This window comes from Paenibacillus sp. G34, assembly GCF_056856875.1.
This window is the reverse complement of record NZ_CM166469.1, coordinates 2,998,912-3,921,657: the sequence shown is the minus strand read 5'-3', so window position 1 is coordinate 3,921,657 and position 922,746 is coordinate 2,998,912. Positions and strand designations below refer to the sequence as shown.

General features: G+C 44.4%; 805 protein-coding genes, 8 pseudogenes, 3 riboswitches and 1 other annotated feature (2 of these 817 cut by a window edge). Of the genes and pseudogenes, 424 read left to right on the top strand and 389 right to left on the bottom strand.

The genetic code is table 11. The annotated features are described in order from the left end of the window. The 30 genes from AC1VYS_RS17700 to AC1VYS_RS17555 all read left to right on the top strand — a co-directional run. Window positions 1-116: the end of a demethylmenaquinone methyltransferase gene (locus tag AC1VYS_RS17700; protein WP_090917226.1), read on the top strand. 613 nt of this gene lie to the left of the window's left edge; the window shows 116 of its 729 coding nt (coding positions 614-729); its start codon lies off the left edge, out of view; the stop codon is at window positions 114-116. Then, complete coding sequence (locus AC1VYS_RS17695) at window positions 109-975, top strand: UbiA-like polyprenyltransferase (RefSeq protein ID WP_482910801.1); 867 nt, start codon at window positions 109-111, stop codon at window positions 973-975. The genes AC1VYS_RS17700 and AC1VYS_RS17695 overlap by 8 nt, the downstream gene beginning before the upstream one ends. Further along, complete coding sequence (locus AC1VYS_RS17690) at window positions 975-1,595, top strand: UbiX family flavin prenyltransferase (protein WP_482910800.1); 621 nt, start codon at window positions 975-977, stop codon at window positions 1,593-1,595. The genes AC1VYS_RS17695 and AC1VYS_RS17690 overlap by 1 nt, the downstream gene beginning before the upstream one ends. Before the next feature lie 43 nt (window positions 1,596-1,638). Next, a complete protein-coding gene (locus AC1VYS_RS17685) occupies window positions 1,639-1,884 on the top strand; it encodes a hypothetical protein (protein WP_482910799.1) in 246 nt (81 codons plus the stop codon). A 70-nt stretch (window positions 1,885-1,954) separates the two neighbouring features. Next, complete coding sequence (locus AC1VYS_RS17680) at window positions 1,955-2,929, top strand: polyprenyl synthetase family protein (protein ID WP_482915041.1); 975 nt, start codon at window positions 1,955-1,957, stop codon at window positions 2,927-2,929. A gap of 132 nt (window positions 2,930-3,061) precedes the next feature. Next, window positions 3,062-3,505 (top strand): nucleoside-diphosphate kinase, encoded by a 444-nt coding sequence (gene ndk / locus AC1VYS_RS17675; protein WP_482910798.1) that lies wholly within the window; start codon window positions 3,062-3,064, stop codon window positions 3,503-3,505. 24 nt (window positions 3,506-3,529) lie between these two features. After that, on the top strand, window positions 3,530-4,321 hold the full coding sequence (locus tag AC1VYS_RS17670) for a CheR family methyltransferase (protein ID WP_482910797.1): 792 nt from the start codon (window positions 3,530-3,532) through the stop codon (window positions 4,319-4,321). Window positions 4,322-4,489: 168 nt separating this feature from the next. Further along, window positions 4,490-5,659: a chorismate synthase gene (gene aroC / locus AC1VYS_RS17665; protein ID WP_251505725.1), complete on the top strand. Its 1,170-nt coding sequence runs from the start codon at window positions 4,490-4,492 to the stop codon at window positions 5,657-5,659. 1 nt (window position 5,660) lies between these two features. Further along, window positions 5,661-6,755 carry a 3-dehydroquinate synthase gene (gene aroB, locus AC1VYS_RS17660; protein ID WP_482910796.1) on the top strand — a complete coding sequence of 365 codons (1,095 nt, stop codon included), beginning with the start codon at window positions 5,661-5,663 and terminating at the stop codon, window positions 6,753-6,755. A 4-nt stretch (window positions 6,756-6,759) separates the two neighbouring features. Then, window positions 6,760-7,128, top strand: coding sequence for a chorismate mutase (aroH, locus tag AC1VYS_RS17655; RefSeq protein ID WP_482910795.1), 369 nt, complete (start codon window positions 6,760-6,762; stop codon window positions 7,126-7,128). A gap of 518 nt (window positions 7,129-7,646) precedes the next feature. Next, window positions 7,647-9,215 (top strand): anthranilate synthase component I, encoded by a 1,569-nt coding sequence (gene trpE, locus AC1VYS_RS17650; RefSeq protein WP_482910794.1) that lies wholly within the window; start codon window positions 7,647-7,649, stop codon window positions 9,213-9,215. Window positions 9,216-9,283: 68 nt separating this feature from the next. Beyond that, window positions 9,284-10,324, top strand: a complete 1,041-nt coding sequence (trpD, locus tag AC1VYS_RS17645) for an anthranilate phosphoribosyltransferase (protein ID WP_482915040.1) — start codon at window positions 9,284-9,286, stop codon at window positions 10,322-10,324. After that, entirely contained in the window at window positions 10,314-11,102 is a 789-nt protein-coding gene (gene trpC, locus AC1VYS_RS17640) for an indole-3-glycerol phosphate synthase TrpC (RefSeq protein WP_482910793.1), read from the top strand. Before trpD ends, trpC begins: the two co-directional genes overlap by 11 nt. A gap of 53 nt (window positions 11,103-11,155) precedes the next feature. Further along, window positions 11,156-11,839, top strand: a complete 684-nt coding sequence (locus tag AC1VYS_RS17635) for a phosphoribosylanthranilate isomerase (RefSeq protein ID WP_482915039.1) — start codon at window positions 11,156-11,158, stop codon at window positions 11,837-11,839. Further along, complete coding sequence (trpB, locus tag AC1VYS_RS17630; protein ID WP_145331732.1) at window positions 11,836-13,032, top strand: tryptophan synthase subunit beta; 1,197 nt, start codon at window positions 11,836-11,838, stop codon at window positions 13,030-13,032. The genes AC1VYS_RS17635 and trpB overlap by 4 nt, the downstream gene beginning before the upstream one ends. Next, window positions 13,032-13,838, top strand: coding sequence for a tryptophan synthase subunit alpha (gene trpA, locus AC1VYS_RS17625; protein WP_482910792.1), 807 nt, complete (start codon window positions 13,032-13,034; stop codon window positions 13,836-13,838). The genes trpB and trpA overlap by 1 nt, the downstream gene beginning before the upstream one ends. A gap of 63 nt (window positions 13,839-13,901) precedes the next feature. Continuing rightward, window positions 13,902-15,002, top strand: a complete 1,101-nt coding sequence (gene hisC / locus AC1VYS_RS17620; RefSeq protein WP_482910791.1) for a histidinol-phosphate transaminase — start codon at window positions 13,902-13,904, stop codon at window positions 15,000-15,002. A gap of 26 nt (window positions 15,003-15,028) precedes the next feature. Continuing rightward, window positions 15,029-16,123 (top strand): prephenate dehydrogenase, encoded by a 1,095-nt coding sequence (locus AC1VYS_RS17615; RefSeq protein ID WP_482910790.1) that lies wholly within the window; start codon window positions 15,029-15,031, stop codon window positions 16,121-16,123. 681 nt (window positions 16,124-16,804) lie between these two features. Continuing rightward, window positions 16,805-17,398 (top strand): RNA polymerase sigma factor, encoded by a 594-nt coding sequence (locus AC1VYS_RS17610; protein WP_482910789.1) that lies wholly within the window; start codon window positions 16,805-16,807, stop codon window positions 17,396-17,398. Continuing rightward, window positions 17,395-18,030, top strand: coding sequence for an anti-sigma factor family protein (locus AC1VYS_RS17605; RefSeq protein WP_482910788.1), 636 nt, complete (start codon window positions 17,395-17,397; stop codon window positions 18,028-18,030). The genes AC1VYS_RS17610 and AC1VYS_RS17605 overlap by 4 nt, the downstream gene beginning before the upstream one ends. Window positions 18,031-18,074: 44 nt before the next feature. Then, window positions 18,075-18,674 carry a histidine phosphatase family protein gene (locus tag AC1VYS_RS17600; RefSeq protein WP_482915038.1) on the top strand — a complete coding sequence of 200 codons (600 nt, stop codon included), beginning with the start codon at window positions 18,075-18,077 and terminating at the stop codon, window positions 18,672-18,674. Between the two features lie 236 nt (window positions 18,675-18,910). Next, window positions 18,911-20,029: a hypothetical protein gene (locus AC1VYS_RS17595; RefSeq protein ID WP_482910787.1), complete on the top strand. Its 1,119-nt coding sequence runs from the start codon at window positions 18,911-18,913 to the stop codon at window positions 20,027-20,029. Window positions 20,030-20,073: 44 nt separating this feature from the next. After that, window positions 20,074-20,580 carry a gamma carbonic anhydrase family protein gene (locus AC1VYS_RS17590; RefSeq protein ID WP_441922448.1) on the top strand — a complete coding sequence of 169 codons (507 nt, stop codon included), beginning with the start codon at window positions 20,074-20,076 and terminating at the stop codon, window positions 20,578-20,580. A gap of 23 nt (window positions 20,581-20,603) precedes the next feature. Then, window positions 20,604-20,783 (top strand): IDEAL domain-containing protein, encoded by a 180-nt coding sequence (locus tag AC1VYS_RS17585; RefSeq protein WP_090917186.1) that lies wholly within the window; start codon window positions 20,604-20,606, stop codon window positions 20,781-20,783. Between the two features lie 191 nt (window positions 20,784-20,974). After that, a complete protein-coding gene (locus AC1VYS_RS17580) occupies window positions 20,975-21,382 on the top strand; it encodes a DUF2487 family protein (RefSeq protein ID WP_482910786.1) in 408 nt (135 codons plus the stop codon). A 193-nt stretch (window positions 21,383-21,575) separates the two neighbouring features. Next, window positions 21,576-22,118: a QcrA and Rieske domain-containing protein gene (locus AC1VYS_RS17575; RefSeq protein ID WP_441922452.1), complete on the top strand. Its 543-nt coding sequence runs from the start codon at window positions 21,576-21,578 to the stop codon at window positions 22,116-22,118. A 15-nt stretch (window positions 22,119-22,133) separates the two neighbouring features. Next, window positions 22,134-22,805, top strand: a complete 672-nt coding sequence (gene qcrB, locus AC1VYS_RS17570; RefSeq protein WP_017687726.1) for a menaquinol-cytochrome c reductase cytochrome b subunit — start codon at window positions 22,134-22,136, stop codon at window positions 22,803-22,805. Between the two features lie 22 nt (window positions 22,806-22,827). Beyond that, a complete protein-coding gene (locus tag AC1VYS_RS17565; protein ID WP_482910785.1) occupies window positions 22,828-23,715 on the top strand; it encodes a c-type cytochrome in 888 nt (295 codons plus the stop codon). A 79-nt stretch (window positions 23,716-23,794) separates the two neighbouring features. Continuing rightward, window positions 23,795-24,421, top strand: coding sequence for a DUF1405 domain-containing protein (locus AC1VYS_RS17560; protein WP_482910784.1), 627 nt, complete (start codon window positions 23,795-23,797; stop codon window positions 24,419-24,421). Window positions 24,422-24,487: 66 nt separating this feature from the next. After that, window positions 24,488-25,357, top strand: a complete 870-nt coding sequence (locus AC1VYS_RS17555) for a sporulation protein YpjB (RefSeq protein ID WP_482910783.1) — start codon at window positions 24,488-24,490, stop codon at window positions 25,355-25,357. 135 nt (window positions 25,358-25,492) lie between these two features. On the opposite strand, the gene AC1VYS_RS17550 is transcribed toward AC1VYS_RS17555, so the two are convergent. Next, a complete protein-coding gene (locus tag AC1VYS_RS17550) occupies window positions 25,493-26,362 on the bottom strand; it encodes a YitT family protein (protein ID WP_482910782.1) in 870 nt (289 codons plus the stop codon). Window positions 26,363-26,559: 197 nt separating this feature from the next. Between AC1VYS_RS17550 and AC1VYS_RS17545 the strand changes: the two genes are divergently transcribed. The 25 genes from AC1VYS_RS17545 (at window position 26,560) to AC1VYS_RS17425 (ending at window position 51,439) form a co-directional block, all read left to right on the top strand. Next, the gene (locus tag AC1VYS_RS17545; protein WP_482910781.1) at window positions 26,560-26,889 is read left to right on the top strand and encodes a nucleotide pyrophosphohydrolase; all 330 of its coding nucleotides are present in this window, start codon (window positions 26,560-26,562) and stop codon (window positions 26,887-26,889) included. Between the two features lie 50 nt (window positions 26,890-26,939). Then, a complete protein-coding gene (locus AC1VYS_RS17540) occupies window positions 26,940-27,464 on the top strand; it encodes a tetratricopeptide repeat protein (RefSeq protein ID WP_482910780.1) in 525 nt (174 codons plus the stop codon). Between the two features lie 97 nt (window positions 27,465-27,561). After that, complete coding sequence (gene dapB / locus AC1VYS_RS17535; RefSeq protein WP_090917170.1) at window positions 27,562-28,365, top strand: 4-hydroxy-tetrahydrodipicolinate reductase; 804 nt, start codon at window positions 27,562-27,564, stop codon at window positions 28,363-28,365. Between the two features lie 17 nt (window positions 28,366-28,382). After that, window positions 28,383-28,823, top strand: a complete 441-nt coding sequence (mgsA, locus tag AC1VYS_RS17530) for a methylglyoxal synthase (protein WP_090917168.1) — start codon at window positions 28,383-28,385, stop codon at window positions 28,821-28,823. Then, window positions 28,820-29,509: a bacillithiol biosynthesis deacetylase BshB1 gene (bshB1, locus tag AC1VYS_RS17525; protein WP_482910779.1), complete on the top strand. Its 690-nt coding sequence runs from the start codon at window positions 28,820-28,822 to the stop codon at window positions 29,507-29,509. The genes mgsA and bshB1 overlap by 4 nt, the downstream gene beginning before the upstream one ends. Before the next feature lie 124 nt (window positions 29,510-29,633). Next, on the top strand, window positions 29,634-30,794 hold the full coding sequence (bshA, locus tag AC1VYS_RS17520; RefSeq protein ID WP_482910778.1) for an N-acetyl-alpha-D-glucosaminyl L-malate synthase BshA: 1,161 nt from the start codon (window positions 29,634-29,636) through the stop codon (window positions 30,792-30,794). A 44-nt stretch (window positions 30,795-30,838) separates the two neighbouring features. Beyond that, window positions 30,839-32,137 carry a CCA tRNA nucleotidyltransferase gene (locus AC1VYS_RS17515; protein WP_482910777.1) on the top strand — a complete coding sequence of 433 codons (1,299 nt, stop codon included), beginning with the start codon at window positions 30,839-30,841 and terminating at the stop codon, window positions 32,135-32,137. Further along, window positions 32,124-33,101, top strand: a complete 978-nt coding sequence (locus AC1VYS_RS17510; RefSeq protein ID WP_482910776.1) for a biotin--[acetyl-CoA-carboxylase] ligase — start codon at window positions 32,124-32,126, stop codon at window positions 33,099-33,101. The genes AC1VYS_RS17515 and AC1VYS_RS17510 overlap by 14 nt, the downstream gene beginning before the upstream one ends. 354 nt (window positions 33,102-33,455) lie before the next feature. Further along, complete coding sequence (gene panB, locus AC1VYS_RS17505; RefSeq protein WP_482910775.1) at window positions 33,456-34,328, top strand: 3-methyl-2-oxobutanoate hydroxymethyltransferase; 873 nt, start codon at window positions 33,456-33,458, stop codon at window positions 34,326-34,328. A 47-nt stretch (window positions 34,329-34,375) separates the two neighbouring features. Further along, window positions 34,376-35,230, top strand: a complete 855-nt coding sequence (gene panC, locus AC1VYS_RS17500) for a pantoate--beta-alanine ligase (protein ID WP_482915037.1) — start codon at window positions 34,376-34,378, stop codon at window positions 35,228-35,230. Then, on the top strand, window positions 35,223-35,606 hold the full coding sequence (panD, locus tag AC1VYS_RS17495) for an aspartate 1-decarboxylase (RefSeq protein ID WP_482910774.1): 384 nt from the start codon (window positions 35,223-35,225) through the stop codon (window positions 35,604-35,606). Before panC ends, panD begins: the two co-directional genes overlap by 8 nt. Window positions 35,607-35,647: 41 nt before the next feature. Next, window positions 35,648-36,343: a tetratricopeptide repeat protein gene (locus tag AC1VYS_RS17490; RefSeq protein WP_482910773.1), complete on the top strand. Its 696-nt coding sequence runs from the start codon at window positions 35,648-35,650 to the stop codon at window positions 36,341-36,343. Between the two features lie 200 nt (window positions 36,344-36,543). Continuing rightward, complete coding sequence (dinG, locus tag AC1VYS_RS17485) at window positions 36,544-39,405, top strand: ATP-dependent DNA helicase DinG (RefSeq protein WP_482910772.1); 2,862 nt, start codon at window positions 36,544-36,546, stop codon at window positions 39,403-39,405. 208 nt (window positions 39,406-39,613) lie between these two features. Beyond that, complete coding sequence (locus AC1VYS_RS17480; protein ID WP_482910771.1) at window positions 39,614-40,270, top strand: redox-sensing transcriptional repressor Rex; 657 nt, start codon at window positions 39,614-39,616, stop codon at window positions 40,268-40,270. Further along, the gene (locus AC1VYS_RS17475) at window positions 40,254-41,561 is read left to right on the top strand and encodes an amidohydrolase (RefSeq protein ID WP_482910770.1); all 1,308 of its coding nucleotides are present in this window, start codon (window positions 40,254-40,256) and stop codon (window positions 41,559-41,561) included. The genes AC1VYS_RS17480 and AC1VYS_RS17475 overlap by 17 nt, the downstream gene beginning before the upstream one ends. Window positions 41,562-41,606: 45 nt before the next feature. Continuing rightward, window positions 41,607-42,137: a DUF5590 domain-containing protein gene (locus AC1VYS_RS17470; RefSeq protein ID WP_482910769.1), complete on the top strand. Its 531-nt coding sequence runs from the start codon at window positions 41,607-41,609 to the stop codon at window positions 42,135-42,137. Window positions 42,138-42,462: 325 nt separating this feature from the next. After that, window positions 42,463-42,990 carry a hypothetical protein gene (locus AC1VYS_RS17465; protein WP_482910768.1) on the top strand — a complete coding sequence of 176 codons (528 nt, stop codon included), beginning with the start codon at window positions 42,463-42,465 and terminating at the stop codon, window positions 42,988-42,990. Next, complete coding sequence (locus AC1VYS_RS17460; RefSeq protein ID WP_482910767.1) at window positions 42,983-44,485, top strand: AAA family ATPase; 1,503 nt, start codon at window positions 42,983-42,985, stop codon at window positions 44,483-44,485. Before AC1VYS_RS17465 ends, AC1VYS_RS17460 begins: the two co-directional genes overlap by 8 nt. 133 nt (window positions 44,486-44,618) lie before the next feature. Then, entirely contained in the window at window positions 44,619-45,491 is an 873-nt protein-coding gene (locus tag AC1VYS_RS17455) for a 3-hydroxyacyl-CoA dehydrogenase family protein (protein WP_482910766.1), read from the top strand. Next, window positions 45,488-46,693 (top strand): acetate/propionate family kinase, encoded by a 1,206-nt coding sequence (locus AC1VYS_RS17450; RefSeq protein ID WP_482910765.1) that lies wholly within the window; start codon window positions 45,488-45,490, stop codon window positions 46,691-46,693. Before AC1VYS_RS17455 ends, AC1VYS_RS17450 begins: the two co-directional genes overlap by 4 nt. Window positions 46,694-46,795: 102 nt before the next feature. Then, entirely contained in the window at window positions 46,796-48,091 is a 1,296-nt protein-coding gene (asnS, locus tag AC1VYS_RS17445) for an asparagine--tRNA ligase (RefSeq protein ID WP_482910764.1), read from the top strand. Between the two features lie 20 nt (window positions 48,092-48,111). Further along, entirely contained in the window at window positions 48,112-48,816 is a 705-nt protein-coding gene (locus AC1VYS_RS17440) for a DnaD domain protein (RefSeq protein ID WP_482934390.1), read from the top strand. Window positions 48,817-49,130: 314 nt separating this feature from the next. Continuing rightward, the gene (locus AC1VYS_RS17435) at window positions 49,131-49,631 is read left to right on the top strand and encodes an RNA polymerase sigma factor (RefSeq protein WP_482910762.1); all 501 of its coding nucleotides are present in this window, start codon (window positions 49,131-49,133) and stop codon (window positions 49,629-49,631) included. Continuing rightward, complete coding sequence (locus AC1VYS_RS17430) at window positions 49,624-50,076, top strand: hypothetical protein (protein ID WP_482910761.1); 453 nt, start codon at window positions 49,624-49,626, stop codon at window positions 50,074-50,076. Before AC1VYS_RS17435 ends, AC1VYS_RS17430 begins: the two co-directional genes overlap by 8 nt. Window positions 50,077-50,104: 28 nt before the next feature. Further along, window positions 50,105-51,439 (top strand): multi-tm2 domain protein, encoded by a 1,335-nt coding sequence (locus AC1VYS_RS17425; protein ID WP_482910760.1) that lies wholly within the window; start codon window positions 50,105-50,107, stop codon window positions 51,437-51,439. Window positions 51,440-51,516: 77 nt separating this feature from the next. Here the strand turns inward: AC1VYS_RS17425 and AC1VYS_RS17420 are convergent, their stop codons facing one another. The 7 genes from AC1VYS_RS17420 to AC1VYS_RS17390 form a co-directional block, all read right to left on the bottom strand. Then, on the bottom strand, window positions 51,517-52,170 hold the full coding sequence (locus tag AC1VYS_RS17420) for a methylthioribulose 1-phosphate dehydratase (RefSeq protein ID WP_482910759.1): 654 nt from the start codon (window positions 52,168-52,170) through the stop codon (window positions 51,517-51,519). A gap of 2 nt (window positions 52,171-52,172) precedes the next feature. Further along, on the bottom strand, window positions 52,173-52,850 hold the full coding sequence (locus tag AC1VYS_RS17415; protein ID WP_482910758.1) for a 2-hydroxy-3-keto-5-methylthiopentenyl-1-phosphate phosphatase: 678 nt from the start codon (window positions 52,848-52,850) through the stop codon (window positions 52,173-52,175). Further along, window positions 52,847-54,070, bottom strand: a complete 1,224-nt coding sequence (locus AC1VYS_RS17410; protein ID WP_482910757.1) for a 2,3-diketo-5-methylthiopentyl-1-phosphate enolase — start codon at window positions 54,068-54,070, stop codon at window positions 52,847-52,849. Before AC1VYS_RS17410 ends, AC1VYS_RS17415 begins: the two co-directional genes overlap by 4 nt. Continuing rightward, entirely contained in the window at window positions 54,063-54,929 is an 867-nt protein-coding gene (gene proC, locus AC1VYS_RS17405) for a pyrroline-5-carboxylate reductase (protein ID WP_482910756.1), read from the bottom strand. Before proC ends, AC1VYS_RS17410 begins: the two co-directional genes overlap by 8 nt. A 37-nt stretch (window positions 54,930-54,966) precedes the next feature. Further along, complete coding sequence (locus AC1VYS_RS17400; protein ID WP_482910755.1) at window positions 54,967-56,214, bottom strand: glutamate-5-semialdehyde dehydrogenase; 1,248 nt, start codon at window positions 56,212-56,214, stop codon at window positions 54,967-54,969. Window positions 56,215-56,240: 26 nt separating this feature from the next. Then, window positions 56,241-57,344: a glutamate 5-kinase gene (gene proB, locus AC1VYS_RS17395; RefSeq protein ID WP_482910754.1), complete on the bottom strand. Its 1,104-nt coding sequence runs from the start codon at window positions 57,342-57,344 to the stop codon at window positions 56,241-56,243. A 371-nt stretch (window positions 57,345-57,715) separates the two neighbouring features. After that, the gene (locus tag AC1VYS_RS17390) at window positions 57,716-58,924 is read right to left on the bottom strand and encodes an aminotransferase class I/II-fold pyridoxal phosphate-dependent enzyme (RefSeq protein ID WP_482910753.1); all 1,209 of its coding nucleotides are present in this window, start codon (window positions 58,922-58,924) and stop codon (window positions 57,716-57,718) included. A 268-nt stretch (window positions 58,925-59,192) separates the two neighbouring features. Between AC1VYS_RS17390 and AC1VYS_RS17385 the strand changes: the two genes are divergently transcribed. The 3 genes from AC1VYS_RS17385 to AC1VYS_RS17375 all read left to right on the top strand — a co-directional run bounded on the left by AC1VYS_RS17385 (window position 59,193) and on the right by AC1VYS_RS17375 (window position 61,413). Beyond that, window positions 59,193-60,224 carry an ABC transporter substrate-binding protein gene (locus AC1VYS_RS17385; protein WP_482910752.1) on the top strand — a complete coding sequence of 344 codons (1,032 nt, stop codon included), beginning with the start codon at window positions 59,193-59,195 and terminating at the stop codon, window positions 60,222-60,224. A gap of 68 nt (window positions 60,225-60,292) precedes the next feature. Further along, window positions 60,293-61,108, top strand: coding sequence for a carbon-nitrogen family hydrolase (locus AC1VYS_RS17380; protein WP_482910751.1), 816 nt, complete (start codon window positions 60,293-60,295; stop codon window positions 61,106-61,108). A 122-nt stretch (window positions 61,109-61,230) separates the two neighbouring features. Continuing rightward, a complete protein-coding gene (locus tag AC1VYS_RS17375; protein WP_482910750.1) occupies window positions 61,231-61,413 on the top strand; it encodes a hypothetical protein in 183 nt (60 codons plus the stop codon). 375 nt (window positions 61,414-61,788) lie between these two features. On the opposite strand, the gene AC1VYS_RS17370 is transcribed toward AC1VYS_RS17375, so the two are convergent. Then, window positions 61,789-62,709, bottom strand: coding sequence for a LysR family transcriptional regulator (locus tag AC1VYS_RS17370; protein WP_482910749.1), 921 nt, complete (start codon window positions 62,707-62,709; stop codon window positions 61,789-61,791). Window positions 62,710-63,080: 371 nt separating this feature from the next. Here AC1VYS_RS17370 and leuC point away from each other — a divergent pair, with 371 nt between their 5' ends. From leuC to AC1VYS_RS17235, 27 genes are all read left to right on the top strand, one after another. Then, window positions 63,081-64,502, top strand: a complete 1,422-nt coding sequence (gene leuC, locus AC1VYS_RS17365) for a 3-isopropylmalate dehydratase large subunit (RefSeq protein WP_482910748.1) — start codon at window positions 63,081-63,083, stop codon at window positions 64,500-64,502. 31 nt (window positions 64,503-64,533) lie between these two features. Then, complete coding sequence (leuD, locus tag AC1VYS_RS17360) at window positions 64,534-65,136, top strand: 3-isopropylmalate dehydratase small subunit (protein ID WP_482910747.1); 603 nt, start codon at window positions 64,534-64,536, stop codon at window positions 65,134-65,136. A 274-nt stretch (window positions 65,137-65,410) separates the two neighbouring features. Further along, on the top strand, window positions 65,411-66,817 hold the full coding sequence (locus tag AC1VYS_RS17355) for an N-acetylmuramoyl-L-alanine amidase family protein (protein WP_482910746.1): 1,407 nt from the start codon (window positions 65,411-65,413) through the stop codon (window positions 66,815-66,817). A 259-nt stretch (window positions 66,818-67,076) separates the two neighbouring features. Then, on the top strand, window positions 67,077-68,486 hold the full coding sequence (locus AC1VYS_RS17350) for an N-acetylmuramoyl-L-alanine amidase family protein (RefSeq protein WP_482910745.1): 1,410 nt from the start codon (window positions 67,077-67,079) through the stop codon (window positions 68,484-68,486). A 34-nt stretch (window positions 68,487-68,520) separates the two neighbouring features. Then, complete coding sequence (locus AC1VYS_RS17345) at window positions 68,521-69,201, top strand: GerMN domain-containing protein (RefSeq protein ID WP_482910744.1); 681 nt, start codon at window positions 68,521-68,523, stop codon at window positions 69,199-69,201. Window positions 69,202-69,271: 70 nt separating this feature from the next. Continuing rightward, a complete protein-coding gene (locus AC1VYS_RS17340) occupies window positions 69,272-72,007 on the top strand; it encodes an S-layer homology domain-containing protein (RefSeq protein ID WP_482910743.1) in 2,736 nt (911 codons plus the stop codon). A 161-nt stretch (window positions 72,008-72,168) separates the two neighbouring features. After that, window positions 72,169-72,867 carry an endonuclease III gene (nth, locus tag AC1VYS_RS17335; protein ID WP_482910742.1) on the top strand — a complete coding sequence of 233 codons (699 nt, stop codon included), beginning with the start codon at window positions 72,169-72,171 and terminating at the stop codon, window positions 72,865-72,867. A 20-nt stretch (window positions 72,868-72,887) separates the two neighbouring features. Beyond that, window positions 72,888-73,160: an NAD/NADP transhydrogenase alpha subunit gene (locus AC1VYS_RS17330; protein WP_441922849.1), complete on the top strand. Its 273-nt coding sequence runs from the start codon at window positions 72,888-72,890 to the stop codon at window positions 73,158-73,160. Window positions 73,161-73,602: 442 nt separating this feature from the next. Next, window positions 73,603-77,271: a dynamin family protein gene (locus tag AC1VYS_RS17325; RefSeq protein WP_482910741.1), complete on the top strand. Its 3,669-nt coding sequence runs from the start codon at window positions 73,603-73,605 to the stop codon at window positions 77,269-77,271. Between the two features lie 398 nt (window positions 77,272-77,669). Continuing rightward, the gene (locus AC1VYS_RS17320; RefSeq protein ID WP_482910739.1) at window positions 77,670-79,442 is read left to right on the top strand and encodes an ABC transporter ATP-binding protein; all 1,773 of its coding nucleotides are present in this window, start codon (window positions 77,670-77,672) and stop codon (window positions 79,440-79,442) included. Next, on the top strand, window positions 79,439-81,289 hold the full coding sequence (locus AC1VYS_RS17315) for an ABC transporter ATP-binding protein (RefSeq protein ID WP_482910738.1): 1,851 nt from the start codon (window positions 79,439-79,441) through the stop codon (window positions 81,287-81,289). Before AC1VYS_RS17320 ends, AC1VYS_RS17315 begins: the two co-directional genes overlap by 4 nt. Window positions 81,290-81,540: 251 nt before the next feature. Continuing rightward, window positions 81,541-83,199 (top strand): AraC family transcriptional regulator, encoded by a 1,659-nt coding sequence (locus AC1VYS_RS17310; protein ID WP_482910737.1) that lies wholly within the window; start codon window positions 81,541-81,543, stop codon window positions 83,197-83,199. A 129-nt stretch (window positions 83,200-83,328) separates the two neighbouring features. Continuing rightward, the gene (locus tag AC1VYS_RS17305; protein WP_482910736.1) at window positions 83,329-84,342 is read left to right on the top strand and encodes an ABC transporter substrate-binding protein; all 1,014 of its coding nucleotides are present in this window, start codon (window positions 83,329-83,331) and stop codon (window positions 84,340-84,342) included. 70 nt (window positions 84,343-84,412) lie between these two features. Beyond that, window positions 84,413-85,450: an NAD(P)/FAD-dependent oxidoreductase gene (locus tag AC1VYS_RS17300; RefSeq protein ID WP_482910735.1), complete on the top strand. Its 1,038-nt coding sequence runs from the start codon at window positions 84,413-84,415 to the stop codon at window positions 85,448-85,450. Window positions 85,451-85,687: 237 nt separating this feature from the next. Continuing rightward, complete coding sequence (purT, locus tag AC1VYS_RS17295) at window positions 85,688-86,875, top strand: formate-dependent phosphoribosylglycinamide formyltransferase (RefSeq protein WP_482910734.1); 1,188 nt, start codon at window positions 85,688-85,690, stop codon at window positions 86,873-86,875. Further along, complete coding sequence (locus tag AC1VYS_RS17290) at window positions 86,865-87,323, top strand: GNAT family N-acetyltransferase (protein ID WP_482910733.1); 459 nt, start codon at window positions 86,865-86,867, stop codon at window positions 87,321-87,323. The genes purT and AC1VYS_RS17290 overlap by 11 nt, the downstream gene beginning before the upstream one ends. Before the next feature lie 295 nt (window positions 87,324-87,618). Then, window positions 87,619-88,347, top strand: a complete 729-nt coding sequence (locus tag AC1VYS_RS17285; protein ID WP_482910732.1) for a CAP domain-containing protein — start codon at window positions 87,619-87,621, stop codon at window positions 88,345-88,347. A 239-nt stretch (window positions 88,348-88,586) separates the two neighbouring features. Continuing rightward, window positions 88,587-89,462 (top strand): GDSL-type esterase/lipase family protein, encoded by an 876-nt coding sequence (locus AC1VYS_RS17280; protein ID WP_482910731.1) that lies wholly within the window; start codon window positions 88,587-88,589, stop codon window positions 89,460-89,462. After that, window positions 89,463-90,434, top strand: a complete 972-nt coding sequence (locus AC1VYS_RS17275) for an ABC transporter ATP-binding protein (RefSeq protein ID WP_482910730.1) — start codon at window positions 89,463-89,465, stop codon at window positions 90,432-90,434. Beyond that, window positions 90,427-91,416, top strand: a complete 990-nt coding sequence (locus tag AC1VYS_RS17270; RefSeq protein WP_482910729.1) for an ABC transporter permease — start codon at window positions 90,427-90,429, stop codon at window positions 91,414-91,416. The genes AC1VYS_RS17275 and AC1VYS_RS17270 overlap by 8 nt, the downstream gene beginning before the upstream one ends. A 76-nt stretch (window positions 91,417-91,492) precedes the next feature. Further along, window positions 91,493-93,472, top strand: a complete 1,980-nt coding sequence (gene parE, locus AC1VYS_RS17265; protein WP_482910728.1) for a DNA topoisomerase IV subunit B — start codon at window positions 91,493-91,495, stop codon at window positions 93,470-93,472. A gap of 12 nt (window positions 93,473-93,484) precedes the next feature. Further along, window positions 93,485-95,947, top strand: a complete 2,463-nt coding sequence (gene gyrA / locus AC1VYS_RS17260) for a DNA gyrase subunit A (protein WP_482910727.1) — start codon at window positions 93,485-93,487, stop codon at window positions 95,945-95,947. Between the two features lie 229 nt (window positions 95,948-96,176). Beyond that, the gene (locus AC1VYS_RS17255; protein WP_482910726.1) at window positions 96,177-96,623 is read left to right on the top strand and encodes a MarR family winged helix-turn-helix transcriptional regulator; all 447 of its coding nucleotides are present in this window, start codon (window positions 96,177-96,179) and stop codon (window positions 96,621-96,623) included. Window positions 96,624-96,912: 289 nt separating this feature from the next. After that, window positions 96,913-97,230 (top strand): ArsR/SmtB family transcription factor, encoded by a 318-nt coding sequence (locus tag AC1VYS_RS17250; RefSeq protein ID WP_441922571.1) that lies wholly within the window; start codon window positions 96,913-96,915, stop codon window positions 97,228-97,230. Continuing rightward, a complete protein-coding gene (locus AC1VYS_RS17245) occupies window positions 97,223-99,757 on the top strand; it encodes an FAD-dependent oxidoreductase (RefSeq protein WP_482910725.1) in 2,535 nt (844 codons plus the stop codon). The genes AC1VYS_RS17250 and AC1VYS_RS17245 overlap by 8 nt, the downstream gene beginning before the upstream one ends. Before the next feature lie 372 nt (window positions 99,758-100,129). Further along, window positions 100,130-100,576 (top strand): MarR family transcriptional regulator, encoded by a 447-nt coding sequence (locus AC1VYS_RS17240; protein ID WP_154983639.1) that lies wholly within the window; start codon window positions 100,130-100,132, stop codon window positions 100,574-100,576. Next, a complete protein-coding gene (locus tag AC1VYS_RS17235) occupies window positions 100,573-102,090 on the top strand; it encodes a DHA2 family efflux MFS transporter permease subunit (protein ID WP_482910724.1) in 1,518 nt (505 codons plus the stop codon). The genes AC1VYS_RS17240 and AC1VYS_RS17235 overlap by 4 nt, the downstream gene beginning before the upstream one ends. Window positions 102,091-102,235: 145 nt before the next feature. Here the strand turns inward: AC1VYS_RS17235 and AC1VYS_RS17230 are convergent, their stop codons facing one another. The 3 genes from AC1VYS_RS17230 to AC1VYS_RS17220 all read right to left on the bottom strand — a co-directional run bounded on the left by AC1VYS_RS17230 (window position 102,236) and on the right by AC1VYS_RS17220 (window position 104,356). Further along, on the bottom strand, window positions 102,236-102,592 hold the full coding sequence (locus AC1VYS_RS17230; protein ID WP_482910723.1) for an MGMT family protein: 357 nt from the start codon (window positions 102,590-102,592) through the stop codon (window positions 102,236-102,238). Window positions 102,593-102,758: 166 nt separating this feature from the next. Beyond that, window positions 102,759-103,490 carry an RluA family pseudouridine synthase gene (locus tag AC1VYS_RS17225; protein WP_482910722.1) on the bottom strand — a complete coding sequence of 244 codons (732 nt, stop codon included), beginning with the start codon at window positions 103,488-103,490 and terminating at the stop codon, window positions 102,759-102,761. Between the two features lie 2 nt (window positions 103,491-103,492). Next, window positions 103,493-104,356, bottom strand: a complete 864-nt coding sequence (locus tag AC1VYS_RS17220; protein WP_441922583.1) for a class I SAM-dependent methyltransferase — start codon at window positions 104,354-104,356, stop codon at window positions 103,493-103,495. Between the two features lie 257 nt (window positions 104,357-104,613). Here AC1VYS_RS17220 and AC1VYS_RS17215 point away from each other — a divergent pair, with 257 nt between their 5' ends. Genes AC1VYS_RS17215 through AC1VYS_RS17205 form a run of 3 tightly spaced genes read left to right on the top strand, consistent with a single transcriptional unit; the run spans window position 104,614 to window position 106,492 of the window. After that, entirely contained in the window at window positions 104,614-105,066 is a 453-nt protein-coding gene (locus AC1VYS_RS17215) for a flavodoxin (protein ID WP_482910721.1), read from the top strand. Further along, window positions 105,015-105,878: a hypothetical protein gene (locus tag AC1VYS_RS17210; RefSeq protein ID WP_482910720.1), complete on the top strand. Its 864-nt coding sequence runs from the start codon at window positions 105,015-105,017 to the stop codon at window positions 105,876-105,878. Before AC1VYS_RS17215 ends, AC1VYS_RS17210 begins: the two co-directional genes overlap by 52 nt. Before the next feature lie 47 nt (window positions 105,879-105,925). After that, window positions 105,926-106,492 (top strand): nitroreductase family protein, encoded by a 567-nt coding sequence (locus AC1VYS_RS17205; protein ID WP_482934389.1) that lies wholly within the window; start codon window positions 105,926-105,928, stop codon window positions 106,490-106,492. A gap of 60 nt (window positions 106,493-106,552) precedes the next feature. Here AC1VYS_RS17205 and AC1VYS_RS17200 read toward each other — a convergent pair whose 3' ends face one another. After that, complete coding sequence (locus AC1VYS_RS17200; protein ID WP_482910718.1) at window positions 106,553-108,010, bottom strand: 4-hydroxyphenylacetate 3-hydroxylase family protein; 1,458 nt, start codon at window positions 108,008-108,010, stop codon at window positions 106,553-106,555. Window positions 108,011-108,204: 194 nt separating this feature from the next. Next, complete coding sequence (locus AC1VYS_RS17195) at window positions 108,205-108,357, bottom strand: DUF1540 domain-containing protein (protein ID WP_482910717.1); 153 nt, start codon at window positions 108,355-108,357, stop codon at window positions 108,205-108,207. 365 nt (window positions 108,358-108,722) lie between these two features. Here AC1VYS_RS17195 and AC1VYS_RS17190 point away from each other — a divergent pair, with 365 nt between their 5' ends. Beyond that, complete coding sequence (locus AC1VYS_RS17190; protein WP_482910716.1) at window positions 108,723-109,535, top strand: AAA family ATPase; 813 nt, start codon at window positions 108,723-108,725, stop codon at window positions 109,533-109,535. A 179-nt stretch (window positions 109,536-109,714) separates the two neighbouring features. On the opposite strand, the gene AC1VYS_RS17185 is transcribed toward AC1VYS_RS17190, so the two are convergent. Both AC1VYS_RS17185 and AC1VYS_RS17180 read right to left on the bottom strand, forming a co-directional pair. Continuing rightward, window positions 109,715-111,193 (bottom strand): HAMP domain-containing sensor histidine kinase, encoded by a 1,479-nt coding sequence (locus AC1VYS_RS17185; RefSeq protein WP_482910715.1) that lies wholly within the window; start codon window positions 111,191-111,193, stop codon window positions 109,715-109,717. Next, window positions 111,178-111,864: a response regulator transcription factor gene (locus tag AC1VYS_RS17180; protein ID WP_482910714.1), complete on the bottom strand. Its 687-nt coding sequence runs from the start codon at window positions 111,862-111,864 to the stop codon at window positions 111,178-111,180. Before AC1VYS_RS17180 ends, AC1VYS_RS17185 begins: the two co-directional genes overlap by 16 nt. 193 nt (window positions 111,865-112,057) lie before the next feature. Between AC1VYS_RS17180 and AC1VYS_RS17175 the strand changes: the two genes are divergently transcribed. The 5 genes from AC1VYS_RS17175 to AC1VYS_RS17155 all read left to right on the top strand — a co-directional run bounded on the left by AC1VYS_RS17175 (window position 112,058) and on the right by AC1VYS_RS17155 (window position 120,505). Continuing rightward, a complete protein-coding gene (locus tag AC1VYS_RS17175) occupies window positions 112,058-112,777 on the top strand; it encodes a YceI family protein (RefSeq protein ID WP_482910713.1) in 720 nt (239 codons plus the stop codon). Window positions 112,778-113,117: 340 nt separating this feature from the next. Beyond that, entirely contained in the window at window positions 113,118-117,494 is a 4,377-nt protein-coding gene (locus AC1VYS_RS17170; RefSeq protein ID WP_482910712.1) for a glycosyl hydrolase 53 family protein, read from the top strand. 177 nt (window positions 117,495-117,671) lie between these two features. Further along, entirely contained in the window at window positions 117,672-118,715 is a 1,044-nt protein-coding gene (locus tag AC1VYS_RS17165; RefSeq protein WP_482910711.1) for an SPFH domain-containing protein, read from the top strand. A 250-nt stretch (window positions 118,716-118,965) separates the two neighbouring features. Continuing rightward, window positions 118,966-119,964, top strand: coding sequence for a diacylglycerol kinase catalytic domain-containing protein (locus tag AC1VYS_RS17160; protein WP_482934388.1), 999 nt, complete (start codon window positions 118,966-118,968; stop codon window positions 119,962-119,964). Between the two features lie 199 nt (window positions 119,965-120,163). Then, window positions 120,164-120,505 (top strand): cupin domain-containing protein, encoded by a 342-nt coding sequence (locus AC1VYS_RS17155; RefSeq protein ID WP_482910709.1) that lies wholly within the window; start codon window positions 120,164-120,166, stop codon window positions 120,503-120,505. 227 nt (window positions 120,506-120,732) lie between these two features. Here AC1VYS_RS17155 and AC1VYS_RS17150 read toward each other — a convergent pair whose 3' ends face one another. The 5 genes from AC1VYS_RS17150 to AC1VYS_RS17130 are packed head-to-tail and all read right to left on the bottom strand — an operon-like array spanning window position 120,733 to window position 123,578. Then, the gene (locus AC1VYS_RS17150) at window positions 120,733-121,032 is read right to left on the bottom strand and encodes a metal-sulfur cluster assembly factor (RefSeq protein ID WP_145413227.1); all 300 of its coding nucleotides are present in this window, start codon (window positions 121,030-121,032) and stop codon (window positions 120,733-120,735) included. A gap of 25 nt (window positions 121,033-121,057) precedes the next feature. Then, a complete protein-coding gene (locus AC1VYS_RS17145) occupies window positions 121,058-122,290 on the bottom strand; it encodes a hypothetical protein (RefSeq protein WP_482910708.1) in 1,233 nt (410 codons plus the stop codon). Between the two features lie 13 nt (window positions 122,291-122,303). After that, window positions 122,304-122,957, bottom strand: coding sequence for a DUF2249 domain-containing protein (locus AC1VYS_RS17140; protein ID WP_482910707.1), 654 nt, complete (start codon window positions 122,955-122,957; stop codon window positions 122,304-122,306). Further along, complete coding sequence (locus AC1VYS_RS17135) at window positions 122,950-123,327, bottom strand: hypothetical protein (RefSeq protein ID WP_482910706.1); 378 nt, start codon at window positions 123,325-123,327, stop codon at window positions 122,950-122,952. The genes AC1VYS_RS17140 and AC1VYS_RS17135 overlap by 8 nt, the downstream gene beginning before the upstream one ends. A gap of 17 nt (window positions 123,328-123,344) precedes the next feature. Further along, the gene (locus AC1VYS_RS17130; RefSeq protein ID WP_482910705.1) at window positions 123,345-123,578 is read right to left on the bottom strand and encodes a DUF2249 domain-containing protein; all 234 of its coding nucleotides are present in this window, start codon (window positions 123,576-123,578) and stop codon (window positions 123,345-123,347) included. Between the two features lie 320 nt (window positions 123,579-123,898). On the opposite strand from AC1VYS_RS17130, the gene moaA reads away from it, so the two are divergent. From moaA to AC1VYS_RS17100, 6 genes are read left to right on the top strand one after another with little or no spacing between them, the layout of a single operon-like run. Then, on the top strand, window positions 123,899-124,900 hold the full coding sequence (moaA, locus tag AC1VYS_RS17125; RefSeq protein ID WP_482910704.1) for a GTP 3',8-cyclase MoaA: 1,002 nt from the start codon (window positions 123,899-123,901) through the stop codon (window positions 124,898-124,900). Between the two features lie 41 nt (window positions 124,901-124,941). Further along, entirely contained in the window at window positions 124,942-128,658 is a 3,717-nt protein-coding gene (locus AC1VYS_RS17120; RefSeq protein WP_482910703.1) for a nitrate reductase subunit alpha, read from the top strand. Further along, entirely contained in the window at window positions 128,648-130,120 is a 1,473-nt protein-coding gene (narH, locus tag AC1VYS_RS17115) for a nitrate reductase subunit beta (protein WP_090917004.1), read from the top strand. The genes AC1VYS_RS17120 and narH overlap by 11 nt, the downstream gene beginning before the upstream one ends. Window positions 130,121-130,137: 17 nt before the next feature. Further along, window positions 130,138-130,794, top strand: a complete 657-nt coding sequence (gene narJ / locus AC1VYS_RS17110) for a nitrate reductase molybdenum cofactor assembly chaperone (protein WP_482910702.1) — start codon at window positions 130,138-130,140, stop codon at window positions 130,792-130,794. A gap of 14 nt (window positions 130,795-130,808) precedes the next feature. Next, window positions 130,809-131,522, top strand: coding sequence for a respiratory nitrate reductase subunit gamma (gene narI, locus AC1VYS_RS17105; RefSeq protein WP_482915036.1), 714 nt, complete (start codon window positions 130,809-130,811; stop codon window positions 131,520-131,522). Continuing rightward, on the top strand, window positions 131,523-133,034 hold the full coding sequence (locus AC1VYS_RS17100; RefSeq protein ID WP_308723367.1) for a nitrate/nitrite transporter: 1,512 nt from the start codon (window positions 131,523-131,525) through the stop codon (window positions 133,032-133,034). It begins immediately after the preceding gene. Between the two features lie 208 nt (window positions 133,035-133,242). On the opposite strand, the gene AC1VYS_RS17095 is transcribed toward AC1VYS_RS17100, so the two are convergent. Further along, the gene (locus tag AC1VYS_RS17095; protein WP_090916998.1) at window positions 133,243-133,944 is read right to left on the bottom strand and encodes a Crp/Fnr family transcriptional regulator; all 702 of its coding nucleotides are present in this window, start codon (window positions 133,942-133,944) and stop codon (window positions 133,243-133,245) included. Between the two features lie 135 nt (window positions 133,945-134,079). Between AC1VYS_RS17095 and AC1VYS_RS17090 the strand changes: the two genes are divergently transcribed. Both AC1VYS_RS17090 and AC1VYS_RS17085 read left to right on the top strand, forming a co-directional pair. Continuing rightward, window positions 134,080-134,829, top strand: coding sequence for a YwiC-like family protein (locus AC1VYS_RS17090; RefSeq protein ID WP_482910701.1), 750 nt, complete (start codon window positions 134,080-134,082; stop codon window positions 134,827-134,829). Window positions 134,830-135,050: 221 nt separating this feature from the next. Then, window positions 135,051-135,776, top strand: a complete 726-nt coding sequence (locus tag AC1VYS_RS17085; protein ID WP_441922636.1) for a ZIP family metal transporter — start codon at window positions 135,051-135,053, stop codon at window positions 135,774-135,776. Window positions 135,777-135,864: 88 nt separating this feature from the next. Here AC1VYS_RS17085 and AC1VYS_RS17080 read toward each other — a convergent pair whose 3' ends face one another. The 3 genes from AC1VYS_RS17080 to AC1VYS_RS17070 form a co-directional block, all read right to left on the bottom strand. Further along, window positions 135,865-136,290 carry a YlbF/YmcA family competence regulator gene (locus tag AC1VYS_RS17080; protein ID WP_441922638.1) on the bottom strand — a complete coding sequence of 142 codons (426 nt, stop codon included), beginning with the start codon at window positions 136,288-136,290 and terminating at the stop codon, window positions 135,865-135,867. Window positions 136,291-136,413: 123 nt separating this feature from the next. Next, window positions 136,414-137,097 (bottom strand): Crp/Fnr family transcriptional regulator, encoded by a 684-nt coding sequence (locus AC1VYS_RS17075; protein ID WP_482910700.1) that lies wholly within the window; start codon window positions 137,095-137,097, stop codon window positions 136,414-136,416. Between the two features lie 22 nt (window positions 137,098-137,119). Further along, window positions 137,120-138,112: a multicopper oxidase domain-containing protein gene (locus tag AC1VYS_RS17070; RefSeq protein ID WP_482910699.1), complete on the bottom strand. Its 993-nt coding sequence runs from the start codon at window positions 138,110-138,112 to the stop codon at window positions 137,120-137,122. Between the two features lie 282 nt (window positions 138,113-138,394). On the opposite strand from AC1VYS_RS17070, the gene AC1VYS_RS17065 reads away from it, so the two are divergent. The 7 genes from AC1VYS_RS17065 to AC1VYS_RS17035 all read left to right on the top strand — a co-directional run bounded on the left by AC1VYS_RS17065 (window position 138,395) and on the right by AC1VYS_RS17035 (window position 143,544). Continuing rightward, on the top strand, window positions 138,395-139,003 hold the full coding sequence (locus tag AC1VYS_RS17065) for an FmdB family zinc ribbon protein (RefSeq protein ID WP_482910698.1): 609 nt from the start codon (window positions 138,395-138,397) through the stop codon (window positions 139,001-139,003). A 30-nt stretch (window positions 139,004-139,033) separates the two neighbouring features. Beyond that, the gene (locus AC1VYS_RS17060) at window positions 139,034-139,684 is read left to right on the top strand and encodes a hypothetical protein (RefSeq protein ID WP_482910697.1); all 651 of its coding nucleotides are present in this window, start codon (window positions 139,034-139,036) and stop codon (window positions 139,682-139,684) included. Next, a complete protein-coding gene (locus tag AC1VYS_RS17055; RefSeq protein WP_482910696.1) occupies window positions 139,684-140,241 on the top strand; it encodes a hypothetical protein in 558 nt (185 codons plus the stop codon). Before AC1VYS_RS17060 ends, AC1VYS_RS17055 begins: the two co-directional genes overlap by 1 nt. 116 nt (window positions 140,242-140,357) lie before the next feature. Beyond that, complete coding sequence (locus AC1VYS_RS17050) at window positions 140,358-141,107, top strand: SMI1/KNR4 family protein (RefSeq protein ID WP_482910695.1); 750 nt, start codon at window positions 140,358-140,360, stop codon at window positions 141,105-141,107. Between the two features lie 25 nt (window positions 141,108-141,132). Beyond that, window positions 141,133-142,434 carry a hypothetical protein gene (locus AC1VYS_RS17045; RefSeq protein WP_482910694.1) on the top strand — a complete coding sequence of 434 codons (1,302 nt, stop codon included), beginning with the start codon at window positions 141,133-141,135 and terminating at the stop codon, window positions 142,432-142,434. 28 nt (window positions 142,435-142,462) lie between these two features. Further along, window positions 142,463-142,936, top strand: a complete 474-nt coding sequence (locus tag AC1VYS_RS17040) for a hypothetical protein (protein WP_482910693.1) — start codon at window positions 142,463-142,465, stop codon at window positions 142,934-142,936. Beyond that, the gene (locus tag AC1VYS_RS17035) at window positions 142,933-143,544 is read left to right on the top strand and encodes an SMI1/KNR4 family protein (protein ID WP_482910692.1); all 612 of its coding nucleotides are present in this window, start codon (window positions 142,933-142,935) and stop codon (window positions 143,542-143,544) included. Before AC1VYS_RS17040 ends, AC1VYS_RS17035 begins: the two co-directional genes overlap by 4 nt. A gap of 113 nt (window positions 143,545-143,657) precedes the next feature. Here AC1VYS_RS17035 and AC1VYS_RS17030 read toward each other — a convergent pair whose 3' ends face one another. Beyond that, window positions 143,658-143,975: a hypothetical protein gene (locus AC1VYS_RS17030; protein WP_482910691.1), complete on the bottom strand. Its 318-nt coding sequence runs from the start codon at window positions 143,973-143,975 to the stop codon at window positions 143,658-143,660. Window positions 143,976-144,142: 167 nt separating this feature from the next. Between AC1VYS_RS17030 and AC1VYS_RS17025 the strand changes: the two genes are divergently transcribed. The 5 genes from AC1VYS_RS17025 to AC1VYS_RS17005 all read left to right on the top strand — a co-directional run bounded on the left by AC1VYS_RS17025 (window position 144,143) and on the right by AC1VYS_RS17005 (window position 148,805). Further along, on the top strand, window positions 144,143-145,033 hold the full coding sequence (locus AC1VYS_RS17025) for a cupin domain-containing protein (RefSeq protein WP_482910690.1): 891 nt from the start codon (window positions 144,143-144,145) through the stop codon (window positions 145,031-145,033). 250 nt (window positions 145,034-145,283) lie between these two features. After that, window positions 145,284-145,730, top strand: a complete 447-nt coding sequence (locus tag AC1VYS_RS17020) for a carboxymuconolactone decarboxylase family protein (RefSeq protein ID WP_482910689.1) — start codon at window positions 145,284-145,286, stop codon at window positions 145,728-145,730. 56 nt (window positions 145,731-145,786) lie between these two features. After that, a complete protein-coding gene (locus AC1VYS_RS17015) occupies window positions 145,787-146,737 on the top strand; it encodes a sigma-70 family RNA polymerase sigma factor (protein WP_482910688.1) in 951 nt (316 codons plus the stop codon). A 314-nt stretch (window positions 146,738-147,051) separates the two neighbouring features. Next, window positions 147,052-147,768: a DUF1361 domain-containing protein gene (locus tag AC1VYS_RS17010; protein WP_482910687.1), complete on the top strand. Its 717-nt coding sequence runs from the start codon at window positions 147,052-147,054 to the stop codon at window positions 147,766-147,768. A 14-nt stretch (window positions 147,769-147,782) separates the two neighbouring features. After that, the gene (locus tag AC1VYS_RS17005) at window positions 147,783-148,805 is read left to right on the top strand and encodes a serine hydrolase domain-containing protein (RefSeq protein WP_482934387.1); all 1,023 of its coding nucleotides are present in this window, start codon (window positions 147,783-147,785) and stop codon (window positions 148,803-148,805) included. Window positions 148,806-148,977: 172 nt separating this feature from the next. On the opposite strand, the gene AC1VYS_RS17000 is transcribed toward AC1VYS_RS17005, so the two are convergent. Further along, entirely contained in the window at window positions 148,978-149,970 is a 993-nt protein-coding gene (locus AC1VYS_RS17000) for a serine hydrolase domain-containing protein (RefSeq protein ID WP_482910685.1), read from the bottom strand. 161 nt (window positions 149,971-150,131) lie between these two features. On the opposite strand from AC1VYS_RS17000, the gene AC1VYS_RS16995 reads away from it, so the two are divergent. Together AC1VYS_RS16995 and AC1VYS_RS16990 are read left to right on the top strand one after the other, a co-directional pair. Further along, on the top strand, window positions 150,132-150,914 hold the full coding sequence (locus tag AC1VYS_RS16995) for a hypothetical protein (protein WP_482910684.1): 783 nt from the start codon (window positions 150,132-150,134) through the stop codon (window positions 150,912-150,914). Window positions 150,915-150,942: 28 nt separating this feature from the next. Next, window positions 150,943-152,010, top strand: a complete 1,068-nt coding sequence (locus AC1VYS_RS16990) for an ankyrin repeat domain-containing protein (RefSeq protein ID WP_482910683.1) — start codon at window positions 150,943-150,945, stop codon at window positions 152,008-152,010. Here AC1VYS_RS16990 and AC1VYS_RS16985 read toward each other — a convergent pair. Further along, complete coding sequence (locus AC1VYS_RS16985; protein ID WP_482910682.1) at window positions 152,007-152,348, bottom strand: hypothetical protein; 342 nt, start codon at window positions 152,346-152,348, stop codon at window positions 152,007-152,009. The two genes, AC1VYS_RS16990 and AC1VYS_RS16985, sit on opposite strands and share 4 nt — an antisense overlap. A 282-nt stretch (window positions 152,349-152,630) precedes the next feature. Here AC1VYS_RS16985 and AC1VYS_RS16980 point away from each other — a divergent pair, with 282 nt between their 5' ends. The 5 genes from AC1VYS_RS16980 (at window position 152,631) to AC1VYS_RS16960 (ending at window position 158,668) form a co-directional block, all read left to right on the top strand. Beyond that, window positions 152,631-153,227, top strand: coding sequence for a cupin domain-containing protein (locus tag AC1VYS_RS16980; RefSeq protein WP_482910681.1), 597 nt, complete (start codon window positions 152,631-152,633; stop codon window positions 153,225-153,227). 148 nt (window positions 153,228-153,375) lie between these two features. Beyond that, on the top strand, window positions 153,376-154,059 hold the full coding sequence (locus AC1VYS_RS16975) for a hypothetical protein (protein WP_482910680.1): 684 nt from the start codon (window positions 153,376-153,378) through the stop codon (window positions 154,057-154,059). A gap of 548 nt (window positions 154,060-154,607) precedes the next feature. Then, window positions 154,608-156,197 (top strand): methyl-accepting chemotaxis protein, encoded by a 1,590-nt coding sequence (locus tag AC1VYS_RS16970; protein ID WP_482910679.1) that lies wholly within the window; start codon window positions 154,608-154,610, stop codon window positions 156,195-156,197. A 24-nt stretch (window positions 156,198-156,221) separates the two neighbouring features. Beyond that, the gene (locus AC1VYS_RS16965; RefSeq protein WP_482910678.1) at window positions 156,222-156,647 is read left to right on the top strand and encodes a chemotaxis protein CheW; all 426 of its coding nucleotides are present in this window, start codon (window positions 156,222-156,224) and stop codon (window positions 156,645-156,647) included. A 14-nt stretch (window positions 156,648-156,661) separates the two neighbouring features. Further along, the gene (locus AC1VYS_RS16960) at window positions 156,662-158,668 is read left to right on the top strand and encodes a chemotaxis protein CheW (protein WP_482910677.1); all 2,007 of its coding nucleotides are present in this window, start codon (window positions 156,662-156,664) and stop codon (window positions 158,666-158,668) included. 117 nt (window positions 158,669-158,785) lie between these two features. On the opposite strand, the gene AC1VYS_RS16955 is transcribed toward AC1VYS_RS16960, so the two are convergent. Beyond that, a complete protein-coding gene (locus AC1VYS_RS16955) occupies window positions 158,786-159,688 on the bottom strand; it encodes a LysR family transcriptional regulator (RefSeq protein WP_482910676.1) in 903 nt (300 codons plus the stop codon). Window positions 159,689-159,800: 112 nt separating this feature from the next. On the opposite strand from AC1VYS_RS16955, the gene zwf reads away from it, so the two are divergent. The 4 genes from zwf (at window position 159,801) to AC1VYS_RS16935 (ending at window position 164,878) form a co-directional block, all read left to right on the top strand. After that, entirely contained in the window at window positions 159,801-161,324 is a 1,524-nt protein-coding gene (gene zwf, locus AC1VYS_RS16950; RefSeq protein WP_482910675.1) for a glucose-6-phosphate dehydrogenase, read from the top strand. 45 nt (window positions 161,325-161,369) lie between these two features. After that, complete coding sequence (fsa, locus tag AC1VYS_RS16945) at window positions 161,370-162,035, top strand: fructose-6-phosphate aldolase (protein WP_154890520.1); 666 nt, start codon at window positions 161,370-161,372, stop codon at window positions 162,033-162,035. Between the two features lie 66 nt (window positions 162,036-162,101). Next, complete coding sequence (gene gndA / locus AC1VYS_RS16940; protein ID WP_154983600.1) at window positions 162,102-163,520, top strand: NADP-dependent phosphogluconate dehydrogenase; 1,419 nt, start codon at window positions 162,102-162,104, stop codon at window positions 163,518-163,520. A 254-nt stretch (window positions 163,521-163,774) separates the two neighbouring features. Further along, on the top strand, window positions 163,775-164,878 hold the full coding sequence (locus AC1VYS_RS16935) for a metallophosphoesterase (protein ID WP_482910674.1): 1,104 nt from the start codon (window positions 163,775-163,777) through the stop codon (window positions 164,876-164,878). A 58-nt stretch (window positions 164,879-164,936) separates the two neighbouring features. On the opposite strand, the gene AC1VYS_RS16930 is transcribed toward AC1VYS_RS16935, so the two are convergent. Next, window positions 164,937-165,953: a hypothetical protein gene (locus AC1VYS_RS16930; RefSeq protein WP_482910673.1), complete on the bottom strand. Its 1,017-nt coding sequence runs from the start codon at window positions 165,951-165,953 to the stop codon at window positions 164,937-164,939. A 268-nt stretch (window positions 165,954-166,221) separates the two neighbouring features. On the opposite strand from AC1VYS_RS16930, the gene licT (AC1VYS_RS16925) reads away from it, so the two are divergent. The 9 genes from licT (AC1VYS_RS16925) to AC1VYS_RS16885 all read left to right on the top strand — a co-directional run bounded on the left by licT (AC1VYS_RS16925) (window position 166,222) and on the right by AC1VYS_RS16885 (window position 177,942). Then, a complete protein-coding gene (gene licT / locus AC1VYS_RS16925) occupies window positions 166,222-167,064 on the top strand; it encodes a BglG family transcription antiterminator LicT (RefSeq protein WP_090916914.1) in 843 nt (280 codons plus the stop codon). Window positions 167,065-167,188: 124 nt separating this feature from the next. Next, on the top strand, window positions 167,189-169,114 hold the full coding sequence (locus tag AC1VYS_RS16920) for a beta-glucoside-specific PTS transporter subunit IIABC (protein WP_482910672.1): 1,926 nt from the start codon (window positions 167,189-167,191) through the stop codon (window positions 169,112-169,114). A gap of 16 nt (window positions 169,115-169,130) precedes the next feature. Continuing rightward, window positions 169,131-170,594, top strand: a complete 1,464-nt coding sequence (locus tag AC1VYS_RS16915; RefSeq protein WP_482910671.1) for a glycoside hydrolase family 1 protein — start codon at window positions 169,131-169,133, stop codon at window positions 170,592-170,594. A gap of 137 nt (window positions 170,595-170,731) precedes the next feature. Then, the gene (locus AC1VYS_RS16910) at window positions 170,732-171,313 is read left to right on the top strand and encodes a 5' nucleotidase, NT5C type (protein ID WP_482910670.1); all 582 of its coding nucleotides are present in this window, start codon (window positions 170,732-170,734) and stop codon (window positions 171,311-171,313) included. A gap of 93 nt (window positions 171,314-171,406) precedes the next feature. Further along, window positions 171,407-172,495 (top strand): acyltransferase, encoded by a 1,089-nt coding sequence (locus AC1VYS_RS16905; RefSeq protein WP_482910669.1) that lies wholly within the window; start codon window positions 171,407-171,409, stop codon window positions 172,493-172,495. A 300-nt stretch (window positions 172,496-172,795) separates the two neighbouring features. Beyond that, entirely contained in the window at window positions 172,796-173,101 is a 306-nt protein-coding gene (locus AC1VYS_RS16900; RefSeq protein WP_482910668.1) for a hypothetical protein, read from the top strand. A gap of 237 nt (window positions 173,102-173,338) precedes the next feature. After that, on the top strand, window positions 173,339-174,178 hold the full coding sequence (gene licT, locus AC1VYS_RS16895) for a BglG family transcription antiterminator LicT (protein ID WP_482910667.1): 840 nt from the start codon (window positions 173,339-173,341) through the stop codon (window positions 174,176-174,178). A gap of 344 nt (window positions 174,179-174,522) precedes the next feature. Beyond that, entirely contained in the window at window positions 174,523-176,436 is a 1,914-nt protein-coding gene (locus AC1VYS_RS16890) for a beta-glucoside-specific PTS transporter subunit IIABC (protein ID WP_482910666.1), read from the top strand. A 63-nt stretch (window positions 176,437-176,499) separates the two neighbouring features. Then, entirely contained in the window at window positions 176,500-177,942 is a 1,443-nt protein-coding gene (locus AC1VYS_RS16885) for a 6-phospho-beta-glucosidase (RefSeq protein ID WP_482910665.1), read from the top strand. 63 nt (window positions 177,943-178,005) lie between these two features. Here the strand turns inward: AC1VYS_RS16885 and AC1VYS_RS16880 are convergent, their stop codons facing one another. Continuing rightward, entirely contained in the window at window positions 178,006-179,166 is a 1,161-nt protein-coding gene (locus tag AC1VYS_RS16880; RefSeq protein WP_482910664.1) for a S8 family peptidase, read from the bottom strand. 225 nt (window positions 179,167-179,391) lie between these two features. Between AC1VYS_RS16880 and AC1VYS_RS16875 the strand changes: the two genes are divergently transcribed. The 5 genes from AC1VYS_RS16875 to AC1VYS_RS16855 all read left to right on the top strand — a co-directional run bounded on the left by AC1VYS_RS16875 (window position 179,392) and on the right by AC1VYS_RS16855 (window position 182,159). Then, window positions 179,392-179,922: a GNAT family N-acetyltransferase gene (locus AC1VYS_RS16875; protein ID WP_482910663.1), complete on the top strand. Its 531-nt coding sequence runs from the start codon at window positions 179,392-179,394 to the stop codon at window positions 179,920-179,922. A 127-nt stretch (window positions 179,923-180,049) separates the two neighbouring features. Then, window positions 180,050-180,910 (top strand): Cof-type HAD-IIB family hydrolase, encoded by an 861-nt coding sequence (locus AC1VYS_RS16870; protein ID WP_482910662.1) that lies wholly within the window; start codon window positions 180,050-180,052, stop codon window positions 180,908-180,910. Between the two features lie 37 nt (window positions 180,911-180,947). Then, window positions 180,948-181,208, top strand: a complete 261-nt coding sequence (locus tag AC1VYS_RS16865; RefSeq protein WP_482910661.1) for a hypothetical protein — start codon at window positions 180,948-180,950, stop codon at window positions 181,206-181,208. A 133-nt stretch (window positions 181,209-181,341) separates the two neighbouring features. Then, window positions 181,342-181,869 carry a hypothetical protein gene (locus AC1VYS_RS16860; protein WP_482910660.1) on the top strand — a complete coding sequence of 176 codons (528 nt, stop codon included), beginning with the start codon at window positions 181,342-181,344 and terminating at the stop codon, window positions 181,867-181,869. Between the two features lie 107 nt (window positions 181,870-181,976). Beyond that, a complete protein-coding gene (locus AC1VYS_RS16855; protein WP_482910659.1) occupies window positions 181,977-182,159 on the top strand; it encodes a YjfB family protein in 183 nt (60 codons plus the stop codon). Window positions 182,160-182,325: 166 nt separating this feature from the next. On the opposite strand, the gene AC1VYS_RS16850 is transcribed toward AC1VYS_RS16855, so the two are convergent. The 4 genes from AC1VYS_RS16850 to AC1VYS_RS16835 form a co-directional block, all read right to left on the bottom strand. After that, window positions 182,326-183,048, bottom strand: a complete 723-nt coding sequence (locus AC1VYS_RS16850; protein ID WP_482915035.1) for an HAD family hydrolase — start codon at window positions 183,046-183,048, stop codon at window positions 182,326-182,328. Between the two features lie 127 nt (window positions 183,049-183,175). Further along, window positions 183,176-184,213, bottom strand: a complete 1,038-nt coding sequence (locus tag AC1VYS_RS16845) for a zinc-dependent alcohol dehydrogenase (protein ID WP_482910658.1) — start codon at window positions 184,211-184,213, stop codon at window positions 183,176-183,178. Between the two features lie 73 nt (window positions 184,214-184,286). Continuing rightward, window positions 184,287-185,525, bottom strand: a complete 1,239-nt coding sequence (locus AC1VYS_RS16840; RefSeq protein ID WP_482910657.1) for an aspartate aminotransferase family protein — start codon at window positions 185,523-185,525, stop codon at window positions 184,287-184,289. Window positions 185,526-185,633: 108 nt separating this feature from the next. Continuing rightward, complete coding sequence (locus tag AC1VYS_RS16835; protein WP_482910656.1) at window positions 185,634-186,842, bottom strand: MFS transporter; 1,209 nt, start codon at window positions 186,840-186,842, stop codon at window positions 185,634-185,636. Between the two features lie 289 nt (window positions 186,843-187,131). Here AC1VYS_RS16835 and AC1VYS_RS16830 point away from each other — a divergent pair, with 289 nt between their 5' ends. The 5 genes from AC1VYS_RS16830 (at window position 187,132) to tyrS (ending at window position 192,433) form a co-directional block, all read left to right on the top strand. Then, window positions 187,132-187,848, top strand: a complete 717-nt coding sequence (locus AC1VYS_RS16830) for a pseudouridine synthase (RefSeq protein WP_482910655.1) — start codon at window positions 187,132-187,134, stop codon at window positions 187,846-187,848. Window positions 187,849-188,170: 322 nt separating this feature from the next. Beyond that, window positions 188,171-188,479, top strand: coding sequence for a Dabb family protein (locus tag AC1VYS_RS16825; protein WP_482910654.1), 309 nt, complete (start codon window positions 188,171-188,173; stop codon window positions 188,477-188,479). A gap of 149 nt (window positions 188,480-188,628) precedes the next feature. Further along, entirely contained in the window at window positions 188,629-190,098 is a 1,470-nt protein-coding gene (locus tag AC1VYS_RS16820) for a protein adenylyltransferase SelO (protein ID WP_482910653.1), read from the top strand. Between the two features lie 73 nt (window positions 190,099-190,171). Beyond that, entirely contained in the window at window positions 190,172-190,639 is a 468-nt protein-coding gene (locus AC1VYS_RS16815) for a hypothetical protein (RefSeq protein WP_482910652.1), read from the top strand. A 169-nt stretch (window positions 190,640-190,808) separates the two neighbouring features. After that, window positions 190,809-191,056: a binding site (T-box leader), on the top strand. Window positions 191,057-191,170: 114 nt separating this feature from the next. Further along, window positions 191,171-192,433 carry a tyrosine--tRNA ligase gene (gene tyrS / locus AC1VYS_RS16810; RefSeq protein ID WP_482910651.1) on the top strand — a complete coding sequence of 421 codons (1,263 nt, stop codon included), beginning with the start codon at window positions 191,171-191,173 and terminating at the stop codon, window positions 192,431-192,433. A 165-nt stretch (window positions 192,434-192,598) separates the two neighbouring features. On the opposite strand, the gene AC1VYS_RS16805 is transcribed toward tyrS, so the two are convergent. The 4 genes from AC1VYS_RS16805 to AC1VYS_RS16790 all read right to left on the bottom strand — a co-directional run bounded on the left by AC1VYS_RS16805 (window position 192,599) and on the right by AC1VYS_RS16790 (window position 194,801). Continuing rightward, a complete protein-coding gene (locus AC1VYS_RS16805; RefSeq protein WP_090916857.1) occupies window positions 192,599-192,880 on the bottom strand; it encodes a YxcD family protein in 282 nt (93 codons plus the stop codon). Between the two features lie 5 nt (window positions 192,881-192,885). Further along, window positions 192,886-193,386 carry a hypothetical protein gene (locus AC1VYS_RS16800; RefSeq protein WP_482910650.1) on the bottom strand — a complete coding sequence of 167 codons (501 nt, stop codon included), beginning with the start codon at window positions 193,384-193,386 and terminating at the stop codon, window positions 192,886-192,888. A 99-nt stretch (window positions 193,387-193,485) separates the two neighbouring features. Continuing rightward, on the bottom strand, window positions 193,486-194,052 hold the full coding sequence (locus AC1VYS_RS16795; protein ID WP_441922758.1) for a PadR family transcriptional regulator: 567 nt from the start codon (window positions 194,050-194,052) through the stop codon (window positions 193,486-193,488). Window positions 194,053-194,225: 173 nt separating this feature from the next. Next, window positions 194,226-194,801: a beta-class carbonic anhydrase gene (locus AC1VYS_RS16790; protein ID WP_482910649.1), complete on the bottom strand. Its 576-nt coding sequence runs from the start codon at window positions 194,799-194,801 to the stop codon at window positions 194,226-194,228. Between the two features lie 224 nt (window positions 194,802-195,025). On the opposite strand from AC1VYS_RS16790, the gene AC1VYS_RS16785 reads away from it, so the two are divergent. The 19 genes from AC1VYS_RS16785 to glnA all read left to right on the top strand — a co-directional run bounded on the left by AC1VYS_RS16785 (window position 195,026) and on the right by glnA (window position 220,251). After that, a complete protein-coding gene (locus AC1VYS_RS16785; RefSeq protein ID WP_482910648.1) occupies window positions 195,026-196,540 on the top strand; it encodes a carboxypeptidase M32 in 1,515 nt (504 codons plus the stop codon). 133 nt (window positions 196,541-196,673) lie between these two features. Further along, a complete protein-coding gene (locus AC1VYS_RS16780) occupies window positions 196,674-197,681 on the top strand; it encodes an ABC transporter substrate-binding protein (RefSeq protein WP_482910647.1) in 1,008 nt (335 codons plus the stop codon). 6 nt (window positions 197,682-197,687) lie between these two features. Continuing rightward, window positions 197,688-198,482, top strand: coding sequence for an ABC transporter ATP-binding protein (locus tag AC1VYS_RS16775; protein WP_482910646.1), 795 nt, complete (start codon window positions 197,688-197,690; stop codon window positions 198,480-198,482). Window positions 198,483-198,562: 80 nt separating this feature from the next. After that, on the top strand, window positions 198,563-199,321 hold the full coding sequence (locus AC1VYS_RS16770; protein ID WP_482915034.1) for an ABC transporter permease: 759 nt from the start codon (window positions 198,563-198,565) through the stop codon (window positions 199,319-199,321). 357 nt (window positions 199,322-199,678) lie between these two features. Then, window positions 199,679-200,659: an aromatic acid exporter family protein gene (locus AC1VYS_RS16765; protein ID WP_482910645.1), complete on the top strand. Its 981-nt coding sequence runs from the start codon at window positions 199,679-199,681 to the stop codon at window positions 200,657-200,659. A gap of 72 nt (window positions 200,660-200,731) precedes the next feature. Next, window positions 200,732-201,292, top strand: a complete 561-nt coding sequence (locus tag AC1VYS_RS16760; RefSeq protein WP_123065763.1) for an outer spore coat protein CotE — start codon at window positions 200,732-200,734, stop codon at window positions 201,290-201,292. A 218-nt stretch (window positions 201,293-201,510) separates the two neighbouring features. Then, window positions 201,511-202,761, top strand: coding sequence for a putative amidoligase domain-containing protein (locus AC1VYS_RS16755; RefSeq protein WP_482910644.1), 1,251 nt, complete (start codon window positions 201,511-201,513; stop codon window positions 202,759-202,761). Window positions 202,762-202,961: 200 nt separating this feature from the next. Beyond that, entirely contained in the window at window positions 202,962-205,766 is a 2,805-nt protein-coding gene (gene mutS / locus AC1VYS_RS16750; RefSeq protein ID WP_482910643.1) for a DNA mismatch repair protein MutS, read from the top strand. A 22-nt stretch (window positions 205,767-205,788) separates the two neighbouring features. Next, window positions 205,789-208,227, top strand: a complete 2,439-nt coding sequence (gene mutL / locus AC1VYS_RS16745; protein ID WP_482910642.1) for a DNA mismatch repair endonuclease MutL — start codon at window positions 205,789-205,791, stop codon at window positions 208,225-208,227. Window positions 208,228-208,244: 17 nt separating this feature from the next. Further along, the gene (locus AC1VYS_RS16740; RefSeq protein ID WP_482910641.1) at window positions 208,245-209,030 is read left to right on the top strand and encodes a class I SAM-dependent methyltransferase; all 786 of its coding nucleotides are present in this window, start codon (window positions 208,245-208,247) and stop codon (window positions 209,028-209,030) included. Further along, window positions 209,011-209,967: a tRNA (adenosine(37)-N6)-dimethylallyltransferase MiaA gene (miaA, locus tag AC1VYS_RS16735; protein WP_482910640.1), complete on the top strand. Its 957-nt coding sequence runs from the start codon at window positions 209,011-209,013 to the stop codon at window positions 209,965-209,967. The genes AC1VYS_RS16740 and miaA overlap by 20 nt, the downstream gene beginning before the upstream one ends. A 552-nt stretch (window positions 209,968-210,519) precedes the next feature. Continuing rightward, window positions 210,520-210,762 (top strand): RNA chaperone Hfq, encoded by a 243-nt coding sequence (gene hfq / locus AC1VYS_RS16730; protein ID WP_090916826.1) that lies wholly within the window; start codon window positions 210,520-210,522, stop codon window positions 210,760-210,762. 168 nt (window positions 210,763-210,930) lie between these two features. After that, window positions 210,931-213,612, top strand: coding sequence for a transglycosylase domain-containing protein (locus tag AC1VYS_RS16725; RefSeq protein WP_482910639.1), 2,682 nt, complete (start codon window positions 210,931-210,933; stop codon window positions 213,610-213,612). 294 nt (window positions 213,613-213,906) lie between these two features. Then, window positions 213,907-214,470, top strand: a complete 564-nt coding sequence (locus tag AC1VYS_RS16720; protein ID WP_441922783.1) for a ribonuclease FAU-1 family protein — start codon at window positions 213,907-213,909, stop codon at window positions 214,468-214,470. A gap of 113 nt (window positions 214,471-214,583) precedes the next feature. Further along, window positions 214,584-215,555, top strand: a complete 972-nt coding sequence (locus tag AC1VYS_RS16715; RefSeq protein ID WP_441922785.1) for an AAA family ATPase — start codon at window positions 214,584-214,586, stop codon at window positions 215,553-215,555. 113 nt (window positions 215,556-215,668) lie between these two features. Then, window positions 215,669-216,955: a GTPase HflX gene (gene hflX, locus AC1VYS_RS16710; protein ID WP_482910638.1), complete on the top strand. Its 1,287-nt coding sequence runs from the start codon at window positions 215,669-215,671 to the stop codon at window positions 216,953-216,955. Between the two features lie 87 nt (window positions 216,956-217,042). Then, window positions 217,043-218,296, top strand: coding sequence for a methionine gamma-lyase family protein (locus tag AC1VYS_RS16705; RefSeq protein WP_482910637.1), 1,254 nt, complete (start codon window positions 217,043-217,045; stop codon window positions 218,294-218,296). Window positions 218,297-218,378: 82 nt separating this feature from the next. After that, complete coding sequence (locus AC1VYS_RS16700; RefSeq protein WP_441922791.1) at window positions 218,379-218,792, top strand: MerR family transcriptional regulator; 414 nt, start codon at window positions 218,379-218,381, stop codon at window positions 218,790-218,792. A gap of 130 nt (window positions 218,793-218,922) precedes the next feature. After that, on the top strand, window positions 218,923-220,251 hold the full coding sequence (gene glnA / locus AC1VYS_RS16695; RefSeq protein ID WP_090916813.1) for a type I glutamate--ammonia ligase: 1,329 nt from the start codon (window positions 218,923-218,925) through the stop codon (window positions 220,249-220,251). 69 nt (window positions 220,252-220,320) lie between these two features. On the opposite strand, the pseudogene AC1VYS_RS16690 reads toward glnA, so the two are convergent. The 4 genes and pseudogenes from AC1VYS_RS16690 to AC1VYS_RS16675 form a co-directional block, all read right to left on the bottom strand. Next, window positions 220,321-220,626, bottom strand: a pseudogene (locus AC1VYS_RS16690) (tyrosine-type recombinase/integrase); the annotation flags it as partial. A gap of 298 nt (window positions 220,627-220,924) precedes the next feature. Next, window positions 220,925-221,281 carry a transposase family protein gene (locus AC1VYS_RS16685; RefSeq protein ID WP_482910636.1) on the bottom strand — a complete coding sequence of 119 codons (357 nt, stop codon included), beginning with the start codon at window positions 221,279-221,281 and terminating at the stop codon, window positions 220,925-220,927. Between the two features lie 128 nt (window positions 221,282-221,409). Continuing rightward, window positions 221,410-222,069: pseudogene (locus tag AC1VYS_RS16680) on the bottom strand (SOS response-associated peptidase); the annotation flags it as partial. 215 nt (window positions 222,070-222,284) lie between these two features. After that, window positions 222,285-222,755: a hypothetical protein gene (locus AC1VYS_RS16675; protein WP_482910635.1), complete on the bottom strand. Its 471-nt coding sequence runs from the start codon at window positions 222,753-222,755 to the stop codon at window positions 222,285-222,287. 222 nt (window positions 222,756-222,977) lie between these two features. Between AC1VYS_RS16675 and AC1VYS_RS16670 the strand changes: the two genes are divergently transcribed. Together AC1VYS_RS16670 and AC1VYS_RS16665 are read left to right on the top strand one after the other, a co-directional pair. Next, a complete protein-coding gene (locus AC1VYS_RS16670) occupies window positions 222,978-223,934 on the top strand; it encodes an IS30 family transposase (protein WP_482910634.1) in 957 nt (318 codons plus the stop codon). 1,296 nt (window positions 223,935-225,230) lie between these two features. Continuing rightward, window positions 225,231-226,535 (top strand): aldehyde dehydrogenase, encoded by a 1,305-nt coding sequence (locus tag AC1VYS_RS16665; RefSeq protein WP_482910633.1) that lies wholly within the window; start codon window positions 225,231-225,233, stop codon window positions 226,533-226,535. A gap of 162 nt (window positions 226,536-226,697) precedes the next feature. On the opposite strand, the gene lexA is transcribed toward AC1VYS_RS16665, so the two are convergent. After that, the gene (gene lexA / locus AC1VYS_RS16660) at window positions 226,698-227,324 is read right to left on the bottom strand and encodes a transcriptional repressor LexA (protein WP_123065751.1); all 627 of its coding nucleotides are present in this window, start codon (window positions 227,322-227,324) and stop codon (window positions 226,698-226,700) included. 292 nt (window positions 227,325-227,616) lie between these two features. On the opposite strand from lexA, the gene AC1VYS_RS16655 reads away from it, so the two are divergent. The 8 genes from AC1VYS_RS16655 (at window position 227,617) to AC1VYS_RS16620 (ending at window position 234,689) form a co-directional block, all read left to right on the top strand. Then, window positions 227,617-227,994, top strand: a complete 378-nt coding sequence (locus AC1VYS_RS16655; RefSeq protein WP_482910632.1) for a LysM peptidoglycan-binding domain-containing protein — start codon at window positions 227,617-227,619, stop codon at window positions 227,992-227,994. A gap of 95 nt (window positions 227,995-228,089) precedes the next feature. Further along, window positions 228,090-228,299 (top strand): DUF896 domain-containing protein, encoded by a 210-nt coding sequence (locus tag AC1VYS_RS16650; protein ID WP_441927544.1) that lies wholly within the window; start codon window positions 228,090-228,092, stop codon window positions 228,297-228,299. A 132-nt stretch (window positions 228,300-228,431) separates the two neighbouring features. Beyond that, window positions 228,432-228,944 carry a hypothetical protein gene (locus AC1VYS_RS16645; RefSeq protein WP_482910631.1) on the top strand — a complete coding sequence of 171 codons (513 nt, stop codon included), beginning with the start codon at window positions 228,432-228,434 and terminating at the stop codon, window positions 228,942-228,944. A gap of 28 nt (window positions 228,945-228,972) precedes the next feature. After that, window positions 228,973-229,764: an HAD family hydrolase gene (locus tag AC1VYS_RS16640; protein ID WP_482910630.1), complete on the top strand. Its 792-nt coding sequence runs from the start codon at window positions 228,973-228,975 to the stop codon at window positions 229,762-229,764. A 648-nt stretch (window positions 229,765-230,412) separates the two neighbouring features. Next, complete coding sequence (locus AC1VYS_RS16635; protein ID WP_482915033.1) at window positions 230,413-231,342, top strand: ABC transporter permease; 930 nt, start codon at window positions 230,413-230,415, stop codon at window positions 231,340-231,342. A 12-nt stretch (window positions 231,343-231,354) separates the two neighbouring features. Continuing rightward, window positions 231,355-232,227: a carbohydrate ABC transporter permease gene (locus AC1VYS_RS16630; RefSeq protein WP_482910629.1), complete on the top strand. Its 873-nt coding sequence runs from the start codon at window positions 231,355-231,357 to the stop codon at window positions 232,225-232,227. Between the two features lie 47 nt (window positions 232,228-232,274). Then, window positions 232,275-233,909 (top strand): ABC transporter substrate-binding protein, encoded by a 1,635-nt coding sequence (locus AC1VYS_RS16625; protein WP_482910628.1) that lies wholly within the window; start codon window positions 232,275-232,277, stop codon window positions 233,907-233,909. A gap of 105 nt (window positions 233,910-234,014) precedes the next feature. Next, entirely contained in the window at window positions 234,015-234,689 is a 675-nt protein-coding gene (locus AC1VYS_RS16620; RefSeq protein WP_090916761.1) for a GntR family transcriptional regulator, read from the top strand. Window positions 234,690-234,824: 135 nt separating this feature from the next. On the opposite strand, the gene AC1VYS_RS16615 is transcribed toward AC1VYS_RS16620, so the two are convergent. Further along, window positions 234,825-235,370 carry a cupin domain-containing protein gene (locus AC1VYS_RS16615; protein WP_482910627.1) on the bottom strand — a complete coding sequence of 182 codons (546 nt, stop codon included), beginning with the start codon at window positions 235,368-235,370 and terminating at the stop codon, window positions 234,825-234,827. A 178-nt stretch (window positions 235,371-235,548) separates the two neighbouring features. On the opposite strand from AC1VYS_RS16615, the gene metH reads away from it, so the two are divergent. The 26 genes from metH (at window position 235,549) to AC1VYS_RS16485 (ending at window position 263,026) form a co-directional block, all read left to right on the top strand. Further along, window positions 235,549-238,989 carry a methionine synthase gene (gene metH / locus AC1VYS_RS16610; RefSeq protein WP_482910626.1) on the top strand — a complete coding sequence of 1,147 codons (3,441 nt, stop codon included), beginning with the start codon at window positions 235,549-235,551 and terminating at the stop codon, window positions 238,987-238,989. Between the two features lie 75 nt (window positions 238,990-239,064). After that, entirely contained in the window at window positions 239,065-240,003 is a 939-nt protein-coding gene (gene rnz / locus AC1VYS_RS16605) for a ribonuclease Z (RefSeq protein ID WP_482910625.1), read from the top strand. A 361-nt stretch (window positions 240,004-240,364) separates the two neighbouring features. Then, window positions 240,365-241,174 (top strand): TIGR01457 family HAD-type hydrolase, encoded by an 810-nt coding sequence (locus AC1VYS_RS16600; protein WP_482910624.1) that lies wholly within the window; start codon window positions 240,365-240,367, stop codon window positions 241,172-241,174. Window positions 241,175-241,181: 7 nt separating this feature from the next. Continuing rightward, a complete protein-coding gene (locus AC1VYS_RS16595; RefSeq protein ID WP_482910623.1) occupies window positions 241,182-242,003 on the top strand; it encodes an Fpg/Nei family DNA glycosylase in 822 nt (273 codons plus the stop codon). Beyond that, on the top strand, window positions 241,993-242,841 hold the full coding sequence (locus tag AC1VYS_RS16590) for a deoxyribonuclease IV (protein ID WP_482910622.1): 849 nt from the start codon (window positions 241,993-241,995) through the stop codon (window positions 242,839-242,841). The genes AC1VYS_RS16595 and AC1VYS_RS16590 overlap by 11 nt, the downstream gene beginning before the upstream one ends. An 18-nt stretch (window positions 242,842-242,859) precedes the next feature. Continuing rightward, entirely contained in the window at window positions 242,860-243,201 is a 342-nt protein-coding gene (locus AC1VYS_RS16585) for a cyclic-phosphate processing receiver domain-containing protein (protein WP_482910621.1), read from the top strand. Next, complete coding sequence (locus tag AC1VYS_RS16580) at window positions 243,198-243,515, top strand: thioredoxin family protein (RefSeq protein ID WP_482910620.1); 318 nt, start codon at window positions 243,198-243,200, stop codon at window positions 243,513-243,515. Before AC1VYS_RS16585 ends, AC1VYS_RS16580 begins: the two co-directional genes overlap by 4 nt. Continuing rightward, on the top strand, window positions 243,512-244,291 hold the full coding sequence (locus AC1VYS_RS16575) for an ABC transporter ATP-binding protein (protein WP_482910619.1): 780 nt from the start codon (window positions 243,512-243,514) through the stop codon (window positions 244,289-244,291). Before AC1VYS_RS16580 ends, AC1VYS_RS16575 begins: the two co-directional genes overlap by 4 nt. A 6-nt stretch (window positions 244,292-244,297) precedes the next feature. After that, window positions 244,298-245,347 (top strand): SAM-dependent methyltransferase, encoded by a 1,050-nt coding sequence (locus AC1VYS_RS16570; RefSeq protein ID WP_482910618.1) that lies wholly within the window; start codon window positions 244,298-244,300, stop codon window positions 245,345-245,347. 186 nt (window positions 245,348-245,533) lie between these two features. Then, entirely contained in the window at window positions 245,534-247,012 is a 1,479-nt protein-coding gene (locus AC1VYS_RS16565; protein ID WP_482910617.1) for a serine/threonine protein kinase, read from the top strand. Window positions 247,013-247,038: 26 nt separating this feature from the next. Further along, window positions 247,039-248,061, top strand: coding sequence for an SAF domain-containing protein (locus AC1VYS_RS16560; RefSeq protein WP_482910616.1), 1,023 nt, complete (start codon window positions 247,039-247,041; stop codon window positions 248,059-248,061). A gap of 59 nt (window positions 248,062-248,120) precedes the next feature. Next, complete coding sequence (locus AC1VYS_RS16555) at window positions 248,121-248,834, top strand: hypothetical protein (RefSeq protein WP_482910615.1); 714 nt, start codon at window positions 248,121-248,123, stop codon at window positions 248,832-248,834. After that, window positions 248,831-249,661, top strand: a complete 831-nt coding sequence (locus AC1VYS_RS16550; protein WP_482910614.1) for a CpaE/TadZ family protein — start codon at window positions 248,831-248,833, stop codon at window positions 249,659-249,661. Before AC1VYS_RS16555 ends, AC1VYS_RS16550 begins: the two co-directional genes overlap by 4 nt. A 7-nt stretch (window positions 249,662-249,668) precedes the next feature. Continuing rightward, window positions 249,669-251,495: a pilus assembly protein CpaF gene (locus AC1VYS_RS16545; RefSeq protein ID WP_482910613.1), complete on the top strand. Its 1,827-nt coding sequence runs from the start codon at window positions 249,669-249,671 to the stop codon at window positions 251,493-251,495. Further along, the gene (locus AC1VYS_RS16540; protein ID WP_482910612.1) at window positions 251,485-253,551 is read left to right on the top strand and encodes a hypothetical protein; all 2,067 of its coding nucleotides are present in this window, start codon (window positions 251,485-251,487) and stop codon (window positions 253,549-253,551) included. Before AC1VYS_RS16545 ends, AC1VYS_RS16540 begins: the two co-directional genes overlap by 11 nt. Window positions 253,552-253,614: 63 nt before the next feature. Next, on the top strand, window positions 253,615-254,100 hold the full coding sequence (locus AC1VYS_RS16535) for an ABC transporter permease (RefSeq protein WP_090916729.1): 486 nt from the start codon (window positions 253,615-253,617) through the stop codon (window positions 254,098-254,100). A 16-nt stretch (window positions 254,101-254,116) separates the two neighbouring features. Further along, complete coding sequence (locus AC1VYS_RS16530; protein ID WP_482910611.1) at window positions 254,117-254,515, top strand: hypothetical protein; 399 nt, start codon at window positions 254,117-254,119, stop codon at window positions 254,513-254,515. Then, window positions 254,512-255,063 carry a hypothetical protein gene (locus tag AC1VYS_RS16525; RefSeq protein ID WP_482910610.1) on the top strand — a complete coding sequence of 184 codons (552 nt, stop codon included), beginning with the start codon at window positions 254,512-254,514 and terminating at the stop codon, window positions 255,061-255,063. The genes AC1VYS_RS16530 and AC1VYS_RS16525 overlap by 4 nt, the downstream gene beginning before the upstream one ends. Further along, the gene (locus AC1VYS_RS16520; RefSeq protein ID WP_482910609.1) at window positions 255,050-256,072 is read left to right on the top strand and encodes a hypothetical protein; all 1,023 of its coding nucleotides are present in this window, start codon (window positions 255,050-255,052) and stop codon (window positions 256,070-256,072) included. The genes AC1VYS_RS16525 and AC1VYS_RS16520 overlap by 14 nt, the downstream gene beginning before the upstream one ends. 54 nt (window positions 256,073-256,126) lie before the next feature. Further along, window positions 256,127-257,680: an ABC-F family ATP-binding cassette domain-containing protein gene (locus tag AC1VYS_RS16515; protein ID WP_482910608.1), complete on the top strand. Its 1,554-nt coding sequence runs from the start codon at window positions 256,127-256,129 to the stop codon at window positions 257,678-257,680. A gap of 39 nt (window positions 257,681-257,719) precedes the next feature. Then, window positions 257,720-257,829, top strand: a riboswitch (TPP riboswitch). 249 nt (window positions 257,830-258,078) lie between these two features. Then, window positions 258,079-258,753, top strand: coding sequence for a thiamine phosphate synthase (locus AC1VYS_RS16510; RefSeq protein ID WP_482915032.1), 675 nt, complete (start codon window positions 258,079-258,081; stop codon window positions 258,751-258,753). Window positions 258,754-258,837: 84 nt separating this feature from the next. Continuing rightward, window positions 258,838-260,082 carry a glycine oxidase ThiO gene (gene thiO, locus AC1VYS_RS16505; RefSeq protein ID WP_482910607.1) on the top strand — a complete coding sequence of 415 codons (1,245 nt, stop codon included), beginning with the start codon at window positions 258,838-258,840 and terminating at the stop codon, window positions 260,080-260,082. Next, complete coding sequence (thiS, locus tag AC1VYS_RS16500; RefSeq protein WP_482910606.1) at window positions 260,079-260,282, top strand: sulfur carrier protein ThiS; 204 nt, start codon at window positions 260,079-260,081, stop codon at window positions 260,280-260,282. Before thiO ends, thiS begins: the two co-directional genes overlap by 4 nt. 83 nt (window positions 260,283-260,365) lie before the next feature. After that, window positions 260,366-261,133, top strand: a complete 768-nt coding sequence (locus AC1VYS_RS16495; protein WP_482910605.1) for a thiazole synthase — start codon at window positions 260,366-260,368, stop codon at window positions 261,131-261,133. Beyond that, window positions 261,130-262,179 (top strand): ThiF family adenylyltransferase, encoded by a 1,050-nt coding sequence (locus AC1VYS_RS16490; RefSeq protein ID WP_482910604.1) that lies wholly within the window; start codon window positions 261,130-261,132, stop codon window positions 262,177-262,179. The genes AC1VYS_RS16495 and AC1VYS_RS16490 overlap by 4 nt, the downstream gene beginning before the upstream one ends. A 145-nt stretch (window positions 262,180-262,324) precedes the next feature. Further along, a complete protein-coding gene (locus AC1VYS_RS16485; RefSeq protein WP_482910603.1) occupies window positions 262,325-263,026 on the top strand; it encodes a winged helix-turn-helix domain-containing protein in 702 nt (233 codons plus the stop codon). 133 nt (window positions 263,027-263,159) lie between these two features. On the opposite strand, the gene AC1VYS_RS16480 is transcribed toward AC1VYS_RS16485, so the two are convergent. Together AC1VYS_RS16480 and AC1VYS_RS16475 are read right to left on the bottom strand one after the other, a co-directional pair. Next, window positions 263,160-263,660, bottom strand: a complete 501-nt coding sequence (locus AC1VYS_RS16480) for a C40 family peptidase (RefSeq protein ID WP_482910602.1) — start codon at window positions 263,658-263,660, stop codon at window positions 263,160-263,162. 339 nt (window positions 263,661-263,999) lie between these two features. Beyond that, window positions 264,000-264,641 carry a thiamine diphosphokinase gene (locus AC1VYS_RS16475; protein ID WP_482910601.1) on the bottom strand — a complete coding sequence of 214 codons (642 nt, stop codon included), beginning with the start codon at window positions 264,639-264,641 and terminating at the stop codon, window positions 264,000-264,002. Between the two features lie 187 nt (window positions 264,642-264,828). On the opposite strand from AC1VYS_RS16475, the gene AC1VYS_RS16470 reads away from it, so the two are divergent. Together AC1VYS_RS16470 and AC1VYS_RS16465 are read left to right on the top strand one after the other, a co-directional pair. Then, window positions 264,829-265,524: a trimeric intracellular cation channel family protein gene (locus AC1VYS_RS16470; RefSeq protein ID WP_482910600.1), complete on the top strand. Its 696-nt coding sequence runs from the start codon at window positions 264,829-264,831 to the stop codon at window positions 265,522-265,524. Between the two features lie 6 nt (window positions 265,525-265,530). Beyond that, window positions 265,531-265,998 carry a low molecular weight protein-tyrosine-phosphatase gene (locus tag AC1VYS_RS16465; protein ID WP_482910599.1) on the top strand — a complete coding sequence of 156 codons (468 nt, stop codon included), beginning with the start codon at window positions 265,531-265,533 and terminating at the stop codon, window positions 265,996-265,998. Window positions 265,999-266,202: 204 nt separating this feature from the next. On the opposite strand, the gene AC1VYS_RS16460 is transcribed toward AC1VYS_RS16465, so the two are convergent. After that, entirely contained in the window at window positions 266,203-266,937 is a 735-nt protein-coding gene (locus tag AC1VYS_RS16460; RefSeq protein ID WP_482910598.1) for an alpha/beta hydrolase, read from the bottom strand. A gap of 255 nt (window positions 266,938-267,192) precedes the next feature. Here AC1VYS_RS16460 and pdhA point away from each other — a divergent pair, with 255 nt between their 5' ends. The 9 genes from pdhA to AC1VYS_RS16415 all read left to right on the top strand — a co-directional run bounded on the left by pdhA (window position 267,193) and on the right by AC1VYS_RS16415 (window position 279,247). Then, window positions 267,193-268,260 carry a pyruvate dehydrogenase (acetyl-transferring) E1 component subunit alpha gene (gene pdhA, locus AC1VYS_RS16455; protein WP_090916691.1) on the top strand — a complete coding sequence of 356 codons (1,068 nt, stop codon included), beginning with the start codon at window positions 267,193-267,195 and terminating at the stop codon, window positions 268,258-268,260. Window positions 268,261-268,365: 105 nt separating this feature from the next. Next, the gene (locus AC1VYS_RS16450; protein WP_090916689.1) at window positions 268,366-269,343 is read left to right on the top strand and encodes an alpha-ketoacid dehydrogenase subunit beta; all 978 of its coding nucleotides are present in this window, start codon (window positions 268,366-268,368) and stop codon (window positions 269,341-269,343) included. A 176-nt stretch (window positions 269,344-269,519) separates the two neighbouring features. Further along, window positions 269,520-270,845, top strand: a complete 1,326-nt coding sequence (locus AC1VYS_RS16445; RefSeq protein ID WP_482910597.1) for a dihydrolipoamide acetyltransferase family protein — start codon at window positions 269,520-269,522, stop codon at window positions 270,843-270,845. A 3-nt stretch (window positions 270,846-270,848) separates the two neighbouring features. Further along, complete coding sequence (gene lpdA / locus AC1VYS_RS16440) at window positions 270,849-272,264, top strand: dihydrolipoyl dehydrogenase (RefSeq protein ID WP_123065714.1); 1,416 nt, start codon at window positions 270,849-270,851, stop codon at window positions 272,262-272,264. Window positions 272,265-272,550: 286 nt separating this feature from the next. Further along, on the top strand, window positions 272,551-273,345 hold the full coding sequence (thyA, locus tag AC1VYS_RS16435; RefSeq protein ID WP_482910596.1) for a thymidylate synthase: 795 nt from the start codon (window positions 272,551-272,553) through the stop codon (window positions 273,343-273,345). A 37-nt stretch (window positions 273,346-273,382) separates the two neighbouring features. Next, entirely contained in the window at window positions 273,383-273,871 is a 489-nt protein-coding gene (locus tag AC1VYS_RS16430; protein WP_482910595.1) for a dihydrofolate reductase, read from the top strand. Window positions 273,872-274,461: 590 nt separating this feature from the next. Beyond that, on the top strand, window positions 274,462-275,949 hold the full coding sequence (locus AC1VYS_RS16425) for a glutamate synthase subunit beta (RefSeq protein ID WP_482910594.1): 1,488 nt from the start codon (window positions 274,462-274,464) through the stop codon (window positions 275,947-275,949). 394 nt (window positions 275,950-276,343) lie between these two features. Next, complete coding sequence (gene fur, locus AC1VYS_RS16420) at window positions 276,344-276,811, top strand: ferric iron uptake transcriptional regulator (RefSeq protein WP_441927590.1); 468 nt, start codon at window positions 276,344-276,346, stop codon at window positions 276,809-276,811. Window positions 276,812-276,937: 126 nt separating this feature from the next. Further along, on the top strand, window positions 276,938-279,247 hold the full coding sequence (locus tag AC1VYS_RS16415; RefSeq protein WP_482910593.1) for a type IA DNA topoisomerase: 2,310 nt from the start codon (window positions 276,938-276,940) through the stop codon (window positions 279,245-279,247). A gap of 33 nt (window positions 279,248-279,280) precedes the next feature. Here the strand turns inward: AC1VYS_RS16415 and AC1VYS_RS16410 are convergent, their stop codons facing one another. Then, complete coding sequence (locus AC1VYS_RS16410; RefSeq protein ID WP_482910592.1) at window positions 279,281-280,045, bottom strand: HAD family hydrolase; 765 nt, start codon at window positions 280,043-280,045, stop codon at window positions 279,281-279,283. A 58-nt stretch (window positions 280,046-280,103) separates the two neighbouring features. Then, a complete protein-coding gene (locus tag AC1VYS_RS16405) occupies window positions 280,104-281,024 on the bottom strand; it encodes an ArsR/SmtB family transcription factor (protein ID WP_482910591.1) in 921 nt (306 codons plus the stop codon). Between the two features lie 220 nt (window positions 281,025-281,244). Here AC1VYS_RS16405 and AC1VYS_RS16400 point away from each other — a divergent pair, with 220 nt between their 5' ends. From AC1VYS_RS16400 to AC1VYS_RS16380, 5 genes are all read left to right on the top strand, one after another. Next, the gene (locus AC1VYS_RS16400) at window positions 281,245-282,426 is read left to right on the top strand and encodes an MFS transporter (RefSeq protein ID WP_482915031.1); all 1,182 of its coding nucleotides are present in this window, start codon (window positions 281,245-281,247) and stop codon (window positions 282,424-282,426) included. A gap of 83 nt (window positions 282,427-282,509) precedes the next feature. Next, on the top strand, window positions 282,510-283,235 hold the full coding sequence (locus AC1VYS_RS16395; protein ID WP_154890435.1) for a phosphonate ABC transporter ATP-binding protein: 726 nt from the start codon (window positions 282,510-282,512) through the stop codon (window positions 283,233-283,235). 23 nt (window positions 283,236-283,258) lie between these two features. Continuing rightward, on the top strand, window positions 283,259-284,563 hold the full coding sequence (locus AC1VYS_RS16390) for a hypothetical protein (RefSeq protein WP_482934386.1): 1,305 nt from the start codon (window positions 283,259-283,261) through the stop codon (window positions 284,561-284,563). A gap of 14 nt (window positions 284,564-284,577) precedes the next feature. Next, window positions 284,578-285,276 (top strand): response regulator transcription factor, encoded by a 699-nt coding sequence (locus AC1VYS_RS16385; protein ID WP_090916668.1) that lies wholly within the window; start codon window positions 284,578-284,580, stop codon window positions 285,274-285,276. Further along, window positions 285,273-286,826 carry a sensor histidine kinase gene (locus AC1VYS_RS16380; protein WP_482910589.1) on the top strand — a complete coding sequence of 518 codons (1,554 nt, stop codon included), beginning with the start codon at window positions 285,273-285,275 and terminating at the stop codon, window positions 286,824-286,826. The genes AC1VYS_RS16385 and AC1VYS_RS16380 overlap by 4 nt, the downstream gene beginning before the upstream one ends. An 86-nt stretch (window positions 286,827-286,912) precedes the next feature. Here AC1VYS_RS16380 and AC1VYS_RS16375 read toward each other — a convergent pair whose 3' ends face one another. After that, a complete protein-coding gene (locus AC1VYS_RS16375; protein ID WP_482910588.1) occupies window positions 286,913-288,139 on the bottom strand; it encodes a glucose-1-phosphate adenylyltransferase in 1,227 nt (408 codons plus the stop codon). Between the two features lie 226 nt (window positions 288,140-288,365). Here AC1VYS_RS16375 and glgB point away from each other — a divergent pair, with 226 nt between their 5' ends. Both glgB and glgA read left to right on the top strand, forming a co-directional pair. Beyond that, window positions 288,366-290,357 (top strand): 1,4-alpha-glucan branching protein GlgB, encoded by a 1,992-nt coding sequence (gene glgB, locus AC1VYS_RS16370; protein ID WP_482915030.1) that lies wholly within the window; start codon window positions 288,366-288,368, stop codon window positions 290,355-290,357. After that, window positions 290,354-291,784 (top strand): glycogen synthase GlgA, encoded by a 1,431-nt coding sequence (gene glgA / locus AC1VYS_RS16365; RefSeq protein ID WP_482910587.1) that lies wholly within the window; start codon window positions 290,354-290,356, stop codon window positions 291,782-291,784. The genes glgB and glgA overlap by 4 nt, the downstream gene beginning before the upstream one ends. A 209-nt stretch (window positions 291,785-291,993) precedes the next feature. Here the strand turns inward: glgA and AC1VYS_RS16360 are convergent, their stop codons facing one another. Then, the gene (locus tag AC1VYS_RS16360) at window positions 291,994-293,169 is read right to left on the bottom strand and encodes a M20 family metallopeptidase (RefSeq protein ID WP_482910586.1); all 1,176 of its coding nucleotides are present in this window, start codon (window positions 293,167-293,169) and stop codon (window positions 291,994-291,996) included. A gap of 224 nt (window positions 293,170-293,393) precedes the next feature. On the opposite strand from AC1VYS_RS16360, the gene AC1VYS_RS16355 reads away from it, so the two are divergent. The 3 genes from AC1VYS_RS16355 (at window position 293,394) to AC1VYS_RS16345 (ending at window position 296,595) form a co-directional block, all read left to right on the top strand. Then, a complete protein-coding gene (locus AC1VYS_RS16355; protein ID WP_482915029.1) occupies window positions 293,394-294,833 on the top strand; it encodes an ABC transporter substrate-binding protein/permease in 1,440 nt (479 codons plus the stop codon). Next, window positions 294,820-295,542, top strand: coding sequence for an amino acid ABC transporter ATP-binding protein (locus AC1VYS_RS16350; protein WP_482910585.1), 723 nt, complete (start codon window positions 294,820-294,822; stop codon window positions 295,540-295,542). The genes AC1VYS_RS16355 and AC1VYS_RS16350 overlap by 14 nt, the downstream gene beginning before the upstream one ends. Before the next feature lie 182 nt (window positions 295,543-295,724). Next, window positions 295,725-295,921: riboswitch (cyclic di-AMP (ydaO/yuaA leader) on the top strand. Window positions 295,922-295,923: 2 nt separating this feature from the next. Continuing rightward, window positions 295,924-296,595: a 3D domain-containing protein gene (locus tag AC1VYS_RS16345; protein ID WP_482910584.1), complete on the top strand. Its 672-nt coding sequence runs from the start codon at window positions 295,924-295,926 to the stop codon at window positions 296,593-296,595. Window positions 296,596-296,723: 128 nt separating this feature from the next. Here the strand turns inward: AC1VYS_RS16345 and AC1VYS_RS16340 are convergent, their stop codons facing one another. After that, window positions 296,724-297,542: a polysaccharide deacetylase family protein gene (locus tag AC1VYS_RS16340; RefSeq protein ID WP_482910583.1), complete on the bottom strand. Its 819-nt coding sequence runs from the start codon at window positions 297,540-297,542 to the stop codon at window positions 296,724-296,726. 155 nt (window positions 297,543-297,697) lie between these two features. Here AC1VYS_RS16340 and lpdD point away from each other — a divergent pair, with 155 nt between their 5' ends. The 5 genes from lpdD (at window position 297,698) to AC1VYS_RS16315 (ending at window position 300,686) form a co-directional block, all read left to right on the top strand. Continuing rightward, a complete protein-coding gene (gene lpdD, locus AC1VYS_RS16335; protein WP_482910582.1) occupies window positions 297,698-298,033 on the top strand; it encodes a prenylated flavin chaperone LpdD in 336 nt (111 codons plus the stop codon). 185 nt (window positions 298,034-298,218) lie between these two features. Beyond that, the gene (locus AC1VYS_RS16330; RefSeq protein WP_441927433.1) at window positions 298,219-298,890 is read left to right on the top strand and encodes a PspA/IM30 family protein; all 672 of its coding nucleotides are present in this window, start codon (window positions 298,219-298,221) and stop codon (window positions 298,888-298,890) included. A gap of 95 nt (window positions 298,891-298,985) precedes the next feature. After that, the gene (locus AC1VYS_RS16325) at window positions 298,986-299,387 is read left to right on the top strand and encodes a DUF350 domain-containing protein (RefSeq protein WP_441927431.1); all 402 of its coding nucleotides are present in this window, start codon (window positions 298,986-298,988) and stop codon (window positions 299,385-299,387) included. 31 nt (window positions 299,388-299,418) lie between these two features. Next, entirely contained in the window at window positions 299,419-299,925 is a 507-nt protein-coding gene (locus AC1VYS_RS16320) for a DUF4178 domain-containing protein (RefSeq protein ID WP_145331492.1), read from the top strand. 11 nt (window positions 299,926-299,936) lie between these two features. After that, on the top strand, window positions 299,937-300,686 hold the full coding sequence (locus tag AC1VYS_RS16315; protein WP_482910581.1) for a DUF4247 domain-containing protein: 750 nt from the start codon (window positions 299,937-299,939) through the stop codon (window positions 300,684-300,686). A 135-nt stretch (window positions 300,687-300,821) separates the two neighbouring features. On the opposite strand, the gene AC1VYS_RS16310 is transcribed toward AC1VYS_RS16315, so the two are convergent. After that, window positions 300,822-301,112 carry an HNH endonuclease gene (locus AC1VYS_RS16310; protein ID WP_482910580.1) on the bottom strand — a complete coding sequence of 97 codons (291 nt, stop codon included), beginning with the start codon at window positions 301,110-301,112 and terminating at the stop codon, window positions 300,822-300,824. Between the two features lie 287 nt (window positions 301,113-301,399). Between AC1VYS_RS16310 and AC1VYS_RS16305 the strand changes: the two genes are divergently transcribed. After that, window positions 301,400-302,668, top strand: coding sequence for a molybdopterin molybdotransferase MoeA (locus tag AC1VYS_RS16305; RefSeq protein ID WP_482915028.1), 1,269 nt, complete (start codon window positions 301,400-301,402; stop codon window positions 302,666-302,668). 6 nt (window positions 302,669-302,674) lie between these two features. Further along, window positions 302,675-303,403 (top strand): molybdopterin-guanine dinucleotide biosynthesis protein B, encoded by a 729-nt coding sequence (gene mobB / locus AC1VYS_RS16300; RefSeq protein ID WP_482910579.1) that lies wholly within the window; start codon window positions 302,675-302,677, stop codon window positions 303,401-303,403. A gap of 1,078 nt (window positions 303,404-304,481) precedes the next feature. Here mobB and xerS read toward each other — a convergent pair. Next, a complete protein-coding gene (xerS, locus tag AC1VYS_RS16295) occupies window positions 304,482-305,573 on the bottom strand; it encodes a tyrosine recombinase XerS (RefSeq protein WP_441927421.1) in 1,092 nt (363 codons plus the stop codon). A gap of 198 nt (window positions 305,574-305,771) precedes the next feature. On the opposite strand from xerS, the gene AC1VYS_RS16290 reads away from it, so the two are divergent. From AC1VYS_RS16290 to AC1VYS_RS16280, 3 genes are all read left to right on the top strand, one after another. Next, window positions 305,772-306,260, top strand: a complete 489-nt coding sequence (locus AC1VYS_RS16290; RefSeq protein ID WP_482910578.1) for a GNAT family N-acetyltransferase — start codon at window positions 305,772-305,774, stop codon at window positions 306,258-306,260. A gap of 56 nt (window positions 306,261-306,316) precedes the next feature. Continuing rightward, the gene (locus AC1VYS_RS16285) at window positions 306,317-307,090 is read left to right on the top strand and encodes an SDR family NAD(P)-dependent oxidoreductase (RefSeq protein WP_482910577.1); all 774 of its coding nucleotides are present in this window, start codon (window positions 306,317-306,319) and stop codon (window positions 307,088-307,090) included. Window positions 307,091-307,318: 228 nt separating this feature from the next. Beyond that, the gene (locus AC1VYS_RS16280; RefSeq protein ID WP_482910576.1) at window positions 307,319-308,209 is read left to right on the top strand and encodes an aldo/keto reductase; all 891 of its coding nucleotides are present in this window, start codon (window positions 307,319-307,321) and stop codon (window positions 308,207-308,209) included. Window positions 308,210-308,592: 383 nt separating this feature from the next. On the opposite strand, the gene AC1VYS_RS16275 is transcribed toward AC1VYS_RS16280, so the two are convergent. Beyond that, window positions 308,593-309,822 carry a DUF418 domain-containing protein gene (locus AC1VYS_RS16275; RefSeq protein ID WP_482910575.1) on the bottom strand — a complete coding sequence of 410 codons (1,230 nt, stop codon included), beginning with the start codon at window positions 309,820-309,822 and terminating at the stop codon, window positions 308,593-308,595. 273 nt (window positions 309,823-310,095) lie between these two features. On the opposite strand from AC1VYS_RS16275, the gene AC1VYS_RS16270 reads away from it, so the two are divergent. The 5 genes from AC1VYS_RS16270 to AC1VYS_RS16250 all read left to right on the top strand — a co-directional run bounded on the left by AC1VYS_RS16270 (window position 310,096) and on the right by AC1VYS_RS16250 (window position 313,469). Further along, entirely contained in the window at window positions 310,096-310,791 is a 696-nt protein-coding gene (locus AC1VYS_RS16270) for a response regulator transcription factor (RefSeq protein WP_482910574.1), read from the top strand. Then, window positions 310,778-312,085, top strand: a complete 1,308-nt coding sequence (locus AC1VYS_RS16265) for a HAMP domain-containing sensor histidine kinase (protein ID WP_482910573.1) — start codon at window positions 310,778-310,780, stop codon at window positions 312,083-312,085. The genes AC1VYS_RS16270 and AC1VYS_RS16265 overlap by 14 nt, the downstream gene beginning before the upstream one ends. Window positions 312,086-312,161: 76 nt before the next feature. After that, on the top strand, window positions 312,162-312,749 hold the full coding sequence (locus tag AC1VYS_RS16260) for an RNA polymerase sigma factor (protein ID WP_482910572.1): 588 nt from the start codon (window positions 312,162-312,164) through the stop codon (window positions 312,747-312,749). Window positions 312,750-312,766: 17 nt separating this feature from the next. Further along, window positions 312,767-313,210, top strand: coding sequence for a phosphate-starvation-inducible protein PsiE (gene psiE / locus AC1VYS_RS16255; RefSeq protein ID WP_482910571.1), 444 nt, complete (start codon window positions 312,767-312,769; stop codon window positions 313,208-313,210). Next, entirely contained in the window at window positions 313,185-313,469 is a 285-nt protein-coding gene (locus AC1VYS_RS16250; RefSeq protein WP_482910570.1) for a barstar family protein, read from the top strand. The genes psiE and AC1VYS_RS16250 overlap by 26 nt, the downstream gene beginning before the upstream one ends. Before the next feature lie 254 nt (window positions 313,470-313,723). Here the strand turns inward: AC1VYS_RS16250 and AC1VYS_RS16245 are convergent, their stop codons facing one another. Both AC1VYS_RS16245 and AC1VYS_RS16240 read right to left on the bottom strand, forming a co-directional pair. Next, entirely contained in the window at window positions 313,724-314,365 is a 642-nt protein-coding gene (locus AC1VYS_RS16245) for a LysE family transporter (protein ID WP_482915027.1), read from the bottom strand. A 189-nt stretch (window positions 314,366-314,554) separates the two neighbouring features. Next, complete coding sequence (locus tag AC1VYS_RS16240; protein ID WP_482910569.1) at window positions 314,555-315,304, bottom strand: YqcI/YcgG family protein; 750 nt, start codon at window positions 315,302-315,304, stop codon at window positions 314,555-314,557. Between the two features lie 223 nt (window positions 315,305-315,527). On the opposite strand from AC1VYS_RS16240, the gene AC1VYS_RS16235 reads away from it, so the two are divergent. Then, entirely contained in the window at window positions 315,528-316,382 is an 855-nt protein-coding gene (locus AC1VYS_RS16235) for a manganese catalase family protein (RefSeq protein WP_482910568.1), read from the top strand. 174 nt (window positions 316,383-316,556) lie between these two features. Here AC1VYS_RS16235 and AC1VYS_RS16230 read toward each other — a convergent pair whose 3' ends face one another. Next, window positions 316,557-316,913, bottom strand: coding sequence for an AMP-dependent synthetase and ligase (locus tag AC1VYS_RS16230; protein ID WP_482910567.1), 357 nt, complete (start codon window positions 316,911-316,913; stop codon window positions 316,557-316,559). Window positions 316,914-317,050: 137 nt separating this feature from the next. Here AC1VYS_RS16230 and AC1VYS_RS16225 point away from each other — a divergent pair, with 137 nt between their 5' ends. Then, the gene (locus tag AC1VYS_RS16225) at window positions 317,051-318,493 is read left to right on the top strand and encodes an amino acid permease (protein WP_482910566.1); all 1,443 of its coding nucleotides are present in this window, start codon (window positions 317,051-317,053) and stop codon (window positions 318,491-318,493) included. Here AC1VYS_RS16225 and AC1VYS_RS16220 read toward each other — a convergent pair. Next, complete coding sequence (locus tag AC1VYS_RS16220) at window positions 318,486-319,118, bottom strand: LysE family transporter (RefSeq protein WP_482915026.1); 633 nt, start codon at window positions 319,116-319,118, stop codon at window positions 318,486-318,488. The two genes, AC1VYS_RS16225 and AC1VYS_RS16220, sit on opposite strands and share 8 nt — an antisense overlap. 252 nt (window positions 319,119-319,370) lie before the next feature. On the opposite strand from AC1VYS_RS16220, the gene AC1VYS_RS16215 reads away from it, so the two are divergent. Then, on the top strand, window positions 319,371-320,942 hold the full coding sequence (locus AC1VYS_RS16215; RefSeq protein ID WP_482910565.1) for a glycoside hydrolase family 43 protein: 1,572 nt from the start codon (window positions 319,371-319,373) through the stop codon (window positions 320,940-320,942). Window positions 320,943-321,067: 125 nt separating this feature from the next. On the opposite strand, the gene AC1VYS_RS16210 is transcribed toward AC1VYS_RS16215, so the two are convergent. The 4 genes from AC1VYS_RS16210 to AC1VYS_RS16195 form a co-directional block, all read right to left on the bottom strand. Next, window positions 321,068-321,580 carry a DUF3231 family protein gene (locus AC1VYS_RS16210; protein WP_154983504.1) on the bottom strand — a complete coding sequence of 171 codons (513 nt, stop codon included), beginning with the start codon at window positions 321,578-321,580 and terminating at the stop codon, window positions 321,068-321,070. Between the two features lie 300 nt (window positions 321,581-321,880). Next, window positions 321,881-323,389 (bottom strand): amidase, encoded by a 1,509-nt coding sequence (locus tag AC1VYS_RS16205; protein ID WP_482910564.1) that lies wholly within the window; start codon window positions 323,387-323,389, stop codon window positions 321,881-321,883. A 194-nt stretch (window positions 323,390-323,583) separates the two neighbouring features. Next, the gene (locus AC1VYS_RS16200) at window positions 323,584-324,564 is read right to left on the bottom strand and encodes a DMT family transporter (protein WP_482910563.1); all 981 of its coding nucleotides are present in this window, start codon (window positions 324,562-324,564) and stop codon (window positions 323,584-323,586) included. Window positions 324,565-324,710: 146 nt separating this feature from the next. Beyond that, window positions 324,711-324,864: riboswitch (FMN riboswitch) on the bottom strand. Window positions 324,865-324,947: 83 nt separating this feature from the next. Next, the gene (locus AC1VYS_RS16195) at window positions 324,948-325,451 is read right to left on the bottom strand and encodes a DinB family protein (RefSeq protein WP_482910562.1); all 504 of its coding nucleotides are present in this window, start codon (window positions 325,449-325,451) and stop codon (window positions 324,948-324,950) included. Between the two features lie 162 nt (window positions 325,452-325,613). Here AC1VYS_RS16195 and AC1VYS_RS16190 point away from each other — a divergent pair, with 162 nt between their 5' ends. From AC1VYS_RS16190 to AC1VYS_RS16150, 9 genes and pseudogenes are all read left to right on the top strand, one after another. Then, window positions 325,614-326,186, top strand: a complete 573-nt coding sequence (locus AC1VYS_RS16190) for a CGNR zinc finger domain-containing protein (RefSeq protein ID WP_482910561.1) — start codon at window positions 325,614-325,616, stop codon at window positions 326,184-326,186. Window positions 326,187-326,390: 204 nt separating this feature from the next. Beyond that, window positions 326,391-327,767 (top strand): amidohydrolase family protein, encoded by a 1,377-nt coding sequence (locus tag AC1VYS_RS16185; RefSeq protein WP_482910560.1) that lies wholly within the window; start codon window positions 326,391-326,393, stop codon window positions 327,765-327,767. A 319-nt stretch (window positions 327,768-328,086) separates the two neighbouring features. Then, window positions 328,087-328,926: a BglG family transcription antiterminator LicT gene (gene licT / locus AC1VYS_RS16180; RefSeq protein ID WP_482910559.1), complete on the top strand. Its 840-nt coding sequence runs from the start codon at window positions 328,087-328,089 to the stop codon at window positions 328,924-328,926. A 149-nt stretch (window positions 328,927-329,075) separates the two neighbouring features. Continuing rightward, window positions 329,076-330,941, top strand: coding sequence for a beta-glucoside-specific PTS transporter subunit IIABC (locus AC1VYS_RS16175; RefSeq protein ID WP_482910558.1), 1,866 nt, complete (start codon window positions 329,076-329,078; stop codon window positions 330,939-330,941). Between the two features lie 24 nt (window positions 330,942-330,965). After that, complete coding sequence (locus AC1VYS_RS16170) at window positions 330,966-332,420, top strand: glycoside hydrolase family 1 protein (protein WP_482910557.1); 1,455 nt, start codon at window positions 330,966-330,968, stop codon at window positions 332,418-332,420. Between the two features lie 570 nt (window positions 332,421-332,990). After that, a complete protein-coding gene (gene bcaP, locus AC1VYS_RS16165) occupies window positions 332,991-334,400 on the top strand; it encodes a branched-chain amino acid transporter BcaP (RefSeq protein WP_482910556.1) in 1,410 nt (469 codons plus the stop codon). Window positions 334,401-334,591: 191 nt separating this feature from the next. After that, window positions 334,592-335,680 carry a hypothetical protein gene (locus AC1VYS_RS16160; RefSeq protein WP_482910555.1) on the top strand — a complete coding sequence of 363 codons (1,089 nt, stop codon included), beginning with the start codon at window positions 334,592-334,594 and terminating at the stop codon, window positions 335,678-335,680. Window positions 335,681-335,772: 92 nt separating this feature from the next. Next, window positions 335,773-336,708: a tyrosine-type recombinase/integrase gene (locus AC1VYS_RS16155; RefSeq protein ID WP_482910554.1), complete on the top strand. Its 936-nt coding sequence runs from the start codon at window positions 335,773-335,775 to the stop codon at window positions 336,706-336,708. Between the two features lie 181 nt (window positions 336,709-336,889). Continuing rightward, window positions 336,890-337,300: pseudogene (locus AC1VYS_RS16150) on the top strand (chromate transporter); the annotation flags it as partial. A gap of 127 nt (window positions 337,301-337,427) precedes the next feature. Here AC1VYS_RS16150 and AC1VYS_RS16145 read toward each other — a convergent pair. After that, complete coding sequence (locus tag AC1VYS_RS16145; RefSeq protein ID WP_482910553.1) at window positions 337,428-338,357, bottom strand: L-lactate dehydrogenase; 930 nt, start codon at window positions 338,355-338,357, stop codon at window positions 337,428-337,430. Window positions 338,358-338,704: 347 nt separating this feature from the next. On the opposite strand from AC1VYS_RS16145, the gene AC1VYS_RS16140 reads away from it, so the two are divergent. The 22 genes from AC1VYS_RS16140 (at window position 338,705) to AC1VYS_RS16035 (ending at window position 360,548) form a co-directional block, all read left to right on the top strand. After that, window positions 338,705-339,982: a WD40/YVTN/BNR-like repeat-containing protein gene (locus AC1VYS_RS16140; RefSeq protein WP_482910552.1), complete on the top strand. Its 1,278-nt coding sequence runs from the start codon at window positions 338,705-338,707 to the stop codon at window positions 339,980-339,982. 231 nt (window positions 339,983-340,213) lie between these two features. Further along, window positions 340,214-340,423, top strand: a complete 210-nt coding sequence (locus AC1VYS_RS16135) for a hypothetical protein (RefSeq protein ID WP_482910551.1) — start codon at window positions 340,214-340,216, stop codon at window positions 340,421-340,423. Window positions 340,424-340,728: 305 nt separating this feature from the next. Then, a complete protein-coding gene (locus AC1VYS_RS16130; RefSeq protein ID WP_482910550.1) occupies window positions 340,729-342,369 on the top strand; it encodes a peptidase G2 autoproteolytic cleavage domain-containing protein in 1,641 nt (546 codons plus the stop codon). A gap of 476 nt (window positions 342,370-342,845) precedes the next feature. Beyond that, window positions 342,846-343,175 carry a hypothetical protein gene (locus AC1VYS_RS16125; protein WP_482910549.1) on the top strand — a complete coding sequence of 110 codons (330 nt, stop codon included), beginning with the start codon at window positions 342,846-342,848 and terminating at the stop codon, window positions 343,173-343,175. A 255-nt stretch (window positions 343,176-343,430) separates the two neighbouring features. Continuing rightward, window positions 343,431-344,003 carry a histidine phosphatase family protein gene (locus tag AC1VYS_RS16120; protein WP_482910548.1) on the top strand — a complete coding sequence of 191 codons (573 nt, stop codon included), beginning with the start codon at window positions 343,431-343,433 and terminating at the stop codon, window positions 344,001-344,003. Between the two features lie 38 nt (window positions 344,004-344,041). Beyond that, entirely contained in the window at window positions 344,042-344,821 is a 780-nt protein-coding gene (locus AC1VYS_RS16115; protein WP_482910547.1) for a phosphotransferase, read from the top strand. A 32-nt stretch (window positions 344,822-344,853) separates the two neighbouring features. After that, entirely contained in the window at window positions 344,854-345,642 is a 789-nt protein-coding gene (locus tag AC1VYS_RS16110) for an HAD family hydrolase (RefSeq protein WP_482910546.1), read from the top strand. Between the two features lie 24 nt (window positions 345,643-345,666). After that, entirely contained in the window at window positions 345,667-346,143 is a 477-nt protein-coding gene (locus AC1VYS_RS16105; protein ID WP_482910545.1) for a GNAT family N-acetyltransferase, read from the top strand. A gap of 124 nt (window positions 346,144-346,267) precedes the next feature. Next, window positions 346,268-347,311, top strand: coding sequence for a CHAP domain-containing protein (locus AC1VYS_RS16100; protein ID WP_482910544.1), 1,044 nt, complete (start codon window positions 346,268-346,270; stop codon window positions 347,309-347,311). 63 nt (window positions 347,312-347,374) lie between these two features. Continuing rightward, window positions 347,375-347,941 (top strand): GNAT family N-acetyltransferase, encoded by a 567-nt coding sequence (locus tag AC1VYS_RS16095; RefSeq protein WP_482910543.1) that lies wholly within the window; start codon window positions 347,375-347,377, stop codon window positions 347,939-347,941. A 32-nt stretch (window positions 347,942-347,973) separates the two neighbouring features. Then, complete coding sequence (locus AC1VYS_RS16090; RefSeq protein WP_482910542.1) at window positions 347,974-348,459, top strand: AAA family ATPase; 486 nt, start codon at window positions 347,974-347,976, stop codon at window positions 348,457-348,459. Between the two features lie 67 nt (window positions 348,460-348,526). Further along, window positions 348,527-349,081 carry a GNAT family N-acetyltransferase gene (locus AC1VYS_RS16085; RefSeq protein ID WP_482910541.1) on the top strand — a complete coding sequence of 185 codons (555 nt, stop codon included), beginning with the start codon at window positions 348,527-348,529 and terminating at the stop codon, window positions 349,079-349,081. After that, window positions 349,078-349,689, top strand: coding sequence for a C39 family peptidase (locus tag AC1VYS_RS16080; RefSeq protein ID WP_482910540.1), 612 nt, complete (start codon window positions 349,078-349,080; stop codon window positions 349,687-349,689). Before AC1VYS_RS16085 ends, AC1VYS_RS16080 begins: the two co-directional genes overlap by 4 nt. 236 nt (window positions 349,690-349,925) lie before the next feature. Next, window positions 349,926-350,324, top strand: coding sequence for a DUF2500 domain-containing protein (locus AC1VYS_RS16075; protein ID WP_482910539.1), 399 nt, complete (start codon window positions 349,926-349,928; stop codon window positions 350,322-350,324). Between the two features lie 201 nt (window positions 350,325-350,525). Next, window positions 350,526-351,275 carry an SDR family NAD(P)-dependent oxidoreductase gene (locus AC1VYS_RS16070; RefSeq protein ID WP_482910538.1) on the top strand — a complete coding sequence of 250 codons (750 nt, stop codon included), beginning with the start codon at window positions 350,526-350,528 and terminating at the stop codon, window positions 351,273-351,275. 146 nt (window positions 351,276-351,421) lie between these two features. Continuing rightward, window positions 351,422-353,182, top strand: a complete 1,761-nt coding sequence (locus AC1VYS_RS16065; RefSeq protein ID WP_482910537.1) for a hypothetical protein — start codon at window positions 351,422-351,424, stop codon at window positions 353,180-353,182. A gap of 176 nt (window positions 353,183-353,358) precedes the next feature. Next, on the top strand, window positions 353,359-353,781 hold the full coding sequence (locus AC1VYS_RS16060; protein WP_251503986.1) for a cell wall hydrolase: 423 nt from the start codon (window positions 353,359-353,361) through the stop codon (window positions 353,779-353,781). A gap of 114 nt (window positions 353,782-353,895) precedes the next feature. After that, window positions 353,896-354,372: a spore coat protein GerQ gene (gerQ, locus tag AC1VYS_RS16055; protein ID WP_482915025.1), complete on the top strand. Its 477-nt coding sequence runs from the start codon at window positions 353,896-353,898 to the stop codon at window positions 354,370-354,372. 232 nt (window positions 354,373-354,604) lie between these two features. Continuing rightward, entirely contained in the window at window positions 354,605-356,176 is a 1,572-nt protein-coding gene (locus AC1VYS_RS16050; protein WP_482910536.1) for a sigma-70 family RNA polymerase sigma factor, read from the top strand. Window positions 356,177-356,482: 306 nt separating this feature from the next. Continuing rightward, window positions 356,483-357,775, top strand: coding sequence for a hemolysin family protein (locus AC1VYS_RS16045; protein WP_482910535.1), 1,293 nt, complete (start codon window positions 356,483-356,485; stop codon window positions 357,773-357,775). Between the two features lie 547 nt (window positions 357,776-358,322). Continuing rightward, window positions 358,323-359,786 carry a ribosomal protection-like ABC-F family protein gene (abc-f, locus tag AC1VYS_RS16040; RefSeq protein WP_482910534.1) on the top strand — a complete coding sequence of 488 codons (1,464 nt, stop codon included), beginning with the start codon at window positions 358,323-358,325 and terminating at the stop codon, window positions 359,784-359,786. A gap of 234 nt (window positions 359,787-360,020) precedes the next feature. Next, window positions 360,021-360,548 (top strand): hypothetical protein, encoded by a 528-nt coding sequence (locus tag AC1VYS_RS16035; RefSeq protein WP_482910533.1) that lies wholly within the window; start codon window positions 360,021-360,023, stop codon window positions 360,546-360,548. 1 nt (window position 360,549) lies between these two features. On the opposite strand, the gene AC1VYS_RS16030 is transcribed toward AC1VYS_RS16035, so the two are convergent. From AC1VYS_RS16030 to AC1VYS_RS16015, 4 genes are all read right to left on the bottom strand, one after another. After that, a complete protein-coding gene (locus AC1VYS_RS16030) occupies window positions 360,550-361,491 on the bottom strand; it encodes a hypothetical protein (protein WP_482910532.1) in 942 nt (313 codons plus the stop codon). Continuing rightward, on the bottom strand, window positions 361,469-362,059 hold the full coding sequence (locus tag AC1VYS_RS16025) for an RNA polymerase sigma factor (protein WP_482910531.1): 591 nt from the start codon (window positions 362,057-362,059) through the stop codon (window positions 361,469-361,471). The genes AC1VYS_RS16030 and AC1VYS_RS16025 overlap by 23 nt, the downstream gene beginning before the upstream one ends. A gap of 264 nt (window positions 362,060-362,323) precedes the next feature. After that, window positions 362,324-363,556, bottom strand: a complete 1,233-nt coding sequence (locus tag AC1VYS_RS16020; protein WP_482910530.1) for an aminopeptidase — start codon at window positions 363,554-363,556, stop codon at window positions 362,324-362,326. A gap of 87 nt (window positions 363,557-363,643) precedes the next feature. Continuing rightward, window positions 363,644-364,876, bottom strand: a complete 1,233-nt coding sequence (locus AC1VYS_RS16015; protein WP_482910529.1) for an aminopeptidase — start codon at window positions 364,874-364,876, stop codon at window positions 363,644-363,646. Window positions 364,877-365,142: 266 nt separating this feature from the next. On the opposite strand from AC1VYS_RS16015, the gene AC1VYS_RS16010 reads away from it, so the two are divergent. The 21 genes from AC1VYS_RS16010 to AC1VYS_RS15910 all read left to right on the top strand — a co-directional run bounded on the left by AC1VYS_RS16010 (window position 365,143) and on the right by AC1VYS_RS15910 (window position 391,881). Then, complete coding sequence (locus AC1VYS_RS16010) at window positions 365,143-365,409, top strand: hypothetical protein (RefSeq protein ID WP_253494269.1); 267 nt, start codon at window positions 365,143-365,145, stop codon at window positions 365,407-365,409. A gap of 184 nt (window positions 365,410-365,593) precedes the next feature. Further along, a complete protein-coding gene (locus tag AC1VYS_RS16005; RefSeq protein ID WP_482910528.1) occupies window positions 365,594-366,403 on the top strand; it encodes an MBL fold metallo-hydrolase in 810 nt (269 codons plus the stop codon). Between the two features lie 224 nt (window positions 366,404-366,627). After that, the gene (locus AC1VYS_RS16000; RefSeq protein WP_482910527.1) at window positions 366,628-367,638 is read left to right on the top strand and encodes an aldose epimerase family protein; all 1,011 of its coding nucleotides are present in this window, start codon (window positions 366,628-366,630) and stop codon (window positions 367,636-367,638) included. Between the two features lie 157 nt (window positions 367,639-367,795). Continuing rightward, entirely contained in the window at window positions 367,796-369,184 is a 1,389-nt protein-coding gene (gene fumC / locus AC1VYS_RS15995) for a class II fumarate hydratase (protein WP_482915024.1), read from the top strand. 198 nt (window positions 369,185-369,382) lie between these two features. Further along, a complete protein-coding gene (locus tag AC1VYS_RS15990; RefSeq protein WP_482910526.1) occupies window positions 369,383-372,145 on the top strand; it encodes a CHASE3 domain-containing protein in 2,763 nt (920 codons plus the stop codon). A gap of 274 nt (window positions 372,146-372,419) precedes the next feature. Continuing rightward, window positions 372,420-374,045 (top strand): PucR family transcriptional regulator, encoded by a 1,626-nt coding sequence (locus tag AC1VYS_RS15985; protein WP_482910525.1) that lies wholly within the window; start codon window positions 372,420-372,422, stop codon window positions 374,043-374,045. A 270-nt stretch (window positions 374,046-374,315) separates the two neighbouring features. Next, window positions 374,316-374,852, top strand: coding sequence for a 2-oxo-4-hydroxy-4-carboxy-5-ureidoimidazoline decarboxylase (gene uraD / locus AC1VYS_RS15980; RefSeq protein WP_482910524.1), 537 nt, complete (start codon window positions 374,316-374,318; stop codon window positions 374,850-374,852). A 16-nt stretch (window positions 374,853-374,868) separates the two neighbouring features. Then, window positions 374,869-375,249 (top strand): hydroxyisourate hydrolase, encoded by a 381-nt coding sequence (gene uraH, locus AC1VYS_RS15975; RefSeq protein ID WP_482910523.1) that lies wholly within the window; start codon window positions 374,869-374,871, stop codon window positions 375,247-375,249. Window positions 375,250-375,281: 32 nt separating this feature from the next. After that, complete coding sequence (locus AC1VYS_RS15970) at window positions 375,282-376,607, top strand: 5'-deoxyadenosine deaminase (protein ID WP_482910522.1); 1,326 nt, start codon at window positions 375,282-375,284, stop codon at window positions 376,605-376,607. 89 nt (window positions 376,608-376,696) lie between these two features. Continuing rightward, on the top strand, window positions 376,697-377,782 hold the full coding sequence (locus tag AC1VYS_RS15965) for an XdhC family protein (protein WP_482910521.1): 1,086 nt from the start codon (window positions 376,697-376,699) through the stop codon (window positions 377,780-377,782). Continuing rightward, entirely contained in the window at window positions 377,748-378,398 is a 651-nt protein-coding gene (locus AC1VYS_RS15960; RefSeq protein WP_482910520.1) for a nucleotidyltransferase family protein, read from the top strand. The genes AC1VYS_RS15965 and AC1VYS_RS15960 overlap by 35 nt, the downstream gene beginning before the upstream one ends. 76 nt (window positions 378,399-378,474) lie before the next feature. Beyond that, window positions 378,475-379,434 (top strand): FAD binding domain-containing protein, encoded by a 960-nt coding sequence (locus AC1VYS_RS15955; protein ID WP_482910519.1) that lies wholly within the window; start codon window positions 378,475-378,477, stop codon window positions 379,432-379,434. A 104-nt stretch (window positions 379,435-379,538) separates the two neighbouring features. Further along, a complete protein-coding gene (pucD, locus tag AC1VYS_RS15950) occupies window positions 379,539-381,851 on the top strand; it encodes a xanthine dehydrogenase subunit D (protein ID WP_482910518.1) in 2,313 nt (770 codons plus the stop codon). Next, window positions 381,848-382,420 (top strand): (2Fe-2S)-binding protein, encoded by a 573-nt coding sequence (locus AC1VYS_RS15945; RefSeq protein WP_482910517.1) that lies wholly within the window; start codon window positions 381,848-381,850, stop codon window positions 382,418-382,420. Before pucD ends, AC1VYS_RS15945 begins: the two co-directional genes overlap by 4 nt. Window positions 382,421-382,552: 132 nt before the next feature. Further along, entirely contained in the window at window positions 382,553-382,945 is a 393-nt protein-coding gene (locus AC1VYS_RS15940) for a hypothetical protein (RefSeq protein ID WP_482910516.1), read from the top strand. A 305-nt stretch (window positions 382,946-383,250) separates the two neighbouring features. Continuing rightward, window positions 383,251-385,575, top strand: coding sequence for a glycosyl hydrolase (locus AC1VYS_RS15935; RefSeq protein WP_482910515.1), 2,325 nt, complete (start codon window positions 383,251-383,253; stop codon window positions 385,573-385,575). Window positions 385,576-386,263: 688 nt separating this feature from the next. Then, complete coding sequence (glpX, locus tag AC1VYS_RS15930) at window positions 386,264-387,346, top strand: class II fructose-bisphosphatase (protein WP_482910514.1); 1,083 nt, start codon at window positions 386,264-386,266, stop codon at window positions 387,344-387,346. A gap of 210 nt (window positions 387,347-387,556) precedes the next feature. Continuing rightward, window positions 387,557-388,618: a LacI family DNA-binding transcriptional regulator gene (locus AC1VYS_RS15925; RefSeq protein WP_482910513.1), complete on the top strand. Its 1,062-nt coding sequence runs from the start codon at window positions 387,557-387,559 to the stop codon at window positions 388,616-388,618. Between the two features lie 52 nt (window positions 388,619-388,670). Further along, on the top strand, window positions 388,671-389,843 hold the full coding sequence (locus AC1VYS_RS15920; protein WP_482910512.1) for a Gfo/Idh/MocA family protein: 1,173 nt from the start codon (window positions 388,671-388,673) through the stop codon (window positions 389,841-389,843). A gap of 83 nt (window positions 389,844-389,926) precedes the next feature. Next, complete coding sequence (locus AC1VYS_RS15915; protein ID WP_482910511.1) at window positions 389,927-390,652, top strand: ThuA domain-containing protein; 726 nt, start codon at window positions 389,927-389,929, stop codon at window positions 390,650-390,652. 122 nt (window positions 390,653-390,774) lie between these two features. After that, window positions 390,775-391,881 carry a Gfo/Idh/MocA family protein gene (locus AC1VYS_RS15910; RefSeq protein WP_482910510.1) on the top strand — a complete coding sequence of 369 codons (1,107 nt, stop codon included), beginning with the start codon at window positions 390,775-390,777 and terminating at the stop codon, window positions 391,879-391,881. 92 nt (window positions 391,882-391,973) lie between these two features. Here the strand turns inward: AC1VYS_RS15910 and AC1VYS_RS15905 are convergent, their stop codons facing one another. The 4 genes from AC1VYS_RS15905 to AC1VYS_RS15890 all read right to left on the bottom strand — a co-directional run bounded on the left by AC1VYS_RS15905 (window position 391,974) and on the right by AC1VYS_RS15890 (window position 394,138). Beyond that, a complete protein-coding gene (locus AC1VYS_RS15905; protein WP_482910509.1) occupies window positions 391,974-392,792 on the bottom strand; it encodes an SPL family radical SAM protein in 819 nt (272 codons plus the stop codon). Beyond that, window positions 392,789-393,373: a bifunctional transcriptional activator/DNA repair enzyme AdaA gene (locus tag AC1VYS_RS15900; RefSeq protein ID WP_482910508.1), complete on the bottom strand. Its 585-nt coding sequence runs from the start codon at window positions 393,371-393,373 to the stop codon at window positions 392,789-392,791. The genes AC1VYS_RS15905 and AC1VYS_RS15900 overlap by 4 nt, the downstream gene beginning before the upstream one ends. A gap of 142 nt (window positions 393,374-393,515) precedes the next feature. Next, window positions 393,516-393,875: a DUF3221 domain-containing protein gene (locus tag AC1VYS_RS15895; protein ID WP_482910507.1), complete on the bottom strand. Its 360-nt coding sequence runs from the start codon at window positions 393,873-393,875 to the stop codon at window positions 393,516-393,518. Between the two features lie 56 nt (window positions 393,876-393,931). Beyond that, entirely contained in the window at window positions 393,932-394,138 is a 207-nt protein-coding gene (locus AC1VYS_RS15890) for a DUF5316 family protein (RefSeq protein ID WP_482910506.1), read from the bottom strand. Between the two features lie 411 nt (window positions 394,139-394,549). Between AC1VYS_RS15890 and AC1VYS_RS15885 the strand changes: the two genes are divergently transcribed. The 3 genes from AC1VYS_RS15885 to AC1VYS_RS15875 all read left to right on the top strand — a co-directional run bounded on the left by AC1VYS_RS15885 (window position 394,550) and on the right by AC1VYS_RS15875 (window position 397,285). Continuing rightward, complete coding sequence (locus AC1VYS_RS15885; RefSeq protein WP_482910505.1) at window positions 394,550-395,530, top strand: Gfo/Idh/MocA family protein; 981 nt, start codon at window positions 394,550-394,552, stop codon at window positions 395,528-395,530. 111 nt (window positions 395,531-395,641) lie between these two features. Continuing rightward, entirely contained in the window at window positions 395,642-396,373 is a 732-nt protein-coding gene (locus tag AC1VYS_RS15880; protein ID WP_482915023.1) for a class I SAM-dependent methyltransferase, read from the top strand. A gap of 18 nt (window positions 396,374-396,391) precedes the next feature. Continuing rightward, entirely contained in the window at window positions 396,392-397,285 is an 894-nt protein-coding gene (locus AC1VYS_RS15875; protein ID WP_482910504.1) for an NAD-dependent epimerase/dehydratase family protein, read from the top strand. 80 nt (window positions 397,286-397,365) lie between these two features. Here the strand turns inward: AC1VYS_RS15875 and AC1VYS_RS15870 are convergent, their stop codons facing one another. After that, window positions 397,366-398,379, bottom strand: a complete 1,014-nt coding sequence (locus AC1VYS_RS15870) for a LacI family DNA-binding transcriptional regulator (protein WP_482910503.1) — start codon at window positions 398,377-398,379, stop codon at window positions 397,366-397,368. Window positions 398,380-398,859: 480 nt separating this feature from the next. Here AC1VYS_RS15870 and AC1VYS_RS15865 point away from each other — a divergent pair, with 480 nt between their 5' ends. From AC1VYS_RS15865 to AC1VYS_RS15850, 4 genes are all read left to right on the top strand, one after another. Next, a complete protein-coding gene (locus AC1VYS_RS15865) occupies window positions 398,860-400,650 on the top strand; it encodes an L-fucose isomerase (RefSeq protein ID WP_482910502.1) in 1,791 nt (596 codons plus the stop codon). Beyond that, window positions 400,592-402,196 carry a rhamnulokinase gene (locus tag AC1VYS_RS15860; protein WP_482915022.1) on the top strand — a complete coding sequence of 535 codons (1,605 nt, stop codon included), beginning with the start codon at window positions 400,592-400,594 and terminating at the stop codon, window positions 402,194-402,196. Before AC1VYS_RS15865 ends, AC1VYS_RS15860 begins: the two co-directional genes overlap by 59 nt. A 16-nt stretch (window positions 402,197-402,212) precedes the next feature. Then, window positions 402,213-402,875, top strand: coding sequence for a class II aldolase/adducin family protein (locus tag AC1VYS_RS15855; protein ID WP_482910501.1), 663 nt, complete (start codon window positions 402,213-402,215; stop codon window positions 402,873-402,875). 183 nt (window positions 402,876-403,058) lie between these two features. Continuing rightward, window positions 403,059-403,415, top strand: coding sequence for a hypothetical protein (locus tag AC1VYS_RS15850; protein WP_482910500.1), 357 nt, complete (start codon window positions 403,059-403,061; stop codon window positions 403,413-403,415). Window positions 403,416-403,585: 170 nt separating this feature from the next. On the opposite strand, the gene AC1VYS_RS15845 is transcribed toward AC1VYS_RS15850, so the two are convergent. Continuing rightward, complete coding sequence (locus AC1VYS_RS15845) at window positions 403,586-404,212, bottom strand: FMN-dependent NADH-azoreductase (protein WP_482910499.1); 627 nt, start codon at window positions 404,210-404,212, stop codon at window positions 403,586-403,588. 345 nt (window positions 404,213-404,557) lie between these two features. Between AC1VYS_RS15845 and AC1VYS_RS15840 the strand changes: the two genes are divergently transcribed. The 9 genes from AC1VYS_RS15840 to AC1VYS_RS15800 all read left to right on the top strand — a co-directional run bounded on the left by AC1VYS_RS15840 (window position 404,558) and on the right by AC1VYS_RS15800 (window position 412,385). Beyond that, window positions 404,558-405,496 (top strand): sugar-binding transcriptional regulator, encoded by a 939-nt coding sequence (locus tag AC1VYS_RS15840; RefSeq protein WP_090924853.1) that lies wholly within the window; start codon window positions 404,558-404,560, stop codon window positions 405,494-405,496. A 308-nt stretch (window positions 405,497-405,804) separates the two neighbouring features. Then, window positions 405,805-406,452 (top strand): deoxyribose-phosphate aldolase, encoded by a 648-nt coding sequence (deoC, locus tag AC1VYS_RS15835; protein WP_482915021.1) that lies wholly within the window; start codon window positions 405,805-405,807, stop codon window positions 406,450-406,452. A 212-nt stretch (window positions 406,453-406,664) separates the two neighbouring features. Further along, entirely contained in the window at window positions 406,665-407,855 is a 1,191-nt protein-coding gene (locus AC1VYS_RS15830; RefSeq protein WP_482910498.1) for a NupC/NupG family nucleoside CNT transporter, read from the top strand. Window positions 407,856-407,891: 36 nt separating this feature from the next. Next, window positions 407,892-409,070, top strand: a complete 1,179-nt coding sequence (deoB, locus tag AC1VYS_RS15825; protein WP_482910497.1) for a phosphopentomutase — start codon at window positions 407,892-407,894, stop codon at window positions 409,068-409,070. Window positions 409,071-409,362: 292 nt separating this feature from the next. Beyond that, window positions 409,363-410,070, top strand: coding sequence for a purine-nucleoside phosphorylase (gene deoD / locus AC1VYS_RS15820; protein WP_482910496.1), 708 nt, complete (start codon window positions 409,363-409,365; stop codon window positions 410,068-410,070). 92 nt (window positions 410,071-410,162) lie between these two features. Beyond that, the gene (locus AC1VYS_RS15815; protein WP_482934385.1) at window positions 410,163-410,489 is read left to right on the top strand and encodes a hypothetical protein; all 327 of its coding nucleotides are present in this window, start codon (window positions 410,163-410,165) and stop codon (window positions 410,487-410,489) included. A gap of 77 nt (window positions 410,490-410,566) precedes the next feature. Further along, window positions 410,567-410,887 (top strand): hypothetical protein, encoded by a 321-nt coding sequence (locus AC1VYS_RS15810; protein ID WP_482910494.1) that lies wholly within the window; start codon window positions 410,567-410,569, stop codon window positions 410,885-410,887. A gap of 77 nt (window positions 410,888-410,964) precedes the next feature. Beyond that, complete coding sequence (locus AC1VYS_RS15805; protein ID WP_482910493.1) at window positions 410,965-411,087, top strand: hypothetical protein; 123 nt, start codon at window positions 410,965-410,967, stop codon at window positions 411,085-411,087. After that, window positions 411,084-412,385: a pyrimidine-nucleoside phosphorylase gene (locus AC1VYS_RS15800; RefSeq protein ID WP_482910492.1), complete on the top strand. Its 1,302-nt coding sequence runs from the start codon at window positions 411,084-411,086 to the stop codon at window positions 412,383-412,385. Before AC1VYS_RS15805 ends, AC1VYS_RS15800 begins: the two co-directional genes overlap by 4 nt. A gap of 878 nt (window positions 412,386-413,263) precedes the next feature. Here the strand turns inward: AC1VYS_RS15800 and AC1VYS_RS15795 are convergent. Then, a complete protein-coding gene (locus AC1VYS_RS15795; protein WP_482934384.1) occupies window positions 413,264-414,247 on the bottom strand; it encodes a TIGR03943 family putative permease subunit in 984 nt (327 codons plus the stop codon). Window positions 414,248-414,506: 259 nt separating this feature from the next. Next, the gene (locus tag AC1VYS_RS15790) at window positions 414,507-415,592 is read right to left on the bottom strand and encodes a permease (protein ID WP_482910490.1); all 1,086 of its coding nucleotides are present in this window, start codon (window positions 415,590-415,592) and stop codon (window positions 414,507-414,509) included. Between the two features lie 307 nt (window positions 415,593-415,899). Between AC1VYS_RS15790 and AC1VYS_RS15785 the strand changes: the two genes are divergently transcribed. From AC1VYS_RS15785 to AC1VYS_RS15755, 7 genes are all read left to right on the top strand, one after another. Then, complete coding sequence (locus AC1VYS_RS15785; RefSeq protein ID WP_482910489.1) at window positions 415,900-417,111, top strand: GTP-binding protein; 1,212 nt, start codon at window positions 415,900-415,902, stop codon at window positions 417,109-417,111. 82 nt (window positions 417,112-417,193) lie between these two features. After that, window positions 417,194-417,343, top strand: coding sequence for a 50S ribosomal protein L33 (gene rpmG / locus AC1VYS_RS15780; protein WP_036613813.1), 150 nt, complete (start codon window positions 417,194-417,196; stop codon window positions 417,341-417,343). 55 nt (window positions 417,344-417,398) lie between these two features. After that, window positions 417,399-418,106 (top strand): metal ABC transporter ATP-binding protein, encoded by a 708-nt coding sequence (locus AC1VYS_RS15775; protein ID WP_482910488.1) that lies wholly within the window; start codon window positions 417,399-417,401, stop codon window positions 418,104-418,106. Further along, window positions 418,052-418,930: a metal ABC transporter permease gene (locus AC1VYS_RS15770; RefSeq protein ID WP_482910487.1), complete on the top strand. Its 879-nt coding sequence runs from the start codon at window positions 418,052-418,054 to the stop codon at window positions 418,928-418,930. Before AC1VYS_RS15775 ends, AC1VYS_RS15770 begins: the two co-directional genes overlap by 55 nt. A gap of 23 nt (window positions 418,931-418,953) precedes the next feature. After that, a complete protein-coding gene (locus AC1VYS_RS15765) occupies window positions 418,954-420,033 on the top strand; it encodes a metal ABC transporter substrate-binding protein (RefSeq protein ID WP_482910486.1) in 1,080 nt (359 codons plus the stop codon). 163 nt (window positions 420,034-420,196) lie between these two features. Continuing rightward, a complete protein-coding gene (locus AC1VYS_RS15760) occupies window positions 420,197-420,688 on the top strand; it encodes a hypothetical protein (RefSeq protein WP_482910485.1) in 492 nt (163 codons plus the stop codon). 41 nt (window positions 420,689-420,729) lie between these two features. Further along, window positions 420,730-421,437 (top strand): M50 family metallopeptidase, encoded by a 708-nt coding sequence (locus tag AC1VYS_RS15755; RefSeq protein WP_482910484.1) that lies wholly within the window; start codon window positions 420,730-420,732, stop codon window positions 421,435-421,437. Window positions 421,438-421,577: 140 nt separating this feature from the next. On the opposite strand, the gene AC1VYS_RS15750 is transcribed toward AC1VYS_RS15755, so the two are convergent. From AC1VYS_RS15750 to AC1VYS_RS15730, 5 genes are all read right to left on the bottom strand, one after another. Beyond that, complete coding sequence (locus tag AC1VYS_RS15750) at window positions 421,578-421,949, bottom strand: DUF4363 family protein (RefSeq protein ID WP_482910483.1); 372 nt, start codon at window positions 421,947-421,949, stop codon at window positions 421,578-421,580. 102 nt (window positions 421,950-422,051) lie between these two features. After that, window positions 422,052-422,786 carry a DUF421 domain-containing protein gene (locus AC1VYS_RS15745; protein ID WP_482934383.1) on the bottom strand — a complete coding sequence of 245 codons (735 nt, stop codon included), beginning with the start codon at window positions 422,784-422,786 and terminating at the stop codon, window positions 422,052-422,054. Between the two features lie 168 nt (window positions 422,787-422,954). Then, window positions 422,955-423,830, bottom strand: a complete 876-nt coding sequence (locus AC1VYS_RS15740) for an SDR family oxidoreductase (RefSeq protein WP_482910481.1) — start codon at window positions 423,828-423,830, stop codon at window positions 422,955-422,957. Further along, a complete protein-coding gene (uxuA, locus tag AC1VYS_RS15735; RefSeq protein ID WP_482910480.1) occupies window positions 423,827-424,894 on the bottom strand; it encodes a mannonate dehydratase in 1,068 nt (355 codons plus the stop codon). The genes AC1VYS_RS15740 and uxuA overlap by 4 nt, the downstream gene beginning before the upstream one ends. A gap of 69 nt (window positions 424,895-424,963) precedes the next feature. After that, window positions 424,964-425,638 carry a GntR family transcriptional regulator gene (locus AC1VYS_RS15730; RefSeq protein WP_482915020.1) on the bottom strand — a complete coding sequence of 225 codons (675 nt, stop codon included), beginning with the start codon at window positions 425,636-425,638 and terminating at the stop codon, window positions 424,964-424,966. A 282-nt stretch (window positions 425,639-425,920) separates the two neighbouring features. On the opposite strand from AC1VYS_RS15730, the gene AC1VYS_RS15725 reads away from it, so the two are divergent. Both AC1VYS_RS15725 and AC1VYS_RS15720 read left to right on the top strand, forming a co-directional pair. After that, the gene (locus AC1VYS_RS15725; RefSeq protein ID WP_482915019.1) at window positions 425,921-426,223 is read left to right on the top strand and encodes an ArsR/SmtB family transcription factor; all 303 of its coding nucleotides are present in this window, start codon (window positions 425,921-425,923) and stop codon (window positions 426,221-426,223) included. 241 nt (window positions 426,224-426,464) lie between these two features. Further along, window positions 426,465-427,865, top strand: coding sequence for an aldehyde dehydrogenase (locus tag AC1VYS_RS15720; RefSeq protein ID WP_482910479.1), 1,401 nt, complete (start codon window positions 426,465-426,467; stop codon window positions 427,863-427,865). A 131-nt stretch (window positions 427,866-427,996) separates the two neighbouring features. Here AC1VYS_RS15720 and AC1VYS_RS15715 read toward each other — a convergent pair whose 3' ends face one another. Beyond that, the gene (locus AC1VYS_RS15715; protein WP_482910478.1) at window positions 427,997-428,908 is read right to left on the bottom strand and encodes a helix-turn-helix domain-containing protein; all 912 of its coding nucleotides are present in this window, start codon (window positions 428,906-428,908) and stop codon (window positions 427,997-427,999) included. Window positions 428,909-429,121: 213 nt separating this feature from the next. On the opposite strand from AC1VYS_RS15715, the gene AC1VYS_RS15710 reads away from it, so the two are divergent. The 9 genes from AC1VYS_RS15710 (at window position 429,122) to AC1VYS_RS15670 (ending at window position 439,815) form a co-directional block, all read left to right on the top strand. Then, complete coding sequence (locus tag AC1VYS_RS15710) at window positions 429,122-431,302, top strand: glycoside hydrolase family 52 protein (RefSeq protein WP_482910477.1); 2,181 nt, start codon at window positions 429,122-429,124, stop codon at window positions 431,300-431,302. Continuing rightward, window positions 431,299-433,443, top strand: coding sequence for an alpha-glucuronidase family glycosyl hydrolase (locus AC1VYS_RS15705; RefSeq protein ID WP_482910476.1), 2,145 nt, complete (start codon window positions 431,299-431,301; stop codon window positions 433,441-433,443). Before AC1VYS_RS15710 ends, AC1VYS_RS15705 begins: the two co-directional genes overlap by 4 nt. Window positions 433,444-433,499: 56 nt before the next feature. Beyond that, window positions 433,500-434,573, top strand: a complete 1,074-nt coding sequence (locus tag AC1VYS_RS15700) for an NAD(P)-dependent alcohol dehydrogenase (protein WP_482910475.1) — start codon at window positions 433,500-433,502, stop codon at window positions 434,571-434,573. 194 nt (window positions 434,574-434,767) lie between these two features. Then, window positions 434,768-435,034: an HPr family phosphocarrier protein gene (locus AC1VYS_RS15695; protein WP_441927222.1), complete on the top strand. Its 267-nt coding sequence runs from the start codon at window positions 434,768-434,770 to the stop codon at window positions 435,032-435,034. Between the two features lie 143 nt (window positions 435,035-435,177). Then, a complete protein-coding gene (locus AC1VYS_RS15690) occupies window positions 435,178-435,429 on the top strand; it encodes a type B 50S ribosomal protein L31 (protein WP_434750955.1) in 252 nt (83 codons plus the stop codon). A 162-nt stretch (window positions 435,430-435,591) separates the two neighbouring features. Continuing rightward, on the top strand, window positions 435,592-435,897 hold the full coding sequence (locus AC1VYS_RS15685) for a Dabb family protein (protein ID WP_482910474.1): 306 nt from the start codon (window positions 435,592-435,594) through the stop codon (window positions 435,895-435,897). A 123-nt stretch (window positions 435,898-436,020) separates the two neighbouring features. After that, complete coding sequence (locus tag AC1VYS_RS15680; RefSeq protein WP_482910473.1) at window positions 436,021-436,782, top strand: SDR family NAD(P)-dependent oxidoreductase; 762 nt, start codon at window positions 436,021-436,023, stop codon at window positions 436,780-436,782. 281 nt (window positions 436,783-437,063) lie between these two features. After that, complete coding sequence (poxB, locus tag AC1VYS_RS15675) at window positions 437,064-438,791, top strand: ubiquinone-dependent pyruvate dehydrogenase (RefSeq protein WP_482910472.1); 1,728 nt, start codon at window positions 437,064-437,066, stop codon at window positions 438,789-438,791. A 268-nt stretch (window positions 438,792-439,059) separates the two neighbouring features. Then, on the top strand, window positions 439,060-439,815 hold the full coding sequence (locus tag AC1VYS_RS15670; protein ID WP_482910471.1) for an SDR family NAD(P)-dependent oxidoreductase: 756 nt from the start codon (window positions 439,060-439,062) through the stop codon (window positions 439,813-439,815). 174 nt (window positions 439,816-439,989) lie between these two features. Here AC1VYS_RS15670 and AC1VYS_RS15665 read toward each other — a convergent pair whose 3' ends face one another. Both AC1VYS_RS15665 and AC1VYS_RS15660 read right to left on the bottom strand, forming a co-directional pair. Beyond that, on the bottom strand, window positions 439,990-440,352 hold the full coding sequence (locus AC1VYS_RS15665) for a ribosomal protein L7/L12 (RefSeq protein WP_482910470.1): 363 nt from the start codon (window positions 440,350-440,352) through the stop codon (window positions 439,990-439,992). Continuing rightward, window positions 440,349-441,533, bottom strand: a complete 1,185-nt coding sequence (locus AC1VYS_RS15660) for a cytochrome P450 family protein (protein ID WP_482915018.1) — start codon at window positions 441,531-441,533, stop codon at window positions 440,349-440,351. Before AC1VYS_RS15660 ends, AC1VYS_RS15665 begins: the two co-directional genes overlap by 4 nt. 216 nt (window positions 441,534-441,749) lie before the next feature. On the opposite strand from AC1VYS_RS15660, the gene AC1VYS_RS15655 reads away from it, so the two are divergent. The 7 genes from AC1VYS_RS15655 to AC1VYS_RS15625 all read left to right on the top strand — a co-directional run bounded on the left by AC1VYS_RS15655 (window position 441,750) and on the right by AC1VYS_RS15625 (window position 453,498). Next, window positions 441,750-442,727: an aldo/keto reductase gene (locus AC1VYS_RS15655; RefSeq protein WP_482910469.1), complete on the top strand. Its 978-nt coding sequence runs from the start codon at window positions 441,750-441,752 to the stop codon at window positions 442,725-442,727. 343 nt (window positions 442,728-443,070) lie between these two features. Beyond that, window positions 443,071-444,171, top strand: a complete 1,101-nt coding sequence (locus AC1VYS_RS15650) for an ATP-binding protein (protein WP_482915017.1) — start codon at window positions 443,071-443,073, stop codon at window positions 444,169-444,171. Then, window positions 444,159-446,600 (top strand): DUF5682 family protein, encoded by a 2,442-nt coding sequence (locus AC1VYS_RS15645; protein WP_482910468.1) that lies wholly within the window; start codon window positions 444,159-444,161, stop codon window positions 446,598-446,600. Before AC1VYS_RS15650 ends, AC1VYS_RS15645 begins: the two co-directional genes overlap by 13 nt. A gap of 26 nt (window positions 446,601-446,626) precedes the next feature. Next, a complete protein-coding gene (locus tag AC1VYS_RS15640; protein ID WP_482915016.1) occupies window positions 446,627-447,787 on the top strand; it encodes a VWA domain-containing protein in 1,161 nt (386 codons plus the stop codon). Window positions 447,788-447,811: 24 nt separating this feature from the next. Beyond that, window positions 447,812-451,372 carry a DUF4132 domain-containing protein gene (locus AC1VYS_RS15635; protein WP_482910467.1) on the top strand — a complete coding sequence of 1,187 codons (3,561 nt, stop codon included), beginning with the start codon at window positions 447,812-447,814 and terminating at the stop codon, window positions 451,370-451,372. 10 nt (window positions 451,373-451,382) lie between these two features. Continuing rightward, the gene (locus AC1VYS_RS15630; RefSeq protein ID WP_482910466.1) at window positions 451,383-453,221 is read left to right on the top strand and encodes a hypothetical protein; all 1,839 of its coding nucleotides are present in this window, start codon (window positions 451,383-451,385) and stop codon (window positions 453,219-453,221) included. Beyond that, complete coding sequence (locus tag AC1VYS_RS15625) at window positions 453,208-453,498, top strand: hypothetical protein (RefSeq protein ID WP_482910465.1); 291 nt, start codon at window positions 453,208-453,210, stop codon at window positions 453,496-453,498. Before AC1VYS_RS15630 ends, AC1VYS_RS15625 begins: the two co-directional genes overlap by 14 nt. Before the next feature lie 252 nt (window positions 453,499-453,750). On the opposite strand, the gene AC1VYS_RS15620 is transcribed toward AC1VYS_RS15625, so the two are convergent. Then, window positions 453,751-454,122: a hypothetical protein gene (locus AC1VYS_RS15620; RefSeq protein WP_482910464.1), complete on the bottom strand. Its 372-nt coding sequence runs from the start codon at window positions 454,120-454,122 to the stop codon at window positions 453,751-453,753. 443 nt (window positions 454,123-454,565) lie between these two features. Here AC1VYS_RS15620 and AC1VYS_RS15615 point away from each other — a divergent pair, with 443 nt between their 5' ends. Then, window positions 454,566-457,070: a WG repeat-containing protein gene (locus AC1VYS_RS15615; RefSeq protein ID WP_482910463.1), complete on the top strand. Its 2,505-nt coding sequence runs from the start codon at window positions 454,566-454,568 to the stop codon at window positions 457,068-457,070. A 256-nt stretch (window positions 457,071-457,326) separates the two neighbouring features. Beyond that, the gene (locus tag AC1VYS_RS15610; RefSeq protein ID WP_482915015.1) at window positions 457,327-457,731 is read left to right on the top strand and encodes an RDD family protein; all 405 of its coding nucleotides are present in this window, start codon (window positions 457,327-457,329) and stop codon (window positions 457,729-457,731) included. Between the two features lie 216 nt (window positions 457,732-457,947). On the opposite strand, the gene AC1VYS_RS15605 is transcribed toward AC1VYS_RS15610, so the two are convergent. The 7 genes from AC1VYS_RS15605 to AC1VYS_RS15575 all read right to left on the bottom strand — a co-directional run bounded on the left by AC1VYS_RS15605 (window position 457,948) and on the right by AC1VYS_RS15575 (window position 463,875). Beyond that, on the bottom strand, window positions 457,948-458,385 hold the full coding sequence (locus AC1VYS_RS15605; RefSeq protein ID WP_482910462.1) for a protein-tyrosine phosphatase family protein: 438 nt from the start codon (window positions 458,383-458,385) through the stop codon (window positions 457,948-457,950). A gap of 1 nt (window position 458,386) precedes the next feature. Next, entirely contained in the window at window positions 458,387-458,812 is a 426-nt protein-coding gene (arsC, locus tag AC1VYS_RS15600; RefSeq protein ID WP_174812091.1) for an arsenate reductase (thioredoxin), read from the bottom strand. A gap of 2 nt (window positions 458,813-458,814) precedes the next feature. Then, window positions 458,815-460,251 (bottom strand): arsenic transporter, encoded by a 1,437-nt coding sequence (locus AC1VYS_RS15595; protein ID WP_482910461.1) that lies wholly within the window; start codon window positions 460,249-460,251, stop codon window positions 458,815-458,817. After that, complete coding sequence (locus AC1VYS_RS15590; protein WP_482910460.1) at window positions 460,248-460,577, bottom strand: ArsR/SmtB family transcription factor; 330 nt, start codon at window positions 460,575-460,577, stop codon at window positions 460,248-460,250. The genes AC1VYS_RS15595 and AC1VYS_RS15590 overlap by 4 nt, the downstream gene beginning before the upstream one ends. 289 nt (window positions 460,578-460,866) lie before the next feature. Next, complete coding sequence (locus tag AC1VYS_RS15585; RefSeq protein ID WP_482915014.1) at window positions 460,867-461,895, bottom strand: flavin-containing monooxygenase; 1,029 nt, start codon at window positions 461,893-461,895, stop codon at window positions 460,867-460,869. A 75-nt stretch (window positions 461,896-461,970) separates the two neighbouring features. Then, window positions 461,971-463,383, bottom strand: a complete 1,413-nt coding sequence (locus AC1VYS_RS15580; RefSeq protein WP_482910459.1) for an NAD(P)-binding domain-containing protein — start codon at window positions 463,381-463,383, stop codon at window positions 461,971-461,973. A gap of 63 nt (window positions 463,384-463,446) precedes the next feature. After that, window positions 463,447-463,875 (bottom strand): MarR family winged helix-turn-helix transcriptional regulator, encoded by a 429-nt coding sequence (locus AC1VYS_RS15575; RefSeq protein WP_482915013.1) that lies wholly within the window; start codon window positions 463,873-463,875, stop codon window positions 463,447-463,449. Window positions 463,876-464,037: 162 nt separating this feature from the next. Between AC1VYS_RS15575 and AC1VYS_RS15570 the strand changes: the two genes are divergently transcribed. After that, complete coding sequence (locus tag AC1VYS_RS15570; protein ID WP_244213816.1) at window positions 464,038-464,523, top strand: arsinothricin resistance N-acetyltransferase ArsN1 family A; 486 nt, start codon at window positions 464,038-464,040, stop codon at window positions 464,521-464,523. A 150-nt stretch (window positions 464,524-464,673) separates the two neighbouring features. Here AC1VYS_RS15570 and AC1VYS_RS15565 read toward each other — a convergent pair whose 3' ends face one another. From AC1VYS_RS15565 to arsL, 8 genes are all read right to left on the bottom strand, one after another. Beyond that, complete coding sequence (locus AC1VYS_RS15565; protein ID WP_482910458.1) at window positions 464,674-465,168, bottom strand: GNAT family N-acetyltransferase; 495 nt, start codon at window positions 465,166-465,168, stop codon at window positions 464,674-464,676. An 86-nt stretch (window positions 465,169-465,254) separates the two neighbouring features. Next, window positions 465,255-465,896, bottom strand: coding sequence for an aquaporin (locus AC1VYS_RS15560; RefSeq protein WP_482910457.1), 642 nt, complete (start codon window positions 465,894-465,896; stop codon window positions 465,255-465,257). Window positions 465,897-465,928: 32 nt separating this feature from the next. Then, entirely contained in the window at window positions 465,929-468,193 is a 2,265-nt protein-coding gene (locus AC1VYS_RS15555) for a hypothetical protein (protein ID WP_482910456.1), read from the bottom strand. Between the two features lie 35 nt (window positions 468,194-468,228). Continuing rightward, window positions 468,229-469,440: an ATP-grasp domain-containing protein gene (locus AC1VYS_RS15550; RefSeq protein ID WP_482910455.1), complete on the bottom strand. Its 1,212-nt coding sequence runs from the start codon at window positions 469,438-469,440 to the stop codon at window positions 468,229-468,231. Window positions 469,441-469,545: 105 nt separating this feature from the next. Then, complete coding sequence (arsM, locus tag AC1VYS_RS15545) at window positions 469,546-470,367, bottom strand: putative arsinothricin biosynthesis methyltransferase ArsM (RefSeq protein WP_482910454.1); 822 nt, start codon at window positions 470,365-470,367, stop codon at window positions 469,546-469,548. A 72-nt stretch (window positions 470,368-470,439) separates the two neighbouring features. Further along, window positions 470,440-471,501: a class I SAM-dependent methyltransferase gene (locus AC1VYS_RS15540; protein WP_482910453.1), complete on the bottom strand. Its 1,062-nt coding sequence runs from the start codon at window positions 471,499-471,501 to the stop codon at window positions 470,440-470,442. A gap of 30 nt (window positions 471,502-471,531) precedes the next feature. Beyond that, a complete protein-coding gene (locus AC1VYS_RS15535; RefSeq protein WP_482910452.1) occupies window positions 471,532-471,840 on the bottom strand; it encodes a carboxymuconolactone decarboxylase family protein in 309 nt (102 codons plus the stop codon). 25 nt (window positions 471,841-471,865) lie between these two features. Beyond that, the gene (gene arsL, locus AC1VYS_RS15530; protein WP_482915012.1) at window positions 471,866-473,140 is read right to left on the bottom strand and encodes an arsinothricin biosynthesis radical SAM protein ArsL; all 1,275 of its coding nucleotides are present in this window, start codon (window positions 473,138-473,140) and stop codon (window positions 471,866-471,868) included. A 293-nt stretch (window positions 473,141-473,433) separates the two neighbouring features. Here arsL and AC1VYS_RS15525 point away from each other — a divergent pair, with 293 nt between their 5' ends. The 3 genes from AC1VYS_RS15525 to AC1VYS_RS15515 are packed head-to-tail and all read left to right on the top strand — an operon-like array spanning window position 473,434 to window position 476,305. Further along, window positions 473,434-473,760 (top strand): ArsR/SmtB family transcription factor, encoded by a 327-nt coding sequence (locus AC1VYS_RS15525; protein WP_482910451.1) that lies wholly within the window; start codon window positions 473,434-473,436, stop codon window positions 473,758-473,760. Between the two features lie 41 nt (window positions 473,761-473,801). Next, window positions 473,802-475,028 (top strand): ATP-binding protein, encoded by a 1,227-nt coding sequence (locus AC1VYS_RS15520; RefSeq protein ID WP_482910450.1) that lies wholly within the window; start codon window positions 473,802-473,804, stop codon window positions 475,026-475,028. After that, window positions 475,022-476,305: an MFS transporter gene (locus AC1VYS_RS15515; protein ID WP_482910449.1), complete on the top strand. Its 1,284-nt coding sequence runs from the start codon at window positions 475,022-475,024 to the stop codon at window positions 476,303-476,305. The genes AC1VYS_RS15520 and AC1VYS_RS15515 overlap by 7 nt, the downstream gene beginning before the upstream one ends. A 668-nt stretch (window positions 476,306-476,973) precedes the next feature. On the opposite strand, the gene AC1VYS_RS15510 is transcribed toward AC1VYS_RS15515, so the two are convergent. The 8 genes and pseudogenes from AC1VYS_RS15510 to AC1VYS_RS15475 form a co-directional block, all read right to left on the bottom strand. Next, window positions 476,974-480,003 carry a DEAD/DEAH box helicase gene (locus AC1VYS_RS15510; protein ID WP_482910448.1) on the bottom strand — a complete coding sequence of 1,010 codons (3,030 nt, stop codon included), beginning with the start codon at window positions 480,001-480,003 and terminating at the stop codon, window positions 476,974-476,976. A gap of 622 nt (window positions 480,004-480,625) precedes the next feature. Next, complete coding sequence (locus AC1VYS_RS15505; protein ID WP_482934382.1) at window positions 480,626-480,940, bottom strand: group II intron maturase-specific domain-containing protein; 315 nt, start codon at window positions 480,938-480,940, stop codon at window positions 480,626-480,628. Between the two features lie 85 nt (window positions 480,941-481,025). After that, entirely contained in the window at window positions 481,026-481,940 is a 915-nt protein-coding gene (locus AC1VYS_RS15500) for an HNH endonuclease family protein (protein WP_482934381.1), read from the bottom strand. 48 nt (window positions 481,941-481,988) lie between these two features. Next, window positions 481,989-484,073, bottom strand: coding sequence for a retron system putative HNH endonuclease (locus AC1VYS_RS15495; protein WP_482910445.1), 2,085 nt, complete (start codon window positions 484,071-484,073; stop codon window positions 481,989-481,991). Window positions 484,074-484,735: 662 nt separating this feature from the next. Beyond that, window positions 484,736-485,065: a hypothetical protein gene (locus AC1VYS_RS15490; RefSeq protein WP_482910444.1), complete on the bottom strand. Its 330-nt coding sequence runs from the start codon at window positions 485,063-485,065 to the stop codon at window positions 484,736-484,738. Between the two features lie 15 nt (window positions 485,066-485,080). Next, window positions 485,081-485,314: a hypothetical protein gene (locus AC1VYS_RS15485; protein WP_482934380.1), complete on the bottom strand. Its 234-nt coding sequence runs from the start codon at window positions 485,312-485,314 to the stop codon at window positions 485,081-485,083. A 333-nt stretch (window positions 485,315-485,647) separates the two neighbouring features. Next, window positions 485,648-486,595, bottom strand: a pseudogene (locus tag AC1VYS_RS15480) (IS30 family transposase). Between the two features lie 216 nt (window positions 486,596-486,811). Then, a complete protein-coding gene (locus tag AC1VYS_RS15475) occupies window positions 486,812-488,986 on the bottom strand; it encodes a hypothetical protein (protein WP_482910443.1) in 2,175 nt (724 codons plus the stop codon). Window positions 488,987-489,446: 460 nt separating this feature from the next. On the opposite strand from AC1VYS_RS15475, the pseudogene AC1VYS_RS15470 reads away from it, so the two are divergent. After that, window positions 489,447-489,875: pseudogene (locus AC1VYS_RS15470) on the top strand (GNAT family N-acetyltransferase). Next, a pseudogene (locus AC1VYS_RS15465) lies at window positions 489,872-490,471 on the top strand (YczE/YyaS/YitT family protein). The pseudogenes AC1VYS_RS15470 and AC1VYS_RS15465 overlap by 4 nt, the downstream one beginning before the upstream one ends. A 580-nt stretch (window positions 490,472-491,051) precedes the next feature. Here the strand turns inward: AC1VYS_RS15465 and AC1VYS_RS15460 are convergent. The 11 genes from AC1VYS_RS15460 to paiA all read right to left on the bottom strand — a co-directional run bounded on the left by AC1VYS_RS15460 (window position 491,052) and on the right by paiA (window position 504,131). Next, window positions 491,052-491,351 carry a hypothetical protein gene (locus AC1VYS_RS15460; protein WP_482910442.1) on the bottom strand — a complete coding sequence of 100 codons (300 nt, stop codon included), beginning with the start codon at window positions 491,349-491,351 and terminating at the stop codon, window positions 491,052-491,054. Further along, complete coding sequence (locus tag AC1VYS_RS15455) at window positions 491,351-491,902, bottom strand: hypothetical protein (protein ID WP_482910441.1); 552 nt, start codon at window positions 491,900-491,902, stop codon at window positions 491,351-491,353. Before AC1VYS_RS15455 ends, AC1VYS_RS15460 begins: the two co-directional genes overlap by 1 nt. After that, window positions 491,899-495,051, bottom strand: coding sequence for an ATP-binding protein (locus AC1VYS_RS15450; protein ID WP_482910440.1), 3,153 nt, complete (start codon window positions 495,049-495,051; stop codon window positions 491,899-491,901). Before AC1VYS_RS15450 ends, AC1VYS_RS15455 begins: the two co-directional genes overlap by 4 nt. A gap of 178 nt (window positions 495,052-495,229) precedes the next feature. Then, window positions 495,230-495,709, bottom strand: a complete 480-nt coding sequence (locus AC1VYS_RS15445) for a hypothetical protein (protein WP_482910439.1) — start codon at window positions 495,707-495,709, stop codon at window positions 495,230-495,232. 16 nt (window positions 495,710-495,725) lie between these two features. Continuing rightward, the gene (locus AC1VYS_RS15440) at window positions 495,726-497,966 is read right to left on the bottom strand and encodes a dynamin family protein (protein WP_482910438.1); all 2,241 of its coding nucleotides are present in this window, start codon (window positions 497,964-497,966) and stop codon (window positions 495,726-495,728) included. Then, window positions 497,963-499,258: a dynamin family protein gene (locus tag AC1VYS_RS15435; RefSeq protein WP_482910437.1), complete on the bottom strand. Its 1,296-nt coding sequence runs from the start codon at window positions 499,256-499,258 to the stop codon at window positions 497,963-497,965. Before AC1VYS_RS15435 ends, AC1VYS_RS15440 begins: the two co-directional genes overlap by 4 nt. Window positions 499,259-499,301: 43 nt before the next feature. After that, entirely contained in the window at window positions 499,302-500,306 is a 1,005-nt protein-coding gene (locus AC1VYS_RS15430) for a helix-turn-helix transcriptional regulator (RefSeq protein WP_482910436.1), read from the bottom strand. Between the two features lie 977 nt (window positions 500,307-501,283). Further along, window positions 501,284-501,691 (bottom strand): SDR family NAD(P)-dependent oxidoreductase, encoded by a 408-nt coding sequence (locus AC1VYS_RS15425; protein ID WP_482910435.1) that lies wholly within the window; start codon window positions 501,689-501,691, stop codon window positions 501,284-501,286. A gap of 4 nt (window positions 501,692-501,695) precedes the next feature. Next, the gene (locus AC1VYS_RS15420; RefSeq protein WP_482910434.1) at window positions 501,696-502,028 is read right to left on the bottom strand and encodes a hypothetical protein; all 333 of its coding nucleotides are present in this window, start codon (window positions 502,026-502,028) and stop codon (window positions 501,696-501,698) included. 460 nt (window positions 502,029-502,488) lie between these two features. Then, window positions 502,489-503,361 carry a hypothetical protein gene (locus tag AC1VYS_RS15415; RefSeq protein WP_482910433.1) on the bottom strand — a complete coding sequence of 291 codons (873 nt, stop codon included), beginning with the start codon at window positions 503,359-503,361 and terminating at the stop codon, window positions 502,489-502,491. Between the two features lie 251 nt (window positions 503,362-503,612). Next, on the bottom strand, window positions 503,613-504,131 hold the full coding sequence (paiA, locus tag AC1VYS_RS15410) for a spermidine/spermine N(1)-acetyltransferase (protein ID WP_482910432.1): 519 nt from the start codon (window positions 504,129-504,131) through the stop codon (window positions 503,613-503,615). Window positions 504,132-504,201: 70 nt separating this feature from the next. Here paiA and AC1VYS_RS15405 point away from each other — a divergent pair, with 70 nt between their 5' ends. Then, window positions 504,202-504,480 carry a DUF6198 family protein gene (locus AC1VYS_RS15405; protein ID WP_482915011.1) on the top strand — a complete coding sequence of 93 codons (279 nt, stop codon included), beginning with the start codon at window positions 504,202-504,204 and terminating at the stop codon, window positions 504,478-504,480. A gap of 136 nt (window positions 504,481-504,616) precedes the next feature. On the opposite strand, the gene AC1VYS_RS15400 is transcribed toward AC1VYS_RS15405, so the two are convergent. Then, the gene (locus AC1VYS_RS15400) at window positions 504,617-505,504 is read right to left on the bottom strand and encodes a LysR family transcriptional regulator (RefSeq protein ID WP_482910431.1); all 888 of its coding nucleotides are present in this window, start codon (window positions 505,502-505,504) and stop codon (window positions 504,617-504,619) included. Between the two features lie 146 nt (window positions 505,505-505,650). Between AC1VYS_RS15400 and AC1VYS_RS15395 the strand changes: the two genes are divergently transcribed. Next, window positions 505,651-507,015, top strand: coding sequence for an MFS transporter (locus AC1VYS_RS15395; RefSeq protein ID WP_482915010.1), 1,365 nt, complete (start codon window positions 505,651-505,653; stop codon window positions 507,013-507,015). Window positions 507,016-507,505: 490 nt separating this feature from the next. Here the strand turns inward: AC1VYS_RS15395 and AC1VYS_RS15390 are convergent, their stop codons facing one another. The 8 genes from AC1VYS_RS15390 to AC1VYS_RS15355 all read right to left on the bottom strand — a co-directional run bounded on the left by AC1VYS_RS15390 (window position 507,506) and on the right by AC1VYS_RS15355 (window position 516,766). Further along, window positions 507,506-507,655: a hypothetical protein gene (locus AC1VYS_RS15390; protein ID WP_482934379.1), complete on the bottom strand. Its 150-nt coding sequence runs from the start codon at window positions 507,653-507,655 to the stop codon at window positions 507,506-507,508. Between the two features lie 107 nt (window positions 507,656-507,762). Then, complete coding sequence (locus AC1VYS_RS15385) at window positions 507,763-507,906, bottom strand: hypothetical protein (protein ID WP_482934378.1); 144 nt, start codon at window positions 507,904-507,906, stop codon at window positions 507,763-507,765. 53 nt (window positions 507,907-507,959) lie between these two features. Beyond that, on the bottom strand, window positions 507,960-508,763 hold the full coding sequence (locus AC1VYS_RS15380) for a carbohydrate ABC transporter permease (protein ID WP_482915009.1): 804 nt from the start codon (window positions 508,761-508,763) through the stop codon (window positions 507,960-507,962). Between the two features lie 46 nt (window positions 508,764-508,809). After that, window positions 508,810-509,706, bottom strand: coding sequence for a carbohydrate ABC transporter permease (locus AC1VYS_RS15375; RefSeq protein WP_482910429.1), 897 nt, complete (start codon window positions 509,704-509,706; stop codon window positions 508,810-508,812). An 84-nt stretch (window positions 509,707-509,790) separates the two neighbouring features. After that, complete coding sequence (locus AC1VYS_RS15370; protein ID WP_482910428.1) at window positions 509,791-511,128, bottom strand: ABC transporter substrate-binding protein; 1,338 nt, start codon at window positions 511,126-511,128, stop codon at window positions 509,791-509,793. A gap of 526 nt (window positions 511,129-511,654) precedes the next feature. Then, entirely contained in the window at window positions 511,655-512,020 is a 366-nt protein-coding gene (locus AC1VYS_RS15365) for a nitrite reductase (NAD(P)H) small subunit (RefSeq protein WP_482915008.1), read from the bottom strand. Window positions 512,021-512,040: 20 nt separating this feature from the next. Beyond that, entirely contained in the window at window positions 512,041-514,482 is a 2,442-nt protein-coding gene (nirB, locus tag AC1VYS_RS15360; protein WP_482910427.1) for a nitrite reductase large subunit NirB, read from the bottom strand. 307 nt (window positions 514,483-514,789) lie between these two features. Next, window positions 514,790-516,766: a sigma-70 family RNA polymerase sigma factor gene (locus AC1VYS_RS15355; RefSeq protein WP_482910426.1), complete on the bottom strand. Its 1,977-nt coding sequence runs from the start codon at window positions 516,764-516,766 to the stop codon at window positions 514,790-514,792. 481 nt (window positions 516,767-517,247) lie between these two features. On the opposite strand from AC1VYS_RS15355, the gene AC1VYS_RS15350 reads away from it, so the two are divergent. Beyond that, window positions 517,248-517,877, top strand: coding sequence for a hypothetical protein (locus AC1VYS_RS15350; RefSeq protein ID WP_482910425.1), 630 nt, complete (start codon window positions 517,248-517,250; stop codon window positions 517,875-517,877). Between the two features lie 567 nt (window positions 517,878-518,444). Here the strand turns inward: AC1VYS_RS15350 and AC1VYS_RS15345 are convergent. The 7 genes from AC1VYS_RS15345 to AC1VYS_RS15315 all read right to left on the bottom strand — a co-directional run bounded on the left by AC1VYS_RS15345 (window position 518,445) and on the right by AC1VYS_RS15315 (window position 524,534). Further along, complete coding sequence (locus tag AC1VYS_RS15345) at window positions 518,445-519,272, bottom strand: class I SAM-dependent methyltransferase (RefSeq protein WP_482910424.1); 828 nt, start codon at window positions 519,270-519,272, stop codon at window positions 518,445-518,447. Window positions 519,273-519,569: 297 nt separating this feature from the next. Next, the gene (locus tag AC1VYS_RS15340; RefSeq protein WP_482910423.1) at window positions 519,570-519,704 is read right to left on the bottom strand and encodes a paeninodin family lasso peptide; all 135 of its coding nucleotides are present in this window, start codon (window positions 519,702-519,704) and stop codon (window positions 519,570-519,572) included. 373 nt (window positions 519,705-520,077) lie between these two features. Continuing rightward, the gene (locus AC1VYS_RS15335) at window positions 520,078-520,734 is read right to left on the bottom strand and encodes a YkyA family protein (RefSeq protein WP_482910422.1); all 657 of its coding nucleotides are present in this window, start codon (window positions 520,732-520,734) and stop codon (window positions 520,078-520,080) included. A gap of 39 nt (window positions 520,735-520,773) precedes the next feature. Continuing rightward, the gene (locus tag AC1VYS_RS15330) at window positions 520,774-521,667 is read right to left on the bottom strand and encodes a polysaccharide deacetylase family protein (protein WP_482934377.1); all 894 of its coding nucleotides are present in this window, start codon (window positions 521,665-521,667) and stop codon (window positions 520,774-520,776) included. A 306-nt stretch (window positions 521,668-521,973) separates the two neighbouring features. Continuing rightward, window positions 521,974-523,092: a stalk domain-containing protein gene (locus AC1VYS_RS15325; RefSeq protein WP_482910419.1), complete on the bottom strand. Its 1,119-nt coding sequence runs from the start codon at window positions 523,090-523,092 to the stop codon at window positions 521,974-521,976. A gap of 45 nt (window positions 523,093-523,137) precedes the next feature. After that, window positions 523,138-524,022 carry an anti-sigma-V factor RsiV gene (gene rsiV, locus AC1VYS_RS15320; RefSeq protein ID WP_482910418.1) on the bottom strand — a complete coding sequence of 295 codons (885 nt, stop codon included), beginning with the start codon at window positions 524,020-524,022 and terminating at the stop codon, window positions 523,138-523,140. Next, window positions 524,022-524,534 carry an RNA polymerase sigma factor gene (locus tag AC1VYS_RS15315; protein ID WP_482910417.1) on the bottom strand — a complete coding sequence of 171 codons (513 nt, stop codon included), beginning with the start codon at window positions 524,532-524,534 and terminating at the stop codon, window positions 524,022-524,024. The genes rsiV and AC1VYS_RS15315 overlap by 1 nt, the downstream gene beginning before the upstream one ends. A 640-nt stretch (window positions 524,535-525,174) precedes the next feature. Between AC1VYS_RS15315 and AC1VYS_RS15310 the strand changes: the two genes are divergently transcribed. Both AC1VYS_RS15310 and AC1VYS_RS15305 read left to right on the top strand, forming a co-directional pair. Then, window positions 525,175-525,615, top strand: a complete 441-nt coding sequence (locus AC1VYS_RS15310; protein WP_482910416.1) for a GNAT family N-acetyltransferase — start codon at window positions 525,175-525,177, stop codon at window positions 525,613-525,615. Beyond that, window positions 525,612-526,271: a YczE/YyaS/YitT family protein gene (locus tag AC1VYS_RS15305; RefSeq protein WP_482910415.1), complete on the top strand. Its 660-nt coding sequence runs from the start codon at window positions 525,612-525,614 to the stop codon at window positions 526,269-526,271. The genes AC1VYS_RS15310 and AC1VYS_RS15305 overlap by 4 nt, the downstream gene beginning before the upstream one ends. Window positions 526,272-526,353: 82 nt before the next feature. Here the strand turns inward: AC1VYS_RS15305 and AC1VYS_RS15300 are convergent, their stop codons facing one another. Next, complete coding sequence (locus AC1VYS_RS15300; protein ID WP_482910414.1) at window positions 526,354-527,346, bottom strand: glycoside hydrolase family 43 protein; 993 nt, start codon at window positions 527,344-527,346, stop codon at window positions 526,354-526,356. Window positions 527,347-527,782: 436 nt separating this feature from the next. Between AC1VYS_RS15300 and AC1VYS_RS15295 the strand changes: the two genes are divergently transcribed. Continuing rightward, the gene (locus AC1VYS_RS15295; protein WP_482910413.1) at window positions 527,783-529,087 is read left to right on the top strand and encodes a hypothetical protein; all 1,305 of its coding nucleotides are present in this window, start codon (window positions 527,783-527,785) and stop codon (window positions 529,085-529,087) included. Between the two features lie 1,039 nt (window positions 529,088-530,126). On the opposite strand, the gene AC1VYS_RS15290 is transcribed toward AC1VYS_RS15295, so the two are convergent. The 3 genes from AC1VYS_RS15290 to AC1VYS_RS15280 all read right to left on the bottom strand — a co-directional run bounded on the left by AC1VYS_RS15290 (window position 530,127) and on the right by AC1VYS_RS15280 (window position 533,198). Next, on the bottom strand, window positions 530,127-530,312 hold the full coding sequence (locus AC1VYS_RS15290) for a hypothetical protein (protein WP_482910412.1): 186 nt from the start codon (window positions 530,310-530,312) through the stop codon (window positions 530,127-530,129). Window positions 530,313-530,823: 511 nt separating this feature from the next. Continuing rightward, complete coding sequence (gene ilvD, locus AC1VYS_RS15285; protein WP_482910411.1) at window positions 530,824-532,515, bottom strand: dihydroxy-acid dehydratase; 1,692 nt, start codon at window positions 532,513-532,515, stop codon at window positions 530,824-530,826. Between the two features lie 17 nt (window positions 532,516-532,532). Then, the gene (locus tag AC1VYS_RS15280) at window positions 532,533-533,198 is read right to left on the bottom strand and encodes a GntR family transcriptional regulator (RefSeq protein ID WP_482910410.1); all 666 of its coding nucleotides are present in this window, start codon (window positions 533,196-533,198) and stop codon (window positions 532,533-532,535) included. A 145-nt stretch (window positions 533,199-533,343) separates the two neighbouring features. Between AC1VYS_RS15280 and AC1VYS_RS15275 the strand changes: the two genes are divergently transcribed. From AC1VYS_RS15275 to AC1VYS_RS15265, 3 genes are read left to right on the top strand one after another with little or no spacing between them, the layout of a single operon-like run. Next, entirely contained in the window at window positions 533,344-533,805 is a 462-nt protein-coding gene (locus AC1VYS_RS15275) for a nuclear transport factor 2 family protein (protein ID WP_482915007.1), read from the top strand. Next, window positions 533,802-534,383 carry a TetR/AcrR family transcriptional regulator gene (locus tag AC1VYS_RS15270; protein WP_482910409.1) on the top strand — a complete coding sequence of 194 codons (582 nt, stop codon included), beginning with the start codon at window positions 533,802-533,804 and terminating at the stop codon, window positions 534,381-534,383. The genes AC1VYS_RS15275 and AC1VYS_RS15270 overlap by 4 nt, the downstream gene beginning before the upstream one ends. Before the next feature lie 60 nt (window positions 534,384-534,443). Next, complete coding sequence (locus tag AC1VYS_RS15265; RefSeq protein WP_482910408.1) at window positions 534,444-534,914, top strand: DinB family protein; 471 nt, start codon at window positions 534,444-534,446, stop codon at window positions 534,912-534,914. A gap of 153 nt (window positions 534,915-535,067) precedes the next feature. Here AC1VYS_RS15265 and AC1VYS_RS15260 read toward each other — a convergent pair whose 3' ends face one another. From AC1VYS_RS15260 to AC1VYS_RS15240, 5 genes are all read right to left on the bottom strand, one after another. Next, on the bottom strand, window positions 535,068-536,027 hold the full coding sequence (locus tag AC1VYS_RS15260) for an L-threonine 3-dehydrogenase (RefSeq protein ID WP_482910407.1): 960 nt from the start codon (window positions 536,025-536,027) through the stop codon (window positions 535,068-535,070). Window positions 536,028-536,064: 37 nt separating this feature from the next. Next, window positions 536,065-537,255: a glycine C-acetyltransferase gene (locus tag AC1VYS_RS15255; RefSeq protein WP_482910406.1), complete on the bottom strand. Its 1,191-nt coding sequence runs from the start codon at window positions 537,253-537,255 to the stop codon at window positions 536,065-536,067. A 236-nt stretch (window positions 537,256-537,491) separates the two neighbouring features. Then, window positions 537,492-537,818 (bottom strand): hypothetical protein, encoded by a 327-nt coding sequence (locus AC1VYS_RS15250; protein WP_482910405.1) that lies wholly within the window; start codon window positions 537,816-537,818, stop codon window positions 537,492-537,494. Between the two features lie 75 nt (window positions 537,819-537,893). Further along, window positions 537,894-538,379: a hypothetical protein gene (locus AC1VYS_RS15245; RefSeq protein WP_482910404.1), complete on the bottom strand. Its 486-nt coding sequence runs from the start codon at window positions 538,377-538,379 to the stop codon at window positions 537,894-537,896. A 236-nt stretch (window positions 538,380-538,615) separates the two neighbouring features. Beyond that, window positions 538,616-539,587 carry an aldo/keto reductase family protein gene (locus tag AC1VYS_RS15240; protein WP_482910403.1) on the bottom strand — a complete coding sequence of 324 codons (972 nt, stop codon included), beginning with the start codon at window positions 539,585-539,587 and terminating at the stop codon, window positions 538,616-538,618. Window positions 539,588-539,718: 131 nt separating this feature from the next. Here AC1VYS_RS15240 and AC1VYS_RS15235 point away from each other — a divergent pair, with 131 nt between their 5' ends. Then, entirely contained in the window at window positions 539,719-540,096 is a 378-nt protein-coding gene (locus AC1VYS_RS15235; RefSeq protein WP_482910402.1) for a MerR family transcriptional regulator, read from the top strand. 74 nt (window positions 540,097-540,170) lie between these two features. Beyond that, window positions 540,171-540,743, top strand: coding sequence for a flavin reductase family protein (locus AC1VYS_RS15230; RefSeq protein ID WP_482910401.1), 573 nt, complete (start codon window positions 540,171-540,173; stop codon window positions 540,741-540,743). A 122-nt stretch (window positions 540,744-540,865) separates the two neighbouring features. Here the strand turns inward: AC1VYS_RS15230 and AC1VYS_RS15225 are convergent, their stop codons facing one another. Then, complete coding sequence (locus tag AC1VYS_RS15225) at window positions 540,866-541,393, bottom strand: DinB family protein (RefSeq protein ID WP_482915006.1); 528 nt, start codon at window positions 541,391-541,393, stop codon at window positions 540,866-540,868. Window positions 541,394-541,660: 267 nt separating this feature from the next. Here AC1VYS_RS15225 and AC1VYS_RS15220 point away from each other — a divergent pair, with 267 nt between their 5' ends. Continuing rightward, window positions 541,661-543,010 carry a DJ-1/PfpI family protein gene (locus AC1VYS_RS15220; RefSeq protein ID WP_482910400.1) on the top strand — a complete coding sequence of 450 codons (1,350 nt, stop codon included), beginning with the start codon at window positions 541,661-541,663 and terminating at the stop codon, window positions 543,008-543,010. A gap of 169 nt (window positions 543,011-543,179) precedes the next feature. Here AC1VYS_RS15220 and AC1VYS_RS15215 read toward each other — a convergent pair whose 3' ends face one another. From AC1VYS_RS15215 to AC1VYS_RS15195, 5 genes are all read right to left on the bottom strand, one after another. Continuing rightward, complete coding sequence (locus AC1VYS_RS15215; RefSeq protein ID WP_482910399.1) at window positions 543,180-544,169, bottom strand: ABC transporter substrate-binding protein; 990 nt, start codon at window positions 544,167-544,169, stop codon at window positions 543,180-543,182. 277 nt (window positions 544,170-544,446) lie between these two features. Continuing rightward, window positions 544,447-544,878 carry a universal stress protein gene (locus AC1VYS_RS15210; RefSeq protein WP_482910398.1) on the bottom strand — a complete coding sequence of 144 codons (432 nt, stop codon included), beginning with the start codon at window positions 544,876-544,878 and terminating at the stop codon, window positions 544,447-544,449. Between the two features lie 5 nt (window positions 544,879-544,883). Further along, window positions 544,884-546,113: a CynX/NimT family MFS transporter gene (locus AC1VYS_RS15205; protein WP_482910397.1), complete on the bottom strand. Its 1,230-nt coding sequence runs from the start codon at window positions 546,111-546,113 to the stop codon at window positions 544,884-544,886. A gap of 217 nt (window positions 546,114-546,330) precedes the next feature. Further along, entirely contained in the window at window positions 546,331-546,891 is a 561-nt protein-coding gene (locus tag AC1VYS_RS15200) for a helix-turn-helix domain-containing protein (RefSeq protein WP_482910396.1), read from the bottom strand. A gap of 100 nt (window positions 546,892-546,991) precedes the next feature. Further along, window positions 546,992-549,289, bottom strand: coding sequence for a PAS domain S-box protein (locus AC1VYS_RS15195; protein ID WP_482910395.1), 2,298 nt, complete (start codon window positions 549,287-549,289; stop codon window positions 546,992-546,994). Between the two features lie 251 nt (window positions 549,290-549,540). Between AC1VYS_RS15195 and AC1VYS_RS15190 the strand changes: the two genes are divergently transcribed. After that, window positions 549,541-551,307, top strand: a complete 1,767-nt coding sequence (locus tag AC1VYS_RS15190) for a methyl-accepting chemotaxis protein (protein ID WP_482910394.1) — start codon at window positions 549,541-549,543, stop codon at window positions 551,305-551,307. A 166-nt stretch (window positions 551,308-551,473) separates the two neighbouring features. Here the strand turns inward: AC1VYS_RS15190 and AC1VYS_RS15185 are convergent, their stop codons facing one another. Both AC1VYS_RS15185 and AC1VYS_RS15180 read right to left on the bottom strand, forming a co-directional pair. After that, window positions 551,474-552,559 carry an L-dopachrome tautomerase-related protein gene (locus AC1VYS_RS15185; RefSeq protein WP_482910393.1) on the bottom strand — a complete coding sequence of 362 codons (1,086 nt, stop codon included), beginning with the start codon at window positions 552,557-552,559 and terminating at the stop codon, window positions 551,474-551,476. A 301-nt stretch (window positions 552,560-552,860) separates the two neighbouring features. Then, window positions 552,861-553,139: a hypothetical protein gene (locus AC1VYS_RS15180; protein ID WP_482910392.1), complete on the bottom strand. Its 279-nt coding sequence runs from the start codon at window positions 553,137-553,139 to the stop codon at window positions 552,861-552,863. 175 nt (window positions 553,140-553,314) lie between these two features. Between AC1VYS_RS15180 and AC1VYS_RS15175 the strand changes: the two genes are divergently transcribed. From AC1VYS_RS15175 to AC1VYS_RS15155, 5 genes are read left to right on the top strand one after another with little or no spacing between them, the layout of a single operon-like run. Then, entirely contained in the window at window positions 553,315-553,557 is a 243-nt protein-coding gene (locus AC1VYS_RS15175) for a spore gernimation protein GerQ (protein WP_221804462.1), read from the top strand. A gap of 11 nt (window positions 553,558-553,568) precedes the next feature. Next, on the top strand, window positions 553,569-553,955 hold the full coding sequence (locus tag AC1VYS_RS15170; RefSeq protein ID WP_095357838.1) for a spore coat protein: 387 nt from the start codon (window positions 553,569-553,571) through the stop codon (window positions 553,953-553,955). Next, window positions 553,952-555,088, top strand: a complete 1,137-nt coding sequence (locus tag AC1VYS_RS15165; RefSeq protein WP_482910391.1) for a zinc-dependent alcohol dehydrogenase — start codon at window positions 553,952-553,954, stop codon at window positions 555,086-555,088. Before AC1VYS_RS15170 ends, AC1VYS_RS15165 begins: the two co-directional genes overlap by 4 nt. 31 nt (window positions 555,089-555,119) lie before the next feature. Beyond that, entirely contained in the window at window positions 555,120-555,320 is a 201-nt protein-coding gene (locus AC1VYS_RS15160; RefSeq protein WP_482910390.1) for a hypothetical protein, read from the top strand. Window positions 555,321-555,331: 11 nt separating this feature from the next. Then, on the top strand, window positions 555,332-555,628 hold the full coding sequence (locus tag AC1VYS_RS15155) for a spore coat protein (protein WP_482910389.1): 297 nt from the start codon (window positions 555,332-555,334) through the stop codon (window positions 555,626-555,628). Between the two features lie 138 nt (window positions 555,629-555,766). Here AC1VYS_RS15155 and AC1VYS_RS15150 read toward each other — a convergent pair whose 3' ends face one another. Further along, window positions 555,767-556,279, bottom strand: a complete 513-nt coding sequence (locus tag AC1VYS_RS15150) for a GNAT family N-acetyltransferase (protein ID WP_482910388.1) — start codon at window positions 556,277-556,279, stop codon at window positions 555,767-555,769. 209 nt (window positions 556,280-556,488) lie between these two features. Here AC1VYS_RS15150 and AC1VYS_RS15145 point away from each other — a divergent pair, with 209 nt between their 5' ends. Further along, the gene (locus AC1VYS_RS15145; RefSeq protein ID WP_482910387.1) at window positions 556,489-558,030 is read left to right on the top strand and encodes a glycine betaine uptake BCCT transporter; all 1,542 of its coding nucleotides are present in this window, start codon (window positions 556,489-556,491) and stop codon (window positions 558,028-558,030) included. 148 nt (window positions 558,031-558,178) lie between these two features. Here AC1VYS_RS15145 and AC1VYS_RS15140 read toward each other — a convergent pair whose 3' ends face one another. The 3 genes from AC1VYS_RS15140 to AC1VYS_RS15130 all read right to left on the bottom strand — a co-directional run bounded on the left by AC1VYS_RS15140 (window position 558,179) and on the right by AC1VYS_RS15130 (window position 562,329). Beyond that, complete coding sequence (locus AC1VYS_RS15140) at window positions 558,179-559,066, bottom strand: RCC1 domain-containing protein (protein WP_482910386.1); 888 nt, start codon at window positions 559,064-559,066, stop codon at window positions 558,179-558,181. A gap of 197 nt (window positions 559,067-559,263) precedes the next feature. After that, on the bottom strand, window positions 559,264-559,425 hold the full coding sequence (locus tag AC1VYS_RS15135) for a hypothetical protein (protein WP_482910385.1): 162 nt from the start codon (window positions 559,423-559,425) through the stop codon (window positions 559,264-559,266). 195 nt (window positions 559,426-559,620) lie between these two features. Beyond that, window positions 559,621-562,329 (bottom strand): glycosyl hydrolase family 95 catalytic domain-containing protein, encoded by a 2,709-nt coding sequence (locus AC1VYS_RS15130; RefSeq protein ID WP_482910384.1) that lies wholly within the window; start codon window positions 562,327-562,329, stop codon window positions 559,621-559,623. A gap of 136 nt (window positions 562,330-562,465) precedes the next feature. Here AC1VYS_RS15130 and AC1VYS_RS15125 point away from each other — a divergent pair, with 136 nt between their 5' ends. Then, entirely contained in the window at window positions 562,466-563,374 is a 909-nt protein-coding gene (locus AC1VYS_RS15125) for a helix-turn-helix transcriptional regulator (RefSeq protein ID WP_482910383.1), read from the top strand. 28 nt (window positions 563,375-563,402) lie between these two features. On the opposite strand, the gene AC1VYS_RS15120 is transcribed toward AC1VYS_RS15125, so the two are convergent. Together AC1VYS_RS15120 and AC1VYS_RS15115 are read right to left on the bottom strand one after the other, a co-directional pair. Continuing rightward, a complete protein-coding gene (locus AC1VYS_RS15120) occupies window positions 563,403-563,966 on the bottom strand; it encodes a GNAT family N-acetyltransferase (protein WP_482910382.1) in 564 nt (187 codons plus the stop codon). A gap of 54 nt (window positions 563,967-564,020) precedes the next feature. Continuing rightward, window positions 564,021-565,529, bottom strand: a complete 1,509-nt coding sequence (locus AC1VYS_RS15115; RefSeq protein ID WP_482910381.1) for an MFS transporter — start codon at window positions 565,527-565,529, stop codon at window positions 564,021-564,023. Between the two features lie 131 nt (window positions 565,530-565,660). Here AC1VYS_RS15115 and AC1VYS_RS15110 point away from each other — a divergent pair, with 131 nt between their 5' ends. Beyond that, window positions 565,661-566,482, top strand: coding sequence for a MerR family transcriptional regulator (locus AC1VYS_RS15110; protein WP_482910380.1), 822 nt, complete (start codon window positions 565,661-565,663; stop codon window positions 566,480-566,482). A gap of 123 nt (window positions 566,483-566,605) precedes the next feature. Here AC1VYS_RS15110 and AC1VYS_RS15105 read toward each other — a convergent pair whose 3' ends face one another. From AC1VYS_RS15105 to AC1VYS_RS15085, 5 genes are all read right to left on the bottom strand, one after another. Continuing rightward, window positions 566,606-568,240, bottom strand: coding sequence for a hypothetical protein (locus tag AC1VYS_RS15105; RefSeq protein WP_482910379.1), 1,635 nt, complete (start codon window positions 568,238-568,240; stop codon window positions 566,606-566,608). Next, window positions 568,224-568,970 carry an ABC transporter ATP-binding protein gene (locus tag AC1VYS_RS15100; RefSeq protein ID WP_482910378.1) on the bottom strand — a complete coding sequence of 249 codons (747 nt, stop codon included), beginning with the start codon at window positions 568,968-568,970 and terminating at the stop codon, window positions 568,224-568,226. The genes AC1VYS_RS15105 and AC1VYS_RS15100 overlap by 17 nt, the downstream gene beginning before the upstream one ends. Window positions 568,971-569,299: 329 nt before the next feature. Beyond that, a complete protein-coding gene (locus AC1VYS_RS15095; RefSeq protein WP_482910377.1) occupies window positions 569,300-570,091 on the bottom strand; it encodes an SDR family NAD(P)-dependent oxidoreductase in 792 nt (263 codons plus the stop codon). After that, complete coding sequence (locus tag AC1VYS_RS15090; RefSeq protein ID WP_482910376.1) at window positions 570,072-571,130, bottom strand: AraC family transcriptional regulator; 1,059 nt, start codon at window positions 571,128-571,130, stop codon at window positions 570,072-570,074. The genes AC1VYS_RS15095 and AC1VYS_RS15090 overlap by 20 nt, the downstream gene beginning before the upstream one ends. 270 nt (window positions 571,131-571,400) lie before the next feature. Next, on the bottom strand, window positions 571,401-572,282 hold the full coding sequence (locus AC1VYS_RS15085; RefSeq protein WP_482910375.1) for a nucleoside hydrolase: 882 nt from the start codon (window positions 572,280-572,282) through the stop codon (window positions 571,401-571,403). 241 nt (window positions 572,283-572,523) lie between these two features. Between AC1VYS_RS15085 and AC1VYS_RS15080 the strand changes: the two genes are divergently transcribed. From AC1VYS_RS15080 to AC1VYS_RS15070, 3 genes are read left to right on the top strand one after another with little or no spacing between them, the layout of a single operon-like run. After that, window positions 572,524-574,254, top strand: coding sequence for a sensor histidine kinase (locus AC1VYS_RS15080; protein ID WP_482910374.1), 1,731 nt, complete (start codon window positions 572,524-572,526; stop codon window positions 574,252-574,254). Beyond that, the gene (locus AC1VYS_RS15075) at window positions 574,232-575,533 is read left to right on the top strand and encodes a response regulator (protein ID WP_482910373.1); all 1,302 of its coding nucleotides are present in this window, start codon (window positions 574,232-574,234) and stop codon (window positions 575,531-575,533) included. The genes AC1VYS_RS15080 and AC1VYS_RS15075 overlap by 23 nt, the downstream gene beginning before the upstream one ends. After that, a complete protein-coding gene (locus tag AC1VYS_RS15070; RefSeq protein ID WP_482910372.1) occupies window positions 575,512-575,871 on the top strand; it encodes a helix-turn-helix transcriptional regulator in 360 nt (119 codons plus the stop codon). Before AC1VYS_RS15075 ends, AC1VYS_RS15070 begins: the two co-directional genes overlap by 22 nt. Before the next feature lie 105 nt (window positions 575,872-575,976). Here the strand turns inward: AC1VYS_RS15070 and AC1VYS_RS15065 are convergent, their stop codons facing one another. The 9 genes from AC1VYS_RS15065 to AC1VYS_RS15025 form a co-directional block, all read right to left on the bottom strand. After that, window positions 575,977-577,662 (bottom strand): extracellular solute-binding protein, encoded by a 1,686-nt coding sequence (locus tag AC1VYS_RS15065; protein WP_482910371.1) that lies wholly within the window; start codon window positions 577,660-577,662, stop codon window positions 575,977-575,979. 46 nt (window positions 577,663-577,708) lie between these two features. Continuing rightward, window positions 577,709-578,587, bottom strand: a complete 879-nt coding sequence (locus tag AC1VYS_RS15060; protein WP_482910370.1) for a carbohydrate ABC transporter permease — start codon at window positions 578,585-578,587, stop codon at window positions 577,709-577,711. Window positions 578,588-578,604: 17 nt separating this feature from the next. Further along, window positions 578,605-579,462, bottom strand: a complete 858-nt coding sequence (locus AC1VYS_RS15055; RefSeq protein WP_244159223.1) for an ABC transporter permease — start codon at window positions 579,460-579,462, stop codon at window positions 578,605-578,607. Between the two features lie 745 nt (window positions 579,463-580,207). After that, window positions 580,208-581,170, bottom strand: a complete 963-nt coding sequence (locus AC1VYS_RS15050; protein WP_482910369.1) for a threonine ammonia-lyase — start codon at window positions 581,168-581,170, stop codon at window positions 580,208-580,210. A gap of 13 nt (window positions 581,171-581,183) precedes the next feature. After that, window positions 581,184-582,188 carry an ornithine cyclodeaminase family protein gene (locus tag AC1VYS_RS15045; RefSeq protein WP_482910368.1) on the bottom strand — a complete coding sequence of 335 codons (1,005 nt, stop codon included), beginning with the start codon at window positions 582,186-582,188 and terminating at the stop codon, window positions 581,184-581,186. A gap of 364 nt (window positions 582,189-582,552) precedes the next feature. Beyond that, window positions 582,553-583,446, bottom strand: coding sequence for an alpha/beta fold hydrolase (locus tag AC1VYS_RS15040; RefSeq protein ID WP_482910367.1), 894 nt, complete (start codon window positions 583,444-583,446; stop codon window positions 582,553-582,555). 14 nt (window positions 583,447-583,460) lie between these two features. Then, entirely contained in the window at window positions 583,461-584,066 is a 606-nt protein-coding gene (locus tag AC1VYS_RS15035) for a DUF2239 family protein (RefSeq protein ID WP_482910366.1), read from the bottom strand. A gap of 169 nt (window positions 584,067-584,235) precedes the next feature. Beyond that, entirely contained in the window at window positions 584,236-584,364 is a 129-nt protein-coding gene (locus tag AC1VYS_RS15030) for a DUF6254 family protein (protein WP_445645242.1), read from the bottom strand. Window positions 584,365-584,586: 222 nt separating this feature from the next. After that, on the bottom strand, window positions 584,587-585,552 hold the full coding sequence (locus AC1VYS_RS15025) for a D-2-hydroxyacid dehydrogenase family protein (RefSeq protein WP_482910365.1): 966 nt from the start codon (window positions 585,550-585,552) through the stop codon (window positions 584,587-584,589). Window positions 585,553-585,912: 360 nt separating this feature from the next. Here AC1VYS_RS15025 and AC1VYS_RS15020 point away from each other — a divergent pair, with 360 nt between their 5' ends. After that, entirely contained in the window at window positions 585,913-586,626 is a 714-nt protein-coding gene (locus AC1VYS_RS15020) for a DUF421 domain-containing protein (protein WP_482910364.1), read from the top strand. Between the two features lie 81 nt (window positions 586,627-586,707). On the opposite strand, the gene AC1VYS_RS15015 is transcribed toward AC1VYS_RS15020, so the two are convergent. Further along, window positions 586,708-587,622, bottom strand: a complete 915-nt coding sequence (locus tag AC1VYS_RS15015; protein ID WP_482910363.1) for a LysR family transcriptional regulator — start codon at window positions 587,620-587,622, stop codon at window positions 586,708-586,710. A 177-nt stretch (window positions 587,623-587,799) separates the two neighbouring features. On the opposite strand from AC1VYS_RS15015, the gene AC1VYS_RS15010 reads away from it, so the two are divergent. Then, window positions 587,800-588,606 (top strand): alpha/beta hydrolase, encoded by an 807-nt coding sequence (locus AC1VYS_RS15010; RefSeq protein WP_482934376.1) that lies wholly within the window; start codon window positions 587,800-587,802, stop codon window positions 588,604-588,606. Window positions 588,607-588,808: 202 nt separating this feature from the next. Here AC1VYS_RS15010 and AC1VYS_RS15005 read toward each other — a convergent pair whose 3' ends face one another. The 6 genes from AC1VYS_RS15005 to AC1VYS_RS14980 form a co-directional block, all read right to left on the bottom strand. Then, window positions 588,809-590,191 (bottom strand): erythromycin esterase family protein, encoded by a 1,383-nt coding sequence (locus AC1VYS_RS15005; RefSeq protein ID WP_482910361.1) that lies wholly within the window; start codon window positions 590,189-590,191, stop codon window positions 588,809-588,811. Window positions 590,192-590,436: 245 nt separating this feature from the next. Further along, window positions 590,437-590,934, bottom strand: coding sequence for an SMI1/KNR4 family protein (locus tag AC1VYS_RS15000; protein ID WP_482910360.1), 498 nt, complete (start codon window positions 590,932-590,934; stop codon window positions 590,437-590,439). Between the two features lie 143 nt (window positions 590,935-591,077). Further along, on the bottom strand, window positions 591,078-592,670 hold the full coding sequence (locus AC1VYS_RS14995) for a xylulokinase (protein ID WP_482910359.1): 1,593 nt from the start codon (window positions 592,668-592,670) through the stop codon (window positions 591,078-591,080). 248 nt (window positions 592,671-592,918) lie between these two features. Further along, window positions 592,919-593,290 (bottom strand): DUF4180 domain-containing protein, encoded by a 372-nt coding sequence (locus tag AC1VYS_RS14990; RefSeq protein ID WP_482910358.1) that lies wholly within the window; start codon window positions 593,288-593,290, stop codon window positions 592,919-592,921. Between the two features lie 61 nt (window positions 593,291-593,351). Next, window positions 593,352-593,771: a GNAT family N-acetyltransferase gene (locus AC1VYS_RS14985; protein ID WP_482910357.1), complete on the bottom strand. Its 420-nt coding sequence runs from the start codon at window positions 593,769-593,771 to the stop codon at window positions 593,352-593,354. Between the two features lie 28 nt (window positions 593,772-593,799). Continuing rightward, on the bottom strand, window positions 593,800-594,966 hold the full coding sequence (locus AC1VYS_RS14980; protein ID WP_482910356.1) for an MFS transporter: 1,167 nt from the start codon (window positions 594,964-594,966) through the stop codon (window positions 593,800-593,802). Between the two features lie 123 nt (window positions 594,967-595,089). On the opposite strand from AC1VYS_RS14980, the gene AC1VYS_RS14975 reads away from it, so the two are divergent. Together AC1VYS_RS14975 and AC1VYS_RS14970 are read left to right on the top strand one after the other, a co-directional pair. Then, the gene (locus AC1VYS_RS14975) at window positions 595,090-595,980 is read left to right on the top strand and encodes a LysR family transcriptional regulator (RefSeq protein WP_482910355.1); all 891 of its coding nucleotides are present in this window, start codon (window positions 595,090-595,092) and stop codon (window positions 595,978-595,980) included. Window positions 595,981-596,021: 41 nt separating this feature from the next. After that, window positions 596,022-596,585 (top strand): GNAT family N-acetyltransferase, encoded by a 564-nt coding sequence (locus AC1VYS_RS14970; protein WP_482910354.1) that lies wholly within the window; start codon window positions 596,022-596,024, stop codon window positions 596,583-596,585. A gap of 48 nt (window positions 596,586-596,633) precedes the next feature. Here AC1VYS_RS14970 and AC1VYS_RS14965 read toward each other — a convergent pair whose 3' ends face one another. Then, window positions 596,634-596,987 (bottom strand): SH3 domain-containing protein, encoded by a 354-nt coding sequence (locus AC1VYS_RS14965; protein ID WP_154959165.1) that lies wholly within the window; start codon window positions 596,985-596,987, stop codon window positions 596,634-596,636. Between the two features lie 46 nt (window positions 596,988-597,033). Continuing rightward, window positions 597,034-597,693 carry a TetR/AcrR family transcriptional regulator gene (locus AC1VYS_RS14960; RefSeq protein WP_482910353.1) on the bottom strand — a complete coding sequence of 220 codons (660 nt, stop codon included), beginning with the start codon at window positions 597,691-597,693 and terminating at the stop codon, window positions 597,034-597,036. A gap of 121 nt (window positions 597,694-597,814) precedes the next feature. Between AC1VYS_RS14960 and AC1VYS_RS14955 the strand changes: the two genes are divergently transcribed. Then, window positions 597,815-599,383, top strand: a complete 1,569-nt coding sequence (locus tag AC1VYS_RS14955; protein WP_482910352.1) for an FAD-dependent monooxygenase — start codon at window positions 597,815-597,817, stop codon at window positions 599,381-599,383. Window positions 599,384-599,457: 74 nt separating this feature from the next. On the opposite strand, the gene AC1VYS_RS14950 is transcribed toward AC1VYS_RS14955, so the two are convergent. The 4 genes from AC1VYS_RS14950 to AC1VYS_RS14935 all read right to left on the bottom strand — a co-directional run bounded on the left by AC1VYS_RS14950 (window position 599,458) and on the right by AC1VYS_RS14935 (window position 605,595). Continuing rightward, on the bottom strand, window positions 599,458-601,050 hold the full coding sequence (locus AC1VYS_RS14950) for a glycoside hydrolase family 43 protein (RefSeq protein WP_482910351.1): 1,593 nt from the start codon (window positions 601,048-601,050) through the stop codon (window positions 599,458-599,460). Between the two features lie 78 nt (window positions 601,051-601,128). After that, window positions 601,129-603,189 (bottom strand): YjhG/YagF family D-xylonate dehydratase, encoded by a 2,061-nt coding sequence (locus AC1VYS_RS14945; RefSeq protein ID WP_482910350.1) that lies wholly within the window; start codon window positions 603,187-603,189, stop codon window positions 601,129-601,131. A 17-nt stretch (window positions 603,190-603,206) separates the two neighbouring features. Continuing rightward, window positions 603,207-604,673, bottom strand: coding sequence for an alpha-ketoglutaric semialdehyde dehydrogenase GucD (gene gucD / locus AC1VYS_RS14940; protein WP_482910349.1), 1,467 nt, complete (start codon window positions 604,671-604,673; stop codon window positions 603,207-603,209). Between the two features lie 46 nt (window positions 604,674-604,719). After that, entirely contained in the window at window positions 604,720-605,595 is an 876-nt protein-coding gene (locus AC1VYS_RS14935) for a fumarylacetoacetate hydrolase family protein (protein ID WP_482910348.1), read from the bottom strand. A 399-nt stretch (window positions 605,596-605,994) separates the two neighbouring features. Between AC1VYS_RS14935 and AC1VYS_RS14930 the strand changes: the two genes are divergently transcribed. Continuing rightward, window positions 605,995-606,909 carry an AraC family transcriptional regulator gene (locus AC1VYS_RS14930; protein WP_482910347.1) on the top strand — a complete coding sequence of 305 codons (915 nt, stop codon included), beginning with the start codon at window positions 605,995-605,997 and terminating at the stop codon, window positions 606,907-606,909. 194 nt (window positions 606,910-607,103) lie between these two features. Here the strand turns inward: AC1VYS_RS14930 and AC1VYS_RS14925 are convergent, their stop codons facing one another. After that, the gene (locus tag AC1VYS_RS14925) at window positions 607,104-608,525 is read right to left on the bottom strand and encodes a family 43 glycosylhydrolase (protein ID WP_482910346.1); all 1,422 of its coding nucleotides are present in this window, start codon (window positions 608,523-608,525) and stop codon (window positions 607,104-607,106) included. Between the two features lie 54 nt (window positions 608,526-608,579). Here AC1VYS_RS14925 and AC1VYS_RS14920 point away from each other — a divergent pair, with 54 nt between their 5' ends. The 3 genes from AC1VYS_RS14920 to AC1VYS_RS14910 all read left to right on the top strand — a co-directional run bounded on the left by AC1VYS_RS14920 (window position 608,580) and on the right by AC1VYS_RS14910 (window position 611,348). Continuing rightward, window positions 608,580-609,341: a helix-turn-helix transcriptional regulator gene (locus tag AC1VYS_RS14920; protein WP_482910345.1), complete on the top strand. Its 762-nt coding sequence runs from the start codon at window positions 608,580-608,582 to the stop codon at window positions 609,339-609,341. Between the two features lie 703 nt (window positions 609,342-610,044). Then, on the top strand, window positions 610,045-610,566 hold the full coding sequence (locus AC1VYS_RS14915) for a DinB family protein (protein ID WP_482910344.1): 522 nt from the start codon (window positions 610,045-610,047) through the stop codon (window positions 610,564-610,566). An 8-nt stretch (window positions 610,567-610,574) separates the two neighbouring features. Beyond that, a complete protein-coding gene (locus tag AC1VYS_RS14910; RefSeq protein ID WP_482910343.1) occupies window positions 610,575-611,348 on the top strand; it encodes an AAA family ATPase in 774 nt (257 codons plus the stop codon). Between the two features lie 194 nt (window positions 611,349-611,542). Here the strand turns inward: AC1VYS_RS14910 and uidA are convergent, their stop codons facing one another. After that, window positions 611,543-613,330 carry a beta-glucuronidase gene (uidA, locus tag AC1VYS_RS14905; protein WP_482910342.1) on the bottom strand — a complete coding sequence of 596 codons (1,788 nt, stop codon included), beginning with the start codon at window positions 613,328-613,330 and terminating at the stop codon, window positions 611,543-611,545. An 81-nt stretch (window positions 613,331-613,411) separates the two neighbouring features. Further along, the gene (locus AC1VYS_RS14900) at window positions 613,412-614,764 is read right to left on the bottom strand and encodes an MFS transporter (protein ID WP_482910341.1); all 1,353 of its coding nucleotides are present in this window, start codon (window positions 614,762-614,764) and stop codon (window positions 613,412-613,414) included. Window positions 614,765-615,074: 310 nt separating this feature from the next. Here AC1VYS_RS14900 and AC1VYS_RS14895 point away from each other — a divergent pair, with 310 nt between their 5' ends. Continuing rightward, a complete protein-coding gene (locus AC1VYS_RS14895) occupies window positions 615,075-616,277 on the top strand; it encodes an AraC family transcriptional regulator (protein ID WP_482910340.1) in 1,203 nt (400 codons plus the stop codon). A gap of 66 nt (window positions 616,278-616,343) precedes the next feature. On the opposite strand, the gene AC1VYS_RS14890 is transcribed toward AC1VYS_RS14895, so the two are convergent. From AC1VYS_RS14890 to AC1VYS_RS14880, 3 genes are all read right to left on the bottom strand, one after another. Continuing rightward, window positions 616,344-617,324: an ROK family protein gene (locus tag AC1VYS_RS14890; protein ID WP_482910339.1), complete on the bottom strand. Its 981-nt coding sequence runs from the start codon at window positions 617,322-617,324 to the stop codon at window positions 616,344-616,346. Between the two features lie 88 nt (window positions 617,325-617,412). Beyond that, on the bottom strand, window positions 617,413-618,501 hold the full coding sequence (locus AC1VYS_RS14885; protein WP_482910338.1) for a DUF418 domain-containing protein: 1,089 nt from the start codon (window positions 618,499-618,501) through the stop codon (window positions 617,413-617,415). 303 nt (window positions 618,502-618,804) lie between these two features. Continuing rightward, window positions 618,805-619,689, bottom strand: a complete 885-nt coding sequence (locus AC1VYS_RS14880; RefSeq protein ID WP_482910337.1) for an AraC family transcriptional regulator — start codon at window positions 619,687-619,689, stop codon at window positions 618,805-618,807. Between the two features lie 311 nt (window positions 619,690-620,000). Here AC1VYS_RS14880 and ureA point away from each other — a divergent pair, with 311 nt between their 5' ends. Further along, entirely contained in the window at window positions 620,001-620,627 is a 627-nt protein-coding gene (ureA, locus tag AC1VYS_RS14875; protein ID WP_482910336.1) for an urease subunit gamma, read from the top strand. Continuing rightward, complete coding sequence (ureC, locus tag AC1VYS_RS14870; protein WP_482910335.1) at window positions 620,624-622,336, top strand: urease subunit alpha; 1,713 nt, start codon at window positions 620,624-620,626, stop codon at window positions 622,334-622,336. The genes ureA and ureC overlap by 4 nt, the downstream gene beginning before the upstream one ends. A 115-nt stretch (window positions 622,337-622,451) precedes the next feature. On the opposite strand, the gene AC1VYS_RS14865 is transcribed toward ureC, so the two are convergent. Continuing rightward, window positions 622,452-623,207, bottom strand: coding sequence for an SDR family oxidoreductase (locus AC1VYS_RS14865; protein WP_482910334.1), 756 nt, complete (start codon window positions 623,205-623,207; stop codon window positions 622,452-622,454). A 77-nt stretch (window positions 623,208-623,284) separates the two neighbouring features. Next, window positions 623,285-623,647 (bottom strand): hypothetical protein, encoded by a 363-nt coding sequence (locus AC1VYS_RS14860; protein WP_482910333.1) that lies wholly within the window; start codon window positions 623,645-623,647, stop codon window positions 623,285-623,287. 212 nt (window positions 623,648-623,859) lie between these two features. Between AC1VYS_RS14860 and AC1VYS_RS14855 the strand changes: the two genes are divergently transcribed. Continuing rightward, window positions 623,860-624,621 (top strand): helix-turn-helix domain-containing protein, encoded by a 762-nt coding sequence (locus AC1VYS_RS14855; protein ID WP_482915005.1) that lies wholly within the window; start codon window positions 623,860-623,862, stop codon window positions 624,619-624,621. A gap of 29 nt (window positions 624,622-624,650) precedes the next feature. Then, a complete protein-coding gene (locus AC1VYS_RS14850; protein WP_482910332.1) occupies window positions 624,651-625,358 on the top strand; it encodes a transglutaminase-like domain-containing protein in 708 nt (235 codons plus the stop codon). An 87-nt stretch (window positions 625,359-625,445) separates the two neighbouring features. Here the strand turns inward: AC1VYS_RS14850 and AC1VYS_RS14845 are convergent, their stop codons facing one another. The 3 genes from AC1VYS_RS14845 to AC1VYS_RS14835 all read right to left on the bottom strand — a co-directional run bounded on the left by AC1VYS_RS14845 (window position 625,446) and on the right by AC1VYS_RS14835 (window position 630,182). Continuing rightward, window positions 625,446-626,465, bottom strand: a complete 1,020-nt coding sequence (locus tag AC1VYS_RS14845) for a phosphotransferase enzyme family protein (RefSeq protein WP_482910331.1) — start codon at window positions 626,463-626,465, stop codon at window positions 625,446-625,448. Window positions 626,466-626,655: 190 nt separating this feature from the next. After that, window positions 626,656-628,008 (bottom strand): glucoamylase family protein, encoded by a 1,353-nt coding sequence (locus tag AC1VYS_RS14840; RefSeq protein WP_482910330.1) that lies wholly within the window; start codon window positions 628,006-628,008, stop codon window positions 626,656-626,658. Window positions 628,009-628,367: 359 nt separating this feature from the next. Continuing rightward, on the bottom strand, window positions 628,368-630,182 hold the full coding sequence (locus AC1VYS_RS14835) for a glycoside hydrolase family 43 protein (RefSeq protein WP_482910329.1): 1,815 nt from the start codon (window positions 630,180-630,182) through the stop codon (window positions 628,368-628,370). A 190-nt stretch (window positions 630,183-630,372) separates the two neighbouring features. On the opposite strand from AC1VYS_RS14835, the gene AC1VYS_RS14830 reads away from it, so the two are divergent. Next, on the top strand, window positions 630,373-630,795 hold the full coding sequence (locus tag AC1VYS_RS14830; RefSeq protein WP_482910328.1) for a VOC family protein: 423 nt from the start codon (window positions 630,373-630,375) through the stop codon (window positions 630,793-630,795). Window positions 630,796-630,820: 25 nt separating this feature from the next. Here AC1VYS_RS14830 and AC1VYS_RS14825 read toward each other — a convergent pair whose 3' ends face one another. Both AC1VYS_RS14825 and AC1VYS_RS14820 read right to left on the bottom strand, forming a co-directional pair. After that, window positions 630,821-631,441 carry an NAD(P)-dependent oxidoreductase gene (locus AC1VYS_RS14825; protein ID WP_482910327.1) on the bottom strand — a complete coding sequence of 207 codons (621 nt, stop codon included), beginning with the start codon at window positions 631,439-631,441 and terminating at the stop codon, window positions 630,821-630,823. A gap of 120 nt (window positions 631,442-631,561) precedes the next feature. After that, window positions 631,562-632,563, bottom strand: coding sequence for an alpha/beta fold hydrolase (locus tag AC1VYS_RS14820; RefSeq protein WP_482915004.1), 1,002 nt, complete (start codon window positions 632,561-632,563; stop codon window positions 631,562-631,564). Window positions 632,564-632,930: 367 nt separating this feature from the next. Here AC1VYS_RS14820 and AC1VYS_RS14815 point away from each other — a divergent pair, with 367 nt between their 5' ends. From AC1VYS_RS14815 to AC1VYS_RS14805, 3 genes are all read left to right on the top strand, one after another. Continuing rightward, window positions 632,931-634,526 carry a type 2 periplasmic-binding domain-containing protein gene (locus tag AC1VYS_RS14815; RefSeq protein WP_482910326.1) on the top strand — a complete coding sequence of 532 codons (1,596 nt, stop codon included), beginning with the start codon at window positions 632,931-632,933 and terminating at the stop codon, window positions 634,524-634,526. A 77-nt stretch (window positions 634,527-634,603) separates the two neighbouring features. Continuing rightward, window positions 634,604-635,494 carry an ABC transporter permease gene (locus tag AC1VYS_RS14810; RefSeq protein ID WP_482910325.1) on the top strand — a complete coding sequence of 297 codons (891 nt, stop codon included), beginning with the start codon at window positions 634,604-634,606 and terminating at the stop codon, window positions 635,492-635,494. 14 nt (window positions 635,495-635,508) lie between these two features. Then, the gene (locus AC1VYS_RS14805; RefSeq protein ID WP_482910324.1) at window positions 635,509-636,399 is read left to right on the top strand and encodes a carbohydrate ABC transporter permease; all 891 of its coding nucleotides are present in this window, start codon (window positions 635,509-635,511) and stop codon (window positions 636,397-636,399) included. 161 nt (window positions 636,400-636,560) lie between these two features. Here the strand turns inward: AC1VYS_RS14805 and AC1VYS_RS14800 are convergent, their stop codons facing one another. The 10 genes from AC1VYS_RS14800 to AC1VYS_RS14755 form a co-directional block, all read right to left on the bottom strand. After that, window positions 636,561-638,315 (bottom strand): cache domain-containing sensor histidine kinase, encoded by a 1,755-nt coding sequence (locus tag AC1VYS_RS14800; RefSeq protein WP_482910323.1) that lies wholly within the window; start codon window positions 638,313-638,315, stop codon window positions 636,561-636,563. Window positions 638,316-638,326: 11 nt separating this feature from the next. After that, window positions 638,327-639,955, bottom strand: coding sequence for a response regulator (locus tag AC1VYS_RS14795; RefSeq protein WP_482910322.1), 1,629 nt, complete (start codon window positions 639,953-639,955; stop codon window positions 638,327-638,329). A gap of 293 nt (window positions 639,956-640,248) precedes the next feature. Then, window positions 640,249-641,607: a glycoside hydrolase family 30 protein gene (locus AC1VYS_RS14790; RefSeq protein WP_482910320.1), complete on the bottom strand. Its 1,359-nt coding sequence runs from the start codon at window positions 641,605-641,607 to the stop codon at window positions 640,249-640,251. A 14-nt stretch (window positions 641,608-641,621) separates the two neighbouring features. Beyond that, window positions 641,622-643,265, bottom strand: a complete 1,644-nt coding sequence (locus AC1VYS_RS14785) for a type 2 periplasmic-binding domain-containing protein (protein WP_482910319.1) — start codon at window positions 643,263-643,265, stop codon at window positions 641,622-641,624. Window positions 643,266-643,316: 51 nt separating this feature from the next. After that, window positions 643,317-644,204 carry a carbohydrate ABC transporter permease gene (locus AC1VYS_RS14780; RefSeq protein ID WP_090916131.1) on the bottom strand — a complete coding sequence of 296 codons (888 nt, stop codon included), beginning with the start codon at window positions 644,202-644,204 and terminating at the stop codon, window positions 643,317-643,319. A 14-nt stretch (window positions 644,205-644,218) separates the two neighbouring features. Then, the gene (locus tag AC1VYS_RS14775; protein WP_482910318.1) at window positions 644,219-645,208 is read right to left on the bottom strand and encodes an ABC transporter permease; all 990 of its coding nucleotides are present in this window, start codon (window positions 645,206-645,208) and stop codon (window positions 644,219-644,221) included. 133 nt (window positions 645,209-645,341) lie between these two features. Beyond that, window positions 645,342-646,367: a LacI family DNA-binding transcriptional regulator gene (locus tag AC1VYS_RS14770; protein WP_482910317.1), complete on the bottom strand. Its 1,026-nt coding sequence runs from the start codon at window positions 646,365-646,367 to the stop codon at window positions 645,342-645,344. 218 nt (window positions 646,368-646,585) lie between these two features. Next, on the bottom strand, window positions 646,586-648,964 hold the full coding sequence (locus AC1VYS_RS14765; protein ID WP_482910316.1) for a glycoside hydrolase family 95 protein: 2,379 nt from the start codon (window positions 648,962-648,964) through the stop codon (window positions 646,586-646,588). Between the two features lie 329 nt (window positions 648,965-649,293). Then, entirely contained in the window at window positions 649,294-650,277 is a 984-nt protein-coding gene (locus AC1VYS_RS14760) for an alpha/beta hydrolase (RefSeq protein ID WP_482910315.1), read from the bottom strand. A 377-nt stretch (window positions 650,278-650,654) separates the two neighbouring features. Beyond that, on the bottom strand, window positions 650,655-651,953 hold the full coding sequence (locus AC1VYS_RS14755; protein ID WP_482910314.1) for an NCS2 family permease: 1,299 nt from the start codon (window positions 651,951-651,953) through the stop codon (window positions 650,655-650,657). 433 nt (window positions 651,954-652,386) lie between these two features. Between AC1VYS_RS14755 and AC1VYS_RS14750 the strand changes: the two genes are divergently transcribed. Further along, window positions 652,387-653,748, top strand: coding sequence for an alkaline phosphatase (locus AC1VYS_RS14750; protein ID WP_482915003.1), 1,362 nt, complete (start codon window positions 652,387-652,389; stop codon window positions 653,746-653,748). A gap of 153 nt (window positions 653,749-653,901) precedes the next feature. On the opposite strand, the gene AC1VYS_RS14745 is transcribed toward AC1VYS_RS14750, so the two are convergent. Both AC1VYS_RS14745 and AC1VYS_RS14740 read right to left on the bottom strand, forming a co-directional pair. Continuing rightward, on the bottom strand, window positions 653,902-655,104 hold the full coding sequence (locus tag AC1VYS_RS14745; RefSeq protein WP_482910313.1) for a macrolide family glycosyltransferase: 1,203 nt from the start codon (window positions 655,102-655,104) through the stop codon (window positions 653,902-653,904). Window positions 655,105-655,167: 63 nt separating this feature from the next. Then, the gene (locus tag AC1VYS_RS14740) at window positions 655,168-656,532 is read right to left on the bottom strand and encodes an MFS transporter (protein WP_482915002.1); all 1,365 of its coding nucleotides are present in this window, start codon (window positions 656,530-656,532) and stop codon (window positions 655,168-655,170) included. Window positions 656,533-656,858: 326 nt separating this feature from the next. Between AC1VYS_RS14740 and AC1VYS_RS14735 the strand changes: the two genes are divergently transcribed. Then, complete coding sequence (locus AC1VYS_RS14735) at window positions 656,859-658,085, top strand: NAD(P)/FAD-dependent oxidoreductase (protein WP_482910312.1); 1,227 nt, start codon at window positions 656,859-656,861, stop codon at window positions 658,083-658,085. Window positions 658,086-658,254: 169 nt separating this feature from the next. Here AC1VYS_RS14735 and map read toward each other — a convergent pair whose 3' ends face one another. From map to AC1VYS_RS14710, 5 genes are all read right to left on the bottom strand, one after another. Further along, window positions 658,255-658,995, bottom strand: a complete 741-nt coding sequence (gene map / locus AC1VYS_RS14730; RefSeq protein WP_154959123.1) for a type I methionyl aminopeptidase — start codon at window positions 658,993-658,995, stop codon at window positions 658,255-658,257. Between the two features lie 302 nt (window positions 658,996-659,297). Continuing rightward, window positions 659,298-661,301 carry a glycoside hydrolase family 16 protein gene (locus AC1VYS_RS14725; protein WP_482915001.1) on the bottom strand — a complete coding sequence of 668 codons (2,004 nt, stop codon included), beginning with the start codon at window positions 661,299-661,301 and terminating at the stop codon, window positions 659,298-659,300. Between the two features lie 273 nt (window positions 661,302-661,574). Further along, complete coding sequence (locus AC1VYS_RS14720) at window positions 661,575-663,023, bottom strand: glycoside hydrolase family 1 protein (protein ID WP_482910311.1); 1,449 nt, start codon at window positions 663,021-663,023, stop codon at window positions 661,575-661,577. Window positions 663,024-663,038: 15 nt separating this feature from the next. After that, window positions 663,039-663,878, bottom strand: coding sequence for a BglG family transcription antiterminator LicT (gene licT / locus AC1VYS_RS14715; RefSeq protein ID WP_482910310.1), 840 nt, complete (start codon window positions 663,876-663,878; stop codon window positions 663,039-663,041). Window positions 663,879-663,922: 44 nt separating this feature from the next. Then, window positions 663,923-665,830 carry a beta-glucoside-specific PTS transporter subunit IIABC gene (locus AC1VYS_RS14710; protein WP_482910309.1) on the bottom strand — a complete coding sequence of 636 codons (1,908 nt, stop codon included), beginning with the start codon at window positions 665,828-665,830 and terminating at the stop codon, window positions 663,923-663,925. A gap of 292 nt (window positions 665,831-666,122) precedes the next feature. Here AC1VYS_RS14710 and AC1VYS_RS14705 point away from each other — a divergent pair, with 292 nt between their 5' ends. The 3 genes from AC1VYS_RS14705 to AC1VYS_RS14695 all read left to right on the top strand — a co-directional run bounded on the left by AC1VYS_RS14705 (window position 666,123) and on the right by AC1VYS_RS14695 (window position 667,441). Next, entirely contained in the window at window positions 666,123-666,308 is a 186-nt protein-coding gene (locus AC1VYS_RS14705) for a hypothetical protein (RefSeq protein ID WP_482910308.1), read from the top strand. A gap of 80 nt (window positions 666,309-666,388) precedes the next feature. After that, complete coding sequence (locus AC1VYS_RS14700) at window positions 666,389-666,859, top strand: hypothetical protein (protein WP_482910307.1); 471 nt, start codon at window positions 666,389-666,391, stop codon at window positions 666,857-666,859. Between the two features lie 105 nt (window positions 666,860-666,964). Further along, window positions 666,965-667,441, top strand: coding sequence for a ferritin family protein (locus AC1VYS_RS14695; protein ID WP_482910306.1), 477 nt, complete (start codon window positions 666,965-666,967; stop codon window positions 667,439-667,441). A gap of 151 nt (window positions 667,442-667,592) precedes the next feature. On the opposite strand, the gene AC1VYS_RS14690 is transcribed toward AC1VYS_RS14695, so the two are convergent. The 4 genes from AC1VYS_RS14690 to AC1VYS_RS14675 all read right to left on the bottom strand — a co-directional run bounded on the left by AC1VYS_RS14690 (window position 667,593) and on the right by AC1VYS_RS14675 (window position 671,765). Beyond that, complete coding sequence (locus tag AC1VYS_RS14690; RefSeq protein WP_482910305.1) at window positions 667,593-668,492, bottom strand: cation diffusion facilitator family transporter; 900 nt, start codon at window positions 668,490-668,492, stop codon at window positions 667,593-667,595. Window positions 668,493-668,787: 295 nt separating this feature from the next. Then, entirely contained in the window at window positions 668,788-669,504 is a 717-nt protein-coding gene (locus AC1VYS_RS14685) for a hypothetical protein (RefSeq protein ID WP_482910304.1), read from the bottom strand. A 129-nt stretch (window positions 669,505-669,633) separates the two neighbouring features. Next, window positions 669,634-671,028, bottom strand: coding sequence for a sensor histidine kinase (locus AC1VYS_RS14680; RefSeq protein ID WP_482910303.1), 1,395 nt, complete (start codon window positions 671,026-671,028; stop codon window positions 669,634-669,636). 29 nt (window positions 671,029-671,057) lie between these two features. Next, complete coding sequence (locus AC1VYS_RS14675) at window positions 671,058-671,765, bottom strand: response regulator transcription factor (RefSeq protein WP_154888955.1); 708 nt, start codon at window positions 671,763-671,765, stop codon at window positions 671,058-671,060. Window positions 671,766-671,922: 157 nt separating this feature from the next. On the opposite strand from AC1VYS_RS14675, the gene AC1VYS_RS14670 reads away from it, so the two are divergent. Next, window positions 671,923-672,180 carry a GlsB/YeaQ/YmgE family stress response membrane protein gene (locus AC1VYS_RS14670; protein ID WP_090916093.1) on the top strand — a complete coding sequence of 86 codons (258 nt, stop codon included), beginning with the start codon at window positions 671,923-671,925 and terminating at the stop codon, window positions 672,178-672,180. Window positions 672,181-672,316: 136 nt separating this feature from the next. On the opposite strand, the gene AC1VYS_RS14665 is transcribed toward AC1VYS_RS14670, so the two are convergent. Further along, a complete protein-coding gene (locus AC1VYS_RS14665) occupies window positions 672,317-673,093 on the bottom strand; it encodes an alpha/beta hydrolase (RefSeq protein ID WP_482910302.1) in 777 nt (258 codons plus the stop codon). A 136-nt stretch (window positions 673,094-673,229) separates the two neighbouring features. On the opposite strand from AC1VYS_RS14665, the gene AC1VYS_RS14660 reads away from it, so the two are divergent. Then, on the top strand, window positions 673,230-673,847 hold the full coding sequence (locus AC1VYS_RS14660) for a TetR/AcrR family transcriptional regulator (RefSeq protein ID WP_482910301.1): 618 nt from the start codon (window positions 673,230-673,232) through the stop codon (window positions 673,845-673,847). 126 nt (window positions 673,848-673,973) lie between these two features. On the opposite strand, the gene AC1VYS_RS14655 is transcribed toward AC1VYS_RS14660, so the two are convergent. The 6 genes from AC1VYS_RS14655 to AC1VYS_RS14630 all read right to left on the bottom strand — a co-directional run bounded on the left by AC1VYS_RS14655 (window position 673,974) and on the right by AC1VYS_RS14630 (window position 680,619). Further along, complete coding sequence (locus AC1VYS_RS14655) at window positions 673,974-676,625, bottom strand: ABC transporter permease (RefSeq protein WP_482910300.1); 2,652 nt, start codon at window positions 676,623-676,625, stop codon at window positions 673,974-673,976. Further along, entirely contained in the window at window positions 676,618-677,310 is a 693-nt protein-coding gene (locus AC1VYS_RS14650) for an ABC transporter ATP-binding protein (protein ID WP_482910299.1), read from the bottom strand. The genes AC1VYS_RS14655 and AC1VYS_RS14650 overlap by 8 nt, the downstream gene beginning before the upstream one ends. Window positions 677,311-677,422: 112 nt before the next feature. Further along, on the bottom strand, window positions 677,423-678,667 hold the full coding sequence (locus tag AC1VYS_RS14645; RefSeq protein ID WP_482910298.1) for a HAMP domain-containing sensor histidine kinase: 1,245 nt from the start codon (window positions 678,665-678,667) through the stop codon (window positions 677,423-677,425). Beyond that, the gene (locus AC1VYS_RS14640) at window positions 678,667-679,368 is read right to left on the bottom strand and encodes a response regulator transcription factor (RefSeq protein ID WP_482910297.1); all 702 of its coding nucleotides are present in this window, start codon (window positions 679,366-679,368) and stop codon (window positions 678,667-678,669) included. The genes AC1VYS_RS14645 and AC1VYS_RS14640 overlap by 1 nt, the downstream gene beginning before the upstream one ends. A 249-nt stretch (window positions 679,369-679,617) precedes the next feature. Beyond that, complete coding sequence (locus tag AC1VYS_RS14635; RefSeq protein WP_154985372.1) at window positions 679,618-679,806, bottom strand: hypothetical protein; 189 nt, start codon at window positions 679,804-679,806, stop codon at window positions 679,618-679,620. Between the two features lie 72 nt (window positions 679,807-679,878). Next, entirely contained in the window at window positions 679,879-680,619 is a 741-nt protein-coding gene (locus AC1VYS_RS14630; protein WP_482910296.1) for a class I SAM-dependent methyltransferase, read from the bottom strand. Window positions 680,620-680,757: 138 nt separating this feature from the next. On the opposite strand from AC1VYS_RS14630, the gene AC1VYS_RS14625 reads away from it, so the two are divergent. Then, window positions 680,758-681,960 (top strand): MFS transporter, encoded by a 1,203-nt coding sequence (locus tag AC1VYS_RS14625; protein ID WP_482910295.1) that lies wholly within the window; start codon window positions 680,758-680,760, stop codon window positions 681,958-681,960. Beyond that, the gene (locus tag AC1VYS_RS14620) at window positions 681,947-682,594 is read left to right on the top strand and encodes a TetR/AcrR family transcriptional regulator (protein ID WP_482910294.1); all 648 of its coding nucleotides are present in this window, start codon (window positions 681,947-681,949) and stop codon (window positions 682,592-682,594) included. Before AC1VYS_RS14625 ends, AC1VYS_RS14620 begins: the two co-directional genes overlap by 14 nt. 185 nt (window positions 682,595-682,779) lie before the next feature. Here AC1VYS_RS14620 and AC1VYS_RS14615 read toward each other — a convergent pair whose 3' ends face one another. Both AC1VYS_RS14615 and AC1VYS_RS14610 read right to left on the bottom strand, forming a co-directional pair. Beyond that, window positions 682,780-683,817: a ketopantoate reductase family protein gene (locus AC1VYS_RS14615; protein ID WP_482910293.1), complete on the bottom strand. Its 1,038-nt coding sequence runs from the start codon at window positions 683,815-683,817 to the stop codon at window positions 682,780-682,782. A gap of 13 nt (window positions 683,818-683,830) precedes the next feature. Continuing rightward, window positions 683,831-684,577 (bottom strand): acetoacetate decarboxylase, encoded by a 747-nt coding sequence (locus tag AC1VYS_RS14610; protein ID WP_482910292.1) that lies wholly within the window; start codon window positions 684,575-684,577, stop codon window positions 683,831-683,833. Between the two features lie 165 nt (window positions 684,578-684,742). Here AC1VYS_RS14610 and AC1VYS_RS14605 point away from each other — a divergent pair, with 165 nt between their 5' ends. After that, window positions 684,743-685,627 (top strand): LysR family transcriptional regulator, encoded by an 885-nt coding sequence (locus tag AC1VYS_RS14605; protein WP_482910291.1) that lies wholly within the window; start codon window positions 684,743-684,745, stop codon window positions 685,625-685,627. 251 nt (window positions 685,628-685,878) lie between these two features. Further along, complete coding sequence (gene arr, locus AC1VYS_RS14600) at window positions 685,879-686,295, top strand: NAD(+)--rifampin ADP-ribosyltransferase (protein WP_482910290.1); 417 nt, start codon at window positions 685,879-685,881, stop codon at window positions 686,293-686,295. 144 nt (window positions 686,296-686,439) lie between these two features. On the opposite strand, the gene AC1VYS_RS14595 is transcribed toward arr, so the two are convergent. The 4 genes from AC1VYS_RS14595 to AC1VYS_RS14580 form a co-directional block, all read right to left on the bottom strand. Beyond that, a complete protein-coding gene (locus AC1VYS_RS14595) occupies window positions 686,440-687,906 on the bottom strand; it encodes a glycoside hydrolase family 1 protein (RefSeq protein WP_482914870.1) in 1,467 nt (488 codons plus the stop codon). A 240-nt stretch (window positions 687,907-688,146) separates the two neighbouring features. After that, the gene (locus tag AC1VYS_RS14590; protein WP_482914869.1) at window positions 688,147-690,144 is read right to left on the bottom strand and encodes a beta-glucoside-specific PTS transporter subunit IIABC; all 1,998 of its coding nucleotides are present in this window, start codon (window positions 690,142-690,144) and stop codon (window positions 688,147-688,149) included. A 156-nt stretch (window positions 690,145-690,300) separates the two neighbouring features. Continuing rightward, on the bottom strand, window positions 690,301-691,149 hold the full coding sequence (gene licT / locus AC1VYS_RS14585; RefSeq protein WP_482914868.1) for a BglG family transcription antiterminator LicT: 849 nt from the start codon (window positions 691,147-691,149) through the stop codon (window positions 690,301-690,303). A 236-nt stretch (window positions 691,150-691,385) separates the two neighbouring features. Next, entirely contained in the window at window positions 691,386-692,327 is a 942-nt protein-coding gene (locus AC1VYS_RS14580; protein ID WP_482914867.1) for an ArsR/SmtB family transcription factor, read from the bottom strand. A 332-nt stretch (window positions 692,328-692,659) separates the two neighbouring features. Here AC1VYS_RS14580 and arfA point away from each other — a divergent pair, with 332 nt between their 5' ends. Beyond that, window positions 692,660-694,168, top strand: coding sequence for an arabinosylfuranosidase ArfA (gene arfA, locus AC1VYS_RS14575; RefSeq protein ID WP_482914866.1), 1,509 nt, complete (start codon window positions 692,660-692,662; stop codon window positions 694,166-694,168). Window positions 694,169-695,379: 1,211 nt separating this feature from the next. Here arfA and AC1VYS_RS14570 read toward each other — a convergent pair. The 13 genes from AC1VYS_RS14570 to AC1VYS_RS14510 all read right to left on the bottom strand — a co-directional run bounded on the left by AC1VYS_RS14570 (window position 695,380) and on the right by AC1VYS_RS14510 (window position 708,926). After that, window positions 695,380-695,964 carry a hypothetical protein gene (locus AC1VYS_RS14570; RefSeq protein ID WP_482914865.1) on the bottom strand — a complete coding sequence of 195 codons (585 nt, stop codon included), beginning with the start codon at window positions 695,962-695,964 and terminating at the stop codon, window positions 695,380-695,382. A 132-nt stretch (window positions 695,965-696,096) separates the two neighbouring features. Then, window positions 696,097-696,834 (bottom strand): GAP family protein, encoded by a 738-nt coding sequence (locus AC1VYS_RS14565; protein ID WP_482914864.1) that lies wholly within the window; start codon window positions 696,832-696,834, stop codon window positions 696,097-696,099. An 86-nt stretch (window positions 696,835-696,920) separates the two neighbouring features. Beyond that, the gene (locus AC1VYS_RS14560; RefSeq protein WP_482914863.1) at window positions 696,921-697,328 is read right to left on the bottom strand and encodes a hypothetical protein; all 408 of its coding nucleotides are present in this window, start codon (window positions 697,326-697,328) and stop codon (window positions 696,921-696,923) included. Between the two features lie 58 nt (window positions 697,329-697,386). Next, window positions 697,387-698,178 carry a MerR family transcriptional regulator gene (locus tag AC1VYS_RS14555; RefSeq protein WP_482914862.1) on the bottom strand — a complete coding sequence of 264 codons (792 nt, stop codon included), beginning with the start codon at window positions 698,176-698,178 and terminating at the stop codon, window positions 697,387-697,389. Between the two features lie 166 nt (window positions 698,179-698,344). Beyond that, window positions 698,345-698,989, bottom strand: coding sequence for a hypothetical protein (locus tag AC1VYS_RS14550; protein ID WP_482914861.1), 645 nt, complete (start codon window positions 698,987-698,989; stop codon window positions 698,345-698,347). Window positions 698,990-699,199: 210 nt separating this feature from the next. Continuing rightward, the gene (locus AC1VYS_RS14545; protein ID WP_482915000.1) at window positions 699,200-700,225 is read right to left on the bottom strand and encodes an alpha/beta hydrolase family protein; all 1,026 of its coding nucleotides are present in this window, start codon (window positions 700,223-700,225) and stop codon (window positions 699,200-699,202) included. After that, the gene (locus tag AC1VYS_RS14540; RefSeq protein ID WP_482914860.1) at window positions 700,218-700,898 is read right to left on the bottom strand and encodes a GNAT family N-acetyltransferase; all 681 of its coding nucleotides are present in this window, start codon (window positions 700,896-700,898) and stop codon (window positions 700,218-700,220) included. The genes AC1VYS_RS14545 and AC1VYS_RS14540 overlap by 8 nt, the downstream gene beginning before the upstream one ends. A 28-nt stretch (window positions 700,899-700,926) precedes the next feature. Further along, complete coding sequence (locus tag AC1VYS_RS14535) at window positions 700,927-701,733, bottom strand: MerR family transcriptional regulator (RefSeq protein WP_482914859.1); 807 nt, start codon at window positions 701,731-701,733, stop codon at window positions 700,927-700,929. 199 nt (window positions 701,734-701,932) lie between these two features. Beyond that, window positions 701,933-702,739, bottom strand: a complete 807-nt coding sequence (locus AC1VYS_RS14530) for a CPBP family intramembrane glutamic endopeptidase (RefSeq protein WP_482914858.1) — start codon at window positions 702,737-702,739, stop codon at window positions 701,933-701,935. A 193-nt stretch (window positions 702,740-702,932) separates the two neighbouring features. Next, window positions 702,933-704,684, bottom strand: coding sequence for a thiol reductant ABC exporter subunit CydC (cydC, locus tag AC1VYS_RS14525; RefSeq protein WP_482914857.1), 1,752 nt, complete (start codon window positions 704,682-704,684; stop codon window positions 702,933-702,935). Then, window positions 704,681-706,441: a thiol reductant ABC exporter subunit CydD gene (gene cydD / locus AC1VYS_RS14520; RefSeq protein ID WP_482914999.1), complete on the bottom strand. Its 1,761-nt coding sequence runs from the start codon at window positions 706,439-706,441 to the stop codon at window positions 704,681-704,683. The genes cydC and cydD overlap by 4 nt, the downstream gene beginning before the upstream one ends. Window positions 706,442-706,539: 98 nt before the next feature. After that, on the bottom strand, window positions 706,540-707,553 hold the full coding sequence (locus AC1VYS_RS14515; protein ID WP_482914856.1) for a cytochrome d ubiquinol oxidase subunit II: 1,014 nt from the start codon (window positions 707,551-707,553) through the stop codon (window positions 706,540-706,542). Continuing rightward, a complete protein-coding gene (locus tag AC1VYS_RS14510; RefSeq protein ID WP_482914855.1) occupies window positions 707,553-708,926 on the bottom strand; it encodes a cytochrome ubiquinol oxidase subunit I in 1,374 nt (457 codons plus the stop codon). Before AC1VYS_RS14510 ends, AC1VYS_RS14515 begins: the two co-directional genes overlap by 1 nt. A 734-nt stretch (window positions 708,927-709,660) precedes the next feature. On the opposite strand from AC1VYS_RS14510, the gene AC1VYS_RS14505 reads away from it, so the two are divergent. Further along, complete coding sequence (locus AC1VYS_RS14505; protein WP_482914998.1) at window positions 709,661-710,221, top strand: GNAT family N-acetyltransferase; 561 nt, start codon at window positions 709,661-709,663, stop codon at window positions 710,219-710,221. A gap of 282 nt (window positions 710,222-710,503) precedes the next feature. Here AC1VYS_RS14505 and AC1VYS_RS14500 read toward each other — a convergent pair whose 3' ends face one another. Beyond that, window positions 710,504-711,418, bottom strand: coding sequence for a DsbA family oxidoreductase (locus tag AC1VYS_RS14500; RefSeq protein ID WP_482914854.1), 915 nt, complete (start codon window positions 711,416-711,418; stop codon window positions 710,504-710,506). Window positions 711,419-711,576: 158 nt separating this feature from the next. On the opposite strand from AC1VYS_RS14500, the gene AC1VYS_RS14495 reads away from it, so the two are divergent. Next, window positions 711,577-711,927 carry a winged helix-turn-helix transcriptional regulator gene (locus tag AC1VYS_RS14495; protein ID WP_482914853.1) on the top strand — a complete coding sequence of 117 codons (351 nt, stop codon included), beginning with the start codon at window positions 711,577-711,579 and terminating at the stop codon, window positions 711,925-711,927. Between the two features lie 68 nt (window positions 711,928-711,995). Here AC1VYS_RS14495 and AC1VYS_RS14490 read toward each other — a convergent pair whose 3' ends face one another. The 6 genes from AC1VYS_RS14490 to codB form a co-directional block, all read right to left on the bottom strand. Further along, window positions 711,996-712,493: a ClbS/DfsB family four-helix bundle protein gene (locus AC1VYS_RS14490; protein ID WP_482914852.1), complete on the bottom strand. Its 498-nt coding sequence runs from the start codon at window positions 712,491-712,493 to the stop codon at window positions 711,996-711,998. Window positions 712,494-712,642: 149 nt separating this feature from the next. Then, window positions 712,643-713,668 carry a hypothetical protein gene (locus AC1VYS_RS14485; RefSeq protein WP_482914851.1) on the bottom strand — a complete coding sequence of 342 codons (1,026 nt, stop codon included), beginning with the start codon at window positions 713,666-713,668 and terminating at the stop codon, window positions 712,643-712,645. Next, window positions 713,665-714,159, bottom strand: a complete 495-nt coding sequence (locus tag AC1VYS_RS14480; protein ID WP_482914850.1) for an RNA polymerase sigma factor — start codon at window positions 714,157-714,159, stop codon at window positions 713,665-713,667. The genes AC1VYS_RS14485 and AC1VYS_RS14480 overlap by 4 nt, the downstream gene beginning before the upstream one ends. 209 nt (window positions 714,160-714,368) lie before the next feature. Next, a complete protein-coding gene (locus AC1VYS_RS14475; RefSeq protein WP_482914849.1) occupies window positions 714,369-715,433 on the bottom strand; it encodes a polysaccharide deacetylase family protein in 1,065 nt (354 codons plus the stop codon). Between the two features lie 462 nt (window positions 715,434-715,895). Further along, complete coding sequence (locus tag AC1VYS_RS14470) at window positions 715,896-717,167, bottom strand: cytosine deaminase (RefSeq protein ID WP_482914848.1); 1,272 nt, start codon at window positions 717,165-717,167, stop codon at window positions 715,896-715,898. Continuing rightward, window positions 717,136-718,413, bottom strand: a complete 1,278-nt coding sequence (codB, locus tag AC1VYS_RS14465; RefSeq protein ID WP_482914847.1) for a cytosine permease — start codon at window positions 718,411-718,413, stop codon at window positions 717,136-717,138. The genes AC1VYS_RS14470 and codB overlap by 32 nt, the downstream gene beginning before the upstream one ends. Window positions 718,414-718,871: 458 nt before the next feature. On the opposite strand from codB, the gene AC1VYS_RS14460 reads away from it, so the two are divergent. After that, window positions 718,872-720,299 (top strand): N-acetylmuramoyl-L-alanine amidase family protein, encoded by a 1,428-nt coding sequence (locus tag AC1VYS_RS14460; RefSeq protein ID WP_482914846.1) that lies wholly within the window; start codon window positions 718,872-718,874, stop codon window positions 720,297-720,299. A 50-nt stretch (window positions 720,300-720,349) separates the two neighbouring features. Next, the gene (locus AC1VYS_RS14455) at window positions 720,350-720,919 is read left to right on the top strand and encodes a GerMN domain-containing protein (protein WP_482914845.1); all 570 of its coding nucleotides are present in this window, start codon (window positions 720,350-720,352) and stop codon (window positions 720,917-720,919) included. A 168-nt stretch (window positions 720,920-721,087) separates the two neighbouring features. Here AC1VYS_RS14455 and nagZ read toward each other — a convergent pair whose 3' ends face one another. Next, on the bottom strand, window positions 721,088-723,361 hold the full coding sequence (gene nagZ, locus AC1VYS_RS14450; RefSeq protein ID WP_482934533.1) for a beta-N-acetylhexosaminidase: 2,274 nt from the start codon (window positions 723,359-723,361) through the stop codon (window positions 721,088-721,090). A 196-nt stretch (window positions 723,362-723,557) separates the two neighbouring features. Here nagZ and AC1VYS_RS14445 point away from each other — a divergent pair, with 196 nt between their 5' ends. Then, on the top strand, window positions 723,558-724,325 hold the full coding sequence (locus tag AC1VYS_RS14445) for a sulfite exporter TauE/SafE family protein (protein ID WP_482914843.1): 768 nt from the start codon (window positions 723,558-723,560) through the stop codon (window positions 724,323-724,325). 183 nt (window positions 724,326-724,508) lie between these two features. Here the strand turns inward: AC1VYS_RS14445 and AC1VYS_RS14440 are convergent, their stop codons facing one another. The 19 genes from AC1VYS_RS14440 to AC1VYS_RS14350 form a co-directional block, all read right to left on the bottom strand. Further along, the gene (locus tag AC1VYS_RS14440; RefSeq protein WP_482914842.1) at window positions 724,509-724,856 is read right to left on the bottom strand and encodes a DUF4260 domain-containing protein; all 348 of its coding nucleotides are present in this window, start codon (window positions 724,854-724,856) and stop codon (window positions 724,509-724,511) included. Window positions 724,857-724,901: 45 nt separating this feature from the next. Then, window positions 724,902-725,507, bottom strand: coding sequence for a TetR/AcrR family transcriptional regulator (locus AC1VYS_RS14435; RefSeq protein WP_482914841.1), 606 nt, complete (start codon window positions 725,505-725,507; stop codon window positions 724,902-724,904). Window positions 725,508-725,903: 396 nt separating this feature from the next. Next, window positions 725,904-726,335: a DUF3237 family protein gene (locus AC1VYS_RS14430; RefSeq protein WP_482914840.1), complete on the bottom strand. Its 432-nt coding sequence runs from the start codon at window positions 726,333-726,335 to the stop codon at window positions 725,904-725,906. Between the two features lie 211 nt (window positions 726,336-726,546). Then, window positions 726,547-727,521 (bottom strand): PAS domain-containing protein, encoded by a 975-nt coding sequence (locus AC1VYS_RS14425; RefSeq protein WP_482914839.1) that lies wholly within the window; start codon window positions 727,519-727,521, stop codon window positions 726,547-726,549. 2 nt (window positions 727,522-727,523) lie between these two features. After that, on the bottom strand, window positions 727,524-728,150 hold the full coding sequence (locus tag AC1VYS_RS14420; protein ID WP_482914838.1) for a chemotaxis protein CheC: 627 nt from the start codon (window positions 728,148-728,150) through the stop codon (window positions 727,524-727,526). Further along, window positions 728,140-728,514: a response regulator transcription factor gene (locus AC1VYS_RS14415; RefSeq protein ID WP_482914837.1), complete on the bottom strand. Its 375-nt coding sequence runs from the start codon at window positions 728,512-728,514 to the stop codon at window positions 728,140-728,142. Before AC1VYS_RS14415 ends, AC1VYS_RS14420 begins: the two co-directional genes overlap by 11 nt. A gap of 463 nt (window positions 728,515-728,977) precedes the next feature. After that, window positions 728,978-730,771, bottom strand: a complete 1,794-nt coding sequence (locus AC1VYS_RS14410) for an L-fucose isomerase (protein ID WP_482914836.1) — start codon at window positions 730,769-730,771, stop codon at window positions 728,978-728,980. A gap of 23 nt (window positions 730,772-730,794) precedes the next feature. After that, window positions 730,795-733,515, bottom strand: coding sequence for a family 78 glycoside hydrolase catalytic domain (locus AC1VYS_RS14405; protein ID WP_482914835.1), 2,721 nt, complete (start codon window positions 733,513-733,515; stop codon window positions 730,795-730,797). Window positions 733,516-733,549: 34 nt separating this feature from the next. Beyond that, window positions 733,550-736,591: a glycoside hydrolase family 2 protein gene (locus tag AC1VYS_RS14400; protein WP_482914834.1), complete on the bottom strand. Its 3,042-nt coding sequence runs from the start codon at window positions 736,589-736,591 to the stop codon at window positions 733,550-733,552. A gap of 64 nt (window positions 736,592-736,655) precedes the next feature. Next, window positions 736,656-739,664 carry a family 78 glycoside hydrolase catalytic domain gene (locus AC1VYS_RS14395; RefSeq protein ID WP_482914833.1) on the bottom strand — a complete coding sequence of 1,003 codons (3,009 nt, stop codon included), beginning with the start codon at window positions 739,662-739,664 and terminating at the stop codon, window positions 736,656-736,658. 147 nt (window positions 739,665-739,811) lie between these two features. Then, entirely contained in the window at window positions 739,812-741,554 is a 1,743-nt protein-coding gene (locus tag AC1VYS_RS14390; protein WP_482914832.1) for an extracellular solute-binding protein, read from the bottom strand. Window positions 741,555-741,642: 88 nt separating this feature from the next. After that, window positions 741,643-742,563 carry a carbohydrate ABC transporter permease gene (locus AC1VYS_RS14385; RefSeq protein WP_482914831.1) on the bottom strand — a complete coding sequence of 307 codons (921 nt, stop codon included), beginning with the start codon at window positions 742,561-742,563 and terminating at the stop codon, window positions 741,643-741,645. A gap of 26 nt (window positions 742,564-742,589) precedes the next feature. Next, complete coding sequence (locus AC1VYS_RS14380) at window positions 742,590-743,531, bottom strand: ABC transporter permease (protein WP_482914830.1); 942 nt, start codon at window positions 743,529-743,531, stop codon at window positions 742,590-742,592. A 283-nt stretch (window positions 743,532-743,814) separates the two neighbouring features. Then, window positions 743,815-745,635, bottom strand: a complete 1,821-nt coding sequence (locus AC1VYS_RS14375; RefSeq protein WP_482914829.1) for a cache domain-containing sensor histidine kinase — start codon at window positions 745,633-745,635, stop codon at window positions 743,815-743,817. A gap of 1 nt (window position 745,636) precedes the next feature. Continuing rightward, window positions 745,637-747,250 carry a response regulator gene (locus tag AC1VYS_RS14370; RefSeq protein ID WP_482914828.1) on the bottom strand — a complete coding sequence of 538 codons (1,614 nt, stop codon included), beginning with the start codon at window positions 747,248-747,250 and terminating at the stop codon, window positions 745,637-745,639. Window positions 747,251-747,253: 3 nt separating this feature from the next. Next, the gene (locus AC1VYS_RS14365; RefSeq protein WP_482934532.1) at window positions 747,254-748,663 is read right to left on the bottom strand and encodes a glycoside hydrolase family 140 protein; all 1,410 of its coding nucleotides are present in this window, start codon (window positions 748,661-748,663) and stop codon (window positions 747,254-747,256) included. Window positions 748,664-749,092: 429 nt separating this feature from the next. Then, window positions 749,093-753,568: a carbohydrate binding domain-containing protein gene (locus tag AC1VYS_RS14360; RefSeq protein WP_482914826.1), complete on the bottom strand. Its 4,476-nt coding sequence runs from the start codon at window positions 753,566-753,568 to the stop codon at window positions 749,093-749,095. 42 nt (window positions 753,569-753,610) lie between these two features. Next, window positions 753,611-754,489 carry a carbohydrate ABC transporter permease gene (locus tag AC1VYS_RS14355; protein ID WP_123063459.1) on the bottom strand — a complete coding sequence of 293 codons (879 nt, stop codon included), beginning with the start codon at window positions 754,487-754,489 and terminating at the stop codon, window positions 753,611-753,613. Window positions 754,490-754,507: 18 nt separating this feature from the next. Beyond that, entirely contained in the window at window positions 754,508-755,458 is a 951-nt protein-coding gene (locus AC1VYS_RS14350) for an ABC transporter permease (RefSeq protein ID WP_373323151.1), read from the bottom strand. Between the two features lie 145 nt (window positions 755,459-755,603). On the opposite strand from AC1VYS_RS14350, the gene AC1VYS_RS14345 reads away from it, so the two are divergent. Both AC1VYS_RS14345 and AC1VYS_RS14340 read left to right on the top strand, forming a co-directional pair. After that, a complete protein-coding gene (locus tag AC1VYS_RS14345; RefSeq protein WP_482914825.1) occupies window positions 755,604-757,313 on the top strand; it encodes a sensor histidine kinase in 1,710 nt (569 codons plus the stop codon). Window positions 757,314-757,322: 9 nt separating this feature from the next. Continuing rightward, complete coding sequence (locus AC1VYS_RS14340) at window positions 757,323-758,963, top strand: response regulator (protein ID WP_482914824.1); 1,641 nt, start codon at window positions 757,323-757,325, stop codon at window positions 758,961-758,963. Between the two features lie 118 nt (window positions 758,964-759,081). Here the strand turns inward: AC1VYS_RS14340 and AC1VYS_RS14335 are convergent, their stop codons facing one another. From AC1VYS_RS14335 to AC1VYS_RS14305, 7 genes are all read right to left on the bottom strand, one after another. After that, entirely contained in the window at window positions 759,082-760,767 is a 1,686-nt protein-coding gene (locus tag AC1VYS_RS14335; protein ID WP_482914823.1) for an extracellular solute-binding protein, read from the bottom strand. Between the two features lie 171 nt (window positions 760,768-760,938). Beyond that, window positions 760,939-761,511, bottom strand: coding sequence for a hypothetical protein (locus AC1VYS_RS14330; protein WP_482914822.1), 573 nt, complete (start codon window positions 761,509-761,511; stop codon window positions 760,939-760,941). A gap of 180 nt (window positions 761,512-761,691) precedes the next feature. Further along, window positions 761,692-762,405, bottom strand: coding sequence for a beta-glucanase (bglS, locus tag AC1VYS_RS14325; RefSeq protein ID WP_482914821.1), 714 nt, complete (start codon window positions 762,403-762,405; stop codon window positions 761,692-761,694). Window positions 762,406-762,657: 252 nt separating this feature from the next. Continuing rightward, the gene (locus AC1VYS_RS14320; RefSeq protein WP_482914820.1) at window positions 762,658-763,500 is read right to left on the bottom strand and encodes a formylglycine-generating enzyme family protein; all 843 of its coding nucleotides are present in this window, start codon (window positions 763,498-763,500) and stop codon (window positions 762,658-762,660) included. Between the two features lie 94 nt (window positions 763,501-763,594). Beyond that, window positions 763,595-764,227, bottom strand: a complete 633-nt coding sequence (locus AC1VYS_RS14315) for a glycoside hydrolase family 11 protein (RefSeq protein WP_090915975.1) — start codon at window positions 764,225-764,227, stop codon at window positions 763,595-763,597. Window positions 764,228-764,265: 38 nt separating this feature from the next. Continuing rightward, window positions 764,266-765,033 carry an alpha/beta hydrolase gene (locus AC1VYS_RS14310; RefSeq protein ID WP_482914819.1) on the bottom strand — a complete coding sequence of 256 codons (768 nt, stop codon included), beginning with the start codon at window positions 765,031-765,033 and terminating at the stop codon, window positions 764,266-764,268. A gap of 56 nt (window positions 765,034-765,089) precedes the next feature. After that, window positions 765,090-766,373 carry an SGNH/GDSL hydrolase family protein gene (locus tag AC1VYS_RS14305; protein WP_482914818.1) on the bottom strand — a complete coding sequence of 428 codons (1,284 nt, stop codon included), beginning with the start codon at window positions 766,371-766,373 and terminating at the stop codon, window positions 765,090-765,092. A 289-nt stretch (window positions 766,374-766,662) separates the two neighbouring features. On the opposite strand from AC1VYS_RS14305, the gene AC1VYS_RS14300 reads away from it, so the two are divergent. After that, the gene (locus tag AC1VYS_RS14300; RefSeq protein ID WP_482914817.1) at window positions 766,663-767,805 is read left to right on the top strand and encodes a family 8 glycosyl hydrolase; all 1,143 of its coding nucleotides are present in this window, start codon (window positions 766,663-766,665) and stop codon (window positions 767,803-767,805) included. Between the two features lie 117 nt (window positions 767,806-767,922). Here the strand turns inward: AC1VYS_RS14300 and AC1VYS_RS14295 are convergent, their stop codons facing one another. The 15 genes from AC1VYS_RS14295 to AC1VYS_RS14225 all read right to left on the bottom strand — a co-directional run bounded on the left by AC1VYS_RS14295 (window position 767,923) and on the right by AC1VYS_RS14225 (window position 789,126). Next, window positions 767,923-769,563, bottom strand: a complete 1,641-nt coding sequence (locus AC1VYS_RS14295) for an ABC transporter substrate-binding protein (protein ID WP_482914816.1) — start codon at window positions 769,561-769,563, stop codon at window positions 767,923-767,925. Window positions 769,564-769,598: 35 nt separating this feature from the next. Continuing rightward, a complete protein-coding gene (locus tag AC1VYS_RS14290; RefSeq protein WP_090915965.1) occupies window positions 769,599-770,525 on the bottom strand; it encodes a carbohydrate ABC transporter permease in 927 nt (308 codons plus the stop codon). Window positions 770,526-770,552: 27 nt separating this feature from the next. After that, window positions 770,553-771,407: an ABC transporter permease gene (locus AC1VYS_RS14285; RefSeq protein WP_482914997.1), complete on the bottom strand. Its 855-nt coding sequence runs from the start codon at window positions 771,405-771,407 to the stop codon at window positions 770,553-770,555. A gap of 279 nt (window positions 771,408-771,686) precedes the next feature. Beyond that, a complete protein-coding gene (locus AC1VYS_RS14280) occupies window positions 771,687-774,011 on the bottom strand; it encodes a helix-turn-helix domain-containing protein (protein ID WP_482914815.1) in 2,325 nt (774 codons plus the stop codon). A 320-nt stretch (window positions 774,012-774,331) separates the two neighbouring features. After that, window positions 774,332-776,044 (bottom strand): RICIN domain-containing protein, encoded by a 1,713-nt coding sequence (locus tag AC1VYS_RS14275; RefSeq protein WP_482914814.1) that lies wholly within the window; start codon window positions 776,042-776,044, stop codon window positions 774,332-774,334. 89 nt (window positions 776,045-776,133) lie between these two features. Then, on the bottom strand, window positions 776,134-776,283 hold the full coding sequence (locus AC1VYS_RS14270; RefSeq protein WP_482914813.1) for a hypothetical protein: 150 nt from the start codon (window positions 776,281-776,283) through the stop codon (window positions 776,134-776,136). Between the two features lie 68 nt (window positions 776,284-776,351). Continuing rightward, window positions 776,352-777,299, bottom strand: a complete 948-nt coding sequence (locus AC1VYS_RS14265; RefSeq protein WP_482914812.1) for a carbohydrate ABC transporter permease — start codon at window positions 777,297-777,299, stop codon at window positions 776,352-776,354. A 17-nt stretch (window positions 777,300-777,316) separates the two neighbouring features. Beyond that, complete coding sequence (locus AC1VYS_RS14260) at window positions 777,317-778,162, bottom strand: carbohydrate ABC transporter permease (RefSeq protein WP_482914811.1); 846 nt, start codon at window positions 778,160-778,162, stop codon at window positions 777,317-777,319. Between the two features lie 53 nt (window positions 778,163-778,215). Further along, window positions 778,216-780,786 (bottom strand): DUF5696 domain-containing protein, encoded by a 2,571-nt coding sequence (locus AC1VYS_RS14255; protein WP_482914810.1) that lies wholly within the window; start codon window positions 780,784-780,786, stop codon window positions 778,216-778,218. Window positions 780,787-780,802: 16 nt separating this feature from the next. Then, window positions 780,803-781,438: a YIP1 family protein gene (locus AC1VYS_RS14250; protein ID WP_482914809.1), complete on the bottom strand. Its 636-nt coding sequence runs from the start codon at window positions 781,436-781,438 to the stop codon at window positions 780,803-780,805. Continuing rightward, window positions 781,422-782,846 carry a hypothetical protein gene (locus AC1VYS_RS14245; protein ID WP_482914996.1) on the bottom strand — a complete coding sequence of 475 codons (1,425 nt, stop codon included), beginning with the start codon at window positions 782,844-782,846 and terminating at the stop codon, window positions 781,422-781,424. Before AC1VYS_RS14245 ends, AC1VYS_RS14250 begins: the two co-directional genes overlap by 17 nt. A gap of 66 nt (window positions 782,847-782,912) precedes the next feature. Beyond that, the gene (locus AC1VYS_RS14240) at window positions 782,913-783,788 is read right to left on the bottom strand and encodes a carbohydrate ABC transporter permease (protein WP_090915952.1); all 876 of its coding nucleotides are present in this window, start codon (window positions 783,786-783,788) and stop codon (window positions 782,913-782,915) included. A 2-nt stretch (window positions 783,789-783,790) separates the two neighbouring features. Then, window positions 783,791-784,708, bottom strand: coding sequence for a carbohydrate ABC transporter permease (locus AC1VYS_RS14235; protein ID WP_373323182.1), 918 nt, complete (start codon window positions 784,706-784,708; stop codon window positions 783,791-783,793). A gap of 58 nt (window positions 784,709-784,766) precedes the next feature. Then, window positions 784,767-787,664, bottom strand: a complete 2,898-nt coding sequence (locus tag AC1VYS_RS14230) for an extracellular solute-binding protein (protein WP_482914808.1) — start codon at window positions 787,662-787,664, stop codon at window positions 784,767-784,769. A 106-nt stretch (window positions 787,665-787,770) separates the two neighbouring features. Further along, window positions 787,771-789,126 carry an extracellular solute-binding protein gene (locus AC1VYS_RS14225; protein WP_482914807.1) on the bottom strand — a complete coding sequence of 452 codons (1,356 nt, stop codon included), beginning with the start codon at window positions 789,124-789,126 and terminating at the stop codon, window positions 787,771-787,773. A 274-nt stretch (window positions 789,127-789,400) separates the two neighbouring features. Between AC1VYS_RS14225 and AC1VYS_RS14220 the strand changes: the two genes are divergently transcribed. Beyond that, a complete protein-coding gene (locus AC1VYS_RS14220) occupies window positions 789,401-790,165 on the top strand; it encodes a helix-turn-helix transcriptional regulator (RefSeq protein ID WP_482914806.1) in 765 nt (254 codons plus the stop codon). Window positions 790,166-790,318: 153 nt separating this feature from the next. Here the strand turns inward: AC1VYS_RS14220 and AC1VYS_RS14215 are convergent, their stop codons facing one another. The 5 genes from AC1VYS_RS14215 to AC1VYS_RS14195 all read right to left on the bottom strand — a co-directional run bounded on the left by AC1VYS_RS14215 (window position 790,319) and on the right by AC1VYS_RS14195 (window position 798,724). Then, complete coding sequence (locus AC1VYS_RS14215; RefSeq protein ID WP_482914805.1) at window positions 790,319-791,956, bottom strand: response regulator; 1,638 nt, start codon at window positions 791,954-791,956, stop codon at window positions 790,319-790,321. Beyond that, a complete protein-coding gene (locus tag AC1VYS_RS14210; RefSeq protein ID WP_482914804.1) occupies window positions 791,941-793,698 on the bottom strand; it encodes a sensor histidine kinase in 1,758 nt (585 codons plus the stop codon). Before AC1VYS_RS14210 ends, AC1VYS_RS14215 begins: the two co-directional genes overlap by 16 nt. Window positions 793,699-793,736: 38 nt before the next feature. Beyond that, window positions 793,737-795,428 (bottom strand): extracellular solute-binding protein, encoded by a 1,692-nt coding sequence (locus tag AC1VYS_RS14205; protein WP_482914803.1) that lies wholly within the window; start codon window positions 795,426-795,428, stop codon window positions 793,737-793,739. A gap of 140 nt (window positions 795,429-795,568) precedes the next feature. Continuing rightward, window positions 795,569-797,104, bottom strand: coding sequence for a glycoside hydrolase family 43 protein (locus AC1VYS_RS14200; protein WP_482914802.1), 1,536 nt, complete (start codon window positions 797,102-797,104; stop codon window positions 795,569-795,571). Between the two features lie 90 nt (window positions 797,105-797,194). Beyond that, on the bottom strand, window positions 797,195-798,724 hold the full coding sequence (locus tag AC1VYS_RS14195; protein ID WP_482914801.1) for a glycoside hydrolase family 43 protein: 1,530 nt from the start codon (window positions 798,722-798,724) through the stop codon (window positions 797,195-797,197). A gap of 207 nt (window positions 798,725-798,931) precedes the next feature. On the opposite strand from AC1VYS_RS14195, the gene AC1VYS_RS14190 reads away from it, so the two are divergent. The 3 genes from AC1VYS_RS14190 to AC1VYS_RS14180 are packed head-to-tail and all read left to right on the top strand — an operon-like array spanning window position 798,932 to window position 800,573. After that, window positions 798,932-799,813 (top strand): AraC family transcriptional regulator, encoded by an 882-nt coding sequence (locus tag AC1VYS_RS14190; RefSeq protein WP_482914800.1) that lies wholly within the window; start codon window positions 798,932-798,934, stop codon window positions 799,811-799,813. A gap of 32 nt (window positions 799,814-799,845) precedes the next feature. Further along, complete coding sequence (locus AC1VYS_RS14185; RefSeq protein ID WP_482914799.1) at window positions 799,846-800,286, top strand: ribonuclease domain-containing protein; 441 nt, start codon at window positions 799,846-799,848, stop codon at window positions 800,284-800,286. A gap of 11 nt (window positions 800,287-800,297) precedes the next feature. Next, window positions 800,298-800,573 carry a barstar family protein gene (locus AC1VYS_RS14180; RefSeq protein ID WP_482914798.1) on the top strand — a complete coding sequence of 92 codons (276 nt, stop codon included), beginning with the start codon at window positions 800,298-800,300 and terminating at the stop codon, window positions 800,571-800,573. A gap of 197 nt (window positions 800,574-800,770) precedes the next feature. Here AC1VYS_RS14180 and AC1VYS_RS14175 read toward each other — a convergent pair whose 3' ends face one another. The 9 genes and pseudogenes from AC1VYS_RS14175 to AC1VYS_RS14135 form a co-directional block, all read right to left on the bottom strand. Then, window positions 800,771-802,081: a carbohydrate-binding protein gene (locus AC1VYS_RS14175; protein WP_482914995.1), complete on the bottom strand. Its 1,311-nt coding sequence runs from the start codon at window positions 802,079-802,081 to the stop codon at window positions 800,771-800,773. Further along, window positions 802,073-802,411 (bottom strand): annotated as a pseudogene (locus AC1VYS_RS14170) (hypothetical protein); the annotation flags it as partial. The gene AC1VYS_RS14175 and the pseudogene AC1VYS_RS14170, both read right to left, overlap by 9 nt. A 94-nt stretch (window positions 802,412-802,505) precedes the next feature. Next, a complete protein-coding gene (locus AC1VYS_RS14165) occupies window positions 802,506-803,426 on the bottom strand; it encodes a carbohydrate ABC transporter permease (RefSeq protein ID WP_482914797.1) in 921 nt (306 codons plus the stop codon). Between the two features lie 15 nt (window positions 803,427-803,441). Further along, a complete protein-coding gene (locus AC1VYS_RS14160) occupies window positions 803,442-804,413 on the bottom strand; it encodes an ABC transporter permease (RefSeq protein ID WP_482914796.1) in 972 nt (323 codons plus the stop codon). Between the two features lie 116 nt (window positions 804,414-804,529). Continuing rightward, window positions 804,530-806,209 carry an ABC transporter substrate-binding protein gene (locus tag AC1VYS_RS14155; protein ID WP_482914795.1) on the bottom strand — a complete coding sequence of 560 codons (1,680 nt, stop codon included), beginning with the start codon at window positions 806,207-806,209 and terminating at the stop codon, window positions 804,530-804,532. 131 nt (window positions 806,210-806,340) lie between these two features. Further along, entirely contained in the window at window positions 806,341-808,068 is a 1,728-nt protein-coding gene (locus AC1VYS_RS14150) for a sensor histidine kinase (RefSeq protein WP_482934531.1), read from the bottom strand. Next, window positions 808,065-809,633, bottom strand: coding sequence for a response regulator (locus AC1VYS_RS14145; protein ID WP_482914793.1), 1,569 nt, complete (start codon window positions 809,631-809,633; stop codon window positions 808,065-808,067). Before AC1VYS_RS14145 ends, AC1VYS_RS14150 begins: the two co-directional genes overlap by 4 nt. 370 nt (window positions 809,634-810,003) lie before the next feature. Then, window positions 810,004-812,325, bottom strand: coding sequence for a glycoside hydrolase family 95 protein (locus AC1VYS_RS14140; RefSeq protein ID WP_482914792.1), 2,322 nt, complete (start codon window positions 812,323-812,325; stop codon window positions 810,004-810,006). Between the two features lie 186 nt (window positions 812,326-812,511). Continuing rightward, a complete protein-coding gene (locus AC1VYS_RS14135; RefSeq protein ID WP_482914791.1) occupies window positions 812,512-814,500 on the bottom strand; it encodes a hypothetical protein in 1,989 nt (662 codons plus the stop codon). 157 nt (window positions 814,501-814,657) lie between these two features. On the opposite strand from AC1VYS_RS14135, the gene AC1VYS_RS14130 reads away from it, so the two are divergent. The 3 genes from AC1VYS_RS14130 to AC1VYS_RS14120 all read left to right on the top strand — a co-directional run bounded on the left by AC1VYS_RS14130 (window position 814,658) and on the right by AC1VYS_RS14120 (window position 817,854). Further along, complete coding sequence (locus AC1VYS_RS14130) at window positions 814,658-815,515, top strand: helix-turn-helix domain-containing protein (RefSeq protein ID WP_482914790.1); 858 nt, start codon at window positions 814,658-814,660, stop codon at window positions 815,513-815,515. 51 nt (window positions 815,516-815,566) lie between these two features. Beyond that, window positions 815,567-816,448 (top strand): helix-turn-helix domain-containing protein, encoded by an 882-nt coding sequence (locus AC1VYS_RS14125; protein WP_482914789.1) that lies wholly within the window; start codon window positions 815,567-815,569, stop codon window positions 816,446-816,448. Between the two features lie 116 nt (window positions 816,449-816,564). Continuing rightward, window positions 816,565-817,854: a glycoside hydrolase family 27 protein gene (locus AC1VYS_RS14120; protein WP_482914788.1), complete on the top strand. Its 1,290-nt coding sequence runs from the start codon at window positions 816,565-816,567 to the stop codon at window positions 817,852-817,854. A gap of 102 nt (window positions 817,855-817,956) precedes the next feature. Here the strand turns inward: AC1VYS_RS14120 and AC1VYS_RS14115 are convergent, their stop codons facing one another. From AC1VYS_RS14115 to AC1VYS_RS14090, 6 genes are all read right to left on the bottom strand, one after another. Further along, complete coding sequence (locus tag AC1VYS_RS14115; protein ID WP_482914787.1) at window positions 817,957-819,369, bottom strand: MFS transporter; 1,413 nt, start codon at window positions 819,367-819,369, stop codon at window positions 817,957-817,959. Window positions 819,370-819,444: 75 nt separating this feature from the next. Further along, window positions 819,445-820,035, bottom strand: a complete 591-nt coding sequence (locus AC1VYS_RS14110) for a TetR/AcrR family transcriptional regulator (RefSeq protein WP_482914786.1) — start codon at window positions 820,033-820,035, stop codon at window positions 819,445-819,447. A gap of 72 nt (window positions 820,036-820,107) precedes the next feature. Further along, entirely contained in the window at window positions 820,108-820,485 is a 378-nt protein-coding gene (locus tag AC1VYS_RS14105) for a hypothetical protein (protein WP_482914785.1), read from the bottom strand. 164 nt (window positions 820,486-820,649) lie between these two features. Continuing rightward, window positions 820,650-821,378, bottom strand: coding sequence for an amino acid ABC transporter ATP-binding protein (locus AC1VYS_RS14100; protein ID WP_482914784.1), 729 nt, complete (start codon window positions 821,376-821,378; stop codon window positions 820,650-820,652). Then, window positions 821,371-822,819, bottom strand: a complete 1,449-nt coding sequence (locus AC1VYS_RS14095; RefSeq protein ID WP_482914783.1) for an amino acid ABC transporter substrate-binding protein/permease — start codon at window positions 822,817-822,819, stop codon at window positions 821,371-821,373. The genes AC1VYS_RS14100 and AC1VYS_RS14095 overlap by 8 nt, the downstream gene beginning before the upstream one ends. Window positions 822,820-823,165: 346 nt before the next feature. Next, the gene (locus tag AC1VYS_RS14090; RefSeq protein ID WP_482914782.1) at window positions 823,166-825,247 is read right to left on the bottom strand and encodes a serine hydrolase domain-containing protein; all 2,082 of its coding nucleotides are present in this window, start codon (window positions 825,245-825,247) and stop codon (window positions 823,166-823,168) included. A 270-nt stretch (window positions 825,248-825,517) separates the two neighbouring features. Between AC1VYS_RS14090 and pdxR the strand changes: the two genes are divergently transcribed. Next, window positions 825,518-826,948, top strand: coding sequence for a MocR-like pyridoxine biosynthesis transcription factor PdxR (gene pdxR, locus AC1VYS_RS14085; RefSeq protein ID WP_482914781.1), 1,431 nt, complete (start codon window positions 825,518-825,520; stop codon window positions 826,946-826,948). Window positions 826,949-827,016: 68 nt separating this feature from the next. On the opposite strand, the gene AC1VYS_RS14080 is transcribed toward pdxR, so the two are convergent. From AC1VYS_RS14080 to AC1VYS_RS14035, 10 genes and pseudogenes are all read right to left on the bottom strand, one after another. After that, on the bottom strand, window positions 827,017-828,276 hold the full coding sequence (locus AC1VYS_RS14080; protein WP_482914780.1) for a serine hydroxymethyltransferase: 1,260 nt from the start codon (window positions 828,274-828,276) through the stop codon (window positions 827,017-827,019). 26 nt (window positions 828,277-828,302) lie between these two features. Beyond that, window positions 828,303-829,508: a benzoate/H(+) symporter BenE family transporter gene (locus AC1VYS_RS14075; RefSeq protein ID WP_482914779.1), complete on the bottom strand. Its 1,206-nt coding sequence runs from the start codon at window positions 829,506-829,508 to the stop codon at window positions 828,303-828,305. A 20-nt stretch (window positions 829,509-829,528) separates the two neighbouring features. After that, entirely contained in the window at window positions 829,529-830,272 is a 744-nt protein-coding gene (locus AC1VYS_RS14070; protein WP_482914778.1) for a YggS family pyridoxal phosphate-dependent enzyme, read from the bottom strand. Window positions 830,273-830,577: 305 nt separating this feature from the next. After that, window positions 830,578-831,050 (bottom strand): annotated as a pseudogene (gene tnpA, locus AC1VYS_RS14065) (IS200/IS605 family transposase). A gap of 210 nt (window positions 831,051-831,260) precedes the next feature. After that, on the bottom strand, window positions 831,261-832,193 hold the full coding sequence (gene rbsB, locus AC1VYS_RS14060; RefSeq protein ID WP_482914777.1) for a ribose ABC transporter substrate-binding protein RbsB: 933 nt from the start codon (window positions 832,191-832,193) through the stop codon (window positions 831,261-831,263). Between the two features lie 15 nt (window positions 832,194-832,208). Further along, entirely contained in the window at window positions 832,209-833,180 is a 972-nt protein-coding gene (locus tag AC1VYS_RS14055; protein WP_090915883.1) for an ABC transporter permease subunit, read from the bottom strand. A gap of 1 nt (window position 833,181) precedes the next feature. Next, window positions 833,182-834,663: a sugar ABC transporter ATP-binding protein gene (locus tag AC1VYS_RS14050; RefSeq protein ID WP_482914776.1), complete on the bottom strand. Its 1,482-nt coding sequence runs from the start codon at window positions 834,661-834,663 to the stop codon at window positions 833,182-833,184. 15 nt (window positions 834,664-834,678) lie between these two features. Continuing rightward, window positions 834,679-835,080: a D-ribose pyranase gene (gene rbsD / locus AC1VYS_RS14045; RefSeq protein ID WP_482914775.1), complete on the bottom strand. Its 402-nt coding sequence runs from the start codon at window positions 835,078-835,080 to the stop codon at window positions 834,679-834,681. 209 nt (window positions 835,081-835,289) lie between these two features. After that, entirely contained in the window at window positions 835,290-836,168 is an 879-nt protein-coding gene (rbsK, locus tag AC1VYS_RS14040) for a ribokinase (RefSeq protein ID WP_482914774.1), read from the bottom strand. Continuing rightward, window positions 836,161-837,150 carry a LacI family DNA-binding transcriptional regulator gene (locus AC1VYS_RS14035; protein ID WP_482914773.1) on the bottom strand — a complete coding sequence of 330 codons (990 nt, stop codon included), beginning with the start codon at window positions 837,148-837,150 and terminating at the stop codon, window positions 836,161-836,163. Before AC1VYS_RS14035 ends, rbsK begins: the two co-directional genes overlap by 8 nt. A gap of 274 nt (window positions 837,151-837,424) precedes the next feature. On the opposite strand from AC1VYS_RS14035, the gene AC1VYS_RS14030 reads away from it, so the two are divergent. Then, entirely contained in the window at window positions 837,425-838,459 is a 1,035-nt protein-coding gene (locus AC1VYS_RS14030) for a DMT family transporter (protein WP_482914772.1), read from the top strand. Window positions 838,460-838,568: 109 nt separating this feature from the next. On the opposite strand, the gene AC1VYS_RS14025 is transcribed toward AC1VYS_RS14030, so the two are convergent. From AC1VYS_RS14025 to AC1VYS_RS14015, 3 genes are all read right to left on the bottom strand, one after another. Continuing rightward, window positions 838,569-839,711 carry a DUF4309 domain-containing protein gene (locus tag AC1VYS_RS14025; protein ID WP_482914771.1) on the bottom strand — a complete coding sequence of 381 codons (1,143 nt, stop codon included), beginning with the start codon at window positions 839,709-839,711 and terminating at the stop codon, window positions 838,569-838,571. 348 nt (window positions 839,712-840,059) lie between these two features. Continuing rightward, window positions 840,060-841,193: a serine hydrolase domain-containing protein gene (locus AC1VYS_RS14020; RefSeq protein ID WP_482914770.1), complete on the bottom strand. Its 1,134-nt coding sequence runs from the start codon at window positions 841,191-841,193 to the stop codon at window positions 840,060-840,062. A gap of 220 nt (window positions 841,194-841,413) precedes the next feature. Beyond that, window positions 841,414-841,611, bottom strand: a complete 198-nt coding sequence (locus AC1VYS_RS14015; protein ID WP_145330658.1) for a hypothetical protein — start codon at window positions 841,609-841,611, stop codon at window positions 841,414-841,416. 175 nt (window positions 841,612-841,786) lie between these two features. Between AC1VYS_RS14015 and AC1VYS_RS14010 the strand changes: the two genes are divergently transcribed. Next, window positions 841,787-842,458: a cyclase family protein gene (locus AC1VYS_RS14010; RefSeq protein ID WP_482914769.1), complete on the top strand. Its 672-nt coding sequence runs from the start codon at window positions 841,787-841,789 to the stop codon at window positions 842,456-842,458. A gap of 86 nt (window positions 842,459-842,544) precedes the next feature. Here AC1VYS_RS14010 and AC1VYS_RS14005 read toward each other — a convergent pair whose 3' ends face one another. Next, window positions 842,545-843,417 (bottom strand): YitT family protein, encoded by an 873-nt coding sequence (locus tag AC1VYS_RS14005; protein ID WP_090915864.1) that lies wholly within the window; start codon window positions 843,415-843,417, stop codon window positions 842,545-842,547. Between the two features lie 143 nt (window positions 843,418-843,560). Further along, complete coding sequence (locus tag AC1VYS_RS14000) at window positions 843,561-843,917, bottom strand: MerR family transcriptional regulator (RefSeq protein ID WP_482914768.1); 357 nt, start codon at window positions 843,915-843,917, stop codon at window positions 843,561-843,563. Between the two features lie 116 nt (window positions 843,918-844,033). Between AC1VYS_RS14000 and AC1VYS_RS13995 the strand changes: the two genes are divergently transcribed. Beyond that, window positions 844,034-844,816, top strand: a complete 783-nt coding sequence (locus AC1VYS_RS13995; protein ID WP_482914767.1) for an SDR family NAD(P)-dependent oxidoreductase — start codon at window positions 844,034-844,036, stop codon at window positions 844,814-844,816. Between the two features lie 131 nt (window positions 844,817-844,947). On the opposite strand, the gene nspC is transcribed toward AC1VYS_RS13995, so the two are convergent. Both nspC and AC1VYS_RS13985 read right to left on the bottom strand, forming a co-directional pair. Beyond that, window positions 844,948-846,075, bottom strand: coding sequence for a carboxynorspermidine decarboxylase (gene nspC, locus AC1VYS_RS13990; protein ID WP_482914994.1), 1,128 nt, complete (start codon window positions 846,073-846,075; stop codon window positions 844,948-844,950). A gap of 1 nt (window position 846,076) precedes the next feature. After that, a complete protein-coding gene (locus AC1VYS_RS13985) occupies window positions 846,077-847,321 on the bottom strand; it encodes a saccharopine dehydrogenase family protein (protein ID WP_342555967.1) in 1,245 nt (414 codons plus the stop codon). A gap of 1,121 nt (window positions 847,322-848,442) precedes the next feature. Here AC1VYS_RS13985 and AC1VYS_RS13980 point away from each other — a divergent pair. Continuing rightward, the gene (locus AC1VYS_RS13980; RefSeq protein WP_482914766.1) at window positions 848,443-849,060 is read left to right on the top strand and encodes a TetR/AcrR family transcriptional regulator; all 618 of its coding nucleotides are present in this window, start codon (window positions 848,443-848,445) and stop codon (window positions 849,058-849,060) included. An 81-nt stretch (window positions 849,061-849,141) separates the two neighbouring features. Then, complete coding sequence (locus tag AC1VYS_RS13975) at window positions 849,142-851,466, top strand: MMPL family transporter (RefSeq protein ID WP_482914765.1); 2,325 nt, start codon at window positions 849,142-849,144, stop codon at window positions 851,464-851,466. 197 nt (window positions 851,467-851,663) lie between these two features. Here AC1VYS_RS13975 and AC1VYS_RS13970 read toward each other — a convergent pair whose 3' ends face one another. From AC1VYS_RS13970 to AC1VYS_RS13950, 5 genes are all read right to left on the bottom strand, one after another. Continuing rightward, on the bottom strand, window positions 851,664-852,089 hold the full coding sequence (locus tag AC1VYS_RS13970; RefSeq protein WP_482914764.1) for a MarR family winged helix-turn-helix transcriptional regulator: 426 nt from the start codon (window positions 852,087-852,089) through the stop codon (window positions 851,664-851,666). Window positions 852,090-852,200: 111 nt separating this feature from the next. After that, entirely contained in the window at window positions 852,201-852,551 is a 351-nt protein-coding gene (locus AC1VYS_RS13965; RefSeq protein ID WP_482914993.1) for a DoxX family protein, read from the bottom strand. Window positions 852,552-852,847: 296 nt separating this feature from the next. Beyond that, a complete protein-coding gene (locus AC1VYS_RS13960) occupies window positions 852,848-853,597 on the bottom strand; it encodes a gamma-glutamyl-gamma-aminobutyrate hydrolase family protein (protein ID WP_482914763.1) in 750 nt (249 codons plus the stop codon). Window positions 853,598-853,935: 338 nt separating this feature from the next. After that, a complete protein-coding gene (gene helD, locus AC1VYS_RS13955; protein WP_482914762.1) occupies window positions 853,936-856,356 on the bottom strand; it encodes an RNA polymerase recycling motor HelD in 2,421 nt (806 codons plus the stop codon). 473 nt (window positions 856,357-856,829) lie between these two features. After that, entirely contained in the window at window positions 856,830-857,870 is a 1,041-nt protein-coding gene (locus AC1VYS_RS13950; protein ID WP_482914761.1) for an NAD(P)-dependent alcohol dehydrogenase, read from the bottom strand. 211 nt (window positions 857,871-858,081) lie between these two features. On the opposite strand from AC1VYS_RS13950, the gene AC1VYS_RS13945 reads away from it, so the two are divergent. Next, window positions 858,082-858,504: a MerR family transcriptional regulator gene (locus AC1VYS_RS13945; protein ID WP_482914760.1), complete on the top strand. Its 423-nt coding sequence runs from the start codon at window positions 858,082-858,084 to the stop codon at window positions 858,502-858,504. 133 nt (window positions 858,505-858,637) lie between these two features. Here the strand turns inward: AC1VYS_RS13945 and AC1VYS_RS13940 are convergent, their stop codons facing one another. Next, window positions 858,638-859,678 (bottom strand): iron-hydroxamate ABC transporter substrate-binding protein, encoded by a 1,041-nt coding sequence (locus AC1VYS_RS13940; RefSeq protein ID WP_482914759.1) that lies wholly within the window; start codon window positions 859,676-859,678, stop codon window positions 858,638-858,640. A gap of 336 nt (window positions 859,679-860,014) precedes the next feature. Between AC1VYS_RS13940 and AC1VYS_RS13935 the strand changes: the two genes are divergently transcribed. After that, window positions 860,015-860,827, top strand: a complete 813-nt coding sequence (locus AC1VYS_RS13935) for an undecaprenyl-diphosphate phosphatase (RefSeq protein WP_482914758.1) — start codon at window positions 860,015-860,017, stop codon at window positions 860,825-860,827. A 144-nt stretch (window positions 860,828-860,971) separates the two neighbouring features. Here AC1VYS_RS13935 and AC1VYS_RS13930 read toward each other — a convergent pair whose 3' ends face one another. Then, entirely contained in the window at window positions 860,972-861,661 is a 690-nt protein-coding gene (locus AC1VYS_RS13930; RefSeq protein ID WP_482914757.1) for a hypothetical protein, read from the bottom strand. 281 nt (window positions 861,662-861,942) lie between these two features. On the opposite strand from AC1VYS_RS13930, the gene metE reads away from it, so the two are divergent. From metE to AC1VYS_RS13915, 3 genes are all read left to right on the top strand, one after another. Beyond that, window positions 861,943-864,240: a 5-methyltetrahydropteroyltriglutamate--homocysteine S-methyltransferase gene (metE, locus tag AC1VYS_RS13925; RefSeq protein ID WP_482914756.1), complete on the top strand. Its 2,298-nt coding sequence runs from the start codon at window positions 861,943-861,945 to the stop codon at window positions 864,238-864,240. A gap of 317 nt (window positions 864,241-864,557) precedes the next feature. Further along, a complete protein-coding gene (locus tag AC1VYS_RS13920) occupies window positions 864,558-864,809 on the top strand; it encodes a (4Fe-4S)-binding protein (RefSeq protein WP_482934530.1) in 252 nt (83 codons plus the stop codon). Beyond that, the gene (locus tag AC1VYS_RS13915) at window positions 864,802-865,083 is read left to right on the top strand and encodes a GNAT family N-acetyltransferase (RefSeq protein WP_482914754.1); all 282 of its coding nucleotides are present in this window, start codon (window positions 864,802-864,804) and stop codon (window positions 865,081-865,083) included. Before AC1VYS_RS13920 ends, AC1VYS_RS13915 begins: the two co-directional genes overlap by 8 nt. A 252-nt stretch (window positions 865,084-865,335) precedes the next feature. Here the strand turns inward: AC1VYS_RS13915 and AC1VYS_RS13910 are convergent, their stop codons facing one another. The 8 genes from AC1VYS_RS13910 to AC1VYS_RS13875 form a co-directional block, all read right to left on the bottom strand. Continuing rightward, on the bottom strand, window positions 865,336-867,267 hold the full coding sequence (locus tag AC1VYS_RS13910) for a fructose-1,6-bisphosphatase (RefSeq protein ID WP_482914753.1): 1,932 nt from the start codon (window positions 867,265-867,267) through the stop codon (window positions 865,336-865,338). Window positions 867,268-867,579: 312 nt separating this feature from the next. Beyond that, complete coding sequence (locus AC1VYS_RS13905) at window positions 867,580-868,149, bottom strand: redoxin domain-containing protein (RefSeq protein ID WP_482934529.1); 570 nt, start codon at window positions 868,147-868,149, stop codon at window positions 867,580-867,582. A gap of 31 nt (window positions 868,150-868,180) precedes the next feature. Continuing rightward, window positions 868,181-868,894, bottom strand: a complete 714-nt coding sequence (locus AC1VYS_RS13900) for an ABC transporter ATP-binding protein (protein ID WP_482914751.1) — start codon at window positions 868,892-868,894, stop codon at window positions 868,181-868,183. Continuing rightward, on the bottom strand, window positions 868,887-869,708 hold the full coding sequence (locus tag AC1VYS_RS13895; protein ID WP_482914750.1) for an ABC transporter permease: 822 nt from the start codon (window positions 869,706-869,708) through the stop codon (window positions 868,887-868,889). Before AC1VYS_RS13895 ends, AC1VYS_RS13900 begins: the two co-directional genes overlap by 8 nt. A 24-nt stretch (window positions 869,709-869,732) precedes the next feature. Beyond that, window positions 869,733-870,335: a nitrous oxide reductase accessory protein NosL gene (locus tag AC1VYS_RS13890; protein WP_482914749.1), complete on the bottom strand. Its 603-nt coding sequence runs from the start codon at window positions 870,333-870,335 to the stop codon at window positions 869,733-869,735. Further along, the gene (locus AC1VYS_RS13885; protein WP_482914748.1) at window positions 870,332-871,741 is read right to left on the bottom strand and encodes a right-handed parallel beta-helix repeat-containing protein; all 1,410 of its coding nucleotides are present in this window, start codon (window positions 871,739-871,741) and stop codon (window positions 870,332-870,334) included. The genes AC1VYS_RS13890 and AC1VYS_RS13885 overlap by 4 nt, the downstream gene beginning before the upstream one ends. Window positions 871,742-872,039: 298 nt before the next feature. Next, a complete protein-coding gene (bshB2, locus tag AC1VYS_RS13880) occupies window positions 872,040-872,717 on the bottom strand; it encodes a bacillithiol biosynthesis deacetylase BshB2 (RefSeq protein ID WP_482914747.1) in 678 nt (225 codons plus the stop codon). A 20-nt stretch (window positions 872,718-872,737) separates the two neighbouring features. Beyond that, complete coding sequence (locus AC1VYS_RS13875; protein WP_482914746.1) at window positions 872,738-873,082, bottom strand: YojF family protein; 345 nt, start codon at window positions 873,080-873,082, stop codon at window positions 872,738-872,740. A 237-nt stretch (window positions 873,083-873,319) separates the two neighbouring features. On the opposite strand from AC1VYS_RS13875, the gene AC1VYS_RS13870 reads away from it, so the two are divergent. Beyond that, on the top strand, window positions 873,320-874,090 hold the full coding sequence (locus AC1VYS_RS13870; protein ID WP_482914745.1) for a DUF817 domain-containing protein: 771 nt from the start codon (window positions 873,320-873,322) through the stop codon (window positions 874,088-874,090). 22 nt (window positions 874,091-874,112) lie between these two features. On the opposite strand, the gene AC1VYS_RS13865 is transcribed toward AC1VYS_RS13870, so the two are convergent. From AC1VYS_RS13865 to AC1VYS_RS13830, 8 genes are all read right to left on the bottom strand, one after another. Then, the gene (locus AC1VYS_RS13865) at window positions 874,113-874,832 is read right to left on the bottom strand and encodes a hypothetical protein (protein ID WP_482914744.1); all 720 of its coding nucleotides are present in this window, start codon (window positions 874,830-874,832) and stop codon (window positions 874,113-874,115) included. 225 nt (window positions 874,833-875,057) lie between these two features. Then, complete coding sequence (gene murB, locus AC1VYS_RS13860; RefSeq protein ID WP_482914743.1) at window positions 875,058-875,951, bottom strand: UDP-N-acetylmuramate dehydrogenase; 894 nt, start codon at window positions 875,949-875,951, stop codon at window positions 875,058-875,060. A gap of 531 nt (window positions 875,952-876,482) precedes the next feature. Next, complete coding sequence (locus AC1VYS_RS13855) at window positions 876,483-877,472, bottom strand: SDR family NAD(P)-dependent oxidoreductase (protein ID WP_482914742.1); 990 nt, start codon at window positions 877,470-877,472, stop codon at window positions 876,483-876,485. Window positions 877,473-877,715: 243 nt separating this feature from the next. Then, window positions 877,716-879,767 (bottom strand): serine hydrolase domain-containing protein, encoded by a 2,052-nt coding sequence (locus tag AC1VYS_RS13850; protein ID WP_482914741.1) that lies wholly within the window; start codon window positions 879,765-879,767, stop codon window positions 877,716-877,718. 111 nt (window positions 879,768-879,878) lie between these two features. Further along, the gene (locus tag AC1VYS_RS13845) at window positions 879,879-881,177 is read right to left on the bottom strand and encodes a GHKL domain-containing protein (RefSeq protein WP_482914740.1); all 1,299 of its coding nucleotides are present in this window, start codon (window positions 881,175-881,177) and stop codon (window positions 879,879-879,881) included. Between the two features lies 1 nt (window position 881,178). Beyond that, the gene (locus tag AC1VYS_RS13840) at window positions 881,179-881,919 is read right to left on the bottom strand and encodes a LytR/AlgR family response regulator transcription factor (protein ID WP_482914739.1); all 741 of its coding nucleotides are present in this window, start codon (window positions 881,917-881,919) and stop codon (window positions 881,179-881,181) included. 304 nt (window positions 881,920-882,223) lie between these two features. Further along, window positions 882,224-882,796 carry an esterase/lipase family protein gene (locus AC1VYS_RS13835; protein ID WP_482914992.1) on the bottom strand — a complete coding sequence of 191 codons (573 nt, stop codon included), beginning with the start codon at window positions 882,794-882,796 and terminating at the stop codon, window positions 882,224-882,226. Window positions 882,797-883,010: 214 nt separating this feature from the next. After that, on the bottom strand, window positions 883,011-883,319 hold the full coding sequence (locus AC1VYS_RS13830; protein ID WP_482914738.1) for a hypothetical protein: 309 nt from the start codon (window positions 883,317-883,319) through the stop codon (window positions 883,011-883,013). A gap of 217 nt (window positions 883,320-883,536) precedes the next feature. On the opposite strand from AC1VYS_RS13830, the gene AC1VYS_RS13825 reads away from it, so the two are divergent. Further along, the gene (locus AC1VYS_RS13825; protein ID WP_482914737.1) at window positions 883,537-883,962 is read left to right on the top strand and encodes a hypothetical protein; all 426 of its coding nucleotides are present in this window, start codon (window positions 883,537-883,539) and stop codon (window positions 883,960-883,962) included. A 98-nt stretch (window positions 883,963-884,060) separates the two neighbouring features. Here AC1VYS_RS13825 and AC1VYS_RS13820 read toward each other — a convergent pair whose 3' ends face one another. Beyond that, window positions 884,061-885,293, bottom strand: a complete 1,233-nt coding sequence (locus AC1VYS_RS13820) for a sialidase family protein (protein ID WP_482914736.1) — start codon at window positions 885,291-885,293, stop codon at window positions 884,061-884,063. A gap of 19 nt (window positions 885,294-885,312) precedes the next feature. Next, the gene (locus AC1VYS_RS13815) at window positions 885,313-885,681 is read right to left on the bottom strand and encodes a hypothetical protein (RefSeq protein ID WP_336122652.1); all 369 of its coding nucleotides are present in this window, start codon (window positions 885,679-885,681) and stop codon (window positions 885,313-885,315) included. A gap of 176 nt (window positions 885,682-885,857) precedes the next feature. Here AC1VYS_RS13815 and AC1VYS_RS13810 point away from each other — a divergent pair, with 176 nt between their 5' ends. Next, complete coding sequence (locus AC1VYS_RS13810; RefSeq protein WP_482914735.1) at window positions 885,858-887,138, top strand: stalk domain-containing protein; 1,281 nt, start codon at window positions 885,858-885,860, stop codon at window positions 887,136-887,138. A gap of 125 nt (window positions 887,139-887,263) precedes the next feature. On the opposite strand, the gene AC1VYS_RS13805 is transcribed toward AC1VYS_RS13810, so the two are convergent. The 8 genes from AC1VYS_RS13805 to AC1VYS_RS13770 form a co-directional block, all read right to left on the bottom strand. Then, window positions 887,264-887,482 (bottom strand): hypothetical protein, encoded by a 219-nt coding sequence (locus AC1VYS_RS13805; RefSeq protein ID WP_482914734.1) that lies wholly within the window; start codon window positions 887,480-887,482, stop codon window positions 887,264-887,266. A 69-nt stretch (window positions 887,483-887,551) separates the two neighbouring features. Continuing rightward, window positions 887,552-888,754 carry a Ger(x)C family spore germination protein gene (locus AC1VYS_RS13800; protein ID WP_482934528.1) on the bottom strand — a complete coding sequence of 401 codons (1,203 nt, stop codon included), beginning with the start codon at window positions 888,752-888,754 and terminating at the stop codon, window positions 887,552-887,554. After that, complete coding sequence (locus AC1VYS_RS13795) at window positions 888,747-889,862, bottom strand: GerAB/ArcD/ProY family transporter (RefSeq protein ID WP_482914732.1); 1,116 nt, start codon at window positions 889,860-889,862, stop codon at window positions 888,747-888,749. The genes AC1VYS_RS13800 and AC1VYS_RS13795 overlap by 8 nt, the downstream gene beginning before the upstream one ends. 44 nt (window positions 889,863-889,906) lie before the next feature. Continuing rightward, complete coding sequence (locus tag AC1VYS_RS13790) at window positions 889,907-891,607, bottom strand: spore germination protein (protein ID WP_482914731.1); 1,701 nt, start codon at window positions 891,605-891,607, stop codon at window positions 889,907-889,909. A 164-nt stretch (window positions 891,608-891,771) separates the two neighbouring features. Further along, window positions 891,772-892,653: a carbohydrate ABC transporter permease gene (locus tag AC1VYS_RS13785; protein ID WP_482914730.1), complete on the bottom strand. Its 882-nt coding sequence runs from the start codon at window positions 892,651-892,653 to the stop codon at window positions 891,772-891,774. A gap of 15 nt (window positions 892,654-892,668) precedes the next feature. After that, the gene (locus AC1VYS_RS13780) at window positions 892,669-893,559 is read right to left on the bottom strand and encodes a carbohydrate ABC transporter permease (RefSeq protein WP_445645457.1); all 891 of its coding nucleotides are present in this window, start codon (window positions 893,557-893,559) and stop codon (window positions 892,669-892,671) included. A gap of 242 nt (window positions 893,560-893,801) precedes the next feature. Then, window positions 893,802-895,079 carry an ABC transporter substrate-binding protein gene (locus AC1VYS_RS13775; protein ID WP_482914729.1) on the bottom strand — a complete coding sequence of 426 codons (1,278 nt, stop codon included), beginning with the start codon at window positions 895,077-895,079 and terminating at the stop codon, window positions 893,802-893,804. Between the two features lie 85 nt (window positions 895,080-895,164). Continuing rightward, window positions 895,165-896,040 (bottom strand): AraC family transcriptional regulator, encoded by an 876-nt coding sequence (locus AC1VYS_RS13770; RefSeq protein WP_482914728.1) that lies wholly within the window; start codon window positions 896,038-896,040, stop codon window positions 895,165-895,167. A gap of 205 nt (window positions 896,041-896,245) precedes the next feature. Here AC1VYS_RS13770 and AC1VYS_RS13765 point away from each other — a divergent pair, with 205 nt between their 5' ends. Beyond that, window positions 896,246-896,671: a MaoC family dehydratase gene (locus AC1VYS_RS13765; protein WP_482914727.1), complete on the top strand. Its 426-nt coding sequence runs from the start codon at window positions 896,246-896,248 to the stop codon at window positions 896,669-896,671. A gap of 166 nt (window positions 896,672-896,837) precedes the next feature. On the opposite strand, the gene AC1VYS_RS13760 is transcribed toward AC1VYS_RS13765, so the two are convergent. The 19 genes from AC1VYS_RS13760 to AC1VYS_RS13670 all read right to left on the bottom strand — a co-directional run bounded on the left by AC1VYS_RS13760 (window position 896,838) and on the right by AC1VYS_RS13670 (window position 918,624). Further along, window positions 896,838-898,028 (bottom strand): aminotransferase-like domain-containing protein, encoded by a 1,191-nt coding sequence (locus tag AC1VYS_RS13760; RefSeq protein WP_482914726.1) that lies wholly within the window; start codon window positions 898,026-898,028, stop codon window positions 896,838-896,840. Window positions 898,029-898,217: 189 nt separating this feature from the next. Beyond that, the gene (locus tag AC1VYS_RS13755; protein ID WP_482914725.1) at window positions 898,218-899,357 is read right to left on the bottom strand and encodes an NAD(P)/FAD-dependent oxidoreductase; all 1,140 of its coding nucleotides are present in this window, start codon (window positions 899,355-899,357) and stop codon (window positions 898,218-898,220) included. Then, window positions 899,354-900,082 carry a methyltransferase domain-containing protein gene (locus AC1VYS_RS13750; RefSeq protein WP_482914724.1) on the bottom strand — a complete coding sequence of 243 codons (729 nt, stop codon included), beginning with the start codon at window positions 900,080-900,082 and terminating at the stop codon, window positions 899,354-899,356. Before AC1VYS_RS13750 ends, AC1VYS_RS13755 begins: the two co-directional genes overlap by 4 nt. After that, window positions 900,069-901,223, bottom strand: coding sequence for a type III polyketide synthase (locus AC1VYS_RS13745; RefSeq protein ID WP_482914723.1), 1,155 nt, complete (start codon window positions 901,221-901,223; stop codon window positions 900,069-900,071). Before AC1VYS_RS13745 ends, AC1VYS_RS13750 begins: the two co-directional genes overlap by 14 nt. 374 nt (window positions 901,224-901,597) lie before the next feature. Continuing rightward, window positions 901,598-902,500: an alpha/beta hydrolase gene (locus tag AC1VYS_RS13740; protein WP_482914722.1), complete on the bottom strand. Its 903-nt coding sequence runs from the start codon at window positions 902,498-902,500 to the stop codon at window positions 901,598-901,600. 69 nt (window positions 902,501-902,569) lie between these two features. Continuing rightward, the gene (locus AC1VYS_RS13735; protein ID WP_482914721.1) at window positions 902,570-902,923 is read right to left on the bottom strand and encodes an MmcQ/YjbR family DNA-binding protein; all 354 of its coding nucleotides are present in this window, start codon (window positions 902,921-902,923) and stop codon (window positions 902,570-902,572) included. Between the two features lie 222 nt (window positions 902,924-903,145). Further along, a complete protein-coding gene (locus tag AC1VYS_RS13730) occupies window positions 903,146-904,642 on the bottom strand; it encodes a DEAD/DEAH box helicase (protein ID WP_482914720.1) in 1,497 nt (498 codons plus the stop codon). 105 nt (window positions 904,643-904,747) lie between these two features. Further along, on the bottom strand, window positions 904,748-905,377 hold the full coding sequence (locus tag AC1VYS_RS13725) for a pentapeptide repeat-containing protein (protein WP_482914719.1): 630 nt from the start codon (window positions 905,375-905,377) through the stop codon (window positions 904,748-904,750). 55 nt (window positions 905,378-905,432) lie between these two features. Next, a complete protein-coding gene (locus AC1VYS_RS13720; RefSeq protein WP_482914991.1) occupies window positions 905,433-906,155 on the bottom strand; it encodes a class I SAM-dependent methyltransferase in 723 nt (240 codons plus the stop codon). A 1,174-nt stretch (window positions 906,156-907,329) separates the two neighbouring features. Continuing rightward, the gene (locus tag AC1VYS_RS13715; RefSeq protein ID WP_482914718.1) at window positions 907,330-908,451 is read right to left on the bottom strand and encodes a threonine aldolase family protein; all 1,122 of its coding nucleotides are present in this window, start codon (window positions 908,449-908,451) and stop codon (window positions 907,330-907,332) included. Continuing rightward, a complete protein-coding gene (locus AC1VYS_RS13710) occupies window positions 908,448-908,909 on the bottom strand; it encodes a MarR family winged helix-turn-helix transcriptional regulator (protein ID WP_482914717.1) in 462 nt (153 codons plus the stop codon). Before AC1VYS_RS13710 ends, AC1VYS_RS13715 begins: the two co-directional genes overlap by 4 nt. Before the next feature lie 178 nt (window positions 908,910-909,087). After that, window positions 909,088-910,806: an ABC transporter ATP-binding protein gene (locus AC1VYS_RS13705; RefSeq protein WP_482914716.1), complete on the bottom strand. Its 1,719-nt coding sequence runs from the start codon at window positions 910,804-910,806 to the stop codon at window positions 909,088-909,090. Window positions 910,807-911,015: 209 nt separating this feature from the next. Next, entirely contained in the window at window positions 911,016-913,112 is a 2,097-nt protein-coding gene (locus tag AC1VYS_RS13700) for a serine hydrolase domain-containing protein (RefSeq protein WP_482914990.1), read from the bottom strand. 281 nt (window positions 913,113-913,393) lie between these two features. Beyond that, complete coding sequence (locus AC1VYS_RS13695) at window positions 913,394-914,764, bottom strand: sensor histidine kinase (protein WP_482914715.1); 1,371 nt, start codon at window positions 914,762-914,764, stop codon at window positions 913,394-913,396. Beyond that, entirely contained in the window at window positions 914,757-915,434 is a 678-nt protein-coding gene (locus AC1VYS_RS13690) for a response regulator transcription factor (RefSeq protein WP_482914714.1), read from the bottom strand. The genes AC1VYS_RS13695 and AC1VYS_RS13690 overlap by 8 nt, the downstream gene beginning before the upstream one ends. A 96-nt stretch (window positions 915,435-915,530) precedes the next feature. After that, window positions 915,531-916,073 (bottom strand): GNAT family N-acetyltransferase, encoded by a 543-nt coding sequence (locus tag AC1VYS_RS13685; RefSeq protein WP_482914713.1) that lies wholly within the window; start codon window positions 916,071-916,073, stop codon window positions 915,531-915,533. 97 nt (window positions 916,074-916,170) lie between these two features. Beyond that, complete coding sequence (locus tag AC1VYS_RS13680; RefSeq protein WP_482914712.1) at window positions 916,171-916,461, bottom strand: hypothetical protein; 291 nt, start codon at window positions 916,459-916,461, stop codon at window positions 916,171-916,173. A gap of 24 nt (window positions 916,462-916,485) precedes the next feature. Next, on the bottom strand, window positions 916,486-917,619 hold the full coding sequence (locus AC1VYS_RS13675; protein WP_482914711.1) for an NAD(P)/FAD-dependent oxidoreductase: 1,134 nt from the start codon (window positions 917,617-917,619) through the stop codon (window positions 916,486-916,488). A 90-nt stretch (window positions 917,620-917,709) separates the two neighbouring features. After that, window positions 917,710-918,624: a LysR family transcriptional regulator gene (locus tag AC1VYS_RS13670; protein WP_482914710.1), complete on the bottom strand. Its 915-nt coding sequence runs from the start codon at window positions 918,622-918,624 to the stop codon at window positions 917,710-917,712. Between the two features lie 122 nt (window positions 918,625-918,746). Here AC1VYS_RS13670 and dapA point away from each other — a divergent pair, with 122 nt between their 5' ends. Beyond that, on the top strand, window positions 918,747-919,616 hold the full coding sequence (gene dapA, locus AC1VYS_RS13665) for a 4-hydroxy-tetrahydrodipicolinate synthase (protein WP_482914709.1): 870 nt from the start codon (window positions 918,747-918,749) through the stop codon (window positions 919,614-919,616). A 149-nt stretch (window positions 919,617-919,765) separates the two neighbouring features. Here the strand turns inward: dapA and AC1VYS_RS13660 are convergent, their stop codons facing one another. The 5 genes from AC1VYS_RS13660 to AC1VYS_RS13640 form a co-directional block, all read right to left on the bottom strand. Beyond that, on the bottom strand, window positions 919,766-920,332 hold the full coding sequence (locus tag AC1VYS_RS13660) for a TetR/AcrR family transcriptional regulator (RefSeq protein ID WP_482914708.1): 567 nt from the start codon (window positions 920,330-920,332) through the stop codon (window positions 919,766-919,768). A gap of 64 nt (window positions 920,333-920,396) precedes the next feature. Continuing rightward, window positions 920,397-921,002: a pentapeptide repeat-containing protein gene (locus AC1VYS_RS13655; RefSeq protein WP_482914707.1), complete on the bottom strand. Its 606-nt coding sequence runs from the start codon at window positions 921,000-921,002 to the stop codon at window positions 920,397-920,399. 103 nt (window positions 921,003-921,105) lie between these two features. Continuing rightward, the gene (locus tag AC1VYS_RS13650) at window positions 921,106-921,714 is read right to left on the bottom strand and encodes a GNAT family N-acetyltransferase (RefSeq protein ID WP_482914706.1); all 609 of its coding nucleotides are present in this window, start codon (window positions 921,712-921,714) and stop codon (window positions 921,106-921,108) included. A 75-nt stretch (window positions 921,715-921,789) separates the two neighbouring features. Beyond that, window positions 921,790-922,149 (bottom strand): Asp23/Gls24 family envelope stress response protein, encoded by a 360-nt coding sequence (locus AC1VYS_RS13645; protein WP_482914705.1) that lies wholly within the window; start codon window positions 922,147-922,149, stop codon window positions 921,790-921,792. 206 nt (window positions 922,150-922,355) lie between these two features. Further along, window positions 922,356-922,746 carry the end of a prolyl oligopeptidase family serine peptidase gene (locus tag AC1VYS_RS13640; protein WP_482914704.1) on the bottom strand. 1,748 nt of this gene lie beyond the right edge of the window, so 391 of the gene's 2,139 nt are visible here — the last part of the coding sequence; its start codon lies off the right edge, out of view — the gene reads right to left on this strand; it ends in the stop codon at window positions 922,356-922,358.

Genomic DNA, 922,746 nt, shown 5'->3' with positions numbered 1-922,746 from the left:
GAAAGGAACTGGCAGACATTTTTGTTGAAACCGGATTGCAGCAGGTGCAGGCCTATCCTCTGACCGGAGGCATCGCGGCACTGCATATTGGAACCAAGGAGAATCAGAATGTTTAGGAAAATTCGCATCTTTTTAGAAATGATCAAGATTGAACATACGCTTTTTGCTTTACCTTTTGCGTTTATGGGCGCTATCCTGGGATCGATGGTTGTTAACAACACATTCCCGAGTTGGATGCAAATTATGTGGGTGTTACTAGCTATGGTTGGTGCACGGAGTGCCGCATTTGGTCTGAACCGAATTATTGACCAGGCGATTGACGCTAAAAATCCACGTACCGCGATGAGAGCTATTCCAGCAGGTTTGCTGAAGAATGGCGAAGTTATTATTTTCATTATCGTTTCGTTTATCTTATTATTCTGGGCATCATCCAATCTTAATATATTATCCATGCAATTGTTGCCGATTGCGGTCTTCATGCTAGTACTATATTCATACACCAAACGTTTCACATGGCTGTGTCACGTCGTACTGGGGATGACGATTGGCCTTGCTCCTCTCGGAGGATGGGTGGCAGTAACGGGCACGATGGATTGGACAGCGATTGTCCTGTACGTTACGATTGTATTCTGGACTGCAGGTTTTGATATTATCTATGCCTGTCAGGATCTGGAGTTTGACCAGGGAGAAGGGTTGCATTCGATTCCTTCCCGCTTCGGACTTGTTAAATCATTGCAAATTGCAAAATTCTTTCATGTCCTTACGGCGATTGGTTTTCTTGCGTTATTGTTAATGACTGATCTGAGCTGGTGGTATGGTGCAGGGATGCTGATTACGTATGGCATTCTGCTATATGAGCACTATATTGTATCCCCTAATGATATGAGTCGTGTACAGACGGCATTTTTCACTATGAATAGTGTGCTGAGTCTGGTTGTATTTACGTTTACATTCATTGATCTGGCGGTGAAGTAATGATGCATCAACCGGAGAATAAACGACTTGTTGTCGGAATTACCGGAGCGAGTGGCAGCATATATGGCATCCGATTGATTGAAACGCTGCTGGATTTGGAGTATACCGTTCATTTGGTTATTTCTAATGCAGGCTGGCGTGTTTTGAAAGAAGAAATGGATTGGGATGTGACCAACCGGGAGAACTTGCTTCAAGAAAAGTTTGGCGCTCGCGGCGGTTCGCTAATCTACCATCCCGTAAGTGATATAGGTGCCTCGATTGCAAGTGGATCTTATTTGGCTGAAGGCATGATTATCATGCCTTGCTCCATGGGCACTCTCTCATCCATTGCAAACGGATCTTCAGACAATCTGATGTCACGTGCAGCGGATGTGATGATGAAAGAGGGTAGAACGTTAATTCTTGTACCGCGTGAGACGCCTCTGCATGCGATTCATCTGGAAAACATGCTGAAGCTTTCACGTCTTGGTGTACGAATGATCCCAGCTATGCCTGCTTTTTACTACAAACCTCAAAGTATGGAAGATTTGATTCTATTTTTGGTAGGTAAAGTGCTGGATAGTTTGCGTATCCACCATCAACTGTTTACAAGATGGGGAGAACCGGATAAACGGGGATAATGGAGCATGGCAGCACTATTTCTGGATAACAGAATTCAGAAACGTGCAGCTTGTGAGACATGATCCCCTGACTCCCGGGGTATCGGTGAGTGCTGATGGCAAGGTAACCTTGCCCACAGTCTTGACCCATGCTCCGGCAGCTTCTGTATTTTTGGTTGATTCAGAATTCGTCGCAGCGTTTAAATCCCGAATGTCGGTGCAGGCATTCGAAGAGGAACATCAAGATGGACGCTGTAGAAGAATACAAGCAGGGACGGCAGGTCTGGGGCGAACGTTTTTTGGCCTGTAGGCTTGGGTTTGCTGGAAGGGAAGGTAAGCATGGGTTTTTGGATTGACAATACGCTGACATGGGTGAACGAATGAAACTATTGGACATTTTCGGATTGTTAAAAAAGGACATGGATTACGTTGAAAAAGAGTTGTATCGCAGCGTAAAAGGCGAACAAAAGTTACTGAGTGAAACTTCGCTTCACCTGCTTAAGGCAGGTGGAAAACGACTGCGTCCTGTTTTTGTGCTTTTAGGTGGCAAATTTGGTACATACGATATCGAGCGTTTGAAGCTCGTAGCCGTTCCACTGGAACTTATTCATTCTGCTTCCCTCGTTCATGATGATGTCATCGATAATGCGGAGACTCGCCGGGGTAAACCCACCGTCAAGTCTAAGTGGGACAATCGCATTGCGATGTATACTGGAGACTATATTTATGGCAAAGCATTGGAGATGACGGCAGGGTTATCTGATCCAGCTATTCATCGTATCCTTGCCAAAGCTATGGTACAGATGTCTATTGGCGAGATGGAACAGATTCGGGACTTTTTTAATACAGGCCAGAGTGTGCGTAACTATCTGCTACGTATTCGTCGCAAAACTGCGCTTTTGATTGCAGTGAGCTGCCAGCTCGGAGCACTCGCTACTCGTGCACCTGATCACATTTCATCTTTGTTGTATACCTATGGATACAATGTGGGTATGGCATTTCAGATTCAGGATGATGTTCTGGATTTGGTAGGTACGGAGAAACAACTGGGCAAGCCTCCAGGAAGTGATATGAAACAAGGTAACATCACGCTCCCTGTGCTGTATGCTCTTGAAGAAGAACAATTACGTGAGCCGTTGCTCAAGGAAATTTCGCGTGTGCATCAAGAAGACGGACGAGCAAGTGCATCGGATGCAATTGGAATGATTCGCCAAAGTCAAGGAATTGCTAAAGCAGAAGCCCTTGCTGACCGATATATGAAGAAAGCGCTCGATGCTCTCGATCAACTGCCTAACATCAAGACAACCAAAAATTTACGAGACATTGCTCATTTTGTCGTTAAACGCACACATTAATCGTGTGTGATTTAGTGCTCAACACGGATGTGAGAATCCTCATTGGGAGGATTTGGACTTGTATGTTACAATCAAAGGGATTGCGTTTACATAGTGATTAACTTTGAACCGTGAGTGAGGAGTGAACTGGTAATGGATCGTACCTTTTTGATGGTGAAACCGGATGGTGTGCAGCGTGGTTTGATCGGCCGTATTATCAGCCGTCTAGAAGACAAGGGGTTTAAACTGGTGGCAGGGAAGTTGGTTCAGATGTCGGAAGAACAGGCTAAGCGCCATTATGCAGAACATGAAGGCAAGCCTTTCTTTGATGATCTGGTTCGTTTTATTACATCTGGCCCGGTATTTGCCATGGTGTGGGAAGGCGACGATATTGTGACACTTGCACGTATTGTCATTGGTAAAACGAATGTAAAGGAGGCGGCTCCAGGGACAATCCGTGGAGATTTCGCTAGCCATACACCACATAATCTCATTCACGGGGCAGATTCACCGGAAAGTGCTACTCGTGAAGCAGCCAATTTCTTTAGTCCTGACGAGCTGGTAACCTATGAGAAGAGCATCGCAGCCTGGTTGTAATTATTAGCCAAAGGGTGATGTACGATGCTGGAGCAAGAACAACTAGACCCGGATTATGCCGGATTCATTCGTAAAATTAAAGAGAGCACAGGCATTGATCTTGCTCAGTACAAGGAAGGCCAGATGAAAAGAAGGCTGACCACACTACGTAACAAAAACGGGTTTAATACATTTTCTATCTTTTTTGATGCGATGCAGAAGGAAAAGTCTTTATTTTACGAGTTTCTGGATCGCATGACCATTAACGTATCGGAATTTTGGCGCAACCCGAATCGCTGGGAAGTGTTGCGTGATGAGATTCTGCCTGAGCTCGTCGGTTCCAAACGAAAGGTCAAGGTATGGAGCGCTGCCTGTTCCACAGGTGAGGAACCTTACACGATCGCAATGATTCTTGATACTATGGGCATTCTGAAAGAAAGTTCCATTACGGCAAGTGACTTGGATGAAGGTGCACTGGCCAAGGCGAAAGAAGGCCGATATATGGAACGTTCTTTGAAAGACGTGCCTCCGGAAACGGCGAGCCGATATTTCAAGCAAGATGGCATGATGTATCGTATTGATGAGAAATTGAAAAGCTCGATCACCTTCAAGAAGCAGAACTTGCTGGTTGACCGTTTTGATGACGGATATGATCTGATCGTATGCCGGAATGTCATGATTTATTTTACAGAGGAAGCGAAAAATCTGTTGTATCACAAATTCGCAGCCAGTCTGCGTCCAGGTGGCATGTTGTTCGTAGGTAGTACAGAGCAGATTTTCTCCCCTGGGCAATACGGGCTGGAGACAGCAGAGACGTTTTTCTATCGAAAAAAATAAATCAGTATAAAGATCAACCGCCTGAGACGCATGAAGATGTGCTCAGGCGGTTGTTTTCATAAGAAAAAGCGGCTTTCTTGTCAAAGCCGGTCAGCTATACTATAATAAGCAAAGAAATTATGGGATTTTAGCAATGTGAAGTTTAACAGTTTAAAGGGGGAACGTATTATGAGTTTACGTTATTTAACCGCAGGGGAAACGCACGGACCCCAATTGACCGCAATTATTGAAGGACTGCCAAGTAATTTGAATATTGATTTCGAAGAATTGAACTTCCAGCTTCATCGCCGCCAGAAAGGGTATGGCCGCGGACGCCGGATGCAGATTGAGAAAGACCAAGCTAATTTTGTTGGCGGAATTCGTCATGGATATACGACTGGTGCTCCAGTAGCGCTCGTTGTTCAAAATAATGACTGGAAGCACTGGCAGAATATTATGAACATTGAGCCGATTGAAGGCAGTGATGAAGAGAAACGTCGTGTTCATCGTCCACGCCCTGGACATGCCGATCTGAACGGTGGTCTGAAGTACAATCTCAAAGACTTGCGTAACGTCCTGGAACGCTCCAGTGCGCGAGAGACAACCGTACGTGTAGCATGTGGTGCGATTGCACGTCAGTTCTTGGCTGAATTCGGTATTAAAGTGGCGGGACGGGTTATTCGCATCGGGGAGATCGAAGCGCCGTACAAGGATCTTCCGATTGATGAGCTGATTGCCGTGACGGAAGCATCTTCAGTTCGTGTGACTGATGCGGAGACAGAGAAGAAAATGGAAGCCTACATTGATCAGATCAAGCAAGAAGGTGACTCCATCGGCGGAATTGTTGAATGCATTGTTGAGGGTGTTCCTGTTGGTCTGGGAAGCCACGTACAGTATGATCGCAAGTTGGATGCTCGTATCGCTCAAGGTGTCATGTCGATCAATGCGTTCAAAGGTGTGGAGATCGGTATCGGATTCGAAGCGGGTACGATTCGCGGTTCACAGGTACATGATGAAATTCTGTATACGGAAGAACGTGGTTACCACCGTGCAACCAACCGTCTGGGCGGGTTTGAAGGCGGTATGACCAACGGTATGCCGGTTGTGGTACGTGGAGTAATGAAACCTATCCCAACGTTGTACAAGCCGTTGCAAAGCGTAGATATCGATACGAAAGAAGCTTTTTCGGCTCAGGTTGAACGTTCCGATGCTTGTGCGGTTCCGGCAGCTAGCGTTGTTATGGAACATGTCGTTGCTTGGGAAGTTGCCAAGGCATTCCTGGAGAAATTCGGCGGGGATTCCATGGAGGAGATTCGGGCAAACGTTGCCAGCTACCAAGCACAATTGGAGAATTACTAATATGCGTCAGTTGACAGTACAGCTTGAGGAACGCTCTTATCCTATATTGATTGGCAGCGGCCTGCTGGCTCAAGCTCCGCAATATTTTGAACAATACGGTTTAACTAAAAAAAGTCCGCTTCTGATCATTACAGATGATCATGTGGCTCCGAGATATTTGGATGGATTAGAGCAAACGTTGCGTGCGGCGGGTTATTCCGTCGTATCCGCAGTCGTGCCATCTGGTGAGACTTCGAAATCACTTGCGATCTATCAGGATATGATGACGGTAGCGATAGAAGGCAAACTGGACCGCAGTTCGGCAATCCTCGCTTTAGGGGGAGGCGTCGTGGGTGATCTGGCTGGTTTTGTCGCAGCTACATATATGCGCGGGGTGAAATTTGTACAGATCCCAACAACGATTCTGGCTCATGACAGTAGCGTTGGCGGTAAGGTGGCGGTCAATCATCCTCTTGCGAAAAATATGATTGGTGCTTTCCATCAGCCGGAGCTTGTACTGTATGATGTTGACACATTACAATCGTTGCCGCCAAGAGATGTATCGGCCGGTTTATCTGAGATGCTGAAGCACGGACTGATCCGTGATGAAGCTTTTGCCCATTGGTGCGAAGAAAACGCCGAAGCGCTGCTTGCGCTTGACCCGGATACACTCGGATATGGTCTGGAACGTGGATGCAGCATCAAAGCCGAGATTGTTTCCAATGATGAACGTGAGAATGGAGAACGTGCACTCCTGAATCTAGGTCATACGATTGGACATGCGATTGAAGCGATTGCTGGATACGGTGAATTTCTGCACGGAGAAGCCATTTCTATCGGTATGGCTGGATCGGCACTACTGGGTGAGAAACTCGGAGCGCCAGCAGGGCTTTATGAGGATACTATTCGTATGTTGCGTTCTCTTCGTCTTCCCGTGACACTACCTGCACATCTAAGTACGGATGCTTTGATGGAAGCGATGATGCATGATAAGAAATTCCGCGAGGGCCATATGGTCTTTATCGTTCCTGATCGAATTGGATCTGCCAGAATCGTGAAGGATGTACCGGTTACGGTTGTTCGTGAAGTCATTGAACTGCTTAGGAAGGGAGAATAACAGCATGATTACACGGGGAATTCGCGGGGCGACTACGGTCACCCAGAACAGTGAAGAAGAGATTTTGAAAGAAACAGCAGTGTTGCTTCAGGAAATTGTTGACCGAAACAAGATTGTACCGGAAGATATTTGTAGCGTATGGATTACGATGACCGGAGATCTGGATGTGGCTTTTCCAGCAAAAGTGATTCGTCAGTTAGATGGATGGGAGCTTGTGCCTTTGATGTGTGCGCTAGAGGTGCCTGTAAAAGGCGCTTTGGCAAAGTGTATTCGTTTTATGGTACATGTGAACACAACCAAAGCACAAAATGAAATTCATCACGTGTACTTGAACGGTGCACAAGCGTTACGTCCCGATCTGGCAGGTCGTTAAGTTTCCTCCATGGTCATGGTTGTCAAACCGGTGAATATGATGTATAGTGAGAAACAGTTGAGTAGAGTTTAGATTGAGCTGAGAGTAGCTGAGTTGAGCCTAGTATATAGCAGAGTCCAGTGTTTGGTAGCCGATGCAATCGAAATCGGTCAACGCATACACGGTACGTCTTGCTAAGGGAGAAGTACAGGAAGAGAGTAGGCGTGTCAGAGGACATCGTTTATTCCCATATATCTAACGAACATTTCACATTATCTATCATCGAGGAATTGAATTGATTTCTCAAGAGATGAAGATGATGCAAACGAAATGTTACGAAGTATATGTTATCTTATAATATCTGAAACATGGATGAACATGGATCAGTTGCCTGTCACTCGCCCTTCGCAAAAGTATAGGGACTTGTTATTTATGGAGCAACATGCTTGAATACAGCTTATAACCAAACCTCTACCTGATGGTAGAGGTTTTTTGTCGTCATAACTTTCTTCTACCTAAATCTGAAAGGACGTGATCTGATGATAACGCCAAACGTTAATCAAGTATTGAAAATGTCAAATGAATATAATCTGATTCCGGTTGTTAAACGGATTTTGGCTGATATGGAGACGCCGATTCGTATCTTCCGCCGTTATGCGGACAATGACCGTGCGTTTTTGCTTGAAAGTGTAGAGGGTGGCATTCAATGGGCTAGATATTCCTTCATCGGTACGGATCCGTTTCTGATGATTTCGGGGAAGAAAGGCCGAATTGTGGTTGAAGAGGCAGGAAAGACTCGTGAACTTCCGGGCAAACCGATCGAAGAACTGAAAGCTTTGCTACGCAAATATCGGAGTCCGAAGATGGATGATCTTCCTCCTTTTACTGGTGGAGCCATTGGATTTTTTGGATATGACCTGTTGCAATATTATGAGAAGCTTCCAGCTCATGCGCTGGATGATCTGAATATGGATGACATACGTTTTATGTTTTGTGATCAAATTGTTGTGTTTGACCATGTGAAGCAGCACATGTTGCTCGTTGGCAATGTACATGTCAAAGATGGGGCAACCGATGAAGAGATTCGTCAGGCGTATGCAGCCACTTCCGAGAAGCTTGAACAAGCGGCAGAGCGTTTGCAGCAGCAAGGACCAGGTGAAAACCTGAACCCGCGTTCGATTCCGGGAGATGTGGAGCTTGGGGACATCCGTTCCAATCTGACAAAAGAACAATTTATCGGCAATGTGGAGCAAGCCAAAGAGTATATCCGTGCCGGAGACATTTTCCAAGTGGTGCTGTCCCAACGTTTTCACATTGATACGGAAATTTCGCCCTTACATGTATATCGCGTACTGCGGACGTTGAACCCGTCACCTTATATGTATTATCTGAAAATGGATGATGAGATCATCGTAGGCACCTCACCTGAGGCGCTGGTCAAAGTTGACGGCAATCGTGTAGAGACGCGTCCCATCGCAGGTACACGTCCAAGGGGAGCGACAGAAGCAGAGGATCGCGCTCTGGCAGCAGACCTGCTACAGGATGAGAAGGAACGTGCGGAGCATCTGATGTTGGTGGATCTCGGAAGAAATGATTTGGGCCGGGTATCTACTTTTGGCAGCGTGAAGTGTGACATGTTTATGGAGATCGAGCGTTACTCTCACGTAATGCATATGGTATCGAACGTTAAAGGCGAGCTAAGAGAAGACAAAGATTTCTTCGATGCTTTCCTCTCCTGCCTGCCGGCTGGAACCGTATCTGGCGCGCCGAAGCTGCGTGCGATGGAGATTATTGCGGAGCTGGAAAAGGAGGCACGGGGTGCCTACGCAGGAGCGATCGGATACCTTGGATTCTCCGGAAATATGGATGCATGTATCACAATCCGCACGATTATTTTCAAAAAGGGAAAAGCCTATGTGCAGGCCGGAGCCGGAATCGTATGGGACTCGGTGCCTGAGAAGGAATATGAAGAGACCGTAAACAAAGCCAAAGCATTGTTAAAGGCGATTCGGACGGCTGAAGCGATGTTCCCGGTAAAAGCTGCAGATCCAAAATTAAGTCTGGCTAACGCTGATTATTTTGTTACACCAACTTCGGCAACGAACTGAGAGAGGAGAGACTGGAAATGAACTTGAATCCAATCATGAATGACAGCCCGGTACTGCATGAAGCAGCAATTTCCCGGGAAGAAGGAATGAAGCAAGGACTCGCCAAAATTCTCGAAGGGCATCACCTTGAACAGGACGAGGCACGTGAACTGATGTATTCCATCATGAGAGGTGAAGCCACTTCGGCTCAAATCGGAGGGTTGCTGATGGCTCTGCGCATGAAGGGAGAAACGGTGGATGAGATCACCGGTTTTGCTCAAGCTATGCGCGGGCAAGGTGGACGCATACTGACAGATAGCAGAGGGCTGCTGGATACGTGCGGCACAGGGGGATCGGGTATTCATAAATTCAATATCTCTACAGCATCGGCCATTATTGCTTCTGCGGTTTCGGTTCGGGTAGCCAAACATGGCAATCGTTCAGCTTCCGGTAAAGCGGGCAGTGCGGATGTGTTGGAAGCGCTCGGCGTTAATATTCATCTGAATGGTGAGCAGGCCAGACAGTGTCTGGATGAGATTGGAATCTGTTTCTGTTTTGCTCAGGTGTACCATCCATCCATGCGTCATGCGGCGGCTCCACGAAAAGAGCTGGGTGTGCGCACGATTTTCAATATGCTTGGACCATTAACCAATCCAGCCGGTGCAGATCGTCAATTGCTCGGATTGTATGATCGTTCCCGGACGCCGATGATTGCAGAAGTGCTTAACCGACTTGGTTTGAAAAGAGCGCTCGTTGTTGCCAGCCATGACGGTCTGGACGAAATTAGTATCTCTGCACCTACACAGGTATCGGAGTTGCGAAACGGAGTAGTGCACACGTATGACATCGATCCACGCGATATGGGGCTGTCTTTGCATCCGCTCGAAGCGGTGCTTGGAGGAGATGCGGCACAGAACGCCGAAATTATACATCGGATCTTCCAGGGTGAGCGCAGTGCTTACCGGGATGTTGTGCTATTGAATGCTGGGGCTTGTATTTACGTATCCGGCTTTGCTGACAGCATTGCAGATGGTGTTAAAATCGCTGCGGAGGCAGTGGATTCAGGTAAGGCGGCAAGTAAGCTGGAACAGTTAATTCAGACAACGGAGGCGTACAATCATGTATCTTGATCGAATTGTTGCAACGAAACATAAAGAAGTGCAGGTTCTTGCACAGACTTTTAATATGGATGAGGCTATGCAAAAGATTGAACAATTACCGGTTGCACGCGGATTTGAACAGGCGCTGTCAAACAGACGCAATCGTAAGCTGGGGCTTATTGCCGAAGTGAAAAAGGCCTCGCCTTCAAAAGGTTTGATTCGTCCGGATTTTCATCCGGTAGATATTGCTTCCGCGTATGAACGCGCCGGTGCTGACTGTATCTCTGTGCTGACGGATGTTTCTTATTTTCAGGGCAGTAACGAATATTTACAGGCTATTCATCAGGCGGTGAACATTCCGCTGCTGCGCAAGGACTTTATTATTGACGAGAAGCAGATTGCTGAAGCGAGGCTTCTCGGTGCAGATGCTATTCTGTTGATTGCGAGTATCCTCTCACCGGTGCAGATTCGTCAATTTCTAACGTTTGCGAAAAGTCTAGGATTGGACGCTTTGATTGAAGTTCATGACCGGGCAGAACTGGAAACAGTACTGGAAATTCCTGAGGCGACACTTGTTGGCATCAACAACCGGAATCTGAAAACGTTCGAAACCAGTCTGAACACGACACTAGATCTGATGGAGTTGATTCCATCCGGTGTGACGCTGATCAGCGAAAGCGGGATTGACGGTGCGGAATCAACAAAACCCTTGATTGAAGCTGGTGTGCATGGCATTCTGGTTGGGGAACATCTCATGCGCAAAGACGATGTGGAAGCAGCGGTTTACGATCTGATGGGACCCAAATAATGAATAACTCGATATATGACGATACAGGTGCAGGTTCCCGTATACAAGGGAACTTGTTGCCGGCGGCCGTAAAAATATGTGGACTTCAGGACGTTGAAGTGCTAAAATCGATGATAAACTTGCCTGTGGACTATATCGGTGTCGTATTTGCCAAGTCCAGACGGCAAATTACTCCTGAGAAGGCAGCGGAGTTAAGATCGGTTTTGTTTGAATGGCCTTTACATGAACGGCCGAAACTTGCTGGTGTTTTTGTGAATCCGACGATGCAAGAACTGAAACATGTGATGGAAACAGTGTCTTTGGATGTCATCCAGTTGCATGGGCAGGAAAGTGCAGAATTCTGTCTACAAGTGAAAGAGCTCTGGCATGCAGATGTGTTCAAGGTCGTTTCTTTTCCAAAAGACGAAACAGAACAGGATGCGGATCATGCCGCTTTGCAACGGTTAAATGATTACGTGGGATCCGTTGACGCGATCTTGCTGGACACCTTTGATCCTTTGTATGGTGGCGGTTCTGGCAAAACATTTGCATGGGAACGTATACCTGTATACGCAGAATGGGCTGCTGAACGCGGTATTGCTCTGTTTGTTGCAGGCGGACTTCAGACGGACAATGTACAACATTTAATTCAAACGTACAGACCTTATGGCGTAGACGTATCAAGTGGCGTGGAGACGGAAGGTCTGAAAGATATATCCAAAATTACAGCATTTGTTGAAAGGGTGAAGCAGGCATGACACACCAATTGCCGGATGAACATGGGCGTTTCGGTCTTTTCGGAGGCCGTTTTGTACCCGAGACACTAATGAACGCACTGATTGAACTAGAGGAAGCGTACAGCCGCTTCTCTGAAGATGAAGAGTTTAACAAAGAACTGAATTATTTACTGAGTGAATACTCTGGGCGGGAGACACCGCTTTATCACGCAGAACAATTATCTCGCCACTTGGGCGGACCGAAAATTTATCTCAAACGTGAAGATTTGAATCATACAGGTGCACATAAAATTAATAATGCGATTGGACAAGGTCTTCTTGCCAAACGGATGGGTAAAAAGAAAGTCATTGCGGAAACCGGCGCAGGCCAGCACGGCGTTGCAACGGCAACCGTTGCGGCATTGCTCGGACTGGAGTGCAAAGTATTCATGGGTGAGGAAGATACCCAGCGTCAACAGCTAAATGTATTCCGCATGAAATTGCTCGGAGCAGAAGTCATTCCGGTAACGTCCGGCACACGTACATTGAAAGATGCTGGTAACGAAGCGCTTCGTTATTGGGTCAGTAATGTAGAAGATACTTTCTATGTGCTGGGATCTGTTGTCGGACCTCACCCGTATCCAATGATGGTGCGTAACTTCCAGCGCGTGATCGGAGACGAGACACGTCGTCAGATTCAGGAGATTGAAGGACGCCTTCCGGATGTTATTGTAGCGGCTGTTGGCGGCGGAAGTAACGCCATCGGTATGTTCTACCCTTTTATCGGAGATCAGGATGTAAAATTGGTCGGTGTTGAAGCAGCAGGAAAAGGTGTGGATACCGAGTATCATGCGGCAACGATGAGCAAAGGTACACATGGTGTATTCCAGGGCTCGATGAGTTATCTGTTACAAGATGAATATGGACAGGTGCAACCTGCGCACTCCATCTCAGCAGGTCTGGATTATCCAGGGGTTGGACCAGAACACTCCTATCTTAAAGATATTGAACGGGCTAAATATGTTCCGATTACGGATCAGGAAGCCTTGGATGCTTTGCAATTGTTAAGTCGTACGGAAGGTATTATTCCTGCGCTGGAGTCGGCCCATGCGGTTGCTCAGGTCGTGAAGCTGGCACCAGAACTGACAGCGGATGATATCATTGTAATCTGTCTGTCTGGACGCGGGGATAAAGACGTAGAATCCATTATGAAGTATACGGGAGGTAACTTGTAATGAACCTGATGGACCAAACCTTCCAGCAATTAAAAGAACAAAATCGCACAGCACTTATTCCGTTTCTTACCGTTGGTGATCCAGATGTGAACACTACCATTGATATTATCAAGGAACTTGAACAAGCAGGAGCAGACATCTTGGAGCTGGGTGTACCGTATTCTGATCCACTCGCCGACGGACCAGTCATTCAACGCGCTTCCGAGCGTGCCTTGAAAAGCCAAATTACGATTCGTACGGTGATGGAGACAGCGGCCAAAGCTCGTGAAGCAGGTGTGAAATTACCCTTTGTTCTGTTTACGTATTACAACCCTGTGCTGCAAACGGGTCTGGATATTTTCTTTGACGAGTTGGTCAAACATGATATCAGCGGCATGATTATTCCGGATTTACCGATCGAAGAGGCTGAGGATATGCGTCGCCGTGCCGATCAGGCCGGTGTTCATCTGGTTCCGCTTGTTGCGCCTACATCTAATGCCCGTATTGAGCGGATTGTGACTGGTGCGCGCGGATTTATCTATTGTGTATCATCTCTTGGTGTAACCGGAGAGCGTGCATCCTTTTTTAACGGTGTAGAAAGTTTCATTGAAACGGTAAAAGGGCTGACAGACCTTCCTGTAGCAGTAGGCTTCGGTATCTCCAGTCATGAGCAGGTCGCTCATTTCTCCCGCATCTGTGACGGTGTGGTCGTCGGAAGTGCCATCGTACGACAGGTAGAAGAGGCGATCCCGCTACTTGAAAATGCAGATACTCGTGAGGCAGGATTGTTGCAAATTCGCAACTTTGTGGCACAATTAAAAGGATAGTTTTATAATTCGAACTATTCTTTTAATCTTAACTCTAATTATGGTCAACAGGAGGCGGTCAAGTTGAAACCGAAATCCCAGATTGTCAATCTGCCTGTGTATAAGCCGGGCAAACCGATTGAAGAAGTAAAACGTGAGCTGGGGCTGGAGCACGTCATCAAACTGGCCTCCAATGAGAACCCGTACGGTAGCTCTCCCGCTGTGCTAGAGGCGATTACGAAAGAAATGGCTAACGTAAGCATTTATCCTGACGGCAGCTCTGCTGAACTTACAGCGGTGCTTGCCAAGCATTTGGGAGTAGAGCGAGACAATTTGATTTTTGGCTGTGGGTCGGATGAGATTATTGCTTTGATCACCCGGGCGTTTTTTCTCCCTGGAGACGAAACGATTATGGCGGATCAAACCTTCTCCGTATATAAAAGCAATGCAGATATCGAAGGTGCTGTGACGATTGAGGTGCCTTTAAAAAACGGAACTCACGACTTGCCGGCTATGCTGGCACATATCAACGACAAAACCAAAGCAGTCTGGGTGTGCAATCCGAATAACCCCACTGGCACGATTATTTCTGAACAAGAGCTTATTAACTTTATGGATCAGGTACCGTCAAATGTAATGGTTGTGCTGGATGAGGCTTATTACGAATTCGTAACTGACGGTGCTTATCCGCAGAGTATTACACTGATTGATCGTTACCCGAACTTGGTTGTTCTGCGAACCTTCTCCAAAATCTATGGTCTGGCATCACTCCGTATAGGATACGGGATTGCACGTCCGGAGATTATCGATCTGATTAATCGTGTACGTGAACCGTTCAATACTTCCCGTTTTGGGCAGGTTGCTGCAATGGCTGGACTTCAGGATCAGGCTTTTGTTCAGGAGTGTTCCAAACGGAATGCAGAAGATCGGGAATGGTTGCAAAATGAATTTTCACGACTTGGTTTACCTTATTTCCCATCGCAAGGGAATTTTATTTTAGTTGATGTGAATATGCCTTCCACCACAGCGTTTCAATCTTTGTTGAAGCAGGGCATTATTGTTCGTTCGGGCTTTCACGTCTATCCAACGTACATTCGTGTGTCTGTGGGAACAGCGGAGCAGAATCGTGCTTTTGTAGCGGCGCTGGAGAACACACTGGCGGAGAATGTCGCAGCACGCCCTTAATACTGGCGATGAAAGAGTGAGGACCCATGACCATAAAAATTGCAATGATTGGTGTCGGACTCATCGGCGGTTCTCTTGCGCTTTGCTTTAAAGGCAAGCCGGGGATTACCGTCATGGGATACGCACATTTGAAAGAGTTAAAAGACAAGTACATAGCGAGCGGAGTAGTGGATGCTGCAACGCTCTCTCTGGAAGAAGCGGTGCAGGATGCCGACTTCATTTTTTTGTGTGTGCCTGTTGGTTTGCTTGAATCGTATTTTGAACAACTGTCCAGACTGCCGCTGAAAAAAGGTTGCATCATTACAGATGTAGGCAGTACGAAAGCTTCAATTGCAGCCTGTGCGGAACAGATCCGGTTAAAAGAGGCTTACTTTATCGGAGGGCATCCGATGGCAGGATCGGAACGTGCGGGTGTAGACGCAGCGTCGGCTGTATTATTTGAGAACGCCTATTATGTTCTGACTCCGTCCGTTCATGTGCCTGAGGAGGCTTATGGCCGCTTGTCCGAGCTGTTAGCCTACACTCGTGCCCAGATTGTGCGGGTAGAACCGCTGCTGCATGACGATATTGTTGGTGCCATCAGTCATTTGCCGCATGTTATTGCTGTTGCTCTCGTAAATCAGGTACGTGAATATAACGAATCCAACCCACTGTATAAAATGCTGGCAGCGGGTGGTTTTCGGGATATCACGCGGATTGCGTCCAGCGATGCTATTGTCTGGAGGGATATTCTGCTGAGTAACCGAGAGGTATTGCTGGAGCTACTTAAGGACTGGAACAGTCAAATGTCTTCTTTTACAACGATGTTAGAACAGAAGAACGGGGAAGGCATTGAAGATGCGTTTCGTCAGGCCCGGGAGTTCCGCAGTGTGCTGCCTGAGCGACGCAAGGGCATGATATCTCCTTTATTTGATCTGTATACCGATGTGCAGGATGCTCCGGGTATGATCGGTAAAATAGCAACAGAGCTCGGGGCAAATGATATCAACTTGAGTAACTTGGAGATTATCGAGAATCGGGTCGATGTGCCAGGCATTATGCGTTTGTCTTTCCGTCAGGAAGAGGATATGGAACGAGCGAAGGCTTTGCTGGATTCCTTGGGATACCAGGTGTGGGTGTAAGGTGAAAAGAAGAGGGCGAAAGCTCTCTTTTTTTTGTGATTTGAGGAGAACTGCGTTTTTAGACAAAAAAAAGACCGCTTACATAAGCGGCCATTGCTCACGTGGAGCAATACAGTTATTGGATAGGAGTGGAGAGAAACCATACTGTACTTTTATTATATGTATACGTTTTCATTTTGTCAACACTTTAGACAAATTTATTTGTATAAACTTAGATTTAGAGGAGAAACGGAGCAATTAAGGTTTTAAATCTCATTAAAATCGTTCGCGAAGTAAATGAATGAATGATGAAGATCAACCTACGAAAAACAATTTCAAAAAAAATATCTCATTTTTGTAACCTTTCTAGATGTTATTACGTCTATAGTATGCAAGGCTTTCCAAGAGGCTGTATGAGGAAGTCATGACAACGAAATGGATGGCATATAAATGCTAAGTCGGACAAAAGTGGATAGCAATGGATTTGCCAGGATGATGCAGACCGTTGTACAATGTTACTGTTATGTAGAAACGTTGGGGAAATTGCCATTACATAGGGGAATTTGGCGGAAGGGCCTGGAAAGGCGCTGGACGCTTTTTTTATGCGGTTGAAACCGCAACTTTTTTACGCCTGTTCGGTAATACATGGATAGAGTCGAACGGGGAGAAGCACATGGATGGGCGAGGAGGGGTCGCACTCAAATGACGGATTCCCAGTTGATTCGAGAGATCAAGGAAGGTAACGTTGAGTTATATTCCGAGCTGATGAGTCGTTATCAGCGTAAAATACTGGCTTTCGTATATCATATGTTGAAAAGTTCCAATATGGAGCTGCTTGCGGAAGATCTCTGTTCTGAGACATTCTACAAGGCGTTCCGCAGTTTACACTCTTTCCGTGAGGTGGATGCTTCATTCTCCACTTGGCTGTACACCATTGCTAGAAATACGGTATTGAGTGAGCTTCGCAAACAGCGTAGTGGAAATGTACCGCTTGAAGAGAGCGGCGTAGTTCCTGTTGCTCCTATGGAGAATGCTCCTGAGCATGCTGTACTGCGTAGCGAGCGGGTTATGCTGGTTAGAGATGCGATTAACAATCTACCAGAGAAGCAACGTTCTGCGATTATACTCCGTGAGTATGATCAGCTCGACTATCAGGAAATTGCAGGTATTTTGGGGCAGAGCGTCAGTTCTGTTAAATCGCTTTTGTTCAGGGCAAGATCAAGCGTAAAATCACAGTTGGAGCCTTATTTCTTCGAGCCGATGTACGAGCCATATGAAGGGATGAAGAACCGATGAATTGCAATGAAGCCCAGGAACTGTTTGCATTGGTCTGGGACTTGCCGGAATCTCATCCACAGCGAATTGCGTTTCAAGCACATCTCGCTGGATGTGATGAGTGTTCGGAGCAGTTTGAAGTCTGGGAGGAAGCCCAGATGCTGCTGCACAGCATCCCGGTACCAGTGACAGAGCAACAAGCAGAGAGGGTCAACCGAAACGTAATGGACCGGATTTACGCGGAGTCTCCATGGCTGCTGCCAGAAGAGGCAAAGGTTAATCGTTTCTCTGCGGCAATCCGTAAACATATGTCTTTGTGGATTGCAGCATTCCTGGCTATTTTTTTATGCAGCTTTCTGTACATGGCCATGTTCAAGCCAGAAGTATCAGAAGCTGAGAAGTCCAATGTTATTACTACAGGTATACTGGAGACTGGGGTTGCCGGAAGTGCTTCCTCATCCTCGGGATTATACAAGTACGACATTCCACAAGCCGATAAAGGGAGTATCATCGAACCTTTTGTTGTGAGTATGGGGCCAGCTTATCCGCAATATTGGATGGCTTTGTCGCTACTTGCTATAGGGATGGCTTTGTTTTCACTTGGACGCATGCATCGATCAACAACTAAACGTAAACAAGGTGTGGGTGCGTAGGTTTTCAACCTGGCGTTCGCCGTGTGGAGAAATGAGGGATGAACGTGCGGATCGGACTTGTTCGTCATGGTCTCACAGATTGGAATGCGGCTGGCCGCATACAGGGGCAGACCGATATTCCATTGAATGAGGAAGGACGCAAGCAAGCAGAACGTCTTGGTAGACGTCTTCAGTCTGAAGAATACCACTGGGATCATATTGTGACGAGTGGTTTATCAAGGGCACAGGAGACGGGAGAGATCCTTTCACAGATGCTGCATGTACCTATGCTTGAACCAGACGTACGATTGAAGGAACGAGGTTTTGGTCTGGTTGAAGGCCTTACTTCAGATGAACGGATTGCCCGGTGGGGTGAATCCTGGGATACACTTGATCTGGGACAAGAGCATATCGTCGATATTCAATTACGTGCGATGGCTTTTCTGGATGATTTATGGTCTTCGCACGCGAATGAAAATGTACTCATTGTGACGCATGGCGCTTTTCTCGCCAACCTGTTAACAGCATTATATCAAGACAAATTTACAGAACGTATTGGTAATCTGTCGCTGACCATTTTGGAAAAAGATCGTGACGACTGGATTCCACTCCTATACAATTGCACGCAACATCTGACTATGGATACCGCAGAACAATCTGAGTGATAAGCTCGGGTTGTTTTTTTTATGCCATTTACTTTTGAGAGATTGTACGGAACCGTATATGAACTCTATTGTTTCTCTTCTGATTGATCGTCCTGGGGCATAAGATGAGGTAAAACAAAAAAAATTACAAAAAGAGGTTTAGATTGTGGAGAATCCGTCAACCATGTTTACAAAACCACACTGTTACAGGGCTGATCAGCAACCTAAAGCAGTGAAACGGGTGAGGCGATGGATCCATGAATCTAGCAGATATGCTGACTTTTGCTGATATTGGCCAGCTTAATCGAATAGCAGACTACTATCAATGTGAATGCAAGCCAAATTCCAAACATGAACTCATCCAGAGCATCCTCACGACATTGGGTAGTAAACCTTTCTTTGAGCAACAGGTACGTCAATTGAACCAGGCGGATCAACGTTTTTTGAACAACCTGTTATTTGATCCCCGCCAATTTTATGGTATGGAGGAGCTCATCGCCATAGCCCGTCAATCGATGGACAAAAAGGAGAGTGAGGCAGGTTCAAGTCCGCGTGATCTCATTATTCGATTTACCAAAAGCGGCTGGCTTTTCAATGGGACTTCACAACAGACAAGATATCTCTACCAAGTGCCTCAAGATTTGAAACTAAGGTTCAGAGACGTATTATCTACACATTTACGAGCAGGTATCGTTAAAACGACAGAACCCTCAATGTACCGCGAAGAATATCATCTGATGGTAGATGATCTAAAGTTGTTCCTTCAATTTGTGCAACAGCATGAGATCGCTGTGAATGCCGAAGGCATGATGTATCGTCGCTCACAGCAGCAGCTTATGGAGCATTTGCATATCCCTGAGGAGCTGGTAGGCAGAGCCGGTTGGCGCTTCGGATATGGTCGTTCGTTCAAGGACTACCCTGATCGCTTTGCATTGGTGTATGATTATGCGTTTCATCATCGATTGATTCGGGAAGAACAGGGATGTCTTCGGCTGACAACCGTTGGTGAAGAGAAGTTGGGGGCGGAGAAGGCAGCGGAAATGATACAGCTGTTTCGGTTTTGGTTAAGACTTTATAAAGGTGCTGTTCCAAACCTGACCTCGATGGTTTACTGGATCGGCGACTGTGCCGGCGAATGGTCCACCATGGAGTCGCTCTTTGAGCAAATTGGGCCATTTATCCAGCCGTTTTACTACGATACTGCAGAAGATATTTATGACAAGCGGATCATTAAAATGATGCTGCATCTGGGCATGATTCGTGTAGGGGAACATGAGCTGGGAAAAACGGTGCAAATGACAGCTTGGGGGTCAAAGCTTGCAGCTTCCTGCCGCTCCATCTCTGCTGAAGTTACACCCATTGCGTTTGACAAGTGAAGGACAAGTTGCTACAATCACTCCCAAATTAAGGAGTGATACGAATGATAATTCCATACCAAGGTATAAAGCCACAGTTACACCCTTCCATATACATGGCTGAAGGCTCTAAATTGATAGGTGATCTGCAAATGGATGAGGAATCTTCCGTTTGGTTCAATGCAGTCCTGCGGGCTGATTTGGCACCCATCATCATTGGAAAGCGCTGTAATATTCAAGATAATGCTGTAGGACATGTGAACACCGATCAACCTCTAATTCTGGGAGATGATGTCTCCGTAGGACATGCTGCAATCATTCATGGTTGTACCATCGGAACGGGGGCATTGATCGGCATGGGAGCCATCGTGCTTAATGGTGCCGAAATCGGCGAGTATACGCTGATTGGGGCCGGTTCTGTGGTAACTGAAAACAGTAAAATTCCGCCCTATACTCTCGCTTTGGGAACACCGGCCAAAGTGATTCGTGAATTGACTGAAGCTGATCTGCAGCGGATGTCGAGAACTTCACTGGGTTATGTGATCAAAGGAAGAGAATATAGGAGCTCTTAAATCCGTTTTGGAGGTGCATCCTATTGGATAAAATGAAAGTTACGTATGAAGTCATGTTGGGGCTGGCAGCTGAGATGGTTTGGGACGAGGCGCTTCGCAAACAGAAAAGTGAAAAGCTTTATTTGGAAATCGATAAAGCGTTAGCTACCGGAGACGAAGTAGCTTTCCGAAGTCTGACGGATGAGCTGAGGACGATCAATTAACGGATCTATAATGAACCATTTAAATAGAAAGTCGGATAATAAGGGAATGCGCAGTCGCGCATTCCTTTTTTTAATATTTTTTTATATTAACTTAAAAATTGAATGAATATCTGGCTTTATAACATATGCTCATATATAATATGGGAATAATATGGATAGGAAGGGGATATAGGGAATTGAAATTCAGTGAGATGAATCAAGACAGCTGGGCTGAACTGCAACTCTATCTGGATACATGCCTTGTTCCGTTCACGGCTATGAGCGGCAAACAGTCACCGGTTGAAGCGACGGAAGCGCTGGAACGGCTGAGAGATTTTCTGGATATGGTCGAGATTCCTTTTAAAGGTAGGATTATGACATACCCGGCCTTTCATTACTCAAGTTCGGAAATGTCAATGACATTAAATACCTTGTCGACTGAACTCAAAGATTCTGGATTCAAGTATGTGGTGATTATGTCAGCAGATGGATCGTTCGCAAAGATGGATATTCCGGCTGCGGATTTACTTTTGAGTCAACAGGATCTGGCTCAAAAACTTGAAGAAGGAGCAATAGCCCGATATGTCGGGGAATGCATCCGAGAGTTGTGGAGAAAGTGACATCTTGATGACAAATGTGACAAATTTCCAACAGTTTTTTAACAACGCTTACAATTGAAGCTTAAAAATGTGTGACAAATTCTTGACGGTGTTCTAGGCCTACTATATGATTATGTATGTTCTAGTAAGTCGTGGAATTTATGATAATGAAAACGATTGAGAGAGTTGGCTTAAAAAGGGGGTTGGAGACAGTATGAGCAGTGAGCATGACCAGCACGAAGCCTCGATGAAACCGCCAAGCAGAATGGAGATGTCGCGCAGGCAGTTTTTGACCTACACGCTTGGTGGAGCTACAGCCTACATGGCCGCCGGTGCAATTCTTCCTATGGTCCGTTTTGCGGTGGACCCTATTCTGCAACACAAGGGAGAAGGAACCTCTGTCAAAGTAGCTGAAATCAGCAAAATTACAAATGAACCTCAAGAATTTACGTTTGAACTGAAACAACAGGATGGATGGTATTTGAGTAATGCTTCGTTGGTGGCTTGGATTCGCAAGGACGAACAAGGAAAAATTTATGCGCTTTCACCAATCTGTAAACATCTAGGATGTACAGTGGGCTGGAACAGCGACAAAAATTATCCGAATGAGTACCATTGCCCTTGCCACGGCGCGCACTATGACAAGGAAGGGAAGAATCTTGCCGTAGCCCCGAAACCGCTGGATGAATATGTGGTTAAGGAGGAACAAGGCTGGGTTTATCTGGGCGAGATTGTTCCGAACACCCGAGTGAAATAGGAGGCGTGAACGCAGATGTTTAAAAATGTCTATGACTGGATTGACGAGCGTCTTGACATCACGCCAATATGGCGGGACGTTGCGGATCATGAAGTGCCAGAGCACGTTAACCCGGCTCATCACTTTTCCGCATTCGTATACTGTTTTGGCGGATTGACGTTCTTTATTACAGTTATTCAGATTCTGTCAGGTATGTTCCTGACGATGTACTACGTACCAGATATTATTAACGCGTATGCTAGTGTTGAGTATTTGCAGACGAAAGTAGCTTTTGGTCAGATCGTACGCGGTATGCACCACTGGGGAGCCAGTCTGGTTATCGTCATGATGTTCCTACATACGATGCGTGTATTCTTTACAGGCTCATACAAGGCTCCGCGTGAGATGAACTGGGTTGTCGGCATGCTGATTTTCTTCGTCATGCTCGGTCTCGGTCTGACAGGTTATTTGCTGCCTTGGGACAACAAAGCGTATTTTGCAACAAAAGTAACGCTTGAAATTGCTAATACCGTTCCTTGGCTTGGACCGATTATCAAAGAATTCCTGCAAGGGGGAACCATCGTTGGTGCACAGACACTGACAAGATTCTTCGCATTGCACGTTTTCTTCCTCCCTGCGGTGCTTCTGGTGCTTCTGGTCGGACACTTTATCATGATCCGCAGACAGGGCATTTCGGGACCACTATAAACCAAAGAAGGGAGGAAACGTAATGGCTCACGGGCACAAGAGCAATGATGAGGAAAAGGTTATCTTTGTTGGTGATTCACGCGTCCGCAAAGGGTCGGGATTTATTACTCCACCTGATTACACGGCGTATCCCGGCAAATCGGAAGCATTTATTCCTAACTTCTTGCTTAAAGAGTGGATGGTCGGGGTTGTTGTTCTGGTCGGCATTCTCGTGTTGACCATCTCTGAACCTGCACCTCTCGGTTATCCGGCGAATCCAAGTGCATCGGTTATCCCGATGCCGGACTGGTACTTTCTTTTCCTGTATCAGTATTTGAAATATCCTTATGCTTCAGGAGATTATGTCTTGCTGGGAGTACTGGGCGTCAGCGGTGTCGCATTCGGAGCTCTGCTGCTGGCTCCCTTCCTGGATACGGGGAAAGAACGTCGTTTCTACAAACGTCCTATTGCTTCGGCCTTGATGATACTATCCGTTATCTCGGTATTCTATCTGACAAACGTAGCGTGGACGCACTACAAGCACGAGCTTGAAGCGTCAGGACAGAAGCCGGAGCATATTCAGCGGGAGGAAGAAGCTCTGGAGAAACATGAACAGGGGCTGCCTACTTCTAATGCACCTGGTCAGCAGCAGGAGGAAGTCGCGATTGTGGACAAAGATGACCCTGCGATGGAAACTTACAAAAAAGCTGGTTGTATTGGCTGTCATGCAGCTGATATGAAAGGCCAAGGCAACGCGCCTTCTCTTCGAGGCGTCGGCGACAAGCATAGTCAAGAAGAGATTGTGACGATTATTAAAGAGGGTTACAATGGAATGCCACAGATGTACGACCAGGCTATAGCCCAAGGTGTTACCGATGACGAAATCACTCATCTAGCCGAATGGCTTGCGAAACAGAAGGCAGAACAGTAAAATCGAATTAATGAAAAAACCTGATCGTTATGCGGTCAGGTTTTTTTGAAGTCTTTTTAAGAAAGCAGGTGCAATGGTCGTGGCTTTATCGTTTTTTTGGAGCAGGGAATTTCTGACCAATCGGTATTTCCTGTGGCTTTTGTTCTGGTGTAATGCGCTAGGCACGGTTTACGGCTATATCTGGTATGGCGAGCAAATGAAAATGACGCTTGCTGAGCAACCGGTATGGCAAATTGTATTTGTGCCGGATAGCCCAACCGCAAGTTTGTTTTTCACATTAGCTCTGTTATGGGTACTGTATCCTGTGAAGTCTAAAGTGTTGCAGCGGATTGGACATGTCATTCAGGCTCTGGCTGTGGTCACATCTGTAAAATATGGCGTTTGGGCAGTGTCTATCATTTTTGCTGGATGGGCTCAAGGAGGAACACAACACTGGCAAGACTGGATGCTGATCGCTTCCCACAGTGCAATGGCGATTGAAGCACTAATTTATGTGCGTTTCTTCGGCTTCCGCCTTTTGTCATTGATCTTGGCAGGTTTTTGGACACTACTGAACGATACGATGGATTATACATACGACATTTACCCGTGGCTACCTGCAACCTTGTACCAACATGTACAGGCTGTTCGCAATTTTACGTTTACGTTGACCATCGTGAGCATTTTCGCAGGCTGGCTTGCATTAAAGCAGGCCAAAAGGGCTTGATTATACAAACCTAGCTTGTTCTAACCGGACATCTCTCGCCATACATTGATGATGGGAGGGATGTCCATGAAGATAACATTCAGGAATATAGCGGGATGGCTAGTGGTAACACTCATGGCTCTGCTGCTTTGGGAAAATGGTTCGTACCGGGTATCTGCACAAAATGATCAATCCATACAAAATGTGAATAAGGAAGTGTCTTCGAATTATACGGTTGCACAATTGAACGAAGAAGCTGCTATATTATATCGCCGAGCGCTCGAAAATAATATGGAGGAGGTACGCGCCAGCATTACGCGTATCAGTAATAGTCTTGGGCATATCTCGTTCGAGGGTCGAACCTCTGTTGAGGGCATTCATGCGCTGTCTGAAACCGTAGTAGAGGTCAAGGAGGCAGCAGCTAAGTTCAAAGGGGATAAGCACTTACTTCAACAGGCATCAGCCAAACTAAGGCTTGCTGCGGACAGTCTCGCCAATCCGGCCAAACCGCTCTGGCTTCAATATTATAAAATTGTGAAGAATGATCTGGATGCGTTATCTTTAGCAGCTAATCAGAACCAGAGTGCAGCAATCGTGGCGAATCGCTTTACTGTTCTTGAAGAGCACTACGAAACGATCCGTCCAGCCGCAATCATTCATCTTGAGCCATATCAGATCGCGCAGATGGATGCGTGGTTATCTTACCTCAAAGGACTGACTCACGCTAAGCAATCTGATGCATCACAGCTTCGGAGCATGACATCTAACGGAGAAGAACTGGTAAATCAACTGTTTGGACGTGAAAAAGATGAAAGTGCCTTTGTGCCTTTTGTGCAAGGTCCAGACCGCAGGGCAGCAGGGTTGGTTATTAGCTCAGTCATCGTTGCTGCCCTTAGTTATGCGGGTTATCGCAAGTATCGTGCCTTGCAGCAAGATATTTTTACATATCGTCGTTAAGTCGTCCCATCATCTTTATACTTTTATGGATCATCAAATTTCAAAAAAAGACCTCCTGCCACAAACAGCCAATGAGAAGGCTATATAATGTGGGAAGAGGTTTTTTTCTTGTGTGTTCTGTATTCTTGTGCGGTGTCAGCTTTCTTTGAAACCTTCCCCATGAACATCATGCACATCGCTGATAATGACAAATGCTCGGGGGTCAATGGAACGGACAATGGTCTGCAACCTCCGAAATTCCTGTCTCGAAATGACACAGTAAGCCATATGTTTCGCTTGCTTCGAGTAAGCACCGATGGCTGGAATAAGCGTAACGCCGCGATCCATATCCTTTGTAATTTGATCAGCAATCTGGGGAGCATGGTCGCTGATGATCATAAATGCGCGAGCTGAGTATGCGCCTTCCTGAATGAAATCGATCACTTTGGATGCGATAAATACAGCGACCAGCGTATACAGTATTTTTTCCTTGGGGATGTAAATGAGAGAAAGGCCAATGATTACAAAATCGATGCCTAAAAGTACACGTCCCATACTCCATCCATATTTTCGATTGAGAATACGTGCGATAATGTCGGAACCACCTGTCGTTCCACCCCAGCGGAAAACGATACCAAGGCCGGCTCCCAAAGTTACACCGGCATATAGAGCAGCTAATAGAAGGTCGTTTTCGGTATGTAACGGCTCGATCCAGCCTTGATGGATCATCTTCTCGAACAGCCATAGAAATACGGTTAGCGCCGCGATTCCAATGCCGGTATAGATCATTTGCCTGCTACCGAGTACTTTAAGACCAATGAGAAATAGCGGAACATTCAAAATAAGGGTGGTAAGGGATGGCGATACCCCGAAGGCGTAGTTAATCAGCACGGTAACTCCGGTAAGTCCACCCTCCATTAGCTGATTGGGGATAATGAAATAAAGAAGCCCGAAGGCATACAAGGCTGTCCCCAGCAATATGGGCAGCACGAGTTTAAGTTGAACCCACGTTTTGGCATTGCTCATAAGATCCCTCTTTTGTACTTGGATTAGAATGAGGAAGCTATCATTCCCATCTTAGTATACCTGTTTCTATAATCTTTAAAAATGATTAGTGCCGGATATTAAAACGATTTGTGCTGTAAGATGGGTGGAAGTCAACCTCAATAACTGATATTATTAGGAACAAACACGACATCAGAATAGAAGGAGAACCTGCTCTCATGGAGAAAAGTATGGCGGAAATGCAGCGTGAGGTTGACCTTTATATTTCTCAGTTTAAAGAGGGGTATTTCAGTCCTCTGGCCATGCTGGCCCGGATGTCTGAAGAGGTTGGAGAGCTTGCCCGTGAAGTGAATCACGAATTCGGAGAAAAACCGAAAAAGGCTTCCGAAGCTGCCAATTCCATTGAACTTGAGCTTGGTGATATTATGTTTATTACCATATGTTTTGCAAACTCGCTTGGTATTGATTTGGCTGAGGCACATGACAAAGTCATGCATAAATTTAATACCCGCGACGCAAATCGGTGGACTCCAAAAAACACCGATTAGGCATAGATTACATATGCTGTACCATCACCCGCACGGGGAGGGTCAGCTTGATGATGAAACCGGAAGATTATATGCAGCAGGCTTATCGCTGTATATTGCAAAATGATTTTGAGCAGGCCATTCGCTGGTTCGAAGAGGCCATCCATGCTCACCCGGAACATGCCGAGTTGTATTATCGCTGTTCCATTACACACGCCCGCAGCAAACATTTGCTTCCTGCGCTAGAATATGCCCGCAAGGCGGTAGAACTATCCGGGGGCGCCGAAGAATATGTGCTGCATCTGCAGACTCTTGAGGCGAAGCAATTGACACTTAGGGCGAAACTGCTGCTTGAACAGGCTGCGCCAGAAACATCCAAGCCGTATGTGGAAGCTTCTCGGCTTCTGATAGAGGCGACCAGACTGGACCCACTATCTGTGGAAGCACATGTCATGCTGGCTCTGGCTTACAGTGATCTGAATGAATATGAAAGTGCCCTTCAGGCGCTGCAGGAAGCGATTTTGCTTGATCCGCAGAACGGGCAGTTGTATCAGATGTTACAACAAACGCAGCAACGGTTGAAATCGATGCAATAAGTGCTCATCACAATTAAGTCAGACAGTTATAGACTAGATGAGATGCATGGGTTAAAACGATTAGATGAACTAACATAGCGAAGGAGATGCAGCGAAGATGAGTGAAGTGATAAGAGTTGCCGTGATCGGAGCGGCTGGACGGATGGGCCGTGAAGTTGTAAAACTGGTACTGCAAGACCCGGATTTGGAGCTTGCAGCCGCTGTCAACCGCTCCGGAGCAGGCACAGACGCAGGAACGCTGGTAGGACTGCCGGAGTGTGGCGTATTGGTAACCGATGATATCGAGATGGCTTTTGCTGAAACCAAACCACAGGTCATGGTTGATTTTACAGTGCCTCAATTTGCTTTTGCTCATACAGAGATTGCAATCCGCCATGGCGTAAGACCTGTCATGGGTGTTACCGGCTTCACGCCGGAACAGATTGAACAACTGGACAAGCAATGCCAGGAGAAAGGTATTGGTGGACTAATTGCACCTAACTTCTCCATTGGAGCGATCCTGATGATGCGTTTTGCAGCACAGGCAGCCAAACACATGCCTAACGTGGAGATTATCGAATATCACGGTGATCAGAAGCTGGATGCTCCTTCAGGAACAGCAATCAAAACAGCTGAATTGATTGCAGCGAATCGTGAAGAAATCCGTCAAGGCAATCCAAACGAAGAAGAAACGATTGAAGGTGCGCGCGGTGGATATTATAACGGATTCCGCATTCACAGCGTGCGTTTGCCAGGTGTGTTTGCACAGCAAGAAGTCGTATTTGGGGATTACGGACAGTCGCTGAAGATTCGTCATGATTCATATGAACGTGCTGGTTACATGCCAGGAGTCAAGATTGGCGTACAAAAGGTGATGGAATACACAGGACTCGTTTACGGCTTTGACCACTTTATCGACTAAAGGAGATTAAGATTGTCATGTTGAAAATCGCATTTATTGCCCATGATCGCAAAAAAGAAGAAATGGTAAACTTCGTTACTGCTTATGAACCTGTGTTTACAGACCATCAATTATATTCTACAGGTACGACAGGTCTTCGAATTATGGAAGGCACATCGCTGCAGATTCATCGGTTTGAATCCGGGCCACTTGGTGGCGACCAGCAGATCGGCGCTTTGGTTGCACAAAATGAAATGGACCTGATTATATTCCTGCGTGACCCGTTGATGGCACAGCCACACGAGCCGGACATCAATGCACTGCTTCGCCTGTGCGATGTACAAGGAATTCCACTGGCTACTAATATTGCAACAGCCGAAATCCTTGTAAAAGCACTCGATCGTGGTGATTTTGCTTGGAGGGAGTTAGTACATAAGTACAAGCCAGACGCGGGATTGAATACGGGTGACTCACAATGAGTCTCGATATTCTCATCTTCGGTGCACATGCGGACGACGCAGAGATTGGCATGGCTGGAACGATTGCGAAGCATACAGCTGCCGGGTTAAAGGTTGGGGTATGTGACCTGACCCGTGCGGAAATGTCCTCCAATGGCACCGTGGAGCGCAGAACCGAGGAAGCGGAGCAAGCCTCACGCGTCCTCGGTCTTTCGTGTCGAACAAATCTCGGACTAGCTGACCGTGGGCTTTATGTTACACCGGAACATGTACAAGCGGTCACTGCTGAGATTCGCAGACATGCTCCGCGCATCGTTTTCGCACCGTATTGGGAGGACCGTCATCCGGATCACATTATGTGCAGTAAACTGGTGCAAGAAGCGGTATTTAATGCGAAGCTTCGAAATTATATGCCGGACATGCCAGCCGTGCAAGTGAAGGAAACTTATTTTTACTTTATTAACGATATCGGTCCTACGGATTTGATTGTAGATATTACGGAACACTATGAACAAAAGGAAGCCTCACTTCACTGTTATCGTTCTCAGTTCGAGCAGGGCGCAGGCATTGTATCTACACCGCTGAATCAAGGTTATATTGAACGGGTAAGGGCACGTGATTCCTTACTTGGACAACGAAGCTTCATCCCGTTTGCAGAAGGATTTGCAACGACAACACCTTATGTAGTGAAACAGTTTGGCGTCTAAACGGCGCTACCTGTGTATATAGATAGAACCATATATTTACACTTGAACGGAGATGGCATCAATCAATTTCCGTTGCATGATATCAACCTGCAATATGCGGGAGATCAAAGGAGCGTCCAACCGGATGGATCAAAAGTTAAAAATCGGAATCACCTGTTATCCGTCCCTCGGAGGATCCGGGGTTGTCGCAACGGAACTCGGCAAATTGCTGGCCGAACAAGGGCATCAGGTACATTTTATTGCGAACAGCATTCCGTTCAGATTAGGTAAGTTTCAGAAAAACATTTTTTATCACGAAGTAGAGGTTAACGATTATTACGTGTTTCGGTATCCTCCGTATGACCTGTCTTTAGCAACCAAAATGGCTCAGGTGGCAAAGGCTCAACAGCTAGACTTGTTACACGTTCATTATGCAGTACCGCATGCGGTATGCGCTTTTCTCGCCAAACAGATGGTCGGGGACAACCTCAAAGTGGTTACAACCCTGCACGGAACGGATATCACGGTACTGGCTCAGGATGAATCGTTGAAAGATCTGATTCGTCTTGCAATCAATGAAAGTGATGCGGTAACAGCTGTTTCTCAGGATTTGATTCGCGAAACGGTTGAACTGCTGGATATTCAGCGTCCAATTGATCTGACCTATAATTTTATAGATAAACGTGTCTATTACCCAAGAGATGCAGCGAGTCTGCGCCGTGATTTTGCTGCCCCTCATGAAAAAATTTTGATGCATATCTCGAACTTCCGTCCAGTCAAGCGAACACAAGACGTAGTGGAAGTATTCCGGCAAGTTCAGGAGCAAGTTCCAGCGAAATTGTTGTTTGTGGGTGAAGGCCCGGACTTGCCCAAAATTCAATGTAAAATTAAAGAACTCGGCTTGAGTGAAAAGGTTCATTTTCTTGGAAGACAGGATGATGTTGCTCAGGTGATATCGATGGCCGACATTTTAATGCTTCCATCCGAGAAAGAGAGCTTTGGTCTGGTAGCACTTGAAGCGATGGCATGTGGTGTGCCTACGATCGGTTCAGAGGCTGGCGGTATTCCGGAACTTGTTGTGCATGGGAAAACAGGATTCCTCTCTCCGATCGGGGATACGAAGTCCATGGCTGAGAATGCGATCCGTCTTCTGACGAATGAGCGTTTGGCTGCGGATATCCGTGAGGCATGCCTTCATCGTGCACATCATGATTTCTGCAATGATTCCATCCGGCAGGAATATGAACAGATCTATTATCGTGTGCTTGGAAGAGAGATCCCGAGTCTGAATCCTGTTTCCGGATGATTTAGGGAACGAACCACAGCAGGTAAGAAAAGAGGTGATATGTGGTGGTTCAGTGGACACAAGCCGATGGTGAAATGGCAAAACAGAGTGAGAACGTACTCGCTAGATTAAATGATCATGGTTTCGAAGCCTATTGGGTTGGCGGTTGTGTTCGTGATGAAATGCTGGGGCGCGCTGTGGATGACATGGACATTACGACCTCTGCTTCCCCAGAGCAAGTTATGGCGTTATTTGATGACTGTATACCGACAGGATTACAGCACGGGACAGTGACCGTTCGCTCGGGCGGTTTTTACTTTGAAGTGACGACCTTTCGAACCGAGTCGGAGTATGAGGATAATCGCAGACCAGCAGCAGTACAGTTTGTTCAGGACATCAAGGAAGATTTAGAGCGCCGGGATTTCACCATGAATGCTCTTGCAATGGATGTGAAGGGAGCTATGGTTGATCCTTTTGGCGGACAAGTTGATATTAAGCAAGAGCTTGTCCGCTGTGTGGGGCTGGCGGTTGAGCGATTTGGTGAGGATGCGCTGCGTATGCTGCGGTGTGTAAGGTTCGCTTCCGTCTTTGATTTCAAGATTGCGTACAACACATGGAAAGGACTCGTCGAACAACGCGAACTGCTTCGGCATATTGCTATGGAACGAGTCCGTACCGAGATGGTAAAAATGATGGCGGGTCCTCATCCGCTCAAAGGATTGGAATTGTTATTCCGGAGCCGGGCACTAGAGTATGTCAAAGCTCCAGTGGATTCCTCCAGATTCAATAAAGAATTGCTTGCTGGCATGCAGCATTTGTCAGGAGAGCATGTATTATTGCGATGGTCCTGTGTATTGCTAGCCGGTCATTATGACAGGGAAGAAGCAGATAAGTTATTGCGACAATGGACCTTTTCAAATGAGCAACGTGTTCGTATTACAGGGGTGCTTCAGGTGGAGCAGCAAGTGACCGCTTTTGTAGAGCAGTGCGAGAATGAACAGAAGCTGCGGGAACGCTGGATTGTTACGGTGCTAACTTGTGGTGCACAGGCCGCCAACGACTGGATGTTGCTGCAAAAGCAATTACCCAGACATTGGCGTGACAGTTCGAACAACGCACATGAACGGATGGTGAAGGTTCAGTCTCACGCTGCAAGCTGGAGTCAATCCATGCCAGTTCACGAAATAAAAGAACTCGAAATCACTGGTGAGCAGGTGTTGCAATCAGTGAACCGCAAAGGCGGACCTTGGCTCGGACAACTTATGAAACATCTGCTCAGGGAAACGGCGATTGGAAATATAAAGAATCAGCATGAGGCGTTATGTGCTGAAGTGAAACGGGTGGCTGCGAATGACCAAGCATGAGGACTTATTACATATGTTGCTTCATGCTGAAGGACAATTTGTATCAGGCGAGGAAATTAGCAGGCATCTGTCCATCAGCCGAACTGCGGTATGGAAACATGTCAATAAACTGCGGGATATGGGGTATGAGTTTGAAGCTGTTTCCCGTAAAGGATATCGTCTGATCACCAAGCCGGAAAGTATCGACGGGACAGCTCTCCAACTGGCACTGAAGACCGCGACATTTGGTCGCAAAGCGATCATGCTGTCCTCAACCTCATCTACACAGGCTGATGTTCTCAAGCTGGCTGAAGAGGGTGAGGGGGAAGGTGTGGTGGTCTTCGCAGAAGAACAGACGGGAGGCAGGGGGCGATTTGGACGCAAGTGGTTCTCTCCTCCTGGAAAAGGGATATGGATGAGCGTGCTGTTGCGCCCTGAATTACCGTTGCACCATACACCCCAGCTTACTCTTATGACGGGTGTGGCTGTATGTCGAGCGATTAAAACATTCACAGGCGCAGAGGCTGGCATTAAATGGCCGAATGACTTGTTGATTAATGACCGTAAGATATGTGGTATTTTACTTGAATCTGCGGTGGAGGATCATCAGGTTCGATATTGCATTGCGGGCATTGGCGTAGATGTGAACTTTGATCTTCAAGATTATCCAGAAGATTTGAAGCAAATCGCCACGTCGATCCAGATTGAAACAGGACGGACAATTGATCGAACCGGACTTGCGGCTGCTATTTTGACCGAGATGGAACATCTGTATTTCTTATATCAAAAAGAGGGATTTGGAGTCATCTCGTCACTATGGGAAGCACTGTCCGTCTCGCTGAATCGAAAGGTTACGGTTACGAATCCTCATGGCATCATTGAGGGAACCGCTGTAGGACTGGACTCTTCAGGAGCTCTGGTTGTGCAGACGCTAGAAGGGGTACGCCAACTGATCATATCTGGCGAAGTAACTTGGAAAAGCTGACATTTTGTCGACTTTTCTTGGATCATCTCGAACATAAGACGTGAACTTTGAGCAGAACTTTGGTATACTGTTTTCGTGAGGCGGTATCGGGCTATTATGACCGAGCTGCACTCCGATGAGCAGTAACCTTTGTTCTGCTTGATGCGTTTTACGCAGACAAGTAGGACAGCAATAGCAAGGAAACAAAGGAATAAGAACTAATGTGTTGTTGGATTCTGCTCTGAGCCGAAGAGGACCGAGACAGAAGGGACGATCGCAAGTGACTCTTTTTTGACTTTTCGGGACTTTTTAGTGGAAAACTAAAAGGTTTTTTTTGTTGCGTTTAATTGAAAAGATGAGAGGGGCACAAGACCAATGGCTAACAAACAAGCATTAAACATTGTGAAGATGAAAAAATATAAGCAGGATGGCATCCCGCTTAGCATGATTACAGCGTATGACTATCCGACTGCTCTGATCGCTGAAGAAGCAGGCATTGACATGATTTTGGTAGGAGATTCACTGGGCAATGTCGTATTGGGTTACAACTCGACCTTACCAGTCACGATTGATGATATGGTCTATCACACGCGCTCCGTTGTGCGTGGTGCGGAACATACGTTTATCGTTGCAGATATGCCTTTTATGACGTACCACGGAAGTATCGATGAAACATTGAAGGGTGTACGTCGGTTGATGCAGGAAGGGCATGCTCATGCGGTCAAAATGGAAGGCGGCGTTGAAATCGCGGAGACGGTCAAAGCTGTTGTGCAAGCAGGTGTGCCTGTGCTTGGACATATCGGACTGACACCGCAATCGGTAAATCAGATCGGTGGTTATCGAATTCAAGGCAAGGATGCTGCAGATGCCAAACGTCTGATGGATGAAGCCAAAGCCCTTGAAGCAGCAGGTGCATTTGGCATCGTTCTTGAACTCGTGACGGAAGAAGTGGCCGAGGCAATCTCGAAGGAATTGTCGATCCCAACCATTGGCATTGGAGCAGGGCGTGGGTGTGACGGTCAAGTGTTAGTTTTCCACGATGTGGTTCAATATGCTTCGCCTTACACACCGAAACGTTTTGTTAAAACTTATGGCGATGTAGGAAGTCTGATTCGCAGTAGTATCGAAACATATGTAAAAGAAGTGAAGAATCGCTCTTTTCCGGCTGAAGAACATGTCTTCAGTGCAGCGGATGGTGTGCTCGATGGATTGTATGGACAACGCAAAGAAAAGGTGGAAATTCGCTGATGAAAGTCATACGTACGATCGCAGAGTTAAGACAGGAACTAAGCTTGATGCGTAAAAATCAAACCGTTCATTCCGAAGATACCGTGGTCGGCCTGGTGCCAACTATGGGATACCTGCATCAAGGCCATGCCAGCTTAATGCGGGTAGCGAGACAGCAGAGTCATATTGTTGTCCTAAGTATCTTTGTTAATCCGATTCAGTTTGGCCCAAATGAAGACTTTGAGAGTTACCCGCGGGATGAGAAACGGGATGTCGAAACGGCTCGTGCTGAAGGAGTGGATATCGTATTTATTCCCTCCGTGGAGGAGATGTATCCCCAGCCGACGCAAACCACGATTACGGTATCCGGGATTACCGATCGCTTATGTGGGGCATCTCGGCCAGGGCACTTTAACGGGGTAACTACCGTGGTTTCCAAGCTGTTTAATATGGTGCAGCCACAAAAAGCCTTTTTTGGCATGAAAGATGCGCAGCAGGTGGCAGTGATCGAGCAAATGGTAAATGATCTGAATATGCCAGTTGACATTGTGCCTTGTCCCATTGTTCGGGAGCAGGACGGTTTGGCGCTCAGCTCACGTAACGTCTATTTGAGTCCAGAACTGCGTCAGGAGGCCCTAGTTTTGTCTCAGGCACTGCGCGCGGCACAAGAAGCAGCCGAAGCAGGGACAGCCTTAACAGCGGATGATATTCGACGCTTGTTGCGCGAACATATTGGCAACTCAGCACATGCGATTATTGATTATGCAGAGATTCAGGCTTTTCCAAGTCTGGAGCCACTTGCAGACGAAGACGAATTGAAGGCATATGATGATCTGCTGATTGCACTGGCTGTGAAGTTTGGGAAAACAAGACTGATTGATAATATACGTATTCAGAAAATGGAGGTGCTGTCCCATGTTTAGAACATTAATGAAATCCAAAATCCACCGTGCTACTGTTACGGAAGCTAACTTAAACTATGTGGGTAGCATTACCATTGACGAAGATCTGATGGAAACCTCAGATCTGATGGAAAATGAAAAAGTGCAAATTGTGAACAATAACAATGGTGCTCGGCTCGAAACCTATGTAATCCCAGGTCCACGTGGCAGCGGGGTTATCTGTTTGAACGGTGCAGCGGCTCGCCTTGTACAACCTGGAGATACGGTAATTATCATTTCCTACGCCATGATGTCTCAGGAAGAAGCAAATACACATCAACCAACGGTAGTGTTCGTGGATGGTCAGAACAAACCGGTTCAGATGATGAAAAAGGAAGTTCACGCCACGATTTTGTAATCGACTGGGAGCACGAATGAAATCGGCCCATCCAGCAAAAAATGAGTACAGGTCACTGCACTAATCCATTTTCCAAGGGTGGGGATGCATCGATGTTCCAGCATGTTTTCGCCGAAATGAACGACATGTTAGATGAAATAATCAAGAGCTATCCTTCCGCTGAAGGTCTGAACAAACAGGAGCTGCAACAGAAATGGAGTTTGCTCAAACGTATGAGTGACGGGATGTTGGATGAATGGCTGATGTTTGAAGAAAAGATGAGTCAGATCCGGGAACGGGAATTCGAAAAACCGGGTTCCCTTGAACCGGAGCAAGAAGCGGTAACAGCTCTGCCTGAACTTCATCTGGAATATTTTAGCCGCGGGCAAGGATACTTCAAACTTCAGATGTATGCACAAGCCATTGATCAATTCTCACGGGTGGTACACGACTACCCGGATAGTGCTTTAGCCCGCTTTTATTTGGCACTCGCTCACTTAAGTCTGGAGCAGATATACGAGTCTGAAACGCATTTACAGCAGATTATGCTGCTTAAGGGATCAGCAAGACTCAAAGGCCTTGTATGTAACGCACTGGGCTGTATTCAAGCGAAGCTTTCCAATCCGGAAGCAGCATGTTCCTTGTTTGCACAGGCCCTTCAGTTTGACCCGACGTTGACCGAACCTCTGTACAATATGGAAGCTTGCAGGTTGAACAAAGGTAAATTGCAATATGCAAACCAGCTAGGGTGTGTCTGAAAATCTGCACATGCACTTCAGTCTGTTTCAAGACATGTCCAAATTGCCCTGAATTGAAAAGCACATTTGGCAACAAAAGAACGGTGTTTCCTCCTTTGGCATAGCGGCGGAAACACCGCTTTTTTGTCAGTTAATTTTCAAATGCCCTTTTTTTTGCTATGCTGTAACATAGACTGGAATGGAAGGGATCGTATATTGCAATGAAATTTGCCGTTTTGGATTTCGAAACAACCGGCACGCAGTCCGACGGTGAGATTATTCAGGCCGGACTTGCCATCATAGACCATGATTACAGCATAACTCAAATATATAGTTCTTATGTAAATCCGGGTGTGCCGATTCCGCCATTTATTACGGGATTGACTGGAATTACAGAAGAAGATGTCGCAGATGCTCCGTCTCTTGAAGAGATGATGATGGAGATGGTACCACTACTTGACGATGTGGTTTTGGTGGGCCATAACGTTGCATTTGATTTTCATTTTTTGCAGAATGCGCTCGACCGTTGCGGGTATTTACCGTTTACAGGCCGCATTCTGGATACCATTGACTTCTTGAAAATTACGTTTCCGTCGCTGGGTTCATACCAGCTCGGTTATGTTTCGTCTGAATTCGGATTTGAGCACGATCGTCCCCATCAGGCAGACAGTGATGCACTGGCAACAGCTCATGTGTTACTTAAATGTCTGGATGAACTGAGAGACCTACCGCTAATTACAATTCAGCGTCTTAGCGATCTGTTTGCACCAGAGGACAGTGATTTGGGCTGGTTTTTTGACGGGCTACGTGCGGAGAAGGAAGCTGAACCGATTCAAGACCTTGATGGCCATACGTATTACCGCCAGCTCGCACTGAATGTCAGCGATTGGACAGAAATTGGAGCACCCCGTGATGAGAGAGAAGCGAACCCGCTGGACGGTGTGAGCTTTGATCAGTTCATGGATCAAGTGCGAACCAATCTCAAAGAAACGCTCGATCATTATGAAGAGCGTGAAGCACAAACACAGATGTTTGGCAGCGTGCGGCAGGCGCTGGATGAGGAGAAACATCTTTTGCTGGAGGCCGGAACGGGAACAGGGAAATCTCTGGGATACTTGTTACCTGCTATTTATGAAAGTGTAAAACAAGAACAGAAGGTGATGGTAAGCACTCACACCATTAACTTGCAGGAACAATTGCGTGAACGGGATATTCCGATGCTGACGCAGGTGGTTCCTTTTCCGTTCAAAGCTTCCGTGTTCAAGGGGAGAGGGCACTATCTCTGTCTCCGTAAATTCGAACACAAAATCAACAAACGTGAATTTGCTACGCCGAAAGAGGACTACTTCACGGCAGCACAGATGATCGTATGGCTGACACAAACGGAAACAGGTGATGATGAAGAACTGAACCTTAGCGCACGCGGAGGAGACTTCTGGGAAACGGTACAGAGCGAGTCTGAGTCCTGTCTGGGCAGATCTTGTCCGTGGTTCCGCAAGTGCTTCTATCATCGAGCTAAACATGAGGCAGGGCTATCTGACATCGTCATTACCAACCACTCCAAGCTGTTTACCGATGTGAAGGCTGCCCATCAGCTATTGCCGGCATATGAAAGTTTGGTTATTGATGAGGCTCATCATCTGGAGGATGTTGCGGGTAAACATTTGGGTCTTCATATGAAGTACTTTACTCTCGTACACACACTGACACGCTTGTTTAAAGATAGTCGTAATGGTCAGCTTCCGATGCTTCGCTCTCAATTGTCAGGGCACGAGAACGGTGTACAGTGGGGTTCAATGGTGGATCAGATGTTTCCTCTCGCCGTGGAAGTGAAGGAAATGTGGGATCGTCTGAGCGATGCTCTGTTTGGTCTTTTGCCTGAACGGACTGATGCTTCTCCAGGGGAGACCGGACAGTTCTCGCTACGCCTTAAAGCATCTCAAAAGCCCGCGAAGTGGCAGGAGTTGCAGGATTTGGAGAACCAGATTTTTGTGACTTTGGGTGATTTGGTTCGTAAAGGGGACAAGTTGCTGCTCGAAGTGAAAGAGGATCAGGATGATTATCAGTCCGACAGTCTGATCACGGACATCACTGGACTCTTGAAAGATCTGACGACGATGAAGGAGAATTTAAGGTTCTTCATGCGTATGGATGATGCCAAGACGGTGTACTGGATGGAGGCGAGCGGTCAATTCCGCAGCAAGTCACTTCAGCTGTATGCTGTTCCGGTAGATGTAAGTGCACAACTGAAAGAGATGTTTTTTGATAAAAAGAAAAGCGTTGTACTTACTTCGGCTACGCTATCGGTCGATAAGTCATTCCAGTTCATGATTGAGCAGCTTGGCTTACAGGAAGCTTCCGACAATAACCGGCTTCTGACTTCAATGCTTCCTTCTCCGTTCAATTATCGGGAACAGGCATTGTTAGTGATACCGCGTGATTTTCCAAGTCTGAAAGGCAGTGTAGGAGATGCACATTTTGTACAGATGCTGGTGCATTCTCTTGCAGAGACCGCCATTGCAACACAAGGGCGCATGATGGTGCTGTTTACCTCCTATAAAATGCTGCGTCAAGTGTATGAACCCCTGAAAGAGGCTTTGTCCGGTAATGATATCTCGCTACTCGGCCAGGGTGTGGACAGCGGCAATCGCTCCAAGCTGACCCGTCGATTCCAGGATGCCAAAGCTGCCGTTCTGCTGGGGACGAGCAGTTTCTGGGAAGGTGTGGATATTCCGGGAGAAGCGCTGACCTGTCTTGCCATCGTAAGACTGCCGTTCCAGCCTCCCAACCATCCTCTCCTTGAAGCGAAGAGTGAATTGTTGCAAGAGCAGAAGAAAAATCCATTTATGAAGCTATCTGTGCCTCAGGCTGTCATCCGGTTCAAGCAAGGATTTGGCCGACTTGTTCGTACGGGGAAGGATCGCGGTATCGTCATTGTATATGATACAAGAGTGATTGAGGCTTACTACGGCAAGTACTTCCTGTATTCACTGCCGGGACCCAAAATGGAGCATATGCTCACGGAACAGATGGTTCCACGCATCGCTGAATGGCTTGATCGTGCAGCTGAGAAGCAAAATTAATGAATTGTAGGCTATAATATTGCATTGCACATCTACATGGCGTTAAACTCGAGGAAGACTTCGAAAGGGCAACGCATATTTGAACTTATAATCCCAATAATACGGGCATTCTGTATGAGGAATATGCATGGATTTTGCATGTATACAGAATGCTCATCTTTTCAATATTTATTACATTTTATCGTGGCAATGGTAAGGGGGAGCAAGAATGAAATCGGATAAAATATCAGAAGCGGTAGTAAGGCGTTTGCCTGTATATTTGCGTTATTTGAACGAGTTGGTTCAGCGTGAGGTGACAACGGTTTCCTCGCAGGAGCTCGGCCAGCGATTGGATCTAAACCCGGCTCAGATCCGCAAAGATTTGGCTTATTTCGGAGATTTTGGTCGCAAAGGAATCGGTTACGACGTCTCTTACCTGATTGAGAAGATTCGTCACATTTTAAAAATCGACCAGCAAATTAATGTGGCTCTGGTCGGAGCCGGTAATCTCGGACACGCACTGTCCAATTACAATGCATATCTGAAGGACAATATGAAAATTGTAGCTATTTTTGATGCCTTTGGGCCGAAGATTGGCAGCAAAATCAACAGCCTGACGGTGCAACCGATGGAAGAGCTTACGGAAGCGGTACAGAAAGATAACATCCGTATCGGCATTATTACCGTACCGGATATAGAAGCTCAGAACGTTGCCGACCAACTGATTGAATCGGGAATTGAGGCGATCTTGAATTTTGCACCAACGATTCTAAAAACGCCTCCACATGTTCGCATTCATCATGCTGATTTTACAACGGATTTGCTTAGCTTGGCTTATTATTTGGAAAATGGGAAGGAAGAAGAGCAGAATGACAACAATGAATAAATGGGTAATCCACAATGGTAAATTCGCAGTTAATGAAGGCGCGAACTGGACTGTAGTTCAAGGGTATATGGTCATTGAAAATGACAAGATTGTGCATATTGGTGAGACGCTGCCGGATGGAGACGAAAACTTGTCCAAAGTCGATGGAAAAGGACTACTCTTCCTGCCGGGTCTGATCAATACGCATGGTCATGCGGCGATGTCTCTTCTTCGTGGGCATGGTGATGATCTGGCACTACAAGTGTGGTTGCAAGAAAAAATGTGGCCAATGGAAGCGAAAATGACGTCAGAGGACGTGTATTGGGGAGCATCCCTTTCGGTACTTGAGATGTTAAAAGGCGGAACAACGGCTTTCCTGGACATGTATGATCACATGGATCAGGTGGCTAAAGTGGTTGAACAGTCAGGGGCTAGAGCTGCACTGGCTCGTGGCGTAATTGGACTTTGCTCCGAAGAAGAGCAGATGCGGAAACTCGAAGAGTCCGCTGCATTTGCGCGTGAATGGAATGGACAGGCTAATGGACGCATCACAACCGTGATCTCCCCGCATGCACCGTATACATGCCCTCCAGATTACATAGAGAAGCTTGTACAGGTTGCACATGATTTAAACCTGCCACTTCATACCCACATGTCTGAGACATTACGTGAAGTGGAGCAGAATGTGACCGATTACGGCCTGCGTCCTGTGGCGCATTTGGAGAAGCATGGCTTCTTCTCACGTCCTTCACTCGTAGCTCATGCTGTGCATCTGAACGACGAAGAGATCGAGATCTTGGCACGTCATGATGTAGCTGTCTCTCATAATCCAGGAAGTAATTTGAAGCTTGCATCGGGTGTTGCCCGTGTCCCTGCTCTGTTAAAAGCAGGTGTTACCGTGTCTCTGGGAACAGACGGACCGGCAAGCAATAACAATCTGGATATGTTTGAGGAAATGAGACTGGCAGCTTTAATTCATAAAGGAGTATCGGGTGACCCAACCGCCGTGCCTGCTGGTGAAGCATTGCTTCTGGGAACAGGTTACGGTGCGAAGTCCATCTTCTTGAAAGATACTGGAGCTCTGCAAGTTGGCAAAAAGGCCGATTTTATCGCACTGAACATTGAACAAGCTCATTTTTATCCGCATACGGACTTAATCTCCCATTCCGTTTATTCCGCTTCAGCTAAAGATGTGGAACATGTATGGGTAGACGGAAAACAGGTCGTCAAGCATGGTGAATGTTTGACATTGGATGAAGAGCGCATTTTGCGGGAATCCCAGTTGGCTTTTGATCAACTGCTTGCTCGTTAAGAAGCACCTGAAATCCGCAGTTTTTAGGGAAAGGAAGTTCAACTCTTGAAGAAAAAAAAGAAGTGGATTTGGATATCGCTGCTCATTCTCGTTCTGATCCTGTTTGGACTTCAGCAATATTACATCTACGTCACGCAGGATCAGCGTCAGGAAGAGGCATTGGCGATTCAAGCGGCCCAAAGCCAGTTGGGAGTTACATCACCCGATGAGCTGCGAAAGTACGTGTGGGGCGAAAAGAGTGATGCTGACAACATCTACTGGACGATGACAGCCAAAAACAAAGATAATCAAGATATCATGGTCTGGGTCAAGTTTGATAATAACAATCAGCCTGTAGAAGGCACTGCAGGAGTACACAGTGAGTTACTGCAGAACGGTATGTCGGAAACGCAGATTCGTAACCGATTCAGCTCTGACGTGCCGGGTGGTGAGATCAAACGGATCATGCCAGGTGTCGTGAATAATATTTACGTATGGCAAGTGTACTATAACGATGATACGCATAATTATTATCGTTTTTATCGGTTTAGCAATGGAGAGCAAGTAGATTTGGTATATACGTTACCGAATAGCTAACCTCGTCAGTACTCTGGTCTGATCAAAAGAACTTCAATTCAAATTCGTTTCTCATAACAATAAGCAAAAAACCGGCAGACGGGATACCGACTGAACCGGTTTTTTCGCATTCCAATCATCGGATGAGATTTAAATAGTTAAAATTAATAATTTATTCATATTTTCACCTTCGATATTGTATATACGATATGATATACTCATTTATGTACTGAAATTAATGACAAACGCAAATAAATCTGCAATTAACGTTGCAGACAAACATGTACAGCTAAATATATAAGCCTGTAGAACGAGGATAGGCTCATTTTTGGGAGGGGTAATTCATTTGAAGCTGAAAGTATTGCCTATTGTTCTTACTGCCGTTGTTTCTGCCGTCCTGTTATTTGGAGGTTGGTTCTTATATCGTCAAGTAGCAGTACAAAGTCCGATTGAAAAGATGGTGACTCAGTACGAAGGTGTGAACAGTGTTCAGTTAACTATTAACCGTAATGATGTGCAAATGAAACTTGATTTGAAGCCAAATGTAGATTTGGGTAGATTGGTTCAATATATTCATAGAGAAGGCCAGAACCTGATCGGCTCGCGTGCGTTAAAACTAGACGTCGTGGACCACTCCAATGAAGCACTGGAAAACTGGTGGGGGGATGCCATGTTTACGGTAGCTCAAGCGATGGAGAACAAACAATATGCCGAAATTACACCGACGTTGTCGAAGATGGCAACGGGGGGAATCAAAGTTAATACAGCGATGGATGACAACAATGTTTATGTGAGTCTGCGAGACGGAGAAGCCAGCAAGTTCATTATACTGCCGCGTGTACCCGGTCAGATAGGAGTGTGGCCTAATGCCTAAATGGACAAAAGAAGCAGCCATAGGATTTGTTCCAGTTGTAATCATTTTTCTTGCTTTTATCGGTGTGAATATGGTTCCGATTTTGATTGCTGCATTGCTGGTTGGTGGTTTGTTATTCATGATGCAGATGCGCGGCGGAATTACGGTAGGAGCTGGACAAGAGCGTAAACGGAAGAAAAAAGGACCTTCCAAATTAACATTTGAAGAAATTGGTGGTCAGGATAGTGCCAAGCAAGAGTTAAGAGAGGCGCTTGACTTTCTAATCCGTCATGAAGAAATCCAAAAGTTCGGGATAAGACCAATGAAAGGCATTTTGCTGACGGGCCCTCCGGGAACAGGGAAAACATTGATGGCTAAAGCAGCGGCTCACTACACGGATTCGGTTTTCGTCGCTGCATCAGGCAGTGAGTTTGTCGAAATGTATGTAGGTGTAGGTGCCAGCAGAATTCGAGACTTGTTTAAGGATGCCCGAACACGGGCTGCGAAGGAAAACAAGGAGAATGCTATCATTTTTATCGATGAGATTGATGTGATCGGCGGTAAACGTGAAGGGGGCCAGCAGCGCGAGTATGATCAGACCTTAAATCAGTTGCTGACCGAAATGGACGGAATCTATACTTCCGATACGCCTAGAATATTGCTGATTGCGGCTACTAACCGCAAAGAGATGCTGGATAGTGCGTTAACTCGCCCAGGGCGTTTTGACCGTCATATTCAGGTGGATTTACCTGACAAAAAGGGCAGAAAACACATTCTGGAGTTGCATGCCGTCAACAAACCGCTGACACAGGAAGTGAATCTGGAAAAAACGGCGGAAGAGTCTTACGGATTCTCAGGTGCACAGCTCGAAAGTGTCATGAATGAAGCAGCGATCTATGCGATGCGTGAGGGTTTGCTTACCATCGAACAGCGTCATTTATCTCTTGCGATTGATAAAGTGATGATGGGTGAGAAAACCGATCGTGAGTCAAGTGTCGAGGAAAAGAAAAGAGTAGCCATTCATGAACTGGGACATGCCATTATGGCAGAGCTTGTGCGCCCTGGAAGTGTAAGTCAGGTAGCACTTAGTCCACGTGGACAGGCTCTAGGTTATGTGCGTCATAACCCGCAGCAGGAGCAGTTTCTATATACGAAACGTTTCCTAGAGGAGCAAATCATGATTGCACTGGGTGGTGCAGCAGCGGAAGAGATGTACTACGGCGGGCGTTCCACTGGTTCGCGCAATGACTTTGAACAGGCGACGAATGTGGTACAGACGATGATGGCATCGGGTTTGACGTCACTTGGAATTGTGAATATGGATATGGTAACTACCGAAGAGCTAATGCGTGAAAATAAAGTCATTCTCCAGGAACTGATGGAGCAGACGAAACGCCGGCTTGAAGAGCAACGGTCAATTTTCGACAATTCTCTCGATATTCTGATGCGGGAGGAAGTTTTGTCAGGAGAACAATTTCGTTGTCAATTTCGTGACAGTGCACGTTTACCAGCATAATTTCTTTATGCTGGTTATTTTTTTTTACATTTCAGTCGTGCTAAGATATTATTAGTTGTTGGGTCGAAATTTGTAATTTTCGGCGAACAGGGTACAATAGAGAAATAGAGAACCGAAAGGATGGAGCAGAACCATGTTTTTCAAAAAAATAGGAGTTGTCGGCGGCGGTACGATGGGGCAAGGAATTTCCCAGATGCTCGCAGCCAAAGGACTTGATGTGCTTCTGGTGGAACACACGACGAAGAAGCTTGATCATGCATATGACATGATTGAAACAAATTTGGATAAACAGCTTGAGAAATGGGCGATTACCAAAGCGGAGAAGAAATTGATTCTCTCCCGCATTACGAAAGTAGCACACTTGGCTGAACTGGGCTCTTGCGATATGGTTATTGAAACGATCTCGGAAGATCTGGAAGCTAAAAAAGCAGTCTTTAATCAATTGGATCAAGTATGTCCAAGCAATGTGATTTTGGCAAGTAATACGTCCACGCTGAGTTTGACCGAGCTTGCAAGCTCGACCAAGTACCCAGAGCGTGTTATTGGTATGCACTTTATTCACCCGGTATCCCGGGTTGATCTTGTAGAGATTATTCGTGGACTGAAAACGTCGGATACTACATTTGAAGAAACTCGCCGTTTTGTTGAAGAAGTTGTAGATAAAAAAGGCGTTATGATTTATGAATCCCCTGGGTTTGTAACTTCCCGTCTGATCTGCCTGCTGATCAACGAAGCGCTGCACGTTCTGCAAGAAGGTGTAGCTTCTGCTGAAGACATCGATGATGCAATGCGTATCGGTTATAACTTCCAGCATGGACCACTCGAAATGGCTGACCGTTTCGGACTTGATTCCGTTGAAGCAGCTCTTGAAAGAATGTTCCGTGAATTCGGAGAACTGAAATATCGTCCTTCGATTGTCCTGAAGAAAATGGTGCGTGCAGGTCATCTGGGCGTGAAAGCAGGAGAAGGATTCTTCAAGTACGACAAGGATGGTGACCGGCTGTGAATATACTCGTAATTAATGCGGGGAGTTCCTCGCTCAAATATCAATTGTATAATATGGAAGATGAGTCTGTGCTTGCAAAAGGATTGGTAGAGCGGATCGGAATGGATTCTTCCATTCTGACGCATAAGCCGACTGGGCGTGAAGAAGTTACGGAAGTTAGTGAAATTTTGGAACATACAACTGCAATCCGTAAAGTCATTGATCTTTTGACAGATAAAGAACACGGTGTAGTTGCTTCCGTTAGCGAAATCCAGGCCGTAGGTCACCGTGTAGTACACGGCGGTGAAGCGTTTAAAGAATCCTCACTGGTAGACGACGCTGCAAAAACCGAAATCCGTCGTTTGTTTGACCTTGCTCCACTGCATAACCCAGCTGCAATGATGGGTATTCGTGCGGCTGAGGCGAATATGCCAGGTGTGCCTCAAGTTATGGTATTTGATACAGCATTCCACCAAACGATGCCTGAGCACGCGTATCTGTATGCTATTCCTCGCGTACTTTACAAAAAATATAAAGTACGTCGTTACGGTGCACACGGAACATCGCATGATTATGTAAGCAAAGCGGCAGCCGAGTATCTTGGCCGTCCACTAGAAGATTTGAAAATTATCACTTGTCACGTAGGTAACGGTGGTAGTGTGACTGCTGTTAAAGGCGGCGTATCTGTGGATACATCGATGGGTATGACTCCGCTTGAAGGTTTGATGATGGGAACACGCAGTGGTGACCTTGATCCAGCGATTGTACCTTATGTTATGAACAAGGAAGAACTTAGCGTAAGCGAAGTTAGCTCCATGTTGAACAAACACAGTGGACTTCTGGCGATTTCCGGAATCAGCAGTGATATGCGTGAAATTACAGAAGGCATGGAGAAAGGTGAGCCGAACTCAACGCTTGCTTTTGAAATGTACGAATACCGCTTGCGTAAATACATTGGTTCGTATGCTGCGGCAATGAACGGTGTAGACGTGATTGTGTTTACTGCAGGTGTCGGGGAAAACTCCGTTGTTCTTCGCCAAAAAGTGTGTGAGCAACTGACTTACCTTGGTGTTGAACTCGACGATGCATTGAATGCAATTCGTTCGGGTGAACCGCGCCGTATCACAACAGAGAATTCAAAAGTAGATGTTCTTGTAGTGCCTACGAATGAAGAATTGGTTATTGCACGTGATACCCACCGAATCGTATTGAATTCTAAGTAATCTAACTGTAAAGTAAATACAGGATGACAAGGAAGTGCAGAGGGCAGGGTTACACCTGTCCGCTGCATTTTCAAATTTATGGAACCAAGGGGAGATGTGGACATGGATACGAATTGTGTAATTCGTAATGTGAATGAGCATGTGGGTGAGACGGTAACCATCGGCGCCTGGATTAATAACAAACGCTCCAGCGGTAAAATTCAGTTTTTGCAACTGCGTGATGGAACGGGATATATTCAAGGTGTTGTAGTGAAGAGTGAAGTTAGCGAAGACATTTGGAATGATGCAAAAAGTTTGACGCAAGAGAGTTCTGTCTATGTTACAGGTATTATCCGTGAAGAGCCGCGTAGTACATCTGGATACGAGATGACCGTTACTGGGGTTCAAATCATCCATCTAACTGAAAACTATCCGATTACACCGAAAGAGCACGGTGTTGATTTCTTGATGGATCATCGTCATCTGTGGCTTCGTTCGACCAAGCAACGTGCCGTAATGGTGATTCGTGCAGAGATTATTCGCGCCGTCCAGCAGTTTTTTGATGGTAACGGATTCACGCAGGTAGACCCGCCGATTTTGACACCTTCATCTGCTGAAGGAACAACGAACCTATTCCATATCAAGTATTTTGATGAGGATGCATATCTGACGCAAAGTGGACAACTGTATATGGAAGCCGCGGCTATGGCACTGGGCAAAGTGTATTCCTTCGGTCCAACGTTCCGTGCTGAGAAATCCAAAACACGTCGTCACTTGATTGAGTTCTGGATGATTGAGCCGGAGATGGCATTTGTCGATCACGAGGAAAGCTTGCGCGTGCAAGAGAAATTCATCGCACATGTCGTTCAATCTGTGGTGAAAAATTGCCGTGCAGAGCTGGAGTCCATCGGACGTGACGTTTCTAAACTGGAAGGCATTACAGCTCCGTTCCCTCGTATTACGTATGACGAAGCGATTGAGTTCTTGAATGGACAAGGTTTTGACATTCCTTGGGGCGAAGATTTCGGTGCACCTCATGAAACAGCGATTGCGGAAAAATACAACACTCCTGTATTTATTACGCACTACCCGGCTGGAATCAAAGCGTTTTACATGAAACCAGATCCTACTCGCCCTGAAGTTGTTCTCTGTGCGGACATGATTGCACCGGAAGGATATGGTGAGATCATTGGTGGATCGCAGCGTATCGATGATCCAGAACTGATGCAACAGCGTTTTGAGGAGCACAACCTTTCGGATGAAGCGTACCAGTGGTACCTGGATCTGCGTAAATATGGATCGGTTCCTCACTCCGGTTTCGGTCTGGGATTGGAGCGGACGGTAGCTTGGATCTGTGGACTTGACCATGTTCGTGAGACTATTGCATTCCCTCGTATGCTCTATCGTCTGTACCCTTAATGTTGAACGGAAAAGAATATATGGAAGACATGTCCTCCAAAGCTTGGGTAAGTGGAGCTGCCTATGGTATGGCCGCAGGTACAGCTCAATTGCCGTATGCCTTATTGCGTTTTTATCATCAACTGGGTTTATCCGATTCAGAGGTACTGCTTCTGATTCAGTTGCTGGGTTTCCGTCAGGCAGAATTCAATGAATTCCCAACTCTCGAAGAGCTTGCATCTCGGATGGGACTGGCTCCCGAAGGCATTGCCAGAATGCTGCAGCGTCTGATGAGGGATGGTTATATTACCATCGATGAGCATCGGGACGAAGAGCGGGATATTCAGTATGAACGTTATGACTTGCACGGCTTGTATGCCAAGCTTGCCATGTGTACTGCGGAAGAAGCATCACAAGCCCGATCTGAACAACAAAAAAGCAACGCTTCACGTCTAGATTCGAACAGTGTTCAAAAAGAAGAGGAAGAGCGAAATATGTTCTCTATTTTTGAAAAGGAATTTGGTCGACCTCTATCGCCAATGGAGTGTGAGACGATATCCAGCTGGCTGGATCAGGATCGCTATCAGGAAGAACTGATTCTGATGGCTTTGAAGGAAGCTGTGTTTGCAGGGAAAGTGCATTTCAGGTACATTGACCGAATTTTGCTGGAGTGGAGCAGGAATCGTGTCAAAAATGTGCAGGATGCCAAAGCGTATACGCAACGTTTCCGCAATGGCGGACGTTAATTTAATAAACAGGCCAGAAGTCATTCTGTGCCTGTTTTTTTGATATTATTTGGTTCCATAATACATTGGATTGCCAATATATTTTATTTTCTAGTCTATATCACGTTTCTATTGAGGAAATTTAATTGCTTAATTAGGCTTCTGTAGGATCAAAGAATATAACTAGAATATGGCATTGGGAGACTATTTATAAAAAGTTAATAAAAATTGCAGGGGTCAGTTGACCAGTCGTCGTCTATAGAAGTGGAGAGGAGGGGAGAGTTATTGACGAAGCGCTAATAATTGAACAAATCCGTCAAGGGGATGCATCCCTAATGAGAATTCTGATCGACAAATACAGCCAACATGTCTATCATGTTGCGTATTCTGTCTTACGTAACGATCAGGATGCACAGGATGCGGCTCAGGAGGCGTTCATTCAGATTTATAAATCTCTCCCCGATTACCGATCCGAAGGGTTCAAGACGTGGATATCACGTATTGCTTTTCACAAGGCTATTGATGCCAAACGCAAACTGGGCAGGAGAATTGCTGAAGATCTGGGCGGAGATGAAATGGTAGTAAATCTGCCAGGACGGGATGAAGACGTTCTAACCCGTATCATTCGTGAAGAACAACAGGAGAAACTTCGTGAACGAATTAATCGGCTACCGGCCCAGCACCGTGACATTATTACCGCGTATTATTTGAGCGAGAAAAACTATGAGCAAATTGCCCATGAGGCTCAGGTGGCTGTAAAAACGGTAGAATCAAGGTTATACCGAGCCAGACAGTGGATTCGAAATCATTGGAAGGAGGAGGAATGGCGTGAGTAAAAAAGAGATGTATACCGTACAGCAGTGGACGGACTATATTGAAGGCCGAATTAGCGGCAATCAAGCAGTCCGGATGGAGCAGTTGCTGTTGAGCGAACCAGATGAGATGGCAAGATATCTTGTAGCTTTGGAGTCGAAGCAAGATTACCCTGCATTACCGAATTCAGATGATTTTACAAATTCCGTGATGAATCGAATTGAGAGCTTGGCTTCTAATGGCAAAGCGCGTAATTCTCGAGGCGGACGGAACCGCAGATGGTTTGAACATCGAGCATTTCATTACGCCGTGGCAGCCTGTTTGACATTGATTTTTCTCTCTTCCGGACTGTTCGACAGGGTGGCTCCTTATCATAAATTCCAAGAAGGTGACACTGCAGGTTCATTTACTCAGAAATGGACGGAGGCAGCTACCTCATGGCTCGATAACTTTAAACCCAAACCTTGATTAGTCTTAAATGGCCTGAATAGAAAGGATGACGACTGTGCATTCAGATCGTAATAAACTACTTGCATTTTTATTAAACCTGTTTCCCGGGCTTGGGTTCCTCTATTGGCGACGAACGGTTCGGGCTGTAGTTTACCCGTTGTTATTCTTCGGAACAGGAATAGGTTTTTTTATGCTGGCCTATTTGGTCGGTGACAAGGATTTATTAATCGTTGGACTGTTGGGGTTGCTCTTTGTCTGGTGTCTTAGTATGCTCGACATGATCATTGTGCTACTCTCTGCACCTCCAATTAGAGAAACGTATTACAACGGACAAGGCATGTACTATGGCAATCCTCCCGCACATCCTCAAGGTTCTGCTTATCCCGAGGGTTATGTTAGACAGCAAGAATCAATGGGACCGAGAAGTGAGGATGACATTCATCATCAGGATGCTGAGAGTCAGCATGAATATGCTGGATATGCCGGTGGAACAGCTCATGCTGGGCCCCACCCCATGTACCGAAAGGGCAGTGAAGGGGAACGTTTTTTCACGATTCTGCTCTCGTTTGTTCCTGGTCTTGGGCATCTGCATCTTGGATTGCTTCACCGCGGATTGTCCTTCCTGATCGCATTTTTTGGTTCATTTGCCATGATGGTTTTTGTATCAGCCATCACCAACGAATCTATATTTTTGATGTTTCTACTCATTCTACCTGTGATCTGGGTATATTGTATGTTCGATGCAGTTCAGCATGTACATCGCAAACAGGCTGGTGAAGTGCTGCAGGATCGAACGTTATTTGAAGAGCTCGAGACAGGCCGAATTATGGGGAAACGCAGCAAAGTGCTGGCTACACTGCTTTCCGCTTTTCCGGGAGCAGGACATATGTATCTCGGATTGCAAAAAAGAGGCCTGCAGTTGATGTTCCTATTCCTTGGCAGCATCTACATTCTGGATTTGCTCCGCCTGTCCGTATTTTTGTTTATGATTCCACTGATTTGGTTCTATAGTTTCTTCGACGGACTTCAGTGCTCCAGTCGGTATGGACGTGAACAGCTTAGCGATCAGCCGATCTTCAAAGACTGGGTACGGTATCAACGATTCATTGGATTCGGGATCGCGGCACTCGGTTTGTATTATTTAACGATCCGCCTGATTATCCCGCAACTAAACGAGATGTTCCCGAATGTGTTCCTGTCATATGAGATTCGTTCCTATTTAAATACGGTTATTGTTTCATTTTTGCTCATCTTTGGTGGGGTAAAGTTGTTATTTGGAAAACAGCGTGAATCTACTGCTGTAGCAGGGATTTCTAGTACGGATCGTACGAAGGATGAGGAGTTGGAAAGTCTCTTTTTGTTCAAGGATCGGGATAAATGATGAACATTATACAAGAAACGGTATTAAAGCAAAACACACCAAGGCGATCTAAAGCCATTGGTGTGTTTTTTGATATTCTATTTTTGTACGCCTTTTAGCAAAAGCTGACGGTACATCACTTCAAACAAAAATTCAAAGGCTTCCAAATGACGCTTCGCTTCAAAGGCATCTTTACCCCACGCATAGATTCCGTGGTTACGCAGCAGGATTCCAGGAACGCTCGCATCTAGTACACCCGGGACCAACTCAGCGATGGAAGGTATATGTGCGAAGTTAGGCAGAACAGGAACACGAATGGCTGCATTTTCTTCCCAAATGTTAAAGGCTTTGATCAATTCAATGCCCTGAATCGGTACATGACCCTCGTCACCAAAAAATTCACTGATCAAGTTGTTAAACACGGTATGCACGTGGAACACTGCGCCGCAACCCGTCAAACGATAAATTTCACAGTGAATCAACGTTTCGGCGCTTGGCTTCAACGTAGTTGCTTCGATCGCTTTGCCTTCCTTATCAACAAAAAGAAAATCTTCCGGCGTACGCAAAGACTTATCTTTACCTGAGGCGGTCACTGCAAAATAAAATTGTTCCGGGTCAAAGTCACCTACCCGCATGGACAGGTTGCCGCTTGTGCCGGGAAACCAGTTCCGGCTTGCGAATAAAGCTTTGACATCCGCCAGTTCTTCGAGAACCTGACGTTTACGTTCCAGTGTAATCTTTTCAAAACCCATGTCTAAAGCACTCCTTGTAATTTCTTCTGCTTCATATCTTCGATGATGTCATAAAAGGTCGTAAACGGCACATGATCTACACCAAGTTCTACACATTTATCCGTTAGAATGGAGCGGGAGTAGACCAGGTCCGCAATTTTAGCTCCTTCGAAGTCCGTCAGGCTGTCTCCGATCAGAATCCGGTTGTACTGTTCTTCCGGGAACGTGCGGATTACGGTCGTTTTACACATCCCGCAGCCGTTATTGCAAGGAGGCTGACAAGGATGCGGCCATTCAATACGAATATATTCACCAGAGAAATCTGCACCGTTGCAGTAGACATGATCCTGCGGAATGTCGAATGGAGCAAGTAAAGGTTCGATGAAAAAGTCCATGCCACCGCTGGTCACATTGAATTCGATGCCTTCGCTGCGAACATAATCCAGGAATGCTTGGAATCCTTCTCGGATGCCTGCTTGTCCGAGGACAAATTCGACAATTTCGTTTTTTTGCGAAGAGGGCAGGAGAGCAAACATTGCTCCAACCCCTTCGCGCAGAGATACTTTTTGTTCAATGGTATCTTTCATGATGGCATCAATGCCTTCTGGTTTGAAGTGTTTCATAATGGCTACAATGTTGTCTGAGAGTGTAATCGTTCCATCAAAATCACAGAAAATCGCTGTTTTCTTATCTGATCTCATCGTTCTCCACCCCACAGATCAAGTGCGCTTTTCAGCTCGGGGTGCTCGGAAGCATACTCGGCCAGTGGAATGGAGCGCCCAGCGGCTTCAATGGCTTGCAGGAACGCACGTCCACCTGCTTCGGTTCCCATGGGATGTCCGTGAATTCCGCCCCCGGCATTGACAATCACATCCTTGCCGAAGTCTCTCAGAATCATCGGAACAAGTCCTGGATGGATTCCTGCTGAAGGCACGGGCATACTTGTTCTTACAGGTAGATCGGATGTGAGCAATTGCTCAGTGATCGCCATATTTTCTTCCTTCGGCATCGTAACCGAGCCGTAAGGTGAAGGGAAGAGCACGAGATCAGCACCGGCGAGACGCATTAACTGTCCCAATACGACGGACGCGGAAATACCGTAATGCGGTGATGGATACAAGGCACCGGCAAGTGCAGGGTGAGCCATGATGGGCACATTGATGTCAGGATCACTGCTTAGTTCGTGCAGCACATCATAACCATAGGACAGCACATTGAAGAGCAACGCATTGGCTCCTGCGCCGATGGCACGTTCAGCCTGTTGTTTCAAACGGGAGGTAGGTCCCGTCAAATTAGTGGCGTATAGAAGTTTTTTGCCTGTTTCTTGGCGAGCCTGTTCGGCCGCCTTCATGCAGACTTCCACTCTTTTTTCAATCGGTGTAAGTTTATTCTCAAACAAGATTTCGTCATCTTTGATCAGATCAACGCCGCCAAGAGCTTGACGGATAAACTGTTCCCGTAGTTCTTCCGCATTCAGTCCAATAACGGATTTGAAGATACTCATCAGTAAAGGACGATCATGAACCCCGAGCAGATCCCGCACACCGTTCAGGCCAAATTTGGGTCCCGGGAAAGCGCGCAGGAATCCATCTGAAAATCCGAGATGGTTCAGTTTGATGCGCCCATCCATCGAAATTTTACCGAAGACGGTGACAAGCAAAGCAGGGATATCTTGACTAAAGTTGATATCTGGATATCCAATGGTGATATCTGCATAGCGCTCTCCGGCTGTTAATCCTTCCGCTTCATGAACCTCGACCTTGATCACTTCACCCAGATGTTTTTGCATTGCCTCACGCCGCGCCTGAGGCAACTCGGTCCAGCTGCCGACGGTCATTCCGATGGCAATGGATTGGGCCTTTTTGTGAAAATCAGCATGATCATCATGCAGACGATATGTGGCGGTACACATATTATTCATGTTTTAAATCTCCTTCCAGCGCAGCTCCCATCTCACGTGAACGCTCTGCACAGCGACCTACCGCTGCAATGACATTTTCAAAGAAGTCTCCTTCATCCAGCGTTTTCAGGGCTGCTTGCGTTGCACCTCCAGGTGAGGTGACATCACTGCGCAGCTTCATTGGTTCCATGCCTGTCTGTTGTACCATCCGTGCTGCGCCCAGCACAGTCTGAACAGTAAGGTCACGGGACTGCTGACTAGACAAGCCGCCTCGGATTCCCGCAGCAATCATAGCCTCCATAAGATAGTAGACGTAAGCAGGTCCACTGCCCGAAATTCCAGTGAGAACTTCGAGTTTATCTTCTGGCACGATGGTTACGATCCCTACGGCTTCGAAGAGGGTCATCACTGTACTACGCTGTTCATCGGTAATCTCCGCAGAGAAAGCAAGTCCGGTGGCACCAAGTCCGATCGTGCTGGAGGTATTGGGCATCGTTCTTGCAATCGGCTGTTTTCGGCCAAGCAGGCTCTGCATCGTACGAATCGATAGTCCAGCTATAACGGATACGATTAGCTGGTTTGGGGACAAGAGGGGGCCCAGTTGACGCAGCGCAGCCGCGGCATCTTTCGGCTTCATACACAGCACGATAACCGGTGAGGAGGCAAGAAGATCAAGCGATTCTGAGGCTGTTCCTGTATGCACGGCATAACGAGTACTCAGTTCTTCCTGACGTTTCAAGTTGCTTCGATTCAGCATCGTAATATCCTGAGGACGAACGACAAGACGGGAAATGAGCCCACGTACAATGGCCTCAGCCATCGCACCTGCTCCGTGGAAAGTAATCTTTTGTTGTAATAGTGTCTGTTGCTCTTGGCTCATGTATATCGTTCCTCCTATATAACTGGTTACTCAAAAATTATTGACGAATCTGACCATTGCCTGTAATCCGGTATTTGCTGGACGTCAGTGCAGGCAGCCCCATTGGACCCCGTGCATGCAGCTTCTGTGTACTGATTCCAATCTCGGCACCGTATCCGAATTCGAATCCGTCGGTGAAACGAGTGGAAGCATTGTGATAGACAGCCGCCGCATCGACTTCTTGCATGAAGCGTTCCGCATGGGCAATATCGCGAGTTACGATACATTCGGAGTGTTTGGTTCCATAGTGTGCAATATGCTGCAGTGCTTCATCCAAATTTTCGACTACGCGGATGTTCAAAATATAATCGTTATATTCTGTTGCGTAATCCTCCTCTGTGGCTTCAAGCGCTGTCGGAACAAGACGACGAACTGTCTCACAGCCTTTCAGAACGACACTCGCTTCGCGGAAACGCTCTGCCAGAGCAGGTAAATGTTCTTCTGCGTAATTTGCATGCAGCAGCAGGGTTTCCATGGAGTTACATACCGATGGGCGCTGTGCTTTGGCATTGATAGCAATATCGGTCGCCATGGCTTCGTCTGCTGATTCATCCACATAGGTATGACAGATGCCAGCACCTGTCTCAATGACCGGTACGGTTGCATTCGCAACAACAGTACGGATGAGTGAAGCCCCACCGCGTGGGATGATGACATCCAGCAAACCGTTCAACTTGAGCATCTCGTCAACGGAAGCACGGTCCGCGTCCTCTACAAGTTGCAATGCATCGGCAGGCATGGCCGTTGTTGCCAGCGCTTGATGTAATACTTCAACTATTTTTCGATTGGAGGAGAGAGCAGAAGAGCCGCCGCGCAGAAGTACAGCATTGCCTGTTTTGAGACAAAGACCGGCAGCGTCAACCGTCACGTTAGGACGAGCTTCATAAATAATGCCAATCAGGCCGATCGGAACTCTAGATTTTTCGATGTGAAGGCCATTCGGACGTGTAAAAGTTTCCAGCACTTCGCCCACAGGATCGGGTAATTCCGCGATCTGACGTAAGCCTTCAGCGATGCCTGTGATGCGCTCTTTATTCAGTGCCAGACGATCCAGCATGGATTCAGGAGTGCCTTGTTCTCTGCCGCGATCCAGATCTTCCACATTTGCAGTAATGATGGCATCCGCCGAAGCAATCAAGGCGTCAGCCATAGTGCGCAGTGCGGCGTTCTTCTGTTCCGTACTCAGCCGATTTAATTGGGTGACGACAGCTTTGGCTTTATTTGCTTTTTCTCGAACTTCACTCATCTTAAATTCCTCCTCTAATTCAGCTATTATTTTAGCGTAATCCATTCATCTCGATGAATCACTTCAAGTCTATGGATGCTGTTCAGCTGTTTCATGACCTCGCCGCTTGGCAGTCCCGCGATCTGACGAAGCTGATCATCATCGTAATTGACGATGCCACGTCCGAGTAGCGACTCATCGGGGCCAAGCACTTCGACCACATCGCCCGCATGGAATGTTCCCAGAACTCGCTTCACGCCTACGGGAAGCAGACTGTGCCCACCGTGAACGAGCGCTTCCTCAGCACCATGATCAACAACAACTGTCCCAAGCGGCGTGGACATGAAGCCAAGCCACTGTTTTTTGCGAGAGAGTGAAGCCAGCTTGGTCTCAAAATAAGTCCCTTTGCCTGTTCCATCGACAGCCATTTGCATATCTCCAGGCTCTTTCACACTGCCTACAAAAACAGGAACACCTCCACGTGTGGCGACTTTGGCCGCATCCACCTTGGAGCGCATACCGCCTGTGCCTACAGCTGATCCCGAACCGCCGGCATATGCATATATCTCGGCTGTGATTTCAGGTATACGGTCGTATCGCTTCGCGGTAGGATCTTTACGTGGATCAGCGGTGTACAACCCATTCGTATCTGTGACGATGATCAGATGCTGTGCCTTGACCAGATTGGCAACCAGCGCAGATAACAGATCGTTATCACCGAATTTCAATTCGTCGACAGATACGGTATCATTTTCGTTAAAAATCGGAATGACCCCTTGCTTGAGCAGTTCCTCTACGGTCATACCCGCATTTCCCATGCGTTTACGGCTGTGGAAGTCGGTACGCGTCAGTAAGATTTGCGCTGTAGTAACGCGGTGCGCCGCAAAAGCCTGTTGATATGCCTGCATCAGCAAAGCCTGCCCGACAGCGGCAGCTGCTTGTTTCTCATGTAATTGTTTGGGACGCTGAGGGTAACCGATCTCTCGAAATCCGGCAGCAACTGCACCAGAGGTAACGAGCAAAACTTCGTGGCCCTGCGCCGCAAGCGAGGCAATTTCATCTGCGAAAAAGGAGATTGCCTGACGATCCAGACCGCCTTCTTCGGTGGTTAATGAGCTGCTTCCGATTTTTACGACAATACGTGAAGTCATGATTTCACTTCCTTAAACATAATTAATCAGTGATTGCGAAGCAGCCTGCTATAGGTACAAAAAAAACTCCCGTCCTTTGGTTAAAAAGGACGAAAGTTCGTTACTTCCGCGGTACCACCTTTATTGATGATCAGATCATCCGGCTTCATGCCCTGTAACAGAAGGCACTGTCCTGTACGCAACAGGCCGCTCAGGGGTAGGTTTCGGAGAGAAGCCGCGGTAAATTCTTGCAGCCAGATGGAATTTACTCTCTGTGCGCAGCTGGTTCTCTCTTACTGGTCCCGTCATCACGTTTCGTTTACTATTTCTTATAACATACCATGGAAAGTTGGCATATGCAAAGGGATTGTAACCATGTGTCCAGCTTTCACTTATTTGAAAAGATGAAGCTTGCCAATACGTTCTGCCGCTTCACGCAGTCGTTGCTCATCACTCAGAAGACCTATGCGTACATAACCTTCCCCATAGGAGCCAAAACCAACACCTGGCGCGACAGCAACCTTCGCTTCTCTCAGCAGAATGTCCGTCAAAGCGGAAGAGGTATACCCCTCCGGCACAGGCAGCCAGCCAAAAAATGAACCTTCCGGTTTGGACGCTTCCCAACCGATCGCGGAAAGTGCCTCGTAAAATGCATTACGTCGTGATTCATAGCGTGCAACCAGCGAAGTGACACAGTCCTGCGGACCTGTGAGAGCTTCCGCTGCGGCAGCTTGAATGCCCCCGAACAGGCTGACATAAATATGATCCTGAAGCAGATTGATTTGGGAGATGATCTCCGCATTGCCCAGCGCGAATCCGACGCGCCATCCCGCCATATTATACGTTTTGGAGAGAGTATAGAACTCAATGCCTACCTCTTTGGCTCCTGGAGCTTGCAAGAAGCTGACAGGACGACGACCGTCATATCCAATCGCGCCATAAGCAAAATCACTAGCAACGACAATCTGATTCTGCATCGCGAATTCAACAGTGTCCTCATAAAAGGATAGCGGAGCCGTTGCCGAAGTTGGATTATTAGGATAATTCAGGAACATGAGCTTGGCTTTTTGTCGATCATCAGCAGAAATCGCTTCGTAATCAGGTAGAAATGCATTTGATTTCAATAGAGGCATGAAGCTCATACGCGCCTGCGCGAGAGCAACGCCCGACCAATAATCAGGATAACCTGGATCGGGAACCAGACATACATCTCCGGGATTCAATAGGACTTGAGGTAATTGAACCAGTCCGGTTTTGCCACCAAATAGAATAGCGACCTCGGTCTCGGGATCAAGATCAACGTTGTAATCTTCTTTGTAACGTTTGGCAACGGCTTCCTTCAGGAAGGCATACCCGCGGAACGGAGAATATTTATGATAAAGCGGATTTTCAGCCGATTGCTGTAAAGATTGAACAATATGCGGTGGAGTAGGGGTGTCAGGATTACCTTGCCCCAGATTAATGACATCATGACCACTTGCAATCTCGCGGTTCACATTTTGAACAAGGGTTGCAAAAAATTGCGTTGGCAGTTGTGACATGACATTTGCAGACGGGATTGGAAAGGCTGAAAGAGAAGATCTATGTTCTGAATTCGTCATCGTATATATCACTCCATGATGTTCATTTATGGCAAAACGTTCTCATTAATTTATCACGTCAATCCCGAGCTGTATAGAGGGAGATAGAAGTGAGGAAGATCTTTTTGTACAAAAGGGAAATGCAGAATTCAAGTTTATCCATTGAGATCAGAAAATCTTGAGAGCATATTAAAACACGGATACAAATTCGGAGTCCAGGTTAACCCGGACTATTCAGTATATTGATGAGTGTTACAGAGATGAAATCACGGTCCATAAGCTTGCGAATATGGCTGGTGTTCGTCCTAAACTATACACGACAATGTTCAAGCAACGTACTGGTCAGAAACCACTTGATTACATTAATCATGTTCGAATTCAGCATGCCAAAGATTGGTTACGCAAGACAGATGAGCCTTTACGTGATATCGCGAGCCGTGTCGGATTCAAAGATGAATATTATTTTAGCAGACGTTTTCGCCAGATTACCGGACTATCTCCTCGCCAGTATGACAGATCTATTCAACAGCAGACCTTGGTTCAGGATTGGTTAGGACACGATGTGCGTATTCCCGCTAATCCAGAGCGAGTGATCTATTATGGAGATACTGCAGGGGATTTGCGAGTATTAGGTATCCATTTAATTGAGGATGAGGAGTATAATGCAGGTACTCCGATCAATGTTGAAAAGACGATTCGTTTGAAGCCGGATCTGATCATTATAGATAGTGAAGATGAGCATCAGTATGAGCATTTAACGCGCATTGCGCCTACGCTGGCTTACAATTCGCATGCGCCTCTTCATGAACGTTTGACGAGAGTAGGGAACTGGTTTGGCAGGCAGAAACAAGCCAAGCGATGGCAGAGTTCGTATGAAGAACGTACATTGCAGATGTGGGAGAAGATTAGCGAAATAATTCATCTGGGAGAAACAGCCTCAGTACTCACATACCATCGGGGAGCTCGCTTGTTTGTGATGGGAAATATCGGACTTGCGCCATTATTATATCACCCATTCGGTTTCAGGCCTGTTCATAAGGTACAGGAAGCTCTTGCAGCAGGCAGAGCATACAAAGAGATTTCGGCTGATGCGGTTCAAGAATATGCTGGAGATCATCTGTTCCTCATGCTACCTCAGGAGCCAGATGCAAGGCAGGCGACAGAGAAACTGATACAGAGTCCAGCGTGGAGAGCTCTTACGGCTGTAAAACAAGGCCGTGTGTATCCTTTGGAGGAACTGGCCTGGAATTCAGGTGATGCACAGGTATGTGACCAGTTGCTGGAGAGGTTACCTGAACTGTTAGGTAGTCATCCGAGTTAATACGGTTGCGAATTTTCTAGGGATCAAGCTATGATATCAAGTATTACGGTTCGGAGGAGTGTTGGGTCATGACTGAACAAGGGGAAATGCGGGTTGTTTTGATTCAAGGGGATATTAAACTGGGAGATCCGGAAGCTAACCATCAACATATGCAGAGGTTGCTTGAACGCGCAGTGGAGCAATATCCGGATGCAAAGCTGGCCGTGCTTCCCGAAATGTGGAACACCGGATATGCTTTGCCGCAAATTCATGAGCTTGCTGATCCGGACGGGCAAACGTCAAGGGAATGGCTGTCTGCTTTTGCGAAAAAACATCAAATCTCCATCGTGGGCGGTTCGATTGCCGAGAAGCGTGACGGACAGATCTACAATACGATGTATGCCTACAATGAGGAAGGAACAGAAGTATCACGTTATGATAAACTTCATTTGTTTCGGCTAATGGATGAAGAGAAATATTTGGAGCCCGGTGCGCAGCCTGAATTGTTTGAACTCGGCAACGGTCTGACGGCCGGGGCATCGATCTGTTACGATATTCGGTTTCCAGAATTAGCTCGAACTCTCGCTCTGAATGGAGCACGTGCGTTAATTGTGCCTGCCGAATGGCCTAATCCGCGTCTGCATCACTGGCGCACATTACTGACCGCTCGGGCTATCGAGAACCAGATGTATGTTATTGCCTGTAACCGTGTCGGCAAAGGGGGAGACACTGAATTTTTTGGACACTCCTTGATCATCGATCCCTGGGGAGAGATTGTAGCCGAAGGCGGTGAAGGCGAGGAAATTGTGTCTGGAGTCATCCGTCCTGGTTTGGTAGACGAAGTTCGCGGACGTATTCCGGTGTTTGAGGATCGCAGACCAAGCATTTATTTTAGCGGAAAGTAATTAGAAATCCTAAAATCTACTCTGTCAGTAAGGTTTTGATACCGAAACTTTGAATAAGCTGTTTATCGCTTCTGGAGGCGGGTAATAATAACTATCCCGTCACCAAGGAGGATGATCAATCAATGGACAACCATGTGAAAGATACGCTCAGGAGACTGGAACAAGGCAACAGAAGGGTAGATCACTTAAGAGCATTCTTAGAGAATGGGACAGGAGGCCTGTCACCCCCTGAGACTTCGCAGGAGGAAGGCCGTGCCATGGATCAACAGAACAGGCTGACAAGTGATCGTAATCTGCGAAGGTAAGGTTTAGAACTATGTTCGCGAGAGCAACTGAGATGAACCTTATGAAAGTTATGATGTGAGATACGCTTAATAAAGATTATGATTTTATAAGGTAAAACAAATATTTGAAGCAGCATGACAGTAAAATGATGGTTTATTTGCGAATAGCGAGTGTTAACTTGCCATAATTCAATGAATAACAAGCAACATTGTACTGTAACAAAAGATGCTGTATTGCATACAGGTCAGCCTTGGCGGCTGGCCTGTAAATAATGAAAGCTGTCCTGTAGTCGTGAGACTGCGTGGACAGCTTTTTTGATATGAGATCATGAGTCTTTCTCGAAGCGGATGCTTGTACGTGGCAACAGAAGTCAACGAACGTGCTGCGATAACTGTTTAATCGGTTTGGGAAAGCTCTGCAACGGTTTGTTGAAACGTCTGTATGAAAGCTTCGGCTGCCTGGGATAGCACCCTTCCTTGACGGTAAGCAACAACAAGCGTACGGCTTGGCGTTGGATCGGCAAGTGGAACGTACACAGGCACGAACTCACTACGGGGCGCACGGGCGATAAAACGGGGAACCAAGGTGATACCCATGCCTGTTGCTACCAGCGATTGCAGGGTTTCAATGTTGGTGCTCTCAAAAACGACCTGCGGGTCAAAACCGGCCTGTTCGCAGAGATCAAATGTCAGCTTGCGGAACCCTTGTCCTTTTTTTAATACAACAAAAGGTTCTTCCCGAAGCTCATCGATTCGAACAGGCTGCAGATTGCCGGGAGTTCCCCGATGAGCCAAGGGGTGGTTTGGCGGTACGGCCAGATCGATGCGTTCCTCGCCAATCGTAACATAAGACAAGCTGGACTCCTGCAAAGGCAGAGAGAGCAGGCTAAGGTCAGCTTTGCCGCTGGCTGTTAATTTTTCGAGTGCAACCCCGGAGTCTTCCAGCAATGTGACTTCAATATCGGGGTAGGCTTGTTGAAAGGCCGGGAGCACATGTGGCAGGAGGTGAGAACCGGTAATTGGCATACTGCCCACCACAACCTTGCCTTTGCGAAGCTGTGAGATGTCCGACATTTCCTGACGCAACAGTTCAACGGCATCCACAATCTTTTGGGCCTGCTCAACAAAAGTAACCCCCGCGTGTGTCAGCTCAACGGTGCTGGTATTCCGCTGAAAAAGCAATACGCCAAGTTCCTTCTCCAGCTTGGACAGTTGCTGACTGAGTGAAGGCTGGGCAATATGTAATTTTTCTGCGGCTCTTGAGAAGTTCCGTTCAGCAGCAATCTTTAGTGTATATTGAAGTTGTCTGAATTCCATAATGATACGTCATTCCTTTCATCGATGTCGTTATTATATCACTAAAACAGAAAGATTCGTTATTCACCATAGGGAAGGATGGCCAGGAATCGGCTTCAACAAGTAAAAATTAAAACATTGACAGGGACAAGACATGCAAGTAGTATTAGCTGTATATGATAATGATAATTGTTATCAATTAAAACCTCTGTATTATAGCAGTGGTTTATTGTCATTTGTCCTGCTATAGGTTAAACCTATTACATCTATAGATATTATATCTTGGAACAATGAAGGACGAGGTGATATATTTAGGTCATTCAAGAGCTTCACTTTTAAACGAACATACACGAGGCTCTTCCAAGGACCGAACTTATGATGAGGTGAAAATGATGAGTAAAAAAACGATGTTTGAGAAAATTTGGGAAAACCACGTAATTCATCAGGAAGAAGGAAAACCAAGCATCCTTTATATCGACTTGCACCTGGTGCATGAAGTCACATCTCCACAAGCATTTGAAGGACTTCGTCTGAGCGGTCGTAAAGTTCGCCGTCCAGAACTGACATTTGCAACGATGGATCACAACGTACCAACGAAGGATCGTTTCAACATTACAGATCCGATCTCCAAACAACAAATTGATACATTGTCCCAGAACTGCCGTGATTTCGGCGTGAAGTTATATGATCTGGACACAGTTGACCAAGGTGTAGTACACGTTATGGGGCCTGAGCTGGGCTTGACTCATCCAGGTAAAACGATTGTATGCGGCGATAGCCACACATCCACTCATGGTGCATTTGGTGCACTTGCATTTGGTATCGGAACAAGTGAAGTGGAACACGTTATGGCAACACAATGTTTGCAACAAGCCAAAGCAAAAACGATGGAAGTTCGTTTTGTCGGCAAGCGTAACCCGGGTGTTACGGCTAAAGACATGATCCTTGCGGTCATTGCCAAGTACGGCACAGACTTTGCAACAGGTTATGTTATCGAGTATACAGGCGAATCTATCCGTGAACTGAGCATGGAAGAGCGTATGACTGTATGTAACATGTCTATCGAAGGTGGAGCAAGAGCAGGACTGATCGCTCCGGATGAAACAACGTTTGAATATCTGCGTGGACGCGAGTATGTTCCTGCAGGTGCGAAGTTTGACGAAGCTGTTGCAGCTTGGAAACAACTTGTGACCGATGAAGGTGCCCAGTTTGACCATGTGGTTGAAATCGATGTGGAAACATTGATTCCGCAAGTAACTTGGGGCACTAGCCCAGGCATGGGTACAGACATTTCTTCGAAAGTTCCTGTACCGGCGGAACTGCCTACTGAAAATGAACGCAAAGCAGCTGAAAAAGCACTTGAATATATGGGTCTGACGCCAGGAACACCAATCTCTGAGATTCCGATTGATTATGTATTTATCGGTTCATGCACCAACGGTCGGATTGAGGACCTGCGTGCAGCGGCAAAAGTTGCTAAAGGACACAGCGTTTCTAGCAATGTAACTGCTATCGTAGTACCAGGCTCGGGTCGTGTTAAAATCCAGGCGGAAAAAGAAGGTTTGGATAAAATCTTCACTGAAGCTGGTTTTGAATGGCGTGACGCAGGATGCAGTATGTGTCTCGCGATGAATCCGGACGTATTGCAGCCAGGACAACGCTGTGCATCGACTTCTAACCGTAACTTTGAAGGACGTCAAGGTCGCGGCGGACGTACGCATCTGGTTTCACCAGCAATGGCGGCAGCGGCAGCGGTGAAAGGTCATTTCGTAGACGTGCGTGACTGGAATTTCAAAACAGAAGCAGCAATCTAATCGATAATCGCCAGAAGGGAGAACGGAACATATGGAAGCATTTCAAACACTGCAAGGCATCGTGGCACCGGTAGACCGGGTCAATGTAGATACAGACGCAATTATCCCGAAACAATTTTTGAAACGGATTGAACGCACCGGATTTGGACAGTTTTTGTTCTATGAATGGCGTTTTGATGAAGAGGGGAACAACAATCCTGCCTTCGAAATGAACAAACCCCGTTATGAAGGGGCATCCATTCTGATTTCCCGTGCTAACTTTGGCTGTGGATCTTCACGTGAGCATGCACCATGGGCGATCATGGACTACGGATTCCGTTGTGTCATCGCACCGTCTTTTGCGGATATCTTCTATAATAACTGTTTCAAAAACGGTATTTTACCGATTAAACTGTCCGAAGAACAAGTAGAAGATTTGTTCCAACGTACAGCAAATCATGAGAATTATGAGATGAATGTGAATCTGGAAAACAAAACGATTACAGACGCATACGGATTGCATATCGATTTTGATCTGGATGAACACCGTCGTCAGTTCTTGTTGCAAGGACTGGATGATATCGGTTTGACTCTTCAGCACGATGATGAGATCTCCGCTTATGAAGAGCGTCATGCGGCTAAACTTTTTGGCTAAAAAGTGATTCAACGCAAAGCCTCCAATTAGACAAGGAATGTTTACGTTCCTTCTCCAAATGGAGGCTTTTTTTTATCCTTATTTTCCGACTAAATATGACAACGTTGTAACCGGATCGCTAGACAATATCTGATAGACTGGATAGTAGATTATGGAAGGGTACATAACGTAATACAGGTGTCGAATCAGGACACAAATCTATATAAGTTGAACGATTGATTGACGTCGTCCCAATTATATAGATTTATAACTTACTAAGAATGGTGGATGACGTATGAAGAAATGGTCGGCAGCAGTCATTTTTTTTCTGTTCCTTTGTCTTTTTCCCATGATGGCTCATGCAGACCGTGCGCCTTCGATCGTGCTTGATGGAGTCACCATTGATCAGAAGGCAGGAGCGCCGTCGGAGAGCATTGGCAAAACGGTCATGGTTCCGATCCGGATTGTATCCGAAAACCTGGGTTACGACGTGAAATGGGAACAGGCAACACAAACTGTGCACGTTCAGCGGGGCAATAGCTCCATTGAGATGACGGCTGGAAAGGATGCAGCTACGATTAATGGCCATATTGTCGATCTGGATGCACCTCCCCTGATTAAACAGGGCACGACACTTGTCCCTTTGCGTTTCGTAGGTGAGGGCATGGGCCTACAGGTTGGCTGGGACAATAGTACTAAAACGGTCAGCCTTCTCAGCATTCCACCTGTTGTGGATACGGAGCCTGATAGCGATCCTGTGGTTACTCCTGCCCCGGTTGGCCAGACGGAATTGCAGAGCATCAGTTACAGTGGGGACCGTTTGATCATCGCAACCAATGGAAGCATTAGTCCTAAAGTATCCAGCATCAGCGGACCTGAGCGAATTATAGTGGATTTGCCGGATACGTCCTTCTCCCAAACATTTGTGCAGGGACAGGCATCAACCCCCGATGGAAGCGGGCAACTGGCCGTCACGGACTCAACTCTCGTTTCGAAAGTCCGATTCGCCATGTTCAGCCAGTCGCCTTCGACAGTAAGAGTGGTGTTAGATCTGACTCAAAGTGCAACAGCAAATTGGTCACTTGGAGATAATAACGTGTTGCTCGTTGACCTCTCGGCTGCGAATGGAACTTCAGGCAGTCAACCAGCATTACCGGATAATGATGGTAAAACTGTGATTGTTATTGATCCTGGGCATGGCGGGCGTCAGTCTGGTGCGGTCAGTGTAACCGGAGCCTACGAAAAAGATTTTAATCTAGCTGTAGGACTTAAAGTGAAAGCACTTCTAGAACAACATGCCACTATCCAGACTGTGATTACACGTCAGGATGATACGGAGCTTTCCTTGCAGCAACGGGTGGATATAGCCAAGCTGAACCAAGCGGATCTATTTGTGTCCATTCATGGAAACAAATTTACGACTCCGGTTCCAAGCGGGATTGAAACGTTATATACACGGAATGAGAGCAAGAGTTTAGCAGAGACTCTTCACAAGCATGTGCTGCCTGTAACAGGACTTAAGGATCGTGGAGTAAAAGTAGCGAGTCTTCATGTGACCCGGGAAACAACGATGCCGGCTGTGCTGCTCGAATTAGGATTTTTGAGTAATCCAGCAGATGAAGCTCTAATGCTTACAGCGTCGTATCAGGATCAGTGTGCTCAGGCGATTGTCGACGGTATTTTAGAATATTTGAGCTTGTAGAGCAGTGTTTTTCGTAAATGTGCAGATTAGGGTAGCCCGTTGTTTCAAGATGCAAATTTGATAAATTAGGAAAAGATGAGACATAAAAATGTAAAAAAAGCTTGATTTGACAACGTTTTTTTTCTGTTATGTTGGAATATATTCGCAACTTTTGTGATTGGGAGGCGTCTAATAGGTGTCTGGTAATGCCCAAGTGTGAAGTGAAAGTTGCAAGACTGCAACATGCGGCGAAAAAATATGAGATTGGTAGGGGTGAAGGATGAAGAAGTTCGGTTTTTTGGTACTGTTATTTGTCTTTGGGTTCGTTTTCCCGGGCTATAGTCATGCAGCAGCAGACACGAAAATTATCCTAGACGGGAACGAGATTGTACAACCTTCGGATACGAAAACGGAAAACATCAATGGCAAGGTGATGGTGCCGATTCGTGTGGTTTCCGAAAGTCTGGGATATTCCGTCGATTGGAAGCAGCAGTCGCAAACGGTGACGATTAGCAAAGACAACACTGCCATGCAGATGATTGTTGGACAGAAGACGGCAACAGTGAACGGCAGTAACGTAGACCTGGATGCCCCGCCCCTCGTAAAAAATGGTACAACTTTAGTACCACTCCGTTTCATCGGAGAGCAAATGGGTCTTAAGGTGGGTTGGAACAATACCACGAAGACGGTAACATTAGTTACCCAGAATGAAGGTTCCGGAAACGGGACAACTACTCCTCCGAACTCAGGAAACGATGGTGGAGGATCGAGTCAGGAAGGTCTCGTGCAAGTGAACGGTATCAGCTTCAGCGACAACCGTTTCATGATTGCTACAAGTGGAAGCACAGAGCCAAATATCTTTACGATGAATGGTCCGGATCGAATTGTAATTGATCTACCAAATACTGCTTTTGCTGATTCGTTTAGTCAAGGTCAGGCTCTGGACAGCAATCAGAACGGTCAGCTCGTTGTTAGCGGTTATCCGGATGTGTCTCAAATTCGTTATTCCTTATACAGCAATAGTCCTTCGACCATTCGGTTTGTTATTGATCTGACAGGTGCCAAGGGGTACAGTGTACAGAACGATTCAGGACTGCTCATTATTGATCTGAACAATCAAAGTGGCACACCTGCTCCGCCCGTTGGCGGAAATGGCAAGAAGGTTGTAGTCATTGATGCGGGTCATGGAGATCAGGACCCCGGAGCAATTGGTGTTACGGGCAAAAGAGAAAAAGATTTCAATCTTGCCATGGCATTGAAAGTAGAGGCACTTCTGAAAAAAGAACCTAAAATCGATGTTGTATTAACTCGCAGCAACGATACATTTCTTGCACTTAAAGAACGTGTGAAAGTTGCACAAAAAATAAATGCAGATATCTTTATCTCCATTCATGCGAATAGCGGCCCTGTTGCTGCAACGGGAGTAGAAACCTTTTATTCTCGCTCGGCAAGCAAGGAACTTGCTAATGTTATGCACAAGTATCTCTTGAAGTCTTCGGGACTAAAAGACCGTGGCGTGAAAATGGCTAGTCTGCATGTCACTCGTGAAACAACGATGCCTGCAGTGCTGTTAGAGGGAGGATTCCTCAGCAATAAGAGTGATGAGGCTGTTCTGTTTACAGAAAATTTCCAGAACAATGTAGCCAAAGGTATTGTTGCTGGGATCAAGGAGTATCTGGGAATTCAATAAGGGACAACCCTTATGCTGAGGAGGCGGAGTTAGAATGAACAAAAAGATATGGATCGCAGCTTTGCTTGTAACGGTAATGGCCGTAGCTGCTGGATGTGGAAGTAAACCAACAGCTGCTCCGAGTCAGTCGCAAGGTGCGGGATCAGAGACACAAACAGGGAGCGGCGTTACAGAGGTGAAGGGTGAGGTAATTACCGATCCTGCAACTGCTGGTTCCGAAGATAATACAACACCATCTAACTCGGCGAACGGAGGGTCAGAGGGAACAACATCTTCCGGTGGAACGTCTACGGATAAACCTTCAACATCCGATAGCAAGGAGAAGAAGTCCATTGAAGTGTTCTTTACTGATCCGGAGGAGCTAGAACTGCACAAAGCATCGGCTGAGATTACGTTTGCATCGGAAGATGACAAATATAAAGAGACGTTTGCTTCTCTGCAGCAGAGCACAGACGATAAGCTCGTTCCGCTTTGGTCCAAAGAGATTGAGCTGAAATCAGTTCAGTTCAAGGATGGAGCACTGACACTGGATATTCATATGCCAGATACGGCACGTCTTGGTGCTGGCGGTGAGTCGTTTGCCATCGATGCGTTGAAACAAACATTTTTCCAGTATGAAGAAGTGAAGTCACTTGATCTGCTGGTAGATAGTAAGTCCACTGAAAGTTTGATGGGACATGTGGATCTTGAACATCCAATGACAAGATCCAATTAAGCTATGCTTCAAGTGTGTTACCGTGGAATCACGGACTAAGGTCGTTTTACATGAGAGAGGGGAATCATAGGTGACTTTTAAATATAACTATCCATCACACTCTAAAAAAGTAGTATCAGCCGTGCTTGCAGGCATGATGGCCCTGAGCGTAGGTGGAGGTGCCATGGCGGCAGGTGAAACAGAAGCGGGATCGAGCCAGAACGCGGCAGTAAACAGTCCAGTTGCACCAGCGGGCTTATTCAGTGATATCAAAACTGGATATTGGGCTGAGAAGCATGTGTACAAGCTGGCGTATCAAGGTATTCTTCTCGGTGATAAAGGGCTGTTCCGTCCAGGGGATGCGGTAACACAAGAAGAAGCAGTAACGATGGCGATCCGTTTTATGAATATGGGCTCCCAGGTGAGTAACACTGCTGCGGCATTACCGACAAATATGGAAGTAGGAGACTATTTCAAGCCATATGTCGCGCTTGCACTACAACTGGGACTTGTGGATAAAACGGAAGAAGCATCAGCTGATGTGTCCAAAACGACATGGGGCAAGAAGCCAGCAACTCGCGAATGGATCACCAAACTGTTAATCCGCTCGCTGAACAAAGATGCTGAAGCGAAGGCTCAGAATAACCAGTCTACAGGTTTTGCAGATAATGCAAATATTTCGGACAGTGCAAAAGGGTATGTAAACCTTGCTGTTAGTTTGGATCTGGCCAAAGGTCTGGAAAATAACAAATTCGATCCAACAGGTTCTGTAACCCGTGCGCAGCTTGCTACATTTTATAGCCGCGGTGAATCGTTGACGGATACCAAATATCCAAACACGGCGACGGGTTACGTTACCGGATTGAAAGACGGGCAGATCACGCTGGTTGTTGACGGCAAAGCTGTTAACTATGCAGTGAACAGCAGTACTCCTTACTTTACTAAAGATAGCGAAACACGTGCATCTGCATCGGATGTAAAGCTGTACACTAAAGTTCTTATTGTAGGTTCGGCGGGATCTGCCTCATATGTTGAGGTTGTTGATGCCAAACCTCAAGTGGAGAGCATTGAAGGTACGTTTGCACGTTCGCTTTCAGGCAATAAAATCGGACTGTTCGTGGGCGAAAATTATGAAACATATTCTTATGATGAGAATACGGCTTTTATAGATCAAAATGGCAAAGCGATCAAACTGTCAGACATTACAGCGGACAGCACCATCGAAGTACAGCGCGAGACATTCTCGGCTGACAAAAAAACAGTTCTGGTGCATGTGAAATCTGGAATTGTTAATAAAAGCGACAGCGGCGTTATTTCGGAAGTGGCTGCTTCCAGCAAAACCATCAAGCTGGTCAATGCTGCCGGTGCAGCAGAGCAGTATACGTACAATGATAACCTGATTATTCGTTATCAGAACCGTATTCTGTCGGCTGGTGATCTGAAGGCAGGCAGTTCCGTAAAATATACCGTAAAAGATAATGTGCTGCAGACGATTGAGCTTGCGCAGGGAGTTGAACAATCTGTTCGCGGAACGCTGGTTGAGATTGGTGGCAATCAGTCCACAGTGATGTTTAAACGTGATGGAGGTTCCCTTGAAGCAAAAATGCTGATTGAGAAGCCGGAAGTTATCATTAGCGGTATCCAGGAAGCATCGCTAAACGATCTGATTACAGATACGAATAATGGCGACAAGGTTGAGCTTACGTTAAACAGTGATGATCAGGTAACACGGATTCAAGTCATCGGACGGCAGATGGAGCCGCTGAACGGAGCCACGGTCGTATCTTACAACAGCAAAACAAAATTACTGACCGTATTGGATACGAATAAAAAGCCATATGTATTTACACTGGATGACAAGACGAAAATGGACTATAATGCCTCGAAACCGACATTGGCAGGGCTGGAGTCCTTGTTAAATGACGGACGCAAACTGGATCTGACTTATGTCGGAACTCGTGCATTAACGGTGAAGGTTATCTACAAATATGAAGGAACAATCAGCAGTATTGATACTTCAAACCGAAAAATCAGCTTGTTATCTGGAAGCCAGACCATTACTGTTCCTTACACAACGGCGCCTGCGGTTGAAATGTACAACAAATCTAACGGGGGCCTGTCTGATTTGAAGATTGGCGATAATGTGACCATTACCCTCGGATCCAATCAGGATGTGGTGCAGAAAATTGCGCTGAAAACGGCAGCTCAGTTTGAAATTGTTGGTGTAGAAACGAATGGCCGGGTCCGGGTGAAATCGGATCTGCTTTCAAGCCAGTTCTACTTTGATCAGGCGGTGCTGACAAATGAAAGTGGACAAACGATTACGACATCCCAGCTGATCGCAGGTCAATTGATTAACGTGACATTCGAAGGAATAACGCCAAAAGCGGTACAGGTGGTAAAACGCACCTTTGCGGAAGTTACTGCAGTTGATGGTACTTCGGTTACACTTAAACAGTTTAACGGTTCGACAGAAAAAATGTCTGTGAGCGGCCCTGTAAAAGTGGTGAAAGCCAGCTCGACATTAACTTCTTTGACTAACTTGACGGTTGGCGACCGCGTGGAAATGACCAAAGATACAGATAATTCTACGCGTTTCAGAGTACTTACTGTCATGAGCAAACAGTTCTGGTCGTATGATGGAGTGGGCAACCAAATTTTGGTTAAACGCGAATCCACAACAGACATGAACTATCGTTTTGCTCTGGGTTCCAACGTATTTGTTCACCAGGGTGACAACACTTTAAGCGTGCAATCTCTCAGAGATAATGATAATATTGTATTGTATCTCCTGAACAATGTCGTTATGGAGATTCAAAAACAGTAATCGTTTCTTTTCGAGGATCAAAAGAATGACCGTCTTGATACGGGATCTTTCCCGCATCAGGACGTTTTTTTTGCAAGCTTTCGGATCCCCGCCTAGCTACTTGGTTGAAGCTTGAAGTAAGGCTCCGCAGTGCGGGGCAGATTTGTGGGAGGTAGCTCTTCATGAATGCAGCGACGGTAAGACATATACTCGAAACAATGGAAGCCATGTTTCCTGATGCACATTGCGAATTAAATCACAGTAATGCATTTGAACTAACGGTAGCTGTCCTTTTATCTGCCCAGTGTACAGATGAAACGGTGAACAAGGTCACTGCAGATTTGTTTCAAAAGTACAAAAGCCCGGCAGATTATCTGGGAGTTCCACTTGAAGAGCTGGAGCAGGATATCAGGCGAATCGGATTGTACCGAAACAAGGCCAAGCATATCCAGAACATGTGCCGAATTTTAATAGAGCAGTATGGCGGAGATGTACCGCAGGAGCATGATCAGCTTGTCACCCTGCCAGGTGTCGGGCGAAAAACCGCGAATGTTGTCGTTTCAAATGCGTTTGGCGTTCCGGCTATCGCTGTAGATACTCATGTTGAACGTGTGTCAAAAAGACTGGGCCTCGCGGGCTGGGATGACTCCGTACTTGAAGTTGAGAAGAAACTGATGAAGCGCGTACCTCGGGATGAGTGGACTCTAACTCATCACCGGTTTATATTTTTTGGACGCTACCATTGCAAGGCTCAGACGCCCCAGTGTCATATCTGTCCGTTACTGGACATATGCCGGGAAGGGAAAAAACGTATGAAAACGTCCCAGATCAGGAAAGATAAGGAACGTATTACCACCCGAAAACGAAAATTAAATTCATAAGCAGAAAAGGATGAATAACGATGAAATGCATTTCCGTGTACACTGACAATTTTGAAGCCTTCTCCGATATTTTTGAGCAAATCGTTGAGCAGGAAATGGCTGAGAATGAAGAAAAAGAAGTTGAAGGCATTACGGTAAGCCACTCTGGCGACGTGCCTGAGCATTACCTGGAGCGTATGTCTACAAAACCTGAGGTTGTTGTGATGAGAGACAAAGGCCGTGACATTACCATTTTGCAGCATGGTCAAGTTTTCGAAATCTTGTTGCCTACAATGGAAAACGCTGTTTCTTAAATTTTGATTAATCTATGATCAAGGACCTGGCTGCGTTGACGTTGCGGAAAAGCGATGGTTGTGTAGGCTGCCAGGCATGTCATGCAGCCAGTTACTTGATGATAAACATTCCTGGTTAGTGCGGGAATTATTAAAAGCGTGACCTGAATAAAACCGACATGTTCGGTTTTATTTTTTTATAGATACATAATGGGTTGTTGTAACAAACAATGAGCACGGAAACGTGGAGATCAGAATGATGAGTTGATCCAAATGAAGTTTTGACATGATCACGAGTCAAATGATCTCGATTTGAACTTATATTGATCTGGAATCCATCTACATGCAGATTCGAGTGAAATCGTTCAAATTCAAACATGATGATGTTAAACTATATGGAGATAAATCAGAGATTGACGTCGAAACGGATGTCAAATTAGAGGAGCCAGGAGGAAGGCCAGTCATGTCCAGAACAGATTACCCAGCAGAAATGGCCACACCTTTGTTACCGCTACGTGAAGAAATGAAGCAGTCAGGGGACCATACCGCTGTAGAGGCACTAACGGATTTAATCAACAAGGCTGAAACGAAACATCTGACGATTGCGTTCTGTGGACATTTCTCGGCAGGCAAGTCGAGTTTGATCAACAGCTTGTGTGGGAAGCGAGTACTGCCATCCAGTCCAGTACCAACAAGTGCGAATGTGGTCGCGATACGCAACGGCAAGCCGAGAGCGCTTATTTATACGGCACCAAACGTAAGCGCTGACAACAAAGCAGGCACATTGGAGGTTTCGCCAGAGGAGCTGGAGGCGTATTGTAAAAATGGCGGGGCATACAGTTCCATTGATGTATGGGATAATATCCCGTTGCTGCAAGACGAAGCCGTATTGTTAGATACGCCAGGTGTGGACTCTACGGATCGCGGGCATAGTCTGGCTACACACTCTGCTCTGCATTTGGCAGATGTCGTGTTCTATGTGATGGACTACAATCACGTTCAGTCGGAGACTAATCTTTCTTTTGCCAAAAGTTTGTCTGACTGGGGCAAGCCATTATTTTTGATTGTGAATCAGATCGATAAACATCGGGAGCGGGAGCTTTCGTTTGATCAATATGTGCAAGGGGTAGAAGCGATCTTTGCTGCATGGGAAGTACGTTATGATGGCTTGTTATTCACGTCTTTGCGTGATCAACAGCATCGATATAATCAGTGGAGTCAGTTGCCAGAGCTGATTACACAGCTCATGCATAAAAAGGAAGAACTGATCTCACATAGCTTGATAAGTTCGGCCAGTCATATCACCGAGCAGCACTTGATGCGGGAGGCTGCAAAGAGAGAAGACGAGGAAACGGCACTACTTGAAGAAATTGGCGGGCAAGAAGGCATTGAACGATTGGAGCGTGAACTTGCCCTTCTGGATGAGCAGGCAGCAGAACTTCAGAACAGACCGTCGCAAGTTCGTGAGAAATTCAGAGCAGAAGTGGATTCACTGCTGGCTAACGCAAATCTTACCCCGGCGGATATACGTACTTCAGCTGCTAATTATTTGGAAAGTCGCAAGCCTGGATTTCGGGTAGGTCTGCTCTTTTCAGGGGGTAAAACGGAACAGGAGAAACAGCGTCGTGCTTCGGAACTGGTGAGACTGCTTCAGGACCAAACCTCCAGTCAAGTGGAGGTTCATATCCGAACGATGCTCAGACAATTGGGTGAAACCTATCAAGTGTGGGATGCCACTTGGGAGCAGGCGCTTAATATAGAGCTGCCTGCAATCAATGAAGAATTGCTTGAAATGAAACGAAGTGTGAGTGCAGAGTTGTCACCTGAGTATGTGCTGCAATTCAGCAAAGATGTCCGGGGCGAGATTGAGGCCCGGTACCGCAAGTCGGCGATGATGCTGGCCGACCGCATCCTGGAGGCGCTGGCTGCGCAGGGCGAAGCCGCGCTCCAGGCGCTGGACGCCAGCCGCGCGGCGCTGCTGGCGCAATCCGCGGCGGCGGCGCGCTACACGGCGCTCCAGCGCGCCGCCGCCGCAGAGGCAGCAGGGCTGCGCAGCCTGCTGCCTCCTGCGGGCCCACTCCCCTCCGGGCTATTGCCGGAGGTGAAGGGCCCGCACGTGCCCGCGCCTGAACCTGGCGAAGCTCCCGGTTCGCAGGCGGGCACGTCCGCGTCTGTGGCGGCGCAGCCACAGACGGAGGCCCCTGCGCCGCCGCGCGCAGCAGCGGCGCAGGGCGCACCGGCGGCTGGCGCGGAACGCCGCCGGCGCCTGGACGCAGCAGCGGCACGGCTGGAAGCCGCTGCTGCGCTGGTAGAGCCGTACCCCGCCATGGGGTCGGCGGTACGGGATTTGCGTGCACGCGCGGCTTCGCTTGCGGGCGGCACGTTCACCCTCGCGCTGTTCGGTGCGTTCAGCGCGGGCAAATCCTCCTTCGCCAACGCACTGCTTGGCGAAGCGATCCTCCCGGTATCGCCGCATCCAACGACAGCGGCGATCAACCGCATTATGGCTCCGGCCGGCGGCGCGGAGCATGGTACTGCCCGGGTTCGCATGAAGACCCCGGATGCCTTCCAGGAAGATCTGGCGTATTCCTTCCGCCTGCTTGGGCTTGGAGAGCCGGACAACGAATGGCAGAAGCGGGTAAAATCGCTCACGCCCAAAGATGTGCATCCGGCAGGACGTCCGCATTACAGCTTTTTGCAGGCAGCTGCGGCTGGTTGGGAAGAGACGGCAAATCAGCTCGGGCAGGATGTGCTGGTGGATTTAAACGGCTACCGTAATTTTGTAGCCAATGAGAAAAAATCTTGTTTTGTCGATTCCATTGACCTGTATTACAGCTGTGAAGTGACCGAACAGGGCATTGTGCTCGTGGATACACCGGGAGCAGATTCGGTTAATGCACGGCATACAGGAGTAACGTTCAATTATATGAAGAATGCCGATGCGCTTATTTTTGTAACTTACTATAATCACGCCTTCTCTCAGGGAGATCGACAATTCCTGAATCAATTGGGGCGGGTTAAAGACAGTTCCGCGATGGATCAAATGTTCTTTGTGGTGAACGCAAGTGACTTATCATCTTCGGACGAAGAATTAGAGCAGGTGCTTGATCATGTAGGCACAGAGCTGCGGAAAAACGGTATCCGTTCACCACGTCTTTTCCCGGTATCCAGCATGCTTGCGATGGAAGGTAAAATGGATGGAAACGAAGATCGATTGCAACAATCTGGTTTTGTCCGTTTCGAAGAAGAGTTTAATCAATTCGCAGGCAAAGAACTGGCTGATCTGGCAGTTGGCGGAGCTTCCGAAGAATTGTTACGTGTCATTCAGCGATTAAAGCAGCGTGCGGATGATGCGGCACAAGGAGAAGAAGCGCTGCGCCAGCGGCGTGATGAACTGGAAACGATCTCTGGACAGTCCCGTCAGCGGATCGAGCGAATGGCAGAGCGGTCAATGAAGGAAGAGCTGTCACAGGAAACGAACGAATTGCTTTTCCATGTCAGACAGCGTCTTGCATTCAGGCTCGGTCAGTTCATGGCAGAAGCATTTCATCCATCGGTGTTGCGAGAGGATCAGGGCAATCTGAAAACGGCATTCGCAGCCTGTGGTCGGGAGCTGCTGCGCATGATCGGTATTGAGCTGGAGCAGGAATTGCTTGCTACAACGCTTCGATTGGAGCAGACAGGGCATGCTTGGGTTGCCAAGCAAGTGAAGGAATGCATCGATGAGGTGAAACAACTGACAAGCGGCATTGACTTGTCCTTAACACTTGATGAAAAGTGGAGTACACCTTTGCTGGAGGAGATCCGGCTTGAAGAACCGTCGGGCTGGAAAAACTATTGGAGTTACTTCCGTAATCCGAAGCAGTTTTTTGAAGGGGATGGACGGCAGCGCCTTCAAGAAGCACTTGATCCTGTCCTTAAGCAGATGATCATTGAAGTGCTTCCGGCATCGGAACAGAAGCTAGTGGAATTTTATGATACGCAGGTTTCTCAATCGGTGCAGCATCACTCCCGTCAGCTAACCGACAGGCTGGAAGAAGCTGTCACAGGCATACAAGATACCCTCACAAGTGGCATTCCAGCGGAGCAATGGGCAGCGCTGTCTACTCAGTTGACAGAAATGCAAGAGTAGAAGGTCGCGGTCGCGGAGTTTACATTACGATGTGTACCTCCAAGCAACGGATGGGACGCTGCATTACGAGCAGAAAGATCAGCCGTATATGCAAATATTTTGGAAACGTTTGTAAAATAATTCATAACTTCCGCAATCCAATGAAAATGTTGCAAAAAAACATCAGAAAAGGCTCCCGCCGCAAAGGCATATGGGGAGCCTTTTTTTGGTATGAACAACCTGAAATAAAGAGAATATTCAAACATTTGATTGAAAGTCGGGTATTGGTCTTCATGAATGCGATAATAAGCTGAAAGTAGCCTGAATATGGTCTATTATTCGCTTTGCCGCGAATGAGGGACGGTGATAAACTTCATAAATGTTCATATCATTGTAAGCAACATTAGAGGAGGAGAAACATGGATGTTCTTAGGCAACTGCAAACCTATTTTTGGGAGAAGCGAACGTATTTACTGGTATCGATCTTGTTCCTCGCCTTAGCGACCGCACTTGGGCTCGTTTATCCGAACCTGCTGCGAATCCTGATCGACGATGTCATTGTGCCACGAAATTTTGAAGACGTTCCCATGCTTGCCTTAACTGTGTTAGGTGTCGTTATTTTGAAAGCGGGCATGCAATTTTTACACGGTTTCTTTGGCGGACGTTTAGGTAATTATTTGGCATACCGATTACGTAATGCATGTTATGAAAAGCTTCAATTTTTGTCCTTCCGTTATTATGATACGGCCAAAACAGGTGATCTGATGTCCCGCCTCACGGGAGATTTGGAGGCCATCCGTAATTTTATCGGATTTGGTTTCGCTCAGATTCTCAATATGGTTCTTATGGTCGTGTTCGGCGCAATTATGATGATGACGATGAGCTGGAAATTAACGTTGCTAACACTCGTCTGCATTCCTCTGCTTGCCTTCGTTGCGCTTCGATTCGAATCCAGAATTCATCCTGCATTTCAGGAAATGCGGCTGGCACTAAGCTCGCTGACAACAGCAGTGCAAGAAAATATTACAGGTGTTCGAACGGTTAAATCGTTCGCGCGTGAGCCTTATGAAGTAGAGAAGTTCTCTACACGGAATGAACGATACAAAACGAATCAAATCCATGCTGCCACATTATGGAGTCGCTATTTTCCGATTATGGAGATATTAGCTTCGGTGAGTGTTGTACTTCTGCTTGTGATTGGTGGAAGAATGGTTATCGAGCAAACGCTCAGCCTGGGTGAACTTGTTGCCTTCTTCAGTTTGATCTGGTACATAATCGGTCCAATGTGGGGACTCGGGTTTCATATCAATAACTATACGCAGTCCAAAGCATCTGGCGAAAGAGTACTTGAGTTGCTGAACACCCCTGTAGACGTGCAAGAGACCGAAGACCCGTTTATTGTGGAAACGGATCAGGTGAAAGGTCATGTGACCTTCGAATCGGTAACGTTTGCTTATGGAAACAAAATGCCTGCTGTAACCGATATTAATTTTGATGCTGCACCTGGTTCTGTAATCGGTTTCCTGGGAGGAACAGGTTCAGGGAAATCAACGATTATACAACTTCTGATGCGAGCGTATAACATCAACTCCGGATCGATCAAGCTTGATGGCAGAAACATCAAAGATATGGGGATACGCAGCTTGCGAAGTCAGATTGCGTCTGTGTTCCAGGAAACGTTCCTATTCTCTTCCAGCATACGCAACAACATCTCCTATGGGCTAAAAAATGTGACGACGGACGAGATTATCCGAGCTGCCAAACTAGCCAAGGCACATGACTTTATCATGGAGTTTCCCGAAGGATACGATACGGTCGTAGGTGAACGCGGTATGGGACTTTCCGGAGGACAGAAACAGCGTATTGCTATTGCGCGGGCGCTGCTCAAAAATCCGAAAATTCTTGTGCTCGATGATGCTACGAGTGCTGTTGACATGGAAACCGAACATGAAATTCAGTCTGGCTTCCAGGAGGTTATGCGCGGCAGAACGACATTTATCATTGCCCACCGGATCTCTTCTCTGCGGCATGCAGATGAAATATTAGTACTGGACGAAGGTCGTGTGGTACAACGTGGCAAACATACGGAGCTTATTCAAGTACCTGGACCGTACCAGGATGTGTATAACATTCAATATGCAGACTACATTGCCCGCGGCAAGCGGGAGGTTGGGGAGCAGGTGAACTCATGAGTGCCGAAACGATAACAGACAGGCGCGAGGTCAAAGGGACCTCGGATAAAAAACTGAATGAACGATTTGTCTATCAGGACGATGAGGTCATTGAAAAACCGTTTAACTGGAAAGAATTCGGTCGATTGTTTGCTTATATGAAACCGTATGCGAGGCAGCTCTTGCCGCTCGTTATTCTGATGATGATTCTCGGAACGATTACAAAATTGTCCGTACCCTTCTTAATCAGTCTTGCCATCGATAGAGCCATCGCGCCGCAGACTGGAGCACCTAGCATGACACTGCTGTATCTGATTGCAGGTTCGATCTTGCTTTTGTACCTGATTCAGTGGGCGGCCAACACGTATCGAATTAAACTGACGAACATTATCGGGCAGCGAGTCATTTACGATCTGCGCTCGGATTTGTTCAAACATATTCAGAAGCTGTCTTTTAACTTTTTTGACAAAAGACCGGCAGGTTCGGTGCTGGTACGTGTGACGAATGATATCAACTCCTTGCAGGATTTGTTTACGAACGGTGCAGTCAATGTCATGATCGACTGTGTGCAACTGCTCGGTATCATTGTCATTCTCCTGTTAATCAACTGGAAACTGGGGCTGGCCGTTATTATTACGGTGCCGATTATGTTCATTATTTCCACCAAACTGCGGGTGCTGATTCGCCGCGCTTGGCAAGATGTGCGCATGAAGAACTCTCGGATCAACTCTCACTTGAATGAATCCATCCAGGGAATCCGGGTAACGCAGGCGTATACACAGGAAAAAGAAAACATGAAATACTTCGACAATATGAACCTGTCCAGCAAAAAGTCCTGGGACAAAGCATCTGCGATGAACCAAGGATTTGGTCCGTTGATTGAAATCACAGGTGGATTTGGTACGTTGATTCTGTTCTGGTATGGTGCAACTCTCATTCAGAATGAAGTGTTAACGGTAGGTCTGCTGGTTGCCTTCGCCAACTATGTGGGGAACTTCTGGGACCCGATTAACCGTCTGGGGCAGATGTATAATCAGTTACTGGTTGCGATGGCATCATCTGAACGTATTTTTGAGTTTATGGATGAGAAGCCGCACATCGCCGATAAAGAAGGAGCCAAACCGCTTCCTTCTATTAAAGGGGATATCGTATTTGATAACGTCGTGTTTGAGTACGAAAAAGGAAGACAGGCGCTGAAAGGCATCAGCTTCTCGGCGGCAGCGGGGCAATCCATTGCCCTTGTCGGTCATACAGGCTCCGGTAAAAGTACAATTATCAATCTGATCAGCCGTTTTTATGACATTACGGGTGGACGTTTAACCATCGACGGACATGACGTGCGTGATGTAACTGTGGAAAGCCTGCGCAGTCAGATCAGTATCGTGTTGCAAGATACGTTTATTTTCTCCGGCACAATTCGGGATAATATCCGTTTTGGTCGATTGGATGCCACCAATGAAGAAGTGGAAGAAGCCGCCAAAGCCGTAAATGCTCATGAGTTTATTATGAAACTGCCGGGCGGATACGACACGGAAGTGGAAGAGCGCGGTAACGTGCTGTCTATGGGACAGCGACAGTTGTTATCTTTTGCCCGGGCACTGCTTGCTGATCCGCGTATCTTGATTCTGGATGAAGCTACAGCCAGCATCGATACAGAAACCGAGCTGAAGATTCAGGAAGCACTGAAGGTGTTGCTCAAAGGACGTACGTCCTTTATGGTAGCGCATCGTCTCTCCACCATTCGCAATGCTGATCACATTATTGTGCTCGATCACGGAGAGATCAAGGAAGAGGGCAATCATGAACAACTTATCCAGAAACAAGGGGTATACAATGGTCTGATTGAAGCGCAGTATCGGTTTTTATAAAAAATTATAATGAATAATGCATGTTTACAGACACTTCAGCTCATGTTGCTTTTTGTGACTTTCATCAGGCTATCCTGATCGAAAACACAGGAGCAAAGGTGCTGAAGTGTTTTTTTGAATGTTAAGCGCTGGACGTGTCCCCATGATCTGCTCTCAATGTGTTTCTTACATCGGGATCTGAAACCATTCCCGAAAATTATGTTATATTTTAAATATAAATAGAGCACTGAAGAGATGTCTGGAGGAAAAGCATGCAGATCAAAGCCACAGAACAGGCTAGACTATACCCATCTTTTGATATGCTGGATCAGCTACATTTCAAGCTAATTGAATTAGAGTCGGCTGAATCAGAATATCCAGAATCGATCTGGCGGCTGGGAAAACATTTTCTCGATACTTATATGATGCTGTTCATTGCAGAAGGTGAGGGATGGATCACCGTGGACGGTCAATTTATTGAACTCAGAAGCGGAGCGATCTATATCGGTTTGCCTGGACAACTGGTCGAAGCAGAGGTTCATGCGAGAGGTGAACGAGGATTGTACCAGATCAAATTCAGCGTTTTATACGATGGAGAGACGAGTGAAGCGTCCACTCAGGCGATGATGAAGCAGATGTGCATGCGCATGAACGACGGTGCAATCAGGTGCAGCTCACCAGTGGCGGTAAATTTGTTATGTCAGGAGATCGGTCAGCTGATTCGCGAGGGGAACGGGTTACGGCGTTATTATGGTCAGGTACGTTTTCAGGAGCTGCTTTACACGATATTCAATGATATGCTTCATGTACTGCAATCACCCACCCCCATTTTGCCTATTGAACAGGTCAAATCTTATATAGAACAACATTATATGGAGAAAATCACGATACAGAACATGGCTGAGGTTGCCCGGATGAGTTCTCGTCATTTCATGCGTTTATTTAAAAAAATGTATGGGTGCAGCGCCATGGACTATTTGACCATATATCGGATCAAGCAGGCTCAGATAATGATGAGGAATGATTACAGTCCTCGCCTAAAGGAAATAGCGGCTTGTGTCGGGTTTCAGGACGAAATGTATTTTCGCCGGAAATTCAAACAAATCTCAGGTCTTCCGCCAGCAGCTTTTATACGCAATAGCAAACAGCGTATTGCTACGATTCATTCACTTGGCATTGGAACGTTGCTGGCTCTTCAGATTGTACCCTGCGCTGCCTCCGAGAATCACCCATGGACAGCCTATTACAGGCGAAAGTACGAAACGGATAAAGTAGTGCCTCTCCTCGAGGATGAGGACAGCTGCCTGGAACAATTGAAGGCAATTCGTCCCGATTATATTGTAGCAGTTCGTGAAGAATTGTCAGAGAGCATGAGCCGGCGATTAAATTCACTGGCACCTGTTTGTTTGCTTTCGAAGTCGGATGGAGATTGGCGGGATCATCTCCGAACTGCAGCTCGGTTCATGAATCGGCTTGCGGCTGCTGAAGTCTGGCTGGAAAGATACGAACAAAAAGCTGCGGTGGTGCGATCCCAGTTATCGGAGCAAATTCGCCAAGACCGGCTTATTGTGCTGAGTGTGCAGGGGAACGTCATACAGGCTATGAATCCGAAGACGATTGCTTCGGTGTTTTATTTGGATCTGCAGCTCTTGGCGCCAGAGGGAATAGAGCGTATTTGGCACAAGGACCATTTGAATCTTCATGATTTGGCGGGGTTGTCGATCGATAGAGCACTGGTTATTGTAAGCGAAGATGAAGAATCGAGACAAACGTGGGCAGAAATGCAGCAGTCCGAGATGTGGATGGTTACAAAAGCAGCGCAAAACGAGTGTATTGACATGCTAATTCCAGGTGTTTTACTGGACTATACGGCCTTTACACATGAACTGATGCTGGATGAAGTGTTAAAGCTGTGGCAACATCGTCCATAATATAAAGTCGGAATCGTCAATATCCTGCAGGGCAGTTATTTAATATACTACTCCTATATCTAATTGATAATGATAATTATTATTGATTATTCTTTATCATATTTATCACATATAGGAGGTACATAAGAAATGAAGTCAAAATTGTGGGTAATAACAGGGGTTATTCTGATGTTATTGTTACTGAGCGCATGTGGACAGGCTGCTGGGCCAGAAACATCTGGTTCCGGGGAGGGCACAAAAACATCATCTGGTGCGGCAGCAAAACCAAAGGATACTGGGCAACAACAGGAAGGCGAAGACAGAATCGTTCAGACGGAGATGGGCGAAATAACGATCCCTAAATCTCCACAGCGTGTAGTTGGATTATCCGTCGTATACCCAGAACTGTTATATGCACTTGGCATCGTTCCCGTAGCCGTACAAAATTATCATGATGATTTTCCCAAATATCTGCAGGAGCCGTTTAAAAATACAATGAAGATGGGCATTGGGAAAACGCCTAATTTTGAAGCGATCCTTGAGGCTAATCCCGACTTGATTATTGCGCCTTCATGGTGGTCGAAGAAAGATTATGATCAGCTTTCGCAAATTGCACCAACCGTGCTTCTGCCAGAGCGTGAAGAATGGCCTGAAGAACTACATGATATCGCCGCGGTTTTTGGCAAGGAAACAGAGGCCAAGCATGTTTTGGAAGATCTCAAGCAACATGAAAAAGAAGGAGCAGACAAGCTGCACGGCCTCATCGGTGATGAAACGGTGTTATATGTTCGAGTGATGGAGAAAGAGATTGTTTTGAATGGTCCCAATCTTTCTCGGGGTGCTTTTGTCCACAAACGGTTGGGTTTAAAACCAGTGAGCAATTTTCCAAAAGATGAAACTGGATTGTCTATTTCAATGGAAGTATTGCCAGAGTATGACGCAGATCATCTGATTATCCAGCTTGATGATGAGGAAAATCCGGAAATTCAGAAGAAGTATAAAGACATGATGAGTACATCCATCTGGAAAAACCTGAAGGCCGTAAAAAACAACCATGTATATCTTGTAGGCGGCAAAGAGTGGTTCAATCTTGGAATGGCACCGATGTCAGATAATTATGCAATCGATGATCTTGTTGCTGCTTTTGAAGAGAAAAACAAATAAACATCTGGAAATGGCTTTGATGCCTCATGATTCATATGTGCGGTAAACATAAGATAGGATGTGTTAAGTCATGCATGATCAGGATATTTTTGATGTAACGATTATCGGCGGTGGTCCGGCAGGAATTTATGCGGCTTTTTATGCAGGTATGCGCGAAATGAAAGTGAAGCTGATTGAAGGAAAGGATCAGTTAGGCGGTTTTTTACAGACCTATTCCGATAAAACGATATGGGATGTGGGCGGACTTCCGCCTATGAAATGTGCCAAGCTGATTGACTGGTTAGTCCAGCAAGCGGAGACATTTGAACCGACGGTTGTGTTCAACCAAAGTGTGGATGCAATATCCAGGCTGGACGACGGAGTGATTGTACTGCAGACCGTTACGGGTGAAGTGCATTATACGAGAAGTGTTATTGTTGCCATCGGTCGAGGGATTGCCGAGGTGCAGAAGCTGGAACTGGACACTGCGCATGAGTATGAACGTAGTAATCTGCATTATACAGTGCAGAATCTGAATTATTTTGCAGGAAAGAAAGTATTGATTTCAGGCGGTGGCAACAGTGCTGTGGATTGGGCTCTTGAACTGGCAGAACTGGCTGAGACGGTAACCGTTGTTCACAGACAGGAAGCTTTTCGTGCGATGGAACATCATGTGAAGCAAATGAGAAGCAGGGTAAAGGTGCATACCCCCTTCCAGATTGAACGCTTGTATGGTAATGGGGAGCGTATACATCAAGTCGCTATATCCAATCCAGCTATAGATGAGAGCATACGTCTTGAAGTTGATGAAGTCATTATAAGTCATGGTTATACGAGTCAGGCAAGCAATCTTGCTCGCTGCGGTTTGGTGATGAATGAAGGGTTGGTTGCTATGAACCAACTGGGTGAAACGAACATGCCAGGCATTTTTACAGCAGGAGACTGCGCGGAAAGAGAAGGGAAAGTACGATTGATTGCGGGGGCTTTTAATGATGCGATTGTTGCGGTCAACAGTGCTAAAACATACGTAGAACCGACTGCGGCCGGAATGGCCTATGTTTCCTCACACAATGAACTGTTTCGGGAGAAAAATCGTGATTTGGAGAAAAGTGACTCATTAAAACGTTAAATTAAATAACAGGAAAAATGAGGTTGTAAGCTTCTTTGATTTTATTTCCTTAAAATTGGGAGGAATGGAAAGAGTATCGAATCCGGAAATGCAATTTGTAAAAATTGATCGAAAAAACACAAAAAATCTTGTAAAATTCACAAGAAAAATAGGGAGTACTCTTGCAATCTTTAACCAAAACCCCGAAAATAGAGAGACAGATATAGAAGATTTCTCTTTGGGAGGATTGGAAAGAACATGTGGGGTGCTCCTTTTTCGGCTCAAGCCAAAAAAATGCTGCTGCTAGGCAGCGGAGAATTGGGTAAAGAGGTCGTCATTGAGGCCGCACGTCTCGGTGTGGAAACGATCGCTGTTGATCGTTACCAGAATGCACCGGCCATGCAGGTCGCACATCGATCTTACTGCATCGACATGTTAGATGGCGAGGCATTGAAACAATTGATCCGACAGGAACAACCGCATTACATCGTACCTGAGATTGAAGCCATTGCAACTGAGGCGCTGCTAGAACTTGAGGAAGAAGGCTTTTGTGTCGTACCAACGGCCCGTGCTGCCCGTTTGACTATGGATCGCGAAGGCATACGTCGTCTGGCCGCAGAACAATTGAACCTTCCTACAGCAGCTTATCTCTTTGCGGATAGTTTGGAACAGCTGCAAGAGGCTGTTCGTGAGCTGGGTACACCTTGTGTGATCAAACCACTGATGAGTTCGTCTGGTAAAGGTCAGAGTGTATGCCGAGTACCAGAAGACGCAGCGGATTGCTGGGACATTGCACTTTCGGGAGCAAGAGGCAAATCCGTGCGTGTTATCGTGGAAAGCTTTGTGAAATTTGAAAGTGAAATTACGTTACTTACCGTCAGATCGGTATCAGGTACTGTGTTTTGTCCACCGATCGGCCACATTCAGAAAGATGGGGATTATGTCGAATCGTGGCAACCTCACGTGATGACTTCTCAGCAATGGGAGCAGGCATGTCACATCGCGAAGACGGTTACGGATGAGCTTGGCGGATATGGGCTTTTTGGTGTTGAACTGTTTTTGACTTCTGATGGTGTGGTGTTTAGTGAGATATCACCGCGTCCGCACGATACAGGTATGGTCACGATGGTTACACAGGATAGTTCAGAATTCGCACTTCATGTACGTGCCATTCTTGGTTTTCCCGTCACAGAAGTACATTTGCTAACACCGGGAGCTTCAGCGACGCTGAAGGCCGATGTTGAAACATCGGATTTCACGATAGGTGGAATTGAAGATGCGCTGGCTTTACCTCGTACTCAGGTTCGTGTGTTTGGCAAACCTGAGACGAAACAAGGACGCCGGATGGCGGTTGCTCTTAGCGCTGGAACAGATGTGGAAGAAGCTCGTAAAACAGCGGTTCAAGCCGCAAATATGCTGAAAGTGGAGGTAAATCATGTCCAATAATGTGGAGGCCCCTGTACTGATGATCCGAGAGTGTGAACTGCGAGATGCTGAAGCAGTAACAGGATTGATGCGAGAGGTCAGCTATCCAACAACAACCAATGTTATGAAAGAACGCATTGAGGGTATGGAGAGCAATCCTAACGCGTGCATGCTTGTTGCCGAAGTGGATGAACAGATTATTGGTGTGATTGGCTTGCAATGTGTTCAAAGTCATGCCTATCCCGAACCTGCTGCCCAAATTACATCTTTGATTGTTGCTCAGGAACATCGCGGCAGTGGTATTGGCCGTCGTCTAATGGCCCGTGCTGAAGATTGGGGCAAAAAGCAAGGTGGTAAGCAATTGTTTGTCACCGGTGCCAACCGTGAAGTGACTTCAACAACGTATTCCTTTTATGAGCATATTGGTTTCCAGAAAAAAGGCTATCGTTTCAGTAAAGTTCTTTTATAATAGATGAAACGGCATTCAGCAAGTGTGAACTTGACTGAGTGCCTTTTTTTTATATGTAATATCGCGCAAAGGTCTCAAAAGCAGGCGTGAAAAGGACATATAGACTTTTCAAAGGATTGTGCAATTACGATACAGGATGCATATATAAACGTTTTAAGGTAGCTTGAAACAATCAATGATGACAAAAAAGTCATTTTTCCAGTATTTACGGGTTCACAATCTCCTGATGAATTGATATACTGCTAGAGTAAACATTACAAAGTTGTAATAATTAATTCTAAGGAGATGAATGAATTTGAAGAAGAACTGGATGAAAAAAGTTGTGACAGGCAGTCTGACAGCTGCACTCGCCGTAGGGATTATGCTTCCTGCCTCCGCGTCTGCTGCAGATTCAACATATAAAGCAACGACGGTTACAACGTATAAAGTGGTCGATGCAAATAGCTTGAAAGCTTATATTGAGCAATGGCTGAAGCAAAACGGTTACAAAGCTTCTGAAGGTCAAGCAGTTGAGCAACCAACTACACAGCCTGTGTCTAAGCCTGAGCAACCAAGCACACCTGCTAAGCCCGTACAAGAAGAGAAACCGGCAACGACAACACCAGCTAAAGATCCTTCAAGCACAGGTAATAACGGTGGTACACAAAGCACACAATCCGATTTTGCTACACAAGTGGTAAAACTCGTGAATGCTGAACGTGCCAAAGCAGGTCTCGGTGCGCTGGCATCCGACGCACTTCTGGACAAAGTTGCTATGGCAAAAGTTAAAGATATGAGCAACAATAACTATTTTGATCACCAGTCCCCGACGTACGGTTCTCCGTTTGATATGATGAAACAATTTGGGGTAACTTACAGCTATGCTGGGGAAAATATCGCTAAAGGTCAAAAAACACCTCAGGAAGTGGTAACAGCTTGGATGAACAGTGCGGGTCACCGTGCAAACATCCTCAGTAAAAACTTCACGCATATCGGTGTAGGCTTCTATAACGGTTACTGGGCTCAAGAGTTTATCGGTAAATAAGAACTGGAAATGAATAATCTATAAATTACTTTATAATAAAAAAGTCATATGTGCACATGGCCGAAAAGCTGTGTGTACTATGGCTTTTTTCCATTTTTTGAGCTGTGTAAACGTCTGTTTGCTGAATACAGCCGCAAAGTTTGCAAATTAACGACAGAAGATTTATGTTATTTAGAATAAGCAATATCTTGATGTAAAAGCCATTATAAATTATAAGCACCTGACTGGAGATGTGATGGATGAAAAAGAACAAAAATCTTGATTCAGCCCCTTGGATCTGGAGAAGTGTTAGTACCCTATCGATTCTAGCAACATTGTTGCTTATATTCGGATTCGGCTACGCCATAAAAGATGTTATTTTTCCACAAGGAGATTCAACCTTAAATGATGGCCAAAAGGCAGCCACGCCAGCTCAAGAATCGCAAAATGGCAGTAATAAAGCGATTGTAGAAGATGGTAAGATTCGAATGGCTGTAATTGGCGATTCCCTTGCCAGAGGCACAGGGGATGATGAAGGACTGGGCTTTGTAAGACGCGCAGCTAATCTGCTCAAAGATGAGGGGCATGATGTACAAGTGCTCAACAACCTGGGAGTAAACGGACTCCGAACGGATGCGTTGTTAAAAAAGCTGGATGAACAAGGGGTTAAATACGTGTTGCAACAATCGAACTTTATTTTACTCTCCATCGGTGCCAATGATCTGTTCCAGGGTGGACAGGTTCTTCAGGGTGAAGACCCACCAACGGCTGAGAAACTGGCTGCTGCATTGCCTGAGACTTCGAAAAGGTTGCAGGAAATTTTGAAGAAAGTGAAAGAAATCAATCCGAATGCCCAGATTGCTTATATTGGATTGTACAATCCGTTTGGCAATGTGAAAGAGCTGGAGAAGCCAGGAAATGCGGTCGTTGCTGCTTGGAACGATGCAGCAATGTCGATTTTGAACAATGAAGATAACATGACGCTTGTGCCAACCTTTGACCTGTTTGAAAATCATCTGGACGAGTATCTCTCATCTGACCATTTCCATCCCAATGGACAAGGGTACCAGCAGATGGCTGTTCGCATTGCACAGGAATATCGGGGACCTAAATCGGCAGAGGGGAGCTCGAAATAAATGGCAGAAAAAGAAAAGCAGTATGATTCCGTCTTGTCCGTACAGAATTTGAAGAAAAAAATCGGACGGAAATGGATTATTAAAGATGTCACGTTTGACGTCAAACCTGGTGAGATTTTCGGTTTTTTGGGACCCAATGGAGCGGGGAAAACCACAACAATTCGTATGCTGGTTGATCTGATCAAACCTACAGAAGGAAAAATTGCGGTCTGTGGTTACGATGTGAACCGTGATCCCGAACGAGCGCTGAAATATGTCGGTTCCATTGTGGAAAATCCCGAGGTCTATACATATTTGACGGGTTGGGAGAACCTGGAGCATTTTGCCCGGATGCAGCCAGGTGTCGATCATGATCGTATTCAGGAAGTGGTCAACATCGTTCGATTGGATCAACGTATTCATGATAAAGTCAGAACGTATTCGCTCGGTATGCGACAGCGGCTCGGCATAGCCCAAGCATTACTCGGAAGACCACGTTTGCTGATTCTGGATGAACCGACGAATGGACTTGATCCCAAAGGGATCAAGGAGTTAAGGGAGTTTATTAAACAGCTTGCCAGTGAGGGAATGGCTGTATTTGTCAGCAGTCACTTGTTAAGTGAAATTCAGCTTCTATGTGACAGGGTTGCAATTATCAGTGCGGGTCGTGTACTCGCGGTCGGTGGGGTAAACGAACTGATTGAGGATCATTCCAAAGTGGCAATATGGCATCTTACACCATTTGATGCAGGCCGTCAGATATTACTTGACCAGGGGATTACGCTGGTTAGTCGCCCAGGAGATGTCATGGATGACACGATTGTTGCAGGGCTGGGTGCCAATGCGGTCGTTGCGGAGATGCATGAAGAACGGATTCCGGAGCTGGTACAGCAGATGGTTCAGGCAGGTATACAGGTTGAAGGCGTGCAACGGATTCAGCCTACACTTGAACAACTATTCCTAAAAATGACAGAAGGTGAATCCATTGAATAATATTATGCCGCTCATCCGTAACGAGACCATCAAGATGGTCAAGAAGAAACGTCTTTATATTATTTTCATCGTTCTGGCCATCCTTGTACCGATGTTCACGTATGCACAGATGAAATCAGCTCAAAATAATCAGGATAAGTTTGGTGGTGACTGGAGACTCGAATTACAGCAAGCCATCACGGATAATCAGAACTCGCTAGGCAGTGATCGGGTTCCGGAAGAGTACAAAAAGTACAGAACCGTATATATCCAGCAGATGCAATACTATCTGGAAAATAACATTAATCCCAAAGAGCCAGGCGGAGTAACGTTTACGAGAGAGTTTATGAACAATGCCGTTGGATTATTTATCCCTCTTTTGATTATGGCGATTGCTTCAGACTTGGTATCCGGCGAACGGACGACAGGTACGATAAAAATGCTACTGACTCGCCCCGTCAGACGTTGGAAAGTACTTCTTAGCAAACTGGTTACATTGATCATGTTTGTCTCGATCATCGTCGTTTCTGCTTATGTGATCTGTTACGGGATATCCGGAGCTGTTTTTGGTTACAAAGGTTTCGGCATGCCTGTGTTCACTGGATTTAAAGTTGTTGGCACGGAAGTTGATATGTCCGCTGTTCATGCGGTAAGTCAGTGGCAGTACATGTTGATGCAAGCGGGTTTGATCTGGTTTGTGAGTATCATCGTGGCGATGCTAGCCTTTATGGTATCGGTTCTTGTTCGCAGTACAGCGGCAAGTATCGTCATTATGATGGCAGCGCTGATCGCTGGAACGATTCTAACCAATATGGCAGCTTCATGGGAAACGGCGAAATATTTGTTCATGGTTAACCTGGAACTGCCTGATTATTTGTCTGGCGGATTACCGCCAATTGAAGGCATGAACCTTGGATTTTCCCTTGTTGTGCTTAGCGTTTGGGGCGTTGCATCACTCATTGTATCATTCCTTGTCTTTACGAAACGGGATATCTTGAATTAAAATGGACAAGGATAAGAAAACATCTGTTTGCATTTCAGGCATTTTTGTAGTTTCAAGTTAAGAAGGGGGAGCATGAATGGTCGAGCAAATCGATATGTCGGCAGGTTCGACAGGCGGAGGACAAGGCGCCTCGGGCTACGACGCGGACGACATTCAAGTACTTGAAGGACTGGTAGCAGTTCGGAAACGGCCGGGGATGTATATCGGCAGCACCAGTACTTCAGGTCTACATCATTTGGTATGGGAGATCGTAGACAACGCTGTCGATGAGCACCTTGCCAAATTCTGCTCCAAAATCGATATCACGCTGCATAAGGACGGTTCTATTACGGTTCAGGATAACGGAAGGGGAATTCCAACAGGCATACATAAAACAGGGATTCCCACTCCCCAGGTCGTGTTTACGATTTTGCACGCAGGAGGTAAGTTCGGTGGATCAGGATACAAAAAGTCAGGTGGTCTTCATGGCGTAGGGGCTTCGGTTACCAACGCATTGTCGGAGTGGCTTGAGGTCGAAATCTTCCGGGATGGCAAGATTCATCGTCAACGTTTTGAATATTGGCAAGACAAAAAAGGCGTCGAACATGTAGGAGAACCCGTAACCGGTCTTGACGTATTGGGCAATACCAATCGAACAGGCACCAAAGTTACGTTTAAACCGGATATTCGCGTTTTTCAGAATGGAATTCAGTTGAATTATGATACACTGGCAGAGCGTCTTCAGGAGATTGCGTTCCTGAACTCGGGCTTGAAAATCGTGCTGAAGGACGAACGTTCAGGCAATCAGGATGAGTATATGTACGAGGGCGGTGCGAGCCAGTTTGTTGAATATTTGAACGAAAACAAAGATGTGCTTCATGATGTCATTCACTTCTACGCGGAGAAAGATGACATTGAGGTAGAGATTGCGATTCAATACAACGCAGGTTATACCGAGACAATCGCATCGTTCGTCAACTCCATTCCAACACGTGGCGGTGGTACGCATGAGACCGGATTCAGGGCAGCCTACACACGTGTGATGAATGACTATGCACGTCGTACCAGTATGATTAAGGAAAAGGATAAGAACCTCGAAGGCAATGATCTGCGTGAAGGCATGATGGCCGTAATCAGTGTCAAAATGTCAGAGGTGGAATTTGTCGGACAGACGAAAGATCAGCTCGGAAGTGCGACTGCCCGAAGTGCAGTAGATTCAGTGGTATCTGACAATATCCAGCGATTTCTGGAAGAGAACCCACAGGTGGCACAGACTTTGATTCGCAAAGCTGTGCAAGCTTCCAAAGCGAGAGAAGCTGCCCGCAAAGCCCGTGACGAGATGCGTACAGGGAAAAAGCGGAGTGAAAGTTCCAACCTGAATGGCAAGTTGACGCCAGCGCAGTCGAAAGATTTTACACGCAATGAGTTGTTTATTGTTGAAGGTGACTCTGCTGGTGGTTCAGCCAAGCAAGGCCGAGATTCCAAAATACAGGCCATTTTGCCGTTAAAGGGAAAACCGCTAAACCCGGAAAAATCCAAGCTGGCGGATATTCTGAAAAACGAAGAGTATCGTGCAATTACAGCAGCAATAGGCGCAGGAATCGGAACAGAGTTTGCCGTAGAGGACAGCAATTATTCCAAAATCATCATCATGACGGATGCAGATACAGATGGCGCACATATTCAGGTGCTGTTACTTACGTTCTTTTACCGTTACATGAAACCGTTAATTGATGCAGGGAAAGTATATATTGCGCAGCCGCCTTTATATAAACTCACTCGCAAATCCGGCAAGATGGCAACGGTAAGATATGCATGGACAGATGAAGAACTTGCGAATTATATGAAAGAGTTCGGAAATAATGTCGAATTACAGCGTTATAAAGGACTCGGTGAGATGAATCCGGATCAACTGTGGGAAACAACGATGAACCCGGAGACACGCGCAATGCTAAAAGTGGAGATTGTGGATGCAGCCAAAGCGGAGCGTCGTGTATCCACACTTATGGGTGACAAAGTAGACCCGCGCAAACGCTGGATTGTAGAGAATGTCGACTTTACAGAGTACGAAGAATAGAAGGTGCTTGGAATGAGTCTATCAGAACAATTTATGCCGGCCTTTCTGGAAGAGGTCGTTGGTGACCGTTTTGGTCGCTACTCCAAATATATTATTCAGGATCGAGCCATTCCCGATGTGCGGGATGGATTAAAGCCAGTACAGCGGCGTATTCTTTACGCCATGTATGACTCGGGTAATACACCGGAAAAGCCATATCGTAAATCTGCCAAAACGGTAGGAGATGTGATGGGTAATTATCACCCTCATGGTGACTCCTCGATCTATGAAGGTATGGTGCGGATGGCACAGCCATGGAAAATGGGTCATATGCTTGTAGACGGGCACGGCAACTGGGGCTCACAAGATGATGATCCCGCTGCGGCGATGCGGTATACAGAGGCTCGTTTATCTTCCATTGCAATGGAAATGCTCCGTGATATTGAGAAACGTACCGTGCTGTTCAAAGATAACTTTGACAATACTGCCAAGGAACCGGTTGTGTTGCCTTCCCGTTATCCCAACCTGTTAGTTAATGGGGTAAGCGGAATTTCATCCGGTTTTGCAACCGAAATTCCACCACATAATTTGCGTGAAACAATTGATGCCTGCATCGCTGTAATGGAGAAACCATCCATTGAACTGGACGAAATCATGATGTTCATTAAGGGACCTGATTTTCCAACAGGCGGCTTGATTATGGGCGGCGACGGTATTCTGGATGCATATCGAACAGGTAAAGGACGGATCTACATCCGTTCCAAAACCGAAATCGAAAATATGCGTGGCGGCAAGCAGCAGATTGTCATTACGGAGATCCCTTATCAGGTAGTTAAATCCCGTCTTGTTACGGCGATGGAGAACATCCGTCTGGAGAAAAAAGTTGAAGGCATCGCAGAAGTTCGTGATGAAAGTGGGCGCGAAGGACTACGGATCGTTGTTGAGCTGAAAAAAGAAGCGGATGCACAAGGTATTTTGGCTTATTTGCTGAAAAAAACCGATCTTCAAGTCACATACAACTTCAATATGGTTGCGATTGTGAATAAAGCACCGCAGCAGCTTGGCCTAAAAGCCATTTTGGAAGCTTATATCGCTCACCAACGCGAAGTGGTAACCTTCCGGACGAAGTATGAGCTCGAGAAAGCGGAAGACCGTGCTCACGTCCTGGAGGGGCTCGTGAAAGCACTTAACATTTTGGATGAAGTGATTGCAGCGATTAAAGCTTCGAAAAACCGTCAGGATGCCCAAAATAATCTGATCTGGATGTTTGGGTTCACGGAACGCCAAGCGGATTCTATTCTCACCTTGCAATTGTATCGTTTGACGAATCTCGAGATTAATTCGCTCCAAAAAGAGCTGGATGATCTCATGAAGAAAATTTCACAGCTACGCTCGATTCTCGATAGTGATCGCAAGCTGATCGGGGTCATTCGCAAGGAACTGCTGGAGATCAAAGAGAAGTACGGAATTGATCGTCGCTCCGCTATTCAGGGTGAAGTGGAGGAACTTAAAGTAAATCTCGAAGTGTTGGTCAATGCTGAAGATGTATTTGTGACATTGTCCAAAGAGGGATATGTCAAACGTTCCAGCATGCAGTCCTTCACACGTTCCGGCGGTGAACGAAGCGCTAGCGGTGTAAAAGAAGGAGATTATATCTCTCAGGTGTTGGAAGTGAACACACTGGAGAATCTGCTTGTGTTTACACAGAAAGGCCAATACTTCCTTCTGCCTGTACATCAAGTTCCAGAGTTCAAATGGAAAGATCCAGGCACAGCCATTGTTAATGTGATTCCACTGGCGAAGGATGATCGAATCACCAGTGTCCTGGCAATCAAATCATTCGAAGAGCCAGATCACAGTCTTGTATTTGTGACTCGCAAGGGGCAGGTTAAACGAACCGAACTGAAGGAGTACATTACGAAGCGGTCTGGAGCCGTAGCGGCATGTAAAGTCGGTAAAGATGACGAAGTTCTGTCCGTACATTTGAGTACGGGTGGGAAAGACATCATGCTGATTACCAAAGAAGCGATGGCGATTCGTTTCCGCGAGGATGAAGTGAATCCGATGGGACGGGTCTCAGGTGGTGTTCGTGGTATCCAGTTAAAAGATACAGATGAGGTTGTTTCTGCATTATGGGTAGCAGGAGACGAGGGTGAAGTTGCTGTAGTATCTGACATAGGTTACGGTAAACGTTCACTTCTTCTGGATTACGCACTTCAGAGCCGTGGCGGTAAAGGGGTGGTTACCTTCGAATTTAAGGAAGGTAAGCGTGTCAAGCCTAACGGAAGTCGTATTGCGGGTGCATTCTACTGTAGAGAGCAACGTCAGTTAACGGTAATGACCAAGGATGGACATACGTATACGTTATCATCCGAAAGCGTACCGATCACGGAGCGCAAGCATATCGGTAAATTACTTGTTCCTGTGGACAAGCAGGATGAAATCACCGAGTTGATTCAGGATTTTAATGAGAATCAAACAGGGACAACCTCTTAAAAAAGCATAAGAAAGACTCTTTGCTGGCAGTGCTGATTCTGTCGGGTGAAGAGTCTTTTTTTGTAGTTCCTGGGCAGTAGTGAAGCGCGTCATCAAGCGAAGTTTAACAACCTTCGTCGATTATAGTCGATCGCTAGGAAATTGAAAAAATGCAGCAGGAATGCGGCTTTGAAGCGCGAAAACTTAAGCAAATGAAATGATTATCCGTTGCCGGGAGGAGTGATTTTATATGTATAATTCCGATTTCGCTAAATGCTGGTCCAGATTAACCAAGGATTACAAATTGCATATGGATCAGGAATTGGCCCCTTCGTTAACAGAGGCTCAGCTTGCCGTGCTCGAGGTGCTTGAGGATCACGAGAAGATGAAACCGTCTGATTTGATTCCATTTTTAGCAACAACACCAGCTGCTGTAACGATGCTCTTGGATCGAATGGAGAAAAACGGTCTCATATACAGAGATCGCGATGATCAGGACAGACGGATTGTGTGGGTTTCACTATCAGACAAGGGCAGAATGGAAACCAAGCGCGGTATAACCATCCGCAATGAATTTATGAATTCCGTCTTAAGCAATATTTCGATGCACAATCAGCAATTGCTCGTCTATTTGCTCGGGAAAATGACGGCACCCAAAACAAACGTGCAACAACCAGTCTTAACAAGTTCGGGATAAACGAAAATAATATGTCTAATGTGATCTAAGGTAGGTAATGATTATATCCTAGGTAATGGTTATATCCGATGAAAAAGATAATAGAACAAAATGTTTTACTAGCTTACTCCCGGCTATTAGGCCGGGAGTTTGTTTTATGCAGGAACACTTTTCATTCATTGGTTTATTCGCCAGGGGAGCTTAATGTAATTCATGTTGGTGTAGTCTTGTGTTGTAATCGGGAATAAAAATTGACAACTAAATCGTTATATCGTAATATTGCAATATAGCGATTCAAGGAGGGGTTATTTTGGATATACCTGCGTTTGATGGGAATCAATTAAAACAGTTTGACGAACCGGCGGAGTTTCTCAAAGCACTTTCTCATCCGGTGCGTTTATGTATCGTTCGTGGTTTGATGCGCAAAAAGAAATGTAATGTTTCATATATGCAGGAATGCTTGGATCTGCCGCAATCAACGGTGTCTCAGCACTTACAGAAGCTTCGCAGTGCAGGCATTGTTGCTACGGAGCGAAATGGTCTTGAAGTTAATTACGTGCTCGCTGATCCCCGTGTGGAGCAGTTGATCATGATTTTATTTGAAAAGGATGAATGCGAAGATGAATAGACGTAAAAAGGTGTTAATCGTCGGAGGTGTTGCAGGCGGTGCATCTGCTGCTGCGCGCCTCCGTCGCCTGGACGAGCAGGCCGAGATTATTATGTTTGAAAAAGGGCCATATATCTCTTTTGCCAACTGCGGCTTGCCTTATTATATTGGAGGAACAATCGAAGAGCGTGAAAGGCTGCTTGTACAGACACCGCAAGGCATGAAGGATCGATTCAACATCGATGTCCGTACACAGAGCGAGGTTATCGCTGTTGACTCTAGTAAACGCACCGTTCAGGTGCGCCGTGCGGAAGGGGGTCAATATGAGGAAAGCTACGATGAACTAATTTTGTCACCTGGTGCTCGCCCGCTTGTGCCTGATCTTCCAGGTAAAGACAATCCATTGATCTATACCGTGCGGAACATTCCGGATATCGATCGAATCAAAGGACAATTAAATTCTCCTAACAACAGAAGTTCGATTGTTATTGGCGGTGGATTTATCGGTGTAGAGATGGCTGAGAATTTGAGAGAAGCTGGACTGGATGTAACTTTGATTGAAGGTAATGATCAGGTGTTAACTCCTTTTGATCCTGAACTGGCAGCTGCGATGGCTCAAGAGATGGAGCAGAATGGTGTGAAGCTTTTATTTTCACAACGCGTTCAAGGCTTCCGTACGTTGGAACAAGGCATTGGTGTCGAGTTGTCAGACGGACTTGTGTTATCTGCTGATTTGGTGATTCTCGCTATTGGTGTTATACCGGATACCTCCTTTTTGCACAGCAGCGGAGTAGCTCTCGGTCCGCGCGGGCACATTCTGGTCAATGAGAAGATGGAGAGCAGTGTTCCACATATATATGCCGTCGGCGATGCCATTGAAGTGAAAGATTACATCCATGGCACGCAGACTGCCATCCCCCTTGCAGGTCCTGCGAACAAACAAGGACGTATCGTAGCTGATCAAATTGCTGGTCTTCAAACTACCTACAAAGGGACTCAGGGTACGTCCATCATTAAAGTGTTTGGTCTGACGGGAGCATCCACTGGCAGTAATGAAAAGACGCTCAAACGAATGAAGAAAGACTATCGCAGTGTTATCGTACACCCAGCATCCCATGCTTCCTATTATCCCGGTTCTAGTTCAGTTACGTTGAAATTGCTCTTTGCTCCAGATGGGAAGATTCTAGGTGCACAAGGTGTTGGTTACGAAGGTGTGGACAAACGAATCGATGACATTGCAGTGGCAATTCACTTCGGAGGGAATGTGCAAGATCTAACGGAACTGGAACTCAGTTACGCACCGCCTTACTCTTCTGCAAAAGACCCGGTTAATATGGCTGGCTATGCTGCCGAAAATATCTTGGATGAACGTGTACATTCTTACACGTATGATCAACTGGCGGAACGTGACCCTGCCCAGTCTATATTAGTGGATGTCCGTAGTGATCTGGAGCACCGTAACGGTAACATTCCGGGTTCGCTCTCTATTCCGGTCGACGAGCTTCGTCAGCGGATGGGGGAGCTGGATGCTTCCAAAGAAATATGGGTTTACTGCCAAGTCGGCCTCCGTGGTTACACCGCTACTCAAATTCTGCGTCAACATGGCTATCAGGCGAAAAACTTGAGCGGCGGTTATAAAACCTATCGTCAGGCACAATTCAAACCAGCAACCTTATCGACTATAAGCGGGAATGGTGACACCGGTCGTAGTGAACATAATGGCAGCCACAATAGCAAAGAACATCAAGGCCAAGGGAGAACTTTAATGGATGCTAAGGAAAAGAACAAAATGTATACAGCACCTTCTGATGAGCTACGAATTGATAACGAACTGAATGTATGTGGTTTGAGTTGTCCTGGTCCTTTGATTGAGGTGAAACAAAAAATGGATCAGTTGGCAGATGGACAGACACTGCGAGTGAGAGCTTCCGATCCGGGATTCTATGAGGATGTCAAAGCTTGGGCGACTATGTCAGGTTCTGACGTTTTGAAGCTGGAGCGGGACAAGGGCGGGGTGATTGAAGCCGTCTTAACGAAGAATACTCCACCTGTCACTAGCGGTTCACAGCAGTTCGAAAAAGCAAGTACAATGGTCGTATTCAGTGGTGAACTCGATAAGGCCATCGCCTCCTTTATTATTGCTAATGGAGCTGCAGCCAGCGGACGTAAAGTGACAATGTTTTTCACCTTTTGGGGTTTAAATATCATTCGAAAACAAGAGATGCAGCAGGCACCTGTCAAAACAGGTATGGCCCGCATGTTTGATCTGATGTTGCCGAGTAACAGTCTGAAGCTAGGACTCTCCAAGATGAATATGTTTGGTGCAGGACCGAAGATGATTCGGGGGCTAATGAAAAAAAACAATGTGGCCTCCCTGGAACAACTTATGAAATCCGCTATAGATCAAGGGGTAGAGATCGTGGCTTGCCAGATGTCGATGGATCTGATGGGCATACAACGTGAGGAATTAATCGATCAGGCTGTTATTGGCGGTGTGGGATACTATCTCGGACAAGCAGATCAGGCAAATCATAATTTGTTTATCTAGAAAGTCTATTGATTAAAGACGTAGCCCGATCTTATTCTCCAACTTTTCAAAGAATCGACCTAATATTCAACCTCTATTTCACCTCAAGTGAAATAGAGGTTTTTATAGTTTTCATAATGACAAAACAATATTAAAGATCAAGATTATAACTGCATAATCTCCTCATTCAGGGAAAAGCTACACAACCAAACTGATTAGCTGTTATTGGACTTGCTTATATAATTTATATATCAAATATAATATGTCTTAATATTATTTTTTAAAATCATATGTAAAGAGTTGACTATGTAAATATTTTTGTTATAATAAGTAATTGTTCCCCTGATATTTCGTGTACGAAATATTATATTCCATAAGTAAAAGGGTGAAACAATGACGGATACGTACGAAGTATTTTACATTATCAATTCATTTCGACAAGTGAATCAGATGCTTTTCCGGGCATTCTGGAATGAAAACAAGGAGATCGAGCTGACTTCGATCCAGTTTATGGTGTTATCTGTCCTTAAGGAGCGGCCAGCTCTTGGTATTAATGAGATTGCTGATCTGTGTCATATGGGTAGCAGTTCAATGAGTGCTGTTATAGAACGTCTTGTGAAGGGCGAGTACATCGTGCGGACACGTTCTGATGCAGATCGCCGCTCTGTGGTGCTGCAGATTACTGCCAAAGGGGAAAAGGCACAGCAGGAGACGCAGCAGCTCTGGATGGAGCGTGTATCACCTATATTGGAAATTTCGAAGGAAGATCTGGAGCACCTGCTTCGCATTCATAGTCTGATGATTGAAAAGTTACAAGGAAGAGAGATGAACAACTTATGAGCGCAACCACTGCTACAGCTCCATCTTCTGCGATGGACAACATCAAGAAAGGCCCCATTGTAGCGGCCTTGTTAATTGGTGCCTTTGTGGCATTTTTGAACCAGACCCTGATGAACGTGGCTCTTCCTAAAATTATGGATGACCTCGGCATCGGTCCAAACAAAGCCCAGTGGCTTACTACGGGTTACATGCTTGTCAACGGGGTATTAATCCCGGTTACGGCATATTTGATTGCCAAATTTTCGACACGACAGATTTTCATAACCGCAATGACCTTGTTTACCATTGGTACGCTGGTTTGTGGAATTAGCCCGAACTTTTCCATTCTCATGGTCGGTCGTGTTATTCAAGCCGCAGGTGCCGGTATTTTGATGCCGCTGATGACGGTTGTATTTCTGACGATCTTCCCGATCGAGAAGCGTGGCCAAGCAATGGGAACGATGGGGATTGCCATGATTCTCGCACCAGCGATTGGTCCTACATTGTCGGGTTATATCGTTGAGAACTATTCTTGGAGATTGTTGTTCTACATCATTTTGCCATTCTCCGTGATCGCAACAGCGATTGGTATTGCTTTTGTCAAAAACGTAACACGTCAATCCAAGCCGAAACTGGACTCTGTTGGTGTCATTCTATCCACGCTCGGATTCGGTAGCTTGCTGTATGGTTTTAGTGATGCGGGTACAGACGGATGGGGAAGTGCTGTTGTCATCAGCTGCCTCGTCGTTGGTGTCATTTCCCTGATTCTGTTCGTTATTCGTCAGTTGACGACGGATCATCCGCTTTTGGAGTTCCGTATTTTCAAATACAACATGTATACCTTAACCACGATCATTAACATGCTTGTTACGATGGCGATGTTTGCAGGCATGATCTTGCTTCCAATCTTTCTGCAAAATATTCGTCAATTCTCGCCGATCGACTCCGGTTTACTTATGATGCCAGGTGCCATTCTAATGGGCATTATGTCCCCAATTACGGGTCGCATCTTTGATAAAGTTGGGGCACGCTGGCTCTCGGTTACAGGTCTGGCTATTACAGCGGTTACCACATGGGGGCTTAGCCGTTTGTCAATCGATACGACGTATGGATATATGATGTTCATCTACACTGCTCGTATGTTCGGGATGTCAATGCTGATGATGCCAATCCAGACCGCAGGTCTGAATCAATTGCCTCAACGTCTTAATGCACATGGTACAGCGATGTCGAACACATTGCGTACCGTGGCAGGTGCGATTGGTACAGCAATTCTTGTAACGATCATGAGTAGCAAGCTCAAGTCGCATCTGGCAGAAACGATGGCTACGGGTACAATTGACCCGAACAACAAAACAGCGATGATGGCAGCTACCGCAGATGCAACGATCTATGGTGTTAACTATGCTTTTACGGTGGCAACCTATATGACGATTGCAGCCCTGATTATGGCGTTCTTTATTCAGAAAACGAAGCCGGCTTCCGAGCCGATAAACGCAGAGAAAGAAAAAGCTAAAAAAGTAGCAACTGCTTAAGATTAAATTTGTAATCTGTAACGAATAAATAAGAAAAAGAGAACTCTCGAAAGCCAGTAGGGCAAATCTTCTACGGCATCGAGAATTCTCTTTTTTTGTTTGTTTTACTGATGACATATCACTAAGCAAACGAAAGAATATACTGTCACTCATTTTCATCTTTGATTGAATTCAAATCATGCAGTAGCAAGTCTGGATGAGGTTCATGTCCGAAACGTTGGAGATCAATGCTCCCACCAAGCTGGAATTCCACGCCTTCGCTGACAAGCTCGGTTTCCTGCATCATGCGTGATTCTTCATCAGGTATGGAGATTTGTCCTTTTGCATTGACAACCCGGTGCCAAGGTAGGCGTTCCTTGCGACTCAGAGAATGCAGAATACGAACGACCTGTCTTGCCGCCCTTGGGCTTCCAGCGCAGGCTGCAATCTGTCCATACGTCATTACCTTTCCTTCAGGGATCGCAGCAATAATGGCGACAACCTGCTGTGTGAACGGGGTCATGAATATCGGCTCCTGTCTTAGAAGATTAGAATATTGAACGCAGATAGAAAGAGTTGTTATATGATTTTTCGATTAAAAAAGTGTCGCCCGGATGTAGCATCCGAACGACACGTTACAGGTGCAGAAAGCCACTGCTTCTAGTTGATCCAATCTGCTTATATGCAGTTTATATCTTCAATTTGAAAGATTTTTCGTAGATATCCAAAGGCCATTCAGCCCAAGGGAATTCTCGTGCAGGCAGGGATTGCAGCACAACTTCCTCTTTGGTGACAGGATGCGGAAACGCGGCGGTGACAGACCAGAGCGCGATCTGCTGCCCCGGTTTATTCATTTTGGCGCCATACTTCTGATCACCGAATAGCGGACAGCCCGCTTCTTTCATCTGCACACGTATCTGATGGGATCGGCCCGTATGCAGCTCGATATGAACCAGGCTGTACCGATCGGTTTCCCCAATCACTTCGTAATCCAGAACAGCATCTTTACCGCCAGATGTACCTTTGGGAACAGCGGTTACGGTGTTTGTTTTGCTATCTTTCAGCAGGGTGTGCTTAAGCGTACCCTTACGTGCTGGCAACTTGCCATGAACGACGGCAGCATAGATTTTACGGAAGTGACGTCCACGCACCGTTTCGGACAAACGTGAAGCCGCTTTGGAAGTTTTGGCAAAGATCATGGCTCCCCCGACGGGGCGATCCAGACGGTGTACCAAGCCCAGATACACATTGCCGGGTTTGTTATAACGTTCTTTCAGATCCTGTTTAAGTAAAGAGAGCAGATCCGGATCACCAGATGCGTCTTCCTGAGTAGGGACATTCACAGGCTTCGTAATGCCCAGCAGATGGTTATCCTCAAACAGAATTTCGATGTCTCCGCCTTTTGGCACATCAATGGACATCATCAGGACTCCCAGCGGCCCAAAATACCGCAAGGCAGATCCATACCGCTGCGAGTAATCGGCAAACCGATTTCTCCCGCTGTAATCTCTCCACCATATTTGGCAGACATCGTCATTGTCAGCATATTGCGCAATACCGTGGAAGAGATACCTGTCGTATACGAATTCACCAGCATAAACAACGGGTTGTCCGAAAGAATCGTCATACAGGATTTCAGGAAAGGATAGAGGTTTTCTTCCAGTTTCCATGTCTCGCCGTTCGGGCCACGTCCATAGGAAGGAGGGTCCATAATAATCGCATCGTATTTGTTGCCACGACGTTGCTCGCGCTGTACAAATTTGAACACATCATCGGTGATGAAACGAACCGGGCGATCAGCAAGTCCGGATAGTTGCACATTTTCTTTCGCCCATTGAACCATACCTTTGGCTGCATCACAGTGTACAACAGAAGCACCAGCATATGCCGCCGCTACAGTTGCTCCGCCTGTGTAGGCGAACAGGTTGAGGACCGAGATGGGGCGTCCTGCATTCGAAATTTTATCCATCATCCAGCTCCAGTTGGCAGCTTGTTCAGGAAACAGTCCTGTATGTTTAAAGCTGGTCGGTTTGATGTGAAATTTCAGGTTTTCGTATCCAATCGTCCAGCGTTCAGGAATCGGTTTTTTCATATCCCAGCTTCCGCCGCCGGAAGAGCTGCGATGGTAGTGACCGTGAGCTTCACGCCATTCATGGGTTTCTTTTTCAAGCGGCCAGATAATCTGTGGATCGGGTCTGCGCAAGATAACATCTCCCCAACGCTCCAGCTTCTCGCCGCCTCCAGTATCGATCACTTCATAGTCTTTCCAGTTCTTAGCTACGTACATAGTGGTTTATCCATCCTTCAAAATTCATTTGGATACTATTGTACAACAAAAAAGGGGCTCTACGCCAGTTGGTCTCCCGGTAAACGAACCGTATACAGACGAATTTCGACATAAAATAAAAAGACAAATCATTAAAAATAAATTTGACAATGATAATCATTATCACTTATGATTTTGATATTGTAATATTTAATCAATCCGGAGAAGTTTTCAGGCAACTCCGATGAACATAACGAAACCAAAGTGAGGGACAATAGATGACTAAATGGTTGGTGGCTTACGCCAGTATGACAGGGAATACGGAGGAGATAGCAGAACTTATTGTGGAAGGTATTACACAAAGCGGGCATGAGGTTGATCTGAAGTCCGTTACTGACTTCAATGCCGCGGATGTTTTAAATTATGAAGGATTCATGATTGGTGTCTATACGTGGGGAGATGGCGAATTGCCGGATGAATTCCTGGACTTTTATGAAGAACTGGATGAGCTTGACCTGAGCGGAAAGAGAACTGCGGTCTTCGGTAGCGGTGATACATCCTATGAACAATTTTGCGGAGCCGTTGATCTTACAGCGGAGAAGTTGCAGGAGCGCGGGGCGGAAGTATCACCAGAGATGTTGAAAATTGAATACAGTCCGCTGGAGCAGGAGAAAGAAACGTGCCGCGATTTCGGCAGACGTTTTGTGACTGCGGATGCACAGGTATCCTGATCGAAATGTTGCAGCGTGAAATCTGTAGTGCAACGACTCAGGGGAGCAATCAGCTTCCTGAACGGTTGCTTGAAGACTATAAGCTGGAAGAGATGCTGCGCAGCCCGAACCGGTTCATCCGCCCTGAACCTTCTGCTGAGCAGCGCCCGGTACTGCAATGGAGACATCGTGTACAATATGCTGTGAGTCATGCCATTAATCATTTTTACAGTGTAGACCCTGATGTACGTAAAGAAATCTCGATTCAGTACGTACTTGAAAAATGGTGGCCCAGAAAGACCGATGGTTTTGATTCGGTTCTTCATTATTGGGATGTAAAACACAAAATGATCGATGAACTGTCACTAGCTATTGCCGCAAATGATGATTTGAAGCACCCTGCCATATTGTTTGAACAATGGAAAACAGAAGTACCTTCATTACAGATGTCCTTGTCAATCATCTTTCAGGCAGCTTGGCAACCAGAAGGCTGGGACAACTTACTGATTCAGAAATATATGGTAGTCCATGATGCCAATGTTGTAGAAGCTTTTCAACATATGGTCAGCGTGTTCTGCTGGGAAGCATTTGGCAAGTTGCCTGGTATGATTGAAATTTACTGCCTTCTGGAAGGACGAAAGATCAGGTACATTCCAGGCCGCCAATCTTTGCAGCGTTCCATGGATTATATCCATCTGGTTCGGGACAGCATGCCCAAAAGGGAAAAGCAAGTATCAGAGCGCTTTACATCAAGAGACAAAATTCGTGTGCATGAAGAAGTAGATCGCTGGAGAGCAGAAGGGACAAAGTCTCAAAAATCGTGGTTGATGTAACATTTCAAGGAAGTGCAAGAACACCTATTTCGGAGGAGGGAATGCAGGTGACGACTGGATTCAGGCAAGATACTATCCATGGAAAAAGAAGAGCCGGAACGTATGAATTTAGCTCCATGCCCGTACCTCAATCTGTCATAAGAAAGTTGCTGGATGAAGCTGATCCATCATTATATGTTCTGAGCCCAGCACCATGGCGTTTTATGTTGTTCTCCGGTGAGGGGCGGCAACTTTATATGGAAGCTGTCAGACAGAGCTACCCGCCCCATCTTGCGGATTCCCACGGAACCTGGGCAGCGTATCAATATACAGAAGCAATTCCGGCTCATCTGGTCGTGGTTGCTCCCACCAATACTCCAGAGGATCATGTCTTGCCTGCGAAGGCATGGAGCAAACGGTTTTCCATTTTGGCTGCTGAACAAGGGTTGCATGCCGTCTGGAAGATGAATGATTATCAGCAGCATCCGGTATTTATGAACTTGATGGGACTTACTTCGAGTGAGAGGGTGCTAGGCGTTTTTCATATCGGTTACGGAGATCAGTGTGGCTTACCGAGTATGGCGGAAGGTAGACCGGCATCTGAACTCATGACGGTGTATGACCATTTGGTGTGAAGGGCAACGAGTATGACAGTGTCGTTGCCCGATGTGCTCACTGCTTTGTTTGTAAACATGCTACCGTGCAGAATGCCCGAGAAACTGACGAACGCGTTCCCTCTGCGAGTCATCCCCTAGGCAGGCTGAGTATAAGCGATTTGATACAGTGATGGTATTACCAAAGAAAAATCGTTCGAACTGCGTCTGTCTGCCCCCGAAAGATCCCGCTCCAAGCTCCCAGATCAAACGGAACAATGCATTACGTTGTCTGGATTCCATGTCTGAGCCCTTGAGGTAAACGTTTAATGATTCAGTTGAACCGGAGTGAAAGTCCTCTTCCTGAGGAACCATGATCATGCCGCTGGAACTGAGCAATTGCAAAATCTCAATCATCTCGGGATAAAGCTTCGGATAAATAAGATTGGCTGCCATCAGCGGTTTAGGGGCTGGAAGAATATATCCCCTACCGTCTGGTACAGCTCCTGCTTCCGCAGCAAGGGCGAGCGCTTTTAACGATTCGAGACCTGCGAGCGCGCGTGCTGTCTTCTCCACAACATGGGTTTCATTTTTCAGGTCCAGTGTATCGGTTAATAGTTGAATCGTTCCGAGCATAAATTCAGTTTTGGCAATATAACGAGATAACACCTGATGCCCCGCATGGATATGGAAGTTGCTGCCGCTGAAAAGAGTCGAAGACATCTGCTCGTTACCCGCAAAAAAAATACGGTCATGTGGAACAAGCACATGGTCAAAGATGACGATGTTGTCCATCTCCTCATATCTGGAGCTTAGAGGGTAATTGTAGTTGGATTCAGCTGCATACGTATCTCGGCAGATCAAAGTGATACCAGTTAGATCATTGGGAACGGCAAACGAAAAAGCAAATGGGTTTTCATCATCGAAAGGTGCAGGGGAAGGGGATGGATAGACGAAAATTTCATCTGAAGTAGCGGCTTGTGTTGCCATCATAAAAGCGCCGTTGATGATGAGTCCTTCATCAGTCCGATCGACAACCTTGGCAGCAATGGCATCTTCAGTAGCATCCATTTGTCCTGAAATTTTACTCGCGTGTGGCTGAATAAAGGCGTGTGATAACGTAATGTCATGATCTCGGCAATAGGCATAGTAATTTCTCAGATTCTCAGCATATTGAGGGGACAGATCGTTTAACAAGTCGGCAGCGGTAAAAAACGCCATAATGGCAGTGTTCATGTAATCGGGTGAGCGTCCCAGAAAACCATGATGAGCCTGAGCCCACAGGGACATCGCTTCACGGCGTTTACGGAGATCGTTGATACTGGTTGGAGGCAGGAAGGACATGCCTACAGGTTTTCCATCAGTAGGAGAGGGATACGTCATAAGTTCTGTAAACTGTGGATCATACTGCAGATCATACATATTCATTTGAGTTTTCATCAAACCCGAGAAGGCGATGTGCTCCGAGCGTTTAACGGTAAGCAGTTCTCCTTTATACCAACAGGGTACGGTTTGAGCATTAATTCGTTCACAATACTGCATGCCGGTTTTAGCGGGCATAGTTCTTCACCTCTTGGTCATGGTTCATGAGCACATTTATTTCTATCCTATACTACGTGAAGTTGTTGTCTGATGTGCTACGGACCATGGAGTGAAAAATTTGCAACAAGGGCTTGATAATAATTATCATTCTTGCTACAATATACAAAGAAAAAAGGAACCCGAATGGGCTCCCTTGAATGCAGTAAATCGATTTATTTAACTTCAAACGTTTTGCAGTCTGTTTCAGCAGACTTGCTTGCTTCTTTGGAAGCGTGGCTCACGATGTAGATGGAAGATGCATTACATTTGTTTTCTTGAGCCCAGTGACGACAGGAGTTTACTTCACACAATACGTCTTTTGCCATGATTGTTAACCTCGCTTTTAGTTGGATTTACATTCGTTGGTACAAAAGATCCGGATACGCAAGTTGCCGCTTGCTAATCTGGAACATTTTTCACGCTCTCATGAATTTGGAGAGTTTTTTTGTGTTGTATGCAACGATGCACTTTCAGAATAGCAAATTTTGTTTCCCCATGCAAACAACGTCAACTCATGAGACAACTATTTGATAAGGACTACAAGTTGCCGCTTTGCAAAGAGGCATGATTATGATATTATTTAATAGTAAACTTTACGATTAAAACCCCTATTATGAGTTAACAAAGATAAATAAACAAATAAAAATGTGGATATAGATATATCACTTTCTTGAAGGAGCTACACATACACATGAGCAAAATGAATAATTCAACTCGCATTCCTCGTGCAAAGGGAATCGATATGGCAGCATTTTATACCCCGAAAGAATGTAGACGAAAAGCACAGCATATTGTCTTCTCAGCTGAAAATGAACGCATTGTTGAGGAGTTCATTACCATTCTGGGCATGAAGGAAAAGTTCAGGGAACATGATGTATCCATCCCTAATAAAATGGTCATGTTTGGCCCGCCCGGCACAGGGAAAACGTTAACCGCGTCATATCTGGCTCAGAGATTGGAACTGCCCCTTGTACTGGTCAGGTTGGATGCACTTATTCACAGCCACTTGGGAGAAACGGGAAGTAATGTACGCAAGTTGTTTGAATATGCTCGCCTTAATCCTTGCGTCTTGTTTCTGGATGAATTTGATGCAATCGGCCGGACACGGGAAAGTAACGATGAGGTAAAAGAAATGGCAAGGGTAGTAAATACCCTGCTGCAATGTTTGGATGAATTCGAAGGAGATAGTATTCTGGTTGCTGCCACGAATCTGGAAACACAGCTCGATCATGCGATCTGGCGCCGCTTTGATACCAAGATGACCTACGCGATGCCCGATGAAGGTAGCCGCAGGCTGTACATTAGCAAACTTGTGGGCTCGTTTGAGCAGGAGAGCAGACTGGAGGATTATATCTGTGAACGTCTTGCTGGCTGCAGCTATGCGGATGTGGAGCAAATTGTGTTAAAAGCCAAGCGTAAAGCCATTATTGGAAGTAGTGCTTTGCACAAGCAACTGATCTCTGATGCATACGAGGAATACAGACCACGAGTGCTACAAGGATAGAAGAAGAAAGGACTAGATATAAGTTACGACAAGAGAAAGCGGAATGATAAAGGGGAGACAAGCCGGGAGTATTTCTGAGAATCCCGTGTAACCTCTTATAACCTTATAACTCCACCGTTTACCTCGACAAATAACGAAAGCCCGACTTCCTTGTTGTGAGGAATGCCGGGCTTTTTTAGTTACAGTGCTGACTTCGCTTTGACTGGTGAACGGTAGGTCTTCTCGGGAATAATCACTTCCTGCTGAGATATCCAGCGTGGCAGACTCAATCTAAACGTGCTTCCTTCGGGACTGCTGGATACGAGAGTTAACGAACCACCTTGCTCCTGTGCAAGAAGACGGCTGTATGTTAAACCAAGACCCAGGCCGCGATTACGGCGTTTTTTCAACTCTCCCCGATAGAATCGTTCGAATATGTTACGCTGATCCTCGATAGAAATCCCCGTACCGTTGTCCTGCACATCGACATGTAACATCTCTTCCTCTACACGTAAATGCATATGGAATATGGCTTGTTGGCCAGGCGTTGTAGCATGCAATCCATTGTTAAGCAAGTTTACAATAATCTGCTGGATCCGGAGCGCATCACCCATCACGTATAGTGCGTCTGAAGGCGCATGAAGCTGAACTTCTGGCATATGTTCCTCATAGGCAATTTTCCATTGGTAAATGATCTCGCCTACAAGCAACTTCAGGTCGGTACGTTCCTTCCGAACAGCAACACTTCCAGCGGTCATGGCATTATAATCCAGCAGATCAGCAATCATACGCTCCATCCGTTCTGATTCTTTCAGGGCAATATCCAGAAACTCCTTGCCTTCTTGAGGACTAACTACATCGTCACGCACAGCCATGACCAGTCCTTTGATCGATGTGACAGGTGTTTTGAGTTCATGACTTACTCCCGCAAGAGAAAGTGCACGCCATTCTTCGAGTTGACGCAGACGGGTTGCCATATCCCCAAAGGAACCTACAAGTTCGTTCATTTCCCTTTCACGTGTTTTAATATCCAGGTTTACATCATAATTCCCACCGCGAATTTGTTCTGCTGCATAAGCCACCTGCCGAATCGGTCTCGATAGTTTGCTGGACAGGAGATAAATCGTGAACCAGCCGCAGAGAATAAGGCCTCCAAAAATCAATGCGACAAGCCAGATCGTTTCTGGACCGAAGGTAATAGATTGTTTGGACTGCATGACCCATACTTTGCCAATCGTTTGACTCCCGTCAGCAATATCTACCGTCACACCAGCATATTTGCTGTTACGTGGTTCAAGAAAATCGTCGGAGAGTCGGTAATAAACATCCTCTTGTTGCATTTTTGGCTGAGAAAAAACCAGTTTGTTGTTATTGTCGAGCACCATGACGCAAAAATAGTTATCGGTATTAAACAGCTTCTCCCGGCTGCTTACAATGGTATTCAAATCAGGTGGGACCTGAAGCTTATGATCCTTCACAGTTACTCGATCAGCAATCTCCCAACCGAGTAACTCAGCCGTTTTCAAACTTTTCTCAATCGATGTCGTTCGTATCCAGTACAGCGCACCCGCGGCAATAACGGAGAAGCCGATACACAAAATCAGAAAGTAACGTAGTGTCCAGTGCGACAAAATAGATGTCGTTCGCTTTGGTTTAATTGATGTCAGTTGGCGATCCAAAATTGGTACCCCATTCCTCGTAGCGTCCGAATTTCTCCTGTGTCTGTTGTCCAGTTGGAGAGTGCCTGACGCAGTCGTTTGATGGATAGATCTACAGCGCGATCACTGCCCTCGTAATCGATTCCCCATACTTGTTCAATCAGATGATCTCTGGTGAATGTCCGGTTGGGATATTCCGACAGGAAAATAAGCAGAGACAGGTCACGTGGTGTAAGTGCGACCTCCGCACCGTTCAGTAGCACTTGCTTGGCAGCAAGGTCAATGACCAGATTACCAAAAGAACGTTTGTCCTGTCCCCCGGAAGTCCAGTGTGGATTACGCCGCAGTACAGCATTCACACGTGCAACCACTTCTTCAGGTACAAACGGTTTGCTCATATAATCATCTGCACCCGCATTCAGACCGTTAAGTCGATCGGTGATATCGTCCAGTGCAGTTAACATAATGACGGGACAAGCACTCTTTTCCCGAATAATTCGCAGCAGGCCCCACCCGTCCATTCCGGGCAACATCACGTCCAATAATACGATGGAAGGATTTACGGAATCGAAAAGGGCTAAAGCAGCCTGGCCATCCGCTGCATGATGAACTTCAAATTCAGCTTTTCTCAGATAAGCAGCCAAAACACGTGCGATTGCTTGCTCATCCTCTACGATGAGTACAGATTTCAAACGGGGTGTTCTCCTTTCACAGACAAGCTTGTGTACTGATTTTACATGAGGCACGGCATAAAGCCAATCCTGTTTTCACGTTTTGAAAAAAAATGAAAAAGAATTTCATCTTGACTTCTTCCTGACACATTGGGCTGTTAAGATCCAAATCAAGAGCAACAATAAACCATACTGTACTGGAGGAATTATAGAGATGAGTAAAAAGGCTAAAACGTGGATTATTACAGGGGTAGCAGCAGTAGCCATCATTGGTGGGGGCGGTTATTACTTTGCAAATAGTTACTTGGGTAACAATGTTGAGATTGAACAGGTACTTCCGGCAAACGCAGCTGCATCCACTACAGCTGCAGATAACGGCACGGCCAAAGCAGTGGAAAATAAAAAGGTTGGAGCAGACCAACTGAACGGGGACTGGAATATCAGCCAGGGTTCGAAAGTATATTTCTCAGTTACCACGTCACAGGAAACTGTGAATTTCGTGGACGAGCAGGTTAGCGGGAAATGGACGATTAATGTGGATGACCCGGCTCAGTCGAAAGCAGAAGGAACAATCGAGGTAAACGGCATCGATTCTGGTAATGGCCAGCGGGACGAGCATGTGAAAAGCGCAGACTTCTTCGATATGGCTAAACATCCACAAGCAACATTCAAAGCCACTTCATTTGAAGGTATGCCATCCGAATGGACAGAAGGACAGACGGCTGATTTGAAAATGAAAGGTACACTTACTGTAAGAGGTATTGAAAAAGAAATTACGTTTGACGCCAAAGCGGCTTATCAAAACAATGAAGTACTGCTGTCAGGCACAACGATGGTGACATTTGAAGATTTCGGTATGAAAAACCCACATTCGCTGGTACTATCCACGGAAAATGATATCCAGGTTCGTCTTGAACTGAAGCTGGCGAAATAATAGCTGGATCTAAAATATTCTATTGAACTATTCTAATAAACGATTTTAATATAGTAAGCCACTAAATCTGTTGTGTTTCGCCTCCGGGCGGGCAAACAGATTTTTTGCATTTTTGGTATGCTTTTGCCGGAAAAAGAATACAGCTGTTCATCTCCCTGAGGCTGGAAAATAAGGATTACGCTAGGCTGGATGATGTTTATAAAAGTCGACATTGTTAAAATAACTGCTGTTTCCTTTGCATAATGCCGTGTTGCTAAGGATCATGAAGCGCTTACAATGGGGAGGATTCAAACCATTCATTGATCCAAGCACAAACAAACACAAGAAGGGGAGATCAAGGGTGAATAAGAGGTACATAAGCGGCTGTCTTGTTTTATTGTTGTTATTCTGTGATATGGGTCTAATCGCCAGACCAGCAGAGGCGGCAAAAAATAATGTGGCGCTGAACAAGACGGTAACGGTGAGTTCGGATGAAAAAAGATGGGGAGGCGATAAAACGCACCTGGTGGATGGTAATGCGGACACCCATTGGAGTACAGAAGTTGGAGTGACCCCGGAGAAACCGGAGTGGGTCATGATTGATCTGGGAGATACGTACAATCTGTCGGGAGCAGAAATCATGTGGAGAGACCATACGGTTGTAAAGTATTCGCTTGAAACGTCTACGGATCAGCAGGAGTGGTCTACTGTTGCCGATCAACAGGATAACGCGGATACAAAACAGATTTCAGATATGACATTCCAAAACAATGATGTACGATACATTAAGCTCAACATAACTTTTTATAAAGAGGACGGAGCGTGGCCACAAATATTGGAGTTCAAAGTGTGGGGGGAATCGGAGGGTATGGAGCCAGCCAACATTATCAGTTATGATCCTGTTCAAGTGAGCACATTACCGAGAAGTGCGCCGATTCTGCCGGCGGAAGTCAAAGCCAATTTTACGAATGGAAAGTCAGGCCTCGTTCCTGTCACATGGGACAGCATTGACTTATTGCAGTATGAAAAATCAGGTTCATTCTCTGTAACGGGCGCCGTATATGGGACTGACAAAAAGCCAGAAGCCACGGTGGTTGTACAAGGGTATCGTTCCGATTATGTCAGAGGCGTTGATATTTCGACTCTTACGGCGATTGAAGCTAAGGGTGGGAAGTATCTGGATAGCAATGGCACCGAGCGTGATTTGCTTGATATCCTCAAGGATCGCGGTGTCAATTATGTACGTCTGCGTTTGTGGAATGATCCACAAAAATCAGGCGGCTACAATGATAAAGCGGATGTCATCAATATGGCTGTACGTGCGAAACAAAAAGGCATGAAGGTACTGCTTGACTTCCATTACTCGGACGAGTGGGCTCACCCCGGTCAGCAGTTGAGACCGAAAGCGTGGGAGAATTTGGATTTTGAAGGACTTAAGACAGCGGTATACAAATATACCGTTGAAGTCGTTAAGGAAATGAGCAAGGCAGGCGCCATGCCGGATATGGTACAGATCGGCAACGAGATTAACACGGGGCTTCTAAACGGCGAGAATCTTAGCGTTAATTTTGCCGATAATGCAGCATTGTTGAAAAGTGGAATTGACGCTGTACGTGCAGTGGAAGCGGAAAACGGTAATGTTGGCGAACCGGTGAAAATTATGATTCATTTGGCCGAAGGCGGCAAGACGAAAGATATCAAATGGTACTTTGGGGAGCTGAAAAAAGCAGAACCAGAACTGAAGTATGATATTATCGGACTGTCCTATTATCCGTTCTGGCATGGAACATTTGAAGATGTGCAACGAACGATGAATGAAGTATCTGTAGCATTTGGCAAAGATGTGATCATCGCTGAAACATCCTATCCGTTCACTTATAAAAACGGAGACAAGCACGGAAATATTATCGGATCAGACCAAGCGCTCCATGTTGGAGGGGCAACCTTCCCCGCATCGGTTCAAGGTCAACACGATGCGATAGCAGGCATTATGGATCTGATTGCTAGCGTGCCGAATAATCGCGGGGCAGGTTTCTTTTATTGGGAGCCAGCATGGATTCCGGCAGGTGTAGGCTGGATTGATACCGAGGGTGATGCGTGGGAAAACCAGGGCATGTTTGATTATGATGAGTTTCCGGCGAATGGAGGGTATTCCAAAGAGGGAAGAGCACTGTGGTCTCTCGACGTATTCAAAAGAGGACTCGCAGATATGCCGACTGATCGTCAACAACTGGCAGCGGCATTGAAACGGGCAAACTCGCTTGTAGAAAGTGATTTTACACCAGAGACCTGGGGTAATCTGAAACCAGCGATCATTTCTGCTGAAGGGATCTACGCCAAAGCATATACGTCAGGTGGTGTAAGTCAAGAGGAAACCAATGCAGCGACAGCATCTTTGGAAAATGTGATGTTACAGCTCGGCGTTAAAACGCCGGACCGTAAACCGCTTGAAGAAAAGATTGCAGAAGCTGAGACAATTAAACAGAACAATTGGTCGGCTGCAACATGGGCTGTATTCAGCAAAGCGCTAAAACATGCAAAATCCGTTGTGACTGACTCAAGAGTAACCCAAACAGATGTAAATCAAGCAAAAGAGCGTCTTCAAGGAGCCATCGAAGGCCTATCCGACGTCGACAAAAATGCATTGCATCAATACATTCAGCTCATGCAGCTGGAGAATGAATCATCCTACACACATCGTAGCTGGTCTGTTCTGCAGCAAGCTTTGCAGGAAGCTGTTCAGGTGAGAGATGATACCAATGCTAAGCAATCTGAGGTAAATGCCGCTTTGGACACGCTGGAACAAGCTTTCACGAATCTGGGCAAACTTGAGGCTTTGACGAAAGGTAAAACAGCTACAGCCTCAAGCAGTGCAGGTAATGGTGGTGGTAAGGACAACTCGCCGGCAGGTGCGATTGACGATGATCCAACCACGTCCTGGGGGACGGAACGGGAAGCAAATGAAAATCCCTGGTGGATGGTCGATCTTAAACACGTTGCGAATCTCCGTAAAATTGAAATGTCGATGTGGAGTGGTGGAATTAAATACAGAATTGATGTATCCAACGATAATGAGCATTTCAAGACGGTTGTTGATACAACCAGTGATGTAGTTGTGTCTACATCCCCAAGTCACGTTCTGCCCGAGGGAACGGAAGGACGCTACGTTCGTGTGACCATTACCTCAGGTTCCAACTGGGTTGGATTCATGGAATTTGAAGCTTATGGTACCTTCCTCGCTGACAAAACCGCTTTGAAATCAACCGTTACTTCGGCGGAATCATTGAAACAAGCGGATTACACGGCTTTGAGCTGGAGTGTATTCAGTAAAGCGTTGGAGCAAGCTCGGCAGTTTGTTCTGGATATTGAAGCTTCAGAACAAGAGCTAATTCATGTGGATCAACTTCTGAAGGAGGCCATTGCGCAACTGGCACGTCAGACGACAAACCCGGGCACGGGACAGCCATCTCAGCCAAGTAATCCGTCCGGGTCATCGGCACCTTCAATAATTACGAACAATCCGGTAGTTACACCTCAGCGAGCACCTGGGAGAGAAACTGCGAGCGGTTCCATTACTGTAAAAGGAACGGCAACAGGAGATGGTGCGTATGCGGTGCGCCCAAGTGTGGCTGAGCTTACTCAGGCTTTGAAATCAATGGACGCAAGCAAACGTACATTGAAGCTGGTGGCTGATGTACCTGACGGTTCCAAAGTGGTGACGTTCCAGCTTCCATCGAGTCAGCTGACTTCTTGGGTTAAATCGGCGGAAGTACAGTCCATTGACGTAGTCGTGGGCAAAGCGACAGTTCGTATCCCGCTTCGCTCCCTGCCACTCACCATTGCAGAGAACACAGGTACGTTTGACGTTGTCGTGGCAGAAGGCTCAGTTGCGAAAGTGAACGATACCCAGCGATCTAATATGGGCGATCATCCTGTGGTTGATGTGCAGATGCTGCTCAATAACAAGTCAATTCAGTGGGCTGACAAGACGGTTGAAGTGCTTTTGTCCGACGTGCAGCCTGTCAAAGCAGATCATACGGTCATGGTGGTTAACTTGATCTCAACCAACGGTGGACTAGAACCTGTGATCAATAGTAAGTATGAGCAGACTACAGCCACGATGGCATTCAAGCCGTCCAAGCCTGGCAGTTACTTGATTACCAACGTTGAAGTGCCTTTCACCGACTTGCAGCAACATGCCTGGGCAGTTCAGGAAGTTCAACATCTCTACAGTAAAGGCATCATTGCAGGTATGAGTGATACACGTTTTGAACCGCAGGGTGAACTCACCCGTGCCCAATTTTTACAGATGCTCGTTAAAGGGATTGGCAAAACAAATCACACTGATTCTTCGGCTACCCAACTACCGACAGACGTCAAGTCAGATCAATGGTATGCGGATGCGGTTCGTGCAGGTCTTGCGCTGAACATTGTTCAGGGCAGAGCTGACGGAACATTCGGTGCGAATGATCTCATCTCCCGGGAGGATATGGCTGTTATGCTGTATCGAGCGATGGAAGCAGCAGAACGTAGTAACAACTCTACTAATGTGAACACGGGTCAGATGAAGTTCAGAGATCAAGCAGATATTGCCGAGTATGCCAAAGATGCCGTGGCATTCATGTCGCAACTCGGTGTATTAAACGGCTTGCCTTATAGCACATTTGCTCCCAAACAAACCGCTAATCGTGCGCAAGGCGCCGTTGCAGTAGCGAGATTGATGGAACAGCTGTATTAGAAACGGTAACTTGATTTAATGGAAAGTAAATGACATGTAGACAAGAAAGAGGTCGAATCCATGATTCGGTCTCTTTTTTCGTGCGGAATTTGTTAATGTCGTATTGACAATATCAAAATCGTTTGTTATCATTTCGATAATATCAAAACGACATTAATAAGAAATGAGGAATGAGCCATGTTTGGATTCCGATTTGTAAAGTTTCAGCCGAGTGAATATGTAATGAAAGTGAAGAACGGCAAGGTACAGCGCCAAGGCGTGGGCTTATCTTTTTATTATTATGAGCCAACGACTTCGGTTGTTGTATTGCCTGTTTCTTCGGTGGATGTGCCGTTTATGTTTGAAGAAATTACAGCGGATTATCAGACGGTTACCGTACAGGGACAGCTTAGCTATCGCATTATGGATTACAGCAAAATTACACAGAGTCTGAATTACACGTACAATTTGCGCAAAAATCAATATATGTCTGACGATCCTCACAAGCTGGATCAGCGGGTGATTACCATTGCAAAAGTACTCACGAAGAAATATTTGGAGCAGTTGCCGTTAAAAGAAGCGATTCAATCCAGCGAACGGCTCGCCAGCAGCATGAAACGAGAGGTCGCACAACATGAAGAGTTGGAAAAGCTGGGCGTAGAGCTGATGAATCTGTCCATTCTCGCTATTTTGCCTAATAAGGAAACGATGCGTGCGCTGGAAGCACAGGCGAGGGAAGAAATTCTGAAACAGGCGGACGAAGCTTTATATGTGCGGCGCAATGCTTCCATTGAGCAGGAACGCCGCGTGAAAGAAAATGAACTGAATACCGAGATTGCGGTGGAGACGAAGAAACAACAGATTCGGGAAACCCAATTACAGGCCGAACGCTCGGTGAAACAGAAGCAGAACGAGATGGAACAGGAGCAGCTCCAGTTTAATACCGCGATGGAAGAGCGCAAGCAACAGTTAATCGAGCTCACCATTGCGAATCAGAATGCCGAAGCAGATGCCAAAGCGTATGAGATTGCAGCAGTCATGAATTCGCTTCAGCATGTACAGCCGAACGTATTACAGGCCATGGCCAATATGGGCATGAACTCGGATAAACTGATTGCACTTGCGTTCCAGGAACTGGCCGAGAATGCTGGGAAAATCGGGCAGTTGAATATCTCACCAGATCTGCTACAGGGTCTGATGGCACCAGCAGAAGGAAGAGGTAAGGGAGGGGCAACACGATGATTGTTGGATGGGGGAAACAAACCAATCTATCCGCTTCCAGAACACGGTTTATACGATCCAGTCGAGTTAGTCAAAACGTGTCAGATAATCAAGTCAATCTGGTGAGTCGGGCAAGTCAGACAATTGAGACAAATGAAACAAGTGAGACAAGTCGAAAAATTCAAAAAAACCAAAAAAATCAATAATGGTTTTCCTCAAGTCAAAGGGAAAGCGGGAGGTGGAATCACAGATGGTTAAGATAAATGAACCCATGAGTGAGCATAAATTAATTTTGGTTAAGCGCAGAACCCGACTGGAGGAATTGATTGTACGTTACAACACTGTACAGCAGGCTCAGTTTTACATTGAACGTCTTGGTGCTGACTTTAGCGATTACGTCGAGGAAGATCGCCGTTACAAGCAATCGATACAGCTTGCTCAACAGCAATTGAGTCAACTTGGACGTGTTCAGATGATTGACCGAGAGCATGTGCCAAACTTTATTTTTGGAGAGCAAGATATTGTGGTAGTGGTCGGACAGGATGGTCTGGTTGCCAATACGTTGAAATATGTTACCGAGCAGCCGCTTATCGGTGTGAATCCAGATCCGATGCGGTGGGACGGGGTGCTGTTACCTTTTACAGTGGAGGATCTAAGCTTCATTGTTCCAGACGTGATACGTAGACAGCGCTCGCTTAAGGAAGTCACCCTTGCCAAAGTTGAGCTGAATGACGGACAGGTGCTGTACGGTGTCAATGATCTCTTTATTGGTCGGAAGACACATGTATCTGCCCGTTATGAAGTGCGTTTGGGAGCCTCCACTGAAAATCAATCATCCAGCGGTATTATCGTGTCAACAGGTATGGGATCAACCGGATGGTTTAAGAGTGTGCTGGCTGGTGCTTCAGGTATTGTCCGTTCAGCGGCTTGGCAACATGTGAGCAGGGGGGAGCACCAGCAATTGACTAGTGATGAAAGATCAGTTGATTTAAGAGGAACGGCTTCTGAGGGAGGATTGAACAAGAACGAGTTTTCGTGGGATTCCCCTTATTTATATTTTACGGTACGTGAACCGTTCCCGAGTCGAACCACGGCGGCAAATCTCGTGTTTGGACAGATTCATGCGAAGCAACCCCTTCACATCGTTTCACAAATGCCGGAGGATGGAGTTATTTTCAGTGACGGGGTAGAGCAGGATTTTCTGGAATTTAACTCGGGGGTGCACGCAACGATTGGTCTGGCGGAGAAGAGAGGTCGGTTGGTAATATGAACGAGTTTCTTCTATCATAATATGGATATATATTATATTGGTATTTGTTCTTGTATTTACTGATATATAAAACAAGTGATATTTTAGCAATGTAAGTCCTAAATCCACAGCCTGCGTTTTCTTGATTTGAATCAAGGAGGTGCAGGTTTTTTCGCGTTAAAATGAATACATAACCAGAACAAATAGGAGGATGATGATCATGAGTATCACGTCATTACAAGAAGTTAAAGCATACAGTACAGACCGTTTCACGAAACGGGTGTTGTTTCAACAAGGAGGCGGTGTAACCTTTGTACTTCATTTTCTGCCAGGACAACAGCTTCCCGTTCACAAACATCCCGGTGCTGACCTCACGTTGCTCGTCGTTGAAGGCAAAGGAACACTGATTCTGGACGGAACAGAGCATGTGATTCAGGCAGAAGACGTGGTATCCTGCGGAGGAGAGACGGAATTCGCTTTCCATAACACAAGTGATGCGGAAGTTCGTTTGTTCGTGGTATTGAATAAAGTGCCAGAAGCTTCTTACGCCAAAGATATCTAATATTCTATAGAGCCGAATGAATAATAGGGAATGGGGACTCCGCGAGGAGTTCTTTTTCTTTGCTGCAGTGCATCTCTTTTTACGTGCGAAAAGGAATACATACAAAAACGTACCCTTGGCCTGATTGGATCAGAGCTTGAGTACGCTTTTTGGGGTATTGGTTGTTCATTAGACTGAGTTGTTTGGACACATATCCTTCTGCCGACTTCCTTATTATAAGCACCTGCTTAAAAGTATCCGAGCATTTCTTTGGCTTCTCTGGACATCAGCTGCGGAGACCATTGCGGTTCCCATACCACCTGCACGTCAATATCGGTTTTGTCGGTATTTTCTTGTAAAACCCATTTCACCGCACCAACGATGGTGTCATGTAGTGGACAGCCTGGTGTAGTGAGCGTCATTCGCACCTGGATGCGTTCCGGCTCTTCCTTTACTTCATACACAAGGCCGAGGTCAACGATGTTGACACCAAGCTCCGGGTCGTAGACTTCTTTTAAATACTCGAGTAAATGTGAGGTTTGTTCCATCTTTTCCACGCTCCAATCCATCTTGTTAACGTCTAAATACCAAGGCGATATTTGAAATATATACGATAGAGATCATAGACAGTAATGTTCCGCCAACCATCATCACTTCCGCCAAATTAATCAGAATACCGCTGACTAAGAGCAGACTGGCTGCGACCATCGCAAGTATTCCATGATTGATCCTTTTTTCACTTAACATGCCAGCCATGAGTGGAGTACCAGGACGTCCGGCAAGCTTGCCGTATTTGTGGGTCCACCAAAGAAAAGGCACAATTTTGGAAGCATACCCGAGGATCGTCAGAGATACCCAGCCTCCAAGGTATACCCAGCCAGTCAGAAGCACAACGCGTGAATCAAGGAGTAGCTCTACATCTTGCGAACTATAGATTAACAGAGCCATGGAATATACGAGCAAGGCACGGCTTACATAGACCGTCCAGCGGATTCCGGGGCCAGAGTTGCTTTTATGCCGTTTCTCCTGAATTTGCTCCAGATGGTATACGTAACAGATCAGTGCTCCTGTCAAAAGCAAAAGCGCAAACCAGAGCAAGCCAACTTGGATACCTGTCAGGAATGCGATCACTCCTGTAATAACAGCAGCATTCCACAGGACCAGAACCATCTTTTGCAATCGGATAGAGAAATCATGGGACAAATAAAACATCGGCAGCATTTTGTAACTGAATCCGGTGATTAACATGCCAAACCATCCAAGGGTTCCCATCCAGATATGTGCGCCAAACAATCGTTGATGCAGACCATTCCAGTCGCCAAAAGCAAAATTCAGTCCCATCAGCATGCCGGATAATCCGGTAAGTACAAGATACAGACAGGCACATGCTGCACTGATCGTTACGGGATTCCAAATGGAAGCCCGGAAGAGGGTGACAGCCATGTTCAAGCCAAATAACAAAATGCCGGATAGTGCAAGCGTTGCTGAACCTGCAATCCAGATTACATCTGTGCGAATAAAACCAATCAACATGCCTGTAGCACCGACAGTGAACAAGAAATAGTGACAGTAACCGAGCACTGTACTATAAATATTCGTTTGTAAAATGACATGTATCAACTGATAAACGGCACCCATCGCCAGCATGGTGGCCCATCCGAGTACGAACAAATGCGCATGAAACCAGCCTTCGGGTCCCCTTAATTCATCACCTAGCCAGCCTGTCAATGAGAGCAAGGAGAAGGCGTGATACATTACAAATCCAACGATGCCCGTGATGATAAAAAGAAACGGCAACCTGGACATGGCTTTCGCCCCCTTACCCTTTTTCAATTCTGACTTTGGCTGTGCCATCCGCCTGGTCCTCAACGGTGTAGAGACAACCGAGCTGATTCAATTCCTCGATCAAAAAAACGGGCACGCGGTCATTATGAATAAGTACAACTTCTCCCGGTTTGCAACGTTCAAGTGCAGCTAATGTGCGCATCATTGGCTGGGGTGGCTCCAGTCCGCGATTGTCCAGTACAATGGTTGGCTCTTTCAGTTCCTGTGTTATGGGCTCATCTGACAAAACCTCGGATGTTGAAGTTTCAGCTATTGCTGGAGGTTGCCCTTCACAGGAAGTTATGGCATTCTCTGAACCTGAATCCTCAATCGACGATGAAGTTAATTCAGTTCGAGCCAACGTATTGATTTGAACCGCCGCGGAAATCTTCTCTGCAGCGGTTTTATTTTTTTTATGCACAAATGTGGTCACCCAATGATTGGATTCAAGACGCTCCGATGTACTGGAGTATCCTTTCATTTTCAGAATGCCAAGCAATGGAGTCGGCTTGAACGGCGCATGCAGGACCAATACGTCTTCGCGTTTCAGTTCTTTAACGGTATCCATAATGAGCTGAAAAGGCTCCAGTTTTTTGCTCAGATGAGGGCGTACGTCGAGTTCAACAATATTAATATCGGTTTCAGACATGAACATTCACATCCGTTTCGGTGCTGACTGCCGTAGCTGCTTGCGTCTGCTGAACCAGCTTGATCGAAGATTCATATAAAGCGGCCATGCCTCCGTACAGGGCATAGAAGAATGAATCAGGTGCATCCAGGGAGAAGGAGAGATAGGTTTTGGGGTCCATCTCAAGCACACGCTCAAACAGTCTCGCACTGTCATAGGCATAGAAGCAGAAATGAGTGAATTCGAACACGGGCATTTTCTCGTAAATCGTAATGATCTCCTGTGCATAGGTTGCCTGCTCACGCTGAGCGATCTGAATCATGTATACAGCATCTTCGAGTCCCAGCGTCAGACGCAGTGTAGTCTCGTTAATGATTTCAACATGCGCCATTCCCGTTCAACTCCAATCTATCGTTTAGTGATTCTGACCTGAAACGTTATAGGACCTTGTTCGATATATTCCCAGTCAAAGCCGTCAGGATGTGTCGATTGAAACTGGAAGCGGAGCGGTTTTGGATCGTGATCGTTAACGAGTAACATCGCTTCCTCAGGCTGAAGAGCTTCAAACGTTTCAAAGATAATTTTATGTTTCAAATGAGGTGGATACTCTGTGGCATTAATGGTTGCAGCGTATGTGTTCATGGGTCATTCCTCCAAATTGGGATTAGTGTGGTGTTGCAACTTGATTATAGAAAAGCAGACAGCGGGGCTGTGTGAGCCTGCTCACACCTTTATTTTTGTCATAATCTCGCCTTATTTGGACTGAAATCCTGTTCAGAAAAGGCTTGCGGAGCTTTCATAAATGTGCAACTGTGCGTTATGTTTCAGTTCTTGTGATATTTTGCACAGTTAGCAAAGCCAGACATCATTATGCTTAGCCCATGATTGACAATACATGTGAGGAAGCGAGTGTTCTCCTTTAGCGATGTCATGACAGCACCCAAGAGAAAGGAGGTACGTGTATGGAATCAAAACTAATAGACCCTTTTGGACGTGTGCATGATTACTTGCGTATATCCGTTACGGATCGTTGCAATCTGCGGTGTGTGTACTGCATGCCGGAAGAAGGAATGCAGTTTGAACCGACAGAACGCATTTTGTCCTATGAAGAAATTACATCGATTGTCCAGGCACTTGCTCCGCTAGGCATACGGAAACTGCGATTGACTGGCGGAGAACCTCTCGTTCGCAAGGGGCTGGATCAACTGGTTGCGATGTTATCCGCTATTCCAGGGATTGAAGACATTGCATTGACAACCAATGGCATATTTTTGGCAGCTCATGCCGAGATGCTGAAAGCTGCAGGTCTGACACGCGTGAACATTAGTCTGGATTCGCTCAAGCCGGAGCGATTTGCGCGTATTACACGGGGCGGTAAGGTACATCGCGTGCTGGAGGGCATCAAAGCCAGTCAAAAGGCTGGATTCAAGCCCATCAAGCTAAACGTTGTACTGATGAAGGGTGTAAATGACGATGAGGTGGAGGATTTTCTACGCATGACGCTGGAAGCTCCAATTGATATTCGTTTTATTGAATACATGCCCATCGGAGACAGTGGAACCGGTTGGAAGTCGAGTTATTTGCCGCTTGAACATGTACTGAACACTTGCGGAACCAAGTGGAACTACGAAAGTTGCGGTGATGTGTATGGCAATGGCCCAGCAGATAGTTACCGGATCGTTGGAGCCGCTGGAACATTCGGACTGATTCATCCGGTCAGCAGTCATTTCTGCGGTAGCTGTAACAGGCTCCGATTAACGGCCGACGGTAACATTAAGCCTTGTCTGTACTGGTCAGATGAGTACAATGTTCGCCCGCTCGTTGGTGACGACAAAGCGGTGCAGGATTTATTTTACAAGGCGCTCGGCTCCAAACCCGAAACTCATGACATGGTAAAAGCCTTAAAAGGGCAAGAGATTAACGGAACACCTACGCTGCGGCATATGTCGCAGATTGGAGGATAGGAAGACCAGCATCAACAGGTCACAATTGTGGGAGGACAACAATGAGCAGCAAAAGCATGCCCTGGATGGGTAAACTGAAGTATTTTGCCAAACGTGAAAAAAACGCGGAAGGCTGGAGTGAGATGTCCCCGGTAAACCGGGACTGGGAAGATGTATATCGCCGTCGTTGGCAACATGATAAAGTGGTGCGTTCCACACACGGCGTGAACTGCACGGGTTCGTGCAGCTGGCAGATTTATGTGAAAGATGGCATCGTGACATGGGAAACACAGGCGACGGACTATCCATCAACCGGACCGGATATGCCTGATTTTGAACCGCGTGGATGTCCGCGTGGAGCAAGCTTCTCATGGTATCTATATAGTCCATTACGTGTGAAACATCCTTACGTGCGTGGTGCGCTCCTTGAAATGTGGCGTGAGGCTCTGAAGACTCATGGCGATCCAGTAAAAGCATGGCAAAGTATCGCGAATGATCCGGTCAAAGTGAAGAGATACAAATCGGTACGCGGTAAAGGTGGACTGGTTCGTGCATCATGGGGCGAAGTAACACAGATTATTGCTGCTTCCATGATTCATACGATCAAAGATTACGGCCCTGACCGCATCATTGGGTTCTCCCCGATTCCAGCGATGTCGATGGTCAGTTATGCTGCAGGATCCCGTTTCTTGTCTCTGGTAGGTTCACCACTACTCAGTTTCTATGACTGGTATGCGGATCTGCCACCGGCATCCCCGCAAATCTGGGGAGATCAGACAGACGTGCCGGAGAGTAGTGACTGGTACAACTCAGGATACATTTTGGTCTGGGGTTCCAACCTGCCAATGACCCGTACACCGGATGCCCACTTCCTCGCTGAAGCCCGTTACAAAGGGACAAAAGTAGTATCCATCAGTCCGGATTATGCCGAATATGTGAAGTTTGCAGACACATGGATGTCCGTAAAACAAGGTACAGATGGAGCTCTTGCCATGGCAATGGGGCACATCATCCTGAAAGAATTTTATCTGGATCATCCTACGGAATACTTCATGTCCTATGCGAAGCAATATACGGACTTCCCGAATCTGTTGATTGTGGAAGAGAAGGATGGCGCAAACATTGCAGGCCGTTTCTTGCTAGGGGAAGACCTGGGCATCCAGGGCAACAACATGGCATGGAAGACCCTTGTATATGACGAAAATACGGCATCCTATGCGATTCCAAAAGGTAGTATGGGCTTCCGCTGGGGTGAAGAAGGTACATGGAATCTCAAAATGGAGCAGGTGGATACCGGCGAGCCGATTGATCCAAGACTTTCCATGCTCGGTGTGCACCATGATCTCGTAACCGTGCAACTGCCTTACTTCGATGACGAAGGAAGTCACGTAATGGAACGTCAAATCCCGGTTCGTCGCATCTGGGTTGATGATCGCTGGATTACGGTTACTTCGGTTTACGATCTCGTGCTGGCGAAGTATGGGGTTGATCGTGAAATGACGCGTTCAGCAGACTCTACTGAAATCGTTGCAGGAGTCGTTATGGAAGCGGAAGAGGATAAACCATTTACACCTGCTTGGCAGGAAAAAATCACCCGGGTTGACCGGGATACCGTCGTTCAGATCGCACGTGAGTTTGCACAAAATGCCGTGGATACACAAGGTCGCTCTATGATTATTATGGGTGCCGGCATCAACCACTGGTACAACTCTGACGTAATCTATCGTGCCATTATCAACCTGCTACTGATGACAGGCTGTCAGGGGGTTAACGGTGGTGGTTGGGCTCACTATGTAGGTCAGGAGAAACTACGTCCGGCGGAAGGCTGGCAGACGATTGCGTTTGCGCGTGACTGGAGTGGACCTGCGCGTCTGCAAAATGGTACCTCCTTCTTCTATTTTGCAACAGATCAATGGAGATATGAGGAGACTAAGGTCGGAGAGCTGACCTCGGCACTTGAGGGTGATCCGCGCTTCGAGCACGTGGCTGACTATAATGTTATGGCTGCACGCATGGGCTGGCTTCCGTCTTATCCGCAATTTAACCGGAACTCTATTGATTTGCATCAGGATGCACTGGATGCGGGAGCAAAAACGAATGAAGAGATCGGAGCTTACGTGGCATCCGAACTGCAAAATAAAAATCTGAAATTCTCCATTGAACAGCCTGATGACCCGGCGAACTTCCCGCGTGTGCTGTTTGTCTGGAGAGCAAACCTGATCTCAAGCTCAGGTAAGGGACATGAGTATTTCCTCAAGCATTTGCTCGGTGCCACGAACGGATTGCTGAATGATGATGATCTGGGACTTCGTCCAGAGCATGTGGAGTGGGTGGAACATGCTCCGGAAGGCAAGCTGGATCTTATGGTCAATATGGACTTCCGGATGGCGGGTACAGCAATGTATTCCGATATCGTACTTCCAGCAGCCACATGGTATGAAAAAAGCGACCTGAGCAGTACGGATATGCACCCGTTCGTGCATCCATTCAACCCGGCAGTAGCCACACAGTGGGAATCCCGTTCCGACTGGGATACGTTCAAGGAGATTGCACGTGTGTTCTCCGACATGGCTGCACAGCAGTTCGACGGACCGCAGAAGGAGATTTTGACTACACCACTGCTGCATGATTCACCGGATGAACTCGCGCAGCCGTATGGTGAGATCAAAGACTGGAGTGCTGGAGAATGTGAAGCTATTCCGGGCAAAACGATGCCGCATATTCAGGTCGTAGAACGTGACTATGCTGCGGTTTACAACAAAATGATCAGTCTCGGACCTAATGTGAAGGATAAACCGATTGGTACGAAGGGGATCTCATGGTCTGCAACCGAGGAGTATGAGAAGTTGAAAGGCATTCTTGGTGTTAACCGAAAAGATGGTATTGGACAAGGATGTCCAGATCTGAGTACAGATCGCAACGTTGCAGAAGCAATTCTGACGCTCTCTACCACCACAAATGGCAAGATGGCTGTACGTGCGTGGGAGTCACTTGAGAAGAAGACGGCACTGCACTTGAAGGATCTGGCAGAAGAGCGCTCGGAGGAGTGTTTCACATTTGACGAGATTACGTCAAAACCGAAAACAGTCATTACATCACCTGCATTCAGCGGATCGGAAAAAGGCGGACGGCGGTATTCACCGTTTACAACCAACGTAGAGCGTCTGATTCCATGGCGGACATTGACGGGTAGACAACAGTTTTATATCGACCATGCGATGCTGCGTGAGTTCGGTGAGACACTGGCGACCTTCAAACCGATTCTGAAACATACACCGTTCCATCCAAACAGCAAACGTCCGATTGAGGGCGGCAAAGAAATCGTACTGAACTACATGACACCGCATAACAAGTGGTCCATTCACAGTATGTACTATGATGCACAGCCGATGTTGACATTGTTCCGTGGTGGCCCAACGATCTGGATGAATCATGAAGATGCTGAGGACGCCGGCCTGGTGGATAATGACTGGATCGAATGTTTCAACCGTAACGGGGTCGTTGTGGCAAGAGCAGTTGTTACGCACCGGATTCCACGCGGAGTAGCCTTTATGTATCACGCTCAGGACCGTCACATTAACGTTCCGGGTACGAAAATATCACAGACACGCGGTGGTACGCATAACAGTCCGACTCGTATTCACGTGAAACCAACGCATATGATCGGTGGTTATGCCCAGTTAAGTTATGGTTTCAACTATTATGGCCCGACAGGCAACCAGCGTGACCTGAACGTCATCATTAGAAAACTGCAGGAGGTGGATTGGCTTGAAGATTAAAGCACAAGTCAGTATGGTCATGAACCTGGACAAATGTATCGGATGCCATACATGCAGCGTTACATGCAAAAACACCTGGACGAATCGTCCAGGTGCAGAGTACATGTATTTTAACAATGTCGAAACGAAACCGGGTGTCGGTTATCCGAAACAATGGGAGGATCAGGAGCGTTATCGCGGCGGCTGGGAGATGAAAAACGGCAAGCTGGAGCTGAAATCCGGTACACGTGCCAGACGTTTGCTTAACATTTTTCACAACCCGGATCAACCAACAATTGACGACTACTACGAGCCTTGGACTTATGATTACGAAAAATTGACCAACAGTCCGGAGAAAAAACACCAGCCGGTCGCAAGACCGAAATCCCAAATCACGGGAGAGTACATGAACCTCGAATGGGGTCCAAACTGGGAAGATGACCTCGCCGGTGCTCATATAACGGGGATGGAAGACCCGAACATGAAAGGTGTCGAGGAATCGATCAAAATGGATTTTGAACAGGTATTTATGATGTACCTGCCGCGAATCTGTGAACACTGTCTGAACCCGTCTTGTGTGTCCTCTTGTCCATCAGGTGCCATGTACAAACGGGAAGAGGACGGTATCGTACTGGTTGACCAGAATGCTTGTCGTGCATGGAGATTCTGTGTATCCAGTTGTCCTTACAAAAAAGTATATTTCAACTGGCAGACGAACAAAGCCGAAAAATGTACACTATGCTTCCCGCGGATTGAAGCGGGTCTGCCAACGATCTGCTCCGAAACTTGCGTTGGGCGTATCCGTTATATCGGTCTGATGCTCTATGATGCAGACCGCATTGAAGCGGCAGCATCGGTTGAGAATGAAAAGGATCTGTATGAGTCACAAATGGATGTTTTCCTTGATCCGAATGATCCTGAAGTCATCCGTGAAGCACGGGCAGCAGGCATTCCAGAGGACTGGATTATTGCAGCGCAGCAGTCCCCGATCTACAAAATGGTGATTGACTGGAAGATCGCACTTCCACTGCACCCTGAATACCGCACGATGCCAATGGTATGGTACATTCCGCCGTTAAGCCCGATCACGAACCGGGTAGAAGGCCAAGGAAGCTCGCTCGAAGCAAACGATATTTTCCCGGCGATTGATAACATGCGTATTCCGGTTGAATATCTGGCGAACCTGCTTACGGCTGGAGATACAGGACGTATTCGTGAAGTACTGCGCAAAATGGCTGTCATGCGTATTCATATGCGTAACCAGCAAACCGGCAAAACAAGTGAGTCCGACCTGCTGGATATGGTAGGCATGAGTGCGCAGGAAGTTGAAGATATGTATCGTCTGCTCGCTATCGCGAAATACGATGATCGTTTTGTGATCCCACCAGCTCACCGTGAGGAAGTGGCGGATCTCTTCAGTGAACAAGGCAGCTGCGGTCTTGACTTTGCAGGCGGCCCGGGTTCTTGCGGCGTATTCTCATAGGAGAGGAGACAACAACGATGACAATTGATATCGATCCAGAACCAATCGTAAAGCCGATGTACGACATGGAAACAAGACGAATGGTCTGCAAACTGATCTCCTATCTGCTGCAATATCCGGATACCGAGTGGAGAGAGGGATTACAAGGCGTACAGGAAGCTGTCCTTTCGATCTCTGATGAAGAAGTGAAGCAGACCGTGTTAACCTTCATCAGTAGTGCTCAGGCTTTAGATGCCATACGGTGGCAGGACGCTTATGTTCGTTCGTTTGACTTTGATAAAAAATCGAATCTTTATCTCACCTATGCTTTGCATGGCGATGAGAGGGATCGCGGGCCAGCACTGATTGATTTGAAGCGCAGATATGAAGCGGCTGGTTTCTATATGGAAGCTACCGAACTCCCGGATTACTTGCCCATGGTGCTCGAATTCATTGCCGAGGCTCCTGAGCAGGATGCCATTGGAGTTCTGGATAGTTGCCATAAAGCGCTGGTATCGATGACCGAAAGCATTGCAGGACAAAACAGTCCATACGGGCCGCTCCTTACGCTGATGTTACAGGTGATGCCCGAGCCGTCTGTTTCGGACGTACCTGAACCAAGCAAAGAAGAACAGAAACAACCGCTTGGCGGTCTGAACGAGATCGTTGAGCTGATGAGGAGGGGCAGTCGGTGAGTACACTGGAATTAATGTTATGGGGTGCTCTCCCGTATATGGTCATCGTGTTTTGTATCACAGCGACCATCTGGAGATATGTAACCAATCCGTTTAGTTGGACATCCAAATCAAGTGAGATGCTGGAAAAACGGTTGCTGCGATGGGGAAGTTTACTCTTCCACATCGGCATTTTCGCCGTCATCTGCGGACATATTGCCGGTTTGCTTGTACCGATCGAATTTTACCACTGGATCGGTCTGAGTGACGAAGCCTATCATATGGGCGCTGTGTTCGGCGGATTACCGGCAGGAATTATTGCATTTGCCGGTTTGGTTATTCTTTTGATACGCCGCTATACGGCTCGTAGAGTGCGCGCAACAAGCAGCGTTGGGGATTGGCTGGCCCTTGCCATGCTGATCATTGTTATCGTGACGGGTATTTTGGCAACTTCAGCCAATGCGGTAAATCATAGTGGGTTTGATTATCGTACAACGATTAATCCATGGCTGCGAGGACTTCTGGTCTTCCAACCTGATCCGGCTCTGATGCAAACTGTGCCCATGAACTTCAAAGTTCATATTTTACTTACATTTGTGCTGTACTGTGTGTTCCCATTCACTCGTCTCGTTCACATGCTAAGTATGCCTCTCGGATATCTCAGACGTAGCTATGTGCTGTATCGCAGAAGAGACGGAGCCGTGTATCCGAATCAGAATCAAGAACAACATAAGGAAAGGGCGATGTAAATGCAGCAAAAAGGTAAAGTTCAACTGCCCTTGCAAACCGCAAGTCTGATTCTCGGTTTCATGGTATGGGTGATTCTGTCATCACTCATGCCTTTCATTAAAGAAGACATCGTACTTACGTCATCACAGCTGGCTTGGGCAACGGCCATTCCGGTATTGATCGGTTCGATTGCTCGTATTCCGATTGGGTATTGGACGAACCGCTACGGGGCACGTAACATTTTCATGATCAGCTTTGTATTGTTACTCGCTCCCGTATGGTGGGTAAGCCGCGCAACATCGTTCAGTGATCTGGTCATTGGGGGATTTTTCCTCGGGATCGGTGGAGCTGTGTTCTCTGTTGGAGTAACCTCATTACCGAAGTATTATCCCAAAGAGCGTCACGGTTTTGTTAACGGGATCTATGGTATTGGTAACCTGGGTACGGCGCTTTCGGCGTTTGGAGCTCCTTTGGTTGCTGCTCAGGTGGGTTGGTCCAAAACCGTATTATTTTACAGTATTCTTTTAATTGGTATGGCGGCACTCAACTTTGCTTTGGGAGACAAAAAAGAAACACGTGTCACCCTTCCTCTGATGCAGCAGCTAAAAGACGTATCACGCAATAATAAACTGTGGCTCTTGTGTCTTTTTTATTTCCTAACGTTTGGTTCATTCGTGGCGTTCACCGTCTACTTGCCGAACTTCCTCGTAACCAATTTCCAGATGGATAAGGTTGATGCCGGACTTCGCACCGCGGGATTCATCCTGGTCGCAACAATTATGCGTCCGGTTGGCGGATGGCTGGGTGATAAATTTAATCCGTTCAAAATATTAATGTTTGTATTTGGCGGATTGACGGTAGCAGCGATTGTGTTATCCTTCGCGCCATCCTTCTATATCTATACAGTAGGCTGTCTGACAGTTGCGCTTTGCGCGGGGACAGGTAACGGTACGATTTTCAAATTGGTGCCAATGTATTTCGTCAAACAGGCAGGAATCGCGAATGGTATGATCTCAGCTATGGGTGGTTTGGGTGGTTTCTTCCCTCCATTGATGCTGACACTGTTGTACAGTATGACAGGGCATTATGCGATTGGATTCATGGCGTTATCCCAGATTGCACTGGTAAGTCTCGTGCTTGTCATCTGGATGTTCTATCAGGAGAAACTTCAACTGTCTGCCAGCATTTTGGAGAATACAATTGAAGCGATTCTGGTGACAGATACGAACAGTGTTATTCGTTCTGTGAATCCAGCCTTCACGGCAGTTACAGGTTATACAGCTGAAGAAGCGGTAGGACAGAAGCCAAGCATGCTGAAATCAGGCAAGCAGGATAAAAAGTTCTATGATCAGTTGTGGCAGGAACTGCGTGACAAAGGATACTGGCAGGGAGAGATCTGGAACCGGAAGAAAAACGGTGAGGTCTATCAGGAATGGCTTAGTATTACAGCGATTCGTAATGAAGCTGGAGAAGTCAAATATTACGCCGGTATGTTCAGTGACATGAGTAAACCCGATCTTACGATTGCCTGAGCAAATCACATAAACGGAACAGGTTTTGAAAAAGTGATCCAACATACAGCAAGAGACCTTAACTTGATTTACAGTAGTTAAGGTCTCTTTTTTCACAGGCGGTGGTCGCCACATTCGGTATAGAAGAAAGAAGAAAGAAGAAACAAGAAGCAAGAAACAAGAAAGAAGATAGAAGAAGCAAAATGCATGCGGCGTTTTATCATTATGCTCAGGCGTCTCGTTGTTCCTTTAAAGCCTGCAGGTTATGAATGATGATGCGACTACGATCAACCTCAAGCAATTCATCTTTCGCAAGCTGGTTCAGCAGTCGATTGGCTGTCTCCCTTGTCGTTCCTATGGAATTGGCAAATTCCTGGTGGGTCATGGGCAGATTGATGACAATTTTATCTGCTTGTTGCTGACCATGTTGCTCTGCCAGCATGAGAAGAAAGGAGAGTACACGATTACGCACATCCTGACCGGAAAGCACTTGTAACTTATCTTGTAATTCGCGTATTTTATCGCCAAGTACACGCATGATTTTGATGGCAATGGAAGGTGTGCTGAGCATGAGCCGTTCAAAATGACGGACAGGGATCGCCAGCAGACTTGTCGGTGTAATCGCAACAGCGGTAGCGGGATATGGATGCGCATTGAAAAATCCGGTATGTGGGAACATATCTCCTGTTTTGAGAAAGGAGACAATCTGTTCATGTCCGTTCTCGTCTGTTTTGTACGCTTTGACAATGCCGGTACGGATGAAAAAGACCGCTTCTTTTTCACTACCTTCACTAAAAATCACAGTTTTTTTGCTGATGCTGCGGGATATGGCGATTTCTTCAACTTGTTTCAACTCTTCAGGGCTAAGATCCTGAAAAATAGGGAATTGCTGCAGAAATTCTGCTGCGTTTTCTTTATTTACCCGGGTCATACGAGTTCATCCTCTCTATACGCATAAACGTTAATTTTGATGTTTTTATTTGTTCTTCATATCTTCATATCTTCATATCTTCGTGTCTTCAGCAACGAAAGCTTCATTTTGTAATGTTAAATCGAATCGGAGGTTGTGATTGAATTGAAAAGCAATGCAAGTACGAACCTAAAACCAATCGTTATCCCTCATGAGCACGGAGGGTGGGCGATGGTCAGTGTACCTTTTCTCGTCGGTGTGGCGGCAAGCAGCCCTCAGTGGCTTCATGTGCCTCTGTTCATAGCCTGGCTTGGCCTATATCTGACCGCATATCCTTTGCTGCAATCACTTAAACGGAACGCGAATCGTCAACGATTATATACATGGGCTGCCATATACGGTTCAATTGCTTTAGTCTGTCTCATACCGGCGGTTATCGGGCAATCTTCGCTGTTATGGTTTGGCCCTATGTTGGCTGGCCTGCTTCTGGTGAACATCTGGCATGTGAGACATAAGGCCGAAAGATCCCTCACCAATGATCTCTGCGCGATGCTGGTGTTCTCCCTTGGCGGAGCGGCCGCTTATCTGATTGGCAGTGGTGAATGGGATTACGGAATGGCCATCGTTGTATTATTTTCCTTTTTACATTTTACAGGAAGTACGTTCTTTGTGAAATCCGTCTTTCGGGAACGCAACAATCCACGCTGGATCAGGTTGTCACGCCTTGTCCATGTTGTACTCTTATTCATTCCGGCTATCGTTGGGTACCCATGGATGGGGCTAGCCTTCGTCTATTCTGCTGCAAGAGCGTTTCGATATGCAGGTCAAACCCTACGTCCTATGAAGGTGGGCATCATTGAAATCATTGGAGCGGTGCAATTCCTGCTCTGGTTCATCCTTCTGTAAATGACATCATTTTATCATAACGTGATTTAAGTCCACATCAGGTGACATAGGTCACACCGTCATCGGATTGACATGGAATGATGAATTGAAAGGGGAAGTCAGGCTTGTTTAACTGATTATTTTGTGAAAATAAAGTCCGTTGAATCAGGCGATTGTTTTTAATCTGTCACCCCGGGTTAATGGGAGATAAAACAATTTGGAAGAGAGAGGGGCCTTCCCTGATGTGGACTGCATTCATGTGGGGCGGCATCTCCGCCTCAGCGGTAGTGATTGGTGCGCTTGCAGCCTTGTTTATGAAGATTCCGAAGAGGGTTATCGGTTGGATTATGGCTTTCGGGACAGGTACGCTGATTGGTGCAGCTACGTTCGAGCTTCTTGGGGATGCACTGAACGATGGCGGCATGTTACCAACAGCGATCGGTTTTACCGCTGGAGCCGTCGTATATACAATATTTGATTGGCTCATCTCAGCTAAAGGTGGTTCGGATCGGAAACGTTCCAATAAGAAAGACTCAAGCCAGCAAAGCGGGCTCGGCATATTCGCAGGCACCGTGATGGATGCCATTCCCGAGTCGATCATGCTGGGTGCCAGTTTGCTGGCGGGGAACGGTGTCAGTGTGGTGCTGGTGGTATCGATTTTTGTCAGCAATGTTCCTGAAGGCTTATCTAGTACCGCAGGACTGAAGAATAGCAAGTATAGCAAAGGCAATATTCTGTTGATGTGGCTCGGTGTGTTGTTGATCTCTGCTCTTGCCGCAATGGGCGGGTATCTGTTTCTGGAACAGCTACCCAAAGAGATGGGAGCAGCGATTGGTGCTTTTGCCGGAGGAGGCATTATAGCTATGCTTTGCTCAACTATGATGCCTGAGGCTTTTGAAGAAGGAGGCCCTGTCGTAGGGTTGATTGCATCGATGGGATTACTGGTTTCTTTACTGCTGGATATCTAATCGAAAAAAAAGAGTATCCCCTCAGAGCCATTCTGAGTTAAGGATACTCTTTCTTGTAGCTTGATCTCGCTTAGAAGTTAAGTAGAAATTAGTGTCCGGAGCAGTTTCCGCCGCAACCACAGGCTTCTTTACCCAACTCTTTGGCTTCGGGCAGACGATTTAATTCAACGGATTTTGTAAAATAGTTGCTAATCTGTTGGTGCAATTGGCTGAATTCACGTTGTGCATAGATAAATCTGCGAATCAGCGGATGATCGTAAAGCGCGCGTTCCTCTTCTTCGTAGATTTTAATCTCGGATTCGAGCAACTCCATATTTTGACGCTCTTTCTCTTCGAGAGCCTGATGTTTCTCCATAAAGCGTTCATATTGCTCGGTCGCTTGTTCGTCTGCAGCAAATTGGTCGATCATCTCACGCATCTCTTTGTAGCCTTCATCCTGTAACAATAGGGAGCATAGCTCCTGCATTTTATGCATAATGAGTTGTTTGTCCAATTTAACAACGGTAGTCGTCATAAGGTTAGCCTCCTGAAAATTCTATTCTTGTTATTCACTTTATACTGTTAATCAGACGTTCACTGTGACGATACTCACAACCTGGGTTAAATAGTTTACATATGCAAGCAGGCGATGAATTGATCAGGAGATCATATCTTTCAACTCCTGTAGCTGCAGAATACGAATCTCATTACCTTTTACCTGAAGCAGCCTCTGATGTTGCATGAGATTTAATTTACGGCTCAACGTCTCCGGTGTAATTCCTAAGAGCAAAGCCATATCCTTTTTGAAAACAGGCAGTCGGATCTCAGGGTTAGCATGATTCCGGGTATGGAAATCGAGCAGCAACTTCGCAATTTTTTGCTCCGTCGTCATTGCGCTGAGGGAACTGTTCCACTCGTCGGTCTCATTGAGCAGACGGGTGATGGCAAGCAAGAAATGATAAGCAAGTTTGGGATCATGTTCAAGTAGCTGGTCAAAGTCCTGTTTGCGGATGGAACAGATCGACGAGGTCTCAAGAACCTCCGCATTGGATTGATGGGGTGTCTGATGTAGTAATGAATGCTGTCCGAAAAAATCACCGGAGAACAGAAACCGGATAATATGTTCTTTGCCGTTCTCGTTATATTTGGATAGTTTCACACTACCCTGATGTATTACAAAAAGGCTGTCTGAAAGTTCGCCTTCTTGCACAATATATTCGCCTTTTAGAAATTTGCGGGTATGGAGGAGCGAGGTCAGCAATGCAGCGTCCGCAGGGTCCAGATGCTGAAAAAGCGAAACTTTGGTGAAACAGGCATCGTTTTTTCCATGGGTACAAATCATTTCTTAGTCACCTCTTTATATATTAATGAGCCATAGTCTCACCACCGTGATTTTTACCATCTTTCGTTACACGGATTACGGCAGATGCACCTTTGTCTACATGCTTGAATTGATGGGTTACGATGGGATAGTCACCTTCTTCGGTGACGGTAAACTCAACGACCGCGCCTCCGCTGGCGGGAAGCATAACGGTCTGAATCCCATACTCGATGTTTCTTGGATTACCGTCCTTGTATACCCGATCCATAATCGTACCTACAACATGGAAGGAAGAGACTTCGTTTGGACCGGCATTACTGACATAGATGCGCACGATATCTCCTACTTTGGCCAGCAGTGGATGTTCTTTCAGGGTATAGGTATTGCCATTAAAAACGACATACTCCGGTTCCCCGTTAACAAATGAATTGTAATCATGTTCCTTATACCATTCACTCTGCACCAGAGTATACGAACGGTCAACGAGATGATCCGAAGGGTATCCTGCTTTGGGTTCAACGATAATCATGCCGTACATGCCGTTGGAAATGTGGGCGAGAGTTGGTTTGCTTCCGCAGTGGTACATAAATACGCCTGGATTGGAGGCAGGATAGGTGAAAGTGCCTTCTTTCCCCGGCATGACATCGATGAATTTACTGCTCGGAGAAGCATGAACGGCATGCATGTCCATTGAGTGGTTCATGCGGGTATCTTTATTTTTTAACGTAAAAACGATCGTATCTCCCTCTTTGACACGCAGGACGGGGCCGGGAGAAGTCCCATTAAACGTCCAGGCGTTATAGATGACACCTTTCGAAATTTCGATATCGGTCACTTGGGAGGTCATTTCAATATAGACGGTTTCGCCTTCTCTGCGAATGACCGGATCAACGGGTGGCTGACTTGGAGCAGAGCTGGAGAAGGCCTCTTCATTTTGATTGTGCTGCACGGGACTTGTGGCATTGCAATGAGAGAGTGCGGCAGTAAAGATGGTCAGAAGCAGCGTGTACTTGAAAATGTTGGGAAACGAGAGCATAGAGTCACTACCTTTCAATTAACAAGTGATGATTTTCACAAAAACGTATTTGGGAGATGGTAATGATGAGAGACTCTTAAGTCTAGATTACGATATCGATGGGATCATCGGTGTGACGAAGCACACATTTGTGTAGGACTAAGGACGTTATTTTGAGACAGCGAGCCTGGATTTGTTGTGCTTGGGTAAAGAGTTTCATATAATTTTATTAACGGCTCATTTGGAACAATGTGGGATGAATGACTGATTCAGCGTAAGGTTCAATGAAAGGAGAGGTTGAATGTGAAACGTTTCGAAGACGAAGGGGCATACAAATACAGCTTTTATTCTGTGCTTTACCGGGGAGAGCGAGTTGATGTCAAATGTCCAGAATGCGGCGGGTACGCTTATATCGAGCGCATTAATGGAAAAGTGCAGTGGAAATGTAGTCAGTGCTACGCTCATGCAGTCAAAGAAGCCGACTACGAGTATGCAGCTAAGGGATATTGTACTGTATGTGAGCGGTGGTTTACGGTGTTGGTAACCGATGAGAAGATGACACCCCATCCGCTAGCCCATATTACATGTCCACACTGCGGGGCAAAAAATCGAGCTAAACTGCATAAAAGGCAGGTCAGTCGAGGTTATTACAACGAAATTCAAAAGGGCAGGGACCCGCTTTTTGGTCTGGAACTCTATTTTCTGGACTATATTCGAGGCAAACAGATCTGGGCTGTCAATCGGCAACATCTGAATTATCTTTTGCAGTATGTATCGGCTGATTTACGTGTGAAATATGGGGGCAGATCTCTGAAAACTGCATCACACAGTGTTCCTGTCTACATCAAGGAGGCCAAAAATAGGGAAGCCGTAACTCGCGTGTTAACCAAGATGCAGCATAACTTCAGATAAATGATTACCATCAGGAACAGGGGAAAAAAGATGAATAAGCGAATTAAATTTAGTGTTTTTCTGTTTGTGTTTGCCATGATGTGCATACCTGCTTATTTTATTATGCAGACATATGGTGTATTTCAAAAAGAAAAGGTGTTATCGGGCTACGCCCTTGCTGTGGACGTCGAAGGTAAACCTTATCAGACATGGCCGCTGATCAACGGATATACAGCAATGGACAAACGCGGAGATGATCGTCAACTGTATTACCGTATTGACACGAGTGGTCTGCAGTATTTGTTTCAATTGGCTTATAAGGAGTACGAGGTTCAACCGGGGGGAAACAACCCGTATTTAGCAGGTCAAATTGATTACTCGCAGAGCGATCATGTGTATGTGCGAAGTGAAAACCAATACACCAATGCCAATGACTTTGTTACAGTAATGACGCTGCTGGACCGTGAGGGGAAGGTAATCTATACCTATGAACAAACGGGTAAAGGGGACGATAAGCTGGTGAAGTCTATCATCCATCAAGGTATGAGCCGGTCTAGCAATCGGGGAACGGAAGCCGCTCGTGATCCTTACCTGAATGTTACGGCGTTGTTTCGTGAAAAGCTGGGTATCAATGTAAAACTGACAGTGGATGAAGAGCATAAAATCGTTACAATACGAATGAACAAAATGGAGGCAAAATGATGAATATGTACGGTGTAGAGCATGGCCCTGTATATCTGCAAGGGCTGACAAAGAGCGTAGCGGCAGAAAAAAAACATGATGTAGAATGGCAAGGAAAACTGCAAACTCCTGATGGGCATGATCAGTTTCATATTTTTTATTATGGTGGCCTGGATGATGATGATCTGATTATGTGGAACAATATGACTCCTTTTTTGATTTATGCAGAACACTCGGTTACTGGGGAGCGTTATCTTCTCATTGACGGGGCGAAACATGGTTACGATGCGATGCTGTGTGAGACGTATCCCGAGGAAGAAGTGAACAACAGGCCGCTTCGTCCTTATCTCGACATTGAGGGCGAGGATACATTTGAAGTATTTCTGACGGCATATTACAACGTGCCATGGGATGAAGAGTTTGGCGAGGATGTTGAGCCGGATGGGACGTATGAGTTGATTACAGGTGAGCGAGTGCCTTTTAACGAGGTTAAACGAAATGGTTATGATGCTTTTGCTATTCACATTCGCAATCGTAAAGGCGTAACAACTGAAATCGTACATGAAGAGCTGGCCTAATGTGTACTGTCGATTGATCTCATGAATCTCATAAATCTAATGAATCTTATGGAACCGGTTGGATTTTCCCCCATACGCGTTTCCTGTTAAGAATTACAGTTAGGAGCCGATGCTGAATGTATATCGTGTCTCGTATGTTAAAGGCTGTCTCGCATGAGGCATTGCAACAAGTGCAGCAGGAACATTCCGTTCGTCTACCGTCAGCTTATCAACGCTGGATGCAGCAATACGGTGAGGGAACTTATTCAGGCTGGATGAACATTCAACGGCCGGATTGCGAGGTGTTGAAGCCATTTGCAGACTATGATCTATGGGAGCATACGGATGAAACGGTCGTTAGCCAGCGCCAATTGCAAGAATGTATCAGCATCGGGAGTTCAGTAGATGGCGATTTTCTGGCTGTTCATGCAGATGTGGAAGGTTTGATCTGGCTTCCTCGCCATGATGAACAGATTACGGTGTGGCCGTCAAACGATGCATCGTTTGCTGACATGCTTGACCGTATCTACTGCGGTTACTACCGTAGAGATGAGCCTTTCAGCCCTGCGTATTTCGAACCGTGGAACGAAGAACGGCAGCATATATTTTATCATTTTACAGGGAAAGAGAACGGAATATCAATGAAAGAAGTAACAGATCTATGCCAGTTGCATTTTTCATGGGATCTGGTCATTGATAATGAATACACATGCAAGCTGTTCAGCACTATGATTGGCGGGTATGTTCGTTTTAATATGGCGAGTGAGCGCGAAATTGTTTTATTTTTTGAAGAACTTAATCACAAGGCGGAGGCACAAGAAGCGCAGAGTCAAGTACAGGAGATACAACAATTTTTGCAGGCACATCATTGCACTGCATTGAAGTAGAGAATAGTAGAGGGCGAGGGGTTTTATGGGTTGGCTGGATACAGAAACTGCGGAACAGTGGCGAAAGGAAGGCAAGCGGTATGCCAGCGATGTCAATGCATTTGTACATAAAATGCTTCAGGGAGAACATCCGGATGAAGCTGAGCTAGCAGATGATACCCGTCATTCGCTCAGTTCTAAAGTGATGAAAATGGTGAAACAGGCTAATCTCCAGGGTGAGGTCGAGCGGCTTCGAGAAGAATTACCTGCCGCAACATGGCCGCTGAGCAATCATTTTCAGGACTCTATGCAGGCGGTGCAGGTTGTAGGTTATTTGAATGAGCATACGGTGCTCTGTAATACAGGCATGTTGTCCAATAACGGGCAGGTATACACAATGGATCAGCAGGGATGGTGGTGTAGTCCGGACTACACAATGGCAGGCTGTTCAGGGGGCGGCGGTTACGTTGCTCTGGCGAGTCATGAAGGTATTCACGTCATTCGTGAACCAGACCGCAAGCTGGAAGGAGAGCAAGTCGCATACTACCCTTGGGACAAGATCAAGGATCTGATCAAAGCGCAATTGCCTGAAATTGAATCCCTGGCAGATACGATACATCCCGAGAACACGATTGAAAAGCTGATCCCCATGGATCAAGGGAAGGCGCTGTTGCTTCATTCGCGGTACGGTATCTATCTGGTAGAGCAGGAGCGGGTGACCCTTCTTCATCCTGATGTGGCCGAGATTCAGGAGTATGAATATGAAGACACTCAGCTTTCTATGGGACATGCTGCAGTATCCTATGATGAGCGCTGGATTGCCTGGGGCAGCCAGATGAGCAACCATACGGTATTGGATCGGGAGAACGACAAGAAGTATGAGGTACAGCCAGAGTCTAGTTATCCGCATTGTGCGGCATTCAGTCGTGACAATCAAGTTGTCTGGTTTAATGCCTGTCATTTCTACAATGGACTTACGATTCAAGTTCCACTAGACAGCATTGCTGATCGTAAACCGGATGAAGAGTGGCCAATCATGGACGAGAATGCACGTGTGTATACGATGATTGAGCTTGAAGGTGGTATGGTGCTAGGTGATGCGTACGGTTATATATATTGCATCAACCGCGAGGGACAAGAGCTGTGGCGTCATTTTGTAGGTTCAACAATCTATTCTCTGGCTGTGTCACCAGAGCAGTCCCAGCTTGCCGTGGGAACATATGGCGGTATGCTGCACTTCCTTGATCTGCGTTCGGAACGGATGGATGAATACGGGATTGGTACAGGTACTTTGCGTGAAAGGGAGCGCTACGTATTGTGGCGTGAACAGGAGCCGCTTCGCTGGTAATACGGGGTGGTCACGTGTGAATACCTGAATGAATGATTCTCTAAAGGGTGATGAAATGGAACGTCAAGAGGCTGTACTGTTGTTAAAATATCACGCCTTTGCTCATGATGATGTAAACCATCCGAAGATGGAACATGGCTTTCTTGGAAGCTTACGTCCGTTTCGCGGTCAATTCATTGAAGCGAATTTCCATGAATTAATGCTCATTCTACGCGTGCTCGCTCCGGAACTTTCAAATCCTGCATTGGATCGGGAAGTAATCGCTTGTCTATGGAGCATTCCTCATCTGGCGAGGGCTTGGGCGATTGAACCCGAGGGCATGCTTCGCAGTAATCATCTCATCTCGGATGAGCAGGTTGCCATGATGGAGGAATGGCTTAATCTGTTCTCGTATGCAGTCATGATCCTGATTGAAGGCGGCGATGAACAAGAGGCGTTCTGGGGATATGAACAATATATGCTGGACCGAAGTGCGGAGAAGGGTGAAGGTGACGGGATATGAAGTCTGGAGTGGATATTGTGATCAACGATCTACGGATAGAATTGAACCATCTATTAGATCGGAAAATACAAGATGAAGAGATTCGGTCGCTCTATGACACGTATCTTCAATTGGCAGGGGCATCCGAGTCTGAGCTGGATCAGTTCGAGAAGCAGTTTGGAGTCCGCCTGCCCGCCGATTTCCGCTCTTTTTACAGCCATACCGATGGTAGTGGTTACGGTCTACATATGTTGTACCCGGGGGATATGGAGCAAGGTTCATGTGTTCCCTTCTATCTGATGTCGCTAAATGAGATTATGGAGACCAAACAATACTTCTGTGACGTGGATGAGAGGCTGGAGGAGTATTACGGAGAAGAAGAGATTCGACAGTTGGATGCTGAAATCAAACCGTATTTGTTCCATAAGTCATGGATTCCATTTGCTACAATGGCTGGAGGTTCGCTTTATTTGATGCTTGATTTTGACCCAACAGAGGCAGGAACATATGGGCAAGTCATTATGTATGTGCATGATCCGGACTTTGTTTATTATGTTACATCATCGTTTACAGAGCTTCTCCGGATGTCTAACCGCAATTTGAATCTAATGGATGAGATTGAATACTAGGGCCCTAGACATTCGTTGTAAATCACGATGGATATAACAAGATGAAATAACCAAAAGGCAGGAGCTGTTGAAACAGCTCCTGCCTTTTAGTTAAAACGTAAAGCTTTCAGGTTCTACCACTGGAAAAAACGGTGACCATGAAATCCGCCGGGACCTCCAGGCCCGCCGGGTCCGCCATGGCCCCCGTGACCTCCTGGACCGCCGCCGTGCGGGCCTCCCGGATATCCCGGATAATGTCCTGGATAACCACCATGCCACCATGGTCCTGGCCCAAGCCCACCTATGGGAAAAGGAAGAGGAAAAGGCACCACGGGTGGGTAAGGATAGGGGTATGGATAAGGGTACGGTGGTGGTGGGGGAGGTGGCGGATAATAAGGATAAGGATAGCCTACAGGCTGCTGGGTTGATGTGGAACCCGGAACATATGACATATTACAAGCCTCCAATATCTGGATTGATGATATCAGCCTATGCGGATTCGTCACTCGCTGACACAAGGATTTAGCCCAGTCGAAATGGGCTCACCGATCTGGGCGCTGGGCATACGCTGAGGTATAGGGTCTCACCTAAACCGAGAGCGAAGGGCAGGCGTTTAATTTTGGCAACCTCGTACATGGATTTCACTTTACCGACTACACAGTTTACGTATGATTTAAGCAACAATCCGCTTTTCAAGAAAGATGAGTACAATTACATCAATGCACTTTCGGTAAATCAGCTCAACACGTTGGGCAACACCGCTTTATTGGATATTTATCTGAGTACAGGCAATGTTGTTGAACCTCACATTCATCAAAATGCAACTGAACTTGTTTATTGTATCAGCGGCGCGGCGGTTGTTTCCCTCATTAATCCGTTCACCAATGAACTGCTTCACTTCCCGATCACACCGGGGCAAACCGCTAATGTACCGCAAGGATGGTGGCACTATGAAGTAGCGACAACGGATCACACACATCTGCTTGCGATCTTTGATGCACCTGTGCCTGAAGCGATATTTGGCTCTGATATTCTGCGATTGACTCCTGCGAAAGTGCTTGCTCACACGTATTGTCTGGATGAACATAAAGTGCAGGAAGCCTTCGCTCCCATTCAAAAAACGGTGATTATCGGCCCGCCAAAAGAGTGTAAGAAGCAGATTGCTCCTGTATCCAACCCTATGCCTAATGTGGGACCAAATCTCCAACCCAACATCCAACCACTTCATATGCAACCCAACATCGAACCAAACGTCCAACCGAACTTACAGCCTAACATAGAGCCAACCATTCAATCGAACCTCCAACCCAATGTTCAACCCAACATCCAGCCTAATGTACAGCCTAATATGGCACCCAACATGCAACCCAACATGCAGCCCAATATGCCTCCTTATGTAAATCGTGTTCCACATTGGGGGACTTGGGTAGACCCGCGTATTATCCACGAGCCGGGGTGTCCGTACTATACTGAAATCCCGGTGAAACTAAGCTCGGATGATAAGGTGTAAATTGAATAATATTCCTCTATTTACTCTTGCTTGTACGAATCTATTTCCTATTTTGTTCTCATTACTGTGAGCTGTATGATAAACAGATCTGGCATGATTACGATAATCCTTATTATGAAGCATCATAACGATAAGGGCGTTCAACTCAGAACGCCTTTTTTGTTTTCTAATCATTTTTTCATAACGATGTCACAAACAGCATGTGCGGTTTGTCTTCAGTATGTAGACTAAATGATGGAGGCGAACGAATATGAATTTACGTATGAACTACAGAACGGCAAACCCAGGTGCTTTCAAAGCTATGATGGCGATGGAGCAACATGTTTCCGCGCAATTTGAGGATAAGGTGTTATATGAGCTGCTGAAAATCCGAGTCTCTCAAATGAATGGCTGTGCCTTTTGCTTGGATATGCATGCTAAAGATTTGATGAAGCTGGGCGATTATGGAGATCATGTACTTTTGTTAAGTGTGTGGCATGAAGTGCCTTTATTTACGGAGAAACAACGTGTTATGCTTGAACTGGCTGAGGCTGTAACTCGGATATCTGAGAATGGAGTTCCGATGGAGCTATACAGTAAAGTCCGTGAACACTTCAGTGAAACTGAAATGGTTAACCTCATTATGGCAATCAACGCGATCAATAGCTGGAACCGCATCGCCATTACGACAGGCATGTATCCGGGTTGTTTTAACTAAAACGATAAAAAAGAAAAATAAACGATAATCGAACCAACTCCAGAGGAGGCGAATTCATGCATTCCAATCTCAATCCTGATTTAAATCAACCTATGTTAACACCAGAACCGTCTTCTCTGGATATTGGTACATTGTATATACAATATAAAAATTACGCCTTTTCCATCGCTTACCGTATGCTGGGCAGTGTGACGGAGGCAGAAGATATCATTCAGGATTGTTTCACAAGTCTTCAAAAAAAGCCCAAGCAGAATATCCATCAACCCAAGTCCTACATCGCAAAACTAGTCGTGAACCGCTGTTTAAATCTTTTGAACTCCGCTCGTAACCAAAGGGAGTGTTATGTCGGGGAATGGCTTCCCGAGCCACTGGGTATTCATGAGTTGGTCAATACGCCAGAGGAAGCGGTACAGCAAAAAGAAATGATTTCTTACGCCTATCTGGTGATGTTGGAACGTTTATCCCCCATGGAACGTGCTGTTTTTGTGCTGCGTGAAGCTTTTGAGCATGACTATTCGGAGATTGCGGGATGGCTGGGCAAAACAGAGAGTAACTGTCGACAAATCTACAGTCGTGCCAGACGAAACTTGTCTGAACAACTTCCAGCGGTGGAGCAGGCCAATGCCGATTGGAAAACCAAAGAAGAGGTACTTGGCCGGTTCACCTCAGCCTTTCTCCGTCATGACGTTTCAGCCATGTTGGAACTGTTGACAGATCAACCTGTATTCACAGCGGACGGCGGCGGTGTAGTACGAACTATTATGAAAACGATGCGTGTCCATAAAGGTGTGCTTGCCATCCTGACCTCGCCTAGAGTACTTCTTTCATTAAGAGAAAGGGAATGGAAGTCTGTGTTTATTAACGGTGAGCCACAGCTTGTCTTGTTGAAAGACAGGCAGGTATCTGAAGTGATCTGTTTGGAAATGGATGCTTCAGGGGAACGAATCAGTGGTGTGTATTTAATAGTCAATCCTTACAAACTGGCGACCGTTCAGCCTTTGAAATAAGATGATGTTTAATGGAGATTAAATTTGTGATGACTAAACAAAAGGGTAGACATACAAACCAGTCAGAAAAGAGAATTTCAAAGGTAATAGATATAATTGAAGCGACATGTTCCTGTAAATAGGGCTGTCGCTTTTTAGTATAAAGAAATTGGGACTAACAGCGCGTGAGAGATGAACCCCTTTTATTTAACTAATCTATTAGAAATTTGATTCTGCTTTTATACATGGTATGATTTAATAGATTTTAAAAATTAGCAAATTTATGTAATGTTTGAGGTGAAATTTGGAATTTAGAATAAGTGAGGTTGTACGCTTTGAAAAAACTGAACTATTTGCACATGTTTATTTTTCTTAGTGCAATGACTGTGGTTACACTGGGTTTGTACTACGCAGCGGCCGATTGGCTGAATCAGCGGTATTTTCGCTTCCTCATCTGGAATTTATTTTTGGGTTGGATTCCATTTCTCTTCTCAACCATAACCTATGGCTTGAATCGTTTGAAGTGGAAAGGAGTGATGTGGCTTGCCGTGCCAAGTGCGATGATGTGGTTGTTGTTTTTCCCAAACTCTTCGTATATCGTTACGGATTTGCTTCACCTGACGTCTCGGAGTTCAAGGTATTTCTCTGGAAGCCTGGCCGAGTTTCACTATTGGTATGATCTGATGGTTGTGCTAATGTTTGTGTGGACAGGGCTACTGATTGGCTTCCTATCAATGTATCAGATTCAGGAAGTCGTGTATGATCGGTTAGGGCGTGTGGCGTCATGGATATTTGTGGTAGGTGGAACCGCACTTGCAAGTTATGGTGTTCTGCTTGGACGGGTCTATAGGTTAAACAGTTGGGATGCTTTGACCAACCGGGATCTGCTACTCCGACTGATGCATGAAAGTGTAACACGGCCCTCTTTGGCATTCTGTATGTTTTTTGGAACGTTCCTTCTTACCATCTATCTCACGTTATATTATCTCATGAATGCAAGAGGGGCTGGCTCAATTGAACGAAGTAGACAAACCAACGACAAGAAAGTGTAGGTGAACGCTTCGCTATGATGGACAGAGTTAGTTTAATGGAAAAAGTCAGAGAGGTTATGGAGAAAAAGGATTTTTCGGGTGTTGTGATATGCAAACACAATAGTCAGACACTTTTTCAGTTGGTGCGAGGATATGCGAACCGCAGTGATGAGCTATTCAATGATATAAATACACGTTTTGGTATCGCTTCGGGTTGTAAACTTTTCACGGCAGTAAGCATATGTCAATTGGTAGAACAAGGGAAATTTACGTTGGACTCCAAATTAAAAGATGTCTTAAACCTGACCTTTCCTGCGTGGAATCCGGACGTCACGGTGCATCAATTGCTGACGCACACTTCCGGTGTGCCGGATTATTTCGATGAGGACGTTATGGATGATTTTTCAGCCTTGTGGAAAGATAGACCGGTTTACATGATGCGGAATCTTAGTGATTTTCTGCCCATGTTTCAGCATTTGCCGATGAAGTCTGCTCCCGGGGAGTTATTTCACTACAATAACGCAGCGTTTATCGTGCTGGGACTCCTTGTTGAACAATACACGGGCGTTGCATTCACAACATACGTGGAAGAACATATTTTTAAACGATGTGGCATGCAGCATTCGGGATATTTTCTGACAGATCAGCTTCCTCGTAACACAGCTATTGGGTATATCGATGCTGATGATGGGACATGGACAAGCAATGTTTTTTCGATTCCCGTTCAAGGTGGAGCAGATGGTGGAGCATATGTTACCGCACCGGATATGATTCGCTTTTGGGATGCTTTGCTTGACCACACGTTACTGGGTGAAGAGATGACTCGTAACTTGTTGACACCACACGCGCATGATGAGGACGGAGAATACTATGGATTAGGGATATGGTTGGAGTTAAGGGAAGAAGAGGTATTTAAAACCCATGTGATGGGTTTTGATCCGGGTGTTTCGTTTATGTCTGGAGTCTATCCGAAGCATGGGGTTCAGCTTGTGGTTATATCGAATCAGGAGTCGGGTCCTTATCCCATAACGTTAGCCGTTGAGGAAGCACTCGGATAAGATAAACGGTGCAGCTAATGGTCAAGGCCCAAGACTAAATTTCAACCTAGAATGCTAAAGTTCAATTGCCCCTAGTGAAGCCCTTGCCTTCCCGCTTAAATGCAGTACGAGTTAAGGCAAGGGTTGTTTATGTTGCGAATATTTTGCTAAAGTCCGTGCAATTGCAAATAGACTAGCGGGCAAGTTTCCATAACTGAGGAACGATTAGCCTAGGGAATACATCAATAGGTGGTTTTTCCTTTTTGCGCTTATCATTGGTCAGCACGGTCACAAGCTCCAGTTCGGGAACGACATAGACATACTGACCTCCGAAACCTCTGGCGTAGTAATAGTTTAGTGGCTTATGATTCTCATGGTCGGTATGTGGAGATGCTGGGTTTTTGTCCAGATTTTGACCTGTATATTGATCGACCCACCAGTGCCAGCCGTAACTGCCATGGTTTGGCGGAGGGACGGTGATGAAGGGCTGCGTTGAACGTTTAATACGTTTGCTCGAAATGAGTTGCTCACCTTCCCATTGTCCTTCCTGAAGGTAGAGCTGTCCAAATTTAAGTAGATCGGTCGGTAGTAGTCTTAGGCCAAATCCACCCGTGTGTACACCTTGCGGATCTTGCTCCCATTCGTAATCGTGAATGCCGAGCGGGCCGAATAGATTATGCTCAGCATAAGCTGCCACACTCATACTTGCATGTTGCATCAGTATGGAGGACAGAATCTGAGAGACTCCCGAATTGTATTCCATATGTGTGCCAGGATCATGTCGCAACCGCTGTTCTAAAGCGAAGTTGACCCAATGATCCGTACGTGTCATCCGTGGAAACGAATTTTGTCCGCCAAATTCATCCCAGTTAAACCCGGCAGTCATCGTAAGCAGTTGCTCAAGCGTAATCGCTGGTTTACGGGGATCAGAATCAGAAGTGAGCTGCGGAAAAAAGGTGGAAATAGGCGTATCTGCCTCGGGCAGTAGCCCATGATCCATGGCAATACAGATGAGCGCAGAAATAAAGCTTTTGGTACATGAATTGATTTTGGCGATATGTGTCTCGGCCTGTGTGTTCCGATAATGCTTGTAAACGATCTCCCCACGTACACTGACCAGACAGCTTCGCAGATCCAGCGGTGGAATGATATGTTGCAATGTATGATGAAGGGTTGAATGGTTCATAAGGTCCTTTCTGTGTTCAGTTGTGTATGTAGATTTGACCACTATGTTAGCATAATCATTCCGGCAGCTCAACAAACATGGGGTTATTGATTTCGCACTAAGAATTATGCTCCTTCAACCTTTTTAAAGTTCTTAAATTAAAAATAAGGGTGAGTACAAAGATGTTACAGAAACTACTTACATATTTTCAAGCAAATCCTGTATTATCTATTATTTCAACGGTCGTATGTACAGCACTAATTTGGCTTTATAAAGAATTTAAGATTATGCTTGAGAAAGATAACCAAAATAAAATTAATCGAATTCAAAGAAAAATCGATTCATATGTAAAAGTGGAGGCCGCAATAGCGCATGTTCAGGCTCAGTCTTCCAACATTGCAAACTTGGATAAATTGTATGAAAAGTTTGGAGAATGTGGCTCTTATTTTTCTGAAGATATCAGACAACTTGTACGAGGTTTTTACACTAGCAAGGATATTGAAAGTTTAGGAACCGTCATGATTTTTATCCAGCAGGAGATTACTAGGCTAGAAAAACAAAAGAATAAATTAGAGTTTCACGAAGTTGCAGGTGATGCATTTGATTTGATGAATCAATTGTATAAACCTTTAAAGCCAATTGTGATTATTTTTCTAATCATTTTTATGGTCATATGGTTTCTTTTACTCGCAATTACGGAAAATAACATTTGGAATAGAGTCTACTTAGGAACTACATTTGTAACATCTTCACTTAGTGTCATGTTTATAACTGCAATTCTTGTTGTTTGGATGGAGGGTGAACTGATTATCAGAGAGAAGCGAGATACATATCTTAAATTGAGTATGATTTTAGCGCCTCTTTTTATTTTTCTGGACTGGAGATTATCAGTTTTGTCATTACTTATCCAGATCACAGCAGGTATAATTATAGGGAAGAGCATGAAATACAGGATCGTTGTTTAATGGAAGATATAGCAAGGAGGTCAACTTTATGTACAAAATCGGTAATCAAGGCACGTTCAAAACGCTGCCTGATCCAGCCCTCGCAATCTATCAAGGGGATGTTGCCAAAGTTGAAACGTACATAGAGCAAGGCATGGGCTTGGAAGAATCAATAGCATTGAGTTCAAACATTACGCTTCGTCCGCTTGACCTGGCGTTGATCTGCAATCAGTCTAAGGTTGTCAGACTTCTTGTGGAGCAAGGTGCCGAGATCAATGCCAAAGATCATCCAGCGATTTTGTATGCGGCGCGCTACGGTGGAGCAGATGTGATCCGTTATTTGGTTGAGCAGGGAGCAAACTTGAAAGGAATAAGCCGGTTAAAATCGAGTGCATATGACGAGGCATACTACGGGAACAAAAAGAATATATCGGTGCTAAACGAGCTTGGGCTGGACATACGCAAGTATGGTGGTAAAACGTTACGGAAAGCTGTATCAGATCATGATATGAAGACCGTTCAATATCTGTTGAATGAAGGTGTGGATATCAACTACAATGAGCCGGATATGGTGTATCCTTACAAGGCGTCACCGCTCACCGTAGCTGCACGTCAGAACAGTATGCGAATGGTCAAGTATTTGGTGGAACAAGGTGCAGATGTGACGCTACAGGAGAAGGATGGTGAGCGGGCTTATACGATTGCGGCTAGTCAGAAAAATAGTGAAATGGCTGAATACTTGAAATCACACGAGCCCGAGGAGTTCCATAATCTGAGCAATAAACTGCATGCACTCAAATCATACAAGCTTCCGGAAACATTAATCCGTTTTCTGACCGAAGGCTCGCGCCGAATCGATCTGCCGAGCTGTCCCGCTGGCGTTGGTTATATTGAATTCTTTTCGTTGACAGATACGGTGGAGATGAAGATGGGCAGGCAGAAGCTACTTCGTTTATCCTCTGATCTGGATCAGTACTCTCATATGCTCATCGTCTGGAATCCAAGCAAAAAAATGATAGGTTATGCCGATATTGAACATCAGGAGCAGGACACATTATGCACATTTGAACAATTTCTGGACGAGCCTGAGGTTTACATCGAACGTCTTCTGAATTAGCTGAAAGGTGTTCTGATCGATGTAGTCCGCTGTCTGAACACAAATGGGACTGAAGTCTGTTTCTTTAATAGAACAGAGTTCAGTCCCTTTGTTATCTTTTTTGAACAAACAATAACATAAAATAAATTCTCTTCTTTTTTTGAAAATCCAACGTTTGAACATTCAGCTTCACGAATCCGCTTCAGAGATTGTTTATACAACTGCGCGGCTTTTTTGGCATGTACTGCCCTAATCTGTTCCCTGACGTCCCAGTCCCGAAACGGATTGTCCAGATTTTCTGCGAGCCATTCCGGTTTACGAGGCTGAGTGATGTCCAGATCGATTCGAGTTTCAGCCACTTTTTTATATGGGTTTTGATTGACTTGGCTGCTTCTGCCGGTAGACTGCTCATCCAGAGCGTATGTAGTTCAGTGAGTTGCTCGGGACTTGGAAATTGATCTCCATCAAGCCAAATAGGTCATTCGTGCTGAACGTTTGTAAGGATGTCAGGTGCTGAATGGAATGAATACCAGATATCGTACCGGGTTTACCCCACAAGCGCATGGATGCAGTATTATCTCATGAGTTTTCAGCATACAGTACAACAACGAGATGTTTGCCCAAGGAGGAGAATAAAACTGATGATCAATCCGATTTTGAAATCCCCGAATGTTCCGCTGGCTGCAGATTCTAACGCTGTCGTGAATTACCGGAGAGATTCAAACAACTACGTAACTCAGCTATTTGGCGAGCAACTGCCAACAATTGAGAATGGATTTTTTAACGTTTACCTGAGCAAAGGCATTATTGTACAGCCTCATTGGCACCCTAATGTCACGGAGATGGTTGTGGTGATCAACGGTGAAATTACAGCATCCGTGTTCAATCCATTCACACGTGAACGGATCACGTATCGTTTGAAGCCCGGGCAAGTGGTTGTTTTTCCAAAGGGCTGGTTTCACTGGTTTGTGGCGGAGACAGATGATGTATATGTACTCACGATATTTGATCAACCGACACCTGATATTGTATTTGGGGCAGATTTTCTTGTCGCTACACCGCCGGAGGTGGCACACCGCGCGTATTGTCTGGATGAAGAAGCTTATGCCAAAGCGGTTGCCTCCATTCAAAATGATACCATTCTGGGTCCGAATATCGGGTGTGGAACAGCTGTTTCTGATGTCTCAGTTCAAGCTTCTAAAGCGTCTAAGGCACCAAACCATAAACCACAATCCTGAAGTTTTTTAACTGCATCTTAATTTTAAAAATGTTAGAACCTGCAGCCGAGCATACTGGGTTGCAGGTTTTTAAGTTGCAGGCGTTGACGTCATTGATGCTCTCTCTGTTAATATAGAAGTACAACAATGAAAATGGAGGATATCATCGATGGCTTTAACAGAAAACGAATGGCTTGAAACAGCGATGAGTTATGCACCAGTAATCATGTTTGATCAGAATGAACCTTTCTATCCGGATTTCGTTGGCGTGACTGTGTTCGAACGTTCTGGACCTTCTCCATCCTTTCGAAGAGAGATTCAATTTCCTTCTGAAGCGGTTCAGTATGTCATTGAATATGCAATTTGGTGGGATTACGAGATTGGGCATCTCTATGAGATGGAGCATGTATGGGTGTATGTAGGACATGATGGAGAGGTCGTGGACTGTGAGGCTAGTTTTCATGGAAGAGTATTAAGAGGTCTTCTAAAAGATAGAGTTAACCTAGTTGGCCAGCATGTGTGCCTATACTCTCAACCGGGAAAACATGCCTTTTCACCTTTACCAGTCGTATTTGAATTGTTGCCAAATCTATATAGCGCAGCAGGCGTTGATGCGGGTTCTGATGGCTTGCTTGTGAATGAAATGTTCGAACCTTTTTTTCAAACGAGTGAACAGATCGATGAGCGTGTTAAAAAATATCTGCAAACTAAAGCGTTTATTCCATCTATGCAGTTTGAAGAGTATCTGTTGAAACCGGAGATGTTTATGACATGGGACAAGCTGTTTACGCTCATTCCGCAGCGAATTAAAAACCGTATTGCGGAGCTGGATCAGCTGGAAGGAAATGCTTAAACCAAGCTTGATCCGATCCAAATAGCTAAAAATCGCATATGGATTAAAAGAACAATCAAACTCATTTCTAATGAATTTGATTGTTCTTTTTTGAGTCAATTGAATCATATTTAATAAAAATTTATTAGACTTAAGTCGCATTATTAAATATTTCGGTGATGGGAATGAGACCTTTACTTCGTAGTTTAAGTAACAAAGTAGTCGAAAGAACTATGATCTAACATATAGGTCTGATTATAAAAAAATAACATGTACCTCACATTTAAATGTGAAGAAATATGTATAGAAATATATATACAAATTTCGTTAAAACGAAAGTTTTATAATTTAAATTAGTTAACTAGTATGTAAATATAAAAAAACAAGTTACTTTTTATTTATAATAAAATTACATGAAAATGAAAGTTTGCAAAAATAAAAATTTATCTATTCAGTTTTATAATATTTATGTCGAAATACATCGTATGCTGTCTGGAGAGCGATCCATAGAATGGATTAGCTAACTTTAATTACATAACTAGACACGAAGAAACTTAGGGGGAGTTAAAATGAAGTGGTTTGGCAACTTGAAAACAGCAACAAAGATTATCTCATCGTTCTTAGTTGTATCTCTGATTCTTGCGATTCTTGGAGTGTACTCAATTACTACACTAAGAAGCACGAATGCAAACATGAAAGAAATGTACAACAGCAATCTGATCTCGGTTAAAGAACTAGGTGGAGCTCAGGCGAGTTACCAGAGAATGCGTGTTATTATCCGTGATCTTAATTATGAAAAGAATGCTGCAGAGCAAAATCGTATTGTTGATAATCTTAACAACATTAAAGCTAGCATTGATAGTCAAATTCAAGGATATCGTCCTCTAGCAACTACCCCCGAAGAAACTGAGCTCCTTAGCAAATTTGATACACAGTACTCAAATTACATGCGAATTTTTGAGCAAGGTGTAGAGATGGCAAAAAGTGATGACGATCAAGGATTTTTGGTTTTTCTGAAAGAAACACTCAAACCGCCTGGTGATGAAGTTTTGGCAACGTTAGGCAGTTTGGTAGATCTGAATGTAAAACTGGCGGAACAGAACAATACGAAGTCTGAAGCAGCGTACACAAGTGCATTCTCTGTTACCGTTGCTTTAGTCGTTGGATCTATTGTTTTCAGTATAATCATCGGATTTGTCATCTCACGTTCAATCTCCAGACCTCTTATGGCCATGCTTGGTCTGGCTACAGAAGTTGCTAACGGAAATCTGACCTTGAAGTCCGATATTTCTTCTAAAGACGAAGTTGGACAACTGGCTTTTGCACTTAATCGCATGGTAGATAATCTGCGAGAATTAATTAATAACATTGTCATGAATTCACAGAGTGTTGCAGCATCGTCTGAACAAATCTCCGCAAGTACACAGGAAATTGCAAGTACGAGCACAAGTCAGTCCAGTGAAGCAGCAAACATCTCCGAATTGTTTAAGGAATTGTCTCTGGCTATTAACTCTGTAGCTGCAAGTGCTGAAGAAGCTGCTGAGTTGTCCAATGATACGGTGAAAACGGCACGTGAAGGTGGTCATGTGGTACAGACTTCCCTGGAAGGTATGCAAGCTGTTAATGCCAAAATGGCGAAGCTGGAAGAAGATTCGCGCAAAATTGGCGACATCATCGAAGTCATCGACGATATCGCTGAGCAGACGAACCTGCTTGCATTGAATGCAGCAATTGAAGCAGCACGTGCAGGTGAACAGGGAAGAGGATTTGCGGTTGTGGCTGACGAAGTCCGCAAACTTGCTGAACGTAGCGGTGAAGCCACCAAAGAAATCACAACCATTATTAAACTGATGCAAGAGAATACGAAACAAAGCGTACAAGCCGTTTCGGATAGTGTTCAGCAATCATCCAAAACAGGACAGGCCTTTGATCAGATCATCGAGATGGTGAACAATTCTTCCCAAAAAGTCAATGAGATTGCAGCAGCATGTGAGGAAGAGGCTGCACAAGCTGCGGAGGTGATGAGCTCTGTAGAATCGATCTCTGCATCCAGTGAGGAGTCTGCGGCTGCATCGGAAGAAACGGCGGCTACTTGTCAATCACTGGCACATCTTGCAGAAGAATTGTCTGTATCTGCGTCTGCTTTCAAAACCCAGTAATAATAACGAATTGAGGGTGAAACGATGTCTTCACTTCAGAAAGAACAATATATCGAACTGTCTGTTGGCGCGGAGACCTGTGCCATTCGAATTGAAGAAATTCATGAAATTATAAAAATGCAAAGTATTACCGACATTCCGTTTAGCAGGCCCGAAATCAAAGGGGTTATGAATCTGCGTGGTAAAGTTGTCTGCGTTATGAGCCTCCGTAACTTGCTGGGCATGGCGGATGAAACGGATACTCGAGCGACACGAATCATTGTGGTACGTTATCAGGATGAGTATATCGGTTTGATTGTAGACCGGGTCAGTAAAGTCACAACCTATTCGGAAATACACCCGCCTACTGGAGGCCATGGACGACACATCGAAACCTTCTTTCAGGGCGTGGGCCAACAGGGAGACAATCTGGTTGGTATTTTGAAGCTGGATGAAATATTGGGCGGTTAGGAGGGAATGCACCAATGATGGATTTGTCCGCCTATCGCGACATATTTATCGAAGAACTGAATGATCAATTGGAACGGATGGATCAGTCATTGCTTGCACTTGAACTTTCACCTTCTGTGGAACTCGTGCAGACATTATTTCGGGCTGCTCATACGATTAAGGGCTCGGCTTCGACTATGGATTTTCGTGAATTAAGTGATCTGACACATGAAGTAGAGTATGCCTTGGAATGGGTACGATCCAAAAAACCTGAAATTACCGCACAACTCATAGACACCCTTTTTCGTTCGTTAGATGCGATGAGAATGCTTAGGGATCAATATGTGCAAGGCGAAAATTATACTGATTTCCGAGCTGTGGTAAAAGAAATACAGGACATGATTCATCAACCGTCCTCGGTTCAGCAGACCAAGTCACCTGTGCTACAGCCTATGGAGTCTAATCTATTTAATGAGGTGCTTGAACCCGGCCAGCAGATTTTTTCCATCCGCATTTTATTGAGTTCGGATTGTTTAATGAAAGCAGCAAGATATCATATCTTATGCAAACGGGTAGAAGACGTATGTGGCACTGTATTGGCTACATCTATTGAAAAACAGGGTGTTGACGAGGAACTGGGAGAGGCCCATTATAACGAGTTTGTGATTATCACCGCTTCTTCTCTGGAACAAGCTCAGATTGAGAGTGCGCTATCCGGAGATTCGGATATTCGGAGCGTGGATGTTGGTCCGTATATTTTGGCGGCAGAAGAGGTTGCAGTAACAACTGAATCGATTGAGACTGAAGTGACAGTTGAAATAGAGAAGGCAGACTCCTCAGTATCTCCTCAAGAAGATAAGATGAAGTCAACCCAGCCTACCGTTCGCGTAAGTGTAGAACGACTGGATCATTTGATGAATCTTGTTGGCGAGCTGCTTATTGATCAAACGTCTCTTGCTGATTTGAGCCGTTCTGGTGCCCGCAAGGAGCCCTCCCCCGTGATTCAAAGTATTGGCGGGGTGTCCGATCATATGGGCAGAGTCATCAAGGAACTTCAGGATGGCGTTATGAAAACGCGAATGCTGCCTATCGAGCAATTATTAAACAGGTTCCCGAGGCTGGTTAGGGACTTGTCACAGAAGCTTGGCAAAGATATTGAACTGATTATTAAAGGCGGAGAGACTGAGCTTGACCGTATGATTATTGAAGAACTCAGCGATCCGCTGATCCATCTAATTCGAAACAGTGCGGATCATGGCATTGAAAGTGCCGAGGTTCGAGCCAAACAGAACAAACCTGCCAAAGGTAGAATCAAACTGAACTCGTATCATGAAGAAAATCATGTGGTCATACGTTTTTCGGATGATGGTAAGGGGATTGATGGAGAGCAGATTAAAGCTTCTGCACTGAAAAAGGGCATTATCACAGAAGAACAAGCAGCTCGTTTGAATGCCCAAGAAGCCGTTCATCTGATCTTTGAGCCGGGATTTTCTACGGCTTCATCCGTTAGTGATGTATCCGGCCGAGGTGTCGGTATGGATATCGTAAGAAGCCAGATTGGAAGGCTGAATGGCATTATCGATATTGATACAGAGATTAATGTCGGCACGACGTTTACGATTCGGTTACCGCTAACCTTAGCAATTATCAAAGGACTTCTCGTGAATGTGTCTGGTCGGGTATTAATTCTGCCGATGTATAACGTAGCCGAAATTGTGCGTATTAAACCGGAAGAGATCCAGATGATTCAGGGACAGCAATCCATTCTAAATCATGGACGCATTGTGCCGTTTTACCGACTTTGTGATAAGTTGCAATATCCGCGTGCAGATCGGCGATCCAAGACGATTCCGCTTGTCATTGTGCGTTCGGTCGATAAAATTGCAGCATATGCAGTAGACGAAATAATCGGTAATCAGGAAGTGGTAATTAAGTCGCTTGGAACATACCTCGGAGCAATGAATCACCTATCTGGAGCAACCATTCTGGGGAACGGTAAAGTGGCTCTCATTCTGGATGCTTCTTATCTAGTGAGCCATTAAGAGCCCAAGAACTCACTGCATCCAGTAATCGCTACATTGGTTAAAAAGAAGAAGACAAAGAGCCTCAAGATCCTGCTTGTACAGGGCCTTGAGGCTCTTTATCTTGTTCTCAACGGATCATGTTCTCGGGTTGTCTGCCCCTTTGAAAATCAAGTCCATAAAGTGATTCGCAGCCGAAGAGATCGGCATATTCCGTTTGGTCATGATCCCTACATGAGAAGGAGGAAGAGGGACGTCAAGCTGAATCTCGAAGAGAGAGCCTTCTTCCAGCTCTTTGGAGATAAATTCTCGTGTGACATAGGAAATCCCCAAGCCGCGGCGAGCGAATTCAATCAGGAGGTCAACGCTGCCGACCTCGATTTCTGGTTTTAACGTGTAATTATAATGATTAAAGAGTTCTGTGATGGCCATCCGAACCCGGCTGTTCCGGGAAAACAGAATAAGCTCATGTTCAAGCAACTGTTCAAGGGTTAACATTTTTCCCTTCAACTGGGCATATCGTTCACCGGCCACAAAACAATCCTTAAGTTGAATGCTCTCCCGCACTTCCAGCTGTGGGTCAACGATCGGCATGCGGACAACGCCAAGATCGATTTTGCCTTCTTTCAGAAACGTAATGACCTCCGGCGTCGTTCCGTGGCTTAGATGCAGCTTGATGTTAGGGTACTGAATGTGAAACTCTTCCAGATACGATAACATGTAATGTTTGAAGAGGGAGTCGCTGCCGCCAATCCGAAGTTCCCCGTTATCCAAATTTTTGAGTGCGGCCATTTTTTCTTCGGCTAGTGAGATTAGGATCTGCGATTGTTCGATATAGGAGTAGAGGCTAGCACCCTCTTGAGTTAATGCGACGCCTTTAGAGTTTCGATAGAAAAGAGTGAGTCCGAAGCTGTCTTCCAACTGTTTGATCGCGTGACTGACGCTGGGTTGTGTGATGTAAAGGGCTTTGGCGGCTTGGGTCAGACTGCCCGTTTTGGCAGCCCAGTAAAAGACTTTATATAGTTCATAATTTGTTGTCATAGATATCGTCTATAGCTCCTGTGAAATATATTAATTACTTGTATAGCTATAAAACGTATTATAGTGTAACTACAACAAAGAAACCAGAGTTACTTGGAAGGAGCACGGTAAGATGGAACCAACAACAATTGTTTTATTTGGTGCTACTGGAGATTTAGCCAAAAGAAAAATATATCCTGCCCTATATAATCTGTACCTTGAGAAAAAGCTTCCTGAAACCTTCTCCCTGATCGGCATGGGCCGCAGAGAATGGTCGGATGAATTTTTCCAAGCTCAAGTGGAAAAATCTTTGCATGAGTTCTCCAGACGTCAAGGGGATCATGAATCCGTAAAATCATTTGTAAAAGCTTTTCGCTACAGTGTATTGAATATCACACATAAGGAAGATTATATAAAGTTGCTTCAATTGGTTGAGCAAAGAGAGGCTGAACTGGGCATCCCATCCAATCGCTTGTTTTATCTCTCGGTTGGTCCGGAATTCTTCGAACCGATCGCTGAAAATATTCAGGCAAGCGGGCTTGGTTCCACACAAGGGTGGAAACGCCTCGTCATTGAGAAGCCATTTGGTCATGATTTGCAGTCGGCACGTGACCTTAACCGCAAGCTGAGTGAATCATTCACAGAGGAAGAGATTTATCGGATTGACCACTACCTGGGTAAACCGATGGTTCAGAAGCTGGAGACGCTTCATCAGAGTAACCCGATTATGAAGGCTCTCTGGAATAACCGTTACATCTCTAACGTACAAATTACGGCAAATGAGACTGTAGGTGTTGAAGAACGTGCATCCTATTATGATCATGTAGGTGCTGTGCGTGACATGTTCCAGAATCATATGTTGCAATTGCTTATGATGATGGCGATTCAACTTCCATATAACAGCACTTCCGAAAATGTGGGACAGAAGAAAAAACACATTATGGAATCCATTCAGCCACTGCAGAAGCAAACAGTGGGTGCAAGCATCATTCGTGGACAGTACGCTGCAGGAAGCATTCAAGGAAAACCGGTACATGCTTATGCAGATGAACCAGGTGTTGCCGAGAACACGATGAATGACACATTCATTGCCGCGAAGCTGCAAATTGATGATTTCTTCTGGAGAGGTGTTCCGTTTTACATCCGTACGGGTAAAAGAATGAAGGAGAAATCAACACGAATCGTGATTGAGTTCAAAGAACCTTCAGGCCAAGGTCACCTGATCAAGAACAACGGTTCGAAACCTAACCTGCTTGTGATTGAGATGAGCCCGGATCAAAGCATGACACTACAATTGAACGCAAGTGATCCTGAAAATAAAGGGGAGTTCAAACCCGTTCATATTGATCTCGCTCCTAATCAGGGAGATTTGGCAGAAGCTTATGAGAACTTGATTCGCGATGCGCTGCATGGTGATCCGACATTCTTTGCACATTGGGATGAAGTTGAGTTATCCTGGGCTTGGGTGCAACCGATTCTGGATGCATTCAATGAAAATCTGCTACCACTTCACTTATATCCGGCAGGAAGCTATGGACCAGCGGAGTCGGATGCCATGCTTGAGGCGGAAGGTCATCATTGGTGGTTTGATGAACCAAGTGAACTGATTTCTGATCAAAATAGCGATGTACCGATGGCAGTTAACGGTAACATCTAATTCAAAACAACTTAAAAAATCAAACTAATCGGAGGTTATTCAATCATGAAATTTTTTATCGATACAGCTAACGTGGAAGACATTCAAAAAGCATACAAAATCGGTGTATTGTCTGGTGTAACAACGAACCCATCCTTGGTAGCCAAAGAAGGCGTGAAATTCGAAGACCGCATTGAGGAAATTCTGAAGCTTGTTCCTGAAGTGGAGTCCGTTTCCGCTGAAGTAACGCCAGATGCGCTGACTGCTGAAGAAATGATTGCCCAAGCGAATGAATTGATCAAAATCAACAACAACGACAAAAACATTACGATTAAATTGCCAATGACGCTTGCAGGTCTGGAAGCTTGCCGTTACTTGACTAAAAAAGGTGTAAAAACTAACGTGACTTTGATCTTCACTGTGAATCAGGCATTGCTTGCTGCTCGTGCAGGTGCAACTTACGTATCTCCGTTCTTGGGACGTCTGGACGACATCTCCGAAGACGGCGTACAACTGGTAGCCAAAGTAGCTGAGCTGTTCCGCACACATAATCTGGATGCACAGATTATTGCCGCATCCGTTAGACATCCGGATCACGTTACACGCGTAGCGATGGCTGGCGCACATATTGCAACAGTTCCGTTTTCAGTCATTGAACAAATTTCCAAACACCCGCTGACAGATCAAGGGATGGAGAAGTTTGCCGCAGACTGGAAAAAAACAGTACAATAATAGCGTTACGTGTGGAAAAGATTTATCAAAAAATATATATAAATCATGGAGTCTCGGGAGGACATAATGAGTAAACAACAGATTGGTGTCATTGGACTTGCAGTAATGGGGAAAAACCTGGCTTTTAATATTGAAAGTAAAGGTTTCTCGGTATCGGTATTTAACCGTTCACCGGAGAAAACACATGATCTTCTGAAAGAAGCAGACGGTAAAAACCTGATCGGAACGTTTTCCATTGAAGAGTTTGTAGCTTCTTTGGAATCCCCACGCAAAATTTTGATCATGGTACAAGCGGGTAAAGCAACGGATGCGACGATTGAGCAATTGCTTCCTTATTTGGATCAAGGAGATATCATTATCGATGGCGGTAATGCGTACTTCCCTGATACACAGCGTCGTAGCAAAGAGCTGGAAGCCAAAGGTTTCCGCTTCATCGGTGCAGGTGTATCCGGTGGTGAGGAAGGCGCTTTGAAAGGTCCTGCAATTATGCCAGGCGGTCAGGAAAGTGCATATGAGCTTGTAGAACCGATCCTGACGGCAATCTCTGCCAAAGTTGGCGATGATGCGTGCAGTACGTATATCGGACCTGACGGTGCGGGACATTACGTTAAAATGGTGCATAACGGCATCGAGTATGGTGACATGCAGTTGATTGGTGAAGCCTACCACTTGCTGAAATCCGTACTGAACGTTTCCGTAGAAGAATTACATGAAATCTTCACAGAGTGGAACCAAGGTGAACTTGACAGCTATCTGATCGAGATCACAGCGGATATCTTCTCCAAATACGATCCAGAAACAGGCAAACCAATGGTTGATGTTATTCTGGATGCTGCTGGACAAAAAGGAACAGGCAAATGGACAAGCCAAAGCGCGCTGGATCTCGGCGTACCACTGTCCATGATTACGGAATCCGTGTTCTCCCGTTTCTTGTCGGCGATGAAAGACGAGCGTATCGCTGCGAGCAAAATCCTGAACGGACCTAAGGCAGAAGCATTCTCAGGAGACAAAAAAGCATTCATCGAGAACGTGCGCAAAGCACTGTTCGCAAGTAAAATCGTATCCTACGCTCAAGGTTTCGCACAGATGCGTGCCGCATCCGACGAATATGGCTGGGATCTGAAATACGGCAACATCGCGATGATCTTCCGCGGCGGTTGCATTATCCGTTCACAGTTCCTGCAAAACATCAAAGAAGCATACGACAAAGATGCAGCCTTGAAAAACTTGCTCCTTGATCCATACTTCCAAAACATCGTGGAATCCTATCAGGATGCATGGCGTGAAGTGGTAGCCGCTGCGGTGAAACAAGGTATTCCGGTACCGGGCTTCTCCAGCGCGTTGTCTTACTACGACAGCTACCGTACAGAGCGTTTGCCAGCAAACTTGCTGCAAGCACAACGTGACTACTTCGGCGCACACACATTCCAACGTGTGGACAAAGAAGGTTCATTCCACTTCCAATGGATGGATACTAACGAGTAATTTTTAAATATAAGCCACCTCTGCAACAATCCTTTTGAGTTTACTCAGGGGAGAGTTGCAGAGGTGTTTTTTTGTTTTAGAGCGGGGATAAAGTTTGTTCAAAATTTAATATCACCAAATTGTAATAAAATGTACCTATCTGGAGTCTGTAAAAGATGCTGAGATACCTCTATTTACGTTATACTAGTTCAGACGGAACTGTATCCGTTAAAATTGCAGTATATATCTTTTTGAAGGTGGGGGTCAGGCCAGGCATGTTTGTACTCATAGGTATCTTGTTTTTGCTCGTATATGGATTATTAGTCTTCTACATAGGCTGGAGCGGGTGGAGTTGGATGAAACCCGTAGTGGCAGCTAGGTTTCGCTGGTTGTATATTGTTGCACTTGTATTTCTGGCCGCTTCCTTTATTCTGGCTAGGATGTTTGGCAGCATATCATTTCTCGGTGTCATCGGTTCCTATTGGCTGGCGGTTTTCTCGCTGTTATTGCTGATACTACCTGTTGTGCACCTGACATTGTGGCTTCTGCGCTTGACGCGAATTCCTAGACATCACGCTCACAAATGGGCGGGGGTAGTTACGCTGGTTTTACTTATCTCTACAATGGGATACGGAATTTTCAACGCGTATAGCCCGGTCGTCAGACAATATAACATTCAGATTGATAAGAAGGTGGAAGGCATCGACAAGCTGAATATTGTCATGGCTGCGGATATGCATTTTGGACTGTTATCCGGTCCTGCTCATGCGAAACGGATGGTGGAGGAGATCAATGCCCTCAAGCCAGACCTCGTTTTATATCCTGGTGACCTGATCGATGACAATCTGGAGATGTATGAGAATAGTGGGATCGCAGATATTATTAGTGAAATCACCGCTCCATATGGCGTGTACGCTTCACTCGGGAATCATGACAAGTCTGACGGGCCTGTTCAGAATCTGATTGCAGCACTGGAGAAAAGTAATATGCAGGTGCTATATGATGATAAAATTGTTTTGGACAACAAAATCACATTGATTGGACGGAAAGACCGAACGGAAGAAGATCGGGCTGACGTAGCAACGCTTATGCAAAATACAGATCTGAATCAGCCCGTAATCATGCTGGATCATCAGCCGTACGATCTGGGTATTGCTGAGCAGAACAAGGTCGATTTGCTTGTATCGGGTCATACCCACCGGGGACAGATTGCACCTGCTCAATGGATAACACAAGCGATCTATGAGAATGATTGGGGTTATCTGCAAAAGGGCTCCATGCACTCGATTGTCACCTCGGGATACGGTTTCTGGGGACCGCCAATCCGGACAAGCAGCCGTTCCGAAATTGTGCAGATCAACGTGACCTTCAGGCAATAAACAAAGCAGCCCCTTCGTGATAAAAGGGGCTGTTTTTGTTAGTTCTACAAACGGACAGTTAGTTCCGTACTCCATTTACGGGAATCGCTTCAAACGAATAAAAAGCACCTTTTTTGTTGATTTTACCGATGAGCGTGGTGGCTCCTTTTTTCGTAAAAGTGTATTGGTTATCTTGGATACGAACGCTGTATCCTTTTAAATTCAGGCCAAAGATCGATTTTACTTTTGGCGCTGCGGTGGAGAGGGCTTTCTTTTTACTCAGCTTAGGTTTAGCAAATGACTTTTTAAAATCCGCATCATTGTTCCAGTCCGTGCCGAATTCGTTGATTACCTTCCACACTTTGCCTGTGCTACTTCCAATGTGTACAGAGTTTAAACTACTGTCATCCTTATATACCCAGAGTGTATCTTTGTTTTCTTTGGTAAGCAATGAATAATCAAATGCCTTAACGGATGTGATGCCAAGCATTTTGAGTGAGTTTCGGGCTTTGTTCGTAAGTGTAGCTCGTGCATCCTTAAGATCATACAGAATACTTGCTGACAATTGGTTGTTATGATCCACATCGACGTATAAACTTTGGTCATGTCCCCAGATGACCCAGTAGTTTTTGAGTCCGCTGTCGTTCACATCTTGTTTAACTCGCCAGAAGGCATCCGCTTTAAATTTGTTGTCTTTATCAAAAGACTTCAGGAACGATTGTATTTTGTTGTATAAAGCTTGATCCAATACTTTGTTAAGATCATCCGCTTTATAATTGATTAGGGTAGAAGTAACTTTTGCCTTTTTGGTATTATAATTTTGAGTGACATCAGCCTCGGCTAGGCCAGTTAACGTGCTATTTACAACCCAATCATCAAATGCAGTGTCTGCAGATGTAAATTGAATCGTTTGTTTTCCAGCTAGTGCTGTGATGGCATCGGTTAATTGCTTAGTCACTTTTTGATCGAGATTCAGCGTACTTGAAACATCCTGAACCACGGAAGTAGGACTTGATTCTGCCCAAGCGGCGGGAGCTATGGATAATAATAGTGACATAGAAGTGATAGCTGCGGTGATCGAGATCAATTTTTTCAAGGCATTATTCCTCCTGTTAAGTAAATGTAATTGTAATTGCATTAGATATTTGTAGTTGGATATACTATTAACGTGGATGAAAAGGAAAATGTTGCATACTCTATAATTTTACCTTAGGCCTTTAGTTGACACCGTTTTCAGCATATGCTAGACTACTTACGAGGCTTGTTACCGGTAAAGCGGGCAAAACCACAATGGGAATGATTTTATTATTTCTATTTTGGTTTTGCCCTTTTTTATGTCTCAAAATAAACCAGGTGGGTCCATTATGATTATTAAACAGATATTTAATAACAATATCGTCAGCACAGTGGATGATAAAAATCAGGAATTGCTGATCCTCGGCCGGGGTATCGGATTTAAGTTCAAAGCTGGCGATGAGATTGACGAAGAGCGAATCGAAAAGGTGTTTCGTCTTCAGGATACATCGATTTATGAGAAATTCAAATCCATCGTAGCTGAAGTGCCAATTGAGATTCTGCAGGCAACCGATGACATCGTAACGCTGGCACGAACTCAGCTCAGTAAAACGATCAGTGACGGGATTTATGTCTCCTTGTCTGACCACATTCACTTTGCTGTTCAGCGGTTGGAGAAGGGAATGATTACGCGCAATCCGCTCTCGTGGGAAGTGCAACATTTCTATAAGGCAGAATACGATGTGGCCAAAGAAGCGTTGACCTTGCTAAAGGAAAGACTGGATATCGAATTCCCTAAAGATGAAATATGTAACATTGCACTGCATTTCATCAATGCGGAAGTCAACGACTCCATGAATGATGTTACACATTTGATGCAGTTGCTGCAGGAGATTATGAACATTATCAAATATCACTTTAATGTCGAACTGGATGAGGATAGCGTGAACTATTTCCGTTTTATCACACATCTGAAATACTTCTGTCAGCGAGTCATTACACATTCGACTCATGATGATGCGGAGGAGTATCTGTATGAGGTGGTTCGGAAAAACTATCCGGAGACCTTCAAATGTATCGGCAAGATTGAGACATTTATCCATAAAAACTATCAATACGATATGACTCACTCGGAGCAGCTGTACCTTACCCTGCATCTGGAGCGTCTCATGAAAACAAAACGGGAAACGTAACCTTTTCCTAAACGCTATGGGCTTGTTACTGTTTAATCAGGCAATACCCGAATGAAAGTATGCAGTTACATCTGCGTATTTTTGTTCGGGTATTTTTTATGGGGAAAATAAGGAGGAAATGAAGATGAAACATCAAGACACGGCACAGCAGATCATCAAAGCCGTTGGTGGAAAAGACAATATTAATTCGGTGTATCACTGTGTTACTCGGCTGCGCTTTGATCTGAAGAGCAATGAGAAAGTCGACAACGGTGCACTCAAACAGCTGGATAAAGTGATGGGTACCAACATTTCAGGGGATCAATTCCAGGTCATCATCGGTAACGATGTGTCCAAAGTATTTGATGCGATGGTGAAGGAAGAACCGTCCATTCAGCAAAACGCAGACAACAAGCAGGCTAAGCCGGAGAAAAGTAAAAATGTGATCTTGAACATCTTCGAAACGATTGCTGGTGTATTTGCTCCCATGCTGCCGGCCATAACAGCCGCAGGTATGCTAAAGGGGTTACTGGCCCTGTTTGTTTCGCTGGAGTGGATGTCCACAGGAACGGATACGTATCGCATTCTGTCCGCGATTGGTGACGGTGTGTTCCATTACTTGCCGCTGCTGATTGCAGTCAGCGCTGCCCGTAAGTTTGGCAGTAATCCATTCGTAGCGATTGCGCTAGGTACAGCCTTGATGTATCCCGACATGGGGGCCTTGCTCTCCAGCGGAGAAGCGGTGGCGTTTCTAGGTATTCCGGTCACAGCGGTAAGCTATGCTTCATCCGTTATTCCGATTTTGCTGGCGGTATGGTTGATGTCTTATGTTGAAAAATGGGTGGATCGAATCATCCCTGCAGCGCTCAAGCTCTTGCTTGTGCCACTGATTACGCTCCTGGTGATGGTTCCAGTCACACTGATTGCGATTGGTCCATTGGGTACATTTGTTGGTAATGGCTTGTCCGGTGGTATTAACTGGCTGCTGAATGAAGGTGGTTTGATCGCGGGTATCGTACTTGGTGGTGCCATGGCACTGATTATCATGACCGGTATGCACTACGCTCTAGTGCCGATTATTCTCAGCAATATTGCTACACTTGGTTTTGACAAATTCCTACCTCTGACGTTTATTTCCAATATGGGTCAGGCTGGTGCAACACTCGGTGTATTCTTCCGTGCTAAAGATAAAAAACTTAAAACCGTTGCTCTGTCCACCAGTTTCACGGCTCTGATGGGTGTAACCGAACCGGCGATGTACGGGGTTAACATGAAATATAAAAAGCCATTTGCCGCTGCGATGATCGGTAGTGCAGTAGGTGGCGGTTTCGCTTTGGCTTTTGGCGCTAAAGCCTATGTACTCGCGGGGAATGGCGGACTTCCGGGGTTACCGTCCCTTGTTGGACAGACCTTCCTGTATTCATTCGGAGGCATGATTATTGCGTTTGTTGTAGGTACGATTGTATCCGTTCTGTTCGGGATTAAGGAAGAAGAGGGTGATGCAGAGGCGCTGGCCCAATTCACTCCAGGTGCTTCTAACCCTATCTTATCAACAGATAAAGCTAATAGGGTTGACGCATCTGTCAACATAGAGGATCTTGGTGTCCCTGCACCCACGGGTGATGCTATCGCTTATGCTCCGATGACAGGCAGATCCATCCCATTGCAAGAAGTGAATGATCCGACCTTCGGTGATGAATTGATGGGCAAAGGTGTGGCGTTTGTTCCTACTTTGGGTGAACTGGTGTCCCCGGTTACAGGCACGGTGATGAACGTATTCAAAACCAAACATGCGATTGTTGTCCGTAGTGATGAGGGTATGGAGCTTCTTATTCATGTTGGGATCAACACGGTGAAGCTGCGTGGACAATACTTTGAAGCTCATGTAGCAACGGGGACTCGCGTACAAGCTGGCGATTTATTGTTAACGTTTGAACTGGAAGAGATTGCGAAGGAATATGACATAACCACCGCTATGGTTGTAACCAATACAGCCGATTATAAAGAGATAACGCCTATACAACTTGGAAATATGCAAATGGGTGAGAAGGTATTGAAAGCAAATCTGTGAACAAGGAGAGATCGATATGAACAATCGACAAGGGTTTAGAGAAGATTTCTTGTGGGGCGGAGCGATCGCTGCCAACCAAGCCGAAGGGGCGTTTGATGTCGGCGGGAAAGGCTGGTCTACGGCAGATATGGTTCCTTATTTTGAAAAGAAGGATTACACGAATCTGCGGGAATTGATGCATGTCACCACTGCCAAGGTGGAGAAGGCAATGGCACATCACAGTTCGGAAGGTTATCCGAAACGCTATGGTATTGATTTTTATCACCGTTTCAGAGAAGATATTGCCCTGTTTGCCGAGCTTGGCTTCAAGACATTCCGTCTATCCATTAACTGGCCGCGTATTTTCCCGAATGGTTATGATGAACAGCCAAACGAAGAAGGACTTCGTTTTTATGACGAGGTGTTTGATGAGCTTCGGAAATATAATATTGAGCCATTGGTAACCCTCTCTCATTACGAGATGCCAATGTCGCTTGTACTGAAATATAACGGTTGGGCAGGTCGTGAAGTTATTGAGCATTTTGTGAGATATGCAGAAACGGTCATGACAAGGTACAAGGATAAGGTGAAATATTGGCTGACGTTTAACGAAATAAATACCACGATAATTGAGCCGTTTACAGGTGGTGGCATCATCGAGGATCGGGTAGATAACGTTATGCAGGCGTCCTATCAGGCGCTTCATCATCAGTTTGTAGCCAGCAGTTTGGTCACCGAGAGAGCACGTCAGATTAACCCAGAGTTCCAGATTGGGTGTATGCTGGCCCGTATGATCCATTACCCGGCGACGTCCAATCCGGAAGATGTGCTGCAAGCTCAAATCGACAATCAACTCAACCTATTGCATACGGATGTACAAGTTCGAGGCAGTTATCCGACGTTTATGAATCGGTACTGGTCAGATCATGGAATTAACGTGGTCATGGAGCCAGAGGACGAGCAAATACTACGTGAGCATACGGTAGATTTTATCTCATTTAGTTATTATACTTCCCTGGTGTCTGCAGTGAATCCTGAGGATTACGGTGTTACGGGCGGGAACCTGTACAGTACGATCAAAAATCCGAATCTGGAGCGCACGGAATGGGGCTGGCAGCTTGATCCGGTCGGGCTGCGTATTGCACTGAAAGAGCTGTACGACCGTTATCAGCTACCTTTGTTTGTAGTGGAAAATGGACTCGGTGCGAAAGATAAAGTCGAGGAAGATGGCTCCATTCAGGATGATTACCGGATTGACTACCTTCGTAAACACATTACACAAATGAAGGAAGCGGTTATGGACGGTGTGGATCTAATGGGATACACAAACTGGGGAGCTATTGATATTATCAGTGCTTCCACCTCGGAAATGTCCAAAAGGTACGGTGTAATCTATGTGGATCAGGATGATAACGGACAAGGGACATTGAACCGGTTTAAGAAAAAAAGCTTCAATTGGTATCAGAAAGTAATTGCTTCAAACGGCGAGGATCTGGATTGATCCTAGAACGAACGTAACAGGCTTTGCTTCGCGGTTGTTTACCCCGGAGCAAAGTCTTTTTATTTACTTACAAGTAAAAAGAATGACTGTCTCCCGGGTGAGATGATATACTGTGTTCGTATCAGGGAGGAATGAAAATGAGAAAACCAATTATTGCCGTTGATATGGACGACACGATTTGTCATCTAGTTAAGCGGGCCATTTACCATAATAACAAGAGTTTCCCCACCCACCTGCTTCAATATGAAGATATGGTGGATTGGGATACCACTCACTTGCGTCACCCGGATAGTACCCATGAGGTGTTTTACGGGCGTCCGGGTCTGTTTGAAGAGCTAGAATTATATGACGAGTATGTGGTAGAAGAGATGCAGAAGTTAAATGAGGTATACGATCTCATTGTCGTTACAGCAGCGGTACCGAGAACGGTCCATGAGAAGTGGAACTGGCTGCAGATGCATATGCCGTTTATTAAACTGGAGCAATTCATAACGTGCAAACGCAAAAACTTGCTCACATTTGATCTTTTAATCGATGATGGACCGCATAATCTGATTCCGGCGGTGGAAAGTGGACGGAAAGTGATCTGTATCCCGCATCCGTGGAATAGACAACAACGTGAGCAGTACGCTTTTCCGCAGATGTCTTCATGGAAAGATGCAAAAATATTCATAGATAAAATTGTACATAAACAATTTGTCGAAAACGATATAAGTTAGGATTGTAATCTTTTGGATTGGTGATTAAAATAAGATTTGGAATCTGAATTGCCGGAGACTATTTTCTATTAAGACACAAGTGAGGTTATACGTATGAGTCCACCGGTTAATCGCCCACGGCGTATAGAGTATCTCGATCTCTATCGTGCAATCGCGATTATGGCAGTTGTAGCCATCCATGCAACATCAACAGCAGTCAGCCATTATCCTAGAAACACATTTGATCATGATATGTTTTATTTTTGGAACACCTTTCTACAATTTGCAGTACCGGCTTTTTTGTTTTTATCTTCACTTGTATTGTTTTATAACTATAGTGCGAAGCTGAGTGAGAAGGGTTGGATTGTTTCTTTTTACAAGAAGCGAATGTTTTATATATTTGTACCGTATGTAGCGTGGTCCTTAATCTATTTTATGATCAAAAAGTGGCTTGCAGGCAAGGAACCACTTGAGAGCAGCTTGCAGTTTGTGGAGCAACTGATGCTAGGAACGGCTCATACACATTTGTACTTTTTTCTAATTATTCTTCAATTTTATATCGTGTTTCCTTGGATTCTTTCCTTAACAAAACGCCAATGGTTTAGAAGGTATATGCCTTTATATTTTATAGCCGGCCAAGCGTTATTCTACGCCTTACATTTGAAGTTTCACTTCGAAAGAACAGGTAGCTTGCTCCCGAGTTATTTGATTGTGATTGGTTTTGGTGCTTGGATTGGATTGAACTTTGGGTGGATGATCAAAAAAATGGTTCATTACCGTTACTTGTTGCTGGCAACAGTTTTAGGTGCAGGTTTGGTCTCCATTTATTTTACAGCGGATATCAAAAAAGTATTAATTGAATGGCCGATCTTGACCTTTACTCTGGTGTTTCTGACTCGAAATCTATTTACACTATCTGCTTGTTTGATGCTTCTGGTTTTAAGTGAGCGGGTTGGTACAAGAGAGCAGCGCAAGGAATACAAAGTAGCTCGCTTAATGGACTCTTTGGGGACCGTAGCATTTGGCGTCTTTCTAATTCATCCCCTGGTTTTACTGTTCTGGAGACGTGAATTTACAGATGATCTTGCGCGTCACTTCAGTCTTGGTGTTGTATTATCCTACATTGTCGCGCTTTTACTTTCGTGGCTTTGTGCAGTGGGACTGCGTCGATTAAAGTGGGGATGGGTTCTTATCGGACGGTAATTATACTCTTTATTTTTTACAAACATATGTGAATAAATGCGAAGAGATTTTAAACTTTTCTTAGGGGAAAGCTTTGAAATCTCTTTTTTATTTACTTCAAAATAGGTATGATAAAGAAATATGCACGAAGCGAATTTTATGAATAAAGAGATGCAATGAATGCGTGGCAGAGCTTTAACAGCACAATTGATACGGTGGCATTTTGATTTGTAGTTTTATACGTGACCATTATACTTAAGATTCTCATTCTCATTCTCATACTGCAACTGCGATATAAAAATTCTGCTCAGGAGGAAATCGATGTATTTTTTAATGCTTTTGTTAGTTGGTGTTGTTTTGTGTTTTTTGTTCCCTTACGGACCAATTCTTGTCGGAGGTATCATCTTTGCCGTTGTCATTGATCAATATCGACAGACCATGTATATGCGTGAAGATATACAGGCGATCAAGAAACATTTGAATTTAATGAGTAAAGAAGAGTTGGATACGTATGAAACGGATCAGAGTTACAAAGACATAGATCGGATCTCATCCGAGAGAATGGATGTTATCAATCGCAAGATCGAGGCGGAATTGGAACGAGACAACAAAAATAAAAAAACATAACGTATTCATAATGATTAGACCAACTTTGAATATACTAATGACAATCACAAATTTACTTTGTTGGTGCACTTCATAATTCAGCATTTTTATAAAAATCTATAGGTGTTCTTGTTGCATAAACCAGTGAAATGTAATACCATGAACGCACATATAGTTCACATTGAAGAGATAAGGGCATGTCCAGTAACCTCAAGACGCAGGTATGGTTTGCCTTTTTCTGTATATTGGAGTGATGAAGTGAAAATCGAGAAGGTGTTAAACAATAATGCGGTAGTGGCCATCAAAGATGAACAGGAAGTTATTGTTATTGGCCGGGGTATCGCTTTTCAAAAAAAGGCGGGTGATCTGATCTCTGACCAGCATGTTGACAAGATCTTTACTTTACAGAATGAAGATATGCAGGAAAACTTCAAGGCGTTAATTGCGAGCATCCCACTTGAGTACATGAAAGTGTCCGAAGAAATTATTGCTTACGCCAAGCTGAAACTTGGTAAGAAGTTAAACGAGAGTATCTATTTGCATCTAACGGATCATATTCATTTTGCCATCGAACGGTTTCGTAAAAATCTACCGATCCGGAACGGGTTGTTATGGGAGACAAAGCAACTGTACAAGGACGAATATGAAGTTGGGCTTGAGGCGTTAAATATGATCTGTGATCAATTCGGGGTGCTATTGCCGGAGGATGAGGCCGGATTTATGGCACTGCATTTTGTGAATGCAGCACTTAACGAAGAGATGCCTAATATACGTAGCATGACGCAGGTGATGCAGGAGATTCTGACGATTATCAAATATCACTTCAAGATGGATTTTGATGAGAATGGCTTAAACTACACCCGTTTTGTTACACACCTGAAGTATTTCGCTCAGCGAATGGTTAAAGGGAAGCACTACAAGAGCAACAATGATGACGAACTGTTCCAGATGATTCAGAAAAAGTACCCGGATGCACACAAGTGCTCTGAGAAAATCAAAAAATTTATTGAAAATAACTACACCTATCAACTTACTGACGAAGAAATGATGTATTTAACCATTCATATTGAGCGAGTAGTCCATGCAACTTCAGAATAATTAAGCGGTCCGACAAATAAATAAAAAAGTGCTTGCAAACATAGTTCAAATATACTATGATGATTCCAAGAAGTAAGCGCATACATTTTCCTGAACGGATTGTTACTGTTAAATCAGGCAATTCCGGGCCGTAAGGTTTAGGAATGAACCGATGTGCTTGCCAAGCAATAATAATCAAATATCAATGTGTACAGCCTTACAGGGTTGCAACCGTTAAGGGCAAAACCTGAATTGCTGAATAACATGACTGATTTCCGGATTTCCGGTACGTTGTGATTGTTCAGTAGTTCAGGTTTTCTTTGTTTCACAAGCATGGGGAGTCTACTTAGAGAGGAAGAATGACAATGAGCAACTACGATCAATTGGCAAAAGACATTCTGTCACGTGTAGGTGGTCGCGAGAATGTGAACAGTGTATTCCATTGCGTGACCAGATTACGCTTCAAACTGAAAAATGAAAGCGTTGCTAAAACGGAAGAACTGAAAAATCTGCCAGGTGTAATTACCGTTATGCAGAGCGGAGGACAATATCAGGTTGTTATCGGCAATGAAGTGCCGGATGTATATAAAGCAGTGGTAAAGGCAGGTAATTTCCCGACGGAAGGGCAGGTTGAAGCGGATGATGACGATTCAGCCAAGAAGGGGAGCTTGTTCAGTCGTTTCATAGATATGATCTCAGGAGTGTTCACCCCCGTACTTGGAATACTTGCAGCGACAGGGATGATCAAAGGTTTCACGGCCATGTTCGTTTCTTTCGGGTGGATCGTTGACACATCAGGTACCTACCACATATTAAATGCATTAGGAGATTCGCTATTTTACTTCTTCCCGATTTTCCTGGGATACACCGCAATTAAAAAGTTCGGAGGAACACCGTTTCTGGGGATGGCGATCGGGGGCTCACTTGTATATCCAACACTAAGTGGCCTCAGTGCAGGTGAGCCATTGTACACATTGTTCACAGGAACATTGATTGAATCACCTGTTCATATCACTTTCCTGGGCATCCCAGTAATTCTGATGACATACTCCTCATCGGTAATCCCAATTGTTGTAGCTACATTTTTTGCAGTCAAAATCGAGCGGTTTTTCAAAAATGTAATTCCTAAAGTTGTGAGTATGTTCCTGGTTCCATTTTTCACGTTGCTTGTTATCGTACCTATAACATTTATCGTTATTGGTCCAATCTCAACGTGGGCTGGTAATTTGATTGGTGCAGGTGCAACGGGCATTTATAACTTGAGTCCGATGATTACAGGATTGCTTATCGGTGGCTTCTGGCAAGTATTTGTATTGTTTGGTCTTCACTGGGGTCTGGTTCCAGTTGCCCTAGTAAATATGAGCACACTTGGTGCTGATCCTGTATTGGCCATGTCATTTGCAGCTTCGTTTGCACAAATCGGTGCAGTCTTGGCCGTTATTATAAAAACCAAAAATCAAAAACTAAAATCTTTGGGTGCACCGGCGTTTATCTCAGGTATATTTGGAGTAACTGAACCAGCTATTTACGGTGTAACACTTCCGTTAAAAAAACCGTTTATCATGAGCTGTATTGCCGCAGCAATTGGTGGTGGAATTCTCGGATATGCCGGAGTTAAAACGTATATTCTTGGCGGACTTGGTATTTTTGGATTCCCGAGCCTGATCAATAAGGCAACAGGTATTGATTCCACTTTGTATATGGCCATTTTAGCAACTGTAGTTGCATTTGTTCTAGGTTTCATTCTGACCTATGTTTTCGGATTCAAAGAAAAAGTAGAAGCGACGCCAGCACCAGCACCAGTTCTGGATCCTAACCCGAACAACCGTTATGAAATTGTAAGCCCGATGGCTGGTGAAGTGGTTGAACTGAAAGAAATTAACGATGTTACGTTTGCAGGAGAACATATGGGTAAAGGGATTGCCATTCGTCCAACCAGTGGTAGAGTAGTATCCCCAATTACAGGTGTTGTGCAAACGGTGTATCGTACCAAACACGCAATTGGTCTTGTTACAGATGATGGTGTAGAGATGCTGATTCACATTGGTCAAGATACGGTGCAATTGAAAGGCCAACACTTTACTGCACATGTCAAAGATGGTGACCGTGTCAACGCAGGTGATCTGATCATGGAGTTTGATCTGCAAGCGATTAAAGATGCGGGTTACGAGATCGTGACTCCAGTAATCATCACCAATACTTCCAGTTATCTCGACGTTGTGCCTACGAAAAGCAAGACTGTGAACGAGCAGGAAAAACTGCTGACAGTACTCAACTAATACGTGTTCGCACTGATCGAGTCAGATCATCAATGCCTATGATGAATAGGAGGAATTATTCAAATGGTTGATAAAATGAAGGCCTTCCCAGATGATTTTCTCTGGGGAGGAGCAACGGCAGCGAATCAGCTGGAAGGTGCTTATCTTGAAGGAGGGAAAGGCTTAACAACGGTTGATCTGATCCCGATTGGAGCCAATCGTTTTCCGATTGCGCTGGGTAACCTGGATTCGTTTGAACCAAAAGCAGGAGAGTTTTATCCTTCACATGAAGCAATTGATTTTTATCACAGGTACAATGAAGATATCGCGTTATTCGCGGAAATGGGATTCAAGTGCCTCAGGCTTTCGGTAGCCTGGGCACGGATTTTCCCGAATGGTGATGATGCTGAGCCGAATGAAGCAGGACTTCAATTCTATGACGATGTGTTTGATGAACTGTTGAAGTACAATATTGAACCTGTCGTGACCATCTGTCACTTTGATGTGCCTGTGAATCTGGTGAAAAACTATGGCGGCTGGAAAAACCGCAAGATGGTCGACTTTTTTGAAACTTATGCCAAAACATTATTTAATCGATACAAAGATAAAGTGAAATACTGGATGACGTTTAACGAGATCAACATGCTGCTTCATCTGCCTTATATCGGTGCTGGGATTGTACTTCAGGAAGGCGAGGACAAACAGCAGGTGTTGTATCAGTCGGCTCACCATGAGCTCGTTGCAAGTGCGTTGGCAGTTAAAGCTTGTCATGAGATCATTCCGAGTGCACAGATTGGATGTATGCTGGCTGCGGGTACGGTATACCCTTACAGTTCACATCCGGAAGATGTATGGAAAGCGATGGATAAAGATCGGGAGTCATTCTTCTTCATTGATGTACAGTCAAAGGGTGAGTATCCGGGTTATACCAAACGTTTTTTCAGAGAAAATAATATCCGTATTGAGATGCAGCCGGAAGATGCCGAAATATTGAAGCAGCATACGGTTGATTACATTGGTTTTAGCTATTATGCAAGCCGTTGTACAAGTGCTGATCCTGAAGTGTTGAAGGACTCAACCGAAGGCAATGTGTTTGGATCGGTGAAGAATCCGTATCTTCAAGCGTCCGAATGGGGCTGGACCATTGATCCCAAAGGGCTTCGTATTACGTGTAACCAGCTTCATGATCGCTACGGCAAACCGTTGTTTATTGTCGAAAATGGACTCGGTGCGACCGATGTGTTGCTGGATAATGACACGGTTGAAGATGACTATCGCATTGAGTATCTGAATAGCCACTTCGCTGAGATGGCCGAAGCGATTCAGGATGGTGTAGAACTGATTGGGTACACCAGTTGGGGTCCCATTGATCTGGTTAGCGCAGGTACGGGTGAGATGAAGAAGCGGTATGGCTACATTTATGTAGACAGAAATAACGATGGAAGCGGAACGCTTCGTCGGGTAAGAAAGAAAAGCTTCTATTGGTACAAAGAGGTTATCGCAAGTAATGGCGCAAAATATTTCTAGACCAAGAACAGTCCCGTTCGCACGGGATTGTTTTTGGTTTTGATAAGGATGTAGCATTAACCATTAAGGGACTTGCACACTTTGATAAGCATTCAGCCGACCGTACGTCCAATAGATGCCTGAACCCGAGACGGGGTCTGAAGCGAAACAGAGGGCATCCCGGATTTGTGCGTTCGTTTTACCTTGAGCAGCGAGTAAAGCAGCCACGCCAGCAACTTGCGGAGCGGCCATTGATGTTCCGCTGAGATAGGCATAAGAACTGCCAAGATATGTGGACAGGATGCTATCACCCGGTGCAGCCATATCGACCCAAGGGCCGTAGTTCGAGAAGTTCGATTTCAGGTCGTATGAATTGGTGGATGCCACAGCAATGACATTGGAGTATGAAGCAGGCACGATCGGGAATGAGGTATTGTCATTGCCAGCGGATGCAATAATGACAGCTCCCCGATCCCATGCATATTGAACAGCGGCTTGAAGGAACGCATCTCCGGTAGGACCACCCAGACTAAGATTGATCACTTGAACGCCGTTATTGGCAGCAAAAACAAGCCCGTTACCGACATTACCAATCGTTCCTTGGCCGTTATTATCCAGTACACGAAGCGGAACGATAGAAGCTAGAGGTGCTGTACCCGCAATGCCAACGCTATTATTCGTAATGGAAGCGGCGATGCCTGCAACATGGGTGCCATGTCCATTTCCGTCCTCCGGAATGTTGTCGTAATCGACGTAATCGTAACCGGGCAAGAGCTTGGATGCAAGTTCAGGATGATTCAATTGTACCCCAGTATCAATGATGGCAATTTTGATCGAGCTGTTACTTTGGCTGATATCCCATGCAGCGGGCGCATTGATTTTGGAGAGATTATACTGGTAAGGGAAGAAGGGATCATTGGGTATAAAGGAAGCTTCAACCAGATAGTTGGGATGTGCATGTTCAATGAGATCATGATCCTTGTACTGCTTGAGCATCCGGTGCATTTTTTTGCGAGATTCGATTCGGTACCACCCGAGGTGTTCATAGGTTTCGGCGACTTTGCAATTGGTTTTCCGATAGAGTGTGTGCATCTGATCAGGGGTTGTACCTTCCTTGAACTTGAGTAACAGTTGATGGGGAGCGTGGGGATCAAATTTACTTGCATCCCGTTGGTCTGCATAACGAAGGGTGAACCAGATGGATATCAAAATGAGAATGGCCACGATGCTAAACCATAACCACATTGGCTTAACCCCTTTCCACATTGGATTTTCACACGCCATATCCTATGCGGACTCTATGAAAATGCGCGGGCTTTCTTCCAAAATGGGTCGGGAGTACTGATAGATTCATAGGTTAATCTGAAGTCAGTCAATGATTCATTGGATTGAGTTTAGTCGATTGATAGGTCCGCTAGAATTCGTTAAGATGAAGAGAGACACCTCATAAATAATCGAACATAAGGGAATGTGATATGGTTGACAGAACGTCAGATGAAACCGGAAGTAAGACCTGTTCAATCCCATGAGATACAGGAAGCGATTCATTTTGCTATGGGTGTGCGTAGCGAAGTATTTCCCATGATGGATCATACCGTACTTCCCAAGGATTTTGAGCAGTTCAGCGAACAGTATATGAATCGAAAGGATACTGTTTTTGTGATTGCGCGATTGGGTGAAGCGGGCATTATCGGCTCGATCGGTATTGTTCCTTACGATGGGCGAATTCAGGTTATTGATGGTCGATACCCCGAACACACTGCAGCTGAGATTGTAAAATGTTACGTTGATCCTGCCTACCGCAGGTACGGCATTGGTTCGCTCTTGGTGAGGGAACTGGAGCAGTTCGTAAGCAAGATGCAGTATACAACGTTATATCTACACACCCATCGTTTTCTCCCGGGAGCGGTAGATTTCTGGGAACGTCAGGGATTCACATTTGTTGCAGAAGAGCAGAATGAATGGCAGATCGTGCATATGGACAAACCCATCAACAATTAGATTGGAGAGATGTATGAATGTACACAAGTCTGTTCTGGAAAAGTTGATTGATCAACGAACACCTCGGAACGCGTAGTACGGTAAGTCATAAGGTTTCAGACAGAGAATACAACTGGGGGAATAACAGATGAGCAACATAAAACCAAAAATCGTATTTATTGATATTGATGGCACGTTGGTAGACGATGACGGTAACATCCCATTGTCTGCACAAGAGGCTTGTAAACAAGCGCGTAAGAATGGACATTTACTGTATCTTTGCACAGGCCGTTCTAAGGCTGAGATCTACGATTCGATCTGGGATGTAGGCTTTGACGGATTGATTGGCGCTGGCGGAGGGTACGTTGAATACGGATCTGATGTGTTATACCACAAAAAAGTAACGGCAGAAGATGTTCGTCATATGGTCGATTTTTTCAATGAACACGGCATTGATTTCTATCTCGAATCCAACTCTGCATTGTATGCAAGCAGTAATCTTCAGACTCATCTGGAACGCCGCATCTATGGAGATATTGAGAATGATCCAGTTGCTCTGGAGAAAAAGGAAACAAAACCTCATCCGTTTATTGCTGGGTTAACCTATGGTGAAGCTGATCTGTATAAGGATGATGTCAACAAGGTCTGTTTCTTGGAAAGCCCGGTCGTTCCTTTTGAACGAATCAAACAAGAGTTTGAAGGCAAGTTCGAGGTGATTCAGTGTACTGTGCCTGTTTTCGGAGAGGGCAGCGGGGAATTGATGATTCCGGGCATCCACAAAGCAATTGCAATTGCTGATCTGCTGCAACATTTAGGGATGTCGCAGGAAGATACGCTTGCCATTGGAGATGGGATGAATGATGCGGAGATGCTGGAATTCTGTGCTGTAGGTATTGCTATGGGGAATGCGAAGCCTGGTCTGAAAGCAATTGCCGATGATATCACGGGTTCCGTACAAGAAGACGGATTGTACGATAGTTTTGTGAAATATGGATTAATAGAGGCGTAACGTTACTTATATGGAACCAGAGAGGAGAGGTGAGTACATGCCTGAGAGCATAAAAGTGGAATTTGAACTTAGTGCTTGGGGACAGGGAAACACTCAAGATGGGGGAGGCTCTTTTCAAAAACATGAGCTGTTGAAAATACGTACTGTATCTAAAGACACCACGCTGGAGCAGCTTGAAGCAATGGTAAAAGAGATGATCGCAGATATCAAAACGGTATATCCCCAGCCAGAGCAGTTGGGCGTTAAAGTTACATTAAGAGCCAAAGAAACAGATGGCGTATTCACATATCTTGGCTAATGATTAACGAACTTAACAGCATTTGTTGAACAGAGGAGTAGTTACTAACTGCTCCTTTTTTTATTGTTTAAGCAACTCAAATGAACGTTTTTCCGTCCATAGATATGATGGGAATAGAGTTGGGAGGTGCTTCATGAAACGTATAGCTGTGCTGTTCATTGGAATCATGTGCCTGATTACTGGTTGTGCGGCAGAAACGAAACCGGTGGCTGAGGCTCATGTTCAAGTTATGCCTAGAGAAATGCCCGCGGATTTTAATTTTAAGGTTCGTTACGGGTATGGGGAGGCCAATAAAAACGAAATCAATACTTACAATAATCAGGTTTATAAGGATCTGGTTCAAAATGGAACCGGGGTGGCCGCAATCAGGCTAACCACGGAAGAAATGCGTAGGATCTATACGAAAATGTATGAAATGAATGTGATGGAGATGAGAGATGTCGGATCGAAATCTTCAAATTGTACTCAAATCCCGTATATGACGGAAAGCTGGAACATTACGGTGGATGGGAAAACGAAGACTTGGTTATGGTCGGACGAATCCTGTGAGATCACAAGTGACGCAAAGCAACTATTAGATTTACGGGAATATATTCATGAAATCGTTGAAGCCAAAGATGTTTACAAAGCTTTGCCTGAAGCATTAGGAGGATATGACTGATGAATAACTTTGTTATGTTATTGAATCTCGTATAACATTTGATATTCTTTGACCGATATATTAAGAGGTATGCGCAGTGATAAGACAGAGCGAAAGGAGTGTATATGATGGATATCGCAGCATTATCCATGGCAATGAGTCAGGCTTCAGTAGCTCAGGCAGCAAGTTTACAAGTCATGTCCATAACCAAAGATATGGCGGAGCAGCAAGGTCAGCAGATGGCCGAGTTGTTGAAATCAGCGCCCGCTCCCCATCCCAATTTGGGCGGAAGTCTTGATATTTCGGTATAAGCCAGTTTAGACCTAAGTGGAAGATGGTTGTGTCTTTCAAAAACTTGCAGCAAGCAAAAAAGTGGAGCAGCTTCGATTCTTGTAATTGAAGCTGCTCCACTTTGTTTAGCGTTATATAAATTCACTAAGCCCGAATTGATTTGCAGTTTCTATAATATGATCGATATTAGACGGATCTCGATAAGTCTGATGTAGCGTTCTCAAAAGACAACGAATCCTTCAACCCCCATAGCTCATCATAACTTGAAATTTGCACGTCGGCTTTGGAGAGATCCTGATTCCCCGACCCAGGGTTAAGATAGCCGATGCAGCACATACCTGCACTTTTGGCGGCTTGAACACCGTTGCGTGAATCCTCTATAACCAGACAATTCGCCGGAGATACCCCGATTCGTTCAGCTGCCGCCAGGAAAATATCCGGGGCCGGTTTGCCATGTTCAACCTCTTCGCCTGTCATGCGTACTTCAAAGTAAGGCCCTAATCCCGTTTTCTCCATGATTAGATCAATAAGTGCCCGAGGAGATGAGGAAGCAACGGCAATCGGGATGCGCTGCTCATGCAGCCATTTAACCCACCGTTCCACGCCAGGCATGGCAGTTAGTTCAGGATGAGTAAGCATCCTTTCCATCACATGTTGCTGATGATACGCAAGAATCTCTTCCAAAGGTACCTTCACCTGATACTTGTCGATGACTTGCTGCCACATGGATTCCAGCGTTACTCCGACAGAAGAATGATGTTCTTCTTGGGTAACGGCTGCACCGAAATGATCAAATGAACTGCGCTCAATCTCAAAATAGATCGGTTCACTGTCAATCAGTACGCCATCCATATCAAAAATGACCGCTTGTATGGACGGATCGCCTTTAGCCTCCTCATTTTTCTTCATACAGAGATCAGGACGTTCAGCTTTCTCTTTTGCTGTCATGGTGTGTTCCTCCTATTAAGTAAGTGATGTTAGATACTTTCAAGTCTAACTTCTTTTTATCCAGTGTTCCAGCTTGAGAAAAGCTGAATCAACTGGATTGCAATACAACCTTAATAGCATGAGATGAAGCTTGTAGGGTACGTCCAGGGATATCACATCCCAGTGTGCGGAACGCTTCTTCATAATCTTCCAGGGGGAAGGAATGGGTTATGATTTTTTTGGCAGGTATAATCTGTTGTTCAATCATATAATGTGCGGTGGCAAATGTTCCAAGTGAGTCGATAGAGCCAATGATCTTCAGACTGCGATCCACAACTTCCTTCGGATTGAAGGACGTATTGCCATCACGTAAACCAACCAGCATTAAATATCCGCCGCTGGCGAGCTGTGACAGAACTTGAGTGCCTACTACACCAGTGGTATCCACAATCATATCGACTTGTCCGGCTGTCGGAGCGATGTCTGCAATCGCCTGTTCAAAGGAAGAATGAACTTGCCAGCGATCGGGTGCGATGGAGCCTGCAATGGCTAAACGTTCATCCGAGATGTCGACAAGACTACCGGTAACACCTTTGGAAGCAAGCGCATAGCTGTAAAGGATGCCAATAGGCCCGGCTCCAAGAATAATCGTTCTGAAATTCGGCAACAAATGAATCTGGTTAATGCCTGTCAGCATGCAGCTTAGCGGCTCGGTTAACGTTGCTTCTTCATAGCTTACATGATCTTTTAATTGATACAGGAAGCGATCTTCGGTCACGTAATAATCGGTGAATGTGCCATCCGCACTTACTCCCGTTTCCGTAACGGATTTATGGACGCAGTGATTTTGTCTGCCTGTTCTGCACATGTCACATTGACCGCAGTAGTACGTAGGATCAATGACAACGCGATCTCCAGGCTGCAGCGTTGAGACGGCGGAACCGACAGCAATCACTTCACCTGCGGATTCATGTCCAAGAATGACGGAAGGAATCGCATGATATTTTCCACTGACAATGCCCAAATCCGTTCCACAGACCCCGGTTGCCCGTATACGCACAAGCACCTGATTATCTCTGGTAATTTCGGGAACAGGTCGTTCCTCGAGTGCGACATCCCATGCAGATTTATATACCAATGCAAGCATGATGGAACCTCCTTTTTTGGTAGGAACTACATTTTTTCAAACTACATTTCGATGCTAAAATAACTTCCAATAATTAATGAACGCTGGCCAGCACGGAATCCAAACGATCAACAATCTCAACCAGTTCGTCTTCGGTTGTTGTCAGAGAAGGGCGAACTTTAACGACGTTTCCGAAGCCGTATCGCGAACTGCGCAGGATCAGATGTTGCTCTTCAAAAGCACGGTCAATGATCGCATTGGTTTTCGGAGTATCTGGCTCATTGTCATCACCCACGATTTCGAGTCCCCACATGAGTCCTACTCCGCGGGCTTCACCGATGCTAGGATATTTCAAAGCGAGTTCCTGTAGCAGTCCGCCAAGCAAAATTCCTTTTCGCTTGACCGCATCCAGAAATCCCGGTTCTGAGACCACTTCCAATGTGGACTTGGCAGCGGTGACCGAAATAAGATTACTGCCTGAGGTGAATGAATGCTCATGTTTTTCCAGCACATTCAATCGAGACTGCATAAGAACGGCAGCTACAGGTACACCGATCCCGCCAAGGCCTTTGGCAAGGGTAATCAGGTCGGGCTGGATATCAAACAATTCACTAGCAAACATCGTACCCGTTCGTCCAACACCCGTTTGGACTTCATCGGCAATGAGAAGCATGTTGTTCTCATCACATAATTTACGAAGACGTTGAAAATATCCTAGCGGTGGGACAATATTGCCGCCATTTCCGAGAATGGGCTCAATGATCATACAAGCAACCGAGCCTGAGCTGGCATACTCTATCGCATCGGATATTGCTTCAACGCATTGATATCCGCACTCTCTACTTTCGCTATAGAACGGACAACGATAACAATAGGGTGCGGGTACATGAACCGCATTAGGAGCTGACGAATTAGGAAAACGCTTGCGTCTAAAGGAATTACCTGAGATGCCTGTTGCGAATTGGGTCTGTCCATGATGAGAAAGGTACAAACTGATAATGTCCGTTGATCCTGTATACTTCTGGGCAATTTTAGTTGCACACTCATTGGCCGTAGATCCGGTAATATCCCGCATCCATCCGGCATCGATATTGTTCGGAGCATACTCAATCAAGTGTTCCAATACTTCATTGACGTAAGGTTCGGTGAAGGAGGAAGACATATGCGTAAGATTGCCGACTTGTTCCTGTATTTTATTGACTACATGTGGATGATTATATCCCAAGGACAGATTAAACGTGCCTGAGACACCATCTAAATATTCCACACCTGAATCGTCAATCAACTTAATCCCTTTTCCGACTGTAAAGCGGTTATTGGTTAAAGTTTGCATGCAGATTCCTCCAATAGTTTAATGTACAAGCTGGATGAACGATACGATACATACCGGATGGTTTGGGCATCCCCCCTTTCAAGTTTGGAAGTATGTGAGCCTTACAATTTAGATTTCTTTGGTTGGTTGTGGGAATGTAGAGCTCAATGATTCATTACGATTGTTCCAAAGGTGAGAGAGGATCAGTGTCAGCAACAAAAGTAGACAGAATCCGGCTAAAATCATGATGGTGCCGACGATCGGCCATGCGCTCATACTCCATCCCGTGAGGTACTGTAACGTTGCACCCCCAATACCGCCAGAGGCAATCAATATACTGGTTGTTCTTTCCGTCATGCCAGGAATTAGCACATTCGCATAAACGAGTGCGATACAGAACAGCCCGGACATAAATAACCCTGTTCCAAAAATGAGCATATACGTTACCCATTGACCAGACACAAATACCATGGAAACCGTGAACAATAGTGTGCCGATGGTGCTCCAGATCAGGAAAGGCATATAGTTAACAGCTTCTGCAATTCTGCCCGAGAAGAGGCGTCCGATAATCATGGCAATCCACAGAATAGAGACACTTAGCGAAGCGATAGATTCTTTCAGTTCTAGACGTTCCACGAGAATGGAAGGCAAGAAATTCATCAATCCAAGTTCCAGTCCCATGTAGACAAAGAAAAAGACAACGAAGATCGAGAGGAGTCCCAGATGTTTTTTGGAATAGCTAACTTTGTCTGTTCCCTGGGCGGTCGTATTTTCTCCGGCCTGTTCCAGGTATTGTGCTGCAGAACGAGGCATGGTGACCCAAGTAATCATGAGAAGTAGTGCAGAGGCAGCAACCGTAAAAAACGTCAGGTGCCACTGGTCCAGCCAGATGAATAAAGCGGCAACCGCTGGAATGAGAAGTGCACCAAGTGCGAAAAACACATCCAGTTTGGACATGGCGATCGCTTTCTGATTTTCCGTGAATTCAATGGTGAAGGCTCCAACGGAAGGTTCAATGATACCTGAGCCGAACCCTACGATGATGGTCAACAGAACCAGAACGTTCCACGAAGGTAACTCTCCGAGCAGCATATAAGCTGCAATAATACAGATCAACGCCAACGTGAGCATCCCTTTTCGACCGATTCTGGCTGTCAGGGATGGTGACACGAGTACGCCAACAAGAAATCCGATAAACTGTAAAAATAGCAAAAATCCCCCGTCACTGTAACCACGTTCATAATGAGGCAGTAGAACAGGCAGAAGGGCACCAAGCACAACGCTGGTAAAGCCGATCAACAGATAGAAACCGCAACTTAAAACGAATATTCTTCTCATGTGTTCCCTCCGCAAATGGATAACATTTTTATAAAATGAAATAAATGTTTATTTTATATATAACTTATACCATAATTTTGAAATTGTACAAGCATTTTATTGTAAAATTTTGTTAAGTTTTAGCGAAGTCATCATTCTTTTGATTCATCCTGTCTAATCATAAAATGGATGTCGAAAATGACTCTGTTGCGTCACTATTCAATTCATGAGAAGATGAGGTTTGGTGGTTTACTGTAGAGTAGAGTAGAGTGAAAGGTTGTACGTTAATATGCTGAGAAGTGGTGAAGGGATGTTAATCAACAAATACATAAGTGAGACGGGACATTTTTCCCGCAGAGAAACAACACGGCGCATTGCAGCCGGAAGAATTACGATTAATGGCAGGGTATGTGTAAAAGGAGATATGGTGGAACCAGGTGATATGGTGCTGATGGATGGGGAGAAGATCCCGGAACGGAATTCGGAGTCTGTGTATATTGTCCTGAATAAACCTGTGGGTATAACTTGTACTGCAGCCGAGCACGTTGAAGGCAATATCATTCAGTATGTGAATTATCCTTCACGCATTTTTGCAGTCGGCCGACTGGACAAAGCGTCAGAGGGGTTAATTTTACTGACGAATAATGGAGACATCGTGAACAAAATGATGCGTTCGGAGCACCATCATGAGAAAGAGTATGTTGTTACGGTGGACAAACCGATTACTGATGCATTTATACAATCCATGTCACAAGGTGTGGAGATTCTTGACGTAGTCACCAAACCGTGTGAGGTGTATAGGCAGAGCGATAATGTCTTTCGAATCATTTTGACACAAGGGTTAAATCTGCAAATACGCCGAATGTGCAAAGCGCTGGGGTACAGAGTATTCAAGCTGGAGCGCATTCGGATTATGAATATTAGTTTGGATGAACGGTTGAAAAGGGGAGAGTGGAGACATTTGGAGAAACAGGAGTTGGAGTTACTTATGTCTCAATTGAATCATGACGAAACAGAGCATGAGTGAGAACACGCTTGCCAAGCTCTAAAGCTTGAGAAAGTTCTTTGAGAAAAACATAGGAAACACGCCCCCTTTTGGCGGAGGTTGTTTTTTTTATAGTGAACACGTTTTTACGTAACTTTTCAAGATAAGACATGTATGTGTTACGACGTAATTTGCCAAAAGAATTTCTTGTTTTTCTTCCTTTTATTGCTGCAGTAGATTGAGAACATCTATTTGAGTTCAGTTTAGGTTTAATTTAAAATAAGGGTGGTGGTGATAAGAAATATTTTCCGCCACTTAATTGAAAGATTCCTTCCAATGGATATGGATAAGGAGATGTGATGATATGTTCGAACACTTGGTTATTTTCAAATTTAACGATAAAATCACACCTGCCAAACAGCAGGAGTTTGTAGCCCAGTTGCTTGCCTTACAGGATCAAATCCCTGGAATTATTGACCTGACAGCTGGAGTGAATGTGACGGAGGAAACGGATCGCATTCAAGGATTTAGCCTTGGTTTAAGAGTGACATTCGAAGATCAGGAAGCGCTTCGTGCATATGGCCCACATCCCGCACATCAGGCTTTCGTAGCCTCTCTGAATGGCTGGGTTGAAAACGTGATTGTATCCGATTATCCAATCCCCGCCAAATAGGAATTACGCAATTCAGATTTCGATCCTGTTAGAGAAGAACTGTTTTCACCTTGGAATTTCCATGTGACCACATAAATGAGCATGGGTTCACAAAAGCTACATGAAGATAAAACAAAGAATTTTCTTTGTTAGGAGAAGGAGTGTGACCCATGGTAAAGAGTAATATAAATGTAGGCTGGAAGCTTGAAAATAGCTATGCAGAACTGCCTCAAACGTTTTATACCAGCCAACATGCAGTGCCTGTGCAGTCGCCAGAGTTTATCATTTTTAATAAAACATTGGCGGCCAGCCTTGGGTTAGACGCAGATGTGCTGCAAAGTGCCGAAGGCGCAGCTTTTTTTGCCGGAAATCAAATGCCGGATGGAGCCAAGCCCCTTGCACAAGCCTATGCAGGTCATCAATTTGGTAATTTTAATATGCTTGGCGATGGACGTGCATTGTTAGTCGGCGAACAAATTACTCCGCAAGGAGACCGAGTGGATATTCAGTTGAAAGGTTCAGGGCGGACACCTTACTCTCGCGGAGGAGATGGGCGTGCTGCCGTTGGACCCATGCTTCGAGAATATATTATTAGTGAAGCGATGGTTGGTCTCGGGATTCCGACAACACGAAGCTTGGCTGTTGTGTCCACAGGGGAGAACATTTATCGTGAAACAGAACGTCCTGGAGCTATTCTCACACGGGTTGCGGCCAGTCATATACGTGTAGCCACTTTCCAGTATGCAGCGCAATTTGGTTCGGTAGAGGATGTACGTGCGCTCGCAGATTACACATTGCAGCGTCATTTTCCACAGGTAGAGCCGAACGAACAGCGTTATTTGAGCCTACTGCAGGAAGTGATCAAACTTCAGGCAGAGCTTGTTGCAAAATGGCAGCGCGTTGGCTTCATTCACGGTGTAATGAACACGGACAATATGGCGATCAGCGGGGAAACCATTGATTATGGGCCTTGTGCCTTTATGGATGTGTACAATCCAGCAACGGTGTTCAGTTCAATTGACAGACAAGGCCGTTATGCGTATGGAAACCAACCTTACATTGCAGGCTGGAATCTGGCTCGTTTTGCCGAGACGCTACTGCCTCTGCTTCATTCTGATGAAGAACAGGCAGTGCAAATCGCTCAGGAAGCCATTGCACAGTTCTCGGAGCAATATCATCATCACTGGTTAACGGGTATGCGAGCCAAACTTGGTCTGTTTACAGAAGAGGACGAAGACGAGACCTTAATTAAGGATCTGCTTGAACTAATGGAAAAGCATACGGAAGACTACACGAACACATTTGTGGCGCTGACCTTGAACAAACTGGAAACGTCTAATCTGAATGATAAGTCAGATTTTCAGGAGTGGTATTCACGCTGGGCAGACAGATTAGGCAGACAGCCCGAATCCAGAGATCAAGTGATGCAGCAGATGAAACGAAATAATCCTGCGGTTATTCCACGGAATGACAAGGTAGAGGAAGTACTTGAACGAGCAGAGAAGGACGGAGATTATAGCTTCATCCAGCCTTTGCTGGATATTCTCCAGCACCCTTATGCGTATACGCCGGAACAGAAAGCATTCGGGGCGCTGCCTGTGTCTTGTGATCCTTCATATAAGACATTTTGCGGAACTTAATTTTGCAAGCCTGACTCGAAAAGATCAGAGAGAGCTGCCTGAGTGGCAGCTTTTTCATTAGGGGGTAGCTTTCATGTCTACTATATTAAGTATGCAAGAATTGACCGAACAACTTCTAGAACTGTTATCAAGAACGGTTTATCCTAGAGAACAGATGGAGAGTTATGTGAACCGATTGGATGAGTCATTCAAATGGGAAGGCGCACCTTATGTAGAAATCGGTGTAAAACATTACATCGTAACGATCTATGAACGAGGTGTACCGTCTTTGATTAAAAAGCTGGAGCGGACTGAAGAGGTGCTCTATTGGTTATTGGAAGATATGATTTTTACGGCTGCCCACGTAACATTGCTTAAAAAATATGGTGTGGATAACGTGAACACCCATCTGGATTACACCAATGAAGTGTGGCAGGAGATAGAAGATAACGTATTAAACGCTTTTCAAACAATCGGTGAACCTTATTTTAGCTGGCACCAAGAGGGGAAACGCCGTGAACTGGAAACGGTTCAACCCAAGAAGGGGAAATCTTCGATGTGAGTGAACAGGATACAGGATAGATAATTAACTTGGCATAGTGAATTTTGCCAACAAGGATACAATGTTTTTGTGGATTAGAACTTTCAATTTTTATTATACTTGGCATGATTGGAAGACTTGCGCTTGCAATGCCTATAACGTTCCGCTATACTGGCTATAATTAAATACATGAATTACGTTGATAGAGCGCAGTAGCGGCTTTGTCCCTGTTACAGAAAGTCAGGGGTTGATGGAACCTGATACATACAAGGGCTGCGAATTACACTCTGGAGTACTTGGGTAATGCCAAGCGGATGGGCAAACGATAACTTGCTGAAAGTGGTATGAATTACTGGATTTGAGCGTATGCGTATAAACGTTCAGTGAAGGAATTCATGCAAACTGGGTGGTACCACGGTTATTCTAATCGTCCCTGTGTCTATGAAGACAAGGCGACGATTTTTTTGTGTCCAAAAATGAAAGTAGCCGTGTGAATTCGTAGCAGAACGTAAATCATGACTGAATTTTGATCAAAGAAAAGGGGTTATCGAAATGAACATTATTGACGAACTACAGTGGCGCGACGCCATTAATCAACAAACAGACGCGGAAGGGCTACGTGAACTGACGGAAACAAAAGCAATTTCCCTGTACTGCGGTGTAGACCCAACAGGCGATAGCATGCATATCGGCCACTTGATTCCGTTTATGATGCTGAAACGTTTCCAATTGGCAGGACACCGTCCAGTAATTCTGATTGGTGGCGCAACGGGAACGATTGGTGACCCAAGTGGGCGTCAGTCTGAACGTTCCTTGCAAACGCTGGAGCAAGTGCAAGAGAATGTAGATGCGTTAACGGCGCAGATGAAAAAGTTGTTTGTGACTGACGGCGACAATCAGGTTCGCATGGTCAACAATTATGACTGGACACATAAGATTAACGTCATTGAATTTCTGCGTGACTACGGGAAAAATTTCAATCTGAACACCATGCTTGCAAAAGATGTCGTAGCAAGCCGTCTGGAAGGCGGAATTTCATTCACGGAATTCTCCTACCAGATACTGCAATCTCTAGATTACCTTCATCTGTTCCAAACGGAGGACGTACAGCTACAGATCGGTGGATCTGATCAATGGGGTAACATTACGAGTGGTTTGGATCTGATTCGCAAAAAAGAAGGCTCAGAAGCGAAAGCTTATGGGTTGACCATCCCGCTGATGCTGAAATCGGATGGTACGAAGTTTGGTAAAACAGCTGGCGGTTCGATCTGGCTTGATCCGAACAAAACGACACCGTTTGAGTTCTACCAGTTCTGGGCAAATACAGATGACCGGGATGTCATTAAATACTTGAAATACTTCACATTCCTGAGCAAAGAAGAGATTGAAGCCTTGGCTGTGAAGGTGGAGACAGAGCCGCATAAACGTGAAGCACAGAAGACTCTGGCTGAGGAAATGACCAAGTTTGTTCACAGCGAAGAGATGCTGGAGCAGGCGAAGCGCATTACCGCAGCATTGTTCAGTGGTGATATTCGTTCCCTGACAGCAGATGAGATTGAACAGGGGTTCAAGGAAATGCCAACGTACGAAACAGATGGCGAAGCTAAAAATATTGTAGACTGGCTTGTGGATCTGGGCTTGGAGCCATCCAAACGTCAGGCTCGTGAGGACGTGACCAAAGGAGCCATCTCCATGAACGGTGAAAAGATCACCGAGCTTGAATTCACGGTATCTGCAGAGCACGCAATTGGCGGCAAATTTATCATTATCCGCAAAGGTAAAAAGAATTATAGCCTGGTTAAGCTTCAGTCCTAGGAACTGAGAGTGAGAGCGTAACATAGGCTTGAAAAAAGTGATATCACAGGTGAGTACTCACCGTTATACAATCACAAATCGTGGAAACTAAAAGACCGTCTCGTTTCTGTCAAATGACAGAAACGAGACAGTCTTTTGTATAACAAGCTAGTAGCTAGCTATATTCTAATGTTGATTAACAATCGCTGTGATCTCTTCATCCAGATCCAAGGTAACATCTTCACGGTACGCACGAATGTTATACTCGCTGTGCAAGTAACGAAGAATCGCTTCAATCATGTTGGATTCCACCAGGAACTGGCTACGACCCTGAATCCAGACTTCTGCGGAATACCCTGTATCTTCTTCCCAGCTCAGCTCTACATTAACGTCCGTAGGGCGTACACCTTTACGCTCTGCCATGTGAATGCAAATGGCATTCACAATCTCATCCATGCTCAGAACCATAGATCTTAGTACCGTCCGTTTCTGTTACGATCATCATCACGGTCGTCACGACGGTCATAACGGCCATCTGCTGCAGGCTTGCGACGATTGGTAATCGCTCTGAACAATGCCATAGCAAGCATAACAATCAGCATAATTGCAGCTACGTTAACGAGCAATCCGAGAATGTTACCCAGTGCTCCCATACCGCCAAACAGTCCGCCGAACAACATACCTGCGAGACCGCCCAGCATCATACCCTTCATGAAGCCGCCGCCACCGCCAAAGAATCCACCACGGTTATTCGCTGCTGCTCCAGTATTGGAATTGTTACGGGAATTGGACTGACTTACGTTGCTGTCGGATTTCTTAGGGGTATTGCTATAACTTTTCGTGCCGGATTTGAATCCACCGCCGCCTCGTCTTGCATCAGCACTGTCCGGATTCGTAACACCAACCGTTGCGAACAGTAGTGTAAATGCCATGAAAACCATCATTAGATGTTTAATTCCGAATTTTTTCTTCATTGTATAGATCGTAACCCCCTGATTAAATTTGTTTAATTCCCCAAAATGGGCCTTACTCTAGTAATACGGGCCAACCTGCTGAACGTTTCAAAATTTAATTTAAATTTCTGAAACACTTGGGCTTGGGTCTTGAATCGCAGCTTGACCATCGAGAAGTTGGGTCACCCAATGACACCATTCCAAACCCGTCTGGGCATGCATTAACCCTTTTTGTACCAAAATGTAGCTTCCAAAATCCCGGTTGCCTACTCGAAGATTATCCTGTGGTATCCGTGATTTCAAATCCTCGAAATACCGTATGCGCTCCATGAACCAGCTTTTACGCTCGTTCAGAATGCGTCTCATGCTGCCATCTTCGGCAATACCTACACAGAGAATGCGAAGATTGAATTCATCACGCGTAACGGGCGCCGTAACCGGAGTAATCATCCACTCCAGTAACTTCTGAATGCCTTTTTCCGTAACTGCATACATTTTTTTGTCCGGTTTGTCAGACTGTTGTACCCAGCGGGAGGCGAGTAACTCATCGTTTTCCATCTTGGACAGGAGCGGGTAGATCTGGCTGTGTTTGGCCTGCCAATGCGGCTGAATCTTCAGCATTAGATCATAACCGGAAGACTCCTCGCGGGTAAGCAGCCCGAGCAATCCGTAGGAAAGTATGTTCATGCACATGTCTCCTTAATATTAGGGCTGGGCCAACGAAAGCAAACGTTTTGCATTCGTTGACCGCTTTCATAAAAGTGTACACTGAAACTGTATGGTTTGACAACCTGACAGGATAACTGCCTCAATTTAGACAAAAAAAAGTGCGAACCATGAAGGTCCGCACTCCAAACCATTTAGAGAGATGCCTGCTGTTCATACCCGTCAGCGACAAGATCAAGCTCGCCTGTAGCCGAGTCAATGACCATACCGTGAACAGGTACATTGGGAGGAAGTAATGGATGCTTCTTGATCACGTCCACAGTTCCTTTTACCCCTTCTTCAACACTATCAAACCCGCGCAGCCACTTTTGCAGACGAATGCCGGAATTTTCAAGCGTAGACATGACCTCTTCGGAAATTCCACGTTCTGTCATGTGACCAATCATCGTTTCAGCATGCAGTGAAGCCATACCACACTCGGTATGACCTACCACCAGAACCTCGTCTGCGCCGAGCTCATAGATGGCAACGAGCACGGAACGCATAACACTACCAAAAGGTTGGGAGATAATTGCGCCTGCGTTTTTGATGATTTTTACATCGCCATTCTTCAGATTCATTGCTTTCGGCAGCATCTCGACAAGACGGGTATCCATACATGTGATGATGACCATCTTTTTGGTTGGAAACTTGCTAGCCGTATACTTCTCGTATTCTTTAGTCTCGACAAATGATTTGTTGTAAGCCAAAATCTCTTGAATGTTGTTCATGTCCATTGCCTCCTGTTATCCAATACGACGAGCACGGCCATTTGCATGAGATGCAGCCTGTCCTACACGCCTTTGATTAGTTGAATGCTGCGATCAGCAGACCACGTCATTCTTTTTTTTAGTAGAATAATGCAAGATGGTTCTGTCAAAAGTTGATTATACGCAATGCAAAAAGTATCATCAATAGGGTGTACAAATTTTTTTGAAGAGGTGAGCGGTGAAAAATGGATAAACAAACACAGCAGCAATTACAATCATTCCTTATTCTGGCCCGTAAAATAAAAAGTTATCATGAAGCCATCGGTTTGCTTCACTGGGATTTGCGCACAGGAGCACCGAAAAAAGGAGTTCCGACTCGCTCGGAAACGCTGGGAATGCTTTCTACCGAAGCATTCAAACTGCAAACTTCCGCTGAGATGAAATCTTATCTGGATACATTGACTGAGCCGAACGTGATGGAACAACTCGAGGATACCGACCGTCGTCTGGTAGACGAATGCAAGAAGGAGTATGATCGCAGTCAGTCGGTACCGCCGGAAAAGGTTCAGGCATATACCGTACTTACAGCTAAATCAGAGACGGCTTGGGAAGATGCCAAACATAACAGTGATTATGCTGGGTTCTCGCCATACCTCACCGAGATCGTGAAACTCAAACAGGAGTTTATCGACTATTGGGGTGTTAAGGATACAAGGTATGATACATTGCTGGACATGTACGAACCTGGATTGACTGTAGAAAAGGTAGATGCTGTATTCGCCCGGCTCAAGGCGCGTCTCGTTCCACTTCAGGAGAAAATCAATGCGGCTGAGAATAAGCCTAACACCGATTTCCTGAAACAGATTTTCGATACCGATCAGCAGGAGAAATTCAGCCTGTTCATCCTGGAACAGATGGGATATGACTTTGAGGCAGGACGTCTGGACGAAAGTGTGCATCCATTTGCAACAGGCCTTAATCCAGGTGACGTCCGAATTACGACCAACTACCTCCAGGACGATGTAACAAGTGCCATCTTTAGCTCCCTGCACGAAGGTGGACACGCTCTATATGAACAAAACATCGATGAAAGTCTGGCAGGTACATTGCTGGCTGAGGGTACATCGATGGGCATCCACGAGTCACAATCTCGTCTTTGGGAAAATATGATTGGGCGCAGCTTGCCTTTCTGGACACGTTATTACAAAGATCTGCAGCAGCATTTCCCGCAATTGAGTGAAGTAAAGCTGGAAGATTTCTACCGTGCAATTAACCGGGTAGAGAGCTCCCTGATCCGTATTGAAGCGGACGAGCTGACTTACAATTTGCATATTATCATTCGTTATGAGATTGAGAAAATGCTGTTCAATGAGGGATTGGAAGTCAAGGATCTGCCAGAAACATGGAACACTAAATACAAGGAATACCTCGGAATTATGCCGACCAACGATGGTGAAGGCGTGCTTCAGGATGTACACTGGTCCGGTGGAGATTTCGGTTATTTTGCTTCCTACTCCTTGGGCAATATGTATGCTGCACAGATTATGCATACATTACGTCAGGAGATGCCGGAGTTCGATCGTCTGATTGCCGAAGGTAATCTGATTCCAATTAAAGAGTGGCTTACAGACAAGATTTATCGCTATGGTAAAAGCCGTACACCATCTGAGTTAATTGTTGCAGTGACAGGTGAAGAGCTGAATCCGGATTATTTGGCAGATTATTTGGAAGCCAAGTACGCTGAGATTTATAAATTATAAATGCGTCTGAATGAAGGTCGGCCAGAAATTTCTGGTTGGCCTTTTTTTGTGTGCAAGTTCTTAACCTTTTACTGGGCCTCGGCATATTCATAGTAAAGAGAAGCTGCTGAACCCAGTAAAGGAGGGAAATTGGATGAAATATACGCCATGGTTTGTACGGGGCATTGTGATTCTGTTGATTCTCATTGTGGCGCTGACGAGCTGCAACAAAGAAGAGAACGAAGCCAAGATTACGATTGGTGAAGTGACTCGTTCTGTATTTTATGCACCGGAATATGTAGCCGCTGCTCAAGGTTTTTTTGCAGAAGAAGGACTTGAGGTCGATATACAAACAACGGCTGGTGGCGACAAAACGATGGCAGCATTGCTTGCGGGTTCGGTTGATATTGCGCTGGTGGGTGCAGAAACGTCCATCTATGTCTATCAACAAGGGGCAGAAGACCCGGTCATTAACTTTGCGCAGCTCACCCAGACGGACGGAACGTTTTTGTTCGCACGAAATGCCGAGGACAGCTTTGATTGGGAACAATTAAGGCAGAGTATTTTTCTCGGACAGAGAAAAGGCGGCATGCCGCAAATGGCTGGGGAGTTTGTTTTGAACAAACATGGTATTAACCCGTCCAGTGATCTGCAACTGATTCAGAATGTAGATTTTGCGAATATTGCTTCAGCCTTTGCTTCAGGCACAGGTAATTATGTTCAGCTATTTGAACCACAGGCATCGATCTTTGAACAGGAAGGCCGAGGAAAAGTGGTGGCATCGTTCGGAACGGAAAGCGGGAATCTACCTTATACCGTGTTTATGACCAAACAAAGTTATCTGAATGAAAACCAAGAACTTGTACAAAAATTCACGAATGCTTTGCACAAAGCTCAACTATGGGTGGATTCCCATACTGCGGAAGAGATTGCACAAGTGATTACTCCGTTTTTCAAAGACATTGATCCAGCGATTCTAACCAGCAGTGTAAGCCGTTATAAGGAACAAGGCACGTATGCAACAGATCCGATCATTGATGGTGATGAGTGGAACAACCTGCTGAATGTGATGAGCGCAGCGGGAGAATTAAAAGAACGGGTTGAACTGAACACCATTGTCGATCCGTCCTTTGCAGAACAGGCGCTCCAGGGAAGGAAGTGAGCATTAATGGCTGATTCCGGGAACGTGATCAGACTGGAGAATATCTCTCAGGTGTATGTCAGTGAACGCGAAGCCTCGCTCGTGATTGAGGATTTGAGTCTGGAGATCAACCAAGGAGAATTTGTGAGTCTGGTAGGACCGAGCGGGTGTGGCAAAACAACGTTATTGTCGATTATGGCCGGACTGCTGAAGCCCACCCGAGGACAGGTTGAAGTCGAAGGCAAGCTAGTTCAAGGCCCCTCTGCCCGGATGGGTTACATGTTACAGCAGGACTACCTGTTCCCCTGGCGTACGATTCTGGATAATGCACTGATTGGCTTAGAGTTGACAGGCAATCTGGACACGCAGAGCAGAGAACGTACTCGTGAGCTACTTGTCAGCATGGGGCTTGGCGGGACAGAGGAGCAGTATCCGTCAGAATTATCGGGAGGCATGAGGCAGCGGGTAGCCCTTGTCCGAACACTTGCGACAGACCCTGCAATTCTCCTGCTCGATGAACCTTTCTCGGCACTGGATTATCAAACCAAGCTGCAGCTTGAAGATCTCGTCTCGGATACGCTAAAAGAGTATGGCAAAACCTCCGTGCTGGTCACGCATGATTTGTCAGAAGCCATTGCGGTCAGCGACCGGGTCATTGTCTTGGATCGTAATCCAGGACGCATCCGGCGAGATTTCAATATTCCCGAACATATTCGGCAGGCACAGCCCTTCCATGCAAGGGAACAAGAAGGCTTCAATGAGTTGTTTCAGTCGCTGTGGAACGAACTCGTTCAGTCTGGAGGAGGTGAGAAAGATACGTGAGTCAAAACCATTCAGAACAAGGCAAGCGGGAAGCACGTGAATTATGGCTGGAAGAGCTTCATCGTGACCACAATCGTAAGATGGGTAGGTGGCGGCATCATATTCTTACGGTTCAGCTATCCATCTTAGTCTGCATGTTTTTACTTTGGGAGCTGGCGGGCAGACTGCGGTGGATTGATGTGCTTCTCTTCAGTTATCCGAGTAAAATCTTTGGACAGATTGGCAAGGATGTTGCCAGCGGTGAAATATGGGCACACGTCGGGGTAACCGTAGGTGAAACAGTCGTCGGTTTTTTACTGGGGACACTTGTCGGAACGTTGCTTGCTGTTCTGATCTGGTGGTCTCCTTTTTTGTCCAAAGTGCTCGACCCCTATATGGTTGTGTTTAACAGCATGCCCAAGGTCGCGCTCGGGCCGATCTTTATCGTGATGTTCGGGGCCGGATTTACAGCCATTGTAATGACGACTCTCTCCATTACGGTGATTATTACAACACTCGTTGTATACAACAGTTTCAATGAAGTTGATCCCAATTATGTAAAGGTTATTCGTACCTTTGGAGGAGATCGATCTGAAATTTTTGCCAAGGTTGTGTTCCCTGCTTCGTTTCCCACAATTGTATCTACGTTAAAAGTAAATGTGGGCATGGCTTGGGTAGGGGTCATCGTGGGTGAATTTTTGGTAGCCAAACAGGGGCTAGGTTATTTAATCATCTACGGATTCCAGGTATTCAACTTCACGCTTGTTCTATCAAGTTTGCTGATCATTGCAGCCGTAGCTACGGCGATGTATCAGTTCGTCGTGTATGCGGAACGCAAGCTGTTAGCGGGTCGCAGATAAATAGCTGAAATAAAGAATGAAAGAGAGAGGGTTTTACAATCGTTCACCATATGTATACAATTTCACAAGAGGTGTCACGTTGCCCCACATTGTAAAATCAAGTAGGATATTTGTATGGAAAAAAAGTACTTCGTGCCGGGCAGAAACACATGGGATAAATAGAAATTTCGTATGCGAGTTCTAATTTGGTTGCCGCATTGGCAAAGGCAGTGTTTCTTCTTCGTGGCATGTTTCTGTGACCGGCATGTTTTGTGCATGCCGGTTGATGTCGTCTAGTTTGTAACTGGTTGAGTTATACTAAATGGACGACCTATGGATCACGAACTTTTGTACAGCTTAGAGGAGATGGAATGTTAAATGGGTTTTAGAGTCATTAAAACGGCAATCGCAGCGCTGATGGCTGTACTAATAGCGGACTGGTGTCGCTTGCCAGGACCAACGTCAGCAGGCTTGCTTGCGATTCTGGGTGTGGATGTAACCAGAAAAAGGAGTATCCGAACGATATCGGCACGTTTCTTTGCATCCGTGGTTGGTCTTTTGTTTGCAAGTGTACTTTTTCACTTTCTCGGCTTCCATTATTGGGTGCTGGCAGTATACATACTCATGGCTTTTCCGGTCATTGTTCGAGTGGGTTTTAAGGAAGGTATTGTTACAGGGTCAGTCGTGGTGTTTCGGGTATTCAGCGGTGGAGAGATGGATGTGCATGTCATTCTCGTACAGATTGCGCTGCTCTTGATTGGTCTTGGTTCAGCGATGATTGTGAATTTGGCTTATATGCCAGCAGCTGATCCACAGATGTTCCGGATCCGTAAACGGATTGATGAGTTGTTCTCGAAAATTTTCCGAGAGTTCGCGACAACCCTGCGTAACCCCAATGAAGCATGGGCAGGCAAAGAATTAATTGAAGCGGATAAAGCCGTACTCGGCGGAATTGAAGCGGCCAAACGTTCACTCGAGAACCAGGTCATTCATCCGAATGAGGGCTGGAGCGTATACTTTTATATGCGCAAAACCCAACTGGATTCCATACAGCATATGATGCATCTTGTATCCCAGGTCTATCAGAAAATGCCGCATGCCGAGATGGTGGCGGAGCTGTTCGACCAGCTTAGTCAAGACGTGTTGACCGAATCTTATACCGGGCGAACGGAAAAACTGCTGGCGGATGTACAGGAAGAATTCAGACAAATGGAGTTACCAGATACAAGGGAAGAATTCGAGATGCGTTCCGCTATTCTCCAGCTGTGCCGCGAGCTCTCTATGTATCTGAAAATCGCCAAGAAGGACAAAGCGCCTTCTCCAATCTCAGATCGCTCCCAATCTGTAAACGAATCATAGAAAATAGTTGTCACCCTAGACGGATGTCCTGCATACACTTGTAGTGAATGATTGTATGGAGGAGGTTTAAAGATGTCATTGAGTCATAAACATCAATGTAGAGAGATTATCACGAAGGCGATCTGCGGCAAAGGTCGTAAGTTCTCTACCGTAACACATACCGTGACTCCGCCAAATGGTCCGACCAGTATTTTGGGGGCTTGGATTATCAACCACCAGTATGAAGCCGTATCAGCGGGGGACGGGATTGAAGTTATTGGTACTTACGATATCAACATTTGGTATTCCTACGACAAAAATTCGCAGACAGATGTAGCTAAAGAAACGGTATCATATGTAGAACATGTACCTTTGTCCTATCTGGATCCGAAACACCGGACTTCCACAGTAGAGGTATCTGCGGATGCAACGCAGGAACCTAGCTGTGTGGAAGCCACAGTGTCCGCGGGTGGCGGCAGCGTAATTATCCGAGTTGAGCGGGAATTCGCTGTGGAGCTCGTGGCCGAAACAAAAGTCTGTGTGAAGGTATGCACGGATGGCTGCGGTGATTACGAAGACAAGGACTATGACTATGGTAGCGCGGATGGAGACTATGATGATCTCGATCCAGACTTGCTGGATGATGAGTTGTAAATCGCTCATCCGAAAAGCGAAAGTGAATGTTCATAACCTAAGGTATCATATGCACCATAAGGTGCGGTGAAGAGGGCGTAAGCCCTCTTTCTTTCATAAAGATTAAAAAATGGGTTGTGACGAGCCTGATCATGTGCCTGAACAGTGTTAACGGGAAGGCTCCGCAGCTGCGGAGTCTTTTTTTGATAAGCAGGGAGCATAACGAGAGGGGGGATGGAATGAACGTCATGGAAGAAGCAGAGGAAGCTGTCCGGTTATATACACGCCTGAGCTCTGGTGATCGAATAGCACGCTTAAAACAGGCGGGAATCGAAGTGCTAACCACAAGGGATCAGCGAAAGCGGGAACCGGGGCTGCGTGTGCGGTACGATGTCGATGTCAGTTGCCTTCGGGCGATTCGAATCAGACGCAAAGACACGAGCGGAATGGGAGCCAAACAGGAGGGAGAATTGGATCGTGAAGCAGCTTCATCCGTGTATAAACGTGTAGAGCGCCTTGCAATCAAGACCTTATATACTTTAGGACTGGATCATGGGGCTGTACGTTTGGAAGCTTCGGGGAATGGCGGGTGTGCAGTTATTTCCGTCAATCCTGACCTGTGGAAAGGGGTGACAGACCTGGCCATGCTGTATAAGGAAAACTGGCAGCAACATCAAACGTTATTGAACCAGGAGCGGCAGGAGAAACGATTTCCTGTTCTCGGTATGGACCCGGAATTTCTACTGGTACAGATGCCTGAATCCAAAATCGTGCCGGCTTCCCGTTTTCTCGAACGTACGGGTATCGCAGGCTGTGATTCAGTAACAATAGGTGGCAGACGGGTGTACCCTGTTGCCGAGCTGCGCCCGGCTCCGAGTGCGGAGCCGCGTGAGTTGTTGTCGCATCTGTTGCGAGCCTTCACGGCTGCTTCACGCAGCATCAGCGACTCGTCACTGATCTGGCAGGCAGGCGGCATGCCGCAACGAGGGTTGCCACTGGGTGGTCACATTCATTTTAGCGGTGTACAACTGAATGGTGGGTTACTCCGAGCACTGGATAATTATTTAGCGCTACCACTTGCAGTGCTGCAAGACCCGCGTGGATCGGGGAGACGGCCGAGGTATGGGACGCTGGGTGACTTTCGCCTGAAATCCTATGGTGGATTCGAATATCGGACGCTGCCGAGTTTTCTCGTTTCTCCGGTTGTGGCCAAAGGGGTCGTTGCTCTAGCGGGACTAATTGCGTGTAGCTACGATCAATTAAAGCAGCGTCCTCTATTGAAGGCGGAGGTTCATTCCGCGTTTTATGAAGGACAGAGGGATGTCATGATGGCTCATATCCCTTCTTTGATGGAAGATCTGAAACAGCTGAACGTATACGCCAGGTATGAACGATATGCGGCTCCCCTGATGCGGCAATTCAAACGAGGGCATACCTGGGATGAGAGTCGGGATATCCGTAAACTTTGGAATATTCGGGCAGGTTCATGAAGAAGCAGCATTTTTTTGTTATAATGAAATATAGGACTTTTTAAAACGATAAATACGGAAGATATGAAACGGATGCTATCGAAGGAACAGGCGAACAGACCGAACATAAGGCGGAGGTGCGATCTTAGTGCCTGACCGCCTTATTGCCTTCGTGGGACATTTCTTCCTGACATCATAGGAACGGATGGTGGATCGATATCATGGCTCAGTACACGCCAATGATTCAACAATATTTGCAAGTGAAGGCCGAGGCACAGGATGCATTTCTTTTTTTCAGATTAGGTGACTTTTACGAAATGTTCTTCGATGACGCAATCAATGCTGCAAGAGAACTGGAGATCACGTTAACAGCACGCAACGGGGGAACAGATGACAAAATTCCGATGTGCGGCGTGCCCTATCATTCGGCTGAAAATTACATACAGCGTCTGATTGAGAAAGGGTATAAAGTAGCGATCTGCGAGCAGATGGAAGATCCGACAGTTACCAAAGGCATGGTAAGACGCGAAATTGTTCGTGTAGTCACACCCGGAACGGTAATGGAAGGCAAGACGCTGGGGGATAAGTCCAACAACTACATGGTGTGTCTGACCGGTAACCAAAACACGCTCGCTCTTGCTGCCTGCGATCTCTCTACAGGGGAACTGTACGTGACTTCGGTACCTTATTCCAAGGAATGGCTTAAGGACGAAATTGGCATCTACGAGCCGTCTGAACTTGTTGGAGATGCAGCCCTGCTGGAGCTCGTAGAATCCGAATCATCTCCGATCGGGCGTCCGGTAGTCTATACCGCATGGACTAAAAGCAAGGAGGACCTCGTACGTCAGCAGTTTGGCGAGTCGGTATGGGCAAGGCTGGAGCCGGAACGGCAGGCGTGTGTAGCCCGCCTATTTTCTTATCTGAGTGAAACGCAGAAGCGCTCACTTGGACAATTGACACAGATATCTGCGTATGAGCCGGATCATTATATGATTCTTGACCCGTTTACACGCCGTAATCTGGAGCTTGTAGAGACGGTCCGAGAACGTTCCAAGAAGGGCTCTCTGCTGTGGCTGCTTGATCGCACGGAGACGTCTATGGGTGCCCGGATGATGCGGCGCTGGGTGGATAAACCTCTTTTGCAAAAAGGGAAGATCAATGAACGACTGGAAGCAGTGGATACGCTCTATAACCAGTTTATTCTGCGTGAGGATCTGAGAGCTGAGCTGAAGGACATTTATGACCTGGAACGTCTGGTGGGACGAATTGCTTTTGGTAATGCAAATGGTCGTGATCTGAATGCTCTCAAATCGTCACTGGACAAAATTCCGAGTCTGCGCCAACACTGTGCAGCTTCTTCGTCTACAACACTTAGGCACATTGCTGAAATGATGGATGACTGCGCTGATCTGCGTGATGCCATAGGACAGGCTATCGTGGATGAACCGCCGGTGTCGGTTAAAGATGGGGGCTTGATCCGCGAAGGATACCATGCCCGTCTAGATGAGCTACGGGAGGCTTCGGTGAACGGTAAGCAGTGGATTGCCGAGCTTGAAGCAAGAGAACGTGAAGCCACGGGCATTCGCTCGCTGAAAATAGGATACAACAAAGTGTTCGGATATTACATCGAAATTACCAAATCGAATCTTGCTTCACTTCCTGAAGGACGTTATGAGCGCAAACAAACACTTGCGAACGCTGAACGATATATTACGCCTGAACTGAAAGAGAAGGAGACATTGATCCTGGAAGCTCAGGATAAAATGGTGGATATTGAGTACAGCTTGTTCGCTGAGTTGCGTGATCGTCTGAATCAGGAGATTGCTCGCTTGCAGAAGCTGGCTGAGCAGGTCGCTGAGATTGATGTGTATCAATCGTTTGCAGTGATTAGTGCAGAACGTAATTTTGTGCGTCCCGTACTGACGGATGGATATAATCTCGTCGTCGAGCAAGGACGGCATCCGGTCGTAGAGGCCGTCATGCGTGATGGGGCGTTTATTGCCAACCACACTGCGATGACGAAGGAAGAGGCGCGTATTCTATTGATTACCGGGCCGAATATGGCGGGTAAAAGTACGTATATGAGACAAGTGGCGCTCATCTCGATTTTGGCGCAGATCGGATGTTTTGTGCCTGCGGGTCAAGCGGAAGTACCTATTATGGATCGGATTTTCACACGGATTGGTGCTGCGGATGATCTGATCGGCGGACAGAGTACGTTTATGGTGGAGATGGCAGATATTCAGGTCATGACCGAAAAGGCAACCCCGCGTAGTCTGATCATCATTGATGAATTGGGTCGCGGGACTTCTACCAGCGAAGGCATGGCGATTGCACAATCGGTCATTGAATATGTGCATGACGTGATTGGGTGTAAAGCACTGGTATCGACACACTTCCATGAGCTGGCTCATCTGGAGGAAAGCCTGGACAGGCTGGCCAACTATTCGATGGCAGTTCAGGAAAGCGGCGATAAGGTGAACTTCTTGCGCAAGCTGATTGCAGGAGCGGCAAGTAGCAGTTACGGCATCTATTGTGCACGGCTTGCGGGTCTCCCTGATAGCATCATTGAGCGTGCTAATGGACTACTGCATGGTTTCGAACAAGCGGCCTCACAGGTAGCGGTAGGCAGTGAGTTTGTGAGTGAGAACAGACCACCAACGAGACAGCGGTCAGAGGATCAGAAGCAGTCGGGGCCTCAGTCGGCAAGTCGTTTGGAATCTTCTGTTACCGGGGAACAATCGTTTATTCGGGAACGAAACACGAGCGAACTTGTTGCGCCAGCAGAAGCGGTAACAGCGGAAGATGTAGTAGTTTCTCAGGAACAGCATGAGGTTGTACAGTTGTCGATCTTCGACGACGAGGAGCCGCCAGCAATGCAGCCTTCACGAACAGTAGTGGTGGAGGACAAACCTGCACGCGAACTGATTCGCCATATGAAAGAAATTGATGTTATGAACATGACGCCTTTGCAGGCGATGCAAATCTTAAATGAACTTAAATTAAAGGCACAGCAATTATCCTGAGTAACCGGGAGGAGGAGAACCTGTGGCGAAAATTCATGTGCTTGATGAACATATTGCCAACCAGATTGCGGCAGGCGAGGTGGTTGAACGGCCTGCATCTGTCGTGAAGGAACTGCTGGAAAATGCGGTGGATGCGGGGGCCTCCAAGATTGAAGTTGCGGTGGAGGAAGGCGGGCTGCTTCGCATCCGGGTGAAGGATAACGGCTCAGGCATTGAGCCGGACGATCTGGAAACAGCTTTCTATCGTCACGCGACCAGCAAAATAACCCATGGACGTGATCTGTTTCAGATCACAAGTCTTGGGTTCCGCGGAGAGGCGCTGCCAAGTATTGCAGCCGTCTCCAAGGTGGAAGTGCTGACGGCTAGCGGAGACGACGGCCGGGGGCGGCGTATCGTGATTGAAGGCGGTAAGCTCTGCGAGCACGAAGATGCCGCATCACCACAAGGAACGGAGTTCGTGGTGAAGGAGTTATTTTACAATACACCTGCCAGACTAAAGTATATGAAAACCATTCAAACCGAGCTGGGTCACATCTCAGATGTGTTATATCGCATGGCGATGTCGCATCCACATATTTCGTTCACCCTTCGGCACAATGAGAATACGTTACTGCAAACGCTGGGTAATGGTGATCTGTTACAAGTGGTCGCAGCAATCTATGGTACAAGTGCGGCTAAAGCGATGTTACCTATTGAGGGCGAAAACCTGGATTATAAAATCAGCGGTCTAATCAGTCTGCCAGAATGGACCCGTGCGAACCGTGCGGGTATGTCAACGATTGTAAATGGACGTTATATTCGCAACTATGGGTTAAACCAAGCGATTCTCAAAGCCTATCATACATTGTTGCCTATTAATCGTTTTCCGCTGGTAGTACTGCAACTAGAGATGCACCCTTCACTTGTGGACGTGAACGTTCATCCGGCTAAGCTGGAGGTTCGTTTCAGCAAAGAGGCGGAGCTTTACGAGTTTGTGGAAACCACACTGCGTGGTATTTTGCGGCAAGAGGTTTTGATTCCGCAAGTACGGAAACAGCAGATCAGGCGTGGAGATGACAGTTCGTTTATTCAAGAGCAATTTCTTTTCCCGCGCGGCTCAGTGAAAGAGCAGGATGTTAGCGAAGGGTATGGTCAACAAGGTCCGCTTGGCAAGGATATTCAAAACAGTAGAGATGGTAAAGATGTGAAAGAAACGAAAGACACGAAAGACACGAAAGAAACACATCTTTCCAAAAGTTTGTCTTCTTCTGTGTCCATACCTGGAGGTTTAGAAGACGATCATTCCGATCTGGATGCACCAGCGGAACTTGAAACAGCGACAGGAACAAACAATGATAATGGGTTAGTACCAGCAGTAGATCAGATCGCATCCACTTTGACGCAAACACCTCCTTTACCTGAAGCGCCGCCAGAATCAGCACCCGTATATGAGCCACAAGATTCTTGGAGTAGTGCCCAGATTGAGCAAGAAAAGGGTTATAGGAACTCTGATTTGCCTAACGGTAATCCAGGTGAACCACATAGTAGTCCCGATGGAGGAGCGAATGGTGACCATCAAAGTGCAGCAACGCGCTTAGATTCAGGCAGGAATGTGACTGAGGGTGGGCGTGTACATTCCGATGAACGTTCAAGCGAGAAGGCGAGCGAAAGTGCAGAGGTTAATAACGGCGAAGGGACTGTTGCGAGTACAACTGGAACCCGAGATGCTGTGCAGAGTCAAACAGGAGCATATTACTCAGCATCCAACAGCACTCCTGTAAGGGAGAGCCGTTCACCATATGATTCAGCAGGTTCAAAAGGAGAACGAAGCTGGAAAAAGACGTCTATGCCTGATCCAGCCAAGCTTTCAGCCGCAATGCACTCAGATCCTTCCATGCCTGCGTTCCCTGAACTTAGTTTGATCGGTCAGCATCATGGAACGTATTTAATTGCACAAAACGATGAAGGTTTATACTTGATCGACCAGCATGCCGCTCACGAACGGGTGAACTACGAGTACTATTATGAGAAGTTTGGTAATCCGGCTCAGGCTTCGCAGGAGTTGCTACTGCCGATTACACTTGAATTCACACCTTCGGAGACGGAAAAGCTAAAAGCTAGACTTGCCTGGTTTGAACAGGCAGGGGTATATCTGGAACATTTCGGCGGACAAACTTTCCGCGTACGTTCTCACCCCTATTGGTTCCCCAAAGGGGACGAAAAAGACATCATTGAAGAAATGTCCGAATGGGTTCTCAGCGAACGTAGCATTGATGTGGCCAAGATGCGGGAAGCAGCTTCGATTATGTGCTCCTGTAAAGCTTCGATAAAAGCAAATCAGAAGCTCACGGATCGGGAGGCTGAGGTATTGATACAGCGTCTGGGTTCATGCCGGCAGCCCTATACCTGTCCACATGGACGGCCGATTGTGATTTCATTTTCAACATATGATCTGGAGAAATTATTTAAACGAGTGATGTAGTTTTATAGGGGGATATTATGTATATAACGACGGGTGACAAGGAGGCGGCCATTCTGGTTGAACGTGCGCAAGCACTGGCTGCTTCAACTGGAGGCACCTACGTAGCACGCAACAGAACATCTCTGCCCAAATTGCTTGAGCAGTATGGGGTACAGGAGATTCTGGTGGTGTTAAAAGGTAGAGCACGCTTGTTCCGAAAGGATGCGTCGGAGCTGGAATTCCACCCGAGTATGGGGTTTGTACGTGCCAAACGTGTTCTACGTGGAGAGTCTGATCCGATGCTGGAAGCAGGTGCTGTACTCAAAGGAGATACCGTTGTGGACTGCACGGCAGGACTCGGTTCGGATGCACTCGTATTTGCGGTTGCGACAGGTGTTCAAGGTTGTGTAATGGCCTGTGAAAGCTCCGAGCCACTCTATACACTTCTACTTGATGGCATGTCCCATTATGAGAGCAACGAGCCTTCCATAGACGAGGCGTTCCGGCGCATCGAACTGCGAAATCAGAATCATCTGGAACTGCTTCGTTCTTTGCCTGACCGTAGCTGTGATACAGTGTATTTTGATCCGATGTTTCGAGAGCCGATGATGGATTCGAGTGCAATCCAGCCTTTACGGGACTATGCGAATGCCCGTGCATTAGCGGAAGAGAGCATTAGCGAGGCGAAAAGAGTTGCCCGCAAGCGAGTGGTCATGAAAGAAAAACGCGGCAGCGCAGAGTTTGAAAGGCTTGGATTCCAGGTGCTGGATCGGGCCAATGCAAAAACCTTGTACGGAGTGATTAATGTTGAAATCGGAAGTTAAAACAAAACCTAAGCTGCTGGTGCTCGTTGGACCAACAGCTGTAGGCAAGACAAGATTAAGCATTGAGCTGGCACGGAATTTTAATTGCGAAGTCATTTCGGGAGATTCCATGCAGGTTTATCGAGAGATGGATATTGGAACCGCGAAAATAACGCCGGAAGAAATGAAGGGAATCACCCATCATCTAATTGACATTCATGAACCGGAATATCCTTATTCCGTCGCCGAGTTCCAAGAGAGTTGCACACGTTTGATTCCTGAGATTCATGAACGGGGTAACTTGCCTTTTATCGTGGGTGGCACGGGGCTGTACGTAGAATCGGTTTGTTATGGTTTTCAATTTTCGGATAGCGGTTCGGATGAAGCATTCAGAGAAGAGCAGTTCAGTTATGCGCAGCAACATGGGGCACAGGCACTTCATGATCGGCTCAGGGAGGTTGATCCAGCGAGTGCGGATCGTCTTCATCCGAACGACCAACGACGCATTGTACGTGCGCTTGAAATTTTCCATCTAACAGGAGAGAAATGGTCGGAGCAGCTGGCTGTTCAGAAAAAGGAGTCTCCGTACGATCTGCTCATCATCGGATTGACGATGGATCGCCAGAAGTTATATGCACGCGTCGAAGAACGAATCGATCTGATGATTGAGCAAGGACTGGTGAATGAGGTAAAAGCGTTGCTGGAACGCGGAGTCGCGCGAGGTCATATTTCCATGCAGGGCTTGGGATACAAGGAAATTGCCGCATATTTGCAAGGAGAAGTCAGCTGGGAGGCTGCGGTGGAGTGGCTCAAGAGGGATACGCGCCGTTTTGCCAAACGCCAGTTGTCCTGGTTCCGCCATATGAAAGATATTCAGTGGGTGGATATGACAGACACTGAAAATTTCGAAGACCATTACAACCAAGTAAGTGAATTAATTACACGTACATTTAAGTAACTTTAGTCAAACGGAACCTCTACTTTTCAATGAAAAGCCGGAGGTTTTTTATTATGTTTTAAGTTTGCTGCATGTATGCGTGTATATGAACAAAGGAGTTGCCCAATATGATTCAAATTCCTGATTTAAGGATAAAATTTAATTAACCAATCTTCGGAAATTTGAGTTTTTGAGATCGAAGATTAAAGAATCTGATCTGCTAATCTGTCTTAGAGTAACGCTCGCATAGAGCGAATTATCGTTCTGGTATGGAACTATTTACTAGTAGAGTGATGTTATATAACTCGGTATAACGCTGTAGAATTTGTATCAACAGACCTCGTTATACGGTTATTAGGTGAAATTTGTCCCTCTTTTGCAAATCTGTAAGGCAGTGTATAATGGATAAGTCTTCTAATTCTAAAACCTTTCTAAAAGGAGCAGCGAAAAAGGAGACAAGGGGTTTTTGTGGATTATATGAAACTGTTCATGATATAATAGCACGAAAGCTACTCAGCGATATTGAATAATACTTACACTACGAATTCAAATGAACCAATGGGGGTACGGCTAATGAACAAGTCCATCAACATCCAAGATACGTTCTTGAACCAACTGCGGAAAGAAAATATTCCGGCTACGGTCTATCTGACCAACGGCTTCCAAATCCGCGGGACGATCAAGGCATTTGACAATTTTACGATCGTCATTGACAGCGACGGACGCCAGCAAATGGTCTACAAGCATGCCATCTCCACGTTCACGCCGCAACGCAGCGTATCGCTGATGCAGCAAGACAACGGCGGCGAAGCTTAAAAAATTCCGAAACCTTTTCACAAACCATTTCGTCTACAAGTATAGGTATTGAAACAGAGCAACCTAATAAGGGTTGTTCTTTTCATTCCGGGCAAAATAGGTTTAATATAAGCTTGTGCTCGTCAGAGAAATAGAAAACATGCAACTGAAAGGGAGTCAGGAGGTAACATGCCAAACGATCCGTTATCGAGGTCTAACAATCGCAACACCAATAACAAGTCAAACCAAAAAGCGAAACCTAAAACCTCTAAAAAGAAAAAAATTACGGGGAAACGCGTAGGGTGGACTTTGTTTTTCACAATGGCAGTTGCCATTTTCTGTGCGTTAGGCGGATATCTGTTTATTTTAATTAGTGGTGAACGCCTTCTTACAGCCAACATGGATAAAACAACGATTAATGAAACGTCAAAGGTATATGACCGCAACCGCAACATTATCGGTGAACTTTCTATTAAAAAGCTGGACCCCGTGGAATCCGATGATATTCCGAAACTGGTTAAGGAAGCTTTTGTAGCAACAGAGGATAAACGTTTCTATGAACACCAGGGTGTAGATCTCTGGTCAATTGGCCGTGCGGCAGTCAAAGATATTATGGCACGTTCCATGGTGGAGGGGGGCAGTACGCTGACCCAACAACTAGCCAAAAATATGTTCCTGTCACGAGACAAAACGTTCTTCCGGAAAGCTACAGAGGTTTCGATTGCGATGGCTTTGGAACGTAAGTTTTCCAAAGACGAAATATTAACGATGTACCTGAACCGGATTTTCTTTGGTCATCAGCGATACGGGATCAAGGCAGCATCGGAGTTTTATTTTGGGAAAAGTAACCTGAAGGACCTTGAATTGTGGCAGATTGCTACTCTGGCTGCTATGCCTAAAGGGCCATCTGCATACAATCCGCTAAGTAATCCAAATGATTCAAAGACACGCCGTGGTGTTGTTCTGCAGTTAATGTATGAGCAAGGTTACATCAGTGAAGCGGAGATGAACAAAGCCAAGGCTGTGGATTATAAATATACGCCGCCAGAGAAAGATCGAAAGTATCAAGCCTTTATTGACTATGTGCTCCGAGAAGCGGAACGTGTAACTGGCATGACGGAAGATGATCTCAACATTGGCGGGTTCAAAATTTTCACAACGATGGATGCACAGGCTCAAACTGCTATGGAAAATGCTTTCTCAGAAGATAGTTTGTTCGAGGCAAGCAAGGATGATCAACAAGTACAAGGTTCGATGGTCATTATGAACCATGAAAATGGCAGTCTGGTTGCCTTGTTAGGCGGACGTGACTATCAAACCAAAGGGTATAGCCGCGTAACACAAAGCCGGAGACAGCCAGGGTCTGCGTTTAAACCAATCGTTTCCTACGCTCCTGCGCTTGAGTCAGGGCAGTACAATGCGAACTCGCCGCTGAGTAATGCGAAGCAATGTTTTGGCAACTATTGCCCAGGCAACCTTCACGGGTACTCTTCCACGATCAGTATGACGGATGCCATAACGAAATCGGAAAATATTCCTGCTGTTTGGCTGCTGGATAAGATCGGGGTAAATACAGGAGTTAATTTTGCGAAAAGTGTAGGCATTCAGCTGACTGATCAGGATAAAAACCTGGCAATTGCTCTCGGTGGTCTTAGCAAAGGGACCAATACGCTGGAGATGGCTCAAGCCTACAGCGCATTTGCGAACCTTGGTGAGTATCAGCAAGCATACTCGATTAAAAGTATTGAGGACAGCAGCAATAAAACCATTTACAAACGTGATAAATCAGAGACCAAACGTGTCATGAGTGAGCAAAATGCGTATCAACTTACTCAGATGCTGCAAAATGTAGTAAATGACGGTACAGGACGCTCGGCTCGTCTGGATCGGCCAGTAGCAGGTAAAACGGGAACGGTGCAAAGTGGCATCGCTGGCAACAGCTCTAACCGCGACGTATGGTTTGTTGGATATACGCCAGAGTGGACCGCTGCCGTCTGGATGGGTTATGACAATCCGGATGCAAAACATATGCTGAAGAACAGCAGTAAGCTGTCAGCAGCGTTTTTCGCCAAAGTTATGGGCGACGCATTAAAAGGAGTTCCGGTGAAAGATTTCAAAACGCCAGCCGGCGGTCAGGCGCCTCCACCTGTGGAGGAACAACAGAAACCCGAATTATCAGTCGGCGGATTGAATGCATCTTATGACCCTTCTACACAAACCGTTTCCCTCAATTGGACGGGAACAGGTGATGCGAGTACACAGTATCGTATCTATCGGAAGGAAACCTCGGAAGCTCAATTCACGCATCTGATCGACTCTATTGGTTCAACGAGTGCCCAGGATTTAAGTGCGCTGCCAGGTCTGACCTATGAGTATTATGTAACGGCATTTGATCTGTCAACCAGACAGGAAACGAGTCCAACGAATACCGTTTCACTTATGATTGAAGCACAAGAGGTCGAACCGCAACAGCCAGACCCAGGCACAGACTCTGGAACTGGTACTGATCCTGAGGGACCAGGAACGGATAATCCGGATAATGGCGGAGGCGATAACGGTAATCCAGATGGCAACAATGGGAATGGCAACGACGGTGACAATGGCAATAATGGAAATGGGAATAACGGTAACAATGGAAATAACGGAAACGGGAATAACGGTAATAATGGCAATAATGGTGGCCCAGGCAATGGTCAGCCGGATGGTGGCGGTACTCCGCCAGGTCAGGGAACCACAGATCCTGGGAGCGACGGCTCGACGGATGGTGGAGTGAGTGTGCCGGGTCAAGTTGTTACACCAGATAGTGGAACAGGTGGAGAAGGCGGAGGAGCGGAAGCCCCTTCCACGCCTCAATCTGGTTCAGGGGGATAAACATCATAACCCCAAGGTAAAATAGTTGTTCTCAAAACTGCTTCCCGGTTCGCCGATGAAGCAGTTTTTTTATTACAAAAGACAGGTTGCATTACAATATGCAAGATCATGTGATATATGAATATCGACAGAAGAAGCTTGTTTTGAGTGTATCCTCTAAATATGGTAAGCTGTAGCTATTCGTAATGCGTTGTAAAGAGCAGAGCTTTAGGTGCTAGCTCTCTGGTCAGCGTATAATTGTTCACCAATCTAAAATGCAGATCGCGGATCTGCAGTCGGCAAAGAGGGGTTCGTATGAAACGGAAATTCGGGGATCGCGCAAACTGGCGCCGGATTACGAACCGACAATTTACATGCCGGTTCGTTCAGTCCAAAATTTTTACAGGTTACATTACGCTGTATACCATACAGGATTTGAAAGAACCTTTGTGGAAAACGTATGGAGGTACTACCTTTTGTATTGCTGACAAGGGTTATTCTTGGCTTCAGTATTATCCGAAGGGAGAACACTTTGTCGTTACAGCGATGTTTGATGATCAACAGCGGATTGTAGAGTGGTACATCGATACTTGCCGCAGCCAGGGAATTACGGATCAGGGCGTTCCATGGTTTGATGATCTTTATTTGGATGTTGTTGTGCTTAAGGATGGAGAGATCTTTTTGCTGGATGAAGATGAGCTAGAAGATGCTTTGTCACGGAAACATATTACAACGGGTGATTATGATCTCGCAAACAAGACAGCGAAGGATCTGCTGCACGCGATTGATGCTCACGTATTTCCATACTTTCAATTATCGTTGAAGCACAGACAGACGTTATTTGAGAACGGTGAATTTCGGAAAAACATCCAGATCTGAAACGAATTTTTCTGATCCGAACTTTTCTTGTACATCCTTCTAATATCTGGACACCTGATAGAATACATTAATAATCAGGAGAGAACAGCCCGATAAAATAGAGGTGATGGCGAATGAACGGACGGGTCATGGCTGCAGGAGGGCAACCGGGAGGCAGACCATCCAGACAAATTAATGTGGTATTACGTAACCAGGAACCTCAAATACTTGCTAAAGATGAAGCACTCTCGGTACAAGCGGCCAAAAGTATAACAAAGCATGCGCATTTTCAGGAGATTCAGGGTGAATTGGAGCAACTGGTTGGACTCGAAAATATCAAAGAATTAGTGTTTGAGATTTATGCATTTCTTCAGATTGCGCAGATGCGCTCCGAGGCAGGCCTGATTAGCGGTGCACACGTATACCATATGGTTTTCAAAGGTAACCCCGGAACGGGAAAAACAACAGTAGCCAGAATCGTTGCCAAAATGTTTCAGAAGATGGGTGTGCTCAGTAAGGGGCATCTTATTGAGGTAGAACGCGCTGACCTTGTCGGTGAATATATTGGTCACACGGCACAGAAGACCAGAGACTTGGTTAAGAAAGCTCTGGGCGGTATTTTGTTTATTGATGAGGCGTACAGTTTGGCTCGCGGCGGCGAGAAGGATTTTGGCAAGGAAGCGATTGATACACTTGTAAAATCCATGGAGGATCATAAAAATCAGTTTATTCTGATTTTGGCGGGATACTCGGAGGAAATTGATTTTTTTCTGCAGACGAATCCGGGCTTACCGTCCCGCTTTCCGATTCAGGTTGAATTTCCGGACTATACGATTGACCAACTAATTCAAATCTCTGAAATTATGGCTAAAGAGCGTGATTACATTTTGATGCCACAGACCATACTCAAGTTAAAGCAGCATCTTCTTCAGGAAAAGAATGATTCGTTGCATGCGTTCAGTAACGCCAGGTATGTAAGAAATGCGATTGAGAGATCGATCAGGCATCAGGCTGTTCGTCTGCTGGAGCAATACGAGGATGGAAGTCCAGGCAAGCTGGAGCTAATGACAATCCGTACAGAGGATTTGAAGTTTGAACGAAAGTAAGCGATAATAACCTTTTAACAGAGCCGGCCGGGTTAACCGGTTCGGCTTTAACCATACCACGAGATGATTTGCTTTTGCGGCAATGCATACGTAACAGAGGAGTGAACTGATATATGACAAATGGCACGCATGATACAGATACTACTAAAAAAGACCGTGCAATACTGGTCAGCCTGGTCACCGATGAAGTGAAGCGTTCTGGCATTAATCATGAATATTCATTACAGGAGCTTGTGAAGCTGGCTGAAACCGCTGGAGTTGAGGTTCTCAGTGTGCTAACCCAGAACCGAGAAACACGGGATACCAAATGGTTTATTGGTAAAGGTAAAGTGGAAGAGCTTCGTTTGGTTGCGGACGAGCTTGGAGCAACAACAGCTATTTTTGATCAGGAGTTGTCTGGCGCTCAGGTTCGAAATCTGGAAGAGGCTTTGGATCTGAAAATTATTGACCGTACACAGCTTATTTTGGATATCTTTGCACAGCGTGCGAGTACACGAGAAGGGATTATTCAGGTGGAGCTGGCGCAGCATAGTTACTTGTTACCACGTTTGTCGGGACACGGTAAAAATCTGTCACGACTTGGTGGCGGGATCGGTACAAGAGGCCCAGGTGAGAGTAAACTGGAGACAGACCGTCGTCACATCCGGGGACGGATTGATGATTTGAAACGTCATCTGGAAGAGGTCACACGTCATCGTAAACTGCACAGAGAGCGTCGGAAAAAAACAGGCATTATTCAAGTGGCTCTAGTCGGTTACACAAATGCTGGTAAATCCACATTGTTGAAGCAGTTAACTGCTGCAGATGTGTATATTCAGGATCAGTTATTTGCTACACTCGATCCAACATCACGTACGATGGAGCTGCCAAGTGGCAAGGAGATCGTACTGACAGATACGGTTGGATTTATACAGAACCTTCCTCATGATCTGGTTGCGGCATTCCGCGCTACACTGGAAGAAGTGAATGAAGCTGACCTGATTTTACATGTTGTTGACGCTTCATCCGAGATGCGCGAGGATCAGATGAGCACCGTTCATGCCATTTTGCAGCAACTTGGTGCAGGGGACAAGCCTCAGCTTGTACTGTATAACAAAAAGGATGCCTGCACACCGGAGCAACTTGAAATGCTCCCTTTGGATAATAAACATATCAAAATAAGTGCCTTGGACGAATCAGACTTAAACAAGGTTCGTGAATTAATTCAGGCTGAACTGACGGGAGATACTAGACGTTTTCGTATTCCAGCGGAGCGTGGGGATCTGACATCTGTCCTCTACAAAATTGGTGACGTGGTTGGAACGGAATATGAGGAGAATGATGTCATTTATCAAGTTGAGCTGCAAAAAGGGGAATATGAGAAATTCAGTTATTTACTCGAAGATTTCATTGAACTGTAATATTCATGACATATTAATGTGATAAGTTGACACGGAAATGGTTCGAGAATACGTCCGTTTCGTGCTATAAAAGGGGAATGAAGCAAGATGGCAAGGTTTGATTCAAACATTGTAGAACTTCAACATCAGGTGGAACATCAAATTGAAGGTCGGCTGCATCAGGTTGATCGCATTGTAGATCACAATCAATGGAAGGTTATTGATGCGTTTCAGCGCAGAAAAGTAAGTGATTTTCATTTTACTGGCTCCACAGGTTACGCCTATAATGATCGTGGTCGTGAGGTGTTAGACGAGGTGTATGCGGATGTGTTTGGTGCGGAAACGGCACTGGTACGTCCTCATTTTGCCTCGGGAACACATACGATAAGTACAGCGCTATTCGGCGTATTGCGTCCAGGAGACGAACTATTGTACATCACAGGTAAGCCTTATGACACGTTACATAAAGTCATTGGCAAGCCTGGTGACGGAACGGGCTCTCTCCGTGATTTTGGGATCGGTTATGCGGAAACCGCACTGACTGACGCAGGGCGAGTGGATTGGGACGCGGTGGAACAGTCCATTACGTCAGCAACGAAGGTTATAGGTATACAGCGTTCCCGTGGATACGATTGGCGTTCTTCTTTTACAATTGCCGAAATCGCGGATATGGTGGCGCGTGTTAAAGCGTTGAAGTCTGATGTTATCGTATTCGTGGATAATTGCTACGGCGAATTTACGGAGGAACGTGAGCCTACTGAAGTCGGTGTAGATCTGATGGCGGGTTCATTGATCAAAAATCCTGGTGGTGGACTGGCAGAAACCGGAGGATACATATGTGGTAAAGAAAAGTATGTACAACTGGCGGCTTACCGTTTGACTGCACCCGGCATTGGGGGCGAGGTAGGAGCTATGCTTGGAACAACACGAGGCATCTACCAAGGACTTTACATGGCTCCGACTATTGTTGGTCAAGCAATTAAAGGAAGCATTTTCGCTGCCGCGATGTTTGCTGCGTCTGGATTTGTGACTAAGCCGGCATGGGACGAACCGCGTACTGACCTGATTCAGGCTGTACAATTCAGCTCAGCTGAGCATCTGATCGCCTTTGTGCAAGGTATTCAGCAGGCGGCTGCTGTGGATAGCCACGTTGTGCCAGAGCCTTGGGATATGCCCGGATATGAGCATCCTGTCATCATGGCGGCAGGTACGTTTATTCAGGGTGGAAGCCTGGAGTTGTCAGCGGATGCACCGATTCGAGAGCCTTTTATCGGCTATATGCAGGGTGGATTAACTTACTCTCATGTTAAATATGGCGTTTTGATGGCATTACAAGCGATGAAAGATCGTAAATTATTGTGAGTTTATCTAACACGTCATTGACACTTTGTAACAACTAAATGTACAATAGGGTCAAGAATAGATGACTGGAAGGTTGATGAACATGGGCGACGAAATTCGCAGAAATATGGCCTTATTCCCGATCGGTATCGTAATGAAGCTTACCGACTTGTCCGCGAGACAGATCCGTTATTATGAGCAACACAGTCTGATTGTTCCTGCAAGAACTTCGGGCAATCAGCGTTTATTTTCTTTTAACGATGTTGAGAGATTACTAGAGATTAAAGCTTTGATCGAAAAAGGAGTTAACATTGCTGGTATCAAGCAGGTCATGAATCCTGTTACGAAAGAGTCTGAAGAAGCTACCGTAATTACGCCGGATACGGAAGTTAAACGCAGAGAACTTTCTGATACACAACTGCACCGTTTGTTGAAGCAACAGCTTGTCTCAGGCAAAAGACCTGGCCAAGTATCTCTCATTCAAGGTGAACTTTCTCGTTTTTTTAATAAAAAATAATTGTTTCGCCTAACGAGGCGGGTAAGGCAAATTTCAAACTTCTCATGTCAGACTCCTTGACCCGTGGCACATTCTAATGTACAAATATAACATGCAAGCCAAATACGCAGATAAGAAAGGGAGAGGAATCATGAGTTATACAAAAGAAGACATTCTCCGCATCTCCAAAGAAGAAAACGTACGATTCGTTCGATTGCAATTCACCGACTTGCTTGGAGCGATCAAAAACGTTGAGATTCCAGTAAGCCAGCTAACGAAGGCTTTGGATAACAAAATGATGTTTGATGGTTCTTCCATTGAAGGTTATGTTCGTATCGAAGAATCCGACATGTACCTCTATCCGGATCTTGACTCTTGGCTTATTTTCCCATGGGTATCCGACAATCGTGTCGCTCGTCTGATCTGTGACGTATATCTTCCAGACGGAAACCCATTCCCTGGTGATCCACGTGGCATCTTGAAACGAAACCTGAAGGAAGCCGAAGAAATGGGATTCACCTCCTTCAACGTTGGTCCTGAACCAGAATTCTTCTTGTTCAAGACGGATGAAAAAGGAAATCCAACGAATGAATTGAATGACCAAGGTGGATATTTCGACCTCGCGCCAACAGATCTTGGCGAAAACTGTCGTCGTGATATCGTTATTACACTTGAAGAAATGGGCTTTGAAATCGAAGCTTCTCACCATGAGGTAGCTCCTGGTCAGCATGAGATCGATTTCAAATATGCAGATGCTTTGAAAGCAGCAGACCAGATCCAAACGTTCAAACTCGTTGTTAAAACGATTGCGCGTCAGCATGGATTACATGCTACATTTATGCCAAAACCATTGTTTGGTATGAACGGTTCCGGTATGCACTGTAACCAATCCTTGTTCCGTGGCAATGAGAACGCATTTGTAGATGAGTCAGACGAGCTGGGCCTGAGCAAAACTGCACGTCACTTCATGGCTGGTACTCTGAAGCATGCACGTGCGTTTGCAGCAATCACTAACCCGACTGTGAACTCATACAAACGTCTTGTACCTGGTTACGAAGCACCATGTTACGTAGCATGGTCTGCAAGTAACCGTAGCCCGATGATCCGTATCCCGGCTTCACGTGGTCTGAGTACACGTGTTGAGGTTCGTAACCCGGATCCGGCTGCTAACCCGTACTTGGCTTTGGCTGTTTTATTGAAAGCAGGTCTGGACGGAATCAAACGTGAGCTTTCCTTACCAGCTCCGATTGACCGCAACATCTACATCATGTCAGAAGAAGAGCGTGTGGAAGAAGGCATTCCTAGCTTGCCAGCTGACCTGAAAGAAGCATTGAACGAATTGATCCGCAGCGAAGTGATCTGTGACGCTCTCGGCGACCACGCCCTGGCTCACTTCTACGAGCTGAAAGAAATTGAGTGGGATATGTATCGTACACAAGTCCACCAATGGGAACGCGATCAATATATCACGTTGTACTAATCGAAAAAACCTTGTAACTACGGGGTTTTGAAGAGATGAACCGGGGGACGTTTTGAGGGAATTGCACTTCTACTGAGGTTGCGTCCCCCAAACGTCCCCCGGTTTTTGATTTTCTGATCCAAAAATACGGGAAGTGTACTCTTCATATTTATCAATGTTACGCTTTTCTAGCTTTTTAGAAATATGAGCATACACATCGGATGTAATTTGCACACTTCCATGCCCAAGTTGTTCTTGTACAAATTTTATATCAGCCCCAGCTTCAAGCATGATCACGGCATAGGTGTGTCTCAAGGAATGAATCGTTAATTCCTCACTCAAACCAGCCTTTCTCAAAATCCTCTTTGAACCATTAAAGAGACTGGATTTCGGCAATAATTAACAACATAAATAGTCTATCAGACCTAAGTAAATTCTTCTAAAAATTGTATGGATGGGGATTATGAATACATATCGAGCCTTAAGAAGCAATACGGATTTCTTTGCGGAAGCTTTGTGCCAAGCGCGAGTGTGTGTCTGGCATGTACTGGAGAATCAGGAGCACTTAATTGACTACGGCCGATCGGTGGAGGCTTATAGTGAGGTGTCTGTCAAATTGGAAGGGAATGGATTTTACAGGAACACATTTGAGTTTAGGGTACAAAAATAGGAGCCTTTTCAGGCTCCACAATTTCTATTTACTAGTGAATAAAAGGTATAATTCTTGTGCAGGTTCAAACATAACTATAATAAGAAACACAGCCAAAGCACCACTCAACACGCCCAGTACAAGCATAGCAAACATTGATTCAGCGATTGAGGATGTGTTGTCTCTTCCAAAGCTTTCTCCACAACTGGGACAAATAATGGCTGTTTTTGATACTTTATGTCCGCATACATTACACGGTACAAGTTTGGAACTCAAACCATGAATTTTTTCCCTAATATTCATGAATAAAGCGTAAAAGCATGCGTGAGCGAAATATAAAAGTGACGATATCCCGCATAATCCAACTATAAGAGCAAAAATAAGTTCAGCCTTATCACTCATGTTATTCCTCCATCTATGTATTCAATCCAAACTAGTCTATCAGAACTATATTCCCCTTTCCACAATTTTGGAATATAAAGATAAAAAAAAGAGCGTCTCATTAGGACGACACTCAAATAATTAATTTTCTTTAATAATTCAACATTGTTATTCCTCATACTTCGAACTTCTTTCGACACCTCGTAAACTCGCATTTTAGCCGCTTCATACGGCTTTAGTAACCCCAGTAATGGGTTAACATCATCGTCATCTCTTCCAAGCCACTCAGCCTCATTATCGAGATGCAAAATAACGGGCATTCGAATGTGGATGTCTTCCATAAGGCTATTCGGTTCAGTAGTAATGATGGTACAAGTGCTAAGTTTCTTGCCGTCCGGATCTGCCCAGGTGTCATATAGGCCAGCCAACGAAAAAATACTTTCAACTTTCATGAGTATTCGCATCGGCTGCTTGTCTTTCCCTTCTTTCTTCCACTCATAGAATCCGCTACATGGTATTATACAACGCTTGGAACTGATTAAACGTTTGAATGATGTCTTTTCGCTCAAGGTCTCAGCCCGGGCATTAATCATCTTGTTCCCGATCTTATCATCCTTTGCCCATGAAGGGACGAGACCCCATCTGAGAGAACCCAATTTATTGCCGTCCTTACCTGCTATGATTGTAGGGATGTACTGCATAGGTGCTGCGTTGTAATTTGGTTTGTATTCGAATCCATCAGCTATAGAAGCCTTGTACTGTTCCATAATCTCATCCAAAGGATCAGTAATTGTGAATCTACCGCACATACTAATACACCTCCTGTAAATCTATAATCAGTTTGTTATATTACTCATACACAGAGGGATGTTCTTAATTAATTATGAACTAATAAACATAAAACACCTCAATCGAATTATAGCTATTTGCCATAAAAGATTGAGGCGGTAAGTTGTGGAACTGCTATATTAATGTTGCAATGATTTAAAAACTTATATCTTCTAAAAGAATATAGACAATGAACTTATTTATATTTGGAAACCTCTATTTTACCTTTCGCTTTTCCTTCAGCTCTGACTCTATATCTTTCATTTTTGTCTAAACCACTCCATGTCCAAGATTTAGATAGTCCTGCTCCAGGTCCTGATGATTCTATTGTTGTAGATTCGATAGAATACCATGCATCACTAAATGCACTATACTTATCTAAATGAATCTTGTAATCGAATCCTTTTTTTCCGTCAGTAACAAGAAAACGATATCTCGTTTCTCCAGTTACGTATCCAAGGGTGATAAATCGATTAATATCATAGCTAGCGGACCAATAAGCGCTCCAATAAGGTGACTCATAGTTAGTGGAACTTATCTCATTAGTATTGGTTTGAAGATTATCAATCGATTCATTTTGATTGATAGTTTCGGCACTTACAATGGAGCTAGACAAACTTAGCGATAGAACAATAGACCCAATAATAATTTTAAATTTCCCCTTCATTACTAAAAAACCTCCCAATTATTTACTTTATTGTATGTCATACACAATAAATGATATCATAATTTGTAATTTTGTAAATATGATACATAAATTATTTTTATTTGTGTGACGGATTGTAATATGAAGTGCGACACCCGCTGGAAATAAATAAAAAATGGCCCATGGCCGGATTCGTGTAGAATGAAAGTTCTCACACAACCATTCACACAAGGAGAATCCACCATGAGCTACACACATCTTAGCATAGTCGAACGTAGCAAGCTAGAAATCCTCCACAAGCAGGGGAAAAGTACCCGAGCAATTGCCAAAGAACTCGGCAGACATCATGCCACGATTGGCCGGGAACTCCGCCGAAAAGCAGCAGAATACCCCTACGTCGCGGAAAACGCTCAAGAGGGCTATGTCCAGCGTCGCAAGGCCTCTGTTTCCGCAGGGAAGTGGAATCCAGAACTCGCGAGTCGCATCGAAGAAAAGCTTCAGGCGACTTGGTCTCCGGAACAGATCGTAGAGCGTTTGCGTCAGGAAGGTCAAGCGATGGTAGGTTTTAAAACGGTCTATCGTTGGCTTTATACAGGCCGCTTGGTGAAAGGCGTGCTTGCCGTCCTCAGACACAAAGGGAAACGTCAAAAGCCGGCAGAAACACGCGGACGGTTTGCTGTGGGCAAGCCCATCTCGCAACGTCCGAAAGAGGTCCGTAACCGGGAAACCTTCGGCCATTGGGAACTGGATACGGTGGTCTCGGGCCGTGGGAAAAGCAAGGGCTGTGTGACGACGTTCATCGAACGGAAAACCCGCTTGTACACAGCGATTCGTATGCCTGATCGTACCGCACTATCCATGGAGATTGCCTTTAAGGTAGCGGCTTCGCAGTACCCTGTCCGTGCATTTCAAACCGCTACCGCAGACCGTGGCAAGGAATTTGCCTGTTACACCAGCCTGGAAGAGGTTCATGGCGTGCAGGTGTATTTTGCAGATCCCTATTCCTCTTGGCAACGCGGCTCGAATGAAAATGCCAATGGCCTCCTGCGAGAATTTTTCCCCAAAGGAACGGATTTCGCCCAAATCACGGATGAAGCTCTGGAAAACGCTCTGGACTTGATCAATAACAGACCGCGTAAATGCCTGAGTTGGAGAACCGCTCACGAATCCTTTTCAGAGGAACTGTCGCACTTGGCTTGACAATCCGTCCTATAAAGTTAGACGCAGACGTTTTCCTACAATCCATGAATTAACCGTGAAGACAGGTAAAAGTACGACGGAAGTGTCGGCTGCTCTGGAGGTTTTATTTAAGGAACAGTACATTCATTGGGAAGATAGATCAAACACATCTAATATCGTTATATTGGAAGGAAGACTGGGAGCGAGAGTTTGAGAAACCTAAACTTCCCAATGCAATGCCACCAGCGCAGCCAAACGATTTAAGCTATTGGACCCAATACTGAGGAGGAATGAACTATGACGAGTAAATTGTCAGGTAACGGTATTTATAAAGGATCTCTCATAATCCTTCCGGAACATCGTGAAACGTATCTAAACGAATTGAATAAGCAGTAGATAGGAAAGGTCGGTAGTGTACGGACAAAAAATACAACTTATTGAGGAAACTCTGAATTATACTAGGAGTGTAAATAAGTCACGTTGACCATATTCAATCCATTCGACGATGAAGTTATCAGTGGGGTTGTCACATCGCTTGATAAGCCTAACAGGAGAATCAAGTTGTTACGTGGAGATGAGGATTACAGTCGGATTAAGATAGAAGAGATCTGGGATTATTAGACGCATATCAAGTGAATATTAATGACGGAATTAGGTAGGGGACTATGCATAGATTACTGGAGCCTAATTGCTTCCCATATGTCGTTTAGCGATATGCCGTTGTTCAAAGAAAATACAGTTCTAAGACATAAAACCCGTGAGATTCACGGAATAATAAATAAGACTGTAATCGCTTTCTTGGAATGGTGTTTGGTCAAACAGACTAATTCGTTCAGCACAGTTATGGATAATGGAGACGAGAATATAAGTGTTATCAATGGTCATGGTGAGAATATATAATGCTACCTATTATCAGATCATCAGAGGTAAGAGAGGTTATTATATTTTTGATTGCCTAATGTAGATGGAGCTTTATAAGCAATTAATTTGCATTAGAAAAAATATAAATATGTTGGTTAATATAGGTTATGTCTGAGAACACTCAAGGAAGCCAATTTTGCAGAATTTTCGTTCCAATCCAGCTCTAGATATTGTCTTAATAATTTCAATACATGAAAAATGCTCAATTGAAGTGCATATCAGAATATTCTTTGAAAGACATAGTTAGAAACTGCTTGAACAGTATTTCAAGTTCCATTTTGTTGTTTAGAAACATTAACCTGTTTCAAGCGTATGTTGATAGTTTCATATATAAGAGATATAATTAATTTGATTTTGAACAATATAATTCTAAACAATTAATTGGAGATGGTATTTTTGAAACGACAAGCGAAGCAACTTGTGACTAAACAACGTACGTTTTTTAATACAGGACACACTAAATCAGTGGAGTATCGGATTCAGGCTTTGCAAAATTTGAGGAAGGGGATTGAGAAGTACCAACAACGCATTCTGGATGCGCTTCGTGCTGATCTTAACAAATCAGAGGCTGAAGGATTTAGCTCTGAAATTCGTATCGTGTTGGGTGAACTGGATTATACGCTGGAACATCTGCGTGATTGGGCTGCACCGCGTACTGTGCCAACAAGCTCGGCTATGCCAGATGCGGTTAGCACGATCTACCCTGAACCCTACGGAGTTGCCCTTATCATTGCACCATGGAATTACCCGTTCCAATTGGCTTTTGGACCCCTAATTGGTGCGATAGCTGCAGGGAACTGTGCAGTGATTAAACCTTCTGAGCTTACACCGGCGACATCTCGTTTGATCTTCGATCTTATTGAGGACATATATCCTGAGGAATACATCGCCGTAATGGAAGGTGAGGTTGAAACGAGCACAGCTCTACTTAATGAGAAATTCGATTACATTTTCTTCACAGGTAGTACAGGGGTCGGGCGTATTGTCATGAAAGCTGCTGCAGAACACTTAACTCCGGTGACATTAGAACTGGGTGGAAAAAGTCCGGCAATTGTTCATAAGGATGCTGATTTACAATTGGCAGCACAACGCATTGTACGTGGTAAATTCCTTAATGCAGGACAAACCTGTGTCGCACCAGACTATTTATTAGTAAATGAGCAGGCACATGATCAATTGATCGAACAAATCAGAGCTGAGGTAAGCAAGGTATATGGGGATGATGTAATGCAAAATAAAGATTTCCCACATATCGTTAACGCGCGTAACTTTGATCGCTTGTCTGCTTTCCTTACAAATGGCAAGACTTTAATGGGAGGACGCTCGAATCGAGATCAACTTATGATTGAACCAACTGTTCTGGGCGATATTGCTTGGGATTCTCCAGTAATGCAGGAAGAAATATTTGGGCCTATCTTGCCTGTAATAAAATACAGAGAGCTTGATCCGATCCTAGAGGAGATTGTCCGCCGGGCCAAGCCGCTGGCTTTGTACCTGTTTACTGAGAATGAAGCCTTGCAGGAACAGGTATTGAATCAGATTTCCTTTGGTGGAGGATGTATTAATGACACACTGTTCCACATGACCTCGCATTACTTGCCTTTTGGCGGTGTAGGAGAGAGCGGGATGGGTTCATATCATGGACAACAAAGCTTTGAAGTATTCTCGCATCACAAAAGTATTCTTAAACGCACCAAGTGATTTTGTAACTAGCGCAATTTATTAATCCAATACTTGTTAGTAGATTCCACTTCAACCGTTGAGGTAAAAGAAAGAGAGAAAGAGGTTGTCCTGTTGATCAGGACAACCTCTTTCGTATTCTATCAGGTATAACATAGTAGCAGTATTAATGAATCAAGTGCATTAATGAATATCTCGGAAAAGACCGATAACCTTGCCTAAGATGCTAACATGTTTCAACCGCAATGGTTCAAATGTTGAGTTCTCCGGTTGAAGGCGAATATGATCCTTTTCCTTATAAAACGTCTTAACTGTTGCTTCATCATCCTCAGTCATGGCAACGACAATATCACCATTGTCAGCCGTTTGCTGCTGACGAACGATTACATAGTCTCCATTCACAATTCCCGCTTCGATCATACTATCACCAACAACGGAAAGCATAAACACTTTCTGTTCACCTACATAATGAGTAGGAAGAGGGAAGTAATCTTCAATGTTTTCTGTTGCTGTAATCGGGACACCGGCTGTTACTTTACCCACAACTGGAATACGTGCAACGCTATGGGCAAACTGATGAGAATGCTCGGACTCTTCCTGGCTCAATAGCTCAATCGCTCTTGGCTTGGTCGGGTCACGTCTGATCAACCCTTTCTTCTCCAAGCGATCTAAATGTCCGTGCACTGTGGAACTGGAAGCCAGTCCAACGGCTTCGCCAATTTCTCGTACGGAAGGAGGATACCCCTTCAACCGGACTTCGTTTCGTATAAACTCCAGAATAGCCTGTTGCCTGCTGGATATCTTCGACATACCGTATCAACCCCATTTTAGTAACGTTTGGGAAAATTATAACATAGAACCTCCGTTCGTACAAACATAAGTTCTAAAGAAATCGTATTAATTCAATAATTTTTTGATTTTAACTCATTTTTTGCTGAAATGGGGGTTTAACTGTAAACCATATACATAATTATTTCAAATAAAGTCGTTTTAACGCCGAAAAAACAGCGAACAATTGTTCTAAAAAGGTCTTGAACAAAACAAGTGTTCGTGTTATATTGTTTTCAAGTGATAGGAACAAACGTTTGGAGGCGGGGTAGAAATGAGATATTCTACGTATCAGAGCATTTATAAACCAGTCAATACAGAAGCTGTGGAATCTAATATAGGTCAATTCAGAATGTTTATAACGCGGTTTAAATTTTCTCAAGGGTTAATTAAACTTGTTATTGCTTCATTAATTATATTTATTGGGTGCAGTACTGTTCTAACTGTCTTTGCTGGTAATGAGAATGATTTGCTTCCTGGAGGAAAGATCGCTGTATCTCAGGGGGAAACGTTATGGAGTATTTCTTTGGAGCATAAACCAACGGCGATGGATACCCGTATATATATAGAAGCAATCAAAAAAGTAAATCAACTTGAAACAGCCACAATTCAGACAGGCCAAGTGCTAATACTACCTCAGTTTGTTAAATAACCTCTTGATCTATGTGGGTTGGCGCGTACCAACTTGACAAGCTGTCTTTATCATGTCAAAGTTAATATGACTTTGTATTTTTGGAGGGGACAAGCTTGGATATAGATAGTCTGGTAGCACGCATTAACGAATTGGCTCGCAAGCAGAAATCCACTGGACTGTCAGAGGAAGAACTTGTTGAACGTGCCAAGTTGAGAGAGATTTATTTAGGTAACATTCGCAACAATTTCAGACAGCAACTCGATTCGATTGAGGTTGTTGACGATGACAAAGGCCAAGGCCACCAAGGCAAACTCAAACATTAATTTATGAAACCTAAACATATCGTCATGATATTTAGGTTTCTTCATGTTAGTTGGGGATGCTTACTATAAGGGGGGATATCGGTTTGCAAAATAGTTATGTAAGCCGATACAAGACACATAAGGGGGATTCACATGTCGCGGCGTTCGTTCGAGAGAACGGTTCGGAAAAATTCGAAGCAATTGAACCAGCAACGTAAAAAAAGCGGTCAACCAATCACAGGAAATCCAGGTGAGGATAAATACAAAGGTAGAAGCCTGTTATTTCCGATTTTTTTAATTGGTTTAGCGTTTTTGTATCTGTTCATGAGTACCTTTTTAGTCCAGAAACCGATGACAACATGGGATTGGGTCACGATGCTGCTCTATGTATTTCTGGCAGTCATTTTTATGCTTCGCCGTCCTTACATTAAAATCAGCAGCAATCGTATTATTACAACAAAGGGAAATCGTGAGCGCTCTATTGGGGTAGACGATATTATCAAGTTCAGATTTGAACCAGGCACTGTTGTAATTGAGCATAACAGTCGCGGAAAAAGATGGGTCTTCACGAAGTTATTAAACCGTTATGATACAGATGCAATAACCGAGCGCTTGCAGAAATTTGCAAAAGCACACCAGATCACTGTGGAAACCATTGATAAGTAATTAATGTATAAAGGGGAAGATGATCGGAATGGCATTGAAAGCGATTATGTTTGACCTGGATGATACTTTATTGTGGGATGAACGCAGTGTTCGAGAAGCATTCCATGAAACTTGTCTGATTGCAGCAAATGAAACAGGTGTCAATGTTGAAGTACTCGAAGAGGCAGTTCGTCACGAAGCACGTGAACTGTATGAATCCTACGAAACGTTTCCTTTTACCAAAATGATCGGAATTAATCCATTTGAAGGACTTTGGGCGAATTTCACGGGAGGAGAACAACCGGAATTTCGCCAGCTAGAACAACTGGCTCCTATCTATCGGAAGGAGTCATGGCGCCGTGGCTTACTCAAGCTGGGTGTGGATCAGGAAGAGCTTGCAGAACGCTTGGCTTCGCAGTTTGGGGCAGAACGTAGATCTAGACCACATGTTTACGAAGAGACAATGGATACGTTGCGTCACTTACAAGGAAAGTATAAACTGTTGCTTTTGACTAACGGATGTCCTGCTTTGCAGCAAGAGAAACTTGATGGTGTTCCAGAGTTATCCCCTTTCTTTGATGAGATTATTATCTCCGGCAACTTTGGTAAGGGAAAGCCGGATCCATCCATTTTTGAGCATGCTCTTAGTAGACTCGGTGTTCAACCGGAAGAAAGCATGATGGTTGGCGATAAGTTAACGACAGATATTCGTGGGGCATTGTCTTCGGGTATTCGTGCTGTATGGATTAACCGTGAGAACAAAGAGAACCATGAAACCTATTCACCGAATCATGAAATTAAACATTTGTCTGAATTAGAGGGTCTAATCGCTAATTTTTAAAAGTTTGATAGAGCTAACTCTTCGCCCATCTCGTTTTAAAATCAAACATTGGTTATGGCTTGAATGATTATTTGTTCAAGAGTCATAACCAATGTTTTTTTGTCTGCGTACATCTAACAAGGTGTGTTAATAACCAATTGTTAGGAGAGATTATCACTATTTTTAATAAAAAGATGTTGAAATTCAAAAATTCCTGCTTTAAAATACAACTAACATACTAGTTAGACTAGTTTTTTGGAGCGGTTATGCATCTTATCCAATCGAATTCATAGGCTCCACTAATTCGCGTTTGAAAATATGTTAAAACATATAAAACGATCAGGATACGAGGCCTTAGGAAGTAAAGATAATTTTATTTGTTCATTTTGTAAGCGCTTCATATTAAAGCTGTAAAGTTCATCGGCACTCGAGCAATGCAATCTTGTTTAAATCTTGTAATTTTGCATGTGTTTGATTGTACATAAAAACAGAATTGATAACGTTTACATTTTATTTTGTAGTGGGGGTGAAATGAACACCATAGGCATAATTTTCCTTTAGATTAAGAGGAATCAGGCCAGACAACAGAAATATGCAGCATTTCTTAATCAAGTTATGGATCGGAGTGAATGACACATGGAGTCTGAAACATCTAAGGCAACGATACCGATGATATCTTCACGTAAAGAAAGCAGGCTGCGAATAGCCGCCTCATTGATTCGTAAAGATTGGCAATTGTACTCGCTGTTAGTTCTTCCCATCATTTATCTGATAATTTTCAAATACGGTCCGATGTTAGGTAATATTATCGCCTTTAGACGATTTGTCCCGGGTGGCAGTATTTTTGGAGAAACCTGGGTTGGGCTAAGGTACTTCAAAATGTTTATTGAGGACCCAACGTTCTGGCGAGTTTTCAGTAACACACTTATGCTCGGTGGGCTTGCGCTGTTATTTACGTTTCCGGTGCCCATTATTTTTGCTCTCATGCTTAACGAGGTGAAGAGTAAACGATTCAAAAAGTTTGTACAGACAGCCTCATACTTGCCTCATTTTCTATCCATAGTTATCGTAGCTGGGATGATTCTGCAATTAACGGCAGTGAACGGATCAATTAACGGTCTTGTTGCTTTTTTTACAGGGGATAACATTCCATTCATGCAGAGAGCAGAGTGGTTCAGAACCATTTATATCTCTTCTGAGATCTGGCAGGGGATGGGTTGGGGAGCCATTCTATATCTGGCAGCGCTAACTACGATTGATGAATCTTTGTATGAAGCAGCACGAATCGATGGAGCGAATCGCTGGAAGCAAACCATTCACGTAACGATTCCAGGCATCTTGCCAACGATTGTCACGTTACTAATTTTGAACATGGGTAACTTCCTGGCTGTAGGTTTCGAAAAAATCTTGCTTTTGTACAATCCGCTTATTTATGAGACTTCAGATGTAATATCGACTTATTTATATCGTGTAGGTCTTGAATCCAGCAACTTCAGTTATGCCACAGCAATTGGTTTGTTTGAATCGATTATTGGGCTGACTCTGGTTTTCTCTGTAAACGCAATCTCACGCAAACTGACACAACGAAGTTTATGGTAAAGGAGGAGCACCATGCAGGAATCAAGATCATACAAGGTATTTAAAGTGTTCAATGTAACTTTCTTGCTGTTTATCGTTTTTATAACACTTTATCCCTTTCTTAACGTTGTTGCCCAATCCTTCAGTAGTGAAGCGTACATCAATTCAGGCAAGGTAAGTTTGTTCCCGAGAGGGTTCAATGTGGATACGTATAAAACCATTTCAAAGGACAACATGTTCTGGTTGAACTATAAAAATACGATCATTTACACGGTAGTGGGTACGTTAATTTCCATGTTTATGACGACCATTTTCGCCTACGCCTTGTCTAAAAAAAGATTGATGGGACGCAAATTTCTAACCATGTTTGCCGTGTTTACGATGTTTTTCAGCGGTGGTCTGATTCCTAACTACGTTCTGATCAATTCCCTTGGTTTCAATAACACCATGTGGGCACTGGTTGTCCCAGGTGCAATAAGCATATATAACATGCTCATCATGAAATCCTTTTTTGAAAACATGCCGGAAGAGTTAGAGGAAGCTGCAGCAATTGACGGATTGAACACATACGGTATTTTGCTGCGTATCATTTTGCCTCTTAGTAAAGCAGTGATGGCTACGATGGTGCTGTTCTACGCTGTTGGACATTGGAACTCCTGGTTCCCAGCCTTCTTGTATCTGGACAAAAAAGAGTTGTTTCCAGTTACGATCTATTTGCGTAACATGATCGCCGGAGCAACAAGCGGTGCTACTGCAGGAGCAACTTCAGCGGATAATCTGACTCAGATTGCTGCCAACATCAAATCGGTAACGATGGTATTAACGATCCTGCCTATTTTAACCATCTATCCATTTGTACAGCGATACTTTGTAACCGGTATCATGTTGGGTTCTGTTAAGCAGTAACCTTTGCACACATAGGTTTAGAAACTAAACAAAAGGGGATGATTGGTTTGAAAAGAAAGCCTCGCAAAATGATTGGTAAGATGATTCTGGCAATGACAATGTCGGCTGTACTTGCTGCTTGCAGCAGTGGTGCTGGAACAGGACCAGATGTTTCGGAAGTGGGCACGAAATCAGCCATGGAGAGTTATAAAGTGGGTGAAACATTCAAAGCGACGGAACCATTTAATCTTTCTATTTTGTATAGTGATCATCCGACATATCCTTATAAAAAAGACTGGCTGTTATTCAAAAAATTATCGGAGATGACAGGAGTTACGTTGGAGCCAACCATCGTGCCGATGAGTGACTATCCACAGAAGCGATCGCTGTTAATCAGTTCTGGCGATGCTCCGCTCGTTATTCCAAAGACTTATCCGGGTGAAGAGTCTGCCTTTGTATCTTCTGGAGCTGTTCTGCCAATCAGTGATTACATCGATTTGATGCCGAACTTTAAGGACAAAATTGAAAAATGGAAACTCGAGCCTGAACTTGAAGGACTGCGTCAGGAGGACGGCAAGTATTACGTTTTACCGGGATTGCATGAGGAAGTATGGCCTGATTATACACTGATCGTAAGAACAGATATTTTAAAAGAAAATAATATAGCCATTCCAACAACCTGGGATGAAGTCTATACCGCAGCGAAAAAATTAAAAGAAATCTATCCAGACTCCATTCCATTTTCAGACCGTTTCAAATTCAACAGTACACTTGGCATTGCAGCTACGGGGTTTGGGACTAAGGCTGGATGGGGATTTGGAAATGGCTTGACCTACAAAGCCGACAAGGATGAATTTGTGTCTACGGCAACGACGCCAGAGTACAAGGAATTGCTTGCTTTTTTTAACAAAATGGTCGCAGAAGGGCTCCTGGATAAGGAAAGCTTCACTCAAGACGATGATCAAGCTACTCAAAAATTCGTTTCGGGCAAGTCCTTTATGATTAATGGTAACTCACAAACACTTGTGCTTCATCGAAATGATATGAATAAAACGTTGGGTGAAGGGAAGTTCTCGATTGCTAAGATTACGGTTCCGGGCGGGCCGAAAGGCCAGTTGATGTCGGGTTCCAGACTCGAAAACGGTGTGATGATTTCTGGGAAAATTAAAGATAGTGAACATTTCAAAGCCATTCTACAATTTATCGATTGGTTGTATTACAGTGATGAAGGCCAGGAATTTGCGAAGTGGGGTGTAGAGAACGAGACCTATACCAAAGAAGGTGGTAAACGCAAGTTGGTGGATGATATTAATTACAATGGTTTGAACCCTAAGGGGACGAAAGACCTTCGCGTTGACTTCGGATTCTCTGGTGGTGTATTTGCTTACGGCGGGACAACAGACCTGCTTCAATCGATGTTTAGCGAAGAAGAACTTGAGTTCCAGAAAAATATGAAAGAGACAAAAGAAGTAATTCCGGCTGAACCGCCTATCCCGTATTCTTCCGAAGATCGTGAACGTGTAACACTGATGAGCACGCCGCTCAAAGACTACACAGACCAGAACACGTTGAAGTTCATAATTGGTGAACGGAAGTTATCTGAGTATGATACATTCCTAAAAGAACTGGAGAGTCAGGGCTTATCCAATTATGTGAAGATGGCTAATGACACGTATAAGACGTATAAGGAAAACAAAAAGTAAGTTGCATGATTTGAAGCCGAGCTACCGTTTCACTAAAGTTATTTAAGTGGAGCGGTAGTTTGTGCTAATATGGAAGGAATATGGCTGAGAGAAAGAGGTCAAGGCATGGCATTTAATCAGAAAACAAGAGGCTCTACCAGAGCTTATTCTTATAACTTGCTCAAAGAACGAATTCTTCATCTTGAGCTTGAACCGGGTACCAAAATTTCCGAGAAAGAGATCGCAGATGAATTACAGGTGAGCCGCACACCGGTAAGAGAAGCTTTTATGAAGCTTGCTGAAGAAGAACTGCTGGATATCATTCCACAGAGTGGCACTATTGTTTCGCATATTAACCTGGAGCATGTGGAAGAAGGCAGGTTTATGCGCGAGAAGATGGAGAAGGAAATTGTCATGTTAGCATGTACTTCGTTTCCTGAAGAGTACATGTTCAAATTAGAAACCAACATTGCCATGCAGGAAGTGTGTATTGGGAAAAAGAACTTTTATCGATTGTTTGAATTGGATGAGGAATTTCACCAGATTTTATTTCAGGGCACTGGAAAGCTGCGGACGTGGAAAATGTTGCAACAGTTGAACATGCCGTTTAATCGATTACGATTACTCCGGTTAGCAGAAGACTCGAATCTCGAAGTGATCATCTCTCAACATAAAGAGATTCTAAGGCTGGTTACAGAGCGTCAAACGGAGGAAGCGGCTCAGGTTATGGAAGCACATCTCAGGCTTGTAGTATACGAGCAGGAGATTTTAAAGGACAAGTATCCTCATTATTTCATCTAGGGCTGAATGGAAAGAGGCACTCCAGTGCAAATAACTGATTACAACTTAAATAGCGAATAAAGTGTATCATCACACTAACCCCCGACTCTTATGAGCAGGGGGTTAGTTAAGCATGTTAACTTGTTAATAATAAAGTTAGGCGTTTTTGATAAACGTTGGATCAGGATACGGATCGGCGATCCAGCCATCTTTTTCGATGAACAGACGTGCCGCGATAATTTGTTTGTTCTCCATTAAAGTGAAGAAATGCGGTGTGTTTTCAGGTACCGATATGACATCTCCAGGAGACAATTCTACATTAAAATAACCTGTATCATCCGTTGATTTAATGACGAAGATGCCTTTCCCCGCAACAATCGCGCGGATTTCGTCTTCAGCATGTGTATGAATCTCTTCGAACTTGGCCAGTTTTTCTTCGATGTCTGGTGTTTGCTCGGAAAGAGTGATGACATCCCAGATTTGATAACCGCGGCGTGCCGCCAAGTCTTTGATCTCATAATCGAAGGTTTCCAATACCTCTTGCTTCTGATCATCGGTCAGTCCAAAATTGTTTTGCAATTCAGTGTTTAATTTGGAAGCGTCCCATTTCTCATATAATACGTCATATTTGTTCAAGAAATTTCGAACGTTCTCGTCTCCAGTGATTCGTTCGTTCGTATTTCGGATAACAATTTCAGCCATGCGCTTTCCCTCTTTTCCACTTGGATTAATTGATATTATATCGGATTACTCAAATTTTGTCGATTCACAATTCTGCTTCATTCCTGCAAATTCGCGACCTTTCGGGAGCAAAACCGATCTTTCACATTAAGTAAGTTTCTGTTAAACTAAGATTTAACGTTTTGCGGGGGTGAAGATATTGGATAAGCTTAGTCTACACGATGCATTAAAACAACGAATATTAATCCTCGACGGCGCAATGGGGACAATGATTCAACAAGTGGATCTGACCAGCGAAGATTTCGGCGGCGAAGATCTGGATGGATGCAATGAAATGTTGGTGTTGACACGTCCAGAATTAATCCAGCGTATTCATGAGGAATACTTGGAAGCCGGTGCCGATTTAATTGAGACCAATACATTTGGTGCGACTTCGGTTGTGCTTGCTGAGTACGATATCCAAGATCGTGCACGTGAAATAAATCTGGAAGCAGCCAGAATTGCGAAAGCAGCTGTTGACCGCTTCTCCACACCAGAGTCACCAAGATATGTTGTCGGTGCGATGGGTCCAACTACGAAAACGCTGTCCGTGACTGGCGGGGTGACATTCCAGGAACTGATTGACAGTTATTTCGAGCAGGCCCTTGCTTTAATAGAGGGAGGCGTTGATGCGCTACTGCTTGAAACTTCACAGGATACCCTCAATGTCAAAGCGGGTAGCATCGGCATTCAGCAAGCATTTGATCAAAGTGGTGTTAAGCTGCCTCTTATGATCTCAGGAACGATTGAACCGATGGGTACGACCTTGGCCGGTCAGAACATTGAATCTTTTTATATATCCTTAGAACACCTTAACCCGATTTCGGTGGGACTAAACTGTGCGACAGGTCCGGAGTTCATGCGTGACCATATTCGTTCTCTGTCAGGCATGGCTTCTGTAGCTGTAAGTTGTTATCCAAATGCGGGTCTGCCTGATGAGAATGGTAACTATCACGAATCTCCAGACTCGCTTGCTCAGAAAATTGGGGCTTTCGCAGAACAAGGATGGTTGAACATTGCTGGAGGATGCTGCGGAACAACGCCAGCACACATCCGAGCCATGCGTGATACACTTGCCAAGTACCCCCCAAGAGAAATGAACGGAACACACCCGCCTGCATTGTCTGGTATCGAGCCGGTATATGTCGAGCAGGATAATCGTCCTTATATGGTTGGTGAGCGCACCAACGTACTCGGTTCACGGAAATTCAAACGCTTAATTGTCGAAGGCAAGTATGAAGAAGCTTCCGAAATTGCACGGGCACAAGTGAAAAATGGAGCTCATATCGTTGACGTCTGCGTACAGGACCCTGACCGTGAGGAAACGGAAGATATGATCAAGTTCCTTGAACTTGTGGTTAAAAAGGTCAAGGTTCCGCTGATGATTGATACGACAGACGCTGCGGTTATCGATACAGCACTCCAATATTCACAAGGGAAGGCGATAATTAACTCCATTAACCTTGAGGATGGCGAAGAGAAATTTGAACTGGTAACACCGTTGTTGCATAAATATGGCGGAGCCGTAGTTGTCGGAACGATTGACGAGCGCGGTCAGGCGATCACTCGCGAGGACAAGCTTGAGGTAGCCAAACGTTCCTATGATTTGCTGGTGAACAAATACGGTTTGAAACCAGAAGATCTTATTTTTGATACACTGGTCTTTCCGGTAGGTACGGGTGATGAGCAGTACATCGGATCTGCAAAAGAAACGATTGAAGGTATACGTATCATTAAAGAAGCGTTACCAGAGTGTCACACGATTCTGGGTATTAGTAACATCTCCTTTGGTTTGCCTGAAGCAGGTCGTGAGGTGCTGAACTCCGTGTTCCTGTATGAATGTACCAAAGCAGGGCTGGATTATGCCATCGTGAATACCGAGAAGCTGGAGCGCTACGCGTCCATTCCGGAAGAAGAACGCAGACTCTCGGAAGAGCTTTTATATAATACAAACGATGATACGCTCGCTGCCTTCGTAGCTGCATTCCGTAACAAAAAGGTAGAGAAGAAAGAAAAAATCTCGAACCTCTCATTAGAAGAACGTCTCGCTTCTTATGTCGTTGAAGGAAGCAAAGAGGGTTTGTTGCCCGATCTGGAGCAGGCTCTCACCAAATATTCAGCGCTTGAAGTCATCAACGGTCCGTTGATGAGGGGCATGGAAGAAGTCGGACGTCTCTTTAACAACAATGAGTTAATAGTAGCAGAAGTGCTTCAGAGTGCAGAAGTGATGAAAGCTTCTGTAGCATATTTGGAGCAGTTCATGGAGAAGAATGAAACAGCTGTCAAAGGAAAAATTATTCTCGCTACTGTAAAAGGGGATGTACATGACATCGGTAAAAACCTGGTGGAGATCATCTTGTCCAACAACGGTTACCGGATCATTAATTTGGGTATAAAAGTACCACCAGAGCGTATTATCGAGGCCTACAGGGAAGAAAAGGTAGATGCTATTGGCCTTTCAGGACTGCTCGTAAAATCTGCGCAGCAGATGATCCTCACCGCTCAGGATTTACGTACAGCCGGAATTGATGTGCCAATTATGGTAGGTGGAGCAGCGTTAACGCGTAAATTTACCAAAAATCGGATTCGTCCTGAATATAATGGTATGGTTGTTTATGCGAAGGATGCGATGGACGGTCTGGATCTGGCGAATAAGCTAATGAATCCTGTGACACGGGAAACCATGCAAGCGGAGATGGATGCGGAAAAAGAAGCTGATGCGTCGAATGCGGGAGAGGTTCAAGCACTTCCTGAACTTACACGAGTAGAGCGCTCAGCCATTTCAGCTGATCATCCTGTGCTTATACCTCCTGATCTGGAGCGCCACACGTTACGGAATTATCCGTTATCCCACATCTTGCCTTATGTGAATATGCAGATGCTGCTTGGACACCATTTGGGACTACGTGGTTCGGTTGAACAATTGCTTGCAGCTGGCGATCCCAAAGCAACGGATCTGAAAGCGGTCGTAGACGGCATTATGCAGGAAGCGGTTCGTGACGGAATCATTCAGGCTCATGCGATGTATCGCTTCTTCCCGGCACAATCGAGCGGCAATAGCGTCATTATTTATGATCCGCAAGATACCAGCAACATCCTGCACACGTTTACGTTCCCACGTCAAAAGGTAGAGCCATTCCTGTGTCTATCCGACTTCCTGAAGCCGGTTGAATCCGGTGAAATGGATTATGTGGGTTTCCTCGTTGTCACTGCGGGACATGGTGTACGTGAACTGTCCACAGCGTGGAAGGATCAAGGGGATTATCTACGTTCACACGCACTGCAGTCGGTAGCACTGGAAGTGGCAGAAGGGTTGGCAGAACGTGTGCATCATATGATGAGAGATATCTGGGGCTTCCCGGATTCGGCTGAAATGACGATGAAACAGCGTCATGGTGCACGCTATCAGGGAATTCGAGTATCCTTTGGATATCCGGCTTGTCCGGATCTGGAGGATCAGGGCCCGTTATTCAAGCTGATGCAGCCTGAAGATATCGGAGTAGAGTTGACGGAAGGTTTCATGATGGAACCGGAAGCATCGGTGTCTGCGATGGTGTTCAGCCATCCGCAGGCCAAATATTTTAACGTCGAAAAAGCATAAATTTACAAGTTGTCAGGCAAGCCCTCCGCATGGTCGGAGGTTTTTTGCTGGCAACAGAAAGAGGTGCGATCCAGAATGGAACTATATTTCCTGGGAACTAATGCTGGTGTACCTACGCTGCAACGGAATGTAACGTCCATTGGACTACGCATGTTGGATGAGCGCAGAGCGCTGTGGTTGTTTGACTGCGGGGAAGGAACACAGCATCAGATTTTAAGTTCTCCGCTTAAACTAAGCAAATTGGAGAAAATATTTATAACCCATCTGCATGGAGACCATGTATTTGGATTACCGGGCTTGCTGTCCAGTAGGGCATATCAGGGCGGAACGACTCCGCTAACGGTGTATGGACCGCCAGGTACGGAACGTATGATTGCAACAACGATGGAGCTTAGTCAATCCCGTCTGAATTATGATTTGAATATTGTGGAGCATACTGGCGGTGTACTGTTTGAGGATGATAGTTTTATCGTTGAGTCGGCCTTGCTTGAACACCGGATTGACAGTTATGGCTATCGGATTACGGAGAAAGATCGTCCTGGCAGTCTGGATTCGGCTAAATTAGCAGCATACGGACTGAAACCAGGCCCTCTGTTCGGACGGTTAAAACGCGGAGAGACGATTACACTGGATAGTGGAGAAACGGTACGGCCTGAGGATGTTTTGGGAGCTCCTAAACGTGGAGTGGTAATTACGATCCTGGGTGATACGCGCCCTTGCGATAACGTCCAGACTCTGGCTCAAGAAGCAGACGTTCTTGTTCATGAAGCAACCTTTATGCATGAACTGGCCGACACAGCTCATGAATACTATCATAGTACGTCCCGACAAGCGGCGGAAGCGGCCCGAGCGGCGAATGCAGGACAGCTGATCATGACTCATTTCAGCTCGCGTTATAAGGATGAGGAACAGCTTCAGCCTCTATTGGATGAAGCGAAGTCCATCTTCCCGAACACAAGACTTGCTAACGAGCACCAGCTGATTCCTGTTGTGCATCGTAAGCATGATTCATAGTAATAAAGCTTATGTCCTGAGGGGTGGAGCAGGCTATAATAAACAACCGGCGAATGAGACGGGACTGAGGGAGAATTGTTCCCGAAGTCCCTTTTGCAATCTGTTCAGAAAGCGTGTAGGATGGGCAATATGAGCAGGGAAATACTCCGAATTATTTTCCGGGAAAGCGCAGGAAATGACAAGCTTGTACAGAAGGCGCGTGTGTTAAATCGTCTGTGTTCGATCCGGTTCGACTTGTGTTGCGTGCTTGTGTAAGTAAGAGCCACCCTCATGCTTGAATACATAAAATAAAGGTTTGTTTTCAACGTTAACCCTTATTAAAGTATGAAATGTTAATGGAATGAAGAAAGGAGTGCTGTATATGATTAAGGCCTATCTCATCGATCTGGATGGTACGCTGTATCATGGCAGACATCGTATCGATGGAGCCGATCAGCTCATCCGGACGCTGCAGGAGCAGGGATTGCCTTATTTGTTCGTAACCAATAACTCATCCCGCACACCTCAAGGTGTGTCCGATCATCTTAACGGGATGGGGATAGCAGCTGATGCATCTGAGGTATGTACCTCTGCGGTGGCCGCTGCCGAGTACGTTGCTGCTGAATCTCCCGGGGCGAAGGTGGCGTGCATTGGTGAAAATGGCCTGCTACAGGCCATTGAAGAAGCTGGTTTAATTCTGACAGAGGATGAGCCGGAGATTGTCATTCAAGGTATTGATCGTGAATTTACCTATCAAAAATTAACAAAGGCACTCCGCTGGATCAATGGCGGAGCTAAGTTTATTATGACTAACCCGGATCTTCAGCTGCCGGCTGATGATGGATTAACGCCTGGTGCGGGTACGATTGGGGCTGCCATTGAAGCAGCGACGGGCGTTCAGCCAACGGTGATCGGTAAACCTTCAAGCATTATTATGAGATCAGCCATTCGCCGGTTGAACTTGAAAGCTGAAGAAGTGGCTGTTATCGGGGATAATATGCGTACGGACATTGCTGCAGGTGTCGCAGCGGGCTGCGAAACATTGCTTGTTCTGACAGGTGTCACTACACATGAAAATATGGATGGACATATTCAGGCCGTGAAGGCACGTCCAGATCATGTTTTTGAAGATTTGCATACACTGATTGCATGGTTAGTCGAAAAGGCTGAACATGCTTCCAAGAAGGAGTAGATAAAGCATGCCAGAGTTACCGGAAATGGAAAATTACCGGACGTTATTGTCCGAGCATATACTTGATTTACCGATTACGGGGGTAGTTGTTAACCGTGAAAAGACGATTAATACGACTTCTGATGTCTTTATAAGTGAACTAAAAGGCAATCGCATTATATTTGTAGAGCGGAGAGCAAAACATCTGATCTTTCACCTTGCTAACGGAAAACGCCTTGTGCTTCACTTGATGCTAGGTGGCATGTTGTTCTGGGGCACGGAGGACGAGCGTCCTGACCGCACAACACAGGTAGAGATTCAATTTGGAGAACATATTCTATTTTTCATTGGTTTACGTCTCGGTTATCTGCATCTGATGACTTCCAAGGAAACAGAAGAAGCAATGTCCGATCTTGGACCGGAGCCTCTGGATCGAAGAATGAATAAGGAACGTTTTGCTGGGCTGCTTAAAGGTCGGCGGGGAACACTCAAAACAACGTTGGTAAATCAACATATTATTGCAGGCATCGGTAATTGTTATTCAGATGAAATCGCCTTTGCGGCAGGATTAAGACCAAGCTCAAAAACGCAGAACATTGCAAACTCAACAGAACTGACTGAGCGATTGTATCACTCTATGCAGTCCGTGTTGCGAGAAGCTGCATCGGAGGGTGGTTATATGGAAATGCCGCTGATGCATGGCGATGACAAAACAGGAAAATTTGACGAGCAGTGTAGGGTCTATGACCGGGAAGGCGAAGCTTGTCCACGCTGCGGGGGAACCATTGAGAAAGTTGAAATTACGGGCAAGAAGGCATTTTTCTGTCCGAATTGTCAGCATGAGGCCTAAAACCGGCATCGGCGCACATGTTAGCACCAGAGGTGGATTTTTGCAGGCAGCCAAGAGAGCATATGAGATGGGAGCGACGGCTTTTCAGTATTTCCCGAAAAACCCGCGCAGTCTCAGTCTGAAACGTCTGAACCCGAAGGATGCTGCAGAGTGCAGGGAATGGTGCAGAGAGCATGGACTAGCTTCCATTGCACACTCGCCTTATCCCACGAATCCGGCACTTGGCATGACCCGTGGAGAGGCGGGTTTTCATGCTATTGTTTCATCGATTCGCAATGATCTTGAAATTTCGGACGCTTGCGGCTCTGTGGGCACGGTCGTGCATTTTGGTCATGTTCAGACCAAAGACCCGCTGGATGGATACCGAAATGTATTACAATGCTTGGATACCGCACTGGAAGGCTGGCAAGGCGAATCTAAAATTTTGCTTGAAAATCAGGCAGGGGATCATGGCTCCATGGGAACAACGATGGAAGAGATGATTCAGATTCGCAAGCTGAGCCGATATTCGGAACATATTGCTTTTTGCTTCGACACATGTCATGCTTTTGCTTCAGGGATGTGGAAAGACGGAGATGAGGCAGCTTTGTTAGAGAAGGGCAGACAACTAGGATATTGGGATGTCCTGGCAGCTGTTCATTTTAATGATTCCAAGTATGCATCCGGTTTGAACAAAGACAGACATGCGAGAATTGGTCAGGGTCATATCGGCTATAAATCAATGCAGACACTGCTGCAATCGCCAGATTTTCAACAATCGGTTGTTGTACTGGAGACGGAAACGGGAGATGATGGAACGCACCGACAAGATATAAATCTGATGCGTTCCTGGTTATAAGTGGGGAGGTGCGAGACGATGCATGTTTTTCTCGATGACTATCGTTCTTGTCCAAAAGGGTTTGTACTGGCTACTAATGCAGAGGATTGCCTTTTGTTATTGAGAGAAGGCGAAGTAGATATTTTGTCACTGGACTATGAGCTTGGACCGGATTCGATGAACGGCGGTGAGGTTGCTGCTGCGATTGTAAGGGAAGGGCTGTATCCGCGTGAAATCTATTTACATACGTCGAGTATGTATGGAAAACGGCAGATGTACGAGATGTTATATAGCAATAAACCTGACTCGGTTGTAATTCACAATGGCCCGATGACAGGTGAAGTCATGCTTCGTCTGGCTGCGGAGGCTGAGGAGTCATGAAGCCGATCACATCTAAAATGGTAATGCGCGGTGTATGGGAAGGTGTGCCTCAGGCTGTATTTATTTATACCCCGTTGTGTGGAACGTGTGCAGCGGCACGTCGTATGCTGGAAGTCGCTGAGCATATGTTGCCAGAAGGTGTTTTATATGAAATGAACATTCATGATATTCCTGAGCTTGTTCAGCAATTTCAGATTTCGAGTGTACCGGCGTTAATGTTATTTGATGGTGAGCAAGATGTGCCGAGGATGGTTTACCGGATGAACTCCGTTGAGCATCTACTGAATGAAATTCGGAAGGCGGTGTTGAAATGAGTATTGTAACGATGGAGCAAATTTCTCTTCGCCGTGAAGAAAATCAGATTCTGGATGACGTTCATCTACGTATTGGACCAGGAGAACATTGGGTTATTCTTGGACGTAACGGATCAGGTAAAACCACCTTGCTGGAAATGATAAATGGATATATGTTTCCAAGTTCGGGACGCATTGAAGTTCTGGGTAATGTATACGGACAATGCGACGTCCGAGAAGTTCGCAAAGAAATCGGTTATATCAGCCAAACCCTGATTGAAAAACTGACCTTACGTGATCCGGTGTGGGAGGTTGTCGCTACAGGAGCCTATGCTTTTTTGCGTTTTTATCAGACGATTCCGGATGAAGTGAAATCAAAAGCGATGCAGCTTCTGGATGAGATGGGCTTCGCAAAGCTGGCAAACCAACCACTGGGAACGTTATCCCAAGGAGAGCGCAAAAAAGTTATGCTGGCACGTTCGTTGATGGCGGAACCGAAGCTGCTTATTATGGACGAGCCGTGTGCTGGCCTTGATCTGTATGAGCGTGAGAAGATGCTGATTGAGATTGACCGTTTGCGCCAGCGGAATATGACGGTGGTGTACGTCACCCATCATGTGGAAGAGATCGTGCCGTTGTTTACTCATGTTGCATTGATACGTGATGGACGAATTGCCGCGGCGGGGCCAAAACATGAGATATTAACAGAAGATACAATTAAGCATACGTATGATATTCCGGTGGAAGTTCAGTGGCATGAGGATCGTCCATGGATACGCGTACGTTCTGGAGGGTAACACAAGTTGAGTACACAATCGTTTTCGGGAGAAACAGGCTTCTCTCGTTTTATATGCACTGCCAATCACGGCTTTGCGCCTTATGCGCAGGAGGAGTTACGCCGTACTTTTGGAGCAGTTAAGAGCACGGTGCTGGTTCCAGGTGAGATTTTACTAGCCGGTTTGCCGGTTGCAGAGGAAGAAGTCTCGATTAGACTTTTGCAAGAGTCTCCAACGTTTTTACGTCACATTCAGCCTGTTCAATTTCAAGAGAATACGGAAGACGCAGAGCAGTCTATGGAGAAGTTGATTGCTTTTATTTTGAACCACGAAGAATTGTCGGGTGCTAAAGTTGTCATACAAACTCGCAAAACAGAAGGTTCTTTTTGGCGTGAAAATGCAGCTGCGTTGAAACAAACGCTGACAGAAAAGCTGGATGATCTGGGAAGTGATTGGGTCATTCGGGATGCGGAGTATGTCATTTCGGTATTTGCTGCTGATGATGTGTTGTATGCAGGTGTGTCCAAACCCGAACAGAATCTGTCCGATTGGAGCGGCGGAGCGATCCGTTTTCAGAAGGAAGAAGGGCAAATCTCGCGAGCCAAGTTTAAGTTGCTTGAAGCGGAGCAAACGTTCGGTATTGATTTTACTTCGTTTCATAAAGGACTTGATATTGGCGCAGCACCTGGGGGCTGGACATCGTTCTTGCTTGAGCGCGGCCTTGAGGTAACGGCGGTAGACCCTGCGAAAATGGATGCAACCTTGCTCGCTTCACCTAAGCTGACCTTTTTGAAAAAAAATGCGGGTGATGTTCGCTTCCGCGAAGGTGAATTCGATCTGCTTGTATGTGATATGAGCTGGAGTCCGAAACTGATGAGCAGGTTGGTATCTGATCTTCTATACAGTCTTCAGTCTGGTGGAACGGCGATTGTTACCGTAAAACTGCTCCACAAGAAACCGCTCGCGCTCATTAAAGACGTTATTGATACGTTTGAGCGTTCACGGATGCAGATTCAGCGTTCGAAGCAGCTGTTTCATAATCGTGAAGAGATCACACTTTATATGATTAAATATTAAGTCATTTAACTTATAAAATATTCTGCTTTACAACGGTTGATTATGTGTACTATAATGATACCAATATTAACCATAACGACAATAATTTTGAGGGAAAGCATCCCGAAGTGAACATCACTGGAACTCCAGTGTGCTCATTTTCGGTGAAGCTTTCCCTTTTTATGTTGTTTCGAAGGAGGGAGACCTATGAGACATCCGGCGAGGCTAGAACGCGGAAGCCTGCTGGGAGGAAGATATCGTATTCTATCGATTCTTGGTTCAGGAGGAATGAGCCATGTGTATGAGGCAGAGGATCTGAAGCTGCCAGGGAAGATCTGGGCTGTGAAGGAAAGCGTCACGAAGATGCCCTATGAAGGCAGTATGGAGAGAGAAGCGGCTCTGTTGACATCATTGCGCCATCCGAGACTTCCGCAGATTGTTGATTTTTTTGCTCCTGACGATGACGGTTATACGTACCTTGTCATGGAATGTATTGAAGGGTTAACGATGAGTGACTACTTCAAACAGTGCCGGGGTAAAATTCCGGTGGAGCAGTTGATGGAATTTGTACTCCAGTTGCTTGATGTTTTGAGTTATCTGCATAACCTGAATCCTGCTATCATTTATAGGGATCTAAAGCCGTCCAACATTATGATTACACCGGAGTATGAAGTACGCTTGATTGACTTTGGCATTGCTCGCAGTTATAAGGCTCAACATGCTGAAGACACGGTTAAGCTTGGGACTGCAGGATTTGCGGCACCTGAACAGTATGGTTTCGGGCAAACGGATGCCCGTTCAGACCTGTATGGCCTTGGAGCTTTAATGTTGTACCTCATGACGAGTGGAGCTTATACCGAATGGGTCCAAGGCGTGGAAAGTTCTATACGGAGTGATGTCCCGCGAACTTACATTCCTGTTGCTAGGCGATTGTTGCGATATGATGCAAATGAAAGGTTTCAAACGGCCGATGAGGTGAGAAAAGAACTTCTTCGAATACCTGGAGTATCATCATCCCATTTAGATTACCAGATGACGCTTGATGGGGGGACCAGAGTAATTGCACTTACGGGGGTCTCCGCTGGAGCAGGTGTTACTCATACCGCGATTGCGATCAGTCATTATCTGGAGAGGCAGGACTTCAAGGTTGCTGTTATTGAAATGTCACCTCGCTCTCAATCGTTTGCGAGAATTCAGCAAATTGCGCTGGGCGGTAAACCTGTGGCATCAAGCAGACAGTTTGCGGTGGACGGCGTGCATTATTGGAAACAGTCGGGCCGAGCCGATATTTTATCCCTGCTGGGCGGAAGTTATCAGTTCATTGTGATGGATCTTGGCAGTGGTCAGGATCAAAACCGGCTTGAGGAGTTTCTGCGTGCGGATCTGCCGATCGTGATTGGTTCCGGGGCGGAATGGAAACAAGCAGAGATCAGTACTTTTGTACGCTCGCATTATCGTTATCCTAGGGAGAAATGGATCTACTGTCTTCCCCTTGCCGCAGCAGATGCTGTGGAACGTGTGCGCAGAGCACTGAATACTGCAAGTGTATACACAATGCCGCTGCAGCTTGACCCATTTGACAAGGATGCACATATGGATAAGGTATTCGCACAAATTTTAGGGCATTTAATCGTGAAGAAGCCCCCAAAACGTTCATTGTTTTCACGCAGAAAAGTATATGAATAGAGGAGATTGTGAAAGGAGAGCCTCTTTTGTCCAAATTAAGAAAACAAAGTCGTCAACTGATTTATGCTGGACTGATTGGAGCAGGAGCTGTAGGTGTGATCTTTGGAGGATACGTGGTATACCAACTCAAGACAACAGAGGATGTCAGGTCAGCTATGGAGGCCCGTTATCTGTCAGCTTATGAGGAGAAAGAAACGGAGTTGTTACAGCAATGGAATTCTGGTGCGCAAGGGTGGGTTACCGTCAGGGATATTGAAGCAGGAGAAACGATCACCCCTAAGGATCTAAAATTGATCGCGATACCGGATGCCCAGGCTCCGCGCAATCTGTGGTCCAGTTCGCAAAAGCTGGACGGGCAGTCAGCCAAAATTGAGCTTAAAAAAGGAACAGCCATTACAACGGAAATGGTCTATGAGGAGACACCGGCATCACCTGATTTAAGAAATCGCGAGTTGCAAGTGGTATTGCTGCCATCTTCACTTGCCAAAGGAGACATGATCGATGTTCGTATTCAGTTTCCCACAGGTCAAGACTATATTCTCTTGTCCAAGAAAAAAGTGGAACGGTTAAATACAGCGACATTATGGATAACGATGACAGAAGAAGAGATTTTATCGTTGTCCAGTGCAATCGTGGATGCCTATTTACATAAAGCTTCAATATACGCTTTAACCTATGTAGAACCACAATTTCAGACAGCTGCTATTCCGACGTATCCAGCCAATTCCGAAGTGTTAAAGCTACTGGAGAGTGATCCCAACATCGTGCGTCATGCCGAGCAGGAATTATCGAGACAAGTTCGAAGTTCACTCGAAAGTTCGCTTGCTGCCTCCATGTCAGCCCCATCTAATGGTGTCGAACAAGATGTGGCACAATCCTCGGTTACGTATAACAAAAGGCCGATAGCACAAGATCCATCTGGGTCAAACGCAACGATCTGGAATGACGGTACAGGCAATACGAAAGTGGGTCAAACTGGAGAGGTATCGGACGACATCCAATCTTCAACATTGAATGAACAACAGCAATTGCTGACGGGAAGTGAGTGATTAATTCAAATGGATTATTCTTATAACAACATTAAATCGATATTGCGGGGCGTTGATCAGTGAATATATGGATTTTTGCAGGTTTATGTGAGAAAAATGACCTGATGTTATATCTATGTAAAATACTTGCCTCAACAGGTAAACGAGTTCTACTGGTGGATGGCACGTTGCAACAAAAATATGGATACAGGGTTGGGGATCATCAGCAATGTTTACGGGTTGTGGAATTTGAGGGTTTTGATATTGCTTGTCATTTCGTAACTGGGGCGGCGGTGGAACATCATTTGCAGATGTACGGTGAGCGTCTGGAAAGTTATGATTATGTGTTATATGACATAGAAACTTTGCAATTTGCTTCTCGAAATGTATGGCTAACAGCAGAAGTTCGCGTCTGGGTGAGTGATTATGAGCGATACAATCTGGAGCGGGGGAAAGGATGGCTGGAGCGACTACTCACCGAGCAGGAACTTCCTGAAGAGTTGACCTTCCAGCGAATGTTGATCAATGGTGTGGATTGCAGACTTGAAGTCCATTATCTGTGGGCATTTCTTGACGGAAGTCCCTTTCAATGGACAGGTGACTCTTTAATCCTTCCATGGGATGAACTGAGCGCCGCAGTCCAACTAGAAAATGAACATTATCACCGTGTACAGCTTGGCCCATTGTCCAGAAACTACAAAAAATCGTTATGTCGTGTTGTAGAACAACTTACTGGTTGGGAGAGCGTTCGCAGCCGCCAAGCAATCAAGGAAGCAGGGAGGCTGAGGGCATGAGTACGATCGCATTTTGGAGTCCTTTTGCCGAAATGGGCTGTTCATCATGTACATTAATGAGTGCTTATGCGACAGCATTCCAGTATAGAACAAGAGTGTTACTGGTCAATACAGGTCAGGCAAACTGCGGCATAGAAGCAGGTATATTTCACGATGAGAAGCTTCCCGCTGATATATTATATTCTTTTGAAGAAAGTGGTTGGGATGCTGTTGAACGACTGTTTATCAGTGGTAGTCTTAACAAACATAACTTAAGGGATTACACGAAGCCGCTGTTGAAAGACCGACTTGATCTGCTAACCGGAAGCATGAACAACAGTGAGCGATCTGCGAAAGAAAAAGGGGAAGTATTAAAAAAGCTGCTGGACACTGCTAATCAATGTTATGATCTCGTGCTTTTGGATGCAGAGAGCTCTAATATTAATCCACAGCTTATAATGCAGCAAGCCGATTATGTAGTCGTTGTTCTGAATCAAAATATGAGGAACCTTGAACAATTTTTTGAAGAAATCTTGCCTGAACAATTGAGTGAACAAAAGCTGCATGTACTTATTAATAAGTATGATACACATTCTCGAGCTACGCTCTCCAATATTAAGCGTGGTTTCAGGTACAAGGGGAGTCTTTCCGCAATCCCGTATACAACCGGATATTTGGATGCGATGAATCGGAGAGATGTTGCCAGATATCTTCAGCTTGAGAATCTGAGTGAAAAACAGGATGTTCGTAAGGGGAGTTTGACCGCTGGCATAGGGGAACTCACTCGCCTGATTATGGATGGTGCGGGGATGCGCACTGTGCTGAAGAGGCTAGAAAGGGGAGCCTGAATCTCCAATGGTTTGGAATGGGATTATTATAACGATTATTCTGATTGCAGGTATATATTATGTCTGGTTCAAGTATAGAGCTTATATTCGGGAGAAAAGTGGGCATGTACCTGAGCAGGAGTCTTTTACAATCGAGACATTAATTGAACAAGTTAAAAATTTATTGCATGAAGTAAGTCATAGCCAGCTTGCCGATGCAGGTTTACATGAGGAAGAGTATCGCCGCAGAATCAATCAGCGTGCTGAGATGAGAAAAGCGCTCAAAGGCTGTGTGTCTGGAAGCATCAGTGACAAGACATATGTCAAAAATCTGATTGGTGACTTGTTGACAAGAAGTATTGGTCTAAATAAATCCAATGTGGATGAAGTGATGATGTTCGCTGAACCCGAACGGTTAACCACGCAAGATCGCTTCGAGATCGTGTTTTATTTATACCGTCAACAATTTGGGACAGATGCACTCTCCAGAATGATCGACACGTATGATTTAGGTAAACTAAGGCTGGAAGAAGGTTCACAAGATGGCGGCAGTTATTATATTTCCGAGCGAGATATCCAGTATGTCTTTGATTGCGAATACCGGGAACTGGGTTTCAGAGAAAAGGTAGAAATTATCGTGCAGCGCATCTACCAGCACTATAAAGGATTCTCAGTCGTGGATGAGATCAGGGATCAACGGATCGATGGTGTAAGTGGCGGGGTAAGCGGGATTCTTGATACGCTCCCCCATATGGGGAATCACACACCTGCTTCCTGGAATGATCTTTTGGAACATGCTTTTGAGGATGAACATGACGAAGAACCGCTTAGCGGGATGGAGAGTGTTTGGATTTTTTATAAGGGTAAGTCCATACACCTGTCTTTTTTGAGCTTTGGCAGCATTCGTGAGTTGAAAAGAGTGTGTCAGAACATATACAAATACAATTATCCTGGTCAATTGTCAGAAGCAAGTGGTTATAAAGTGAATGAAATGAAAGACGGCTCACGTGTCGTCGTCGTGCGTCCTCCTTTTGCTGAATCATGGGCATTCTTTGTTCGCAAGTTTGATATTCCCAATGCTTCTCTTGAACAATTGATTACGGGTAACAACGCACAGATACCAATCGGGTTATTGCAATACTTGATGAAAGGCAGCCGGATTACAGCAGTGACAGGTGCTCAGGGTTCAGGTAAAACAACATTGTTGATGGCCATGGTGAAACATATCTATGCTTCCTATACTTTGCGAGTACAGGAGATGGCATTCGAGCTGCAATTAAGACGGATATATAGTCGCCGTAACATTCTGAGTTTTCGGGAAACAGAACATATATCGGGTCAGCAGGGACTGGATCTACAGAAAAAAACAGATGGGACAGTAAACATTCTCGGTGAGGTTGCGAGTGATGAGGTGGCTGCTTGGATGATACAGATGGCACAAGTGGCGAGCCTGTTCACTCTGTTTACGCATCACGCCAAGACATTTCGTGATCTGGTGTTTTCACTCCGGAATTCATTGCTCAAAACAGGCATGTTCCAGCATGAGCATATCGCCGAAGAACAGGTTGTCAGTGTCATTAACTTTGATGTCCATATGAAAAAAGATGCAGAGGGTCGCAGATATATTGAGCGAATCACCGAATGTATTCCCCATTCCCGCGAAGCTGTGGACGTTGAAGAGAGGGCGGGGTTCACATTTAGAAATGTAGTGGAGTATCAGCAAGGGAAATATGTGGCTACTGCTCCAATCTCCGCCGCGAGCATTTCGGATATGCAGGAACAAATGACGCTACCGGATGCCGAGAAATTCAGGCAGTTTGTCGGACAACACTGGGGTGAAAGCTATGAGCATTAAATGGATTTTGTTATTTGTAGTCGGTATTTGTGCCATTGGTTTAGCCACGACGTTAATTATTCTTCACATAATGCGGCGAAGAGAATCTGTCTCATCATACGCTGCCACGAATGTCGCCCGCATTCAAAGTAATAAGTACAGAAATTGGGGATCGTTTTTGTTGCAAGCGTATCAAGTTGGTATAAAGGTGCCCTTGCTTTCGGTATATATTTTACAGGTGCAAAAAAGAATATCCTACCGCTATGCCAAGGACGAACCAGCGCTTCGCAAAGTCACGATGACCGTTGTTCTGATTATTATGGGCGGGTATGGAAGTACCAGTGTTGCGCTGTTTTGGTTGCAGCCTGGCCTCACTTTTATCATTCTGGCCATCCTTTGTGCTGTCGTACTTAATAGTCTTGTACTGGATATGTGCTTGAGTCGTATGGAGAAAAAACTTCTGATGCAAATGCTTGATCTTTTCGCAGATGTAAGACATCGGTATCACCAACATGGAATGGTTGAGGAAGCACTGTATGAAGCGTCTGAGGCTGGGGCAGGAGAAGCCGCAGAGCAAGTGAGGTTGATCTATGAAGCGCTAACTTCCCCCGATCCCAATGAAGCACTTGAACGATATTATGAAGTGGCACCAAACCGTTTTCTCAAAGGTTTTGCGGGTGTTTCTTATATGGTAATGGAGTTTGGAGATAAGGACAAGCAGCAGGGTTCCATTTATCTTCAAGGATTAGGTAATCTGACTCAGGAGATACATCTGGAGATTTTGAGACGTGATCGGCTTGATTATCTGCTACAGGGATTAAATGTGATTGCTCTTGCGCCTGTTCTGTTTACAGGGCCAATTGAACGTTGGGCTCGAGTCAATTTCCCGACAATGGATGAATTTTATCACAGCAAGCTTGGTTTCATCACTAAAATATCCATCTACGTGATCATCATTGTTGCGTATTTGCTGTTACAACGTCTTCAGCAATATGATGAAACGCGCTATCGCTCTGGGCAGAAGGAACCCGGACTGGATCGGTTTCTGTACAAACAGTTCTTTATACGGAAAATGGCTATGCTTTTTGCTCCCAGACCCGGGACTGCCTCGTACGATCAGACGATCAGATTAATGAGAGAGAGCAATGCCGAGTTAAAATACGAATGGCTCGCGATTCGCAGATTAATGCTGTTCGCAAGTTGTCTGGTCCTGAGTGTAGGAATGACTCTTGCGTTGCATCAAGTCGAGCGTAATCACATCATGTATGATCCAATTAGGGATGACCGTATGTTTGGTGCAATGTCGGAGGCGGATATGAAAGTGGCCAGAGAGAAGACGGCGCTTGACGGAACGATTATGGCATATGTTGAAATGCAGCGTGGAGCCACATACGAGGATATCTCCAATGCTCTGTTACAACTTGCGCCAGTTCAACCTGACCATGATACACAGACTGCAACAATTCAGCGGATCATGTCAAAGATAGAGGCATATAACAACCAGTATTTGCGATGGTGGGAAGTTGTTTTGTCACTGTTCATAGGTATAGGCGGCTACTATCTGCCGATCTGGCTCATGTTGTTCCAACGTAAGATGCGAAGCTTGGATATGCGGCATGAAATCTATCAATTCCAGACGGTGATTTCCATTTTGCGTGAGATGGATCGTATGTCTGTGGAGGAGATTGTGGAATGGCTTAATCGATTCGCTGTTATTTTCAAAAGGCCACTGCAAAAGTGTCTACTTCACTTCGAACATGGTCCTGAACAAGCTCTTGAACAATTAAAAGAGGAAGTGGGCTTACCTGAATTTCAACGTTTAATTGATAAACTTCAACTCGCTTTAGGTAAAATATCCATTCGAGAAGCTTTTGATGATTTGGAAAGCATGATGGCCTTTTATTTTGAACAGCGGAAACAAGAATATAGCAAAATGATTGATGTCAAGGCAGGTTGGGGAAGAACGATCGGATTCACACCTATGTACGCTCTAATCTTCCTTTACCTCGTAATTCCGCTGGTTGGCATGAGTTTTATGCAAATGAACATGTATTATGAACAAATTCAGAAACTGTAGTGCTTGGCTTTTAGAAACATACGAACATTAAATCAAACATTTCACTCTAGGAGGGTATTTCATATGAATAATGCATCAAGTGCTTTAAAGGTGGCTGCAGGAATATTTTTGACCATTGCGTTGATTACGATTGTGGTGTTGTTATTTATTTCGGCTCAGGAGGCAACGAAAACAGCCCAGAATAACTTTGCAGATATTCAAACAGAATTGTCTCAGGCAGCATTTACCGTGTATGACGGAACAACCATCAGTGGTTCACAAGTGACCAATGCTTTACGGAAATACGCGGACAAGGACCAGTTTGGTATTCAGGTTATTACAGGTAAAAACAAAGGCGGACAGTGGTACGGCAATCAGCTCAACATCTCTCAGGACGTTAATAATGCGGACTATGGTTCTGTCATTGCCCCTGATGACAAGGTGGGTAGCATCAATCAGACGATGAGTGAAAAAGACAATCAATACGTTAATCCTAGCGGTAAATTCAAGGCCATTATCGTTAAAGACAGATCCAATGTGGTTAGAGGTCTGATCTTCCAGCAATCCTGACTGGAGCTGGTTAAACATGTCACGGAACACACAGCATCTGATGCTGTTCTGTACAGCGGTTGTCCTTTTTGTGACAGCCTGCCTGTACGGGCAGTGGAACATCCGTATTTTAAACGAGGCCTTGAACGACAGGGTGAAAACAAATGCAGCCATGGAAGGCAGAATACATACGACACTTCAGACGAGCGGAATGGTCAGTTATACAGGAGCTGAGGTTTTGCATACTGTGCGGCAAATGACAGGTACAGGGGTTCAAGTGGAGGTGGACGGTCATGCCTATATGATTGATCCACTTGTAGATCCATCAGCGATGATACCGCTTGAACTAAAGGGGAACTATCGACCTGATTATAACCGAAGTGCACTCGGAGAATTGTTAAAGCTTTCTTTTTGGAAGGAGGTAGAGAGACCGTGATCAATGCAGCATCCAAGTTGTTTGCGGTATTGCTTGCCGTTCTTCTGCTCTATGTGTATCCTGCGGCAGAGGCCGCCGAACGTCAGGATGATATTGCGCGCTTGACTGCGACTCAGAGTGTCACCCGATTTGTGGATGCTGTCCGCACTAAGGGATATATCTCACCTCGAATGCTGATGGAATTCCAAGAACAGCTGGCACAAACCGGAAACAATTATGATATTTCCATGGAACATTTACATAAAAAATATGTTCCTCACTATACAGATCCGATAATTCAAAGCAGCTTCATGGGTACATATGAGGTGGTTTACGATGCGTACTACTTGTCCCAGATTCAGGAGCGTTTATATCCATTGCCTAGTACACTGTCTGTTGGTGATCCGGGGCGCAGATATACACTAAACATGGGTGATTTCTTCACTGTCAGTCTTAAAAGCACCAATCGTACACCTTCTATGATGATACGGGAATGGTTACAAGGCACAGCCCAGGCTTCTGCGGTTTTTGCTTCGTATGGAGGCATGGTATTGAATGAAGATTACTGAGCTTTCCATTGTTTTTGTACTCATTTTCTTTCCTCTCTTTTACATGCTAACGTTTCATACACATGATGCGCAAAAGGCCAGTGAACTGTCATATCGCTACCAAGCAGCACTTCAAACCGCGGTGATGGATGCTGGTGCAGTCATGCACCAGAATGAAAAACAAGATGCTGAAGCAGGTTATGATTCTACCAAGTTCGTGAAGGCGGATAAGGAGCTGGCTTTGTCCACCTTTACCCAAACGATGGCATTAAACATGGGAATACAGGATGACAAGGTGGCTATCCAACATATGTTTGACTATATCCCGGCGATCGTGATTCTGGATTACGATGGTTATTATATTTTTGCTAAGGAAACCGAGATGACAGGAACGATGGAAGCATCTTTCAGACAGGTGTGGAGCCCGAAAAAGCCTTATACCTATTCAGATTCGGAAGGGAACAGCATTAACTTCACACTTGATGGTTATGTACATGCTTATGATGTTAGAGCAGGGAAATGGATCGAAGGCTTTCAGTATGAATTGGCTACGAGTTCGACAATTACACTGCTTCAGGATTCAACGCTTTTTGAACAGGTACGGCGCAGCCACATCGTGACTCGTGTTCAGGACGATCTTGCGGGTGTAATCAATCGCCATAATGAGTTCGCAAGAAAAAATGGAGTGTCTTATTTGTTTACGATGCCCTTAATCTCACAAGAAGATTGGTACAATTCGATCAATGATACAGGTATCATGGCTTTTATACAGGGCATTGCCAAAGGGAATGAGAAGATTAACAATTATGCGATTGGCGGAGGTAGACTGGTCAAAAAAACAGCAGTTGTTGGCGGAGTTGATACCTCAACAGGGATTAAGTATCATTATCCTGCCACCTGTAACCCCGGTTTTCGTGCTGAAGAGGTATTTACGACTGCAAAGCAGGCAGCGGCCAGGGGTTACTTTGAATATGATTGCTCTGCCCATTTTTCATTACTTTCAGAAAAGACTGAACCTGTGCTAGAATAGGGGTTTGAAACGATAACTAAAAGTAATGTAAATAGATAGGAGCAGTCTCATCTTATGAGTTTATTGTCAGTAGAGAACGTCAGTCACAATTTTGGAGACCGTACGTTGTTTAAAAATGTTTCTTTTCGTCTACTTGCCGGAGAACGAGTTGGTCTGGTTGGAGCTAACGGTGCCGGAAAATCAACCCTCATGAATATCCTGACGGGAAAATTGCTTAAGGATAGCGGTAAAGTGGAATGGACACCTAAGGTCCGTTACGGTTATCTTGATCAACACACGAAGTTAACACCAGGCAAAACGATTCGTGATGTACTCAAAGATGCTTTTCTCCCATTGCTGGAACTGGAAAAAGAAATGATGGCGATTACGGATCAGATGGCTGATGCCGATCCAGAGAAGCTGGAACAATTGCTCGAAGATATGGGCGAGATTCAGGAACAGCTGGACCAGGGCGATTTTTATCTGATCGATGTGAAAGTGGAAGAAATGGCAAATGGTTTGGGATTAAATGCCATTGGTCTTGATCGGGATGTTGCGGCTCTTAGTGGTGGACAACGCACGAAGGTACTTCTCGCGAAGTTATTATTGGAGAAACCTACTGCCCTTCTATTGGATGAGCCGACCAACTATCTGGATGTAGAGCATATTGAGTGGCTAACACGTTATTTGAAAGACTATCCCTATGCTTTTCTGCTGATCTCTCATGATACGGAGTTCATGAATGAAGTTGTTAATGTTATCTATCATTTGGAGTTTGCCAAATTGACTCGGTACGCTGCAAACTATGATAAATTCCTGGAGATGGCAGATATGCAGAAAGCACAGCATATTGATGCCTACGAGAAGCAACAGGAATACATCAAAAAGCAGGAAGATTTCATTCAACGCAACAAAGCTCGAGCTTCGACCTCAGGTCGAGCGAAAAGCCGGGAAAAACAACTTGGAAAGGTCGAGCGAATTGATCGACCAGACGAAGCCGCGAAACCAACATTTAAGTTCAAGGATGCGCGCGCGAGTAGTAAAACTGTTTTTGAAGGTATCGACTTTGAAATTGGTTATACGTATCCTCTATTACCCAAGATGACGATGACGATTGAACGTGGAGAAAAGATTGCCATTGTGGGATGTAACGGGGTAGGTAAATCAACACTCCTCAAAACAATTTTGGGCAAAATTGCGCCGATCAGCGGTAAAACATTCCTTGGAGATTATCTGGAGACAGCTTACTTCGAGCAGGAAGTGCGAGCGGGAAATATTACACCGATCGATGATGTATGGAACGAGTTTTCACATTTGACACAGAATGAAGTGCGAGGTCACCTTGCACGCTGTGGTCTGAAAAATGAGCATATCACTCGTCCTCTTAACATGCTAAGTGGAGGAGAGCAGGCTAAAGTCCGATTGTGTAAGCTGTTGATGCGTGAAAGCAACTGGGTTCTGTTTGACGAACCGACGAACCATCTGGATGTAACGGCGAAGGCTGAACTGCAGCGTGCGTTGCAGGAATACAAGGGAACTGTTTTGCTTGTATCTCACGAACCGGATTTTTATGAAGGCTGGGTCACCAAAACATGGAATGTAGAAGAGTGGTCTGAAAAAGCACAATGACAAAAAAAACCGGTTGTGGTAATATAGGCTACAACTTCATATGAACACTAGGGGGGCCGCACGATGCGGCTGAGATGGAAGAATGCGATTCCGGACCCTTTGCACCTGATCTGGATCATACCAGCGTAGGGAAGTGGCGCGTTTCAGCAAAAACGATAGTAAATGATTCTTCAATGTTAAGATGGGATCTTTACTACATCGTGATACAGGCATCTCAATACATGAGCAGACAGTTATAGGGTTACGGATTAGACTGTTTACCAGGTATTCGTCGAATGTTTGTTATTGAACTGAACCTTTTTTATACGCAGCCACTCCCTACGGGAGTGGCTTTTTTTGATTTTATTTTCGTTAGGACGTTCTCAAATCTGAAAGGAGGGAAAACGAGATTGCATCCAATGGTGACTGAGCATGAAGAGAACGAATTAAATGAACGGTCCCCAAGCCATCCTTTTTTTGAGTTACATGTGATATCTACGAATCAAGGTGAACGGGTAGCTATGCTAAAAGCAGCCAAAGAGATATGGCCTTATGTGCAATGCATTCACATCCGCGAAAAGCAGCTTTCGCAGCAGGAATGCTTCAACTGGGCGAAGTTGATGGTAGAGTCGGGTGTCCCAGCCTCCCGCATTGTGATCAACGGTGCGAACCTGTTTTCATCAGGCGATTTTTATCAAGGGACACATTGGAGCCAAGATATGCTGCAAAAAGCGAAAGTAACGATAACGCAGAAAAACAAACATAACCTGCGGCTTCGGTTAGGAATATCCGTGCATTCCTTGCACGAAGCAAAAATTGCAGAAGAGTATGGCGCAGATTATCTTTTTTTCGGGCATGTATACCCAAGTGCAAGCAAACCGGATATAACACCAAGGGGATTAGAAGCGTTAACCGAAGTATGCTCTAGTGTGAAAGTACCTGTTATAGCAATCGGTGGGATTGAGACGAATAACATTCAGGCCGTTATATCTGCGGGAGCCAGGGGGGCCGCTGTCATCTCAGGTGTATTACAACAAAAAAATCCGGCCCATGCTGCCGCTCTTTTAAAACAGGCTATGGAAGCGGTAAAGTGAATGATTCTCCATCAAAATAACGTGAATGATCTCAATTAAGCATTATCTGAATGTTGCTTAAAATGCAATCAAGGAGATGAGAAAATGAATCAGAGCGGAATGAGTCCACTCGAGGGAACTGTCGCCCCATCGAATGATGAACATAAGGTTACAACAATGTCTATATCCTCAACTTCAACAGAATCACAGGGAGCTTTGCATTCAGAAACGATCATTGTGGGCGGAGGGGTTATAGGCTGTGCGATTGCTTTTGAGCTGGCATCGAGAGGCCAGGAAGTACTTCTTGTTGAGCAATCCCAGATTGCCGGTGGAGCCTCCAGCGCAGCTGCCGGCATGCTTGCAGCAGATAGTGAAGCTTTTGCACACCCAGTCATGGCAAAAGCCGCGTATGATAGCAGAGAATTGTTGCATAAGCACAAAGAGCATTTATCCGCTCTGAGTGGTATAGATTTTGGATTGAGGCGCAGCGGGTTTATCACACCGTTTCGATCATATAGTGATTTAAATCGATACAAGGACAAACAGAAAGCTTCTTCGGGCGCAGAGCAATTTTGGTGGGACCGTCCCACGGTGCAACGAGAAGCAGAATGGCTGAACAGGGAAACCTATGGCGCTTATTACAGACCGCTGGAGAGTGAAGCGTTGCCTGTGTCGTTGACTAGAGCTTATGCGAGGTCAGCCCAAATGATGGGTGCGCGGATATGGGAAGGAGTACAGGATGTGCGTCTGGTCGTGAACAACGATGGAGTGCAAGGGGTTGCCACTGCCAAGGGTGATATATCTTGTAAACATGTTATCGTGGCAGCTGGTTTGCATGGAGGGGAACTAATGCATCAGGTAGGAGAGAACTTGCCTTCTAGACCTGTGAAAGGTGAAATTATGGCCATCCGTTTTCCACAAGATCAAGCGCTATACAAACCTGATCGCACGGTATATGCAGAAGATGTTTACATCGTTCCAAAAGCAAATGGCGAGGTGTGGATTGGAGCAACCAGTTTGCCAGGAAGAAAAGATCACAGCGTATCTGCAAATAGTGTGCAACGATTACTTGGTGCGGCAAGTTATTGGGTTCCGGGAATCAAGGGGGCAGACTTTGTACGGGCATGGGCGGGAGTAAGACCAGCCACCCCGGATGGGCTGCCGTATATAGGAAAATGTGAAAACATTGCTGGCTTGTACACAGCGTATGGCCATTTTCGCAATGGAATATTACTTAGTGCGATAACTAGTCAATGGATTGCTGACATGCTGGAGGGTAAAAGTGCGCAAGAAATCGGAATTGAAGCATTCTCGCCAGATCGCTTGAAGAGAAAGGGTGTTATGTTGTGAACATTATTGTGAATGGCCAAAAGATGCAGGTTGACGACGGGGTGAATCGTGTCGATAAATTACTGCAATCATTCAACCTGCAAGTGAAAACGGTAGTGGTTGAATTGAACCGCAATATTTTGACCAAAGATCACCATGAAACAACTACTTTAAGAGAAGGCGATCGGATTGAGATCGTTCATTTTGTCGGAGGTGGCTAAACAAAGTAATACTCGGGCGATGGTTGAAAACGATGGATCAGCAGTTAATGGTAAAAAATGTAAAATACTTAGGGGGTCATAGGGTGTTAACTATTGGAAAATACTCGTTTGAATCAAGGTTGTTGCTTGGAACAGGCAAATTCAGTGATTTGGAAGTCCAGAGCCAAGCTGTGGAAGCCTCAGGAACGGAAGTATTAACCTTTGCAGTACGTCGTCTGAATCTGGAGGAGACGGGCAAACAGCACTTTCTGGATACATTGGATTTAAGCAAATATACGCTACTGCCCAACACAGCAGGTGCCTCAACTGCTGAGGAAGCTGTAAGAATTGCAGAGCTTGCGCGGGCTTCGGGGCTTTGTGATATGATAAAAGTCGAAGTCATCGGGGACGGAGTCACGTTACTCCCTGATCCGATTGAAACGTACAACGCTTGCAGCATTTTGCTTGAAAAAGGATTCACTGTACTACCCTATATCTCGGACGACGTCATTTTAGCTAAACGGCTCCAGTTGCTGGGCGTACATGCAGTCATGCCAGGAGCTTCTCCGATCGGTGCAGGCAGAGGGATTATCAATCCGTATAATCTGGAAATCATCATCGAACAGGCTGTAGTGCCTGTTATTGTAGATGCAGGTTTGCGGTCACCCAAAGATGCCGCTTATGCCATGGAACTTGGGGCGGATGGCGTTCTGCTTAACACGGCTGTATCTGGATCGAGTAATCCGGTTAACATGGCAAAAGCAATGCGACTTGGAGTTGAAGCCGGTAGGCTGGCTTACGAATCAGGCATGATTCCAATGAAGCGTTATGCTACAGCAAGCAGTCCGGTGGAAGGAATGGTTCATACATGACAGATCAGTTACATCACGCGGAGCAGGCGGATCGCTATTCCAGACAGGAACGATATGCGCCATTCGGTAGAGAAGGTCAAGCAAGATTAAAGGATAGCAAGGTTCTCATTATTGGAGCTGGGGCACTCGGAACGGGGATTGCAGAAACGCTGGTTCGTTCTGGTGTTGGACAAATTACCATCGTAGACCGAGACTATGTGGAATGGAGCAACCTGCAGCGGCAACAGCTGTATGTGGAACAGGATGCCATAGATCGTATGCCGAAAGCTATGGCGGCGGTCAAACGCCTAACAGCCATTAATTCAACAGTCCGTATCGATGCGAAAGTGATGGATGTGCGAGTGGACGAGTTGGAAGAGCTTGTTGGGCAAACCGATCTAATCATGGATGCAACCGATAATTTTGATACAAGACTGCTTATTAATGATATGGCACAGAAACATCAAATTCCTTGGATTTATGGCGGGTGTGTGGGCAGTTACGGTATAACGTACACGTTTTTACCTGGCGATACACCTTGCTTGAACTGCCTTTTGGGTGAAGTTCCGCTTGGTGGGGATACTTGTGATACGTCTGGTATCATTCCTCAAGCGGTGCAGATGGTGACGGCCAATCAGACAGCAGAAGCGATGAAGCTGTTAAGCGGTAACTCAGCTGCTCTGCGCCGTAAATTGTTGTCATTTGATGTATGGCGAAACGAGTACATATCCATTAATGTGGACGGGGCAAAAAAGCAAGACTGTGCTTCATGCAGCAAAGCAGCCACTTATCCGTTCCTGTCCGCATCCAATCTGGAGAAAACCGATGTGTTGTGTGGCAGGGACACTGTTCAGATTCGTCCTGCGCGCCGTATGCAACTGGATCTTCCGCAGACAGCAGATCGATTGGAACGGCTTGGTGAAGGTAAGGTGGAAATGAATCCTTTTCTGGTGTCATTCACAACGGGTCAACATCGGTTGGTTATTTTTCAGGATGGTCGTGTGCTTGTTCACGGAACAAAAGATACGGCGGAAGCACGTACATTGGTTCATCGCTATTTTGGCTGAGTCACATTAAACATTTGCCTTAAATATCCTTCATCTACTAACAAAGTCTGTTCCCTTGGGAATGGACTTTTTCTTTTTATGGCATCCTAACTGTACAATCCATGCCAAGTAGCGGCGACGGAATACAGACGGGCCGGGTGAAAAAATGAAGACAACCATCATCCTAGTGGGTACTGGTGAGTTAGTGCACCGGATCGAGCATGTTATGCAAGACGAGGGCTATGAAATAAAGCATATTGAATGGCCTGAATTGAACGACAAGATAGATATAAAATCAACTCGATCACATCTAATCATCTTAGTGGATCGAGAGCCAGGACATGTGAATCAGAGTGAACAGGATAAAATAGCTTTAAAAAAATGGATGAATCAAGGCTTATCCATACCTTTAATGGTTATTATTCCTGAAAATTCTCCCCAGCGAGTTATCGATTGGCTTGATTTTGGAGCGAATGATGTAATGGAAGAGCCTCTACATTGGAAAGTTATGCTTGCCAGAATTCGCAGCCTGCTCCGGTTGTTCGCAAGTGCAACACATGAAGGCGAGGAGATGATTGTGGTTCAAGATCTCAGGCTTAATCTTCGCTCGCGAAGAGTGAGTCGTGGAGGACAATATCTGAACTTAACGCCTAAAGAATATGAACTATTAGAATTTTTGGCGATGCACGTGAACGAAGCTTGTACAAGAGGCGATATTTTGCGTGAGGTGTGGGGCTATGAGTTCGTGATGGATACCAACGTTGTTGACGTGTACATTAAACATCTGCGGGTAAAAGTGGATAAAGGAAGAGATGTGAAGCTGATCCAGACAGTTCGAGGAGTCGGGTATATGTTGGAGGGTGGCTGATTTCAATAGAAAACCCACCATTCTCCAGTTTGAAAGAAGGCTTGAACTGGGTATTTATAAGGACAGGATGATATGAAAAAACCGGATCAATTGATCCGGTCATCAGCTAGATTATATTAAGAGAGAAGTTGGTCTAGAGGACGCGGCGAGCCGTAATGTACGTTCTTTTCCACGTACCAGAGTTCAGATCTGACAAGGTCACGCCCGGTGAGCCGTAAGTGTGAAGAATTTTGCCGTTTCCTGCGTACACACCAACATGTGTAACATTAGAACCGGTGGAGCGGCTGCCGCTTGAGAAGAAGACCAGATCACCAACACGAAGATTGGCTTTGGACACAAACTTACCTTCTTTGGATTGCTTTGCGGAAGTGCGCGGAAGATCTACACCATACTTTTTGAAAATGTACTTCATAAAAGAAGAGCAGTCAAAGTTTCTGGTTGTCGTTGTTGAAGCACCAAATTTATATGGAGTTCCAGTGAATTTTTTACCATAGTTAACAATTTGTTGTCCTGTTGATACCGATGAAGTTGCGGCTTGTGCAACAGGTGCATTTGTCATTAATACAGCTCCAAAACCTAGTGTAGCGCACAACCCGACGGTTACGGCCTTTTGGATGAAGAAGTTTGTTTTCATGTAGTTAGTACCTCCAAAATTCGTTTTCGTTAAGTTGCTAGAGCGAGTATAACAGCTTTGTAACACCCTAGAAATTGGATACATAAGCAAAAAGCCTGATAGGCCAGTCGTTTGCACGTATTTATTAAAATACGATTAAAAATGTCAAAAAATTAATCATTGACGAATGGGAAACAAGATTAAAAACAAAAACCCCCTTGAAAATCAAGGGGGTATCTTCATATAAGTCTATTTTATCTGCAAGATTCAGGTTACAAAAACGTAATAATTAAATGCTAAACTACGAGCGATAAACATTATAATTGTTCTAAAGTATCGCAGTCGGAGCGATTCTAATCATCAATCCTTGCTCTGAATAATAAGCAACATGCCGCTATCAATTGATACTGTGCCCGATTCGTCGAGTAATTTGTTACTAATGCCCAAGGATTGTCCCATACGTATGGTGGCTTGCTCGAGGGGATACATGAATCCTTCCAGATTTATTCCTGTGACCTCATGCGTTAAAGGGAGTAGAGACACATAGGTATACCCTCGCTGCTCTACGATCGCACTGGAGGTGGTCAATGTCATATAATTGTGCTCGTCCTGAAGCGCACAGGAGATATGATGCTGCATAGCCCGAACCATAATATGAACATTGGCAAGTGTATGATCCATTCGAGTGCCTGTTGCACCAAAGATGAGAATATGAGTAGGTTCATGATCAAGGGCCGTCTCAAACGCCATTTCGGTATCTGTAAGGTCTTTATGAATCGGGTCACAAGCAATAAACTCTACGCTGTTGCTGCTTACGATCTCTCGTTCATCATCTGTAATGGAATCGAAGTCGCCCACTGCGATGTGTGGTTTGATACCGTGCTCGATTAAATACAGCGCACCGCGGTCTGCTGCAATAATGACGTCATCGGGTTTAATCTCCTGAAGGAATTGCTTGGCGAGTTGTCCTCCTGTGAAAATGACAATACGTTTATGATGCATTCTATTTCATCCTTCCTTATTTATAGAGGGAATACATTTCAGGGTTATTAAATAATTCTGTACCAAAGCTCTAAACTATACACCAATCCAGTATAATCGACAAAATGTGGTTGCACAATTTCCGTACTCGCGGATACAATGGGAAGAGCGACATGGAGATGACTTGAAAAGTGAGGTTTGAACAGCGTTGGACTTACACATTTTTGAAGTATTCAGCATTATTGGTACGATCGCATTTGCAATGTCCGGTGCATTTGTAGCCATGGAAGAGGAATATGATATTTTGGGCGTACTTGTGCTTGGGCTAGTCACAGCATTCGGAGGCGGAGTGATCCGGAATGTGCTCATTGGTGTGCCTGTAACGACATTATGGAGCCAGGGCTCGTTAATTATGCTTGCACTGATTTCGGTAGCCGTTGCTTTTGTATTACCTTTGAAGTGGATTGGTCACTGGAAACGCACAGAAGCCTTATTTGATGCGATTGGACTAGCTGCGTTTGCGATACAAGGCGGATTGTATGCGGCCAACATGGGCCATCCAATTAGTGCCGTGATTGTTGCAGCTGTATTGACGGGAATTGGCGGAGGTATCATTCGGGATCTTCTTGCCGGACGTAAACCGCTTGTTCTACGTGATGAGATCTATGCAGTGTGGGCAATGGCAGCGGGATTTGCCATCGGAATGGGTTGGTTTACAACAAACATTGGATTGCTGATTTGTTTTGTAACAGTTGTCTTTTTCCGGATGTGTTCTGTACATTATAAATGGAAGCTGCCACGTCGTTCGTTGACTCCAAGCGAAAACGTCAATCTGAAGCCGGAGAATCTGCTTCCGCAGCATGCACCGTCTGTGATTCAAGGGACTTTGAGCAAAGGAGAGTAACATAAAATGATTAACGTTGTATTTGTATGTCTAGGGAACATTTGCAGATCACCTATGGCAGAAGCGGTTATGCGCCATAAGGTTCTGGAGAAAGGGCTTGGAGAACAGATTCGTATTGATTCGGCTGGTACAGGCAACTGGCACGTGGGAAAACCTCCGCATGAGGGGACACGTAAGTTGTTGGATGGATATCAAATCTCCTATGCCAATATGACCGCAAGACAATTTGTGAGTGGAGACTTCACTGAATTTGATTACATTATATGCATGGATAATTCCAACGCAGAGAATGTGCGAATCCTGCCGGGCGGGGAAGAGGCAGAGATTATCAAGTTCATGAACTTGCTGCCAAACGAAAAGCTCAGAGAAGTACCGGATCCATATTACACAGGTAACTTTGAAGAAGTGTACGAGCTGGTTAACGCAGGTTGCGATGTATTGTTGAACAAAATTAGAGAAGAGCAATCCTTATAAAAGCATTGGTGAAATGGCAAAGAAGCAGGAACGAACCGAATCTTGCTTCTTTTTCAGGGCATGAATGTAAGCGGTAACAAATAGTTGGCGAAAAGATAAAAAAAGAAAAGCGGCTATGGTGCGGCCGCCTGTTCAACAAAATGTGAGATTGTTCATGAGACTGTTTGATAGGTTCCTGAAGGATAATTGTGTGATGTGCTTCTATTAACCTTCTTGCAAAAAGTAAAGCAAAGCATCCGGCAGTTCTTTTTGCCAGAAGCCCCACTGGTGATTCCCGTCTTTCTCCTGATAGGAGACGAGAGCACCACGTTTCTCCAGCAGATCCCGAGTATCCCGGTTCAGTTGAACAAAATCGTACGTTCCGGTGTCGGCTTCAAACGCCGTCTCCTGCAAACCGACAATCATCCAGATCGACAACCAGGACAAGTCTTCGGCAGCCGCATAGATTTCCTGGGAAGCAGAGTAGAACGCACCAGACATGCTGATGACACGGGTAAAGAGGTCCGGATACATCAGTGCCAGATGTAATGAAACACTGCCTCCAAGCGAATCACCGGCAAGAACTCGTTCCTGCGAAGAGCTTCTTACAGGATATTTCTCTTCTACATAGGGAATAATCTCTTCTGCAAAGCACTTTGTATAGGCTTCGAATCGGCTGCCAAAGGGAGCGTACTCCTGAGTCCTCACAGAGACGTCCACCTGAACTCCTACAATAATGAAAGGTTCGGCGCCTTCATCCAGAATGATCCGATTTGCCGTCGTAGCAATTCGGCCAAAGTTGAAAAACTCTTCGCCATCCTGACAATAAACGACAGGGTAGCTGAGCAGTTCGTTGTAGCCTGGGGGAAGATAGATGCGCAAGGTGCGTTTCTCACCGAGATAACGGCTTTCAATCTCTTCCTTAACAATTGTGCGTTTCAAATAGCGGGAATCCGTCATAAAACGTCACCTTTCCGGGTTATTTTTTGCATTCGACCTTGCAATACGGTAAGATTAACCTGGTGCGGGGATAGGTCGAACACGCAATCATGTATTATGCTGTTATACCAATATTAAACCTCTGTTATACATACAATCCGAAAGGAAACATAAAAATATTACGGATTTCTTTGACGTATGCAGTGAAACAGGTGTATAATAATAATATAACAGCGGAACTTGATATTCAAATTTTTTGTTGAGGTGAAGAAAAAAATGAGCAAGGTTCCTTATGAAGTGTATACAGAGGATGTAGAAGCTCTGTCCGTGCTGTCTCCTGACGGCGAAATTGTTAACAAAGACATGATGCCTAAACTGTCCGATGATCAATTAAAAGAAATTATGTACCGCATGGTATTTACCCGTACTTGGGATGACCGTGCAGTAAACCTGGGCCGTCAAGGTCGTCTTGGTTTCTATGCTCCAGTATCTGGTCAAGAAGCTACAATGGTTGGTAGTGAATTTGCAATTGAAAAAGAAGACTTTGTATGTCCTGGCTATCGTGACATTCCGCAACTCGTATGGCATGGACTTCCTCTTTATCAAGCATTCTTGTACTCCCGTGGACACCAACATGGTGGACAAATCCCGGATGGCGTTAACGTGTTGATGCCGCAAATCATCATTGGTGCTCAAATTCTGCACGCAATGGGTATTGCTATGGGTTACAAATTGAAGAAACAAAAACAAGTAGTTATCACATACACAGGTGATGGCGGTTCTTCCGAAGGTGACTTCTATGAAGGTCTGAACTACGCTGGTGTATACAAACTGCCTGTAATCTTCTTCGTGCAAAACAATGGTTATGCCATCACAACTCCTTTTGCTAAACAAACAGCAGCTCTGTCCATCGCTCACAAAGCGGTAGCAGCAGGGATCAAAGGTGTTAAAGTTGACGGTATGGACATCTTCGCTGTTATCAAAGCGGTGCAGGAAGCTGCTGAACGCGGACGTAACGGAGAAGGCGCTACTTTGATCGAAGCGGTAACGTATCGTTTCCGTCCACACTCCCTTTCTGATGATGCTTCCAAGTATCGTACAAAAGAAGAAGAGGCTGAGTGGAGCGAAAAAGATCCAATCGCACGTTTCGCTAAGTATCTGGAGAAAAAAGGTCTGTGGACTGAAGAAGATACAGCACGTGTGAAAGAAGAAGCAAAAGCAAAAGTGAACGAAGAGATTAAAAAAGCGGAAAAAACCGAGAAAATGACGATTTCAGGCTTGATCGACAGCATGTTCGAACAAACGCCTAAGCACTTGGAAGAGCAAAAAGCTGATTTCCAATAAGTTTTTTCCGATAAAGCATAAACATCCGGCGCCAGCACTGGTGTCTCGGTATACATGTATGAATTCAAATGTGAACTGTCAATGTTTAAGGAGGAAATGAAGCAAATGGCACAATTGAACATGAAAGAAGCGATTCGTGATGCGCTTCGCGTAGAGTTGAAACGTGATCCTAACGTGTTGCTCTTCGGTGAAGACGTAGGTAATGTAGGCGGCGTTTTCCGTGTAACGGAAGGTTTGCAAAAAGAGTTTGGCGAAGAGCGTGTATTTGATACACCACTGGCTGAGTCCGCAATCGGCGGTTTGGCTGTAGGTTTGGGTATTCAAGGCTTCCGTCCGGTAGCTGAGATCCAATTCGTAGGTTTTATCTTCGAAGCCCTTGACCAAATGGTAGTTCAAGCTGCTCGTATGCGTTTCCGCTCTGGCGGTAAATACAATTCTCCGATCGTATTCCGTACGCCATTTGGTGGCGGCGTAAAAGCGGCAGAATTGCACACAGACTCTCTGGAAGGTTTGCTCACGCAAACTCCGGGTATTAAAGTGGTAGTTCCTTCTAACCCTTACGATGCGAAAGGTCTGATGATCGCTTCCATCCGTGACAACGATCCGGTATTCTTCATGGAGCACTTGAATCTGTACCACGCTTTCCGTGCAGAAGTACCTGAAGAAGACTATGTTGTTGAACTGGGTAAAGCGAACGTTGTTCGTGAAGGTTCCGATGTTACCATCGTTACTTACGGTATGATGGTTCATACTTCTGTGAAAGCTGCAGAAGAACTTGAAAAACAAGGCATCAAAGTTGAAGTTATCGACCTTCGTACGATCAGCCCGATCGATATCGATACGGTTGTTGCTTCCGTTAAGAAAACAAACCGTGCAATTGTTGTACAAGAAGCTCAAAAGAGCGCAGGTGTTGCAGCTGAAGTCATTGCACAAATCAATGAAAAAGCAATCCTGCACTTGGAAGCACCGGTTCTGCGTGTAGCTGGTCCGGATACGGTATATCCTTTTGCACAAATCGAAGATACATGGTTGCCTAACCCGGCACGTATCGTTGCTGCGGTTAACAAAGTCATGAACTTCTAATTCAATCATCTGACATGCCGCAAGGCGCAGTATGGTGATTCACATCGCAGCGTAGGCTGCACTGTAAACAGCCATTAGCCCCTTGATTGACAGTTATTTGCACTCGCAGTAACAGTTAGTTTGTGGAGCTAAGGGTTGTTTTCAGGATGGAGCAAATAATCAAGGAGGTTTTTCAGTTGGCTAAATTTGAATATAAATTCCCTGAACTAGGCGAAGGCCTTCACGAAGGCGAAATCATCAAGATGCACATCAAAGTCGGGGACAAAGTAACTGACGACGATATCATCATGGAAGTACAGAACGACAAAGCGGTTGTTGAAGTTCCTTGTCCGGTAAACGGAACAGTAACTGAAGTTTTCGCTAAAGACGGTCAAGTCTGCCACGTTGGTGAAGTTGTAGCGGTTATCGATGCAGAAGGCGAACTGCCTGAGCAAGACGACGCTCCTGCTGAAGACCAAGGTGCGCAAGAGAAAGACGCAGCACAAGGCGGAGCGGATACTAGCGGTTCTTCTGCAGCAACTTCCAGCTCTAATGCAGCTCAAGAAGGCGGCAACAACAGCGTTCCTGCAGTTCCTGCAAAAGACGTTTTGGCTACGCCAAGCGTTCGTAAATTTGCTCGTGAGCAAGGTGTAGACATCGCTCAGGTTAACGGTACTGGCAACAACGGTAAAGTAACCAAAGAAGATGTAGAATCCTTCAAAAATGGTGGCGGATCTTCCGCAGCGGCAACTTCTTCCGACGCTCCGGCTCAAGAAGAGAAAAAATCCGCAGCACCTGCAGCTGCAGCAGCTGATCAACGCCTTGAAGAAGAGCGCGTACCTTTCAAAGGTATCCGTAAAGCGATCTCCAATGCAATGGTTAAATCGGCTTATACTGCACCTCACGTTACAATCATGGACGAAGTGGACGTAACTGAACTGGTTGCATTCCGTACACGCATGAAACCAATTGCAGAGAAAAAAGGCACAAAAGTGACTTACTTGCCATTCATCGTTAAAGCATTGGTTGCAGCTTCCCGTCAATTCCCAGCGTTGAACGCAATGATTGATGAAGAAGCAAATGAAATTGTGTACAAAAAATACTACAACATCGGTATCGCTACAGATACAGACAACGGCCTGATCGTTCCTGTAATCAAAGATGCTGATCGTAAATCCATCTGGATGATCGCTGATTCCATTCGTGATCTGGCAGCTCGTGGACGCGATGGCAAACTGAGTGCGAACGAAATGAGAGGAAGCACAATCTCCATCAGTAACATCGGTTCTGCTGGCGGTATGTTCTTCACTCCAATCATCAACTTCCCAGAAGTTGCTATCTTGGGTACAGGACGCATCAGCGAAAAAGCGGTTATCAAAAACGGCGAAGTTGTTGCAGCACCTGTAATGGCATTGTCCTTGAGCTTCGACCACCGTATCATCGATGGCGCAACAGCACAAAACTTTATGAATTACATTAAACAGCTGCTCGCTAACCCTGAGCTGCTTGTTATGGAGGTGTAAGATATGGTAGTAGGCGACGCTTCTCTCAATATCGACACATTAGTAATTGGTGCGGGACCTGGCGGCTATGTAGCTGCCATCCGTGCTGCACAACTGGGCCAAAGCGTATTGATCGTAGACAAATCCGAGCTGGGCGGCGTATGTTTGAACCGCGGATGTATCCCATCCAAAGCTCTGATCTCTGCTGCACATCAATATGAGTCTGCTCTTCACGGCGAAGCATTTGGTATCTCCGCTGAGAATGTAAAAGTGGACTTTGCTAAAACGCAAGAATTCAAAAACGGCGTTGTTAAGAAAATGACTGGCGGCGTAGCTGGTTTGCTCAAAGGCAACAAAGTTGAAGTTTTCAACGGTGAGTGCATGTTCATCAACGAAAACGAAGCTCGTGTATTCAACGATCACGAGTCACCACGTTACAAGTTCAAAAATGCAATCATTGCAACAGGTTCCCGTCCAATCGAACTGAAACCTTTCCCGTTTGGCGGACGCATCCTGTCTTCGACAGAAGCATTGAACTTGCCTGAAGTACCAAAAAGCATGATCGTTATCGGCGGCGGCTACATCGGTGCTGAGCTTGGTCAAATGTACTCCAAATTCGGTGCTAAAGTAACAATCATCGAAGGTTTGGATACTGTACTGCCAGGTTTCGATAAAGACATGACTAGCCTTGTGGCTAAAAACATGAAGAAAACAGGCATCGAAATCGTAACGGGTGCAAAAGCGGAAAGTGCTGAGCAAACGGATAAAGATGTAACTGTTAAATATTCTGTAAATGGTGAGTCCAAAGAAGTAACTGCAGATTACCTGCTCGTTACTGTAGGACGTCGTCCTAATACAGACGGAGAACTGGGTCTTGATATGATCGGTGTTGACGTTGACGAGCGCGGATTCGTTAAAGTTGACCACCAAGGTCGCACTAGCATCCCGCACATCTTCGCAATTGGTGATATCGTATCTGGTCTGGCTCTGGCACACAAAGCTTCTTATGAAGGTAAGGTGGCTGCAGAAGCAATCGCTGGACAACCATCTGTAGTTGATTACAAATGTATGCCAGCTGTTGTGTTCACAGATCCTGAGTGCTCCAGCGTAGGTTACACGGAGAAAGAAGCAAAAGAAAAAGGTTACAAAGTAAAAGCAGGTAAATTCCCTTATGCGGGTAATGGCCGTGCGGTATCTTTGAACCATGCTGAAGGCTTCGTGAAAATCGTTGCTGACGAAGAAAGTGGCCTTGTATTGGGTTGCCAAATCGTTGGTCTGGAAGCTTCCAACTTGATTGCTGAGCTTGGTCTTGCAATCGAGATGGGTGCAACATTGGAAGATCTGGCGCTGACTATCCATGCTCACCCAACTTTGGGCGAAATCGTGATGGAAGCAGCGGAATTGGTAATGGGTCACCCGATCCACATCATCTCCCGCTAAGATCATCGAAGTATCGGATTCGTCCGGTCAGGTATTATATGTAAATTCTAAAGAGGCGAATAGCGCTAACGCGTTGTTCGTCTCTTTTTTGAGTTGCAATTGGGAAGACAGGATGTAGGTGTCCATAGGAGGGTGGAAGAATGCACTCCTCAACTTGTTTAGCGAATTCATTTCTTCCTAGTACTCAATTGTGGTACACTTTAGTAATGATCAGACTTGATTAGTCTGCACCCAAATGGGTATGAGTGAGAGTGCAACATATATAGAGATGCGAGGAGATACCAACATGAAAAACTATCTCGATTTATTACAAGATATATTGGATAACGGCGTTCACAAAGGGGATCGTACTGGAACAGGAACACAATCTGTATTTGGCAGACAGCTTCGATACGACTTGTCCGAAGGTTTCCCACTTGTAACAACCAAGCGAATTCACCTGAAATCAGTGATTCATGAGCTGCTGTGGTTTTTGAGCGGGGATACGAATATTGCTTATCTGAAAGAAAATGGTGTGAAGATCTGGGATGACTGGGCAGACGAGAACGGTGATCTTGGACCGGTGTATGGTTCACAGTGGCGCACATGGGAAGCACCAAATGGGGAGAAAATAGACCAGATTGCAGCGGTTGTAGATTCGATCAAAAATAATCCGGATTCCCGCCGACATTTGGTGAGTGCGTGGAATGTGGCCGAGATTAACAACATGAAACTGCCACCTTGTCATTTCGCGTTTCAATTTTATGTGGCTGAGGGTAAATTATCCTGTATGCTGACAATGCGTTCCGTGGATACCTTCCTCGGGTTGCCGTTTAACATTGCGAGTTATGCACTTCTGACACATATGATTGCACAGCAATGTGACCTGGAAGTGGGCGATTTCATCTGGTCTGGTGGAGACGTGCATATCTATTCCAATCATGTGGAGCAGGTGAAAACGCAGCTGGAGCGGGAGCCTTTTGTTTTGCCTAAGCTTGTGATCAAGCGCAAGCCTGATTCGATTTTTGATTACAAGTTTGAGGATTTTGAATTTGAAAATTATGAGCATCATCCGGGGATTAAAGCACCGATTGCAGTATAAACACAATAACATATTCAACGAAAGGGATGTGCGGCCTTTGAGTATTGAATTGGTATGGGCAATGGGAGAGAATGGTGTGATTGGACGTAATAATTCTCTTCCTTGGCGATTGCCAAAAGATATGGCTTTTTTCAAGCAACAAACGATAAACAAAACAATTATTATGGGACGTAATACGTGGGAGTCATTTGGCGGTAAACCTCTTCCACAGCGTCGTAATATTGTTGTCACCCGGGACTTGAACTACAGAGCTGATCAGGCTGAGATCGTACATACGATTGAAGAAGGAGTGAAGGTAGCTCAGGGTGAAGAACTTTGCGTGATCGGGGGTTCTCAGGTATATCGGGAGTTTTTACCGTTTGCAGATCGGCTCATTGTGACCAGAATTCATGAACAGTTTGAGGGAGATACGTTTTTTCCTGAAGTAGACTGGTCAGAGTGGGAGTTAACGAAACAGATCGATGGAGAGCAAGACGAAAAAAATATTTATCCTTTTACATTCGAGTTTTACGAGCGTAAAAAATAGAAGATATCAATGACACTGGGCCCACGAATTTTTCGTGAACAGTGTCTTTTTTATGTGAATGTAAGGGATCGTGACCGATTCAAATATCTTCACACCAATATAACATAGTAGCTGGTTGATTTTGCATAATATACATAGAGTGAACTTGAGAAAATGACTAAATAGTCTAAAAACTGTAGGATTTCAACGTTGTAAAGCTTTAAATCAAACTTGTTTTTTCGTATATGAGTATAATTTCATTAAAAAGCTTGATTTTAATGACAATTTATCTTACATTTATATAACGTTATTTCGATTTTTCTTTTCAACTTTCGGTTTTAATAAAGTAACATGCTGTGTTTTATGACCAAATTTAAGCTATTGACCATACGTTCATATGAACGCTATGATGTATAAAATACAAATAATTATGCGGATAATCCATTTAATATTCACTGTCGTAAATGCTACTATAATTGAAATATCTTTGAGTAGATTTTGTGATACAATAGACAAAAACTCAGGTAAAAGAGTAATCCATTTCATATAGAGCCATGCGCATGAAGGGATCATGAAGGGATTAAGACAAGAACGGATGGGGGAAACGTAAGATGTCTACACCTACTGGATTTATGGAATACAAACGGCAGCTCCCTGCCGATCGAGAGCCAGCGGAGCGTATCAAGGATTGGGAAGAGTTTCATAAACATATGGCTGAAGAAGAGCTCAGAACACAAGGTGCAAGATGCATGGATTGTGGTACCCCTTATTGCCATACAGGTATAGATATGACTGGCGGTACGTCAGGCTGCCCGGTTCATAACTTGATTCCAGAGTGGAATAATCTCGTCTACCGCGGGTTGTGGAAGGAAGCGCTGGAACGCCTTCACAAAACGAACAATTTCCCGGAGTTTACAGGACGTATCTGTCCAGCTCCTTGCGAAGGATCATGTACAGTGGGCCTCATCGGTCAGCCTGTAACGATCAAAACGATTGAAGAAGCCATTATTGAAAAAGGCTTCGAAGAAGGTTGGGTTGTGCCACAACCACCGGAGAAACGCACAGGTAAGCGTGTAGCTGTAGTTGGTTCAGGTCCAGCGGGACTTGCAACAGCGGCTCAATTAAACAAGGCTGGACATACGGTAACCGTATATGAACGTTCAGACCGTGTCGGCGGATTGTTGATGTACGGAATCCCTACGATGAAGCTGGATAAAAAAGTGGTACAACGTCGTGTGGATTTGCTGGCAGCTGAAGGAATTGAGTTTATTACGAATACAGAGATCGGAAAAGATATTCCGGCTGAGCAACTTGTTAACGATTATGATGCTGTTGTTCTGTGCGGCGGTGCAACCAAACCTCGTGAGTTCAACATTGAAGGTGCTGACCTTAAAGGTGTTCATTATGCAATGGATTTCCTGAATAGCAGCATCAAAAGCTTCTTGGACTCTAACCTGGAGGATGGCAACTACATCTCTGCAAAGGATAAAGATGTTATTGTAATCGGGGGCGGAGATACAGGCTCTGACTGTGTAGCTACTTCGCTGCGTCACGGATGTCGCACGATCACACAATTCGGTACGCATACTCAGGCGCCGATGGAGCGTGATCCAATCAACAATCCTTGGCCTCAATTTCCGAACGTATACACACTGGACTATGCGCAAGAAGAAGCCAAAGCCTTGTTTGGTCAAGACCCACGTGAATTCTCCATCATGACCACCAAATTTGTGGGTGATGAAGAGGGTAATCTCAAAGAATTGCATACGATTCAAATTGAACGTATCGTTGATGAGACAGGTCGCAAAATTTATCAGCCTGTTCCAGGTACAGAGCGGGTATTCCCTGCACAAATGGCGATGATTGCTATTGGCTTCGACGGACCGGAACAAACGCTGGTTGAACAACTGGGACTTGAAACGGATCGTCGTACAAATGTCAAAGCACGTTATGGCAAATACAACACGAATGTGGATAAAGTATTTGCAGCTGGTGATATGCGTCGCGGTCAAAGTCTGGTAGTTTGGGCTATTAATGAAGGCCGTGAAGCAGCTCGTGAAGTGGATAAATATTTGATGGGCGCAACCGTGTTGGTTTAAGCTTGTTTTTGAAGATCATTTTGTTGTTATTATTTTGATATTATATAATATGATCAGAATCCATATTGCAATAAATAACCCTCGCATGTGCGGGGGTTATTTGCTGTGTATGTTTACAAACATCACCTCGATTTTCTTCCATTTCTTATGAAAGTGTGATTGAAAGCATTGCATTTTATAAGATAAAGACTTATTATTAGATTATAATTATTATAAATAAGAGACAACAACAAATTTATTGATGATGTAAGCTGGATTTAAAATCTAACTATATAATGAGTTTATTTACAGAGGACAATATCGTGAGTATGTGAATGAAGAATGGTTTAAGTAAGAGAAAGTAACCAATTAATAACGGAGGTGCACCCGTATGGCTAACAATCGGGACAAGTCCATTTCAGAGCAAATTCACCAAATCAAAAATCAATTAGTTGATAAAGGATATAAGTTAACCCAACAACGTGAAGTGACGGTACGTGTACTGTTGGAACATGAGAAGGATCATTTTAGTGCGGAAGAAGTATTTCTTCTGGTGAAAGAAAAGTTTCCAGAGATCGGGCTCGCAACTGTTTATCGCACGCTGGAGTTACTTAGTGACCTGCAGGTTGTAGAGAAGATTAACTTTGGCGATGGGGCGGCTCGTTTTGATCTGCGCAGCACAGACGGCTCTCATCATCACCACCACTTGATCTGTACGGAATGTGGCAGTGTGGAAGAAATTATGGAAGACGGACTGCTTCGTTTGGAGCAGCAGGTTCTACGTCAGTACGGTTTTGCTGTCACAGATCATCGGCTTGATTTTCAAGGAGTGTGCAAAGAGTGCAGACAAAAACATGAGCTTAATGAGCCAGCAGCGGGTTAATTCAGCCCGGATAGGTGCTCTTGAATCCAAAATCTGATATAATGAGTTTCAGAAGCAAGGGGCTTCCGTCGGCGGAAGGCCCCTTTTTGCCGTCATACTGGGCGGTATAGGAGGAGAGATGGACGGATGAAGACACTGGTTATAGCGGAGAAACCCGATATGGGGAGAACCATTGCCGCCGTCATAGAACCAAAAGCCAAAAATAATCGCACCTATCTGGAGGGTGAGCATTACATTATCACCTGGGCGATTGGGCATTTGCTTGGACTGGCTGAACCGGATGCCTATGATTCAAAATACAAACGCTGGAATATCGCGGATTTGCCGATCATCCCGGAGCAATTCAAAATTGTTCCGAATCCGCGTACAAAGGATCAGCTCAAAATCATCGGAGAACTTGCAAAGCGTGCTTCAGCGATCGTTAACGCTTGTGATGCCGGGCGGGAAGGGCAGTATATTTTTGCGCTGATTCAGCAGCAATTAAAGTTGCGTCAGCCTGTAAAACGTTTGTGGATATCGGATTTGACAGCTGAAAGTATTCGGCGAGGATTTGATGGACTGAAAGATGCCGCAGAATTCGAAAATCTGACCCATGCTGCCCGTGCACGAAGTGAAGCGGACTGGCTGATTGGCATGAATGCCTCGCGGGCGTTTACAACAAGACATAATGCACTTTTGTCTGTGGGACGTGTTCAGACACCCGTATTAGCGTTAATTTATGATCGTGAGATCGAGATTGAGGCGTTCCAGTCACAGACCTTCTATGAAGTGGCGGCCTGGTTTCGTCAGGAAGGTGTTGAATACCGCGGCGTGCGTCAGGGTGATAAACTTACGGATGCCGAAGAAGCCGAGTCCATTGCGACAAGTGTAAAGGGTAAAACGGGCCAGATTATTAAATATGAAGCCAAACAAACGAAGGACTATCCCTATCGGTTATATGACCTTACCCTTTTGCAACGTGAAGCGAATGCGAAATATGGTTATGGTGCTAAAAAGACGTTAGATATTGCACAGGCTCTGTATGAAAAACATAAAGTAATCTCTTACCCGCGTACGAATTCCAACTATGTGACCGAGCAGAACATTGAAGGCATGCACAAAACGCTGAATTTACTTAAAAACGGAACGTACAGCGAGCTGGCTATGGGGGCAAAGCCTGAATTGGTGCATAAAAATAACAAAGGGGTCTGCAATCCAAGCCGGGTAGAGGATCATCATGCCATTTTGCCCACATTGAAACGACCGGGGACACTGTCTAAGGATGAGCAAAATATTTATGATTTGATTGTAAGACGTTTTCTGTCTCATTTCTATCCGCCAGCGGAGTATAAGCAACATACTGTACTTACGGAAGTAGAAAAATATCAGTTCAAAACGTCTGTAAAAGAACTGTTGTCCATCGGTTGGAAGGTGGTACTAGGTTCAGGTGACCCGGAGCAAGGGGCTTCGGGTAAGAAAAAAGCGAAGAAAAACAGCAGTGAAGAAGAGGAAGCAGAGGAATGGACGGACAAAGCCTTCGCTGTACAGCCTTACTTACCTGTTCATTGTACAAAGAGTGAGTTCAAAGAGAAAGCGACCCAGCCGCCCAAAAGTTATACCGAGGGTACGCTGCTCAAGGCGATGGAGAGTGCAGGCAAACAGATTGAGAATGAAGAGTTGCGTGATGCGATGAAGGATAGCGGTCTGGGAACCCCAGCTACACGAGCGGCTACGATCGAACGTCTCAAAAACGTAGGTTACATTACGATGCAGGGAAAGAAGATGCAATTGACCCTTAAGGGACGAACAGCGATTGAATTGATTCGCCGTGCAGGTGTAGATCTGTTGACCTCGCCTGAGATGACCGGACAATGGGAGCGCCGATTATATCAAATCTCTAAAGGTGAAGCAGGACAGGACAAGTTCATGGAAAACGTCAAAAAGTTCACGTTGTCTATTATTGAAAAAGTTCGTGTCCAGGCTCCAGCAGCTGCTGATGCCTTTGGTGAAGATGCGCGAGGTAAAAAAGGCAACGGAAAAAGCAGAGGCGTTGCGAGCAAAGCGGCGAATAAGTCTTCCGGTAGTGCCAGAGCTCAGAAGGCATCGGTTGCAAACACGGCATCAAGCACTCGCACAGCCTCTCAAAAGAATACAGCTTCTTCTGGCGCAAGGGAAGTGCTTGCTTCATGTCCATCACCGGACTGCAATGGGTATATTATCGAGGGCAAGAAGGGATATGGCTGTTCCCGTTTCAAAGAAGGATGTACATTTGTAGTCTGGAAAGAATACGCTGGCAAAAAAATAACAAGTGCGATGCTGAAGTCCTTGGTAGAGAAGGGCAGCACGCAAGTTCTTTCGTTCAAACGCAAGGATGGAAGCACAGTGAAGGCGCGTATTATTCTGAAGGATGTAGTCACAGGTCAGTTATCCGGAGAGAAGCTGGAAACCTCATCGTAAAGTTTGATAGGCGCAAAAGGAAAAAGAACCCTTTTATCCAAGGGTTCTTTTTTGTTGTTGCTGTTTTATATCTTCATGAATGACTTTTGGGACCTCTTCCAGTGCGGTGATGGTATACATGGAAGTTTGCGGATTCGGCTGCAGCTCAACAATGTTATATTGCCATTCATTGGGCTGTTTGATATAGATGCTGTGAATTCCGGCATTCACGGCAGGCATAATGTCTGTGCGAAGCGAGTTGCCAATCATCCAGGTTGAGCGCCGATCAAATGGGCCTTTGGACAGGATGCCTTCCAGTGCTTCAATATTTTTGTGCTGACGAATATAGATTCGATCATCGAAATAGATGGATAGTTTCATCTGATCAATCTTACGTTGTTGGATGACTGTCTCTCCGCCAGTATACAAATAAAGAGAATGCCCGGCAGATTTAAGCTCTTCCAACGTTTCTACCATATGTGGGTAAGGCTCAACTTCCTGAGTGTAAACACTCATGCCCAGTTTGCTCAAATACGTTTCTTCTCTGGTTGACGTTGGTCGAGTATATTTCTGAGAAAAATATCGATACGTATCAATCAGTGACTGTGGAAAATGGTGACTTGCAAACCCGACTTTATTCACTCCGGTTACATCGATTTCGAGCTGCTTCTCCCGAATCTGCTGTGTTGTCAGGGCATGACCGTCAAACCATTGCTGCATATTTTCAAAGAATTCTCCCAGAACAAGATTGAAATATTTGTTGCAATACACGAGTGTATCATCCAGGTCAAACAATATATGTTGTTTTAGTAAACTCAATGCTAGCTCACTCCTTGCCTGCGCTTGTTGCGGACAACTCTAAATTCGTTTACATCACTCAGATGCGAATGTAGGATTCCAGAAACATATTCAATTCAGATACACCATCTGGACGAATGCTGTATTTTTCTTTACGGTTGCTTCCCAGCAAATGTGTACGCAGCAAACCTGCAATACGAAGAGCCATAACCTGATCTTTCACAGGGTCTTCGTCTTTGCCCAATTCCTCACACATCTCCGAGAGTGACTTTGGTTCATCCGATACATATCTTAACAGGCGAAGTCTTTCAGGATCTGCCAAAGCATGCGTGAATCTTAGCAAACACGTTGGCGGTTCATCTTCATTCTCCTCAGGAGTATCTACCGGATATTGCATAATCATCATGCCTTCATAGAAGCAATACATGTTAATTGGACGGTTATGCACAGTTGGAAACAGAATCACTTCGTTTAAACCAGGCATCGGTTCAACAATGACACCCGCAGTGGCATATTCAATTAACAGTTCAGGCCCCATCTTTTCAAGCAGAATCCGCTTTTCTTCAGCGTCTTCTTCAAGCCATACGCGGTGATCTTCGCTTATATTCTGACAGTAGTGCTGATCCCACAGTCGCAATAATGGGACATAACTGTTCCGAATTCGCGTTGATTCTTCTATTGTAATTTCAGGCATTAATGGAGATATGCGTGTAAACAACTCATCAGCTGAAAGTCCTGCGAGCATGTCCAGAAATTCCTGATTCTCTGAAGTTGTGTTCTGATATGCTGCCCAGGCAAACAGGACATCGAAATCGTCAAAGGGCCACGTGGCAGCAGGTGCAAGGGCAGCCCGCACATTGGAACTTAGCTTGCCTTCAACGTCCAGAATCCATTCAGGACCAATGTCCAGATGCTGAATCCACTTTTTCGTGACATATACCAAAAAGCTATTTAGCATCTCATATATCGGTGAGACATCAATTTTAACGTGGTAAGTCATAATGATGCAGAATCCTCCCGTCACATCTAGATATACACAGCGACTTATGTACTATTATGGCTTGTTTTACTGGGCGTTGTCCACTATAATGTTCAAGTCCGGGGCTCAGTCCCCAACTCTGAAGAAAGTATACACCTATATAAATAACAGACTAAAGATCGTCAGCGATGGCGGTTTTTCTTTGTTTGCGCTTGCAGGAGGAATGAAATTCGTGGCATCAATGTTCAAATCTAAAATATCACCCTCAACTTTAAATTACTTGATCCTGATTACTGTAATTGTGGTAGCTGGGATTAGTCAGGGACTATTACTGCCTGTATTATCGATTTTTCTGGAACAGCAGGGGGTTTCTCCAGGGGTAAACGGGCTGAATGCGGCTGCGCTTTATATTGGTTCATTCGCCATGACACTGGCAGCTGAACGTTTACTGGGAGCTCTGGGGTTCAAAAAACTGATTGTAGGCGGTTTGATTCTGGTTATGTTTCCTTTGATCCTGTTTCCTTATTTCCCCGACATAAAAATATGGTTTGTGCTACGCCTTATTGTTGGCATCGGAGACAGCGCCCTACATTATGCTGCCCAGTTATGGGTGCTGCTAGTTACTGCGCCGGAGAAGCGAGGACGTTATATTTCACTTTATGGCATGTCTTACGGCCTTGGATTCAGTATTGGACCACTAGGTATCAAGCTGCTCGGCTTTGGTGATGCTGTTCCATTCCTGGTGTTATTTGTGGGTATAGCGGCCGTACTCATTCTGGTACTCATGAAGCTGCCGAACACCAAGCCAGAAAAATTAGAGCATGCTCATTTGCCGGAACGACGCTTTCGCCGAAGTTTCGCTTGGGCATGGTATGCCCTGTTGCCCGCTCTTCTATACGGTTATATGGAAGCTGGCATGAACAGCAATTTCCCGGTTTACGGACTTCGGATCGGATATGACACCAATCAGATCGCCTCTTTGCTTCCTTTTATAGGGATCGGCGGATTGTTTCTTCAGCTTCCGCTCGGGATATTAAGTGACCGTTATGGCCGAAAAAGAATTCTCATGATGGCTGGAATTGGCGGCGGCCTTGCATTTATACTGGTTCCATTTTCGGGTACGCATTTTTGGATGACACTTGTGTTGTTACTTATTGCCGGAGGACTTGTTGGTTCATTTTTCTCGTTGGGACTTGCTTATGCCGCAGATATTTTACCTAAAGGGTTACTACCTGCAGCCAATGTGGTAGCGTCATTCCATTTCACGATTGGAAGTATCGTCGGACCGAATCTGGGAGGTCAACTGATTAACTGGGTTTCACCTGGCAGTATGTTTATGATGCTTGGTTGTATGTATTTGATTTTTGGTGTAACGGGACTATTATTTCGACGTAAACGTGAAGCGGAATTTATGTTAAAATAGAAGCTGGTGTTCGCATGGAAATTGATGTCCATTTCCGAGTACACTAGTAGTAGGGAAAAACATGGACAAGAGGAGACATCGCGATGATCAGAGTGGAGAACTTGAGTAAATCCGTTGGAGCGGATCGTATTCCGATTTTGCGTGATATTCGTTTTGATATGCAACAAGGAGAAATGATTGCGGTGGTCGGCTCCAGCGGGAGCGGCAAAAGCATGTTGCTGAAATGTTTGGCGATGAAGGAAACATGGGATTCAGGACGTTTTACCGTTGACGGCATGGATATTTTGAAAGAAGGCTGGAGCGGTAAACAAAAAATAAGGCGGGAATGGGCATACTTGGAGCAGAACCCGCAACTGTATCCCAGAAAAACAGCGCTGAAAAACGTACTTATCGGTCGCTTTGGACAGACGCCTTTATGGCGGATGGCAACGGGCATGGTCCGATCAGACGACTACATGGGAGCGATGGATCACCTCGAAGGTCTGGGATTACTCGATAAAGCACACCAGCTTGCTGAAAAAATGAGTGGCGGTGAAAAACAGCGTGTTGCCATTGCAAGAGCGCTTGCTCACGGTGCAAAGGTGGTCCTGGCAGATGAACCGGTCATCGGACTTGATCCTCATACGGCTGATGCAGTATTGGAAACGCTACGTAAATTGTGTGAAGAAGAACGAGCTACGGTCATTGCCGTGTTGCCAATTGAACTGGCAGAGAAGCACGCTTCCCGAATCTGGGGAATCGCGGAAGGCAGGATCGCTTTTGATATACGAGGACGGAGATTGACACAGCAGGAGAAAAATCAGATTTAAAATGAGTGCATATGAAAAGAGTGATGAGATTGTTAAATTCGCGATGGGGACGCTGTATGACGGCAGGTGCGATGGCTGTTCTGCTCGGAACGGTGCTGAGTGGCTGTACGGTAATCAGTGACCCCAAGCTTCTAATGAAGCCGCCGATGATGTCTACGGACAAGGAGAAATTGTATAACATTGTGCAGAAGGAAACACCGCCTGAAAGTAAATTGATTCGGCCCAAAGATATGAGCAACACCAGCATGATTCGTGTAGAAGATCTGAATGGTGACGGCATTCGCGAGGCGAGTGTTTTTTATGAGACACCCAATGAAAATGTGCGTATCCACGGTATGATTTTAGAGGAACAAGGGGGGGCGTGGGTTAAAAAACTCACGTTTGATGTACCAGGCAATGAGCTGGAATCATTCAAAGTCATGGATATTACAAATGATGGAAACCCGGACATTATAGTTGGTGTAAGCTTGCAGGATCAAAAAGCGTTAACGGCATATTCCTATAAAGGCGGAGTCTTGGAACAAGTGCTCGGTGGCGTACCGTATAATCAGGTGATTATTGATGACATGCAAGGCAATGCGCTTGATTTAAGCGGAGATGGCAAGAGTGATTTTGTTGTCGTCTCGCTGAACGCCAGCGGATTCGCCAGCATTGCACTGTATCAGTATCAGGATGACAGTTTCAAGGAAATCGATCGTGTCGTAACGGATTATACGGTCAAAGAAGTGTATAATGCCCTTGGCGGTGAGATTGCCGAAGGAAAAATGGGGATTGTGCTCGATGCGGACCTCGATGATCGAAGTTCGTTTACACAAATTATGTATGTTAAAGACAATAAACTCGTCAGCGCTTTTAAATCTCCCGACCAAACGTACAGAGATGACAAAATTTTAAGCGGTGATGTGAATAATGATGGTATTATTGAGTTTGGATTGAAAGAAACACCAAAAGGCTGGGAGCACTACGTATTTGATTCACGAATGTGGTTTTATACATTCTACCAGTGGGATGGAAAAGAGGGAAAGAAGTTTGTGTCATTCCAGTTCCGGGATGATGCCGATTTATTCCATCTGAACTTAAAGCCTGAATGGTATGGCAAGATCACGATTGATACCAAATCGGAGAAGGAAAAATATATTCGGTTCAAAATGATCAAAACGGATGAAACCGTAGCCGAGATCAAATATTTTACGTTTTCTCAGTGGGATCTTGAAAAGGGGAAAAGCTGGAAGGAAATTACTCGAACGAAAGATCGGGTCATTGCATCGCGTGTTGCACAATCTGAGGCGGGCAAGGATGCATTAAGCAAAAACTTCTCAGCTGAATAGAAAGGAAGAACTTGATGAGTAAAGTACTTATTCTTGAGGATGAAGAATCCATCCGCAGTTTTATTGTCATTAACTTGAAAAGAAACGGGTTTGAAGTGCTGGAAGCGGGTGATGGTCATGAAGCCTTGCGTATCTTGCAATCCGTTCCGGATATTGATCTGGCATTACTGGACGTTATGGTTCCCGGCATTGATGGATTTGAAGTATGTAGACGGATTCGTGAAACGAACGAAAGGCTCGGTATTATTTTTCTGACAGCCAAAGTACAGGAGCAGGATAAAGTATATGCCCTTTCCGTTGGAGCAGACGATCACGTAAGCAAACCGTTCAGCCCGACTGAACTGATTGCACGGATTCAATCGTTGCTGCGTCGTGTGAATGTACATCGTGAAACCGCGGCTAAAGTAACGTTCCAATCGGGGCCGTTTTCACTGGATCTGATCTCCAAACAGTTTAAAAAGAATAATGAAGCTATTGAATTGACACCTACCGAGTTCTCGTTAATCCAGTTCTTCCTGGAAAAAGAAAATACACCGCTGAGTCGTGACCTGCTGCTGGATCACGTATGGGGCAAAGAGTATATGGGTGATCCTAAAATTGTTGATGTTAACATCCGTCGTTTACGGCAAAAAATTGAGAACAATCCTTCCGAGCCTGAATACCTGCAAACTGTATGGGGTCACGGGTACAAATGGAAAGGCCGGGATCAATGATTAAAAAGGGGATCACGCGGCAGATCGTACTACACTACTTTATTGTCGTTTTCCTCGCTCTGGTGCTTGTAGAGTTTGTGTTTATGCTGGCTGTGCAGCGGTATTATTATGAGAGCATTTACAATACCATCAGTACTCACATTACCAATAACAGGGACTTCCTTGAGCCCATTGCCAGAGCCAGTAATGGGGAAGATGGCAATAATAACTTGTCCAGGCTTCTGGTTCGTCTTGCATTAGACAATACCGAACTTGAGATTTTGGATCTGAATGGACGTGTGCTGGCGAGTTCGACGGCATTTGAATCAGATCGAGCGGTGCTACAAACGAGTGACATTATGCAGGCGTTAAACGGAGATATGGGACGATGGATAGGCAGACAGCCCAATACCGGCGAATCGGTGATGGCGGTTGCCAACAAATTTGACCTGGGTGGTGAAAATACGTACATTGTGCGTTATCTGACATCACTCGAATCAGTAAATTCTAAATTACTCGTCATGGGGTTGCTGGCAATTGCCGTAGGGGTCGGTGTACTGGCTATCGTGTTAATAATTAGTATTGGCATGGCCAATTCCATTGTACGTCCCATTAACAGTATTACAGCGGTATCTGCTCAGATGGCAAAAGGGCGACTGGATGTGAGGGTTAAAGGGAATTACAAGCATGAACTTGGTGAACTTGCATCAACACTTAACTTCATGGCTCATGAAATTGTGCGCAGTAACCAGATCAAGGACGATTTCATTTCGTCCATATCCCATGAATTGCGTACACCGCTGACCAGTATCAAAGGCTGGAGTGAAACACTCGATTCAGGCGGATACGACCCGGATGAAACACGCATTGGCATGGGCATCATCGCCAAGGAAACAGAGCGTTTGATTGGACTTGTGGAAGAGATGCTCGATTTCTCCAAACTGCAGCAAAATCAGATGAAGCTTGTGAAAGGCACGGTTAATATTCGTGAGGTTGTGCAGGAAACCATGCTGAACGTATGGGCGAAAGCCGAACAAAAGCAGGTACATCTAAAGTTGGAAACAGACGAGACACGCGCTTATAATGTATACGGTGATGGAAACCGATTGAAGCAGGTGTTCTTAAACATTGTGGACAACGCAATCAAATTCTCACATGAGAATTCATGGATCTTCCTGACAGTGAAAGAAGAAAATGATCAGATCGTTGCGGTTGTGCAGGATACAGGCATTGGGATCAGCGAGGAGCATCTGATCAAAGTAAGAGATCGTTTCTTCCAGGTGAATCATCAAAATGGAGGTACAGGGCTTGGTCTTGCCATCACTCAAGAGCTTGTGGAGCTGCATGAAGGTACCATCACGATGCAAAGTGAACTGGGATCAGGAACAACCGTTACGGTTACCTTACCTATGCTTAAGCAGGAGACAGCTCTAGCTGCACAAGAGTTACCAAGTAGGGAAGCAATGATCGAAGCAGATACATTGAAAGAACCGACAAGTACACCTGTGGAACTTGACCAAGATGAGGAGAGCCATTCTCATGATCCATCAACTGAGGGTGAGAAGCGCTGATTTGTCGTGATAACATGCATGAATATTGTTATACAGAGAAACGAAGAAGGCGAGCCATAATGGCTCGCCTTTTTATATCTATATTGTTATGAGGATAATTCACCAGCACGGAGGCGGCCGCTTTTCTCATACACTTCTTTGAGCATACGTACAGGTTGCGTGCGTACGGCTGGTTTAGGTGCGATAATCTCATTCGGGCCAACGACAACAATTTCATCGGCTGTACCTTTAACAATAGCACCATCTTTGATAATGGCTCCTTCGCCGATAATTGCACGTTCGATATGAACTCCGCGTCCTACGCGTGCATTAGGCATAATGACGCTGTCCAGTATCTCAGATCCTTTACCCACTTCAGCTCCGCAGAAGATGACAGAGCGTTCAGCACGGCCTTCGATAGCGCAAGAGTCGTGAACCATAGAAGCTAAATGCTCCATCTGTGTCTGTCTTGTTTTAAGAGCGCTAGGTTTGGAACGCCATTCGCGAGTAAACATAGGCCAGTCTTCTCTCTGAAGGCTCCAGTTCTCTTCGTTATATAACAGATCCATGTGTGCATCCCAAAGGCTTTTTACCGTACCAACATCTTTCCAATAGCCATTGAAGTTATATACATAAAGCGAATTGGTTTCATTTAACATCTGTGGAATGACATCTTTCCCGAAGTCATGACTGGAATTCGGATTCGCGGCATCCGCAAGCAAATGACGTTTCAAATATTTCCAATTGAACATGTAGATGCCCATCGAAGCCAAATTACTTTTAGGTTCAGCCGGTTTTTCGGCGAATTCGGTCACGCGCATATTTTCATCTGCCGCCATAATTCCGAATCGGTGTGCTTCGTCCCAAGGCACTTCCATGACAGAAATCGTAGCGAGGGCATTGTTAGCCTTGTGTTCCTCGAGCATCTCGCGATAATTCATATGATAAATATGGTCACCCGACAAAATTAGAACATTTTCGGGGTTTTGCTGGTCAATATAGTCCATATTTTTATATATGGCATCCGCAGTTCCCAAGTATTCGTCATTTCCTGTATGATAAGATGGAAGCAAGGAGATTCCGGTCTCATTTGAATCACCATGTGTCCATGGTTCTCCTTGACCAATATGTTCGTGCAGTGATTCCGCTTGGTACTGCGTCAGAACACCTACAGTGTCGATTCCTGAGTTAACGCAGTTACTGAGAGGAAAATCGATAATCCGGTAATGCCCGCCAAACGGTACAGCGGGTTTTGCAATCCTCGAGGTTAAAGGGGCTAATCGCTTTCCTTCTCCTCCCGCCAACAGCATAGCGATGCAATCTTTATTAAACATGATCGTTTCCCTCCCAAAATATTTGTGCAGTGTAGTACATTAGTAAACGAAAGTGAAGCCTCTGAAACGATAGCTATTGTAAAAATTCTGAAAAAATACATCATTTTTTAAAACAACGCATTTTTCTTTTCAAGTTGGCTAGAATGGGGTAATGGTTAACGTTATATCTATTTTCTGGAGAAAAGAAGGTGATCCCTTGGCTATTGAACCGCTGGCACAACCTGATATGTTATCTGAGCATATTTATTTATTTCATGAAGGTAATCTTCATCACAGTTATCGAATGTTGGGCGCGCATCCTGAGACTCGCGATCACCGTCAAGGGTTCCGCTTTACCGTATGGGCACCCAATGCCGTAGAAGTTGGACTGGCTATGGACCGTAATGGATGGAAAGGTGAAAAGGACCCTTTATATAAGATACCCGATTCGGGATTTTGGAGTCGCTTCTTTCCGGGAATTGACGAAGGTACTTTATACAAATTCCGTATTTTAACGGAAGATGGAACCGAATGCCTCAAAGCAGACCCTTATGCATTTCAGGCTGAAATACGTCCTCAAACGGCATCTGTCACAAGTTCCATTGAGGGATACAAGTGGAATGATGGCGCGTGGAGACGAAAACAACGCACGATGTATAACAAACCTTTACATATTTATGAAATGCATCTGGGGACGTGGAGACGCAAGGATGATGGCAGTCTGTATAGTTATCGTGAGATAGCGGACTTGCTTGTTCCTTATTTACTTGAAATGAAGTATACCCATGTTGAAATGATGCCCCTTAGCGAGCATCCGTATGACCTGTCATGGGGATACCAAAATACGGGTTTCTATGCACCCACAAGCCGTTATGGGCAGCCAAAAGATCTGATGTATCTGGTGGATACACTACATCAGGCTGGAATTGGTGTATTGCTGGATTGGGTGCCTGCTCATTTTGCTAAGGATGCGCATGGACTGCGTCTGTTTGATGGTACCCCTTTGTTCGAATACGCAGATCCGATGTTAGCCGAGAAGCCGGGATGGGGTACACTCAGTTTTGATTATTCCAAACCGGAGGTGCGTTCCTTCCTGATTTCCAACGCATTGTACTGGATGGAAATGTACCATTTTGACGGGCTCCGTGTTGATGCAGTAACAAGCATGCTTCGTCTTGATTTTGAAAAGGTGCCAGGTCAATATCGAACCAACGACGAAGGTGGCCTGGAGAATAAAGAAGCTGTTGCTTTTTTGCAAGAATTGAACAAGACTGTTTTTGAATATTATCCTTATGCTTTGATGATGGCCGAAGAATCCAGTGCGTGGCCAATGGTCACCATGCCAGTAGACAAGGGTGGTCTGGGTTTTAACTACAAATGGAATATGGGTTGGATGAATGATACGCTCGACTATATGGAATCTGATTTTCATGAACGTCCTTCCAAACATCATTTGCTGACTTTCCCGGTTGTATACTCCTTTTCTGAAAATTACGTGCTTCCTCTGTCTCATGACGAGGTGGTACATGGTAAAAAGTCTCTTTTGAACAAAATGCCAGGAAGTTATGAGCAGAAATTCGCAGGCATGCGCGCGTTCCTCGGTTATTTCATGACATTCCCGGGCAAAAAACTGTTATTCATGGGTGGAGAGTTTGGCCAGTTCATCGAATGGAAAGATGAGGATCAACTGGACTGGTTTTTGCTGGATTATGATAGTCATCGAAGCCTGCACAAGTTTGAACGTGAGCTTTCCGAGCTGTACGTCCGTGAAAAAGCTTTATGGGAGCTTGATCATTCCTTTGACGGTTATGAATGGATCACTCCGGATGATCAAGGCCAAAGTGTCATTTCATATGTTCGCAAAGGAAAAAAACCTGCGGATACACTCCTTGTGCTCATTAACTTTCAGCCAGTCAAAAGGGAGCGTTACCGGATTGGCGTCATGCGTCCCGGTATGTATACCGAAATATTGAACAGTGATCATTCGGATTACGGTGGTTCAGGGATAATTAATGATATGCAGATCCCCTCAGAAAAAATTCCATTTCACGGGCATGCACACAGCCTCGAAGTGGATTTACCACCGCTAAGTGTCGTTATTCTAAAAAAGAATACACGCCGGAAAACGGAGCCCATCGCTGAAGGTAGCGCTTCCGTGAAATCGAAAAAAAAGACAGAAAAAATTACAGAAAAAAAAGAGAGTAGAACGTTAAAACCGGATAGGGGGACAAAGGCATGAATATTTTATTTGCAGCGGCTGAAGCGCATCCTTTTATTAAAACGGGAGGACTAGCAGATGTGATTGGTGCACTTCCACAGGCTTTGAAGAAAAACGGGGCAGATGTGCGAGTGATTTTGCCGAAATATAAAGGGATCTCCGAAGAACACAAAGAGGCGATGAAACCTGTCCTTGTTACGGATGTGCCTTTGGGATGGCGCAGAGCGTACTGTGGCATTGAAATGCTGGAGTTTGACGGGATACCCGTTTATTTTGTAGACAATGAGTATTATTTTGGACGGGACGGAGTCTACGGGTACATGGATGATGGAGAGCGATTTGCCTTTTTCAACCGAGCTGTGCTTGAGGTGCTTCCGCAGATTGATTTCAAGCCGGACGTTCTGCACACACATGACTGGCATGCGGGTATGATACCCTTGCTTCTTAAGGCTCATTATGGGCATGATGCGTTCTATAGTGGGATTCGAACGGTGTTCACTATACATAACTTGTTGTATCAAGGTGTATTCCCACACGAGTTATTCAGCGAAATTCTGGAACTTGATGATCGGTATTTCACGATGGAAGGTGCAGAATACTATGGGAATGTCAATTTTTTGAAAACAGGAATTGTGTACTCCGATCATGTGACTACGGTAAGTCCTACTTATGCTAGGGAAATACAGACTTCATATTACGGTTATGGGCTGGATGGACTACTCAGTTCACTCGGTGATCGCTTTAGCGGCATCGTAAACGGCATTGATACCAAAAGTTATAACCCGGCAACGGACAATAAAATTGCGGTTAAATATAGAACAAGCCTGTCTAAAAAAATTGAAAATAAAATTGAACTGCAGAAGGAATTGGGGCTGCCGGTTCGCCCAGACGCACCATTGATGGTTATGGTGACCAGGCTCGTTGATTCGAAAGGACTGGATTTAGTATGCCGCGTTTTGGACGAGCTGCTCTATTACGATGATATTCAATTTGCCGTACTGGGTACCGGAGATTCCGCATATGAGCACTGGTTCCGCGAAGCAGCTAATCGTTATCCCTTGAAAATGTCAGCTCAGATCACATTCAATGATGGGTTGTCTCGCCGTTTCTACGCAGGGAGTGACATTTTCCTGATGCCATCCAAATTTGAGCCATGCGGAATCAGCCAATTGCTAGCCTTACGCTATGGAAGTGTACCGCTTGTAAGAGAAACAGGTGGTTTAAATGATACGGTACAAGCTTACAACGAGTTTACAGGAGAAGGTAATGGTTTCTCGTTTACAAGCTTCAATGCACATGACATGATGAATACGATTCGCCGTGCAGAAGAGTTTTATCGTCAGCCGAACGAGTGGAAGAAAATTGTGAAAAATGCAATGAGCGGAGAGTACAGTTGGGATGTATCGGCAGAGGAATATATGGATATTTATCGTCGAATTCAAGTGTGATCTAAGAAGTAGCTTTTATTTTCGTTTGGAGTGCCGCAGTTTATTAACTGCGGCTTTTGTAGTTGCAAAAAAAGGGCAGGTTTGGATACCGGACTTGAATTAAATAATTCAAAACGGTTCAAACTTACCCTAGAATCAACCCGGAATCATAAGTATTGCTTCTTTTTTGAAAGATGTCTTGGTGTAACTGTAATCCAATACAAGCAGTTTTAGCGACTGATTTGCTCAAACTCCTTACGGATCGCTTGTAGCAGTTCAGGCTTGCTCAACACATCATAAGCTGTAGCAGCGAGCGCTTTGGCTCCCAAAATCATGCCGTCCAAAGCACGTTCTTGCAACGCCAAATCACGGAATTCAATGGAGTGCAGCGTATGGACTTCATCAACGACACGGATATAAGGATGAATTGCTGGGCATCTCAGGGAAACATTACCGATATCCATCGAGCCATGGTCGTTTCCACTAACGATCTCTTCCTGCGATATGCCGAGTTCCATTAAATTCTGACTGAACGTGTCAGAGAAGGTCTCATTTGTAACCATCTCATCATAGGATGTTTCGTAGTTGAATGTCACGAGTTTACACCCTGTCTGAAGTGCAGCACCTTGTGCAATCTGAATGACCCTTTCGGTCAGCACATTCAATTCTTTACGTGTGGCTGCACGTACATAAAACTGAGCAGAAGCATAGTCCGGAATAATGTTGGCAGCCTGTCCGCCACTGTTAATGATTCCATGAATGCGAACACTGCTCTTCACTTGCTGCCGGAAAGCGTTAATTCCAGTAAACGTTTGGATGACCGCATCGAGTGCATTGATTCCTTCATGTGGACTGGCTGCCGCATGTGAGGATTTGCCATGAAACTCAAATTGCACAGCATCAATGGCGAGGGAACTGCCTGATTTTTCGTAGGCATAGAACGGATGAGCCATAAGTGCAACATCACAATTATCAAATAACCCCGCTTCCGCCATCGGAACTTTAGCCCCGCGCGTCTCCTCTGCAGGCGTACCAAAGACTTTGATGGTTCCGCCGATTTCGTCCACAATGGCTTTCAGGCCAACGCCTGCCCCGAGGCTCATCATACAGATTAGGTGGTGTCCGCAAGCATGACCAATTTCCGGCAAAGCATCATATTCACATAACAGTGCAATCGTCGGGCCCGGCTTGCTTGAAGTGTAAGTTCCGATGAAAGCCGTATCTAATCCAAGAATCGGAGCTTCAACTTCAAACCCATGATAGGAAAGTTCTTCCTTTAAACGAGCGGAGGCCAAATATTCTTCATTTCCAAGTTCAGGATGGGCTCCGATATATGATGAAATGTCTTTGAAACGGGAAGCATATTGATCAATAACGGTAAAGATCTGATTTTTATTGGTTGTCATAGATTAACTCCTTAGGCAAAATGAAAATAATTTAATGATTATAACATGTTTGCAGTATTTTTTCAGAAACAAGTCAAGATTCGATCTTGAAAATGCATTGCATAATCATGCATTGTACTTTATAATGACTCAGTCATCAACATGACTGACGAATCAGTATGTAATCGTAATTATAGCATTGTAAGGGGAGAACAAGGTTGAAATTAATAAGTCGTTACACCGTAATGCTGTTAACGTTCCTTCTTTTTCTGACGGCGGCTGCACCTGCGGCGCTGGCGAATGAAACAACAGTCAACAGCTCAGGCGGTAAAAAATTGGTGCTCGGGACAAGTGCCGATTTTGCACCGTATGAATTCCACAAAGTCATCAATGGCAAAGACGAAATCGTTGGATTTGATATTGCGATTGCCAAAGAAATCGCAGCGGATCTCGGAGCCGAGCTCGTTATTGAGGATATGGGTTTTGACGGACTACTGCCCGCGCTTCAAAGTGGCCGTGTAGACTTAGTCGTGTCGGGCATGACACCGACGGATGAGCGTAAGCAGAGCATTGATTTCTCAGATACGTATTATAAATCCAAACAAGTCATTATGGTTCGTAATGTCGATAAGGACAATTATCCAGACATGAAATCACTGGAAAATGTCAAAATTGGCGTACAAAAGGGATCCATTCAAGAAACGATCGGACAGAAAATTCCAGGAGCAAAGCTGACTTCACTGGATAAAATATCCGACATCGTTCTTCAACTGCAAACAAAACGTGTAGACGCAGCCATTGTCGAAGATACTGTAGCTGCTGGTTACCTGGATGACATTATCGGTCTTGCTGCAGCTGTTCCGGACGAAGAGCAGGCTGAGGCAGCTGTCGGCATTCGCAAGGGCAATACGGAGCTGTTAGCCTCTGTAAACAAAACCTTGGATCGCTTGAAAAGCGAAGATAAAATCAACCAGATGGTTACGGAAGCAAGTCTCCTGATGGCTGATAAAGTAAACAAGTCTCAAAACATTTTTCAACTGTTCTGGCAGTACAAAGGATTATATGCGACAGGTATTGGTTACACACTTCTGCTGTCGGCGCTGGGTGTATTATTCGGAGTTATAATCGGTCTGATTATCTGCCTGTTCCGTCTTCACAATATGGCGATTCTACGCTGGATTGGTACAACGTATGTTGAGGTGATCCGGGGTACGCCAATGCTGGTACAACTCATGATTATCTATTACGGGGTGTCCTTAACCTTTGGTATTAACTTCTCAGCACTTCAGGCAGGGATTATGACGCTTTCCATTAACAGCGGTGCGTATCTCGCCGAGATTTTCCGCGCCGGTATTCAAGGCGTTGACCGTGGTCAATTGGAAGCAGCTCGTTCACTTGGGATGGGCAGAGGCGCGGCGATGCGTTATATCATTTTGCCACAGGCCTTCAAGGCCGTTTTGCCAGCGATCGGTAACGAGTTCGTAACGATCATTAAAGAATCATCGATTATCTCGGTTATCGGTATGGTGGATATTATGTATCAGGCAAGTGTCGTTAAAAATCTCACATTCCAGGGTCTTAACCCGTTCATTATTGCAGCAGCGATATACTTTGTCATGACATTTATTCTGTCCAAGCTGCTCGGACGATTGGAAAGGAAGTTGGGTGCAAGTGATAGACGTTAGACAATTACACAAATCATATGGTAAAAACGATGTTCTGAAAGGCATTGACGTAACGATTGGCAAAGGTGAGGTTGTTGTGGTCATTGGCCCTTCGGGTTCGGGGAAAAGTACATTTCTGCGCTGTCTGAACCTGCTTGAGCAGCCAACTTCGGGACAGATCGATTTTGAAGGTGTGTCGATTACCGATCCCAAGCATAACATTAATGCTACACGTGAGAAAATGGGCATGGTATTCCAACACTTTAACCTGTTCCCGCATAAAACGGTTCAGCAAAACATTACGATTGCCCCAATCAAGGTGAAAAAGCAATCTACAGATGAAGCAAACAAAATTGCCGAGGATCTTTTAAAAACAGTTGGTTTGGCTGACAAAAAAGATGTTTTTCCCAATCAGCTGTCTGGTGGACAAAAGCAACGGATTGCGATTGCAAGGGCACTCGCGATGCAGCCACATGTTATGCTGTTTGACGAGCCTACATCAGCTCTTGACCCTGAGATGGTCGGTGAAGTATTGGAAGTTATGAAACGGCTTGCCGAAGGCGGAATGACGATGGTTATTGTAACGCATGAGATGGGCTTCGCGCGTGAAGTGGGTGACCGGATCCTGTTTATGGATGGCGGGGTTATTGTCGAAGAAGGCACACCTGATGAGGTGTTCGGAGCTCCAAAACATTCGCGTACACGAGACTTTCTTGCAAAAGTACTGTAATTCATGCCACTCTGTATATAGAGTAAAATGAATAACAGCGTTATCGGATCATGAATCCGGTAACGCTTTTTTGTTTTAATAAGAAAGATGAGGTAGGAAAGTAACGTTTCTGTTACCTGATTATCATATCAAAACGCCAATTGGAAACATTTACTACAGCTTAAGGTTACAAAATTGTGATATATTCAAGTCTGCCGAAACTTCCGAAGTGGAAGTGCGGGGGACGTAACAATGCAGACATATGGAGACATATCAGAAATATGCTGCTTGGGGTGAATTAGGAATACATAATGTTTCAGCATTTCACGTACAGCCTATAGGGTGGGCTCCTCCATCCGAATCCGACAACTAACTTCGCAGGCATCATGAGGGAGGAAGACCATGTATAACAAGAAACGTATAGCCAAAACTGCCATCGCACTAATGACATCGATTCTATTCATTCAAGCCGTTCCAGCTCACGCGGATTCCGTTCATGTGGCCAAAGAAGGGGACACCTTCTTCACCTTATCCAAGCAATATGGCATTGATATGAACACCTTAATCAAAACGAATAAAGATATTTCACCTTATAACATCTATGGTGGTCTGAAAATTACAATTCCAGGTAACGAAAACAAAGCCGTAGCAGCACCGGTTCAAGCGAAGTCACAGGAAACGACGGTTACAACTGCGAGCCTTGACGTGAATCCGGATAACAAAGTGGTACAAGCTTGGGGTAAGACACTTGACTACAGCAAAACACTGAATGTTAAAGCAACAGCATATTCAGCGGATGCTTCCGAAAATGGTGGATGGGGCGCTGTTGATTATTTTGGCAATCCGCTCGAACTCGGCACGATCGCCGTGGATCCAAAGGTGATTCCATTTGGAACAAAGGTATTGGTGACTGGCCATACACATCCAGGGTTGCCTAAACAGGCTTTCATAGCAACTGCTCTGGACGCAGGCAGCGCCATTAAGGGAAATCGCATCGATATCTTCATCCCTGGAAGCAAACAGTTTGTAAGTTCGTTTGGTTTTCAGGATATTGAGTTGTACATTTTAAAATAAGACTTAAACCCTTCCCTTAATGGATTTGGGTCACAAGTTGAATAGAGTATTAACTTAAACAGAGTGTTCTTGCGTAATCATGATAGGTATGATTCATGATGACGTAGAAGAACACCCTGTTCTTTCACTTATTGTTTCTCTTTTGGCAGTTTAAGCATTTCGTCCAATGTAACTAATTCATACCCTCGGTTTCGCAATTCCTCAATAACTTCAGGCAAAGCCTCTACTGTACCTTTCAGGTTCGAACCTGTACCGCCGCCAGCGTGCTGTAATACGATGGAACCAGGTTTCACGGCGGTGAGAATATTATGTTTTACCTTTTCCTTGTCTAGTCCTTTCCAATCGAGAGAATCCACATTCCAATTCACGATGCTGTAATGCTGTTTTGCAGCCCATCGCAACTGCTCTTCATTAATGTCCCCATACGGAGGACGAATCATTTTGGGCGTATATCCTGTCAGACGGTGAATAATATCGCCGGTATGTAATATTTGTTTGCGAAAGGCAGTCATCGATAATTTGCTGAATTCAGGATGATTGTAGCTGTGATTGCCGACGATATGTCCTTCTTTCACCATACGTTTCACCAAGTCCGGGTGTTTCTCCGCACGACTGCCAACAACAAAAAAGGTAGCTCGAACCTTATATTTTTTTAATACATCAAGTACCTGTGGCGTAAATCTTGGATCAGGCACATCATCAAAAGTCAGTGCAACTTGTTTGGTGGAAGGACCATTGGTTTTGAACGTATCCGCGTATTTCTGCCGAAGCTCGCCTAGAGTCAACTGTTCTTCTCTAACATCTGAGCTAGATGCCGGTGTATCACTCGGACTTGAAGAGAGTTCGTCCGATGAAGCAGCAGACACCCGAGCACCGGCTAAAGGAGCTGTATGAACTCCAGAACATATAATGGTAACGAGTGCGAGCATGATGAGGCGTATTCGCATGTTAACGGCCTCCTTTTTTCCAAAATTGCGTTCTCTATGGTATGCCCTTTGAATTCTGTCTTTATGCGTGTGTGAGAAGTTTCATTGCATCATCAGGTCATGAAAGCCATAATTCCACCATATATAACATATAGAGAAGGATAGGTGGAGAGACGATGAGTACATATGATTTGAAGTCCATTCGTTTAGAGGTTTTTGAGGCGGGGCAGGACAAGGTATTTCTGGTTACCGGTGGTAAAGCGCATATTGGGGCAGTAGCTACCTTCTATGTCGACCATGAGCGGGTTAGTGGAACGACGGTACATATCCCGGGGCATAAGGAACAAGAGCTCTGTGAGCGGCTCGCCCGCAAAGCGGCTCTTCAATTGAAAGTGACGGTAACTGTTATTATGGGAATCCATTTTGACAGCATTACACGCATGCAGATCGACGAAATCGTGCAGACTGCAGAGAAACTTATGGATGAACATTTGAATAAAAAGAATAATTGAGTATCTTCTGCGTAACAAGCCAAAAGTTAGATGTCTGGATAAGTGAAATCTGAAGTGGTAATCCTCCTTATATTAGAGGTTGTCATCAAGTTTTAATTTTTTTTTTGCAAAATTGAAACGAGTTGCAGTTTGCTGCGTATGTATCTTTATATACAACGCACTATCCACTGGGAGGAATAAACCAAATGTCCATTTTTAAAAGATTACGCGACCTTACAATGTCCAACATTAATGCGATTATCGACAAAGCTGAAGATCCAATTAAGATGACGGATCAATATATCCGTGACATGCAAGAAGACCTGGAAGATGCAGAGAAAGCAGTAGCTTCACAAATCGCGATCGAGAAGAAGTTTAAGCAATTGTTCGAGGAACAGGAAGCACTTGTGAAGAAACGTGAAGAGCAGGCTCACACGGCAGCTCGTGCACAGAACATGGACCTTGCTCGCCGCGCTCTGGAAGAGAAAAAAGCAGCAGAAGAGAAAATGGTGGAATACAAAGCCAGCTACGATCAAAACAAAGCGTCTGCAGACAATCTTCGTGGTAAGCTTGATGAGATGCGCAAACAATTGACTCAAATGAAAAATAAACGTGAAACGCTCGTTGCTCGTTATAATGCAGCTAAAGCACAAACGGAAATCAATAAAGCACTGAATGGATTTAGCGCGGACACCGCTAGCGCAGGCATGAAACGTATGGAAGAGAAGATGATGCAGATGGAAGCACAGGCGGAAGCAAGCAACGAAATGTCTTCCAAAGGCAAGTCGCTTGACGAAGAGTTCGAGAAGCTGGGTAAAGATGCGGCTGTTGAGGACGAACTTGCTGCTCTTATGAAACAGTACGAGAATAAAAACTAACACCTTGGCAGTCAGCAGGGTTAATCAGCGGAGGAGAACAATGTTTCTCCTTCGCTTTTAAATGCGAATCATGTTGATAAGTGGAGGCTGTGTAAATGGATTTGAACATTTTGGCGATGCTGGTCTGGACAGTTTCAGGTTCGGTTTTGCTGTTTGTGCTGATGTACGTGGATTCACTCTTTACGAAATACAAGGACTTTGCTGAAGTCAAGGCTGGTAATATGGCGGTAACCACCCGGATGGTGATGAAGTTGTTTGCGCAAGGTTACGTGCTGGCAACATCCATCTCAACGGCAGGACATCTTGGAGAAGCGTTGCTCGTTTCTGTCGTATCTTTCATCATTTTATTGATTCTGGAAAGTGTGGTTCACTTTATGATTCGCAGATGGGCCACATTGGATCTGGATACGGGAATACAGCAAGGTAAGACAGGGTATGGATTGTTCTCCGGTGCTTTGCATATCGTAGGCGCCTTGATCATTGCAGCTTGCCTGTAAGCCGATAAGATAAGGAACAGGAGTAATTGGCATGAGTGTATGGAAACGTATAAAAGGAATACTAACAAAGCCAGAGCCGCCCAAAGCGGAAAAAACGATGCTTCAGCTTGCTCCTGGTGATATCTGCGAAGTGTCTCTGGTCACTTATGAAGTGGTCGGCAGGGTGCAAAATCGGGCTCGTAATGCGGTTGTATTAACGTTGCAGGATGGTAGTTCATTCCGATACCTACATGTGGAAGAACGTGAGATCACACGTTACGCCCTGTATACACCTATTGACGGAAGACTTGATGCCCCAGACGAGGTGCCTACCATTCTTGAACTGGATGATCATGTGTATCATTTGGAGGAAGAGTATGGAGGTATGGTCCAGACCGTCGGCAGAACACCTTATGGTCAGGCTGGTGAGCAGCTTGTGTGGCAGTATCAATCGGATGATAACAAACTTCTTCGTGTGGAATGGCAAGACAGAAGATTTAACCTCTATGAAGGTGAGTCCATTCTTCCTGCGGATATCAAAGTGATTCGTTCGAACTAGGAGAGGTTCCAATGAAAAAACGCTTGGCACATGGATTAAAATTAATGCTGGTCCTCAGCCTTGTGATGTCTCTGTTGTCTGCGTGCGGTGCTGCTCCTTCCGTACAGGATACATATCCTCTTGAATCGGTAAGTGGCAGCGGTCAATCCACGTCTTATGTGTACCGGGCTGCAGATCGCACGGTTCCTGAAGTGGCAAAGGAACTGTCCGATCAACGAAAACCGGATCAGATTTCGGCAGAAAGTACAGAACGCATGTTTCTGGTGTATCAGGATCAATATTATCATCTGCAACAAGATCCCAAGAAGCCAGAAGATACGCTCGTTGAAGTGGATTCCAAGGAATATGTGCGTCAGAACTATAGCTCTTCCTTCTTACAAGGCTATCTGACGGCAACTTTAATTGGGAATTTATTTGACACTTTTGGTGGACGCGGCTCTGGAAATTATCGTGGATACACAGATAGGGATACGTACAAACCGAGTGCTGGCTCTTACCGTGCCCCAACGAGTAATGATAAAAAACTGGCTCCACCTCTTACCGTTGAGCGGAAAGGCTCCATTACTCGGCGCGGTAGTGACAAGGACACAAGTGTTGGTTCTGGAGGCGGGTTGTTTGACCGTAAAAAGGATCAAAGCAGAGGAAGCATTGATCGCAACAAAAGTAGTGGTGGCTTGGGTGGATTGTTTGATTCACCGAAAAAATCCTATAAAAAGCCAAAGACCAGGGTCGGTGGCGGCAGAATTATGAGGCGAAGATAACATCTCGCGAGCCTGGTAATTTTGATGTAAGGAATGATTGTGATTTAAAGGATGATCATTATATACAGGACAAAATAACAGTAACAGGGTGAGACTGACGAATGTGGCAGTGAGCATCTTGTTACTGTTATTTTTTTAAGATTTACGAACGTGATGGGACTTACGAACGCGAGGGATCGTAGAAGCAGGTTGTTTACGTATCCAGCGCAGGTAAGGAATGATCCGTTCATCTGTCCGTAGAGATTGCAGGTCCGTCAGTCCCAGCGTAACGAGATCCCGATTCGTAAATAAGGAATGAATTTGTTTGTGGCAAGGAATGCATAGAGTAGCTGTGGGCATGAAGCTACCGCCCATTTCCTTTGGTGTTAGATGATGAACTGTTGTTTCAACAGGTTCTCTCCCGCATAACTCACAATGATGATTCATCGCGATCACCTCCTGTTTTCGAATGCTATTATGTGCATATACACATTATTTCATGTCGCTAGTTGTGAGCATAAACACATTGGTAGAGACGTAGCTATGGATTCTTCCGGTAAAGCTCATTGGTTAACCCATTTAGAATGTGTCTGTTCAGGTACATATGCAGTTTTTCTGTTCTGATTCAGTGAGCAATCGACTTGTCATCAGCGTATATTCGGGCTACACTTTCTTAAATGAGAAAAGATTTCAGGAGGAATGCTACTGTGAAACAAAGTTCACATTCATATGATATGAGCACTGCCAAATTCCATCGTACGGCTTTACAAGTGAGCGAAGGGCAGGCCAGAATTGCTGCCCGGGTATTCACAGGACGGATTGAACATGTACCTCTTGGTGACTCACACGGCCGGACACTTGCAGAGTCGATTGAGGCGCCGCATGCGTATCCTTTTTTCCGTAGATCAGGTATGGATGGTTTCGCGATTCAAAGTGCAGACACGGCTGAGGCGACAAGTGAACATCAGGTTTGGTTTCGTGTTATTGATGAAATCCCGTGCGGATATACACCAGAACAACATATTACACCTGGGACGGCAGCTAGAATCATGACCGGTGCTCAAGTACCGGATGGTGCGGATGCTGTAGTAATGATGGAGATGACGGAAAGCAAGCAGGAACAAGGTGAGCAATGGATCGCACTGAAACGTCAGATTCAAGCTGGAGCTAATATTACTCCAATTGGGCTCGAAGTGCAGGAGGGACAGATGTTGATCGAAGCCGGTACAGTGATTGGAGCTGGTGAACAGTCTGTGCTGGCAACATTTGGTGTGGCTGAAGTTCCGGTTTTTGAACGGCCAAGGGTGGCTATTTTTGCTACAGGAACGGAGTTGCTTGACATTCATGAGCCTTTGCAGCCTGGCCGGATTCGCAACAGCAACAGTTATATGCTGCGTTCTCTGGTTATTGAAGCGGGGGGAGAGCCGATCATGTACGGAGCCATCGCAGACGATGTGAATACAGCAAGAGCCAAGCTGGAGGAAGCGATCAGGGACAATGATATCGTTGTGACGACAGGCGGCGTGTCGGTTGGTGACTACGATATTATGGGCGAACTCGTGCTCGAAGAACAAATGCAGCTTCTCTTCAACAAAGTTACGATGCGTCCAGGTAGTGTAACTACAGCTGCTGTATATAGGGACAAGCTGTTATTTGCATTATCAGGTAATCCGGGAGCCTGTTTTGTTGGATTTAATCTGTTTGTGCGTCCAACACTTCGTGCGATGCAGGCGGATGCCCATCCTTACCTGGAAGAGTGGAGTGCAATCTTAGAGGACGGTTACGCCAAAGTGAACAATTTCACGCGTTTTGTACGCGGGCGTACCATGATTCGGAATGGGAGAGTATATGCAGCTCCAGCAGCCTCCCGTGTGGATGAGTCGAGTGTCATGATCACAATCAAAGACAGTGATTGCCTGATTGTGATTCCGCCTGAGAAAAAAGGTATTGCCGCAGGAGAACAGGTCACGATTCTCAAACTTCCTGCCGGGCATATAAGGTAACAGGACATGGATAGAACAAATGCAGTACGACCACAAATTATCCAAGTGGTTGGATATAAAAATACAGGCAAAACAACAATGACAGCTGCGTTGATCGCTGGGTTTGCTGCCAAAGGTTTGAAAGTGGCTGCCATTAAACATGATGGGCATGATCATTTTGAGATGGATCAGGAAGGTACGGACTCGTATCAATTTGGCAAGGCCGGTGCTGCGGCAGTTGTAGTAATGTCTAAGAACAGAACGGCGATCATGAAGCAGCATAACACTCCGCTTGAGGAGATGCTGAACCAGTTGTCAGACTATGACTGGATCGTCATTGAAGGGTTCAAGGATGCCTCGTATCCTAAATTGGTGATGGTGCGTGAAGCTCTTGATCTGACGCTGGTGCGCAAGCTTCAACAGGTCGTCGGCATTGTTTTTTGGTCGCCAAAGCTTATGGAGGAAGCAGCATCGGAGGCAGAAGAAGAAAGAGATACAGATTCAGATGCAAATACAAATACAAATAAAGAGTTAGATACAGGGCAGGGTTCAGTAGGGGCAAAGGGCGAAATAAATTCTGACAATGAAGCAGAAGCAGAAGCAGAAGCAGAAGAAATAGAGACAGAAACAGGAACAAAGACAGAAACAGAAACAGAGGCAGAGTCACGCAGAGAAAAAAAATTGCCAAGGTACCTGTTTCATGAACCGGACGTCATTGTAAATGCTGTGCTTCGGCTAAGTAAAACAAATATGTGAAAGCAAGTAGAGTGAGGGGCAATCGTGCTAAGGTAGCAAGTTGTGTGAAGGAAAGTGTTGTGGAAGTAAATAGTGTGAAATAACCTATGAAATAAACCTATGAAATAAAACGATGATATAAGTTTAGGATAATTAAATAGTGGAAGGCAAATGCCATAAAAGTAATTAATTTGATCAATCCGGCATCAAATGTGGGAGCAGGAATGTGCCGTTCCTCTAACGATCACCACAGACGCTATTTCGTCGAATTATAACGATTTTATTTTCTAACGATCACAGGAGAGCTTATTTCAATGAATGCATATGAAAATAGGTGTTTGATCTAAATTTTTGGCCAAATAAGGACTCTAGTGATCGTTAGAATTACAGCTAACCCTATATGGGCCAAATAAGCTCATCTAAGATCGTTAGAATAATGAAGAGCTGTTGAGTACTCAATTTATAACGTAACTATAATTATGTAAACCATTTTCCTGAATACAAATATGCATCGCGTGCACATCCAGATGCGAACATAGATACACATGCACACAGAGATACACAGATACAAAGATACACATACACACACAGATACAAAGATACACATACACACATAGATACACAGATACACATACACACACAGATACACAGATACACAGAGATAAACACGTAAAAAGTAGCGCTTCTAACTGTCTCAGATATAACAAAGATTGCACTTCATACCCATGATTTTATATGTATATTGTTACAAGTGCAAATTTGATCTATGACTCTAAAAAATATGAAGTACGATTGTTACAACTATAAATTAAATCTAAAAAAATATGAAGTATAAATGAGACAGCAGGCCATCAATCGAATGGTTAACCTCCATTTTAACCTCTATCAAGCTTCAAGGTGCTTTGTAATTGATTCCTGTGTTAACCCTGTTTCTTCGATTGGCCTGCAATTTCCTCTGTGATTATTTCGCAACACGTGTAGCATACAGTACTCCGCTTCATGACAAGGATGCAACCATAAAATGCAAGTGTCTGCGACTCTTGTAATGACACATTAATCGAGCTATATCTTTAGTTGGGCTTTTAACATCATTCTAGCATTAAGCATTATCTTCGACACGGCGTTCAATAGCCTCTGACATCGTTTTGTCAGTCAGATGAGCATAAATTTCGGTCGTTTCGGTGGAAGCGTGGCCGAGCTGTTCTTTTGTTTTATAGATATCATTTTGCAAATAATAGTCGGTGGCAAAAGAATGGCGTAATTTATGCACGGTCAGATACGGTTTGCCAAAACATTTAGCGTATTTCATGATCATCGCCTGAATTGCACGTTTGGTCATTCGGCTACCCTCGGATTCCCCGTTACGGAGTGCGATGAAGAGCGCTTTTTCTCGTTTGGGTGTACGATAACGTGATTGGCGCAGGCTTGTATAGGCTGCTAGTTCGTCTTTGGCCTGTTCTCTGAAATATACGGGCGTTTTGTACGTTTCATCATTATTACCTTTGCGATAAACATAAAGCAATTTATTGCCCAGATCGAGGTCATCCACATTCAGGTTAACGACTTCGGATACACGCAGACCTGAGTTGAGGATAAGGCTCGCAATACATGCATCTCGTTCTTTGTTCAGCTCATGGGAATAGAGGGCCTGTTTGTTCTTCTGCATATCAATGGCGTAGCCTTCAAGAATGTAACCGATGAATTCGAGCAACTCATTTTCTTCTAATATTTTTCCTTTCAGTTTTGCGGCAGTGTCTTTTGGTTTATGCGTGCGCTTGATCTCAATCTTTGCCATGATATTACGTTTGAGTAGTGGATAGAAGTCTTCATCTTCAGCAATTTGACTTAAATAATGAAATAACGAGCGCAGGGAAGAAAGCTTGCGTGAAACCGTAATTCTCGAATTGGTCCCCTCACGTCTGGTAGTCAGGAAAAGTCGGTAGGCAGTCACCGAATCCATACGGAGTACTTCCAGTTCGGTCAAAGTTATCCCTTGGTTTGATTCTGCTTGAGACAACCCTTCTGCACGTAGCCAGCTGAAAAATGTATCATAATCCCTCAAGTACTCCAGCAGTGTAGAGGGGGATAGATCAGGCAATTTATAGTCAATGAATTGCTGAACAAACCAGGGCATTGATGGTAGTTTTTCATCCAGCTTACGTCGGTCAATCTCTTTTTGCACGTTGGTCAAGTTCGGCACCTCCATGTGAATGATTATTTTTCTACAAGTATATTAAGTGTACCATAATTTACATGCAATCATCCTGTTGATTATACTGATAGTACGGTAGGCATCGGGCTGCACAGGTTACACTTTGTCACATTGTTGCCCTTCATCTTATAAAAGTTTAGAGTATGTTATACATGCAGGTCAGAGGAGGCGAACCACATGAATATGCAGATTGAACTGGTTCCCCGCGAACGCAGTCAGGTGATTCGACATCTCATGCAATTTTATCTTTATGATTTTACCAAATATCTGAATATTGATGTCGATCACAATGGTATTTTTCCGGAGTACCCGGGTCTGGAGGCTTTCTGGAAGGAGAAAGGACGCAAATTCCCCTTTTTGATTACGAGTGATGGGGTTCCGGCGGGATTTGCACTTGTGGAGAAATTAGATCCCGGGAGCAAGGATAATGACTACTATTTGACAGAATTTTTTGTTATGCAAAAATACAGACGTAGTGGTGTTGGAACTAATGCTGCATACGAATTGTTTAAACGTTTCCCCGGACGGTGGAAAGTGACACAGGTTCGAAATAATGTGATTGCGCAGGCGTTCTGGCGTAAAATCATTGGGGATTATACCGGAGGACGTTTCCGAGAAAAATTCCATCCGGAATTGGGCAATCCTAGTCAATATTTTGTGACCTGATATAGTAAAACATGTCTGTAAATTGGAACACCATAATACAACAAAGGAGGTCTAATATGACCGCATCAGCATTTCATCTTGATGGACAAACCGCACTGGTCACAGGTGCAGGCAGAGGTATTGGTAAAGCGCTTGCCATCGGTCTGGCGGAATCGGGAAGCAATGTTGTGCTTGTATCCCGCACCTTGAAGGAGATCGAAGAGACAGCAGCAACAATAAGTGAACAGACAGGGCGCAAAGCTCTCGCGCTCAGTGCCGACGTAACTTCTAAAGAGCAGTTGGAAGAGACTTTTCAGCAGGCGATTTCCGAGATGGGCCGTATTCATACTCTTGTGAACAATGCGGGTATGAACATTCGGACGCCAGCGCTGGAAGTGACGGAGGAACAGTGGGAAACGATCATGCAAACGAATCTTAAATCGGCATTTTTTGCTTCACAATTGGCTGGTCAGCATATGAAGCAGTATGGCGACGGGAAAATTATTAACATCTCATCGGTAGGCGGACATACAGCATTGCGAACAGGTGTCGTTTACGGCTCTACGAAAGCGGCTTTAATCCATATGACGAAGGTGCTTGCGCTGGAGTGGGGGAAATATGGTATTCGTGTGAACTCGGTCGGGCCATGGTATTTCCGCACGCCATTAACGGAGAAACTGCTTGATGATCCGCAGTATTTGCAAGAAATTATTAATCGCACACCGCTTGGGCGTGTTGGGGAATTACAGGAGGTTGTTGGGCCTGTTGTTTTTCTTGCTTCGGAGGCATCCGGATATATCACAGGTCAGACTATATTGGTGGATGGCGGAATGTCCATTTATGGTTTTTAGAAGTGTTTACGTTGTACTGTATCAATGGTAAGAGAGAAAATTAAAAAAAATGTGCCGTCTTATGCGTAAACGGGTAATAACATATGAACTTGAACTAAAACATGAAATACGAAAACGTGTACACAGGTGAACGTGCAACTGCGAAAAAAAATCATTCGAAAACGACGGAAGTCTCCTGAATTGTATTTATTGTGTTTAAGCCTTACCCTAATTTGGAGGAGGATTACAATGGAACTTCGCAATTACGGAAATACCGGGATGAAAGTCAGTACACTTGGTTTTGGAGGCTCTGAGATTCGGGATGCATCCAAGGCAGACGTAGAATTGTTACTTAACCGTGCTCTGGATGCCGGGTTAAATATGATTGATACAGCGGAATGTTACGGTGACAGTGAGGAAAAAATCGGTGACGTGTTGGGACACCGCAGGCAAGAATATTTTCTGTTTACCAAATGTGGACATGCAGCAGGTGTGAACGGGCCTGACTGGGATGCCAAAGTGCTTGAGCAAACCATTGATCGTAGTCTGAAACGCTTAAAAACGGATTATGTGGATGTAGTGCACCTACATAGTTGTTCGGAAGAAGTGCTTCGGCAAGGTGATGTGATTGAAGTGTTACAGCGAGCGAAAGAGGCAGGCAAAACTCGTTTTATCGGATACAGCGGAGATACAACAGATGCACTATACGCTATTCGGACAGGTGTATTTGACAGTCTGGAGACGTCGTTGAATATTGCCGATCAGGAAGCGATTGAACTAACTTTACCTGAAGCTCGTAAAAGAAATATGGGCATCATCGCAAAAAGACCGATTGCTAATGTGGCTTGGATGTATGATAAAGTGACCGAAGAAGATTATGCGTATCATTATTGGAAACGGTTAAATGAGCTGAAATATGATTTTTTGACCGAGGAAGCACAACGAGTGGTAGAAATCGCATTGCGCTTTACGCTGAGCACCGAAGGTGTGCATACCGCCATTGTAGGAACCGTCAAACCAGATCGTTGGCAGCAAAATGCTGAACTTGTAACGAAGGGTCAACTCGAGCAGGAGCAATATGATGCCATTCGTGCACGTTGGAAGGAAGTAGCGCGTGCCGATTGGAAAGGGCGTATCTAATCTGAGTTGAAATTAAAAATCTCCATTAATATGTGGTTGAGAATGGTTCACGTTTGCTGAAAAACTGCCTTAATTGGCAGTTTTTTTGTGTTCAAAGGAAGGAAGGAGAAGGTGTAGGAGAAGAAAGCATAAATTACTGTTAATATCTTAATATTATGTTATTTCAACATATGAAAAATTCACAATAAACAAACCTCAAAAGAAAACACCATGTATTAACCGCGTACCAACCCCGTACTTAATGTGCACCAGAAGTGCCAGATGGTTCATTTGTTTAAACTTCTTTTATTGAAAAAATAAACAGTACACAAAAAAGCCCCTTCTTAGGGGCTTTTTGTGTAAATTATATCGTATCCGCTAAACGTTTAGAGCTTAATTGCTGCTTATTGACGCATTTCATTATTCAATGATTGCACAAGTTTTACGGGCACTGTTCTGGAAGCAGAGCTGAGCTCACCATACGTAAGCTTGCGCCAGATCGATTCCATTGGCCCGATCTTGAAGCGTCGTAGCCACAAGGAGGCGAATATGATGAGTACAACATACACAGCGATACTAAGCATAAGTGTACCAATAGGTTTAATTGAACTAGCCAATCCAAATCCATATGGAAGCAGAAGCATGGTTCCAATGATCGAATGAAGGAGGTAACAGGTCAGCGACATACGTCCAACTTTGGTAAATACCATCAACGCTTTTCGGAGCGCAGGAACATACAAAAACAGCATCGCGAGACTGCTCATATAAAACATGCTACCGGTTAAGTTCCCCTGTTGAGCCAGAGTCATAAAAAGCTCCATCAAAAATGTGTTTTCACTTGAAATAAGTGTATTCAGCATGGTGCTTAATTGAGTGAGTATAAATGCACCCAAGCTAATGAACCAGATTCGCTTCCAAATTGAATGCTTTGATTCCATGTTTGTGAAGAAATCCATCTTTACAAAATACATACCGATCAGGAACATCAGGAACATGGAATAAACTGTAGAAAATGAACTTGCGGCCATAACACCCATGTCTGCCCATCTTGCTATCAAGGAGTCCCAGTAGGTTAGGCTGGTATGACTGTTTAATGTGAAATCGAAATATGTTGGCATGTCCGAAGATGCCGTTCTCATCGCATTATAGATCATCATAAATACGGAAGCTAGAAATTGCATCGATATAAGAGCAATAATCCAGCGCAATATTGTTTTAGGAGTCCGAGCATAGAACGCAAGGAGTAGAAATCCGGCTACAGCGTAAAAAGTCAATATGTCGCCAACCCATATAAAGGTGATGTGCAATAATCCAATACAGAATAGGATGATTAACCTGCGGGCAAAAAGCTTTCGAGGATGTTCCACTCGTTGTGCAGCCCGGTCCATAAAAATCATAAATCCAACACCAAACAGAAAAGAAAATAACGTGATGAATTTTCCTTCGGCGAATGTGGAAACTAGGTTGTGGACTAGATCGCTTGAATTCATATCAAATCCCTTCACCGAGTCTACGATCAAAAAATAATTCACAATAATAATGCCGAGCATAGCAAATCCTCGAACGATATCCAGAAAATGGACACGTTCCTTCAGACTAAGCGGTTGTGCAAGGTTCTCTTTTTTTTCATTCATAACATATCTCCTTTTTATCGTTATGTTTAACATCAAGTGAATCATGTTGTATATAGATGTTGCTCTGCTCTTACCTTGAATAACAATAAAGAATGATTCTTAACAGTTTCTGAAAGGTGCTTTATTTTCCGGAAATTGTGACAATTAAGTGACTTATGCTTACTTTCATAAATGGTTAAGATTTGTGATTTAATTTATAACGTAAGTGTTTCTTATGGACGATATATAGTGAGGACACATAAATAACATCAGGAATCATGAGGTGAGAAGGGCATGACCCATCGGATATTAGTCGTAGAGGATGATCATGATATTGGTGATCTATTAGAAGAGTCCCTTACACGGGCGGGCTATGAGGTATTAAAAGCCAGAGATGGGCAGCGTGCGTTGCAACTCGTAGATGACGAGCTGGATTTGGTGATTTTGGATATCATGATGCCAGGTCTATCAGGGATCGAAACATGTGAGCAGATTAGAACCTATTCCAACGTTCCCATTCTGTTTCTAACGGCTAAATCGAGCACGTTGGACAAAACGGAGGGGCTTTTGGCGGGCGGGGATGACTATATGACAAAGCCATTTTCAGAAGAAGAGCTTCATGCCCGGGTCATCGCTCAACTACGCAGATACAAGATTTATAAGGAAAAAAAGGAGAGTGGGGATACATTTCTTATTGGAGGGAAGTTAAAAGTCAATGAACATTTTAATGAGGTCTCGAAAGAAGGACAGCAGCTCAAGCTATCTGATCTGGAGTATCGCATCCTGAAGCTCTTGATGAGCAAACGAAGCAAAATATTTTCTGCGCAAAATATTTACGAGAGTGTATGGGAACAGCCGTATTTTTACTGTTCGAACAATACGGTCATGGTGCACATTCGCAAATTGCGTGCAAAGATCGAGGATGATCCGGCACACCCGGTTTATATCCTAACAGAATGGGGGAGAGGATATCGTTTTGGCACACCGTAAATTTACGTTGACCAAAAAATTAGCTTTAATCATCTTGCTGGCTGCTACGGTAAGTGGCCTGATCTTTATTACGATGCAGAAAGTCAGTAACGGGCTGATTGATAGATACCTTAACTCGGATGAGTACTATAAGAGTGAGTCTACCCGATCGATTGCGAAGTTTAGCAAGTATGTTGAGACGAATAATTTATCTTCAACCGATCGCAAGGCATTTGGGGAATGGGTTAAAAAAGAAAACTACATTATGCTCACTATCTACAAAGATCAGGTGTTGCAATATGATTCCAATTACTCGGCGGAAGATGAGTCTGGGTACGGGGTGGAGCGGGAAACGCTATATGTTCAAAAACATTCATTTCCGGTCATGTTTAGTGACGGTGAAGGGAGAGTGACGGTTGACGGGTTTTTCTCATCCCGATATTACGATATCGCTTTTACGCTGGAACTACTCAGCGCCACGATAATTTTTCTGTTGATTGTACTGCTTGGCATTCGCCAAAGTCTCTCCTATCTAAGAACGATTCATGAGGAGATTCATATTCTTGAAGGCGGAGAACTGGAGTATGAGATGACGATCCGGGGTCATGACGAATTAGCGATGATTGCTGAAAGTATTGAGGAGCTGCGTAAAGCCTTTCTGGATAAGCTGAATGCGATTGAAACCTTACAAACAGAGAGTCGTGGTCTTGTCACGGAAATGTCTCATGATATGCGTACCCCGCTGACCTCATTAATCATGTATTTGGAGTTTGCCAAGAAAGAACACGGTGAATTCGTTTCAGACAAGGACCGTTACATCATGAATGCATACGGGAAAGCCATCCAACTCAAGAAGCTGTCCGATGATTTATTTGATTATTTCCTTTTGGATAAAGAACAGGAGGCAGACCTTGAGAGCATTGCTGTGCAGGAGGCTATTTATGATCTCATATCCGATCAGATTGCCATTCTGCGGCAGGAGCAATTTAAAGTCCGCATTATAGGTGAACTGCCGCAAGTTTATATCACGGTGAATTTGGAGGAACTAGGAAGGGTCTTTGATAACATTCTTTCGAATCTGTTGAAGTACGCAGAACCCAAGGAGGAAATCTGTATTACATTCAACTCGAATGATGAGATATTTGAAATTCAACTGACTAACACCATTAAGATAGCAGAGATTTCTCCCGAAAGTACAGGTTTGGGGGAGAAGATCATAAGCCGGATGATGAACCGCATGCAAGGGGACTTTTTGAGTAAAAAAGAAGGAACAAGTTACAGTGTTGTGTTGAAGTTCAGAAAATCCAAGGTCTAAAACTTGCAGTTGAAGTGCTTAAGAAATTTTCAGATAAAAACACAAGGGGTTTAATTACATCTGTGGAGGAATCAGAATGAACCCGATAGAGAAACCTATGAGAGGTACCTTATTTGCAACCCAATCCACTTTTACGTCACTTATGGCCACTTATCAATCGATGGTATGGAGATTAGCTTCACGCTATTTCCGAGACCCACAGGATCGAGATGATATCGTGCAGGAGACATTCCTGCGGGTATATACGCATATTGAACAAATGAACACCCAAAAGAATGTCGTAAACTGGATTTATACCATCGGGAGAAATGTTTGCCTGGACGTTCTGCGCAAGAAAAAGAGACATAGTCTAGCGACAACTTCCTTATATGCGGAGGATAGCAAGACGTCTCCAGATGCGACAATTGATCTGGTGTCCCGCGAACTTGGCCCTGAAGAAAGGCTGATCCAGAACGAGACTTCTTCCGAGCACAAACGTCGGATCAATGATGCATTTTATCAGATTCCAGGGAAGTGGAGGCAATATGTCTATCAACGGTACTACTTGGAAATGACCGTCAAAGATATCAGCGTGTTGAATGATATACCTGAAAATACGGCCAAGACGTATCTTTTTCGAGGAAGAAAACATATGAAACAACAATTAATTGACATCACGTATTGAACTAGGAGACATGACAAATGAAAGATTTAATGACTAAATTCCAAAAAACACCACACATTCTACAAGCGCTTCTGAACATATGCCTGTTCTTTCTGGCCTTGGCTTTAAGCGCACTTCTAATTAGTGAGACATGGTATATCGTACAAATTGTATACCAGTCTTTTGTAACTCGTCAGGATAGCTATTATGAGATGTTGTCCGAATTGCTCGTTTTCTTTTTGTACTTTGAATTTATCGCTTTAATTGTAAAGTACTTCAAGTCTAATTTTCATTTTCCTCTTCGTTACTTTATTTATATCGGAATCACAGCGGTGATTCGCTTAATTATCATAGATCATGATAACGCAATGTCCACGTTCTGGTGGTCGTTGGCTATTTTGATCATGGTAGGTGCTCTGTTTATATCAAATCGACGGAATCCAGGAGCTCAGAAACATGAAAAAAGTGAAAGTGATCATTGATGGGAAAACGATACGAAGCGTAGAGGATCTGCAGCGCATACTTCAGACCGAATTTTCGTTGCAGCCAGCTCATTTCGAAAGTATGGACACACTCTGGGAAGCGTTAGTATGGCATGTGCCAGTCCCGGTTACGCTGGAATGGATTCATTTTAATGACAGCAGAGCCGCGATTGGACCTTATGCAGATCAACTGATGAACTTACTGTATGAGGTCGATGAGCAGCTAGAGGAATTGTTTAGATTTGTATTGAAATTATAAAAATTCACCATATGAAAAATTCACAATAGAAAATCATTTGTGCACCATTGTTACATCGATATTAGATAAACAATCGTACTCCAATCAACTCCCAGTAACGTATTAACGAACTTCTACATTCTAAAGTAAACGTCAATAGAAAAAGCTGCTCCTTTCTACATGAAAGGGCAGCTTTTTTTCAATCTTGCTGTAAGCTAATTGTGTAGCCATTCGGATGATAGGCAAAAAGAAGGAATGTTACAGGAGTTTTATTCTTAAAACACAACTTGCCATAGTGCGATGACAAATTTGTACAAAAAGTAAAACGCGAAGCCAATCAGAAGAACTCCGGCCAGGCTGGAGACGAGTTGTACCATCTTGGGACTCATCATTTTGCGTGTGATGGAAACGATCGTAAGTAGGCCAAGATCATGTAGTAGAATGCCGCATAATATCCCGATTGCTGCAAAGATAAAACTGAGCTTGCCAGCCGATTGATAGGAGTCTGATAACACAACACCAAAGACAGAAACCCAAAACATCAGATTTCCTGGGGAGATCGCAACCAATAAACCATTACGATATGTTCGCCAAAAGGAGGGGGCTTGTACTGTCTTCCCATCCGTTGCGGACAGGTTTACATCTGAGTTACGTATGGAGTCATATCCCAAGTAAGCCAAAAATCCCGCACCAGCCAGCCATAACGGAATCTGAACGAAAGGAATGGACAGCAGAGCAGCAAATCCAAAATACATCGCAATAATCAAAGCCGTATCTAGTGTCATACCGCCCAGACCGACCGCCCAGCCATGAAGGAATCCATTTCGCAGTCCCTGCTTGGTCATCTCTACCGTGATGGCTCCTACAGGCATCGCTATAGCAAGACCAATCAGGATAAACTTAACATAAATCTCCATAATCATATCCTTTCTGACAAGTTGGATTAAAAGAAACTCACAGCTTGTCCATTTCTATTTCGAAAAGCTTCTTTAGACTGGTCTATGTACCTCTTTATAACAAGTGGAAAATGAAAAAATTCCGCTCTCCTCACACTCCAGGCTGGTATAAAGCTTATTCGGAGGAGAGCTTGTTTAGAATGTGAAATTTTATTCTCTCGCTTTTTCTTGCTGCAATGAGCGTAGAAAAGGACACTTGGATGGAGCCGTGTCATCATCTCGCAGAAAATACTGTTTGTATTCCAGATTACCTTCTGCCCCGTACTGCTTTAATTCAGGATGCGCGGGAATAGTGTCGTAGGCAGCAAGCCTGGAGCGAATTCTTGGGCCGATTGCTGCAGCCCGATGGGGCTGCTCATTCCACAGATCAAGTACCCAGCGAGGTGTCATTGCAAGCATAAAATAAGGAAAATGGCGACTTTGCCTTGAACTATGGGCTGGTGTACCGCAATAAACGAAATACCGTTCATCGTTATAACAGTACTCCCACAGGGGATTCTCCGGGTCTTCCGGGATATCTGCTGGCCATGATTGGGTATCGAGAGTTCGCATCTCACTTAACAGGTTCCAGAATGATTGTTCGTAAGCGAGCACATCTTTCGGTTCTTTTTCTTGTTCAAAAAAAATGACTAGTGATGAATAATCTCCGAAGGAACGTGAAGAAGCTCCATATTCCGTTACAATTTTTGAACATTGCTCCGCAAGAGAAAGACGATCGGACTGAAATACAAATCCATACCGAAGATGACCCAGTGCGTATGCTTGGGTTGCAGGAATGCATGGGAATCTGGCCTCCCGGTCACTCATCTTAGCGGAGAACAACCGATAAGCATCCCTTTGCCACAGATCCAGCGGGAGCTGACCATTTTCCATATCAGTAGAAGAGAACAATAGCGACATCAGTAAGCCTCCTTTTACTTATAGGATATCGCCTGCAAGCAAAATGGTGACTGTCCATTTATGAAAGTAAACATTGTTGGAGAGGGGCAAAAGAAGAGGAGGCAGATCTATTGCTCTGGCGTCCTTTTGTCGTTCCCTAAAGATTACTAATTATAAAAGTACATATAATTAAAAAAATTAAAGGAAACTAGAGACGCAAGCAACTATAGAATGGAGGATTACCATGTTTTTCTATCGTGAAGACCTGATTAATCTGATTGTACCGGACAAGCCCGATCCGGCGGCAGCCAAGGTACTACAGGAAACGCTCGGTGGTCAGTTCGGTGAAATGCGTACCATGATGCAGTTTTTTTTCCAAAGCAGCAATTTCCGCGGAAAAGCAACACAATATAGAGATTTGATCCGCGGCGTGTTTCTGGAGGAGTTAAGCCATATCGAGCTTGTACAGCAAACCATCAACCAGTTGTTAACCGGAGCTGGAGCAGATGGGGTTGGAAATGCCGGTGTAGACGGTGCACCACTGGATGAAGCAATCAAACATGCCAATCCGCATCATTACATTATGGGAGCGCAAAGTTCCTTACCTGTAGATGCCGCGGGTAATCCGTGGCTGGGCAATTATGTATACGACCATGGAAATCTCGTTAGTAATCTGTTAGATAACATTGTACTTGAGTCCACTGGTGTTCTACAAAAATCGAGAATATATGAGATGAGCACCAATAAAGCGTTCCGTGAAACGCTCGCCTTTCTGATCGTTCGGGATAATGCCCATCAAAATGCATTCGCGAAGGCACTGGAAACACTCGGCGTGGACTGGGGTGGAATATTCCCAATTCCGAATTATGACATTAACAAGTATCCCGAGTGCCGTAAATATGTTGATATGGGTTTCCACAATGCTCAATTTAATTTCCGTTTGGACAATACTCGTATAGCTGAAATTTTCAGCGGTCAAACACCAAGCCGCAACGGGGGAGAACTTAGAGTTGTTGACCCACCTCAGGGCCATCCGCTTCCTTTTATGCCAGAACTGCCGAATGAGCATAGCCCGGGTACACATGACTTAAATGCTTAAGTACAAGAGGAATAATTGAACAGCACAGACTCTGATAAGAGAAACATAATTCAAAAAGAACAGAAGAAAGACCTTTTGGGGTCTTTCTTCTTCGTAGCAATAGTTTTAGCTGAAACGCCAATAAGGAGCTCAGTATTGAGCTCCTTGTTTCTTGCAATTGACTGATTCTCTAGCCTATTGGCGATGTTGATTGGAGAAATTGCCAAATGACTGACCCTGGCCTTGGATTGTTGTGTTAGGCGTATTATACGGTTGATCCATATAGGATACATGCTGTGAAGAGGTATTCGCAAGCTGTTGAGCAAGGTTAGAAATCTGTTGCAATTGTTGAATTGCTGTCTGATGTCCTTGCAGGGCCGTTTGAATAATATGTGCAGCTTGCTGCTCGCGCGCAGCCAATTGCTCCAGTTGTTGAGCATTACTTTGTTCTTGTCTTAGCAATTGTTGATATTGCATGGATGCTTGTTGTGTTTGTTGTGTCAGCTGTTGAGCGAGTTGCGTAATCTGTTGAGATTGTGAAAATTGGTTCATAATGGTGCCTCCTAAGTGTTTGAATTTACCTGTGTATTATGCTGAGAGGTTTGCAGAAATATTCAAGGAGAAGTTTTGCTCTAATTGGGGAAGGCTACCTGTTGCGAGGATTATCAAGAGTAGAAAGGATTGACGAAATGAGTCAGGCTTCAAAAAAATCATCGGATGAAAAGAAATTGAAATGGTGGCAACTCAGTTTGCTCGGTGTTGCGGGGACTATTGGAACGGGTTACTTTCTTGGCTCAAGTCTAGCCATTACAATTGGGGGACCCGCTGTAGTAATTGCTTACGCACTTGCTGCGTTAGGTACATATGTTGTTTTCGATGCTTTGGCACGCATGACTTCGGACCATCCGGAGCAAGGATCGTTTCGTTCTTATGCGAAGAAGGCGTTTGGCGCATGGGCAGGTTTTGCGAGTGGATGGGTCTATTGGTTTTCGGAGCTTCTCATTATGGGGAGCCAGTTGACTGCACTTTCTATCTTTTCGCGCTTCTGGTTTCCCGGCGTGCCACTCTGGATCTTTGCAGCGGGGTATGGAATCGTCGGTTTATGTATTGTGTTTTTCGGAAACAAGGGATTCGACAGGGTTGAAAATGTACTCGCAGTCATTAAAATAGCGGCTATAATCATGTTTCTGGTTCTGGCGATTGCTTTGCTTGCCGGATGGATTGGGGGCACCAAATATGCACATAAAGTACCGATGGACATGGCTTCCATTTTCCCGAAAGGGGCTGTAGGATTATGGTCTGCATTCCTGTTTGCGTTCTATGCGTATGGAGGGATTGAAGTACTCGGCATTATGTCGTATCGATTGGAAAAACCGGAGGATGCACCGAAGGCGGGTAAAGTCATGCTTATTTCGCTGTCTTTGGTCTACGTTGTATCCATTGGACTGGCGTTAACGATGGTGCCACTGTCTGCTTTTAATCCGAAGGAGAGTCCATTTGTACTTGCTCTCAGCAGTGATCACCTTGCTTTTGTACCACATTTGTTCAACGGTGTTCTGATTGTGGCCGGTTTCTCGACGATGACCGCATCGCTCTATGCAGTGACCTCTATGATGATTACGCTGGCACAGGAGGGGGATGCTCCAAAGTTATTCTCACAGAAATGGAAGAAGAAGTATCCTCTATTTGCCTTGTGTCTAATTGGATGTGGTTTAATTGGTACGATTATCATGTCGCTGTTGCTGCCGGGAAAAGTCTATGAATATGTAACGACAGCTGCAGGTTTAATGTTGATGTATAACTGGCTGTTTATTTTGCTTTCCTCAGGGAAGTTGCTAAAATCCCGTACATTGGATGTTGTAAAACGGTGGATTGGACTGGTGCTGATCAGCACGGCGATAACAGGAACTCTTTTTCACGGGTTAAGCCGGCCCGGTTTCTTCATTAGTTTACTGCTGGTTTCTCTGATTGCCCTAAGTGATATCATCGTTCAACGTAAACGCAAAAAAACATCATCTGCTGCAGATAAAGAGCAACGTGAACAGACGGAGCAAGCTGACGAGAGTAGCTCGTTGAAGGGAGCCGGCTTTCATATTACAGGAATTCGTAAACAAAGGAACAAAATCAAGTGAAGAACAGAAACAGGAACGCCTTGTACGCAAAATAACATCCAAAGGCAATCAAGGATAAACCAGAGATGATCGAGATTCCTTTAAGTACAACTGGTGTCAGGTACCCTCTGAAAAAACTGACGGCTGCTGCCATAAACAAGTCCCATAGAAGTACACCGAAAATAATGGCCCCACTGTAGATGAGCAATTGATCCATGGAGGAATGGTTCACCGTTTTAGCAAGAACCGATCCATAGATCCCAAGCCAAAACATAATGGAGAGCGGGTTAAACAACGACATCAGGAAACCTTGAAAGAAGGATTTTGACAGTTGAGACGTCCCACCGCGCAAAGGCGAGGAGACTAGGGTACCTACTTTGGCCATACCTTCTATACCGGTGTAGATCAGGACAAAACTGCCAAACAACCATAAGAACACCTGAACATAGGGAAGCTCCAGCAGATGCACAACACCAAGATAGACGATCAGCATGTAGATAATATCTGCTGCAATAGCACCTAGTCCAACAAACCAGGCTGGCATAAATCCTCCCCGAACACCTTTCTCCAATTGAGCAGCATTGATGGATCCGATTGGGGCAGAAAGTGTCAGCCCTAGAACAATATATCCAAGTAAATTAGAAATGAAAAGATCCTCCTTTCGCTTTATTGGGTCATTCGCATAACTCTACCAGCATATTCGGGAAGCCTAACTTATAGGACAAGAAGTTACGGTGATCCTATTAAAACACGATGTCTGCAAACATAGAGATCGTGTTTGACCTGTCTATTAAATTGAAATTCAAGTAGTATAATGATTACGAGATTCGTAGTGTAATGTTTCAGAGCCTCAAATAGATAGGTTAACGGCATCCCAGAAAAGCGATGGAGGAGAACGATGATGAACAAAGATTACGTTTTGCTTTCCCATGAAGGAAAATGGGGCGATCAAGGAGACGGTACTTATGTCAATCCAGTCTTGCCTGGAGATTACTGCGATCCAGATGTCATAAACGTTGGGGAAGACTACTATGCGATCTCTTCCACATTACATTGCTCACCAGGTATGGCTGTTCTGCACTCTAAAGATCTGGTCAATTGGAATGTAATTAGTCATGTCGTAGAGGATTTGACAGTTATCGGGCCAGAATATCGGCATGATCGAATGAATCGTTATGCAAGAGGAGTCTGGGCGGGAGCGATCCGTTTTCATGACCATCAATTTTGGGTGTATTTTTTCACACCGGATGAGGGTTTGTTCGTAAGCACAGCTACAGATCCTGCTGGCCCATGGGAGCCTCTTTATCATAGTTGGGAGACTTCTGGTTGGGATGATTGTTGTCCTTTTTGGGATGCTGACGGTCAAGGATATCTGGTGGCTACGAATTTTGCCGACAATTATAATATTTACCTGTTTAAACTTAGCGACGATGGAAAACAAATTTTGCAAGACAGTGGTGTTGTGATCCATCAATATAAAGGTAGCGAAGCGAGTAAGCTTTACAAAATAAACGGACTTTATTACATTTTTCACAGTGAAGTTCGACCGAGAAATGGTGAGGAGGTAAGGGTTGTTATGATGCTCCGTTCAGAGCATTTATACGGTCCTTACGAAGAAAAAGAGTTAATTCATACGCATGATGTGGAAGTGGACCGCGAACCGAATCAAGGCGGACTTGTGCAAACACCGTCTGGGGAGTGGTATTTCATTAGTCACCAGGGAGCCGGTGGTTACTTTGAAGGCAGAACTCTTCACCTGCTTCCCGTTACGTGGGTTGACGGTTGGCCAATCATTGGTGAGGATACAGACGGAGATGGTGTTGGAGAGATGGTATGGGGAGGCACAAAACCAATTCATGGCTATTCAAAAACGATCTTAACCGTGAATGATGATTTCAATAGCCGGGTACTGCAGTCTCATTGGGGGTGGAACCACCAGCCCAAAGCGGATATGTGGTCTTTAACAGAGAGACCAGGATATTTGCGTTTGCATGCAAGTGTACCTTTGGAGAAGAATGATTTCTTTAAAATCTCAAACACTCTTTCCCAACGGGCGTATCGTGTTCCTCATAACGTAGTGACTGCCAAGTATGATCTAAGTGGAATGGTGGATGACCAGGAAGCGGGTCTATGCCATTTTGGACAAAGCTATTGTATGATTGGTATTCATCAGCAGCAAGGATCTCGGGCATTGAAGTTCAATCAATCAGGTACAATCAAATGGGGACCATCTATTGATGCTGATGCGACTACCCTATGGTTGAGATCCATTTGGAACTTGCGTGGTGAAAACAGGTATGAATATAGCCTCGATGGCGAGAAATTTATTCCCTTTGGGGATGTCTATCCACTGGGATGGGGACATTATCGTGGAAATCGCGTTGGAGTATATAACTTGAATCATGAAAGAGAACAAGGGTATGTGGATGTAGAATACTTCAATTACGAGTCGGGAGATAAGAAAGTCTAGTTCATTTCTGAACACAAAAGAGGCCAAGAAGAGGAATATGTTATTATCCTCATCTCGGCTTCTTTAATGTTGTGTGTTTAAATCATTATTAAATGTCTTTATTTAATTCGTTTGATATCACAGGACTATTCGCCATCCGGCCTTTTCACTTGTAGCGGCGGGGGAATAAGCCATCCTTTTTCTTTACTCAAACGGAGAATTCGCACACCCAGTGCCGTTTTGGTAACGTGATACTTCGCAAACAGTGCACCAATATCCTCACGGATGGATTGGCCAATAGTCTGACTCGCGGCGACTAATCCAAGAGCAGTATCAGCTGCAATTTTGGCACCGATCTCTGGATCAGTAAACCTTGCACCAGGAGGAATGTCCTCTAATGCCACAACGGGTCTCTCTGGAAGAGTCGGAGCGGGCGTGATACCGTTCTCGGTTAGTAAGGCGTCACATTCTTTAATTTCCAGTCTGGCCTGATCCAGCAAGTCTTCTAAAATTTTTTTCAAATCTTTGTCTCCGGCGTGATTCATATAAGCCTGATAACAAGAGACAGCTCCTTTGGCTACCATTGAGCACTCCCATACACTATAGATTTCTCCATAATGCATGGGCTCGTTTTTAGGATTTCCACTTAAAATTCCCATCGCTGATCCCTCCTACTAAGTTATTTTTTTCACTACAGTAGGGTTTACATGGCGAGCAAATTTTATTCCGGTGGAGAAGTAGTCCGAAATTTAAGTTTACAACATCATTATTATGTTAACTAAAATCTATTGTCAGAAAGATGGTTACATGGACAATTGTAATTATCATCCAAGATAGTCACATGGACTAAAGAATTAATCAAAAACGATTCAGGTTCACTGCCTGATGCGATTTCTGTTCCACTAAAAAAAAGCCAAACAGTTATGTTCTGCTGGCTTCTTTCCACTTTTATAACTATTTTAAGCTTTTGTCGAGGTTGGAAACATCGGATTGTTCTGCATGCCAACCCACAGTTCTGTATTTTCAAGTTGTCCCGCCAGATGTAATAACCAATCTTCACGGCCTTTGGTTGCCATAACCTGAACACCCATTGGCAATCCTTCTGCAGTCAAATGTATAGGAAGACTAATGGCGGGTTGGCCTGTCAGATTTGCAAGCTGCGTGAACGGGGTGTACGTAAGGCTCGGCTTGAACATCTCATAGATCAGCTCTTGTTGCGCCGTTTTATCGAAATCACTGACGGACATTAGATGTTGAATCTGTTCCGCATGTGGCGTCAGTTCGCCAACCCGTGGTGCTGGAAAAGCATTGACAGGTGTGATGTAAAAATCATACCGTTCAAACAAGGTAGACATCTGCGCAGCCGCCACGTCCCATTCGGCCAAACTATGAACAAATTCAGCAGCAGATACTTTTTTGCCCGCTTCAGCCAGTACCCAAGACTCAATCTCCATATCATCTGCGGTGAGTGAGCGACCCAAGCTACGTTCCATGGAGGAGATCATCGCAGCCATCTCACCGCTGTTCATCATATAATAGTTCTCCATCAGGCGTACGCCATTGACTGGACTTAACTTTTCCTCCACATGATGCCCCTGAGTTCCCAGGAAACGGACCAGTTTCATCACCGCCTCCTTGGCGTCTTCACTGACAGGCGTGCCAACAGGTGAATCCGTCGTATATGCGATACGCCACTTGCGTTGATGCGGATAGTTCATATCAGCAAGGTAACTTCCCGGGAATAATGGTGCATGAAATGCGGCTTCCGGTTGGATAATCTGGAGCGTATCCAGCAGTGCAGCACTGTCTCTGACAGAGCGAGATACTGCAAAATCTATCGAGGCTCCTTGCCACTGGCGTCCAACGCCCGGACCAACGGGAGTGCGTCCGCGGGTTGGTTTTAGCCCAAACAAACCGCTGAAGGAAGCGGGAATTCGAATGGAACCACCGCCATCACTTGCGCCGGCAAGCGGCACGATGCCTGATGCTACAGCGGCAGCGGCACCGCCGCTTGAGCCGCCTGGGGAATGATTCACATTCCACGGATTGCGTGTTGGCCCGTGTAGACGTGGCTCGGTTATATTTTTCAACCCAAATTCCGGTGTATTCGTATGTCCGATCACAATAAAACCTGCTTCGAGCAAACGAGTTACGAAATTGGAGCTGCGAAGAGCACGATGTTCGCTGAACAGACGTGATCCAGAGGTAAGAAATTCTCCTTCCAAAGATTGAGAAATATCTTTGAGGAGCAACGGCACACCTGCAAATGGCTGTTCCCCAGGCTTAACCATGCTGGCTTCCTGCCGAGCACGTGTTTCATATGTACGAATGACTGCATTGAGCTGTGGATTGACTTCTTCCAGACGTGCATAGGCAGCTTCGAGCATTTCAACCGGGGTTACTTCCCGGGAGCGAATAAGTTCGGCGAGCCCTATAGCGTCATAGGAGGTATATGAGAATGAAGACATTAGTAATCGTTCCTCTCTGAAAATAGTTCCTTAATGATTTCATGTTCCAAGTTCCATAAGCCATCGTACCACCTAGACAGACAAAAGACAAAACATCAAGCCATCACAATAGAAGAAAAAACGGCAGAAGAAAAGCACTGCTCACCTCGGAAGGTGAAACAGTGCTTATATTATTTGTACCAGATGAAAATGTATTACTCTGTGCGAAGTTTGGGTGCGGCCTCGGCAATCGGTGTAGAGCGTTCCTGCTGTTTGGAGATCAGGAATAGTGCGATCCAGATCAGGATAAAGCCAAGCAATTGCTCCCAGGTTATCAGCGTACGGAAGGCAATCCAGTTCACGAGTACACCAGCCATCGGGAAGCTGAGTTCCGCCAGGGTTGCTACAGAAGCTTTGGTTGAAGACAATCCTTTATAGTAAAGAAGCAGACTGAGCAAGCCAGGCAATAGTGCCTGCCCCAAAATATTCAGAATGACAGCAGCCTGTGCGCCTGTACCTGCGGGAAGTGTCCAAGGTGCACCTTCATTCCAGGTCATGAAGATCAGGAGCGGAAGTGCAACGACAAAGCGAAGGGAGGTGACCGTCTCATAACGAGCTTGCCCAAGCATTAATCGCCCCATAACGGTAGATCCACCCCACAAAGCTGCGGCACCAAGAGACAGCAGGCTACCTGCATGAATCCAGTTATTCCAGTTGCCGAGCGGTAGGGAGAAGCCAAACGTTAGCAGATATGTTCCTGCCAGCGCAATGATGAACAGTCCGCCGAAGTGACGTGGCAATGTTTCTTTTAATATTAATTTCGCAAGTACAATCGCGAAGAGTGGCTGCATTTTTTGCAATAACAATACCGTGTTGGGATCATTATGGGTAAGCGCCAAAGTGAATAATACCGTTGCCAGGGCTGAGCCGCCCCAAGAGATAAAGATAACAGCAATCCAGTGACGCGCACGCAGTTTCTTCAGATCATCCCGGAACTTCCATAATACCGGTAGCGCAACAAGGCTGACGATGATGTGTTCGATTAGAACAATCTGTGTAGAAGTCATCGTTTTTAGCAAAAGGATGCGGAATAACGGGTCTACACCCCAGAGGGCTGCGCCCAGCACAACCAGCCAAAATCCGGTGTTGCTTCGTTCCTTGCGATAAATCGTTGATGCTGTTGATGTGTTTTCCATATTCAGGACTCCTTCGTCAGAACACGGAATCTTCAGTTGGCAAAATCGACAAAATCCCCCGTCCTTGGCGTATGCCAAATAAACGGGGGACCATTCAAAGACAAGGCGTCAGGGAAAAAGACTTCCCAAATACGGCTTGCCGTTGTGTTGATCTTCTCTCATCCGGACTATACCGTCGGCCTTGGAATCGCACCAAGTCAGTCGCTACTACCAGGTCGGAACCTTAAACAGCGAGTCGCGGGCTGGTTCTATAAGAACATCACCGCCGGTTGGGAATTGCACCCTACCCCGAAGATCCTATTCAATTAATTAGTGTATTGAACAAGTTGTAACCTTATGAAGTTCATCTTATTCCTGTAAACGCTATCAGTTCAAGTGTTTTTTTAGAAAACAATACTCCAGCATCCCTGTTGCCTCCGTAACTGCACAATCTGACCTGCATGATAAGCATCGTGCAGAACCCAGCGGGCAAGCGTCTGAGCCCAGTTGTCTTCGGAATCCATATAAGCTTCTTCAAGTTTCGCTTCCTCTAATGTAGAAAGGGTATCGCGCAACTGCTCAGCCAGTTTCGTGGTTTGTTCCATAAGTTTGTTCCAGCCAGCTTCGTTTGATGGATCGCCGGATATCCCAAACGTAGCTACGTTGGAATCTGCAACGGGTACAGACGGTTCTTTTCCCTGAAGACGTTCCAAAATCCGTTGATTGTAATAAAACATATGATTGGCTAGCTGCCATATGCTCTGTCCACCTGAAGGAGGAACCCAGGCAGCCTGTTCGGCGTTCAGCCCCTCCAGAGCCTTGGACAATGGGACAATCCAGTTACATTGATCCCAAGTATCTTCATTCTGAATAACCAATACATCTAATGCTGTGGTGACCGTTTTCATTTTTAAATTTCATTCCTCTCATGTCAGACTCATCTCGTTCTTGCATCTTCATGCTGGTAACTAGCTAATATGGGTTGAAATGGTTACAATTAATATAACACAATTTGCATGACTGTAACCATCTTTATCTAAATTAGATAGTTACATCAATCGGAGGACCCAATGGATAGATTATGGACAGATTTTGTGAACAGTGATTATCATGATTGGCGTGGCGGGGATCGATCAGAAGACAGACTGGGAAAGGTTAGCTGGCAGCAAGATTTCTTGAATCGTTGGAATTTGGGAGCGCCAGTACCGGCGTCGAATGAAGAGGAATCCGCAATGAGAAGTTTTAGAGATAATTTGCAGTCTCTGGCTATTCGTTTGTCTAACGGAAAGCTCTTTACTGAGAAGGATCAGGCCTGGTTGAATGATTTTATGATGGCTGGAGAAGTGATTAGACGAATAATTACACAAGATCAAGGACTGGGTGTTGCGCTGGTTCCCATTCATAGACATTGGGCTCAGGTGATGGCAGAGGTTGCTGCTGATTTTGCCGTGACACTCGTGGAGGGCGAAGGGAAGAGAATTCGATCCTGTGACAATCCGGACTGCCGATGGATATTTTATGATGATACTCGCAGCAGAACGCAGAAATATTGTGATGATAAGATGTGCGGCAATCTCATGAAGGTTAGACGTTTTCGAGCTAAACGTAAGATGCGTTCTAATGAGGAAAAGAATGAATTGTAACAATACGGTTTAACAATTAAGTTCAATCATCTTACGTACCCGCGAATCTCTATACAGAGCGAAGTTGGAACTTCCAGAATTTGAAAAATATTATCGATTGATATATAATATATATAAACTAGTGAAATTATAGTCATGAGTAAAAAGAAATAAGCAATGGAGATCAAATCATTTTACAAACCATTATGATGGGAGAGGTGTCTCATGGGGACAAGTTATCTTTTGAAGAACGGTTGTGTATTATCGATGGATGCTCGTATTGGTCAGTATAACAGGGCAGATGTACTTATTCAGGATTCTTTAATTGCGGCCATTCAACCGAATATCGGGTTGTCAGATACTCCAGATATTGAGGTCATCGACGCTTCAGATATGATTATTATGCCTGGACTGGTGGATACACACCGGCATATGTGGGAATCGCTCGTCAAAACAGCCGGTACCAACTGGTCCCTACCCGTGTACTTGCAAAATTTGTACTATGGCGCTATGGGAAGCAAGCTTCGCCCACAGGACAGCTATATTGCCAATCTGCTGGGATCGCTGGAAGCGCTTAATGCAGGCGTCACCACGGTACTGGACTGGAGCATGCCATACTCAGCTGAACATACGGATGAGCTGATTCGAGGACTGCAGGATGCAGGAATTCGTGCAGTTTTTGCCCATGGTGTGCCAGGAGAAACGATGTATTGGAATCGTGAGAGCAAGTTGTCGTATCCCGAAAATGTTAGAGGGGTTAAAGAGCGATATTTCTCTTCGAATGATCAACTACTCACCTATGGACTTGCTATTCGAGGACCAGAGTTTAGCCACTGGGATACAACGGTACAGGACATTCGGCTTGCAGAAGAACTGGACGCGATTTGTTCGATGCATGTCGGTTTCGGCAGTTGGGGATCAGCGGATCGTTCGATTAGCCGCATGTATGAGGCAGGGCTGCTTAGCCCACGGATCAATGTTGTACACGGAAATACGATGGGCATGGATGAATTCAAAATGCTCGCAGACAGCGGAGCCTCTTTGTCGGTTACACCTGAAGTTGAGATGATGATGGGACATGGCTATCCAGCTACAGGGCATTTTATGGAGCACGGGGGTACGCCAACGCTTGGGGTAGATGTCGTGACTTCGACGGGCGGAGACATGTTTTCACAGATGAAATTCGCGTTGCAAGCTGAGCGTTCCAGAACGAATGAGTACCTTTTGCAACAGGGCGAAATGCCGGGTGAACTCGGTTTGCAGGCAAGCCAGGTGTTGCGATTTGCAACCTCTGCGGGTGCACGGGCTTTAGGACTGGAGCAAAAAACAGGATCGCTTGCGCCGGGAAAAGAAGCAGATGTGATCATGATTCGTACGACGGACCTGAATTTGTTCCCTGTGCATGATCCTATTGGTGCTGTTGTGCAATTTGCCAATCCATCCAATGTGGATACGGTTTTTGTTGCGGGAAAACCTGTGAAGCGAGAGGGCAGGCTGTTGCACGTCGATCTGGATGAAATTCGGCGCAAAGCCACGCAGAGTACGGAATATTTGTTGACGCAATATCGGATGTCCGATGCGGACCGGGTTGTTTTTTCATAATAGAGCTGACATAAAATAAAACAAAAGGGCCGTTATCTCAAAATACGGCTCTTTCTCATCTTATCATTCTTTTCTGATCAATTATCCATTGTTTTCACATGAAATTGGGGTTGGAGTAAGGTATGTTGACAAATAGAACGCTTTCTACTAAGATAGCGGTATAAGTTAATAATGAATATAATCAGGATTGTTACTGATCAGCAGGCAAGACCGATTGATAATGCAAACATGCAGAATTGTATTTTTTCATGTGTGCATAATTAATGGTCTTTTTTTGTTGTTAAATTCTGTTAACGTTTCATTTTAAAAGGAGATTCCGATGAAGATCACACGAATTATTAACAATAATGTCGTCTGTGCAGTCAATGAACGGCGCCAGGAGATGATGCTTTTAGGCAGTGGCATTGGTTTTCAGAAGAAAAAGGGAGACGATGTGGACACAGACAAAATTGAGAAAGAATTTTTTCTGAAATCCAAAAATGTAACAGGCAAATTATATGCCCTGCTGGCACAAATCCCGATGGAATATATTCGTGTATCCGACAGTATCATTCAGTACGCCAAGCAGTCTCTAAACAAGGAACTCAATGAAAATATATATCTGACGTTAACGGATCATATTAATTTTGCAGTGGCGCGTTATAAGCAAGGTATGAATTTTAATAATGCTTTGTTGTCAGAGATTAAAGCGTTTTATTCCAATGAATTTCGTGTGGCTATGAAAGCCCGGGATATGATTAATGAGGAGTTTAACATTTCACTGCCTGAAGATGAGGCTGGGTTCATCGCGCTTCATATTGTCAATGCAGAACTGGGATCCGAAATGGAAGAAACCATGAAGATTACGCAGTTCATTCATAAAGTCTTGAATATTATTCGATATCAGTTTAATATTCATTTCAATGAAAGCTCGCTTCATTATTCCAGACTAGTCACACATTTGAAATTTTTCGCCTATCGCTTGTTTAATCATACGGTTATGAAAAGCGGTGACAGTGATTTTCTCCATATTATTAAAGAAAAGTATGCGAATGAATATCAATGCAGTCTCCGGATTGCACAGCTGATTCGGGTCGATTATGGTAAAGAATTAACAGAAGATGAATTGGTATATTTAACGGTTCATATCAAAAGGGTTATTGATGAAGAGAAGGATTGATCCTTCATCAGCCACTATAATGAGTATACTAGGATTGTTACTGGTGAGGCAGGCAAGACCTAGAGTTCCATCGTGTATAGAGCTTATCTATATTCGATAGAATTCTAGGTCTTTTTTTATACCAAAAAAAGTTAGAGGGGGAGCAGTACATGAAACATGAAAGCACAGCCGCCGAGATTTTAAAACTGGTCGGTGGAGAAAAAAACGTAGATAGTGTAACACACTGTGCTACAAGGTTGAGATTTAATCTGAAAGACGAGAAGGTCGCGAATGATGAAGCTTTAAAAAATGTCCAAGGGGTTGTAGGTGTTGCCAGCAGTGGCGGGCAATATCAGGTCATTATAGGTAACGAGGTAAACAATGTGTACAAAGCTTTGACGAAGCTGGGGAACTTTGCAACCAATGACGATGCTCCTACTGTGAAAAAGGGAAAACTGACTACGCTTCTGGACACGATCTCCGGAATCTTTACACCGATCCTGCCAGCCATGATTGGTTGTGCGATGATCAAAGCCGTTCTTCTTATTTTGAAAACATTTGATCTCGTTGATCTGGATGGACAATTCAATACGATTATGACCTTTATCGGTGATGCGGCGTATTACTTCTTGCCAATGCTGCTTGCCTGGAGTGCGGCTGTTAAGCTTAAAGCTAACGTGGGCTTTGCATTAACGATTGCTGGTGTTCTGCTGCATCCTGCCTTGGGGGCGTTGATGAGTGCCGGTAAGCCTGTTGCGTTTTTGGGACTACCTGTCACACCAGCGACGTACACTTCGTCGGTCATTCCGATTATTTTAGCGGTATGGATCTTGTCGTATGTGGAACGGTTTGCCGAGAAGTATTCCCCATCGGTTATTAAATCCATTCTGAAGCCATTGATCGTGATTCTTATCATGGCTCCACTAACACTGATTGTACTAGGTCCAATCGGTGCCATTGCAGGTAACTACCTTGCGTCAGCCGTTTCTTTTGTGAATACACATGCAGGATGGTTAGTATCTGGTATTATCGGCGGGGCATTCCCGTTCTTGATTATGACAGGTATGCATTACAGTTTGGGACCTGTTGTGCTCACTGCTTACGCACAGACGAAGACGGATAGCATTGTTGGTCCGGGTATGCTTGTACACAATATTTCTCAAGGTGCCGCTGCGCTTGCCGTTGCTATGAGAACTAGAAATAAAGCATTTAAACAAGTGGCTTATTCTACCAGTATTACGGCCCTGCTCGGAATTACCGAGCCAGCCTTGTTTGGTGTAAACCTACGTTTGAAAAAACCACTAATTGCTGTAATCATTGGTGGCGTTGTGGCTGGTGTTTATGTCGGATTGTTCGGTGTAGCTCGATCGGCTCTGGGTATTGCAGGGATAGCTACGCTACCGGCTTTTATCACGGATCATCCATGGAATCTGGTTCATGCCGCAATTGGTTGTGTGATTGCATTTGTAGTTACATTCATCATGACTCTGATCTTAGGATTTGAAGATGTACCCGAGGATGGAAAGAATCAAGTAACTCAAGAAAAAACGTCTACAAACGATCGTGTAGCTGTTGCCGGTGTTTCTGAACATATTCTCGTTGCACCATTGACTGGTAAAGTTCTGGAGTTATCCACGATTAAGGACGAAGCTTTTGCAACGGGTGCTATGGGAAAAGGAATCGCTATTGAACCTGCGGTTGGAAAACTCGTAGCACCAGCAGATGGTGTGGTATCCGCGGTTTTCCCTACGTCCCATGCCATCGGTATTAGTTCCAATGATGGTGCGGAGCTTCTCATTCACATTGGAATGAATACGGTGAAGTTGAAAGGCGAGCATTTCAAGGTCCACGTTCAAGAAGGCGATACAGTAAAAGCTGGAGATTTGCTTATTGAGTTTGACACGGATGCCATAGCGGCGAAAGGCTTTGACTTGACTACCCCCATTATCGTTACGAACTCACATGATTTTGTGGATGTCATCAACACGGACAAGACATCGATTACGATTGGTGAAAAATTGATCAAAATTATTTAAAGGTAATTTTAGGAGGAATGATTCATGTATAGCAAAAATACTTTCCCTGAATCTTTTATGTGGGGCGGTGCAACAGCGGCGAATCAATACGAAGGTGCCTGGAATCTTGATGGCAAAAAAGCGAGTACAGCCGATATGATGACGGGCGGAACCCATACGGTTCCCCGTCGGATAACGATAACGACTGAAGAGGGGGTTCATTACCCTTCACATGAAGCGGTAGATTTTTACCATCATTACAAGGAAGATATTCGTCTATTTGCAGAGATGGGTTTCCGTTGTTACAGAATGTCCATTGCATGGTCCAGGATTTTCCCTAACGGAGACGATGCAGAGCCGAATGAAGCAGGGCTTCAATTTTACGACAAAGTGTTCAATGAATTGAAAAAGTATAATATCGAACCGATCGTTACGATCTCGCATTATGAAGCACCGTTTGCTCTAACTGAGAAATTTAATGCTTGGGCTTCCAGAGAAATGATCGATTGTTACGTAAAGTATTGCAACGCAATCTTTAATCGTTACAAAGACGTGGTGAAGTATTGGATTACTTTTAACGAAATTAATAGCCTGATTGTTCCAGCAGGTGCATACCTGGCAGGAGCTCTGCTGGTTGATAAAAAAGGCGGCGTATTTAACAATACATCCGTAGACAGCACGCAGATGAGATTTCAAGCGCTGCACCATCAATTCGTGGCGAGTGCCAAAGCGGTCAAGCTTGCACATGTGATCAATCCAGATTTCAAACTCGGCTGTATGATCAATTATAGTCATGGCTACGGAAGTACATGTAAACCGGAAGATATGTTACAAGCGCTAAGAATGGATCAGATCAACAATATGATGAGCAGTGACGTGCAAGTTAGAGGCGAATATCCTGACTTTGCGAAAAGGTATTTTGAAGAAAAAAATATCCACATTCAAATGGCTGAAGATGATAAAGAAGTTCTTAAACAAGGTTGTGTGGATTTCTATAGCTTTAGCTACTACAAATCTCATGTGGTAGGTACCCGACCAGAAGGGGATGAAACCCAAGGTAACGTTTTTGGTGGATACAAAAATCCGTATCTGAAAGCGACGGACTGGGGCTGGCAGATTGATCCGGTTGGACTCCGGTACGTGCTGAACCATGTCTATGATCGCTATCGCATCCCGATGATGATTGTGGAAAATGGCCTGGGTGCAGTGGATGTCGTTGAAGAGGATGGCACCATTAACGATACGTACCGAATTGAGTTTTTGCGCGCTCACATTGAACAGATGAGAGAAGCTGTCCGTGACGGCGTTAACTTAATCGGTTATACGGCTTGGGGTTGCATCGATATTGTGAGTGCTTCCACCGGTGAAATGGCCAAGCGCTATGGTTTCATTTATGTAGATAAGGATAACGAGGGCAAAGGCACGCTGAAAAGAAGTAAAAAGAACAGTTTCTACTGGTATAAAAAAGTGATTGAATCCAATGGAGAAGATCTTCATTAGGATTAGCGGTAGAGATAAGTATCGTTGCACCATAATCGTCAGCCGATAGATATGAATATGGCACAACAATAAGTTAGATTGAAAGATTGCAAGGAGCCGCTGAATTTAGCGGCTTTTTTTATTTAATAACACACATATCCATCCAAAATAAATATCAGCCTGTGGAAGGAGCGCTCGTCTGACGAATTAAGAGAGGATATGACAGCAGAAAAAGCCGAAAATGTCTTTCATGTGCATAAATGCATATAACAACTATATATAGCGCAATCGAGTTCGTAAAAATATCTTAAAAAACTGCGCATAATATAAATTATACGCAGTTTTCGTTTAAATCCATTTTCATACTTCACCATGGGTAACAGAACATGATATTTTTCGCGGGAAAAGGTCAAAATAAGCCATCTTCAAAAATAAATTTAATCATTCAACGCGATAACGTGTAGAATTCGATAGGTTTTTATAGGTGATGGATAAGATAGAACAAATGAGTTTTTCGTAGAACAGATGAGACAACCTTCGTCGTTATTACGTAGCAACACATTCAAGGTTTATCATGAAAGGAACATGCGTATGAGCAGAAATGAAAAAATGAGTGTGTTATTCCGTAAAAAACCGATTGCCAGCCAAACCAATGAGAGCGGTGCTTTGAAGAGGGCGCTTGGAGCCTTTGATCTAACGACGCTAGGCGTTGGGGCGATTATTGGTACAGGTATTTTTGTACTTACAGGTGTTGCAGCTGCCAAGTATGCAGGCCCTGGTCTGGTGTTATCCTTTTTACTGGCGGGTATCATCTGTGCTTTTGCCGCTCTATGTTACGCTGAATTTGCTTCCACCATCCCGGCATCGGGAAGTGCTTACACGTATAGCTACACCGCATTTGGTGAAGTGATTGCGTGGATTCTGGGTTGGGATCTCATTCTTGAATATGGCTTTGCGAGTGCGGCGGTAGCTAGTGGTTGGTCAGGGTACTTCCAGACTTTATTGTCTGGGTTCGGGATAGAGTTACCTCATGCGTTAACGAGTGCTTTTAATCCGGAAAAAGGCACGTATTTTGACATTACAGCAGCTGTAATTACGTTAATCATTACGTTCCTGTTAACCCGTGGGGTAAAGGAAGCGGCACGAGCGAATGGAATCATGGTAGGCATTAAAATTATCGTGGTGCTAATCTTCATCGGTGTGGGTGTGTTTTATGTTCAACCAGCGAACTGGCATCCTTTCTTGCCGTTTGGCTTCTCAGGTGTAACGGCGGGTGCCGCAACGGTGTTTTTTGCTTATATCGGATTTGATGCTGTATCCACTGCAGCCGAAGAGGTGAAACGTCCGCAAAGGGACTTGCCAATTGGTATTATCTCATCGCTTGCAGTTTGTACCATCCTTTATATTGTGGTATCTCTGATTCTGACAGGGATCGTGCCGTACAACATGTTAAATGTCAGTGATCCGGTCGCTTTTGCATTTGAATTCGTTCAATTAAATGGTTTATCGTGGATCGTATCCCTCGGGGCAATTACGGGAATCACAACGGTGTTGCTGGTCATGATGTATGGACAGACGCGTCTTCTTTACTCCATGTCACGTGATGGTTTGTTGTCTCCGGTTTTCTCCAAAGTAAGCGGTAAAAGTCAGACACCGGCAGTTGGAAGCTGGCTCGCAGGTATAATTATTGCTTTGTTTTCCGGATTTATCTCTCTCGGCCATCTGGCAGAGTTAACGAATATCGGAACGTTGTTTGCTTTTGCTGTAGTGAGTATCGGGATTATCGTATTGCGAAAAAATAACCCTGATCTTAAACGGGGATTCCGCGTTCCGCTGGTACCGTTAATTCCGATCTTGAGTGCTCTCGGCTGTTTCTATTTAATGACTCGCCTCGCAGCTTTAACATGGATTACTTTTTTTGGCTGGCTCATCATCGGATTAATCATCTATTTTGCCTATGGTCGCCATCATAGTCATCTGAATCCGCTTCGGCGGAAGTGAATCCAAACTAAACTATAAGTGAATCCCAACCCTTCGATAAACGAAGGATTGGGATTTTTTGTACGTCCAAATGGGTAAGGATTAAAGGAAACCAACTGGATTCATCATCAGGTCGGGGTTGCGGCTCAAGCAAATATGAAATATATTTGGGGGTGTGATCTGCAACCAGAACCGAAGAGAGGGGTTAATTTATGAAAGAACCATTACATAACAATTTCAATGAACACTCGTCGCATTTTGGGTTTGCACTTGCGGATTCAACCGTTCTAGCCGAGGCGAAGCTGATTATCTCACAAGAGGATGGTGCAGATGATGTACAGTTCGACATCGATCCGCAGCGACATCTGGACGATAGCCGCAAAGTTTCCGTGATTGCCCAGCAAATGCAGACACCTATCCACCGAGAAGATGCTGGTATTCTCTATGGATCTGAAATATCGTATGTACAATATGCGATTCATTTGACCGAGAATAGTCGGATTTCAATAGCTTCGATTCAAGGCATAAGTGATTCGATTGAACTTGATCTCGCACCCTATAAAGAGGGAGAATATGAAGTACGCATTGCTTTGCATCGAAAAACACCCCGAATCGCAGAAGGGCCGCTAGAACCGGAACAGCTTGCGATGGTGAAATACGCACAAGTGAACACAGTACATATCACTCTGTTCCCGGCAGAAGCCCCGATGCTCGATTTACCATCTGCAGAATGGACTCGGAATCATCATGTGTTTGACTCCTATGGCCGAAGAGGATTCATTCTTGCAGATCTAGATCGTCTCGCGAAGCGAGTAGAGGAACTGCTTGGGCCAGGTAATCATAATATAATTGAACATTTCACGGAAGGCCGACTGGATGTATTGATCGAGGAGGGACTGATGGTGGTTGTATGGGGCATGACTCCATGGTGTTATTCCCTTTATTCTCCTCCAAGCGAGCAGGCGGTTGATGCGCTACCTTGGGACAAGCTAGGGGATGAACCCTTGCGTCAAGCGATTTATCCTATTGATGCCAAAGTGCAGCAGTTAAGCATTGTTCCAGCGAATGAGCTGGCTTTTTGGGCGGATTGCATTCGCAAAGATTGGCCGGTTATTGATATTCCAGGCGAAGGAGAGACACTTCTTCTGGATCTGTATGTGCAAATTGCGGAATCGGTAAATGAGATTCATGAAAATCCAATTCCAGCGTTTGTGCTCACACGTAGCACGGGTAAACCGGATACGATTTTGCTAATGGCTGATGTCGTTATTGTGGAAGAAGTTGATTTTCCATTGACTTGAGCGTCCATGCTCCGTCAGCGAAATGTGGATGATAAGATCGTTTCATGCAGGGAAGTCAGTACAGCAGAAATCAGAGGAGGTGACAAGAGCAGGTGATCAATGAAGAGATTCAAGAGCAGTACGCCGATGAATTGGAAGCTTTCCATATTTGGATGAAGGATGCCGGCTACACAGGACATACGGTCAAATCCTACACGGGGGATGTGGTGGAATTCCTCATTACTATTCAAGGGAAATCGCTGGAGCAAGTAAAGAAGCTGCATGTGCTCTCTTATCTGTCTCGTGCGCGGGAACGTGGCGTCAGTGATGCTACACGGAATCGTAAACACGCGGCGATCAACTGTTTTTACAAATCCCTCATCGAACTTGAAGTACTGACAAATAATCCGGCTTCGGGTATTAAAAAATCCAAAACAGAGAAAAACCGTGCCCCCGTCTTTCTGGACGAAGGTGGTTTGACCCGCTTTCTGGCATCCGTGGAAGGCAAGTATCGCACCCGTAATTTGGCGGTGTTCCTGCTTATGGGTTACATGGGGCTACGGGTGGGGGAAGTTCATGCCCTCAATTGTAAGGACTACAATCCCGAGCGGCGCACACTCGATGTGTTCGGTAAGGGCCGGAAATGGCGCTCCATCCCGGTTCCCGAAACGGTTGCAGAGGTGTTATCTCAGGCACTTGCAGAGCGGTTGAACCCTTGGCGCGGAGAGAAAGAAGAAGCCTTGTTTATTTCGCAAAAAGGAAAGCGTCTATCCATTCGCAGTATTCAGCTCATCTCTACGGAAACCTTCGAACGCTTTCAGCAGGAAGCTCCTGCGCATCAACGCCAAAATTATTCAAGCCATAAGTTGCGTCACTCATTCGCTACCATGATGTTGCGGCGGGGAGCTGATCTGCGCACGGTACAAGAGCTGCTTGGACATGCCTCCATTCAGACGACCACAGTGTATACCCATGTTACAAGCCGGGAAAAAGAAGAGGCGATGGCTTTACTAGAGGTTAAACTTCCAGCCAGTGAAGCGACGAACTAGAATATAAGAACACGTTTTCTCACGTTCAAAATGAGGACTGACTTTAATTAACAGGAACAGCAGCATATAATACCTGCTAGGAGAGATGGGCGAGCATGAATATAGGTGATCCAGCTTCCAATCATCAAGATCAGGATATTCCAGCAAACCGATGGCTGGCACTGTGGGAAGTCCTGAGCGTGGGTTAGTGAACAAAGATGATTTTCTGGCTGGTTACGGTGCTACGCAAGCGGTTCCTGGCCCGCTGTTTACCTTTGCTGCGTATCTTGGGGCCATCTCTATGGGAGGGGCAGGGGCGTTTATTGCTACGATTGCTATATTTTTACCGTCATTTTTGCTCATCATTGGTGCATTGCCCTTCTGGAGTGTGCTTCGCAGTAACCCGCATATGCAAGGGACGCTGGCTGGGATCAACGCAGGAGTCGTAGGGCTTCTGCTTGCTGCACTCTATCACCCGCTGTGGACAACCGCCGTATACACACCTGCCGATTTTGCATTGGTATGTATTTTGTTTGTGTTGCTGAATTTCTGGAAGTGTCCACCATGGGTTATTGTTTTGTCAGGCATCGCGGGAGGTATGGTTATCCATTAAGTGTTAGTTTCCGTCATTATTATTATGTAAACTATTTAGTGAGATAGTCTGCGGAGAACAAAAAAAGACCATTCAGCACTCTATTTGGAGTCTTTGAATGGTCTCTTTTTAATGTATGATTTATGTGTTATTCAAGTCCGGTTATCTGTTCTTTTAATTTGTTCGCAGATGCCTGGAAGGCTAATTTCTCGGTTTCATTCAACGGAAGCGGCAGAATCTCACGCACGCCATGACGATCTACGACACAAGGCACACCCAGATAGACGTCAGAGACGCCGTTGTAATCTTCTAGCAATGTGGATACGTTCAGAACGGAGCCTTCGTTGCCCAGAATGGCAGCGACAATACGATCTAGCGCCAAAGCGATTGCGTAGGAAGTGGCTCCTTTGGCATTGATGATCTCATAAGCTGCATTTTTAGTGCTGTTGAAAATGTCCTGTTGTGTCTCTTCGTCCAGTTCAAGATCAGTACCCGCAACGTTAGCCAGACTCCAGACAGGCACTTCTGAATCGCCATGTTCACCGATGATGTGAGCATGAATGCTGCGAGGGTCGATGCCTTTATTTTTACCAATCAGATAACGGAATCGTGCACTGTCCAGCAATGTACCTGAGCCGATGACCCGGGAAGCAGGCCAGCCGCTTTGTTTCCAGGAAGTATAGGATAAGATATCGACAGGATTAGTCGCAATTAACAAAATACCGTGTGAGTTGACTTCGGTGATCCGATCAATGATTTCTTTGAAAATGCTTGCATTTTTTTTCAGCAGATCAATCCGTGTCTCGCCCGGCTTTTGAGAAGCACCCGCAGTAATAATGATAATATCGGCATCTTTGCAGTCGGAATAGTCACCCGCCCATACTTTCACGCCACCTGTAAATGGCAGACCGTGGTTCATATCCAGCATTTCACCGGTGGCTTTGTCATGATTCACATCCACAAATACCAACTCGGACGAACGCTGTCTAAGCATAAGCGTGTAACCCGTTGTTGTTCCTACTGCACCCATGCCGATAATAACGACACGACTGGGCTTCAATGCTGAACTTGTTGTCATATTCTTAACCTCTCCTTTTTGGGTATACTACCATCCATATTAAGGGATATGTGGGGATAAAGCGAGTTTTGTCTATAACTTTTTTCACAGCACGAACGAATTTCAGGGAAAATCTTCAGAAAAGGGTTGATAAATGGACTTCAAGCGACCAAAACTGACATACATATTTTTATTCGCGGACAATAATCAGCATTAACATTCAACATTCGGCAGGTTCCAGAGGTGGTGTGAGCCTTTAGGTCGAAGTTTGTGGTAGAATAGGAGCAGTGGATTCTGATGAATTGTAAATATAACTTCGTCATAGAGACTTGCGCGTCTGTCTGATGGATGAGAGAGGTGGAACCCACTTGCGTTCGCAATGGAAAAAAATCGCGCAGACAGCGTTGCTGTCTATAGGAATCATCATTTTGCTCGCTGCATGTACCAAAACAGAAGCACCGCCAGCTGCAGAACTTCCGGAACAGGATGACGGCGGTAACGTGGGTCAGACCCTTACTGTAGTACCTCCGACAAACAATAATGCAGAAGCGGCGGAGATGGCTAAATATCAAATTCAGACTCGTTTGACCGATTTTCAGCTCATTAATGATAACGGCGGGTTGGCCTGGGGAGTTACGCGCAATGCGCTCCGGCTCTATTACACTCAGGATCAAGGGAAAACGTGGACCAACATTTCGCCGTCAGAGAATGTGCAATTCCCGGCTAATCCGAAATATGGAGAAAGTATTTATTTTGTAGATCGTATGCATGGCTGGATTGTTCGAGAGGGGATGGGGGGCACAGATACGATTGTGCTTCGTACCAATAACGGAGGCGTGAGCTGGAGTTTGTCTTCATTGTCCAAGACGGACAAGGTAACAGCGATCTCCTTTGTCTCTCCAGAGAAGGGTTGGGTTCTGACGACACTCGATACGGGAATCGGCAAACAGGACAAGAACCTGTATCGTACTCAGGATGGAGGCACAACTTGGGAACGAATGACTTCCAGTGATGAGAAGGATAAACAAAAAACAGGTGAAATTTCAAGACGTGGCTACACCACGGGATTGACATTTTCGGATTCAAAGCACGGTTTCCTAAGTGCCATAGAGTTTGGTACACCGAAGCTGTATGTGACATCAGATGGTGGGGAGGATTGGCGTACAGTTTCCACATTTTTTGACCGGGATAAGTACAGTGCATGTGGTAATTTTACGATTAGTGCTCCTCAATTTTTTGGCCGTGAAGCCAAGTCAGCCTGGATGTCCATGTCTTGTGCCAGTGGAGATAGCATGACTTTCAGCGGATTCTTCACAGCAGATGGGGGCGTAAGTTGGAAGCCATATGCGTTTAATCTGAACAAACAAACGGGTATCAATCGCAACCTGGCCCCAGTATTCCTCAGTTCATCCGAAGGTTGGGCGATGCAGAAGGGCATCATGTATTACACGAAGGATACAGGGAAAACATGGAAGGCGTATCCTGAGAGCAGCGTTTTAGAAAAGATATTTAAAGACTATCCTGAAATTGTGAAAATGCAGATGGTATCGCCGAAGCTTGGCTGGATTCTGGTGGAGAATACAGATGCCAAACGATCGCTACTGTTGCAGACTGTAGACGGCGGGGAGCATTGGCAAGTGTTGTAATTATGGATTGTGGTATACCATAATGGATCGTTTGAAGTGTAGAGATGTCTATCGAAGTAAGAGTATATAACTGTGGATCTGTAGTAGAACAGTAAATAAAGGGGCATCTCAGATGAGAGTGCCCCTTTATTTATTATTTTAATTTAATTTTTCAGTAGATTGTGAAATAAATCACAAATAAAACATGAAGATGATGTTATATTTAACTCAAGAAGAAAAGGAGTGATGAAGATGAGAACCAACGGTCAAACTCAATTCACGCAGGCGGATGAATTAACAAGATACATGCTCCATTTATGCTACACATGTGACGATGCTAATCGTTGTACCACTGAAGAAGCCGTGAGAGCTTGTATGGCGGCACATGCAGAGACAGATCAACCTGAACCAGCAGAAGGCGTAGATGTAACTCGCGGATTTATGGACATGATGTACGCCTAGCGAAAGAAAGAGGAGATGAACATGCAGTTGTATCAAGGAATTACCCCCGAAAGGGGGTTTTCTTTTTGCGAAAAACCACAGAAAAATCACATATCCTGCAACACACTCACACTCATATTCAGTACTTCAGCAAATCAGACAATTAAGCCGAATAACGCAGATTACTGGACACAATATTGAGTAGGAATGAACCGTCTACTATATTTCCACTTGTCCTAAAAGGGGCATTTGAGTAAGGGATAATGCCGTGTCCAATTCTTCTAAATTTAATAGAGTATATTAAATCTAAATTAGGAGGAATGGTAATGGCAGATTCAGAATGTAATCAAAATGCCTCAGGCCTTTGCTCTCAGACCGAAGGAAATACGACGACTGCAAGCGGGTTTGCTTCTCACGCGGAAGGCTATCAGACGACAGCTAGTGCCGCAGCCTCCCATGCGGAGGGACATCAAAGCAATGCCAGTATGGATTCAGCGCACGCAGAAGGAAGCTTCACAAGTGCTTCTGGAGCCGCTTCTCACGCAGAAGGTTATATGACGCTGGCTACGATCGATGCGGCCCATGCCGAGGGCTCTTATACTACAGCATCCGGCTACGAAGCTCACGCCGAAGGGTACCTTACCGTCTCCTCAGGCCAGGCTGCCCATGCCGAAGGCTCCCGAAGCATAGCATCTGGCTATGGAGCACATGCCGAGGGTGCCGATTCTAATGCTAGTGGGGATGCTTCCCACGCAGAGGGCGTAGGTGCTGCCTCCGTTGGAGAAGCCTCCCATGCGGAAGGGAGAAATACTACAGCCTCCGGATCGGTATCCCATGCGGAAGGTTATGTAACTAAAGCAAATGGGGATTATTCCCACGCCGAAGGCTACTTAACTTCTGCAAACGGATCATATTCTCATGCGGAAGGTTTTGAGACGAGTGTAATTGGTTCAGCATCCCATGCGGAAGGTTACTTAACTAAAGCAAACGGGAATTATTCCCATGCGGAAGGGAGATTCACTTTTGCGAATGGGGATTTTTCACATGCGGAAGGGTTCAACACTCGCGCTAGTGGTATCTATACCCATGCGGAAGGTGATACTACTCAAGCTAATGGAAGCCGTTCCCATGCCGAAGGTTTTGCAACTAAAGCAAATGGGGAGAATTCCCACGCCGAAGGGAGTGGCACATCTGCAAATGGTGGTGTATCCCATGCGGAAGGAGTCGGAACTAATGCAAGTGGCATTTTTTCCCATGCGGAAGGTTACGGCACAACAGTTCAAATAGATCATAATGGCTCTCACATTATGGGGACTGTTGGTGAGACTCTATATCCGGGTTCATGGCATTTGGCGAACGGTAGTATTGTTCCTCGCGTCTCAAGCTTGGCCGCTGTCCTCCAAGGATCTACCGGAAACCTGTATATTGACGGTACTGTGATGTCCCCGGCGGCTGACTATGCTGAGATGTTTGAGACGGTAGATGGACAGTCGATTGAACCGGGATATTTCGTAACAACAGTTGGTGAAAAAGTTAGGAAAGCAACAAATACTGATGGCTATGTTGCAGGTATTGTCAGTGCGAGGCCATCATTTATAGGGGGAGCCAGCCACCTAAATTGGATGGGAAAATATGAAACAGACGAATGGGGCAAGATCCAATACGAAGACAGAGTGGTTCCGGAGCAAAAGGATGACCGAGGAGAGGTTATAGTCCCAGCATATACAATTAACAGTGCAGTCATTAGCACTTCTTATGATTCTTCACGCGAGTACATCTCCCGAATAGATCGAATGGAATGGGTAGCCATAGGAATGATGGGTAAGCTCCTTGTGAGGGATGATGGAACCTGTCAAGTGGATGGTTACTGCCAACCGAATGATGAGGGAATTGCAACTGCTGCTACTGCTGGATTCCGAGTATTAGCAAGAACAGGAGCCAATCAAATTAAAGTCCTTGTCAAATAAACGGAGCTAGAATTGTTCGAGATACAAGTCCAATCTTTCAAAAGTAGGGGCTTTTTTTGTATTCAGGAGGTGTCACGCTGAAAGTGTTTAATCCTTAGATAATAAAGAAATAAAGGGAGTCATCACATCGGTTGACAAACCAAACAGACGAGTCAAAATTGAACGCGGTGATGAAGAGTTGGCCAAGAATAGAAGAGATCATAAAAGCCAGCATATAAATAGGAAGAGGCCAGTCAATTGATCGGTCTCTTTTCTTATTATTTCTGCAGGGGGATAAGTATATACACGAAGAAAGTCTGGCTGCTGTCCGTTAGAGATTGTAATATACCTATTCATGAGATCTTCACCGATTATCGAATAGCTATATTGGAATTAAATTGAAACTATTTATGATATTGCATATAATACTACATATCATACTACATATCATACGGTGGTCACAGATGGATAATTCTTTAAACATAAGGAGTAATATGATGAGGAAAAATAATCTCACTTCGATTTTGATTGCAGTTGTAATGGGGACTGTAGCAATTACAGGAACATCTATGATTCAAGCTTCTGAGCGTATTGATGTGGACTCACACGAAATTCCAACCGATAGTCTTCCAGCTAGTATACAATACGATATTAAGCATCCTGATGAGATCTACATAAAGGATTGCGGCGTATTCGTAAAGGCGGACTCAAATTCAGTTGATTTACATGGAAAAGATGTCGTTTATGACGCGCAAGAAGTTACAGATACAACTGAAGTGATTATAGACTATGATGCAACCTATGTGAAAACAAGGGACTGGGAATAAAACAATGTAATGGGTATCATTTGTTTGGTTATCGGATATAAAGATCGTGTCAACAAATGGATATTGTACCCTATATCACTTCTATGCATATGTGGAACAATCGTTTTCACATTATATAAAACAATAAATCTCAATCCATAAAAGAGATCAATAGATCCCAAGGCAACCATTGACGAATAGCAGATTCTTGTGGTAGCTTCGTTTTACATGGAAGATGCAGGAATGCATGAGTGTATTTAGAAAAGAGGAATACATATGGCTACGATTGGCGTTATCCGCCACGGTGTAACGGACTGGAATGATGAATACCGGACGCAAGGACATACCGATATCCCGCTCAACGCGGAGGGGAGAAGGCAGGCACGCTTGCTTGCTAACCGGATTAAATCCGAGCCATGGCATGTTATTTATTCCAGTGATTTGTCGAGAGCATTGGAAACGGCTAGCATTATTGGTGAAGCCGATTCAATTGAGATACGTGTAGATTCCCGGCTACGTGAGATGGATTGTGGACAGATTGAAGGTACAACGGAGCAGGAACGAGTAGACCGGTGGGGGTATGGCTGGTCCAAACTGGATTTGGGCATTGAGTCACATGAATCGATTGTAAAAAGGGGCAGGGCATGTCTTTCTGAGCTGGCTGACCGACATGCAGATCAGAACATATTGGTGGTAAGCCATGGGGCTTTTCTAAGTCTCACTATGAAAAGGTTACTTGCTCATATGGATATCAGGGAAAATCTATCAAACACATCGGTAACACACTTGCACAGCGGGCATCCCCAATGGAATTGTTCGTTATATAACTGTACTAAACATCTAACTTAGGCTGTTTTTGACTCAATCGGAATAATGGAGGACTTTCTTTGCAAATTGCAGATATTCCATCGGAGATATTAGAGCAAATCGGAAGCGTGAAGCAAATAACTTTCCCTCGGCAAGGACATACATCTACCGTAGCTATTTTGGATACAGCGGATCAGAAATATATCATCAAAAAAACAGAGCACGAACTCTACAATGCATGGTTGTCTGATGAGTATGCCGCTTTGCAGCTTCTTCAAGGAACAGGACTTCCTGTTCCGAAAACGCATTCATTTTACATGGAGAATCACTCCAGATGGCTGTTGATAGAGTATATGGATGGAATATCGTTGAGGCAATTTCTCGCCAGTCATCCGCCTCAGAAAGATAAAGAAAAGGCAATTGTCAGCTTCGGACGCTGTTTGAAACAACTGCATGGATGTCCATGTCCGATCGAATGGCAACAGGTGGAGCACGCTTGGCTTGAACATATATTAACGAAAGCGGAGTATAATCTAGTTCATTATTCAGTAGACGGAACCGAAGAACTACTTGCTCATTTAAAAATAAATCGACCATGCGATGTGGCGCCCACCTTAATACATGGAGACTTCACTATCGATAATGTGCTCGTCCGTGATGGTGAGGTAGTGGGAGTGATCGACTGGGCGGGAGCTGCCTATGGTGATCCCAGGTATGATGTGGCTTTAGCAATCCGGCCTAAACTGAATGCATTTGAGAATGAGCGGGACAAGGAGATCTTTTATGATGCGTATGGCACACGGAGATTAACGGAAGAAGAATATCGATATTTCGAAGATGGAATATATAACTTTTTTTGAAAAGTGTACAGAAGTGGGATAGGAGAGAGCCTATGAAATTTCCAGTAATCGTTGTAGATTTGGATGGAACCCTATTGAAGGCAAACAAAGAAGTTTCCGAGCGAAACGTAAAGGCGATTCTGGAATGTGCCCATCATGGGATGAAATTCATATTTGCTACGGCGCGTCCACCGAGGGCAGTGAAAGCTTTTTTGCCGGAAGAATTGCTGGAGCTTGGTTCATTTGTGTATTATAACGGCGCTTATGTTGAATGCAGACACACGGGGAGCAACGACCATATTGGGATTACACCTGAGATAACTGCTGAAGTTCTGGATTATTGTTTAGCCTTTAATCCCGATCTAGACATTAGTTTAGAAGTGAGAGACGAATGGATGAGCATGAGGCCCTATGATGCAGAGACAATAATGAAAGTAAAAGGCCAGCCGATTGTCAAATCATTGATGGAACTTAAACAGCAAGAAGCTTCCAAGATTCTTTTTACAGGGGATATAGACAAAGCTGCTTTTCAGCGTAAATTCGAAGGGCGGTTAAACATATTGATCACGGATCAAGGGGAACTAACGCAGGTCTCGGCGCCAAAGGCTTCCAAGGAACATGCGGTTTCAGTCATCTGCGATACCATGGGAGTTGCACTTCAGGATGTGATGGTTTTTGGGGATGATGCGAATGATATCCGCCTGTTTGAACAATGCGGCTGGCCCGTGGCGATGGGAAATGCGATTGAAGAACTGAAAAGCAGAGCCAAAGAGGTTACAGCAACGAATGAATGTGACGGTGTGGCGGTTATTTTGGAGAGACTGTATCTGGAATGCCGTTAAAGAAAGGTACGGAGGTCCAGAGCTATGAGATTTAACGTAAGATCAGCTGTTGCTGGGGACATCAATGGACTATGTTCTGTTCGGAATAACGAAAAATTATTCGCGCTATATATGGGACAGCAGGAGAATAATGAAGTCATTTTAACGGTTGCAGAATCCGATGACGCAGATCGCATCATTCTGGGGTTTGGTGTTCTTAAATTGCAGGGGCAGCTGTTTCCTAAATTAAGTGATTTATACGTTAAGGAAATATATCGTGGTCAAGGTGCTGGGTCAGCATTGATTCGGTATAGAGAAGAGCGTGCGATAGAATTGGGTCATAGCGAAATGTTTGTGAGCGTTGATCCTGTCGAAAATCCCAAAATGATCAAGTTGATCTCAAAGCACGGCTACCTTGCCATCTCGGAGCCGTACACGAAGCAGGCTGTTTACTACAATGAAGATGGTTCAAGTTACGAGAAAACGTACATACGGATGGATTTGAAAAAGCAGCTGCTGTAGAGTTGGTTTGCTTGGCTCACGAAGTTGTTAATTTGCTTTTGCGAGTCGCCGGATGACACGCAAGGTATTGAAAGGCTGAACTCAGATGAATACAGATAGTACAATAGGAACCCAAAATAATAGAATGGACCAAGTTTATCGTGTCACTCGAGCAATGTCTTACGAAGGATTCTCGGGTCAAGAGGAGGTATGGATTCAACTTGTGGCTGTTTCCAGTTTCGCGTCCTTGCTTGCGGCTCGAAGAGGAGTAAACCAGGAACTGGCTGCGATTATAGGTTTACTTCACGGCTGTTATCTTTATAGAACCGGGGTCCGTGTTTTTCGGGGCCCTAATAGCGCAGATACTGCAAGGCAGGTTCTTCGGGGGTTACAGTTATTCAGTGAGGAAGAGTTGAGTATCATACTGAAAGCTATTTTTTATCAAGAGGAATGTAAGCAGGTTCAGGGTCCATACGAAGAGATTCTAAAAGATGCTATCCAGTTGCAAATGATATTCTCCCCTGCAAGCCAGAGTTTAACGAAGATAGAGAAGGTCAGATTAAATCATGTATTGCATGAGCTTGGAATGACGGTTGAAGTAGATGGAATGGACTCCACAGGCTCAACGGTAGAAGCACTGGGTTACTCTGAACAAAGACGCTCAGCCCTTGCGAATTATGCAGAGAAGTTGGCCAAACATAAGATTATCGGAATTCCAGAGGATGAACTCTTTCGGGAAATTTGCCAGTATTGGCCGGACCTCGATATCCACACGATACTAAAGTCTAATTGGTGCGCGGCTTTTGTGTATCATTGCTGTATGCAAGTTGGCATTAAATTACCTATTCGTTATCCAAACCGCACGTACCGTTTAGCTGGAGTCGGAGCTTGGCTGGACTGGTCCAGGTTACCTGAAACAGGATTCTTTTATGTTGATCAGGAGGACGGTTTCAGGCCAGAGCGTGGTGACTTGGTCGTGTATGAAAAACTTCTGTCTGACGACTCGCATGATCACATTGGTATCGTTTTGTCTTGTGAGGGCGATTATTTACTCGTCGCAGAAGGAAACGTGGATAATCACAACTACTCGGGCATCGTGAACAGACCCAGAGGAGATTGTATTCTTGGATACATTCGGATCAGCGACGACTACCAATTTCATTTTCAAGGGGAATATAGACCGATCTAAGATTTGGAGCTGGCTGGCAGCAGATCAAGGAGGCTTTAGAATAAACGTCTGGGAGGGTTCAACATGTTTAAGCACACCTTAGATGGTACGGATACAGCGTACCTTTCGCTGTTTACATCCAATGACGCAGCAGCGTTATTTCAGTTGATTGATCGTAACCGGGAACATCTCGGAGCCTGGCTCAGGATTCCTGACATGACTTTGACTGAAGAGGATTCAGCAGGTTTCATTGAACGAACTCGTCTGCGTTACGCGCGAGAGGAGGGATACTGGTTAGGGATCTGGTTTCGAGGTGAACTGGCGGGTTCGATTGGATATTGTGACATTGACCTTGAAAACAGGAAGGCTGAGATTGGTTATTGGCTGGGTCAGGAGTATGAGGGAAATGGTCTCATCACGAAAGCAGTCAGCGTACTTATGGAGCACGCATTTGAGCAGCTTGGCTTGAATAAAGTGGAGATTGGTGCAGCAACCGACAATCGGAGAAGTCGTGCCATACCTGAGAAGCTTGGTTTTCAACGTGAAGGTGAGCTGCGAGATTATGAGTTTTTGAATGGGAGATTTCTACATCGAGTAATGTACGGCCTAAGGGCCGAGGAGTTGAAATCTAGCGATTCACAGCGAGACTAGAGCGTATAAAACACAACAGGAGGAACATTTTAATGAGTAAACTACCTTTATTTGTAATCACAGGTGCGAGCGGTACGGGCAAAACAACGGTTGCATCACATGTGCGCGAGCTTTTGCCTGAATTTGACGTCTTTGATATGGATATCATCGACAACGTCGATTGGCAGATTGCCAAAGAGAATTGGCTGCGAGTTGCGTATAGTATCTCATTAAGCGGAAGAGGTACCGTTCTATGCGGAACGATGGTACCCGAAAATATTGCATCCTCCCAATATATCGAACAATTTGATCGTATTCATTATGTGAATCTGCATTGTGATGATGCGACGCGTGAGATGCGGTTACAAGCACGTGGCTGGGACCAGAATGCGATTGAAGATCATCGCAATTTTGCGAGCTGGTTGTTACAGAACGCGGATAAAGCCTTTGACCCGGCGATGCCAACGGTGGATACAACGGATCTGTCTTCCGAGGAAGCTGCAAAACAGATTGCAGAGTGGATAAGGAAGAATTGGTAGATAAGTTTAGAATGTGTATGACGAAAACGTTCAGAACGTATCATATATGGATGATCGGAGGGGTCGCATGCTCCCTTTTCAAGTCAATGATTCTATTCAGTTAAAACTAATACAATCGCAAGATCGAGATAAACTATACTCCTTAATTGATGAGAACCGAGTGATTCTAAGAGAGTGGCTGTTGTGGGTTGACAAACGACAATCTCCTGACGATTTGGGCCCTGTAATTGAAATGTGGACACGTAACTTCGAAGAAAGAAATGGTTTCGATGCAGGAGTATGGTTTAACGAAGAGTTGGTGGGTATGATCGGTTTGCATTATATCGATTGGAAAAACAAAGCGACGAGCATTGGATATTTCTTATCGAAATCGGCTCAAGGGAAAGGCATTATCACAACATCGATTCAAGAATTGAGTACATATCTATTCAATGAACTGAAGTTAAACCGAATTATTATTCAATGTGCAGAGAACAACATCAAGAGCAGAGCCATTCCTGAGAAGATGGGATTTATAAACGAAGGCACATCCAGACAGGCTCAGTGGCTATATGATCATTATGAGAACATTGTGACGTACAGTTTGTTGTCTAGCGATGGGCAGAAGGAAGTTTTGAAATGATATTCAATATTATTTTGTGGCTAGCAATCATTTGGTTGATTTTTCGCTATTACAGCCTACCGAAGAAGGATGATATGTACAATGTCAAAGTGCCCTCTACATATTTCATTCAGGCTCCGAATAAGACAGAAGTACAGAAGAACGTCGAATGTGCTGCTTTTTCCAGTGCATATGTGCTAAGGCATTTTGGCATCGAATCCGAAGGAAATGAGCTGTATCGAACATATCCGCGCAAACTATTGGATGGCACATTTTATCCAAAAGCTATTATTGTTTTTTTCAAAAAACTGGGGTATCCAGCCATGTATTTGCGTGGCAATATGAATACGTTAAGGAAGCAGATTAGTCGCGGCGTGCCTGTCATCCTGTTTATCAGGGTTCATGCAGACCGGAGATTTCTACACTTTGTGCCTGTGGTCGGGTATGACGAAACCCACTTTTATTTGGCAGAATCACTCGATTTCAAGCGGAATTGTGATGAAGCACAGTACAACAGGAAGATTAGTATAGATGAACTGGAGTCGTTATGGAACACATGGCTGCCTTTCAGTCACCACTCCTATATTGTGATAGAGCCGCAGCCTGATTCACTGGATAAATCTGCGTAAATAAACCGCTCTATTGAATGGAAAAGTATTGTTGATCGTGTGGGAGGGTATTGTTGATCGTGTGGAAAGGCATTGTTGATCGTGGAATATTTTCTAAACAACCTCAGTGTTCTGCCTGAGATATACGATGTAAATATTTCATCAGGTTAACAAGTTCTCTGTTCGTCCGCATATACATTTACAGAAGACGGGTCAAGACTCCGGCTGTCCGAAGTGTATGAACGGAGGGGAGAGACATGGGCATTGAATCATCCTGGATGTTTGATTTGTTTGGAACCGTCTTTCCGGTGGCATTTGTCCTAATTCTGGGTATTGTGCTGTTATCAATGGGCAAGGAAGTATGGAGGTGGGGGCGTAATAATGCAGAGCCTCTGCTGACTGTACACTCTCGCATCACCAGCAGACGGGTAAAGATGAGCCAGCCGCCTACCGAATCCGGCAGCACGACTGCCGCACGAACATTGTATTATGTCACCTTTGAAGTGGAAAGCGGTGATCGCTTGGAATTCAAAGTAAATGGCGAAGAGTATGGCATGTGTGCGGAGGGGGACGAAGGGCGACTCTCGTTCAAGGGAACGCGGTATATTGGATTTGAACGAACGAACCGCCTGTATACCGAGCGTTTGCGAGGTTAAAAGAGGTTAAATATGGAGCAAGCTTGCGCCTAAGTGGCGTAAGCTTTTTTTGGCGGACTGGAGGACAAGCGTTTCTTAATGGGGTGAACCTGTTTGTATATAGGTATAGGGTGAATCAAAAGCGATAAGTCATAAACCGTGAAACCATCATTTTAAACAAAAATGAAAGAACAGATATCATACCAAAGGAGGAATATTGTCATGTCATTTACGGATCAGGTTGTCGTTGTCACGGGAGCTGCCCAAGGGATTGGGCGAAGCGTTGCCGAAGCTTACGCGGTTGCCGGGGCTAAAGTCGTACTTGCCGATTCTCAGGAAGCCGAGGGAGCAGCTGCGGCAGCTTCGATACGCAATGAGGGCGGCGAAGCTATCTTTGTACATTGTGATGTACGGAAAGAGCAAGATATTCAGCAGCTATTTGATACCACTGTGAAAGAGTTCAAACAAGTTGATGTACTGGTGAATAATGCTGGTGTGTCCCGGTGGAAATCGCCCTACGAGCTAACAGTTGACGAATGGGACGATGTGCTCAATACGAATGTGAGAAGCTGCTTTCTGGCAAGTCGGGAGGCGGCTCGGCATATGAAAAAAAATGAACATGGCGGCGCCATCGTAAATATGGCATCGACTCGTGCGATGATGTCTGAGCCGAATAGCGAGGCATATGCCGCATCAAAAGGTGCAATTACTGCATTAACACATGCGATGGCAGTCTCACTTGGTAAAGACCAAATTCGGGTCAATTGTATCAGTCCTGGCTGGATTGAGACTGGAGACGTGTCCAAACTTAAAGCAGTGGACCACGAGCAGCATCCATCTGGCCGTGTTGGTGTGCCATCGGATATTTCAAGGGCCTGTCTGTATTTGTCCGACCCTGCTAATACCTTTGTCACAGGGACTAATCTCGTAGTTGATGGCGGTATGACTCGAAAAATGATATATGAGGACTAGAACCGGGACGTCGACCGGTAGCCGGTATTTTAAAGCTCCTCGAAGTTGAAATAAGCCCAAGTTAAGCACTTGGGCTTATTTGTTTTTGATAAGTCGGTTGCTATAATGAATGTGATTTTACAACAGAACAGGAATGGAGGGAGTGTATGTTCGGGAAAACATCCCGGAAAGTATTTTGGCTGTTATTACTGATCGGAGGAATGATAATGATCGGGATCAAGTCACCTGCTACAGCAGAAGAGGTGGATATACGGGCAGCCTGGGTTTGGCAGGCACAGTCTGTTAGAAGTGCAGGAGATGAGCTGCTGGAGAATGCGGCTAAACATAAGATTAACCGACTGTATGTAAACGTGGACATGACCATATCCAAAGAGGTGTACCGGGCATTTATTGCCAAAGCGGATCGTAAAGGCATCGCCATTGAGGCACTGGGCGGCGATCCCTCCTGGGGTGTTCAAGGACGTGAGGGTCCGATGCTTCGATTAACTTCATGGGTACAGGATTACAATCAGGCTGTGCAAGCTAGCGAACGTTTTGATGCAATCCATCTGGATGTTAAACCATACGTGCTACCTGCGTGGAAGGAAGACGCCAATCCTTTAGTACAGTCCTGGATCAGCAATATGAAAATGGTGCTGGAGCAGGCTAAACAGGATGGTGGAATAGCCGTGAATGTTGATTTGCCTTTCTGGCTCGATTCATACACGGTCAAGGGCAATCGTGTTGCTGAAGATGCAGATAACGAAGCGCTGTCACACTGGTTTATTCAAAATGTAGACCATGTGACGCTACTTGCTTACCGTGATAATGCACAAGGAAGTAACGGAATTATTCGTTTGACTGAACAGGAAATGCAGTGGGCGGACGCGAGCGGCACCAAAATTACTGTAGGCGTAAATACGAAGCCGATGCCTGGTGAAGAGTTTACCAGTTTTGCTGGCAAAGGCGCCTCGCAGCTGGAATCTGCTCTTCAAGAGGTCGCAACTGCATTCCGAGAGCATAAGTCCTATGCCGGTTCGGCTGTACATGATTTAACGTATTGGGGGGAGCTGGAGCCTGATGATCAATCGTTGCCCGAAAAACCTGTGAACCCGCCCGCAAGTGCACCGGAGATTCGCGGCACCTATATTTGGGAGGCTTCACAAGTGACGGATGATGGAGGCGAACACATCCTGGCTTTTGCCAAGCAGCAAAAGATCAACTGGTTATACGTAAGGCTTGACCTGGATCAACGTTACTCCAGTTACCGCAGTTTTGTAAAAAGAGCGAAAGCCCAAGGAATCGAAGTTCATGCCATGGGGGGACACCCGATCTGGGGCAAAAAGGAAAATCGTCCTCGAATCAAACGGCTGATTGATTATGTGAAAAATTACAATGCCGAAGTAGAACCTGATGAGCGGTTCAAGGGCATTCATCTGGATATTGAGCCGTATACGCTGCCCGAATGGGAGGCTAATCGGGATACACTACTAACCGAGTGGTCATCGAATATCGCCTATTTCCAAGAAGAAACGAAGAAGGACAGCAACCTTGAAACCAGTGCGGATCTCGCAGTGTGGCTTGATACTTTTCCGTTGCCAGGCAAGGGGATTTCCGTGACCGAGTTCATGATTGATACGCTTGACCATGTATCACTGATGGCATTTCGTAACACAGCAGAAGGTTCCAATGGGATCGCTGCAGTTGTGAGTCAGGAAATGGAGATTGCAGATCGACTAGGTAAACGACTGCTCATTTCCGTCGAAATGAAAGAAAATTTTGAAGGTACACATATTTCATTTCACGAAAAAGGAGCAGCGGAGATGGAAAGCCAGCTCAGTAAACTACCCGACCTGCTTTCTGAATATAAGGCGTATAAAGGTAATCTGGTACATGCCTATGATTACTGGATCGAAGCCAAACCGTAATGGCGTTTATAGGTTTGGAAAAGCATACGACGTGTTAGAAATAAGCTTTGGGACTTCACCTTGCGTGAGGTTCCGGGCTTTTTTTATGGAAAAAATCTGGAATAGTGTCACCGAATAGGCTCCTGCACAATACGATGTACGGTGATGAACAGCTGCTACAAGGGAGGGAACAGACGATGGCAGTAATTAAGACCAACTCGGAAGACGTCAAGCTCCTGGCTAGACTAATGCGAGCAGAAGCCGAGGGTGACGGGGAACAAGGCATGTTGCTGGTAGGCAATGTTGGCGTGAATCGTGTGCTGGCGGACTGTCTCGATTTTGGCAACATCCGTGATATGAACCGCATGGTCTTTCAGAATCCGGGGGGCTTTGAGTCGACGCAGAAGGGATACTTCTATCAGCGGGCAAGACAATCCGAGATTCGGCTCGCACAACGGGTCATTAACGGGGAGCGTTTCTGGCCGGCAAGTAACTCGTTATGGTTTTTCCGGCCCGTTGGAGATTGCCCAGCGACGTGGTATAACCAACCCAACACGGGACGTTTCAAGGCGCATTGTTTCTTTAGTCCAACAGGAGAAGACTGTCCGGACGTCTATTAATCCATTACCAATTTTCATATTCAGGGAGGAATTAACGTGATTAACACACCTTATCAACCAACTCAAACTATGGGGCAGCAAGCCAATTCCGTATTGGGCGCACAAGCAAATTCGATGCTAGGAGCACAAGCGAATTCTCAAGTTCAGGGAACATCTTACAAAGTCGGTAATGGCATGCCGTCGATGGCACCAACACCTGGTATGGTATCACCTGGTATGGTATCTCCAAGCTCGACCAGTGTACCGCCTCTGGTATCCAGTGGAAGCCCAATGACACCGTCAGGAACTGTCGTTTCCACTACAGCTCCACAGTTTGAGCAATCATACATCGAAAATATTTTACGTTTAAACCTGGGTAAATTCGGTACATTCTACATGACATACGAAGGAAACAAAGAATGGAATGCTCGTATTTTCCAAGGGATTATCGAAGCAGCTGGACGTGACCACATCATCATCAGTGATCCTAAAACAGGCAGAAGAATCATGTTGCTGATGGTTAACTTCGACTATGCAACGTTTGATGAGCCATTGCTGTATCAATATCCGGGCGTTGTTGGCAACTATCCGCAAGCGCCGAGCAGACGTTAATCAAATCTCATCCCGCTTAATCCTAAGTTAAGCTTAGATATAACACATACGGGAATATGGGCTGTCCTGAATGCAGTGCACATCTGCAGACAGGACGGCTTTTGCATTTGTAGTCGAAAATAAAGTAACCTAATCAAGAGTTCAAGGCACTTACATATGAGAACACAAAAGTGAAGCAATAGAAATACAAGCTCAGACAGCAATGAACGACAGATGAAGGGAGTCCGCAGTATTGAAATCATGGGTTGAAGGAGCAATACAGGGAGAAACGGAAGCTTATGAGCAACTGGTGACGCATTTTCGAGGAATGGCACTTGCCGTGGCCTATCAGCAGTTACAGGATGCATATGGCGCAGAAGATGTGGTACAGGAGGCGTTTACCGAAGCCTTTGCCAATCTGTTCAAATTGGAGAAGCCGGAAGCTTTTCCGGGATGGTTCAAAATCATTGTTGAAAGGCAATGTTATCGCTGGCTCAGACGCAAGCGGCATTCGGTGGTTCCTATACAAGAAGTAGAGACTGTATTCCTTGAAGAAGATCAGACCTGTGATCCAGAAGCTCAGGCGATCCAGAAGGAACTGCAGGAGACGCTGCGTCGTTCAATTGCCCAGTTGCCATCATCGATGCAAGTTGTGGTTGAACTGTTTTATTTTCAAGGCTACACGCTTAAAGAAATATCGGACTTTCTTGATGTGAATGTATCTGCATTAAAGAAAAGGCTGTTTGATGCCCGAACGAAACTCAAGCGTTCACTGCCTATACGAAATCTGGCATCCGTGTTCAATGAACTTCATGAAGGAGGAAAAGGCATGTTGCATATTATGAATGGGGATCATGCGGCCAATCGCTTACGGGAAAGCGGTATACAAGGAGACATTCTCGTTTGGAGGGAATTGTACACGTATGGTCCTGTAACTACAGCTATGGCGGACAGGAGCGCACGTGAGCATCGTGCTGTTGCTTTAGAAAAGGAACTGGGCATACCGCAGAAGATGTATTTGCAAATTGAGTCATTAGAAGAGAAGCTTCGTTCGTTACAGCAGTATAAAGAGATTGTGTTATGGTTCGAGTATGACCTCTATGATCAAACGATGTTATCCTATTTGCTACATTATTTTAGCGGACAAGATCTACAGAATATACGTCTGAATCTCCTTTGCATCGATTCGTATCCCGAGGTAGAGCATTTCAGGGGACTTGGACAGCTCACTCCCAAGCAGATCGGAAGTTTGTCGGGCAACTGGCATGTCATTGAAAAACAGGAACTCGAGGCAGGTAGACAGTTCTGGGAAGCGTACAGTTCATCTGACATTCGTTTGCATCAAGAATACTTAAAATCCGGAATGAATGAACTCCCATTTGCAAAAGCAGCATTCGAGGCGCATCTGTCCAGGTTGCCATCCGTAACCAATGGCTTGGGTAGTATTGAACAGACCACATTGGAAACCATCAGAGCAGGTATTCATCGTCCGCATGACCTGTTTCGTAAGGTAGGAGACAAGTTGCATGTGCTCGGCATGGGTGATCTGGAATACTGGGCACATTTGAAAAGGATGTCTGAAGGTCCACATGCACTCATTCGAATGACAGGAGCGGCAAGTTTTCCGAAGTATAACCAGTATGATCAAGCATTTCGTGATGCTGTGATGTCGTTGACGGAACTGGGTGTTCAGGCGTTGAATGGTGAAATGGATTGGAGTATCTTGAGTGAGAAGGAATATTGGGTTGGCGGATTGCTTATTGGAAAAAATCATCAATCCAGTTGGCGTTGGAACCCGGCTGAAAAGACGTTATGTGAGATTTAAAGGATTGCACGAATTCGTAAAATGTGAATAAAACAGCGAAATCACTACTTTTGTAAACGAATTGTGTCGATTTGGGCTTTAAGTGTCATAGGACACGGATTGACTGTGTAGTGTAGAATTATATAATAAAAGAAGCATATCCTTGTTATTCAGGCACAAACAGCAGGAGGTGGAAGCATTGGGAAGTTGAAATTGCATATGAGCGGCAGAATGGCTAATATCCTACATTTTCGAAGGAGGTGGACCTATTTGCCGAACGATAACGGCGAATAGGAAGAACATTTGAGTGACCCCTTACCGAGTATTATGAGTTTAATTTTAATTGGTTTACTGGTATTGATGAATGGTTTCTTTGTCTCGGCAGAATTTGCGATGGTGAAGGTGCGGAGCAGCCGAATTGAGGCTTTGGTCGAAGCGGGTAATAAAAATGCCAAGTATGCGTCAAATATTATACGCAATATGGACGCGTATTTGTCAGCTTGTCAGCTCGGCATTACGTTAGCTTCACTTGGACTCGGATGGCTGGGAGAGCCCGTCATTGCGAAACTGCTGGAGCCTATGTTTACTGCATTTGGACTGGGTCCGGTATATGTGCATGGCATATCGATTGTCATTGCCTTTGTTATTATTACGATTTTGCATATTGTCCTTGGCGAACTCGCTCCCAAAACGATGGCGATTCGCAAGTCAGAGGCCATTACGCTGTGGTCTGCGGTGCTGCTGACGTTCTTTTACAAGTTGATGTTCCCCTTCATCTGGGCGTTGAACGGCATGGCTAACGGATTGCTTAGACTGTTTCGAATGGCACCTGCGTCAGAACTGGACGAAGCGCATAGTGAAGATGAAATACGTATTCTCATGAAAGAAAGCAATAAGAGCGGTTTAATTGATAACACTGAATTAGCACTTGTTGATAATATATTTGATTTTACGGATACAACCGCCCGTGAAATCATGATTCCGCGGACGGAAATGATCTGTCTCAACGCCAATCAGTCCATGCTCGAAAATATGGAGATTGCGAGCGAAAGCATGCGTACCCGGTATCCGGTATATAACGGAGACAAGGACCATATTATCGGCTTTATTCACATTAAGGATCTGATGCGATCACAGTTAACAGACACCATATCCGTCATTCGTCCGATTTTGGCCGTACCTGACACCACGTTGATTAGCGATCTACTTAAGCGTATGCAGCGTAGCAAAACACAAATTGCTGTTCTGATCGATGAATACGGGGGGACCTCCGGCATGGTCACGCTTGAGGATATCATGGAAGAGATCGTTGGTGAGATTCAGGATGAATTCGATCAGGAGCGTCCGACTATTGAACAAGTGAATGAGTTGGAATACTCGATTGACGGATTAATGCTGATCGAAGAAGTCAGTGAACGATTCGGCATCGAGATGGATCGAACGGATTACGACACGATTGGCGGCTGGTTATATTCCAGAGTGGATGCAATTCCCCCTGAAATTGGCCAATCCGTTGAGTATGATGGATATCTGTTTATTATTGAGGAGACGGAACACAAGCGAATCTCGCGTGTACATGTGATGAAGCTTGAAATGCTGGTTGAAGATGCAGGGGCATAGCCTCTCGGTGAGCACGAAGTTCATGATTTAGAGTATAGCGATGTTTCTTTAAAACTTTTAAAAAGGTTCTTTACATGTAAGCCGCTAATGATTAGCGGCTTTTTTGATCGCTTCCTTACAAGTGTTTGTTCCGGGTTGACGCATGAAGAGTCTCATGGTAAAATTCAATTCAATTTAAAGAAGAGGAGGCTCGTTCCTATGACTCATTCCATGCGTCTTTGATAAGCAGGTCAAAAAAAGCGGATTTTTCCACAATCGTGGGCTTTTTTGATTTGCTTATTTTACGTATGGAAAGACATAGGTTTCGATTGGGGTAGCTTATTTGTGCTATGCTGATTCGAAGTGTCTTCACACGTGAGTAATGCAGATTTAAGTCCACAGTGGGCTTGGATCTGCATTTTTTTATTATCCCCCCAAATGGGTAGCCAAAAAGGAGAGGAGGCTTATGAACCGTATGCATTGGTATTTCTTTATATAAAATCCCTTTCTTAAATCGCAGGTCATCCTGCGAGCGTGTAAACTGCGATTTTTGAAGGAGGAACTTATAATGAGTTTGTTAATTAAAGCAGAAGAGATTGTTGTGGAATATTCGGGCCGTGAAGTATTGGATATTGAACATTTGGAGCTTTATGAATACGACCGGATCGGCCTGGTTGGAGCCAATGGAGCAGGTAAAAGTACGTTGTTAAGAGTATTGCTAGGTGAAATGCCCGAAGCGTATGGGAAAGTGGTGAGAAACGGCAGTTTTGCTTATATCCCGCAGATGGAGCAGGGCGGAGATCAGGGAGAAGTGGATTATGCATTAGCGGGTAAGCTAGGAATAAACCGCATAGATGCTGATCAGATGAGTGGCGGACAGGAAACAAGACTGAAAATTGCTCAGGCTTTGTCCAATTCAGTGCACGGCATGTTTGCAGATGAGCCTACGAGCCATCTCGATTCAGAGGCAATCCATTTCCTGATCCATCAGCTCTCTTTTTATACGGGAGCGTTGCTGGTTATCAGTCATGATCGGTATTTTTTGGATCAGGTGGTTGATAAAATTTGGGAACTTAAGGATGGGAAGATTACCGAGTATTGGGGTGGATATTCCGATTACTTGGCACAAAAGAACGAAAAACAGAAAAAACAAGAACTCCAGTATCAGCAATATGTAAACGAACGAGAACGGCTGGAAAAAGCGATGATTGAAAAAAGGAATCAGGCGCGGAAAATCGATAAGAAAGAGAAAGGGGCTGCAAGAAAAAATAGCTCTGATCAGGGCGGACGACTTGCCCATCAGAAATCTGTCGGGAGTAAACAGAAGAAACTTCATCAAGCCGCCAAAAATATGGAACAACGGATTGAAGCGTTAGGTGATGTCCAAGCACCGGAGTTGAATCGAACGATTCACTTTCGTCAGAGTCATGCATTAGGACTTCACAATCCATTTCCGATAATAGGAAGAGGGATGAACAAAGCATTTGGTGATACTGTCGTTTTGGAAAACGCTTCTTTTCAATTCCCGCTGGGGGGAAAGATCGCGCTGACCGGTGCCAACGGTGCAGGGAAAACAACGTTTCTTAACATGATTTTGAATCGTGAACAAGGCATCACCCTATCGCCTAGGGCAGAGATCGGTTATCTTGCGCAACATGCATACACACTTGATCGCCATCAGGTTGTCATGGAATTCATACAGGAGAACTGTGACTATCAGGTGCCGGAGATTCGAGCCGTACTTGCATCTCTCGGATTTTCTAAGGATGATGTGCGCAAGCGGTTGGAAGTATTAAGCGGCGGCGAGGTCATGAAGTTGCAGCTGGCAAAGGTACTGCTTGGCCGATACAACATTTTGCTTATGGATGAACCGAGCAATTTTCTTGATCTTCCTGCAATGGAAGCGTTGGAGCACTTGTTGAAAAGCTATGAAGGCACGATTGTTTTCATCTCACATGATGCACGTTTAATCGAGAACGTGGCTGATCAGGTATATGCAATAGAGCATAACCAAATTGTTCGAATCAGATAATCAGAAGATGATGTTGTTTGCATAAAGTAGATTTAGATTCCGCGGAATTAAGCCTATTCTTCATCATACGAGATGGATTAATTTAGGTTTCACCGTTTTGATTAATCTGGAAAATGATGAAAGGACGCTGCCGATTGAATAATCGGGCGTCCTTATTTTTTTGAAACCAGTTATCCATTCCGTCCGTTTAATAGATTACACCAAAAATCAAAACAGAGCTGAGGAGGAATGAAGATGCATAATATCCTTAAACGAGGTAGACAAATATGTCGAACGCCAATCTTGAAAGTAGGCCTGGTTCTGGCTTTGGCTGCGCCAATAATTCTTATACTGTCTGCCGATCCGTCTGCAGTTGCAAGTCCGATCATCAACGTGACATCGGGAGCTCGAACCGCTCCGCCGCCACTCGAATCTCAGGAGTATTTCCTCCAGTCAAGGGCTGCCAAACCCGTACATATCTATCAGGCGACTTGTACATTAACACGCGGAGACGGACTTCATGCCATCGTAAAAACAACGACTAGAACATTCAAAGACATGAAAACCTTGTCTGTGAATTATCGATTGGAGCGCTGGACAGGAACAGCTTGGGTAATGTTCGCAGGCAGCTCCTCGACACAGACCCAAATGAATCTTCTTCGATCCAATTCGGATTGGGAGGTCACATCCGGTTATTATTATCGTGTCACTAGTGTTCATACTGCTGATGATGGGATGACATCGGATGAGTCTACACATACATCACCTAGTGTATTGTTTTGATTTATTTTGATTTGGCAGGAGAATTTTGCTCCAGAAAATCGTTGGCGATTGCAAGCATCTCCTCTTCAGTCACGGTTCCAAACAGACTCATACTTAGAGAACCCGTCATCCACTGAATAGAATTGAAGGGTGGTCCCACATACATGAGTGCTTCACTATCATCTGCAAGCTTCACAACAGTGCTTTTCTGCAGTGATGTTTTCTCAAGAGACTGCCCTGGCTTAACGTATTCATAATCGAACTGGATAAGCTCGTCTGTATCACTTTTACCCTGGATGGAGTATTTCACCCTCATCATATCGGACTCGTAATAGTTGTCAGGATTGACGGGATTCTCTGTATCCAATACGAGTTCATATTTTATCTTGTTAAAACGGGCAGGAATAGCTTTGGATACAATAAATTCACCGATAAATCCCTCACGAGCGATTTTTTCCGTAACCGCAACGGGACGAGAAACATGTTTGTTGAGTTCAAAGGCAGGAATGTCTTCCGCTTCATCATGGATAATTGTGCTCGATTCAAGGTCGGGTGGTGGCGGTGTTTTGGCGGTTGAGGGATCGGGACTCAGATTTACAGACTTATCCTCAACCATGATCGATTTCATGCCATTACTCCAATCCTTGATTGATTGAACAATAGGAGATACGGCTTGTGTTCCCGAGGGCAGACTGAAAATAACGGCTCCAATGGTCACAGAAGCTGCCACGATGCCCGATAGCTTGAAGGTGCGTATTCTACGTTTACGTAGCCCGATTCTTTCGATCTCTTTCTGTACTTTTTGCCAGGAATGCTGCATGGATTCTGTGCGGGAGGTGGAAGGGGCGGAGGCCGCTTGCTGGAAAGCTTCATCAAATGCCTGCTCAAACGCTGCATCAAAATATTCATCTTCAAGTCCTGAATCGAATTGATGTTCCAGCTTATCTAGCTTGCCTTTGCTCAATGCTTCCACCCCATTCCTTATGTAATTTCTTCTTGATACTGCCACGTGCCCGGAATAAACGCTGTTTAACAATGTCTTCTGTGGTGCTCAACAATTCAGCAATTTCCCGATAAGAAAAGCCTTCTTTCCACCGTAACTCAACGAGTACGCGATATTCCGGTTTGAGCTGAGAGAGATAACGCTCGATGGATTCTTGCATCATCTGAGTCTCAACTATGCTTTCAACCGAAACAGCGGTTTGATTCATCGTCTCTATATCTATAAAAACACTGTCCGTGTCCAGTTGGTTACGGTTATTTTTATTTTTTCTCAAATAATTTATTGCGGTATTGCGGGTGACTACTTTGAGCCAGGCTTTAAGTTTAACCTCGTCTTCGAAGAGGGGTTTGTTTTTGATGATTTTAATAAATGCTTCCTGAATAATATCTTCTGCCGCTGCACGTTCCTTGATGATATATACGATTAATCCATACACCATATTATAGTATTCGTAATAGACTTCTTCTTGAAGTACAGGTCCTAATTGATGAAAATCGGATGCGAGTAAAAGCTGGAGCCGATTGGCCATGGTGTTCTCCTTTCTGGTCAACAGTCCACAAACATTGGTATCATTACATTTTACAACAGATTATGGAAACGTTACAATGTCCGATAGACCTGTTTACAGTCCTGAAAAGAGGGAGTTCCGGCCCTGTTTGATGTTTGCCGAAAAAGAAAAAACAGACGATCTTGCAAACCATGGAATCCATGGCAACAAAATCGCCTGTTCAATATAAAGTGTTTAACGTAACGCAGGTTATAAATATGAAATCGTGGTTACACACCAAGTTTTTTAAAACGCCCAATTTCCTTTCAGGAAAATCGGTTCACGGTCTCCACTCGCTGTAATGCCATAGATGTCTGTCTCAGGAGAACCCATCATGAAATCAACGTGGGTGATGCTCGCATTCATGCCGCGTTCTGCAAGTTCTTCAGGAGACATCGTTTTGCCACCTTCGATATTGGAAGCATAAGAGCTGCCGATTGCCAGATGACAGGAAGCGTTCTCATCGTACAGCGTTGTATAATACAGAATGCCGCTTTCCGAGATTGGAGAGTGGAACGGTACAAGAGCAACTTCACCGAGGTAATGAGAACCTTCATCCATGGAGATGAGGCGCTCTAACGTTTCCTGACCTTCCTCTGCATGAAAGTCCACAATCCGTCCCTTCTCAAATGTGAGGGTAAACCGATCGATAATGCTACCGCCGTAACTTAGCGGTTTCGTACTCGTCACGGTGCCATTCACACCGTATTTCGCTGGAGCAGTGTACACTTCTTCCGTTGGAATATTGGCTACAAAAGGGGTACCTTGTGCGTTTACGCTACCAGCCTGCGCCCATATATGTCCTTCAGGGAGCTCTATCGTAAGATCTGTACCTGGGGAGGTGTAATGCAGTGCATGGTACTTCTTGTTGTTGAGGGCTACGGCTCGTGACTCCAGTCGTCCGATATGTTGTGCCCACGCAGCGATCGGATCTTCAACGTCCGCGCGTACTGCGGCAAATATCGCATCCCAGAGCTGATTCATCTGTTCTGCTTGTGGGAGATCAGGGAATACCTTAGCCGCCCAATCCGGTGAAGGGCAGGCAATGCCAGTCCAGCTCATCTTATCAGCTTGGAGGTACTGACGATACTTAGCCATCGCCTGACCAAAGGAGCGCTGGTTCGCCGAGATTCTAGCCGGATCAATACCTTTCATCAGATCCGGGCTGGAAGATAAAATCGTCAGAAAAACGGCATTATGCTCCGCGAGTTCCTCCATCTCTGCCGCATGCCACTTGGGAAGTTCATCGAAGGACTCCTCAGGAGCCATTTCAAAGCGAAGACGGTTGACCGTTTCATCGGAGTATTTCACGATAACTTGTTTGGCCCCGGCTTCGTATCCTTTGCGTACCAGTAGTTGCACAAGTGGTGCTGCATCAATCATGGCATTGATGACAAAAATCTGCCCCGGTTGCACGTTTGCCCCAACTTTGACAGCGAGTGCAGCGTATCGATCCAGCTTTTGTTCAAAACTTAACATCAAATGTCCCTCCATCATCCTTAAATATTAGTTCGATTCAGACACAGGAAAAGAGAGGAGAAATCTCCTCTCTATGCATGGAGCATATTAGAATGCCCAATTTCCATTTACGAAGATCGGTTCTTCGGCACCTTCCGAAGTGACACCATTAATGTTCATCTCACCGGAACCAATCATGAAATCAACGTGCGTCAGACTGGAGTTCATGCCATGTTCGATAAGCTCTTCCTTGGACATCGTTTTGCCGCCTTCCAAACAGAAGGCATACGCATTTCCGATGGCCAAGTGATTGGATGCATTCTCATCAAACAATGTATTGTAGAACAGAATGTTCGTGTCCGAAATTGGAGATTGATGTGGGACGAGGGCAACTTCGCCTAGATAATGTGCACCTTCATCCATTTCAACCAGGTTTTTCAGAGCGTCCAGTCCTTGTTCCGCTGTGTAATCAACAATGCGACCATTCTCAAATGTGAGGGAGAAGCCGTCAATCAGATTACCACCGTGACTGAGTGGTTTCGTACTGCGGACGGTACCATTCACACCGGTTTTCAGCGGTGCAGTAAATACTTCCTCTGTAGGCATATTGGCAATAAACACATGTCCTTGCTCGTTTACGCTGCCCCCGGATACCCAGATGTGACCTTCGGGAAGTTCAATGGTCAAGTCCGTACCTGGAGCGGTATAGTGAAGTTTTTTATATTTTTTGCTGTTCAGCAGATCCGCGCGGGAGTCAAGGTTTTGCAGGTGAGTTTTCCATTCAGCGACAGCGTCTTTTTCACCAATCCGTACCGTTTTGAAAATAACATCCCACAGGCGGTCCACTTGCTGCGCTTCAGGCAGATCCGGGAATACTTTAGCAGCCCATTCAGGAGAAGGGACAGCGACGATGGACCAGCTGAATTTATCAGCCATCTGATAAGCACGATATTTCTCCAGCGCTTTGCCGCGAACTTTCTGACTGGTTACGATGCGCTCCTGTGCAACTCCATTCAGCAGATCCGGATTTTCCGCGATAACATGCAGGATTGCCGCACCTTCCTCAACAAGCTCTGTCATTTCACCTGCAAACCATTTCGGTTCAATAGAGAACGCTTCATCTGGAGCAAGGTCATAGTGAAGACGAGTAACTGTCTCATCACTCCAGTTGACTTTAACCAGTTTTGCACCTGTATTGTATGCAGCCTTAACGATCAAACGTACAAAATGAGCTGCCGTGATTGGCGCATTTACAACTAATGTTTGTCCAGGGTGGACATTGACACCTACTTTGACAGCCAGTTCAGCATATTGTTGCAGATTTGATTCAAAATTGTTCATGCTATTTTTTCCTCCAATGTGTTATGAATATCGTAGCTGGCGGTCTATTATAGTCCTCGTTGAAGTTTATGAGGAGTCACTATAGGGCCTTCACTGAATAATGTATACGTTGCTACGATATATATTGTACAATTAACCAATAATAATTACCAAACAGCTTTGCCAGAAAGTTGGAGAAAAGCACCAAAAGAGAGTTTTTTGGGACGCTTGAATCGAAGATTTATTGAAGTGAGGCTTTAAACGAGAGATTAAAGGAGAGTATAAAAGTGAGTATTGAAATTATTCGCGCAGAAATGCGTCGTGAGGATGAAAAAAGTTTCGTAGGTAGCACGGTGTTCAAAACAGATGGTGATAAATCCGTATATGAAATTACGTTTATGAGCAAGAACGGCAAGGATTGGGACTACAGCCTGCACTTCACGGAACAATCGGGTGACGAAGAAGAGTTGCTGAAAATGGACGAGTTGCTTGAAAATGATGATGATTTGTACAATCAATTGCTGGATGCAGCGTTAGATGCTTACCCGGCTTAATGTAAAGTAAATGTTCTTGTTCTATTGTCAGGGTTGCCTGACTATACTAGACGGTGTGTGCCCTGGGAAGGGTGTCCGCCGTCTATTTTTATTTCCGAGATTCCGAATAGATGTTCCAGAAAAGGGAAGTCTACGATATGAACTAAACCAGAGAGACAATTCGCCTGATGGGAGGTAACCGTGAATGGCATTTGACAATCTGATTACATCAGGAATGACCAGCGTAGAGGAGGTTGCTCCTGATATTTTGAGCTTGCGTACCCTTTTTGTGAATGTCGTGTTCATTGGAAAACCAGGAAGCAGGAGCTGGGTCCTCGTGGACACAGGAATGTCAAAATTCACGAATCACATTGTCGAGGTAGCAACCGAGCGTTTTCAAGGCCCGCCGTCTGCCATTATTTTAACGCATGGTCATTTTGATCATGTGGGAACGGTAATTGAACTGGAGCAATTCTGGGGAGTGCCGGTGTACGCGCATCCACTTGAAATTCCCTATCTCACAGGTTTGAAAAATTATCCTCCGGCAGATCCTTCCGTGGGTGGAGGTCTGATGGCGCAGTTGTCATTTACGTATCCGAACGAAGCGATTAATTTGGATGATCGGGTGTTCAGCCTACCGCAAAATCATACAGTGCCCGGCATGAAGGATTGGTACTGGATTCATACGCCAGGCCATACACCGGGGCATATATCCTTGTTCCGCGAAGCAGATCGATTACTGATTGCGGGTGATGCAATCGTCTCGGTCAAACAGGAGTCGCTCTGGAGTGTTCTGCTTCAGGACAAACAGTTACACGGCCCTCCGGCGTATTTTACAACGGATTGGGAAGAAGCACATGAATCGGTTCAGCGTATCAGGAAACTGGAGCCGAGAACGGTTGTGACAGGGCATGGACATGTGTTAAGCGGAGAAATGTTACATGAATCACTCCGGCATCTCGACATGAATTTTGAAGAAGATACGGTACCCAAGCAGGGCAAGTATGTAGAATGAGACAACATAGACCTTCACTCGAGAGTGACTTGAAAAACGATGAAGATCAACAAACACCAACAAAGACCAACAAAGAGTGATCAAGGCAGCTGATTGAGAAGCTGTCTTTTGTTTTGCGTGCGAATGTTTAATTTGTTCTCGATCTCAGATTGTTCTTTTAAGCGCAATCATGATATAGTCGAGCCGTATAATATAACCTTAGTATGCAGGAGGTACATATAACGATGACACAACAGAATACAGCGTTTGAAGAACAATTTGGCGGCATTCCTGCGGTATGGCTACGCTTTGCTTCATTGGAAGCAGCGGTGATTCCTAGCGTTGGCGCGAACCTGGTTGCTTTTCGGGATACGGAAAAAGGATATAGCTACCTGCGTGAGCCGGATCAGGATCAGATGGATGAATTCATGGCGGCTCCTGCCGTATACGGTATTCCGATTCTATCCCCGCCAAACCGATATGAAGATGGTCGTTTCCCTTGGAATGGCAAAGTTTATCAACTGCCGATCAACGAACCTGCGACAGGCAACCATTTGCACGGATTTTTGCATGATGTGGAGTGGACGGTTGAGGGATACGGCTCTAATGATCTGGAGAGTTATGTTACGCTCAGCCAAAGCATTGGAGAAGGCCATGCCTTTTACAAATATTTGCCGTTTACCTTCAATGTAACGCTTCGTTATTCTTTGAGCAGCCATGGTCTGCAACAACAGTTAATCGTGAACAATACGGGCACGGAATATATGCCGAACCTGTTTGCTTTCCATACGGCGATCAAAGTTCCTTTTGCACCGGACAGCCAGTCCTCGGATTATACAGCGAAAGTGACTATTGGCCAGCGCCGTGAATTAAACGAGCGTTCGCTGCCGACTGGACAATTTCAACCGCTTACACCGGAAGAAGAGCAGCTTAAACAGGGCGGAGTTAGTCCGTTTTTTGCAGCGATGGATAACCATTATACCGCTGAGCCGCAAAATGGCCGCAATTACATCGAACTGACGGATCATCGCACAGGAGACAAACTGGTGTACGATGTAGGCACGTCCTATAAACATTGGATGATCTGGAACAACAATGCCTGCAATGAATTCTTCTGTCCGGAACCACAGATGAATCTGGTTAATGCTCCGAATGTGGAAGGGATTTCCGCAGAAGAGAGTGGTCTCGTTGGATTACAACCAGGTGAACTGTATGAACAAACCAGCCGTTTGTATCCTATTGCTGCTCAAAAATAAAACGGGATAGATTGAACTTGCTTCTGACCTATTCGTTTTGCGCTACGCTTACAATTTTGTCGAAAAGGTGAAAACCTGTTCGTAAATCATGTATAATATGACGAGATACACAAGCTTTGTAGAGACCCAGACCAACATTTTGGAGGAGGACAAGCAAGTGGAATACCGCATTGAGAGAGATACGTTAGGCGAAATGAAAGTACCAGCCGACAGGCTGTGGGGCGCTCAGACGCAGCGCAGTAAGGAGAATTTCCCGATTGGACGCGAGCATATGCCGATGGAATTGGTGCGTGCTCTTGCCATTTTGAAGAAAAGTGCTGCGGCTAGCAATCATAAATTAGGCAAATTATCAGCGGCAAAGGCAGATGCAATTGCATATGCGGCAGACGAGATCATAGCAGGACGTATCGACGATCACTTCCCATTAGTAGTGTGGCAAACGGGAAGTGGTACACAATCCAACATGAACGTGAACGAAGTCATTGCTAACCTGGGTAACCAGTTGCTCGAGCAAAAGGGCAAGGAAGATCGTCTGCATCCAAATGATGATGTTAATATGTCACAAAGCTCCAACGATACGTTCCCGACGGCACTGCACGTCGCAGGTGTTCTTGCTGTGGAAGATCAGTTGTTGCCGGCAATTGCGGTCTTGAAAGCGACTTTTGCTGAAAAAGTGGAAGCGTTTAAAGATATCATCAAAATTGGACGTACTCACCTTCAGGATGCGACACCGATTACGCTGGGGCAGGAGATCAGCGGATGGGAAGCGATGCTGGGCAAGAGTGAGCGTATGATCCGCGAGAGCGTAGAGTACATGAAGGAGCTTGCGATTGGGGGTACGGCTGTAGGAACGGGAATCAACGCACACCCTGACTTTGGTGATCTTACTGCCAAGGAGATCGGTAAACATACAGGCAAAGATTTCGTATCTGCGCCGAACAAATTCCATGCCCTGACAAGCCATGATGAAGTGGTGTATGCTCACGGTGCAGTTAAAGCGCTTGCCGCAGATATGATGAAAATTGCCAATGACGTACGCTGGCTCGCAAGCGGTCCACGCAGCGGACTCGGAGAGATTCGTATCCCTGAGAACGAGCCGGGCAGCTCAATCATGCCTGGTAAAGTGAACCCGACACAGAGCGAAGCGATCACGATGGTTGTGACGCAAGTGATGGGGAACGATGCGGCGATTGGATTCGCGGCGAGCCAGGGTAATTTTGAACTGAACGTATTCAAGCCAGTTATCATCTATAACTTCCTGCAATCCGTGCAATTGCTTGCTGACTCCATCATTGCATTTAACGACAAGTGTGCAGTAGGCATTGAGCCAAACCTGGATCAAATCAAACATAATCTGGATAACTCGCTTATGCTGGTTACGGCGCTGAATCCTCACATCGGATATGAAAATGCGGCCAAGATCGCAAAGCTGGCGCATAAGGAAGGATTGTCTTTGAAGGAAGCTACGTTACAAACAGGACTTCTTACAGAAGAACAGTTCGATCAATATGTAGACCCGGCCAAAATGATTGCACCAAAGGCGTAATAAGCAAACTTAATACTGGATTTTTTCATTAATAAGTTGAATGTGAATAAAGTCCCGGGAAAGCGGCCTGCAAAGCAGGTCGTTTTTCTTATATTTGCGCATATTTTGCTTGTCAGAAGATATCTATACATATAAAATACTTATGCAACAGATTTCATAACTTAATTCAGTATTCATCAATATTTGGAGGGTCCTGCGTTGTTTAAAACGAAAAGATTTACGATACGCTCCAAAATTGTATTGGGCTATCTTGTGGTTGTGCTCTTATTTGGTGTAGTTCTACTGGTACTTTCGGCCCAAATTGATGTGTTGCAGAAGGAAAATGATTTTATTAGCCATCATGATCTGGACGTACATAATCTGACCAACGCGATTGAGAAAAATGTATTGGATATGGAAACGGGACAGCGAGGATTTATGCTTACCGGAAAAGAAAGTTATCTTCAGCCTTACGATCAAGGTCTTTCCGAGTGGAACTCCAATTATGATCAATTAAATTCCTTGATCAGCGATAACCCGGCACAACAACAAAGTTTGCAAAATATTAAGTCCCATATTACCCGCTGGATTGAGATTGCCGGTGAACGTTCTGTACAGCTGAAGAAAGAAGGGGATCAAGATAAGGTTCTCGCTTTTTTTGAAACAGATCCGGGTAAAACGGAAATTGATCTGCTTCGATCCCAGCTCGCCACCTTCCGTAATACAGAGATTATGCTGACAGAAGCGAGAGTGACGGATCTGGCAGATCGTAGCTCGACTTTGCTGACCATTATGTACTCGCTGTGGGGTCTGATTGCAGCGTTGTCTATTGCCGCAGCATTCATCGTTTCTGGCAACATTGTTAGAACGCTTCAAGAGGTTAAGCAAACGATTAGTGATATTTCCAAAGGCGGCAATCTGAAGCAGCGGATTCGTGTACGAACAAGGGATGAAGTGGGTGATCTCGGGTTTGAAGCAAATAAATTACTGGATGAAGTACAGGAGCAAAACCGGGCAAAAGATCAGCTTACAGGTGTTGCTACACTTTTGCAAAATCCTACATCATTGGAAGGGTTATCACGCTTGTTCCTGAGTGAGCTTGCAACGATGCTTGAAATTCCGTACAGCGTGTTGTATCACTGGAAGGACAATCGATTGGTGCGTGTGGCTGCCTATGCAGCGGATGGCGAGAAGGAACGTTCTCTTGGGAAAATATCACTTGCCCCTGGTGAAGGGCTGGTCGGTCAAAGTGCGGTTGAGCAGCGGGTGTTAAGAATAAATGATTTGCCCCAGAATTACATTCGCATCTCTTCAGGCCTCGGCGATACCTGGGCAAGTTCGCTTACCGTTGTACCTGTTCTGTTTGAAGGAAAGACTTTAGCTGTCGTGGAACTTGCTTCAATGAAGCCTCTATCCGAGAAGGCCATGGAATTAGTCAAAGAATTAACGGTGATCTTCGGTGTTTCGCTTCATTCAACCGTCACACGGATGGAACTCCAGCATCTTTACGATGAATCGCAGGTATTGAACGAAGAGTTACAGGCGCAATCGGAGAAGTTGCAGCTTCAAACAGAAGAAATGCAGTCTCAGACGGAAGAATTGCAAATGCAGACGGAAGAGCTTTATATGCTGAATGAACGTTTGGAGACTCAGAAGGGTGCTGCCGAGAATACAGCCCAAGAGCTTGCAGTAGTTGCTAATCAGCTGCGGACAAGCTCGGGTTACAAATCTGAATTTCTGGCGAATATGTCACATGAGCTACGTACACCTCTCAACAGCATGCTGATTCTGTCCGAGATTTTGGCCGAGAACAAACATCATCATTTAAGCAGTGAAGAACAGAACTATGCTGCCGTCATTCACAGATCGGGTAAAGATTTGCTTAATCTGATTAACGATATTCTGGATCTGTCGAAGGTTGAGGCTGGGCAGATGGAAGTGGAGTTTGATGATGTCTATCTCGATACGTTACCCGAAGTGATGAATCAGTATTTCTTGAAAACGGCTGAACAGAAAAAAATAGATTTTCGTATTCAGCTGCAAAGTCCGCTTCCAGCTACGATTGAAACAGACGAGATGCGGATGCATCAGATTCTCAGAAATCTGCTCTCGAATGCGTTCAAGTTCACCAGCGAAGGCGAAGTGGCGCTAACTATCTCTCAGATGCGCCTGGCTGACTCCGATCAAAAGCAGGAAAACGAAGTCATTGCTTTTTCCGTTAGTGATACAGGGATCGGTATTGCCGAGGATAAACTGCTCCAGATCTTTGAAGCATTCAAACAGGCTGATGGGGCTACGGCACGTAAATATGGTGGAACGGGACTGGGACTGTCCATCTCTCAATCACTCGCTTCATTGCTCGGCGGTTCAATCTCGGCGGCAAGCCGCGTTGGACAAGGTAGCGTGTTTACTCTGTTTCTTCCTCTGAGTAGAAAAGACAAAAACATGCAGGAGGAGCAAAGCGCCAGACTTTTCATACATGAAGTAGCGGGAACTGCGTTGCAGGAAGGCAATCACCCTTCATCTCCTCAGTTACAGATGGATATGAAAAATATGGAAATCTTACTTACTCCGCTGGAGGAATCTTTATTCAACGGCCGTCACATTCTTGTTGTGGACGATGACATCCGTAACGTTTACGCGCTCGCGAATGCATTGGAACAGTATGGCATGCATGTGATCTCTGCTCAAAACGGAACGGAATGTCTGGACTTGCTGGAGCATGGAAGTGTTAAACCGGATATCATCCTGATGGATATTATGATGCCGGAACTGGATGGGTACGAAACAACTCGCCATATCCGGGAGCGTCTCGGTCTGACCGAAATTCCCATCATTGCGCTCACAGCAAAAGCGATGAAAGAAGATCGAGAAAAATGTATCGCGGCTGGAGCTAACGACTATCTCAGCAAACCGCTGAATATTAAAGATGTATTATCCCGTATGAAATTATGGATGAATCACGTAAAGCTGGAGATTTGATATGATCAGCCTGTTCATCTTTATGTTTAAAAATAGGATGCATGTGTAAAACTTGTCGAACCTATGCCCGTGGCAGCATGATGATGCTGTTATCAGGGCATAGGTTTATTTTTTTCTCATGTAAGCTTCTTTTCGAGAATTGATGTTATAATACTTAACAAATAATTGGATTATTCTACTGTTCTGATTATAAGTCTAGATGTTTGAGGATGAATATGCCGTTTATAGACTTTTTTTCTTACATGAAGAGTTATTGATATGGGAGGTCATGTCCATGCAACTTACCGTTAAAGAAGCTTTGCAGGTATACCCGTTGTCTGAAGCCAAACTGATTGCGGGCCGGGATGGGACGTCGCGGATGATGAAGTCTGTCAACGTCATGGACGCTCCTGATATTGCAGATTGGATTAAATCTGGAGATATGCTGTTTACGACCGCTTTTATGATAAAAGACAGTGAAACAGATGCGCTTCGATTAATGCGACGTTTAAATGAGCGTGGATGTGCAGGACTTGGCATCAAGCTTGGACGATTCTGGGAATCGATTCCCGAAGGTATAGTAGAAGAGGCAGATCGACTTCAACTACCACTTTTGGAGCTTCCATTCCAATTCACTTTCTCTGACCAGATGAACGCCTTGTTCAAAGTAGAACATGAACGCAGTCATCGGCTACTTCATGAAGTCGTGCAAAAACAAAAAAAGCTGATGCAGTTTGCCTTACAGCAGCAGCAACATCGCAATGTATTTGCCGAAATGTCCACAACCCTCAACTATTCGATTGCTGTTATCGGTTCGCGCGGACATGTACTCTATGCGAATGATGATGTAATGTCGGACCAGGGAGTTATGCAGGGGTGGCCCTGGAAATCAGTCATGCAACGGGTGAAGTGGAACCAAGGGAGCTGTTACCGTGTTCCAATCAAACAAAAGGATGAGGAGTACGGTTTCTTGCTGGTATATACGGATTCAGCTTTGTCTCTGCGAGCAGAGGAGGAATTGTTTCAGCAGGCTGCAGATGTACTCGCCTTCTACATGGATATGACTTACCGTGAGCATATCAACCCAACAGTTCAGGATGAAATGCGAACACTGCTTACCCAGTACATGGATCAGAAATTGACGATGCAAGAACTCTTGACTCTGAGCGAAAATAAAGGAGTACACCTGTTACAAGGGACGTATCAGTGTGTGCTAACTACGCTGGAGCCCAGTGTCTTCGCTGAGGGGAAACTACTCAAACAGATTCATCGTGAATTGCAGTACAATCCGTTAATGCAATTTGCCACTTCCCAGCATTTTCAGATGAATGAGGGGATCCTGTCCATTTACAGTTGTCCGACGGGGCGTGATTACGGGGAAGAGTTATCCGCATTTCTCATCCATCGATTTGGCGATGTATTTACAGCCCAAGAAGCCAAGGGAGCACCTGGGCCTCGTTTCTGGATTAGTAAAATGAAACATGAGCCGATATCACTGCGTGAAGCATATCATGAGTGCCTGGATACTCGTCAGTTGGCTCTCAGGTTCGGCATGAAGGATCGAGCATTGCAATTTGAGATGTTGGAGTTTGCGTATGTATTTCAACATGTGCCGGAACAAATTATGGAGAATTACTGCAATAAAGTGCTCGAACCTTTACTTGCCAGAGATGGTGACCCCAATCAGGTACTTATGAGTACCCTGGAGTCTTTTATTGAGAATGACGGATTAATTAATGAAGCAGCCAAAGAGCTTTATGTGCATCGTAACACGGTTACCTACCGTATGGAAAAGATCAGCAGTCTGCTGCAAATGGACTTCAAGAAGTCAAATGATCTGCTCAAATTAAAGCTGGTCTTCACATTTCGTAAATTCGTGAGGGATGATAAAGATAGAGCATCTGTTAGACAACGGATGTAAGGACTTTTCCTCATGATGCTCCTAATGTAAGTGATACGCTCGATGATAGTTTATATAGCTTTATATTTTGTCAACAAACCGTACTTCCCCTATCGGAAGTACGGTTTGTTGACGTCAGGGACAAGTAGATGAGAAAGATTCCGTGCACGAATAACAATTCACTCGCCATGTGTTATGTTATCTAACAAATTTACGTGAATATTATTGTCACAATAGAGGTTGATGAATAGAATGAGGAACAATAATCAATCAGAGACCGGAGGTTTTAACATGGGAGATCTTATACATCACGTTAACAGCTGGTCTGATACACAGTTTGTGCAGACATTCGGCTCTTTGTTCGAAGAATCAGCTTGGATTGCAGAGCGTTCTGCTGTGTTACGGCCTTTTGATTCATTGGAAGAGATGATGCAGGTTATGACACAACAAGTTCTTGCTTCGAAGTATGAAGAGAAGCTACATCTGCTGCGCAAGCACCCGGACTTGGGCGCACGAATCAGCATGAGTAGTAGCTCGGTTCAGGAGCAGGCTGGAGCCGGTCTGGATTCACTCTTACCGGAACAATATAAGGATCTCAAGCAGTTAAACAGAGAATATATAACTCGATTTGGCTTTCCATTCATCTTGGCGGTTAAGGGTCATACAGCCGAATCCATTCTGGAATCCATACGACATCGACGTGGGAGAAGTCCTCAGGAGGAATTCGAGACGGCGCTAAATGAAGTGTTCCAGATAGCCTCCATACGATTGCGACAATGGTATGCGCTGCAAGGGACGGATTTTAAGAATGATGACGAGAGAAGGTAGAAGGTGATGGTGTCCGATGCAACTGAATGCTGGCCGAATTACTACCCATGTTCTGGATATATCCAAAGGTGTACCTGCCGCAGGGGTACGAATTGAACTATATGCAGTAAAAAAATTAGGAGACGATGAGGAACGCAGAAGCAAAGTGAAGGAATCACTGACGAATCCGGATGGACGTCTGGACGCACCGCTGCTTTCGCAAATGGAGCTGGAAGAAGGCGAATATGAACTGCGATTCCATGTAGATCAATATTTTGCACAAGATGCTCAAGCGGAGACGACACATGTTTTATGGACAGTAGTACCTATTCGTTTTGCCGTAAAAGATACCGGTAGTCATTATCATATCCCTTTATTGATTGCACCAGGGGGATACAGCACATACCGGGGGAGCTGAATACAAGACAGAACGGGATAGGGGAGATTGAGATGGGAACGATTCTTCTCAAAGGCGCAAAGCTCGTCACAATGAATGCAGAAGAGGATGTATTTACGGGAGATCTGCTCATTGAAGATAACAAGATCAAAGAAATTGCAGTGCACGTTGATGAAACGTTGGCAGACCAAGTCATTGATGCGCGAGGAAAAGTGCTGTTGCCTGGCTTTATTCAGACTCATATTCATCTGTGCCAGACGTTGTTTCGCGGACGTGCGGATGACATGGAACTGATGGATTGGCTGCGTAAACGCATCTGGCCTCTGGAGGCGGCACATGATGAAGAATCCGTATATTATTCCGCGATGCTTGGATTAGGGGAATTGATCTCCAGCGGTACAACAACGATTCTGGATATGGAGACCGTGCATCATACGGAATCCGCTTTTCAAGCGATGGCACAGAGTGGCATGAGGGTGATTTCAGGCAAAGTGATGATGGATCATGGGGATGAGGTTCCTGAACCTCTGCGCGAAAATACGGTGGAGTCGCTACAACAAAGTGTTGATTTGCTGGAAAAATGGAACGGTTTTGGCGGGGGGCGCATTCAATATGCTTTCTGTCCACGGTTTGTTGTTTCCTGTACGGAGCAATTGCTGGTGGAAGTGCGCGATCTCTCGAATAAATATCATGTCAAGGTGCATACCCATGCTTCCGAGAATCGTGGAGAGATTGAACTGGTCGAACATGAACGGGGCATGCGCAACATCGTCTACCTTGATCACATCGGCCTGGCTACCCCCAGATTGGTTCTTGCGCATTGTGTGTGGCTGAGTGAAGAGGAGAAGGAGATCATTCGCAAACGTGGTGTCAAAGTAACTCATTGTCCCGGTTCTAATATGAAACTCTCCTCCGGGATCGCGGACATCCCCGACCTGTTGAACCGACAGATCGCTGTGGGGATCGGGGCAGATGGCGCGCCTTGTAATAATAATCTGGATATGTTCCAGGAAATGCGTATGACTGCTCTGATTCAGAAGGTGCCACATGGGCCTACGGTGATGGATGCCAGAACCGTGCTTCATATGGCAACGATGGGAGGTGCGGAAGTGCTGGGCATGTCGAGGGAAATCGGCAGTCTTGAAGTTGGCAAAAAGGCAGATATGATCCTGCTGGATCTCGATGATTTCCACACTTACCCATCCTATGAGACCGATATTTACTCCCGTGTCGTTTATTCCGCAACCCGAAGCTGTGTTGATACGGTTATTATCGATGGCAGCATTGTATTGAGTAATCGCAAGATCCAGACCATTGACCGTAGTATCGTACTGAGGGAGTCAGACAAAAGCATTGCTAGACTAATGAAACGCATGTAACGGATTGCAGCAGTACACCGACTCTACTGCCCATTAATTTATCAATTTTGGAGACGTTCAAAGGTTGAAGGTTGAAAGGTGGGGCTCAGATGGAAATGCATGATCTGTGTGCTATTGCGGTTCGAGAATCTCGGAGCGTGCTTGCTACCGCGATCAAAGTGGAGGGTCATGCTTACCGTAAACAAGGCGTCTCCATGCTGATTACTGAGGATGGCAGGATGTACGGCAGTATCAGCCCGGGCTGTCTGGAGAGTGATCTGCAAGCTCGGGTGAGCCGGGTGCTGGAGACGCAGCATCTGGATCTGGCCACCTACGATATGCGGCCTGAAGATGACTTCTCTTGGGGAGAAACGATCGGTTGTGGTGGCCTGGTTATTGTGTTGCTGGAGCCTGTCTGCGGGGAGTTGCGGTACATTATGCATCAGATGAAGCAGTGTTTCGATGCGGGTTCATCAAATGCCCTTATCCGATCATTTGATGAAGATTACAGTGACGTTACGTATGAATGGTTTGGACTAGAGGCAGGGAAAGAGCCCTTTTCGATACTCAAGGAACAACCTGAATTTTTGGAAAATGAGTTGTTAAATCTTCAGGTTCCCAAAGATGGGACGAAGCCGCGGGATCTCCCTCCACATATCACATCGCTTTATATGCCCAAACCACGTTTGATTATCGTTGGGGCCGGAAATGATGCCTTGCCTGTTGCCAGATTGTCTACGTCTGCTGGATTCCATGTGGTCGTCACTGACTGGCGAGATACTTTCTGTGCACCCGAACGATTTCCTGAAACAGAACTGGTACAGGGGTTTCCCCAGGAGGTCTTTTCGAAGCTAAACATCAAGGAGCAGGATTATCTTATCCTGATGAGCCATCAATTCCCGCGGGAACGTGAAATGTTAGAACTGCTCGTGGGCAGCAAATACGCGTATCTCGGCATTATGGGTTCACGTACCCGAACGGCTCGTTTACTCGACGGATTGCCGCCACTAGATCATGTGCATAGTCCAGTTGGTTTGTCCATTGATGCAGAGGGGCCGGAAGAGATCGCGATCAGCATTGTTGCTGAACTGATTGCATGCAGACGGCAGGTGAAAACGACTGGGAATTCCACATTGATGGTCGAAAAAGGGAGCGGAGTTTATGCAAACAACCGGTATCGTTCTGGCGGCGGGTAAGAGCAGCAGGCTCGGACGAGATAAACTCTCGGTCATCATGCCGGATGGAAGAGCGCTGGCAGCGTGGACAATGGAAGCCGCCCTGAACTCTTGTTTGGATCAGGTTGTCTGTGTAGTCAGACCAGAGGACGGCCTTGAATGGTTACCCTTAGAACGACTTCAGGCATCTGCTTACACGTATAATCCCGAAGCCCGATTACGTATTGCATTATGCAGAGATTATGCTGGCGGAATGGCGAACTCACTTCATTGCGGTATATTAACAGCCATGGAGTACAGGCCGAAAGGCGTTCTGATCCTGATGGCTGATCAACCTCTTATAACAACAGATGAGATCAATCATTTTCCTGCGGTATTGGGTCTTAACCCAATGTGTGATTATGCTGCGGGTACGGACGATGAAGGAGGTAAACCGCCGGTTGCTTTTCGCTCCCATATGTTCGGTCCGTTGTTGTCCCTGCATGGAGACGAAGGAGCACGTAAATTGCTTCGTAACCCTAAATATCAAGGTGTACATGTGCCTTTACCCCAAGAGAGCTTCTGGGATGCTGACACAGAGCCGCAATTGCAACGGATTTTGGATTATGCAGAAGAGCGGATGTGGAGGGAAGCTTGAGATTAACGCCATGGGTCGGTTTGGGAGAGAGCCCAGGACCCTTGAGGAAAAGCGCAAGAATAAAGGAGGGGGAGCCATGGTTAAGCCGGGGTACGGCTCTGGTGCACAGCCCTCTGTGTGGCAACCAGATAGTCTGCAAGAACTGCATATCATTCGAGAACAACTTGAAGGAACGTGGTGTTACGCTGCAGGAGGAACGTTGTTGCGCACCCAGTGGGAATCAGAATTGAATGTTCCGCCTGAACATCTGGTTAGTTTGTCCCGTATTCCCGAGATGAGTGGAATATCTGTTTATGGAGATGAGATTGTGATCGGAGCCATGACTCGTTTAAAGGAATGTGTAACAGATCCTTTGCTTCAGCGACTTCCTATTTTGCATGAGGCAGTATCGACCATTGCAGCTCCTTCTGTACGAAACCTGGCGACCATTGGGGGAAATGTCGCATCAGGTGTCGGGGATTCATTACCGGCTCTGCTGGTGTATGATGCGGAGCTACACTGGCTGACCTGCAATGGCATGGAGACTCAAAATGTGAGGTCATGGCTATTAGATGGACGGGATAGAAGGCTGAATGCAGAAGATGTATTGGTCTCCATTCATATTCCGTGCAGCCATGAGAAAGGAGACCTGACGTCTTGTGATTCGGAGCAAGGCATTTACGAGTCCGATCAACCAATCACTAAACGGAGCCAGCAAATATTCTTTTACCGTAAATTAGGCCGCAGAGAGGCGTTTACTGCCTCGCTTGTTACCGTAGCTTTACTCGGGGAGGTTAGCCCGAATGAGGGGCAATGGACACGAATAACCATTGCTGCGGGTGGTGGCTCCGGTATAGCGGTGAGGCTGACTGAGACGGAGCAATGGCTTCGATCAGCAAAAGCAGATGCTGCTCAAGCTGCCGGGCTTGCAGCCCATGTTACTGCCGAATTTGCATCCTATACGGATGCTTTTGCAACTGAAACTTACAGGCGACAGGCAGCAGGAAATCTACTTGGAGCCGGTCTATGGCAGGCTTTTCAATCCGTGGGTAACTAAGGTGCCTTAACAAAAGCAGTTTCTATGTCGTTATGTCATCCAGGCATCTACGGAATTAAAGATTTGAGGCTCGAAAAAAGAAGCAATGGAAGGGGAGAGACATCATGCTGATTAATCGGGAACAGAGCGGAAAACGCTGGCACCTGCGGCCGGATGGCCCTCCTAAGGTAACGGGGCAACTGCAGTATCTGACCGATATGGCCTTGCCTGACATGATCTACGGAAAAGTGTTACGAAGTGCTTACCCCCATGCACGGCTACTGTCCGTTGATACAGCGGAAGCGGAGGCGATGGAGGGGGTATATGCGGTGTTAACGGCTAAGGATGTCCCTGGACTTAACCGATTTGGGATTGCGACACCCGATCAACCTGTGTTCTGTGAGGATGTTGTTCGCTATGTTGGTGATGCAATTGCTGCTGTTGCGGCCGATTCACCCGAACGTGCCTTACTTGCCTTGGGAGCCATCAAGGTGTATTACGAGGAGCTTGAACCGTTGGATAGCACGGATGCTGCACTGGCTCCGGGGGCACCGGAGCTTCATCCGCATGGACCAGGTAATGTGTTGCATCGTACGGAGATCAAACGTGGAGATGCAGAGCAAGCTTTTGAGACATGTGATTATATTGTAACGGAGACCTACTATACCCCGAGACAAATGCATGCATACATGGAGACAGAAGGTGGCCTATTTGTGCCGGATGAGGAGGGGCGTCTTCATGTTTATGCCGCAACGCAGCATGGATATAAGGATCGTATGCAACTCGCGCGTATTATGGGTTGTCCGGAAGAACATATTCGAGTAGTCTCTTCACCCATTGGTGGGTCATTTGGCGGAAAGGATGAACTGAACGTACAACCTTACGGTGCGCTGCTTGCGTTGAAATGCGGCCGTCCTGTCAAGATGCACAACTCGCGTAAAGAGTCGGTACGGGCAGGATTGAAACGCCATCCGATGAAGATCGAGATGAAAACTGGCATCAGCCGTGAGGGCATTTTGCAGGCGCATTGGGTTCGTATTACGGCAGATACCGGTGCTTATGCTACTCTTGGGGCACCCGTATTAAACTTCTGTACTGAGCATTGTATGGGGCCGTATGTAATTCCGCATGTGGATGTAGAAGGGGTATCTGTATATACGAATAATGGATTATCAGGCGAGTTTCGCGGTTTTGGCGGGAATCAGGCGATCTTTGCGGTGGAGGGTCAGATGGATCGTCTGGCAAGGCTGATGGATCTGGACCCTTGGGAGTTACGCAGGCGTAATTTGCGGCAGAAATATGATCCAGGCCCTTTGAACCAGCGCATTCTGCCCACGGATGGACTATCTCAAGTATGGGAGGCGCTGGAGCGATCTGAATTATGGCAAAAGCATCTTCATCCCAAGGCTGACCCAGAACGTCCTCCGTGGATTAAACACGGAGTTGGTGCGGCCATCGCAATGCATGGCGCCGGGCTTGGTTACGGCATTCCGGATCCGGCAGGTGGACGATTGTCTCTAAATGCCGAGGGTAAGATTGAAGTGGCTTTCAGTTATGAGGAATTTGGGCAAGGTCTTGTGGCCACGCTGGAGATTATGCTCTGCGATCTGTTCCAATGTCAGCCACCCGATCTAAGTATTGTTATTGGGGATACAGATCGCGTGCCTCATAGCGGCTCAAGTACGGCGTCTCGTTCCACTACGATGGCCTGGATGGCTTTACAGCGCCTGCAGCATGGTTTCCGTTCCAAGCTACTTGGTGTTGCTTCAAACATTACAGGTATCTCGGCAGCGAAGTTGATGACGGGGCCAGAGGGAGTATGGATAAAGACAGAGAAATCCTCAATAGCCTCTTCTAGTCTAGTGGTTACTTATGCTGAACTTGTGAAGCAGGGTGACGAGCAGGAGTGGATTTTTGAAACCAGTTTTCATTATCCCACCACACCAGACGATGTTATGGGTGGTCATTACCTCTATACCTATGCCGCCGTGGTTGCAGAGGTAGAGGTCAATACACTGACCGGCGAAATCAAACTGCTGGATACACGGCATATTGTGGCTGCAGGGCCGGTAATCAATCCGATGGGGTACGTAGGACAAATTGAGGGCGGCAGTGTGATGGCGCTTGGATTTACGTTAACCGAGGATGCCGTCATGCAGCATAGTCGTTATGTTACAGCCAATTTGGACACCTATTTGATTCCGACGATTAAGGATATCCACTCGCAGCTGGAGGTGGAGGCGATTGAAGATTTACCTGAAGGAGATGCATTCGGGCCGAGAGGCATTGGCGAGATTGGTTCCGTTGCGCTTGCACCAGCTATTACAGCTGCGATTCATCAGGCGACAGGTGTATGGGTTAACCGGCTTCCCGTGCAACGTGAGCAGCTCAGCACGGCTTTGAATTTTCTTTTGCCAGAAGGAGTGAAGCCATCATGATCAATCAACCCCTCGGACGGGAGTGGAGTGCCGTGGTGAATGGAGAATCAAAAAAACTTCTCGTTTCCCCTGGAACCCGACTTGTCGATATCCTGCGGAATCAATTACAGCTTACCGGAACCAAAGTGTCCTGTGAGGTTGGACGCTGCGGTGCATGTATGATCCTTATGAATGGAGAGTCGATTAATGCTTGTCTTGTTATGGCTTATCAATGTGAGGGCAGTGAGATCACGACGATTGAAGGGCTTCATGGTGAGAGAAAGGAAGAGCTTCACCCGATTCAACAAGCCTTCGTGGAGGAAGGCGGATTTCAGTGTGGATACTGCACCCCAGGCATGATCATTTCCACCAAGGCATTGCTGGACGAATATGCAAATCCTTCGCAGGAACAGATTGAATCGGGGTTATGCGGCAATCTCTGTCGTTGTACAGGATACGGCGGGATTATACGTGCGGTAAACAGGGCAAGTGAGCGTTGCGGAGCCAAAGTTATGAATGAAATCCCGGTGAAAGAACAAGTTAGCAGACCAGCAGTCAACATTTTAAAAAAAGATATCGCGGAAACCTGAATGTCCGAAGTTGAAACAAAGCTTAGATTTTGTACTAAATGATGGTAATATTAAAAATAATAGAGAATTCTCTGCGAGTGGAGATGAAGCTTTGCCCGTAGAAAGTTCTTATTTTTTTGTGGGGTGATTATTATGAAGAAAAAACATCTGTTTCTCGGTACAGTGTTAAGTCTGCTTGTGATCATGCTGCTTGTTAGTTACATAGAGAATAATGAGGCTGTCTTAAATACAAGCCAGGTTGTTGAAAGTTATGGGGATGATCACGGAATGTACCAAGCAACCGTAACCTTTGAACTGATCAAGGCAAAAAAAGCAAGCAACGTAAGGGTTATGGTGGTATACCCGAACAATACGATCGAATATCATGATGTTTCTTCATCTGATGCACATTACCGTTTGAATATAACGAAAAACGCAGATGAGCTCGCTTTGGACAAAAGCAATGAGACATCACCGGAATTCATGATCACTTGGATGTCAGGAAATAAGAAAAAAATTCAGTATGTCTATTCAAGTGTCAGATGAATGAAAAGGTTAGATATAAGATATTACATATATTTAGATATGTAAGGATGCATAAAGTATGAAGAAACAAATTAATCTCCAAAATTAAGCGTTTTCGGAATGTTTGTTGGTAAATTTCACTTGAGATAGAGTGGCTATAATCTCTTGATAAACATAGATATTCTTATTGTAAATAACCATATATTTACAACTTTATCTTCTCATGATATGTTTACATATGAAAGCGTCATCATGATTGGAAATATGCACATTTCGCTCTCACATTTCATATGGAAAGGGAGATGGAAATGAAGTTCGGAATGAAGATGGGAACGAAGAATGGATGGAGGAACAGTGCTCAAAAGATACTCGCCGTGATGTTAGCATGTGTGCTGTTGATTGGCATGCTGACTGTTCCCGCACCTGCGCAAGCAAATGCTCCGCTGTTGACCATTGAGGGCGAAGATGCTGAGCTCACGTCGGACTTGCAAGTGGTTACCCAAATTTACGGACAACCTAAACCCGGCTATTCGGGCAGCGGATTTGTCTGGATGCAGGGCTCTGGTACGATCACCTTAAACGTGACTGTTCCCGAGACAGGAATGTACAGCATTTCTACTCGCTATATGCAGGAGCTTAGCATGGATGGCAGGCTTCAATACTTGGCGGTAAACGGGGTAACCAAAGGTTCTTACATGCTTCCGTACACAACAACGTGGTCGGACTATGATTTTGGTTATCACAAATTAAACAAGGGTAACAATAGTGTTCAACTGAAGGCTGGCTGGGGATATGCTTATTTTGATACTTTTACAATCGATTATGCCGATCTTGATCCGCTGAATGTGCAGCCTGTACTCACGGACTCTCAAGCTACACCGGAAACACAACGATTAATGAACTATTTAACGGAGGTATATGGACATAACATTATTTCGGGTCAACAGGAGATCTATGGGGGAGGGAATGACGGGGATTCAGAGCTGGAGTTTGAATGGATTCATGACTTGACGGGTAAATATCCGGCTATCCGTGGTTTTGATTTTATGAACTACAACCCGCTGTATGGCTGGGAAGATGGTACTACCAATCGCATGATCGACTGGGTGAATAACCGTGGAGGTATTGCAACCGCCTCCTGGCATATCAATGTGCCGCGTAACTTTAATACCTATCAGCTTGGCGATTTTGTGGATTGGAAAGAGGCGACCTACAAACCGACCGAAACGAATTTTGATACAGCCAAGGCTGTAATCCCAGGTACGAAGGAATATCAGTATGTCATGATGACGATTGAAGATCTGGCGGAACAGTTGCAGATTTTGCAGGAAAACGATGTGCCGGTCATTTTCCGTCCGTACCATGAAGCCGAAGGGAACGGAGGATTGAACGGAGAGGGAGCTTGGTTCTGGTGGGCTTCTGCTGGAGCGGATGTGTATAAAAAGCTATGGGATATGATCTACACCGAACTGACCGAAACATATGACCTGCATAATCTGATCTGGACGTACAACAGCTATGTATATAGTACTTCTCCAGCTTGGTATCCTGGGGATGATCAGGTAGATCTGGTGGGCTACGATAAATACAACACGATTTACAACCGTTATGATGGATTGTCGGGTGTGCCAAATGAGGATGCGATTAGCTCTATTTTCTATCAGCTGGTGAATCTGACCAATGGCAAGAAGATGGTAGCGATGACAGAGAACGATACGGTTCCAAGTGTGAAGAATCTTACCGAAGAAAAGGCGGGATGGCTTTACTTCTGTCCGTGGTATGGTGAACATCTGATGAGTGATGCATTCAATTATCCGGCCACATTGAAAGAACTCTATCAGAGCGATTACGTCATCACTCTGGATGAGTTACCGGATCTGAAGGGGAATCAGCCGAATCCAAGTGCGGTCATCTCACCCGGAAGTGCCACTTTTGATAAAGAAGCAAGTCATGCACAGAATATCACGATTTCTCTCACCTTGAACGGGCATCAGCTTACAAACATTTCGAAAGGAGCGGTAAATCTCGTATCCGGGCAGCATTATACGGTATCGGGATCAACGGTGGTGTTAAACCAGTCTTATCTAACAACGTTACCTATAGGTCAGACGAGTCTGACGTTCCATTTTGACGGAGGTAAAGATGCCGTTTTTAAGTTAAATGTCGTGGATAGTTCGGTGGTTGTTGTGCCACCGGACAGTAACTTGACGATCCAGGCCTATAATGGCAATACAAGCGCTTCGACCAACGGGATTGCTCCCAAATTCAAACTTATCAATTCCGGTGAGACCGCCATTAACCTGAGTGATGTAAAGGTTCGGTATTATTACACGGTTGACGGGGAGGAAGCTCAGACCTTTTGGACGGATTGGGCAAGCATTGGAAGTGCTAACGTCACCAGTACGTTCGTCAAGTTGGCGAACCCTGTGGCGGGAGCTGACTATTATGTTGAGCTGGGGTTCACCAGCAGTGCAGGCACGTTGAATCCGGGCGGAAGTGCAGAGATCCAGGCGCGCTTTTCGAAAAACACCTGGACTAATTACAATCAGACGGATGACTATTCCTTCATGGCAGAGGGAAATCAATATGTGAATCATAGCAAGGTTACCGGATACGTAAGCAATCAGTTGGTATGGGGAATGGAACCTTAAACTATAAAATCAAACAAGACTGGATCCGTTGGTTGATCGACAGGTTCGGTCTTGTTTTATTCTGTTCGAAGAAAAAAATGGAATGAATTAGGATGTGACGCGATTTATAATTTCATAATAAATATTATGTAAACTTATATTTTTCGATGTCTTTTATAGACTGTGTCTATGGCATTAAGAAAAGATAAAGTCCTGATTAATAATGAAATCGACCCTATGGTTAGCTCGACTCAAGCATGGATGAATGATCTGAATTGCCATGCGCAAATTCCATTTTATTAAGGCGGTTTGAACCGGGGACAGTTTCCCGAAAATCGTTTTCGATTCTGCCGGAAAATGTGCAGCTTCTGCTTCTAACTTTTGCTCAACACGGCACTCTTACTCAGGTTACAGCACTCCACAAGCAAAGCAAGATGACATAATCTCTTGAACAAGTGACAGGAAGGAAAACTACGTTGAAAATTGGAAAAAATATTAATAATAGGACAAGACAAAATGGAGCTGTTTTTACTCTAAGCGTGTCTAAAAAAAACTAAAAATCAACTAATTAATAAATGGGAAAATTAGCAAATAAATCGATAAGAGGTTGCTACTACGCCGTTTGTAGATTGATTTGATATGGATTTGCGATAGATTTTCAGATGACCTTCACGGTATGCTGTGGGAAATCAGAAAGGAAGTGGCAACCATGGAACGCGAACTGGCGTTGGAAATTGTGCGAGTAACAGAATTGGCGGCTTTAGCTTCTGCCCCTTGGATGGGAAGAGGCGACAAGAATAGTGCAGATGAAGCGGCTACTTTAGCCATGCGTGCCATGTTCGATTCCGTGTCCATTCGTGGCACGGTCGTGATTGGGGAAGGTGAGATGGATGAAGCCCCAATGTTGTACATCGGTGAGGAAGTAGGAAATGCAGAAGGACCGGAAGTTGACGTCGCTGTTGATCCTTTGGAAGGCACAGAGATCGTAGCCAAAGGCTTGAACAACGCGCTGTCGGTCATTGCGGTAGCGGGAAAAGGAAATCTGCTCCACGCTCCGGACATGTATATGGAGAAGCTGGCTGTTGGTCCTGCACTGGTAGGAAAGGTCAGCATTGAAGATCCGGTTGAAGTGACCTTGGAGAAAGCTGCGGCTGCGCTGAACAAAAATATCTCCGATCTCACCGTGATGATTCTGGATCGTGTGCGGCATGAGAGTACAATCAAGACGCTGCGCAAAGTTGGCGTGCGGATCAAGTTTCTTAGTGACGGCGATGTTGCCGGGGCAATGGCTCCAGCCTTTCCGGAAGCAGGAATTGACCTGTATGTTGGTTCAGGCGGAGCGCCTGAAGGTGTACTGGCTGCAGCAGCCTTATCTTGCCTGGGAGGCGAGATCCAAGGCCGCTTGATGCCTGCCAATGCAGACGAATTCCAACGCTGCTTGCAGATGGGAATTGATAACCCTTACAAGGTGTTAACGATGGAAGACATGATCGGTACCGAGGATGTTATTTTTGCCGCAACGGGAGTAACGCCGGGAGAGATTCTTGGCGGAGTACGTTATCTTGCAGATGATCGCGCCGAGACGGATTCGATTGTCATGCGTGCCAAAACCAAAACGATTCGTTTTATTCGTTCCCAGCATTTCCTGCCTAATAAGGAAGTACTGCATAAGGTTCGTAAACTTCAGGCATCCTCTGAGCCATCAAATCGGTTTCGAAAACTGACTAAAGCGATGGAACAGGCCGAATTCAGCCAGTCGACTAAGGAACCAATCGTAACAACGAATGGATAAGATTCTTTCTTCTTAAATGAATAGAAATCAACTGTGCGCTAAGTTATTGATAAAAAAAGAATGAGGAAAAGGTTAATCCTGAATTCCTCATTCTTTTTGTTGTTTTAGCATTGACAACGGTTACATGGCATGAGAAAATGTACGCGCGTACATAAATGGATATTGAAATGGTTTCTGACTTGCACATTGTATCTTAAGGAGGTGAAAGACATGGCTTCTCGTAGAGAAGTCGCTGAGCTCGCCGGAGTTTCCGAAGCGACGGTATCCAGGGTTTTAAATGGCGTTGGACCGATCAGGGAAGAGACTCGCCGCAGAGTGCTTGAAGCATCCGAGAGATTAGGCTATGTACCCAGTGCACTTGCACGTAGCTTTGCCAGAAGCAAGAGCGGTAATTTGGGTGTCGTATTGCCTTATGTACCGAAGGCACATCTGTTCTCGGCCTATTTTTTCTCGGAAATGTTAAGTGGTATCGGAAGCAAAGCGAGAGACAACGGCCTTGATCTGCTGGTCATGTTCCAAACCCCAGGTGAAGCCATGAATTACACGGATCTTTTTCGCAGACAGAAGATTGATGCCTGTATCATTCTTGGTGCAAGACATGATCAGGATGAGCTGGCAGCGATGCAACAACTGGATCGGGAAGGCCATCCGTTCTGTGTTATGAACCAGCATTTTGCAGGCGAATCGTTTACGGAAGTCGATGCCGATCATGTCGAGGGAAGCAGGCTTGCTATAAGCCATCTTGCAGATCAGGGCTATCGCAGAATCGCCTTTTTGAATGGGCCAGACAGCTATTCGAACAGTCAGGATCGGCTGGAGGGCGTGCGATTGGGTCTGCACGAGGCGGGCATGGAGCTGGATCCAAGCTTGCTGTTTGAAGGGAATTACAGCAGGCGGAGTGGAATTGAGGCGGCTGCCATTGTAGCTGAGCGCTTGCATGAGATTGATGCAGTGTTTGCAGCGAATGACCGGATGGCAATTGGCGTGATGCATGGCTTGCGGGAACGAGGAGTTCGGACTCAGGATTTCCCTGCATTCGTCGGGTATGATGACTCCGATGCGGCCGAGATGGCGGTTCCGGCGCTGAGCAGCGTCCGGGTTCCCTTTTTCGAGATGGGGGAGCTTGCTGTGTCTAAGTTGGTGCACGGTTCTAATGGAGCAACGGATGCACTGGGAGTAAAGGGCTATCATTCTAATGTTACCTATGACTCTCCAAGAACGCTTTTGCCCACTGAATTGATTATTCGTACTTCTTCTATTCGACATATTTGAGCTTAGCTATTCTATAAAAAGTTTCTACATTCTATCCAAGGAGGAATTGAACATGTCAAAACGTCTTCGCGTAGGAATGGTTGGATACAAATTTATGGGGAAGGCTCACAGCAATGCATATCGCAGTCTGCCGATGTTTTTCCCTTCTGCTCCGTTGCAGCCCGAAATGTCGGTAATTTGCGGTCGGAACCAGGAGGGAGTTCAGGCGGCAGCAGACCAGTTTGGATGGTCGGAGAGCGTCACGGATTGGCGTGAACTGGTCAAGCGGGATGACATCGACCTCATTGATATTAATGCTCCAAGTGATGCTCATAAAGAAATTGCACTGGAAGCAGCTCGTCAAGGCAAGCATCTGTTCTGTGAGAAACCACTCGCGCTCTCGCTGGCTGACTCCCGTGAGATGCTACAAGCAGCAGAAGAGGCTGGTATAACCCACATGGTCGGGTTTAACTATCGTTTCTCCCCAGCCGTACAGCTGGCAAAAGATTTGATCGAAAGCGGACGTTTGGGCAAAATCTATCATTTCCGTGCATTTTTCCTTCAGGACTGGATTCTGGACCCGAACTTCCCGCTCGTATGGCGTCTGCAAAAAGAAGTCGCAGGTTCCGGTTCACACGGTGATCTCGGTGCTCACTTAATTGACCTCGCTCGTTTCCTCGTTGGTGAATTCCAGGAGGTTATTGGCATGAGTGAAACGTTCATCAAAGAACGTCCGCTCGCTTCCGAGATGACAGGTCTTAGTGCCAAAGGCAGTTCAAGTGCAGATGCACCTAAAGGTGAGGTAACCGTGGATGACGCCACATTGTTCCTGGCGAGATTCGCAGGCGGGGCGCTTGGCAGTTTTGAGGCGACACGCTTTGCAGCCGGGCATCGAAGCACGAATTCTTTTGAGATTAACGGCAGCTTGGGCAGTGTGCGTTTTGATTTTGAACGGATGAACGAACTGGAAGTTTATTTTACGAAAGATGACGAGGATGTACAGGGCTTCCGCCGCGTACTCGCTACCGATCCTGCGCATAAATATGCCGAAGCATGGTGGCCTGCGGGACATACGATTGGTTTTGAACACACGTTCACACATGAAATGTTGGAGCTTGTAACCGCTATTTCGGAAGGCCGTCAGCCGTCGCCAAACTTCCATGATGGAGTTGCCTGTCAAGCAGTACTTGAAGCCGTAGAACGTTCGGTAACGGAGCGTCGCTGGGTAACTCTTGAAGAGATGTAATGATGTAATAACGGGATGCGGAAGAGATAAGGTCTGAAGACAGAACAGAAAATATCGAATGAATTGAAAGCGAGGATCTAGCGATGAAAAAAGCATTGATTGTATGGGGCGGCTGGGATGGACATGAGCCGGAGCAAGTAGCCGCGATTTTTGAGCGCATTTTAAAAGAAGAGCAGTTCGAAGTTGAAGTTTCCGATACATTGGAATCATATGCAGACGCTGATAAGCTTCTTGGTTTGGATCTGATTGTACCCCTATGGACGATGGGACAGATTGAACAGGAGCTGGTGAATAACGTTTCAGCGGCTGTGCAGAGCGGTGTAGGCCTTGCAGGTCTGCATGGCGGCATGTGTGACGCGTTCCGTAACAACGTAGACTGGCAGTTTATGACGGGGGGACAATGGGTGGCTCACCCAGGCAACGATGGTGTGGAATATATGGTGAACATGAAGCGTGGCTCCAGTCCGCTTTTTGAACATATTGAAGATTTTCAGGTGAAAAGCGAGCAGTACTACTTGCACGTTGACCCGGCTGTGGAAGTGCTGGCAACTACCCGTTTCCCGATTGTATCCGGTCCTCACGCTGCGAATGGGCCTGTCGATATGCCTGTAGCGTGGACGAAGCGCTGGGATGCAGGACGTGTGTTTTACAATTCACTCGGACACCATGCAGATATCGTTGATATGAAACCCGTAACCGAAATGATGCGCAGTGGTTTTCTCTGGACAGCAGCGGGCAAGGAACTGGCGAAGAGCCGGATATCGGGTGCAACCGAGGTGTACACAGGGATGGCAGACAACCAGACTTAATGTCCTTCAGTTACAGTTAATTAACCTAGTCAATCTGTACGTTTGTAATTTCGCTTTCACACGACATCCATAAGAGAACTTTAAACAACACATATCAGATCCACGGCGAAGGGAGCAAGGGCATGAAAACAATGAAAGTAGGTATTATCGGCTGTGGTAAAATCAGCGGCATCTATATGGAGAACTGTCACCGTTTCGAGGTGCTTGAGCTGGTTGCGGTCGCCGACCTGGATCGGAGTCGGGCAGAGGAGCAGGCAGCTGCCTACAACGTTCCTAACGTATACACGGTGGACGAAATGTTCGCGAGTCCCGAGATTGAACTGATCATCAATCTGACGATTCCCGCCGTTCATGCAGAAGTCTGTATACGTGCGCTGGAATCAGGCAAACACGTCTATGTCGAGAAACCGCTCGCGGTTACCCGTGAAGAAGGGCGGGCTGTACTTGAAACAGCAAAACGTCAAGGTCTGCTGGTGGGCTGCGCACCTGAAACCTTCTTTGGTTCAGGCATTCAGACGGCACTGCAACTCGTGGAAGATGGGATTATCGGCAAGCCGGTAGCGGCAACTGCCTTCATGATGAGCCGGGGACATGAGTTCTGGCATCCCGATCCGGAGTTCTATTATGCAAGCGGTGGGGGACCGATGTTTGATATGGGGCCTTATTATCTGACTGCACTTGTTCAGTTACTGGGACCGATTAAGTCCATTGCAGGAATGACCGGCAAGGCGATGACTGAACGAACGATTACGAGTGAGAAAAAGAGAGGCCAGATCATTCCCGTTGACATTCCAACACATGTCACCGGTCTGCTTCAATTTGAACAGGGGGCCATCGGCACGCTCATTACAAGCTTTGATGTATTTGGCGGGAGTTCGTTGCCACCGATTGAGATATACGGGACTCATGGTACACTGCAAGTTCCTGATCCGAACACCTTTGGCGGCCCGGTTCGCTATCGCTTGATGGGCGAACACGAATGGACGGAAGCACCGCTGCTTCCAGGCTATCAGGAAAATACGCGTGGCATCGGCGTGGCGGATATGGCTTATGCGGCACACGGTGGGCGCGCACACCGTGCCAGCGGCGAGCTGGCTTATCATGTGCTCGAAGCGATGTGGGCATTCCATGACTCATCGGATGAACAGACCTTTTATAAAATGCAGAGTACGTGTCAGCGTCCAGCGGCACTGCCAGTGAATCTGCCACTTTATACGTTGGATCAGTAAATGAACACACGTTCGTAGCCCATTCAACAGAATGAAATAACCTCTGTCCAAGTCATAGGTACAGAGGTTATTTTGTAGGCCAAGTCTTCCAATCAAGGCTCGAATCCGGACTGACTAATATAGATCTCATGTTCCGCAAAACAGGCCTGCATACGTTCTACAACTGTTTTGTACGCATCTGGCTGATACCAGTGTTGCATACCGATTTCTTGATAAAGATTCTCCATCCCAAGTCTTCGTGTTCGTTTGCCTTCGCTACCGTCACCCATAAAATAATCATCAATGCATACTCGCTGAACGAGCGGCCTAAGGGCAGAGGCAAACTGTTCACTGCTCGGCAGTACGGGGGCAATGGCAACCTGAGTAGAAATTCCAGCATCTCTCAGTTGCTTAAGTGCATGCAGGCGGCCTGCAATGGGCGGCGCAGAGGGGGTAAAGTGTTTGCGAATATCATCTTGATCCGTCTCAACCGTCATGCTCACCCGCACACGTTCACCAAACTGATGCAGGATATCGATATCCCGCGTTACAAGCGGGCTACGGGTCTGCACCAATATAAAATCCGGCGGATACAGCAGCATCGTTTCCAGCAAAGAACGTGTAATTTGTTCCTGAGCCTCGACGGGTTGATACGGGTCGGTGCTAGACGACATGAAGATGGTTACTTTGCCTTTCTTACGGGCACGCTGCAATTCCTTGGCGAGGATGCCCGAGGCTTCTTTTTTCACATCAACCCAGCTTCCCCAGTCTTCCTTGCGAAATAAGGAAACAGGCATCTGCCTGACGTAACAGTATGAACATCCAAAGCTACAGCCAGTGTAAGGGTTTAAGGTATGGATGTAACCACCCAGGAAGCCGGTGCCTTTGTTTAATAACGTTTTGGGGAGTTTATAGGCTATTTGTGTCTTCATAGGTTGTCATGCCTTTCCCTGTAATGTGAAGGAGTAACTCCCGTGTGCTTTCGAAAGACGGAAATGAAATAAGCCGAATTGGATATACCGACTTGGCGTGCGATCTCGGTCACGGTTAGATGTGTATGTTGAAGCAGGTTTTGTGCTTCGTTTATCCGCTTGGTCTGAATGTATTGCACGGGAGTTAGACCCGTAATGCGTTTGAAAACCCGATGAAGATGGTATGGACTTCCGTGGCTTGCAGCAGCAAGTACATCCAGCGTTAACGGTTCGGCGTAATGTTTCCCGATATACTCCGTCACCCCGTGAATCCACTCTTGATCTGGCACGCGTTCTCCCGTAGGTTTACAGCGCTTGCAGGGTCTGAACTTGTGAGCCAGGGCTTGTTCCGCATTTTGAAAAATCAGCACATTGTCCGATTTGGGTGCTCTCGATTTACACGAGGGACGACAGAAAATGCCAGTTGTTTGTACCGCGTAGAAAAAAGTACCATCGTACTTGTGGTCATTTTGCATAATCGCATCCCAGTACTCATGAGGAATCCCTGAAGGCAGGTTATCATGTTGCAGTGTTCGTTTCATAATCTCACCTCTGTTAGAATTATACCCTGCATGATCTGGAAATCACGAAGTTTCGGATTGAAATCGCAAGATATCAATATAACCGCAATTTATTAAACAAAATTCTTTTTTATTATTTGAAGACAAAAGTATGGTGAGTTCCTTACTCATTGATCTTTTCAATTTTCAGAGTCGATCTAAGAGGCGGGTTGGATTCATTTTGGTTAATATCAGCAGTGACTCTCACTTTTTGTCCTACTTCAATTGACTCATAATTTTCTTTATCGAGGTAATAAAATGCAGCTTCTTGATCTTGTCCTAATTCTACAAATTTCTCGGGATCTCCATTTTCCAAATCTTCCTTACTTATATTTTGGAGCATAAGAAATCTATACGTATCATGCTTAACTTCTTTATAAACCACAGTTCCCTCGTAAATTGGATAATTTATTTGTTCTTCTTTGTTAGAGCAGCCTGTAAATACAATCATACTAATGAGAATCAATAGAATTGCTTTTTTCATGAGAGACCTCCGTAAGCGGAATATGAAGCAATTTATTTATAATCTAACTTAATAATTTAGCTTAATAAATAGATCAATCCAGCAACTGTAAACGAACAGACACCTGCTAAAGTAGACCATTTAGCAACTTTCTTCTTTATTTCACGGTCTTCCTTAGATTCTGAATAAAAATTACCTCTTTGTTGGTAACCCGTTGTCCATGCTCCAATGCAAACTCCAGAAACAAAAATGAGAATGATCCCTAGATAAATAAAAAAATTCATATTGCATCTCCTTCCTAAATACCCTAATTCTTATTAAAACGTTTATTACAGGGAAACGTTGCAAGAGAATGAACTAAGTTCTATTTGCTTTAACCCCCAGAACTAACCAAGATAAGCTCTTTCTTCATTCCTGCTGAAATATGCGCTACAATATAAAGGACAGGTCATTGATATAGCATGGATCATTCTGATCTCCTGACCCAATAATCAATTACAGATATTAGGACGTGTCTTGAAACCTACTGAAGTGCATCTTTTACCGCCTTTTCGCCCCATGCTTCGTTAGTTTCCCTTGACGTGCCCCGGCACGCCTGCAGAAAACTTCCTCGCTTGGAACGAAAATTCAACAAAATCTGCTTTCTTCAGCGTTTTCAGACACGACCTAGTCATAGACGAAAGAGGTAGATAGACATGGTTCGATTCGGTGTAGTAGGTACGAACTGGATTACAGAAAGACTGCTGGAATCTGCTGTTCAAGTAGAGGATTTTCAGCTTACGGCGGTATTTTCGCGTACAGAAGATAAGGCTAACGCATTTGCAGACCGATATGATGCAGCCTATCGTTTTACGGATCTGGAAGAGATGGCGGCCAGTGACAGGCTGGATGCGGTATATATTGCGACGCCAAATACGCTGCATGCGCAGCAGGCGGAGCTATTCCTGAGAAATGGCAAGCATGTATTGTGCGAGAAACCGCTGGCAGCTAATGCCGCAGAAGTACACAGCATGATCGAGACAGCACGGCAACATAATGTGCTACTAATGGAAGCGATGAAGTCCACGCTTGTTCCGGTTTTTAAAAGTGCAGAGCAGCATTTGCCTAAAATCGGCCCCGTTCGCAAGTACATAGCGGGCTATTCGCAGTATTCATCGCGTTACGATAAGTACAAGGAAGGTATCGTGTTGAACGCATTCAAGCCTGAGCTCGCTAATGGGGCGTTGATGGATCTGGGTGTGTATTGTTTATATCCGCTCATCACGTTATTTGGTGCGCCGAAGCAGGTTCAATCCCAAGCGATGATGCTGGAGTCCGGCGTAGACGGTCAGGGAAGTGTATTGCTGAATTATGATGGAATGGATGCCGTTGTAACGTACTCCAAAATCGCTAATTCACATGTACCTAGCGAAATAATGGGCGAGCGCGGCAGCATCATCATTGACAAAATCGGTTCGCCTGAACATGCTGAGATCCGTTACAATGATGGAACCGTAGAGGTACTGACAGTGGAACAGAAACACCCTGCGATGTATTATGAGGTAGAGGAGTTCGTGAATCTAGTTCAGCAAGGGAAATTAGAATCCGATATGAACACATATGAACGTTCTTATCAAACCATGCAGGTAATGGATCAGATCAGACAGCAGATTGGTCTTATTTTCCCTAACGATTAAACGAAACATTTCACGAGGAAGGAAGCGAAAGAGATGAGCCGAGAAGAGCAGAGGATCGTAAATGGTCAGGAGAGCAGAGAAGAACGGGAACGTACAGAAGACAGCATGAATATGAAGTTGAAGCACATCCAACAGACGCAACAGCATGAAGAGAACGGCTTGGAGTTATCCCAGATTGTTTTTATAGGAAGAACGTTTGAGGAATATATGCGAATGTTTGATCTGACTGAGGATGAGCTTGTAGGCCAGGCGATCCTGGACTGTCCCGGAGGGGCATGTTCTTTCAGCAGCCAGGCGCGGAGACATGGGGCTCATTCTGTGGCAGCAGATATCGTTTACCAGTATGGAATAGATGAGCTTGAAACGAAGGGATTACATGACATTGAACATACGATGGAACAGATGCACACCGTTCAAGAAAAGTATGTATGGGATCAATTCGGATCAATTGCTGGATTGAAGCAGGAACGATTGCGAGCCATTACAGATTGTGTGGAGGATATGAGACAACATCCGGAATGTTATGTGCCCACCGTATTACCTGAGTTGCCTTTTAGCGATGATCAGTTTGATCTGACCTTGTCCGCACATTTTTTGTTCACCTACGCAGATCGGTTAAGTTTTGATTTCCATGTTCAGACGTTGCTGGAGATGTTACGTGTGACAAGAAATGAGATTCGTATCTTTCCAACAGTAGATTTGTCGGGCAAGCGTTATAAGCATATGGATGAACTGAAGTTATTTTTGGAAAAAAGGGGATACATTCTATCTGAGGTCAGAACATCTTATGAATTTCAGCGCAATGCTCATACGATGCTTCGGATAATCAAGCCGTCATTATAGAAGATTGGAGGGGACAACATGAAAAAAGTGCTTATCCTCGGAGGTACGCGTTTCTTCGGTAAACGTCTGGTGGATCATTTGTTATGGGAAGGGAAATCAGAGATTACGGTGGCTACACGCGGACAAGCGGAGGTGGAATTTGAAGCGGAAGTGAAACGGTTCCGGATGGATCGGGAAGATCCTCAGTCTGTAGCCGAAGCCGCACAGTTGGATGAATGGGATGTCGTTTACGATAATATCTGCTACTCTCCCAATGAAGCGAAAGCGGCTTGTGAAGCATTTGCCGGACGTACCAAAAGATATGTGTTAACCTCCACACTGTCAGTATATGGAGAACCGAGAGAAGGTTTTGTGGAGACGGATTTTGATCCGTATACTTATCCATTACAGTATGGCAACAAGGAAGACTTTGACTATGGTGAAGGCAAGCGGCTTGCAGAAGCAGTCTTTTTTCAAACTGCCACCTTCCCGGTAGCGTCGATGCGCATACCCATTGTGCTTGGAATGGATGATTATACGAGACGGCTTCATTTCCATATCAAACATGTGCAACAGGGAAAACCGATTGGGATGCCGAATCCCGAAGCGGAGATTGGATTCATTCATTCGACCGAAGCTGCAAGATTTCTCGCTTGGCTTGGACATGCTTCGTTGACTGGTCCTGTGAACGCGGCGTCCAAGGGTTCGATTACACTGACAGCTATGATGCACCTGATTGAAACGGTAACAGGGATGCAGTCTCAGATTCTGAAGCAAACGGTTGATGAGGACATGTCGCCTTTCGGAGTGCAACAGTCATGGACGATGGATACCTCTAAAGCGGAGCAGGCCGGATATACGTTTGAAGCCCTTATGGACTGGTTGCCAGGACTTGTGCGTGAGATTGCACTCGCTTTGCAGTCAGAACGATAAACGAGTCAAATATTTTAAACAGGATGAACCAGAGAAGCGATCTCCGGAACGTCCTGTTTTTTTGTTTTTATAAGAAGATATCAGGTGGTAGGCGGCGCCGAAGCAGAAGTGCGTATTCGCATCTCGGAAGGCAAAATGATCGTTTCATTGTCAGAAGACAGTTTCCCTTCAATTCGATTTATCAACATCTGCATTCCCTGATATCCGAATTCGTACGCAGGCTGTGCAATAACGGTCAGGAAAGGATCAAAGGCAGAAGCCAGATCAAGGTCATCAAAGCAAACGACAGAGATGTCCTCGGGGACCCTAAGTCCTCGTTTACGCAGCAACCGGATAACCCCAATCGCCAGCATGTTGTTTGCCGCAAAAATAGCAGTAGGCTGCCGTGGCCGAGAGAGCAAACGTTCCAACCCCTCATCGTCACTGAAATCCCGATAGCCTGTACGAAGCACCAGCGAGGGATCAGGAACAATTCCGGCTTCCCGAAGTCCTTCGATATAGCCTTCTTCCCGCAGTCTGGCAGTTGAAACTTCTGAAGATCCATTGACGAGCGCGATATGCTCATGCCCCAGATTAATGAGATAACGCATGAGTTCTATTGCGCCTTCAAGGCTGTCTCCAGCAATTACGTCGGAAGTAATACCCGGCACGGTGCGATCCAAAAACACAAATGGGATGTTTCGAGCCTGCAGCTGCTCAAGATGGGTGAGGGAACGGTCTCCGGCAGGTGCAAAGAGCACACCATCCACCCGAGTTGACAGAACGGCTTCTACATACTCTTTTTCTTTACGATAATCCTCGTCACTATTGCCAAATAAAACGCGGTAACCCCGAAGATGCGCGGCATCTTCAGCACCTCGGGCGAGCGTTGTATAGAAAGGGTTGGTAATGTCGGTGATCAAAAGAGATAACATATGTGTACGTTGTAACACCAGACTTCGTGCATTGGAGTTCGGAATGTAACCCAGTTCATCAATGACCTCTTGCACACGCTCGCGTGTCGCAGCACTGATCCGACCTGTGTGATTAATGACTTTGGAGACTGTCATGGCGGAGACATTCGCTTTTTTGGCTATATCATAGATTGTAATCAATGGAATCGAACCTTTCACAACATAGTCTTTTCATTCTATAGGATAAAGGCAATTGACAGCAAGATTAGTGAATGTTATGTTAGGGTTACCGATAACCCTATATTCTTTATTTAATTCAATTTGATTCAAATTACATGATCATTTTGGTTGAATTCAAATACTTTTTCAGATTATTTCTGGATAATATTGCTACAAGATTGTTTATACACCTCGAAAACACGCCCGTTCTCGTTATTTTTCATGGTTGATCATTGTCTACCAAAGGAGCAGTGAATGACATGTAAGGATGATAACTGAGAGCGGTTTATTTTTTTCAGAACAATGTAAACGTATTCAATATTTCAACAAGTGTGGTTATCGGCAGATGCTTACCCGCTAGTCTGAGTTGATTTCTTTTTCTTTTGCCGCTCATCGTTCAGTCAGCATATTCTCAATTCCACATGCTTTTATTGAAATGCACTAAAAGGAGGACGTTCTCGCATGACTCATCAGGATTATCGTTATCAACAGGCTTTTCCCAAGATTGGTATTCGTCCCACAATAGACGGTAGACGCAAGGGTGTGCGCGAGTCGCTGGAAGAGCAAACGATGCGCATGGCAACGTCGGTAGCTGAATTGATCTCATCCGAACTTCGTTATGCCGATGGTTCCCCGGTTGAATGCGTAGTGGCCGAGACCTGTATTGGTGGCGTCGCCGAAGCAGCGGCCGCTGCTTCGTTGTTCAGCCGGTCTAATGTGGGTGTTACGATTACGGTAACGCCATGCTGGTGTTATGGTACGGAAACGATGGATATGTCACCATCTACTCCAACGGCAATTTGGGGTTTTAACGGCACAGAGCGGCCGGGAGCAGTATACTTGGCTGCCGTGCTCTCTGCACATGCACAGAAGGGCATTCCGGCGTTTGGCATCTACGGTGAAGATGTTCAGGACGGCGGTGACACTACGATTCCAGATGATGTGCGTCACAAACTGCTCCGGTTCAGTCGAGCTGGGCTTGCGGCAGCCACGATGAAAGGGCAGGCGTATCTGTCTATTGGCTCCGTGTCGATGGGCATTGCAGGTTCGATCGTGAATGATTCTTTTTTTCAGGAATATCTGGGCATGCGAAACGAATATGTGGATATGAGCGAATTGACACGGCGTATCGAAGAAGAAATCTATGATCCTGAAGAATACAAGCTGGCTATGGCGTGGGTAAAGGAGAACTGTAGTGAAGGTCCGGATAACAACCCGGAGCATCTTCAGTCTGATCGAAAACGTAAGGACGATGAGTGGGAGACCGTGGTTAAAATGACGCAAATCGTACGGGATCTGATGGCTGGTAATCCGAAGCTTGCTGCACTTGGATATGAAGAAGAGGCCATGGGACATCATGCCATTGTATCCGGTTTCCAAGGCCAGCGGCAATGGACGGATCATGCGCCTAATGGAGATTTTCTGGAGTCCATATTGAACTCTACGTTTGACTGGAACGGCAAGCGTGCACCCTATCTAGTGGCTACGGAGAATGACAGTCTAAACGGTGTGTCGATGTTGTTTGGGTCTCTACTCACACATACGGCTCAGATTTTCGCAGACGTACGCACGTATTGGAGCCCTGATTCAGTGAAGCGGGTGACTGGACATCAACTGGAGGGACACGCTGCAGCGGGCATTTTACATTTGATCAACTCCGGTTCTGCTGCCCTCGATGGAACGGGGGAGCAATCGAAAGATGGCAAGCCTGTTCTCAAACCTTTTTGGGATATCACGGATGAAGAAGTGCAGCATTGCTTGAAAGCAACCTCATGGAGACCCGCTTCCGTTGAATATTTCCGCGGAGGAGGATACTCGGCTGACTTTCTGACCAAGGGCGGTATGCCTGTGACCATGACCCGTTTGAATTTAGTTAAAGGATTGGGACCGGTGCTGCAGATTGCTCAAGGTTATACGGTGGATCTGCCAGAGAATGTTCATGACACGCTGGATCAGCGGACCGATCCAACATGGCCTTCGACCTGGTTTGCTCCAATTCTCACAGGCTCAGGAGCGTTCACTTCGGTGTATGAGGTGATGAATCAATGGGGAGCGAACCATGGTTCAATCTCGTATGGACACATTGGTGCCGATTTGATTACGTTGGCATCAATGCTGCGCATACCCGTTAATATGCACAATGTACCTGAGAAAGATATTTTCCGTCCGCGGGCATGGGGATTGTTTGGCACAAGTGAGCCGGAGAGTGCCGATTATCGTGCTTGCAGCGTATTTGGACCGTTGTATCGTTGAGACGCTGAGTGAAGGAGGCTGTCACATGGGGAATCAGGCTGCACATGTACTTGCTGCTGATTTCGGTGCCGGTAGCGGCCGAGTTGTTCGGGGGTCGCTAGACGGGAACAGACTGATGCTACATGAGGTTCATCGCTTTCCCAATGACCCGGTTCAGCTTCGGGATGAATTGCACTGGGATTTCCTTCGTTTATTCCACGAGTTAAAACAAGGGATACGCAAAGGTACTGAAGGCATATCAGCACAGGTGCGTTCCATTGCGGTGGATACCTGGGGCGTCGATTACGGACTGATTGACGGTGCGGGAAGATTACGCAGAAATCCGCGACATTATCGAGATGCACGTCATGCGAAATCCATGAACGATGTGCTTCAGATGGTCAGTGGACAAGAGCTATATGCGATGTCAGGTGTGCTACCTCAGCAGATTAATACGATATTTCAGTTATTCGGTGAACTTCAAGACAGTGGGATCAATTCAAAAGATAGTACAATGAATCCTGATACTGACACACGTCTATTATTCATGCCGGATCTGTTTCACTATTATCTGTCCGGTGAACAAGCATGTGAGTATACGATAGCAAGCACAAGTGGTTTGCTTCATAGCGGGGAATCCAGATGGAATGAATCGTTAATGACTCGCCTGGGGCTACCTGCATCATTATTTCCACGCCTAGTTCAACCAGGTACTGTGCTTGGTCATTTGACCGATGACCTGGTTCGAGAATTGCACACTGGTCCCATGCAAGTCGTATCCGTTGGTTCACATGATACGGCTTCAGCACTGGCGGCGATTCCGGCGACTGGAACGGACTTTGCTTTTATCAGCTGCGGAACATGGTCTCTTATGGGAATGGAGCGCGAAACTCCTGTATTGAGTGATCTGAGCCGTGAGCTTGGTTTTACGAATGAAGGAACCGTTAATGGTAAGGTGAGAACGCTGAAAAATCGTTCAGGTCTGTGGTTGCTTCAGGAGTGTAAACGCCAGTGGGAACGGGAAAATCAATTCTATTCCCATGAAGAATTAATCCAGCTTGCTGCATCAGCACGTCCGCATCAATCGTTGGTATCGCCGGGAGACGATGTTTTTATGAGCCCAGGTGATATGCCTAAACGAATCAGGCAATATTGCGAGCGCACTTTCCAACCTGTTCCCGAAACCGTTGGAGCCATCGTTCGCTGTATACTGGAAAGTCTGGCCATGGAATTTCGGCAGACGCTCGATGAACTTGAACAGATTACGGGCATAAGACCTCCTATCCTTCATATGGTTGGCGGTGGTGTGCACAATCGCCTGCTCTGTCAGTTTACGGCTAACGCTACAGGTCTTCCGGTGATTGCAGGACCCGTTGAGGCATCTTCGGCTGGCAATTGCCTGCTTCAGTACGTAGCTCTTGGCGAAGTAGGTGGTTTGTCCGAAATTCGTGACATTGTTTCGGCTTCTTTTGAACCGGAGATGTATACGCCTCAAGAGTCAGATCGCTGGCAAGAAGCTTATGGCAAGTACAGACAACTAAATCGATTGAAACAACAGCAGCAATAAAGGAGCGGGAGAAAACATGTCTGAACAGCAGATTAGAGAAGAACTAACCAAATATGCCCGTAAGGCGGTAGCCCAAGGGCTTGTTGTTGGGCCGGGAGGCAACATTAGCGCACGCTCGGGTGGCACGATGCTTTTATCTCCAAGCGGCTTCGCTCTGGAGGAACTTGAACCGGATGAATGGATCGCTATAGATATTGAGACTGGTGAGACAGAAGCGGGAGCCAGCCGGCCTTCGTCTGAAGTGCTCATGCATCTGTTCAGTTATCGTGCTAACCCGGATATTCAAGCAATTGTGCATACGCACCCGGCGTATACGATAGCCCTCAGTCTAGTTTTTGACCATCTTCCCCATCTCTTCCCGGATCAGTCTGCCTTGGTTGGAGATATCGGATTTGTGCCTTATGTGTTACCAACGACGAAGCTTCTTGCCGATGCGGTGGCTGCCAAGGTGAGCGAACATTCTGCGCTTATTCTGGTCAATCACGGACTGGTAACGACAGGTAAAAATCTGCGAGAAGCCTATTACCGTACACAAGTGGTAGAGGAAAGTGCCAAGGTGTATATGATTGCCAAGGCCGCAGGTGAACCTAAAATTTTGACTGCTGCAGAATATAAAGAGATTCAATCCCTTGAGAGCGAAGCTTATCGAGTCCAGCTATTACAACAACTTAAATCCTGATTTAACATGCAGGTCACAGAAGGCTAATCAATGCAGATGTAGGGAGACATTAAAGGATATGAGGGTCGTCAAAATGTGACAGGAGTCAGGCGGATGTTTACCTTTTTCTCGACAACTATTGCATTACCTGAAATACCGAGTATAATACTGGGTAAATAGAACGAAAAGGGGATGCAATAAACGATGAAAACATATGCTGAATTGAACTCTCTTCTTGTTGACGATTATCTGGATCTCCTGAACATTGCAAAACAACTTGGTGATGAGGAATGGAAAGACGCTATTCTGCAAGCATTGAAAGAAGAAGTCGATGCCAATCATCACATGGATTCGACCGAAGTTCGGCAGGATCTCTGGAATCAGTTTGAAGACATTAACGAGCAGATGCACGAACTGCTGTTGCAATTGAAACAAGCCGATCACCCGGAAGAGAAAGAACAGATTATCGAGATGATCTGGGGGCTGAAGATAGACCGCCATGCGATTACTCGCAAGCTTGAAACGATGAGCCGTGCCAGTGCCGGGGCGCACAAAGGCTGAGCATAAATAAAAGTTTTGATAACACGGTTATACTGTACCGATTTACATGGAAAACCCGCACCACCACTGGAGTTGTACTCCAAGGGCTGGAATGCGGGTTTTATTTATTACTTAACACACGGAAAACAAAAATTTTTAGTTCCTTTTATGGCCGTTTGCCCTGAAACACCTTAGAATTGTTTGGCAAAACGCTGTGCTTCTTCAATACCTTTTTGTTTAATTTCCTCGGCACGATCTTTAAACTGGTTATGCCCTTCGACAAAGATACCATCCAGCTTCGGCACGCCCAGGAATGACATGATAATGCCCAAATAACGATGTCCCGATTCCATCTGAGCCGCAGGTCCTTCTGAGTAGATACCGCCTCGCGCTTGAATGTGCAACGCTTTTTTATCCGTCAGAAGTCCTACAGGGCCTTGCTCCGTATATCGGAACGTTTTGCCTGCTACACAGATGGAGTCGATATACGCTTTAAGTACAGGAGGGAAGGAGAAGTTCCACAGGGGTGAAACGAATACATACTTATCTGCATTCGCGAACTGGTCAGATAGTTCATTGAGCCGTTGCACTTTGGACTGTTCTTCAGCGCTCAGGTCGCCTCCAGTTTGCAACTTACCCCATCCACTGAATACATCCGCATCGATATGTGGAATATTGGAACGGTACAGATCCAGATGAATGACCTCGTCAGAGGCATGACTTTCTTTGTACGCATCAATAAACGCTTTGCCGGCAGCCATACTGAACGAGGTTTGATGATCATGGGGGTGGGCAGTAATATACAATAAAGTAGCCATAACTTGTGTCCTCACTTTCCAATGTGGGTTGATTTTGAGTTTGTTTTTCTCGAAACAGCTCCAGTGACTGGAGTAGTATGATGTGTAGTGTTTATTTTTATTCGTAAGTCGGGGCAAAAGACGGGTAAAGTTAGTCATTGAGATAGTGAAGGCGGTGTGTACTCCGACTTTTGGCAAAATATAGTGATGGAAACTTTAATATATGTATAATATATAAGGACAAGTATTGTAGCGGAATGAGCTTTGTGCGTACAAGTTCAGCCAGCTATATACCGGAAATTGAGGTTAAACGTTTTATTTTATTTTCCAACGATAATAAGATGAGTGAGATGAATGCACATGGGAATGGACTTGGAGAAACAGCGTTTAAGCATTGAAGCGGCAAAATTGTATTATCAGTCCGATTACAGTCAGCAGGATATTGCCTCAAGACTGGGTGTATCACGTCCTACCGTATCGAGACTTCTTCAATATGCCAAAGACCGAGGGTACGTGCGCATTGAAATTATGGACCCGCTGGAGGATATTGATATTATCGGCGGGGAACTGAAAGCCAAATACAATTTGGAGACGGCACTGGTATGCTTCGCACCTTTGAAGAGTGATGAGGAGATTCAGAAGCATATAAGCAAGAGAGCCGCTGATTATTTGCAGGACACCGTGCAGGATGCGGACATTATCGGTGTGACATGGGGAACAACCATGCATGCGGTCGCACGTCAACTCAGACCCAAGCAGGTGAAGGGCGTAGAAGTGGTACAGCTTAAAGGGGGCGTAAGTCACTCCCATATAAATACCTATGCCGCGGATATTGTTCATCTGTTTGCGGAAGCGTTCCATACGGTTCCCAGGTATCTGCCGCTTCCGGTGATCTTCGATAATATTGAAGTGAAAAAAATGGTCGAGGCCGACCGTCACATTGGACGCATTGTCGAGCTGGGAAGACAGGCGAACATTGCCATATTTACGGTAGGAACCGTGAAAGAGGATGCACTTCTGTTCAAGCTGGGATATTTTAACGAACAAGAACAGGAGCTTCTGATGAAGTCCGGAGCGGGTGACATTTGTTCACGTTTTTTTGATGCGGAAGGGCACTTGATCAGTGAGGAGATTAACAGCAGGACGGTCGGGATTGATTTGGCTGAATTAAGAAATAAGGAGAAATCCATTCTCGTCGCTGGCGGCGGGCGCAAAATTGAAGCGATTCATGCGGCTCTGAAAGGCCAGTATGCCAACATTTTGGTTACGGATCAATACACAGCGCAGGCATTGCTTCGTTTATAGGAAAGCGAATAAAAGGCTCGCTCATGTGGCGAATACTCTTGTCACTTACCCAACTCCATATGTAGTTCAACAGTGACAACATCTGCCATGACATCCGGGCGGATGTTTTACTATGTAAGGCGGAAAATAAACACGAAACAAGTAATATTTCCTCATGGTGTAACAGAAAGTTCACCTTTCGGTTCACAAATGATGAATGAACGAATGTTCAAGTTGATTTTTACATATGTTCATGATAGGGTAAGGATATAAGTTCACTAGTTCAGATAAGGGAGAGATTTCAATTGACTACACCACAATTAGCCAAAATGATCGACCACACGCTGCTTCGTGCAGACGCAACTCGTAACGAGCTTACCAAGCTGACGGAAGAAGCGAAGCAGTACCAATTTGCATCGGTATGTGTGAATCCGGGCTGGGTATCTTACGCTGCAGAGCAACTTCAAGGCACTGGCGTAGATATCTGTACAGTTATTGGTTTCCCTCTGGGAGCATCAACTTCCGAAACAAAGGCATTTGAAACGAAAGATGCCATCGCCAAAGGTGCAACAGAAGTGGATATGGTCATCAATATTGGCGCTCTAAAAGACGGCAAAGATGATGTTGTAGAGCAGGACATTCGTGCAGTTGTTGAAGCAGCAGCAGGCACATTGGTGAAAGTAATTATTGAAACTTGTCTGTTGACAGATGGTGAAAAAGTACGTGCTTGTCAAGCGGCTGTCAGAGCCGGAGCAGATTTTGTGAAAACATCAACTGGTTTCTCCACAGGTGGGGCAACTCCGGAAGATATCGCTCTGATGCGCCGTACTGTTGGTCCCGACGTAGGTGTGAAAGCATCCGGCGGCGTGCGCAGTCTGGAAGATATGCAGAAAATGATTGAAGCAGGGGCAACTCGAATCGGAGCAAGCTCTGGCGTGAAAATCATGCAAGGCGGCCAGTCCACTTCTTCTTACTAAAATGAGTTATTCTCCTGAACTCTGTTGAAAGGATGACAGGGTTCAGGGATTTTTCACACGTGCTATAAGCTGCTATTTATTTTTAAACCCGATTTGTAAGCGCTTTATAAATGTTTCTGAAAATTACATGGTCCCAAACGTTTAAATGTAAGATTCAATGCCCTTTGAGCTGTTTATACAACGGGATTAACGACCTTCAAAGGAGAGATTACATGAAATACCTTATTGCCATTCTTGGCTTACTCGTTGTTTTTGGACTGGCTTATATCGCCAGTAACGGCAAGAAACAGATTCGATATCGTCCGCTTGCGGTAATGATTGTTTTACAGATTGTGCTGGCCTACGCTTTGCTGAATACGGGAGTGGGAACCTGGCTGATTGGCGGATTTGCTACCATATTTAAAAGCTTGCTTGAGTACGCGAATGAAGGGATTGCCTTTGTCTTTGGTGGATTAACGTTAGTCGAGGATGCAAATAAAGGAGTTCCTTTCTTCCTCAACGTACTTATGCCGATTGTGGTCATCTCTGCCTTGATTGGGATATTGCAGTATATCCGAATCTTACCTTTTGTTATAAAATATATTGGTCTGGTATTAAGCAAAGTCAACGGAATGGGCAAACTGGAATCATATAACGCGGTTGCTTCGGCTATTCTGGGGCAATCTGAAGTGTTCATATCGGTGAAAAAACAAATTGGTTTATTGCCGAAACATCGGCTGTACACCTTGTGTGCCTCGGCCATGTCCACGGTATCGATGTCCATTGTCGGTGCCTATATGTCGATGATTGATCCGAAATATGTGGTGACAGCGCTGGTGCTTAACCTTTTTGGTGGTTTTATCATTGCTTCTATTGTGAATCCATATCGGGTTACAGATGAAGAAGATATATTGGAAGTGCAGGAAGAAGAGAAACAATCGTTCTTCGAAATGCTGGGTGAGTATATTCTGGATGGTTTCAAGGTGGCTATTATTGTAGCAGCGATGCTGATTGGTTTTGTTGCCCTGATCGCCTTGATTAATGGAATATTCAGCTCAGTGATCGGTATTTCGTTCCAGGAACTGCTTGGTTATGTGTTTGCACCTTTTGCCTTTATTATGGGTGTCCCTTGGAAAGAAGCGATTCAGGCAGGAAGTATCATGGCTACCAAAATGGTGTCCAACGAATTCGTAGCGATGCTGGATCTGAGCAAACAGACCGCCTTGTCTGCCAGAACAACAGGTATCGTATCCGTCTTCCTCGTATCCTTCGCCAACTTCTCTTCCATCGGTATTATTGCCGGTGCGGTGAAGGGACTTCATGAGAAACAGGGCAATGTGGTGGCCCGCTTCGGTCTGAAGCTGCTTTACGGTGCATCGCTGGTCAGCGTGCTGTCCGCGATCATCACTGGACTGTTTTTGTAAGTCGGAATATTGGAAGCTGGAAGGAGTGCTTAAGTTATGTCAACATTCAAAAGAGTACATCTGATTGTTATGGATTCTGTAGGAATCGGCGAAGCGCCGGATGCAGCAGAATTTGATGATTTTGACGTCGATACGTTGGGTCATATTGCACGTGAACGTGGAGGTCTGAACATGCCGAATATGGCCAGTCTCGGACTGTCCAACATTGAACAAATTCAGGGTATCCCTGTTGCGGATAAACCTAAAGCGTACTACACCAAAATGCAGGAAGCTTCCCGTGGTAAAGACACGATGACAGGTCACTGGGAGATCATGGGCCTTTACATTGATACACCTTTCCGTGTGTTCGAGAACGGCTTCCCGGATGAACTGATTCAGCGCATCGAAGAGAAGACAGGTCGTAAAGTCATTGGTAACAAACCAGCCAGCGGCACAGAAATTTTGGATGAACTGGGTGCGGAGCATGTAGAAACAGGCGCGCTGATCGTTTACACGTCAGCTGACTCTGTCCTGCAAATTGCAGCCCATGAAGATATTGTTCCTTTGAAAGAACTGTATGAGATCTGTGAATTCTGTCGTGAAATCACGCTTGAAGATCCGTATATGCTGGGACGTATTATTGCCCGCCCGTTCGTAGGTGAAGCGGGGAATTGGAAACGTACGGCGAACCGTCATGACTACGCGCTCAAACCATTTGGCCGCACGGTGATGAATGAGTTAAAAGATGGCGGTCTGGATGTAATTGCTTTGGGTAAAATTGCGGATATTTACGATGGTGAAGGGGTAACGAAGTCCGTTCGTACGGTTTCCAATATGGATGGGATGGACAAGTTGTCTGAGACATTGGACGAAGAGTTTACTGGACTCAGTTTCCTGAACCTGGTTGATTTTGATGCATTATACGGTCACCGCCGTGATCCGCAAGGTTATGCGCAAGCCCTTGAAGATTATGATGCTCGTTTGCCTGAGATTTTTGCGAAAATGACAAACGATGATCTGCTACTAATCACAGCCGACCATGGTAACGATCCAACCTACCGCGGCACAGATCATACACGTGAATATGTACCACTCCTGGCATACTCCCCGCGTTTCAGCGAGGGTAAAAAGCTTGAACTGCGTAGCACGTTTGCCGATCTTGGTGCAACCGTGGCAGATAACTTTGGTGTGAAATTACCGGAGTATGGCAAAAGCTTCTTGAATGAGTTGAAGTAAACTGCGTTTAAGTGCGGATTTATTAAACAGGCGTTTTAAATAGTATCTTGTGGCAGAGAGGGCATCTCAGATGGTTGGGGTGATCCTGAACCTGCCACCTCTGCCGAGATACGAAGCACTGTGTCATGATGCCGAATTCGAGGTAGAGGTTAGGATTTGGATCACCGCAGTGGCATAAGCTACTCTAACGTTTATTGAACTCAACAAAACTCGACATCAACAAGAATCGACATCAAGAATTCAAGATCATCTTAATCGTATTAAATATCATCTATATCGGAGGAGATTACACATGAGTACACATATCGGAGCAAAACCAGGAGATATCGCAGAAACAATCCTTCTGCCAGGAGATCCACTACGCGCGAAATACATTGCTGACACGTATTTGGAAGACGTTGTTTGTTACAACGAAGTTCGTGGCATGCTCGGTTTCACAGGTACATATCAAGGTCACCGGATTTCGGTGCAAGGTTCAGGTATGGGGATTCCATCATTCGCAATTTATGCGAATGAGCTGATCAGCGAATATGGCGTGAAAAACTTGATTCGTGTAGGTACTTGCGGCGGAATGCAGGAGCATGTGCGTGTACGTGATGTGATCCTTGCTCAAGCAGCTTGTACGGATTCCAGCATGAACAAGCATGTTTTCGGTGGATACGATTTCTCACCAATTGCGACGTTCTCGTTGTTGAAGGAAGCCTATGACCGTGCAACGGCTAAAGGCATGAATATCCACGTAGGTAACGTGTTTAGCTCCGATTCCTTCTATCGTGATGACCGTTCCGTGACAGAGAAATTGATGAAACACGGCGTGCTTGGTGTAGAGATGGAAACAACAGCACTGTATACGATTGCTGCGAAGTTCGGTGTGAATGCTTTGACAATCCTAACGGTAAGTGATCACTTGCTGACAGGTGAAGAAACTTCTGCTGAAGAGCGCCAAAAAACATTTAACGACATGATGGTTGTGGCGTTGGATACAGCAATTACACTGTAAACCTATCGAAACTGGTGTTGAAGCATGGAGTGGAGGAACCGGAATCGATTCTGAAGAAGCGAAGCGTGCGCCTTTGTCTCCGAATTTTAACCATGGAAATGGTGATTCAGAGAAATTTGGAGACAACAGCGATCGTAAGAACGATCCGGGACCGGAACGGCTCCAGCTCAACGGTATACATTACACAATCCCTAATGGATTGTATCGAAACTGGTGTTGAAGCATGGAGTAAAGGAACCGGAATCGATTCTGAAGAAGCGAAGCGTGCGCCTTTGTCTCCGAATTTTAACCATGGAAATGGTGATTCAGGGAAATATGGAGACAACAGCGATCGAAAGAACGATCCGGGGCCGGAACGGCTCCAGCTCAATGGTATACATTACACAATCCCTAATGGATTGTATCGAAACTGGTGTTGAAGCGTGGAGTGGAGGAACCGGAATCGATTCTGAAGAAGCGAAGCGTGCGCCTTTGTCTCCGAATTTTAACCATGGAAATGGTGATTCAAAGAAATGTGGAGACAACAGCGATCGAAAGAACGATCCGGGACCGGAACGGCTCCAGCTCAACGGTATACATTACACAATCCCTAATGGATTGTATCGAAACTGGTGTTGAAGCATGGAGTAAAGGAACCGGAATCGATTCTGGAGAAGCGAAGCGTGCGCCTTTGTCTCCGAATTTTAACCATGGAAATGGTGATTCAGGGAAATATGGAGACAACAGCGATCGAAAGAACGATCCGGGGCCGGAACGGCTCCAGCTCAATGGTATATATTACACAATCCCTAATGGATTGTATCGAAACTGGTGTTGAAGCGTGGAGTGGAGGAACCGGAATCGATTCTGAAGAAGCGAAGCGTGCGCCTTTGTCTCCGAATTTTAACCATGGAAATGGTGATTCAAAGAAATGTGGAGACAACAGCGATCGAAAGAACGATCCGGGGCCGGAACGGCTCCAGCTCAACACGTGTTCTGTACATTCAATTAATTTTACACAAGGAGAGATTATCATGAGAATGGTAGACATAATTGCCAAAAAACGTGACGGAAAAGAACTGACAACAGCGGAGATCGATTTCGTTGTTCAAGGATATACACAAGGGGAAATTCCGGATTATCAAGTTAGCGCTTGGGCGATGGCTGTCTTTTTCAAAGATATGACGGATAAGGAACGTGCAGATCTGACCATGTCAATGGTAAACTCGGGCGAAACAATCGACCTTTCTGCTATCGAAGGGGTTAAGGTAGATAAACACTCCACAGGAGGCGTGGGTGACACAACTACCTTGGTACTTGCACCACTCGTAGCTGCACTCGATGTACCTGTGGCGAAGATGTCTGGTCGTGGTCTGGGACACACGGGCGGTACGACGGACAAGCTGGAATCCGTTGCAGGCTTCCACGTTGAGCTGGAAAAAGAAGAGTTTATTCGTCTCGTAAACGAGCACAAGGTTGCGGTTATCGGCCAAAGCGGCAACCTTACGCCTGCGGACAAAAAGCTGTATGCGCTGCGTGACGTAACGGCAACGGTAAACTCAATCCCATTGATTGCAAGCTCCATCATGAGCAAAAAAATCGCAGCAGGCGCAGATGCGATCGTACTGGACGTAAAAACAGGCGCAGGTGCGTTTATGAAAACAACAGAAGATGCTAAAGAGTTGGCACACGCCATGGTTAGCATTGGTAACAATGTTGGACGTAAAACGATGGCGGTTATCTCCGACATGTCCCAACCACTAGGACTTGCCATCGGTAACGCTCTGGAAGTCAAAGAAGCGATTCTTACGCTACAAGGTAAAGGTCCGAAAGATCTGGAAGAACTGTGCTTGGCACTGGGACGTCAAATGGTGTACCTCGCAGGTAAAGCAGATTCACTGGAGCAAGCGGAAGAAAAACTCAAAGAAGTGATCCAGAACGGTAAAGCGCTAGAGAAATTCAAACATTTTTTAGCGAACCAAGGCGGAGATGCTTCCGTTGTAGATCATCCAGACCGCTTGCCACAAGCACAATATCTGATCGAGGTTCCAGCAGATCGCGACGGCTATGTAGCTGGAATCGTTGCGGATGAGATCGGAACGGCTGCCATGCTGCTTGGTGCAGGTCGTGCAACAAAAGAGTCTGAGATCGATCTGGCGGTTGGTTTGATGCTCAATAAAAAAGTAGGAGACCCGGTGAAAGCTGGCGAATCTTTAGTAACCATCCATGCGAATCGTGAAGACGTTGATGCCGTAATTGCGAAAATCAAGGAAAACATTACGATTGCGGATCATGCCGATGCACCTGTATTGGTTCATGATATCGTAACGGAGTAAAAGGATACGCTGGGTAGACAAGCGGGATCGATAAGCAGGGTAACGATTCACTCATGACTTACCTGCTGATTGCAGTCGGCTAGACTACCACAAAACTGTCGTGAGATCCCTTATTGGCACACATTTTAGATACACACTTGTAAACATACAGGTGAACATTATAAAGAAAAAAGACGGAGCAGATATAATCTGCCCGTCTTTTTTTGTTCGGAGATGAAGTGCACGTAAACTTGAATATACGGCTGAGCACACAATGCGACAAACCTCAGTCCAATGTTCTGGTTCTCTAATGAACCGTGAAAGTGCTACGTCGGCGCTCTTCGTTAGTTAAAAACGTTATGATCATCGTGATGATCATCACCAGCTTGCTACTAACTTGTGTCCAATATGGAGAGTGTGAAACGATCCAATGAGATTAATTTTCTAACGATCACCAGGAACGCTATTTGGGCTATTTTCCGCGTTTAAATATTCTAACGATCTCAGGAAACCTTATTTTAGGATTTTGATGTGAAAAAGGACATTTTCTTGTGTTTTCGGTGAAATAAGCTCTCTGGTGATCGTTAGAATTTCAAATAGCCTATTTTCACCTAAATAAGCTCATCTGAGATCGTTAGAATCCTGGAGCGGACAATACATACCAAAGTTACAACTGCACCTTTACTACTTATGGTGTTTCCTAAACAACTTATAGTGTTCCCTAAGTTACTTACAGTGTTTCTAAGTTACTCATGTTGTTTAAGTTACTCATGTTGTTACCTAAGTAACTTACGGTGTTTCTAAGTTACTCATGTTGTTCCCTAAGTTACTCATGTTGTCTCTACTACTCCTAGTCTTATCTCGCATATCAGATTGTTCCTCCTCAGACTCATGTTCTCTCACTTCTGCCCGCTCATAATCTTATCATATGCCGTTACAGAATCTGCGCTGGTATAAATGTATGGAGAAGCTGGCTGATTGATCGGTGTTACGGACGTTGCCTGAATTTCCATCGTATCTCTACCGTCGACTTGCGCCGAGCCAATGGTACCGCGAATCTGTACCCAACTGTCCTTCTCAAACTTGTTGGCATCTGGAATATGAATCATCACGCCAAAAGGAGCCGCATCTGCTGGGCAACACATCACGAGAAAACGTCCTAATGCAAAATGAGATGTATGCTCCATGTTATCGTCCCGGTAAACAAATCCGGTCAGCATAATCTCTTTGCCTGTGAACTGGCGCTGGAACATATCAATGGTGCCGAGGGTTTCCGAGAATATCTCCGGATGCACCTGAATGACAGGTTCTACGTATAACTTTTCTGCCAGCTCCGCGAATTCGCGGCTATACTCGTCAGGCGGCACAAACTGCACACTGGCAGATACTTCGGATAACTTGTCATTTAGCTGTTTTGTACCTTGCGTGACCGTGTAATCTTGTACGCTCAACCTAGCAACCGCATCTGGTAACGGGTCTTTACGCCTTATTTCAGGCGGAGCATACGTTAGGGACATGCCTTTCTGACTGGCCATCGAACTACCCAAAGCTTGATCTGGGAGCAGAAATCCAAGTAATAATGGTAAAGCAATCAAACCATAGACCATTGAGCTGCGGAAAAGCCCAGAAGGAGGAGGATGCTCACAATCACAGTCGAATTCATTTCGACCAAAAAGAGCATGCCAAGCCATAATTACAGCTATAAACAGGAGTGGAACTGCACAACCTAGAAGCAACTTTTGCATCGTAGGAGCCAGATAATAGTGGAGGGAGTTGCTGGATTTGAGGTGCATAATATACACAGCCAGACTGCCAATCCAACCTGCACGAATGAGGGTATGCCACTGAACGACAATCCTTTTTGAAAAAAAGTTCTTGTTCATCGCATGATTTGCGTGAGCCATGACTTGCACTCCTTTCTCATGTAAATCATTCAACATTCATGAAACCTCTGCCGGAAAAATAGTTAATACCATTAATCATTAATAGCATTCATCAGTAACGGAATTAATCGAATGCACTTTTCATTATCATCGATCTGTTCAAAACTCATTAGTTTGATATAGAAGTTGAACATGGATTGGCTCAATAACGGAAAGGGCCGAAACAAATGAAGAAGCGAAGCTTTTCCCAGTACCATCTTCATCCAAAGAAGTTCACCAGCCATGACCCGGCAAAAACCAAAACGATAATCGCCAGACTTAAGCCAATGACAAAGCGTGTGCGGAAGGTGGAGAGTAACATAAGCGTGCTTTTGAAATCCAACATCGGGCCGAGCACAAGGAAGGAAATCAGCGGACCCAAAGCAAACGTATGTGAGAAGGCTGACGCAACAAAAGCATCCGATGTAGAACATAAGGACAGCACATATGCAAAACCCATCATAAACACATACGATGCAACCGGGCCGTTTCCGAGCGCGATCAGATCACTGCGACTCACGAACGTCTGAATACACGCTGTAATCAACGCACCAATGACCAGGTATTTGCTCATATCGACAAACTCGTCCCCAGCGTGGATGAAAAAGCTGCGCCAGTCCTTCTTATGAGAGTGATGATGGTCATGGGTGCCTCCATGCGAGTGAGCGTGGACATCTGAATGTGTATGTGTTGGTTTATGAGAATGAGGTGAGGAAGCCATTTTAAACCCAGGATGTGTTTTTACTTCGGTCACGACCGCTTTGGGTATGCGCAGAGGGTTACGTTTCACAAAAACATATACAAGCCCGCCAACGGCAGCCGCCACAGCAAAAGCCAGCCCCATACGAGCGATGGTGATCTCTGGATGACTAGGAAATGCCATTAGAGTTGCTGTAAACACAATCGGATTGACGACAGGGCCGCTTAAAATAAACGTCACCGCAATATATGCAGGCATGCCTTTATGCATAAGCCGCCGTACAACCGGAATCATTCCGCATTCACAGATGGGAAAAATAATACCTAGCAGCCCCGCCACTAGTACGCCGCCAGCGGGATGTTTGGGTGTGAGTCTTCGCACCATCTCTTCGGATACGAACCACTGCATAAGAGAGGATAAGAACACCCCCATGAGAAGAAAGGGGGCTGCCTCCAGAAAAATACTCACAAATACCGTTTTTATATTTTGCAACGCTTCGCTATTCCAGACCTTATTGAGATCCGGGGCAAACGCAATAATAACCGGAACCAGAAAAGCACAGGGAACCAGAAAGGTGAGAAATTTCAAACTGGCTGCGATTCTCATGAATAGACCTCCATTACTAGAACTTTGCTAGAATATATGCTTGTACTCGCTGCAACATACATCGATTTAGTCAGTTAATCAGTGGAATTACGATTAAAGTGCTCGTTAACAAGTGCCAGTTGACAAGCGAAGGAGCAGTAAGGTATAGTTCTTCATGTATATTTAATCGTAATAATTACGATTAAATATATCGCCCAAATAAGCACATTATCTAAGTACACCATCCATCATCCCTATTTCTATCTCAACATCCCGAAAGCTTTGATGGATCACTTAAATTCACCCATAAGAAGTGGAGGAACCTATGATGTCAGTAACAGATCAACAACAACAAATTCACAATCGAGTACCGGTTACGGTTCTTAGCGGTTATCTTGGAGCGGGTAAAACCACCTTGCTAAACCACGTGCTTCATAATCGAGAGGGCATGCGTGTGGCTGTCATCGTAAACGATCTGAGTGAAGTCAATATTGATGCAGGGTTGATTCGGGACGGAGGCGGTTTATCCCGGATCGATGAGAAGCTCGTGGAGATGTCAAACGGGTGCATCTGCTGCACACTTCGTGAAGATTTGCTGAAAGAGGTGGAGCGGCTTGCGCTGGATGGCTCGTTTGACTACATATTAATTGAATCCACAGGCATTGGTGAACCGGTTCCGGTGGCACAGACCTTTACGTACATTGATGAGGAACTCTGCATTGATCTGACCCAATTCACTCGTTTGGACACAATGGTAACGGTGGTGGATGCTGCTCAGTTTTGGCGTGACTTCTATTCGAAAGAGACGCTTAAAGATCGCGGACAGGAAGCAGGAGAAGATGACGTGCGGGGCATTGTGCATTTGCTGACCGACCAGGTTGAATTTTGCGATGTTCTTGTGCTAAACAAATGTGATCTGGTGTCCGAAGAAGAGCTATCCAAGCTGGAAAAAGCACTGCATGCGATGCAGCCAGAGGCCAAGTTGGTTCGCACGACGCATGGGCAGATTGATCCGAGAGAGATTTTGAACACAGGACGGTTTGATTTTGAAAAAGCAAGCCAGTCCGCGGGCTGGATCCGCGAATTAATGAAAGAGGAGCATACGCCTGAGACCGAGGAATACGGTATTCATTCGTTTGTATACCACCGCAAACGGCCATTCCATCCCGAGCGCCTGCTGCGCTGGATTGCCAAGTGGCCTGACAGTATCGTTCGATCCAAAGGCTTGATGTGGATGGCTACTCGTAACCATATGGCTATTTCGTTTAGTCATGCGGGTACGTCCAAACAGCTTGCACCTGCTGGAATATGGGTAGGAGCGATGAGTGAGGAGGAGCGTCAGCTTCATTTTGGTGACACGCTTCCAGCTATTCCGGATTGGGATGAAGAGTGGGGTGACCGGGTTACCAAGCTGGTATTTATCGGGATTGATATGGATCGTGCATCCATTGAACGAACATTGGACGAGACATTGCTTACAGATGAAGAGATGCACATGAATTGGCGCGAGCTGAAAGATCCTTTTCCACAGTGGAGCTAAGATAAGAAGTTGACAAAATAAAAGGCATAGGATACTATCAATAAATAGTAATAATTACGAATAAACAAGAGGAGGCAACACCATGAGAGTCATTGTAACTTTAGCCTGCACGGAGTGCGGAGATCGCAACTATACAACAACGAAGAACAAGCGTAACCATCCAGAACGTCTGGAGATGAAAAAGTATTCACCTCGTTTGAAGAAGATGACAATCCACCGGGAAACACGCTAAAAAATTTTGATTTTTATAAATCGTAATATTTACGAAAAAAGAAAGAGGTAACACCATGATTTTATCTTCCATGCGTGATGTCGTTTTTGGATATGGCAAAGAGGCGGTCATCGATCAGCTGTCGCTGGATATTCATGTGGGCGAATTTGTCGGCATCACGGGGCCGAATGGCTCTGCGAAGACTACGATGCTGAAACTGCTGCTGGGGCTTTTGAAGCCCTGGAGCGGTTCGGTACATATGAATAGACAGCAGCTCCGAGGCAAAAAATTGGAGATCGGTTATGTGCCGCAGCAAGTTGCCTCGTTTAATAGTGGCTTTCCCAGCACTGTCATCGAACTGGTGCGATCCGGTTGTTATCATAAGCTGGGCCTTTTTCGGAGATTCACTTCGGACAAAGAAGCGATTGTTGAACGAAGCCTGCGTGAGGTTGGCATGTGGGAATACCGCAACGCACGCGTAGGAGAGCTTTCGGGTGGACAGAAGCAGCGAATCTGTATCGCACGAGCCTTGGCTGGACAGCCTCAAGTTCTTGTGCTGGATGAACCCACCACCGGTATGGATCGGCGCAGCAGAGAAGGTTTTTATGACTTGATGCGTCACTATGCAGATGTTCATGGTCTTACCATCATTATGGTTACACATGGTCTGGAAGAGGTGGCTAGCCGGCTTGATCGAACGATCACCTTGGAGCGACAAGAAAGTGAGGAATGGCAGTGTTTGAGTACGAATTCATGCAACGTGCTTTCTGGGCAGGAGGACTAATTGGGATTATTGCACCCATTCTGGGTGTATATCTGATGCTTAGGCGGCAGGTGCTGATGGCGGACACACTTTCTCACGTTTCGCTTGCAGGGGTTGCTCTGGGTTCCGTCATGAACCTGAATCCGGTTCTGAGCGGTTTCGCTGTTGCGATTATTGGTGCACTCCTGGTGGAGCAGCTAAGGCGAAGTTATCGCACATACAGTGAGGTGCCTGTTGCGATCATTATGACCTCAGGTCTGGCTCTGGCTGTTGTGTTAATGAGTCTGAAAATGAATCTGTCCAAAACCTTCAGTTCTTATCTGTTTGGTTCTATCGTCGCTGTGAGTAATATCCAGCTGTGGATGATGGTAGCGGTATGTTTGATCGGATTGACTTTTTTTATCGTTCTGCGAAGACCGTTGTACAATTTAACATTTGATGAAGAGACGGCCTCTATTGGGGGCGTTCAGGTTAAAGGTTTATCCTTTGCTTTTGCGATACTAACCGGAATGACCGTGGCCTCTGCGATGCCAATCGTAGGTGTACTGCTTGTCTCTGCATTAATCGTATTACCGGCGGCATTAGCTTTGAGAGTTGCGCGCAGTTTTGCCGCAGCCATTGTTATTGCTATCATTACAGGTTTGACGGGCATTTTTAGCGGGCTCACCGCTTCGTATCAGTGGAATACACCTCCGGGAGGTACGATTGCTCTCATCCTTTTACTTTTCCTGTTGACTGGAATATCGGCTCAAAAGCTGATTTCACTATACAACCGTAAACGTCATCGCGCAGTAAAACAACAGCAGACAGCAACGTTATATATTCATTCGAAAAGTAACACATAAAGATGAAATGGGGAAATTATACGATGAAATTTGGCAAAACTACCGCGCTGGGACTTATTTTCAGTTTGGCACTTGTTGCAACAGGCTGCGGCCAAAAAACAACAACCTCCAATCCGGATCAGGCCGCAGCTGCATCAACTCCCGCGACTGCAGAACAAAAATTGAATGTAGAGGTCAGCTTTTATCCGATGTATGACTTTACCAAAAACGTAGCGGGTGATCTGGCCAATGTACATACCCTTATTCCGCCAGCTATGGAGCCCCATGACTGGGAACCAACACCTCAGGACATCGCGAGCATTGAAAAAGCAGATGTTCTGGTCTACAACGGGGCAGGCATGGAGTCCTGGATGGATCAGGTCAAAGACAGCCTAAGCAATAGCAAACTTGTACAGGTGGAAGCCAGTCAAGGGATTAGCATTCGTGAAGGTGGAGAAGAAGAAGAACATGACCACGATCACGCGGACAAAGCAACAACGACCGAAGAGCATGATCATGCAGATGATGCTACTGCAAAAGAAGGTCATGACCATGACGATGCTTCCGCGGCAGGCGAAGAACATGACCACGATCATGGCGGACTTGATCCTCATGTATGGTTATCCCCGGCACTGGCTATCAAAGAAGTGCGTAACATTGAAGCAGGACTTGCCAAAGCCGCACCTCAACATGCAGATCAGTTCAAGCAGAACGCCGATGCATATATCGCCAAGCTGGAAGCACTGGATCAGGACTTCAAATCGGCTGTGAAGGACAGCAAACGGAAGGACTTCATTACACAACACGCGGCTTTTGCATATCTGGCAGCGGAGTATGGTTTGCAGCAGGTTCCGATTGCGGGATTGTCTCCTGAGCAGGAACCATCCGCAGCGCAGATGGCGTCGGTTATTGATTTTGCCAAGGAACACAAGGTAAAAACAATCTTTTTCGAAACCCTTGTTTCATCCAAAGTATCCGAGACCATTGCACAAGAGATTGGTGCCAAGACAGCCGTGTTAAATCCCATCGAAGGTCTGACCGAAGATGAGATTAAGGCAGGCAAAGATTACATCAGTGTGATGAGAGAGAATCTGGAAGCATTGAAGCTGGCATTGAACGAGTAGCAACGATGATTGTCATTTGATGCTTTTCACCGAAAAAGGTACAATATAACAACATGCTGAGGAATGAATGTGACCTATTCCTTTGCCTTTTGCGAAGCAGAGAGCACAGTGATGTGCTCTCTTTCGTTTGAGTTGATCGGATATGCAGACCGGGAGGAACAAGATGAATTTATATGAAGGAAATGAAGAACAGGAAGTGCTGTTAAGTGAACAGCCTACCCGTCTGTGGAGAAGACGGAAACAGGAACTCCTGCACTGGACAGAACGGGACAAACGAACCGTGTCACCCAAACGGACGGCGATATGGAATGGGGTAGAAGTCGATACAGAACTGGTTCGGACACTGAGCCTGCTGCAGGAAGTAGGGGTGCAGACCGAGTTTTCATGTGCCGGGGTCAGTCCGCTGGATGAACCTGTCGATCATTCACTATATGCGTACGTGACGCTTATCCACAGTAAAGCCGCGGAGCAATTTGTGAACGATGCCATTCTACGTATGCGAAATCGCCTTCTGGTTACTTTTGAGCAAGGGCGGGGGCGATATGATCTATCTTCTTTTTTCATTGGACACAATCGAAGTTTCTGCTGGTGGATTGAGCAGTGCGCGCTTGATTTTAAAAGACGAAACGAAGTAGGTAAGCCTGACGTAATATAATGGATAGGCTCGCGACTTGAAGGCAAGGAGGTCTGAACAGATTGAACAAGTGGCTCAAAACGATACTTTTTCTTATGGCCTCTGTATTTCTAACCCGGTTTATCCCGTTCTCGTCCTTGTTTCGTAATTTGGATACGATGATTCATGAATTCGCTCATGCGCTAATGACACTGGTTTTGTCTGGTAAAGTGCTGCGCATTGAATTATACGCGGATCATAGCGGTGTAACGTATTCGTCAATGTTGACATCGGGAAGAGCGATTTTGGTTTCGCTGGCAGGGTACATTGGTGCATCGCTTTTTGCATGGCTGCTGTTTTACTTGTACCGTAAAGGTCGGCACACGTGGGGCCTGGGGATCATGACGGCTGTTGCCCTTGTGTCGCTGCTTTTATATGTCAGAGGTGAATTCGGTATGTTGTGGTTGACCGGATTTATCGCGTTGAATGTGGTTATTATGATATTTGGTGTAAAGATCGCCAAGTATTACTACCTGCTGCTGGCCTTTATTACGCTGGAGGAGTCGGTGGTCAGTGCGATGTATATCGGTTGGGCATCCTGGACTCGTCCATCTCAGGCCGGGGATGCAGCCAATCTGGCACAGCAGACGTTCATGCCAGCGCTGTTCTGGGGAACGTTGTTTGCATTGTTTGCCTTATGGTGCGCAAAAGGTGCGCTCGCACTTTTCTTCCGCAAAGAAGGCACGGCAAGTTCATCCAAGCCAAGATCCCGTGGGTTTAACAGAGCATAGATCCTCTTGTAGATACGGAGCCAGTGTGAAGGAGGAATAAGGAGCACTTTCTTTTCTCAAAAAGGGGTGCTTTTTATTTTTTTTTATATAGTCTGCACCGATTTCTATCTCTGATGTAGCTACTTTTAGATAGATGGTAGTTAGTCACCAAGGTTGTCCCATAACGCATAGAAGTAATAGATCTCCTCCATGATCGCCTGATCATCTTTTGCGACAATACCACCCTGAATGCGTGCAAGTGCACCCAGAATATCGTAGATACTTTCACGCTCCACACTGTATTGAATACGGTTAACGATCCGATCCCAAGCTTGCATGGCATACTCGACCTGGGCTTTGGCGTGTGTCCACTGTTTGTCCTGAACTTGCTTCTCTAATTTCTCGATGGATTCAAGTAATCTGTCCTGTGTGCCAAATGGCTTTTTCAGCAAAGGACCGCTGACCATGATCGCAATGAACAGCAGCAGCATGATGATGGGTATGGTGTAGAGTAGCCATTTATGCTTTTTCATTTCAGAACCTCCTGTGACAAGTCTGACCAGATTGTTTTTCAATAAATTTAACTAAAGATTTATTTCTACAGGGAACCCTCCGTCACGGACATGCTTCAGAGATTATTTATGGTCATGTTGATCCTGATCTGCGCTCGCTCCGTTTTCTGATAACCGATCCTTATACAAATCGATGTATAACTGGTCATTCGGTAAAATAGCTGCAAATGCAATATCTTGAATCTTCAGATTTTGATTTTTCAATTGCTCGGTTAACCAGCGGCTGTCCTTATTCCGTTCCGCCAGTTTTTCTTTCATTAATACACCGTCGATAATTAGCTCGGTCATGAGTTTCTGAGGTGTTGGATGTATATGCATATCCTTTGCGGTTACGGGTTGATTCTCCGGTTTCAACGCAATAGATAAGGTGCCATCCGGTTCCAAAATGCCATAATCAACCGTGGTCAGGTCAAATACATCTTTTTGCCGCAGCATCATGGTGAGTTCGTCGAACTTCACACGCATTTGATTCAGATTTTGCTCCAGAATTTTACCGTTTTGAATGACCAGGGTGGGGTCAGAGTCCATGATTTGGGAAAAGGCTCGGCTTTTCAGCGTAATGTATTGAAAAATGATGGTGATCAAGGTGAAGATGGTTAACGCGACAAAATGAATCCACGCTTTGGACGACAAGTCCGTGGCAAACGTCCCTGCAATAGAGCCAATCGTAATACCATTTATATAATCAAAATAGGTCAGGTTGCCCATCTGTTGTTTCCCTAGTACTCTCGTATAGACAATTAGGGTTAGAAAAGCGATAATCGCTCGAACGGCAACAACCGTAGTTTCCTCCATCATATACGTCTCACCATCCTTTACACCCACAATCCTTGCCCACAACGTTCCAACTTATTCCTTACTGGCTTAAACGTCAAATTAACGCAAAAAACCGAAGCCCGCGAGTATATCACGAAGTTCGGTTTGATTGTAAATCCAGTCAAGACAATTGATATTCCAAAAAGAAGGCTACACGCCGGAATAAGCCATGAATCCGCCGTCTACAGGCACAACAATGCCGGTTACGAAACCTGATTGATGCTCATCTGCCAGCCACATTAATGTACCGAGTAGATCCTCAGGTTTACCAAAACGGCGCATTGGGGTGTGCGCAATAATTTTGCTGGAGCGCTCTGTTGGTGATCCGTCTGGCTTCAATAGCAAGTTGCGGTTCTGCTCGGTCAGGAAAAAGCCTGGCGCGATCGCATTGACTCGAATCCCAGATTCCGCCAGATGCACCGCGAGCCACTGCGTAAAATTGTTAATGGCAGCCTTGGCCGCACTATACGCAGGTACTTTGGTCATGGGAGAGGGGGCGCTCATGGACGATATATTGATGACCGTAGCCGGTACATCGCGTTCAATCATGTGTTTGGCAAAAATTTGAGTCGGGATGAGGGAACCGACAAAATTCAGATCCATGACCTGTCGAAAGCCCTCTACACTGACATCAAAAAAGGTGGTTACATCCGGATTACCCAAATCCTCCGGTTTAAAAATTTCATTCGTTGTATTGGCACTGGCGTTGTTACCGCCTGCACCGTTAATCAATATGTCACAAGGGCCGAGTTGCTCGCGCACGATATCTGCTGCCGCCTGTACACTTTCGGCCTGGGTAACATCACATGCAACGGCAATGGCACGACCTCCGGCTTTTTCAATTGCGGATGCAACCTCTTGACCTTTGGATACCGTCCGGTTCAGGATAGCCACATTGGCGCCGTGTCTTGCGAGTTCTTCAGCCATGGAGCGGCATAATACGCCTGCCCCTCCGGTAATCACGGCTGTTTTGCCCTGAAGGCGAGAAGTACGTTCCAGATTCAGATTCGAACTGTGTTCGCTCATGCGTTAGCCCTCCTTTGAAGTGAATCCCAGACACCCCAGAGATACATAATACCGAGTGCGCGATCATATAGCCCGTAACCTGGTCGGCATTCTTCTCCCCACAAATGCCGTCCGTGGTCAGGCCGCGCGTACCCTTCATAACCAATATGATGATAGGCTTCTACAACCCCTGCGATATCTACGCTTCCGTCCTGACTCCGGTGAGAAGTTTCGATAAAGTCGCCATTCTCATAGACCTTCACATTACGGATGTGGGCAAATGGTATCCGATCTCCGAATTCATGAATCATACCGATGATATCATTGTCCGGGTTCGCCCCCAGAGAGCCGCTGCACAGGGTCACGCTATTCGCCGGACTATCGTACAGATTCAGATATCTGCGCACATTGTCTTGATTGATAATAATCTTAGGTAATCCAAAGATCGGCCATGGCGGATCATCCGGATGGATAGCCATTCGAATGCCAAGCCGCTCGGCGGCAGGGATGATCTCTTGCAGGAAGTAACGTGCATTATCCCACATATCTTCCTCACTCACATCTTTGTAGGCTTCGAACAAGCCTGTCAAGTACTGCAGTCGTTCCGGTTCCCAACCCGGCATCGTCAGGGTGGAGTTTTCATTAATTTTGCGAACCAGTTCAAGTGGCTCTATGTTCTCAATTTTGCTGGCCTCATAGAAGAGAGCTGTTGATCCGTCCTCCATTTCTTTGTGCAGGTCGGTACGCAGCCAATCGAAGATCGGCATGAAATTATAACAGATTACCTTGACACCTACTTGGGCAAGTTTCTCCATGGTTTTAATGTAATTGCTAATATACTTGTCCCGGGAAGGCAGGCCAAGCTTGATATCTTCATGAATATTAACACTTTCTACGACATCCAGATGCAGCCCGGCTTTGTCCGCAGCTGCCTTGACAGCAAGTATTTTGTCCATCGGCCACTCGTCGCCTGCAGGAACATCATGCAATGCCCATACAATGCCTTCGACGCCGGGGATTTGCCGGATCTGATCCAGCGATACCGTGTCATTGCCTTCGCCAAACCAGCGAAAAACCATCTTCATCCCATTCACCTCATCCTAATTAATGGAAGCAACAGTATGCATTACGATGTGAAAGCAGTAATTCCTAACTTATTGAAAATAGGAAGGATATGTACTCCGCAGAACCGCCAGATCCGTTACAGTCAGATTCAAATGATCCTGCATCAGACGTTCTGCTTTCTCTGCATCTTGCTGCCGAATTGCCTGAACCATGGATCGGTGTTGCTCAATCAAGTGATCCCAATGATGATCCGAAGACAGACGAAGCATCCGGCTTCGGTTTAAGTGCACATTCATCTGCTGGATCACGGTCCAGGTATTGCTTTTATTACAGCCTGCAAAAAGAGTGCTATGGAACTCCTCATCCAGTTGAAACATGCGCCCATCATCCGGTTCGTTCTGGCATTGCTGCTGCTGTGTAAGATTATGTTCAAGGGCAGACATCTGCTCCTCTGGAAAGTGTGCACAAGCTAGACGAATGACAGCCCGTTCAAGCTGCTCGCGCATAAATCTGGCTTCTTCGACCAGATCAACTTGAATGAGGGAGACATACGTACCACGCTGCGGATACACTTCCAACAGACCCTCCTGAGCCAAACGGACAAAACTTTCGCGCACAGGAGTCCGGCTAATCTGAAAATCCAGGGCGATTTCTTTCTCCGAAATGGCTGTGCCTGGAGGCAACTGCAGACTCAAAATCTGTCGTTTCAGTGTGTCATACACCAAATCTCGTGTCGAATAGGATTGCTTGTTCAGCGCAGACATATGACTCGATAAGGGCGATAAACCGGCTTTGGATGATAACTTGGGGGTATGATCCACAACTTCAACTCCTTCATTGCCATACTACCATACAAGTATGGTAGATTGGAAGCGTTTTATCTTAATGAATTTTCATGTTTTGAGCTGTTTGGCTTGAGATTTGAGATATAAGGAAGTATAATTCATTATATAGGTTTAAATGTTTAAACAAATAAAAATAACGGCTATTAATTCGTAGAATGATACCGACCATAGAAAATGCAGAATAATAATCGAGGTGTATTTATGGGGCAGAAGGCCATAACCATTTTCCAAACATGTATCCCGCTGTTTCAAGTTCTGAGTGACAATCATCGTCAATCCATTTTGCTCATGTTGAGTGAGAAAGGCCATATGACAGTGAATGAGATTACGGAACATTCCAGCCTGTCTCGTCCAGCGATATCGCATCATTTGAAGTTGCTTCTGGAGAAAGGGTTCATCACCGTCGAACAGAAGGGCACACAGCGTTATTACTCAGCTTCGCTGAATGCTTCCGTCGACCTGCTAAAACAGCTTGTCGCTGCACTTGAAGAGGAGTGCCTATAAATTAAGTGGCTGATTCAGTGATTGGATTAGGTTGCCGATGCTATCACAAAGAAGGCCCATTTAAGAAAACGAATGTAAGCTGTCGATCAAATTATTGACTTAAAGTACTGACCTAAAGTAGGTTACAACCGATCTAGGACAACAACAAGAAAAAGCTTAACATGCTACGGCATGTAACTTATAAGTTCGTCGGTTTAAACCTTTCATCAATAATCTTTTTCAACGAAGGAGTATGAGCATTATGACTACAATTCAGGAATTAACGCATGGAGATGTACACGCAATTCTGGAGAAGCAGCATGCATTTTTTCGTTCTGGTGCCACGCGTCCAGCGGAAGTGCGAATAGAGCGTTTAAGACGTTTAAAACAGGCCATTCAGAAACATGAACCCAGACTCACCGAGGCACTGTATCAAGACTTGGGCAAAAGTGAATTTGAATCCTACACGACAGAGATTGGATTTATGCTCGATAGCATCACACACACAATGCGCCAAATTAAAAAGTGGGTGAAGCCAGTCAAGGTCAAAACACAAGTGGCGCTTCTCGGCTCCAAAAGTTATATCATCCCTGAGCCCTACGGTGCGGTTCTCATTATTGGGCCGTTCAATTATCCTTTTCAGCTCCTTATTGAACCCCTGGTTGGCGCGATAGCTGCAGGCAATACAGCAGTGCTCAAAGCGTCAGAGAATACACCTGCCGTATCAGCTGTTGTGCGGGAAGTGATCAGTGAAGTATTCGAGCCGGAATATGTACAAGTGGTTGAAGGAGCCAAAGATACAACGACAGCGCTTATTCATTCGGCATTTGATTACATCTTTTTTACGGGTAGTGTGCCTGTGGGTAAAATCGTGATGGAGGCCGCAGCCAAAAACCTTGTCCCTGTTACGCTGGAGCTTGGAGGGAAAAGTCCTGTCATCGTGGATGAGCAGGCGGATATTCAAATTGCGGCCGAACGTATTATTTGGGGCAAACTGCTGAACACAGGGCAAACCTGCATTGCGCCCGATTATCTGCTGGTACATGAACGAGTGAAACAACCTCTAATAGAAGCGATGAAAATGACAATTGTGAACTTCTTTGGAACGGATATTCAGCACAATAAGGATTACGGTCGCATCGTGAACAAGTCACACTTTAAACGACTGACTGCGCTTATTGAGCGAGATCGGGATCAGGTTATCTATGGAGGGGCTTCCGATGAAGAGGATCGCTTTATTGAACCGACCTTAATTGACGCGGAATCGTGGAATGCAGCTACGATGGAGGATGAGATTTTTGGACCTATATTGCCGATTATCAGTTATAGTCACCTAGATGAAGCTATTGAAGGAATCGTTAAACGTCCAAAACCGCTCGCCTTGTATCTTTTCACATCCGACGCAGTGGTTCAGGATAGAGTATTGAACGAGGTTTCTTTCGGCGGAGGATGCATTAACGATACAATTACTCATGTCGCCAACCCGAGATTGCCGTTTGGAGGTGTAGGTCATTCCGGAATGGGTTCGTACCATGGACGATACAGCTTGGAAACCTTTTCCCATATGAAAAGTGTTTTGAAAAAAAGCACCAGACTTAATCCGGATATATTGTATCCGCCTTACAATAACAAATTGAAGCTGATCAAGCGTTTGCTGAAGTAATATCTGTAACATTAAACGTTCTGAAACCTGACTACGGATTAATGCGAAGTTTCAAATAAACGGAAAATGGATATCCGTAACTATCCAACTAAGTAATCAAGCATGAAATGAAAACAGCCTGTTGCTGGACATTACTCCAGAACAGGCTGTTCCTGTCTATAACGGGAAGGCGACATCCCGGACCACCGCTTGAATTGACGGCTGAAATGGGCAATATCCTTATACCCGAGCATGACTGCGATATTTTGCACGGAGAGCTGTGGATTTCCTAACAGAACTTTGGCCTCATGCAGCACCATTTGAGATAAAACGGTACGAGGGGACTGCCCGAATACTTGTTTGAACACGCGATTGCAATGCGAAGTACTGATACCAAGTTCTGCGGCGATATCATCGATCCCATAGTGGCTGTCGGATTGATCACCTTGTTTGAATTGCTGGCTCATTAGCCCTTGTAGGCGAGTACGAATCTGATGTGCCAGTTCAATCCGTTCGTATCCATCCGTAAACATCTGTGCGGCTTCTTGAGAAACGGTCTCCCACAGATGCCCGAATAGTTCAAACACCGCTGATTGCAGTTGCATACGCTGTACCATGGCACTGGCGGACTGGTGGTGAGCAGAGGACAATAGTTTGTGCAGCACCGGTTCAATCTGCTGCGTCACTGGACTGTCAGCACTGAATAAAACCTGTTTGATTCGAGCCAGAAGGGAGAGAAACAACTGATCGTCGATGTCAAAATGCATACAAAAATAAGTGAAACCCTCTCCGTTTCGACTTTGACTCGAATGTACGCTTCCCGGAGGGATCAGCAGCAGTTCGCCAGCGTTTTGTACGTATAAAGTACCGTTTATCATCATATACTGCACACCCTCTGTTACATAATTCAGTTCATATTGAGGGTGTTCGTGCGCCGGATAGTCCCAGTCGGTTCCAACACTACGTAGATGGATCGCGAACAGGTTCACAGTGGTTTGCACATCTGGGTAAAAAACTTCATGCACACTTTCGCCCAGATCGGGAGGTAAATACGTGGAAGACATTCGAATTCCTCCTTATGTCGGTTCATGTTTATGTACATATTCAGAATAATTGACTTACAATTTAAAGAGTGTAACCGCTCTATATTTTATCATACATCAGCTTGATTTGGGTAAATATTCGATTGATTTGTTCATGGTCTGGACGAGCAGTGCATGGTAGGATGGGGCTAATGAAAACGCATGCATATCTTGTTCCGAGAGGAGTTATGAATGATGAGTACGTCCCAATCCATTTTTTACAACGCGCATCATGCGCCAATCGGTGCATTTGCCAGTTTCACGCTAGGTTACAAAGGGGCTAAAGGCGGGCTGGGTCTTGAACTTGGCAAGCCAGCTGACCAGAACGTATATATTGGATTACAGACTCGTGATGGAGAACACTATCAGGCATTGCCTTTTTATGAAGCAAGTGAAGATGAGAGCAGCCGTTATGATGTAGAGAAACTGGACAACGGGAATCACGCTGGTGGAGCAGGGGCTAAGCCACTGATCTCAGCTTTCCGGGATGAAGACATCACTCGGGAGTTCACCTCAGGCACAGATACATGGAACGCAGGGGATCTGGAATTCCGTATCTATTCCCCTGTACGTCCGGTTCCACATCCAAAGAGTGCAGACCGTGAAGAGCTGATGGATGCCCTTGTGCCAGCGGTTTTGGTTGAGATGACGATTGACAATACCCAAGGCGATAAAACACGTAAAGGTTATTTCGGCTATCAAGGAAGTGACCCGTATTCTGCGATGCGTTTGATTGGTGGACCAGAGGGTGGCTCATTAACAGGGGTTGGACAAGGACGTCTGACAGCCATTGTGTCCAAAAATGAAGGTCTGTGGCCTGCACGCGGATTCACGCTGGAGAAAATTTTAGAGGAAAAACATCGGGACAATCTGGCATTTGGTTTAGGCTCTACCTCGGTGTTGCTGATGGAAGTACCGGCAGGGGAGAAGCGTACGTTTCAATTCGCAGTGTGTTTCTATCGTGGCGGCATTGTAACTACCGGAATGGATACAACATATTGGTACACTCGTTACTTTGCTGATATTCTGCAAGCAGGCGAGTATGCGCTAAATCGTTTTGATGCATTGACTGCATCCTGTGTGGAAGTGGATCAGCGTCTTGGAACAGCAGCGCTGAGCGAAGATCAGTCCTTTATGCTTGCCCATTCCATTCACAGTTACTATGCCAGTACGCAATTGCTCGATGCGGATGGAGAACCGCTTTGGATTGTAAATGAAGGGGAATATCGCATGATGAACACACTGGATCTGACGGCAGACCAGCTGTACTTCGAGCTTGCCCTTAATCCGTGGACTGTGCGTAACGAGCTGGAATGGTTTGTGAAGCGTTATAGCTATACCGATCAGGTGCGTTTCCCGGGAGACGAAAAGCTGTATCCAGGCGGTATCACATTTACGCATGATATCGGTATCGCCAATGTATTTTCCCGTCCAGGTCACTCCGCATATGAACTCGTTGCTATTGATGACTGCTTCTCGCAAATGAGTCATGAAGAACTGGTGAACTGGCTCTGCTGTGCAACGGTATACATTGAGCAGACGAAGGATAAGGAATTTATCAAAGAGATGCTGCCGGTTATTCAGGAATGCTTTCAAAGCATGCTGCACCGCGATCATCCCGAAGAAGATCAACGTAACGGTTTGATGGGGCTGGATAGTAGCCGTACACAGGGCGGGGCAGAGATTACAACGTACGACAGTTTGGACGTATCCCTTGGACAATCGCGGAACAATATCTATCTTGCGGGTAAATGCTGGGCTGTGTATGTTGCACTCGAAAAAATATTTGCAACCGAGAAGCTCGCAGACCTGTCCCATCAGGCAGGAAAACAAGCAGATCGTTGCGCGGCAAGTGTTGCTGCGCAATTGACAGATGGAGGTTACATCCCGGCGGTTATTGCGGAAAATAACGACTCACGAATCATTCCGGCTATCGAAGGCCTGGTATTCCCGTATTTTACAGGCTGTGAAGCGGCACTGGACGTTAACGGCCGGTTCGGATCATATATTAAGGCGCTGCACACACATCTGGAGACGGTGCTTGTTCCTGGAACATGTCTGTTTGAAGATGGAGGCTGGAAGCTATCTTCGACAAGCAACAACTCGTGGTTGAGTAAAATCTACCTGTCCCAATTCATCGCACGTGAGATTTTGGGGATTGAGTGGGATGAGACAGGGAGAACGGCGGATGCAGCCCATGTGAAATGGCTACTTCATCCGGAGGAATCTTACTGGTGCTGGAGTGACCAGATCCTATCCGGTGTTGCCGTGGGTAGCAAGTATTATCCACGCGGCGTAACTTCGATTCTGTGGCTGCTTGAAGGAAAGAATAATCGTCTTGCACAGATCTATGCAAGCAAGGAGGCTGTACTATGAGTAAAACTATTGTTCAATCCGGACTATCCGGTCCGCAATATGAAGCATGGCTAGGTTATCATGGAGCATTACCTGGAGGGAACGGAGTTGCTAGAAAGGCAGCTCCTCTGTGGAGCCGGCAGATTGATGTACAGGAAAAGCATCAAGTCATCGACACCGCACTTGCTGAGCTTACGCAAGGGCTTAGCAAGTTATACGGAGAACAACCCGTAATTAGCCATTCTGAGACCCAAAGTGAAACAGACCAACAGCGTAAGCCTTCCATCCGGTTGGGCACTTGGGCAGGCAACAGTCTGGTAACTGGTATGTTCACCGAGACGGAACGTGCTGCGGTACAAGGTGAAGGTTTTATTATTCGTGAAGATGAATCTCTTCGTGAACTCGTTATTGGTTCAGAAACGCCGCAAGGTGTTCTGTACGCTGTCTTTCATCTGCTTCGGGAGTTGACGTTGAATCAAGGTAAGACAGAAGAGGCCGGTTCGACGCTTGATGGGGAGAAGCGCATATTTATTACAGAGCAGCCCGTGAATCAACTGCGAATGATTAATCAGTGGGACAATGTGGACGGCAGTATTGAGCGCGGATATGCCGGGCGTTCTATTTTCTACGAAAATGGTGAGTTCACACAGGATTTAGGGCGAATTCGAGACTATGCTCGACTACTCGCTTCAACGGGGATTAATGCAATATCTATTAATAATGTGAATGTGCATAAGAAAGAGAGTTTGTTTCTGACTGAACGTTATCTGGGTGAGGTTGCGAAGGTAGCTGCTGAATTCAGAGACTACGGTGTTCGTTTATTCCTTAGTGCCAATTATGCCAGTCCAATTGAAGTTGGTGGTCTGCAGACGGCTGATCCGCTGGATCAACAGGTACAAGAGTGGTGGAACATTCAAACCGCGAAGGTATACGCTGCAATTCCGGATTTTGGCGGATATCTGATCAAGGCTGATTCTGAAAATCGTCCGGGGCCATTCACGTATAACCGTGACCATGCGGATGGTGCAAATATGCTAGCTGAAGCACTCCGGCCATTCGGCGGACTTGTCATCTGGCGCTGCTTTGTTTATAACTGCAAGCAGGACTGGCGGGATCGTTCCACAGATCGGGCACGTGCGGCGTATGATCATTTTAAACCGCTGGACGGGCGGTTTGCGGACAATGTCATTTTGCAGATCAAAAATGGACCTATGGATTTTCAGGTAAGAGAAGCGGTATCTCCTTTATTTGGGGCCATGGAGAACACGAATCAGGTGATCGAATTCCAGATTACACAGGAATATACGGGGCAGCAGCGTCATTTAGCCTATCTGGTGCCACAATGGAAGGGAATTCTTGATTTTGACACCTATGCCAAAGGCAAAGGCTCGGAGATCAAACGCATCGCAGACGGTTCGCTCTATCAGCGTCAGTACAGTGGATTTGCTGCTGTGTCTAATATTGGTGCCGATGCAAGTTGGACTGGACATCCGCTGGCCCAAGCCAATCTATACGGATATGGCAGACTCGGGTGGAATCCTGAACTTTCGGCAGAAACCATTGCAGATGAGTGGGTAAGGTTAACATTTGGACATGATGAGCAGGTTGTAGAGCGGATTATGGGCATGTTGTTGTCTTCGCTGGATATCTATGAAAGCTATACAGCCCCTCTTGGTGTAGGCTGGATGGTGAATCCGGATCACCACTATGGACCTAATGTAGACGGTTATGAGTATTCCAAATGGGGAACGTATCACTTTGCCGACTGTCATGGAATTGGGGTTGATCGGACGGTGAAGAGTGGTACAGGGTATACTTCCCAATATCATCCTGAAAATGCTGCTCGCTATGAATCATTGGAAACTTGTCCCGATGAGTTAATTCTCTTTTTCCATCACGTTCCGTATACACATGTGTTGCACTCTGGTAAAACGGTCATTCAGCATATCTACGATACTCATTTCGAAGGTGTTGCACAGGCTGAAGCATTAGCCGATACTTGGATAGAGCTGGAGGGCAAAGTGGATCCAGACATCTTTAACAAGGTTGCAGCGTTGCAGGATGAACAGGCGGAACATGCGAAGGAATGGCGTGATATGATCAACACGTATTTTTATCGCAAGAGTGGGATTGAGGATGAACATGCACGAACCATCTATTAATCGATTCGTATTCTTTGAATTTCATTGAGACAGCACTGACATGCACAAGGAGGAGAATGCGTATGAGTCCACTCGAATTACCCGAGATCATGAAGGCTGCTGTCATGACAGAGCCAGGACATATCAACATTGAGGAACAGCCTGTCCCGAGACCCTCAGCTAATGAAGTGCTTGTAAAAGTGATGGCCGTAGGGGTTTGTGGATCGGATGTACACTATTTTGAACATGGTCGTATTGGCAGATTCGTTGTAGAGAAACCGATTATTCTTGGTCATGAATGTGCGGGTGTTATAGCGGAGGTCGGAGCAGACGTTTCCCGGCTGAAAGCGGGCGATCGAGTTGCCATCGAACCTGGGATGACTTGTGGTCACTGTACGGCTTGCAAGGAAGGACGCTATAATCTGTGTCCTGAAGTACAGTTTTTGGCGACTCCCCCGGTCGACGGGGCATTTGTGCAGTACATGGTCATACGAGAAGATATGGTGTTTCCGATCCCGGATCACCTGACGTATGAGGAAGCAGCAATGAATGAACCTTTCTCTGTTGGTATTCATGCTGCACGTCGCAGTAAGCTGGCACCAGGTACGACTCTTGCCATCATGGGCATGGGACCTGTCGGACTAATGGCTGTAGCGGCTGCCAAATCTTTCGGTGTCCAGACGATTATTGTAACGGATCTGGAAGAAGTTCGGCTTGAGGCGGCACGACGAATGGGTGCAACGCACACCATTAATGTGCGACATGAGGATGCGCTTGCAGTGATACGGGAAATCACCAAAGGGAACGGAGTGGATACAGCTTGGGAGACCGCAGGGAATCCTAAAGCGTTGCAATCAGCTCTCTACTCTCTGCGCAGAGGCGGTAAACTTGCTATTGTCGGGTTGCCTGCACAGGATGAGATCGCCATCAATGTTCCGTTTATTGCGGATAATGAAGTGGATATTTACGGCATATTCCGTTACGCCAATACGTATGCAACAGGGATCACGTTTTTAAGTTCAGGACAGCATGATGTGATGTCTTTGATTACGGATCGTTATAACCTTGAAGAGACGCAGCAGGCAATGGAGCGGGCGCTGCATAACAAGAGTGGAAGTTTGAAAGTAATGGTATATCCGAACGGTATGTAAAAGAATTGAGAAGGAGTCCTGTACACAGATGTGTACGGGGCTCTTTTTTCGGAATTAGACCCAAAAAATTTGATTTTCGTCATATAAGGCATGGACAACCTGCTAGCACATGGTATAATTCATGTTGATTTTAATATATAAATGAAAACACACGATTGCAGGTGTTCATTATTGAGCGAAAGGAACTGAAGGTTGTGAGAACACATGAGTTTATGATTCACGCGGATTTTCATCGGGATGAGCTGTTGTCGGTATCTTCTCAAGCGTCACGTTTTGCATCGGATATATTATTGTCTTACACGGAGTCTGATCATGAGCATCGTGTAGATGTGAAAAGCCTGCTTGGCATGGCACTGCTTCCGCTTCGAAATGGCAGTATTGTCCGATTACAGACCAGGGGAAGGGATGAATTGGAGGCGCTCGAGTATATGTTGCTTGTACTGGAAAAAGGCCCAGCTTAATGATGGATCAAATACCCAATCGCTTGGATTATAAATTTTTTGTCTTTTCGTCAAATCTTGCTGGTACTTCGTGCAAAAAAAGAGTATAATAAAATTTAGTTTGATTCTAGGGAGTACCCATATTAAAGGAGTGTAAATAGATTATGCCAAAAGTTGACATCCATCCTAAGACACAGCTCGTTATTTTTTACGATGCAAGTGCTGACTTCAAATTCGTTGCTTCTTCCACGAAGTTCTCGAACGAAACAATGGAATGGGAAGACGGTAACACTTACCCTGTTATCCGTGTAGATACTAGTTCTGCATCCCACCCGTTCTTCACTGGTAAACAAAGAAACGTGGACATTGGTGGACGCGTTGATAAGTTTAACCGTAAATACAACCTCAAAAACTAGTTTTCTTATAGATGAGGAGAAAAGCCCGGAAGAAATTCCGGGCTTTTTTGCGTTTGTGCGGCTCTCTGTTATTGGTATTGAACCAACCAAATATTGCGCTTTCAATGCATTCAGTTGTAAACTAGAGTACAGAGTTCGAACATAATGGAGGAGGAAACACAGATGAGCAGAATTATTCATATGGTAACGTTTACGCTCTATGCAGGTAAAGATACAGCGGAGGCCGAAGTTTTTTTGAAAGAAAGTAAGGAAGCGCTTGCGGCTATTCCTGGTGTTGAACATTTTCAGGTATTGCACCAGGTCAGTGCAAAAAACGAGTTTGATTACAGCTTCTCCATGGAGTTTGCCGATCAGGCTGCATATGATACATACAATGATCATCCCGTGCACCGTCAGTATGTCGCAGAGCGCTGGGAGAAAGAAGTAAGTCGTTTTCAGGAGATTGATCTTGTTAAACACAGTGGCTAGTAAAGATGTACTGTTAGGCTGGAAGAATGTCTTGATTCAAAAATAACCGAAGAATGAGCACAAATGCAGCTCATCGAAATCGTTTTCTGCATATGTTACAGTTCGAAAGGAGGTCATCTTGATATGCAATTGGATCTGGCGGGAAGAACCGCACTAGTTACCGGGGCAACCGGTCAACTGGGAAGAGTCATTGCTCGAACACTTGCTGCTTGCGGTGCGAATCTGGCTCTGCATTATATAAGCAATGAGACAAAGGCCAAAGAACTACAGAACGAGATTGAAGCATTGGGGCGTCAGGTTGTTATCGTACAAGGTGATATCACCAAGCAGGATACCGCTTTTAGGATACGTGATGAAATCCAAAGCAAGCTGGGTGGAGTAGATATTGTCGTTGCGAATGCGGTTATCCAATACGACTGGACAACGGTACTGGAGCAAGCTCCTGAGGATTACCTGAGTCAGTTTGAATCTTGTGTCATGCAGAGTGTATATCTTGCCAAAGCATTTATCCCGTATATGCAGGAAATGAGATCTGGTCGTTTTATCGGGATCAATACCGAATGTGCAATGCAGAATTTTGCCCACCAATCTGCCTATACTGCTGGTAAACGCGGTATGGATGGTGTGTACCGTGTGTTAGCCAAGGAAGTTGGCGAATATCAGATTACGGTCAACCAAGTTGCTCCAGGCTGGACGATCAGCGAACGGGATCGAAGCAGCGAACCCGGGCAAGATGCAGCATACACCCAAACCGTACCACTGAAACGCAGGGGAGAAGATCAGGAAATTGCGAATGCCGTTGCTTTTTTGGCTTCAGATTTATCCTCTTTTATTACTGGAGCCTATATCCCTGTAAGCGGTGGTAATGTTATGCCTGCGATCTGAGTTGTGTTTTGAATCAAATGAATGAAATACACTATGAATTACATGCTCTTTGGAGCATATACAATTTATAATTTATAAATTAATTTTTAGACTGATCCGTTTGCCTTCAAGGGCAGACGGATTTTTTGTTATATGAATCAGATGATAACGAGGGGCATTTATTATACTTGGATTGACATATGATAATGATTCGTTTTTCAAAAATTTGGGGTATAAGAATAGGTATATTCACGGGATGGAAACCTAATCAAAATAACGTAATAAAGGAGAGATCCAACCTCATGAAAAAAACGATCGCAGACGTTCTAGTTGAAGCCTTGTTAAACGCGGGTATTCATCGGATATACGGCATTGTTGGAGACTCCTTGAATGCGGTTCTCGACTCCATCCGCAAGTCGGGCAAAATTGAATGGATTCATGTGCGTCATGAAGAAGTGGCGGCTTTTGCTGCGGGTGCAGATGCTCAAGTAAGTGGAAGCATTGCTGTATGCGCTGGCAGCAGCGGGCCGGGGAATATGCATCTGATTAACGGACTCTACGATTGTCACCGAAATCGCGTACCGGTACTGGCCATCGCTGCCCATATTCCGAGTGATGAGATTGGAAGCGAATATTTTCAGGCGACTCATCCGGAGTATTTGTTCCAGGAATGCAGTCATTATTGTGAAGTGATTACAACAGCCAAGCAGATGCCACGCTCGCTAACGATGGCTATGCAAACGGCAGTAGCACGTTCCGGCGTGTCTGTCATCGTACTCCCTGGAGATGTTGCAGGACTTGAGGCGGCCGATCTACCCGTTCCCGAGCATGTATACCATGCGCCGCATCCAGTAGTACATCCTTCCGAGCCTGAACTCGCCAAGCTGGCCGAGTACTTGAATCAGGACAAAAAAATCACACTTTTATGCGGTGCAGGATGTGCCGGGGCTCGCGAACCACTGCTGGAGCTCTGTGATCGATTGAAATCCCCTATGGTTATTGCGCTTCGAGGGAAAGAGCACTTAGAATACGACAATCCTTATTCCGTGGGACTGACAGGCTTAATCGGATATTCTTCGGGATACCATGCCATGATGGATTGTGACGTATTACTTATGCTCGGAACGGATTTCCCGTACCGTCAGTTTTTCCCGGAAGATGCTACAGTGATACAAGTGGATATTCAAACCTCACATCTGGGCCGGCGCACCAAACTGGATTATGGAGTATGCGGCGATATCAAGGCGACCATTGAAGCATTACTTCCATACCTGACAGCTGAGCATAATGACAAGCATTTGCGTAAATGTGTGAAGCGCTACACGAAAGTGCGAGAAGAGTTGGACGAGCTTGCGGTGGGCAAACCAGGCAAAAAGCCGATTCATCCACAGTACTTAACCAAAGTAATCAGTGATGCCGCCGCCGAAAATGCGATCTTTACCTGTGATGTGGGCACACCAACGGTATGGGCGGCACGTTATCTTGAGATGAGCCGGAATCGAAGATTGCTGGGATCATTTAATCATGGAACGATGGCAAACGCACTGCCACAGGCGATTGGTGCCCAGGTTGCTGATCCTGAACGACAAGTCATCTCGTTATCTGGAGACGGCGGCTTAGCTATGCTAATGGGGGATCTGCTCACGTTGAAGCAGCATAATCTTCCTGTCAAAGTGGTTGTGTTTAACAATGGCGCACTGAGTTTCGTAGAACTGGAGATGAAAGCTGCCGGGTTCCTCGAATCAGGGACGGAGCTTGTGAATCCTAACTTTGCAATGGTGGCACAGGCAATGGGCATGGAAGGTATACGCGTGGAAGACCCTGCGGAGCTTGAAGGTGCTGTGGAGCGTGCGTTGCAACATAACGGCCCCGTCCTGATCGACGTTGTTGTGAATCGTCAGGAGTTGTCCCTGCCGCCGAAGATAAATATTAAACAGGCTGAAGGTTTCACACTATGGATGATGAAAGCCGTACTAAATGGACGTGGCGATGAATTAATTGAGCTCGCGAAAACGAATTTGCTTCGGTAAAGCGTTGGTACGGGCGCGAGGCTTACGAATGGGTGTTGGAGTAGTTTCGAATTGCCTAGTTAGGCCAATATCGTAAATTAGGCAATATCGTATAAATGTATGGATCCATATGATTTCAGTTTGTTTTTAAGTGTTTTGTTGTTTAGAATAGGTAAAGTCAGGAAGGCGTCATGTCCTTTCTGACTTACATAGTTTTAGTTCATCCATATTAAACCGTGCGGAATGAAAAGGTACAATCAGAAATGACACATAATTGGAGGAGATCACCATGAGTCACGCAGGAAAAGTAGCCATCATTACGGGAGCAGGAAGTGGATTAGGTCAGGCAGCAGCGCTGAAATTGGCCGAGAAGGGTGCTTCCATCGTAGTTGTTGATCTGATCGAAAAGACAGGTCTTGAGACGGTAAGACAGATTGAACAGCTGGGCAGCAAAGCTATTTTTGTTCAGGCCGATGTGAGTAAAGCTACTGAGGTTGAGAATTATGTGAAGAAGACAGTCGAAGAATTTGGCCGGATTGATATGTTCTTCAACAATGCGGGTATTGCTGGTCCAGGCATCAAGTTAATTGAACATACAATCGAGCAATTTGACCAGATCATTGATATTAATTTGCGAAGTGTATTTTACGGATTGAAATATGTTATTACCGAAATGCTCAAAACGGGTGGGGGCTCCATTGTAAACACGGCCTCTACCGCTGGAATTGTAGGTGTCCCTGCAGTAGCGCCATATGCAGCAACCAAACACGGTGTAGTTGGTTTGACACGTACAGCCGCGATTGAATATGGCAAAGAAAACATTCGCGTAAACGCGATTGCCCCGGGTACCATTGAGACACCGATGGTTGTTCAGTTTGGCAAAGATAATCCGGAAGTTTTCCAAGCTACGGTAGATAGCATTCCGTCCGGACGTCTGGGCAAGCCGGAAGAGATCGCCAATCTGGTTTCCTTCCTGCTGGGAGACGAAGCGCTGTACATCAACGGAGCTGTATACCCGATTGATGGTGCTGTTACTGCTCAGTAAGAAGCCAGATCCATATATTTTTAAAAATAGAGCGTGAAAAAGAGAGACTGTGTGGATAATCCACACAGTCTCTCTTAATGCCTACACTACCTTACGACTAATCAGCTCAAGGGTTATTTTACTCCACGACATTTACCTCTAACAGAAGATGATGGTCAACACGGACTTATACGTTTACCTATCCAATGCTTCGACATAATCCTTCGCTTCTTTTAAAGAGAGACTGCGGGCTTCACGCAGCTTCTTGATCGCCTGAATTTTGTTTCCTCTGCGCACCAGAGCAAGCAGTTCCTGATCTAATTCATTATTTAACTCACTCTGGGCAGTAGGGCTCGCACCAGTAAAAGAAGAGAACGATGCAGGATCAGGAGATAAAGACGAATTAGTATGAACGAAGCGATTCGTTTCGGTGGATGTACCGTTTCGAAGTTGATCCACCTCTGTTTTCAACTCATCCACCTGACGTTGCAGTTTGCTTAGCTTTGACCACAAAATCGGAATCATCAACAGGAACACGACGAATAAGAAATTGCTCATTTCAGTTGCATCGGAATTTCCTTGACGCCGCGAACGATCATACCCGATCTCCATTCCAAAGTATCGACATCGCTTTGCAATCTCATGTTTGGAAACCGATCTAACAGTGTACTTACGGCAATCTCGCCTTCAAGTCGAGCGAGCGGCGCACCGAGACATAGATGAATACCTTTGCCAAAAGCAAGGTGAGCACTCTTCTCACGTGTGATGTCGAATACATCCGGGTCTTTGAACTGTTCTTCATCTCGATTGGCTGAATCCAGCGCAACAATCACGAGTTCACCCTGGGCAATCTGTTGCCCTCGGAATTCAATATCCTCTGAAGCCCAACGTGAAGTGCTGAATTCAACTGGCCCATTATATCTTAGCATTTCCTCGATGGCTTGATGGATAAGCTTAGGCTGCTCTACTAAAAGGTCCCGCTGTTCAGGGTGCTCAATCAGGGCCAGGATTCCGTTTCCAATCAGATTTACAGTGGTTTCATGTCCAGCAATAATAAGCAGAGAGACGACACCAAGGAGTTCTTTTTCGGTCAACTGCTCACCCGAATCTTCGGCACTGACAAGTTGACTGATGAGATCCTGACCAGGTTCTTTACGTACTTTGGCGAACCAAGCGGTGAGATATTCGGTGAACTCCCGCTCATGTTGGTGGAACAGTTCGGCATCCTTTCCGGTGGAGGCCTCTATAACCGTATTAGACCACATGCGGAATTTATCGCGATCCTCCAGCGGAACACCTAAAATTTCACTAATGACAATAATGGGAAGCGGAAAGGCAAAGTCATCAATGAGATTCATCGTTTCCTGTGAAGGCAGGTTGTCTAGCAGATCATCCGCGATGCTCTGGATATGGCTTCTCATATCTGCAACAAGTTTGGGTGTAAAAGCCTTTTGTACTAACCCACGTAAACGACGGTGATCGGGTGGATCAGAAAACAGCATGTTACTGGAAAATATACTCTGATTATCTGCCCCGTACCGTTTAACCACATCTTTGCTAAAACGGGAATCTTTCAAAATTTGAACAGCATCTTCATATCGGGTAATGATCCAGCCAAACTCTCCATTGGGAAACATGACTTTGAAAACGGGATCGTCTTTTCTTAATTTTTCATATACCGGATAAGGATTATGAGTAAATGATGCTGTGAAAAAATTAGAGCTTGAGCTCTCATTCATCTCATTCGTGTCATTGGATTCATTCGGATTCAAAGGTGTATTCTCCTCTCCTATAGCTGTATGGTAAGTCACTTTCTATTTATTCCATACGTAAAGGTTCGAAACCTTGTTTCGTTATGAAAAAATGTTAACGTGCAGGAATATCACGGAAGACTCCAGAAGAGAAGAGAGAGCCATGTAGACGTCTGAAAAATAGAAACGAGGTGAGCAAGGGAAATGTCATATACACAGTTGCCTTTACATTATCACCAGATTCCCGCAAGTCCTATTGTTCTGGGGTGTATGCGCTTTGGAGGAGATTGGGACGGACAACCCATCACAGAAGACTTGGTAGTCGAAGGTCGCCGAGCGGTAGAAGCAGCACTAGAGATCGGGATTAATCATTATGATCTCGCAGATATCTATACGCGCGGTAAAGCGGAGCATGTATTGGGACGGATCTTGTCCGAAAAACATGGACTTCGTGAACAGATCATTATTCAATCGAAATGCGGAATTCGGCTGGCAGGAGATGATGAAGGGCCACAGCGTTATGATACATCGGGAGCACATATTGTAGAGAGTGTTGATGGGATTTTATCGAGGCTCGGTACAAATTACCTGGATATTTTGCTGTTGCATCGTCCTGACCCGCTTGCCCATCCGCAGGAGATCGGAGAATCACTGGCTAAACTCCATCAGGCAGGCAAAGTAAGACATTTCGGCGTGTCTAATATGGGCTCGGAACAGATCCGCTTGCTTCAGATGTACAGCCGTGTGCCATTGATTGTGAATCAGTTGGAGATGAGCCTTGATAAAATTGGCTTTGTAGAAGCTGGCGTAACCGTAAACCGTGAGCATGCAAAAGATAATGTTTTCCCATACGGTACAATGGAGTATTGCCAGGCAGAGCATATTCAACTGCAAGCTTGGGGGCCCCTCGCACAAGGAAGATTTACAGGCAGAGTCATCGAGGGGCAGCGGCCTGAGATTAAAGCCACTGCAGAACATGTAGAGCGTATGGCAAGAGAGCATGGAGTTACGAGAGAAGCCATTGTATTGGCATGGCTGATGAAACATCCAGCAGGAATTCAACCGGTGATAGGTTCAATTCGACCAGAGCGAATTCTCGCTTGTCGTGATGCAGCGCAGGTTGAAATGACTCGATATGAATGGTACGAACTATATTCGTCTTCGTGTGGACGAAGAATGTAGAGAGAGTCTATAGACACATATATATTCGCATTAAGTCGCTATTGTAGCGGCTTTTTTGTTATGGTCTTAGAGGTGAGTCCTTTATGCATTCTTTTCTTAATTAAGCTGTGATTAGAAGTGATGGATGATTGTTTAAAAGATTGTAGTGCCCTCTCTGTGGATTCCGGGATTGAGGATTCATATTTGTACGGCTGTGTAAGACCTTGGACTTAGTCAGAAGTGCAGGTAAGAAGGACGTTTCAACCATTTTTGGCTGTTTTAAGGTTGAGGACGTCAGGGCTATGATAAAATGATGGAAATAGGAACATACGATCTGTTTGATATGAGAGGAGATATCTTGATGATGGAGATGCTTAAACCGCCAGCCGAGACATTATACGAGGCGGAGTTACGGGCATTACAACAGGAGGATCAGGGTCACCGTCCACCTAATTGGCTACTATCTCCTGCCAGTGTGCGAGATTTTATCATTGGACGAGATCAACCGGCTAAGCTGGATGGAGAGAAAATTAACATCACTCGTAAATTCTACGGAAATGATGTATTAATCGAACGTGCAGTTGTTACGCTTGCAGGGAATCGTGGGTTGATGCTTGTTGGTGAACCTGGTACAGCCAAAACGATGCTCAGTGAACTGCTTACGGCGGCAATCTCGGGAACCAGTTTGAATACGATACAGGGTACCGCTGGAACAACGGAGGATATGATCAAATATTCGTGGAATTATGCGATGCTTTTGGATAAAGGGCCCTCTGAGGCAGCTCTCGTACCTTCGCCTTTATACAATGGGATGAAAAAGGGTATCCTCACCCGTTTTGAGGAGATTACACGTTGTCCGGCCGAAGCACAAGACAGCTTGATCAGTATTCTCAGCGATAAAGTCATGAGTATTCCGGAACTTGACGGAGGTGTGCTTTTTGCCAAACCTGGATTCAACGTTATTGCTACGGCCAACATTCGGGATAAAGGCGTGAACGAGATGAGCGGCGCACTCAAGCGGCGTTTTAATTTTGAGACGATCAAGCCAATTCAGAATGTAAAGATGGAAGCCAAAATTATTGAATCCCAGGCGAGAAACCTGTTATTACATAGTGGAATTGATATGGAAATTCAAACCGACGTGGTGGAGCTGCTGGCGACAACATTTATGGAACTGCGGACAGGCATGTCACGAGAAGGTTATAAGCTGGATACTCCCCAAGCGTCCATGAGTACTGCAGAGGCGGTGTCCGTGTACGTACAAAGTGCGATGACCTCCTATTATTACGAAGGCCAATCCATTGCGCTGGATCGGTTGGTGCAAAACATGCTTGGAACCATTGCTAAGGAAAATGATAAGGATCTAAGCATTCTCAAAAACTATTTTTCCAAAATTGTCAAAACCCGCTCTGCGGAAGAGGAGATTTGGAAGAAATATTATGAGGAAAGAAAATGGATCGGTTAGACGGATTACAGCCTTCTGACACTGACGGTTTAGCGGATATTACGAATTTGGATCGACTGCAATCTCTATTTGAGACAAGTGTATATAATTTGAACAACAGAACGGTTTATTTTCCAATACGTCACCACAGTCCGGTCTGTTCGCATCATCTGTTGCGTGTAATCGAAGAGTATAAGCCCGATATCATAATGATTGAGGGGCCAGAGAGCGGCAATCCGCTCATGGCTGTTCTGTCGGATGAAGCGACCCTTCCTCCGGTCAGTCTGTATTACACCTATGAAGATGAATATGGAAGAGAAGCTTGTTACTATCCGATGCTTCGGTATTCTCCCGAATACGTTGCGTTAAAGGAAGCTCATCGGCTTGGAATTCCAGCACAATTCATTGATTTGGATTATCGACATCTTTCGGGACGTGCCGGCAACCCAGCGCAAGCAGAACAAAAAGAAATTTCGATTCAGGATGAAACGTTGCTTGCCGGATCAGATTTCATTAACCGATTATGCGAGAAAACAAACTGCCGCAGCTTTGATGAATTGTGGGAAAAGGTATTTGAAATTGGTGGTCTGGAGAAGGAGACTACTGTTTTTGTTCAGGATGTTTTCACCTATTGCACGTTATCCAGAATGTGTTACCCTTCAGAGCGTTTAATTGCAAATGGTGACCTGCTACGTGAAGCCCATATGGTGAAACGAATTAAGGAAGCCGAGAAGCAGTATCAACGAGTGCTTGTTATCACCGGAGGTTTTCATACGTATGGCTTAGTGAATTCGATTCAACAGGAAGCAGAGCAAGAAGGTAAGAAAATACAGCAGGTTACAGCAGATGAAGGGGAATTCCAACAACAGATGTATCCAATGGTGTACACGTTCGCCGAGGCTGATCGTCTGAATGGTTATGCCAGCGGCATGCCTTATGTGTACTTTTATGATCAAATCTGGGGTCAGATTCTTCGTTCTCCAAGTTCACCTTACCGTGTGACTACGCTAAATATGTTATCGAGACTGATGCGTAGATTGCGGGACAATCAAGAACATGTATCCACGAGTGATGCGATCGAGGCTTACAGTATGATCCAAGGTCTGGCAGAGCTAAGGGGCAAGCGAGAGGGTGGAGTTTATGAGCTTATGGACGCTGCACTTTCTTCATTTATCAAAGGTGAACTTACGCTGGCCACGGAGAAGCCGTTACAGGAACTACAGCTTCTGTTAACTGGAGATGCCATTGGAAGTGTAGCGCCTAATGCTTTTCATATTCCAATTGTAGAGGATTTTAAATCCCGTTGTACGGAGCATAAGCTACAGATTCGGACGACAGGACAGCACAAAAAGGTTCTTGATCTGTACGCTAAACCGGAACATCGCTTGATCAGCCAGTTGTTTCAATGTATCTCTTTCTTGGTTCCGGAGTTTGCGAAACGTCAGGCAGGCCCTGACTGGATTGCGCAGCGTGATATGAATCTGGTTCGTGAAACTTGGGAATACATGTATTCCTCACGGATTGAAGCACGACTTATTGAAAATTCTCTGTATGGCGGTACGCTTGATGCAGCAGCAACCCGCAAAATGGAAGAGCAGATGCAAAGCATCCCGGATCATCATAGCGGAGAGCTTGCGCAGCTGATGCTCCAGGCCCTGCTGATGGGTCTTCAGGAGACTGTGATGTACTTGTACGCCAAAGTTCGGGCTGCTTTGCGGACGGATGGACATTTTCTATCTTTGTGCAACAGCTTAACGATTCTGAACCGGATTTATCAGCACCGCAGGTTGCTGGGGTTATCGGATGATGCACATCTTCCTAATCTAGTGTCGGAAGCTTACAGTAATGCGGTGGACAAGCTCCAGCAGCTTTCCAGAACGAAAGCCGATGAACATGAAGGCATAATTCAGGGATTGAAGCTTCTTGCGATGCTGGCTGAATCATCAGAGGAACAATTCCAGGATACAGCCTTTCGAACCCATTTAAATGAGCTTTTGGCAGATTCGAAGCTACCTGCTCAGCTTGAAGGGGTGTGTATCGCCATAGCTTCTGGATTAGGTGACCGATCCCGAGAGGAAATCGTGGAGCGTGCCAGAGGGTATATCCGCGGAACTCCTGAACAGACACGTCAAACAGCTTTATTTTTACAGGGTGTTTTTACGGTAGCACGTGATGCATTTTTATATGAGGATCAGTTGCTGTCTGAGCTAAATGGACTGATTGAGCAGTTATCCTATGACGATTTTATTACCATGATTCCAGAACTACGTCTGGCTTTTACCTACTTTACGCCGATGGAAACGAATCTAATTGCTGAACGTGTAGCAAGTCTGCACCAGGTGAAGCCGGATGAGATGATAACCCCTGCGCTGGACGAGCAACTGCTTGTTCGTTACAGAACGCAGGATGAGGCGCTTCGAAAGGAGTTTGCTGCATGGAAGTTAATATAAATGATGCTCGCCGTAGCCAGGACGAAATGTTGCCAGAGTTGTCTTCCTCGGAAGAACGAAGTGCTGTTGAAACATTGAATCGGTGGCGCCTGATTCTTGGTGAATCTGCTGAGGCAGGTCTTTGTGAATCAGATCAATATACAACGGATGAGTTCCAGTATATGGAGCTGGACGAGATTTTAGGGTATCTATACAACCGTGAATACGGGGAAGAGCAAGGTTATCGTAAAGAAGGCGGGCGTGGTTCATCCGAGCTTACCGTTCCGAAATGGTTACACAAGGTCAGAGATCTTTTTCCCAAATCAACGGTTGAAATTTTGGAGAAGCAGGCACTGGATCGTTATGGACTGACGGAACTGTTAACCGATAAAAAACTGCTGGAGTCCCTTGAACCCAATATGAATCTTCTCAAAAACATCATGCAGTTCAAAGGGCGAATGAAAGGTGACGTACTGCGGAGTGCAAAAGATATTGTACGCACAGTGGTTGAGGATCTGCGCAGGAAGCTGGAGTCTCATACTCGGGCCAGTATTATGGGGAAACGCAGTCGCTACGCTTCCAGTTCGGTGCGATCCTTGCGCAACCTGAACTTTAAACGAACGATTACTCGTAATCTTAAAAATTATGATAAACACAAACGAAGGTTTGTGATCGATCGTCTTTATTTTGACGGGAATATAGAGCAGCACAATAAGTGGAACATCATTATCGGTGTAGATGAAAGCGGCAGCATGATGGATTCGGTGATTTACAGTTCGGTCATGGCGAGTATTTTCTATCGATTGAATGCGCTACGCACAAAGATGTTCATCTTTGATACCAAAGTTGTGGACCTAAGCGATCGACTTGAGGACCCCGTTGATGTATTGATGAATGTGCAACTTGGTGGAGGAACCCATATCGCCAAAGCGCTTCGTTATGGGGAGACGCTGATTGAGAATCCTGGAAAAACGATCTACATTTTGGTGAGTGATCTGGAGGAAGGTTACCCGATTAATCAGATGTATCAAGCCTGTAAGGATATTATCGATGCGGGATGCAAGTTGCTTGTGCTTACAGCTCTCGATTTCAACGGAGATTCGGTTTATAACAAACATGCTGCACAGACGCTAGCCAATATGGGGGCACATGTGGCAGCGATTACACCTAACGAACTTGCCGAATGGATCGGCGAAATTATCACTTAAACATACTTTTAGGAGGAATAAATCATGCTTACCGCAGAACGTGCAGTAGAGAGTTTGGTTGAAAAGTTCGCTTCCATTTGTTCAGATGACTACTCGCTTAAAACGGATCGCAGCTCCGAAATTATTGATTATGTCATGGGTACAACCGAAAAGTTCCCTGAGATGATGGGTAAAACGAGTCATTATGTCTATCGAACGGTAGAATCACTGTCCAAGCTTGGCAAGAAAGATGATGGAGATATTTTTTTCCGTGCCGGCGCTATTGCCATGCATTTGGAATCCAATTATTTTCGAAGAAGCCCTTGGGGAGTTAGCGCATTTGCAGCTTGTCTTGGTGAGGATTCGGAGGCCTACGGATTAAATGGGAAAAGCAAGCGTTCAGATCGAATGGGAACCTTGTTATCTCGTTTGAAGAAAATGAAACAATATGCGGGCGAAGAAGAAATCCTCTCCGAGCTTAAGAGGCGCGTGAAGCGAGCACAATGGCTTTTTGATTCCAAAAAAGCAGACAGTCAGGGTAATTTCAGAGATGTGATTGATGCTATGATGCTTGTTCATTTGTGTGTGCAACCGGATCTAGAATTGGCGAATAAGCAAGAGATCAAGGATCTGAGTTCCGTCCTGCCCGAGCTGTTCCAGCATGTTATGGCTAACGATGCGGCAAAGCTTCATCAAGAGCTGTACCGCTTGATTGAACCGTTGGTGGCAGGCAACGTTCAAGGCAAACAAAACAGTTCGTCACAGTTGCTGGAAGAGGAATTCCTGAAACAGAAACGTAACGAATTGATTGCCAAGCATTATCCAGAAATCACTTACTCCGCGAAACATCATGTTTCACATGCAGAATTCCATCAGACAATGGTTTTATTGAGCAGCGCGGTCTTGTATCTGACGAATATCAATGGAGGAAAGCAACGCTTTCTGGATAACATTAGTGACGTTGGCAAGGTGCTTCTGGACGTCGTTCATCACCTGCATGAGCTCTATCCGATAGAGGTTCGGAAGTATTTACTTAGTATGAATCCCCGTTCAAGAAGCGAAGATGATCTGCTGTCCGGGCTGATCCCGCTGAACGAGCCCTATCAATTAATTGAAATGATGCAACTCGAATTAAATTCATACCGCGTATCATGGATTATCATCAAGGCGGCGATTGCCAATCAGCCAGAGCACGCCAAACGAGCATATGAGATTGTCAGAGCACCATTCCTGAAGTTATGTCTTCATAAATTGATGTCGGATCAAGACATCCATGGAATTCAACCGGAAAACACAATTGAAGAGGCCGTGTTCCGTGTGTTGCGTCAACCTTTGGAAGGTGGGAGACAAGGTCTTGCCATTGCGAGATATTTAAGTGGTGAGTACTCCCTTGAAGAGTATTGGGAAGACAAGGACAGCCGCGGATTGTTTAATCATGTCAACCGGGACCGGAAACGGATTAACAATCTCATTAGCATCAGTTTCCTGCCACTTGATTCGGAGCCGATGCACCGCTTTGCGATTTTGCTAACTCATCCGGAATGGACGCTGGACATTGTTTCGGACATGTATCATTCTTATGCTTTTAGTGGTGAGCAGATTTTGAATACGTATGGTGACGATCCGCAGGTAAAACGAGAACAACTGCTGACTAGTCTGATCTCGCTGAATGGTATGACAGATTATACGTATCAATCGATGCCGCAGGATGAGTATCGCCGTATTTTACAGCAAAATCTGGAGTATGCATTGAAACAGTATAAAAAACTGCCAACGGATACACGTATTTTAACGCTTGAAGTTGCATTTGAGCAGAGAGAAACCCTGCCTATGCAACAATTGGTGGCAGCTATTCAGGCAGGTTTACAGGATGCTTCCAAACGAGCTAGCAGTATTGCTTTGGCCGAATTCAACCGGGTTCCGGATCAGGAACTGTATATGATGATCTATCGCGCGGAGAAAAAAGCATCCATTAAAGAAATGGCTTTAACGGCGATTCGAAGTCTGGGTAACAGTAAGGAATTATATACAGAGCTTTTGCAGAACGAGAAGGCAGCGGATTGGAAAAACCTGATTCAAATTCTGCTTGATACGGCTGACCTAAGCCCTGAATATGCACACGCAGCACTTGCTGACTTGGCCGATCCCAAGAAGATGTCCCGCATCAGCTGGTTACCTCTCAAGGAACTGCCAGCTTTAATCCGTTCAGCGGACGGTCAGCCTCTGGATGATCGGATCAAACAATATGTATTACTGCAATCGATTGATCATGGGTCTGGCCCGAATGAGCGGTTAAATGAACTACGAGAATATGTAAACGAAGCTTCGCTCATCCGCTTTTCAAAGGAATTGTTGCAGATATGGATTCATGAAGGTGCACCTGCAAAGGAAAAGTGGGTTATGTATGTCTCCGCACTCTTCGGTGATATTCAGATTGTTCATATCTTGACTCCGCAGATTAAAGAATGGACAGAGAACAGCCGTGGTGCTATTGCAGCAGAGGCAGTGAAGGTGCTGGCGTATCTGAAAGAACCTTCCGCACTCATGGCGATCGACAAGATTAAACGTAGTGTGAAGAATCGTCAGGTTAAAGGTGCAGCGGAAGAAGCATTACAGCTTGCTGCGGAGAACATGGGACTGACAGCGGAACAGCTTGAAGACCGGCTTGTCACTTCCCTTGGTTTTGATGAAGATGGTACTTTACAGCTAAGCTATGGGGAACGTTCCTTCCAGGTTAAAGTTAATGCCGAGCTGCAGGTTGTCGTCATGAATGAGGAGACAGGTAAATCAGTCAAAAGTTTGCCTGCTCCGGCACAGAAGGATGACCCCGAGCTTGCTGCACAATCCAAGGCACGTTTCACCCAGTTGAAAAAGGATCTTAAAACGATGGTTACGATCCAGACACAGCGTTTGGAAGAGTCCTTGTCGAAGCAACGTCTCTGGACGGCTGAGGAATGGACATCCCTGTTTGTAAACAATGTGATTATGCAGAAGTTCGCTGTTGGATTAATCTGGGGCATCTATGAACATGGTGAGTTGATGAGTACATTCCGGTACATGGAGGACGGTACGTTCAACACGGTGGATGAGGATGAAACGGATTTGCCATCAGGAGCTCAGGTAGGCCTGGTGCATCCGCTTGAACTGGATCAGGAAATTCTGGAGGGCTGGACTACTCAGCTTGAGGATTATGAGGTTAAACAGCCGTTTGAGCAGCTGAAACGTCAAGTGCACTTGGTTGAGGATGATGATCAGGCCAAGACAGAATTTGAACGCCTTCCGGAAGAGGAGTTCTCTCCCACTGCACTCCCGAAAGCTCTGGAGAAATACGGCTGGATTAAGGGCCCTGCACAAGACGGCGGCTGGTTCAATGAGTTTTATAAAGAGTATGGAGACATTGTTGCTGAACTTCGATTCAGCGGTACTAGTATCACTTATTATGAAGGAATGGATGATGTTACGCTGGAATCATTACATTTCTTTAAACCTAACGGCAAGAGACAGCACTATTATTACGCAGATAATAAATCGATCCCTCTGGGCAAAATTCCAGGCCGAGTTTTTAGTGAAACGATCTATGATATTTTGAGAGCAACGGGGCGCTGATTCTGTGGGTATGAACGAGTTCAATGAATTTAAGCAGAAATTCAGACACTTCGCGAAGCTGTGCACAGAGGATTATCTCATTCGCCATGCGAACAAGGGATTATATAAGAGGGCGCTTAAAGAGCTGGATCAAGGTGTTCTTGTGCAGTATACGTGGAATGAAGCATCGGTGAACTGTCAGCTGAGTGAGGGTACGGAGTGTACCCTCCATGCTACGCTGGATGAGTGGCAATGTTCTTGTCCGTCGGAGAATATCTGCAAGCATGTGCTGATTGCCATTTTGTATGCTCAGCGGCAGCAAACGCTAGAACAAGATGATGCGTCAAAACCATCAACAGTTATAGATGAAGAATCTGCGGCTCCCCAAGTGCATGAGCTTTCTGATAAGGAGCAGGCTTTGGAAAAGGATAAGCTTCTTCTTGTTAAGGAGTTAGCCAGCCCTGGTTACGAATTGCTAACTCAACCATTGGAAGAGAGCTCTCGTTTTAACTGGATGCTTGGAGCCGATCTTGCGCCAATGATCAAATCATATACTTCAACAATGGTTGAGGAAATTGTTTTTCGTTTGCGTTATCCCGAAGATATTCAGATCACGGATGACACGTTGCTTACTGTTCATCTGAAAAGTCAGGATATTGAGGTTTCCTTTACAGAAGAACCTAATCTGACTAAAGCTTTATGCAAATTGAAGCAAACTGCCGGAAAGATGGCCAAACTTGAAGCTCTGCTGCGATACCGAATGATTCATGGACTGGATGATACGGGGGTTCTGAGTGAGCGTGCATATGAAGCGAAGTTCTCGCTTCAAACGGTTCGTGAATGCCGTGAAATGCTCGCAGGTATGCTTAAAACAGGGTTAGCAAGGTTACCTCAATCCTATCTGGCACAGCTTGAGACATTGGCGATTACAGCACATAGCGGTAATCTTCCAGATATTGAGCGTAGTCTGCGAGGAATTCAGGGAGAGCTTCAACTTTTCTTCAAAAGACATGTTCGGTTCTCCATGCAGGCGATGCTGGAACGCATAAGTAAACTTTATCTTGCGTTAGAGGTGCTTATGCAAGGGGATATCTCTACAAAGCAGCAGAACCAGCTCGTTGGTAGCTTTCGAAGTAAGTATTTTACTGTTCCTTCACTCCATCTCTATGGGTTAGGCGCAGACTCTTGGGAGACACGATCAGGATTTCGCGGGATTACGTATTATTTCTATTGCTTTGATGACGGACAGATCTATACGTACAGTGATGTACGTGCAGTGTATTATGAGGATCAACAATTCTCGTTTGCCGAGCATTATGCAGCGTTTACCCCTTGGTTGCCAAGTTTGACATTTAGTCAATTTACGGGAGAAGAAGTTCAGTTTCAGTCGGTTAAAGTCAATGAAGAACGACGAATTTCTTCAGGTGATGGAGCAAAGCTCAGTATTCTGCCGCGGACCCGTGTGAATGAGGTGAATTTCGGAGCGTATCTGATGGACATACCGTCAGCACTTCAACTGCAACCAGATTCTATTGATTTATTCACAGAACCGAAAGAACGGTTAGCATTAATTGAAGTAACCCGCATTGTAGAACATACGTTTAATAAGCAAAAGCAGGATCTGATCCTTACCGTAGAAGATACGGAGGGGGAGCGATTGCCACTCACTCTTCCTTACTCATCTGATTGGCAGTCCATGATTCATAGACTGGAGTCGGGATTTGGTTCGCAGAAGCTTGAGCATTTTTATGCGTTTGTGCGTTTGGGGGCGAAACGGATCACCCCGATCAGTTTCCTTAAAGGCCAGACGTTGCTGAGTTTAAAGCTGGATTCGGGTAGTGGAAGGATGGTGCGTTTTGGAAGAAGATAATGGGTTGATTCAACAATTACGCGACTGGTCCGAGGAATTACTGCTTCGGGGGTTATCTCAGTTTACGATTCGAGATACGCAGCTGCTGGAACAGCTAGCTACAGATGTGCAACGAATGCAAATGCATTTCCTGCATGAATTGATCCATGGTGTTTTGGAAGCGGGACGCCGGGTTGCGCTTGGCGAGGGGCATGAGGAGCAGCTGTTGGATCAGTACTGCCGATTGGCCCAATATGTACAAATCAGTACATTTACTGATCTTGTGGGAGAACATTAGCCAAGCCGTAAGGAATTATTGCAAGAGCATACTCTGTATTCTCGTGTTAACAATGGATAATAACCTTGAATTTTTCGAATACAAAAAGTAAAATCCCTTAAGTTAAGTTTTAACTGAGACCCGCAAGATGGACAGTTTGTTTGATAAACGATCCACTTACGGGTTTTTGCGTTTTAATCAGATTATAGAAGTTCAAAATGATGAGGAATTAGAGTTTTTAGAGGCAAGTAATCTAAAATAGAGGTAAAAGATCTAAAAAACTGAGAAAGTGGCTGCTGTATTCATTCCCTTCATCCTTATTGCTTTATGGTAAGTCTCGTTATCCTTTACAGCGATATAATCGGTTGTCTCGATATTTTTCACTTTAAATAATGATGTTCCTTTTTTATACTTGTTAGAAAACAGGTTTGGTAATTCATTACTTTCATTTGTATTGAATTTTTTAATTGTTCCAATTTCGCTCTCCACTTCAGTTGTAACCACAGTTTCATTTGTCACCTTGTAAACCGCATTATTCCACGTTACAACATCAAATGCCCAACTTTGAAGTTCACCATGACTTGAGTTTGAGCATGCCACGAGGAACAGCAGTGAAGTCAAAATGAATGTAAAATTCCTTCTCATAAAAAATCCTCCTACCATGAAATAATGTTATCTCATAATCCGAATATCCTTATCCTTATTGAAGTGAATTCATACAGCTCCAATAAAGAAGAGACAAACCCTATATAGATGAGACAAAATTAGCGGATGTGAGAGCATGTAAAACAATTCTAAAAAGGGATTATTCCATTTTTCTACTGAAAATAATTAAATTGAACATACACGTGTTGGATGCACTTGTGTTCATAATTTTACCAATAATGTTTGTTATTTTCCACGAAAAAGCGAAGTTATCTATTAACTGATTTATGTATTAACCTAACTAACGTGAAATTCCTTAATGAAGATTATAAATCATAGTGAGTCTTGAAGAATAAAATGAAGGCGTTAAAACATTTTCGTGTCATATCCCGTGTAATGATGCATACCATTAGGCGAATGCGGTCATAAGGGAGGAAGCGAAGATGTCGATGAGTGAACCGCTATTACTGCAAATCGTGAATCAACATATTCCGGCGGGTGCAACGGTCATTACGATTGATAAGCCCAATCTACATCCTGCTGTGTATGCAGCTGATCTTACAGGTGATGGACTACCGGAGATTGCTGCTGTTTACCAGCTGAATAGTGAGCTGTATCTGCTTATATTAAAGTTTGTGCAAGGCCAATGGATCAAGATGGCTCTGACAAAAGGACTTGGATATGGTGTTACGTTGCTCACGGCAGCGCCAGTAATTTCAAAAGCAAGAAATAATCTGATCGTAGGCTGGCAGATTGGAGCGATTTGGTCAAAGCTTGCGGTATATGAATGGACTGAATCTGGTCTGAAGGATATTGCTCCTGACGATTTATATTATAGCTATGCTGAGATTATAGATATGCCTGGTGCGCACGGGCGAGATGGCAAGGTTGAAATTGCGCTATGGATTCACGATACAGGAGAAGCTTATCGAGTAGATATTATTCGATGGCATCAAGGTCTGTGGGTTCCAGCAACAGATGTATACCGTGCCTATTATTCTAAAGTTGTGCAATATTATGAGAAATTAACAGAAGATTATCCTGACTATGTGTTTTATTGGTATTACCTTGCGGATGCTCAATTTCATGCAGGGTTATATCCCGCAGCACTAACTTCGGTACAAAAAGCGCTAAGTTTCCCGGAAGCGTATCCTTCGAGAGAGAACTTGCTTGAACTGGAGAAAAAAATTAAACAAGCGCTCGCTGGAAGTACTCATACGAGATATACTACATGGCTATATCCTGTCTCTGTTCGAACCACGAGCGGAACCCGCTGGGGTTATATGGATGCGGAGGGACATGTTCGTTTGGAACCGGTACTGGAGGAAGCTCAGGCTTTTCAGCCGAATGGATTGGCAGTTGTCGTGAAGAACGGCCGTGCGGGTGTCATTAATCTTCAAGGACAGTATGTGGTTCAACCAGTGTATGATTCGATTAATTCTTTCTCCGAAGAGCGGGCCATGGCTATTGATTCTCAAGGCTTTAAAATGATCAATGAGCAGGGCACTGTTCTAACTGAACGGGCTTACCCGTTTATCGCAGATATGCATGAAGGCAGAGCGATGTTTTACGATAATAATCCAAATCAGGCGAATGGCTCATCAAGTCTCTATGGTTACCTGGATGCTTCGGGAAATGAAGTGATCCGAGCACAATTTGCGTCAGCAAATGATTTTCAGCAAGGCAGAGCCGTTGTACAGATTAAAGATCAGGAATATGCGCTCATCGATCGGAATGGAAATCGGCTTGCAACTTATCCATATGCCTATGTAGGGCCACTTGGAGATGGATTGCTTGCTTTTCAAAAAGAACTCTCGGGCAAATACGGGTACATTGATGAACGGGGTAACGTTCGTATTCAGCCTAAGTTTACTTCAGCATTTGCTTTTAACGATGGGCAGGCTATTGTCAACACAGCAGAGGATTACAAATCCAGCTATGGTGTCATTAATATGCAGGGATCATTTGTGATTCAACCGGCCTATAACGATATACGGGAGCTTGGAGAGAACAGGTACGCACTCGGGAAAGCCATTAATCCGGAGGAGCCTTATATTGGCTCGATGTATGCGATCTCTGACGTGAACGGCAGGATACTAACCAATTTTATCTATCGTAATGTGGAAAATTACAAACAGGGTCTCGCTTCCGCATCGGATGGAAATCAGACTTATCTGCTGGATTTAAGCGGCAGACCTGCTCCAGGATATCCTCGTGTGACAGGGGCAGGATCCATGGAAGTTGTGGCTCCGAATCTCATTAAGGTGTTTGTGGATCAACGTTTATCCTATGTGAACCGTGCTGGACAGATTATATGGCAGCAAAATACAATCGTACCTCTACATCCGCCTTATCGGGTGCGTGAAGAGAAGTATAAACCTAATCGAGATTACCTCGTCTATTATCCGCAGGTTGAAGGATTGACCAATCCATCGGAGCAGGATATGTTAAATGCTAGACTGAAGCAGCTTTCACAAGTCAAACCTGTTCCTGCAGATCAGCAACTGAATTACACCTATACCGGTGATTTTGATATCACGTTCTACCAGCAGCAACTGCTTCAATTGCAATTAACGGGTTATAACTATCCCGCTGGCGCCGCGCATGGTATGCCAACGATGGTGTATGCGATTATTAATCTGTCCAATGGCCAGCTGTATGAGCTGAAGGATTTGTTTAAACCAAACAGTGACTATGTGAAGGTGTTAAGCCAGATTGTAGGGGAGCAGATCAAAAATGATCCGCAGTATTCTTATGTTTTTCCAGATACGTACACCGGAATAAGTGCGAACCAGCCTTTTTTTGTGACAGCGGATGCGCTGCATCTATATTTCAATCCCTATGATATTGCACCATATGCTGCGGGATTCCCGACATTTACGATTCCGTTTAGTCAGATCATGAGCATCATTAATACAGAAGGGTCGTTCTGGAAAGCATTTCATTAGATAATTGAATGAGCAGGGGGATATACATTTCTGAAGCCATGTGAAACCATGTGGCTTTTTTTTTATAAGGGGGCTTTATATATGTAATGTAAGTTTCAATATATTGATTCGAATAAGAATGTCCGAAAATTCACAAAGCGATATGGAAGAGGTTTAGGAGATTAAAATGAATAATATGGATAATATGAACCAATTGGTATATATTTCATGTATAATATAAATAATCATCAAGGTATGACAAAATAGTTTGGAGGAAATCATTTTGTATAAGGCAGGTTTTTGGATTAGATTAGGAGCAAGTTTGCTAGATGGTCTTATCATTGGAATTCCATTAGTTATCATCGCAGGTGTACTTACTGGGAACTTTGATACAAATGAGCCGATAGCCCAAATATTGAGTGCGTTGTATTCAATACTTTTACCAGTTTACTGGTATGGCCGAACAATCGGAAAACGGATATGTGGAATCCGAATTCAAACCTATGATACACAAGAACCACCTAAAATCACTACAATGTTAATGCGAGTTTTAGTCGCAGGAATTGTGTACGCGTTAACTTTAGGTATTGGAGTTATTGTGAGCATGTTTATGGTCGGCATGAGAGAAGATCGCCGTGCAATACATGATTTTATTGCAGGAACTGAAGTCGTATGGGATTAACCTAAAAGAGTGAAAAACTGAGCTGCACAAGATAAAAATCTTGGCGGCTCTTTTAATTCGTCAGTACTGTTTCACAAAACTCGTATTTTGTACATATGTATGTAATGTTTGATCCATGACTTGCCTTTAGAAAAGCAGCCAATCACATTGATCAGCTGCTTTTCTAATTTTATTGTGCTACCTTTTCCCGTTAGCTTAACGATTAAAAGCCTTGTTTCAGAATAATTTATTTAATAGTTTCTTTTGAATCGGTTTAATATTAATGATACTTCTAATGCCTTTTGCCTTCAGTTCAGCATCCTCTACTGTATTGGCTACCCCTAGCTCTAACAGAGTGCCAGCTGCAACAGTTCCCGTTCTACCCTTGCCTCCACCACAATGAAAGGCAACCTTCTTGCCGGCATTATATGCTCCAACAACCTCATGAATGGCTTGTTTAAAAAGCTCAGCTTCATGTCCTTTCGTATCGTCATCAAGTGGAATCTTCACCCACTTCACATGATCTGTTGGATACGCGCACTCTGTTGCTTCTTCTCGAAGATCCACCACGACTTCTATGCCTTCGTTAAGAACCATTGCCTCTACGTCGGCAGCTCCGCCCATAAAAACTTTTCCAGCAATAAGTGCATGGTATTTCTTTTCGGCGTGATCCATTTTACTTACCTTCTTTCAAGAATTGCTCGATACGAGCTTTAATGGAATCACGGACCTTAGCGAATGTGGCTGTGATTTCTTCCTCTGTACCTGTCGCCTTGGCTGGATCATCGAAGCCCCAGTGCCATCTTTCAGCTTTATCGTTACGTACAACGGGACAATTATCGTTGGCATGACCACAAAGCGTGATGATGTAGTCTGCTTGTTTTAAAATCTCAGGATCAATTACATCGGATGTATGATTCGAAATATCGATTCCAGCTTCTTTCATCGTTTGAACCGCACGAGGATTTAAGCCATGCGCCTCTAATCCTGCACTTCTCACCTCATATTTGTCACTACCAAGTGCCTTTAAAAATCCATCGGCGATTTGGCTTCTGCAAGAGTTTCCTGTACACAAAAAGTAAACAAGTGGTTTGTTGTTCATGATTATTGATCTCCTTTATCTTTGGCTTGGCTTACTTGTACTTTCGCTTCGCCCATTTTTGAGTTAATTAACGTTCTTATGATCATAGCGATATCAACCAATGCTACTGTGATTACGGCAATCATCAACCAAACGTTTATACTTGTTGAATGAATCAAGTGTAACCACAAATACAGTCCTGTTAACGTGATAAAGAGCGTTGGGATGGTGAGCACAATTCCAATTTTGAAATAACTTCCCCACGTGATTTTTACATCCTTACGGGACAGTACATGTAGCCACAAAAGTGTGGCTAGCGATCCGATCGGTGTAATTTTAGGACCCAAGTCACTACCGATAATATTGGCGTAAATCAGCGATTCCCGAATGACACCTTCCGTGCTGGTTCCATCAATAGCAAGCGCATCAATCATCACCGTTGGCATATTGTTCATAACCGAAGACAATACTGCAGCTAGAAAGCCCATGCCAAGTGTAGAGATGTAGAGTCCCTTGTCGGCAATAGCCTGAATGACCTTACCAAGCTCATCCGTCAATCCTACATTTCGCAGTCCATAAACGACAACGTACATACCAATGGAGAAAATCACGACTGCCCATGGAGCCCCTTTAATGAGCTTCCAGGTTTGAATAGCGTGACTCCACCTTGCAGCTAAAATAAACAACACCGCTATAACACCAGCGATAACAGACACCGGAACTTGAATGAACTCGCTCATCAAGTACGCTACCAGCAGCACGGCTAAGATCACCCAAGATATGTTGAACAGTTTCTTATCCTTGATCGCTTCGGCTGGCTTTTTGAGCTGACTTACTTCGTAGTTCCCTGGAATACTCTTTCTAAAGAACAAGAACAGGACCAGAAGGCTTGCCAATATTGAAAAGAAATTCGGAACAATCATACGACTTGCATACTCCACAAAGCCAATACCAAAGTAATCGGCAGAAACGATATTGACGAGGTTGCTCACGACGAGCGGAAGTGAAGTTGTATCTGCAATGAAACCACTAGCGATGATAAAAGGTAAAATCATCTTTTGATCAAATTTGAGTGCTCTGACCATAGCGAGCACAATAGGCGTTAAGATCAGTGCGGCACCGTCATTTGCAAAGAACGCTGCTACTCCTGCTCCAAGAAGCACAACATAAACGAACATCAGCTTGCCATTACCTCTTGCGAGCCTTGCCATGTGTAGAGCGGCCCATTCAAAAAATCCGATTTCATCTAATATCAGTGAAATTAAAATAATAGCTACAAAAGCAAGCGTGGCGTTCCATACGATTCCTGTAACCGTACCTACATCAGATAGACTGACGACTCCAAAAAGAAGTGCAAGGACAGCACCAGCTGACGCTGACCATCCAATATTAAGTCCCTTAGGTTGCCAAATCACAAAAGTCAGTGTAAGCAAAAAGATTAATATCGCGATAAAGGTCATGCTTCCTCCTGAGGACCGCAGCAGTTTTTCAATCCTGCTATTTTATCTTTCATGGATGGCAGATACGGATACACACACTGAACATACGCTTCTGCATCTGGATTAAGGGAATAGTAAACCCACTGCCCTTTTTTCTTTTCATTAAGGAGACCGGCTGCCTTTAGTTTTCGGAGATGCTGACTGGCGTTTGGTTGTGACATGCCAATAATGTCAGTGATATCACATACACAAAGTTCCTGTTCCTGAAGTAGCGCAATGATGGTTAAACGTGTTTTATCAGCTAATAACTTATACGCCTCAGCCATCTTCTGAATGTTTTGTTCCATATGTACACCCCTGTGATTAGTCTTGTCAGCTTCATTTAATGATATAAGCATATAATAAATCACTTATATAAGCAACGATGAATATAAGGAGGTTTAGTGCACCAAAAAAGTTGGCAATAAAGATTACCGACTTTACTCTCGAACTAAAAATTCACATGTTGACTTGATAAAATAATGACCGTCTTGCATCTTAACTATATCCTTCGTTTGATACTCAATGACTCCACCTTGATCTACCTCAAGAATAGTTTTAATCACCAATTATAACACCCTCCTGAGATTCGTTAGCTCACAATCTTTTCACAAGCGATTGCACAGCTTTTTTCGCATCTTTCCCTGAGCCTCGAATCGTCGCAGAAGCAAAAGAGGTCTGCCACGGTATACCTACAAAATGAATTCTTTCATCGCTTTGTTTTAAAGGTACACCTGATGAGTCAAGAATGTTCAATCCACTAAGATATTCGAAATTCGGAATATACCCTGTCGCAAAAATAACGGTATCCACATTTTCACGAGTCTCATCTGCCCACACTATCCCATTTTCCGTAAACGCTTTAAACATCAGTTTGGCATCGGGTTTACCTTGATCAATAGCATTTTTATATATACCGGTATCAAGGACACCATCACTGCTTTTTTGCAATAACCGTTTACCCCAATTGGATTGATCAAGCCTAAGTATGGTTAGCCAAAAGTGAATATCTTTCCCTGCAATGATCTGCGGCTTGAATTTGATCGGGCTTCTGCATGCAATCGTTACATGCGCCGTCCTAGCCAGTTCAACCGCTATTTGTACTGCCGAATTGCCTCCTCCCACAACAATGATCCGTTTGTTTATAAACTCTTTGTCATTTCGGTAGTTCTTGGCATGAAGTATTTCTCCCTTAAATTTATGCATGCCAGGAATGTCTGGAATATGAGGATTTACGAATGCTCCGCTTGCACAAATGATGGACCGTGTACGAAACTGTTTTCCGCTTGAGGTATAGACTGTATAGATATTGCTTTTCTTATCCACCTTGATTACTTCTTGCCCTGAGTGTATTGGAAAATTGTATGTAGCGGCATAAGACTTTAAGTATTGAACAACCTCATCTCTGCGCGGATAAACATTTGCACCTCCTGGAAATGGGAGTCCTGGCAATGAGGAATACGGTGCAGGCGAGAACAACGTTAAGCTATCATAGTAATTTGCCCATGATCCTAAATGCTCTTCACTTTTTTCAAGGATGATAAAGTTCCGTTTAGCTTCTTGTAAGTAATAGGCTGCTGCCAAACCGGATTGACCACCACCAATAACGATGCAATCATAAATCATATTTTTCAATTTTCTCCCTCCTTCTATAATAAGCTACTGCAGCACGATTCGGATGCAGTAGCTCTGGATTCTTGATTATCCGCAGCAGAAATTTGATCCTGCATTTTCCGTTTTTGAAGGTGAGCAGCAATCCGAAAATGCTTCCTTCACCTGAGCAGGTTCACAGCAGTTGTCTGCGCTACTAGCACCTAAACTACAAACCCCCGTCTCCGGCAGTTCCAGTTCTACTTTTTGTGCTAACTCCAAATCTCCCACTAGAGCAGCTACAATGGATCTGACTTGCTCATATCCCGTTGCCATGAGGAAAGTTGGCGCTCTTCCATAACTTTTGGTACCTACGATATAAAAGTCCTTTTCTGGTTGACGGAGTTCTTTTTCGCCATGTGGTCGAACTGTTCCGCAGCTGTGGATATTGGGGTCAATTAATGGCGCAAGCTCATAAACACATTCTAAGCCTGGATCCGTCAATACTCGTACTTCTCTCAGCATCGATAAGTCAGGACGAGAACCTGTGTTACCTACAATTTCATCGATGTGATCAATAACCACTTGTTCATCTTTAATGGTTCCGGAAACCTGGATCTGTTCACTTTGTTTTTGAAGTTTTTCAATATGGAATGCCGTTAGGACCTTTACGGCACCGGATTCGACCACTTTTTGAATTCGAGTGCCCAGTTCACCCCTTGCCTGAAGCCCATCCAGTTCTGGTCCGCCATAAACATCCTCGATATTTGCTTTGCGAACAGCCCACACAATCTCAGTTCCCGACTCCTCTTTTTGAAGCTCTACAAGTTCAAGCAACGTGTTTATTGCAGAATGTCCGCTTCCTACAACAAGCACCTTCTTGCCGCTATATCGATTTCTCTCTTTTCCTAATACCGCAGGAATACCGTATGAAATGTGGCTATTAAGCGCTTTTTCCTCTTCTGAAAATATACCGTCTGATCGAAGCGGGTTGGGATTGGACCATGTCCCCGAGGCATCGATAACAGCCCGCGCTTCATAAATAAACGAAGATCCGTTTTGTTCAACATGGATCACAAACGGCAGCTTCTCACGCCCAATTGTTTTCACTTTGCTTAACCCTTTGCGACTGATCGCAGTAACTTTCGTATTCAAATATACATTTGGACTTATTTCATGCAGCGCAGCCAAAGGTTTTAGATAATGCTCAACAATCTCCTTACCCGTTGGAATCGTTTCGTTTTGTGGAGCAACCCAATTCGTCTTTAGCAGCAACTCTTTAGCAGCTTTATCGATGTTATACTTCCATGGCGAAAATAGTCGTACATGTTCCCATTTTCGAATGTTTGCCCCCACTTCATCTCCAGCTTCAAACAACATAAACGACTCACCTTTTGAAATGAGTTGTGCGGCTGCAGCAAGACCAACCGGCCCAGCTCCAATGATCGCAACAGGTAATTTGCCCTTCTCTTGTAATGGTGCTTCGCAGCAGCTCACTTGGTTCACAGGGATATTTTTAATCATTTCGTTTCCTCCTCACAATTATTTGCATTTTGCAAGTATTTTATTAAATAAATGGGATAAACATTATCCCATTGGTGTACAGCATACGCTGGATTTCGCCATACTTTCGTTTAGCAGTTTGAGGGCGTTGATGACCATATCCCGTTCAAACTCAGACATATGCGAAAAGACTTCTTTTAAATAATCATTCATCTGCTCATCAATGACCGTAGCAACAAACTTACCTTGTGTAGTCAAGGATAGTATGTAAATCCGTCGATCTTCAGGTAAGGGTGTTTTTTGAACCAAACCCAACTTTACGAGACTTTGAACCTGGCGGCTAAACGTCGTGATGTCAATGGAGAGTGCGTCTGCCACTTGCTGAATGGATGGATTATGCTTACGATCAATTTCATAAATGATATGACTTTGAACAAGCGAAATATCCAGGCCTCCAGCGGTGCAACAATTTTTATCCAATAATCCAAAACGCCGTGTCATGATCTGAAACATCTCTCTTACGTTGTTTTCCAATGACCTCACCTCTTGTTATATTTATACCCTCATTATTTGCAAAATGCAAATTCTTTTTTTGTTTTCTGTCCCCCTTCCCATTTTTAATAACATTATGATATATAAACATATACAATCCAAAACGTAGGAGTGATCAACATGATAATTCTGCGGCATGCTACCGAAGTGGATCTAGGAAGCATTCTAATTATCTATAACCAAGGTATTGAAGATCGGATTGCCACGCTAGAAACAGTTATAAAAGATGAGGCTTACATGTCTGAATGGTTTAATAAGCACCAGGGGCGTTACTCGGTACTTGTAGCCGAACAGAATGATCAAGTGGTCGGATGGGCCTCTATCAATTCGTATAGCTCAAGAAGCGCGTACGACGGTGTCGGCGACCTCTCCATTTATATTCATCGTGATCATCGTGGCAAAGGGGTCGGAAAACAGTTGCTTCAGAAATTAGAGCAAATCGGTATGCAGAATAACTTTTATAAGTTTGTGCTTTTCACCTTTCCATTTAATACGCTTGGTCAGAGCCTATATCATAATGCTGGATACCGAGAAGTAGGTGTATTCCAGAATCAAGGCATTCTAGAAGGGGAATTTGTAGATGTGATGGCTATGGAAAAATTATTATAAGTATCTTAATTTTAAATTTAGCTTATGTGCTACTTATGTGGTATTATCTTCTCCAGGTTTCAGTGTTGAGACCATTCTAACATGGTCTCTTTTATCACTGTCTACCTTGGGGGGGATAATACAACACCGGCAAACGGAGAACTTCTCCTTTTAATCAATCCCTACAATCTCACTTCTTCTCTCCATAAGTAACACATCTCTCCAAACTCCGTTCATTTTACCGACCTTCTTCCTAAGTCCGATTTCACGGAACCCATGTTTAGCGTGTAGTGATACGCTCATCATATTCTCCGGAAAGATTCCAGCCTGTATCGTCCAAAACCCGTTTTCCTCTGATTTTTCAACAAGTTTACCCAGAAGTAAATGACCAATACCCTTCCCTCGTGCCGATGCTTTTACATAAATACTGCCTTCTCCAACACCAGCGTAAACGCAGCGAGATGATACAGAGCTCAGAGAAGCCCATCCGACAACCTCTTCATCATCTAAACAAACAATACTACACTCAGGATTATGACTGGAAAACCATTGTTCTTTTGAAGGGGCATTAGTCTCAAAAGTTGCATTCCCTGTCTGGATGCCTTCCTCATAAATTGATTTAATCGCATCCCAATCCCGTTCTTGTACATTTCGAGTCAAAAACATATTATAACGCCTCCTAGTTATCTAGGTATCGCGAGATACCTCACGTTACATTTATCGAAGTAGTAATATCTTGATGGGAGATATGGCTACTCGTGAAGAATTCCATACACTCCTGAGGCAGCAACTGCACCAAGAATAGTGGCTAATATGTATATCCAGAGATGATGAAGATTTCCGGATATGATTGCTGGGCCTAAGGAACGTGCCGGATTCATAGAAGCTCCGCATATCGGGCCTGCAAACATCGCCATTAATCCCACCGTTCCTCCTATCGCTAAGCCGGCAAAACCTTTCACCGCTTTACCATGAACCGCAGATCCTAGAATCACCATCATAAGCACAAAGGTTAGTATAAATTCCAGAGTAAAGGATTGTCCATCACTAGACCGGGGTAAAGTGGCTCCTAAATTAGCAATGTTGCCGAATAAGAGATATAATGTGCCACTCGCAGCGAGAGCAGAAATGCACTGAGTCAGAACATAAGAGAAACTTTCCCCAATTGAAATATCCTTTCGAAACAAAAATCCGAGTGTCACTGCAGGATTAAAATGTGCTCCTGAAATGTGCCCAAAAGTGTATATTAGAGCCATTACAACCAAACCAAAGGTTATAGCAATACCAGCATGTGTCAAGCTATTTGTAATGCTATTAATTACAATAGCTCCTGTTCCAGCAAAAACCAAAAAGTAGGTACCTATGAATTCGGCCAAAAGTTTTTTCTTCAACATACTGCTTCCCCTTTCATCCTTACGAATAGTATTTAATGGATCCCGTTGTTCGAACTCACATAACCAATCATCTTAGAAAAATAGTAAAATCGTGTGTTCCCCATGAAATAAAATGAGAATAAATAATAGCCACGTTGCAATAAATTGTTGGGTGTTATCCTTACTTTAAGGTCGATTTTTTGGTGTGGTTCAATCGTAAATTCCGGCTGCTCAAGTTCGATGTCCAACTCTTTAGTATCAATACAAATTACAGCAGCAGTTAGATCAACAGGAAAATCATTGTGATTTTCTATGGAGTAAATCACATCATTCCATCCAACCGATTCGAATCGGATGTCACTACGGCCCGTAAACTGAATACTGGTATCCGCGACATCAGAAATGCCGCCGCACTGCATACATTTGAAACTTGTTCTTCGCACGGGTTCAGCATATGTAAAAAGTGTGTATGAAAATTCTCCTGTTATCTTTCCGCATTCCCGACAAACCGTTTTAAATTGTATGGGTTCAGTTTCTTTTCTTTTCTCACTGATGGTCTCAAAAAAACTGTCTGAATGTTTTTCGGTATATGATTTTATTGTATTAAACAGTTCTTTACTGAGTTTTTTGTGTTTTTCTTCCATATTACGTATAGTTTCAAGCATCTTTGTTCTTGTCAGAATGTTGAATTTGTATTCTTTCGAGGCTTGATGAATATGGATATATTGATTTTGAAGATCTTCTAATCTACCTTTAAGATGGCTAGGAATTTTTGAAATATCTTTTAAAAATTCCAAATTCAAATTATATTCCTGGATAGACTTTAATTGCCTTATGATTGGATCATCAAAAGTGAAGATGACATTCATTGATACAGCCTCAAAGGGATTTTTAGAAAAAAACATACAGACCTTTTCATTTTCAGTAGGTGAGTCTGCTATGTGATAATAAATAACTGATTTCCTGTCTGCATTTCCATTCTCAAAATACAATTTGCACTGATTAATATGAATATCCGAACCTTCAGGGAGATTCATGATCTTCACTTCAAAAAAGGTTTCATTTTGAAATCCAGTGATCTGTAAATCTAAGTTTTGCATGTTCTTAAAATCAATATGAGCGGTTATCGGCTTTAACATTTCATAACTGAATGATGGATCTCCTATTTGGTAATACAAATTATTTTCAATTCCTGTCCTAAGGAGAAACTTATTTAAATAATAGACTTTCTCCCCTTCTGAAAATCCATACTTTAATAGATTATGTGCCAGAATGTTCTCCACCACATCCCCAGTTTTAATACTTGGTGATGTGGTAATACTGAGAGAGTTTCCCTCAATTAAATGTTTAATAACAGTAAAATCATAGGGAATACAACTGCTATCCAAGTCTCCAATATTGCAACCATTCAGAAATAGAACCTTCGCATGAAGGGTTGTAGTACTTAATCTTTTTCGATTGCTGGTGTAGCACAATTCTCCGTTGTAATAACAGCTCGGTAAAAAATGATGGCGATCATTGAAAGTTTGCTTGGAGGCATTCTCATATCCACAAAATAGAAAGTCATCCATCACAACTGAACATTCTCTGGAATGAGCGATGTAGTTAAGCTCAACTACATTTGTTGAGGAGGTCATCAAGTGTTCCAAATGAGTTAGATCGCACTGTCCTTTCGGAAAATAGTATGCCAAGCCGTCGTTAAATACATGTTGCGCTTCACAGTCATTCTTTGTTTGAATGCGATTTAAAAGAAGGTATACGGCCTCAGCTTTTATCTTAGAATCTAAAATGATTCTATTAAATAAGTAATTCAATATGGAGTCTTTATCCGTATAAGGAAGGAATCCAACAAACTTGTTCAACTCTTCTATTCTGTACGTAAAGCTAAAGTCCATTGCGGTATATGGCAAGATGAGGAATACCGATTGAAGTTCATTCCGGAGTAATAATGATGTTAGCTGATTATAATCAGCTAAATACAAGAACCTTTTTCTGTATACGATTGCATATAATAATGACAACAGCGTTTCTTCGCTACAGATATCTGTATATGTTATAAATACAACTACGGCATCTGTTTCATTTCCAGTCAAGCTTCCGTTATACAGTTCGATCAGTTTCTGTACATGAACTGCGTCTAGGGAGGTGCTTCTCTTTTGATCAGGTACCGATTCATATGACTTACTCCCAATGGATGACAACGGATGTTTATTTTGTCCTGGATAGACAGGTAGCCAGTGCACATCTTCTTGCAGGCATTTATAAATTAACGAATACAGGTCCTCCCCTGTCACCACAGACTGTAATTTGTATTTCATTATCTGTCCTCCAATCTTATATGAATTGCACAAGCCTAGAAAAACAAACTACTATCCCAGACCATGTTGGAAGTAAACCATTCAACACATTCCTGCAGTTTTAGACGTGTCTCTTCTTCGCTATCCCCTTCTATAACAAATGATGCTAAGCAATCGTTACAATGGTTACCATAATCAAAGGACTGTCCAGGTTCAGCCAAGATTTCATATTCGATAGCTTTGAACGGAATCGGAACTTTTGGTGCCTGTATAAACATCCCTTTTTTCGGATGAACAAGAACATTACCAACAATATTCACAGGCTTATCTGGAACGGATCTATTGAGATTGAGTTGACATTGAAGACGGAGCCACGATTCCATTAGATTAAAATCAAAGGCGCTGTTAATCATATCTCCAATTTTTGAGCCACCTACCCGACTTGCAATTTCACAAAATACCAATTCATCATTCGGCGTATGGAAAATTTCTGCATGAAAAGCCATGATCCTTGGTGAAGGAAGTGCATCAATGCTTTGCTGAACAACCTGTTGTAATCGTGCTACTAAAGTATTACCAACTTCCAATATATAACTTCCCGAAGGACTCCCATCGATATAAGCCAAGCAGTCATTGATGTAAACAGATGGCCAGGAAAATATTATTCTTCCGTCTTGATAAAGACCATCTACATGATAAACAACTCCTGGAACGAATTCCTCAACAATCCATTCGCCTTGAAAGCCTTTTTGTAGTCTTTCTATAAGGTCGGTATTATCTCTAATGATGCTTACACCCTCAGCCCCTGAACCATCTACTACCTTAACTACAAGAGGTAAAGAGTGCGTTGAGGCAAAATGAATCAAATCCATATTGGTCCGAACCCTCGCAAAAGCAGGTACTTTCACACCCGATTCTTTTACTATTTGCTTCATGATGTACTTGTTCCTATAGGCAGTAGCACTTTCTAGATTCTGTCCTTCTATTCCGAGTGCTTCTCGAAGTTCCGCTGCTCTTATAAGATCATATTCTGCAACCGCGATAATGGCTGAGAAGCGGTAGTGACTATGTAACTCCATGGCTCTACGCTCAACATTTCCATTAGCACCAAATCGATTAAAGCTTTCTATATAATCGTAACGATCGTTAACAGGTAGGAAACTATCATACGAATCGGATGAAGTGAGCATCACCAATTCATTTGAATCGAGCCATTCCTCATAAGGTGTGAACGAATGCAAGTTACGATTTAGAATTAGAATAGCCAATGGCTTTCCTCCTTCATCCAAGTAACCGGAGTTAGAGAATAATTCTCCAACTCCGGTTGGAGATGTTATACCTGTTTTGTTAGAACGTTTCTTCTGGCAAACAGGTTATGGTTGAGCCTTAACACCATAAATCAGATAATATCCAACTTTATCTTCCAGAAACTCAACGGCTTCAGGTGCTTCATTGACAAATTGTTCGTAGTCTTTCTTATATTCTTCACTCGAAGACATTAGATCAGCATAGCGCTTATTCTTATCTTCAGTAAAATTATGAATTTGAAGATGCTGGAAGGAATGTGATTCCATATAGCTAATGTTTTCGCTTAAGAGAATACTCCCTGCACGGCATCCACTTATGAAATTCAGATTGTCTCTAATTTTTTGGGGTACTGGCACAAATGAGACAAAATCAGTGTAGATAAAGATACCTCCTGGTGAGAGTAACCGCTCAACTTCCTGCATTGCTTTCTCACGATCTGGGATTAGATTAAACACACATTCACTGTAGATCAGATCGAATTGTTCATCCATGTAAGGCAGTGCCTGTGAATCTGAGACGAAGAACCCCACTTTTTTGTGAAGATCTTTTGGCAAATCGGCGCTCTTTTCACGAGCACGTTCAACCATCTTGTCACTGAAATCAACACCAATGAATTGAGAGCCTTCATCAAACTCACGAACTAGCTGTAACAGAGTCGTTCCCATTCCACATCCAATATCTAAAATCCGCTTTTTCCCATGATACTTAACAAGCTCAATAATCATCTCTGTGGGCCCTGATGGCGAGAACTTATCCGTGCCTGAAGGATACAATCCTTCCTCTTCGGCTACCGAATTATAAAAGTCCCGAACGGTTTGGCTAGCAATAGTAAGTGGTGCGGGGCCTTCTGAGCAGCAATTATTACCGACTGTTTGTTGGCTTGACATATAATTCCCTCCTGTTATAACACTAAATTAAAATAAATGTTTTCTCCATAAACGAGGTGCAATGCAATTGATCTAGCAGCATCCTGTTGAAGGATCGCAGCTACCTCCTGCTGTATCAAAAACACTTTTTATACCCTTAGTCACAGCAGGCTCCCTGACTAGTGGGGTATTACAATCGAATAAGGGCGCTTGATCCAGAGGAATCTCTAGATAAGGTAGAACACCAATAAAGTGCTCGCTGTAAGGCGCTTTGGTCATAATTTCATATGTTTTGGCACAAACGGCCATTCGTTCTCCGCGAGGAAAGCGGTGTCCGTCATCATCCACCACTTCACTCCAGGGTCCCTTATAAATAACTGCATGCCCTTGATCAAGACAAACTCCTTGTTTTCCTTTATAGGCTTCAATTACAAACCGTCGGAGTTCACTTCCAGCCACAACTTTGTAGGGCAAGGTTTCTCTCCATACAATGGACATCCCATAGAATCCTGTTGCTTCTAACATCTTTAAAATTTCTGTTTCCTGTGGAATGAAAATAATGTGATGATTCTTAGTTGTTAAGTGAATTTCGTTCTGGCTTAGGGTCTCATCTGTTAGTACAATTGTCAGTACAAGTTTTCCGCCGCGGCGGAGCACTCTGAATGTCTCAGACAGTATTTCTTGACCTTTATCCTTCAAGCTTAGATTGAGTGTGTCATCTAAGAACACGGTATCGACAGTGTTATCCTGTATAACAGGTTCTTTCGAACGCTGTTCAGAGAGTACTTGCTCAAATTGCTGATAAGCGTCAACATCAGAAAGTGTATTTGTTGAAAGATAATTATTAATGAACTCTGCTTTTGTTCTAAAATCGCCATATCCAGAACTCAAGACATTACAATTCTCCGCTGAATAATTAGGTTCATTTACAGTTATCCGTCCGTGTGTTCCTACGCTTTCTACGATACGCTGTATTAAACTTGGGTCGGAAGGTCCAACCACAACGATATTTGAATCGTTAACAGTCAATCGCTCCGTGATAGAACGTTGTAATTCAATTGAAAGAGAAGAATTGGTGAGATCAAGTTCTGCACCATTCTTGGAGGCAATGCTTAATGCTGTTCTTTCTAAACGCTCTAAAGGAGAAAAACTCATAGTTCCGCCTTCTTTCTAACGATATTAAATTTAGTTACAACATTTTGAATCCAGGTTTGCTGTACCTCTATTCTGATTTGCCGTAAAGAGGTCTATGTTAGCTACTTGCTGAGCACGCATCGCTATAGCAATTGCATGTGCTTGACCAATCTCCTCGTTACAGAGACCCTGTTGTTTTGCTGATACTACAGCCCTTTTAACTACCTCAATGTCACCAATGATGAAGGCAGCACCCAAGATGGCCAGTGCGCGTTCACGTTCAGATAAAACATCGCCTGACAAAGCAGTATTTGTGAACTCCAACAATTTATCTTTCAATTCTGGTACTAGTGCGATCATGCTCAACACTCCTTAGTTATATGAATTAGCATTTCAAGCAACACCGCTTAAATATTCCCTCTTCCACTGGTGTAAGACTAGCAGCATATAGTTCGTCCACTCTAGGATCAGGATGCTTCCATTCAACGTGAAATTCATGTTCAATTAGCTCTAACGCTTGTATAGAGGCGGTGTGAAGTAACGGGGAACCCTTGTATAAATGCAACCTTGTTTCATATTGAATAGGATCGATAATTTGTTCTAACTCGTTTTTCTCCACAAAAGCTCTGAATGTAGCTAATTCCTCTAATTTGACCCAGGGGTTATACATAATAAAAGTTGGGTTTAGTTTAATTCCTATTTCGTATAAAAAGGCTACTGCATCTTCAATATCTTCCAAGGAAGTCTGTTTTGCTACCGCATCAAGAACTTCTTGGGTTGGGAACTCTAAGGCGGAAGTAATAAAATTCACATTCAAGTTTGCCATTTCTCTTAAAGTTTCTTTGTTTTCCAGAATATGATCAACACGTGTAGTGAAGTCATAAGTTAGTGTTGGGAATTCGGTATGTAGCCGACGCAATACAGTCAAACCAAACCGTTTGGAATTAAAGAAATCTGCATCAACAAAAGTTAAGTGCGTCATTCCGCCCTCCACAAGCACACGGACATCCTGAATAACAATATCTTCCGGTACCATAATGACTTTGCCATCATACGCAGCGTAAACAGAGCAATATAAACATTTATGGTGACATCCTCTTGCAATTTCAGTTGAACCGACGATTTGTTTTGCGTCACATAATTTGTCAATTTGTACTTGGGGGTACTTAAACAAAGGGGGTAACAAATGTCTTGCAGGCAAACGAAAGTGATTTCTTGATATATACGGATGAATACGTTGATTTTCTGCTACATGCATTGCATTTATAATGCCTGGTAGTTCTGATTGTTGATCTCCAGACAGATATTTTGCCAATGCGACCAATGGTTCTTCCCATTCTCCAACAACACATGTATCACTATACTTTCCAACTAGCCGCATCGCATTAATTGTTGCATATTGTCCAAAGAAAGTGATATGCGCTTTAGGATTAGCTTCGCGAACCTGCCTTGCTATTTCAATCCCTGGAAGAAGTGCATCGAAAAGAGGAATTGAGATGGCAACAAGCTCCGGAGCCTCAAATAACTCAGATTTAATACCATCCACATATGTGTCCAATACTGCTACATCGAACCCTGCTTCTAGTAAACTGGCAGCTCCAGAAGCAACAGTCATAGGCTGGAAGCCACCCTCAAAATTCGAAACAAGTAATATACTAATCACATCTTTCCCTCCTGTTTGCAAAATGCTATATGCTCCAAGCCTATTTCGAATGAAATAAGCAATGTGCCAAATTGTAACCAGCTAAACAGAATCAGTGAAATTTGAAGCTCTTCGAGTGGAATCTCGCTGTATTAGGGTTGATTATGAGGAAATGATAAACACTGGAAAATAAAATGGGAAAAAATATTATCTATGCACTTTACTGTTTAATCACTTGATTATATAATGATTGGGAAATAGTGGTATTGTCAATAGGGAAAATCAAACTAATTCCAAAATATTGAAAAATGGTGGTGAGCATTCTGCTTTCAATTGAAAAAACAGCCAATATATTCAAGTTAATGGGTGATAAAAATCGGTTAACAATCCTCTGCTTACTCAGGGAGAAGGAATTATGTGTTTGTGAAATTGTTGATTTTCTGCAAACAAGCCAGTCAAATATCAGTCAGCATATGCGAAAGCTAAAAGATGGCGGCTTGGTAAAAGAGAATAAACGAGGACAATGGGTTCACTATTCCCTCACCGAGGAATTTGAGTATTTCAATGAACTCATCGATACTTTTCCCTCTGATATCAAAAAAGGTTTAGATCAACTCAAACCTAAGTGCACATGCTAGAAATCAATTAAAACAGATACATACTTAAAGGAGTGGCTCTTATGAGGACTGTAATTATTAATCGTTTTTCCCCAAATAGTGTTAATTACGAAGAATGGCTGAAAGATATAGACGGGGAATTTATAATGATTACAAAACCCGAACATGTATCTGGGTTTTCTGAATTTTTCACTCACAAAGCAGGCTTCAATGATTTTGATCAAAATGAAAATATATACAGGCATATTGTTGAATTACATGAAGCCAAGGAAATTGATTATATAATTGCTACACAAGAATTCGACTTGCTAAAAGCTGCCCAATTAAGGGAATACCTTGGACTGCAGGGTCAGAGTGTCGATAGTGCTCTAGCTTTTCGTGACAAAGTCCTTATGAAAACCATAGTGAAAAATTCTATCCAGGTTCCCCGTTTTATCAAAATAAACCATCTATATGATGTCCTTGACTTTGAGAAAAACAATGGATATCCGTTTGTAATCAAACCCATTGATAATGCAGGTTCTATGGGGGTTCGTATCATTCATGACAAAGCAGAATTAACAGAAATGCTTGAGCATGGCTTAGAATCTAATCTTGAGGCTGAGGTTCATGTAGCTGGTGAGATGTATCACATTGATGGGCTGTATCGAAATGGATCACTATTGTTGTCCCGTCCCTCTAAATATGTTCATGGATGTTTAGCTTATCGTGAAGGGAATTATTTAGGTTCAGTCCTCCTTTCGCAGGATCATGTGATGTACGAGCGATTAAATGAAGCGGTTCACACAATATTAAATGTAATGCCAACACCAGATCATGCTATTTCTTTCCATGCTGAAATCTTCCATACATTTCATGATGAATTGGTATTTTGTGAAATTGCATGCAGAGTCGGAGGTGGGTTAATTGTAGAAGCTATCGAATTTGCAACTGGAATAAATATTTTAAAAGAATCAATACGTTCACAGTGCAATGGATCTATTTGTTATGATCCAAATAAAAATGAATTAGTTGGCTTTTGTGTTATTCCTCCTGAAGAAGGAATCTTATATGCCATTGATGGAGATCTACCTTTTGAATGGGTAGTTGAAAGTTTCATAAAGAAAGATAAAGTTGGAACAAAATTTGATAAAGCAATCGCTAGTTCTTCCTATGTGGCTATGGTTTTAGTCAAGGGGGAAAGTGAAGGACAAATTAAAGAGCGCCTTGACTTGGTAAGTACATGGTTCGAAAAACATTTATCTTGGAAAAGTGAGGAGGAGCTTGTGAGAGGGGCTAGTATATGCTGAAAGAATTTAAAAGCTTCCACAAAATTGTTCAACTAAGAATATTATTGATTTTCATTAGTTCATTTGCGTCTAATATGATCTTTCCCTTTATGTCTATTTATTTGGTCAAGAACACCACCGTAAGTACAGCCAGTTTAACTATATCCATTGGAGTTATTATTAACTTCTTGGCAAACATTATTGGTGGCTATTACGCAGACGTAATAGGTAGAAAGAAATTAATGGTTATCTCAGAAGGACTGAAGGCTACTGTCTTCTTCCTCATGATGCTCACAAATTCACCTTGGTACTCCTCTCCATATGTAACAGCATTAGGGTTTATCTTATACAATCTATGTTCAGGATTGTATTCGCCAGCATCTGAAGCTATGCTGCTTGACGTGACAGAAAATAAGGAGCGTAGGGCTATGTATGGCTTCTTATACTGGATTTCTAATCTGTCAATGGCACTCGGTAGTTTAATTGGTACCCTCTTCTTTAACCAGTATTTATCTGTACTGTTTATCATTTTGTTTATATCCTCGTTGGCGTCACTTTTAATCACAATTTTCATGATTGATGAAACATACGTTCCTTCGCGGAACGATTCTACGGTTAAAATGAGTTTATCTGAGCGCTTTAGTGACCTGTTTAAAAGCTATAGACTTGTACTAAAGGATCGTATTTTTATGATCTTTATTTTGTCAACGATGATCCTGTTCTCTATGGAGAGTCATTTTAGCAACTACATTGCGATTCGATTCGAAAGAGGGATTGATCAGTTCAATCTATTTCCTTTTGATATGTCATTAGGAAGTATTGAAATGTTTGGCTATCTTCGAGTGGAAAATACCATTTTGGTCATTGTATTTTCCTTTATTACTGCTAGTTTGATTAAAAGGCTAAGTGAGAAAGGAACTTATTATTCCGGCGCCCTCTTTTATGTGGCTGGATATTCAATCATTGCCTACTCAAATCAGCCATGGGTACTTATTTTAGCAATGGCATTGGCTGTCATCGGAGAAGTTATTTTCGTCCCTACCTATGAGTCATATCTTGGAGATTTAGCCCCCGATGAACTGAGAAGCTCATATCTTGCTATGAACAAAATCGCTCTCAAAGGTAGCATGCTTATTGGTTCCTTAGGGATCTTCTTAATCGATTTGCTCCCATCTTCCGCTGTTGCTATACTCTTTTTCCTTTCAGGTATGATTGCGCTCTACCTTGGAAGTACCGTTCTAAAAGAGGTTCAGAATCGGAAAGTAGCGCAGGTGCAAACTACAGTGGATATGCAGTAAGTTTTGTATTTATGAAGGTTAAGATAGTCGTCAAATCGTAAATACAACCAAGTTTTAGTCCTCCGACACCTTTTCTGTCGGAGGACTAAAACAATTAAGTTCCCAGAGTGAGAGTACTTAATTGAATATATGAAGCGCAATAGTCTTTTATCACTTGAGCAATTACCTAGAAGTCCACGATTATTAAAAGTACAACTATTCAATAACCTAAATTGATGCAACCCGTTATGTAACCCGATGGTATACATTCTGGTGACCTTGTTATGTGCTGAAAATTAGTGGTGCCAGTGAAAAGGAGTCGGTTATCCTTATAGAAATCTTCTTTTACGGAAAGTTCAACATGGAGACTACCACTTGCTTTCTCTGAGCACGCACAGAATAAGAGAATTATACTAAGAAAGGGTAGTATAGATTTTGCATTGATTCTTATAAGCTATGTTTATACCTCCAATTTTTATTACTCCTTATATTGGAGAGACAGTTTTGAATGTTGATACTTTTAGAGATTGCATTTATTTCGCAAGTTATAGATTTTTTCTAATTTAGAAAGGATTAAGGATTTGGCTTATTAAGCCATCTAAATCCAGCTTGTCCTAAACCTAAAAAGCGTACAACTCCTTACAGTTGTACGCTCTTTTTTTATGTCGTTGTAAGCCGCAAATATCCAACTAATTACTAAAAAAGCATGTCAAACGTAAACCAAACGTATCTTTTAAATAAGTATCTGTTGCTAGGATAATTTGTTTCATAGAGTTTGTGATATCTAATATTGATACCCCTGGTTGGACAATAGAAATTTCAAATTCTGTTTCATAACCAGCTCTCACCATCTTTTTTAACATATTTAAAGTTTGTAAGTTACCTTTTTCGAATCGTGTTTCACCATAGCTCTTCTGTCTCGAATTTTCCCTTTCAATCATTCTTTGTATTATTTCTAATACATTATCATTCCACATAATTGATTTTTCAGCTTGGCCACAAACTTCATATAGATCTGAGACACGAGAACCCGGATGCTCTCCGTGTGAATACTTACAATGATAAAGATGAAATCTAATTTTTTTATGCTTCATATCAATTTTAACAGAAACAATATCAGCAATTTCCCCTGATCCATCATCGTCAAAAATTATGTCTGAACTTTGATCTACAATATGATGTATCGTAGCGTACTGTATAGAATCAATCTTTCTTCCTCGCCCTTGTGATTCGGATTTAATATTGACTCCAAGATCAGGCCAGTTAACAGCAATAAGAACATCTGAAGATAACTTAATACCACTTTTTGGTTTGATCACTGTTTTTAGATTCTCCTGAACTACAACTACAGTTCCATCATGCTGAATAAAAGATATTTCTGGGGAATACTCATATAAGAAATCGATCATTTGAACTGATTTTTTACCTAATTTTACTATAAGCTTATCACCTTCAATTTGATTAAATCTATAAGATGAGTCATTAATAATTTGTTCAAATATAAATTTTCTTTCATTTATCAAGAATTCAAATCGAAGATTTCCATCAACCAAACTAGGGTTGCTTAATTCCGATTGATAGAACGGGTATGCCTTTTCTTCTTTAGTAATATACAACTGTTTCGTGTAACTATTAGACGTTTCAATCGTTTCTGGTAGTAGTATTTTATAAGGAACACCTTCTGGGAAGTCCTGTATCACTTCTAAAGTGAGTGAATTATCTAGAATGCTATTTGTATCAATAGTATCATCCAGCACTTTTTTTCCTATATCCTGACACCACTCTGTCCAAAAGTTTATACGTTCCACCCAGCGCATCCAAACTTTCCCTCTATACGAACAACCAATACTTATGCGTTCTCCACCTTGATAACCATAACCGAATAAATTAGATTTAGTTGAATTTGACACGATTGCTTCACTAATTCCAGACTTAATATCGGTACCCGCAAACATTCTAAAACTAATCCTTCCACTTGGTTGTTGTTTCAATCCTAAGGTGCCAATCATTAACCTATTTATCTCATTCAAGCTCCGATAAACTAAATCACCCTTAATTGCTGTGGCTTGTGGAAACATACTTTCAATGAGTCGATTCCCCTTTCCTGTATCAGTTTCGTTTATATGTATTATTCCATTCTCTTTGTCCAAAAATAAAACAAAAAAATCATAATCATACTGCATTATATCCTTTTGATCAGACCACACTACTTTTGTTTCAATTTCCTCGATGAAAATGTAAACAGAATCCTCTTCATTTATCATTGATGTAGTTCTATCTGGATCCAAGACCAGTTTCCAAGCGTCTACAAAAGTTCTTTCCGTAGGACACCGAAACATTCGGGTACTTATTTTCATCTTGAGTTGTGATATATCTATATCCGTAACATGACCTTTTTCAAACTTTCCAATAAACTCACTAAGTTCAAGTTCTTTATTAATAGCTTGATGTGAATGTATATTGAGGAGCGAATTCCAATCAGAATCTTGACGATATAACTCTTCTATTGAGTCCTTTAAATCATCCATTGCCACATTTGTTATGAGCTTCGCGTTTCCTAAATTATTACCACTTGTTCGAGCAAATCGTCCAATAAATTGAAGTGTAATTGGAAGTGACTTATATTTATCATGGATTGCTGCAATTTTTAATGTTGGAATATCGATACCTTCACCAAACATGTCTACACATACGACAATCTTTGCATTACCATTCTTAACTTCTTGTAAATATTTATTTCTCTGGGTAGAAGCAATACCAGTGTGAATTACAACAGGGTTGTATTCTGTATACTGAGAATATACTTTTTTATATAACTCATCGGCACGTTTACGACTCTTCGCTCGTGCCAGAAGAACATGCTCCAATCCTTTGTCCATGTCTTCTTTTAATTGTTGGATTGCGATTTTTGCGATCTCTTCATCAGACTTTTGTTCGTCAAATTCTTGAATTGGATAAAACTCAATTGGCTTGAAATATCCAGCTTTTTGCGCCATTGCCAGACCGTAATTGAATATTATCTTACCATCCACTTTTTTTCCATCATTCCTAAAAGGTGTTGCAGTAAATTGTAAGATTTTCTTTCCTAAAACCATTTCTTTCACCGCTCCCCAATCCGGAGATGCAAGATGGTGTGCTTCATCAAAGATTACCACTTCTAATTTTTGAATAAATTTCTTCCAAACAGATGAAGGCATTTTTTTTATCATACCTGGTGTAGAAATAACTATGTTCGCTTCCTGAAGTGCAGCAATCAGAGCTTTTTCATCTGTAGCTTCAACTTTCGATTTATAAAGGAAAGTAGTTGGATAAATAGACTCATTAGAGATCATATCTAATTTGGGTAGTATTCCAAAATGACGCGCTCCTTCAAAAATTTGTTCTCTTAAGAGATTAGAAGGCACTATGATTAATGTTGAAGCAATTCTTTCAGAAATAATTGTTGCATACATTGTTTCGGACTTTCCTGTACCCGTAGGCAGAACTATTGTTGCTGGAGAATTTGATGATGTTACCCAATGTGCACGAATTGCCGATAGAGCCCCAAATTGGGGGGGACGTAAGCCAATCTCACCCTCGCTTCGAGAAACTCTCTCCTGATAAGACAATCTCCAACTATCAATAATCTTTGCTTGGCTTAATTTATTACCTTTGCTGTCCGTACAACGACTCAACTTATTACCACGTCCTATGGTTGACACTACTGTTTTATACCGCATAAAAAAACCTTCTTTCTATGTTGAAATTTTTCAGATCTCTTGAAATAATTATATAATATTTACTTCAGAATACGGTTAGCAAAATTTTATTCAATTATTTTTATCAGGTATTCTGAATAGTTGTTTTTAACGGATTAGGCTCAATACTGTTAGTTGGTTGTCCGCCCGAATATATCTCTTGTTTATAGTTGTTCCCAAATAAGTGCATATGCTGATTATTTAGATATACACCTAATCGGCAATCGGACTATGTTCTTGTCCATTTCGGTAATCGGTACAAGTTCTTGTCCTCAGCAGCTAGTTTCAGTCCGATTTTAATACCTAGCCAAGCGTATTGCTCCCCTCTTAATTTGTCAGTTGTCCATAACAATGTGAACATTTTCATGTATTATGGTGCTAAAAAAGGTTTTAAGTCCATGCGTGCATTGTTTAGATATTCATCTAATCGGCAATAGGACGATGTTCTTGTCCATTCCGGCAATCGGTACAAGTTCTTGTCCTTAGCTCGGGACAAGAACTTGTACCGATAAAATAAAAAAGCCGCTAAAATAGCGACTTTAATGGGAACATGTTCTTGTCCCCCGACAATGGTTAATAAATAAGCAATCAGTCTATAACTGATTCAAAAATTTGATTTTATAACATTGGTAGGCCTGCCATTCCGGTGTCCCCAGCTTCCGCAGCGTCTTCGTAGCCATTCATTCCAGCTTTGCAGCATTCGCTTCATGTCCGCTACGTAGAAATAGCCGATCCATCCCCGAATGTAGACTTTCACGTTCTCCATGACTTGCCGCGCGCTCCTGCCTTGGCTTCGATTCGTTAGTTCTTTCAGCTTCTTCTTTGCCTTCGCCAGGGATTGACGATGGACGCGTACATATACACCATTTCTGTTCTTCCCCAGCGCGAATCTGAGGAATTTGAAATGTTTCTGCGCCACGACTACTTTAATGGGCACATGTTCTTGTCGTTCAACATGAATTGATTACCCTAGAAGGTCTAGCCTTCAGTTAGAGTAAGTGAAATTACTCTGAATGCAATGAAGCTTTAACATCACTCAATGTCACGCAACAAGGACAATCAAGTCCTACCTCTATGCAAAAACGGTGGATTATTTGTGATGCCATCAGAGAATACTTACGCTCAGGCTTCATATAATCGAATAGGTCGTCCCTCTCCTGTTTCAATTCCTCAGCTAAACTTTGATTATTAGGGTCAATCACCCATTTAGTCATACATCTTCTAACTCTTCCGATCTGCTTAACAATGTAATTCGCTGTGAGGTTTCGATCTACGAAAAGCGCTCTTCTGTCCAAGCCGTATGTAACAATAGACCAGTACCCCTTTTTATAATCATGCTCATCTTTATTTTCTTTAGGATAAATATGACCATCATTAGAAAACTCAAGATATTTTTGAGGGTCATCCTCGCATGGATTTAGAAGAAGTGGTATTTCAGTACTCAAAGAATCTTTATTCTCATGATGTATTATTCTTGTATCCTCGACTAACAACGGAAATAAATTCCCTTTTCCTCTTAGAACAAGAACTTCGGGGTTTTCACCTCCAACAACATAATGATACATTGCACAGTTACAGTTATGGCACGAAGGAAGTAAGTTGTTCCAATCCCAAGCAAGCCAGTAATAACCCGTTCGTGAATTGGGGACTGATCTAGCTTGCTGTACTTGAGCCTTTGGTCTAAAATGCTCAATTTCCAAGAGACCAGTAACTGAATAAAATGACTCACAGTAGGCGCATTTATCATGAAACATCTCAGTTAGCTTTTGTTTAACATCAAGTTCATCATATTTAAGAAACTCATGTATCTTTTTATATTTGTCCTTCTCTCCACCATCTTCTCCAAGAGTTGCAAAGTAATCTGAATAGGCCTTAATTGCCTTTTCTAGTCTACCTCCTGGAGCATGCTCTTTTATCAAAGTTTTAGGGATCTCAGTTGGTCGTACAACCTTTATCAAAGGGTTCACCTACTTTTTGTTATTCCAAATGTCTCGCAGTTTATCCATAAGATTATTATCTTGCGCTTGTTGTCGTATCTCAGAAGTGGATAATATTCGCTCCTCAGCTAAAAACATATCTATTGCATCATACATCAACTGCTCACGACGATTATTCCCCATATATCTCCATTGCTTAAGTATTTCTTTAAACTCTTCGATACGCTTCGTGTCCTCAGATCCACGTTCTCGTTTTGCTAGTAGGCTGTAATACTCTGTAAAGATAGATTCCGTCTCGGGATCTAGCGTGCTATTCAAACCAAAAAACTCTGAAGTAAGCAACTGATCAGCTCGAAGCCCTTCAGGATTAGGTAAATTGTCAGAGTGAACTCTGACAGTGCTACCAATTCGATTTAAGACAACAATTTCTTTCTTATTTAGCCCGCGTAAGCATAACGGATCGTGAGACGTGGTGATAAACTGAACTAAAGGAAATAACTCTTTAATCTGTCCAACAATTCTCATCTTCCAGCGGGGATGAAGATGAACATCGATCTCATCAAGAAGTACAATTCCTTCTAATGATCCTTCATTTTTTTCGTCTAATTTTCGGAATATATCACATACAAGAGAGAAAACATTTTTATAGCCCGAGCTTAATGAGTCCAATGGAATCTTACCTTGTTTATGATGGAGATTCCGGAAAACGAGTCGATTTCCATCGGGTTCTAACAAAAAGTTTTGAGCAATTGTAGCTTCTAAGGGTAACATAGCTCGGATACAACGAACAGCAGCAGAGTATGTTTCTCTATCTGCTTTGTACTTCTCAACAAGCCACATATTCATATCGTAAAGGGATGAATATGGATTGAATTGATTTTTTATGATGTCTTCTGAGTGACGTTCATTCATTACGATACGGACAGCTCCATAACTAAGAACATTCCCATTAAAGGGGGGTTTCGCTGAGCCATCCCATGTATCGTCTAAGTTAAAAATTAATTTCCGCTTAAGTTCAGGTTCGCCAGTAAACACAATTTCAATATAGCCTGACCTAAATCCGGGCTTCAATAACTCTCTTGGAGATAACATACCCTCCATCAGGAACCCTCTGTTTCCTTCACCAGCCAGATTGATAGCTATTAGTTTTAGAAGCGTGCTTTTTCCGGTTCCGTTTTCTCCCAAAATCATAAGCCAATCCGATCCTTCAGCTTCATTTAACCGAATTTCACAGTTTTCCATATCAAGTACATTTTCGATTTTTATGGAGGATATTTTACGGGTTTTTGTAAAATGATTCACATGTTTACCAATACTTCTTTTCTCAGAAAAGTTATGTGTTTCTTCATTTGTAATTTTTCTTCTTAATTTATAAAGCTCGTCTTTAAATACGGCTCTCAAACAACCTTGAAAGGGCTCAGCAGGAGAATTAATAATTTTATTAACCGTAGATAATAGTACGTTAAACGAATCTTGAGTAGGATTTATTGAGAAATTATTCTCCACATTATGTATTAAGTATTCAGTCTCATGTATTCTCATTTTTCTATTGCGTATTAAGGAAGGGCGATTTAATTCAAACATACGGATAGTGTATTCACCCTTCTCTGTCAATGATAAAATTTCCCCATCGTAATTAAAAGTAATATGATCCTCTGGAAGATCATAGCAAGGGTCAATTAATAAGTAATTTTCTACTTTTCGTAGCTCTTGTATTGAACTCAGTACTTGACCGCGTTTTCCGTTTACGGGAAAATGATTACTTTGCGCCTTATTACAGTCACGACAACTAATTACCAAATTCTCCCATTCAAAGATTAACCAATCATAAGTAGATTTGGGACGAAAATGATCGATGGATACTGGATTGATTGATTCACAAAAGGCACATTTATTGTTAAACAGCTGTGTTAATTCATGTTTGATTTGAGAGTTTTTTATAAAAATCTGATTGAAAACTTTACTGAAATTTTTCTTTTCCATTAGACTACGCTGTTCTAATAATTCAGTCGAACTATTAGAATAAAAGTCGATAATTTCAGATTTTAAGGTTATTGCTTGCTCGGACATAAACCAGGCCGGAGTGTCCAATTGTGCTCTATCGACAAAAATCAAGATATATTCCTCCCCTAAGCATAAAATTGAAATAATGATGTTTTAATACATGTCACTATATTATCTTATCATTCCAGCTAATGCACCTAATTCATGTTCGGTTACTTGTGACTTCTCCAGGGCTTATAAAATTACAGAATCACATAATTGCAACAGTTGTGAACATAGAGTGCCTTGAGCCGTGTCTTCTCCCCCCGGCTTTCAGGGCTATGGCTATCCGGGATAACTATTCTGACATCGGTGTTTAGCGGCTTAGGTTGTTGTCCTACTGTTCCCAAAGGCCTTAGGATACTATTTTGTTCAAACATAAGCTGGATTGGATTTAGCCTAATGGAATGAGTGACCAAGGAGAGTTCCGATTTATCAGAAACCTCTCGGTTGAATTGATAGACAACTTCGCTTTCCCAAAGTGTATCGGTGAAGTACAGTTTGATATTATCCTCCGAATATTTTTCTTTAACCCGAGATGCCACAGCAAAACTCGCAATACCACCCACTAAAAAATATAGTTCAATTTATCACATAAAGACCTCCTGTGTGTGGCCGCATTTCTTGAAATCCGGCTTTCTTTTGATGCATCTGATACCTTCCGGACCAGCCCATAAAAATAGCCATATACGTGTGTAGTATATGGTCGATGATACCTTGAACATACTGAGTACTCAATAACGAATGCTTCTCGTATCATAAGTCAGATTAGATATTAAAATCTGATGATTAGATTCCTTGTTTTCACTCATTTTTATAAATAGATAGCCTTTATGAACTTGAAACTGTTCAAAGCTATTGAGTTGCAGTTCCAGTCTATGACTACCTATCAGTGTCATTGTCTTATATATGTCAGCAACCTCCTGAATCATAAAGGGTATACTGACAACCTCTTTCACCCAATCCTGCGATGAAAACCTAATGTTTAATTTAACCTTCAAACCAATCAACCGTTTGGCCATTTCTTTAGGTGGGAGATCCAGGTGTTCTTCAATGGAATCCAAGCTTAGATTGTTTGCTTACTCAGTATCATCCTCATCACAGTCTAATAAACTGAAGGTAGAGATACCCTCTTGTAATTTTAATGGCTCCAGTGAATTACTTTTAAATGTAGAACTAAACTTAAAATTAAATATTTTACCAAGCTCGTGCATCTCCTGCAGATTACGAACACAGACATAGGATTGCTCATTCCCTAGTTTTAAGGGTTGGGGTGTACCTTTGTTCATCATCTGAATACCGGTATACCACATATGTTCAAAACGAATGGAATAAAGGCCCTCATTCGACTGCCCTCGTACTGCAGCAGAGCTTTTTGACCGCTGAAACTGTTTAACTTATCCAACATTAAGTAATCTGTATAGCTCATTTAGTTTTGATTACTCTTGTCATCCTCAGTTAGATGGATATTCATTTCAATAGTACTTCCTTGTGATATCTATTAACGCCAGCAATAAAAACTAATTTATTTAATACAATTACAGATCAATGGCCCCCCCTTCTTTGCACACATGGAGGCAAAAAGAGTAGACGACCATAGTCGTTGCCATTTTTGTCTCCATGTGTGCTTTATGTATGATGGATTGTCAAGCCAAGTGCGACAGTTCCTCTGCGAAAGATTCGTGAGCGGTTCTCCAGCCTAAACATTTACATGGTCTGTGATTGATTAGATCGAGTGAACGGGCCAGATCTTCATCGTCTACTTGAGCGAAATCGGTACCCTTGGGGTGGAATTCTCGCAATAATCCGTTCCCATTTCCAATGGAGCCACGGTGCCAGGAAGAATACGGATCGGCAAATTAAACGTGCCAGCTGATGGGTGTTTTCCACGTTGGTATAACATGCAAACTCCTTACCTCGGTCAGCCGTAGCTGTAAGGAATGTGCCTTTAGGGTACTGTGAATGGCGCGATTTCCATGGACAATGCTGTGCGATCTGGCATGAGGATAGCGGTGTATAGACGTGTCTTGCGTTCAATGAGTGTGGCGACGCATCCTTTACTTTTCCCACGACCCGATACGACGGTATCTACTTCCCAGTGCCCAAACGTTTGGCGAGAACTAACCTCTTTCGGTCGATCTGAAATGGTACGGCCAACGACAAATTTCCCACGTGTTTCTGTAGGTTTCCGACGTTTACCTTTGTGCCGAAGAACCTGTAATTCACCACGAACCAATCGTCTCTCGTAGAGCCAGCGGTAAATGGTTTTAAACGAAACCCTAGTCAGGCCATCGGCGCGGAAACGTTCGCTGCTTTGTTCAGGAGACCATGTCGCCTCAAGCTTTTACTCCAAATGTAGCAGCTAGTCTACTGGACCATTTCCCATTGGAAATGGAGACCTTACGTCGTTCCTGATAAGCGTTCTGGGCTTGTTCTGCATGATAGGGTTGCGATGGACCAACTCTCTCCAATTCACGACAAAGCGTTGATGGATGTCTGCCCAGTTCTTTTGCAAGGGCTCGTAAGCTTTTGCCTTGCTGGTGTAGGATTTCTAGCTTGCTGCGTTCGATTATGCTAAGATGTGTGTAGCTCATGGTGGATTCTCCTTATGTGAATGTGGTGTAGGAACCTTCATTCTACACGAATCCGGCCATGGGCCATTTTTTATTTATTTCCAGTAGTTGTCGCACTTCATATTACAATCCGTTCATTATAAACAAAATCCCCTATAAGATAGACTTTTTTCATAGTGTCCATCTTATAGGTGCATTTCAGTCATTCACTAGGTTTTACAGCTCTTTCTCAAAAATTTATTTGTTTATTGGATAGAACATTTTATTAAATTCCTTAGTATACTCATCACGAATTACTTCCTTTAAATGTGCTATAAATTCATTACTGTTATAATATTCTTGGTAAACATTTAACGCAGCATGAACCATATTGTTGTAACCATAGATATTTTGTAACTTGGTTTCTAACTTTTCTCTCAATACAGGATAGCTATAACTTAACGCTCTCCTAACATTATACATGACGTTATATAATCTTTTTCTATTGTCTTTGGTAAACTCATTAACTAAGAAGTTAGTTAATGCAGTATTAACCTTATTTTGATCAGTAACATCGTCTGTAGTGAGCTTTAGCTGCTCTAGGAATGTAGAAGAAGATGGATGCGAAAGATCAATGTTATTTCCTTGGAATTCAATCGCTGAAAATAACAAATTGTTAAGTTTTGTTCCTTCAATATCTCCATCAACATAGATTGATATACGTCCATTTACCACTGCTTTTGATATAAATCTAACCCCTGTACGAAGTGATCTAATAAACGCCTCTGCTGTGCTCCAATACAAGTGTTCATTTAGAATGTATTTTATTTTTACTAATTCACGCATTGCTTCAACTCGTTCAACTAACTCTTGTTCGTTATATTTCAACTGCAGTGACCAAGCATTTTCCTTTCCTACATAAAAGAAAGGATTAACTCTTCCTTCACCATCTTTATAAAATCGTCTTAGTTGGATCTCAAATAATATATCGACTAGATATTCATATAGTGCTTCCTCACTAAGTCTACTAGAAAAATTACCCGCTAATTCTTGTTCACCTCTATTGATTAATTCATCAATATATATGCTCACATTTTTTGGTTTTGTAGTTATACAACAAACTTTCTCGGCTTTAAATGATTTTTTTGTTTCTGATTCTATTTTTTCAATAGCATCCAAATTATCCTTCATAACATCAACAAATATATAATCATCCATATCTGAAGCGTCACTTTTAGTAATTATTTCATCACTCTGACTAATCCCAATGTACAATTGTATATCTCTATCTCTTATTTCTCTACCTGTTTCGTTTTGATATGAAAAAAGGGAGGATGACGTTTTATCGTCATCCGTCGATACATTATGTTTTTTTAATAAGAGAATGGCATCGACACCTAAATTAATTATCTCTTTTAAGTACATTTCACGCTCATACATAGTAGAACCACTTAACTGAGATAAACCAGGAGTATCCGTTAATTTGAACCTCACTCTATACCCCTTATTTATCCATTGAGCAAATCCTTTGTGCTTCTTGAATGCATTTAACAATTTATCATCCATACCCTGTATATTCACAATTTTCTTCAAAATTAAACTATAAGGATTTCTTGGAGAATGGATTTCATTAATTATTTTTCTATGGTTGGAATCACTTAAAATGAACTCAATAGATTCCAAATATTCTTCAACATGACTTTGTGCAACATTGTTATACACTCTCTCTTTAAGTAATTCTTTCAATTTATCTAATCTCTTACCCACTAAAAATTCAACCATATCTATTACTCGATTGTAAGTATAAAACACAAACTCTTGAATTATACTATTTTTGAATTGAATAACTTCGCTCCATTTGTCTTTTACCTTACCAGTTACGTAATTTATTTGAGCATTAATTTTTTCTTTTTCTCCGTTTAATTTTGCCAGTTGAGAATCTAGTTCAGTAGGATCAACACTACTTAACAACTCCAAACCGCTTTTTGTTGATAGTTCTATAAACTTTTCATCATCTTTAAATTGTGTAAGCCGCACAACTCCACTAACAGAAGTTATCAGGTCTTCTGTAAATCTTCCACTCTCAACGTACTTTTTTATTGCACTAAGTTGTAAAGTGGATTTATTTCCATTCTCTACGAATTTCTTGAAAACAAATGTAAACACTTCCAATAGTTTTGATTTAACATCGTGACTACCAATTAAATCACTATAGTAAATAGTCATAATAAGTCGGTTAACATCTAAATCTTGGTCAATTATCGTTACGGTTGGTGTTACTGTATTCTGACCGCCTTTATCTGGTGTAGTGTCAATAAACTTTAATTTTGCAGAGATAATCTTAAATAACGTAGATTTACCTACCCCTGAATCACCTGCTACTGCAACATTAATACAATTCAAATAATCATTTAACACTTTAAATTTCTCCATTTACTGTTTCCTCCTAATATAATTTCATTATTAGAGGCAAACAAAAAAGAGATGCACTTTTAAAGTTACTTAAAAGGCATCTCATATCATATCAATGAAATTAAATATACTATGCCTTATAATAAATAACTTATACGGCATCTCTTGAATGCCACCATTTACAAAATTCCAGATGCCAATATGACAACACCATAAAAAAATGTAAACACTACTGGTGAAAATTATTAAGACATGGCAAAATAATCTTCTCTAATAAAAATAATATAACTGATTTTATTTGAAAAATCAACAACTATTTCCATTTCGTTTCTAAGTGATTTAATTTATTGTTCGTGATCAAGTGGTTAACTTAATCGCTTAGAATCGAAGCGTAACAAAGGGAAACACAATGTTTTTGTCCGTTTCGGTAATCGGTGCAAGTTGTTGTCTCTCGACAATTCTCACTTGCAGATAAAAGGTAATGAAGTCAAAAAGGATAGACTCCATGGAGGAGCTGAACATAGCTTTTCAAATAAGAGGAGAAGTTTGTGAAGGAACAAGGTGTGCCGCTGGAAGATGAATTTGACTCACTAGATGGACAGTGTGAGCACATCTTAGTCTATTTCAATGAACAACTGCTGGAACTGGCAGAATTATTATTCGAGATGGAATAGGTAAGTTAGATCGAATAAGTATTTTAATACCATATCGTAGTTATGGACTCGGGAAATTAATTGTTTCAACACTTGAGGAAATCGCAAAAAATAAGGGATTATTCAAAGTTAAATTACATGGACAGACACATGCAGAGGGATTTTATCACAAGCTGGGCTATCAAACTTGCTCCGATATATTTATCGAAGATGGAATTCCGCATTACTTAATAGTAAAAGACTTATCAGAAAAATGATACAGCTATCTAGTGTAAATCAATTTATAATTTATGTACTAGATATCTTAATCCTAACTCTCGGCATTGCGTTAACTATACAATCAGATCTTGGAATATCCCCATTTGATGCTCTTTTAGTCGGGTTGTCCTTAAACGTTGGTTTAACAGTAGGGGCAGGAGATTATTATTGCTCTAATCATCATTTGCTTTAATTCGTTGTTACAAAAACAGAAAGCTGAATTCTTAGGCTTAGTAACTGCGCTTATAACCGGCATTTGTATTGATTTCTCGCTGTTTTTTTACAGACTTGGGTGGAACCTGATCTATTGTTTTTCAAATCTTTATGTTTCGACTGCAGTTTAGTAGTTGCAGGATTAGGAACGGCCATGTATCTACAGACCAATTTTGCACTCATTCCTGTCGATCGGTTAACACTCATACTAAAAAAATAACTAGAACTAATCTATTTTTTGAGAACAATGATTAACGTTGTACTCCTGTTCATGGCATTCATTTTTAACGGACCTATAGGTATAGGAACTGTACTGGCTGTCTGCTTCATCGGGGCAATTCTAAATGTTTTTTATGCCACGTATTGGAATGATGACAGATAAATTAAGGTCAGTTGAACCAGGAAGCTACGATGTGAATGGAAAGCATTCCGCTTAGAATACATCGTGTATATAAGACTTTAGTCTTTATAAGTTGTATCTACTCATTATTTAGGTCTCTGTCTAATCGGAAATGGGAACAAGTTCGTGTCCATTTCGGCAATCGGTACAAGTTCTTGTCCCTCAACGGCTAGTTTTATTACGAAATTTCACTTTTGTAATGCTTAGCAGCCCGTGTTTACCCTCAGAAACTCAGTTGCTTCATCGTGAGGTGACAATTGTATAATGTGTATTTGTGCCAATAAAGCCTTACCTGAATTTACTTTTTACTTAGATATACACCTAATCGGCAATAGGACGGTGTTCTTGTCCATTTCGGTAATCGGTAGAAGTTCTTGTCCTTGGCTCGGGACAAGAACTTCTACCGATAAAACAAAAAAGCCGCTAAAATAGCGACTTTAATGGGACCATATTCTTGTCCCTCGACACAATTTCAATGTATTTATATTATATTATTTGTACGCTCAACCTACGTTGAGCGTATTCGGAAACACAGTAATACCTCGTTATACAGACTCTTTGATTATTTTCTAACTGATCTCAACCCGCGGTCAAGTATTTCTAATGAGATTTGGGATGGAGTTATTGCTTTCGTCCAGTTAGTATAATATGAGTCTAATAAATCTTTACCTTCTTCAGTAACCATCTCTGAAGTTAGTGAGAATTCCTGGTCGACCCCCAGTTCGAAAATTTCCATCCCGTCTTCAGAGAGTAATTTCTGTTTATAAAGCCAGTCCATGATCGCTCGAAGATGTTCTAAACCAGTCGGCAAATCACTTTCTAAATGCCACGAAGCTTTATCATAAACTACTATATTTCCCATTATTCTCGCCTCCACACTTCTGTTTTAACTTCATCTTTATATCTATTCAATTCATGCGTCTCAGGATGTCTAATCCATTCACCGCCTTGTTCACGAATACGATCTTCTTTCGCTAATTGGGCGTCTTTTGGGGCTGTTTCTGAGGTAACTTCAATCGATTGTACGACTTCCCCATCTTTTAGAACAACAAAATCTACTCTACGAGCTTCCCCAGTCTCTAAATCCTTCACAATCCGCCCGTCACTGTCTCTCAAATATTGTTCAGCAAGCACTTGATAACCTTCTTCAACTGGATACTGATGAGAAAGTTCTTCTGAAACAGCTGCTTCACGCTGGTCACCCTGTTCACGGTTAATATCGATTTGAGTTTTCTCACGAACGTCTTGAGGTTCAGATTGTACTTCTTGGATTTGTTTATATATAGGGCGGTCAGCTTGTTCGAAGTTGGTCACTTTTTCATTATTTATTTCTCTAGAAAATTCAGGAACATCTAATGTTACCTTCCCAACCTCAGATGAGAATTCTGAAACTACCTTTGCAAATTCAATCATCCGATATTTGCCCTCCCTACCTGTTCCTCTACCCAGTGAAAATACAATGCCTCAAATTGTGTATTTTCATTCGCCATGTCGTGCAGTATACTCTGGATAATTGCTTGTTCATACTCAATCCCCACTGAAGTAGCTGTTTTACGTAATGCAGAAGTAAAGCGCTGCTCCCATTCTGTCAACTGTCCACTGCCGGCAGCATATCGAATAAATTTCTTACCATTCAGCAAGTTATTAATCAAACGAGACAACTTTGAAAAATTGTCCTGATCCCATAATTCTACGTAGTCTTTAAGTATCTCTCCATCGATCTGTTTTAAAATATATTGTCGATCTTCTTCTTGAATTCTATCCGATCCATGTACAAGTTTTTTAAGTTCTTCCAGATCACTTTTCTCAAACACTTTCCGTTGAGATTGTGGTACTCGTTCTGAAAGCATCCACTGAAGCAAGATGGATATGTTTCCTGATTCTCTCGGGTTCAAGTTGGGCTTATGCTCCAAGGGTGAAAAATCTTTAAAACCATGGATATGGCAAAGTACCGGCTCTAACCAGTTGTTTTGATATATCACCGCGACCCCCGTTTTTAATTTAGGGAGTTCCATCATTTGATTTTCATTCAAACTGGCTGCACGACCGATATCAAATCTGTCATTACCTTCCGAGAGGCGTAGAATTATCTTTGTATTCGTATTCCTTATAACGGAGACATCTAGAAGCGAAGGTGATTGATCAGCAATGATGAAGCCTTCTCCGTAGGTTCGCATCTCAGATATCGCATTAGCAAGCATTTCAACAGCTTTCCCCTGAAGGTTACTGCCTTCTGCACTTTGTTCAAAAGAAGTCCTACGAAGCAGATGGTGAGCTTCTTCAAGCACAGTTACATGTTGAAGCGTTGCATTAGCACCTTTTGCACTCACGAGTCGATGCTCTTGCAGTCGGATAAACAAAATACCCATTAATAAGGACTTCGTTTCCATTGAACCGATTCGACTGAGGTCAATAATGCAGTTTTCATTGAACAGGATGCGGTTGTCTATCTCATCTTCACCGACCAGTCTACCGATAAGACCGTTTGTAAGAGATTTTATACGTGTTACAAGCGCGCCTACATAGTTACTTTTAAGTTCTTCTGAAAACCCAGATTCCGAAATAACTATCGGGAGTATTCGTAGCAGATCACTAAAAGTTGGATAGCGTTTCATTTCTTCATATGATTCAGATATATCAAGATCCCATCCAGTGTGTTCATAGGACCGTTCAATAGCATCCTTTAATATTGCTGGCATTGCTGCATACATTGGCCAGCAAGCATTAAAGATTTCTACTAAACGATCAATATGTTCAAGGACATGAATACCTTCTGGAAAACGAAAGGGATTAATACGAAGAAGTTCGGTATAGCTCGGATTCGTGCCAAAAACCTTAACTCGCCGTCTTCCACCAAAGACACTTTTGTATTCCCCTTTTGCTGGTTCAATAACAAGGAAAGGGATATTTTTCTTATATAATTCATCCAAAATGGTGTAAACTGTATTTGATTTCCCGGACCCTGTGGATCCCGTTACAAACGTATGCATAGTCAAACTGTTTAAATCAAGCTGTACGGTCTCATTTTCTTTACGTCCCATGTGGAAAATATCACCGATATTGATCCTTTCATTGGATCGGTCATCATATGTCATTACACTGCGTCCGAATTCTGCAGTCTCTACAACGGTTAACCCATTCAATGATTTACGAGGTAGACCCATTTGTACAGCCAGCTCTCTACCACTGATCAGCGAGCCCGCTGAAACATGTGGTACGTCCAGATTGCTATTTTCGCTAAGGTCAAATAGAGGATGGCTAAGCTTTTGAAGGTACTGACTGACTGTATTCAGTTGTTCAGGGTGTTCATTATCCCACATGTGAATATAAGAAGTTTCTATCGCTGAGTTATCACCACGCATAATAGCTTTAAATGTACTAGCTGCAACTTGTGAAGTCTGAACATCGGGCGAGATAAAATAAGCAGAGCAATTCCACAATCCAAAATCTTCAGATGACTGCAAACGTTCTAACTGGGCATCAATTGATTTTAAAAGTTGTGTTACTTTTTTGTTTTCAAACGATATTTGTAACGAACGAGAATTTCCAGTTTGTAACATGTTCGATGAGCCTTCTTGCCTCGAGTGAGTTTCAGCTCGTCCATTGGTATTGGATTCACCAGTACTACTTGAAGAACTAAAAGATTTGGAACTACTTTCCGATTCGCTTGTTCCTCTAGATACCCCTCCCGTTAATAGGACAATTGATGAACCAAAGTTGGAGCTCTTGGATGTGGAAGAAGATCGACTTTCAGTTTCACTAGTACTTTGAGTATGGCTTTGTGTCTGTGTTACACTTTGGCTTACAGCTTCGGAAAAGCCCTGCGTAACTGTGTCAGTCACCGCCTGACTTTCATTTGCTGCAAAGTTAAGATCGCATGCAGCAAATGGCATAAGTTGAGCATATAACGTCTCATAGCCGTTCTTGATGTGTTCGATTTGCGATTGAGAAACTGAATCAGCGATAAGAATGGCGGAAAAAGTTTCACCTTTCATGGTCTCCATGAATTTTTCCATCCCTTGAACAAAACGTTCATTTTCTCGTTCTCTCAAAGATGGGATTCCCGATACAGCGGAGATTACACGTTCACTCCCGGTTACTCCGGAAGTAAACAGATTCTGAATTAGGCCCTCAATCGCATGATTATTCAAGTTTGCAATTTCGCTCCCTGGAAAATGACTTTGAAAACTTTTCTCTAAAGCACCTTTGGCCACTTGTATGTTCCCCATAGTTCGTGTACCTAGGTAAAGATTGGTTTTTTTACCATCAGAATCCATTATCATTATTAAAGAGTCAGCTGTATTCCCTAGCGCATTATAAACGCTAGATAATTTGTCTATAACATTCTCATATCGATCGAACGTCAGTTTGTTCATTTTTAGAAGACGAATGTGGTTTCTAGTTGCTATCTCTTTAATTCGATCAGGAACAGGTACAACCTTGGCGTCACTGAGTTTATCGAGATATTTTTTATACACAAAATCTTCTGAAAGTTTAATAGAGCGCTCCAAATCTTCAAAGTCGCGTCCATCTAGCTCAGTCAACTCACTAGGATTACTCATTATGATCACGCTCCCGATTGTTAAAGACCTTGGTTAGAGTTTTTGTTACGTTGTTCTAGGTAAGCTGCAGTACTGCTATTAGAGTTTGTTTTATTTCTATCAAAATTTGAGATCGAAACATAAGGTCTTGATGGTTTAATTATTTTCTGTTTCAATTCTTTTAGTTTGTTCTTTAAGCTCATTTTGCCACTTTTGCTATTAGCAATGCTAATATTGCTAGTCCCCCGATTCCCGCTGCTATCAGCCATATTTTGTTCGACTTTCCCCCAACAAATTCAGTAGGTGTTTGTGAATGAGACGAAACGGGAACCGCAGATGGCTGCGATCTCATTTCTCTAGCTGCTCCTCTTTGCGGACGAACGACCTTGCCCACTTCAATAATAAATTCAAAACGTTCCCTCGAGAAATTACTACGCAGGTCGCTTTTGAGTAACCCGAGGTAGTCGGTAGTCCATGACGCTCGATCACCTATCAAATTTTCCCCATCATGTTGTTCCCATAAATTGTTTAAATTCATTTCTGCATAGTTCGCTGCATCCATCACTTCGTTACCTGAATTATTTGGATTCTTAGATAGATAGGTGCTTAAAGCTACCCTTGCTTTATCGACATGACCCTCTCTTAATGCATCTGCTAATGGACCTTGATATATCCGCAATTGAATCGCTCCTCTTTTATAACTCTAGTAATTGATCTAAACGTCTAACAAATTGTGCTAGCCACATTTTCTTTTCTTGGTCTTCTTCTAGTTTTTGATCTATGCTTTCTCCACTTTCGGCTAGTTTTTTTATCTCTGCCACTTTAAGCTCAAGAACGGACTCCAGTCGATCCACTTCTTCGTAGAAAAATTGCTTTAATTTTTCTTCCTCTTCTTTAAGGTACTGATGTGCATGCTCTATCGCTTTAAAAAGTTCCATTTTGGCTGGGTAAACAACCTGATTAGCAATATCATCGATATTCACGTAGTGTACTGTCTTATATTTTGGTTTAGCTAATTTCAAAAAGCGAAATATCTTTCTTAAAACTCCACCGGATGTAGTATCTTCAACTTCCTCATCGTACTTAAATTTGTTGACAATATCTTGTGCATTAGGAATGATAGCAGTGAATATTTGCAGTTCGTTATTCACCATAGTATTTCCACTGTCTTCAATAAGTCCTTCTACATAATAACGGTATTCAGCCAACATTTCGTTCGCATCATTCCGAATTGTCGATAGAATAATTTGCTCAATATCAGTTTTTATATCACTCTGCAAGGAAGAGATCTGTCCACTAAATTTCTCGACAATTATCCTTGCACGATCTTCCTCGACCCGCTCCTCATTAATAAAGACGCTACAAAAATCGTCTATTTTAGTCTCAATCTTACCTTCGATAGGACGAATTATTTTTCGATGATCATATTCCTTCTGTTCAAGGCGGTCTTTAAGCAATGTTGCCTTTTGACCATTGTTTAAGGCTTCTTCAATCCGAATCATTTGTTCATAAATGCTCTGACGTAACTCTTCATTAGCAGCCATCGAAGACTGGAGCTGTTGTTCCATTTTCTTACCTTCAACAACATCCTTAAAGGAATTTACAGCTGTGGCGATTTTCTGAGTGACAGCATATTTGTCCAAATACATGTTGATAGATTCTTCTATGGAAGGAATACCGGAATGTATTAATGCTTCTTCAAATGAGTCCTCATCTTGTCTAGCGATGTTTATGCGATCTTGCAGTCGTTCCTTAGCAGAATGGCTAAGCGGTGCATACTTAACAAGATGTAGCTGAGACTCTTCGATAAAGTGTTCGTGATCTCGTAATGTCCTTTGTTGCTTACGACTAAGTGGAACATCCGCTTGATACATACGAATCAGTTTTCCCATCTCAGCAGAAACAGGGTAAATATTTGGATTCTCTATCCCTTTTTCCTGAAGATATTCACGAACATGATTTAACGTTTCTGGCACATTTTCAATCTCTGGATCAAACTCGTCTATTTTGTTTACTGCGAAAATAAATCGGTCCTTTGATTGCTTCCCTCCTGATCGCATCTGCTCTGCAACTGTCGATAACAGGTGACTATCGTCGGTTGTACTAAGTGCAGTTGAATTTAGAACGTAAAGAACCATTGGCTTCGTTTCTTCATTTTTAATTACACGATTGGTATGATCTTCGTGAGCTCTTGTCCGGGAATTGTTTGGTCCGGGGGTATCCAGTAACACTAGGTTCATATTTTTGTCGGAAATATGAGGAATTTGTCCTTCGATTTTAATCTCTGCAACCTCAGGGTTATCGTTATATTCCCGCATGGTATTTAAATCAATTTCGCGGACAGAGGTCAGCTCTTTTCCCTCCAAGTCGTAGCAGCTTCCTGTGAATTGTCGTAAAGCATGATTGTTACGAATACTTGCGATCGTTGCAGTGCACGCAGCATGTTTAGATGGCATGAGTTCTTGCCCTAATAAAGCATTGATTAAAGTCGATTTGCCAGAGCTCATCGTAGCAATGACTGCGATTTCAAAATCTGAACTGAGTGCTTTCTCGAAGTTACGACGAATGGTTTCCGTTTTAAACTCCTCGAAGGGACCATGCAACATATCTTCTGCAAGCTGACGAAGTTCACTAATCTTGTCCACTGTTTCCCTTGCCGGATGATGAGTTAGATGAATCTCTACTTTTTTAGCGTTGTTATAACGATCGCATAGCTCAGAAAGATCTTCAAAATCTAAGAGTGTGCCATGAAAAGTGATATCAAGGCGGTTCTCATTTAATTCTTCAGTTAATTTATCGATAAGCTCATGCAACCATACCTGTAGTCGTTCTCTTTTGTATTTGTATAACTGACTTATGATGGGTAGTGGCTCACCATCAATAGTGATATCTGTTTCAATGGTATAAGGGTTATATTTCAGTTGTATAGAGATCAATTAATCTTCACCTTTTTTCGTTTAGTATGTTGAGCAATCCAGTGTTCAATAAGAAGAATTCCCGTACGCTCAAGCGCAGAGTTAAGTTTGGAATTAGACGTCATATATTTTGCTACTAGGCTATTCTTTGGACGCTTGGCTGATATTCCAATAGCATGCTTCGTTAGATCATTTTCTTGCAGGTCAAACCAATCCGTATAAAAGGCAAGATCTCTCTCCTCTTTTCTTGATAGCTTGGTTCCTAGCAATGAGGCTTTAATTAGTAAAGCAGCTCGAGCTGAAGTAGGAATTACGATAGGTCTCTCTACTCCATTCTCTTTGAGAAAAGCGATGGCCAATTTCATATGAGTTGCGGTTGTCTCACCTGTCTCGGGATCAAGTTGATCCGCCTTGTTAAGAACAAATAAGACCGGATTGTCTTTAGTACTTCTAATAACCTTTTTTAAGAGTGTGGCTTCATCATTTGTTGCTAGGAGCGAAGCATTAAGAACTACAATGACAGCTTTAAATTGACCTTCACGCATAAAGTCCTCAGTAATTAGTGCATGTGTGACATCTCGTGCATAATTAACCCCGGGCGTATCAACGAGTCGGAACGGTTTCTCTGCTAAGGAAAAATTATGATTCATTTTACCTTGAATTGTTATTGAAGATACTGAAGGATCTTCATTCCAATGCTGAACTTGGTTTGAAATGAATTCCCACGAACTTAGGGTCTTATGGTTCGTCTGACTACTACTAATAATCCAATTTAAATGAGGTTCATTTTGTAATGTTACTATTTTTGCAGTACAAGCACGGTTCGCAGATGGGAACACTCTTTTACCGATGATTGCATTTAAAAGAGTTGATTTACCAGCACTCATCGTGGCAAATACCGCTACACTAGGATACAGGTTCGAGTTTGGTAGAGCTGCAATTTTCCGGATGGAATTGTACTGAAGATTGTTAAAGCCCATTTTCCTTCCCAGTGTAACAAAATACGAACTATGAACCATTGAACTAGTAAATTGCTGAATCAAAAGTAACAAATCTAACAAAAGTAGATCATGGTAACCGTTACTCTCAATTTGTTTCAAGTGTTCGAGAGAGTCACGATGTGTCTTCGTCTCGGGAGCTTCAAGTAAGAAAGCATCGCAGTATGCCTTGTAAACATAGGAACAAACCTCTTCTTGGCAGCCTAGTTTTTGAAGAGAATCTGCTAGAACTGTGATATAAGCTTGTTTGATTGATGCCTTAGTTTGTGATATAGGATGCGTGTCTAAGTATTTCTTCGTTATTTGTATAGTCAACTGACCAACTCCATAATGAAATTATAACGATCACATTCAAAATTTATTTCGTATGTAATCCGTAAATGTTGCTCAATGCTCTGATTGACTCTTGCATCTCCTGTCTCAGATCTTCTGGCGCAAGCACTTCGACGAATTCAGCTTGGCTCATTAACCACATCTTAATGCCTTTACCAAACACTTTTGCTTCAACAAGATAAGAGTCCTCGGATTGTTCCTTAATGAGAGCATTAGGAAACCGATCTCTAACAGCTTCAATAGAAGAACCCCAAAACCGGAATCTTACATGCATCAACCTACCCATTTGCATAAACTGAACTTGTTTACGAAACTCTCCTTCTTGAAAGCGTGCGTGTTCCTCAATACGGAAGTGTTTGTTTTCAACTCTATATTTTTCTATACGATCCAGTCGATATATAGCTGGATACTCTTTATTTCCCCCGCTAATATTAGCGATTAGATAAAAGTAGAACTCAGAAAAAAGAATTCCTAAAGGTTCCAATGTTCTGGTCACTGGCTCAACGGATCCAATTCGCATGTAATCTATCGTTAACAACCTTTTTTGTGTTATTGCATTGTTTATTTCTCCGAGTAACTTAGAAAGCTGTTTGTTGTGGGTCAACGGTTGATAAAGGAAAATTTCATTACGTATAGCATCTAAAATTGGCTTTTGTTCATCAACTTTACATTGACTGATCACCTTTTCAATTAATTGCTCCATTTCTGCTTTCGGAAAAGCTCGACTTTCTAATAGAATTTTTGTAAGAAGCATGGCTTCTTCACGCGTTAACTGATTATTTATTTGACTTATTAGCGAGTAACCCTTTCTACTTTTGTACTCAATTCTTGCCTGTTCACCATTAGTTTCAGATAAAAAATCCCTCAATATCTCTAAGTCTCTTTGTACTGCTTTTTCACTAACATTGAATATCTCAGCAACTTCCTGTTTTTTGATAAAAGTGTTATCTAATAAATGTTGATATAGTTTTAATATACGTATAGCCTGTTTTTCACCCTTATCTTTTTTCTCATCTTCAACGAAGTCCATATTTCTCTCCTAAGTTTGCTTATTCATTTTTTCAGTTATTATGTTTATTTCTTTTATATAGGTATTTGGTCCTTTGTTAATTATACGCCTAAATTCCTAATTTTTCTTCCCTAAAATTACCTTTAAAATAGTTTTGTGGGATTATATCACCATTAGTTTTAATTTTTACATTTAATCACTTTAAGATCTTAGAGGGTAAGCCAAGTTGTTTAAGTATTGATTGTATATTGGATAGTACTTTTTTTGTTCATCATAAGATCCATTTGGTTTTATTTGATGATAATATAGTAACATTTAAACTTGGACTTTATATGTCCAGAACAAATGTTCCGATATAAAACAATAAATTGTTTCAATTGAATTTCATTACTATAAGGTATAACCTACCATGAGAAGCAATTACATACTTAGGGGGAGTATATTAAAGATGAAGAACAAATTAAAAGGTTTAGTTATGGGTATCCTGATTGGTTCAACCATTACTGGCGCAGCTTTAAAGTTGAATATAATCATTTGAGTATGGGTCTGCTTGTGGGGTTCATTAACTAACACAAAAAATATAAATCATCGCCTATAGTTAGAATTAAGGTAACGCTAACCAGTCTGTTAGTTTAATGAAACAGATTCAATATTCTACTCGACATTTACACATAATGGAACAGAGTTTATGCCCACAGAGAACAACTTGAGCCTTATCTTACCAAAGTAGCGTTTAGTATTGGTAACATTTGGCTAATAATCTAATCTGCAATGACACGATTATCTTGTCCTCAGCTTGGGACAAGAACTTGTACCGATATAATAAAAAAGCCGCTAAAATAGCGACTTCAATGGAAACATGTTCTTGTCCCTCGACAAAACTGAACTCCCATAGTCTGTCTACAGCTGTATTAGGGATCCCTAAGAAATCAAGTCCTTCAACGCCACTAATGCTGCCGGTAACAAACACACCGCCTAGAAGCGCCACCCTTTTGTTTTTAGAATTTAATTCCCGTCATTTCCTCTGAACGTTGCCATAATTCTCTGGCAATGGTTTCATCATAGGATAGCTTGTTCGATGAATGTGCAACGGGATACCTTCTCATATTCATCAATTTGGATGGTCCAAAAAAATCTCCGGGTTTAGCCTCTTCATCAAAAGCAGCTCGAAGGGTAGGTAAAACCCCCATATGCACACGCTGTGCAAAAAACCTATTCATTCCGCTCATAAAAGCCGAGTTTCTCTGTAAGTCTGTAGCTGTCCAACCCGGATGTGCAGCCGTAATTCTAGGATGATCCCCTTCTCTTTTGAGCCTTCTTGCAAGTTCATACGTGAAGTAAAGATTCGCTATTTTACTATCACCGTAAGCTTTCTGTGTATCATATTTTCTCGCTTCCCAGTTCAAATCTTCAAAATCGAGTTTTCCCCATCGTATGGCCTAAACTGGATAGCACGACAATTCTTGATCCTTCTGTCTTTTTCAAGAGCGGCATAAGTAAGCCAGTTAACGCAAAGTGACCTAAATGATTGTAGCTCTGATCGATTGCAGCTCCGGTGGAGTTGTCAGCATTCTCATTGATGTGTATCCAGTCCAGCTTCTTCTCGTAGCTCACAAGGGTCTCGCCTTCTATCCCGCCTGCTCCTTTATTTGCCTTAACCTGTAGCCATGCTTCATGAAGTTTTCGTTCAAACAAGATCTGTCCGTAAATACTGTGCCATTTTAGCTTCAATGCTTGATTCAAGTCTAGCTCTCACCTTTCATCGTGCCATTCCGTTAGTTCTTACCGCAGTATCATGACGGTTGTTCGGCACCACATTCAAGGGGTTCAGCCAAGATTTTACCGAAAATATACGATAAGAACGTTAAGATGCATAGAAAGCGGATTTTTCTACTCTAAGCAAATTACCGCTAAGCATCATTAGCGGTCATCACGAGGTTGAAAGCTGGGTTGTTACGTCCGCTAAAGTAGTCGAGAATGGTTCGAGAACGTGTCCGCTAATGCTAAGCGTATAAAACAACAAAATGTTATCCCTTCCCTAATAAGGAGAAACAGGCGAGATTATGGTAGCATAGCAGGGAGTACGACTGAGAGCGGTGATTTTGAGTTGTGTGGAGAGGAGTAAGGTAGTATGAAACGAACATAAGAGCAGGTCCGAAAACTGCCGGACCTGCTTTCTAAGGGGGGAATCCCCGTTATCAAATTAGTTATAAACGTTTCCAGCGCCTGTTACGAGGTACGAATTATCATTGTTGGATATTCTCATAAGAAGTTTTGTATCAGTAGGAATGCCGTACCATTGCTTTTCGTACCATGTTCCGGACTTCCTGTATGCACCTGTAAACTTAACTGTTGCATCTGGTGATAAAGCGCTAGAGCTGAAAGTGGTTTTCTTTCTAAGTTGATAGTCAATATCAATCCAATTGCCGTGACCGCCATCAGGTTCTTGATACCCTTTTATTGTTGGAGCGGAGTTAGTATTAGTCCATACATCGGTATAAATACTATTAACATATGAGAAAGAGAATGAATAATAATCAACACTTCCCGATAAAGCTTGAATCTGAGCTGAATTATTTTTGGATGCAGCATTGCTGAAGTAATCTTTATAAAAATCAGCAGATTCAAAGGTTAAACTTGCAAGGTCTGTTGAACGTGCACTCAAATTTTGTGTTTCTTCAAGATCCTGCCCAACTATGACTTTCCATTTCCCATTTAGGTTTAGTACAGGTACTTCCATTTGAGTTTCTTCCATACCTTCGGTCTCGGCTAGCACGGTTGCTTTATAAAGGTCAGTTTCTACCTTTTCAAGGGCAGTTGTTTCAAACTTATAAACTTCCTCGTCCAGACTCGTCAAATTTCTTTTGAATTGTTCTTCGTTGGGCCAACTAAGATCAAATGAATATTGAACCATACTGTCCACATCATTTTTCTTTGCAGCTGCCTCATACCTCTCTAGTACTGAACGTACAGAAGCTTCTTCTTTTCCTGCCGCATTAACTGTTAGAGAGCTGCCTAATGTGACCATACATAGTGCAGCAGTAAGTACTCCTAATATTCTCTTTCTAAATTTCATAAAAATCCCTCCAATTTTAATTTTTGGAACTCAATGAATCATATCTTAGCATATCATACCGATTTATGATACTTTTTTTGGAAAAGAAGTAAAAAAGCCTAAAGTTATGGGTCCAATAATGACCTATCCCTTTAGACTTCAATTAAGATTAAACGCTCAAAACCGGCGATTAGTAGGTAAATCAAGAAAATTTTTTTTGTAGAACTCAGCAGGTTTAATAGTTGGACTTGTGGGAACTATTCTAATCTTTCTTAAATTAAGTCTTTCAGCATGACCAAATCCGTCTGTTCTTCATCACCCATGGAGAAAGTATGTGCTCCAGTTTGCACGAATCCCATTTTTTTATAGAATTCGATAGCATTTTTGTTTTTTTCCCATACGCCAAGCCAGATTTTTGTTTTAAGTTCTTCTCTCGCAATTTTAATAGCTTCGTTCAACATGTATTTTCCAAGACCATGTTTTTGAAATTGGCGTTGTACATAAATTCTTTCGATCTCAAGAGAATCATTTCCCATATCTTCGGATTGAGCATCATCCAAGTTTATTTTCATATAACCTGCAAGCTCCCCCTCAAATTCTACAAAAATGAACTTTGACAAGTCGTTAGTCAATTCCTGCTTTAACTGCAGAAGATTAAAAGCCTTCTCCAAATAGGCTTTCATATTCTCAGGGGTATTTTGATCTCTAAAAGTATCATTGAATGTCTGAATACTCAATCCTTGGAGTTTTTGTATATCTTCAAGATTAGCCTGTATGATTTGTATTGTCATGTAATTACACTCCTAATTAATTAAAGGTTATCATTGTTTTTTTGTTGTAAATGCAACATATTAGAGATATATTGATGTTAGCTTAACTTTATTGAATATGCAACATAAAATTCGCTGTATTGGGGTACAAACTTATGTATTCGGCCTAGTTGTTATCGGGCTAGGCACTTCAATGTATTTACACACGAACTTTGCTCCAATTCCTGTCGGCCGTTTAACGTTGATAATTCGAGATTTGATGAAAATGAAACTTTCTTTCGCAAGGACGCTTGTATACCTTGCTTTTTTGTTGGTTGCCTTAGTCTTCAGTGGCCCCATTGGAGTTGGAACAATATTAACTGCCTGCTAAAATAGCGACTTCAATGGGAATATGTGCTTGTCTCTCGACAGCATACTAGTAGCCTGACAGCAAAATCTGTTCAGGCTTTTCACCTGCTTTTATTCATTAACTTTTCCCGATTTGAGAAGATATTAGTTGTCGATAATTAAATTGTCTGTTTGTATAACGTCCCGAAATATTCTACAACTACCTTACGGAATTCGAGAGCAGCCCGCGAAATGTACCGGCTCCTGTGCCATAACAAAGCGATCTCCCTTACCAACTCGTGGTTCTCTACTTTGAGATATTTGATATGTTCACAAGAATATCTTGCCGTACTTGGTATAAAGGCTATGCCTATTCCCGCTTCTACAAGAGAATTTAGCCTTGCGGGTTCATCACCTTCATATACATAAGTAGGTATAAATCCAACCGATTTGCATATAGAATCCACCAGATCACGAGTACCGTAGCCTCTTTTTACACCAACAAAACATTCATCACTTAGCTCAGTCAATGATATACTGTTTCGGTCAGCAAGCCGATGCCCTTTGGGAACAGCTACAAGAATCGGGTCGATGAACATGATTTGGCATTCAATGTCTTCCCCCCTTACAGGAGGTGAGGACAAGCAAAAATCAACCTCTCCTCTATGAAGAAGCGTAACCATTTCCTGCGTGGTGAGCATCTGCACATGAAATTGGATATCGGGTCGCTTGTTCCGAAACTCCCGAAGGATCTGAGGCAATGTGCTTGCGGTGGTCACTGCCAATTCGAGTATGTCATGTTCTGGGCTGGATAAATCACGAATCTCCTGCTTCCCCTGTTCCAATTCAAACAACGCTCTTTCTGCACGGCAATAGAATCTCTTTCCAAACTCATTCAATCGCAGGTTCCTCCCTATTCGATCGAATAACGGGACTCCCAAATCTTCTTCCAAACGCCCAATTGTTTTGCTTAGTGATGATTGAGTGACATGCAGACTTCGTGCCGCTTCGGTCATATGCTCCACACGAGCTACTTCGAGAAAATATTTCAGTTGAAGAAGTTCCATACTACACCCTCCATTCATTCCTTTGAGTCAATGAAATCATAACATAAAATGCATTGGAATAAATAAATGATTTCAAGTACGATGATGACACTAACATACAGATCGGGGGGATTGAAGTGAGTTTTCGCAATCGCAATAAGTGGTTGATGATCTCCGTTGGACTAGGAATTCTATTGAACCCCTTAAATTCTTCAATGGTTTCAGTTGCAATTCCAAGGCTGCAAAATGAGTTCCAACTCGATTTTACCGTGGTATCTTGGATTATTTTTTCTTTCTACATTGCGAGCGCTATCGCTCAACCTATCATGGGAAAAGCTAGCGATTTATTCGGTCGGAGGAGGATATTTCTTACGGGACTTGTTGTATCCTTCATTGCATCATTATTAGCTCCACTATCCCCAAACTTTGGGTGGCTCATCGTGTTCCGCATTGTGCAATCCATCGGAACAAGCATGATGGTTGCGGTTGGAATGGCCATTGTGCGAATTCATATTACGGAAAAACAAGCGACTGCACTGTCATATTTGAGCATATTCCTATCCGGAGCAGCAGCGATCGGTCCCTTTATTGGCGGAGTCATCATTCACTGGTGGGGCTGGCCTGCTATCTTTTTGATTAATATTCCGTTCGTAATGACAAGTTTTTTATTAGCTTGGAGGCATATTCCTAAAGATATTCCGTCTACGACATCCGTTGCTCGAAACATGTCCTTTCGTAAATGGTCTGATCTGATTGATGCGCCAGGAGTTCTCCTATTCACCGTGGGTCTGGTTGCTCTGCTCGTTGGATTATTGTCCACAAAAACGTCTGGTCAAATTACATTAAGCAACGTTATTGTGGGGCTGATTGGCTTCGTTGCACTGGGAGCTTTCGTGCGAAATGAGTTAAAAGCGAAGGCACCCTTTATTCCTTTACGCACATTCGTTAAATATCCTGCAATGACTTGGGTCAATGTCGAATTTTTGATCGTTAACTTGCTTTTTTATTCTCTCTTTTTTGGGCTTCCGTCCTACTTGCAAATTGTTCGTCATGTCAGCGAGTTCCATACAGGGATGCTCATGCTAAGCTTAGGCTTGTGCTCACTCGTTACTTCTCCAATGGCAGGACGATGGATCGATAAATCAGGTCCCGGGCCAGCATTGCTGATGTCCGGAATACTTATGACATTTGGGTCCGTGTGGATTGTAACACTTGATCAGACTTCACCAGTTATCAGTGTGTGTCTGGCTTTAGCTGCATTCGGTGTTAGCAACGGGTTGAACAGTGTCGCTATGCAATCTGCCTTATTCAAAAGTTCACCAAAAGAAATGATAGGTGTAGCATCTGGAATATTTAATACCTCAAGATACCTGGGAACCATTCTCTCTTCTATACTGATTAGCACTGTAATGGGAGATAACTTCAGCTTCGAAGGATTTCGAGTGGTTGGGATGATCCTTACATTAATTGCTTTGTCTTTGGTATTTATAAATTGGCGGCGCAAGGAGACAGGGCAGTCTCATGGGTTCTAGTTATCTGACATATGAAAATAATCCTCACTGAACTGTGGGACTATTCTTCTTTATCAAAGCTCCTCCGTACGTGATCTTTGTTTTTGTGATCAATCTTAAGACGTACATCTAATCGTTAATCGGACTATGTTCTTGTTCATTCCGGCAATCGGTACAAGTTCTTGTCCTTGGACATTCAACGTGTGACTGAACCTCGTCCTCTTCTTTCCATATTTCTTTGAGCTCTTTTATGTATAAAGTATTTAATATCAGCATTAGCCTAAGCATTTCGTAAACAACATTTTTATAATTTAACGTTATCTCTTTCCTCTTTAAGCAAGGTTAGTCCCACTCAACTCTTCGACTTATTTGTTAAACTATCCTGCCCTTATGATGCGGTTAGAGCGAAATCGAAGGCACACAGAGGTGCCTTCGATGTTCTTATTGTCTCTCTTTGGCAAGTTGGATAAACGAACTCAAATCTATCAACCAACCTTGTTGAAACACTCGTTCATGGTAAAGAACGTGCAAGTGCTTCAACATAGCTGCGGAAATCGGATCTGCCATCAGCCGTCCACAAAAGCGCTGTCACAAGTGTATGGCGATTCGGATCGTACAACGGATCTCCTATGATGTTCTTGTACGTTCTTGCGTGAAACACAAATAGCGTCTCTGCGTCTTCCTCTCTGACACCATGAAGGAATTATGACCTGGACCATATATTGAGATGCTCTCATCTGTCGAGAGAACCGCTGTTAGCGACTTGCGTCATGAGGTGGCATCGAGGGCAAAGCTTTCCCATTCGGTACGAACCTGCCCTCTTTCCATCCAACTGCCTTGGAGCGAATTGACATTTTCATTCTCTAGCACGTACATCCGATGGTCGAACAAGTCTTCATTCGTATCCGTCATGTGACGCTCGTTCTTGGAATTCCATCTTATCACTTGTTTCATCATAATATATACTACCCTTTGACAGCGCCTGCAGTCATACCGTCTATGAAATATTTCTGAAAAGCAATGAATAGTATGAAAATTGGGATGATGGAAAAGAAGGAGCCCACGATCAATAGGTCATAGTTATTGCCATAAGGAGTTAACAACGTTTTCAAACCGATTGGAAGTGTATATTTACTCTGATCTCCGAGCACCATGAATGGCCACAATAGATTATTCCAGCTATTCATCCCATTCAAAATGGCCATTGCTGCAAAGGATGGCTTCATAATCGGCATAATTAGTCTAAAATAAATCGCATACTCGTTTGCGCCATCAACCCGCCCAGATTGAATAATCTCTTTGGGTATGCTTCGTAGATATTGCCTGAAGAAAAATATGGTCGCGGCATTGGCTATACCGGGCAGAATGATTGCCGAATAGCTATTCACCATTCCCAAATCATTAATTAGGCTGTACAAAGGAACCAGCAGTATTTCGAAAGGCACCATCATAATGAGCAAAACACATATAAAGAGGAAGTTCTTACCTTTAAATTGATATGCTGCAAAACCATATGCAACAAATGCGCTTACAAAAAGTGTTAAAACCACTTGAACGATGGTTAAAATCGTACTGTTCCAAAACCACACAAAATAATCATGTTCTCCAGTAAACAAAAAGAGGAAATTATCAAAACTCATGATTTCAAAATCCAAACGTAGGTTAAGACCATATCTAACTAAGGATTCACCTGGCTTGAAGGAAGATAGGGCCACTGCGTAGAATGGGATCATAATTATAACGAATAGTATAATGAATAAACAAATCATTACTATTCTAGAGATGAAATCACTCCTCGTCTGACTTTTGCCCACTTTAATCCTCCTCCTTTTTGAACATTCCACTAAATTTCAACTGTGTTAAATTGATAACCATAGCAATGACTAACAGAATGATACCAACCGCAGCTGCGTAACCCAGCTTATTCTGCTCAATCCCTTGTCTATACAGATATCCAACAATGGTTAAGCCAATATTTTGGGGTGATTTGTTACCGTTGAACATCATCAGGCTCTCAGTAAACATGGCTAAACCTGCATAAACACTAATTGTGGTAACATATACCGTGGTCGGCTTCAATAATGGCATTGTGATCATTCTGAACTTCTGCCAAGCAGATGCACCGTCAATTGAAGCAGCCTCATAATATTCATTGTCAATGCTTTTCAAACCAGATAGATAGTAAAGCATATTAACGCCTGTCCATCTCCAACATGCGAGGATTAACAGTGCTGCCATACTCCAATTTCCGTCTTTCAAAAATTTAATAGGCTCTACACCAAATAGACCTAGGAAACTGTTCATTAATGAACCTTCCATCTCACCGAATGTAAGGCGGAAAATAGTACCCGCAACTGCGACAGATGTCAATGCAGGGAGAAAGAAGGAAGATTTAAAAAACTCTCTTCCCATCATTAGCTTACTATTGATCATAACGGCGAATAACATGGGAAAAGGAATCAACAGCACTAAAGTTCCTAACATGTACACAACGCTATTTCTAATAGATATCAAAAACACTTTATCCGTAAGTAATTTCGAATAATTTGCTTCACCAATCCATTTAGGATCCTGTCCCAACATCCGATCTTGAAAGCTCATTACGAATGAATTTATAAGCGGAAAAAACCAGAATATCAAAAATATAAGTATGAATGGCAATACAAAAACATAAGGTGCAACTTTTTGAGAGTATACAAATCTCTTTATCATATTCTCAATCTCCCTTGACTATGGTTAAACCTGCCGACCACTATACCTGCCGACAGGTTTAGTCAGATCATTTACTTCGTATATTTATTTCAATTCTTGTTCAATTGCTGCTTGTGCTTCATCCAACGCTTCCTTCACGTCTTGGCCATCTTCAAAGATCGCATTCAAAGTAACCGTATTGAATATATTGCCGATGGTTGGTGAAGCTTTAACGGACTTAATCGCTCTAATTTCGTCTTTGATTTCATTCAACGTATCAAATGCATTTGTTTTAAAGTATTGGACGTACTCATTATCAGGGTTTTTCGTAACTGCATCATCTTTCCATACTTCCATGTTGATTGGGTCAAATCCAAGTGTATTCCAAATTTCAGTAGTAGCTTCTTTCGAAAGCTTAGCAAAGGCTACAAATTCTTTTGCCAACTGAACGTCTTTACCATTCTTAGTAACAACTGTGCCAGTACCGCCTAAGCCAACGGAACGAGGGTTACCTTCTTCGAATACAGGCAATGGAGCTATTGCATACTTCCCTTTAAGATCTTTCATTTCGTTTACAAAGCGGGACATGTACCACTCAGGCATTAATGCACTTGCGTAGTTGCCTTTGTTATATTCGCCTTTTGCTTCTTCTGTGTCGGGTTGTCCGCCAGGGATCGTATGAATAACATTGTTCTTCTGCAGATCGACTAACATTTCAAACGCTTTAATCATTTCAGGCGAGTTCACTTTTGGATTACCATTTTCATCTGTAAAATCAGCATTTTGCTGAGCTAGTAGCAACGATGCTTGGAACGAAGCTGACGTATCAGCAGTACCTAAATACTTGCCAGTCTTTTCGTAAACCTGGATACCTGCTTGTTTGTAATCTTCCCACGTTTTGATGGTCTTGTAGTCAACCCCTGCTTGTTCGAGAATTTCAGTGTTGTAGAAAGCAAGCGTCGCACCGACGTGATAATCAAAGCCATAAACCTGATCGGCTTTGGAGTAAATCTCGACACGTGAAGGAACAACAGTGTCTTTGTATGGTGTAAATACATCATTCAAAGATTCCAGGGGAACGTTGTCACCTTCCAAGAATTTCGGGAATTTACCTAGCTCAATATCCGCGATATCAGGAGCACCTTTTCCGCTTGTAACTGCCAGTAAGAGCTTGTTATGCATATCATCGTAAGGCATAACCGTTACATTCAACTTAATCTGTTTGTCTGGGTTCTGCTCGTTCCATAACCCCAGCATTTTATCCAAATGCTTGCCGTGCAAATCTACGAATGTCCAAAATGATAATTCTGTTGCATTCTCACCGGCATTAGCGCCTAATTGCTTTGTTTCCGTTTTTGAACCAGAAGAATTACCACATGCAGTAAAAACAAGTGACATAATAAGGAGTGTAATGATGGAGATTAAAGCACTGCGTTTTTTCATTTGTTCGTCATCCTCTCTTTTTTGTTATGCATTTGAAAAGTCGGCTGACTAGTTAGTTTTGTTAATTCAAACTGTAAGCGCTTAACGTGCCGTATTATAATATATAGGAACCAGGCTTTATATGACCAATTGATTATAAAATCATAAAGTTTATGGGGAGATGCTACTCTTTGAAAAAGCTGGCGCTCTACAAACAAATTCAAGAAAATGTTATCCAAGAGTCATCAGCAATTATCTAATCCGAAATGAAACAATGTTCTTGTCCCTCTGACAAATCATGACTGACCAAGAACTTGTTGGTACTGATAAAATAAAAAAAAGCCGCTAAAAATAGCGACTTTAATGTGATTATGTTCTTGTCCCTCGACATGATATGAGTGATGTCTTTACAGCCCACATATTCGAACCTTTTAATCTAGATATTGTGTTCTCAGCTTTTAATCTGTCTTACTCCACTTCGCTGACTTTCATAATAATTCGCAATCTCCACAATTAAAGCACCCATTCGTTCTTGTTCTGAAGGTCTTTACTCATGGAAAGTCTCTCCCACATTCTTCAGTAATCCAACTCGTACCTCTTCTACGTGAACCTGAACCGGATAAGTCCGAACCTGTCCCGTATCAGGATCAAGCACCTGACCATCCGTCAACGAAATCTTCCAGTCACAGATTGGGTCGAACAGGACATCCCCGGATATAATTCCTTCTGCAATCGTGCCTCCGCGCGGACCAGGGCTTTTATTCTCAAGGGCATAGATCTGTCCGTCCGTTGTCTTAAATATCGCAATCTCTTCATTACCTAAGCGCACTACTCGTCCCAGTCTCTCTGTGAAATCATCTACATTGCCAATAAGATAATACGTGTATTCATCTTTATTCAATATTGGTTCCATCATGCAGCCCCTTCCTGTTTCTAGTCCTGTTTCGTAGAGATACTAATCTCTTCAAACATCCTTTCCCTTAAATTCGAATTATTCAGGATTTCACTCCAAGGTTCCTTCACCTGCGCCAGAGCGACCTCCATCCGCTCAGCCAAAACCCGGCGGTTATTCAGATCATTGACTACAGCTTCCGTGACGGATTCCAATCCCATCCTTTCAATCCATTCCGAGGTCCGCTCCAGATATTTGCCTGTCTCCCGGTAATGTTGCATGAACGCGGCGACAATCTCCAGAAGTTCTTCATCTGTTCGCACCTTACACAGCAGTTCAGCAAGTCGGGCTTTAATTCCGCCATTACCGCCAACGTAAATTTCCCAAGCTCCCTCATTACCGACGATCCCAATATCCTTGGTTGTTGACTCCGCGCAGTTACGCGGACAGCCGTTAACGGCAAGCTTGAACTTGGCCGGCATATCTAACCGCTCGAACTTCTTCTCAAGCATTATTCCCATCGCCATCGAATCTTTCGTACCAAAACGGCAGAACTGTGATCCCACGCATGTCTTGACCGTGCGAAGCGCCTTCGCATACGCATAACCGGACGGCATGCCAAGGTCCTTCCAGATCTTTGGCAGGTCCTCTTTTTTGACCCCAAGCAGGTCCAGCCGCTGACCACCGGTTACTTTAACCAGCTTGACGTTGTATTTCACCGCAATATCAGCAATAAGTCTGAGATCGTCCGGAGTGGTTACCCCGCCGTACATCCGCGGCACAACGCCAAATGTTCCATCCTTTTGAATGTTCGCATGCATCCGTTCATTTACAAAACGTGAATCCTTCTCGTCCACATGCTCAGTTGGCCAGATCATACCCAGATAGTAGTTCAGCGCAGGCCGACATTTAGAGCAGCCCTCCGGGTTATCCCATTCCAGCGCATATCTTACTTCTTTAGATGTGATCAGCCCCTTTTCTTTAATCGCCGTCACGACTTCATCTCTGCTCAGTGTGGTACAGGAACAGATTGCTTCCTGTTTCGCCGCCGCTGAATCATACTTGTCCCCGAGCACATATTGAAGAATCTGCTCTACAACCGGTCGGCAACCTCCACAAGAACGCGATGCACTTGTGGCCACCTTGATTTCTTCTACCGTGGTTAATCCTTTCTCGTTAATGGCATCCACAATGTGTTTTTTCGTCACACCATTACAACCACATACGATTTCCTCATCCGCCAGCTCTGCGGCCGTATTCTCGGTTTCGACCGAGGCTTGTCCCATAATCGCATGATGAATGGCTTCTGTCATTACAGTGCCTGTTCGAATCCACTGTTGCAGTCGGGAAGATTCCTTTCCGTCACCAATCAGAACACCGCCGACGATCCGTCCGCCGCGCAGGAGCACTTTTTTGTAAATACGTAACCAGTCATCATGCATCCGCACGATAGACAGTCCTTCTGCATCCATAAACTCACCAGCGGAGAACACGTCTACACCAGATATTTTGAGTTGAGTAGATACCACAGATCCTTCATACGGCTTCGTATCCACTCCGCACAGATGCTTCGCAAGGACAGCTCCCTGTTCAAATAGTGGAGCTACGAGCCCATATGTAATGCCCCGATGCTCGTTACACTCCCCTACCGCATAAACATCCGTTGCTGAAGAACGCATATAATCATCCACAAGAATCCCCTTATTAACCACAATGCCGCTTTTCTTGGCTAATGCAGTGTTTGGTCGAATTCCCACCGCCATGACTACGAATTCTGCATCCAGCGTCGTTCCGTCGGTAAAACGAATACCGCTGACCCGGTCATTTCCCAGAAACGCCTCAGTCTGTTTGCCGGTAGCAAATTTCAAACCTTGGCTTTCCAGCTCTGCCTGAAGCATCAGTGAGGCGGTATGATCAAGCTGACGTTCCATAATCTCCTCAAACAGATGGACCACTGTCACATCCATCCCCAGTTTGAGTAGCCCCTTGGCAGCCTCCAATCCGAGCAGACCCCCACCAATAACAGCAGCCTTCTTGTACTGATCTGCTGCATGCAGCATGTTTTGGCAATCTGCGATATCTCTGAAGCCTACAATACCCTCTTTATCTATTCCTGGTACCGGAAGCATAAACGGATTGGAACCGGTTGCAACAATGAGCTTGTCATATGGAACCTCCATACCATTGTCTGCCTTCACGATTTTTTGTTCCGTATCAATATGTGTTACAGTCGTTCCGGTATATAGCTCTATTCCGTTCTCTAAATACCAGTTCCTGTCATTCAAAATGATGTCTTCAACTGCTTTACTCTTTTCTAGCACATACGATAACTGAATACGATTGTAGTTGGGATAAGGTTCACTCCCAAATACAGTAATCCTGTAGGTGCTGGGCGCCAGTTTTAAGATCTGTTCCACCGTGTTAATCCCAGCCATCCCGTTACCAATCAAGACTAAATGCCGACGTTCTTGTACTTTTACCATGCAGAAACCTCCTACTTATATATTCCTATCGATGACAAAGAAAACTTGTAACCTACTAAACAACAAGAATGCAATTGAACCATTTTTGGCAGTATTTATAGTATTTATATCAAAGTAGGGTTATATAGGGCAACTCTTATTTTGATTTTTAACAAAATAATCACCTGCCCGTTAATTAGTATATGTTCTTGTCCATTCCGGCGATCGGTACAAGTTCTTGCCCCTCGACAATATTGTTTTTATTATGGGAGGTTGGTGTCCATTCTGGAATGGACACCAACCTCCTTCCAATGCTGTTCTACGTTTATCAGTAAAAAGTATTTTCGTATAACTTCCCCGTATGCGCATCAAGTACTTCAGGCGTCCGCTCGTGCTCGCTACCAATCATTCGATATACTAGTTCGTATGGGGCCTCTTCTGTTCTAGCATTGTGCATCCGTTCCCATTGCAGACGCAGCTTGGTCTGTGCCGTCCATCGATGGATGGCTGTCTGGGAATCAAATGAAGGTACGGTCTCTAGTTTCTTTAACTGTTCTGGCCTTATGGAGGGGGACATCAAACTTTTGACCCTCCCATTGGAGCGGTCAACAGCTAGTTGATAGCATTCATCCCTGACAGATACGTCTTGAACATATACACCAAAGCGAATGATTTCCAAACGATCTTCGTCATTGGTCTCTTCAGTTAGAAGCTTGAGATACGGCAACATTTCGGCTGCTAATCCTCGGACATAGTCCACAGCTACTTCTATACATGCGTCTCGATCCCAGGTTAATGGAGCTAGTTGATCTGGCTTACCATGCGAAACAAAGTCAATCAATTGTCCGGTTTGGCTGTCTACTCGCGCCTTGACCGCTCCCTCCATCTGATCAGCCCAATAGGCCTTCCAAGACCGGTCATTCTTGGCTGGACGTTCTTCATTCTGTTGCTTCCATACCATTAACTTGGTGTTCGAGTCAATATTGTCGTCTTGTACTAACTGAAATTGGTCGTTGTCTACGCCAATCCACTCTTCTAGGCTTCGCGCGGGCGGGAACTCACCTGACCACTCGTCCAGAGTTCTTGGGTCAGAGGGGACAGCTTCTGCCCTATAGGTTGTCAGAACTTCCTCCTGTGATGATGCATTATAGATGAGTCCTCTACTTCGAGGGGCGTAAACAAGATGGACCTGATCGTCACCATCCGTGTACACTGCCTTGTCCAATTTGCAATATTCCACATGTAGCAAAAAATTCGCCTTCATATACGCCATCTGTTTCTCTTCTGGTGTGATCATGGTTGGGAGTGCCGGCCCTGTAACGGTTCCGTAGTACCTAAATCCGACCACGCGACCGCTGGGATGAACCATAATCATGCATCCCGTCCCAGGAAGCGGCAACCCCATCGCCTTCTGCTGTCGTGTGTACCCAAACATCCCTTCCATCCACTCCATCTCACAATACGGAAAATCACGCATTGCGCCGGGATAATGATCTTCCAGGAATTGCTCTGCCTGCTGTTTGAGCTTCTCCTCAGATAGCCTTGTCTCGTTGTCCAATGAGGTCCAGGAAATGGAATAGTCTATCAAGTTGCCGTCCTTGGAGAGCGTAGCAGAAACGGCGTCATCACTCCCTGATTTAACCCACAAAAATCCCACTTCACCTTTCCCTGTTCCCCTAATGGTATTCTCTTGATAGTCATTGACGATCAGATCATAATCCGGTGAAACGGCAAACTGGTGCTCTGCTTGTTGTCTTAACTGCAGGCGTAATGTATCCAAGTCTCGTTCGAGAAAATCTTGAGCCATTTCGTTGCGCAAATGTTCCAGCCCCTTTCGTAATTGTGTTTTTACAGTACCTAAGGGCATATCCAGGAGATGGGCGATTTGCTGCTGGGTCAGGTCCCTCTTATATTTTAAGAACAGGAGCTGACGCAGCTTCGGATCCAGACTGGCCAATGCACGCTCCAGATCCAGGGTTTGATCGATATCGTTAACGGCCGCGTGCTCGTGAACCTGCGGGTCATCGCTCAGGTGAACACGCTTGGATTTCTCCAAATAATTGAGCGCCCGGTTCACCACAATTCTGGTAAGCCAGCTCTCAAACGCTTCGGCTTGCTGCAGCGTGTGCAGTGACTCATAAGCCTTAACAAGGGCATCTTGAACTATATCCTCCGCATCTTTGGACTCTCGTACATAATGGCGAGCCACTCGGTGCAGCTTATCCGTTCGATCCTTTATAAGAGAAACGAAGGCATCGTGATCTCCGTTTTGTGCGGCGTTGATTTGTTGCTGTGCATCGATCATTGTCGTTCACCTCCTGTTATATAGACAGCTAACTCACGGATTTGGATTTTATTGATGTAAAATCATTCTTTTACTTGGCTTAATTTATTTCCTTTGCTATCAGTACATTTAGATATACAACTAATCAGTAATCGAACTATGTTCTTGTTCTTCGACAATCCCGTGTGCAGCCACTATTTTGTTAAGTTCACTTCTTTCCTACACTTTCATTGCCTATTAAGCCTAATTTTTTGTTATATTAATTAGTGATGGAGAGAACATATCATTTTTAAAATGAGGTTTTCTTTGCTAATCATAGTACAATTCTGCTTTTTAGTGTTACAAGTAGAATATCCTATATTTTACTTCCAAGCATATAAAATCTAGTCACTCGTCTGCTCAAGTGCTGAGAATTACGTTAGGTATATCGATCTTTGTGTCTAAGACCCAAGCTACATATATAAAGCTTTATGTTTAATAAAGATTAATTATGAGGTGAACAATGAACAGAACATTAGATCAATTGCGATACATCGAAAAATATGAAAGTTGGGAAGGGTCATTGGAGGTTAAAGCTTCGGTAGATTTATTTAATACGGAGATATATTCGCTTAATACGTATATCGATACTAAAAATGCACTAACCACGGAAGATCTAAATACAATTCATTTTGTTAAAAAGCATTTTCACGAGATATATACGATCTTCTTAAAAAGTTTGTTGGAATGGCAATCCTACGGGGTTTCTTATGAGATATATGATGAACAAAATCACTCGTTTGAATCGATTTATCCTAAAGAGATAGAGGACCTCCATTCATATGTAGGTCTTCCTTTACTTCAGATTCTGCATGACCATGCTAAAGATGGGCATTCATACTATTCCCTTAATTTTAACAAAAACTGCAGAATTTCTATTGAACATGGCTTTACAGCCCTATTCCATAAAAAAGAACTCATCGATCTCTCCCCTTCTGATATTGATTCTGTAATCAGCGGACTTCAATATATTGAACCCGATTGTTCACAGTGGGAAAAAGGTTTTTGGAGGTTAAAACCAAAACTTGAGAATAGTCACTACGATGAGCCTGGAGTGATTAGAAACAGGTGGATCAGCGGCCTTTTTGATTAACGAGCAATATTGATCGTAGAATTGTTAGTCATCCTAAGAGCATTAAATTCTAAATACCAACTGCTTCATTATCACTCAATACGAAGGGTAATGTTAACAAGTCAGTATCTTCTAAACACTTTCATCACTCTTATCCTCTCACCGTATTGCTCTGCATTGTTGAGTTGTGTTGCTGAAGCTTTTTCATGCCCTGGCAGATAGGTTACTTTACTCTTGGTATCCAAAATGCTTTCTCAATTTTTTCAAAGCCTAGCTGAGAATAATATTCCATAGCAGTCGGTGCAGAGAGTAACAATAAAGCTACTTCTTCTTCTCATAAATGTTTCCGCAAACATTCAACAAGCTCTTTTCAGGCAATTGGTACAAGTTCTTATCTCAATCTAAGGACATGAACTTGTACCGATAAAATAAAAAGCCGCTAAATTAGCGACTTCAATGGGTATATGTTTTGTCCCACGACAACGGGACCTTTTTACAACTTTTCGTTTACTGCTTTTTTTAAACCAATGCTTGCCCGCGCAAAACCGTAGTTTGCTTCGTTACGAATGTTCGAGTTCTCTACCGTAACTAGTTCGGAAAATAACTTTTTCGAAGTACCACTACGATATCTGTCTGAGGCACAAATAAATTATAATTCGTTACATGCACTTGTCTCGTTTCGGTTACGGATTCAATCTTTAATTCAGGAGGAAGACAGCGCTCTATGTGAGTAATTAATGTTTCTTTGGTAAATCTCCAAATTACACCATCAATCGAAGAGTTCGCCATATAACCACCATCCGTTACAGAACCCGAAAGAGACTTGAGTATAACCGGATCCGTAATAATAATTGATCCACCATCACGTAACAATCTGCTGCTCTCAATGAAGGCTTTTTTGTGATGACGAATGTGATGAAAGCTTCGTGCAAACAAAATCATATCACAGCAATGTTCAGGTAAAGAAGTCGGCTTATCAATGAAGGCATGGATATAGGAATTGAACCTTCCCCACTTCTTTCCAAGTTTCAGCGCATTTAAATTCGGATCCATATTGAGAAAACGAATATCCTTCTGCTTGCGAAGATACTTGTTCAGTAAACCTGTACCACAGCCCACCTGAAGAACATCGCCCCTTAAAGGGGGTAAAACTTTGTAGACATTATGAGGAATAGGGAAGTTCTGAACGTACATGGCTAATTCGTAGAGAATCGGATAACGCTCTTGTAATTGAACTAATTTACTGGTGTAGAAAGGTTTCCGCTTTTTGCGACGTTTAAAGTCCCATTTGTTCAAATAGTAGATAGGGCTTAATAACAAGAACAGAATAATAAAAACTCCTTGGACGCCATAAATTCCAAGTGTACTAAACAGACCATTGGAATTATGAGGCATCATTTGTTTAGAAGTATTCAAAATGATCACTCCCCTCTCATAGTGCTATAAATGATGTGGAACCTGTCTAACATAACAAATGAATCCGATATAGAGTTTAATGCGTCAAAAAATACATATATACTTTCGGTAACCAATGCTTTCTACCAAATGACTTACGAAGCGGAGGGAATCTGATCAATGCATCACCATGATTTTGTTGAAGTTGCTTATGTATATGAAATTGAAACATATTCTTGTCCCTCATCTTAGCATCGAAAAAGCCGCCCACAGGCGACCTTTTGAGCAATAATATGATTTTTAATTTGAAGTAGGATCTCAGGACGGATCATATAGGTCTGCATCATGTTCTTCGATCCAATCAATTTGTCTGTATCCATAGCCAGCCATCGTTTGCTGCACATCCAGCACCTCTAATTCCGGTGTCACCCAAGTCGTTTTTTTCTTTTCCATCGGTCATTCCCTCCTTTCTCCAAAACTGGAACCAAGATGCGAGCACCTGTACATTACTTGCGCGATACAAACTTTCTAGATACGATATGTATCTTTGTGAAAATTATAAGACACAATACGTATCGAAGTAAACAAATATTTCATCCTTTTTTATGGTTAAGTATTTACCTGTAGCGCTACTGACCCAAGTTAAAGCTCGCTCACCTTTAGCTCGCTTTTTATTTTAGACATATATCTAATCGGTAATCGGACTATGTTCATGTCAATTCCGGCAATCAGTACAAGTACTAGTCCTTGGCTGGGAACATGTTCTTGTACCCATTCTACCCATCGGTTCATGATCTAGCATGGGAGTTATCGATCTTAATTTCGCTCATCTTTCTTGGCTTTGCTTCATAAGCTGCTCTTGAGTACTGTTAAATGTCTGGGTCAGTAAGTTGAACTTTTCTTGAATTTTACTCAATTTGTCATATAGAGCATTTCTCTTTTTAATAGCAAGTTTGATTTCTTTAAGATCTGTTTTAGTACGCCCTCTCATAGATCCGTACACTTGCTCTTCAGCATCCAAACCCAATCCATAAGCTTCAATAAACATCTGAAGCGTTTGGTTTCTTGACTCATATTGTTCGAGAGATTTTTCCGCAAGAGAAAGTGTTTTTTCTTTTTCAAACGAAAGTTTCAGCAGGGATTGTTGAAGTGATTTCGTTTGTTCATCTGCCTGCTGCCTAGCTTTTTCTATTTGTTCAAGAATAGTTCTTCGCGCCTGTACATGAGTTTCCACTTGCTCCAGCAACCCTGTTACATTACTGTTTTTCTCTCTCCCTTGCCTCAGAATAAAATTGTATAATTTCATATCTTCTTGTTCATGATTTGAAAGGGACTCCAGAGATTTGTCGATCGCCTGACTATTTTGAGCTAGATGATTAATCTGATTGACCGCTGGCTCCTGAGGCTCTCCACATCCGTTAAGTAGGAGAAGAAATAAGGTAATAAGAACAGCATATATCCGTTTTTTACTTGTGATTTTCACCGGTTTTCCCTCTTTTACTGATAGTTTATCTAAGTTAAATTACAAGCGAGGATCGTGGCTGAAATTAACAACCATATGCTCATTCGGATTGTAAACCTCAAACTCATAGCCTTTTGCTCTCAGTAGCTTTAGAATTTGTGGCAGAGCTTCTACAGTCTGTTTCCGTTCATGCATCAGAATAACTTCTATATCTCGGTGTGCGCCTCTTTCTATCCGGGATATAATTTTATTGGGCTGGCCGGGAAGGTTCCAGTCAAGTGAGTCCGTTGTCCAGTCCCACATTTTAAACCCTGCTGCCGCGATATCCCCTCTAAATGCCTCACCAATCTGTGGGCTGCTTCCATAAGGCGCACGTATCAGATGTGGTGTATATCCAATCAATGCTTCGACCTTATTTTGCACTTCTTTAAATTCATTCAAAAAGTTGTCTGAGCTGCCGCTCTTATATAACTTTTTATAACTATGTGTCATACTATGCAATCCGGGATAACTGCCTTCTTTCACCAAACGTTTCACCGCTTCCGGGTAGTGATCCAGATTCTCTCCAACCATAAAAAAAGTAGCTTTAGCATGGTACTGGTTCATAATGTCCAGCAATTGCTCCGTGTATTTGCTAGGGCCATCATCAAAGGTAATATATGCTACTTTGCTGATTTGACCCAAGAATCTCGTCGGTTGCTCTTTTGAGTCTGGCGAACCCTGTATGAACCCTAATTGAACAGGCTCTTTAATAACAGAAATGGGTGGCAGTTCAACCATCGTCTTTATCCAATGTGTCTTACCGCTGAATACATGCGTAGTCCCCATGACAAGGAGAATCAAACCCATAAGTACCAAACTTAACTTTCCATAACGAATCTTCCTTCTTCGTTTGCGGCTTCCACCGCGAATTGCAATTCCATTCACTTGTGTTGATTCATGATGTAATTTCAAATCCTGTACACGTCCTATCATCTCGTAATTATGCTAACTATTAATCTATGAACTCGTTCTTACATAAAATTCATAGAAAAATTCGCCGGTAACCTTCAATTGCAATTGCCTTACGGAAACAAGACGGGCGAGTTGTTTGAAAAGTTTGATTTTTCAATTAGTAATTTCAACCACTGTGATCTTATCTGTGATTGGGCATGTCACAAGCCCCCAACAAGAAAAAAAAGACCGCTGGCGCAAATTCTTGCGGGCGGTCTTTGCTGTGATCGAATATGAGGGCGGACAGAAAAGCAGGAAAGCGCGTTTTTAATTTTCTGCGTTGCAGATCGTGATCTGACCCTGCTTGTCTTGGATGACCTTCAATTTCAGAATATCGGACAGGAATTCCAGCGGCACGTAGAGGTATCCATTTTTCATTTCCGGTACCGCCCCGAGCTTGTGGGGAGCATTTTTTCCAAGAAAATAGCTGTCCTTGTTCAAGCTGATGGAGCTCCAGAGGGCTCCTTTGGTAATGTCGGTGGTTTTGCTTTTGCCATTCCAAGTAACGTCGTAATTCAGCTGGCGTAGCACGCTGGCTAAAGGAATCATTAGCTTCCCGTCTTTGCCGATGTAATGCTTGCTGGAAGGAATGATCGCTTGGACAGCTCCGTGTACTTTATTTTGGTCCGGTAGCTTCACGGCAAATTCAGGAGTGCCGGTCGATCCCGGAGCGATGCTGTATTTTTGGAACACGATGTGTGCATGGCCGTCCTTCACGTAAAAGCTTTGCTCTGGATCTACGCCCTGAAACCCGTTCTCCCCTTTAAAATAAAGATCTTGGTCTGCAGCGATTGCGGATTTAATATGCGCATCCAGAATGGATGAGTACTTACTGCCAAACAGGTCTTCAAGCTTTACGCGCTTGGCCTCGGCTTTATTCGTGAAATTGTACGTGTCGACAAGTGTCTCCGGATTATTCATGCCGGTCCCCTCCGTGGTGATTTTAAGGGAGACCAGGCCGTTGTCCGAGCCGTCCGATGTCAGCTCATATTGGATCAACAGCTGGTAGGGGTGCATGGTGTAGCCATTCTTTTTGGCCAAGGTGGCTGCTTCAGCGGCGGCCTTTTCCCATTTTTCAAGATCATTGGAGGCATGGGATTCAATGATAGCATTCACCTCATCCTGATATTTGGTGTCCGCGAGTCCTTGGAATACGGGAATGGTGATATCCGTCTTCAGCCATTTTTCAGATGATTGGAGTTTCTTGCTTGTCACCATCTTCGTGGCAAGGTTGGGAGCCATAATCTGTCCGTTGCCGGAAGCGGCCTTTGCCTGTACATAGACATCTGCGGAAGAGAACCCGGGAGCAGACACCATCAGAATGCTTGCCAAGCCAGCTACGGCTAAGGTTTTAGTCCATTTTGTTGTATATTGTTTCGTTTTCATTGTAATTACCTCCTAGTGATTAAAAAAGATTTAGTCGTACAGTGGTTATTGAACATACTTATTGCTGACGAGCAATTCCTGAATCGCCTCTGTCGGAATCGTAAACTCGACAACGCCCATGGAGCCAGGTGCTACGTCATATTCATTGAAGCTGATGACCAGCTTGCTGTCCTGATTAATGTAGAAATTCTGGTCCTTCGCGATGCTGCGGAACAGATCATCCTCTGGCATATCCGCCTCGGTCCCCGGCTGCTGAACCCAGTAAACCTTGCTTGGGTCGTCCTTCATCTGCTGACGCATTTGCTCTTTAATATTGTCGCTAATCACTCGAATATAGCGTTCATCGCTGAAGAGGCTCGGCAGCGTGATGACGATATGGTTCACTTTATCGATGGTATCGTATTTGCGGGATTCAGCGGAGGAACCGGCTGATTCAACGACATAACGAGAAAGGGTCAGCAGCCGATCCGTATCGGTGACGACTTCATAGCCGCTTTCCAGCCCGAGATGGCCTTTCCCACCTATTTCCAGCTGGGCCACTTCATCCTTGAAGCCTTCATACAGCTTCTTGTTTTCCTCCATATATTTGGAATTTAGGGACTTTTCCAGTTCAGAATCGCCGGTACCGACAATGCCGGGCGTTTTAATATGCACATCGGTGTTTTCGTTCTGCTCGGCATATTCCCGGATGGTGATCACCTTGACAATCTGTCCGAGCACCGGCACTTCAGATAGCGCCTTGGCGAAGGTCGGGCTAGCGTTTACGCCGACAGACAGCAGGATGCAGGCAGCTGCAGCGCTTACGAGCCAGGGCATGGCCTTTATTTTTGTTCGCCGGGAAGCAATCGTTCTGTTCACCATCTCATTTAATTCATCAGGAATAGGAATGGACTCATATTCCTGTTTCATCCTATTTAGCTTATCATCCATTATCGTCTCTCCTCTTTTTGTTCTTCCTCGCTCATGTTTACCCGAAGCTTCTGCAGTCCTTGATAGAGCCTTGTTTTCACGGTATTGAGATTCTCGTTGAGCACATCGGCAATTTCTTCGATCTTCATATCTTCAAAAAAGCGAAGGATAATCAAAATACGGTATTTTTCCGGCAACTCATCCAGTGATCTTGCCAGATCCAGATCGGCATAATGATCTTGGGTGCTTGGAAGCACAACCTCCAGTTTTTCTTCGTCCATAATTTGGACTTTTTTCTGTTTTCGTATGAAATCCAGGGACGTTGTCACGATGATCCGAAAAAACCAGCTCTTTAATGAACCCGTATTCTTCAGGTTTTCGATGGACATGAACGCTTTATGGATGGCATCCTGTACGATGTCGAGGGCATCCTCTTTGTTGCGGACATAGCTGTAAGCCAGTCGATATGCACTTTCTTGGTTATCGGTGATACATTGAATTAGAAGCTTTTCCAGCTTCCGGCCGACTCTCATCTAATCAGACACTCCTTTGGGCCCGCGCGGGTAACCATCAATTGCAATTGCCTTACGGAAGCAAGACGGGCGAGTTGTTCAAAAAGTTTGATTTGCAATGAAAAATATCAGACGCTGTGATTTTGTCTGCGATATGGCGGGCCAAACAAGCGGCTCAACAACTAAAAGACCCCAGCTTTACCAGGGTCCTGCGCTAATTTTTATTCACTTTTATATATTCGGATATGTATTGCGGAATTATGCCCACCGAAGCCAAACGAACTTTTTAGCGAAAAAATACTAACTGATTAAGTCATGTTCTTCTCTTTTTTGTGGGAAATTCCATAATGCAAACCAATCATAAGAATCCTTTCCCTTCAGGAGCTTCACCATGTCGATGAGATGCACCTCACCATGATTTTCCCTCAAATGGCTGAATTGAATGTGAATGTATAAAGGAGTTTTTCTGTAAACTGTATAACTTACAAGAGACATTATACTCGTTCAAACTGAATCCATTTACTTCATATCCCAACTTTATTTTTCCTTCGGCGCATTCTTTTGTTGTATTTACAACAAAAATTAAATCGTTTATAATCATCCAAAAGAATGTTTAATTTGTTTATCATTACAAAATGAATTTTTGAAAGGATTATAAGAAATGAAATCAAAAAAAATAGACTCCATTGAGGGACTCAACATCGCTTTTCAAATAAGAGAAGAAGTGTTTGTGAAAGAACAAAATGTACCAATTGAAGATGAGTTTGACGATTATGATCAATTAGATGGACAGTGTGAGCACATCCTGGTCTATTTTAATGAACTCCCCGCCGGAACAGGCAGAATTATTATTCGAGATGGCGTAGGTAAATTAGATCGTATATGTATCTTAAAACCTTATCGCCAATTTGGTCTCGGTAAATTAATCGTTACATCACTGGAAGAGATTGCAGAAGATAAAGGAATATCCAAAGTTAAATTACACGGACAGACACATGCAGAGGGATTTTATCACAAGCTAGGATACCAGACGACCTCCGATGTATTTATGGAAGATGGAATACCGCATTATCTAATGGTGAAAGATTTATTATCGAAATGATGCCGTTATCACGTGTAAATCAATATTTAATTTATGCAATAGGTATCTTAATTTTAACTCTTGGCATTACATTGACCATACAATCAAAGCTTGGAAGCTCTCCATTCGATGCTCTTCTGGTCGGATTGTCCCTAAACTTAGGTTTAACTGTTGGCAGCTGGGAGATTATCATTGCCCTAGTTATGATATTTTTTAATTCGTTTCTACAAAAACAGAAACCTGAATATTTGGGCTTAATAACTGCCCTTATAACAGGCATTTGTATTGACTTCTGGCTGTTATTGTTACGGACTTGGGTGGCACCTGATCTATTGTTTTTCAAATTTTTGTGTTTCGGGTGCGGTTTGATTGTTGCAGGAATAGGAACGGCCATGTATCTACAGACTAATTTTGCACCGATTCCAATCGATCGATTAACACTCTCACTACAAAAAATAACTCGAACGAATATATTTTTTGCGAGAACTCTGATTAACGTTGTACTCCTGTTCATGGCATTTATTTTTAATGGACCCATAGGTATAGGAACTGCACTGGCTGTCTGTTTCAGTGGGGCTATTTTAAATGTTTTTATGCCATGTATTGGAAAGATGATAGAAAAATTGATTTCAACCGAACCAGGAAGTAATGAGGTCGATGGAAACTATACCGTTTAGAATACAAAAAGCAGCCCCGTTAGGAGCTGCCTCATCTTACACCTTATCTTGTGATCTTAGCTGTTTCCGCTAACCCGCCAGCTTACTCCGCATCCGGATAAGGATTGATCTTCTGAATTGTTCCGTCTTCGTTGTAGTTTAGCTCGCAATATTTAACGCAGCGTTTGTGGTTGACGCCTTCCGACAGGGAGCTATCGTGATAGAACAGATACCACTTGTCTTCAACTTGCACAATGGAGTGGTGGGTTGTCCAGCCGATCACTGGTGAGAGAATCTCGCCCTTGAACGTGAATGGTCCCATAGGGTTCTTGCCGATCGCATATACGAGCTTATGCGTGGTTCCTGTGGAGTAGGACAGGTAGTAATCGCCGTTATATTTATGCATCCATGGACCTTCAAAATATCTTCGCTCCTCATCCCCTGCCAGAATCGGATTCCCGTCTTCATCGACAATAGATATCTCGGCAGGCTTGCCCTGGAAGGATAACATGTCGTCGCTAAGCAGTGCAACTTGCGGTCCTAGCGCCGGCTGGTCAGGTGCAGGTCCTTCTGCATCTGGCACGAAGCTTCCGGTCTGCCATTTCTCCAACTGGCCTCCCCAGAGTCCGCCAAAATAGATGTATGACTGATTATCGTCATCCACCAGTACGGCTGGATCGATACTGAAGCTGCCTTCCATATAATTCGGCTGCGGCGTGAACGGTCCTGCTGGGGACTCTGACGTTGCCACACCCAGACGGAAGATGTCGTCATGGTCCCGTGCCGGGAAGAACAGGTAATAGGTGTTGTTTTTATAAGCGGCATCCGGTGCCCAAAGCTGCTTGGAGGCCCACGGAATATCTCGCAGATGCAACGCTTCGCCGTGATCGACCACCGGGGAATCGAAGTTGTCCATCGAGAGGACATGATAGTCTTCCATTTTATACTGATCGCCGTTATCGTTGCTCGGCTCATCATGATCGAGGTCATGGGAAGGATAAATGTAGATTTTGCCCTCGTAGACATGAGCTGACGGGTCTGCAGTGAAGATGTGGGTTACGAGCGGCTGGTGCGGCTTAGGTGGTTGTTGTTTCATAAGGCATCTCCTTTGGTATTGGAATAATAGAATTCAGGACGGATACATGTACTGTCTCCGACCTTTTCAAATAAAGCAAGCGCTTACATACCTGATGTAATTGTACACTCTCCTTTTGTTTTTTCCAATATACATACTAAAGGTCTTCCCCGAAAAAATGTACATTTTCTACCTTTAATGCATCCTCCATCGAAGTGTAGATGATCCATAATCATATGTTATACTTGAAAGGATGTTTTAATCAAAAGTAAGGAGGAACGTAAAAAAATCTGTAGCGATTGTGCTATTCCATCCGCATTTCCCCTGTTTTCCCGTAACTTTTATGTAAGAAATCTAAATTAAGAGTCATCTAACTAGGAGGATGCATGTAACAAGTTGAATGTAGCATTATAGATTTATATCTACCAGTACAACCAGAATAGGAGTAACTCATACCATGAGAAAAATCATTCAACGTACATTTTTAATGACGACTTTAACGGCTCTTCTTACGATTCCTTTAGTCTCAACCAACATGACCGTATCTGCTGCGAGTTATAAGGTACTTCCTAAGCCAGAATGGACATATGAAGTACCTACTGATACGACCACGGAAATACATAGTAAGAACAATTATTACACTGGGAAAATTATCTTTCCTATCGTTTCAGAACGTACTAATCTAGAAACTGCATATACATTTTTGTATAAATCAGCTCGTTCTGCCGGTAAATCTAAGGCTGTAAATTCAATACTCGCGATAGATGATAAAACAGGAAAACAAAAATGGATTCATGACTCACCTATGCGCTATAATTCTTTTGACTTGGATGAGGAAGGTAATGTCTACTATTATGATGAGGTAATGTCCGGTAACAAAAAGGTATACAAATTGATTGCCCTAGACTCCAATAACAAGCAACGTTGGGTTAAAACATTCAAACAGCATTATCAATTCAATATACTGAAAGATGGGCGTATAGCAGTAGTTACGTTCACCAAAGACACTAGCGTAATTACAATTTACAACCAGGAAAGCAAGCAGCTTATCAAAACGGAATTTCCTGGTCACATGCGTCATATTCAGGGCAACTACGTCGGATTGATCAATTCTAATGCACCGAGAAACAAGGCGACCATTGATATCTATTCCATATCCACTGGTAAAAAGGTTGTTTCTGCTGTCCAACCGCAAGATCACGTTAATATCGTGCATGCTGACTTTGAAGTGCTCAGTGGTGGCACTGTGATTGTTCCTATATATGATGCCAAGACGAAAGTAGAAACTTTACACGGCTACAAGTCTAACGGGGAAGAAAAATGGTCCAGAAGATTGCCTAAGCCAGCAAGTGATGCAATCTACGGCACAACATACGCGCATAACATGTACGATTCTTTCTATGTATCCTTAGAAAACAACTATCTGATTCAAGATAAAAATAAGCTTAGTCTGTATAATGCTAACAATCAATTGATTGCGACCAAGACGTTTGATGATTTACCTGCACAAGGATTGCTACAGCAACTCAATGATCAGAGTATTGCCTTCGGAGCTACTGATCGATCACAAGCTTGGTATGATTCAACCAAACCAGAGCCGAAGAAGGCAATCTACTACATTTTAGATTCACGGACATTAAAAGTAAAAAACACGCTTGAACTCGATGACGCTCTTTTTCACCAAGCTGATATTCGTTTTCACGATGCAAACACATTTTATCTTCACATGGATAAAACAATCACAAAATACGTTTTAAAATAAATTATGAAAGCTTGCACGTTCAGCCAACTAATGACGTATGACCTCGCTCCTTGATAGAGCCAGGCATACGTCGTTTTTTTATTAGGGTATTTCATAGGAGTCATCGGATTACTACTCGTAATCCCTTCTCCCCCGTCAATGTAGCTATCCAACATATTGAAGAATTAGCTGGTATAGTGCTATGGAAAGTCCTAGAAGACTCGCCTTCATTTTTGACGGATGGTATCTCTCTCGGTTTGATAGATATAACAAAATCAATAAAAATCCAATGGGAAGCGATAGCTGAAAGTCACCTTCTGATGAACCATAGGAATAGATTGGTGTAACAAGTGTACTGATCCAACAGTAAAAGAAAACGGTAAAACGTCTAGTCTCTAATTGTTTGCTCCACCTTACTAACAAGAGTATAATGATGATCCCAATAATTGTAATATGTAAAGGGGGCAGAACAATAGAAACGTTCCCAAATTTGAATTCCATGCTGTATAGTCCTCCTCTTCATAATCATTCGTAACGTACTTTTTAGATGGTCTTATATCATATTCTTCCTGATATCTTCCTATTAATATTTGATAAATGGTGGTTAGACATTCTTATATGTCTATAAAACCAGCCTTACATTAGTATAGATATCTGAATTTCACAATCAAAAAAACCTCCACTTAGGAGGATTTTGATTTATCCAATTAAATTAAACCTTTGTAATACTCGGTGGAAACGTAAGGAAGCCAAACGCTTAACTCGATATTCGTGAAAATAAATTGAATAAGAAGTTGAAATAGTTAGTACCCTTCTCATGTCATCAATATAATATTGGATGACTTCGTCTATTTCATTCTTATTCATACCTAATCTCAGTTCACCAATCCCAACACCAGGTTCAATCAACATTTTATACATAGAATGTTATATCTTTATTTTATTTTAAACATCTATTATATACCAATATGTTGTTCAGTCAACAGGATTGCCTGAACAAGTGCATTGTAGAATTTTGATCCAATAGAATGCTTTTATATTGTCTCTTATAGAAATGTAATTACTTATATAACCAAAAAGCGCAGATTAACAACAAAAATATCCCACCACACAAATATGTATTGATTACAACCGACCAATTGTAGCGACCTTCACCTCTTGCTCCTTCACCAAATCCTAATGCAATAAATGCAATTCCGAGTATCATGCCGAACCAAACAACAGAAGCCATCAGCCCTCCCATCATCTGGACAACCTCCTCTAATCTCAATTGGAAATTAACCAGTTACTTTAAGTGAAACACATATCTATGTATTATTCATATGTTTACAATTCGACAAAATGGCTGGTCTTATCTCACATAATAACGTGAATTAAATGAGATTATCAATAATGAGAATCAATGATACCAAATTCAGCTTGCGGGTAGCGTACTGTATCTCTATTTTTAAAATAATTGCGAACAGGACCTTTTTGAAAATTTAACGTTTGGATAGCCTGAGGACAATGAGAGCGGGTTAATTTCGTCATTTTGGCGCAAGAAAAGAACCTGATCAGATAAAATAAATACCCCCGATAATTTTCATTTCATGAAAATAACGGGGGAGTAACAATGTAATCCTGACAAAACGTATTCTTCATCATTTTTTGCGAATTCTTGATTTTAAAAGCGGGTGCTTTTTTTATTTCTTGTGCTTCAAGCATTCGTCGCAGTAGTTTCTCCCTACCCTACTATAAGTAGAACAATAGAAATTTGTCTATTCCATCAAATCGGTTACTGCCCCTTTGGAAGCGGAGGAAACTAATTTAGCATATTTCGCGAGTACACCGGATTTTACTTTCAGCGGAGGTTGTACCCACGCTTTTGCTCGAGCGGCTAACTCTTCTTCTGGTACCTCAACCTTCATCTCCTGAATATCACTGTTAATGGTGATAGTATCCCCATTTTGGAGTAAAGCGATCGGTCCGCCGACTTGTGCTTCAGGTGATACATGTCCGACTACAAATCCGTGTGAGCCACCAGAGAAACGACCATCTGTAATGAGAGCAACTTTCCCGCCCAGTCCTTTTCCTACGATGAGTGCTGTAACGGAAAGCATCTCAGGCATACCAGGTCCACCTTTTGGACCACAATAGCGTATGACCACGACGTCGCCTTCTTTAATTTCATCATTCGTAATTGCTATTGTTGCTTCATCTTCGCTATCGTACACCTTGGTCGGGCCGGAGAACTGCTGGATCTTCATGCCTGACATTTTGGCAACAGCGCCTTCAGGAGCAAGGTTGCCACGAAGTACAACCAGAGGTCCATCTGGCTTAAGCGGATTATCCAGTGGTCGTATAATCTCTTGATCATTCGGAAGTGGCGCAGATTCCGCTAAATTCTCTGCTAACGTTTTCCCCGTTACGGTGAGACAATCCCCATGAAGTAATCCCTCAGCAAGCAATAGCTTCATTACCCCTGAAACGCCACCGATATCGTTCAAATCCTGCATCACATATTGACCACTTGGCTTCAGATCCGCCAAATGAGGAACACGCAAGCGAATGCGCTCAAAATCATCTAAGGTTAAATCGACTTCTACCGAGTGCGCAATCGCTAGCAGATGAAGAAATGCGTTAGTTGATCCCCCCAGTGCCATAACAACGGTGATCGCATTCTCAAATGCTTTCTTCGTCATAATGTCTCTTGGATAGATCTCTTGTTCAAGGAGTGAGATGACCTGTTTACCGGCTGCTTCACATTCCAATGCTTTATCGGCTGAGATCGCTGAGGTCGAAGAAGAACCAGGCAAACACATACCCATTGCTTCTGCAGCCGCGGCCATCGTATTAGCGGTATACATCCCCCCGCAAGCTCCTGGACCTGGGCAAACACTACATTCAACTTTATGCAACTGTTCATCCGTTATTTTTCCATCTTGATATTGACCAACGGCTTCAAAAGCTGATACGATATCGACTTTTTTGCCATCAAGATTACCAGGTTGAATCGTTCCTCCATATACATAAACGGAAGGAATGTTCATCCGTCCAATAGCCATCAGACAAGCAGGCGTATTCTTGTCACAACCGCCAATCGCAACAACGCCATCAAAACGCTCAGCTCCACTCACAATTTCAATCGAATCGGCGATAGCTTCCCGACTTGGTAATGAGAACAACATCCCGCCATGACCCATCGAAATCCCATCTGAAACGGTAATCGTATTAAAAATTAGTGGAGCACCGCCGTTATCGCGTGCGCCCTGCTTAGCTTGTACCGCTAAATCATTGATGTGCATATTACACGGTGTTACCTCACTCCAGGTACTCGCTATTCCGATCATTGGCTTTTTGAAATCCTCATCTTGAAAACCAACTGCACGCAGCATGGCTCTGTTCGGTACCCGGTTAGCACCTTCACTGATTACCTTGCTTCGAATACGAAGATCTTTTTTATTTTCCATGTCCCTTACCTCTCATTTCAAAGTATTTCATTCAGTTCCTGCATCGGTCTGATAAAATTTTGTTTCATTAGATTATGGGCAGCGTCACTATTTTTGCCTTCAAAAGCTTTAATAATCAAATCATGTTCTTCGACTGAAGCTAGTGTAGCCGTATTAGGTTGTTTTAAAAACACATATTTAAATCTTCTAATGTGAATCTGAAGAGATGCATTAAATGTGGCCACATAAGGATTATCTGAGAGCTCCACAATATAATTATGAAATAGCTCGTCCACCTCCATAGCCTGATACACTTGACCATTTTTAATAGAACTCGCGAATTCCAAATTTAATGCTCTTAATTTCTCGATCTGTTCTGGAACAATAATTTTGGCAGAGGTTTCAGCAGCTAAAGCCTGAAGAGCAGCCATCGTTGAATACATCTTAAAAATATCGTTTTTCTCAATATTCGTTACTTTGGTTTCTTTTCCTGGTTGCATAGACACGAGACCTTGAACTTCAAGTAACTGAAATGCCTCTCGGATCGGTGTCCGGCTAACTCCAAGCGATTCAGCTATTTCCGCATCAATAAGCTTCTCACCTGGCTGAAGTGTTCCATCAATAATCCATCGTTGTATCTGTGAGAACGCTCTTTCTTTTGCGGTCATACGGACGGGTAAGGCAAAATCTTTAGGAATTGGCATGGTTTTCATCCTCATTACAATTATTCTTATATGCAATATATCGCATACAGGATGGAGAAGCAATGATTATTTCATGATAACAAGTACTTAAACAAGTTTAAACTTGCAAGCTGATACAAATGGTTTAGAAAGCGAGGAAGATCTAATGAATAATTTAATCCCCCCATTCACTCTAGAGACAGCAATTCAAAAAACTCGTATGGCAGAAGACAGCTGGAATAGCCGAGACCCTCAGCGTGTCTCACTTGTGTATACCGAGGATTGTTATTGGAGAAATCGGAGCGAGTTCATCACAGGCCGCCAAGAAATTGTTTCTTTATTAACTAGAAAATGGGCCAAAGAACTGGACTACCGCCTTATTAAGGAGCTTTGGTCATTTACGGATAACCGTATTGCCGTTAGATTCGCATATGAATGGCATGATGATAGTGGCAACTGGTTCAGATCGTATGGAAACGAGAATTGGGAATTTGCCGATGACGGCTTGATGAAACGAAGATTTGCTTCGATTAATGACATGCCTATTAAGGAATCGGAACGAAAATTTCATTGGCCTCTCGGCACACGCCCTGCTGAACACCCAAGCCTAAGTGAGTTAAACCTATGAATCGAACTGTTTTTGAAAAATCGGATGTCGTCCCTCTCGTTACGGAGGTATTTCGTGAATTAGGTTATGAAGGTGCATCGTTAAGTAAAATTACAGCCCGTACGCGTCTATCTAAAGGAAGCTTATATTATTTCTTTCCAGGTGGAAAAGATGAGATGGTTGCTGAAATTCTTACCCATATTGATCAATGGTTTGTCAAAAATATTTTTGAACCGCTCGAAAAGAATGAACCCCGAGCAGCCATTGATCATATGTGGCAAGAGGTCGATACTTATTTTCAATCTGGACAGCGTATATGCCTTATTGGTGCATTCGCTTTGGACGGAACAAGAGATCGATTCGCTACTGTAATTCAGCAATATTTTATAAGATGGATTGAAGCCTTAAGCGCGGCACTCGTTCAAACAGGTGTCTCTAAAGAGACTGCTGATCAGTTATCAGAGGAAACGATTGCTAGTATTCAAGGAGCATTGGTCCTGAGTAGAGCGCTTAATGACGAATCTTTCTTTGAACGTACGTTGGCAAATCTTTCACAACGAGTCTCGACTTATGTTTCGAAAAGCAACTCGGGTCAATGACACAAAAGTGTTCTCTCTAACGTTTTCATTAGCGACTTTATTTTCTGGGAGGTCAATATCATGAGCAACTTTGTTGCAGATCAATTGAAATTTGTTCGCCGTCAGGCAGTTGATTATGTAAGGAATATAAATGACTCTGCATCCGAAATCATTCCAACAGGTTTGAAAAACAATATAAAATGGAATCTCGGCCACATGTATGTTATACATGAGAAGTTCGCTTTCCAGCTTACTGGTGAAGAAACCAAATATCCTGCTAATTTTAGTAAATTGTTTGATCCAGGAACTAAACCGTCTGACTGGGATACAGAGCCTCCGACATTGTCTCAATTAATCGACTTGTTAACTGAACAAATGGAAAGGGTCGAATCGGTACTTTCAAGCAAATTGAAAGAAGAAATCAATCCTCATTACAAGTCTTCGACAGGACTTAACTTAACGAATGTAGAACAATTACTGGGTTTTCTGATTTACCATGAAGCAATGCACTTTGCAACAATTAAAAATATCAAGAGCATAATTGACAGTTAAGATTAGTAAAGAATTTGTTAAATCCGACTAAGGAAACGACTGGGCTGGAGGATAAAAAAAGAAGCTACAACAAAAGGTCTTGGTAACGCCCAACCTCTTGATGCAGCTTCTTTTGCATTTCTACTCGCTTTACACAGCGAATTCCACTTAACTTTAAGCTTTGCGAAGCATTTGTCTATCGCTTAGGTGTGACAGCATATCTTTCGTCATGGCCTTCAAGTCGTAACGGGCATGAAATCCCCATTCTGTTCTCGCCGCCGTAGCATCAATGGAATGCGGCCAGCTATCGGCAATGGCCTGTCTCTTCGGATCAACATCATAATCGAGGATAAAGCCGGGAATTTCTTCTCGAATCGCTGCAGCGATCGCCTCCGGGTCCACGCTCATTGCGGTGACATTAAATGAGTTTCGGTGTATCAACCGAAATGAATCCGCTTCCATTAAATCAATGATGGCCTTCAAGGCATCCGGCATATACATCATGTCCATGTTAGAGTTTTTGGCGATATAAGATGTGTATCGGCCGGCTGTCACGGCTGCGTAGTAAATTTCAACTGCATAATCCGTCGTTCCTCCACCGGGAGGCGTCATATAAGATATCAAACCCGGGAATCGCAGCCCCCTGGTGTCCAGGCCATATTTGTGAAAATAATAATCACAAAGCAGTTCGCCGGACACTTTGTTCACGCCGTACATCGTATTGGGCCTTTGGATCGTATCCTGCGGGGTATTGTCTCTCGGAGTCGAAGGGCCAAAAGATCCAATGGAGCTTGGAGTGAAAAATTGGCAACTGAGTTCCCTGGATATTTCAAGTGCATTCATCAGTCCGCCCATATTCAAATTCCAGGCAAGCAAGGGTTTCTCCTCTGCGGTAGCTGACAGCAGCGCAGCCAAATGAATGACGGTATCCACTTCGTATCGCTTGGCGATTTCGAACATCGCCTTAGCATTCGTCACATCCAGCAGCTCGAATGGTCCGGATCGGGTAATTTCGTGGGATGATGACTTGAGATCCGTAGCAACGACGTGATCAGCACCATAAATTTCACGTAATTTAACAACTAACTCAGAGCCGATCTGGCCCAGTGCTCCAGTCACCAACATCTTTTTCATAAGACATTCCTCCCGAAATATACTCCCGTGAATGTAGCTAAATCAGCTTCATTTCCTTGCCAACTTTCTCATAAACGGAGATCACCTGTTTGAGCATCTCCTTAGTATGGGCAGCTGTCGGCATGTTGCGTATTCTTCCGGTTCCTTTTGGAACTGTCGGAAACACGATTGCCTTAGCATACACGCCTTCTTCATAGAGTCGTTTGCTGAACTGTTGGGCGGTTACTTCATCACCAATGATACAAGGTGTGATCGGCGTTTCGCTCTTACCCACATCATATCCAAGCCGACTCAAGCCATTTTTCAAGTCATTGCTGTTCTCCCATAGCTTCTTGATCAGCTCATTGTCATTCATCAGAATATCGACAGAAGCGCTACAAGCAGCGATTGCAGCCGGGGGCAACGATGTTGAGAACAGAAACGGACGACTTCTCAGCTTCAACCATTCGATCAGTTGTTTTTTACCCGCGACATAACCGCCGACAACGCCGATTGCCTTGGAAAGGGTGCCAATTTGAAAGTCGATGCGGTCGGACAATCCAAAATGCTTCACGGTTCCCGCACCTGCTCCGAGAACGCCCGAACCGTGGGCATCATCCACATAAGTAATCAGATCGAATTCTTCTGCTATTTTCACGATTTCGGGAAGTTTTGCGATATCACCATCCATCGAGAAAACCCCGTCGGTAATGACCATAATTTTATGAAATTGACCGGATTCTTTAGCCTCTTTCGCCTGCTGTCTTAAATCATTCATATCCGAATGTTTAAAGCGGATCACCTTGGCTCTCGACAAGCGGCAGCCATCAATAATTGAAGCATGGTTCAGCTCATCTGATAAAATCGCATCATGCTGGTCCATTACCGCGGATATCGCAGCCATATTGCAGTTAAATCCCGATTGATACACGATAACGGCTTCCGTTTTTTTGAAATGGGCAAGTTTTTCTTCAAGCTCAATATGAAGATCCATCGTACCATTAATGGTTCTCACAGCCCCTGCGCCTGCCCCGTATGTCCGCGCTGCCTTAACTGAGGCATCAATCAGCCGGTCATCTGTTGCCAGTCCCAAATAGTTATTAGAAGACAAATTGATTAGAGACTTTCCGTCGATTCGAATAACCGGCCCATTTGCACTCTGCAGCGTATGGATAACGTTATATAGACCTTTAGTCTTTAGATCTTCGATGCTCGAACTTAGAAATTGGTCCAATGTTTGACTTGACATCCCATTCCCTCCTTGATATACGTATGTCCTTGTACAGGAGACATGTATTTCTCGCGGAAAAACCTTGTTATAAAAGGAGTTATTCTGATTTCAATGTAGCATCTTTTTTGTTTTTTGTACACATATGGTGGACAAAATGACAAAAAATCCGCAAATGAACAAAGCGATTGCTTCCATCGTTCATGGAAGTAATCGCTGGCTTCGAGCAATGAGCTATATTTTCGTTCCATGTAGCTTTACTGTAACTTCCAACGAACCAGACTTTTGCACAGAACATTATAGGTACGTACCGCAATTTCAGCATCATCAGAAAGAATGGTAATTGAATCATCAAAATGCGAGACAATGATTCGCAGCATGAATTCTCCCTCTCCTTCAATCCAGTAATAGATTTGAAAAATCATCTTTTCTTCACTGTTGTGCTCTAGTATTATTTCAGCATCTGCAAATTCAGTAGAGAGAGCTTCAGGGAGAAAAGATAAATAAGTGCGTGATACCAGGGACTTTCTGTACCCGTAGATGATCAATGTGTTTTCTAATTCTCCAACAATTCTAAATGCCATCTTTAAACTCCCATCCAGATTAAATACTGCTAGTGATTTGAATTTATACTTCTTTCTGAAAAGCGAAAGGCAATCTTAAATTTTGTGAATGGCCATTTCAATTTGCTTATTAAATTTCGCATTATTCGAATTGTCTATCGTTTCATGATGCCAATACAGAATAAGAGCATTTTTAAATTCATAGATATTTGGTATTTGCATATTATATTTTTCCTTTTGCTGATTAAAAACATTTAGTCCTGCTTTTCGATCTGTCTCAGAATTATAAATGTATATTGAAATGTACTCTTTATAAACTTCTTTTACCGTTGGTCGAGATACAGAAAACCTGTTAGCGTTAACGTTATTTAAAACCCAATCATTGTTCAGTTCCTCTTTAAACATTTCTATACCCTCAGTTTTTAAAGAAGTCACCACTTTATCCAACGTAAGATTATTTTCGTTTTTCGTCACTAGCTTCTCTTTATCATTTGAATGTTCTATCTCATTGCCCGTTTGATAAGAAAAGCACCCAGTTAGCATGATGCACACAGCTATAAGTGTAATTATCATTTTTTTCATAACAATCGCCCCTCTTCTCCAGTTACAGACGTTTAGAGATGGGAGAAGGTTGCTCATATGAGGAATTATGAAATTATGCAAACTTGCCCGTGACGAATTGCCCGCTCTCTTTTATCACATGATGCTTTCAATCTGATTTTCACAAGCTATATCTTCTTTCGTTAACGGAGGTTAACATGTGTTTAGGAAAAATATTTTTCATCCAAAAAACAAGCTGCCCTTAGGCAGCTTCGTTATTATCGCAGTGGCGCAAAATGGCTGATGGAAGATAGAATTTTTTCGGTTTCCGATATAATATCAGGTGTAAGTTCAAGCTCTACCGCTTTGAGATTTTCTTCAATCTGTGCTGGCCTGCTGGAGCCAATAATGGCAGAGCTTACTGCAGGTTGACGTAGAATCCAAGCTAATGCAAATTGGGATAAGGTTGCCCCGAGTTCATTAGCAATTTCAGACAGCTGTAGAGTACATTCGAGCACGTCCTCACGTAAATAACTGTTGATGACACCATTTGTTTGATTGTTCGCAGCCCGCGTGCCTTCTGGAATTTGCTGTCCTGGTTTGTATTTGCCCGTGAGTACACCCTGTGCTAGTGGAGAGAACACAATGAGACCCAGTCCCTCCTGCGCGCATTGCTCAATGACACCTTCTCTCTCGATGTATCGCTCAAACATATTGTAGATTGGCTGATTTGAAATTAACGGACGCAGATTCAGACGTTTGCTGATTCCGGAGGCTTTTGCAATCTGTGCGGCGGTCCATTCACTAACACCTGCATATAAAATCTTGCCTTGCGCTTGCAGATCATCCAATGCTCGCAGCGTCTCGTCAACAGGAGTTTCGGAATCAAAACGATGACATTGATATAAGTCAATGTAATCTGTATTTAATCGTTTCAAGCTCGCCTCGCACTGCTCGACGATATGCTTGCGGGACAATCCACGTTCATTCGGTCCCGATCCTTGCGGGAAAAACAACTTTGTAGCAAGGACATAACTACTGCGTGAATACGACTTCAACGTGCTTCCCATGACCTCTTCAGCACCAGCATACGAATTCGATGTATCAAAAAAGTTAATACCAAGTTCGTATGCTTTATGCATACATGCACGCGCTGCCTCCTCAGAAGTGGCCGATCCATAGGTCAGCCAGCTTCCCAATCCAATTTCACTAACTTTCAATCCACTTCTACCCAGCGTTCTGTATTTCAATTGAATCACTCCTTATGAGAATAGTTTGACTAGAGGCTATTTATGAAAACGTTCTATTGTACTATCTTAGGATAGTCGTTAAACTTAGGTTTAAGTCAATACCTTCAACCTTTTTTGAAAGGAAGATTTGTTTGGAATTTACGATTAAACAAGTTGCAGAACGCACTCAGTTGCCTGCTTCCACGCTAAGGTTCTATGATCGGACAGGTCTGATGCCTTTGTTGAAAAAGACAGAATACGGTACCCGTAAATATTCCGAGATGGATATATGTTGGCTGGAATTAGTACGCTGTCTGAGAGATAGTGGCATGCCACTTGAGGATATAAAAGCATTCATGCTGCTCTGTCTGGAAGGTTCAAGGACTAGTGAACAGAGGAAAGAAATGCTGCAGCAACATCGGCAAAACATTGTGAAGCAAATGGACGTTTTGAACTTTAGTCTAGGAACCATTGATTACAAGCTGGATCACTATAATGAGATTGGCATCTTTCATATCGATACTAAATAATATGTTTGTTGTTTATCAGACGGGTGGCTTTTTCAAGTTTAGCTCTGAAAATATGGTTACGAGGAGTGATTTTCATGCGACAACCGATCCAAGACGAATCATGGTACTCATACCCCGGAATGGTTGCAATAGTGACTGCGCGTCATGAGGGCCGACAAAATATTATGGCTTCTGGATGGCACACGTACATCGGCTCTTCACCAGGAGTATATGGTATATCTCTTCGCAAAGAGACCTATACCTATACACTAATTGAGCAAAGCGGAGTATTCGGTGTACACTTTTTGCCTGCACATTGTTCAGAAATAATTCAAGCCGTTGGAACATACAGTGGGAGAGATTTGGACAAATTCGAGGAATTCAAAATTAAATATGAAGAAGGACTTCAAGTCGATATACCTGTCCTCACGGATGCCTACTTTGCATATGAATGCCGTACGTTGAGCATTACAAGCTTTGGCGACCATGAGTGGATTGCAGGAGAAATTGTTCAGCGCTATAGAGATGATTCATGTTTTTTAGAGAATGGACTCCCTGACTTCTCAAAGCTTGAGATTCCATTATATGCAGGCCGATCAACCTACAAAATACTAAATCACGGAAGCCCGGAAAAGAACCACCCATTGCATCTTAATCGATCAAAGTAGAACTAAATCAGGATCACCCGCATAGCGGGTGGTTTTTTGTTTCGCGCGTTTCACGCACTCAACTGGCTAAAGCCATAACCAAAAAAGTCGCTAAATTAGCGACTTTAACACGATATATGAAACTACCTTCTATTCAAAATGCCGAGATAAGCACTCCAGGGTCCAACATCATTCCTGTATCTCTCCGCCATCACCCTAACAATCTGCGAGATATGAGTGAAATCATGAACGACCCATGCAGATAGAAGCTCCCTTAACTTTACCAGCCCAAACTCTGGATGCAAACCCGTTTTCTCCAGATCAGGATATGAAAGAATAGTATGGTTGAGCGAGGAAATGCTTTTCTTTCTGAGGACGTTGAATTCCTGAAGTACCTCTTCTGTAGTTCGTTCCGATGCCTCTTTCATGTGGGAGAATCGGTCAAAAGCTGGAAACAACTGATGTTCCCCTTCCACCACAATGGATTGTACTCGCGGAATCCAGTTATGCTTCTCTGCTTCAATGAGATGTTGCATCACCTCGTGTACATTCCAGGTTCCATCACCTTCATTACTTTGCAACCATCCGTCTGAAAGTCCAGATAAGAAGTGCTTCAGAGTTTGCGGTGTACGCTCCAATATCTCAATAGCTTCTTGTAAAAGGAAATTAATATTAATATGAATACCCCTTTATTCAATAATACACCTTCTTTTCCTAACATTTTCGATGGATGTCACTATATAGAAAAACTTTTATTTATTCAAATGATGAGTATAGCTCTAACGGGTCTTGTATATAAAACAGAACAGACTTAAGTCTAGTTCCCTATCCACCCACAGCCAAGGGATGCAATCCGTCCTTGGTCAGGTGTGTATTCGATCCTCAATTGGTATATTTCTTGAGGTAAAATATTGTTTAGTTGGAAGGGGAACGGGTAAGTGAAAGTTTTGCTACGCATTTTGATGTATGTTTTTGTCGTTATTTTAATCGTGGGAGGAGCAGGTGTAGTCGGTTTCATTCATACAACAAATGCTGGAATGTCCTTGTATAATCAAAGCAATCCTCCTGCATTAGATCAGGTAAAGAAACCTGCATACGATGCTAATAAGCCAACGGTAGCTGTTTTACTGTCTAATGAAGTAACGGAAGTTTTTGATTTTCTGGTCCCATATGAGATGTTTGCCCTCACAGGAAAGTACAATGTATTCAGTGTTGCACCAGATTCAGGAATCAAATCATTAACCGGAGGATTGGATGTTATCCCCCATTATTCTTTTGCTGACATGGACCAGATGCTTGGCAAAAGCCCAGATATTATCGTGATCCCTTTTATGCCCATCGTGGATGAGCAAAAATACGCTCCTGTCCGTGAATGGATTCGCAAGCATTCCAGTGAAAAAACGATTCTATTATCCATATGCAATGGTGCCGAGAATCTGGCCGATACGGGACTGCTGAACGGTAAACGTGCTGCGACACACTGGGGAGATATTCAACGTTTGATCAAAAGTTATCCGGAAATCCATTGGATAAAAGATCAGCGTTACGTTCCCCAAGGTAACATCGTCACTTCGGCTGGCCTAACATCCGGTATGGATGCAACCCTTTATGTCATTTCACAGCAATTAGGGGAGTCAGTCGCAAAACAGGTAGCGGATGAGCTCCATTATCCTTCCTACCATTATGTAAACGATCCGACGATGGAACCTTTCACGGCAGGATTGAGTGATATTACATATATTTTGAATCAATCCTATCAATGGAATAAAGTCAAAGCCGGCGTACTGTTATATCCAGGTGTTGATGAATTAGATTTGTCCGCTGCCTTTGACACCTATGGAGCATCTGGAACAACAACGACTTTAACGATATCGCTTGAACATCAACCGATTGTAACGAAGCATGGTTTGAATCTGGTTGCGCGTTATCAGATGAACGATGTTCCCTCACTATCCAAGATGATCGTTGTTGGTTCTCAAGCCGAGACTATAGCTGCGGAGGACATTAGGATATGGAAACAATTATACAGCAATATGGAATTGTTATTGTTACACAAAAACATGCAGGAAAGATTTGCAATGGACCCAGCATTTGAAGATTTAGCTAAACAAGAAGATGTTATGACGGCTAAATTTGCTGCCAAACGTCTCGAATATCGTGCCACAGACCATTTAAAACTGGAAGGAGCCCCCTTCTCTAAGGAATCGTTTGGAATACCTCTTATTCTTCTTGCGATTTCACTTTTGGCAGGGTATTTTTTGGATCGTCGATTATTTGTGGAAAAATGAAGAAAATTTAGGGGTTTTGCATCTAGGAACTTACAAAACAGATTGAAAGCTGTGTCAAACTAAAAAAGATGGGCAAGAAATACAAAGGGAATGCTACTGTATTTCTTGTCCGGTTTATTTAAAAGGACGGCGAAGGAGTAACCAACATCCCAGATGGAAGGTTGCATAATTAGTTTATGCCCAGTTTCTCTAACACAAGATCAATCGATTTTTCCTTAATATGAGGAGCATCGCTAATGATCCAGTGAGGTACAGTATAAACTTGTTTGTTCTTCATTGCCTTCATGTTGTTCCAGATCGAACTTTGAGTTAATTCCTCATAGATTTTTTTAGCTTCTTGATCTCCGCCTCGCAGAGGGCGCCCAACCTGAATAAATATATGATCTGGATTTAGCTCCGGTAGCTGTTCAATTGAAATATTCTCAAAATTTTGGATCGATTCGGATTGAGGCAAATATTGTAGGTCTATATCTTGAGATAACGTCGCTCCTAAGGATTGAGTTGAGCTGTATATTCGAAGTACTTTAGGCATCACACGCATATAAAGGACAGTTTCAGCAGGACCAATCTTGGAGGTAAGCAGTTGCCTTGAAGCAGCTACCTTCTGATCATATTGTGCTAACCATTCCTCCGCTTCCTTATTTTTGCCAAGAATGCTTCCGAGTTCCTGCAAAGATTCACGCCAATCATCGTTTTCCTTTGTAAGAATTGTGGGTGCAATTTTGGTTAACTGGTCAACAATTTCTCTTCGGCTTTCCCAACCGATAATTAAATCCGGATTGCTTTGAGAGAGTACTTCGAGATTAGGCTTATCTCCAAGATCAATGACACCCTCTAATGCATCTTTCTCTAAAAATTCCAGGTTTGTTTCTCCCATTAAGTTTGTCATAGCGTAAGGTTTGATGTCCAAGGCTAAGAGAAAATCAGCTAGCTGCCAATTTAAAACTGCAATCTTTTTGGGCTCTCCAATTATTGTGGTTTCCCCTGCTTCATTCTGAATATATATGGAGTAATCGGATGCGCTCTCTTCACTTTTACCTGCATTAGAATCACTCTGTGTAACGATTGTCCTTTCACCTATACCACAACCAGAAAGGAAAAGGGTACTAATCAGCAGTAGGAGTAAAGCAACTTTGAAGTATTTTGTTGTATGTAACAAAATTTCTATCCCCCTAATTTATATAGAATGCACACATTATAATGATAATAATTATCATTGTCAATTAGAGGGTGCTATCCAGCCCTAGCAGAAAGATTACAAACCTGGTATTAAAATTCAATGTAACCTACCGTTCTGTCTAGAAGGCAGGCATCTAAAAGATATAGAAACAGCGGCATCGCAGGATACGAATATCCTGAAATGCCGCTGCATAATTCTTGCGATGAATGCTTCTCCGTCAGTATATCAATGCATCAACTCAGTAGTTCCTAAGGAGTTAATGTACAATGAGGACTGGACAGTTTGATAATTGTGAAACCTTATGGCTGACACTTCCAAGCATCATTCCTTTTACGCCCGTTAGTCCACGGCTTCCGATAATAATAAGTTGCTGCTCGCTTTCCCTTGCATAATTCAATATTTCGTACGCAGGATCTCCCTTCAGATGAACCGTTTCCGGATTTATCCCCGCAGACTTTAATTTAGATTTGGCTTGGTGCAACAGCTCCAAACTTGCTTTTTCCATTTCGTTCAGTAGGTCTTCCAAAAAACTCTCGGGTACATATGTCATTCCGTTCGACACATAATCCTGATTTACATTAACCAAGGTAATTCGAGATTGTTTATTTTGGGTTATTTCAAGGGTTGCATCAAGGAGTTTATTTGTTATTTCAGCTTTATCTATGGCCACCATAACTTTGTCAAACATCGTTATCACCCTTTCCGCGGCAGCTCGTAATGATTCCGACTACCTACAATACGATTACTTGCTGCTCCTATACCAACTAAAAAAAGCAGGATCGAAGCTCCCAGCAAAATGAAAAGTGGCAAGTTCCAGCTATTTGTTGCATCATGCAGATATCCAATAAGAGCTGGCCCCATTGCGGCAAGAAGATATCCGATCGATTGCGCCATGCCAGATAACTCCGCTGCCTGATGCGCATTTTCAGTGCGCAACCCGAAAAACATCATGGACAAACTAAAGGCGAAGCCTCCGCCAATTCCGAGCAGGATGATCCATAACAGAATAATATTAGAATTGCCATATAGAAGTCCGAGTGTTCCCGTTAAAAGCAAAACGGTAGTGATGACTACTAACAAACGTTGGTTAGACATACGCCCGGCAATAACAGGAACAATAAAAGTAAATGGAAGCATCCCTAACTGCATGATGGACAAGAACCATCCTGATTGGTTGGGGGCGATTCCCTGCTGCTTTAAAATTTCAGGCAGCCAAGCGATCAATACATAAAATATCATGGACTGTATCCCCATAAACAAGGTTACCTGCCAGGCAAGCGGGGATTTCCAGACATTCACATCGTGGCTGGCTATCCTTTGACTCGTCGTGACTGCTGTTTGCTTTGTTTGTTTTCTTAATTGGGGCAGCCAACAGAGGATCGATACAAAGCTTAGAATTCCCCATATCCCTAATGCTCCCTGCCATTTAAGACCAGCGTTCACGGCTAGGGGCACACTGATTCCCGATGCGATTGCTCCACATAAATTCATTGAAATGGAGTAAACACCTGTCATAGAGCCAATTTTATCTGGAAAATCTCTTTTGATTATACTTGGCAATAATACATTACATATGGCAATCGCGAATCCTAGAACCGCTGTCCCGATAAACAGATGAATTGCACCCGATAATGAACGTATAACAATACCTGCAGTCAGAAAAATTAGAGCAAACATAATAATACGCTCTACCCCATATCTTCGTCCTAATCTTGGTACTAGAGACGACAATAAAGCAAAGGCCAGCAAGGGTACCGTCGTGATCAGGCCTGCTAATGTATTCGAAATATGAACGTCATCCCTTATGAGACTCACTAAAGGACCGACTGAGGTCAAAGGAGTACGTAAATTAGCTGCAATAACTATAATGCCGAGAATGATTAGCGCCATAGACGACTGTACGTTTTTTTGTTTATTCGGCATTCTTCATTTCTCCTTCCTGAATTGTTACGTATAATTTGCTTCATTCTGATGAAACTTTGTTATAACATTCGCGCGAATAACGAAAGTATATTATAATATATTTATTTAAACAATAAGTATTTTAAAATATACTAAAGTTTATGTGTAAAAAAAAATACAACCCTGAATTTCCGTCATGGAAATCGGAGTTGCATTTAACAAGTGGATGTTTCGAATTTTAGAAACCATATTTTAAAGAGATATGGAGAACGGTTTGGCTATTGGTATGATTGGTATAAGAGTGTGGAGAATCTGCACGAAAACTGATCGTATCATATTGATTCAGTGTGTAAACCTCTCCATCGACTTCTATCTCAATGGAGCCAGTCATCACTGTTGCAATTTCAGTTGTATTTACGTGATGCCCTTCAGGAGAATACGAACTATTTGGCTGTAAGTATGCCCGACACATTTCAATGTCATTGCTTTTAAAGACGGGTTCAATCATCCAATTTTTGTCATCATTAGAAAACCGTAATCCTTCGCCTGCTCGATACAAACTAACAGTTTTCTCTGATTGGAACAAAGCCAATAGCGGTAAAGATATGCCTTTTGAAATTTTCCATATCATTCCCAAAGTTGGATTTGTTTCGCCACGTTCGATATTTCCCAGCGTTAGTTTGCTTACGCCCGTTAATTCGGATAGGTCGTCTAAGGTTATGTTTTTTTCTTTTCTGTACTTTTTCAATGCTCCGCCGATTTGTAATACAATTTGTTTTGATTCATCGATCTCATCCATTTGATATTCACCTCAACAATAAACTGTTATAGCGAGTATGTGCGATCCAGTTTGCGGCATGCGCTCCAAATTGTGCAAATCGCCACATTAACTTTAATATTTACGAATGATTCATGTGTGTCTTGGTATAATACTTCTCTATCACTTGATAAATAGTTTCACTTTTAATCGGTTTACTGATGTATTCATCCATTCCTGCCTTCAAGCATCGATCCCGATCCCCTCTTAGAGCATTTGCAGTCACTGCAACGATATAAGGACAGTCTTCAGAAGATAGATTTTCTTTGATCGCTTCAGTCACTTCAAATCCATTTAATTTTGGCATCTGCACATCCATAAATACCATATCGTATGCATTTCTCTTGACAGCCTCTAAAGCTTCTTTTCCGTCCACGACATGATCTACAAAGTGTCCCTTTTTTTCAATCATTTTACTAAGGACAAGCTGATTCATTTCATTATCCTCAGCAATCAGAATATGGAGAGGGGTATCTCTGTTCTTTTGTGGGGAGAGTTCTAAGCGATGACTGACCTCCTCATTGTTTATTTTAAAACAGGCTGTGAATACAAACGTTGTGCCAGGTTCATCTGAATCCTCAATCCATATATCTCCATGCATGAGGTCTATCAATTTTTTGCTGATCGCAAGTCCCAATCCCGTTCCTTGAGTTTTGCAGGTCATAAAATTATCCAATTGGTAGAATGGCTCAAATAATTGTTGTCTTTTCTCTACAGGAATGCCCACTCCCGTATCTCTGACTTTAAATTCGAGATATACGTTCTCCTCACATTGTTCTTTAACCCGTACTTCAATTTCAATCCTACCTTCGGGAGTAAACTTCACAGCATTACCGATGAGATTAGTAAGTACTTGTTTTAAACGAGATGCATCACCGTAAAGCGGAATTGGAAGCGTCTCATCCAAACAAACATGAATGTCTATCTTCTTTTCGTGGATCAAAGGTTTTACGATTTGCACCGTTTCAGTCACGATTTCTTGAAGATCAAAAGGATCAACCGCTAAATCGGTTTTCCCAGACTCGATCTTAGAAAAATCAAGGATGTCATTGATAATAGTAAGCAATGAATCTCCACTTTTTTGGATAATCTGTATATATTCCTCTTGCTCCTGGCTCAGTCCCGGGGTATCTAGAAGAAGATCTGTCATTCCGATCACACCATTCATAGGTGTTCGTATTTCATGGCTCATCATCGCCAAAAAATCGCTTTTCGCCTGATTCATTCTTTCGGCTGTTTCTTTGGCAACGAGAAGCTTTTTCTGTTCCGTAATGTCCTTAGCTATTAAATAGTAGCCGACATTAACATTATTAATGATAATTGGAGCAAGCGTCGCTAATACTTCAGTTTCACGGCTGTCCTTGTGCAAAACAGTGTTCATTTTCTTCTCAGCCAAACCATAGCGACTCTGTAGAATGAGGCCTAGATTACTAGATCCAATAAATCTTCCTATACTTTTTCCAATCATTTCGTTTACTGCATAACCTGTCATCTTTACGGCCGCAGGATTAGCATTAATAATGTTTCCACTCATGTCAAATGAAATAATAGCATCATGATTATACTTTTTGAGTGAGGTGTAACGCTCAATGGTTTCTTGAAGCCTGAATTCGATCTGTTTCTGTTCGGTAATATCCTGAAGTACACCTTTTAACTCTATGGGCTGTTGATGTTTGTCATAATTGATTAAGCCACGTAATTGAATGTACTTTACTCTAGCTTCGGACCGAGCGTATTTAAATTCAAAAACAAATGGATCTCTTTGTTCTGCGTCTCTTATTTTTTCTCGCAAAGACGCAACATCTACAGTGCTCATTACCTTATAGATATCTTTTGCGCAATAATATTGGTTTGTGCGGTCAAGTTCAAAGATTTCCAGTACCTGTTCAGAGATGGTGATTCGATCATGAACTACATCCCATTCCCAGCTTCCAATCTTCGCCAAGCGTTCGGCATTTGCGCTAATTCCTTTACTGTGCGAAAGTGTCCGTTCAGATTGGATACGATCAGTGATATCTACAATAAAGCAAATAAAGTAATGGAGTTCACACGTTACGTCGTCGCTGACTGGAGTTACATGCAATGAACACCATAATTTTTCGCCATTCTTTTTAATGCAACGTCTTTCATATATATCTTCTTTTACTTTGTTATCCAAAAGTCCAACATCTTCAACATTATCCTTCGAGGGATTCTCCGGATACATTAAATCCTGGAAACGGAGCTCCATCAGTTCTTCATAAGTGAAACCGGTCATATGGCATAAAGCAGGATTCAATTTCAACCAAGTTCCCGTCGGAGCTATGAGAGCAACTCCAATCGGTATATGGTTATATATTTGCTCGAAGAATTCATGATGATTAAACTTCTGAACCTGCATTGAAAGCTCTCCCCTACTACATTTTATGATTTAGAATCATTTTCCCAAAAACATTATTCTTTGTAAATCAAAATATAACGAGAAAAATGTTTTTAAATATTAGCCTTTAACACATATGCAATTTGACTTCCAATAACGGGAAAGATGGCATTGAATTTAGCATTGTACTAAATTCTAATCCTTAATTTTACGATAAGATAGTATAAGTTCATAATAATTATGCTTTATTTACTTCCGAGGGGGAACAGAACGTGAAACACAAGCGCAACAAAAGAATGGATTTAAGATTAAAATTATATTCGATCATCCTTGTCCCATTACTGGCTATGGGTGGCCTGATTCTGTGGGCCACGAACTACTCCAGTGAAAATTCATCCTTGATGACAATGCAGCATAATAACCAGAAGATTGCAGTGAACATCGCTTCTGAGATGGGTAAGCAATCGGCATTAATCAACTCGTTATACACTTCAGGTTCGGAGGAAAGCTCTGAATACAAAACACTTAGAGAACAGCTTGTTAAGGCTCGCCTTCAATCGGGAGCCCTTTATGTCTATATGTATAATAAAACACCGAATGGATGGGTCTACACCGTGGATGGCGCGGATTGGGACGATCCGGAATACAGTCCTTACGGGACTGCGTTTGAGCTGAACGCTCAAACTCTAGAACGTTTGGCAAGCGGTGAAGTTGTAACTACTGGCATTGTCGAAGATCCTGTCTGGGGAATGCTTATGTCCTCTTTTACACCAATTAAAGATTCGCAAGGAACTATTATTGGTTATTTGGGTATGGACCAGTCTGCAGCGGAAGTTGAAGGCGTCTCTGCAATAACGTTGAATAATACATATGGTAAAGTTATCCCGACTTTTGCAGTGGTTTTAATTTTATCTTTCATCATCATGCTGCTTGTCGTTAGAGGGCTCCTTCGTCAAGTATCTGACATTAAGTCAAGCCTGGAACAGGTCTCTTCCGGGAATCTCCGAGTTGTATCCACTCAGATGACAAACGATCAACTCGGGGACATCAGTAACCTAATTAATACTATGGTTGTTCAACTAACGAACATTATGAAGGGAATACAACAAGGTTCCGCTACACTGCAACAGTCTTCTAAAAATATTGCCAAAACATCTCTTACCAATCAGCGTCAGTCTGAAGAGCTTTCCAGAGCCATCGAGGAAATTGCTATAGGCTCCATGAAACAAGCTGAAGAGACAGAACACTCCGTCCAGCATTCTGAAAATCTGGGTAGTATTATGAATGAAGTAGGTTCTTATGTGGAACAGTTCACCCGTACTTCCGATCAGTTATCTGCATTGCAAATACAAGTGACACGCCAACATGAGGTTCTGCTAGAAAAGGGTCGTGAGAACGCCAAACTTGTTGAAGATCAACAGAACATTTCAAAGTCGCTGACGACACGTTCGGAACTTGCATCTTCCATCAGTGGACAGATTCACAACATATTAAAACAAACTCAAATTTTATCTTTGAATGCTTCGATCGAAGCAGCCCGTGTTGGTGAAGCAGGTAAAGGTTTTGGAGTTGTTGCTAATGAGATGGGACAACTCGCTCAAGAATCCGAACGTTCGATTCAGGAAATTGATGAGATACTGAGTTCTTTTGTTCAAGAAATTCATCATATGGGAACGCATCTGGATTCAAATATGTTAGCTGCCAAGGAACAGGAAGAACAGATTGCCGAATGTCTTCAAAGCTTCAAACAGGTAAGCCGGCTATCCTCTGAAGTGCATGAACTTGCTCAACGTCTGGATGATCGGACAATCCATATGCAATCCATTCGCCGAGAGGTGGAGCAACATTTGAGTTACATTGCTTCCACAACTGAGGAAACATCAGCCATGTCCGAAGAAGTTTCCGCCAGTGCTTTAGAGCAACAGCGTTCGGCCAATGAACTATCGGGCATTTCCGGAGAGCTTACCCTCCTTGCCGATAACCTCAAATCGTATTCAGATCAATTTCAGATTGCATTACAAAAATCAGATTCTCATTAAATTAAAAACCCTGCGGCCTGTTGAAAACAGGCCACAGGGTTTTCTTACGTGCGAGATAAGGGTTAGCGATCTTTTCTTAAAAATTCAACTTTTAAAGTTATGATTTTCGAAGCCTTAGGAGAAATGATTGTTCGATTACGTCCTTTGTAAAAGGGATTCCTATTTATCAAAAGGTAGGTGCTGGTAAGTCGTCGATTTTTAAACGTAATAAACTATAAGGTTTTTTTCGTAGGTCTTTTCCATAATGAAACCTTGCCTGCCTATGTAATTGGTTCACAATTACATATAAATATTGATCCGGACCAATAGAAAACGTATCTGGCCATAAAAGTCGGGGATCATGGGCGATCGTTTCCATGGTTCCGTTTGGCAATATCTTACGAATACTATCGTTTTCATAATCTCCAGCATAAACGTTTCCTTTTGCGTCCGTGATCATCCCATCCGATGCCCCCTTTTCTCCCCAATACTGCACAAGATCACTTAACTTGAAATCCGGTATCGTTCTATCTCTTAACGCTTCTGTTGAAATCGAGTAAAGCTGGCGACTGGTTAATGGACAATAGAATAACATTTTACCATCCGGAGAAATGGCTATACCGTCAGAGGCCAATCGAAAGGGAGATGTCGAGCCATCCGCGTTTCGATTCATCAAAATTCTACCTTCCACTTTCGGTACAAAATACGGATCGGGTGAGGTTGAGCTTGCTCCATTCAACCGTCTATACGCTGTTCCGTTTTCTAAATTCACGACGATAATAGCGCCTGGACCATTTGAAGAAGAATCCGTTATATATGCGTAACCAGCTTGACCTACACGAAAGTCAAAACGGACATCATTCAGATACGTTGTTGGTAAGACTACATCTTCTGCAAATGTATAGACCTTTTTTATCGTATTTGTTTCTAAATCTACCGCAACTAATTTTGCCCCTCCCTTCATAGGCTCGGAAAAATTCGGTGCAGCCGTATCCAGTACCCACAGGGTTCCTCTTCCATCTGCAACAACACTTTGCACACTGATGAAGGACATCGCGATATTCAAAGGATCGAACAAATTGGTTTTTAAATCAGGATAAGGCTGCAACTGCCCCTCAACAATTTCTGCTACCGTAAATCTGACATCATCCCCCCATTTCGGAAAACAAATAAAAATACGTCCGGTTTCGGATACACTAACACCTGTAGGCATGGCTCCGTAAAACGAATGAACGAGTTCGAACTTACCGAAATATTCTTCCATAGGTAACATAGGCTAAATGATCTCCTCCTCCACGTAGTTGAATGGATATTACCTATACTATGTTCAAGACTTTTTCTAATACCTGACCTGTAATCATTCTTTTTCTATGTGTTTTTAAAACTGTCCGAAACATCAAAAGAAAACAAAAAACTTCGGCGTAAGCCGAAGCATGTTGATCGTGACTATATGTGCTCTAGGAAAACTGCTTCCTCCAATCGTCAACGCAGGGTAATTACTCATGTAGAGAGTATCGGAGAAAAGTCGGAAAAGAAGGAAAATATCTGCTAAGCTTACAAGTACAGAGAACGGTTTATTGTTGGTCTGGCAGACGTAATGCGTTTGCTGAAGTTTGCGCTTGATCTAAAAATTCATCTGCTCGGGTTAATTGCTGCCGAGCCTTCTCCAGTGCTTGTGAATTCGATGCATTAGATTCATTGAACGAGATCATTGCCTGACTTAAAGCCGTCTGCACCTCAGAAACCGAGTTAGATGCATGCTGCTCCAGTGTATTCCCACTAGAGTTAAGGGCACCTTCTGCCGGTTTTCTTGCATTTTCGGTGACTAGATCAATTTTGTTTTTATTGGGCACAGTGATTCCTCCTCCCTTTTGTGAACAACAATAAGTATCGGGTTAACAATTTGTTTATATTCCTGCAATTGTATGGGAATATTGGGTCTTCTATCTCATGAAATCCATTTTAGTATAAGAACTGATTTGTAGGAAAATCTAACGTTGATGAGAAAAAGGAGGTGAATATTACTCCATGAATAATCCAACGTTAGCGCTGCACGAATCCATGGAACTCCATGAAGCATTAAACTTTAAAACGCTGTGCATCGCTAAATCGAAACTGATGCAGGGCTTGGTTTTTGATCAAGAGCTAAAAGCTTTAATGCAGAAAGACGTCACTCAATCCATACAACAGATCGCCGAGCTGCAAGCCATTTACGCGAAAGCTCCATTCCAAGCGCCTGTTCCGAGTAGTCCGACACCTATAACACATTAAGGGGAGCTCAAATGAATACCGATTATTTAGACCCGATTAATTCATTGAATATGCCGGAAATGGCAGATATGACTTTTGCCATGGACTTCCTTATTCGTGCCAAGGAAGGTGTGCGTAATTTGTCCATCGCCCTGACGGAGACGGCTTCACCAGATGTAAGAGCCCTGCTACACACTCAGCTTAAACAAGGGATTGCTATGCACCAGGAAATCTCGGAGCTCATGATTCGCAAAAAATGGTTCCATCCTTACGAATTGAACGAACAGTACCAACTCGACCAGCTTTCGGCGAACAACACCGTGATGATCGGGCAGATGAATCTGTTCCCGGGAGATACGTCGCGTAAAGGGATGTTTGATCGGACCCCAGATGAACATATCGGAGGACATAAAGCATGAAGGCGGTAACGTATCAAGGGGTTAAAAATGTCGTGGTCAAAGAGGTTCCGGATGCGAAGATTGAGAAACCGGACGATATGATCGTAAAGATCACCAGTACCGCCATTTGCGGTTCTGACCTTCATCTTATTCACGGGATGATCCCCAACCTTCAAGAGGACTATGTCATCGGACATGAGCCGATGGGGATCGTAGAAGAAGTAGGCCCTGGCGTGACAAACCTAAAAAAAGGCGACCGTGTAATTATTCCGTTTAACATCGCATGTGGAGAATGCTTTTATTGCAAAAATCAGCTAGAAAGCCAATGTGACAATTCCAACGAGAACGGAGATATGGGCGCATATTTCGGCTACTCGGGAACGACTGGCGGGTATTCTGGTGGGCAAGCTGAGTATTTACGGGTTCCGTTTGCCAATTTCACCCACTTCAAAATTCCTGAAAGCTGCGAACAACCGGACGAAAAGTTAAGCTTGATCGCTGACGCCATGACCACGGCCTTCTGGAGTGTAGATAATGCTGGCGTAAAAAATGGAGATACGGTTATTGTTCTTGGCTGCGGCCCAGTTGGACTCCTGGCCCAGAAATTCTGCTGGCTTAAAGGAGCCAAGCGGGTCATAGCCGTTGACTATGTCGATTACCGCTTACAACACGCGAAGCGAACGAATCATGTCGAAATCGTAAACTTTGAACAAGATAATAACATTGGCAACACTCTTAAGGAAATGACCAAAGGCGGCGCTGATGTCGTGATCGATGCGGTGGGCATGGACGGCAAGATGAGTGATCTTGAATTTTTAGCCAGCGGTTTGAAACTGCAAGGCGGAACAATGAGCGCATTTATCATTGCTTCTCAGGCTGTCCGCAAAGGCGGCACCATCCAAGTCACTGGGGTATACGGTGGTCGATATAACGGATTCCCGCTCGGTGACATCATGCAGAGAAACGTGAATATCCGTTCTGGACAAGCTCCGGTTATTCACTACATGCCGTATATGTACGAGTTGGTTACGTCTGGCAAAGTGGATCCTGGCGACATTGTTACGCATGTCATTCCGCTCAGCGATGCCAAGCGGGGTTATGAAGTGTTTGATACAAAAACGGACAATTGTATAAAAGTCATCTTAAAGCCTTAAATATGGATAGATACTTGGGAGGACAATCCGAATGAATTCCAATTATGCCTTACATGAGATGCTTGAGGTACATGAAATAGCTGCATTCAAGACGGTTTGCTTGACTAAATCGATGACGTTGCAAACTCTGGTAACCGACCCGGATCTCATGCAAATTTTGCAGCAAGATGTTACATTATCACAACAGCAACTTCAGGAACTTGGTGGAGTGCTGTCTAAAGCGACTGTATAGGAGATAAAAAAATGAACCCAATATTAGAACACATGTCAGGGCTTCATACGCTGACAGATGATGTGATTGCCATGGACTTTTTGATAAATGCCAAGAGTGCAGTCCGAAATTATGCTATGGCTGTGACCGAATGTGCTACTCCCGAAATCAAGCAGATGTTGATGAAACAGCTCGATGAAGCTATAGATTCTCATGAAAAGATATCAAATTACATGGTGCAGCATGGCTTATACCACCCTTACAATTTGCCAGAACAAATTCAACTTGATCTGAAAAACATTCAAACGGCTATGAATATACTGCCCTGAGTATGCTTTCTTAGGTAGGAGATAAACTTGTAAAATAAAGAAGCCGCTAATATGGTATTACCCCTTCCAGTAAACATGAGAAAAAACATCTGTTAAGATGAACTTAATCATGTTTACTGGAAGGGGATTTTTTCATGCCTAAAATAGGTGCCAGGCTTTGTTTCCCACTTTCTTGATCAACAATTCATTAAGAGACTTGCGCCCTATATCTATGGTATTCTGTGATTCTTGATCAATTTTCAACCATGTACAGTTGTTTTCCACCATTTGATACCCGTTTTTCGTATACAAATTCGTATTATCTGCAAACAATAGTATAAAGTCTACGCTCCCTTCTTTCGATAATTGATCCACTTCTGACAATAATAAGGAACCTATTCCTTCAGAGCGACGGTTTATGGAAACACATAAATCAATCAGACCTAATACTCTTATGCTTTCTCCATTTAGATTCATCACTCTGTAGTCTAGACCAACCTGTCCTACAAGTTGATTTTCTGGATTAAACGCGAGAAATCGAAAATGAGGCAATTGTTTGAAATAAATTCGATTTGTAGGGTAAATTTCAGGAAAAGAGGTATTTAATAAATGTTGTATGTCGGCCTCTAATTGCTCATTAATTTGATATTCAAACACTTGTATTATTTTCAAAATAACACTCCTATGGCAATAAATGAATTAGTATTATATAAATACTACATACCTCAAGTTTGTTTCGCTAGTATATATTTAGGTGAGAATGTTTCAATATACGTTGGTTTGTTTTATTTTATCAACAGCTGGTTTTTCGCATGATTACTAGCTGGACTAGCACATACTAAGGAACAGTTGGAAAAAGCATACATAACGGAGGTCTCATCATGGTATTTACAATCACAATTATCATCGTTGCACTCTTTGCAATATGGGGAGCTGTTGCTCCTGATCAGCTGGCTGATGTGGCTAACGTGGCCTACAACTTCTCGATTCACAATTTTGGCTGGTTTTATCTGCTGGCGACACTGTTCTTCCTGATCTTCGCTTTCTATCTGGCGTTCAGTCGATTCGGCAATATCAGACTGGGGGATGACGATGATGAACCGGAATATTCTACGATTTCCTGGTTATCCATGCTGTTTAGTGCTGGTATGGGGATTGGACTGGTTTTCTGGGGAGTTGCCGAACCGCTATCCCACTTTTTATCTGCACCGGAAGGAGCTGAAGCCGGAACCGCTCAGGCAGCAAGACTTTCCATGCGGTATTCCTTCTTCCACTGGGGACTGCATCCTTGGGCAATCTATACCGTCATCGGTTTAGCGCTTGCTTACTTCCAGTTCCGAAAAGGATATAAAGGATTGATTAGTTCCACCTTTATCCCTTTGATCGGAGAGCGTCTTGCGGCAGGCTGGCTTGGCAAGGCAATTGATATTTTGGCGGTCATCTCCACCATCTTTGGTGTAGCAACATCACTGGGACTGGGTGCACTGCAGATTGGTGGAGGACTGAATCACTTATTTGGTATCGCTAACTCCACGACGGTACAGGTGATCATCATTACAGTGGTAACCGTGCTTTATTTAATCTCCGCCACCTCCGGGCTGGATCGAGGGATTAAAATTCTAAGCAATACGAACCTCGTGATAGCTTTGCTATTGATGTTATTTGTATTGGTGACCGGACCGACTACGTTTATCTTTGACACATTTACAACAACCTTAGGTAATTATTTGCAAAATATTATCAACATGAGCTTGAGACTAACGCCGTTCTCAAGAGAAACCTGGATTGGAGCATGGACTTTATTCTACTGGGCATGGTGGATCGCGTGGGCTCCGTTTGTCGGGACTTTTATAGCAAGGGTATCCAAAGGAAGAACGGTAAAAGAATTCGTGATTTACGTGATGCTCATTCCAAGCCTCTTCGGATTTGTCTGGTTCTCTGTCTTTGGTGGAACAGGTCTTCATATGGAGTTGTTTAATGCTGCAAATCTGGCGGAAGCTGTCAAGCAAGATACGACAACAGCTCTATTCCTTATGTTGGAGCAGCTACCTTTAGGCACGATCGTAGCTTTCATTGCCACAATCTTAATCATGATTTTCTTCATTACTTCAGCGGATTCGGCTACGTTTGTTCTGGGCATGTTAACCACAGATGGTAATTTGAACCCGAGTGCAAGAGTCAAACTAACCTGGGGTATCTTTCAATCGGCAATTGCGGTTGTATTGTTGATTAGTGGGGGATTGAATGGTCTTCAGACAGCCTCTATTGTGGCTGCACTGCCATTCGCAGTTGTACTTATTGGTATGTGCGTCTCCCTTCTCAAAGCTCTGCAAGCTGAGGATCGAGAGCGCCGTCAGAAGGAAAAACGACAGCGGCAAAAGCTGAAACGACTTCTGGAAGAACAGGAAAACCTGCAGATCTGAATGGCCAGCAGGTAATGTATCTTTGATCTCTAGCGTATACAGTCTCTACAGAAAGACCGAAAGGACACCCACTTTGCGTGGTGTCCTTTTATTCACTTATGATGCATTTCTTAAGTCGGTGCATGAATAACCGCTTTGTTAGGGCGGTTTATGGTTTAATGTTACTCCATTCGATTACATCACATTGTCCATAATCATTATCACCCACAGCAACCATCGTACCATCTGCTTTCAGGCCTATAGTATGGGCACATCCTGCTGAAATAGCTCTAATATCTTGCCATTCACTTACAACGCATTGATGATGTTTATTCGAACCCACAGCAATGACCGTACCGTCCAATTTTAGACCTACCGTATGATAACTTCCCGCTACAATAGCACCAATATCACGCCATCCACTTAAGTCACATTCACCTTCCTTATTCCTACCCACCGCGACAACCGTGCCATCCGAGCGAAGCCCAACCGTATGAAGATACCCTGCGGAGACAGCTAATATGTCACTCCAACCGTTAACATTACATTGTCCATACTTATTGTTACCAACGGCTATTACTGTATCGTCTAATCTGAGACCGACTGTATGCCAGTCCCCCGTCGTGACCGCTACAATATCGCGCCAGCTGTTAACGTTGCACTCCCCTTCATTATTTCGCCCCACTGCAACCACCGTTCCATCTGACTTCACCCCGACAGTACGACACCAACCGGCTGAAACAGAAACCATATCGCGCCATTCGCTTACATTACATTGCTCATGTTTATTCCAACCTGTAGCTGTTACCGTACCATCAGATTGAAGACCAACCGTGTGGGCATTACCCGTGTTCGTAGCCATATGAACATTTGCAGCATCAACTGCGACGATACGACTCCAATCGCTTACATTACACTGTCCGAATTTATTATCACCCACTGCTGTTACGGTACCGTCTGATCGAATACCAACGGTATGACGACGACCCGCTGCTATAGTAGAGTTGCGAAGACGTTTCGGATCTAACTGTGTTTTTTCATGTGAATTGTAGTCCATTTCATTCCTCCTTCATAAGAAATGTAAATGCTGTTTTCTTCTCATTCATTTAAATCAATATTCTTCAATGATTTTTAAGCTGAATATTTGTAATAACGAAAAAACCTCAGATGATGTACCTATCCTGAGGTTAATCCATTAACTATTTTTGAGAATCTCTATCATGTTGCAGTGTTTTGATTCTAGTGACTGTTGTGTCAGTTGTTTTCAATACCTTTGATAACTTCAACCTTTTTATCCCCTGCTGTTTTCGCTACCTCTAACGTGGTTGTGCCTTGGATCGCAACGATGACACCAGCAGCTAACATAGAAACAATTAAAGTTGCACTCAGTGCTGTGGAAATTTTCTTCTTCAACATAACATAACCTCCCATATTTTTAATGAAATATTCTGTCGACGAAATTCAGTTATGAAGCAAAACTCATTGAAGAATAACAATATTTCACTTAATTGTTGGGTAATTTCATCTGGTGATTGTATTATAACCCACTGATAATATTTGTAAAAGGTTTTTGCTATGCTCAAAGAAAGTCAGATTCTACTGAGTCCACACCTAAGCCCTACTGAAAACAATCGAAATCTCTTGATTCGCTGGTAACGTTAAATTCACATATTTCTGCTTGCCATTCATGTGAATTTGCACCTCTACTCCATCAACCAGTGCAGTTGTCCATGGCAACCCCGAACTAAGACGAATGGTGTTATCTTGAATAAGTGAGAACAACACTACGCTTGTTATCCCCACGGATTGGTCCCAAGACAAACGGCTTACTTGCACTTGTGTTCTCGCCATCAGCCCGTCGACGTTACCGGATTCCCAGTCCGAAGAAAGTGCAGGCAAGACTTCAATCTCTCCCGTATTGGAATAGAGCAAAGCTTCCTGTACCGCGGCAACTACACCAAAAGCGGTGTCCGTACAATAACAATGATTTCTACGGTTAGTATCATGATCAGTCATCAAAGAATCATAATACCCTTCTGCGGTCATCATCGGCAGAAGTGAATGAAGGACACCATCCGCATTTTTCAAGCGTGCATGTACGAGTGCTTTATGCATCCAGCCATGCCCTGCTGTAGCGTCTGTTGTGTTGAACTTGTCTCTGTTTGCCAGAGCTATAGCAGAAGCCGCAGCGAGATCAGCATCACTGTGCGTCTCATAAGCAGGCCAGGCAGCATATAAATGACTCAGATGCCGGTGATCATTGTTTTCAATATACTCGGTCATAGCCCACTCACAGAGTGCGCCATCTTCATCGAAACGATATGCTGGCAATTGACCCATAAGCTTATTCCACTTATCTACCGCTTTCTCAAATCCCGGGCGCTTTAAAGCCAACTCCGCTTGAATAACCATATTTAATCCATCTCGTGCTGCAGAAATGTCCATCGTAGCGTTTGCGGTGATCGTGCTGTTATAACCGATGGGGTGATTTTCAGGAGAGTACGTAGGAATAATCATATAACGCTCTCCGGCAAGTAATGATTGTTTGCCTGGTTCATAACGTGATTGTCCCGCAACATCTGTGAAATACTCAGGTGTACAGATCTGTTGCCAGAAGTTAGCTTGCTTGGTGAGCAATGGAAGCAAGATATCTTCAAGCAGATTAAGCGTACCACGTTCCTTTAGGCTTAAGAATGCTGCATCGGATAAGCCGTTGTCATGAACAGATAACAGGAATTGCAGACGATCGATATCCATCTCCTCCACAATAGGAATATTGCGATTACCGAAACATTGCCAGTATTCAAAAATAGGAAGTAAACACCAGCTCGCACCTGCATTCCAGTATTCAAAAGGATAGTCGTTATCATATTCGACATGCATAGCACAGTCTCCGTCTGAGTTAACACTCACCTGAATCGCATCATGCATGCCGTAGGCCATACGGGCATTGGCTTCAAAATCCGGGGCGTTTCTGAGGAAGAATGTAATATATCCTAGCTGAGCCTGTGTTAAATTCCCCGTGTTCATCGCTGCGACTTGCAGGTTCACATTCGCATCAAGTGTGTAAATGCCTCTCCACCCCGGATTCCATTCACCTGTCCACATTCCGTATAAGCGCGGGGCACTGCTTCCACTGCAACAGATCATAGCATATCGCCCCTGGTTATATACCTGTTCCATAAAAGCATGATTAATTCGGTTTGCAGATGCCTGCTGAAGTTCAATGAGTTTCCGATTATCCACATCTTTATGCTCCTCATCGCCATGGAGAGCAAAGCGTACAGCGTTAAATTCACGGTAATGCCATGCGGCATGTAATGAAAGTGCCTCTTCATAATCAAATGCACATTGTGCATGACTATACTTCTGCACGACTGACTGGGTGTGCTGTAACAACTCATCTACAATGAAGTAGTCTGGACAGTCGGCAAAGTTTTCTATACTGCCCATTTCATGAGTTCGTCCCGAAGTGGTGATGAGGTACACGGCATCGGCATCTTTAATCTGAATCGCAGGGTTTTGTTCAAGCCCTACATTCATCTCCTCGTCTGTGTCTTCCAACACGATTCGTTCCTTCGAACCGTTAACAATGATAACTTGAGTAACACCTGCATAGCCTCCATAACACAGTTCACTGTCCCCATAAGACGGATAATGAACCACTTGAGCAACATAATTAGCTTCAGTATCTACCAGTTTTTTGTATCGAAGAGCTTGAACTTCAGACATTCCGTTATGGGCGCCGTCCATATGTGAAATATCATCAAGCTGCAACACCATATTGATCTTCCGTCCAAGGTCGGAATGCTCCAGCTTGGTGATGGAAACGTCATCTGTTCTGGATGTAAACGAAGTGCGTACCCACAGGCCATCGTTATCACGATATCTTACGCCCGTTTCGGCAGTTTCATAGTTCGTCCATCGTTCATAATCCGACACTTTTCCTCTGTTCACCATATTCAGACGGAGCTGATGACCTGGATGGTAACTGTAATAGAATGTTCTTACACGGGTCTCACCATTGTCGTGTTTGATTTTCCATTGGTCATTCTGTTCAAACACATTTTGTCTGGCTTCCTGCAATTGACTAGTCAGTTCTGGTGGTATCTCTCTAGGGTCAGCGGAAGGGAAATTGAACCACATATGTTGAAAAATAAAGCTATCGGAATACGGTGAACCTGACGTGATATAACCGTTTCTTCCATTGCCACTTACCATGCCATCCCTCCAGGCATGCCCCGGACTTACAACGGGTATTTCGGTATAATCTAGAGCATAATTGCCTCTATCATATAGATGAGCTCTCGTTTTTTCCAACTCCTTCTCCCCTTTTCTCATTTCCTAATCATGATTTCATAGATATAATTATAGGGATGAGGAATGAAGTTGTGTTATTACAAGAGCCGACCAAGTTCCGTTCATGATGTCGCATTATGACAGAGGAGAATAGACCATGAATCTACCCCCGATAGATATTGATGATATGGATATCAAGTTCAAACTTGATGATCTTGTCCTTAACTTACTATATGTAAAATTCGGTTATTTTCATCAAACCATGCCCAAACACAGCCACAGTCATGGCAGCTATGAACTTCATTATATTCCGAGCGGCAAAGGGCTTCTTATTGCGGGCGGCCAGCATTATTCCTTGACGCCAGGCACTTTGTTTATGACCGGCCCTGAGATTGAACATGAGCAAATTCCGGATCAAACAGATCCCATGGCTGAATACTGTGTTTTTTTTGAGATTGTATCTGGACCCGTTCACTTGCAACAAAAAGCAATAAATCGCCCCAGCAAGCAGCTTCTCTCTAGGTGCCTGGTGGATACACCTTTCTGGATCGGTCCCGATCAGGAAAACATGATGACTTTATTTGAGATGCTTGCCCGGGAGGTGTCTCTCCAACATATTGGTTTTCATCAAATGACAACGAATATACTCGAGATGATTGTTACTCGATCAATCAGACACTATCACCAAGGTCCTAATGTGCTAAATGCACCGGTTAAAACACTCAATGATAGCAGGCTTGTGACCATTGAAAACAGTTTCTTATATGATTATCAATCCATAACACTGAAACAGCTTGCGGATAAAATTGGATTAAGTACAAGGCAGACAGAACGGACCGTGCGGAAGCAATACGGAATGTCATTCCAGGACAAAAAATGGCAAGCACGTATGGAGGCTGCAGCACAGCTTCTATTGACAACCGATTTGCCGATTCGAGAAGTAGCTAACGCGGCAGGTTTTTCGACACCGGAACGATTTAGTCATTCCTTTAAAAAATATTATAATCAGTCTCCCACAATTTATCGTAGTGAGCATCGTGAAAATCGGGAAAAAGGGTTGAACTGAGAGTTCTTTCAAACTCCTTAATAAGAGCCTAACTTTTTCGGTAAGCAACCCTATGAAAAGCATTGATATAACGAAATAGTGCTTTACCATCATCAGGCACATGTGTGCTTTTTCCCAGTGGCAGCATCATTGCCTGATACGGTTCTGGCACCATGCTATATTGATGAACATAGGAGGTCAGGACAAATCCGTTCCGTTGCCAGAACTGAATACGTTCCAGATGAGCCTCCGTTGTCCCGGACTCCGCCTCGATAATCATGCCATTGATTCTATGTTCCCTAATTGCCCAATCTCTAAGCTGTTTCAGCATCCGTGTCCCTATACCCGACCCACGCAACTTCTGTTCAACCGCGAGATAGTCGATGATCAGGAGAGAATTTTCACCCTTTCCCACTAGTCCAGTAACCGCCATAGCAACTACATCCCCCTGATGAATTCCCATGTGTAAATAACCAATCCCCCGATCCAGCATACTGCGCAGAATCACTTTTGTCTTGGCGCCATATGGAAAAGCCTCTCGATAGATCCTCTCCATCCGCGTCCATAAGTTTTCATCCCAGGTGTCTATCGTTGTAAACTCTAATTCCAGCACTTTAATCGCCTCCAGATGGTTATCACACTATTCAGAGTTGGATCTTTCCTCAACTTACCCCAAGTGCCTCTGTTCCTCTACTTTTTTCACTGATCGTGATCCAATCCATAGCATGCTGAATGAAGCAACTACAAATAACACAATAATGGCTACAATAACAGCGGAAAAGGACTGATCAAATGCAAATCGCGCGGCCTGCTTCAATGTTTCTGAGGCTGATGCAGGCAGCCCTTCTGCTACGATTAAAGCTTCATCCAAACTATCTTTCACCTTTACTGAAACATTCAATCCTGTTGGAATTTTCATGGTTAACGTGTACACAAGACCTGATAGGCTTCCGATTATGGCTATTCCTGTAGCTCCACCAACTTCATATCCCACACTTTCCATAGATGCAGCCATACCTGCTTTTTCATACGGAGCACTGCTCATTATAGAATGAGATGCTACGGTCATCCCGCCACCTAAGCCTGCTCCGAAAAGTGCTAATCCAAAAATCTGCCCGGCAATGCCTGAATCCAATTGCACAAGATAGATTCCGAGCCCTGCTGCTGAAATGAATAGTACAGCACTCTTGATATAAATAACATTGAAGCGATTCAAAAGCATTCCGGTCACTGGGGCTGCAATGACAGACGCAAAAGGGATCGTTAACGTATACACTCCGGCTAGTAGCGGGCTGAAACCTTCAACCAATTGAAGCCGTTGCGTCACAATGTATTGGATTCCCGTCATACCAAATAAACCTACCAATGCCGTAATAAATCCTGTGGTAAATAAAGGTATCATAAATAATGAAAGGTCAATAAGTGGATCAGAACTTCTGTTCTGACGACGTATAAAGATAACAAGTGCCACAATGCCGACAGCAGCTCCAATGATTGCAAAAGTTACCGAACCTTCGCGGCGAGTAAACTCCTTGATCGCATAAGTTAGAGTCACCAAGGCAATCATGATCTGGATTGAACTGGTTAAGTCAAAATTTTTACTTCTATCCCCTTCATGTTTAGGAACAAGCAATATGGTTAGTACAAATGCTAGAATTGCGATGGGTAAATTAATTAAGAATACAGATCCCCACGAGAAATACTCGAGAAGAAGTCCGCCTACAATGGGTCCAAGTCCTGCACCTCCTGAGGCAACAGCACCCCAAATGCCAATAGCCAAGCCTAACTCACGCGGATCTGTAAAAGTAACTCTGACGATTGCCATGGTAGCAGGCATCATAATCGATGCTCCAACAGCAAGAAGTACCCTTGCCGCTATCAAAACATAGGGGTTGGGAGCAAAAGCCGCAGTAAGTGAGGCGATTGAAAATATAATCAAACCGATTAAGAAAACCCGTTTATAACCAAGGCGGTCTCCCAGTGTTCCCATTGCGGGAAGCAAACCCGCCATAACAAGGGAGTAACCATTTAAAATCCATAATTTTTGTGAAGCGGTTGCACCTAATTCATGTGTTAACGTGGGCATAGCCGTGTAAAGAATCGTCATATCCATGACGATGAGTAAGAGTGCACTGGATACAATGATTAAAATCATCCAGCGTTTGAATGTCGACATAAGTAATCTTCCTCCGTACGATTTATTTTAAACTTTTAACATATTGAACTATAATGTATAGGGTAACCCTATAGTCAACAAACAATCTCAGCGCAACTAATAAATAGTTATAGAGGCATGGAGGATAGAAAATGTCAAATATATCAAACGAATATTTCACAACCAGTGAACTAGCTAAAACCTGCGGAGTGACTAAACACACTCTTTTTCATTACGATGATATTGGACTTTTAAAACCTGAATTTGTCAATTCTAAAGGCTACCGTTATTATTCCGTTCAACAATGTCTTGTACTTGATTTGATTATCGTGCTCAAAAAAGCCGGGAGTTCACTAGAGGAAATCAAGGTGTTTCTCCAAAAGCAAAATACGCCTCTATTCATAAATATGTTAAAAGAGAAACAGGTGGAGTTGGAAAGAGAACAACGAAGAATTAATCAAATGCAAAATATTCTGACAAGTGCCATCAAGATGACTGAGGAAGCAACAGTAGAATTACGAAACGAACCAAAGATTCTGGAATGTGTGGAGGAGTATTTTATAACTACCCAACTGGATGCAGGTGATGGTGATAAGGAGTTTGCCAAAAAATTAACCGAACATCGGGACTATTGTGAAACGCACTATATCGATCATGAATTTCCGATTTGGACGATTATAAGTAAAGACCGATTTCAATCGGGAGGCGATTATCCTGAATACATAGCTAACCAAATAAAGGCCCCTATTCCTGAAGAAAAGCTGTTTATTAAACCTGCAGGTTTATATGTAGTTATAGATCATAAAGGGTCATACGATAGCATGTCACAAACATATTCTGTCATTAAAAAGTTCATTGCACGTAAAGCAATGAAAGTAAGCGGAGATGTATATGCATTGGAACTGCACACCTATTGGACAGAAAAGAATCCAGACGACTATAAAATACGGATATTTGTTCAAGTATCACAGTAGTCTCTTCCTCATTTGAAAGCCAGATGAATAACAAAATCCCCCCTCTTTTTTAAAAGGGAGGATTAATGTTAAACGTTTAGATTGAGAGCATTTTGCGAAGTTAGCAAATCCATATGTTCACTCTCATTTGACTTTAAAATGGTGATGAGCATACTTGTTTACAAGAGGTAACGCACTAAACAGATAACCTATGGTCAACACAGTTAGGGAAGCAGCTAATACCCAAAGTGTAGGCCCTATAAAAATCGAGACAACCATGCCTAATGAGATAAGACTGTTTACGAATGTAAAAAGAGGATTGTTGGTCTCCAACTCCCCTGTGTAGGGCTGGAGCACATAGTACAACAATAAATGATGTAATGAGAAAAACACAGCCAGCGTGATAATCAAAATCCATATGGCAAGGAGTGTATCTATATTCCGTCCCTCACTTAATATGAGTACAGACACACTTATGACAGCCGCAAAACACAAGCCTAATTTTAGATTGGTGCTTAGTATATATTTTAACCTCAAAAGGAAATGCTGTTTCGCATGTTTGCGATAAAAAGCATATCGCATAAGTGGCATATCGCAATGGAAAAATAACACTTTACAGATCTGACTCCCCACGGTCAAATTAAGCATAACCATGATAAGTAAAGGTGTAAATCTTCCAACATAGTCCAGAGAAATACGGTCTTTGAAAATGAGTGCCAAGACAGACAAGATCAAGCCTGAGATTATAATAGCTATTATACGTCTGCGAAACGGTGCTTGAAGGAGACTATTATGCCTCTTCATAAAGAGTGCGTGCATTTGCTCGTATCCCTTTTTGTCTAAGTTGCTCTGGGTGATCTGCTCGACGCCACCAGGGTTAGAAGTGGATAGTAAACTTAGGTCGTTCCCTGTAGACTGGATCATTCGTTGTTGAAGATCAGCGATCATGATCTCTTTGTTTAACATTGGATCAGCATAGTTTGTTACTGCTCGCACTGCAGCGGTATAATCCGTATGTTTGAGCAAAACATACCCAGCGACAGTCCCTGACAACATAATGATTGTCACAAACCAACGTTGATCCAATATCGCGGCACCAAATAAAGGAATACTCCACTGGGTTAAAGGAAGGTAGGCAAGAGCAAGTGCGATTATCATCGTTAAACCTGTAACCCATGTTTTTTGTATGAGAACTATGCCCCACCGCTGGAATAGTGCCAAATGTAAAAACTCGCATAAGACTCTCCAAAACGTCATGCTTCCGACGACCAGCAATACATGAATAATCGAAAAGTTGAAATATAAGGCAACCAGCGTAAAGGCTATCCCTTGATACAAGGAAAATGTGGCATACCTGTGAAACAGTATGGCTCGCATAAATCGAGTTGGGGCTATTCGCATAAGTTTGATTGCAGTATACTTCATCTTGTTTGTCTCCAACGCTTTTGCAGTCGTTACTGCACCCATCACGCCACTAATGCAAAAATACATATGAAGAACAAGTGTAAATCGCTCTGTATAATGACCATCCGTCCATAAAAGAATAGGCAGTACGAGCATTCCCGAAAAGTAGAGTAAACTTTCTAATAAACCAGCACCAAACATTAAAATAACTGCAATTGCACCTAATATGCGTTTCGCCCGGAAAGTAGCATATGTTTGGTCACGAATGAAAGTGCCAACAACCGGTAACCTTTGCATGAAATATATTAAACGGTTGACTAGCGTGATCACCTGCAACTGCCACATACGAGAAATCGTATTAAAGATTCCCTGCATCGGCATTCTCCTTCTGGCTACCCTCTTCGCCTTCATGTCGCAATAACTTAATTATTTGTGCTTCAAAGTCGGGTTGAGTGAGAATGTCAGGCGAAATCTGAGTCAAACTCCCATGATTTAAAATAACTAATTCGTCACACAGATCCGTTGCCAGTTGTAAGATATGGGTTGAGAAAATGAGGATATGATCCTTTTTTATATCACGCAGCAGCTGTTTCATCTCGCTCGCCACGATGACGTCAAAGGAAGTCAAAGGTTCGTCCAGGAGAATCACTGCGGGTTTCATTAGTAAAAACAACATCATTTGAACTTTATTTTTCATTCCGTGCGAATACTGTTTAATGAGTTTGTGGCGGTCTTCTAATTTCATGTGCATCATGTCGAATAAGCTATCGATGTCATTTCCTCGCCCTTCGATTACATCAGCGTTAACATCTATAAAAAATCGTACAAACTCATATCCCGTCAGAAATTCTGGTAGTATGGGCATAGAATAAACATAACCTACATCATCGATTTCCAAGTGACGCGATGTTGATCCGTTAACTAGTTCCATTGTGCCGCTATCCGTCTGAATCTCGCCACCCAGACAATTGAATAAGGTTGTTTTTCCAGCGCCATTTCGACCAAGAAGGCCATAGATTTTTCCCTTTTCAAATTTAAAGTTTAGATCGTTTAATACGTTTTTCTCACCAAAACTCTTCCTTACATTCTGTAATACCAGTTTCATTGATTAACTCCTCGCTTCCAAAGCCATTATTTTCGTTCATATACAAATTGATTAATTGTTTAGTTTTCATACGTATCAATCCCTTCAAGTTATTTTCATAAAAGGATAGCCATTGACATCCCTTTAGAAAGGTAGACTGTCTTCTTGGACCCATGTCATTTACTTGGGAAATTAGACAATCTTTCAACTAATATTCGATCTTAATACATATTATTCCTTGTTGTAGCTGCGAACAAAAGAAAACGAACTATCGAAGGATAGTCCGCTAGGGTGTTTTTATAATCTCTTGTTGATTTCTGTCCATGTAAACCACCTCGGCTGTACACCCACTAGTAGATTGTTGGAACCATTCCCCCATCCATACGGATCGGTGAACCTTTAAATGGCGTTGCATAAGGGCTGCATACAAATGTTGCTAGTCTTCCGATCTCGCTTGGTCTGATAAAACGCTGCAACTCGGATTGGGGAAGATTGGCCGTCATGAACGTTTTTTCTTTCTCACCAAAGGTCAGACTCTCATCCTGAATGACACTCTCGATGATCTGCTCTACATTCTCCGAAAGGGTTGGTCCAGGCATGATCGTATTGACCGTTACTTCCGTACCTTTGGTCAATTGGCTTAAACTCTTCGATAAAGAGAGCAGCATGGATTTGGTTACGGCATATTGCGGCATATGTCCAGGCATTACAGCTTCTTCACTCGCGATAAAAATGACCCTTCCGAAGCCGTTGTCCAGCATGGTTGGCAAATAAAATTTGGTCAGTGCGTTTGCGGAAAGCACGTTCGTCTGAATATATTTTTCCCATACGGTGTCGTCTACATCATAATAAGACATGATTTCGTAAATCCCGGTGTTGTTGATCAAAATATCAACCTGTGGGAACCTTTTGAACAAAGCCTCCCGTTCAGTGGCGTTGACAATATCGGCAGCCGCATTCTGAGGAGAAGTGTTCGGATAGGCAGTTTTGATCTCATGCACGATTCGTTCTACCTCTTCAGCACATCGTCCATTGATAAGTACGTTGACCCCTTCTTGGGCTAATTCCATAGCAATCGCTCTACCGATTCCTTTTGTCGATCCTGTCACCAATGCTGTTTTATTATTTAATCCCATATCCATAATCCATTTCTCCATCTCTGTCTAGTTTGACGTATCTATTCGCATGTATGCTTCGCCAATTGGCAGGTGTATCTCCTTCCCAAGCACGAAATGCACGGTAAAATGAATTCTGGTCTTCATATCCGATCAGGAATGCGACATCCTTGATATCAAGCGATAAGTCAGCCAAGTACATCCGTGCTTGTTCATGTCTTGCCTGGGTGAGCAGATGTACGAAACTTGTTTTTTCATCCATTAATCGGCGCTGCAAAGTGCGGTCACTCATACCCAATTCCTTAGCGACGGTTTGTACTTCTGGCCGTCCGGCACTTAAGCTACGCTTCATAATCCATTTGACCATGTCCGACATGGAACGATTTACTTTGTGTTCATGTAGCGTATGATCCAGTGAAGGGCTCAAAATCTCAAGTAACTCTTCATTGTAGGTGAGGAAAGAAAGATCCAGGTCTTTTCGATGTAACGTCAACCGATTTTGACTGCCGTTTGTCCGGACCGGGCAGCCAAAATAAGCTTCGAGAGCTTTTGTATCTCCCATCGGCTGGGTAAATTCTACCGCACTTGCAATAAGAGGACGTCCTGTTCCCTTCCGTCCCAATTCAAGCAGGAATGCTAATGTAATGCCGACCAGTAATGGCGGACAAGTCTGATCGGTGACGATCCACTCCAGATCAATTGTAAAACTCTCCCCCGCCTCAACCATCTTTAATCTTTCAGGAGGACAGAGTTGTTTATACCTGGCCATCCGATGCAATGCATCGCGATAATTACGGGCATGATATGTGGCTAATATCGGCGGCGGATACTTCGTTACTTCATAAACGGTTGCAAGATTGATGATCCCTTGGGCAATATCGCCTACGAGGTCGGAATACGCTTGCCAAATAGCATAATATTGAGCGGTATTTACCGTCGTTTCGGAAATGATGGTAAGCGGTAATCCGGCTTTGCGAGCTACATCATGTGAGGCAATTCCTAACTGATGCAGTCCTTCCCAGAAACCTTGTGGCATTTTGATACGGTTATAGGAATGGGATGACATTCATTTGCACCTCCTTCTGCTGACTGACACTCCCGAATGACAAAACTTCCTCGTCTTCGCTGACTCATGAATATGATAATACCCTTAACTTTTTGATATGTAACTAGCACAGGGTGACAACAGACTAACGAATTACGCCGTTTATAAACCATATTCAGGTCATGGTACAATCCTTCTTTGCATTACCTCAGGTGTAAGCAGCACTATTTACAACTTGTCCCTATAACATAAAAAGTCGCTAAATTAGCGACTTGAATTAGGAATATCTCTTCAGTTCTGTAATGTACGTGATAAAATTTGATAAAAACGTTCCTTATCGACTTCCCGAGAAATTTCTACGTTGCCATTACGGGCTGCTTCGAATGAGGTACCTCCCATTAACGTTTGCTTTTGGGTTTCCACGCGGACAAATCCTTTTTCGAATTGACAAACTTCGGGATGAAAAATACTAACAGCCGCGAGCGGATCGTGTAGAGTCAGCTTGTTCGAGCTTTCCAGCCACGAATTGCCAAAATCAAATACGGATTTCATCAATTCGGATTTCGCCGGGAAAAGTTCTCCAGCTCTGGTTGCCTCTATAGTCAATTGATCTGTAATCTCCAGTGTGATGGCTCGGTGAGTCGCTATGTTAGAAGCAAAAACAATTTGAGATGCGAGCGGATCTGCCCATGAGTTCCAATTGTAATAGGGCTCAGGCAATGGTTCATGGCCGAAATATCCATTCATCACATAGAGTCCTTTTAACAGGGATGGAGCATCGGGATAGGTGTTAAACAATGTTGCAATATTCGTCATGTTTCCAATGCCGAGTAACACTATTTCATGTGGATTAGACCTAATCATCTCATCCATAAATGCAGGTGCATCCGATTTCTCATAGATATTATGTTCCCAGTTGGATAAGGCCGCCGCACCGTCCGGGGTTGGATAGACAGGCACAGGTTGCAACGTTGTGTCCAGTCCTGTAATGATCGGAATATTCCGATTAACCGTTTTACAAATGGCACTGGCAATAGCCGCCCGTTTCTCCGGTTCTCCACATACGGTTGTAATGCCAACTAAGTTACACTGTGGTTCTTTTAATAAATAGGCCAGACCAATGGCATCATCGTTGTCTCCGCCAATATCGGTATCAAGCAGTACTTTTTCCATGTAATCATCCTCCTGTATTTAAAAATTAGCTATACAAGAGAACAGTGCAAATCCCCATACTGCACCTCCAACATTTGATATAGCTCAGTTTATCATAAATGAGTAATCAGACATCAAAATCTTGCACTTGGCTGAAGGTGCAAGCGACTCCCTTACCCTCACATTCCTTCCCCTAATACAGTAAGATAATGTAGAATAAAGTATAGTTATTATGGTTCTTTGCTGCACAGGGGGAAACGACATGTTGAAGGAAAAGTTTTCAAAAGAAAACGCCTCTATTTTTCAGAAGCTGGCGCTTGGTCTGGTTTTGATGTTTGTACTAATCATCCTGATCTTCTGGTGGATCTATCGATTAAACGTAGATGAAATTCAACGTGAGTTGCAGAAGAATAAACTGGGCGAAGTGCGTTTTATGTCTTCCCAGCTGTCGAATCAATTCGAGCAGGTATTAATGAATGCGCTGACATTATCGGAGGATCAGTCGGTTAGAGGGTACACGTATGCCCTCACTTACGGGAATGATTTCGCTAAGTACAAAGCCAAACTGGAGTTGATGGAGAAGCTTGCCCTTAACAGTGCTTCAACTGCTTGGAACAATACGATCATTCTGTATTATCCGGATGAGAAGGCTACCGTATCTTCGGATCGTGAATTTTCATTTCAGCCGTTTGTCATGTCCAAAGATCCGCTTGATAAATGGACGTTACATATGAACAAGGATGGTACGGGGTATTATTCGCATCTTACCAAGGGACATCGAGGACCGATGTACATCGAGATTCGAATATCCTTGGAGGTGTTGCAGAAAATGATGTCTGAATATACTTCCGGGACACCCATGCTTTATGATTCGCATTTTAAGACAGCAATCCGGGGATTAGGCTCCTCACAACTTGCCGAAGCTGACGCACAGGTTATTCCACACCTCACAGAAGATAGCGGTTTCTTCGAAATTGCATTTCAGGATCAGAATTATTTCATCAGTTATATGAAAGCAAGTATTCTCGATTTGTACTTTATTGATTATCATCTCACCAATCAGCTACAGCAGTCTATCTCACGTAACAATACATTATTTGTGCTGGCTCTGGTGGCGATGCTTCTGCTCTCTTTGCTGTACACTCTGGCTCTGCGAAATCAGATCCAACAACCGATCATTCGTTTGCGTAAAGCGATTGATCGTTTTGACCGGGGAGATTTCTCCAGCCGTGTGGATGAAACACAGATTCTCGAATTTAGAATATTAGGTCGATCATTTAACAGAATGGCTGAGAATACCCAGACGTTAATCGAGCAGGTGCTACTTGGAGAGCTTTCGGTCAAAGAGGCTAGGTTGAGACAGTATCAGGCCCAGATCAATCCACATTTTCTATACAACTGCCTTAATTATATTCAGAGTAAATCCAGTGTCAAAGACTATGAATCGGTAACCGCCATGACCCTGGAACTGGCTGCCTATTGCCGTTATATTCACCGCATTGAAGATATGGATACAACGCTTGGTGAAGAGCTCCGTTTTGTGAATCATTACATGTCCATTATACATATGCGAAAAAAAAGTATTACCTGTGAGATTCTTGTGCCAAAACAGCTTCTATCTATTCGTATTCCTCGCATGATCCTGCAACCGCTCGTTGAAAATGGTGTCAAACACGGGATAGAACCTTCCATGGGTCCTGGGAAAATTACAATTCGTGCAGAGCAGGATCAGGAGTTCATACGTATCACAGTTGCAGACAATGGCGTAGGTATGCCGTCAGAACGGCTTGCACTCATCAGTGAGCATATGGATGAATTAACACGTCCAGAAGAACAGATTGGAACTGGAGTCCGAAATGTAAATCAGCGAATCAAGCTTACATATGGCAAACGATCGGGCTTGTCCATACAATCCAGCCTATATGAAGGTACCACGTACATCATTACTATACATAAGGAGGATATTGCAGATGCATCAGATTCTGTTAGTTGATGATGAATCCTATGTGATCGACGATCTTGAGATCTCATTCCCATGGGATCAATACCGTATTGAGCGTATTCACAAAGCATACTCCGGCATGCAGGCATTATCCATTCTGGAGGAACAAACGGTAGACATTGTGATCACTGATATTTCAATGCCGGTGATGAACGGACTTGAGCTAATTCGGCAGATCAAGGCGATAAAACCCAACCTGCCCTGCATTTTGCTTACTGGTTATGCCGAGTTTGAATATGCCAAAGAAGCGACGAAATATGGTGTTGTCGAGTATTTATTGAAACCGCTGGATGTCGAAAAGTTGGCAGCCTGTCTGGAAAAAACAGTGCTGTCCATTGAAGAACAGATTCGCAGAGCCTTGTCTTATGAACAAGCCATGAACTCATTTCGTGAGCACTTGCCTTCGCTGAAGGACAGGTTGCTGAATCAACTGATTGAAGGTAATCGTTATCCAGAAGATGTTCTGAACGATAAGTTGGGCCATTATCAGTTACCCTTCAATGCGGAAGATAATGTGCAGCTCGTACTGGTTAGGCTGGAAGAACATTTTACGAGGCATACAACAAGCAGCCTGCAGTTGTTTGAATATGCCGTAACCAATATTGCCTGTGAGTTATTTGATACGGCTTTTCATACCTGGCACTGCAGGGATCATTACGACTATCTGGTTTTCTTGTTAAAGACTGCTGAACTTGAAGTAAATGAATTTGATACATCACCCGAGACGAATCTCAGCGAGCAACCTATGCAGCAAGATAAGGGTCTCACCCATCTTTCGCTGCAATTGCATCACAATGTTAATGAATATCTGAAAGGTGGTATTTCGGTTATTCTTAGTCAAAAGGGTACACTCCACCATGATATCCGTGACATGTACGAGCAAGCCATATCGGCTCTCAAAAAGCAGGTAGGTAACGGCAAAGGGTACTTCCTTTCCCTTGAGGAAAGTTATCAGCCGGTATCCATTCGCTCCTTGCATATATTATATGAACCTCCCACTTTCAATCATTTACTTGAAACGGCACAATGGGAAGTATTCAAAGAACGTTTGCACCGAATTAAGACCGGTATAGCGCGCTACCTAAACAAACCGAAGAGCATCTGGATGAGATTCAGATTGTATTGTTATCCGCCTTCCATTACATTGCTCACAAAAATCATGCGCTGTTATCCGATCTGGTCGGAAACGAGTGGGTTCCACGTGTGCCTTTTCGATCAGTATCTCAACTTACAGATTGGGCGGATAACATGCTGGATCGACTGCGTATAAAGCTGGAAGAACAGTCTTTTGATGAGCAACATGACGTCATTCATCAGATCAAGACGTTTGTTTCTGCTAATCTACATTCCCTCAGTCTTCAATCAATTGCGGATCATGTATCCTTGCATCCGGTATACGTCTCCAAGCTGTTTAAACAACTTCAAGGCATCAGCTTAAGTGAGTATATTCTTGGTGTTAAAATGGATCTTGCCCACTACCTGCTTAACCATTCGCAGGATAAGGTATATGAGATTTCGGAAAAACTGGGGTATGCCAACTCCCAGTATTTCATCAAGGTGTTTCGTGATAAATTCGGAATGACACCGCAAGATTACCGGGAACAATAAAGCAGCGTATCGTGAAGAAAGTTAACGTAAAACAAAGTAAAAAAAACCGCGCTTCACGTACACAGGTCAATGAAATCCCTTGTACATGAAGCGCGGTTCGTTTTTTTATTTTATCGTGTCATACCATGCATTAACTTCTTCCGTGATCTCTTTACCTCCAGAAGTCATGTACTGCTCCGCAAAAGTATCAAATTCATCAATCGGCGCTTGGCCATAAATGATTTTGTTCAATACTTCCTTCTCCAGCTTGGTCAGCATATCGCCTCTGGCAACCTGTGTTTTCGTTGGAACACCCGTGAACATCTGAGGCATTACAATGTCTTTTTGATCAATAACAATTTTGGCTGCCTTAATCTGTTCAGGGATTCGGTCCGCCAGGTTTTTCTCATACTGAGTGGTCGGCTCTTTGCCATTCGCAAGATCAGCTAACGTATTCATCATCAGGTTAGGAATGATCGCTCCATCAAAGGTTAATGAATAACGGATCGCATCAATCCAGCCGCCCGGAATTTTGTCGCTTTGCTGCTCTTTATATACCTCACCGTCAGGGCCGATATCATAATCATAGCCTTTGGCAAACCCGTGTAAGAATGTTGTACTGTCCGGATTAGCCCAGTTATCAAACAGATAGTTCTGGTATACAAAGAAAGCGTCTTTGTGTTCCATATCTTTATTGATCAGAACAGCACCCGTACTGATTGGTGTTCCGTGGCGTCCCATTTTACCGTCAGGACCAGCAGGAAGTGGATATGCTTTATATTCAGCACCTGGCACGTTCTGCTGCAGATCCGGGATTGGCCAGCCTGTCATCCAGTAAGGACCAACGATAATACCAGACTTGCCTGCAGTAAATGCTTCAGCGGCCTTAGGCTCATCGTACAGCCCCGCTTCCTTATCAATATATCCTTTCTCCATCCACTCTTTCATCTTCTCCAGTGCCGGTTTCATCTCAGGTTGAATAGAGCCGTATGCAAGCGAACCGTCTGCTGCTTTATTCCACTGATTTGGCATTGCTCCAAACATGCCAAAGATCCAGCCGGACTCTGCCATCCATGTGTTCAAATTGTTTTTGAACCCTACAGAGAGAGCAACAGTATCCTTCTTCCCGTTTCCATCCGGGTCTTGGTTGACGAAGGCATCCATTACCGTTTCTAATTCATCTAATGTTGTTGGTGCCTTCAGATTCAACTTCTTAAGCCAGTCTTCACGAATGTACATCACTGGATCGTTGTTGTAAGCGTTCTCCAGAATGGGAATTGCCATTCGTTTACCATCACGGATGTAGGGATTCCATACATTCGGATCTTCCGCCATCGCTTTTTTATACGTATCCGAAGCATATTTATCGAACAGTTCTCCTGCATCCACGAATTGACCGGATTCAATTAGATCACTAATTAATGTTTGGCTGCCGCGGAAAGAGATAATATCTGGCATTTTCTGGCCTGATGTGAGCATGAGACGAAGTTTGGTCTGGTAAGCATTATTTTGTTCGCTGACCGTCCATAAGTACTTAATATCGATCCCTAGTGTATCGTGAGCCCACTTTGTATGCACGTTATTTTCTATATTTTCGCCATTTTTGAATTTCAAGCTGCTGGTGATCGGGAATACTGTCGAAATGGTAACCGGTTCAACATACTTACCATTTTCAAACGGTGCGGAATAAAATTCATTACTGTCGCTAGGATTTTTCTGTGATGTAGAATCATTGCTACACGCTGCGAGTACACCAGATAACATTGTAGCAGCCATCAGAATGCGAAGCGGCTTTTTCCATGTTTTTAACATGTTGTCTCCCCCATATCATATCAAATTAGTTAACCCTGAATTGGTCTTACTCTTTAACTGCACCAAGTACAATCCCTTTAACGAAAAAGCGTTGCAGTAAGGGGTACACCACCAAAATCGGTGCCATGCCAATGAAAATCTGAGCAGCCTTGATCGTCCGTTGTGAGATATTCTCCAGGTCTTCGGGACGCACGGAAACTTTGCTAAAGTCTTGCTGTACGATGATCGTCTGGAGGAACGTTGCAAGTGGATATTTTTCGTGATCCGTCAGGAAAATCAAACCATCGAACCAGGCGTTCCAGTGCCCTACCATGGAGAACAGGGATAGCGTAGCGATGGCAGGCATCGAAACGGGCAAAAAGACAGAGATCAATGTCCGAAAATAACCTGCACCATCAATGAAAGCAGCCTCCTCCAGCTCCTTAGGCACATTGCGGAAGAAATTTAACAACAGAATCATATTCCAGACAGATACTGCTCCGGGAAGAATAAGCACCCACATCGTATTGAGCAAATTAAGCTTCTGAATAAGAATGTAAAATGGAATTAAGCCTCCACTGAACAGCATTGTAAACACAAAGTACCACGTATAGATATTACGACGTTTGAAGCTTCTATTTTCGCGAGATAACGGATAGGCTGCCAGAATGACAACAATCATACTGAGAAGTGTACCCAGCACGGTTCGCTGTACAGCAACCCATAGGGAACGGATGAAGTTTTCATTAGCCAACGTTTTCTCATAAGCATCAAAAGTAAATTCAACCGGAAAGAGTCCAACCAGATTCGCATTGGCAGCTGCTTTACCGCTGAAGGAGACCGCGAGAATGTGGATCAACGGGATAATGCAGAGCAGTGAGAGCAGTATAAGAAACGCATAGTTAAACACGGTGAAAACTTTGTAGGGTTTTGTTTTATGATACATGCCGTGAGGTCTCCTTTCTAGAAAATACGGTAATTCGCAAATTTATAAGCTGCACGGTATGCGAGCACAATTAGCACGAATCCGACAACCGATTTGAAGAGTCCAACTGCAGCCGAGAATCCAAACTTCCCGTCGATGAGACCTACTCGATACACAAAGGTATCAATGATATCACCCTTATCGTAAACGAGCGGATTGTATAGATTGAAAATCTGGTCGAATCCTCCGTTCAAAATATTTCCGAGCGACAATGTGCCTACGACAATCATAATCGGAATCAGAGCAGGAATCGTAATGGACCAAGTCTGCTGCCACCGGCTTGCTCCGTCTACTTCAGCAGCTTCATATAGTGCCGGATTAATGCCTGCCAGCGAGGCGAGGAAGATAATCGCGCCAAACCCGAATTCTTTCCAGATATCACTGGTGACCACGACAATTCTAAACCATGTACCTTCTCCGAGGAAAAAGATTGGTTCCAGACCAAACACGGCCCCCAGAAACTGATTGATCATACCTTTTGTTGCGAGCATGTCCAGCAGTATTCCGCCAAGAATAACCCATGACAGAAAGTGCGGTAGGTAAACGAACGTTTGTATGCTTTTCTTGAAGGTTTCCTTCCGTACTTCATTCAGCAGCAGGGCAAAAACCAGCGGAGCAATCAGACCTCCAATCAGTTTCATACCGGCAATAATTAAAGTGTTCCAGATCACCTGTACATTCTCCGGCATGCTGAACAGAAATTGGAAATGCTCCAGACCGATCCAGGAAGATTTGGCAAACCCGAGCCAGGGCTTGTAATCCTGAAAAGCAATGACCAATCCGCCCATTGGTATGTACGCAAATATGAACGTCAAGATAACTGCTGGCAGTAGCATTAGATCCAGTGCCAGTGTTCGCTTAAAGCCTTTTGTGCGTTTGCTGCGCCGGGGACTTGGACGAATCACATCGGCTTGGGTGGATGTGGTGGCTTTTGCATTACTCATTCGTGTGCTCCCCTTCTTTCTCTAGATTCTTCAGAGAGAGTCATCAGACTCTGTTGTATCTCCGTATATTCAGTATAGATTCAGCGCTTCGAAGTCAACATGATAAAACGATAACTTCGATAACAAATTATTAATATGACGTGTTGTTTGAACGAAAAAAACCTCATACCTATGGATGTTATCCACAAGTATGAGGGTTCTGAAACATCAAGAGTAGACCACTATACGCTCTATAGAAAGCATTTTCGAAATGTTTTATCCCATTTAAAAGGTTATTAGGATATCCATCCTCAATTGGAGATTAACATAAGCAACTTACTTCCAGCCCATAGTAAATAACCCACTTGGGTGATGATATACATTGATCGTTCAACACCAGTTAATGGTCTTTGTATTTTAATTTTTCTTAAGTGTAGGAAATAAAAAAAGGAACCAACAAGTAAAAAAGTCACTCCCAATTCATTAAGTGTGCTTAACATGAGTATCTCCCCTTCCCTCTCCTTCTGGCTACATTTGCGTCCCCCCAGGAAATCATCAAATTTAATCCCCCTTATTTTACATTATATACAATTATAAGGTGTGGTTAAAAATCTCCTTTTATATGATCGAACAAGATCACACACATAAAATTTAAGGGTTAGTATTTGGATAAAATATTCAGGAGTACATCTCCATCAATATTGCCACCGCTTAACACAAGTGCGATATTTTGCCCTCCAATTCGTTCCCTCTGTTCCATAATTGCCGCAACCACAGTAGCGCTTCCCGCTTCAATAATGTATTTTTCTTCTTTGGCCAGAAAACTTACGGCTTGGCCAATCGAATGCTCCGACACGGCAATAAAATCATCAACATAATCTTTAGCCATCTCGTAACTCAGTTTTCCAACCCCACCAAGGAGTGCGTCACAGAGGGATTCCTCGCTAGGATACTGTTCATACAAGGTTTGATCTTCGTAAGATTTGATCATGGCTGGACAAGCTTCGGTTTGAACTCCAACAATTCGAATGGACGGATTGATCGATTTAGCAGCAACCGCAATCCCTGTAATCAGCCCTCCACCACCTACTGGAACGACGATCGTATCAATATCCTGGTTTTGTTCTAAAATTTCAATGCCTATCGTGCCTTGTCCACCATAAATTTCCGGATCATTATAGTAAGGATCAATATACGTTAAATGATGTTCATGAATGTACTTCATGCCGAGCGTATGAGCCTCGTCAAAATCTTTACCTAATTTCATCACTTCTGCTCCAAAATAGTTCATTTTATCAATCTTGCTTTGTGCTGTCGTTTCTGGAACGATGACCTTGACGTGATGAATTCCGAGAATGGAAGCCGCGTAGCTCACAGCACTGCCGTGGTTACCTGAAGAGATGGCAGCAACGCCTCTGTTCGTTTCTTCCTCAGATAGTGTCATCATTTTGTTTAAAGCCCCTCGGATTTTGAAACTCTTTGCTCGTTGGAAGGACTCCAGTTTGAAAAAGTATCTTCTATTCAGATCGCCTAGATAAAACGACTCTTCAAGTGGTGTATGCTTCAGATGTTTCTTGATGCGATTATATGCTTGTAACACATGTTCATAGCTAAAAGTCATTTCTCTTTCTCCCCTAGATGTCAATTTTAACGCCGAAATTTCGTTCCTCTGCAGTCTGCAATGCCATTTTCGCTGCATATATATCCAGAATCGCCATTCCTGTCGCATCAAATATAGTGATTTGTTCGTTTGAGCTTCTTCCCTTTATTTTTCCTAAAATCAAATCCCCGATCTCACCGCGTATATGGCTTTCTGTAATCTTGCCTTCCTTCAGCGGTATCTCAATCTCGCCTACTTCTACACAGTGCTCCCGATCATCTACATATACGCGTGCTTGTGAAATCAGGTTGGAGTCAATCTCCTGTTTCCCCGCCATATCTGCACCTATGCAAGAAAGGTGTGTGCCTTCTCTGACCCACTCCCGCTTAATAATTGGTGTTCTCGATGGAGTTACCGTGATAATAATATCACTGCTTTTTACAGCTTCTTTTAACGATTCTGCTGCTTCAAACGTAACGTTCTCTATGTTCGTACCAAATTCAGATTGAAGTCGGTGTGATAAGGTGTTTACAAAAGTTCTCAGCTTCTCTTGGTCCCTACCGGCCACACAAACCGTTTTCAAGTTCGGAAGCACGGATAAGACACAAGCGATTTGGAAGATCGCCTGATTGCCAGAGCCTACGACAAGGAGAGTTTCAGAATCCTGCCTTGCTAGATATTTTGCTCCGATCGCTCCCGAAGCGCCTGTACGTATGCCCGTAATAAAGGATGCCTCGGTTATTCCTAAGGGTCTACCTGTTTCGGCATCAAATACGTTGATGAGCCCCGTCAAAGTAGGAAGCTGCTTCGCTTCATTCTCGGCAAACCATGTGATCGTTTTATGTCCAAATACCTTTTCATGTTTCAGGTACCCTGATTTGATGTCCATATCTGCCTTGCCTGGAACAAAATCGTAGAAGATTGTGGGCCAAGTCTCCGTGTTATCTTCGCTCCTAGCCTTGTATACTGTTTCTACTAGGTGTATCACCTGCGGTACATTCAATCCTTTTCTGACATCATTATCGCTTAAAAATCGCACCTGGTATGCCTCCTTCTTGATCAAAAAAAGCACTGAATCTCATCCCTCCTACATTACGTAGGCCCTAGTGGGGAGTGAGATTCAATGCTTTTTAACGTTTTTACCCGGGGATAAAAACAAGCATGATATAAAATTTGTAGCTTTATTTTAGCTGAATTTTGTTGAGAATACAACGATTATTCAGTTAGGTAACTGTGAGATCAAGGAATACGGGTTTTGATCAGTGAGGGAAAGGTGTTGAAGTACAAGGGCAACATCTGTTTGGCTTGAAATCATTTCTCGCAGCTGTTTCGTTTTTATATGTTTACATAACTTTAACTATGGTGATTATCTATCATATATTTAGGTTGAAGCAGAACGTATATTATCCTTTACGCCGGGCTGTTCGTTCGATTGCATCAACAACTGTTTCGAACAATTGCTGCGGAAGATCATGGCCCATACCTTCAAGTAACATCAATTCTGCATCGTTGATAGCTTCCGACGTGTCTCGACCGCAAGCGGGAACAAACATCGGATCATCCACTCCATGAATGACCAAGGCTGGAACCTTAACTTTTGCCAGTCGCGCCCGTCGATCACCTGAAACCGCAATTGCAGCAATCTGTCGCCCAACACTCCCCGGATCATAAGCACGCTGTATTTCCTCCCGAATGAGCGAACGAAACTTGTCTTCCTCAAACGGGTGACCTGTACCGGCAATACGTTTGGCAAAAGCTACGCTGTGAACCAAATATCCCTCTTCATCCTCTATCGGATTTGGTGCCGGCCGAGTCATTAGCGCCATGACTTCCGGAGATGTTGGTGGAAGCTCAGGATTGCCTGTAGTTGACATTATGGAAGTAAGCGAAAGGACACGCTCCGGATATTGGCTGGCCACAAGCTGGGCAATCATACCACCCATCGAACGTCCAACAATATGGGCTTTTGATATTTCCAAGGCATCTAACAATCCAATCGTATCAGTAGCCATATCATCAAGTGTGTAAGGAATTTCCGGTCGTTTTCCCGACATGAGCGTTTGGGCAAGTGCTTCGAAATCTAATGTTGCATGATTGCTAAAATGGGTTGATAACCCCGTATCTCGATTATCAAAGCGAATCACTCGAAATCCGCGTGCGGCTAACATCTCACAGAATGGAACCGTCCAACGAACCATCTGTGTGCCGAGCCCTGCAATTAATAGAATGGTTTCGTTCTTTTCGCTGCCATAACTGTCATAGGCAATATCAATATCGTTTACTCTTAACATATTCATTATGATGTTCTCCTCTATTCCTGCGTGAACGCATTACTGGACAAAGACTTAATATAGTCTCTGATATCGGGTGCCCAATCATTAATCGATTCGTAAAAACGATTTTCATTCGTGGCATACAGTGCTCTCAAAGCTTCTTCGTATTGAGGGAAATCCCCCGCCATTGCTGTCATGAAATGATAGGTTACTTCCTGTGCCGCAAGAACTTTGTTTCCGTTCTCCCCTGAACGGCGAGCCTCATCAATCAGTTTTCGCAGGGTGACCGAAGCGCCTCCGGGTTGAGCCTTAAGCCAGTCCCACTGCCTTGGCAGCAAAGTAACTTCACCGGATACTACCCCTAGTTTGGGGCGGCCGGCTCTGCGAACGGGTTGTTCATTTTCTTTTGTATCCGTTATACGTACAGGCTTACTTGTTAGGCGGTCCAATACATCCTCTAAGCTTCCTCGAAAATCAATATCTATTGGTTTTCCAGTAGAATCGTCAAAAATAAGCAAATCAACAACTTCACTCTCTTCCAGGTTTTCTTTTACGACCTTAACAACATCTTGTAATGTGCCTTTGGCGAAATGTTTTCTGCCTACAAAGGCAGTGCAGTTCACTTGGGCAGGTGAATCTTGCATGTTAACCCTCCTTTAATGATCTTATACAGGTATTATACCCGGGTAAAAACATAAAGTCAATATTACCCGGTTATAAATATTTTGTCTGAAATTGTTTATAACAAATACTGTTAAAAATCCAATATAAATGTAAAATGACTGCCGGCAAATATCGCCGACAGTCATGCTCTTACTCCGTAGTATGCTTCTCTTCATATTCGCTTGATATTTCTTTGAGCGATCTGATTTTACCATGAGGGTGCTGTTCTTGCTTACGTGACTTCCAAGCAGCTTCCTGCCTTTTTTTCTGGCGAGCCATATAAGATCTCCTCCTCAGGAAATGAGAATGGTACTACTTCTCTAGGATGTCATTAACAAGTTACTTTCATTCATATCAGACTCTTATCAGGATAATCGATGCCTCTCCCTATTTACGTGGATAACAAGTTTTATCCAACAACAAATAACAGCAGTCTGCCGCAGACTGCTGTTTAAAAATCATCACTTACATAATGAACGATATTATATGAATCGACTTCGACTACTCAGCTCTAATTTCGCGAATGAGTTTTCCTTCAAGGAACGCTTGGATATTCTCCAAGGAATGTTGATAATAAGTCTGATAGTTGTTTTGAGAGACGTACCCCATATGCGGAGTAGCAAGCAGATTAGGAGTGGAACGCAAGGGATGTATATCAGGTAATGGTTCAACATCGAATACATCGATGCCGGCACCCGCAATCCAGTTGTTGTGAAGTGCTTTAATCAGCATATCCTGGTTAATAATAGAAGCGCGCGAGGTATTGATGAGATAGGCTGTTTTCTTCATTAACTTCAGTTCATTCTCACCGATCAAATGACGAGTCCGTTCGCTAAGAATGAGATGGATTGAAATAATATCACTCTTAGCCATGATCTCTTCTTTCGTAGAAGCGAACTGTGCACCAGCAGCCTCCGCTCGTTCTTGGGTTAGATTTTGACTCCATGCCATCACATTCATGCCAAAAGCATTTCCGATTTGGGCCATTTTAGTTCCAATCTTTCCTAATCCAAGCAGACCTAGTGTTTTACCACTCAGATCTGAACAGACGGTACTTTGCCAAGGGCCGCTACTCTGAATCGATTGACTTTCCGGGATCAGATTTTTGGTCAAACCCAAAATTAAAGCCCATGTTAATTCGGTTGGAGGCTCTGAACTGCTTCCTGTGCCGCATACCTTGATGCCCTGTCTCTCAGCATACTTTATATCAATAGAGGCATTTCGCATTCCGGTCGTAATTAGTAGTTTTAGTTTAGGTAATTGCGAGAGCAGGGAAGAATTAAAAGGGGTTCGTTCCCTCATGAGAATTATGATTTCATAATCCTTTAACACATGTGCAGCTGCGGCTTCGCTTTCGAAATGTTCATTAAAGGATACGACGTCTACCTGATCTGATATCTGTTCCCAATTTGCCATTTGTAGTGCGACATTTTGATAGTCATCCATTATTGCACATTGAAGTTTCAAGTTGTATTCCTCCATTCATGAGTCGAATTACTATGAAATGTTTAATGAAGACGGCATCGAAAGACGTGTTTCTATGTAATTTTGTTAATTAGAAAATATACTTCTAATAATTAATCATTATACCGCAAACCGTTTCCACTTGTTGGATAAAACAGTCACATGCTAAAAGAAACTCGCAAACAGATGGGCACAACGCCTCAATATGATCGGAAGCAAGTTATAAACCAAACGTCTTAGCTTTAATTCTGGATGAAATCCACTGCAATTCACGGAGTTTACGCTTCTCTCCTATTGGAAATAGTGTATACAAAGTAGTTACAGACATCAGACATCCAAATTAATAGGAAGGTTGAACTTCACTTGGAACTCGTTAAAGATCTTCTTCTCGTAACTGGACGAATCGTAACCATCTTTCCCCTGCTTCTGGTCATGGGTATTATTATGGGAAGAAGGTCCATTGGAGAGTTGCCTGTATTTGATTTTCTCGTCGTTCTTGCACTCGGAGCTGTTGTAGGTGCGGATATTGCAGATCCAAAGATCGAACACATCCCGACCGGTTATGCGATTATTTTGATTGGACTAATTCAGAGAATTGTATCCAAACTGGTTATCAAGTATAGAACACTCGGCAAATGGATTACTTTTAAACCAACTGTGGTGATATCAAGTGGGAATTTACTTGTAGAAAACCTTCGTAAAGTCCGTTATTCCATCGACAACATCCTTCAGATGCTGCGTGAGAAAGATATATTTCATTTGGACGAGGTTGAGCTTGCGATATTAGAGGCAAACGGAAGATTGACTGTGTATAAAAATCCAATGAAGGCAGCTTTGACCGCCGAAGATTTAGGCATAACGAAGACAAATCAAAGCATCGCGTATCCGTTGATTCTTGAGGGGAACGTTTCAGAACGTGTACTCGGATATCTTAACAAAGATATAGCTTGGCTGGATGAACAATTAATTGCTCGAGGAATTCAGAGTGAGGACGTCTTTTATGCATCGATCGATGAGAATCTGGAATTACATGTTTCACAGTCCACCCTCAACAAAATCCCTCCAATTGAACACTGAAGGTATATTGAACAAGCACCGCTAAAAATGAAACTCGACTCTTACAAAAACCATAGACAATAATAAAAGGCTCACGCTGGATTAATCCAACGAAGAGCCTTTTGTATTTTGCACGAGATTTGCCAGCTTGGTTGTAAATTCTCCCACCATTTTAGAAATGGGTTCATCTGTTCGTGTGATCCTTCCCAGAACGGCTTTCTCTGTGCTGAATTGTTGCAAAGGAACCGTAACTAATTGTTCCTGATAGATTGAAGATAGTGCATTTAATATAAAATCGGGAGCAATCGTGACGGCATTCCCATAAACAATCATTTGACATAATGCATCCATATTATTGGTGATCAAGGCGATACGGTTGGTATGATTAGCGGACATTAATGTGTGTGCGATTGTTTCGATCTGTTCATCTTTATATAGGACAAATACTTCATTATGTAAGTCTTCAGGCGATATCGTTTTGAAAAACCGTAAAGGTGAACGGGTGTTCATGATCAATACTGCGTCACCTTCAACAATTGGAACCCAATCAAATAAACTGTTCCGTTGGCTTTTTGGATATGATAGCAAGCCCATATTGGCATGACCCTCTTGAACGTCCTTCATTACTTTCTGGGTATCCCCTTCGATCATCTGAACTCTAAGTGTCGGATAGGTTTTCATCAGTTCCAGCATCGTCTGCACCACTTGAGGAACAAAACCCGGAATGCTGGAGATTGTAATACTCTCTAAGGATTCTTCTTTTAGAGTAAGCAATGCACCTTGCATCTGTTCAATATTTTTGAGTACGGCTACCGCATGCTGGAGAATCAACTCCCCTTCCGCTGTTGGAAAGACGCCCTTTTTTGTTCGGTGGAAAATAACAGTGTTCAGCTCATCTTCCAATTGTTTGATCGACTGACTAATGGTTGGTACGGTAAGGTGATGCACATTTGCAGCTTTCGTAAATGAACCCCATTGTGCAGCGGAAATCAAATATTGCAACTGTGAAATATTCATGTTCATTCCTCTTATCTTTAAATATATATTTATGATACTAAATTATATTTAAATATCTTTTATGTTTGAAATCAAGTATTCTCATTATAGGAGGGCGATATGATGCGGAGCATACGAAGTTTTCTTGTAGAAGTGTTGCTGAGAATCACGAAAAAAAAGCTGGACGCAAATGAATTTATGGAGAAACGCAGTCAGATCAATAGCGAATCCTATCAGGTCCCTGCTAAACTTAAACAGAAGTACAATATCACTAAAGACGGTAACCTGCCTTTGGATACGTATATACTACAATCGAATACTCGTTCCGACGAACGAATTGTGTTGTATTTGCCTGGCGGAGGATATGTTGAGCAACCGCTAACTTGGCACTGGCATTTCTTACACAACTTAACGGAGCAATTGAATTGCACGGTATTCGTACCAATCTACCCTAAAGCTCCAGACAATCAATATACGGCTGCAATAGAAAGTGTCCTTAATGTGTACCAGCATCTATTAAAAATAGCGAAACCCGAAAACATCGTCATTATGGGCGATTCTGCCGGAGGTGGTCTTTCTCTAGCCTTTGCACAATATTTATTAGAGCAAGGATTGCCACAGCCTAAGGACATTATTCTACTCTCTCCGTGGCTTGATATCACCCTAGATAACCCGCAAGTCCTTGCCATGATTGATAAAGAGCCCATGTTGAACTGGGACATGCTGGTTGAAGCTGGAAAGAGGTACGCCGGTGAAACCTCTCGTTCACATTATTTAGTGAGCCCGATTCATGGAGAAATTAAAAATCTGGGTAAGATTTCCCTGTTTATTGGTACACATGAACTTTTCCTTCCGGATGCCCGAAAATTCAGAGAAAAAGCTGCTCGTCAGTCGGTTGACATAAACTATTTTGAGTATCCAAAAATGAATCACGTCTTCCCCGTATTTCCGATACCTGAAGCGAAAAAGGCGCTTAAACAGATTGTAGACATTATCCAAAAATAAGCAGAAGTATCGATAACTTTTAGGAACGAGATATTGTAAAAAAATGAAAATGTAAAAAAAGTCTATACTAAACCAAAAGTTAAAAAAGCCGCTACTCAGCGGCTTTTTTTAAACTTCCTGAGTACTTCCTCCAATTACTCGGTTCGCTCAGTTCGTTAGGTATCATTAGATTTTTTGCTAAAATTAAATGTTGTGTTACATTCTACTTTCTTGAAGGATGAATGTTACGAATCAGCAAAATCCCATCATACTGATCCCGAGGAATCATTTTCTCATCCAACACGCCCCATGCCTTGGCTATACGAGGTGTAAACATCCATTCCGTCGCTGGACTTAATGCTTGGTCTCTCAGATCTATAAATCGTGCAACACCCATCTCGGTTCCTAGAATATCTTCCAGGCTACCCTTATCGTGAGATTGAACCTGTTCCTCTTCGCCATTATTTTTGGATGAGCTTCCTTGGTAAGCAAATAAACCGATTACATAATTAGCTTGCTTCAGGGAGTAAGGTAACAATTCCCCCATCGTTGGATAAGGATTTTCGTCAAAATCATATCCGTTGTGCTCTGTAATCATCGTGGAGTTGTTTTTACGTATGTGATAGTTATGTGCCCATATGATTATTTTTTCGTTGGGATATACCGTTTCAGCAAGCCAAGTCAAGTTGTCCGCCATCACGCGGTCTCGTCCATAACTGGCCAGTTGTAACTGTTTTTCAGGATCAATTCCAGCAAACAGTTTTACGAAGTGTGCATTATAATGATCCAGCATATCCAAGCGATTTTGTAATACACGTTCAATTAAAGGAACCAGGTTGGAATGTTCCATCTGAGCCAGATTTAATGGATCTCTCTTGTCTCGGACGAATTGTAGAAGAGCTTGATACTTTTCTTTGATCTTCTTTTTCTGTTTAGTAAATTCATCGATTTGATTAGTCATGCTGAGCTTCAGATACCATCGTTCTGTTTGGGCAAAGGCTTTAGCTTTGCTTGAATCGACCTGAGCAAACCAATTCTCAATGAAGGTAATAAAAGTTTCTGATGTACCTTGTGCGTCAACTCCAGTCAGAATCAGAGGGTGATCGGTTTTACTTTGCTGTACGATGTATTCAAAAAGCGGTAAATTTTCTTCTACTTGCCATACACCATAGATAGAATTTTTCATCAATTGTTCTGGCGTCATATGACTTACCTGTGAGTATGCAGTAGCCGTATCCGAAAGATTAGACTCGAATGCGAGCACGTTGTACCCTAATTCCTCATGAAGAAATTTGACGATTCTCACTTTCATCGAATTGTACTCGGATGCACCGTGCGAAGCTTCGCCCAAGCTAACCATTCGTTTGTCTGCTAAAAGAGTCCTGAGAAATGATAAATCGTTGTACGTATCCTCATGCTGTGGTTTGACTGAAGTTATTGTTTGAGCACTTGCACGGATATTTTCATTCCAGATTTGATCAGAAGGCATATGGCTCTCTTGAACTACAGTTGATCCGGCCATATAGGCTGACTCGTCCGCAGACACTATACTGAAACTGCTAAGCATTGCTGTAGATAATAAAATCTTCTTATACCATGGATTCATTAGGCTGACACTCCTCTCTTAATGAAGTTCAGCTTAACACTCTCCGTTTAAAACCAGTCCACGTGATGTTTAAAAATAGTTTAAGAATGGTAACATTAGCTTATCCTTCAATTTATGGTCAAAGTGAAAGAAGGATAAGTCAGCTCACTGTCCAGACAGATGGAAGCAAAAAGCAGCTGCTCTCAAGAACTACCTCCCATGGCTACTAATCGGTTAAACCCTGGGTTAGTTTCACTAGCGGCTGCTTATCCAAGTTTAATTGAGTCAGATATAATAAGTCGTAAAAAATCATGCAAGTTATCTGCCACTTTGTTGACCTCTTCAAATTCAGGTTCTTCCCCTTGTACAACAGAACCAATTTCATTGTTTAAATCAATGGCATAAAAAGAATATCCATCACGAACAGACACTATAATCGGCAGATACTTATCCCACCATGTCCTGATTTCTGTTCGGCATGCCTCATCGTCCATCGCTGCTTCTAAGCTGATTAGTTCAAATTCATTCCAGTGAAAGTCCGAATCAGAGCTATTGTTGTAGTCAGCCTCACATAGAAACCACGTCTGTTCGCTAGGTGTCATGCATTGGTTAACCACACTCAAAAATGATTTATATTCCGGGGGCATATTCGTGTATCTTGTGATTAACCGTTGATCCAGATTGAGGCTAATTTCAGATTTAAGAGTTACAATCCAACCATTTGACTCAGCCCAAGACACAAATTCCAGAATGGTTTTATTCATATCTACATTGTCCCTCCCTCACAAGATTTTCCTCCCAAACGATTGTGGATAGCGTAGCCCATCAGAAAAATAAGAGCTACAGTCAACCTTCATCCTTAAAATGAAAATGTTCGTGATGGATTGAATCCATTCCTGCCAGATTTCTATAAATGATCGGCGGCTGCTTGCTCAATTGCTATTCCTTTCGTGTATCGTTCCATAAATTGGTTAAACCCATTCACATCAGAAATGTCTGGATCAATCTTCAGTGCTTCGACGTCTTTGAATACTTTCATATGGAGGAAGTCTGTTAAACTTTCGTTTTTCTCCTTACAAACCATATAGTAAGCCAATACGGCTATCCCCCATGCACCGCCCTCACCAGCAGTCGGCATGACAGATACGGGAACGTTAAGTGCAGCTGCACATATTTTCTGGCCAACTATGGGTGTCTTGAATAACCCGCCATGTGCTAAGATCTGGTCAATCTGTACATTCTCCTTCTGCGTTAAAATGTCCATTCCGAGCCTTAATGTGCCAAACGCACTGTATAGATGTGTCCTCATAAAATTAGCGAGTGTGAAACGGCTCTCTGGTGAACGAACAAATAACGGACGTCCTTGGCTTATGCCCGTAATCTTCTCTCCCGAGTAGTAACCATAACTCAGTAAACCGCCACCATCCGGGTCTGCTTCGAGCGCTTTATTAAACAGAACATGGAACAAGTGACTGGCATCAGGTTTATATCCCAATGCTTCATAAAATTCATGAAAGATTCTGATCCATGCATTGATATCACTAGTGCAATTGTTGGCAAGAACCATACCCACAGGACTTCCATCCGGTGTAGTCACTATGTCAATCTCGGGATACCCCCCTATATCTTTATCCAGAACAATCATAGCAAAAATAGATGTTCCTGCGGATAGACTGCCGCTACGTGTATGGATACTATTCGTAGCCACCATGCCTGTTCCGGCATCCCCTTCCGGAAGGCAGAACGGAATACCGGCTTTTAGATTGCCAGACGGATCGATGAGACGTGCACCAGCTTCATGAAGAAAACCTGCATGTTCACCAGCCGAGTATACAGAAGGTAAAAGATCTTCCAGTTTCCATGGGTAATCTTTGTCGATAATCAATTGGTTAAACTGCTCAATCATCTCTTCATTGTATCCCCTTGTCACCCTATCGATCGGGAACATGCCCGAAGCATCCCCCACACCGAGCGCTTTATTGCCTGTTAGAAGAAAGTGCATGTAACCCGACAACGTTGTCATATATTTAATGTTCCTTACATGTTCTTCATCGTTTAAGATGGCTTGGTACAGATGTGCAATACTCCAGCGCTCCGGAATTTTATATTGGAATTCACTGGTTAAAAATGCTGCTGCGGTAGTCGTTGTGATATTACGCCAAGTACGAAATGGAACTAACAGTTTTCCCATGCTGTCCAAAACAAGATAACCCTGCATCATGCCGGATAGTCCGATGGAGCCTATACTGCTCAGCGTTACTCCATAATCCATCGTAACCTGTTGCTTTAGTACAGCATATACTTCTTGCAACCCCTGAACCATCTTATGGGAGTCATAGGTCCAGTATGGATTGTTCCATTGATTTTCCCATTCGTAGCTGCTGGAAGCAATGATTTCAAATTTCTTATTGATCAGAACAGCCTTGATTCGGGTTGATCCAAATTCAATGCCAAGCGACGTTTCTCCGCTGACAATCGCTCGTTTGAGATATTGATCCATTATGGCTCTGCACCACCTTTTACTTGAACTTGGTGTGATAATAACATGTTTACAACACTTTGTATATTGGATAAACTAAGTGCTGCCAATGAGAAGAAAAAGACATCCCTAGTTCTCACCTGCCTAAAATGGATAGAAAGCAGCATTTTAGGCAAATGAAAATAAGAAATGTCTCATAAAATTCGATTGTTTTTAATTTATGGAGCACTCTGATGTTCTATATTAGCTACACTAGCGATCTATTCACTTTATGCTTTAAAGCCGCTTAATTTCTCAACAGCCTGATGTTCGTCTGACACAAAGAATATATCATTACCATTATTACTCTCGTAGATAAAGTCTTTCAGACTTTTGCTGGTATAGCCTGAGTAATCCCCAATAATCGCAATTTTGGTCTGATAATTAATGAATTTTTGCAGTACTTCACCAGCCAGACGTGTTTTCAAATCAAAGAATGCTTCACTAACTTCCGATTTATTAACGATGATTAGGTTACAGTCCACTTCATATCTAACGGTTGCCATTAAGTCCAAGGCCGACTGCACATCCGAGATTAGTACTTCCTTATTTGTGACGTAAGCGATGGATACTCCGTTTTTGTTTATTTGTTGAATGTTCATGTTTGATCCTCCCTCATCTCTGTGATTAAGTATCAAAAATCATCAAAGTATTCTTTAGGGCCTATTCATATACAAGCACCCAGTATCTCGCTCCTGGTTCACCCTCTTCGACAACAGTCTTCCAGCCCTGCTTTCTATAGAACGATAGCGCCTTATGATTGTCTGAAACACACTTTAACGTGACGGGTGTCCCCAATCTGGCTATCGATTGCTGGAGTAGCTGTTTACCTGCGCCTTTCCCGGCCGCCTTCGGGTGTACGAACAAATTATGCACAAAACGGTCAGGCACATATAGTGACGCAAATCCAAGGATTTGATCACCTGATTCCGCCACAAGAATCTCTTCTTCCAACGTATCCCGGTCAAAATCTTCGAGAGTCATCTCATCGGCATTAGCCCAGTGAAAGCTCTCCCGCCGGGAATGTAAATAAATTTCTCTCAATTGTACATAATCTGAAGTTCTCGCTTCTCGAATGATCATTCGATCAATCCCCTTTTCGTCTGTCTTATCAATTATTTCTCTTAGAAGCTTCAACAGCTTTTCTACCCATATTCATGGATAACTGTACACTAATCATTAGCATTACAATGACCAGCATGGCAATAATGGATACGTTAAACCGTCCGCTGAGATCAAAGATCCATCCAATAACAAGTGGACCGAAGGCTCCCATGATATAACCTCCCATCTGTGACATCGCTGACCACGATCCTGCTTCCTCGGCCGTATTTGTTGCCATAATGGGTAGCATCAATGCTAGCGGAAACAATCCACCAGCCCCGATACCGAGAAAAATCACGGCTGGAAGCATGGGTACAGGAGACAAGAGTAACACTAAACCGATGAGTTCAGAAACACTACACAAGACAAGCCATAGTTTGATCTTGCCTGAACGGTTTACAAGGTTCGGAATCAGTAATGCGACAGGAACTTGAATTAATGTGAACACGGTCAGAAGCAGCGCCGCGTTTGGTACACTGTATCCAAAGCTAAGAGCGATTGGCGAAATCCAAGCTGTCAAACTATAGAACATACTGGCCATGAGGCCAAAAAACAACGTGAATTGAATCGCTTGTTTATTGCCCAGAGGCAGTTTAACGCGTTGTGATCTGCTACTGGAGGGTTTGTTTTTTCGAATGAGTAAGGTCCAGAAGATCACAGCAATGAAGCCAAAAGCGGCCCAGCAGGACAAGGCTAGTGAAAGATTGTGTTGATTTTGATTATAAATTGGAATGGTTAATCCGGATGCCAATGCTGCCCCAATCGTCATCGATACGGAGTAAATACTCACTATGCCTGGGCTTGCCGGGAAATACTTTTTAATAAAACTTGACAGTAGCGGTCCAGCAAAGCTGATGCCGATCCCTCCGACTAAGGCCGTAGCAATTAGTAAGGTAATAGATTGATCTACACTGCGTAGTGCAGTGGCGAGTGTGATGAGCAGAAGCGAGATAAAAATAGTTCGCTCCAAACCGAGCCGCTGACTTAACGTTGTGGCGACGGGAGCAAATAATCCCATACACAGGACAGGCAGTGTAGTCAGAAGGCTTGCTGTTAATGCGCTTATACCTAACTCGGTTTGAATCATGCTCATCATGGATGCCACGGAAGTAATGATGGGTCGCAGGTTCAATGCCGCAATAAATAGAGCGAATAAATATAATGTTTTTTTCACCGTTCTTTTCCTCCTGGTTCTTCTTGAAGTCCCTTTGAGTATACGTCCGCCCTATCCATTGATCAATCCAATAATTCGTATTATTATGATAGTATAATACTATGATTAAACGAGGAGAAAAAGATGGATACTCGAAATATAACGTATTTTATGGCCGTCTTTGAGCATCTTCACTTCACAAAGGCCGCAGAAATTCTCGGAATTTCACAGCCAACATTGAGTCAACAGATCCGTCTGCTAGAGGCTGAAGTTGGTATGCCTCTTTTCGATCGAATTGGCAAAAAAGTAGTTGCAACCGAGGCTGGAAGGCTGCTTCATCAATACGGAATGAAAATGATTCAGGCTGAAATGGATGCAAAAAGTGCGATTCAAGAACTTGTATCGGAGAAGCGTGGAACGGTCCGGCTTGCTGTGTTACCCTCTGATCTTGATTTTCAACTTGTTCCGCTGTTTGTTGAATTCAAGACCCAGTACCCTCATACGAAGCTGCAGGCTTTTTCAACCATTTTCGTTCGAGACGAAGTACTCACACACAAAGTGGACCTTGGCATTGGGCTTCGAGGTCCAAAGGACAGACGCCTCGTGCAGATTCCACTGGGAAGTGAGCCTTATGAACTGTTTGTTCATGCTTCTAGTGATCTTGCGAAAAAACACGAAATAACCTTGGACGAATTGACGCGGCTCGCGCTTGTCATGTATCCCAAAGGGTATATTGGCAGAGATTTGGTGGATGAAGTTTTCCGGGAGCAAGGCCTGGAGTTAACGACGGTGATGGAAGCAGGTTCTGCATCCTCCCTGTTGCAGCTGGTAGCTGCTGGCATTGGTGCGACAATCCAGCCGAGAGAACTGTTAAAACAGCATTCCGGCTGGGAAGATATCATAACGATCCCCATCGTAGGGCCTGCACCTGTTCGGCATATGGAGCTGACTTACTATGCAGATCGATTCATTAGCAAAGCGCAACACCAGCTAGCGGAGTGGCTGATTGAATTTTTCAAATCGAAAACGAACTAGTGAATAGTGAAAATCCAAAGAAAATTAATGAGGTCTTTAAAATGAAAAAATCGAACGAAGTATTTGCCGTTTCGGAGCGTCTCGTGATTCGAAAGTTCGGCATGCAAGATGTGCAGTCCTTCTATCAATACCGCTCGAATCCCGATATTGCTCGTTTTCAATCGTGGGAAAATTATACGATTCAAGATGCAGAATCATTTGTCAGCCGTCAATTAGAATCTTCCCCTGATCAGCCAGGGACGTGGTTTCAATACGCGGTTGCTTTAGCTGGATCTGATCAGATCATCGGGGATTGTGCGCTTCATACCCTTGGAGCCGAACCTCAAATTGTCGAGCTTGGATTTACTCTCGCCCCTGAGCATCAAGGGAAGGGATATATGCACGAAGCACTTTGTGCCCTGATTGACTATGTTTTCGGTACACTGAACAAACATAAATTGATTGCTTTTTCCGATGTGCGAAACACAAAGTCTATTCACGTTCTGGAACGTTTAGGCTTGAGACGCGAAGGTCATCTGCTCGAAAATTACATGTCCAAGGGTCATTGGGTCGATGAGTATCAATACGCGATTTTGCAATCGGAGTGGTTGAACAAGCGCCAATAATCTGTGTGAAGAAATGGGTTGTTGCAATATGACTTAGAGCCCAACGTGTCATTGTTCTAATGGTGTGATGACTTTGTTGGGCACCCAGCCCTTCTCCCCTTCAGTTGTGTGCACAAAGCTCCATTCGTTCAACTCACGCTCTTTCTGCACAATAGTACCAGGTATCACGTTCAATTCGAGGGCAGAGTAATCTTCTTGTACTTTTGCCATTTGTTCTTCATTCGGTGTACTCAGTATTTGCTTAGGCACCCAACCACGCTTTTTAGATTCGATAGATTCACAAAAAATCCAGTTCGGAAATTCAGTATCTTCCTCTCCGTAATGAACAATATCTCCCTTAACAAGCACAATAGGGTCTGGATAATTCGACTGATGCGGGTGAATCACTTTGTATTGCTTCATATGTACTCCCTCCAGAATGTATTTCTTTATAAAGTGAAACCAACCATCAGGGCAACTCTTCATTTTTTTGATCAATGGTACGTTGTCCATAGGCACGTAGGAAGACACGTACCCCTTCAGAGATGATTCGTTTGGTTTGTTCATCGTGAAAATCCCCAATTTTTTTCGGTTGATTAAATACCATCAAAAACGTTAATGCGGCGAAATGCTTTGTCGCCAGTTCAGGATCGGGAACGATAAGCAGTCCGTTTTCTCCGAATTCAGTAAACCTCTTGATCAGCCCCTCTTCCGTTGCATTGTCTAACTTTTCTAAAAAAGAGATAGGTAGGTTGGCTTCTTCCATCGTAACCAGACGGATCAAAGCACTGTAATCAGAAGAACCATTCGCAGAAGCCACGAATTGTTCACAGAATAAAATAAGAGCCTGCTCCAAATCCTCGAATTCCGAAAGGTAGTCTGATATCCCTTGTTTAATCATGTCCAAAACTGCCCCACTGGTCTCTTCTACAACCGCAAGCAGTAAGTTCTGTTTGTCACCGTAATAATCATAAACTGTTCTTTTCGAAACACCTGCTTTAGCTGCGACCGCATCGACGCTGGAACGATCAAACCCATCTAAGAGAAACAAGTCTCGTGCCGCCGCAATAATTTTCGCTCTTTTGTCAGAAGAGCCTTTGCGGACTTTTTTGATTTCCGTAGTATTCATCTTTAAGCTTCCCCCCCATGACTATACTATCAAAAATGAGTTCCTCTTTACAAATTACACTGCACGGTGTAGTTTATTTATTGTGACCTATCCAAATCCATGATCAAGGAGGAATTCATTTATGAACAAGCCGCAGTCTTTTGTTGATGTTCTTATTGTTGGGGCTGGGCCTACAGGACTGACACTCGCCTGTGACCTTGCGCGTCGAAACGTAAACCATCGGATTATCGAACGAAGCACCTCGTATAACGTAGCGTCCCGTGCCAAAGGAATTCAGCCTCGTTCGCTTGAAGTCGTTGATGATTTGGAAGCCGTTCGTTACATTATGGACACCGGTGTCGTAGATTTACCTGTCCGCTATTATAACGAGGATGGCAGAAGTATGGTTAAGCCCTCTATTACCGTTCCAGCTAGCGCTGAACTGGGTTCACCCTATCCAGATCCGGTCTGGATTGCTCAATTTGATGTGGAAAAGGCGTTACGTGACCGATATGAGATGTTTGGCGGTAAAGTGGAGTTGGATATGGAAGCTGTAGGACTTGTTCAAGACTTGGAGGGTGTGCAGGTAACGGTGAGTACACCAGAAGGAAAAGAGCAAATTCATGCCCGTTATGTCGTTGGCGCCGATGGTGGTAAAAGTAGTATTCGCAAGTTTATCCATCATCCGTTGGTTGGGAATACACACGATCATGAACGCTGGTATCTTGGCGATGTGCGTTTGACAGGACTGGATCGTGATCATATCCATATCTGGACTTCTCCGGAGGGGATGATTGGAGTAACGCCATTACCGAAATCCGACATTTGGCAACTGCAAGCTACCATTTCGTCAGAGATTAAGGAACCGGAAAATCCGTCGTTAGAAGTGTATCAGGATATGATTAACCGTCGGGCAGGTGCTGGGCATGTTCGGCTTATGGATGCCTCTTGGCTATCGATCTATCGGATCAACGTGCGAATGGTTGAATCTTACCGCAACGGTCGGGTTTTTCTTGCCGGAGACGCCGCGCATGTTCACTCGCCAGCCGGAGGGCAAGGCATGAATACCGGGATGCAGGATGCCTACAACCTAGGATGGAAACTGGAATCCGTCATACGCGGAGCAAACACCACCCTGCTTGACACCTATGATGAAGAACGTCGCCCCGTAGCTCAAGCGGTGCTTGAGGATAGCACCAAAAAAATGGGAGTGATTTTAGGGACAGCGACTGAACGTGGAGCATTATCCCAATCCTTAAGCACCGTATCGGATGATCTAACGAGCGGGCTTCTTATTTCTTATCGCTTAAGTTCTCTTACCCGCCCAACTCTTCAAGCCAATGTTACCCGTTCTATGCCTGGAGATCGTGCTCCTAATGCCGAGGGACTGCAAGGTGCTGAGTTCACAGGAGATGTCTTTGACCTGATGCGCGGCCCACACTGGACTCTTTTAGCTTTTGTAAACCGTATAGATCACCTTTCTCTAAAGGACTTCACTTTTGTTGAACTCCATACGCACTGCATTGTGCCATCACATGTCGAAGGGGAAGAATGCATCATTGACACTGCAGGTAATGCCTATCAGATGTACGATGTTACAAGTGAAACGCTTATATTGATTCGTCCCGACGGATACATCGCATTACGCAACTCCATTGAGGACAGCGCACAAATTCTACAATACCTGAACTCTATGTATCACGCGAACTAGGTTATCCGTTGGAAGCTTCTATCGCTCAACCTAAAGATGGCCCCCGTGAAAACAGGAGCCATCTTCTTCATTATCTATGATGTGGAATAACGAAAATAATCAAAGTCAGCATGTTTACGAGTTCCGCCGAGATCCTGAACACAAAGACCGATATAGGTTCCCGTGAACCGGATGTATTCCGGGGATTCATCGCATAGATGCGTAATATCCGTCCACTCACCGACCTGAGTCCATGATGCTTCGCGCTCTTCTAACGCATAGTAAAAGCAAGCACGATCATGATGGAAGACTACTTTTAAACGAATTGGATCACCTGTCTGTAGCGGAATATCTTCCTCCAAAAGCTCATCATACACCCCGTTCTTAGACTGGATGATGCCAAGACACAGTCCCTTTTCTTCATGAACCGTTACTCTAAGGTAGAGATAGTCCTGCGTATCGTAATAAAGAATCAGTCCTGCCATCTGCTGTGGATGATCCGGTGCGAATTCCAGGCACGTTTCGGCTTCACACTCAAAATCTTGCAGTCTGCGAGCAACCATGCTTTGTCTATGGGTTGAACTCATCGATTCCATCCCATACAAACGTAAATAGCCAGGACGTTCTGTCAGTGTAAGCCAAGTTGCGTCAGGTGGGATACGAAGGGTGTTCCAGTCGTTGCGAAGCTCCGCTTGATCAAAGTGATCCGTCTCATCGGGTAGTTCAAACGGTTGCAATTTAATTTTTGGGGCCTTCACCTGAAGCTCTGGATATCGATCTCCGCTGGCGAGCCTCAGCCACCCGTCTTCACTCCAGATGCAATGCTGCAGAGCCGTTTCACGTCCAAGGATACAGTGTTTCTCCTGAACAGGTCTACCCACCAGATGTGCCATATACCATTCGCCCGTGTGGGTATCTACGAGACTTCCATGACCTGCCTTTTGCAGTGGTAAATCCCTTCTTCCGTGTGATGTGAGCATCGGATTGCTCGGATCAACTTCATACGGGCCTTGTAATTTACGTGAACGGGCAACCGTCACTGCATGCTCATAACCAGTTCCACCTTCAGCAGTGACCAAGTAATAATAACCGTTGTTTTTATACAGATGTGGCGCCTCCGTCAGTCCCAGTTCCGTACCCTTAAATATGTTGACGGCAGTTCCGACCAGTTTTTGCTCCTGAAGCGAATATTCCTGAAGTACAATACCTGCAAAGCGGTTTTTGCCCTTACGGTGATCCCAAATCATGTTCACCAGCCACTTACGTCCATCATCATCATGAAACAGAGAAGGATCGAAGCCGCTGCTATTCAGATAGATTGGTTCGGACCACGGGCCTTCAATATCAGTTGTGGTTACAAGATAATTGTGAGTGTCTTTAAAAGCACCTACCCTGCTCTTCACATCGGTAAATATCAGATAAAATACACCGTGATCATAGCTTAGACAAGGCGCCCATACGCCTCCAGAGTTAATATTGCCCTCCATGTTTAACTGGGATATTCGAGTCAATGGTGAAGGTAACGCACGCCAGTGAACCAAATCTCTGGAGTGGTGAATGCGTACACCCGGAAACCATTCGAAGGTGGATGTAGCAATATAATAATCTTCTCCTGCCCGGCATATGGAAGGATCGGGATGGAAACCGCTAAGAATGGGATTGGTGATCAAGTTAGTGATCGAATTCATTTAACAGCAACCTCCGGTAAAAAGTGATATCTGAATCAAAACGAGCCTGTAGACTTAACAAGCAAGAATGCGTTCGTTTCAGTGCCATCCAAGCGCTTTTTTGCCAGCCTCAAGCGCAGATATGATGCGGTCTACATCGTATACATTCCCTCTCCAGGTGCCTCCACTGACCGATTGTAGTGCTGCCCATAAACGTGTATCGTCTGGCAGAGCTTCATCTGGACGCATGCTCGGATGAAAGGGCCTCTGTGCTAGAATGAGTGCTCCTTCTTCGGGAGAAACTTCACGTCCTGCTTCTCCGACAAAATTAACACTACCTTCGAGCGTGCTCCGATCCACGACAATGTTAATCAAATCCCCGTCCCGCAGCTTGCCAATCGGACCTCCAGCCAGCGCTTCGGGCCCAACATGACCAATACAGGCACCGGTGGATACACCGGAGAAGCGAGCATCAGTAATGAGCGAAACATATTTTCCAAAAGACAGATGTTTAAGCGCAGAGGTAAGCTGATAGGTTTCCTCCATTCCCGTCCCGGATGGCCCACGTCCGAGGAGAACGATGATGTCACCAGCGAGAATTCCTCCAGTTTTGATCGCCTTAATCGCTTCACGTTCGGTGGTAAACACTTTTGCAGTACCCTTATGACGATAGACCCCTTGCTCATCAAGTACATCTGGATCAATGGATGTAGATTTAATAACAGAGCCTTCTGGAGCGATATTACCTGTTGGAAATGTCACGGTGGAGGAGATGCCCAAACGCTGGGAGTGTTCCGCACTCATAATAACACTGTCCGGATCGATGCCATCGACCTCTTGTAATTGTTTCCGCATAACATGCCGTCGCTCAGATGATTCCCACCAATCCAGTACATGACCGATAGAAGTGCCCGTAACCGTCTTCACATTCTCATCTAATAAACCAAGACGTCTGAGGTGAAGCATGACTTCTGGTACACCACCTGCCTGAAAAACCCGAATGGTTGGGTAAAAGATCGGGCCATTCGGCAATGCACTCACGAGTCTCGGAACATTTTTATTGACCTCAATCCAATCTTGTACATTGGGCAGTATTAAGCCAGCTGCATGTGCAATGGCAGGAATGTGTAGCAGCAGATTGGTAGATCCGCCGAAAGCTGCATGTACTACCATGGCATTGCGAATTGATGCATTAGTGATAACATCTGCCATTTTCATTCCTTGAGTCTCCATTTGGATCAGCGCACGCGAGGATTGCCGAGCCATCTCAAGCCAAATCGGTTGCCCTGACGGCGCTAGAGCAGCATGAGGAACGGTCATGCCCAGTGCCTCAGCTACAACCTGCGCGGTTGCCGCTGTTCCTAGAAACTGACAGCCTCCACCTGGTGTCGCACAAGCGCGGCAGCCTAACTCCGATGCCATTTCTAGAGAAAGCTCTCCATTGGAGTACCTTGCACCAATGGTCTGAATCTTGCCCGCATCTTCCCCATCTGTGGGCGGAAGAGTGACACCGCCGGGAACAATAACGCCTGGCAACTGTGGCATACCTGCGAGGGCAAGCATCATGGCGGGCAGTCCCTTGTCACATGTTGCAACACCAAGCACACCTTTGCGTGTGGGCAAAGAACGAATCAATCTGCGGAAAACCATTGCCGCATCGTTTCTATACGGTAACGAGTCGAACATACCGGTTGTTCCTTGCGATCTTCCGTCGCAGGGGTCGCTGACATAACCGGCAAACGGGATTCCGCCGCGGCTGGACAATTCATCTGCTGCTGCTTTCATCAGCAGTCCAACTTCCCAGTGCCCCGTATGATAACCGAGTGCTGTCGGACTGCCATCCTCATTCCGGATACCGCCTTGGGTACTTAAGATCAGATACTGTTTTCCATTTAACTCTCCAGGCTTCCAACCCATACCCACATTCTGAGACATACCGAACAAGTCGCCACTTGGCGCGTTTCGCAGTAAATCATCGGTTAGAGGCAGACGTCCTTCTACTCCAGGAGCATGGGCTTGAATCTTGTAGAGATCAGACTGCGTTTGTCCATGATCAGAAGTCCGTTCCTTCGGATCAGCTATCTTATCCCCTGATGTAGACACTTCACTACTCAACTCAGGCGAATTTTCCCCCATAATGGATCGAATCTGTTCGAACATGATACCCTCCCCGCAGTTTATGACTTCACGAAGACTGTTTTGATTGCGGTGAAAAATTCAATAGCTGCCTGTCCTTGCTCTCTGGAATGGGAGCTGGACATTTTCATTCCGCCAAACGGAGCCTGCAGCTCAACACCAGCTGTTTCCGCATTGATTCTCACAAGTCCGGCGTCCATATCGCGGATAAACGAAAGCATAGACCCAACGTTCTGCGTATAGATTGAAGCACTTAATCCGTAGTCACTATCATTGGCTAGTTCTATAGCTTCTTCAATGGAATCTACAGGCATCAAGGCCAGTACTGGACCAAATATTTCTTCCCTGGCGATCGCCATATGGGGTTCGACGCCTTCAAATACCGTTGGCTGTACATAAAATCCATCTGCAAGCTCAGGACTGTCCGGTCTGTTTCCTCCAGTTAGCAGCACTGCGCCTTCGTCTTGCCCTTTTTGAATGTAACTCAGTACCGTATTAAGCTGCCCTTCACTAGCGCATGGCCCCATCCAGCTCCCAGCAGACATCCCATCGGCCAAGCGAATTTCCTGAACCTGTGACAAGAGCTTTTCTTTGAAAGCATCGTATACTTTTCGTTCAATAATAACGCGGCTGGTCGCCGTACATTTCTGACCCGTCGATTTCAGACCACCGCTGATCGTTCCCTCAACTGCCAGATCCAAGTCAGCATCCGCTGCAATAATGACCGGATTTTTCCCGCCCATTTCAAGCTGATATTTAGCCCCTCGAGCAAGTACCGCAGCACCGACACGTTTACCAACTTCATTAGAGCCCGTAAACGTAATTCCGTTCACATCGGGATGCTCCGCCAGTGCCGAACCGATTACCGAGCCTTTGCCGCACACAAGATTGAGAACTCCAGCTGGGAGCCCGGCCTCTTCAAAACATTCTAGTACCTTGGCTGCCGTAACCGCTGTTTCCTGTGCAGGTTTCAATACAACTGTGTTCCCGTAGATCAGCGCTGGTGCGGCTTTCCAGATCGGGATAGCGACCGGAAAGTTCCACGGTGCAATAACCCCAACCACACCTAGCGGTACACGCGTGGTGAACATCAAAGCTTCGCTGTCCGTTGACGGAATGACATCACCCGTTTTACGCATGCCTTCACCCGCGTAATACCTCAAGATGGCAACGCCGCGCATCGTCTCTCCTTTGGCTTCGGGAAACGTTTTTCCCATTTCTCTCGTCATGGCTTCTGCTACCTCTTCGGCCCTGCGTTCCAGTACATTGGCTGCCTGAAAAAGATAATTGCCTCGTTCAGCGCCGGTTAACTTGCGCCAAGTCTTCGCGGCTGCTTTTGCAGCAGCTACTGCTTGATTCAGGTCTTCTACGCCAGAGGAAGGTACATGCCCCACCACTTCATTTCGATTGGCCGGGTTGATACTCGGTTCTGTTTTACCAGACCCTGGCTTCACCCATTCTCCATTAATAAAATTGTTATAGGTCTGCTCTAACTGAAAAGCGCTCATCTTCTTCATCCTTTCTACATACATCGTTTGGAAATTTAGATTGGCTTTAGTTGGATATAACAGGATTCATGAGTGTCCCGATCCCGCTGATGGATATTTCAATACGGTCGCCCGGCTCCAATGTAAAATCATTCGGTGGTACAATATTGGTACCTGTCAGGAGTACTGTTCCGTCAAACAAGTCATTGTCTCTTGCCAAAAAGGAAACCAAGTCATCCAGCTTACGATTTAAATCACTTGTGCTGGCATCGCTTTTCACAACGACCTCTCCATTGCGGTATATTTCGCAGACAATATTAAGGTCATACGGGTTCTGCACCGTTTCCGCTAGCCGGATCGCTGGCCCGATGGAGCAAGAGTTGCGCCATATTTTGGCCTGCGGCAGATACAGCGGGTTCTCCCCTTCGATATCCCGGCAACTCATGTCATTGCCCGCAATGTATCCTACAATGCTGCCATCAGCGGCAAGCACAAGCCCAAGTTCGGGCTCCGGAATTTGCCATGTGGAATCACTGCGGAGCGTGACCGCTTCATTTGGTCCAATCGTACGTGCAGCTGTGGATTTGAAGAAAATCTCAGGACGCTCTGCATCATAAACCTTATCGTAAAACGTATTTGCATCCAGCTTGCCATCCGTTGCTTCATAATTACGTGCTTCCCTGCTTCGCTGGTACGTTACACCTGCTGCCCAGACTTCCGGTGCTTCGATGGGATTGACGATATGCAGGGTTGTCCAATCATCCGTCAGTTTGTTTACAGGTTTAAAAGCGCTTTCAACAAGTTGAACAGGCGTAATTCCTTGCTCTCTTGCTTGGTAGATCAAGGTCATAAAATCGGCCTGCGGCAAACGATAGGCTTGTTCATCATCCGTCACGGCTGCCAGCCACTTCTGTTCTCCATCCAGAAATCGAATAATTCGCATGTAAGCGTGCCCCCTGTTTCCCCTATCGGGTTGATAGTTCTACATTAGCATCAGCCATGTCTCATGACGATGTTCTAATCACTCTGATGATTTACCCTTTTCACGCATTGATTTTCTGTTAAGATGAGTTTATAAGTTTCACAACCAGTTGATTTACACTGACACTCCGATGACAGAATAACCTGGAGAGTAGCTGTTATCCCCAGATTTTTTGGATTCCCTTTTTCAAAGGGGAAAATCCGGTGATAAAGGCGAAGCTTATGCTTCCGAAGTAGCTTTCTTACAGAAAGCTTGTAGCTTCGCTTTTTCAGGTTTTTTCTGTCCTCTCCATTTTTGTGTAAAGGGTTAGTTCAAACATAAACAATCTTAAAAATGGTACAGGACGAGGGGGGACTTGCTGTGACAAATCATTCAGAAACGATGTATTTAGGCCGTTTGCCTGATGTTCGTCTATCCTTTCAATTAATGGGGTTGCATGCCAGAAAAGCAGATTCAAATTGGACGTATCCCTCCCATGAACATTCGATGTATGAGATTCACTGGATGATGGAGGGACAGATGAACATGGTGATTAACGGAAAGCTGCATCAGCAGTCCAAGGGAGATCTTCTCTTCATTCGTCCGGGGATGACCCATTCCTGCACAGGAGCGGGGCCGGAAGGGTTTACTTATTTTTCTGTTCACTTCAGCGTACACGATACGTCCTTCTGTCGGGAACTCAATCGCTGCAAAGATACCTATTATCCGGCGGCTTCAAGTCTGGCATCGGCAATATCCCCTATTCTCTCTACCTTATATGAGCTGTCCAAAGAGAATTTGTCCGATTCATTGTCCTCCTCCAAACAAATGAAGGTGCATGCCGCCGTATTTGAGCTGCTCGGTTCGCTGGTAGGACAATTATCTCAGAACGCATCCATTACGCTTTCCAGAAAAGAGACCATAGCCCATCAGATCGCTGAGCATATTGAGGACTCGGTACGATATATTCATTTACATAGTGAAATTCAGGATAATAATCGTACATGGATTCAGGATATTGCAAAATCGCTAAGCTTAAGCACATCACAGGTCAACCGGATTTTTCGAGAAGTATATGGTCAGGCACCGCGCAAATATTTATCGGAAACGTTACTGAATGAAGCACAGCGTCTGTTAAAACAAACGGATCTGAACGTCGATCACATTGCGATGATGCTCGGGTATAAAACCAATGCGCATTTCAGCCGTCAGTTCAAACGGTGGACAGGGATCGCGCCAAGCGAATTTCGCATGCATGCGCAGCAGGATATGGCGAATCTTATGGAAGACAAATAATACGTAAGATGGAGAAGAACGTACTGTTTAAGATGGAGCGTAATCCTATGTGAAAAAGAAAAAGCAGCTCCAGGGTCAGTGCCTTCACCAGGGCTGCTTGGTATTTTTGAAAATGAAATTTCATAGAATATTTTTCTGAATAAAGGAAATAAGGAAATGTTGTTTGTTGTGACGAGTGCTTGAGTGAAATGAGGTTAATTCAGTTCAAATGAAGCCAGGCTCGCGCTACCCATTCCCTGGTATGTAAAATACAAGGCCTGCTCTCCGTCCGGAATGTGAATTGCGACTGAATACGTCTTCCATACATTGGTGAAGTGTACCGGGATGGTTCCTAAAACGGGTCCGTCCCAAGTGGTTTTTACCTCAAAGCTACCATTGCAGTATCCACGTACCTTAATCGTGACTTGCTGAATGCCACTGCAATCAAAGTATTTAAAACCAGCTGTCGCGGATTCCGTCATATTGGCAATATATCCGGTTTCTTCGTCGCCATCTCGGCCATCTTGGGTTATTTTCGGAAAGCGGCTATCAAGCCAAGCACCTGCACCGAATCCACCCGTATACAATTGATCTTCTTGGGTAAAAAGGTTGCATGCAATATAGGCGGGGTACTCGCCTCTACCTGCCAAAGCTTCTCCATTCGAACCAGACGAAGTCATTTCAACTTGAGGAATAAATCCATCGGGTTCAAAAGAAATTTTCTCGATACACCCCTGTCGGTTGAATGCATCTCCATTCGTATGTCGGTGGTAGAAAATGTACCAGTCCGTGTTGATCTCAACAATGCTGCCGTGGTTGTTGCCGCCATAATACATCGGTTTGTCGGCCGGCTTGTACGTATCGATATGGAGATCACAGTTGCTCACAATGACGCCTCCATACTTGAATCCTGTGGTTGGAGACGTACTGGTTGCATAACAGAGTTCATGCATTACGGCCGAGGAATACACCAGATAGTAGAGGTCTCCTCTTTTGCGAATTGAAGGAGCTTCAAAAAATTCATGTCCTTCATATCCGCTGCCAGCGCTATACGGTTGACTTGGTGCCACAAATACGGGTTCCTCTACAATAGTGAGCATGTCTGGGCCAAGCACTGTTGCCATTGCACCATGTCTGGAACGGTCGCCCGGTGCACAGAAACCGGTATACAGATAAGTAATTTCTCCTTCGGTCATTACGCCAGGATCGAATTGCGGCTCATCCCCTTCTCGTTCGCCGAGCCTGGTGCCGTCTGTATATTTTACATATCCATAGAATTCATATTTGCCCGCCGGTGTATCACATACTGCCACCGAAACCACCGGCACTTTATCGAGTACATAATATAAATAATAACGACCGTCTGGGCCCACTGTGACATCTGGGGCATAAAGACACATGTGGCCGTCCGGGTTGAGTGGATCATCTGTTTTTTGATAAATAACACCTTCATTCCGCCAATTCCCAAGGTCATCGACAGGTGCCGACCAGCATACGTAATCATTCAGGCAAAAAACATGTCCGTTAAAGCGGTCATGTGATCCGTATACATAAACTCTGTCATTAAACACGTAAGGCTCTCCGTCAGGCACGTATTCCCATGATGGGAGATATGGATTGAACCCTTGTTTTTTCATTCAAAATGCCTCCTTAATTAAGTAATGTTCAATAAGAAAGGTGAAGAACGAACAATGAATACAATTTTTTACGTTGAGTATGATGCCGTCCATCACAGCCCGTTTGTGTTTGATATTCCCGAAGGGCATGATTGCTGGTTGTTAGTCATTACACAGACTCCAGCACTGTTCTGGGTCAACGGTAAGCTGGAAGAATATCCGCCCCATTGTGCTGTTTTATATAAGCCCTATCAGAAAATATACTACCGCGCTTGTACGGAACAATATGTGAACGACTGGATTCGTTTTGCAAGTGAAGATCTGTATATAACAGAAACTTCTCTCCCACTGGGCAAGCCCTTTCCATTGGATGATCCCGAATACTGTCATAAGCTGTTTCAGTTACTTGTCGCGGAGCATTCTTTTCAGAATGGCTACAAGGAATCCTCGATCCGTTATTTGCTTCGCACATTGTTTAACAAGCTGCTGGAATCTTGTGTCCAAGAAAACATTGGCCCTCAGCACTATCCACTCATGAAACTCCGGACAGCGATTCATAACAATCCGAGTCATACATGGACGGTTGCTACAATGGCGAAAACCATGAATATTAGCTCAGGGTACTTGCAACTAATATATAAAAAAGCTTTCGGATTATCCTGCATGGATGATGTCATTCATAGCCGAATTCGCTTGGCGAAAGAGTTTCTCCGACATCACCGCTATACGGTTGCAGAGATATCTGACAGATGCGGATACCGGAATGTAGAGCATTTTTGCCGACAGTTCAAACAGATCACGGGAGTATCGCCTAAACAATTCAAACAGCAGTTCTAACATGTATACAATTGGAAGAGATCTGCCTATTTCGTGGGATGTTGCATAGATTGGTAGCGTTCTCTTATCATTAAAGTTAAAGTTTTGACCTATAGGATACAATGACTTATCCTGAGCTGTTATTGATCAATCCTCATATGTAAAGTAGTTATTGTGAAAAAAAGCCGCTAGTTAGCGGCTTCAGGTAGGACGTTTCTCTAATATTGATTCATCTGCTTTCTCTAAAAATATGTAGAGTAACTCACAGTATATTTATGGTGTATAGCTAGGGTTTAACATTCGTATCACGATAGACAGGCTTAGACTTGCCAGGTTCATTCGTTCTGTTAAGCTTTTTTTGTTTTTGAAAAGTCATATAGATCATAATGATGATAAACGCTGGAATTCCGATGTGAATCAGAATAAATAAAAAAATTGTTCCAAATACAAGAATGTAGCCAACCGAGGGGTCGCTATAAATACTGTTCTCCTCCCTTTCCAAATTGATCTTGTCTATGATACATAGTATACAGACATTACATCTGAAATTCACTATTAATCAAGGGTGTTTCTCTTGATCCTTGCTCTTCCTTTCATCCCTTTGATTTATAAGAGCTTAACTTCATCAGACATACTTAGAATAAGATAGCGTGGAGCGGCTTCGGTTCTTTTGAGATTAATGGTAAAATAAACAAAGAATGATTCTTATTAAAGGAGATGCGATATGAACGAAAGACCTAATAAAGAAGAATATGCTGCTTTCTACGAAGGATATATTAACCTTGTTCCTGAAGGACATGTCATTGAGTTATTACAAAAGCAGGCGGAACGTGTGGAGAGCGCAATTCGTGCATTATCAGAGGAACAAGCCAATTACCGCTATGGTGAAGGAAAATGGAGCGTTAAAGAGGTATTCGGCCACCTTATTGATAATGAGCGAATTATGAGCGGCCGTTTGTTACGCATCGCCAGAGGAGACAAGACTTCTCTTCCAGGATATGATCAGGACACGCTTATGGAAGGTCATCCTTTTGAAACGTATAGCGTGGTTGATCTGACTGAGGAATATGCAGCGGTACGGTATTCCACCATTGTACTGCTCCGCCGCCTGAGTCCGGAAGCTTGGATGCGTATGGGGCAGGTCAATGATAATACGGCATCTACTCGTTCCATTGCTTATGTGATTACTGGACACGAGCTACATCATTTGTCAGTCCTTCGTGATCGTTATGATGTACAGATATAAGAGGTGAAGTGAAATTGAAAGGCTCTCCAGCCTATTTGAGACAAATCCAGCTTAGACGGAATCAAATTGAGACCTACAATGAGTATCCTTTTGACTTGCCTATTATTCGTAATCTACACACGATGGATTTTCATCCCAAAGTTACGTACATTGTTGGTGAGAACGGGATGGGCAAGTCCACGTTAATGGAGTCGATTGCCGTGTCATGGGGATTCAATCCCGAAGGCGGCACGATGAACTTTACGTTTTCTACCCGAGCCACGCATTCGAACTTGTATGAGTATATTCAATTAGTCAAAGGCACACGGCGTCCCAAGGACGGTTTCTTTTTCAGGGCTGAAAGTTATTATAATCTGGCAACAACCATTGATGAGTTGGATCGTGAGCCTTCCTATGGTGCTCCCATCAAGGATTCATATGGCGGGAAATCGTTGCATGAGCAATCTCATGGGGAGTCGTTCTTCTCCACGTTTATTCATCGGTTTGGTGGTCATGGTCTTTATGTTCTGGACGAGCCTGAGGCGGCATTATCGCCGCTTCGCCAGATGGCCATGCTTACCCGAATTCATGAGTTGGTAGAGCAAAATTCACAATTCATTATTGCTACCCACTCTCCTATTCTGATGGCGTATCCCGATGCGCAGATCTATAACCTGACACCGAAAGGCGTCGAGGTACAGACCTTGGAGGAAACCGATCATTTCTTGATTATGAAGGAGTTTCTGAATAACAAGGATAAGATGATTCAGCAGTTGTTTGAAGGAGCGCACACAGACGATTAAGGACACCAACTACTGATTCTGATGCTGCCTCCTGACCTGCTCCTACAACTTGTCTTATCACTGCTACTAAATAAAAAAGAGCCAGCTAACCATATTGATTAGCTGGCTTACCTATTGATTACTAGAATTACTTGATCACTAAAATTACTTCTTGATCACTCGGATTGCTTCATGTACATATTCCTGTTTCGTTCTTAGCCCTTATAATGAAAATCAGGTATACTCGTCCAGCGTCTTTTCAGTTCATGTGCGATAGCTTTCGGTTTGCGATCCCGTGTGAAAATGCCTTTTTTATTGCCTTGCACACGGATAATTCCCTGACTGGTCGCAAAATCAGCAAAGTTCCATACTTGTTCACCGACAAAGTGCTCAAATTCATCGAATACCTCATGGTTGGCTTTGTAAAATTCCACTTGGTATTCCTCCGTAAACATCACAGGTTCAACATCGTGCAATCCGGCAACCGTGTCTGCCCCGTATTCGGTCATCATAAAAGGTTTGTTCGGGCATCGCTTTAGCCAGCCATTGAATTCGGCGCGAAGCTTTTCCTTGGCAGCATGCAAATCCCCACCATCCACATACCAGCCGTAGTACCGATTAAAAGTGAGAATATCCAACAGCTCCGCAATCTGATCCTTCTCAGGTGAGGATTCCATTTGAGTAACAATGGTCACCGGACGTTTCTGTGGATCTAATTGTCTCGTTAGATCAATCAACGGTTTAAAATATTCATAGGCTCCCTTTTCTTCAGAGGCAGGCTCGTTAGCGATATTCCACATGACCACACACGGGTGATTTTTGTCTCGCTCAATGAGTTCCCGAATGACGTCCTGATGATGTTCAAACGTATCAAGCTCGTCCCATGTGTTCTTCAGTACGCCTCCGCGATGAACAACCAGCATGTTCAGATGCATGCCAACCGCGGCCACCTCATCAATCACAACAAATCCTTCCCGATCAGCCAGCCGCATCACTTCTTCTGAATATGGATAGTGTGCGGTACGGAAGGAATTGGCTCCAGACCATTTCATCAGATTAAAATCAAGCACATTGGCTGCTTCATTAAAACCTCTGCCATGAATGGTCGTATCCTCATGTTTGCCGTACCCTTTGAAGTAAAAAGGCTTATCATTAATCAGGAACTTGCCTTCCTTCACTTCGACACTTCTCATCCCGAATGGCTGTTCATAAACATCCATTGTTTCCCCTTCAGTTACGAGTTCTACGCGCAAGGTGTATAAATAGGCATCCAGCGGCTCCCATAGTCTAACATCTGATATAATCATTGTGCCTGATTCGCCTTCGGATGCTGCAACCAAAGAGCCGGATTCATCGATAATTTCGGCTTTAACTGACGCAGAGCCAACCACATCAATGGAATAGTGAACCTGTCCGTCCAATTGGGTTACGATCGTGACATCCTTAATATAGGTTGTTGGAGTTGTATATATTTTTACAGGGCGATGCAGACCGGCATAGTTGAAAAAATCAAAGTTCGGCAGATTGTGCACCGTTGTTTGCCCGTTCGAATGTTTCTTCTCAATGATAGAGCCGACGGGTAAGGTAGTTTCGTCTACGATATTGTTCACAGCAACGGTTATGCGATTCTTCCCTTTGTGCAAGTAACGGTTTATTTCAGCTTCAAAAGGTAAAAAGCCGCCTTTGTGCTCGGCAACAAACTCCCCGTTCACATACACTTTGGCTATATGAGTAACGGATCCAAAGCGCAATACAACTCTCTCTTCATTTATCACACTTGGCAACGTGATCTCCCGCTCGTACCAGACCCAGCCCACATGGTCACGAATTTTGGCGCTTACTCCGATGTCGTTATATGAAGCTGGGACAGCCATGCGTATCGGATCTTGAAGTTTTTCCTTTTGCCAATTATCCTGAAATCCCTCTCCGGCATCCAGCTTAAAATTCCAGATTCCATTCAGATCGATTAGATTACGTGTTTCGGTCAAAATAGGGTATAACATATGAACATCTCCTTCATTCTTTATAAAATAGGCTCTCCCTCTACCTCCTGTCAGGTAATGTTATGAAACGGGTTACGGGTATCAGTTCGTTCGCTTAGCCTTGATATCGCTTACAAGTTGTGCTGTACGTTTTTTGTTTAATGGATACAGGAAAGCAATGCAGATAAATACGAGAAACAGACCTATAGCTGGAACAAGTGTTGCCAAGAAATAAATGCCTTCAAGTGTACGTGGTGTTTGCACATGCAGTGTAGCATTATACCCGACAGCCGCCATAGCTACCCCGCCAATACCACCTGCAACGGCCTGCCCGACTTTACGCGAAAAGGAATAGATAGAGTATATCGTCGCATCCTCTCGCAGTCCTGTAACATGTTCATGATAGTCAACCAAATCTGTGATAAACGCCCAGCTGATCAGATTGAACAGAGCGTATCCTAACAACCCAATGAACAGAATCGCCATATATTGAACAGCAGAAAGATTCGGAATGGAATAGAGCAGCAAGTAAACGATTGTTGAAAGTAAAAAGCCTGCAGCGGCGACTTCTTTTTTGCCGAACTTGGCTACGAGCGGTTTGATTAACGGCATTCCGATAAATATAGGCGCAGCTTGTACCAGACTGAACACACTAAGTAATTGCGCGTTACCGAAATAGTCCTTGAACAAATACGTATTAACCGTGCCCAGCAACATTAAATTAATTAAGAAAATGAGCGATCCGATCAGGAAGACGATAAGCGGTCTATTTTTCAAAAGTCCATATAGTGTTTTTCTCAAATTGGTATTTGGCTTCTCGTTCATATCCGGGATAACACGTTCGATCGATAATTTATAACACGCCATATAAGAAGCAATGGACAATATTCCAAAAATAACAGCTCCCAGTAAAAAACGGCTTGCATTCGCTTCGTTATTAACAAACAACAGCAACGGGCCCACCACGCCTACAAATAATTGTGCCAATGTTGCTCCCAGCGATCTCCATGTAGACAACACGGTTCGTTCTACAGGGTCAGCAGTAATGACTGAAGCCATGGAACCGTAAGGAATGTTAACGGTGCTGTAAAGCGTTCCCCACAGAATATAAGTAACATAAGCGTAAGCGAGATAAAATCCATCGGACATTCCGGGAATGTAAACAAACATGAGTACCCCGGAGATCACAAGCGGAAATGACATGCGATAAATCCATGGTTTGAATTTACCGTGTTTGCTTGCTTTACGCGTATCAACAAAACGCCCCCACGAGACATCCGCTATGGCATCCCACAAACGAGCTAACAGGAATAATCCTCCGACCGCTGCCGGGTTAATATGAAATACATCGGTGTAATAGACCATCAAAAATGAGCCAACTAATGCAAAAAAGAAATCGTTTCCAAAATCGCCAAACAAATAGCCGAATTTATCCTTATATCCGAAAGGACGCATAAAAATCCACCTCTTTATTCAAAATTTGGAATACCTATTGTCGAATTTTATTACAAGATGAATCTGATCATTTGATAACGCTCTCAATTCAGGGTGTAGGTCGTTTATTATATTGGCTGAGTTGCTGAGCCCCCTTAAATCCATGCTTGAAATCGATTTCATGACAAATTATAATCGGTCTTGTGGGGTTTCATATGGTAAGTTTCACATGTAAATAGGAATATTCACATGTGTTTTTCACTTCTTAGACTGGAACGGAGGTTTGGTGATGAATAACTTTTGTGATGAAAACGTTGAATATATATGTAATATGACACATCATTTATACAATGTACCCGTCTACTATTTTGATAATGAATACACGCTAATCTATCAGGTCACCCCAGTGCATTTCCGGTGTAACCCCTTATTCCCCTCTGACTATAAGATCATGACAGACCTGTTTTCCAGCATGCCAATCGAGCAACTCCCTGTCCTTCGTGAGACAAACTATCTGGAGAAATTTTTCGCCATACGTATTCATGCGGATCATCAGTGGAAAGGAATCATCATGGTAGGCCCGATTATCAATTTTAAAATGACAGAGGAAATCATTCGTGTGACTCTAAGTGATTTGTTAGCCAAAGCGGATCATCATGAAATGAAGATGTATTACGACGGAGTCCCTGTGATGAGCACGTTTAAATTAATTAATCTTAGTATGGCGATGTATTTTATGCTCTATCAGAAAAAGCTAACGCTAGACGAAATCTTAATGAAAAATGAGGATGACCGTTGGAGAAAAACGCTTGAAATCGAGCAACCGTATAATCAAATCATAGACGACCGTCAAAATAATCTCATTCATACGGAAATCGATAAAGAGAAAAAAGTATTTGATTTCATCCGCTTGGGCAGAACCGATAAGGTGCTGGAATCGTTTCATACCATTCACAAACAAGGCAAAAAGAGTGTGTTGTCCAAGACGAGTTATTTGCGTAGTCAAAAGAATCTGGCGATCTCCCTGATCACGCTTGCAACAAGATCAGCGGTAGAAGGTGGTGTTTTTCAAGAGATTGCTTATAATCTTAGTGATTTTTATATTCTTAAAATTGAAGACTTAACCGACAGCCAGGCGGTAGAAGATTTAATGGAGGTTGCTCTGCTTGATTTTGCGGAACGTGTAAAGCGTAGTAAAAAACACAAATACTCGAAACCGATTAACATATGTCAAAACTATATCTTTAACCATTTAAATGAGCGGATTACGATCTCACAACTGGCTGAAATCACTTCGTTGAATCCGAATTATTTGTCCAATCTGTTCAAAAAAGAAGTGGGTATCTCCATTTCTCAGTTTATTTTGAAAACGAAAATTGAAGAGGCGCAAAATCTGTTGACGTATTCTCACTATACGTTAGCGGAGATATCTACTCTTTTAAACTTTTACGATCAGAGTTACTTTGCGAAAGTGTTTAAAACGTATACGGGATGTACACCTAAACAATTTAAAGACCAAAGAAAACAAGAGTAAATTTAATATATCAGAAAAACCAAAAAACCGCTGTAAAAGCGGCTTTTGAAGGTTTGTTTAGTAAACTCACATTACGGTGTTTGAAAGTAACTTGTCATTCGCATATGCGGCGGCACCGATCATGCCTGCTTGTCCGCCCAGTTTGGCTTGCACGATGGTACACGCTCCCGAAGCGAGCTTTAATGAATGATTTTGAACGGTATTACGGACGGTGTTAAGGAGCCGATCACCTGCTGCGGACATGCCGCCACCAACGATAATCATTTCGGGATTCAACATATTTATTACATTGGAAAGGCCGAAACCTAATATCTCTCCTGTTTCGTGCATGACTTCAACAGCAAGTGCATCGCCAAGATCATACGCATTCGAGATCATATGAGCGGTAATTCTGGACGAATCTCCTTCTACCCACTCCGTAATCATACTAGATCGCCCTGTCTCCAGCTTTTCCGTCAACGTTCGAACCATTCCAATAGCAGATACATATCTGCCCAGACAGCCTGAACTCCCGCAACGACAAGCACGGCCTTTTCTATACATGTTCATGTGTCCAATTTCTCCAGCACTTGAGGTTGCTCCGTAGATTACCTTCCCGTCATTGACCGTTCCAGAGCCTAGACCGGTTCCCAAGGTGATTAGAACCAAGTTGCGGCAACCGACACCTGCACCAAACAGCCATTCACCATACAGATTAACGCGTACATCATTGTCGATAAAAACAGGGAAATCAAAGTGTTTGTTTATGTGATTCACTACATGAATATTCTCCCAGCCGGGGAAATTAGGCGAAAATATAGATAAGCCCGTTTGTGGGTCTAATAAGCCTGGCACACCTATACCCATGCAATTTACCTCATCTGGATGAATCCCTTCGGCCGACATCATTTCTTGCGTGATGTTCGCCATTTTATTTAACACATGGATCGGGCCTTTATCGGCTTCCGTAGAATCACTTCGTTCGTGAATTTTCTTAAATGCTGTATTAAACACAGCGGATTTAATATTGGTGCCGCCCAGATCTATTCCGATTATATATTTGCTCATTTTAGAACCCTACTTTAAATGGTATAGATACATTATAATTAAACGATGAAAACAGGTATAGCAGTAAATGTGAAGGCGTTGCATTTTCTTATTCCCATCGCCGCATCAACTGTTCCAGAGGACCACGATGATGCTTTTTTTTCCAGTAGACTGAAAATACGATGGCAGCCGTATAGAAAAGAAACGCGTAAAGTGTTGAAAATATAACGCAACCATTCTCTAACAGACCCAATAGCTGAAGCGGAGCAAGCCCCACAACAACATGCGCCACATAATGTGTGAGCGATAGTTGGCCTGTGCTGATCAATGACTGAACCCATGCACTTTTCTTCCACTTCTCTGCGGCTTCAATACAGACGACCAAAACGACAAGTGCTGAGGCAGCTGCGGCGCAGAAATACATCAGGTTAGGTGGCATTGGTTTCGTACCAAACAATGATTGAGCACCTTCAACGCTTAAAATGGAAGTGAGTCCCTTCACCATAAAATGAGAAATGGTTTCCATGATAATGGCAACACTTGCAGCGATAAGGAACAGACGTGCTCTTGCTTTTTTCTCAGTCAGCCAACTCTGTGTGCCCAACCACATACCTAGCAGAAAAAATGCCAGCCATGGGAAAATAGGATGAAATCCATTAAACAGCAAGTTGCGTATAAGCCCTCCCACTGTCCATAATTTCTCGTATTGGTGGTAATTCTCAGACCAGCCGTAACTATAATCTAACAATAATAATTGAAAAACAGACACAATCAATGTAACTGTAATACCTATAAGTAATTTTGTATTCGATGCTCGAATCAATAATGCGGCCAATACAAGGAAAACCGCGTAATAGTGCAAAATGTCTGCACTCCAACCGATGATGAGTAGTAACATACCTGCTAAAAACAGAAATGCTGCTCTGCGATATAATGTTTGTTGTGTCGCTTTTATGAGTTTCTGATCCCCAAATATTCTTGCCTTAGCCGTCATCAGTGACACGCCTAAGCCTGCAAGAATGACAAAAAGCGCAGAAGCACGTCCCTCGAATATTCCGGTTGCCGCTTGCAGCCATCCTGGGCCTCCTGTTTGTGCGTTCATCGCCAGCTTGTAATTGACCAGGATCATCCCAATAACAGCCAGTGCTCTTGCCACGTCCAGGCCCAAAATTCTTCCTTTTGGTGTATGGATGTTCATGTTATAACCCTCCCGTATCCATCTCTATTATGTTTGCAGTTGCAAATACAACCGAAGCATAAGGCTTGAGATAGACCTAAGGTCAAGTGATATTATTCTCGATCTGAGCATCTTCCAAATTATTTTATGCAAAATGAAAAAAAGAGTCGCTACACTATTGCGTGGCAACTCTTTTCAGTCTACTTTATGGCTTTGACACTAGCCGATCAACAGATAACACGGAAATTCCAACATAAGACTTACGCCTCAAAATTTTGATGCAACGTTATACATGGATGATCAAGTTATTTTTGGTAAAGTAAGCTACATTATTTTTCGCACAGCAAACCATAATTCTACGAAATGCAGTCCATCCTTGCTGCCTGTAACCTCAAATTCGAGACTATCGACTTGCTCATAACCTGCTGTAGGGAGCCATTCCGAGAAGAAACGTTTATATAACGTTTCCATAACCTCCCCCAGTTGATCCCAGGCAAAGGGCTCGGATGAAAAGACGGCCCACGTATTCGCAGGTATAGTCGTTACCGTGTAACCAGCAGTTGCGCTTGTCTCCGTTCTGAATGCACACAACATATACGGGAATGTTTCTTCTTCTGTCGGTCTGTAACTGCACACCGCGTGTACTGGATGATAGTTCTGATCTAAACACTCAGGTAGTCCATTTGCATGAAGTGCGAGTCTTTCGACCTCACCGTTCTCATGACTTTGTTTCCATAAGTCGGCTGGGGTTTCTTTTCCGTTTAAGTCGAATATTTTTTCAATCCCGAACACGTCAAAGCTTTCTTTTGTTTCAATGCGATAATTCATAGGCTCAGCCCCTTTAATATAGATAAGAAAGGAAAGCCGTGGATAGGCTTTGAGCGCCGTCCCTTTTTCTTTTGCACGTGCAGGATTCACTCCATGTAACGCATGAAATGCCCTTGCAAACGATACCGGAGATTCGTAGCCATACTTTATTGCAATATCAAGTACTTTGGCATCACTGTTCTGTAATTCGATGGCAGCCAGTGTAAGCCGTCTTCTTCGAATATATTCAGCCAGTGGCACATTCGTAATGAACGAGAACATCCTCTGAAACTGATATGAAGAACAGCAAGCACACTGCGCAACGTCATTTAAACTGATTTCGTTGGATAGGTTCGTTTCAATATGATCCAGAGCACGATTCATTCTCATCAGCCAATCCATCTGATCCCTCCTCTCAACTAAGGTAAAGTATAGCGTTATGTAACCCATGTTTCGCAACGATCTGTGCACTTTGAAGTTTCATCATGCCCCACTCATCTCTGTTCGAATATTGTATTCAACACCTTTTCTTTAACAATCATTTGTGATCCTGCACAAATCAATCTTCTGATGTTATGTTGTTTGACATTCTTGTTTGACTCCCCTCCACAACCATGTTACATTTTCAAACATAAGCAATGATTGGAAAAAGATTACATGGAACCAGGCCTGTTATTTCTTCTCATTTTAACTCAGTTAAGGAGTTGCTGACTATGCATTTAACTGTACAAGAACGTGAAAAATTACTGATGTACCTCGCTGCGGATATGGCTGAAAAGCGGCTGAAACGTGGCGTTCAGCTGAATTACCCGGAAGCCGCTGCCTATATTTCGGGTTTTGTTGTAGAGGGGGCACGGGATGGGAAAACCGTAAAACAACTGATGGAAGAAGCTCGTCACCTTTTATCAGCCAATCAGGTAATGGATGGGGTAGCCGAGCTGCTGCGCGAAGTTCAGATTGAAGCCACGTTCCCCGATGGAACGAAGCTGGTGACTGTACATGAGCCTGTTGCCCGGATGGATGGTGCGATTATCCCCGGTGAATATGAATTTGCGGATGACCCTATTGTCCTGTTGCCTAGCCGCAACCGAATTACCCGTTCCGTGACCAATACAGGCAGCCGCCCCATTCAGGTCGGATCACACTTTCATTTTTTTGAAACGAACCCCGCTCTATCATTTGACCGCGAAGGTACTAAAGGATATCGGCTGGATATCGCTTCAGGCCTTTCCGTGCGCTTCGAACCGGGAGAAATTCATGACATTACGCTGGTCGAAATCGGTGGAACGAAAGAAATCCATGGATTTGCCGGGTTAACTAACGGGAGGGTTAAGTCATGAATATGATTGATCGCGCGACGTATGCAAGCATGTATGGTCCCACGACCGGAGACCGGATTCGGCTCGCGGATACCTCGTTAAAAATTGAGATCGAAAAAGACTTTACCGTGTATGGAGATGAGTGTGTTTTTGGCGGAGGTAAAACGGTCAGGGATGGCATGGGACAACATCCTTTAGCGACACGGGACGAAGGTGTTCTGGATACGGTCATTACCAACGTTGTTATTGTAGATACATGGGGAATTGTCAAAGCCGATATAGGCATTAAGGACGGATTGATCCGAGGCATTGGCAAAGCGGGAAATCCATTTGTGATGGATGGTGTCGATCCTGACATGGTTATTGGGGTAGGTACAGAAGTGATTTCTGGTGAAAACTTAATTGTGACCGCTGGCGGTGTAGATAGCCACGTTCACTTCATCTCTCCACAGCAAATTGAAATTGCACTTCAGAGTGGGATTACGACAATGATCGGCGGGGGTTCTGGACCGGCTACAGGTACACTTGCAACCAACTGTACCTCAGGTGTATGGCACATTGAACGCATGTTACAAGCGCTTGATTCACTTCCGATGAATTTTGTAATGCTTGGTCGAGGTAACAGCTCCAGACCTGAAGCGTTGATGGAACAAGTACTTGCTGGTGTCGGCGGGCTGAAAATTCATGAAGACTGGGGAAGCACGCCTTATGTTATCGACAAATGTTTAAGCGTGGCGGAACAGTATGATATTCAGGTCAACATCCATACCGATACGTTGAATGAAGCTGGATATGTGGAGGACAGTTTGCGTTCTTTCAATGGTCGGGCCATTCACACCTACCATACGGAAGGTGCGGGTGGTGGTCACGCGCCGGACTTGTTACGTGTTGCTTCCATGCCGAATGTGCTACCTTCTTCCACCAGTCCAACTATGCCTTATACCCGAAATACCGTCGATGAGCATCTGGATATGCTAATGATCTGCCATCATCTCGATCCCAAAATTCCGGAGGATGTCGCTTTTGCCGCTTCACGGATTCGGGAGACGACAATTGGTGCGGAAGATATTTTACATGATATCGGTGCCATCAGTATGACCAGTTCAGATTCACAGGCGATGGGACGTGTAGGTGAGGTGGCCATCAGAACTTGGCAGACAGCGGATAAAATGAAGAAACAACGCGGTTCGCTTACCGGCGATACCCAAGCGGATAACAACCGTGTGAAACGATATATTGCCAAATATACGATTAACCCTGCAATTACCCATGGCATTTCAACATATGTAGGATCGATTGAAGTCGGTAAAATGGCGGATCTTGTGCTCTGGAAACCTGCTTTTTTCGGAGTTAAACCAGAATTTGTTATTAAGGGAGGCATGATTATTCATAGTGTGATGGGAGATCCAAATTCGACGATCTCGACACCGCAGCCATACATGTACAGACCGATGTTTGGGAGCTATGGCAAAGCACGTTCAGCCATTTGTGCAACCTTTGTTTCTCAGGCATCTATTGATGCTGGCACCCTTTCCCCTCTTGGGCTGAGTAAATCCTTAAAACCTGTGACAGGCTGTCGTGCAGCGAGCAAAAAAGATATGATTTTGAATGGAGAAACCCCGGCTATTATGGTTGATCCGAAAAATTATACCGTATCCGTAAATGGTGAAACGCTACGCTGCCTTCCGGTTGACGAACTACCCATGGCTCAGAGATACTTCTTGAGTTAATCTGTGAAATCGTTGTTTCCTTCATTATATGGCTCCGTTTAAATCTACAAAAAAGCCCAGCTAACTTAGCCGGGCTTTTTATGATTCTAATCATATTCTTGCCAGCCGCGTTCGATTATTCCCGAATGAATCCACCTTCCGAATGAATAACTTGTCCCGTAATCCAAGCCCCGGCTTCACTCACGAGAAAATCAATAATGTTCGCTGCATCCTCAGGTGCTCCAATCCGTCCCAGCGGGAACTTTGGCATCAGATAATCACGAATGGAGTCATCCATCCACGTTGTATCGGTTGGCCCCGGATTTACGGCATTTACTGTAATCCTTAAAGGTGCAAGTTCACGGGATAAGGATGTTGTAAAAGCGGAGATCGCACCTTTGGTCGCAACATACGCTAACTCACCTGGCATCGGCGATATGTCCTGTCCCGAAGTCATATTAATAATCCTGCCTGAGGTTAGATTGGATTTTTCGAATTCCCGGGCAAATATCGTACATAGTAGAAACGTTGATCTCATATTAACAACATAGTGGTTATCCAAAAGTTCGGCGTCAAAGGACTTGTAATCGGTGTTGACACCATAAGCCGCATTATTAATCAGTATTGAGGGTTGCCCCAGTTGCTGGACTGCACTTTCATATACTTGATGAGCTGCATTACGGTCGGTTAGATCGATCTCGATTGATGCACAGCGAACCCCCATGTCTTCAATTTCCTTGTGAAACGCAAGTGTCCATTCCGGATCAGCCTTATAGTGTGTGAAGAAAATATCAATTCCTCTGGAAGCTAATTTGCGGCAAAAAGCACTTCCCATATCTCTTGGATCGCTGGCACCTGTGATAATTGCTATTTTCCTCTGATTTTGAGTCATCATTCTACCTCCACTTACGTAAAAGATATGTATCTTTTCATCAATTATAGTAAATAGTGGTGATTTATGAAACACTTCTACCCAAACGAATATCTGAACAACCCATAGTAGAGAGGCCCAAGTATGAGTACTAGAGTAACAAACATTAACAATCTTCTCTTACTAATTGAGATTTCTGCTAGAATTTCATCGCCTTGGTGATCCTTAAGCAGCATCCCGAACAGTATTTCCCACAATAAACCTAATATTGTGATTACTTTCCATGTTAAAGGGTTCAGCCATTGAATATGTTTTACATACCCTAACAATCCAATCCAAGTGATAACAGATACAACAAAATCAACTTTGCCGAGTGTTGTTTTGTATTTCCCTTTTAGCAAATAACCAAGTGATGCTGTGCCAAGTAATCCAAGATAAATCGTCCATAACAAGTTAATCACATGTGTACCCCATTTTAGTCTATTATAAAATAATCGTAACCTATGTCCTGTTGCATTATAGTGAAGCATTTTCGTTCTGCATAGTGGGAAATTATCCTAATATAAAGGGATGAAGAAGATTCATATGTAATAACCCTTTCAATATCAGTCCAGGTGTATTGTAATATACAGTGATCGTTAATTTATTTTACCTATGAGGTGATACCCGTTTGATGAATTTATATGGCGCGCAGCATCACATTCTTGTGTATTCCAATGCCATCGATGCTGAGGAACATCAACATACGTTTATTCAAGTCACGATTGCGTTAGAAAGTGATTTTGAGATTGAAGTTCAGGGAGAAGTTTTACGTACATCAGGAATCATGCTTAACTCCAATGTATCTCATCGTTTGCAGGGATCGGGGCAGCCTCTAGTCTTGCTTTTAATAGATAGCACATCCCAGATGGCAACAACCTTTAAACAATATATAGGCAAGCGGGATTATGCCAGTTTTCCCAAAGAGCTTGGTAAAGAAGTCGCCGAACATATCAAAACGCGGTTACCTCTAATCCACAATGCAGAGACTTACCGTGTATTTTTACAAGAACTTATGATGCTTTTTCACTTGGATTACACGCAACCTGTAATCACGGATTCACGAATCAAGGAACTGATCCAACATATGAAGGATTGCACGGATTCGGAGCACTCTATTCGTAATTACGCGGAACAGTTCGGTCTTTCAAGTAGTAGGCTCTCACATCTGTTTAAAGAGAATACAGGAATTTCCCTTAGTGGTTATCTCGTCTTACATAAGCTACAGAAGGCATGTTATCTGATTTTCCAAGGAACGAGTATTACGGACGCAGCCATGGCAGCTGGTTTCGATACCCCTTCTCATTTTGCCAATACAAGCAAACGATTGCTCGGTATGACCGCCAAAGATATTCGTAAAGATAGCGTGTTTTTGCAAGTTTCCTCCCTGTACTGACGATACAATGTTTACAGGAGGTGCTCATCATGAATGACATGAATCACTATCTCGAGCAGACGGAATTGTTAAACTATAATCACTCGGCCATCCAGAGCCTCATTCGCAGTCGTAACTGGGCTTCACTCTCTGTAAAAGAGCAGATTCTGCACGTATATAATTACGTTCGTGACGAGATTGAATTTGGTTATAATCGCGGTGATGATATTCAAGCTTCAGAAGTCCTGCAAGATGGATACGGGCAGTGTAACACAAAAGGCATTTTATTCATGGCACTGCTCAGAGCGCTAGGCATCCCTTGCCGCATTCACGGGTTTATGATTCATAAGCAATTGCAAAAAGGGGCCATGAATGGCTGGTATTATCATCTTTCTCCGAAAGAGATCATTCATAGCTGGATTGAAGTGTTATATAACGACAGGTGGTTAAATATGGAGGGTTTCATCGTTGATCTCCCTTATCTGAGCAAGCTTCAGCAAAAGTTCGAACAATGTACGGGTTCATTTTGTGGTTATGGCGTGGCGACAAACGATTTTCAGAATCCAGCTATTTTCTGGAATGAAAATGACACTTATGTACAAAAAGAAGGTATTGTTCAGGATTTCGGTACGTTTGATAACCCGGATCAGTTCTTTTCTCTTTACCCGCAAAAGTTAAGTCCAATCAAGAGCATGATATTTAGCCATGTGGTTCGGCATCTAATGAATAGGAATGTGAGACGCATTAGGCGGGGATGATCGTTTATTCTTTTGAAGCAAAACACGAACAAAAATACGGAACGATCCGAGGCAGACCCTCCGTTTCGTTCCGTCTGAAAGTTAGTATTAATCCATTTTTACAGGCTCAATCACTTCGAATAAAAATGGATTACCGTTCAAATATTCTCTTATATATGCTTGGGCATATTTTTGTTCATCAATTAAACTGGCGGTTTCTCTTGGATCAGAGGCGTGATGACAATAATTCTCGATCATGAACATGATGAAAAAACATTCCAGATCCCGGGTATAGTCCGTTTCCAGCTTCCCACTACGCTCATAACCTTGGATAAGCTGCCATCGATGTTTAGGCCAAAGCTCCAGCATGGTGCCTGCCATATCGTAGAGAAAATATCCGTACCCACATCTTTCAAAATCAATTGGTGAAGGTTGATCATCGTTAAAAACCATATTACCGGTATGTAAATCAGCATGAATTAGTCCGTAGTTATGTTCAGTTGGACGCATAGTGGTAAGTTGGGATACAACCTTCTCCGCTGCATCTTGATACAGCTTCCATGCCTTTTCGGATAAAAAACGTTGATAGTAACGTTCCAACTTAGCAAGTTCACGTTTAAAGCTTTCTACTCCCCAAGCCGACCTTACAAAATCAGAAGGTGGATTGAAATCCTTAGCTGCTGCATGAAGCCTGCTTATCATTAATCCCATATTATACGCATGACTATCCGTAAATTCCCCTGTTGTTTTCTCACCCTCGATCCACCGCATCATCGTTACATAAGGCCGTCTATATCCCATTTCTGTTTCAATCTCCAAAACATAATTACCATCACAACTTGGTATCCCTTCGGATACATTTAGTTCTTTCGATTTGTTCAGTGCTTGTAACAGTAGGAGCTCCGAACGAATTTCCTCTCTGCTCAATCGGTCCGAATGAATGCGAAGCAAATAATGGTTAGCTGTACTGGTTTCAATTTTATACGTGATCGATTCAGATAGTCGAATAAACTCGATTTTATCCCATTCTAAGTCATACTGTTGGATTGCTGATAAAGCAACCTTCCTTGCTCTGATTAATAACGCTTGCCGTTCTTCATCCGTATCAAATATTAAAAAATCTTTCATTTGGTTTCCCCCTGCAGTTTTCATGAAGTGAACTTATCGACTTCTTGTATATTATTGTAACGATCGTAAAGGCTTAAAAATATGTAGTAAACAATTTAAACTATGCTATACACAAAAAAAGCCATATTCCTAATCAACAAAAAAAGAACGAGGCGTCATCAAGCGATGCCTCGTTCCATCTGAATGGGGTCTACTGAATGGAGAACACTTCTTTTTTCAACAATTCTTCAGGTTTTTGACCGATGGGATCGCTGTGGAAATAATCACGGATAACTCCATCCTCCAGATAGTTCGCAATAGATACCATGATCATGCCCTGATCCAGTGCCAAGTAAGCTTTGGCGATTTCTTTGGTCTCCAGATTAATGGAGTCATATAAGCCGTATTTGCCCATCATGTTTAACTTTTTCAATGTTTTGATGTTTTTGCGTGCCTCTTCAGGCGCATAATCCAGGGCAAGGAATGTTGCATGCGCGGTTACCGTTGCTCCGTCTTTGTAACCTGAGATGCCAAGCGGTGTCGCTGCGAACTCACTATATCCGTTAGGTGTTGCCGAGGGCGAGAATCCCCAGGCAGCATACCCTTTTTCTTTGGCATATTCGATTTGCAGTTCGACATGATGTTTATTATTCAGACCCAGCGCCTGAGTACCCAAGTCTTTTTCATTGATCACCAGACCCGGCATCAGTCCTTCAAACATACTGCCTCCCCAGCTAGGAACGAACTTTGTACCTTGATACTCATAACTTCCTTCGAAGACATCCACGCCATCATAATTCACCGTTATACCCTGTGGAATCTGAGACTGCCAGTCCCATTCAAGTGGCATTGTGCGGTACATCTTCCACCAATGCTCTTTCGGTACATCTCCTTTACCAATAGCAATATAACTTCCTACACGAGGTTCTGTATAGAATGACCCATAATGATGCTCAGTAAGTGCGCCTTTAGCGACATCATAGCCACCACGGAACTGACCTACCTCCGGATCGTACAACGTTGTGTAGTTCATTTGTTTAACGAGTGTGCTGGTTTGTGCATTTAATTCCGGATAAGCTTGTCCAACGACGATTAATCCTGCGGATAACCAGCCGTTGTCTACCTGAGATATAAATTGCCCCCAATCTTTTTTAACGGAACCATCGTCCGTGTTGTACCAGTTATAAAAGAGTCCGTTCCACTTATCCATCTTCTCCAGTGTGTTCAACGTTATTTTCATGCGGGATACGGCTTCTTTCTTCGAAAGCAGGCCCATTTGTTCCGCAGACACGGTACTCATCATGTACATCGCAATGTTTGTCGGTGAGGTACGCCTGGCTTCTTCCGTTCCCGTTTCCTTCATTCGAACTTCATCGTACGTCAACCCGGTTTTGGGATCGGTAAAATCTTTGAAGTACTTGTACGTTTTTTTGGCAACCGCTTTCAATTCTGGTTTGAAGCCTGGCGGCTTGCCTGAATCATGTGCAGATATGACAGGAGTGAAAGCTGTGCTGGCAAACAGAAAAAAAGTTAAAATAAGTCCTAACCTTTTTACAATGTTCATCTCTTTTCTCCCTCCAAAATGAATTCGAAACGTTTCGCATTTATGATATCATGAATGTCCATATTTGGTAAATAACAAAATGAAAACCCTTAATTTAAATAGTTGTATTTAGATTCGCTTTTTATTTTTCGACTCGAAACGTTTCATATGGAACGTGAATTCTTGAAGTATACAACTGCCCTCTTTCGTAATAACAATGCTTCGAGCCAGGTACATATATAAGCAAAATCTAAAAAAGCCGCTATAGTTAGCGGCTTCCATGAGACATACAATCGATGAGTTCAATCACGATACTCTAATCGAATTGTATTGGTTTGTATCGTGATTGTTTGCTTTAATGCTCAAACCATCCCATCATATTACAACACAACGGGCTTCATTCGCCCATCCGCTCCAAACTGAATCGGGTCAATACACACCTCACGGTGGTACCCTTTTCCCTCCGAGAATCGGGATAACGGTGTGACAAAACGATGGTAGGATATGTGATACTGATCTGTTTCAGAATCATGGAAAATACAATGATGTCCTGTACCAAGCATGTCTTTTTCTACATTTTTGCTTAAAACTGGGTAGTGATAAGTGACCGGACCGTAGAGGCTTTCCGACGTACCGTAATTGACATGATAATCCTCACTTCCCGTATCATCACAAGACCATGTGAAGTGGTACAGGCCATTCTTCTTTAACACCGTTACAGCCTCTCTGAAATCATGTAAACCTGCAAGGTTACGCATTGTTTCTTCATGAACAGTAATCATGTCGTCACCTAGCTCAACAATAGCAGCATCTCCGTTGCCAAACAGCAGATACATTTTGCCATCCTGCTCTGCATAGATTGAAGGATCAATAGCTTGCCCCATCGTAATCCCAAGACGTCTTAATTGATCCATAGTAATCAAAGGCTGAGGCTCCGCTCGGAATGGACCTGTTGGGGAATCGGCAACAGCGACACCAATAGCACTTTCCTGGTTAGGCATTTTGCCGCAGAAGTAATAGTAATATTTGTTGTTGCGGCTGGCAATCGCTGGTGCCCATGCATTCCCGATGGCCCAAGGCACATCATCCGTTGCCAGATCAAGAATGATCCCTTCATCCTGCCAATATTGCAGATCGCTGGAGGAAAACACCTTGAACTGTGTACCTGACCACCCATCAAAACCATCGGTAGTTGGATACATATAGTAGCGGTCGCCAAACTTCGCCACATCAGGGTCAGCATATTGACCAGCCAGTACTTGATGACTGTCTCCATACGCTGCGATCAGCCGGTTACATTCTTCCGCCGTGATTGGCAAAATGCCACCATGTCGCTTTTGGGTTTTTCCCATATCAAACTCATCGTCTGAAGCTATTCGGAAGTCACCGCTATCGAGATCGGTCGTCAACAGCGGTAGATAACCTTTTCCCTCTGCAAAACGATCCACAATCAGACACCACTCATCCCGGTCATTGAATTTAAATATCTGTGGCCCTTCAACACCCATCAGTGCTTCCAGCACAGGCGCATGGAGTGGAGTGAATGCATCCTTATCCAGAGAGTTCCCCTTTTCAACACGAATGTTTTTGGTTGTTTCGTCTTTGGAGTAGCGATAGTAAGAACCCGATGAAGCAAGAATGGTCGTATCAATGATGTGGTTTTCCCGCTCAATATACTTTACCGATGGAGTGAATGTACGGAAGTCTTTGGTGCGTGCGCTGTAAATCTTTTGTTTACGTTCAGATTCATCTGCATCTTGTGTGGCTGAGGCCCAGAATACAAGAAACTCATCAGCCGCTTCATCATAAACGGCTTCGGGTGCCCACACACAACCTGCTCCTTCAATACCAAGTGTAACTGTCCAAGGAGAAGACCAATCCATGAGATTACTGGATTCCCATACGACAATATCACGACTTCCTTCGTTTACAGCAACACCCCAGCCTTTGCCGTTCGCGATTCGCAGATCGGTTGCAATCAGATAAAACTTGTCCTCCTTGGCGGAGCGAATGAGAAACGGATCGCGTACACCCTGTTCCCCCAGCTTGGAGCGTAATACGGGATTGCCTCCATTTAGATCCTTCCAGTGTAAGCCATCTTCACTATATGAAAAATAAACCTGCTCACCATCGGGCTGCTCACCGATAAAATGCACAAAAAGATATCCTGCGTAATTTGTGTTTGTATTCAACAAGTTTAGTAGCCTCCTAAGTATGTATACTGAATTTAATTTGAAAGAAAGCGCTTAACCTAATATATATCATACTTCAAATCAGACTTTAGGAGTAGGGGAACTTCTTTATCTTCCTCATTTACCGTTGTGGTGTATTCGATTACAATGGTAGAGTTCTATCGTAATCTGAAGATAAAATGGAGGTCACCTTATGATGCAATCGATTATACATATCGCCTTAGTCGTTAACGATTATGATGAAGCGATCGAATTTTATACTCAAAAATTGAACTTCGCATTGCTTGAAGATACCTATCAACCTGAGCAGGATAAAAGATGGGTGGTGATCGCCCCTCCTGGTTCGATTGGTACAACCATATTACTCGCTCGAGCTTCCAAACCGGAGCAAGAGCCGTTTATCGGTAACCAGGCTGGCGGCCGCGTTTTCTTATTTCTGAATACCGATGACTTCTGGAGAGATTACAATGACATGGTGTCCAAAGGAATTGAGTTTGTACGAGAGCCAAAGCAACAAGATTATGGCATCGTTGCTGTATTTAAAGACCTTTATGGAAACCTGTGGGATTTGTTGCAAATGAATGAGGATCATCCAATCTCCAGACGTATGAAGTAATTTTTGGACTACTTATTATTAAGCCTCAGTAACAAATACCTACACGTGTGTTTATAAAGCGGCGGTCGCTGAGTTGACGATAGGTGAATTCAGCGGTATCTCCAACGGTAATTTCGGTGCCGCCCTCAGGTAAAATGTCACGCTCTACCCGGTAGTTGCCGCGAATATCCCCATCTGGCAAATACGTCGGACACACAATGGTCCACTCGAGAGAAGATCTTTTGAGCAACGTGTATACCTTTTTATGTTCTTCAGCCGCTCGGGTTGACTTACGTCTGGATTCACTGGACTGATATCGAAGCTTCTCCGGCTCGGTTCTGCTTTGCAAAATTCCGGCTGTGCCTACCGTAATGATTCGTTGTATGCCCTCGTGGGACATGGCATTCATGAGCAAAGGCATCGTTGTTGACAGAGTGGTTGTTCCATCCGTATTCAACGAGCTAATCACTGCATCAGCTCCATGTATGGCTTTTAGTAGATCTGTGGGTTCCAGTACGTTACCTTGAACAATGGTTAAACGTTCGTGTTGCGTGTTTATTTTCTCTGGTGTGCGAACCAGAGCAGTTACGTGATGACCGTCCTGAAGCGCGTATGTAACGATATGACTTCCGACACGTCCAGTAGCTCCAAGCACTAAAATATGCATAGAAAAACCTCCTGAAATAATGTTTACTATATGGTTTGCCGACATTTTACTCGTAAAACAATAGAATAACAAAAAAAACGCTATACGGGTACATAAAGTACGCCGCATAACGGTGTGGTTTCAAGGGGTCGTAACATTTTTGCTGAACTCCTCAATCTTCTCAGCAATTTCCTTAGGATGGGAGCGGTATAAGTAATGTCCTGCCTCCAGTAGAACCATCTCTCCTTGTGTAGAGTTCGCCATCTGTTTCTCATGCTCTGCAACCCATTCTTTTACGACAGGGTGATTCTTTTGAACAAAGAAAAGAACTGGTAAATCCGAAGGCCATGTAAGTTGTTTCGCTGCCTGGAAGTTGGAATACATGCTTACGGCCTCGTTTAATTGCGTGTTATTATACATATTTTTGCGTATTAAAATGTTTAATTGATCTCTGGTATCGTCATCATAAGAAAGCCCTTCATACGGATCATCACTAAGCTTCAACTGTACGCGGGCAAAACCAAGGTTACGAAACCATTTAATGGGCTCGATATCGGATGCTTCGACTTTTTGCTCACTAAGAGACGGAACACTGTGATCTAACCCAATGAATGCTTGTACCTCATCTGCATATCGGTTAACATAATCCAGGCTGTAGAGACCTGAGATGGAATGCGCCATCAGCGTATAACGTTTGATACCCAGGCTTTGTAAGGCGCTATGGATCTCATGTGTTATATTGGCCGAACTACGCTCTTTGTCAGTGGGGTCACTTAATCCGTAACCAAAAGGTTCAACGACTACGACCTTATAATGAGGACTTAGTTCGGATATGAGCGGTTTAAAATCAAGCGCAGGAGAAGCTGTCCCAAAACCAGGCAATATCACAATGGTTTCTTTCCCTTCGCCTTGTACAAATACGTTCATTTGTTTCCCATCGACAGATACCTGTTGACCATAGCGCTCCAATCGATTTTGTTCAGAATGACTGCTGACTTGGTTCACCGTAAATACAGTCGCGATGAATAATAAAATGATGAGGACGATGGAAACAATAATTTTTAGTAAAAGTCGAACAATCCGCTTTGCTTTGGAATGATGGCTTGCTTTTGTTTTTTTTGAATCTGACTTATTTGGTTGCATCAACCTTCTCAGCTCCTTCAGGCATATTTCTTTCTAGGGTTGTTATGTCTTCCTCTAAGCCAAGTGTACCCGACTTCAATGTCCTCAAAATGAATGCAATATGAACGGAACATGAACGCCATATCTCTTTCTTCAACCTGCCTTCGAAATCCTGTAACTAACATCCAGTTCAAAAAAGTGCAACGTAGTTCAAATAAGTGCAAGATCTATAAACACTTGCCATCCCAATCCTCTTCTCAATCCCTTTAAAGTAAAAAATCATACAGATTCTGGTCAATAACGTTTATATACCCTCCCCTTATTCTCCATTACAATATCTTCAAGTACAACATTCCTAAATATGACTTGAACTTGAGGGGGAACGTGAATGAACCAAAAGATGAAGTTGCTAGTCTTGTCGATGAGTATGTCCGCGCTGTTGATTACAGCTTGTAGTGACACGGGGAAAGGTAAAGCACAGACCGATGCGGACGATGACGGCACGGGTGCTGTCACCATTCATACGGTCACATCAGAGTACAGTTCAGCGAAATATCCCAAGGGCGATGATATCACCAATAATGTCTGGACTCGCCGGTATAAAGAGAAGTTAAACATTAACGTCAAGACGGACTGGGTTAGTGATGAATACGAAACCAAGCTCAATCTTGCCATCTCTTCTAATGAATTACCTGACGTCTTCCGTGTGAATCCTTCTCAGCTGCGCCAGTTGGTTGAAGCCGATATGGTTATGGATTTGACAGAAGCCTTTGAACAGCATGCCTCGGAACGTCTGAAAGGTTATATGAAAGCGGATGCAGATAGCTACGAATCAGGAAAGAAAGACGGTAAGCTCTACGGTATACCGCAGATGCACTGGGGGTTAATTGAACAGCCCGACTTTATCTGGGTACGGAACGACTGGAAAGAGGAGCTTAAACTGCAAGATCCGAAATCCGTAGACGATATCAAAAAGATGGCTCTTAAATTTATGGAAAAACACGGCGGATACGGCATTGCTGTGGATCAATCTCTCGATTACCTTAATCTGCTTGCGATCGCATGGAACGCGCATCCTGACATGTGGATTGACGACGGCACAGGCAAACTGACCTATGGTTCCATTCAACCTGAGATGAAAAATGCGCTTGCCGAGTGGGCGGAATGGTATAAGTTGGGCATTATTGATCCCGAATTCGCTATTAAAGACTTCAACGCGATGAATGCTGACATTGTCGCAGGTAAAGTGGGCATCCAGCCTTATTATCAGTGGTGGGGTTATAATCCGGGCGTAGATACCATTGCCAATCTGGGCAAAGACGCGATCTTTTATCCTTACCTCATTCCAACCGTGGATGGTAAGGAAGCGAAACAATCGATATTTTTTGCCAACAACAACTACATTGTTATGAAAAAGGATGCTGCCAATCCCCAGGCTGTGATCGAAATTCTGAATGACTATGCCTACATTGTAGATGAAGGCAACGGAAAGGAAACACCGGAGACACTGTCTGCCCTGCTGGACAATGATATTGCCCACGTTGTTGGCCCGTTCCGTGTACTCAATCCGAACTCGGATTATGAGCAGTTTGAAGCCGTGTCCAAAGCACTTGAAACCAAGGATACCAGTGGACTAACAACTTCAGGCATGTGGCAGAAATACAATAATAGCGTTGAATTCATCGAAAATGCAACACCAGGGGCAACTGGTGATTACTTGCAGCAGGGTGCTCCGAAAAATGCTTACGGTCTGGCGAAAAAAGTGCTCGACAGTGACAATTACATCAAAACCGCACTATGGGGTGTTACCCCTGAAGCTCTTTCCAGTTATGGAACAACACTGGATGATATTTTGACCGAAGGATTCACAAAAATCATTATGGGCAGTGAAAGCATCGATCACTTTGACGTGGTCGTTCAGAACTGGCGGGCAGCTGGCGGGGACAATGCCATTGAAGCAGTGAACGAAGCCTACGGAAAGTAGAGCATTTGTGGTATTGAATCTGGAGGGGATGAGCCTGTTCTCATCCCTTCTTTTTGATAACGAACGGAGGAAAAGCAATGCTGAAAAAATGGAAGCAACAAAGTCCTTATCACCTCATGTTGATCCCCAGCGTGGTGTTGGTGTTTATTTTTAGTTACATCCCTTTTTATGGACTGATTATTGCCTTTCAAAAATATAACCCCGGTCTCGGCTTTAACTCGCCGTGGGTCGGATGGGACAATTTCACACATGTATTCAATCAGCCTAACTTTGTGAGAACGATCTGGAACACCCTCTACATGTCCATATTTAAAATGATTGGCGGTATTGTTGTGCCTGTTGTTTTCGCTCTGCTGCTGAACGAAGTCCTGCATAACGGGATTAAACGCACGTTCCAGACCCTGGTCTATATCCCGAATTTCCTTTCATGGGTCATTATGGCGGGTATTATGCTGGATATTCTGAGTGCGGATGGCATCATAAATACCTTTCTGAGTTTGTTTGGTATCAAGCCGATCTCTTTTCTTGGCACCCCTTCAATCTTCCCATGGACAATGATTGTGAGTGACATCTGGAAGGGCTTCGGTTTTGGAACCGTTGTTTATCTGGCGGCATTAACGAGTATTGATCCGGGACTGTATGAAGCAGCGGTGATTGATGGAGCGAAGCGTTGGAAGCAAACGCTATATATCACCCTGCCGCTACTGATGCCAACGATTGTTTTGATGTCTGTGTTATCCCTTGGTAATGTGCTGAATGCCGGATTTGACCAGATTTACAACCTCTACTCTCCTGTCGTTTATCAGACCGGGGATATTATTGATACCTATGTGTACCGTCTTGGTATACAGCAGGCGCAATATTCCATTGCGACTGCCGTCGGATTGTTCAAATCCGTGATCTCCTGTATTTTGGTGGCTGTCTCTTATATCTTAGCTTACCGTGTTGCTGGTTACCGTATCTTCTAAGGGGGCAAATTCACATGATTTATGATAAAAGTATAAGCCGGCGCGTCTTTCTTATTATAAATTACATCATTCTGCTTACCATCTCGCTACTCTGTGTACTGCCATTTGTGAATCTGCTCGCCGTTTCCTTTAGCAGCAGTTCGGCGGTTTCGGCAGGCAGTGTTACGTTCTGGCCTGTCGAATTCACAACCAAAGCGTATGAATTTGCCTTATCTGGCGGCGCATTTTATTCCTCGCTATGGGTTGCCATCCAGCGCACGGTTCTGGGTACGCTTGTGAATCTGTTGTTGATTGTACTGACAGCCTATCCTCTCTCCAAAACAAAACAGAAAGTGATGGGACGCAATGTCTACATGGGATTTTTTATCGTTACGATGCTGTTTAGCGGCGGCTTGATCCCGACCTATCTCGTTGTGGTGAAAATGGGGCTGATTGATTCCATTTGGTCTCTCATTCTTCCAGGAGCTCTTCCCGTGTTCAGCATGATTATTCTCATGAACTTTATTCGGGGCTTGCCGGAGGAGATTGAAGAATCGGCTATCATTGACGGTGCAGGCCCTCTGCAGGTGTTGATCCGTATTATGCTGCCTCTTCTTAAACCAGCGCTCGCGACGGTTGGTTTGTTCAGCATTGTTGGTCACTGGAACTCTTGGTTTGACGGCATTATCTATATGAACAATCCAGCCAACTATCCGTTACAAAGCTATTTGCAGACGTTGCTTCAAAGTTTTGAGCAGATGATGCTAAAATCCGGATCTGATTATACGCAGCTCTTATCTATGATGAATGCCCGAACAGGGCGTGCAGCTCAGATGTTCCTCGGTGCGATACCGATTCTGCTGATCTATCCGTTCCTGCAGAAGTATTTTACCAAAGGACTGGTACTCGGCAGTGTTAAAGGATAATACAACATGAAGGTCAATTCATGTTTGATTTAGTTTACGTGTTCGTACAGAAACGGAAACAAAAATAAAAAAAGCAAAGAACTTGTAGACAACAGGCTACAGGTTCTTTGCTTTATAGACTGTTTACAGTCTTTTCTGGCATCCGACTATCCAATTTAGCTTCACTTGATCTCTGGTAAGCATGGGATAGCAGGCAGCAGAATCGTAAATGTTGTGCCATTTCCCAGCTGGCTTTTTACCTGGATCCCATAGGGTTGACCAAAATGGAGCTGAATCCGGCGCTGCACATTATAGAGGCCGATTCCTCGGCTTCCGCTTCCTGACTCATGCTTGTCCTCCATCAAACTGCGCAACATATGGTGATCCATTCCGGCTCCATTATCACAGACCTCAATACAAATATTGTTCTCCTGTGACACAATCCGGATCGTGATGATACCATCTTCTTCGATCTCGGCCAGACCGTGAAAGAAGGCGTTCTCCACAATGGGCTGCAGGATCATTTTGGGCATAACATAATTCAACAGCTTCTCTTCAATCTCATATTTCATCTGAATACTTCCGTAATATCGTGCATTTTGAATGGTAACATAATGAGCAATGTGATTTAATTCTTCACGAATCATGACGAGGCTTCCATCAGAATTTGTGGCATATCGGAGCATCGAGATGAGTGCATCGGTCATATCTACAATTTTGTCGGCCTGTTGCATGGAAGCGATCCATTTTACGGAACCTAAAGTGTTATACAGGAAGTGAGGGTTAATCTGATCGTGTAGTGCCCGCATCTCGGCTGCCGCCTTTTCAACCTCTTCCTGTTGCATCCGTTCCACCATTCGTTTCAATTCATGAGACATCCGGTTAAATCGGGTAGATAAATGACCAATCTCATCCCGGGAGCGGATATCCTGCACTTGCTCGAACTGCCCCTTTTCAACGAGACGAATGTTGTTTAGCAGTTTTTTGATGGGACGAGTGATGACATGAGACAGAAATATAGAGATGATAGCGGCAAAAAGAGACATGACTACAGCCAGCGTGACGAGATTTCGGCCTAGTATTTTACCATCGGCGGTCAGCTCTTCTAGGGGCATATAGACATACGTCGTCCATTTCTGTTGACTTAGTGGACTCTTAACCACCACGTTGGTTGCTTCGGATGGACGAACGTTATCCCGAAACAAGGTGCCAATTAACTGATCGTTGACGTTGTATACAATCTTTTCGTCCTCGTCGATGATCATGAATCTGGATCGAAGTCTTTCCTGCAAGTTACGGTTCACGATTTCGATAAACTTAATATCGATGCTGACCACCATCACACCAAGCAATTTACCGTTGGTTACATCATGAATTTTCCGTGCATGGGACACGGCGAGTACTTTATTTTCCAACTGCTTGTCCATCCGTGTAGTTAACGTGATCGTACGCTCATTGTCATGCATAAACTTTTTGAACCACAGCTCATTTCTCACGTTAAATGTTGGGTCGACTGGCTGATGTGGACTTACAAACAAGTCTTGTCCCCCGTTCATATTGTATAGATAGATGGAAAAGACACGATCCTTCATCATGATGTAATTCATTAGAATGTTATAAGCTGCAATTTCATTGCTTTCGTCACTTACACGCAGAAAATCCTGAATGGGAAAGCTTCCTTCATGGGTAGCAGATAAACTGTCACTAAGACCATTACTTGCAAGCAGCGTGATCTTTTCGATTTCTTTCAAAAACTCGTCAATGCGAATGTTCGTTTGTTTGGTCAAATCGCTAAGTAGTGTGTTGTAATTCTGTGATAATAACCGCTCGGAAGAATAGTACGAATTAATGGTCATCACAAAAACGGGGAAGATAATGACGATCATACATATGAACATAATCTTATATTTAATCTGAAAAGGCCGAGTATATTTCATCGATCACACCTCTATTCGCGAATGCCATGTACATGCTGTTGTTCCCGATATTCCTCAGGAGTCAGGCCGGTGTTCTTTTTGAAAATTTTACTGAAATACGTGTAGTTGTGATATCCGACTTTATCGGCGATTTCATATATTTTCAGCTCTTTGCAGAGCAGATAGGATTTCGCATGAGCAATCCGAACCCGGGTCAGATACGAGATGAAATTTTCCTGCTTCTCTTGTTTGAACAACCGGCTTAAATAGGATGGATGTACATTAATCTGGCTAGCAACACTTTGCAACGAAAGGTCCTCCGCATAATAGGTGTTGATGATATCAATGACTAGATCAGTGTACTTGCTTTCTTGTGAAAGCTGGGAACTGGCGTCAAACGTATCCGTGATATGAGTTAACACATCGTGATGGATCTCATCCCAATGTTCTCCGTTTAGAACAATTTCATAGGGAGATCTCTCTGTCGCTGAAATTTTGCTTCGTGATGCGCTGTTCAGTAAATGGGCGTGCATTAACTCGAGTAATGTAATATATTGCTTGCGGACACTGCTCTCGTCGGCTCGTATACTCTTCAGGCGAGTGTAGATTTCTTCAAGAAATTGCTCGACCTCTTCCTTATTTTTGCTCATACAAATTTTCATGAAATGTTGTTCCTGCTGCGGACTCAGAATGTTTGTAACCTCTTGTCTACTTGTCGTTTCACGGACATCTTCAACATGTAAGATTTGGCTCCCACCTGTGAAAAAGCTCTCCTTAAGTGCGATCTCTGCCTCTTGACAGGCCCTTCGAATCGATGGAAAACCAAAAACCACCGAGCTCACACCGGCCGTAAGTGACAGGTTCATAAAATCCTTAATGGAAGCCAATATTTTACGAACCAGCTTGTTCAGGTCGGTTTGTACATCCGTGTCAGATCTTACGTTTACTACGACCCAATACTCCGACGAACTTTCCACAAATATTTCTCTTGCCCACCGGGATGGAATAACCTCTTCCATGATGTTGAGTATCGAGAAGCGGAGCAACTTTTCCCCTTTTTCGGTATACTTTCGTTTGACCTGATCATACTGATGAACGATGAATTCGATGACCACCAGATGGTCTGACTGAATACGGAAATGCAGTTCTTCCGCTTTGGTAAGTAACTCTTTGTTGTTGATGAATCCGCTTACAATATCTTGAAAAAAACTGTCCTTCAAGTAACGGATACTCTTGGAATAATCGGAGGATACATTAGGTGAGGCATTATATGATTTCTGTTCACTTTGCAACTTCTCTCGAATATTCGTCAAAAGTTGGATGAGCGACTGCTCGTTGATTTCGCTTTTAATGAGGTAGTCCGCGGCACCCAGTTTTAGAGCCGTTTTCACATAGTGTAATTCATCAAAATTGCTTAAAATCACGTATTTGCAATTCTTTAACGAATGGGAAACTTCCTGGATCAGCTGTAGTCCATCCATAACCGGCATTCGGATATCTGTAATAATTAGATCAGGCTGGTTAGCCAGCGCAAGCTCCAATGCTTCTTTTCCATTACTAGCTTCACCCGCCACACAAAATCCATATTCTTCCCAGTTCAGCATGGAACGAATGCCAATGCGCATCAGCAATTCGTCCTCTACAATCAATAGTTTATACATGGAAGTCCTCCAAAGTTGGTTATTTATACACGAGCTATCACCCTAAACATTCTTGGGCATGTGTATTCCATCTTGTAATTTATTCGGACTTCATGCATGAAATCCCCTTAAACGGTTATAAAAATGATCAGAAAACAATTCAAAAATGATAAACGATAAAAGACCGCCAAATTTTGGCGGCCTCGAACATTTGCGCTATATCTTGAAAACGACGAGAAAAACTAGATAAATGCTGAAACAAGCTTTTCATTTCTTCCAAATATTTAGATTGGCCATCGCAGATCTGCTGCTTTTTATTCATTCGATATTAGAATTGACATGGCACATTTGGACTCCATCTGTACAGTAAGAACCGCTTGATCTTGCAGCTGGACCTCAACCTTCCGGGTTTCTTGGCCATCATTGAACAGCACCACTGCATATGTTCCGTCCGTGTTGCGAAAAGCTACTGTATATATGGAATCTTCGCTGGACACCGATTGGATTTGAACCGCTTTAGGACGGATCAAAGCACTAAAATGAGCCAATGCGTAATAATCCAATGTGTAGACAAGCTCTCCCGTCTGTTGGTTAATCTGTACAATTCCGCGGCAAGTGCTCTGCCCAAAACCCGGAACCGTAGGGCCATTATGTTCATCCAGTGCCATATTCCATAACACGAGTGACTTGCTATAGTTTCGCAAAATGTGAATGCCCGTTCGAATCACATTGGAGAATGCTTGTTCAAACGGTGGAATCCATTCCCCTCCAGAACCTTCGGTGAAGTGCACTTCTTTTCCCGCAAAAGCTTCGTATACTTTGGTTTGGGCTGACGCATCTCCCCCGTACCAATGCCATGCCACTCCATCCACAGCTTCTCCTGCCTGCTCCAGAACGGTCAGTGGATAATCCGGACGATCCCAGTTGTGATCATAACACAGGATTTTGGTGTCAAGGTTGTTACGTACAAAAGCTGGCTTGAGATGATCGACAATGAACTCTGCTTGCGCCTCAGCGGGCATCAGCATGCCCGGATAATGTCCAGGCTCATATAAAGCCTCATTCTGCGGAGTGATTGCATAGATTGGTAGACCATGAGCTGCATAGGACTGAATATATTTTACAAAATACGCTGCATATGATGAATACCACTCAGGCATAAGCTGGCCTGTAATCATGGAGCCGCTTGTTTTCATCCAGCCGGGTGCGCTCCACGGTGAAGCGAACAGCTTCAGATCGGGATTCAGTGCAAGCGCCTGCTGGGTTAACGGGATGATATCCGCTTCATCATGTGCAATGCTAAATCCGGCTAATTCCGGGTCTGTCTGATGGTCGGGCAGATCGTTGTAACTGTATACCGTGCGGGCATAATCCGAAGCACCCATCGGGTTGCGAATCACCGACAAGCCGATTCCTTCTGTCGGATGAAAAAGGCGCGTCATCAATCCCGTTCGTAGTTCCTCTGTTATCTTTTGATTCATGAGATATGCCGCTGCGTCCGTGAACGACGCTCCAAACCCGTCCATCTCCTGGTACGTTTGACGATCATCCAGTTGTACGGTTACGTCCGACGAATCAGCGTTTATAGACTTGATCGGATTGTATTCCTCGGGGCTAACGAGACGAAACAGATCATTTTCCCCCGTTGTTTTGAATATTTTAAATGTTGTCATCGGAAGCCTCCTCATTATTGCATGCCTAATTTCTCTTTATTCTGTTTCATCTTCTCGCTACGGATCTTCACAATGTCTGCCCAGCGGTTTTCTTCCAGAAACGATTGATATGCCGCAAGTGCATTGTCAAATGAGGCATCATCCTTTGAACGCAACATGCTTACCAGTGTTGAGTTCCATTTGGTGTTAATAGCGGACAAGGCGCGAGCTTCCGGCGTTCCCAGGTTTGGATTGATATTTTCCAGAATAAAATGAGGTGTCAACTTGCCTTTGCCCCATGCTTGCATTTGTTTGATGGCCTCGGGGAAGGCATCGGCACTCAGCGCCTTATGACGGTCATGACCGAAGAACATAAATTCACCCAGGCGATAATCCTTCTTGAATTGGTCCGCATTATGCAATTGCATGTCCTTCACTGCCGGAAGTAATTCAACTGTACCGTCATCTTTTTTCTTAAACGTCTCTCCTTCAATTCCATAGTTCATCAGAATTTGGCCTTCTTCACTCAGCAAATACGTGAAAATTTGCATCGCTTTAGCCGGGTCTTTGGCATCCTTGGAGATGAAATTAATCATCCAGCCTGTAATACCGGATTGATTCAGTGTAGGTGCGTTACCCTTGGTACTTTGAGGTCCATCAATCGCGATGTACTCTTTGCCTTCGTTATCACTCATATAAATCTGAAGATTTCCGCCCTGTTGAGGTGTGCCGTCGAGCAGCATCGCCGCATATTTGCCGGATTTCACCTTTTCTTCAAATGCCGTACCGTCATCCGCAAAACTGTCATCACTGATATTGCCGTCTCTGTATACAGCGTTTAATGTTTTCAGCCAAGTCAGATAATCTTCGTCCAGATTGCGGTCATAGAACTCTCCGTTTTCCGACTCCAGGGGTACGCCGATAAAATCCTGTAACGCATCGCCAAGTGAACCGGTACCTCCACCGATGGCGTTAAAGCCAAACGGAATGAGGGATGGGAACTTTTCTTTGATCTGTTTCATCACACTCTGGAATTGCTCGGGTGTTCCCATGACTGGACTGCCTAATGCTTCATATACATCCTTGCGGATGATAAAGGCAGTCTTGGCTGGAATGTTACCGCTATCATAATCTGCTTGTGTGTTGGAATAGTTCGGATAACCGTAGGTCTTGCCATCCGCTTGCTGGAACCACTTCATCGTGTCCGCAGCCGCGACCTTGTTGAAATACGGATCATATTTCTCGGCCAAATCATTCAGAGGTATGGCCCAAGTTGATGCTTTGCTTACGACTTGTGAATTGGAATCAAACACCGTCAGCAGGTCAGGCATATCTCCGCCGGCAAAAAAGGTATTTAACTTGGTATCATCGCCTGTAATAAATTTGATGTTAATATTCAAATCTTCCTTAATCTTTTTGGTGACGATATCTTTGCCAAAATCGGTATTCCACCAATCGGCATTGACGTACCAGGTCAGATCGGTCACTTCTTCCTTCTTATCGAGCTGCCATGCTGGTTTCTCCGGATCAACCGTATAACGATTCTCAATGGATACCCAGTTCGCTTCACTCGCTCCATCGGAACCGCCGCTACATCCCGTAATCATTAACACAGCTGTCAGTAATGCTGCACATCCTTTAACCCCTCTTTTGCCCAGTACCCGGTGAATATTAAACATGTGTTTTCCCCCTCGTAGTCGAATATAAATCGTTGATGTCAATCTATCGTTTTATTCCTTCACAGCTCCAAGCATCATGCCTGAAATGAAATATCGCTGCAACAAAGGATAGATCAGCACAATTGGCAATGTGGTAATGACAATGGTGGCAAGCTGCACGCCTTTGGTTGTTGTTTCGATCACTACAGACCCGCCCACGTTCTGCATGGACTGTGTCTGGGATTGCACAATAATTTCATATAACATCATCTGTAATGGGTACAGTGATTGGTCCGTAATATACAGTTTGGTCGTCATAAAGTCATTCCACTGACCTACCCCGTTAAACAAAGCGATGGTTGCCATCGCAGGCATGGATAGCGGGATAAAGATTTTGAGAAAGATATGCCAGTCTCCAGCCCCATCCATTTTCGCCGATTCTTCCAGTGAATCCGGTACATTACGGAAGAAATTCATCAGGATGACGACATCGAAGAAACTGAACAAAGCCGGAATAATATACACCCAGAAGCTATTCAGGAGACCTAGTGCCTTAATGAGCAAAAAGGTTGGAATCATGCCGCCGGAGAAAAACATCGTAATTACGCCCATGGCTACATACAATTTGCGTCCTCTCAGGTATTTCTTGCTCAGTCCGTATCCGACCATGGCGCAGAAGAATACGTGTGTTACGACACCGATCATGGTTTTGGACACAGAGATGAAGAACGCCTGCCAGATGTTTGAATCATTAAACACCGCTCGGTAATTTTCCAGCGAGAACTCAGGTGACCAGAAGATGAATCCACCTTCTGCCAGTGCTTTGCCTGAACTAAAGGACGAGATGATGACATTCCAGAGCGGAACAATGATGACGATGGTACAGATCGTTAAAAAAATAATATTGAGGGTATCAAAGATCCGGCTGTCCAGATCTTCTTTGGCCGCTTTTCCATTCATGAGGGAACCTCCTTCTACAGCACAGACTGGTTGTCATTTAGCTTGCTAGTTATTTTGTTTGCCGTGACGAGCAGAATTACAGAAATGATGGAAACACCCAAACCTACGGCAGTAGCATACGAGAAGTCACCTTGCGACATCCCCATACGATAGACATAGGAATTAATGACTTCGGCCTTCTCGCGGTTCTGTGAATTCATAAGCACCAGCGTTTGATCTAGATTCGAACCGAGTAGTCCGCTGACCGTCAGAATCAGATTCAGGCTGATAATGGACTTCATATTAGGCAAGGTGATATTCCATATTTGACGCATTCGGCTGGCTCCATCGATTTTGGCGGCCTCGTAATACGTGGGATCGATCTTGGACATGATGGCGAGATATAAAATAGTGCCCCAACCAGCCTCCTTCCAGATATCCGATAACGTGGCGATCCACCAATACTTGCCTGCGTCAAGCAAAATGTTTTGCGGCTGGGAGATGATCCCGAGACCCATTAGCAATTCGTTGAACAGGCCGGTCGTGGAGAACCAGGTGATAAGCATACCGCCCAGCACGATCCAGGAGAGAAAGTGAGGCAAATATGAAACCGTTTGCACGAATTTTTTGAATCGTCCGCTGTTCAGCTCGTAAATCATAATGGCCAGAATAATCGGAATGACAAATCCAATCCCTAGCTTCAAAAAGCTGATCCCCAGCGTATTCACAACAGCATCCCAGAAGTATTTGTCTGACATGATGATTCTGAAGTTATCCAGCCCCACCCATGGGGCACTGGACAGTGTATCAATGACGGTGTAATTTTTGAACGCAATCGTTAATCCGTAGATCGGTATGTAACAGAAAACAATCATGAATAGAATGCCGGGTAGAACCATGGACTGGATCTCCCATTGTCTGGCGAAATCGACCCAGAACGTATTGAAGCGTTGCTTGAAATGCTTTTTGCCACCGGGTTTAAGAGGTTGCTGCTGTCTGTCTGCTGTAGTCGTCAAGTGACTCATCCTTCGTTGCTCCCCTCTGTATGTGTCGATAGATGCATTTATTCCGTTTTATAAAAACGTTTTTATTTTGTTCGAAAAAACTCCTTTCTCTGTAATATAAGACGAAAAATGGAACCACCGAGCCTCTCACCCGTTATTTACGGCCATCTCTCCGGTTGTTCATTTTCACATGACTTGAACCGCGTACAATAAGTTCTCCAGATAACTTTTGCGCTATTCCTTGTTCTTGTCCCTTGATCATATTGACCAATTGCGTGACAGCTAGAATGCCTTGTCTTGCAATCTGATTCCGAACGGTTGTTAAGGGTGGAGAATAATACGGAGCGATATCGATATCATCGAATCCGACTACGCTCATGTCACTTGGAACCTCATAACCATGAGATTTCAATGCCTGTATGCATCCGATCGCACTCAGGTCATTGCCGGCGAGAAAGGCATCAGGTAACTTGCCTGGATGCTTATGAATGAAGGATTTGATGGCACTGTAGGTGGCCTCTTCTTCAAAGTACCCTTGAATGATGTAGTCCTCATCGATTGGAAGCTCGTATTCTCGTAGGGCTGCCAGATACCCCTCCCGACGCTGCACACTGTCAAACATCTCATCTACGCCAGAGATATAGGCAATTTTCTGATGACCGAGCCCGATCAGATATTTGGTTGCTTCATAGCTGGCTACGTAAGAGTCAAAGATGACACTTCCCATTCGTTCGCTCTCATACACACGATCCAGGAAAACAGCTTTAATCTTGTCTTTTTCCATCGACAAAATATCCTGCTCATCGATTCGAAGCTCTTCGTAGATGATTACTCCATCTACCCGCCTACCGAGAATATTGCTCATAATCACATGTTTATCTTTGGTTACGAATACGTTGAGTCCGTATCCGAGACGGTCACACTCACGCGACATGGCTTCGACTAACTTGTAAAAATACGGCCCCGACACACTTGTCGTGAAGAAACCAAGCATTTTTGTCTGACCTGATTTCAACAGTTTCCCATTCAGATTGGGAATGTAATTTAAACGTTCCGCCACTTTGAGCACATGGGACTTCGTTTCCGGATTCAGTACATCCACACCATTTAAGGCATTGGAAACCGTAGAGATCGAAACACCGGCTTCCCTTGCAACATCTTTAATTGTGATTTTTCCCATACATTCAGGTTCCTTTGCTATTAAAACGTTTTTATACATTCAAAATAGCATAAAACCGTTTTCATTACAACATTTAACTTTTCAAGTTTGTATAAAAGAAAACCGCTGATCTTCATTGATCAGCGGCTTAATCTCTAGAGCTTATGCTGCTCCGAAGGTAAATTGATTTATTGAATATAAGTTATTCACTCGAACGACATTTAGAATTCAAGTTCATTTTATTCAAATGAAATGGTATATGTTTGCCCTTTTTGCGTTGGTAGACTAACTTGATCGTCTTTTTCCTGAACGGTTTGGACAACCGTATCCCCTTGATATACTTTCAAGCCAGACTCATCCTGCAAATAACATGTATTGCCTGTATGCGAGAGAATTTCTGCTTCAACCAGCTTACCGTTCTCCCAACTTAGGCTTACCTCAAACCCGCCTCTTGCTCTCAATCCTTTAACCGAACCTGTAGACCAGCGTTCAGGCAATGCAGGCAGGAAATCCAGATATCCCTGATGAGATTGTAGCAGCATCTCGGCAATACCTGCGGTTGCCGCAAAGTTTCCATCGATCTGGAACGGTGGATGAGCATCAAACAAGTTTGCGTACACGCCGCCCTGCTCATGTTTGCTTGGCTCATAGGCTTTAACGAGTGTTAACAAATTGGAGATAAGCTGTTCAGCTCGGTTCCCCTCTCCAAAGCGAGCCCACAGACCGATTTTCCAGCCAAGACTCCAGCCTGTACCACCATCACCACGAATTTCGAGTGAAGTGCGTGCCGCTTGCATCAAGTCAGGAGATTTTTTCTTTGTAATCAGTCTTCCCGGGAACACACCAACCAAGTGGGATACGTGGCGGTGCTGCGGATCTTCTTCTGTGAAATCCTCGCTCCATTCCTGAAGGCGACCTTTTGGGTCGATCTGCAAAGGCAGCAGTTGTTCTTTTTTCGCTCGCAGGAGATCCACGAATTCCGCATCCGTTTGCAGCACTTCAGCTGCTTGAATACAGTTTTCGAACAGCTCGGCAATGAGTGAAAGGTCCATTGTAGTTGCCTCACTGACAGCTGTATGTTCTCCGTTAATGACAAATTTCATCTCTGGTGACGTTGATGGTGATGTGATCAAATGTCCTTCTTTATTCTCAATGAGCCAGTCCAGACAGAACAAGGCGGCATCCTTCATCAGTGGATAACCGGTCTCCTGCAAAAACTCTTTATTCTCTGAGAAAGCATAATGCTCCCACAGATGCTGCGTCAGCCATACGCCGCCCATCATCCACAAAGCCCATGACGGATCACCGGCACCATAATCCCCTACAGGGGCTGTTTGTCCCCAAATATCCGCATTGTGATGGGCTACCCATCCACGAGCGCCATAGTTTACTTCAGCTGTTTTTCGTCCGTTTTCCGCCAGTTTTCCAATAAAATCAAGCAATGGTTCATGCAGTTCAGCCATGTTACACGTCTCAGCAGGCCAATAGTTCATCTCTGCATTAATATTCAATGTGTAGTTGCTACTCCAGGGCGCACGAGTTTCCTGATTCCAAATTCCCTGCAGGTTAGCTGGTAACGTTCCCGGTCTGGAGCTGGCGATCATCAAATAACGGCCATAGTTGAACAACAACTCGACTAACCCTGGATCACTGCTACCGTATTTCTCGATGCGCTCATCTGTAGGCATGTCCTGCGGAGCAACACTTTCACCCAGGTGGAGTTGAACACGATTAAACAGCGCTTGATGATCCTGTACATGACGTTGACGCAAATCTGTATAATCACGAGTCATAATCTGCTTAATTACGTCCGCAGTCTTCTCTTTTGGGGAAGTAACGCTGTCGCCTTTTTGACCTGTAGGAGCATAACTCGTAGCCCCTGCAAAGTAAATAACTGCTTCCGTTGCACCAACGATTTGCAGTCCGCCACCGTTTGAATGCAGTGTGCCTCCAGTATGAGATACCGCAAGTCTGCCATGGAAAGTCATCGCACGGCTAGTTGCTTCATCTCCGTAACGAACAGGCACTTCAACATCGTGATAGTTCGGTGACACATACTCCGGAGCGGTTCCGGACAATTCATATTGAGCGTTCGCAGCAGAAGTTTCGTGTCTCAGCGGACTGCTCAGTCTGGTATGGAAGTTAAGTCTTCCTTCTTTGCTTGCGGTTAAACGAATGACGATCCCCTGATCTGGATGGGAAGCAAACACCTCTCGGTCATATCGTACTCCACCAATTTCATAGGAAACGCTTACAACACCTGTAGATAAATCCAGCTTGCGCTGATAGGTTTTTCGTTCACATAATTGTCCGTGTTCCATCACAAGTTCCAGATCACCAAATGGCAGGTACGATTGTGTAAAAGGCCCCATCATTTTTTTGCTAAGTTGATCTGCTTCCACATACTGTTTACGGGCAATTAAATCCCTGATCTGAGGTAATACTTCCCTTGCCTCCGGGTTATTCCAATCCTGTGCATAGCCTGACCACAACGTGTCTTCATTCAATGCAATGCGTTCTTTTTCGATACCGCCAAAGACCATTCCGCCCAACTTGCCGTTACCGATAGGCAGTGCTTCAACCCAATAAGTGGCTGGAGTGCCAAACTGAATATTCATGCTGATCGTTACCTCCGAATGCACTTGATTTTTGGACAAACTCTAATTTTACTTGCTCAGCAATTATTATATCTTTCAATGCGAAGGGAAGATATATATTTAATAAAAATGAAGTGGAAAAGCTTAAACCAATGACAAATAATCCTTAAAATCCCATTTGGGAAGATAGCTAGATTTTGTAGTGTTTTAACATTACAACCATCATGAATACTCGTACAGTAGAGGGGAAATGTATGGTAACCCAAAAAGCGGTACCAAATTTGGTGCCGCTTTTTAATAAAATGTTGAGATTATAAGTAGTTCCTGTACTTCATTATCATTTAATTGCTTTATTGTAATTGAACACTCTTCATATAAGCCTTGAATTCTGCTGCAATCTCTTTGTACTTTGTATGATGCAAATAGTGCGAGCCTTCCATCGGGATCATTTTGCCCTGATCGGATTGTTTGATCTGCTCCTCATGCAGCGGTATCCAATTTGGATTCGCCGTGTTGTTGGATTGAACGAAGAGCAACATCGGCAAATGTCGAGGATAGGTCAGTTTCTCTGCATTTTTGAAGTTAGAACCTAGATTCTTCAACTCATTCATTAAGGTCGAATTGCTCGACACTTGGTTCGAGATCAGGTTCATCTGCTCTATAGTGTGCTCATCATAGTCCATCGATTTGTACGGATCTGCGCTCACATTTTTGAGGAATCGCATCAGCCCCGAGGTTTGAAGGAACTGCATCGATTTCAGAGGTAGTTTAACGTCCATGCCAGGCTGATTAGGAACACTACTGTCTATACCGATAAATGCGATCACTTCATCCGGATAGTCTTTTACATAAGATGCGCTGTACAGACCCGCAATAGAGTGCCCCATAAGGATATAACGGTCAAGGCCGAGCTGCTCTACAGCCTCATGTATTTCGTTTACGATATTCTCAGTGGTACGTTCTTTGTCGGTACGATCACTTAATCCATAGCCGAAAGGTTCAATCGCTACAACTTTATAATCTGACGTTAATTGATCAATTAATAGTTTGAAATCCAACACCGGGGATGGCGTTCCTTGTCCCGGAAGCAGCACGATGGTCTGTTCTCCGTTACCTTGAATAGAGACATTCATGTTTTTGCCATCCACTTGTACATACTGCCCATAGGATTCTATCTTTTTCTTTTCCATTCCATTGCTAATCACATTTATCACAAATACGATGCCCATGAATAATACGAGCGCTGCGATGATTCCCCCGAATATTTTTAAGAACAACTTGCGTTTCTTGCCACGTTTCTTCTCTGTTTGCTTCATTTCTACGATTTCTTCCATTCTCATCTTCTCCTGTCCCTTAAGTCTGTGTAACTGTCTTGGTGACTTAGTTACAGTATAATGAGACAAGATGTTGCCAGCGTGACGCCAATATGAACGGAATATGAACTGGCATATATAAGTTATCAATAAAGCGATATAAAATGAATGATTATTTACACAGAAACGGAGAGGACAGAAAAAACCTGGAAAAGCGGAGCGCTCGCCTTTATCACCGGATTTTTCCCTTTCGAAAAGGGAATCAAGAAAATCAGGGGATAACAGCGATTGGAAGGTTATTCTGTCATCGGAGTCCTTGTGTAAAGCAATTCAAGTATATAACAAAAGAGAGCCGCTTATATAAACGCAGCTCTCTTTGCCATGTTCAAGACCGTTTCCTAGTGGTCGAGGAATACAAGTTGAATGAAGAATAGAATCGCAAAAATATAAAAAATCGGATGAACATCTTTGCCTTTGCCGCGAAGCAGCTTGAGCACAGGATAGAAAATAAAGCCAATTCCGATGCCTGTTGCAATACTGTGCGTCAGTGGCATCAGAATAATGATCAGGAACGCCGGGAATGCCTCTTCCAGATCACTCCAGTTCATTTTGCTAATCACACTGATCATGAAGAAACCTACAATAATAAGCGCCGGGGATGTAATTGCCGGGATGCTCGAAATTACACTTATAATTGGACTAAAGAATAAGGTTACGGCGAGCAGGATACTTACCGTCACTGCAGTCAGCCCCGTTCTCCCTCCTGCGGCTACACCCGTACTAGACTCAATGTAAGCCGAGGTTGGGCTTGTTCCAAGCATAGCACCCGTTGTTGTACCGACAGCATCAGCGAGCAATGCACCACGAGAGCGCGGAAATTTTCCATCTTTCAGTAATCCGGCTTGTTCTGCGACACCAAGCATCGTCCCTGTAGTATCGAACAAAGTAATCAACAAAAACGTGAAAATGATCGTGTATAGTCCATTGGAGAAGACACCTGCCAAATCCATCTGGAACGCAGTTTCCCCTAGTCCTGAAGGCATCGCTACTATGGATGCAGGCATTTGGAACAGTCCCATGAACCACGCAATGATCGCGGTAATGACCATTCCGATAAACAGATAACCTTTCACATTATAAGCCATCAACGTAACGGTGATAATTAGCCCGATCAGGGTCAGATACGTCATAGGTTGGGCCAGATTTCCAAGTGTAATCAGATTGGATTCTGAATTGGCAATAATACCCGCATTCTGCAGTCCTACCGTAGTAATAAATAATCCAATCCCTGCTGTAATGGCGTGTTTGAGACTTGCCGGAATCGCATCCAGCAGCATGTAACGAAACGAAGTCAGCGATAGAATAATAAACAAAATACCCGCAATGAACACAGCCCCAAGTGCTGTCTGCCAAGTTACGCCATACCCCTGTACAACACTAAAAGCAAAAAACGCATTTAGCCCCATGCCTGGTGCGATAACAATCGGATAATTGGACCACAGTCCCATAATCAACGTTGCCACAATACTCGCCAGAATCGTAGCAATAAATACCCCGTTAAAGCTCATTCCCGTACCACTAAGAATTCCGGGATTCACAATCACTATGTATACCATCGTGAAAAATGTAGTAATACCAGCAATAATTTCGGTTGAAACGGTGGTGCCTCTTTCTTTCAGTTTGAACCAGTTGTCCATCGTCAAGCCAGCCTCCAACTTTCATTTTGTCTTTGTAAAATCTCACAGCTAAAAACGAAAATCCTAATTACCTATAGGATTGGAAATCTCAAGCTCCTATATTCGTCATTAGGATCTGAACAGCTCCGAATGTAAAGATAAAGAAACGGATTTCGTTTTCAATCTGAGGTGCATTTCGAATTTTATTAAAAATAACACAAGATGTCAATGAATTCCGAGCTTTGTTCACAGTATTTACGAACTATTCGGATTGGTTAGATGAATTTTATTCGCTTTTTATTAGTTAGGCTCTTCATTTCGGTTGATTCGTTTATTTTACACCCAGCATACAATTGTGATGGATTTTATTTACAAATGAATGATAATCTTCTTAAGGATGAACAAATGAACAAAGCTTCATGCATTCATATTAAAGAGATATCGAGGAGGAATCATTGTGAAATTGTCTAAAAAAGCATTGCCTGCATTAGCACTAACCTTGGCTGTATCAGCTTCCACTCTTCTTTCCCCTGGACAAGCAAGTATTGCTCAAGCCGCAGGAACAGAGAAAAAACCAATCAAAAATATCATCTTCCTCATCGGAGATGGCATGGGAACGTCTTATACATCCGCTTATCGTTACATGAAAGATGATCTTAAGACGAAAGTTATGGAGAAAACGGTGTTTGATCCTTATTTGGTAGGTGCTCAAATGACCTATCCCGATGATGACAAACAAAACGTTACAGATTCCGCTTCGGCCGCAACCGCCATGTCATCAGGTGTGAAAACGTATAACGCAGCCATTGCCGTGGATACGAATCAAAAGAATGTAAAAACCGTTTTGGAGCAAGCCAAACAGATCGGTAAATCCACAGGTTTGGTCGCGACTTCTGAGATTACCCATGCTACTCCAGCGGCATTTGGAGCCCATGATATCAGCCGCAAAAACATGGATGCCATTGCGAACGACTACTACGACGAATTGATTAACGGAAAACATAAAGTAGATGTACTGCTTGGCGGCGGCAAAAACAACTTCATACGTAAAGATCGTGATCTCACGAAAGAATTTCAAAAAGCAGGTTATAGTTATGTAACGGACCGTTCATCCCTGTTCGCTAACAAAAACAAACAAGTTCTCGGGCTGTTTGCAGACGGCGGACTGGACAAGTTCATTGATCGCACAAGCGCGACGCCTTCACTGGCTGAGATGACAAATTCGGCTATCGATCGCCTTAAAACAAACAAAAAAGGATTTTTCCTTATGGTTGAAGGAAGTCAGATTGATTGGGCAGGACATGATAATGATATTGTGGGTGCGATGAGTGAGATGGAAGATTTCGCTAAAGCATTCAAGGCAGCGATTGATTTTGCTAAAAAAGACGGACAAACCCTTGTTGTAGCTACTGCTGACCACTCCACAGGCGGCCTTACCCTTGGTAAAGATGGAAAATATAATTTCTTCGTAGACCCAATCAAAGCTGCACTACGTACCCCTGATTTCATGGCTGCTCAAATTGCCAAAGGGGCTTCAGTGGACGAAACATTGAAAAAGTATCTTAAATTGGAGCTGACAGCTGAAGAACTTCAATCCGTGAAAGACGCTGCTGAAGGTGCAGATGTTACCAAAATTGATAACGCCATTGAATCCATTATTGATAACCGCTCATTCACAGGTTGGACGACAGGTGGACATACGGGTGAAGATGTACCTGTGTATGCCTACGGCCCGGGAAGTCAGCGCTTCTCCGGCTTAATTGATAACACAGACAATGCCAAAGTTATTTTTGATATTTTGAAAAAGGGCAAGTAAACGATTTTGCACCGTGTCCTGATATCTAATGGTTAGCTGTATAGTACTTTTCTAAAGTGCCCCCTCTCTTCTTTCGAAAGAAATGAAGTGAGGGGGTTGTTGTATTAACATTCATTTTATTCCTGTTGTATTGGAATAAGAGGTGAATTGCAGTTATACCTTGGTAAATTGTTGCATTATGGCCGTCGCCGCCAAGGTGCAACCCCCGGCTTCTTTCAAAGATTTGCCGATGAGATGTGCCTGCTCTTTATAAACGGGATTATGAAGTGCTTCCATAATCGCCTCCTGTAATTGGATTGCGTTCAGGTGATGTTGATCTAATACGAGCCCGGCTCCAAGTTCTTTTACGCGACCCGCAACAAATGGCTGATCTGATGTCATGGGAATCATGACAAGTGGAACATCGAAATATAATGCCTCGCTTACACTATTCATGCCTGCGTGAGTTACAAAAACGTCTACATGCTGCAATATTTCAATCTGAGCAACATAAGGCTTCACGATAAAGTTATCGGGAATCATATCTTCAATGGATGTAATATCAGTGTATTTCCCTGAAGATAAAACAACATTTACTGGCTGATCTTTTAATGCATCAAAGCACAGTTTGTAAAACTCCAGGTTTTTATTCAGTATGGTCCCCATTGAAATGTATACCGTCTTCGTATGCCGTTCACGAAGAAGATGAGATGGGAATTTGGGAGCATCTTCCCGCGGAATAATCGATGAACCCGTGAATATAAAGCGATCTTGCAATTCTTCTGCGCGTGGCTGAAAATAACGGCTGGTGTAAACAATATTTAATTGAGCTTGATATGCCATCATCTCCTCCACAGCAGGCAGGCTGACCTGATATGTTGTTGCTATTTCTTTTGCCTTGTTCATAATCGCTTCATATAGTTTCTGTGTATCAATAACCTCTCCGTTCTCTATGCTTGTTGGCACAACGGAAGCAAAAGAAGCTATCGTACATACGGATGGAATCCCTAATTTCTCAGCGAGAATTTGCCCTCCCCACCCCATCAGTGAATCATAGATCAGATAGTCAAACGTTTCATGCTCTATCAAACGAAGCACCTCAGGAATCATTTTGGGAATGATACCGCAAGTAACCATGTGTATGAATTGGTAGGGATGCCGATACGCCAAAGGCTTGAGTGTAGGTTCATGTGAGAACGCATCCTCCGCAAAAGGATAGGTCATGACCTTGGCTCCCGTTTGCTCAATCCGGGAACGATATTCCTCTACACAGACATAAACAACATCTTCTCCAAGTTTGACTAGCTCCGTAATCAACCCAAGGGATGGGTTCACATGGCCTTCAGCCGGAGTAATAACAACCAATACACGCGCCATCGTGCGCACCTCCTGAATGTAATATGTGCCTCCGATCCGTATCTGGTCTGACCGGTTGTTTGTTTACATCGGAAGTGTATCTATTTTTTGCCCAGTGGGCTGATGTAATTGAGAAGGAACAGCGGCAATCCGTAATGATGAGAAAAAGCTCAGTATAACCAATAGAAGTTGAAGCGTCAGCACCATTAGAATGCCTGTTGATATACCCCATCCTGTCGTTTTGGCTAAAGCAACTAATGAACCGCTTACACCAATGCTTACAGCCACATAAAAAGAATCGACAAACTGAAGGTTGGCAGACATCTTTCCTTCCTGTCCAAGCTCAGCGTACTGTAAAGCAAGGACTGCGGTAGTCGGGTTAGCCAGCCCCACACCAAAACCAATAATAACCTGTGAGAGGAGAATAAGCGCAATTCCGATATCCGTCAGAAATAAAGCCAGAATGACAAGCATAACTCCGATGATCATAATGCCAATTCCATACATTACTCTCTGCTTTCGCCCATCACCTTGGTCTCTTACATCCAATCTGGCTTGCAACCATGCCGCTCCAGACCAGCTTAATGAGCCCGCTGCGACAAGTAATCCGGCAGTTTCTGCCGATAACCCCTTCATCTCAGTCAAACCCAAAATAACAAAACTCTCGGTTGCAAAGTAACAAGATACATACAATCCTCTTGTTACCAAGGTTGCTGGTAAACCGGATTCGACTAGAAATGTTCCTTGAGGCAATAATTTGTGCATGAACGGTATCATGATTATGAATCCACTAATCGAAAGAGCTATGCCCTGCCAGCTTGTAATCATGCCAAGACCTGTCAGTAACAATCCCGTTCCAATAGCTAATAAAATGGCCTGGCCTGTTCTTGAGTCAACCGCTCGTGCTTCTTCTATAATGTGCTGACTGCGCTGCAGATCACGAAACGAGCGATATGTAAGCAGAAGAGCAAGTACAATCAAAGGGATAACGATCCAGAAAACAAACCGCCAAGACAGATAAGAAGCAAGAAGTCCAGCAAAATAAGGCCCGATTAATGAAGGAAGAACAAATGCCATCGAAAAAGCTGCCAAAATCTGAGTTCGGAGATTTTCCGGGTAGTATAATGTTACACACACATAGACACATGTAATTAAAGCGCCAGCTCCAAATCCTTGAAAGACTCTTCCTCCAATGAGCATGTACATGTTCATGGATGTCGCAGCAATCATTGTCCCAATTACAAAAATAGCAAAAGATATAAGAATGGAAGTGAATACACCTCGCCTGTCCACTTGCTGGCCCATAACCAGTGTTCCTACAAGCTGAGATAACAAAAACGCGCTAAAAATCCAGCCATATAGATGAATTCCCTGCATGTCTTGAGCTATTTTGGCAGCAATAGTTGTGATCGCTAGCCCTTCGAATGCCGAAGTGGTTAATACCAACATAATGCCAATGGTCATTGCACTGTAACGTCGATGAAAGATGCCGATGGGCTTCTCGTTTGTCACGGACACCTCCATAAAATATTGAAATATTAGTAAAATACACCTGCAGATGTATCTTTAATATAGGATAAGCAAACCGCTTTGTAAACAAATATGTTTATTAAGGGGTCCTTCATCGTTGATCAAGCTGATCCGAAGGGCTGTCTAAAGTCGCTTCCTGTTCGGTACTCTCGCCATTTGCTCCTTCATAGAAAACGTATGCTCTGCATTGACTTCTGGCAAAGTGCTCATACTACATATCGAATATATTTAAGGAGAGATTCGAGATGGATCTGCAGAGCGGCAAATTGTATTGGCCAACCACGGTAACAAATCCTCCTTCTTACCCGAAGCTTGAGGTAAAGATTACTTGTGATGTTCTCATCATCGGTGCGGGCAGTTCGGGTGCACAGTGTGCTCATTTTCTTTGTAATCAAGGATTATCAGTCGTTGTCGTGGACAAGAGGAAAGTTGGAGAAGGCAGCACAAGCACCAATACTGCGTTGATTCAATATGCAGGGGAAAAGAGCTTTGTATCTTTGAAGAATACATTCGGTGAAGAAGCAGCCGCCCGTCATCTGAAATTGTGTGAACAATCGATCAATCATATTGAGCAGATCAGCAGCGAGCTTCCGATTAAGCCTGATTTTATAAGGCGTGATAGCTTGTATTACGCGAGTTACCAGGAAGATGTTCCTGCGTTGCAAGAAGAATATGAACTTCTCAAAAAGCACGGTTTCAACGTGGATTTTTGGGATGAGCAGCGTATATCAAGCGTATATCCTTTCTCTAAATCAGCTGCGCTTTATTATCATGATGATGCCGAGATGAACCCGTTAAAATTCGTTTATGGGCTGCTTGAGAAATCAAAATCAGAAGGTGTACGCATCTACGAGGAAACCGAGATTTCAGGTAAACGTTTTGAAAACGATTCGGCTGTTTTTTACACCAAAGAGCGCCACGAGATTCGTGCGAAACATGTGATTATTGCGGCTGGATATGAAGACAAAGACTTTAAAGTGGAGAAAAATGCCACGCTGTCCAGCTCTTACGCTGTTATTACCAAGCCGGTTTCCGATTTAGAAAACTGGTACAAACGCACGTTAATTTGGGAAACGGCACGTCCGTATGTTTATATGCGCACGACGACGGACAACCGTGTTATCATCGGTGGTATGGATAAGGATACGGCTTACGCCGAAACGAGGGACTCCAAAATTTTGGCAAGTAAGGATAAGCTGATCCACGAGTTTAACAAGCTTTTTCCAAATATTCAGGTGGAACCAGATTATTATTTAGGCGCTTTTTACGGCGGAACACATGACGGCTTGCCGGTTATCGGGCAATACGACTCATATCCGCATTGTTATGTCATTATGGCTTATGGCGACAATGGAACCGTGTATAACGGTGTGTTGGCGAAAATTGTAACGGACAAAATTGTGCATGGCTCCAGCCCGGATATGGATCTTTATTTGCAGAACAGACCACTCGCTGCAAAAGTTACACTCTAATCCGTTTCACCAGGAATGGAAACAGGCGGTTAGGAAAAGTGATATACGTACACCACTTGATTTCATAATTTGCGTATGTGTTTACTGCAACGCTAAAAGCCGATTCCACATCAACGTTGGAATCGGCTTTTAAGTATGACCTCACAATACCTTTTAATGCCCGCTATAGTTACAAGGTAATAATGATTGGCCCTTTTTTGGACAGAATGATCGTATGTTCAATCTGAGCTACATGACTGTTTTTGGTAGCAAACGTCCATCCATCCCCTTTTTGATACACTTCTTCTTCAGATGTAGAAATAAAGGGTTCAAACGCGATAACCATACCTTCTTTTAACAATTCATCATCTGACGTGTCATTATAATTATAGATATGATCCGGTGCTTCGTGAATGGCACGACCAACCCCATGTCCTGTCAGGTTACGAATAACAGTCAGTCCATGCTGACGAGCTGTCAAGAATACCGCTTTGCCAATACCGCTCTTTTTAGAGCCAGGATTCGCTTTTTTCAATCCTGCATCAAAAGCCAGTTTAGCTACCTCACAGATTTTCGTTAACACTTCTTCTCCCTGACCAACAACAAATGAGATACCAGTATCCGCGAAATATTCGTTTTTGGAGCCGGAAACATCAATGTTGACGATATCACCTTCTTGGATTACCCGATCCCCTGGAATTCCGTGCGCGACTTCTTCATTGACACTAATACACGTAAAACCAGGAAAATCATATTCACTTTTGGGTGCGGAAATTGCCCCTTCTTTCTCGAACAGTTCCCCAGCCAAGTCATCCAGTTCTTTGGTCGTTACACCCGAGACTGTCCGTTCAACCAACGTATCGCGGATGGAAGCAACGATCCTGCCAATTTCTTTTAAGCCATTAAAATCCTCTTCCGTTTTTGCAATCATATGCGCGTACCTCACGTTCCTTCTTCTTTGTAAACAGAAAGTTTCATCTTATTGCAACATAAATTGCTACAGTTTGCAACATGTTTAGGATTTGATTTACTCGCGCAAAGGCAAAACTCAACTATTTGACATCTCAAACGAGTTGAAAAACGTTATCAGTGCTTCTTTAGGAAACAGCTGCTGAACCTACAGCGTGCAGAAAAAGAGGTGAACCGAAGTTCACCCCTGGCAAAACGTTAATGATCATGCTGCATCCATGAATTTCGCTTTCTCTAAATTAAATTAGCGAACTACATTAACCATTATTGCTGTTTGTACACCCGAACATAATCCACCTGCATGGTTGCAGGAATATCAGCAGCATCCGGAATACGGCCACCATCGAAATTACCGCCGATCGCCAAGTTCATGATTAAATAGAACGGTTCATCAAATGGAGCATTAGGGTTGTTCGGTGCAGCTGCAGAAGACCACTGCTGATTGGTAACTTTATAGAAGAATTTGCCGTCCACGTACCATTTGATGTTGTCCGGTTCCCAAACTACAGAATATACGTGATAATCGTTAGCAATCGTTTGTCCTGCGGGGAAGTGATACTCTCCGCCTATATACTGATTGGCAGGCCATTGCCCGCCAAAGTGAATCGTGCCACTGGATGTTCCAGGCAGACGACCTCTTGCCTCCATCACGTCAATTTCGCCTGATGCAGCCCATGTGCCGTATACCGAATCTTGCGGCAGCATCCAGAGAGCAGGCCAGACGCCATCCCCTGTAGGCAGCTTGGCACGGAAATCGACACGCCCGTATTTCAGGGATAGCTTGTCTTTGGTATTCACCTTACCGGAGGCATATTTCGCAAAACGATTCGGGTCTTGAGGGAATGATTGGTTACTATGTGTTGCACGGATATTTAATTTTCCATCCTGAACAAAAATATTTTGCGGACTGGTAGTGTAGTGCTGCAGCTCCGCATTGCCCCAACCCCAGGTTCCCGGATCATCATTGAGATAATACCCTGTTTCTATATTCCATTTGCTTGTATCCAGCGCAGAACCACTGAACTCATCCTGCCAAATCAGATTCATGCCTTCAATCGCCGGATTGTTCGGTGTACCGATGGAGATGTCTTCTTGGTCCGAACCATCGGGACGTGGGGCATCCGGGTTGCCAATGAGTGTATAGTTCACATAGTTGCTGCCTACGTTTCCACCGGGTTGTCCATTAAACGGATACCCGATTCGAATTTGCATATTTTCCTGAATAGGCCGGAACCACAGACCGTAGATATGATCGGCCCAGTATCCCCACTGATTGGCATCGGAAATCGGATTGTAGCCATTAGCGGAATACGTAAATTTACTTTGACCACTATTACTTAAGTCCACCCACTGACCATTAATATTGATTTGGTAAACAAAATTTTGTAATTCCTTCGCAATAGGTGCGCTCCCGCCAATCTTGGGCAGTGGAATACCTATGGAACCGCTCTGATCCGCTGTAAAAGTTGTGCCTTCATAGGGAGTAACTACGAATGAATTACGCACAGGTTCATTGAATGTAATGGTGTAAATAATATTCGCAGCCGATGTTTTGGACTGGAGCTTGACGTGAATAGACTCGGTTACGTTAAACCAATATCCTCCTCCACCCTCCGTGAATTGGCCGAAATTCTGATCGTAAATCCAGCCGCTGGCTGCGTTATTGTCAATATCAATCCACGTGTTGCTCTGCACAGGTTTCACATACACCTTGAGATCCTGAGCGACGGCTTCGTAGGTGACTGATGGATTATGGTTAAAGATGGGATACGTAAAGCCGGCGCCTCCGGTGCTGCTGGCAATGATATCAGGCCCCTGTGTAGGGCTCATTGCTGTGATCGTTGTTTCGTTAATGTTTTGAAAGACCAGTCGATAATTAAGCTTTATTCCATTCGCTTTGGAATACAATTGAATATCGGTTGTTGTGGAGAGAGTGAACCAATATCCATGGAAGCCGGCGTCAGTCCAGTGCCCCCAGTTTTGGTTGTACGTAAAGCCTTGCGCCTGATCAATATCCATCCACTCGCTTCCTACCCTGACCTTAACGCCTAAATCCCCGTTCACTTCGCTCCATGCAGCAGAACCCCCATTAAACTTCGGCATCACAAATCCGAAACTGGCCTTGCCAACTCCGGATTTGGATATGACAGGTCCGTCAGCAGATGAAAAGTACTCCATGGACGTAATCGTCTTCCCGGCAGCCCGAGCCGTTGAACCGGGCCCAAGTAAAACACTGGCGAGCATGATGAATACGAGCATCACACCCATCCTTCTGTACACCAATCGCATCTCCCTGCAAGTAGCCGATTTCATTCATTCTCCTCCTTCAGTTCATTTTTCCAATCTGGTATCAATAAGGAAAAATATTACAGATCGGATAACTCTATTCTACCGAAAAGAAGAATGCGCTGAAAGATATATTTATAAATTGTTTTGGCCTGACAATTCATTCTATGAATAAAAAGAGATGATTCCTTTACAACACAGAAATCATCTCTTACTTTAACTTTTTAGCATGTGTCTATAATCCATTACGTGTATTTATAGTCCATTATTAGAGATCAGATTTTGGTACCAGAAGAAACTTTCCTTCCGTCTTCGCTCCAGCGTGCCGTTTCCGTCATTGTCCTGATCGACGTGGATCAGACCGTAGCGTTTTTCCATTTCGGAAGAAGAATAGCTGATCAGGTCGATGATTCCCCAGACGGTATACCCCATGATTTCAACACCATCCAGCAAAGCCTCATGCATTTGTTCGATATGAGAACGCAGGTATTCAATGCGATAAGGATCGCTGATTGTACCGTCATCTTCAATCGTATCGTAAGCACCAATGCCATTCTCTACGATAAACAGAGGTACCTGATAACGGCTGTACAGATTGTTAAGTGCGAGTCTCAGACCAATCGGATCGATCTGCCATCCCCAATCACTGACAGGAAGGTAAGGGTTCTTCACGCCGCCCATCGTATTGCCGCTAACCGTTTCCAGGCCTTCGCTATCTTCACTGGCTACAAAGGAGTTGTAGTAACTGAATGAAATAAAGTCAGCCGTATACTCTTTTAGCAAATCACTGTCGCCTTCAGCTTTTTCAATAGTAATTCCCTGCTCTCTAAAATACCTCTCGATGTAACCTGGGTAAGAGCCACGCACCTGCACATCGGTAAAGAACAGATTAAATTGATTATTTTTATGCGCAGCCAACACATCCAACGGATTACACGTGTGAGGATAGTGCAATAGGCTTGTCAGCATGCAACCAATTTGAGCATTAGGAATAATCTCATGACATAGCTTAACCGCATACGCACTTGCAATAAATTGATGATGCAACGATTGGTAGACCGCCTGCTCAACATTCTCGAAACGATCCGGAACAATGCCACCGTTGGTAAACGGATGACGAACTATACCATCAATTTCATTAAAAGTGATCCAATATTTTACTTTATCTTTATAACGGTTGAATACTGTTGTGCTGAAGCGTACAAAGAAATCAACAACCTCTCTGGATGTCCATCCACCATAATGATCGACCAGATACATTGGCATCTCATAGTGAGACAAGGTAACCAGAGGTTCGATGCCATTTTTAATCATCTCATCAAAAAGGCGATCGTAGAACAGCAAACCTTCCTCGTTTGCATTTGTTTCATTTCCATTTGGGAAAATTCGAGTCCACGCAATGGACGTCCGTAATGTTTTGATGCCCATCTCACCCATCAAAGCAAGATCCTCTGGATACCGATGATAGAAATCGATTCCTCTGCGTTTCGGATAATTTACGGTAGATTGATCCTCAAGCGCTGCCGCGAGCTGTTCCGAGCTTACAGCATTTTGCTTTTTGTAGTCACCTATGTTTTTCTTATTCATAGCCGTATCAGCGGTGGAAACCCCTTTTCCTGCTACGTTCCAAGCTCCCTCAGCTTGATTCGCTGCAATTGCTCCGCCCCATAAAAATCCTTCGGGAAATGTTCTGATGGTCGTCATATCATAATCCTCCTGTTAATGCGCTCTGTCCATCACACGGCTAATGTGAATGATGAGATACAATCTCTCTTCGTTTGACATAAATCGTTCAAATTTCGCGCCAATATAATTGTTGATCTTGGAAACACAATTGTGTTCCTCTGGATATTTACTCGAAATTCGTTCGAGCAATTCATCATCCTTGGATTCGAGCATGGTATTCTCTAACAATCGCTGAACAAAAAACTGTAGATGAGTCAAAAAGCGCGAATAATTAATGCTCGATGTATCCAACTCAATTCCATAATGAATGCGAATAATGTTAAGAATATCTTTAACGGTAGTAGTCATCATCATGACCTGGCTCATGTTCTGTTCCGTTTGCTGTGCATTGACCAGATGGAAGGCGATGTTAGCTGCCTCCTCTTCCGGCAGATCTAGTCCAAGCTTATCTTTAATAAACTTCAATGCCTGCTTCCCAATGAGAAATTCTTGCGGGTAAAACTTCTGCACTTCCCATAACATTCGATTTTGTATCGTAATATTCGATTTGAATCGTTTGGCAGCCATATGGAGGTGGTCTGTTAACGAAAAATAGAGATTTTCACTCAGATCACGCGATAATACCTGCTTCGCATAGGATATGATTTCGTCTGCCAAAATTAAATATTCTTCCGGCGTCTCTCTCATCAGTGCAGTCATATCCGAGGACATTTCTTCATTCTCAACGACGTATACTTTTTCAATTTCATTTTCGTTAATGATGTCCCCGGGTCTGCTTCTGAACCCAATCCCTTTGCCCATGGCGATAACCTCTTTATTGTCATTACGCTTGGCCAAAACAATACTTGTATTGAGAACCTTAACTACTCTCATATCCATGCTCCTCTATGTTCAGGGTGTACCTCACCCTCATAATATTACAAAATGGTTATTAGTGGTGTCTCAGCTCCTATTTTACCAGACTGCTCATGTCCAAGGATTTCAAGATAATCACCGCTGTTGGTTACAATAACCGGTGTTGTTGTATCAAAGCCTGCTTTTATAATGGCTTCCATATCGAAATCAATCAGAAGTTGACCGTGTTTTACGACATCACCCTCTTGAACAACAACATTAAAGTGTTGTCCTTTTAACTTCACTGTATCAATGCCGATGTGGATCAGAATTTCAACGCCTTCTACCGATCTCAAACCGATCGAGTGTTTGGTCCGAAAAACAGTTTGAACTGTCCCATCAAATGGAGCTACGACTTGACCTTTGGATGGTTTAATCGCCATGCCTTTACCCATTGCCTCTTGGGAGAACGCTTCATCGTTCACTGCTTTTAACGGAATTGCCTCTCCCTCAATCGGGGAGAAAACAACCAAACGCGACTGCAATTTTTCTTTCTTCGGAGTTGGTGGAGTTGTTTCTGTTGTTTCTACTGTAGCTGTTTTGCCTGATGATTGTTTGACATCATCCTCACCTGCAGGATCTTTAAAGCCGATGAAATAAACAGCAATTGGCGTAACAATGATCGAAATAGCTGCTGTAATCAGCGCGTAGGCAAAGTTATTTTCCGCCCCGATAAACATAGGTAACGATGCAAGGCCCGGTCCTACTGCTGCATAAGCTTTCAAGTTAACGATACCGGCAAAAAGCCCCGCTGAGCCCGCTCCAATCATACAAGCGACCAAAGTACGTTTCAGACGTAAATGTACCCCGTATAAAGCAGGTTCCGTAATACCGAACAATCCAGATATACCGGCTGGCAATGCAACCTGCTTCAATTTCTTGTCTTTTGCCAGGAACCAGACCGCAAGCGCTCCAGCGCCTTGTGCCATGTTAGAAGAAAGCATTGCACTATGAATCAATGTTTCATATCCGGGTGAAACCATTGCTGCGAAAATAACGGGATAAAACACTTTGTGCATTCCGAACATCACGATAAACGGAAGGAATACAGCCAAAATTACAACGGTTAACCAGCCAATTTTACCTTGAATCCAGAATAAACCGTCTGACAAACCTACACCCAAATAGTTACCGATGGGTCCCAAAACAGTGAGAGCCAATGGTGCCATGACGAGTATGACAATTAAAGGTTTCAGGAAGATTTTCACTGGACCAGGGGATACCTTATCCGCAAATTTCTCAACATACGACATGAGCCATACCGTCAGAATGATGGGTAAAACGCTGGACGCATAACTGATATTAGGTACAGGAATACCAGCGATTTCCACGGGTACTTCTCCGCCAAGTAATGCGATCATTTTAGGATGCAGTAATACCCCCGCCAGTGTGGCTGCAATATAAGGATTGGTTTTGAATTTCTGCGCACTTGAGTATGCCAGCAATACAGGTAGGAAATAAAACGCTGAATCAGCGATATTAAGCAATAACGCGTAAATTTGACTTTCTTTAGAAAGTATACCTAGCGATGTACACAATAAAAGCAAAGCTTTAAACATGCCCGCCGCTGCGATTGCTGGAATGATCGGCTGGAAAATACCCGTAATCAATCCGGCAAAGCTCTCAAACAATCCTTTAAAACTCATATCTCTTTTCTTGTTTGGCTCCGTGTTCCCATCTGTGTTTATAGTGATCATTTGTTTAAGTTCATTATATACATAGCTTACATCATTACCGATAATAACTTGATATTGTCCGCCACTGTATACGGCTCCCATGACGCCATCCATGGCTTTAATTTCTTCGGTTTTTGCTTGATTTGGATCTTTCAGATTCATCCTTAATCGAGTAGAGCAATGGAGAAAATCATTGATATTTTCTTGTCCGCCTACTTTGTCAAGGATAGCCTTAGCGGTTTCTTTGTAATTCATGTAAACACCTCACCCTGAAATTGTGCATAAAAAAAGGCCTAAATTGGGTGGGTATAATAAATATACAAACCACCCAATTTAAGCCTTGCCTGCCGAACAGTAACACGCCAAATTGAATCATATATGATGTTGTTTAATGCAAATATAAACGTTTACATCGATAATGTAGCATGGATTTCGACAAAAAGCAACACCTTCCACGCAAAGAATCTTATTAGCATTTATGAATTACCTTAAGATGTAATGGGCATCTTAACCAGACGATATATGTTCGCGACGGGGGTTGTTAACAATGCAGCACATCAATGATTGGTTGAAACAGATCGCACACAATTACATCTTGGTCGTCGTCGCTGCGGTTCTCTTTTTTGCGATCAAAGCTGTGATTGGCTGGTATACGTACAGGCACTATGATGAAAAATTAAAAACACTTACGGATAAAGTGAATCTTCTCCTTGAACAGAAAAAAACGGATTAGATGGCGAGAGTTCAGAAATAAACATTTTATGAATTTGAGACTATAGTCAAAACTCACAGTTTAATTTGGAGGGAAAAGATATGCTGGTCAATTGGATCGTTGGTATGGTCATCCCCCTTCTGATGGGTACATGGATTTTACGGCGGAACTATAGACTCGTTTTGATTTATTATCCGCTTGGAGTGGCCACATCCACTTGTATTAACAGTGTTGGGTTCAATTACTTCTGGAATATATTACCCGACACTCGTAATGAAGCCTTTGCGGCTCTCCCGATGGATCTGGGAATATATCCGGTTACGGGTTGCATTATGATGTATCTAATCCTTGTTAAACACTTCAGACCTTGGCCGAGTATCATTGTTTCAGCGCTCTTGTTGACATTGATTGAATACATTGCCAAACTTATGGGACATGTTGTTTATTTTAACGGATGGACTATCTTCTGGACGTTTTGGTCTTATTTCTTGGCGCTTATAATTGCCTATGGTTACAGCAAGCTGATAAAAATCATGATTAGTGACGATATCGTTAAGCAGATCGAACGTTAAAGGGCTCTGGTGCAGGCATAGCATGAAGCACAGCAAAAGAAAGCGGGTTACGTTTCTGGGCGTATGTGCATATCTTAACTCATCATTGTTTATGGAGGTATTGGTATGTATGCAACGTATCCTTATTTTTTTCGAAAACCCTTTACTCCCGTGTGGGCCACATCAACAGCTGAAGCGCTCGGACTCATTCAATCTGCTGTTCAGGGCGAACGAAATGATGAACTGTTTTATGATGCTCTTATTCGTATGGCTCCTGACACGTACCAAGCAGCTATCATTACAAGCATTCGCGATGATGAGCGCGGACACAATCAGATGTTCAGAGAAATGTACAAAGACCTCACAGGTCATGAGATCACGGGCGTAAGTAGCGAATCCCCAGAAACCGTCACATCGTATCTGGGTGGTTTACAGAAGGCATTTCAGGGCGAGCTGTCTGCGGTGGAGAAGTACAGAAAAATATGGTTTGGTCTCCCCTACGGTATTTACAAAGACACGGTATGGGGCATTATCCTGGACGAACAAAAACATGCGGATAAGTACAATAATCTGATTATCTACAATATGCTAAATGATTGCTAGATAAGGTCATTTGGATTGAAGCGGGCATGTTAAAAAAGTGAACGAACCTTAAATAGTTACAAAAATCAAAAAACCAGTAAACATCATCGTGTACTGGTTTTTGCTTTTTCAAGGCCCGTTTTCCATTTTTTATTTTTTATAAATATTAATATTACATGTATTCTTTGAGCGCTTCCTGCTCTGGCTCCGGCTCGACGTGAACGTGTACTGTATACACATCATGCTCTTCCAGCAGTTCGTTTTCCACATCGGTACAAATATCATGTGCTTGTTGCAGATCCAAATCTCCCCGAACCGTGATCACCACGTCAACCACTGCGTTGCTACCGTAATTACGTGCTCGTACATCTTTAACCGTCTCTACACCATGGATTCCAGCAATGGTCTCACGGTATTCTTGAATCAACTCTACATCGAATCCATCGGTAAGATGGTGCGTAGCTTCTCTGAAAATATCCCAGGCCGTTTTGCAGATCAGTAAACCGACGATAATTGCCGTTACCGGGTCAAGCCACGGAAGGCCGAACTGAGAACCTACGATCCCGACGACGGCACCGATACTTACCCAAGCATCGGAGATATTATCCCGTGCGGCAGCCATAACAGCCTGACTTTTGATCCGTGTGGCCAGCTTTTTATTGTATCGATAGACCAAAACCATAATAATTGCACAGAAAATGCCTGTATACGCAGCAATGAGATCAGGAGATTCGTGCTTGCCCTCGAATACGGAACCGAAGGCTTCGAATAATACTTGCAATCCTACAGCCATCATGATGAATGAGGCTACAAGAGACGCCACGGTTTCCGCTCGCCAGTGTCCATATGTATGATCTTTATCGGCCGGACGCTGGGCGAACCTTAAACCAATCAGTACGGCGATGGATGCGACAATATCCGTTGCATTATTCAAGCCGTCAGCTCTGAGTGCTTCTGAACCAGCAATTGTACCAATCACCAGCTTTAGTGCGGTCAAACATATATAAGCGATGATACTAATGATCGCCCCACGTTCCCCGAGTTTTAAATTATCGTATCTTACTTGATCCACATTCCGTTCCTCCTGCAATCTTCAACTCTCTTAACAGATGTATTCTTAACACCTGTATGATGGTATCATTGAACATTTGTGTGGGTCTAGAGAAACGTTTTAAGTGTAAGCAAACATAGTCTGAGTGCCGCAAGAGTTTAATGGGAATCCAAAAAAGTTGCGTAAGGAAAACTTGTACTCACAATCTCTTATCAACTCATAACGACATAAAAACCTGCCCAAACTCTTGGGCAGGTTCGAAAAGTTAACCTTATAGCACGGCTCTGTGAATCAAAAAAGTGAATCGATTACACTTTTAGTCCAGCAGGCTGAAGATCTGAATGTTCTCAACCTTGGCATCCTTGATATGGAACGACATGACATCTACATAGTTGGACGGCTCGTAACGGAAGTCGTCTTCCTCATCAGGTGCACCATTCCCCACCAGTTTACCTTCAGGATACGCTTTTTTAAGTGTGTCCAAGCTGTCCCCTGCTTTAATGTTTCGAACTGTCGTGTATTTGGGATCGGTAATTTTGATATTAAAGATCGAGTCTTGTTTTCCTTCAGGTACACTGATTGTTTTAATCTCCAGACCGGCGTACGTATATACTTTTTCCGTGAATCCGATTAAATTATCCATATTGGTGCCATCGCCAGCAGCATACGTATGGGATTTGAAATTGTCTGGTTTACCCAGCATCTGTTCCATCTGTTCTTCGTTCGCTGTATCCGAAATCGCAATGGTGTGCTCATTATAGACAAAAGCCAGCTCCTTCAGCACAACATTACCTTCCTTCTTCACTGAGCCTTCCTTCACTGCCTCAGAGCCCTGTCCTTCAGTACCTTCGGAATCCGTTTTTTTGGAATCGGATGTTCCTTCACCTTTACTTTGTCCATTCGTCGTATTTTGTTCAGCCGAATTCTGGCCGGTTGTTGGTGACTTCGCATCCGTGGACTGACAGCCCGTCAGAGCTACCGTTAGTAAAGCACTTAGCAGGATAAAGCTCGCAGATTTCTTTGATAATTTCATCATAATCCCTCCATAAATGTGTGATTTGTTCTTATGAAGTCATTATAAAAAAAGCATTTGTTAGTCTCATAACAGAAATGTATCAGTCTTGTAACGTTACTTCATTTGGGCTTCGTTTTAGAAACGTGTTTAGGCAAGAGGTAACACAATCGTAACTGTCGTACCTTGTCCTAACTCACTTTCGATGTCGATATATCCATTAAAACGCTCGACGATCTCTTTGCAAATGGACAAACCGAGACCTGAACCATTCGCTGTGCTTGCATTTTTCGCCCGGTAAAAGCGCTCCTGCACTCGCTCTAGTTCATCACCCGCGATGCCTATGCCTTGGTCACTTATCTTTACAACGACCTCGGTTGACGTATGTTCCATCTCCACATCAATTTGCGAATGACTGCCCGAATATTTGATAGCGTTATCCATAAGGTTGGCGATTGCATGGGACATGAGCATTGGATTGACGCTCGCGTAGACTCTTGTCATCCCTTCATCTGATGGGTTTTCCTCCGCTAGATTAACGTTGATCTTGATCTCTTTATCCTTCCCCTTGGCTTCCATATTCGTGGCGACTTGCTGGATCAGTGCGTTCATTTCCGTCTTTTCGACCTCCAGCTCGCTTGAACCTGCCTTGTCAAATCGGGATAACAACAACAGTTCATTAATCAAACGGGTGAGCCGATCCGATTCCTGCAACAGATGAGCATAGATTTTTTGTAACTCTTCGTTCTCATTCTCTCCTTCGTACAAGTATTGAGAGAAACCACGAATGGCTGCCAGAGGTGTTTTTAATTCGTGAGATACGTTCGAGACAAATTGTTTCTGGTATTGAATGTAATTATGAAGCTGCTGTCCCATGGAGTCGAGTCCATCCGCGAGCATCCCCAGCTCATCCTTGCGGTTCAGATGAACTCGCTTAAATTCCTGTCTGGAGAAACTTTGCGCGGCACCAAGGAGCACCTTAATCGGTTTGGTTGTATTTCGTGCAATCCACAGACTGGCTAACGTAATCAGCACAATGAATCCGCCCGCGCCTGCAAACAGCACATAACGGATTTGATCCATGATTGCATAAAAGTACGAAATGTCCTCTACGAACTCGTACACATAAGCATTTTCGTAAAATTGATTCTGAATGGGAGTCGCAAAATAAAGCAGATGATCATTCGTTACAGTGTAGGCATAGCTACCGCTCAGTGCTTTTTCAATATTTTTCTCGAAAATATGTGGTTTGCCATCATTAATGATGATGCCATCTACAGCCAAGCCCAGTAGCTGCTTGGAGCTGTCATAGATACGCACTTCCTTGCCTGAAGCCTTAAGCTTCTCTAGTGCAAGTCTGACGATTTCCTTCGTCTGCGGCTCCCCTGATGATGATCGATGCTGTGCCAGCACTTCACGGAAGGATAGCTCGGAGAGATCTGCCTTCTCCATCATCTGTTTTTCAATAGTAATGAAGCTGTAGTAATCAATGGCTTTATTAACGGCAAAGATGATGATGCCAAAGGAAAGCACAGAGAAAAACAAATAATTCAGCAGTAACCGGGTTGCGTACTTCAGGCCTCGCCACCTCCAAGCTGATAGCCGAATCCATAGATCGTTCGGACATATTTCGGTTCGTCCGCGTTATCCTCCAGCTTCTTCCGTAATCGCATAATGGTCATATCCACACTGCGACTATCCCCCATAAAATCGTATCCCCATCCGATTTGCAGCAACTCATCACGAGTATAGATTTTGTCAGGCCTCTTAAGTAAAGTCTCTAGAATTTTGAATTCCTTGGCTGTTAAAGAAACGGGAACATCGTTTTTCAGCACTCTTCGACTTTCCATATCAAATGTCAGCTCTTCATGGATGATACGTGTCGACGGCACTTCCGCACCTTCACTTGTCTCCACCTTGCTCTCGTTTCTTCTCAAAACTACCTTGATGCGAGCGAGCAATTCACGATTGTCAAACGGTTTTGTCATGTAATCTTCCGCGCCAAGTTCTAATCCAAGCACCTTATCTATAATCTCATTTTTGGCAGAGAGCATAATAACAGGAACTGCACGTTTCCCGGTAATCTCCTTGCACAAGTCATATCCCGAGCAATCGGGCAGCATCAAATCAAGCACTACCAGGTCTGGTTGAAAAGAGTCCAGCAATTGCAGTCCGGTTTTGCCATCTTCTGCGGTTTTTACATCATAGTTCTCTCTTCTGAGCACCAGCTCAATTAAATCTCGAATGGCGACTTCATCGTCAATGACAAGTATTTTATTCAATGGACTGTACACCCCTTCTATCCTTGTTCCCAGCTTGAATCATAAGTACCCTCATCTTAGCACAGACGCTTTAGAACCCTCCACCAATATGAAGATGAGGTATATTCCACTGAACCCAACATAACTTGTAATAAACCCGAAGAAAGGAGAACAAACCATGGATCTGCTCTGGGTACTTATTGTTGGTGGACTTATTGGCTGGTTAAGTGGCAACTTGATTGGGCGGGACGTACCGGGCGGTGTAATTGGGAACATTGTTGCGGGTTTTATCGGTTCCTGGTTAGGAACAGAATTACTTGGACCAAGGGGACCGGTGATTGGCGGGTTTCATATCATTCCGGCGATCGTTGGCTCAATCATTGCCCTGCTCCTCTTTTTTGCTCTGGCACGCGGCGGAGCCTTCCGTAGACGCTAACCAAGAAAAGTTGAAATCGATCCCGTTGTTCAATAGACATTTTTTATAGAGGTGTAGTAAGAGTATCCAATGCAAAGAAAAAAATAAAAAGACCGATAGTATTCATCGTTTGGAGATGAAAACTTCGGTCTTTTTTTTATTTTTGCAATGGGTTTATCGAGTTCATCCATTCTTCCAGTGCGTGAACAACTTGTTTAAGTTGCTCCTGTTCTGTGATCTTAGGTGCGTTGTCTCCCTTCTGCATTCCGTAGGAGCCGAATTGACCATGGTTGCCGCCTTCAATACTTACATATGTCGTGTCATTCGGAAGACTGGATTTGGATTTTTCCCACGATTCCCAGTTCAGAACACCATCATTGCTTCCCGTAATTTGCAGTGCGGACAAGTTCGTTCCGTCCAGTCTCCCGCCATCATCTGCATAAGAAGCTAGGTAAAAGACACCTTGGATCTGAGCTGTGTGCGCCGCAGCATATCTTGAAGCGAATACACCTCCTAGGGAGTGTCCACCAATAACAAAGCTTTCACCCGCATGTTCCGCGAGAAACGAATCCGCTCGATTTTCCCCGAACATCGCCAGGTTCAGCGGCATCTTCGTAATATACACACGATGTCCTTGCTCCGCTAGTGCTCGTGCCATAGGCGCATAACTTGCCGGCTCCACCAGACCTCCGGGATAAAACACAACATTCGGCTGCGTGATGTCCTGCCCTTTAGGTTCAAATTGATACGCGTTCTTCACTTCGCTGACAATAACCTGATTGTCACTTTTCATTGCCACTTCCGCTTGTTCCGACGGGCTATATGTGACAGATGCCAGGTACGCAAACACCCCTGCTACCAGGGCAATAATAATTACACTAATCCATATCGCTATTTTCTTCCATCTGCTCTTACGCAAGGTTGTCTTTGCCATAACTTCGTTGCCCACCTTTAAACGTATCATTTTAATTACAGAACTAATTATATTTACTGGTAAGTAAAATTACAAGCCTCTTTGCTTATATTTATGATTTGACATAAAATATTGTGGAAGGAGTGTGTACGAATCTATGCCAGAGAAAGTACCTAAACGTTTGCGCGGAAGACCCAAGCAGACGGACAATGACATTTCCATGCAACAAACCATTATCTATACGGCATCTACCCTATTTAAAGAATTTGGCTACGAGATGGTGACCCTTCAGCAGATTGGCAAGAAATGCGGCGTATCCAAACCAACCATATATTATCATTTCGCTGGCAAAGCGGATCTATTCGTGGCAGCCATGACAACGATGTTGCAGAACGTTAGAAAAATTACGGCGCATATGCTGGATGAGGCGGAACATTTGCAGGAAGGATTAATCCAATTAGCCGAAGCGCGTCTGGCGAATCCCCATGGCGAGATCGAAACGATGATGCGTGAAGCGGAGCGTTTATTGGAGCAAGAACAGATTCATGCGATACGTGAAGCGGAGCATCAGATTCACGAAGTGTTAGCCGCTCATTTTAAAAAAGCGATGAATCAGAACATTTTTCGTGAAGAAGACCCACTTTTCTTGGCTGAGGCTTTTTCGACTCTGATGTTAATGGGTAACCGTGAGCATGAACGGCAGAAAAATGAGTCTCATCGCGTCCTGGCGGAGAAAATTGTACTTGTTTTTCTTAAGGGAGTAACGACTTCTTAGTCCATTAATTAATTAATTGGCTGATTTGATCTGATGATCAATTCCACTTGTCTATTCATGCTTTATTCATGCCCAAAAGCTCGGTTGTTCGTTCTAAAGCGAACAACCGAGCTTTTTTTGACACGTTTAATTTTCCCCGCGCAAACCATCTGTAATCTGGATTCGTTCAAGACGTCTAAGCGGCCAGTATGAGGCTATGAGTGTGGCTATGATAGCACCCAAACTGCCAATCAGAATGCTACTCCAAGGCATAACCCATTCGATCTGCACCGCATTTCTCATCAGATAAGACACACCATTGCTCAAACCTGTACCAAGAAGACTTCCGTACACAGCTGCAAATACGCCATAGAACACACCCTCAAGCAAAACCATCTTACGAATTTCCTTTTGCGTCATACCAATCGCTTTTAATACGGCGAACTCCTTCGTCCGCAGAATAAGATTCGTACTTACCGTATTCAAAATATTCAGAAACGCAATGGCTGCAATGACTCCGATAAAACCGTACAGGAATATATTTAGCGTCAGCGCATCGTTACGGGCTTGTTTCATCTCCTCTACCCGATCGCGATAGTTATACCCTGCATCCTGCTGAACAAGGCTTTTGAAATAACCCACAATTGCCCCGTTATCTGTCTCAGGACTCGCTTGAATGAATATTCTGTCATAAGCGTTATCACCCGTAATGTTTTCAATCACCTTCGGTGTCGTTATCATTTGAATAATAGCACTTTCGGTATACTCACCAGAGAGAGGACCTTGATCTGCGGTACCGACAACAGTAACGGTTTTGTATGACTGCTTGTCACCCATTGACCGAACCTTAATTTTATCCCCTACCTTGAAACGGGTTTGATCAATGATCATGTTAGTTCCTTTTTCGGTGATCATGCTGATTTTCTGAATGACAATAACACCATTTCCATCGTTCATTTGGCTCGCATCAATGCTTCCGGAGGTGAGTTTGGAACGAAGCTCCTGAAGTCCGTTTATACCGTAAGAACTCAGAAAATTGTTATCCGTTCGATATCCGTTCTCTTGTTCAACCGTGTACATTTCTTTCTGCTGCTGGTAGTAATCCGGATTTATTTTCTCTTTCGGAATGATCGCTTGAAGCTGATGGTTGTAGAAAGAATAAGCCTGTTTAACTCCCTCAAGTGTTGCCAGCTTGTTATAAACCGAATTGGGGATGCGTTTACTCATACCCTGATAGTCCAAGGAGTAGGAGTAATTGATACCTGATGTAGAAGTTGTACTCAGAACGTTCACCAAGCCACTAAACACAATATACATAACAATGCTGATAATCATTGAAAAAGCCGTAATGCGAAATCTCTTTCGGTTCCGCCGAATATTTCGGCTGGCAAACCGCCATTCAAACCCTAGCCATCTGCTACCTGCAAAAGACAAGCGCTTGAAATCCCCCTGCTCTACCACCGTGCTGCCTGAGGTTTTCAGTGCTTCAAGTGGTGAAACGCTGGATGCCAGCTTGGCTGGACCCAGCGCTGATACATAGACAACAATCAGTCCTAAACCAGCTGCCGCAAGTAAAATAGGCACTGAAATAATCATGTGCATGTCGTTCAAGAAACCTAATGTCAGCATACTGATGTTATAGAATAAAACTTTCATTAAAATGGTTCCTGTAAATAAACCGATTGGAATGGCAATCAGACTAAGCACAGTCGCTTCCTTGAATACAATCCTGCGAATCTGAGCTGGTGTTGCACCGATACAGCGCAGCATGCCAAACTGAGAAATGCGTTCAAGCACTGATATATGAAATGTATTGTAAATTACTGCGCTTGTGCATCCCATGATAATTAGAACAATAGCTGCAAATGCATACATTGAACTTTGGTTAACGTTGGAATAGGTGCTTTTGCCAAACAGTTTGAGCAATTCATTGTTATATTCAATGCGTATATCCTTTAACACATTTTCCCGGTTCAGTTCCTGAGCAGAACCTTGATCCACATTCCCTAAACCCAATGAAGACAGAATGGCCTCGCTCTTCTCCTTTATATTGTCCATCGATTTCATCGTGGCATAGATAAAAAAATTCTGCGATGGATCGATTTTTTGATGATCATCATACGTAATCGCTGAATAGATAAAAGTGGATGACCACGTTACATTTTTGGCAGTTTTCATCACCCCGACAAGGGTATATTGCTGTTTCATACGCGGTTCGAATTTCTCATCCAGATCCCACCCATAATCACCAATGGAGTTCACACTCTTCACCTTTCCGGTGGAAGCTTCGACCCGATCTCCCAGGTTTAACGTAATCTTATCTCCAATTGCTGGTTTCGAAGGGAACGTATTCAGGCTCCAGGATGACAGGATAATTTCATCAGGCTTTTGCGGCAGACGTCCACTCTCCAACTGAACTTGAAGCTTGGACATGGCTTGCGCGTTGTATCCTTTTACATTCAAATAACGATACGGCGCAGCAAACGGGTTTTCCTTTTGCTCCTTTTCACTCGTGGAACTTATGATGGCATAACCAATACGATGAATGACTCCTGCACTGCCTATGGCGGCCTGATTCATGATACGAGGTACGTCTTTGCCCGAAACTCCATTGAAGGAAACCTCATAATCTCCATAATCTTGAATTGTCTGACGTACCAGTTTGTCCTGATAACTCATTGCTAGTGTGCCGACAGCGGTAAGAAGTGTTACCGATAGAATGATGCCCACAATGGTGAGAATGGATCTTTTTTTCTGGCCAAGCAAATATTTCTCCGTGAGCCCTGTATACTTACGCATGGTGCTCGCCCCCAGATTGCTGATCGAAAAGAACCCCGTCTTTAATGTTCACAATACGATCGGCTCTCTGGGCTACATCGGAATCATGCGTAATCATAATCAAGGTTTGATTGTACTTTCGAACTGAATAGGTGAGCAAATCTACAATTTCTTTACTGTTTTTGCTATCGAGATTGCCTGTTGGTTCGTCAGCTAGTATGATCGAAGGTTTGTTAATTAAGGCTCGTCCAATGGCTGTACGCTGTTGCTGTCCACCTGATAGCTGGTTAGGGAGATGATGCTTTCTGTCTTTTAGACCGAGTACGTTCATTAGTTCGTCTGCATAGTCTTCATCGGCTTGACGATGGTCTAGTAGCATAGGCAGTTTAATATTTTCTTCTGCGCTTAGAACCGGAATCAGGTTATACGCCTGGAAAATGAATCCGATCTTTCGTCTTCTGAAAATGGCTAAATCCGTTTCGTTCAGAGAATACAGATCTGTCCCATCAATATGGACTTGTCCACTGGTTGGGCGATCTACACCTCCAAGCAAATGCAGTAACGAACTTTTCCCCGAACCACTTGCACCAACAATAGCGACAAATTCACCTTGTTGAACCGTTAAATTAATCTCTTTCAATGCATCGACCTTGGCGTCGTTACTTCCGTATGTTTTACATAATTCACACGTTTTTAAAATTTCCAAAGCAAGTGCCTCCTTCATGAGCTGTGAACAATGGTTGTATTCATATGGTTATTATAGGCTCGGAAGCTTACGTTAAAGTGAAGAGGAAGCTTACGTTATTGTAAGCTTCCTCTCAATACACTGTTTTCATAAAAGTAATTCGGAATTCAGCTCCCTCTCCAGGCTCGCTTGATACCGAGATCGTTCCACCCAAACCTTCAATAATGGACTTGGTCAGGGACAGACCTACGCCGGTACTATGAGGTTTGACGTTACTCCTGCCCAGATAAAATCGGGTAAATACATGGGGGATCTGCTCTGGCCGAATCCCTTCTCCTTCATCCCGGATGATAATCGAGTGAAATAAGCCCTCATCCTCTATTGTAATGTACACTTTCCCTGATACCGGAGAGTGCTCCAGCGCGTTTTTCGTCAAATTAATAATCGCTTCGGTTAACCATTCCTCATCTGCATGCAGCAACATACCTTCGCCGCCTTGAACGATGATGCTCTGTTTCTTCTGTTCCGCCAAGGGTTGCAAGGTCTGTACCGTTGATTCAACGATGTCTTTGGGTTCAATGTTCTGCAGTTGAAAAACGATAGCTCCCGCTTCCACTCGTGCCAACTTCAACAAGCTAATAATCAGCCATTCCATCCGTTCAATCTGCTGCCTGCTTCGTTCCAGAAAAATGGTTCGAATCTCTTCTTTCATGTGTGGGTCATGCAACATATTTTCATTGAATACAAGCAGGGATGCGAGTGGTGTTTTGAGTTGATGTGATATATCGGTCAGCAGATGGCTTAGAAATGTTTTCTCCTGCTTCAGCTGATCTACGCTATGACTTAGTCTGCCTGCCATCATGTTAAAGCTATGGCCAAGCGCGCTGAAGTCTCCCTCTGCATTCTCAGGCAATGAGGTATCGAATTGACCTTCCACCACCTGCTCCGCTGCATGTGTAACACGGCGTATTCTGGAAAACAGCTTGCGGTACTCCCAAAATAAAAGCATCAATACCGGGATACCGCACAGGAAAAAGATCAATGCTGTATTTCCAGGTAATGCTGTTCCCGATAGGGCAGGCTGATCCTGAATATTCATATGATTTGTATATCCGTATTGAGACAATATTTGTTTACCTAGCTTAAGATCCTGCGGGTCTGTCCCTTGAGTGATCGTATGAATGAGCTGATCTTCGAGCTGTGGTTGCTTACTTAACACTTGTCCAACAAAGGCCGCGTGCTGGTTCACAACCGTTTCATTAATGCTTTGTGTTTGTAGGTTCATCACAACATAAATGATTGCAGTCAAACCTAATTGAACAAGGATGAACTTGGTGAACACAGATTTCCACTCTGGATTACGGATGACTTCAACCATCAGCGGTATGCTCCTGTCGTTTCGGCGTTCCATTTGTATCCAACCCCACGAATTGTAACAATATACTTAGGCGCGGCGGGTGTTTCCTCCACCTTTTCCCTTAATCTGCGTATATGTACGGACAACGTATTATCATCAATGAATTCACCAGAGACATCCCATAACTTCTCAAGGATTGATGTCCTGCTGCATATCTGTTTGGGATGGGACATTAACATAAGAAGCAGCCGGAACTCTAGCGTTGTGAGCGGAACTTCATTTTTGTTTTTGAAAACAACACCTTCCAGCACGCGAACTTCAAAGTCGTCGGATTTCCATATGTTTGAATGCTGTTCAGGGCGGGAATGACGCCGTAAAACAGCCTTGATTCTGGAAAGCAGCTCCTTGGTACGAATCGGCTTGGTCATATAATCGTCAGCACCCAGATCAAGTCCCGCGACCACATTCATCTCTTCATCCAGCGCGGTGAGAAAAATGATCGGCACCTCTGAGTCCACACGAATTTGCTTGCATAATTCATATCCCGTTCCGTCAGGCAAATTAATATCGAGCAAAATAAGTTCTATCTTGTGCTGCGCAAGAGCATCGCGAGCTTCCTTCAAGGTTCCGGCATGAATGACCTCATAACCTTCGTTAGTTAATGTATATTCTATTCCAAATACAAAATTTTCATCATCTTCAACAAGCAAAATGTGGTTCAATGCTGCACCCCTATTCTAGCGTTACCTCTTAAATGCAAGTGTATGTGCTTCATCATTCTACTAAATGTAACATTTGAAATACAAGCGGGGGCTCGTTTGCCGTTTGTTGTATGAACAGGTTCTGATGCAAGCGTAAAAAACAAAAAAAAGACAACCAATATGTATCGGCTGCCTTTGACGAAAAATGATAAAACGTTCAAGTCGTGCTAAAAGTGCAGGATTCCTTTTGTATTCTCTCCCCAGAACTATTTAATTCACCAACTTCTCCGGGTTCTTTACTTTAATGGAAACGACCTCACCGCAGTTCAGACAGATCGTATACACACGTTCAGAACCGAGTGACATCTTTTTATCCAACGGCCGCAAATTAATAAAGTCGGTTGCCTCCACAAAGGATGTACCTCCGCAATCGTTACAAGTTCTAGATGTTGTTGTCATATCAAACATTCCCCTTTCTACTTATGTAATTTCAATCCTCATTTCAATCATTTTAATCATTACGATGCATTCTTACCCTTTCCTACATACACTAATTACCATTGGACTTGAGGGTTGAAACGGCGTTTGATCCCAGTTCGCATATTGACTCTCTATGGCAAAACCTTGCTTTTCCAGCAACTGCTTAAGTGTCTGCACATCCGTAAATCGGCAAGCAATGCGTGACGTCGTTTGGCGATGGCCCCAGTCCCGAATAGTTGTCCAGTGCATGATCTGTTTCTCGGCATCATATGTCTGGTTACCAGATACATTGACGTTCACGCCATCCACATCGATGAATGTGCCCCAGTGCTCTTCTTCCTCATCCGATAAATCATTGCCGTCCGGATTTCGCATCTCAAATGCAAATATGCCGCTAGGCTCTAAATGATTATACGCCGTTTGCAGCAATGCCTGCTGATCCTCATCGCTCAGAAAAGCCTGAAATGCATTTCCCGTCAGAAAAATCATGGAGAAGCGCTGATCGGATTCAAATGAACGCGCATCTGCTTCGATAAAAGCAACCGGTAGATCCTTCGCTTTGACCCTCGCATACGCGAGCATAGGCTCTACGATATCTAAACCGCTAATTGGAACTCCTCTTTCGGCTAAATAAAGTGTGGCTAGTCCTGTTCCACAAGCAAGCTCCAGCACATGTCCGGGATTTTTCTTGGCAAGTTGAAGGAAAAATTCGTATTTGTCCGTCTCACCGCCAAATTCCAGATCATAGTTCATTGGATCCCGGTACTCTTCCTGATTGTTGTGATCAATCAATACGTCTCACCCTTTTTCCATCAAAAATGTATTTACAACAGGAATTATAACACACTATAATGGTTTACATTGAGTAAAGGTTAACGATGTGTAAACCGTAAAATGTGTACATGATGGAGAAGGAGAAATTTAAAACGTATGCGTACAATGACACAATCCACCCGCTTTCCGATGTTCATTCTGATGTTAAATCTGTTTATTGCTTTGCTCGGACAAGGGATGCTGATTCCGATATTACCGGAGTATCTCAAGCTGTTCCATGCAGGAGGCACCGTTGCCGGATTTTTGGTCGCGGCCTTTGGCGCAGCTCAGTTTCTGTTTTCGCCCCTCGGAGGACAATGGGCTGACCGCTTTGGGCGTAAAAAGCTGATTATGGCAGGTATGTTTCTGGTTGTCGTATCAGATCTTATTTTTGCGGTATCGACATCTTTGCCTCTTCTCTATATCGCTCGTTTCATCGGGGGAATCAGTCTAGGTCTGATGGTTCCAGCCAATCTGGCTTATGTGGCCGATATTACAACTCCCGAGACTCGTGCCAAAGGGATGGGTTATTTCGGTGCATCGATGAACCTGGGTATGGTGCTAGGGCCAGGTTTGGGCGGTTTTATTGCCGAGATGGGTGTGCGTATGCCGTATTTCGTCGCTTCTGGATTGGGTTTAGTTGCGGCAATGCTTACCCTTCTCTTGCCAGAGACTCTTCCACCTGAAAAGAGAACAATCTCAACGTCGAAGAAAAAAGGGTTCACTATGGGCGAACAAATCTGGAGTTCGTTCAAGGTTCCTTATTTTGGATACTTGTTGATTATTCTGGTGATGACCTTTGGTCTGATGAGTTATGAGACGGTCTTCTCGCTGTTTGCCAAATACAAATACGGCTTTAATGCTTCTACGATCTCGGTTATCATCACCATGGGAGCGATTATCGGTATCGTGATCCAGATCTGGCTACTGGACTTTTTTGTGAAACGCTTGGGCGAAATCAAGCTCATCCGTCTGTCCTTAATCATGACCCCGATTGCTCTCTTGCTCATGTTAATTAAGGTGAATCTAGTATTTCTGTTATTTGCATCAGCGCTTTATTTTGCATTTAATGCGTTCCTGCGACCGACTGTCAGCTCCCTGATATCCAAAAGCGCCGGGGATCGTCAAGGTTACGCCTCTGGCCTGAATACGACCTATTCCAGTCTGGGAACCGTCTTCGGCCCGCTCGTTGCAGGTCTGCTATTTGACAAAAACGTAAACTTTCCGTATATTTTTGGTGCCTTTATGTTGTTAGCTGCGTTATCACTTACAATGAATGCACAACGCTCCAAGAAAGGAAACCGATATGCAAGCGAATGAGAATTGGCATCAGCAGTTAAAAAATCAGAATCGGGATGAACTGATCGAAGCGGGTAAGCACCTTTTTCTAAAGCACGGTCTGCTTCAAGTGAAGATTAAAGACATTTGTGCTGAAGCGAATCTAAGCCGAGTGACCTTCTATAAACATTTTCAATCGATCGATGAGCTGTTGCTTACCATTCAGATGCAGTTGGTTGAAAGCATGACCCTGCACGTCGGACAGGCTGCAAGCCCAAGTGATAGTGGCCGTGAACAGCTTGCAGCGATGCTAAACGGATGGGTTTCTTTTGCTAAGGAAAATCCGGACCATATTCGTTTTATCCAACTATTCGATATCAATTACGAGGTGGTTCATTTTCAGCCGGAACTGAAGGATATTTATGAACGGTTTATCCAAAACGGTAAAGAGAACCACTTCCTGCTTGAAGCATTGAATTCAGGAGTTGCCGATGGTAGCATCCGCAATGCTACCCCTCCGCTTAAGCTCGCGCAGTTCATATTTACGGTGATGATGGGTATGCTCCAGAAGATGTTTACACAGCGCTCACATGAACTTCATCAACTGGATGATCAGATGACAAAGCAGTTGGTTGATATGCTGTTGCATTATGCAGGCAATGAGGACAACCGATAGAGTCAATTCGTGGAGCAAGATTAGACAGATTGGCCAACGATCCCTGAGCTAGAGTTTGCAAAATAAAAGAAGCCCTCCCTCACACGTAGAGTTCTTGTACTCATGTGGAAGGTAAGGCTTCTTTGTTTGCGTTTTGCGTTTTGCGTTTTGTGTTATGAATTTGTGATTACATCAAGCTTCAAGCTTTACACCCGAGACATATTCAAAAGCTGCTCAAACGCATGAATGTTGGCTGCAAACTCAGGTACGCTCTGTGCTTCTTCTGCGGCTTCGACCAGTTTAACGACCGTATCATTATACGGTGTTGCAATATCCGTACCTTTTGCCTTGCTCGAAACTACGCCGTTGATATAGTGAATTTCCGTTTTACGTTGTTTCTCCAGATCCTGTAACATGCTCGCTTTAAGCAATCTGGAAGGTTCCATTACATGGCGTAACGTTTCAATACGTGCAGGGATTTCCATTTCGCTCTGTAGCTCCAATGAAGCCATATCGAATCCGTTCATGGTGACAAAAGAAACACCGTTCCCCTGTCCGACCTTGATCGTTTCGTCAATAATATGAACCGCACTTCGAATGCCCGCTTCATGATCCAAAATATCTCCATACGTGCCGTTCAGTGCAGCAGATAAACCGCTAAAAGCATTGTTGATTAGCAGTTTTGACCATTTCGTTCCTACCAGGTTATCCGAGATATGTGTACCTCCAACCAGATCCAGCACTTCTTTAACACGCTGAATTCGCTCGGTCGTCTCTCCGTTCAATTCCCCGATCTGGAATGCGTACTGCTTGAATTGAGGATACGCCGTGGTCAGGCTGGATACGCCAGGTTCCATGAACGTAGCGCCAAATTCAACGGAACCAGCGATAACTCGATATGCCCCGACAATAGATGCCACGCTGTCTTCAGGAATCCCGTTCTGGAGGGAGCATACGATGCTATCTTCATGCAGGTATGGAAGCAATTCTTTCAGCACCGATTCATTGAACAGTTGTTTTGTTAACAACAGCACAAGATCATATTGCCCTGACTTTTGTTCAGGGGTGATTGCTTTTACTTTGGCCTGAAATTCGGTCGTCCCGATTACTTTCGCTCCTGTCTGATTCAGTGCGTCGACATGCTCCTGATAGGCATCAATTAACTCCACGTCCATTCCGCCATCTGCCAGATAAGCACCAACGATGGTTCCAAGTGAACCTGCACCTACAATCGCGATTCTCATATGTGTTGCCTCCTTATTTTTGTTCCAGATAGTTATATACAGGCTGTGCTGCATTCAAAGTTAAGTTCGTCAGGATGTGTGAAGCAGACACGACTTCAAGCACCGGCAAATCAGCCAAAGGCGCAAGCGCATGCTCAAAAAGTTGTAGCCGAGCCGGGCCTGTCCACGCTTCCTTCACCTCGATATCGGTAATTTGCGTACGGATCAGATCACAGATGCGAAGGTTACCGGTATAATCCGTGGCCATTTTGATCATAAAGTTGGGACGGCAGATTTCTTTTTTGGCAAGCTCTTTGTCCATCTCCACATGTTTGAAACCCATCGTTGCTGTGGCTACGCGTAGTGATCCATAGTCCAGCGTGCCCACGAGGGTATCGGAGTCCGTATACAGTTTGGGGGCACCGAGCTTTTTCGGATAAGCCGTTAACTCTCGGCCGCTTGCAATGGCGGGGAAGTTATCCACGTACATCGAATGCACGTAATCCCCGTCTTCCCCATTGAACTGCACGGGAATGACCTGTCCAGCTTCCGTATATGCGCCAAGTCCGGAAACATCCGGCATCCACATCACTTCGAATTTCACCAAGGGTTCGGTGATTTGCAATGGCTCAGGAACAGCTGCCCGCAGAGCCTGCTCATCCGTTCGGTAGATAATGTTCAGATACTCGCGATTCACGAATTTATAAGGTGGCATTGGATATGCCGGGGCTGTTAAAGGCGTGTTCAGGTTTTTAGCAATATTGTTCACATCGATTTTCATGAAAAAGACACCTGCCTTTGCATCGGGTTATTAGATTATTGCTTTAACTGATAATTTGAATTTGTTGATTTGCTTATAAATAAAGTCTACATCTTTCTTTAAATTTAATATAATACTTAATAAGTACTATATATATTTATTGAAATAAATAAGGAGTGCATACAAGTGGAGCTTCTCCAATTGAAATATTTTCAAACCGTAGCGTATACAGAACATATCTCCAAAGCCGCTGCTCAGTTAAATATCGCTCAGCCTTCGTTAAGTCTCACCATAAAGCGGTTGGAGGACGAAATGGGTACTCCCCTTTTTCATCGAAAAGGTAGAAACATTGAACTGAATGCGGCGGGAGAAATTTTGCTGAAACACGTGAACCGCATTTTTGTTGAGCTGGAGAATGCCATGCTGGCCATTACGGAAAAAGAGGATGAACTGTCGAGGTTGATTCGGATCTCCATCTCCAATTCAAGATTTCTATCAGGTTTGATACGTGAGTATATCGAAGTTTTCCCCGATTCACAGCTTCATCAAGGTATTGCAAGTCGAAATGACATTATTACACAGCTGAAAAAAGGAGATGTGGATCTGGGGATCACCGGCTACCCGGTTCAGGATGAGGAGATTGACAGCCGTGTGCTTGTCGAGGAGGACATTGTGCTTGTCTTGCCTGCTGATCATGCTTATGGCAGTGAAAAGCAAATTTCATTACACGCCGCTGCGAGTGAACCTTTTCTTTCTCTCGCCAATAACGATGAATACCGACGTTTCACCATGATGTTGTGTGAAAGGGCAGGTTTTGTTCCCCATTTGGCATTCGAGGTCGATTCTCATACGTTGGTCGAGATCATCAGACTGGATCGTGGGGTCGCACTGCTGCCTGTCTCTGTCTGTCGTAATCTTGGACTGCACTATGTGCCGATTGCTGACGATGCCGCCGTATATCCGATCAGCTTGTCATGGATGAAACATCGAAACCTCTCTTCATCATTGGAACAATTCCAACATTTTATTATTTCGTATTACGCATCCAATGCCTCGATGTTTAAGGTGTAATATGAATGAGAATTCGATGGCAGGTAATTGACGCAGCCTTGGGTCATCGGCTGACTGCTGTTCGTGTTAAACACAAAAAAAGCCGCTAAATTAGCGGCTTAATTAAAACAATTATGGTCTGTTCAACAGGACAGTATCTTTCCTCTACTCTAATTATAACGTTTACGAAAATAGAATAACAGACTATTTTTTCACCGATGCCTGCACTATACTGCTAAATACAAATCCAATAAAAAAAGAGGTGTTTCGGCATGGATGACACAAAGAATGTATTGGATCAAGGCCCTTTTTTCCATGGTACCAAAGCAAAACTGAATATTGGTGATCTATTGGAACCTCAGTACTTATCCAATTATCAAGACAAAAAGTCGAATCACATCTACTTCACTGGAACCTTAAATGCCGCCAAATGGGGCGCTGAACTTGCCAGATCGAGTGCAAAAGAACGAATTTACGTCGTAGAACCACTAGGAGATTTTGAGAATGACCCTAACGTAACGGATAAACGATTCCCTGGAAACCCAACCCGATCCTATCGATCCAAATCCCCGCTAAAGATCGTCGCTGAACTAGGTTCATGGGAACGACACACTGACGCAGAAATTGATCATATGACTACATCTCTGAAAAAGTTAAGTGATGAAGGTAAAAATGTGATCTATGATTAATGTATGAACGAGCTGATAACAAAAAAAGGAGCAGCCTGTTATAGGCCCTCCTTCCTTTGCTTTACATGACATGAGTATATTTTTTAATGGATTTGTATTTCTTCGGTTATGAGGTTAGAAGTATAAATTCCAAATTACGGACGTTTAGAGGATCTCACCATTAGACTCAATCACTTGTTTGTACCAATAGAATGAGTCTTTGCGTGTTCTATCCAGCGAACCATGACCCGCGTTGTCTTGATCAACATAGATAAAGCCATAACGTTTACCCATCTCGGATGTAGAGCAGCTGATAATATCAATCGGTCCCCAGCTGGTGAATCCCATTAGTTCCACACCGTCAGCTACCGCTTCTTTCATCTGCTCGATGTGGCTACGCAGGTAATCAATGCGATAAGGATCATGCACAGATCCGTCCTCTTCGAGCGTATCCGTAGCGCCGAGCCCGTTCTCTACGATAAAGAGCGGCATCCGGTAGCGGTCATACAACCGGTTCAGCGCGATGCGAAGACCGATTGGATCGATTGGCCATCCCCATTCGGTGGCTTTCAGATGAGGGTTTTTGATCTGACTTACCAGCATACCGGAGTTGCTGTTGTCATTCGGGTCGTATTTTCCGATATACGTCATGTAATAACTGAATGCAATAAAGTCCACTGTATTGTCGCGAATAATCGCATCATCTTCAGGCTCTTTCACCAGTTCAATGCCTTGCTCTTTAAAATATCGTTGCATATAGGACGGGTACTCTCCACGCGCCTGAACTTCCGGATAGAACAGGTTCATCTGATCTTCCTTCATGGTTTGCAGTGCATCTTCCGGTTTGCTGGATGCAGCGTATGTCTCCAGACGGCAGATCATACAGCCGATTTGGGCATTAGGCATTTTTTCTTTGCCGCTTTTTACAGCCAGCGCACTCGCTACAAACTGATGGTGTGTTGCTTGATAGGCTACCTGTTCCGGTGTGCCTTTAATTTTATCTTCCAAAATGCCGCCACCTGTATACAAGCTGGTCAACATCATATTCATCTCATTGAACGTGATCCAGTATTTCACTTTATCTTTGTAACGGTCGAACAATGTGTTGGCAAATTTTAAGTACAGTTCAATCATCTCGCGGCTTTCCCAGCCATTATATTTGCGGGTTAACTCAATCGGCATCTCATAGTGAGAGATCGTAACTAGTGGCTCAATGCCGTATTTCAACAGTTCGTCGAACACTTTATCATAGAAAGCAAGGCCAGCTTCGTTCGGAACGCTTTCTTCTCCTGTCGGGAAAATTCGCGGCCAAGCGATGGAAAGACGGAATACTTTAAAGCCCATCTCGGCAAACAATGCGATATCTTCTTTGTAACGGTGGTAAAAATCCACTCCATTCCGTTTCGGGAAATACACATCGGTGTTACCACTCAAATATTGTTCCAGTTCAACGGAGTTTACGTCAAAGGTAAAATCTTTACCATTTCGCTCTTCATGCGGCACATAAGGTGCCATGTCAGAGGTGGAAAGTCCTTTGCCGTCTGCGTCAAATGCGCCCTCCAGCTGATTGGCTGCGGTAGCTCCGCCCCATAGGAATCCTTTAGGGAATGTGTGTTTTGTTGTTTGTGTCATGATGGTTTCTCTCCTTTTTTTTATTTACACTTGCCACTTCAATAACAGACTAACCTTCCAATCGCTGTTACCCCCAGATTTTTTTGAATTAATTTTAATTGGAAAATATGGTGATAAAGGCGATCGCGTTGCTTTTCCAGGTTATTTCTGTCCTCTCCGTTTTTGTGTAAATATAACGTTAAATTTTAAAACTTGCTGCACGATAGAAAGCCTTCATTCGTTGTTTTGTAATAAGCGGTTTTAACGAACGGTGAGTAGCAGTAATTCATTCATTGGAACCACCCCCTTCACCTGAACGGGTACTACGTCAAGATAATCTGGCGTGTTGGCTACAATGACCGGGGTGGTCAGATCAATACCGGCAGCTTGAATGCTCTCGATATCAAACTCCAGCAATAAATCTCCCTTGTTCACTCGTTGTCCGATAACAACCTTCTCTTCAAAAAACTTGCCTTTCAGGGACACCGTGTTAAGTCCAACATGAATGAGAATGTCGATTCCGCTGGAGGAAGTCAGCATGATAGCATGTTTGCTTTTCGCGATCATTGTGACCGTTCCGTCAAATGGTGCGGTTACACGGCCCTCTTTTGGAATAATTGCAATTCCTTTTCCCGTCATTTCCTCTGCAAACGTAGGATCAGGCAGTTCTTTGAGTGAGACCAGTTCACCGGTAAGCGGACTGAATATTTCACCTTTCTTTTCCTCAATTGAATGAACGGTCACAGGCGGTGGTGCAGGTTCTTGATTAGACTGATTTGTTGTTCCTGATCGTTTCGCTGATTCCGATGCTGTTGTTGGAGCTATTGTTGCTTTAGCTTCTGTTAACTGGGTTTCACTTCCTCCCTCGGAGGAAGTTGCCCCACCAGTTTGCTGCGTAATCGGTTCATCCCACTTAAGCAATAAGGTCACTGTAAACGAAACTACGAAGCTGATGCCCACACCGATGAGCGCGTACCAGAAATTCGCCATACCCCCGTTTGGACCAATGTATAGAGGCAATGACAGCAGACCCGGAACGGCAAAACCAAAACATTTTAGCCCTACCGCTGTAATAAATCCACCGCCGGCTGCTCCACCAATGATCGAAGCGTAGAACGGTTTTTTCAGTTTCAACGTTACTCCATAGATTGCAGGCTCTGTGATGCCCAGAAAAGCAGAAATCCCGCTGGATAAAGCAATCGATTTCATTGATTTGTTTCTAGTTTTGAGGAATACCGCCATTACGGCACCAGCTTGACTCATATTGGCTACAAGGTTAAGCGGCAGTAACAGCACGTCATAACCGAGTTTGCTCAAATTCTGTAATGTTCCCGGGAAAAATGCATAATGCATACCTGTCATAACGATCACTGGCATAAGTCCGCCCAGCACGATTCCTGTTAATGGGCCCGAGTGAGCAAAGAGCCAGGATGTACCGATCTCCAGATAGATACCGATGTAATTACCAAGCGGCCCGATGGCGATTAACAGAATCGGAACGGTTATCACCAGCACGATCATTGAGGTGAATATCACTTTAACCGGACCAGGAATGAAACGATCCACCCAGCGATGTACATAACTAAGGAGCCACACTCCGAGAATAATAGGAATGACAGACTGGGTGTAATTCACGATCGACACTGGCAGAGATAGAAAACGAATCGGCTCCAGATGATTTTCCAGATAAGCATTCAAAATGGTTGGATATAATAGTGTACCTGCAAGGGTCAAGGCGATATATTCATTCACTTTAAACTTCCGCGCAGACGATACAGCGAGCAGGAACGGCAAGAAATAAAAGGCCGCATTGGCTATGGACGCCAAAATCTGATACTCACCGCTAGTCTCTTGAATGGCCCCAAGTGTAACAAGTAATGCGAGAATGCCTTTCAGCATCCCGGTACCTACAATGGCTGGAAGAATCGGGGTGAAAATACCCGAGATCGTGTCCAGTACGGCATTAAGACCTCTTGAACGCGGCGGTTCTGCTTTTGTTTCCGTTGCACCAGCTTGTTTCAATTGCTCTTCCAGCTCTTCATACACAGCTGCAACTTTGTTGCCAATCACAACCTGGAACTGATCGTTTTGGAACTGTGCCCCAAGAACACCATCCAGTGCGCGAATCTGTTCAAGTTGCACTTTCTTTTCTTCACGCACATTAAAGCGCAATCGAGTGATGCAATGCCAGGCTTGCGTAATATTTTCCTGCCCTCCTGTTAATCGGATGATCTCTTTGGCCAACTCCCGGTGATTCATGCTGCTTCCTCCTTTTTTGGCGAAAAAAAAACCAAATGTAAGCCCGCCCCGCTACTGAAGCGGAATCGGAAACATTTGGTGGTGCCTGATCGAATCAGTAACACTCCATATTCAATTCACATGGTGATGGAATATCTTCTAAGAGCTGTTTTGAGGTCAACCCGTGTCGGTACGGGATGTTACTCTTTCGATGTGGATCATAAGGTATACCATCTCATCGGGAGTAATTACAAATCCGCGTTGCTGTTCCATCGTCTCCTTGATCTTGAGTGCGCATTGGAAGCTGTCAGGATATCGTTCCGACAATACATCATATAAAAACTGCTGATCCTTGAATGAGAGCACTTCCCGGTTCATTTGCCGAACGATGAAGTATCTAAGATGGGTGATGAACCTGGAGAAATCAGCAGACTCCTGATTCAGTGCCCTTCCAAAATGATCGGTCATGATCGCAAGAATGTCATTAATCATCTGTGTAATCTTGATCGTCTGATTCATGCTGCCCGAATCAAATTGTGAATTTACAAAATGAAGAGCAATCGAGCTGGCCTCACCTGCAGGCAATGCGACTAGAAAAGCTTCATTGATCTTGCATACCGCCAACTCTCCAGCGCGGTATTCTGCAGGATACAGATGGCGAATATCCCAATGCAGCGGATTTTGCATGTCCACACCTTTTCTGAAACGATCCAGAGCAAAATGAATATGATCCGCAAGCGTTAATAGGATAGAATCATTCAGCTTTTTCCCAATGATCTCCCTGCCTTCTTCTATAATCTGATCCGTGATATCGATAACTTGCAGAGGGATATCGCTAAGAAATTGCTCGACTCGTTGATATTTATCATTCGAGCCGATCCGGAACGTTTTCTGAATCTGGCTTTGCTCGATCGGCTGTCCCTTTACTTTTTTGAAGCCTACACCCGTTCCGATGACAATGACTTCACAGCCTTCGGCATCCTCCGCCAGGGCGATATTGTTGTTTAACGATTTCTTGAACCTCATGATGTTTTCACCCCCATATATGCAAAAAGCACCACCATGGCCAGGTACACAAGAAAATAAACTTGTGAGATCCAGACTGTGGTGGTGCCTGATCGAATCAGTGACACTCCTTATTTAGCTATATTCTATACCAGCCATGTAATCGTTGTCAATACCATAACGCTGGAATGGGTATATGCTTCGTTTATATTGGCTTTTGCACTTACCTTATATAGGTTGATACCAAATTGCACATTCTATTCTTCTGAAGTCTTGTTTCCCCTGGCGTTATCATCATAATAATATCGAATCAGAATGTCCTGATCGTAGTTGCCAAAACCTTTGCCAAACAGCGTAAGCCCTCCTCGTTCTGCCGCACCTTCTTCCGGCTTCAGTCCAAACGTCCAATAAGTAGCTGCTTGCAGTTTTAGGTCCGAGATGGACACATCCGAGATTCGTTGACCATCTATAAACGTACCGTCCTCGTTGATGCGCAGTACTTTTAACACGCCATACTGGTTGACATCTAGTTTCCACCATAGCGGCGTATGCTTGCCCTTTCGATCACCGAAGTCACCTGGGCTTGTCCATATACCCAGATCATTACCGTTAAGCGTAAAACGGATATCGGATGGCCAGTTTTCATTGACCTTGGGCGCTTCCGAACTGAGTTCGAGTGATATCTCTATCTCCCGAAGATGTTGATCATTATGCAGATAATTGGGAATCTTATATTCCAGAAAACCTCGTGCCATCCAAAGAATTGACGCGTTCACCCGATCGGGGTCCATGAAACAGGCGGGTGTGTCGTATTGTCCGATCATCTGAGTTGTCGTTGCCAGCCCGCATGTAGGCCATGCTTCATAATCTGTATAATGCCCAACCGGGATGGATACTTCATGATAAGAAGCGTCAGCGGGCTCGGGTGGCGACAGTTGAATGGTCATGAACTCCTGTACGATAAAACAATATTTGTAGGTCCCGCCATTCTCCCGTTTCATTCGGCTGCCTACAATGCCTGCCTTCTGCAATTTGCTGACATGGGTGCTCACAATGGCTTTGCTTAAATAAAGCTCTTGAGCGAGAGCGTTAATATGCATTTCTTTGTTTTGAAGCAACAGGCGCACTATATTTAAACGGGCTTCACTGGCTAACGCCTCGTAGACAAGCAGCGAAGATGCATCTGTTCCAAGCATCATAGAATCCACTTCCTTTTGTATAGTCTGCTTATATATTGGGTATCTCATTTGTGATCCAGCTTTTGTTCTGTCGATTAATTCAATCTTGTGTATATAGATATAGATTTAGATTTAGATTTAGAATTCGTTATTTAGCGAACTGTGAAAAATGAACTTGCTCTGTATATTCGCATTATGATACATATTAGATAACAAATCAATGTATTGATTTTGCTTTTAGGCGAATTCAATATGCATTAGTGATTAGCGACAACATATGACATTACAAACGATGATATGTATTACAAAATCAATCACGTGCACTATAAAATTAATCTATGGAGGTTTTCACTATGCTTAAATCCAAAATGCTGATCGATAAAGATTTTCAGATTGCTGAAGTAGACCCGCGTGTCTACGGTTCATTTATTGAACATCTGGGACGTGCAGTATATGGCGGTATTTATGATCCAGGTCATCCAACCGCAGATGCACAAGGCTTTCGTCAGGATGCAATTGAAGCGATTAAAGCGCTTAAAGTACCCATCGTTCGTTATCCGGGCGGCAATTTCGTATCCGGTTACAACTGGGAAGATGGTGTGGGTCCAGTAGCTGATCGTAAACGCAGACTTGAGCTTGCATGGTGGACGATTGAAACCAATGCTGTGGGCACGAACGAATTTGCAGATTGGGCCAAGCTGGCAGGTACGGAAGTGATGATGGCTGTTAACTTGGGAACGCGCGGTATCGATGCAGCCCGAAATCTGGTTGAGTACTGCAACCACCCTTCCGGCACATACTGGAGTGACCTGCGTATCTCTCACGGATATAAAGATCCACATAAATTCAAAACATGGTGCCTCGGGAATGAAATGGACGGTCCTTGGCAGATTGGTGCGATGACCGCATATGAATATGGCCGTATTGCCAATGAAACAGCCAAAGCGATGAAATGGGTTGATCCGGAGATCGAACTCGTTGCATGCGGCAGCTCTAGCCGTGATATGAAGACATTTGCAGATTGGGAAGCAACCGTGCTCGATCTTACCTATGAAAATGTAGACTACTTGTCTCTGCATCAGTATTACAATAACAACAAAGACAACACGTATGACTTCCTGGCGACCTCGCTGGATCTGGATCAATTTATTGATAGTGTGGCTTCGATCTGTGATTTTGTACAAGCGAAAAAACGTAGCAAAAAGAAATTGATGCTCTCCTTGGATGAATGGAATGTGTGGAAATCCATTGGTACAAGCCGTATGGAAGAGCGCTGGCAGATTGCTCCTCCAGAGTTCGAAGATGTGTACACGCATGAAGATGCGCTGGCAGTGGGCTGTTATCTGATCACCATTCTGAAACATGCTGACCGTGTAAAAATGGCTTGCCTTGCGCAGTTGATTAACACGATCGCACCAATCATGACGGAGAATAACGGCGCAATCTGGTTACAAACGACTTACTTCCCGTTCCTGCACGCTTCCAACTTCGGACGTGGAACAGTATTGCGGTCCATCACATCTTCACCGAAATATGATTCCAAAGACTTCACCGATGTACCTTATCTGGAATCGATCAGTGTGCATGATGAAGAAAACGGCACCATTACCATCTTTGCGGTGAACAGACATCTTGACGAGTCAATGGAACTGAATGTTGACCTTCGCTCCTTCGGAGAAACGACATTTGTGGAGCACATTGTCCTGGAAAGCAATGACCTGAAAGCAAGCAACACCAAAGAAAATCCACGTAACGTATTGCCTCACAATGGCGGACATACAACCGTGGATCAAGGTAAAGTACAAGCGGTGCTGAACAAAGCTTCATGGAACGTGATCCGTTTGAAAACAAAACAAGCGTAATCCTGCAAATCGCGCTAGATCCAAAAGCCCAGAGCATACCCGCTCTGGGCTTTAACCTTAGTATTAGCATTTGCTGAAGCAGCACTTGTAGCAATTAGAGGATGACCGTTCGTCCACTATATTTCCCCTCTTTATGTGGAACTTCTAAACCCAATACAGCACTAACCAACTAGGCTGTGTCCGAAACCGCTAGAGGAATTCAATGTAGGAATCCAATTTTATTGATTTTGTTCCAAGGCAGGAAGGTTCACCGCAGACGTGCAGGAGTACGTCAGGGGAAAGTGACACAGTGGGGACAAAAAGGCAGTAAAAGAAGCACTTCAGTGGGTTTAAGACACACACATAATGTAGCTTAGATATGTGGCTTGGGAGTCTAGCCTAAATTCTAACGATCTCAGCGGAGCTTATTTGGCTCCTTTGAGGTCATTTTTTATTTTAACGATCACAGGAGACGCTATTTGGGACAATTTGGGTGTTTTTAAGGTAAAATCACGTCTTTTCAACAAAATAAGCTCTCTCAGGATCATTAGAATGTTCAAAGCTCAATATCTACACAAATAAGCTTCCTGGTGATCGTTAGCGCTTTAGGCTCAAAAAACTTCTCTTCACATGAATTAAGAAGAGCAACATGCCACGACTTAAAGAAATCTATCCTACATTTTATGCTACATTCGACTTTTAAAGTTAATCTAACAGGCTTTGAGGATCATTTCTTCACCCTAAAGAAATCGAACTTGATGACATAATCAAACAATGACGTTATTGCAATCGCTCCAAGCGGGAACAATAAGTATACCCAGCGAGGATGATTGGGAGCTTCACCTGGTGGAGAATCAGTCAAAAAAATATATAATACAATGCAATATATTATAGCCACTACAATACCTGTTATGTTTCTATTTTTCATTGCTGTTTCCACCTCTAGATCATAGAAATGATTACGTACTGTATATTACCTTAAAATATCATAACACATAATTTGGAATAATTTATCATTAATACTTAATCATGCTCCCTCCAGCCGAAAAGTCTGAATTTACTGAAGCTAGTCCCCCTATTGAATTTTTATCCTATTCCGAAAAAAACTTAAACGATAAAAAAAGCCGCTATAATAGCGACTTAGGAGCGCTTACTAGGCGCTTACTTATCTTCTCTCCCGCTCAAACATCAACATGTTCTTGATACTATACTTGTTACTTTTTTTACTCTTGTTACCCCCGTTGGATTTCCGCTTCAGCCTCATCTTCATTTTCTTGAGCTTGGCTTGCGGGTGACATCAAACCTTGCACGGCACCCATAAACGGCTGAATTTGTTTAATCATGCCGTAGCCCATTTTCACGACAGGTACAAAACGCTGAATCATGCCGAACAAACGCATGCCTCCTCCAAGCATACCTCCAAATGATCCTGCTCCGCCGAGGCCGCCCAACAAGGAGCCCATCATAGGCATGAAGGATGATACTTGCGCTTGACGTGACGTCCTACGGGCAGTTATTCGAGATGATGCGGATGACTTGCGGGAATAATTGACTTTTTTTCGTCTCGGGGAGGATGCGTTTTTGTTCGCTCCGGTAGCCCGGGGTTTCTTTTTGGGCGAATTACTCCGTGCAGCAACTGTTTTTCTTGCTGGGGACGTTGGAGTTTGTGTTAATTTCCCGCCTCCGGTAAGCTCTACGCCCTCGTTATTCACGCCAGAGATGTACCCGATGTACGTCTCACCATTATGAAGAGTCACGCAGACCGGACGATCCTTGAATCGTTTTGCCTTGACGTGTATTTCATTGGTCTTAGCCATGGTATTCACCTCACTCGACTTGATCTACTTCAGTCTACGCGTTGGGTGGACGACTTGCCTGTGCGAATAGCACATCCGTGTGCCGAAAGTATGAAGATACGGATGCTGTCAACACGGCTCATACCATACGGATTACTGAACCCAACCTAGATCATAAATAGCGTTAACCGATAAGAGAAAGCCAACAATCCCTATAATCCAGGCTGCAGCACGCTGAGCGTTTTTCATCAGCCAATTATCTATTTTTTGTAAAGGTTGTTTTAAAAAAGGGTAAGCGAGCAATCGTCCTGCCAGCAAAATGAGCGCAGGTAATATAATAACGAAACAATATCCCAGTAACAGGATACCCGACATAGGCCAAGCAGGTCCTTCCGTCACTAATATGCCAATCGCTGCGAGATAGGGCAGCATTGTTCCCAGTTCCAGAATGACCGCGGTCAGTGCAAGTCCAACAAGTATAGTAATAGAGATTTTGCTGGAAACCGCCTCTCCTGTAAAGCGAGTCCTCCATTTGAAAATATAACCGCCCCCACTCGCTGCACGTTCCGCAGCACGAGCACGGGATTTCTTGGTATCCATGAGTTGGCTTATGATCATTAACAATATGCCTATCGCCAATTGTCCTAACAGGAATGGTTTAGATACCATTAGAGGTGCGTAGTTGTTTAGAAATGCATCCGTTCCAAACATAATAATCAGGCCAATTGCAAAGTAACAACCGGACACTGTGAATAAATAGATCAAAAACCGATCTACTCGAACACGCCCGGGTGTCATCAGTAACCAGACAGGAATCAAGAGAGTGCCCAAACTCGTTGAATCTATTAGTGCCAGCAGTACAAGGGTAGATAGTATTGCTGTTAACGTCATGATGTTCCTCACTCTCCGTTATGATTTTAAGCGCTTGCTGGAACAAAATGTAGAACATAGCACAGGACCTCCACCTCCGAGTGAAGTTATCCTGGCCCCAGCTGGAACTTCTTCTCACAGACAGCCTTCGCATCGCTCCCTCGGGACTTGTGAGATGCAACTAACTCTCCATCATACTTAATGGAACAGCTTATCCAGCTTGCACTGTCATCTGCTTTTGCCCTAACATGAGTGGAGATCAGAGGGATGAACGTATCTTTTGGAATAACAAATCTCTCTTGATATGGAACTTCAATCGTATCCCAATATACACTCTCCGGATTTTTTCGAGCATTGATCTCTACTTCCAGATCAGATGCTGAATTAACATCACTTTCAACAAGCACCTCAACGACGATTCCATCCGAGTCATGCGCTTTGTTTTGTTTGGACTCCTCATGATTCAGTTCATTCACAGTATCTTCTGCTGTCATTCCACAAGCTGTAAATAACATGATTAGACCTGAGAGCAAGAACAGAAGCCAAAACTTTTTAATTCCAATCCTCTTTTGTTTACTCTCCATCATGAGCGTTGTCCTTTCTTTGTTCTAGAAAAATGCGGATCATCTCGTCAACATAGGACAAGAATTCTTTATCCATGCCCATGACTACAGGCTCAGACGCATCTACTGGATTGATAAGTTCCCAATACTTATCGAGTAATTTTTCATTATGATCAAATAGCTCCAATGCTGTTTCATACAATTGTCTCGCAATGACTTGGACCTCTTCGGAATCGGGAGATGAGGACATTACGGATCGTACACGTTGGAAAATAGTTAAAAGTTCCTCCATCCGCGGATCGTTACTCCCGAGAATAGGCAGATGATTCAGTATATCCTTTTCCCTGGATGTTAACTGTAAACCATCGCTGAATTCGGCACGAATTATTCCTTCGGAGAGCGGCCGATCCTCCATTTGGGAAATAATCTGCAATAAACTTTCGAGATCGCTCATTCCTCCAAGTTTCAACGTATGAAGGGTTGACCTGAGATAATATTGCTTCCGGCTTAACTCTTCTTTCTTCTGTTCAATCAGCTCTATTTGTTCGTTTATAGAGGCCACCCAGTTTTCATGTTCTCCCTTATTTTCTTGGTTCTGAAACAGTTCTTTAATCTGTTCTAATGTATAGCCGATGGACTTCAACAGAAGAATTTTTTGCAGGCGAAGAATGGCACTTTCATCATAGTATCGATACCCATTCTCCGTAATAAGTGTCGGCTGTAACAGTTCGATCTGTTCATAATAATGAAGTGTTCTTTTGCTAATATTTGTTTTTTTCGCTAATTCTCCGATTAGGATCATGCTTACCTCCCCCTCCTGAAAACATTATAAACAATAACGTATACGTTAGGGTAAAGCCCTAAATTATCAATAAATAACTACGGATGAGCAAAAACAAAAAAAAGACGATGCTAGGCATCGTCCCTGTTGTGCTACAATCGTTCTTCTCTCCTTGATTTTCACTTTATCATTGTGCCTGCTGTTCCATAGAGTAATATCTTTCATATTCTTTCGTCATCATGTATCGATTAACTCCTTTACTAGCTTGTACGGCTTGCGCAGCCAACTCTTCGGCTTCCTTGTAGTGATTCAGCTTACGTTCAATTTCGGCTAAAAGTGCAAATCGCATCCACTCTCTTTTGATGGAGCCTAAATGCTCTCTGGCTCGTTCAGTCTCTCCTTCTTCGATCAGGACAAACGTTTCATAATATGTACGATAATCCGATTTACGCATCTCGCGTACCGCTTTTCTCACGGTAAACAGATCCTTCCGGTAAGCACCGTATGCTGCCTGATAGTTGGCTTTCGTCGACTTGCTGGCTGATGTATTGCTCATCAGTTTTTCCATCGTGAACTCAACTTCTTCATCCAACCTGTTGGCTGTCGCATAATTAATATAAATATATGGCGCATTTTGTTTTCTTCGTAAAAAAGCCTCTAACCGATCCATACGTGTTTCCCGTGCCATTGGATAAAAAATAAAAATGCTAAACATAATGAGTGCAGCGACGAGTATGGTACCTAATACTAGGAAAATCGATTGGTCGTTTAATAACATGACAAACACATAAATAAATACAGCAACATAAGAAGCAATTTCCCACTTACTCACTCCGGGCTTTCATTCCTTTCATGATGAATTACTCGTAGAACGCAAAATTAAGTACTCTTTATAGAAATTACTATTATACCAGAAGCACCCTGTCTTTTGGTATAATTTTAGGTTATAAAGTGAAATACACGGAATGAAGAATGCTGATAAAACAAAATAAAACTCCAAAAGGCGATGCGTACATCACTCTTTTAGAGTTAACCTGATATTTTACAACGCCGTCTTCGTCAAAAACGCTTCAATCTCATCCATATACCCTTCCGTAGTTATGCTTCTTGGCGCAAATAGAAAACGCAGCCCCATCTTCCATTCCGATCCGGCAATTGATGTGGGTAACATAGAATGCTCAGTATTTTGGAACGTTTTGACATAAAGCAAATAAGAGGGATCGATCTCTTTACGATAGGCACGCTCCGTGTCTTGAATATCCACATTAACGTCATCTTCTCCAAGTAGCAGCAACACCGGACTTTTGAAATGACGCAGACTTTCGGTAGCATCCGATTTAAAGTTTTTGCTGACAAAGTTCCAGCGTTCGCGGGACATTGGTTCTTCTTCTTTCCGGACATGTTTCGTGTATTCCTCGTAAGATCCGTGGTGTTTTAAAATATCTTTAATCTGATTATCGTAGTTCACCTGAGCTTCGATCTCTTGTTGTGTATGCCCGTCCTTGGCCATCTGACTCCGCGTATTATATTCCCCTTGCTTCAGCCAATTAATAGCTGGCGATACTAGAATGCTGAATGCGAGTTGTTCCTTACCTGCGAGCTTGGGGATGACCCAACCAGCCTGACTTGCACCCCATACACCGATTCGGGAACCGTCAATCATCGGCTGTTGTTTGGCCCAAGCGATCGCCTGTTGTGCTTCAACGACACGATCATCGATACTCTGATCCAGCCAGTTCCCCTCTGAACCTCCGATGCCACGTTTGTCCAGTGACAAGGAGGCATAACCAAGCGAGGCAAGGCGCTCCCACAGCGGTTTGTAACCTTCGCTATGCGTTGCATCGATGGGGCCATCCCCATGGATAAAGAGCACCAAGCCAAGCTTGTCTGTCCCGGTGTCCTTTTTAGGAAGTGTAAGAATGCCTGCTAATTTTCCTTGCGGGGTATGAATTTCCACGGATTGTGAGGCCATGTTATAGTCCTGCTGTGCAACGATATATGCACCTGTACCCGCAAATAATACAATGATGATAAGGAATGAAATCCAGATTTTTTTGTGTTTAAACATATGCGTTTTCAATGTTGTTGTCTCCTTTGCGTGTCATGTAGTTCCATTGATGTTCACCAAGCAGCATGGCAGTTAACAGACTGTTCGTGCTGCTTTGTTTGCGAAAATGATACCGTTCATATACCTGCATCGCTTTCTGGTTCTGACTAGCTACATGCAGGCTAAGATAAGATAACGGTGCCGTTTGAAGCATGTATCGCTGTGCCCGTGCGAGTAACAGTCTGCCTACACCTTTACCTTGATGATGTGGGTGTACAACAATATCTTCGATATAACATTCTCCTGTTTCAGGCTCATGTTTGAGCAGGTGTATGCCTGCCATGATATGAAGCAACTTCCAGCACCCGATGTGACTGCGCATGCCTTTCCATTGAATCCGGGCTGTATCTGCCTTTCGGGCAACCTCAAGGGCCTTCCACTTTAGAGCCATCGTGCCTATGAGCACATCATTCTCCATCGCCGCGAACCGCAGACTGCCTGTCTGATGCTGACTTGAAAGTAATAATTGTTCAAAGACAAAAGCAAGGTCCGCTGTAGATGGGGAAGATGATTTTTGGAATTTGTGCCCAAAACCATATGCCATTAGTTGTGCTGCAGCCGGATACAGCTCAGAAGTTATAGGTTGGATGTGGACGGGATTTGTTTGATCCAATCTGGTGTTCATGAGATCCATCTCGCTGAGATGCGTGTTGATAAGAGGCTCATAGCTCTCCCGCCTCCAGGTTCGAAACATACGAAAGAAGTTCATAATGGAGCAGTTCTGGTGTGAACAGGGATAAGTATGATTTTTCCACCATGATCAACGGCCCTGAGCATAGGTACCCCATTTCTTCTGCATAAGCATAGAACTCCTGAATGGTTGTGGAGAGTCGTTCTTCATTTTGTACAAAAAGTGTACTTGAAAGGTATGAACCGGCACGCAATGTCAGATTACTCTCCCTTCTCTCCTCTTGCGTATACAAGCCGACAATGCCTGAATCGTTGTACACATAATGGATATCTGTTTCGAACAGATTGGAAATATTGCTTCGATGGTTGACTAACGTTTGAGCACTCAGACTTTCAGCCTCTTGCATCTCGAACCATAGTGACAATGAAACTTCGTCACGCTGAATGATTGCATACACACCTCCCTCTGTCAGGACGGATTTTTGGGAAATCGACTCTTTTTCCTCCAGCAGCTTCTCAATAAAATGTTTGGTGTCCTGCAGCCTTTGGATCTCCGCTTCTGTATCTGACAGAGCCTGACGGAAAATCGGAGTGATCTGCTCGGCAGTCAGATGGGACAAGCATTCTTGGATCACTTGCACAGACAAGCCCATCTTACGGAGCAATAAAATATGAGCTAGACGGTATACTTGATCCATGCCATACATTCGGTATTGATTTTCACCGGTATATGCCGGGGTCAGTACCCCCTTTTCTTCAAAATATCGAATCTGATGTACGGATACTTGCATGAGCTTGGCCAGCTCGCTAATCGTAATTTCATCCTTCATACCTCTCATCATGATCCCCACCTTTGTTGTCCTGTCTGTTAACAGCATAAACCCTAGGTCAGACCTAAGGTCAAGACTAGTTTTCAATTCATTCATTATGAACCAATATGTATGTCTGAAAATATTACAAAGAAGAGCAAACCATTTAGAGGTTCACCCTTCACATACGTATTTTATAAAATTTCAAAAGAGTGCGTTGTGCGTTTTCTTATCTCTTGGACTGGATATTTCCTTTGTGATGCGCGCTAATCAGCATAGGGATGGCGATCAGCAAACTGACGATGATGGGTACAATGGATGCTTCGAGTCCGAAGCTTCCGCCTGTCAGCCAAGGTGATCCGGATAGCTGTACATCAAAAAAACCTTGAGTTGCTATGCCCGAAACCGGTATGCCCAGCATTCCCTCCAGTGCATTCCACGCAAAATGAAGTCCCATGGCAAACCACAGATTACGCCGCCAGAGAAACCCTGCACCCAGCAAAATGCCTGCCTCAATGACAATAGCGATCGAACTCCAAAGTGTTGCTCCGGGATTAGGCAGATGAGCCAAACCGAAAAAAAGCGAAGTTATAGCCAAAGCGAACCAACTTCCAAGCCGCTTCTCCACTGCTTGCAGGAACAAGCCGCGAAAGATCAATTCCTCCACAATGGCCGCACCAATCGCCAAAGCCAAAATAGAACCAATCGCGTTCGTCGCTGACCATGTGAAGCTGTATCCACCAAGCATCGTGATGATTCCGACAGAAACACCAATTAATATTAGGGCACCTCCTATGCCTAATATCAACTCGGTTCCTGCCCCTCGAAATTGTAATTCTTCTACTCTACGCCCTGCCATGAATTTCATAACTAGCCAGTAGATTGCAATAGAGACCGTACCTCCTGCAAGTGCCAGCAAAATCGACAGGATGCCTTGCGAATCAACAAACAGCTTTTGGGTCATGAAGCCGGATAAGCCTAAAAGAATGGCACCTGTAAACATCCATACGAGCGGGAATTGTATTACTTTTCTCACCACAAACAAACCTCCTCACATGATTGGACTAGTTACCCTTAGTATATATGTATGATGTGAACATTGCTTTAAGCAATCCTTTGCAATGGAACGTCGTATTTACAATACTTTGGAGCAAGGTAACCATTTAACTGGTTGGCAGTTTCGAATCTAACGTAAAAAAGCCGCTTATACGCGGCTTTGCTTCATAGATTTAGGCTCCTTGTTCTCCAATCATTTGCAGTTCAATTTGTTTCATCTCATAAAAATAACCCCTACGTTCCATTAACTCCTGGAACGAACCTGTCTCGACAATCTGTCCTTGATCCATGACAACAATCTGATCCATATGTTGAAGACCTGTCAGCCGGTGACAGACGAGTATAAACGTGTCCTCAGCCGCCTGTGTCAGCAAGTTTTGTAGCACACGTGCTTCTGTGACATAGTCCAGCGAAGAGGTCGGTTCGTCGAGCAACCATAACCTTCCCTTACGCAACATGGCGCGGGCTAATGCCAGCCGCTGCTTCTCGCCATCGGACAGATTTTCTCCTTTTTCGTACACGAGATCGTCTAGAGACAGATTAAACAATTGAACTTGATGTAACATTTCCACCAATTGTTCATCTGATTGCTGTTCTCCGCTAAGCAACAGGTTGTCCCTAATCGTTCCCCGAAAAAAGTGGCCTTGTTGTAAAACAACATGAGTATGCTGCCAGATGCCTGTTTCATTCAGTTCATTTATCGAGACATCGTTGAATTGCACATTGCCAGAAGTCGGAGTTCGTAACTTGAGAAGTACATCCAGAATGGTTGATTTTCCCGATCCGCTTGGGCCGACGATTGCCGTTTTGGAGCCAGATGCAAAATGAAGGGTTATGTCATTCAATGCAGGTCTCCATTCCCCATCATATTGAAAAGAAATATTGCTCAACCGGATGGAAACTGCTTCGCCATTTACATCGAGAGTCAACAGATCTTGTAGTCCTTGCGCCTGCACATCACGTCCATTGCTTGACTGCACAGGTACAGTCTCAGCTAATCGTTTTGCTGCATGTTCGCTGTCTTGTTTATAAGAAGGTAACACAGCCATTGCTGCGGATTCTTCGAACATCGTTTGTGTCGCCAGAATCAGCATAGCGAGGAATACACCGGCGAATACGCCGTCTGAAATAAGAAGAGCACTCAGTGCAAGCACACCCCATGTGACCAAATAGGTGACAAAAATGTGCATGGATTGTCCGCGAAGCAATTGCGCAGCGGCACTCTCCTGCTTGTCTGCAAGTTCAACCGAATCCTGCCGAAGCTGTTGCTCCCGCTGTGCCAATTGTCCATATACTTTCAGTTCGCGAAAACCATACAACACTTCGGTTACATCCGTAGAGAGCTTAGCCCGTTGCTGACGTACATGTTCATTGATTTTACGCTGACTTATTAAGACGAGGTTTGGAACAATAAACGCTGTAAACAGCATGCCAACAACGAGTAAACAGGCAATCCAGAATGAAAAAACAGCTGTAAACAGAACCGTGCTCAGAAACACCATGACCACCATGATCGGTGGATACGCTACACGCAGAAAATAATGTTGCAAACTTTCCACATCGCCCACAATCCGTGCGAGTAGATCACCACTGCGATTTTTATTTAAAATTCCCGGTGTAACCGGAACAAGCTTGGCAAAAAACGAGGTACGCAAACGGCTGAGGATGGAGAACGTTGCCCGGTGGGAGGCTATTCGCTCTCCATAGCGGCTGGCGGCACGAAGGAATCCAAGTAGCTTGACCATCGACGTGAGTACAATCAACGTGTACAGCGGCGGCGCAAATACCGTTTGCGAGATCAGATACCCGCTGGCGGAAAAGAGAGCTACACCTGCTGTACCCGCGATGAATCCACATAAAATAGAGAGCAGAATGTCTTTGCGTTCATGCATCATGGCCTTGGACAGTACGGTTAATTCTTTCATGCGATCCCTCCTGTTCTCTGAATTTGTACCATCTCGGCATATGCAGGCTCACGCTCCAACAGCTCCTGATGAGTGCCTGAATCGGCAAGCATACCGTCCGACATAAACCAAATCTGATCGGCTTGCTGAATTGTATATAATCGGTGAGCTACCGTAATCATCGTTGCCTGTTGTGACAATACTGCGATCGAACGCTGTAGAATCTGTTCCGTGCGCAGGTCGAGTCCAACGGTCGGTTCATCAAACAAAATCATCGAAGGCCGTTTCAGAAAAGCGCGAGCGAGCGCTAATCTTTGCTTTTCCCCGCCTGATAGGCCCCGTCCACCTTCCCCAACAGGAGTATCCAACCCTTGTTCCAACCCAGCCACAAGTTCAGCAAGTCCTGCGCGTTCAGCGGCATTTTCAATGTCAGCACGGGATACATCGCTGCCTGCACCAAGCGTTATATTTTCAGCCAATGTGCCTGCAAAAATATAAGGATGCTGTGTGATGTAACTGACCTCTTTAAACCATTCTGCCTCGTGCAGCTGCGAAAGCGGCCTTCCGTTAACGCAAACTTCTCCCGATGTGGGTTGTAATAACCCCGAGATCAGATTAAGCAACGTTGTTTTTCCCGATCCACTTTGACCAACTATGGCGAGCTTTTCTCCTGGTTTTATCGATACATGTCCCGTTTCAAGTGCAAATGAGTCAGGGGTGTAGTGAAAACGTATATTTTTCAGTTCAATGAATGACGGTGTTACTAACTCAGTTGACGATGGACCCATCTGGAAATGTGGATGTGATCGCTTCTCCACCCCTTCTTCAGGCGAGGATGGGGTACTCGATTGATTGCTCTCCCCAAGCATCTCCTCAACCTTTTGAATGGCACCCATACTGGTTCGTCCACTGTGAAAGGCGGTTCCTGTATTTTTTAACAAACTGTAGAATTCCGGAACAAGCAGCAGCAATAGAAAAGCGGTATGAAAGGTCATTGATTTGAACACAAGTAGCTGAATAGCAAGTTCTAACGCGACGATACCGATACTTAACATCACAATGGCTTCCAACATGAAGGTATTTGTAAATGCGATCTTCAGAATACTCATCGTTGTATCCCGATAACTGAGACTGCTTCGTTCAATCTCCTGTTGCTGACGGTTAGCCTGTCCGAATATTTTCAACGTAACCAACCCTTGAAGCGAGTCCAGAAACGTACCGGAAAATTCGGCCAGTTGTGCATATTTTTCTTCGGATTTATTTTTCGTCTGCAAGCCGACCAGAATCATGAACAGTGGGATAAAAGGTGCTGTACACAACAGGATCCAGCCTGTGTTGGCATGTAGCGTGAAAGCAACAACCAAAATCACAATCGGAATGATTGATGCTTCCATCATTCTTGGCATGTACTGACTGAAGTAGCTGTCCGCTTCATCAACGGCGTCCAGTGCAATACTAACCTTCCCGCCCGTCTGTCCTTGCAGAGATGAGAACATGGTGGCTTGAGTTAGACTCTGCAACACCTTGGAACGCATTTCTGTTTTGGCAAGCGCAGCCATATGCAAACCAACTTTTCCGTTTCCATAAGTGAACAGCGTGCGTAGAGCCATAACAGTTAGCAATGTACCAAGAAGCAGCATGATCGATGAAAACGATGCCTTTTCCACAAAAATGCGCTGCACGGCTTCGGCCATAAACACAGCCTGGGAGATTATTGCTACACCAAGAGCCAGTGAAAAGGCCATAAGGAGAAGTCTGCTTTTCCGAAGTAAAGACATCTGCTGTTGAATCAGAATCGATTTTCGTCGACCTGACTGTTTTCCATGCTGTTTCGTTCGCTCTTTCCTTTGCCTTTTCACAGAATGACCCTCCTTTTTTATTTCTTGCCTTTGACATAATCCGCATCAAACAAAAACAATTTGAACACCAGAATCAGAGATGGGATCAGCAGGCATAGTCCCCCGATAAATACAACGACAAGCGCGAAACCCATGGCTGGTGAGGTGGCACTGCTCTGAATCGTGATATACGGATCAAGAATATATGGATACTGACCGATGCCATAGGCAAAAAAGGCACAGAAAAATTGCAGCATGATACAAATAAAAGCAAGTCCGTAGCGGCGTCCGTTATGCAGTAACCACATGGCCACCATGAAGAACGCTACGGATAAGGCGAGCAGCCACCAGAGATCCATCATATTCTGAAAATGACGTTGATTGTGCTGACCCAGATATATAAATGCAGTTAATGCTAAAATAATCGTGGGCGTACTCCAGAATAAAGAATAATTCCGCATGAGTTTCAAGGCACCCTTATCTTCTGCCCGTGACGCATAGAAGGTCAGAAAGGTTCCGCTAATAAATAGTACAGAGACAATTGCAAGTCCGACGATGCTCCAGGATAACGGATTGGTGAACAACGCCCAGTAATCCAGCGAAACGGTCTCTCCCTGCTTCAGGATAAAGCCACCTTCGGACAAGGTCAGAGCTACGGACAGAGATGCCGGAATCAACAAACCCGTTGCCCCATATAGAAACAGGTATACGATGTTGTTTTTGGAACCGTAATTCTCAAAAGCATAGAACGAGCCACGGATTGCTAAAAGTATAACGGCGATACTTCCGGGAACGATCAAGGCTGCGCCATAATAAGAAGCCGTATCCGGGAAAAATCCAACGATACCAATATAGAAAAAGACAAAAAATACATTCGTAATCTCCCAGACTGGCGATAGATAACGAGAGATCAAACGGTTAATCAGATGATCCTGTTTCGTCAGACGTGCATAAAAGGCAAAGAATCCAGCCCCGAAGTCAATGGAAGCCACGATCAGATATCCATACAGGAACAGCCAGAGCACCGAAATACCAATCAACTCATAACTCATTAGGCATGTCCTCCATTCTCTGTATTCGCTGCTGTCTTATCTTGTTTCGCCTGTAACCATTTCTCCATTTCAAGTTCGGCAGGATTGTTATTGAACAATCGCTTCAATACGAGAGCGCAGATCACACCAAGTACAATATACAGAAGTAAAAAGACAAAAAATAAAATTCGTACACTCGGTGATGAGGTCGCAGCTTCTTCTACCCGCATGTACCCTCGAATAATCCACGGCTGCCGCCCGACTTCAGCATAGAACCAACCCATCTCTACAGCGAGAAAAGCTAGCGGTGCGCTGAGTGCAACAAGACGAAGCATCCACTTATTCAGCGGATTACGTTTCCTCCACAACACAAACAGGAAATATAGACTAGAGATAGCGAGTAGAGCAAATCCGATGCCGGCCATCAGATCGAATAGATAATGCACCAGCAGTGGCGGTTGTTCATCTGGTGGAAATTCATTAAGCCCGGTGACCTCGGCATTAAAGTCACCGAAGGCGAGAAAACTAAGTAGCTTGGGCAGATGTAAAGCACCTATGATCTCATGCTCTGCATTCAGCCACCCGAGCAGAATCAAATCGGCGCCGCTCTCAGTCTCGAAATGCCATTCTGCGGCTGCCAGCTTCTCCGGTTGGTGTTCAGCCAGAAACTTGGCAGATACATCGCCAGCAAGTGAATTGAGTAAACTGAATACCAAAACAACGGCCATCATCAGGTTTAAGCCTTTTTTGTGGTACGCAGATGCTCCTCTTCTCAACATAGCCAGAGCCGCGATCCCGGCTAGTAAAGCCGCTCCTGTCAAATACGCAGAGCTTAATACATGAAACACTTTGGAGAACGTTGCTGTATTCAGCATCGCCTGCACAGGGTTAACGGCCATGAATTGGCCTGCCTCCATGACAAAGCCTTCGGGCTGGTTCATGAACCCGTTCACGGTTGTAATGAAAACCGCAGACATCCCTGCTCCCAGAACAACGGGAATGGTCAGTAGCCAGTGAATATACGGGTTCTTGAATCGATCCCATGTATAGAGATAAATGCCGAGAAAGATCGCTTCGAAAAAGAAGGCGAATACTTCCATAAATAGTGGCAAAGCAATGACATTACCAGCCAGCTTCATAAAATTCGGCCATACCAGGGCTAGCTGCAGAGATATAGCTGTACCTGTCACCACCCCCACGGCCACCGAAATGACAAATCCTCTTGACCACCTCTTCGCCATAAGTATGTAATGCGGGTCTTTCTTCCGAATGCCGATAAATTCTGCTATCGCAATCATTAAGGGGATCCCCACACCGATAGTTGCAAAAATAACGTGAAACGCAAGCGTTAAACCGGTTACGAGTCTACTCCATAAAACCGTATCGATTGCCATTCTATACTGCCTCCTCTCAAACTCTGTTCATTGCTACTTCTGAATTGAAGATGTTTACACGTGCACTCCGATGACAGAATAACCCTCCAATCGCTGTTATCCCCAGATTTCTTTGATCCTCTTTATTGAAAGGGAAAATCCGGTGATAAAGGCGACCGCTTCGCTTTTCCAGGTTTTTTCTGTCCTCTCCGTTTATGTGTAAACAAGCTGTGCGATTTGTTAGACCTATCCGTTAAATAGTCCATTTTGAGATACGCTAAACAGTCCGATACATTATGAGAAAAAAATCACAAACCAAGTGACAAAGATAGGTTGCCACACGCCTAGTGTATTTAATCCTGCAAACGTAGGACGATATTTCAAGGTCGGATTTCTTATATGCCCTGATCACACAGCGTCTTAATCCTTGGCTTAGTCCTATTAATCAAAATTATTATATCCTCAATTTTAAGCAATTCAATCGCTGAAACGTCTTAATTCACAAACGTTCAAGAAAGGCTCAACTCTTTCTGACAACTTCGTGAAATTAAGCACAACCACCCTTTGGGGCTATTGATTTATTGGACTCAGACGTGATAATAAGCCATCGCTATATACTGAAATTTTTGAACAATATGCTGTAATGCTAATGCTGAGAACGAATTAACTGTGTTACACTTAGTTTGTTCCACTGTCCTCTGAAAGAAAAAGTGACATAAATACGAATAAGGATACAAGGAGATGTGTCATTGAATATGTTTAAAGAGCAATTTGATCATAGATCGGAGACCGAAAGACTGGTGATACGGCCATTGCAAAATGAAGATTACGAGAACTGGCTACACGAGTTCGAGCGCCGGTCTCCTTCCCAACATAAACATGACCCTGGAAAAATGGATATGAGCGAATGTACACTGGAATGGTTTGAGCGTCTGGTAGCAAGGCATCAGGAACTTGCACGTAACGATAAAGTATATATCTTGGGGGTATTCCGAAAAGAAGACGGCACTCATCTGGGCATGATTGATATAGCCACCTTGGCGAGAGAACCTTTTCAGTGGGCAAGCTTTGGGTACACCATTCACAACCAGCACTGGAAAAAAGGGTACGGCAAAGAAGCAGTAATCGAAGTGCTCCGTTTTGCAGCCGACTCTCTGAAATTTCACCGTTTGGAGGCACATATCAACCTGGATAATGCTCCCTCGATCAAACTCGCTGAAAGTGCAGGTTTGGAATTCGAATGTATACGCAAAGGTTTTATTTATGAACATGAGGAATGGACGGATCATTTGGTTTATTTCAAGAACTTGTATTAAAGTAGGCAATTTATTTGAAAACAAATAACCTAAAAAAAGCAGCTACCATCCAAGGTAGCTGCTTTTAATTCAATATCAGATCAGAAATATCAGATCAGACCAAGTGAACTAATAAAATACGTTTACTTCACGATGTCGATTCATATCAAGGATACACTACATTTATTATTAACTCACAACTACATGTATTAATGTGACTTTTTTTGAATACAGGCCTCGAGGAATTTGTAATAACACATGGATAAATGTACTAATTATATTTCTGTCATTTTCCTGAGTCAGTTACACCCGCTGAACAACCAGTTCATTTAAGAGTTGACTTACCTGGTAGGTACCATCTTCTAACTCGGATTGTATGAATGACTCTACCTCATCCTTATCCACATCATACAACACTTCAATTTCTTTGGAGAACAGAAGATGCCCTTCTTTCATTTTGTGAGACAACGCAGCGATCTTCTTCGGCTTCGGCGCTTCACCCAGAATCTGTTGCAGTGCTTGAACGTAGGTTTCCAGAGGGCGAGCCCCAACCACTTTGATGCCTTGCTGCTCCTTGTTCACAATAATAATGGATGGGAAACCTCGTACGCCTAACCGGGCAGTCATCTCAAAGTCTTCTTCCAACAAGTCTTGTGCAGATTGCTGAGCAGCAATGTCCACGATTTCTTTTCCATTCAACCCTAGTCTATTCACAAGCTCGATCAGTACGTCATCTTCTCCAATATTTCGATTCATCGCAAACACCGCTTCTCGCGCAAGTCTCAGAAAGGCATGTTCTTTGCCCGGATGCATACGCTCTATGACTTTAAATACGCGAGACGGCGGATAGGAAGACTGGATTGGGTTCTTAAGCCATACAGAACCGTCAATCGGCATCCGTGAGTGCTCGCCTACTTCTCTCCAATGCCCTGCAACATCTGCAGGTTTCTGAATGCCGTTTGCCCCATCCGAGAACCCTTCCCAGCTTGCTAACAGACCACCCATTTTGGTCTCCACATTAAAATAATGACCGTACTCTTCTATAAATCGATTCAACACAGGTTCCAGTGCCCAGCAGTGTGAGCAAATGGGATCCGTTGCATAATAAAGGGTTATTTTTTTCTCTTCCTGCTTTAGATTAATGACTTGCATTTCTTCTTCATCAGTTACACCGCATACACCTGTTTCCAAATCACACATCATGGATTCATTACTCATCATTATCCCGCCTTTTTGATCTTATCTAATCGATTGACTTTGTGTTAGTATGATTATAATATCTACAATCTACAGAACAAGTACGATTCTTTTTCTGACTAAGTATCAAAAAGTATACTAATGGCTCAGAACAACAACTTTGGCTTGGAGGTTTTTGTGTGAAATATGATTTTAATTTTGATCAACTCTGTCCGGCGACTTATGCTTTTCAGGTCATTGGCGGCAAGTGGAATCTGCCGATTCTGGCGATTCTAAGCGAGCAAGATCACATTCGTTATAATGAGTTAAAAAGAAGGCTTCCCGGCATCACACCAACGATGTTAACGAATTGTTTAAAAGATTTGATTCAATATGGAATCGTGCATCGGGAGCAATATAACGAAATTCCGCCAAGAGTCGAATATTCACTCACACTATCTGGCAAAGAACTCGTTCCTTTAATCGAATCGATGGTGTTATGGGGTCAGAAAAATATGAATGCAACCACAGGGAAAGGCGGGACAGTATAAGCTGAATTTGTAATGGAATATCGCCATCTCTATCACATTGCAAAGTTACATTGTAGATCGATATAACATTACAGTGCGTTCGCGATTTGTCTACATTTTTGTATAGCCCATATGTAATGATCTGCGGTGTTAGCTGCAAAATAACTATATAAGTTGCTTGTTTTAACCCACTTAAAGTACTTCTTGGTCATGATCTCTTCTTCGCTATGTTGATGTATGAGTGCCATCACTCGTTCATGGCTTAGTTCTAGTCTGCGGATAGCTTGGCTCAGGGTAACCTCCTGATAGTTCGTCCATATTTGATGGTTAAGCTCATTTAGATTTCTCCATTTGTACCCCGCAGCGGGCATCGAAGGCGTATCCCCTGACATCCCTTCCCTATACCATCTTTCTAACATTGCATGCCATTCGTACAAATGCATTAAAACGTCGCGGAAGTTTTTGTCTCTGTCCACGGTATCTATAGAATGACTACGTTTGTTTCTTGGAACGGAATGAATCAACTCCAGTAACGAAACCAAGTGTTTATTGCTGTCTGCGAGCAACATTTCTTTTTCATTTGGCACAAAAATCACTCCTTTCCCCTCATCTTAGCATATCCGCCTCTTGGGTTAACAGCTCTTCTGAATTTCTCTTTTGACTATTCATGTATTAAAAAAAGGGCAGCCAGCTAAGGCTACCCTCATTAATCTAGAGACGCACGATAATAACCCTTTTACTTACTCAAACTGTTCCAGAATTGCTGGAATGCCGCCTGATCCACTTTGAAAAATACGGGAGCATGGCCGTAACGTACCATGCCTTCCTCTCCAAACAGCACAAGCTGAACCTTTGTTTTATCATCTAGAGTCAAATAGAGCATTTTACGATCTTCTTTGCCATACAGAAGTTCTTGCAGTTCAGGACTTGCTGCAACCGGAGCAGCTAAAGACAGTGCCTCAGTAAAACTGTTCAGTGATCCGTCTACCGGAAGCTGCTGAAGCTGCCCCAAGCCGTTATTCCAGCTATCAAAGCTCTCCCACTGTGCCGCAGTCACATGACCCTTCATGTTAAGCTTGCCAATGAGGTCGGATAGACCGCTGACCGATATACCATTGGTTTTATCAAAAAATTTCGCATATACTTGACCGTCTATTGTGATATAAGACATAATCCGAAAATCAGAATCGTATCCTTTCACGGTATAGATATCAACTTTACCAATCGTCGAGGAGAGCTCTTTGTAATCATCTTGACCACTTAGCTCATGAATGCCACCAGTGGTTTTGCCCAGTTTCTCACCTCGCAGCGCCAAGGCATCTGCACCTTCCACTGTTGTCGCAGATTCGGTATAGACGTTGCCATCATAAACGACCAATCCAATCATGTCTGCTTTAACATTCTGGTTATCCCCGCTCGGCACCTCAATCTTCGGAATCTCTACAGGAACTATGTTTGAATTCTCAGTCTTGATCACGGTCTGACCTTCGGAAATCGAGCCTTGGTTAACCTCTCCATTATTTAATGCAGTCTCTTTTGCTGGTGTAGTTGTTCCACCCCATTGCTGCCATACCGTCGGTGCTGCAAGTCCAATGCTGGCTGCGACCACAACACTCGCTGCGATGTACAGCGATTTACGAGGACGTTTACTGGATTTACGCTGCGCATTCACGTTCTGTTCGATTCTTTTTTTCATCTGGTCATCTGGTTTCATCTGATCCACCGCTTTCTTATATCGTTGTTTGAATTGCTGTTCGTTCATGGTTGTTCCTCCCCCTCAAGCTCCAGTTTTAATAGTTGTCTCCCCCGCTGTAACCTCATCTTTACTGCCGACTCACTAATCTCTAAAATCTTGCTAATGTCCCGTACTGCATAATCTTCGTAATAATAGAGATGAACTACCGATCTATATTTCACGGGCAGAGACAACACCATTTCAATCAAAGCCTGATCTTCAGGATTATCCATCATGACGGGTTCCACGATTCCCAGCTTGACTTCCCGTTTACGCCAGCCTTTACGGAGCAGGGATTTGCAATGATTGGTAATCACTCGGATCAACCATGCTTTTTGATGTTCCGCATCGTTAAAATCAGGCGCTTTTTCTATGAATTTAATGAACGTATCCTGAGTGGCTTCCTCTGCGTCTTCCCGTCTGCCAAGATGAATCATAGCAATCCGGAACAGCGTATCCGCGTATGTATCATAGATATTCGTGACTTCATCGCTTGGTTGGGATATGGTCTGCTGCATGGTTGTTATGCCCTCCTTTATACCTTTAACACTCTTACGGACGACATTCGGTCACATTTTGTTTTTACTTTTTTATCTTCGCTCGCAAAAAAGCATAAAAGGGCTATTTCGCTGACGACCCACCACGTAAGGTGTACGCCATTGAAATAGCCCAAACTTTAATATTCAGGTTAGCTGGAAATGCTGCACTCTAAGCTATTGAAAGTGAACTAGCTTATTTCCAGATAATCGAGGTATGCGTCCCAGGTGCCATCGTCTGCTGTTACGATCAGCTCGATCACCTGATTTCCAGTGCCATGACTGATATTATTCAGCGTATATACTGCCGGGCTGCTGCCTCCAAAATAAAACGTGCCTTTCGTCTGTCCGCCAATCTTTAGATCTACTCTGGCCATATTGGCATTGTTCGATGCACCTCGCAAAGCGAATGAATGCGTTCCGCTTGAGAAGTTATGTGTCGTCCGCACGGCATCATTATTAGCATACAGGACGACACCGTTGAACGGGGAGTTGATGTTCCCGGTATATTGTCCGCTCTTGGTCATATTTTCCGTTTCGATCCTTACCGTCGTTGCGGGTGGATTGTTGGTTGCCCCATCCGGTGCAACAGCTCGTCCGGTGGATGGAGAGATCATCCCGGCACACAGGCCCCGGTTTTTCAGATTTTGAGCAATCTGAGGAATAGCCTGAAGTGTTGTCTGGTACTGATCATGCATCAGAATAACATCTCCACTTGCCATACGATTCACCGCAGCTACTATCTGGGAGGCACTCGCCCCATTCCAATCCTGTGAATCGACATTCCACAATACTTCTCTCAACCCGTTCTGGCTAATGACCGATTTCACCGTTGCGTTGGTAGCACCATAGGGCGGTCTGAAGAGTGAAGGGGATGAACCTGTGATGGAACGAATGGTCTGCTGTGTACGTGTAATCTCAGATGCCATCTGAGAAGTATTCAGCTTCGTCATATCCGCATGCGTATAGGAATGGTTGGCAATCCACATGCCCGCTGATACCTGCGCACGAACCAAAGCCTGATTGTTTTGCGAGTTTTGTCCGGTATTAAACATCGTGGCACGAAGACCCGACTGCTTCAAGGCATTAAGGATATTGTTGGTATTGTTGGAAGGGCCGTCATCAAAAGTCAGACCTACATAACCGTTGGGACAACGGGCATCAGCTGCGGTGGCAGAAGGCAGTGGCGGAATAGCAAATAATGAACCTAAAAGAGCAACAGACATGGCAGCTTTAATGAGTTTCGATTTAAACATGAATACACCTCCAGTAAAATAGTTAACGTAATTATTATTTTGGATTAATCTAAATTCATCTGATTACAGACACCGATGCCTCCTCTCATTTACTCATAAACCCCTCTAATAAAAGCGCTTACATAACTAAGTGAATAAATAAACCTCTATCTGTCAGCATTAGTAGCGCTTGTTCGGGTTGAATCTAGTATATACGATGATTTAATAGAAGTAAATTCAATATATTACAATATATCCTATATACACATTCTCAGAATCTATCGTTTTCTCTCTATCATCTTATTCAAGCGTTATATCAAAAAAAACAAAACTCCTTGATGCAGAGTCAACATCTACGTAGATGATTAGCCCTGTATCAAGGAGACATACTTCGTTCCAATAAGGATGAGTCAGATTCATTCATGAGTTAGACATTGTTATTATCGTCAGCCACAATGAATAAACAGAACTGCCGCCCTACTACTATTTGTTAAAGGTAACCTTCTCCGAACTGCCATCCAGAATGATGGATGTATCACGCGGTTTCGTTTCCGCAATTTTGCGGCCTTCCCTGAAGGAATACAGAACCGCTGCTTGTTTGCGGACCGCTTCATATTCATTCTCGGCTTCAAGTACGATGAAGTTTGCAGGTTTACCTTCATGAACACCATAACGATCCTCAATGTGAAGTGTTTTTGCACTATTTTTCGTAATTAGGTCAATTGAATTCACTATCTGGTCATATCCAAGCAGCTGGGAGGCATGAATGCCCATGTGCAGCACTTGCATCATATTCCCCGTACCGAGCGGATACCATGGATCGAAGATATCATCATGCCCGAAGCAGACGTTCAAGCCCGCTTCCTGTAGCTCCTTCACCCGTGTTAGCCCTCTTCTCTTCGGATACGTATCGAAGCGTCCCTGCAGGTGAATATTCACCAGTGGATTGGATACAAAGTTCAGATTCGCCATCTTCAGCAGACGGAACAACTTATAGGTGTACGCATCGTTGTACGAGCCCATCGCAGTGGTGTGACTTGCGGTCGTGCGTGAGCCCAGTCCGCGTTCATACGCTTCCTTGGCAACAACTTCGATGAAACGGGATTGCTCATCATCAATTTCATCACAGTGAATATCGATGAGACGGTCGTATTTTTCAGCCAGATCAAAGGCCACTCTCATGGAATCAACGCCATACTCACGCGTAAACTCAAAGTGAGGAATGCCACCCACAACATCTACGCCCATTTTGAGTGATTCTTCCAGCAACTCGGCGCCGTTTGGATAAGAGTGAATGCCTTCCTGCGGGAAAGCAACCAGTTGAATATCAATATACGGTGCTAGTTCCTCCTTCACTTCAAGCATCGCTTTAACGGCGATCAGGCTTGGATCTGTCACATCCACATGTGTTCTCACATGCTGAATGCCTTGTGCCATCTGCCATTTCAAAGCTGTTTTGGAACGTGTTTTGACGTCCTCGTGGGTGAGAAATGCTTTTCGCTCCGACCATCGCTGGATGCCTTCAAACAACGTACCGCTCAGATTCCACTCCGGCTCCCCTGCTGTCAATGTGGTATCGAGGTGAATATGTGGTTCAATGAATGGTGGCAGCACCAGTGCTCCGCCCACATCCAGTATCTCTTCATTGGTATCCGTGGCTGACCGCTCTTGTGTGATTTGCTCAAACTTTCCGTCTCTCACGACGATATTCCAGAGGCCTTCTTTACCCCGCAATTTTGCGTTCTGTATAATCATGTGTTTTCCCCTTTTCTTTGGATGATGTCATGGACACGATAGCCATGATGGCTACATACGCCACGGCTGTGCCGATCAGCGCATTAAGTGGTGTTACTCCGGGAGCCAGCTGTGCAAATGCTACGCCGATGGCCCATGCAGCCATAGCTACCCAGTTTACTTTTTTGAAATTCATGTCGGCAAATGGTGCATACGATCTGCGTTTCACGATGAAATAGTCCGCAATGATGATGGCTCCGATCGAAGGAATCGCTGCGCCCAGCACGTTCAGGAATCCTACAAAGTTGTTGTACATCCACATTGCGAACACCGTTCCGATGATTCCGTTGATGATAACAAAAAACTTTTTCGAAATTTTCGTAATGTTGGCAAAACCAAGACCCGAAGCATATAACGCATTATCATTCGTTGTCCAGATGTTGAGACCCAGTACGATGATCGCAGGGATCAGTAATCCTTGCAGGAACATCACTTCTGATATGTCAGCCAGGTTGTACGCCATGGCGCCGACAGCCCCGAACAGAAACATAAGCGAGTTACCGAGGAAAAATGCAATCACCGTCGCCGTAACCGCCTGCCGGGACGTCCGGGAAAACCGTGCAAAGTCTGGTGTCAGCGTACCACCACTTATGAAAGAGCCAATACATATGGTCAGAGCCGCAGCCGCGGTAAGGGTCTGCGTTGGCGTGTAATCCAGCAGTCCTTGTAGACCGCCTAATGAGCCTGCTCCTTCAAACATGGAGTATCCTCCGAGAATGGCTATGGCCGGTACAGCAATATAACCAAGAATAACAAGAGATTTCATCCCGAAAATCGCTGAGGCCGTCATCGCCAGTCCAAAGATCAGGATCAACAGGTATACATTCCAGTCCATCGCCTTGGCAACCGGAATGGCAAACATCGCTACGCCGACACCGAACCATCCAACCTGTGTAAAACCAAGCAGGAATGAAGGCAGATAAGAGCCTTTTTCACCAAACGAATATTTCGCCAGCAAATGGGTGGACAATCCTGTCTTCGCAGCGATATGTGCCAGTGCTCCAGTGTAAATGCCAAGCACCAGATTTCCGGCCAGCACAATCGCCATGAATTCCATAAAAGTCAGGCTGACACCGAGTGTTCCGCCCGCCAGCATGCTCGCTGAAAAAAAAGTAAAGCCAAGCATAACGGATAACGTCTTCCAAAAATGATTACGCTGTGCTTTTGGCACCTCTTGCCATGAAAACTCTTGATCTTGTTTGCTCATCAGAATACCTCCAGATTAAAGTGTTCTGATACCATAAAAAAAGCAGAAAAAGAGGCTACTCATCACGCTTTACGCTGACAAGTAGCCTCTTTATGCATCATAACCCGCGCGAAGACACAGAACATCCCTGTGCAGGAAATGCCTGATTTTCGCGTGATTACAAAATCCGCTGCCCTTGCCAGCCTCTCTGGACTGAATTAAAGGTACCAGTATTCAATTACGTCTATTATTTTGGAAAAACGTGAAACTGTCAATGTCATTTTCATCCAAATTCATTAATATTCGAATCGCGAGAAACCGGTATTCAACTCATAATTCCAGTTGTGGCTTGGTCTCCACATCTTCCCTTGCTACGTCAAAATAGGATGTACTTTATTAAAAAAGAATGAGGCACGTAGCAGGAACAATTCGCATAAATGTAGAATATTGTCACAAGCATAATTAAATTGAGGTGTAAAATGAAAAAAATTGTAAGTTTACTTTTGTTCAGCTTATTATTTCTGCTCGCCCTGCCCAATGTGGGACAAGCTGCCACAGCCACCACACAAACTAAAATTATATTAGATGGTCAGGAGCTTGTATTGCCGTCAGATGTCGAAGTTGTCAATATGAACAAAAATGTGATGATTCCCATTCGTGTCGTTGCTGAGAATTTGAAATTTAACGTGAAATGGGATCAAAAGAGTCAGAATGTGAGCATTGAACAAAACGCAAAGGTCCTCTCTCTGAACGTTGGTAAGAAAGAAGCCAGGGTTCAGAATGAAAAAGTAACACTAAACACGGCGCCGCAATTAATCAAAAATACGGTCGTTGTTCCCCTTCGTTTTGTCAGTGAAGAAATGGGACTTTCCGTAAGCTGGAATAACAAAGAAAAAATTGTTGGTCTGACAAGCACTGAACTTCCTCCTGTCGCTGAGCCTTCGCCTGCTCCCACTGTTCCTGGCGTGGGGAATAACATCGTATGGAGCAAAGTGAATGATATCAGCTTTGCTAATCAGCAGCTGGTTGTATCTGTTGATACAGAAGTTACACCACAGATCACCCGGTTAACGAATCCGGATCGCATCGTAGTGGATCTGCCGAATACCACCTTTGGAGATATGGACTCAACCATGCTGCAAGGTACAATGGGTAAGCTTGATGTCAGCGGTATAGCTAATGTGACCGATGTTCGATACTCCCTTTTCAAAAAAGATCCGGCTCAAGTCAGAGTTGTTATCGAGTTGAATAATTTGAGCGACGTTCAGGTCAATTCTCAATATGTCAGCGGTAAACTGATTGTCGATTTGGCTCTGACCGCTACAATTGGCGTTCCAGTCAACCCTATTGGCAATGACAGTGGTAAACGTGTTGTTGTTATTGATGCCGGGCATGGTGGTAAAGACCCCGGCACAATCGGCATCTCCAATACAAAAGAGAAAGATTTCACCCTGCCACTCGCTCTCAAAGTTCAAGCGCTTCTGCTTCAGGAGTCGGATATTGAAGTGGTGATGACACGTGAAACGGATGTTTACCCAACCCGTCCAGAACGTGTGAAATTGGCTAATACGTTAAACGCGGATGTGTTTGTATCGATCCATGGAAACAGTGTGATGGCTTCACCTCAGAGCACAGGTACAGAAACGTACTACTACAAACGAAACAGCAGTAAAGCACTGGCTGATATCGTACACAGGCATCTGATTCAAGCATTAGGTTTTAAGGATCGAGGGGTTAAGAACGGCAATCTGGAAGTAATAAGAGATACAACGATGCCTGCTGTGTTACTTGAAATCGGATTTCTGAGCAATCTCGCTGAAGAACAAGCAATGCTGTCTGAAAGTGTACAGAACACAGCGGCTCAGGCCATCGTGGATGGAATCAAGGAATTTTTGCAGCAATCCTGATGAACAAGGAAGTAACGGGAAATGAATGTGAAGATAAGGATGTGCTTAGGATGAGAAAAAAGTTAAACTACGTGAGCCTGCTCTACCTCATAGCCATAATGCTCGTACTTGCTGGTTGTGGTAACAAACCTGCAACAGACCCCGGAAATGCGGAAACCGCACCCAACCCGACTCAATCTAACGGCTCTTCTCCCTCTGCACCAGAGGTGGAGAAAAAAGAGACACAGGAGATTGAAGTTGGTTATGTAGATGCTGAACTTACGCAAGTTAAAACAAAGAAAGCCACAATTGAGTTTTCGAACAGCAATGAGAAATATACACAGGCGTTTGACGTGATGCAACGTTCGGATGACCCGGAATATATTTCATTATGGAGTGACATTGGACTGGAATCACTTGATTTTCAGGACAGCGATGGCAAACTTACATTAAATATTCACATTCCGGATGAGGCGAGACTCGGTTCCGGCGGGGAACTTCTTTTCTTAGATGTGTTGAAACAAACCCTGTTCCAGTTCGAAGAGATCCAAAGTATTCAACTACTGGTGGATGGGAAAGAAACCGAGAGCCTAATGGGACATGTAGAGTTGGAACAACCAATCGTTCGTGGCATGGAATAATTGGATTATGCAGTAGTAAATGGCGTTTGACAGCACGAAGGTATGAAAAAAAGAGCAAACGAATGACGGTTACACTTGTCACGTCTTATAAGATACGAAAAGCGAAAACCATGCTATCTAATTTGAATTAGGTAGCATGGTTTTTCTACGTAGTGCACAATGCAACATCTAAGAACGCCCTGAATCAATCGGAAGCTTGCCTTTTGCCTCAAGTTGACCAAGGAGTACCTTGATAACAGCGAGCGTATTGGGCTCTTGTTTCCCATACACAGCAAGCGCTGAGCGTACATTTTGCAAATGAAGCATCTCGTACGGATTACCAAGGGACAACAACGTATAGCGCACTTGCTCTTGATTCAACTCGTTGATTAATAGCTGCATCTCATCCCAACGGAACTGACTTGCTACATTGCGGAATTGATACGATGCCAGAAGAACATAATCTGTCTTGTTTTTATTTATTGTTTGCAGCACGCTTTTGATATTGTTCGAATTCACGATAACCGTCTTCGTTTCGATGGGAATGTTACCTGCGGCTTGTATGAGCTGCCGTTCCAACTGCATAGCTTGATCTGCATCAGATGCCAGAATGGTAACACGATCACCAGCACGAATGTTCTCCGCTCTTCCACCTTCAGCCCCAGCCAGGACAGTAACGGCTCGCTCCGCGATGCTACGTTCCACCTGAAAGTGAGCATCAGAGCCAATGATGCTTTTTAACTCACTTAACTTTTGTTTCAGGGATGGCTCAGACTCAAACAGATTATATTTGGATTTCACCATCAAAATACGTTTTACCGACTCATGCACGCGCTCCTTGGAAAGTGTCCCATGATTCACGGCACGAATTAATGCTTGATGTGCAGCAGACGCATCTTGTGGCATCAGTATGATGTCTACACCCGCCGCAGCGGCACGTTCTACAGCTTCTGTCTCACCGAAATGCTCACTAATGCCCTTCATTGTAAAAGCATCGGAAATAATCAACCCTTGATAATGAAGCTCCTCCCGGAGCAAGCCGGTTAACACCTTACGAGATAATGTGGCTGGAAGCTGAACCCGTGTACCGTCCTTGCGAGAGATGACTTGCTCGTTATCAATGGCTGGAAAAGCAATATGTGCCGTCATCATCATATCTACACCTGCCGTTATTGCTGCCTTGAACGGTTTTAACTCCACTGCATCAAGTTGATCTCGTGCATGTGTGAGTACAGGCAGTCCCAGATGAGAATCAACGGATGTATCCCCATGCCCTGGAAAATGTTTCACTCCTGCAACAACACCTGATTGGCGCAGTCCCTTAATCATGGCTAGACCGAGCTGCGTCACCAGCTCCGCATTCGAGCTGAATGACCGCATGCCGATAATCGGATTATCCGGATTGCTGTTTACGTCGAGCACAGGCGCAAAATTAACCTGGATACCGAGCGCTTGTAACTCTTCTCCAGTCAGTCGTCCCGCTGCTTCTGCGAGAGTCGAATCACCTGTTGCACCAAGCGCCATCTGTCCCGGAAGATTAGTACCGCCAGGAATGCGGCGGATCACGCCTCCCTCCTGATCGATGCCAAGAAACAACGGGATGTCGCCAGCCTGGGTTTGGATCTGATGTGTGAATGTGGCAAGCTGCTGTGCATCTACAATATTTTTTTCGAAAAGAATAAGCCCGCCCACATTCTGATCTTGGATGTTAGCTTTAAGTCCTTCATTTACGGTTGTTGTTGCCTTGCCGTTCCATTGCCTGATATCGGGCATAAGCATCTGTCCCACTTGTTCGCTAAGGGTCATATAAGAGATGAGCTTATCCCAATCCTGGGCCTGAATCGCTGCTTCACGTTCAAAACGAATGACACGTGACATGAACACGGCATATTCAGCCCGGCTCACCTTCCGATCGGGTTGATACGTCCCATCTGCATACCCACCGACTAACCCGTTCGAACTCATCATTTGAATCGGCGCAGCGGCCCAGTGTTTTTCCGTATCTATCCACCGGGAAGTCCGAGTCCCTTGTTCAAGCGGATATGCGCGAGTTAAAAAAGCAGCAGTTTCGGCCCGACTGATCGGTGCATTGGGCTGAAATGAGCCATCTGGAAACCCGCCCGCTAGCCCATACTGCTCAGCGATGGCGATCTCACGGTAAAAAGGATGGGTTGTTGGCACATCCGTATATTTCAACTTTTCCACTGGTTGTTCGAGCTGATCCGGATAAAGCTCACGCACTAAGAAAGTAATGGCTTGTCCTCGGGTTACAGATGTCTGGGGCTGGAATTTGCCATTGCCATAACCTGCTACTGTACCTCGTTTTGCCATATACTGAATGCCATCTTTGGCCCATTGCGAATACTGAAGGTCAACAAATGTAGTTTCCGCATTTGCACTCCCCGTCCAGATCAGCATGGAACCGAAAGCTGCAGCCATGATAGTTTTGTAGCTTAAACGCACTGCATTTCACTCCTGTTCTTTTAACTTCATGATGGATTAGACGCGGATTCTCCTGTTTTTGTTTCTCTCACACCTCTTTCGCAATTCGCTCAAGTAGAGAGCGCTGATCATGCATGATATAATTGAATTCATATTACTATTCGTAAAGAAAACGTAAAATGTGGTTTTCGGATGAATAAGAGTTTGGAGAAGTCTGATGTTAGTGATGAATATTGTGCTTGTTATGTTTCTTCTGGGTCTTCTGCTCGGGTTTGTTGGTGCAGGTGGTTCCGGTTTTATTATCTCGATTCTGACGGTCGCATTCGGATATCCAATTCATGTTGCGCTTGGCACGGCGCTTGCAGCCATGTTTTTCTCTTCGATATCCGGTTCAATCAGTCATTACCGTGAGGGTAATGCTGTGCTCAAAACCGGTGTAATCGTTGGTCTTGCTGGAGCATCGGGAGCATGGGTCAGCTCAGGATGGTCTTCCTATATCCCTGAAGATCGGCTAGGTATGTTAACTTCCCTGATGTTATTTGCTTCAGGACTCGCTTTGTGGCTTCGATTAATTCTGGTTTCGCGTCATAGGGATCGCTCCGAGAAGCAGACGCTTATGCTGGGAGAAGGTGTTCATTACTGGGTATATGCGATACTTATCGGAGTGGTTACCGGCATGTTGTCCGGACTGTTTGGCATTGGCTCCACACCTTTTATTCAATTAGGACTAATGCTGTTGTTGAATATGCCTATGCGATATGCAGCTGGAACCACCATGCTGGTAATTATCCCTATTGCATTAGCTGGCGGGGCCGGATATATGAAAATTGGTTATCTGGACTTGCAGTTACTGCTGCTTGTTGTGATAGGTACGATGTCTGGTTCATACGTTGGAGCGAAGTTCACCAAACGAGTGCCTGCTTTCTGGCTGAAAGTGAGTATGGTTTTGACACCCATGATTGGTGCCACCATATTGTGGCTGTAATGTTCTTTAGGTTTGTGTTGTAAGTTCAAGTTCACCATAACCATGTCATAGTGTCTAGCCGAAGAAGCTCTCATTATTAAAGGCTGTACCCTGTCATCTTGATGATGTGGGTGCAGCCTTTTATAGTGATACTATTTTAGAAAAAATCAGATGACTATTAGGGTATTAAATGTTTTCCAATGATTATACGCGCTGAAGATGAGTATCTTTGAACTCTGTTTCATACTTCAAGCCAAAACCAAACATGCGATCCATGCCGATGTGAGCGATCCAGATGAAGCTGATCAGCATCAGAACTTCCATCTTCAATACATAACCCGCCGACAATAAAACCATCGGTACGATGTAATTATGCCCCACATTATAAATTAGTGCACCCAGCTTGTTGTTTGCTGCATAACCAATCATGAATACATCCGGGAAGAGAAGCAAAAGCAGAAAGAGCCACCAGGAGTAGTCATGATAAAAATAAATCGTTGTCGCTGCTGCAAGCACCAGCAAGCCCTCTAAACGAATCCATAATCTAGTCATTGAGTTTGATCTCCTTTGAATGTAATTTTTTTGATTTTCATGAACTCAATCGGCAGATTTGATACCCTTCAGCATCCACCCCATGCCCTGGGATACTTGTTCATAAGAGAGCGGATCTGCTGATAGCAATACAGGGGATTGTAACGTTAATCCGTCAAACACCGCTTGAATCAAAGCCGTGAAGGTCTCCTTTTCGGATTCGTCCAGCGGCAACTCCATGCGATCAATTATTAATCGAATACCTGATTTCATCTCCTGGTACAGTTTCATTAACTCCAGGGCCAGCTTCTTGTTGTTCACACTTTCCGTCCACAAACTGATCAACAGTGTGAACCACTCAGGATTTGTGCTCCGAAACGCAACGACATGCCTTAAGGCCTGCTGGAGCAACTCTGCTGGAGGTGCTGTCATATCCAGTTGTTGAAGCGCTTCCTGCATGCCCCGATTAATCATCCATTCCCGCACAACTTCCACCAGAAGCGTTTCTTTCGTATTAAAATGGTATCCGATCAGCCCTTGAGCGACGCCGGCTTTAGCTGCAATTTCTTTCATCGTAGCTTTTGTATAACCCACCTGACCGAACAGCGTAAACGCCGCTTGCAAAATCGCATTTCTACGTTCGTCTTGGTTCGCTGCTTGTTGTTTAGACATTGTATTTTCACTCCAATACTGTTTGGTTGAACAGTCAATTTATACTCCTATAATAAAACTGTTTGCTCGAACAGTCAATACATAAATTGAAAGAGATTTACTTTAGGCGTTGTTTCCAATTCGTAATGATGCAATAATATAAAGTACTAAATGTATTATTTTAGGAGGTTCTTTATGTTAAACAGTGTTGGCATTCCCGGTTTAATTACTCTATTGGCTCTCTTCATATTTATCATTTGGCTGGTACGAAGAATCCTAAGTAAATTATAGACTTAACACTTGTTCTGTTTTACATTTATAAACATGTGAAATTAATATCAGAGCGCTGTCACTTAGACGACGCTCTGATAAAAAAACGATATCTTTATCATTACGTGTGAGTTATCGTGCAGCACGTTATGATTTCACCTTGAAAATCTTAATATCTACACCGCCCTCCGCCGGATAACCCTCACCAATAAGTGCATCCACGTTGAGATTGGATAGAGCCTGACTGTTGGTTATAATTCGAGGCGAGGTGCGAAACAGCCTTTCGCCTTTCAATTCCCCGATATATCCATTGTTTTCGATGTAAATCTCACAATCTTGCCCCGTATAATCTTGTCCCTGTAACATATACCTGGCCGACAAGCTGTGACGTCCTCCCGCTTTTCCAATAATTTGTGTATCGACGCCTCCCTCATGAACAGAGCCTTCAAAACAGGTTCCGGTGACATGCCCTGTAAATGTAATCATCACTACCGAGTCTCCATCCGTATTTTTTAGTTGGATTGAATTTTCAATCTTAACGTGTACGGTAAATAACTCTTCCAACTCTAGCTTCATCATCAAACATAGTCATCCTCTCCGTCTATTATTTCGTATTTCTATCCAACTATTGATCCTTTACTTCACTTCGTCAGTGACATAAGGACTCCTGCTAGCGTGTAAGAACGACTCTATGAAGCCTAACAAAAAAAGTTGCCATAATAGCAACTTTAAGAGGTCGAGCAAGTATTTTACCGAGAATGGAAACTTACCTTTATTAGCTAAGATTACATCACCAGACTTTATCAAACTCAGGATGAAAGAAGGCGTAGCCTTTCTTTCCGTTTTTCTTGATTCTGTACATGGCCATATCCGCAAGTTTTAGTAGTTCAGTCGGATCTTGACCGTCTTTTGGAAAAAGACTGATGCCAATGCTGGCGGACAGATGGACTTCAATGGAATTAACATAAATCGGATCTTCAAACGCAGCAGTCAAGTTCCTGGCAACGATCTCTGCATCATCGTCATCCTTAAGCTGGTTCAGGATAATGCTGAATTCGTCACCTCCGAGTCTTGCTACGCAATCCGTACTACGAATATTGCCCTTCAATCGACGGGAAACTTCCATTAAGACCTGATCACCTATATCATGACCATAGGTATCATTAATCTGTTTGAACCCGTCCGTATCGATATACATTACCGCAAACCTTAACTCACTTCTTACCGCATTGCTGACAGCCCATGCAAGACGATCCTTAAAAGCTAAACGATTAGGAAGACCTGTCAAGGAATCATGCAAGGAAAGATGTTTACTGATTTTCTCCGAAACTTTGATCTTGGTGTACTCCGTATCCAGTTCCTTAATCAGGTTTTTGAGTTTGTAGACGCGAGTGCTCGTGTTGGTTGTGTCGCAAATCTGCAGCAGTGCATAACTGTGATCATTTTCATAAAGCGGTTCAACATGCAGATTTTGCCTGTAAAAGCTTTCATCTCCTCCATCCTTCGGAAGGATAAAAGATTTATGTAGAGCGCTGGAGCAGAACCTGCTCTGCCCGTGATACAGCGCATTTTGTATGATGCTCATATACATATTAGCTTTGAATCTGGGGCAAATCTCGAGCAGGTTTTTACCCAGCACGTCTCCAGCGAGCATACCTGTTAAACGTTCTAACCAGCCATTCCACACGAGAATTTTCAATTGTTTGTCGACAATCATAATACCCATTTTGGTTTTGTTCAGCGCTTGTACAATGAGATTATCCATGGTCATCCTCCCAGTAGAGCATTTATCTTATCGAGCAGACTGGAGATGGAATCCATGCTCAATGCAATAACGATAATTCCTTTTACATCTGTATCCGCAAGCAAAAAGGAGGTATGCAGTACCAATATGTACACTTCATTCTGAAGTAAAATTTGGGGATCAGTTCGTGTAACATGAAGCAGTTCAATATCAGGCAGTACATACTCCAGCTTTATTTCGAGAAAATTTCCGAACTCGCCAATAATGGCATTGAGCAGCACATTACTGATTTCCTGCAACACATCGAGATCCGTATCCATTAATCGACAATCATTTGCATCCACGTGCTCTGTCAATTCTCCGAGACACATATTCGCTAATACTTTTGCCTGCTCGGCAGGGAACATCAGGAAAGCTTTGCCTTGAAATTGATACCCGAACTGCAACGATGAACGAAAGAGATGGCCTTCCGCAAATAAAATGTTGTACCTTCGATCCTCAGGATCTACTTCCGAAATGGAGATTAGATCAACCTCGGGGATATTGAGTACAATATGTTTGTCTACAATTTCCGATAACATATTAGCCGCTTGTCCAACGTAAACATTGACAAGTTCAGTAAGCAGATCTTTCTGTAGCTCATTCAGCATGACGTGCCACCTGAATCATTTGCAGCAAAGTACCTGCTCTTTCTGCAGTTAACGGTTTATTCAGGAATCCTGAAATGCCCAGCTCCTCCACTTCCTCACGGGTAGCCTTCTGAATATCGGCAGACAAAATAATAATTTTGACATTCTGATCATTCTCTCGTATCAGACGCAGCATATCCTGACCATTCAGTCCTGGCATCAAAAGATCTGTCGTTATCAAATCAGGTTTGTAATCCTGATAAAGTTGGTAACCTTCTTCTCCGTTGGTGGCCGTTCGAATTTCGCAATCCGGAATATGATCGCTAATCAACTTGCTCATCATTTTCTGTACAAAAATCGAATCTTCCACAATTAATACTTTCATTATTCTACTCAGTCTCCTTGATAATGTTTTAAGGGCGCAAAAGATCAGGCGCTGTAGACAGTTCTTGAGAAGGAGCTTCGCGCACAGGTGGAACCCCTTAAAAGTGACTGACAGATGGAAATGGCAAAACAATATAAATTATAGTTACTAGAAAAATAGGTTGTCAATAATATTTAAAAATAAGTTAAAACGTATTCAATTGTCAATGGAAGGAAAATCCTTAGAATACATAAAGCAATAAGTCCAGCGGAAAATAGTCTTATCCTATAAGGAAAAATATACCTATAGGGACGACTGATGATTTGGAATGGGTTAAAGCGTGGTATGGAGAGCATAATGAGCCTGCTAACCTTAGAGGAAATGTGCTTATCATGTAAAAGAACGAAGCAAATCATGAAATGCAACTCACATTTCAATGATATCCTGCTTCGTCCTTTTAATATTATCCAGATTTTACAGAGGATTAACGATATAGTGGACCATACGCGGCGCACGCTCGGTAATCTGCACTCTCCAAGTCTTTGGTTCCAAACGCAGACCAGGCACTGGGGCGGAAAATAAGCTTGTCATCAATGTTGTGCATGTTAACTGGAATGCGCAATATGCTCGCCAAGGTAATTAAATCAGCTCCGATATGACCATAACTAACCGCACAGTGGTTGGAGCCCCAGGCTTCCATAACGCTGTACACATCACCGAAAACCGGATCATCCTCTACTAGCTTCGGTACAAACCATGTTGTAGGCCAAGTTGGTGTTGTACGCGAATCCAACTGCTCATGTACTCCATCCGGTAATTCCACAGTGTAACCTTCGGCCAGCTGAAGCACAGGGCCGAGTCCTGCAACGAGGTTGATGCGACTCATCGTCACAGGCATGCCTCCTCTCGTCGTATAATCTGTCGAATATCCGCCCCCGGCAAACTGATCCATATAAGTAGGTCTCCAGCGGACAGCATCCAGACAGGCTTGAACCTCGTGCTCTTCAATCTCCCAATGCGGTTTCATTACTGGTTTGCCATCACGTTGCTGCTCACCTGTTCCATCCAGTGCAGCAGGTCCAGAATTAATTAGATGTATAAAACCTGATGCTGCAAAGCCGTCAGGCTGCCATCCGGTAACTCGTTCTACGGCTTCGGGACTCCAATAGGCGCGAACATCCGCAAATATTTGAGCGGTGTGTGATACATAATGATTGAGCAGCATCGTGACTGCGTTTAAATTGTCGTTCTCCGTGGCGACCATGTAAGGCTCCCGTATGCCATTCCAGTCAAAGGAACTGCATAGAACCGCTTCAAGCACATCTGCGCTTGGCTGATAATCTGTCCACTCCCGCTGTCCCTGAAAGCCCGATGCAATGGCGTTATAACCGTAAGCTTCTTCCTCATATCCCATTGCAGCAAGTTTAGGATTCCCTATCATTAAATCTCGTACGATCATCGCCATACGAATCGAGGTTTCCCACGCTTTTGATTTTCCCCGCAGGCTAATTCGGACAGATTCAGGATTAGGGTCAGGCCCTTCCTGGCAATAACGTGTTATCCAGGCCAGAGCAGTCCGAAATTCTTCCTGATCATAGATATGCTTTTCGAGTCTGCGGTTAACCTCCGTCATATCCACGTACGCATTTCTCATGCCCAGATAACGCTGGTAGAAATTTTCGTCAACAATGCAGCCTGCAATCCCCATCGAGACAGAGCCGATGGACAGATATGATTTGCCCCTAAGCAACGCCACCGCCATACCTGCACGGGTAAAGCGAATCAACTGATCCCGAACATCCACCGGCAGCTTGCGTTCGTTCTGATCCTGAATATGTCTGCCATAGATTTTAAAGAGGGGTAGCCCTTTCTGGTTATGCGCTGCGTGAAGCGCAGCCAGATAGACTGCACCGGGGCGCTCCGTGCCGTTAAATCCCCAGACTGCATGTGGCAGCGTAGGGTCTGTCTCTATCGTTTCTAAAGGATAACACCAGCCACTAGCTACGGTGAGCAGCACACCGACACCTTCCTTCCGGAATTGCTCGGCACAACGTGCGGCTTCTGTTATACCGGAGATGCATGGCTCAAAGATAACAACCTCTACCGGAGACCCATCCGGATAACGGAGAACGGCTGTAATTTCAGCGGCGGCTTCACGCGCAAGTTCTATCGTGCTTTCTGCCAAGGCTTCCTTTACAAGCTTGCGGCGGTCCACGATCGGACGAATACCGATTTTGGGAAAGCCTCCTTCATAACGATGTGAATCATCTTCATTCATCACGTACCCTCCTTCACTCATGTTTATCGCATCATTGGCCCAACAGGAAAAGTAAAACTGTGTCGACCTGGCTTCAGCTCTTGAACACGGGGCAGCTTCGTTGCAATAACAACCGCAGATGGCATGACAAGCGTAGCTGAGGTGTTCTCGGGAATTTCCACATGGATGTGCAGTCCCGTTTGGTCTTTTTTCCAGCCTGCAGCGATTGTTCCATGTGCAGTTCGGATGGATGCGCTGACCTCATCCAGCTTGGAAGGAATGCAGGGTTCGATCCATATCTTTTCGTAACCAGGTGAATCGGCTCTAATTCCTGCAAGTCGTGTGTAAAAAGAGACGCTGATGCCTCCAAACATGGCGTGATCATGAGAATGCATCCCCCCCTTCTCGCTCCACTGCTCCCAAAGTGTAGTTGCCCCTTGTGCAATCTGATAACCAAAGCCCGGGTATTCCTTTTTGGTTAGAAGTTCATAAGCGATATCGATATATCCGTAATCAGAAAGCACATCTAACAGGTATCTCGTCCCGTAAATGCCAGTGTGAAGATGTCCACCTTTATCGGCAATAGCCTGCACAAGCCGTTCTGCGGCGGAAGCACGTTGTTTGACAGGTACCATTCCGTAGGCTAGCGGCAAAAGCTGGGCAGTCTGTGAACCACCGGCATAGATCCCATCTCCTGCATAAAAGCGACGTTGAAAGGTACGGTTAATGTCATCGGCGAGTTGGCTGTAAAATTCTTGGTCTGCGGGTTTTCCCAAAATAGCTGCCGATTCGGCAACGATGGAAGTAATCTTGTAGTAGACACTGGTATTAACCAGTTCAACTTCATGAAAGTAGTTTTCCCAACCATCTTCATTCGGAGGGCACCAATCCCCAAACCCTTCTTTCACTTCATGTTCAGGCCATTTCTCATGTAGATGATCGATGTATGCCTTCATGGAAGGATAACTTCGGCCCAATACGTCCAGATCGTTGTAATGTTGATAAAGATGCCATGGGAGAGACACCTTGTCTCCACTCCAGTCGGGATTCGTCTGGCTGTCTTCAATATCTTCAAGCCATTTATGATAATAGCTCTGCATATCGAAATGGTGCATCCCTGATTCCTCAACGACAGCGGAATCCATGAGACAAGGTGTTCGCTCGTCACGCTGGCAACAGTCCGTTGGAATGCTCACTAGATTGTTAAGGTAAGACCAGCGAATATTGCTGTAAAGCTGATTAAGCAGTTCATCCGAACATTCAAATGTGCCTGCCAGTTCAACAGCGGCATGGATCGGAACTGCCTGAATGGTAATCCAGCTTGATCCGGCACAGACCTCTACATACCGAAATCCATGATACGTGAAACGTGGCTCGTAACATTCTTCAGCATCACCGAGGAGGATGTAGGTATCTGTAGCCTTCGCGTTCCGATTCGTCCAAGAGTCAATATTGCCTTGTCCATCCACCAGTTCACTGTATCGCAGCCGTATCTCATGGCCTTCCCGTCCTTTCACCCGAATACGAACCCAACCTGCGATGTTTTGTCCAAAGTCGTATACATTCACTCCAGGACGTGGATGAAACACAGAAATAGGCTGTACCGATTCGAATGGCAGAATAGGAGGTTGTTTATTCTCCTTGAGTTCACCTTTTGGCGCCTTGGCAGTTACAGCCCCTGTCCAGTTCTTGTCTTCAATAAATCCTGGACAATCCCACCCATTTTGTTGCAGGCGTGCATCATAGGACTCCCCATCATAAATATCATTGAATAAAATCGGGCTTGGTGCCGATGACCAGGATTCATCTGAGATAATGGTCTGTGTACTGCCATCCTCAAAGCGTAGATCCAGTTGCAGGAGGAGGGCCTTATCCCGATTCCATTTCCATCCCCACCGCGAATAGTTGTAATGATATCCATTCCCCAACCAGACACCCAGTGCGTTTTCACCTTCTTGCAACAGAGGAGTCACGTCATATGTGTCATATAGCATTCTACGATGATAAGGTGTATTGGCTGGGGCAAGTACACGGCGGTCTGCTCGCTTTCCATTAATAAGAAGCTCATACCAGCCAATCGAATAGATGCGCAGTCTGGCTTCAATCGGGGGTGTGGATATATTAAATGTTTTGCGGAACAGTGGGCTGTCTACTGGAAACTCTGCCTCGCAAACCGATAGCATTTGTCCTTCCAACACCAGTCCATTGCCTGAAGCATGAATCGTACCTGCTGTACAATGCGTGGTTAGCGGATCATAAAAACGGTTGGAGTACAGCACACGTCCATCGCTTCCAGTTAGTTTCAGGTCGCGAAAGACCGCTTTTTGCCCTTCTTCTGTCTGAAATCCGACTGTTCCGTGATATTCTGTTGCTTGGCAACTACAAAAAAATTGTTCATTTATCGTTACTTTCCATTCTCCGTTTTCTGTACATACTTTGAGCGAGATTTTCGTAAGCTCTTTCGACAGGAATGAAGGTAGTTTGATGTTGCCTATGACTTGCTTTATCCCCTCTTCCGTGCGGAAAACGTAAGCAATAAATGGATTCTCATCTGAGAAAGCTTGTGTATGCTCCGGGGACTCTGTCTTTTGTTGCTCGCTCTCCCGAAGTTCAATCCCGCAATGATCGTTCTCATTCTGATAACCAAACAAAAATGATGCACCACCTGTATCCACGTCGAGTACGACTTCTGCTTGATAGGAAGTCCACTCATCGCGAGCACTTGTCTGGCGGGTAATCCACTCGGCTAACCATGTGTCTGACATTTTTTCTGCCTCCTCACCCATTCGTCTGCTTTCCCTATAGAAAATTCTGATGTCTGATCGTTACTTCAGAGGCATTCCATGCACTCACAGTTATCTCGTTCAACCGGATTTCAGATCCTGTTTCAAACGCAATGCGTCTCTCTTCTCCCGGCAAAAGGCCAAAATCATTGTCATCCAGATAGCAACTCCAGTCCTCGGGAAAATCGTGAATCATCACCCGAATCGCAGGCACACTTCCGCTGTTACGTATAATAATCACGCCGCTATTGTCATCTGTATAGACAGCAGACGCTTCCATTAAGGTACAAGGAAGTTCACGTAGCGGTGCATTAGAAAGGTTCCCGTATAGCATGAATGCATGCTCAGCGTCCTTACCTTTGTATTCGTTGGCATCGTGCCGGTGCTCTCTCTCAAAAGCGAGAAGTTCAGCGGTCTTCGGCTGAGCATTGAACCAGTACCATTGATCAGAGATCAGACTCCCATTGTGGGCATGAAGTGTAACCGCCATCAGAAAAGGATCAATGCATGAGGCTTCGGGCAGCTTGATTTCCAACGTATCTATGCAATACGCCAGGCCTGGATTCGCTGTTAGAGCTGGGTACTCCCATGTCATCATTTCGGTTAATTGGCTGTTATATAATCTGACTTGTACCATGACGTCTGTAAGTATTTCACGCGAATCATTGACAAGATGTAGACCAGCGTGAAACATTTCACCCTGCTCCCATCCGTCAAGTTTCGATGTCGTGATAAACGCATTTTGCGGACGACAAGCTTGCTTGGCACGATAATATGAGAGCTTAGCTGTCCCATAGTAGTCGACGACTGCCCATGAGTGTCCCGGAAAGCAATCGGTGAATTTGTAATACCAGTATCCACTCTTGTTTTTCCCCGTACCTGCTCGTTGGATATCAGCGGTAAAGCGAATGGCATCGCCTTGTGCAGTCTGCGAATAGATAATATAGTCATGCCAATTGCGAATGGGTCCATATGCCCCGTACCGCATTACTTTAATGATATCTTTCAAGCTAAACTGATGAAAATGAGCCTTCCATCCTCTGCTTTCCTCGGTCGGTGGAAAAGAAGACAACGCTTCTTCCGGCATATATCGCAAACAGCTGGAAACATTCGTCTGGCTTGGGATGCCGAACTCGCCGTAAAACACCGAAGGCATCGCTAACGTGGCTTGATCGAGCGGTTCGCCTCCATGATAGACATTCCAGTTATGAGCACTGCCTCCCCAAGGATCGGTTCGATGAAAAGGACGGGATGGATCATACTCGCGGCAGCGCTTCCCGACTAGAAAGAGGCCTTCGTCTGCCCCGCCATGAGCCCCATTTTCGTTGCCACCGCCCCACATGATCAATGAAGGATGGTTCCGCAGCCGTTTAATGGAGAGTACCGTCTGACGGTCAATGACACCTAGGTCGGTCAGCGGTGCATCAGGCGGCCCCCAACAGAGAGGAAACTCTTGATACACCATGATGCCCTTTTCATCACACAAGGTATAAAACTCATCACTTTCCACAATCCCGCCACCCCAAGCTCGGAGCATCTGAACATGGCCTCTCCGCGCTAGCTCCAGTAAACGTTCATATTGCCCTTCCTTGTGTGTGAGCATGACATCCGGCCAGCACCAATTCGCACCTTTGATGAAGATCGGTTCGCCATTGATGACGAACTGCCAGCGATAGTCTGTTTCAGGTGTGGTATCTATCACGGGTCGCATCTCAATCGTACGGATAGCAAAAGAAGTGAAGACTGCACCTGTGTTAACTGATTTTGATCCCGCTGTCCAAGCTGCGTTCAATATGCCCATTGAATGATGTGCCATATCATCCGCATCTCGATCAGCACGTTCACTAGAGACTACTCGCAGCACAAGCTCGTAGATAGGCTGTTCCCCATACCCTGAAGGCCACCAGATTTGTGGATTGTTCAGTTTGACTTCGGTGCAGAACTTGCTTTTGCCATAGGGCACTGTAATAACAGCTGTAAATCGGCTCTGTTCGCAGCTTTCATATTGTTCTTTCGTCCCAAGGGGTGGATTATTTTTACTTGACGTCTCCCTGCGCACCTTATCGGTTTTCAGCCGGATCAGACCTTCGATAGTTATAGATACCTGCTCAACAAGAGAACTATCTGCTGTAAATTCAATATGAAGCAGCGCCTCATCCGAAGAGAAAGACCGTGTTACGACATACGGATCAAGTAAAGCCAGGTCTGGTTGGCTCCTTATGCGCACATCTTTCCAGATGCCAAGCGATATGAGATGTCCGTAGTGCCAGCCGAAGCCTGGACTTGGTTTCATTAGTCCATTCCAGCTTTGAGGTGCCGGATCGATTCGAACTACGAGTACATTGGCTTCATTCCATCGAACCAGATGTGTAATGTCATGAATCGGTCCGCCAAACATGCCTTGATGATGACCAAGTGATACGCCGTTGAGAAATACGGTGCCGGAGTAATCGATGCCGTCAAACTCTAAAGTAAGCCGTCTGCCATTCCATTCCTGCGGTACTTCAAAGGTGGTAGCAAACCACCACTCCATACACTCCACACGTGTTCTGCGGAACCAGACAGGTGTCTCCTGAGGTAAACCATACTGCTCAAGTTCATCAATTGTATTGGTGTTCCAATGCGGGTCATCCATCAACCCTAAATCCATTAAGGCTTGCTGTACTGTTGCAGGAATGTGAATCTCATGCCAGTCTTTGCGAGGATGCTCAGGGTCGTACCATCGCTCACGCATCCCTTCGCTAGCGAGAGCTTTTCGTCCAAACCATCCTGTGGCAGGGGCCGGGGAACCGGGATCAGCTGCTTCTCCGCCCTTCATCCGCCATAAACCAGATAATATCAACGAATCGGATGTGGAATCGGCTATGGAGTACATTGAAACGGACTGCTGGTTATTCATCACGGGTAACATTTCGTTCGTTACAGGTAGAATCGGAATACGACTATCCGCATCCACCCAAGCGTCTCCGTGAAGCGAAGAGCGGGAATAAGCCTTATCCTGAATTTCGTCCAGATAACGCTTCCCTTGCTCGGAACGGTAATATGAGATGTTTGTCATCGTACGAACACTCCATTCAGGCTCTATGAATTTCTGTTACTCTGTTTACTCTGTATGGGTCTATTCAACATGTTCTGTGAATGAGCACAGGCCGATAACCTTCCGGTACCTCCATTGAAACCGAGACTGCTTTTGGGGCAACCACTTCCAATTGAAATACTGAGTCTTCTCCTTCATTCCTAATCTCCCAGCGCACATCGATTCTTCCATCGCCCGGAAGAGGCACCGCTCCTTTGGCCCATTGCAGATCTCCAGGTTGCGGCGCAACCCGAACCTTCGTCCAACCGTCTGCCGTGGGATGTACTCCGAGTACCACAGCTCCTAGAAAGTATCCCGGTGCAGCAGACCAGGCATGGCAATGACTTCGTGACATATCCTTCGGATTAGCTCTATTCTCGGTAAATCCCGGGTACATCTCCCAACAGGTTGTCGCATCATGTCTCACCATCTCACCGAACTTCACTCGCATATCTTGAAGCATCGTTTCAATCTTCCCGTTCATCATCAGCGCTTCATAATAAAAAAACGTCATGAACGGACTTCCAATCGCAACAAAGTCCTCCGGTGGCGATGTTAAATAGTCCGTTAACTGCTCCTTACGTTCATCTGCTGCAACTCCGGTAATCAGTGCTATCACTTGAGTCTGCATGCTAAATGTGCTGGAGGGAGAACCATCGGCATGAATACAGTCCAAGAAAGCCAGACGTTCACTGCTCCATAGATGCTTGTTGATGGCCTGAATTAAAAGATGTGACTTAGAGTCGTAGTAAGCGCCTTCCTCTGCACACCCTGCCAGTTCCGACAATCGTGCCGCATCTGCCAGCGTGCGTGCAAAAATGGCGTTTTGATGAGTAACTGTCCCGTCGTTCGGTTGCTCAATCGGTGCCCAGTCGAGCAGATTCCAGGCATGAATGGTTAATAGCCCTTGATCATCTATATTTTTGAGATAATGATCCAGTGTGAACCTGACCTTCGGCCAGACCGTTGATGCAAACTCCCTGTTTCCGGTATGCCGGGCATATTCAAGACAGGCCGTTACCCAAAAAAACGTCCAGTTTGGAATGACACTGCTCCAGCCGCTCGGCACTTGATCCACATAAAGTGGTGTCTGCTGACCTGATCCGGGCACTAGCTCAAGGCAGTGTTTTACAATATCCGTTGCACCAAAGACGTAATAGTTCACAAGTGCTTCATTACGGCTGTCCCCTACCCAGAACACCTGTTCATAGGTCGGACAATCCACAAATGTATCCTCCATGCACAGCCGGGTTGTATGTTTGCTAATCTCCCAGATATCATTCAAGAGTGGATCTGAGCTATGGAAACGGCCGATCTCTGCCACTGGATAATTGCTCTGCACAAGCGTCACACCGAACAGTCGGACAGGTGCTCTATTCCCGTGAATTGTAAGCATAAGATAGCGTAGTCCACGCCGCACAGGAGATTCATAACTTTGTCTGCCTTCAAGGCATACATAACGTAGCGTATTATCTACGCCAAAGGTATCCTGTCTCCATCCGCCATCCATGTATTCGAATCCATAGGCATCAATGACTGTCCCTTCCGGTGCTTCTACTTCAAATCGCAGATAACCAGACCATTCACGTCCAAAGTCTAGAATCAGCTCAAGCCCTTGACCTTCATCCGTTGCCGGTATTATGGCCGGCCTGCGATTGGCAAAACATACCTGCTGCAACGTTGCTGGTACAGCCAAGTTTTGCTCTTTTCGCTTCCATATACTGAAGGTAAAGATGGATGCATCCGAGCTTAACATCGCAGGAAAAACACTCATCCACTTTTGATAAGCAATCAATTCTGACACCGAAGCGACTCTTCGACACTGCTCATACACATCTGCGTCCTGAAACGCATTCCTATCCAAAGACTGATTTCCGCCAAAGCCACGATACGCACGAAGTGGGTCTGAACTTGGCTGATGATCAATATGAACCAGAGTAGCGAACGGGCCTATCAGCATAAAAGGTGATTCGCCTACCAGTTTTTCATGGAGAAGAAGCGGCGAAACAACCGTAAATGAAACGTCACAGTCGATGCCAAGATGCAAGCCGCCGCCATGATCAGGTCCCGCGAGTTCAATCAGCAGCAGATTGTCTCCGGCTTGGAGCCTGATTCGCTGCAGACGGCGCGGTTGTTCTCCCTCCATTTCTTCTAAAGTGTAATAGGTTCCGTTGAGAGTAATTCCGCGCAGTGCATGGAAGGCACTGAAAAATCCGATCACAGCCTCTGTTTCGCTGCTTGCACGAATGACTGCCGCCGCATAACCCGCAAAAGATACCGGGTTGGCATGCATTTTGCTGCCTGGCTCCATCGCTTCACGTATATCCAGCACATGTGTCCACGAGACAAGAGATACCTCTTTCAAAGACTCGACCCGGACCGGCCAAACCTCTTGCTCAGTCAATTCAGGAATATTGCTCGGGATCAGCTGCTTCCAAGGGGCATCACCTGGCCTCCCGATGATCCGGGCATCTGTCCAACCGTGCTCCTCAGCAAAATCGATGTCTGTTTCTGTTCCAAACCAATCTACTTGTGAGCGGCTTGCATCCACCTGTTCGCTAAAACCAAGCTGACAGGACATGCGTGAGGTCCTGCGCTCGTATCCCGCATATGGAGTGGTATGCCATGTATCATCCGTAGCAGCAATTAGTTGCCTCTGACGGGTAAGCGCTGCCGTCTCTGGAGGGACCAGCTCCAGTTGAGCCAGCAGCCCCCCTTGACCTGGCACATAGCTGAACGTGGCCACCCCGTAACTTATGACCAGAACGGCGATCGTGTTATTGCCTGAACGAAGCAAATGTCCAACTTCGTGTACATGATAATTCAGTTCAAACGGCCAAGAGCGATTAGGCCCTCTTCCACACAAGACGCCGTTTACATATAACACGTACCGGGCATCTGCCGTAATTGTGACCTCTGCACTTGCGTAATCCCAGTGCTGCAACATAAATTGTTTTCGAAAACAGCGCCATTCATTACGCGGCCACTCCTCATCGCCTCCCCAGATCCAGGAAGCTTTCCAAATGGAGCCCCCAGCTGGCAACGTTTGATCCATATCTAAATCAACTCCCGTTCCCTTAATATTGTGCTGAGGATGAACGTGCGCCTCCATTCCCAGCAGTCCAGGTTGCAAAACAAAAGGAGCTAAAACTTCACAGCTTTAGCTCCCCCTTCTTGCCCTTTCTTTTTCGGTCAAGTCGGTTTACAGACCGTGAGCTTGACGAAGCCGTTGGTATTCACTGTTATACCAAGCTGTAAATTCGTCTGCTCCGGCTTTTTTGAATGCGGCCAGTGCAGCCTGTTTGTTTGCTTCAAAGGTTTGCTCATCCTTGGAAAGAATAATCTTGGCTGCCTCGCGCGCTGCCAGCTCTTTCAGCTCAGCCTCCTGTTTTTTCAGTTTGTCATCCAGTGTTACACCCGGGATAGTGTTACGCCTAATGATTTCCTCATCCGTCATGCCATTCATCCAGGTCGTAAACGTATTCAGTTTGCCTTCATCAATCAGCTTTTTGAATACCTCACCTGAGTATGAAGCACCGTAATGCTGAGCGAAGTCTTTTTCAAGCGTTGTGGCTGCTTTAGACAAGGACTCCTCGGAGGTAAAGAGGTCAACGGGCATTTTGTCATTTGGATTAACCATATCTCCGCCGAGACCGATGATATTCCGATCGAGTGAAAGTCCTGTGGCTTCGTATGGTGCACCGCCTGCTGCTTTCAAAGCCAATGTTTCGTCCGTCAGTGCCGGTTTACCGTCAACCACTTTCCAGTGCTTGCCTTCTACACCGTTGTACATGGTGCGTGCACCTTCATAAGAGTAAATATAATTCAGGAATTCCATCGCTTTTTCAGGATTTTTGGACGTTTTGGAGATACTGTAGGCTTTATCCTGCCAGCCGAGCGGGTTGACTGCACCTGTCCAAGCCAGTTTGCCTGCGGGTACAACGAGATAACCTTTTCCTTCGCTTGCATGCTGTGCATTAAAATCACCCATCGCCCAGGTCGCTGGTCCAACAACGATCTGTCCTGCTGTTGCTTTAGCCATGTAATCATTGTTTTTCATCGTCAGAGAGTCGGGATCAAGCAATCCTCTACGCTGTGCTTTATTGTAGAAGTCAAGTGCTGTCCAGAAGTTAGAGGATTCATCGGTCAGATTGCTAATGAATTCGCTGCCGCCAACTTTGGATGCCGTCAGGTCACTTGTGGCACTGACACTTTCATTAAAGATGATTGGCGGAATCGTATAAGGCCACAGTCCCCAATCCTGCCACATGGACACGCCGTATACTTTCTTTCCGTCTTCCGTCTGCGGATGTTTTTCTACGATTTGACCTACAACGTCGAGCAGATCATCCATCGTTGCAATTTCAGGGGTACCAATCTCTTTGTACCAGTCCCAGCGAATCGTTGGGCCAATGGTAATTGGTGCAATGGATGTCCCCGGTTTGGATTGTACTTGCGGTGGAAGGAAATACAGTTTACCGGTGCCGTTGCTCCAGTTCTTTTTGCTGTAGTCTACAACGGTAGGAATGTTGGCTGTTATATCCTTGCCGGATTTGGCGAGCATATCGTCAAGTGGAACAATCAGATCCCCTTCAATCAATTGCTTCTGATATTTATTCACATTTGTGCGTACCAGGTCGGGCAGGTCGCCGCCGGCAAGCAATACATTGAATTTATTCTCGTCTGCTTCAACGTATTCAATCTTGACACCGATTTTTTCGGCAATGGCCTGTGCGACCTCGTTGTTTTGCTGCGTATTCCATTTCGATCCGGTCTCCATAATTAGCACACGCAGCGTAACCAGATCTTTATTAGAGCCGTTCTCTGGTGAACCTGATTCGCCAGTACCCGTCTGCCCTGTCCCTCCGCTCGTACAGGCTGCAAGCAGTAAAGATGTCATCATGAGCATGACCATTACTGGGCGGAACGTTTTTTTAGTTCTCATGTCATAACCCTCCTGTTTTATCTTCTATAATTATCGGCATTATGCCGGATAATCCAACCTCGTAGCAACACTTTTTAGCCAACAAGCCTTATCCCTTAACTGCCCCCATCATGATTCCTTTCACGAAGTAACGTTGCAACATCGGATACACAAGAACAATCGGCAACGTAACCAGCATGGTGATTGTCATTCGGATGGACTGAGGTGTGAGTGTTCGAACGACATCTCCCCGGGTTAATTCCTCTGTTGTCATATTGGACAGGTTGCTGGATTGATTCAAGAAGTTGTAGAGCACCAATTGTAACGTTTGCAGCTTCGGGTTTTCGACGAGAAAAAAGTTGTCAAACCAGGTATTCCATTGGCCAACGGCAGAGAACACGGCAATGGTGGCAATGATCGGCATCGAGAGCGGGAAAATAATACTGCGATAGATCCGGAAATATCCTGCTCCGTCAATCTTCGCCGATTCCTCCAGTGAAGCCGGAAGCTGTTCAATGAACGTTTTGATCAAAATAATGTTAAAGCCCGACATCGCACCAGGGATGATGTATAGCAGAAAATTATTTTGTAAGCCGTATGCTTTCATCGTTAGATACCACGGGATAAAACCAGCGTTAAAATACATGGTAATAAGGACAAAACGGTAAATGATTTTACGATACGGCATCTCTTCTTTGGTGATCAGATAGGCAAAAAAGGAACAGCTAAATACGGTAATCAATGTACCCAGCACCGTTCGGGAGATACTTACCAATGCAGCATCCATAATACCCGGCAGTTGTATCGTTGCTTTATAGGCTTCGAGCGAGAATCCTGCTGGCCAGAAATATACGCCTTTCTGAACCTCGATCGGGTCACTGATGGAATAGATAAAGATGTAATAGAACGGGTAGATCGTGATGATCACGAGCAGCGACAGTATGATGTAGTTAAACAGTGAGAACGTAAGGTCTTTCCAATCGGTATGGTGGACGGGACGAAGCGTCTGTCCTGCGGGTTGTGTGCGCATATAAGTTTTGCTCCTTTCCCTGCGAGTCAGACGATGCCTTGACCGCGAACTTTCTTGGATAAAATGTTAACACCGAACAGCAGCAGAACACTGATCACCGTTTTGAAAATCCCCACAGCTGTGGAGTATGAGTAGTCTCCTGTCACGAGACCAAGCCGGTATACATACAGGTCTAATACTTCAATTCGATCCGCGATCATGACGTTGCTGAACACCAGATATTGTTCGAATCCTGCCGAGAGCAGGTTACTAACGGAGAGGAGTAATAGTACGATAAACGTAGGCATGATGCTGGGCAGTGTAATATGCCAGATGGTACGCATACGTCCGGCGCCATCCACCTTTGCTGCATCGTATTGCTCGCTGTCTATACCCACGATGGCTGCCAGATAGATAATGGCACTCCAGCCTGCGGATTTCCACAGCAACAGCAAAGTCTGCACCGTCCATACCCGGTCATAATTCCCGAGAATATCCACGGGCGGATTGCCGATGCCTGTTTTCATCATAATGGAATTGACTGCGCCCTCCGTGCTGAACATACTGAAGGCTAATGAAAACACGATGATCCAGCTGATATAGTTCGGCAATGTGGACACCGTCTGTACTAGCCGTTTGAACCAGCCAGCACGTACCTCCGAGATTAAAATGGCTAGCAGCATCGGTACCGGTGCTGTTGCGATGGACAATAAGCTTAGTGCTAGTGTGTTCGCCAGTACAGGACCCATTCGTGGATCATCAAACATGTTCCGGAAGTTTTCGAGCCCCAGAAACGGGGTTTGTTGCAACGGAATGCCTGGTTTGTAGTCAAAAAACGCATAAATCCATCCGAATAAAGGTACGTAACTGAATGCCAGTGTAAATAGGACAAAGGGTGCGGCTAGCAACAACAGATGAATGCTGTCTTTGCGATTCAGCTTGCCGGCTTTTTTGGTGACAGAGCTTTTCAGCGTTTCGGTTCGTTGCATATGAATTTCTCCTTTGTGCGTTTGCTTTCGTTTTGCTTATTCATATGATAGCGCTTTCTTAAAGGCGCTTGAATGAAACTTCCCCCGATCTGCTTGAAAAAAATAATACCGTCTCTCGAATGAACTTGAACAATCTTAAGATTTTTCTTGAACAAATGAGAAAACGATAACCGAAAAAAGCTCTCATGGGTCGCCTTTCGGGCGAGAACATGAGAGCTTCTATGAAGAAACTACCTTATTTCAGTTCGATTATCCTAACGCTCCATTGAATAAGTACCACTTTTTATCGACGCGCTGGCAAAGTAATCATAACTTTTGCGCCCTGATCAGCTGGAACAAATTGAATGCCATATTCAGTCCCATAATATAAACGAATCCGTTTATTGACATTGTTCAGACCGATACCGCTGCCTCCAGCCGTAGACTTGGGTGATTCTCCCCTGGCTAATTTTTCATTTAACGCTTCAAGCGCAAACGTGTCCATGCCTACCCCGGAATCGATAACGCTCAATATTAGATGATTCTCATCTCCAGCAGCCTCAATGCTAATTTGTATAGCAAACTCCTCGCTCTGTCTGCCAGAAGCAATCGAATTTTCCAGTAACGGCTGAAGAATAAAGCGCGGAACCTGACAATCCATCCATTGTTCGTGTACATCCATCGTGAAGGTAATGTTATTGTTAAATCGCATGTTAATGATCTTTAAATAGTTGTCCACATACGACAGTTCATCACGCAGCGTGCACATCGAATCTTTACTGGAGAACACGGGACGCAAAATATTGCCTAAAGCAACAATCGTATTCACGATGTTGTCTGCCTTGACAATGACCGCCATCCAGCGAATCATGTTCAATGTATTGTAGAGAAAATGTGGATTGATCTGGTACTGCAAGGCCTCCAGCTCCAGCTCTCTTTTCTTCTCTTGTATCTCGTTATTTTTCTCTACAAGCTCCACCATACTAAGCGACATCTCATTAAAACGGCGGATCACTGTGCCAAGTTCGTTATTGGGAACATGATCAACGGTAACGCCAAGTTCACCGCGACTCATATCCTTCATTTTGCCGGATAATTGGTTCAGTGGTTTAATAATTTTGCGCAGCCAGAAGTAGGAAGCGATAAAGATTGCCAGTACACTTATGGTGAACACCAGCATAAGCATCCGTTGAACGCCAAGAATCTGGTCCGCATACTGACTGAGCGGGATCTCTTTGAGCAGATACCAGCCCCCGTCATGGAGCTTGTAATAGACGACTTGCATGTTGCGTCCTGCCTTTTCATCATCCAGACTTCCGTACGCACCGTTCTCAAGGTCCTCCCCTGTCTTGAAGTGACTGCGAGTTCCTACCCGATCCGCTTCACTCGCTGATACAACCATTCCGTCAGCGCTCGCGATGTACATGTCCCCTTCTTCGCGGTTCAGTGCAGTCGCATAAATGGAAGATAGATAACGTTCATCGATATTAAAAATTAAAGTGGCACTTGTGTTCGGATCATAAATCGCTCTTGTGCCCCGCATCAGGCTGATTAAATAACCGTCATCTTTACCCGTGAGATACGGATTGTAGAATGATTTTTTGATTCCAGAATGAATGATCAGGTGTGGATACTGTTCAATCGTCTGATGAAAAGGCTCAGAGGTGAAAAAGCTTTGTTGCCATGCCTCCCGGTCATAGACAAGCGTTCGCTTCTGACTTCCGCCTACAGCGCCCAGATTTTCCGCCGTGATATAGATCGAATCAATGTAATTGTAGTTATCAATGAAATCGGCAATGACTCGCTGTACATCATTTTTGGATTCCAGAAATTCTTCTTCCGTTTTCTCCGAAATTTTGTACAAAAACTGCTGAATATGATCATCACGCAGAAACAGCATCGATAACCGATCTATCTCTTTAACCAATCCGCCAATGTTGTGATCCAGCTGCTGGAATTGTTGGTAGAGTAGCCGTTCATTCTGAATCTTGACCATATTTTGCATAAAAGAATAAATAAAATAAGAAGCCCCCGCCATGACGGCGAGGCTGATGATCATAATATACAGAATGAGCTGGGTTCTGAGTTGTCGGGATACAAACAGCGCTTGCACGACTTTCTTCATCTTATTGCACCCTTTTGTCACGGAGCGTGGTTTGTCTGCGATATTCGTTTGGATTCAGGCCGGTAATTTTTTTGAACACTTTGCTGAAATAGGTATACTCGGGCGAAAAACCGACCAGAGCCGGTACATCAAAAGAACGCATCTGACTCTGCGCAAGCAGTTCTTTTGCACGCTCAATACGGTATCGGTTTACGTAATCAATATAGGTAATCTGCAGTTCTTTACGAAACAGGTTACTGAGATAACCTGGACTTAGCCCCACATGGTCCGCGACCATCTGAAGGCTGATATTTTCTGTGTAATGGCGCTTAATGTACTCGATGGCCCGGGTGATTTCATCACTCATTTGTAAGCGTTTGCGGGTCAACTCGACAAGTGTGTTCATATAGACGAGGATTCGATCCAACATATCAGGCAGTGTATCACAGGTTTCCAGCTCTTCCGTCATGCTGACCAGCAGTGTCTTCTCATTGTTATGATCATACACATGTGTGTTAATCCATTGGATGAATTGATAGATTGTCAACTCCAGCGTTTTACGCTCTTCACACAAACCGCCTTCGATCTCCTCTAAAAACTGGTCATATTCCTTTTGTTTCAGTGGTGGGAGCAGCTCCCTTATGGCGTTATGGTTTTTAATTTGCTCGATTCGTGCAAGTACTCTCGAACGATCCGCACGTCCGGTTCCCTGATGTTGCTGCCCCGGGCCGGTAATGAATTTGCGTTGCAATGCACGCTTGGCTTCAGCATATTGTCTGGGAAGTGAATCATATCCTCCGTTCACACTACTGATTCCAAAGGATACCGTACAGTTAAAATAATGACGGATCGTGTCCTGCACATGTTCAAGCAACTGGTGAATCTCCTGAACAATCGCCTGCTCAGATAATATATCGGCAAAATGCAGCACGAGGGCGTAATGCTGGTCATTAATCTGAACGGCTTCCCCCCGTTTGTAACTCGTCATGATCTCTCCCAAAATGTTCAGCAACGACATCTTGACCAGATGACCATGCTCATCATGAAAACGTTCCTTGAGCGAAAAATAACGATCCACTTCCATCACGCACACCACAAGCCGAACAGGAGAAAGACGTAGGGCACTCTCCGTCACAAACCGGGAGAACTCTTCTGTGGAGAAAATACGATAAAACATAAAGTCCTTAAACATCTTTTCTTTTATGAGTTCTATATCCGGTGAAGTTGAGCTTACTCTTCCCTGCACCTGGCTCTGCTGCTGATCCAGCTCTTCCCTGACACTCGTCAGTACTTGCTCAATCTCTTCTTCCGTCATCGTTAGCTTTAATATATAGCTGGATACATCCAGTGTGAGCGCCTTGCGGGCCAGTTCAAACTCTTCCAGGCAAGAGAGCACAACGATACGTGTATGTTTATCTAGGTTACGAATGTTGGTGATCAGCTCCATGCCATCCATTCTGGGCATACTGATATCGGTAATGACCACGTCGGGTTTCTCACGTTCATAATAATCCCATGCGGCAAGACCATCGGGGAAATCGGCGGTAACCTCTAACCCGAATTTGCTCCATTCAACGGAATTTTTCAGTCCGATCCGAACCAGCATTTCATCTTCGACGATCATCACCTTATACATGCATTAAACCCCCTTCAATATCAAAATCCAGTCATTCCCTCTTCCGCTTGTTGGGGCTGTAAAACGTTCAATGCCTTGATTCAGTATTGCTAAATCGGAAGAAACATCTATTGTTTCTCCTGTTCTCGGACAGAACCATGTTGCTTTCACATGCTTGCCCTCAATATACCCCATGACCACGTCCACATACAAGCCATTGGGCAGATAAATGTAAGCGCTATATTTATTCTGTAGACTCACTGCTCGATTCTCCCCTGCCCGATTCTGATGAATCTGATCCAGGTTAGGGCGCAGATCCGAGCTAAGTTCCTGTTCAAGTAATGTACGTACATGCTGCATCTGTTCTGCTCCGGGACGATGTAACGCCTCTCGCCAATTCATAATGAAATAATCTCCTTGACGATTGGACTCTACAAGATCATTCGTACCTTGATACATGGACCATACGGAATGGTGACCGTAGGTATGACCGAATGCCCCTGAAAATAGCGCATAGTATGCGGCCTTCCTCACATCTGTGGCATCAAAATAACCCTGCTCTCCACGAAATCCGATAGGAATGTCTTCGTAACATGGCTCGGCATCAAGTGTTGGCTTCACAGGCTTTCGTTCATAGTCCTGCCGTACACGCCGATCATTGGTGATCTCTCGTTCGCCGTGACCCGATTGGATCATATTAAAGTCTAGCCATGGCTCATCATGGAGCTGTCTCGAGGATGAATCACATCCAGGTGGATGAAAGGTCATCAGTTGCATCGCACCACCTTCTTTTAATCCTCTCGCCATTGAAGTAACAACGTCAAAGTGACTCTTGGTCTCCAGCGGGCGATCTCCTCCAAGTACCCAAATGACTTGCGGGTGTGAGCCATATCGTTCACCTAGCCATTTTCCATACGTAAAAGCATGTTCTGGCGTAAAAATCTCCGGCCCTTTTCCCCACTTCTGATTGAACTTGTCGCCCCAAGTCGGCAGCAGCGCAACATAGAGCCCATGACTGGCAGCAAGCTCAAGCATGGCATCCACATGATGCCAATATGAATATACCCCATCGATATCCGGCCGGATTGGATCAGGTTGACCCTGTTCATCCATATATAAAGGCAGCCTGCCATAAGCATTTTCGGTTGTGATTCCGCTGAATTCAGCCAGTAGAACCGTCTGGATGACCGTGAAACGTTGGGCAGCTCTTGTACGCAAATAATGTTCGCTTTCTTCCCGGTTCAAACGATGCAAAAGCTCCCATGCTGTATCCCCAAGCCAGAAAAAGGGAACACCCTGCGTTGTTTCCAGATATCGTCCATTCGCAGACACACGAAGTGCTGTAAGTTTATGATTTTTTGGGACGTTTACATGAGGGTTGGGTTGATGACTTGTTTCTGTTCCTATTCCTGTTCCATAATTAGTGTTTGGCAAACTCGCACACATCGTTTTGAACACCCCTTTAGTGGTGAAGATTTTGCTCGAAGTAAATCTACATTGAAATTTCCTTACGTTTGATTACGAGCTGTTTCCTTATAAAAAGCATAAAAGTCTCTTTTGCTTTCGTAAAGACTGTTTTAACGTATAATCGTTCAACCGTGCTTGGTTTTGTTCAACCTCATCTGCTTTTTCAACCGATCCAAAGGATAATTCAATTCTGTATTATATTGTAAACGATATCATTTGAGATGCTGCTAATGGTATTGAAGCTATAACCGTACCCTATTGTTAACGCCTTTACGGAAGTACACAAAAAGGACGAAGCAGTATGAATCTGCTTCGTCCCTTTTGACACTGCGTAAGTTGTGTTGTGGATTATTAACTCGCTCACCTCAAAGAACAAGCGACCTTCCAACCACTGTTTTATTGCGTTTTCCCCATATTAACCAGATTTACATCAGACAGTATAATTGTGGTATCTGATTGCTCAGTACCGTCGATCTTACCCATGTCAAACACAATTCGGCTGTTCGCATAACTCGCCTCGGTCGCTTGGAAGGTAAACGTGAACTCTTGTTCTTCCGTAGTCAAATTCATTCGATCACCGTAGAACCCAGTCCATTTATAGTTTGCATCTACATCTACCCAGCCAATACCGACGCCCATCTTGCGTGCATGATCCGCTTTTGCTTTAAAGGTCAGTTTATACGTGTAGCCCTGCTGCATGGAAAAACCTTCCTGGATCAATTGCCGATCCCATGGATTGTCCCCGACTTGACCGATCTTGGCTAGCAACTTCTGATTATCCGCGCTGAGCACCAAGTCTTCCGGTTTATTACTTGCCGCATACGGGAACCAACCAGTCGTTCCTTGCGTAAAGTCACCATTTTTGATCAAATTGACATGTACAGGTTGACCTCCCTCATCTGCGCCGGGATTGACCTCAAACAACATTACATTTTGAATGGATACAACGTGTTCGGCGGCCAGCTCCAGTGACTTACCTAGACCGAAGTTTAACAAGCCTGCCTCATCCGCCGTATCTCCCATAGTAAAGGTGTAGGCATATGGCTGTTTTGTTGTTGTTAGCTCGGCCGCCTGTTCCAAATACTTCACTTCATCACTGCCCGCCTTGGATACAACGACCTGCATCGATTTTGCTGTCGAAGCCGAAGCATCAAAGCTCAGACGATACGATTTACCTGCTTCAAGCGAGAGATTTCTTTGCTGTAATATAACGTCCCACCAATTCTGGGTTGTACTAGGCACAGTCAAGCTAATACCTTGCTCAGTGCTATATGTTGCTTGTGGAGGGTTGGTGTCGGGTGTAAGGACCCAATCCGATGTTTCTGTACTGAGCTCGCCGTTCTTCACTTTACTTAGTGAAATGTCCAGCCAGCGAGTGTTGTATTCGTTTCCTTCAAAATTCACGTAATACGTTGTTCCTGCTTTTAGAGGTACAGAAGGGAAATATACCGTTTTGTACGTTTGCCAGCCGCCTGTATCTCCTAACGTCAGATTAGAACTTGCCACGGTATGGCCTTCTTCATCTTTGACTGTAAAACGTACCTTTGCATCCGATTTTGCACTTGCCATCCTTGTTGAGAAGGCGTATGCACCTTCATTCGCTGCTGTAATTTTGAATTGAAGCAAATCTCCTTCATCCATATAGCTAACATGCTCGCCGCCTTCATCGGAATTTTCAAGCTGTAATCCCTGCATGACGTAAGCATCTGCGGCAGGAATATGAGTATAATTCTGAATCGCTACCGGTTTGCCACGTTTCGTCAGGCGTACATTATCCACATAAACCTTGCCAGAGCTGCCTCCAAACAAAAGCTTCAAAGTAGATGTTGCTGTTGCTTCCCCCTCTCCGATCACAATTTCACCAGTGTATGTTTTCATCTCAGACCCGATCTGAATCTGCTGTCCTTGATTCATTTGAACGTTATGGCCCTCCTCGGTAGATAGACCGATATCCATAACGCCTGTCGTATCTGCCTTGGCATCAAACGAGAACCCGTAGGTCGTGTTACCTTCCAGCTTCATACCAGGCTGAACGACGGCAACTTGTTCCGGTTGACCATTTGTTTTCTTCACATCGACAACAAGCTGTCTCTCCATAATCGGGAATTTCAAGAAGTTATTGACGGATACCTGTGCTTCAGCACCCGACTGAATTTCAGTGTTCCAGAAGCCGAGCCGTTGTTTCCCTTGATCAAAAGTACCATTAAATACGTAATTACCATCCGGGAGTGCTTTTCGTTCCACTGGGAGTGGATCTGCATCAGCAATCTCCTTTAACCTTACGTTGGTTACCCAGACATCGCCTTCGTTCAATCCCAGATTAAATTCGAAGCGTGCATTGTTGTCTGAACCATTGCGCATGTTGAATTCATATTCATATGGTTGCCAATCCGTAGTGACTGAAAAAGATTTTTCTTCAGAATAGTTCGTCCAGCTTTTCTCAAACTGAGTTACTTTGGAGCGGATAACCCGGTTTGCAGAAGCTTTTGCTTCAAACTGAACTTTATATTTTTTGTCTTTCTTGATATACATCGGCATTTGAGTTAACTGAACCGAATACGTTTCCGTTCCAGCTTTGGAGATCGTTACTTTGGCTGCTTTGCCTTTCGCTTCATCCTCTACGACTTCAACCTTGCCCTCTCCGCCTGCATTCGTAATGAACTTCCAGTCGGCAGGAACACCATTTGCATCTGCACCTTTGGTGAAGCGTTCATTATAAATCTGGTTATCATCCGCTTGCGGTGCGCGCTGTTGCTCAGGCTCAATCGGACTGGAAGTCACGTCAGGCCATTGATCCATATTTTTATATGAATACACTCGCACAAAATCCACATTCATCTTTTCGGAAACAAAGTGACTCTCCGGTGATCCCGGCCAGTCTCCGCCAACCGCAAGGTTGAGAATGAGATAGAACGGGCGATCAAACGGTGCAGGGAACGTGTAGCTTTCCGGCTGTCCGGCCGCCGTTGTCTGCCAGTTGTTAATCTGATGATGCAGTTTGCCATCCACATAGAACCGGATCATGCCTGGCAACCATTCTACCTGGAAATCATGATATTCATCGGCAAACGATTCACCTTGAGGCAATGTGAATTTTCCTTGATCATGTCCGTGAGAGCCATCGGCTTTTTTCGAATCATAATGAATGGTGCTGTAAATCTCGTGATCTTTGTTTTTGCCGCCGATCAGCTCCATAATGTCAATCTCACCGGAAGCAGGCCATCCTCCATAATGGGCTTCATCCGTAGGCATCATCCAAATTGCTGGCCACATGCCCTGCTGGATGGGAAGTTTGGCTCTAACAACGACTTTTCCGTACGTCCAGTCACCCTTCTCTTTTGTAATCAGTTTACCGGAAGTATAGTTTTTGCTGCCCTTCTGCTCCCGCTTTGCTTCAATCTGCAATACATTGCGGTTACCATCCTTCACAATACGTGTATTATTCGGGCTATAATATTGCAACTCATTGTTGTACACAAGCTCCGTATCCTGAACGGTCCACTTGGATGCATCCACGGAAGACGCATTGAATTCATCATTCCAAACCATTTCCCAATGCTCATCCGGAATGGTCGTTGCCGGAATCGGTTTTTCACCAGAAGGATTGCTTGGTTCGGATGGTGCCGTTCCGCCTGAGTTGGAAGAGCCGCCCCCGCCTGAGCTAGAACCAGTACTACTGGTAGAAGTATTCGGCGTAGAAGGTTTGGGTTGTTCAGACTGTTCTGTCCCAGGCGTAATACTGTCCTTGTATTGTCCTGGTGAAAGCGCTTTCCCATTAAGCGATACGCTCGCGGCATCGACTTCGAGAAGCTTGATATGACCTTTACCGTCAATAGCCGAATTGCGGGCTGTGCTATTCACTTTTAGTGAATTAATCGTACTCTCAGCAGACAACTCGACTGTAGCTTTTTGTTCAATAAACATGTTTTCAATTTGAGTTGTCCCTGTGATTTTCACATGTACTGGACTCAGGTTTTTGTCCACCACAACTCGATTCAGTTTGGAGTTATGAATATCGATCGAGTGGTTTCCTCCGCCCTTCACGATTACACTCCCAGTGACCGTTACTCCGTCGAGCATCACTGTACCTTCTCCAATGGCTTCTGTAAGGAGCAAGTTGCCGTTAACCGTTGTATTCTTCAGCGTCACATCTTCTGAGCGGACAATCAGATTACCCTCTACGTTGGATTCATAAGTACCTGGTTTGCTTTTAATATCTGTTATCAACGTAGACATAATCGTAGCAGCTTCTGCTCTCGTAATGTTGGATGCAGGTGCGAGATTCCCGTTGTATCCGTTTACAATTTTATTTTTCACAAAGTAGTTCATCGCATTTCTTGCATAGTCAGCTACATCTTTGTCGTCTTTAAACGCAGTACCGAGCGACTCACTTCCTGTGGACAACTGAAACGCACGATCTGCCATCACGACAGCATCCTGCCGGGTAATCGGAAGCTGGGGCGACAGATGTGTTGCATCAGTTCCCTGAATAATGCCAGATCCACTTGCTCGTGTGATCGCTTCATAATACCAGTCTTTTTCACTAATATCTGTGTATGATGCCGCTCCGGGGCCTCCTGTGAATCCGAATACCCGATCGAGCATCACAACAAATTCGGCACGGCTGATACGTTCACTCGGTCTGAATGTGCCATCTGCATAACCTTTAGTGAGTGCCATATCCTGCATACGCATCACTGCATTTTCAGCCCAATGTCCCTGCAAATCTTTGTACGGTGCCCGAAGCAGGCTTGACGCCTGCTCCTGCTCCGTTACGGTTTGTTGCTTCATCTGTTCTGCCCCGATTACGGCTGGAGCTGCCAGTGAAACGATCATGCTTCCTGCTACGAGACAAGCCAACCTTTTTTTCACTCATATTCCTCCCTAGAATGTGTGGTCACTTACAGGGCAGTACTACTCTTTTACTGCCCCAATGACGATACCTTTAACGAAAAAGCGTTGTAAGAATGGATATATGACCAAAATCGGCAATGCCCCGATGAAAATCTGTGCTGCGCGAACCGTACGCTGGGAAACATTCTCCAGCATGGATGGGTCCACGTTGATTTTACTGAGGTCTTGCTGCACGATAATGGTTTGTAGCAAGGAAGCCAGTGGGTAATTTTTGACATCAGACATATAGATCATGCCGTCGAACCAAGAGTTCCACTGACCTACCATGGTAAACAAGGACAAGGTTGCAATCGCTGGCATGGACAGCGGTATATATACAAGCGCCAGCGTTTTAATGTGACCTGCTCCATCCAGATAAGCCGCTTCCTCCAGCTCTTTAGGCAGACCGCGGAAGAAGTTCATCATCAGAATAACATTCCATACGGACAGTGCACCTGGAAGTACAAGTGCCCAGATCGTATCCATCAGACCAAGCTTTTGGATCAGAATATAACTCGGGATCAAACCTCCACTGAACAAAATCGTAAATACAAAGAACCAGGTGTAGATCGAGCGGCCTTTGAAATTGAGATCTTCCTTCGACAGCGGGAATGCGGTAAGTAACATAATCACCATACCAATCACGGTAGCAATGACTGTTCGTTTAACCGAAACTAGCAAGGAATTAATGAAATTTGAATTGCCGAACGTTTTGACATATGCATCTGTCGTAAAACCAATCGGCCAGAAGCCGACCAGATTGGCTGAGGCGGGTGCCATGCTACTGAACGAAACGGCCAAAATATGAATGATAGGCAGAATGCAGAGCAGTGATAATACGCCGAGAAAAATATAGTTCGCAACGCTGAATATTCGATAGCCTTTTGTTTTGTAATACAAGCCCTTTTCTCCTCTCTACTAGAACACGCGGTAATTCGCCAATTTGTAAGCCATGCGATATGAGATAACGATCAGAATGGTTGCCACGACCGATTTGAACAGCCCTACAGCCGTTGCGAAGCTCATTTTGCCGTTTAAGATACCAAGACGGTATACGAAGGTATCGATGATATCACCTTTGTCATAAACGAGCGGATTGTAGAGGTTAAATACCTGATCGAATCCTGCATTCAAAATGTTTCCGATGGAGAGTGTCATGAGTACGATTGTAATTGGCATCAGGGCCGGAATGGTAATGTGCAGTGTTTGTTTGAACCGGTTTGCACCGTCCACTTCCGCAGCTTCGTACAGTGCCGGGTTAATGCCGGACAGAGAAGCCAAAAATACAATCGTGCCAAAGCCAAACTCTTTCCAAACATCACTAACAATCAGTGTTATCCGAAACCACGTTCCATCCCCCAGGAAAAAGATCGGATCTCCTCCCAGTGCAACCACCAGTTTGTTGACCATGCCGCCCTGCGGCGATAGAATATCAAGCAATATTCCGCCCAGGATTACCCATGACAGAAAGTGCGGAAGATACACCAGTGTTTGACTGACCCTTTTAAAGGCATTTAAACGAACTTCGTTCAACAAAATCGCGAACAGGAATGGAGCAATTAAACCTGCGATGATTTTGAAAAATGCAATGACCAATGTATTCCAGATGACCTGGCCTACGTCCGGGTATAAAAATAAATACTTGAAATTATCCCAACCTACCCATTTGGATTCGGTAAATCCGAGGTATGGTTTAAAATCCTGGAAAGCAATCACAATCCCGCCCATTGGTATGTACTGAAATACAATTGCCAGCAAAACCGCTGGTACGAGCATCAAATGCAAGGACCAATTCCGTTGCATGTTCCAGCGCTGTCTTGCCTTGATGGCACGCCCTTTGCGAGGCGTTTCTAACGTATGTTCCTTCACCCCTACATCCCCCATGTTCTAAAATTTGTATTTTACAAGTGGATATGAACTTGTATATTAAAATTATAGCAACGGTTATTAGCAATCTATATCCTAATATTGCAACAACGATAACAATATTTTAATGAGTTGAGGAGGCCACGCATTGTTCGCTCGTCTGAATGTCTTTACCAAAATTACACTGTTATTTGTAGCATTGCTTGTCCTGGTTTTATTCCTGTACACCTATTCGAACCGGGAAAGTGTACGAGTGATTGAACACGAAATTCAGAACAATACTATGAATCATTTGTCCACTTTTGCCGACTCTGTAGAATCCAATATTTACCAACTATCTCTCTATGGGATGTCCATTGGACAAGATTCCAGCATACAGGAATATCAGCGCCCGGATTACAAAGATGTGCCTTATGAACGGGTCAAAGTTGGAAGTGCTATTCTTGAAAAAATGAATCTGTATAATGCAGCCAGCAAATGGCATTCCACCATCACCCTTTATTTTCCAAGGTTGCAAAAAGTCATTTCCACGGATTATTATGCTTATATCCCGTATGAAGAGAATGAATTTTCCAAGCCACTTTCGAAATCATGGGCATACAAGCATAATCAATTTGAGTGGTACACGACCGATCCAACGACAGCGATCGACACTCCTGGGAAGTCGAGACTGATTACCAAGATTAGCTTTCCCGTGTATCATCTGACCAGCATGCTGGATCAGAACAAATTGAATAACAAAGGTGACCCTTTTATGTTCCACCCCGAGTTTGGCTTAATTAGCAACACTAGTGGAAATGGCACTTTGACTGCGATTCATTCCAAGCTGAAAGAAATGACTTTGCAGGAAAAAGGCGGATTCACCACGACTCTTGACCGTACAGAGTACTATGTCTCGTACATACATTCAGACAGTCTGGGATGGTACTATGTAGACTACGTGCCTATGCAGCAAATTCTAGGGCCGATCACGAATAGTCGCAATCTCTTCTACGCTTCCATAGCCGTTTTGATTGCCATGAGTGTTGTGGTGTTGTATGTGCTGTATCGAAGTGTGCAGCTTCCATTGCTTCAACTCGTAAAGGGAACGAACCGTTTGTCGACTGGAGATTTCTCCGTTCGTCTGCATCATTCGTCACGTAATGAATTCAGTTTATTGTTTGCACGATTTAACATCATGGCGCAGCGAATTCAGGAGCTGATTGAGAACGTGTACGAAGAACAGCTCCGAAGACGTGAAGCCACTTTGAAGCAGTTGCAATCACAGATTAACCCGCATTTTCTATACAATTGCCTCTTCTACATCAAAAATATGGCAAGGATGAAAAATGAGAAAGCCGTTGTGGCGATGGCGCTGAATTTAGGTGAGTATTATCGATACATCACCAGATCCGAGAATGATCAGGCCACCATTAAAGAAGAGCTGACCATGGTGAAAAATTACCTGGAAATCCAGGCGCTCCGGCTGGAACGCATGCATTTTACCATCGATGTACCGGACGATATGCTACATAAAACGTTACCCCGTTTAAGCTTACAACCTATCGTTGAGAACGCTATCATCCATGGCATTGAACCTCGTACTGAAGACGGTCATATCAACATAACAGGCTATCATACGGATGAAATGTGTACGATCACCGTCGAGGACAGCGGGCTAGGTATGACCGAGAATCAGATGCAAGAGTTGGTCGATAATCTGAACAAACCGCTTGATGGCAACATGGGATGCGGAACTTGGAATGTTCATCAGCGTTTGTCTTTTTTGTATGGTGAAAATGCGGGTCTAAGTTATGAACATACGCCTGGAGGAGGCGTTAAGGTAAGCATTACATGGTACAACAATATCAATGAGTAGGTGAAGTACATGTTACAAATTTTGTTAGTTGATGATGAACGTTCGGTTGTAGAAACGCTGGCGGAAACCATTCCGTGGGAAACCTGTGGAATCGGTACTGTACATGAAGCCTTGTCAGGTGCCGTAGCACTGGAAATTATGGAGAATCATGATATTGATATCGTAATCACGGATATTCGCATGCCGGAGATGTCCGGTATTGAGTTGATTACGGCCATTCACGAAAAATGGTCGCATGTGCAGACGATTTTACTCTCGGGCTTTGCCGACTTCGAATACGCCAAACAAGCGATGGCTCAGGAAAGCTTTGATTACTTGCTGAAGCCTGTAAGTGATGAAGATCTGATTGAAACCGTACAGCGGCTTGTTGACCGGATCAAGCAAAAATGGGAAGCAGCAGCCTCCTATCAACGTGCCTTACATGCATTCCAGGATAACTTGCCTTTATTGCAATCTACGATGCTTCATGAATTGCTAACTGGAAAAACCTATTCTCCCTCCGCACTCGCAGATAAGCTGGAATTACTAAATTTGCCCTATTCGGTTGGCGAGGAACTTGGCATGCTTGTCATTCGGATGGAAGAGCATCTATCCGAGATGGCTGACAATGATCTTTCGCTGATGCAATATGCGATTAGCAACATTATCAGCGAGGTGACGCAGCACCATTTTCATATGTGGCATACGCGGGATGTTCATGATTATCTGGTTGTGCTGGTTAGTGTCAAAAAAGGCGGCATGATTAGTTTCAGCAAAGAGGAAAAACCTCAAGCGTTGCTGGAGCATTACGCTGCCCAAATTCAGACAAACGTACAGTTATATTTAAAAGGAGCTATTTCAATCGCAGTCTCTCACTGGGGCAAGTTCCCTAATGAGATTGGAGAGATTTATGAGGGTGCTGTCAGATCCATGCGGAAGCGTATGGGGCATGCACAAGGTTTGTTTATTACGGCTTCGGATGATAAGGATGTACATCCCCTCCCTGCCATCCGCTCTCTGTACAAGCCTCCAACCCTAATCAGTCTTCTGGAGGCCGGTCGCTTTGATGATGTGGAACAGAAGATTGAGATCATTTTCGAGGAATTGCTCGAATCAGCACAGCATCATGATATCGCAGAAACAACGATTGAGGTTTATCATGCTTTGGCTGGGGCCTTTGCTTATATCATCCATAAGAACGGAAAACAGATCTCTTCTGTCCTGCCTGCCGAAACGTATAAATACTTCCAGGCTCCGAGCTATGCTACGGCCCAGCAGTTAAAAGACTGGTCGATCCGTACACTGCATTCCATCAGTGAAGACGCAGAACAAGAGCTTAAGGACAATCACAGCACCATCGTTCGCAGTGTCAAAAGCTTTGTGGATCTGCATCTGGCTTCCGATGTCTCCTTACCGGCTATTGCCGAGCATGTCCACCTGCACCCCGTGTATCTATCCAAAGTGTATAAGGCAGAGACTGGAGAAGCGCTGACAGCCTATGTCTATCGGTTACGGATGGAAAAAGCAGCTTACTATTTGCGTTCGTCTAGCGCCAAGGTATTCGAAATTGCGGAGCTTGTGGGTTACAACAACACGGCATATTTTATTCGGGTATTTAAAAAGTTTTACGATCTGACACCGCAGGAATATAGAGAGAATCTGCCGGTGTGAAGCAAAAAGGCCTCGCTGGAATGGTTTCCAGCAAGGCCTTTTCTTTGTACTTTTCCACCTGCTTTAGTAGCTTGGTTAGAATGAAATAACGGATAAGATTTAGTTACTACGCTCGTACTTACTTTCCGCTAGTAACGGATTGGTACCACTCATTAACTTCCTTCGTATTTTGATCTCCACCGGAAGATTTCCACTTCTCTACAAATGTATCAAAAGCATCAACCGGAGCTTTACCATAGATGATTTGCGAGAAAAGGTCCTTCTCCATTTTGGTTAAGATGTCGTTGTTCATTTGCATGGACATCGTTGGTGCACCTGTGAACATCTGTTTTAAAGCAATATCTTTTTGATCCTGAACAATCTTGGCCGCTTCCACCATTGCTTCCGGTACGCCAGACTTAAGTTTTTTCTCGAAAGGCGTTGTTGCTTCTTCACCGTTAGCAAATTTCGCAAGCGTGGCCATGTTCAGACTCGGGATACGTGCACCATCAAACGTTAAGGTGTATTTCTCAGGTGCATAACCGCCTGTCACACTAGCATCCGTTGTTGGTTTGCCGTCTTTCATTGCCCAGTCATAACCTTCAGCGAAGCCGTGTTCGAATTCATCACCTGCTTTTGGATTTGCATAGTGATCAAACAGATAGTTTTGATATGTGAAAAAGACTTCTGGGTTCTTCATATCTTTGTTAATCAGAACTACACCGTTGTCATTCGCGGTACCGCGTCTGCCTGCCTTACCATCAGGTCCAGATGGAATCGGGTAAGCTTTGTACTCCGCTTCCGGATTGTTTTTCTTCACATCTTCGAGCGGCCATGACGGCATCCAGTGAGGTCCGACAACAATTCCTGCTTTACCTGCAGTAAACTCTTCTGCTGCTTTGGTTTCATCATATACCCCAGCTTCTTCTGGAATATATCCCTTTTTCATCCAGTCAGCCAGTGTTGCCAAAGCTTGTTTTGCTCCTGGATTTACAGAACCGTACTCCAGCTTACCTTCTGCGTTCAGATTCCACTGATTTGGCATCGTGCCGTAGGCTCCGAAGACCCAACCAGCATCAGACATCCATGTGCTGAGCCAGTTTTTGAATCCGATGGTCAGACCGTAGGTATCTTTTTTACCATTACCATCTGGGTCTTTATTCGTAAACGTTTCCATAATCACTTCAAGATCAGCCAGCGTTTCAGGTGCTTTCAAATTAAACTTCTTCATCCAATCCTCGCGAATCCACATCACTGGATCACTATTGTAGGAGTAATCCAGAATCGGAATACCAATTCGTTTACCATCCTGCATATACGGATACCATACGGAAGGATCTTCATTCACGGCTGCTTTCCATGTATCACTTGCGTATTTGTCAAACAATTCTCCAGCATCAACGAACTTGCCCGTTTCAATCAGCTCACGTGCCAGATTGAAGTCACCGCGATACGAGATAATGTCCGGCATTTCTGCATTGGAAGCCAGCGACAGACGAAGCTTCGTTTCAAACGCGTTGTTGGTGGATGGTGACACCCATTGATTTTTCAATTCAATGCCGAGCTTGTCTTTTGCCCATTTCGTGTGTACGTTATTGTCTTGATCTTCACCAGATTTGAATTTGATTTCGGGTCCCCAAGGACGCAAATAAGTAAGTTTTACGGGTGGATCATACTTCCCGTCCTTCAATTCCAGTGCAGTACTCGGTGTGCTCGGTGCAGCCTCTTTACTTGCTCCACTGTTACATCCGCTCAGAACTGCTGAAAGCGCCAACATTCCTGCCAAAGCCAAACCGCCAATCTTTCTTTTCTTGATTGTTCTCAACTTGTGTGTCCCCCTGTATGTAGTGATGTTGTCTACAGAGTCCATCATAATGAATGAACCATATGGATGCCCATACTAATATTGCAACATTTATTGTATTTATTTAGGATATTAAAAAGTGAATACATATGTTGCATTAGTACAATGTCTTACTTCTGTCTCTCTTGTCTATTAGGGGGAAAACACTTGCGGGTAATCACTCTTCCAAGCACCCATGCAGCCAATTAAGCAATACTTAACACAAGTGATCACACTGATGCCCTCATCCGTTTCATATTCGACTGAAATATTGATGTCGGATTTGCGCCAAGCCAGATAAGGGCCACTACCGCCAAGCCAGTCACCTTGCTCATAGATATCCGGTTGACCATTTGCTTCAATCCACTCGTCAGGTGTTGCATTCATCGTTATCCCTTTAGGCAATTTTCCGGCAAACGGTTTTTTAATTCGATCATCCGAACCCGGTGCAAGAAAATAAATCGCTCCAATGATCCACTCATCCGTAGGGAGATCATCACGTCCGGTTAACGTATTGATTTTGGGGGAGCGATACACATCAATACGCACAGATGCTTTAACAGACCAGATGATGTCATCCTGAAAAGGAGCGTCTGGCTTCGCTATTCTTTTTACACCGAAAGATTCCAGTAAGGTTTGTACCTGCTTAGCATCATATGGTTGACCTAACAGCTCTATAAACTGCTCGGAAGCTTGGTTGTTATTCGTATCGTTTTGCTTATTCATGCTCATGGTTCTCCATCCTCTCGAGTTGGATCGATTTTGCCCTTTTCCTTCATCATCTTACGTTTTATTCGTTCTGTAAAGATTGAAAATGAACATTAAAAAAACAGAGGAGCATGGGATGAGATCCCCTCCTCTGTTTCATGTGGCTATATGGCTACTCCTGAGTAGTCTAAGCTTCTGTTAATTACTTGTATACTTCACCCAATCATATTCAGCATGCAACGGGTTAGCGCCATTATATGACCCAAGCCAGCTGTCCACGCCAGTTCCGTTCCAGATATTCATCATAATTTTACCTGGTGTTTTTGGAATGTTGGTAGTAGCCGTATGCTTCAGCACACCATCCACATACCACTTGATATGCCCTGGCTGCCAATCAAACGCATACGTATGAAATCCTTGGGACGCATCAAATCCCAGATTTACGATTTTCTCATGATTTCCGACGCCGTTGGTATAATAATTGAATTGGACTTTTGTTGTGTCTTTACCCAAGAATTCGATATCAATCTCGTCCCATTGTGTGCCATGTGCAGGACCTGTGTAGGTGAAAAAGGAGGATACAATACCTGTGTTTTTGGCAGGTTTCATGCTTACCTCATATAGCCCATACCCGTAAGTATTCGTTGACCGATATTCTCCGCAATCAAACTTGTTGTTTGAAGGACTTGTCAGACTCAACCGCAACTTGCCATCATTCGTAAAATTAGCATTGTTCGCCCGCCACGTACAATTGAACATGGAACCGTTGGAATACCCATCAGCCTTCTGCCAGGTACTTGCATTGTGATACGTCAGTGGTTCCCAAAACACCCATCCCGCGAAAGCGCTTACCGAAATAAATAATGAAACCACACCCGATACCATTAATGTGAACCATGTCTTCTTCTTCATCATACACCTCCATTACGGTTTCCAACCATGTAAACCAATGAGTGAAACTACCCTTTCGCTCTTAGATTTAACAGCTACTCGCTCGATTCAAACATTTTTGTAAAGCGCTTACATTGGGTGGTATTTCCATTTTATACGGTTCATAATTGGCGAACTATAGCAAAATTGAAAGAACGCATATTCATTTTTAAAGATGGTTAACCCTTTCCGAGACGAAATGCCAAAAGGCCCATCGATAAGGAACGGGCCTCGTTATTTACTACGTACGACTCGTAATCCCTGATCGGGACCGAGACCGTTGGCATCAAATTTTCCTGGATATGAAATCTCTTCTGTATTTACACTACTAACCCAGCCGCCTCCCTTGCTGACTCTCCAAGTATTGTCAGGGGTTTCCGGATGACTGAACCATTCCCAGCACCATTCTCTAACATTACCAGACATATCATAAATGCCAAGCTCATTCGCTTTCTGCTGACCGACTGGCTTCGTTTGATTCCGATTGTTTTCAATGGCAGGCCAATTCCAGTCTCCTGTTAACGGTTTGTCTCCGGCATTCATCCAGTACCATGCTACCTCATCGGGATTATTGCTCCCGCTATAGGTAAAATTCTGACTTTTTTGCCCACCGCTGGCCGCGTATTCCCACTCTGCTGTAGTTGGCAGACGATACCCGTTCGCGTCTTCATTTATGGTTACTGTCCATTTTATATTATCATTTTCATTTTTATTCTCGGGGTCGGTAGTTTCTTTATCAATCGTATAATACGGCTCCAGATTTTCCTTAATGCTCCGTGCGTTGCAATATTCTATTGCACTATACCAGCTCACTCTTTCAACGGGTCGCTCTTCACCTTTGAAACCGGAGGGGTTGTCCCCCATAACATCAGCCCATTGCTTCTGAGTCACTTCATATTTGCCGATGTAAAAGTCGGAAATTGCGATATCTTTGCCACTGAAACTCGTTTTATTACTCTTGAATTCCCCACCTTCTACCAATACTAGATCATCGCTCACGGTGGTACTGCTGCCTGTCGAACATGCACTTAATCCAACAACGGCTGCGATGAGTAGAAATGCCATCCACTTTCTCATCTGGAAGTCTCCTTTAAAACGGAAATTGAGAGCAAGACAGATCCGCAGACCTGTCTTGCTCGAATCTAGCTCAAAATACGAAAGGTTGTGGAGATTACCAAACCGTTACGTTGGCGTTACCGCTACTTTGGTATCCTTCAGTCGCCATCACTTGATAGGACCAGCTACTACCCAGATTCATGCCTTTGCTCGCCCAAGCATTAACGTGGTTTCTGAACGTAATCTGAGAGTTTACACCGATACCACGTTTGGATTGTCTAACACTCCAGTATTGCGGGAATGTTGAATATCCATCAATGGATGGAGCATTGTATCTCATCGTTGTGTAAATGTCATAGGTACCGCCGTCACTGTTTACCGTACCTTTGTAAGTTCCTGTCGGGCGGTATGTGCCCCAGTTATCCACTACGTAATATTCAATAAGCGCATTTCGTGTCCAACCATAAAACGTCAAATATCCATTACCGGACGGTGCGAATACGCCTGCATTGTAGTTAACCACGCGATTAGGTGAGCCGTATGTCCAGCCCTTACCAACAACAAAGTTTCCGGTATTTTGCCAGCTCACACTGTAGTTTCCGCCAGCCCCGTTCACGGAATTAACTGTGCCTCCCCCATCTGTCCAGTTCTGCCAGTAATCTGTAGCACCTGTCGTAGCGGCGAACACACCAAAACTCATGGAAGCTGCAAGAACAACGGTCAACAATTTTTTGCTGAATTTGAACATAGGGAAAACCCTCCTGATATTTTAATTTTTTTGTCCACTTACCTGAAGAGACGCTGTGAAAAAAGATGAAGATCATTCTTCCACACGGGCCAGTCATGTCCTCCGCTCTCTTCATACCAAATATGAGGTACCCCTTGCTGCTTCAAATACTCATGAACATCAACGCTAATCTGAATCAGATTATCCTGATCTCCACAAGACACCCAAAGCAATGAAAGGAGTGATGAAGCTTGAGCCGGATCAGGAATAAGTACCTCCGGTGCTTTGGTGTTTGGCGCTGCTGAAAAAGCCCCCACCCATGCAAAATGATCCAGGTTTCGGAGCCCAATGTTTAAGGACTGTCCTCCCCCCATGGACAAGCCGGCAATAGCTCTCTTGTCCCTCGATGAAGCCGCTGGGTAACGAGACTGCACATGCGGGATAAGATCCTGAATCAGATCCGATTCAAATCGTTCGAATGCCCGAATTTTCTCAGGATCAAAGAGATCGCCTTCTGCCCGGTCGTTAGACATCGCACGCCCATTGGGGCAAACGACAATCATTGGCTCTATGAGATTTTCGGCGTAGAGGTTGTCCAGGATGATTGCTGGAGAGCCATATGTATGCCACTCCTTCTCATCCCCTCCAATTCCGTGCAGCAGATAGAGTACCGGATAGGTAAGGTCCGAAGAAAAACCTGGCGGTGTATATACCATCGCTTTACGCACGTTGCCAACCGCCTTGGAATCATACTCTATCGTTTCGACCACACCGCGTTTTATGTTATTACGATACTGGTCAAAACCAGCAGATGCTGAAGCTATCATTTGTTTTACTCCCTTCACGGTTAGCATAATCCTCTAGACTTCACACCAGGTTTCCGCTAATCAACGTAACCAAAACCTAGAACTGTAAAATGCTTGTCCTCATGTTCTGGTGCCATGTCAATCTCGATAAGATGCTCATCGACTTCCGAATTACTAAACAGAAGCATTGCATGGCAGTGTGTCCAGTTTACTTGATGAGGATCAGCCTGTTTGGCTAGTTCACCATCCACCTTGATATGGGCCGTTCCAAACATATCGCTGTCTGAGTCCTTAAAGATCAGGATGAGTCTGCTGCACCGCAAATGCAGTTTGAAACCCTGCAGCGTTGTTTTTTCACCAGGCACATACATCCAGTTATTCGGAAAAAGCGGCGTACCATAATCATGATCGTCCAGCTCGGTCATCTGCAATTCTGTGTCTATGTGACAGAAGCTTCCTGACTCGATTTGGGCGATCTGCTCCCCATTTTTCCGATCCAGCAGTTTAACATTTACATAATCATTTCCAATAATCGGTAACTTCGTTAATTCATCTTCTTTCTGATCGAGATTTGTGCGGTCTGTAATGCGAAACAGATTCGCCAAAGCATCGGCCATAATCCGATGCCCCACATTAGTGGGATGATAGATATCATGGAAATACTGCTCTTTGGTTATGACGCCACCTTCATCTTTCGTCTTCTGAAATTGCTCTACAAGAGCATCCTTCATGCTCACCATGGGCAGATCATAATGAAAGCCAACCGGAGCTAGACGATCCTGAAGATTCCAATCATTTTTAAAGACACTGAAAAGCAGGATGACTGCTGGCTCGTTATCCGAAGCAAGCGCTTTCAACACTAAACTTTCGTAACAATTTCCACGTGTTTCATCGTCAGCATCATTTACTGAAAACTCGATAATGACAATGTCCGGTTCCACGCTGCCATCCCGGAGCACATCCCGCTCATAACGAATGACGCCAAGTTGCGAAGGCGTCCCGCCTACACCCGCCTTAATTAGCCGAACCGTATTACTGTCCATAGGCGCGAACATTTTTTTGAAATGTTCATAGGAGTGATAGGCATAACTTTGGAGATGAATCGGTGTTGCACCAGCGCCATGAGTAATGGATCCGCCAATATAAGCTATAACAACAGGTTCACCACGTTTGGCCTTCTCGATCGCTCTCTTTAATCTGACGTTATTCCCTAAACTAAGGAGTGATCTGTCGATCATGTCAAGATAAGCGGGAGAATCATAATCAAAGTCAGCCTCAAACGATGAAACTGTAACTTGTACGGGGTCACGTGGTGCATGGGTTCCTTGATTCTCATCTACATCTCCTGAATCGCCAAGCATGTTACATCCTCACCAACCTTCCAGCGAAAATTTACACTCTGAATATTGCTATGTGAAGAAACCTAGACTTCATTATGTCGATATCAGGCGGTTCCTTCTCTCCGAGTGTAGCGCTTACATAATTTAACAACAACCTGATAAACTATAGGACTTGACTAAATATATCATCCATATCACAAAATGGAAATAGATGGTATATGACACCTATAATTTTCCATGTAAACGCTTTAATTTGAGTAGTATTACGAATGATATACTTGCATATATAAGTATTTTGAAGGAGGAACTCATGAATATCACAGGAAAAGGCGCTTGTGAGACAGGTACATATGTTAATCTTTTTCACAAATCGGGATATAGCGAAGAAGAAATCAGTGCAAGGCTGGAACAGACGTGGAAAGATCTTTTTTATGGAGATGAAGATACGCGAATTTACTATCCTGTTGGTGAAGACAAAGGTTACATGCTGGACACGGGAAATGACGATGTTCGTTCCGAAGGTATGTCCTATGGCATGATGATGGCTGTACAGATGGACAAGAAAGAGGTATTCGACCGTTTGTGGAATTACGCAGTGACATATATGCAACACAAGGAAGGACGATATAAGGATTATTTTGCGTGGCATTGCAAGCCAGATGGTACACGGCTCTCTCCAGGGCCTGCTCCTGACGGTGAAGAATTCTTTGCCATGGCGTTATTTTTTGCCTCCAATCGCTGGGGTGATGGGCAGGCCCCTTATGATTACAAAACTCAAGCTCAAAAGATTCTACATGCCTGTCTGCATCAAGGAGAACAAGGTGAAGGCGATCCCATGTGGGAGCCGAGTAACAAGTTGATCAAGTTCATACCCGAGATTCCATTTAGTGATCCTTCCTATCATCTTCCCCATTTTTACGAACTGTTTGCCGAATACGCGAATGAAGAAGATCGCACATTCTGGAAAGAAGCTGCTGAAGCTAGCCGGGCATATTTACATAAGGCCTGTCATCCGGTCACCGGGCTTTCACCTGAATACGCTAATTATGACGGAACTCCTGCCCCCGTCCAGCCGCATGGCGATTTCAGGCATTTTTACAGTGATGCCTATCGTGTAGCAGCTAATATTGCCCTAGACTGGGAATGGTTCTGTAAAGATTCGTGGCAAGTTGAACAATCCAATCGGATTCAGGCCTTTTTCAGTAATATCGATGTATCAGATTATCGCCGTTACACGATTGAGGGTAAGCCTTTTGACGAACCCGCACTGCATCCCGTAGGTTTGCTGGCAACCAATGCGATGGCTTCACTCGCAGCAGATGGCCCTCATGCAGATGCATTTGTTCGGTTATTCTGGAACACACCGCTCCGCCAGGGAAAACGTCGTTATTATGATAACTGTCTTTATTTCTTCACGATGCTCGCCTTAAGTGGAAGATATCGGGTGTATTAATATAATATTTTCTATAGCTTGCTGCAACGGCTCTGGTACTGATTGAGGCATAGACCTAAACGATAAAAGACGGGCCCCACCGCATGCTGCGAGTAAGGTCCGTCTTATCTTTGTTTTTTATTTGGATGACACGGATGATGCATCATAAGCAGACTGCATAATTTCTAGAAAACGATTCATATTCAGCCCTTCCAGTCCTTTCACGTACGCATCCCAGTCTTTATCCAAACTCTTTGCGCCTGTAACAAATTGTAACGCATTCTGGTCGATATAATCCTTGATATTCGTTTGCATCATGCTGGTTTCATCCGCAAGGGATGGATCAACCCACAATGCCCAATGCGGGAAAACCTCTTTGGGTTCTTTACCTTCCATTAACAATGTAGCTTCGTACAGACGACGTTCATACCCGTCATCGGCATAGATGTCTGTTCCCTGTACTTCTGCATCGCGATATGCCCGGTGATGATTGTACTGGCTTAATGCAGCCCAGCTGTCATTACGAGGTTCTTCACCGGATGGTAGCGGAATGGCTTTATAGAGCGGCTGCACCTGATCGTTCAGAGCCACTTCTCCCTCTTCCGGTTTGCGCCAGCTTGTGCCTTCTTCTCCGAGATATGAAGCCATAGCTCCTTCTTGGGTGTAGAAGTAGTCCAGCATTTTGATGGCTGTAATTTGCGTTTGCTCACTGGCTTTGTTAGTCAATACAAATGTTGCACCCGGATCAACCGGATAGTTATACGATGCATATTCAGCGTTTGGTCCTTTTAATGGCGGAATCGGATTGTAATCATTTCCGTACGGTGACCCTTCAGCTGTAGTCACGAATAGGGATGGATGCATAGCCGCGCCTGCACCCAGAAGCTGCGCATCGGCATTATCTCCAATTTTTTTGAAGGCACCGACATTCTGTGTAAAAGCACCCGGATCAATCAGACCCTCGTCATATAAGGATTTGATGTACGTAAGACCTTCTTTCCACTCCGGTTTATTCGCTACCGTTTCAACTTTGCCTTGATTCAGAATGAGGTAGTTCCGGTCATCGTCATAGATGAAACCATTCATCAGATAGGGAATAATGTGTACACCAAAGTTCTCTGTAGAACCACTCAGCGGTACTTCATCTGCCTTGCCGTTTCCGTTCGGATCTTTCGTTTTAAACGCTTTCAGCATTTCCCGGAACTCTTCGGTCGTTGTTGGTTCTTTGATATTCAGCTGCTCCATCCATTTGGTATTCACCCACATCTTGTTTGGATACGAACAGTGGAAACACTCATTCAGCCCGGTCAGTCCATAGATTTTACCGTCTGGTGCAGTATTCATCGCTTTGTAATACTCATTGCTATCCAGCACCTTCTTGATGTTAGGCGCATGCTGATCAATCAGATCGTTCAGCGGCAGGATTACGCCCTGTTGCCCGAACTTCAACAAGTCAGTCTGCGAGAAACGATCCACCCAAGGAATGAGCAGGTAGAGATCCGGATAGTCTCCGGAAGCAAGGGAGATCTGTCTTTTTTCAGCTGCTCCATCAAAAGGAACTGTCGTCCAGTTGAACTTGATATTGAACTTTTCCTCCATTTTCTTCGTGAATTTATTGGTTGCAAGGTTCATATCCGATCCTTGGTGCACAAACACATTCATCGGGACTTTTCCATTCGCGTCCACTTCACCACTGCCTTTTTCCGAAGACGAGCAGCCTGCAAGTACCAACGTAAGAAGCAACACGCAAGCGAGTATCGATGCACTTGTTTTCCTCAATAAAATCCTCTCCCTTATGAAAGATGTAATTGAACTTATCCTTTGACTGAGCCGATCAACATCCCTTGAACGAAATAACGCTGTACAAAAGGATAGATAATCAGAACCGGTAAGCTGGCCATAACAATCAAGGAGTACTTCATCAGTTCAGCCATTTGCTGTTGTTTGATCATTTCGGAAGCATCCATATTGCCTGAGCTGCCGAGAATAAGAATACTTCGTAAAATTAGTTGTAGTGGGTAGAGCGATTGCGATTTTAGATATATCAGTGCGTCGAAATATGCGTTCCATTGACCAACTGCGTACATCAACGACAGCACGGCAATAATGGGTTTCGCAAGCGGCAGAATGACACTGAAGATAAACCGAATGTCACTGCAGCCATCGATGTCAGCCGCTTCGGACAACTCATCCGGTATGGAATTTTGAAAAAAGGTTCGGGCAATAATGACTTGCCACACCCAGATCGCATTTGGAATCAGAAGCGCCCAACGTGTATCAATGAGTCCCAGGGATTTGACAACGAGGTAAGTTGGAATCAAACCACCGGCAAAGAGCATCGTGAACGTAATGAAGATCATCAGCGTGCTGCGACCAACAAATGTCTTTTTGGACAGTGGATAAGCGATCATAATGGTTAATGCTACGCTGATAAATGTGCCGCATGCCGTATAAAACAATGAGTTGGCGTATCCCATCAGTACCTGTTCATTTCGCAATACAGCCTTGTATCCTTCGAATGACAGATCCACTGGCCACAGCCAGACTTTGCCTGAAGAAACGGCTGACGGACTGCTGAGTGACGAACTTACGATGTAGATCAAAGGATACAGCACAGCAACCAGCACGAGTGACAGAATGATGTAGATTGCCGTAATAAACAAGCGATCTCCAGGCGATTCTCTAATGACAGGGTTTTTGTTCGCTCGTGAACGACCTGCCTGTGATTGTAAATTAGACATCCTTCAAGTCTCCTCCCCTCCGTGTGGTTACCATAAGCTTGTATTGGACAGCCTTTTTGCAGCTGCATTGACGGTTAACAACAAGATGAGATTAATGACAGAGTTGAACAAACCAACCGCTGTAGCAAAGCTGTAATTGGCGTTTAATAGTCCCATTTTGTAGACATATGTTGATATAATTTCCGAAGCAGATAGGTTTAACGGGTTTTGCATCAAGTATATTTTCTCGAATCCAACCGCCATGATATTACCAACACTTAGAATTAAAATAATGACGGCCGCCGGCAACAAGCCTGGCAAATCCACGTTAATAATCTTCTGCAGTCGATTGGCTCCATCCACTTTGGCAGCCTCATACAATGAAGGGTCGATGCCAGCAAGGGCGGCCAGATAGATGACTGCTGAATATCCCATACTCTGCCATACATCAGAAAAAACATAGATTGAGCGGAACATGTCTGGATTGCCCAGGAAATTCACCGATTCAAACCCAAGTGCACCTGCAATCGTATTGACAATACCAAGCCTCGGCGAGAGGAATAACATGATAATCGATACCATAACCACTGTAGATATGAAATAAGGTGCATAGGTTACCATCTGTACAGTTTTCTTAAACTTCATGTTTTTGATTTCATTTAAAGCCAGTGCCAGCAAGATCGGGATCGGGAATCCGACAATCAGGCTGTAAAACGAGATGAGTAGCGTATTTTTGATTAACATCATAAAAGCGGGATTCTGGAAAAGCAGGTCGAAATACTTGGTTCCAGCCCATGGGCTGCCCCATATTCCTTTAATGACGTTATAGTCCTTAAATGCAAGGACCGTGTTCACCATCGGTACATATTTGAAAACGATAAAGTACACCACCGGAGGCAAAATAAGCAGATATAACTGCCAATGCCTCCTGAAACTTCTGGTTAGCGCATGCTGTAACGTTGATCGCTTGCGCTCTTTCACACCAGACTTGCTCTCACTTGTAATTGTTGTTCTCAGAATCATCCCCCCAGTCAGTAAACCCTATGGTTGAAGTTAGCGTCACCTTGTTATGGTAGCGCTTTCTTTGTGCCCATATCATAAGTTTAACTGGAGGAAATCGTAAAGGTACATCTTGGAAATGAGCGTACATTATACGCACAGATACTATATCTGCAGCGTACATTAACCGTTCTGATTATCCATCTTCCGAAATACACTCGGTGAAATGCCGCGTACACGCTTGAATGCTCTTCGGAACGAATGCGCACTGTTATATCCCGTAGAAAGTGCAATTTCATCGATGGTTTGACCACTTTCCCGAAGCAGATCAGATGCTGCATTAATTCTCACTCGCTCCACATAATCGGAGAGGTTTTCCCCGGTGTGCTCTTTGAATAGTTGGGAGATGAATTTTTCAGATTTCCCCATATGTTCGGAGATCCGGCAGATCGTCAGGTTCGCGTCACCATAATTTTTCTCAATGTAACTCGTGATTTCTTGTACGGTATCCGCATGTGTGGATGATCTCTTCCGCAACACTTCTTTGCACATCTCATCCGTCAATCGCTTGAATTTACCCCGCAATACGGCAATGGAATCGGTAATTTGGATGCTGGAGACACCGCTTTTGTATTCTTCTGTAAACGAATCATCGTGTTTGATTTTGGGCTCATCCAGCTTGAGGTACGTCCCCTTTAGCTCCATAATAAATTGCTGTACCATCTCATAGGAAAGTTCACGCTCTTCAAAATTTCGTGTAAACAGCTGATCCAAAATACGAAGTGCTTCTTCCAGCTCTCCTGCCTTGATCGTGTTGAGCAAGCGCTGTTCAGATTCAATAGGATAATAGTACATTTCATTTTCCTTCAATGTATCTTCAAATCGAACGAGCTCATCCGCGCCCATATGGATTGCATATTCCATAGCCTGTTTGGCTTCATCGAATGAACGGCCTACATCATTCCAAACTTCGTAGGCAGCTCCCGTGCCAATTGTCGTTGAAATCCGGTACTCTTTATAGATGAGCTCGGTTAATCTGCTTAATTCAGACTCACAGTGACGTATCGCTGTATCCAGCGGCATATCTGATACGGGACATATAAATGCGATCTGATCTGTGCCCCAATCGGTTATCATCACATCGGCATTCCATTCTGTCATCGTCTTTCTGATCATCAGTTTCGCGACGCCAAGTTCTTGAATCGTCTCTTCACTATCCAGACTGGCATAACCGTTCACCTTAAGTAGACCTGTGATTCCATGGCTGTTCTCAATGGTTAGTTGTGTCTGAGTAGAGATCGCTTCCAGCTCTCGTGTAGTATAAAACTCACCGGTAAGCAAACGTTTGATGAATCCATCTCGCAAAAGTGGAATTTGTTCATTCAGCGCGTTCTCCAGCGACTGATTATTGGCAATCAAATGATGGATATGGCTCGCCAGAAAATCATATTCGTTATGCCTTTTACCGGAAGGCTCACTGATTTGTTCCCGGAAGGCAGACAACAACTTATAGATGGGTGCACTATTTCGGTAGGCCAGAATGAGTCCAAATCCCAAGCCAAGCGCCAACGTTGCTAGCGTGAAGGCCAGTGTCACTTGTTTAATCTGGTCCGCATTGGTCATCAATGATTTCTCGGGAATGCCTGCCATATAACTCCAACCGTTTCGATCCGAATGAATAGATATCAGCAGACGCTCATCTTCAATGGGCTGAACCTCTTTCAAATCGTCCCCTACATTTTGCGCCAACTGCTGCGCTTCCCCCTCTTCAATACCGCGTGAAAAGATAACTTCGCCGTTCGCATCTCGAACCAAAGTCCAGCCGCCATACTGATCAACGATATGCTGGGTCAGGCTAGCCATCTCATCTTCATCAATTAAAACACCAATGGTAGCCTGTGGTTTATTAAAGCTATTCAGCGGCAAGGATTGCAGAAAAGTAATTGCCGGTGCGGTGGTACGCAAGTTGCTGCTTATTTCACGTTTGTAATTCTGAAGTGGAATAATCTCATTGAAGTGTGGCTTTTTCAAAATATGTTCGCTCCACTGTTCGAAGGTCATACCCTCCAACGCGTTGGCTGCGTAATAATGTTCTGGTCTGTAATAGACCGTATTGGGTGTAATAATGACGTTATAGTTTGGAATGTAAATAAAAAAATGAGATAAGTATTCGTTGGTACTGCTATACATCGATAAACTACGCTGCATTTTGCCTATGCCATATACATTGTAAGAATCCAGCGGTTTGGGATCGGCAATCAAACGATACAACTCCTGATTAATGGCTAGTTGTCTCGTAAACGCTTCGACCTGTAGCAGGTTTCGTTCAATGATTTCTTTGCCCAAATTCAGAGACTTCAAACTGTTCTCTATCGAGCTGGCCCTTGCCGCTTCAATGGATGCCCGATAAGAGGCGTATCCGGCGATCTGTGGAATCATTAGAATAATTAGATACGAAATCAAATAACGACGGAACATCGGTGAAAATTTGGACCATAGGAGCTTCAATGTACTCCCCCCTTTTTCTAATCAAGCGCTTACATTTGTCGGTTTATCATCATCATTTCATGATACAACGGGCATTTCTGAACGGTGAAGGTACAACTTCTTCCCTATGGTACATTTACAGCTACAGCTATACAATACTTGATTTCTACAGTGTAATGTGCAACTTCACGAGACAAAGGCAATGAATAACAACCTTTTTCGCTCATCCCATTTGGTTTCAACTATACCTATATACAATAAAAATAACCTTCTCAAGTCATCAGATGACCTGAAAAGGTTATTTGTTGCCACTGATTAAGTGATATAACTGTTGATGTTCGTTAATTACTGACGGCTACAAATTTCCATTGTTGATTCGTTGCACCCGTGTAGGTGTTCTGTTGCAGTTTGGCTCCATCCGATGTGGAAGCGCTCTCAACTTCAATAGCTTTATTACTGTTGACGTTGATAATGCTATAGTAGCCATTGCCGAGATCATTTACTTTAAAATGCTGTGCCGTTGTATTCAGATTAGCCATGAGCTGCACCGCTTCGCCATTAGTCTGTGTACCGTTGCGAATGTCGATCACTTTATCCGGTGAGTTCACACTCGTCAGCGTGTAGTTGCCCCCGCCAATGGAAGTCAGCACCCACTTCTGAGGATTACCACCGAGGTCACTCCATTGTTGTAATTGGAGGTTGTTCTGATTTTGCCCACCAGGAACATCAATTACTTTATTGGAATGACGCGCTACAATTTTGTACGTTGCACCAGACACCAGACCTGTAGACGGATTCGTTGGATTGGTTGGAGTACCACTACCGTAATTCTGGGAGCGCTCATTGTACCAAGTGAACAAGAATCGTCCCATCGCACTGCGTGAAGCATCTCCATCCCACTTCAGTCCTGCGGTTGGATCAGCGAATGAACTGCGTGCGCCCGGTTCTAAGATAAAACCATTCATATGAGCCGCGATGCTAACATTACCTGCCGCATTGAAAATTCTTTTGGTGTTCGTTCCGAATCCTTCATTACTACCATTGAACAGATTCCAATAAGCTGAATCACCTGGCTTGTTTTTGAACCATGTCACTTCTGTGATGTTGATTGGATATTTATCGGCTGCCGCCTTGACGTTGGTATTCCATTGATCTTGCAAAATGTTGAAGTTGTCATACGCTCCGTATCCTGGATACCAGTGTACAGCATAACCGTAGTTGTTCAGTGGGTCAGTAAGCGGATGACTTGCTGTCAGGCTGTAGAACTGATTGTAACCTAGACCCGCAGCCCAGATCACATTGTCTGCGCCCTGATTACGAATCGTGGAGATCATGGAGTTTTGGAAATTACGCAAGTCATTCCAGTGATCCACAAAATCATTCTCCCCGTTGTAACCACCCCAGTGTCCGTTAGCGTACGATTTCACCGGCTCGTTAATCAGCTCGAAGTGAACGTTGTCTGCACTTTTAATCTCTGGACGGGAGGCAAGATACCCCCAGATTTGATTGAACTTTTGCAAGTTTGCAGCTGTCGTCGCCTGATCATCCTTCAACGTGAAGTCTAGTCCCAGAACGACATATACGCCTTTAGTTTTTGCATACTGGATATAAGGTATGATGACGTTCTGCGTCACAGTCTGTACACCAGCAAAGTTGTATGTACCTGCCGCCACATCTCCCATATCCTGACGATCAATGAACAGACGTACTTGATTCATTTTCCAGCCATGGTTGCTACCATATTTCGGACTGGTATCCGCAAACGTGTCTGTGATGTCTTTCAGATAGGCCAATGTTGCAGCATGACGATTGTTACCATGAAGGTTGAGGTAATAATTGCTGTCCTGATAAGTCCAGTATGCACCGGAAGGTTGATGCCAACCATTGAGAAGTACCGGTTGATTGTTGCTGTTGACCAAGTTTTTGCCACTCACTTTTAGTTTCCCCATAGGCATACCTACCCAAGCATCCGCTTTGCTGCCGCTCCATGGAGCAATCGTAATCAGTAATGCCAGAACGAGTAAAAGCTTGCAAGACATCATGAATTTTTTCACTGCTATTCCTCCTGTTTGATTAATTGGCTTACATTACTGCGATAGGAAGCTGCCGTCAAACCTGATTTTTAGCAAATCAATATTTAGTCTCATCCAGACTCGGTCGGTGCACGCTCCCTTAAGCCATTCCATTTCCAATGATAACGCGGGTTGTAACATAACCGATCAGCTGTAAGCCATTCTCTGCCGTTCATCTCATCGATGTACGCTTCCTTGGCATACTTCTTGGAATCACTCATGCGATCTGCCTCCTTTCATTCGGGTATGCTTAACCTAATAGAGCTGTACACCTCTTCGTTCTAAGCGTCTATCCTACGATACCTGTACGCTCCACACTTTCCACGAAATAACGTTGCACGAACAAATAGATGATAATTAATGGCAGGATCGCGAGCAGAATACCTGTATCCTGAATCATGCTCAGATAAAACGGATCGGCCTGAGAGGCTGCACCGTCTGTAACTTGTTGAGCGAGATTGTACGGCAACGACGATAGCTGTGTTGACATGACTTTGCTCGAAGTCAGATACGTTGTTGTGTAGAAGCTGTCATTCCATTGCCATACGAAGGAAAACAGCATGACGGTGACCATCGATGGAATGGCATTCGGTAGCATGATACGAGTGAATGTGCGACTGATTCCTGCGCCGTCCACGTATGCCGCTTCCTCTACTTCTTTCGGAATACCCCTGAAGAATTGGCGGAATATAAAGATATACAGGCCTGCCTTTAGTGAATTTGCGGTAATGGCTGTCAGAATAAACGGCCAGTACGTATTGAGCAAGTTCACCGGTTTCCCGGAGAATAGCGTCATTAGCCCCATCAGATCAAAGCTTTTCAGATTCAAATATACTGGAATGAGAATCGTTGTTGGTGGCACAAGAATGGTCAAAATTACTCCGGCAAACAGCCAATTGCTTCCCTTGAACTTCAGTCTGGCGAATCCATAACCCGCAAGCGCACATGAAGCTGTGGTCAACAGTGTTGTTGTTGCGGACAATGCAAACGTATTAAACAGCGTTACCCAGTAGTCCATGACACGAATGGCCTGTTTGAAATTGTCAATCGAGAAGTTCTGCGGAATCCATACAACGACTGCCGAATAGAGATCACCCTTGGCCTTGATCGATGTAGATATTTTTTGGAATATCGGAAATAAAATAACAAAGGAAAGTCCGGTGATCAGAACAAATCGGATGATAGACCATAGCCAGCTCTTCCATTGCTCAAGCGATAATAATCGTGATGTTGTCACGCGGAATGCCCTCCTTTCTAATCTTGATAGAAGACTCGTTTTGAGAAAATGATCGATACGATCACAAGAATGATGGCAATCGCTACGAAATATACCCATGCCATCGCAGAGCTAAGACCAAAGTCAAATTTCACAAATCCCGTGTCCCGGATCAATTTGGTCATCGCATTATTCGCAAAGGAGTCAATGATCGTATAGATCGCGTTTACAAAAATAAGCGGGCTGACCATCGGAAACGTGATTTTCCAAAATGCCTCGTATCCTGTCGCCCCTTCCATCTTGGACGCTTCATAGAGCTGCGGGGAGATGGTCTGAATACCGGCAAGGAAGATCAGAATTTGTACACCCGATTGACTGACAATCTGGTAGATTCGATCAACTGCACCACTTAAATACGTAACGACCCATTCACTTACTCCTGCATTAAGCATCAGACCTTCCAGTTCCAATGTGCCAAAAGCACTTCCGCCTGTGCTGTTCTGGTTCACAGCTTCAATCAAACTTGTGCTTTCCAGCGACATAATGACGCCAGATGCCAGTATGACAGGTAAGAAAAAGATCGATCTAGCAATCGCACGGCCTCTGAATTTCTGATTCAGAATCACCGCAAGGAACAAACTGAATATGACAATAAGCGGTACGTTCACAAGTACGTCTGTAATCGACTCAATCAGTGCTCGGTTAAAGCTTGTATTAACGGTAAGTGCTTGAATATAATTGGCGAATCCCGTAAATTGAATCGCTATTCCTTCTGCATTGGCTTGAATGGTGCTCATACTGTATCGAAGAGACGCCAGTAGCGGAACGAAGAAAAACAATACAAATCCGATCAGCCACGGAAGTACATAGATGACACCCCACATTGCTTTCTGTTGAGCATACGTACGACTTCCCCATTTGAATTTCAGGAGTGTCTTCAGAGTTGCTCACCACCAGTCACATAGCTTAGGGCTTCTACTTTATGATTCTCCACTTCAACAGGAGAGTCATTGTAATTGACAATCACATATCCTCCGCCTTCATAGGTTGTTCGAAATACACCTTCACTCAGGGATTCATGAGCAATCATTGGACGTCCAGTGAACGACTGGTTCACTTGGCTAACCTCGGTGTAGATCTCCGCTGCCAGATCAATCCACTGCTCGTAATTCGCGGCATAGAGTTGGTTATAATCTGTTTCTTTCACCACATGGCCCGGGGCCTTAAACCAGGCAAAATAAGGGCTGGCTCCATATTCAATCAGCTTCAGCACATACTGTCTTGCATCGGTATACGTGGACAGATTGTACGGAGAACCGGTATAAGGAATACTGCCGTGCACGACCAGCTGGAAGAATGGAACTTCTTCATCCTCCAGTTTGAACCGACTACTACTCATCGGAGCATCTGTAAGGCCTGTAACATAAGGCAGTGCGTATGCGTTCCCGCCTTCAGCCACGATAGAGCCTGTTTGTTGCTTAATCTGATCAAAAGCTCCTCGAATCGTATCCAGTGCCTGCGTACGATCAAGTAATTTCTTCGGATTCATATCGCTGTTTAACTGCTCTGCCATATCTTTCAGAGAGATGCCTCCTGCATGGAGTGGTTCCAAGTCCTTCAGCATATCTATAGTTACGTTATCAATCTCATTAGGTGAGAGTACATAGGTAGCAGATAAATCCTTCGCCCGTCTCCCCAGAGCCAGGTCCATTGGATATAAGATCGCTGGTTCCTGTGTTAAAGACCGGGAAGCCTCACTCGATGGACTGAATCCTTTCTTTGATTGCACGTTAAGTACAGCTACATCCGGATAAAAACCAATTCCCGCTCCACTCGTAAACTCACTGAACTCTTTCATTCCTTTTTTTCCGCCAATCACTCCATCGACCTTAATGGAATCCGGCAAACGGTGATGTAATCCATCGTTGAACCATCCCGCATAGCGTAACTGGATGTTGGACACATTTTTCTCCATCAACTTCGAAAGGATTTCTTTACCCTCATCAAATGTCGTCAGAGCCTCCGTGGAATTATACGGAATGCCGAGCATATGCTGCCTGGTTGTCATCCCGCCAAAAAGCTTGAGGTAAAACGGAATGGTGGATTGCTCCTCAGACGTTTTCAGTTCGGGAAGTCCTTTAGTTTGTACCAGGTACTCCCGGTACAGTGAGGCCAGACCAGAATAGGAAGCCTGCTCTTCATCTACAAAAGCGTAACGAACCACGAAGTCAGATGACGTTGGTTTATTCTGAAACTTCGGCAATGTACGAACCATGTCACTGGACTGAAGTGTAATATCACTTTTGTTTACAACATAGAAGCTGGGATATACGTTATTGTAGCTGTTCAGCTTACCGCTAATATCCGCATTCACCACCGCCACCGCATCCCCTTCTTCGATGATGCCCAAGAAAGCGCCTTCCGGACGGATCACGCCAAAGACAGGCAATCTCGCTTTGCTTTCATTGGAACTGGCTTCACGTAACTTCATCGTTAAGTCCGGGCCGTAAATATCCTGTTGGTAGGAGGGGTACTGCAATTTCCCATTGTTAAAATGAATTAGCGCTCCCGAACCGTCTGGTACCAGAATCGATCCTTCTTCCTTGGAATCTCCCGCTCCAAAATACTCCAGCACAGACAGGGTGTTGATTGGGTACTCTTCTGGAAAATGAATACCTGAAGCTGGCACTCGGACCTTCAGCTGCTCTCCATCCAGTTCATACTCCATCGTAAGCATGAATATGCGCGGCCCGCTTCGTTCCTGCTCAATGCCGTGCTCGGCGTGATCTTTGACAAGGTCTTCCTCTGTGTATCCCGCATCTTCAAAGGCTTTCAATGCACGGGTCAATTGTAGACCCTGCATGGCTTTGTCAATTCGATTGTATACGCCCTCATCTTTATCTTCCGCATATCCGACTTTCAACGCCCGTTCTCCGGTTTTATCAAGCTTTGCCAACACATTTTGTTCAAAACGTTCCTTGCTGATCTTCACCGGTAGGTCTTCAATGGATCGCTCGGTGTTGCCAAATTGATAGTGAACTCGTACCCCGTTTGGTAATGCTTCATAACGCACTTGTTTATGCCGAATACTGTCCGTGAATGAATTCACCATACTGCTCTGGCCTGAGCTGTTGAAAAAACTGAGTCTGGATTGGGAGGACAGAAGGTCTTTGTTAATCCCGGCTGCAATGCTATCCTTCTCGCGTTCTTCCGGGTTACTGCGCCAGATTTGTCCGCTCTTACTTTGAATTACAGCGATTTCGGCAGTCTCTTCGTTGATCAACAACTGCAAAGCGTTGTTTCGGGCGATACCGATCATGCCAGGAATGCGGGCATCGCTAAATGCAGATTTCAGCTTTTCTCCGGGAGGCAGGGAAGGAGTCTCCACTTGACTAACATCTGCTGCCGTCTCACGAGCTGCTGTTGACGACGAGAACTGGCAACCGCTTAGAAGTAAACTGCTCACGAGCAGTATTCCGGTTATTTTTTTGGCTGCGGCATATTTCATTGTGATTTCCTCCTTCCTAGCCCCGAAGCACTAATTCCTGATAGATAGTGTAGACAAAAGAGACAATCTGCTGGATAAGGCTAAAGAATAACAAGCACAGAAATGCCATAAAAGCCATAGCTACAAGCGTGAGCAGCATCGTTAGAATGGTTTTGGCTGGTGTGTACTGATGCACCGTCATGTTACCTACAAATAACAGGTACACGGTCCAGCAAACGGCAATGGCGTTAGAAAAATAATAAAATGCGGTTTCCTGTGCAGAAATAGCCAGACTCAGCCAGATCCACGGGAAATGCACCAGAAACATCGGAACCAGTGCAAAACACGTAGACATGAAAATTTCAGAGAACTTGCCTTCCCCATCCATCAATGTGGTTAGAGACCAGTTGGCCACACACCAGAACAACACGGGAATGACAACGTACACCATCTCAAGCAGGCTGTTCAGGTACTTTGGATTGTTAAAGTTAATCAGAAAACCACTGTACTGGGCTTGCAAAATTTTAGTGAATACCAGCAACACCATAATCATCAATGAGATCAGCAGTGTCGTTTTTTGATTCCGCTCATATTTCAATTCCCAATACCCGTCAAAGGGATGAAAAATAAGATGCAGCGGGTACTGGTACAATTGTTTACTTGATGCCTGCATTCGTTGTCCTCCTTTTCTGTCTGCGAACGATGGCGATGGTGATGAACGCAGCTACAGCCAGGAATATACCGGACATCACCCATGAAAAGTGTTCACGCATCAGTTCTTTCCGATAGAGAAGAAAAGCTTTGGAATACCCTTGACGCTCCATGCTCTGTTTGAAGTATTGCGCCGACTCGGCATAATCCTTCTGACGAAGCAGCGCCTTTCCAATACCCGCATAGGCATATTCCAGATTGGCATTCATCTCGGCAGCCTTGGCAAACAGTTCCGAAGACTGATCTTCTTCTCCGTTGTAATAACTGCGCACGGCGTCATGTAGTGTGCGTCCATACTCTGTCGTTTGGAATACGGTAATTTCACCAAGCGCTTTGTCCAGTACGAGCATCCGGTCTCCCGCACGCTCCAGTGCAACAGGTGTATTAAACATACCCATCCGGTTCCCGATACCGCCAAAAATATGGAGCAGATAACCGTCGCCATTATAGGTAAAGATACGGCCCCTGTTTGAATCGAGAACTGAGTACATATCGCTGTCACCTACATCGACATCAATCAGCCGGGATGGTCCAGCTTCCGTGGTATACCGCAGATCACCTTGAGGCGCAGAGTATCCTTCCCTTCGCAAAATGTCTGTTCCCTGCGCATTCAATTTCTTAATCGGATCTTTGCCGCGATCCCCGCTGGTAGCATAGATGAACCCTTCTTCGTCCATGTCGAGATTGGTGAACTCGGTTGGGGTGAACATGACCATCTGACTGCGTTGTTCTCTGGTGGAAAATCGTTTCCAGAGATATTCAACCGGATCAACCTGAACCCGATTCGCACCAATAAAGGAGGAGAATTCGCCATCGGCACTGAACTCCATGAACCCGTCAAATACGCCTGCAGCCATCACATAAATACGTTCACCTTTATCCATCACAATGCGAATGGGCTTGAATTGAAAGTCTTCCTTTAACAAGTCAGACTTCGGTTCAGAGATAATCTTGACAAGCTGTCCTTTGTCATCCAGATGCACAACCCGTTGATTATCCGAATCGGCGATTAGTAGATCTCCCTTTTCCGTTACAAATAGTCCTTGGGGATTTTTGAATTGATCTTCTTTGCCTTTGTTCTTGAACGACTCGATGGTCCGCACAAGTTTGAAGTTACGATCCATCTCGACAATGCGCCCATTGCCCGAATCAAGCACGTAGACACGTTCATCCGCGGTAACATGCATATCACTCGGTTCCTTGAAAGGAGTTATATTCAGCTTCTTGCCCGTAATAATCGTTGTGGCTTCGTAAGCAGCCGGAGCTGGAACGGTATCACCATAATAGGAATAATGATAGGCATCTGATTTACCGTCTGCACTTGCAGGCAGAGCTGCTGAACTCAAGAACAGGAGGCAGACCATGCCCATGATGACCCATTGACGTTGTTTCCATGCGCTTTTTCGTGTGCTATGCTGCACTTTGCTGCCTCCTTTCTATTCTTTCATGCCCGAAGTAGCCATCGTCTGCATCACACTGCTCTGAGAGATAACAAACAGTGTGATCGGAACGATCATGAGCAGTAGCGCAACGGCTGCGCCTACCCCCGCTCTTGCAATCCCGCCCTGTACGATCTGACTGAGTGCATAATGCAGTGTTTTGAGATTTTCACTATAAATAAAACTTCCACCGTCTGTTCCCCACAGAGCAGGGAACTGCAAAATCATAAGTGTTAGCCATGCTGGCTTCACATTAGGCATCACAATGCTCCAAAAAATCCGATATTCGTTTGCACCATCAATCTTTGCTGCCTCCAGCAGTGCATCAGGAATCTGCTCCATGAACTGTTTCATCAGGAACAGGCCCAGTGAGAATGCCAGAGAAGGCACAATGATGGATGCATGTGTATTGATCCAACCTAACCATGACATCACCATATAGTTCGGAATCGCCGTAACGTGCGGCGAGAACATCAACGACAGAATGACGATGGTAAACAATATTTTTGATCCCGGAAAACGATATTTCGCCAAGGGGTAAGCTGCTGCTGAAGCAAGCAGGATGTGCCCAGCTGTACCCACTAGTGTAATAAGTAGTGTATTGGCAATATAGCGAGACAAGGGTACCCATGAATTGCCCATCAGATTAATTAAATCTGCGAAATTTTCTGTCGTCGGATTGTTCACCCAGAAGCGCGGCGGGAAGATAAACAGCTCATCGAGCGGCTTAAAGGCATTGTTGACCGCATAGATCAAGGGAAGCACCATAAATGATCCGAACACGGCCAGCAGCGCAAACAACATGAAACTGACGGTAAATGACCGGTTGAGTCTCTTCGGCATGCCGAAGACGGCACGTACTTTGCTGGTCATCGTCATTCACCTATCTTTCTCAGCATTTTTTGCGTGAAAATGTTCGTTCCAAGCATCAGTGCAAACAGCACGGTTGCGATCGCTGACGCATATCCCATCTCAAAGCGAATCGTACCAAAGTCCATCAAATGGGTGACGACCGTATGCGCAGCATAGTTAACACTTGGGAATCCAGCCAAGGCAATCGAGATTTCGGCTACAGCGAACGATGCTGTAATCTGCATGACCGCACCAAACATCAACTGAGGTCTCATGGATGGCAGCGTAATATACCAGAGCTCCTGCCAACGGTTTTTGATACCATCCACCGTTCCGGCTTCCACAAGCGAGCGATCAATCGTCTGCAAACCTGCAATAAAGGCCAAAAAGCTGGTTCCGAGACTAAGCCATAGCTGAACCAATATAACGATGCCCAGTACATACTTCTCGTTAGAAAGCCACTGGATCGGCTCCAAAATCACGCCAAGGCGCATAAGGAAACCGTTCATATAACCGTAGCTGTCACCAGAGAAAATGATGAGCCAGATGAAAAATACATTACCTGAGATTGACGGTGCATAGAAAACCAATGTCATAACTGCCCTGACTTTAGGAGACAGCTCATTGATAATCCAAGCAAACAAAAAACAGGCAATATAACTGACTGGCCCCGTAATAACGGCAAACAGCAATGTGTTTTTGAGAGCAATTAGAAAGACGTCGTCGTTCAGGAACAACCGGGAATAGTTTTGCCAACCGACAAAACGTGGCAGTTCCAGCATATTAAAGTGGAAAAAGCTGAGACCGAGCGATATGCCGACCGGAATAACCGTAAACATGAAAAAGATCAGCATAAATGGTGCCATTAATACGTAATAGTGCCTGCTGAGATACAGATTCCTTTTCAATAAGGACCACCAGCCGACCTGGCGTGTATGCATAACAGGAGCGGCGGCTGTCTTGGATGTTTTAGCTTGCAACCGTTACCCTCCCTTTCCTTTATTTCAGATTAAATTCCTTGCGTTTCAGTTCAATCTCATCGTCAATATACAGTACATAGTCTGACAAGGCTTCACGCGGATTCTCATTGGCGTTAACCACTTTGCGGAAGGCGTTGTCCAGGTGTCGGCCTGTAAAATAACCCCCTGGCATCTGTGGAATGCCCTGTACCCATTCCCATTGCTTCTCCAGGTTCTGGTAATCCTTTACCGGCCAAGGTAATTGCTTTAACGCTTCGATGTTCGCTGTAGGGTAACGGGCAGCCGCGCCCATCAGACCTTCCATCTCCCGTCCGTACTCAATTTGAGTTGACTCATCTGTCCACCATTTCATGAACTTCCATGCTGCGTCCTTGTTACCGGCGTTTTCAAGCATCATAACCGCACTGCTCGCGCTAGCTACCTCATGTCTGATCGAACCATCTGGAAGCTGCGTGCCGGGTACAATCGTGAAATCCCACAGATTGCGAATCTCCGGTGCTAATACCGTCAGCATATTATAGGTGGTGTAATCAGCGATTCCGATCGGCATTTCTCCTGTACGGAAACGGTTTGGGAAATCAGCTTTTAATGGAAACTTGTAATTGGTATAAAATTGCGTCCAGCGTTTGAATGCATCCATCGAGATTTCTGAATCGAGCGCACTCTTTTTCCCGTCTTCGGTATAGAAATTCCCATCATTCTGATACAGAAGCATTGCAAAGGTTGCGTTAGGAACCATGTTCGCATTGTTCAGCGTATCTTCAATCGGTAGATAGAACTCCATATTGTGCTTCTGCAATACAGCGATTGCATTATACACATCCTGCCATGTTTTTGGCGGCTCCAGACCCAGTTCATTCAGAATATCCTTTCGGTAGAATAACATTGGAAAATGCTGCTGCTCCGGGAGTGCGTATACTCCAGCGTCATACTCATAAGGCGTTATTCCGCTTGCTCGGAATCTGCTTGCTACTTCTTCGAAATCCGGGAATTTGCTCAGATCTGCTGCTGCATTTCTCATTGCATAGTTCACGGGAATATCTTCACCCATCTGCATGGCTACATCCGGTCCTTCCCCAGCCAGCGTTGCGGGCAGCAAGATATTCGGAGGAACAAGCCGTAGCTGCACGGATACATCCGTATCCGGTGTAAACGTATCGTCAATCATGCCCTTAAGAACCTGAGCCTGATCCCGTCCGGTGGTGATCCATACGGTAATCGAGTCCTTCTTTTTCTCCACATTACCGATACTGTCATAGTCTTCGGTGTATGATGCGACATAAGCACCCAATTCGTGTTTCACCTGCTGGATCGCAGACGCTTCCGCCTTAGGAATTTCTTGTCCTGCAGGAGCTACGATCAGATAATCCATCGTAATCGGCTGCTCACGTACGGTCAGAATCCACGTACCCAGACCACCGACGTTAATTTTGAATGTATCCAGTCGTTTCGGAACCGTTTCCGGTCTTGCTGCCATATCTTTAAGCTGTACAACCATTGCATTCAGAATGGCTACTTTGTCACTCTGTTCTCCGGTTGCCTTTTCGAGATACTCAGCGACGGAGGTGAGGATCACGGCCTGTTTCTCAAAAATCTCTATCATCTCCGGGATACGCTTCTCCAGCTGATAGTCCCGAAGTGGATCGGGTTTGTTCGAGGTAATCATCAATATTTTGCGGTACAACTCATTCAATTCAAGTACGCTTGATTCCACCGTTCGAAGTAACGGGGCAATATCGCCAAGTGTGACCGTCATCCGTAAACGGTGTTTCCCCTTCTCTAGGTGGAACTGATAAGGCTCTTCTTCACCCTTTCCTAAAACTTGTGTCTGCCAGGACGGACTATAATTAAAACGAATTCGCTTCATCTCTTCAAACGGAACTTTGCCGTTAATGGTAAGACTGCGTGTGGCATAAATGCCCCGAAGCTGGTCCTGCTTCACTTTTAACGCAATCTGGTACAGTCCATCTTCAGGCACATCAATCTCCCATTCAACCCATTCCCCTGGAAGTTTCCAGTTCACGCCGCCGATCGCATTGATCCGAATTTTGGATACGTCGTAGGGTTCGAGTGATGGACTGGATCGATCCGAGATTGGTGCAAGTGTAGGTGAAGATTTGGTGATCGCTTCTTCGCCTTGCACTTTCAACATGATGGGACTGGCTGCCTTTAAACCTAACGAATCATACGTCTTCTGCATTTCGGCATACGAAGGAACGGCCTCTTCCTGATACAGTTCAATGTAATCAATCGCCATACTCTCTCGAAGAGAAGTCAAAGATAATTGCTGGTTGCCTTTTTCAAAATAAAACTGGAATGGTTCCTCAAAGTATCCAGCACTGTCTCGAAACGAAGCGAGCTGCCATTCCGGCTTCTCCACCTGTCTTGGTCTGAGATCGTTGCCTCGATCATCCTGCCGGACGTGATCTTCGCGATTGCCCCATACCCTGTCGAACAGAAGTACCTCTGCTTCACGGAAAGGGACTTCCCCGTTTAACTCCAGCTTGCGCTCGATTCCGGAGCTTTTGCCTTCGACAGGATAATAGTGAATGCGAACCTGATATAAACCACTCACTTCAACGGGAACATCCCAGCGAATGGTTCCGGATTCGGGTGTAATAACAGCACTGCCATCGAGCCCTTCATATCCTTGCACTACCTCGAACTCTTCGTTATCCGCCTCCGTATAAGCTTCACCTTGAATCCTTACCGTAGTGTCCGGTTTAGCAGTGCTCGCATATGTTTCCTGATAATGTTCATAACTTCGTGAATCGCTGGCACCCGCTACAGCTTCAAAATCCTCAAGTGCATGTACTGTCCCGGGGCTCTGATTTTTGGATGGATAGATCACGATGATCGAGAACACCAAAGCCAGAACAAGTGCCAGAATCAGTACCTTTTTCTTACGTGACCGCATGTTTGCATGTATCCCCTTTCCTGTAAGCGTATCAACAAAAGAATGATTAACTAACCCAGGCAGAACGCACTTGTTACCCGCGCGTTCTGCCCGTATTTAGCAGTGCTTATTTGTATACCTCATCAATTGCGGCCTGGAAAGGAGCCTTGTATTTCTCGATCAGCGTGGATACGGATACGCCTTCTTTCAGTTCACCATCGAAATCCCAATAAGGAAGGGATGGGAACGTGTTGTGGTCCAGAACAAGCATGCCAGCTGCCACTTCTCTGGCGTTGTTAATATCTGCTTCATCCGTCAGATGTCTTTCGAGCGTGGATTGTTCCGGATAGTCATAGATGGAATCAATCTCGTTGATTTTTTCCCAGATGTACATCAGTTGCTCCGGATTTTCAACCGCTTTAGGGATCGTGATCGCTTGATAACGAGATTCACCAGAGTGGTAAGCCGAAGCGCTTGGGCCTTTCGGGTAAGGCAGGAAGCCAATATCATAATCAGGCATGTCTGTTTTGATGCCTTCAATCTCGTACATCGCGCCAGAGTACATCAGTGTATTTCCTTGACGGAAGAAGGTTGATGGTTCAGTCCAGTCGCCGCCTTCTGTTGGTCTGCCCACTTTCTCTGTAGCCAATTTATTCAAGAAATTGAGTGCTTCTTTTGTTTTTGGATCTTCGAGGTTCTGTTTATCATCTTTGGTCAGTGAAGCTTCGTTGGAATACAGAAATGGTTCGAGCAAGCCCGTTTGAGCGAGACCCCACGTATCCAGTTTGCCGTCATTATTCCGGTCTTTGTTTGCCTGTTTGGCTACAGCCAGGAAGTTATCCCAATTCCACTCGTCCGCATCAACATATTCTTGCAGCGGCTTCAGGCCTAGCTCTTGCATCAGAGTACGGTTGTAGAAAATACCGTTGATGAAAGAAGACTTATCTTCCGTAAATCCGTAACCCTTACCTTCATATTGCATATATTCCTTGGTTGTTTTCTGATTGAATACTTTGTCATTCTTAATATAATCATCCACTGGCCACAACAGATCTTGCTTGGTCAGCGCCGGAATTGCATAGTTTTTACCGAGTCTCACAAAATCACCGAGCGGCTCGCCCGCCATCAAGGAGGCTACAACTTTCTCCTGATATTCACCAAAATCGATGGATACGTATTCGATATTGAAGTTATGTTTTTTCTTCAAAGCTTCGAGGTTTTCGATTCGTTTAATGTTGTCTGGATTGTTATCTGTAATTTGCATATCCCACCAAGCTACAACTTTGATTGTTCTACCGCCCATGTCAAAATCCATCTCTGGTGTAGAATTTTCATTTTTGGACTCCGTTTCGGCTGGTGCTTGCTCTTCCTGTGGTGCCGGTTTTTCCGGTGCCGGTTCAGCAGCAGGTGCAGAACTACAAGCGTTGATCATCAACATGATTGCAAACAAAAGACTCAGCAACATAAACTTGTTTTTCTTCATTGTCTTCCCCCCTGATTGTCGTGTGCTACCAAAGTGTAGCTCTCAAATGTAAGCGCAAACAACCTGCTTAAATGCAGGTGTTTACCCGGACAAATTATAGGTCGGGATCATTTGAGGAGTAATTTAGAGTATTTGACCTGTAATTGGTAAAGAAATGCACTCTCTGCAAAATAATGCACATTGTATGCGCTTTCTTTCCTTCCCATAATAAAACTAAGCCTTATTTCAGTTGAATAATTGATCGGAATATCACGAGAAGGTGAGGTCATGCTTCATGTACAGTGTTTTACTTGTTGATTACAGTCGCCGGATGTGTAGAGAGCTTGAACAGCTTCTGGAAGATAACAGATTACCTTTTACAATTGCAGATTCGGTTTCCTCTTCAAACGCTGCTGTTGCCGCTTTATCTGAGCGGGACTTCAGTGTCGTCGTCGTTCATACAGAGCAGTATGATACGGCGGGATTATGGTTGTGTCACCACATTCGAAAAAAATGTGATATACCCATTCTCCTACTGGGTGGAAGGGATCAATTCAGACTGGTTCGCAAAGCAATGACCTATCAAGTGAATGATTATTTGCCTTCTCCGGTTAGACCTGCTGCACTGCTTCAAAGCCTGCGTGGACTTTTGAACAGAATCGAACCTGTCTCTACGAAAAAAAGCCCTGTCATCAAGCCTACAATTCAGCTTAATGGCAAAGCGATGGATTCCAGCCATGTCATCCGGATTGTAAAAGCTTATGTAAGGGATCACTTGAATGAAGAGATTACGTTAAAGAAAATTGCCGACATGCTTCATTTTAATTGTGCCTATCTTGGACAAAAATTCAAAATGGAAGAAAAGATTTCCTTTAATGACTATATGCTGAAGGAGCGAATGAATAAAGCCAAGCAGCTTCTCTTGTCCACCGATCTGCGAATTTACGAAATTGCTCTGGAGGTAGGATACCGTGATATCGATTGGTTTTACAAAAAATTCAAAGCCTTCTCTGGTTCAAGTCCCAATGCATATCGCAGGCAAAAGGCCCACACAGCTTAAATGAAATGATAAACGGAACGATTGCTTTCAGAAAACACTTGCCGTTCTGTCTTGGCTCGCAGCATCACCATGCAGCGGCAGCATTCCAGAAAAATCTAACAAAGAAAAAACACGCTGGGAGTGTCTGCACCTGCGTGTTTTTTTTGTTACCGACTATCGGTGTGCTGAACGGGTTAGTAAGGATTCTCGATACTCCTGCGGTGTCATGCCCATCTGTTTTTTGAACAGCCGGGTAAACGAGTGAGCAGATTCGTAACCAACCTGAAGCGCGACTTCCCGCACCATAAGCTCATGGTTCATGAGCAACTCTTTCGCTTTGCGGATTCGGCTATCATCTATAAATTCGGACAAATTAATACCCATCTCCTGTTTGAAAAACCTGGACAGATAAGAAGGATTAAAATGATGCAGTTCTGCCAAGCGCACTAACGTAAGATCTTTTTCCAGATTACCTTTGATATAATTGCATAAACTCTGTACAACCATATTGGCACGTTCCTCTTCGTTTGAACGTTTGAAGTTAACCAGTTCATCGGCTGCCAGATAGAGATATTGAACGGCATCTTTCATGTTTGGAAAATGGTCCAAATGCAGCAAACTTCGCTGATCCGGGGTTTTCTGCTTCAACCCCCAGCGGTTAAATGCAGCGTAGAAGGTCAATGCCAGATGATAATAAGTCTCCATTGCCCGTTCCATCGTCATATCCTGTTGAAGAAGCTCTCCCACTAGCTCCTCGAAGATATCGTAGAAGGATTGAAAGCGTCCTGTTTCCAGAAAACCAGACATGGCTTCTACCCGGCTGGAGATCCGTAGTGATGCCTTCGAAGTACCCACTTGAGGTTCCTCGTAATTGTCCGTTAGCACCATGGACATGCCATCTCCGACTTTCATCCATTGCAGCAAGCGCAGACGCTCATATCGCTGTGGAATCTGGAACCATTCACATCCTCGTCCACTAAGTGTAAATGCAATCGACACGCCAAGTGAAGCTAGACACGATTCCTGTACAAGCTCTAACGTCCCTTCCATGTGTCTGGCGAAGTGCTGATCTGTATCTGCCTGCCCATCTTTGGGCTGTAGCAGCCACACCGCATCACCATAGTGATCCGTAGCACTGGCACATTCCGTGTATTCACTCATCAATGATGTTCCAATAATACGAATAGATGCTTGAGTACACCCTTGCTCAGCTTCTGCCGATTCATGTACCTTATTCAACCGTCCGAGTATCAGATACACCGGAGAATTAGCTTTCAGATGGATTTCCCTCTCCAGTAGTTCACCCTGAAGTTCAGCCAATGAAGCAGCAGTTGAACCTTCTTGAAGAAGCTTTCGAATGTATTCATCCTGCCTAAATGCCGTTAGCCGGGATGTAATCTCACGTTGCTGTTTCAGAAGATTATGCATATCATGACTCTCCCTGATCTCTTCCATAACCAGTTCCACCATGTGCATCACTTTATCGTACCCTTCCGTCTTAAGCAGGTAACGTACGTTGTTCATCTGAAAGGCTTTGTATGCATATTCAAAATCACTATGACCCGTCAGGAAAATAACACGGCACTGCGGCCAGCGTCTCTGAATTTCTTCGGTTAGCTCCAGCCCGCTTATACCCGGCATGCGAATGTCTGTCAGCACGATATCAATTCTGGATCGACGCATCCAGGAAAGTGCCTCTGTGGCGGAGTATGCTTTGCATACATCTAGCCGATCCGGCATATGCCTCGCAAATGTTTCATACAAACTGTCCGTAATGATCTCCTCGTCATCTACAATCAGAAGTCGATACATTCGTGTTCCCCTTCTTTCCACTGGATTCGAATGATAACCTTTAACCCTTGCAACTCACTTCGTGTAAGAAATAGTCCACTTCCTTCACCAAATGTCAGTACCAATCGTCTATGGATATTCACTAATCCCGTTATGTCATCGGTAGTTGATTCACTGTACAGATGTTGTTGAAGATTTTCTATATCTTCCGTGCGAAGATCCTGCCCGTTATCCTCCACAATAATCTCTGCACAGGATGACTCCATGTGGAATTGAATGCGTAACAGGCCTGCGGCCGTGTTCTTTTCAAGACTATGCTCATATGCATTTTCAATAATCGGCTGGATTACAAGTCTTGGAACCTGAATCTGTTGCATCTCCAGTGGAACTTCCCCGAACTCAACCTTGATTCGTCTGGAGAATCGCAGTTGCTGGATATCCGTATAGATTCGGGAATGGTGTACTTCTTCCTTCAGTGGCACATGATCTGTCCCATTACGAGTAATGAACCGAAAGTATTCACCAAGCATATTCGTAAATTGCTCAATCCGATCCGTCTCTCCTGTTCTCGCAAGCGAGTTCAGAATGAAGAAACTGTTGTACAGGAAGTGCGGATTAATCTGCGACTGAAGCTGTTTTAATTCGGCTCGCTGCATCATCATCGTTTTTTTGAAATCACGGTCAATCAGCAACTGCAGATTCTCAATCATATGGTTAAAACGAGAGTACAGGAATCCGAACTCGTCTTTGCGATTGTGCACGATCGGGATGTCCAGCACCCCACCCTCCATTTTTTTGAACCTTTTTACCAGCAATAGTAAAGGAATGTGAATCAACTTGTACGTAGAATAGAGATAAGCTGAAATTGCAATAAACGATGTAATAGCAAAAATCCATGCCCATTTATAAAACTTGCTCAGAGGTTTAGTGACCATCTTTTCAGGCAGGTACGTAGCGATCGACAAACCAAGTTGCTCCATATGATGCTGATTCACATGGTACACCGTATCCTCAACGCTTACTTGGTAGCTCTCTAATGAACTCTTCTGACTATATTCACGGTAATTGGCAAGAATGATTTCGCGTTCTTGCCGATCCAGAATAGCAAAACCTGTCTTGTCTTCGATGAGAAGAGAGGCACTTTCAGGATATAGATTAAGCTGTGATAGTTCATTTTGAAATGCCGCATTATCCAGCTCCACCTGAACCACAAACAGCGGCGCTTCCCCCATCTTACCTGTTAAACGTAGAGCACTTAGATTCAATGCATTATCTTTTACCGTAAATCGAATGCTTTCTTCCTGCGTGGATGAACTGAAATAATCGTATGAACCTTGATTGTATTCATCGATGCCCTGCACTGCAGAAATACTCTTGTTGACTGTAGGGATATGTACGTGAACGTTCTTGATATAAGCACTGCTATTTTTGAAAGAAGCAAGCCGCTCGGATAAATAATTTAGTATTTCACGTTTCTCAATTTGATCCATATTGTTCCAGAGGATCGCCAGCCGATTCAGCTTGCGGTCCTCTGCAATGTCGAACTGTTGCAATTCCATCCACTCGATCTCCCGGTTAAGTTCGGTTGCGTATTGACTTAACCTTCTCTCTGTCGATAAGGAAATTTCCTGACTTGCCGTATCATAGCTCCAGTGATACAGATATACGCCCAGAAGAATCAAAGGTATGACAAAAACCAGGTAGGTCATAATCAGTCGCGCAAATATACTGTTTAACCACGACTGTGCCGGTATCTTGAACAATGCACTCCCCTCCTGCTTTCAGATCAAAGACACCTGCTTTAATAGGATAAAACGAAAGCCTGGCGATTCTTCGCTGTATCAGTCCTATACCATTCGTTTACCTCCGATGTAATCTCTTTTCCGCCCAGTTCAAGCCAATCTTCTACAAATTGATCGAATTCTTCAATAGGAGAGCCATAAATAATATTCATAAATACTTCGAGTTGCAGATCTCGCAAGATGATCTGCCGGTCTACCATCGTTTCCGTAATACCGCCTGTGAATTGATCATAAAGAAGCTGCCCATTCATCTCGTAATCATCTGCGATGCTAAAAGCACCTGTTGGCCCGTAGGTCTGTTTCCATCCCCACCCACTCTTCAAGCCTTCTGATTCATAGGCAGCAATTCGTTTGTGGATAGCGAGCGCTTCATTCTCCAGTAAAGAGAAGTCGCCTGTCTCACGTGCATCGCGAATATCTCGATATGCATCTAAATTTTTGGTTCCCGGAAATGGAGTTACTGGAGATAGCATCCACACAGCACGTGAGTCATCATTATAGTAGGTTTCGTATTCCGCATGCTGTCCCCAGTTTTTGTCCAGGTGCAGATTCATTAACTTAACGACAACTTCAGGATGAGCAAAGCCTTTTCTAACGGCAAAGTAATTTCCTGTATTCGAACGAAGCGGCACAACCTTGTTTCGACCTGATTCGGCCACAATCGGATAAGCCTGCCAATCTGCTTCCGGATCTTCTTCACGGGTAGACTGGACAACAAAAGGAGTCCACTGCTCACCGTAAAGCATCCCGATTTTCCCCTGTTGAATGAGACGGTAAGCTTTGTTTCCATTTTTATAAGCAAATTCTGGATCAAGTTGACCCTGCAGATACATCGTCTGTAATACTTTCAACGCTTTACGAACCTCTGGCTGTATACCTCCATAGCTGAGACCGCCCTCTTGATCTTTAATCCATATATTTGGATAAGCACCGTAACCGGCCATAAATCCTGAAACGCCCATAACAGGATCCCAAAGATAACTCGTGAGTGCGAGCCCGTAGGTATCCTGTTTACCATTCCCGTCAGGATCACGTAATGTAAACGCTTCCGATATTTTTAACACGTCTTCTATTGTTTCAGGTGCCTGAAGTCCTAATTTATCCATCCAATCCGTTCTAATCCACAAGTACTGTGCGGTTTCGATCGAAGAAGATGATTCCGGAATCGCCATCAGCTTGCCGTTAATCGTAGCGGCATCGAATGCTCCTTTACCTTCGGCTTCCAAAATCTTTTTAGTAAGTGGCGAAGCAAAATCACGGTATACCTCTGTCAAATCTTCGATTAAATGGGCATTAGTTAGCTGCCTTAACTGATATGGATTGACTCTGACGACATCCGGGAAGCGCCCGGCAGCAAGAGAAACCCCAAGCTTTTGACTATAAACGTCGCCCGTTGCAATCCAGTCATATCGAATCTGAATACCCAGTTCCTGTTCGTACAGACGTGTCCACCGGTTATCAGTCAGTGTCTCGCCTGGTAGTTGCTCAATCATGCGCTGCAGATCTTCCCCCGTTTCCCTGACAAAAGAAACTTTAATAGGTGGGGAATATGCTTCCGAAGAAAAAGTCTGTTGATCTGTAGATGAGGTGTTGATCTGCCCTGGATCCCCCTGTGTATGTCCAGCGGGTATACACACCGTTAGAAAAATAATAATGGTCCATCTTGTTTTGTACATCCATCTCTTATGCATGATGACATGCCCCCAGTTTGATTGAATGAACACATCTTTTTCTATTTTCCAGAATTGTTATCATTGTACAACATCTGAACTGTCATGAGTATGAAAAAGCCGCCGTTGGGCGACTTTTATTTACAACTCTTAGCATGAATTCACGAAACGATATGATATTCAAAATTCGAAAAGTCAGCCATGCCCCCAACCTCTTGTGTAGAAAACATAAATAATCCAACTCTGCAGCCCATGAAATGATCCAGCTTATAGACCATTTTGTGGGGAACACCGAGGGTTTTCCATTCCGCCCCTTCTCGATAAGCAAAACAGCATTCATCTTGATTATCTATAAAACTAGCCGAAGCCTGTAGTGTCACTACAGGTCCTGTGACGGGTATTCGTGAATACTCTGTAGCAGGCTCCTGATCAATCAGATTACCAAATATGCTAGCGTCTTGGCTCACTCTTCCCTGCATGACAAGGTAATATTGCCCTGCATCCTTAGTTAGTGCGATTAGACCATACGTGCCAATCAGGAAACATAGCCCCGCGTAATCACCATCGTTCAGACCGCTGCCATCCAGCTTTACCGAAGCTGAACAAGCCGGCCCCATCGCACGTTGAGTAAGTGTGTTCACGGCAAATGTCAGGTTAGGACTAAGTTGACCTGTTCGAATTCGGTATGCTCCTGGCACTTCCGTAACAGACCACAGATCATCATGTGGTGTATGATTCCACTGCCAAATATCCCGAAGTCGCACCTTGCCATCATCACCGAGCGTGTATTCGAAACGATCGCTTGAAACCAACGGTTCGTAACGGTAGCCAGGCCTTGTGCTGTCTAGATCGATTTGTTTTGGGGCCTCTGTAGCAAATACGGGAACACCTTCCTCGAAACGCATCGGTACCAACACCGGAATTCGCCCCACAGCCCCATGGTCTTGAAATAACATCGCATACCAGTTACCATCCGGCGTATCAACGATCCCGCCTTGAGCGATCCCTGAATTAAAGTATCCCATATCATCATTGAACACCTCTCCGCCAACAAATACGTCATCCAGCGTCTCCGCCCTGTAACAAGCTTGCGTTCTGCGCCCTGCTGCCTTCGGCATATGGATCAGAAATACATAATAGATGCCTTCAATTTTGTATACATGTGCACCTTCATACCCTAAATAATGTGGCTGATGGTCAGTCACTATGATACGATGCCTGCCCTCCGGTTTGGGACCGGAAAGGTCTGTCTTTAATTCGGTTAAGTGAATCTCTCGATTACCATGCACCAGGTATACTCGTTCGTCATCATCAAAAAATAACGAGCAGTCATGATAGAATCCTTCTACAATCTGTTTATTCCAAGGTCCAGTTATCGTTTCAGAAGTATACAGATACGTTTTACGAGTATCATTGGCTACAAAAATGACGTAGAACTTGCCTTGATGATAACGAAGTGATGCCGCCCACATGCCTTTGCCATAGATCTGCTCCCCGTTCTCCAAGCGTTGCGCCGGTGTGTTATCCAGAATGTCATACACATACGCAGCTGTTTCCCATTGGATCAGGTCATACGAGCGCAAGATAACACATCCAGGCATCATATGCATGGTCGTACTTACCATATAATACGTATCTTCGACCCGAATGACGTCCACATCCGGATAATCGGCCCATATAATCGGATTTGAATACATCGTTTAAACACCTCTTTTTTGGAGTTCTGTATTACATCTGTTCACCCTGGCTCCAGCTCTCCAATCAACGGGATAAATCCCTTCATAATGTTAGGCTTCTTCAAACATCCAGTGGTTTAGAAGGATACACAGGTTTGGATCTGATGGCTTCAGTACAAGATACAGGTCGTTTTCATACTGTGCACCCATTATTGAAGTCGATGCCTCAATCCATTCTTGACCTTCCGCCGATGCAGGAATATGCACTTTTCCGATTAACTCTCCATCTTCACGACCTAGTCGAAGTTCAAGGGTACAGGCTGCTCCCTGGCTGCATATCGATGCAGTAAAGCTTGCCGCCCCTTTTTCTCCAAAATCCACGCGAGAGATGGCAATCCAGCTTCCGCCGTGCAACTGACTGACAACTCCATTTTGCCCGGAATACTCACCTTGTTCAACTTGCTCCGCACCCAATCCATTTAATTGACGTGTGTTCACGCCTGCATTCCAGCCCATCGTTGAGCCGTTGATTCTTTGATATGGGTTAAAGGATTTCAACTGTCCAACACCTGCGTAGTCCGCTTGAATCGCTTTGATTCTTCCACTTGTCTCTTCATACTGCACTTTGTTCAGATGTGTGGAACGATATCCTTCCGGAATATCCATCGCCTGGCACAGAGTCTGCGCATGATAAGCAATATACCACTGATCCCCGAGCGGGAAGATGGCATGATGATTGTTACCGCCAATCCCAAAGAAGTGCCCCGGGTTTCTAAGGATTGTTCCCTGATACGTCCACGGACCCATTGGTTGCGAACTTGTCATGTATGCAATTTCTCCCGGCGCCGGGCTATCCTCGTCACGTTCCACTTGGAAAAAGTTAGAGCAATAGGTGTAATAGTAGATGTTATCATACTTATGTATCCCAGAATTTTCAAACATAAAGGGAGCAGGTATGACTTTGGCCTTGCCCTCAACACTGACCATATCCTCACCCAGTCTCATCACTCGCGCCGTATCCGGCCTTTCGGGTCTACCTTCAGGCACGCCTCCACCAAAATAGAGATAAGCCTGATGGTCGTCATCTACCAGAACTGCCGGATCAAATAACCACGTCACATCTTCTACACCCGGTGTTTCTCTTGTTACTAGCGCTTTTCCAATCGGATCAGTCCAAGGCCCTGTCGGAGTTGGGGCACTCAAAACACCAATGCCGCTAGCATTATTGGCAAAATACAAGTAAAAACGATCCTCGCCGTCGAAGCTGCGATGTACAGCTGCTGGAGCCCAAGATTGGGAAGCCCATGTGGCTGCACCTTCAGGACCTGCTACCTTGATCTCCCCGTGATCTGTCCAATTGATCAAATCATCTGAAGAGATCACCGTGATTTTGTTGATCGATTGATAACTATTTTTTTGAGGAACCTCATGTTCATCATACTCCAATTTATCACTGGTCATATACAGATAAACCCGGTTATTGAACACCAAAGCGTATGGATCAGCTCCAAATTTGTGAGACATTAATGGATTCGCGTTGGGACGAAGCTTTCCAATCTCCTCTTGGATGTGCTCCAATGGAATACTTGAATTATTTTTATCCCTTTGATTCTCAACCTGTGGCTTAGTTTCGTTACTCATCTCATTTCCTCCCGCAAATAAAGTTGATCTTCCCGTTATCTTCAAATATAAAGTGATATCTAAGCATTTGGGCACACCAAATAGAAAGCGTTTGCAAAACAAACGTTTTCATGATAGGATGATTACATTTTAAGTGAAACTGAGTCCAATTTCATTGCGTTATTTGTTTGATTTATTGCGCGAAATGACAGGAGGTACCTCTACGAGATGTCCTTAGATTATTTTTATGATCCGATACAGCCAGAGCTTTTGTACCGCCATCCCCTAACAACCTACAGATATGAATCCAGTTATCACCACCACAATGCGTATGAAATCTACCTATTCCTGAAGGGAAATGTTCATTTCTATGTCGACCATCGTTGTTATCCCATGCAACGTGGCGATTTGCTTGTCATTTCTCCTGAAGAGATGCATCGGACACTTATTCTGGACGAGACAGAATATGAACGGATCACGATTAATGTTAAGAAAACATATGTGTGCCAGCTATCCACGGTTTTGACGAATTTATTATCCTGTTTTGACCATCGATCTGAAGGAAATGGCAACATCATTCATCTGCATGACAATCAATTAAAACAGCTCCTATATTGGACCCATCAGATTGAAGAATCTGCAGATTCTAATATGTACGGTGCTGACGTACAAACGAATGCAGCCATGGCACAATTGCTCGTTCTGATCAACCAGTGGTTTCAGCATAATTCCTTTGTACCACAAGATATCATGCCTGAATTAGTTCGCAAAACGATGGAATATATCGATAATCATATTACTCAACATGTTACTCTAGGCAAACTGGCCGAAGAGTTCTATATGAACAGCACCTCCGTCAGCCGCCAGTTTAAAAAACATACCGGACTTACCCTTCGTTCCTATATTCTAGGCCGGCGCATTGAGCTAGCCAAATTACTTCTAACCGATGGAATGAGCATCACTGATGCCTGCTTCCAGTCCGGTTTTAGTGACTATGCCAATTTTATTCGAAGCTTCACCAAAATCGTTGGGATCTCCCCGGGAAAATATAAGAAGCACCGACAAGCCGAGGTTAGAATTGATTTGTTGCCCAAAACAGACTACCATTAAGAGCATTGTCATCATCAAAAGGAGATCAGAACATGCTTTTAAAAAAATGGTTGTACCCCTTGCTCATCCTGCTTTCAGCATTTCTTTTTGCAGGTTGCACCTCACAGCTCATTACTGATCCAGGCTCTCCTGCGGGTCAAGTCTCAAAAGAGATGGGCTTTCAGGAAGTCGCCGATTATATCAAAGAGCACCACGAACTTCCACCTAACTACATTACGAAGAAGGAGGCTCGTGAGCTGGGCTGGGAGCCAAGCGAAGGCAATCTGCAGCTAGTGGCTCCAGGCAAGAGCATCGGCGGTGATGTGTTCAGAAATCGTGAAGGATTGCTTCCAAACAAAAAAGGCCGGATATGGTATGAAGCGGATATCCATTATAGTGGCGGGAAACGAGGAAGCGACCGGATTCTGTATTCCAATGACGGTCTCATCTACCAAACCACCGATCATTATAAGACCTTTCAACAGATTAAATAATGGAGGAACACATGAATATCATTGAGATCGACGGTCGTTATCTCCTTAATCGGGAATCACTACATGCGTTATTGCAGGACAAGCTGCAATTGGATGAACACTACGGACACAATCTGGATGCTCTATGGGATGCCTTGACAGGCGAAGTCAGCATGCCGCTGATCATTCGCTGGAATTATTTTGAGACATGTAGAGGAATGCTTGGGGGTTATGCAGATCAGGTGCTTGAATTGATGCGCGAAGCAGAGCAAGAGATTGATGAATTCACATTAGAATTATGGTTATAATAGAACAGGCTGCCTAAGGGCAGCCTGTTCTATTAACTTCTACTATCTTCTACTATCTTCTTTACTTCTCTTGACCTCTACTCACTTCTTTTAACTTCTACTAATTCCTATTGACTTCGTTTTATCGTCTTCTATTCTTCTTTCAAAAATACTCGCTCATGTGTCTCTTGCCTTGTTTTTCTTATTCACATCTGTCCTTACGGTTGCACAACAAATGTTGTTACACTTTGTGCTGGCAAGTCTGCCGAGAATCCGTTTCCGGATATCTGCTGGGCAGAGCCAGCTGCCAGATTACGTGTGCTATCCGTTACCCAGGAGGATACAGCGGAGGCTGTTCCATTTTGCACAGTGAATCGCTGGTTCACACTTGAAGTGTTTTTGTTAATAGCAACAATAACGATTTTGTTGTTCGCTCCCTTATAGGCAGAGACATACACGCCGTTTGCCGGATTTTTGGTTGCATCCACTCTGACATCTCCCGGACGCACGAACTTGGAATAATGAGCCATACTGTAGCCACGTTTGCTTATCGTTCCGTCTTCTTTGATCGGTCCATAATTTCTACGGATATACCACCATACATACGTCTGAAAATTACCTTCAACCATCGCGTTGTACATATGCTCCGCTACCCCGAGCGCTTCAGGCCAGCGATCTGCTGAATTGGTTTCACTGTTTGGATAATAAACCTCCGTCATCCAAAGCTCTTTCCCTGCTCCCTTTTGTTCGAATAACGGATATGGAAAGTCGCTGTATTGAGTACCGTAGGTATGAGCCCCCAGAATATCCATATTCGCAAGGGCCTGCGGATCATTCAAAATAGGGTCCGACATCGTCTTCACATACGAGAAGGATTCTGGAGCAATGACTCTATTGTTGATGGAGCCCGCATTTTCCTTCATAAAACGCAGCATCTCTTCAGGAGACCACCAAGTCCAGTCATGCGCGTAGTCAGGCTCGTTTTGCACGGAAATGGCGTACAAGTTAACACCGTTATTTTTCATAAATGCATCAAATTCATTCAGATATTCGGCGTATGCTTCATACTTGTCGTACTTGAGACGTTTAGCCTGTGTAATCTGCGTATATGCAGTTACATTGATATTGTCAATGTTTGGCCCACCCGTTCCCGTAGTAACCAATTTCAACGTGCTAGTGCCATTCACCATCGGTACCTGTATCGACTTGTCCTTCCACGTGTTTCCACTGCCTGTGGCTTCAAACGGTACGTTACTAAGCGCTAATGTGCCGTTCACATAGACGTCCAGATTACTCGTTCCTGATGGAAGTGAGTACTTGATTTTAATATTTTTGGTACCTGTGCTGCCAATCAGAATCGTATTCCACTGAACAGCTGAACCGCTCGCATTCTGGAATACAGCATAACCCGCTCCCGTATAACCACTATAAGAATTCCCCGCTACTGCACCAGTCATTGTTGTCAAGGATTCGGCTTCATAAGTTGAACCACCGCCCGAAGTAGTGCCTAGAGTGACCAGTTCCGTCATGTCAGTAGGTGGATTCCAAGGAGATGCAAATACAATTGCTCCATGTTCAATGGCTTTTTTGGCTGTTTCCACTTCGCGTTGCCAGTTGTTCTTGTTTTCATCGATCGGAATTCTTAGTACAGAAAATCCAAGCTGGTTAGGTCCGTTGCCAAAAGCGGTTTCCCTCTCGGAGGCGGTGAGATCACCAATCCATCCGGAATGTGTCATACCGCCAAAACCCCGAATCACTTGTTTGGGTGAAGTTACGTTAATTACAGCATCGTTCGCCGCCATCACTTTGGAGGAAGCAGGTACATAAAACAGAGGTAGTGCTGTTAACGCTGCAAGCATCGTACAGAGTGATTTTTTGAACATAGAATTCACGATTTCTCATCTCCCAACAATTATAAATTCGAACATAACAATCCTAACCTTAACCTAACATTTATCCCTTCACGCCACCGATAGTCATACCTTGGACAAAGTATTTCTGCAGGAAAGGATATACCATCAAGATTGGAACACTGGCTATAATCGTCATCGTTGCCCGAATGGAAGTTGGCGTCACAGCGACACCGGTATTCTCGGCAGCTTGATACACATCACTTGCCGATGAAGTTGCCGCCGTTGTGGACGTTTGAAGAATCTTCATCAGTTCATATTGGAGTGTGCTTAACTCCTTGTTAGATGAGTTATAAAGAAAGACATCAAACCAGGAGTTCCATTGACCCACAGCCACAAAAAGAGAAACGGTTGCCATGGCCGGAATCGTTAAAGGCAATACCACTCGAATAAACGTCGTAAATTCCCCTGCCCCGTCAATACGAGCCGACTCCAGAATGCCCTCAGGCAGTCCCTCAATGAAGGAACGAATGACGATCATATTGAACACACCGATGACACCCGGAATGATGTAGACCCAGAAAGAGCCAATCATACCGAGATCACGAATCAACAGATATCCCGGAATCAATCCTCCGCTAAAGTACATGGTGAAGACAAAAAACATCGTTACAAACTTGCGAAGTACAAATTCTTGCCGACTGAGTGTATAAGCAAGCATCGCGGTACAGAAAACGGATACAATTGTTCCGATAATCGTACGAAGCGCCGAGATCAGTGTAGCATGGTAAATGTCGGATTCTCCAAAGATATATTTGTAGTTATCCAGTGTCCACTCCCGTGGCCACAGATAGATGCCTCCGCGAATCGCATCATTCGCATTATTCAGCGAGACAGCAATCATATTAATAAACGGATAAATCGTAACAATCATCAAACAGATCATGAAAGTGATATTAATGGCATCAAACGCCCGGTCCCCGGCACTGCTGTTCCGCAAGCGGGATGATTTTGCTTTTGGCATGGCCTAGGCCTCCTCTTAGAATAGTCTGCTTTCTCCCATTTTTTTGGCGATATAGTTGGCGGTGAAGAGGAAGATGAAGCTGACCACAGTTTTGAAAATCCCTGCCGCTGTACCCAAAGAGAAGTTCCCCATTCCCAAACCATACTTCAAGACAAAGATATCCAGATTCTCTGAATAATCCATATTCATTCCGTTGCCCAGCAAATATTGAGGTTCAAATCCGGATTCGAGGATGCTTCCCATATTCATAATCAGCAAAATCACGATAACCGGTTTCAAACCTGGCAGTGTAATGTACAACATTCGTTTGAAACGGCTGGCTCCGTCAATCTCAGCTGCCTCATACTGAGCAGGATCGATGGCTGTAATTGCCGCCAGATAGATGATCGTGTTCCATCCGACATCTTTCCATACTTCGGTGGCCCCCAGTATGCCCCAGAAATACTCCCCTTTTCCCATCCACAGCACTGGACTGTCGATCAAGTGCAACTTCATAAGAATGAGATTGATGATACCATCAGGTGAAAGTACAGTAAGCACAATACTTGAAGCAACAACCCAGGAGATAAAGTGAGGCAGGTAACTTACCGTTTGCACAAAACGTTTAAAAACGATATTTTTCAATTCATTCAAAAGAAGTGCTAAGGTAATCGCTGTGACAAACCCAAGCACCAATTTAATAGAACTCATCACCAGTGTATTTCGCAGCACTCGATAGAACGTATTATCTTCAAACAGGGTTTGAAAATGCTTCATCCCCACCCACTGCTGATCCGCGAAGGCTCTTGCCGGTTTGAAGTTCTGGAACGCCATCGTCCAGCCCCATAACGGCAAATATTTAAATACGAACGCCCATATCACAAAGGGAATACACATAAATGCCAAGCTTCGCTGTTGCAGCAGTCGTTTGTAAAAACTGGTTTCCCGACTCCCCTTGCGACGAGAATGCGGCGGAATGGATTGAAGAGTTACATTAGGTTCCTCCACGATGCAGATACTCCTTTCCCTATCTGTTATTCGTGCGCGGAGAGAGTATATACTCGGAAGTAATCCTCTATCTCTCCAGCGCACGTAACAGTTTATTTTATATGGTGTTGTTTAAATTACCATTTACCTGCCACTCGATTTTGAATGACTTCGGTCATCTTTTTCTCGTAACCCGCTTTATCCAGCTTGCTAAACTCAGTCATGTAGTTATTCCAGATATTGTCGAAGTTGGACGGTGCGCTCAGAATCATTTCAGGTAAGTATTTGCGCTGAATATCATCTGATTTAGTTGTGAAAATTTGTTCAGGCGAGCCTTGTTCAAGTGCAATAGACCAAGCTGGGAACCATGGCCGCTCTTCCGGCTTGTTGAACAGCTCACTGAAAGTTTTCACACCATAAGCATCGAGGAATTTTTTATCTCCTTCAGTATATGTTGCTGCGACAACTTCCGGCTGGTTACCTGGACCGTATGCATTCCCATCAGACAGCGTGGATTCTGTACCGTAACGCGGCCAGTCATTAGCGAAATAAGCAAAGCCGAACTTGCGGCTCAGTTCTACATCGTCATGCATTTTACGCTGCTCATCGTTGGCGTAATAGAAGCGGCCCTTTTCATCTACGCTGTATGTTTGATCCTTGATACCCCACTGTACGAGGATCTGATTTTCTTCTTTGAGCAAATTATCAAAATACTTGATAATCCGTTCCGGATCTTTTGCATTCACGCTGATTCCGGTTGCGTAGTTGTTTACGAAGCCGGGAGGATCAATGTATTGATCCTTGATGTTTTTGTCAAAGACGATTGGCAGAGGCGCGTAACGCTTCTCGTCAATGCCCGCCGCAAGTAGGTTATTGGTAGCATCTCCAACCTGCCATGCGTAGTTAAAATAACCGAGCACCCGACCCGAGGTCAATTTCGCCAAATACTGATCCTTGTTCATCGTGAATGATTCCGGATCAAGTAAACCTTTTGCGTTAATTTCATTCAGTTTTTTGATCCAGCGTTTCTGCTCTTCCGTGCCCGAAACCGTTCTTGCGACATGGGTTTTCATATCGACCATAACGCCGCCGTCGTTAGGATATCCTGCAAGATGCATGGCCGGATTCTGCAGGGTGAAGAAGTTATTGGCTACACCTGCAAGTGACACAAAACCGATGGTCTCTGCTCCGTCAACCTTCGGATGCTTCTCTTTGTAGTCCTCGATCAGATCAAAATATTCATCCAGCGTCGTAATTTTAGGATAATTAAATTCCTTCAGTACAGAACGTTGAATCCAGAAAGCCCCCCCGCCAATGTTAGGGCTACCTGTATACTCTCCTTGGTTAGCCGTATATGGTAAAGCATAGATTTTACCGTCTTCAGGGTTTCTCATTTTATCAAAGTACGGGCCATACACTTTCTTAATGTTCGGACCGTACTTTTCAATCAAATCATCTAATGCAATGTAAGCTCCGGCATCAAGCAATTTGGACATCTCTCCGCTGGAGGCGATGACATCTGGATAGTCACCGCTGGCAATCATAACCCCTGCCTTTGTGGCACTGTCACCAACAAGATATTCCATTTTAAAGTCCACACCCGTCTGCTTCTGCAGCTCTTTACCAATCGCCGTTTCACTTGCCAGAATGTCTTTCTTGCCAGAAGAAAACATATAATACGAGAATGTGACAGGGCTGTTATCATCTTCTTTCCCTGTAGATGAGGCCCCTGGAGATGAGCTTCCAGACGAGCACCCAGCCAACAGGGATGCCAGCAATACAGCTAGTCCTGTGGTTTTCAAAAGCGGTTTTAACATGTGTTTTGTTCCCCCTTTTTAGTCATTCGATGTATGTAAGCATTTTCAATATATCAAGATAACGCTTTCATAGTTACCCATGAAACTGTACATTGTTCTTTAAAAAGTATATCGAACCATCATTTCCCTACTTATTCCTCCTCATCCAGCGGAAGCCGGATTTGAATGCTTGTTCCCTTCTTTTCCTCTGAATGAATAGAGAAAGAGAATCGCTCACCGTAGCAAAGTTTCAACCGGCTGTAAGCGTTTTTCATGCCGACATGCTCGCCCATATCCATGTTTTGGTCCAGATACCGCAGCAATTCTTCCATTCTAGCCGCAGACATGCCAATACCATTATCCTCCAACTGAATATGGAGCCCCTGTCCCTGCAACGCAACGAGCAATCGGATAATTCCTTTACCTGGTGTCGATTCAATACCGTGAATGCTGGCGTTTTCGACAAATGGCAGGATAACCATCTTCGGAATCCGATACTTTAACGCGGCAGGATCTGCTTCAATGTAATATTGGAGCTTTTCTCCAAAGCGATATTTCTGGATTTGCAAAAAGCTGTCAATCAGTTCCAGCTCTTCCTTCACGGTCACTTCATGCTGATTCCAGCTAATGGATTTGCGGAACATTTTCGCCATATGATGAACGATCTTGGCGGTTTCCTTCTCTCCTTTGATCAGGCTGCGCATCCGCACGGATTCAAGCGTGTTAAACAGAAAATGCGGATTAATCTGACTATGTAATGCATGAAGCTGCGCCTGTTGCTGTCTAAGCTCCAGGTCTTTTTTCTGAATGTCCGCAAGGTAAACTTCATCAATCAGATTCCGAATCGTCTCGGTCATCCGGTTAAATTCGGTTGTCAATTGACCAATCTCATCCCTTGCATCTTCAGGAGGAATAGTCTGAAAATTTTGCGTTTTTACTTTTTTCATATGTTTGAGAATACGTACCAGTCTGACGTGAAGAGATCGGGACATCGCTGCAATAATAATCGAAGGCAACACAAAATTAATACATGCCAGCCAGATAACAAAAGAGCGTGATTTACGAACCTCCTGCAATACGATCTCCTCATCCATAACGCCTTGCAGGGACCATCCTTCCAAATAGTTAATACCAGAATAAACGCGATCAAACCGAATCGTTTTGTTGGGAAACTCGATCTCGCTGTACTTCTCTCCGATTGGGGTATCCTCAGACTTCGCATCATTCGAAAAACGGATGTGACCCCTAGGATCAACCAAATACACTTTCCCATCAAAGCCACTATTTCGGAATTGTTCTTTAAGCAGGTCCATAGTAAAGTCTATTTTGAGTAACTGTTCAATCCCTCGTGTGTCCAGATTGTTTAAGCGCTGAACGAGACTTAACATCTGATCTGTTGCAATCAAGGTAGGATAAGGGACCACATTATCCTGTAACTGTTTGTACCAGGTGGAACTTCGAACCGTTTCATTTAGATGTTCAATGTAACCTGAGGACAAAATCGTTGGGTTATCGGTATACACCTGGTACCAGCGAATTCCTTGACTCAGTTGACCGGAAAACTCCCCTTTGAGATAGGAGTTGTATGCCCGAATATATTCCGAATTACTTTCAAACGAGCGGGACAACGTGTCATTAAACACAGGATCAGCATATAGTGAATATGACAAACCTACTCCCTGATCTATCGTCACACGTAGTTCATTCTTCAGATTGTTCAGAGCGACTCCGGCATCACGGGTTTTCTGGCTACGGATATTAGCGGTAGTCACTTGATAAAACACTACATTGGTCACAACGATGGGAATAAACACCGATAACACGTACATTAGCAACAGTTTGTTCCGAAGCTTCATGTAATTCCATTTCCATCTGATCATTGAGCACCCCGCTGTCCATCCTCTTTCAGAAGATTACGGTAGGCTGTTGGGGTCATATGGACGATCTTCTCAAACTGTGTCACAAAATAATCCGCATTCTGAAATCCGATTCGAGCTGCCACCTCATACATCCGTAGATCCGTCTGGCGGAGCAGCTTCTGTGCCTCCTGAATACGGAGATTGAGCAGATATTCGTTAAAATATTGATTGTAACTTTTACGAAAGAGACGGCCAAGATAAACCGGATTCATATAAAACTGGGCTGCAATACTTTTAAGACTGATATTCTCCGTGTAATGGGAATCAATATATCGCTTAATCTTATTAATATCTCCTTTGGACTGCTCCATTCGCAGCTGCGCAATATATGCCTCCGCTTCTTCCAGTGCGGACAAAAATGCCTCTTTTAACAAACGTAAATTCCATCCATCCTGATCTTGTTCGGCTAACAACTTGAGTTGCTCTAATCCCGCATCCGTACCTCCCATTTCATGCACGACTGCAAGTATACCCGTAATACACCGCAATAGAGAACCTGTAACAGCCTGAGGAGAAAACCGGCGGGAACGAAACATGTTGAACATCTCGTCGACAATCGCATGACAAGCCCCGCGATTTCGCTCTTCGAGGCTTAGGATCAAGGGTTCGACCTCTTCCTGATTTACGTTGAATACGTATAATGCTCTGTCCCTCACTTCTGAATAATGCACAACACTTCCGGGTTCTGCGAATTTATGCCTGGATGCTTCCTCTGCTTCTGCATAGGATCGAGGTGCCTTAGACATGTCATCAACTAATGTACCTGCATACAAGCCTATATCTGCGCCTAGCTGATCGCTGAGCATGTTTTGAATCCATTGGATCTTGTCTACTACACGGTGATGTGGAGAAGGTTCATTTAATAGAACGATCAAGGCAAATCTACCTAACTGCTCCTCAATAACATAGAGCTTGAAGTGATCGTCTGCCAACGAATGAAGGAGATCACTAACCTGATGAAGTGTCACTTTTCTATGCTCCGAGCCTGTCTGTAATTCAAATAGCACAATAATCATTGAAGTCTGACGTTTGATTCCGAGCATTTCTGCATACCGTATTTCGTCTTCTTTCCGAATCTGGCCTTTGATCATATCTTTTAACATAATACGACTAGCTTGTCCTTCCTCCAAAAATACATGTTTTCGCTTATTCTGGATCAGTTTTGCCGCCTTTTGCAGCGTTGTGGTCATCTCTTCGTCATCAATCGGCTTAAGGATGTAATCCTGAACACCGTACCTTATGGCTTGTTGTGCATACTTGAAATCATGGTAACCGCTAATGATAATAAATATAGGCTCTAGTGTGGGTGACTTATCAATTTCACGGATTAGCTCCAATCCATCGAGAATAGGCATTCGGATATCCGTAATTATGATATCGGGATGCAGGCATTCCGCTTTATTCAGCGCCTCCAACCCATTCTCTGCTTCTCCCGCAATCTCCATGCCGAGACTCTGCCAATCAATCAGTTCGTACATCCCTTTGCGGATATACATCTCATCATCAACCAGTAATACTTTTAACATATGATCTGCTCCTTCCCTTCAAGCAAAATCGTTGAATGAAATCAACAAAAAAACGGTATATTCTAATTATAAATAGAAACCGCTTACATTTCTGCACCTATTTGCACAAGATTGTTTCCATTCTATCGTTTGCCGTTTTCAAATTCATTGCGCGAATCGTCAAATTTATTGCGCGAAAGTATTCTCTGGAGGTTCATAATATAAAAAAGCGAAACCAACCAGGCCTAAACCCGGATGTTTCGCTTAAGGTGAACTTTACATTATTTCCTTATTTATTAATAAGATATGTGCCCAAAAGAAATACAGGACAACCACATTTTAATTGTCCGTCTAATACTGCTCTCCCTTACCTTCACTCTCCTCCTTCCAGTCAGGAGGTTACGGTCCACTTTTCCCCTTTTAACACAATTGAATCTTGTGCATGCTGGAAATACAGTTCCATATGTTGATCCAGATAAGAAACGTTGAGTTTACTTGCCTCGCTTGCACGTATATTGGCATGAATCAGCTTCCCTTCGCTCCATTCCATATCCACTTCGAATCCGCCGCGCGCTCGCAGCCCCCGAACGGAACCGTTTGGCCATGCCTTTGGCAGTGCAGGAAGTAAACGAATCTCGCCGCCATGACTCTGGACCAACATTTCGGCTATGCCCGCGGTACCTCCAAAGTTGCCATCAATCTGAAAAGGAGGGTGATCACAGAATAAATTAGGCAGTGTCGAGGAGCGAAGCAACTCCATAACGTTATTATGTGCCTGTTCAGCCTGCTCCAATCTGGCCCACATGTTCAGAATCCATGCCCGGCTCCAGCCTGTGTGTCCACCGCCATGTTGCAGTCTGCGATCCAGCGTAACATGAGCGGCCTTTGCTAATTCAGGGGTCGTTTTCGGGTTAATCTGCGATCCCGGATGAAGCGCAAACAAGTGTGATATGTGCCTATGACCTGGTTCAAGTTCCTCATAATCCTTACTCCATTCTTGAATCTGTCCGTGTTTGCCCACAGCGATATCCGGAATGCGAGTTAATGCTTCTTGCAACTGTGATGCAAATTCCTGATCCTGTTGCAGAATGTGTGAACTTTCGATACACCGCGTGAACAACTCCCGTATAATCTGGTTATCCATCGAAGCCCCGTAACAAAGCGCACCTGACTCCCCATGATCCAGGATGTAGATATTTTCCGGTGAGGATGAAGGACAAATCGTGAGATTCCCCTCCGGGTCTTGTACAAGAAAATCCAGAATAAACAAAGCTGCCTCTTTCATCGTTGCATATACTTTTTTCAAAAAAATCTGGTCCCTGCCGTATTCATAGTGATCCCACAGGTGAAGTGACAACCATGCGCCGCCCATCGTCCAGAAGGTCGACGTCAGACATACATCCTGCGGAGCAGGATCTGCCCATATATCTGAATTGTGATGTGCTACGAATCCTCTGCAACCATACATCTTGCTTGCCGTTTCCCTTCCACGCACCTGTAATCGCTCAATAAAATCAAATAACGGGATGTGACACTCCGGCAGATTACAACTCTCCGCTGGCCAATAATTCATTTCTGTATTGATATTGATGGTGTATTTACTGTCCCATACCGGAAGCATATCTTTGTTCCAAATGCCCTGCAGATTTGCAGGTAACGAACCAGGCCGGCTGCTAGAGATTAGCAAGTATCGCCCAAACTGAAAATACAGACTGACCAGTTCAGGATCATCCTGACCTGCCCTAAGCCGCGCAAGTCGTTGATTCATAGGCAGACTCATATAACTGGTATCTGTGTTTTTACCCTCCAGATACAAGTCCATACGTTTGAACAGCGACTGATAGTCATTGATATGATCCTGAAGCAACTGTTCATATGTTTTGGCAGAGGCCGCATCTATTCTTCGTAAACATTCCGCCTCCAGATCTTCCATATCATAACGAAAATCAGTGCATGCTGCGATCAGCACGGTGGCGGAATCAGCATTTAATAGTGACATTTGACCGCTCGAATACTGAAGCTCCCCTGCTTCGTGCATGACCCGAATCGCACAGCAAAAACGGATCCCCCCTTCTCCTCCGCTTCGTCCCCGGATGATCAGTTCACCATTGCTGCGCTGTTCGATTCGATCGATCAACGATTGGAACCCGACCGGATGTCTTAGCGCTCCCGATAGCGGCGACCAGTTTAATACGGAACCTCTGCCAAACAAGGTTGTGAATGATAATTCGCCTGGCTCGCTACTAGACAAACGGACTGCCATGACCTGATCAGGATAACTTGAAAAATATTCTCGCTTATGCTTGGTTTTTCCTGATGTGTACTGCACATTAACGATACCCTGTTCCAAATCAAGATATCTCTGATACGCTGCTGTCTCTTCGTCTGCATGATGCATGGCTACATAGAAGTCACCAAGCGGCTCGTAATGCCGTTGTCCATCAGGCACGCCTACTAATGAGGTTAACGCTAGCTCCTCTGCCTGCCGAATCTGGCCTTGAAACAGAAGTTCCCTTATGTTATCCAGTGATTGAAGGGCTTGGGGATTGTTCCGCTCCATCGGTCCGCCGTACCAGAGGCTATCTTCATTTAACTGCACTCTCTCCAGTTGTGTTCTTCCAAATACCATGCCACCGAGGGTTCCGTTTCCAATCGGAAAGGCTTCTTCCCACTGCTCGGCAGGGTGATCAAACCCAATTTTATTCGTATTCATCATTATACCTCCAACGAGAGATGCCAAGGTTCACTGCTGCACTAGCAGCATGACGAACAGGACTCAATATGACCCATCTTGCAGGCCGTATAATCAGTTTACTTTGTTCACCCAGCTTGGTTGAATGAAGAAAACTAACCTAAACCTTCACAATGCTAACCCGTTTGGAGGCATAATCATATCTATTCAATCGCTGAAGGTAACTTGATCCCAGTAGTCACCAACGAGACCTTCGATGATGGAGCCGCTGGCCCACGGCATCAGACAGAACCAGGTGCTTGCCGGCGTACCATCGGCATAAGTCTCCGTAACGAGTCCTTGCGAGTGACAAAAGCGCTCGGACATCCATCCTTTTTTGCCATAACCATATTCACCATCAACACGATTATAGGTTTGACAGCCCCAAGCGACCGTATCATTCATACGCTGACGAATATAGTCATCCTCACGTTGCTGAAGATAATATAAAAGCTCATCAACGAGATTACTCGACATGGGATGAATGTGCGGATTAGCTACCGAAGTGACGCTTCCGCCCGAACTTGACCAGTTCAATGTACTCAGCGGCGGAATCTGCACTGGCGAGTTATAACAAAATTTAAAACTGAACTCGTAGCCGATGGCGTCTCTCATATGATCAAGGAACATCTCCTCACCGGAGAATGCATGCAAGAAACGGAGAGCTTTGATATATGCCAGAATGCCTTCCGAATCCACTGCTTTGTCCGCATCAAGCGGAGCACCGTAACATTCCATCTGTTTCACATAGGCATTATAATAATGTGTTTCACTGCGTATCATTTCCTCCAAATCGGATAAATCATTGGTCAACCAGCTGTAATAAGCTTTCGCAGCGAGGCACCACGCCCCGCTAAAAGCATCATACTCCAGGCCTGCACCCGTGCGCTCAGACAATATCGTCGGATATTCGCCATCCGCATTTTTGCTCCGTTCCAAGCGTTCGAGTACTTGCTTCACATAAGCGAGCCAGTCATCATGTCTGATCTGCCTTATGCGGTATTCATAGTCATAACATTTCAGGATATAAAACATGGCTTGTGCAACGAGATAGGATGAGTGACCTGGTGTACGCATACCGTCAAACCACCAGCCTTTAATGCTCCATTTTCCATCCTGATAAGCATCATACGGAAGTCCTGACTCGGAATTCATCGCATTTTCGATAATGTTTGTGATACAGGACAAAGCCTGCTGACGCATGGGTTCATCGTTCTGACGCAATGCTGCGAGCAGCATGGGGGTTGCAATGGTCATGCCATTGGTCCAACTGATCGAGATGATTTTGTTATATCGATACCCCCCGCTCTCTGCGTCTTCGTACACAAAAGTAGAATAGTGACGGTCATCTGGAAGCCACGCGTAGTCTCGAACGGCAGCGGATAAGTCGGATACGGCTGTGCGGATGTCGCTTCCTTGCCTAGGGTGTTCATGGTACTTTTGGTAGACATGTTCTAATGCAGGGTTAATACCCAAGGGCGAAGAGGATTCATAATCATATAGTTCAAGGGTGAACGTTACTGATTCTCCTGCTTCCAACATGAAGACGTTCTCTGCCAAGGCTGAGCGCTCGTGCACAAGTCTTGATTTGATAAACAGCAACGGAGCATTTTCATACCCTAAGGTGTAACCAACGGTGCCTCTCTCGATCGAGCATGTGAAACCTCCATATTGTACAAAAGTACCTGTTTGACCCGGATACCATGGTTGCTTCCGTCCACTATGCTTGCTTTCCACCCAATATGGGCTTGCGCTTAGCCCGACAATTCGACCCGAATCATATACAAGTGCAGCCGGATGCGATAAGCGATCACTTCGAACCATCCACCAAGGGGATGAAGGGCGGGATGGTTTTCCGTCACGAATTCTTGGAAATTCGTTAGGTACATTTTGGGGGGCTTCTCCCCGATTACGACCATACATAAAGGCAGGCAGAAAAAATCTGGGCTGCTGTTTGTCAAAAGCAAGCTCTACATGAATCACTCCACTCCACCGTTGACTGCCTTCATTCTTAATGGTAATCTGTGCCTGCTTTGGATCATCTGCACTGCCTGTCCCGGCAGTCATATTCACGTCAGCCCGAAGATTATGCGTTCTCATACCGGTATAGGCTGTCCCTTCCTGCCTTCTACTTCGTGCCGTAAAGATCAGTTCCATACAATCCTCTCTTTCTGTTTTCCCTGTTTGTTCAGAAAACGCTTGCAAATTTTAAATCAAGATGCTAGGATGGTACCATTTTATAGGTTCAGGTTCGCAAGTTCATTGCTTAAATCGTGATATTTATTGCGCCAAACGATTAGGAGGCTTTCATGATATGAATGAATCGCAGGAGTACCAGTATGATCCCATTCAGATGGATCTGCTGTATCTGCATCGTGTCACGACCTACAATATGGGCACATTCTACCATCGGCATAATGGGTATGAACTGTACATTTTTCTTCGCGGCAATGTGAACTTCTATATTGAGAATCGATGTTACCATCTGGAGCGAGGTGATCTTATTGTTTTAAGCCCAGAGGAAATGCATCGGTCCTTTGCACTCGACAAGAACGAATATGAACGTATCACAATCAATCTGCAAAAATCATATCTTAATCGATTATCCACATCATCTACCAACCTCTCTGCCTGTTTTGATAATAGGCCTAAAGGTAAAGGGAATATCATTCATTTGAATGAAGAGGAGTTAGAGCGATTTCTCAATCTTACAACCCAAGTAGAACAAATGTTGCTAACCTCAGACTACGGTGCGGATATTATGAGAAATATGCTGATCGCCCAACTGCTTCTCATGACCAATCTGGCTTTTAAACATACAAATTTTGTGCCCACCGACATTATGCCTGAACTGGTTCGTAATACGATGGACTATATTGAAACAAATCTGACTGAATCTCTCACACTTCAACACTTATCAGAAAAACTATTTACCAACAGCAGTTATATCAGCCGTCAATTCAAAAAACATACCGGACTAACGATTCGAAACTATATACTTAACCGCCGCATCGAGCTCGCCCAAATCTGTTTATCGGAAGGCATGAGTATTACCGAGGCCTGTTATCATTCCGGATTCGGCGATTATGCCAACTTTATTCGCAGCTTTACCAAGATGGTCGGAACATCGCCAGGCAAGTTTGTACGTAAACATCGCACTGAAAAGTGTTAATTATCGTTGAATTACGGTATGAACCCAATGATCCAAGGACGGAGGATATACATGGAACTTACAAAAGGGACCTATGGTTTTCGATTTGCCGAAGATCGTGAACTTGAGCTCTGTAAGCTGTATGCAACGGGGAGCGATATCATTACTGAACCGTCGTATTACTGGGATGGGCTGGAACGAACGGATGGTCCTCTTCTTTTATTTCAGTACACCCTTGCAGGAGAAGGTATTTATGAAACAAATGACCGTACATACCGTGTGACTTCCGGACAGGCTTTTCTTGCAGAGATCCCGAGCGCTCATCGATATTATTATCATCCAGAGTGTGCTGAGCCATGGCATTTCATTTTCCTACTTTTCCGTCCTGATCTCATTCAGGCTCATTGGCAGAAGTTTGTGCGAGAATCAGGTGAAGTTGCTTCTCTCCCCATGGATTCGACTCCCATCCGTCTGCTGCGAATGATTGTAACGGATGCGGCGGCAGGAAGGATAACGGACCCTTTAATTGCGTCATCCAGTGTGTATCAGTTCATGACAGAGCTTGTTCGCTTACAGACGACTGCACGTCATAATCGGGAGAACTGGCCGGAACATATTCAGCAGGCTACGAAGTACATCGAGAGCGACTACGCCAGTATGGTCAGCGTGGATCAGCTTGCTGAACGCGTTGCTCTATCCAAATATCACTTTATTCGCAGATTCTCGGCCAGCACAGGTCTCACTCCAGGTGCCTATCTTACCCGCGTTCGAATCGAGAAAGCGATGGAGTTGCTTCGCGGCACAACATTAAGCATTGAACAGATTGCGATACAAGTGGGGTACTCCAGTGGAAGTTATTTTATCAAAGCTTTTCGAGGATTAACTGGAATTACACCAGGGGAATTTCGAAGCGGTGGCGAGAGTCTCGTATATCGGAAATTATTCTTCGACTAACCGCAATATATTGCTATTTGAGACTTAACATTACTGTAGATTATTGTATTTCGCTTCATTATGATAAATGTGATTGGAGCAATAATTTAAATTACGTTTCGTAAAGGAGCCTTCCAATGGATCACACTCTTGCAGCACCAACACCTCCTCTTGGCTGGAATAGCTGGGACTGTTACGGCGCTGCCGTCACCGAAAATGAAATTCGCGGCAATGCGGAGTATATGGCTACACATTTGAAAGAGTACGGTTGGAGCTACATCACCGTTGATATTCAATGGTATGAACCTCTAGCAAACTCATCACAATACCGCCCTTTCGTTCCACTCATCATGGATGAGTACTCCCGTCTTATGCCTGCCGAGAACCGTTTTCCTTCAGCGGCGAACGGTCAGGGATTCAAACCGCTTGCTGATTACGTACACAGTCTGGGGCTGAAGTTTGGCATTCATATTATGCGTGGTATTCCGAGACAGGCGGTTCACGCAGGTACAGCTCTGTTGGGCACAGCAGCTACTGCCCGTGATATCGCTCATACCAACTCCATCTGCCCATGGAATACCGATATGTATGGGGTGGATCATCACAAAGAAGGCGCCCAAGCCTATTATGATTCATTGTTTGACCTCTACGCTTCATGGGGTGTTGATCTGGTCAAAGTGGATGATATCGCTGCCTCCAGGTTATATGACACACATCAGCCCGAAATTGAAATGATTTCGAAGGCGATCAAACGTGCCGGACGTCCCATGGTATTAAGTCTGTCTCCGGGTCCTGCCCCCGTGGAGTACGCTGAATTCTTTTCGGAACAGGCCAATATGTGGCGTGTCACCGATGATTTCTGGGATCGATGGCCACTCTTGCTAGATATGTTCGACCGCTGCCGTAAGTGGCAGGGCCTTCCTAAGGAGGGATGTTGGCCGGATTGTGATATGTTGCCTCTGGGGCACATTGGTATTCGCTCTGTGGATGGAGGCGGAGCCGATCGGTGGACAAGATTCACCAAGGACGAGCAATTGACCATGATGTCGCTGTGGAGCATTTTCCGCTCTCCTCTCATCTTTGGCGGTGAATTGCGGGATAACGATGACTGGACGCTGTCCTTGCTGACAAACCGTGAGGTTCTGCGTATGCATCGTGAGAGCCATAGTGCTAGAGAAGCGCTACATCAAGGCGATCTGATCGTATGGACGGCATCTCATGTCGATGGTTCCACTTATGTCGCTGTGTTTAATGTTGGCGAACAGCCAGTACTCCCGGTGGAACTTAACTTGGAGAGTGTTGGATTATCTCCTTCCCCGTTAAGCCAAAGTACTGAACTATGGAGCGGGCATGTGACACAAGTGGAGGGAAATATTTTACGTGTGGATGTGCCTTCGCATGGTGTGCGTTTGTACCGTTTCACTTGAGTCACTTTATCAATAAAAGAGGCTTGTCATTAATGACAAACCTCTTTTTTGTTTTCTGAAATGATACAAATCGTACACAGCTTGCTATATGAAGAACCTACATCAGATCGATGGTGATGATTCATTCTTTGACACTTGAAATTTACGATCAAAGCGCCACCGATACACCAAAGTCATCACCACAACCAACATGGCAAGCATAATAAATAGGTTGCTATATACAAATGCAGATGATTGGCTGATAAAAGGATTCAAATGCATCTGCTGTGCTCCCCCGTCGATGACCTTGCCAAGAACGGTTGTAGATACAGACGCCGCGATGAAATTAAACATCGACAATAGTCCCATACCTATACCGACCTGTTCTTTGGAAAGTGTCTGTGCAATCGTATTGGATAGCGCAACTTGCATATATGATTGACCAAGAACCGCCAAGATTAGAAAAGAGGAAATAAAGAATAGCGATATACCGGCTGCGAACGATAGACTTACAAAACCGATAACAAGCATCGTTGAGGCTGTATATATCAAATATGCATTTCCCTTTTCGTCTGCAAGCTTCCCTCCTCGTCTTCCCATTAATGCGGCAATTAAAGCCGACGGCATCATAATTAGACCAGTCAGAGCCGGATAGGCATCATACACGTTGGTTAACAGCTGCGGGATGATAAATGGAATGCTGAATCCGCACGCGACCAACAGAAATGAAATAATCATGCCCCAAGTGTAGGAGAGATTGCGAAAAATAGCTGGCTGCACAAACGGTGATGCTGCATGGAGAATACGAAGGATAAACAATATTAATGCCACTATGCCCAGAAGAAAATACCACAAATTAAGTTGGGTCAGAGCCAGCAAAATGGCTCCAACGCTTCCCGCGAGCAGCATCCCTCCGAGGTAGTCCATCTTTGTATAGACTCCCTTCTCATCATGCAAATACTTTCGATAAAAGGGTAACGTCAATAACGAAAGCAACGGAATTGCAAATAGAAACTTCCAGTTCAATGCACTGGATACGAATCCAGCAACGATAGGACCTAAAGCAGACCCGAGAGCGATGCCGATCGCAGAAGTACCTAGTGCCTGACCACGCTTGTTCGGAGGAAAATATCGAACTGGTATAATCATGGCCAGAGCTGGAATGACGGCAGCCCCTGCGGCCTGAATCAGGCGTGCCAAAATAATCATAAAGTAGGAAGTAGAAAGAATTCCTATAACGGAGCCAGCAGCCAATAATAAGAGGCCAAATGTGATTAAATGTTTAATGCTGTATCGATCTGTTAGCTTCCCGTAAGTGACTGTGCCTACCGCGTATACAATTAAATAACCGGTGACGATCCAACTCGTCTCAGAAGCCGACCGTTCGAATTGATCCCCAATGACGGGTAAAACGACATTAAACATCATTCCGTTCATTACAGAAATGATGAGTGTGAAGACAAGCACGCGAAGCAATGCGGTTTCTTTACCTATTGAAGCTGTATCATCGGTAGCTGAGATTTTCGTGCGTTTCATGTTATTCCTCTTTTCTATGTCGAGTATAAAACAAATTGACTGTCAGTACTTACTGTCATAATGTGACTTAAAAAACTAGGGCGTCAGAGCCCTAGTGAACGTCCATACACTTTCGGCAATCACATCTTCCAAAGAAATCCACGGGAAATGTACATGATCCTCCATATGATTAATAAACAATCCATAGTTCAATGCCATAAAGGAGAAAGCCTGTATTTCAGCGTTGATCTGAATCACCTTTCCTTGCTCATACATCGTTTGTAAATATCGGGTTAACAGCTCAAGTAACTGCTGCGGATGTCTTACCGTCCGTGTTCTTAACTCCGGCAAATGATTCATTTCCTTCAGACTGATCATAAATAGTTTACGGTTCTTATGCATAATTTCATGATAGGTTCTGCTCACCAACAACAAGTCAGAATGCAGATCCCACACCAGTTTTTCCTCGAAAAGTCGTGTCATTTCTGCTGCATAATGGTATTCGTCAAATGCGCTCTCAAGCAAATTTTGTTTCGTACCAAAGTGGCGAAATAGCGTTTTCTCACTTACGCCCGCGGTTAAGGCAATCTCCTGCGTAGTAACGCTCTTATACCCTTTAATCGAGATCAGATCAATCGCCGTTAACATTAATTTCTCTCTTGTGCTCCGTTTAATTAAATTGGACATTAAACTCTCCTTCTACTCCGATGTCAGTGATCACTGTCATAAAAGAAGACTACCTTTTGAATAGGGTCGTTGTCAAGTATTTGAACTCATTTTCTGTTCCATCGCTTGTGCAGCAAGTTGAAAAGCACGAATTCTTCTCTCAAGCAATGTATATTGAGGTGTTCCCATAGCAGACTTCTTCATCATTCGTTCAAGAGAAGGAAGAAGATTTAGTATAACTTGACGTGCCTCGGATACTTCCAAGCTGTCATAATATTGTTCTTCTTTCCCATTCCAGGCATGTTCAAGTATAGCTAAACTGACAATTAGCGCATGAAGTCGTTTCTCTATAACCGATGTATTTGCTCCTTTCCCCACCATGTTCTTCAGAGCATTCTCCGATTTTCGGATCACGGACTGAAAGGCTTCAATCGATTGTCGTTGTACAATCTCAGATACGGATGCGGTCATAGGTTAATACTCCTTTATAGGGGATTTATCAATGATGTTATAAGATAGTTAGATATAATATATTCACTGTTTTCAAGAACCCTATTATAGACCAAATGGAATAAATGTACAAAACAAAAAAGCCGCTTACGCGACTTCTTTGTTCATATGCAAGTTGAAGGTTATTAGAGCACCTTTTCCAAAAAACTGATTGTCCGTTCATTCTGTGGTTTGCCGAAAATCTGTTCAGGGTTACCTTCCTCAACAATATATCCGCCGTCCATAAAAATAACCCGATCCGCAACTTCACGGGCGAAGCCCATTTCATGCGTAACTATCATCATTGTCATACCTTCGCGTGCGAGGTCCTTCATAACACCAAGTACCTCTCCAACCATCTCCGGATCAAGTGCCGATGTCGGTTCATCGAACAACATAACATCCGGGTTCATCGCGAGTGCGCGAGCAATAGCTACGCGCTGTTTCTGTCCGCCAGAAATCTGGCTTGGGAAGCTATCCGCTTTATCCGCCAGACCAACACGGTCAAGTAAGCGCAGCGCTGTCTCCCGTGCCTGTGCTTGATTTAATTTGCCAAGTTCCATTGGAGCAAACATAATATTTTTGAGTACGCTGAAATGCGGAAAGAGATTAAAATGCTGGAACACCATCCCGATATTTTCACGAGCTTTATTGATATTGGTATCTTTGCTGTTCAAGTCCTGATCATCAACGATAACACGTCCTGCCGTGATATCCTCTAAACAGTTGATACAACGCAGAAAAGTACTTTTTCCCGAACCAGAAGGGCCAATTACACAAACGACCTCTCCTTCGTTTACGCTCATATCAATACCTTTTAACACCTGATTTGAACCAAAGCTTTTCTTCAGACCTTCTACTTTAATTTTAGCCACGACGGATTTTCACCTCCAGATAATCGGCAATTCTAGTCAGTGTAATTAGAACGATCAAGTACATTGCCGCAACCGTTAGCCAGATGTCAAATGAGGCAAAGGTTCTGGCAATAACAATTTTACCTGACTGTGTGAGCTCAACCAGCCCGATAACGGACAAGATGGACGTATCCTTCAGCGTAATGACCATCTGGTTAATAAACGAAGGAATCATCACACGAATGGCCTGAGGAATGACAATTTTCATCATCGCTTTACGATACGGAAGTCCAAGAGAACGAGCCGCCTCCATCTGTCCACGATCAATCGATTGAATCCCCCCGCGAATAATCTCAGTAACGTATGCTCCGGCATTTAAGCTCAGCGTTAGGATTGCTGCAAGAAACAGCGGCATGGTAAATCCGAACGCTTGAGGAATACCGAAGTATATGAAATATGCCAAAACAAGCAGCGGAATGCCCCTGAAAAAGTCTACAAAGACAGTCGCAATAGCTCGCAAAATTTTATTACGTCCTACCTTCATGAAAGCAAAGATCAAACCGACAATAAAGGCAAAGAATAGAGACATCAGAGTGTACAAAAGGGTCTTCCATAGTCCTTTAAGCAAGAATGGAAGAGATTGGATGATGAGTTCCATGCGTCCCAAAGTTGCTGTGGATTCCTCATTTTCCCCCAGATACTTATCTCGGATGGCTTGGTACTCACCGCTTTCTTTGATGTTGGCAAGACCAGTATTAAACTTCTGCAATAGTTCTTCGTTTTTACCTTTACTTACGGCAAAACCGTAAGGTGCACCTTTTTCTGGTTCAGTTACGACTTTCAGTCCGTTATTTTGTTTCTCCCCATATTTCAACACAGGATAATCATCGAAACATGCAGCAGAATTGCCTGTTTTCACATCATCATACATTTGCGCTGAATCATCGAAGGGTACAATAGTAAACCCATACTTTGATGCATTTGCTTCAGCAAAACGATAGCCTTCCGTCCCCGTTTTTACAGCTACCTTTTTACCGCGGAGATCTTCATAGCTTTTTAACGTATCATTGCTCGCTTTAACGCCCATGACAACGCCTGATTCAAAGTACATATCGGAAAAATCAAATTTGGTTTTACGTTCATTGGTAATACTCATACCTGCAATGACGCCATCCACCTGATTCGATTCCAGCGCTTGTACGGCTGCATTAAAACCTAAGGCTTTGATCTCATATTTAAAATTCTGGTCCTTCGCAATCGCTGCAAGGATATCCATGTCGATGCCGACAAAATCTCCATTTATATCCTGAAATTCAAACGGAGCAAAGGTAATGTCGGTACCGATCACATAAGTTTTGCCCGAATCCGATTGTGCCTGCACACTTCCCGTCCAACCTGTAAAGCCGGACACCAGAAGCAACACCATGGTAAGTATAAGTAATGTAATCCTGTTATTCTTCATATGTCCTCCTCGTCTTGACGTCATGCCATACGTATGTCCCGAATCATGCTAAGGTTATTATTCTCAGCTCATGACCAATCAATGCTCTTTCTACCCACCTTCATTTTTGTTTCCATGGCATTTCTTCAATCCACTTGTAAAAGTCCTCTTATACTTACCCTGGAGGTCAGGTTAGCGAAACTTAAATCTAAAATTTGAAACATTAAAACGCAAAAAAGCCGCAAAATGCGACTTTTCAGCTATCTTATGGGTAAGCATTAATTCTCAATTGGTAAATAATGATGCTCAAGGTCAATCAATAATGTTATAAACCATTTCATCTCGTCCATAAATAACGTTGTAGGCCTTATTTCAATGTAATCTCAAATACGGACCCCACTGCACCTGCAAAGACAAGGTAGCCTCTCTCGGGCAGTACCATTGTCGTTTGACCACTGACTACGCTATGATTCAGACTGGCACCAGACGCATCATACACAACAAATGAACCATCGGAAGGTAAGTTCACTTTCATTTCTTTCCCTGCGGCCGTAGCCGGAATCGAGAACCATTTGGCGTAACCATTCGACTGGATCGTCGTTTTTGATTGCTGACCTGCATAGATCGGTTTCACGATATCTTGGCTGGCATATATGTTGCCTCCTTGCGACACATACTCCACACCGTCTTGTTTGAAAAAAGTAAATTCCATCGAGTCACGACCCGCTACACCCGGGATTTGCAATTGATTCACTGCTCGATCCCCATCTGTAATGGCATTCGTATAAATATATCCTGGTAACTCACTGGACAGCTGAATAGGGATGAGTGGCATTGCTGTGTTATATAGAGTCGAGGTATGCTTTTCATTCACGAGTACATACGCTTTCCCCACACGTTCTTGCCACGCAGCGTTAGCCTCATCCGGCAATGGATTCGCTTGAAGCTTCTGTGCCTTGTACTCTGATGAAGCAAGCTGTCCGAGTCCAGGTGCCGACTGGTACGAGCGTGTCCAAAGATACGTTTTTCCGTTATCTTCCTTAACAAATTTCACTTTCTCCGTACCTGCTTCATTCACAAAAGAACCGTCAGCAATATAGGTGTATGTCTGTTTCGGGCTATTTGGTGCCGCTAACATCGATATCGTGAGTTGCCCATTCTCCTGCACATCCAGTTTCATCAACATGTTGGCTCCGCCGCCATAGATTCCCGAATGATTCATCTCTTCCTTCGGCATCTCTGCTTTCACAGGTACTCCATGTGACTTCTCAGGTTTACGCTCCGGAATCAGCTTCTTTTCTTCCAGACTACTTAACAACAGCTCTGTTGCAATCAATTGATTCGTTGAACTTGAACCTCCTGAAGATGTAACGGCTGCTGCCATATTATACTCAGGAAGTACAATCAGAGAGGCGTGATAAGCAATTGTATTCCCACCTTTAGTCCATGCCTTGATGCCGTATTGATTGAACGGAAACAAGTTCACGCTGTCCCATCCAAGCCCATAGGCAATTGATGAATCACCGTCCTCCGGCCACATTCCCCGTTTGTACTCTTCCTGTCCGGTAGCTTTCACTGATTCTTTGGAAAGAACACCATTCTTCTCGTTCGTGAATACTTGTGACAGCTTCACCAAATCTTCGGCTGTGGAATAGATGCCACCTGAAGCAATCATGTTGGTTGTCTCCAAAGGTTGCCGTTCCTTCTTGGCAGAGTACGTCGTTGCCATGTGTTCCACATCGAGTGGATCTTGTGGCGTCTTGGTATGATTCATGCCAAGAGGTGTTGTGATATGACGGTGCATGAATTCCGTAAAACTCAAACCGCTTACTCGCTCTACGAGAATCTCGGCTAATGAAAACCCGTCATTACTATACACCGAATAGGCACCAGGATCAGTCTTCAGATGCTGTGAAGCTAACTGTTCCAATAATGTATCATGTGCATGCGTATCTGGATCTTCAAATAAAATAGCGCTGTTACTGGATGTGCCAAGCAATCCTGACGAATGATTTAACAGCATACGGACTGTAATTTGAGCATAACGCTTGTCCTTCATCTTAAATTCAGGAATATAGCTCACTACAAGATCGTCCAGTTTCACTTTGCCCTCATCGACCAGCTTCATTACCGCGGTTGTGAGAAACATTTTACTTGTTGATCCTATGCCATACATCGTGTTTGACGTGAGTGGCACACGATTTTCCGGGTCATTCATTCCTGTCTGTCCAGAGAGAGCGATCTCCCCTTCATCGATAAGTGCGTACTGTACACTTGCAATACCGTAGGTTTCGGTTAGTGTCTTGGTTTTCGCAGTCACTGCTTTTTGAGTCAATCCGTAGTCTAGTTTACCTGGAAACTCGGCTGCATATGCAGCTGAGGGAGTTAACATCGCAAATGCCAAGGTTATGGCAACGATGGACATTCTTTTTTTTCGTGTCAAATTCATCTTCTCCTATTCTGCTCTGCGGTCTTTGTGTTTGAGCTCTTACCTAACGCAGTATAAGTGATGAAAATGAACTGTCCACGTCCTGCATATGAACTGGAGATGAACAGTAAAAAATATATTCATTGTGATTCATCATTGCAGCTTGAACCGTTGTCATGATAATATTTCCTACAGTTGTCATGATAATATTTCCTACAATGGAAGGCCCAAATTTTCATTTAGTGCAATTAATATACAATCCATAAATTCAACAACAACGGAGTTGTTACGATGTTAAAAGTGAACCGAAATGATGATCGTCCGATCTGGCAGCAGCTGCTCGACCAGGCTATTCACAATATTACAACCGGGAACTGGCCTCCAGGTGAACTGCTGCTTCCGTCGCGTGAGTTAGCCGGGCGGATCGGTGTTTCACGGTCTACAATTCAGATCGTTTACGAAGAATTATTCAGCCGGGGGTATACCGTAACTTCACGTCGCGGTGGAACAAGAGTAAGCAGCTCGATCCAAGTGCTCCGTTCTTTAGAAGAGGAGCCACCGTCCGGGCCTGTGCCCCCTGTATTGCCTTTAGTACACGAATCCATTGCCAAACTGCAGAGTTGGTTTGGAGATCATGATTCAACGCAGGTGGATATTGATTTTAATCCGCATGAGCCTTACATCGATGAGACGTTCACCCAATCCTGGAGAAAATCATTTTTGCAGGCGTCTGCTGAACCCAACCTTGATATCTGGTCGTATGCCGATGCCAGAGGTTTTCTGCCGCTGCGAGAACAGATCCAGCGTTACTTGTCACTAGAACGAGGAATTCATATTGAAGTCGATCAGATTTTGTTAACTTCAGGTGCACAGAACAGCATTGATTTGATCGCTCAGGCCCTTCTAATTGAAGGAGACAGAGTATCCGTGGAGGACCCCGGTTTTCCTGCTGCCTGGACCACCATGAAGTACCGTAATATGCAGATTGACGCCGTACCTGTTGATGAGCAGGGGCTATGTGTAGATCGCATCCACCCAGAATCGAAGCTCGTATTTGTCACCCCTTCGCACCAATGCGCCACCGGAATCATCATGTCAGAGCCGCGCAGACAGCAATTTATGCAATTGGCCGGTAAACGTGGGATGTGGATTATCGAGGACGATTACGACAGCGAGTTCCGATATCGTGGAGATCCGATTCCTACCCTGTTCAGCCAACTGCCTCAGAATACGCTTTATATGATGAGTTTCTCCAAAATGATTGCGCCCGGTATACGTTTATCCGCAATCATAGGACCTCAAGCAGCGATTGAACGACTTACCCAGATTCATGAACTGACTTATCGCCATCTGCCCATAATGGAGCAGCTAACGCTGAATCATTTTATTGAGCGTGGGCAATTTATGCGCCATATGAGAAGGGTTCGTAACATTTATCGCCGTAGACACGAGGTTATGACCAAAGCCATCCATTCTTCCGGTCTTAGTTCACGTTTTAGATTAAGCGGAGTAGAAACGGGATTACATGTTCTTCTTGAAGCAGATGCGTCATGTGATGAAGCAGCAATAACCTCTGCCGCCGGCAAACAGGGTGTCTGTGTTTATCCTCTAAGTAGATACTGCCTGGAGAGTGATCGTAAGGGGTGGGTATTAGGTTTTGCAAAAGTGGATGAGGCACGAATCGAAGAAGGCATCTCTCGTTTTGCCCGGACCGTATTATAACAATTGAATAGAGCCCGCCGGCAATGCTCATGGATCATTAGAGAAGATTGCAGACGGGCTTTATCTATTTATGAGGTAAACGATGTCCCTGCTTCGTAGAGAGGAAATCGTGATGTGATTTCGCGCACACAGCCTGATATATGCTGTTTTACTTTAGTGTTCGTTGGATTTTTAAAAGCAAGCGCGATAAGCTCGGCAATTTCTTTCATCTCCCCGGCGCCAAGTCCTCTGGTTGTCATGGCAGGCGTTCCGAACCGAATACCGCTTGTAACTAACGGACCTGCTGTGTCATGAGGGATCGAATTTTTATTTGCCGTGATGCCAACTTCATCCAGCATGATTTGAGCGTCTTTACCCGTAAGACCAACGCTGCGCAGATCAACGAGAATGAGATGATTATCAGTACCCCCAGAAACAAGTGAAAGCCCTTCATTGATAAGCGTTTCCGCCATTACTTTAGCATTATTCAGAACGTTGCTCATATATACAGTGAAATCAGATTGCAATGCTTCCCCAAAAGCGACCGCTTTTCCCGCAATAATATGCATAAAAGGCCCGCCCTGCGTTCCCGGAAATACAGCTTTATCGATGGCCTTAGCCCAAGATTCTTTACACAAAATAGCACCTCCACGCGGACCTCGCAGCGTCTTATGTGTCGTGGTTGATACAATATGTGCATGCGGTACGGGGTTAGGGTGTAATCCTGCTGCAACAATGCCCGCGATGTGTGCCATATCTACAAACAGTAAGGCTCCCACTTCGGAAGCAATTTGAGCAAAAATCTCAAAATCAATACGCCTCGGGTATGCACTTCCGCCTGCAACGATCATTCGTGGACGATGTTTGTGAGCCAATTTTCGAACTTCGTCAAAGTCAATAAGACCTGTTTCTGGATCAACACCATAGGGAACAAAGTGATAAAATCTTCCTGAAAAATTAACAAGATTCCCATGTGTCAGATGACCGCCATGAGAAAGATTCATTCCAAGAATCTTATCCCCCATCTGGACTGAGGCAAAGTATACTGCCATATTCGCCTGTGAACCGGAATGAGGCTGCACATTCGCATGTTCAGCACCAAATAATTGTTTCAGGCGTTGATTAGCAATATCCTCTACCGTATCCACATGCTCGCATCCACCATAATATCTTCTGCCCGAATAACCCTCTGCATATTTATTAGTTAATACGCTGGCCGTGGCCTCCATTACGGCTTGGCTCACAAAATTCTCTGAAGCAATCAGTTCTATCGTATCCCGCTGCCTTGCAAGCTCGTGACGGGTTGCTGCTGCCAACGTTTTATCTTGGCTCTCCATATGATTTAACATTCTGATCATCATCCCTTCCAGGTTTCTTAACCATTTGTTCCAAGTGGTTTTTTGGCAAATTTATAATGAATTAGCAGATGCGCCATGACTCCAGCCACAAGTCCCCAAAATGCACCGCCGATGCCAAACAAAGTTACATTAGCCGCTGTTGCTAAAAATGTAATTAATGCCGTTTCCCGTCCGTTCGGGTCTGCCAGAGCGTTAGCCAGGCTGCCGCCGATCGTTCCAAGTAAAGCTAGCCCTGCTAATGTGGCGATAAAAGCTGCGGGAAGAATTAAAAATAATGCGGCTAAGGTTACGCCAAAAATTCCGACAGTTATGTAGAAGACTCCGCAGGCAATGCCCGCAATATAACGCTTGGACTTATCTTCATGCGCATCTTTCCCTGTGCATATGGCTGCGGTAATGGCTGCCACGTTAAATGCATGTGAGCCGAATGGTGCAGCAATTAGTGAACCCAGTCCGGTTACCGTTAATATAGGGTTAGCACTCGTTCGAAAACCATCATTGCGGAGAACCAGCATACCTGGCATGTACTGCCCCGTCAGCGTAATAATAAATAACGGCAGGGCCACACCGAGCAACGCTTGAATTGAGAATTCGGGAGCTGTAAATACAGGTAAAGCGACTGTGAGCTGAATAGAGCTAAAATCGGCTTTCCCCATAATCATCAGATAGATCAGGCCGAGAACCAATATACCAACGATGGCATAGCGAGATGTAAACCGTTTTAACACGATATAGGCGGTGAACAACAGAATAACCAGTACAGGTTCAACCTTGGCCCCTTCAAACGCGGAGATACCAAACTGGAGTAAAATGCCTGCAAGTAAACCGGAAGCGATCCCTGGCGGGATCAATCGCACGAACCGTTCGAACAAACCCGACATGCCCAAAATGATAAAACCAACGGCTGATATCATATAAGCACCTACGGCTTCTGAATAAGGAGTTACAGCCAGCATGGAGACAAGGAAAGCTGCGGCTGGAGTAGACCACGCAGTAATGATAGGTTCTTTATAGCGGTAACTAAGCCATATCCCCGTGATCCCGACACCAATCGAAATGGACCATATCCAGGATGCGGTCATTTCCGGGCTCAATCCAGCTGCTTTGGCCGCTTGAAACACAAGAATGAACGTCCCTCCGTAATTGACAATTACAGAAATTAAAGCAGCGGTCACTGGTGATATTAGATCGCGCCCGCGAATCTTATTAGATGCTGTTTTCAATGTAAACCCCTGCCCCTCAACTAATCTTCTATCTTTTTATGTTCGTTCCAGTAATATTCATCGGGCAGATAACGCGGGCCAAATACATTGGTTCCCACACGAACGATGGTCGCTCCCTCTTCAATCGCCATACTGAAATCACCGGACATGCCCATCGATAACATTTCCATCTCGACACGTGGGATGTTTTTCTCTCTGATCTGTGTGCTGAGCTGTTTCAACAAGCGAAAACATTGGCGTGTCTCATCAGCTGATGCATGCAGTTTCCCTATCGTCATTAATCCTTTTACATTTAGCGTTCCAAATTGAGACAATTGTTCAACGAGCTCCACTGCATCCTCTGGAGAAGCACCGAATTTACTTTCTTCATAGGACGTATTAATTTGTACAAGAATGTCCATTGTCCGCTGTTCTTTGATAAGCTGGTCATGCAAGACCTGCCCCAGCTTCAGACGATCCACCGAATGGATCATTGTCACATACTTAACTACCTCCTTTACTTTATTTGTCTGCAGATGGCCGATAAAATGCCATTCCACCGCTTTGGACTGCTCCATAAGAGGATATTTATCTCGCAGTTCCTGCACCTTGTTTTCTCCAAACAGATGTTCACCTGCCTGCACGGCGATCTGTAACTTCTCAAGCGGTACCGTTTTCGTGGCTAAAAGCAGCTGCACATCGTTAACATTTCGTCCAGAAGCCTTGCAAGCCAGTGCCATTTGTTTTCTAACCATTTTTAAATTTTCTTCAACCGGATAATCCAAGCAAGATGCCCCTTTCTACTCACCATTTGAATGACAGTATAACAATCTATGGATTGAATACGTATATCCAAAGATATGATTTTTGAGCAATCCAAAACTCAGCAATATGCAATTGGAGTCATGTATGAGCTTGATTCCAGTTAAGCCAACTATGATCCTCACAATCAGGACCACCCGTCCAACGGGTGGTTTGCTCTTGGGGTATAACCCCCTGTTGCCAAACTGCGCCTAAAGACGCTAGCCTGACAGCAGGGCTGTTCAGGCTCAGTGTTATTTGTCTCTTTCACTTACCAGTTAAACTGGTCTTACTTCTTTTTGCTCCGATTACTGCTGAATGGATCTTCGTATTCTTTTACACTCAGCTTATCTAACGCTTGATCATGTGCTTCTTGCTCACGAATATACTTTCTTACCGTTGCTTCATTTAGCTCCACTGTGCTCACATAGTACCCTTCTGCCCAAAACTTTCGATTGCCGTATTTATACTTGAGTTGGCATGCTTCTCGAAGATCATGAGCGAACTTTTTCCCTTTAGATATCGCATAAACGTGGAGACTGCAATCTTCGGTGGAATCGCTACCAGCATGTGGACATGATCAGGCATCATATGACCTTCTATAATTTCTACTCCCTTGTACTTGCATAGACGTTTGAAGATTTCGATTAAATCTCTTCTCACTTGATTATAAATTTCTTTCCGTCTATACTTCGGGGTGAACACAATGTGGTACTTACACATCCACTTTGTGTGAGCTAGGCTGTAGCTCTTGGTTGCCATGAATGACCATTCCTTTCGTTTTGAGCCTGAACATCTCAATTGTATTAAAATGGTCATGGTGGTCAAACCTCAGGTTCCTCCACCCGCATAGCGGGTGGTTTTTTGTTTCGCGCGTTTCACGCACTCAACTGGCTAAAGCCATAATAAAAAATCCCGCCTCCGGCTTTCTCAGCCAGAGCGGGATTCGTGTATTACCTTATAAATTTTAAATTATTGATTCACGTTTTCCTTCGTTACCAGTTTCAACTCAGCCGGGATGGATTTCTCCACTTGTTTACCACTCAGCACATCCAGTGCGGCTTGCAATGCAAGCTGTCCGATCAACTCAGGTTGTTGAGCTACAGTTGCTGTTAGTTTACCATCCTGAATCGATTTAATGGCATCATCGTTACCGTCAAATCCGATCACCGGGATATCTTTACCCGAACTTTGGATTGCTTCAATGGCACCCAGAGCCATTTCGTCATTATGGGCAAACACGGCTTGCACTCCTGGGTTTCCTTGCAACAAGTTCTCCATGACATTCAACCCTTTGGAACGGTCAAAGTCAGCGGATTGTTTCGCAACCACGTCCAGCTTTTGGTCTGCAATTTCGTGGAAACCTTTGCCACGCTCACGGGTAGCTGATGCACCCGGTACACCTTCAAGTTCAATCACTTTAGCACCTTCACCAAGCTGCTTCACGATATATTCGGCAGCCATGCGTCCACCCTTCGCATTGTCCGAAGCTACAAGCGCTGCAACTTCACCTTTATCCGCAGAGCGGTCAAGCGTAATTACTGGAATGCCAACACTATTCGCGGATTGAACCGCTGTAGAGATTGCGGCAGAATCTGCTGGATTGATTAACAAGGCATCAACGCCCTGCTGAATCAGATCGTCCACATCGTTCGTTTGCTTCGCAGAATCGTTCTGTGCATCTACGACAACAACCTGAATACCTTGTTTCTGTGCTTCGGCTACGACACCATCTTTCAGTGAAACGAAGAACGGATTGTTCAGTGTCGAGATCGACAAACCGATTTTTTTCTGTTCCTTACCACCGGCTGCCTTTGGTTTCGCCCAGCCTGGCGGCTCCAGCGAACATCCGGCTAGAACAACGATCAGTATCATGCTAACAAGCGTTAGTGTCCATTTTTTCATGTTGTTTTCTCTCCCTTAAGCGGTTTTCTTGCGGTCCAGCAGGACAGCGATAGCAATAACGACACCCTTCACGACCATCTGGTAGAAGGAGTTCACACCGAGCAGGTTCAGACCGTTATTCAGTACACCGATAATCAGCACACCAATCAAGGTACCTACAATGCGTCCGCGTCCGCCAGAAAGGCTTGTTCCGCCCAGCACAACTGCAGCGATGGCATCCAGCTCATAAGATGTACCTGCTGTAGGTTGAGCGGAATTCAGACGCGATGTCAGAATTGCTCCGGCTAGCGCAGCAAGCATACCTGCAAGGGAGTAGATCATAATTTTGACGCGGGATACTTTGATACCCGAGATAATGGAAGCTTTTTCATTACCGCCGATGGCGTACGTTTTGCGGCCGAAGGCCGTTTTATGCAAAATGGTCCACAGAATCACAAACGTAATCAGCATCGTAATCGCCGGTACTGGAATACCAAGCAAGTATCCGCGTCCAAACAATTGGAACAACAAGCTATCGCCCAAACCTGTAATCGGATTACCATTGGTATATACCAGTGTCAAACCTCTAAAAATGGTCATCGTTGCAAGGGTTGCGATAAATGGAGCCATGTTACCCTTGGTAATCATCAGTCCATTGACCATACCCATGACTCCACCAAGGGCTACCCCGATGATGATGGACAGAATGGGATCAAGTCCGGATAACATCATATTGGCTACGAACGCACTGGATAGTGCAAGTATAGAACCAACCGACAAGTCAATCCCGCCAGTGAGAATAACAAACGTCATGCCAAATGCAATCAAAGCATTAATGGAAACCTGGCGTAACAAGTTCAGAATATTAAGTGGTTCCAAAAAGCTTGGATTGAGCACGGAAACAATCACAATTAGAATGATTAATCCGAGAAGTGGGCCGAGTTTTTGTGTTACGCTAGACAAGCGGAACCCGCTTTTGGCTGTTTTAGTGTCCTGCATCGTTGTCATGTTACTGTCCTCCTGTAGCTAGAGTCATAATGTGTTCCTGTGTCGCTTGTTCCTTCGGTAGCACGCCGGTGATGTGACCTTCATGCACAACGGCAATGCGGTCGCTCATTCCGAGCACTTCGGGTAATTCGGATGAAACCATGATGATCGCTACTCCGCGATCCGTCAGTTCGTTCATGAGCTGGTAGATCTCACGCTTCGCTCCAACGTCTACCCCGCGTGTAGGCTCGTCCAGAATAAGTACGCTTGGACCAATACCCACCCATTTGGCAATAACAACCTTCTGCTGGTTTCCCCCAGATAAGTTCCGAGCCGCGGTTTCCGAGGATTGGGTTTTGATCTGCAACCGTTTGATCAGTGTGTCCACAAACTCCTGTTCTTTCGCATTCGAGATGAAACCTTTGCTGGAGAAGCTGAACAGATTCGTCAGTGCCATATTTTCACGGATGGAAAAGTCGAGCACCAGCCCTTCATCCTTCCGGTCTTCTGTTATAAAACCGATGCCGTGCTTCACCGCATCCGCCGGTTTGCGAATATTTACTTTTTTGCCACGTATCTTAATCTCTCCGCTATTCAATCGATCCAGACCAAAGATCGCTCTCATGATCTCTGTACGCCCTGATCCCATCAGACCGGAGAAACCGAGTACTTCGCCGGCTTTTACGTCAAAACTGACATTTTCGAATAATCCCTTCCGGTTCGCTTCCCTCACCTCAAGCACAACTTCACCATATTTCGGATGACGGGACGGATAACGCTCGGTAAGTTCACGACCTACCATCTTGCGCACAACTTCATCAAAATTTGTCTCAGGAATGGCTTTGGTATCGACGGTTCGCCCATCACGCATAATCGTAATGCGATCACAGATCGTGAAAATTTCCTCCATTCGGTGAGAGATATAAACAACGGATACGCCATTTTTTTGCACAGAACGAATGACCTCAAACAATTTCTGAATCTCACGTTCAGTCAAAGCCGCAGTAGGCTCGTCCATAATAATGACTTTGGCCTCGGTCATAAGCGCTTTAGCTATCTCAATCATCTGCTGTTGTCCGACAGAACACTCTCCTGCAGGACGCTCAAGCGGGATATCCACCGATAATTTAGCGAATTGTTCACTGGCAAGCGCTTTCATTTGTTTTGTGTTCAGCAACCCCATGGAGGACGATATCTCTTTACCGATAAACAGGTTATCCAGTACCGTCATCTCAGGCCAGACATTCAATTCTTGGTGAATAAACGTAAGCCCAAGCTGCTCTGCTTCTTTCGGACTACTGAAGTACGTCTCTTTGCCATCAATCTCAATCGTTCCCTGATCCCGCTGATGCAAGCCAATCAGAATATTCATGAGCGTTGATTTGCCGGCCCCGTTCTCCCCCATCAGGGCATGAACCTCGCCTTCTTTTAATTCGAAATCCACGCCGCTTAACACTTGATTCGTGCCAAACGCTTTATGGATATTATGCATCTGAATGTTCATGGTGCTGCCTCCTTTTTAACCGAAATGAACTCCCGATTGTAAAATACAATTGGCATAAGGTGTTGCCTCACCTGTACGAATAACCGCCTTCACGTGCCGGGTTAATGCTTTAAACTGTTCATGATTCTGGCTATCATCGATGATCTGCGAATCAAATTTTTCATTCAAGTACGCAAGTGTCTGCGGGTTCCCTTCATGGATTTCACTAGCGACGACCACTTTTTCAATGACCATGTCTTTCGCAATGACGTCTAGTACCTCACTGAAAGTTGGTGTTCCGAGTTTGAGTGCCAGATCAATCTTGAGCACACCATCCGGAACGGGCAAGCCCGCATCCGCAATGGCGATTTGATCCGTGTGACCCAGATCAGACAATATTTTAGAGATGTGACTGTTCAAGATGCCGTTTCTTTTCATATAAAGTTCCCCTTTATTTCATTTGCAGATGCTTATCTATTTCAACCTTCCAATCGCTGTTATCCCCAGATTTTTTCGATTCTTTTTCCATAAGGGAAAATCCGGTGATAAAGGCGACCGCTCCGCTTTTTCAGGTTTTTTCTGTCCTCTCCGTTAAAGTGTAAATAAGAATAGTTGAACTTATATAGAAGTCTTTGCTCAGCTTCTTGTTATAGGCTCTCCTCTACTTCGTCCCTGGTTGGCATACCACCCTGTGCACCAAACTTGGTTACAGACAACGAGGCCGCCCGGTTGGCAAAACGAACACTGTCCTGAATCGATTTACCCTCAGCCAGAGCAACTGCAAATGCTGCATTAAACGTATCGCCCGCTCCGGTTGTATCTAAAGCTTCAACTTTATAGGTTGGCACAAGAACTTCTTCTTTACCGTCAAAATATCGAACACCCTTGCTGCCTTCTGTAATAAATAACTTGTTCGGATGTTGACGTAAGGCTTCGGCTGGCTTCATGCCTTTGAACAAAATTTCGGCCTCATGCTCATTGGGTGTAATATACGATGCATTGTCGATCACCTCTTGCGGAACCGCACGGGCAGGAGCCGGATTGAGTAATAAAGGTGTCTTGTATTTGGCACATAATTGGCTGACATGAATCACTGTTTCTTCTGGAATCTCTTGCTGGATCAGAACGATATCCGCGTTACGAATCGCTTCAGCAGCTTCATCCACATAAGCAGGTGTCACTTCGCGATTGGCCGCTTCGACCACCACAATGCTATTATCTCCCTCTGCCAAGATGATATGAGCCGTACCACTCTCTGAATGTGTAACCGGTTTCACATTGCTTGTATTTACACGATTTGCTTTAAAGTTCTCTAAAATGTCTTTACCGAATGTATCATCTCCAACACGGCCGATCATGACAACTTCGGCTCCCAAGCGAGCCGCCGCAACAGCTTGATTGGCGCCTTTCCCGCCGGGTACTGTCTTAAAGCTTTCACCAAGCACGGTTTCTCCCGCGCCCGGTCTTCTAGATGATGTGACAACCAAGTCCATTGAACTGCTTCCAATCACACAAATGTTAGCCATCGTCTCTCACCTTTCTCGTTGTTCCCCGTTCAATAAAGGACACGGGCAACTGTATGTTTTTATTCTCCATGTTATTTTGCTCTACTAACTGAATAAGTAATCCTGCTGCTTCTCTGCCCATCTCATATGCTGGCTGACGAATCGTAGACAATGCCGGTGACAACAATCCACTCATCGGAATATCGTCAAACCCGATAACCTGCACGTCCTGCGGAACATTCTTCCCGATGCGATAGGCTTCATGCAATACAGCCATTGCAGCGATGTCATTACTGGCAATAACACCGTCCGTGTCTGGAAATTTTCCAAACAGTTCCTCAGCCCATACCCCTGCTTCATTAAATGAAAACGAGGTGGTTTGAATGACCTCATGATCCAGCCCCGCTTCCCGGATGACTTCAATTGCTCCTTCAAACCGATCTTGAGCCGGCCTAATATGGGATGGTCCTTGCATAACAGTAATTCTTTTACTGCCCCGTTTGATGATCTCCTTGGCAGCCAGCCTTCCGCCTTCTCTGCCATCGGCATAGACCGAAGGCCGATCCAGCGAAGTTCTGTCCAGAAAAACGACGGGAATCTTCAGCTTTTCATATATCGAAGAGTGAGGGTAATTGGTGGATGAGATCACACCCACTACGTTATTCTGGATAAACGTCTGGATGTAATCCTGCTCCTTCCGTTCATCCTCATCACTATTTCCAAATATTAATCGGTAATCCTGCTCCTGCATCCGATCCTCAACACCCCGCGCAAGCTGAGGGAAATAAGGATTCGCAATGTCCGGAAGCAGTAAACCAATCAGTTTCGACTTGCGTGTGTATAGTGAACGTGCCACTTCATTCGGTGAAAAGTGAAGTGCCTTGACAGCTTCTTCAACTTTCTTGCGAGTATCTGCGTGCACATAGCCCCTGTCATTAATCACTCTGGATACCGTGGCTACGGATACACCGGCCAGATTTGCTACGTCTTTAATTGTGGTCATGAAATGTTCTCCTTATGTGTAACCGGTTACAGACATAAATTATCACATTATTTTTCATTTGGCAAGGGGTCTCTCTATGGAAATATTACCCTAAGTACTTTTATTGAATAAAAAACTATCCCATTGAAGCTGCTTTTACTATGCATAATAGCTGAATTACTCTTTCTCCATTTTTTCTCCCAACACGAAACCCGGTTTTTATGATATGGTCTATAAGGCATGATTGTTTATTTATACATACAGATGTGCACAACAAACGAGGAGAAGATTAAGCGTGATCGAAAGAGAAACAAAACTTACAAGTTCAACCGTAACAGAACATGGGAAAAGAGATATTGCAGCAAAAGAAAGTGTTATTCCAGATGTACAGGAACCTCGCAGCAGATTTAGCGATCCGTTCATCGTCATGCTCGTTGCAGGCTTATGTTGCTTATTATGGGGAAGTGCTTACCCTTCCATCAAACTTGGGTATGTTGCTTTTCATATTTTGCCCGAAGATATCGCTTCAAAATACGTTTTTGCGGGTTATCGATTCAGTTTGGCAGGTATATTGCTGCTAGTTCTGTACCGCGTTGGTTTTAGACGCAGGTTGAAGCTTACGGGGCGTGAATGGGCGAGTTTGAGCATGCTCGGCGTATTGCAGACAGGACTGCAATATATGTTCTTTTACGTAGGCGTAGCGAACACCACCGGTGTCAAAGGTTCCATTATGAATGCAACAACGACGTTTTTCAGCGTGGTACTAGCCCATTTTATTTATAAAAACGACAAGTTGAGCCGTAACAAAATCATGGGCTGTGTGCTCGGGTTCATTGGTGTCATTATCGTCAACTTTCATGCAGACTTGCTTACCTTTTCATTCTCTTTCACAGGAGAAGGGTTTATTATTATGGCTGCCCTCGTTTTCTCGATCACAGCCATATATGCGAAGCGTTTAACTGCAGCAATTGATGTTATGATGATCACAGGTGTCAGCCTGCTGGTTGGCGGAATCGTACTGACTTTGCTCGGCCTGTCGCTCGGAGGTCAAGTTACTCATTTTACATGGGAGTCCACACTGAATCTGGTTTATCTGGCTTTGCTGTCATCCGTGGCCTTCTGCCTGTGGAATCTGCTTCTGAAGTACAACAAAGTTGGCAAAGTATCGGTCTACAACTTCCTGATCCCTATCTTTGGCGCACTGTTATCTGCACTTTTTCTCGGAGAAACAATATGGGAACTGAAAAACCTTGTTGCGTTAATATTAGTATCCGTTGGCATTTATTTAGTCAACCGGGTAAGCTCACTTCGAATGACAAAAAGCCGCTAATTAGCGGCTTTTTGCAAACTGTAACAACACGATTATGTCTGCTGAAATTAGAAAATGAGATACTTTGTTATCTTTCACCATGTACTTTTACCTTGTAAACAGAACTAGATTAGTAAATTACAGTGTAATCAATCAAGTCTTCTTTTTCTTCATAATTGAACATAATACCGTGTTTACCCCATTTATATATCATCTCGTATCCGCCAACGGCTTCATTGTAATATTCCGAAGACGGTTTTCCAAGCCACAACTTTATATCATCAGGGGAAAGATACTGCTTCTCATTATAAAGCTCAATGACGGAAACGCGAGATTTGCTTTTCAATTCATGCAGGTAGGCATCAAATCCGATACCAAAGTTAGCATAATTGTATAAAGCACCCCATTCTCCATTTGATTTGGATTTAGGTTTACCCAGTTTCTTTTGCACCGTTTGCAACGTCAGGCCTGTTGTAATATCTTTCCGTCCAGGTAGCTGTCCTTTGGAGGCAGCATCCTTGAGGCTTGTCAGGTAAGCACGATTCCCGACTCCAGAATTAGGCCAATCTGCAACCTTTTGATTTCGATTATCATCGATACGCATCTGTAATTGCTTTGCATTAATTTTAAAGGTATAAAATTCGTAAATACCCTGCGCATTATTATAATACCTGAACTGTACACGACCACCTGACAGTGCCCGAATACCCCCATCTTTCATCGCAATAAAAGAGTTCCCTATGGATTTGCCATTGTGCTGAAAATAATTTACACGTTTCAACTCGCCCGATTGAATTACAAACGTTTTAATCATATTTACATTGGATGCACCCCACTCTGTAATCATCAAAAGATCAGGAACACCATTCTCCTTGCTATTCACCACAAAATTCCAAGTTTGAGGTAATATAATCTTATTTAATCCCAATTTAACATTCTGCACCGTTCCGAATGAGGCTCCCGACTTGAGAAGTGCTGCACGGTATGTACCGGAATAACTTACATCTCCAGCTTTATTCTTTGTCTGGCTATCTGGCCCGATTAATGTGCTAGCTTCTTCGTCATCGGCAAAAATATAAACCGTATATGCAGTCTGCTGTGCATCTCGTAGTGTAAACGAAAGTCTACTCTGTTGCTTCAGCTGTTCAGCAGCAATTTGCTTTCCTTTAGCGCTAGCGTCTCCTGGAACGAGAAACAAGGCACTAAGCATAGGAGCAATTAAAGTTAAGAGCATCAGAATTGCCCATTTCGTATGATGTTTCGTATAAGTCATGATGTAAGCTCCTTTATGTATTTAATATTTAATTAATTTCTACAAACCTGAGTATTTCTTTTACGTGTAGACTCCTCATTCGATATTTCTAACTTGATCTGGGTTAATTATTCTCTCGCTCTCTCCTTTCCGTGTTATTTGATCTGGAGGAAACATCTCCCTCTAGTTCCAAATGCCTAAACTATAATAACATACTTTCTCTTACGAAAATATATGTAGAACAGGAATACGTAGCCGGCCTCCTATACCAATTTAAAATAAACAAAAACCCTGCTGTTCGTCCTCAGCAGGGTTTGAAATGAATGAATAGTACATAAACTGAAGCTAGCTTACATCTTTAGAACTGTTTTAAAGGCATGAGTACACGGCGTTACGCAAACGACGCTGAACATAATGCTCCTGACTATTCAAGAGATGCTGCGCATACATCACCGTCAGCCCGGAATCCGGGTCGATAATGGCCATACAGCCTGCTGCACCGGCCCATCCAAATTCACCAACCGGACTCAATGATCCACTGCCTGCTGGGGAGATATGTGTACGAACGCCGAGACCATAACCGTAACCATACATATGATCCCATGAAAAGTCTGGTCGTGTCATATCATTCAGATGATCGGCTCTCATGAGCTCCACGGAAGCTCGGGACAAAATTCGCACTCCTTCAGGGCTTATGCCAAACCCGGTCAGTGCATTGAGGAACTTGGCGTAATCGTTCACGGTAGATAACAATCCGGCACCGCCACTATCCAGTTCTGTACCTACACGGAAACCGTTACCGTCCATTCGTACCGCTTTATCTTGCTCTTCATCAAAAAGATATTGCGGAATCAAGCGAGATTGCTGAGCTTCATTCAGGTCAAAGGTGGTATCATGCATACCAAGTGGTTTAATGATCTCATCTTGCAAATACGTGCCGAATCGTTTGCCACTTACGACTTCGACCAGTGCACCAAGTACATCATGACACATGCTGTAATTCCAGTGTGTGCCCGGCTCAAACATGAGTGGTTCTTTGGCCAAAGCTCTTGCAAACTCTCGCGTTGGCAGTGTTCCATTCGTGCGTTCTACGGCTTCCTTGATACTTGGCGAATGGATATCATATGAAAAACCAGCAGTCATCGTAAATAGATCACGTACCGTTATTGGTCTTGCCGCTTTCTCATAGTACACCTCGCCATTCGGAAGTGCCTTTTTCACCTGCATTTCCTCAAATTCAGGTAAGTACTGAGAAAGCGGGTCAAGTAAAAGGATATCCCCTTTCTCAACCAGTTGCAGTGCAGCAACACAGGTCATAATCTTGGTCATGGAGTACAAATTAAAGATGGCGTTATCCCGAATTGGAGTCTTCTCCTCCAGATTCTCAAATCCATTGCGATACTGGAAAACGGTTTCGTTTTGATGCATAATAAGCACTTCTGCCCATGGAACTCTCCATGAGGTTAAACGATCAATTAATGAAGCAACCGGTTTAAAGTCCATATTTCCCCATCCTTATATGTAAAATTGTGTTGTTTGTGCCACGAAGAGCACTTAGCGAAATATACTTCTCTTCCCTACGACATATACTACTATACGACCTTTTGAACCTGTTGACTAGTTTGATTAATTGTTAATTTCGTGAGGCGAGGTATGGCTTTTCAAATGCAAAAAGCTGATCCATAACTGGATCAGCTGATTACCTTACCATCATATTTGTACCCTAATTTGGATAAGATCGTCTATTTTCAACCGATTTCATACGATTCTGGTCATCCGTTACGTGATCCTGACTAAATTCCTGCCCTGCCTCCATCTCACCATGACCGGACACATTGCGGGAGAAATTGGTGAATTGTCTTTTGTGCTCGTCCTGTTCGTGCTTCTGTTTCAATAGTTCCTGCGGGTCTTGCTTGGTCATTACACTAACCTCCTTATTGAAAATGTCATGCATGTCTTCTTCACACTATATAAGTTGAACTAAAAAGGGCTTGCACACCAATCAAGTTCAACTTATATACAAAAGCTTTCCATACAGAAGCTCTGCTTATTCAAGTAATCCAAGTTAACACAAAGGAAAGGAGATCATTCCCAATATGACGCGACTTCTCTTATCTTATCCGCTAGGTGTGAACACCCCAGTATACAATGGTAATCCTCCCGTCGTGATACAACAGCAATCCAGTATCGCTCAAGGTGATGCCTACAACCAGTTTATTGTGTCAAGCCTTAATCATAATGGAACACATATTGATGCGCCATGGCACTTTAACCCTCAAGGCAAAAAGATCAGTGAGATTCCGATAGATGATTTTATTTTTACACACCCCGTAGTGCTTGATATTCCCAAAAGTGATGATGAGTTGATCACTAAAGCTGATCTGCAGCCTTATGAGCATCAGATCGCTGGAGCTGACCTGTTGCTTATTCGCACGGGATTTGGCAAAATTCGATCATCTGATCCTGACAGATACGCCAATCATAACCCGGGTTTATCCGCCTCGGCAGCACAGTACCTGATGATTTTTGATTCCTTGCGTGCTGTGGGTATCGATATGATATCCGCTGGAGCAGCAAATCATCCAGACGAAGCCGTTGCTTTTCACCAGATTATTCTAGGCAAAGGTCGGGTCGATGGCAAGTATATTCTCGTCATTGAAGATCTGAATCTGAATCAGGATCTTTCCCACGTCTCCAAGGTTTACGCGATCCCTCTGTATATCGAAGGCGTCGACAGCAGCTTTGCTACTGTTTTTACGGAAGATTAACGCTGGCTAGCGGAATGATTATGGTTTTGTGAAAAAAAGATAAGAAAAAGCGCTGACAAGAGGGCTACTCTTATCAACGCTTGTTCTTAGTGAATGTCTTTCTTCTTGAAATTGCCGCCCTTCACTTCGGCTACATCGTAGACAACAACAAAGGCTGTAGGGTCAATCTCGTTAATAATTTCTTTGATTTTACTCTCTTCCATCCGGTTGATGACACAAGTGATTTCCTTGAACTGCTCGTTGGAGTACCCACCATATGCCTCGGTGTACGTTGCTCCGCGTCCGAGTCGATCACGAATCGTTTCCACCATGACTTCCGGTTGTGTCGTAATAATCTTAAATGTCTTCGAACCGCTCAAACCTTCTTCGACAATATGTATCACTTTAGAAGCAATAAAGTATGCCAGTCCAGACAAAATCGCGCCTTGCAGACCAAATACGGTCGAGACAACGATAAATACAAACATGTTCAGGAATAGAATCAGGTCACTCGTTCCGAACGGAAGCTTACGAGATAACAATACGGCAAGCATATCAATCCCATCAAGCGCTCCGCCGTTACGTAGTGCAAGACCCATACCAAAACCGATAATGATACCACCCACAACCGTTACCAGCAACGTGTCCCCTTTAATAATCGTGGGCACATGATGCATCAGACTGGCACTAATCGCCAGTGACGCAATACCAATGACGGAGTAAAGTGCAAAGCTTTTACCAATTTGCTTGTAACCCAGCCAGACAAACGGAATGTTCAGCAATCCAATTAGTAATCCGAGTGGCAATCCGAACAAATTCGAGCCGACGATACTGAGACCGGTTACGCCACCATCAGATACCTGGTTTGGAATCAATATGGCCTCCAGACCATAGGCCGTGATGAATCCCCCGATAATGATGAGTAGCGCTTTGGAAAGGATTTTGAGCTGGTTTGACTTGTGTGGTTTGTGTTGATGCATTCCATTTCCCCCTTGATAAACGATAAACACGATAAATTTTAACAAACATAAAAAATAGTCTATAACAAAAATCACACATTTGGCAATAGAAGGACAATCTAAAAGGAGTTATAGTCTTCCGATTGCATTCTTACTCTGTTACATTATTTCCCGATAAAGGATCGATATGCTGTAATTTTAAGTTCAAGCATTTCGTTCGCTGCATGGAGGGTATTCATCTGCTGTTCAACGGCTTTTTTATGGTTCTCCAGCAGCTTCAAACGTTCTGTAGCGGTATGCTCTCCTTCCTGAAATAAAGAAGCATACTGCTTAATCTTCGCGATTGGCATTTGTGTTTCTTTTAGCTTGATGACAAACTGGAGCCATTGGAGATGAGACTCATTGTATCGCCTGTCTCCACTGGAATCCCGTAAAGGTATTATGATCTGTTCCTTCTCATAATAACGTAGTGTGTATGCGCTGATGCCGAGCATCTCGGCCACTTCTCCGATGGTATGCACTGTTGTTTCACCTCCTCCACCTGAGTGCTTGACTTAGAGTAAACTCTAATCAGTATAATCAATTCGTGGTCATCCCACAATAATAATGCTTAGCACTGATCCCAGGAGGAATTCACATGAAATATACCGTTATTACAGGTGCCAGCTCAGGTATCGGCTATGAAGCCGCTTTGGCTTTTGCAGCCAGAGGCAAACATCTCATTTTAGCAGCCCGCAGAACCGAAGCTTTGGATATGTTGAAAAATAAAATTGCCGAACTCAACTCGAAACTCGATGTTGTTGTTCGTACAGTGGATCTGTCCATTGCCGCAGATGTACATGCTTTCTATGAAAGCTTGAAAGGTTTCTCCATCGAAACATGGATCAACAACGCAGGCTTTGGCAACTTTGCTTCGGTCGGTGAGCAAAATTTGCCTAAAATTGAGCAAATGCTTCATCTGAATATTGAAGCACTGACGATTCTCTCCACTCTGTATGTTCGGGATTATGCCAATACTCCGGGCACGCAGATCATCAACATCTCTTCAGGAGGCGGCTACACCATCGTTCCGGATGCGGTGACCTATTGCGCCACGAAGTTTTATGTCAGTGCCTTTACCGAAGGGCTAGCACAAGAACTCCAAAGCAAAGGCGCTCCAATGCAAGCCAAAGTGCTGGCACCTGCGGCCACAGAAACTGAGTTTGCTGAACGTGCCTTTGATCTGGATCAATTCCAGTATGAAGGCCGTGTGCCTAAGTTCCATACAGCCGAGCAAATGGCCGGATTTTTACTCGATCTCTATGACAGCAAACATGTTGTAGGTAGTGTGAATGGTCTCACGTATGAATTCGAGCTGAAAGACCCCATCTTCCCCTACGCTACAAGAGCTGCAAGCAAACCTGTTGATTCAAACGATTAATAGAAAGTAGCAAAAAAGGCTGTCCTCTGGTCACACGAAGCCTGTGACCTTGGACAGCCTTTTTACTTGTACTGCACTATTATTGCTCTCTATTGTAATATCTCTATATTACTTGGATATATAATAAAGTATTATGCCAAACGCATTTTGAAATCTTGATATCCGAATTCACGTACCACTTCGCAATCGCCATCTTTGCGTTTAACCGCAATGGCAGGTAGCGGCATACCATTGAACGTATTGGTTTTAACCATGGAATAGATCGCCATGTCTTCAAATACGAGACGGTCGCCTTCTTTCAAAGGCTCATCGAATGAATAGTCGCCAATCACGTCACCAGACAGACATGTTTGACCACCTAGACGATACAGGTGAGCTTTCTCGCCCGCTTCACCCGATCCAATCAATGGCGGACGATAAGGCATCTCCAGAACATCTGGCATATGACAAGTTGCTGAAGTATCCAAAATGGCAATATCCATGCCATTCTTGTGGAAATCCAGAACGGAAGTCACCAGATAACCTGCATTAAGGGCAACCGCTTCTCCCGGCTCTAGATACACTTCCAAACCATAATCATTTTGCATCCGTTTAATGCAAGCTTCGAGTCTTGGAATGTCGTAATCTTCACGGGTAATATGGTGTCCTCCGCCGAAATTAATCCATTCCATCTGCGGCAACCATTGTCCGAACTTCTCAACAAATGCATTCAGCGTTGTTTCCAAGTCGTCCGAGTTTTGCTGGCACAGCGTGTGGAAGTGCAGTCCAGATACCCCTTCAAGCAACTCTGCACGGAAATCCTCCTGCTTCGCGCCGAAGCGTGAACCTGGAGCACAAGGATCATAGATCTCGTGTCCTTCCTGAGTGGAGCATTCCGGGTTTACACGCAAACCAACCTTACAGCCCGCTTGCAGTGCTTTATCCTTGAATTTTGCTAGTTGTGAAAAGGAATTAAAAATGATGTGATCACAGATCGAAACAATCTCATCCATCTCTTCCTCACGAAAAGCCGGAGCAAAGACATGATTCTCTTTGCCCATCTCTTCGTGACCGAGACGCGCTTCATACAAACCGCTCGCAGTCGCACCGCTCAGGTATTCTCCAATAAGCGGATACATCGCCGTCATGGAGAACGCCTTCTGCGCAAGTACGATCTTCGCCCCTGTACGTTGCATTACACCGTTCAGGATTTTCAAGTTTTTCTCAATCAGACCTTCGTCAACAACAAAACAGGGTGTAGGTAATTGCTCGAACCGCATGTTAGCGAACAAGCTCCGATTCTTTGGCTTTGGACTCTTCTGGCAGCTCATCCACGAGAACCGGATTGAAGTCTTCTACCCAAGGAAGTCCCCATTTGTTCAGTTCTTCCATGAATGGATCCGGGTTAAACTCTTCCACGTTGTAAACGCCTGGTTTGTTCCATTTTCCTGTCATCACCATAGCTGCACCGATCATTGCCGGAACACCAGTTGTGTAAGAGATCGCTTGGGAACCAACTTCTTTATAGCACTCTTGGTGGTCACAGATGTTGTACACATAATATGTTTTGTCTTGACCGTCTTTTTTACCTTTGAAGATACAACCGATGTTCGTTTTACCTACTGTACGAGGTCCGAGGGACGCCGGATCAGGCAGAACAGCTTTCAGGAATTGCAAAGGAATGATTTGTTTTCCTTCGAACTCGATCGGCTCGATGGAAGTCATGCCTACGTTTTCCAGAGCTTTCAGGTGAGTCAGATAGCTTTGACCAAATGTCATGAAGAAACGGATACGTTTCAAGCCAGGGATGTTTTTCGCCAGAGACTCCAGCTCTTCATGGTACAACAGGTACATATCTTTTTCGCCAACTTCTTTGAAGTCGTACACACGTTTGATTTCCATCGGTTTAGTTTCGATCCATTCACCATTCTCCCAGTATCTGCCGTTCGCAGAAACTTCACGAATGTTGATCTCAGGATTGAAGTTCGTAGCAAATGGGTAACCATGGTCGCCGCCATTGCAGTCGAGGATATCGATATATTCGATTTCGTCAAAATAGTGTTTCAATGCGTATGCGGAGAATACGCCAGTTACGCCCGGGTCAAAACCGCTACCCAGCAGTGCAGTGATGCCTGCTTTTTCGAAGCGCTCTTTGTAATCCCATTGCCAGCTATATTCGAATTTTGCCGTATCTTCCGGCTCATAGTTTGCTGTATCCATGTAGTTAGTTTTCGTAGCCAGGCAAGCGTCCATGATCGTCAGATCCTGGTATGGCAGTGCCAAGTTCATTACGATATCCGGTTGGAACTCGTTGATCAATGCAATCAGCTCTTCTACGTTGTCCGCGTCCACCTGAGCTGTTGTAATTTTTGTTTTACCGCCATCCAATTTTGCTTTCAGTTCATCACATTTGGATTTCGTACGACTAGCGATACAGATTTCTTCAAAAACCTCGCTGTTTTGAACGCATTTGTGTACTGCTACAGAAGCCACGCCGCCGGCGCCGATGATTAGTGCTTTTCCCATTTTCTCATTCTCCTATCCCCATAATTAGGATTTTTTTGTTTTTGTTTTTTTCGTAAAATTCCAAGACGTTCGCAGTTGTATTGTTTCATTATGCAACGTCCACCCGCTCCTGATACAATAAAAAAAGCAAGGTGAAAAATGTCGCACTTTTGCGCACACCATCACACTTGCTTGTCGATATACATCATAAAAAAGACGTGAAGACTCCTTGACCAAAAAAGTCCATAAGAACCCCTTCAGCGGAAAGCTTCTTCATGTATATCAATATTGGATCAGAGTCTATATAGCAAATAATTCGCCTTTACCACTCTTATTGACCGTTTCACAAGTTGATGTGCAGATGCACTGGTTGTAAAGTAACCAACTTATAAAATTTGAGCTTTGAACTCAATCAATAAGGCAACAGAAGTTGCCAATCGGCATTTGACCCGGCTGTCCGTATGGCCTTAACTCCTCGGTAGAAGTGGTCAAAAATTATCTGCTGGAAAGCTCTAATTCATATTGATAAATCAACTTTCCAAAATCACAGGTATTACACTATCAGACGTTTCCCGAAAAATCAAGGGATATTTTAAAATTTTTTTTTTATTTTTATTAGATCAGGAATGAACTGTTCTTCAAAACCTTTAAAGTCAACTTCAGCGTTCTTCCCTTGAGATCAAACTTTTCTGCATAAATATGCCCCCTCTTTTATTCAAACCCACTCCTCACGTAATTATAGATTAAGTAATGACTGTTATATTTTAACTTCAACCTCTATCCTTCGGCATTGATTTAATCGATATATTCTCCTAATGAAGCCATACTTTTTCGAAAAAACGTTTCTCCATTTGTCTATATAGTTCTCTGATGGTGGTTTACGAATAACTCAAACAATTTACAAGGATGTAATCCAAAAAGTAACAAAGCTTGAACTGTGTCTATAAAGTACAAATTTTAAATTGAAATAAGGTGCATATTAATAAACTATTATTGGATATTCATTCACATCAACATTTTGCTCAATGAGTAAATTTGCACATTGAGCAAAATGTTGTTATGCTTATTTTCACAAATGAGATACTATGGATATTTTCCTTTAATCCATCTTAAGGAGGTGAACGCATAGGCGGTATAACATCATGAAACGAACGTTGCGACATTTGAAAAAAGAAGCCACAGAAAAAGCCCTTGCCGGAGTTGCTTTTAACCTGACGCTGGAGCATGGACTCGATGGATTTACGGTAGAAGATATCGTGCAACAGGTCGGATGCTCGCGCAGGACATTTGCCAACTACTTTACATGCAAGGAAGAAGCCGTTGCGCTTGGAGCTCTATCTGTGCCAAATACGGCTGAGCTTGAACATCTGATCACTCAAATTCCAGACCATGCCTCACTGCTGGAGATTATGTATGAATTGGTTAAAATGCAACTCACGTCCGAATTAATTGGCAGACTGCATCAACTTGTCATCTTGTCCCGAACCTATCCGGTGCTTGAACCTCACTATTTGGCTGCGATGCATCGGCTACAGACTCAGGCTCAGGAGACCCTGCTCGACTTGTCGAATGGACAATACGACGAGATCTACACGTACTTGCTGATCAGCGCCATTTATGGCACCGTGTTACCCTTGATTGAAGGAAGACTTAATGTACTGTTGCCTGGTAAGCAAATCCCTGCTGACTCAGTTTCAGATGCAGTCCCGTTTGAACAGTTTATGGAAACGGTGTTTGATCATTTGCGAAAAGGATTTTAAGCCCCTTCTTTTATCGTTTTTTAATCATAATCCACCATCAGAATTGTCATACTTATAATAGAAGGAGTGTAAAAAAGAGAAATGTCTACCTTATTATATAAAATAGGAAAAACTGCTTTTCGCAAGCCCGGATATTTCATCATTGGCTGGGTGATCATTCTGGGGATCGTCATCTCCATGATCAGCATTAATGGCGTGCACATCAGTTCAGAAATGAAAATTGAAGGAACAGAATCACAGAAAGTTTTGGATCAGCTTGCAAAAGAACTGCCTGCCGCCTCCGGCGGTCAAGGAAGCGTTGTGTTCAAAGCGCCGGACAATGAGCGCCTGGATACACCTGAACGTACAGCTGCCATTATGAAAGGTGTCAGCGAAGTATACGGGCTGGATAAAGTGATTAATCCAGCCGACTATGCAGCAGCTTCGCAAGGAAATAGCTCAGGGACATCTGCGGACGCAGCTCAAGCGATGAATAATGCTCCATCGGCGACGGCCTCTCCGCCTCCATATGGACCATTAATGGTGAACAACGTTCCTGTACCAGGGGTATTGATCTCTTCGGATGGAAGCACGGCGCTATTTCAATTCCAATTCACGATTGAACAGTCCGCAATTACGCAAGATGTGTTTGATTCTGTCATTCAATCCGTCATGAAGGTTGAACAAGGAACACAGATTAAAGTATTGCCTGGTGAAACGCTTAAATCGGTGTCCATTGGGGTTGGTTCTGCTGAAATCGTAGGGCTGGTTATCGCGGTCATCGTACTGCTCATTACCCTTGGTTCCGTTGTTGCAGCAGGCCTGCCACTGATCACGGCCCTTCTTGGTGTCGCTATTGGGGTCGGGGGAGCATTCTCGATCTCCAAATTTGTTGATATGCCAAGTGTGACATCCGTTCTGGCTCTAATGGTAGGTTTGGCTGTCGGCATCGACTATGCACTTTTCATCGTCAACCGTCAGCGCCGGATGATTATTGACGGGCGCCTGAGTGCACAAGAAGCTACAGCGCGGGCAATTGGTACATCAGGCAGTGCTGTATTTTTTGCCGGATTAACCGTCATTATTGCCCTCTGCGGTATGCTTGTCATCGGACTCACTTTCTTGTCCACGATGGCACTCGTTGCAGCTGCCACGGTACTGATCAACGTATTCGTTGCATTAACCCTGCTACCAGCCTTGCTTGGTCTGGTTGGTGAACGAATCTGCTCGAAGAAAGCCCGTGCGAAAGCTACCAGCTCATCAGAGGCGTCAAGTCATGGCGTGGCCAACAGATGGGTCAAATTTGTCATTAAACATCGCTGGGCAACTGTTATTGCGATTATTCTTGTTCTTGGTTTTGCCGCAACTCCGATTACAAAAATGGAAATGGGCATCCCGGGAGCTTCCTCAGCGAATCTGGATACGGATGCAAGACAGAGCTATGATGCCATTTCGAAAGGTTTCGGAGAAGGATATAACGGGCCGCTAATCCTGGTGGCTGAACCACGTAATGCCTCTGCCAAAATGACACCCGAGCTTCTGGGTGGACTCGCTATGGAGTTGCAGGGTCAGAATAACGTGGCTCAAGTCTCACCTTTAGGGATGACGGAGGATTTGGCTATTTTCAGTCTCATTCCCAAAACAGGTCCTAACGATCAATTGACCAAGACGTTGGTTAACGATCTGCGGTCAACAGACTCTAATATGGCTAAGACCTATGACGTCAAACTTGGCGTAACCGGACTTACCGCCGTAAATATTGATATGTCCGCCAAGCTGGCTCAGGTTTTCCCGATCTATGTAGGTATCATCATTCTACTTTCATTGATTATATTGCTGCTTGTGTTCCGTTCGATCATCGTTCCGATCAAAGCAACGATTGGTTTCCTGCTTAGCATTCTAGCCACATTCGGTATGACAACCGCAGTGTTCCAATGGGGCTGGTTGCACTCCCTCTTTGGTTTCGATACAGGCGGCCCGTTGCTTAGCTTCATGCCTATCATCGTAACCGGGATTCTCTACGGTCTTGCCATGGATTATCAGGTATTCTTGGTTAGCTCGATGCGCGAATCCTATGTCCATGGTCACCGTGGAACGGAATCCGTTGTACATGGTTATAATCAGGTTAGTCGTGTCGTTGTTGCCGCAGCGGTTATCATGGTTTCCGTATTCGCTGGTTTTATCTTTACGGATGATGTCATGATTAAACAGATTGGCTTCACACTCGCGATAGGTATTTTAGTTGATGCTTTTATCATTCGCATGGCTCTGGTTCCTGCCATTATGGCGATGTTTGGCGATAAAGCTTGGTCTCTTCCGAAATGGCTGGATCGCATCCTGCCTAATCTCGATGTGGAAGGCGAAAAGCTGATCGCTACCCTCAATGCCCAAAACGAAGCTAAGTCACAGTCGGGTTCCAAGTCATAACGGACCTTCAACAATGAATCTTCAATAAAGTACCTTCAATAACAAATCCTAAAGTAAAAGACCTCCTCAGTTCATGAGGAGGTCTTCACATTCACTCTACTATCTAACACAAAACTATCTAACCCCAACAACCCGCACTCCAATATACATGCTATAGCATATATTAAATGTACTTCAACTCTCTATCTTAAATTCACCTAATCCTCTCGAACATTCATATACAGCTTCTCTAATATTGTTTTTAATTGTTCGAGTTCCTCGGGTTCTATCCCTCGTGTAACATAGTTATGAGCGTCTTGGACCGTTAACAACAACTTTTGTTTCACTTCTTCTCCTTTGGGAGACAAATATAAATGGTGTGAACGTTTATCTTGATCATTAACGATACGTCGAACCATTCCTTTACGCTCTAGTGAATGGATCATTCGAACGACAGTCGTTTGATCCCGATCGATAGCTTCTGCCAACTCTTTTTGAGTCGTAGCTTTATCGAGATCCATATAAGAAATAATACTCCATTGTTCAGGCGTGACCTCGTAAGGTTTCAATTGTTTGATAAAATAATTCGTCAGCTTAAGATCTGTCCGGTGAATTAAAAAACCAGTCACTCTGTATAAGTCCATTGTTGTACCTCATTCATCATTTTCTTACACCCAATTATAGGTGATCTGAACGAATGTTACAAACGACACTCATCAAGGAATGAGACGGATTCAATCATTGTTATTCAGCGCTTAGAAGAAATAATACGTTGACACAATCAAGCTAAGAACGAACAGAACAATGGCAGGAATGGCTTTTTGTATGGGATCTTTAGCTAAAACAATCAAAGTAAAGGCTCCAGCAAGCATTGTCCCCCCCAGTAGCAAACCTGCCCAAAATGCAACACCAGGTACCCATATGCCAGCAAGCATACCCATAGCTCCAACGATCTCAAACGATCCGGTCAAAACATTAAAAAATGAGGGCAATCCAAAACGTTTGAATTCATCGGCCATCTTCCCCGAAATAATTTTGCTTCCTGTAACCAGAAAAAAGAGGCCTAACAGAACCTGTAAAACCGCAATAAAAATGAACATAGCTATCCTTCTTTCATTCGTTATTACATATAGATCGCAAATCAATTACATGCTATACCATGTATCTGATCCGTGACTCTGCTTATGAAATAGTACCATCAATCCCATTCGCATTCTATATGCTATAGCATGTATTTTGTTTTAAATTTAATCTAATGTCAACCCTGGATTATAACTTTATTAAAATGTAACCATTCATACGCTATCTCGAATAAAAAATAAGAATCACTTTCAAGTGTATGCTCTAACCTGTACTCGAAAGTGATTTTGGTGTTCAACCTTTCATATCAACCGAACTAGAATCAAGCCGTAATGTCCTGCACAGGACTCTTAAATCGTGCTGAAGTGCATGCTCTGACGAAAGCTGCAAATAACTGCTGACTGTACCCATCAACGGCATAACTATACTCCGGATGCCACTGAACTGCGAGTACAAACGAATCGCCCGGCATGACGACAGATTCAACTAATCCATCCTCCGCAATGGCAACAGCCACTAATTGATCGGACAACGTTTTGATGCCCTGATGGTGATAGCTGTTAACCTGAATCTGATCCGTCTGCAAGATATCATGAAGCAGATTATCTTTTTCAATATGTACGGAATGTACGAGATTCGTATACGGGGGTTTTTGTTGATGAATAATCTTAGGTTTTGCATCCATATCTGTCGGGATATCCTGATATAACGTTCCGCCTAAAATCACGTTAAACAGCTGTAATCCGCGGCAGATGCCAAAAGCTGGTTTACCTAGTGCAATCACTTTTTTAAACAGAATAACCTCCATCCGATCCCGCTCCATACACAACTCGCCACAGACGCTCTGCATCCGCTCATCATAAAGTTCCGGATTAACATCATGTCCGCCGGTAAACAGGAATCCGTCAAAGGTGTTTGCCAAAGTTGTGATCATGTCCACGTCTGCCGTTAATGGCAGCATGACCGGTATACCCCCTGAATCTTCAATGGCCTTCATATAGTGAGGAAGCATCCAGTAACTTTTTTTGTCCGTATCATATAAAGGCAGTACCCCAATCATCGGTTTGTTCATGTCAAGCTACCTCCTGTTTTATATTGGATTCAACGCTTCATTGGTTGTTTATGTCATGTATGCTGTTTTAGATTTATATTCATATGTTTGATTTATTTTATCAGAGTTTTGGTTGAACAACATGCACAAAACCTTGCATTTCCCTACCTGTTACATCCGTTGTTAGCATTAGGAAAATTAGAGAACAACGTCAAAAAAGCCGCTATCGCAGCGACTCTCTTATGACGTTATTAAATGCGAAACTCGTGGAATCAACTGTTGCATCTGGACAGCTGCATGTCAGCCGTTTTAAATAAATTCGCAGTTGAGGCAGACATTTATACTATGGGAAAGGACACTCATACATTTTTTACATCATACAATTCTTCAGGCAATGCCTGCAAAAAAGGCGACCAGTCCTTCGACGTATATAGATGCAACCGATGCATAGCTCGAGTACAAGCCGTGTAAAGAAGTTTGCGGTCATATTCTTCCCCATATCGAACTGCGGAGGCATCGTACACAAGCACTGCATCGAATTCCACACCTTTGGCAAGGTACACGGGAATGACCATCACGCCTTTTTCAAACTGCTCCGTGTCTTTCGTAATAATCCTCAGTCCTTCTAAACCGACCTCTCGCAAACGTTCATATGCAAGGTAACCCTCGGCTGCCGTTTTGGTTATGATGGCAATCGAACGAAAACCCTCGGAGTGAAGCGACTCAACGTCAGATCGGATGTACTCATCACGCTGATTCTCGCCTGCCTCTGCCCGGATTAAAGCCGGTTTCTGTTCCCTTCGGTCAAAAGCCACAATCTCATCACCGCCAGGTAACATCGCCCTAGTAAATTCAACAATTTCACGAGTCGAGCGATAGCTCTGTACTAGCCTAATAAGCGTCGTTTCTTTGTCTCCATATAACGAAATTAATGGCGAATCGGTAGCGGCAAGCTCTGTCGCCTGCATATAGATCGCTTGACCAAAATCACCGAGGATCGTCATACGGGCACGAGGAAACAGCTTTTTGAGATATTCATATTGAAACGCCGAATAATCCTGACCCTCATCGACGAACACATAACGGATATCCGTGTTGATTCGAACGCCTTCGATCATTTCTTTTACATATAAATACGGAGTTGCATCTTCATGGAACAGCTTGTTCTGACGCAACATATCTTTGGTTTGGGTACGGATTTCATCCCAGTGAGGTGGAACTGTCGCTCCATTCGTACGTTCTTGATAGGCTGCGAAATCTACAAATAGCTGTTCATAGGCTGATTGTACATTGACGAACTTGAACTTTCGGACACGCTGCCTTAGAGGGTTGAACGTTTGTTTCACTATTTTTCGCCGCAGCAACTCTTCTTCTCGCTCCAGAAAATCAAATGAGCCTTCATCCAGGTCAGGGTGTTTGCCAGCATTCTCCCGTGCTGCATACTGCTCCGCCACTTCGAACACAGCCTTTTCCTTATGCAGCTTGCCGTATGCATCGGCATAGTCGTCCGTGTCGAGGTAATTTAACTCTTCCTCCACCCAGTCCGCTTGTCGTTCCTGTTGCTCTAGAACAGACAGCTGTTTCAGTAACCATTCCTGCAATAACAATATGCGGCTTGGCAACGGAAGATGGACGTCATAAGTTGAAAATTGTGCCTTCATCTGAGCTGAAGTAATGAACTCCCGTTCACGGAACCGGACACCGATAAAGTTTAACCCTTCCCGACCCAGCCATTCCCCATAGTTCTTCAAAGCTTTCATAAATTCCGCAGATGCTTTATAACGAATGCCTTCCATACGAGCAGTGTAATCTGGTTCCGCACCAGCAGTAAGCACATACTCCATTTGGTCGAGCGGATCTTCTGGAGTCAAACTAGATCCCAGCCAATAATTCAAATACTCCTGAAACGTCGTCTGTTGAATGTTCTCTTCACCTAGCTCAGGCAATACACTCGAGATGTAACTTGCAAACATCGGATTTGGCGAAAAAAGAACCATCTGACCGGCCTTGATCGTCTGGCGATGTTTATATAATAGATAGGCCACTCGCTGGAGCGCAGCGGATGTCTTGCCGCTACCTGCGGCGCCCTGAACAATCAGCATTCGGCTACGATCATCACGGATAATGGCATTCTGTTCCTTTTGAATCGTTGCTACAATGCTTTTCATATGAGAATTCGCACCTTTGGAGAGCACTTCCTGGAGCATGGCATCCCCAATGGTTTCACTCGCGTCAAACATGCCCACCAACTGACCATCCTGAATTTGAAACTGACGTTTCAGTTCAACGGTCCCCTCGATTATCCCCATAGGTGTCTCATAATCTGCCGTACCAGAGCCATAGTCATAATAGAGACTCGCAATCGGCGTACGCCAATCATAGATTAGAAATTCCAGGCCTTCCTTGTCTGTAAAAGAAGACACACCGATGTAAATTGACTCCGTAGAACCAAGACCTTTTTCCTTAAAATCAATACGTCCAAAGTAAGGTAGAGGCATTAAGCGGTTTACATTTTTCCATTGCTGCAGTAATAACTTATGCCCACGTTCTCGCTCAGCCAGCACCCTCGCTTGCTGATTAATGGTATAAAAGGCTTCTTCAAAATCCGTGTATGAACCCGTATTAATCGTGACTTCTTCCCAGAAACGTTTGCGAATTTCCGTAGCCTGATCCGCCAGACCTTCAACTTGGGGTTCCAGTTCATCAAGTCTTGCCTGCAGTTCATTTCGCACGTAAGCCAATCTTTCTTGTTCCAATTGCCATTCATTCGTTTCTGTCATATCGTTAACCACACTCCTAGGCCCATTTTTTGGAGAAAAAAGCGTGTTGACAATTCGAGGAATTCGATGTATTATTATTTTAGGAGAAATAATGATACATCAATTGCATATCCCAAAAAATTCAACTGCGCTCATGATTATATCACAGCGTATTTTTACGTTCAATCTTTTTATTACGGTCATTAGACCTTTGCATATTTTTGTATTAAAAGTTTCAATATTTTAAACGATAGCTCCACTCTCGTTAAAGCCCTTTGGTCAATATTCCAAGGGGCTTTATTTCATTTAATGCGCTACGTTTCTATACGTAAAGGACTGACTCCTACTCCAGGTGTTTACGTTCTTCAAAATTGTTATCGTAAAACAAATAGCCCCTCCTTTCCTTATGCGGAAATAGGGGCTACTTGCTGATGCATCAGTTTTATTTATTCAAAGGCGAAGGCGTTAACTGAACTCCCTTCCCCTCTGCTCTATTAAATAGTGCTTGTATCAATAACAAAGCGATATTTTACATCTGAAGCGAGCACACGTTTATAAGCTTCATCAATCTGATCTGCCGAAATGACTTCAATGCTAGGTGTAATATCATGCTCGGCACAGAAATCAAGCATTTCTTGTGTCTCACGTATGCCGCCAATCATGGAACCGGCGAATGAACGACGATGTCCGATCAGCGAGAATGCGTTGACGGGGAGTGGCTCAGGCGGAGCCCCTACATTAACGAGTGTGCCGTCCAACTTGAGCAGCGAGAAATAAGCATTGATATCAATGCTGGCACTTACTGTGTTAATGATCAGGTCTAACGAGCCTGCCAGCTTTTCGAATGTTTCCGGTTCGCTTGTTGCGTAGTAGTGGTCTGCTCCAAACTGCAATCCGTCTTGCTTTTTACTCAGGGATTGAGAAAGAACAGTAACCTCAGCTCCCATCGCATGTGCGATTTTAACCGCCATATGACCAAGGCCACCCATCCCTACGACTGCGACTTTCTTACCCGGGCCAGCGCCCCAGTGATGTAGTGGAGAATAGGTTGTAATCCCGGCACATAGCAACGGTGCAGCGGCATCCAGCTCAATATTGTCAGGAATGCGCACTACAAAATTCTCGGTTACCACGATATGTGTGGAATAACCGCCTTGGGTCGGCTCACCGTATTTGTCTACTCCTGCATACGTTGGAATGTTACCTTTCAGGCAGTACTGCTCTTCTCCTTTACGGCAATTCTCACATTCGCCGCAAGAGTCGACCATACATCCAACGCCTACTCGGTCGCCTACTTTATATTTTGTTACACCACTACCTACTTCGGTCACAATCCCGGCAATTTCGTGGCCCGGTACGAGCGGATAATTGACAGGCCCCCACTCCCCATGGGCTGTATGAATATCCGAGTGGCAGATGCCGGCAAACTTGATCTCAATTAATACATCCGTGGTATCCAGATCACGGCGGTTAATTTCTGCGGAACGGAAGGCTTGATCGGGTCCATCCACGGCTCTGGCTTTAGCTGTAATCAATATGATAACCTCCTCATGATTTTGGAATCCTCTTTATCTTACGCCCTATAGTTAACTCTAGGTCAAATGTTTTGCTCTACTTTTTTTAAAAAATTGCTCGTTTTGACATCTCTCCTGACCGCATGATAGAATTCACTCGCATCAGCGAATGCCATGCAGCTTACCGACTTTAATCTTGATCTGATCTAGAATTGAAAGGAACAAATTCGATATGACATATTCCATTAGTGAAGTCGCTAAAAAATTGGATCTGACTGTGTATACATTGCGCTATTATGACAAAGAGGGACTCATGCCCTTTGTGGAACGTAATTCGACCGGAACGAGACAATTCAAGGACTCCGATATTGATTTTCTGAAAATAATCCAATGTCTGAAAGCTACCGGAATGCCGATCAAGGATATCCGGGAATTCATAGCCTGGTGCTCGGAAGGTGATGCAACCTTGCATCAGAGGTATGACATGTTTACCGAGCGCAAAGCAAGCGTCGAGGCTCAAATGGAAGAACTCCGGAGAACAATGGCCGTTATTGAGCATAAGCGCAGTTATTATCAGCAGGCCATTGAAGCCGGTACGGAGAACATTCATAAAACTGCACTGGCTCCTAAGCCTGAACATGCAGCAAGCACCTAGAGCCACAGTAAGGACTCATCGTCTGACATTTGAATGATCTCGATCCATGCAAAGAGGCTCACACCTAGACGGTGAGAGCCTCTTTTTTTTGCTTTGTTCAATTTGCTCTTAAATACAGTCTGCCTGCCCGAAACTACTTGGATGCCGAAAGCAAACTATCCGTAATAAATTTAAGCTGTCCTTCCAACGATACCGGATCGTTATAAGTATCAGACGATGGATCTAGCTGGAATACATGATTGGCTTTGACAGCCGGGAGGTTCTTCCATAGCTTATTTTCGTAAATCTTTTTGGAATCACTCGTGTCTCCGGACCACGGGCTGGTGAAAATAATATCCCCTGCATAATCCGGCAGTACTTCAACCGAGATGGAAGCCCAGCCTGTGCCGCTGTCAATCGCTTCTGCCTGAGCCTTGGCCGGAGCCTTAAGTCCCAACTCGCCGTAAATAATCTCTCCTCCACGGCCATAGTTATGCCCAAAGACATACACCCCTTTGTCATACGGATTCAGAATAGATACGGTACGCTTGCCTACAGCTGCTTCTACCTTCGGTTTCAACTCGTTTATCTGAGCTTCCCACTTGCTTATCCAAGCCTTAGCTGCATCTTCTTTGTCGGTAAGTTTGCCCATCTCCAGCATCAAGTCTTTGTAATTACGTTTACCGTACTCGATCTGAACTACAGGTGCAATTTGAGACAGCTTGTCGATGCCTTCTGAACCTGTATACACAATAATAAGATCCGGTTTCAGAGCCAGCAGTTGCTCCGGCGTTGGGGGCTGATCACCTAAATCTGTTGTTCCTTGTGCAACAAGCTGCTCTTTGATGTATTTGTTGTTCATCGCGCCTGTAGTTGCCCCCACCACTGGAGCATCCAGTGCTACAAAGTATCCCGTAGAAAAGGCAGTCAGATCCACAATCCGTTTAGGATTTTTCGGCACTTTCACTTCACCAGCGTCAGACGCAAATGAAACCATCTCTTCTTCTGCACCTGCTCCCGTGTCTGTCGTATCATCTGAATTGTTACTGGTTTTGCTTCCCGCATCGGATGATACAGTGGTCTTTTCCGCCCCATCTTTAGCTGTATTTGAAGCAGACTGACCACATGCACTCAAGATCAGCATGAACACAAGCGCCATCATGATCCATATTGAACTTCGTTTTGTGCTACGCAAAAATAACCCCACCTTTAATGTATTGGATTCTATACCTCAAATGATATTGATAATCGTTATCAACGATATCACGACTCTAGCTTTTTGACAATACATGTTTAATATATTCCATTCTAAACTTCGTCTATTAAGTGAATAATGAGAAGGTATGTCCCATTTTCTCTGACAATTTCATTCCAAACTTGCCATCTAGTAAGTGAACAGGCTATCATCATTAGAGTGGATAGAGAGATTTAACAAAGAGAATGATTTTTAGAGTATGGTTTAAAACATGATTTTAGAGTATGGAAGAACATGATTTTAGAGATTGTAGAGAAATGTTTCAAGGAGGACAAGATGGATCAGATTATACTGTGGTTAAAGTACTTTTTTTTGGGCATTGTTCAAGGGGCAACGGAGCCGATTCCAGTTTCTTCCAGCGGCCATTTAATTATTGCCCAGCGACTAATGGGGCTGAAGCAAAATGGCCTTTCATTTGAAATTTTGACGAACACCGCTTCATTAATTGCCATTGTTTTTATTTTTCGGGAAGACATCATGAAGCTGATTACCGGTGGATGGGGTTACTTAACAACTCGTAAACCGGAATATCGGGCAGACTTTATGTTTTGCTTATATATCGTCATTGGTACGATTCCAGCAGCCGTTGCTGCTGTGCTGTTCAAAGATAAAATTGAGAGCATCTTCTCATCCGTTTATACGGTTGCAGTGGCCCTGTTAATTACAGGTGTAGCACTCTGGCTTATTCGTAATCTGCGAGGCCGCAAACAGGACGGTGATTTGAAGATGAAGGATGCTGTGCTGGTTGGACTCGCTCAGGCCGTTGCGCTTATTCCGGGTATCAGCCGTTCGGGTGCTACCGTTATTTCGTCCATTGCGGTCGGTATGAAACAGGAAACGGCGTTAAAGTTCTCCTTTATGCTCTACATCCCGATCAGTATCGGCGGTGTGATTATGGGTGCTTCAGATATAGCGCATGATCCTAACCGTGCACAGCTGGCTATTCCTTACCTGATCGCGTTTATCACGACGCTGATTGTTACTTATTTCTCGATGAGATGGTTTATGGGCATTATGGCCCGAGGCAATCTGAAGTATTTTTCATATTACTGCTTTGCGGCAGGAACATTGTTACTTATCTTTTTATAAAAAGATTCTCTATACACAGCAAAGGGACAACCATGACGGTTGTCCCTTTGTGCTTGTAATTCGTTTTATCCGCTGGTTTCCTTTCATTCGCTCGGTAATAGCTTTTACTCTTACTAGTCCCTACACTCCACTTTGATGCTGAGCTTACGGTTTGGCATATTGCAAAATTGCAATTGCGGCTTGTACACGCAGTTCTTCATCTTTGCTCATCAGTGCCTCTTGAAGTACTTGCAGCGCGCTCTCAATCGTGGATTGCTCGACTCGTGGAGGTGTGTGATCCTGTGTTAGCGTTTTGAATAATTCTGGTGCTACGGGCTGAGTTTCTTGGTTTAATGCTGTCCCAACATTCCCCGCTGCATCGCTATTCTCCCTAAGTGCTTGATCCAGCCTTGCCTGCTTTACAGGTAACCTGAATTGGGCAACTACGTTTGGTTCGTGGAGCAAATTTTGCATATGTTCATTGATCTCCTCCAGCGGTAGCCGTCCAAGCCAGGTTACGCCCCTGCGGTGGCAAATTAAGTCGTCGCTTCTGCCAATGGAGTCGTCATAATAATAATCGCCGAGGTCTCCGACATACATCCAATCCTCATCCTTAATCACAACATAATCCCCATCACTCATCCCGTTTGCAAACAGCTGGATCGTCTCCATAACCTCCCCTGATTCATCCGCAACAATCCCATAGCGTTGCTCCAACAGTCTACGTAATTCTTCCGTTGATGCCTGCTCCAGATCGCCAAGCGCTGACCAAGGGATGCCAATATAGTTATCCTCCAGAAAACTTTTCACATTACTGACTCCACCTACAATCGACTGCACATAAAACAGATTCACGATTGCCGCCTTCCCTTCCTTCTTGCCATAAACTTAGTTAACCATTGGAACACTCCTATGTCTACTTTCAGACCAGATGATCTTCTTTTAAGGCGCCCACTGCTTTAATTCACCATCCCTATCAAACCTCCCTATTAACTCCCTTGTCCCCACTTCTCAATCTTGTTAGTCTTCTCGTGTTATAGTCCATAGCTATAGCTGGATATAATTTAATGGAATTACTTAATAGCCATGTTTCTGTGATAACTTGTTGTTAACACATTGCAGAGGGGTTATGGCAAATGACAAAAAGCAGCGTATTGGGGTATCCACGAATCGGAGCCGATCGGGAATGGAAAAAAGCACTTGAGGCCTTCTGGTCAGGAAAAATACAAGAAAACGAACTACACTCAAGATTACAAGAAATTCGTTTAGATCACTTGCGTAAGCAGCAAGGCAAAGGAATCGATCTGATCCCAGTGAACGACTTCAGTTATTATGATCATATATTGGATACAGCCGTTATGTTTGGTATTGTGCCAAAACGCTTCGCTTATACTGGAGGCGCTGTGCCACTCTCCACCTATTACGGCATCGCCCGTGGGACGAAAGATGCCGCAGCCAGTGAAATGACCAAATGGTTCAATACGAACTATCATTATATTGTACCTGAACTGAATGATGCTTCACCGATTTTAACCGAGAATAAACCGCTGATCGCATACCTTGAAGCCAAAGAGCAGCTCGGCATTGAAGGTAAACCGGTCATCGTTGGACCGCTGACCTTCCTGAAGCTCTCCAAAGGTTATGATGCCTCCGAAACGGACGCTTGGCTGGATCAGTTGCTTCCACTCTACACTCAGGTCTTGCAAGAACTTGCAGATGCTGGCGTACAGTGGGTACAGATCGATGAGCCGGTGCTCGTAACCAAATTGAATGATGCGGATCTACAACGCTTGAACAAAATTTATTCAGCATTTACATCCGCTGTTCCGGGTTTGAATATCTTGCTCCAGACTTACTTTGAATCCGTCGAAAACTATAATGAAATCATTCAATTGCCGGTGCAAGGCATCGGACTTGATTTTGTACATGGACTGGAAGGTAACTTGCAATCCATTCGAACGAACGGTTTTCCGGCAGACAAAGTGCTTGGAGCAGGCATCATTGATGGACGCGGCATCTGGAAAGCATCCCTTCAGGACAAGCTGACATTACTCCAAACGCTTACTTCTCTCGTTACACCTGAAAGGTTAATTGTGCAGTCCTCCTGCAGCTTGCTGCATGTACCTGTGACAACAGCGCGTGAAGCGAAACTTGCTGCTGAACTCAAAGATGCGCTTGCATTTGCGGATGAAAAGCTGGATGAGATCGTTATTTTGACCCAAGCACTCAGCACTACCGATGCAGACATCACCGCTAAAATTAAAGAAGCCGAGCTAAAACTACTGGCATTGCAAAGCTCCGGAGATCGTAACCGCAAAGCCGTTCAGGATGCCGTTGCTTCCATCCGTATACAAGAGCCTAACCGCTCACGTGCATTTGCCGAACGTCATGTAGCCCAGCAGCAGAAATGGCAATTGCCATTGTTCCCCACAACAACGATTGGCAGTTTCCCGCAATCCACGGAGGTTCGAAAAGCTCGCCAACAATGGCGTAAAAACGAACTAAGCAACGAACAATACGCTTCCTTTATCCGTGATCAGATCGACAGCTGGATTAATATTCAAGAAGAGATCGGCATTGATGTACTCGTTCATGGTGAGTTTGAACGCACGGACATGGTTGAATTTTTCGGTGAAAAGCTGGCTGGCTTTGCCTTTACGCAATATGGCTGGGTACAGTCCTACGGATCACGTTGCGTGAAACCACCTGTTATTTTTGGAGATGTTGAATTTGTAGGTGAAATGACGGTTGAGGAAACGAAGTATGCACAGTCCAAGACAGACCGCCCTGTTAAAGGCATGTTGACAGGCCCGATCACCATCATGAACTGGTCCTTTGTACGGGATGATATTGAACGGGAAACCATCGCTTATCAATTGGCATACGCACTCAGACAAGAGGTTGAAGCGCTCGAAAAAGCAGGCATCGGCATGATTCAAGTGGATGAACCTGCCGTCCGTGAGGGCCTGCCGCTCAAGGAGAATAAACAAGCCAATTACCTGGATTGGGCAGTTAAAGCGTTCCGCATTACGACTTGCACCGTACAGGAAACCACCCAAATTCATACTCACATGTGCTATTGCGAATTCCACGATATGATCGATTCGATCGAAGCAATGGATGCCGATGTGATCTCCATTGAAACATCGCGTAGCCATGGGGAGTTGATTCATAGCTTTGAAGAGAATACGTATGAGCTCGGTATTGGACTTGGCGTATACGACATCCATAGCCCGCGTGTACCAAGCGTCGAAGAAATGAGTAACATGATTGACCGCGCTTTGCGTGTGCTTGATCCGAAGCTGTTCTGGATCAATCCGGACTGCGGTCTGAAAACCCGCGGACAGGAAGAAACCGTGGCTTCACTAAGAAACATGGTAGATGCTACCCGGATTGCACGGGCGAAGTATAAGGCTACTCCTGTTCTAAACTAGATACACTGAACTGAACAACTGATGATTTATACGGACGTTTCAATAACAGATTAACTAGTCTGTATAGTCGCTGTTTTGCTCTAATAAAAACACTTATAAGCCGGAATCCTGTATCATGCAGGATTCCGGCTTTTTAAAGTGATCACGTTTAAAATCAGTATTACATCCACGTATTAGGTCATTCGTCACGTTGACTAATACATGATTCGTCATTATAATTCGAACATCGAGAGCCCGGCAGGCATGATTTCCATGAGTGCATGGGTGAGCGATCTGTATAAAAATTCTAACTCTAAAGTGAAAGATGTGAAGAGATGATGGGTAAGGAGAAATTATACTACGGTAAAGATATCGAGGTCATGTTTAATTCGGATGTATGCATTCATTCCGGTATCTGCGTAAAGGGCCTCCCTGCTGTTTTTGATTTGAGCAAACGTCCTTGGGTTGATCCCGACGGTGACACTTCGGAGGCTATTGCCCGGCATATTGACACATGTCCAAGCGGAGCATTGACGTATAAGCTTCTGAATGATGAATTCACAACAAAGAAAGAGGATGAACATGCATAATGTAGAACATGAAGTTGCCAATAAAAGATTTCTGATTCAAGATCACGGCGACATTGCTGCGGTGATGACCTATGTAATCTCAAGTCCAGAATTGTACATTATTGATCACACATTGGTCGAAAATGCATACCGAGGACAAGGGCTTGGCGATGAGCTTATCAAAGCTATAGTGGAATACGCGCGGGAAAACGGTATTAAGATTCTACCTTTATGTCCTTTTGCCAAGGGACGTTTCGAGCGTATCTCTGAATATGCAGACGTTCTCCATCAATGATACTAGGGCGTGTCTTGAAACCTGCTGAATTGCATCTCTTACCCTCCTTTCGCCCCCTGCTACGTCACTTTCCCTTGACGTGTCCCGGCACGCCTGCGGGAAACTTCCTTGATTGGAACGAAAATTCGGCAAAATCTGCTTTCTTCAGCGTTTTCGGACACGCCCTAATATTGGCAGTTGATTTACATAAGTGTAGAAAAAAAGTACAAAAGTCCTCCTAGCAAGGGGCTTTTTGTACTTTTGCATTTATTCTCATTTCATGTAGCGGTAGTCTAGGAGTTCCTTCAAGTTTGAGATTTTCTGAAGCAGCTTCTCCCCCACATTGGTTTCCTTCACCAGTTTCCGTTCCAGTTCTTTGTCCACCAGTCTTTTTACAGACAATACGTCCGTTCCGTTGCATAACACATCTTCTTTTGAATTGAATTTTTGATGGGCGACGAGTTGCATGCCAAAAGAGTTGTAAAGCAAGGTATATCCCGCAATACCGGTGGTGGATTGATAGGCTTTGGAAAAACCGCCGTCAATCACGATCATTTTTCCGTTGGCTTTCACAGGGCTCTCTCCACTGATTTCTTTGACTGGCGTGTGGCCGTTAATGACATGTCCATGATCCGGATTCATATCAAACTCCTGCAAGATTCTTCGACAGATCTCTTCATTTTCACGTAAATGGTAATAAGGATTTTTTCTCTCCTTATGTGCTTCTTTTTCTTGTATAAAATAACGTTCGAAAGTCGTCATTTCTCTCTTGCCAAAGAGTGATGAACATTCTCCTGTCCAGATATACCATACCATATCCGTCGCCAGATCTTCTGTCTCTTCCGGATGGGCAAAGGCGTAACGTAAATAATCTTCAAAAACATCAAGCAATTGACGTCCCGCATATGTCTTGTCTTCAATCTGCATTTCTTCCATATTTCCTTCTTCATCCATAGGAATACAGCCGTGGATTAACAAATTTCCATTGTATTTTAAATAAAGGCTTCCCTTTTTCATGAGGAAATTCATATGTCTGGCCAGCTTTTCGGAATGCTGAACGGAGAACAACAGTTTCTCCATCACTTGGCGTTCTTCCTCCAGTAATTGTTCAGGCTTTTGCGGATTTACGGTTGTAAAACAGGTGTTTTTCAACTGGTACGTTTTTCCGCAGATCGTGATTTCGTTTTTGTCGTAATCAATCTGTTCCAGCAAAAGTCTTTCAGACATATTAAAGTATGCGCGTCTCTTGATAATCGGGCTTTCAAGTTTAAACTGTATCATGGCAATGGCTTGATGGATTTTGGTAATCTGCAGAATTTCCTGCTCCGATACATTATGGCCAGTCTGCAGCTTAGGTCTGAAGGGCAGATTGTCTTCATAGTATTTCTCCGCCAAGTTTAGCAGCGGGCGCAGATTGATTCCATATACATCTTCTATAATGTCCAGATTGTCGTATCTGGCACAGATTCGGATAATATTCGCAAGGCAGACCAGAGAACCCGCGTACGCACCGATCCAGAGGACATCATGGTTCCCCCACTGAATGTCTACAGAATGGTAATGGATTAGCGTATCCATAATTTTATCGGGGTCCGGACCCCGGTCATAAATATCTCCAACCACATGAAGATGGTCAACCACCAGGCGCTGGGTCGTATAAGCAAGGCCAATAATGAGCTTGTCCGCTTGGCCCAAGGATATAATTTGCCGATATATTTCCTCGTAATAAGGATCCTTATTGTTGGTCGAATCCGTCTTGTATAAAAGCTCCTCTACAATATATACATACTGCTCCGGCAGAGCTTTACGCAATTTCGAGCGCGTATACTTGGAAGAGGCATAAGAAATAAGCTTCAGCATGTGTTCAATCGTTTGTCTATACCACTGGTTTAGAGCCGTTTTATTGCTCAGTTCTCCTATAACCAGCTGTATTTTTTCTTCCGGATAATAAACCAACGCTGCAAAATCATTAATTTCCTGATCCGTCCATATCTCCCGGAACAATTCCTTGATTTTTTCTTTGACGGTACCTGAGCCGTTCCGTAGTACGTGCTGAAAAGCCTGGAACTCCCCATGCAAATCACTGACAAAATGCTCGGTTCCCTTTGGGAGATTGGAGATCGCTTCAAGGTTGATGATCTCGGTGATGATTTTTTCTTCAGTATCATATTGTTGGGCCAATAAATCTAGAAACTGCTCATCCAAAACAGATGTCCCCCTTCAAAGAAGTTATGTGGTATTGATTTTATAGTAAATTTCCAAGGGACTTTTACTTTTATGATTATCAGCGTTGTCCTCCCTAATCATACTCCAGTTCATCAACTATGAACAAATTTCATCGAATGAATTTGGATAGAGATTAGATTGAGACAACGTTCTGGAGTTAATTTAGATATTGGATTACTATGTAGTGCATACGAAAAGAAACCCAGAGTCTCTCTCGGACCTGGGTTTCTTGAACTGATGTAAGGAGGCGTAATCTCATTTTCACACCATACGGAGTCTCAACATCAACAGTTACAACCTTTCCTCCAGCCATTGCTGTAAAGGAATATCCTCCGTCAGTTCACCGAGCAAAATATGGCTAAACTGTCCCGCTTGGTCAATAACCATTGTGGCTGGCAGGCCAGTGATACGGTACAGCTTGGATACCTTGCCGGTTGCGTCAATGATCACCGGAAAATCAAATTGGTGACGGTTCATAAACTCGTTAATTGTGCCCTTGCTCTCCCCCACGTTAACAAACAGTGTCTCCACGTTATTTTGGTTTTGCTGCGCAAGCTCATGAACCAAGGGCATTTCCCTCACACAAGGCGTACACCAGGATGCCCAGAAGTTAATCATCACGGCTTTGCCCCGGTAATCAGACAACTGGACTTGCTCCCCTTTGGAGTTGACCGCTGTAAAGTTAGGAGCCTCAGCACCTGCCCTGATCGGATTGCTGCTCTTCGCATCAGAGTTCGATAGATTCGCCAGCACGGCCCATACGCCTGTAGCCAATGCCGCCAGTGCAATCAACATCGTAAAAATCCGTTTTATTTTCGAACCCTTCTTCTGTCCGTCTTTTAGCCCACTGTTCCTATCCATTCTCTGCATCTTGTTTTGCATGAAATCACCTTCACTTTATTCCCAGACTCTGATGAAAAGCAGCATGAAGTGAACCATACTGATTTCGAATATCTTCTACGGTGCCTTCCCCGACATTACAACCTTGATTCATAAACATCACCTGATCTGCAATGTCATTCGCCACTTCAAGCTGATGGGTGGAGAACACAACCATATGCCCTTCCTGTTTGATCCCTCTCAGCAAATGTACGAACTCCTGCATCCAGAAGGGGTCCAGTCCATTGGTAGGCTCGTCCATGATCAGAAGAGCAGGCTTTGCAAGCATCGCCTGAGCAAACAATACACGCTGTCTCATGCCTTTGGAGAAGGTGGTCACCCGTTTATGTTTTTGCTCGCCCAGTCCAACCATCACTAGCACTTCCTCCACCCTCTCTCGGGGAAGTTTACGCAGAGAGGCCCAGAATAATAAAACTTCCTCGGCCGTAAGCCCTTGGCTGAACTGATAGTCATCCGGCATATATCCGATCTGATTTGCGTACCGTTTGCGATCCTGTGACCAGCGGACGTTATTTATCACAATCTCCCCTGACGTTGGCCGAAGAATGCCTGCAAGCATACGAAGCAAGGTACTTTTGCCTGCACCATTACCTCCACATACGGCAAGTACCTGACCGGAACCAAGATGAAAGGAGATTTCTTCGACGATGGTTTGTTTTTTGATTTGTTTACCTAGTCCGTTCACAATAACTTCCGATTCAAGCACGAGAGCGCCCCCTTTCCCAGATGGCGTAGACAATGAGGATAGAGAAGCTTACCCATAACAAGCACATTCCAATAAATATGGCACTGCCGCTCGGCTGTTGCACCCACGTTACCCATTGATAATACTCAGGCCCCAGTATAGAACCGCCACCGAGTTTGATCACAATAAACAGCCGTACCAATTCAGCCGGGTTCAAAAAGGTTAACACCACCAGCAAAGGTTTTATCCAGAGGTACGGCATTAGCCCTAATATCGCAAGTAATAATGTAGGCCAGCCTATAACGGCAAAGAACCAGATCGATACGGAAATCGTTAAAGCTTGCCAGCGATTGCGAGACAGTGAGCCGATCAGCAATGCAACACTTAGGAATAACAGCACAATTCCGCAGGAAAAGGCCAAGAACAAAAGATAGGTCAACAAATCGATTGGATTACCGAGTAAACCGCTGACAACTCCCATCAGACCATATCCAAAGGTTACAATCGCCAGTAATACAGCTGCTAGTCCAACATATTTACCTGTAATAAAGGATAACGTTCCGATAGGGTAGGTCGATAACAGTTGCCAACTGCCGTCCTCCTTTTCAGCGGTCAACGAGAAAGAACCCAAGAACAAGGTCATTAGAGGTAACAGATAAAGAATCAGATTCAGCATCGAGCCTGTCGTGCCCGAGTATCCTTGTACCGGATTCTGTGCATTGAGAAGCAATAAACTTAAGCTAAATGTACAAAAAAGGACTAGAAACGAATACGCCCAAGGATTGCGGAATCCCGTTTTCAACTCTCTCTTCACAATTTGTATCATATCAGACATTGAATTCACCATTCCTTGTCAGCATCAGTGACTGCTTGATCCTTCTTTCGATTCACCTTCTTGGTGCATATCATCGCTCGTATCTTGATCCTTATCATGCTCTGAGCCTTGATCCGTCCCGCCCTCATCGTGACCGTGTCCGTGCCCGTCTCCGTCCATATTCATGTTATCCGTATTCTGAGTCCAATCATGAGAAGCAAGTTCATCCGCAGTCATAACCTTGCCTACACCCTGCTCGTCCACGAATGCCTCGGCAGAAGCTTTATCCTTGAAGTTAACAATGCCATACGCCATAGGTGTTCTGAGTGAAGGGTCATATACATAGGTCGCTTTATTGAATTCGATCCATTCCTTATCGTTATAATCACGCACATAGTCCATGCCAATGTTGTCTGTGCCATTTTCTTTTTTCCATTCATTCATGCAGCCAAGGTCATCGAACTTGAAGTTTTTACCGTCCTTCGTTGTAAGCTGTGTGGCAAACGCATCATCCTTTACCTGCATGTTACAGATCGCACAGATATCCACGTCCTCGTTAATCGGCACAGCTGCATACTTCTGTCCACATGCCGTTAACATCACTGTACCTAAGAGCAACATGATCGTTATAATCCATCGTTTATTCATTTTCTCCATACCCCCATATAGATCATCGTACTAGTAGACAAACCAAGTAAAAGTAAACCAATTATCATAACCGGACTAGACCAGGTTCCCACATTTGTTCTATCTGTCCCGAAAGTTCCGGATGTTGCTGAAACATCAGTATGCTTCTTCTCGATGCTCATCTGCGGTGATTCGTCTGTTGTCCAGTTGTTTTTCCCTTCCGAATGCAAGTCACTTAGAAAGACCATACCCGGTGATTGAAAAAATAGCTGGTACGCTGCATTTCTGCTTATTACTTGTTCGTAAAACGGGTTGAGCGAATAGGAAAGCTCACTGATCCCATCCTGATTCAGATCCAATCCCTGAAAGGAATCCCAATAGTTTTCCTTCAAAATATTATCCTTGCTGTCCATTGTCGAAGCATCAATAACGTTGGAAACAAATCGATTTTGCGTAAATTGATTTCCCTCAGCGAGCACCATCTGGATTCCAACGAAATTACGGATTAAGTTGTTGTCATCGATCTCATTTTCCGTAGATTCAGCGATATTCATGCCTACACGATTGCCCTCCACTGTATTGCTGCGGATCTTGGACTGATGCACGTCATAGAGCAAAATCCCTTGGGAATGAACATTTGAACTTTGTTTGCGGAAGGTATTTCCTGACACAACCGTATTTTTCACACCCATAATCATGGCACCTGTCATGTTTCCTTCTCCTATGTTATTCGTAACAGATGATCCATCGATATACATGCAGTGAATGCCATACCTAGTTTCGATAAAATGATTTTCGTCCACCACTGCATTTCGGCTGTTTTCCAGATAGATTCCATCGAGCACGCCCCGAATCTCATTCCCTTCAATCCTGCTGTTAGCAGAATTGTAGAGATCGATCCCGTTGCCTTTTTGGCTGCTGGAGGCCGTGCTTGACCCTGCCCATACAATTGTATTATTTCGGATCGTAGCAGATGTTGCCTTACGTAGAAGCAAGCCAGCCCCTTTGGTACGAATCGTAAGTTCAGTAACCTCGTTATTGCCGCCCGTAATCTGTACGGCAGCGGCTGGCTGACGACCGTTATGTTCAATGGTAAACCCTTTCAGTTTCACACCTTCCGCCTGAATGGAAATTGCAGCTTGTTCCTGTTCATTATCGATGGTAACCATGACATCCCCAATCAGCGTGAGCGGTTTAGAGATGACAACCGGGCCTGAATATCGACCAGGTTCAAGATGAATCTCTGCTCCGGCATCCGCTTGATCTATGATGGGCTGAAGCGGAACCAATTGCTTTTCTTCATTTACTCCAGTTGCAGCCACATCTCTTTGAATTGCGGGAAGCAGTCCAAATCCGATCACGAGGAGAGCAACCAGTGTTAGTTTACTGAAACTGAATCCTTTATTCGTGTTCATATTAGTATTCATATTTTTATTTGTATTCTTGTTTTTCTTCCTATTTTTGTTCTTCCATCGATCAATCACGTTCAGAATGTATAAGCCCCCAATTCCTCTGCATTTTTCATCCATCTCATCACCACTTCCCTCCGTTCCTTCTTTTTGGTGTTACATGAATGCGTTATCCCAGTCCTTCACACAGTGTATCGAAAATGATAAATTTCCCATATAGCCCCATCAGGCTATAGCTTGCTTTCTTTTGTGTCCAAATTGTGATTGAATGAAAAAAAGCCGCCAAATTGGCGACTTTAAACATGACATGTTCAGTTTATGCAAATGAATAGGTCCAGAAGCGTTCGCGCCCAAAGCGTGCTTGAAGTTCTTCGTCATTCAGCTTGCGATTACCAAGCAGCTCTGCTGCTTGAAACTGCGAGCGGTGGGCACGAATCGAGGCCAGCTTTTGCTCCAAAAATGGAGAGACATCTACAGTGACATCTGGCTTGCCAATATGCTGCTCATGATTATTAGAAAAAGCTACACAGTGAACGAGAGGACGCTCTTCCAGCGGTAGGCGGCTAACAGCCCTGATCACCGCGGCTCCTGTTGCATCATGATCGGGGTGAACACTGTATCCAGGATAGAATGTAAAGACCAGCGATGGCTTAATCTCCTCAAGAAGAGCCATAATGCTGCCATCCAGCAATTGAGGGTCTTCGAACTCTACCATTTTATCATGAAAACCAAGCATCCTTAAATCTTGAATACCAATCGCACTAGCCGCTTCAATAAGCTCGTCTTTGCGGATGGATGGCAGGGTCACGCGGTTCGCAAACGGCGGTATACCCATGTTACGCCCCATCTCACCCAAAGTCAGACATGCATATGTAACATGTGCTCCAGAATCAATGTATTTGGCTAACGTGCCCGATACGGAGAATGCTTCGTCGTCTGGATGGGGATAAACCACCAGGATGCGTTGGTGCTCATCATGTGCGTTCTTTGTCATATGTTGTTCCTCCGCTCCCATTAGAACTTCTCCCGGCTCAGCTGTAATGCGACAACCAGTTTGCCTTGGCTGTCATGGCCGGCCATAATCAGTCTTTCTTGTTCCTGCTCATCAATATGTGTAAGTCCTTCAGCATACACCCAACCATCTGTCGTCTTCAGACCGACACGGTAAGGTCCCTCACCTGATATCGAGCCCTGTGTGTATCGAATGGACGCATTGGTGATAAAAGCCGAAGCTGGATGCCGTGAACTATCGTAATGTTGAGCGTAAGCACCCGTTGTCATCTCAAGATGCATGTATACATCCTGATTAACAAGGCGATCTAGCCGAAGCTGAATATCTTGTGGTTGTATCAGTTGCATGACGGCCTCCCTGTTTCATGTAAAGTATGAATTCCATTTTATCATATGCAACAAGGAATATACATTTAAAGCTGCTTCGATGCATAGAATGACAGGAATTTGTCCTCTAAAACATGAACTTTCTTTCGCATTTATTTCTATTTTTCAAATGGTGCAAAATCGATTAGATTAATAGAAGTAATCAATCCACTCTCCATATACTCGAGATCAGAAGTGTCGTCAGAAGGAGTTGCTCCGATGAAATCAATCATTCAGTTATTACATTTTGGCTATCATCAAGCCATGAGTTGCATTTTTCCCGTAGCCATTTTTGGTACACTGGCTCTTTCAACGATCATTCCTTTTCCTTATATCCAGCGCTATGATGCAATCCTGCTTATTCTGCTTGCTGTTCAATATTTGATGTTTCGAACTGGACTGGAAACGTTGGACGAGATCAAGGTTATTTGTGTATTCCACGTAATCGGTCTCTTACTCGAAATTTACAAAGTACATATGGGATCATGGTCTTACCCGGAGCCCGCATACAGCAAAATATTTGGCGTCCCGCTGTACAGCGGATTTATGTACGCCAGTGTAGCCAGCTTCATGTGTCAGATCTGGCGAAGACTGCGTATGGATATGACCGACTGGCCGGGCATGGTTCCCTCCATGTTACTCGGCGCAGCGATCTATCTTAATTTTTTCACGCACCACTTTATACCGGATTTTCGCTGGTGGCTGACAGCCCTTGTCTTTGTTGTCTTCTGGAAAACGTGGATTATCTACCGAGTACGCCTGACAACCTATCGTATGCCATTGTCTCTTGCTTTCATTATCGTAGGATTCTTTATCTGGCTGGCAGAAAATATCGCTACCTTCTTCAATGGGTGGAAATATCCGGATCAACATGATAGCTGGCAACTGGTGAGCTTCAGCAAGATCAGTTCATGGTTTCTGCTGGTCATTATCAGTGTAATCATCGTTGCACAGCTCAAATACGTGAAAGCCAATCGCACAACAAAATAATTTCAAGAAGACCACGTGCGGATCACATCGAAGCTGACCTTTTCCCAAGCGTCAGTGATCCGCTATCGTTTAGCATTTCATTTTGTTTGCTGCCAACTTGTTTCCCCTCTTCATCATATACTTTAATTGTATAGGGTGTACCCTCTGATGAAGGCAGCATCACAAACCAGACATACTCTTCCATATCTGTTTTGATCAACTTGGCTTCCGTTACGGACATGGAGCCGTTCTGTTCTGTTTCAGCAGTTACACGCTGGATACCCGGATGCTCGATTGTACCAAACACCATTGGAAAAGGAGCATCTATCCCGTCAAGCTTCGGTAAGTTCATATAATACAATGCATACTCAGACGGATCTACATCTCCTATTCCATAACCTCCGCCCCACACCCACTTCCAGCCAAAATTATTTTTCCGTACGTACTCCAGCTGCAAGTTACTTGATGCTTCGCTGTTTGTTCTCTGCGTAAACACGATCATATCGTCGTCCACAGGCTCCTGATGAACTACATGGACATTATGGGATGAAGTCCTGAATTGTTCCACTGCATCCTCCGGCGTGTTGCCGATCGGAATCGACATGGTTTCGTCCAGCCCCATAGCTTTGGACAATGTCTGATCCGCCAGACCACCCGGTCTTTCTTTTATGTACATATATGTGTATACCGATATCACAGAGAGCGCTAAGATCGCTATCGTTGCGACTATAATCTTAAAAATGTTTCCCTTTTTTTTGCTCATGTTGAAGCCTCCTTATTCGAAATGCATAAATTATAAATTAATAATATAACATAAAAACCCATCTAATATTACCATAATTTATCATAATCATTTTTTCAATAACTATACTGAAAGGCAAAAAAGCCGCCATATGGCGGCTCCATCTTATTAACGAGGCATAGTCACGCCTGAGGCATGCTTTACACATGCCCTAATGCTCCATTCTTCACATGTCGTATCCCTGAATTAATATTCTCCAAGGAATATCACTTCAGTTTCTAATTCCACTTGGAACGTATCCCACACCTTTTTCTGAATAAACTGAATCAGATCCTCATAATCCTTGGCAGTGGCGTGATCCACATTCACGATAAATCCTGCGTGTTTGGTTGAGATTTCTGCTCCACCAATACGAGTGCCCTGTAGCTGACAATCCTGAATTAGTTTGCCGGCAAAATGTCCTTCCGGACGTTTGAATACACTTCCGCAAGAAGGGTATTCCAAAGGCTGCTTCGATTCTCTCAGGAACGTTAATTCCTTCATCTTGCTGGAGATTTCCTCTTGGTTACCTTCGCTAAGCGTAAACTCGGCATCCAAAATAATATAATGATCCATCTTAAAGAGACTGTTGCGGTAGCTCAGCTTCATCTCTTCGCGCGGGATAACAACAACATTGCCTTCACGGGTAATAACGGTCGCCTTTTCAATGACATCCGCGATCTGACCACCGTAAGCGCCGGCGTTCATATAAAGAGCGCCCCCTGTACTGCCAGGAATGCCACAGGCGAACTCCATACCGGTTAGGCTATGTTCCAGGGCAGCTCTAGATACGTCAATAATATCGGAACCACTTTGCGCCAACATGCGTGTACCATGGACTTCGATCTGATCGAAGCGGCTGAGCGAAATGGTGACACCCCGGATGCCTCCGTCCTTAATAATTACGTTAGAGCCTTTACCGATGACAGTCAGCGGCAACTGATGGCTGTTCGCAATTTCAACCACTTTGGTGATCTCCTCTACCGTCGTAGGATGCACGAGGATATCGGCCTTGCCTCCAATTTGGATAAACGTATGATTTTTTAGCGGTTCATTAAATTTTACTTTTTCGTTAGGTATGTGACTTTCAAAAATATTCATGATTTTCTCTCCCTGCGTTCTTCAAAAAGAACATGATTCCTACATTGTAAATCGAAACACACTCCAATGACAATCTATATAAGTTGAACCAAAGAATTTACACTATCCACTCCGATGACAGAATAACCTTCCAATCGCTGTTATCCCCAGATTTTTTTGATTCCCTTTTCCAAAGGAAAAAATCCGCTGAGCTTATGCTTACGATGTAGCTTTCTTACAGAAAGCTTTTAGGCTACCGCTTTGCTTTTTCAGGTTTTTTCTGTCCTCTTCGTTCATGTGTAAATAAATAGTTCAACTTATATTTCCTTATATTTCCCTTTACAGACTGATGAAATTCAAACGTATTACTATAATGATATTCGCCTGTTTACTGAATAGGTACTTGAATACACGTTAAATTCTAAATGAACAACCATTTTCAGATTGTACGGCATCAAAAAAAGCAATAGCGCTGCGGATTTATCACCCGCAGCGCTTGAACATTCTAACACATATTCTTAAACTTCTCTATCTTCTGAATAGAAGTCCGCTTCATCCACGATCGTTATCCGGAATATCCGTCTTTGTCAATTCCGCAGATAAAGCCCATAGGCGCTCCGCCTGTTCTGCATCAATCGCATATGGCTTCACGCCGTAAAAACCGCCATCTTCGGGAGCCATCTCACTGATGTTGCAATCTTCGCAGTACACACCGCCCATGCCTTCAAGCTTGGGAGAAGTCGCAGCCCACACCTGGGTTGCTGCACCCTGCTCCGGTGATTTGAACCCCGGATTAGCCACGTTGCCGGATTCATCAATCCAACCGAGAGCAACCATCTCATCTTTGGGCATATAACGCTGTAATGGAGTCATGATTCCACCCGGATGTACAGCAAATGCACGAACTCCATGCTGCTTGCCAAGTCTGTCGAGTTCTACCGTGAACAAGCTGATCGCTGTTTTGGACTGACCGTATGCCGGGAACTTCTCGTATCCCTGTTCAAAATGAATATCATGCCAGCGGATTGGTGAGAAATGATGTCCTGCAGAGGAAAGCGAAACAACACGGGCTCCACCTTCACTGACCAGCGCAGGCCACAATTGATTGGTTAGCGCAAAATGTCCCAGATGGTTCGTAGCAAACTGCGCTTCCCATCCCGGACCAATACGTGTCTCTGGACAGGCCATGATACCTGCATTCAGGATTAACATATCGATAGTGCGTGCACTTGCAAGAAAACGTTCCGCAAATGCAGCGACACTGGACAAGTCAGCCAAATCAAGCTCGTGCACTTCCACGTTCTCAAGATCGGCCAAAGCCTCACGCGCAACATCTGGTCTGCGCGCTGTCACAACAACATATGCTCCCGCTCGAGCCAATGCACGTGTTGTTTCCAGTCCCAGACCGGAATATCCACCTGTCACTACGGCGAGACGCCCTGACAGATCCATTCCGCGTAAAACCTCATCTGCTGTGCTTTTCTTGTCAAAACCTGAATTTATGTTCTGCTGCACTGTTCTTGTCTCTTTGTTTATGTTCATCTAACTCAACTCCTTCATACTCCCACTTGTAACTACATTTCGTGTTTACTTCTGTCGGGACTTCAACAATTAGTCTACACCCTAGAGTAAACTCGAAGTCAAATCATGCCCATTAAACGTCCGCCCTGCATATTCACCATTATTCTTCATTCGCCAATCAGGATGAACAAAAAAAGCCGCCATTCGGCAGCTTTATTCATATCAATCTGAACGTACCCAAACATTAAAAACATTTCTATCTCTTTATTTCAGACGAATCTGGAAAACGTCACCGGCTTTACCTGCAAATACGATAAAACCTTTCTTCGGAAGTTTCGTGGACTGTTCACCAGTCGCGGTAGAGAACTGCAGCACCTGCCCTTGATCATTATAAACCGCATAACCGCCATGCTCGGGAGAATCCACCGTTATCGTCTTTTCAGCAGATTTTCCGTCAATCGCATACCATCGTGCTTGACCATTCGCTGGAATGGTCGCCACCCCTGATTTACCGCCAAAGATCGGTCGAATGGCCTTTTCCGAGATGTATTGTTGTCCGTTCTGTGTGAGAATTTCAGCATCTTTTTTCATCATTAATTCCAAGTCGAATGCATCTCGACCGTTCATGACAGGAATCTCCGCAACATTAACGGCATGATTCACATCCTTAATTTGAGTCCCATTCACATAGCCCTGCTCTGCGTTGACCTTAAAGTTTTTAATGAGCTGTGATGGAACCAGGTAAAAGATCGATGTAATTTTTTCGTCCAGTGCAAAATAGTTCAAACCGTTCCGTGCAGCCCACTTCTCTTGGGTAATCGCATCCAACTTGTTAGGCTCCAGCTTTTGATAATCATACGTATTCATGCCCATCTGTCCCAACCCTGGCAAGCTAAGATATGCCTGGACTTTCACATAGGTCTTGGCGTTGCGTTCCTTCACAAAGCTCACGTTCACACTTCCGTCTTTGCTGGTGAAATATCCGTCCCCTGTATACACATATTGTTGTTCAGCAATCAGTCCGCCCAGCATAGCTGGTAATGAGAATGCCCCATTCTTAATATTGATTTCCGTAGTTGCACCAACGGTTCCATACAAGCCGGAATAATCATTCAACTCAGCAGGCATCTCGGTCTGAACTGGAGCAGAGAAGGTGCGATCCGGTTTGATGTTGTCAATAATCCCCTGTTCCTTCAGTACTTCCAGCAACACTTTAGAGGCAAACATTTGGTCAAAAACAGAAGATCCTCCTGAAGATAATACAGCCATGGATATGTCGTGCTCTGGAATCGTAATTAATGAAGCGTGATACATCATCGTATCCCCGCCCTTGGTCAGTGCCTTGACACCGTACTCACTGAACGGAGCAAGCTCCACGGCATCCCAGCCGAGTCCGTAGTTGAACGAATTAATCTCATCAGACACCCATATGCCGTTGCGATACTCTGCACTTTGCATCGCTTTGACTGAAGATTCCGACAGAAGATCCGGGCGGTTACCCATCAGTACCTCAGCAAATTGCGTCAACTCCTCAGCCGTTGAATAAACACCTCCGGTGCCGATGATGTTTGCATTTTCAACTGGCATCTTCGGTTTGAGCGTTGGCCAATATGTCTCAGCCAACCGGTCTCTATTGAAAGAATCAAGTGGCGTCTTCGTTGAGTTCAGTTGCAGCGGCTTGGTGATAGACTGTTCCACATATTTGCTGTAACTTTGCCCACTCATGCGCTCAACCAGAATCTCCAGTAATTGAAACCCATCATTACAATAAACGGAGTATTCACCAGGCTTGGACTTAAGACGTTCGGCCTGAAGTTTGATCAGTAATTCATCCTGATTACGTGTATCGTTATCATCAAACATCATGCTATTTCCATAATGCGATCCATATAACCCGGATGAATGATTCATTAACATGCGCGGTGTGATTTCTTTGTAACGAGGATCTGCCATTTTGAAATCCGTAATATATGTGGTAAGCGGTTGATCCAGATCAACTTTACCCTCGTCCACGAGCATCATAACTGCAGTTGTCACCACCATTTTGCTTACAGAGCCTATGCCGTACATCGTGTCTTTATCCACGGCTTTCTGGTTTGCCTTATCATGAAATCCAGCACCGTCCGATAAAATCATTTCCCCTTTGTCCATAATCGCATATTGCAGACTTGTGACGCCATAACTCTGAACCAGCATGTCAGCGAGTTGTTTAGCTTTCCCTTGGGTTGTCTGCTTTTCTGTCGCCTCAGCTTTGACATCCGCTACAGGCATGATGACAAGCATAAACGCACATAAAACCGTAAATATCCTTTTCATTCAGACTTCCTCCTTCAGATCGATATAAGTGAATGAATTCATCATACCCGGCAAAGGCATCGCCTGCGGAAAAGAACCCCGAATGGAAAAAAACAACCCCTGAACGACAGTTCAGACGTTGTTTGTGTTGTATGGAAGAACAACCATATTGTTGAAGGACCCTTGTCCCTGCTCAATGGTCATGTGACCTCCATATTTGCTACATATTCTCGATATATTGGTCAGGCCAAAACCATGAAATTCGGAGTCCGATTTGTCACTTTTCAGATCCGGGGCCGGTTGGGCGGTATGGTTCATAATCTGGATTACCAGAGCAGAAGCTGTAGAATGAATAGATACTACGATATAACGATCCTCGGCAACCCGTACTTTCTTGGATGCTTCAACAGCATTGTCTAGAATATTTCCGAGCACCACGCACAAATCATAACGCTCAATGCCTATGTGCTGAGAATGGAGATTGATGCGCGTATCGATTCGAATGCCGTTTGCCTGCCCGACGGTTAGCGTATTTGTAACGAGAGCATCAATGACCAGATTACCGCTATTCACACGTTGGTACGCATGCTCAATGGTGTTCATCGTAACATGCATATGCTCTGTTGCTGCCGCAAGTTCGTTGCGTTTCACGCATTCTTCGATATATAGAAACTGCTGATGGATATCGTGGATAATACTTTTAATGCTTTTGAAACTGTGCACGGTCTTCTCATAGTTGGCATCCTGATAATCCATTTGCCGCTGTAATTGTTCATTCTCATGAGCGAGATGCGCCTTCTCCACGATATTATCAAATACATATACGATGAATACATTGAGAAAAAGGGAGCCTAGCACCGAAATAATATAAAAAATATTCTTTTCGCTATATATTGAAATGACGTTGATCTGGTAGACCGTAATGGCAGTTACGATCAGAAATAAAAGATAAGACCTATGGTGCACTCTGAAGCTCCTGCGTTTGGCAATGAGATGAACAATCGGGATCACAACAAACATAATGCTGCATCCTAGCAGCAGAACTTTGGAGAACAACCATATCGCTTCCGGGCCATAAACAGCCACTTTTAGGTAGTCGATGCCGTCAATCACACTAAAAACATAAATTGAAATGATATTTACCGTGGTTAAAAGCGCTGCGTACATAACCGTAAACATAATCTTCAGTTTTAATTCTACCCGGTAGGATTGTGCCAGAGTGAAGATAAAGCTCAATGCAAGCAAGGTCGAAAGAAAAGAAGGTAATCGCGTAGCCAAATAAAAGAAATTGAGCAGGATAAACACAACAAAATAGATCGTTCTGCGAGGCTTACGTCTGGATTTGCCCAGCACAGCATCAAAATAATAATTGGCTTGAAAGGTCATGAGCAGGGTCAACAAAATGACGGGTACTAGATGCAAAATATTCATTTTATTGAACCCTCATAATCATATATTTGGTGTACGTATCCTTGACTTCCTTAATTTTGGAACGACCTATAGGCAAAGAGGTTCCATCCAGCATCGTGACCTGTGCCCCCGTGAACTTGTGTACATGCATTAGATTAATAAGGACGGATCGGTGAATTTGCATAAAACCGTGCTCTGTCAGCGTTGCAGCATAAGCCGATAGAATGCCTTTCGTTTCATAAGAGTTATCACGAGTAATCACCTTTAGTTTGTTTTTAACCGTTAGGCTTTTGATCACCTCAATCCATAAAATATCTTCATATTTCAACATCAAATCATCGTAATCTGATTTAATCACCAGATACTTTTTATCCATAGCTTGATAAAACTGATGCAGTTTGATCAGCTTTTCTTCCAGTACGCTCTCCTGAATCGGCTTGATCAAATATTGGAACGTCATGACATCGAAACTTTGAACCATATACTCGGGATAACTGGTCAAAAACATGATCTGCACATCCATGATTTTGAGTTTTCTGATTTCCTGTGCTGTCTGTATACCATTCAATCCACCCATCTCTACATCCAGAATGAGCAGGTGAAACGTCTCTATCTGATCCTTATAATGAGCCAGGAGTTGTTCTCCTGAACTGAACATGGTGATATGAAACTCGATATTGGTTTTGAGCGAGAACGCCGTCAGCATATGCCTCATCAGTTCTCGTTGTTGCTCGTCGTCGTCACATATCGCTACCTGATACATCCTATCCCGCCTCTCCTGAACGCAAGCACTTCCACTCTTTGTTTTAATATACTATTTTATCATGCTCAGTGGTTCAGGAATGGGTTGAAATGCACTTAAAGTACCTTGAATTACAGGCAAACGCAAAAAAACACAGTGATGACGTTGCCTCTTTTACCTGTTCTATCCCTTGGTTGTTTTCGTTCTTCCCACTTCCAGCGCTGTAAGTATAACCTTACTATTGAACAAAAAAAGACTGACCAGGAGTGGTCAGTCTTTTTATAGGCGTTATTATGTGATGAATTTATAAGTTCCTCAACCACAACTATTCGATGAGTGCGGCCTTAATCAATGCATTTACCCTTGAGTTATAGAGCAATCCGATATGAGATACCAGACTAACAGAAATATTGTTCGCCCCATCCAGTCTGGATAGAAGAGGCGAAACAATGGTGTCGCTGGTTGAATAGATCGAGGTAACTCGAATGCCGCTTGGTGCGCTGTTCGTTGTCAACCGATTCGCTCCGCCCAGCGTAATCAATTTATCCACTTTATCAATGCCACCGCGGTTCAAAATATAGTACAGGCTGTTGGCCCCGCCCATACTATGAGCAACGATATGAACTTTGGAATGCCCCGTTTGGCGAAGAACATCGTCCACAAATCGGCTGATCGCAGCAGAATTCAACAGTTGATTCCCTGCTTTGCTCGGGAGATCAATGGCAAATAGCTCATCACTCGACCATCCCTCACCGCGCAGATACCTTTCAATTAAGACAAAATTACTGTCCGAGCCTGTTAATCCATGAACAAAGACAATGGGTGTCCGCGCAGTGGCAGCAGAAGCAGTCGTACTCTGCCCAATCCCGGGTAAAGCAAAAGCAAAAATCGCACTCATCAAAACAACAAGCAGTGGTCTTAACCTTTTCAATCAGATCATCCTCCTGTGAAATGAGATATCCACATTTTACAATTTAAAAAATGGAAATAAAATGGTATTTTAGTCTCATTTAACCATTTGAGTATGATGTTTACTGCTTGTTATTTTGTCGAAATACAGAGGTTCTTCTCTATAAGCTTGCCTCTTCGGACTGCCTCGGAGCACAAGACAACTATCCCTCTACAATATCCGCATACAGATGGGACGCCGCTTCCATCATAACCGGAACGATCGCTTCATTCGAAATAGCAACGTACAACTCCCCCATATACAATCGGAATGGGTATTGTTGTCCTTCATGCTCCCACATAAAAAAGTCACCCTCAATGGTCATCGTGCTCTCCGCCCCAACGATATTAAGCACCGTAGAGTAGGTGAACTCCGGCTTGGAGGCAAAATAATCTTTGCACTCCTCCACAGAAATAGGTTGTTCCGTATCGTTTTCCTGCATCGATCTGGTTATTTTCAAACGCTGATTCATTTTGGCATGCCCCCAACATTATTTATTTGTTCTGCACTTCTTTTCATAACAACGTATTCTCTCATTTCATTCTGGTTGTGTCAAAGCATGTAGTCAAAATTGTTTATAGCTCACCTGAATCTGAATATCCTAATTTAGCTAGTCCTGAGCGCTCGTCCATGCGAACGTAGCCATGTTGAATATAGTATTCTATCTGAACGCCAAGGAGGAATATCACTTGACCAAATTACTTGATGCAAGAGTATCATTAAATGCGGCTACGTTTAATTCTATTGCCATTCCTATTCCTGTCATCAATACACCTACATTATTTGCACAAATCGGGTTACTGACTGCTGGGGCAGGTCCTAATCCCAGAGTTTCTATGAAAGGAACGATCACAGTTCAGCTTCCTCTCGCTCTTTTCCAAGTCCGAATTACGATTGTACGTGGTACGGTTGCAACAGATCCTCTCATATATTCAGCCAATCACACGTATGGTCTGAACGGATTGCTTGTACCAGAAGTCCTCATTTTTTCCGCCAATGATTATAATCCCCCTGTAACTCCGCAAATCACCTATACTGCATTTATCAGTACCAATCTGCTTGGCACGGTCCGGGTAGGTCCTGAAAGCTTCGACGGATTTATCGTTTCGGATTAACGTCTTAGATTAAGCCCTCGTATGTAATGCCTAACACCCCATCCCTGTAATCTGCATATGCATTGTAGAGAACAGGGATGGGGCCTTTATACATAAGATTAATTTCCGAAATACACATCCAGCTTGCCTGTCGGCGGTGTGGTAGCCATCCAGACGGCAGCCAGGTTATCCGGAGCATATGTAGCTGCTGTAATATAGTCGCCGATTAGAACGGTTGGCACTGGTGAAATGCCATTTGGATTAAATGAGGTCGTTGTTAGACGCCGATTACTGAAAGTCGCCCCTCCATCAAATGACTCTGCAACAAATACATCCAGCAGAAAACCATCGATTTGATTGGAGTAATAGATTACCCGGATGGTTCCCGCGAATGGAGACACCGTGATGGCCGGAAAAAAGTTCTGCGTACCTGGCGGTGCGCTCGTAATGCTTATCGGATCTGACCAAAGCAACCCATCTGGAGATTCACAAAGCAAAACATCGGTATACCCCGCGCGAGCGTCATTCCATACAGCATAAACGGTGCCGCTGTTCGGTCCAATGGATATGTCAGCCGCCAAACTGAGATTGGTTTGCACTCGAAAATTATAGTTCGGCACAGGCAGCGGCGATGGCGCTGGTACAACGGAAGATATAAAAGTGGACTGCCGTTCTATGGGCGGTTGATAATTAATTCCGCCATCATACGATATGCGCAGCAATGCTGAAGGGCTGGCTGGCCCTGTAATGATATAACCCGCATAGACTTCGCCGGAGAAACCAACGGCTAAAGCTGCCCGGTCATGGATTCCACGGGGACTCGATTGGCGATCCGGGGGTTCCCACGAGATTCCTTGATCAACAGATCTTTGAGTAAAAATAGCAGAAGAAGTGGTAGCAAGCGGTGTATAACCTACATACGCATGGCCTCGATACGGACTGCCAGGGGAGCGATCTACAGCAATGAAAGGTTCATCATTATGCACGATGGTTCCAAATCCCAATTGCACAATGACTGGAGGCTGAAACGTAGCCCCATCATCAAATGAAGTATAGCTTACAATGGTCCCGTCATTAATCCCGTTAAACACATGCACCGTAATGATAAATGTGCTTGGAAACGTATAGTCGATAGTTGGTGCTTCTGCTCCTGAGTAAGCTGCGGGTTGTGGAAGAACAGTGGTGGACCAGGTAATTCCCCCATCGATGGAACGATAGAATCCCGTAAGTGTCGGCCCCGTACTCGTATCCACAGCAACAACACACATAATATTAGGATTTAAAATATTTACTGCAATAGAGGGTTCAAACTGATTGCCTGCCAAAGCTCCAGTAATATTTACAACGGCCACTCTCTTCACCTCTTTTCTTTTAAGGGATATTGGTGAATCGGTCTATTAACGTCATTTCGGATTGAAGAATGCGCTGTATAATCTGACCCGTAGAATCCACGCCATAGACATGGATAACGGTACTCGTTGCACTGAAAAAATCACTTTGCACTTCAAAAAATGCTGCATTGATCAACGGATAGATGAAAGTCCTTGTAGCTTGTGGCAAGATTTCAACTAAATCATGACCAATAGGAACCCGAGTCAATTGAGTTGTATCCCACCTGAATACCTCCAATTCAACACTGACAGGAGCATTCAGCGAATCATTAATACACGTTACAATCAGTTGCGTAGATTGTGTTGCACCTGCCGTCGGATTGTAGATAAATCCTGTAGAATTCGGCAAAGAGTCACACTCCTTTCACACCATATACTTCACTATACTTTCAATTAAGCTTGTGTTATGCCCCTTTATATCTCTCGTATTGGAACAATATGAAATTTTTGTTATGATAGATTTGCCGAATTTCTATTGTTTGGTAGACTTACGCAAAACCACAACGCCTGGAGGTACACCTATTCATGTTCATGCAACGTACTGGTAAAATCGCTGTCGCAGCCGTCATGGCTCTGTCTATTATGAGCAGCATCCCTGCATCTCAAGCCCATAAACTTCAAGCAGCTCCTGCGATCTCTGTTCAACTGGATCATGTGCCCTTAGCGTTTGATGCAGCACCACGAATTGATCAGGGAGTCACTTATGTTCCATTCCGTACAGTCGGAGAAGCACTCGGCATTGGTATTAGCTGGAACAACAAAACACAGACCATAACCGCGGTGAACACTTCCAAAGGAAAAACAACGAAAGTTGTTCTTCAGGTAGGAAGCAAGACAGCTACTGTAAATGGAGAGAAAGTGAATCTCTCTGCCGCACCTGTGCAGCGAGAAGGACGTGTACTTATTCCGCTGAGTTCATTCAGTAGCCAATTCGATGTCCGTACAGGCTGGGATCAGGCTACGCGAACCGTCTCTATGGTATCACCCCAACGTGAGATGCATCTCAGAGCATTCTATGCCGTTAGAGCGTACCACGAGATTGATCTCTTACCATCGATGAATTCAGTTGCTTTTGGCTGGAGCCGGATAGATCGGGATGGTCAATTTACACTTGAAGGAAAAGAGTACCAGATTCCAGCTGCTGCTGGTGAAGTGACACCCAAATCGATTGTGGCTGATGCAGCGCGTCAACAAATAGAGACAAGCCTGATGGTTTATGCGCTGGATGGAAATGGTGAGTTAACCAAAGTATTAAGTGACAGCAGTTTACGCCAAAAGTCCATTGACGGCATTAAAGCCGCCGTTCAGGAGTATGGCTTTGGTGGGGTTGTGCTTGATTTTGAAGGATTGGGATTTAAGCTGGATGCGGTGAAGCAGCAGCAACTGCTGAATCAGTATGTGAAACAGCTCAGAGCATCGTTGCCTCAAGAGATTGCCATCTCTCTAGCTGTTCCTCCGCTTAATAGTGCTTACAAGGGATATGATTACAAAACACTTGCTACGCTGGCAGATGACCTTATCATTATGGCATACCAATATAACCCTGCAGGAACCGAAGCCCAAGTTGCAGAGCCGAACAGCCTGGTCAATCAGGCAATTGCACTCGCACTCAAGGCAGGAGTGCCCAAGGAAAAGCTATTACTTGGCATTAACATCAATAGTGAGACACCCGCATCTGTCGGGGATAAGCTGGGACTTGCTAAACGTTATGATCTGAAAGGTGCCGCCTTCTGGAGGTTAGGTCTGTTCCGCACATACAGCGCTGATATGCAATCTTCTGTGCAAGCATCGGTAATCAAGGAATAATAAAGCTACCTTCTCATAGCTATATTGAACTTCATAATCTGTTTCAAAATAAGCAGGAAAAAGCACGCGCCTCGGCTGACTGTACAAGGAACGTGCTTTTTTGTGTACTTCATCACCTTCTCTTCTTATTTCATGACCTTATCTATACCGCCAAACAACAGCTTAATGATCACACCCGGACCCGGCAAACGGGGATCAAATAACAGGATCGTGCCAATGACCGCACTGATAGCGCTGATTCCTGCTGTGATGATCCGGACTTTTTTTTCTTCGCTACGTTGCCATTCCACATAGATGATTGTGCTGGCTAACAACAGAATACCTAACATGGAAGCAATTTTCATGACTTCTCACCTTCTGTCTGTCATATCTCGTACCCCATGAGCGATGGCGCTGCTGCCACAATTAAGTGCTCATCCCCCTTGCTCATCAGGTATTCCCTGAGGCCCGGCAGATTTACCTGTACGTACAACCTGTGCATGAATCTGGATATCTACATCCAACTCAGAGTAGATCTGCTCCCATCTCTTCTCCTGCTCCTTCCACTGTTTCGGATAATATCTGCGGAACTCCACCGCGAACTTGAACAGATCCGTTCGCATCTCTCGCTGGGATAATCGAAGGGCCGACTCTGCCATGTCTTTCAATTGTGACGCCCAGGTTTCCTCCAGCTTTTTCAGTACAGCAGGATCCGTGAGATTGCCATCTGTTGTATTCAACAACACCTCTCCCCGTGTCTGTACATCCACTTGCATACTCCACTGTTCACCCGAAATATTCGGCTTCAAAATCGTCTTCACTTCGAGCGGCTGGATCGAAAAAGAACCTCTCTCCGGCTCTACATTTACAGGCATAATAATGTTGTTTAATTCATTAGCTAGCATTAAAATGCCAATGGTTAGTGGTTCGTGTACGCTGCGATTAAACGTATCGCCCTTATAGAGACTTAGGCCTTTAATGTATGGTGTGGTTGTTAATTTATCCTGCCCCTCGTCAGGTGGAAGAGACAACATACGGGACAAAATGACAGATTCGTTAGGGCCTTCAATCGATTGTGCCAGTTCCAAAACGGTTGTCCGTGTACCCAGTTTCATATTGGCCATCTCACGCAAAGATTCGGCAGAGCTTCGTTCTAATGGATCAAGCAAAGCAAGCAGGTTTTTGGCAGGTTCAGGTGTCGAAAACACGTAAGCATGTTCCCTGATCTGAGGATAACGGAGGAAAAAATCGATATATTCACGGATGCCTTGTTTTCCGGCGTCTTCACTAATCACAATCACTTCACAGTGTCCCCAGAACATATTTCTCGGTACTTTCCGTTGCAAGCGATTTAGAGCCTCTGCGATAGTATGACCTTCAGCCGATCGAGTTAGTGTTACCCCGCTTGGGCTGCCTCCACTCCCCGTGCTGTCTCCTCCTCCGGCTTTACGGGGAATAAATATCTGTGATGTCAGCTCGATCTGATCATTTTTATAATCCACTCCGGTGACCAGTACAATGGCGAGATCATTAATCTCAATCCGATCCCAGCATGCCGTAAGGACTGTGGTGCATAAACAGATGATAAGCCATATCTTGCATACTGAAATGATTCTTTTTTTCATGGGATCAGGCATCCGTACGTTTTTTTCGCACATAAGCCCACCCCTTTTTCGCCCAAGCTATCCCGTAAGTCAACCCTGGAAGAACAAGCAAAATGGCGATCGTATACAAATTGGCTGAAGGACTAACCAAACTGGATAACCCGGAGCTGCTCGAAGCTACCCAAAACGAAAAAATCATACAGAGAAATGAGAGCGGGCTCACTAGCGGCTTGTAATCTTTCAGGCCAAACCATTCCGCTGTCGACGTCACAGATATATACAGGAACACCGAAACTTTTACATACATGCCAAAGATCCAAACGGCAATAATAAGGGATTCGATGTGTTGTAAAAAGTCCGCAATCGTAATGTACCGGGCGGCAATCATCACCGGGAAAACAAACGTATCTGTCAGATCTCCAATTAAAAAGAGACAAACCACATTAATAACGGTCATCACAATCGTTGTTGTCAATAAAGAGCCGAGCATCACACGAGCGGTTCTTTTTTTGCGATTTACATACGGCAGGAGAAAGGCAATCACGATATATTCACTGAACCAGGCGGCAGGAGCGAGTGCTCCTTTGACAGCAGGCATTGGCCCATTTTCCATAAAAGGAAACAATTCTGACGGGTGCAATTCCCCAATGAGCAGTACAAAGACGAGACCCAGCATAGCCATGACCAGTGTCACAAACACCTGTGCTGTCCTGCCTACCACTTCTATGCCAAGTCTGACATTAATCGCACAAACGAGCATCATCGTGCCCATGATCACAAACATCGGTGTGCGCGGAAGTGCATTATTGGCGATGAACTCACCATATTCCCTTATAATCAGCCCGGTTAGATGAGGCATGAACAAAATATAAATAAGTCCGACTAGCTTGCCTGGAATGAGACCAGCTACGAGTACACTGGATTGAATGAGAGATTTTCCAGGGTACATCCGTGCTAGTCCAAGTGATAACCCAATGGCGGCAAGTCCTACCACCGATCCAATAATAGGAGATAACCACATATCATGTCCGGCATAATGCATTGTAATTCCAGGTACAGACAAGATCGCAGTGGCAATAACAGCCGGGAAGATCATGAACGCCAGCTGTGTCTCCGATATTCTTCCTTGGTCAGTTAACATGAACCTTCCCGCCCCTCTGTTAAATCATTAATGCAATCTAATCCCTATCGCGGCTTGTTCCAAGGTGCTGGACGCCACCACAGATCCTTCAACCCTTTGGCATTCGTCGGTGCAACCGGAGACAGATACGGCGCGCCAAATGAGCGAAGACTGCTCAAATGAATGACGATCAAAATGATGCCCAGCATGACCCCGATCAGCCCCAGCGTTCCAGCCAAAATCATAATGGGAAAACGAAGCAGACGTGTCGATATGCTAGCAGAGTAACGAGGGATCATAAAGGATGCAATCCCTGTGATCGCAACGATGATAATCATCGGAGCGGAGACAATCCCCGCCGTCGTTGCAGCTTGTCCAATAATCAGTGCGCCAACGATACTGACCGCTGAACCTACTTGTTTCGGCAGGCGAACACCGGCTTCCCGTAACGCTTCAAAGGCAATTTCCATAATCAGTGCCTCTACAAGTGCGGGAAAAGGAATCTCCTCTCTGGCTCTAGCGATACTGAGTAGTAACACGGTAGGAATCATCTCTTGGTGATATGTCGTGATTGCGACATATGCCGAGGGCAGTAACAAGGACAGAACATAAAATACGTATCGCAGCCACCGGAGAAATACGCTCATAAACACATATTGATAATAATCTTCAGGCGACTGCAGCATGGAAAACAGCGTTACAGGAGCCACTAGTGTGAACGGTGTTCCGTCGACAAGTATGGCAAAACGTCCTTCCATCAGATTGGAGGCCACAACGTCCGGACGTTCTGTAGCAATCATTTGAGGAAAAGGTGAGAATCGCTGATCGATGATATCTTCCTCAATATACTGACTTTCCAGAATGTCCCGGACTCTTAACCGATCCAGTCGCTGCTCCACCTCTTTTACCAGCGAGGCATCAATGATACCTTCCACGTACGCAAGTGCAATGCTGGTATTGGAGCTTTCTCCAACGGTGCGTGTTCGGAATTTGAGTGCAGGCGTTTTGAGCCGTTTACGAACCAAAGAAAGATTTGTTGCGAGCGATTCGGTGAATCCGTCCCTTGCACCCCGGACCGTGGATTCAGCTAGTGGCTCCTCCGTCGAACGATTCGCGGCTTTATACAGCGGATACGTTGTTGCCACATTGGAGCCTTCCAGTAGTAGCAGCGCTTCTCCTTCCAATATCGCCTCTGCGGCCTCTTTCGACGTTTCAACGGTTTTTACGGAAGATAGAGGAACCTGAGCAGCCTCCATGCCAATCTCCTGAACTGGCGTTAGCACCTGACGCTCAAGCCGCTCCGTATCACATAAACCCACACAATATACACATAGTGCCGAGGTGAAGCCCGCGGTCTCGAATGAATGAAATATGACATCGGAACAGTCCGTAAATACGGCGCGTAATGTCTCTTCATCAATGACCAGATCCCCTGTTAAGGGCAAATCCTGCTGCGTTTCTTGTTTTTCTTGATCCGATTGTCCTTCTTGATCCGATTGATCCTTACCTTTGTTCTCTTTGTTCTCTTTGTTCTCTTTGTTCTTCTCTTTCTCTTTCTCGTTTGAATCCTGATCCGTATTTTTCTTCGCGTTTTGATCCGTATTCTGTCTTGATTTTTCGCTGTTTTCACTGTTTTCGCCGTTTTCTGTTTCTTGCTTCGAGTCCTGTTGTTCCGTGGTGCTTGTGCTTGAGTTGGTATTTGTACTTGAGTTCGTGTTTGAGTTTGTTTCTGAGTTGGTATTTGTATTTTGACTGTTTTGACTCATGGGCTTCACCCCTTTCAATCAATTTGTCCAAGTATTCTCAGTAAAAGATATCATTTGCTTCCTTCACCAGAAATATGCAGTGCGAATGACGAAAAGAGCCGCTCCGTGAGCGACTCTTTTCTAAACTACCATTTAACAAGCACTGGGCAGATTGTGTGCTCTAATTATCCCTTGACTGCACCCAATGCCACACTTCCGATAATCTGCTTGGAAAATACAGCGAACACAACAATGATCGGCAAAATTGAAATCGCTACGCCTAGATACAACAATCCGTAATCCATACCGTAGTAGCCCTGAACTAGAGCGACCAACACGGGTAGCGGATACTTATCCAGGGAGAAAAAGAGTACGAGTGGTGTCAGAAAGTTATTCCATGATCCGATAAAGGTGAAAATCCCCAGTGCCGAGATCGCTGGCCCAAGGATGGGCAGTACAATCTGATTAAACGTCCTGAACTCATTCGCACCGTCTACTCTTGACGACTCAATGATCTCATCGGGGATGCTGCTCTCCATAAACTGTTTGATAAAAAATACATTAAAAGCATTCGCCGCCGCAGGTAAAATAATCGCCGCATAACTGTCCAGTAGGCCAAGTGTACTGAACAACCGGTATACCCCGATTAGCGCCAGTTGACCCGGAACCATCATCGTGGCGAGTAGGAACAAAAATAATCCGGTTCGTCCTTTAAAATTAAACTTGGCAAAGCCGTACGCCGTTAAAGCACCAATGTACAGTGACAACACTGTGGAGCTGCCTGCGATAAAAAAACTGTTGGCGAAGCCGCGCCAGATATTGATTTTGGAAGCCATATTCACATAATTGTCTATTAGAAACGTACCTGGAAGAAACGTAAAGCTTGAAGCAATGGACGCGTTGTTATGTGTGGAATAGATCAACATGAGGTAAAACGGAATCACACACAATACAGCGAGAGCGATCAGAAACAGATAAATGAGGATTTTCCCCGGTGTCAGCCGCTGACGAAGCGCATGATGCCGAAGCACGGCATCCCGCTGCGCGGCAACCTTGGCAGTTTGCATACAATCTCTCCCTCCCTATGAACGGCTCTTCCGTTTGGTCATGATGAAGGATGCTACGGACAAGAGAATAATAATGATGAACAAACAAAATGCAATGGCAGCTCCGTAGCCAAAACGTGTGCTTTGGAACGCTACATTATATAGGTACATGATGCTGGTCATTGCCGCACGGTCCGGCCCTCCTGTACCATTGGTCAATGTAAACGGCTGGTCAAAAATCTGAATTCCCCCAATGATCGAGGTGATGATCTGAAACAATATAATCGGTTTGAGCATCGGCACGATGATGTGCAGGAAAATATGTTTTTTCTTGGCACCATCGATTTGTGCAGCTTCCTGTAGCGCGGGGTCTATCCCTTGTAATCCTGCAAGATAGATGACCATCGAGTAACCAAAGTACTGGAAGAACAGAATGGATGACACGATCAGCCGCATAAACCAAGGGTCATCTTTCCAATTGATCGGATCTTGAATTAATCCTGTCTGCACGAGAAAATGATTCAGTCCACCCGACTGCCAATCAAAGATCAGACTAACAAGCAAACCGAGCGAAGCAGCCGTTACGATGTTAGGAAAAAAGTATACCGCCCGGAAAATATCCCGTCCTTTTAACAACTTGTCGTTCAAAATAAAAGCTAGCACAAGGGATACCGTAAGTTGCGGTACAACTGACACCCCCCATATGAAGAGGGTATTAAACAACGTTTTGTAGAACAGCGGGTCCTGAAGCACGGCTACATAGTTACCAATCCCGACGAACTCAGGCGTGGTGATCCCGTCGAAATTCGTGAAACTGATATATAGCGAGTACAGAATCGGATACAGTCCGAAGATGGCAAACACGATAAAAAAAGGAGCGATAAAGTAGTACCCGAAATGGTCCTTGCGAATCGTTTTGGCAAACATACGCTGTCCTCCAATCATTAACCTGGATATGACTGCTCTTATTAATTTATCTTCCAGTAAGTTCAACTAAGCGTTTACACAAAAAACGAAGAGGACAGAACAAACCTGGAAAAGCGGAGCGTTCGCCTTTATCACCGGATTTTCCCCTTTAAAAAGGAATCAGAAAAATCTGGGGATAACAGCGATTGAAAGGTTGTTCTGTCATCGGAGTGCTTGTGTAACCATATTGGTTCAACTTACTCTTACTCTACCTCTAGTTCTGGGAACCTTAAGCGCACGTCACGTTTTATGCGTTTCACCACTTCTTCCTTCGTCTGAATATCGCCGTTCAGATACAACTGCAGCAAGTTTCTATAGATATCATTGCTGATAATGCCGTCATATTTGGTGCGTTCATACACCGGGACCTGCTTGGCTGCTTCTGAGAAAAATTCAAAATGCTTTTGTCCACCCAGATAGGCTGAAGTCAGCGAATCCGCAAGCTGGTCGTTCACGACCATGTTGCTCGTAAAGTAGTCCTGCTCCTTGGCAAGCCCTGTCAGAAATTCATGATTAAAATTGTAAAATTCGATGAATTTCCAAGCGGCATCCTTCTGGTCACTTTGGTTATACATCGCAATGTAGGTTCCTCCTGAACTGAAGGACGAAGGCCCGTGTGCCAAGCCCCATAACCCTTCGGTATCGGGTGCGTTCGCTTTGAATGTAAACTGTAATCCCCAAGTCGCCGCAGGATAGAACATCACTTCACCTTTTTGCATGGACGCTGCATACCCTGCACTTCCATCCTCGTACTCAGCCAGCACACGGCGCTCCCTTGCCTCACGTACCAGATCAAGCACCTTCATGTACGTGGGATCAATGACGAGCTTCCCATCTTTCACCCAAGGAATGCCACCGTACGAGTTGGCTATTCCATTCCAGTTCGCCAGTGCATGTACCTTGTTGCCACTTTGTTCTTCTACTTTTTCTCCGATGGTAAAGATTTTTTCCCATGTATCAATCTGAGCACTTACCTTCTGCGGATCATCTGTACCCAGATATTCCTTCGCCAGATCACGGCGATAATAGATACCTCCAGGTGTACCCTGATAACCGAGGGCCCTTACGTTCCCCTCACTATCCTTCTCATTGGCCTGCACAAAAGGATATTGTTCCTTAATTAACTCGTCCGCGTTATACGGCGGTGGTGACAGGTTTTCCAAATAGGGCACATCGATCAGTTCCCGGATATTTGCGTTTTCGATCATGAACACATCGGGAGCCTTCGAACTGGTCTGTAGTGCTGATTTGAGTTTGGTGAGGTAAAAGTTGCCCGGAATGTTAACGAAATTCACTTTGATATCCGGATACTTTTCTTCGAATCTTTTAATGGCATAACCTGCTTCATCTGTGAAACTCCAGACTGTGATTTCCTGCTTCTTGGATCCATTAGACGCTCCTGTCTGGCAACCTGATAACAGCATTATTGCGCCTGCAAGCACCATGACTGGTACAGCACATCGCTTGAACCATTTCTTCATAAAGTACCCTCCCTAAAAAGGAAACGCTTACAATTTATTTGAGTATAAGAATTTGAGCGGTATCTTTCTCCACAAATATTGTCAATTAGCCTTGATATTTTGCGATATTGGAGCGGTGACGTTTACGAAATTCGGACGGTGTGCAGTGATTATATTTTTTAAAAAGGCGATTATAAGAGTTCACATTGTTGAATCCATGACTGATTGCAATCTCCAAAATGGATTCCTGCCGAAACAGGAGCGCCCACTCCGACTTGATAATGCGAAAATGATTCAAATATTCCATTAGCGTGATACCCTTGATTTCTTTAAATAGTTTGCAGATATGGAACTTGCTGAATTTCATATGTTCTGCCACCTGCTCCAGCTTAATCGGTTCGGCATAGTGCTCTTCCAGATACTCGCATACCGATTCGAGAAACTCGAACTTCTTGGAGGATACACAAGGCCAGCATGGCGACGTATCTAATTGTGAAGCCTGCGGCGTGGTACGAAGTAACAAGACGATCAGATCATATAGCCGAGATACCATAAGCCAGCGGTAACCGGGTTTTTGATTTGTTTTCTCCGCGGCAATCGCATCAATATAAGGACTGGGGTTAGATTGACTGCCCGACGGAATGATGGACGTTTGATTCAAAAGCGTTCCCAGCTCCTGTATCTCCGCTTCACTCGTAAAGCTCCCGGTTAACAATTCAAGCCGAAACAACAAAATCGTCAGCCTTCCGGTGCCTGGCATAAAATAATGCACATCCCCCGGCTTGATTAGAATCATATCCCCTTGGTTCAGTTCAAAGAATTGCTCATTTACACCAATCCGTGCATGTTTTCCAGTCACGACAACAAGTTCCACTTCATCATGCCAATGTGCGGCATAATTGAATTCTGCACCTGTATAAATTAACCGAATGGGAAATCCCTCAGCCATGTGACCTGTTTCCAGAAAAGTAGGTACGCCCATAATATTTGCCTCCTCTTTTTTCCTCACACATCTGTCTGATGTTTCTGTTTCTATTCTTATGCCTGATTGGACTCACCCTTTTCTCATATTCTAACTAAAATTGGGCCAAACATCCAAATCATCAAATCGCTTCGGTTAGGGATATCTGATGTTAACATGTTAATATAAGCTATGGAAATCTCAGGTGAAATCGGAGTGACTAGATATGAAATTCAGCGAGTTTAAAATAGGGCAACGTTACGAAACAGGATCTGTGGTTTTAACAAGAGAAGACATCATTCGGTTTGCCGAAATGTATGATCCGCAATATATGCATCTGGATGAGGAAAAAGCGAAGCAAGGTCGCTTTGGCAGCCTGATTGCATCAGGGATACAAACATTAAACGTTTCTTTTAAACTGTGGATTGAGGTTGGCGTATATGGTGAGCATATCATCGCTGGAACGGACATGAACCAGATTCAGTTTCTGAAACCGGTCTATCCAGGGGACGAGCTCCACGTTATCGCTGAAGTCACCGAGCTTCGTCCGAGACGAACCGGGAACGGTAAGGTGACTGTACTTCTCAGCACCTATAACCAAAAAGGTCAGAACGTCTTTCGGGCAGAATTGAGTGCACTGGTGGATAATTAAGCTACGAAGGTAAGTAAGATGACATGTGCATACATGAGAATAGATGCAGCTTTGTGAGGATAGCTTCGGTCTAAGGAGCTTACAGAAAAAGCCGCCCAGGGGCGGCTTTCGGAATCCTTCTGCAACAGAAGTTTGCGTAGAAGATTGATTCTCAATAGAGGACGTTTTACGAAAACGAGTTTCTTAAAACTTGTCCAAGGATTTCCACACCTTTGGCAATTTGCTCATCGGATGGTGTTGAAAAATTCAATCGAATTGCGTTGCATGGGTCTTGTTCATTGACGAGGAACGCATTTCCTGGAACAACAGCCACTCCTTGGGCAGCCGCCGTTTTGGCATATTCCACCATCGGAACATGAGCAGGCAGATCACACCAGAGGAACAGTCCTCCATCTGGACGGGTATAGGTCACAGCGTCACCCAAGTGCTCCTGCAGCTTGTCCATCATGAGAGTTGCCTTCCTGCGATAGACTTGGCGAATGTGGTTAATATGCCCTGCATAATCATACTCGGTCATGAAGCGATGAGCCAGGATCTGCGGAAGCATCGCTGTATGTACATCTTCTCCCTGCTTGGCTACAACCATTTTTTCCACAACTTCATGCGGAGCCTGTACAAAACCCACCCGAAGTCCGGCCGACAAAATTTTGGAGAACGATCCGACATAGATCACTAAGCCATCCTCGTCCATCGATTTAATGGTCGGCACGTCCTCACCATTGAATCGCAGTTCCCCGTAAGGGTTATCTTCCAAAATCATCACGCCATATTTTTTCGCCAATGCATAGATCGATTTGCGTTTTTCCAGACTTGTTGTTACCCCTGTTGGGTTCTGAAAGCTTGGGATGACATAGATCATTTTTACATTCGGCTCGGTTTGTAGCGCTTGTTCTAACTTATCAATATCCATGCCATCCATTTCCATCGGAACACCCGCCAGCTTCGCACCGGAAGCACGGAAGGAATTCAAGGAGCCAATGAAGCTGGGACTTTCACAGATAATCGTATCGCCCTCATTACACAGAACTTTACATGCAAGCTCAATCCCTTGTTGTGCTCCGGACACGATAAAAAGCTGGTCCGATGGCTTACCTGTGTTAAAATTCCGCTCCAAATGCTGCTGGAGTGCCTCGCGCAACGGTACATAACCTTCCGTGATACCGTATTGCAATGCTGTAACCGGGTCTTGTTCCAGAATCGACTGGGTGAAGCTACGAATCGCTTCAATCGGGAACGTCTCCGGCGCGGGATTACCCGCGGAGAATGGAATTACATTTTGGCCTGAAGAAGCTTTCAGGATTTCACGAATAATCGACGGCTGCAATGATGCAATCCGGTTGGAAAAGGTATAATTCATCTTCATTAACATCCTCTCGGCAACTGGTCTGATCTCTGTCTCGAATGATACATTAGACACTATTATACGAGCATTTCTCGATTTTCCAAAGCACCTATCGTCAAGTTACATACAAATTGTTTTGAATCCAGCCTTATAGGTGCTCAAACGATGTCCTCAAATAACGACAAAAAGCCGCCATCGGCAGCTTTATTTCATCTCGGATAGTCTCGTAGCTTTGACAACATAGGTAGCCAATCCAGGGAAAAGTCGAGCCAAAGTCGGGTAAAAGCGATTGGTTTTCGCAAAAGCAAGATTTTGAATGGTTCTCGCCCTTCGAAGCAATGGAGCAAACTCACGATTGGCTTCCAGTGTGTACTCGCTTTGCCACTCGGTGTAGTCTATTTCGTCCTTAAGATATGCATCCGTCCAGCGTGAACATAGGATCGAAGAACGAAGGGCAATGGACATTCCATCTCCGCATAGGGGTGGAATCACCATCATCGCATCTCCAGTATGGGGATAATCGGACCAGGGCTCTGGGACGTTGGATAGCTGTAATGGTGCAACAGATACTTGGGTTCCCTGAACGGTTTCACCTTCTGCCAGACGGGCTGCGAGACTTGAATTTGTCATGGATGCGGCGTGTAAAATTTCCGGCACTGACTTGCCACTCCCTTGCACGGAATCCAGCGTCAGGAGCGCTGCAACGTTGACTGTATCATTTTCAATAGGAGAGATTCCAACATAACCTCCATCGCAAAAATAGAGTTCTACTCTCGCTGGTATGTCAATGCCTCTGTAATGAGATTTAACACCGACATAGATCGTCTCGTCTCGGAGTGCTTCTGCGCTGTTTGATCCTCGCAGTTTTTTACTACCGTATGCTCCGATGACAGCCTTAGCTTGATAACATATCCGTTCGTTACCCTGTTTGACCTCAACTTCATAACGATGATCCTCAAGTTGCCGAACAGAGGTGATGTTCACTTTGCTTAAAATTTCAGCTCCCGCAACGTGTGCCTGCTGGTGCAGCTGCTGATCCAGCTCATACCGGCTTATACCGTATGCAAATCCGGGCAAAGGTGCTTCAATCTCCCCACCATCCGGCATCGTAATTCGGGCATGATCCATGCTGCTGGGGGACATCTGTTGCTCCAGCAGATGAATGCCCAGATGCTCCAGCATCTCCCTCGTTTCGGGAGACATGAACTCTCCGCATGTTTTATGACGTGGAAACTGCTGACGATCCAGCAGCAGCGTTCGATGTCCTTGCCGCGCCAGTTCGATGGCACAGCTACTGCCCGCAATACCCGCCCCGATAATGATCACATCCGTTGATCTCGTCACGTTAATACACCTCCCTTTTGAGGAATCACCACAGAATATCGGAATAACGGTTTCCACTCATAGGTCATCGTGTCATGGTTCAACCGTTGCTTAAGTTCCTGCCAATCTTGGTCTGTGAATCCCTTCGCCACCGATAGCGGCCCATCGTGATGGATATAACGATTACGCGAGATAAGTCTTGTTGTAATCCATACCGCCTTATAAGACACGGTATGACGGTGGATATCATTGATAACGACCCCATATCTGGAAGCTCGTAGCATATGAGAAACCATGTCGACAAGCTGCTCTCCCTCAAAGTGGTGAATAAACTGCGATCCTGTCACAATATCAGCCGAAGCATCGGGTAGTCCCGTCAGATCAGCACGTTGTACTCGAACACGGGGCTCGTGACGGAATAGCTCTCTGGCCTCTTCACAGGCCTCTTCCGTCAGATCCACCAACGTAATATGCATATCTATACCTTGATCCTTCGCCCATTGCAGCAACTTCAGATTCACATCTCCTGAACCGGCGCCCACATCCAGAATTGTCAGTTTATCCGGTCTACCCATGGAGTTCCATAATTTATCGATGCCGCAAACTGTGGGGCCGGGCGCGGCAAATATTTTGTTCAACCGCCGTAAATGCCGCAACGCTTCACGCAATTCTTCTCCGCCCATGGAGAAGTCATCCATCAATTCTTCTTCCTTGGCCCGACTGCCCAATCTTCTAAAGAAGGACATGAGCCTGCTCCTCCATTACCGATGTTATAGCCGGAACATAAGTGAATTTCATTAATTCTGCCGTAAGTCCGGGCCCAAAAGCCATCGCCACGCCTTCGGTAGACAACTGTTCCCTCTTTTTCATATCCATACGCATCGCCTGAAGCACAAACAGAATCGTATTCGAGGACAAATTACCGTAATCTTTCAAAATATCCCGACTGTACTTCGTCTGTTCCGGTCTTAGACTCATGACTTCCTGCACAGAATCTACGATTCCTCGTCCGCCGGGATGGATCGCCCACAGTTCGGGAAGATGTTCGCTCTGTAGCAAAAGATTCAACTCCCCTTGTAGATGGTTTCCCAGCAACTTCGGAATCCGGGGCGACAGATGCAGATCATATCCGTAATCAGCCACTTCCCAAGTCATGTCCTCCGTCGAATCAGGTAACAGCACTGAATATCCGGTTCCCAGAGTCAGGTAGTCTCTGTGCCCCGCTTCTGGCGTACCCACGATGGATGCAGAAGCTGCGTCCCCAAAAAATGATGCCGCAAACAGTGCTTCACGATCCTTTACCGGCTGGAAATGAAGTGTACATAGCTCCACGCAAACGATTAATACTTGAGAACCTGGCGCACCTTGCACAACGTCACGCGCCATCTGTATGGCTTTTAATCCTGCAGCACAGCCTTGAAAAATAAGCGGTAATCGATTCACACGAGCAGAAAGCCCGAAGTGTTGGATTAGTTGAACGTCGAGTCCTGGCAAATACTGCCCCGTACAGCTAACGGTTATCATGTGAGTTATCGTTTCGGGAGAGATCCGCGCGTCCTGCATCGCTTCTTCCGCTGCCTTGATCGCCAGAGGGAGCGCTTCCCGCTGGTATGTATCCATTCGTTGCCGTGTCGTCGGAATCTCAGGCTGTTCACTCGAAGAGATATAAAGACATTCTTCCAAAGAGCCAAGATAACTCGGTTCGACGGTATATCGTGTTTCTACACCGCATGATCTGAAAATGCGCTTGGCAAAGCGTGCTAGATCCGGTCGATCATGTAGTGAAGAAGAGATGAGCTCCGCGATTTCCGGCTGAGCTACCTTGTGCGGTGGGAGAGCTGTCCCCATACCAAGGATGGCAATATCACTCGGGTTGTTTGGATTCATAATAACCTCCTGAATTTGGTTATGATTTCCTGCAATTAACACCTCTTACCCCTAATGAAAAGGTTATAATCCCCAAAATGATATTGATACATATAAAACATCTACACAATGGATTGAAAACGTAACGTAACATCACCGTTTCTCAATAACGAGTTCTTAGCTATGATTGTATATTTTATTAAGATGCCTGCTTACTCAGAAGCCCTGTTTAGAGAACTTTAAAAGTTCATAGAAAAAACACCTTCTAGATGAATTATTCCACTGCAGATCGCATGCGGCTATGATCATCTTTAGAAGGTGTGACATTTTACTATATTTTTTTGTTCATCATACGAAAGTTCGCATGCTTGCGGCTCTAATATTCCCCTTTTATCTTAGACACATGCACGGCTAAAAGTGTGCTTCAACTTGTCACTCATCAGATACCACGCATCTTCAGCCATCTGAAGATCGCCATGATGTGTAAAACCGTGTACTGCCCCTGCGTACTCTTTGTGGGTCACCTTTACACCGTCTGCCTCCAGCTTCGACGCGTATGTACGTGCCTCTTGGGCAAGAGAATCTCTCTCTGCAGTAATAATCAAAGCCTCTGGCAAATTGGAGAATGAATCGGCGAGTACAGGAGAAGCTAGCGGATTCGAAGCATCCTCGGGTTTCATCAGATACATCGCATTAAACGTCCTAGCCACATGGGCTGGAATCGCCTCTGGAAAATCAGGCTTCTCCGCCGGGTCTGTTGCCAGATCCAGCACAGCATAATCGATAATCTGGAGCAGGATCGGGAACTCATTCCCACGTTCCCGATTAAGCAAACACACCGCCGCAGCCAGATTACCTCCCGCACTATGACCCCCAATAGCGAACATGGATGCATTTGCAGAGAACTCGTCTGCATTGGTTTGCATCCATTTCACCACGTCATAACATTCGTAGACGGCCGTCGGGAATTTATGTTCAGGCGCTAACTTGTAATCGATGTTCACCACTAGACATGCCGCACGATCTGCCATCAAACGACACCAGGAGTCATCTCCATCCGCTTGACCTAGTACAAACCCTCCACCATGCATGTTAAAAAATACGGGCCATGTTAAGGTATCTGTTTGTTTTCGATTCGGCACATATACCAGCACTCGCGTTTCTCCAGCGGAAGTTGGGATCATGTATTCTTTTACTGTAACATCATATGTAACACTTGGCTGGAGGCCCTGATCATTGCCTGAGCTATGCTGACGCATTTGTTGAACCATGGCTATCTGCTGCTGTTGTTGATCCATTCACATTCACTCCTTCATTTTATTGCAAACAGGTGAAAGTTATTGAAATTGCATCTGGCTTTATGTTCTCTATTCGCTCAGTGTCTCCTGAATCCTCTTAGGCAGCTTCTGCACAATCAGGTCATAGGAATGATCAATCATGGCATAAATGTCCTCATTGGATAAGGAGTCATCCAGCATGACGGTATTCCAGTGCTTTTTGTTCATATGGTAACCGGGCTTGACGGCTTCATGTTGCTCTCTCAGATTCTCCGCGATGATCGGATCACACTTTAGATTCAAGCGGCTATTCTCTCCATTCCCTTCAAACAAAAGTGCAAACATTTTGTCCGCTACCTTGATCACAGCTGTTTCAGGTCCAAAAGGAAAATCTTTAACTGCTCCTTTTTTAGCAAGACAATACTCAAAAATGCTATCAATCACAGTGCTGCCTCCCTTTTTCAAAAAATCGACTCGTTCATCTTTTATTTTAAACGAATGTATGTTTGTATGTAAATGTGATTCAGCTAGATGGATAGAACAAAACCTCCTCCTAGAGAATCGGAGAAGGCTTGTTTTATTGTCGATTTATTGTTGTTGTATTACAACTTGATTTATAAATTGTTTTTCAATCCATCATTCTTCTGGTTCTTTATCTTTGCTCCGTTATTTGGCTTGGTCGCTACGTGACTTCCCTCGGCGCTGCTGGCTCTGATACGAAGAACGACTGCTTGTTTTTCTGTGCTCCCCTTTAGGGGTTGTGCGAGATGACTCTCCACCTTTGTAGGGATTCGACTGCTCGCTACGCGCAGAACGTGAACCATTCGTATGGCGATCCTCGGCTCTACTGCCGGATGCCGTTTTATCCCGTTTGGTAAACCATTCGGACTTCGGTTTGCGAGCCGGATTTGTTTTATTTTTAGCAGGCTTGCCGCCGTAAGTTTTGGAAGCCGGTTTCGTTGAACTCATCTGTGCAAATACAGGCATGTTCGTCATCGGATAAGGGTGGTCCTTCACTTCAGGGATCGATTTTTTGATCACTTTCTCGATATCTTTCAGAAAAGGAAGTTCATCCTTCTCACAGAACGAGATTGCCATTCCGCTTTTCCCAGCGCGGCCCGTTCGCCCAATACGGTGAACATAAGTCTCCGGAATGTTTGGCAGATTGAAGTTAATGACGTGTGTCAATTCTTCAACATCGATTCCTCTTGCCGCAATGTCAGTTGCGACCAGCACACGCGTTACACCGCTTTTAAAATTGTTCAGAGCCCGCTGGCGTTCATTCTGCGACTTGTTGCCATGAATGGCCTGTGCCGTCACGTTAATTTTAGCCAAATCCCGCGTAACCCGATCAGCCCCACGTTTCGTGCGGGTGAATACCAGTGCAGAAGCTATCGATTCATCCTGTAAAATATGATTCAACATATTCTGTTTCTTGCCATGCTCCAGCAAATATACAGATTGTTTGATACGATCTACCGTTGACGAAACTGGAGTAATCTCCACTTTGACTGGATTCACCAGCAAGGTTTGTACCATTTTGACAATCTCCGGCGGCATCGTTGCTGAGAAAAACAAGGTCTGTTTTTTGTTTGGCATCTTGGCAATAATGCGTTTCACATCATGGATAAAGCCCATATCCAGCATACGGTCAGCTTCATCCAGTACGAGAATCTCCACCATTTTCAGATCAATCTGCTTCTGATTCACCAGATCCATCAAACGTCCAGGCGTAGCAATGACAATATCTGCCCCTTGCTGTAATGCACGTTCTTGCACCTTTTGAGATACTCCGCCTACAATTGCAACCGAACGAATGTCGGTGTATCTACTGTAGACTTTAATGTTATCGGATATCTGAATGGCAAGTTCTCGGGTCGGGGACAAAATAAGCGAGCGTATCGCACGAATAGACTTGGATCTTTTATCTGCCGGCTTTCCTGGAGCTTCTTGTTTCCCTTGACCGCGTTCACTCAACAACTGAATAATGGGCACCGAAAATGCAGCAGTCTTGCCTGTCCCCGTTTGAGCACAGCCGAGTAAATCTCTCCCCGCAAGCACTGCTGGTATGGACTGCTCCTGAATTGGAGTAGGTTTGGTATAGTTAGCTTTTTTCAACCCTTCCAAAATCGGAGGGATAATATTTAATTCCTGAAATGTCATGTTATCTCCTTCATTTACGCAAATCTCTACATAAAACGAATCTTTATGTCACACGTAACAGTTAAGGATAACATTTAATAAGGATTCTGTACACTTTTTTGAAATTTATTTGATGATAAGCCCCATTAACCCTGCAAAGGTTGCTGCCTGATGGGGCGCAATCGTACATCCGTCCAAATCTTCGAGCGTCAGGACTAGAACATCAAATTCACAATTACTCAAATCCAGACCTTTCATTGCTGTTCCGGTGAATGTTACCTGATCCAGCTTGCACTCACCAAGCGCGATCTTCTGTAATTTTAAATAAGCAAAGTCCGTACCAAGCAAGCTACACTCCGAATATTCAACCTGTTTGAGGTGTGCGAACCGAAAATTGCTGTAGTCACATATACTTTGCAAAACGCTAACATTTTGCCACCTGCCACCGGAAAAATCCGTGCCGACCAATTTGCAATTCACCCACTCTGTGCGATGCATAAACGAATTTTGCAAATTTACATTGGAAAAGTCACAGTGTTCGAACCGAACGTCCGTAAATTCACAGTGTTCAAGTGAGGACTCCACAATGGTAACATGCCGAAATACGACCTTTTCGAAGGAAACTTTGCTCGCTTCCTGCAGATCCAGCGTCACATTCTCAATCAACCTGTCTCTATACTCTGTTTTTGATTCCAATGTATAGATTGGCTCGGGTTCAAGCAAGTGTTCCTGCAGTTTGGGTTTCTCTATTTTCATGCCAGCCTCCTTGGATTTTGGTCGGACTTATAGCCAAATCGTTAATCTTATTCATTTAAGCTTTAACGGCAACAACGCGCAGTCTGGAAATATCCAGATTCCACTGCTCTTCACGATAAAGCTGCGCTTCTACTTTCTTTTCGACAACCTTCATAATCAACTCCTGCTCATCTGCTTCAATATCCCGGAGAAGATACGTTGCAAAGCTACTCAACCATTGATGGACTCCCTGTTTCATCGATCTAAGCGTGTCACTATGTTGTATAAACAACACCCTGAATCCATGCTGCTCCAGCAAGCTTGAGAACTCGGCAACGGTTGGGTGATACCACGGATTGCGTCCTTCCCATGTGTATCCCCGTGCAATGAGCTCCTCACGAACCGCATGAAGTATAATTGCCGTATTACCGCTCCCTGCAAACTCGGTCACCAGACGTCCTCCTTCCCTCAACGCCAATTGTATGGTTTGTACAACTGCCGGGGCATCAGCCATCCAATGTAATGCCGCATGAGAAAATACAGCATCATAACGCTCTTTCGTCCGATAATGAGCAGCATCTGCTGTCTGAAAATCCAATTCTGGATATTTTTCCAAAGCTTGGGCAATGCTTTCTTCCGAAAAATCAATTCCGGTGGTGATCGCTCCAGTTGCCGCAATTTTAGCCGTCAGTACGCCATTCCCACATCCCACATCCAGAATACGTTCTCCTGGAGATGGCTGCAACATTGATAATAGTGATGGAGACTGTATCGGGAGCTTCGATTGTACCGAGAGCATGGATTGGATTGATTTTAGGAGGCGTATGGAATGGTCCGATTCGTTGAACTGATTATTATCTTGTGAGTCTTGTATTAGAAAAAGTGGCTCTTGCTCTTCGCTAATCATAACATCTCTCCTTTATATTAAAGATATAAAGTGTCTTTAATAACTTAATTTAAACCGCGAGCGATGTCAATTGATTTTGATGTCAATTAATGATTTAGAACGTATTTTAATCCTATTTAATCTAATCCAAAACTAATCCAGTCCAATCTAAGTTAAGTTAAATTAAGTTAAGTTATTTGAGTTATTTGAGATATTTGAGATATTTGAGATATTTAAGTTAAGTTAGTTAAGTTAGTTAAGTTATTTAAAATAGTTAAGTTAGTTAAGATAATCTATCTCTAATCTGATCTAATTGTGAGTTGGAACTTTCTTTAAGATACTTTTGACGCAAAATAAAAAGGCGTGCCCCAGGCATATCACCTGCAAGACACCCCTACATTCCATATCAGGCTGAATCATCACAGAATTGGCTTACTTCCTGCGATAAGTCTGGAAAAGATAAGATTGGAAAAGATAATTTTAGGAGAAGACTATTGTTCCCAGTTCCAACATTCCCCAATCGGACATAACACATTTTTTTGAGGTACGCTTTACTTTTTACTTTTTATTTTTACTTTGTAGCAAGCAGCATTAAGCTCCTCCAACGGGTGTAAAATCTCCTAACGATCACCAGAGACGCTATTTGCCTCATTTTAGACCATCTCCAATTCTAACGATCACCAGGAGTCTTATTTCGTTGAAAAATGGCTTTTACGCTTAAAAAACACTAATTTTTTATAATATAACGTCTGTGGTGATCGTTAGAAAAATTTTCTTGTTAAAACGACCCAAATAAGCTCTGTCATGATCGTTAGGATTTGAAAAGACATCCGGCCTTAACCATGAAGCATCTATTCTAATGTCCATACTTTACTGTACTACGCTGCACTGCACTCGCCCTTTCACGTCCACTTTCCCTCGGGCATACACTTGTACTTGTACTTGCCCTTTCACTTTCCTTGGGCTCTCCCTCTGGCCTGCACTTGGGCTTAGACTTAGATTTTCCTTGGGCTTGCACATGGGCTTAGACTTAGGATTTTCCCTTGGGCTTGCAATTGCATTTCTACCAACACGCTTACACCAGCACTTACACCATCGCCGCTGTCTGTAACTCTGCGACGGCTTCAGTGGGTTTGGTTTGATCTTCAACTTGAATTTGAAGCTGTTTCCCTTGTAATAGTTTTACAATATCACGCGTCAGCGCATCCACGTTTTCTTGGCGAGTCGCCCAACTAGTACAGAAACGAACTGCACTGCGGTTGTGGTCTACCTTTTCCCAGAATGTAAACGTATAGTGCTTACGCAGCTGTTCCAGCAAAGAATCCGGCAGAATCGGGAACTGCTGATTCGTTGGAGAAGAATACAAGAATTTCACTCCGTGCAACACTAGGGTATCATGAATTTTCAAAGCCATATCCACCGCATGACGTGAAATATCCAGATACAAACCATCTTCAAACAATGTTTCAAACTGGATGCCCAGCAATCTTCCTTTCGCTAATAAGCCACCCTTTTGCTTGATAATATAACGAAAATCCCGTTTCAACGCATCATTGAGAATAACAACCGCCTCACCCATCAATGCACCAATTTTGGTTCCGCCAATATAAAATACATCGCAGAGTCGAGCGAGATCGGCCATCGTCATATCACAATCTTTGGATGCAAGAGCATAACCGAGACGTGCTCCATCCACAAAAAATGGTAGACCACACGCCTTGCTTACTGCATACAACTCTTCAAGTTCAGCTTTGCTGTACATGGTGCCGTATTCGGTCGGTTGGGATATGTATACCATGCCCGGTTGAACACTGTGCTCTGGTGACGATTCTTGCGCATGTGCATCATAGACGGCTTTCACTTGCGCGGCCGTAATTTTGCCATCCAGACTCGGAACCGTCAGCACCTTGTGTCCTGTCGCCTCAATTGCACCTGTCTCATGAACAGCAATATGACCGGACACCGCTGCAATGACACCTTGATGTGGGCGAAGAATAGATGCGATCACCGTTGTATTGGTCTGCGTACCTCCGACGAGAAAATGTACATCTGCATCGTCGTTACCGCAAGCTTGCCGAATCAGCAGACGAGCACGCTCACAGTGAGCATCTGTGCCATAACCACTCGTTTGCTCCATATTAGTTTCCATCAATCGTTGTAAAATGCGTTCGTGCGCACCTTCATTATAATCACATTCGAATCGTATCATCGCGCTGTCTCTCCTGCCTTCTTGTTCAACTTCTCTTGGATGTTCATCATGGAGGTGTAGACCTCTTGAATCTCTTCTTCGTTTAAATTTTGCATTAATTTCATAATTTGCTGATCGGATCGGTCATTCAGCTCAGCAAACAACACCCGCCCTTTGTCCGTCAGACGAATCAGGCTGACCCTGCTGTCTTCCGTAGAATCCACCTTAACGAGCAGTCCTTCCTTTGTCAGCTTATTCACAATGCGGCTCATGTAGCTGCGATCAATCGTTAGTGTATCGACCAGATTGTTTGCAATGCTTTCGCCGCGCATGCCAATCTCGATGATGACGCGTACCTCGGCAAAAGAATACCCCGTCCCGAGAATATGCTTATCAAGTACTCCGAGTATATTCGTATAAAAACGGTTAAACCGCCGCATGTCTGCCAGAACTTCCGGTTGAATATGATGAGAGCTCATTACGAAACCTCCCTTTTAGTGGACATTGTCAACATTATATTAATCAGGATTGTGGACACTGTCAACATTATTCTTCCAGTTCAACATCTCCAGACATCGGATATCTAAAAGAACACAAAAAAGCCGCGCAGCGCGCGGCAACTTCAAACTATTTTAAAGAAGTTAGTGAGACACCAGCCTAAGAGTGATTGTGTTGAACTTGATGCAGGCGGCTGTAGATGCCTCCGGCAGCAACCAACTCTTCATGATTGCCTTGTTCAGCGATCCCATCGGTATTCACCACAATAATGCGATCCGCATTTTTAATCGTAGTCAGTCGGTGAGCAATCACCAGTGTTGTTCTGCCTACTGACAATTCGGCAAGAGATTGCTGAATGAGTGCTTCCGTTTCCGTATCCAGAGCGGATGTCGCTTCATCCAAAATCAGAATCGGCGGATTTTTGAGGAACATGCGAGCGATAGACAAACGTTGTTTTTGCCCTCCAGACAGCTTGACCCCACGTTCTCCAATGATCGTGTCCATGCCCTCGGGCAAGTTCAGAATCAATTCTTCCAATGAAGCGCGGCGGGCCGCCTCCCAGATCTGATCCTCGGTTGCGTTCAGATCGCCATATGCAATGTTTTCTTTAATTGTGCCTGAAAACAAAAATACATCCTGCTGCACAATTCCAATATGTTTGCGTAGCGATTGCAGTTTAATATCACGAATGTCGATGCCATCTACCGTAATTCGGCCTTCTTCTACTTCATAAAAGCGTGGAAGCAAGCTACAGATCGTCGTTTTCCCTGCACCCGAAGGCCCGACAAATGCTACCGTTTCCCCCGGACGAACCGACAAACTAATTTGATTCAGAATACGTCGGCTGGATTCATAACCAAAGGATACATTTTCGAAGCGAATATCTCCCTTCACCTCACGCAGTTCAACCGCATCGTTGCGATCCGCAATCTCAGGCTCGGTGTCAATGATCTCCAGATAACGTTTGAAACCTGCGATCCCCTTTGGGTAGCTCTCAATTACCGCATTAATTTTCTCAATCGGACGGAAGAAAATATTCGACAAGAGCAGGAACGCCATAAAATCACCCATGTTGATTCTGCCATCGATGTAAAACCACGCTCCGCTGATCATCACAAACACGGTCACGAGACGCATCATCATATAACTGACCGAGATGCTTTTTGCCATCGTTTTATACGCAAGCAGTTTGGTTAGACGGAAATTAGCATTATCTTCAGCGAACAGCTTTTTCTCATGCTCTTCATTGGCAAAAGACTGAACAACACGCATACCACCTACGTTATCTTCGATACGTGCATTGAAGTTACCCACATCACCGAAAAGTCTCCGGTACGTTTTCGTCATCCGTCCACCGAATATGATAATAACCCACGCCATAATCGGGATAATGATAAACGTCAGCAAAGCCAGCTCCAGGTTGATATTGGCCATCAACCAGAATGAGCCGATCAGTGTCATTACAGCGATGAACACATCCTCTGGCCCATGGTGAGCGACTTCGCCAATATCATTGAGGTCATTCGTGAGATGACCGATCAGATGCCCGGTTTTGCGGTTATCAAAGAACCGGAACGAGAGCTTCTGCAGGTGAGCGAACATTTTCTCCCTCATATTCGTTTCGATGTTGATGCCCAGCATATGCCCCCAGTATGTAACAACATAATTCAATACCGTATTCAGTGCGTAGATGGATAAAAGCACGATACAGGCCAGTAAAATTAGCGGCCAGTCTTGGCCTGGTAACAGTTCATTGATAAATTTACTAACCGCAAGCGGAAATGCCAGCTCCAGCAAACCTGCAAATACAGCACAGCCAAAATCGATCAAAAACAGTTTTTTGTACGGTCGGTAATACGAAAAAAAACGACGAAGCATTTCGATTCACACTCACTCTCCACATTCATATTCGGTTATACAGTGTATATCATTCTATACAGTCTACCAAAACATGTAAACCTATTCTCGCTGATCTATAGCCAAAAAAGCCTTCTCCACATCATAGAGAAGACTTTTTGCATGTTCACAATGCAAATACGTGCCAATACGTTCATACGAGGAATATTATCGAATGATTAACTACGCTTTTACTTTTTCAATGAAACTTCAAATCGAGAACCTGCCTCACCGGCAAACACAATACGCCCGTTTTCGGGAAGAGTAACCTCATTCTTACCACTAATTACCGTGTGATTAATACAAACACCCTCCTGGTCAAATACGGCAAAGGCCCCTTTTGCAGGCATCTTCACCATCATGATCTTACCTTTGGCCGCTGTGGGCACGGAGAACCATCTGGCATTAGCATCCGGCTGAATCGTGATCTTGGATTGCTGGCCTGCATAGAGTGCTTGAACAATTTCTTCACTCGCGTATTCATAGCCTGTTAAATGAATATACTCTATACCGTTTTTCTCCGAAAAGTAAATATCCCTCACATCCCTACCAGCCATAACGGGAATTTGGAGTTCGTTCACGGCATGATTGGCTCCAACAATTTTATGGTTGATCATATAACCGGGAACACCATTCACAGTATCCAATGGAATCATGGATGAAGCATGTAGATATGCCGTTGAGGTATATTTCTCATTCATCAGGTAATACCTCTGCCCGTTACGCTGATCCCAAGCCGCCTTAACGTCGTTGGGCAATGGATTGTCTTCGAGCTTTTGTGCCGTATATTCCGAGAAAGCAAGTTGTCCTAGTCCAGGTACAGAAAGATAGGATCGAGACCACAAGTAGACATGACCGTTTGACTCTTCAACAAATTTTAATTTCTCTGTGCCTTCCTTGTTTACAAATGTTCCATCCGACGTATAGTTGTATTGATCCGAAGGACTATTCGGAACCATTTGGGGAGTAATCGACAGTTCTCCAGCAGCCTTCACAACCACTTTCGATATGGTATTATTTCCTCCATAAATTCCTGCATACGCAGACATCTCTTTCGGCATGTCCGACTTTACAGGTAAGCCAAACGATTTCTCAGGCTTGCGTTCTTGAATGATATCTTTAGCTTCGAGTGCGCTAAGTAACAGTTCGCTCGCTATCAATTGATCAATTGCACTCGATCCTCCTGAAGAAGTAACGGCGGCAGCCAGATTATGCTCTGGAAGTACGACCAAGGATGAATGATACGATACGGTATCCCCACCTTTCGTGACCGCCTTGATGCCGTAGTCACTGAATGGGAACAAATCCACACTATCCCATCCTAATCCGTAAGAAATAGAAGAATCACTCTCTTCTGGCCACATGCCTCGTTGGTACTCCTTTTGTTCCATGGCTTTTACCGACTTCTCGGAAAGAATACCTTCAACCTCACCTGTGAAGATTTGTGAAAATTTCACAAGATCCTGGGCGGTGGAATATATGCCTCCAGTAGCGATGATATTATAATTCTCTTGTGGAAGCTGAACCTCGGACAAAGGAGAATAAATCGCCGCCATTTCTGCCGTGTTAACCACATCCTGCGGCGTTTTGGTGTGCTCCATGTTCAGAGGTTGTGTAAAATATTTGTGTATATATGCCGTAAAGCTCAATCCACTGACTCTTTCAACCAGATGTTCAGCCAATGTAAATGCATCGTTAGAATATACCGAATACGCACCTGGTTCTGCCTTTAGATTCTGTGTCGCTAGTTGATCCAAGAAAGTGTCATGAGTGTAAGTATCATTATCCCCGTACAATGTTGCATTATGGCTTGAAGTGCCGAGGAGACCTGCCGAATGATTCAACAACATGCGTGGTGTGATTTGTTTGTAACGAAGATCTTTCATCTTAAATTCCGGTATATAGTTCGTCACGGGCAGATCCAGATTCACCTTACCTTCATCAACAAGCTTCATAACAGAAGCTGCAAGAAACATTTTACTTGTTGATCCTATGCCATAGATTGTATCCGATGTAAGAGGTACTTTCCCATGCTGATCATTCTTGCCTGTCTGTTCTGAGACTATAATCTCTCCCTGATCCATAAGAGCATACTGCACACTTGTTGTCCCGTATGTTTCGGTTAATAACTTGGCCTTTTCCATCACCATTTTCTTGGTTGATTCATACGTCAGTTCACTGCTCTTATGAACAGCTGGAGCGGCCATCGCCGTCCAAGGTGATAACAGTGTAATTACCAGACTCAACGCAGCGATTGAAGTACGTTTCTGGACAATTTTCTTGATCATACTCTTGTTGATGAGCTTGCTCGCGCTCTTGTTCATTTTCATTTTATCTTGTGTTCCCATTCACATCTCCTCCTGATCTGTTGTTAGACCCATACATTTGGGTCAATTTCAAGCTTAATCCAGCAAGATGTACTGTCCGTGACGTCTATATGAACAGAACATGAACAAACTAAAAATGCTACGTTTCACATACAAGGGAACTTGTACATGAACGTAGCAAATTAGAAGTGGAGCATTGCATACCATGATGAGTAAGCAACAGGCACGCTAAGAGAAGGCGGTTATTCTGCCATTGGTGTACTGATTGGCAGTGTGATGATAAACGTTGTTCCTTGATCGACCTTACTTTCCACCTTAATATCCCCTTGATGTAACGAAACAATTTGTTTGGTGATCGCAAGTCCCATTCCGCTGCCGTCATACTTGCGGCTATGGGATCGATCGGCCTTAAAGAAGCGCTCAAATATGCGCTTTTGATCCTCCTCAGGAATACCAATGCCATGATCCGATATCCGCACGGTTACATTCCTGATATCCCGTTCCATCCTGATGTGAATTAAACTGTTATCTTCTGAAAACTTAATTCCATTACTGATAATGTTGGTCCATACCTGATTCAATTGATCATGATCGGCCTTGACTTGCACCTTCTGTAAATCCAGCTCAAACCGGATATTTCGAGCAGACCATTGAGGCTGTAATGCAACAATAACCCGCCTGATCTGCTCATCAAGATCACGAGTAGTTAGTTGCAGCTGATGGGATTGTGACTCAAGCATACTGAGCTTAAGCAGACTATCACTCATTTTGGACAACCGTTTCGCCTCTGAGATAATAATGTCGAGATACCTTCCTCGTTCCTGATCCGGTAACTCTACCTTCTTCAACGCTTGAGCATAACCTGATATGGAAGTGAGCGGTGATTGTACCTCGTGTGAGACGTTGGCTACGAAATCTCTTCTCATCTGCTCCAGTTGCTGCAGATCCTTCATCATATCTTCGAAACTGCGAGCGAGTGTGCCCAGTTCACTCGATTGCTTGATATTCAGCTTTACATTGAAATCACCTGCTGCGATACGTTTGGTTGCACGAGTCAATGTTTTGATCGGTCTTACCAGAAACATGGAAGCAATCAGAATGATCAGACTTCCGGCGGCCAGAGATGAGGTGGCAAAAATCGTACCCCATTGGATCACAGCAGCAGCAGCAGGCGGTGATAAGGTTTCCAGAAACATGGCTCGAGTTCCGTTGCTCGTCCTGACTGGCAATCCCAGTAGAACTGTGCCAAGTCCATTCGGTGTCGCCTCTACTACTTCTCCTTCAAGTACTTTCTGAAGCTGCTCTTTCGTCACTGAAATCGGGTTATGATCAATAGCCTTCCCATACGTTTGAAACTGTCCTGACTGCTCATACATTCGAATATAGTATAAATCGAGTTGCTTCATCTTGTTGACGAATGCGTCTGCTTCGGAGAGCGGCAGCGTTTTATATATCTCTACAACATCCTGACCAAAGTTACGTATATTGATATGTGAATTTTCATTGAGCTGATCTTCAAAGATCCAGGTGGATAAGAGGAACGCAATCACGGTCCCTGCTATTACAGAAACCAGAAAAGTCACAACGACCCGGATATACAAAGACTTAATCATGCTTGACCTCTAACCGATACCCCAGTCCACGAACCGTTTCAATCTGAAAATCAGAAGTCGTCGCAAACCGTTCGCGCAACCGTTTGATATGTACATCTACCGTTCGATCATCCCCTGTGTAATCGAGACCCCAGATCTGGTCAATCAATTGCTCCCGCGTATAGACTTGTCCTGGCGTTCCAGCCAGCTTGTATAACAATTCAAATTCCTTGAGTGGCAAAGTTAACGCTTCTGTTCCCAGAATAACTTTGTAACTCTGACGATCGAGTGTGACGTCCCCAAACTGAATCATGTGTGTGGAGCCAATCTTGTAACGTTTCAGCAAAGCTTTCACACGTACAGTTAATTCCAGAGGGTCAAACGGTTTCGTTAAATAATCATCTGTTCCCAGCTCGAAACCTTTCACCTTTTCCCAGGTCTCCCCTCTTGCTGTTAACATAAGTAAGGGCAGATCTGCGTTCATTTGTCTCAATTCTCTGCACAAGGCCCATCCGTCCATAATTGGCATCATAATATCCAGCACCACCAGATCAATGGAACGCTGCTTGTATAGCGTGAGCGCCTGATGGCCGTCTACAGCCTCTACGGTTTCGAACCCGTCATTTCGTAAAAACAAACAGACAAGCTCGCGAATATTCGCATCATCGTCTGCAACTAATATAGTAGCCATATGCTTCTCCTTCTGGGGATAAACTTATTGTTTTTCATTTAAGCTCCCAGTTCGTTAAATTAGATTCGTTCGTAATTTCATTCGGGTGCCCTTTGCTTACCTCACATCATCCAGGGATATCGTGAACATCGTATGTTTTCTCATCACTCCCTGAATAGGTACATCGTGCGTGCCGCTTTCTTGGAATCCCGCTCTCATAAGAACACGAATGGAGCCTGCATTTTCCGGAACTGCACCCGCCTCTATTTGCATAATTTCCATCTCATCTTTGGCAAAAAGAAGCACACATTTCAACGCTTCGCTCATATAACCTTTACCGTGATGCAAGCGATCTGTTGCGTAACCAAGCACCCATTTATCTAATCCGTTCAGTTCAATTCGAAATAATGAGATTTCTCCCACCAGTTCATCGTTATCTTGAAGAAAAATACCGAAAGAGTATCGTTTTCCTTCTTTTCTTAGCTTAAGCCATTTCTCAATCAGCCGGGTCTGACCTTCCAGAGTGTAGAAAGCTTTATCTCGTTCTGCGGCCGTGATGCCCTCAATTTCCTCTCTGTTACCAATCTGGAAACCCTGAAGAAGTGCAGCGTCTTCTACGGTCCAGGCTCTAATATAGATTCGTTCTGCCTGAAATCTCATATTCAATCACCCCTTCCATATTCAGCTACATACAAATCATTCTTATAGATCCACGGTGAGGTTCTGTAGACGGGATACATTGCATCTCATAGCATCTCTAATCTAATAATTCATCCAAGGCGGTCTCCAGTTCTTCAAGCCGTGTTGTTAGCAAATTCACATGAGTTTGTATGTCCACAAGATTTTTTTGTAAAGATCGTGCCTCATCAGCCCCGACGATTGCTTCTTCCTCTTGAACATCAGATTTAATCAGAATCTTCTCATGTTCATACCGCTTCAGCTCTTCAATAGCAGCACACCGTTCTTCTTTTACTTGATCGATCTGAAGTTCCAAATGCAATATGTCGGACAGGCTTGCTCCGCCTGATAAACGCTGTGAATATGTCAAGTGCTCACCTCATTATGCAGCTATTTATTCTACACTCATCTCAATCGCTTTACTTACATTATACGCTTCGATGTTGATTTCCGGTTCCAAATCAAGTGCCAATCTCGCAATCTGTCCTCCGATATAAGGCCCCATGGTCAAACCCGAAGCACCCAGTCCATTGGCTGTAATCAGACCTGACCATCCTGGTACTTGTCCCATAACTGGGAGAAATCCCGGTGTGAACGGACGGAAACCAACACGAACCTCTTCAAGTGTACAGTTTGCAAGATCAGGTGCCAGCTCCAGTCCTTTGTTCAATACTTCCTGCATGCCTCCGGCAGTAATTCTTGTATCATAGCCCTCGACATCATTTTCATGTGTAGCGCCAACAACCATCTTCTGGTCTGCAAAGGCCAATAAATACTGATCTGAAGGTGGCATAATCACAGGCCATTGATTTGTATTTTCTTGATTAGTTGCCCGTAAATGTACAATCTGAGCCTTCTGATAATGGACTTTAAAATGAACCCCCAGTGGCTTCATCAGTTCATTCGCCCATGCACCTGCACACACCACAACCATGTCCGCCATATAACGCTCCGATTGCACCTGAACGCCACGAACTTGCTCGCCCTCATAGAGCAGCTCAGCTTCTCCCTCAATTAAACGAGCCCCGTGTCGCTGTGCAGAGCGGATTAACGCATCACGCAGCGCTCTTCCATCCACCCGGGCAGCGCCGCTGATGTGTACAGATGAATAACCTTCCCCAAGTAAAGGAAAACGTTCATGGGTTTCCTTTTCATTCAGACATGTAATCGCTCCGATCTCAGGCGCATCTTCTCTCCGCAGCTTGGCCCGTTCAGCCATCTTGTTAATCTTGTCCTGATCCGTATGAATGCTGAGTGCGCCTGTCTGCGCATAGCCGGTCTCGGTTTCCCCATCCTGCTCTAACTTAGCAATAAGCTGAGGGTAATAACGTGCGCCCGCCTTGGCCAGCTGATACCAGTCCTGATTCCGGCGTTGTGACAGCCACGGACAGATGATACCGGCAGCCGCAGCCGTGGCCTGCCCTGCATCTTTCCGATCAATAAGCAGCACTTCCGCTCCTGATTTTGCCAAGTGATAAGCTGTAGATGAACCTAATATTCCCGCGCCAATGACAATAACTTTCTTCATGACAGCAATCCTTCCTGATTTAAAAACATCATAATATAATCATCAATCCGTATAGATTAATTTACTTCCCGGAGATTACAGTGTTCTCACTTACTCAGCTTTTTTCTTCGCTGGCAGCCAATCGGATTCTTTCGCCCCAAGATTTGTAATGAATTGCTGCAACGCATGAGAAATCCATTTCCGGGCATGAATAACCAGCTGAATCTCAAGTGTAAAATCCGTATGAACCAGCGGTAATACCGTGAGCTTCCGTCTCTGGATCTCATCCATAGCAATCATCCGTGGCAAAAGAGAGATACCTGGACCAGCCATGATACTTCGTTTAATTGCCTCAGGACTTCCAAGCTCCAATCCCACTTTATAGGGAATTCCGTTGGTTCTGAGTACCTTCTCCAGCAGCTGCCTGTAGTTGCATGAATCCTCCGGCATGATCCATTCCTCATCCGCCAGATCGCTGAGTGCAACCTCGGACTTAGCCGTAAGTGGGTGATCCGAGTTCACGATGAGCACCAGCGGCTCTTCCCGAATGGTGATCCATTGTAATCCCGACTCGGGTGAAGCATTTGCAAGAATAAGACCAACATCCGCTTCACCTTCTCTTACTTTTTGCAAAATCAGATCTTCTCGATCCGTCTGCAGCCGAATGCCAAGCTCGGGGTATTGTTTCCGTGTGGTCTGAATAGGCACAGGCAGATAGTAGGAGGCAAGCGAGTCCATCGTCGCAATGGTAAGTGAACCCCCTCCTTGTTTGGTAAGCTTTTCTTGCGAATGTTCGAATATTTCCAGCAACTGCCCGGAGAGCTTAAACAGCTCTTCTCCAGCCGAAGTGAGCCTAATTTTATTATTATTAAATCGTTCAAACAGCTTGACTTGATAGATTTTCTCCAGCTTTTGAATCTGGGTTGTCACACTGGACTGTGCGTAGCCAAGCTCTTCAGCCGCTTTGGTAAAGCTTTGCCGTAAAGCCACTTCGCGAAACGTTTGAAAATAATTCAAATCCATCATATATTCCCTCACATCATCAAAATTATTGATAACACCCATCATCTATTATAGCTAACTATGATACGTTTTCCCATGGTAAAGTGAATGAAATGGAATTCCAACATACATTTGGGGGTTATACGATGTTAACCGAACAACAGATTCAAGGTATTTATATACCTGTAATCACACCTTTTACCCAGGAGCGCGAGCTTGATCTTCCTTCATTCCAAAACTACATCAAAGTTATGGCAAACAGTGGTATTCATGGCTTGGTGATTAATGGTACGACAGGAGAATCACCTACCGTGACATGGGATGAAGTGGAACAGCTTGTGAAGGCCGCGAAGGAAACGCTGAGCAGCATCAACTCGTCCATACCCATTATGGTTGGAACTGGAACGAATGACACCGCTTCAACGGTAGCGAGAACGAAGAAAGCTGCAGCACTCGGCGCTGACGCTGTTCTTGTCGTTACTCCATACTATAACAGACCAACGGAAGAGGGCATTTATGAGCACTTCCGCATGGCAGCTGGGGTAGGCATCCCGGTGATGGTATACGAAATTCCAGCCCGTACAGGGGTTAGAGTTTCCATCGAAATGATGAAGAAAATTATGAACATCGATGGCGTTATTGGCCTTAAAGATAGTACAAATAACCTCGACCTCATGACCGAACTGGTACGTTGTGGCTCCAAGCCCATTCTGTGCGGAGATGATACATTCTTCTACGATATGTTAACGAGAGGTGCAGCTGGCGGTATGATGGCATCGGCCAGTATCAATCCAGAGCGTTTCCTGGAAGTATATAACCGTTTTGTCGCTGGTGAAAAAGAAGATTCTTACCGTCTCTACACACAGCTCGTTCCGTTTATTAAACATCTATTTGAGGAGCCAGCTCCAGCTATGCTGAAACATCTGCTTGCGAAGCAAGGAATCATCGCTTCCGATCAGCTGCGTCTGCCTTTGATGCCAGCATCGGAACAGCTAAAAGCAAAAATTGCATTGTAAATCATATAGTTCAACTTATATAGAACATAGCCATAATTCGAAATATAAAAAGCCGCAGTTTCCTCTGCGGCTTTTGCTATTCACTTTTTTAACAATCCATTCAAGTAACAACGTAGCAACTCTTGCTGTTCTTATTTCCCCTTTTCAGCTTATCTGGCAACAAAACCGTGATAGAACGTGTCCACTACAAGCGCAGGTGCAGCATTTCTGGCGATATTACCACTGATCACTTGCTGCCATGTCAGAAAGACGATGGAATACAATACCTCTACAATCCATGATTTGTCCACATCCGAACGAAAAAAACCTTTCTCCTGAAGCACACCAATGGCATGTAGAACCGGTTCTCTCAGCTTCTGATCTGCTCCTTCGATCTCGGCATTATAATTGACGGTTGTATCATGAGCCAGGAAGTATATCTTATCACCCAGTGGAATCAAGGCTTCAATCAGCTCCGGAATATACTGTTCGACCCGCTCCTCATCGAGCTTCACATGCTGTAATGTCTCGTTAACGACCTCAATCGCACGCAAAGCCAGATGAATCATTAGCTGCTCACGGCTCTCCACATAGCGATGTAATGTAGCAATCCCGATATTCGCAGCTTCTGCAATGTCGTTCATCGACGCATTAGGCTTCTCAATAAGCAGCTTCGTTGCTTCATCCAGAATGGTAAACATTCGATTTTGCTTGAACGTTAACTTCTCATTTTTCATAACAAACTGCACCTCGGAATCCAAATTGTATCCATTCCAATAGAACATAGATTATTCGAGCGAACTAATCCACCTTAGCTCCCAAGGAGCGTGCAATCAGAACAGCCTGTTCACGATCCATACGCACGCCTTTTAAATCCAGAGATTTCAGATCAATGCCATCCAAAATGGCCCCCCTCAGATCAGCACCCTGCAACTTCACCTTGCTCATCGACACTCTCGTGAGATCACAATCACGCAGGTCAGCTTTGCTTAAATCGGATTCGGCTAGATCGGCTTCAAAAAAACGAATACCTCGCAAATCCTGTTTTCCGAGCCGAGTATGTCGCAGATTGGTATAAGACCAGTCTCCTTTTACAAGTGTAATGCCATCCAACTGGGCACCGGAAAAGTCCGATCCCGTCATTTTACAGGCCATGAACTTGGAGGCAAACAGGTTCGCACCCCCAAACATGCAGTTCTCAAACGCAGACTCTGTATGTATGGACCCATTCATCAAAGCACCCTTGAAATCACATTCGATGAAACGGCAATGGCTCGTTTCGATCTCCTCAATGGAAGCATTCATGAACGTACAGTGCTTGAAAACACAACGAATTAACTCGCCGTAACGAAGATCACGTCCCTCAAAGTGAACGGCCTCATATTCCTGATCCTTATATTGATACATCCCATACACCTCTTTTGGTATCGTGTTGACTTCGTAGTCATCTTTTCGTAAAAAAATATTAAAATAACTACATGCTCTACTATACCATACGGATACGACGGATTTAGACCAGTACTTTTGACATTCTATACATGGATACAGCAGGTTTGTTGATCTCACCTACTTTGTTATAACCCAGACGTTCGTACAGCTTGATCGCGCCCACATTCTCTTGTTTGACCGTTAGTGAAGTTTTGAAATACCCTTGCTGAACGGCCTGCTTCTCCACATGTCCGATCAACTCTGTTCCGATCCCAAGGCCTCTGCTTTCGGGTAAAGCCGCAATGATCCCGATATGATATTCATCATCCTCTGCCTCTTTTAACGTCACCATGGTATAAAACTCTTTCCAGTTCCGCAAGTTGTATCCGATCAGCTTCCATTTATGTATATCAAATAACTGAGAGAATGTCGTCCATGCCAGTTTGTTCATCAGCGTCGTCGGATAACACATGATCATGCCAAGTGTTTTCCCCTCCCGTACCGCTTCATAAGCGTACTCGTGACTAAAACGATTATTTCGGGACTTCCACAGCTTCTGAAATGTGCGATCTATAACTGCGGGTTCTCTGGAACCAGCCAGAGAATACTTCATATAGTCCAGCGCCATCTCCGTTAGTTTTCCTCCAACGTTGGTTTGAGGTTTTGCTTTTACAATGGATATTTGGCTCATAGCTGTCACTCCCCATGTTTGTTTTTTTATATTCGCTTGTTATAGTCTCATGTTTTGGTCTCATGTTACCGCGCTCTAAAGCTTGGACGGATGAGGTTCGGATGTCATGCCATCCACAAAAACGTTCACCGCTTGAATCGATAGTCCTGTAAGATGTTCAACCTGGTCAATGACTTTATGTTGCAGCTCTCTGCAGACCTCGTGTACTTTGATACCGTAAAGAACGATAATTTTGACATTGATCTCCACGCTGTTGTCCACTCTGCGGATCGTAATGCCGTTTTGCAAGCTTCGACCACTCCATAGTTTGCTAACACTTTCAACCAATCCAGCCGACATGGAAGCAATCTCACGGGTAGCCCCCGTTATTTTACCGACCATTTTGGAGATGACTTCATCGGATATTTGGACATGTCCTATTGTTTGTTTGATCATCATAGATCGCCTCCACATTTTTTTGATAGATAAAACTATCATTTATATAAAATATATATTATTTGAGATCCAAATTCAACTTCTATTGTATAAAACAAAAAAAACCGCATGAATCGCGGTTTTCAGCTTCTTTCATATGAGGCTTTTTCTATGTTAACAGTTTATATTGAAGATAATCTCCCCGAATTTGTTCTTCGTCTAATGTGTTACAAATACTCGTTAAACCAAGCATTTACCTGTTCGAAGCTATCTACCCGCAGAGAAGGTTTGCCACTTTTGAGCAGTGAATGGTTAGAACCCGGATAACGAATCAGCCTGGTTGTTTTTCCATAACGCTTCAGCGTCGTATACAACTCCTCCGCCTGAGCAATCGGTGTTCGAAAGTCCTGTTCGCCATGCATGATGAGCAGCGGTGTTTCGATGTTGTGCGCATGAGCGAGCGGAGAACGGGACCAGAGGTATGCAGCATGCTCTGCCGGATTGCCTCCAATCACACCCTCCACGTAAGAAATACCGATGTCACTCGTGCCGTACATCGATAACCAGTTGGAGATACAGCGCTGCGTCACAGCAGCTTTGAAACGATTGTTGTGAGCG

Excerpts from the sequence above, each read along its gene's own strand:
- AC1VYS_RS17695 (WP_482910801.1), top strand. The coding sequence starts at position 109 with ATGTTTAGGAAAATTCGCATCTTTTTAGAAATGATCAAGATTGAACAT.
- AC1VYS_RS17690 (WP_482910800.1), top strand. The coding sequence starts at position 975 with ATGATGCATCAACCGGAGAATAAACGACTTGTTGTCGGAATTACCGGA.
- AC1VYS_RS17680 (WP_482915041.1), top strand. The coding sequence starts at position 1,955 with ATGAAACTATTGGACATTTTCGGATTGTTAAAAAAGGACATGGATTAC.
- ndk (WP_482910798.1), top strand. The coding sequence starts at position 3,062 with ATGGATCGTACCTTTTTGATGGTGAAACCGGATGGTGTGCAGCGTGGT.
- AC1VYS_RS17670 (WP_482910797.1), top strand. The coding sequence starts at position 3,530 with ATGCTGGAGCAAGAACAACTAGACCCGGATTATGCCGGATTCATTCGT.
- aroC (WP_251505725.1), top strand. The coding sequence starts at position 4,490 with ATGAGTTTACGTTATTTAACCGCAGGGGAAACGCACGGACCCCAATTG.
- aroB (WP_482910796.1), top strand. The coding sequence starts at position 5,661 with ATGCGTCAGTTGACAGTACAGCTTGAGGAACGCTCTTATCCTATATTG.
- aroH (WP_482910795.1), top strand. The coding sequence starts at position 6,760 with ATGATTACACGGGGAATTCGCGGGGCGACTACGGTCACCCAGAACAGT.
- trpE (WP_482910794.1), top strand. The coding sequence starts at position 7,647 with ATGATAACGCCAAACGTTAATCAAGTATTGAAAATGTCAAATGAATAT.
- trpC (WP_482910793.1), top strand. The coding sequence starts at position 10,314 with ATGTATCTTGATCGAATTGTTGCAACGAAACATAAAGAAGTGCAGGTT.
- trpB (WP_145331732.1), top strand. The coding sequence starts at position 11,836 with ATGACACACCAATTGCCGGATGAACATGGGCGTTTCGGTCTTTTCGGA.
- trpA (WP_482910792.1), top strand. The coding sequence starts at position 13,032 with ATGAACCTGATGGACCAAACCTTCCAGCAATTAAAAGAACAAAATCGC.
- AC1VYS_RS17615 (WP_482910790.1), top strand. The coding sequence starts at position 15,029 with ATGACCATAAAAATTGCAATGATTGGTGTCGGACTCATCGGCGGTTCT.
- AC1VYS_RS17610 (WP_482910789.1), top strand. The coding sequence starts at position 16,805 with ATGACGGATTCCCAGTTGATTCGAGAGATCAAGGAAGGTAACGTTGAG.
- AC1VYS_RS17605 (WP_482910788.1), top strand. The coding sequence starts at position 17,395 with ATGAATTGCAATGAAGCCCAGGAACTGTTTGCATTGGTCTGGGACTTG.
- AC1VYS_RS17595 (WP_482910787.1), top strand. The coding sequence starts at position 18,911 with ATGAATCTAGCAGATATGCTGACTTTTGCTGATATTGGCCAGCTTAAT.
- AC1VYS_RS17590 (WP_441922448.1), top strand. The coding sequence starts at position 20,074 with ATGATAATTCCATACCAAGGTATAAAGCCACAGTTACACCCTTCCATA.
- AC1VYS_RS17580 (WP_482910786.1), top strand. The coding sequence starts at position 20,975 with ATGAATCAAGACAGCTGGGCTGAACTGCAACTCTATCTGGATACATGC.
- AC1VYS_RS17575 (WP_441922452.1), top strand. The coding sequence starts at position 21,576 with ATGAGCAGTGAGCATGACCAGCACGAAGCCTCGATGAAACCGCCAAGC.
- qcrB (WP_017687726.1), top strand. The coding sequence starts at position 22,134 with ATGTTTAAAAATGTCTATGACTGGATTGACGAGCGTCTTGACATCACG.
- AC1VYS_RS17565 (WP_482910785.1), top strand. The coding sequence starts at position 22,828 with ATGGCTCACGGGCACAAGAGCAATGATGAGGAAAAGGTTATCTTTGTT.
- AC1VYS_RS17555 (WP_482910783.1), top strand. The coding sequence starts at position 24,488 with ATGAAGATAACATTCAGGAATATAGCGGGATGGCTAGTGGTAACACTC.
- AC1VYS_RS17550 (WP_482910782.1), bottom strand. The coding sequence starts at position 26,362 with ATGAGCAATGCCAAAACGTGGGTTCAACTTAAACTCGTGCTGCCCATA.
- AC1VYS_RS17545 (WP_482910781.1), top strand. The coding sequence starts at position 26,560 with ATGGAGAAAAGTATGGCGGAAATGCAGCGTGAGGTTGACCTTTATATT.
- AC1VYS_RS17540 (WP_482910780.1), top strand. The coding sequence starts at position 26,940 with ATGATGAAACCGGAAGATTATATGCAGCAGGCTTATCGCTGTATATTG.
- dapB (WP_090917170.1), top strand. The coding sequence starts at position 27,562 with ATGAGTGAAGTGATAAGAGTTGCCGTGATCGGAGCGGCTGGACGGATG.
- mgsA (WP_090917168.1), top strand. The coding sequence starts at position 28,383 with ATGTTGAAAATCGCATTTATTGCCCATGATCGCAAAAAAGAAGAAATG.
- bshB1 (WP_482910779.1), top strand. The coding sequence starts at position 28,820 with ATGAGTCTCGATATTCTCATCTTCGGTGCACATGCGGACGACGCAGAG.
- bshA (WP_482910778.1), top strand. The coding sequence starts at position 29,634 with ATGGATCAAAAGTTAAAAATCGGAATCACCTGTTATCCGTCCCTCGGA.
- AC1VYS_RS17510 (WP_482910776.1), top strand. The coding sequence starts at position 32,124 with ATGACCAAGCATGAGGACTTATTACATATGTTGCTTCATGCTGAAGGA.
- panB (WP_482910775.1), top strand. The coding sequence starts at position 33,456 with ATGGCTAACAAACAAGCATTAAACATTGTGAAGATGAAAAAATATAAG.
- panC (WP_482915037.1), top strand. The coding sequence starts at position 34,376 with ATGCGTAAAAATCAAACCGTTCATTCCGAAGATACCGTGGTCGGCCTG.
- panD (WP_482910774.1), top strand. The coding sequence starts at position 35,223 with ATGTTTAGAACATTAATGAAATCCAAAATCCACCGTGCTACTGTTACG.
- AC1VYS_RS17490 (WP_482910773.1), top strand. The coding sequence starts at position 35,648 with ATGAGTACAGGTCACTGCACTAATCCATTTTCCAAGGGTGGGGATGCA.
- dinG (WP_482910772.1), top strand. The coding sequence starts at position 36,544 with ATGAAATTTGCCGTTTTGGATTTCGAAACAACCGGCACGCAGTCCGAC.
- AC1VYS_RS17480 (WP_482910771.1), top strand. The coding sequence starts at position 39,614 with ATGAAATCGGATAAAATATCAGAAGCGGTAGTAAGGCGTTTGCCTGTA.
- AC1VYS_RS17475 (WP_482910770.1), top strand. The coding sequence starts at position 40,254 with ATGACAACAATGAATAAATGGGTAATCCACAATGGTAAATTCGCAGTT.
- AC1VYS_RS17460 (WP_482910767.1), top strand. The coding sequence starts at position 42,983 with ATGCCTAAATGGACAAAAGAAGCAGCCATAGGATTTGTTCCAGTTGTA.
- AC1VYS_RS17455 (WP_482910766.1), top strand. The coding sequence starts at position 44,619 with ATGTTTTTCAAAAAAATAGGAGTTGTCGGCGGCGGTACGATGGGGCAA.
- asnS (WP_482910764.1), top strand. The coding sequence starts at position 46,796 with ATGGATACGAATTGTGTAATTCGTAATGTGAATGAGCATGTGGGTGAG.
- AC1VYS_RS17440 (WP_482934390.1), top strand. The coding sequence starts at position 48,112 with ATGGAAGACATGTCCTCCAAAGCTTGGGTAAGTGGAGCTGCCTATGGT.
- AC1VYS_RS17435 (WP_482910762.1), top strand. The coding sequence starts at position 49,131 with ATGAGAATTCTGATCGACAAATACAGCCAACATGTCTATCATGTTGCG.
- AC1VYS_RS17425 (WP_482910760.1), top strand. The coding sequence starts at position 50,105 with ATGACGACTGTGCATTCAGATCGTAATAAACTACTTGCATTTTTATTA.
- AC1VYS_RS17420 (WP_482910759.1), bottom strand. The coding sequence starts at position 52,170 with ATGGGTTTTGAAAAGATTACACTGGAACGTAAACGTCAGGTTCTCGAA.
- AC1VYS_RS17415 (WP_482910758.1), bottom strand. The coding sequence starts at position 52,850 with ATGAGATCAGATAAGAAAACAGCGATTTTCTGTGATTTTGATGGAACG.
- AC1VYS_RS17410 (WP_482910757.1), bottom strand. The coding sequence starts at position 54,070 with ATGAATAATATGTGTACCGCCACATATCGTCTGCATGATGATCATGCT.
- proC (WP_482910756.1), bottom strand. The coding sequence starts at position 54,929 with ATGAGCCAAGAGCAACAGACACTATTACAACAAAAGATTACTTTCCAC.
- AC1VYS_RS17400 (WP_482910755.1), bottom strand. The coding sequence starts at position 56,214 with ATGAGTGAAGTTCGAGAAAAAGCAAATAAAGCCAAAGCTGTCGTCACC.
- proB (WP_482910754.1), bottom strand. The coding sequence starts at position 57,344 with ATGACTTCACGTATTGTCGTAAAAATCGGAAGCAGCTCATTAACCACC.
- AC1VYS_RS17390 (WP_482910753.1), bottom strand. The coding sequence starts at position 58,924 with ATGACGAATTCAGAACATAGATCTTCTCTTTCAGCCTTTCCAATCCCG.
- AC1VYS_RS17385 (WP_482910752.1), top strand. The coding sequence starts at position 59,193 with ATGGCTGGTGTTCGTCCTAAACTATACACGACAATGTTCAAGCAACGT.
- AC1VYS_RS17380 (WP_482910751.1), top strand. The coding sequence starts at position 60,293 with ATGACTGAACAAGGGGAAATGCGGGTTGTTTTGATTCAAGGGGATATT.
- AC1VYS_RS17375 (WP_482910750.1), top strand. The coding sequence starts at position 61,231 with ATGGACAACCATGTGAAAGATACGCTCAGGAGACTGGAACAAGGCAAC.
- AC1VYS_RS17370 (WP_482910749.1), bottom strand. The coding sequence starts at position 62,709 with ATGGAATTCAGACAACTTCAATATACACTAAAGATTGCTGCTGAACGG.
- leuC (WP_482910748.1), top strand. The coding sequence starts at position 63,081 with ATGAGTAAAAAAACGATGTTTGAGAAAATTTGGGAAAACCACGTAATT.
- leuD (WP_482910747.1), top strand. The coding sequence starts at position 64,534 with ATGGAAGCATTTCAAACACTGCAAGGCATCGTGGCACCGGTAGACCGG.
- AC1VYS_RS17355 (WP_482910746.1), top strand. The coding sequence starts at position 65,411 with ATGAAGAAATGGTCGGCAGCAGTCATTTTTTTTCTGTTCCTTTGTCTT.
- AC1VYS_RS17350 (WP_482910745.1), top strand. The coding sequence starts at position 67,077 with ATGAAGAAGTTCGGTTTTTTGGTACTGTTATTTGTCTTTGGGTTCGTT.
- AC1VYS_RS17345 (WP_482910744.1), top strand. The coding sequence starts at position 68,521 with ATGAACAAAAAGATATGGATCGCAGCTTTGCTTGTAACGGTAATGGCC.
- nth (WP_482910742.1), top strand. The coding sequence starts at position 72,169 with ATGAATGCAGCGACGGTAAGACATATACTCGAAACAATGGAAGCCATG.
- AC1VYS_RS17330 (WP_441922849.1), top strand. The coding sequence starts at position 72,888 with ATGAAATGCATTTCCGTGTACACTGACAATTTTGAAGCCTTCTCCGAT.
- AC1VYS_RS17325 (WP_482910741.1), top strand. The coding sequence starts at position 73,603 with ATGTCCAGAACAGATTACCCAGCAGAAATGGCCACACCTTTGTTACCG.
- AC1VYS_RS17320 (WP_482910739.1), top strand. The coding sequence starts at position 77,670 with ATGGATGTTCTTAGGCAACTGCAAACCTATTTTTGGGAGAAGCGAACG.
- AC1VYS_RS17315 (WP_482910738.1), top strand. The coding sequence starts at position 79,439 with ATGAGTGCCGAAACGATAACAGACAGGCGCGAGGTCAAAGGGACCTCG.
- AC1VYS_RS17310 (WP_482910737.1), top strand. The coding sequence starts at position 81,541 with ATGCAGATCAAAGCCACAGAACAGGCTAGACTATACCCATCTTTTGAT.
- AC1VYS_RS17305 (WP_482910736.1), top strand. The coding sequence starts at position 83,329 with ATGAAGTCAAAATTGTGGGTAATAACAGGGGTTATTCTGATGTTATTG.
- AC1VYS_RS17300 (WP_482910735.1), top strand. The coding sequence starts at position 84,413 with ATGCATGATCAGGATATTTTTGATGTAACGATTATCGGCGGTGGTCCG.
- purT (WP_482910734.1), top strand. The coding sequence starts at position 85,688 with ATGTGGGGTGCTCCTTTTTCGGCTCAAGCCAAAAAAATGCTGCTGCTA.
- AC1VYS_RS17290 (WP_482910733.1), top strand. The coding sequence starts at position 86,865 with ATGTCCAATAATGTGGAGGCCCCTGTACTGATGATCCGAGAGTGTGAA.
- AC1VYS_RS17280 (WP_482910731.1), top strand. The coding sequence starts at position 88,587 with ATGAAAAAGAACAAAAATCTTGATTCAGCCCCTTGGATCTGGAGAAGT.
- AC1VYS_RS17275 (WP_482910730.1), top strand. The coding sequence starts at position 89,463 with ATGGCAGAAAAAGAAAAGCAGTATGATTCCGTCTTGTCCGTACAGAAT.
- parE (WP_482910728.1), top strand. The coding sequence starts at position 91,493 with ATGGTCGAGCAAATCGATATGTCGGCAGGTTCGACAGGCGGAGGACAA.
- gyrA (WP_482910727.1), top strand. The coding sequence starts at position 93,485 with ATGAGTCTATCAGAACAATTTATGCCGGCCTTTCTGGAAGAGGTCGTT.
- AC1VYS_RS17255 (WP_482910726.1), top strand. The coding sequence starts at position 96,177 with ATGTATAATTCCGATTTCGCTAAATGCTGGTCCAGATTAACCAAGGAT.
- AC1VYS_RS17245 (WP_482910725.1), top strand. The coding sequence starts at position 97,223 with ATGAATAGACGTAAAAAGGTGTTAATCGTCGGAGGTGTTGCAGGCGGT.
- AC1VYS_RS17240 (WP_154983639.1), top strand. The coding sequence starts at position 100,130 with ATGACGGATACGTACGAAGTATTTTACATTATCAATTCATTTCGACAA.
- AC1VYS_RS17235 (WP_482910724.1), top strand. The coding sequence starts at position 100,573 with ATGAGCGCAACCACTGCTACAGCTCCATCTTCTGCGATGGACAACATC.
- AC1VYS_RS17230 (WP_482910723.1), bottom strand. The coding sequence starts at position 102,592 with ATGACCCCGTTCACACAGCAGGTTGTCGCCATTATTGCTGCGATCCCT.
- AC1VYS_RS17225 (WP_482910722.1), bottom strand. The coding sequence starts at position 103,490 with ATGTCCATTGATGTGCCAAAAGGCGGAGACATCGAAATTCTGTTTGAG.
- AC1VYS_RS17220 (WP_441922583.1), bottom strand. The coding sequence starts at position 104,356 with ATGTACGTAGCTAAGAACTGGAAAGACTATGAAGTGATCGATACTGGA.
- AC1VYS_RS17215 (WP_482910721.1), top strand. The coding sequence starts at position 104,614 with ATGACTAAATGGTTGGTGGCTTACGCCAGTATGACAGGGAATACGGAG.
- AC1VYS_RS17200 (WP_482910718.1), bottom strand. The coding sequence starts at position 108,010 with ATGCCCGCTAAAACCGGCATGCAGTATTGTGAACGAATTAATGCTCAA.
- AC1VYS_RS17195 (WP_482910717.1), bottom strand. The coding sequence starts at position 108,357 with ATGGCAAAAGACGTATTGTGTGAAGTAAACTCCTGTCGTCACTGGGCT.
- AC1VYS_RS17190 (WP_482910716.1), top strand. The coding sequence starts at position 108,723 with ATGAGCAAAATGAATAATTCAACTCGCATTCCTCGTGCAAAGGGAATC.
- AC1VYS_RS17175 (WP_482910713.1), top strand. The coding sequence starts at position 112,058 with ATGAGTAAAAAGGCTAAAACGTGGATTATTACAGGGGTAGCAGCAGTA.
- AC1VYS_RS17165 (WP_482910711.1), top strand. The coding sequence starts at position 117,672 with ATGTTTGGATTCCGATTTGTAAAGTTTCAGCCGAGTGAATATGTAATG.
- AC1VYS_RS17160 (WP_482934388.1), top strand. The coding sequence starts at position 118,966 with ATGAGTGAGCATAAATTAATTTTGGTTAAGCGCAGAACCCGACTGGAG.
- AC1VYS_RS17155 (WP_482910709.1), top strand. The coding sequence starts at position 120,164 with ATGAGTATCACGTCATTACAAGAAGTTAAAGCATACAGTACAGACCGT.
- AC1VYS_RS17150 (WP_145413227.1), bottom strand. The coding sequence starts at position 121,032 with ATGGAACAAACCTCACATTTACTCGAGTATTTAAAAGAAGTCTACGAC.
- AC1VYS_RS17145 (WP_482910708.1), bottom strand. The coding sequence starts at position 122,290 with ATGTCCAGGTTGCCGTTTCTTTTTATCATCACGGGCATCGTTGGATTT.
- AC1VYS_RS17140 (WP_482910707.1), bottom strand. The coding sequence starts at position 122,957 with ATGTCTGAAACCGATATTAATATTGTTGAACTCGACGTACGCCCTCAT.
- AC1VYS_RS17135 (WP_482910706.1), bottom strand. The coding sequence starts at position 123,327 with ATGGCGCATGTTGAAATCATTAACGAGACTACACTGCGTCTGACGCTG.
- AC1VYS_RS17130 (WP_482910705.1), bottom strand. The coding sequence starts at position 123,578 with ATGAACACATACGCTGCAACCATTAATGCCACAGAGTATCCACCTCAT.
- moaA (WP_482910704.1), top strand. The coding sequence starts at position 123,899 with ATGGAATCAAAACTAATAGACCCTTTTGGACGTGTGCATGATTACTTG.
- AC1VYS_RS17120 (WP_482910703.1), top strand. The coding sequence starts at position 124,942 with ATGAGCAGCAAAAGCATGCCCTGGATGGGTAAACTGAAGTATTTTGCC.
- narJ (WP_482910702.1), top strand. The coding sequence starts at position 130,138 with ATGACAATTGATATCGATCCAGAACCAATCGTAAAGCCGATGTACGAC.
- narI (WP_482915036.1), top strand. The coding sequence starts at position 130,809 with ATGTTATGGGGTGCTCTCCCGTATATGGTCATCGTGTTTTGTATCACA.
- AC1VYS_RS17100 (WP_308723367.1), top strand. The coding sequence starts at position 131,523 with ATGCAGCAAAAAGGTAAAGTTCAACTGCCCTTGCAAACCGCAAGTCTG.
- AC1VYS_RS17095 (WP_090916998.1), bottom strand. The coding sequence starts at position 133,944 with ATGACCCGGGTAAATAAAGAAAACGCAGCAGAATTTCTGCAGCAATTC.
- AC1VYS_RS17085 (WP_441922636.1), top strand. The coding sequence starts at position 135,051 with ATGTGGACTGCATTCATGTGGGGCGGCATCTCCGCCTCAGCGGTAGTG.
- AC1VYS_RS17080 (WP_441922638.1), bottom strand. The coding sequence starts at position 136,290 with ATGACGACTACCGTTGTTAAATTGGACAAACAACTCATTATGCATAAA.
- AC1VYS_RS17075 (WP_482910700.1), bottom strand. The coding sequence starts at position 137,097 with ATGATTTGTACCCATGGAAAAAACGATGCCTGTTTCACCAAAGTTTCG.
- AC1VYS_RS17070 (WP_482910699.1), bottom strand. The coding sequence starts at position 138,112 with ATGCTCTCGTTTCCCAACATTTTCAAGTACACGCTGCTTCTGACCATC.
- AC1VYS_RS17060 (WP_482910697.1), top strand. The coding sequence starts at position 139,034 with ATGAATAAGCGAATTAAATTTAGTGTTTTTCTGTTTGTGTTTGCCATG.
- AC1VYS_RS17055 (WP_482910696.1), top strand. The coding sequence starts at position 139,684 with ATGAATATGTACGGTGTAGAGCATGGCCCTGTATATCTGCAAGGGCTG.
- AC1VYS_RS17050 (WP_482910695.1), top strand. The coding sequence starts at position 140,358 with ATGTATATCGTGTCTCGTATGTTAAAGGCTGTCTCGCATGAGGCATTG.
- AC1VYS_RS17045 (WP_482910694.1), top strand. The coding sequence starts at position 141,133 with ATGGGTTGGCTGGATACAGAAACTGCGGAACAGTGGCGAAAGGAAGGC.
- AC1VYS_RS17040 (WP_482910693.1), top strand. The coding sequence starts at position 142,463 with ATGAATGATTCTCTAAAGGGTGATGAAATGGAACGTCAAGAGGCTGTA.
- AC1VYS_RS17035 (WP_482910692.1), top strand. The coding sequence starts at position 142,933 with ATGAAGTCTGGAGTGGATATTGTGATCAACGATCTACGGATAGAATTG.
- AC1VYS_RS17030 (WP_482910691.1), bottom strand. The coding sequence starts at position 143,975 with ATGTCATATGTTCCGGGTTCCACATCAACCCAGCAGCCTGTAGGCTAT.
- AC1VYS_RS17020 (WP_482910689.1), top strand. The coding sequence starts at position 145,284 with ATGAATTTACGTATGAACTACAGAACGGCAAACCCAGGTGCTTTCAAA.
- AC1VYS_RS17015 (WP_482910688.1), top strand. The coding sequence starts at position 145,787 with ATGCATTCCAATCTCAATCCTGATTTAAATCAACCTATGTTAACACCA.
- AC1VYS_RS17005 (WP_482934387.1), top strand. The coding sequence starts at position 147,783 with ATGATGGACAGAGTTAGTTTAATGGAAAAAGTCAGAGAGGTTATGGAG.
- AC1VYS_RS17000 (WP_482910685.1), bottom strand. The coding sequence starts at position 149,970 with ATGAACCATTCAACCCTTCATCATACATTGCAACATATCATTCCACCG.
- AC1VYS_RS16995 (WP_482910684.1), top strand. The coding sequence starts at position 150,132 with ATGTTACAGAAACTACTTACATATTTTCAAGCAAATCCTGTATTATCT.
- AC1VYS_RS16990 (WP_482910683.1), top strand. The coding sequence starts at position 150,943 with ATGTACAAAATCGGTAATCAAGGCACGTTCAAAACGCTGCCTGATCCA.
- AC1VYS_RS16980 (WP_482910681.1), top strand. The coding sequence starts at position 152,631 with ATGATCAATCCGATTTTGAAATCCCCGAATGTTCCGCTGGCTGCAGAT.
- AC1VYS_RS16975 (WP_482910680.1), top strand. The coding sequence starts at position 153,376 with ATGGCTTTAACAGAAAACGAATGGCTTGAAACAGCGATGAGTTATGCA.
- AC1VYS_RS16970 (WP_482910679.1), top strand. The coding sequence starts at position 154,608 with ATGAAGTGGTTTGGCAACTTGAAAACAGCAACAAAGATTATCTCATCG.
- AC1VYS_RS16965 (WP_482910678.1), top strand. The coding sequence starts at position 156,222 with ATGTCTTCACTTCAGAAAGAACAATATATCGAACTGTCTGTTGGCGCG.
- AC1VYS_RS16960 (WP_482910677.1), top strand. The coding sequence starts at position 156,662 with ATGATGGATTTGTCCGCCTATCGCGACATATTTATCGAAGAACTGAAT.
- AC1VYS_RS16955 (WP_482910676.1), bottom strand. The coding sequence starts at position 159,688 with ATGACAACAAATTATGAACTATATAAAGTCTTTTACTGGGCTGCCAAA.
- zwf (WP_482910675.1), top strand. The coding sequence starts at position 159,801 with ATGGAACCAACAACAATTGTTTTATTTGGTGCTACTGGAGATTTAGCC.
- fsa (WP_154890520.1), top strand. The coding sequence starts at position 161,370 with ATGAAATTTTTTATCGATACAGCTAACGTGGAAGACATTCAAAAAGCA.
- gndA (WP_154983600.1), top strand. The coding sequence starts at position 162,102 with ATGAGTAAACAACAGATTGGTGTCATTGGACTTGCAGTAATGGGGAAA.
- AC1VYS_RS16935 (WP_482910674.1), top strand. The coding sequence starts at position 163,775 with ATGTTTGTACTCATAGGTATCTTGTTTTTGCTCGTATATGGATTATTA.
- licT (WP_090916914.1), top strand. The coding sequence starts at position 166,222 with ATGATTATTAAACAGATATTTAATAACAATATCGTCAGCACAGTGGAT.
- AC1VYS_RS16920 (WP_482910672.1), top strand. The coding sequence starts at position 167,189 with ATGAAACATCAAGACACGGCACAGCAGATCATCAAAGCCGTTGGTGGA.
- AC1VYS_RS16915 (WP_482910671.1), top strand. The coding sequence starts at position 169,131 with ATGAACAATCGACAAGGGTTTAGAGAAGATTTCTTGTGGGGCGGAGCG.
- AC1VYS_RS16910 (WP_482910670.1), top strand. The coding sequence starts at position 170,732 with ATGAGAAAACCAATTATTGCCGTTGATATGGACGACACGATTTGTCAT.
- AC1VYS_RS16905 (WP_482910669.1), top strand. The coding sequence starts at position 171,407 with ATGAGTCCACCGGTTAATCGCCCACGGCGTATAGAGTATCTCGATCTC.
- AC1VYS_RS16900 (WP_482910668.1), top strand. The coding sequence starts at position 172,796 with ATGTATTTTTTAATGCTTTTGTTAGTTGGTGTTGTTTTGTGTTTTTTG.
- AC1VYS_RS16890 (WP_482910666.1), top strand. The coding sequence starts at position 174,523 with ATGAGCAACTACGATCAATTGGCAAAAGACATTCTGTCACGTGTAGGT.
- AC1VYS_RS16885 (WP_482910665.1), top strand. The coding sequence starts at position 176,500 with ATGGTTGATAAAATGAAGGCCTTCCCAGATGATTTTCTCTGGGGAGGA.
- AC1VYS_RS16880 (WP_482910664.1), bottom strand. The coding sequence starts at position 179,166 with ATGTGGTTATGGTTTAGCATCGTGGCCATTCTCATTTTGATATCCATC.
- AC1VYS_RS16870 (WP_482910662.1), top strand. The coding sequence starts at position 180,050 with ATGAGCAACATAAAACCAAAAATCGTATTTATTGATATTGATGGCACG.
- AC1VYS_RS16865 (WP_482910661.1), top strand. The coding sequence starts at position 180,948 with ATGCCTGAGAGCATAAAAGTGGAATTTGAACTTAGTGCTTGGGGACAG.
- AC1VYS_RS16860 (WP_482910660.1), top strand. The coding sequence starts at position 181,342 with ATGAAACGTATAGCTGTGCTGTTCATTGGAATCATGTGCCTGATTACT.
- AC1VYS_RS16855 (WP_482910659.1), top strand. The coding sequence starts at position 181,977 with ATGGATATCGCAGCATTATCCATGGCAATGAGTCAGGCTTCAGTAGCT.
- AC1VYS_RS16850 (WP_482915035.1), bottom strand. The coding sequence starts at position 183,048 with ATGAAGAAAAATGAGGAGGCTAAAGGCGATCCGTCCATACAAGCGGTC.
- AC1VYS_RS16845 (WP_482910658.1), bottom strand. The coding sequence starts at position 184,213 with ATGCTTGCATTGGTATATAAATCTGCATGGGATGTCGCACTCGAGGAA.
- AC1VYS_RS16840 (WP_482910657.1), bottom strand. The coding sequence starts at position 185,525 with ATGCAAACTTTAACCAATAACCGCTTTACAGTCGGAAAAGGGATTAAG.
- AC1VYS_RS16835 (WP_482910656.1), bottom strand. The coding sequence starts at position 186,842 with ATGAGAAGAATATTCGTTTTAAGTTGCGGTTTCTATCTGTTGATCGGC.
- AC1VYS_RS16830 (WP_482910655.1), top strand. The coding sequence starts at position 187,132 with ATGTTAATCAACAAATACATAAGTGAGACGGGACATTTTTCCCGCAGA.
- AC1VYS_RS16825 (WP_482910654.1), top strand. The coding sequence starts at position 188,171 with ATGTTCGAACACTTGGTTATTTTCAAATTTAACGATAAAATCACACCT.
- AC1VYS_RS16820 (WP_482910653.1), top strand. The coding sequence starts at position 188,629 with ATGGTAAAGAGTAATATAAATGTAGGCTGGAAGCTTGAAAATAGCTAT.
- AC1VYS_RS16815 (WP_482910652.1), top strand. The coding sequence starts at position 190,172 with ATGTCTACTATATTAAGTATGCAAGAATTGACCGAACAACTTCTAGAA.
- tyrS (WP_482910651.1), top strand. The coding sequence starts at position 191,171 with ATGAACATTATTGACGAACTACAGTGGCGCGACGCCATTAATCAACAA.
- AC1VYS_RS16805 (WP_090916857.1), bottom strand. The coding sequence starts at position 192,880 with ATGGTTCTGAGCATGGATGAGATTGTGAATGCCATTTGCATTCACATG.
- AC1VYS_RS16800 (WP_482910650.1), bottom strand. The coding sequence starts at position 193,386 with ATGAAGAAAAAATTCGGAATTAAACATCTAATGATGGTTTTCATGGCA.
- AC1VYS_RS16795 (WP_441922758.1), bottom strand. The coding sequence starts at position 194,052 with ATGAACATACTTTCCTACGGATTGCTCGGGCTGCTTACCCGCGAGGAG.
- AC1VYS_RS16790 (WP_482910649.1), bottom strand. The coding sequence starts at position 194,801 with ATGAACAACATTCAAGAGATTTTGGCTTACAACAAATCATTTGTCGAG.
- AC1VYS_RS16785 (WP_482910648.1), top strand. The coding sequence starts at position 195,026 with ATGGATAAACAAACACAGCAGCAATTACAATCATTCCTTATTCTGGCC.
- AC1VYS_RS16780 (WP_482910647.1), top strand. The coding sequence starts at position 196,674 with ATGAAATATACGCCATGGTTTGTACGGGGCATTGTGATTCTGTTGATT.
- AC1VYS_RS16775 (WP_482910646.1), top strand. The coding sequence starts at position 197,688 with ATGGCTGATTCCGGGAACGTGATCAGACTGGAGAATATCTCTCAGGTG.
- AC1VYS_RS16770 (WP_482915034.1), top strand. The coding sequence starts at position 198,563 with ATGGGTAGGTGGCGGCATCATATTCTTACGGTTCAGCTATCCATCTTA.
- AC1VYS_RS16765 (WP_482910645.1), top strand. The coding sequence starts at position 199,679 with ATGGGTTTTAGAGTCATTAAAACGGCAATCGCAGCGCTGATGGCTGTA.
- AC1VYS_RS16760 (WP_123065763.1), top strand. The coding sequence starts at position 200,732 with ATGTCATTGAGTCATAAACATCAATGTAGAGAGATTATCACGAAGGCG.
- AC1VYS_RS16755 (WP_482910644.1), top strand. The coding sequence starts at position 201,511 with ATGAACGTCATGGAAGAAGCAGAGGAAGCTGTCCGGTTATATACACGC.
- mutS (WP_482910643.1), top strand. The coding sequence starts at position 202,962 with ATGGCTCAGTACACGCCAATGATTCAACAATATTTGCAAGTGAAGGCC.
- AC1VYS_RS16740 (WP_482910641.1), top strand. The coding sequence starts at position 208,245 with ATGTATATAACGACGGGTGACAAGGAGGCGGCCATTCTGGTTGAACGT.
- miaA (WP_482910640.1), top strand. The coding sequence starts at position 209,011 with ATGTTGAAATCGGAAGTTAAAACAAAACCTAAGCTGCTGGTGCTCGTT.
- hfq (WP_090916826.1), top strand. The coding sequence starts at position 210,520 with ATGAACAAGTCCATCAACATCCAAGATACGTTCTTGAACCAACTGCGG.
- AC1VYS_RS16725 (WP_482910639.1), top strand. The coding sequence starts at position 210,931 with ATGCCAAACGATCCGTTATCGAGGTCTAACAATCGCAACACCAATAAC.
- AC1VYS_RS16720 (WP_441922783.1), top strand. The coding sequence starts at position 213,907 with ATGAAACGGAAATTCGGGGATCGCGCAAACTGGCGCCGGATTACGAAC.
- AC1VYS_RS16715 (WP_441922785.1), top strand. The coding sequence starts at position 214,584 with ATGAACGGACGGGTCATGGCTGCAGGAGGGCAACCGGGAGGCAGACCA.
- hflX (WP_482910638.1), top strand. The coding sequence starts at position 215,669 with ATGACAAATGGCACGCATGATACAGATACTACTAAAAAAGACCGTGCA.
- AC1VYS_RS16705 (WP_482910637.1), top strand. The coding sequence starts at position 217,043 with ATGGCAAGGTTTGATTCAAACATTGTAGAACTTCAACATCAGGTGGAA.
- AC1VYS_RS16700 (WP_441922791.1), top strand. The coding sequence starts at position 218,379 with ATGGGCGACGAAATTCGCAGAAATATGGCCTTATTCCCGATCGGTATC.
- glnA (WP_090916813.1), top strand. The coding sequence starts at position 218,923 with ATGAGTTATACAAAAGAAGACATTCTCCGCATCTCCAAAGAAGAAAAC.
- AC1VYS_RS16685 (WP_482910636.1), bottom strand. The coding sequence starts at position 221,281 with ATGAGTGATAAGGCTGAACTTATTTTTGCTCTTATAGTTGGATTATGC.
- AC1VYS_RS16675 (WP_482910635.1), bottom strand. The coding sequence starts at position 222,755 with ATGAAGGGGAAATTTAAAATTATTATTGGGTCTATTGTTCTATCGCTA.
- AC1VYS_RS16670 (WP_482910634.1), top strand. The coding sequence starts at position 222,978 with ATGAGCTACACACATCTTAGCATAGTCGAACGTAGCAAGCTAGAAATC.
- lexA (WP_123065751.1), bottom strand. The coding sequence starts at position 227,324 with ATGTCGAAGATATCCAGCAGGCAACAGGCTATTCTGGAGTTTATACGA.
- AC1VYS_RS16655 (WP_482910632.1), top strand. The coding sequence starts at position 227,617 with ATGAGATATTCTACGTATCAGAGCATTTATAAACCAGTCAATACAGAA.
- AC1VYS_RS16645 (WP_482910631.1), top strand. The coding sequence starts at position 228,432 with ATGTCGCGGCGTTCGTTCGAGAGAACGGTTCGGAAAAATTCGAAGCAA.
- AC1VYS_RS16640 (WP_482910630.1), top strand. The coding sequence starts at position 228,973 with ATGGCATTGAAAGCGATTATGTTTGACCTGGATGATACTTTATTGTGG.
- AC1VYS_RS16635 (WP_482915033.1), top strand. The coding sequence starts at position 230,413 with ATGATATCTTCACGTAAAGAAAGCAGGCTGCGAATAGCCGCCTCATTG.
- AC1VYS_RS16630 (WP_482910629.1), top strand. The coding sequence starts at position 231,355 with ATGCAGGAATCAAGATCATACAAGGTATTTAAAGTGTTCAATGTAACT.
- AC1VYS_RS16620 (WP_090916761.1), top strand. The coding sequence starts at position 234,015 with ATGGCATTTAATCAGAAAACAAGAGGCTCTACCAGAGCTTATTCTTAT.
- AC1VYS_RS16615 (WP_482910627.1), bottom strand. The coding sequence starts at position 235,370 with ATGGCTGAAATTGTTATCCGAAATACGAACGAACGAATCACTGGAGAC.
- rnz (WP_482910625.1), top strand. The coding sequence starts at position 239,065 with ATGGAACTATATTTCCTGGGAACTAATGCTGGTGTACCTACGCTGCAA.
- AC1VYS_RS16600 (WP_482910624.1), top strand. The coding sequence starts at position 240,365 with ATGATTAAGGCCTATCTCATCGATCTGGATGGTACGCTGTATCATGGC.
- AC1VYS_RS16595 (WP_482910623.1), top strand. The coding sequence starts at position 241,182 with ATGCCAGAGTTACCGGAAATGGAAAATTACCGGACGTTATTGTCCGAG.
- AC1VYS_RS16590 (WP_482910622.1), top strand. The coding sequence starts at position 241,993 with ATGAGGCCTAAAACCGGCATCGGCGCACATGTTAGCACCAGAGGTGGA.
- AC1VYS_RS16585 (WP_482910621.1), top strand. The coding sequence starts at position 242,860 with ATGCATGTTTTTCTCGATGACTATCGTTCTTGTCCAAAAGGGTTTGTA.
- AC1VYS_RS16580 (WP_482910620.1), top strand. The coding sequence starts at position 243,198 with ATGAAGCCGATCACATCTAAAATGGTAATGCGCGGTGTATGGGAAGGT.
- AC1VYS_RS16575 (WP_482910619.1), top strand. The coding sequence starts at position 243,512 with ATGAGTATTGTAACGATGGAGCAAATTTCTCTTCGCCGTGAAGAAAAT.
- AC1VYS_RS16565 (WP_482910617.1), top strand. The coding sequence starts at position 245,534 with ATGAGACATCCGGCGAGGCTAGAACGCGGAAGCCTGCTGGGAGGAAGA.
- AC1VYS_RS16550 (WP_482910614.1), top strand. The coding sequence starts at position 248,831 with ATGAGTACGATCGCATTTTGGAGTCCTTTTGCCGAAATGGGCTGTTCA.
- AC1VYS_RS16545 (WP_482910613.1), top strand. The coding sequence starts at position 249,669 with ATGGTTTGGAATGGGATTATTATAACGATTATTCTGATTGCAGGTATA.
- AC1VYS_RS16540 (WP_482910612.1), top strand. The coding sequence starts at position 251,485 with ATGAGCATTAAATGGATTTTGTTATTTGTAGTCGGTATTTGTGCCATT.
- AC1VYS_RS16535 (WP_090916729.1), top strand. The coding sequence starts at position 253,615 with ATGAATAATGCATCAAGTGCTTTAAAGGTGGCTGCAGGAATATTTTTG.
- AC1VYS_RS16530 (WP_482910611.1), top strand. The coding sequence starts at position 254,117 with ATGTCACGGAACACACAGCATCTGATGCTGTTCTGTACAGCGGTTGTC.
- AC1VYS_RS16520 (WP_482910609.1), top strand. The coding sequence starts at position 255,050 with ATGAAGATTACTGAGCTTTCCATTGTTTTTGTACTCATTTTCTTTCCT.
- AC1VYS_RS16515 (WP_482910608.1), top strand. The coding sequence starts at position 256,127 with ATGAGTTTATTGTCAGTAGAGAACGTCAGTCACAATTTTGGAGACCGT.
- AC1VYS_RS16510 (WP_482915032.1), top strand. The coding sequence starts at position 258,079 with ATGGTGACTGAGCATGAAGAGAACGAATTAAATGAACGGTCCCCAAGC.
- thiO (WP_482910607.1), top strand. The coding sequence starts at position 258,838 with ATGAATCAGAGCGGAATGAGTCCACTCGAGGGAACTGTCGCCCCATCG.
- AC1VYS_RS16490 (WP_482910604.1), top strand. The coding sequence starts at position 261,130 with ATGACAGATCAGTTACATCACGCGGAGCAGGCGGATCGCTATTCCAGA.
- AC1VYS_RS16485 (WP_482910603.1), top strand. The coding sequence starts at position 262,325 with ATGAAGACAACCATCATCCTAGTGGGTACTGGTGAGTTAGTGCACCGG.
- AC1VYS_RS16480 (WP_482910602.1), bottom strand. The coding sequence starts at position 263,660 with ATGAAAACAAACTTCTTCATCCAAAAGGCCGTAACCGTCGGGTTGTGC.
- AC1VYS_RS16475 (WP_482910601.1), bottom strand. The coding sequence starts at position 264,641 with ATGCATCATAAACGTATTGTCATTTTCACAGGAGGACAACTCGCCAAG.
- AC1VYS_RS16465 (WP_482910599.1), top strand. The coding sequence starts at position 265,531 with ATGATTAACGTTGTATTTGTATGTCTAGGGAACATTTGCAGATCACCT.
- AC1VYS_RS16460 (WP_482910598.1), bottom strand. The coding sequence starts at position 266,937 with ATGACGGATTCCCGCTATTTGAAACGCACAATTGTTAAGGAAGAGATT.
- pdhA (WP_090916691.1), top strand. The coding sequence starts at position 267,193 with ATGAGCAAGGTTCCTTATGAAGTGTATACAGAGGATGTAGAAGCTCTG.
- AC1VYS_RS16450 (WP_090916689.1), top strand. The coding sequence starts at position 268,366 with ATGGCACAATTGAACATGAAAGAAGCGATTCGTGATGCGCTTCGCGTA.
- lpdA (WP_123065714.1), top strand. The coding sequence starts at position 270,849 with ATGGTAGTAGGCGACGCTTCTCTCAATATCGACACATTAGTAATTGGT.
- thyA (WP_482910596.1), top strand. The coding sequence starts at position 272,551 with ATGAAAAACTATCTCGATTTATTACAAGATATATTGGATAACGGCGTT.
- AC1VYS_RS16425 (WP_482910594.1), top strand. The coding sequence starts at position 274,462 with ATGTCTACACCTACTGGATTTATGGAATACAAACGGCAGCTCCCTGCC.
- AC1VYS_RS16415 (WP_482910593.1), top strand. The coding sequence starts at position 276,938 with ATGAAGACACTGGTTATAGCGGAGAAACCCGATATGGGGAGAACCATT.
- AC1VYS_RS16405 (WP_482910591.1), bottom strand. The coding sequence starts at position 281,024 with ATGACTTACCACGTTAAAATTGATGTCTCACCGATATATGAGATGCTA.
- AC1VYS_RS16400 (WP_482915031.1), top strand. The coding sequence starts at position 281,245 with ATGTTCAAATCTAAAATATCACCCTCAACTTTAAATTACTTGATCCTG.
- AC1VYS_RS16395 (WP_154890435.1), top strand. The coding sequence starts at position 282,510 with ATGATCAGAGTGGAGAACTTGAGTAAATCCGTTGGAGCGGATCGTATT.
- AC1VYS_RS16390 (WP_482934386.1), top strand. The coding sequence starts at position 283,259 with ATGAGATTGTTAAATTCGCGATGGGGACGCTGTATGACGGCAGGTGCG.
- AC1VYS_RS16385 (WP_090916668.1), top strand. The coding sequence starts at position 284,578 with ATGAGTAAAGTACTTATTCTTGAGGATGAAGAATCCATCCGCAGTTTT.
- AC1VYS_RS16380 (WP_482910589.1), top strand. The coding sequence starts at position 285,273 with ATGATTAAAAAGGGGATCACGCGGCAGATCGTACTACACTACTTTATT.
- AC1VYS_RS16375 (WP_482910588.1), bottom strand. The coding sequence starts at position 288,139 with ATGTTTAATAAAGATTGCATCGCTATGCTGTTGGCGGGAGGAGAAGGA.
- glgB (WP_482915030.1), top strand. The coding sequence starts at position 288,366 with ATGTTATCTGAGCATATTTATTTATTTCATGAAGGTAATCTTCATCAC.
- glgA (WP_482910587.1), top strand. The coding sequence starts at position 290,354 with ATGAATATTTTATTTGCAGCGGCTGAAGCGCATCCTTTTATTAAAACG.
- AC1VYS_RS16360 (WP_482910586.1), bottom strand. The coding sequence starts at position 293,169 with ATGACAACCAATAAAAATCAGATCTTTACCGTTATTGATCAATATGCT.
- AC1VYS_RS16355 (WP_482915029.1), top strand. The coding sequence starts at position 293,394 with ATGCTGTTAACGTTCCTTCTTTTTCTGACGGCGGCTGCACCTGCGGCG.
- AC1VYS_RS16345 (WP_482910584.1), top strand. The coding sequence starts at position 295,924 with ATGTATAACAAGAAACGTATAGCCAAAACTGCCATCGCACTAATGACA.
- AC1VYS_RS16340 (WP_482910583.1), bottom strand. The coding sequence starts at position 297,542 with ATGCGAATACGCCTCATCATGCTCGCACTCGTTACCATTATATGTTCT.
- lpdD (WP_482910582.1), top strand. The coding sequence starts at position 297,698 with ATGAGTACATATGATTTGAAGTCCATTCGTTTAGAGGTTTTTGAGGCG.
- AC1VYS_RS16330 (WP_441927433.1), top strand. The coding sequence starts at position 298,219 with ATGTCCATTTTTAAAAGATTACGCGACCTTACAATGTCCAACATTAAT.
- AC1VYS_RS16325 (WP_441927431.1), top strand. The coding sequence starts at position 298,986 with ATGGATTTGAACATTTTGGCGATGCTGGTCTGGACAGTTTCAGGTTCG.
- AC1VYS_RS16320 (WP_145331492.1), top strand. The coding sequence starts at position 299,419 with ATGAGTGTATGGAAACGTATAAAAGGAATACTAACAAAGCCAGAGCCG.
- AC1VYS_RS16315 (WP_482910581.1), top strand. The coding sequence starts at position 299,937 with ATGAAAAAACGCTTGGCACATGGATTAAAATTAATGCTGGTCCTCAGC.
- AC1VYS_RS16310 (WP_482910580.1), bottom strand. The coding sequence starts at position 301,112 with ATGAATCATCATTGTGAGTTATGCGGGAGAGAACCTGTTGAAACAACA.
- AC1VYS_RS16305 (WP_482915028.1), top strand. The coding sequence starts at position 301,400 with ATGAGCACTGCCAAATTCCATCGTACGGCTTTACAAGTGAGCGAAGGG.
- mobB (WP_482910579.1), top strand. The coding sequence starts at position 302,675 with ATGGATAGAACAAATGCAGTACGACCACAAATTATCCAAGTGGTTGGA.
- AC1VYS_RS16290 (WP_482910578.1), top strand. The coding sequence starts at position 305,772 with ATGAATATGCAGATTGAACTGGTTCCCCGCGAACGCAGTCAGGTGATT.
- AC1VYS_RS16285 (WP_482910577.1), top strand. The coding sequence starts at position 306,317 with ATGACCGCATCAGCATTTCATCTTGATGGACAAACCGCACTGGTCACA.
- AC1VYS_RS16280 (WP_482910576.1), top strand. The coding sequence starts at position 307,319 with ATGGAACTTCGCAATTACGGAAATACCGGGATGAAAGTCAGTACACTT.
- AC1VYS_RS16275 (WP_482910575.1), bottom strand. The coding sequence starts at position 309,822 with ATGAATGAAAAAAAAGAGAACCTTGCACAACCGCTTAGTCTGAAGGAA.
- AC1VYS_RS16270 (WP_482910574.1), top strand. The coding sequence starts at position 310,096 with ATGACCCATCGGATATTAGTCGTAGAGGATGATCATGATATTGGTGAT.
- AC1VYS_RS16260 (WP_482910572.1), top strand. The coding sequence starts at position 312,162 with ATGAACCCGATAGAGAAACCTATGAGAGGTACCTTATTTGCAACCCAA.
- psiE (WP_482910571.1), top strand. The coding sequence starts at position 312,767 with ATGAAAGATTTAATGACTAAATTCCAAAAAACACCACACATTCTACAA.
- AC1VYS_RS16250 (WP_482910570.1), top strand. The coding sequence starts at position 313,185 with ATGAAAAAAGTGAAAGTGATCATTGATGGGAAAACGATACGAAGCGTA.
- AC1VYS_RS16245 (WP_482915027.1), bottom strand. The coding sequence starts at position 314,365 with ATGGAGATTTATGTTAAGTTTATCCTGATTGGTCTTGCTATAGCGATG.
- AC1VYS_RS16240 (WP_482910569.1), bottom strand. The coding sequence starts at position 315,304 with ATGTCGCTATTGTTCTCTTCTACTGATATGGAAAATGGTCAGCTCCCG.
- AC1VYS_RS16235 (WP_482910568.1), top strand. The coding sequence starts at position 315,528 with ATGTTTTTCTATCGTGAAGACCTGATTAATCTGATTGTACCGGACAAG.
- AC1VYS_RS16230 (WP_482910567.1), bottom strand. The coding sequence starts at position 316,913 with ATGAACCAATTTTCACAATCTCAACAGATTACGCAACTCGCTCAACAG.
- AC1VYS_RS16225 (WP_482910566.1), top strand. The coding sequence starts at position 317,051 with ATGAGTCAGGCTTCAAAAAAATCATCGGATGAAAAGAAATTGAAATGG.
- AC1VYS_RS16215 (WP_482910565.1), top strand. The coding sequence starts at position 319,371 with ATGATGAACAAAGATTACGTTTTGCTTTCCCATGAAGGAAAATGGGGC.
- AC1VYS_RS16210 (WP_154983504.1), bottom strand. The coding sequence starts at position 321,580 with ATGGGAATTTTAAGTGGAAATCCTAAAAACGAGCCCATGCATTATGGA.
- AC1VYS_RS16205 (WP_482910564.1), bottom strand. The coding sequence starts at position 323,389 with ATGTCTTCATTCTCATATACCTCCTATGACGCTATAGGGCTCGCCGAA.
- AC1VYS_RS16200 (WP_482910563.1), bottom strand. The coding sequence starts at position 324,564 with ATGGAAAACACATCAACAGCATCAACGATTTATCGCAAGGAACGAAGC.
- AC1VYS_RS16195 (WP_482910562.1), bottom strand. The coding sequence starts at position 325,451 with ATGAAAACGGTCACCACAGCATTAGATGTATTGGTTATTCAGAATGAA.
- AC1VYS_RS16190 (WP_482910561.1), top strand. The coding sequence starts at position 325,614 with ATGGATAGATTATGGACAGATTTTGTGAACAGTGATTATCATGATTGG.
- AC1VYS_RS16185 (WP_482910560.1), top strand. The coding sequence starts at position 326,391 with ATGGGGACAAGTTATCTTTTGAAGAACGGTTGTGTATTATCGATGGAT.
- licT (WP_482910559.1), top strand. The coding sequence starts at position 328,087 with ATGAAGATCACACGAATTATTAACAATAATGTCGTCTGTGCAGTCAAT.
- AC1VYS_RS16175 (WP_482910558.1), top strand. The coding sequence starts at position 329,076 with ATGAAACATGAAAGCACAGCCGCCGAGATTTTAAAACTGGTCGGTGGA.
- AC1VYS_RS16170 (WP_482910557.1), top strand. The coding sequence starts at position 330,966 with ATGTATAGCAAAAATACTTTCCCTGAATCTTTTATGTGGGGCGGTGCA.
- bcaP (WP_482910556.1), top strand. The coding sequence starts at position 332,991 with ATGAGCAGAAATGAAAAAATGAGTGTGTTATTCCGTAAAAAACCGATT.
- AC1VYS_RS16160 (WP_482910555.1), top strand. The coding sequence starts at position 334,592 with ATGAAAGAACCATTACATAACAATTTCAATGAACACTCGTCGCATTTT.
- AC1VYS_RS16145 (WP_482910553.1), bottom strand. The coding sequence starts at position 338,357 with ATGACAACAAGTTCAGCATTGAAGCCCAGTCGTGTCGTTATTATCGGC.
- AC1VYS_RS16135 (WP_482910551.1), top strand. The coding sequence starts at position 340,214 with ATGAGAACCAACGGTCAAACTCAATTCACGCAGGCGGATGAATTAACA.
- AC1VYS_RS16130 (WP_482910550.1), top strand. The coding sequence starts at position 340,729 with ATGGCAGATTCAGAATGTAATCAAAATGCCTCAGGCCTTTGCTCTCAG.
- AC1VYS_RS16125 (WP_482910549.1), top strand. The coding sequence starts at position 342,846 with ATGAGGAAAAATAATCTCACTTCGATTTTGATTGCAGTTGTAATGGGG.
- AC1VYS_RS16120 (WP_482910548.1), top strand. The coding sequence starts at position 343,431 with ATGGCTACGATTGGCGTTATCCGCCACGGTGTAACGGACTGGAATGAT.
- AC1VYS_RS16110 (WP_482910546.1), top strand. The coding sequence starts at position 344,854 with ATGAAATTTCCAGTAATCGTTGTAGATTTGGATGGAACCCTATTGAAG.
- AC1VYS_RS16105 (WP_482910545.1), top strand. The coding sequence starts at position 345,667 with ATGAGATTTAACGTAAGATCAGCTGTTGCTGGGGACATCAATGGACTA.
- AC1VYS_RS16100 (WP_482910544.1), top strand. The coding sequence starts at position 346,268 with ATGGACCAAGTTTATCGTGTCACTCGAGCAATGTCTTACGAAGGATTC.
- AC1VYS_RS16095 (WP_482910543.1), top strand. The coding sequence starts at position 347,375 with ATGTTTAAGCACACCTTAGATGGTACGGATACAGCGTACCTTTCGCTG.
- AC1VYS_RS16090 (WP_482910542.1), top strand. The coding sequence starts at position 347,974 with ATGAGTAAACTACCTTTATTTGTAATCACAGGTGCGAGCGGTACGGGC.
- AC1VYS_RS16085 (WP_482910541.1), top strand. The coding sequence starts at position 348,527 with ATGCTCCCTTTTCAAGTCAATGATTCTATTCAGTTAAAACTAATACAA.
- AC1VYS_RS16080 (WP_482910540.1), top strand. The coding sequence starts at position 349,078 with ATGATATTCAATATTATTTTGTGGCTAGCAATCATTTGGTTGATTTTT.
- AC1VYS_RS16075 (WP_482910539.1), top strand. The coding sequence starts at position 349,926 with ATGGGCATTGAATCATCCTGGATGTTTGATTTGTTTGGAACCGTCTTT.
- AC1VYS_RS16070 (WP_482910538.1), top strand. The coding sequence starts at position 350,526 with ATGTCATTTACGGATCAGGTTGTCGTTGTCACGGGAGCTGCCCAAGGG.
- AC1VYS_RS16065 (WP_482910537.1), top strand. The coding sequence starts at position 351,422 with ATGTTCGGGAAAACATCCCGGAAAGTATTTTGGCTGTTATTACTGATC.
- AC1VYS_RS16060 (WP_251503986.1), top strand. The coding sequence starts at position 353,359 with ATGGCAGTAATTAAGACCAACTCGGAAGACGTCAAGCTCCTGGCTAGA.
- gerQ (WP_482915025.1), top strand. The coding sequence starts at position 353,896 with ATGCTAGGAGCACAAGCGAATTCTCAAGTTCAGGGAACATCTTACAAA.
- AC1VYS_RS16045 (WP_482910535.1), top strand. The coding sequence starts at position 356,483 with ATGAGTTTAATTTTAATTGGTTTACTGGTATTGATGAATGGTTTCTTT.
- abc-f (WP_482910534.1), top strand. The coding sequence starts at position 358,323 with ATGAGTTTGTTAATTAAAGCAGAAGAGATTGTTGTGGAATATTCGGGC.
- AC1VYS_RS16035 (WP_482910533.1), top strand. The coding sequence starts at position 360,021 with ATGCATAATATCCTTAAACGAGGTAGACAAATATGTCGAACGCCAATC.
- AC1VYS_RS16025 (WP_482910531.1), bottom strand. The coding sequence starts at position 362,059 with ATGGCCAATCGGCTCCAGCTTTTACTCGCATCCGATTTTCATCAATTA.
- AC1VYS_RS16020 (WP_482910530.1), bottom strand. The coding sequence starts at position 363,556 with ATGTTAAGTTTTGAACAAAAGCTGGATCGATACGCTGCACTCGCTGTC.
- AC1VYS_RS16015 (WP_482910529.1), bottom strand. The coding sequence starts at position 364,876 with ATGAACAATTTTGAATCAAATCTGCAACAATATGCTGAACTGGCTGTC.
- AC1VYS_RS16005 (WP_482910528.1), top strand. The coding sequence starts at position 365,594 with ATGGCATTTGACAATCTGATTACATCAGGAATGACCAGCGTAGAGGAG.
- AC1VYS_RS16000 (WP_482910527.1), top strand. The coding sequence starts at position 366,628 with ATGACACAACAGAATACAGCGTTTGAAGAACAATTTGGCGGCATTCCT.
- AC1VYS_RS15985 (WP_482910525.1), top strand. The coding sequence starts at position 372,420 with ATGCAACTTACCGTTAAAGAAGCTTTGCAGGTATACCCGTTGTCTGAA.
- uraD (WP_482910524.1), top strand. The coding sequence starts at position 374,316 with ATGGGAGATCTTATACATCACGTTAACAGCTGGTCTGATACACAGTTT.
- uraH (WP_482910523.1), top strand. The coding sequence starts at position 374,869 with ATGCAACTGAATGCTGGCCGAATTACTACCCATGTTCTGGATATATCC.
- AC1VYS_RS15970 (WP_482910522.1), top strand. The coding sequence starts at position 375,282 with ATGGGAACGATTCTTCTCAAAGGCGCAAAGCTCGTCACAATGAATGCA.
- AC1VYS_RS15965 (WP_482910521.1), top strand. The coding sequence starts at position 376,697 with ATGGAAATGCATGATCTGTGTGCTATTGCGGTTCGAGAATCTCGGAGC.
- AC1VYS_RS15960 (WP_482910520.1), top strand. The coding sequence starts at position 377,748 with ATGCAAACAACCGGTATCGTTCTGGCGGCGGGTAAGAGCAGCAGGCTC.
- AC1VYS_RS15955 (WP_482910519.1), top strand. The coding sequence starts at position 378,475 with ATGGTTAAGCCGGGGTACGGCTCTGGTGCACAGCCCTCTGTGTGGCAA.
- pucD (WP_482910518.1), top strand. The coding sequence starts at position 379,539 with ATGCTGATTAATCGGGAACAGAGCGGAAAACGCTGGCACCTGCGGCCG.
- AC1VYS_RS15945 (WP_482910517.1), top strand. The coding sequence starts at position 381,848 with ATGATCAATCAACCCCTCGGACGGGAGTGGAGTGCCGTGGTGAATGGA.
- AC1VYS_RS15940 (WP_482910516.1), top strand. The coding sequence starts at position 382,553 with ATGAAGAAAAAACATCTGTTTCTCGGTACAGTGTTAAGTCTGCTTGTG.
- AC1VYS_RS15935 (WP_482910515.1), top strand. The coding sequence starts at position 383,251 with ATGGGAACGAAGAATGGATGGAGGAACAGTGCTCAAAAGATACTCGCC.
- glpX (WP_482910514.1), top strand. The coding sequence starts at position 386,264 with ATGGAACGCGAACTGGCGTTGGAAATTGTGCGAGTAACAGAATTGGCG.
- AC1VYS_RS15925 (WP_482910513.1), top strand. The coding sequence starts at position 387,557 with ATGGCTTCTCGTAGAGAAGTCGCTGAGCTCGCCGGAGTTTCCGAAGCG.
- AC1VYS_RS15920 (WP_482910512.1), top strand. The coding sequence starts at position 388,671 with ATGTCAAAACGTCTTCGCGTAGGAATGGTTGGATACAAATTTATGGGG.
- AC1VYS_RS15915 (WP_482910511.1), top strand. The coding sequence starts at position 389,927 with ATGAAAAAAGCATTGATTGTATGGGGCGGCTGGGATGGACATGAGCCG.
- AC1VYS_RS15910 (WP_482910510.1), top strand. The coding sequence starts at position 390,775 with ATGAAAACAATGAAAGTAGGTATTATCGGCTGTGGTAAAATCAGCGGC.
- AC1VYS_RS15905 (WP_482910509.1), bottom strand. The coding sequence starts at position 392,792 with ATGAAGACACAAATAGCCTATAAACTCCCCAAAACGTTATTAAACAAA.
- AC1VYS_RS15900 (WP_482910508.1), bottom strand. The coding sequence starts at position 393,373 with ATGAAACGAACACTGCAACATGATAACCTGCCTTCAGGGATTCCTCAT.
- AC1VYS_RS15895 (WP_482910507.1), bottom strand. The coding sequence starts at position 393,875 with ATGAAAAAAGCAATTCTATTGATTCTCATTAGTATGATTGTATTTACA.
- AC1VYS_RS15890 (WP_482910506.1), bottom strand. The coding sequence starts at position 394,138 with ATGAATTTTTTTATTTATCTAGGGATCATTCTCATTTTTGTTTCTGGA.
- AC1VYS_RS15885 (WP_482910505.1), top strand. The coding sequence starts at position 394,550 with ATGGTTCGATTCGGTGTAGTAGGTACGAACTGGATTACAGAAAGACTG.
- AC1VYS_RS15880 (WP_482915023.1), top strand. The coding sequence starts at position 395,642 with ATGAAGTTGAAGCACATCCAACAGACGCAACAGCATGAAGAGAACGGC.
- AC1VYS_RS15875 (WP_482910504.1), top strand. The coding sequence starts at position 396,392 with ATGAAAAAAGTGCTTATCCTCGGAGGTACGCGTTTCTTCGGTAAACGT.
- AC1VYS_RS15865 (WP_482910502.1), top strand. The coding sequence starts at position 398,860 with ATGACTCATCAGGATTATCGTTATCAACAGGCTTTTCCCAAGATTGGT.
- AC1VYS_RS15855 (WP_482910501.1), top strand. The coding sequence starts at position 402,213 with ATGTCTGAACAGCAGATTAGAGAAGAACTAACCAAATATGCCCGTAAG.
- AC1VYS_RS15850 (WP_482910500.1), top strand. The coding sequence starts at position 403,059 with ATGAAAACATATGCTGAATTGAACTCTCTTCTTGTTGACGATTATCTG.
- AC1VYS_RS15845 (WP_482910499.1), bottom strand. The coding sequence starts at position 404,212 with ATGGCTACTTTATTGTATATTACTGCCCACCCCCATGATCATCAAACC.
- AC1VYS_RS15840 (WP_090924853.1), top strand. The coding sequence starts at position 404,558 with ATGGACTTGGAGAAACAGCGTTTAAGCATTGAAGCGGCAAAATTGTAT.
- deoC (WP_482915021.1), top strand. The coding sequence starts at position 405,805 with ATGATCGACCACACGCTGCTTCGTGCAGACGCAACTCGTAACGAGCTT.
- AC1VYS_RS15830 (WP_482910498.1), top strand. The coding sequence starts at position 406,665 with ATGAAATACCTTATTGCCATTCTTGGCTTACTCGTTGTTTTTGGACTG.
- deoB (WP_482910497.1), top strand. The coding sequence starts at position 407,892 with ATGTCAACATTCAAAAGAGTACATCTGATTGTTATGGATTCTGTAGGA.
- deoD (WP_482910496.1), top strand. The coding sequence starts at position 409,363 with ATGAGTACACATATCGGAGCAAAACCAGGAGATATCGCAGAAACAATC.
- AC1VYS_RS15815 (WP_482934385.1), top strand. The coding sequence starts at position 410,163 with ATGGAAATGGTGATTCAGAGAAATTTGGAGACAACAGCGATCGTAAGA.
- AC1VYS_RS15810 (WP_482910494.1), top strand. The coding sequence starts at position 410,567 with ATGGTGATTCAAAGAAATGTGGAGACAACAGCGATCGAAAGAACGATC.
- AC1VYS_RS15805 (WP_482910493.1), top strand. The coding sequence starts at position 410,965 with ATGGTGATTCAAAGAAATGTGGAGACAACAGCGATCGAAAGAACGATC.
- AC1VYS_RS15800 (WP_482910492.1), top strand. The coding sequence starts at position 411,084 with ATGAGAATGGTAGACATAATTGCCAAAAAACGTGACGGAAAAGAACTG.
- AC1VYS_RS15795 (WP_482934384.1), bottom strand. The coding sequence starts at position 414,247 with ATGAACAAGAACTTTTTTTCAAAAAGGATTGTCGTTCAGTGGCATACC.
- AC1VYS_RS15790 (WP_482910490.1), bottom strand. The coding sequence starts at position 415,592 with ATGAGAATCGCAGCCAGTTTGAAATTTCTCACCTTTCTGGTTCCCTGT.
- AC1VYS_RS15785 (WP_482910489.1), top strand. The coding sequence starts at position 415,900 with ATGTCAGTAACAGATCAACAACAACAAATTCACAATCGAGTACCGGTT.
- rpmG (WP_036613813.1), top strand. The coding sequence starts at position 417,194 with ATGAGAGTCATTGTAACTTTAGCCTGCACGGAGTGCGGAGATCGCAAC.
- AC1VYS_RS15775 (WP_482910488.1), top strand. The coding sequence starts at position 417,399 with ATGATTTTATCTTCCATGCGTGATGTCGTTTTTGGATATGGCAAAGAG.
- AC1VYS_RS15770 (WP_482910487.1), top strand. The coding sequence starts at position 418,052 with ATGGCAGTGTTTGAGTACGAATTCATGCAACGTGCTTTCTGGGCAGGA.
- AC1VYS_RS15765 (WP_482910486.1), top strand. The coding sequence starts at position 418,954 with ATGAAATTTGGCAAAACTACCGCGCTGGGACTTATTTTCAGTTTGGCA.
- AC1VYS_RS15760 (WP_482910485.1), top strand. The coding sequence starts at position 420,197 with ATGAATTTATATGAAGGAAATGAAGAACAGGAAGTGCTGTTAAGTGAA.
- AC1VYS_RS15750 (WP_482910483.1), bottom strand. The coding sequence starts at position 421,949 with ATGAAAAAGCATAAATGGCTACTCTACACCATACCCATCATCATGCTG.
- AC1VYS_RS15745 (WP_482934383.1), bottom strand. The coding sequence starts at position 422,786 with ATGATGGAGGAAACTACGGTTGTTGCCGTTCGAGCGATTATCGCTTTT.
- AC1VYS_RS15740 (WP_482910481.1), bottom strand. The coding sequence starts at position 423,830 with ATGAGCGAACACAGTTCGAATCTGAATCTGGAACGTACTTCTCGCCTT.
- uxuA (WP_482910480.1), bottom strand. The coding sequence starts at position 424,894 with ATGAAGATGGTTTTTCGCTGGTTTGGCGAAGGCAATGACACGGTATCG.
- AC1VYS_RS15730 (WP_482915020.1), bottom strand. The coding sequence starts at position 425,638 with ATGTCTGCGCTGAACAAGCAATCCTATTCGACACGAGATTTGGTGTAT.
- AC1VYS_RS15725 (WP_482915019.1), top strand. The coding sequence starts at position 425,921 with ATGGGGCAGAAGGCCATAACCATTTTCCAAACATGTATCCCGCTGTTT.
- AC1VYS_RS15720 (WP_482910479.1), top strand. The coding sequence starts at position 426,465 with ATGACTACAATTCAGGAATTAACGCATGGAGATGTACACGCAATTCTG.
- AC1VYS_RS15715 (WP_482910478.1), bottom strand. The coding sequence starts at position 428,908 with ATGTCTTCCACGTATTTACCTCCCGATCTGGGCGAAAGTGTGCATGAA.
- AC1VYS_RS15710 (WP_482910477.1), top strand. The coding sequence starts at position 429,122 with ATGAGTACGTCCCAATCCATTTTTTACAACGCGCATCATGCGCCAATC.
- AC1VYS_RS15705 (WP_482910476.1), top strand. The coding sequence starts at position 431,299 with ATGAGTAAAACTATTGTTCAATCCGGACTATCCGGTCCGCAATATGAA.
- AC1VYS_RS15700 (WP_482910475.1), top strand. The coding sequence starts at position 433,500 with ATGCGTATGAGTCCACTCGAATTACCCGAGATCATGAAGGCTGCTGTC.
- AC1VYS_RS15690 (WP_434750955.1), top strand. The coding sequence starts at position 435,178 with ATGCCAAAAGTTGACATCCATCCTAAGACACAGCTCGTTATTTTTTAC.
- AC1VYS_RS15685 (WP_482910474.1), top strand. The coding sequence starts at position 435,592 with ATGAGCAGAATTATTCATATGGTAACGTTTACGCTCTATGCAGGTAAA.
- AC1VYS_RS15680 (WP_482910473.1), top strand. The coding sequence starts at position 436,021 with ATGCAATTGGATCTGGCGGGAAGAACCGCACTAGTTACCGGGGCAACC.
- poxB (WP_482910472.1), top strand. The coding sequence starts at position 437,064 with ATGAAAAAAACGATCGCAGACGTTCTAGTTGAAGCCTTGTTAAACGCG.
- AC1VYS_RS15670 (WP_482910471.1), top strand. The coding sequence starts at position 439,060 with ATGAGTCACGCAGGAAAAGTAGCCATCATTACGGGAGCAGGAAGTGGA.
- AC1VYS_RS15665 (WP_482910470.1), bottom strand. The coding sequence starts at position 440,352 with ATGAGCAATTTCTTATTCGTCGTGTTCCTGTTGATGATTCCGATTTTG.
- AC1VYS_RS15660 (WP_482915018.1), bottom strand. The coding sequence starts at position 441,533 with ATGAATGAGAGCTCAAGCTCTAATTTTTTCACAGCATCATTTACTCAT.
- AC1VYS_RS15655 (WP_482910469.1), top strand. The coding sequence starts at position 441,750 with ATGTCATATACACAGTTGCCTTTACATTATCACCAGATTCCCGCAAGT.
- AC1VYS_RS15650 (WP_482915017.1), top strand. The coding sequence starts at position 443,071 with ATGGAGATGCTTAAACCGCCAGCCGAGACATTATACGAGGCGGAGTTA.
- AC1VYS_RS15645 (WP_482910468.1), top strand. The coding sequence starts at position 444,159 with ATGGATCGGTTAGACGGATTACAGCCTTCTGACACTGACGGTTTAGCG.
- AC1VYS_RS15640 (WP_482915016.1), top strand. The coding sequence starts at position 446,627 with ATGTTGCCAGAGTTGTCTTCCTCGGAAGAACGAAGTGCTGTTGAAACA.
- AC1VYS_RS15635 (WP_482910467.1), top strand. The coding sequence starts at position 447,812 with ATGCTTACCGCAGAACGTGCAGTAGAGAGTTTGGTTGAAAAGTTCGCT.
- AC1VYS_RS15630 (WP_482910466.1), top strand. The coding sequence starts at position 451,383 with ATGAACGAGTTCAATGAATTTAAGCAGAAATTCAGACACTTCGCGAAG.
- AC1VYS_RS15620 (WP_482910464.1), bottom strand. The coding sequence starts at position 454,122 with ATGAGAAGGAATTTTACATTCATTTTGACTTCACTGCTGTTCCTCGTG.
- AC1VYS_RS15615 (WP_482910463.1), top strand. The coding sequence starts at position 454,566 with ATGTCGATGAGTGAACCGCTATTACTGCAAATCGTGAATCAACATATT.
- AC1VYS_RS15605 (WP_482910462.1), bottom strand. The coding sequence starts at position 458,385 with ATGGATCACGCCGAAAAGAAATACCATGCACTTATTGCTGGAAAAGTT.
- arsC (WP_174812091.1), bottom strand. The coding sequence starts at position 458,812 with ATGAACAACAAACCACTTGTTTACTTTTTGTGTACAGGAAACTCTTGC.
- AC1VYS_RS15595 (WP_482910461.1), bottom strand. The coding sequence starts at position 460,251 with ATGACCTTTATCGCGATATTAATCTTTTTGCTTACACTGACTTTTGTG.
- AC1VYS_RS15590 (WP_482910460.1), bottom strand. The coding sequence starts at position 460,577 with ATGGAACAAAACATTCAGAAGATGGCTGAGGCGTATAAGTTATTAGCT.
- AC1VYS_RS15585 (WP_482915014.1), bottom strand. The coding sequence starts at position 461,895 with ATGATTTATGATTGCATCGTTATTGGTGGTGGTCAATCCGGTTTGGCA.
- AC1VYS_RS15580 (WP_482910459.1), bottom strand. The coding sequence starts at position 463,383 with ATGATTAAAAATATCCCTGTGAACCAAGTGAGCTGCTGCGAAGCACCA.
- AC1VYS_RS15575 (WP_482915013.1), bottom strand. The coding sequence starts at position 463,875 with ATGTTTCAGATCATGACACGGCGTTTTGGATTATTGGATAAAAATTGT.
- AC1VYS_RS15565 (WP_482910458.1), bottom strand. The coding sequence starts at position 465,168 with ATGTTTTTGACTCGAAATGTACAAGAACGGGATTGGGATGCGATTAAA.
- AC1VYS_RS15560 (WP_482910457.1), bottom strand. The coding sequence starts at position 465,896 with ATGTTGAAGAAAAAACTTTTGGCCGAATTCATAGGTACCTACTTTTTG.
- AC1VYS_RS15555 (WP_482910456.1), bottom strand. The coding sequence starts at position 468,193 with ATGAAATACAAATTACAGTCTGTGGTGACAGGGGAGGACCTGTATTCG.
- arsM (WP_482910454.1), bottom strand. The coding sequence starts at position 470,367 with ATGTCAAGCCAACAAACAGTCGGTAATAATTGCTGCTCAGAAGGCCCC.
- AC1VYS_RS15540 (WP_482910453.1), bottom strand. The coding sequence starts at position 471,501 with ATGAGTTTTTCTCCTTTAGAGCGTTTAGAAAGAACAGCATTAAGCATT.
- AC1VYS_RS15535 (WP_482910452.1), bottom strand. The coding sequence starts at position 471,840 with ATGATCGCACTAGTACCAGAATTGAAAGATAAATTGTTGGAGTTCACA.
- AC1VYS_RS15520 (WP_482910450.1), top strand. The coding sequence starts at position 473,802 with ATGAGGACTGTAATTATTAATCGTTTTTCCCCAAATAGTGTTAATTAC.
- AC1VYS_RS15515 (WP_482910449.1), top strand. The coding sequence starts at position 475,022 with ATGCTGAAAGAATTTAAAAGCTTCCACAAAATTGTTCAACTAAGAATA.
- AC1VYS_RS15510 (WP_482910448.1), bottom strand. The coding sequence starts at position 480,003 with ATGCGGTATAAAACAGTAGTGTCAACCATAGGACGTGGTAATAAGTTG.
- AC1VYS_RS15485 (WP_482934380.1), bottom strand. The coding sequence starts at position 485,314 with ATGTGGTATACCGGTATTCAGATGATGAACAAAGGTACACCCCAACCC.
- AC1VYS_RS15475 (WP_482910443.1), bottom strand. The coding sequence starts at position 488,986 with ATGGAGAAATTTAAAGTGTTAAATGATTATTTGAATTGTATTAATGTT.
- AC1VYS_RS15460 (WP_482910442.1), bottom strand. The coding sequence starts at position 491,351 with ATGGGAAATATAGTAGTTTATGATAAAGCTTCGTGGCATTTAGAAAGT.
- AC1VYS_RS15455 (WP_482910441.1), bottom strand. The coding sequence starts at position 491,902 with ATGATTGAATTTGCAAAGGTAGTTTCAGAATTCTCATCTGAGGTTGGG.
- AC1VYS_RS15450 (WP_482910440.1), bottom strand. The coding sequence starts at position 495,051 with ATGAGTAATCCTAGTGAGTTGACTGAGCTAGATGGACGCGACTTTGAA.
- AC1VYS_RS15430 (WP_482910436.1), bottom strand. The coding sequence starts at position 500,306 with ATGGACTTCGTTGAAGATGAGAAAAAAGATAAGGGTGAAAAACAGGCT.
- AC1VYS_RS15415 (WP_482910433.1), bottom strand. The coding sequence starts at position 503,361 with ATGAAATTTAGAAAGAGAATATTAGGAGTACTTACTGCTGCACTATGT.
- paiA (WP_482910432.1), bottom strand. The coding sequence starts at position 504,131 with ATGACAATACAAATCATACAGGCTAATCTTGAAGATATACAAAAACTC.
- AC1VYS_RS15400 (WP_482910431.1), bottom strand. The coding sequence starts at position 505,504 with ATGGAACTTCTTCAACTGAAATATTTTCTCGAAGTAGCTCGTGTGGAG.
- AC1VYS_RS15395 (WP_482915010.1), top strand. The coding sequence starts at position 505,651 with ATGATCTCCGTTGGACTAGGAATTCTATTGAACCCCTTAAATTCTTCA.
- AC1VYS_RS15385 (WP_482934378.1), bottom strand. The coding sequence starts at position 507,906 with ATGACGGATACGAATGAAGACTTGTTCGACCATCGGATGTACGTGCTA.
- AC1VYS_RS15380 (WP_482915009.1), bottom strand. The coding sequence starts at position 508,763 with ATGATTTGTTTATTCATTATACTATTCGTTATAATTATGATCCCATTC.
- AC1VYS_RS15375 (WP_482910429.1), bottom strand. The coding sequence starts at position 509,706 with ATGATAAAGAGATTTGTATACTCTCAAAAAGTTGCACCTTATGTTTTT.
- AC1VYS_RS15370 (WP_482910428.1), bottom strand. The coding sequence starts at position 511,128 with ATGAAAAAACGCAGTGCTTTAATCTCCATCATTACACTCCTTATTATG.
- AC1VYS_RS15365 (WP_482915008.1), bottom strand. The coding sequence starts at position 512,020 with ATGGAACCAATATTGAATAAAGATGAATACACGTATTATCTTATTGGC.
- nirB (WP_482910427.1), bottom strand. The coding sequence starts at position 514,482 with ATGGTAAAAGTACAAGAACGTCGGCATTTAGTCTTGATTGGTAACGGG.
- AC1VYS_RS15355 (WP_482910426.1), bottom strand. The coding sequence starts at position 516,766 with ATGATCGATGCACAGCAACAAATCAACGCCGCACAAAACGGAGATCAC.
- AC1VYS_RS15350 (WP_482910425.1), top strand. The coding sequence starts at position 517,248 with ATGAACAGAACATTAGATCAATTGCGATACATCGAAAAATATGAAAGT.
- AC1VYS_RS15340 (WP_482910423.1), bottom strand. The coding sequence starts at position 519,704 with ATGGAAAAGAAAAAAACGACTTGGGTGACACCGGAATTAGAGGTGCTG.
- AC1VYS_RS15325 (WP_482910419.1), bottom strand. The coding sequence starts at position 523,092 with ATGAAAACGAAACAATATACAACAAAATGGACTAAAACCTTAGCCGTA.
- rsiV (WP_482910418.1), bottom strand. The coding sequence starts at position 524,022 with ATGGATGATAAGCTAAATAGGATGAAACAGGAATATGAGTCCATTCCT.
- AC1VYS_RS15315 (WP_482910417.1), bottom strand. The coding sequence starts at position 524,534 with ATGAGAGTCGGCCGGAAGCTGGAAAAGCTTCTAATTCAATGTATCACC.
- AC1VYS_RS15310 (WP_482910416.1), top strand. The coding sequence starts at position 525,175 with ATGAAATCAAAAAAAATAGACTCCATTGAGGGACTCAACATCGCTTTT.
- AC1VYS_RS15305 (WP_482910415.1), top strand. The coding sequence starts at position 525,612 with ATGATGCCGTTATCACGTGTAAATCAATATTTAATTTATGCAATAGGT.
- AC1VYS_RS15300 (WP_482910414.1), bottom strand. The coding sequence starts at position 527,346 with ATGAAACAACAACCACCTAAGCCGCACCAGCCGCTCGTAACCCACATC.
- AC1VYS_RS15295 (WP_482910413.1), top strand. The coding sequence starts at position 527,783 with ATGAGAAAAATCATTCAACGTACATTTTTAATGACGACTTTAACGGCT.
- AC1VYS_RS15290 (WP_482910412.1), bottom strand. The coding sequence starts at position 530,312 with ATGATGGGAGGGCTGATGGCTTCTGTTGTTTGGTTCGGCATGATACTC.
- ilvD (WP_482910411.1), bottom strand. The coding sequence starts at position 532,515 with ATGGAAAATAAAAAAGATCTTCGTATTCGAAGCAAGGTAATCAGTGAA.
- AC1VYS_RS15280 (WP_482910410.1), bottom strand. The coding sequence starts at position 533,198 with ATGCCAATTCCTAAAGATTTTGCCTTACCCGTCCGTATGACCGCAAAA.
- AC1VYS_RS15275 (WP_482915007.1), top strand. The coding sequence starts at position 533,344 with ATGAATAATTTAATCCCCCCATTCACTCTAGAGACAGCAATTCAAAAA.
- AC1VYS_RS15270 (WP_482910409.1), top strand. The coding sequence starts at position 533,802 with ATGAATCGAACTGTTTTTGAAAAATCGGATGTCGTCCCTCTCGTTACG.
- AC1VYS_RS15265 (WP_482910408.1), top strand. The coding sequence starts at position 534,444 with ATGAGCAACTTTGTTGCAGATCAATTGAAATTTGTTCGCCGTCAGGCA.
- AC1VYS_RS15260 (WP_482910407.1), bottom strand. The coding sequence starts at position 536,027 with ATGAAAAAGATGTTGGTGACTGGAGCACTGGGCCAGATCGGCTCTGAG.
- AC1VYS_RS15255 (WP_482910406.1), bottom strand. The coding sequence starts at position 537,255 with ATGTCAAGTCAAACATTGGACCAATTTCTAAGTTCGAGCATCGAAGAT.
- AC1VYS_RS15250 (WP_482910405.1), bottom strand. The coding sequence starts at position 537,818 with ATGGCATTTAGAATTGTTGGAGAATTAGAAAACACATTGATCATCTAC.
- AC1VYS_RS15245 (WP_482910404.1), bottom strand. The coding sequence starts at position 538,379 with ATGAAAAAAATGATAATTACACTTATAGCTGTGTGCATCATGCTAACT.
- AC1VYS_RS15230 (WP_482910401.1), top strand. The coding sequence starts at position 540,171 with ATGCGACAACCGATCCAAGACGAATCATGGTACTCATACCCCGGAATG.
- AC1VYS_RS15210 (WP_482910398.1), bottom strand. The coding sequence starts at position 544,878 with ATGTTTGACAAAGTTATGGTGGCCATAGATAAAGCTGAAATAACAAAT.
- AC1VYS_RS15205 (WP_482910397.1), bottom strand. The coding sequence starts at position 546,113 with ATGCCGAATAAACAAAAAAACGTACAGTCGTCTATGGCGCTAATCATT.
- AC1VYS_RS15200 (WP_482910396.1), bottom strand. The coding sequence starts at position 546,891 with ATGGATGAGATCGATGAATCAAAACAAATTGTATTACAAATCGGCGGA.
- AC1VYS_RS15195 (WP_482910395.1), bottom strand. The coding sequence starts at position 549,289 with ATGCAGGTTCAGAAGTTTAATCATCATGAATTCTTCGAGCAAATATAT.
- AC1VYS_RS15185 (WP_482910393.1), bottom strand. The coding sequence starts at position 552,559 with ATGTTACCTATGGAAGAATATTTCGGTAAGTTCGAACTCGTTCATTCG.
- AC1VYS_RS15175 (WP_221804462.1), top strand. The coding sequence starts at position 553,315 with ATGAATAATCCAACGTTAGCGCTGCACGAATCCATGGAACTCCATGAA.
- AC1VYS_RS15170 (WP_095357838.1), top strand. The coding sequence starts at position 553,569 with ATGAATACCGATTATTTAGACCCGATTAATTCATTGAATATGCCGGAA.
- AC1VYS_RS15165 (WP_482910391.1), top strand. The coding sequence starts at position 553,952 with ATGAAGGCGGTAACGTATCAAGGGGTTAAAAATGTCGTGGTCAAAGAG.
- AC1VYS_RS15160 (WP_482910390.1), top strand. The coding sequence starts at position 555,120 with ATGAATTCCAATTATGCCTTACATGAGATGCTTGAGGTACATGAAATA.
- AC1VYS_RS15155 (WP_482910389.1), top strand. The coding sequence starts at position 555,332 with ATGAACCCAATATTAGAACACATGTCAGGGCTTCATACGCTGACAGAT.
- AC1VYS_RS15145 (WP_482910387.1), top strand. The coding sequence starts at position 556,489 with ATGGTATTTACAATCACAATTATCATCGTTGCACTCTTTGCAATATGG.
- AC1VYS_RS15140 (WP_482910386.1), bottom strand. The coding sequence starts at position 559,066 with ATGGACTACAATTCACATGAAAAAACACAGTTAGATCCGAAACGTCTT.
- AC1VYS_RS15135 (WP_482910385.1), bottom strand. The coding sequence starts at position 559,425 with ATGTTGAAGAAGAAAATTTCCACAGCACTGAGTGCAACTTTAATTGTT.
- AC1VYS_RS15125 (WP_482910383.1), top strand. The coding sequence starts at position 562,466 with ATGAATCTACCCCCGATAGATATTGATGATATGGATATCAAGTTCAAA.
- AC1VYS_RS15115 (WP_482910381.1), bottom strand. The coding sequence starts at position 565,529 with ATGTCGACATTCAAACGCTGGATGATTTTAATCATTGTATCCAGTGCA.
- AC1VYS_RS15110 (WP_482910380.1), top strand. The coding sequence starts at position 565,661 with ATGTCAAATATATCAAACGAATATTTCACAACCAGTGAACTAGCTAAA.
- AC1VYS_RS15105 (WP_482910379.1), bottom strand. The coding sequence starts at position 568,240 with ATGCAGGGAATCTTTAATACGATTTCTCGTATGTGGCAGTTGCAGGTG.
- AC1VYS_RS15100 (WP_482910378.1), bottom strand. The coding sequence starts at position 568,970 with ATGAAACTGGTATTACAGAATGTAAGGAAGAGTTTTGGTGAGAAAAAC.
- AC1VYS_RS15095 (WP_482910377.1), bottom strand. The coding sequence starts at position 570,091 with ATGGATATGGGATTAAATAATAAAACAGCATTGGTGACAGGATCGACA.
- AC1VYS_RS15090 (WP_482910376.1), bottom strand. The coding sequence starts at position 571,130 with ATGTCATCCCATTCCTATAACCGTATCAAAATGCCACAAGGTTTCTGG.
- AC1VYS_RS15085 (WP_482910375.1), bottom strand. The coding sequence starts at position 572,282 with ATGGAAAAAGTACTGCTTGATACCGATATTGGCGGAGACAACGATGAT.
- AC1VYS_RS15080 (WP_482910374.1), top strand. The coding sequence starts at position 572,524 with ATGTTGAAGGAAAAGTTTTCAAAAGAAAACGCCTCTATTTTTCAGAAG.
- AC1VYS_RS15075 (WP_482910373.1), top strand. The coding sequence starts at position 574,232 with ATGCATCAGATTCTGTTAGTTGATGATGAATCCTATGTGATCGACGAT.
- AC1VYS_RS15070 (WP_482910372.1), top strand. The coding sequence starts at position 575,512 with ATGCTGGATCGACTGCGTATAAAGCTGGAAGAACAGTCTTTTGATGAG.
- AC1VYS_RS15065 (WP_482910371.1), bottom strand. The coding sequence starts at position 577,662 with ATGTTAAAAACATGGAAAAAGCCGCTTCGCATTCTGATGGCTGCTACA.
- AC1VYS_RS15060 (WP_482910370.1), bottom strand. The coding sequence starts at position 578,587 with ATGTATCATAAAACAAAACCCTACAAAGTTTTCACCGTGTTTAACTAT.
- AC1VYS_RS15055 (WP_244159223.1), bottom strand. The coding sequence starts at position 579,462 with ATGCTACTGCCAGCAGTTATCTTGACGTTCATATTTGCGTACATACCA.
- AC1VYS_RS15050 (WP_482910369.1), bottom strand. The coding sequence starts at position 581,170 with ATGACTTTTAGCTATGAACATGTGTTACAAGCATATAATCGCATCAAG.
- AC1VYS_RS15040 (WP_482910367.1), bottom strand. The coding sequence starts at position 583,446 with ATGAATATGTTAAGAGTAAACGATATTGATATTGCCTATGACAGTTAT.
- AC1VYS_RS15035 (WP_482910366.1), bottom strand. The coding sequence starts at position 584,066 with ATGCAAGATTCACCTGCCCAAGTGAACTGCACTGCCTTTGTAGGCAGA.
- AC1VYS_RS15030 (WP_445645242.1), bottom strand. The coding sequence starts at position 584,364 with ATGGCTCGCCAGAAAAAAAGGCAGGAAGCTGCTTGGAAGTCACGTAAG.
- AC1VYS_RS15015 (WP_482910363.1), bottom strand. The coding sequence starts at position 587,622 with ATGAATATTTCACAGTTGCAATATTTGATTTCCGCTGCACAATGGGGT.
- AC1VYS_RS15010 (WP_482934376.1), top strand. The coding sequence starts at position 587,800 with ATGGAGAAACGCAGTCAGATCAATAGCGAATCCTATCAGGTCCCTGCT.
- AC1VYS_RS15005 (WP_482910361.1), bottom strand. The coding sequence starts at position 590,191 with ATGAATCCATGGTATAAGAAGATTTTATTATCTACAGCAATGCTTAGC.
- AC1VYS_RS15000 (WP_482910360.1), bottom strand. The coding sequence starts at position 590,934 with ATGAATAAAACCATTCTGGAATTTGTGTCTTGGGCTGAGTCAAATGGT.
- AC1VYS_RS14995 (WP_482910359.1), bottom strand. The coding sequence starts at position 592,670 with ATGGATCAATATCTCAAACGAGCGATTGTCAGCGGAGAAACGTCGCTT.
- AC1VYS_RS14990 (WP_482910358.1), bottom strand. The coding sequence starts at position 593,290 with ATGAACATTCAACAAATAAACAAAAACGGAGTATCCATCGCTTACGTC.
- AC1VYS_RS14985 (WP_482910357.1), bottom strand. The coding sequence starts at position 593,771 with ATGATCATTCGAGAAGCGAGAACTTCAGATTATGTACAATTGAGAGAA.
- AC1VYS_RS14975 (WP_482910355.1), top strand. The coding sequence starts at position 595,090 with ATGGATACTCGAAATATAACGTATTTTATGGCCGTCTTTGAGCATCTT.
- AC1VYS_RS14970 (WP_482910354.1), top strand. The coding sequence starts at position 596,022 with ATGAAAAAATCGAACGAAGTATTTGCCGTTTCGGAGCGTCTCGTGATT.
- AC1VYS_RS14965 (WP_154959165.1), bottom strand. The coding sequence starts at position 596,987 with ATGAAGCAATACAAAGTGATTCACCCGCATCAGTCGAATTATCCAGAC.
- AC1VYS_RS14960 (WP_482910353.1), bottom strand. The coding sequence starts at position 597,693 with ATGAATACTACGGAAATCAAAAAAGTCCGCAAAGGCTCTTCTGACAAA.
- AC1VYS_RS14955 (WP_482910352.1), top strand. The coding sequence starts at position 597,815 with ATGAACAAGCCGCAGTCTTTTGTTGATGTTCTTATTGTTGGGGCTGGG.
- AC1VYS_RS14950 (WP_482910351.1), bottom strand. The coding sequence starts at position 601,050 with ATGAATTCGATCACTAACTTGATCACCAATCCCATTCTTAGCGGTTTC.
- AC1VYS_RS14945 (WP_482910350.1), bottom strand. The coding sequence starts at position 603,189 with ATGTTCGAACAGATTCGATCCATTATGGGGGAAAATTCGCCTGAGTTG.
- gucD (WP_482910349.1), bottom strand. The coding sequence starts at position 604,673 with ATGAGCGCTTTTCAGTTAGAGCAGACCTATAACAATTTTATTAATGGA.
- AC1VYS_RS14935 (WP_482910348.1), bottom strand. The coding sequence starts at position 605,595 with ATGCGAATTATTCGATTTCTGGATGGAGAACAGAAGTGGCTGGCAGCC.
- AC1VYS_RS14925 (WP_482910346.1), bottom strand. The coding sequence starts at position 608,525 with ATGAAAAAACAAGGGTTCAATCCATATCTCCCATCATGGGAATACGTG.
- AC1VYS_RS14920 (WP_482910345.1), top strand. The coding sequence starts at position 608,580 with ATGAATACAATTTTTTACGTTGAGTATGATGCCGTCCATCACAGCCCG.
- AC1VYS_RS14915 (WP_482910344.1), top strand. The coding sequence starts at position 610,045 with ATGAACGAAAGACCTAATAAAGAAGAATATGCTGCTTTCTACGAAGGA.
- uidA (WP_482910342.1), bottom strand. The coding sequence starts at position 613,330 with ATGTTATACCCTATTTTGACCGAAACACGTAATCTAATCGATCTGAAT.
- AC1VYS_RS14900 (WP_482910341.1), bottom strand. The coding sequence starts at position 614,764 with ATGCGTCCTTTCGGATATAAGGATAAATTCGGCTATTTGTTTGGCGAT.
- AC1VYS_RS14895 (WP_482910340.1), top strand. The coding sequence starts at position 615,075 with ATGACACATCATTTATACAATGTACCCGTCTACTATTTTGATAATGAA.
- AC1VYS_RS14890 (WP_482910339.1), bottom strand. The coding sequence starts at position 617,324 with ATGAGCAAATATATAATCGGAATAGATCTGGGCGGCACCAATATTAAA.
- AC1VYS_RS14885 (WP_482910338.1), bottom strand. The coding sequence starts at position 618,501 with ATGAACATCCATACACCAAAAGGAAGAATTTTGGGCCTGGACGTGGCA.
- AC1VYS_RS14880 (WP_482910337.1), bottom strand. The coding sequence starts at position 619,689 with ATGGATTGGCTGATGAGAATGAATCGTGCTCTGGATCATATTGAAACG.
- ureA (WP_482910336.1), top strand. The coding sequence starts at position 620,001 with ATGCATTTAACTGTACAAGAACGTGAAAAATTACTGATGTACCTCGCT.
- ureC (WP_482910335.1), top strand. The coding sequence starts at position 620,624 with ATGAATATGATTGATCGCGCGACGTATGCAAGCATGTATGGTCCCACG.
- AC1VYS_RS14865 (WP_482910334.1), bottom strand. The coding sequence starts at position 623,207 with ATGACTCAAAATCAGAGGAAAATAGCAATTATCACAGGTGCCAGCGAT.
- AC1VYS_RS14855 (WP_482915005.1), top strand. The coding sequence starts at position 623,860 with ATGAATTTATATGGCGCGCAGCATCACATTCTTGTGTATTCCAATGCC.
- AC1VYS_RS14850 (WP_482910332.1), top strand. The coding sequence starts at position 624,651 with ATGAATGACATGAATCACTATCTCGAGCAGACGGAATTGTTAAACTAT.
- AC1VYS_RS14845 (WP_482910331.1), bottom strand. The coding sequence starts at position 626,465 with ATGAAAGATTTTTTAATATTTGATACGGATGAAGAACGGCAAGCGTTA.
- AC1VYS_RS14840 (WP_482910330.1), bottom strand. The coding sequence starts at position 628,008 with ATGAACATTGTAAAAAGGTTAGGACTTATTTTAACTTTTTTTCTGTTT.
- AC1VYS_RS14830 (WP_482910328.1), top strand. The coding sequence starts at position 630,373 with ATGATGCAATCGATTATACATATCGCCTTAGTCGTTAACGATTATGAT.
- AC1VYS_RS14825 (WP_482910327.1), bottom strand. The coding sequence starts at position 631,441 with ATGCATATTTTAGTGCTTGGAGCTACTGGACGTGTCGGAAGTCATATC.
- AC1VYS_RS14820 (WP_482915004.1), bottom strand. The coding sequence starts at position 632,563 with ATGCAACCAAATAAGTCAGATTCAAAAAAAACAAAAGCAAGCCATCAT.
- AC1VYS_RS14815 (WP_482910326.1), top strand. The coding sequence starts at position 632,931 with ATGAACCAAAAGATGAAGTTGCTAGTCTTGTCGATGAGTATGTCCGCG.
- AC1VYS_RS14810 (WP_482910325.1), top strand. The coding sequence starts at position 634,604 with ATGCTGAAAAAATGGAAGCAACAAAGTCCTTATCACCTCATGTTGATC.
- AC1VYS_RS14805 (WP_482910324.1), top strand. The coding sequence starts at position 635,509 with ATGATTTATGATAAAAGTATAAGCCGGCGCGTCTTTCTTATTATAAAT.
- AC1VYS_RS14800 (WP_482910323.1), bottom strand. The coding sequence starts at position 638,315 with ATGAAATATACTCGGCCTTTTCAGATTAAATATAAGATTATGTTCATA.
- AC1VYS_RS14795 (WP_482910322.1), bottom strand. The coding sequence starts at position 639,955 with ATGTATAAACTATTGATTGTAGAGGACGAATTGCTGATGCGCATTGGC.
- AC1VYS_RS14790 (WP_482910320.1), bottom strand. The coding sequence starts at position 641,607 with ATGACAACATTTAAAATATTCAAAACAACGGGGGAAAATGATCTGTTT.
- AC1VYS_RS14785 (WP_482910319.1), bottom strand. The coding sequence starts at position 643,265 with ATGTTTAATATTCACCGGGTACTGGGCAAAAGAGGGGTTAAAGGATGT.
- AC1VYS_RS14780 (WP_090916131.1), bottom strand. The coding sequence starts at position 644,204 with ATGAATGGAAAAGCGGCCAAAGAAGATCTGGACAGCCGGATCTTTGAT.
- AC1VYS_RS14775 (WP_482910318.1), bottom strand. The coding sequence starts at position 645,208 with ATGAGTCACTTGACGACTACAGCAGACAGACAGCAGCAACCTCTTAAA.
- AC1VYS_RS14770 (WP_482910317.1), bottom strand. The coding sequence starts at position 646,367 with ATGGGAAAAATCACAATTAAAGATGTTGCAAGGGAAGCCGGTGTTTCG.
- AC1VYS_RS14765 (WP_482910316.1), bottom strand. The coding sequence starts at position 648,964 with ATGAATATTCAGTTTGGCACTCCAGCCACTTATTGGGTTGAAGCACTG.
- AC1VYS_RS14760 (WP_482910315.1), bottom strand. The coding sequence starts at position 650,277 with ATGGAAGAAATCGTAGAAATGAAGCAAACAGAGAAGAAACGTGGCAAG.
- AC1VYS_RS14755 (WP_482910314.1), bottom strand. The coding sequence starts at position 651,953 with ATGGACAACTGGTTCAAACTGAAAGAAAGAGGCACCACCGTTTCAACC.
- AC1VYS_RS14745 (WP_482910313.1), bottom strand. The coding sequence starts at position 655,104 with ATGGCGCGTGTATTGGTTGTTATTACTCCGGCTGAAGGCCATGTGAAC.
- AC1VYS_RS14740 (WP_482915002.1), bottom strand. The coding sequence starts at position 656,532 with ATGTTGGTATTAACCACTTCGGCATTCGAAGGGCTAGCGATCACAACT.
- AC1VYS_RS14735 (WP_482910312.1), top strand. The coding sequence starts at position 656,859 with ATGGATCTGCAGAGCGGCAAATTGTATTGGCCAACCACGGTAACAAAT.
- map (WP_154959123.1), bottom strand. The coding sequence starts at position 658,995 with ATGATTGCAAAAACGGAAGAGGATTTTAATGGCTTAAAAGAAATTGGC.
- AC1VYS_RS14725 (WP_482915001.1), bottom strand. The coding sequence starts at position 661,301 with ATGGGTGTGATGCTCGTATTCATCATGCTCGCCAGTGTTTTACTTGGG.
- AC1VYS_RS14720 (WP_482910311.1), bottom strand. The coding sequence starts at position 663,023 with ATGACGACCATCAGAACATTTCCCGAAGGATTTTTATGGGGCGGAGCA.
- licT (WP_482910310.1), bottom strand. The coding sequence starts at position 663,878 with ATGAGAGTAGTTAAGGTTCTCAATACAAGTATTGTTTTGGCCAAGCGT.
- AC1VYS_RS14710 (WP_482910309.1), bottom strand. The coding sequence starts at position 665,830 with ATGAATTACAAAGAAACCGCTAAGGCTATCCTTGACAAAGTAGGCGGA.
- AC1VYS_RS14705 (WP_482910308.1), top strand. The coding sequence starts at position 666,123 with ATGCAGCACATCAATGATTGGTTGAAACAGATCGCACACAATTACATC.
- AC1VYS_RS14700 (WP_482910307.1), top strand. The coding sequence starts at position 666,389 with ATGCTGGTCAATTGGATCGTTGGTATGGTCATCCCCCTTCTGATGGGT.
- AC1VYS_RS14695 (WP_482910306.1), top strand. The coding sequence starts at position 666,965 with ATGTATGCAACGTATCCTTATTTTTTTCGAAAACCCTTTACTCCCGTG.
- AC1VYS_RS14685 (WP_482910304.1), bottom strand. The coding sequence starts at position 669,504 with ATGAAATTATCAAAGAAATCTGCGAGCTTTATCCTGCTAAGTGCTTTA.
- AC1VYS_RS14670 (WP_090916093.1), top strand. The coding sequence starts at position 671,923 with ATGGATCTGCTCTGGGTACTTATTGTTGGTGGACTTATTGGCTGGTTA.
- AC1VYS_RS14665 (WP_482910302.1), bottom strand. The coding sequence starts at position 673,093 with ATGGCAAAGACAACCTTGCGTAAGAGCAGATGGAAGAAAATAGCGATA.
- AC1VYS_RS14660 (WP_482910301.1), top strand. The coding sequence starts at position 673,230 with ATGCCAGAGAAAGTACCTAAACGTTTGCGCGGAAGACCCAAGCAGACG.
- AC1VYS_RS14655 (WP_482910300.1), bottom strand. The coding sequence starts at position 676,625 with ATGCGTAAGTATACAGGGCTCACGGAGAAATATTTGCTTGGCCAGAAA.
- AC1VYS_RS14645 (WP_482910298.1), bottom strand. The coding sequence starts at position 678,667 with ATGGTTGAAGTCATCCGTAATCCAGAGTGGAAATCTGTGTTCACCAAG.
- AC1VYS_RS14635 (WP_154985372.1), bottom strand. The coding sequence starts at position 679,806 with ATGACAACAACATCTAGAACTTGTAACGATTGCGGAGGTACATCCTTT.
- AC1VYS_RS14625 (WP_482910295.1), top strand. The coding sequence starts at position 680,758 with ATGCGTACAATGACACAATCCACCCGCTTTCCGATGTTCATTCTGATG.
- AC1VYS_RS14620 (WP_482910294.1), top strand. The coding sequence starts at position 681,947 with ATGCAAGCGAATGAGAATTGGCATCAGCAGTTAAAAAATCAGAATCGG.
- AC1VYS_RS14615 (WP_482910293.1), bottom strand. The coding sequence starts at position 683,817 with ATGAGAATCGCGATTGTAGGTGCAGGTTCACTTGGAACCATCGTTGGT.
- AC1VYS_RS14610 (WP_482910292.1), bottom strand. The coding sequence starts at position 684,577 with ATGAAAATCGATGTGAACAATATTGCTAAAAACCTGAACACGCCTTTA.
- arr (WP_482910290.1), top strand. The coding sequence starts at position 685,879 with ATGGATGACACAAAGAATGTATTGGATCAAGGCCCTTTTTTCCATGGT.
- AC1VYS_RS14595 (WP_482914870.1), bottom strand. The coding sequence starts at position 687,906 with ATGACACAAACAACAAAACACACATTCCCTAAAGGATTCCTATGGGGC.
- AC1VYS_RS14590 (WP_482914869.1), bottom strand. The coding sequence starts at position 690,144 with ATGAATCACCGGGAGTTGGCCAAAGAGATCATCCGATTAACAGGAGGG.
- licT (WP_482914868.1), bottom strand. The coding sequence starts at position 691,149 with ATGAGGTTCAAGAAATCGTTAAACAACAATATCGCCCTGGCGGAGGAT.
- AC1VYS_RS14580 (WP_482914867.1), bottom strand. The coding sequence starts at position 692,327 with ATGATGCTTGGAACAGATGCATCTTCGCTGCTTGTCTACGAGGCGTTA.
- arfA (WP_482914866.1), top strand. The coding sequence starts at position 692,660 with ATGCTTAAATCCAAAATGCTGATCGATAAAGATTTTCAGATTGCTGAA.
- AC1VYS_RS14570 (WP_482914865.1), bottom strand. The coding sequence starts at position 695,964 with ATGGCTAAGACCAATGAAATACACGTCAAGGCAAAACGATTCAAGGAT.
- AC1VYS_RS14565 (WP_482914864.1), bottom strand. The coding sequence starts at position 696,834 with ATGACGTTAACAGCAATACTATCTACCCTTGTACTGCTGGCACTAATA.
- AC1VYS_RS14560 (WP_482914863.1), bottom strand. The coding sequence starts at position 697,328 with ATGTTATTTACAGCTTGTGGAATGACAGCAGAAGATACTGTGAATGAA.
- AC1VYS_RS14555 (WP_482914862.1), bottom strand. The coding sequence starts at position 698,178 with ATGATCCTAATCGGAGAATTAGCGAAAAAAACAAATATTAGCAAAAGA.
- AC1VYS_RS14545 (WP_482915000.1), bottom strand. The coding sequence starts at position 700,225 with ATGTTTAAACACAAAAAAATCTGGATTTCATTCCTTATCATCATTGTA.
- AC1VYS_RS14540 (WP_482914860.1), bottom strand. The coding sequence starts at position 700,898 with ATGGATCTCATGAACACCAGATTGGATCAAACAAATCCCGTCCACATC.
- AC1VYS_RS14535 (WP_482914859.1), bottom strand. The coding sequence starts at position 701,733 with ATGAGAGGTATGAAGGATGAAATTACGATTAGCGAGCTGGCCAAGCTC.
- cydC (WP_482914857.1), bottom strand. The coding sequence starts at position 704,684 with ATGAAAGAATTAACCGTACTGTCCAAGGCCATGATGCATGAACGCAAA.
- cydD (WP_482914999.1), bottom strand. The coding sequence starts at position 706,441 with ATGTCTTTACTTCGGAAAAGCAGACTTCTCCTTATGGCCTTTTCACTG.
- AC1VYS_RS14515 (WP_482914856.1), bottom strand. The coding sequence starts at position 707,553 with ATGAGTTATGAGTTGATTGGTATTTCGGTGCTCTGGCTGTTCCTGTAT.
- AC1VYS_RS14510 (WP_482914855.1), bottom strand. The coding sequence starts at position 708,926 with ATGGCAATCGATACGGTTTTATGGAGTAGACTCGTAACCGGTTTAACG.
- AC1VYS_RS14505 (WP_482914998.1), top strand. The coding sequence starts at position 709,661 with ATGTTTAAAGAGCAATTTGATCATAGATCGGAGACCGAAAGACTGGTG.
- AC1VYS_RS14500 (WP_482914854.1), bottom strand. The coding sequence starts at position 711,418 with ATGAGTAATGAATCCATGATGTGTGATTTGGAAACAGGTGTATGCGGT.
- AC1VYS_RS14485 (WP_482914851.1), bottom strand. The coding sequence starts at position 713,668 with ATGAACGAACAGCAATTCAAACAACGATATAAGAAAGCGGTGGATCAG.
- AC1VYS_RS14480 (WP_482914850.1), bottom strand. The coding sequence starts at position 714,159 with ATGCAGCAGACCATATCCCAACCAAGCGATGAAGTCACGAATATCTAT.
- AC1VYS_RS14475 (WP_482914849.1), bottom strand. The coding sequence starts at position 715,433 with ATGTTTAAATCGAAACTCATTAAAGCTGCCATGTCTGTTGCTCTTTTA.
- AC1VYS_RS14470 (WP_482914848.1), bottom strand. The coding sequence starts at position 717,167 with ATGATTATACAGAACGCAAAATTGCGGGGTAAAGAAGGCCTCTGGAAT.
- codB (WP_482914847.1), bottom strand. The coding sequence starts at position 718,413 with ATGAGCAAACAAGATCAAGAGTTTTCATGGCAAGAGGTGCCAAAAGCA.
- AC1VYS_RS14460 (WP_482914846.1), top strand. The coding sequence starts at position 718,872 with ATGAAAAAAATTGTAAGTTTACTTTTGTTCAGCTTATTATTTCTGCTC.
- AC1VYS_RS14455 (WP_482914845.1), top strand. The coding sequence starts at position 720,350 with ATGAGAAAAAAGTTAAACTACGTGAGCCTGCTCTACCTCATAGCCATA.
- AC1VYS_RS14445 (WP_482914843.1), top strand. The coding sequence starts at position 723,558 with ATGTTAGTGATGAATATTGTGCTTGTTATGTTTCTTCTGGGTCTTCTG.
- AC1VYS_RS14440 (WP_482914842.1), bottom strand. The coding sequence starts at position 724,856 with ATGACTAGATTATGGATTCGTTTAGAGGGCTTGCTGGTGCTTGCAGCA.
- AC1VYS_RS14435 (WP_482914841.1), bottom strand. The coding sequence starts at position 725,507 with ATGTCTAAACAACAAGCAGCGAACCAAGACGAACGTAGAAATGCGATT.
- AC1VYS_RS14430 (WP_482914840.1), bottom strand. The coding sequence starts at position 726,335 with ATGATGAAGCTAGAGTTGGAAGAGTTATTTACCGTACACGTTAAGATT.
- AC1VYS_RS14425 (WP_482914839.1), bottom strand. The coding sequence starts at position 727,521 with ATGGATAATCTCATTGTACAAGCGCTGAACAAAACCAAAATGGGTATT.
- AC1VYS_RS14420 (WP_482914838.1), bottom strand. The coding sequence starts at position 728,150 with ATGCTGAATGAGCTACAGAAAGATCTGCTTACTGAACTTGTCAATGTT.
- AC1VYS_RS14415 (WP_482914837.1), bottom strand. The coding sequence starts at position 728,514 with ATGAAAGTATTAATTGTGGAAGATTCGATTTTTGTACAGAAAATGATG.
- AC1VYS_RS14410 (WP_482914836.1), bottom strand. The coding sequence starts at position 730,771 with ATGAATGAAGATGATTCACATCGTTATGAAGGAGGCTTTCCCAAAATC.
- AC1VYS_RS14405 (WP_482914835.1), bottom strand. The coding sequence starts at position 733,515 with ATGTCAGACACATGGTTAGCCGAGTGGATTACCCGCCAGACAAGTGCT.
- AC1VYS_RS14400 (WP_482914834.1), bottom strand. The coding sequence starts at position 736,591 with ATGACAAACATCTCATATTACCGTTCCGAGCAAGGGAAGCGTTATCTG.
- AC1VYS_RS14395 (WP_482914833.1), bottom strand. The coding sequence starts at position 739,664 with ATGGATCAAACGTTGCCAGCTGGGGGCTCCATTTGGAAAGCTTCCTGG.
- AC1VYS_RS14390 (WP_482914832.1), bottom strand. The coding sequence starts at position 741,554 with ATGAGAACTAAAAAAACGTTCCGCCCAGTAATGGTCATGCTCATGATG.
- AC1VYS_RS14385 (WP_482914831.1), bottom strand. The coding sequence starts at position 742,563 with ATGCGCACACAACCCGCAGGACAGACGCTTCGTCCCGTCCACCATACC.
- AC1VYS_RS14380 (WP_482914830.1), bottom strand. The coding sequence starts at position 743,531 with ATGCAACGAACCGAAACGCTGAAAAGCTCTGTCACCAAAAAAGCCGGC.
- AC1VYS_RS14375 (WP_482914829.1), bottom strand. The coding sequence starts at position 745,635 with ATGAAGAAAGTCGTGCAAGCGCTGTTTGTATCCCGACAACTCAGAACC.
- AC1VYS_RS14370 (WP_482914828.1), bottom strand. The coding sequence starts at position 747,250 with ATGTATAAGGTGATGATCGTCGAAGATGAAATGCTGGTTCGGATCGGA.
- AC1VYS_RS14340 (WP_482914824.1), top strand. The coding sequence starts at position 757,323 with ATGTTACAAATTTTGTTAGTTGATGATGAACGTTCGGTTGTAGAAACG.
- AC1VYS_RS14330 (WP_482914822.1), bottom strand. The coding sequence starts at position 761,511 with ATGAATAAGCAAAACGATACGAATAACAACCAAGCTTCCGAGCAGTTT.
- bglS (WP_482914821.1), bottom strand. The coding sequence starts at position 762,405 with ATGAAGAAGAAGACATGGTTCACATTAATGGTATCGGGTGTGGTTTCA.
- AC1VYS_RS14320 (WP_482914820.1), bottom strand. The coding sequence starts at position 763,500 with ATGAGAAAGTGGATGGCATTTCTACTCATCGCAGCCGTTGTTGGATTA.
- AC1VYS_RS14315 (WP_090915975.1), bottom strand. The coding sequence starts at position 764,227 with ATGTTCAAATTCAGCAAAAAATTGTTGACCGTTGTTCTTGCAGCTTCC.
- AC1VYS_RS14310 (WP_482914819.1), bottom strand. The coding sequence starts at position 765,033 with ATGATAGCTTCAGCATCTGCTGGTTTTGACCAGTATCGTAATAACATA.
- AC1VYS_RS14305 (WP_482914818.1), bottom strand. The coding sequence starts at position 766,373 with ATGCTTGGCGATTCAGGAGATGTAGATGAGAATCAAGGAACCCATGCA.
- AC1VYS_RS14300 (WP_482914817.1), top strand. The coding sequence starts at position 766,663 with ATGAATATCACAGGAAAAGGCGCTTGTGAGACAGGTACATATGTTAAT.
- AC1VYS_RS14290 (WP_090915965.1), bottom strand. The coding sequence starts at position 770,525 with ATGTCTAATTTACAATCACAGGCAGGTCGTTCACGAGCGAACAAAAAC.
- AC1VYS_RS14270 (WP_482914813.1), bottom strand. The coding sequence starts at position 776,283 with ATGAGTGATTCCAAGAAGTATGCCAAGGAAGCGTACATCGATGAGATG.
- AC1VYS_RS14260 (WP_482914811.1), bottom strand. The coding sequence starts at position 778,162 with ATGTGGGGTGTCATCTATGTACTTCCGTGGCTGATCGGATTTGTATTG.
- AC1VYS_RS14255 (WP_482914810.1), bottom strand. The coding sequence starts at position 780,786 with ATGAAATATGCCGCAGCCAAAAAAATAACCGGAATACTGCTCGTGAGC.
- AC1VYS_RS14250 (WP_482914809.1), bottom strand. The coding sequence starts at position 781,438 with ATGCAGGCATCAAGTAAACAATTGTACCAGTACCCGCTGCATCTTATT.
- AC1VYS_RS14245 (WP_482914996.1), bottom strand. The coding sequence starts at position 782,846 with ATGGGCATGGTCTGCCTCCTGTTCTTGAGTTCAGCAGCTCTGCCTGCA.
- AC1VYS_RS14240 (WP_090915952.1), bottom strand. The coding sequence starts at position 783,788 with ATGACCAGCAAAGTACGTGCCGTCTTCGGCATGCCGAAGAGACTCAAC.
- AC1VYS_RS14235 (WP_373323182.1), bottom strand. The coding sequence starts at position 784,708 with ATGCATACACGCCAGGTCGGCTGGTGGTCCTTATTGAAAAGGAATCTG.
- AC1VYS_RS14230 (WP_482914808.1), bottom strand. The coding sequence starts at position 787,664 with ATGCGGTCACGTAAGAAAAAGGTACTGATTCTGGCACTTGTTCTGGCT.
- AC1VYS_RS14225 (WP_482914807.1), bottom strand. The coding sequence starts at position 789,126 with ATGAAGAAAAACAAGTTTATGTTGCTGAGTCTTTTGTTTGCAATCATG.
- AC1VYS_RS14220 (WP_482914806.1), top strand. The coding sequence starts at position 789,401 with ATGTACAGTGTTTTACTTGTTGATTACAGTCGCCGGATGTGTAGAGAG.
- AC1VYS_RS14215 (WP_482914805.1), bottom strand. The coding sequence starts at position 791,956 with ATGTATCGACTTCTGATTGTAGATGACGAGGAGATCATTACGGACAGT.
- AC1VYS_RS14205 (WP_482914803.1), bottom strand. The coding sequence starts at position 795,428 with ATGCATAAGAGATGGATGTACAAAACAAGATGGACCATTATTATTTTT.
- AC1VYS_RS14200 (WP_482914802.1), bottom strand. The coding sequence starts at position 797,104 with ATGTATTCAAATCCGATTATATGGGCCGATTATCCGGATGTGGACGTC.
- AC1VYS_RS14195 (WP_482914801.1), bottom strand. The coding sequence starts at position 798,724 with ATGAGTAACGAAACTAAGCCACAGGTTGAGAATCAAAGGGATAAAAAT.
- AC1VYS_RS14190 (WP_482914800.1), top strand. The coding sequence starts at position 798,932 with ATGTCCTTAGATTATTTTTATGATCCGATACAGCCAGAGCTTTTGTAC.
- AC1VYS_RS14185 (WP_482914799.1), top strand. The coding sequence starts at position 799,846 with ATGCTTTTAAAAAAATGGTTGTACCCCTTGCTCATCCTGCTTTCAGCA.
- AC1VYS_RS14180 (WP_482914798.1), top strand. The coding sequence starts at position 800,298 with ATGAATATCATTGAGATCGACGGTCGTTATCTCCTTAATCGGGAATCA.
- AC1VYS_RS14175 (WP_482914995.1), bottom strand. The coding sequence starts at position 802,081 with ATGACGGAACTGGTCACTCTAGGCACTACTTCGGGCGGTGGTTCAACT.
- AC1VYS_RS14165 (WP_482914797.1), bottom strand. The coding sequence starts at position 803,426 with ATGCCAAAAGCAAAATCATCCCGCTTGCGGAACAGCAGTGCCGGGGAC.
- AC1VYS_RS14155 (WP_482914795.1), bottom strand. The coding sequence starts at position 806,209 with ATGTTAAAACCGCTTTTGAAAACCACAGGACTAGCTGTATTGCTGGCA.
- AC1VYS_RS14150 (WP_482934531.1), bottom strand. The coding sequence starts at position 808,068 with ATGATCAGATGGAAATGGAATTACATGAAGCTTCGGAACAAACTGTTG.
- AC1VYS_RS14145 (WP_482914793.1), bottom strand. The coding sequence starts at position 809,633 with ATGTTAAAAGTATTACTGGTTGATGATGAGATGTATATCCGCAAAGGG.
- AC1VYS_RS14140 (WP_482914792.1), bottom strand. The coding sequence starts at position 812,325 with ATGAATACGAATAAAATTGGGTTTGATCACCCTGCCGAGCAGTGGGAA.
- AC1VYS_RS14135 (WP_482914791.1), bottom strand. The coding sequence starts at position 814,500 with ATGGAACTGATCTTTACGGCACGAAGTAGAAGGCAGGAAGGGACAGCC.
- AC1VYS_RS14130 (WP_482914790.1), top strand. The coding sequence starts at position 814,658 with ATGAATGAATCGCAGGAGTACCAGTATGATCCCATTCAGATGGATCTG.
- AC1VYS_RS14125 (WP_482914789.1), top strand. The coding sequence starts at position 815,567 with ATGGAACTTACAAAAGGGACCTATGGTTTTCGATTTGCCGAAGATCGT.
- AC1VYS_RS14120 (WP_482914788.1), top strand. The coding sequence starts at position 816,565 with ATGGATCACACTCTTGCAGCACCAACACCTCCTCTTGGCTGGAATAGC.
- AC1VYS_RS14115 (WP_482914787.1), bottom strand. The coding sequence starts at position 819,369 with ATGAAACGCACGAAAATCTCAGCTACCGATGATACAGCTTCAATAGGT.
- AC1VYS_RS14110 (WP_482914786.1), bottom strand. The coding sequence starts at position 820,035 with ATGTCCAATTTAATTAAACGGAGCACAAGAGAGAAATTAATGTTAACG.
- AC1VYS_RS14105 (WP_482914785.1), bottom strand. The coding sequence starts at position 820,485 with ATGACCGCATCCGTATCTGAGATTGTACAACGACAATCGATTGAAGCC.
- AC1VYS_RS14095 (WP_482914783.1), bottom strand. The coding sequence starts at position 822,819 with ATGAAGAATAACAGGATTACATTACTTATACTTACCATGGTGTTGCTT.
- AC1VYS_RS14090 (WP_482914782.1), bottom strand. The coding sequence starts at position 825,247 with ATGAATTTGACACGAAAAAAAAGAATGTCCATCGTTGCCATAACCTTG.
- pdxR (WP_482914781.1), top strand. The coding sequence starts at position 825,518 with ATGTTAAAAGTGAACCGAAATGATGATCGTCCGATCTGGCAGCAGCTG.
- AC1VYS_RS14080 (WP_482914780.1), bottom strand. The coding sequence starts at position 828,276 with ATGTTAAATCATATGGAGAGCCAAGATAAAACGTTGGCAGCAGCAACC.
- rbsB (WP_482914777.1), bottom strand. The coding sequence starts at position 832,193 with ATGAAAAAATGGACACTAACGCTTGTTAGCATGATACTGATCGTTGTT.
- AC1VYS_RS14055 (WP_090915883.1), bottom strand. The coding sequence starts at position 833,180 with ATGACAACGATGCAGGACACTAAAACAGCCAAAAGCGGGTTCCGCTTG.
- AC1VYS_RS14050 (WP_482914776.1), bottom strand. The coding sequence starts at position 834,663 with ATGAACATTCAGATGCATAATATCCATAAAGCGTTTGGCACGAATCAA.
- rbsD (WP_482914775.1), bottom strand. The coding sequence starts at position 835,080 with ATGAAAAGAAACGGCATCTTGAACAGTCACATCTCTAAAATATTGTCT.
- rbsK (WP_482914774.1), bottom strand. The coding sequence starts at position 836,168 with ATGGCTAACATTTGTGTGATTGGAAGCAGTTCAATGGACTTGGTTGTC.
- AC1VYS_RS14035 (WP_482914773.1), bottom strand. The coding sequence starts at position 837,150 with ATGACCACAATTAAAGACGTAGCAAATCTGGCCGGTGTATCCGTAGCC.
- AC1VYS_RS14025 (WP_482914771.1), bottom strand. The coding sequence starts at position 839,711 with ATGACTTATACGAAACATCATACGAAATGGGCAATTCTGATGCTCTTA.
- AC1VYS_RS14020 (WP_482914770.1), bottom strand. The coding sequence starts at position 841,193 with ATGGACTTTAAACCGGTTGCTTCATTAATTGATCGTTTAACCTCATGG.
- AC1VYS_RS14015 (WP_145330658.1), bottom strand. The coding sequence starts at position 841,611 with ATGACCAAGCAAGACCCGCAGGAACTATTGAAACAGAAGCACGAACAG.
- AC1VYS_RS14010 (WP_482914769.1), top strand. The coding sequence starts at position 841,787 with ATGACGCGACTTCTCTTATCTTATCCGCTAGGTGTGAACACCCCAGTA.
- AC1VYS_RS14005 (WP_090915864.1), bottom strand. The coding sequence starts at position 843,417 with ATGCATCAACACAAACCACACAAGTCAAACCAGCTCAAAATCCTTTCC.
- AC1VYS_RS13995 (WP_482914767.1), top strand. The coding sequence starts at position 844,034 with ATGAAATATACCGTTATTACAGGTGCCAGCTCAGGTATCGGCTATGAA.
- nspC (WP_482914994.1), bottom strand. The coding sequence starts at position 846,075 with ATGCGGTTCGAGCAATTACCTACACCCTGTTTTGTTGTTGACGAAGGT.
- AC1VYS_RS13985 (WP_342555967.1), bottom strand. The coding sequence starts at position 847,321 with ATGGGAAAAGCACTAATCATCGGCGCCGGCGGCGTGGCTTCTGTAGCA.
- AC1VYS_RS13980 (WP_482914766.1), top strand. The coding sequence starts at position 848,443 with ATGAAACGAACGTTGCGACATTTGAAAAAAGAAGCCACAGAAAAAGCC.
- AC1VYS_RS13975 (WP_482914765.1), top strand. The coding sequence starts at position 849,142 with ATGTCTACCTTATTATATAAAATAGGAAAAACTGCTTTTCGCAAGCCC.
- AC1VYS_RS13970 (WP_482914764.1), bottom strand. The coding sequence starts at position 852,089 with ATGGACTTATACAGAGTGACTGGTTTTTTAATTCACCGGACAGATCTT.
- AC1VYS_RS13960 (WP_482914763.1), bottom strand. The coding sequence starts at position 853,597 with ATGAACAAACCGATGATTGGGGTACTGCCTTTATATGATACGGACAAA.
- helD (WP_482914762.1), bottom strand. The coding sequence starts at position 856,356 with ATGACAGAAACGAATGAATGGCAATTGGAACAAGAAAGATTGGCTTAC.
- AC1VYS_RS13945 (WP_482914760.1), top strand. The coding sequence starts at position 858,082 with ATGACATATTCCATTAGTGAAGTCGCTAAAAAATTGGATCTGACTGTG.
- AC1VYS_RS13935 (WP_482914758.1), top strand. The coding sequence starts at position 860,015 with ATGGATCAGATTATACTGTGGTTAAAGTACTTTTTTTTGGGCATTGTT.
- metE (WP_482914756.1), top strand. The coding sequence starts at position 861,943 with ATGACAAAAAGCAGCGTATTGGGGTATCCACGAATCGGAGCCGATCGG.
- AC1VYS_RS13920 (WP_482934530.1), top strand. The coding sequence starts at position 864,558 with ATGGGTAAGGAGAAATTATACTACGGTAAAGATATCGAGGTCATGTTT.
- AC1VYS_RS13915 (WP_482914754.1), top strand. The coding sequence starts at position 864,802 with ATGCATAATGTAGAACATGAAGTTGCCAATAAAAGATTTCTGATTCAA.
- AC1VYS_RS13905 (WP_482934529.1), bottom strand. The coding sequence starts at position 868,149 with ATGGATAGGAACAGTGGGCTAAAAGACGGACAGAAGAAGGGTTCGAAA.
- AC1VYS_RS13895 (WP_482914750.1), bottom strand. The coding sequence starts at position 869,708 with ATGTCTGATATGATACAAATTGTGAAGAGAGAGTTGAAAACGGGATTC.
- AC1VYS_RS13890 (WP_482914749.1), bottom strand. The coding sequence starts at position 870,335 with ATGAATAAACGATGGATTATAACGATCATGTTGCTCTTAGGTACAGTG.
- AC1VYS_RS13885 (WP_482914748.1), bottom strand. The coding sequence starts at position 871,741 with ATGAATACTAATATGAACACGAATAAAGGATTCAGTTTCAGTAAACTA.
- bshB2 (WP_482914747.1), bottom strand. The coding sequence starts at position 872,717 with ATGACAAAGAACGCACATGATGAGCACCAACGCATCCTGGTGGTTTAT.
- AC1VYS_RS13875 (WP_482914746.1), bottom strand. The coding sequence starts at position 873,082 with ATGCAACTGATACAACCACAAGATATTCAGCTTCGGCTAGATCGCCTT.
- AC1VYS_RS13870 (WP_482914745.1), top strand. The coding sequence starts at position 873,320 with ATGAAATCAATCATTCAGTTATTACATTTTGGCTATCATCAAGCCATG.
- AC1VYS_RS13865 (WP_482914744.1), bottom strand. The coding sequence starts at position 874,832 with ATGAGCAAAAAAAAGGGAAACATTTTTAAGATTATAGTCGCAACGATA.
- murB (WP_482914743.1), bottom strand. The coding sequence starts at position 875,951 with ATGAATATTTTTGAAAGTCACATACCTAACGAAAAAGTAAAATTTAAT.
- AC1VYS_RS13855 (WP_482914742.1), bottom strand. The coding sequence starts at position 877,472 with ATGAACATAAACAAAGAGACAAGAACAGTGCAGCAGAACATAAATTCA.
- AC1VYS_RS13850 (WP_482914741.1), bottom strand. The coding sequence starts at position 879,767 with ATGAAAAGGATATTTACGGTTTTATGTGCGTTTATGCTTGTCATCATG.
- AC1VYS_RS13845 (WP_482914740.1), bottom strand. The coding sequence starts at position 881,177 with ATGAATATTTTGCATCTAGTACCCGTCATTTTGTTGACCCTGCTCATG.
- AC1VYS_RS13840 (WP_482914739.1), bottom strand. The coding sequence starts at position 881,919 with ATGTATCAGGTAGCGATATGTGACGACGACGAGCAACAACGAGAACTG.
- AC1VYS_RS13835 (WP_482914992.1), bottom strand. The coding sequence starts at position 882,796 with ATGAGTGCGATTTTTGCTTTTGCTTTACCCGGGATTGGGCAGAGTACG.
- AC1VYS_RS13830 (WP_482914738.1), bottom strand. The coding sequence starts at position 883,319 with ATGAATCAGCGTTTGAAAATAACCAGATCGATGCAGGAAAACGATACG.
- AC1VYS_RS13810 (WP_482914735.1), top strand. The coding sequence starts at position 885,858 with ATGTTCATGCAACGTACTGGTAAAATCGCTGTCGCAGCCGTCATGGCT.
- AC1VYS_RS13805 (WP_482914734.1), bottom strand. The coding sequence starts at position 887,482 with ATGAAAATTGCTTCCATGTTAGGTATTCTGTTGTTAGCCAGCACAATC.
- AC1VYS_RS13800 (WP_482934528.1), bottom strand. The coding sequence starts at position 888,754 with ATGCCTGATCCCATGAAAAAAAGAATCATTTCAGTATGCAAGATATGG.
- AC1VYS_RS13795 (WP_482914732.1), bottom strand. The coding sequence starts at position 889,862 with ATGTTAACTGACCAAGGAAGAATATCGGAGACACAGCTGGCGTTCATG.
- AC1VYS_RS13790 (WP_482914731.1), bottom strand. The coding sequence starts at position 891,607 with ATGAGTCAAAACAGTCAAAATACAAATACCAACTCAGAAACAAACTCA.
- AC1VYS_RS13785 (WP_482914730.1), bottom strand. The coding sequence starts at position 892,653 with ATGCAAACTGCCAAGGTTGCCGCGCAGCGGGATGCCGTGCTTCGGCAT.
- AC1VYS_RS13780 (WP_445645457.1), bottom strand. The coding sequence starts at position 893,559 with ATGTTTGCCAAAACGATTCGCAAGGACCATTTCGGGTACTACTTTATC.
- AC1VYS_RS13775 (WP_482914729.1), bottom strand. The coding sequence starts at position 895,079 with ATGAAGAAATGGTTCAAGCGATGTGCTGTACCAGTCATGGTGCTTGCA.
- AC1VYS_RS13770 (WP_482914728.1), bottom strand. The coding sequence starts at position 896,040 with ATGGGCGTACCTACTTTTCTGGAAACAGGTCACATGGCTGAGGGATTT.
- AC1VYS_RS13765 (WP_482914727.1), top strand. The coding sequence starts at position 896,246 with ATGAAATTCAGCGAGTTTAAAATAGGGCAACGTTACGAAACAGGATCT.
- AC1VYS_RS13760 (WP_482914726.1), bottom strand. The coding sequence starts at position 898,028 with ATGAATTATACCTTTTCCAACCGGATTGCATCATTGCAGCCGTCGATT.
- AC1VYS_RS13750 (WP_482914724.1), bottom strand. The coding sequence starts at position 900,082 with ATGTCCTTCTTTAGAAGATTGGGCAGTCGGGCCAAGGAAGAAGAATTG.
- AC1VYS_RS13745 (WP_482914723.1), bottom strand. The coding sequence starts at position 901,223 with ATGAATCCAAACAACCCGAGTGATATTGCCATCCTTGGTATGGGGACA.
- AC1VYS_RS13740 (WP_482914722.1), bottom strand. The coding sequence starts at position 902,500 with ATGGATCAACAACAGCAGCAGATAGCCATGGTTCAACAAATGCGTCAG.
- AC1VYS_RS13730 (WP_482914720.1), bottom strand. The coding sequence starts at position 904,642 with ATGACATTTCAGGAATTAAATATTATCCCTCCGATTTTGGAAGGGTTG.
- AC1VYS_RS13725 (WP_482914719.1), bottom strand. The coding sequence starts at position 905,377 with ATGAAAATAGAGAAACCCAAACTGCAGGAACACTTGCTTGAACCCGAG.
- AC1VYS_RS13720 (WP_482914991.1), bottom strand. The coding sequence starts at position 906,155 with ATGCTCTCGGTACAATCGAAGCTCCCGATACAGTCTCCATCACTATTA.
- AC1VYS_RS13715 (WP_482914718.1), bottom strand. The coding sequence starts at position 908,451 with ATGATACGATTCGAATGTGATTATAATGAAGGTGCGCACGAACGCATT.
- AC1VYS_RS13710 (WP_482914717.1), bottom strand. The coding sequence starts at position 908,909 with ATGAGCTCTCATCATATTCAACCGGAAGTTCTGGCAGACATGCGGCGG.
- AC1VYS_RS13705 (WP_482914716.1), bottom strand. The coding sequence starts at position 910,806 with ATGCTTCGTCGTTTTTTTTCGTATTACCGACCGTACAAAAAACTGTTT.
- AC1VYS_RS13700 (WP_482914990.1), bottom strand. The coding sequence starts at position 913,112 with ATGATCAAGAAAATTGTCCAGAAACGTACTTCAATCGCTGCGTTGAGT.
- AC1VYS_RS13695 (WP_482914715.1), bottom strand. The coding sequence starts at position 914,764 with ATGATTAAGTCTTTGTATATCCGGGTCGTTGTGACTTTTCTGGTTTCT.
- AC1VYS_RS13690 (WP_482914714.1), bottom strand. The coding sequence starts at position 915,434 with ATGGCTACTATATTAGTTGCAGACGATGATGCGAATATTCGCGAGCTT.
- AC1VYS_RS13685 (WP_482914713.1), bottom strand. The coding sequence starts at position 916,073 with ATGAGATTTCAGGCAGAACGAATCTATATTAGAGCCTGGACCGTAGAA.
- AC1VYS_RS13675 (WP_482914711.1), bottom strand. The coding sequence starts at position 917,619 with ATGAAGAAAGTTATTGTCATTGGCGCGGGAATATTAGGTTCATCTACA.
- AC1VYS_RS13670 (WP_482914710.1), bottom strand. The coding sequence starts at position 918,624 with ATGATGGATTTGAATTATTTTCAAACGTTTCGCGAAGTGGCTTTACGG.
- dapA (WP_482914709.1), top strand. The coding sequence starts at position 918,747 with ATGTTAACCGAACAACAGATTCAAGGTATTTATATACCTGTAATCACA.
- AC1VYS_RS13660 (WP_482914708.1), bottom strand. The coding sequence starts at position 920,332 with ATGAAAAATGAGAAGTTAACGTTCAAGCAAAATCGAATGTTTACCATT.
- AC1VYS_RS13655 (WP_482914707.1), bottom strand. The coding sequence starts at position 921,002 with ATGTATCAATATAAGGATCAGGAATATGAGGCCGTTCACTTTGAGGGA.
- AC1VYS_RS13650 (WP_482914706.1), bottom strand. The coding sequence starts at position 921,714 with ATGAGCCAAATATCCATTGTAAAAGCAAAACCTCAAACCAACGTTGGA.
- AC1VYS_RS13645 (WP_482914705.1), bottom strand. The coding sequence starts at position 922,149 with ATGATCAAACAAACAATAGGACATGTCCAAATATCCGATGAAGTCATC.